Genomic DNA, 922746 nt, shown 5'->3' with positions numbered 1-922746 from the left:
CGTCACCTGGGCGAGCACGAGTTGCGGCCCTGCCGGTCAGCTCGCGGTGTGGAGCGTCTGAACCGGGCGTCCACGACCTGTGCGGTTCAGGGTTTCCGGGGCCGCCGCCACCCCGTGCAGCTGGTGCGGGCGTTGAGTCCGCCGAGCAGACGGCGGGTGATGACCGGGCTTCAGACGGCCGCTCGACCGCCGTCGACAGGAAGTATCGCCCCGTGGACGAAACTGGACCGCTCCGAGGCGAGGAAGACGATCGCCTCGGCGATCTCCTGCGCTGTGCCCGGTCGCCCCGCGGGCCCGGCCAGCGCCGCCCGGTCGAGGGCGGCGCCCCTGGGGGCGGTTCCCTCCGTGCGTGTCGGACCGGGACTGACCGCGTTGACCCGGACCGCCGTGCGGACCGTACTCGGCGGCCCACGCCTTCGTCAGCAGCACCAGCGCCGCCTTGCTGGCCCCGTAGAGGCCCAAGCCGGCGGCGCCGTAGCCGGCCGCCGCCGTGGTGACGTTGACGATCGCGCCGTGACCGCGCCGGGCCATCGCCGGCGCCAGTTCCGCGACGAGGAAGTACGGAGCCCTGACGTTGAGGGCGAACACCGCGTCGAAGTCCGCCTCCGTCATCTGCTCGGTCGGACCGAACGGAAAGACTCCGGCGTTGTTGACCAGCACGTCTATCCGGCCGAAGCGTGTCACCGCGGCGCGCGCCAGGCTCCTGGCGGAGGACTCTCCTCGCAGCTCGGCGGCGATGAAGTCCGCCGTTCCCCCGGCCTCGGCGATGGCGTCGACGACCTGCTGCCCACGCTGTTCGTCCCGCCCGGCCACCACGACGTCCGCACCTCGCTCAGCGAGCGCCATCGCGGTCGCCGAGCCGATTCCGCTGGTTCCTCCGGTCACCAGCGCCGACACGCCGGCCAGTGCAGACATCGGTCGTCCCTTCATGAGGTCATGAGGCGGTGGGCAGCGCGGTGGCGGGACAGGTGCGGTGCGTCCGTCGGACATCCCGCGTCCCAGAGGTCCAGCGGCGACCCCGGCGGGCAGATGTCAGCACTCCCCCGGGCTGCACGGCCTCGGCGTCCTTCATCCGCCTCCCCCTGCGCCGGTTGTCGCCTTCGTCCAGGCGAGAACCTGTTCCGCGATCCGCGGTGCCGACAGCCCACAGGCGTGCAGCAACTCGTCGCGGCCGCCGGGTTCGAGGAAGCGTGTCGGCAGGCTGAGGTTCGCTACACGGGTCGTGGCACCGGCCGCGGCGACGGACCGGCCCAGCCGCTCGCCGAATCCGCCTGTACCGATGTTGTCCTCGACGGTCACGGTCAGCGGATGCGTGCGGGCGAGCTCCACCAAGGCGTCGGGGACGGGCACCACCCAGCGCGGATCCACCACCGTCGCTTCCACGCCCTGGACGGCCAGCAGCCCGGCCGCCTCCACACAGGCCGCGGCCATGGGGCCGGCCGCGGCCAGCAGCACGTCCGGTGCCTTCGGCGAGCGCAGGACGTCCAGGCCACGAAGCTGCCCGACGGGTTCGATGCCCGGTCGTGCCTGCCCCTTGGGAAACCTCAGCACCGTCGGGCCGTCGTCCCGGTCGAGCGCGTCGCGGAGCAGAAGACGCAGCTGCGCCGTGTCGCGGGGCGCGGCCACGCGCAGCCCGGGCACGAGCGACAGCCAGGACAGGTCCCACATCCCGTGGTGGCTCGGTCCGTCGGGTCCGGTCACTCCGGCCCGGTCCAGCACGAAGACGACCGGCAGGCGGTGCAGGGCCACGTCCATCAGCACCTGGTCGAACGCCCGGGCCAGGAAGGTCGAGTAGATCGCCACCACCGGCCGCAGCCCGGCGATGGCGAGACCGGCGGCGGAGGCCACCGCGTGCTGTTCGCTGATGCCGACGTCGTAGACCCGATCGGGGAATTTCGCGGCGAACTTGTGCAGGCCGACGGGGACGGTCATCGCGGCGGTGACCCCGACCACCTCCGGGCGTTCGGCCGCCACGGCGAGCATCTCGTCGGCGAAGATCTCCGTCCATGAAGGCGTGCCCGGCCTCTCGGCGGCACCGGTCACCGCGTCGAAGCGACCCACCGCGTGCCAGCGGTCCTCGGCGTCCTGCGCGGCGGGAGCGTAGCCGTGCCCCTTCTTGGTCAGGCAGTGCACGACCACGGGACGGTTCATCCTCACCGCGGTCCACAGCGCCTCTTCCACCGCGGCGCAGTCGTGGCCGTCCACCGCTCCCAGGTAGGCGATCCCCAGGCTCTCGAAGAAGTCGGAGCGGTCCGCGGATCGTGTGCCGATCGCGTCCAGATGTCTCGCGAGCGCCCCTGCCGTCGGCCGGTAGGACCGCCCGTTGTCGTTCAGGACGATCACCATGGGCCGCTCCGGGGCGGCCCCGATGTTGTTGAGCGCCTCCCAGGCGAGCCCGCCGGTGAGTCCCCCGTCGCCGACCACGGCGGCCAACTTGCGATCGTGGTCACCGCGCAGCGCGAACGCCTTGGCCATCCCGTCCGCGTACGACAGCACGGTGGAGGCGTGGGAGTTCTCGATGACATCGTGGTCGGACTCCGCGCGCGACGGATATCCCGACAGCCCCCCGGCGGAGCGCAGACTGCCGAACCGCCGCGCCCGCCCGGTCAGCAGCTTGTGCACGTACGCCTGATGGCCGACGTCGAACAGCAGCACGTCACGTGGGGACTCGAAGACCCGGTGGAGCGCGACGGTCAGTTCGACCATGCCCAGGTTCGGGCCGAGGTGACCGCCCGACTCCGCCACGGCCTGGACGAGGAACTCGCGTATCTCGGCGCACAGTTCGCCGTCCCGGGCCCGATCGAGTCCTCTGAGGTCCGCGGGTGAGGTGATGTCCTGTAGCAATGTCATGAGCGCGTTTCGCCTTCCCTGCCCTCGTTCTCCGGCTCCTCCATGCGTTCCGCCCGGCGTCGGACGATCCCGCTCATCAGTGGTTCCGGTTGGACACGTAGGTGGTGAGCGACAGCAGGGCGGCCACGCGGTCCACCGGCAGCCCCGGTACGGAGCTCAGTTCCTCGCGGGCCAGCATCTCGAACCGCTCGATCTCCCGCACCGCGCTCGTGCGGCCGCCGGCCCGGGTGACCAGGTCGGTCGCGTGCCGCGCCTCGGCGTCACCCACCGGTCCCTCGTCGGCGTAGAAGCGGGCGAGTTCGGCGGCCTCCGGCGTACCGGAGGCCAGGGCGGCCGTCACGGGGAAGCTGCCCTTCCTGCTGCGAAGGTCGGAGCCGACGGGCTTGCCGGTGCGCCGGGGGTCCCCCCAGATGCCCAGGATGTCGTCGGCTATCTGGAACGCCAGGCCCAGCCGGAGACCGAACCGGTTGAACCGCCGCGTCGCCTCCTCGGAGGCGCCGGCCAGCAGGGCCCCGAGCTCGCAGGCGCAGGCGAGCAGCGCCCCCGTCTTGTCCGCGGCGACCGCGAGCGCCTCGTCCGGGCTGGTCTGGGGCCGGCCCTCCAGCGAGAGGTCGGCCATCTGTCCGGCGGCGAGCCGGGTGACGGCCTCCGCCAGCAGCCGCGTCGCGCGCGGGTCGGCGGCCGAGGACCCGTCCAGCATCAACGGGGCCTGGGCCAGCAGCAGATCGCCCGCCAGGATGGCGGCGGGCACTCCGTACTCGTGCCAGACGGCCGGGCGGCCGCGGCGTTCGGTGTCACCGTCCATGACGTCGTCATGGATGAGGGAGAAGTTGTGGATCATCTCCACGGCGGCCCCTGCGGCCGCGACGCGGGAGATCGCCTCGGCGTCGTCCGTGAAGCACTCACCGGTCAGGACGGTGAGCGTGGCGCGCACCATCTTGCCGCTGGTGGTCGCCGTCGGAAGATCGGCCTCCGGCCATCCGAAATGGTGGGCGATCATGGGCCGGAGCCGGTCGTCGAACCGGGTGACCGCCTGGTGGAGGATCGGGGTCACCATGCGGTTCACCCGCTCGATCTCCGGTGGGATCGCCCTCGAGGCGGCGTCCGTAAGCCTGGAGTCGGGTAGATCTTGGGTTACTGCCGTCTCGGCATGCACAGCTCACCTCGGAAGTCTCATGCTCAGGATCGGAGGTACTTTCCGTCGGGGCACGCAGGTCACCGGCGGTCAGGTCGTCCAGTCGCGGGGTGGCACCGGGAAGGTGGTCACGCCGGGTTGCTCACCGCCCAGGTGCTCGGGCCCGATATCTCGCTGATCATCTCGGCGGGCACGGTGACATCGTCGAACCAGCGCCCTCCGAAGGGACGCGGCATGGGCAGGATCTGATCGCTGGAATAGGCGAGGATCTTGCGGTTGTACGCGCGCATCTCGTCCCGCAGGGAGGCGGGGAGCTTCCCGTCCAGAGTGAGTGCGCGTTCCATTTCCCCGAGCAGACGCCGGGTCTGGCCGATGGTCTCCAGTACGGCCTCGCAGAACTCGCCGCGCAGGACGCCGTACTCGCCCTTGATGCTGACGAGCCGTGCGATCGCCTCGTAGGAGACGTCCTGCAGGTCGCGTCGGCTGAGCCACCGCGTCTCGTAGTTGAGGCGGCGGTACCAGATCGGTTCGATCATGGCCTGCCGGTGTTCCTCCAGCGTGCGGTGGAAGATCCGGTATCCGTGCTGATCGGGCTCCTCGAAGAAGCGGCATCCGGGGTCGAGGAACGGCACCATCGGGCAGATGAGGGGAAGCGCGGGCCAGCCGCCGAACTTGCGTATCAAGCGCTCGGAGTAGGCGACCGTGTCCATGACCGACTGTCGGTCCTGGTACGGCATGCCGATGAAGAACCACACCATGACGCCCTTGATCCCGGCGTCCAGCGCGCGCGGGATCCACCGCTCCATCTCGTCCATGGTGAACGTGCCCCGGCCGGCCGCCTTGCTGATCCTGGGGTCGTGGGACTCGGGCGAGAGCAGGATGTAGGCGTCGGTGGATTCGCCCATCTTCTTCAACGTGTCGTCCGGCGTCAGGTTGAACTGCTCGAAGTAGACGCTCCGGTAACCGAACTCGTGCACGGCGTCGAGGTAGCTGTGCATGCGGGTCTTGTTCTCGGAGTAGCACTGCAGGGCGTAGATGGAGGTGTGCTTCGCCGCCTCTCCCATCGTCCTGAGCTCTTCGATGATGAGGTCGTTGTTCTTCTGCACCAGGGTCTTACGGACGTCCATGATGTTGCGGTAGGCGAAGCGGGAGCCCCCGCACCAGCCGCAGTCGTGGGCGCATCCGGTGTTCGGCAGCGTCATGATGAGCTTGCTCGAGAGCGGCGTCACCGGCGTTTTCTGGTAGTACGACCAACTGTTGGCGACGTCGTTGTAGTTGGTCGCGGGCTTGTGGTCGAATCCGGTGGACTCGACTTCGTCTCCGGACGTGTAGAGAAGGTTCGGGATCGTGCGGAAGTCCCGGTTTCCCCTCAGCACTTCCTCGGTGAGGCGGCGAACGGGTTCGAGGGTGTCGTAGCCCTGAACGACGACGTCCACCGCTTCGTACCTGGACAGTTCCTCCGCGTAGTAGGTCGCGGAGATGCCGCCGAAGACGGTCAGTGCCTCCGGATGCACCCGCTTGACGAGCTTCGCCAGCTCGACAGCGCCATAGCACTGCGTCATCCAGTGCAGATCGAACCCGAAGATCGGTGCCTCGAGCCGTCCGATCAGCGCTTCGACGTCGATTTCCGGATGCATCAGCATCAGTGACGCGACATTGACGATGTCGCATTGCACGTCGTTCTCCGCCAGATGCTGCTTGATCGAGAACCAGCCGATCGGATACATCTCGTAGACGGACGTGACGTTGACACTGTCGCTGTCGCTCAGATAGGCGAAGAGGAGATCGTCACGCTCACGGAAGTCGAAGACGCTCGGAGCATGCAGAAGGAACATATCGGACTTCAGCTTATGCATGGGCGGAGAGCCGCCTCTCATGCACCATCGCGCTGAGATTGTCTATGTTCTTGAACGTTTCCGGAGTGACGTCGCGCCAGGCCACCTTGACCTCGAACTGCTCGTGTATGTGCGCGATCAATGTCGCGGTGTTCAGCGAGTTGAGGACGCCCAGTTCGAGCAGTGGCGTGTCGCCGGCAAGTTCTCCCTGAGGGTCGCCGGAGAGGAAACTCTCCCGGATGAACGCGAGCAGTTTCGTTGCGATCTCTTCGCGTTCCTGCGTAGCTGTCACTGATACCCCTCCTGAATGGTGTTCGGCGACCAGGGCCGCGAGGTCGAGCTTCCCTCGGTCGTTTCGGGGCAACTTCTCGACGAAGCGAACGTCGTCGGGAATCATCTGCGGGGGAAGCCGCTGCGCCAGATGGCGCCTGAGCGCGATGTTCCCGAGGGTGCCGGCCGGGGTCCGGGTCACGAACGCGGCCAGACACCGGTCCAGCCCGTCCCCCACGGCGGTGACCGCGGCTTCGGCCACCTCCGGATGCGAGTGCAGTGCCGCGGACACCTCGCTCAGTTCGATGCGGTGGCCACGGACCTTGACCTGTCCGTCGGCGCGCCCCAGGTAGTCGAAGGAACCGTCGGGCCGGACCCTGACCCGGTCTCCGGTGGCGTAGGGACCGTCCTGCGCCGGCTGCCCCCAGTACCCGAGGAAGACGGTCGGGCCGCTGACCATGAGCTCGCCCTCCTCGCCGGGGCCGGCCGTCCGGCCGTCGGGCCTGCCCGCCCAGACGCGGTCACCGCTGCAGGCAGCGCCGATCGGGACCGGAACGTCGCGGTCGAGGTCCTCGGGCCGGACTTCGTGGTACGTGCACACGTTCGTCTCGGTCGGACCGTAGAGGTTGAGCAGCCGGGCGTCGGTCCATTCGGCGAGTTCCCGGACATGGCGGACGGGGAACGGCTCGCCCGCGAACAGCAGCGCACGCAGCGACTCGGGCGGCGGCTGATCGAGCAGGCCGCCGTCGCGCTGCATGAGGACGAGCACGGAAGGAACGGAGTACCAGACGGTGATGCGCTCTTGGTGCAGGAGTTCGACCAGGCGTTTCGGGGCGTACGCGAACTCGCTGGGCACGGGACAGACTGACGCGCCCACCGCGAACGCCGCGTAGATGTCCAGCACTGACAGGTCGAAGGAGAACGAGGCGTGGTTGGCGAACCGGTCCCCGGGGCCGGCCGACAGTTCCTCGACGGCCCATTCGACGAAGGCCAGGGCGTTGCCGTGGCTGATGGACACGCCCTTCGGCGTTCCCGTCGAACCCGACGTGAAGAGGATGTACGCAGGCTCGTCCCGGCCGACGAGGGCACTCGCCGCCTTGCGCGTACCGGCACCGCCCGGTGCCCCGGCGGCGCCTTCCTGGGGCGCGGTGTCGACGCATGCCAGGAGGGGGCGAAGTGCGCCGGGAACGCGCGAGAGCAGTTCGGCCGGGGCGCACAGCGCTCGCGCCGCGGACTCGCGGGCGATGGTCGCGACGCGCTCCACGGGGCTGAGGGGGTCGACCGGGACATAGGCGGCACCGAGCCGCAGGACCGCCTGCATGGCCGCGAGCGCGTCCGCCGACTTCGGACTCCACACGAGGACGCGGTCGCCGCGGCCCACGCCGTGGCCGGCCAGGACGCAGGCCAGGGCGTCGGCGCGGGCGTCGAGTTCCGCATAGGTCACCGGGCCGCAGGGGCCCGCCACAGCCAGGGCCTGCGGGGCACGCGCCGCGGCTTCGGCCAGCAACTGGTGGAGGTTGGCGGGCTTGTTCACAGGCCCATCCCCTTGGCGATGATCTCCCGCTGGATGTCCGTCGTTCCCGAGAAGATGTGCATCGGCACGACGTCCCTCAGCCGGTCGCCGACCCCTTCCCCGGCCAGATATCCCTTCGCGCCGAACACCTGGAGCGCGTCGACGCCGTTGGCGACCGCGCTCTCCGCGACGGCGACCTTGGCGAGGGCCGCCGCCGCACCGGCGTCCGCGCTGCCCTGGTCGAGCTGCCAGCACGCCCGGTACAACAGCAGGCGGCTGCTCTCCAGGCGCTGTTTCATCGTGGCCAGACGGTGGGAGACCGCCTGGAAGTCTCCGATGCGTCTGCCGAACTGGCGTCGTTCCCGGGCGTGCGTCACGCAGCGGTGCAGCTGGGCCTCCATCGTGCCCAGATAGATCGCGGGCAGGCAGGCCCGTTCCCAGGTCATGGAAGCCTGGAAGACGGCGCTGCCCTGACCTTCCGCACCCATCAGGTATCCGCGGGGAACCCTGCATTCGGTGAACTCCACCCGTGCGGCGGCGCACCCGTCCAGCCCCGCCTTGGCGAGGGGCGGGCCGATGCGGAGGCCGGGCGAGCCGGCGGGAACGGCGAAGGCCGACAGTCCCAGAAATCCGGCAGCGGGCGCGGTGACGGCGTAGGTCACGAGAACGTCCGCCAAGGGGCCGTTGCTGACGAACGACTTCACCCCGTTGATCACGTAGGAGTCGCCGTCGGGCAGCGCGGTCGTCGCGAGCCGGCCCACGTCCGACCCGGCCTCGTCCTCGGTCATCGCGTTGGCGGCGATCGTCCTGCCGGAGCTCAGGCCGTGCAGCAGGTCGGCCCGCACGGGCTCATGGGCGTGCTCCGCCAGGGCGGTGCCGCAGGCCAGCAGGTGTGCGGCGATGGCGAAGGCGAACCCTGTGTCGGCGCCGCCCGCGCAGAACGCCTCGAGGCCGAGAGCCGTGTCGAGCGCGCCGCACCCGCCGCCGCCGTGCTCCTCGGGCAGGCACAGGCCCGTGATCCCGCACTCCCCCGCGGCCTGCCAGATGTCCCTTCCGGCGGGCTCCCCCGGCTCCGGGCGGGGCAGACGGCCGGCGGCGTCGCGGATGTGCCGGACCCGTCGTCGTTGTTCCGCAGTGAGGTCAAAGTCCACTGGCCTGCGCCTCACGGTTCCGTGTCGGGTCGGTGCCGAGGATGCGGACGACTGCCGCCTTGTAGGTCACTCCCGGGGAGAAGCCGCACAGCAGCACGTGGTCCCCGGCTTCGAGCCGGTTCGTCGCCAGCAGGTGGTGAAGCGCGGCCAGGTGATCGCTCGCGCCGAGGTGCCCGACCGTCCTGCTGAAGTCCCACGTCGAGCGTTCCAGGGAGAAACCGAGGATCTTGAGATAGGAGGAGGCCGCCCGGCGCGGCATGCCGTGGATCAGGACGTGCCTGATGTCACCGGCCGTCACACCGGCCTCCTCCAGTGCCCGCTCGGTGCATTCGACGTTGTGCCTCTGATGACCCAGCAGCAGCCGCACCCACGATCCGTCCTCTTCGGCCTTCCGCTGGAAGGCGGCACTTCTGGCTCCGTAGTCCAGCGCGGTGGCGGTGGTGGCGTTGGGCGGGAACAACGGCTCCCCGCCTCGATGGGCCTCCTCCATCTCCGAGAACGTGGCCGAGCACAGGGAGCTCAGCTCCGCGAAACCCGGCGCGGTGCTCACCACCACGGCGCTGGCGCCGTCGCCCAGGTAGGCGACCCCTTCGCCGGGGTTCCACCTGTCGATCAGTGGCGTGCCGAAGTTGTCGCTCGCGGTGACCAGCGCTGCCGGGATCTCCGGGAAGGCCTTGAGGTACCCGGCTGCCAGTTCCAGCGCACTGAACGTTCCGTTGCAGCCGTTCCTGACCTCGACCGCGAGCAGGTCGTCGCCGAGCAGGTGCCGTTGCAGGTACGCCTGGGGACCCCAGCCGTCGGGGCCCTGATGCCAGACGCCCGCGTACAGGAGCAGCCCGATGTCCTCGGCGCTCACCCCGCTGCCCTTGAGTGCCTCCTGCGCGGCGGCCAGGGCCATCTCCGGCGCCGAGATCCGCCCCGCGACCGCGACCCCCGACAGGTCGTACTCCGCCGCCGTGGCGGCCGGTACGAGCCCCTGCTCCACTGCCGATTCGATGTTCCGCGCCGCAGGCAGGAACACACCGACTCCGGCGAGGTATGTACCCCGGGTACGCACTGGTTCCCCCCTGTTCAAGCGGCGTTGTCAGAATTCCTTCGCACCACGAGGTCCGAAAGCGAGCGCAGCGAGCTGGCGGCGCCCGGAGACGTCTCGGTCTCCCAGTCGATGTGGAACTCCGAGCCCACCTTGTCGAGCAGCAGAACAAGCGTGAGGGAGTCGACGCCCAGACTGAGGAACGATGCGTCGCTCTGAACCGGAACGTCGGCGGGCAGTTGATCCCAGACTTCTCTGAGGAGCGAGTCGAGACGAGCGAGAACGTATGCTGAGTCTGCATTCTCCGTGACCATATTCACAGAACCTCGGCCCGATGAGCGGATTGGTCAGAATTCCTCGGTGCAGCAGGGGAATCGACGCTTGAGGGGACTGAATTCTTCGCGTCATGCCGCGATCGAGTCGCCGGCTCCCGCGCCCTTGTCGTTCTGTGCGACGGAGGGTACGCAGCATCCTCGCACGCACATTCGTGAGGGAGTACCCCCACTTCTGGGGGACTGTCGGCCCCGATCGCCCCTCGGGCATTGCACGGCCGTTGTCAGGCCATGGCCACCCCGGTCGGAAATCACCTCGAGTCGATCGCCCCGTTCGGTCTTTTCGTCATCCCGATCGGATGCAGCCGTCAGGTCCATTGCAGCTGAAGCGGGAGCCGTTTGGCCCCGACGATTCCTCGCGCGTCGTGGTACTCGACGCCCTCTCCCACCGACATCTCGCTCCAGCGGCCGAGCATCTTCTCCAGGGCGATCCTTACCTCCAGACGGGCGAGTGGTGCTCCCAGGCAGAAGTGGATCCCGTGCCCGAGGCTCAGGTGGGGATTGGGTGCGCGACGGATGTCGAAGCTGTCCGGCGCGGGGAAGCGCCTCTCGTCCCGGTTGGCCGAGGCCAGCCACGCGAGAACGATCTGGCCCGCCGGTACCGTGAGTTCACCGACCCGGACGTCTCTCGTCGTCCTGCGCATGCTCGGAGCCAACGGTGTACGGAAACGCAGTACCTCTTCCATGGCGCCGGGCAGCCCGGCAGTGTCCGCGCGCAGTGCCGCGGCGACCTCGGGATACTCGTCCAGACACAGGACGACATTGGTCAGCAGCGCCGTGGTCGTGATGTGTCCGGCGAGCAGCAGGAGCCCCACGAACCCGATGATCTCGTCGTCGTCCAGCCGCTGACCGTCCACCTCCGCCGCCACGAGCTCGCTGACCAGGTCCTCCCTCGGTCTGGCCCGCCGACCGCGAATGTGCTCCAGGCAGTAGGCGTTCATCTCACGCATGACGATCGCCATGGACTTCGTGCGTTCCTCGTTCGGTATGAAACTCGTCTGGCTCTCCGGTGCGACCAGGGAGTCGGCCCACCGCCCGAACATCGGGCGGTCCTCGGCCGGGATGCCCAGGAGTTCGGCGATCACGGTCACCGGAAGGGGGGACGCCAGATCCGAGACCAGTTCGATCTCTTCCGCGCCGGCCTTCGCGTCCAGCAGTTCGTCGGTGATCGCCTCGATGCGGGGCGCGAGCCGGGCGACCACACCCGGGGTGAAGGCCTTGCTCACCAAGGTGCGCAGCTTGCGGTGCTGGGGCGGGTCCTTCCGCAGAAGGTTGCCCTTGATGAAGCGGTCGACGTCTTCCTGCGCCGGCATGAACGAACTGAAGTCGGAGGAGAAGGTGCCCGGGTCGGCAAGGATCCGCTCCACGTCGCTGTGACGGAAGACGTGCCATACACCGGCTTCCCCGTCATGGCTGACGGGTTCGCTCTCCCGCATCCGCCGGAACCAGGCGAGCATCGTCCCGGCATCGGCGGACTGGTCGGCCAGCCTGGTCCCTCGCTCGGTAGCCGTCATCTCGGTCATCCCTTTCCGATCGGTGGTCGGCGGTGGCCGGTCTCGGTCATGGAGGCGACGGACACCAGGGGCACCGTCCTCGGGGGATGCCGTCGAACGCACCGCCGTAGGTGGACGACAGCCGACGCCACGCGTCGCTCGGTACGTCCCACCGCGGCGGTCGGCTCCTGACGGTCTCCGCCCGCTCGCCGTCGTTGCCGCCGTTGTTCTTCCTCCGCGGGGCACGCGCTCAAGTGGACGTTCGCACCGCGCTCATCGCGACCGTGGTGTAGCCCATGGTGAAGCTGCCCCCCATCGCGTCGATGGCGGCACCGATGCCCTCTTGTACCTGCGTCACCTGGGTCGAAGGGTGCTGGCCGAGGTCACCGTGGGTGGGCATCTGATCCAGCCACTCGTCCCGGGTGTAGGACTTCTCCCAGCTGAATCGCCACTCCGTCGGAGTGCCGAAAGCACCGGCCTTGCGCACTCCGTCGGCCGCGTTGCCGCTCAACATCGCGTAGCCGTCCAGGGCGTTGGTCGTCCACTGGCGTGCGACGAGAGAATCGGGCAACACCCTCCGGTAGATCTCGCCGAAGGACCGCAGCACCTCGGGCGGCGGAATCTCCGCGTTCCAGAAGACCACCAGCTCTCCACCGGACCGCAGCGCCTCCGCGGCCTTCACGGCGCCGGCGACCGCGTCCAGCCAGTGCCAGGTCTGCCCGGAGACGACGGCGTCGAAGGACCGGCCGTTCGGGTCCCAGGCCTCGAACGCCGACACCTCGACCGCGAGCCCGCGCCGCCGCGCGAACTCGGCCATCCGCGTGTCCGGTTCCACTCCGAGCACCGTGCAGCCGGCCGCCTGAAACTGCCGGGCGGCGATGCCGGTGCCGCAGCCGACGTCGACGACATCGAGCCCGGTGCCGGCCCCGACGATTCGGTCGACCAGAGCTTCCGGGTAGCGGGGCCTGGTCCGGTCGTAGCGTTCCGGGTCCGCGCCGAACCCCTCCGCCACCCGGCGATGTCGGGGAAGTTCGTCCTCGGAGAATGACACTCGTGTGTCGGGCATGGCCTCTACCACCTGTCTTGATGAGCCGACTCACACGCGGATCACTTTCGGCGGGGAGTGGTGAGCCAGGGCCAATACCCGCCTGGCGCAAGCAATTACGGCCTCACGCAGCTCATGGCCACACGTCGCCGGTACGGCAGGACGCCACAATCGAGTGGCCACGATGTCGGACGGCACGAGCGACGACAACTGCGAAAAGTCGGGATGGCCACGGCGTGAATCCGCATGCTATTACTCCACCCGTGCATCGTGATCTTCATAAGCGCGCTGTGCGCGCTACGGCTCGTCGCCGGCGGTGACTGGTCCGTGGTCGTGCCCGGTGACCGCGTAGCAGGCGACCAGCGTGCGCAGAAGTGCGGGGTCCGTCGGCTCCAGCGGGCCACCAACGAGGCGAGGGCCCAGGTCATGGGCCCCCGCGCCGGTGGGCCCTCCCCCACTAATCGGGGATTGTCGTCGCAGGAAGCGGCTGCCAGGGTGATTCCACATTGCGAGGTCGCGTGAGCCGCCCTCGCGAAGCCATGAGGGCTCTCCTCTTCTTCACCCACTTCCTTTCCCGCGAACCGCACGGTACCGGGCACGCGGCGAAGCACGCCCTGCGCGCTGACCACCCAGATCGGATTCCCGACAATGGACCGTGTTCTTGATTTTCCGAGTTCCGCGGACTCCGCGGGCGAACTGCATCCGCGACTGGTCGAACTGCGCAGCCAGGATTCGCTCCCCCGGGTGCTCCTGGCAGACGGGCAGGAGGCCTGGCTGGTGACCCGGCACGAGGACGTCCGGACGGTGCTGAACGGCCGGAGCTTCACCCGGGACGTCATGGGTGTACGCGCCCGGCGGTCCGGCCAGGAGCCGGGCAGCGCACGGTCGGTGAACATGGACGGCCGCCCCCACACCGAACTGCGCGCCCTGGTGTCCAGGGCGTTCGCCGTCCGGCGGATCGAGGCCATGACGCCACGCATCCAGTCATGGACCGACGACCTGCTCGACGCCATGGAGGCGGAGGGGCCACCGGCAGATCTCGTCGCCCACCTGGCCGTTCCGCTGCCCGCCCTCGCCATCTGCGAGCTGCTCGGCTTCCCCGTCGAAGACCGCGACACGCTGAGCGGATGGTGCGACCGCATCACCGCGATCGGCGACGGCGCTCCCGATCAGAAGGCATGGCTGGAACTGACGTCGTACATCGAGCGCCAGGTGCCGGTCAAGCGTGCGGCGCGGGGCGACGGGCTCGCGCCAGACGCGGACATCCTGACCAGGCTGGTCCACGCTCACGACAGCGACAACGCGCTCTCCCTGGAGGAACTGCTGTCGCTCACCGTCGTCGTGCTCGCGGGCGGTCTGGAGACGACCCAGACCGCGATCAGCGCCGGGATGCTCCGGCTGTTCCGCAACCCGGAGCAGCTGGACAAGTTGCGCGCCGATCCTGACCTCGTCGTCCCCGCGGTCGAGGAGCTGCTGCGCTACCAGCCCGTCATCGATGTCAACCGGGTGCAGATCGCGACCGAGGCGGTGCGGCTGGGAGGCCAGCAGATCCGCGAGGGGGATCTGGTCCAGGTCTCGATCAACGCGGCCAACCGCGACGAGACGGTCTTCCCCGACAGCGAACGCTGCGACATCACACGCGGGCCGAACCCCCATCTCGCGTTCGGCTACGGCGCCCACCACTGTCTGGGAGCGGCCCTGGCACGGCTCGAGCTCCATACGGCGTTCTCGACCCTCCTCCGGCGGTTCCCGAACCTGCGGCCCGCCGTGCCACCGGAGAGCCTGAGCTGGCGGGGCGGGCACGTCACGCTCCGCCTCGAAGAGCTGCCGGTCGCCTGGTAGGACCCACCGTCCGCACTGGTGAACGGGGAGCACACAGGTGTTGATTTGCAGATTCGCCGACCACGGCCGGCGCGGATACGGGCGTGTCGAGCACGACGACGACGGTGATCTCGTCGTGCCCGTACGGTACGACGGCCCCTCCCGGGGCTGGGTCGACGACGTCGGCGGAGCGCGCCCGATGGGCGAGGTCACGCTGCTGCCGCCCGCCGAGCCGAGCAAGATTGCGTGTGTCGCGCTCAACTACGCGTCGCACGGGACTGCGACCGTGGGCGCCGGGCGCCGCCCTGCGGACCCCGCCTCCTGCGCCGTCGTGCTGAAGCCACCGTCGACGGTGGTCGGCCACGGAGCCGCGGTCTGCCATCCGGGGGCCGACTGGGAGCTGCGACACGAGGCCGAGCTGGCCGTGGTGATCGGGACGGCCTGCAAGAGCGTCCCACCGGAGCGCGCAGCGGAGGTCGTGGCCGGATACACCTGCGCCAACGACCTCACCGCGTACGCCCGCAGGGCCCCGGAGGAGCAGAACGGGCACCCGCCCGTCTGGGCGAAGCACTTCGACAGCTTCACCCCGCTGGGACCGTGGCTGGCCACCGATGTGGACCCGGCGGACCTGCGGATCACCTGCCGCGTGAATGACGAGACCCGGCAGGACGGCAGCACAGGCGGCCTCATCACACCGGTGGGCGAGGTCGTCGCGGTGGTGAGCCGGCACATGTCGCTGGTCCCCGGCGACGTGATCCTCACCGGGACCCCCACAGGCTCGGGTCCCCTGGCGGTGGGCGATCGGGTCGAGGTGTCGATAGCGGGAATCGGCACCCTGCGCAACACCGTCGGCGCGACGTCCGACCGGCCGTGGGCGCCCGACCGGACCGGCAACGGCGGCGCGGGGCTCAGCGGCTTCACGAACCGTCCGTCCGGAAGGAGTGTCTGAGGTGAGCGGGCGCCGATCCGCCACGACGCTCATGGCCCATGTGCGCACGTGGCGCCCCTACACCCTTTGGTACGTCGGCCTGGTCGGCCTGGCCGGACATGCCATCGCCACCGACGGGCACGCCGCCCCCGAACTGGCGGCGGCATGGGCCGTGCCCACCCTGGTCTGGGTCGCGGCGCACTACCTCGGCGACTACCTCGACCGCGAGCTCGACGCGATCAGCAAACCTCAGCGGCCCATCCCGTCGGGGCTGATCCGCCCCCGCACGGCAGTCTGGTGCGGCACGGTGCTGGCCATGGCCGCCGTCGTCACGGCGGCCGTCGTCAACTACCGCACCCTCGTCGTGACCGCCGCCGGTATCGGCGGGGCGATGGCCTACAACGGCTTCTTCAAGGCCAAGGGGCTGCTGGGCAATCTCGTCCGCGGATCGTTGACCGGCGGGGCGCTCGTCTTCGGGGCGATGACTGCCTCGGCCCACCCGCCGGTGGAGATCCTCCTGTTCGTGCCGGTGTTCTGGGCGCACGACGCCGCGTCCAATCTCGTCGGCACGCTGCGCGACGTCTCCGGCGACCGAGCGGGCGGATACGCCACCTTCCCGGTCCGACACGGGCTGCGGACGGCCGTCCGGACGGCGGCGGGACTTTACGCGCTGGCCGTCTCCGTGGCCGCTGCGGGGCTTCTCACCATGCCGGGCGACCGGGAGGGCGGCCTCGTGACGCTCCTGATCGCGGCCGGCCTCGGGGGCGGCGCCTTCGGCATGCTGTACGCGTCCGGACCCGAGCCCGCGGCACACCTCGCCCTGCGTTCGCACGAGGTCCTGGTCGTCGAACGAATGGTGCTCGCCGCCGCGTTCCTGGTGCCGAGCCTCGGAGGCCTCGTCACGCTCGGGATCCTCGCCCCGATGCTCGCCGCCACGCTCGGCACCCAACAGGCCATGCGCTCCCGGTACGAATTCCCGCACGGCGTCGCCGCGCCCCCCGGCGAGGACACGGCGACCGCACCGGCTCGCTTTCCCTAAGGAGGACGGTTCGTTTTGTGCTCAGACGTGGACAGCCGAGTCGAGGCATCGGTCGCGCGCGCCGCGGAGGCGCTGTTCGCGACGCAGCGTCCGGAGGGTTTCTGGCCGAACCGCCGCCCCACCGCCGTCCTGGGGACCGCCGGCGCGGTCGTCGCCCTGCACGTCGCCGATCCCGAGCGCTCGCGCGAGCTGATCGAGCGGGGAACGGCGTGGCTGGTGTCCGTCCAGAACGCCGACGGCGGCTGGGGCGGAGTGCCCGGCGCCGCGTCGCAGCTGGTGCCCACCGTGGTGACGGCAGCGGCCCTGAGGCTGACAGCTCCCCGGACGGCCGAGGAGCCCTGGCGGCGTGCGCTGGAGCTGCTCGAGTCGCTCGGCGGTGTGGAGTCGCTCGCCGACCCGGGGATGGTCCACATGGCCACGACGTTTCTCGTCCTGGCGGGTCTGCGGGACATGCGCGGATCCCGGCGTATCCCACTGGAGTTGCTTCTGCTGCCGCGGCGGCTCTGGCGGCCCCGACTCTCCTTCCGGGCCGCGCCCTTCGTGGCCATGGCCTTCATCCAGGCCCACCACGACACCCCGGGGGGCGTCGGACGGCTGCTGCACCGGCTGGCCCGGCCGACCGCGCTCCGCCTGCTCCGGCAGATGGAACGCGGGGAGAACGACCGCGGCGGATACGGCGGGGACAACTGGCTCACCGCGGTGGTGTGCATCGGCCTGTGCCGTGCCGACGCCCCCGCACGCATGATCGCCGACACCGTCGACTACCTCCGGTCGAACGTGCAGCCGGACGGCTCATGGCACATCATGCAGGGACTCGACCTGATCGGCGGGTCCTACGTCGCCCGCGGCCTGGCGGACACCGGCTACACCCACGATCCGCGGCTGGTCCGGGCACGGCACTGGCTGCGCGGGTGCCAACAGGACCACGCGTTCCCCATCTACGACGCGCCGCCCGGCGGTTGGGGTTGGGAAGGCCCCCGCGGGTGGCCGAACTTCCTGGACAGCGCCAACGTTCTGGCCGCGCTCACGCCCTCCGACGACGAAGAGCCGGCCGAGCGGCTGCGGCACGGCCTGGACTGGCTGCTCTCGCGGCAGGACGGCAGAGGCTCGTGGGGGACCTTCGTCCCGGACACCACACTCACGAACGACGGCCCCTGCCCCTATACGACGGCGCAGTGCGTCGAGACCCTGCTCGACGGCGGTCTGTCCCGCGGTGATCCCAGGATCGTCAGAGCCCTGGACTGGCTGCTCGCCTGCCAACGGCCGGACGGCACCTACGAGGGCCTGTGGTACAGGGGCCTCACCTCGGCGACAGCCACGGCGCTCGTGGCCTTCGCACGCGGCGGAGTGGGCGACCACCCGGCGGCACGGCGTGCCCGTGAGGCCCTCCTGAAGGCGCAGTTGGCCGACGGCTCATGGGGCCCGGGCCAGACCGGCACGCTCGGCGACGATCCCTCGCGGGGCACCGTAGAGGAGACCGCCTGGGCGTTGCGCGGCCTGCTCGCCGCGGGTCTGCCGGCGGAGGACGAACGGCTCCGGCGAGCGGCGGAGTGGCTCATGTCAGCGCAAGGGGACGACGGGCTCTGGCCGGCAAGCCCGGTGTGCCTGCACATCCGGCGCCTGGCCTACTACGTGGACGGCCTGATCGGGAACGGGCTGGTGCTCCGGGCGTTGGGCGCGTACCGCGGCGCGCTCACCGCCGGTCCGGTGGCGGAGCGGGAGGCGTGGTGACGGCCGGGCACGGCACTGACCACCCGGTGGACACCGACGTGGTGGTCTGCGGCTCCGGGGTCGCCGGGCTCGCGGCGGCCTGCGCCCTCGGCCGGCTGGGCCTGAAGGTGATCCTGGCGGACAAGCGGCCGACCCAGCCCTCGCTCTGGAAGGGCGAGGTGCTCCAGCCCGGATCCCTGGACTCCCTGCACGCGTGGGGCGCGCTCGGCCGCCTCGAGGCCAGACAGGCGATTCGGCTGAGCCGCCTCGTCGCCCGCACCGCCGACGGGGAGGAGCTGATGGCCATGGACTTCGCGGCTCTCGGCGGCGAACGGCCCTGGATGCTCGCCCACGACTACTCGACGATCCTGGAGTGCATGGCCGAGTCGCTCGGCCCGACGGTGAGCCTGCGCCGTGGCGTCCTGATCAAGGACCTCGGCACCCGCGCGGGGGGCCGGATCTGCGGGGTGCGCGCCATGATCGGCGGCACGGCCGTCGACATCAGGGCCCGGCTCGTCGTGGCGGCCGACGGCATGTCCTCACGCCTGCGCAGGCTCGCGGGGATCGACGCCGAACCCGTGGCGTACGACCACCGGCTGCTGTCCTTCGAGCTGTCCGGCACCCTGCCGGTGGACGACGAGGTGTCCGCCCACGTCACGGACCGCGGCCTGGTCATGGTCTACCCGCTGCCGGATGCGCGGATCCGGGTCTACGTCCAGGTGAGGGCGGACGAGCTCCGCCAGGCCGGCCCGGCCGAGCTGCGGCGATGGTGCGAGGGGCTCGTCGACCAGGTGCCCGCGCTGGACCCGATCGCCAAGCTGCTCGAAGGGAACCTGGAACGCAGGCAGTTGCTTCCGGTCTGGCGCTACCGGGCCCCGTCGCTCGTCCGGCCCGGCATCGTCCTGCTCGGGGAGGCGGCACACGTCGTGCATCCCCTGGCGGCCCAGGGGATGAACACCTCGATCGACGAGGCGAAGGGCCTGGCGGCCCGGCTCGCGGCCGTCGACCTCGCCGACGACGCCGCCGTCGACAGGGCGCTGCGCGGCTACGAGGACGATCGGATGGCCAGGATCCGGGCCGTGCACACGATGAGCCACAACGCGGCGCGCATGATGACCAGCACCTCACGCGGCGGCAGGGTCATGGGCCGGCGGCTCATGCGGGGCACCGCGAGAAGCAGCCGCCTGAGCTACCTGACCACGTACAACATGTCGGGCCTCGGCATGCGCCCGCTCGGCAGGTTCGACCGGCTCGTGCAGTTGGGGGTCGTGCCGGACCTGCGAGCGCGGTCGTTCGCGCCCCGCGATCTCCCGGGCACCGGAGCGGGAGCGGGACGCGGGTAGGCACAGTCAACGGACAGAAGGATGGAAAAGTGTCAGACACCTTCACCACGGCATTCGAGGTCCGGCCGCTCACCAGTGCGCTGGGAGCCGAGATTCACGGCGTACGGCTGGAGGACATCACCGACGCGGAGTTCGCCGAACTGCGCCGGCTGCTGCTGGAACACCTGGTGATCTTCATCCCGGGGCAGGAGGGCTGGTCGCCGGAGTCGCGCATCGCCTTCGGCCGCAGGTTCGGCGAGCTGGAGGAGCACGCCTATCTGCCCCATCTGGACGGGCATCCTCAGATCCAGATCATCGACTCGGAGCAGAACGGCAAGATCCCGATCTGGCACACCGACATGACGTACGCCCCGAACCCGCCCATCGGGACCGTCCTGCAGATCGTCGACAGCCCGCCGCAGGGCGGCGACACGATGTGGTCGAACCAGTATCTGGCGTACGAGGGGCTGTCCGCGCCGCTCCGCGACCTGCTCGACGGCCTCACCGCCGTCCACTCCATCCACATCCCGGGGCTGGACAGCCTGGCCGAGCACCCCGTCGTGCGGGTCCACCCGGAGACGGGCCGCCGGGCCCTGTTCGTCAACCGGGCCCACACCTCGCACATCGCGCAACTGAGCCGGAACGAGAGCGACTCGCTGCTGCAGTACCTCCATCGCTTCTCCACCTCCCCCGAGTTCGTCTGCCGCTATCAGTGGGCGCCGGGCGACGTGGCGATCTGGGACAACAGGGTCACGCAGCACTACGCGGTCGACGACTATTCCGAACATCGCCGGGGCCTGCGCGTCGTGGTGCTCGGCGACACCCCCTCGGGGAGCGAACCCCGGTGGGACCACTACCGACCCGTGCCGGGCCAGCGGTACGTACCGGACTGGGTGAACGCGAAGGAAGCGTACTGATGGGCTCGGCCGACGGCGGCGCCCGGCTGACCTCCTGCGAAAGGCCGCGTACCGCCGCCAGGGTGCTCCGATGAGGCCGGGAGCACCGAAATCCGCTGCGACCACTGGTGAGGGAGAACCGGACATGGCCGACGTCGGCCCCACGACGCATACCCTGGACGTGCCGGGGGCTCGTCTGTGCTACGACATCCGTGGCTCCGGCCCCTTGCTGCTGATGATCGGCTCCCCCATGGGCAGCAGGGGGTTCACGGCCCTCGCGTCGCTGCTCGCCGCGGACTTCACCGTCGTGACCTACGATCCTCGCGGCATCCTGCGCAGCACCATCAGCGATCCTGGCCAGAAGGCGACGCCCGAGCTGATCGCGGATGACGTCCAGCAGCTGATAGCGGCGCTGGACGCCGGACCGGCGCACGTGTTCGGCAACAGCGGCGGAGCCACCACCGGTCTGGCCCTGGTCGCCCGGCATCCGGACGCCGTACGCACCCTGGTGGCCCACGAACCCCCGGTGACCGAGCTCCTGCCGGACGGTCAGCAGGTGCGCACCACGATCGACGATCTCTGCAAGGACTACACCGCCGGCCATCGGGACGTGGCCCTGCGCAAGTACTCGGCTCTGTCCGGCGTCGGCTTCGCCCCGCCGCCCCCCGTCGGACAGGCGTCGACCCGCGCGCTGTACACCCCGCCGAAGGACGTCCGGGCCATCCTCGACCGCTTCTTCGGATACATACTCCAGCCCACCACGCGCTACCGCCCCGACCTCGACGCGCTCCGGACAGCGTCCGTCCCCGTCGTCGTGGGAGGGGGCACGACCTCCCAGGGGCAGCTCTACCACCGCACCGCGACGGCGCTCGCCGAACTGCTGGACACCCCGCTGGCCGCCTTCCCCGCGGGACACACCGGCTTCCAGGAACAACCCGAGCCCTTCGCCGACCTGCTCCGCGAGGCGTTCGGAACCGCACGGACGGAACCGCAGCCAAGGGAGCGCACCACCGCACCCCAGTGACGCGGAGAGGCCGCAGGCAAGGACGTCCGTCCACACCTCGACCGGACCGGATCATCACCAGGATGGAGCGAAATGGACCACATCTTCCGAGCCAGCCGCCAGTGGGAGCGCATACAGAACCGCTACATCACCGAGGACGCGGCCGTCGACCTGACGAATCTCAAGTCCGACCCGAGGAATTTCAAGCTCTCCCTCTGGGACCCGACGACGAACGGGGTGCGGTATCTCAAGACACTGGCCTACCACCTCGGCATGGAACTGAGCCCGGCGGAGCTGGCGAGGATCAGGCGAACCCCCAACCGGGAGATCGGCGACCCCACCACGGTGCGGTGCGGCGGCGAGACGCTGTGCATGGACTACCTGCAGGCGACGTACGAAGTCGGTTTCATCGAACGCGAGATCGACCTGAGCGGCGCCAGGATCCTGGAGATCGGCGCCGGCTACGGGCGCACATGCCACATGATCATGTCCAACCACGACATCTCCGGCTACTGCATCGTCGACCTCAAGAACACGCTGCGGCTGAGCAAGGCCTACCTCCGTCAGGTCCTGGACGAGCCCCGCTTCAAGCTGATCGATTTCATCGAGGTCGACAGCCTGCAGGACGACTCCCTGAGGTCCGAGCGGTTCGACCTGTGCATCAACATCCACTCGATGACCGAGATGAGTCCGGAGACCGTCCGGGCCTATCTCGACCTGATCAACGAGACCTGCTCGGCCTTCTACGTCAAGAATCCGGTGGGCAAGTACATCGACAAGAGCCTGGACGGCTACCTGCAGGGCCAGGAGGCCGTGGAGATGGCGCTGGAGAACGGACCCCTCCGGCAGTTGCTGGACATCCACGACAGCCAGGCGGTGCAAGCCGCGGTCCCCGCCTTCATCGAAGGATACCGGCCGGGCGACGCCTGGGACTGCGTCGGTGACAGCCGCGCTCTTCCCTGGAGCTACCTCTGGCAGGCCCTCTACAAGAACCCGCGGAAGCCGAGTGATGGGTGAGCTGCCGGACGTCGTGGAGGGAAAGGGAGCCGTGCTCCGCCCGGTGACCCGAGCGGCGCGCCGAACGGTCGCAGGCCGCTGTCGTGGGGAGCCGGTCCGGTGAAGGGCATCCTCCTGGCAGGCGGCAACGGGACCCGGCTGCAGCCCCTCACCCTCGTGGGGTCCAAGCAGCTCGCTCCGGTCTACGACAAACCCATGGTCTATTACCCGCTGTCCGTGCTCATGCTCACGGGCATCGACGACGTCCTCATCATCGCTCGGCCCGGGGAACTCGACCTGTTCCGCAGGTTGTTCGGGGACGGCAGCAGACTGGGCATGCGCATCGACTACGCGCCCCAGGAAGAGCCACGGGGAATCGCCGACGCCTTCCTCGTCGGCGCCCCGCACATCGAGGGCGAAGACTGTGCCCTGATCCTGGGTGACAACCTCTTCCACGGCGCCAAGCTGCCCTCCATGCTGCGCAGAACCGTGCGGAAGCTGCGCGGATGTGTCCTCTTCGGCCACCAGGTCGCCGAGCCCCAGCACTTCGGCGTCGCCGAGATCGACGCGAAGGGACGGCTCATCTCCATCGAGGAGAAACCGGAGCAGCCGCGTTCCAACCTCGCGATCCCGGGCCTGTACTTCTTCGACGACACCGTGACGGACATCGCACGAGGCCTGCGGCCCTCCCCGCGCGGCGAACTGGAGATCACGGATGTCCTGCGCGCGTACCTGTCCGAGGGGCGTGCCGATCTGGTGTGGCTCGGCCGGGGCGTCACCTGGCTCGACGCCGGAACCCACGAATCCCTCCTCGACGCGGGAAGGTTCGTCCGGGACATACAGCATCACCAGGGCATAAGTCTCGGCTGTGTCGAGGAGATCGCCATGTACATGGGTCTCATCGACGCGGACGCCTGCTACCGGCTGGGCGCCGAGATGGACGGTTCGCCCTACGGCCAGTACGTCATGAGGAGCGCCCTCGCCCACCAGCTCAACCCGACACCCGCCGAGCTCTTGGAGGAGTGATGCGTCTCCTGGTCACCGGGGCCGCCGGCTTCATCGGTTCCGCTTACGTCCGGACGGTGCTCGCGGCCGGCGACGGCGAGGTGTCCCACGTCACCGTGCTCGACAGACTCACCTACGCGGGCCGGCTCGACAACCTGGACCTCACGCACCCGCGTCTGAGCTTCGTCCGGGGAGACGTCTGCGACGCCGAACTCGTCGACCGGCTCATGTCCCGTGCCGACCAGGTGGTGCACTTCGCCGCCGAGTCTCACGTCGATCGGTCCATCGTCGGCGCGGACGCGTTCGTACGCACCAACGTGACCGGCACTCAGACGCTCCTCGACGCGGCGCTGCGTCGAGGAGTCGACCGGTTCGTGCACGTGTCCACCGACGAGGTCTACGGATCCCTGGCGACGGGCCGGTTCACCGAGATGGACGCCCTCGGTCCCAACTCGCCCTACGCGGCGTCCAAGGCGGCCTCCGACCTGATCGCCCTCTCGTACCACCGCACCCACGGCCTGGACGTCCGGGTGACCCGCTGCAGCAACAACTACGGGCCGAGGCAGTACCCCGAGAAGATCATTCCGCTGTTCGTCTGTCGGCTGCTCGCGGGCGAGGCGGTACCGCTGTACGGCGACGGTGAGCACGTACGTGAATGGCTGCACGTCGAGGACCACTGCCGCGGCGTGGACCTGGTACGGACCGGCGGACGCCCCGGCGAGGTCTACAACATCGGCGGCGGCACCGAGCTGAGCAACCGCGAGCTGACGGAACTGCTGCTCAAGGCCTGTGGCGGCTCCTGGGACCAGGTGCGTCAGGTGACGGACCGCAAGGGGCACGACCGGCGGTATTCGATCCTCGACGTCAAGGCCAGGAGCGAACTCGGCTACCGGCCCCGGCGCGACTTCGAGTCCGGGCTCGCCGAGACCGTCGCCTGGTACCGGGACAACCGCTCCTGGTGGGAGCCGCTCACCGGTGGCCCCGGGCCATGAGCCGCTGGCCCGCGTCATCCTCGATCCGCGGTGAGAGGGCGGCCCGTCTCGGGTCCGCCCTCCCGCGGCCCTGTGGTTTCCCCGGCATGGTGCGCACCGGGGACCTCCCCGAGGCACGCCTCACACGCCGTCCTCCAGCGCGTTGAGGCACAACAGCAGTGTCCGCGCTTGGACGTTGACATAGTGGCTGTACCGGGTGAGAGCGGCGAGCTGGTCCCGCGAGACCCACTGGAACCCCGGCGGCGCGTCGAGCGGTGCGTCGCTCTCGTCGGCTTCCAGGATGAGGTAGCGGCTCACCGAGTCCAGGAAGCGGCCGCCTTCCTCGGAGTGCAGAGCGGAGTAGCGGATCCGCGAGGGGGGCGCCGTTGTGACGAGGTCGAGGAAGCGCGGTCGGTTCGCGGCGGGCAGGTGTGCGTGGTTCCCGGGCTGGCACTGAACCGTGGGACCCAGTTCCACATCGGTGGAGCCGCCTTCGGCACGGGCCCGGGCCAGCACGTGCGGCACACCCTGGAACGTGCGGGTGAGGAACGCGACCACCCCTTGTCCGCGTGGTTCGATCAGCGGCTGGGTCCAGTGGCCGACCTCGCGGTTGCTCGCCCGTACCGACACGGCCACGGTACGGAAGTAGCGGCCGTCCTCGTGGTCGATCGAGAATTCGCCGCGCTTCCAGCCCGATACGCCGGCGAGCGGGATCCGTTCGCTGCGGATGGGGGTCGCGGCCCGTCGTACGGCCAGCCAGGACAGCAGCTCCGTGTCCGAGTGCAGTGCGTAGGGCGTGCTGCGCACGGGAAGGCCGGCGAGGACCGAACGCGCGTCCATGTTGACCGTGTTGTCGTGACGCAGGAGCTCATGGATCTGGCGCAGCGTGAGCCAGCGGAAGTCCTCGTGCTCAGGTACCGGGCCCGTGGCCTCGACGATCATGTTGCGGTTGCGCTTGCGGTGGAACCAGGCGCCGTGCTCGGACTGCAGGACGTCCGAATGGACGCGGCCCCGGGACGGGTCGGTGAAGTACTCCAGGTAGCGGACGGACGCGCCTTGGTGGACCTTGGTGTAATTGCTGTACGTGGCCTGCACGGTCGGTGAGAGCTGCAGCAGCTCGGGGTTGCCCGGCTCCATCTTGGCCTGCATCAGGAAGTGCAGGACTCCATCGAACTCCCGGGCGAGGATGCCCAGGATCCCGACCTCCGACTGGACGATGACAGGCTGTTGCCACTCTTCTTGATCGGGGTGCTCCCCGATGACGGCGTGCAGCCCCTCCACGGTGAAGAACCGGCCGCTGCGGTGTACGAGGTTTCCGGTCCCCGGGGCGAACGACCAGTCCTCGAGCGCCTCGAAGGGGATGCGGTCCACGGCGAACGAGGCCTGTTCGCGGCGCTGTCGGAGCCACTTGCGGATCCCGTCCGCGCTCTCGCCGGCCGACGCGGCCGCGGACCGGGCGACACGGTCGGGCAGCGCGGCAGCCCGCCGGGCCTTGAGCGGCGGCCGCGCCCGCGTGTCGCCGCGCGCGGTCACCGGTGGGTCCCCACGAACTCGGTGACGGAGGCTGTGACGTAGTCGATCATCTCCTCGGTGAGGCCGGGGTAGACGCCGACCCAGAAGGTGTGCTCGGTGACGATGTCGCTGTTGGACAGCTCGCCGGAGACGCGGAACTCCCGGTCGACGTAGGCGGGGTGGCGCGTCAGGTTGCCGGCGAAGAGCCTGCGCGTGCCGATCTTGCGGTTCTCCAGGAAGTCCACGAGCTCCGCGCGCTTGAAGGGCGCCTCGGGATCGACGGTGATGACGAAGCCGAACCAGCTCGGGTCGCTGCCCGGCGTGGGTTCCGGCAGCAGTAGCCACGGAACCTCCGCCAGACCGGTGCGCAGCCGCCCCCAGTTGCGCCGCCGCGCCGCGCAGAAGTCGTCGAGCTTGTCCAACTGGCTCAGGCCGAGGGCCGCCTGGAGATCGGTTGCCTTCAGGTTGTAGCCCACGTGGGAGAAGATGTACTTGTGGTCGTAACCGGCCGGCAGCGTCCCCATCTGGTAGTCGAACCGCTTGTGGCAGGTGTTGCTCTCCCCCGGCTCGCACCAGCAGTCCCTGCCCCAGTCCCGTAGCGACTCCACGATCCGCGCCAGGGCCAGGTTCGAAGTGAGCACACAGCCGCCCTCGCCCATGGTGAGGTGATGGGCCGGGTAGAAGCTGACTGTGGCGAGGTCGCCGAAGGTCCCCACGAGCTGTCCCTTGTAGGTGCTGCCGACCGCGTCGCATGTGTCCTCGATCAGCAGGAGATCGCGCTCTTCGGCGAGTTGTGCCACCTCCGCGATCTCGAAGGGGTTACCGAGGGCGTGCGCGATCATGATCGCCCGGGTGCGGGGCCCGATGGCCTTCTCGACGCGCTCCGCGGTGGTGTTGTACGTGTGCAGGTCGATGTCCACGAAGACCGGGACGAGGCCGTTCTGCAGGATGGGATTGACGGTCGTGGGGAAGCCCGCCGCCACCGTGATCACCTCGTCGCCCGGAACGAGCCTGCGCTGCTCGAGCTGCGGTGACGTGAGGGCGGTGACCGCGAGGAGGTTCGCCGAGGAACCGGAGTTGGTCAGATGCGCCTTGCGCTGCCGCATTCGCCGGGCGAAGGCCGACTCGAACTTCCGGGCCGACCTGCCCGCCGCGATCCGCAAGGTCAGGGCTGCTTCGACCAGGGCCGCCCTGTCCTCGTCGTCGAGCACGGCCCCGGACGGCCAGATCTCCGTGACGCCGGGGACGAACCCCCGTCCGTCCTGGGTGTCTTGGTGGTATCGACGTACCTCGTCGAGGATGTGCGCGACCCGGTCACTCATGTGTTCTCCTCGCCTTGCCGTGGGTCGTTCCGGGTGCAGGTCATTCGGCGGGACGGGTGCGGGGTGCCCGAACGGTTCGCCTGTACGGGCTTCCTCTCCCGCACGCGGCCGGAGCGGCACGGTACGTGGGCACCGGCACGGCGAACCCGCGGACCGCGACGGCTCCGTGCCGGAGGATCTCGACGCCGCCTCCAGACGGGCGCGGGCCCCGCCTGTCGCCTTCCGGACCGCGCCGCCCACGGCGTTCACGACGCACTCCGCCGCGGACCCGGCGTGCAGCCCTCGTCACAGCCCTGGAGCACTCGATTCACGGGTGCGCACTGACCTGGAGAGCTCTCGGCCAGGGAGCTCTCCCACTCCGCAGGCGCTCCGCACCTACCGGTTCGGCAAGTGTGGCCTGCGCGGCTAAAGCCAATCTAGGCTCAGCCTTACGCAGGTCTGCCTCACGCACCGAAGCGACGTGCCGGAGGCGTGGTCGACAACCTCCGTACCGCGCCCGGTCGAGCCTGGTCCATCCTCGTCCCCCTCCCACCGAGGACTTCTACGCCACGCACCACCGTCCCCGGCGACGACGAATGCCTCCTGAGAAGACGCAGACCGGCCGCTGCGCAGCTCGGGTCGGCGCAAGGATCGCGCAAGAACTGCTTTAGGTTCTCCGTTCACACTGGTCGGACGTCCATCACCGACCTGGGGGAGTCAGCCATGGGAGGCCACCCGCTTCTGGAGCCGACCTCAGCGGTCAACCACCCGTCTCCAACGGGGACGTGCGACCCACGGATCACCGGTCTGCGTCCGCAGAGGAATCGGCCGACGGTCAGAGCGTCACGGCCGGCCGCCGGCGCCGGGAAAAGGGGTTCGGCGAATGCGAGACGGGTGGGCCGGAAGGCGTCGCCCGCGTCCGCTCCGCGCACGGCGTCTCCCCGCTCGCGCACGGCAACGCCGACGCTCTCGACCTCCGGGCGATCGACGCGTCCTGCCCGCGCGCGGTGAGACGCCGACTCCGCCCGCAGGCGCCCTCGGACGTTCCGGACGCATACGACACCGGCGGTGGACGAGAGTGCTGGGACACCTCCTCGTCGGCTTCGCCCACGCCCTTCCGTCGTCCCTGACCGAACCGAAGGACTCGACCCACCTCCGTCAGCGGGAGCGAACCCCGGCGGCCGGCAACGGGCCGAAGGCCGGTCCGCGACGGTCGCCACCCGGTCGGCAAGGGGGGCGACGAACGCAGTGAGCCGGCGTCGCGTGACGCCGAGGAGGATGAGCAGCGCACCACCCAAGGAATTCCGAACGGTTCGCAGCCGCGGTCGTCGACGCTCCGGCTTCGGCGCGGTCGATGACCAAGACACCGGCCACCGACGTCGTCGCGCCCGGCGCAGGAGCCCGCCGTGTGAGCCGCGGCCGGGAGTCGGATCGTGGGGGCACCCCCTGTTGAGCCATGTGATCGAGCTCGAGCACCAGAGAGGACCGGAATGGCCGCCCTGCAACCGGACATCTCAGCTGTCACCAACGCGCTCACTCCGAGACAGACCGAGGTGGTCCGGCTCGCGGCGCTGGGTCTGACCGCGAAGGAGACCGCCCGACGACTCGGCATTTCCAAGACGACCGTGGACGAGCACCTGACCGAGGCGCGGCGACGTGTCGGGGCCAGCACCAAGTCCCACCTGGTCGGCTTGGCGGTCGCCGCCGGTATCGTTCCCGGGTGAGTCCCGGCATCATGCCCGACGGTTCCGGCTGATGGCTCGCGCGCCCGTCAGTTCCGTCCGAGACGACCGCATCGGCGCATGGCGCTGCTCCGTCGGTCACGACCAGCCACGGACGCATCGGGGGCGGGCCGGATTCAGGCTACCGCCGGGTTCCGCTCGGTTCCGTCGGCGACGTAGTTGCTGCCTCGCGCTAAGATGGGCAGGTGCCCATCTTGATGGGGGTGCGCCCCTGGGCGATATCGGGCGCCGGCAGCCGACGTACGAGAGGATCCGCGAGTGCCGACTGGAGTGCATCTTCGCCACGCGCGGCAGCAGCTTTTCGACGCCGCCGAACGCGTGCTTCTGCGAGACGGACCGAACGGGCTGACCGGCCGGGCCGTCACCGACGAGGCGGGCTGCGCCAAAGGCGTTCTGCACCGGCACTTCACCGACTTCGACGCCTTCCTCACCGAGCTCGTGCTCGACCGGGCCGGGCAACTCGAGAAACAGGCGGGTGCGCTGCGCGAGTCCGCCGGCACCGGCACCGTGCGGGAGAACCTCACCAGCGCTCTGATCACCCTGTTCGGGCCGATTCCGGTGGCGATCATTCCACTGATCACGTTCCGGGACGAGTTGCGCCCTCGGCTGCGGCAAGCCATGCCCGGAGGCGGCATCGCCATCCTCACCCAAGTCACGAACGCGATCTCCGCCTATCTGGCCGCCGAGCGTGAACTGGGACGCATCGCGGAAGAAGCCGACATCGACTCACTCACGCTCTCCCTGGTCGGTGGCGGACATCTTCTCTTCGCGGACCGCGACTCCGGCCCGCCCACCACGGCGGCCGTCAACAAGCTCGTGACGGCGGTCATCACCGACGCCGTACAGCGCCGCCCGGCCTAGGGGCCTGAGGCGGAGATCCGCCGCCGCTTTCGCCGTTGTCGCTGACCGCTGCTCAGCTCGATGACAGGTCCGCGGTGTCGTCGAGTTCTGCTTCGATCGCCCGGAGAAGGCACTGGTGCGCTGCGTGGACGAGGAATCGCAGATGAGGTGCCACAACCGTCGCGAGAGGCGTCGATGTGGCTGTTTCTCGGCCTCGCCATTTCCGGCGCATCCCGCGCTCAGCTCTCCCTGCGATCGCTTGGTCGGCCGATCGGCTGTGCTTGTCCGGTTCCTGATCACTGAATCGACGTGGGGCCGGTTCGAGCCGTTGATGCCGACCGGTCGGATCCACGGCCGACGGCCGACGGAAGGCCGGTCACCGCCGAAACCTCGGGGCAATCGCGTGGAAGAAAGATGCCGCGCGACCGCCTCCGCCGCCTGCTCGCAGCCTGCGGACGTCGGCATCAGCCACGGTTCCGCTGAGGCGCACACGACTGGATCCGGCCGAACGGCGCCCGGTCGGCCTGAGCTCAGCCGCCTCCCGGTGCTCCCGTGCCGCCCGAGCGGTTGCCACCTGCATCGGAAGAGCTCCGGCGGCAGGATCAAGACCGATGCGGACCGGACGACACCGCAAGAAAACAACGAGCCACAAATGGGGTGCCGATCTCCCCGGCGGCCCCGCCGTGCGGGGAGGAGAGTCCCTTTCTCGCCGCGCCAAGCAGAAGGAGAGATATCGCAGGTCAACGGCGGAGCAAGAAACTCAACCAACAGAACGTAATAAACCCACAAAGACGGTCGCGCCCTTGGCGCTCCAGAATCGCGGGAAAAGGAAGAGGGAATGTCTCATTCCGCACCGTTGCCGACTTAACTACATTGCCGTTTGCACATTCAGCTGCGCATGATCAGAAGTGGCTCTGCAATGTGGGCGACACCGTTGTCAGCGTTCCTGGCGAAGGGAAAGATCTTGTTAGCCTCCCCCCCACACCATATGTCGGACCCCTGGATACGTCGCTTTCGGTCCCGGCCGAATGTCTCTGTCCGCCGCGCACGCTCCCCCCACCCGGGCGGCTCGGCCGATTACCGCCACTCCCTGGCACGGTCCCCGGAACCAGCCGATCTGATCACCGAGGCGCTCACGCCTTTCGACGACCGCCCAGGCGTCACGGAAGCCATGCCCGAGGCCTTGGCGGACCGCGCACATCAGCCCTCGACAGCAACGGAGGGCGCCCGGTGAGGTACGAGATGTTGGGCCCGCTCCGCATCAGGAACGGAGACACGTACTCCACCGTCAACGCGCCGAAGGTGGAGATCGTCCTCACTGTGCTGCTCATCCGCGCCGACCAGTTGGTGTCCCTGGAACAGCTGATGCGGGAGATATGGGGCGAGGATCTGCCACGGCGCGCCACCGCGGGTCTCCACGTGTACATCTCCCAGCTTCGCAAGTTCCTCAAGCGGCCCGGCTCGACCGGCAATCCCGTGGAGACCCGTGCACCGGGGTACGTGCTGCACAAGGGCGACGACCAGATCGACGCCCAGCTCTTCCCCGAACTGGTCGACGTGGGACGGTCGTTGCTCCGCGAGAAGCGGAACGACGAGGCGGCCTCCTGCTTCGAGCAGGCGCTCGCGCTGTGGCGCGGCCCGATCCTGGGACAGGGCGGCAACGGAACCGAAGCCAACGGCCCGATCATCGACGGTTTCTCGACCTGGCTGACCGAGATCCGCCTGGAGTGTCAGGAGATGCTCGTCGAGTGCCAGCTCCAGCTCGGTCGGCACCGCGAGGCGGTGGGCATGCTGTACGCCCTCACCGCGGAGAACCCCATGTACGAGGCGTTCTACCGCCAGTTGATGCTGGCGCTCTACCGTTCCGAGCGGCAGGCTGACGCGCTGAAGGCGTACCAGTCGGTGCGCAAGACGCTTCACGACGAGCTGGGGCTGGAGCCCGGGCGCCCGCTCCAGGATCTGCAGCGGGCCATCCTCTCGGGCGACATGCACCTGATGTCACCGCCCCTTGCGATGTCCGGCCGCTGACCACCGGACGGACCATCGTGAGGTGGATGAAAGCCTGGTGAGGCGTACGTGCGCGGAGGAGGCGTACGCGCTCGCGAGGTGTGGCGAAGGCGCCTGACGCCTTCGATGAAGCCGGAGTCGGCCTCCGGGCTGCCCCACGGCGGGGATCTTGTGGGGCAGCCCCGAGAGGAACTCCCGGTCAAGGGGGCCTGGGGTGTTCATCCAGCCCGGGCGGCAGACCGATGAGGGTGGTCGCCCCGTTCGAGGAAGTCGGTCGGGGCCGACGACGTGACGGTCGCAGTTCCGCAGGAGGGCGCATGTCGGCGCGGCGCCTGCCGGTCGGCCAGTTCCTCGATGCCGACGTCGGCGGGGATCGGGGCGGACAGGATGCGGCAGAGCTTGCCTCTTCCCGCCGGATTGGCACCGCGATCAAAGCTGTCGGCGTCCATCATGGCCTCTCACCCACAGACCGGACGGCGGAAGGGGCCGCCGGACCCTCCCGGACGCTCAGGCCGAGAAGACCTGCTTGGCGACCGTGATCGCGGTCATGGCCTTGGGCCAGCCCGCGTAGAAGGCGAGGTGGGTGATCGCCTCGATGAGTTCGGTCTCGGTGACGCCGTTGTTCTTTGCATGGCCGAGATGGAAGCGCAGCTGGTCGGAGTCGCCGCCGGCGACGAGGGCGGCGACGGTGATCAGGCTGCGGTCGCGGGCGGCCAACTCGGTGCGGTTCCACACGTCTTCGAACAGGACGTCGTCGGTGAGTTCGGCGAGCTTCGGGGAGAAGTCGCCGAGCATGCGGCGTCCGCCGCCTACCTGCTTGGGCTGGTCGGTCATGGAAGATCCTTTCGCCGGTCCGCGGGGCACGGGCGGGTCGGAGCGCCGGTGCCCCGCGGGGACCGTGGTGCTACTCGTCGGTGGTGGGGGCGCCGCGCCAGCGGCCGGTGACGTTCCGCGTCGGTACGCCGGAGGGCCAGCCCGTCCAGAGGGGAGCGGGCACGCTAGGCCCGGACGCGGGAGCCGTTGTACTCCTCGTCGGTGATGTGCTCGCCCCATAGCGTTGTGGTGGCCGGGTCGTCGCCGGCTTCCATGACTGCGAGGTGTTCCATGAAGCAGTCCGAGGTGGCTGCGTGCCAGTGCTCCTCACCGGGCGGGCAGTAGTAGGTCTGACCGGGGCGTACCTCGTACACGGTGCCGTCGCGGCTTCCGAACAGGGCGATGCCCTCGGTGATGTGGAGGTACTGACCGCGGGCGTGGCTGTGCCAGGCGCTGCGGGTGCCCGGGGCGAAGCGGACCCGTGCGAGGACCGCCCGCTGGTCGGCGTCGTGCGGCACGACGAGCATCTCGGCCCAGGCGTCGCCGTTGAACTGCTCGGGAGGGTTCTTGACGGTCTTGATGGGGGGTTCGATCTGCATGCGTTCTCCCTTTCCCGGCACCCGTCGGGGACGTTCGGTCAAGGCGGATGCCACGTCTGCTGTGGAGGTCGGCCGCTTCACTGCCGACCCATGAGGCGGGGGGTCGTGAGGGTGGGTCAGGCGGCGTCGGCGTGCGCGAGGCCGGAGCCCAGCTCACGGGAGGCCTCGACCTGGGCGAGGAGTTCCTTCGCCTTGGCCTCGACGGCGGCCAGGCAGTCGTCGCCCGCGATGAACCGCAGCGGCGGCTCGTCGAGGGCCGCGACCTCGAGCAGGGCGTCGGCGAGCTTGGCCGGGTCGCCGGCCTGCTGTCCGTTCATCGACTCCCAGGCCTTCTTGGTGGCCGCGGTCCGCTCGGCGTAGTCCTCGACGGACAGCTCGGCGTAAGTGGTGGAGGCGTCCACGAGGAGTTCGGTGCGGAAGAAGCCCGGCTCGACGATCGTGGTGCGGATCCCGAACGGCTCCACCTCGTGACGCAGGGACTCCATGAAGCCCTCCACGCCGAACTTCGACGTGGCGTAGGCGGCGGTGAACTCGCCGCCTACCTGGCCGGCGAGCGAGGAGATCGTGATGACGTGCCCGGACCTCTGCTCACGCATGACGGGCAGGACGGCGCGGGTGACGTTCATCGGGCCGAACAGGTTCGTCTCGATCTGCGCCCGCATCTGGTCTTCGGAGAGCTCCTCGAAGTACCCGGCGTAGAAGTTCGCGGCGTTGTTGACCAGGACGTCGATCCGGCCGAAGCGCTCCACGGCCGCTTCCACGGCCGCCCGGGCGGTGGCCGGGTCGGTGATGTCCAGGGCGGTGACCAGCAGGTTGTCCTGCTCACCGCCCAGCGCCTCGACGACGCGCCCGGGGCGGCGGCCGGTGGCCACGACCCGGTGGCCCGCCTGCAGGGCATGACGGGCGATGTCGGCGCCCAGACCGCGGCCGGCGCCGGTGACGAAGAAGACCTTGCTCATGATGAGGTGCACTCCAGACGGACGGAAGAGGCACAGACCTGGTCGTCACAGTCTGTGTCCAGAAGCGGTTTCGGGCAGCCGGTGGAGCCCCGGCCGCCGGGGGACCGACGAGCACCGCCGACCACCACACCACCAGGAAACACAAGGTCGAAGTGGTGAGGGAGGGCCTGCGCCTCCAGGTACTGACAGGACCCCCCACACCCGTGCTCTCCGACTCAGCTCGGTACCGCGGACCATGCCCTCCGGCTCCTCGCCGCCTGGGAAGCCACCGAAGACGCCGAACCCGTGCCCAACCCCTCGGACCGGCACGAGCACCGAGACGCATCAAGGCACACTGCGCGAGCGACGATCCTGCCCACCTCGAACGCCACAGCCGGGCGCCCACAGGCGGCAACGCCGGCCCCGGGTGCGAGCGCGCCCTCGCTGCCGAGAACCGGCAGGCGATCGACCCGGCGCGATGAGGTAGCCGTCACGAGTCGCCGCGCCCCTGCTAGTCTTCGGCGTCTTGTCGCACACTCGTGCGCACACACCACACCACTCGTCGCATCAGTCCCGTGGGGGGATCCTGTCATGACCCAGTCAGCTCCGCCGCCGTCCGACGGCAACCCGTTCGCCCAGCAGCCCGCCGCCGGCGCACCGGCCGCCCCGCAGCCCACCGACGGCAACCCCTACGCCCAGCAGCCCGGTGCCGTCCTGCCTCCCCCGCCTCCGTTCGCGGCCGCGCCGGCCCGCGGCAACGTCGCCCTGGGCCTGGTCGTCGCCGTCGTCGTGGCGCTGGTCACCGCCGGTGTCTACGGCGGGATCGTCGGCGCGACCGAGTACGAGATCGGCTACGCGGCCGTCGGCGTCGGCTTCCTCATCGGCTTCGCGGCGGGCAAGGTCGGCGGCACCAACCCGGCGCTGCCCGTGGTCAGCGCCCTGCTGTCGCTGGGCGCGGTCTACCTGGGTCAGCTCATCGGCATCGCGGTGATCGGCGCCGACGAGCTCGGCGTCTCCGCGACCTCGCTGTTCACCGAGCACTTCGACCTGCTGACCGAGGGCTGGAGCGAGACGGCCGACGCGATGACGTTCCTGTTCCTCGGCATCGGCGCGTTCGCCGCGTTCTCCGGCGCGAAGAAGGCCGCCCTGTAGCCACGCGGGTGCGCGTGAACACGCAGCCCGCGCATGACCATGCGCAACGCGCGAAGGGGCCCGTCCACCTCACGGTGAACGGGCCCCGCACGTGCGTGGAGAACCCCTCCGGACGGGGGTGCGGCCCTCGTGGTGACGGGCCCCGTACCGACGGACGTCTGTCAGGCGCGGTCAGCCGGGCGGAGACGGATCAGCCCGCCGGCCGACGGCCCGGGCCGGCCATGGCGCCGACTCACGTGATCCGCAGATCGGCGTGGAGCAGATGGTGGTCCGAGTGCGGGGTCGGATGCACACCGTGCCCCATCGGGACGATGCCTCGCAGGAAGACGTAATCGAACTTGCTCTGCCAGTCGGTGGTCGGCTCGCAGTCGCCGGTGGCGGAGGGGCGGCACCGGGGGTCTGCGTCCACGGCCAGTTTCCACATCCCGGCGAGTTCGGCGGCGTCCGGCACGGCGTTGAAGTCGCCCAGAACGATCGCCCGCTCGTGGCGGGCGACGGCAGCGGCGAGTACGCCGGTCTGGTCCGCCCGGACTGCCTCCTGACGCCGTTCGGCAAGGTGCGTGTTGAAGACCCGCACACTCCGGCCGCCCACCGTGGTGGTGACTGCCATGTACCCACGGTCCTCGGATCCGCCGTGCGGATACTCCACGTTGACGACGTCCGTCATCGGCGCCGCCGAGAGAATCGCCTGGCCGTACGCCCCCGGACTCCACAGCGCTCCCCCGCAACGGCCCCAATTCCGCAGAACGGTCCCGTACTTGACGTGGTAGACCAGCCCGTGGAGGCTCTCCAGATGGTCCCGGATCTTCTCGACGTCCCGCGCGCACGCCTCTTGCAGGCCGATGACCTGGGGTGCGTATCGGGCGATCTCCGCCGCCCGGTCGGCGTTGCTCTCCTCGCACGGGTTGCAGAGGTTCCACGTCATGACCCGGTTCGGCACGACGTCCTTGACGGCTTCGGCGGGCAGTGACCGGGCGGAGGGGGCGCCGTTCGATGCACCGCGGTTCACGAGCACCACGCAGGCCACGATCAATGCGCCCGTCAGCACACGCATACCCCTACCGAGCACCATCGCCTCCTCACAGTGGAAATCCATGGCACCTGAGATCTCCATGTCTCCATGCACAAGGTTATGGGACGGAGCCGTCGGCAACGCGGGCGATGGCAAGCGGACCGACTGAAAACCGTTGCGGGGCCGCCGCCGTCTCGGCTAGTCTGCCGCAACCAACCAACTTCCTCTCTCGGAGGCTCAGTTGCAGCAGGTCGCCCTACGGTGGAGCAGCACGACGCTTCTGCGCGTCTAGCTGCCTTCCGTAGCCGTCGTCCGACACCGGTCGCTCAGGTGACATGTGTCCGGATGCGGCAAGGGTTGATCCACAACTGGGAGGTTCTTCATGGCGGCGACCACTCCGTTCCAGCAGCAGGCCTGCAACCACCGCGCTTTGGAAGTCGTGTCCGTTCTTCTTCTCGCGACCGTGATCGCCCTCAGCGCCGCGGTCATCATGGTCGCGCAGGGAGCCGGTGCGAGCACGGTCCTCACCACCGGCGCGAGCCTCTTCCTCGGCGTGTTCACCGTCGGACTGGCCGCCGTCACCTACGTCAAGCACGGCGGCTGACCCCGTACGGACAGGGGGGAGGCCTTCCGCGGCCTCCCCCGCCCCATCCGCCGTGCCGGCCGAGTTCCGGCAGCAGCCCCCGTCTCGCACCTCGACCTCGGAGCCGGGCAGCCCAGGGCCCATCACGCTGAGCCACCGCCCGCCGCCGTGCCCGGCGCGGCAGCGGGCAGCTCCCGGCTACGACGGAGGTCCGCAAGCGGGCCGCCCGCGCCGCACCGCACGCCAGGCCGCCGTCGCAACCCCACCAGCACTGCGACAGCGACTCGGCAAGGTGCTCGACCGTGGCGTCGACGCGGCCCGGCAGGGAAGCGTCGTCACCGTCCAGAGCCGCCGCGCCGGACAGCCGGCCGGGCAGGCTCCGGACACCCGCCTGTCCAGGTCCCCGCCGGCGACAGCCATCCGCCGGGCAAGCGGCGACGCCCCGTCGGCCGCGACGAAGCACGCCGCCTCCTCGCTGCTTGGACACCGTTTTTGCCGGACCGGCAACAGCAGTGGCGTGAGCGGGACACGATGGGCGACCGTGGGCCCGTGACCGACAACATCGCGGTAGGACCGCCCGCTCCCGATGCCCCCTTGCCCACCGACGGATACGTCGGAGACCCCGCCGTGCGCGCGGAGTGGGACAACCGATACGCCGACCGGCAACAGCTGTGGAGCGGCCGGCCCAACGGTGCGCTCGTCGCCGAGGTCGCCGGGCTCCCAGCCGGGCGGGTGCTCGACGTCGGCTGCGGCGAGGGCGCGGACGCCGTCTGGCTCGCCCGCGCCGGCTGGGAGGTGACCGCGCTCGAGGTCTCGGGCGTGGCGCTGGAGCGGGCCGCCGGGCACGCACGGGACGCCGGAGTCACCGTTCGCTGGGTACACGCCGCACTCACGGAAGCGGCGCTTCCGCCGGCCTCCTTCGACCTGGTCTCCGCACAGTACCCGGCCCTGCTGCGCACCCCGGACGCCGCAGCCGAGCGAGCGCTGCTCGCGGCCGTGGCGCCCGGCGGCGTGCTGCTGCTCGTCCACCACGCGGGGATGGACACCCACCAGGCGCACGACAGCGGCTTCGACGCCGCAGACTACGTCTGGCCCTCGATGGTCGCCGCACTGTTCGACGACGACTGGGAGGTCGAGGTCGACGAGCAGCGGCCGCGCCCGGCGCCGGACGGCGGCGCCGGCGCGCACCATACCGACGACCTGGTGCTGCGGGCGCGTCGGCTGCGCTGAGGGCACCTCCGCGTCTCGAAGGCGCCGACGCGCCCCGTTCGGGGCGGTGTCGACCCGGGACCGAGGCTCTTCGGCGTTCTCGCGAGCCGAGGTCCCGGCGTCGGACTCACCCGGCTCCCGCTGCCCGCCCGGGAAGCAGTGGACGTCCACACAGCGGTTGGGCGTCACCAGCACCCGCCTGTACGGACCGGACCCCGGTCCCCTCGTCCGGAACAGCCGCGTTCTGCCCCGTCCGGGACCCTGGCCGCACACCGAGGCGTGGGCCGGACGGGTCCCCTCACGGTCTCGCCTCAGACACTCGTGTCCATCGGTTCCGCGCTCGTGACCTGCTCGCTGTCCGAGGCCGAGGAGTCGGATTCGGAGCCGTACCCGGTGTCCACCCGTTCCTGGCCCTCGCAGTCGACCCTGAGGCTGACATGCGTGCCGCCGCCCTGCGTCGCCGCTTGGTGGATCCGCAGCGCGAGCAACTCGGCGCCGTCGACGGTGTAGGTGGAGAGTCCGATGTTGGACGCCTTGCTCGGCCAGTACGGGCCGGGGCGCTTGGAGTCGTCGCCGGCGAAGAGTTCCATGTAGCAGACCATGCAGGGCCGCTTGACCCCCGAGATCGCGGAGATGCTGTCCGCCGGCGCGCTCTCCACGATGCGGCGCTCGGCGTGCAGGCCGTCCGTGGCGGAGTCCTCCCGCTTCTCGGGCACACTCACCGAGCCACCGAGTGCCTGAAGCACCGCACCGTACGCCTCCATGCCCGTCCTGTCCTTCAGCAGACGCGAGGCCAGCTTCTGCGCGTGCCGTTGCTCGCGCGCCGAGCGGCTGGCGAGGTTCGGCTCGTTGTGCAACAGGATCGCGGTGAGGAACGCCTTGGCGTTCTCCTGCCCCGCGTACAGGTCGGAGAGCGCCTTGTTGGCGCCGTCCTTGTTCGACGAGATGTACAACTGGTACCTCTTCGCTGCGTCGCCGTCCATCGTCTCGTCCTGGACGGCGCTCAGGCCCGCCTGTACCTCTTCGGGCTGCTTGCGCTGGTCGTTGAGGTAGTTGAAGGTGACGGTGGAGATCCAGCGCAGGGCCTGGTCCACGCGTTCAGCCGCGAAGGACCGTTCCTTCCTGATGTTCTCCGTGCCGTGATACATCTTGCTGAGGGCGGCGCCCTTGAGCCCTTCGCTCGTCGCGTGGGCGGGGGCGCTCGCGGAGGCGACCGGCAGGTGCACCGTCTTGTTCTGCGCCCCGCCGTACTCCTTCCAGCCGTGGTTGTCCACGAGAGCCTTCGTGATCGCCTGGGCCACCGTCTTCGCCTGGCCGCCCTTCTTGGATCTGGCCTTGGCGCTGGAGGCCGCGGGCATCCGCTGCACGCTCTGCCGCTCGCCGGTCCCGACCGCTGTCCGCTGTACCGGAGCGCCGTGGCCCGCCGCGCCGGGCAGCGAGAGGTCGGGGGCCGAACCCTGCGCGACCAGGCGCCCGTTGGCGGACGACTGACGCTCGAACGCGTCACCCGGGTCGGACACCTTCACGCCCGAGCCGTTGTCGGTGCCCGCCACCGGGCCCTGCGACTGCTGCCGGACGTGGTCGAGTTCGTGGAACATCGTCTCGTCGTCCACCTGTGACGAGCCGAGCACGATGTGGTGTCCGACGGTCATGGCGTGGGCCTTGAAGTCGGCGCTGGCGCGCTGGGCCGTCGCGTCGTTGTGCACGCGCACGTGACCGAGCGACATGCCGTACGCCTGCTCGGCCTTGGCCTGGATGCGCGGCTCCAGACCGCTGCCGCCGGATCCGGTCACCTCGGCCAGCGACACCTGGCGCTGCACCGCGGCCTGCTGCGCCTCGTCGGTCTCCGCGGCCCGCTGGACCGACCGGTCCGCGTGACCGCAGCCGGGGCCGTGCTCGTGCCGCTGTTCCTCGATGGCACGCGTCACCGCCGCGTTGCCCGCCGAGCGCTGGAGGGCGAGCAGGCCCGCCGCCGGTCCCGTGAGCGACGACCGTGCGGAGCCCCTCCCGGCCTTGGCCCGGCGAGTACCACCCAGGTCGTTCTCCTGGTCCTGCGCGCGCATGGACGCTCCCTTCAGCGACAGACCCATGTGAACCAACCACTGTGCTCGACCGGACGCGACCGGGGTAAGGGCCTGGGGGGCAGTGTCGGGGGCCGATCGGGCAGGATCACCTGGGCGGTCCGGCGGAGCGTGTGGCGAGGGCTGACGTGGTGACGACGGGCGGCCTGCCTTCGCGGTGGCCGAATGCCCTGCCCACTACGGACGTTGGCGGGTTCGCACCGCCGGGACGGCACTACAGTGAAAGGGTGACCGCTCTGCCGGAAGACCAGCCGCCACTGATCGGCGAAGACGACCGCGACACGGCCGTGCGGCGCCTTCGGGAGGCATACGCCGAAGGTCACCTCTCGCACGAGGAACTGGACGGACGCCTGCACCAGGTGCTCACCGTCACGACGCACGACGAGCTCGTGTCGGCCCTGGCGTCGCTCCCGGAGGAGAAGGCGGAGACCACGTCCACGATCGCCGCCGCCGGCGGGCGGATCAAGCGTCGCGGCGTCTGGCGAGTACCTCGGAATCTCAAGGTCGAGTCCGCGTTCGGAAGGGTGCGTCTGGACCTGTCCCGGGCGGTCATGGAACATCCCGTGGTCGACATCGAGTTGCAGCTCGGCACTGGCAGCGCGAAGATCACGGTGCCGAGGGACGCGATCGTCGAGTACGAGGACCTGCACACCGGGTGGAAGGACACGCGGTATCGGGCCCGGCGGAGTTCCGGCCCCAGCGGGCCGCGGATCCGGATCTCCGGAGCCTTGGGGTTGGGACGGCTGACGATCCGCCACGCGCGGCGTTGAGGTTCTGTCCGGCACCAGGCGCGAAGTGCGCCGCCCTCGGCGGGTTCACCGGCGACACTCATGGCGGGTCAAGTCAAGGCCCCAGTCAACGGCCGGGAGCGAGACGACCGCCTCCTGTGTGTGGCACGGCCGGACGGCACGATCCCTCTGGACCATCTTCAGGTGTCGTACGGCAAGGTCGCCGCCAAGAGTCAGGCGCCGGCCAGGGAGAGCTTCACCGCGAACCCGAGGAACAGGGCGCCGGCCGCCGAGGTGGCCCCCGCCGTCAGCCGCTTGCGGCGCCGGAAAGCGCCGGCCAGCCGGGTGCCGCCGAAGATCAGGGCGCTCAGGTACAGCACGCTGGCGAGCTGGGCGAACACCCCGAGGACGACGAAGGAGAGCGCCGGATAGGCGTACCCCGGGTCGACGAACTGCACGAAGAAGGCGACGAAGAACAGGATCGCCTTGGGGTTGAACAGGCTGACGACCAGCGCCCGCCGGAAGGGCCGTTCAACGGCGACCGCAGCAGGGCTGTCCTCGGCGAGCACCGGCTCACGGCGCGTGCGCCACATCCCCCAGGCGGCGCGCAGCATCCCGACCGCCAGCCAGCTCAGGTAGCCGGCGCCCGCGTACCTCACCACCGCGAACAGCACGGCGTTGGCCTGGAGCAGCGAGGCCACCCCGGCCGCGGAGAGGGTCATCAGCACGATGTCCCCGCACCACACACCGGCCGCGGCCGTGTACCCGGCCCGTACACCGCGCCGTGCGGCGACGGACAGGACGTACAGGGAGTTGGGCCCCGGCAGGAGAACAATCAGGGCGAGACCTGCCAGATAAGTGGGAAGATCGATGACTCCGAACATGCGGATCAGTTTCGCACGGAGTCGGGCACCCAGCAGGTGCGGAACCACACCCGGGCGAGCGCCGTGACAGCCGTCCGGGAGCGGACCTCCACCCGCCTCCCCCCTCTCGGCAAAGGGCGCCCGAGTCGTCTCCACTCCCTGCCGTGCGAGCCGGCCCGCGCCGGTGACCGACCACAGGCTCCGTGTGTCAGGGAGCGGCCTCGCTGACTCCTGTGGCGAGTTGACCCACCACGTCCAGCACGCCCTGGCCGAACGCCGTCGGGGCCACCACCACTCCGAACGCCAGGACGATGAGCACTGTCAGCTTCTCGTCGTTGCGGCTGCGGGCTTCGGTACGGCGGCCGAGCCGCACCACGATGATGACCGCCAGCAGCACCGCCACATTGATCGTCAGCACGAAACAGTCCCCTCCCGCACACGCACGAGTACTTGCCGTCCAGGTGTAGTCAGCACGACCGCCCCTCGGTGCCGGCTCCTTCGCGGATGGCAACAAAGAGCAGCCTGATGGGCCGGAACCGCAGTGTTGCGTGCGCGACCCGAGCGCCGCTGCAGCAGCACTCGTTCGCGGCCGACGCCGACGGGCGGGCGCGACAACAGCGGCGCCACGTACCGGCGGTGAGGATCGCGGGGCGTCACCCTCCCCTTCGCCGCTTCCCGCTGGGGGAGCCCTGCGCTCGGTGCGAGGTGGCCGTCCTGGTGCGGGCTTTCGTCAGCCCAGTTGTGCTGCCAGAGTCGGCCACCGCTCGGTGAGCGCCTCCTCCACCTTCGGCACGGCACGCTGCCCGGCCACCGCCAGGGCGATCGCCGCCGCCACTCCGGCCCAGGCGAGCGGGCCGAGGGGTGTGCAGCCGAAGAGCTGGCTGGCACCCGGTGTCTGGACCAGCACGACGAGAGCGACGGCGGAGCCCAGGGAGGTGGCACGGACGAGGGGGCTGTCCCGGCGGTCGGTCAGCGTCTGGGCGAGTTGCGTGCCGACGACCGCGCACAGGGCCATCGTCGTCGAACGGCGCGCCGTGCCGGGCGTGAACCGTCCGAACAGCCAGGCCACAGTAGCCCCCAGACAGGTGGTCAGGGCGCGGTGCCGGATCTGGCGGATGAGTGGAGCGCCGAGAAGGGCCGTGCCGAGGGGGGCGTCCGCGTCCGCGCCGGTCCTCTCTCCGTCCTCCTCCTTCTGCGTCCTGCTCGGTGTCACCGCGACCGCCATCGCCGGGAACAGGTCGGTGAACAGGTTCACCAGCAGCATCTGCCGGGTGGACAGGGGCGCGGCGCCGGACAGGAGCGTGCCGAGGATGCCGAAGCCGACCTCGCCCGCGTTGCCGCCGATGAGGATGGCGATGGCGTCCGCGACGCTGTGCCACAGCGCGCGGCCTTCGTGGACCGCCTCGATGAGCACCGACAGGTCGTCGCCGGTGACGACGAGGTCTGCGGCGTTGCGGGCGGCAGCCGAGCCGCGGGCGTTGATGCCGACGCCGATGTCGGCGGCGCGGATGGCCGCGGCGTCGTTCGCGCCGTCGCCGACCATGCCGACCACCCGGCCGGCGTCCCGGAGGGCCTCGACGACCTGGAGTTTCTGCTCGGGCGCGACCCGGGCCACGACGTCCGCGTCCCGTAGCATCCGGGCGCGGGCCGAACGGTCCGCGGCGGCCAGTTCGTCACCGGTGACCACGCTCGCGTCGTCCGGCCAGCCCAGGTCCGCGGCGATGGCACGGGCGGTCTGCGGATGGTCGCCGGTCAGCACGACCGGTCGCACGCCCGCCGCACGCAGCCCGCGCACCAGGGCCGGGGACGTCTCGCGCGCCACGTCGGCCAGCGCCAGCAGCCCGGTGAACTCCAGGTCGCCCAGGGGCGCTTCGAGTACGTCCTGCGCCTCCTCGTCCTCCCTCAGTGGGCGCCGGGCCACCGCCAGGACACGGAGCCCGTCACCGGCGAGCGCGTGTGCCTGGTCGGGAGCCTGGGAGGGGAGGTCGGAGCAGGTGGGCAGGACGGTTTCCGGGGCGCCCTTGACGACCAGGACGCGTGAGCCGTCCCCGGTGCGTCCGACGGCGGCGGCGTAGCCGCGGCCCGCCTCGAAGGGCAGTCCCTCGGTCTGCGTCCACCGCGGGTCGGGGCCGGCGGCGTCCAGGACGGCCTCGTCGGTGGCGTGCACCGGCCGGACCGAATCGCCGTCGAGCCGGGGACAGGCGCGGGCGGCGACGCGCAGCGTGTCGGCGGCGGCCGGCTCGTCGGGGGTGTGGACCGTGCCGTCCGCGCCGGCCACCCGTACCAGGCGCAGCCGGTTCTCGGTGAGGGTGCCGGTCTTGTCGAAGCAGACGGTGTCCATGCGGCCCAGTGCCTCCAGGGTGCGGGGGGTGCGGACGAGGAGACCACGGCCGCTGAGCCGGCGGGCGGCGGCCAGCTGCGCCACCGTGGCCACCAGCGGCAGCCCTTCGGGTACGGCGGCCACGGCCACCGCCACTCCCCCGCTCACCGCCTGCCGGATCGGCGTGCCGCGCAGCAGCGACAGGCCGGTCACCGCGGCGCCGCCCGCCATCGTCAACGGCATGGCTTTGCGGGTGAGTTCCTGGATCCGGGCCTGTACTCCGCCGGCCGACGGGACACGGGCGGCGAGGGAGACGGCCCGGGCGGCCTCGGTGCGGTCGCCGGTGTCCACGACGACGGCCCGGGCGCGTCCGGCCACCACCGTCGTCCCTTCGAAGACCATGCAGTGCCGCTCGGCCACCGGGGCTCGAGGGGCGGGGTCCGTGGATTTGCCCGCCGGCAGGGACTCACCGGTCAGCGCGGACTCGTCGACCTCCAGCCCGTCCTCCCACAGCAGGCGGGCGTCGGCGGGCACCACGTCGTCGGCCTTGAGGTCGATGACGTCACCGGGGCTGAGATTGGCCGCGTCCACGACATGGGGCTCGGCCGAGGGGCCCTCGTCCGCGACCCGCGCCTTCTGCTTCTGCTGCGCGAACAGCCCCGACAGCGCCCGCTCGGCCCGCAGCCGCTGGACGCCGCCGACCAGGGCGTTCAGATCGAGGGCGCCGAGGACCAGCAGGGCGTCCATCGCGGAGCCGAGAATCGCCGACGCGGCCGAACCGACCGCCAGGACCGGGGTGAGCGGGTCGTCCAGTTCGCTGCGTACGGCCCGGGCGAGTTGCAGCGTCCACTTGGCCGGGGCGAGCACCGGCAGTCGTACGACGGGGTCGACCACCGCGCGCATCCGGGCGGTCGCCTGCTCGGCGGCGGTCGGCTCCGGGGGCGCCTCGTGCGCCAGCCGTTCGCGTACGTCCTCCGGGTCCAGCGCATGCCAGGCCACCCTCGGCCGGGGATGCGGTGCACGGGCCACCGCCACGCCGACGGCCGCGCGCGCACCGGTGAACAGGGCCGCCGCGGCAGCCGCGTCGACCGGCGCGTGCCGTAGGCCGGGCAGCGGCGTAGGGTTACTCCCGCGGGACTCGCCGACGGCCACGAGCAGTCCGGACAGCGCGGCGCCGGACCGGGCCAGGGTCTGGGACCGGCGGCCTACCGCACGGGCCACCGATACGGCGGTCATCACCCGCCACACGTCGACGAGTCCCTGCGGGGCCAGGATGTCCGCGCCCCACACGACCTGACCGTCTCCGTCGGTGAGGGCGATGGCCACGTCGCCGTGAAGCAGGCCGCGGGTCACGTCCGCGTCCTCGCCCGGGCGGGGACGGGCGACCGTGAGGACGCCGCCCTCCGCGCGCAGTTCGTCCACCACTTCGCTCAACGGCCTTTCGGAACCGACTACTTGGTCGGCGAGCCCGGTGAACTCGGCCAGCGCGGGATCGTCCACCACGACGACTCGCAGCCCGGCCTGCCGAGCCGCGTCCAGCACGACCTCGGTCCACGGATCCACTCCGTCGCCCGGCGTACGCAGCGCGCTCGGATGCAGGACGACGGTGCCGGCCATCTCCAGCTGCCGCAGCCGGTCCGGGTCGCGCACCAGTACGCCCGCCCGGGACAGCGCGCCGCTCAGCACGGCGTGGAAGGCGGCGGGTCCGTACCGCGCGGCCTTGGGCGAGCCGGCCAGGACCGCCTCCGCCGCCTCGTTGACGTCGTGCTTGACGAGCAGCGTCGCCACCGCGCCCACGACACTGCCGGTCGAGGCGTGAGCGGCGTACTCCTGCGCCGGGGAGGTCCTGAGCGGCGGGCGCAGGGACGCGTCCGGAGGGACACTGTCCCGCTCCGGTCGGCACAGCTCATCGTGCACGGTCTCGAAGGCGGCCGTGCGCATCAGCGCCTCCGCCAGCTGGCAGCCGCGCAGAGCGCCGTCGAGGACCAGCGAGGTCGGGGACTGTCCCGCGCCGTGGACGGCCGCGTTCGCCACGGCCAGGGCCACGTCCATGCGGGCACTGCCGAGCCGGAGACGCAGCCAGGACCGGAAGCGGGGGTTCTCGCGCAGCAGCGTCAGCGTCGCCGTCGCCAGGCGGGGCGACGACGGCAGCCGCAGCGCGTACGCCGCCCACGCCGCCGCGATGCCCACGGCGTCGGCGGCGAGCGCCGCCGCGGCGGTGCGCACGGAAGCCGGATCGCCAGGGTGACCGAGTTCTTCCACGGTGCCGTCGTCCGGGACCAGCCCGTGCCGCTCGGCGAGCTCCGCCGCACGTTCCATGACCCGGTCGCCGACCGCGTCCTCGGTCGCCACCACGACCAGCCGCGCCAGCCCGCGGTCCCAGTACGCGAGCGCCACGTCCGGATGCTCGGCCAGATCCACGGCCACGCGCCGCGCGAGGTCCTCCGTACGACGGGACCACGAAACGGCACGCCCGGCACCGCCCGGCACTCCCTCCGCATGCTCCCCGCCGGCCGCCGCTCCCGCCGCATGCCCGCCGGCGCCCGGCGCCTTCGCCGCGTGCCGCTCACTGCCCGGCGCTCCCGCCGTCTGCTCCTCATCCTCCGGCTGTTCCGCGCTCTGCTCCGCACCGCTCGGCCGGTCCGTCGTCTGCTCCGCACCGCTCGGCCGGTCCGTCGTCTGCTCTGTTTCGGCCCCCTGCCGCACCGTGTGGCCGGCACCGGCCGATTCCCTCGCCGAGAGGGCCGCTTCGGCAGCCGACGGCTCCGAACCGCCCGGCCCCGGCCCACCCGTCGACTGTGCCGTCCGCTGTGCGTCGTCGAGCCCACCCGCCCTGTTCGCCGCCCGCTCGGCCCCCTCCGCCTGCCGCACCTCCTCCGGCGTGGCCTCTCGCAGCGCCAGGTGCGCCCTGGTGCCCGTTCGCCAGTCACCGGTGCCGCCGGGGAGGGCCGTACGGGCGACGCGGGCCAGCCGCAGCGCGAGATCCGCACCCCGTACCCCGGCCTGCGCCGTGCTCACCACCGCTCCGGCGGCCGCGCCCACCGCCGGCGCCGCACCTCGGGCGAGCAGGCGCGGCCCGGCCAGGACCACCCCGGCCGCGGCCGCCGTCGGACGTGTCAGCAGGCTTCCGTTCATCGCTCGTCCTCAGCCGCTCGTACCGGCACGCCGGGTGGTCGCCGAGCCGGGTCCGCCGCTTCCCGGGGTCGTGGCGGGTGTCGCCTCGCCGTGCGCGGGCAGTTTGTCGGAGGGCGTGGGGGACGACGCCTCCGTACCCACCGGTGAGGACTTGCCCGACCCCGCCATGACCTTCGGCGTGGGTACCGTGGCGGACGCGTGGCCCGCGACCGCCCCGGACGCGTCTGCGTCCTCCGCTCCGCCGCTGCGCGCGGCCTCACCGACCGTCTTCGTCGCCTCCTCGGTCTCCGAGGTCTCCTGCTCATTTTCGGTCCCCTGGGTCCCCTGAGTCCCCGGGGTCTCGCTCGTCTCGTGACTCACCGCCGGCTCCTCCCGGTGCTGCTGTGTCAGCCACGCCACCGCAGCCCCGGTGACCGCGACGGGCCACTCCACGACGCCCGCGACGCCGAGCACACCGGCGCCGGTGTACACCGCGATCCGCCGCCCACGCGGCGACACCGCTCCCACCTTGTCCAGTACGTCCTCGCCCGCCCGGGTCACCATCCCGGCGCCGGGCACCTTGCGCAGCAACGAGGCGGCTGCCCGCAGCGGCTGCGGGAGCCCCTGCTGCGACTTCTGCTCGACCATGGCTCTCCTCAGGTCGACACCTGACTTTGCGCCACCCGAGTTCCCCTACTTCGGAGAGTCACCCTGAGTCCCGGGATCCACCTCGATCCCGCGCCACGGCCGACGCGCTCGCCCCACGCCACGGCCGACGCGCTCGCCCCTCCCCGCCGGTTGCCGACACGGTCGCACCCCGCCTGTCCAGCCGCTCGCGAGTGACACCCCACGGACGGCTTCTGCGGCCCCCCGTGGGCCCGGCCTCGACACGGAACCGGAGCACCGACCGGTTGTCCGTCCGCCGGTGTGGCATCGGCAGGCCGTCGGGGAGCGCAGTGGGCTGCGTTGCGGGGCCGCCCCGCAGGGCCGCCCGTCAGTCAACGGCACGGTCAGGCCGACGGCCGCTGATCGGAGGGTGGCGGTCCCCTTCGCCGTCCACTTCATCCCGATAAGATCTAGATTATGATCAAGTCGGTACGGCTCCAGCACCGCCACCGTCCCTACGACGGTCAGCGGCGGGCCGTCCTGCTGTCACCGGTGTTCACCACCGTCCTCATCGCCGGGCTGGCCTTCGCCACTCCGAGAGAGATCGCCTTCAGCCGCCTCCTGCCCGCGGCGCCCGCCCTCGCAGCCGCACTGTGGCCCGTGCTCCCGACGGTCCTGCTGGGGGCGTGCTGTCTGCTGGTCATGATCGGCGTCAGTTTCGTCCACTCCGACCTCGGAACGCCGTACACGGCTGCCGCGATCACCGCGGTCACTCTCGCTGCCGCATACGCGAGCCATCTGCGGCTCCAGCGCGAGGAAACGCTCTTTCAGGTCCGGCTCGTCGCCGACGCGGCCCAGAAGGTGCTGCTGCGCCCGCTGCCGCACCGTATCCAGGGCATCGAGATCGAGTCGCTGTACCGGGCGGCCCAGGAGCAGGCCCGGATCGGAGGCGACTTCTACGAGGCGGCCGACACGCCGTACGGAGTCCGCCTGCTCATCGGCGATGTACGCGGCAAGGGCCTGTCCGCGGTGGGGGCTGCCGCGGCAGTGATCAACTGCTTCAGGGAGAACGCGTACGACCAGCCCGACCTGCAGGGTCTGATCCATCGCCTGCAGACCACCATGACCCGCTACAGCGCCACGATCCCCGCCGACGACAAGCAGGAGCACTTCGCCACCGCTCTGATCACCGAGATCCCCTACGGCAGCGGGCACGTCAAGGTGCTCAACTGCGGGCATCCCCCACCGGTGTTCGTGCAGCACGGACACGTTCATGTCCTCGAGCCCACCCGCCCCTCCACACCCCTCAATCTCGAGGCGCTGCTAGGGGACCACTACCACGTGGACACCGTCGCCTTCGTCCCCGGCGATCAGATGCTGCTGTACACCGACGGCGTAACGGAAACCCGCGATCGCAACGGCACCTTCTTCCCGTTGCCGGACTGGATGCGCCTGCACCGTGCGGCCGCGCCCCGCGAGCTGCTCAATCAGCTCCACAGTGACTTGCTCCGCTACGGCGGCGGAAGGCTCGACGACGACATCGCGGCCCTGGCCGTACGCTGCCGCCCCGTCTCGGCCCAGGAGCACTAGGAAAAATCCGCCACCTGTCGATGAGAGTGACCTTCGTGGTGGTTGGTGGTTGGAGACGGGTCGTCTCCGTGAGTCGGCTCTCGTGAGTTCTGGGTGCCGACAGGGAGCGGCTGCCGAGACCGCCCCTACCGGTGTGGGTCACGACGCTTCCGCGACCCGGCTGAAGAGCCGGCCGGCGAGGTCGACGCCTGTGATCGCCCCGTTCTCGTCGCGGGAGAAGTAGCCGCGCTGCCCCTTGAGGCCGCCTTCGGTGACGATGTACTCGTCGCCGTCGCCGGGAAGGAAGCCGATGTCCGCGGCCGGGTAGTCCGGGGGCATTTCCTCGTCCGATGCCTCGCGGATCTCCGGCTTGATGCCGACCGCCAGGGTGAGCCCGGTGCTGTCGGTGGCGATGCCGAGGTTCATGGCGTCGATCTCGTAGCGGCCGACGACCTGACGGGCTCGTCCCTCGTCGTACGGGAGCGGCTCCGCCGTCTTCTCGACGACGCCGAGGTAGTGCTCGAGCGCCCACCGCACGACGGACTGGTTGAAGGGGTAGCCGTCCGGGCCCACGTTGGCCAGGGAGACCACCGCGAAGTCGCGCTCGGGCACGATGAGCAGTTCGGCGAACTGGCCGTTGCCCGAGCCGCCATGGCCGATCCCGTGCAGGCCGTCCAGGTCGTGCAGGAACCAGCAGATCCCGAAGCCGTCGCCGAGCGTGCTGGCGCGCAGCCCGACGGTCTGCTCCCGCATGCGGTGCAGCTCCGCGGCGGACAGCACGCCGTCGCCGTCGCCGAGCTGGAACCGTGCCCAGCGCAGCAGGTCGCTCACCGAGGAGGCGAGGCCGCCGCCGGGGTTGTCGCCGCGCGCGCCCTCCTTGAACGCTGCCCAGAGCCGGGCGGGGCGCAGTTCGCCGTCGTCGCCGCGGTTGTAGCCCACCGCGAACTTGCGGATCATCACCTCCGCCAGCCCGTACACGGTGTCCTCGAGGCCCACCGGCTCCAGGACTAGTGAGGCCATGGCCTGCTCGAAGGGCAGGCCCGTGACCTTCTCGATGATCCGCCCGGCCAGGTTGTAACCGGCCTGGCTGTACGAAGCGCGGGCCCCGGGCGGTGCGATCAGCGGCAGCCCGGGCAGCTTCGCCACGAGCCCGGCCAGGGAACGGTCGCCCAGGCCGTCGTCGATCAGGTTCCAGTCCAGCCCCGCGGTGTGGTTGAGGAGGTTCAGAACGGTGATCTGTGCCGCGGCCTGCTCATCGGCCAGCTTCAGCTCGGGCACGTAGCGCCGCACCGGCGCGTCCAGGTCCACTTTGCCCTCGGCGACCAGGCGCATCAGCGCGGTCGCCGTGAAGGTCTTGGACACCGACGCCAGAGGGAACAGCGTCTTCTCGTCGACCGGCAGCGGGTTGCTGAGGCTCGTCACCCCGTGCGAGGCGTAGATCTCCTGCCCGTCCACGAGCACCCCGACGGCGACACCGGGAACGCCGAGTTCCGTGGCCTGCGCCTTGACGAACTCCGACAGCTTGTCCTGCGACATGGTTCCCCCTTCGAGCACTTGAACTAAGTACGAGACGGAGCGTAGGCGGTAGATCGAACTAAGTGCAAGAGGCTTCGAGGATGACGTGAACTAAGTTCAAGTAGGGTGGTGGCCATGCCGCGAGACACCCTGACCGTAGACAGAATCGTCCGTGCCGCCATCGAGCTGCTCGACGACGAAGGGCTGGACGGCCTCAATATGCGGAGCCTGGCGAAACAGCTCGGCTCGGCTGCCACGGCCGTCTACTGGCACATCAAGACCAAGGACGACCTGGTCCGACTCGCCAGCGACGCGATCTGGTCGGAGGTCGAGCTGCCCGATCTCGACGCCACCGACTGGCGCACGGCCGCGACCGCTCACGCCTCCGGCATGCATGCGATGCTCACCCGGCACCCCTGGCTCGTCCAGGCGTTCGGCAGCCACCTCCTGCACGGCCCCGGCCAGGCGCGGCACAACGATCTCAGTCTCGGCATCTACGAGAAGGCGGGCTTCGCCGCCGCCGACGCCGACCGGGCGGCCGGCGCCGTGTTCACCTTCGTACTCGGCAACGGGCTCGGCCCTGCCTCCCAGGTCTCGCTCAACCGCCGACTGAGCAGGACCGGCGCAGATGCCGGTCGACTGATGGCGGACGCCATGACACGCGCCACCGAGACAGCCATGCGATTCCCGCGCCTGCGCGAACGCCTCGGCACCACAGCCGCCACGGAGTACGCCTCGGCGCCGGACGAAACCTTCGCCTTCGGCCTGCAGTCCCTCCTCGACGGCTTCGAGGCCCGCCTCACCGCCGAGCGCGCCGGCCGGCGCGAGTGACCTGCGCCCGGACCCGCACCCGACCGGCCGGCCGACCACGGCCCCCTGCCGGTTTCACGTCGACGCACGAGCAGCGCGCGGTGACCGACAGAACGGGCACCGCCGCAGGCCGTGCCCTCCCGCGCCGCGACGGCCTTCGCCGAGCGCGCGAGGGACAACACCAGGTACCTGCAGGTCCCCGAACAGGGCACGGTGTACGGGGAGTTCAAGCAGCGGGCAAGCAGCGACCCCAGGGAGCGGGTGTCGCCCTCCTGGCTGGTAGAACAGTGCCGGACGGCGGGACCGGACGTCCGTCACGATGTCGCGGACGAACGGAAGGGCGGGCATGAGCGATCCCACCAGGAGGGCCGAACTGTTCGACGGCGCCGACAGTGCTCGCCGGTTCACCGGCCCGACGACCGGCGACGAACGACGGATGCTCGTCGACGTCCTGAGCGCCCAGCGCGCCACACTGCGGTTGAAGTGCTCCGGCCTGGGCCCGGAGTTGTCCCTTCGGTCCGTGGAGCCGTCCACCCTCTCGCTCCTCGGCCTGGTCCGGCACCTCGCCGATGTGGAACGCCGCTGGTTCCGGCGGGTCCTGGCCGCCCAGGACGTCCCGGCCCTCTTCTCCTCGCCTGCCGAACCCGACGGGGACTTCGACGGCGCCACGGAGGACCCCCGGGTCGCCGCCGCCGCGTGGGAAGCGTGGCGGACCGAGGTGGACTTCGCCGAACGGTTCGTCACCGAGGCTCCCGACCTGGACGTCGAGGGAGCGGACTCCTGGCGCGGAACGGTGTCGCTGCGCTGGGTACTCATTCACATGATCGAGGAGTACGCCCGTCACAACGGCCACGCCGACCTGCTCCGCGAGCGCATCGACGGAGCTGCCGGCGTATGAGGCCGTGACCGCGTGGAGAACACGTCGTCGTCGAACGCAAGCAGACGTACGCGGCCGAGATCCCCGTCAAGTATCTCATCCTGATCGGCCTGCTGTACATGCCGGTTGTGCTCATCATCCAGTGGAGCGAGTGGATCCCCTTTGCCGGAGCGAGCATCCACCTCCTCTGGGAACTCGGCCGCGTCACCCGCGCGTTCGGCGAGCTCGCCGACGTCTGGAACGAGCAGTACCAGCAGCGGCAGGAGCCGGCTCGAAGCGACCTCCCTGCGGTGACACAGCCGGTCGCGCACCGCTCAGTCATGGCCAGTACACGATCAGGGGTCACACCACCCAACTGCACCACAGGTACTTCCGTTGCCGAGCCCATACTCAAAATCCCGGGACCGGGACGAGGCCCGGCCACCAAGGGGGCACGCCTCCGGGACAGTAAGGGCTGACGCCGCCCCAGAAAATCGAGATGACGCACCACGCTTCCGCGACGAGCGTCACCGCGAGGCCGACGGCGTGGAGAAGGGGACGGTGCCCGAGGAGAGCGCCCACCGCGAGCCAGCTCAGCAGGAGGACCACCCAGAGGCCCGGAATGAGGAGGAAGACCAGGAAGCCGCTGTTGGCCGCGTTGTTCACTCCCACGTCGCAGGCGTTCCACCCCCGGCCCAGAACCATGGCCGTAAGCACCGACAGAGCCAGCCCCACCACCATGCCGAGGCATCCGCGCACCCGGCGGCTCTCCATACGCCCCCGTTCGCCGACCGCTGCCGGAAGCATCGGATCCGCACCTGTTGTCCGGCCGGTCCCCCGGCCCGGCCCCGGGCTGACCAGCGGGAATCACCGCTCATGATCCTAGTCGTCACGTGATCCGCCGGACAGACCCCGGTCGGGGCCGTCCGCCCGGTGGAGCGCTCGGCCCCGACGTCCGGGTCAGGGCGGCGGAGTCCGGCCGCCGGGACCGGGTGCGCCGGCGCGCAGTCCGTCCATGACGAGGTCGAGGAGCCGGGCGGCGCGCGGGCGCCAGTCGTCTGTCGGGGTGAGCTGCCACAGGCCGCCGATGGCGAGGATCAGATCGTCGGGGGTCATGCCCGGCCGGATGGTGCCCGCCGCGTCGTTGGCGCGCAGGAGGAGTTCGGCCGCGTCGGTGACGGGGGTGTGCGCCGGCTTCTCGGGGCCGCCCGGCGTGCTGGTGGCGAGGCGGATCGCGTCGGCGAGGCCTGCCTTGGTCATGGCGAACTCGGCCAGCCGGTCCATCCAGGCGCGCAGGGCCTGCTCCGGCGGCAGCCGGCCGAGCAGCTGGGCCGCGCTGTCGGCGACCTGGTGGATCTCGTGGCGGTAGATCTCCAGGACGAGGGCCTCGCGGTTGGGGAAGTTGCGGTAGAAGGTGCCCTGTCCGACGCCGGCCTTCTTCGCGATCGCGCTGAGCGGGGCGTCGGGGCACAGCGTCAGCTCGGTCAGGGCGACCTCGAGAATGCGCTCACGGTTGCGCAGTGCGTCCGAGCGCAGGGGCGCGTCCTTCTTGTGCTGCACTCGATTCTCCTCGGGGGCGCGTGGCCGAACCCCACCCTTGCTAAGCGGACACCTGTCCGTTACGTTTGCCGGTAGCGGACGATTGTCCGGTTGGGTTCACCATAGCCCCGGCCGGGTCCGCGCGGGAGTCCGCGGCCACCGCCGGCTCCGCCCGCTGCTCCCACCCCCGCCCCCTATGACGACGTACTCGGCAGTCGCCAGGCACCGGCGGCAGCCATGCCAGGTTCCGGAAGCGCGAAAGAAGCTCTCATGGCCTTATCGACGTCCAGCGTCATCACCCTGCACATCAACGGCGCGCGCCACACGCTGCCCGTCGACCACCGCACCACCCTGCTCGACGCACTCCGCGAGCGACTCGACCTCACCGGCACCAAGAAGGGCTGCGACCAGGGACAGTGCGGAGCCTGCACCGTTCTGGTCGACGGCCGCAGGACCGTCGCCTGCCTGCAGTTCGCGGTCGCGGCCGAGGGGCGCGAGATCACCACCATCGAGGGCGTGGCGGACGGCGACCGACTGCACCCGGTGCAGCAGGCGTTCCTCGACCTCGACGGCTACCAGTGCGGCTACTGCACACCGGGACAGATCTGCTCGGCGATCGGCGTGCTCGCGGAGCACGCCGCCGGATGGCCGAGCGCCGCCTCGGCCGACGTACGGCCCGCGGCGGGACCACCACCTCTGACCGCGGACGAGATCCGTGAGCGCATGAGCGGCAACCTGTGCCGCTGCGCCGCCTACCCCTCGATCGTCGAGGCCGTCACCAGGGCCGCGGAATCCGGCCCCGCGGCGCGCACGGGAGCCGGACCGGAATCGAAGGAGCCTGCCGCATGAGGGAGTTCGGCTACCGGAAGGCCTCCGACGTACCGGGCGCGGTCGCGCTGCTCGACGCCGACCCGGACGCGCGTTATCTCGCCGGCGGCACCAACCTGGTCGACCTGATGAAGACCGGCGTCGAACGCCCGGGACGACTGGTCGACGTACGCGACCTGCCTCTGGACCGCGTCGAGCAGACCCCGGACGGCGGAGTGCGGATCGGTGCGACCGTCACCAACAGCGACCTCGCCGCCCATCCCCTGGTCCGCACCCGCTACCCCGCTCTGGCGCAGGCGGTGCTCGCCGGCGCCTCCGGTCAGCTGCGCAACATGGCGACCGTCGGCGGCAACCTCCTCCAGCGCACCCGCTGTGCCTACTTCGCCGACGCCACCGGACCCTGCAACAAGCGGGTGCCCGGCAGCGGCTGCCCGGCCGTCAGGGGCGAGAACCGCAACCACGCCGTCCTCGGCGCGTCCGCGCACTGCGTGGCCGTGCACCCGTCGGACATGGCCGTCGCGCTGGCGGCCCTCGACGGCGTGGTGCACTACGAGACCGCCCGGGGGCCGGGTGAACTGCCGCTCGGCTGGTTCTATCTCCCGGTCGCCGACACCCCGCACCGCGAGACGGGCCTGCCGCCGGGCGCTCTGATCACCGGCGTCACCCTGCCGCCGGCTCCGGTCGCCGCCCTCTCCCGCTACCGCAAGGTGCGTGAGCGCGCCTCCTACGCGTTCGCCGTCGGCTCGGTCGCCGCCGCGCTGGACGTACGCGACGGTGTCGTGGGCGAGGTGCGCCTGGCGTTCGGCGCGGTCGCCTCCCGGCCCTGGCGGGCCCGGGCCGCCGAGCGGATCCTCACCGGGGCGCCCGCCGACGCCGAGTCGTTCGCGGCCGCCGCGGACGCCGAACTGGCGGCTGCCCGGCCCCTGTCGCACAACGGATTCAAGGTGACCCTGATGCGCAACCTGACCGTGGCCGTCCTGAGCGAACTCGCCGAGGAGGCGGCCCGATGACGACGACCGAGGCGCCCCTCGCCCCCGTCCGCGCCGTCGGCACCGGTCACGTCCGCGTGGAGGGGCGGGACAAGGTCACCGGCGCGGCCCGGTACGCGGGCGAGGTCCCCTTCACCGAACTCGCCCACGGCTGGCTGGTGTTGTCCACCGTGGCGCGTGGCCGGATCGCGTCCGTCGAGTCGGACGCCGTCCTCGCGATGCCGGGCGTCGTCGCCGTGCTGGACCACCGCAACGCCCCGCCGCTGAAGACCGACTACATCGGCCTGCTGGGCACCGGCCCGGACCCGACCTGCGCGGTCTTCCAGAACGACCGAGTGCCCCATCTGGGCTGGCCCGTGGCGCTGGTGGTGGCCGAGACGTCCGAGCAGGCTCGCGAAGCCGCCGAGGCTCTCGTCGTGCACTACGAACAGGTGCCGCACGACGTCGGGTTCACGGGCGACCACCCCGAAGCCCATCCGTCCGACGGCCATATGCCCGCCGTGACGCAGAAGGGTGACCTGGAGGCCGAACTCGCCGCGTCCGCCGTCGTCGTGGACGCCACGTACACCACTCCGGAAGAACACCATCACCCCATGGAGCCCCATGCGGCCACCGCCCGGTGGGAGGGGGACCGGCTCGAGGTGGTGGACTCCAACCAGGGCGCGACCTGGGTCGTCGCGGAACTCGCGAGCCTCTTCGCGCTCGATCCCGCGTCGGTGCGGGTGCGCTCGGAGCACGTCGGCGGTGGTTTCGGCAGCAAGGGCGTTCGCGCCCACCAGGTCGCCGCCGTGATGGCGTCCAGGATGATCGGGCGCCCGGTGCGGGTCGTTCTGACCCGGCGTCAGATGTTCACGCTGGCCGGCCACCGCAGCCCCACGATCCAGCGGGTCAGGCTCGGGGCGGGCACCGACGGGCGGCTGCGCGCCCTGGACCACCTCTCGCTCAGCCGCACCTCCACCGTGTACGAGTTCGTCGAGCCGAGCGCCGGCGTGGCCAGGGTGATGTACGACGCCGACGCCCACCGCACGGAGAACCGGGTCGTACCTCTCGACGTGCCGAGCCCGACCTGGATGCGCGCTCCGGGCGAGGCCCCGGGGTCCTTCGCGCTGGAGGCCGCCCTCGACGAACTCGCCCACGGGTGCGGCATCGACCCGATCGAACTCCGGCTGCGCAACGAACCCGACCGGGGCCCGGTCTCCGGCCTCCCCTTCGCCGGCCACAACCTGCGCGCCTGCTTCGAGGAAGGCGCCCGCCGCTTCGGCTGGGCCCGGCGCGATCCGCGGCCCGGGGTGCGGCGCGAGGGGCGATGGCTGCTCGGGACCGGCACCGCGGCGGCCTCCTTCGGCGCAGGCGCCGCCCCGTCCACGGCCTCGATCACCGCCGAGGCGGACGGCCGCTTCACCGTACGGATCGCGGCGGCGGACATCGGCACCGGCGCGCGGACCGCTCTCACCCTGGTCGCCGCGGACGCCCTGGACGTCCCGCCGGAGCGCGTACAAGTGCGCCTGGGCGACAGCGCGTTCGGGCCCGCGATGATCGCGGGCGGTTCCATGGGCACCCGGTCCTGGTCCTGGGCCGTGATGGCCGCCGCGGGCGAACTGCGCGACCGGCTGGTGCCGGGCGCGGCGATCCCGGCCGAGGGCATCACCGTGCGCTCCGACACCACCGCGGCGATCGCCGCCCTCGCGCAGAAGGAACGGCACTCCTTCGGCGCCCAGTTCGCCGAGGTCGCCGTCGACACCGCCACGGGCGAGGTGCGGGTACGGCACATGCTCGGCGTGTTCGCGGCGGGGCGCATCGTCAATCCCCTCACGGCGCGCGGCCAGTTCACCGGCGGCATGATCTGGGGCATCTCCATGGCCCTGCACGAGGAAGCCGCGCGCGACGCGGCCTCCGGTGGGCCCGTCGGTGCGGATCTCGCGGGCTACCACGTGGCGACGCACGCCGACGTCCCGCGCGTCGAGGCGCACTGGGTGCGGGACGACGACCCCGAGGACCCGGTCGGCATCAAGGGCATCGGCGAGATCGGCATCGTCGGCGCCGCCGCGGCCGTCGCCAACGCCGTGTGGCACGCGACCGGCGTACGCCACCGCAGCCTGCCCATCCGGCCCGACCGTGTCCTGGCGGGCGGCCGCGATGCTTGATCTCGCGCCGCAGCTGGGCGACTGGCTGGCCGAGGGCCGGAAGGCCGCCGTCGCGACCGTCGTGTCCGTCGGCGGCAGCGCGCCCCGCGGTCCGGGCGCCGCCCTCGCCGTCGACGGCGAGGGAACCGTGATCGGGTCGGTGTCCGGCGGGTGTGTGGAGGCGTCCGTCTACGACCTGTGCGCGCAGGCACTGGAGACCGGCGACAGCATGCTGGAACGCTTCGGCTACAGCGACGAGGACGCCTTCGCCGTGGGACTCACGTGCGGCGGCGTCCTCGACGTCCTGGTCACCCCGGTCACGGCGGACGGTCCGGTCGGGGCGCTGCTGCGCTCCGCCCTGGACACCTCGGCACATGGCGAACCCGTCGCCCTCGTCAGGGTGGTCCGCGGCCCCGGGGCGCTTCTCGGCGCCGCCGTGCTCGTGCACGCCGACGGTTCCCGCGAGGGCGGACTCGGCGGGCACGAGGAACTCGACCGCACCGCCGCGGCGGAGGCCCTGGCCGCGCTCGACACGGGCCGTACCGCCACGGTCGAGCTGTCGCAGGACGGATCCCGCTGCCCCGGCGGTCTCACCCTCCTCGTCGAGACGAGCGTGCCGCCGCCCCGGATGATCGTGTTCGGCGCCGTCGACTTCGCGGCGGCCCTGGTCCGGGCCGGCAAGTTCCTCGGCTATCACGTCACCGTGTGCGACGCCCGGCCCGTCTTCACGACGGCGGAGCGCTTTCCCGAGGCCGACGAGGTCGTCGTGGACTGGCCGCACCGCTATCTGCGGGACACCCGGACGGACGGGCGCACCGTGGTGTGCGTACTCACCCACGACGCGAAGTTCGACGTCCCGCTGCTGGAGGTCGCGCTGCGGCTGCCGGTGTCGTTCGTCGGCGCGATGGGTTCACACCGCACCCACACCGACCGGGACCGGCGGCTGCGTGACATCGGTCTTCAGGAACACGAGTTGGCAAGGCTCAGGTCGCCGATCGGCCTGGATCTCGGAGGCCGTACGCCGGAGGAGACCGCCCTGTCGATCACGGCGGAGATCGTCGCCGCCCGCCGCGGCGGGACGGGCCTGCCACTGACCGGTTCGGACAAGCCGATCCATCACCGCCACTGCGCGTGAGGCCCGACGGCCCGGCTGTACGACGGAAGCGCCCGGACGCGGCCAGCCGTACGGCGAGGTGAGGTGTGTGGCGACCGCCCCGGAAGTGATCGCGAAGGCGGAACCGGTGAGGCGCTGTCGCGTCTCACCGGTTCCGCACCATCCGCTGTGCGGATGTCATTTCAGGGTCCACTTCTGGTTGTCCTGACCGCCGCACGTCCAGAGGATCAGCTTGGTGCCGTTGGCCGTTGCCGCGTTGGCGGCGTCCAGGCAGAGGCCCGAGAGGTTGTTGGTGACGGCGCCGTCGGAGTGGACGGTCCACTTCTGGTTGGTGCCGCCCGTGCAGTCCCAGATGATGACCTTGGTTCCGTTGGTGGTGCCGCTCTTCTCGGCGTCGAGGCACTTGTCGGCGTAGACGACGAGTTCGCCGCGCGAGGTCTGGGTGAAGGTCTCGTTGCGTCCGCCGGAGCAGTCCCAGAGCTGTGCCTGGGCGCCGTTGACATTGGTGTTCTTGTCGAGGTCCACGCAGCGGCCGGAGGCGGAGCCGACGAGGGCGGCGCCGTCGGTGCCGGGGATGCCCTGGATGCGTACGGCGTCGATGTCGGGTGCCGTGCCACCGCTGACCGCGGCGAACCTCACGGTGTTGGCGCCCTTGGCCAGGTGTGCGAGCGCGGACACGGTGCGGTAGGTGGTGGCCGAGCCGGTCGGCGGGAAGGCCACGACGTACGTGTACTGGCCGTTCACCTGGATGGTGGCCTTGCGGGTGGTGGTGCCGCCGTTGGCGTAGGTGATGTCCACCAGCTTCGTGCCGGCTGTGGAGGCGGTGACGTTGCCGAAGGTCGGCGTGGCGGCGGCGGTGGTGTCCTCCACGGTGGTGCCGGAGGCCTCGGTGCCGGAGACGGTCAGCAGGACGGCGTCGTTCGCGGGCACGGTCGTGGTGTAGCCGGTGCCGACGGAGCCGACATCGGTGCCCGTCCAGACGTTGCGTACGGACGCGGTGGCGGAGGTGAGGCCGAGGTCGGCCCAGCGCACGGTCATCGACGCCGCCGAGCCGGTGCGGTTGAGCAGCAGAACGGCGCGCTTGCCGGTGCCGGAGAGGACCTTGCCGTACACCTGCAGGTTTCGCGTGTCCTCGGCGACCTTGACACCCTGCAGCCCGCGCGGGTCCTGGTCGATGGCGATCATGTCGCGGTTGGTGAGGATGTCACGGGTCTCCGTGCTCATCGAGGCCAGGTTGTTGCCCGCCAGCAGCGGAGCGCCGGAGATCGCCCACAGGCCCATGTGCAGCCGGTTCTGGGCGGCGCTCAACCCGCTCATCCCGGTCATCAGCATGTCGGGGTCGTTGTAGGAGCCGGTGTGCTGGGCGGCCGGTTGCAGGCCCTGGTCGAAGTTGGTGAGCATCATCGCGGTGGTCGGCTTCTGGCCCCACAGGATGACGTCGCCGCTGGTGCGCCACAGATCGCCGTAACCGGTCGCCCAGTTCCACGGCAGTCCGGTGCCCCACTCGCAGAAGGACAGCACGAGTTTGCGGCCGGTCACGGCCGAGGCGGCCTCGTTCGCGGCGGCGATCTGCTTGTACTGGGTCTCCTGGTCGAGGCCCTCCACGCGGCCGCCGCACCAGTCGATCTTGACGTAGTCGAAGCCCCAGCTCTGGAAGGTCTGCAGGTCCTGCTGGTAGTGGCCCTCCATACCGGTGCCGGGGGCGGCCGGGCGGGTGGTGGGGTAGTAGTAGCCGCAGCCCTGCTTGCCGGCGTCGGTGTAGATGCCGGCCTTGAGACCCTTGCTGTGGATGTAGTCGGCCATGGCTTTCATGCCGCCGGGGAACAGGTTCTCGTCGACGACGATGTTGCCGTTCGCGTCCCGGTCGCCCTGCCACCAGCCGTCGTCGAGATTGACGTACTTGTAGCCGGCGTCCGCCATGCCGGAGGAGACCAGGGCGTCCGCCTGCTGTTTGATCACGTCGTGGTCGATGCTGCTGGCGAAGCTGTTCCAGGACGCCCAGCCCATCGGCGGCGGTGTGACGCCTGTCTGGCTGATGCTCACGGCGGCCGGTTCGGCGGACAGGGGCGCCGAGGGTTCCTGTCGCTCCAGGGCCGCCAGACCCATGACACCGAGTCCGACGGCGAGGACCTGGGCGGTGACGCGTCCGGCCCGTCTGCGAGCAGGGGGGTGCGACATGCGGCTCTCCTGGAGAAGGGGAGGGGAAACTGACATCGCGAGAACACCGGGTCCGTCCGGTATGTCGAACGAGGTTCGTAGGGTCGGTCAGAAAGTAGAGGCGGGACACCGACAGGTCAATGGTTCTGTCATTTCTCGTGGTTTCCGGGTGGCGGAATGAACGGGAGGACGGCCGGGACAACCCAAGATCCTCACCCTGCGCCGGGGCGTGGACCCTCGCCCATGCCCGGGGCCATGAAAGCGGGGAACTCGGGCTCACCGGACCGGACCACCCGACACCGACGGCAACAGCGTTCCCGCAAAAGGCGGTTGGCGCCGCAGGTCACCAGCGAAGGCGCGGCGGCCCCTTGCGGAACGGAAGGCGATAACAGTTTTCTGCCGATCTCCCCGCCACAGCGGCCGACCCTCTTTCCGCAGCCGCCTTGACACCCTCTTACCTGCCCTATAGCGTCTGGCCGAATTTCCAAACGGCATTCTAAATATCGAACAAAATGAGCCGTTGCTCTCGCCTCGCTCGCGTATCCGACCTATGCAAGCGACTGCCTTGAACGGTCTGTTCGTCCGTCACCACCTCAATCGGACGAACGGCACGACCACCCTCGACATCCCGGGTCATGACGGAAGCGCGACGGTGTCCGAGCGCACAGCCCGGCACGACGACGCGTCGGGAAAGAACACCGCGCTGACGCTCCCCGACGCGAACAAGGATGTCCCTGTCCTGGGCATTGCGGATATCCGACTACGGAGCAGTTCCTCGCTCCTCCGACGGCTGTGCGCTACGGGGACGGCTCTCGCCGCCGTCACCGAGGGCGCGACAGTCGCCACCGCCTTCCCATGGTCACGCATGTGAAAGCCGCACACGTGCCTGGCCTCCGTCACCACTGATCCTCCGGGCAGACCCAGACGTCCCTCGAACAGCACCGACCGTCTGCCGGACGGTCCGCTGAACCCACTCCCATGTGATCGAGGCACTCGAAGAAAGACAGGAAATGCACATGTCCGCGCTGTTCTCACGGCTGGTGACGCTCTTGGTCGCCGTCGGCCTTCTCCTCACCTGCCAAACCCTCACCGCACCGCAGCGGGCCGCCGCCGCTGATCCGGGCTACCTGATGGTGCACTTCACCGGGGAGGGGTCGACCAATCAGCAGATGTACCTGTCGCACAGCACGGACGGCGTGCACTGGAACGACCTCAACGGCGGCGGCATGGTCCTGCGCTCCACGGTCGGCACGAAGGGGGTGCGCGACCCCGCACTGGTGAGATCCCCCGACGGCAGCAAGTACTGGATCATCGCGACCGACCTGTGCATCGGCTGCGGGCAGACGTGGGGCTCCTCCCAGACCGACGCCAGCCGCAACCTCGTGGTGTGGGAGTCCAGGGACCTGGCCACCTGGTCCCAGCCACGGCTGCTCAACGTCGCCGGCGCGATCCCCGACGGCCGCAACGCCTGGGCGCCGGAGGCGATCTGGAACCCGGAGACCAACGACTACGTCCTGTACTGGGCGACGAACGCCACGCTGAACGGCGTGCTGAAGCACCGCATCTACTACGCCCGCACCACCGACTTCCGCACCATCACCACCCCCCAGCTCTACATCGACCGCCCCGGCACCCAGGGCATCATCGACACCCAGATCATCGAGACGCCGTCCGGCGTCGGCGACTACCGCTACGTGCGGGCCTCCGGCGACGGCCAGATCACCCTCGAAGGCAGCAACTCCATCCTCGGGACGTGGACCGACCTCGGCAACCTCTCCGGCATCGGCCTCACCGGCTCACAGGTCGAAGGCCCGATGTGGATGAAGTTCAACGGCAGCAACAAGTGGGCCCTCTACCTCGACCAGTACGCCACGGGCGGCGGCTACATGCCGGTCCTGACGACCGACCCCTCCGACCCGGCCGCATACCAGAAGCAGGCGTCGGGAAGCTACAACATGGGCGGCACCAAGAAGCGCCACGGCTGGATCCTGAACCTCACGGCCGCCGAGGAGAGCCGCGTGCTCGCACGCTGGCCCAACACCGCGATCAACCGGCTCCAGTCGTTCAACTTCCAGGACCGGTACGTGCGGCACACCAACTTCGACGTGCGCATCGACCCGAACGTCAGCCCCGTCGACGACTCCCAGTTCCGGATGAGGACCGGCCTGGCCGGTTCCGGCACCGTCTCCTTCGAGTCGGTGAACTTCCCCGGATACTTCCTGCGGCATTCCGCGTTCGATTTCCAGCTGGCCTACAACGACGGCACCACCGGGTTCGCCCAGGACGCCACCTTCCGTCAGGTCGCCGGACTCGCCGACTCCACATGGTCGTCGTTCCAGTCCTACAACTACCCCGACCGCTACATCCGGCACTACGCCTACCAACTGCGGCTCGACCCGATCACCACAGCAACGGCACGCGGTGACGCCACCTTCCGCGTGACGAGCTGACCCGACCGGGATGCCGGCGCCCTCACGGCGCCTTCCCCCCGCCGCCCGCCCCAGCGGGCAGGGCGCCGGCATCCCCCGACATCCGGCCTCGACGATCCCGGCTCCTCCGTTCCCTTCCACCCCCTCCTCGCATGGAGCGAGGAGATGAGCGCGGCCCGTCAGTAGTGGATGGGCCCGCGCATCCCTCCGGGACGCAGCAGTTGCGGCCCACCGACCTGATCGCCGAGCCCCTTCGCGCCACCGGCCGCCGCGAGGCCGTCCCCGGACTACCGCCGGACCATCGGCGCCGGCTGCTCGCGGTGGGCCACGACCGTGTACTCCTGCGGCGCCGGCGCGACCGCACGGTCGACGGGGACACACGCTGGGCGAGAAGGGCCGCATCGGCAGAAGGGCTCCCGCAAGTCATGTCCTCGCGGGAGCCCTCTGTTGTGCCGCCTGCAAGTGAAGGTTGAGAAGACGATCACGAGCAGGACGTCTGTGCGAACGCGGACGCGATGACGGCGTCACGGCGCCCGCTGCGCTCACGGCGCGAGCAGCAGGCTGTCGCCGCGCTCCTTGGCTGCGGCATGACGCCGGGCCACGTCCTGCCAGTTGACGACGGCCCACATCGCGTCGATGAAGTCGACCTTCTGGTTCTTGTACTGAAGGTAGAAGGCGTGCTCCCAGGCGTCAAAGACGAGGATCGGCACGGACCCCTGGCCGACGTTGCCCTGGTGGTCGTAGACCTGCTCGACGATCAGACGGCCGCTGAGCGGCTCGTAGGCGAGGACGCCCCAGCCCGAGCCCTGCGTCGTCGCGGCCGCCTTGGTCAGCTGGGCCTTGAAGCCGGCGAACGAGCCGAAGGATTCGGCGATCGCGTCGGCCAGGTCGCCGACGCCGTCCGCCGCGAGGGGCTCGCCGCCGCCGTCGCCGGTCATGTTGTGCCAGTAGATGGAGTGCAGGATGTGCCCGGAGAGGTGGAAGGCCAGGTTCTTCTCCAGGCCGTTGATCGAGCCCCACTGCTCCTTGTCGCGGGCCTCGGCCAACTGCTCCAGGGTGTCGTTCGCGCCCTTGACGTACGCCGCGTGGTGCTTGTCGTGGTGCAGCTCGACGATCTGCGGGTTGATGACCGGTTCGAGCGCCGCGTAGTCGTACGGAAGCTCCGGGAGCGTGTAAACCGCCATGTACAACGTCCTCCGACGTTATTGCGAATGGGTTGCAGCTGCACGTTAGCAGTAAGAGCAACCTGTTGCCGATCAGGCATTGGACCTAGGACTGGGACGGGTCGCGACGGGTGCGGCCCGCGGCCCTGGCGAGCATGCATCTGACCGAAGCCCTGGGCAGGATCGAGGAGTTGACGGGGCTGCGGCCCGGCGTCTCGGGTCACTGCTCATCTACGGCCGGTGCGTCGACTGCGGCGAATGAGCGGAGACGGAGTGCGGAGCGCCGCCCATGGATGAGGAGCCGCTCGGCAACGCCGTCCAGAGCCGAGGGGTTGGCCTGCTGGAGGAACTCGCGGTCACCGATCGGCGATCACCACTTCGGAGCCCGTCCGGCACGGCGAGACAGAGGAACGGTCCAGCGGTTCTCGAGACCGGAACCTTACCGTCGTAACCGCCAAAGCGATCGCTCACCCCTTACACAAGGAGATGGTCACATGAGCGACCTCATCGTTCTGCCGGGCGAGGGGCGAAAACTGGTCACCAAAGCGCAGGAGGTGACCTTCAAGGCAACGGGAGCACAAGGCTCCTCCGTCTCGATCTTCGAGGTGGTCGTTCCTCCCGGATTCGACACCGGTGCGCACTTCCACGAGAACTCCCAGGAGTTCTTCTTCATCCTGGAGGGGGAGCTGGAGCTCCTGGCGTTCGAGCCGACGGAACGTACGGAAGACGACTGGCTGGGCTGGGAGTCCGCCGACGGCGACCGCGTGATCCGTGCGGGTGAGGGCAGCAGCATGTTCGTACCGCCCAACACCCCGCACGCCTTCAGGAACGCCACGGACAAACCCGTCCGCATGCTGTTCCAGTGCTTCCCCTCGCCCGAGCACGAGCACTACTTCGAGGAGATCGCGGAACTCTGGTCGACCGGCCGGCCCGTGGACGCCGACGCGGTCGAGCGCATGCGCAGCCGCTACGACGTCAAGCAGATCACGCCCATGCGATTCGAGCCGTCCGCGGTTGCGGACGCGGCGCCGGCCACGGATTCATAGCCCTGGACGCCACGCCGGGGCCCGCGCCCACGCAGTGCCCCAAGAAGCCCAGGGGTGCCGGGCGGACGGGCCCCGGTGCCTTCGTCAGCAGAGACGCCGGTCCAGGGGTTCACCGGGTTGGGCGCGAGCACGCCCAGGGTGGCAGCGCGGATGTGCCGTTCGGTGAGCCGCCCGTCGCGCTCGTAGGCCTCGCCCGGAAGCCCCGGCGCCGCACCGAGGCGCGGGGCGGCAGACAAGCCCTGGCCAGGATGCAACCTTCTGCGGCTGGAATTCGTCCCCTTCTCTCGAGTCGACGAGGCTCGTGAAGATCTCGAACAAGCACGATGGGGGACGAATCATGAACCTGACGCCGAGGAAGAGCCGTCGCAGACCGGGCGCCATGCGAGCGGTCGTGCTGAGCGTATGCGCCGCGGGTGCGCTGGGCCTCACAGGCTGCTCCGGCGACGGTGACACGGCGGACGCGGGTGGTGGCTCGAAGCCGAGCGCGACGATGGTGAGCGGCACCGGCGACACCACGGAGGCGGACGCCGGCACGACGGGCACGAAGCCCGGCGCGAAGGCTTCCCCGGGCGCGGGCAGCGGCGTCAAGTCCCCCAGCGTCGTTCCGGTTGCCTCCAAGTCCCCGGCTCCCGCCGCGACTGGCTCGGTGAGCGCTGGTGGCGAGGGTGACGGTGACGACTGTGACCACAAGATGCCCATCTCCCCCGACGAGGTCGCGGTCTACCGCTACACGCCGGAAGGGGGCTCTCTGAGCTTGATCGTCAAGTACGGCAACTGGGGGTGCGGCTCGCCCGACTCGGATGGTGCACCGTTCGAGACCGTCGGCAAGGAGACCTACCTCCCGATGGACCAGGCCGCGGACGTCACCGTGACCAACCCCATCGTGGAAAGCACCGAGAACCAGCCCATCGGCGTCCAGGAGTTTCTCGACTGGCTCGAGGCGCACCCGAACTCGGGGCTGGTCTTCACCTACCACCTCGGTGCCGACGGAGCCATCGACCGCCTCGACGAGGTCTTCACTCCCTAGCAGGCTCCGTTGCGGACGGCAGGCACGCCGAACGCGCTGCGGTGACCGGGCAGTGCCGGTGGGCGCGAACGTGGCGCGGACCGCGCAGGAGTGCCTGCGTACACGTCACTTCTGGAGGCTGTCGGCCGGTTCCGGGCTGTGCGTATTACGGCCCGCCCGCAGTCGGCCTCGTCGCTCGTCCGCCGAGGGCGTGCCAGTCCGGCCCGACCCCTTTCACCGGGTGCCGTGCGGGTCCTGCGTCCGGGCGGGCACCCCGAGGGCGCCGGCCTACGGCGTGCCGGGAAGCCGGACCGTGACGAGGAGACCGCCGGCGGGGCGGGGGGCCAGGTCGAGCGTCCCGTCGTGGGCGCGGACGATGCTGTGCACGATGGCCAGGCCGAGGCCCACACCGGCGTGTTCGTCGGTGCGTACCCGTTCCGTTCCGCGCCGGAAGGGCTCGGTGAGCGTCGGTAGCAGTTCCGGGGGGAGCCGACGGCCCGAGTTCTCGACCCGCAGCACGCTCGTGCCGCCGTGCGCCTCGGTGTGGACCGTCACGGTGCCACCGGCGGCGAGGTTGTGGACGATGGCGTTCTGGACGAGATTCGTCGCCATCCGCAGCAGGAGTTCCGCGGAGCCGCTGGTCCGGGCCGCCCCGCCGGTGACATCGAGCGTGATCCGGCGCCGTTCGGCGAGGGGAAGCAGCGTTTCGGCGGCCTCCTCGGCGACGAGGGAGAGGTCGACGCTCTCGCGGGTGAGGTTTGCGCGGTCGCCGCGGCTGAGCAGCAGGAGGGCCTCGGTGAGGTCGATCGCCCGCGTGTTGACTGCGTGCAGGCGTTCGACGAGTTCGCCCGGGTTGCGCGTGGGGTCCTCGCGGGCGACGTCGAGGAGCGTGCGCGAGATCGCCAGCGGGGTGCGCAGTTCGTGGGAGGCGTTCGCGGCGAACCTCTGCTGCTCGGCGACGTGGGACTCGAGCTGTTCGAGCATCGAGTCGAAGGCGTCGGAGAGTTCACGGAACTCGTCCTGGCGGTCCTTCATGCGGATCCGGTGGGACAGCGACCCGTTCCCGGCCATGCGTGCCGCATCCGTGATCCGTGTGAGGGGTGCGAGCATCCGGCCGGCGAGGAGCCATCCCCCCAGGAGGCCGAACGTGAGGAGGAAGGCCAGCGCCGTGGCCGCGGCGGGGGCGAACCCGCGCAGGAGGTCGGCGCGGTTGGGCCCGACGATGATCACGGCGCCGAACGTCTCCTGGAGCGATCTGGGGTCGCTGGTCGGTAGCCAGCGCAGCACGAAGACCCAGATGACGGCCAGCAGGAGAGTGCCCGCGACGACGAGGAATCCGGCGTAGCTGAGGGTGAGTTTCAGCCGGGCGCTGCGCGCCGGCCTATCCATGAGTGCCGCCGGGGTGGGTGGTGTCCGTACCGGTGTCGATCCGGTAGCCGACGCCGGGCACCGTGGCGATGATCCAGGGCTCGCCGAGCCGTTTGCGCAGTGCGGAGACGGTGATGCGCACGGCGTTGGTCAGCGGGTCGGCGTTCTCGTCCCAGGCCCGTTCCAGCAGCTCTTCGGCGCTGACGACCCCGCCCTCGGCGGCGACGAGGACCTCCAGTACGGCGAACTGTTTGCGGGTGAGCGCGACGTGACGTCCGTCGCGGAAGACCTCCCGGCGGAAGGGGTCGAGCCGCAGGCCCGCGATCTCGCGGACCGGGGGCCGGGCGTAGGCACGTCTGCGGTCGAGCGCCCTGAGCCGCAGGACGAGCTCCCGCAACTCGAACGGTTTGGTGAGGTAGTCGTCCGCGCCGAGCCCGAACCCCGAGGCCTTGTCGTCGATCCGGTCGGCGGCGGTGAGCATGAGGATCGGGATGCCGCTGCCGGAGGCGACGATGCACCGGGCGACCTCGTCGCCCGAGGGACCGGGGATGTCACGGTCCAGGACCGCGAGGTCGTAGGAGTTGACGCTCAGCAGTTCCAGGGCGGAGTCGCCGTCTCCGGCGATGTCGGCGGCGATCGCCTCCAGCCGCAGACCGTCACGGACGGCTTCGGCCAGGTAGGGCTCGTCCTCCACGATCAGTACGCGCATGTCCGAAGCCTATGCAGCACCACGTATCGCCGACGTATCCAAAGGCGTGGGCACACCGGGCACCCGGCTCAGCCTGCCGGTGCCGGGGCGGGGCGGGACCGGTCCGGCGACGCTTGTGCCGGGGTACGCCACCAGCGGCGCGAGGCGAGCGCGGCCAGCACCGCGCCGGCGGCGTTGACCAGTACGTCGTCCACGGAGGACACGCGGTCGAGGCGCAGGACGTACTGTGCGGTTTCGACCAGGACCGAGCACCCCGCCCCGAGGGCCAGTATGCGCGGCAGGGACGCCGACGCCGTGAACCGCATCGGGGCGAAGAATCCCAGCGACGCGAAAACCAGCAGGTTGCCGACGATCCCGAGGGGCCCCATCGTGACCAGGTCCCGCAGCGGTATCAGGCTCACCCGGGCGGGGACGACGCCGGCCCCGGCGCCCGGCATCATGGTCAGCCACAGGAACGGCACCGTCCCGTGGACCATGCCCACCTCGGCCAGCGACATCCGCCAGGCCGATGCGACGCCGGCGGCACGCCGGGCACGTGCCAGAGCCCACACCACGAGCGCGGCCAACGGCAGCGTGACCAGCGTCATGAGCACCACACCGTTGAACGTGTCGAAGCAGCCGTGCCACCGTCCGGCGACACACATCGGAGCGGACATCATGAGCGGCCGCCGCACGACGAACACGGCGCTCGCCAGGCCGAGGACCGCGAGGACGGCGAGCACGAGCCCGCGCGTGCGGCGGAGGGGTGCTGACAGGGACGCGTTGGTGTTCACGTCTCCATGGGAGCCGCAGGGCCGTTGCGGTGGCGTATGCGATTTTCGATACGCCGGCGATACACGGAGTCTCCGTCACCCCCGAAGGGCGCGCGCCCGGTGCGCTTCACGGCCAAGGAGGCGGTGTACGCGGTCGATTCGGGAACGCCGGAGCTTCAGCTCGACGCTGTAGGCACCAGTCCTCGACGCCCACCGCGGCAGAGTCACCGGACCAGGTGTCCGACGCCGCCGCCGTCCCCGGCGCGATCACCGGCGGTGGGCCCGTCCCACCGCCGGCTTGCGCCGGTTCCGAGGTGGCGTGGCCGTCACCGGCCGGAACATGGGTCTCCGCCGTGCTGCCGGCCGGGACCTCGACCGTCAGTCAGACGGCAGCGGTCGTCCGGCGGTGTGGGCGGAGGCGGGTCAGTCGCGGCGGACGTCGACGTCACCGTTGACCGTCGTCAGCGTCATCGCCGGGCCCTCGCGGTCGTCGCTGGTGGGCACGTCCACCGTGGCCCGGCCGTTCTCCGTACCGGCCGCGACGCGATACGCGGGGGCGTCGGGCGCAACGGTGACGCCGACCGAGCCGTTGGTGGTCCTGGCCGTGACGTCCGACGGCGCGGTGGCACACGCGAGGATCACGTCGCCGTTGGTCGTCGCCGCGTGCAGCCGGCCCGCGTCGAGTGCCGTCGCGCGCACGGAGCCGTTGCGGGTGACCAGCCGAACCGGTGCGTCGTCCTTCCCGGAACGGGTCACCGTCACATCGCCGTTGACGGTCGTGACGTCCAGCGCCGCGGCGAGTCCCGCCACGTCCACGCCCGCGTTGCGGGCACTGACCGTGACGCTGACGCCGTCCGGGACCTTCACGTAGGGCATCCGGGGACACGCTTGCTCACGCCGCTCCCGCTCCCCGTCCCGGTCCCGGTCCGCGCAGGACAGGTCCAGGGTCCAGGTGTCGTCGTCGTAGGACCAGTCGCCGTCGGCGCGGTCGTCGACGGTGACCCGGCGGCCGTCGGTGGGGCGCAGCAGCAGCCCGTTCTCGGTGGTGATGACGAGGTGGGCCCCGGATCGCGCCAGGGCGGGCGGTCCCGCCGCGGTCGACCCACCGGCCCCCTCGGGTTTCTGATCACCGCAGGACACGGCGAGGGGAAGGACCGTCAGCACAACGGTCGCAAGCAGCACGCGCTTTGCCGGCTTCGCCTTCATGCTCCTCCGGGTGCCCCGGGTCGGCACTGTCATGACCGCGGCACACCGCACGGCTCGCACCGGGCCGCGGGGATCGGGGCCGCCGCAGCCGGCACGTCGGCGGCCGCCCCCTGAGGGACGGCCGCCCTTCGCGCTCCTCGGCACACCGTCGGCCTGCCGCCGGAGACGCCGACTCGCGGCCCCGGCAGCGGGTTCATGTGCGCGATGTGCCGGTACTCCCGTGGACCAGGAGAACGCGGACCACAGAAACCTGGGTCACGGAACCTGGGTCACGGAACCTGGGTCACGGGAACGAGGTCACCTTCGACGGCACCGTGTCCGTCCCCGAGGTCGGCGCGCCGGTGTCGTTGATGACATGGGCGTACTGGCCCTTGCCTCCCAGCGAGATCACCTGCAGGTTGTGCATCTTGACGCCCGCCTTGACCGGGACCTGGAAGCCGTGGTGCTGCACGATCGAGGGATCGGAGGTGTAGTTGCAGTAGCTGCCCAGACCCCACGCCTCGTGCACGGCCACCGTGTCGGCGACCTTGTAGGCCGCCCATCCGACGATGCCGTCGTGCGTGATGGCGGCGGCATTGGGCGCGTCGTACGCCTTCTCGTTCTGGAAGAAGATCGTGCGCCCCCTCTCACCGCTCCATACGACGTCGTACTTGTTGAAGTGCTCCACGAACAGGCCGGTCGCCAGGACGTCGTCGCCGTTGACCCGCAGTCCGTAGTCGGCCCGGTTGGTCTCCCAGCCGACGCCTTCGCCATGGTCGGCGCGCCAGAGCCAGGTGTGGTCGATGACGACGTCGTCGCTGTTGACCACGACGGAGTCCGTCGCCAGGCCGGGGCCCGCCCCGCCGACGCGTACGAAGACGTCCTGCATGGTGGTCGGGTTGGCGGAGTGGTCGGCCGCCGCTGTGGCGGGACCGATCTGCAGAAGGGTGCCGGACCGGGTCGCGCCGGCGTCGATGAGGAATCCGGCCAGCCGGACGCCGTCGACATCCGCGACGTGCATCGCGTCGACGCCCCCGTCGGGCACGATGGTCGCCAGCCCCAGCCCGAGCACCACGGTGTCGGCGCGGGTGACGTTGATCGTCTGGTCGAGGTGGTAGACGCCGGGCGTGAACAGCAGGTTCAGGCCCTGAGCCAGGGCGGTGTTGATGGTGGCGGCGGTCGCGCCCGGCTTGACGACGTAGAACTGGCTCAGCGGGAGCGAGGTCCCGGCGTTGGCGGGCCAGGACACACCGCGCGCGTTGGTGCGCTTGGCGGGGACGAAGACCTTGTAGTCGTTGCCGTCGAGGTAGAGGAACGGCTTCTCGCGGGAGACCGGGGTGGTGTCCAGCGTGGTGTAGGGCCCGGTGTCGAAGTTGGTCGCCGGGGCGCCCTGGACGCCGGTGAACGTCATGTTCCACACGCCGTTGGTCCAGCCGCCCACGGAACTGTCACGGGTGTACCACTGCTGCTGGGAGTACGGGCCGACCGTGCCGTCGATCTTCGAGTCGGCGATGTAGCCGCCGGAGGCCCATCCGTAGCCGTTGGGGGCGAGGTTGAGGCCGCCCTTGACGTGGATGCGGCGGAACGGAGCGGCCTGGGCGACGGCCCAGCGGTCGGTGCCGTTGACCGGCGTGATCGCCAGGTTCTCCGCCGAACGCCAGAAGTTCTGCGTGGCGTTGCCGTTGAACCAGCCCGCGTCCACGGTGATGTCGCCGTTGATCTGGGTGTCGTCGGGGTTCAGTCCGAGGCCGGAGATGGAGGTGTAGAACCCGAGTTGGGCGTTGATGCCGTTGTAGGTCCCCGGCTTGAGCAGGAACTGGTAGCGCCCGGAGCCGAACTGCGCGGTCTCCTGCTGGGCGAAGACCTGGTCGAACTTCTGCTGGAGGTTGGGCGTGGAGGGGTCGACGACGATCACGTTCGGGCCGAGGTCGCCGCCCCCCTGAACGGGGCCCCCGGTGCCGCCGGACGCGGTGTGGACGGCGACCTCCCAGAGCGAGTAGCCGTACGCCGTCCCGCGAGCCGTCCCGAGGACACGGACGTAACGGCCCGTGCCGCTCACGTCGTAGGAGGCACGGCCGCCGGTCGCACCGGTGACGGTCTTGAGCGTGCTCCAGTTCTGACCGTCGGCGGACGCCTGTATCTGGAGGTCCCTGCCGTACGCGGCTTCCCAGTTCAGGTCGATCCCGCAGATGTCCTGGGACGAGCCCAGGTCGACGCGCAGCCACTGCGGGTCCGAGGCCTGGCTGGACCAGCGGGTGGAGTCGTTGCCGTCGAACGCGGCGGACGCGGGGGTGCCGGCGTTCTCCGTCGAGGACGCCGAAGCGGTCTTGCCCTGCGCCGAGTTGGCGGTCGAGCAGCTACCGGGCTGGGACGTTCCGCCGGTGGTGCCGAACACCTGGAACTCCCAGACGGAGTAACCCCATTGGGTCGCCCGGTGGACGCCTTGAAGCCGTACGTAACGGCCCTGGCCGGACACGGCGAGCGTGTCGGTGCCGCCATCTCCGTCGGCGACCGTGCGCAGGTCGGTCCAGGTGCTGCCGTCGGACGAGGACTGGATCTTGTAGTCCTTGCCGTAGGCCGCCTCCCAGTTGACGACCACTTGGCTGATCGTGGCGCCGCTTCCGAGGTCGACCTGGAGCCACTGGTCGTCGGTGGCCGCCGAGGACCACCGGGTGCCGGTGTCGCCGTCGACAGCGGAGGCCGCGGGCGTGCCCGCGTTCTCGTTCGAGGATGCCGTTGCCGTTCTGCCCTGGGACAGGTTGGCGTCGGCGGCCGCGGCCGCCGGTGGCCGGATGGCCGGAAGGGTGATCAACGCTGCCGTGGCGGCGAGCGCGACACCCAGGGATCTGAGTCTCATGGAGGTCCCTGCGGGTGCGTCGGGAAAGGACACGAGAGCGTCGGCAGCAGATGTGGCGGCATGCCAAGGTCACTGCTGCGACGCTTAGTTCACGTCTTGATTTAACTGATGAGACCTCAGTCTCGGCAAGCCTTCGAAAGTTGAAATCTTTCCGGACTTCCTTCGGCCGCATCCCTTGACACGTTGACGACAGGCCCTCGGCACCCCTCGTCGACAGCGTGCTCCCCTCCCCCGCCCGGCGCCCCTGACGCTCTCTTCGTTCAAGTGTCGACGCCGCCTCCGACGGCCTACGGGCTGGTGAACGCGCCCGGACACCCGGACCGTCCGGACCGCCCGGCCACTACGATCGTCCTGCGCACCCACGTGAAGAACCCAGGTACGTACCCGCGACCGGGCCTGCCTACCTACCCTCGACGTGCGTTTCCTCGAGGTGGCCGCGTGGGACCGGTGTCACGGTGCGCCGCTCCTGCGTCCCGGAGCCCCACTCCTCCCCGGCTTCTGCTGCGGCGGGCCGACCGATTCCGGCAACTGCTGTGCCGGTCGCAGGCATTCGATGAGGTAGTCGCCGGCGTCGGGGGCGAAGGCGGTGTCCAGCAGGTCGACGAGACCGACGGAGCGCAGGTGGTCGTGCATGTCCTGGCACAGCTCGCGCAGGTTCCGCCGGCGTATCGCCTGGGATGCTTGGCGACCAGTGCGGGCAGGGCCCGGTCGACTGGTTGCCGCTGCCGGTCGCATCACCGGGGTGCGGGGTCACGCGGTCCGAAAGGCGGCGGACGGCAGACGGCAGACGGCAGAGGCAGACGGCAGACGGCAGACGGCAGACGAGGATTGCTCGCGCCGGTAAGCGCTATCTATGCTGACAGGCGTGGATCAAGAAGGCGTCGCCGAGGACTCCTATTTCGACTACTGTCCCTGGGACTTCGCGCACAGGGCCTCGTCCGTACAGCGAGCGGCTCAGGCCGTGCACCAGGAAACGTTGATCGCGGCCGGTGCGAGTCTGGGACCGCGCTGCTATGTCTCCCCCGCTGCCGCCGTGTTCGCCGAGGTCCTGCGACTGGGCGCCGACTCCTACATCGCCCGATACGCCTATGTCACGGGCGAGGTGCGGGCCGGGCGTGACTGCTCCGTCAACCCGTACGCGACGGTGCGGGGGCGCGTGACGCTCGGGGACGGGGCGCGCATCGGCGCACACGCTTCCCTGCTCGGCTTCAACCACGGCTTCGCGCCGGACCAGCCCGTGCACCGGCAGCCGCTGACGAGCAAGGGTGTCGTCGTCGGGGACGACGTGTGGATCGGCTCGAACGTCGTCGTCCTGGACGGGGTGACGATCGGCAATCATTGCGTGGTGGGGGCGGGGGCGGTCGTCACCAAGGACCTGGCGCCGTGGACGATCGCCGCCGGCAACCCCGCCCGCCCGCTGCGCGACCGCCGTCGGCACGGCGCTTCGGGGGTTGTCACGCCGGAAGCCGAACTGGGGGACGCCGTGGCCGAGTTCGCCGAGCGGGCCCGGGCGCAGGCCCACGATGTCCTGGCTCGCTGCTGGAGCGACGACACCGGCCGCTACGGGGATCGGCCGGGCGTTTCGGCGACGGTGCGCGCGCACTGCGACGCTGTGGAGATCGCCGATCTGTTGCTGGGCGCCCCTCCCGGGCAGCTGGCCGCGGCCGAGCATGCCGAGCGACTGCGCGCGCTGCAGGATCCGGTGAGCGGCCTGGTACCTGAGCTCGCTCGTGGAGGCGGACCGGGCACGCTTGCCGCGCCGGCCCGCGACGGGTGGATCGAGGACGGCACTGCCGAGTACCACGTGCTGTCCGTGGGCTACGCGCTCGAGTTGCTGGACTCCCGGTTCGCCCACCCGGTACATGTCGTGGACGAGATGACGGCTGGTCAACTGGTGGCACGACTGGATGCGTTGCCCTGGCGGACTCAGGCCTGGTCGGCGGGCGCCTGGGTGGACTGCTGGGCGACCGGCGCGTATCGCAACCGTGAGATGTCGGGCGGGTCGTCCGGCGGCCCGGGCGCCTTGGAGGCACTCTTCGGCTGGCTGGGTACGCGGGTGGATCCGTGGACGGGAATGTGGGGCGAGGCGCCGTCACCGGCCGCGGGCCGGCTCCAGCTGGTCAACGGCTACTACCGGCTGACCCGTGGTTCGTTCGCCCAGTTCGGGCTCCCCGTGCCGTACGCGGAGCGGGTGGTGGACACCGTGCTGGCCCACGCGCGTGATCCGCGCTGGTTCGCGGCTGGACGGCAGAACGCGTGCAACGTATTGGACGTGGCGCATCCGCTGTGGCTCGCCGGACGCCAGACCCGTCATCGTGAGGACGAGGCGCGGGCATGGGCGAAGGAACAGCTGATGCCCGCGTTGGGGCGCTGGCATGACGGAGCGGGTTTCGGCTTCGGCCCGGCGGGAGAGGGCGGCTCGGGGCCCGGACGGGAGCCCGGGCTGCAAGGCACGGAGATGTGGTTGGCCATCATCTGGCTGCTGGCCGATCTGGTGGGTGTGGCGGATCGACTGGGTTACCGGCCACGGGGTGTGCACCGCCCCGAACCGGTCCGCTCACCCATGTTCACGACGCCCCACCCCGGCCGGTCGTAGGGGTCTTCACATGTGCGCGCCGCACATGTGGCGCGCACGGGCCTTCGACCCATCCATGGCCTCGTGGATCCCTGTCGCCGAACAGGAGCTCAACCGGACGGCGTGACCGAGGACCACACGCCGAACCACTGCTCGGCGCCCCACTCCTCGAACCGTTGCACCTCGGTGAACCCCAGCTTCGCCGCGAGGCGCATCGAGCGGTCGTTGGCAGTCTGGGTGCAGAGCGCCACCGGCTGACCGGGATGCGTGTCGGCGAACCAGCCGAGCGCCGCCGCACACGCCTCGGCGGCGTACCCGCGTCCCCAAACCTCTGGCCGGAACAGGTAGCCGAGTTCGGCCTCCCCGGCATCCGGGCGGACATGACTGCGATGCTCCGCGTCACGCCGGTTGAGCTCGACGGTGCCGATCATCGCTCCGTCGAGCTCGATCACGAAAAGGCCGGGGCGCCGCCCGGGTACCTCAGGCACCGCGCGTTGCAGCTCGTCACGCGGTCGAGGGCCACCGATGTAGACGCCCACCTCCGGCGAGGCGAACAGCTCGATGAACGCCGCACGGTCCCGAGCCTCGGACTCACGGAGCACGAGCCGCTCGGTCCTGATCGGGGCAGGCGGCCAGGCGCCGGGTCCGAGCTCAGCCATGACGGGCAACCTATCGCACGCCCGCCGGGCAGGAGCATCGGATGACCTACGGCGGCAGCGGCAGCGGCAGCAACGGCTCGGCGCTCAAGGTGAGTCGCGACGTCGACGTGACCCGGCGTCACCTGGCGTCGCCTCGTGGCGCCCGGTGGCGACTGCTCGTCGTACGGAGGGCCGATTCATGCAGTTCCGGCTGGCCGGCCGTCGTCGCCGTGGCCTCCCGGGAGGCCGGAAGCTCCCGTCCCAGTCGGGCGAGCGGGGACAAGGCCATCACCACAGGGGACAGCAGCATGCCTGCGGCCGTCACCAGCAGGCTGGTGCGCAACCCCCACTCCGCCGCGAGGAATCCGCCGAGCAGAGAACCGAGCGGGGTCGACCCCATGCCGACGAAGGTGATCGTCGCGGCCGCACGGCCCTGCATTCCTTCCGGAGTGACGGCCTGTCGGACGGCCATGACCGTGACCGTCACCAGCTGGCCGCCGATCCCGAACACGAAGCTGACGGCCAGGAGAGCGAGCACCGTTACGGCAGAGGGGCCGTGCAGCGCGGGCACGCACAGGAACGCGCCGTCGCCGAGTGCCGCCGCGGTCACGAGTACGGGGCCGTACGCGAACCGGTTCGGCAGGCGTGCGGCCAGTACGGAGCCCAGGAGCGCGCCCGGTCCCGTCGCCGCGAGTGCCAGCCCGACGGCAGTGCCTGACAGCTGCAGTTCCCGCGGAAGGAAGAGCACATAGACGGTCATCACGGCCGCGAAGGAGAACTGGAAGGCGGCCGAGGCGAGACACACGGCCCGCAGCGAGGTGTCGCTGATGACGAACCGGAGGCCCTCATGGATCCGCCGGCACATACGAGCGGGGCGTTCCGAACCTCTCGGGATGGGTTCGTCCCTACGGATCCCTCGGATCGACAGGAACGACAGCGCGAAGAACAGCGCGCTGGAGGCGATGGCGATAGGCGCCGACAGCAGGGACACCAACGTGCCGCCCAGGGCGGGACCACCGATCTGGGCCGCGGACCGGCTGCCCTCCAGCACACTGTTGCTCCGCACCAGCTGATCACGTCGCACCAGCCGTACGAGAGACGCCTGGTATGCCACGTCGAAGAACACGGACAGGGCCCCGACGGCGAAGGCGACCACGAACAGCGCGGGCAGCCCGAGCCAACCGAGGAGGCCGGCCACGGCGGCGGCGCCCAGGGTCAGGGTCCGGCCGACGTCCGTCAGCACCATCACCGTGCGCGTCCGCCACCCGTCCACCCAAGCGCCGACGAAGAGCGAGAGCAACAGGATCGGCGCCTGTCCTGCCGCGCGCAGCGCGCCCAACTGGCCGGCACCGGCGTCGAGCGTCAGGACCGCGAAGAGCGGCAGCACGACCAGGCTTGCGTGTTCGCCGAGTTGAGAGACCGCCTGGCCGAGCCAGAGTCTGCGGAAGTCGCCGTCGCGCCACAGGCTTGACGGAACAGGGCGACCGGAACCGGATACACAAGAAGAAGAAGCGGACGGCACGAGGATCCTTGGCTTGCCGACAACGAAGCACCCGCCGTCGAGCGCACGACAGACGCACCGAAGGTCCGGGCAGGGAAGGTTCGCTGTGCCGCAACATCAAGGGCAGCACGCGATGACGGGCCGGTGGCGGCCTACGACGTCAACGCGCGCTCGGGCGACCGATCATGACTTTGGCTCCTCGTGTGTCACTCGCTGCACCGGAACAGTAGCCCCCGGAGGCCCGGCGCGAAAGCGGCCCGGCACGAAAGGCGATGGAGCCGGGCGACGGCATTTCGACGCACTCCCCCCAGCGCAAGGGCCCCTGACCGAACGGGAATGACCGAACGGCCGTGACCGAACGGGCGTGACGTGGCACGTGCGGCCGCCGCGGACGTGGCGCAAGTCGGACCTCACCAGCGATCAGATCAGGGCCTCGTCGTTCAGCGAAGGCACGGCGCAAGGACGGAGCACCATGAGCGAACTGTCCAAGGTGGCCGCCATGGCGAAGGGAAATCGGTTCACCTCGAGGCAGAGCGCAACGTCGTCAGGGTGGACTCCTTGACGCACGCCCTCCGCCAGTTCCGCAGCGGCGCGGGACTCGGCAGCGCGGCGGAGGAACTCGCCGGCATCCGTCTCAGCCCCGGTGACTCTCCGAGCGATGTACTGAGCACACGCCAGATCTTCATCGGCCCGGCCCTCTTCACCGGTGACCACGAAGGTGACACTGTCACTCTTGCGCGTCCGCAGGAACCGAGCCGTTGCCTCCGCCACGACGAAGCCGGCGCACAGCACCAGCGACGCCTCCTTGGCCGCGAGGGCGCCGACCGTCCCGGCCGTGGTCTTCTGCACAACGGTCCGTCCGCCGACGTCAACGGACCGCAGCAGGCCCGGCGAGTTGACGGCGTCGAACCCGGGCGCGGGCGGACCGTCTTTGAGCGCCACCCAATCCGGGTGGCGAGCCTTGAGTGCCAGGGCTTCCTCAAGCGACTCAGCGAGAACGATCTTCTCCGCTCCCTGGGCAAAGGCCCAGGCGGCCACGGTGAAGGCGCGCATGACGTCGACCACGACCGCCACGGACGGGACTTCGGCCAGCTCGGCGATGCCGAGGAAACGAGCGTCCATTCCGATCATGATGGCGCATGCCCGACGCACGGCACTCCGGAAGTGATGCGTCGCATAACGTGAGTCGCGCAAGGGCGATGCACCGGCTTGATGGCGGGACGTTGCGGCCCGTGCGATGCAAGGCGGCCGATGCCGGTCCGACGGCCGCAGCCGTTGTGTCGGAACGCGGTGCACGCGACCACTCTGCGGTGACGGCACGTCAGAGGCGGGACGAGTGAACGTCTTTGTCAATCCGGCGGCTGCCTAGCCCATCGAGGCGGGCTTCCAGTCCTGGGCCAGGAGCCCGAGCACCACCTCGTCCAGAAACTCGCCCATCACCCATGCCGAGGAGCGCAGCACGCCCTCGCGGACGAAGCCGCTGCGCTGAGCGGAACGCAGCATCGCGGCATTGTCCGACAGCGTCTCGATCTGTATCCGCTGCAGGCCGCGCACGACGAAACCGTAGTGGCACAGCACCGCGACCACTTCGGTGCCGTATCCCTTTCCGCGGGAGGACGGCAACAGCCCCATCCCGATGTGCGCGGACCGGTTGTGGTTGTCGATGCCCCACAGCGCAGCCGTGCCGACCAGGGTGTCGCCCTCCAGCTCCACCACGGAGAACTTGACGTGCCCCTGCTCCTTGTCGTCCGCCACGAGCCGTGGATCCTTCGAGCCGGGCGTGATCGGCCGCCACGGCCCGGCTTCTGAGCGTGAGGAGTTGACCACGTCGTCGTAGAGCTCGGCCCGCAGGATCGGGATGTCGTCCTCGTGCCGGGCCCTGAGCCCGACCTTGTTGCCCCTGAGCATGCAAGCTTCCTATCCGACCGCAACTATCGGCGGCAAACCAATAAGCACCGGGGCGGACGCCACGTTCCGCGGCCGGCACGCAGCGCACCGAGGCACGGCCGGGGGTCGATGCTCACAGCGGGAGGGCGACAGCGAACTCGCCGAACTCTTCGGCAAGGCGCAGGCCGACAGCCGTAAGGGAGCCGAGTTCGGCAAGCAGTTGCTGCGCAGCCGCTTGAGCGGTTGAGACCACCGAAGGCCCCGGACCACGGTCCGGGGCCTTCGTACGATGCTGTCGGCCGGTCCGGGCGACCTGCCTCGACACCCTCCTGCGATTCCACACGGAGACGCACGCTGTGGCATATGAGGCCTATGAGACCTAGGCCCGGTGGCTCCCGTAGTAGCCGCCGATCACCTCGTGATAGCCCGGGTCCCCGGTGTGCTTTTCCTTGTCGAATTCGGGAGCGTTCTTGATCTGCTCCTTGGTCCGGTCGACGTAGATCGTCTCGCCCGCTGTGTCGATGCCGCTGACGAGGCCCGCCGGGATCAGGACGTGCTTGCCGAAGATCCACACCCCGGTGTCGACCACGAGATGCGAAGTCCCGACGTCGTCGGAGTGCTTGTCGACCTTGCCGATGCTTCCGTCCGTGGCTTCGACCTTGTAGCCGATCAGACTGCTGCCGGTCGTGTATCCGGCCATCGGCTGGTAGCCCCACATATCAGCGCTCACGAATACATCTCCATTCTCCCAGACCTTCACTGCCCCCGGATTCCTCGCCTTTTTCATGCCCCGAGTTCCCCTCGTTCCCGGCATTACTCGCCCCCGAGCAGGCAGGGCGGGAATGCCGCCGGACCGGGCACGGACGGCGGCGGGAAGCGCGGCCGACACCGCCCCACCGCCGGGGCGGGATGACATACCGCAACGCCGGTTTCGGAAATGAATCAGCGCTCGCCACACGATCACACAGCCCGGCCTTTCGAGGAGCCCCAGGAAATGAGGGGTGCCGAGGTGCGCCTCGGGGAGAGCAGGCCGACAGGGCTTCGAAGCGTCTGACGCCAAGGCTCCGTCGGGCTTCGAGGCGACCCTCGTCGACGCCTGTCGGCGGCTCCGTCTCCAGGAGACACCGGTGACCGGCCGCACAGACCGACCGCTCGACACCAACGTTCATACGCCCGTATTACACGTACGTACGTCTTGTACGCTCGTATAGATATCGCCTACGGTGAGCCCATGAACACCGCCAACACCAACGCCAAGCGCTCCGCCTTCACAGTCGGCGGCCGCACCCTGTCCTACGTGGACTTCGGGGGGCCGGGCCGCCCGCTGCTCGCCCTGCACGGACACATGTCCGAAGGCAGGTCGTACGCCGATCTCGCCGCCCGCCTCGCCCCGGACTGGCGGGTCATAGCGCTCGACCAGCGAGGCCACGGCGACTCCGACCGGGCGGCCGACTACAGCCGGGAGGGCTACCTCGCCGACGTGGAAGCCCTCTTCGACCACCTGGAACTGGACCGCGCGGCGCTCCTCGGCCACTCGCTCGGCGCGATCAACGCCTATCAGTTCGCCGCCCGCCACCCCGAGCGCGTGACCGCGCTGGTCAACGGCGAGGGCTGTGCCGAACTCGGCCTGGACGGCAGCAACCCGCTGGCGTTCGTCCTGAACCTTCCGGAGGGCACCGCTCCCAGCCGGGAGGCGTTCGTGGCGCAGTTGGGCCCGTTCGCCCCCTACCTCGAATCCGCCGTCCGCGAGCGGCCGGACGGAGCTTGGGGCCTGCCCTTCCACCCCAGGGACATCTACGAATCCGAGGAGCAGGTCCACGGCGACCACTGGGCCGACTGGACCGGCTCCACCTGCCCGGCGCTGCTGGTGCGCGGCGCCGAAGGCGGTGTGCTGTCGGCGGAGCAGGCGGCCCGGATGGCCGCTCGGCGGCCCGGCACCCGTCTCGTCGAGCTGAGGACGGACCACTTCCTGTACGCCAACGATCCGGTTGGTTTCGCGGACGCGGTCCGGGACTTCCTTGCGTCGGCACAGTCAGTGACCCACTCCCGCTGAAGAACGCATCGGCCCCACGCCATGCCGTGGTGTCCGCGACCTCGCTCCCCGGGGCGCCGCCACCGCCGAAGCGCTCGACGGCCTTTCGAAGACTCGGGGCACAACGGGTGGCCTGGGCCGTCCGAGTCCGCGATCCGTGTCGGGCGTCGCCTCCCGGGGTCCGGAGCCCGCGGACGGGATGTGCTGCCGTTCAGCCCTCGAGGCCGGTGGTGGAGTGCGGGGCGCCGACGGGCTTGGACTCCGGCGATCCGCGCTGGCGCAGGTAGACGGAGAAGATCGCCATCGAGGCGACGGCCAGCAATTCGGATTGCCAGTTCTGCAGGCTGCGGCTCCAGAAGTCGGCAGAACTGACGTAATGCCCCCAGTCGACGGGGGCTTGGAGCTGTCGGAGCTGCTGTTCGTTGTAGGCGGCGACGCCCGCGACGGACTGAGCCAGCCAGGAGAAGAAGAACAGCGCTGCCATCAGCAGGCCCAAGGACCGGGAGAACAGGGCCTGGCGTACCCCTCCCGCGCTCGCCCACCGGGGGGAGTCGGGCGCGGCGTGCTCGCCCACCCGCTGGTCCTCGTCCGACTCGGGGCCCGCTTTGTCCATCTCCTTCGACTCCGGGGATCCGCGCTGGAGGAGCCAGACGGTCGCGAAGATGTACAGGAAGAACTGCAGGTACTCCGACTGCCAGTTCTCCGTGACGTCCACGGCGAAGTCCGAGGAGGTGAGGTAGTCGAGGAAACCGACCTGGGCGAGGCCGTCGACGGCGAGCTGGTTGTTGAACTCCGCGCAGCCGGCGATCGCCTGTCCTGCCAGAGCGAGCAGGAAGGCACAACCGAACCCCAGGCTCATGCCGTTGTCCCGCACGAACCCGAGCACCCCACGGCGGCCTGTGGGCTGCGTCCGACCATGGCCTGTGCCTCTGGGACGGGCCGGCTTCTTCGCTGCGGTCATCGGTGCGTCAGCCCCACGGCGGTGAAGTAGACAAGGCCTCCCAGGACGAGGGTGAGGCAGAGGGTGAACATGGTGCGCACGGGTCAGTCCCCCTTGACGGAGCACTGGTAGGGCCGGCCGGGTCGGGGCCGGCATCCCGCGGCGACGATCTTCCAGCCATCCGGGAACTGCGACAGGAACAGGGTGTCCGAGGCGAGTACTGCCCGCGCCTGACGGCCCCAGACGTCCACACGGCGGAGAGGGCCCCCAGCCGTGAGGCTCTGCGAGCTGACGGCGTCGGGGCACACCTTCTTCTCCGAATCCTCCACCTCACTGCGCGTCTGCGGGGCCAGCGCCGAGCACATCGCTGCCCGGTCGCCTTCGCCGACGGCCCGCTCCAAAGCCGTGACCGCGGAAGACGCGGCATCGACGCGCCCACCGGGAGCGCCGCACGCGCCGAGGGCCGCCACGAGAGGGCAAACGGCGAGGAGTGCCCTGGCCGAAGCTGTCCTACGCCGTCGTCCGCTCACACCGAGCCCTTTCGTCCGACAGGTACAGGTCCTGGCGCCATCGTGGGCGGCCTGCTGCCGGAAACGTTGCGGGACACGCGCCGAAGACCCGCTGAGATTCCGTGCAGCACGGCTTCGGCGGGGCCCGACCTGTCCAGCGCTCCCGTGCGGCCGGCCGTGCTCAAGGCCCCGGCGTCCGAGGCCCTCGGCGCTGGTCGCCACTGTCCCGGCGGAGCCGGTCGGTGTGGCGGGCGACGTCGTGGACCAGCGCCGCCAGTTCGGGGTGGCCGGGTGTCAGATACGGGTGCGTGACCGTCAGGGGGCCGACAAGGGCGGCAGCGTCGTTGTCGGCGAGGGCGGCGGTGAGCTCGACGAGAGGGGTGCGGGCCGCCGCGGGGAGGTCGGTGAGCGCGGTGATCTGACCGGCGAGCCGGCGCAGGTCCGCCGCGTTGTCACGGGCCCAGGCGGTGACGGTGCGGTCGGCGGCGCGACGATCGCGGGTGGCCTGTACCCGCTGCTCGCCGGTGGACCCGGGGGTTCCGGGACGTACGCGCAGATAGCGGCGCTCGGCGGCCTGACGGCTGGAGACGCCGAGCGGGTGGGCCAGATCCGCCCAGCTGCTGCCCGCCTCCCGGGCTTCTTCGATCAGCCCCGGTTCCCACTCGGCGAGCTGGTCGCGCACTTCGCGGAGCAGCAGGAGAGCGGCGAGTGCCTGCTCGGAGCTGGTCTGGGCGGGTGCCGGCTGCTCGCCGTCCCACGATGTCTGGGCGGTGTGCAGGGCATCGCGGATCGTGTTCAGCGCCGCGGCGGCAAGGAAGGACGCGGGGGTGAGGCCGCGGGCGCGGGGGACGGGCTGATCCTCTTGTGTCATGGAACCTCCAGGATGTCATCACTTCGATGACGCTTCACTTGTCATCGCTTGGATGACATGTTACAACGGTTGGCAGGTGAACCGCATTGGCAGCACAGCGCTGACCCGAACACTGGAGGTGTTTCCCGATGTTGATGCGCACCGACCCGTTCCGTGAGCTCGACCGACTCACCCAGCAGCTCCTGCACACGCCCGGCACCTGGTCGCGGCCGTCGGCGATGCCGATGGACGCCTACCGTGAGGGCGAGGAGTACGTGATCGCGCTCGACCTGCCCGGCGTCCCCACGGACGCGATCGAGATCGACGTCGAGCGGAACATGCTGACCGTCAAGGCCGAGCGGCGCCCCGTCGCCAAGGCGGACGACGTGCAGATGGAGCTCTCCGAGCGGCCTCTGGGTGTCTTCTCCCGCCAGGTCGTCCTGGCCGACACCCTGGACACCGACCACATCAAGGCGGACTACGACGCCGGGGTGCTGACGCTGCGCATCCCGATCGCCGAGCGCGCCAAGCCGCGCAAGATCGCCATCGGCGGCGGCTCCGCGCACAAGGAGATCAGCGGCTGAGTTCCTCCCGGCCGAGACCGAGGCGGGCAGGCGGCCTCCCCTGCTGCGGCCGCCCCCGCCCCTCCGCACTCGCCGCCCTACACACGAGGGAGCAGCGATGGCCATGCGTTGGGAAGCGTTCCTGGACCAGGTCAAGGAACGCGGCGCGTACGAAACCACCGAGGAAGCCGAGCGGGCCGCCCGCACGGTGCTGGCGCTTCTGGGCGCTCACCTGGTGGGCGAGGTAAGGGCGGAACTGGCGGCCCGGCTGCCGGAGGGCATGGCGCTCCTGCTGCTCAATCCGCTCCAGGCGCACGAGCCGCTCTCCCCCGAGAGGTTCGTGCGGGCCACCGCGGCATGGATCGAGGGAGCCACCGAACGGACCGCGGCCTGGGATGTGAGCGCGGTGCTCAGTGTGGCCTCGGACGCCGCGGGCGAAGAGCTCACCCGCCGGATACTGCTCCAACTCCCGGCGGGCTACGACCTGCTGTTCGGCCATCCCCAGCCCGTATGACCCCCGAGCAGCGACACCCCCTCCCCTGACCGACCGAGGTGGTGACCGGCCGGCGAGCCCCGGCCACCACCTCGGGATCACCCCGGAAGAGAAACACCCCAGACGAGAAAGGCGACCGCGTCACCGATGATTTCCCAGCTGGAGCCGTGCCGGTCCACCACGGGCACGACGTTCGAGCAGATGCTGGAAAGGGTGAGGTACGAAGGCGCGTACCCCACCCGCGCACAGGCCGAGAGGTCGGTGCGCGCTGTGCTGGCCGCTCTCGGGCGCCAGCTCACGGGCGAGGAGCGGGTGGAGCTCGCGGCCCGGCTGCCGCACGAGGCAGCCGTCATCCTCACTTCCGAGATCCCCGCCACCGAACCCCTCACCGGCTGGGGTTTCGTCAAGGACCTCGCGTCCCGCACCGGCGGCTCGATGGCCACCACCCGATGGGACACCGGCACCGTCCTGCGCGTCGTGGCCCAGCTCGCCGGCGAGGAACTCCTCAGCCGCGTCCTCGCCCAACTCCCCTCCGGGTACGCCCTGCTGTTCGGTCGCGCCGAACTCACCCGGGCCGCCTGAGCCACGAGGCGCCCGGCGTCGTACAACGGCCCAGAGGGGCATGGGGCCCAGTGATCGGATTCCGGGCGCCTCCCGGCGGGCCGGCTCCTGCTCTGCTCGGCCCACGTCGAACGGCTCCCGTCCCGGCTCGGGGCACGGGACGGGAGCTCGTCACCTTCTTCTGCCTCGCATCACGGCCGTACGGACGCACGCGGTGCGAGTGGCTTGCGAAAGTGCGTCAGAGAGCCGCGGGGGCGAGCCGGACGGGGAGCTCGAAGAGGTCGTTCTGGGTCACCACCGGCTTGTTGCGCAGGGCCGACGGCTCCACCGCCAGATGCAGGCCGGGGAAGCGGGCGTACAGCGCGGGCAGCGCCACGCCCGCCTCCAGACGGGACAGGGCCGCGCCGGGGCAGACGTGCGGGCCGTGACCGAAGGAGATGTGGCGGGTGCGGGTCTCACGGGTGATGTCGAACTCGCCGGCCGAGGGGCCGTGCGCCTCCTCGTCGCGGCCTATCGCGCCGTAGGAGACGATGAGCGCGTCGCCCGCCGGGATGACCCGGTCGCCGACCGGCACGTCCTCGGTCGCGAACCTGATCAGCACGTGCGACGTCGGTGTCGACCAGCGCAGGGTCTCCTCGATCACCGCGGACCAGTCCACCTCGCCCGAGAGGACCAGTGCGCGCTGGTCCGGGTGGGTGGAGAGGTTGACGACGGCGTTGACGATCAGGGAGATGGTGGTCTCGTGGCCGGCGGCGACCATGAGCTGGAGCGTGGAGACGATCTCCTCGTCGGTGAGACGGTCGCCGTCCTCCGAGGCCAGGACGAGCGCGCTGGTCAGGTCGTCACCGGGCTCGGCGCGCTTGGCGGCGACGGTCTCGGCCATGATCCCCGCCAGTTCGACGAGGGTGGCGACGACCTCCTGCGGCGGGGTCTGGGTGGAGAAGAACTTCTCGAACAGCACCTTCAGCCGCGGCAGTCGGCTCTCCTCGATGCCCATGAGATCGGCGACGACGTACATCGGCAAGGGGTAGGCGAACTCCGCCTTGAGGTCGACGACGTCGGCGTCGGCGGGCAGCCGGTCCAGCAGCCGCGCGGTGAGCTCCGTGATCCGCTCGCGCATCGCCTCCACCCGGCGCGGGGTGAGGGCCTGGGCGACGAGGCCGCGCATCCTGCGGTGGTCGGCGCCGTCCACGGTGAGCATGGAGCGGCCGGGGTTGGCCAGGCCGATCAGGGGCCAGTCGGACGGGATCTCGCCGCGCCGCCAGGCGCCCCAGACCTCGATGTCCTTGACCAGCCTCGGATCGGTCAGCAATGCCCTGGCCTCGGCGTGCCGGGTGACCGCCCACACCGGGACCCCGCCGGGCAGTTCGACCGCGGCGAGCGGCCCGGCCGCCCGCAGCTTGGCGCTCTCACCGTCCAGGTCGGTGACGAACGGGTCCAGGGGAATCCGCAGCTCTTCGGTTCCGGACGTCATGATCAGTTGCCTCCCAGGGCAGGGGTGGGTGTGAACCGCACGGGCAGTTCCGTCAGCCCGCGCAGCCAGGGCGACGGGCGGCGGGTCAGGAGGTCGGCCGGGACGTCGAGATCGATGTCGGGCAGCCGGTCGAGGACGACCTCGATCCCTGTCCGGGCGATCACCTCGGCGACCTCCTGGGCCGGGAACGGGCAGCGGTGCTCACCGTGGCCGAAGGAGAAGTGGGCGTTGTTGCCGCCGGTGAGGTCGTCTCCGACCGGACGCACCTGAGGGTCGGAGTTCGCTGCCTGCAGGCCGAGGAGGAGCAGGTCGCCGGCCCGGATGTGCTGCCCGCCGAGGTGGGTGTCGCGCGACGCCCAGCGGCCGGCGACGTTCTGGGTCGGCGTGTCCTCCCAGAGCACCTCGTTCATCGCCTCCGCGACGCTGTTGCGGCCACCGAAGAGCGACGCGGCGAAACGACCGTCGGTGAGCATCAGCCGCAGCGAGTTGCCGATCCAGTCGGCGGTGGGCTGGTGTCCGGCCGCCATCATCACCATGAGGTCCTGGGCGATCTCCTCGTCGGTGAAACCACCGGGGGTCGGCCAGCATGCGGGAGACCACGTCGTCGGCGGGTGCGGCCCGGCGGGCGGCCAGCAACTCGCCCATGGAGCGGGCCAGATGGCTCTGACCGGCGAGGGCGCGCTCCCGGCCGTCGATCATGTCGTTCAACGCGGTGACCAGGCCCGGTCCGTCCTCGTCGGAGAAGCCGTACAACTGCGCCAGGACGCGAACGGGCAGCAGCATGGCGTACTGGCCGACGAGATCGGCCGTTCCCTCGGTGCACAGCGCGTCGATCAGTTCGTCGGCGAACCGCTCGGCGTGGCGGCGCAGCCGGGTGGGGTCGCTGGCCTCCAGCGCGTTGCTGATCATGGCGGCCCGCTCGCGGTGCCGCTCACCGACCGTGTAGAGGATCGACGGCTGCTTGCGGCCGATCATCGGCAGCAGGGGCCAGTCCCCGGGAATGGTGTCCCACTGGTTCCACAGCTCCGAGTCACGGCTGAACAGGACCGGGTCGCCCGTGACCTGGTGCAGTTCGCGGTAGCCGAGGACGAGCCAGGCCGGGACGTCGCCGTCCAGCAGGACGGGGGCGACGGCGCCGTGCTGCGCACGCATCTCCCGGTACAGCCGGGAGGGTTCGGTCTGGAAGCGCGGACCGCTGAGCGGAACGGCGTCGGTGCTCACACGAACTCCCGTGATGAAGCGGCGGCGTGGTCCCGCTGCCCGGCGTACCGGCTCTGGATGTGCTGGACCAGCGTGATGAGGACCTGCTTGCTGGACTCCCGGGTACGGGCGTCGCAGTCGATCAGGGGCACCTGCGGATCGAGGTCGAGAGCCTCGCGGACGTCCTCGTGCGCGTGGCGGGCGCCGCCGAAGTCGTTGCAGGCGACGATGAACGGCGTGCCGTGGCGCTCCAGACGGTCGATCGCGTACCAGGAGTCGCCGATGCGCCGGGTGTCCACCAGGACGACCGCGCCGAGGGTGCCGGAGAACAGCCGGTCCCAGAGGAACCAGAAGCGCTCCTGGCCGGGCGCGCCGAAGAGGTACAGCACGTTGCGCTCGTCGAGGGTGATCCGGCCGAAGTCGAAGGCCACGGTGGTCGCGGTCTTCCCGCGGATCTCGCTGGTGTCGTCGACCGTCTCGCCGGCCCTCGTCATCGTCTCCTCGGTGTTGAGGGGACGGATCTCGCTGACCGAACGGACCATGGTCGTCTTTCCGACGCCGAAGCCGCCCACGACCACGATCTTCAGACCGTTGTCGGCGGTGGCACCCAGGGGGGTGCGCACGTCAGAGGTTGCGGAGTCCAACGAGCACCTGCTCCAAGACGTCGGGATCGGGAAGGGCGGAGTTGCGGGGGTGGCGGGCGCTGACCCGGCCGGCGGCGAGCAGGTCGGAGAGAAGGATCTTGGTGATGCTCACGGGAAGCCCCAGTTCGGCGGCGACCTCCACCACGGCGGTGGGCGCCTGCGCCAGCCTGAGGACCGCCGCGTGCTCGGACTGCATGCCGACGGTGGGGTCGCTCTCGGCCACCACCAGCGTCACGAGGTCGAAGGGACTGTCGGGCCCCGAACGGCTGCGGCCCCCGGTGAGGGTGTAGAGCCGGTCGGGGGCGTCGTCCCTGCCCGGGCGCTTCACGCCGTGCGGGGCGGGGCCGTCAGGTGTTCGCCGAGCTGTTCCACCAGCTCGCTCATGTTGTGCCCGACGAGTCCGGGTTCGGCCTCCTCGGTGGTGACCACGGCCAGGTGCGCGCCTTCGCCGGCCTCCACGATGAACAGCGTTCCGCCGTAGAACTCGGTCATCGAGGAACGTACGCCTCCGCTGCCGTCGCCGAACTCGACCGAGGCGCCGTGCGACAGCGACTGGATGCCGGCGGCGATGGCGGCGAGCTGGTCGGCCTGGTCGACCGTCAGTTCCGGGGTACGGCAGAGCTTCAGCCCGTCGCGGGAGAGCACGAGGGCGTGCCGGGCGCCCGGGGTGCGCTCGAGGAGCCCTTCTATGAGCCAGGTGAGCTTCTCGTCGGCGGTGGTCGTGCCGGTCATGAGGTGGTGTCGCCTTCCGGGTGCGAGGGGGTGGGACTGCCGGGAGCCGTCTCGGTCTGCGGGGACGGCGTGGAGTGCGGGTCGTCGGGGACGGTCGGCAGCGGGTGCCCGCCCGTGCGCTCCGCCGCGCCGGCGGCGCGCACCGCCTGGCGGAAGGCGCCGAAGCGGTTGGCGCGCGTGCGGATGTCCTCGGGCGGGTCGGTACGGCGCTCGACGCTCTGGGCGGCGGCGCGTGCGCTCTCGGCGGCGGCCAGGGTGCGGCCGCGCCGGCGCTTGGGCAGCTCGTCGCCTGTCCGTGCGGCGTCGGCGCCGCTCTCCTGGGCCTCGGTCTGCTGCGGGGGCGCGTCGGCGGGCGCGGGCGCACCGAGGTCCGGCTGCGGGGCGCGCGTCGGGGCGCTGCGCGCGGGCGGGTCCGCCGGGCGTCGCACGGGGGACGGCGCCGTGGTGAGGATGTCCTGGGGGATGAGGATGAGGACCCCGGTGCCGCCGCGCGCGGACGGCCGGAAGGACACCTTCATGCCGTGCTTGCGCGAGAGGCGTCCCACCACGGCGAGGCCGAGCCGGGTACCGGTGAGCCCGCCGAGTCCGCCCGCGTCGCCGGAGACGGCCCGTTCCGCGCGGCGCAGCTGGACGTCGCTCATGACGAGCCCGCTGTCCTCCACCGAGACGATGGCTCCCGCCGGTACTTCCTCGACGTAGACGTGCACCTCGGCGTTGGGAGGCGAGAAGTTGGCCGCGTTGTCCAGCACTTCGGCAAGCGCGTGCATCACGCCCTCCGCCGCGTGTCCGGCCACCGCGGTGTCACTGACGGAGTGCAGGCGGATGCGCTGGTAACCGCTGATCCGGCCCATGGCACCGCGCAGAACGGACTCCATCGAGATGGGACGCGCCCAGCGGCGGCCCGAACGCGCGCCGGTGAGGACGGCGACGGAGTCGGCGAGACGGCCGGCCTGGGCCGTGCGGTGGTCCAGGTGCAGCAGGTCGGCGAGGACGTCCTCGTCGCTGTGCCGTTCCTCCATGGCCCGCAGGTCGGCCAGTGTGCCGGTGGCCAGTGCCTGCATCCGGGCCGCGGCGTTGGCGGTCGCGGCGATCGCGGTGTCGCGGTCGCCGAGGGCGCGGTCGAGCTGCTCGGAGAGCCTGCGCACCTCGGCCGCGAGCCGGGCCCGTTCGGCCTCGGCCTCCTGGGCGCGCACGGCGCGTTCCCTGGTGAACTCCTCGGCGAGCCGGGCCCGTTCGTGTGCGGTGGCGTCGGTGTGCCGCTGGTGCTCGCGGCGCCATCGCTCCGCCTGGAGGTCGCGCTCCTGGGCGGACCGCTCGGCCTCGGCGGTCGCCGTCCGCAGCGCGGCGCGTACGGCGAGCCCGGTGCGCCGCGCGTGCACGGCGACGGTGACGGCCACGCACAGCAGAACCGCGGCGGCGGCGCCACCGCAGCCCACGAGGGTCTGCGCCGACTTCGGTACGGACGTGACGGTCCACAGCACGGCGAGCGCGGACAGGGCCGCGGTCAGCAGGGGCAGGGGAAGCAGCGAACGAATGGTGGATCGGTCGCCGGAAGGGGCGGGCGCGGTCATCGCTCAGGTCCTCGGGTGGCCGCTCGGGAACGCGACCCTTGTGTTGTCCTAAGGGGCAGATAGTGCACAGAAGTTTGCAGTGGGTGATCAACCGGGCGTCACTATACGAGAGTTTCGATCAAGCCGAACAGTGTTCGATCAGCAGAGTTCGCAAACTCCTCGCCGAGAGACGCGACATGACGGCGCCGGACGACTCGACTCGACGGCTCCTCCCCCGGTTGACCTGAGGTTCTTCGGGTGAGCGGGGCCAGTCGCGCGACCGGACGGCCCGGCCGGGAGATGTCCGGGACGCGTTGACCGACAGGTCGTGCGCCCCGCCTCCGGACCGTGCGCACGACAGGAGGTGGGTGTCCCCCGTCGGCGAGTGGGCAGGCGCAGCCGGTGCCGTCGGTATCGGCCGGAGTGGCGAGCCGATCACCCTGCCGCCAGGCTGACGGCAGACGCAACGGCAGCGGGACGGACGGACAGACGCACGAAGGACTGGTTCCCCATGCAGATCGATCTGACGGGACGCACGGCTCTGGTCACGGGCTCGACGCAGGGCATCGGCGCGGCCATCGCCGCCGGGCTCGCGCGCTCCGGCGCCCGTGTAGGGGTGAACGGCCGGGACGAGCAGCGGGTCGCGGAGGGTGTGGCGCGGCTGTCGGCGGAGGTGCCCGGCGCCTCCTTCGTGCCCGTGGCCGCCGACGTGGCGAACGAGGAGGGCGCACGGCGGGTCCTGGAGACACTGCCGGAGGTGGACGTCCTCGTCAACAACCTCGGCATCTTCGGCTCCGCCGACCCGCTGGAGATCAGCGACGAGGAGTGGCGGCGCTACTTCGAGGTGAACGTGCTGGCCGCGGTACGGCTGACCCGGCTGTACCTTCCGGGCATGACGGAGCGCGGTTGGGGCCGGATCCAGTACATCGCCAGTGACTCGGCGGTCGTCATCCCGGCCGAGATGATCCACTACGGCATGTCCAAGACCGCGCTCCTCGCCGTCGGCCGCGGCTTCGCGAAGCAGGCGGCGGGCACGGGGGTGACGGTCAACTCGGTCATCGCCGGCCCCACGCACACCGGCGGCGTCGAGGACTTCGTCTACGAACTCGTCGACCGCGACCTCCCCTGGGACGAGGCTCAGCGCGCATTCATGCGGCAGCACCGGCCGCAGTCCCTCCTGCAACGGCTGATCGAGCCCGAGGAGATCGCCCACATGGTCGTCTACCTCAGCTCCGACCAGGCCTCGGCCACGACGGGCGGAGCACTGCGGGTCGACGGCGGCTACGTCGACTCGATCCTGCCCTGACGGCGTGGCTCAGACGTGCGGGGTGGGCCGGTAGACGAGCTCTTGGACATGGCTGTCGAGCGTCCGGTGCTCGATCAGCTCGAGGTCGAAGTCGGACGCCCCCCGGAAGACCGGATCCAGCCCGGTGCGACCGGTGATCACGGGGAAGAGCGTCACCTGGACGCGGTCGACCAGACCGGCGGCCATCAGCGCCCGGTTCATCGACAGGCTGCCATGGGAGCGCAGCGGTACCGCGGACTCTTCCTTGAGCCGGGCGACGACGTCGACGGCGTCGCCGCGCACGACGTTCGCGTCCGGCCAGTCGAGGGGTCCTTCCAGCGTGGTCGACACCACCGTGGCCGGCAGGCTCCTCATCCGCGTGACCCATGGGTCACGCACTTCGGACTCCTCGGTACCGGAGGCCAGCATGCGCGCGAACGCCCGGTACGTGTTGGCCCCGAAGACCATCCGCTGCTCGTCGCGGTAGAGGGCGAGGCGGTGGTCGAGCAGCTCGGGGCCCTGCTTGCCCCAGTAGCCGGTCCAGTCGCCGCCGGCGGCGCCGAAGCCGTCGAGGCTGGAAAAGACGTCGAAGGTGTAGGTGGCGGTCATGACGCTCTCCTCGATTGCGGTCGATCGCCTGTCGGGGATGCAGACCGACGATCACGCCGGGACTCATCGCCCTGCCGGGCTCCTGTGGTCCGGGTCCGCCCTCTCGGCGGCCGTCCGTCGGACGTCTCGCCTCACCAGCCGTTCGCCGTCGGGCCGGTGCGGACGACGGCCTGGTCGCCGTGGGGGCCGAACAGGTGCAGGATTTCCACCGCTTCGGTGTCGGCGGGGCCGAACCAGTGGGGTTCAGCGGTGTCGAACTCGGCCACCTCCCCCGGCCGGAGAGTGATCTCGCGCTCCCCGAGAATGAGGCGGAGCCGGCCGGCGAGCACGTAGAGCCATTCGTACCCGGAGTGGGTCACCAGTCTCGGTTCGCGGTGCGCGAGCACCTGCTTGAAGACCTGGACCCGGCCCGGGTGCTGCGTCAGCGGGACGAGGACACTGCCGCGCTCCCGGCTTCGAGGCTTCAGATGGACCCGCGGATCACCGGTCGCCGGAGCCGTCACCAGCTGGTCCAGCGCGACGCGGTGGGCGCGGGCGAGCGGGATCAGCAGGTCGAGCGTCGGACGCCGCAGCCCCGACTCGAGACGCGACAGGGTGCTCACGGAGATTCCGGTGTCCTTCGCGAGGGATTCGAGGGTGAGGCCGCGGTCGCGCCGCAGGGCGCGCAGCCGGGGCCCGATGCTGTCGAGGAGTTCCGCGAGTTCGGCGTCCATGCGGCCATTTTGCGGTGTTCGCAAAGTTCCTGGGTCCGAAGCCCCACTCGGCCCGAGCCTGGGCGGCAGCCGATCCCGTAGAAGGGGGACCTCCCGTGCTCACCACAACCCTGGCCTCTCCACCCTCCCCGCTGAGCGCGCGCCGGCGCTGGACGGTGCTGGTCGTCTGCGCGCTCAGTATGTTCCTGGTGGGTGTGGACACCACCATCGTCAACGTGGGCCTGCCCGAGATCGGGTACGGCCTCGACGTGGACACCCGCGGTCTGGAGTGGGTCGTCAACGCCTACACCGTGGTCCTGGCCAGTCTGCTCATCGTCTCGGGCTCGCTGGCGGACCGCTTCGGACGCCGCCGCGTCTTCCGGTGCGGACTGCTCGTCTTCGGCATGGCCTCCCTCGCCTGCGCCCTCGCCCCGTCGCTCGGCGCGCTCGTGGCCGCCCGGGCCGTCCAGGGGGTCGGTGCCTCCATGCTGAGTCCGGTGGCCCTGGCGATCGTGGTGAACGCGATGCCCGACCCGCGGGAACGGGCCCGGGCGATCGGCGTGTGGGCGTCGGTCTTCGGGCTCAGCATGGCCGTGGGCCCGGTCACCGGCGGCGCGCTCATCGCCGCGTTCGGCTGGCGTTCGGTGTTCTGGATCAACGCTCCCGTCGTCGTCGCCGCCCTCGTGCTGGTCGCCATGTTCGTGCCGGAGTCCCGGGCACAGCGCGCCCGGCCCCTCGACCTGCCCGGCCAAGCGCTCCTCACCGTGATCCTCGGCCTCGTCGTCGGCGTTCTCATAGACGGACCCGGCATCGGCTGGACCTCGCCCGCCGCGCTCACCGGCTGCACCCTGATCGCGGCGGCGACGGCAGGGTTCGTCCTGGCCGAGCGGCGCCGCGGCGAACCCCTGATGGATCTCGCCCTCTTCCGCCGGCCGCCGTTCGCCACGGCCGTTCTCGGCGCCGTGGCGGTCTTCGTCGCGCTGAACATGACCCTGCTGCTCAGTACGCTCTACCTCCAGCACACCCGCGGCTGGACACCGCTCGCGAGCGGTGCCGCGACCCTGCCCATGGCACTCGGGGCCACCGTCTGCGCGCCCTGGTCCGGCGCCCTGGTCGGGCGCCTCGGACCGCGACGCCCGCTCGTCCTCGCCGGCGCCTTCACCGCGGCCGGCGGTCTGAGCCTGATGAACCTGGGCCAGGACACCAGCGTGCCGCTGATCCTTCTCGCCCACCTGCTGATCGGCGTCGGGTTCGGCTTCGCCAACGCCCCCCTCACCAACACGGCGGTCAGCGGTCTCCCGCTCGCCCGGGCCGGCGTGGCAGGGGCGATCACCTCCACCGCGCGCCAGGTCGGTGCGGCGGTCGGCATCGCCCTCGCCGGCGCCCTCGTCGCGGGCGCCGGCCCCAGCGGCCTCGCCGCCGCGTCGCGTCCAGGATGGCTGCTCGTGGCGGCCTGCGGGCTGTTCCTGTTCGTCGTGGCGCGGGCCTCACAGCCGACGGCCCGCGACGCGCCCCGCTAGCTGTACCGACCCGTGAGCTCGGGGACGCCGAAACCGGCGTCCCGCTCCGTCCCAGGGGCAGCTGCGGTCGGCGTGACCGCGCCGTCCCGCGTACCGCGCAAGGCCACCCGCGCTCCCGGTGAACCGGCGCCGCCCGGCCGTATCAGCCGCTCCATCCAGTCGACGCCCTCCTCGGCGTCCGAACCGGCCGCCACGGGTTCCGGGACCTTCCTGTCTGCGACCACCAGCACCGGCCGCTCGACCCCTTCGGCGTCCCGCGCCGTACCCGTGCCGACCCACTGGTCCCCGTACGCCCCCGCCCGCGTCTTCACGGCACGGCCCTCGAAGGGCATGAGGAGAGCCGCGCCCGAGCGGTCGTCGATCGTCGGATCGGTGAAACCGTCGAGGACCAGGGTGCGCGGGCGCCGTACCTGTTGTCGAGCAGGTCGGTCAGAACCTGCGGGTCCAGACCGCCGGGCAGATACATGGAGCCGTCCTCCGGGCCGAGCTGGGCCGGCAGGTCGTCGGCGGTCGTCCGGGTGAGCTCCATGGCGGCCGGTGAAGCGCACCGCGCTGACAACGGGACGTGCCCGGACGGACCGGGTCACTGGCCGCTCATCCCCGTGCGTCGGGCCCGGTCTGCTCCGGTCGGCGTTTGCCGTGCCAGTCCAGTATCAGGACCGTGGCGTCGTCCTTGAGGTTGTCGTGGCAGGCGTCGAGCACCGCGGCGGTAAGGCTGCGGACGGCTTCACGCGGGTGCAGTGCGCGGGTGTCGTAGATGACCGAGGCCAGGTCGACGGCGGCGGCACCGCGGTCCTGCATTCCGTCGGTGAGCAGGACCAGGCGGTCTCCGGGAAGCAATTGCAGTTCCTGTACGCGGTAGGCGGTGGGTGCCGCCACTCCGAAGGGCAGGTTGGCGGAGAGTCTGACCTCCTCGACGGTGCCGTCGCGCAGCCGCAGCGGACGCGGGTGGCCGGCGTTGACCAGCTCGCACAGGCCTGTTTCGAGCTTGACGCAGATCAGCTGCCCCGTGGCCAGGCCGCGATTGTGGCTGAGCATGGCCTCGTGGGCATGGTGGGCCTGCTTGAGGGCGTCGCAGCCGCTGCGGCGCGCCCGGCGCAGCGCGCCGACCAGCAGGGTGGCCAGCAGGGCCGAGTTCGTGTCGTGGCCCATGGCGTCGGTGATGGACAGGTGCAGGGTGTCACGGTCGAGGGTGTAGTCGTACGTGTCGCCGCCGATGTCGTCCGCCGGGACCAGCCCGGCGGCGAGGGTGAACTGGGCCGCCTCGCAGCAGGGCGCCGAGGGAAGCAGCTGGTGCTGGATCTCCGCGGCCAGGCTGGTCTCGGTGGTGCGCCGGCCCAGGTGGTACAGATCGGTGAAGCGACGGTCCGTGACGATGATGTAGGCCAGTGCGTGTGCCGCGTCGCGGACCTGCTGCAGCACGGTGTCGTCGGCGGACTGGAGGGTCGCTTCCAGGACGCCGATGCAGTCACCGCGGTTGGTGACCGGTGTGATGACGCGCCGTCCGCCCTGGCCGTCCGGTTCCACCAGCTGGCGCTGACTCCGCAGAACGTCGTCGTAGACGCTGCCGTGCAGGTCTATCGGCTCGTCATCGTCCGGGGCCTCGCCGCCGAACGCGGCAAGCCGCACCAGACGCTGACCGATGAGGTCGACGAACAGGAAGGACACACGCTCCGCACCGAACCGCTTCTGCAGATCGTGCGCCACGACGTCGACGGACTCACCGGGCGGCGCCGCCTCCGCGGCGGTGAGCAACTCGCCCAGTTCCAGGTCTCCACCCTTCACGACAACCTCCTATCGGTTGCCGCAACTTCTTCCCCGAGTCTCCGCAACCTCACCTGGTGGGCTCATTTTGCCTGGTCAATGCTGTGGACCAGAGAACGGAACCACTCCCTACCGGCGTTGAGCCCGACGGCGCGCGCCGGAAAAACCGGTGGAGCGACGCCGCTGCGAGCCGCTACCTTGCTGCCGAACCGAGCTGCCGAGGCAAGGACGTGCCGTTGTACACCGTGTGAGACCTCCCGAGCGCTGTGTGTCGCGCGTCGCGCATCTGCGTGCCGCGCTCCTTTCTGCTGCGGTCTTCTCACTGGAACCGGTGTACTTCTGTGTTCGAAAACTGGGTGGTCATGCCCACCTGCCTGCCGGCGGTTCTCCGCCGTTGCCCCGCGTGCTCGTCCGGCCGCTTCCGGGCGAACGGTAAATTTCGCGTCAACGCGAACCACAAGCTCCTCGATGCCTGGCTCCTCGTGCTCTGCACCGCTTGCGGGGACACGGCGAAGCTCACGGTCCTGGAGCGGATGAACGTGCGCTCCGTACGACCTGAACTGCTGGACCGGATGCACGGCAACGACCCCGGCCTGGCGGCCGAGTTGCTTCTGGACCCGGTTCTGCGGCGCCGTAACCGCATCGCCCTCGACTGGGGCGACGCCTGGCGCCTCGACACCGGCGGCTCGGATCACCTGGATCAGGAGGTGATCGACGTCTCGGTCCGCTTCGCGGCGCGGATCCCTGTCCGGCCGGTACGGCTGATCGCCGAAGGGTGCGGCCTCTCGCGGGCCGAGGTCGGGCGACTGATCACGGAGGGGAGCCTCGTTTCGGCGGTCCGGCTGAGCGGCAGGCTCTCCGGCGACTTCACCTTCACGCTCAAGCGCTGAGCCCTCCTCGGGACCTCGGGCCCGTCCGGCACGATCCGCCGGACGGGCCCTCCCGCCTGCCCGGCAGGCGGGGGTCCCAGTGGCTCGGCCGTGCAGTGAGCGGTAGGCCGCGACCGCGCCGGGGTGCGGTGCGATGCCGCCCGTCCGATCGGGCTGCCGGCATCGAGAAACGGCGTGCCGACCGCGTCGCCGGGAACGGGCGCGCTCGCCCGCACGACCAGCAGGCGGGTCGGCGCGTCGGCCACTCGCCCTCGCCTCCGCCTGCTTCTTCGGGTTCGCGGGCATCGACAGGCTCGCGACCACCACGCCGAAGCGGGTCCCCCCGAGCCCTAGCCCGAGCCGGCGCCCCCGGTGGGCCGGCAGCCGGAACCGGCCGGGGTCAGGTCTGCTTCTCCATCCGGATGGCCTGGCGGAGTTCCTCGCTCGCCGCTCCCGGTTCCTTCCGCTGGATCTCCAGCAGTGCGGCGGCGATGGCGTCGAGCTTGCGCTGGATGGCGTGCTCGGCCCGCCGTTCGGAGTTCTTGAGCAGGGCCAGGAGCAGCAGCGAGACGGCGGACATCGCCTCGCCCACCAGCAGGAGCCACGGCGTGGGCAACTTCAGCGCGTGCGCGGTGATCGCGGCGGCCACCAGGACGAGGCACACACCGAAGAAGGCGGGCGAGCTGGTGAAGTTCGAGGCGTGTTCGGCCAGGCGGGTGAACCGGCCGGGCCGGTCGCCGTCACGGTGTGCGGGGTGCTGAGGTGCCATCAGGTCACCAGCGGTCTTCACGAGACCGGCGGGTCGGCAGGAGCCCCCAGGGCCCAGCCGGAGACGTCGCCCAGCCGTCCACGCCACAGCGGAGCGGTCGCGGTCCCGGGCACGGACAGGAACGTCACGTCGACGAGGTGGATGAAGGCGTGCAGCCCGTCGCCCGTTCCCGGCTCGGACGCGGCCTCCTTCACGGCGGCCCGGACGGTGTGCGCCAGGTGTGCCATGTGGTCGGCCGTGTCTTCCGCCCCGGTGGCCGTCGACACCACGTCCTCCCACCGGTCGGCCCAGGCGCGGGATCCGACCAGGTTCCCCGCGACGATCCCACCGGGCGTGGTCAGGCAGATCTTGAGGGTGGCCTCGGGCTGCGCGTCGACCAGCCGCAGCAGGATCTCCAGATGCGCGTCGATAGGCGGGAGCGCGGCACCGTGTTGGCTCACCACATGTCCTCTCTGCATACATGCCCGGGCCACGGGTGTCGGTTCCCTGGGTGCTGGTTCCACGGGTGTGGGTTCCACGGGTGTCGGTTCCGTGCGCGCTTCACTGGGTGGTGAGCATGCCCTTGCGCAGGCGCTTCAGGGTGCCGGACAGCAGGCGGGACACGTGCATCTGCGAGCAGCCGAGCCGTTCGCCGATCTGTGCCTGGGTCAGCTCTTCGACGAACCGCCAGTGGAGGATGCTCCGTTCACGCTCGTCGAGCTGGGCAAGCAGGGGCGCCAGCGCGTGGAAGTCCTCCACCAGTTCCATGGCCGCGTCGTCGCACCCGATGAAGTCCGCCAGTGCTGTCTCGCCGTCGGGGCCGCCCCCGATGGTGGCGTCCAGCGAGGCGGAGTTGTAGCCGTTGGAGGCGAGCCGGGCCTCGATGACCTCCTCCTCGGTCAGGTCCATCAGTTCCGCCAGCTCCTTGACCGTGGGAGTCCGGCCCATACGGCTCTGGAGCTCCTCGGTGGCCTTCGCCAGTTGCACGCGCGCCTCCTGCAGGCGGCGCGGCACGTGTACGGACCAGGAGGTGTCCCGGAAGAAACGCTTGATCTCGCCAACGATGTACGGGATGGCGAAGGAGGTGAACTCCACCTCCCGGGATATCTCGAACCGGTCGATGGCCTTGATCAGCCCGATGACGCCGACCTGGACGATGTCCTCCATCCCGTCCGCGCCGCCCCGGTTGCGGAACCGGCCGGCCGCGAAGCGGACCAGGGACATGTTCATCTCGATCAGGGTGTTGCGCGCGTACTGGTGCTCGGGCGTGCCTTCCTCGAGCACTGCCAGCTTCGCGAAGAACAGCTTGGACAGGGTGCGGGCGTCCTTGGGCGCCATCTTTCCCGGTTCGGGGATCTCCGGCAGTCTCCCTGTCGCCAGATCCTTGTCCGTCTGCGCGATCGTCGCTGTCATCTGTGATCTCCCCACCCTGCCGGTGCCCTGCGTACGAGCTGATGTGGCCGCGTCTACCCCGCCATCCTCAGAGCATGCACCTGCCGGTGTTCGGATTCTTCCCGGTCGGCGAACCGTCCGCCGGAGAACCTCGCCTGCTGCGTCAGAGTGTCTTGATCCGGGCCTTGAGCAGACAGAACTCGTTGCCTTCGGGGTCGGCCAGGACGTGCCACGACTCGTTCCCCGTCTGGCCGACGTCGGCCGGACGGGCACCGAGCTCGAGAAGTCGTCCGAGCTCGGCGTCCTGGTCGCGGTCGGTGGCGCTGACGTCGATGTGCAGCCGGGTCGCCCCCTTCTCGGGCTCGTCCCTGCGGCTGAGGAAGATCGTCGGCTGCGGACCGCCGAACCCTTCGCGCGGGCCGATCTCCATGGAGCCGTCGTCCTCGCGACCGAGCACGACGAAGTCCAGGACCGCGCACCAGAAGCGTGCCAGGGCCTCCGGATCGCGACAACCGAGCACGAGCTCACTGATACGACACGCCATGGACGGGAACCTGCTCTCGGCCTGGGGAACCGGCAGCACGGCCGCACGCGAACGTCATGGCCGCCGGCAGCGAAAACGACCTCGCGACCGTATCGGACCGGGCGAGCGCGGGCGTAGTGATTTCTGGGCTGCCCTGTTCGGCCGGGCGGGCGGGCCATCGGGCACTGCGTCGGGAAGCCGACGTCGTGACAGGGTCTCTGGGCACCGCTTCAGCGTGCGGGCGGTGTGCCCCGACGCCGCCGGCCCTCGTCCCGGGCCTGCTGATAGGCACTGAAGATCGTTTCCGCGGCCCCGGACAACGCCCCCTTGGTCTTGCCGCGGGCGCCGGACTCGGTGATCTTCTCCGTGAGTTCCATGAGTCCGGCCGGTTTACGCGGGCCCGACTCCAGGTCGAGACGGTTGCACGCCTCGGCGAAGCGCAGGTAGGTGTCGACGCTGGCGACGACGATCCGTATGTCGATCTTGAGGATTTCGATGCCGACGACGGAGACGCGCACGAAGGCGTCGATCACCAGCCCGCGGTCGAGAATCAGTTCCAGAACGTCGTAGAGGCCGCTGGAACCGCCCCCGCCGCCCTGCTGTGTCGCGACGGTCATGACGACCGACCCCCTCGGGCTCCGTCTCGGCCTGGTTCCTTCGGCGCTGTCCTCGCCGCGACGCAGGCTCTCTGTGCGGGTTGCCCAACGGCCCACGGCCAAACACCTGTACGACTGCGCGGTGAGGCGGGTCCGTCGGCGACCGCTCACATACCGGCGGCGGCGATGCCGTCGGGCCGGCCGTGGGAGCAGTTCCCTCCCGCGACCGCCCGGGGGATGCGCATCCGGCGCAGCAGATCCCGGGTGAGGCGGGTGTCGAGGGTGGTGCGCCAGGTGACGTCGGGGTGCCGGGAACGCAGGTGCGACAGCGCTCTGGTGCCCAACCCGCAGCTCCGGAACGGTTCGTCCAGGACAACGTCGGTGATCACGCCCTCGGCACACTCGTCGCACGCTCGGTAGGTGACCCGCCCGATCACCTTGCGGATGTGCACGAGGAGCAGACACTCCTCGCCCGCGCGGCCCTCCAAGGAAGAGGACGGCAGCAACTCGACGTCGCGGTAGGCCAGCAGCCTGCGGTGCCACCGTCCCCACCGTCGTCCGGTGCGCCGGTGCCTTCCCTCGGCCCGCCGTGGCGGGGCGACTTCCTGCGATCCGGGCCGGCCGTGCGCGTCGCTCATCGCATACGTCTGGTTTCCCTGCATTCCACCGCGTGTGCCCCTTCCCGCCGACCTCATGTCACCGAGCCGTCGACACATCACTCACGGCACGAGTCCGCCGGTGGGCGGCGCCGTTACGGGGGACGTCTCCGCGTGCGATGCGACGAGTCCCCCGTACGGTCGGCGCCAGCAGGTGGTGACCGGGACCTACTTCACGGACCCGGCCATGACCCCCTGCACGAAGTGCCGCTGGAAGGCGAAGAACACGGCCACCGGCACGATCAGGGACAGGAAGGCACCCGGCGCGAGCACGTCGATGTTGCTGCCGAACTGCCGTATCTGCGACTGAAGTTCGACGGTCAGAGGCTGCGACGAGCTGTCGGCGAACAGCAGCGCCACCAGCATGTCGTTCCACACCCACAGGAACTGGAAGATGGCCAGGCTCGCCAGGGCGGGCCGTCCCACCGGCAGCACCAGCCGGGTGAAGATGCGCCACTCGTTGCCCCCGTCCATGCGGGCCGCCTCCAGCATCTCCCGCGGTATCTCGGCGAAGTAGTTCCGCAGCAGGAAGATCGCGAACGGCAGGCCGTAGGAGACGTGGAAGAGGACGACGCCGGGAATCGTGCCGAACAGCCCCAGTTGGCCGAAGAGTTTGGCCACGGGCAGCAGGCCGATCTGTACCGGCACCACCAGGAGCGCGACGACGAGCAGGAAGAGCGCGTCACGGCCGGGGAATTCCAGCCAGGCGAAGGCGTAGCCCGCCAGTGCGGCGATCGCCACCACCAGGAACGTCGTCGGCACCGAGATCAGCACCGTGTTCCAGAACGCCTGCGTCATCCCGGCGTTGCCGAGCAGCGACGTGTAGTTGTCGAACGACAGCTGCCCCGGGCTGGTGATCGCCGTCCACCAGCCGCCCTTGGCCGTGTCCTGCGCCGACCGCAGGGACGACACGAGCAGTCCGGCCAGCGGGGTGAGCCAGAGCAGTCCGATGACCACCAGGACGGCCTGCACCAGGCTGCTGCCGAGCCCGCGCCGGAGCGCACTGAGGTTCATCGCTGACTCCCTCGGAAACGACGGACGTTGAAGACCATGGCGGGGATCACCAGCAGCAGGAGCAGCACGCCGAGGGCACTGCCCAGCCCCTGGTCGTTGCCGCCGCCGAAGGACACCAGCCACATCTGGGTGGCCAGCACGGTGGCGTCCTCCTGCACCGGGCCGGGCGCGATGATGTAGACGAGGTCGAACACCTTCATCACGTTGATGACGAGCGTCACGAAGACCACCGTCAGCACGGGCGCCAGCAGCGGCACGGTGATCCGGCGGAACACCTGCCATTCGTTGGCGCCGTCCATCCGGGCCGCCTCGAGCGTGTCGCGCGGCAGGGTGGACAGGCCCGCCCCGATCAGCACCATCGCGAAGCCGGTCCAGATCCACAGGTAGGCGCCGATGATCGCCGGGGTGACCAGTGCAGGCCCGAGCCAGGAGACGCCGTCGTAGGGCTGGGCGAAGTTAGAGGCGGGGAGGGCGACGGTGTACGAGCCGGCCTCCAGGCCGGGGAAACGGAAGGAGCCGTCGGCCGAGGTGGTGGTGCTCGCGACGGTCCTCCCCTCGCGCACCGCCTCGACCTCCACCTTCGGCAGCCCGCTCTCCTGGCGGTCCACCGCCCCCCGCTTGCCTCCTCCGCCGGGGGTGAAGTCCAGGTAGACGACGCCCCGCAGTTCATCGGAGCCCGCTGGACGGGCGGCCGCCGTGGCGGCCGGTTCCGCGTCTGCCGGGAGTTCCCCGGGCGCCACGCCGACCAGGCCCAGAGCGACCGTGTCGCCGGGCGACACGGTCGTGCCCGTGCGGTACGAGCCGTCGGCGCCCTGGGTCAGGCCCTCGCCCTCACGGGCGCGGGCGGTCGGATAGCCGGCGGTGTCCTGGAAGGCGTCGTGGACGCCGACGGCCGCCGCGTTCAGGACGCCCTTGTCGGGGTCCTCGTCGTAGGCGAGCCGGAAGATGATGCCCGCGGCCAGGAAGGAGACGGCCATGGGCATGAAGAGCAGCAGTTTGAAGGCCGTGGCCCAGCGGACCTTCTCGACGAGCACGGCCAGGATCAGGCCCAGGCCGGTCAGCAGGGTCGGCGCCACGACCACCCAGACGGCGGTGTTGCGTACGGCTTTGAGGGTGGCCGGGTCGCGGAACATCTCGGTGTAGTTGTCGCCGCCCACGAACCGGGTGCCGGAGGCGTCGAAGAAGCTGCGGCCGACCGAGAACAGCACGGGGTAGACGACGAGGGCGCCGAGCAGGAGCAGCGCGGGGAGGACGAAGAGCAGGGCGACGGTCCTGCCCCGCCGCCGGGCCCGCCGCTTGCGGGCGACGGTCGCGGCGGCGGGTGGTGCGGTCGTCCGCGTCAGCGTGGCGGTCATCGCCGTCAGCCCTTGTAGGCCTTGGCCGCGGCGGTTTCCAGCTCGGCCGCGGTGGCCTTCGGGTCGGACGGGTCGCGCAGGAAGTCCTGGAGGATCTTCCACTCGCCGGCGCCCTTCGTCCCGCCGAACGCGGCCGGGGCCTGGTCGGACATGTCGAAGCGGACGGAGTCCCCGGCGGCGATGAGCGACTTGGCGGTGGTGCGGGTGACGTCGTCGCCGTAGGAGGCGAGGTCGAGCTTCTTGTTCGGGGAGAGGAAACCGCCCGTCCCGGCCCATACGGCTGCGGCCTCCGGGGTGGCCAGGTACTCCAGGAGCGCCATGCCGGCCTCGGTGTTCTTGCCGTCCTTGAGGACGACGGCCGCGTCGCCGCCGCTGACCACCGGCGCCTCGCCGGAGCCGACGGGCGGGAACGCGAAGAAGTCGGCGTCCTCGCCGATCTTGCGGCCGAACTGGTCCTTGGCGACGCCCGCGACGAAGTCGCCCTCGTAGACCATGCCCGCCTCGGGCTCGGGCCCGAAGACCTTCTCGACGGAGCCCGGGAAGTCGGTGTTGAGGGCGCCCTTCCGGCCGCCCGCGAGGAGCTGCTTGTCCTGGAAGAGCCTGCCGAGTGTGGTGAGGGCGTCGACCACGCTCCGGTCGGTCCACTTCAGTTCGTGGGCGGCCAGGGCGTCGTACTTCTCGGGTCCGGCCTGGGAGAGATAGACGTTCTCGAACCAGTCGGTGAGCGTCCAGCCGTCCTGGCCCGCCACGGAGAAGGCGGCGAGGCCCGAGTCGGAGACGGTCCGCCCGGCCTTCAGCATCTCGTCGTACGTCTTCGGCGGCTGTACGCCGGCCTGCTCGAGGGCCGCGGGGCTGTACCAGACGGTCGACTTGTGGGCGGCCTTGAAGTAGAGGCCGTACAGGGTGCCCTTGACGCTGCCGTAGTCCTTCCAGACGGTCGCGTAGTCGGCGACGACGGACTTCTGGGCGGCCGACGACAGGGGCTTGAGCCAGCCGTTCCCGGCGAACTGCTGGAGCACTCCGACCTGCGGGACCATCACCACGTCGGGGGCGTTGCCGCCCTCGATCTTGCTGCCGACGACGGTGGAGACGTTGTCGCCGGTGGAGACGAACTGGGTCTTGGCGCCGGTCTTCTCGGTGAACGCGTCCAGCACCTTCTGGAAGTTCTTCTGTTCGGCGCCGGACCAGACACCGGCCACGGTGACCGTCTGGCCGCCCAGCGCCTTGTCGCCGCCGCCCGCGGAGACGGGCCCGCCTCCTCCGCAGGCGGTCGTGCCGAGTGCCAGGACGAGGGCGGTGCAGCCGGTGAGCAGGGGGGTACGTCGTCGCATCATCGTTGATGTCCGTTCGGAGAAGGGGATCTGACGGGAGGGGCGTGGAGTGTGCTCAGGAGTCGGTGTCGTCACCGATCCACCAGGCGGCCGTGGAACCGGGGAGCTCCCCGGCCCGGCAGGGGCCGCTGGACAGCAGGGGGATGCCGGGAACGGGCGCCGGGGCGGGGGCCGTTCCGAAGTTGACGGCGCAGACCAGGCCGTCGCCGCGGGCGAAGGCGAGGACACCGGGCTGGGCGTCCAGCCAGCGCAGCGTGCCCTCGCCCAGCTGCGGCAGAGTGGCGCGCAGATGGAGGCCGTCGCGGTACAGGTGCCAGAAGGAGCGGGTGTCGGCGAGGGCGCGGTCGGTGGCGTACTCGGCGAAGTACTCGGGCTGCGGCAGCCAGGGTTTGGTGCCGTCGACGCCGGAGGTGAAGCCGAACGGTGAGGCCTGTCCGGACCACGGCAGCGGTACCCGGCAGCCGTCGCGGATGCGGGCGCGGCTGCCGGTGCGGCGGAAGATCGGGTCGGTGAGCACGTCGTCGGGCAGGTCGACGACCTCGGGCAGGCCCAGCTCCTCGCCCTGGTAGATGTAGGCGGCGCCGGGCAGCGCCAGCAACAGCAGGGCGGCGGCGCGGGCGCGGGCGGCGCCGAGGCCGCTGCCTTCCACGGCCGGCTCGCCGTACCGGGTGACCGTGCGGACCTGGTCGTGGTTGTTGAGGACCCAGGTGACGGTCGACCCCGTTCCCGCGATGTCCTGCATGGCCTCGGTGATGACCTTGCGGAAGGCGTCGGCGTCCCAGGAGGCGCTCAGCAGGTCGAAGAAGAAGGCCTGGTGCAGTTCGTCGGGGCGGACGTACAGCGCGTGTTCGCGGGCCGTCGGGACCGAGACCTCGCCGACCAGGAGCCGCTCGCGGCCGTCGTGCGCCGTGTACTCCTCGCACACGGCCCGCCAGCGCCGCCACACGTCGTGCACCTCGGGCTGGTTCCAGGCGAGGGGGTTGACGGAGTCGCGGGTGCGGGCGTCGGCCTCGGGGTCCGGCGAGTCGGGCAGCTCCGGGTGTTTGAAGAGGCCGGCGGCGACATCGATGCGGAAACCGTCGACGCCCCGGTCCAGCCAGAACCGCAGCGCACGGTCGAAGTACGCGCCGACCTCGGCGTCGCGCCAGTTCCAGTCGGGCTGTTCCGGCGTGAACATGTGCAGGTACCACTGGCCCGGGCGGCCGTCGGCCTCGGACACCCGGCTCCAGGCCGGCCCGCCGAACATGGCGTGCCAGTTGTTGGGCGGCTCGGCGCCGTCCGCTCCTCGCCCGTCGGCGAAGTGGAAGCGGGCCCGTGCGGCGCTGCCCGGCGCCGACGCCAGCGCCTCCTGGAACCAGGGGTGCTCGCTGGAGCAGTGGTTGGGGACGATGTCGAGCAGCACCTTGACGCCCAGCCGCCGGGCGGCCGCCACCAGCCGGTCGAACTCGGCGAGGTCGCCGAAGAGCGGGTCGACGTCGCAGTAGTCGGCGACGTCGTAGCCGTGGTCGGCCTGCGGGGAGGGGTAGAAGGGGCTCAGCCAGATGCCGTCGACGCCCAGCTTCTTCAGGTACGGCAGTCCGGCGCGCACCCCGGCGAGATCGCCGACGCCGTCGCCGGTGCTGTCCAGGAAGCTGCGGACGTACACCTGGTAGATCACTGCGTCACGCCACCAGTGGTGCGTGGCGATGCGCGTGTCGATGTGCTGGAAGCTCACCCGTTGGCCTGTCTGTGCGGGCTGACTGTTATGCATGCATGTTATGTAGGCGTTTCACGGAGGTGTCAACGAACAGGCAGCAGTCATCTGACAGGCAGGGGAGGCGAACATGGACTTACTATGAAAAATCGACCTCGGTTGATACGCCGACGTTACCTAACACGTAAGTAGGCGAGGTCGTGCCGATCGGGCGGAGTCAGCCGCGGCGGGAGATGTCCGCCAGCTCCCGGGCGAGCCGCCGCGCCGCCGCGTCGGGCGTCGAGCGCCCGGCCATCGCGTCGTGCACGACCGCCTGCACCACCATGCTGACCTGGTCGTAACGAGGGCTCTTGGGCCGCGGTGCGGCCGTCAGGACGCTCGCGCGCAGGGTCGGCAGGTACGGGAACCGGCGCACCAGTTCCGGGTCCTCGTACAGATCCGCGCGTACGGGCGGCAGCGCGCCCCGGGTGAGCACCTGACGCTGGACGCCCTCGCTGGTGAGGTGAGCGATCAGCCGCGCGGCGGTGTCGGCGTGCTCGGCGTGGGCGTTGACGGCCAGGTTGGAGCCGCCGAGCACGCTGGTGCCCGGCCCGTCGCGTCCCGGCAGCGGTACGGCGCCGACCCTGCCGGCGAGCGGGGAGCCCGCGGCGGAGGCGCTGACGTAGGCGTAGGGCCAGTTGCGCAGGAAGAGCAGGTGCCCGTCCTGGAAGGCCTGCCGGGACTCCTCCTCGGTGTAGGTCAGGGCCTTCCTCGGCACCCATCCGTCGCGGACGCCGCGCGCGAGGAACCCGATGCCCTCGCGGGCGGCCGAGTCGACGGTCACGCGATCGCCCTCGTCGCCGAGGATCGTGCCGCCCGCCGAGTACACCGCCTCGGCCGCGTTGACGGTGAGCCCCTCGTAGGGCAGGAACTGCCCCGCGTAGCCGTCGAGTCCGTGCCGGGGCGCGACGGTCTTCGCGGCCCGTTCCAGTTCGGCCCAGGTGCGGGGCGGTGGGACGCCTTCCGCGGCGAGGACGTCCTTGCGGTAGAGGAGCAACCCGGCGTTGGTGACGTACGGGACGGCGTACAGCCGGCCGTCGTACGTCGCCGTGTCCACGACCGGCCGCAGGAAGCTGCCCAGCGGGAAGCGGTCCCGCGGCAGCGGGCGGATCCAGCCGGCGGCGGCGAACTCCGAGGTCCAGGCGACGTCGATGTTGAGGACGTCGAACCGGCTGCGTGTGCCGCCGCGCAGATCGGTGATCATCTGGGCGCGGGTCTCGTCCGCCGAGTCCGGCAGTTCGACGAGGGTGACCTTCTCGCCGGGATGGGCGCGGTTCCAGCCCTCGAGCAGCGGACCCAGGTAGCCGGTGAGGTCGCCGGCGGTGGCGAGGGTGAGCGGTCCGCGGCCCTCCGGGCCGCCGGCCGCCCGGGCGCCGGACGCGCCGTACCCGGCCAGGACGACGGCGAGAACGAGGAGGCCCCTACCGGCGGCACGTATCCACCGCATAGGTTCCTCCCAGTACACCGGCGCCGGGCACCCTCGCCCGGAGTCAGAGGCTATGTATACCCGTTAGGTATGGGCGATACTAGGGCCTGGACCACAATACGAGGCTGCGAGGAGGACAGCACGAGTGCGCCTGCCCCTCCTGGCCCTGCTGGCGCGCGGCCCGGCCCACGGCTACGAGCTCAAGCAGGACCTTGAGCGGCTGCTGGGCGCCGCGTACCCTCAGCCGAACATCGGCCAGATCTACGTGACTCTGAGCCGCCTCGAGAAGACGGGGCTGATCGAGGGCGAGGAGGTCGAGCAGTCGAGTCGGCCCAACAAGAAGATCTACCACCTCACCGACGCCGGGCAGGAAGCGCTGCGCGTCTGGTACGAGGAGACCTCGGACGAACCGCGGTTGCGGGACGAGTTCTTCATGAAGTTCGCGCTCGCCCCGCAGACCGGACTCGCCGACCAGATCGCCCTGATCAACAAGCAACGACGCCACTACCTGAACACCATGCGCACCCTGTCGAAGCTCGTCACGGGCGAGAACCGCGACAACCGGACGGCCCGGCTGCTCGTCGAGGGCGCCATGCTGCATCTGCAGGCCGACCTCGACTGGTTGGAGCGCTGCCAGGAAGAACTGGAGGAGCCGGAGTGAAGGACACCCCCACTCCTGCGCTGCGGGCCGAGAACCTCGTGAAGACCCACCACGGCGAAGGAGCGCCGGCCCATGCCGTACGGGGGGTCGACCTGTGCGTACGGCAGGGCGAGTTCGTCGCCGTCACCGGCCCGTCCGGCGCCGGGAAGTCGACGCTGCTGCATCTGCTCGGCGGCCTCCAGCGACCCGACAGCGGCAGCATCTGGCTGGACGGCGTGTGCACGGACGACTACAGCGAAGCTCAGTGGGCCGTGGCGCGCCGGCGCCGGATCGGCGTCGTCTTCCAGTTCTTCAACCTGGTCTCGAACCTGTCCGTCGCCGACAACGTCGAGCTGCCCGCGCTGCTGGCCGGGGTCTCCCCCAAGCGGGCCCGCGCGGAGCGGCAGGAACTGCTGGCCGAGCTGGGCCTGACGGGCAAGGAGCGGAGCATGCCCGGCGAGCTGTCCGGCGGTGAGCAGCAGCGGGTGGCCCTGGCCCGGGCCCTGGTGAACCATCCGCCCCTGCTCCTCGCGGACGAGCCGGCCGGCAGCCTGGACAGCAAGGGCACCCGCGAGGTGACCCGGCTGCTGTCCCGGTTCCACCAGCGCGGCCAGACGATCCTCCTGGTCACCCATGACGCGCGTATGGCGAGCACCGCGGACCGGGTGATCAGCTTCTTCGACGGCCGGATCGCCGACGACGCGGCGCTCGACGGCTCGCCGTCCCCCGGCAAGGGGATATCCGCGGTACTGGAACTGAAGGACTGACCGTGCGAGCCACCTTGCGCTGGGCGCACTCGGACCTGCGGACGCATCGCGGCGAGGCACTGTTCCTCGTGCTCGCCACCGTCGGGGTCGTCGCCTCCCTGCTGCTGGCGTCGGCGCTCTTCGGATATGCGACGAACCCCTGGGAGCGGGTCTTCACCCAGTCCCGGGGCGCACACGTGTCGATCCACACCGGCCCCTCGGCCGAGGCGGCCGGGCTCGCCGGGCTGGACGGCGTCGAGTCCGTCGCCGGTCCCTACCCCACCGCTTCCACCACGGTCGCCTCCCGCGGCGCCCGCGCCTCCGTCGAGCTGCGCGGCAGCACCGGACTTCCCGCGGTAGGACGTCCCCTGCTCGTCTCCGGCGACTGGCTCGACCCGGCGGCGCCCGACGGTGTGGTGCTGGAGAGCAGCCTCGCCCGGGCGCTGCTGGCCGAGCCCGGGGACCTGCTCACCCTGCCCGGCGGCGCCGGGACGCTGAGCGTCCTCGGCGTCGCCGACAGCCCCGAGCCGCGCTACCGCCAGGGTGAGCGGCCGGGACTGGTCTGGGCGCTGCCGTCCGCCGTGCCGCGCGCCGGCTCCGACCGCGGCCAGGTGATCGGGCTGCGCCTGACGGATCCCGGGGACACGGACTACGCCGTCCAGCGCGCCGTCACCGTGCTGGGCGCCGGCTCCGTGCGGGAGGTCTCCACCTGGCAGCAGGCGCGGGCCGAGGCACAGGGCGACGACCGGCTGCTCGGCCAGATACTGGGCCTGTTCGGTCTGGGCGCGCTCGTCGCGGCGGGGCTCGCCGTGCACGGGGCCATCGGCACCCGTATCCGGGGTCATCTGCGGGACATATCGATCCTCAAGGCGATCGGATTCACTCCGGGCCAGGTGATGCGGGTCTTCCTGCTTCAGCATCTCGCCTACGCGCTGCTGGGCGCCGCGGCCGCGGCGGCGCTCACCCAGGCCCTGGGCAGCCGGCTGCCGGGGCGGCTGGGAGACGCGGTCGGGGTGTGGCAGGGACTGCCGGGACACGCGGCGACGCTCGTCGCGGTGCCGGTGGGGGCGGTGCTGTTCATCGGGGCGACCACCGGGCTCGCGGCCTGGCGGGCGGGGCGGGTGCCGCCGGTTCCGGTGCCCCGGACCGCCGCCCCCGCCGGCGGGCGTCTGTCGGGCGTGGCGCGCCGCGCGCTCGGTCTGCGGCTGCCGCCCGCGATGGTCCTCGGCTGGCACCGGGCGTTCACGCGCCGACCCCGCTCACTGGCCACGATCGCCCGCCTCGCGTTGCCGCTGACGCTGATCGTGGTGGCGATGAGCGCGTGGACGACCATCGACCGCTTCCACCGCAGTCCGGAGGAGATGGGGCTGGCCGCGGCGCTCACCGTCCGTGCCGACGACGGCCTGAGCGACGCCGCGACCCGCACGCTCCTGGAACAGCGTCCCGAGGTCGCCGCCGCCTATCCGGGCGTCGAGGTCGCGGCGCTGGTACCGGGCCAGACGGCGACGATCGCCCTCCGCGGCCTCGGCACCCGCACGGACCCGTACCCCTACACGCTGGCCGAGGGCCGCCCCGCGCGCGGTTCCGACGAGGCGGTGGCCGGGCAGGGACTGCTGGACCTCCTGGACGTCCGGGTGGGCGACTGGGTGCGGATGACCGTGAGCGGCCGGCCCCAGATCCTCCACCTGGTGGGGCGCAGCATCGAGCCGGAGAACGCCGGACGGGTCGTCTCCACGTCGCTCGACACCCTGCGGGAGAACGACGCGGGACTGCGGCCGACGCTGTACCAGGTCCGGCTGCGGGACGGCGCCGATCCGCACCGCGTCGCCGCGGAGCTGACCGCCGCGGCCGGGGGTGGCCGGCTGGACGTGCACACGGTGACGAACCCCGCCGACGGTCTGTCGCCCCTGCGCAGCGTCGTGGTCGGCCTGCTCGGCGTCCTCGCGCTCATCGGGCTCGTCGATCTGCTGACCTCGATCGGCGGCACGCTGCGCGAGGGCGAACGGGACCTGCTGGCCTTCAAGGCGATCGGCCTGTCACCACGGCAGATCAGCGCGATCACCGTCACGTCCACGGGTTGCTCCGTAGGGGCCGCGATCGCCGTCGCCATGGCACTGGGTCTCCCCCTCGCCCACTGGTTGATCGACGCCCAGGGCCGGTCCAGCGGCATCGGAGCCGGCATCGCGCAGGCTCCGTCCGCCGTCGCGCTGTCCGCGTTCGGCGCGGCGGCGTTGCTGGGCGCCCTGGCGCTCGCCGCGCTCCCCGCGACCCGCGCCTCCCGGCGCCGACCGGCGGACACGATGAGCGCGGTGGCGTAGCCCGCGGCAGGGGGCCGGACGCCTTTGAGGTCCCGCACTGCCGGGCATGACGTGTACCGGGTGGCTGACGAAGCGGGGGACGCATGCACGCCAGGGTCGAGGATCTGAGGGGACGCGCGCACGCGGGAGTCGCGTACCTGCTCCGGCACGGCGTGTCCCGCCGGGCGTGGGTGGTGGGGTCCGGTGCGGCGTACTGGCTCTGTGCTCTGGCGGGGGTCTGGTACCTCCTCCGGCAGGGGGCGACGCCCGGTCACGTCTTCGCGCTTCACCTGGTCTGTCTCGTCTTCGAAGCCCTCTCGGTGCTGGGGGTCCTGTGGCCCGGAGCGGCGGCCGGGTCGGCGCAGCTCGTGGACGATCACCAGAGCGTGACGGTGTCCGCCGCCTGCCTCAGCGGAGTCGTCCTCATACCCCCCGCCCTGTTCCCCCTGGGCGCACTGGGCCGGACCGGGCGCCCGATGGAGGCCGTGCTCGGTGCGGCGTCGGCGCTGCTGCTGGCCTCGTTCGCCGGCCTCGTCGCCGTGACGGCCCTCGCCCCGTCGGTCCGCACGAGCCACGAGGGAGCCGGCCCGCCGGACGGCCCGGACTGGCCCGACGCCGCGGACTTCGACCCGGGCGACTAGCGATCCGGGCCGGCCTCGCGCTCTTCCGTCGGTCCGCCCGGTGCCCGCACCTCTATCGCGTTGTGGGTTCAGGGGTGCCGCCATAAGGTCACCGGCATGTCTCTACGTCTTCGTATGCGCCAGGCACTGCCGGAAGCGATGCGCGCCCGTGACAAGGCCGCGGTGAGCGCTCTGCGCGCCACACTCGGTGCACTGGACAACGCCGAGGCGGTGCCCTTGGACGACGCGAAGCTCCGCGGCTCGGCCCTTGAGCAGTCGCCGGTCGGCGCCGGCGCCACCGAAGCGGCGCGGCGGGAGCTGAGCGAGCAGAGTGTGGTGGCTGTCGTCCGCGCCGAGGCCGACGAACGCCTCGAGGTCGCGGCGCAGTTGACCGCGCCCGCGCACGCCGACCGAGCCGCGCGGCTCCGCGCGGAGGCCGCCGTGCTGCTCCGCTTCCTGGAGTCGCCCGACGGCGTGACACCTTCTCAGGGACCCGTCACGGGGTGAACCGGCGACCGCGGTAGGGGCCGCCGCGGCTGCCCATGAAATGCAGCGCGTGATGGACCGGGTGGACCGAGAACCCGCCGGCCCGGAAAACGCCGATCATCGAGTCGAGGTACGCCATCACCGCGGGGGGCGGGGTGGTCCGCGCCTTCGTCCGCGACTCGATGACCGCGGGCGCCCACGGATGGCGCAGCAGCATGCCGCGGGCCGACAGCACCCGCCCGCGCACGGTGGACTTCCAGTCGCTGCCTTCGGCCGGTGGATCGATCTCGGCCATGAGGACGTCGATCATGCCGTCCAGCGACTCGTTCTTGTTGGCCACGTGCTTGTAGAGCGCCATCGGCACGACGCCGAGCGCCTGGGCGAGGTTGCGCATGCTCAGCGCGTCGACCCCGCCCTCGTCGGCCAGCGCGACGGCGGCACCGAGAACCCGCCTCCTGCTCAGCGGCGGGCGGGACTGCGCCGGTGACGCCCACCTTCGTCGTCATCTCCACCATCTCCGCTCCCGTTCGACGACGCCGTCAGTGCGCCGGGCGGGACAACAGGGTATGCGTGAAGGGGGTGACGGGGCGTTCGAGGCGTTCGCCGTCCACGGTGATGTCGACCGCCTCGCCGTAGAAGGCGAGCAGCTCGCCGATCACGGCCACGGCGGGCAGCGGGGCGGGATAGCTCCACACGACGTCGGAGGGCACGTCCGCCTCGCCCGTCCAGGACCAGTACACGGCGGTGCCCTTGTACGGGCAGCGGGTGCGGTGGCCGGTGGGGGTGAAGAGGTCGAGACGGACGTCCTCGCGGGGGAGGTAGTAGCGGGTGGGCAGGCCGGTCTCGAAGAGGAGGACCGGGCGGCGGGTGTCGGCGACGACCGTGCCGTCGATCTCGACCCGCACGTGTCGGCTGCTGGGCAGGGCGTCGACCCGTTTGTGCGGGTCGCGGGGGTGGACGAAGATCTCCTCCTCTTCTTCGTACCAGTGGTCGAGTCCGCTGCCCGTGCGCCGGAACCACTCGAAGGCGATGTACGCGGCCAGGTCCTCGGCGGGGAAGGTCCAGGCCGCGTTCTCCAGCAGCTCGCCGTCCGCTTCGAGGTCGTAGAACACCTGCGACCCCGTGTGGGCGTCGGCCGGCGGGTTCTTCGCCGGCCGCAGCAAATCCGTACGCACGTCCTCGCGCGGGAAGGCGTACAACGGCACCGGCACTCCGGGCTCCCAGACGAGAACGGGATGCCGGCTGTCGACGACGGTGCACCCGCCCTTGCGACCCCGGACCCAGCGCGGGCTGGGCTCCCAGAGGAGGCCTTCAGGAGTGGTACGGACGGATTCGGCGGTGCTGAGCTCGCTCATGTCGGATTCCTCCCTCGGAACCTCCGCTCGTCCTCCGCCTTCCCCGAAGGCGGAACGCTCTCACGGTCCGTCCAGTGCCCGCGGGTCGTCGGCTCCGCTGTAGGTGAACGACCGGAACACCACCTCCCCCTCGGAGCAGACGAGTCCGACCGTCCGGCCCGTCATGCCCGCGGCGACCTCGGTCGAGAAGTACCGGCCGTCGATACGGCCGAGCTCACGGAATCCGTCCGGGCCGGAAGTGCCGGCCACGACCTCGTCGGGCCCCATGTCGGTGCCGAAGGGCGTGGCGGCGCCGTGCGGTACGACGCGCAGTTCGAGGACCGTCTCCCCGGTGGCTGCGGCTTCGCCCAGGACCGCTTGCGCCGCGCCGATCCGGGCGACGGCACGCACCCGGCCGTCCGCCACTTCGACCCCTACGGCGTGCAAGGCGTCGATCCGCAGCTCCAGACCCCCGGATCCGCCGGATCGCCCGGGCGCCGCGGGTCCCCCGGCCTCTTCGTGCACCACCATCGCGGCCCGCGCCCGCAGGTAGAGGTGCTCCTGGCGGCGGCCCACGAAGGCCGGACCGTCCGTCGCGGTCAGTCGCCGACCGTGGTCCGCCGCCTTCAGCACGTCGGCCGGGAACCTCCCCGGCGCCACCCAGGACGGCGGCAGGGGCTGCCCTGCTTCCGTGAGGTGCTCGGTGAGCTCCGGAGCGGCGTCCGGCTGGATCGGTCCGGCGGTGCTGGGCCAGCCCTCGCTCCAGCGCACCTCGCAGGCGAAGGTCTCGCGGCCGAGCACATGCCACTCGGGGCTGCTGCCGCGCGGCCGCACGCCCAGGTAGACCATCGCCCACGTGCCGTCGGGACGCTCTACGAGGTCGGCGTGACCGGTGCTCTGGACCGGAGCGTCGCTGCCACGGGCGGTGAGGATCGGGTTGTCCGGGCACGCTTCGAAGGGCCCGGCCGGTGAGGGCCCCCGGGCGATGGTCACGGCGTGGCCGCGTTCGGTGCCGCCCTCGGCGACGATCAGATACCACAGCGCGCCGACGCGGTAGAGGTGGGGGCCTTCGGGGAACTTGCCGCCCGTCCCCTGCCACAGCCGCCGCCGTTCGGTGAGCAGGGCGCCGGTCCGCGGATCGAGTACGGCCTGCACGATCCCCTCGCCGAAGCGGGTCCAGGTCAGCAGGCAGGCGCCGTCGTCGTCCCAGGCGAGGTCGGGGTCGATGCCCGGCGCGTCGGGGATCCACACCGGCTCCGACCAGGGGCCGGCCGCGTCGTCGGCGGTGACCAGGAACATCCTCGGCTCGGCCGCCAGCAGGGTGCTGATCATCCAGAAGCGGCCGTCGTGATGACGAAGGGTGGGCGCCAGGACTCCGCCCGAGGCCGAGACCCCCTCCAGCGGCAGCTGCGACGGCCGGTCCAGCGCGTGGCCGATGTGCTCCCAGGTGCGCAGGTCGGTCGACCGGTGGATCGGCACGCCCGGCGCGTACTCGAAACTGGAGTTGGCGAGGTAGTACACGTCTCCCACACGGCAGACGCTGGGGTCGGGATGGAATCCGGGGATGACCGGACGGACGGGAAGCTGCACGACGGGACTCTCCGGTGGTCGGTCGGCGGCCGGGAGGAGTCGGCGGCCGGGAGGGCAGGGGCGGGGCGGGGCGCCCGGCCCGCTCAGACGGCCGTTTCGACCCCGGCCGCCGCGTCGTCGTTCTCGGGATCGCGCAGCGGCGGGATGAACAGGGAGAGCACGAGGGCCAGGAGGGTGACGAGGGCGCCGAGCCAGAACACCCAGGCGTAGCCGGCGTCCTGGTAGAAGGCGGTGCCGTCGACCACGGTGCTGTGGGCGCCGAGGAGGGCGTATGCGCCGGCGGTGACGATGGCGCCGAAGAGACTGATCAGCATGTTGAGCATGCCGCTGCCCAGCCCCTGTTCCTCGCGGGAGACGACGCCGACCACGAGCACCGGGGCCCCCGCCACCACGACACCGGCGCCGATGTTGGCGATGCAGGACGTCAGGGAGAGCTCCAGCTCGTCTCCGTGGAAGAAGCCGACGAGCGTGTATCCGAGGGCCATCACCGTCAGTCCCGCGATCCAGACCTTGCGGGGGTCGAGGCTGCGCAGGAAGCGGCTGACGAGAATGCCCGTCCCGAACATCACCAGGTTCCAGCTCACGCTGACCACGGCGTTGTGCTGCGCCGTCCATCCCAGGCCGGCCGAGACACCGGGGATGTGCGGGAAGAGGGCGAGCAGAATGGCCAGTCCCGGCATGGTGAACGCGACCGTCTGGGCGAGACCTCCGGCGGTGAGCGCCAGGGCCACCGCCCGGCGGCGCAGCACCCCCAGGTCGAGGATGGGGTGGGCACTGGCCCGTTCGACGAACAGGAACGCGATCAGGGCGGCGGCTCCGGCCCCGAGCCAGCCGAGCGTCCGGCCGTCCGTCCAGCCCCAGCTCGGGCCCTGGCCGACGGCGTAGATCACGGCGGTGAGACCGCCGCCGAGCACCAGACCGCCCACCCAGTCGAAGCCCGGGTCGAAGGCGTGGCGTGGCGTCTCCGGCACCAGCAGGGCGACCAGCAGGAACGCGACGGCCGTGGCGGCGGCGAGGAACCACAGCGCACCGCGGTAGCCCCACTGGTCGACGAGCCGGCCCGCGAGGAACGGAGTGCCCAGGGCGACCAGTCCGACGCTGCTGCCGATCATGCCGCTGGCCGACTTGACCAGCCGGCGCGGGAAGATGTCGCGCACCGCGGCGAAGGAGAGGGCGCCGAACGGGCCGTAGAACCCGGCGATCGCCCGCCCGACCAGCACCAGCCAGAAGTCCCCGGCCAGGGCGGCCAGCGCCTCCCCGCCCGCTCCCAGCGCCATCATGGCGAGCATGACGCGCTTCCTGCCGTACAGGTCGCCCAGTTTGATGGCGAACGGCGTCAGCAGGGTGGACACGAGGGTGAGCGTGAGCCCGAACCACGCCACCTGGGTGGTGTGGAAGCTCTGCGCGACGCTCGCGGTCGCGTTGGCGCCGAGGATTCCGCCCGCGGCCAGCAACTGGGTGGGCCAGGCGAGCGCGATCAGTATCGCGACCAGGCGGAGGTTCCAGCGTCCGCCGGCCTCGGCAGGGGGCGCGATGTCGAGCGAGGGGCTTGGCGACGTCGGTGTCATGCCAGCCCTCCTTTCACGGAGGTGCCGAAGGGAGTGAGAGCAGATGTGGGGGTGCGCGGAGGATCGAACCCGCCGTTGCACGTCGCTCACCGGGAGGTGACAGCGTGGCAATCCGTCGTCGCGTGACGTCGATGATGACCCGAACACCTAGTGCTTACTAGGTGTTGGGAGAGTGACCCATGTCACACGCCGACCGGTGCTCCCTGTCCGTCGCGGACGCCTCACGGCACCCCGGTACCGTTTCCTCCATGGCGACACCCAGGGGGCCGCGCGGCGGCTACACGGCAGGCCGGGCCCGGCGCACCCAGATCCTCGAGGCGGCTCTGCTGCGCTTCGGCCAGGACGGCTACCGCAAGACCTCTCTCGCCCGGATCGCCCGGGACGCCGAGATCACCGACGCCGGACTGCTGCACCACTTCCGCGACAAGCAGCAGCTCCTGCTGGCCGTGGTCGAGCACTGGCACGACCGCATGGACACCCAGTGGCAGCGCGTGTCGGAGTCGGTCCGGGACGCGTTCCGCTGCCATGTGGAGGACACCGCCGAGACGCTCACCATGCCAGGCATGGTGGAGCTCGCCGTGGTGGTCTCCGCCGAGGCGACCGCGCCGGACCATCCGGCCCACGACTTCTTCGCGCACTGGCAGGAGAAGGGCGTGAAGGAGCTCACGGAGCGACTGCGCGCCGGAAGCCGGCGCGGCGAGCTCCTGCCCGACCTGGACCACGACGGCATCGCCCGCGAATGCGCCGCCCTCGACGCCGGCCTGCGCCAGCAATGGCTCGCCTCCGGCCGCTCCTTCGACCTCATCCCGGTGATGCACGCTCACCTGGACCGTCTGATGCGCTGCATATCCGCCGACGGACAGGGGCTGTAGCAGCCCAGACCGAGCCCCCGCGCAACGACACGACGCAAGGCCGCACACCCCCGCGACGCAAGGCCGGTGCACCACACCGGCCTTGCGCGTGTCATGCCCTCGGCTGCTCGACAACTCCGACGCCGACGCCCGACCGCAACACCCGCACAGCCGCGCCCGCGCCCGCACACCCACAGGCTCTTGCCTGAACGCCGGCACGCCCGCGCCTGAACCGCCCGCGCCCCGTTGCGCACCCCAACGCCCGCACGCCCGCACGCCGTGCCTGAACGTCTACGCGCCGCGCCCGCCCGCCCCTGCCTGCGCGTCCGTCCCCGCACCTGGCGCCTGTACACCCATGTCCGCACGCGCATGTGATTCACCTCATACAGGCGAACACCTAGCGTTCACTAGGTATTGGCGCGCATGATCGAGCCTGCTCATCCGCGTTCCACCGACCCCACCCGCCCCCGACACCCCGCCCCGCGGCGCCGAGGACTCGACATGCCCCACCCCTGGACCGCCCGCGTCATCTCCCCCTCCCGACCGGCGCAGCCGTCCGCCACCACGGTCCGCCCGGCCGCTCTGCTGCGCGGCGAGTTCACCGTGCGGGGCACGGTCGTGGCGGCCCGGCTCTCCGTCACCGCGCTCGGCGTGTACGAGCTGGAACTCAACGGCGCCGTGGTGGGCGACCACGTCCTCGCCCCCGGCTGGACGAGCTACCACCACCGCCACCGCTACCAGGTCTTCGACGTCACGGGCCTGGTCCACGACGGGGCCAACGCCTGGGGCGCGCACCTGGCGGACGGCTGGTACCGGGGGCTGCTCGGCTTCAACGGCGGCACCCGGAACATCTACGGCGAGGACACCGGCCTGCTCGCCGAGCTGCACATCGAGTACACCGACGGGACCGCGCACACCGTCACCACGGACGGGGACTGGCGCTGGAGCCCCGGGCCCGTGACGGCGGCCGGGCTGTACGAGGGCGAGGAGTACGACGCCCGGCGCGAGCAGGCCGGGTGGAGCAGGCCCGGCTTCGACGACTCGGCCTGGGAGCCGGTGCGACTCCTGCCGTTCGACACCCGCGTGCTCTTCGAGGCCGACAGCCCGCCGGTGCGCCGCATCGAGTCGGTCGCCCCCGTCGCCGTCACCTCCTCCCCCACCGGCCGCACCCTCGTCGACTTCGGCCGGAACCTGGTCGGCCGGCTGCGTGTCCGTGTCCGGGGCGAGGCGGGCCGAACCGTCACGCTGCGGCACGCGGAGGTCCTGGAGGACGGCGAGCTGTGCACCCGTCCGCTCCGGCACGCCACCGCGACGGACCGCTACACCCTGCGCGGTGACGCGGACGGCGAGGTGTGGGAGCCCCGTTTCACCTTCCACGGCTTCCGCTACGCCGAGATCGACGGTCTGCCCGGAGACCTGGACCCGGCCGACCTCACCGCCGTGGTCCTGCACAGCGACCTGCGCCCCACCGGCTGGTTCTCCTGCTCCGACGCCTCGCTGAACCGGCTGCACGAGAACGTGGTGCGGGGGATGCGCGGCAACTTCCTCGACGTGCCCACCGACTGTCCGCAGCGCGACGAGCGGCTCGGCTGGACCGGCGACGTGCAGGTCTTCGCCCCCACCGCGGCGTTCCTGTACGACGTCCGCGCCTTCCTGCGCTCCTGGCTGCGCGATCTGGCCGCCGACCAGGGCGACGACGAGCGGGGCGTCCCGCCGGTGTTCACTCCCGACATCCCGGTGATCGCTCCCGTCCCCATCCCGGCGGGCAATCCGCCGATGGCCGGATGGTGCGACGCGGCCGTGATCGTCCCCTGGGTGCTGTACGAGCGCTACGGCGACACCGAGGTCCTGCGCGCCCAGTACGCCTCGATGCGCGGCTGGGTCGACGCGGTCGACCGCATCGCCGGAGACGGCCGCGTCTGGGGCGAGGGCTTCCAGTTCGGCGATTGGCTGGACCCGGCCGCGCCCGCCGACGACCCCGGACGGTCGACGACCTCCTCCGACCTGGTGGCCACCGCCTACTTCGCGCACTCGGCCCGACTGCTGGCCCGCACCGCCCAGGTGCTGGAGGAGAAGGACGACGCCGAGCACTACCACGCACTGGCCGACTCGGTCCGCGACGCCTTCCGGGACCGTTTCCACACCGGTGGCGGGCAGCTCGCGCAGGAGACCCAGACCGCGTACGCCCTCGCGCTGTGCTTCCGGCTGCTGGACGGCGACGCCGAACGCGCCGAGGCCGGACGGCGGCTGGCGGACCTCGTGGCCGCGGGAGGGCACCGCATCGGCACGGGGTTCCTCGGCACCCCGCTGGTGTGCGACGCGCTGACCGACACCGGTCACGTGGACACCGCTTTCGGGCTGCTGACGCAGCGCTCCTGCCCGTCCTGGCTGTACCAGGTCGACATGGGCGCCACGACCGTCTGGGAGCGCTGGGACAGCATGCTTCCCGACGGCAGCGTCAATGCCGGCGAGATGACCTCGTTCAACCACTACGCGCTCGGAGCCGTCGCCGACTGGATGCACCGCACCGTCGCCGGTCTGGCGCCCGCCGAGCCCGGCTACCGCCGGCTCCTGGTCCGTCCCCGGCCGGGCGGTGGCCTCACCTGGGCCCGCGCCGCCCACGAGACTCCGTACGGCAGGGCCGAGACCGACTGGCGCGTCGAGGGCGGCCTGCTGCTGGTGGACCTGCTCGTGCCCCCGGACACCTCCGCCCTCGTCGAGCTGCCGGGCGCCGAACCCGTGACCGCGGGACCCGGACGGCACACCTTCCACACCCCGCTGCCCCGGCGGCAGCCGCAGACGTGACCCACGGCCGCAAGGGCGCGGAGGGCGCGTTCGCGTTCCTGCCCTCATCGGGGGCTCCGCGCCCTGACTTTCGCGCCCCGAACTCCGCGACCTGCCCTCGGCCGGCCGCCGACCCCGGCCCTTCGCCGACCGGCACCCCTCCGCCACCCGCGATCCCCCACCCATGGAGCACGCAGTGACCCACCCGTACCAGGACCCCCGCAACAGCGTCGCCGAGCGCGTGAACGACCTGCTGGCGCGCATGACCGTCGACGAGAAGGCCGGGCTGCTCTTCCACCACGCCATCGGCATCGGCGAGCGGCCCGCACCCGCCGGGCGCACCGCCGAGCAGATGATGTCCGAGAGCCTGATGACGCACTTCAACCTGCTCGGAGCCGGTAGTCCGCGCGAGATGGCCGACCTGCACAACCATCTCCAGCAGCTGGCCGCCGACACGCGTCTCGGCATTCCGGTCACCCTCTCCACCGACCCCCGCCACGCCTTCACCGACAACCCGGGCACCGCGATGCTGGCCGGCCCGTTCTCCCAGTGGCCGGAGTCGCTGGGCCTCGCCGCCGTCGGCGACGCCGACCTCGTACGGCGGTACGCGGACACCGTGCGCCGCGAGTACCTGGCCGTCGGCCTGCGCGTCGCCCTGCACCCGCAGATCGACCTGGCGACCGAGCCCCGCTGGGCGCGCGGCTCGGGCACGTTCGGCGAGGACGCCGACCTGACGTCGCGACTCGTCGCCGCCTACATCGAGGGACTGAGGGGGCCGGGCGACGGCCTCGGCGCCGACAGCGTCGCCGCGATGGTCAAGCACTTCCCCGGAGGCGGACCGCAGAAGGACGGCGAGGACCCGCACTTTCCCTACGGCAAGGAGCAGATCTACCCCGGCGGCCTCTTCGACTACCACCTCCAGCCCTTCAAGGCCGCCATCGCCGCCGGCGCCACCCAGGTCATGCCGTACTACGGCATGCCCGTCGGAACCGGGCACGAGGAGGTCGGCTTCGGCTTCAACCGCGGCATCATCACCGGCCTGCTGCGCGAAACGCTGGGCTTCGAGGGCATCGTCTGCACCGACTGGGGACTCGTCACCGACCAGCTGGTCATGGGCGAACCGCACCTGGCCCGGGCCTGGGGCGTGGAGGACCTCTCCCCCGCCGAACGGCTGTTGAGGATCCTGCACGCGGGCGCGGACCAGGTCGGCGGCGAGTCCTGCTCCGACCTGATCGTGGACCTGGTGCGCACGGGCCGGCTCGAGGAGTCGCGGCTCGACGCCTCCGTGGTCCGGCTGCTCGGTGAGAAGTTCCGCCTGGGCCTGTTCGACGAGCGGCGCTACGTCGATCCCGACGCCGCCGAGGAGACGGTCGGCCGCGCCGACTTCCACGCCGCGGGGGAGGTCGCCCAGCGCCGCTCGGCCACCCTGCTCAAGAGCGGCCCGCTGCCCCTGTCCGGCAGGCCACGTCTGTACGTCGAGGGCGTCGATCCGGCGACGGCCGCCGAGTACGCCGACGTCGTCGCCGACCCCGCCGACGCCGACTTCGCGGTGCTGCGCCTGACCACGCCGTACGAACCCCGGCCCGGTCTGTTCGAGTCCTTCTTCCACGCCGGCCGTCTCGACTTCCCCGAGGACCGCCTCAAGGAGATCCTCCGCCTGCTCGACGCCGTGCCCACCGTCGTGGCGATCCATCTGGAACGCCCGGCCGTCATCCCCGAGATCGCCGACCGCTCGGCGGCGCTGCTCGCCGTGTACGGCACCGGCGACCGCGCCCTGCTCGACCTGCTGTTCGGCCGGTCGGCGCCGGAGGGCTCGCTGCCGTTCCAGCTCCCCCGCTCCATGGCCGAGGTCGAAACCGGACGCCCCGACGTGCCCCAGGAGAGCACCGACCCGCTCTACCCCTTCGGCCACGGTCTGCGCTACGCGGCCGACGTGTGACGGCCTCGCTACCGGTGCGCTCACGTAGTCGGCTGTCGCCGGCTTCCTGAGGGGAAGTCAGGGCGATGTCGACTGCGATCGGCTGAAGCAGCTCGGTGACCCGCTGCCTTTCCCAGGCCACCGAGGGCGGTGCCGCCGAGTGAGCTCGGCGCCGTCCCCGCTGTGCTGCTCAGCCGTGTATCACCGCGGGGGGAACGAAGCGGACCCAGCAGGCCCGTCGGCGTCGGCAGCCGGAGAAGGGTGCTGATCCGCTTGCGTCAGCACGGGGCTCGGCCCGGACTCAGCGCGGTGTCAGAGGGTGACCTGCGGGTGTGCGGGGCTGAGGTGGCGGACGGCGCTGTGGGTGGAGTGCTCGGTGAGCAGGTCCCGCAGTTCGCCGGCGGCGGTCTTGAGAAGGTGGCCGTCGCGAGTGGCGTGCAGGGTCTCGAGGACGAAGGCGACGTGGGTGGAGTCTTCGGTGACGCGGGTGCGGTGGGCGTCGCGGTGGTTCCAGTGACGGGTGAGGACGTCGGTGGTGTCGGTGTAGATGATCTCCCCGGCCTTGGGGTTCTCGGCGGTGTCGGGCTCGCCGAGCGGAGTGAAGGTCTCGCCGCCGTCGGCGTAGCGGATCTCGACGTCGCCGGTGACGCGGTCGAGGTCGAAGGCTCCGGCCGGCAGGCCATGGCGGACGGAGACGGCGTTGTAGGAGTCGACGGCCGGGTTGATCCGGGGCAGGGAGCCCTTCTTCGCCAGGCGGCGGCCGAGGGCATCGACGCTGGGGCGGATGCGGCGGGGGTTGGTGCCGAAGGAGCGGTAGGCGCTGTGCCATGCCTCGATACGCGGGTCGCTCTCGTCGGCGGGGGCCCAGGTTCCGGCGGCGAGCCGCTGCTCCAGGTCTTCCTGGACGGCGGCGGTGGCGGGCCAGGCTTCGCGGCCGCGCAGGCCGGTGGCGATGACGACGGCGATGAGGGTGTCGGGGAAGGCGTCGGCGACGGCGGCGCCGAGGCGGAAGGTGGTCATCGCGAGGGGGATCCGTTCCGGTGAAGGGGGCTGGGTGGCGGGGTCACGGCTTCCAAGTGGGCTGGGTGGCGGGGTCACGGCTTCCAGGTGCCGATGCGGTCCAGGCGACGTAACTGCTGTGCGGCGGTGGGCGCGTCCAGGGCGGCGTCCCGGGGGGATGAACATGCCGGGCTCCTTGCGAGCACCTGGGACCGGCCGGGCGGTGCGCGGGACGTGGGCCTTCCTGGCGCCGAGGCCGCCGAGGAAGTCGGCGCATCCGTAGGCCAGGGAGTTGCCCAGGGCCAGCAGCAGAGCGATCACGGGACATCCCTTACTATCAATGGAACGACTACACCGTACAACGCACCGACCGGAAGTCGTCAACCGAACGACCGCACGGTGCAGTGCGCTGATCCGCTGACCGAAAGGGTGGTAGCGATGGCCGAGACCGAGGCGGCGCTGCGGACGCTCTCGCACAACGTCCGCGCGGCCCGTACCCGCGCCGGCCTGTCGCTGGACGAACTCGGCCGACGCGCCAAGGTCAGCAAGGGCGCCCTGGTCGCCCTGGAGAAGGCGCAGGGCAACCCGAACTTCGCCACCCTGGTCCGCCTCGCCGACACCCTCGGCGTCTCCGTCTCCGCACTGATGGAAGGCAGCCCCGAAGAACGCGTCCGGGTGGTGAGCGCCGACGCCGTCATGCCCCTGTGGAAGGGTGAGCGCGGTAGCGAGGCCCGGCTGATGCTGACCACCGGCGGCCCCGCGGCCACCGAGGTCTGGCGATGGACGCTGGAACCCGGCGAGGAGTACCCCAGCCACCCTCACCAGGCCGGCGTCGTGGAGACCGTCAGCGTCACCGCCGGACGAATGGTGCTCGTCGTGGACGGCGCCGCGCATCCCGTCGAGGCCGGGCAGACCGCCGCCTTCGACGCCGACCGCGCGCACACCTACCGCGGCTCGGGCACCGAACCCTGCCACCTGATCATGACCGTCCATCTCCCCCCGGGCCCCGCGTAGCCTCGAACGCCCTGTCCAGCTGGGCATCCAGCGTGACCCCGTACACGTCCGGCGCTCCGCCGCCTCTCCCGTCGCCGCCGTCCCCACCATGGACGGCAGCGGACACCACGGGACGGCCGACGGGCGCGCTGCCGGAAACCGTCCGCCTGCCTTGCGGACCTCCCTTCCGGACCGGGATGCGCCCGCGCACGCCGTGCGGGTTCCTCGCGTCCGGCGTGGGCCTGGGGTTTCTGGGCAGTCGGGACACGGACCCGCTGGTCGGCCCGAGGAGACGGAATGGCGAAGGACTCACCGTTGAAAGCCGTGGGATGGGCGCGTTCGCTGCCCGTGAGCAGCGGGGTGAAGGTCGCCCGGGAGTGGACGCGTGCGCATGTGGCCTCGATCGGCTGGACGCGGAGCGCACCGGACCTGGTGGATTCGATCGTGCTGGCGGTGTCCGAGCTGGTCACCAACGCCCACGTGCACGCCCACAGCGCGGCACAGCTGATCCTCACCTGGGACGAGAAGTGCTTGCACGTCACCGTGCATGACGCCTCGCCCCGGCTGCCCGAACAGCGCGACCCGGGCCACAGCGCGCCAGGAGGGCGCGGGCTGCTGCTGATCGACGCCCTCGCCGACAAGTGGGAGGCCTATCCCTGCCCCCGCGGCAAGAGCGTGACCGCCTGCTTCCAGGCACCCGCGTCCGCCACGCCCGGAGCGACCGGCCCGGAGTGAAAGGCCCGGTCGCCGCGAGGAGGTCACGCCATGGCATCCGACGAGGACGAGAGGCTCGAGCGCGCCATCCTCGATCTCCTGGGACGGCGGCGGCCGGACGTCTCGATCTGCCCCTCCGAGGTGGCTCGGTCGGTCCACCCCGGTACGGACGACGGCTGGCGACGGCTGATGGAGCCCACGCGTGCCGCGGCACAACGCCTGTCCCAGGCGGGTCTGGTGGAGATCACCCAGGCCGGAGAGCCCGTCGACCCGACGACGGCCCGTGGACCGATCCGGATCCGCCGGACACGCTGACGGCCGCCGCGGACGCACGGGCGGACCGCGGCATCTCCGGGGCGGGGATCAGCGCCACACAGGGGCCGCCGGGATCGATCACGTCGCCTCGCCCGGATCCCGCCGAACTCATCTGAAACATTTGCCCCGGCCCACCGCGTCTGTGAGGTGTAGCCAACGGAAAGGCGCCGAGGGGTGGGAATGAGAAGGTCCCGGACATCGTCCCGGACAGATGAGTTCATGGAGTTCGCCACCGGACGTGCCGGGCATCTGCACCGCTCCGCGTGCCTGCTCACCAGCGGGGACACCCACCTCGCCGAGGACCTGGTGCAGGAGACGCTCAGCCGGATGTACACCTTGTGGGGGCGGATGTCCCGGATCGACAACCCTGCCGCGTATGACCATACCGTGCTCGTACGGACGTTTTTGACACACCGTCGGCGGTACTCCGCGGCCGAGCGCCCCCTGGCAGATCTGCCGGACACCGCGATGCCCCGGAGCTCGGAAGACCCGGCTCTGCGGCTCGCGCTGCTCCAGGCCCTGCGCGAACTGCCGCCCAAGGACCGGGCGGTGGTGGTGCTGCGGTACTGGGAGGACCGCAGCGTGGAAGAGACGGCCGACTCGATGAACGTGAGCTCCGCGGCCGTACGCACCCGCTCGACCCGGGCGCTGGCGAAACTCCGCGAACGGCTCGGGGGCAGCCTCACCGAACTGATCACACCGGCCTGACCGTCCCGGCCTGACGCCCCCGGCCGGACTCCCCCGCCGTTCGTTCTCTTCGTCACGAACACCCGGGCCGACGAGGGCCCGCCCCGTTCACCGATCCGCACGCCCGTCCGCACAAACACAGGAACTGGTGGTTCCGTATGCCCTTCGAAGACGAGCTCGGGAAGGTGCTCCGCGACACGGCGGGCACCTTCACCGCCGACCGGCGTTCCCTGGCGGAAGGCAGCCTGACGCGCGGCCGCCGCAGGCTGGCCCGTCGCCGCGCTTCCGCCGTGGCCGGGAGTGCCCTGGCCGTCGTCCTCGTGGCGACGGCCGGTGTCCAACTGGGCGGTGGGCGGGACGGTGACGGCAAGGCCGGCGGCCCGCCCTCGACACCGGCACCCGGCGGCGGTTACCGGAACTTCGCGGTCACCGCCGAGGAGATGGAGAACATCCTGCAGAACGGCATGGAGCGTTCCGGGATCGGTGTCGGGCACCCGAAGCTCCAGGCGCAGGGCAGTTCCGAGGCGAGCCGGTCCGCGACGGCCTCGATCGACTTCGAGGACGGCTTCAGCGCGGCGAGGGTCACGCTCTCGGTGCGCCGGGTCGACCCGGCCGAGGACTCCCTGAGGAAGCTGATCACGTGCCCGCCCGAAGGAGATTCTCCCTATGAGGAGTGCACGGCACAGCCCGACAACCGGGCCGTCAAGGGGTACACCGAGGCGGGCAAGGCGGGCGGGATCAAGAAGTGGGCGGTCACGATGCTCTCGCCGAGCGGGTACCTCATCGAGGTCGCCACCAACAACGTGGCGTCGCCGATCAACGCCACCGAGGAACCGCTGACCCGAAACCCCCGCATGAACCCGGGCAAGCTGCGCTATCTGGCGATGTTCGTCGACGGTTCGTTCCTTGCCGACGGGAAGCCCAACTCCCTGGGCACTGCCGAGCCGGGTTCCACGGCCGAGCCGGGCGACATCCTGCCCCTGCTCAAGGACCTGCTGCCCGAGCGCCTGCACGTCTATTCGGAGGGCGGCACCGCAACGGAGGGCCATGTCGTCGTCGTCGACTCCAAGAGCCGCGCCCGGACCTACATCGAGGCCACCCGGACCGCCGGCGACAAGGAGGCATGGAACGAGACACTGGCCGACGGCACCAAGGTCGGCACCCGGCAACTGCCGGGCCGGCAGCCGGGAGTGGTACAGCTCCGGGTCGACGCGCTCCGGGTCAACGGGCTGTGGATGTCCGTCTCCGCCTACAACGCTCCGAGTCCGACGTCCCGGAAGAGCGGCGCCTCCCCCTTGATCACGGCCGAAGAGCTCAAGGCCATCGCCACCAGCCGGTCCTGGCTGATCGCCCGGTAGCGTCGGTGAGCCGGCGAGCTGCGCCCCCGCCCGGCGGGCACGGCGAGCCTCGGGAGGGGCTCGTCCCGGTGAGCGCCGGAGGCGCGAGCGAGGGACCGGGACGGCCGGCCCGGCGGACGATCACTCGTGCGGATCACCCGGGCCGGGCGCCGGGACGACCCGAGGCGCCCCTTGCGTCCAGGCGAGCGTGATGCGCGTTTCGCTGAACCTCCATCCCGCCGGCGTCAGCACGGCGGTGCAGGCCGTCCGCAGGCCGCTTGTCCGGTGGGGCGGCTCACCGTCCCGGTAGAAGTACACGAGCTGGTTCGCCGTGGCCTTCGCGCGGTCACCGTCGACGCGCACCAGCACGTCACCGTGCACATGCTGGGTGCGCTCCCCCTCGACCTGGCTCCGCTTCAGCAGGGCGGTCACTTCGCCGAGGCCGCGCAGCTCGCCGTTCGGCCCCCGCACCACGATGTCGTCGTGGTAGACGGTGGCGATGTCGTCGTGGCGGCATTCGTCCAGCAGGTCGGCCAGGCGGGCGAAGAGTTCGGCGATCTCGACACGATCGGCGATCCGGTCGGCAGCGGACATCAGGTCTCCTTCTGACGGCTACTCCAATGTGGGTGGGACCCACACTACTGATGGATGTGGGTCCCACCCACACATATAAAGTGCTCGTCATGGACGAGATCCCCCGGCGCCTGACGGCGAAGCCGAGCTGGCTGATCACGCAGCTCGCCGTGCACGCCCGCCGGCTGGTGTTCGCCGGATTCACCGCCGCCGGGGCACGCGGGTACCACTACCGCATCCTGGCGGCCCTGCACGAGTTCGGCCCGGCGAGCCAGGCGGAGCTCGGCCGCCGGTGCCGCGTCGACCGCAGCGATGTCGTGTCGGCCGTCAATCGACTCGTCGAGCAGGGCTTCGTCGACCGGGCACCGGACCCGCACCACGGGCGGCGCAACCAGGTGAGCCTCACCCCGGACGGCGCCGAGCAGCTGCGACGCCTGGACCAGCTGCTCGATCAGGTACAGGACGACCTGCTCGAACCGCTGTCGGCCGAGGACCGGCAGACCTTGACCCGCCTGCTCGGCCGAGTTCTCGCCCACCACGAATCGCGGTGACGGCCCGTAGGCCCGCTCGCCCTCGACCTCCTCCATCGGTCGCAGCCGGCGCACCGAACCGGCCCGGTGGGCGCCCCGGGCGCACCGCTCGGCCCCGCTCAGGCCGTTTTCGCCGCGGACGACTTCGCGGCTCTGCTCCGACCCGCGCCCGCGCTGCTCCGAGTGGGGCCGGCGGACGCCGCCTTCCGGCTCGTGGACTCCTTGGGTCTCGTGGCCTTCCTGGGTTTCGCGGCCTCGTCGGTGCTCGTTCCTGCTCGCGCCGACGCCGCCCTGGTCGGTACGGTCGGCCACTTGAGCTCGAACTCCAGCTCGACCTCTCCGTCTCCGACCTCGACCTCGATCTCGGTGCGCAGGTCGTCGGGGATGCGCAGGCTCAGCATTCCGGGGCCGAACGCCAGTTCCACGTCGCCGCCCTCGCGCAGCGCGGCCGCGAGCGCCGTGAGCTGGTCGGCCGCCTCCAGACGCGACAGCGAGCGCTTCTGCTCAAACTTGAGGTCTTTCACCAACGCCTCCGATCCGGCATGAACCACACATAACGCCAATTCTGCGGTCATGCACGCCATCGGACATCCGGTGCGCTCGCGCGCGAAGGCGCATCAGTCCACCGGATGCCCCGGTTCGATCGCCAAGGCGTCCGCGAGCCTCAGCAGCGGACGGCCGTCGGGCCTGCCCCGCGCGCCGGACCGCACCGGGTCCAGAACGAAACCGACGTGGTCGCCCGCATCGATCCGCTGCTCGATCCTGCCGACGAACCACGCGTACGCGTCCTCGAGGACGAGCGCGCCGCCGTGCCCCTGCGTCCAGCGCGTCCGCTCGAACTTGTCCACCCGGTCGCCTGTCTCGCCCCCGAACAGGGCAGCCACCTCGAACTGTTCCGGCGTCAGCAGATGCACGGCGAGGAACTCGGCGGCGCGCGCCACCTCGAAGGTCCGGTTCACTTTCGACAGCCACACCACGAACCGCACCGGCCGCATGGAGCACTGGGAGGCGAAGCCCACGAGGCAGCCCGCCCGCTCACCGCCCGCCTCGGCCGTCACGACACACATGTCCGGGTCCAGCCGGTCGGTGAACGCGTCCATGTCCGTCATACCGATGCCCCTCCGCCGACCGACCCGCGCCCGGCCTGACGCCGGGCGAGAACCTGGTTCCCGCCGGCGGCCCGACTACACGAACGGGCACCACACTCCACGGCTCCGGCCGTTCGATCCCCGTCCACCTGTCCGCCCCGCCGACCCGTCCACTCGTCGCCCCCTCCACCCGTCCGCCCGTCCACTCGTCGCCCCCTCCACCCGTCCGCCAGGACGGCACGGCTGCTCGAAAGGCCACGGAAGTCTTCCCCGGCGGCTGCCCCCGAGCCCTTGGGACATGGCGGCCTACCCGTCCACGCTGATCGGTACGGCGCCGACGAGGTGCCCCGCAACGCGGGAGACGCGCGTGACCGGCGCCTGAAGAGAAGACACACGGACAGACGGACATGGTGCGCAGAGCAGAACAGGACCCGATGTCCGCCCATGCCGGGCAGCGGCCTGCCCGGCGTTCGGCGGTGCCCGCGGCACCCGGCGCGGCGGCCCGTGTATGGGCCGACCTGTCCGGCCGGGGCCTCGCCGCCCGAGCCGGCACGGACACCATCGCCGCGCTCCAACAGAGCGTCGGCAACGCCGCGTTGAGCCAAACGATGGGCGGCGCGGACGGCTCGCGGTCCCCCGGCCCCACCGGCTCCGCGCGTCAGGTCGTCCAGCGGATCACCACCCTTCCCGGCGGCAGCTACCCGGCGGACCGCGAGGAGGGGGACAAGGGCCCGCACTTCATGGAGCAGGAGCAGGAAGCCAGGGTGGTGACCGGCAGCGGTGCGACCCTGGGCCCTCGTGGCGTCCCCGAGCGCATCCGCTATCCCGCCCGCCAGGTGAAACCGGCCGAAGCGGGGCTGCGCGTCGCGAACGACGGCACGCTCGCCGTGCTCGACACGGACGAGCCGAAGGAGTTCTACGCCGTCCAGCAGGTCGTCGACAACGCCAACGCCTCCCTGGACGCTGCGGGCAGCATCGTGCGCCTCGCCCTGCAGGGCAGGAGCATCACCGTCGGCGGCCGACGGCTCTCCCGCGTGCAGCCGGTGCTCGCGCAGCAGACGCAGCAGCCCACCGGTGAGGAGTTCGTCTCGCTGGTGCGCAGCACCTGCATCACGGTGGCCTGCAAACTGATGGGCTCCAGCCGGGACAAGACGAGCCGGGTGGTGCTCGGCGCCGGCACCGGAGAGTTCGACATCACCCCCGGCTCCGACAGCGATCCCCGGATCAGCAGTCTGGCCGGGCAGATCGCCTCCTCGCCCGACGGCGGCCTGGACGTGCCCGGGGCGGTCGACGCGGCCGGGGCCAGGGACCGGGCGGCGCCGGACAACGGAAGGGTGTACGGCGAGGCCGTCAGGAACGGCGGACGGGACGGGACCGCCGCCCGGCTGGGCGTCAACCAGCACGCGTCACCCCACGTCGGCGAGGGTTTCGCGATCTTCAGCATGGCCGCCGAGGACGAGCGCGACCACTCCGTCCAGCCGCCGGCGGCCCGCGGCGACAACGTCTGGGGTTATCACTTCGCGGCCGTGGTCGCCTCCTCGCTCGACGGCAGCTGCCGGGTGACGCTGGAGAACTACGCGCGCAACGACTTCGACAGGATCGCGCGGGAGGAGCTGTACGACACGCTCTACCAGCGGGCGAAGAAGGCCGGCGGCTGGTTCAGCACCATCAGCGCCCTGAGCGAGACCGACGACCAGCAGACGTTCAAGAAGAAGTTCGACGACGTGATGCGCAGGCTGTGCACGGATCCTGACATCAAGGACGTTCAGGGACTTCCGCGGCGCAGGCTCCAGGAGGACTTCGAGGATCACACCGGTCGTGCGTGGTTCTTCCGCGTCTACGGCGGCGGCCCGGGCGAGAGCTTCCACGAACAGCAGTCCGCCTCCGGCTACTTCAACAATCCGCTCACCGTGCGGGTCGCGAGGCCCTGACGGGCGGTGAGCCGATCGCCCGGAGCCCCGCCCACGAGAAGGCCGCGGTGAGCGGTGCGCGCCCCGCCCACCGACCTCGCGCTGTCTTCGTACAGCCGTAGCACCCCGGCCGACGACTGCGTCGAGGTGTACGGGGACACGGAGCCGCTGCACCCATGGCTGGAACGATCCGGCTTCCGGCTCCGAGAACTGGGACGAGGGCACCGTCCCTCGGGGACGGGAGCGGGGACACGGCCGTCGACGAGGGCCACCGGCGCCACCCGTCACGTCGGCGGGTGGCGAGCGGACAGCGGGCCTCGCTAGGAACCGCTGTGCGGCGCCGCCTGGACGGCTCCACCCGTGGCCGTCGCCCCGGGGGACTCGCCGGTGTCGCGGGCCCCGGCGAGCCGCAGTGTCAGCAGGGCCGCGAGTCCCGCCGGAACGCCGAAGGTGAGAGCGGCCGGGATGCCGCTGCCCAGCTTGGAGAACAGGTACACGGGCCCCCACACGCCGACGGTGTCGTCGATCGCCATGTGCAGCACCTGGCTCGCCAGCAGTGCGCACACCGTTGCGCAGACCGCGCCGACCGCCATCGCCGGCGCCGTGGTCCGGGTCAGCAGACCGGGCAGCAGCCGCAGCGACCACCACACCACGGCCAGCAGGAGCACGTCGGCGGCCCGGTAGAGGAGCCAGTCGCCGAGCTGCCCGGTCGCCGGGCCGGTCCACGCGCCGAGCAGCAGCCACTGACGGAGCAGGTCGCCGGGCTCGGACAGCAGGCCCCCGCCACCGAACGAGGTCTGGATCCGGGCCGCCACCGACTGGTACGAGAGGACGACCACGGACAGCGCGACCACCACGGTCCCGGCGCTCGCGGCCAGGCGGGCGGCGCGCGGCGGCACACTTCGCAGGGGCAGTGGCTCCGGCCCCGTGGTGGTGAGACGTGCGACGAGCACCGTGAGCAGCGCGGTCAGCAGTCCGGCGAACACCGCGACCGGTCCGCTCGACGCGATCACACTCGCCAGCTGCGGCAGCGCCCGGTAGCTGCCGTGTCCCCCGGACGCGATCAGCCAAGGCGCGGAGATTGTCACGGCCAGCGTCGCGGCCACGGGGCCCCAGGCCCACAGCGCGAGCAGCGTGGCCGGCGTACGGCGCCGCGTCGGCGGGATCCGGTGGATGATCAGCAGCGCACCGGCCAGGAAGAACACGAAGACCGCCACGAATCTGATCTGCATGGCGGTGTTGTGCAGGTCGGCGTACCGGGCGCTGCCGGTCACGGGCGTGTCCCCGCCCGCGGTCCCGTCCGACAGCGACTCCGTCAAGGGGTCGTACGACCAGGGGGCGAGCCAGCGCCGGAGTTCGATCACGGACTGGACGTCGAACACGCTGGTGGCGCCGCGCAGGTGGAGTGCCTGCTCGCTCGCCCCGGCCCACCACAGCAACAACGTGATCAGCAGGCCGCCGGTCAGTGCCGGTATCGCCGCGCGCCGATATGTCATGGTGCCTTCCCCCGTCTTGGTCCTGCCTCGGTGAGTGCTTCCGATCAGCCGAAGAGTAGGGGGTGTCGATCGGTCGCGGGATGCACCCCTGGTCCCGGCCCGGCCCGTTGGGCCACCTCGTCCAGTCCGTCCTCACTCTCCCGCCTGCCGGGGTGCGGTGAGTGGCGGGTGGCCGGGGCCAGGGGTGAAGCTGGAGGTGGCCGCCGGGCGCCGGAGAAGCCCGGCGGACGTGCCCTCGGGCCCGTGCACAGGGGTCGGGGGTGCGGTCGGGTGACTTGAAGCCCGGGATCGGGGAACCGGAAGTGGTGCCCTGACACCAGGGGGAACCGAACGTCCGGATGCTCGGCTTTCTCACCGGAAGAAGGACCATGATGGCGCACGAAGAGGACGACGGGCGCACCGGCGGCGACGGCGTCACACGCCGCCGTCCGCTGCGCGAGCGGCACGTCGAGGAGAGGGTCGAGGTCGCGGTGCCGGTCCGTACGGCCTACAACCAGTGGACGCAGTTCAAGACGTTCCCGCGTTTCTCGGCCGTGGTGCGCGACGTCGAGCAGGTCAGGCCCACCGTCACCGCGTGGACCATCGGCTACGGCCCTGTGCGCCACCGTTTCCCGGTCGAGATCGTGGAACAGGACCCCGACGCCTACCTGGCCTGGCGGGGCTTGGAGCAGCATCCCACCCATGAGGGCGAGGTCGAGTTCCGTCCCACGGAGTCCGGGGGCACCGCGATCACCGTCCGGATGCTCCTGCGGCCGCACGGCGCCGTGAAGGTCCTCACCCGCTCCCCCAGGGTCACGGAGCTGGCCGCCCGGCTGGTGCGCGGAGAACTTGTCAGCTTCAAGGACTTCATCGAAGGGCTCGGCCAGGAGGGCGGCGCCTGGCGCGGCACCATCCGCAACGGCCGTGTCCAGCACGACACCCCGGAACCGCCCAGGAGCCGTGTCGCCCAGTGGCCCGTCGGCTGACCTGCCCGCCCGACACGGCAAGAGAAAGGCCAAGCGATGCAGAACCCGCCCGGTGAGGAACCGGATACCTCCCTCTCCGTGACACCGCCGAAGAAGTGGGCGGCCGGGGTCCCCGCCGTCGTGCACGCGCTGGAGTACTCCCTGGAGCAGACCTCCCCGCGCAAGACCGGGGTCGACCTGCTCACCATGAACCAGGTGGGCGGGGTCGACTGCCCCGGCTGCGCGTGGGCGGACCCCGCCCCGGGCCGGCGCCACCGCAACGAGTACTGCGAGAACGGCGCCAAGCACATCAACGACGAGGCCACCACGCGCCGGATCACCGCCGACTTCTTCCGCGAGCACAGCGTGTCCGACCTGGCCGCCCGTTCCGACATGTGGCTCAACCAGCAGGGCCGGCTCACCGAGCCGATGATCAAACGGCCCGGATCGGACCACTACGAGCCCATCGGCTGGAAGGACGCCCTGGGCGTCCTCGCGCAGGAACTCAAAGGGCTGGACTCGCCCGACGAGGCGGTCTTCTACACCTCCGGCCGGGCCAGCAACGAAGCCGCCTTCGTCTTCCAGCTCTTCGCCCGCGCCCTGGGCACCAACAACCTGCCCGACTGCAGCAACATGTGCCACGAGTCCAGCGGCTTCGCCCTGAACGAGACCATCGGCGTCGGCAAGGGCACCGTGAGCCTGGACGACCTCCACCACGCGGACCTGATCTTCCTGGTGGGGCAGAACCCCGGCAGCAACCACCCGCGCCAGCTCTCCGCGCTGGAGGAGGCCAAGCGCAACGGCGGCCGCATCGTGGCGGTCAACCCGCTGCCGGAGGCGGGGCTGCGGCGCTTCAAGAACCCGCAGAAGCCGCGCGGGATCGTGGGGCGGGGCACCCAGATCGCCGACCGTTTCCTGCACATCAAGCCCGGCGGGGACCTCGCCCTGTTCCAGGCACTGAACCGGCTGCTGCTGGAGGAGGAGGACGCGCGCCCCGGCACCGTCCTGGACCACGACTTCATCGACGCCCACACCTCCGGCTTCGAGGAGTTCGCCCGGCACGCCCGCACCGTCGACTGGGACGACGTGCGCGCGGCGACGGGACTGACCCGCCAGGAGATCGAGAAGGTCCGCGACGAGGTCCTCGCCAGCGAACGCGTCGTCGTGTGCTGGGCGATGGGCATCACCCAGCACAAGCACGGCGTGCCCACCATCCGGGAGATCGTCAACTTCCTGATGCTGCGCGGCAACCTGGGACGTGCCGGCACGGGCGTCTGCCCGGTGCGCGGCCACAGCAACGTCCAGGGCGACCGCACCATGGGCATCTGGGAGCAGATGCCGGACAGCTTCCTGGACGCCCTGCGAGAGGAGTTCGGCTTCGACCCGCCGCGCCCGCACGGCCTGGACTCGGTGAACTCGATCAAGGCGATGCTGGAGGGCCGCGTCAAGGTCTTCCTCGCCCTGGCCGGGAACTTCGTGCGCGCAGCGCCCGACAGCGAGGTCACCGAGAAGGCGATGCGTACGTGCCGGCTGACCGCCCACATCTCGACCAAGCTCAACCGCTCGCACACCGTCTGCGGCGACACCGCCCTGATCCTGCCGACGCTGGGGCGCACCGAGCGTGACGTCCAGGCCGACGGCGAGCAGTTCGTCACCGTCGAGAACTCCATGAGCGAGGTGCACACCTCCCGGGGACGGATCGAACCGGCCTCGCGCATGCTGCTCAGCGAGGTCGCCATCCTGTGCCGGCTCGCCCGGCTCAGCGTCGACGGCACGGGGGACATCCCTTGGGCGAAGTTCGAGGGCGACTACAACACCATCCGCGACAGCATCTCCCGGATCGTGCCGGGCTTCCACGACTTCAACGCCCGGGTGACCCGCCCGGGCGGCTTCCAGCTGCCCAACCCGGTCAACGAGGGCGTGTTCCGGACCGAGACCGGCAAGGCCCGCTTCACCTGCAACGAGCCGGTGGTCCCCCTGGCCCCCGAGGGACACCTGCTGCTGCAGACCCTGCGCTCGCACGACCAGTGGAACACCGTCCCGTACACCAACAACGACCGCTACCGGGGCATCCACGGCAGCCGCCACGTCGTCCTGGTCAACCCGGCCGACCTGTCCGCGCTCGGCCTCGCCCAGGGCGACCGGGTGGACCTGGTGAGCGTCTGGGAGGACGGCACCGAGCGCCGGGCCGAGAACTTCGAGGTCGTGTCCTACCCGGCGGCCAAGGGGTCGGCCGCCGCCTACTACCCGGAGACGAACGTCCTGGTGCCGCTCGACAGCGTCGCCGACATGAGCAACCAGCCCACCTCCAAGGGCATCGTCGTCCGCCTGGAACCCACGGGCGACCGGTCCCGGCCGGCACCCGTCTGACCAGACCGACACCATGGCCGACCTCGGCGTCACCGCCGAGCTCACCGACGAACAGTTCCTCGCCGCGATGGAGCACCACAAGGAGACCGATCCGGAACTGGCGGCCGTCCTCACCGCCGGCCGTCCGCCTCCAGGCCGGAGCTCGGGCAATCGTTGTTGGTTCAGATCCGGCCGGAGCACGGCGATCGCCCCCCGCCACGTCCGGGGGACGGGCAGATCGCCACCCGTCCCCCGGACCGGTCCAGGGGAAAGAAGGGTGGATCGGCTACGCCTCATGCTCCCTGTGTGAGGGACCAGCGCCGGACAGCGCCGGTGCCGACGACCTGGCGACGGCCGATGGTGCGGGCGCTGGCCGGCCGCGGATCGCCTCTCTGAACGACGCTGGATTGCCGTTCGCACGGTGAGGCCGCAGACGTTCCACCACGGCCTGAGAGGGGAGGATGGAGGTGAGCGACGAACGAGGCCGTCATGAAATCCGGAGCCCCTGATGACGACGCCTGGTACTCGCGCACACCCTCGCAGGCCGGGGACGAGCGGGACGAGCCGGGCGAGCGCACCGCAACGGAACAGCACCCGGACGTCCCTCGGAGCGAGCGGGGCGACGATGCCTAGCGCCACTGGACGACCCGTCACGCTCGTCGCCGGCTACGGCGGCGCCCGGATGCTGCCAGTCGGACTCGGTCTCAACGGCGGTCAGCGCTCTCCAACCTTGCCCCAGAGCGTGTTCAGCTCGGAGGCGAGCAGTTGGACGACACGCAGGGAGCCTGCGGTGTGGATACCGGCGATCGCGAGTACGAGGCGCAGGTGGACATCGGGTAGTCGTGCGATTTTACGCGCTTGAAGTCGTCGCTCACGAGCTCGGATCGCTCATGAGGGTGTTTCAGACGTCCAAAGTCATTTGCAGCAACTCATGAAACATGATCGCCGCAGGTGGACCGTCGGGCGGTCCTGTGTTTCACGAGCGACCACCTATGAAACGCGGAATGGCGCTGTCTGCAACGAGGTCATTCTGATCCGGGGCCAGGATCGCTTGTGGGTGGTTCGGGCAGCCAGTCGCGAGCCGGGTCGTACTCCAGCCATCGCCTGCGCCCAGCTTCTCCCGCGCAGGCGGCGGTGAGGCTGTTCAGTCCCGGGTGCCCGCTGCCGGTGCGCCACAGCAGTGACCAGGCGTACAGCGGCGTGGGATCGACCAGGGGGACGGAGCGCAGTCCGGGGACCTCCGGCAGTGGCACATCCGCAGGTACCAGCGAGAAGCGTCGCGGCTCTTCCGTCACCTCGGCAAGGAAGTGGGCCAGCCCCAGGTTGACGCTCGTCGCCGTGTTCTGGATGGCGAACCGGTCGGCGAACCGGTGGAGGAAGTCGAGTCGGTTCAGCGGGCCGGGCGCCCACAGCATGCTGCCGCGCAGCTGGTCCGGTCGCAGCGCCGGTTCGGCTGCGAGCGGATGGTCCTCGCTCAGTACGGCATCCACCGGCTCAAGGCGGACGAGGCGGTGGGCAAGGCCGGCGGGCAGCGGGGGGTGGACCCGACCGAAGGCCGCGTCGATGTCGCCGCGCAGCAGTGCCGTCGTCACCGACGGCAGATCGCGCCCGTGCCCCAACGTCAGCTCTCCGGCTTGTCCAGCGACTTGGGCCAGCGTCCGCATCGGCGCGTAGAGGTGACCCCAGACGTCTACGCGCAACGGATCATCCGTGACGACCACTGCCGCGACGGCGGCGTCGGCGGCGGCCACGGCCTGCCGGGCCGGTAGGAGGAAACGCTGTCCGGCCTCGGTGAGGCGTACGCCGTTGCCGCCGCGCTGGAACAGTTCGGTGCCGAGCAGGAATTCCAGCCGTGCGATCCTCTTGGACAGCGCCTGCTGGGAGATGGCAAGCTGTCCGGCCGCCCGTCCGAAGTGCAGTTCCTCGGCGGTGCGCACGAAGGCACGTACGTGCGCCACGTCGAGATCCATGGCTCCCACCATAGGTGACAACCAAGGGTTGTCGACTGTGCTTGTTCGTTGTTGGATCGCGGGGCAGCCGCGGAGGTTGCATCCTCCTCATGCAGAGACTGATTCCCACGGGAGAAGCGGCGTGCCCGGTCGCCTTCGCCGAGGTCCCACAGGCCGAGCCGGAGCCCGGTGAGGTACTGATCAAGGTCGAGGCGTTCGCCCCGAACCGGGGCGAGATGTTTCTTCTCGAACACCCCCGGCCGGAGCTGCTGCCCGGCAAGGACGTCGCGGGGCTCGTCGTGCAGGCGGCAGCCGACGGATCCGGCCCCGGCATCGGCACCCGCGTGGTCGGGCACCCGGCGCAGGGCGGCTGGGCCGAGTACGCCGCCGTGCCCACGCACTCGCTCGCGGTGCTCCCCGACAGCATCGACAGCGTACGGGCGGCGGCCCTGCCGCTGGCCGGAATCACTGCCCTGCGGCTGCTGCGTACGGCCGGCTCGCTGACCGGCCGGCGGGTGCTGCTGACCGGCGCCTCAGGCGGCGTCGGCCACTACGTCACCGAGCTGGCCGTCAGCGCGGGAGCCGAACTGACCGCGACAACGGCCACGCCGGAACGCGGCGAGCGGCTCGCGGAGCTGGGCGCGACGGTAGTCCACGAGGTCGCGGCGGCCCAGGGACCGTTCGATGTCGTGCTGGAGTCCACGGGCGGGCCCAACCTGCCCCTCGCCCTGTCGAAGATGCGCCCGGGCGGCACGCTCGTCTGGTTCGGTCAGGCGAGCCGTACCCCGGTGACCCTCGACTTCTTCCAGCTTCTCGGCGGACCTGAGCGGGTCACCATCCAGCACTTCCACTACGCCGGCGCGCCGTACCACTCCGACCTCTCGGCACTGGTGCGCCTCGTGGAACAGGGCCGACTGCACCCGGAAATCGGCCGCATCACCGACTGGGCACAGACCGCCGACACTTTGGTCGACCTACGAGAGCGCCGGATACGCGGCAAGGCCGTCCTGCTGACCGGAGGAGCACGATGAACGCCACCGAGTTCGCCGCCGCCCAGTGGACACGCGCCACCGGTGCGGGCGTGGACCCCCACGAGTACCAGCGCGTCACCGCCGGCCTCACCTCCGTCACCGACTGGGGCCCGTCCTTCCTGCGCACCGGACATAGCTACCTCCAGCGTGCGGAGCACGCGAGATCACCCCTCTCAGGGGGTGAATACCTGCTGATGGCGGCCCGGTGGTTCCACCTGGCCACCTTGGCACCCTACGCGGAAACACCGCGGGCCGCTGTTGAGGCGGATCACGCGTTGAGCCGGGCGCTGACGGTGCTGGAGCCCGCTGCGCGGCGGGTGAGCGGCGAGGGATTCACCGGCTGGCTGCGCGGCCCCGCCGACGCCCCGGGGACCGTGGTCGTCATCCCCGGCCTGGACTCGGCCAAGGAGGAATTCCTCGACCTGGTGTCCGCGCTGCTGGCCAGGGGTCTCGCGGTGTTCGCGATGGACGGCCCCGGACAGGGCGTGCTCGCGGCCACCACGTCCTTCGTGCCGGACTACGAGCGGGTCGTAGGCCGGGTCATCGACGCCCTCGGCGTCGCACGCATCGGGCTCGTCGGACTGAGCCTGGGCGGCTATTTCGCGGCCCGGGCCGCGGCGCTGGAGCCACGCGTGGCGGCCGTCGCCACCGTCAGTGGCCCCTTCCGCCTCGACTGGGAGGAACTACCCCAGCCTGTACGGGACATCATGGCCCAGCGCACCGGAGGAGCCGACGCCGCCCGTGAGTTCGTACGGCACGTGGACCTCGCCGCCCTGGCGCCCCGCATCGCGGCCCCGCTGCTGGTCGTGGACGGCGGCCAAGACGTCATCCCCGGCGTGACGAACGGCGAGCCCCTGGCCCGCCTGGCACCGCGCGGCAGCTACCTGTGCGTCCCACACGGCGACCACCTCCTCGGTAACGCGCGGCACGACTGGCTGCCCCACCTCAGTGACCACCTCACGCGCACCCTGACGGGAGCACTGGTATGAACCGTTTCACCGACAAGACCGTCCTCATCACCGGTGGCACCAGCGGCATGGGCCTGGCGACCGCCCACCGCCTCGTCGCCGAAGATGCCCAAGTCATCGTCACCGGCCGCACCCGCGAACGGGTGGACTCCGCCGTCAAGGCGCTCGGGCCGAGCGCCTCGGGAATCGTGGCCGACTCTGCCGACCTCGGCGCGGTGGACTCGTTGATGGAGGCCGTCCGGGACCGTCACGGCCAGCTGGACGGCCTCTTCGCGAACGCGGGCACCGGAACGTTCCTGCCGTTCGAGAACATCGCCGAGACTGACTTCGACCACACCATCGACGTCAACTTCAAGGGGCTGTTCTTCACCGTCCAAAAGGCACTGCCGCTGCTGGCGGACGGAGGCTCGATTGTCATCAACGCCTCCTGGACCCTTCATCGGGGCAACAGCGTCCTGACCCTTTACTCGGCAACCAAAGCCGCCGTGCACAACCTGGCCCGAACCCTCGCCGCCGCACTCGCCCCGCGCGGTATCCGCGTCAACTCCGTCAGCCCCGGCTATATCGACACCCCGATGTACCCAGCCGACGCGCTGACCACAGCGGAGGCAAAGGCGGTCACCGACCAGATCGTCGCCGGCCGCTTCGGACGCCCGGAAGAGGTCGCCGCGGCTGTGGCCTTCCTCGCCTCCACCGACGCGTCCTACGTCAACGGTCAGGATCTCGTCATCGACGGCGGCCTGGTCGGGGCAGTACCCGCCTGACGATCGGCCGAACACACACAGCCCGACGCGTCTTCTTCGGAGCGGTGCGGCCTCTCTCGCGACGTTCTCCACGCTCGACGACGAGAACCCGTCCGAACAAATGGTCGGCCGGGGCGCCGGCAGCGGGCTGACCTGACCGCGACGGACGGGTGCGCTGTGCGCTCCCGCTGGGGCAGGCACCGCGGGCGCTGCCTGCCTCCTGCTCGACCTGCCTAGAGTTTGATAGCCGGTGTGCGGTAGACCTTGCCATTGCTCATCTGCCAGCCAGTGGCGTGGTCACGGAAGCCCTTCGGGCACTGGTACGACTTCGAGAAGGTGTCGTAGCCGGGAATCGTGCCGTCCTTGAGGACCTTCGCGTCCTGGCCGCCGGAGCCGGCGCACGTGACACCGAACTGACCCTTGGCGGACCTGGCGGTCGTGTTCGAGAACTTGACCGTGACCTTGGCGCCACTGTGGCTGATGCACCGCTTGGTCAGCTTGCCGCTGCAATGCCAGCTGGTGGCGGCGTCCGCCGACGGGGAGGCCAGCCCGACGAGCGAGATCGTGGTCAGCGCCGCGAGGGCGAGATGGGCGACTTTCTTCATGAGCGCTACTCCTGGAGAGCTGGTCAGATGAATGCGCCAACCCGGAAACGCGGAACATGCCGTCCCCCGATCGGCTGTGCCAGCTCATCAGGGCGACCGACGCGCCGTCAAGATCGTTTCGTCCCAAAAGAAGCCAGTTGGGCGCTCCCTCAATGGATCTCCCCGAATGTTCCACATCAACGCAGGGCGTCGGCGCCAGACTGGATCCGCCAGTACGGCATCACTGCCCGGGAGCGGTCCTCGTCCGCCCGGACGGCTTCGTCGCCCGGCGCGGCAACGCGAAGAGAACGGGATGGAGTCGTGGAACACATCTGCAGAAAGGCCTGGCACGAGACACCGATGTGGACAGTGACCAGCGCGACGGGAATCGGTCCTGAAGGCCCGATCTCAACAGCGACTGCAACGGCTACCCTGTCGCGGTGACGACCTCGCGAGTACTGTCGATCGCCCTCCAGGACACCGTCCAGTTCCCGCTGCGTCCACTGCCAATCGAAGCAGCCGAACTACTTCACAGTGTTGACGCTCCGCCGCGTTTGGTTGCTCATCTGCGAGCAGTTCACGACGTTGCGGGGCAACTCCTCGAATGGATCGCCACGCGCAACCTCGATCTAGGGATCGACCCGGAGGCCGTCCTCTTCGGAGCCGCCACCCACGACATCGGCAAGACTCTGCACCCCGCCGAGTTGTCCGCTCCCGGTGCTCAGCACGAAGAAGCAGGCCGCGAACTGCTTATGACCCTAGGCGTCGACTCCGCCATGGCACGCTTCGCCGGAACACACGCCGCCTGGACCACCGAGGAGGCCGGGATGGAAGACCTCTTGGTCAGCCTGGCCGACAAGATCTGGAAGAACAAGCGGATCCCCGAGCTCGAAGACCTTGTCGTCGCCAGACTCGCGTCGGCGAGCGGAAGGCCGGTCTGGGAGGAGTTCCTCGACCTGGACAGTGTGCTCGCTCGCATCGGGGGTCAGGCCGATGAGCGCCTCGCCTTCCAGATGTCCTACCCGACAGCCGGGAACGGCCATCGACCTCCGAACCTCCCGGACGCGCTCACGACATGGTTCGCCGAGAACGACGCCGTTCTCCGCACACGTGGGATCACCGCCGACCTACGGCACTCACCAGGAGACGGCCGACTCAAAAAGAGTGCATGGCTGACTGTCGAGGCCGGGAACCGGGCCATACAGATCACCGTCTGGAACAGCGGTGAAGCCGAACTTGACTTCGTGGACCTCGGCAGCGGTGACAACCGTCCTGAGCACCGAGACCTCCAATCAGAGCAAGAACTCCATGCCCTCCTCGGATCCATACTCGACTGGATCGTCCTCGGCACGAACGGCTGATCACGAGGATTGGACACGATTCTGCGGACAGAAGTCGACGACAACTGACGCGGACTCGAAGGAAACCGCAGTTCAACGCTCCGCGATTCGACACTCGATCGCGGAACCCACATGTCTGTACGACATCTCCGGACGGGTGCGGCGACTGACCGGCGTTGCCGTGTTCGGGGTGCCGGTCAGCAGGGCGGTGCTCACCAGGCCGTTCGCCAACGCTCGCGCATGAACGGCAGGACGGGTTGGACGGTGGCGGCGGCGACCTCGCCGCCGTCGGCGAGCATGATCGCGAGATCTACCGCGATCCGGCCGGGGTCGTGCCCGGCGCCACGCGGTCGCAGTGCGTCCGTGAAGGCGCTGGTCAGGCTTGTGACATTGGAGAGATCGGCCAGCAAGCGGGATCCGGCGTGACTGACCACCCCGGGGCCATCGGCCGACACGACGAGCCTGGGACGCAAGTGGGTAGGGTGCACGCAGAAAGTGCCTTCCTGCTGCGATGACAGAGACCGACAAGCCTCATCTTCCCAGCTCAGAAAGCAACTCTCGCTTTCCGCTCAAGCCTTCGGACACCCCCATAAGCGAAACGCGCAGACTAGTGCGACGGAGGGACAGAGCAATACCCGTGCAAGCGCAGGGAGTTGAGGGACCGTAGAACCGACCTCCGGAACGCAACCTGAACCCGCCCCGAAGTCGGCCCGGACTCAGACAGTCCCAGGTATCACAAGCCCCGACTCGTACGCCACGATCACCAGTTGCGCCCGGTCCCGCGCCCCCAACTTGCCCATGATCCGGCTGACATGCGTCTTCGCGGTCAGCGGGCTGAGTCCCAACGCGTCGGCGATCTCGGGGTTGTTGAGACCGCGCGCGACCAGCGCGAGCACCTGCCGTTCCCGTTCGGACAGCCCGCTCAGCCCGCCCACCGCGGATGTCGTCCCGGTGTTCGGCGCGCGCAGAAAGCGGGCGATCAGCCGCGAGGTGGGACCGGGCGAGAGGAGGGACTCCCCCGCGGCCACCGTCCGGATGGCGTCGAGGAGTTCGGCCGGCCTGATGTCCTTCACGAGGAAGCCGGACGCCCCGGCCCGCAGTGCCTCGACGATGTGCTCGTCGGTCTCGTACGTCGTCAGGACGAGCACCTTCACCCCCGCGAGATCCTCGTCGGCGGCGATGAGCCGGGTCGCCTCGATCCCGTCGAGGTCGGGCATGCGGATGTCCATCACGATGAGATCGGCCCGCGCCGACCGAGCCAGCGCCACGGCCTCCCGCCCGGTGCCCGCCTCGGCGACGACCTCCATGTCCCCTGCCGACGAGACCAGCATCGCGAAGGAGGCCCGTACGAGGTGCTGGTCATCGGCCAGCAGTACGCGGATGGTCATCGAACCTCGTCCTCCCGGGACAGCGGCAGTGTGGCGGTCACCTCGAAGCCCTCGGCGGGCCCCGGGCCGGCGTCCAGTGTGCCGCCCACGCTACGGGCCCGCTCCCGCATCCCGATGAGCCCGAACCCTGGTGTGCCGTCGGACGGGCCCACTCCGCCGCCCGAGCCGTCGTCCCCGCCCGTCCCGTCGTCCCTGACACTCACCCGCAGTGCGCCGTCCGCGGTCCACAGCCCCACTCGCACGGTGAGGTCCTCGCGGCCGCCGTGACGTACGGCGTTGGTGAGCGCCTCCTGCACGATCCGGTACGCGGCGGCGCCCACGGAGGGCGGGATGTCGCCCGCGCGGACGGACAGTTCGACCTTGGCCCCGGCCACCCGGCCGGTCTCCGCGAGATCGGCCAGTCCGTCGATCCCGGGCAGCGGCCCCCGCATCTCCTCGGCCCCGGAAACAGAACCGGACACGGAACCGGGCCCCGGATCCGCGCCCACTCCCACGACCGTGTCATGCGCCCGCAGCACCTCCAGCGTCGTACGCAGTTCCCCCCGGGCGATCCGGCAGGTCCCCGCGATGTCGTCCAGTGCCTGGGCGACGGCCTTGCGGTCGAGGCGCTCGGGGTCGGCGGTGAGGACGTGGGCCGCCACGGACGTCTGCACGCCGATGAGCGTGATGCTGTGGGCGAGCAGGTCGTGCAGGTCACGGGCCATCCGCAGCCGTTCCTCGGCGACGCGGCGCCTGGCCTCCTCCTCCCGGGTGTGTTCGGCCCGTTCGGCCCGCTCGACGATGGAGGCAACGTACCGGCGGTAGTAGCGGACGTCGATACCGATGAACAGGACCGCGATGATCCAGCCGGAGATCTCCAGGGACTCCAGCGCCCCCTTCGGGTTGGTGAGGCCGTTGCCGATCGCTGTCGGGCCGAGGACGGCGACACCGGTGAGCAGCGTGCGGCGTACGGCGCCGGTCGCCGCGACGGTGTAGAGCGCTAGGACGGTCGCGGGGATGGGCGGGGCGGGGTTGTAGTCGAGGGCCTGGTACGGAGCCACGCAGGCCACCACCCCGAGCAGGGCCACCACCGGACGGCGGCGCCGCCATACGAGGGGCACATGCCCGGCGAGCAGCAGCGTCCAGCTGAGAAGGTCGGGCCGGATCCCTTCGCCGCCCGTACGGGCGATGGCTACGGCGAGCACGGCGACGCACAGGGCGAGGACCGCGTCGTTGCGGGTGCGGTGCGGTGCGGTCAGCGGATCGCGGTTGATGGCGGACATGATGCGCTCGCCGCGACGGGACCGCCCGCCCCCACCGGCCGCCGTCTCCGCCGCCGACCGTACGCGTACCCCTGTGGTCGTTCCCCGTTCTTCCACGGCTCCATCTTCCGGTACTCGTGCGGACACCCGGGCGCCCCTACGGAAGGAGAGGCACCTGGGCGGGCCCGCCGGATCACGGTGCACGATCAGCGTGCTCGATCAGAGCGTTCGATCGAGGCCTTCGAACAGCGTGCTCAGGGTGCACTGACGGTTTCCGGCTGCCGGGGCGGCTCGGTCGGTCCGCCCCTTCCGCTCGACCCGGCCGGTTCGGCCGGCCCGGGCCGCCGTGAGAGCACGCCCGGCCACCACACCTTCCGGCCCAGGGCGACGCTGGCGCTGGTCACCAGATACGTCCGTACGAGGAAGGTGTCGAGCAGGACGCCGACGGCGATCACGAAGCCGAGCTGGACCAGCTGCACCAGGCCCATGTTCGTCAGCACGGCGAAGGTCGCGGCGAGGACGAGTCCGGCGGAGGCGATGACGCCGCCGGTGGTGCGCAGTGCGGTGAGTGCCGCCGTGGCCGGTTCCGCTCCCGCCAGGGACTCCTCCCTCATCCGGTGCATGAGGAAGATGCCGTAGTCGACGCCGAGGGCGACCAGGAACACGAAGGACAGCAGTCCGAGCCCCGGATCGGTGCCCTTGAGGCCGAGGAGCGGTTCGAAGACCAGTCCGCCGATTCCGAGGGAGGCGCCCCACACCGCGACGACCGCGACCACCAGGAGCAGCGGTGCGACCAGACTCCGCAGCAGCCCGATCAGGATGAGCATCACGAAGACAAGGACGAGCGGTACGACGATCTTCGTGTCCCGGGCGTTGGTGACCTCCAGGTCGATCTGCTGGGCGCTGTCCCCGCCGACGTAGGAGCCCTTCAGTTCGTTCCGCAGGGACTTGATGGTGGCGGTCTCCTCCGCCGACTGGGGTGCGCTCTTCGCGAAGACGGCGATCTCGGTCCAGCCGTCTCCCGTACGCCCCTTCTCCGCGCTGCCCACGCCTGGTGTGCCGCGGACGGTCGCGAGGGTCTCGTCGGCGCGCCCCTGCGGGGTGATCACGTCGATGGGCTGGCTGCCCTGCCCGGGATAGGCCTTGGCAAGGGTCTCCATCGCGACAACGGCCTCCGGCTTCTTGACGAAGGAGTCCTCCTGCTTGAGCGGTCCCGGCAGGTTGAGTGAGCCGAGGGCGAGGGCACCGAGCAGTACGGCACCGCTCGCGAGTACGGTCAGCGGCCTGCGTCCGGCAGAGCTGCCCATCGCCGAGAACAGGCTCCGCCGCTGCTTGGGCGTGCTCCCGAAGGCGGGCACGAGCGGCCAGAACACCCGCCGTCCGACCAGTACGAGGACGGCGGGGAGCAGGGTCAGCATCGCGATCAGCGCGCACAGCACACCGACGGCGCCGAGCGGGCCCATGCCCCGGCTGCTGTTGAGGTCGGCGGCGAGCAGGCACAGCAGTCCGGCGGCGACGGTGCCGGAGGAGGCGAGCACGGCGGGCCCGCAGCCGCGCAGGGCGGCGACCATGGCCTCGTACGGTCGCTCGATGCGCCGCAGCTCCTCCCGGTAGCGCGAGATGAGCAGCAGCGCGTAGTCCGTGCCCGCTCCGAACACAAGGATTGTCATCACACCCGAACTCTGGCCCGAGACCGTCGTGCCGAAGGCCTGGTTGAGGCCGTAGGCGACGCCCATCGACATGTAGTCGGCGATCCCGGCGACGACGAGGGGTACGAGCCACAGCACGGGGCTGCGGTAGATCAGGATCAGCAGTACGGCGACGACGGCGACGGTGGTGTAGAGCAGCGGTCCGCCGAGCGAGTCGTAGACCGCGCCGGAGTCGGTGGCCAGCGCGCCGGTGCCGCCCACATCGACGCTCAACCCGCCCTCGTCCTGGGCGACTTCGCGGACGTCGTTGACGAGCTTGTCCTGCTGCTCCTCGTTCGCCCCGGGCTCGTTGCTGGCGATCGGGTACATCAGGGTCGTGCCGTCCTTGGACTGAATCCCCTTGAGCGCACCGCTGATCAGCTCGTGCTGTCGGGTGATCTCCGCGACCTGCCCGGCCGCGGTCTTCCGGTCGGCGGCGCTGAGCCCGCCGTCCCGGTGGTAGACGAGCACCATCTCGGTGGTCTCGCCACCGGGCAACGTGTCCTCGATCTTCGCCGCTCGCGTCGAGTCCGCGCTCGCCGGCAGGTAGTCGGTGACCTTGTCGTGCTGCACGTCGGCGAGCTTCGCCGCAAACGGCCCGACGAGCGCGATCACCGCAATCCACAGCCCGAGCACCGCCCATGGAACGGCTCGCCCGCGCCCCGTCCTCGTCGTGGTTGTCTCTCCGGCCCTCATCGACCGATCTCCCTCCGGGTGACGTCTGCTTCGGTCCCCAGACTTCCGGTGAGAACCACGGCTTTCGTCGGGCGGGAGGGCGAGGTGACGCGTACTACCGGGGGTGACGGCGGGTGCGGATTACTCCCTGGGGAGTAGTCGGCGGACGGCGCGCCGCCCCGGAAAGGGTGCGGGGAACCGCGCGACCAGCCCTCACCGACCCGCAGCAGAATCAGTCCCCCGCCGGGAGGGCGCGAGGGGCCCGGGCCCACCCGGGGCACACGACGGCGTCCGCGCCGCCGTGAGAACCCCTTCGTCCGTGGCTTCTGCACCACCTCGACGTCGATGCCCAGGGCCGCCGCACCGTGGTTGAAGATGCTGTTCTGGTAACCACCGTCGGCCCAGACCTTGGACACGCTCGGATGTGCCGCGGCCAGGTCCCCGAGGTCGATGCCCTGACTGCTCTCGGCAACGTTCGCCGAGGTCTTCACGCTCTGCCCGTCCACCACGGCGGCGGTCGGCTCCGCAGGACGGCCGTGGAATCGGCGGGTCTTGTCGCGTAACAGGTCGTGGACCTGCTGGGTGGTGCCGTCGGCTTCCCACTTGGCGTAGTAGTCGTAGACGGTCTTGTACGGCGGGAAGTCGTGCGGCAGATACTCCCACGGGATACCGGTGCGGTTGACATGGAGGATCGCGTTCACGATCTCTCGCAGATCGTGCACCCGAGCTGCCTTGATCAAGGCCCAGCGGGCGTCGGACACGTCACTGCGGTAGGACGACGAACACTCACGCCCTATCCAACGACCGCCCATAGCACCAGTCACAAAACCATCCCAGAACACCAACTACCTAGATGAGATGCCCTCTGAGCCCGGTCAGGCCCGGACCGGCAAGGGCAGTCGTCAGGTCGAGCAAGGTACGTGCCCCCCGGCTCCGCATACCAGGACGACGCTTCTCATAGCCGGGGTGGCTTCGACGAGATCGCAGCGGCGTGGGTCACGGCGGACACCGTGACCCGCGCGCGTACGTCCAAACGCGGGACATCCGTGCCTGGAAGGAGCAGGAGAGGCACCGCAGGCAGTGGGCTTATTTAGTAGAATTACGGAGAATCTTGTTTTTGTGCGTTCCTCCCATCCGGTGGCGGACATGGTCGAGCGGGAGAGCCCGGGAAAGCGGCGACGGCTGAATCGCCGACTGGTGCTCACCGCGGCCCTCGCACTCGTCGACCGGGACGGGCTCGCGGCGCTGACCATGCGGCGGCTGGCCACCGAGCTGAATGTGGAGCCGATGGCCATCTACCGCTACACCGCAGGCAAGCAGGAGCTGGTCGACGGCCTGGTCGAGGCCTTCTTCGCCGAGGTCAACAACCGACTGCGCACCTCGTCCGAGGAGCTTCGCCAGGATCTCGCGGAGGAAGCCGGCCGGCTGGGGCAGGCCGCCCAACCAGGGCCGGCCGCCGAACTGCCCTGGCGCGCCGAACTGCACCGGATCGCCTTGGCGTTCAGGGCGGAGGCGCACGCCCACCCCGAGATCCTGCCGGTGGTGGCCACCCGCCCGCTCGCCGTGCCCGTGGCCCGGCGCCCGGCCCCGCAACTCCACCTCACCGAACACATCCTCGCCGTGCTCGGCCGTGCCGGGTTCGACGACCCCACGACGCTGACGATCTACCGTGCGTTCGTAGCCTGGAACCTCGGCTGCCTCCTCGTGGGCGAGCGCCAGGTCGTCGACGACCCCGACGAACCGGACCTCTTGCTGCGCCTGGGGCTGCACCGGCTGCCTGCCGCCGACTACCCGCGACTGCGCGCCCTTGTCCCACGCTTCACCGACCACGACGGCGAACGGGAACTGATGGAGGGTCTCGACAGCCTGCTGAGCCGCGTGCCCGAGCCTCCCCTTGACGCCTTCTACGACGGAAGAGCACGCTGAGAATACGAGGTACACATCGGACATACACCTACGTCGGCAAGTGCGTCGTCGACATCGCCGAGGTGAGTACGACGGCGCCCGGGAAGCGGCCGCCATGTCCAGCGAGAACAGCACCCTCCGCGTCCGTGTCACGGCCGAGGACGCCGACACGCTGCGAGCACTTCTGCGCGAGGTCCGGCCCGACGTCGGTGGCGGCGTCCGCCGGAGTGAGGACGGCACCTTCGGCATCGACGCCTACGTGTCGCCCGAGCAGGCCGAGGCCCTCGACCGCGAGGGCGTGGTGGTCACCGTCCACGAAAACGCCACGGCCACCGGCAGAGCCCGCCAGAGCGAGGTCGGCGAGGGAGACCGGTTCGCTCCCGAGGACGCGGTTCCGCACGGACTCGCCCTCAAGGCAACGCACGCCTAGGAGGGACACATGCCGTATCTGAACGTCACTGAGGTCGAGTCCGCCGTGACCAGGCTGGCCGCCGTCTACCCGGCCGCAGAGCTCACCGAACTCCCCGAGCCCTCCGTCGAAGGCCGGACCGCACATGCCCTGAGGATCGGTACAGGAGGCCGGGACGTCAACGACGCCGTCGTGCTCATCGGCGGCGTGCACGCCCGCGAATGGGGCAGCTGCGAGATCCTGATCGACCTTGCGGCCGACCTCCTGGAGGCCCACCGCGACGGCACCGGACTCACCTACGGCGGCACCGCCTTCACACCCGCCCAGGTGCGCGGCATCCTCGAGGGGCTCGACGTCGTCGTCTTCCCGTTGGTCAATCCCGACGGCCGGCACTACAGCCAGACCGTCGACCCCATGTGGCGAAAGAACCGCAACCCTGCGCTGTCCGGCGGCGACCCGGAGGGAGTCGGCGTCGACATCAACCGCAACTACGACTTCCTCTTCGACTTCGGGACCGCGTTCCACCCGGCCGCTCCGGTGCGGGTCTCGACCGACCCGGCAGACCCCCAGCAGGTGTACCAGGGCCCCAGCCCCTTCTCGGAACCCGAGACCCGCAACGTCCGCTGGCTGCTCGACCGGTTCCCGCGCACCCGCTGGTTCGTCGACCTGCACAGCTACTCCGAGGACATGCTCTTCGTCTGGGGCGACGACGACAACCAGTCCGTCGACCCGATCCGGAACTTCCTGAACCCGGACTTCGACCATAAGCGCGGACTGGCCGACGACCTGCTGTACGGGGAGTTCGTGCCCAAGGCCGACGCCAACGACTCCATCGTCCTCGCGGAACAGTTCAGCCGGGGCGCGAAGGGCGTACGCGGCAAGGACTACACCCCGATGCCCGGCTTCGACTTGTACCCGACCTGCGGAACCAGCGACGACTACGCCTACGCGCGCCATCTCAGGGAGTCAAGCAAGGGCAAGGTCTTGGCCTTCACGGTGGAATGGGGCAAGAGCTTCCACCCGCCGTGGCCGGAGATGGAGCAGATCATCCTCGATGTCGACGCCGGCCTGCTGCTGTTCTGCCTGACCGCTGTCACCTAGTGTGCTGTGACCGTATAGGTTCGCCTAGTGTGCTGTGACCGTATAGGTTCGCCGGGTTGGCGGTCGTAACGGTTGGATGTGCGGCGACATCCGATCCGACCGCTGGAGGCGCGCGGTGGCTGAGCCCGTCCGTGGGCGCAGACTGACCGACCAGGAGGGTCAGAAGCTGCAGCGGATCGTGCGCCGGGGCAGTGCCAGGTTCGGTTCGCTACCGGCGGGCAGCGGGAACGGCTTTCGCCAGTCCTTCTCTCGCCTGTCCTCGACGCCCAGTCGCTCTGCGGGCACGTTGACGTCGAAGAACCCGGGCCGCTTCTCGTCGAAGTGAGAGGAGAGCCCCACCATCAACGCGCGGAACTCCCGCAGCGCAGCCCGGGAGAGCGGCTCCGCCAACTCGATCGCCAACGTCGGACCAGACATGCTGGGAGCCTAGTCCTAGCCTCACGCCCACGCCTGACCGCTCCCGCCCGGGGCCTGGTGAGATCGGTCGGCGACGCCCAGGCCTACGCGGCGCGGTGGAAGAAGAACGGGTCGATCGACGGCGGCACACGCGTCACGTTGTCCAGGTCGAACAGCTGGTGGCTGACGAAGTCGGCGTGCCGTTGGTACGTCACTCCCTCGGGGAAGTCGGCGGGGTCGGGCGTGTTGTTGCCCGAGAACACCCCGTAGAAGTCCCGGCCGACCGAGAGCAGCCGGATGTAGTCGCCCAGGTACGGCAGGAAGCGCGCCCGCGGCACGTCCGCCGGCGCCTGGTGCAGCACGTGACGCTCCGCCGGGGTCTGCCAGCCGTCGCCGGTCAGCTCCAGCGTCGTCACCCACTGCCCTTGCTTGAACTGTTGGTACGCCAGACCCAGCAGGGCGTCCGTACTGACCGCGAGCGCCGGGTTCTTGGCGTCGGTGACGGTGCGGGCATCGGCCGACCAGGTCTGCCCGTGGTCGGTGGAGTGGCGTACGTGCAGCGTGCAGCCGACCCCGGGCGCCGCGCTGCCGCGATCGCACCAGGCCACCCACACGCCGGCCGGGTCCGTCGGGTCCACCGCGATGGCGAGATCGCCGCCGAGGCGCTCCTGTCCCATGGAGGCGTTGAACCTCTCGGTGCGCTCTGCCACCACCCGCTGGCCGATCTCGGAGTCCTCGGCGTCCTTCAGATCCTGGAACGGGTTCGGCCCTACGCCCCCCTCGTCGTCACGGGTGACCACGACGTCGAACGTGATGTTCAGGATGTCCCCGCCGGCTTCGCCGACGTCGCGCCAGCTCTCGAAGACTGCGTACACCGTGCCGTCGGGGTGCAGCGCGATCCGCACCGGCGGCCCGTCCTGGCCGGACGGCGCGCGCCGCTCGATCACGCTGGGCTTGAAACCGGCGGGCGCCGACGCCGTGCGAGCGTTGTCGGAGACGTCGACCCCGGCGGTCTGCGGCTGCCGACCCAGGTCATTGTTGGCAACGTAGACGCGGTCGCGGGTGCCGTCGTGCAGCCGGACGCTGCCCGCCACCACCCACGGCTGGTCCGGCCTGTCCCGGGTGACGAGGACTTCCATGGGCGCCGTCGAGGAGATGCCCGGCGAGCGCAGGATCTGCATGCGGGTCGCCGTGGCCGGGTGCCGTCCGCTGAGGATGCCCGCGTACAGGGCGCCTCCCTCGGACGCGAATCCGACCGAGATGTCCCCGGTGCCCGTGCCGGCGGCCGCGCCCGGGACGATGCTTCTGAGACCCCAGGTCTGCCCGCCGTCGGTCGACACGTAGATCGGGGCGAGAGGGCCTCCCATGGGGTCGGGCGTGAACGCGGTCGCGACGATCTCTGAGGGGCGTTCGGGATTGACCGCGAGGTTGGGCTCAGCGTCCTGGCTGCGGTCGCCGCTCAGCGCGGCGGGAGTGATGTTGACGACTTTGAGCGTGGGCATGCCCGCTCACCTCCGTGCCGCCTGCAGCGTCTGAAGTTTCTGCACCGGCTGGTAGTCATCGGGGTGAAGGATTTGGAACGGGGCCCACTCAGCCAGCGCTCCCTCGGTGGCGTGCAGCATCCACATCCCCTCCTGCGAGGGCTGTGGCTTGGGCGCTTGGTACCAGTGGAAGTCCCGGCTGTTGGGATAGAGCACCGTGATCCGCCCGGGAGCGAGCTCCCCCTGCTCCACATGAGACACGTCGAGCTGCGCGCGCCACCAGTCGGGGGCATGCTCGCTGAACCTCTCGTCGGGGGTCCGTCCGCTGCCCGCCTGCTCCAGGCCCACGACCACGGCGATCACGACAGCGTCCGCCTCGTCGGCGTGCGTGACCAGGCCCTCGTCCTTGATGTCGCGCTCGAGCGCGGAGAACGGCATCGCATCAGCGGTCCTGGCGACGCGGGAGACGTTCGGGGCCACGGCGTCGGCGGGCAGGCGTCCGACCTCCCGGACGGCGAGCCCTTCGCCGTAGGCCATTCCGTCGGTGAAGAACGCGGCCGCGTCGCCGACGGCCGGCGGATCGAGGCCGTCCGACAGCTGAACGGTGACCTCGCTTCCCCGGAGCCTCGTGAAGGCGTCGGGTGCGTGCAGCACCGTGTCCACCTTGACCACAGCCGTGCGTTCGCCGGCCGGCACCTCCGCGAGCCGTGTGTCACCGACACGGGTGACCGTGCCCAGGAAGCTCAGCGGAGTCCGCCGGACCAGTCCCAGCACATCTTCAGGACCATCGGGCATGACGGTCCTCCTCTCGCCTCAGCCGGCCGCGCTATCGCGAGGCGTGCGCCGCGGCCGGGTGGGTTCGCCGCCACTCCGTCCGGGCGCCGAGTGCGCACAGGGCGGTGACCAGAGCCGTGACGGCCACGATGAGCCACTCGACGGCTCCGCTCCCGGCGTCGGGCTCGACGCCGAAGAGCGTTTCGATCCAGTCGCGCCAGATGAGCGTGACGAGGAAGAGCAGTCCGGAGAGGGTTCCCAGGGCGATCTCCGCCCAGAAACGCCTGCGGACCGGCCGCCCCTCCTGGAAGGCGTGGAAGCCCATTTGGAGCCTCCCCTCTCTGCCATCGGGGACGACCCGTCGGGCCGCCCCGGGCGCGCGACAAGGGCTCGGTGACGGAGCCACCGCGGCGAGCACCTCGGCGGGGCAAGGCGGACGCAGCGGTGCTCGACGTACACTTACGCTGCACGCATACGCTGCACGCATACTGCGTATACCAGTCTCCGCGCCCTCAACTCCCAGGTCAAGCGGGTCTCTCGCCGGTCTCGGCGCTCCGGGAAGCCGAGGGAACAGCCCGGCCGGCTGAGCCAGGACAACACTCCGCGCAGCGCCGCCACGGACCGGGAGCGATCTCCGCCCTGGCGACGACGGCATCGAAGCGGGACGCTCGAAGTCCTTGGCGTCGACGTTCCGGCCCGGCGGCCGCATGCCGCGGGAGGCTGCTGCGGCGAGTTCGTCGGGGGGGAAGTCGAAACGGTTCAGGGCTCCTGGACCGGCAGGTTGAGACTTCGAACACCTCACCCGACGGGACGGGAGCCCAACGGCCTCGGGACGTAGCCCTGAATCGCTGGTTCTGCAGAGGAGGGTCAGTACTTGGCGGCGAGACTTACCTGGGTGTCGCCGCCGGCCCCCTCGAGACGCCATCGCAGCCACTTGCGGTCCGGCGCGTTCGTGTTCACGGACAACCAATGTCCGGGGACGACGGCGCCGTGCCAGTTCTCCACCCAGAAGCACTCGTGGCCGCCTATGCAAAAGGGACCGACGCAGATGCACTCCCACACGTCGACGAACAGGGTGCCGTTGCGCGAACCTTCCGCTCCGACCATCGCAATCCCGGTCCCGTAGCCCACGGCGTGATCCGTACCGCAGATGGCCCAGTCCCATCCCTGCACACAGGCTTGGGCACCGTTGCAGAAAGTGTCCTTGAACCAGCTTTGTTCGCCCGTGGTGCGGACGATCCCCTCGCTGTAGCCGGCCGGTTCGCCTGCCGAATGTACTCCCGCCTCGGGCGGGGGCGCGATGTCGCCGGTGGTGGCAGGGAGTTGGTCGACAGCTCGCCCGCCTTCCACGATCGCCCGGACTCCGGAGGGAAAGTCGAGGATTTGCAAGGCGTGGTCGTCCCCCAGATCCATGATGGTGCTGGCTCGCGGCGGAAGCCCGCGCTTGATGCGGCTGTTGGTAGTGGTCATCGCAGCTTTCCTCCCTGTAACACCGAAACGCGCCGGTGATGCGGTCGGCAAAGGCGGGTGTGCTGAAGGGAACTGGGGAGATCGTCAGGGGCCCGGTCGCGGACTCACGCCCGTTCGTCTCCATCACTCTTCAGTCTGGCACGTAGTACACCCACTGTCGTGCCGGCCCGCGGCCGTTCGTAGTTCACCCGCCGCTTGCTCCCCGGCGCGACCGGCGTCCCGGCAAAGCGCGGTCTCGACGGCGCGGTAGGAGCCGTGGCCGTCAGATCTGGCCGTACGGTCGCCGCGATGCAGGTAGGGGCTCCGGAACGTGCATGACCTGGCTGGGTGACGACGAGAAGAGGCGTCTGCTGATGGTTGACCGCGGTTGGGTGGGGGCATTTGAACTCGGCTCCGGTGCCAACCCCGTGGGAGATTCCGCCACTTTCTGCCGCGACCCGTCGCAACGGATGTCCTCCGCAGCGTCAAGGTCGTGTCCTCAAGCGGTAGGTTCCCCTTCGAACGCGCCGCCAAGAGGCTCGTCAGCCCCGAAAAAGGGGCAGAGTGCTCACGTCGTTGGTGAAGCACGGTGACTGCGCGGACACCGACTTTCTCGCCCACGTCGACGATGGGTTCGACAACACGTCCGGCTAACCCTGGCCACCCGCCCAGGCTCACGGTGTGCACGGGGCGCAGGTACGCGAGCCAGGCCGCGCCGGCCGGAGACCTGTGGGCTTCGCGGAGCACGGTGGCAGTTCGACAGGATGCGGAGCCCTACGAGGTCGCGGTGGCCGGAGAGTCCCTGGACGATGGACGGCTGCGGCTTCTTAGCTGGTCAGACCTGAACCGCTCCGCCGGCAAGGCCAGGGGCCGGCCAATACCGGCGGGTCCCCGGCTGGAGTCCTACGCCGACACCGATTCGGGTGTCGGGCGCGCACTCATGCGGTCCCTCGCCTCTGGGTATCGGGGTCTGGTGTGCCGGGACAGGCTGTGGTGTGGGTGATCAAAGTGGTGTTGTGGGGCGGCCGGAGCGTCGTAGACGGCCGCCCCACAGGCATGAGGGATCCCCTCCAGACCAGGCGGGGGCTTAGCGGGCGCGCGGGGCGGTGAGGTGCTCCTGGCCGTGGTCGCTGGCGGCCTGGCTCACCGAGCGGCCCGGCATCGAGATCGTCTGCCGCGACCGCGCACCCTTCTTCGCCGACGGAGTCGCCCGCGGCGCCCCGCAGGCCCTCCAAGTCGCCGACCCGATGGGATCTCTGGCACAACCTGGGCGAAGCCGCCGAGAAGTGCCGCTACCGGCACCGCGGCTGCTTGCGCCCCGCACCGGAACAATCGGAGGCACCCCAGGAGGAGCCGGAGTCGGCCGCGTCATCGCCCTGGCCGACAGGCCACCGGTTCGCCGAAGCACCCGCGCCAAGCACGCCACCATCCACGCTCTCCTCGCCGCCGGTCACAGCAAGCGGTCCGTCGCCCGGCGGCTCGGGATGACGCTCAACACGATCCTGCGTTTCTCCCGCGCCACCACCCCGGAGAAGATGTACACCGGCCAGTGGCAAAACCGTGCGACGAGACTCGACGCCTACAAGCCCTACCTCGATCAGCGCTGGTAGGAAGGCTGCACCAGCGCCTGGAAATTATGGGAGGAGATCAAGGAACGGGGCTATTCCCAGTGTTACGCCGGCGTCCGCGACGACGTCAGCAGGAACCTTCGCGGCAACCCCCATGCTGACACGCCGCATCGCCATGACCGCAGCATCCGTCCTGGCCACGCTCTCCAACGCCACAGCCGTCCGGTGGAAGAGATCGGCACTCAACCGCATCCGATCGGCGACGCCTCGACCGGGGCCAAGCTCACCGCCTGCGACGGCGCGGGATCCAACTCGTACTGGGACGGCGTGCATCTCCTCGGCGCCGACACCCTGACCATGAACGGCAGAAAGGTCGGCTACCGCTCGGACCACAGCTGCCCGCCCAAGCGGCCGCCGCGATGGCGGAGCGGTCATCTCCCCGCTGCGGGGAAGGGTCCGCGGCAGGGCCGGGGTGGTGGGTGATGCCGTAGTCGCGGGTGAAGCGGTTGGCCTCGAGCGCGGAGCGGGACAGCCGGTGCAGCCAGAACGCCTACGCCACGCACTCCATCTGCTCCGGCGAGAGGTACAGCACGTACCCGGTTCAGCAGGAGTTCGGCCAACACCTCCGGCGAGAGGCTGCCGCCGCCGGAGACGGAGGTGACCGCGTCCAGGCAACCGGTCCGCAGCGTCGGAGAGATGCCAGTGGTGGTGCTCGGCAGGCCGGTCCCCGGCCCGCTCCTCCCCCGGGCCGACCGCCGCTCCCTGACGACCCACAATCCTCACACGGCACCGTCCGAAGAACTTGTTGGATCAGCTCGTCCAGGTCTTGATCTGAGCGGCGACCTCCCGCACCGGGAGGCCGTCCCGGGCCGCGCGCGCCAAGGGAAGAACGGTGTCCAGACCGGGGCTCACCGCGAGGCCGCACGCCGAGAGGTAGGCCGCAGCCACCGTGGCGGCGAACAGCAGGTTCCTCACCTCCAAGCTGGGATTCCTCGCCAGCTCGCACAACAGAGCCGCGGCCTTGTGATGGGGTTCGGGATAGATCTCATGGTCCAGGACCGTCGCGCGATGACGCGCTTCCGCCGCCACCGGTACGCCGTAGTCGACGACCTGGGGATCGCCCGGGATCTGCTGCGCCACTGCCAAGATCCAGGCGAGATCGACACGGAGATTCACGCGGCGTCCTGCGGCGCGCTCTCCGCCAGTCCCTCCGGAAGACCGGGGTACCGGTCCTCACCGACCTCCGCCTCGAACGCGTCCGCGTACCCGGCCAGGAACGTCGCGGCGCCGGCCATGAAGGCGGCACGTGCCTGATTCACATCGGCCTCGATCAAGTCAGCCACGTACCCCTGCAGGGTCAGACCGCGGCGCTTGGCCCGGTCCTCGGCTGCCGCCCTGACGGCGTCGTCCAGTCGGATATTCGTCTGCTTTGCCATACCCACCACCATAGCTAGCCACTGATACCGTCGGCTAGCAGTTGCCCTACAGATTCCCGCTGCCACACGCGAGCGAAGATCGTGGACACGGTCCGCTCTACGACCCAGCGGTGGCGTCCCAGGTGTCGGGATGACTCGATGCCCTTGCGGGCGAGGCGGTGCCGGTGCCGCGGGAAGCGAGCCATCGGCGCAGGTGGCGGTAGTCGTAGCCCTTGTCTCCATGCAGCTTGCCGGGCCGCTGGCGTGGCGGGCCGCGGCCGGAGCGGACGGGCGGGATGCCGCGGACCAGCGGGATGAGGGCCTGGCTAGCCTGCCGGGGCCAGGACGCCGGCGCGAGGGAGCCGGCAGTTCACCCAGCAGCCGCCCAAGACGCTGAAGAGCCGGATCGACTTCTCGAACCGCCAGTCTTGGGCAATGCGAAAGCCGTGGCGGTGGAGATCGGTGTCACCGCCGACAGCGTCAGCCGCTGCCGGCGCGGCGCCCGCAAGAACCCGCCCCCGGACATTGCGGCGGCAGTGAATCACTCCGTCCAGACCCGCCCGCGAACTGCACCGATATCTGCGGTGGCGCAACACCAACGCCCGACACTCCGGCGTCCTGGCCGCCCAACGCCGTGAACGTCCCCGCATCCGCAGCGAGAAACGCATTCGTTGAGGCGCGCGCCCTCATCACGGCGGCCTGACGACACCAGCCCGGCGAACCATCCCGGTCACGGCACTAGGCTACGTGGGTTCGTGCCGCTCGCTGCGGCCCATCGACGGAGAGGCAAGCCGATGACCCAGCACGCTGCGGCGGCAGCCCTGGTGCCCGGGCGGCAGCCCGAGCTGGTCCCGGACGCGGGGATGGAAGCGGCCCGTATGGCTGCGGTACGCCGCTACGACATCCTCGACACTCCGCCCGACGGGGCGTTCGACCGGGTGGCGGCGATGGCCGCCCGCCTCTTCGATGTCCCGGTGGCCACGGTCACGATCGTGGACAGCGACCGCATCTGGTTCAAGGCCGCACACGGCCTGGAGGGCGTCAAGGAGATCGGCCGCGATCCGGGCCTGTGCGGCTCAGCGATTCTGCGCGATGACGCGCTGGTCATTCCCGACACCCTTCGTGATCCCGTGGCGGCGAACAATCCGCTGGTCGCGGGAGAGATGGGGGTGCGCTTCTACGCCGCAGCACCGATCACCACCTCCGAGGGTCACCGACTGGGCACGGTCAACGTCCTCGACACCAAGCCGCGCTCCATCAGCGAGGACGACACCGCCACACTGGCCGACCTCGCGGCGATCGTGCTGGACGAGATGGAGCTGCGGCTGTCGGCGCTGCGCGCACTACGCGATGAGCAGAAGCGGCGGGAGGTGGAACGGGCGGCCCGGGAACAGGCGGAGAAGGACAAGACCGCCATCGCCGCGTTCGCCTCCACTCTCCAGCGAACCCTGCTGCCCCCGGCGCTTCCCGTGGTGCCCGGCCTGGAGCTGGCCTGCCACTATCACACCGCCTCCGTACACGATGTGGGCGGCGACTTCTACGATGTCTTCCCCATCGACGCCAGCCGGTGGGCGTTCTTCCTCGGTGACGTGTGCGGCAAGGGCCCCGAGGCGGCGACCGTCACAGCTCTGACCCGCCACACCCTGCGCGTCGCGGCCCAGATCGACCCGGAACCGGTCACCGTCCTGAGCACACTCAATACCACCCTGCTCACCGACGTCACCGCCGGAAGCCGCTTTTGCACCGCCGTCTTCGGCCTTCTGGCACCCCGCGAGGACGGTGGCTTCAGCGTCACAGTGGCCACCGGCGGCCATCCGCCGGCCTACCACCTGCGCCCCGACGACAGCGGCGCGGTATGGGTCAAGACGGTACGCCCCAAGGGCGGCATGCTCATCGGAGCCTTCCCCCAGGCACACTTCACCCAGACCACTTTCTCCCTGGCCCCCGGGGAGGGTCTGTTCCTCTATACCGACGGGCTGACCGAAGCCCGCACTCCCCAGGGCACCATGCTCGGCGAGGACGGCCTGACCGGCTTCCTCCACCAGCGCACAGGGCCCGTGACCGCCACTGCCCTGGTCGAGGAAACCGTCACGTTGCTGGCCTCACTGCCCGACGGAGTCGGCGACGACGCGGCCCTGCTGGCCCTGTCCGTACCTGACTCCGACACCGCGCCCGACACCGGCGTCGCCGCAACCGCCCACACCACCGCCGCACCCGAACACTTCGGCCAGGAGCGATGACCGACGTGACCCACACACTTCACCTGACCGTTCACTGCCCCCACCCCGGCCTCGCCATCGCCACGATCATCGGAGACATGGACGTGCGGACCGCGCCCACTCTGCGCTCCGGGGTCCTGGAAATCATCGAACAAGGACACTCGCGCCTGGCCCTGGACCTGGCACAGGTCGGCTTCTGCGATTCCGCCGGTCTCAGCGCGATCATCGGCATCTGGCACGCAGCCCAGGCAGCGGGCGGCTCCCTCAGCCTCGCCGCCGTCCCCGACCGCCTGATGCGCATGCTCAGGATGACCGGTGTCGACTCACTCCTGCCCGTCCACGCCACAGCCGCCGACGTTACCGATCAGCCCACCTCCGCGAACAGGTAGCGACTCCGTCACCCAGCTCCTCACTGCACGGGCGAGTACGGGTCCGCACGAGCCGGTCAGGCGTTTCGGCGTCCGCGAGGACGGCCCTGACTCTCTGAGGTTCGGGAGTTCGTCGGCGTCGACGCAATGATCGACTGCCGTGAAACCCTCCGCCAAGCACTCAGCGACTGACCTATCCCGTACCGGAGATGCGCTGACCGATCGGCTCAGTGCTGATGGTGGTCGCGTTCGGACACGTAGAGGGGACTGAGCTGGCGCCAGTAGCCGTGCACGAGGTCTTCGGCCTCCTGCACCGCCCGCTGAGCGCGTGGCGCTTCCGTCGGCAGGCGTTGCTCGGCTTGGACCACAGTGGATTCCCTGCGCCGGATCTCCCTCAACGCCGTCCAGCGTGAGGCACGGCGGGATACGGCAGCAGCGCGTGGCCTTTTGCCCCTTCGGCCCGTCAGGCACCAGCGCGCGAGCAGTATCGCGGCCACCACTAGCAATGCGCTGGCGGCATACACTTCATGACCGGCCACTGACTCCTCCTGCCGAACACCCGCACGGACCGTGCCGGGTTCATGTGCCCCGGCATCGCATCGTCAACGTCACCGCTGGGCTAAGAAACCCTCACAGCCATCGCTGGGTGGGGGTGGGGGCGGCAGCGGGGAGAACCAAAGTGCGCTCTGGACGCCGCGAGGCCCCGGGCCGCGGCTGTGCGGGGCCGCACAGGAGCTGACTCCTATGCGAGGCTTCGACCAAATCGGCCATGGCGAAGGTTCCCGACCCGGGCGCCGCAGCGTCGGCGGCCCGCGCAGCGCCAGGCGCGGCGGCCCCGCCCGTCGCGCAACACCAGGAGCGCGCCCCGATCCCCGGCTGCGTCCGCGCCGCCCATCCCGCCGTCCCTCACTCTCAACTCCGGCCAGGGCATGGACAAAGGCGGTCGCAATGGGGATGCCAGAGGCCCGACCACGTCCGTACGGCGGGAATGACCTGCAGCGGTGCGGCGGCGTCGGCGAGGCTCGCGCAAGAGAAGACGCAAGGGAAGCCGCAGGAGAAGACGCAAGGGTTGGTGCAGGAGACCGCGCGGCGGACCAGAGCCGGTTTCGAACAGAACCTGGCCGATACTCAGGACGAACTCCGTCAGGTCCGCGCTGAATTGCAGAGGGTCTACCAGCGGGTGCCATGGTCGGCCGAACAGCTGGCGCGTGGGAGACGGAAGAGAACGCCTGCTGCCCGGTGCACATGCAGGCGCTGGCCGACCAGACCTGGGACAGGACAACGACCGCTCGCCGCGCTCCTGCACCAGCACACCGCACGCGCCGTTGTCAGCGCCCGTATCGACCTCACCGCGGCCGATCTGCGCGGCAGACTGGGCCCTGGTCGCAACCGGCCATGCCATCGCGCTGATACCCGGGTGTTGACGCGCGCGCTGCGGCCCGATGCCACCACGGTGAGCCTGGTCGATCCCCCCACCCGCGGCATCTATACGGTCACGGCAGGTCTCGACCTCCACCCCTGCGCAGCGCCTCTGCTCGACCAACTCGCCGCAGTCTTCGCTGCAGGGTGAGGCCGCAGACCTGGAGTCTCCGGCTCTTTGCCGGCCCCGGTCAGGTGAGGTTGAGGTGCAGACGCACCGTGGTGCCCATGCCGGAGTGCTGAGGTCGCACTTCCATCAGGTCGCACAGTTGTCTGACGGCCCACAGGCCGTGGCCGTGCCGCTGGCCGGGGTCGGGTGGCAGGTATCCGAGAAACCAGTCGGTTGCCCCGGGGCGGGCGTCGGTGATGTCACAGACGATGCGGCCTGCGCTGCGCCAGAGTGCGAGGTGTCCGCTGCCGCCACCGTGTTGGACTGCGTTGGTGGCAACCTCGTTGGCGGCGAAGACCAGCCGGTCGGCCGCGCTCTGCGACATCCCCAGTGACGTGGCCGAGGCGGCCACGAAAGCGCGTACTGGAGTCAGATCAGCGTCGAACCGCATGCCGTGCTCCTGGGTGTCCCGGGAGGCCGGTGCCAGTTCCCTTTCCCAGAAACCGTCCTGCTTCGGATCAGCGTAGTGAGGACTGGGTTCGGCAGCGGGACCGGTGACCATTTCGGGATGCGTGCGCCGGGCGTCAGCGACGAGCGGGGAAGGCAGGGTCCGGGTGTCGTAGGGGCACACGATCCACGCCGGGCAGTCGGCGAACGCGACGTTGATGACCGCTTCGTAGCGGGTCCATTCGGCGGTCTCCAGGGCGTCGCGTCCGTGCCAGACGGGTTCGCCGATGACTCGCACCTGCCGGTGGCGGCCGGTGTCGCCGGTGCGCTGGCCGACGTAACGGTGGTAGGCGGCCAGTGTGCGGCCCGGGGCGTCGTACCACTGGTCGGACCGGACGAACTCCACATGCCCGGCCGCATCGCCCAGTTGCTGGCGCAGCAGGTCGATGTTACGCGGGGTGGTGACCGCCAGGACCGCGTCGTCCTGCGCGAGGCCGTCCAGGCAGAACGGCACGGTCGCGGCAAGGAAGTCCTCGTCGGTGCCGTAGATCAGGGCTTGATGGGTCAGGATCGGAACGTCCCCGGGCTGCATGCGGGAGTTGGTCGTGACGGCGCTCATGCCGACACCCCCTGGGTGTCGATGACCAGCGCGGGATGCTCGTCCCAGCCGACGGTGCTGATCACCTTGGCCAGCATCGGTGCGAGGTGCACGATGCGCAGCCGTCGTCCGTTGGGCAATTGCTCGGCGGTGTGCACCAGGGCGCGCAGGCCAGCCAGGTCGATGAATTCCAGGGCGCTCATGTCCGCCCACACGTCGCCCGACCAGTGCAGGGCCTGCTCCAGGGCTGCGGTGAGGTGGCCGGTGCCGCGGTAGTCCACACTGCCGATCAGCCGCAGTGCCCGCTCGCCCCTTCTGAAGGCCGGGACAATGCTCAGTATGCTGTCCTGGTACAGGGGACTGAGTTCCACCGTTGCGGGGTGGATTCGGTCGAAGGCATCCAGCTCAGAGGGCGCAAACCGGCGGGCGTCATACTGGCAGATCGCCGATGCCCGGTTTCCTGCGAACACCGCGTTGATCTCGGTTTCGTACTCGTGCACATGCTCCGCGCCCGGAACGTCACGCAGGGACCAGCTCATCTCGCCGCTGATGCGCAGGCCCGCGTAGCCGGCCGCGAGACTGTCGGAAACGTGTCGCCGCAGCGTGTTGACCATCGTCTCAGGGTCGAATCGCCCCGTCGCCAGATAACTGTCCTCGACCGTGTCCACCTGCAACTGCCCCCTGGCGACAGCGCGATCGGGTTCCAGTCCCGCGGTCCTCAGCCAGCCCAGTACCGTCGCTGGGGCGTTGCGGTCAGCGAAGTACAGCACTCGCTCGCCGCGTGCCAGACCGGCAGAAACGTAAGAGGTGACCACTCGGCGTTGTTCTGCGTCATCGACGAACGCCAGACACAGGTGGTCGCCCTGCCCCACATCGTGGACCTGGCGCTCCCTGCTGTCATCCGTGATCACGTTCGCCTCACAGCCCTCACCTCTTCGACCGGGGTCCCGTATCCGTTTGTCTCACCGCCTGGCTCTCGGACTGGAAGCAATTGTATGCGCACAGACGGCACTCACCCCAGGTCTCCTCGGCGCACACATCGCCCGGACCGCCCGCGCCCTGGGCGACGTCCACCTGCCAGTCGGCGTGGTCGGCCATCTCCGCCTGGTGGAAGGCGATGACGGTGTCGACCAGGGCGAGACCGTGCTCCCGAAGACCCGTCTTGCTGGCGGCGATGCGCTTCCCGGTGGTCCGGCCGGCCGTCGACGGGAGCTCAGCGGAGGCGGCGGCTTCGGCCAGACCCGCCGGGGTGCAGTACCAGTAGCTCTGCTGGGCACAATGGGTCCGGCCGATCAGAGCCGGGGATTCGGCGAGCAGGTTGCGCAGCGCGCACCGGACGTGGTCGGTGTCCTGCTGGTGGGGCACCAGCAGCGCCTGCTGGTCACCGCGGCGAGCGTGCAGGACTCCATCGCCGGCACCCAGCTCCTGGACCAAGTCGCCACCGAACATCCCCGCATCCGCAAGGTATGGGTCGACGGCGGCTACCGCCAGCACCTCGTCGAGCACGCCGCCGGCCTCGGCATCGACATGGAAACTACTCAACGCAAGCCCGGGTCGGCACCGGCCGTCCGGCCCGTTCAGCGCGGGCCCGAAGGAGCCTGGGCAACGGGGTGTGTCAGTAGGTCAGGACGACGCAACCGTTCGCGCCGGGGAGGCTTTCGGTGTGCTGGTGGGCAAGGCCATTTGCGGAGCCCGATCCGCCCGCTCCGCCGCTGCCCGCTCCGGCTCCGCAGCTGCTGGGCGGAACGGCCCCGGGTGCGCCGCCGGTGCCTCCCGCGCGGGTATCGGCATTCGCTGCGGCGCCTGCCTGGCCCGTGTAAAGGTTGGAGAAGCTGCCGACGCACCAGCTCATTCCGCGATCGCCTCCCGCGCCTTGGGTGCCGGGAAAGGCGTTCCCACTGTGGTGCCCGCCGGCACCGCTCTGCGCAGCGGATCCGCCAGCCGTGTTGTTGACCGTGACGGCCGAGTTCCCACCGGGCGCGCCGTCTCGGTCGAGGCCACTGGCCGCCCCGCCGGCGCCGCCCGCGGCGACGGTGATGGTGATCCCGTCGCCGGGCTTGACGGTCAGGACGCAGGAGGAATTCGCTCCCCCGCCTCCGCCTCCGCCGCCTGGCTGGACCGTGCCGTCCCCGAACGCGGGGCCGGATCCGATCCCGCCGCCCCCGCCGGTCAGGCTCACCGCGACATAAGTCACGTCGCTGGGCAGCGTAATGGTGTAGCTTCCCGGCGTGCTGTAGGTCCGCGTCTCAAGGGCGTGGGCGGGAGCGGCCGTGGCGAAGGACTGCAGTACCCCGGCCATCGCCATGAGGCCCACGATCCCCACTCGCGTACGGCAGGTGGAGCGAGGGCCGAACCGGCGCCGCGCGCCAGGGATGGTGATCATGTGTATTACGTCTCCTTGTGCGTCTGCCCTGTCCGTCGATGCCACACCGTAGGGCTTCAGAGCTCGCGGCCGGGAGGCGCTTCCCGGGGGGGAGGACCAGGTCGCCGCGGCGCAGGAGGCTGAGGTGTTCTGAGGCGGTCGACGGTTTCAGTGCGCACCGCTCGGCTATCTCGCCGACGGTCAGTTCCACGCCGCCGCGGGCAGGAGCTGGTGAGGCCGGGTTCGGGAGAAGACGTTTGTCCGGGCGCGATCGGTGCAGACGATGAGCTGACACAGCCTGATCTCCAGGTCCACCAGGAACGGGCCACCGGCGTGTACTTGCGGGCGTTGGTCAACAGCTCGCTCACGACCAGCTGCACCATGCCCATCGCCCGCGCCGACACCAGCGCCCTCCTCCGCCTCGCCCGCCAGCGCATCAGCGTCCTCTTCGGAAGGTGTCCGCCCACCCAGCAGAGCGTCCAGCGGCACGCCAGCAACGGCATTTGCGCGAGCGTAGACCGAGAAGCCTGCGACCGAATTGCGCTCCCCGCATAGTCCGCTCGCGGTGCTGGACGGTGACGGCATGCGCGCACGGCGTGGACGGCATCGTGCTGGACTGCCCACCGCGAGCGGTCCCGGAGCTTGGCCTCGGCGATCCACATACCGGGCTGCGCAGTGCCGGGTTCGCGATGAACGAGGAGGCCCCATTTGGCAGGTTTGCCGATACTTCTTCAGTCACATTTTCATCACGTGTTGATGCGGCCCGTGTAACAACCTTCACTCCTGCGTAAGCAGCTCACACAGGTGATCACTAGTGATCACTAAGTGACACGGGGGTGGAAAGTTGAGACGTAGGCATCGCGTCAGACATGCGGGTACGAGGTCGATACGAGGTCTGGTGGCTGCCGTCACCGCGACAACCGTGATGAGCGCCCTGCCCGCGATGAGCGCCCAGGCGGTTGCGGACGAACAGGGTCCCAGCCTCTCCGCAGGGCAGCGAGCGCTGGCCGAGGCGGAGGAGTCCGGTCGGCGGGTAGAGGTGGTCACCGAGCGTACGGAACGCACGTCGGTCTTCGCTAATCCCGACGGGTTCTCCTTCACCCTGGAGGAGTCGTCGATTCCGGTGCGGGTGATGAAGCCGGGCGGGGGTTGGCAGCAGCCGAACGCGACCCTGGAGCGACGCGATGACGGCTCTGTCGGCCCGAAGGCCGCTGCGGTACGCATCAACTTCTCCGGCGGCGGCAGCAGCGACCCGCTGGTCTCGATCGCTGAGCGTGGAAGGTCACTCGCGCTGGACTGGCCCGGGAGACTGCCCACGCCCGAGCTGAACGGTTCAAGCGCGGTGTACCGGGAGGTGCTGCCGGGTGTGGACCTCAAGGTGACGGCGACCGTCGAAGGCTTCCAGCACGTCTTGGTCGTCAAGACGCCCCACGCCGCCGCGAACAAGAAACTGAAGCAGCTCACGTTCGGCGTGCACAGTACCGGGCTGACGGTCCGCAAGACCCCCACTGGAGCTCTTGCGGCGGTCGACGCGGCCGGACAGACCGTCTTCCGTGCACCCACCGCACAGATGTGGAACTCAGCCGGCCGCGCAGCCGAGGCCGAGCACCTCACGACCGAAAAGTCTACGGCCTCTGCCGAGTCGGCGACACCGGCGGACCCCGCGGAGACGGCCCCCTCGGGGTCCGGTCTGGAGCCTGGCCAGGGCGACAAGGTGGCCCGGATGGAGGTGCGGGTGTCCGACAACACGCTCTCGGTGGTACCGGATGCCAGGCTTCTCTCCAGCACCGCAACATCGGACTTCCCCCTCTTCATCGACCCGACCGTGACCTGGGGTGAGTCGGAGCGCACGCTGCTGCGCAGCGACGGCTACGAGTCCTACGGCTGGGGCAACGGCGACGACGATCTGGGTAAGGGGGCCGGCCACTGCGGTACCTGGAGCGGGTACTACTGCGGGCCGGGTTACACACAGCGGCTCTATTTCGAGTTCTCGCCGGCCAGCCTGAAGGGCAAGCAGGTACTGGACGCCACTTTCCGGGTCACCGAGCCCTGGGCGTTCCAGTGCGACCCGCGCTGGGTCGACCTCGTCCGTACGAACAACATCTCGTCCTCCACCACCTGGTCCTCGCGTCCTTCGGAGCTGGACTGGATGGGTGACCGTTATGTCTCGGCAGGCCGCGGCTCACTGTGCGATCCGGACTCTCCCGACGCCCCGATCGAATACAACGACAATCCGGAGGAGACGAACGAGAACCTCACGCCGACGGTGAAGAGCTTCGCCGCGGGTAAGTTCTCCCGTCTGACGCTGGAGATCAGGGCCCACGACGAGTCGGACACCGCCGCGTGGAAGCGCTTCCGCAACGATGCCGTGCTGGCTGTGAAGTTCGTCGGTCTGCCCGACACCCCGACCTCGGTAGGACTGGTGACCGGCACTGGAACGGTGTGCGCCAGGACGGAGTCCAACCCGGCGATCGTCTCCGACCCGACACCAACACTGACCGCGACCGCGCAGACCAAGTCGGGTGGTGAGAGCGGCGCACAGCTCCGGATCGCTTTTGACCTCGACCAGAAGAACACCGACGGCACCTGGGCTGACACAACAGCCGGCAATGGAGATGTGCGGCCCTCCACAGGTTTCGTCGGGGACGGGGTGAAACAGTCGATCTCCTGGTCGACGCTGGCCGAAGGCAAGCTCTACCGCTACCGGTCATGGGTGCGCTCGTACTACGACGATGACACCAACTATCTCGCCGGCCCCTCGAACGCCTCGACGACGGGCTGGTGCTTCTTCAAGGTCGACCCAACCGCGCCGAAGGCGCCGACGATCAAATTCGGCAGCCCGTACAGCCTGTGCACCACCAACGCGTGTGTGGCAGCCGGCGGTCCGGGCGTGAAGGGGACCTGGTCCTTCGCCCCTGCCACGGGTGACACCAACAACGTGTCCTACCAGTACACGCTGTCGTCCTGGAACACCTGGCCCACGGTAAGCGGCTCAGCCCCTTCGGTGTCCATCACCCCGGACGCCTCCGGCACCTACACGTTGTTCGTGCGCGCCTTGGACAACGTCGGCCGCTACGGTGCATGGAGCGCGGTGGACTTCCTCGTCGCCGCAGGCTCGGGCCCGGTAGCCAAGTACCACTTCGACGAGGCCAGTGGTGTGGCGGCCGACTCGGCCACGGCCGGATCGACCCGACGCCCTGCGACCCTCGGTACCGGAGCGGTCCGCAACGACCGCGGCCGCCGCGGTCTCATCACCAACGACGCTGCCGGGGTGCCGCTAGACACCCCGGTCACCGACAAGGGGATGGCGCTGGACGGGACTGCCGGTTATGCGTCCACGACAGGACCAGTGCTGGAGACCAGGTCCTCGTATACGGTCTCGGCCTGGGTCTGGGTCGATCCGTCCTCGACGAAGACAGTGTCGGTCCTCAGCCAGACTCCGTCCACGGCCAGTCCTTGGGCCCAGAAGTACAGCCCGTTCGTCATCTCTTACGGCGGCAAGTGGAGCCTGCGGGTGTTCTCCACAGAAGGCACCTGGTCGCGGGAGGCCGCATCGCCGGTCTCTTCGCCCAAGGGAGTCTGGACGCATGTGGCGGGTGTGTACGACTCGGCAGCCAAAAAGGCCTACCTGTATGTCAACGGTAAGCAGATGGCGTCGGTCGATTCCGGTACCCCCTGGGCCGCCGAGGGCAGCACGGAGATCGGGCGGCTGATGTACGCCGACAGCTACGTGGACTATTTCAAGGGCTCCATCGATGAAGTGAGCGTATGGCAGCGCGCTCTGACGCCCAAAGAGGTGGGCGACGAATCGAAGCTCCTGACGTCCGAGAGCTATGCGGGTCTCGAGCTCGTCGGTGACTGGCAGCCCGCGCAGGGCAGCGGCACCACGATCGCGGACACCACATCAGGCTATGGCAAGAGCCTGACGCTGGAAGGCGGGGCCGCGCTCAGCGACGGTGACATCGTCCTGGACGGTGTCGACGACGCCGCGACGGTCACCGGTCCGCTGGTGGACGGCACCGGAGCGTTCACCGTGACGACAACCGTGGCGCTGGACGGCGCGAAGCTGGCGACGAAGGCCGTCGGATACTCCGGTGGTGTGCTCAGCCAGCAGAGCACCGATGGACTGTCCTGGGGATTCTGGTACCAGCTGACAGGCAAGGACACCGTGCTCGACGACATCACCCTCGAAGAGCGCACGGTCCCGGTCGGGAAATGGCATTTCGGCAGCCTCAACGCGGACGGAACATTCAGTTCCGTGGTCTCCGACGAGGTTGCCGCCCTCGACAGCCCGGTGCGGCTGACCGGCGCCTACGACGCGGTGGCCGGGACCATCAGTCTCTACATGGGCCACAACCAGAACGGTGACGCGATGGCGTTCACCGCGGCCATCGGTTCGGGCGCCTTCGCCGTCGGCAAGGGCTACGCGAACTCGGCCTGGAGTCACTATCTTCCGGCCCGGATAGGTGAGGTGCGCCTCTTCGCCGGTGCAGTCGCCGGCTCGGACCAGATCGACACGTACATCGGGGACTGAGCAGGGACAGGGGCGGGCCGCGGTCGTCTCCGTGGCCCGCCCTTCGCTCAGCCACGCACAGCCGGCCCCGTTGGGTGACCCGGCCCTCAACTACGCACGTGGGGAAGGACAGATATGTCCTGGCGTACAGTCAGAGCAAGATCATTCAGCCTGGCGAGATCTGTTTGTGATGGGGTACGAAGACATCGCGTCCGTTCGCTGGTCACCGTGGTGTCGCTGTCCATGGCCGTCCCGGTCGGCCTGGCTCCGATGGCGCAGGCGTCGGGTGGCGGTCTGGGCCGGCCCGACCTGCCCGACGAGCGGGTCAGCAAGGTCAAGAAGGTCGAAGGGCTGGGCGCGAAGAAGGCCCGGGACCAGGTCGCCCAGGACACGAAGGCCAACGCCGACCAGGCCGCCCGGGCACTGAAGGAGCAACGTTCCTCCTGGCCGAAAAAGGGCTCCGCGACCATCGAGCTGAATGGGTCGGCTCCCGCCTCAGCGAAGCCCGGCGGACTGTCTCTCACCGCCCGTCCGGTAGCCGGCAAGGCTGCCGTCCCGGCAGGAACCGAGCTGCGGTTCACGGTCCTCGACACCGCTTCCTCAGACGCGGCCGGAATTACCGGCGTCCTGTTCACCGCGAACGCGGACGCGGCCGGACGAGCAGAAGTCAGCATCGACTACGGGAACCTGGCCGGGGTGCTCGGCGGCGGCTGGGCGCAACGGCTGCACCTGGTTCAACTGCCCGCCTGTGCCCTGACCACCCCCGCCAAGGCCGAGTGCCGCAAGCAGACTCCGCTTCCGTCCGAGAACAACGCCACCCAGCAGACGGTTACCGCACCGGTCTCCCTCCCCGCGAACGGCGGGCTCACCACTCAGCTCGGTGCGAACACCGCACAAGGCACAGGCGCATCGGCGGTAACCGTCTTCGCCCTCACTGCAACCGGCACGGGCGAGGGCCAATCGCCCAACGGCAGCGGCGACTACTCGGCCACCGACCTGGCCGAGTCCTCGTCCTGGGAAGCGGGCGGCAGCTCCGGCTCGTTCACCTGGAAGTACGACTTCGCCGTGCCGCCCGCGGCTGCCGGACCGTCTCCGCAGCTCTCCCTCGCCTACAGCTCCGGCAGCGTCGACGGCCGCTCCGCGGCCACCAACAACCAGGGCACTTCTGTCGGCGAGGGCTTCGGGCTCAGCGAGTCCTTCATCGAACGCACCTACGCCGGCTGCGACGACGACGGCCACGACGGCATCCACGACCAGTGCTGGAAGTACGACAACGCCCGGCTGCTCCTCAACGGCACATCGAACCTGCTGGTCAAGGACAAGTCGAGCGGCAAGTGGCGGCTGGAGAACGACGACGCCTCCACCGTGACCCGCTCCACCGGAGCCGATAACGGCGACGACAACGGCGAGTACTGGACCGTCATCACCGGTGACGGAACCAAGTACGTCTTCGGCCTCGACAAGCTCGACGGCGCCACCACCCAGCGCACCAACTCCACGTGGACCGTTCCGGTCTTCGGCGACGACGACGGCGAACCCGGATACTCCGGCGGCACCTCCTTCGCGGACCGTTCCCTGAACCAGGCCTGGCGATGGAACCTCGACTACGTCGAGGACACCTCCGGCAACGCGGCCACGTACTGGTACGCCAAGGAGGGGAACTACTACAAGAAGAACAAGGCCTCCACGGCCAACGCGTCCTACATACGCGGCGGCTACCTGAAGGAGATCAAGTACGGGCTGCGCAAGGGCGCGCTGTTCACCGATGACGCCGACGCCAAGGTCGCCTTCGGCTACGACGAGCGGTGCACGGCGGCGGACTGCTCGTCCTTGACCAAGGACACCGCCGACAACTGGCCAGACGTACCGTTCGACGCGATCTGCTCCAGTGGCGACGACGACTGTCTGGCCGTCGGTCCGTCGTTCTTCACTCGCAAGCGGATGACCTCCGTCGACACCACCTCATGGAACGCCACGACGAGCGCCTACGACGCGGTGGACTCCTGGGCCCTGACCCAGCAGTACCTGGACGGCGGGGACATCGGAGACACCTCCGACCAGGTCCTCACCCTGAAGTCCATCAAGCGGACCGGCAACGCCGGCACCGCTATCGAGACGAGCCCGGTCTCCTTCACGTACCACATGCGTCCCAACCGGGTGGACGGCACGGACGACATCCTGCCGCTGACGCGCCCGCGTATCTCGACCATCACCTCGGAGACCGGGGCGATCACCACGGTGACCATGTCACCGGCGGAGTGCGTCCGCAGCGAGGTGACCGGCGCGGCGCAGGACACCAACACCCGCTCCTGCTACCCGCTGTTCTGGAACATCAACGGTGCCGAGAACGCATCCGTGGACTGGTTCCACAAGTACCGGGTCCTCGCCGTCACCGTCTCCGACCCGACAGGCCAGAACGAATCCGTCGAGCACGCTTACAGCTACAGCGGCGCGGCCTGGAACTACAGCGACGACCCCTTCATCCTCAAGGACGAGCGGACGTGGTCCGACTGGCGCGGATACCGCGAAGTCACCGAGTACAAGGGCGCGTTGGAGACCACCCGCTCGAAGACGGTCTCCCTGTACATGCAGGGCATGGACGGCGACCGGCTCAAGGACGGCACCACCCGCTCGGTGAACGTCGCTCCCCTCACCGCACCGGCCCTGGGCCTCGCCACCCTCAAGGACAGCGACCAGTACGCAGGACATCTGCGCGAGAAGGCCACCTACAGCGGCTCCACCGTCGTCAGCGCCACCTCGAGTGAGCCCTGGTCCGCGGAGACCGCCCGCCAGTCGCTGCCCGACGCCGGGGACTCCGTAGCCCACTTCGTGCAGCCCAAGACGGAGATCACCCACACCTACCTCACCGCGCCGGGGACCTGGCGTTCCCGCACGGTCGAGAACAGCTACGACAGCTACGGCATGGTCTATGAGTCGGAGGACCGCGGCGACGAAGCCAAGTCCGGCGACGAGACCTGCACCCGTACCTGGTATGCGCGAGACGAGACCCTGGGACTGATCAGCCAGGTCTCCCGCAAGCGCGTGGTCGGGAAAGCCTGCACCGTGGCCGACGCCAACCTGGCCCTGCCCGCTTCCACAGCAACCCGTGGCGATGTCCTGTCCGACACCGCCACGGCCTACGACGGCGCCACCTGGTCGACGACCATGAAGCCGACGAAGGGCCTGAAAACGTGGACGGGACGAGCCAAGAGCTACAGCTCCACCGTTCCCGTTTGGCAGAAGGTCGACAGCACCGGTTACGACACCCTCGGACGCGTCACCTCGGTCACCGACGCGTTGGAGCGTGTCACCACGACCGCCTACACACCGACCGCGGCGGGTCCCCTGACCAAAAAGGTCGTCACCAATCCCAAGGGACACGCGCTCACCTCATTCATCGACCCAAGGCGCGGCCTCGACCTGCGGTCCTATGACGCGAATCTGAAGAAAACCGAATTCGCGTACGACGCCCTGGGCCGGCTGACCGACGTGTGGCGGCCCAACCGCAACCGCGCGGCCGGCTACAGCCCCACTCAGAAGTTCGGCTACAGCCTCAGCCCCACCAAGCAGTCCTGGGTGTCTTCCGCGTCGCTCAAGGCGGACGGGGAAACGTACAACACCACCTACACGATCTACGACTCGCTTCTGCGCCTCCTCCAGGAGCAGGTACCGAGCCCGAAGGGCGGGCGGCTGCTCAGCGACACCCGCTACGACACCCGCAGCCTGGCCTACGAGAAGTTCGAGGAGATTTTCGACACCACCTCGGCACCGAACTCGACCTACACCAGAGCGGAGTACGGCGAGGCACCGAAGCAGACCGAGACGGTCTTCGACGGGGCAGAGCGCGTACAAGCCAGCCAGCTCCTCGTGTACGGCGTCGCCAAGTGGACGACCACGACCTCGTACACCGGTGACTCCACGGCGACCTCCGCGCAGCAGGGCGGCACCGCGACCCGGACCATCACCGACGCACGCGGCCGGGACACCGAGAAGCGCGAGTATGCGAGCCCGAGCCCGACCGACACCGAGTTCGGCGGCGGTCCCGGCGCCGGTTACAGCGCCACGAAGTTCCAGTACACGCTCGACGACAAGCAGCGCGGCGTCACCGGGCCCGACGGAGCGGCGTGGACCTACGGCTTCGACCTGTTCGGTCGGCAGACCGCAGTCAGCGACCCCGACAAGGGATCGTCCACGACGGACTACGACGTCATCGACCAGATCACCAAGAGCACTGACTCGCGGGGCAAGTCCATCCTGACCTCGTACGACGAGATCGGCCGAACGACCGGTACCTGGGACGGCACCCAGGACGATGCCCACCAGCTGACCGAGTACACCTACGACACCGTACTCAAGGGCCTGGCGGCCTCGAACACCCGCTATGTCGGAGGCAAGAGCGGGAAGGCATACACCAAGACGATCACCGGTTACGACACCCTCGACCGTCCGACGGCCACCACGCTCACCCTGCCCTCCACCGACCCGTTGGTCGTCGCAGGCGCACCCGCCACGGTCTCCTTCTCCAGCTCCTACCGCCTCGACGGCACGCTGGGGAACAACGCGGAACCCGCGGTGGGCGGCCTGCCGTCCGAGACCATCGAATACGGCTACACCTCCCTCGGCCAGGTCACCTCGATCACCGGCAGTACGGGGTATCTACTGGCCGCCGACTACTCGGCTCTCGGCCGCGCGCAGCAGTACACGCTGGGAACGGCGAACACCGAAGCCGCCAAGAAGATGTACGTTGCGAACACCTTCGAGGAAGGCACCGGCCGCCTCACCCGCACTCATGTCACGGACCAGACGCACCCGTACATGCTGATGGACCTCAACTACACCTTCGACCAGGCCGGCAACATCACGGCCATCTCCGACCCGGCCACCCTCGGCGGTACCAGCTCGGCCGAGACCCAGTGCTTCGCCTACGACGGCAACCGCCGTCTGAAGAGCGCCTGGACGCCCTCCTCGCAGAAGTGTTCCGACGCCCCCAGTACGGGGAGCCTGTCCGGACCCGCGCCCTACTGGACCGACTACACCTACAACCAGGGCGGTCAGCGCACCGCCGAGACCCAGCACAAGGCGACGGGCGATGCCACGACCACCTACTGCTACAAGGAGGGACGGCCGCACGTCCTCTCGGGCACCAGCAAGACCGCGAACTGCACCACCCCGGATGCCGGATACGGCCACGACACGGCCGGCAACACCACCTCCCGGCCCGGCCCGACGGCGAGCCAGGCCCTCGTCTGGTCATCGGAGGGGCGGCTCGCCCAGCTCACCGAGAACAGCAAGAAGACCGACTACATCTACGACGCCGAGGGCAAGCTTCTGATCCGGAGCACCGAGGGCGGTGAACGCATCCTGTACACGGGCAACACCGAACTCCACCTCAAGGCGAGCGGCGCCACCTGGGCGCAGCGCACCTACTCCTCGGGCAGCCTGAGCATCGCAGTCCGCAGCAACCAGTCCGGCTCAAACAAGCTTTCCTACCTCGCCGGCGACCATCAGGGAACCCAGAGCCTGGCGGTGTCCGCAGACAGTGCGCAGACGGTCACCAAGCGCCGGATGACACCGTTCGGAGACGAGCGCGGCACGACCAGCGGCGGCGCATGGCCGGACGACAAGGGGTTCCTCAACAAGACCAGCGACACCAACACGGGACTCACACACATCGACGCCCGCGAGTACGACCCGGAGATCGGCCAGTTCATCAGCGTCGATCCCGGGCTGGAAACCGACGACGGGCAGTCGCTCGACGGCTACTCCTACGCCGCAAACAATCCGGTAACCACTAGCGACCCGACGGGACGCACCCGGTGCGACGTCGACCCCTCGTTCTGCAACAAGCCGCCGCCCAACCCTGGCCCGGGCGCTCCCTGCCCCAGTCTCACCAACCCGCAGTGCCCGGAGTACCAGGGCGGCGGCGGTGGCGGTGGTGGCGGCGGAGGGGGTAGCGGCGGCGGAGGTGGCACCACCGGCACCGGCGGCGGCGGAAGTTACGTCACTGCCAGCTGCGGCATGCCTCCCCTGCCGGCCTGCACCGGCCCGGTATACGGCCCGCCCTCCCAGCCCCCGCTCCTCATGGGCCCCGACCCGATTCCGCTTGTGTCGTTCTCGGCCAACTGCGGGATCGAGTCCAAGGTGCAGAACTACGTCTGCAACGCTGGCAACGGGGTCATGACCTCAGGCGCCTACCTCCAGGAGAGTTTCAGCGCGGCGGGCAGACTGACGACAGACGCGAAGGCCGCGATGCGGTCCACCCGTCAGTCGAACCAGATCCTGCAGGCCATGAGGAACAACCCCGGTCTCGCGCGAGTGGGAGCCATCGGGAACAGCAGGGCGGTGATGTTCGCCAGCAAGGGTTTGCTGGTGGGCGGTATCGGCTTCACCGCGTATTCCAACTACCAGTCCACCGGTGGTGACGTCCCCCTTACCGTCGCGGAGACCGCGGTCGACACCGCCGTGGTCATGGGTGCGACAAAGGTAGGAGCCACTCTCGGCGCGGCGATCGGCACCGCCATCGCGCCCGGCGTGGGCACGGTCATCGGCGGAGCCATCGGCGCCGGGGCGGGTGCCGTCACCGGCATCCTTGCGACAGGCACCGTCAACAACGCCATGTCGAAAGGATGGAAGGGCGTGAAGGGCTGGTTCAGCTGACCGCTGGACCGTAGCAGGGCGCCGGGCGGGCCCCGGGGGGTGTCACATACCCTTGGGGCCCGCCTGGCGGCTCCTCCCCAAAAGGGAGGGAGCCGAACATGAGCAACGCTGGGAGGGATCGAGCAATGTCGTACTTCATCGGACTCTTCTTCGTGGCGGGGTCCGTCTTCATGACCTGGAAGGTCACTCAGCTCTGGCGTGACGCCGACCTGGTTGACCACTTCATGCAAACCTTCTCCTTCATGCCCTTCGGCAAGGAGGTCAAAAGAGGAGAAGTACGGTCTCTCGCCCTCACCGCCGCCTCCCTCTGGGGCGTCACAGTCCTGCTCCTCCTCGGTCTCCTGGACGTCGACATGACCGGCCCGCTGACCGCCGTCTTTGCCTTCGCGCTGGTCACTGTCCTTCTCAGCCTGCTCTGCGAAATCAGCGTCGTCCTGTTCAACGCCCCGAAGTTCGTCGTACCGCCCCACATGCGTTCCGACCCCGGAGTACTGGCCGCCCGCCGCGCAGGGGGTCAGCGGCAGACCAAATCTTGACCTGCCCTTACCGGTCCCGTGCATTCTCTCGAGACAGCACCGGCCATGGCCCGATCACGGGCGCGTCGCAAATGATCTCCTCATCTACCTCGGCGACCTGCAGCGTGATGTCCTGCGGCTGCTGACCGGCAAGGGTCTTGACGCCGCCGAGAGTGCGCCGCAGGGCACGGCGGAGCTGCCGGTAGAGGGCACCGTTGCCGGCCGGGCCTACCAGTACGGGCACATCGTGGCCGGCGCCGACAGCGCGGACGGCGCCCATGGCTGGTGGGTGCCGCTGCTGGACGGCACCGAACGCCTGGGCGTGCTGCATATGACGTCCGCCCAGGACGGCGAGGACGTCCGCCAGGACATGCTGGCGCTGGCGTCACTGGTAGCGATGCTGGTGGTCGGCAGCCGCGACACCAGTGACTCCTACGCCCGCCTGACCCGGACCCAGCCGATGAACGTCGCCGCGGAGATGCAGTGGACGCTCATGCCGCCTCGCACCTACGCCGACAACAGGGTGATCATCGGCGCCGTGATGGAGCCCGCGTACGAGGTGAGCGGTGACGCGTACGACTACGCCACCGCCGACGACATCGTCTACATCTCGGTCTTCGACGCCATAGGACACGACACGTCGGCCGGCCTCCCTGGTCCGACACCACTTCGACGGCTTCTCCGTTCCCGAGACCCTGCGCCGCCTCACCCGCGCCCACCTGCACCACCACGACAACGAACTGCAGGACGACGCCACCATCCTGCTGTGCCAATGGCTCGGCCCCCACACCGACACCGTCACAGCCGCCGCACCGCTGGCCGGAGTACCCCAGACCCAGACCACCGACTGAACCACCAGCCGCACGGGCCGGAGTCGGGCACCCGGCCGCGCAGGTACCGAGGTCGGTGTATCGGGCAGACCGACGCGGACTGCCTGCCGGTCGAGACCTCCAGCTGGAGTACGCCACGCCTGGGTGGCGACCAAGGCGCGCTGTCAGCTGCCCGCGGACCCGACCGAACATCGTGCCCCGACGGCCAGAAGTGCCGTCGGCGATGAGCGAACCGGTTACTCGAACAGATGCCGGGATGCCCTGCTCCAGGCGATCCTGTCGACGAGTTCAGCCAGAAGTCCGTCGGCCACCCAGGTGGCTTGGGGCTCACAGCCCTGTTCGGCCAGCCGATGCACGAGGTCGGCGTTGTCCTCTTGTCTGGCGATAACAGCGCTGACGATTCCGACGGTCGCGTCAAGGCCGTAGGCGTTACAGAAGACCTCCAGCCGCCGACGGCGGTCGGGAGGGGCCGGGTAGCGCAGCCAGCGCAAGCACTCGGCGTCGTCGCGGAACGGGGCGACGTACTCCAGTGCATAGGCCACGTCGTGCAGCCGCGGTGCCGGGTGGGCGAAGTCCCAGTCGATGATTCCCACCGGTTGGTCACCCTGCCACACGACGTTCCAGGGGCCGAAGTCCCCATGGCAGACGACCTCGTGGTCACCGGGGCCGCCCGCGCCTGCGGACCAGGTCGCGCCCGACGGGGGCGAGAAGCCGGCACAGGCGTCGTGATAGTCACGCAGCAGCCGGGCGAAGTTCCTCAGTCCCTGCTCACCCACGACCTTGGCCCACCCCGCAGTCCCGGAATCGCCCTTGATGAAGGTCAGAACTTCACGCCCTTCAGCGTCGATTCCCAGGGGGCGGGGCGCATAGCCGAAGCCGACGTCCTCCAGGTGCCGCAGTAGCGCGTGGACGCTGGGCGTCCACGGCTGGACGGGCCTGCGGACCGTGTCACCGATCCGCACCACCCGACGATGGGCATCGTCCTGCATCACTTCCTCACCGGCCACCCGATTCACGCTACCCAGGCACCCGAGCCCGCGGCACCTCGATTTCGCCGAGCGACGACCAATGACGGCAAGCGACCCCCACATGTGCTCGTCCTGGCGGGCTTGCCGCCGTCCACGTCCCTCGCCTCCCCGTGCGGTGAGGCCGCCTCAGCGTTCTGGGCGCATGTCACGGTTCTCGAACGTGCGCCGGACCGCCGCACCCTCGTCCTCGACCAGCCCGGACGTATCCGGCATCTCGAGCACGGCGGCGCAGTGCTCGCACAGCAACGTCCCGTCTTCGGCCGGGACGGCCGGCCTGCTCCCGCACGCCTTGCAGATTCCCTCGCTGTGGTCACTCAACGTGTTCCTCATTCCTTGCACCTGATGCGGGGTTCGCGTTCGTCCAGGAACCCGGGTTCCCTGGAACCGGCCGGGCATAGCAGCCGGGGACGGCGGGCGCTCCGGCATCGTTCAAAGCTCCGTACCCGTCTCTTCGGCGAGTGTCTGCAGGAGGCGGTCCTGGAACGCTTCGTCGTGGACGGCGCGGTGCGGCTGCGTCTGCTGCTGGTGGTACCAGTAGCCTCCGGTGCTCAGCGCCTGTGGATCGTCGCCGGCGGCGAGCCACTCCTGTGTCCGGTGCCCCAGCTCCAGGTCGTCCGGTGCGCTGGGACCGCCCATCCTGGTCGGCACCCATCCCGGGTCCACGGCATTGCTCATCACCTCGGGGCGCAGGCGGGCCACCGCGGCGGCCAACGCCGTGACGTACAACTTGCTGTCGGCGTACGAACCCGCGCTTCGGCCCCGCCAGTCGACTCCGGCGAGCCGGGGGTGGCCGCTGAAGTGCGAGCCGCTGCTGAGGTACACCAGCCGACGCGGCCCACGCAGCAGGGCCGTGAGCAGGTACGGGGCGATGATGTTGACCGGCATGACCGCCGGACCGCTCCATACACCGGCGTTGTGGATGACGGCATCCAACGGCTCGGCGTCGTTCAGCTCGGCCGCGATACGCCGTACGGCGTCCCGCTCGGTGAAATCACCCACCACTGTGCGGGCACCGCGATCGGCCAGCGCATTCATCTCTGCCGCACGCTTCTGGTTCCGGGCGTGCACGACGACGTCATGCCCCTGCGACAGCAACGCATCCGCCGCCGCGCGTCCAAGTCCGTCCGCGGAACCGGTCACCAGGATCCGGCTCATGAGCGCACCGCCTCCCGGATCCGCCGCGTGGGGGTCCGCCCCTCGGCCGGGGGCATCGACACCGCCTGTACCGCTGGCCGCATCGCGGTCACGAGGACCGGCGTTTGCAGGGGCGTCGCGTCCTGCTCACCGAGGCCGGTATCCCCATCGGCCTGCACGGCTGCTGAATCTCTCATGAGGCTCTCCCTCGTTCATGGCCCCGATGTCCTGGCCCGGACTCGAGTGGTTTTCGCGGTTCAGGACGGACTGCGGGTGTCGTCCCGCCTGTCTTGTTCGCCGGCGCGCACCGCGGGTGGCTTCTGGTGCCCGCGAGGGGAGGCTGTCCAGCTGGCGAGGAGCTTGAGCCGGTCTTCGTCGGGAGTTCCGGGCTCGGCGGTGTAGATCGTCAAAGAGTGGGCCTCGTGGACGGAAAGGGGCAGGTCCAGCGGCTGGTAGGTGAGTTTCAGGGGGCCTGCGCCGGGGTGGTGGAAGCTTTTTACGCCGCTGTGGTGGACGCGCACGTCGTGAGTGGCCCAGTGAGTACGGAAGTCGGTGCTCACGGTGGACAGCTCTCCGATGAGTTCGCGCAGGGCCTTGTCGTGCGGGGAGCGCCCGGCTTCGGCGCGCAGCAGCGCGACGGTGGTGGCGACGGCGCCGTCCCGGTCTGCGACGAAGTGGTGTGAGCCGGGGTCGAGGAAGTAGTAGCGGGCGAAGTTGGGCCGGCCGCGTTCGCTCACGGCCGCACCGTCGAACATCGGTGCGAACAGGGCGCGGGCGAGGGCGTTCTCGGCCACGATGTCCAAGCGGCCGTTGGTGACGAAGGCCGCGGACAGTGTCATGGAGTCGAGCAGCCACTGGACACGCGGCGGGACGTCGACCGCCTTGCGGCGCCGGGGTGTACGGCTGACCGGCTGTGCGGCTCTGGCCAGGTCGAAGAGGTAGGTGCGTTCGTCCTCGTCCAGGCGCAGCGCACGGGCGACCGCGTCGAGCACGTCGTGGGAGACACCGCTGACGTGGCCCCTCTCCAGGCGCGTGTACCACTCCGTGCTCACGCCGGCCAGGACCGCGACTTCCTCGCGCCGCAGTCCCTTGACGCGGCGCCGTCCGCCGGCGGGCAGCCCGGCCTGCTCCGGGGTGATCCTGGCGCGCCGGATGGCGAGGAAGTCCCGGATCTCGGAGCGGGTGTCGGGTCGCTGGTCCATGCCTTCCACGGTAGGCATGTATCGCCGGGAAGGGAGGGGGAGCTTGTACCCCCCATAATCGCGACCTTCCTGGTGAGGGAGACAGCCGGTTGTCTGGATACCCAGCCAGGACACGACTGCCGTCACCCCTTCCGGTGGGCCCTGCGGCAGCCGGGACGGCGACCGGGCAAGCCTCGGGCATCCCGTGCCTTCCTGGACACCGACCGGCGCAGACAGCGCCGAAGCGCGACAAGGAGATCCGCACATGCGTGGAGTAGTGATGTACAAGGCCGGCGACGTCCGGGTCGAGGAGCGGGAGGACCCGAAGATCGTCGAGCCCACCGACGCGATCGTGAAGCTGACCGCGACCTGCATTTGCGGCTCGGACCTGTGGCCGTATCGCGGGATCGAGCCCGCTGAACACCAGGTCATGGGACACGAGTACGTGGGCGTCGTCGAGGAAGTCGGCTCCGAGGTGAAGAACGTCAGGCCCGGAGACTTCGTGGTCGGGTCGTTCGTCATCTCCGACAACACCTGCGAAATCTGTCAGGCCGGGTTCCAGTCCAAGTGCGTGCACGCCGAGTTCGTTTCGCAGACGATCGGCACGCAGGCCGAGAAGGCCCGGATCCCGCACGCCGACGGCACTCTCGTCGCCACCCCGGGACAGCCCGACCCCGAGCTGATCCCCGCACTTCTGGCCGCCTCCGACGTGCTCGGCACCGGCTGGTTCGCCGCCGTCGCCGCCGAAGCCGGGCCCGGCAAGACCGTCGCGGTCGTCGGCGACGGCGCGGTCGGACTCATGGCCGTCCTCGCCGCCAAGCAGCTCGGCGCGGAACGCGTCATCGCCATGTCCCGCCACCCCGAGCGGCAGAAGCTGGCCCGCTACTACGGCGCCACCGACATCGTCGAAGAGCGCGGCGAAGAGGGCATCGCGAAGATCAGGGAACTCACCGACGGGCTCGGCGCGCACTCGGTCATCGAGGCGGTCGGCACGCAGGAATCGTTCATGCAGGCCGTCGGCGCCACCCGCGGCGGCGGGCACCTGGGCTACGTGGGCGTGAACCACGACGTGAGCATCCCCGGGATCGAGCTGTTCTTCGCCGGCATCCACACCCTCGGCGGCCCCGCACCGGTGCGCCGGTTCCTGCCCGACCTGATCCAGCTCATCTGGGACCGCAAGATCGATCCGGGCAAGGTCTTCGACCTCTCCCTGCCCCTCGACCAGGCGGCAGAAGGCTACAAGGCCATGGACGAGCGCCGCGCCACCAAGGTGCTCCTCACCCTGTGACACACCTGCCCATGATCTCGGGGGCGCTCCGTGCCACGGCACGGAGCGCCCCCGCAGGAACCTGCCTGACCCGCCCCCGCACGGCCCGCGGTTCGCGGTCCGCGGCATGCCCGCCGACGATCAGCCTGACGGCGGCGCGGTGGGCGAGACGCCCGTGATCGAAGCGCTCACGGGTACCCGGTGCTCGTACGAGCGTGCGTCGACGTTCCGCGGTCCCCGCCCGGCGCGGGGTCGGCCGGTCCGGGCAGGCCGCTGGAACCGGCTCCTGGAACCGGGTGTCCGGGGGCCGGCTCGGCGCTCTCGCCGAGGAAGCCGCCCGACTGGTGCTGCCACAGCTTGGCGTAGGCACCGTTCGACGTGAGCAGCTCATCGTGGGTGCCCTGTTCGACGACGGTTCCGCGGTCGAGGACGACGAGACGGTCCATGCCGGCGACGGTGCTCAGCCGGTGGGCGACCACGAGGGCCGTACGTCCGTCCATCAACCGCCACAGGGCGTCCTGGACGAGGAGTTCGCTCTCCGAGTCCAGCGCGCTGGTCGCCTCGTCGAGCAGCAGGACGGGGGCGTCGCGCAGGATGGCCCGGGCGAGGGCGACACGCTGGCGCTGGCCGCCCGAGAGTTTGACTCCCCGCTCCCCCACCAGGGTGGCGAAGCCGTCGGGGAGTTGACCGGCGAACTCCGTGACGTGCGCGGCCGCGGCCGCGGCGTGGATCTCCTCGTCGGTGGCGGTGGGCCGGGCGAAAGCGATGTTGTCCCGCAGGCTGCGGTGGAACATGGCGGGTTCCTGCGGGACGTAGGCGATCAGTGAGCGCAGGTCGTTCTGGCGCAGCTCGCTGATGTCCTGTCCACCGATCAGGATGCGTCCGTCGTTGATGTCCGACATGCGCAGCAGAAGCCGGGTGAGTGTGGTCTTGCCGCCGCCGGACCTGCCGACCAGGCCGACCCGTGCGCCTGCGGGCACGTCCAGGTCGAGTGCCTGGAAGATCGGCTTCGCGCCCGCGTGGGCGAAGGTCACCGCCTCGAAGCGGATGCCCGTGTCCCGCAGTGCGAGCGGTTCGGGTTCCGTCGGGTCGAGCACGGTGGGCGGGTCCAGCAGCAGCTCCGTGAACTGCGCGGCCTCGGTCATCGAGCTTTCCAGACGCCGATAGATCTGATTGAACTCGAACATTATCTGCGTCGCGTTGGAGTAGTAGGTGAAAGCGACGACGACTTCCTCCACTCCCTGGCCCGGGCCGCCGAAGGCGATGGCGACCAACAGGCCCAGCACGTTGGTCAGTACGGACATGGGGGCGATCAGGGTGTCGACTCGCAGATTGCCGTAGTCCCACGACCTCAGCGTCAGGCGCCGGGAATCCGCGACACGGCTGCGGTGTTCGTCGGCCTCCCGCCGCTCGGCCGCGAACGCCCGGATGGTCTCCATGTTCATGAGACTGTCGGCGACGTGGCCGGAGACCCGGGCGATCGCCGCCTCACGGTCGTTGACGAGCCTCTGCCGGCGACGGATCAGAGGTGTGGCGACCAACACGGTCAGCACGATCATCGCAAGAAGGCCCGCGACGAGCATCGGTTCGTAGCTCCACAACACCACGGCACCGAACACCAGGGGGACGAGACTGCCCACGATCCGGTACGTCACCGTGTCCACGAAATCCTCGAAGCGCTTGCCGAAGCTCAGCACCCGTTTGGTCAGAGAGCCGGCGAAGTTGTCGTGGAAGAACGCCGCGTCCTTGGCGAGAAGTTCATCCATACCACTCACGTAGAGGTGTTCCATGCCGAGGGCGTCCACGCGGTTCAGACAGTGCTGCCCGACTCGCCACACAGCCTCGGCGAGCAGCAGCGTCACACCGAAGCCCAGCACGTACGGCAGCGCCGAGTCGAGGGTGAGACCGTCGTCGTCGGCGGCCTGTCCTGCCAGTTTGGCGACCAGCAGGGGGGCGACGTAGCGGGTGCCGATGTTGCCCACGGCCGGCAGCAGCAGCGCGGGCAGGGCCAGCCGTCGTAGTCGAAGCAGTTCCTGGCCGTAGCGGCGCAGTGCCAGAACGACCGCGCTCCTGCCCGGCGTCGGCTCTCGCGTATCTGTTGACCGCATCACACTCCCGGAGGTTCGGAAGTCGGAAGTGTCCCGTTAGGGGAGGTCCTCGGTCCAGGCATTTACCGCGGACCGGCGAGAACCGGACACCGCCGCGTCCAGCGTACGCAGCGGACGGGTCCCGATGGTGGTGGGGTGGCGCGCACCGGCCCAGTCGATGGCGGCGAAGGACGCCTCAGCCGTCGGCGGTCGAGGAGGACACCGCAGCCCGGCGGAAGCGGCCTCGGGCCCGCAGGCTTCAGCCGATGAGCCCGTGGATCGCCGCCACCACGTTGAACACCGCAGGCAGGACGAAGACGCAGCCGACGCCGATCCACACGCACCCGGCGGTTCGATGACCGCGGCTCGGCGGCGAGGGGTGGATCAGCCGATCGCCTGCCCTCATCGTCTCGCTCGGGGCGAGCAGGCTGCGTCCGGTGCGGCGTTGCCTCCGCCCCACCCATATGAAGACGACCGCGGCCATCGCCGTGAACGCGGCCAGTTGGAGATGCTCCCCCGGCGAGTCGGCGCCGGCAAGCGTCACGGCCACGTACGACACAGCGTTTCTCCCCCCGGACGATCACGGCGAGTGGATCACCTCACACGGGTTCGACCATGTCAAGCGGGTTGCGCCTTGCCTGCGGCTGCCGCAGGGCGGGCGCGCCCCAACGCGCCGGCATCGCCGCCTGCCTACTCGCCACTCCGGGCATCACGCGGACGACCAAGGCGCGACCGTCAGGACGACGCAGTCCTGCCTGTCACCCGACGGCGGACGCGAGCAAGCGCGCCCGCGGCCGCCTCACCGGATTCAGCAGGTGGAGCTGCTGGAGATCCTTATTCCGGTGACGACCACGGAGTTGGCGAACACGGTCGAGTTGTTCGGCGGAAGACAGACCGAGCCCCCACCCTGGAGCCGCAGATACACCACGTCGTCGTTGCGGGTGTTCATCACCCCGTAGTGCGCCCGGGGCGTGACCGCCTGATAGCCACTGGTGACGTCCTGGTACTTCGACAACGGCGTGCCCGCGAGCAAGGCGTTGTTGTCCACGTAGAAGCAGACCCAGGGGTACGGGCAGCCGTGCGTGGGGGCCTCCGCGTGGGCTGCGGACGCGCCGGTCACGGACATGGCCGCGACGGCCACGCTCACTCCGGCGAAGCCTGCGACCCTCCGGATGACGGATTTCATCGAACCTCCAAGAACTCGGCACATCGCTCGAACCTGCCCACGCGTCATGGCGGACACGGCACGGCGGAGCACAGCAGGAGCGGAACATGTGCCGCTGCCGTGAACTCCCCGCAGACCAAGGGTACTTGTCAATGATCACGATCGGGCTCGGCCTGCCCGGGACTGCCCCTCGCCCCTGCCGACGCCGACGCACGCTGGGCTCGCTGGACCAAGGCCACGCGCACAGGGCCCCTACGTCGTTGTCGGCTTGGAGGTGCAACGAACCACATGGCGGTGGGGGCGTGGAACGGACGAGCCTGCTCCGATGTGCTCCGAAGCGGCCTGAACCTTGATCAGGTGCTCGCCCGGGGCCGTCCGCCGGTTGGCTCGTGCGGTGTTCGTCCGGTCGACGGAGAACGTCGCACGAGCCGCCTCAGGTGGGACGGAGTCAGCCGAGTGCGAGGGATCGCTGGGCGGTGATGTTCCGCGACGACTGTGCCGTCGCGAAGGTGTAGGTACCGGGTGTCAGGCTCCAGCTGCCCGACCTGCGGACGGTGAGTTCCCGGACGGGGATCGTGAGGGTGAGCCGCTTGCCCGCGGCCGGGGCCAGGGTGACTTTTCGGAAGGCGACCAGGCGGCGCGGCTCGGCCGCCGCGGCGCCGGGCAGGGTGGCGTAGACCTGGACGACTTCGGTGCCCTTGCGCCGGCCGTTGTTGGTGACGGTGACGGCGAGGGTGACCGCTTCGGCCGCCGGATCGTAGGCGACTTCGACGGAGCCGTGGGCGAAGGTGGTGTAGGACAGGCCGTGGCCGAACGGGAAGCGGGGCTGCTGCCCGTTGACGTCGTAGTAGCGGTAGCCGATGGCGATGCCTTCGGCGTAGGACACGGCGCCGCCGCTACCGGGGTACGTCGCGGAGGTCGTGCCCGGACCCTGGCCCGGGTCGGCCGGGAAGGTGATCGGGAGGCGGCCGGCGGGGTCGATGTCGCCGAAGAGGACGGCGGCCAGCGCGGTGCCCGTGGCGCGGCCGCCGTACCACGCCTGGATGACGGCCTCCACGTCGTTCAGCCAGGGGGTGGCGACCGGGCCGTCGGTGTTGAGGACGACGATCGTGCGCGGGTTCACGGCGGCCACTGCGGTGATCAACTGGTTCTGGTCGCCTGGCAGTTCCAGTTGTTCGTGGTCCATTGCCTCGCCGGCCACCCGGTTGACGATGACGACCGCCGCGTCCGCGGCGCGGGCTGCCGCCACCGCGCCGGGAATGAGCGAGTCGGGCTGCCAGCCGAGGGTGAGTCCGCAGGTTCCGCTCTGTGCGGTGGCGTTGGTGTAGGTCACCTCCAGCGTGACGGCCCGGCCTGCGGTCAATTCGGCGGTGCCCTGGAGCGGGTAGTCGAAGGGACCGAGGAAGAAGCGGCGCATCTGCCGGGTGCCGGAGACGACTGTCCTGCCGTCGATCTTCAGTGCCGTGGTTCCGGCGGGCAGCAGGGAGAAACGGTGGAGGCCGGTGGTGGTCGGGGTGAGAGTGCCGGTCCACTTCGCCGACCAGACGTCGGGCAGGCCGCTCACGGGTGCGGTGGTGAAGTCGACGGCCGTGTCGGTCCGGGTCGTGATCGGTGTGCCGGATGCCTCGGCGCCTGCGTAGTAGGCGCCGGTCAGGCCGGTCGCACCGGTGTCGGTGCGCAGGACGGTCGAGGGAAGCGCCGGCAGGGGGAGGTCGCCCTTGGTTCCTTGGGCGTGCGTGAGGGTGACGGAGCCGCCGGCCCGGGCCCGGATGGCCGCCAGCGGAGTGGTCCAGGCGCCGGGGTCGACGTAGGTGGAGCCGGCTACGCCGGTGAAGGTGTCGGTGCCGGCGGGGCCGATGACGGCGAGAGACTTCAGTGTGGCGGGCAGCGGCAGGGCCGGGGAACGGTTGGCGAGCAGCACGGTGGAGGCGATCGCGGCCTCATGGGCGAGGGCTCGGTGTTCCTGGGTGCTGACATCGTCGGCCGGGTCGGGGAGCGGGTGGTCGAAGAGACCGTTCGCGAACATGGTGACGAGGATGCGGCGCGCGGCGTCGTTCAGCCGGGCGGCGGGTATCGCCCCGGTGAGGGAGCCGGCGGGGATGCTGACCGCGCCGGAGCCCAGTCCGGCCAGGTCCATTCCTGCGCGGGCCGCCGCCACCTGGTCGTCGCCGGCCCAGAAGTCCGGCACGGTGTAGCCCTGGAGTCCGAGACCCTTCTTCAGATGGTCGAAGAGAGCGGGGTTCTGTGTGGCGAAGGTGCCGTTGATCTTCGGGTAGGCCATCATCACCGAGGTGGTCGGTGCGGCGGCGATCACGCGGCGGAACGGCGCCTCGTAGATTTCGTGCAGGGCGCGGTCGGAGACCTCGGTGTCGATGAAGAAGCGGTTGGTCTCCTGGGTGTAGGCGGCGAAGTGCTTCACGGTGGCCGCGACGTTCTGGCTCTGCATGCCGACGGTGAGGGCCGCACCGATCCGGCCGGCGAGCAGCGGGTCCTCCCCCATGCCCTCGGACTGGCGGCCGAAGTGCCAGGTCCGGGTGAGGTCGACGGTGGGGCCGAGCAGGTTGTTGTATCCCTTGCCGCGGCCTTCCGCTCCGATGGCGCGGCCGATCCTGCCCGCCAGGTCCTCGTCGAACGCCGCCGCCTGCGCGACCGGTACCGGGAACGCCGTCACGCCCTGCTCGCCCCGCAGCCCTGCTGAGGCGTCGACCATGACCAGGGCCGGAATGCCCAGGCCGGCGACGGCGTCGAAGTCGCACCGGACGAGAGCCTCCTTCTGTGCGGCCGTCATCCGGGCGAGCAGTGCGTCGGCCCGGTCCTGTGCGGCGGTGCGTGACGCGGCGGCCGCCCGGTCGCTCACGGCGGAGGCCATGCTCATGGCCAGGGCGGTGAAGGTGGCGGCGGAAAGGAATGTTCGTCTGTTCACAGCGGCTCTCCGGGTGTGTGTGGCGGCTGCTCACGAGGCCACCGAAAATATGGGGGCGGGGCCGACCGCGCGTCAGGTGGTTCAGGCGGCCTCTTCTGCCAGTTCCGCCGTGTCGAGCAAGTGCTCGCCCGGCCCGAGGGCGACCGGTGCGCGGCCGGGGAGTTCGGCGGTGGCTGTGCACCCTTCGGGCACCGTGAAACGGGCCGTCATGCCGGTGGGTGTGACCTGCCAGGACGACGACGCTGTTCCGTACGGTGTCTCGTGGCGGGTGCGGGCCCAGGTGATGCCGCCGCCGGGACGCGGCCGGAAGGCGATCTCACGGTAGCCGGGGGCGGTGGCGGTGATGCCGCCGACGACGCGGTGGAGCCAGTCGGCGACGGCGCCGAGGGCGTAGTGGTTGAAGGAGGTCATGCCTCCGGGGTTGAGGGTGCCGTCGGGGCGCAGACTGTCCCAGCGCTCCCAGATGGTGGTGGCGCCCATCGTCACGGTGTAGAGCCAGGAAGGGCATTCGGTCTGCAGCAGCAGGCGGTAGGCGGTGTCCAGGTGCCCGGTGTCGGTGAGCGCGTCACAGATCAGGGGGGTGCCGACGAAGCCGGTGGCGATGCGGGCGTCGTCCTCGGCGACCAGCTGTGCCAGGCGGTCGCCGGCCGCCTGGCGTTGGCGCGGGGTCAGCAGGCCGAAGACGATGGCCAGTGCGTAGGCGGTCGCGCTGTCGCTCGTCATGCGACCAGAGGGCAGGAGGTAGCGGTGCCGGAACGCCTCGGTCACCTCGTCGGCGAGCCTGCCGTAGTGCGCCGCGTCCGCATCGTAGGCCAACTCGGCTGCTGACAGCGCGAGATGGCGGGCGGAGTGGGCGAAGTAGGCGGTGGCGACGAGGTAGCGGTCGGTGCGGCCCGCGGCGGGATCGTCGGGCGGGGCGGCGGGGTCGAGCCAGTCCCCCAGCTGGAATCCGGTGTCCCACAGACGCGTCGGTCCGGCGAGGCGTTCCACGAGGTCGACCCATGCCTTGGCCATCGGGTAGTGGCGGTGGAGGAGTCCGAGGTCGCCGAAGCGCCGGAAGAGCGTCCACGGAGTGAGCGTCGCGACGTCTCCCCAGGCGGCCCCCGGGTGGATCGGCGTCCACATCGGCTCGCCCGGGATGACGGGGACGTACCACGGGACGGTGCCGTCGGGGAACTGTTCCAGGCCGACGTCGGTGAGCCAGGAGTCGAGCAGCCCGGCGCAGTCGTAGAGGTAGCTCGCGGTGGGGGCGAAGACCTGGATGTCGCCGGTCCAGCCGAGGCGTTCGTCGCGCTGGGGGCAGTCGGTGGGCAGGTCGACGAAGTTGCCGCGCATGCTCCACACGACGTTCTCGTGCAGGCGGTTGACCAGCGGGTCGCTGCACTCGAACCAGCCGGTACGGCGCATGTCCGTGTGGTATACGCGGGCGGTCACCGACTCCGGCGTCAACTCGCCCGGCCAGCCGGTCACTTCGGCGTAGCGGAAGCCGTGCAGGGTGAAGCGGGGTTCCCAGCTGAGCGGGCCCGCGCCGGAGAGGATCAGGGTGTCGACGGAGTACGCCTCGCGCAGCGGGCGGGTGGCCAGTTCGCCGTCCTGGAGGACTTCGGCGTGCCGGAAGGTAAGGGTGGTGCCGGCCGGCCCGTCGACGGTGACGCGGAGGCGGCCGACGAGGTTCTGGCCGAAGTCGAGCAGGTACCGGCCGTCTTCGGTGCGGGTGGCGGTGACCGGGGTGATCTCCTGGGTGCAGCGCACGGGCGGTCCGAGGGGGGCGACGAGGGTGGCCGGGTCACGGACGCCGGTGCGGACGGCCGTCCAGTTCTGCGGACCGGCGCCGGAGGGGGTGGCCCAGGCGCGGTCGTGGAGGCGGGCGTCGAAGGTCTCCCCCTCGTAGAGGCCGCTGGTGAGGATGGGGCCGGGGGCGGCGCTCCAGGTGCTGTCGGTGGCGACGACGAGGGTGGTGCCGTCGTCGTAGGTCACCTCCAGTTGGGCGATGAGGCACTGGTCGGTGCCGTAGATGTTGCGGGTGCCGCCGTCGAAGCCGTACTTGCCCCGGTACCAGCCGTCGGCGAGCCATGCGCCGATGGTGTTGGCGCTCTCGGTGAGGTGGGCGGTGACGTCGTGGGTGCGGTAGCGCAGGCGGTGCGGGTACACGGTCCAGCCCGGGGCCAGGATCTCGTCGCCGACGCGGCGGCCGTTGATCTCCACCTCGTACAGGCCGTGGGCGGTGACGTAGAGGCGGGCACGGGCGACGGGCCGGTCGAGACAGAAGTCCTTGCGGACCCGGGCCGGGCGGCGTTCGGCCTGCGGGTCCTCCTCCCAGCCGGCGCCCACCGGTACGGCCCGCCAGTCGGCGGGAGCCAGGAGTCCGGCCTCGACCACTCGCGGTTCGCTCCAGGCCGACGGTTCGGCGGCGGCCGGGGTCCAGACGCGGACGCGGACCGTCGCGCGTTCCCGGGAGGCCAGTGGTTCTGCGGGCCAGGCTACGAGCACCTGGTCGCGGCCGGCGACGCGGCCGGTGCGCTCGAGGCGTCCGGCACGGGCGACTTCCAGTTCGTAGGCGTCCTGGGGGCCGGTGGCCGCCGGCAGGGTCCAGCTCAGGCGGGGAGCCGGGGTGCCGGTGCCGAGTCCGTCCGGAAGGTGCTCGAACGACACCGGGGAGGGCTGAGGGCGGAGCAAGGGGGGACCTTTCTTTCACGTGCGGGAGCGGGGTGGCGGGCCGGGGTCAGCCCTTCAGTGCTCCCGAGGTGAGGCCCTTCATGACCTTCTGGTTGAGGAAGAGGTAGATCAGGAGGGTGCCGAAGACGTTGATGCAGATGGCGGCGAAGAGCGGTCCGTACTGGGTGGCGCCGAAGTCGCCGGTGAAGTTGAGCAGGCCGACCTGGATGGTGCGCAGGTCCTGGTCGTTGGTGAAGGTGAGCGCGATGAGCAGGTCGTTCCAGATGAAGAAGAACTGCACCAGGCCGACGGTGAGGAGGGCGTTGCGGACCAGGGGGACGCTGATGGTCCAGAAGGCGCGCAGGATGCCGGCGCCGTCGATGGTGGCCGCCTCGAACAGCTCGCGCGGGACGCTGCGGTAGTAGGTGGCCATCATGAAGACGGTCAGGGGCAGGCCGGTGCCGGTGTAGGTGAGGATGAGCGGCCACAGCGTGCCGGACAGGCCGGTCCGGAAGTACACGGTGAACAGGGGCAGAAGGATCATCTGCGGCGGGACCATCATGCCCGCGAGGAAGACCAGCAGCGTGAGGCTGCGCCCCTTCCACACCATGACCTGGAGGGCGAACCCGGCGGCCGTGCCGAGCAGCAGCATCAGCGCCAGGGCCGGGAGGACCGCGAGGAGGCTGTTCTGCACGTACAGACCGATGTTGCCGGTGGTCCACGCGTCGGTGTAGTTGCCCCACTGCCATGTCGTGGGCAGGCTCCAGGTGGAGTTGTTCAGGTAGTCGTCGTTGGACTTCAGCGACGTCAGGAACATCCAGATCAGCGGGTAGACCTCGATGACCAGCAGCAGGGCGACGACGGCCTTGACCCACAGGCGGCCTGCCCGGCCGCGGCGCGGGGCGCGGGTGCGCCTGGACGGCTGCCGGTGACGGCGGCTCGCGGTGGTCTTCACCGGGGTGTCGATGGTGGCCATGGTTCTAGCCCTCCGTGAGGTCGCGCCGCGAGACGCGGTAGACGACCAGGCTCACCAGCAGGCACACGACGGTCAGCAGCAGGGCGATGGTGCTGCCGTAGCCGTAGTCGCCGTAGGTGAACGACGTCTGGAACATGTACAGGGTCAGCGGGGTGGTCGCGTTGCCGGGGCCGCCGTTGGTCAGCGCGACGATGGAGTCGAAGACCTTCAGGGTGCCGTTGACACTGAAGACCAGTGAGGACATCAGTACCGGCATGGACAGCGGCAGCACGATGTGGCGTACCAGTGCGAGGCCCGTCGCACCGTCCAGGCGGGCGGATTCGAGAACCTCTTCGGGGATGTCCAGGAGGCCGGCGAAGAGGAGTACGGCGTAGAAGCCCATGGAACGCCAGATGTCCATGACGACCAGGACCCAGAAGACGCTGCCCGCGCTGCCGAAGAAGTCGACCGAGTCGATGCCGACCGCGTTCAGCACGGAGTTGACGGGGCCGGTCTGCGGGGCGACCTGGAAGAACTTCTGGAAGAGCAGTCCGACGGCGACCGTGGGCAGCACCACGGGGAAGAACACCAGGGTGCGGATGAGCGCGGAGGCACGTTTGAGGAAGAAGACGTAGAGCAGGGCCAGGAGGTAGCCGGCGACGACCTGGCCCGCCGTGACGACCACCGCGTACTTCAGGGTGAACCAGAGGGCGTCGTGGACGGCCGGGTCGTCGAGGAGGCGGGAGAAGTTGGCGACACCGTTACCGGTGAAGCCGTCGATGGTGTTGCCCTTGGTGAAGGAGTAGCCGAGCGACCACACCATGGGGACCAGCATGATCAGTGAGTAGACGAGAAGGGCGGGACCGAGCAGGAGCGCGATCGCCCTGCGGTCACCGAGTACGCGGTGCATGGGTGGTGTCCACTTCGTTTCCGTTACAGGGACCTGCCAGAGGGGGCCGGGGGCGGCGCACGCGGGCTGCGGGGTGCGCGAGGAGGCCGGTGGGCCGCCCCTGGCCGGTCACTGGGCGGCCAGCGCGTCCTGGACGGTCTGCATGAACTGCTTCGGGCTCATGCTTCCGGTGACCAGGCCCGCCGCGTTGGTCTGGCTGACGGTGGTGGCCTTGGTGCTGAACAGGGCCTCGAACCACAGCACGTTCTGCTTCGAGGTGCTGATGGTGTCGCGGACCTGAGTGGTGACCTCGTTGGCGTCCTTCACGTCGGTGTTCACCTTGAACCCGGAGATGGAGCCGTGGTCCTTCAGCGCGGTCGTGCCGTAGTTCCTGGCGATGCAGGACACCCAGTCGCCGGTCTTGTCATCGAAGGACTGGGCACCGAGGGTGATGCCGAGACCGACGTTGGAGGGGTACTGGTCGATCGATCCCTTGCCCCCGGTGACGGCGGGGAAGGGCATGAACCCGACGTTCTCGGCCCCGACCTTGTTCTGCTTCCGGTCGGAGATGTTCGCCAGCGCCCAGCTGCCCATGTAGAGCATGCCGGCCTTGCCGCTCAGGAACTGGTTCATGGCGGTGTCGTAGTCGATCGAGCCGACGCCCTTGCCGAAGTAGCCCTTCTTGCCGAGCGCGGCGATCTCCTCGGCGGCCTTGACGTACTTCGCGTCGGTCAGCTTCGCCTTGCCGTCGGCGACGTCCTGCAGGGCGTAGGGGCCCAGGCTCCGGTAGAGGTAGCCGCTGACCATCCGGGTCAGCGGCCAGCCCTGCTGGCCGGAGGCGGAGAACGGCTGGATGCCCTTGGTCTCCAGGGTCGCGGCCGCCGCGACCAGTTCGTTCCATGTGCCGGGCACCTTCAGCCCGTTCTCCTTGAAGATCTTCTTGTTGTAGAAGATCCCCTCGATGTTGTACTCGTAGGGCAGGACCTGGAGTTCGCCGCCGTACAGCGCCTTGATGGTGGAGATCGCGGCCGGCTCCAGCTGGAGGTAGACACCGAGGTCCTTGAGCTTCTGCTCCAGGTCGGCGACCTTGCCCGACTTCGCCAGCTGCTGGGTGAGTGCGGGGGCGTTGCCCGCGGCGAACTGCACCGGCAGCGCGTTCTGGCCGGCCAGCAGTTGCAGCTTCTGGTCCAGGCTCGCCTGCGGGACGGTCTCCACCTTCAGCGGCAGGGCGTCGTCCGCCGTCTTGCACGCGCCCTTCGACAGGGTGGTCAGGGCCGTCTTGACGGTGGTGTTCTCGGTGACGCTCAGGTAGCTGAACTCCTTCGGCGTGGCCGAGGAGCTGCCACCGCTGCCGCCGCAGGCGGTGGCGAGCAGCGCCAGCGAGACGGCGCCGGCGGTGAACAGGCTCAGGCGCGCACGTCGGGCGCTGGGCATGCGAACGGACACGGATGACTCCCGGAGATCTTGGAGAGAGCAAGGAGCGTGGAAGGCGCCGGGGCGAAAAGGCAGACCCGGCGTGCAGCGCGATGAGAGCGTAAAACGTTCTCCACGGCGAGTGGGCAATACCCTGCACCTCACCCCTCACCCCGTCAAGACACAGCACCGTAACGTCGGCGTGACAGGAGCAGGACTTGACGCCACTCTGGGGATGTCGTGTAGACCGTTATACCTACGACGACGAAACTCGGGGTGCTGAGGATGGACGGAGCTCCTGCGGCCAAGCAGAACAAGCGCGTGACCATCACCGATGTCGCCCGGCACGCCGGGGTGTCCACGGCGGCGGTCTCCAAAGTGCTGCGCAACGCCTACGGAGTGAGCCCGGCCATGCGGGACAAGGTCCAGGCGGCCATCGCCGAGCTGGCTTACCGGCCGCACGCGGCGGCACGCGGCATGCGCGGACGGACGTACACGATCGGCGTGCTGCTGGACAACGTCCGCAACGCGTTCTTCGCGGACATCCTCGAGGGCGTACGGGACGAACTCCGCCAGACCGAGTACACCGTGCTGATCGGCGCGGCCGGATTCCGGCCGGAGGAGCAGGCGAGGACCATCCGGTCCATGGTCGACCGCCAGATGGACGGACTGATCCTCATCGCCCCGGGGACCGCCCGCGACGAGGTGCTGGCAACGGTCGCGTCGACCCCCGGCGTGGTCATCGGCCATCACGACACGGCCGAGACCTACGACTCGGTCGTCGATGCCGACGACGTGGGCGCCCGTCTGGTCGTGGACCATCTGGTCTCCCTCGGACACCGCGACATCGCCCTGGTCTCGGCCTCCGGCACCACGGCCAACCAGTGGAAACGCACCCCTGAAACCGTGCTGAGCGAGGGTTACACGCATGCCATGCAGCGCCATGGGCTGACGGAGTTCGCACGCGTGCACCATGCCGCCTACTCCGACGACGGCGGATTCAAGGCGGGCATGACCCTGCTGACGGCGAGCCGGCCGCCGACGGCCGTCATGGCCGGCGCGGACGTCGCCGCACTGGGCATCTACCGCGCCGCCCACGAACTCGGCCTGCGCATCCCGGACGACCTCTCGCTGGTCGGCTACAACAACACGGCACTCGCCGCCCTGGCGCCCGTCCAGCTGACCAGCGTGGATCAGGCCGGGCACACCATGGGCTCCACCGCAGCCCGCATGCTCCTCGAACGTGTGGAACGCCGAAGGGACAGAGCCATGCAGAACACGATGACCCCCCGTCTGGTCGTGCGCGGCACCACCGCAGCACCGCGGAGCAGTTAGGCCGTGGACCGGGTGGCGGCCGCCGGGCATACGGCACACCGGGCCGACCCCGGGGGACGGACGCCAGGGCCGGGGAGCAGGACGGGTTCGCGAATCGGCATCAACGCGCCCGAGCCGGCCGCCTGCTCCGTGGGGATCGACGATGTCGTCGGCGGTCAGGCCGCGGCACGCCACCTGATCGAACAGGGACACCGCTCCATCGCCTACGTCAGCGGTCCCGGCGGCCTCCAGCAGGTGCGGGACCGCCGCCGCGGAGCCCTTGACGCCGTGCGCGCGGCCGGTCTGCCGTCCACGGCTCTGCGGGAGTTGCCCTGCAGCGCCCTCACCGTCGGCGCCGGCAGGGATGCCGGTCAGCGCATCCTCGGCCTGCCTCAGCGGCCGACCGCCGTCTTCTGCGCCAACGACCTGCTCGCCCTGGGCGTGCTGCAGGCACTGTACGAAGCCGGGCTGCGGGTGCCGGACGACATCGCGGTGGTCGGATACGACGACATCGAGTTCGCCGCGTCCGCCGTCGTCCCGCTCACCTCGGTGCGACGGCCGGCCGTCGCCATGGGACGGCAGGCCGGCCGCCTGCTCATCGAGGAAACGGCCGCCGGCGGATCCCTTCACGAACACACCCACGTGGTGCTCCGGCCCGAGCTCGTCGTACGCCGGTCGACGATGGCGGCACCGGCGCGATGACGTCCGCCGCTTGCCTGCCGCACCGAGGGCGCGCGGGCGGCCGGACGGCTGCCCTTCTGCGGGATGGCCGACGGCCCTGACCGCCCGGGGACGGCGGGGCTCGGCGGCGGCCGGTGGGCACGGCGGGAGGGGAAGAGGCATGGCGAGGCTCAAGGGCAGGAAGGCGGCACACCGGCCCCGCGGGACGGACGGCACGGGAGGTCGGCGGACGTCTGCGCGATGACGCGCGAGGTGTCACCATCATCCGGTCCGTGCACCGCCATGCCCACCCCGGCCGCATGCGTGTGCCGGATGGCGCCGATCCGGCCGGTGGATGACGGCCTCGGACACGCCCGCTTCCGGCCCGGCTCACCTCTCGTTCGCGTCGGGCATGCGGCGGCCGACGCGGGCGGCCGTCTCGCGCAACCAGATGTGGGCCGCGTCGTGCGTGTGCACGGGGTGCCACCACATCGCCTCCCGCAGGGGGACCGCCTCGTAGGGCGGTTCCAGCACGCGTACGGCGGCGATGGGGGCCAGCAGCCGGGCGAGCCGGGCCTGGACCAGGGCGATGCGGTGGGTGCCCGCCACCAGCAGGGGCAGGAGCTGGAAGCTGTCGACGGAGACCTCCACCCGCGGTTCGACGCCCAGCATGCCCAGTTGCCGCACGGCAGGGGCGTCGTAGGTGCGCTGGTAGGTGACCCAGGGCAGCTGGGCCAGGTCCTGCCGGGTGAGCCGCTCGCCGACGCCGGGGTGGTCGTCGGCGACGAGGAAGACCCAGCGGTCGTCGTAGAGGTCGGTGGCGGGGAAGTCGCTGATGACGCCGTGCGGCATGAGGAGGCCGTCGGTGGTGCTGAGCAGGGTGTCCGTGGCATCGACCACGGTGGTGGGGGTCTGCGCGAAGCGCAGCCGGATGCCGGGTGCCTCCTCGTGCACGACGCGGGCGAGTTCGGTGCCGAAGACGGCGACGGCGTAGTCGGAGGCGACGAGCTTGAACTCGCGGCTCTCGCGCTGCGGGTCGAAGTCGGCCTGGCTGGCGAAGAGGCGTTCCAGGACGTCGTAGGCGGTGGAGACGCGGTCGATCAGGACCTGTCCGAGCGCGGTGAGTTCGTAGTGGCCGCCGACACGGGCGAGCAGGTCGTCGTCGAAGTGGCGCCGCAACCGGGCCAGGGCCGCGCTCATCGCGGGCTGGCTCAGTCCGACCCGCTGCCCGGCCCGGGTGACGTTGCGCTCCTCCAGCAGCGCGCGCAGGGCGACGATGAGATTGAGGTCCAGGCGACTCAGATTCACAGGGCCCTCCCTGGCTGTACGGCGCCGACCAGCCAGAATCTACCGTATGGATGGAGCCGATCCACACAATCTATTTCCCTGATCGCGGGTGGCGGGTCCAGATTGGTCCCACCGCAATCAGGAGGACATGTCCGTGAAACCTGAAGCCGCGTCCGCACCCTTCGCCGGACCCTTCGCTGTCGCCACCCTCTCGGCCTCCGACGGGCCGGCCTTCCCCGCTCTGGTCACGGCGGACGCCCAGGTGATCGATCTGCGCGCCGCCCTGGACAGCCGGCACCTGACCATGATCGGTCTGCTGGAGGACTGGGACTCGGCCCTGCCGACCCTGCGGGCGCTGGCCCGCGACGGCGGCCCCTCCCCCAGGCCGCTGGCGGAGTTCCGGGTGCACGCACCGGTCCGGCCGCGGCAGGTCTTCCAGTCGGGAGCCAACTACCGCCAGCACGTCATCGACCTGCACGTGGCCCACCGCGCGCCGGACGACGACCGGCCCGAGGAGGAGCGCCGCGCCGAGGCCGCGGAGATCATGGACCGCCGGGCGGCGGAGGATCTGCCGTACGTGTTCATCGGGCTGCCGAGCGCGATCACCGGCCCGTACGACGACGTCGTGCTCCCCGTATGGGCCGAGAAGCCCGACTGGGAACTGGAGTTGGCCGCCGTGATCGGCCGGCCCGCCTATCAGGTCTCCGTCGAGGAGGCCCTGACGCACGTCGCCGGATACACGATCGCCAACGATCTGACCGACCGGGCGACCGTCTTCCGCCGGGACATGCCGCAGATCGGCACGGACTGGCTGCGCAGCAAGAACGCGCCCGGTTTCACGCCGCTCGGCCCGTGGATCGTGCCCGCCGAGTCCATCGCCCGCCCCGAGGACCTGCGGCTGACGCTGAAGCTCAACGGCGAGACGATGCAGGACGAGTCCACCAAGGACATGATCTTCGACGTGGCGCGCATGGTGTCCTACGCCTCCCGGAGCGCCCGGCTGCTCCCCGGCGACCTGGTGCTGACGGGCTCCCCGGCCGGCAACGGCATGCACTGGGGCCGGCTGCTGCGCGACGGCGACGTCATGGACGGCTCGATCACCGGGCTCGGCGCCCAGCGCACCCGCTGTGTGGCGGAGGACGCCTCGTGACCCTGGACCGCACCGACCCCGAAGGCTCGATCGCGCGGGCGGCCAAGGCCTGCTCCAACTGGGGACGTTGGGGCGAGGACGACGTGCTCGGCACGCTGAACTTCCTCGACGAGGCCAAACGCCGCGAGGCAGCCTCACTGGTCCGCCGGGGCGTGAGCTTCTCCCTCTCCCAGCGCTTCGACATCAACGGCCCGCAGAAGGGCTGGCGACGTCGCACCAACCCGGTGCACACCATGCTCGACACCGGCACCGACGCCGCCCTCGGCAACCAGGGCCTGCCGCACGGCATCGGCGGCGCCGACGACGTGATCGCGATGCCGCTGCAGTGCTCCACCCAGTGGGACGGCCTGGGCCACATCTTCGACCACGGCAAGGCATGGAACGGACGGTCCGCCGAGAAGGTCGTCACCTCCGACGGCGACCTCGTCACCGGCATCGAGCACATGGCGCCGCACGTCGCAGGGCGCGGCGTCCTGCTGGACATCGGCCGCGCCATCGGCGAGAACGGCGAACTCCCCGACGGCTTCGCCATCACCGAGGAGCACCTGACGGCGACCGCCGAGGCGCAGGGCGTGAGCGTCGGCCGCGGGGACATCGTCGTGGTGCGCACCGGGCAACTCACCCGGGTGCGCCGCGACGGGTGGGGCGAGTACGCGGGCGGTCCCGCGCCGGGCCTGTCGTTCACCACGGCCGGCTGGCTGCACGGCAGCGAGATCGCCGCGATCGCCACCGACACCTGGGGTTTCGAGGTCCGGCCCAACGAGTTCGAGCACGCCTTCCAGCCACTGCACCAGGTCGCCATCCCGCACATCGGCCTGCTGATCGGTGAGATGTGGGACCTGGACGCGCTCGCCACCGACTGCGCGGCCGACGGAGAGTACGCGTTCTCACTCACCGCCGCGCCCCTGCCCATCACCGGTGCCGTCGGCTCTCCCGTCAACCCGATCGCCGTCAAGTAGTCCGAGGAACAAGGGAGTTCCCCATGACCCAACCCCGCACGGTCCTCGTCGTCGGCGGCGGCGCGGCCGGCAACGCCGTCACGATCCTGCTGCGCCGCGCCGGCATCGCAGTCGACCTGGTCGAGGTCAAGGACGACTGGAACGCCACCGCCGGCTCCGGCATCACCCTCCAGGGCAACGCCCTGCGCGTCCTGCGCGACCTGGGTGTCTGGGAGCAGGTCGAGGCGTCCGGCTTCGGTTTCGGATCGGTCGGCATCACCGCCCCCGACGGCACCGTCCTGCACGCCCAGGACGACCTGCGCACCGGCGGCGACGATCTGCCCGCCACCGTCGGAATGCAGCGCCCCCGACTCCAGCAGATCCTGATCGAGGCCGTCCGCTCCTGCGGCGCGACCGTGCGCCTGGGCACCACCGCCGAGATCGGGGACCAGGACGCCGACGGCGTCCGCGTCCGCCTCAGCGACGGCACCGAGGGCCGGTACGACCTGGTGATCGCCGCCGACGGACTCGGCTCCACCACCCGCGCCGCCATCGGCATCACCGCCGAGCCGGAACCCACCGGCATGGCCATCTGGCGCATCGCCGCCCCGCGCCCCACCGGTGTCACCCGCACCGACCTCGCCTACGGCGGGCCCGCCTACATCGCCGGGTACTGCCCGACCGGCGAGTCGACGCTCTACGCCTACGTCGTCGAGGCCAACCGCGACCGCGCCTCCATCCCGCCGGACACCTACGCGGACGAGATGCGCCGGCTCACCCGGCACTACGGCGGCTTCTGGCCGGAGATCACCGAGCACATCACCGAACCGGCGGAGGTCAACTACACGTGGTTCGACCGGATGCTGGTCGAGGGCTCCTGGCACCGCGGCCGGGTCGTCCTCGTCGGCGACGCCGCGCACTGCTGCCCGCCCACCCTCGCCCAGGGCGCCGCCCTGTCGATGGAGGACGCCTGGGTCCTCGCCCAGCTGCTGACCGAGTCCGACACCTGGGACGACGCCTTGTTCCGGACGTACTACGAGCGGCGGATCTCGCGGGTCCGCCCGGTCGTGGAGGCCTCGGTGCAGATCGGGCAGTGGCAGCTCGACGGCGTCCGTGACGCGGACGTGCCCGGCCTGATGGCCCGCACCATGACCATGCTCAGGGAGCTGCCGTGACCGCCCACCCGCCGCCGACCGTCGACGTGCACGCCCACGTCCTGCTCCCCGAGATCGAGGCCCTGGTGGCGGACCGGCCCGGGCTCGCCGAGGCGAAGGCGCTCGACGCCCGGCGCAACGGCCCCGCCGCGCTCGCCGTCAGCGGCCCCATGGTCCGCGACCGCATCCCCGGCCTGACCGACGTCACCGTGCGCCTGGCCGCCATGGACGCCCAGGGCGTGGACGTACAGCTGGTCAGCCCCTCGCCGTCGCACTACCACTACTGGGCCGACGAGAAGACCGCCGAGAAGGTGTACCAGCTGGCCAACGAGGCCACGGCCGCGCACTGTTCGGCCGCACCGGACCGGCTGCGCGGACTGGGACTCGTCCCCCTCCAGCACCCGGACCTCGCGGTCGACGCACTGGACCACGCCCTGGCACAGGGCCTGTCGGGCGTGGAGATCTCCTCCCACGCCCCGGGCCGGGAACTCTCCGACCCGGCGTTCGAGCCCTTCTGGGCGCGGGCCGAGGACAGCGGCGCGATCCTCTTCCTGCACCCCTTCGGCTGCACGCTCGACGAGCGCCTGGACCGCTGGTATCTGTCCAACACCGTCGGCCAGCCCACCGAGAACGCCGTCGCGCTGTCCCATCTCATCTTCTCCGGGGTACTGGACCGGCACCCCGGGCTGACGCTGATCGCCGCACACGGCGGCGGCTACCTGCCCACCCACATCGGCCGCGCCGACCACGCCTGGTCCGCGCGCGCCGACGCGGGAGCGGGCTGCGCCCACCTGCCCAGCAGCTACCTGAGGCGGCTGTACTTCGACTCCCTGGTCCACGACCCGCACGTACTGCGGGAGCTGGTCCGGGCCGCCGGCGCCGACCGTGTGCTCCTCGGCTCGGACTTCCCCTTCGACATGGGCGCTGAGGACCCCGTCGGCGCCCTGCGCGCGGCCCGTCTGCCCGAGGCCGACTTCCACGCCGTACGAGGCGCCAACGCCGCCGCCCTCCTCCGGAAGGACTGACCCCCATGCGTCTGCTCACCCACCTGCGGCACGTCGACCTCGCCGTGCCCGACTACGACAGGCAACTCGACTTCTACGCCGGTGTCTGGGGCCTGACCAAGGTCGCCGAGGACTCCGGGATCTCCTTCCTGGCCGCCGAAGGCAGCCCGGAACAGTACGTCGTACGGCTGCGCAGGGCCGACGAGAAGCGCCTCGACCTGGTCTCCTACGGCGCCGCGAACGCGGCCGACGTGGACACCCTCGCCGAGCGGCTCCTGGCCGGCGGCGTCCGGCTGATCTCCCGGCCGGGCAAGGTCGACACCCCGGGCGGCGGGTACGGCTTCCGCTTCTTCGACGTGGACGGCCGCACCGTGGAGGTCTCGGCGGAGGTCGAGGCGCGCCGGCACCGCAGGATCGAGGAGAAGGAGGCCATCCCGGTCAAGCTCTCCCACGTCGTCCTCAACTCCCCCGACCTCGACGTCACTCGGCAGTGGTACGAACGCCACCTCGGCTTCGCGCTCTCCGACACCCTCAGCTCGCCGCACATGGGCGAGGTCATGCACTTCATGCGGATCAGCAACCAGCACCACTCCATGGCGATCGCCAAGGGCCCGCACACCTCCCTGCACCACGTCTCGTTCGAGATGCGCGGGATCGACGAATACATGCGCGGCTCCGGCCGTGTCATCCGCGCCGGGTTCAAGAAGGTCTGGGGACCGGGCCGGCACATGGCCGGGGACAACACCTTCACGTACTTCCTCGACCCGCACGGCAACACCGTCGAGTACACCACCGAGCTGGAATGCCTGGACGAGGACACCTGGCACCCGCACGTCTACGACTTCTCCCAGCCCGAGGTCACCGACCAGTGGGGCACCGCCAACCCCATGAACGAACTCATCGCCAAGGAGTCCTTCAACGACGTCGACCGCGGCGTCTTCGTCGCCCCGCCGGTCTGAGTGGCGCACCGCTGACTCAGGGGACGCGGCAGCACGGCCCCGACACGGCACGCGCTGCCGTGCTTCCCGTCCCGGCGCACCTCGCGTTGCTCGCCGAAGGTCTGCGGCGACCCGGGTACCGCCTCGACCGATCCCTCCCAGCTGGAGCCGCACCATGCGTTTCGCCGCTTACGAACATCAGCACCGCCGCCGCGTCGCCGTGGTGGAGGAGGACGGCACCCTGCTCCCGCTGCCGGGCGTCACCTCGCTCACGGCTCTCCTCACGAAGACCGGCGGGCTGCCCGGGCTGCTCGCCGCCGGCGCCACAGCCCTGGACGTGCCGCCCGGCCCCCACGTCTCCCAGGTGCGGCTCCTGCCGCCACTCCAGCCCGCCTCGGTACGGGACTTCGTCACCTTCGAGGAGCACGTCGAGGGGGTGCGCCGCGCCGTCGAGGGGACCGGTGGCGTCCCCGAAGCGTGGTACGCCGCGCCGACCTTCTACTTCACCAACCCGCACGCGGTGTACGGCGCGGGCGACGACGTACCCGTGCCGCCGGGATCGGCCGTCCTGGACTTCGAACTCGAGGTGGGCGCCGTCATCGGCCGTGAGGGCCGCGACCTCACCCCGGAACAGGCACGCGAGCACATCGTCGGCTACACCGTCTTCAACGACTGGTCCGCCCGTGACCTGCAGAGCGCGGAGATGAGGGTCGGCCTGGGCCCCTGCAAGGGCAAGGACACCGCCACCACCCTCGGCCCGTACCTGGTCACCGCCGACGAGCTGGAACCGTACCGGGACGCCGACGGCTTCCTGCGCCTGGCCCTGACCGCCGAGGTCAACGGCGAGAAGGTCGGCCAGGACCTGCTGTCCAACATGAGCTGGACCTTCGAGGAGATGACCGCCTACGCCTCGCGCGGCACCCGGGTCGTGCCCGGTGACGTCCTGGGCTCGGGCACCTGCGGCAACGGCGGCTGCCTCGCCGAACTGTGGGGCCGGCGCGGCGAGCGGACCCCGCCGCCGCTGAAGCCCGGCGACACCGTCTCCCTCACCGTCGAGGGCATCGGCACCCTCGCCAACACCGTCGTCCCCGGCGCCGCCCCCGTCCCGCTGCCCACCGGCAGGCGCCGCACCCGGGAGCGGCTGTGAGCGATCGGTATGCCAGGAGGCTGCCCGGCAAGGTCGTTGTCGTCACCGGTGCGGCCCGTGGTCAGGGCGCCGCCGCGGCCGAGGCCCTCAGCCGTGAGGGTGCCCGCGTCATCGCCACCGATGTGGCCGAGGTGCCCGGCTGTCGCCGGCTCGATGTCACCGACGGGAAGGAGTGGGCCGCGCTCGCCGGCGAGCTGCAGGCGGCGTACGGGCAGGTGCACGGCTTGGTCAACAACGCGGGCATCACCTGGCGAGCCCGCCTCGGCGAGGTCCGCTCCGAGGACATGGCCCGCGTCCACGCGGTCAACGTCATCGGTCCGCTGCTCGGCCTGCAGCATCTCGCGCCCCTCATGCCGCCCGGCTCCTCCGTCGTGAACGTGGGCTCCTCGGCGGCCCTCACCGCTCATTACCCGGTCGCCTACACCACCAGCAAGTGGGCCCTGCGCGGCCTGTCGAGGACCGCGGCCATGGAGCTCGGCCCGCGCGGCATCCGCGTCAACACGATCCATCCCGGTTTCATCGAGACCGAGATGACCGCCTCGGCCGCTCCGGCGTTCCGCGAGGCCAACGTGGCCGAGACGCCACTGGGCCGGACCGGGACCGTCGCCGAGGTCGCCCCGCTGGTCGTCTTCCTGCTCAGTGACGAGTCGTCGTTCATCACGGGCGCGGAGATTCCCGTGGACGGCGGCCTCACCGCGCACGGCGGCGTCAAGTCGGTGTCCGACGCCCTGCGCGCCCCGGAGGCAGGTCCGTGAGGCGACCCGAGGGCAAGGTGGCCCTGATCTCCGGCACCTCACGCGGCCAGGTCCGGGCCGCCGCCCTGCGGTTCGCCGCCGAGGGGGCGCTGGTCGTCGGCGGCGATCTCCTGCACGAGGAGGCCGTCGAGACCCCCGCTCGGCCGAGTCCGCGTCCCTGACGACATCGTGAACGCGGCGGTCTTCCTCGTCTCGGACGAGGCCGCGTACCTCACCGGCGCCGGCCTCTTCGTCGACGGCGGCTGGTCCGGCGTCCCGCCCGGCTCCACCGACTGAAAGGAAGCACACGCACCATGGACAAGGTCATCGGCACCGCCGCCGAGGCGGTCGCCGACATCGCCGAGGGCGCCTCGCTCGCCGTCGGGGGCTTCGGCCTCAGCGGCGTACCCGAAGTCCTCATCCGCGCCCTGCACGAGCAGGGCGCCACCGGTCTGTCCGTCGTCTCCAACAACTGCGGCGTCGACGGCCGCGGCCTCGGTGTGCTGCTCGCCGCCGGCCGCGTCAGCCGGGTCACCGGCTCCTACGTCGGCGAGAACAAGGAGTTCGCCCGTCAGTACCTGTCCGGCGAACTGGAGGTGGAGTTGGTCCCGCAGGGCACCCTGGCCGAGCGGCTGCGCGCGGGTGGCGCGGGCATCCCCGCGTTCTACACCCCGGCCGGAGTCGGCACCCAGGTCGCACGCGGCGGACTGCCCTGGCGCTACGCGGACGACGGTTCGGTCGCCCTCGCCTCCCCGCCCAAGGAGACCCGCGACTTCGCGGGCCGCCCGCACGTCCTGGAGTACGGCATCACCACCGACTTCGCCCTCGTACGGGCCTGGCGCGGCGACCGGCACGGCAACCTCCGCTTCCGCCGGGCCGCCGCGAACTTCAACCCCCCGGCCGCCATGGCCGGCCGGATCACCGTCGCCGAGGTCGAGGAACTCGTCGAGCCCGGCGAGCTGCGCCCCGACGAGGTCCACCTGCCCGGCGTCTACGTCCAGCGGGTCGTACGGCTCGGAGCCGAAGAGGCCGCGGACAAGCCCATCGAGAAGAGGACCGTACGCCCATGAGCTGGACCCGCGACCAGATGGCCGCCCGCGCCGCCGCCGAACTCACCGACGGCTCCTACGTCAATCTCGGCATCGGCCTGCCCACCCTGATCCCCGGTCATCTCCCGCCCGGCGTGCGGGTCGTCCTGCACTCCGAGAACGGCATCCTGGGCACCGGCCCGTACCCGTACGACCACGAGGTCGATCCCGACCTCGTCAACGCGGGCAAGGAGACGGTCACCGTCCTGCCCGGCGCCTCCTTCTTCGACTCCGCGCTCTCCTTCGGCATGATCCGCGGCGGTCACATCGACACCGCCGTCCTCGGCGCCATGCAGGTCTCGGCCCGCGGCGACCTGGCCAACTGGATGATCCCCGGCAAGATGGTCAAGGGCATGGGCGGTGCGATGGACCTCGTCCACGGCGCCCGCCGCGTCATCGTCCTCATGGACCACACCGCCAAGGACGGCACCCCGAAGATCGTCCGAGAATGCGGGCTTCCCCTCACCGGGGAGGCCTGCGTCCACCGGATCATCACCGACCTCGGCGTCCTCGACATCACCCCCGACGGCCTGACGCTGGTGGAGACCGCGCCGGACGTCACCCCCGAGGAGATCACCGCCCGCACCGACGCTCCCGTGCGGATGGGTACCGAGGGCACCGCCCGCTGAGCAACGGCCGGCGCGTTGTGCGCAGATGACCGAGTCCTTCGCCACGACCGTGGCAACGTTGCCCCGGTCATCGGGTTGGCCGGTGCGGTGGAAGCGTGCCCCGGCCGGGCGTGCTGCGGGGCCGGGTGTGCAGGATCTGGTCGAGGTAGCCGGGGCCCGGCGCCGGGACGACTTCGTGAGCGGTGCGGTAGCGCAGCGTCTCGGTCTGCCAGGCGTGGTAGCCGCTCATCCACGCGGTCATGATCTGGAGGTAGGTGTCCACGTCGGCCCGTTCCTGGTGGCGCAGTCCGAGCTGGGCGCACAGGGCGGGTAACTGCACGGCGAGTTCCCGGAACCGCCGGACGCAGCTGTTCACTTGGCGGCCCGCGGCCGTGACGGCCTCGGCACGGGTGAGGTGGCGGGCGTGCTCGAGGACGAGGACCAGGTTGTCCACGTCGCCGCGGGCTTCTTCCTTCTCCACGGAGTACACGTCGTTGCACATCAGGGTGACGTCGATGGCCGTCTGGCGCATGATGCGCAGCTGGGGTGAGTGGAAGGCCGCTGCGGGGACGGTGATGCCGGCGGCGCGCTCGGCGAGGGAGAGCGGCAGGTCGGTGGCGGCTGCGCCGCGGCGTACGTGGAGGTAGGTCTCCATGTCGGCGGGGGTGCCGCGGAGGCGGCCTATCGCCTCGTGGGCGTGTGCGGCGAAGTAGTACTCCCATTCGTGCGCGGTACGGGCGGTCCAGGCAGGGTGGGCGCCGCGGGTGCCGCGAGCCCGGATGTCGGCGAACGCCGCCGTGCAGGGGTCGGCGTCGGCGGGCGCGTTGGCGCCGTGGGCGATGTCGATCAGCTGCTGGCACACGCGGGTGGTCCGGGCAGGGTCCCTGCCGAGCGGGCCGTCGAACTGGTCGTCGAAGAGGAAGAAGAAGCCCATCGCGTCCGCGCACAGGTTCAGGGCGGGGCCCCGTGCGTGGGGGAAGCCGAGGGCGGCCAGCCGGGGCATGTCCCAGGAGGCGTACCAGGCGGCGGCGCGGTCGTCCGTGACCAGACCGAGGCGTCGAACCCATGCCAGGTTGTGCCGACGGGCCTCGTCGAGCCCGGGGCCGACCCCCGCGACGGCGGGCAGGTCGAAGTCGATGTCCTGCGGAACGGGGTCCTCCCGGTGTCCATGGAGAGCAGCACGGTACGGGGGGCGCTGGTGTCCCGGCCCTCCTCAGCGCCCGGTGTTCCTCCGCATCGGCGGGTAGCGGTCCTCGACGCACCCCGTCTCAGCTGTCGGCAGGGCCGCCGGGGTGTTCGTTCCCGGGGGCCGGGGTCGCGAGGTCCAGCGCGAGCGGCTCCGTACCGCCGACGCCGAGCTGTTGGAGGGAGAAGGCCATGGACGCACTGACGCTCTGCGGCGTGCGGAACGCCTCGGTGCTGCGGATGGCGGGCAGTTGCTCGCGGATCGACTCGGGCGTGGGGTCCTCCTTCCACAGCACTCCTTCGGTGACGCCCAGGAAGATCCGCCCGACGCGGCGGCCGGCCGCGTGCAGAAGTTCCCCGGTGAAGGGCACCGACTCGTGGGCCAGGAGGGCCACCACGGACGCGACGAGACGGGCGGGGAACAGGTCGGTGAGCAGGGCGGTCATCGCTTCGTCGCCCTGGAGCGCTTCGAGGGACATACGGGTGGCGGCGATCGGTACGACCGCGTTGGCCTTGATGCCGTACGGGGCTCCTTCGGCGGCCAGCGAGGTGGTCAGCCCCAGCACACCGCCCTTGCCTGCGGCGTACACACTGAGCCCGGTATCGCCGAAGAGGGCATCGGAGCACGTGTTGACGATCCGCCCGTACCGGGACGCGACCATGTGCGGCCACACGGCCCGCACCATGTTCAGGGTTCCGCCCACATGGGTGTCCAGCACACGTCGGCACTCCTCGTCGGAGAGCTCCCCCAGCGGGCGCATGATCGAGATCCCCGCGTTGTTGACCAGGCCGTCCAACCGCCCCCAACGCTCGACAGCGGCACGGGTCAGCGCCCGGGCGCCGAGCACGGTCGCGACGTCGTGGACGTCCGCCACCGCCTGCCCGCCGAGGAGCCGTATCTCCTCGGCCACCGCGTGCGCGGGCGACGGCGACGCCCCTCGCCCGTCGATCCCCGTTCCCACGTCGTTGACGACCACCCTCGCGCCCCGCGCCGCGAGGACGAGGGCGTACTCCCGGCCCAACCCGCGGCCGCCGCCCGTCACCACCACCACGCGATCTTCGAAACGGATCTCGTCCACCTCGTCACCACCTTCCCGGAAAGACGTGCGATCCCCGCACACCCTGCCCCGACAGCGGCGACCCGGACAGGGAGCGCGGGAATCGACCCGACGCATCCGCACCCGCCACACGTGCCACCGACCGCTCCGGCACGCGCCGTTGCACCGAAGGGCGTCCCTGTGGGCGGGCCTCACTGTCCTGGGCTCCTGACAAAGCCGTCGAACCTGACGCCGGGTGATCAGGCAGACGGCGCGGAGGTCCTCGGTCGACCGGGCCCGGACCAGACGTCAGCGAGGCGGGACGCCGCCGCGCCCGTGCGATGGCGTTCTCCGGGCCGACAGACCGGCACCTGTCTGCGACCGCCGTCCGAGCGTGTGCTCCCGGACAGGGCCGCACCCCCGTGGCAGGGCTCCGCCGAGGTGTGTGACAGTGGGCCTGGCTGAGCCGAATGTGTATACGGGGGTAGTGGTGAACCAGGTGCTCTATGGCGAACGTTCGTGGAACCCGCTTGCGCGGATCGTGGAACTGACCGAGCACCACCTGCGCAACGGTGGCCGGATCACGCCGTTGAACGAGCTGAACCTCGCCGCCATGGCCGAGGCGTTCCAGCGCGGTCGCTGGCTCGGAGGCGGTGGGACGGAACGGCCGCTGGACCGGCTCGCGGAGGGTGCGGGAGTGGTGCCGGTGACCCGCGTCACGGGCACCGCCACGCCGGTGAGGGTGCGGCGGAGCGGCGAGTTCGCCCGCAGGCTCGGAGAACTGGCGGTACGGCGATGTGGCGGGCCCTCCCGGGTGGCCGCCCTGGCGGACCGGGCCCGGGCCGAGGAGGTGCCGCTCTGGATCGCGCGGCGCGTCGCCCCGGGCCCGGCCGGACCGATCACCGTCGCCGTGGACCGGCGTCTGGTGCGCGTGGACGTCTGGGGGCCGCACTCCCCCGTCGTGCGCATCCGAGCACCGCACGGCTTCAACCCCTACGGCACTGAACCGTCCGGCGGCCTGCGTCTCACGGTCGACGACGTCGCGGCGGAACTCACCCTGAAGAAGAAGCTGCGCAGATCCAAGAGGTACGCCGAGGTGCGACTGCCCGCGCTGCACTGGGTGCTGCGACGTGAGAACGCGCTGACCTCGCGGCTGCTGCGCGACGAACGCTGTGTCGCCCTGCTGACGAGGCCTCCGCGCCGGCCGGCGCTCGACCCGGGCACGGTCCTGCTGCCGCTCGCCCCTGCGCAGTACGAGAGCCTTGACCCGCTGGACGCCGTCATGGCGCAGGTCTTCGCCGTCGCCTTCGGGCTCGGGGACACGACGGGCTCGGCGCGGTTCCGGTCGGAGCGGCGCGCGGTGAGCGGGGGCGAGCCCGTCGCCACCGACGAAGGCTGGGACCGCCCTTGGTTCACCAACCTCGGCAAGGGGAGCGAGGACAACGAATCCGGCGGCGGCGACGGCTGGGGCGCGGACGGCGGAGACGGCGGCAGCGACGGCGGAGACGGCGGCGGGGGTGACGGCGGGGGCGGCGGGGGCGACTGACCGGCCCCACGGCGGGTGCCCGGCAGGTGCCCGCAGTGCCACGGTGCTTGCTCTGCCCGTCGGGAGACAGTGGAGGGCGGGGGACGGCGCCGCGCGGTGCCGTCCCCCGGGACTGTCAGCCTGCGACGTGGATGCCCGGGCGGCGGGCGGGGTCGGGTTGGTGCTGGCGGATGATCTCGCGGGTGAGGGGGGCGGTGTCGCCGCGGCCGAGGAGGAAGTAGCGGAACATGTGCGTCAGGGGGCTGCCCTCGGCCCAGGCGAAGTAGCAGTGCGGCTGTACGCCGGTGGTCTCGTGCAGGGTGAGAAGGATCGCCGCGATGGCGTTCGGGGCGGCCGGGGCCGCGGCTCGCAGGATCCGGTGTCCGTCGATCTCGACGCCGTGGACGGTGAGGGTCTCGCTGAAGTCGGAGGGGTCCACGACGTCGATCTCCAGGAACAGGATGTCGGCGAGGCCGGGCACCGGGTTGGTGGCACGCTGCTCGCGTTCCTTGTCCGCGTACTCGGCGGCGTCTCCCGCCTGGCGGCGGTTGGCGATGATGTTGATGGCGTTGTCGTGGGCGAGGGTGCCGGAGACGAACCGGCGGGCGGTCTCGTCGAACACGACTTTGTCCGCGCGCAGTTCGGTGGTGCGTGAGATGCGCGAAATCAGCGAGATGGTGATGATGCCGACGATGAACATCGCCGAGATGGTGATGCCGTCCGGCTTGTCGATGATGTTGGCCACCAGCGCGTAGAGCAGTACCGCAGTGAGCGCGGCGAATCCCACGGACAGGGCGCGCTGGCGGCGGCGCAGCGCGGAGACGGTGACGGCGAAGGCGCCGGAGACCATCATGGCGAGGATGCCCGTGGCGTAGGCGCCGGCCTGGGCGTCGATGTCGGCGTCGAAGGCGATGGTGATGATGACGCACAGAGCTGTGTAGACCAGGACGACGGGGCGTACCGCGCGGCCCCATTCGGGGGCCATGCCGTAGGCGGGGAGGTAGCGCGGAACGATGTTGACCAGTCCGGCCATCGCGGAAGCGCCGGCGAACCAGAGGATCAGGATGGTGCTGACGTCGTAGGCGGTGCCGAAGGCTTCCCCCACGTGTTCGTGGGCCAGCCAGGCCAGGGCCCGGCCATTGGCCGCGCCGCCCGCCTCGAACTCCTTGTGCGGAATGAGGACGGTGGTCACGAGGCTCGCGGCCAGCAAGTAGACGCTCATGACGAGTGCGGCCGTCGTGAGCAGTCTGCGGGCGTTGCGGATGCGGGACTTCAGCCTCTGCTCGGCGGTCTCGCCCTCGGCGGAGATCAGCGGCATCATGCTCACTCCGGTCTCGAATCCGGACAGGCCCAGCACCAGCAGAGGGAAGGCCAGCAGCGCGGGCCCGGCCAGGTCACCGAATCCCCGGCCCTCGGTGAGTGCGCCGGTCCACGCCGAGAAGGCGTCCGGGCTGGTGAACACGTCCATCAGGCCGACGCCGATGGTCACCGCGTTGAGCACGAGGAAGACGGCGACCAAGGGGATGGCCACGCTCACGGCTTCGCTGAACCCGAGCAGAAACACCCCGCCGAGGAGCAGCAGAAGCGCCACGGTGATGACGACCTCGTGGCCTTGCAGGGCCTGCGGGGCGTAGGAGCTCTCCACCATGTGCACGGAGGCGTCGGCCGCGGACAGGGTGATCGTGATGATCCACGACGTCACCACGAACCCGAGCAGGACGAGGACGAACAGTTTGCCCCGCCAGAACGGCAGCAGGTCCTCCAGCATCGCCACCGATCCGGCCCCGTGCGGACTCTCGCCGGCCACCCGCCGGTACATCGGCAGCATTCCCAGCAGGGTCAGGACCACGAGCAGCAGCGTGGCCAGCGGTGAGACCGCGCCGGCTGCGAGGGCGGCGATGGCCGGTACGTAGGCCAGGCTGGAGAAGTAGTCGACGCCGGTCAGGCACATCACCTTCCACCAGGCATGGGACTCGCCGGCGCCGGTCTCCGCCGCAGGATTGACCGCCTGCACCCGGTGTCGCAGCAACCACCGCGCCGCAGCGCCGCCTTGGCGCTGCGGTACGGCAGGATGCTCCACCACATCCACAGCGGCCAGATCGTTCACGTCGGTCATGTCTCCAGCACCCTTCAACCCGCCCGGCGTCCGGGGCCCTGTGGCCCCGCGACGATCACCGAGTATGCGGCCCCCCGGCGCCTCCGCCGCACAGGGGGGACACTTCCTCGGGGAGCACGCGTCCCCGCTCTTCTTCCCCGCAGCACACGCGACGTGCGCACCGATCACAGAAGATCGTCCGCCGGGGAACAGGGTTCGGTGGTGCCCTGGCGGCGGGCCGGATGGTCATGCTGTCCGCACAGGGCACGACCGCGCGATCAAGCTGGCATCCTGCCTGCATGGCCGAACCGATCACCCCTCCACTCGCCGATGCCGAACTGACGGCCTTCATCGAGGCCCTGCGACAGGACCCCGGGCCTCCCGCTCGGGACGTGGGCGTGGCGGAGTTGCGGCGTGCGCAGCGACTCCGCGCCGAAGCCCGGCCGTCAGGGCCCGGGTTGGCGCACGTCGAGGATCTGACGGTCGGCTCGTCCGGCGTGAGGGCCCGCCTGTACCGGCCTTCAGCGGCGCTCCGGCCACTGGTGGTGTTCCTTCACGGAGGCATGTGGACGATCGGCGATCTGGAGTCACATGATCGGGCGTGCCGCAGGCTGGCGCTCAGGACCGGCACGGCCGTGCTGAGCGTAGATTTCCGCCGTGCTCCGGAGTATCCGTGGCCGGTCGCTGTCGATGACGGTGTGGACGCCATCCGGTGGGCCGCCTCCGGCGAAGACGGCGGTGTCGCGGGGCCGGTCGTCGTCATGGGCGACAGTTCCGGCGGAAACCTCGCGGCGCTCGCGTGCCTGCGTCTGCGCGATGAAGGGGGACCGCTGCCCGCCGCCCAGGTCCTGGTGTACCCCAACACCGATCTCACCCTGTCCTGTCCCAGCGCGCGTTCGAAGGCGACGGGGTGGGGCCTGACGACCGACGACGTCGCATGGGGGGCCGAGCAGTGGGTCGCGGACCCGTCCCGGCGCGCCGACCCCGAGGTCAGCCCACTGTATGCCGCCGATCTCAGCGGCCTGCCGCCCACCGTTGTCGTCACCGCGGAACACGATCCACTTCGGGATGAGGGCGACGCGTATGCCGCCCGGCTGGCCGCCGCGAACGTCTCGGTCAGACACCGCTGCGAGGTCGGCATGATCCACGGATTCCTCACCCTCGACACCCTTTCTCCAGCCGCCGCGGAGGCGGGAGAAAGGGTCTTCGCGGACGTCGTCGACCTGCTCGCCCTGGTCGGCTGACGCCTCGTGAAGCAGCGGCGACCTTCCGTGCCCGGCCGGAACGCTCTGCGGCGAGTCCGCCCGGCTCGAACCCCTTCACGGTCATGGGAGGACGGTCAGGCACCGGCCCCTGGAGCACCCTGTGACGCGCGCAGCAGGCCCTCCGGTAGGTAGCCGGAGCGGGTGTTCAGCTCCCACCCGTGTACGTGGACCGCCAGTGCGGCCAAGGCGATGGCACCGATCGGCAGCAGGCTTCTGGGCGCGGCGTCGGCGGGCCGGCTCTCGCGGTACTCGATCAGACGGTCCACCAGAGCCCTTTCGAATTCCCGCTGGTCGTCCTGCAGGAGCACGCGGAGCAAACGCTGGTCGGGCGACAGCGCGACGAGAGCGTCCAGCCGTCGTGCCGCCTCGCCGCGCTCGTCGGCTGTGGGCATGCACAGCGTGGTGGTGGGCCACCCACTCGGCAAGTGGCTGCTCGCCCTGGTGAGGTAGCCGCACAGCACGTCCATCTCGACGAGGTCCGCCGGACCCGACCGCGACTCCAGCGGCGAGTACGGCACCCCGTCGTGAATGGCGGGCGCGTAGTCGTTTCGCAGGACAAGACCGATGCCCCGCTTCGCCTCCCCGATCGCGCCGCTGATCACGCACAGCGTGAACGCGTCCAGCCAGGTTCTCGCCGTGGGCACGAGTTCGGCGGCAGGCGCACAGCCGGGATCCGCGCTGCTGAGCGTCTCGCCGACGAGCGGCAGGGGGATCTCGAAGTCGCCCTTGGGGAAAGCCCCGACGCTCAGCACTCCGAGGGCGCACTCCGCCGCGGTGCTCAGGACCGTGCGGGAGAGGGGCGAGCCGAGGGCGGGGTCCTGCAGGGTGGAGGCGGCGGCGTGATCGAGAAGTTCTCCGCCCATCTCCTGGAGCCGCTTCAGACTCACGTAGTAGTACAACTCGCGCCAATGGACGGACGTGCGCCTGTAGATGTCGTCGAGCGCATGGGTGATCCGCAGTTCGCTCACCTTGTGGCGGGTCACTTCCGGCACGGCTGGCGTCCTCCCCTGATCGCTTCCGGCGGGCATGAGCAAGCTACCAACGCCTCTGACCGTGGGCCGCGACCAGCCGGCCTTCTTCGGTGCCGCCGATCCGGGCCGTCACGCCCCCGACGGCAGTCACGCGAGGCGAGCATGCTTCAGCAGGACTCCACGCCGAGGGGTGAGACGTACATCGCGGACAGCACTCCGTCCCCGGCCACCTCCACCGGTACAGGGCCTGTCGTATCGGCCAGCTCCAAGTCGTACGGCAGGGACTCCTGCGGAATGTCTTCGCCGAGGTAGGCCACCGAAATCGAGCCCTGGCAGTCGGAGCCCCCCGGCGGCGCGGTGTCGGGGACTCTGCCGTCCTGCGGGCCCGCCTTGTGGGCCGTGACGTCGATCAGCGTGTACCGGTACTCGTAGCGGGCCGGGGTGACGGCGGTCGCCTCCCTGGTCTTCTCCACCTCCACCCAGTAGCGGGCGAGCTTCACCGTGACCGCCTCGCACGGTCTCCGGGTCGCCTCCGGGGTGAAGTTCAGGCCGGAGGAGTCCAGGGTCAGACCCCTGGAGCGGTATTCGCCGCTGCCGCTGCGCAGTTCTTTGAGATAGGTGGTCAGTTGCTCGACGCTCATACCACGGGTCTTCACGCATTCCACCGGTGCGGCCGTTGTGGGGCTCTGCGCCGGAGTGGCCGGACCGGGAGCCGCCGTGTAGTGGGCGAGCTCCGACGGGGAGGCCTGGGCGGCCGGCTTGTCCTCAGAGCATCCCGAGACCGTGAGCAGCGCTGCTGCGGCACCGACCGGTATGAGGAACTTGCGTGCGCTTCCCATGAGTTACCCCGTCTGCTTCGAGACTCTTCCCTTACCCGGCGGACCCAGACTACGAGTTGGACGAACACGTCCACCGGCGACTCAGCGATCTCCGTCTGCCGGCCTGGGCGCAGAGGAGTCGGCTGGAGTGGGCCGCCGTGGCAGACACCTCATTCGTCTCACCGAATGCGTCGGCGGCCGTTCTCGAAGCCGGGTTTCCCTGCCTGAGGAGCCGTCAGCTCTTCTTCAGCTCCTCGGCGAACATCACGAGGATGCCGCTCGGACCGCGGACGTACGTAAGTTTGTAGACGTCCTCATAGGTCGCCACACCGCGAAGCGGAAAGCATCCGTGCTTTGCGGCTGTCTCCAGGGCCGCGTCGATGTCGTCGACGGAGAAGGCGACGCGATGCATGCCGATCTCGTTGGGACGCGTGGGCTCCGACTCGATCGCTTCGGGGTGGATGTACTCGAAGAGCTCGAGGCGACCGTGACCGTCTGGCGTCTGGAGCATCGCGATGTTGGCGTGATTGCCATCAAGGCCGACGGCGGTGTCGGTCCACTCACCACTGACCGTGTCACGGCCGAGGACCGTGAGGCCGAGGTCGGTGAAAAAGGAGATCGTTGCTTCGAGGTCGCGAACGGCGATGCCGACGTTCTCAAATTTGATGGCCATGCGTTGCATGCTACCGAGCCGAACCGGGCCGAACAGGTAGCGCAGACAAAGCCGTCGAGGTCTACCGTGACCTGTCCACCGGCGTTCGGAGCGTGTGTGCCCGCCGTCGAACGTCTGCGCCGGCAACGCCGGTTCCTGCGGTGCGGGACGAGTACGCGCTGCCCCCCGCCCGGGTGGTCGGCTCGGGTGTGCGAGCGGCCGCCGCACACCCGGGCCGACGGTTCCGCGCCGTCCCGCGCGTCGACGACGGCGACCCGCCGGCCACGCAGGACCGGCGGCGCCGCGGGACAGGCCCTTCGGAACCGCTGCCGCCGCGTCAGTCCGCGCTGTCGTCCCCGTGACTGCGCACGATCTCCTTGACCTTGGCCACCGCGAACCCCCAGCCCTGCTCGACAGTCGGCTTCGCCGGCACCGCGATCTCGTCCGGGTTCGTCAGCACGTCGAGCAGCACCGGCCCGGGGGCGTCGAAGGCGCGCCGTACGGCATCCTCCAGGTCGGCCGGGTCGGTCACCCGGATCCCTGTGATGCCCATGGCCGTGGCGACGGCGGCGAAGTCCGGGTTGTCCAGCACCGTGCCGAACTCCGGCAGCCCGGCCTGCTCCTGTTCCAGCTTGACCATGCCGAGACGGCGGTTGTCGAAGACGACGAGCTTCACCGGCAGCCGTTGCGTCTTGAGCGTCATGAGGTCTCCGAGGAGCATGCTCAGCCCGCCGTCTCCGCAGAAGGCCACCACCTGACGCTGGCGGTCCAGGGCCTGGGCGCCCAGTGCCTGCGGCATCGCGTTGGCCATGGAGCCGAGGTTGTACGAACCGATCAGCCGCCGCTCACCCCGCATCTCGACGAAGCGCGAGAGCCAGACCGTCGCCATGCCCGTGTCGGAGGTGAAGACGGCGTCCTCGGCGGCCAGCCGGTCGACCGCGGCCGCCAGCGCCTCCGGCCGGATGTCGTGAGTCCGGTTGTCGAGCGAGGAGCGCACCCGGCCGAGCAGACCCTTGTCGTGAGCCGGGTCGGCCAGCCGTGCCTGGCCCTCGCGCCACTGCTCGAAACGCTTACGCGCCTTCTCCAGATGCGAGCGGTCACGCACACCGTCCTCCTCGCCGGGCGCTGCGGCGAGATGCACGAGGAGGTCGCGGACGGTCGCGCCGGTGTCGCCGACGAGGCCGATGTCGACGGGCACCCGCCGTCCGATGTGTGCGGCCTCGGTGTCCACCTGGACGACGGTCCTCCCCTCCGGATACCAGTCCCGGTAGGGGAAGTCGGTCCCCAGGAGCAGCAGGGTGTCCGCGTCCTGCAGGGCCGACGCGGCGGCCGGGTTGCCGATCAGTCCGGTCTGGCCGACCTGGAAGGGGTTGGCGTCGCCTTCGAAGCCTTCCTTGGCCTTGAGCGTGAGCACCATGGGCGCGGCCAGCCGGTCGGCCAGGGTCAGCACGTCCTCGCGCGCGGCGCGCGCGCCCCGTCCGACGAGCAGCGTGACCCGTTCGGCGCGGTCCAGGAGTCCGGCGGCCCTCCGCACGGCTGATTCCTCCGGCCGGCTCAGCGGAGCGTTCAGGGAGAACCGGGCTGGGCGGTCCGACTGCAGTTCGCGTTCGCCCAGGTCGCCGGGGACGGTCAGGACGGCGACGCCCTTGCGGCCCAGGGCGTGGCGCACGGCCGTCTCGAGCATCTGGGGCAGTTGGTCGGGTGAGGTGATGGTGGCGCGGAAGACGGCCACGTCGCTGAAGAGAGCGTCGTTGTCGACCTCCTGGAAGTAGTCGCTGCCGATCTCGGCCAGCGGCACCTGGCCGGCGATCGCCAGGACGGGGGTGTGGCTCTTGGCCGCGTCGTACAGCCCGTTGAGCAGGTGGACCGAACCGGGTCCGACCGTGCCCATGCAGACTCCGAGGGTGCCGGAGAGCTGTGACTGGGCGCTCGCGGCGAACGCCGCCGCCTCCTCGTGCCGACAGCCCACCCACTCCAGGTTCCCGGTGGTGCGGATGGCGTCCGTCAGGGGGTTGAGCGCGTCTCCCACCACGCCGAACACCTGGCGCACGCCGAGTTCGCTCAGTGCGTCCACGATGACGCGGGCGACAGTACGGGCCACTTGATTCCTCCAGGTCAGACGGTGAAGCGGTCGGGGTCGGCGGTCTTCCAGTCGGCCGCCCAGGTGTGAGGAGGGCCGTCGAGCAACTGCCCGGGCTCGAGCCACTCGTACAGTTCCTCGTAGGAGCGCTCGGTGTAGGGGTCGACGCGCCGGCGGATCATGTGCGGGCGGAGCTCGGCGGGGTCGGTGACACCCATGGAAGCCATGATCTGCAGGGCGCCGGCCACGGTCGCTTCCTGGAAGCGCTGGACGCGCGGCGTCTTGTCGCGGACGTCGAGGGCGCGGGCGCGTCGGGGGTCCTGCGTCGTCACGCCGGTGGGGCAGGTGTTGGTGTGGCATCGCTGGGCCTGGATGCAGCCGACGGCGAACATCATCGCGCGCGCCGAGTTGCCGTAGTCGGCGCCCTGTACCAGACGTTTGACCAGGTCGGTGCCGGTGGCGATCTTGCCGCTGGCCCCGATCCGGACGCGGTCGCGCAGACCCGCGCCGACGAGGGCGTTGTGGACGGTGAGGAGTCCTTCGGTGAGCGGGGTTCCCACGTGGTCGGCGAACTCCAAGGGCGCGGCTCCGGTGCCTCCTTCGCCTCCGTCCACGATGATGAAGTCGGGGGTGGTGCCTTCCGCCAGCATGGCCTTGCACACGGCGAGGAACTGCTGCCGCGAGCCGACGCACAGTTTGAATCCGGTCGGTTTGCCCCCGGACAGCTCACGCATCCGGGCGAGGAAGCGGACGAGTTCGCGCGGGGTGGAGAACACCTTGTGGTACGGCGGCGAGATCACCGTCCGCCCTTCGGGCACGTCCCGTACCTTCGCGATCTCGGCATTGACCTTCGCGCCGGGCAGGACCCCGCCGATGCCCGGTTTTGCGCCCTGCGAAAGCTTCAGGGACACGCACTTGACCTGATCGTGTGCGGCCTTGTCGGCGAACTCGGCAGGGTCGAAGTCGCCATCCCCGGTACGGCAGCCGAAGTACCCGGTGCCGATCTCCCAGACGAGGTCCCCACCCGGCCTCAGGTGGTGCTCCGACAGGCCGCCTTCCCCGGTGTCGTGGGCGAACCCGCCGGCCGCCGCGCCGCCGTTGAGAGCGAGGATCGCGTTGGCCGACAGCGAGCCGAAGCTCATGGCGGACACGTTCAGCAGCGCCATGTCGTAGGGACGGCTGCAGTCGGGGCCGCCGATCCGCACCCGCGGCGGTGTCTCGGGCACGGGGCAGGGCGCCATCGACGGCACGAGAAACTCGTAGCCGGGCTCGTAGACGTCCCGTTCGGTGCCGTACGGCTGCTCGGCGTCCGTGCCCTTCGCCCGCTCGTAGACGATGGTGCGGACATCCCGGTCGAAGGGACGACCGTCGTAGTTCCGCTCGATGAAGTACTGCTGAAGCTCCGGGCGGATCCGCTCGAGAAGGAAGCGGGCGTGCCCCAGAACCGGATAGTTGCGCAGCACCGAATGCCGGCGCTGCAGCAGGTCCGCCGCACCCAGCAGACCCAGCAGGAGAAGCGGTACGGCGGCCGAGCACCACCAGGGCGAGACGACGGCCGCGCCGACGGCCGCGGCGATGCCGGCGGCCAGTGCGAGGGCGACGATTGCAATGCGTATCACCCCTCGCTCCTTGCCCTGGGTCCGTTGTGCAGTCCTGCGGCTTCGTCAAGAAAGCTGCAAGATCCGGCCAAGTGCACCCCGGCGGACCTCGCTGTTGACCGGAGCACCGCACGGGGAACGGGCCGACGGCGGGGGCGGGGGTGAAGCCCGATCGGGGCTGCGGACTCCCGTGGAGCTTTGTCGGGGTTGCGGACTCCGGTCGGCCCGGCGCTCCCATGAACCGCTCATGTCGGTGACTGGCGCGATGCCGACAGGGGGCCGGCATCGGCTTGCGGACGTCATCGAAACCCGGGTTACCCGCGAGCACCCTTGTAGGCCGCGCACCACCGAGCGCCGTCCGGAGTGAGGTCATCCGGCCGGGGGTACCCGGTCGGCCCGGGAAGCGGTCCGAAGTCCTCAGGAGCGGCTTCCACCGAGACACCGACAAGGAGGGCCGATCATGAGTGAGCAGTCCCCGTCCCAGGCCGAGGGTGAGCGCCACCAGGATCCCCAGTCGGCCGACGCGCCGGAGGAATCCGAGCGTCGCGACGTGCCGCGGACGACCCCTTCGCAGGCGGAGGGCGAGGACGTCGGGGAGGACGAGACCGAGGAGGGCTGATCAGTGGGCAAGCGACTGGCCGGCCCCACGGGTGAAGTCGCGGCGCCGCCCGCCGGAGTACCGGCCGCCGACCGCCGACGGTGGACGGCGCCGGTTTCATGGCCGGTCGGCACGGTGGAAGCCGGCTTTCGTCTGCTGGCTCGTCTGCGCCGAGCCCCGGCACTGCATCCGCATGGCCTGACCTGCACGGCCGATCTGGAGGTCGTGGACGACGGCGGCGGGCTCCGGGGTGTGCCGTGGCTGGACACACCCGGACACCACGCCGCCACGATCCGTCTCTCCCGGGCGGTCGGCTGCCCGGTCGGCTGCCCGACGCACTGGGTCTGGCCGTGCGTGTGGAGCAGGCCGCCGATCCGGGCCGGCCCGTCGACCTGCTTCTCACCAGCAGCGGGCGGGGCCGGGTCACCCGGCACCTGCCCCGAGCGCGCGCGGACGCGCTGGGCGGCCCCTACTCCAGCCTCCTGCCGTACCGGGTCGGCGGCAGCCACGGCGTCCTGGCCGCCTTTCCGCGCCGTACACGGCAGGCGCCGGTGCACGGCGACCCGAAGAGTCTGAGCGAGGCGCTGGCGACAGGAGGGCTCGTCTTCGACCTGTGCGCCGAAACTTCGAGCCGGTCGTGGCGACCGTTCGCGGTGCTGACGGTAGGCACCCCGCTGCCCGTACCGCGTAACGAAAGCCTGGACTTCGACATCTATGCGCACAGCGCTCGCGGATTCCACCCGGGCGGCGCCTTGGCCACCATCCGCCGTGCCGCCTACCGGGGCTCACGGGCGGGGCGACGCGGAAGGATCCGCGACGGCTGATCGTCCGCTGTCGAAGGCCACGCGTCGGCTACCGCCGGAGCTTGCAGAGGGGGCCGCAGCCGACTCGGAGATTTCCGACCGCGGCTCCCTCACCACCGGAGCAGGCACAACCGCCGACTCCGGTACCGCCTCGACTTCCCCGCACCACCGACCGCATACTGCGCCATACGAGTGATCAACACCGGGGCCTCGGATGATCACGAACCGAACGTCATGCGACTACACCGAAGCCCTGGGACTGACGTGACCACGGCACGGCATCCCGCCGGGACTCTGCCCACCGGCCTACTCGCCCGGCGGAACTCGAACGAAGCCCTCGGTCCACTGGTCCTCATCGAGCTCGCAGACGTCGAAGTGGAAGCACTCCGGTTCATCACGGAAGCCTGGTAGCAGTCGAGCCTGACGCATACGTCCTTCAGCCCGTTCGAGGGTTGAGTAGATACCGAGCAGCTTGACGTCGTCGCCGTCCGCCTCTTCGCAGAACACGCCGCTCTCATCGACGTGCACTGTCGAGCCGGCGTCACCTGCTTGGTTCTGGTGGCCGACATGCCACAGCGGATACACGATCATGGACGTGAAGCTATCAGCACGCGAGTTCGTGGGCCTGCGACGTTCGGCGCCCCTCACCTCCTGGGACCTCACGAACACAAACCGGGCATCACGCGACTTCGCCGAGGCTCTGGCTCCGCGAGACGTCGTGATCGACGACAAAGCCCAGCCGCGTCACGGAATCAGGACGGCCTTTCCCGTGCAGCGAGCAATTCGCCGTATTCGCTACTCCGCGTCGGATCGGCGGGCTGTGCCGAAGCGGCGCTGATAGGCGGCGGGGCTGATCGACAGGTTTCTCACGAAAACCCTCCGCATGCTTTCGTAATTCGGGAAACCGGCAAGCAATGCCGTTTGTGTTGCGGTATGCCCCTGGTCGAGCAGGGCTTTCGCCATGCCGAACCGGATCGTCTCCACATACCGGGCCGGCGTGGTGGACAGCTCATCGTGAAAAAGCCGCGTGAGATGCCGAGGGCTCACATTGAGGTGCTTGGCGAGTTCGCCGACCGAATGGTTCCCCCCGGGATCCGCCGTGATCAGGTCGGTGATTCTGCGCAGACCCGGAGAGCGGGGTGGCGGTCCTTGCAGTGGGGCGGAGAACTGTGACTGGCCGCCCGAACGCTGCAAATAGACCACCAGCGCACGGGCGACCTCACGAGTGAGATCAGGGCCGTGATCCTCCTCGACCAGTGCCAGGGCGAGGTCGATGCCGGCGGTCACGCCCGCCGAGGTGTACGTGGCGCCGTCCCGGACGTAGATCGCGTCGGGTTCGACGCGGCTGGCCCGGCAGCGCGCGGCCAGCTCGTGCGCGACCTTCCAGTGCGTGGTCGCGCGCTTGCCGTCCAGGAGGCCGGCGGCGCCGAGGATGAACGCTCCGGTGCAGATGGACGCGACGCGCTCGGAACGGTCCGCCAGCGTTCGCACCGCCTCGACGAGTTCACGGGGAACGGGTGTGCGCGGATAGGCGTCCGCACCGGCCACCAGGAACGTGTCGGGACCGGGATCCGTGGCGGCGCCGTCGACCGCGATCCGGATGCCCAGCGACGAGGTGACGTCGGCACCGGTCGGCGACACCAACACGATCTCGTAGTCGGCGCCGAGCCGGTTCGCTTCCCCGAACACCTCGGCGGGGCCGGCGACGTCCAGGAGTTTGACCCCGTCATAGACGAGGATCGCGACCCGATGCGCGGCGGAGCCCACACCCCCGCCGCCCGCCTGTCCGCATTCGGGTGACTCATGGCCGGACCGAGGCGGCGCGGGACGCCGGTCGGAGGGCACTGTGGAGGTCGGACGCACCGTCCATTCCTAGCACACCGATATCGAAAGGCGCGCAGAGGTCATGAGCGAGATCATCGCAGGGGTGGAGATTCCTGAATCGGCGGCGGTCGACGAAGCCACCCGCCTCATTCAGAAGATGACCAGCCCTCTCATCTACCATCACTCACGGCGCGTTTTCGTCTTCGGCGTCCTTCATGCTCGCAGGCTCGGCCTGGAGCCCGACCCGGAGCTTCTCTACCTGTCGGCCATGTTCCACGACATCGGCCTCTCGACGCCCTTTTCCGATGTGGAGCAGCGCTTCGAGGTCGACGGAGCCGACCACGCACGCAAGTTCATGCTCGACCGGGGTTTTCCGACAACGGCCGGCGATCTCGTGTGGACGGCGATCGCACTGCACACGACCCCGGGAGTCCCCGGGCGGATGGGCCCTGAGATCGCCGTCACGAATTTCGGGGTTCTGACCGACGTGCTCGGCTGGGGTCTGGACGAGCTGGATCACGGCCAGGTCGACGAGATCACCGGCCACCATCCGCGAGGCGACTTCAAGAACGAGTTCTTGCAGGCCTTCGTCGAGGGACTCGAGCATCGCCCGGAGACCACGAACGGAACCGTGAATGCGGATGTACTGGAGCACTTCGTTCCGGGTTTCCGTCGCACGACCACGGTCGAGCGCGTCATCGGCGCTCCCTGGCCGAGCTGATCGGAGCACCATGAAAACGAAGGTGCCGGAGCGTGTGAGGCGCCTCGCGACGGGCGTCGTCCCGGGCGGGGTGCGGCCTCCGGCATGACGTTGGCGCCACTGCGGTGGTGACGGCCGCGCAAGGCAGCGTCACCGATCGTCCACCCCTCCCCCAGTAAGGATCCCCATGCAAGCCATCACCGTGCGCGACCGCAACGCCGGTCCCGCCGGGATGTCCCTGACGGACATTCCCTACCCCCATGCGGCCGAGAACGACGTCGTCGTTCGCGTGCACGCCGCCGGCTTCACCCCCGGCGAGCTGGACTGGCCCGCCACGTGGACCGACCGCGCCGGCCGCGACCGGACGCCCAGCGTGCCCGGACACGAACTGTCCGGTGTGGTCGTGGAGCTGGGGTACGGCACCACCGGCCTCAGCGTCGGACAGCGGGTGTTCGGCCTGGCCGACTGGACCCGCAACGGCACGCTCGCCGAGTACACCGCGGTGGAGGCCCGTAACCTCGCCCCGCTGCCGGCCGACATCGGCCACACCGTGGCCGCCGCGCTGCCGATCTCCGGCCTGACCGCCTGGCAGGGCCTGTTCGACCACGGCCGTCTCACCACGGGTCAGACCGTCCTGATCCATGGTGCGACGGGCGGCGTCGGCTCGATCGCGGTACAGCTCGCCCGCGAGGCCGGCGCGCGCGTCATCGGCACCGGCCGGGCCGCCGACCGGGACAGGGCACTCGCCCTCGGCGCCGACGCCTTCCTCGACCTGCAGAGCGAGAAGCTGGAGGACGCCGGAGAGGCCGACGTCGTGTTCGACGTGATCGGCGGCGACATCCTCGACCGCTCGGCCGCCCTGATCCGGGCCGGTGGCACGCTGGTCACCATCGTCACGCCGCCCAGGATCCAGCCCAGGGACGGGCGGGCGGTCTTCTTCGTCGTCGAACCCGACCGCGCCCGGCTCGCCGATCTCGCCACGCGGGTGAGGAGCGGTCGGCTCGAGCCGGTCGTCGGTGCTGTGCGGCCGCTCGCCGAGGCACCCACCGCGTTCACCCCCGGGCGGCGCACCCCGGGCAAGACGATCATTCGGGTCACGGAGGACTGACTCAGAAGATCCGTCGTGATCCGCCTGCGGCGGTGCGAGCCGCGCACACCCGTGCACCGCGCCGCCCCTGAGGGCGGCGCGGAGAGCCCGGCAGGGCAGGTGCTGTTCCGTGCGCAGGCCTTCCGGTCGCATCATCCGCAGCAGCGGCGGCAGGCTGAGCAGGGTGACCACGCCGACACGGCCGCGCCCACACCGGTGTCGCGTATGTACTCCCGCGAGTCGGGCACCGAGGGGTTCAGACGCAGGTAGACCCCGTCCGAGAACCACGCGGGCGCGGCCTCGGCGGGGAGGGCGGCGGGGGTCACCAGCTAACTGTTGTTGTGCCCGGGCCCCGCCTGGCGCCTCCGGCGGCCAGGGCGGTCCGGGGGTAGCCCGGCGTCTCGCGGGTACTTGCGTCCGGCGTGCCTCGGCAACCCGGCGCCCGCAGCAATGGTGCTTCGAAGCATGAGGAGATCGAATGAGGCTCCGTGAGTCGGCTCTGGCGTTGGCCTCCCGGTGTTCCGCCGAGATACTCGCCGGCCGCTACCGCCTGGACGCTCGCATCGGTTCAGGCGGCGCGGCAGACGTCTACCGTGGGTTCGACCTGCGTCTGAGGCGAGCGGTGGCGGTGAAGGTCTTCCGGCCCGGCACCGGCGTCGAATCGGAGGAAGGCTTCGGGAGCGAGGCGGTGATCCTCGCCCGGTTGCAGCATCCCGGCCTGGTCACCGCCTACGACGCCGGACGGCACGACGGCCGCGCCTACCTGGTCATGCAACTGATCGAAGGCACCACGCTCAAAGCCCGCATCGCCGAAGGCGTCCTGCGCTGCGAAGACACCGCGGCACTGGGCGCCGACCTCGCCCAGGCCCTGGCTCACGCCCACGAAGCGGGGATCGTCCACCGCGACGTCAAACCGTCCAACATCCTCCTCGGCGCGGCGGGCCGCCCCTACCTGACCGACTTCGGGATCTCCCGGCTGGTCGACGCCACCACCCGGACCGTCACCGGCACGCTCGTCGGCACCGCCGCGTACCTCTCCCCCGAACAGGTACTCGGCCGGTCCGTCGGCCGGCCTGCCGACATCTACGCCCTCGGACTCGTGCTCCTCGAATGCCTCACGGGCAGGCTCGAATACGACGGAGGCCCACTCGAAGCGGCGATAGCGCGGCTTCACCGCGAACCCGTACTGCCCAGCGGTCTGCCGAACGAACTCGCCGTCCTGCTGCGGGACATGACGGCCCTGGACGAGCAGACCCGTCCGTCGGCACTCGACTGCGCCCGCGCACTGGCCGCCCTGGCGGACACGACCCTCTCCGCACCTGCCGCGCCCACCGCGCCCGCAGCCGATGCCGCAGCCTTTGCAGGGGGCCGGGAACCGGCGCCCGATGACGACGCGACGCACATACGCGCGTCGCCCGCCCCGGACCGAGCCGCTCCGAAGGCCGCTCCTGCGCGCAGCCGGGTGCTGATGGCCGGCGGAACCGTCGCGCTGGCCACCGTCATCGCCGCCACTCTCGCCGTCACCGACGGCTTCCCGCATCAAGGAAGCGACGGCAACACGACACGGGCTGTCAGCCGCCCTGCCGAGACTCCCCACCCCGAAGACGGTTCCGCAGGAAGGAACGACGGCTCCGCAACACCTGAGGCTCCGCCGATCTCGACCCCCGACCCCTCCGACGGGCTGCTCCGTGACGCCAACGCGACGGACACTCCTTCCCCCAGCACGTCCGGCAGCGGTGCACCGGCCGAGTCGAAGCCGAGGACATCCGACGAACAGTCCGGCAAGTCGAAGAAGGCCGGCAAGGCGCAGAAGGCGGACCTGAAGCCCGGAAAGGCGAAGCAGAAGAAGCAGAGCAAGAAGGACTGACCATCGAAGAGGGGCTGACACGCGCCGCGCGCCGCTGCGTGGGCCGGCTCGACCCGTCAGCCGATCACCCCCGACGAGCAGAACGTGCTCCCGCATGTCACCCGTGGATCGAGGTCGTTCGCGGCGCTGTTCCGCGTTCCCCCGGCGGCCACGGAGTTCCGCCCACGCTGCCTCGAGTGCGGGTGGGGAACGCTGGGCAGCCGTTCGACGTCCGCTGTGTGCGCGGAGTGTGGTGAACTTTTCTGGGTAGCAGGCGGACAGCGAGTGGCGCTTCGGAAGTGAGGCGGATGTATGGACCTGGCATGCCCAGATGAAGGTCAGGGCCAACAGCCCCTTGTGGAGCGGCCGATATCGGTTTCCGCAGCGTTCGAGGGCAGTGAGGAGATCGGCGCCGCCCGCGACGCGGCCCGGGACTTCCTGATGTCGTTGCAGACCGTGCATGGGCTGCCGGTGTCGCAGCGGGCGATGGGCATGGTCCAGCTGGTGGTGAGCGAGCTGGTGACCAACGCCCGCAAATACGCCCCGGGCCCGTGCCTGCTGACCCTGGAGGTCAGCGAGGGTGCGGTTGAGGTGACCGTCTGGGACAGCAGCACGACGCTGCCGGCGATCCTGGCACCGGACCCGGTCCGGGTCGGCCAGCACGGACTGGAGATCGTGATGGCGGTGTGCCGCAGTTTCGAGGTGCACCGTGAGCCGGTCGGCAAACGCATCAGGGCGACCGTCGTCCTGGCCGACGACCCGGGCGGTGACGCGGCCGGCCGTCAGATGATGTGATCCACGGCCCAGCCCGGGCCGGTGACCGGGTTCCCGTCCTGGGGACGGCCCCGACGGCGGCATGTGCAGGAGAGAGCAACTCCGCCGGATGGGATCCGCTGAAGCGACTCTCGCAGGTGCGGACCGGCCGACGCCCGGTCCGTGTCCGGGGCCGTTCGGTGCGTACCGTCAGGTGCACGTTCCCGCTCCCGGCCGGGTGGAGGTCTCCATGAGCGACACGGTGAACGGGTGGCCCGGTGCGGTGAGGACTCGCCGGGCCGGTCCCTGTTCGACGAGTTCGCCGGCGTCCACGACGGCGATGCGGTGGGCCGCGGCGGCGGTGTCCAGGTCGTGGGTGATCAGGACGAGCGACAGGTCGTCGCGCTCCTGGAGCAGGGCGGTGAGGATGCCGAGGATGCCCCTGCGCGTGATCGTGTCGAGGCCGGAGGTGATCTCGTCGCAGATGAGGACGCGAGGCCGGGCGAGCAGGGCGCGGGCGAGGGCCGCGCGCTGGAGCTCGCCGCCGGAGAGCCGCCCCGGGCGTCTGCGCACCAGTTCCTCCGCGAGGCCGAGGCCGGTAAGAGTGGTCAGGGCCTCCTGCGTCGCGGCGGAGGTCTCGGTGCCCCGCAGCCGTATCGCCGTGCGCGCGACCTGGTGCAGGACGGGACGGTGTTCGTCGAAGGCGGCGCGAGCGTCCTGGAACACGTACTGCACAGCCGCGAGTTGTGTACGGCTGCGGTCGCGCAGGCTGCGGGGCAGCGGTGTGCCGTCGAGGAGGATCGCTCCCTCGTGGTCGCGGTGGAGCCCGGCCAGGCAGCGGGCGAGGGTGGTCTTGCCGCTGCCGGAGCGGCCCACGACGGCCAGAGACTCGCCCGCGCGCAGGTCGAGTTCCGGGATGCGCAGTACCTCGGTCGTGCCGCGGGTGTGGTGGCGATGGCGGGCGGTCAGGTCGCGTATCTGCAGCACGGGTCGCCCGGTGCCGGGCGCGCTCACGACGGAATCCGTGAACTTCGGTTGCGGGGAGAGCAGTTGCCGGGTCCACTCGTGCCGCGGTGCGAGCCACAGCTGTTGCGCAGGGCCCGACTCCACGACCCTGCCCGCCCGCATGACGATCACCTCGTCGGCGAGTGCCCGGACGACGTCGAGGTCGTGGCTGAGCAGGACGACGGCGATGCCCCGTGCCGCGACGGCCGCCAGTTGCTCGACGATACGGCTCTTCGTCAGGGCGTCCTGACCGGTGGTGGGCTCGTCGGCGACGACGACCGGGGCGCCCAGCAGCAGGGCCTGGGCAAGGACGACGCGCTGTTGCTGGCCGCCGGAGAGCTGGTGCGGGTATCGGCGCAGCAGCTTCTCGGCGTGCGGGAGCTGGGCCTCGGCAAGAGCGTGCAGGACGCGGTCGCGGGCCGCCGTCCGGCGACGGCCCCGGGGCAGGTGGCGTACCCGGGCGCGGGCGATGTCCGTCAGGAGCGCGGAGACACGGCGGGCGGGGTTGAGGACGGCGGCGGGGTGCTGGGGGATGTAGCCGACCGGCCCGTCGGCCGCCAGGCGAACGCCGCCGGTGACGTGGGCGCCGGGCGGGTACTCGCCGAGCAGGGCGAGGCCGGTGGTGGTCTTGCCGCTGCCGGAGGCGCCGACCAGGGCGGTGACCTTGCCGGGCAGGGCCTTGAGGCTCACTCCGTCGACGATCGCCCTGCCCTCGACCTCGACGCGCAGGTCGCGGACCTCGGCCACGGGTACCTCCGTGGTGTCACCGGGGCCGGCGGGCTTGCCGACGCGGCGCGTCGTCTCGTCCGGATGCTTCATCGGCGCGCTTCACTTCCTGCCCGGTTGCGGAGGGTCCTGGTCGCTTGCGGGAGCCTCGTGCCCCGGCCGCGGTCGCTTCGGCGGTCCTTCGCGAGCGCCGCGTCGAAGAGGAGGTTGGTGCCCATCGTCAGGGCGATGATCAGCAGGGCGGGGACGACCACGGCCCACGGCTGGACGAACAGGCCGGTGCGGTTGCGGTCCACCATGACCGCCCAGTCGGCGGCGTCCGGGGCGACCCCGACGCCGAGGAAGGCGGCCGTGGCCACCAGGTACAGCACGCCGGTCAGCCGGGTGCCGACGTCCGCGGCAAGGGTGCGCAGGATGGATCGGCCGACATAGCCGACGGCCATCCGCCACCAGGTCTCGCCCTGCATGCGCAGCGCCTCGACCGCAGGGCGGGAAGCGGCCTCCGCGGCGGCGGCGCGTACGAGGCGGGCCGCGTCGGGCACGTTCACCAGCGCCACCAGCAGGGCGAGACCGACGGCGCCGGGTGAGAACACCGTGGCTGCCAGCAGGATCAGCAGCAGCGAGGGGACGGCGAGCAGGACGTCCAGAGGACGCATCAGCAGTTCCTCCAGTCGGCGGCGGTGGGTGAGCGCGCCCGCCAGGCCGACGGGGAGCGCGACGAGATACGACAGGGCGGTGGCGGCGAGAGCGGTCAGCACGACCGGCCGGCCGCCGTGCAGCACCTGCCGTCCTACGTCCCGGCCCACGAAGTCGGTACCGAGCCGGTGGCCGCCGCCGGCGGTGAAGGACACTGTCCGCGGCGCCTGTTCGCCCGCGAACAGCGGTCCCAGCAGGGCGAGCACGAGGGGTACGGCGACGACCGTCACGCCGAGGGCGAAGCGAGCCGCCCGCGGACGGCGGAGTGGCGTCACGCCGCCACCCCCGTCCGGGGCGCGAGACGGTGGGCAACGAGATCCGCGCCCAGGTTCAGTACGACGGTCAGGACGCCGAACAGGACGGCAAGACCCTGCACCACCGGCACATCGCGTTCGGCGACGGCGTTGAGCAGGACGGTGCCGAGTCCCGGGATCACGTAGAGCGCCTCCACGACGATGACGCCGCACAGCAGCCAGTCGACAGTGCGGGCGAGTTGCTGGGCGGCGGGTGCGAGGGCGCCCGGCAGGGCGTGGGCGTAGCGGATGCGGGCGCCGGAGACGCCGTAGCGGCGGGCCTGGGCGACGTAAGGGGAGGCGAGCGCGTCGATCATGCCGGCCCGCACGAGACGGGACAGGGAGCAGACCGGGCGGGACAGCAGAACCAGGACGGGCAGGACGAGTGCGGACGGGTGGCCGAGCAGGTCGGTGCCGTAACCGACGGCCGTCGGCGGCAGCCACCCCAGTCGGAGCGCGAGGACGGTCACCAGCAGCACGCCGAGGGCGAACTCGGGCATCGCGTACACGACCAGCGTGACCGAGCTGATCAGCTGGTCGACGAGGCGTCCTTCGTGGCGGGCGGCGAGTACGCCGAGGCCGAAGCCGATCGGGACGAGCAGAGCGACGGTGAGTGTGGCCAGCAGAAGGGTCGGGCCGAAGCCGTCGGAGACGTACTGGCCGACCGGGCGGCCGGAGGCCAAGGAGGTGCCGAGGTCGCCGTGCAGAAGACCTGCCGCCCAGTCGGCGAGTCTCTCGTGGGCGGGCCGGTCGAGGTGCATGGCCTCGCGGATGGCCGCGATGCGGGCCGGGTCGGGCTGGTCACCGGCCAGGGCGACGGCGGCGTCGCCCGGCAGCGCCTCGGTGAGCGCGAAGACCAGCAGCACGACGGCCACGGTCTGCAGGGCGCCGAGGAGCAGCCGCCGGGCGACGAAGGAACGCAGTCCGCTCACGCGAGCCAGACCTTGTCGAAACGGGCCCAGTCCAGCGTGTTGGCGGGTGCCTCAGTCGCGACTCCCTTCACGTTGCGGGCGGTGCCGAGGATCCAGTCGGCGAACCCCCAGATCAGGAAACCGCCCTCGGCGTACAGGCGGCGCTGCATCCGCTCGTGAACGGCCGCCCGTTCGGCCTTGTCGCGGGTGGACTGGGCTTGCTGATAGAGCGCGTCGAAGTCCTTGTGCTTCCATTTGGTGGCGTTGGTGGTGGAGTCGGTGAGCAGGCGCTGGGAGATGTGCGCCTCGATCGGCATGGCGCCCGAGCGGTAGCAGCACAGGCTGCCGTTGTCGAGGATGTCGGCCCAGTAGGAGTCCTTGCTGCCCAGCTTCACTTCGATCGTGACGCCCGCCTTCTTCGCCTGATCGCGGAAGATGCCGGCGGCCTCGACGAACCCGGCGGCCACGGCCGAGGCGTCGAGGGTGACCTTCAGCTTCTCCGCGCCGGCCTGCTTGAGCAGGGCGCGGGCCCGGTCGAGGTCCTGTTCGCGCTGGGGCAGCCCGTCGGCGTAGTACTCGTAGCCCTTGCCGAACAGGTCGTTGCCGACCGTGCCCGCACCGGACAGGGCGCCGTCGACGAGTTCCTCTCGGTCGGCGATGAGGAAGAACGCCTCACGCACCCGCTTGTCGTCGAAGGGGGCCCGGTCGGTCTTCATGCAGAACGCCTGCATGGCGCTGTTGCGCAGCCGGACGATCCCGATCTGTCCCCTGCTCTCGTGGGCGCGGGCGGTGGTGGGGTTCAGTTCGTGGGCGTACTCGACCTGGCCGCCCAGCAGTGCGTTGACGCGCGCGGACTCCTCGTTGGCGACGACGAACTCGAGCTCCTCGAGGTGCGGGGCGCCGTCCCAGTAGTCGTCGTAACGGCGGAAGACGGCCGAGCGGCCGGGGGTGAAGGAGACGAAGCGGAAGGGGCCGGAGCCGATCGGCTTCTTGTCGAAGCCGCCCGCCGCCCCGGCGCCCTCCGGAACGATGTACGCGCCGAACGCGGCCAGGACGTTGGGGAATTCGGCTGTGGGGCGCTTGAGGACGAACTCGATGCCCCGTTCGCCGGTGGCGCGGCTGGCGTCGAGGTCGATGGGTTCCAAAGACGCCCTGGCGCGGAACGCCTGTCCGGGATCGGCGATGCGGCGGTAGCTGTAGAGCACGTCGGCGGCGGTGACCGGCCTGCCGTCGTGGAAGGTGGCCCTGCGCAGGGTGATCCGCCAGCGGTCCAGGGTCTTGTTCGCCTCCCACTTCTCGGCGAGGCGGGGCTGGGCGGAGAGGTCGGCGCCGTAGTCGGCGAGCTTGTCGTACTGCGCCTTGGCGCGGGCCGCGTCGGCGAAGAGGTTGGCCAGGTGCGGGTCGAGGGTCTCGCTGCCGCCGCCGCCCGCGAACGCGGCGCGCAGCCGCCCGCCTCTCCTCGGGGTGCTGTCGCCCTTGGCGTCGGAGCGCTCGGTGCCGGAGCCGCCGCATCCGGTGAGGGCGAGTGCGCCGAGCGTGGCGGCGCCGGTGGCGGCGAGGAACCCGCGGCGGTGCGGGCCGGGGAAGCGTTCGTCGTGCATGGGATTCCTTGGGTCGCGTGGTGGGGACATGGGTTGGGCGAAGGCTCAGGGGGTCGTGGTGAGGCGTGCGACGACATGCAGCCGGTCCGCGTCCGTGGCCTCGCCGGGCAGCCGGCCCTCCTGCCACGGCGGCTCGGTGCGCGGGCCGGCGCCGTCGTGGAGTTCGAGCACCTCGAAGCCGTGCGCGGCCAGCAGGTGACGCAGCTCCTGCGGAAACAGCAGCCGCCACGCGGAACGCTGCTCGACCGGCGCCGACCCGTCGTCGGCGGTCCATACGCGTGTACGCCGCAGGAGTTGGGCCGTACGGTCCACGGTGAGCGTCGTGGCGGACCGGTAGGCGGTGCCCTGCCAGACGAAGGATGCGACCGTGGGCGTGTCCAGCAGGTCGGTACGGCCGAGGAAGTACGCGCCGTTGCGCATCTCCCCGACCAGCAGCCCGCCGGGGGCCAGGGCCCGACGGCAGGAGGAGAGGAACGCGTCGAGCTGGTCGTTGGTGTGGCAGTACAGCAGGGCGCTGTCCAGGCAGACGACGGCGTCGAAGGCGCCCCGCCCGAGGTCGAAGCCGTGCAGGTCGGCGCAGACGTACTCGGGCCCGGGGTGGTGGAGGCGGGCGTGGGCGAGCATCGTCGGGGAGAGGTCCGCTCCGGTCACCCTGCGGCCGGCGCTGTGAAGGTGGGCGGCGTCACGTCCGGTGCCGCAGCCGATGTCCAGCACGCGCGGTCCGGCGTCGTGCCGCCGCAGGCAGTCCTCCGTCCAGCGTGCGGCCAGCCGGTCGGGGTCGGGGAAGCGGGCCTCGTACAGCTCGGGGTTGTCGGTGAGCAGGTTGCGCGCAGCAGTGGTGGGGGGCATGCCTGTCCTTCCTCTCAGACCGTCGCGGCTACAGCGGACTTCGTCGGCACCGGCAGTGAGCCGAGCCGGTGCAGCCAGGCCACGCCCAGCGCGGAGGCGAGCCCGAACAGGGCGCAGCACGCCCACGGCAGCCAGCCGGCGTCGCCCCGCTCCCCGGTGTCCATGGCCCATCCGACGACGGTGTTGCCGATGGCCGCGGCGACGCCGGAGACCATGTAGAAGATGCCGAAGTAGGTGCCGGTCAGCTCGGACCGGCCGAAGTCGGGGATCAGCTCCATCACGAACGGCTGGGCGATCATCACCCCGAGGTGGAGCAGCAGCGCGCCGACGAGGACGGGCAGCGCGCGCAGCGCCGCGTCGGCGGTACCGTCCGGGCCGCCGGAGCCCGTCGTGATCACGGCGGGCGGCAGGAAGGCCAGGGCCATGAGTCCCAGGCCCGTGCCGATCCAGCGCGCGCGGTCCCCCCGTTCCTTGAGGGCACGGGTGATGCGCAGTTGCAGCGCCAGGTTGGCGAGGGCGCCGACGGCGAAGACGAGTCCGGCCGCGCCCTCCCAGCCGGTGGCCCGCCGGGCGCCGTCGGGCAACAGCAGGTACAGCTGGTTCTCCAGGGTGAACATGCCGACCATGGCGAGCGCGAAGGCGAGGAAGGCACGGTTGCCCAGGACCTCACGCCAGTCCGCGAGCACGGTCGCCTTCCTCGGCTCCACCTCCTGGGCCGGCAGTACCAGGGCCTGCGCGACGGTGAGGACGGCGAAGATCCCGGCGGCCGTCAGCGCCGAGGTGCGGAAGTCGACGAGCAGCAGTGCGCTCCCCAGCAGCGGCCCGATCAGTGCGCCGGTCGTGGCGAACACGTTGAACAGGGCGAACGCCTCGGCCCTGTGGTCGGCCGACTCCTGGGCGATGTAGGTGCGCACGGCGGGATTGAACAGCGCCCCGGCGAGCCCGCTGAGCACGGAGGCGGCGAGCAGCACGGCCACGCTGTCGCCGAGCGCGAACAGCGCGAACCCGATGGTGCGCAGGGCGCAGCCGGCGATGACGACACCGCGAGCGCCGAGCCGGTCGGCGGCGGAGCCGCCGAGGATGAACAGCCCCTGCTGGCTGAGGTTGCGCACGCCGAGGACGATGCCGACGACGGCCGCCGACAGGCCCAGGTTCTGGCCCAGGTGGGTGGCGAGGTAGGGGACGAGGAGATAGAAGCCGGTGTTGACGCCGAGCTGGTTGACCAGCAGGAGCTGAACCGCGAGCGGAAAACGGCGCATCTCACGCCACGTCCCCGGGCGCCCAGGCCTTGCGAACCCCCAGGCCGGGGCGGCCACTTGGGTGTACGACACCGTCCCCGCCGCCGATTCCGGTCCACGGATCGTGGGCGAGCAGCAGATGTCCGTCGAGGTCGGCCCAGCGGGCCCGGTCGGCGAGGTGGACGGCGGGCGCGAGGCCGAGGCTGCTGGCGGTGAGGCAGCCCAGCATCAGCTCCGTGCCGCTGCCGTCGATCGCCTCGGCGATGCGCAGGGCGGCATGCACCCCGCCGCACTTGGCGAGCTTGACGTTGACGCCCTGGACGCGCCCGGCCAGGCGGCGTACGTCTTCCAGGTCCACGGCGTCCTCGTCCGCGATGACCGGCAGCGGTGAGCGTTCGGCCAGCGCCCCCAGTGCCTCCGGGTCACCGGGCGCGAGGGGCTGTTCGACGGCCTCGACGCCGAGGTCGGCGAACCGGGGCAGCAGCGCCCGGGCCTGCGCCGCGGTCCAGGCCCCGTTGGGGTCGAGGAGCAGCCGGACGTGCGGCGCGGCGTCGCGGACGACGCGCACGCGCTCCACGTCGTCCTCCGGGTCGGGCGTTCCCGCCTTGACCTTGATGACCTCGAAGCCGCTCGCCACGAGACACCGGGCCTGCGCCGCCGCGTGGGAGAGGGAGGTGATGCCGATGGTGCGGGCGGTGGCCGCGACCGGCGGCGCGGCGGTGCCGAGCAGCCTGTGGACGGGCCTGCCGGAGCGCTTGCCGACGAGGTCGAGCAACGCGGCCTCGGCGGCGGCGGTCACGGCCGCGGGAACGTCGACGCCGGCCGAATCGCCTGTCCGCAGGGCCTCCAGGGCGCTCTCGGGGTCGGGGAAGCGGGCGAGATCCTTGCCGACGGCGGCCAGGTGCCGTTCCAGGGTCTCGGTGTCGAGCCGGTAGAAGACGCTGGTGACGGCCTCTCCGTGACCGGTGACGCCGTCGTGTTCGACGGCCAGCCACACGGCGTCGCGGAAGGACATGGTGGAACGGGAGATGCGCAGCGGCTCGGCGAGTTCGAGGCGTACGGTGCGCAGGCCGGCTTTCACGAGGTCCCTTCCGGACCGCGGACGGCCTCGAGCGGGTCGGGGACGGCCTCGAAGGGAACGGGGACGGCCTCGAGCGGGTCGGATACGCGGGTACAGCGGACCCAGCCGGTGGCCTCGGTGGCGCGGGGGTCCGGGATCTCGACCGGGCGGGTGGCCGCCGTGGCGGGGTGGAGACCGTGGGTCGCGGCGAAGTCGTCGTCGTAGACGGTGCCGAGGTAACGGTGCGGGCCGTCGGGGAAGACGGTGGCGACGACCGCGCCGCGGTGGACCTGGGCGGCCCAGGCGGCGACGCGGGCAGCGGCGCCCGTGCTCCAGCCGCCACTGACGAAACTGCCACGAGCCAGACGGCGGCAGCTGTCCACGGCCTCGGCCGGGCCGACCCAGTGGACCTCGTCGAACGCGTCGTAGGCGACGTTACGGGGGTGGATGCTGCTGCCCAGGCCGCGCATCAGCCTGGGCCGGGCGGGCTGGCCGAAGATGGTGGAACCGGTCGAGTCGACGCCGATCAGCCGGAGCGCGGGCCAGCGCCGCCGCAGCGGGCCGATGATCCCCGCGCTGTGGCCGCCGGTGCCGACACTGCACACCAGGATGTCCAAGTGGTCGAGGTCGGCGATGAGTTCGAGGGCGAGCGAGGCGTAACCGGCCTTGTTGTCAGGGTTGTTGTACTGGTCCGGCCAGTACGCACCGGGCAGGACGGCGAGCAGTTCCCGCAGCCTGGCGAGCCGCGCCGCCTGCCAGCCCCCCTCGGGCGCCGGGCGGTCCACGATGTCCAACCGCACCCCGTAGGCGCGCAGCAACTGCCGCATGGATGCTTCCAGTTCACTGTCGCCGACCAGCACGACGGGATGGCCGAGGGCCTGCCCCGCGAAGGCGAGGCCGATGCCCAGCGTGCCCGAGGTGGACTCCACCACCGGTGCGCCGGGCAGCAGTTCGCCGCGCTCACGGGCGCCCAGGAGCATCGACACGGCGGCCCGCGCCTTCATACCGCCCGCCGCGAGCCCTTCGAGCTTCGCCCAGAAGCCGGGGTGCGGGCCGGGCAGGTCGGCGGTGATGCGGACCTGGGGCGTGCGGCCCAGCAGCGTGAGCAGTTCCGGGCGGGCGACGGGGCGTACGGCCGCCGTGGTCATCGTCCGCCCTCCGGGCACGGACCGCCGTAGCAGTGCACGTCACCGGCACCGCCGTCGAGCCAGAAGAAGGGGTACGGCTCGGCGCAGACCGCGCTCACCCCGTGGCCGAGGAATCGAGGAAGCACGGCGCTGCCGGTCTGGGCGAACATCACCAGCTGCCTGCCGTGCGTCAGCGCATGCTGCCGCAGCGGCTCGAAGGTGCCGTTCCCCAGCGTCATCCCTGACACCAGCAGGGCGTCACAGCGACCGGCCTCGGCCGCCGCGTCGGTGGCGACCGTCTCGCCCCACTCGGTCAGCCCGCCCTTGAGGTCGCAGGGCACATAGCTCAGACCTCGCGAACGCAGCGCCTCCAGGAGCGAGTTGACGACACCGACCACCAGCACGGTGGCGCCCGCCGGCAGATCGAGCAGCTCTACGACGGCCTTCGCCCGGGCCCTGGACTTCTCCAGCGACGTCCCGGCGGGGAGCGGGACCGGCCGTGCCCCGTTCCGTGGAGTGTGCGCGGTGACGTGCATCAGATAGGCGTCCAGCGCGGCCACGCGCACCGGCAGCAGCGGATGCTCGAGCAGCTGCGCGACGTCCGCGCCCACACAGTCGTCGATCGCGCCGTCGGGCAGGGCCCCGGGTTCGACCGCGCACGAGCCGACGGCTCCGCCCAGCCGCAGGCTGAGAACCTCGTTGCGATAGCCGGAGCCACGCCCGTCGTGCCGTACCGCCTGCCGCGTGGTGAAGGCCACGGCGATCCGCTGCGTGGCCGGGTCCGGGCCGAGTTCACCGGCGCGGACGCGTGCCACCAGCTCGCCGTACGACTCGAACGTCTCGAACGTCGGCGTCCAGGACATGCCCGTCGTGGCGGTCATCGCAGCACCAGCCCGGACCGCAGTTCCGCGAGCAGCACCTCGACACGGTCGCGGGCGCCCGCTCCCCCGGCGTCGCCGACCATGACGTGGCCGAGGTACTCGTTGTTGCTGCCCGCCGCCCTCACCTGCGTGCCGGGCTCGGCGAGCTGCAGCTCCAGCACCCCTGGGGCCTCGCGGAGTTCGCCGCCGCTCAGGGACTCGAGCGTGCCCGACGCCTGCGGCACGAGGAAGCCGATGGCCGCGCTGCGCAGTGCGGTCTCGCCGCCCCGAAGGTCGGGCTCCCGGCCGAGGGACACCTCGACGAAGGCCGCGGCCAGGTCGACGCCGGTCACGTGGCGGACCAGCTCCGTGATGCGGTTGCCGGCGGGCCGCGGATTGACCTCGACCACGCGCGGACCGGCGGAGGTCAGCTTGACCTCGGTGTGCGCGACCACGCCGTCCACCAGCCCGAGCGCCTTGAGCGCGGCCAGAGCCGTCTGTTCGGCGGCTTCGGTGTCGGCGGGCGGCAGCGCGGCCGGGAACATGTGCCCGGTCTCGATGAACGCGGGCGCCCCGCCGATGCTCTTGTCGGTCACGCCCACCACGTGGACCGCGCCCGCGTGCGACACCGTCTCGACGCTCACCTCGGGGCCGTCCAGCAGCTCCTCCAGCAGGACGGCGGGCACCCTCCGCTGTCCGCGCGCGTTGACCGGGAAATCGGTCAGTGCCCTTACGGCCAGGGCGAGTTGCGCCTCGTCGTCGATGCGCCGCACGTACATGCCCGCGCACAGGTCGACCGGCTTGACGACCAGCGGGTAGCCGATCTCCCGCGCCGCCCGCGCGATGTCGGCCCACTCCTCATGCACGGCGAAGCGCGGTCCGGGCACCCCCGCGTCGGCGAGGACACGGCGGGTGGCGTCCTTGCGGCAGGCGGCCTCCACCGCCTCGGGGTCCGAACCCGGCAGACCCAGGCGCCCGGCGATCCGGGCCGCCATCGGCAGGTAGTAGTCGCAGGAGGTGAGCACACCGTCGAAGCGCAGCACCTCGTGCAACCGCTCGATCTGCGGCAGCAGGTCGTCGGTGTCGTTGGTGTCGGCGGTGATCACATTGCGGGCGTCGAGCAGCGGGTGCGCCGCTCCCTCGGGCGCCGAGCGGAGGTAGTGATGCAGGTCGCGGGTGAGGAACGTGAACTCGTGTCCGCCCTCCCGGATCGCCCGTGGCAGCAGTCTGCTCATCGACCCGACCCAGCTCTCGACCATCAGCAGATGAGCCACAACTCCCCTTTTCACAACGGCGGTTCAGACGCCAGGGCTCAGACGTCAGGGCAGCCCGGAGAGCCCTCGGGTGGGAGGGATCGGGCCTTACGCACCGACAAGCTACCGATAACCATTTTCATTTACCAGCCCCTTGTCGAAGCCCGCCGGGGGGCGCACCCCTGCCGCACCCCGGAGCCCTGCCGCGCACCCTCTCCCCCGCAGCGCCCACTCTCCGGCCCGGGACCCGGCGACCCGGGCGGCTCGGCCCCGGTCCCTGCGGTCGACAGGTGCGCCGACCCGCCACGAGAAGCGGGACGTTTTTGAAAAGCGTTTTCATCTGGCTACCATGGCGGGGCGCGGATCGGATCCCGACTCCGGATCCGGCCGCCAGTGCCGCCGTGCGCTCGGCGCACGCCCTACGGGGAGGAGCCCTCCATGCGTCAGACCGCACCCCACGGATACACCGTGCGGCCCGCGACACCGGCCGATGTCGACGGCGCACGCCGCGTCATGCTCGACACCTTCTACCAGGAGTTCGGGTACGGATACGTGCCCCGATGGCACCCGGACGTGGTGGACATCAAGGGCACCTACCTCGACGACCCACGGCAACTGCTGCTCGTGGCCGTCCACGACGGCGAGGTGGTCGCCACCACCGGGGTTCGGGCCGGCGGACCCGCCCACCCACCGCACCCGCGCCGACTCGCCGACCGCTACCCGGACGGAACCACCGCACAACTCGTCCGCGTCTACGTCCGCCCCGAACACCGACGCCGAGGGCTCGCCGGCATCCTGGTCGCCACTGCCTGCGACTTCATCTCGGACACACCCGGCTACGAGCGCATCTACCTCCACACCAACGCCGATGTCGAGGGCGCGGAGCCCTTCTGGCGAAGCCTGGCCAAGGAGGTTTTCGACGCACGCGACACCGGCGAACACGGCCCGGGCGTCGCCACGGTGCACTTCGAGATCCCGATGTGACAAGGGCCCGGCCAGAGGGCGGGACTCATGAGCCGCGATGCCCCCGGCTCCCGCCGCAGGACGGTACGGCACGTCGAAGGCGTACCCCCGCGGAGCTACCTGGCCCGTGCGCCGAGGCGCAGGTCGCGCGTCTCGTAGGTCACGCCTGGCGGACCGGCGCAGAGGCTCTTGGCCGGGCTCGCTCGGGCCGTTCCCGTCACGAGCAGTGTCGCCGCCCGCAGCGACGGACTCCACGGCCGGCGGACGAGATCGCGGGGCAGGCGGAGAAGGGGTCCAACGGTCGGCTGCCGCTCGCCGTCCGCCTCGTGGGAGCGCCGGCGGCGATCCCCGAGGCGGTCGGCGGCCGAACAGCGGGAGCCGAACGTCGTCACCGGCACCCTCACCCCGCCGCTGACACACGCCGCGTCCGGGTCGGCCGGTTCCGCACACCACGCATGGCCGACCGACGTTCATCGCGTTGTTCAGTCATTCCCCATGGCTTTGCGCACGGCGTCCTTGGTGCGGTCCATGAGGGCGGCGACCGGACCGAGGGCCATGTTCTTCGCCCCGGACTCGACACCCGGGTGGGGCCGGGTGGGCGCCATCGCCTCGGCAGCCTTGACGGCCTTGGCCATCGCGGCGAGGTTGGCGGCGTCGGTGCTGCGGCGGATGTGGGTGAACTCGTAGCGTTCCTCGGCCCGGGCGTGTTCCTGGACGTCCTTGCGCAGCTTGAGCAACTGGAGCATGAACTTGGGGTCGTCGGTGTCCATGTCGTCGAGGGACGCGAGGGTCTCCTTGGCCGCCCTCTCCTCGGCGAGCCGGTCCTCGACGACCTTCTCGCCGCCCGACAGCGCGCGTCGGGCGAAGGGGTGGACGACCTCCTCCTCGGCGGTCTCGTGGACGGCCAGCAGGCGCACCAGGCGGCGGAAGGCGTCGCGGCGCTCCTCGCCCTCGGTGGCCTCGACCTCGTCGAAGAGGTTGCGGATGTCACCGTGCTGACGCATCAGCAGGGCGACCACGTCGTCGTCCTTGGACTTGTCGTCCCCGGCGTGCGGGGTCTGCAGGTCGGACATCTCGGCTCCCCTACTTCTCGCGTTGTGCGGGGTCGGGGTGCTCGCCCTCGGTCTGGACGCGGTACTCGCGGCCGAACATCTGATCGTGCTCGGTCATGACCCGGTCGCTCGGGGGCGCCTCGCCGCCATGGATCTGCTCCTGCATCTTCTCGAACCGTTCGTGCTGGTCACGCACATAGCCGGCGCCGAGCGTGGTCAGGTCCATCTGGGTGTCCAGCAGTTCCCGCAGATACTGCTTGTTCGGCTCGAAGGTGAGCACGTTCGGCAGTACGGGGGCCAGCACCGAGGCCGGATCGCGTCCGTCGTGAGTGCGCATCAGGTCGCAGGCGGTGTGCAGGTGCTCCAGTTCCATGTTCAGGTGGAGCTCCCAGATGGCCTTGACCCTGGGGTCGCTCTCCTGCTCCATGAAGGAGTAGTAGAGATAGCACTCGTTGTACTCGTGGTTGACGAGCTGCTCCCACCACGTCTCACCCGGATCGACCAGCGACTCGTAGTGAGTGACGTGCTCCTCTTCGATGAGCCCGATCTCCTGGTAGAGCTGGCGGGCGATCGGCTCCATGTAGGTGGGCCCGGTGTTCATGTAGAAGTTCATGGTCTGCTGCTCGGCCGACATGATCGTCAGCGCGTGCAGCTTCGACAACGGGTTCGTCTCGTCCTTCGCGTACGGGTCACGGACGTTGTCGACCGGGTCACGATGGTGGTACCGGGTCGGCCGACCGGGCATGACCTCGGTCAACCCCTCGACGATCGACTCCGCCTTGCGGTGCTCGATCATCTCGTACAGGTTCGCGTACCGGTACAGGTGGTCGAAGTCCTCCAGCACACCGAACTGGTACGCCTGCTTCAGATACGGGTCCGGCTCCATCCGAGCCACCCAGGCCGTGAGGTCCACCGCGACCTGCTCGTAGGCGATCGTCGTCTCCAGCACCGACGACACACCCGGAAGAAGCCAGTTGACGACCTTCTGCTGCTGCGCCTCGATGTAGCGGACCCGCGCCAGCTGCCTCTTCACCTCGGGGTCGACGGTGTTGCGGGCGAGCTGGTGGCTGAACATGATCGCCTCCACCTCGATGCCGTTCATCGTGATGATCCGGCAGCGGGTGTACGGGTCACAGTGATCAGGGTCGATCGGTGCCACATTCAGCTCGCGCCAATTGCGTAGCTGACGGTCCAGCGGGATGCCCCGCTGCTCGAGCGGATTGAATGTCATGGGGGTTGCCTCCGGGGGGTCGAAAGAGGAACTCGCGCGCCGCTGGGGTACCCCTTTTCGGGCGACGAGCACAGACCGCCTTCACAGTCTGTTCACGAGGGACGCTTTTGAGCCACCGCTCACACTCGTCGGTTCCACGGTTCCCTCTGGTGGGTCAACCCGGACAGGGGAACGCGTGCGATCCGCCTGAGCGGGTCCACGTCCCGCCGTTCTCCCGTCGTTCGTGAGTCCGGATCCTCCGCCGACCCCGATCACAGCCCCGACGTGGGACTCGGACGCCATGCCCGTCGGGGGGCACGCCTTCCCCTCGCACCGAGGACGCGCCGAACGACCGGCGCGACCGCCACACCTGCGGCGACCAGCGACTCCGCCCCACCGCCTTTCGCCCTGGCAGCGACTTCGCAGGTCCGTGAGGGGACGCTCCCGCCCGTACCCGCCCGAGGCAGGGAAGGTGAGGGCTGCGATCGACGCTCTCGGGGGGCACAGTGGTCGCCTCAGCGGCGCAGTGGTCACCGTGAACCCGGATGCTGCGGCGGTCCGTCCCTTCGGGCCCGGCACAGCAGCCGGACCCTGCGGGGGAGGCTCAGGACCGGCGTATCCCGCTCGGATCGGAGGGAATGCGAGAGGGGCCCGGCTGATGCCGGGCCCCTCTCTCGAGTAGCGGGGACAGGATTTGAACCTGCGACCTCTGGGTTATGAGCCCAGCGAGCTACCGAGCTGCTCCACCCCGCGTCGGTGATGCCACTCTACACGGCGCTCGGGAGGCTCGCGGCCGTCGGCCTCGGACGACGTTCTCGGCCTGGGGACCTTCCGGCCCCGGCTGACGTCGAACGTGACCGCCTCGCCCTCGCCCCTGCCGCTGCCCTCGCCCTCGTACGACGGAACCCGTGGGGCGCGGTCGCGGCCTGGGCGATGCCAAGGGGCAGCGGTCAGGGCGGTGTCGATGCTGCGGACGACGGCAGCGGCCTGGGCGGCGTGGTCACCGCCGGTGGGGTTGCCGGATGCGTCCCACGCGACCTGCCCGGAGAGGTGGATCACCTGTCGGCCGGTGGTGGTGACGACTGGCTGCTGAGGCCGGGGCGGCGTGCAGACCGGTCGGGTCGATGCGCTGGATGGTCACGGGGTGCCTCAGTTCCGGTGCGTGATGGCCAAGGCGGCGGTGAGGCCGTCCGCGAGAACGGTGTCGTCGCTGTCGGCGCCGGCCCAGGCGACGTGGCCGTCGGGACGGATGAGGGCGGCGCGCATGCCGGACCAGCCGGCTGGGGGCTGGTGCAGAGTGCCGTTGTGTATGCGCAGCCCGGGCCGGGTCTGGTGGTCGAAGGGGCGGATCGCGGCCCCGGTGAGGCTGAGCAGGAGGCGGCAGCCCGCCCTCCGCCCCGACAAAGGCGGACAGAGAGGCACCCGCATCCGACCGGTCGGACAGCGCCCATCGAAATGCTCGAGGGTCAACTCCTTAGTCAGGGACGGCGGTTAGGGTGTCAATGATCCATCCCCGATGAGGGTTCGACCTGCACACGAAGCACCGGATCAGCCCTGCCACCGCACCGTCACTGCCACAAGAACGAAGAACAGCGCGAAGAGCGGCACGAAAACTCCTCCAGCGTCGGCTCGGCTCCCGCCGGCCTTTCCGAGAGAAGGTTCTGCATGCGCATTCGAGCAATGGGCGTCGTCCTCGCAGGTGTCACGCTCGCTACCCTCGCGACACCCTCACACGCCGCTGCGTTACCGGCGCCCAACATCGAGGCCGTCCGCGCCGTACAGCGGCAGGCCATGGCGCAGGGCGCGCCGGGCGCACTGACCCTCATCGACGACCAGGCCACCTACTACGGCGTCGCCGGCGGCAAGGCGAACACGGCCACGGGGGCCAGGATGGACACCGGCCGGCGGTTCCGGATCGGAAGCGTCACCAAGACCTTCAGCACAGTCGTCCTGATGCAACTGGTATCCGAGGGCCTCGTCAACCTGGACGCTCCGGCCAACACGTACCTGCCCACTCCCCTGCCGAGCGCCTCCATCACCGTGCGGCATCTGCTCAGTCACCGCAGCGGTCTCTACGATTACACCAACGACATGTTCTACTACACCGTTCCAGGTTTCGAAGCGGTGCGAAACAAGACGTTCAGCTTCCAGGAACTGATCAATAAATCGACGGCGCACCCGCTGACCATGACGCCCGGTTCGGGTTACAGCTACTCCAACACCAATTTCGTGGTGATCGGCCAGATCATCGAGCACCTCACGGGGAAGCCGGTCGCCGAGCAGTACCGACAGCGCATCTTCGAGCCGCTCAAGCTCACCAACACTTCCTATGTCCACCCCCTGACCGACATCGCCGGCTCCGCCTCGCGCGGCTACCTGCGACCGGACGACACCACGCTCCCCCTGGTGGATTCCACGGAGCAGACGGTCTCCTGGGCGCAGTCCGCCGGGGCGATCATCTCCAGTGCAGAGGATCTCAACACGTTCTTCGGCGCCCTGCTCTCCGGCGCCCTGCTTCCACAGAGCGCACTGCGGCAGATGACGACCATGGTCCCCGTCAACGCGGACGGCAGCCAGTCCTACGGTCTGGGTCTGCGCGCCAGGAAACTGTCCTGTGGTGTGACGGTCTACGGGCACACCGGCACGGTGCAGGGTTACTACACCTGGGCGTTCGGTAGTGCTGACGGCAGCCGCACCATGACCTCCATGGCCAACACCTCCAACAACGGGACGGTGAACACCACGTTGGGCGGAACCCTGGAGGCGACCTTCTGCGGCACCGCCCCGACAGCGGCGTCCCTGAGGACCGCGTCAGCGGCGAACGGCGGGTTCCGCGAGGACATAGCGCCGGACGTCGTTCGCGGTCGCGGATGACCGCGTCCGCGCCGCCGAGGCAGGGCTGACGACGCAGCACCTCTGAGGCGGATTCCGGCGGCACCAGTTTGTCGTGCCTGCCGCGCGCGACGGTCAGGCCCGCACCGCGGGACGCGGATGCGGGCCATCACCGCCTCGAACCGGGCGCGCTGGCCCGAAGCCCGGCTACTTGACCAGGGATTCGGCGACCAGTCGCCAGATCTCGCCCTGCCGGTCCCTCGCCGACACCGCCAACGCCGTGTGCCCCTGTCCCTGACCGCCTACAGGGCCTTCCGGAGGCGTGAGCCGGCCGCCGCCCGTTGATCCACATCCACAGCGGGTAGACGGGTCGGCATGACTGAAGTGGTGGAGGCTGGACTGTGGGGTCTGGCGGCAGGCTCGGCCCTGTTGCTCGGTGCCCTGCTGGGGTACGGGCTACGGGTGCCCCAGAAGGTGATCGCGACCGTGATGGCTTTCGGCGCCGGGGTGCTGATCTCGGCGGTCTCCTTCGAGCTGGTCGGGGAGGCGTACGACGAGGCGGGGCTTGCTCCCGCGGCCGTCGGTACCCTCATCGGCGCGGTGGCCTACACCGGGGGAAACGTGTGGCTGGCCCGCCGGGGCGCCAGGCACCGCAAGCGTTCCGGTCACGCGCGGGCTCAGGCACAGCCCTCGGAGGCCGAGCAGGGCGGGTCCGGGACGGCGCTCGCGCTCGGCGCCCTGCTCGACGGGGTGCCGGAGTCCGCGGTGATCGGCGTCAGTCTGCTCGACGGCGGCGCGGTCAGTCTGGTGACGGTGGCCGCGGTGTTCATCAGCAACGTTCCTGAGGGGCTGTCGAGTTCGGCGGGGATGAGGAAGGCCGGCCGCGGCAAGGGTTACGTCTTCGGTGTCTGGACGGCCATCGCGGCGGCCAGCACCGTTTCGGCCGTCCTCGGTTACACGGTGGTCGGTTCCTTCTCGCCCGCCGTGATCGCCGCGGTGACCGCGGTGGCGGCCGGGGCCATCCTCGCCATGGTCGCCGACACGATGATCCCCGAAGCGTTCGACGACGCTCACCTGGCGATCGGACTGATCACCGTCAGCGGCTTCCTCGTCTCCTTCGCGCTCTCCCACACCTGACCTCGCGGGCGGGCCCACCAACCCGTGCTCTGAGACGGAATGCCGTAGAACCGACGGTCGACGCGGTTCGCTGCACAGGCCGGTACACGCCTCGTGCGACGCGTTGGACGGGCCGGGGGGGCGGGGCCGCGTTCGGGATGCTGGTCGGCAGGGTCGTCTGCCCAAGGTCGGCAAGGCCGCTTCAATGTGCGTCGATCGCTTGCGTCGATCCCGTCGATCGCCTGGCGGGCCGGGACGCCGGGGAAAGTGTCCGGGTCGTCGGTGAGGGCGAGGCGGGCCGTCACGCGTTTGCCGACCGGTGCGCGCTGCGCCTCGAAATACTGCGCGACGGCCACGACGATCTCCAGGCCGTGCTGTCCCATCCCCTCGTTCCCGTCCACAATTCCCGGCGCTTACCCGCACATCCGCTGCTCACTCCAGTCTCCATCTGTTGCTTCCGAGACACCCCCCCTCACGCCTGCCTCCGTCGACGGCCTCCGCGTGCTGTCGTCGGCCGAAGACCTCGACCACCACACCGGCACACGCCCCGCCAGACCCCGGACGTCACCGGCACGCCCCGCTCTCGCATCCGCGTCGGCCCGGGTCGGGTCACCTTCCTCGATTCCGGCGGCATCAAGATGATCTCTTCGTCGCCGCCCACCGCACCCCGGGCGAGGCGGCAGATTCGTGATGCGCAGACTCGCCGTCGTCGGCGTCGACGCCGGGCCCCGTCCGGACCGGCACGGACCACCATTGCAGTCCCACGATCCCTGAGGCCTCGCCCCACGCCTCACCTCGCCTCGCCTCGGGACGGCTCGGTCTCGGGCTACAGCCAGTGACGCAGCAGCAGAGCCGGGGCCCGCCGCGTGAGCCAGGCGCTGGCCAGCCCGATGGAGGCGCCGGCGACGACGTCGGTCGGATAGTGGGCACCCGACTGCACGCGCTCGACGGCCACCAAGACAGCCGGCACCGCGCACAGCACGCCCGCGGCCGGCCAGGCCGGGGCGACAGCGGCAGTGAAGGCGACCGCGGCCGCGGTGTGCCCCGAGGGGAACGAGGAAGAGGCGGGGCGGTCGGCCACCTCGTCGTGCGGGATCCACTCCTCCGGCGGCCTGGGGCGGTCGGCGAGCTGCTTGCACAGGCCGTTCGCTGCCAGCTGTGCCACCACCAGGGCCCCGAGTCCGGCGGCCGCCGCCTTGCGGCCCCTCCACCCGCCGAACCACGCCATCGCGACGGCAGCACCACACCACAGTTTCGTACTCTCCGCGGCCTCCTCCACTCCCGACAGCACCTTGGCCACTCCCGGCGGGATCCGGGAAGCCGCCTGCTGCGTCAGAACCCGGTCGGCCTCACGCGAACGTGTCAGCAACCTCATGAACTGCGGCTATCCCCGATGGCCACCTGATAATCAGGCCGACCACCAGGATCACTCCGTCACCCACCGGCCACGGTCGTGATCCGTCCGGACGGCGCAGGCACTCCTCGCCCCACTCGGTCCGAGTGATCGCCGACCAACGGGGTGCGGTGATCGCGCCCGGGCCGTCTGCATGTGGTCACGCCGCACCGGTTACGGCGACACACCGCCGCAACTCTCGGGTGGTGCCCTGCGGGCTCCGCTCACCCGGTCCCGGCGCACAGGTCGCGGATGTACCAGTCGAGCCGCGTCCCGTTCGCGTCGTGCGTGTGCTTGCCGGGGATGAACCCGGCCCGCCGGGCGACTGCGGCAGATGCGGCGTTCTGCGGCTCCACCCGGATCACCGCCTCCTTACCGCCCTCGCTCGCCGCGTACCGGGAGACCAGGAGGACCGCGCGGGTGGCCAGTCCCCGCCCCCTCCAGGAGGGATACAGGCCGTAGGCGACGTTCACCTGGCCGGGAGCCAGGCCCTCTGGTGCGAACCGCAGGTCGATGGTCCCCGCGAGCCTCCCGTCCGCGCCTGCCCGGATGCCGAAGGCGCGGAGCGGACCGGCGGTCTCCCACTGTTCCCGGCAGTGCCGGAGGTACGCTTCGACGCCCTCGCGCGTGCCGGGGTTGCCGCTGAGCCAGCGAACCAGCGGCTCGTCCTCCCCCGCGAGGTGCGCCGCCGCGTCGACCAGGCGCAGCGGGGACAGAGCGATGACCCCGTCGGACAGCTTCACTTCATGCATGCGGCGATTTTCGAGGCCGCAGCCGAGTCGCACCATCGGATTTCGCGGACAGGCACCCGCGGTGGCCGACCTGGCCCGGCGGGTGCCGTTGCGGGGCTCCGGCTGCCGGCCGGCCGGCGGAGCTCGAGACGTCCTCGTAGCCGTCTCGGCGTACCGCGCATGGAAAGCGAGGGGCGGGGTAGCCGCACGCCTGTTGTGGGAAGGGCCGCCAACACCTGGGGAGGTCGACGCGGCCCTTCCCCGCTCCGGCCAGGTCGTCGGCTCGATGACGATCTCGTTGGACCGGACCGCGTCATGGCGCGCTGAAGAACTGAGAGGGCCCGTGCCGCAGGCAGGTGACACCACCCCCCGCGCCGCCTCACGCGCCGGTCCTCCTGGCGCGGGGCCGGAGCGTCGCGCAGCCCAGTGGCCGGAGTGGAGATCACGCAGATCTGGGCCGGACGCCGTCCGGCCTCGGACACCACGGGCCCCGGGGAGTTCGCCCGGTCCCCGGTCCACGGTCCCCGGTATCTGTGCGGCTGTGCGGTAGGCGGGTGGATACGACTGCCGACGGATGCCTGGTCTTGAGGGAATGCCGGGCCCTGGCGCGGTTCAACGAAGTGCGGAGAGAAGAGGAGAGGCGGCGCTATGGGTCATCCGGTGGACGTGAAGATCGATCTGGATCGTGATGTGTTCCTGCGGACGCTGGTGCGGGAGCTGGCGACCTCGCTGGAGTCCGTGATCGGCCTGGAGGAGGCATCCGGCTACATCAGTCTGGTCGGTCAGGCGGTGGGAACGCAGATCGACGACATGTACCTCAAGGCGCTCGGCACCCACCAGCTGTCCCGCGAGCAGGTCGGGGAGGCCCTGGTGGATCTCAAGCGGCGGATCAACGGCGACTTCTACGTCATCGAGCAGGACGACACGAAGATCGTGCTGGGCAACCGGGCCTGTCCGTTCGCGGAGAAGGTGCTGGGCCGTGAGTCGATGTGCATGATGACGTCGAACGTCTTCGGGACGATCGCCGCCCGCAATCTCGGCTACGCCAGTGTCGAACTGCAGGAGACCATCGCCCGCGGCGATGTCAGCTGCCGCGTCGTCGTGCACCTGGTACCCGGCGCAGGTCCGACGAGCGGACGAGAGTACTTCGCCGACGCGGAGCCGCCCATCAGCGGCCCGGGCACCGGTACGGTACCTGCGTGACCCTTGGCCTGTTCGAGGCCATTACGAAAACGATGCCCCACCCCGTCCTCCTGTGCGCGGGGGACGGCACGATCCTGGCGGCCAATCCGGCCGCCGCCGCCTCGATACCCCAGCTCTGCGCGGGCGCCAGTCTCTATGTCCTCGCGCAGGACGACCCCGGCGTGCTGCGGAAGCATCTGGGGAACTGGGTGCGCAGCGGCAGTCCGCTGCCGGGCGGGCTCGTCCTGAAGGACAGCGACGGCAGCCCCGTGCGCTTCCGGTGCAACGGCGTGCGCGCCACCTGGTGGCAGGGGCCCGGGGCGGTGATCCAGCTCAACCTGCACCGCCTGGACCACGCCGACCGGTTCGTCGTCCTCAGCCAACAGGTCAGCGCGCTCAACCGGGAGATCGCCATCCGGCGTACCGCCGAAGCCCAGCGCGAGAAGCTGCTGCTCGCCGAACAGGTGGCCCGCGCCCGTCTGCAACGCCTGTACCAACTGACGGAGGCGCTGGCGTCGTCGGCGACCCTGGCCCAGGTCGCCGAGGCCGTGGCGGCCACCGCGCCGCGGGTGCTGGACGTCGAGCGCGTGGCCTTGGAGCTGCACTCACAGCGCCTGGTACCCGCCCTGGGGCCGGGTGAGGAGCCGCGCGTCCTGAGCGGAACCGCCTGGAGAGACCTCGACCGGCCCCGTGACGTCGCGCACCCCGCGGCCGCCGGAGCGCTACGGTCCGTGCTGGAGGCCGACGGGGTGGTGCTGGGAGCCCTCACCTTGTATCCCGGGGCGGGCGGCGTGCCGGAGGCGGAGCACCTGACCGCGGTGGCCCAGCAGATCGCCCAGGCGGTACGCCGCGCCGGACTGTACGAACACGAACACCGTGTCGCCGAGCGCCTTCAGCTCAGCCTTCTGCCGCGACTGCCGGACGTCGCGGGCCTGGAGGTCGCGACCCGTTACGCGCCCGCCAGCGACATGGTCATGGTCGGCGGGGACTGGTACGACCTCTATGACCTCGACGAGGACCACATCGGCCTGTCGATCGGCGACGTCGCCGGCCATGGCCTGCCCCAGGCGGCCGTCATGGCACAGATCATCGCCGCCCTGCGCGGAATCGTCCTGCGCTGCGGCACCCGCCCGGAGGAGGTGCTGCGTGAGCTGAGCGAGTATCTGCATCTCTACCACCGCGGCCAGATGGCCACCGCCGCCTACCTGCTCTACCACCGGCCGACCCGCACCGTGACCTACGTCAAGGCCGGGCATCCCCCGCCGCTCGTGGTGCGTCCCGACGGCTCCAGCCGCTATCTCGACGGCCCGATCTCGCCGCCCGCCGGGCCCGTCCCCGACGCCCGCTTCCGCCAGGGCCGGACCACCCTGGGCCGAGGGCGAGGCCGTCCTGCTCTACACCGACGGCCTGATCGAACGCCGTAGGGAGACCTTGGACACCGGCCTGGACAGGCTCACCGAGACAGCCCGCCTGGGCGCCGGCTTGAACGTGCACGACCTGTGCGAGCTGTTCCTCAACCACCAGCCCGGCGTCGACTACCCCGACGACCGCGCCCTGCTCCTCGTGCGACCCGACTCCCCTTCTCCGCCTGCCCGGTAGCCGCCCGACGCGTCCGGCCGGCCGGACGCGTCGGGCAGGGGTCGGCGGCGAAGCTCGCCGCCGGGGACTCGCCGCACCTCGACTCATGGCCGACCGCTTCAGACGGTCCGGTCAACACGTCGTGTCGGCCGCCGACACTGGACCAGTGATTCCCCACCGCGCCGACCGCACCGTCATTCCGGGCTTCCGGCGGCGGTGGCGCCGGGGGTGTCGGTCAGGGCAATGCGCGCAGTGATGCGCTTGCCCGCCGGCTCCTGCTCGATGGACAGGTCTTCGGTGACGGCCTTGACGATCTCCAGGCCGTGCTGGCCGATCCTGCCCGGATCAGCGGCCCGGGCGGCGGGAACAGCCGGATCGCCGTCCCGTACGACGACCTCCACGGCTCGGACGTCGATGCGTAGTTCCAGCAGGACAGGACCGGGAGCGTACTTGAGAGCGTTGGTGACGAGCTCGCTTACCACCAGCTGGGTGAGGTCCCGCGCGCGGGCGGACACGGGCAGGCGATGGGCTGCGTGGGCCCGGTCGAGGAAGGCGACGGCGTGGTGGCGGGCGTCGGCGATGCAGGCGCCGTCTCCGTCCAGGGCGTAGCCGGCGCGCAGCAGGTGCTCGCCCGGCGCCGTGCAGCCGTCGTCGTCGGCATGGGATCGCAACTGGCCTCGCCCTCATTCCCCGTTTCACGCGCGCCCCTACCCCCGATTCCGTCCTCCATGTCGGAGGCATGTTGTTCGGCACGCCGGACCGAGACTATGCGGTCGGGACGGTGGGACAGAACCGTCTGTGCACACCCGCACCCCCTCACCCCGGCAGCTCCGTAGGGCGGTGGAGGAGACGGTGAGCGACATCGACGAAGCGGAGCGGCCGGAGCGGCTCTCCGTCGAGCACCGCGTGGTCGGCATCGACGCCCCCGTCACGTGCCGCCCCGCCGTCCAACAGGTCCTGAAGTCCCGACCGCCGCTCTACCGGGGCGCGTCCGCGGCATTCCCCTGACGTGACTGCCGCTGCGCGGTCGCCGCCAGCTCCCGGCCCAACGGCTCCGCCAGCGACTCCCCCAGCGCCCAGCCGATCACCGATTCCGCGACCGCGTGCAGCTGATGTCGGTGTGCTGGGAAACCTCGTAGCCCCGGACGCAGGCCCCGGTGCCGAGGAACCGGGTCCTGCCGCGTCGTCACCACCGCGGGCCCGGCGGCCGGCCGGCAGGCACGTCTCAGCCGGGCGCGTCCACCGGCCAGCCGAGGCTCGTACGGGCATGGTGCACCGCCTCGTCGGCGCTCAGCCTGGTGCCTTGCTCGAACGCCTCGGCGAACGCGGCGCCGTCACCCAGGGCAGCTCGCGCCGCCGTCATGACGCGGTCGACGTCGCCGCGTTCGGCCGCGGGGAGGGGAGCCCCCACCCCGCGACGCGCCGCGTCCGCCGCGCCCAGCAGCAGCGCGGAGCAGGCGGCGGCGCGCTCGTGGGAGTGCAGGACCGCCACGCCTGCGAGACCCTCGAGGGACAGGGCCAGGGCGCGCGGTTCGCCCAGTGAGCGGGCTACTTCCAGACCGCGCAGGTGATGGGCGAGGGCTCGCTCGGGGTCGCCGCGGAGTTCGGCGACGAAGCCGAGTTCGGCGCAGAGCAGATGGTCGCCCGCCTGGGACGACACCTGGGCGTAGCCGTCGCGGATCACCAGCAGGTGCGCCTCGGCGGCGTCCAGGTCGCCGGAGCGGCGCGCGCCGAGCGCGAGACCCATCTCGGAGTGGATCTCACCGTATGTGTAGCCCTGTTCCGCAGCGCTGCGGCGGGCCCGCTCGTGCAGATCGCGGGCCCGGTCCCAGTCGCGGGCGAGCAGCGCGAGCCGGCCCAGCCCCGAGAGCCGCGCCGAGACCTCCGCCGCAAGACCCAACTCCTGCGCCATGCGCAGCCCTTCGTGCTGGCGGCGGGCCGCTTCCTGGTACTCGCCCCTGATCTCCGCGAGCGCGGCGAGTGGCGACACGGTCTGCAACTCGCCCCATCGGTCGCCCAGTTCGCGGAAGAGCGCGGCACTGCGCAGTCCGTCGCGGCCGAGCCCGGCGAGATCGCCGCGGACCAGCGCGAGCGTCGCCCGCAGCCCGAGGGCGGCGGCGGTGCCCCATCGATCGCCCGCCGCGCAGAACAGGGCGAGCGCCTGAGCATTCAGTTCACTTCCGTGATCGGCGGCGCCCGCGCTGAACAGGCCGTACGCGCACAGCCACAGGGCGCGGGCACGGCGCACCGGGTCACAGATGGCGTCGGCGGCGGCCCATGCGTCGGCGGCCGAAGCGGCGTGGTCGCCGGTGAGCAGCGCGAACGCGGCATGCAACAGGGCGAGTTCCGTTGTGGCGGTGGCGTCGCCGTCGGCAGCTGCGGTGGCCGTGAGGACGGCCGACAGGCTGCGGCGCGCCTCGGAGAGGCGACCGCGCGGAAGCCACCACCAGGACAAGGCGGTGGCGAGCCGCAGGGCTTCGTCCGCTTCTCCCGCGCCGGCCCGGCGCACCGCCTCGTCGAGCGCCGCACGCAGATTGCCGGCCTCGGCGTCCAGACGGGCCAGCCAGGGCCGCTGTCCGGCGCCGCGCAGTTGCGGCTCGGCCTGTTCGGCCAGAGCCAGGTAGTGGCGCAGATGCCGGTCGCGTACGTCGGTGAGGTCCTCCATCTCGTGCAGCCGCTCCGTCGCGTACGCGGCGACGGACTCCAGCAGCCGGTAACGGGGCCCGGCGGGCCCGTCCACCATGACCACGAGGGACCGGTCGACGAGCCGTGTCACCAGGTCGAGCACATCCTCCCGGGCGACGCCGTCCCCCGCGCACACTGCCTCGGCGGCGGCCAGATCGCAGCCGTCGCTGTGCACGGCGAGGCGGCGCAGGACGATGCGCTCGGGGGCGCTGAGCAGCTCCCAGCTCCAGTCGATCACCGCCCGCAGCGTCTGCTGGCGGGCGGGGGCGCCGCGCTGCCCGGAGGTCAGGAGCTGGAACCGGCATCCGAGCCGGGCCGCCAACTCCCGCACGCCCAGGCCCCGTACCCGGGTGGCCGCGAGCTCCAGGGCGAGGGGGATGCCGTCGAGGCGACGGCAGATCTCGGCGACGGCGGCACGGTCGGACGCGGTGGCCCTGTCCGGGTCGAGCGGAAACCCGGGGGCGGACGCGGCGGCGCGCTGCGTGAACAGCTTTACGGCGTCGGCGGTCGGGAGGGGTTCGGCCAGGAACACGGCCTCGGCCGCCAGTCCGAACGGCTCCTGGCTCGTCGCCAGCACGCGCAGGCCGGGGGCGGTGCGCAGGAGCGACTCGACGAGGTCGGCGGCGGCGTCGACGACGTGTTCGCAGTTGTCCAGGACGAGCAGCGTACGGCGGTCCCGCAGGGCGGTGGCGAGACGGTGCACGGGTGACGGTCCGCCGGTGGCCGCGCCGGCGCCGGGTCCCGGCGCGGAGGACGGGGCGTCCCCGATGCCCAGCACGGTGGCGACGACCTGCGCCAGGTCGGTGGCGGTGCCGGCGCGGACTCCGGCGAACTCCACGAGCCAGATCCCGTCGGGCCGACCATCGGCCGCCGCTCCATCCTCCGCCGCTTCCGCCGCCGCCAAGGCCAGGCGGGTCTTGCCGACGCCGCCGGGGCCGGTGACGGTCACCAGCCGAGCGGTGCCCAGGAGCCGGGACAGGTCGGCGAGGGCCCGGCCGCGGCCGACGAGCGGGGTGAGCGCGACGGGCAGGTTCGAGTGAACACCCGTGGCGGACGGGTCCGCGGGCGCGACCGGCAGGCGTCGCCCGGGGTGAACGGGCTCCGCGGCGTTCGAGCGGAGAGGTGTGCCGACCGCACCGTGTCCGCGGCCCGCTTCGTCGGCCGCCGCCACCGCGGGGATCAGCACCGGGTCCTGGCGGAGCACCGCCTGGTGCAGGGCGCCGAGTTCGGGGCTGGGGTCGACGCCCAGCTCCTCGGCGAGACGGGACCTCAGGTCCTCGTACGAGGCGAGGGCCTCGCTCTGCCGCCCCGTCAGGTAGAGCGCCCGCATCTGCGCGGCGCGCAGCCGCTCCCTCAGCGGATGCTGCGCCACGAGGCCGCCGAGTTCTCCGGCGAGCAGGGCGTGGTCTCCCGCCGCCAGACGTGCCTCCGCCTGCTCCTCCGACACGGACAGCCGCTGCTCCGCGAGACGCTGCGCGGGCCCCCGCACGAACTCCTCGTCCACGAAGTCCGCGTACGCGGGGCCCCGCCAGAGGCCGAGCGCCTCGGTGAGCAGCGCCGCCCGCGCCGCCGGGTCCGCCAGGGGACGGGCCTCGGCCACGAGGGCGTGGAAGCGGACGGCGTCCACCTCGTCGTCGTCGAGCCGCAGCCGGTAGCCCGGGGGCTGCCGCACCACCCGGTCGCGGCCGAGGACCCTGCGCAGTTGCGAAACCTTGGCCTGGAGGGCTCCCGCCGGTCTGCCGGGCGGTTCGTCGCCCCACAGGTCGTGGATGAGGCGGTCCACGGAGACCGGCTCCCCCTCGTGCGCGAGCAGGTCCGCGAGCAACGCCCGGACCTTGATCTCGGGAACCCTGACCGTCCCACCCTCGTCGTCCCACACCACCAGTGGCCCGAGCACCCCAAACCGCATGTGGGTCACCGTACATGGCGCCGGGTTCCGTCCGGGGACCGCTGGTCGCCGCACACTTCCCCGCCGCCGCCCGAGGGCGGCCGCAGCGGACCGTCAGCCGTTCCGAAGGTTCCCCGAAGCGCCTTCGGCGACAGTCGTCGACGAGTGACAGCGCGCACTCTGCGGCAACGCACCTGCGGGAGGGAACGGCGGACATGACCAGGTACGCGGGCAAGAAGGCTCTGGTGGTCGGTGAGGCCACCGGCATCGCCCTTGCCATCGCCAAGCGTCTCGTGGAAGGCGGTGCGGCGGTCCTGCTGACCGCCCGCACCCCGCAGCAGCGCCTTCGGGCGGGCGCCGAGCTGGGCTCCGCCGCACGCGTCGTCGAACCGGCCGCCGTCGGGACCGGCCCGGACCACGAGAGCGACGTCGACCTCCTCTTCGTCGACTCCGTGCCGACGGCGCGGCCGTTGCTGCCGCGTCTGCGGGACGGGGGCGCGGTGGTCCTCACCGCCTCCGCTCCCTCGGCCGCCGCGGTGCAGGCGCTGGCCGCCGAGCTCGTCGCCCGCGGCATCCGTGTCAACGCCGTCGCCCCGGGGTGTATCGAGGGGCCCGGCGGCGCCGGGTCCCTGCCCCCGTTGGGCCGGTTGGGAGCCGCCGAGGAGGTGGCCCGCGCCGCACTCTTCCTCGCCACGGAAGCGACCTTCACGACCGGCGCCCGGCTGCCTGTCGACGGTGGGCTCAGCCGGCCGTGACGGACGCCCGGCCCGGCCGAGCCCACGCCCGAGGACCGGAGCCCGGATGCCGCCGTCCCGGAACGCCCCCTGAGCCCCATGCCCCTGACCACTCCTGAACGTCCCCGAAGGTCCTGAGAAGATCCGGAGCACACCACATGAGCACCGCACCCGACACCGCGGCAGCCTCCGCCGCGGCACCGCGAGCCAGGGGCGGAGGCGAGGAGCAGCAGAAACTCCCGCTTCTCGCCCTGCTCGCCCTCGCCACCGCCGTATTCATCACCAGCCTCACCGAGACGCTGCCCGCGGGACTGCTCCCCGCGATGAGCGACGACCTTCAGGTGAGCGAGTCCGCGACCGGGCAGACGGTCACGATCTACGCGATCGGCACCGCCCTCACGGCGATCCCGCTGACCGCGGCCACCGCGGGATGGCGGCGCAAGCGACTGCTGCTGTCCTCCATGGCGGGCTTCGCCGTCGCCAACACCGTCACGGCCGTGTCGTCCGTCTACGGGCTGACGATGGTGGCGCGGTTCGTCGCGGGTGTCGCGGCCGGTCTGGCGTGGGCGCTGCTGGCCGGGTACGCCCGGCGTATGGCGCCCGTACACCTCCAGGGCAAGGCCATCGCCATCGCCATGGCGGGGATTCCCGTCGCGCTCTCCCTCGGCGTACCCGCCGGAACCTTCCTCGGCGAGGCGCTGGGCTGGCGTGTGGCGTTCCTCGCGATGACGGCGCTCACCGTGCTGCTTCTGCTGTGGATCACGGCGTCCGTGCCGGACTACCCCGGGCAGGGACGCGGCGAGCGGCCGAAGATGCTGCGGACCCTGCGCATCCCAGGCGTGACCCCGGTCCTGTTCGTCACCCTCGTGTTCGTCCTGGCCCACACCATCCTGTACGCCTACATCGCCACGTTCCTCGACGACCTGGGCATGGGCGACGACACGGACCTGGTGCTCCTCGCCTTCGGCGCCGCGTCGCTGGCGAGCATCTGGATCGTCGGCGCCCAGATCCACCACCGGCTGCGACAGCTCACCGTCGCCAGCGCGCTGTCGGTCGCGGTGGCCGCCGCGCTACTGGCCGTCCTCGCCGACAACACCGGCCTCGTGTACTTCGCGTGCGTCCTGTGGGGCCTGGGCTGGGGCGGCGTGCCCACCCTCTTGCAGACCGCGGTCGGCGAGGCGGGCGGTGAGTCGGCGGACGCGGCCCAGGCGATGCTCGTCACGCTCTGGAACGTCGCCATGGCGGCCGGCGGTGTCATCGGCGGCGTCTTGCTCGACCTGAGCGGCAGCGACTCCTTCCCCTGGACCGTGCTGCTGCTCCTGCTGCCCGTACTCGGAGTCGTCCTGTTCGCCCGCAGTCACGGTTTCCCCGCGAAGCAGCCGGCACCTTAGGCCGCCGCGGGAGGGCGAGCCGGCTCCGGTCCGGCCCGACCCCTCCGGTCCGTCCACTCGCCCGGCCGGCCCGTTGCACGCGCTCGGCCCGGCCTGTCCCCTCCTGATCCGGCCTTCCGCCCGGATTCCCGTGACGGCCGCCGAAGGTACGTCCCCCGGCCTTCGGCGGCCACTCGCGCGCCGCCTCGCGCCTTTGCGCATCAGGGGTCGCGAAGTCGTCTCCGCATTCGATCGGGAAGCGTTCATAAACTTTTGACAATTACCGGGCAAGGGCAGGACGCTCGTCCCGTAGGGTCAGAGTGCCCGCACTCGTCCCCGTCGCATCACGCACCATTCGCCCGGTCCGCGTTTCCACTGTTCAGGCCGCGAAGTTACAAAGTAAACGACCGCTCCACACATTTGCCGACCTGGACGGTATTTTTGTGCCTCGTACGGATGTGCCATGCACCCACTGGGTGTAAGCGATTCGATTACGAGGGGGACAGCACCAGATGTCGTCGAGCGAGGCATACACGGCCGCGCCGGTCAATGGAACTGACATCCAGACATTCGTGGATGAGATTTTCAGCCCGTTTCACCGGGCCGAGCAACGCCGTTGGGCCCAGGCATATCTCTGGGCCCTCGCCCATCTCTCCGGCAGGAAGACCCCGCAGAACATGGCGCGGGCGGCGGCGTTACCCACGGCCGCGGCGCACGGACTGCGCCAGTTCGTCACCGCCAGCCCGTGGGACTGGGAGCCGGTACGCCACAGACTCGCCCTGCGGGTCACCGCGAACGCGGCGCCGTACGCCTGGACCGTAGCCGAACTCGTCATCCCCAAGCGCGGCGAGCACTCGGTGGGCGTGCACCGCCGCCGGGACGCGACCACCGGGCGCACCCTCAACTGCCAGCGGGCGATGGGCCTGTTCCTCTCCACGGACACCCACGCGTTCCCCGTCGACTGGAGCCTCGTGCTCGGCGGACCCTGGGGCTCGGACCCGGAGCGCAGACGCCGTGCGCGCATACCGGAGACGGAGACCGGACAACCCGCGGGCGCCCACGTCCTCGACTTCGCCGCGGACGTGGCGGCGCGGCCCCGGCTGCCCCGCGCCCCCTGGGTCCTCGACCTGACGCGATCCGACGAAGCGGGCGGATTACTCGCCGGGCTCGCCCGGCAACGTCTCGACGTGGTGTGCGAGGTCGACGCGGACCAGCTCGTCCTCGCCGGCCGGCGCGCGCCCCTCGTGAGCACCGTCGGCGAGTTGATGAACGTGCGGCACGCCCGGCAGACGCACGTGATGATCCGGCAGACCGCGGACGGCGGCGCGAAGGCGGCGCCGGTCCACACCTACGCCACCACCGTACGGCTGCCGATGCTCGGCGCGCGCGACGAGCTCGACTCCCCCAGGTACCGCATCCTGGAGCGGCCCGCCCCGGACGGCCGGCAGCGCACCCGGTACTGGATCACCACGCTCACCTCGACGAGGGTGGACGAGGTGCTGCGGCTCGTACGTGGCCACATCGCCGCCCGGGCGACCGTCGACGCCCTGCAGAAACGCTACGGCGTCCTCGACTTCGAGGGCCGTTCCTTCCCCGGCTGGCACCGCCACATGACCATGGCGTCGGCCGCGTACGTCTACCAGCACCTCCCCGGCGCCCCCGGCACCGCCTCCGCGGCACCGGCCGAACTCACCGAGGCCGCGAGCTGACGGGAAGCCGAAGAGGAGAGGGGTGGAACAGATGACCGACGTGCTCGTGGTGGAGCGGAACGCCTCCACCGCCGCGACCATGGTGGGTGCTCTGCGCCGGCAGGGATACACCGCCCGCAGCGTCGACACGGGGGCGCGCGCGCTGTCGGCGTGCCGCGACACCGACCTGGTGCTGCTCTCGCTGGAGCTGCCCGACATCGACGGAGTGGAGCTGTGCCGGTCCCTGCGGGCCGGCAGCGACACCCCCGTGATCGCCGTCACCGATCTCGACGACGAACTGGAACGCGTCCTCGCCCTGCGAGCGGGAGCGGACGACTGCGTGGTCAAGACCTGGGGATTCCGGGAGATCGGGGCCCGTATCGAGGCGGTGCTGCGGCGCTCCCGCCCGAGATCCGGCCTCCCGGACAGCATCACACTGCGCCCGCTGCACATCGATCCGCGGACCCGGGAAGTGCGCCTGCACGACAGGCTCGTCGATGTCACCTCGAAGGAATTCGAGCTGCTGTACGCCCTGGCGGCCGATCCGGAGACCGTCGTGACCCGCAAGGAGCTGATGGCGAGGGTCTGGGGAAACACTTGGGTGCACACGAGTCGCACCATCGACACGCATGTGAGCAGCCTGCGGGCGAAACTCGGCTCCAGCGGTTGGATCATCACCGTGCGAGGGGTCGGCTATCGGCTGGGCTACGCCTGGTCCGTGCCCGAGCCGTCCGCCGGCTGACACGTCCGCCGACGGCAGGCCCCGGGGAGCGCCACCGAGGCGCTCACCGCGCCCCGGGGCCCGCCCGGCGGACCGCACGGACGGCCGGGACCTCACGCGGCCCCGCGCTCCAGGCGCCGTAGCAGCGGATGCGTCTCCTCGGCGCCGCCGCCCACCGCACGCCGCGCCCACCAGGCCGAAGCGAGATTCGAGGTCAGCAGCGTGCGGTGCGGTTGCTCCCGGGCGAGCTCGGTGAGGGCGGCGAGGGTACCCATGCCGGTACCGGTGAACAGCACGGCGGTGTCGTCGGGGAGCCCGTGCTCGCGTATACGCCGCAGGATCGCCCCGGTGCTGACCTCGTAGGGGTCGTAGTGCTCGCCCCCGGCGGGATCGGTGGCCGCCGGTACCAGCAGCAGGCCGTCGACCGTGAGGCCGGCCCGCTCCCAGAAGGCCAGGGACGTGTCACTGAGCCATGGCTGGTACGGGGAGACGAGCGTCAGACGGGTCACCCCGAGTGCCTCGCACACGGCCAGGATGGCCTGCGTCGACGACTGCACGGGAAAGCCCGCGCGCGCGGACAGCTCGGCGCAGTAGGCGCGATCGCCCTCGGGGTCGAGCAGATAGTGCGACGCGCTGCACGCCACCACGGCGGCGTCCAGGCGCATGCCGCCGAAGTTGCCGAGGGTCTCGGGAAGCACCTCGTTGTACAGGTCCAGCATCTCCCGGAGCCCGATTCCGGGAGTCACCGGGAAACGGGACGTGTACACATTCATGCCGGAGCCGACAAGGCTGTTGAACTCCGGTTCGGCAGTCGGGTTCTCCGGCGGGACGACGACCCCCAGCCGGGGCAGCGAGAAGAGATCCATGGCCGCACAGTAGAACGCCGGTCGGGGCAATGGCGGTTCGGGCCCGCCGAATTGTCGTACACCGCACGCGGCATTTGCACTTGCTTTCCCTCCTGACAGTCCCTGACATTCCCCCACAGAGACCTGACACAAAAGATCTTGCCCTTCCCTGCCGTGCGGCGGAGGCTTGGCAGCAGCACCAGACCGGCCATTCCGAAATAAGGAGCGAAGGAAATGGCAGCAGCAGGAAATCCCGAGATATCGCCGGAGCTGCCCCACATATCCGACGCGACCCTGCGGGACTCGGCCCACATGGCGGGCGTCGAGTTCGGTCCCGAGGACGCGGCGGTCATCGCGGACCTCCTGGTGCGCACCGGCGTCGAGTTGGTCGAGGTGGGCATGGTGTCCGGACCGGACGCCAAGGACGCGGACCTCGTCCTCGCCACCCACGAGGCGGTCGGTCCCGAGCGCAGCATGACGCTCGTCGTCGTCCGGGACCGCCGGCAGGTCGCGCAGGCCCTGGACGAGGCGGAACGCCTGGGGGTGCGACACGTCATGTACTCCATCCCCACCTCCGAGCAGCACGCCCGGCTGAAACTCGGCTCGCCCAGTGCCAAGTTCCTCCAGACACTGGCCCGTTCGGCCATCACGCAGGCCAAGGAGCGCGGCTTCCACGTCACCTTCAGCGGCGAGGACGGCGCCCGCACCCCTCGCGAGCGGCTCGTGCCCTACGTCGCCGCGGGCTTCGAGGCGGGAGCGGACCGGTTCCGGCTCGCGGAGACCGTCGCCTATCTTTCGCCGTGGCAGATGGAGAAGGTGATCGCGGACCTCACCGCGATCGACGGCTCCGAGATCGAGATCCACTCGCACAACATGCTGGGCATGGCCGTCGCCAACTCCCTCGCCGCCGTCCGCGCGGGCGCGCGGTGGGTCTCCGCGACCGTCGGGGGTATCGGCGAACGCGGTGGCAACGCCCCACTGGCCGAGCTGCTGACCTCGCTGCGCGTCATCCATGGGGACACCCGCTTCGATCTGACCCACCTCACCGAGCTGTCGCGCGTCGCGCTCGAAGGGGCCGGACTCGGCGACGCCTTCCAGTCGGGGCCGACCACACCGCACGCCTTCGCCTACGAGCTGCCCGGCCAGCTCAGCCATCCGGAGGCGTACGAGACACTGCCCGCCGAACTGGTCGGGAACAGCCGTGAGTTGCTGGTGCGAACGCGACTCACCCCCGCCCTCGTCAAGTGGGCCCTCGCCGACTCGGGCGTCTCGGTCGACATCGACGCCTTCACGGCCTGGCTCGGCCGACAGCAGGAGCGTCAGGGCCGTCCGCTGCTCGACCGGGACGCGATCCGCAAGGCCGCCATCGACTTCAGGCCCGCCTGAACCCCCTCTCCGGGAGCCGGGTCCGCGTCCCGCCCGGGCCGCCCGGCCCCGCCTCCACCACCGACCCGTCACACGAACAACGGAGTTGACCCATGCCCAGCGCGACCCTCACCGGCACCTGCCCCGAGTGCGAGACCGGCCTGACCGTGCCGCCCGTCCTCCAGGGCGAGACCCTGTCCTGCCCCGAATGCATCCTCACGCTCCGCGTCGAGGACATCAAGGACGGCCGACTGACACTTCAGATGGTCGAGGTGCAGCTCCGTGACTGGGGGCAGTGACATGGGCAGCACGGTGGCCGTCGTCGCGGACCGGATCAGCTGGGAGGAACGCCGGCTGATCGAGGCCGCCCCGGCCTTCGGCCTGCGCCTCGACTGGGTCAACGACGAGTCCCTCGGTCTGGGCGGGCCCGACGCGCCGTCCCTCCTCGGCTACGACGCATTGCTGGTGCGAAGTCGCAGCTACACCCGCGGAGGGCTGATCGCCACCCTCGCGGAGGCGGCCGGAGTGCCCGCCCTGAACACCGCCCGGGCGATCCACGCCTGTGAGAACAAGGCCGTCCTGCGCGCGCTGCTGCGCACCGCGGGCGTACCGGTGCCGGACTTCCGGCTGGTCCTCTCCCGCAAGGACTTCCAGCAGGCACTCGACGAGCTGCCCCTGCCGCTGGTCCTCAAGCCCGTCTTCGGCGGCATGGGCAAGCGGGTCACCCTCATCCGGCACGCCGACACCGCCCAGTCCGTGTACGACTACGTCGAGGACCTCGGACACGCCTTCGAGCAGGCGTGCCTGGTGGAGCCGTACCTGGGCGGCACGTCCGTGCGCTGCCTCGTGGTCGGACGCGAGCTGGTCGCCGCCGCGGAGTTCGAGAGCGGCGGCGCCGACTGGCGCAACAACGCGGCTCTCGGCAACAGCAGCCGCGCCGTCGCCCACGACCCCGACGTACTGAAGATCATCGACCAGGTCGTGTCCGAACTCGGCCCCGGCATCTACGGGGTCGACCTCTTCCACTCCCCCGACGGGCCCGTCGTCAACGAGGTCAACCACGCTCCCGGCTTCCGGGCCGTGGCCTCGGCGACCGGCGCGGACATCCCGTCGGCCATCGGCCGCTACGTGCAGGAGCTGCTCGCATGATCCGCGCAGGAGTCGTGGGCGCCTCGGGGCTCGCCGGCGGCGAACTCATCAGGCTGATCACCCAACATCCGGACCTGGAGCTGACCTTCCTGGGCGGCTCCTCCCACATCGGCAGACGCCCGGCCGAACTTCACCCGAATCTGCGCATCGACCACGGCCTGACCGTGCGGCCCGTCACCGAGGACATCGCCGCCGAGTGCGACGTCGTCTTCCTGGCCACCCCGGCGCCGGTCTCGGCGGAGCTGGCCGGACTGCTCGCCGACCGGGTCCCGGCCGTCGTGGACCTCAGCGGCGCCTTCCGGATCCGCACCCCCGAGCTGCACGACCGCTGGTACCCGAAGGTGAAACGGCGTACCGACCTCGCGGACCGATTCGTGTACGGCGTACCCGAACTGATCGGCGACCAGCTGGCGGACGCCGCGCTGATCTCGCTGCCCGGCTGCTACGCAACCGCGATCACCCTCGGGCTCGCCCCGCTCACCCTCGGCCTCGGCCTGGAGCTGCGGACCGTGGTGGTCGACGGCAAGAGCGGCTCCAGCGGCGGCGGCCTCCAGCTGCGCACCGCCGACCTGCACCCCTTCCGCAGCGGGGCCATCGCCCCGTACGCCCCCACCGGGCACCGGCACGCCGCCGAGGTGGGTGACTTCCTCAGGCGCGCCAAGCCGGGCACCCTCGGCTCCCTGAGCATGTCCGCGTACGGCGTGTCCCACGTGCGCGGTCTGCTCACCAGCTCCTACGTGTTCACCGACCAGAGCGTCGACCAGCGTGAACTGCAACGGGCGTATCTGCGCTTCTACAAGGGACACCCCTTCGTGCGGGTGCGGCGGCACGCCGAGACGATGATCCCGGTGCCCGACCCGCAGGCCGTCCTCGGCTCCAACTTCTGCGACGTGACCGTCCTGCTCGACGAGGACCAGGGCGCGGGCGGCCGCATCGTCGTACTCGCCGCCCTCGACAACCTCGTCAAGGGTGCCGCCGGCCAGGCCGTGCAGGTCGTGAACAGGCGGTTCGGACTGCCCGAGGAGACGGGCCTGACGATGCAGCCGGTGATGCCCGCGTGAGCCGGCCGGACCACCGCCCGCCGACCGTGGTGAAGCTCGGCGGCAGCTGCCTCGACGACCTCGACGGCGCGTGGTGGGACGACCTCGCCCGGCACGGCCAGGACCGTCCGCTGATCCTCGTGCACGGCTGGTCCAAGCCGCTGAAGAGGCTCAGCCCCCGCTACAGCGAGCCGTCGGCGGTGCTGCGCGACCGGTACGGCAACCAGAGCCGCTGGACCACGCCCGAGGTCATCGCCGACATCAAGACCGTCAGCGCCGAGCTGGCCGAGGACGTCCTCGGCCGACTGGAACGGCGCGGCGTCGCCGCGGAACGGCTGCTCGGCAGCGACGGCCTGGTCAGCGCCGGCGACGGCGAGCGCTGGTGGTGGCGGGACAAACAGCTCGTCGAGCTGGAGAACCTGGTGGGTCCCATCACCGGCGTGGACCCGGCGCCGCTGAAGAACCTGGAACCCCGCCACGCCTACCTCGTCACCCCTCTGGCCCGCAACGCAGCGGGCCAGGAGGTGAACACCGACGCCGACCGGGCCGCCGCCGCCGTCGCCGGCGCCACCGGCGCGACCGACCTCGTCCTCGTCACGGACGTCGCCCACCTGCTGATCGACGGGGAGCCGGTGCGCCGCATCACCGAGAAGGCGGCCGCCAGATTCCGTGACAAGGGCGCCACCGGCGGCATGCGCAAGAAGCTGCGGGCCGCGGGCGAGGCACTCGGGCACGGCGTACAGCGGGTCGTCATCGGCAGCGCACCCGTCACCGACCTGCTCGCCGCCCGCACCGGCACCGTCATCACGCGAATCTGAGGAGCGAACACGTGGCGCAACCCCGGGTACTGGTCGTCAACAACGGAACCCTGTCCCTGAAACAACTCCGCGGGAGGTTCGAGGAGTTGGGCTCGGCGACCGATACGGTCGACGCGGCCTCCGTGCCCGCCCGGCTCGACGGCCGCTACCAGGCGATCGTCCTCAGCGGCACCAAGGTGCGGGCCTACGATCGCGACCACTACCGGCCCCTCATCGACCTCGTGACAAGCACCGACGTCCCCGTCTTCGGAATCTGCGGCGGTATGCAGATCCTCGCGGTCTCGGCCGGCGGCCGCCTCGTGGAGGGGCCGCAGCGCGTCGGCGGTCACGAGGCGCAGGTCGACAAGGAAGAGCCGCTCTTCACCCACGTGAAGCCGACGGTGACGGTCTTCCACCGGCACACCCTCTACCTCCAGGAGGCCCCGGCGGGCTTCCGCTCCATCGGCCGCTCCGAGCACGCGCCCGTGGAGTTCCTGCGCTCCGACGACGGACGGATCTTCGGTTCCCAGGCCCACCTGGAGTTCCGCAGCGACGGCCTGGAGATCCTGCGGGGCTTCGCGCAGCTCTACCGGTGACGGCCGCCGCGCGCGGACGCAGCGTCCGCTCTCTTCCCCCCTCACACCCTCTACGTACGAAGGACTTGGCCATGAGTGTGCCGGAAAACGACCAGGAACCCGCGTTCACCGTCCACCTCAACGGCAGCGGTGGCGACGTCAGGGGCTGGGTGGTCGTCGACAGCCTCGTCGACGGTCTGGGCATGGGCGGCGTGCGGATGACGCCCGGGGTCACCGAGGAGGAAGTGGCGGGCCTGGCCCGCGACATGACCGACAAGTTCACGCTCGCGGGCCTGCGCATCGGCGGCGCCAAGGGCGGCATCGTCTCCGACGGCAGTAACCGCGAGCAGACGTTCCGCGTCTTCGGCCGCACCGTCAAACCGCTGCTGCACGGCGGCATCCACCTCGGCATCGACATGGGCGTCACCCCCGCCGACCGGGCCGTCTTCTTCGACGAGGCCGGCTACGACCCGCGCTACCGGCTCGGCGCCCCCGACATGCCGATCGACTGGCGCACCTACTACGAGCCCCTGATCGACGTCACGGGGCACGGAGTCGGAGTCGCGGCGGTCACCGCCCTCGAGGCGAGCGGCCGTACGGAGCCGGCCCGGGTCGTGGTGCAGGGCTTCGGCGCGGTGGGCCGCTCGGTCGCCCGGTTCCTGGAGGACCGCGGGCACCTCGTCGTGGCCGTGGCCGACGTGCGGGGCACCATCAGCGCGGACCGGCTGCCGGTGGCCGACCTGATCGCCGTCACCGACGAGTTCGGGGAGATAGACCGGTCCCGGCTGCCCGGGCACGTCACCGTCTCCGGCGAACCGGACGCCTGGCTCGACGTCGACGCCGACCTGCTGGTCCTCGCCGCGCAGAAGCACGCCCTCACCGCCGAGAACACGCACCGGCTGCGGCCGGGACTGGTGGTCGAGGGCGCGAACCTCGCCTCCAGCCCAGCGGCACGGGAGAAGGTGGCCGCCTCAGGCGCCGCGCTGGTCCCCGGCGTGATCGCCAACATCGGCGGAGCCGGGGCAGCCGCCCTGGCCGTCACCCGGGTCGTCCCCTTCGACCTCCCGGCGGACGCCCGCAAGGAGTGGGTGTTCGACTGGGTGGGCGACCGGGTACGGCAGAACACCCGCGATCTGCTCGACATCGCCTCCGCCCGGGCCGGCGACCCGTTGCCCGAGCTGCTCGAGGCCCGCCGGAAGGACCGCCGATGAGCGCGACGACCGGGACGTCCGGGCGGGCGGCGGGTACCGAGACCGAGACCTTCGCAGGCGGTTCAACCGGCCGGGCTCCCAAGGTAGTCACTACCGCCAGGACATCCGAGGCGGCTACGGCGGCCGGCACTGCCCGGGCTTCCACGACGGGTACGGCCGCCGGGCCCCCCGAGACGGCCGCGACCACCGGGACCGCCGGGACGTCGGCGACCGGACGCACCGTACCGGCAGGCGCGTCGAGCGGGGAGCGGGGAGCGGACTACCGTCGCCACGGCTGGTGGCGGGAGGAGACCTTCCTCGACGATCTGCGCCGGCACGCGCGTGAGCACCCGCGTCGGCTCGCCGTCGCGGGGCGCCGCGTCGCCGAGTCCCGCACCGACACGCTCGACTACGCCGAACTGGCCCGGCTCACCGACCGGTTCGCCCTCGCCCTGCTCGAACTCGGCGTACGTCGGGGTGACTTCGTGGCCGTGCAGCTCCCCAACCGCTGGGAGATGGTGCCGCTGATCTTCGCCTGCATGCGCGTCGGCGCCGTCATCTGCCCGATCTCTCCCATCTGCCCGGAGGACGAGCTGCGGCACCGACTCGGCCTCACCGAGGCCAAGGTGTGCGTCACTCTCCCGCAGTGGGCGGGCACACCGTTGGCGGACATCGTCACGCGGTTGCGGGACGAACTCCCCGCTCTCGAGCACGTGATGGTGGTCGACGGCCCGGTGCCCGAGGGCGCGCGCTCCTTCGCCGACCACTTCGTGGCCGTCGAACGGGAACAGCGTCCGGATGCCGGCGACCTCGAGAGCCCGAGCGGCCTGGACGGCCTGGCACTGACGGCCGACGAACCGTTCGTGGTCCTGTTCACCTCCGGCACCACCGGCGCCTCCAAGGGCGTCCTGCACAGTCAGAACACGGTCCACTCCGCCGTACGCGGATATGTCGACGCCTTCGGGCCCGGCGACGACTGGGTGGCCGCCGTGTCCACGCCGCTCGTCCACTACTCGGGCTTCGCCCAGGGCGTCCTCGGAAGCGTGCTGCTCGGTGGCACCGTCGCCTTCCAGGACGAACGCAGGAACGAGGCGCTGCTCGACCTGGTGGAGCGCTACGGCGCCACGCTCCTGTACGGGCCACCGGCGACGCTCGTGGACGTGACCGCGTCACAGCGCGCCGATCGACGCGACACGAGCACCCTGCGCCATGTGGTGATCGGTTCGGCGCAGGTCCTCCGGGAACTGGCCGACGACGTCCACGAGTCGCTCGGCGCACGCACCTACTCGCTCTGGGGCATGTCCGAGAACGGCCCGGTGACCATGACCCGGCCGACGGACCCCACGGACTGGGCGGCCCACAGCAACGGCAGCGCCATCGACGCCATGGAGCTGCGCATCGACCCGTCCGACATCGGCGACGGCGGACGCGACGTGGTGGGCCGCCTCAGAGTGCGCGGCGCGTCGCTCGCGCTCGGCTACCACCGCCGCGAGGACGCGTTCGAGGCGGAACTCGACGCGGACGGCTGGTTCGACACCGGCGACCTCGCCCGGGACGACGGCCGCGGCGGCATCCGCATCATCGGCCGGGCACGTGACGCCATCCTCCGCGACGGCCTGGTCGCTCCCGTGACGGAGCTGGAGTCGGTCATCGCCGGCCACCCGCAGGTCGTCGAGGCGGCACTGGTGGGCCTGCCGTCCGCGCGGACGGCAGCGGCGGCGGGAGCCGAGACCGGAACCGGGGACCGAGTCGAAGACATCTGTGCCGTCGTGGTGCCCAACGGCGCCACGGGCCCGTCACTCGACGAAGTCCGCGCCCACGTCAGGAAAGCGGGCCACGACTCACGCTTCCTGCCGGACCGCGTCGAGCTGTTGCCCGCCCTGCCCAAGACCCTGACCGGCAAAGTCCGCAAGGCGGAGCTGCGCCGGCGATACACGCCGGCCTGAGCTGCCCCCGTCCCGGCCCGTCACCTCAGCTCTCCCCGGCTCGCCCCGTCCCGGCCCGTCACCTCGGCGCTTGCCGACTCGCCCCCTTTCCCTCGCCCCGATCTCCCGCCCCGATCTCCCGTCCCGATCTCCCGTCCCGATCTCCCGTCCCGATCTCCCGTCCCGATCGCCGTCCGGGCGCGTCACCCGCCCTGCCCGGGCCATCCCCCAGCTCCCCCGCCCCGATTTCCTCGACCCCCTCCGGGGCCCGCGACTCGCGAAACCCGTCGCTCCCCCCCCACCCGGTCCGTCCCGCCCGCCCGGTCACGTCCCTCGTCCGTTGGAGCGCCCATGTCCACACCCGCACCCGTCTCCATGTCGGCGACCCTCGCCGCCGACGAGGTCCTGGCCCGCAGACGACGGGCCGGGGAGCGGGTCCTGGCGATGACGAGCGGGGAGATCGGTCTGCCCGTCCACCCCGCGTTGCGCGAACGGCTCGCCGCCGCGGCCGACGAGAACGCGTACGGTCCCGTCGCCGGAAGCCCGGCACTGCGCGCCGCGGCCGCCGGGTACTGGCAGCGACGCGGCCTCGGCGTCGAACCGGGGCTCGTCGTGGCCGGGCCGGGCAGCAAGGCCCTTCTGTTCGCCCTGTTCCTCGCCATCGGAGGGGACGTGGTCGTGCCCGTGCCGAGCTGGGTCAGCTACGCGGCGCAGGCCCGGCTCGTGGGAGCCCGTCCCGTCCCCGTGCCGATCCTGCCGGGCCAGGGCGGGGTGCCCGACCCGGAGCGGCTGCGCGAAGCGGTCACCGTGGCGCGCGCGGCCGGGCGGAACCCGCGCTCCGTCGTGGTCACGGTGCCGGACAACCCGACCGGCACCGTCGCGGCACCCGACACCGTGCGGCGATTCGCGGCCGTGGCCCGCGAACTGGACCTGGTCGTCGTCTCCGACGAGATCTACTGCGACCTGGTGTACGACACCTCCGGGCCCGCCGTTTCCCCGGCGGTGCACGCGCCCGAGCGCACCGTGGTCACGACCGGGCTCACCAAGAACCTGGCACTCGGCGGCTGGCGCACCGGCGTGGCGCGGTTGCCCGACAGTGACATCGGGCGAGCGCTGCACACCCGCCTCGTCTCCGTCGCCAGCCAGATCTGGTCCAGCCCGCCGGCGCCCGTGCAGGTCGCGGCCGCATACGCGTTCGGCGAGCCGCCGGAGATCACCGAACACATCGCGCGAAGCCGCCGGCTGCACGAGGCGGTGGTGCGCGCGGTCGCCGACCGCTTCACCGGAGCGGGAGCGGCCCTGCACCCCGTGAGCGCCACCTGCTACCTCTACCCGGACTTCGAGCCCCTGCGCGCTCACCTGGCGGAGCGGCACGGCGTGCGCGACGGCAGCGGCCTGGCCCACCTCCTCCTCGAACGCCACGGAGTCGGCGTCCTGCCGGCCGACGCGTTCGGGGAGCCCCGGAGCAGTCTGCGGATCCGCGCGGCGACCAGCCGTCTCTACGGCGACTCGGACGAGCGGCGCACGACCGCCCTGGCAGCGCCGGACCCGCTCGAACTGCCGTGGATCCGCGAGGCGGTCGAACGGATCGGCGAGGTGCTGTCCGGCCTCACGAACTCGACGGCTCGCGTTCCCGCCCGTGTACCGGAGCCCTGACCGTCGACGGCCCCGACCCGGCAACACCCCCCCGACGCCCGACAACGCCCAAGGAGTTCCCATGTCCCAGTCCCTTCCTCCCGTCCTGTTCGAGGCCGTCCACAGGGGCGGCCGCTACGTCGGTTTCGGCAGGCCCGAGCCCAGCGCGCCGCAGACCCTGTACCGGGTGGCCGACGGGCAGCTCGCCGCCGCGTTCATCGCCGCCGACGGCTCGCAGACCGCCCTGAGGGCCGCCGTCACCGAGGGCGCGGAGACGATCACCGTCGCGGCCGGGGACCCGGAGCTGCGCCTGTTGCCGCCGCTGCTGCCGACGGTCACGGGCAACGCCCTGCTGAGCGGGTTCATGGGCACGCACAAGAAGAAGTGGGGTGGCCAGAGCGCTCCGGTGGACGGCGAGTTCACGCCGCCCAAGTGGTTCTTCAAGGGGTTCGGCGACTGGGTGCGGCTGCCGGGCGAGACACTGGACGTCCCCGCCCGTCCCGTCGCTCTCATCGAGGAGCCGGAGGTCGCCCTCGTCTACGTCAACGATGCCGACGGCCGACCGCACTACGCGGGTTACACCTTCGGCAACGACCTCTGCGACATCGGCCTGCACCGTCAGGACCCCGGCTACAACCCGTACTGCAAGCTGTGCGACACCGCTCTCACGCCCTGGCTGTTCCTCGGCGCACCGCCGCGCACGGTGACGGGTCGGGTGACCATCGTGCGGGACGGCGCGACGGCCTGGGAAGGCAGTTTCGACTGCGGCGGCGACGCCCTGTACTACCGGGTGCAGGACATGGTGGACCACCTGTTCTCGTTCCCGGCGGTACGCCGGCCCGGCCTGGTCAACTACGTCCTTCTGGGCGCCGACGAGGCCAGCTTCCACGACGGGTTCCGCATCGCCGACGGCGACCGCGTGGCCATCGACGTGAAGAGCCACGGCGTGGCCTTCGAGAACGCGGTGCGATACGTCTCAGTGGCATGAACGGCTCATGAAAACCGGCGTCCGGGCCTGTGCACGCGCGCACCGGCCCGTGCACGCTCTTGGAAACCTCTCGGAGAAGGAGATGGCACAGTGCCCGCCGCAGGAAAGAAGGCCGAAGCACAGGCCGGGAAGAAACAGGTGCACCTCGCGGCACAGTTGCCCGGCATCCACAACGTGACCGTGTGGTCGGACTCGCGATCCCGCAGCCAGATCGCCATCGACTCGTTCATCCGACTCGCACAGACCGTCGAACGGGGCAAGTTCGACTTCTTCTTCCTCGCCGAGGGCCTGCGGCCACGCGAACACAAGGGCCAGGTCTACGACCTCGACGTGGTGGGACGCCCGGAAAACCTGACGGTGCTCAGCGCGCTCGCCGCCGTCACCACACACCTGGGTCTGGCCGCCACGGTCAACGCCACCTTCAACGAGCCCTACGACGTGGCCCGCAGGCTCGCGACCCTCGACCACCTCAGCGGCGGGCGTGCCGCCTGGAACGTGGTCACCAGCTTCGACGCGTTCACCGGCGAGAACTTCCGTCGCGGCGGCTTCCTCGCCGAGTCCGACCGGTACACCCGCGCGGCCGAATTCCTGGACGTCGCCCGCACGTTGTGGGACAGCTGGCGCGACGGCGACGTGCGCGCCGACCCGAAGGCGGGGGACTTCCTGCTGCCGGGAGCCGGCCGGTTCGCTCATCGCGGCCCGCACTTCGACGTCTCCGGGCGGTTCTCCGCCCCGCGCGGCCCGCAGGGGCACCCCGTGATCATCCAGGCCGGGGAATCCGATCAGGGGCGCGAGTTCGCCGCGTCCGACGCCGACGTCATCTTCAGCAAGTACAACCGGCTCGACGAGGCGCGCGACTTCTACCGGGACGTGAAGGGCCGCCTGGCCGGGCACGGCCGGGCCGAACACGAGCTCAAGATCCTCCCCACCGCCACCGCCGTCATCGCCGACACCGACGAGGAGGCCGCGGCGTACGCCGACGAGATCACCCGCGCCCAGGTGAGCCCGCAGACCGCGATCGCGCATCTGGAAGCCGTCTGGGGACGAGACCTCTCCGCGTACGACCCGGACGGTCCGCTGCCCGATGTCGAACCCGAGGCCGAATCCCTCGTCCTCGAGGGACACTCGGTGTTCCGCAAGGGCCGCGGCGAGACGGCTCGGCGGTGGCGGAAGCTCGCCGAGGAGCGGGGTCTGAGCATCCGTGAGCTGATCATCGAGGTCGGCGGCGGCCAGACCTTCGTCGGCAGTCCCCGTACCGTCGCCGACGCCATCGACCACTTCGTGCAGAGCGACGGCGCCGACGGCTTCGTCTTCGTACCCCATCTGACGCCCGGCGGCCTCGACGACCTGGTGGACCGAGTGGTTCCGCTGCTGCAGGAGAAGGGCGTGTTCCGCCAGGAGTACACGGGGACGACACTGCGGGACCACCTGGGCCTGAACGCTCCCGCACGCGATACGCGACCCGTGCCCGGCGAACGGCCTGTGCGGAGTGAGAAGGAGGCGTCATGACCGGCACCCCGCTGCATCTCGCCGTCGCCCTCGACGGCGCGGGCTGGCACCCGGCGGCCTGGCGGGCCGAGGGCGCCCGGCCCGGCGAGCTCCTCACCGCCGCGTACTGGGCAGACCTGGTCACCGAGGCCGAGCGCGGTCTGCTCGACTTCGTCACCCTCGAGGATCCCCTCGGCCTCCAGTCCGCCGCCTTCCACCGGCCCGACGAACGCACCGACCAGGTCAGAGGCAGCCTGGACGCGGTGCTGCTCGCGGCCCACCTCGCCCCACTCACCACGCACATCGGCCTGGTCCCGACCACGAACGTCACGCACACCGAACCGTTCCACCTCGCCATCGGCATCGCCACGCTCGACCACGCCAGCAAGGGCCGCGCGGGCTGGCGCCCGCAGATCTCCGCACGGGCCGCCGACGCGGCCCTGTTCGGCCGCCGCACGACGCCCCAGCTCACGGAGGAGGACGTACGCGACCCGGAACTGATAGCCGCGCGGCTGCGCCCCCTGTTCGCGGAGGCCGCCGACGTGGTGGAGGTGGCCCGACGGCTGTGGGACAGCTGGGAGGACGACGCGGAGATACGGGACGCGGCCACAGGCCGTTTCATCGACCGCGACAAGCTGCACCACATCGACTTCGAGGGCACGTACTTCAGCGTGAAGGGCCCCTCGATCACGCCCCGCCCTCCGCAGGGCCGACCCGTGGTGACGAGCCTCGCCCACGCGTCCACCCCGTACGAGTTCGCGGCGGGCGGCTCCGATCTCGTCTACGTCACACCGCACGACCACGCGGGCGCCGAGGCGATCCTCGCGCAGGTCGGCGAGGCCGTGGAGAGGATCGGCAGGAACGAGCGGGAGTGGCCCCTGAAGAAGTTCGCGGATCTCCTGGTCTTCCTGGACGACGAGCCGGGCGCCGCCGCCCGCCGCAAGTCCCGGCTGGACGAGCTGAACGGCGGCGAGCTCGCCTCCGACGCGGAGATCTTCACCGGCACTCCCGGCGACCTGGCCGACCTGCTGCTCTCCTGGCGCACCGCCGGCCTGGACGGCTTCCGGCTGCGCCCCGGCACGCTCCCGCACGACCTCGCCGCGATCACCCGAGGCCTGGTCCCGGAACTGCAGCGCCGCGGCGTCTTCCGCACCGCGTACGACGCCACGACCCTTCGCGGTCATCTGGGCCTCCGACGCCCCGACAGCCGCTACGCGCACCGGCACGACCGTCCGTCCGCCGTCCCGAGTGCCTGACCGTGCGGCCGGGGCAGAACACCACGGTTCTGCCCCGGCCGCATCCTGTTCATGAACGGCACGCCGACCCGTCGATGCAACTCTGCGACGGAACTGCCGCCGACATGACGGCAGTCGGTCAGCCTGCTGCCGGGATCTGCGGGACCTGCGCTCGCGTGAACCCGTGGCTCCGCTCCACCTTCGCCACATGCAGCGTATAGCTCTGGTACCACTCGGCCTGCCCGCGCTTCTGCGCCGCGCGGTGCTCGACGTTGCGCCGCCACTCCGTGAGGGCGTCGGCGTCGCGGAAGTACCCGACGGTGATGCCCAGTCCGCCAGGAGTCTGGGCGTGGTCCATCCCCAGGAACCCGGGGACGTCCTTCACCAGGTCTTCCATGCGTGCGTTGGTCTCGCTGTAACCGCTCTGCTCCTGGGTCCGCACCGTAGTGAACACAGCCGCGTAGTAAGGGGGTTCAAAGGCCTCGACGGGCGTGACAGGCGCTTCGGAGTGATTGCTCATGGCGTCACCGTAAGGCGGGAGGTGCCAAGCGATCCAGCGTCTTTCCGAACGAGACACATGGCGCAGGGCCCTCGGCCGAAGCCGCCCGAGTGCCCCCTCCTCCCGGGTGAGCGATGTGCCGCCCCGACACGGACCGCGGCAGCGGCGCCCGATTTCGCGGTTCGGACGCCGCTGCCGCTCACCTTCAGGCCGGTGAGGTGACCACCCGGCCAAGATGCCGGGCGAAGAACCGGACCGCGCTGTCGGCCTCGAACCTGGGGAAGTCGACGTGCTTGCCCGCGTTGGCGTGCAACGTCTTCTCCTTCGACGCGAAGGCGTCGAACAGCGCGAGACCGGCTTCGCGCGGGATGCGCTCGTCGTCCCACTGCAGCCCGAACTCGATCGGGACGGTGATCCGGCGCGCCGTCTCGACCAGGGCATCGGGCCACATCAGGCCGAAGACCGCGGCCGTGATCCTGGGCTCGACCGCCACCAGCGGCACCCCGATCGCGGTGCCCAGGCCGATGCCGAAGTAGCCCACCGGCCCGTCGGCGCCGATCTCGGGACGTTGCTGAAGGGCGTCGAGGGTCGCCTGCCACTCGGGCACGGCGAGCTCCGCCAGACGGGCGTTGTAGCGAACGACGACCGGGCCTTCCGGCTCGCCCGCCGCCTGCGCCCTGCGCAGCTCGGCGATCTCCTGCTCGTCGTGCGCGGTGCGCGGCCGGTCGCCGTGGCCGGGCGCGTCGATGACGGCGGCATGGAAGCCGCAGCCGGTCACGAGAAGACGAGCGCGTCCCGCCATCGCCGGATGCCTCTTGTGGTTGCCGCCGCCGTGGCCCAGCAGGACCAGGGGCGCGCCATCGGCGCCGGAGGCCGGCGACCACAGAACGCCGGGGACCTCGCCCACGGTGAAGTCGCGCTCGACCATGCCGTTCGAGGACGACTCGGCGGTGAACTGCGGAGAGTGCACAGGTGTTGCCTTTCGGAAGGGCCTAGTTGTCGAGGCGCTCCCGGCGACACCTACGTCAATCGCCGGCCGTGAAGGGAGGGGGGAGCACCCATGTCGATACAGCGTTCATGGATCTCACCTCCTCGGGCGGTGTCACGGTCCACCGCAAGCTACCAGGCCGATCAGCGTCGCTCGACCCCTTTTCCTCACCGCTGATCACCCCTCCCGGCAGGCCCCTTGCTCACCCACTGTCCGGACTCTTTCGGGTCCTGCCCGCCCCCGGGGCGGCCGGGGCACGGGCGTCGTCGCCGTGCCAGGCACAGCACAGGACCGTCGCATCGTCCTCGAGCCGCCCGTCGTGGTAGTGGAGGACCGAGTGGATCAGGCGACGCAGGGTTTCGGGCAGCGGAATGTCGTCGGCGTGCTGACGGACGATGAAGTCGACGAAGCGCTCGCGTCCGAACAGATGCCCCTTCGCGTCACGGGCTTCGGTGATGCCGTCGGTATAGAACAGCAGCCGGTCACCGGGTTCGAGCTGCTCCTGGCAGACGACTGCGCGCAGGCCGAGGTCGGTGCCCATCGGATGGGTGGGTCGACAGGCCAGGGTGGTGGTCCAGCGGCCACCGCGGATCAGCACCGGCGGCGGGTGGCCGTAGTTGATCCAGCTCAGTCGGCCGGTGGTGAGATGAAGGTCGGCGAGGATGCCGGTGGCGTAGCGACTGTGGTCGAACTGCTCGAGCAGGGCGGCCTCCACAGCGTCCCCGGCCTCGCTGAGGCCCGCTCCGCGTCGGCGGTGGCTGCGGCAGGTCGCGATGGCAAGATTCGCGGTCAGCCCGGCCCCGGTGTCGTGCCCCATGGCGTCGAAGACGGCCAGATGGAGGGTATCCTCCGCCAGCGCGTAGTCGAAGGCGTCGCCGGCCGTCTCGTAGGCCGGTTCCATCGCCGCGGCGATCGTCACTCTGCCGTCGGAGAACGTCTGGGGCGGCATCAACGTCCACTGCATCTCCGCGGACGGACTCATCGGCCGGATACGGGTCAGCCGGGCGTAGGAATCGCTGTAGCTGCGTTTGGAGACCAGGAGCAGCCCCACCAGGGACGCGAGATCCTGCCGCGCCTCGCCGCCGGCCGCACCGTCCGCGGTGGTGTCGACGCGCAGGACGCCCAGGCGTTCGGTGCCGTCCACCACCGGCACCCAGTGCCGTCCCCGGCCGTCCGAGAGGGCACCGCCCAGACCCTTCTGATAGGCCCGGCCCGCCAGGGTGCCGTCGATGCGCAGCTCCTCGCCCCCCTGCCCCGCGTTGACGCCCCGACCGGTCACCTCACGCAGCACGTCCTCCTGCAGGTCGGCCAGGAAAATGCTGGTCCGGCCCAGGCCCGCGCGCTCGGCATGGGCGGCCACCACGGCGGGCATCTGCTCGAACGCCATCAGATGACTGGCCCGGGTCAGCGCGGTCAGCATCCGCGCCGGATCTTCGTACACTGCCACAGCAGAACCCCATCCAAAGGGGACTGCCCGCGTCCGTCGACCCACAAGAGGACCGACATGCGCACGGCAGACGACGAGAAGCCCATCCGGCTGTCACCGCCAGCGTACGCCGCTGCCACGCACCCCCGGCAACCGGCTGCACCTCGCGGAGGAACAGCCGGTGTCCGGCGAGGGCCGCCGCGACCGCCGGACGGTCAGCCGGCACAGCTGCCGACCGCCGCCCGCCGACGACCACCGCAGCCCTGCGGCAACCTGCGATGCCGGCTCCGCGACCAGCGGCCGGTCTCGACGGGTACCTCGACGGCCACGGCAACGCGAGCTCCGTTGCTCCGTCCGGGTGGCCCGGTCACGCGATCGGCCGATGCTCGACTACTCCGGGCGTGAACGCCGTCCCTCTCACCGCGAGGATGTCGAGTGGCTGACGTCAAGGCGTGAGCGAACCGCGAGCATCGAGAGACGGACCACCTTTGAGCACCCTCGACGAATCCCAACCCCACGGTGCACCGGCAGCAGCCGAGGACGCGTACCAGAACGAACTGCCGGTGAAGGGCAGGCAGCCCGGCAACGTGGTGGTGAAGTGGCTGACGACCACCGACCACAAGACGATCGGCACGCTGTACCTGAGCACGTCGTTCGTGTTCTTCCTGATCGGTGGCGTGATGGCGCTGCTCATGCGTGCCGAACTCGCCCGTCCGGGCCTGCAGTTGATCTCGAACGAGCAGTACAACCAGTTGTTCACGATGCATGGCACGATCATGCTGCTGATGTTCGCGACGCCGCTGTTCGCCGGCTTCACGAACTGGATCATGCCGCTCCAGATCGGCGCTCCGGACGTCGCCTTCCCGCGGCTGAACATGTTCGCCTACTGGCTCTATCTGTTCGGCTCGTCGATCGCCGTGGCCGGCTTCCTCACCCCGCAGGGCGCGGCCGACTTCGGCTGGTTCGCCTACACCCCGCTGTCGGACGCGGTCCGCACCCCGGGTCTGGGCGCCGACCTGTGGATCATGGGTCTGGCCTTCTCCGGCTTCGGCACCATCCTCGGCTCGGTCAACTTCATCACCACGATCATCTGCATGCGCGCGCCCGGCATGACGATGTTCCGCCTGCCGATCTTCACCTGGAACGTCCTGCTGACCGGTGTCCTGGTCCTGCTGGCCTTCCCGGTCCTCGCGGCCGCGCTGTTCGCCCTGGAGGCGGACCGCAAGTTCGGCGCCCATGTCTTCGACGCGGCCAACGGCGGCCCACTGCTGTGGCAACACCTCTTCTGGTTCTTCGGCCATCCGGAGGTGTACATCATCGCCCTGCCGTTCTTCGGAATCGTCACCGAGATCATCCCGGTGTTCTCCCGCAAGCCGGTCTTCGGTTACATGGGCCTGGTCGCGGCGACCATCTCGATCGCCGGGCTCTCCGTGACGGTGTGGGCGCACCACATGTTCGTCACGGGTGGCGTGCTGCTGCCGTTCTTCTCCTTCATGACCTTCCTCATCGCCGTCCCGACGGGTGTGAAGTTCTTCAACTGGATCGGAACCATGTGGAAGGGCTCGCTGTCCTTCGAGACACCGATGCTGTGGGCGACGGGCTTCCTCGTCACGTTCCTCTTCGGTGGTCTGACCGGCATCATCCTGGCCTCGCCGCCGATGGACTTCCACGTGTCCGACTCCTACTTCGTGGTGGCGCACTTCCACTACGTCGTCTTCGGCACCGTCGTCTTCGCGATGTTCGCCGGCTTCCACTTCTGGTGGCCGAAGTTCACCGGCAAGATGCTCGACGAGCGCCTCGGCAAGATCACCTTCTGGACGCTGTTCATCGGTTTCCACGGCACCTTCCTGATCCAGCACTGGCTGGGCGCCGAGGGCATGCCCCGCCGGTACGCCGACTACCTCGCGGTCGACGGCTTCACCGCCCTGAACACGATCTCGACGATCAGCTCCTTCCTCCTGGGCCTGTCGATGCTGCCCTTCCTCTACAACGTGTGGAAGACGGCCCGCTACGGCAAACCGGTCGGCGTCGACGACCCGTGGGGCTACGGCCGCTCCCTGGAGTGGGCGACCTCCTGCCCGCCGCCGCGCCACAACTTCCTCACCCTGCCGCGGATCCGCAGCGAATCCCCGGCGTTCGACCTGCACCACCCCGACATCGCGATGGCCGAAGCCGAGGCCCACGGCGTCCGCGCGTGACCGGCGAAGGTACGCGGTGAGCGGTCCGCCGAAGCGGGGTACCGCGAGCGAACTCGGCAACACGGTGGAGGGATACCTGCTGTGGCAGGCCCGGATCGCGGAAGCGGAGCAGCGTGCGCGGGACTTCGTCCGGCCGATGGAGTGGCTGACGACGTCCCAGCGCACGGAGATCGAATCCCACTACGTCGCCGACAGTCTGCAACGCGCCCGACAGGATCTCGAGCGCGTCGCGGCCCGCAGCCTGTCCCTGCGCGCCGAGTACGAGCACCGCTACCAGCAGCTGCGACGCCGCTGTCTGGGTCTGACACTGACTGTCTGCGCGGTTCTCACCACGGTGGCCATCGTGTTGTCGACGTGGTGAAGGAGCGCCTCGTCCCTCCGCCGGTCCGCTTGCCGCGGACGAACGGGCCGGCCGGCGGGGGACCCGTACACGGTGGGTGACGGTCCCTGTCCTACAGCGTTCGAGCAGGTCGCAGCAGGCGTCAATCCGTCCACTCGTGCGCGTGGCCTCCGCGCCACTCCACCCACCGCGGGTCGTCCAGGACGGCGTCGGGGTCGTGGATGCCCGCGCCCTCGAGGAACACGATCAGATCCTGGTCGCTGTAGGCCACACCGAGAATCTCGTCCCGCCCGTGGGTGTGCGCGGTCACGCGTCGACCGCCCGAACGAGACGGCCGATGCACGGCGATCGGTGCACTGCTCACTCCTCCAGCATGTACCCGACCCGGCCGAATCAGCGAGACCGGCCGTCTCCCTCCCCCTCCGGCAGGGGCTGCGCCGTCCGCTGATCAGGTGGGCGCCGGTGACTGCCGGGAAGCAGGCAGGCCGCCCGACACGCGGCGCCGGTGGTCGGGGCGCCAGGTGGCGACCAGAGCGGCGGCCAGCAGCAGTTCGGCGACGTCCCCGCCGTAGTACATGACCTCCGCGGCTGTTCGGACCTGGTGGATGGGTGCGTGGACGTCCACCCAGAAACCGCCGTACATCAGCTGGGAGATCGCCGCATGGGCCGCGATCGCGACACCGAGGCAGACCAGCCGGGCCCGCACCGACGGCCGCGCGGGCGCCGGGTCGGGACCGGCGATGACGTAGGCGAAGAGACATCCGGACAGCAGGAAGTGTGCGTGCAGCAGCCAATGCGCTGCCGGGTTGCCCATCGTCGCGTTGTAGAGGGGGGTGAAGTACAGGACCACGAGGCTCCCCGTGGACAGCGCCAGCGCGACCACGGGATGGGTGAGCGCGCGGGAGGGTGCGCTGTGCAGTACGGCGGTCAGCTGCCGCCCCCGGGCCGTGGGCAGGGTGCGCAGGAGGAGGGTGACGGGGGCGGCCAGGACGAGCGCGAGCGGCGCGTACATGCCGATGAGCATGTGCTGGACCATGTGGCCGCGGAAGTCCTCGTGCGCCAACGGGGCCACGGGCGGCAGCAACGCGACGCCGAGCAGGACGACGGCGGTCAGGAAGCTGGTCGTCCGCCACCGGTTCCATCCCAGGCCAGGGTTGCGGCGGCCGGCCCGGCGGGCGAGCAGCACGTAGGCACCGGCAGCGGTCAGCAGGAGGAGGGCCGGCAGCAGCCACTCGACGAGGCCGCTGCCCGCGTGGTGCCCGTGGGCGGGCATGTCGTGGTGCATCAGCTGCGCCGGCTCGCGCTCCGACCGGAAGGCGCGTTCTGATCGAAGGGCCGGCCGCTGCGCTGCAGCAGGTAGCCGCCCACGACCAGCAAGGCGCCCAGGACGAGGAAGCCGATGTCCCACCACACCTGGCCGTCTCCGGCGTGGACGTGGTGGATGCCGAGGATGTGGTGGTCCAGGACGCCTTCGACCAGGTTGAACAAGCCCCAGCCGACGAGCATCCAGCCCCACAGCACCCGGGGAGGTCCACACCCGCCGTCGGTTGTGGGTGACTCTCGAGTACAGGACGGCGAGCCCGGTCAGGACCGAGAGCCAGCACACGGTGTGGAAGATGCCGTCCCACAGCGTGTTCATCTCCAGGCCGGAGACGGTGTGGGGGTTGTAGTACTTCACGCCGATGTGGTCCTGGTTGGTGCTGCTCAGCATGTGGTGCCACTGCAGCAGCTGATGCAGCAGGATGCCGTCGACGAACCCGCCCATTCCCACTCCGAGCACTATGCCCGGCAGCTGGATACTTCTGGGCTGCGAGAGCCCGGCCCGCGCCTCGCCGGTCGTAGTGGCCATCGCTCTCCGCTCCTGCTTCTGGACTCCGCTGGAAGTTGCCTCAGTCGCAGGTTCCCCTCTCCGCACCACTCACGCCGTGCGCATGCCCTCATTCGGCCCATCAGCCGCCCGGAACCGGCCACGATCTATGTCACGTCCATGACACGAACGAGCAGAGCAGGACGGTTCGAAATTTCGTGAGTCATTCGGAAAATAGGAGTCTCACGGAGACTAGAGGTGCGGGCAAACATGTCAACCCCGTCGCCGAGCCGCCCCCACGATCCGGCCAAATAGGCTCGGAGATGGTGGCGCAACTGCGTCATCCGGGCAATTGACCTGCGAGGGCACCGGATCAAGCCCTTCGAATGTTTCGGCGCCCATGGCGATTCGTGCGTGAGGTATTGACGGGGAACATAGGCCTCCTATCATCCAGAATGCTCGACAAGCCGATCCCTGTTCGAAATTTCGCATACAGAACAGAGACTCCTCCCCGCGCGAATTTGCGCGAACCAGCAGGGCACCTCCGGACAACTCCAACCACCGACGGCTGGACCACAGAGGGAGAACGCCGCATGCGTGGATGTCATGGACGCATCACATGCTGAGCCATCGGCGCGCACTGACGACCGCGACCGGCCCGGCCGCCGGCGCCCTGCTTCCTCCGACGGCGGCACACGGCCCCAGGGCCGGCTCGGCGGCGCCGTCCGCTTCCCGCGATCTCGAGCTGATCGCGCCCTGAAGTGCTCCTCCGACCGCAGCACCCAACCCCCCACCACCCCACAGGGAGAAACATGAACCCGCTCAAACGGCTCGGCTGTCGCCGAACCGCCGTCCTGGGCCTGCTGGCCGCGACCGTCCTGGCGACACCCGGGACCGCGACCGGCGCGCCCGACGCCGTACAGGCCTCCACCCTGGGCACCCAAGCGGCCCAGTCCGGACGGTACTTCGGCACCGCCGTGTCCGCGGGCCGGCTCGGCGACGGTACGTACACCGGCATCCTGGACCGCGAGTTCACGTCGGTCACACCCGAGAACGAGATGAAGTGGGACACGACCGAGCCGTCCCGCGGCTCGTTCAACTTCGGCCCTGCCGACCAGATCGTCAACCGTGCGACGTCCCATGGTCAGCGCATGCGTGGCCACACCCTGGTGTGGCACTCCCAGCTGCCCGGCTGGGTCGGCTCCATCAGGGACGCGAACACCTTGCGCGTCGTGATGAACAACCACATCACCACCGTGATGAACCGCTACAAGGGCCGGATCCACTCCTGGGACGTGGTCAACGAGGCCTTCGCCGACGGCACCAGCGGCCGGCTGCGCAGCTCGGTCTTCCGGGACGTACTCGGCGACGGCTTCCTGGAGCAGGCGTTCCGCACGGCCCGGACCGCCGACCCGGCGGCCAAGCTCTGCTACAACGACTACAGCATCGAGGACTGGAACGCCGCCAAGACCCAGGGCGTGTACCGCATGGTGCGCGACTTCAAGGCTCGCGGCGTGCCCATCGACTGCGTCGGCCTCCAGGCCCACTTCGGCGCCGGCGGCCCGCCGTCGACTTTCCAAACGACGCTGTCGAACTTCGCCGCCCTCGGCGTGGACGTCCAGATCACCGAACTCGACATCGCGCAGGCGTCGCCGACCGCGTACACGAACACGGTCAGGGCCTGCATGAACGTCACGCGCTGCACCGGCATCACCGTCTGGGGCATTCGCGACAGCGACTCCTGGCGCAGCGGCGAGAACCCCCTGCTGTTCGACCGCAACGGCACCAAGAAGTCGGCGTACAACGCGGTGCTGACGACGCTGGGCGGCACGCCCGCCGCCACGGACGGCACCTCCGACACGCGCGCCCTGCCCGGCCGTTACTCGTGGAGCTCCAGCGGCCCGCTGATCTCGCCGAAGCCGGACCCGACCCACAACATCGCCGGCATCAAGGATCCGACGGTCGTCCACTACGACGGCAAGTACCACGTGTTCGCCAGTACCGCGAGCTCCTCCGGCTACAACCTGGTCTACCTGAACTTCGGCGACTGGTCCCAGGCGGGCTCCGCCACCCACCACTACCTGGACCGCAGCGCCATCGGCACGGGTTACCGGGCCGCGCCGCAGGTGTTCTACAACGCGCCGCAACGCCTGTGGTACCTCGTCTACCAGACCGGCAACGCCTCGTACTCCACGAACCCGGACATCAGCAATCCCAACGGGTGGAGCGCCCCGCGCACCTTCTACTCGTCGATGCCGGACATCATCCGGCAGAACATCGGCAACGGCTACTGGGTCGACATGTGGGTGATCTGCGACAGCGCCAACTGCTACCTGTTCTCCTCCGACGACAACGGCCACCTGTACCGCTCCCGCACGACCGTCGGCCAGTTCCCCAACGGCTTCACCGACACCGTCATCGCGGCCCAGGACTCCAAGTACGCCATGTTCGAAGCGAGCAACGTCTACAAGGTGCAGGGCAGCAACCAGTACCTGCTCCTCGTCGAGGCCATCGGCTCGGACGGCCGGCGCTACTTCCGCTCCTGGTCCGCGAGCAGCCTCGCCGGCTCCTGGACGCCCCTGGCCGCGTCCGAGGGCAACCCGTTCGCCAGGTCGAGCAACGTCACGTTCCCCGCCGGTGCCTGGACCCGGGACATCAGCCACGGCGAGATGATCCGCGCGGGCTACGACCAGACGCTCACCATCCCCGCCTGCCGGCTCCAGTACCTCTACCAGGGCTTGAATCCCAACGCGGGCGGCGACTACAACCTCCTGCCGTGGCGGCTCGGACTCCTGACCCAGGCCAACTCGACCTGCTGACCGACCAAGCCGTGGGGGCGCTTCCGACGGGAGCGCTCCCCACCCTCACCGCCGACCATCGAAAGCATCCCCGTCAGAGAACCGAGGTACCGTCATGCGCCGCAGACTGCTCGCCCTGGCAGCAGCGCTCTCCTCGCTGCCGCTGGCGTTCGCCGCCGCACCGACCGCCCACGCGGCCGACCCGACGACCATGACCAACGGGTTCTACGTGGACCCCGACTCCAGCGCGAAGCGGTGGGTCGCCGCCAACCCCGGCGACGGGCGGGCGCCCGCGGTCGGCGCCTCCATCGCCAACACCCCGACGGCCCGCTGGTTCGGCTCCTGGAGCGGCACCATCGGCACCGCCACCGGCGCGTACGTGGGAGCCGCTGACGCCCGGGACAAACTGCCCATCCTCGTCGCCTACAACATCTACCACCGCGACTACTGCGGCGGGCACTCCGCGGGCGGAGCCTCCTCACCGTCCGCCTACGCGGACTGGGTCGCCCAGTTCGCGGGCGGGATCGCCGACCGCCCGGCCGTCGTCGTCCTGGAGCCGGACTCCCTGGGGGACTACGGCTGCATGAACCAGGCCCAGATCGACGAACGCGAGGCCATGCTCACCGGCGCGCTCGCCGAGTTCAACCGCCGGGCTCCCCACACCTGGGTCTATCTCGACGCCGGCAATCCCGGCTGGGCGAGCGCTGCGACCATGGCCCAGCGCCTCCACGAAGCCGGCCTGCGACAGGCCCACGGCTTCTCGCTCAACGTCTCCAACTACCTGACGACAGCCGAGAACACCGCGTACGGCAACGCCGTGAACAGTGAACTCAACGCCCGGTACGGCTACACCAAGCCGTTCGCCGTGGACACCAGCCGCAACGGCAACGGTTCCAACGGCCAGTGGTGCAATCCCTCAGGCCGCCGTATCGGCACCCCCACCCGACTGGGGGGAGGCGCCGAGATGCTCCTGTGGATCAAGGTCCCGGGTGAGTCCGACGGCAATTGCGGTGTCGGAAGCGGCTCCTCGGCCGGACAGTTCCTTCCCGAAGTCGCCTACAAAATGATCTACGGCTACTGATCCCGACCGGGGACCGTTGGGGCGGGGTTCGCGGCTGCACCCAACGGCCCCGGCGCGGCCGTTGCGCCGTCGATCGCCGCCGCCCGCCGGACGGCGAACGGACTCACCCCGGGTCGGCGTGCACTCGTGGCTGTTCGCCGGTGGTCGTGTTCCGGGGCGCGGCCGGTGTCTGTATGGCGGAGGCGAGGAGCAGCAGCTTTTCGGCGCTGTCCGTGCCGGGATCCGGGTGGTAGACGACGAGCGTCTGGCCCGCCGTGCCACCGATGCCCAGCCTCTCCCGGTTCAGCCGTAGGCGGCCGACCTGGGGGTGGTCGATGTGCTTGGGTGCTCCTTCGCACGCCTCTACGTCGTGGCGGGCCCACAGCCGGCTGAAATGGGGACTGGCGAGGGAGAGTTCGCCGACGAGTTCGATGAACCGAGGGTCGTCCGTATCGGTGCCGACGGACTGGCGGAAGCCGGCGACCATGCCCCCGGCGGCGTCCTCCCAGTCCGGGTAGAGGGCCTGCTCGGCGGGGTCGAGGAACACCGCCCGCAGGCGGTTGGCTCCCGGCACGAGCCGCGGCGACAGCGCGGTCGCCAGGGCGTTGGCGGCAAGGACGTCGAAGCAACGGCCCTCGACGACCGCGGGCAGCGGAAGGGCGGCGACGAGCTTCGCCATGCCCTCGGGCACGGTTTCCCGCCGCGGCCGCGGCCGACGCCGACGGGGTGCGCCGACGCCGAGGCGCAGCAGGTGTGCCGTGGCGTCGTCGTCGAGACGCAGCACCCGGGCGAGGGACTCGAGGACCTGTACGGAGGGGTTGCGGTCCCGGCCCTGTTCCAGTCGCAGGTAGTAGTCGGCGCTGATGCCGGCGAGCATCGCCACCTCTTCCCGGCGCAGGCCCGGTACCCGCCTCATTCCCGACACGGGAATACCGACCTGCTCGGGAGTGACGAGCTCACGGCGGGCGCGCACGTAGTCGCCCAGCGGATTGCGTTCCCCGGTCATCTCCCCACTCTAATTCGCGCGACGGCGCGCGTTCCTGGTCCTGTCACCCCCAGGATCACGGGGGCCCTGGTCCGGTCGGCGCGCGGGGACCAGCCTGGTCCACGGCCCGCCGAGCGGCGGCGACCGCTCGCCGACCCGTCGAGGCGAGGGGCGGTGTGAAGCACAGCGAGGAGCGAAACCATGACGACGTATCTGCTGGTGCACGGTGCGTGGCACAGTGGGCAGTGCTGGGAGAGGGTGGTCCCGTTGCTGGCCTCGGCGGGACATCGGGTGGTCGCGCCGTCGCTGACCGGCTACGGCGACAAGGCGCATCTGCTCAGTGCCGAGGTGGGGCTCGACACCCACGTCGACGACATCGTCGACCTGATCGCCGCCGAAGACCTCACCGACGTGGTCCTCGTGGGACACAGTTACGCCGGGCTGGTCATCTCGTCCGCGGCCAACCGTGTGCCGGACCGGATCGCGCATCTCGTCTACCTCGACGCGATGGTGCCAAAGGACGGCGAGAGCGCGGCCGACGTCATGCCCGTGACCCGGGTCCTGATCGACCTCGCCGAGAAGTCCGGAAGTGGCTGGCGGGTCCCGCCCCTCCCCGAACTGCCGCCGCCCTCAGGTCTGTTCGGGGTCACCGACCCGGCGGACGTCGCGTGGCTGCGCTCGATGCTGTCGGATCAGCCGGTGCGCTCCCTCCAGCAACCGGTCAGACTGGACAACGCGGCCCTGCGCACGATCCCGCAGACGCACATCCACTGCGTCGTCGGCAATCCCGAAGGGTTCGACCGCCGCCCCGTCCACGCGACACAGCCCAACGGCGCCCCGGCACAGGTATGGGAATTGGCGACCGGCCACGACTGCATGATCACCATGCCGGCCGAGCTCACCGAACTCCTGCTCAAGCTCGGCTGACCTGGCGGGGTGTCCGCCGGCGTGGTGCGCAGGTCACGTGAGCGAGGCGGGTCACGACGGCACGGCAGCCGCCCTGTGGTGCATCGTCGCAGGCGGTTCGCGGTGCCGTCCAAGCGGCCGCTGCGCCGAAGCCGTGGGGAGTTCCGGCCGGAGGCGGACCAGGGAGGGGCGGCGGCCGGGCCCATGCGGTGAAGGCAGGCCGGGACGTGGTTCGAGGTCGCTTCGTTCCGCTCCTCAGGAGCGTCTGCCGGTCCCGCCTGCCCACGGTCCCCACCGATCGGGGGAACGGGGTGCGGGGCACTGTGCAAGTGACGCCGATCGGGGAACAGGAAGTCCCATGCGCGCACTCGTCATCAACTGCACCCTCAAGCCCTCACCGCAGTCCTCGAACACCGAGGCCCTCGCCGGCACCGTCATCGCGTCCCTGCAGGGCCACGGGGTGGAGGTCGACGTCGTACGTGCGGTCGATCTGAACCTCAAGCCGGGTGTCGAGACCGATATGGGGGAAGGCGACGACTGGCCCGGCGTACACGAGAAAGTACTGTCGTCCCAGATCCTGATCATCGCCTCACCGACCTGGCTCGGCCGCCCTTCTTCCGTCGCCCAGCGCGTACTCGAACGGCTCGACGCGATGCTCAGCGAGACCGATGACGAGGAACGTCCGGTCGCCTACAACCGGGTGGCCGGTGTCCTGGTGACCGGGAACGAGGACGGCGCCCACCACGTCATCAGCGAGATCAACGGCGCGCTCGGCGACATCGGCTTCACGATTCCCGGTCAGTCCTGGACCTACTGGCACCTCGGCCCCGGCCCCGGCCCCGACTATCTCGACGACGACCGCGGCCACGACTGGGCCGCCTCCACGGGCCGAGCCATGGCCTCCAACCTCGTCCACGCAGCCCGGGCGCTCAACGCGATGCCGCTGCCCGCACCGCCGTCCTGACCTCGCGACGATCGACACGCTGCTGACGCGGGTGGCCCTGCTCGCGATGTCGAACGCCACCCGCGTCGCCGCCGCTTCAGCGGAATCAGCCGAGTCGCGCGATCCCGCGCAGCACCGCGCCGCGTCCGCGGTCAGGTACCGTCCACAGGGTCTGGCCCGTGACTCCCCAGCGCTCCAGCAGCGCATTGGCGGCGAGGAAGCCGCTCGTGGCCGCGCGTTCCATCAGGGCTACGGGCAGCTCCGTGCGGACCAGGTCGCCGGCCACCACCAGTGCGGGGTGAGCAGTGCGCACGGTCGGCCGGTCGGCATATCCGCCGACCGGGAACATCGGGCAGTCGGAGCGCCACTCGTGGCGGGCGTCGACCACGGTCGCCGCCCGCGTCTCCGGGTACACCCGGTGCAGCTGTTCCAGCAGGCGCTTCTGTTCCACGTCACGGACCGGACGGTCCGGCAGGGCGTAGGCGTGCAGTTCGACGACCGATCCGCCGGTGCGGGAGGCCCAGCGCGCGGCCTCGCCCTCCCACCGTTCCAGCACGCTGACGTTGTCCAGGGTTGCGTAGCCACTGGTTCCCAGGAATCCCGGGCGGTCGGCGGCGACCGGGCGGTCGAGCCACAGGCGTGAGACGAGGAAGGGCGGCGCGGTGCGCAGCCTGGCGATCCGCTCGCGCCACGCGTGGTCCCCAAGGCGTGGGGACCGCTCGACCAGGGAGCGCAGACCTCCGGCGTCCAGGGCCAGGACGGTGGAGTCGTAGCGTTCCTCCCCCGCCCCGGAGACGACGCGGAAGCCGCCGTCCGCGGTGGGCTCCACGGCGTCGACGCGGGTGCCGGTAGCCAGGTCGACACCGTGGCCGCGCAGATAGCCGGCGAGAGGATTCCAGAGCGCGGAGGGGAAGGGCTCGGCCGGAACGTCGAACAGGAGTCCCTCGGCCGAGCCGAGGAAGTAGATGTGGAACATCAGGACCATCTCCGCCGCGGACAAGTGGCGGGGGTCGGCGAAGAAGCTGCGGGAGAAGACCTCGAACGCGAGATGGTGCGCCGCCTCGGGGAAGCGGATCGACGCCAGGAATTCGTGTGCGCTGACATCGTCGAGCCGCGTGTAGACCCCGGGAACACGCACGTCCAGGAGGGGCAGTGCGGCGACCGGATTCATGCGGGCGAGGTCACGCAGTCCGAAGGTCGGGCTCAGCGCCACGAATCCGAGGGCGCTCCAGGGCGGAGTGCGCGGGACGTGCCGGAAGCTGTCCTGCATGCCGTTGCCGTGCCGCAGGGGGTAGTCGGGCAGTCCGCTCAGGCGATCGAGGCCCGGATCGGTGCGGCGCAGAAGCCCGCGGAGGTTGTAGTACTGGCGGAAGAAGGCGTGGAAGCCGCGGCTCATGGTGACGGTGCTGCCGTCGGACAGGAGGGTGGGCCAGCCGGCCAGGCGTCCGCCCAGGGCGGATTCGCGTTCGTAGAGGGTGACGCGGACGCCCCGTTCGGCCAGGGCGGTGGCGGCCGCGAGCCCGGCGATGCCGCCGCCCACGACCGCGGTCGTCAAGGGGCGCTCACCGGTGCAGCGCGGTGCCCCCGGGGTGGGAAGGATGGTGCGGGCGCGCCGGTCCCGGCCGCGCCGGGGGGTGGTCGACCGCCGGAACGGGGTCATCCGGCGTTCTCCGCGACGGCGTCCGCTCGGCGGGCGACGACGGTGTGGGTGATGCCGGTCTGCCATCCCGGCAGGGGCAGTACCCGTACGTCGCGCATGCCCGCGGAGCGGACCCGGGCGGCGAAGCGGTCCGCGGTGTCGAACTCCACCACACTGCGCCACAGATGCCGGTAGAGGTCGCCGTCGCCGAGCGCGGTGGCGACGGGCAGGACGAAGCCCCGGCACACGGCCGTCCACACGGCGCGGTGGGCGATGCGGCCGCTGAGGGTGTACTCGTGCACCGCCAGGCGTCCCCGCGGGGCCAGCACCTCGTGCACTGCCGAGAGGACCGCGTCGGGATCGGTGACATTACGGAAGAGATAGGCGGCGAAGACGGCGTCGAACGGGCCGTGCACGCCCGCCTCGGCGAGCCGCTCGGCAGGTGCCCGCACGAACGTCACACCGTCGCGCCATGGTTTGCCGGCGGCGCGCTCGAGCATCCCCGCGGAGGCGTCCACGGCGGTGATCCGGGCGCCGGGGAGGACCGCGGCCAGGGCGGCGGTCGAGGCACCGGTGCCGCATCCGAGGTCCAGGACGCGCAGCCCGGCGCCGCCGTCGGGCAGACCGAGCCGGCGTGCCGAGCGACGAAGGTGGCCGTGGTAGCCGGGGTTGGCGGCGACCAGTGTGTCGTAGCTGCGAGAAGCGTGGTCGAACGCGGCGGCCAGCTCCTCGTCGCGCAACAGGGTCATACGGTCTCCTCGACAAGGTCGTACGGTCTTCTCGACAGGGGCGCGGGGGCACGTCGTCGTGCAGCGGTCATGGCTCGTGGCGCGGTGTACGGCGAAGCCAGGGCAGTTCCGCCGCGCTCCGGAGCATCGGCAGGACGGGTGTGCGGACACCGACGGAGAGGTCCTCGTACAGGTGGGTCTCGCCGTCGAGGAAGCGCAGCAGTCGCTCCATCGGCACCTGGGCGAAGAGCCGGGCGAAGAACGCGGCCCCGTCGACGCGGCCGCTGTCCAGCGCCCGCAGCAACACCGCGTCCATGGCGCGGGAGCGGGCGGAATGGGCGGGTGGTGGCAGGGGGTGGCGTCCCGCGTGCAGGGCCACGCTGATGGCCCGCGTCTGTCGCTGGACGGCGGAGAAGGTGTATCCCGTGGACGGCCGGGTGGCGCCGCCCGCGGCGCCGATGCGGAAGACCGAGGGTGCCGCCCGGCGGGCGAAGCGGGCGTCGGTCATGGGGATCACGCCGGTCTCGGTCGCGGTGATGTCGAAACCGCCGAGGCGCAGCACGTCGTCGGTGTAGTGCCGCAGCGCCTGCTCGTAGGCCTGCCGCGGCAGCACGGCGTCGGAGAACTGGGTGTATTCCACGAGTGCCCGGTGCGGGTCGGTGGGCAGCAGGTATCCGAAGGCGAGTCCCCGGGGTGGCTGCGGGACGCGGAAGTCCATGAGGACCGCGGTGCCGGGGTCGAACACCGGCCGGTCGGTGCGGACGAACCAGCCGCGGAAGTGCTGCAGCAGCGTGGTGCGGGCCGGTGGGAGGCAGGCGAGCGGCCGCGAGTCGAAGACCCAGCGCGCGGTCACGGTGACGGGACGGCCGTCGTCGGCGCGGGCGCGGATCCGTGCTCCGTGGCTGTCGCTGCTCACGGTCTCGACGGCCGCCTGCAGTCGTCGGACGTGGCCGCTGTCGTCCAGCGTGCGGGCGACGTGGCGTTCGAAGTCGTCGGAGCGGAGCATCTTGTAGCGCAGCGGGGCGATGTCGTTCTCGGTGGGCCGGCCGGTGGGGGCGTGCACGCGCAGCCGCTGCCATTCGGCGGTCAGGGCGTCGTCGTAGCGGCCGGCCCCCGCTTCCCAGAAGCACCAGGTCCGGCGCGGCGGACGGAGAGGACCTGGTGGGGCCTCCACCAGCACGGTGGACAACCGCCGTGCCCGTGGGCCGGGGCGCGCCAGGTGGTGGGCGAGGGAGAGTCCGGCCGCCCCCGCGCCCAGCACGGCCACCTCCGCGTGCAGCACCATCCGCTCCCTTGTCGTGCGGCCCGTCGTCTTGCGGCCGGTCAGTGCGTCCGGACCTTCCCGCCGACGGCGTGCCTGCTGCCGACGGGTGGTCAGAAGCATTCACCCTGAAACACCTCGGCGGATGCAGGCGCGACCGTTTCGTCGGCCGGGTGGACCCGAGAGCCGGGAGGGCGAGGCGGAGGACAGCGGGTTCGGCTCATCGCGCGGGCCGGTCGCGAGCCGGCCCGGCTCGTACGCCGCGGACCGGGCCGCGAGCCGCCGACCGGGTGACGCACGACGGCTCTCACCACGGTCTCCGAGGCTCGCCTCCCCGCTTCGAGGCCCGTCGCAGGACATGTTTCTCGCGCACCGACCGCGGCCGCGCCGACATGCGCGGTCGTCCCCGAGATCGGGACCCGATCACACATTCTCCCCCGATGGCGCATCCACGGATGCGCGGGCCGCGGAAGGCATAACGGCAGAGCCCGAAGCGACCATGACGAAAGGAACCAGGATGCGCCCCACCGAGGCGACGGAACCTCCTGTGCCCGAGAAGGCACCCGACCCTCGGCCCGAGCTCCCCGCGGACCGCCTGCATGCCATCGCCGACGGCCGCCGCTCCCCCGGTGACCTCGCCCAGGACCCGCCCCGGCCACAGGTCCCCCGCACCTGCGAAGCCCTGGCGGCCGTCGACGCCGACGTGCCCGCAGCCGTGGGACGCGTCCTGGACGGTCTCCTGGCCGAACGGGTCGAGCGTTCGGCCGGACTGGACCCGGTGTTCGGCCGCGACCTCGCCGAACGCGTCGCACGGTGCACCACGGAGGGAGGCAAGCGCATGCGCTCCCAGTTCGTGTGGTGGGCCCTGCGCGCCTGCGGCGGCGGAACCGACGAGGCGGAGGCCGCCCTGCGCGTCGGCGCCGCCCTCGAGCTGATCCAGACCTGCGCCCTGGTCCACGACGACGTCATGGACAGCTCCCGGATGCGCCGGGGACGGCTCGCCCTGCACGCCGACGTCACGGCCCAGTACGCCGACGCCGTTCAGGCCGACCGCGGACGGCGCTTCGGCGAGGCCGCGGCGATCCTTGCCGGCGACCTGGCCCTCGCCTGGGCCGACGACACCATGGCGGCGGTCGAGACGGACCCGGTCACGGCCCGTGCCGTGCGCGACCTGTGGAGCACCATGCGCACGGAGATGGTGGCCGGACAGTACCTGGACATCCACGGCCAGGCCACCTCCTCCCTGTCCGTGGCCCGGGCCCTGCGCGCCGCCTGCCTGAAGAGCGCGCTGTACTCGGTCGAACGTCCTCTGGCGCTCGGAGCCGCCCTGGCGGGAGCGGACACCACCCGGAGCGCGGCCCTGTGCTCGGCGGGCCGGTGCGTCGGCATCGCGTTCCAGCTGCGCGACGATCTCGCCGACGTGTTCGGCGACCCCCGGCACACCGGCAAACCCGCGGGCGGCGACATCCGGGCCGGCAAACCCACCTACCTGGTGGCGGTCGCGCAGGCCCGGGCCGAGGCGACCGGGGACGTCCACGGCATCTCCGTGCTGCGGCGCTCCCTCGGGCGGGCCGACCTCTGCGAGAGCCGTCTCGACGAGGTCCGTGACGTGCTGGTCGACACCGGCGCGAGGGACGTCGTCGAGGCGAAGATCGACCGACTGGTCGCCCGGGGAATGCGCCACCTCGACTCCGCCGCGCTGGAGCCGGACGGCCGAAGGCGCCTGCGACGGCTGCTGCACGCCTCGGCCGGCACGACCCCCACGCCCGCACGCGGACCGTGCGCGGAGGAAGGCGGCACGTCCCCGGCTCTGCTGCTGGCCACCGGCGCCGAGGGAGCCCGGCGATGACCAGGACCGTTCCCGGACCCACGGACCACGTCGTGGTGATCGGCGCCGGGCTCTCCGGCCTGGCGGCCACGCTGCATCTGCTGGGCGCCAGCCGCCGGGTCACCGTGCTCGAACGGGACGCGCTGCCGGGAGGCCGCGCCGGACGTCTGCGGCGCGGCGGCTATCGCATCGACACCGGACCCACGGTGCTGACCATGCCCGACCTCGCCGACGAGGCGTTCGCGGCGGTCGGCGAGAAGCTCCGCGACCGCGTCGACCTCGTCCCTCTGCACCCCGCTTACCGAGCGCTCTTCGCGGACGGCAGCGGCATCGACGTGCACACCGACGCGCAGGCGATGGAGGCGGAAGTGGAACGCTTCGCCGGCGCCGCCGAGGCCGCGGGTTACCGGCGGCTGCGCCAGTGGCTGGAGCAGTTGTACCGGGCGCAGATGCGGCGCTTCATCGACGCCAACTTCGACTCTCCCTTCCAGCTGCTCACGCCGGACCTGGCCCGGCTGGCGGCCCTCGGCGGATTCGGTCGGCTGGACGCGGGGATCGGCCGGCATCTGCGCGACGAACGCCTGCGACGCGTCTTCTCCTTCCAGGCGCTGTACGCCGGGGTGACGCCGAAGCGGGCTCTGGCCGCGTACGCCGTGATCGCCTACATGGACACCGTCGCCGGCGTGTACTTCCCGCGCGGGGGGATGCACGCCCTGCCGCAAGCCATGGCGGACGCCGCCTCGAAGGCCGGCGCGGACCTGCGCTTCGGGCAGGACGTCACCCGGCTCGAACGCTCCGCCGGCCGTGTCACCGCCGTCGTCACCGAGCAGGACCGCATCCCCTGCGACGCCGTCGTCCTCACCCCGGACCTGCCCGTCTCCTACGGCCTCCTCGGCCAGACCCCGCGCCGCCCCCTGCGGATCCGGCACGCACCGTCGGCCGTGGTCCTGCACGCCGGGACCGACCGGACCTGGCCCGGGCTCGCTCACCACACACTCTCCTTCGGCGCGCGGTGGCACCGCACCTTCGACGAACTCACCCGCAGTGGCAGGCTGATGAGCGATCCTTCGCTGCTCATCACCCGGCCCACCGCCACCGATCCGACCCTCGCCCCGCCCGGTCACCACCTCCACTACATCCTCGCGCCCTGCCCGAACACCGACATCGGACCGGACGCCGCCGCCTGGAGCGAGCTCGGTCCGCGCTATCGCGACGGCATCCTGCGGGAGCTCGAGCGGCGCGGCTTCGACGGCATCGCCGACGCCATCGACGAGCAGGTCCTCGTCACCCCCGCCGACTGGACGGCCCAGGGTCACGCGGCCGGCACCCCCTTCGCGGTCGCGCACACGTTCGCGCAGACCGGCCCGTTCCGGCCGCGCAACCTCGTCCGCGGCATCGACAACGCCGTCCTCGCAGGCTGCGGCACCACGCCCGGCGTCGGCGTCCCCACCGTCCTGCTGTCCGGCAAGCTCGCGGCAGCCCGGATCACGGGGCGGCACACGGCCCGTGTCCCCGGACGCGCCGCGCCGGCCCCGCCATCCGCCGCGATGCGGCCGGCCTCGCCGACCGTGCCGGAAGGAACATGCCCATGACCGTCCGGGAACTCGACGCGGCAGGCATCACCGAGCCTGCTCTGCGCGAGGCCTACGCCCGGTGCCGTCGCCTCAACGCCCGGCACGGGAGGACGTACTTCCTCGCCACCCGGCTGCTGCCCGTGGAGCGGCGCCCTGCGGTACACGCCCTGTACGGCTTCGCCCGCTGGGCCGACGACATCGTCGACTCCCTGGAGGAGGACGTCCCGCCGCATCGCCGAGCGGCCGACCTCGCCCGCCTCCACGCACGCCTCCAGCGAGGGCTCCGGGACGGCACCAGCTCCGAGCCGGTCGTCCTCGCGCTGGCCGACACGGCCCGGCGGTACGGCATCGATCACCGGCACTTCAGCGACTTCATGGCGTCCATGCGCACCGACCTGGAGGTCACGGACTACCCGACCTACGACGACCTGCGCGCGTACATGCACGGATCCGCAGCGGTCATCGGGCTCCAGATGCTGCCGATCCTGGGCGTGGTGGTCCCGCGCGAGGAGGCCGCCCCGCGTGCTGCCGCCCTCGGCGTCGCCTTCCAGCTGACCAACTTCCTGCGCGACGTGGGCGAGGACCTCGACCGCGGACGCGTCTACCTGCCCGCCGACCTGCTGTCCGCGCACGGCGTCGACCGGGAACTGCTGCAGTGGAGTCGCGCCAAGGGCCGCCGTGACCCGCGCATCGGCGAAGCACTCCAAACGTTCGAGAGCCTCACGCGGGGTGTCTACCGCGAGGCGGCGCCGGGCATCGCCATGCTCGATCCCGTGTCGCGTCCCTGTATCCGTGCGGCTCTCGTGCTGTACAGCGGCATCCTGGACTCGGTCGCCGCCGACGGATACGCGGTGCTCCACCGCCGGGCCGTGGTCCCGCGGCGTCGGCGCGCCGCCGTGGCTGTCGACGGGCTGGTGCGTCTGGCCGTGGCCCGGGCCGCCGCCCGCCTGGCCAGGAAGGACGGCGCCGTTGAGCCGTTCAGGCCTGCCGGTCGTGACGGGACCACGCGTCGACAGGCACCCCGTGTCGAGGGCGGTTCTCGCGGAACCGTGTACGAGGAGGTCACACATGAGGGCTGACCGTTCGATCCGCCGCGGACGGTTTCCGCTGTCGTTGCGCAGGAACCCGGTGGCCTGGGACCGTCAGCGTCCGACGTGGCGCGAGGCCCGCCCCGCGGTGATCGCTCAGGCGCTGAAGCGCGCGCAGGCACGCCCCTCGGGCAACTGGTACGTCGTAGGCCCGACCCGGGACGTGCGTGACGACCGGCCCCTCGCCCGGTCCGTCGCCGGGCAGGAGGTCGTCGTCTGGCGCGACGCCGCAGGCCGACTCGTCGCCGGACCCGGCGTCTGCCCGCATCTGGGGGCGCCGCTGCGCGACAGCCCCGTCAGGTGCGGCACGCTCGTCTGCCACTGGCACGGACTCGCCCTGAACGGTTCCCCGTTCGCGGGCTGGGAACCGCTGCCCGCGTACGACGACGGCGTGCTGGTGTGGGTGCGCCTGGACGAGGCGGGCGGCGAACCTCCCTTGGAGGCGCCGGTGGTGCCGGTCAGGCCCGTACTGGCGAAAGCGGTGTCAGCCGTCTATGTGGGCGTCGGCACCTGCGAACCGGAGGACGTCCTCGCCAACCGGCTGGACCCGTGGCACGGCGCCTGGTTCCACCCGTACTCCTTCGTGGACCTGACGGTCGCCGACGTTCCCGCGACGGCGGGCAGGACGGGCCCGGGCGCCGACGACGGACCGCCGGAGGAGGACGGCTTCACCGTGGACGTCTCGTTCAAGCTCGCCGGACGGCTCGTCGTGCCGGTCCGCGCCGTGTTCACCGCGCCCGAGCCGCGCACGGTCGTCATGCACATCACGGAGGGCGAGGGCCAGGGGTCGGTGGTCGAGACGCACGCGACCCCGCTCGGCCCCGACGACCGGGGCCGGCCACGCACGGCGGTGGTGGAGGCGGTCGTCGCGGCGTCGGACCGCCCCGGATTCACGGCGGCCCGCGCGATGACACCACTGCTGCGCCCGCTGATGCGGGCCGCCGCCGGACGCCTGTGGCGCGACGACCTGGCCTATGCGGAGCGGCGCTGGCAACTCCGCTCGACGGGACGCTTCCCCGGCTGAGCGGACGAACACCTGACTGCCCGCCCGCTGGTGCGCACCGGGGCGGGTCTCAGGAGAGCGGCCAGTCACGCAGGGCGGCGTCGGCCGTCTCCTGGAGTTCCTCGCGGTCGACACTCGTCACCGCGGTGGGTCGAGAAGGGCGATGCGGGCTGTGATGCGCTTGCCGACCGGCTGCTCCTCGACGGAGAGGCTCTCGGTGACGGCCTTGACGATCTCCAGGCCGTGCTGGCCGATCCTGTCGGGATCGGAGGCCCGGGCCGCGGGAACGGTGGGGTCGCTGTCCCACACGATGACGTCCACGGTGCGGGCGGTGATGCTCAGCTCCATCAGGACGGGGCCGGGAGCGTACTTGCGGGCGTTGGTGACCAGCTCACTGACCACCAGCTGGGTGAGGTCCCGCGCCCGGGCGGACACGGGCAGATGATGGTCGGCACGGGCCTGGTCGAGGAAGGCGACGGCGTGATGTCGGGCTTCGGCGATGCAGCCGTCTCTGCCGTCCAGGGCATAGCCGGCACGCGTCACATGCTCGTCCGACGCGGGACAGCCGTCACCGTCGTCATGGGATCCCACTGGCGTCGCCCTCATTCCCCGTTCACGACGCGCCGATACCCGCGATCTCGCCATACATGCCCACGGCATCCTGTTCGGTACAGCCGCCTGAACGCATGTGGTCCGGGCGATGGGGCAGAATCCTCCCTACACGCCCCGACCCGGGGCAGGCTCAAGCGCAGTCGAGGAGACGGTGACCGACAACGAGTATGCGGACCGGCCGGACCGGTTCTCCGTCGTACACCGCATGGTCGACGGCGTGCGCGTCGTCACCGTGCGGGGTGAGATCGACCACGACGTCAAGACCGTCCTCGGCAACGCCCTGCTGGCCCCCGACGAGGCCGCGCCGCCGTCGCGGATCGTGGTGGACCTCAGCGGCGTGACCTTCATGGACTCCAGCGGTATCAACGTCTTCGTCACCGCCCACCAGGCCGTCAGCGGCGACGAGGGGTGGGTGCGTATCGCCGCCGCGCAGAAACCCGTCCTGCACGTCCTGCGCCTGGTCGGCATCGATGCCCTCATCACCTGCCACCCGACCGTGGAGCAGGCCCTCGAGCCCTGACCACCGCACTGTTCAGTACAGGTGCGGGTGTGGTGCGGCCGCCGTGCCTCGCGTAGCGCGAGATCCAGCGTCTTCTTCGCGCTCGGGGCGAAAGGCCCGGTCACGGTGGTACGCCCCGCACCGGCGCCGACGCCGTCCCGGCAGGGGTCGGCGTACCCGTGGTGGTCGCGGGCGCGTCCGCCGGTGCGCCGCCCGGCCCAGCACGGTGAAGGCGATGAGCGCGGCGACGACGAGCGCGGCGCTGAGGTTCACGCCGAGGGCGTACCCCTCGTTGAGGGCCGCGGGTGGCCGGGGGTGCCGCCGGTGCGGTGCCCGACCGCGGTACCGAGGGCGGCTGGACCGAAGCGTCGCCCCGATCTGGCGCGAGCTGTCGAGCGGGCCCGAGGCGGTGCCGGCCTCGTGGGGCGCGACACCGGCGGTGGCGGTGGTCCGGCCGACAACGAACGCACCGGCGGGGAAACACGCGCGCCGGGTCCAGGCGGCATGCGCCGTCCGGTGCACGTGCCCCACGCGCACCGGACGCGGCCTACCGCACAACGGCCTGCGCTACACGACGCCCTGGGCCGTCATCGCTTCCGCCACCCGCAGGAAGCCCGCGATGTTGGCGCCCAGGACGTAGTCGTCAGGGGTGCCTCCGTACATCTCGGCGGTGGTGCGGCACTGGGTGTGGACACCCCGCATGACGGCCGCCAGACGGGTCTCGGTCTGCTCGAAGGTCCACACGTCGCGGGAGGCGTTCTGCTGCATCTCCAGCGCGGAGGTGGCCACGCCGCCCGCGTTGGCGGCCTTGCCGGGACCGAACAGGACGCCCGCCTCTCGGAAGACCTCGATCGCTTCGGGGGTGCACGGCATGTTGGCGCCCTCGGCGACGGCCAGGACGCCGTTCTTCACCAGCACCCCCGCTTCCTGTCCCCCCAGTTCGTTCTGTGTGGCACACGGCAGCGCGATGTCGCAGGACACCTCGAAGACCGAGCCCCGTTCGGAGAACCGTGCCGTGGGCTTGGCCTCCGCGTAGGCGGACAGTCGCGCCCGCCGGACCTCCTTGACCGTCTTCAGCAGTTCCAGGTCGATACCGTCCGCGTCGACCACATAGCCGGAGGAGTCCGAACAGGCCACCACGGACCCGCCCAGCGCGTGCACCTTCTCGATCGCGTAGAGCGCGACGTTCCCCGAACCGGAGACCACGGCCTTGCGGCCGTCGAGACCGTGTCCGCGCGTGGCCAGCATCTCCTGCGCGAAGTACACCGCCCCGTAGCCGGTGGCTTCGGTGCGGGCCTGCGAGCCGCCCCAGGACACTCCCTTGCCGGTCAGGACTCCCGCTTCGAAGCGGTTGGTGATCCGCTTGTACTGGCCGAAGAGGTAGCCGATCTCGCGCCCGCCCACTCCGATGTCGCCGGCGGGGACGTCGGTGTGCTCGCCCAGGTGCCGGTACAGCTCGGTCATGAACGCCTGGCAGAAGCGCATGACCTCGTTGTCGCTGCGGCCCTTGGGGTCGAAGTCCGAGCCGCCCTTGCCGCCGCCGATCGCCAGTCCGGTCAGCGCGTTCTTGAAGATCTGCTCGAAGCCCAGGAATTTCACGATGCCGAGGTTCACGCTCGGGTGGAAACGCAGACCGCCCTTGTAGGGGCCGAGCGCGCTGCTGAACTCCACCCGGAAGCCGCGGTTGACCTGTACCCGCCCCGCGTCGTCCACCCACGGCACCCGGAAGATCAACTGCCGCTCGGGCTCGCACAGCCGCTCGGGGATCAACGCGTCGACGTACTCCGGATGCGCCTGCAATGCCGGCGCCAGCGTGTGCAGCACCTCTCCCACCGCCTGGTGGAACTCGGTCTCACCGGCGTTGCGCCGGCAGACCTGTGCGTAGACGGCCTCGATGTGAGCACTGGGGTTCATGCGCGCCTGCTCTCCTGTGTTCCGCCAGGCACTCACCTCGTCCAGCGTGCCTGGCCGCTGTCCTGTCAACGAATACGGACGACAAGAGTCGCTGTGTCAGCCCAGAAGTCACCGATATCAGCGGCCGGGGCTTGCCGCGCTCGGCGCGTGAGCGTGCGGGGCGCCGCGGGCCCAGGCGTTGCCCGCCCGCACCGAGCGGCCCCCGGACGGCGGATCGGAAGGAGCATGACCGCCGCTGCTCGCACGAGCATCGAGGAGCAGCGGCGGCGGCCGACCGGCGGTGCGGTCAGGTGGCTGCCAGGAGGATGGCCGTGTAGTGAGCGGTGAAGGCGGCGATGGTGAGGGCGTGGAAGACCTCATGGAAACCGAACCAGGCCGGTGACGGGTCGGGGCGCTTCAGTCCGTAGACGACGGCGCCCGCGGTGTAGAGCAGACCGCCGGTGATGACGAGTACGACCACCGCGGTGCCGCCGCTGCGCGCGAAGTCGGGCAGGTAGAAGACGGCCACCCAGCCCAGGACGATGTAGCACGGCGTGTACAGCCATCGGGGAGCGCCGATCCACAGGGTGCGGAAGGCGATGCCGGCCAGGGCGCCCGCCCATACCACGGCCAGCAGCACCCGTTGCCGGCCTTCGGGCAGCAGCAGCACCGCCAGCGGGGTGTAGGTGCCGGCGATGATCAGGAAGATGTTGGCGTGGTCCAACCGCCGCAGGATCGCTTCCCCGCGCGGGCCCCATGTCCCGCGGTGGTAGACCGCGCTGGTGCCGAACAGCAGGCAGGCCGACAGCGCGTACACCGAGCAGGCCGCCACAACCGCGGCCGAATGCGAGACGACGGTCAGGACGAGGCCGCCGGCCAGCGCGAGCGGGAACACGCCGGCGTGCAGCCAGCCACGCAGCCGCGGCTTGAGTGCGGCCGCCGCGCGCTCCATCCCGTCCTCGAGGCCGGCGGTTGCCTGTCCGGCGGTCAGCCGGCCGGTCGGGCCGGCCGGCGTATCGGCCGCGGGGGTGTGCACGTCGTCGGATGTGGGGTCGAGGCCGGGCTGGGGCTTCCGGCCGTGTGCCGGCGGCTGAGTGTCTTCGGCGATCATGCGCTCTTGTTCTGGAATCGACGGAAGCGTGCGGGCTGACGCGCCGCCGCGGGGACTGGGGGGTCAGATACCGGCTGTGTGCCGGGATGCGGCGCGGCGGTACTCCGCGTTGATGCGCTGTGCCTCTTCGAGCTGATCTTCGAGGATGATGATGCGGCAGGCGGCCTCGATGGGCGTCCCGTGGTCGACGAGTTCCCGGGCGCGGGCGGCGATCCGCAGCTGGTAGCGGGAATAGCGGCGATGTCCGCCCTCGGAGCGGAGCGGGGTGATGAGGCGGGCTTCGCCGAGGGCACGGAGGAAGCCCTGGGTGGTGCCGACCATTTCGGCGGCCCGGCCCATGGTGTAGGCGGGGTAGTCATCGTCGTCGAGTCGGTTGTACGAATCGTCTGCTGTCACTTGCACCTCTGTGTCAACGCGTAGAGGGGCCCTGGCACCGTGCGGCGCCAGGGCCCGAAGGAACTGCTACACCATCTGCCGGCCCTGTTACTGCGCCGGCCTTCTGTCTCCGCAGACCCGACCGAAATGCCGCCGGGAATGCTGGGATCGCGGTTGCTTGACCGGAGACCACCTCACTATCGATGTCCTGCGGTACCCGGGTTCAAGGCTTCCGCCCGGGCGATCCTGATGGCGTTCGGCTCCTCCGTTCTTCCCTGGATGATCAACTGCTACCAAAGGGGGACTGCGTACTGCTGGTACTGCTCTACTGCGTACTGCTGGTACTGCTCAGCGGCCTGTGAGAGCGCCGCTCTTCGACAGCCAGCCCCGTCGCCCGTCCTGCGTCTGCTCCGGCTTGGAACCCCACTGTCGAACCTCCCGGTGCGCGCGTCCGCAGCCGACGCCTTCACCGAGGTGCTGCTCACTGACTTCACTGCTGGGTACTGCCACTTCACTTACCGGTACTGCTGACGGCGCCCCTGGCCTGCGGGCCACCCGGTCCGGCCGTCAGTCCCGTCGCCGTCCTGCAACCGCTCTGGCTTCGGAACTCCACCACCGCACCGTCCTGCGCACTGCAACTGCGGTACTGCCGCCCGGCACTTCGTCTCTGCCGGACCGTCGGCCTCTCTGGCCGACGAGAGAAACCATAACCATGTCACCGCCCAATGTCTACTCTCGCCAACACAGATTTCCGGGTGCTGGATGGAGAGGTATGACCTCGCGCCCACGGCTTCGCGCATCCGGCCCCGCGCGGCGGGCGGAGGACAGCACCGGATGGGGCCAGCACAAGGCCGGGAACGGCCGGGCGGGCCGGCCGGGAACCGATGGGCGCCGCCTCGGGCAGCGGCCCCGCCCCCGCGGAACCGGCCCGCCCACGTCGGCATGTTCCCCCGGGACCGCGGCCGAACCCCGATCGGCCTCCGTCACCGAACTATCGGATCGTCAACTTCCGCTTGACCAGGCAGGTTTGAGGTGTCGCGGCTACCGGGCGGGGTACGCGGACGTGCGAATCCGCACGGGAGGGACCATCGTGGAACGTGTCAACGACTGTCTGAGCAGACACCTGTGGCTCCAGTTGGCGCTGTCGGTCCTCTGCGCCAGCGCCCTGATCATGCTCCTGTACCCGGGGAACTCGGCGTTCTCGGTCGTACTGCGCACCGCACTCACCTCCATCGGCGGCATCGTCGTCGTGCTCGTCATACGCAAGAAGGAGAAGCGCGCGGCGGGTGGCGGGGCGGCCGGTCTGGTGTCGCTCGACAGCAGACTGCGCAGGGGTGAGGTGCCCGTCGACCCCCAGGAGCGCGAGGCGATGCGCGCTCTGGTCGCACAGCGCCTGCACCGCACGCGCCATCGCGTCGCGGCCCTGGCGTTCCTGGCGGCCATGTTCTGCGCCGTGACGGCACTGACGGCCGTCACCGCGGGCACCGGGCAGACGATCGGATTCGCCCTGCTCACCGTGGTCTTCCTCGCATGGAGTGTCGGCAACGGCAACCTCCGGCATCGACGCCTGCAAGCCATGCGCGCGGCACTCGAAGGCGACGGCCATTCAGCTCCCCCGCATCACAGCGGAAACCGGCAAGGAGGCGACGCATGACATCGCGGGAGGCACCCGGTGACCCCGGACTCGGCGACCTGGAGCCCGGCACCCGGCAACGTTCTCAGTTGCAGACCCGTATCGCCGACATCGCGTGGACCGCACTCTGCGTCGTCCTGGCGGCCTGGGCGATCTGGGGCTCCATCGGCGCCCTGCGCGAGGAGACTGCGTGGGCGTACTCCGTCGTGGCCTGGATTCTCCTGGCCGTCGCGCTGACTCTGCGTGTCATCGCCTTCCGCCGCCGAACACACCTGTGAGCGGCGGCGGCAGCACCGACTGCCGTACGGGCGGACTCACGAGCCACGCCGCCCGGATCGGGTGGCCGTGGCTCGGCCGGCAGGTCGCCGCGTGCGACCTGCCGGGCGCCGCGGCTGCCCGCGCCGGGGGCGGTCAGCCCTCGATCCGCTCGGCATCACGGCGTGAGCAGAAGGAACCGGCGGCGGTGTGCACGAGCCAGCCCACCACCGCGCCGACGGCGTACCAGAGGAAGTCGAATGCGTTGAAGGTGGAACCGAGCACCAGACGGGCGACAACGCTGCGCTGCGAGAGCTCCGCAGGTATGGGGCTGAGCTGCAGGAGCTCGACCGCGCCACTGACGGCCAGCGCGCCCCCGGCGGCCGCCAGTGGCGTGACCCGCGGTGCCATCAGAACGGCAAGGGTGAACAGCAGGACGGTGTAGAGCGCGTCTCCGCCGTACTTGGCCAGGTCTCCCGACACCCCTGCCCTGACTCCCAGGCCCGCGCCGATGGTCACCACCGCGGCGCCGACCGCCACCAGACGGGTCCGTCCCTGGACGGCGGCGCCGTCATCGGTTTCGAAGATGCGAGCCACGAGGTCATACTGCCCGACGGCCGGCGCTCGCGGTTGGAGTACGCCCCAGCCGCGCGCAGGTCGTCGTCGAGCGCGGACGGCTTCGGAAAGCGGCGGGCCCTCCCCCACGCCGTGCCGCCGGCGCGCTTCAGGACCAGCGATCATCGTTTGTTGCGGCGGCGCACGCTCACCGCGAGTACCCCGAAGGCCACCACGACGATCAGCAACTGCACCCACATGGGGACGAAATCAGGGGCTCGTGCCCCCGCCGCCGTCACCGTCGGAACTCTGTCGACCATGTCACCCCCCATCGGTAAGTGCACCGCGATGCGATGCGACAGGCATCGGATGCCCCGAAGGCGGGTCGGCATGACGGACGCCGGGGCGCCGACGAGAGCCGTCGTACGACGCTCCCTCGCCGACGCGTCCACGGGGAAGCCGGCGGTTGTCGTCGGCTTCCCTGCCTGCGGTCGGACGCCGTTGTGCCGAGGTGTCAGAACCAGCTCTGGAACTCCCCGGCGTTGCAGCCGAGGGTGCGGAAGCCCACGCCGCTGTCGTCGATGCAACGGGTCGTCGCCTGGTTCTTGAGCTCGAGCGTGCCGTCGTTCCAGTGACGGACGTACCAGCTCTGGTTGGTGCTGGAGTCACACGGCCGAGTCGTGAAGCCCTGGTCGCTGTCGTACATGCAACGGTTGGTGTTGGCGTTCTTCAGCTGGACGGTGCCATCGCCCCAGGGGTGGACGATCCAGTTCTGGGCGTTGCTGCCGTTACAGTCCCAGGTGCGGAAGCCCTGGTCGGTGTCGTCGATGCAACGGCTCGTCGCCTGGTTCTGGAACGTGTTGACCACGTCCGCGGCGGAGGCGGTGGCCGCCGGTACGAGCGCGAAAGCGGCGACGGAGACGCCGAGTGCCGCGACGCGGGTCAGGATGGAGACGGACATGGATGGTTCCCTTCGGTCGGGTGAGGGCGGAACGCCGCAGGACGCGGCAGAGATCACGGGGCGAGGAGACCCGGCAGCGGCATGGTCAGCCGCACTGCCGGCTGACGTTGCCGGTCTCGTCGCCCTGGAGGTAGATCGCGCTGACGTAGCCGACCCCGCCCGCGCGCAGGGGCAGCTCGACCCACTTGTCGTTGGTGTATCCCTCGGCGGTCACGAGCTGGCCGGTCTTCCAGCAGTTCGCCGGGTAACTCTCGTTCGCCTGGACGGTGCTGACCACACCGCAGGTGGTCGAGGCACAGGAACGCACGTTCGCCTCGGTCCACGCCGTGACGGTGGTCTCCCCACCGCCGCCGCCCGGGGTGCAGGGCAGGTTCACCCCGCGCTCGCGCAGATAGGGCACCGGGTCGATGCCGCGGACGGTGGTGGACGTGCCGATCCTGACGCGCAGGTGCAGGTGGGGGCCGGTCGCCTCGCCCTCGCTTCCCATCAGGGCGATGCGCTGGCCGGCCTGGACCTGCTGGCCGACGGCGACGTCGCGCTGGTACATGTGCCCGTACTCGGTCACCGTGCCGTCGTCGTGCAGGATGCGGATCCACTGCCCGTAGCCGCTGGCGGGACCCGAGGCGATGACCTCTCCGGCGCCGACGGCGTAGATGGGTGTGCCCTGGGCGTTCGCGATGTCCACGCCGTCGTGGGCGCTGCTGTAGCCCTGGCTCACGACCCCGGCCGTGGGGCAGGAGGCGGAGTAGGCGGTCACCGTGGAGGGCGGGGCGGCGACGGCGGGGACCGCCGCGGCCAGGGGCAGGAGCAGAGCAGCCGTTGTGACGAGTCCGGCGCGCGGATACAGACGCACGAAGCTTCCTCCGAAAGGGTCCTGTGGGGATGACGCGGAAACTATCCGTCACCGTCGTACCGGCGGCATCCGGAACGTTCCGGAATGACAGCGCACGACAGCTGCCGATAGGGCTCTGACTTGTCGAATACACCGCTCTTGAGCCCAGTCGGGGAGTTTCCGTCGTGCGATCCACCACCAGAAAACTGATCCGGGGCCTGTGCGCCCTGCTGATCGCGGGCTCTCTGCCGCCCGCGACCGCCGCTGCCGCCACCTCCACCCCCACCGCCGGGGAGCGGCCCGCCGTCGCACGGCCGGCCACCGACTGGCGGGTCGACCTCGCCGGCACCTCGGCCGACCGGCACAACGTCGACCACCGTGCGGACGGCGGACTCGTCATCGGCGACCTCCGCGCCCGCACACCGTCCGCTCCCGGCAGGGCGTTCGCCGTGTACACCGCCCCCGCCCTCAGCCTCGGCCGGCAGGCCGTTTCCTTCACGGTCGGCCGCCGGGCTCACGAGCCGTCAGGAACCGAGGTGCTGACCGAGGTACGGGGCAGCAGCCACCCCGGACGGTGGACACAGTGGACGGCCCCCGACGCCACCGGCCGGCTGCGTTTGGCGGAGGCCGTCTCCGTCCTCCAGGTGCGGCTGACGCTCCTCGGCACCGGGGACGCCTCCCCGGTGGTGTCGGCGGTCTCCCTGCACGCCGACAGGGCACAGGACCTGGCCGGCGCGCGGAGCGACGCGGCCGCGACGCTCTCGCCCACGTACCGGCTGTTCGCCACCCGTGAGGGGCTGACCGGGCAGACCACGGCCAACGGCCATGTCATCCAGTCGCGTGACCACTTCGTGGCGCTGCCGTCCCGGCGGATGCTGGCGGGCAACGGGGGCCGCGAGTACCAGGTGCGGCTGTGCTACCAGCGAACGGGACGCTGCGAGACCGCCCCGGTGTGGGACGTCGGTCCCTGGAACACGCAGGACGACTACTGGAACCCGCCCGCGCAGCGGCAGATGTGGCGTGACCTGCCGCAGGGCAGGCCCGAGGCGCAGGCGGCCTACGAGTCCGGCTACAACGGCGGCCTCGACGAGTTCGGCCGCCGGGTCGCCAACCCCGCCGGTATCGACGTGGCCGACGGCACCTTCTGGGACGGTCTCGGCATGACCGACAACGACTGGGTGGACGTGACCTTCCAGCCGACCGACGGCGGTGGGGAGACCACCGTCACGGCGTGGACCGAGGCGAACGTGCGTTCCTGTGCCTCGACCACCTGCGGTGTGGTCAGCACCGTCCAGGCGAACGAGAGTTACCCGGCGAACTGCTGGAAGACCGGCCAGCTCGTGACCGCCGAGGGATACACCAACGACAAGTGGGTCGAGCTGCCCCTGCGCGCGGGCGGGGTCGGCTACGTCAGCGCGATCTACCTCCAGGGCGACGAGACCGGCAACGTCAGCCGGCAGTGCGACGCCTGATCCGCTCCACGCCCGGGACCACCACCCCGTAACGTGCCGGGGTCCCTTCTCCTGCCCGGTGCGGCACTGTCACCGGTGCGCGCTGAGAGCACAGTGCACCGATCAGGAGAAGGGTGTGGATCCGTGAGGTTGTGGCCACGACGGAAACCGGGCTGGGCGGCGTCACTGACGGCGCTGCTGCTGACGACGGGACTCTGTGCGGGCATGTCCGAGGCATCGGGCGCGCCCGCCGCCCGCCCGGATTTCAGGCTGCCGTTCCCGTGCGGGCAGACCTGGCAGCTGCAGACCTATCTGGGCCACCAGCCCGACGACAAGAAGCTGGACATGTACCGCGTCGACGGGGCGACCCTCGGGGCGACTGTCGCCGCCTCGGCCGCCGGCACGGTCACCGAGTTCTTCGAACCCGGCGGCCTGGAGATCAACCACGGCAACGGCTGGTTCACGGTCTATCTGCACATGGACCGCATCGACGTACGCCTGGGCCAGCGTGTCGCCTCCGGCGAGGGCATCGGGCGCGTCGGCCTGGTCGGCACGGACTCCGCGCATCTGCACTACGAGCAGCTCTACGACACCGACGGTGACAACGACGGCGAGACGGACGAGATGGTCCACCCGGTGCTCCAGGGCACCGAGTACCGGCTCAGCCCGGCCGGCCCGTTCCCGCGGGTCACCAGCACCAACGCCTGCGACGGCGGTGGCGGCGATCCGCAACGGTATTGGGTGGACACCTTCGCCGATGCCACCGGCTACCGGGACGTCGACTGCGTGGGCGACACCACGGCGCGGTGCGCGCCCCAGGGCACGCTGCGCAAGGGCACCAACTACGTCCTGTGCAGGAAGTGGGGCGACGAGATGCGGGTCGGCACCTCGTCCAACCACTGGTGGCTGCTCACCGATCTCGACGAGGTGACGCCGGGCGGGCAGGGGCGGGCGTACGTCTCCGCCTACTACCTCCAGAGGTGGGGCGACGACGAGGCGAAGGACAACGACGGCCAGGACATCCGCGACTGCGCTTGATCCGGCCCGTGGGCCGCGCCGGCCACCGGACGGGAACGCTCAGCCGCACTCGGGGACCGTGGGGCGGTCCTTCGTACGGACGGCCGGAAGCCACGCCGTGGCCCCGGGTTCCCCGTCCGGGAGCCGGACCCGGTACCACTCCGGGGACCTGGTCCCCACCTCGTCGGTCACCGGCAGTCCCTGAGGCATCCGGCACTCCGTAGGAAGGACGTCCCCGTGCCATACCCGGGTGGGCAGCACGTTCTCGATGGTGTACGCCGCCATCGGATCGAGGGCCAGGCCGAGGCTGCACTGCTGGTCCCGCTCGGCGGCCCGGTCACGGCAGGGCTTCTCGACGTTGTACACCGTGACGTGGGCGGTGGGCGCGGTGCTGCCCGCGATGCTCTCGACGCGGACCGGGGTCCCGCCCTTCGAACCGCCGTCGTCCTGGTCGTCCGTGCCGGTGTACGACCAGACGGCGGCCGTCGCGCATACGACGGTGGCCGCGGCGACTCCGAGCACGAGGCGCCTGCGCCGACGACGGTACCCGGCGGCGGGCTCCTTGCCCCTCGGGGCCGTCGCACCGTCTGCGGCCGTGGCCGATGCCCGGATGCGGTCCAGCAGTTCCTGCGCGGTGTGCGCGGCGCGCAACTCGTGGGTGGGGGCGAGGCAGTCGGTGGCGAGGTCGCGCCAGAACGGCGGCACCGCGGGATCGAGCCGCAGCGGCGCCCGCCCGGCCGCGAACTCCTGCACGGCCGCCGCCCGCCCCGACGAGGTGGCCCCGACGAAGGGCGAGGTTCCTCCCGTGAACATCTGGTGGATCATGACGCCGAGTGCCCAGATGTCGGCGCTCGGCCGCACCTGCACTCCGCGCTCCCCCAGCGGGGCCTTCCAGCGCTCGGGCGGGAGATAGTCGGGGGTGCCGAGCGGCGGGATCCAGGCGTGCGTGCCGTGGGTTCCGTCGAGTTCCGCTGCGAGCCCGAAGTCCGACAGGCGGACCGAACCGTCCGCCATGAGGAGAACGTTGTCAGGCTTCAGGTCGCCGTGCACCCAGCCCAGGCCGTGCAGGTACACGAGGCCCTCACAGATCTCCGTCAGAACCCGCTCCCGCTCCGCATCCCGCAACTGCCCCTCCTCGCCCAGGAGTTGCCGCAGACTGCGCTCGGCGCGCTCCATCACGAGGACCACCGCCCCGTCGAGTTCGGGGTGCGCCGGTTCTTCCAGTACGACGGAATCGAGCAGCCGGATCAGCCGGGGATGGTCCGCCCGGCGGCCGAACTCGCTCTCCCTGCGCGCGCTTTCCACCAGCCCGCGAGCCTGCCGCGGCGCAAGTCCGGCCGTGGGCAGGAACTTCAGCGCGACAACGGCGTCGACGTCTTCTACGCCCGCGCCGCGACCCTCGTAGACCCACCCCCAGCCGCCGTCGGCGATCGGCTCGCCGACCTCCCAGTCCCCCACCCGGTAACCACGTGGAACGCGCTCCGCCGTCCCGCTCACCGGCACTCAGCCCGCTCCTGGGCGGTGCCCGGTCTGGTCGCCGCACGCGCCGGAAGCAGCTGGAGATGCCCCTCAGCGACCAGCCCGAAGCGCAGCGCGATGCCGACGAGTGCCTCACGCTTTCCGTTGCGGCGGGCACCACGGCCCGGTTCGCGCGTGTCCGGCGGATGGATGCGGAGTTTCTCCTCGGCGAGATAGTCGATGTGGGAACTCACCGCACGGGCGGTGAGCTGGACGCACTGCGGATGCGAACGCAGACGCTCGACGATCTCGGGTGTCGTCGGCACGGCGAGCGCCGACTCGTCACGCAGCCGCGGCTCGCACAGTGCGACCAGCACCAGGAAGTACGTGGCCGTCTCGTCGAGGGAGTACGCGGTCAGCGTCTGGGCGCCCCACCGGCCATGCCCCGACCCGCCCGGGTCCAAGTAGACGTGATCGGGTGCGAAAACCTGGAAGCTCGCCCCGGCGCCCCGGGTGGGCAGCACGACCCGGGCGAACTCGAACGGGATGGGCGCCCCGACGCGACGCGGCGGCACGCGCAGGTACTCCCCGGCCCCCTCCGGGTTCTCCACCACATAGCTCTGCGTGGTGCTGTAGTTGCTCAGCAGCCAGTGGTCGTCGGCCACCCGGATCTCCCCGGCCAGCCGGGACACCGCCGGGTCGTCGAGCCGCAGGTCCACGGGAACCGTGTCCGAACCACGGCCGAAGCGCGCCACCTCGCCCGCGTCGAGCCGCACCGTCAGCGGTGGGTCCTGGGGCAGATGGATCAGTAAGCCGCTCATGGTCCCCATCTTGGCAGTTCCTTGCCGTCGGCACCCTGCATGCGGACGAAAGCCGGCCCGTCGGTTCCGTTCTCAGGCGTCGTGATCGGGGCGACGGGTGTTCCGGGGACATTGCCCGCTGGTCGGACCAGACGATGAGCCCCCAATGACGCCGACGGCGTGACATCGGGCCGGTGCCGCAACCGCCACGGGCCTGACGCGTCTCCTCACGAGCAGAACCGCAAGCTGCTGGTGAGGAGACCGACATGACCACCACTGCCCCCGAGTACGGCGCGCCCCACGCATTCGTCGACCCCTACGCCGCCGACACGGCCGAAGTCCTCTGGCCGGCCCCCGTCGGCCAGGACACCGACGGCGACCATCTGCTGGCGCCGCCCAATCCCGCCGAGCGCCTCAGCTTCGCCATCGACCCCCGCGACCGGCGCCGCCTCGACCTGCACGCGGCACTGACCACTGCGGGGATCCCGCCGCACCCCCATGACCGCGACGCCATCAACGCGCTCAGCGCACTTCCGGGCAGCATCAACGCCACACTCCAGCGCTGGCTGCACCACACCACGTGAGGCCTTCGCCCCGGTGCGCCGCCCCTCCCTGCTCGGCGCGCGCGAGATGAGCCCGGGCTGGAACATCGAGGACGCAGGCCGGCCGCCCCGTCCGCCACGGCCGCCCTGTGTCGCACCGTCAGGCCGTGGGGACCTCTCCGGCCCGGGCCGTGGCTCCGGCCCCGGCCCCGGTCCCGACTCCTGCCCCCGACGAAGTGATCAGCTCGGAGCCCCCCTTCCCTCGGTCCGTGAAGCCTCCGAGAACGGCCAGACCGAGACCGGCAGCGGCCAGCGCCGCGCCGACCAGGGCGGGCGAGGCCCAGCCCCAGCCGGCCGAGATGGCCAGGCCGCCGAGCCAGGCCCCGCCCGCGTTGGCCAGGTTGAAGGCGGAGTGGTTGGAGGCCGCCGCCATCGTCGGGGCGTTCTTCGCCTTGGCCATGAGCAGCATCTGCACGGGCGTGGTGACCAGGGCGCCCATCGCGCCCATGAAGGCGAGGGTCACCAGGGCGGGAACGGTGCTGTGGACCGTGAAGTAGAACGTCACGAGTGCCGCTCCGAGGAGGGCGAGTCCCCCGTACAGCGTCGGGCGCAGGGCACGGTCCGTCAGCGGGCCCGCGACGAGCGTGCCCAGCGTCATGCCGGCGCCGTAGAGCGCGAGGACCCAGGTGGTCGAGGAGTCGGAGAAACCCGTCAGGTGCGTCAGGATCGGCACCAGGTAGCTGTAGACGGCGAAGAAGCCGCCGAATCCCACGACGGCGGTGGCCAGGCCGAGGGCGACCTGCCTGTTGCCCATCGCCCGCAGTTCGTGCCGGATGCCGGCCTGGTTGCCGCGGGGCTGGTGGGGGACGAAGGCGGCCAGCGCGGCCAGGGCGACGAGGCCGATGACGGCGACGGCACAGTAGGCGTACCGCCAGCCCAGTTGCTGTCCGAGAGCCGTACCGGCCGGGACGCCGATGATGTTGGCGATGGTGAGTCCGAGGAACATCCTGGACACGGCCCGCCCGGCCCGTTCGGGAGCGACGAGCCGGGAGGCCACGACGGCGCCCACGCCGAACAGGGCTCCGTGAGGCAGGCCCGCCAGGAATCGCGCGGCGAACAGCAGGCCGAAGCCGGGAGCGAGGGCGGACGCGACGTTGCCGATCACGAACAGCGCGGACAGCAGGAGCAGGAGTCGCTTGTGGGAGATGCGCGCGCCCATGCCCGTCAGCAGGGGGGCGCCGACGACGACACCGAGGGCGTAGGCGGAGACGATGTTGCCGGCGTGCGGCACGGACACGCCGACGCCGTCGGCGATCTGGGGCAGCAGCCCCATGGTGGCGAACTCGGTCGTACCGATGCCGAACGCGACGAGGGCGAGGGCCAGCAGGGCCAGTGGCATGGAGCGGGGGAACCTTTCGCGGGCGGCGATCCGGATGCGGCGGAGCGGACGGACCCATGGGTGTCCGGCTCCGGTGGCCAGTCGCGCCGGTCACCATTGCCCGGTGCGCCTCCCAGGACAGGGATGGCCCACAACGAACACAGCCACGGCGCGGGCCGACGCATTCCGAGATCGGCCGACAGGAGCTATGGCCTGCATCACACTCAGGCGGCCCGACACGGATCGATCCCGGTCGGGCCGCGACGCGGCGGCCTACCAACCGGCTCGCGGCGCAGGCGCCAACCGGCCCGCCGTACGTGATCAACCGCGGGGGCGGGAGCCCGGCGCGAGAGGGTCTACGACTCGATTCGTAACCTGCTTGACAGGTGATGCACTCGGTGCCAAGCTCGTCACCACTTCAACAGGTGACGCGCCCGGAGCGGCACCCCCGGCCAGGAAAGCGAAAGCACGATGGACCTGAAGCTCGAAGTTGTGGTGCTGCCCGTTTCCGACGTCGATCGGGCCAAGGCGTTCTACGAGGCGCTGGGCTTCCGCCTGGACGTCGACCACATCGCCGACGACAGCTACCGGGTGGTACACCTGACCCCTCCCGGCTCGCAGAGCTCGATCCTCTTCGGCACCGGTGTCACCACGGCCGCCCCGGGATCGGTGCAAGGTCTGCATCTCATCGTGGAGGACATCGAGGAAGCCCACGCCGACCTCGCCGCCCGCGGCATCGACATCAGCGAGGTCTTCCACGACGCGGGCGGGGTCTTCCACCGCGGCACACGGGAGGGCCGGGTCAGCGGTCCGCACCCGACGCGCGCCAGCTACGGCTCGTTCGCCGCGTTCAGCGACCCGGACGGCAACGGGTGGGTGCTCCAGGAAGTGACGACGCGCCTTCCCGGACGCTGACGGCGAGCGATCTCGCAAGCGAGGACCGGGCCGCGCTCGGAGGCGGTGCTCCCACCCCGCGATCGCCGGACACGCTCGCGGAAGTTCGCCCCCTGCATCTCTTGGACCTTACGACCACGATCGTCGGACGGAGTCGACAATGGCGACCAGCGAACTCCCTCGTCAGGAATGTGCAGCCACGGTCCTGGGCGGCCCGACAGCCGTCATCGACATGGGCGGACTGCGGATCGTCAGCGATCCCACCTTCGACGAGGCGGGCCCGCACGGGTATCTCACCAAGACGAGAGGACCGGCCCGGACCGAGGACGCCGTCGGCTCGGTGGATCTCGTGCTGGTCAGCCACGACCTGCATCCAGACAACCTCGACGAGCGGGGCCGCGCGTTCGCGAAGGCCTCGCCGCTGATCCTGACCGGGCCGCTCACCGCGGCGCGGCTCGGCTCACCGGCGGTCGGCCTCGCCCCTTGGGACAGTCACTCAGTGGCACGCGGGGACGGCGAGGGCGACCTCTCCGTGCTCGCGGTGCCGGCGGTGCACGGTCCCGAGGACGGCGACCGTGACGCCGACGGTCATGTCAACTGTGAGGTCACCGGTTTCGTGCTGTCCGGTCGGGGACTTCCGACGGTGTACGTCAGCGGTGACAACGCTTCGCTGCGCGTCGTGGCGGAGATCTCCCGGCGCGTCCCGGACGTCACCGCCGCGCTGCTGAACGCGGGAGCGGCACGGGTGCCGACGAAGTTCGACGGGCGCCCGCTCTCCCTCGACAGTCGGCGGGCGGCGGCGGCAGCAGCCGTCCTCCGTGCGGACGTCGTGGTACCGGCTCACTACGACGGCTGGGCTCACTTCTCCGAGGGGGGCGCCGATCTGGAGCTCGCCTTCCACGAAGCGGGCCTCTCGTCACTGCTGCGCACTGCGGCACACGGCTCTTGGGTGGACCTGCGTCCCTGACGGCCGCGGGTCGCCGGAGCACCTTGTCCGCGACGCCGCCGAACTCACCGCGCTCACCTACCGCCTTACCGCCCACGGCCTGGTCCTGGAGATTGTCATCGCCCGGCTCCAGAGGACCGCAAGGCCGCTGCTCCCGCACCTGCCGACGGCCCGCGTTCGTAGGCGCGTCCACGGAAGTAACCGTCTTGGCAGGTTACTTTACTCCAGGAGGCGCATGCTGACGCTGTCCGAGCAGCAGGACGGCTCACGTCCCGCCACCACCAAGGGGAGGTTCACCATGAACAGCGACACCACCGACATCGCGGCAGCCGCACGTCACGCACAGTTCGGCAAGCTGCCCGAGCGCGTCCGGCCCGAGGACATGGTCGAGGAGAGAACGCACCGGCCGGGCAGCGGGATCATCGACGCGTACGACCCCGAGAGCGCGTGGCAGAACTTCTCCTGCGTCGCCCTGGACCTGGGACTCTGAGGGCACCGGCAGAGAAGGCCAGCAGCCAAGCGCGGTACGGCCGCACACCGGCGTGTCACGCAGCCAGGCGGCCGCGGCCTTTGCGCATCCTGCTCACCGGCTCGCCGAGTCCGGCTCCGCTCGGCAGGGCCAGGTGGTCGTCGGCGGCTGCGTCCCCGCCGAGACGGCGACCGCCTCGCCACGAGCGCCAGGGAAGCACCGGGGTCGGCGCGGCAGGACTCAGGCCGTTGCGCTGTGCCGGCGGGACCGGTAGGCGGCGGCCTTGACCCGGTTGCCGCAGGTCTTCATGGAGCACCATTCCCGCCGAGGGCCGCGCGAGCGGTCGAGGTACACCTGGGTGCACTCGGGACGGGTGCACTCGCGCAGCAGCGCGCCCTCCACTCCTCCGAGGACCTCCACGGTCTCCCGGGCGAGGACCACGAGTCCCTGGGCAACGGAACCTGTACGGCGCCGCGTGCCGTCGGCGCCGAGCTCCACCCGTACCGGCAGGCCGGCCGCCTGCCGGTTCAGCTCGGCGAGCGCTCCCGCAGGCAGAGGTCCGCCGGCCAGATGCGACGCGACCACCGCATAGATGGCCTCCCGCAGAACCAGGGCGGTCGCGAGGTCGGCCTCGGCGGCGCCGGGGGCCTCGTCCACCATGCCGGACTCCACGAACCAGTCGTCGAGCGAATCGGGGCGTGAGAGCATTTCCGTCGGCGCCTCGTTGCGGCGTGCGCGCAGCGTTCCGACGAAGTCGAGGAAGAGCGTCCCACAAGGAAATGCATGATGCACGTCACCATTCTGACCGGTGACATGCGGAAACGCAAAATCCCCAGGCCGAACGGCATCACCTGGAAACCGGGCGTCAGCCGCCACACACCCGACCCGCCGCAGCCGCCTAAGCCGCGAGTGGTGCCGCGTCGAGCAGCACGGCCGCGGCTGCTCGCGCGGTGGTGGCGGCCGAGGGATCGTGGTCCATCCGAGCGGCCTGTTGGGCACCGTCGTAGAGCAGGTGCAGCCGACGGGCCAGTTCCCCGGGATCGGCGTACCCGGACTGGGCGGCCAGTTCGGTGAACAGACCGCGCACCCAGGTGCGGTATTGATCCGCGGCGCGGCTGATCCGGCTGTCCGCGGGAACCTCGGCGGTGGCGCGCACGAACGGGCAACCGTTGTACCGGGGATCAGTGAACATCTCTCCCTGCGCGTCGAAGACCCCGAGCAGCTGCTCGCGCGGGGTCCTGAAGCGGGTCAGGACGCGGGTGATCCGCTCCCTGATCCGCGCGTCACGACGGTCCAGATAGGCGGTGATCAGCCCTTCCTTGCTGCCGAAGGTGTTGTAGAGGGATGCTTTGGCGACGCCGGCCTGCTCGATGACGCGGTCGATGCCGACGGTCTGTACACCCTCGCTGTAGAAGAGCTCGTTCGCCGCGTCCAGCAGACGCTCACGTGCCGACGACTTCTTCGCCGCTGCGGTCGCCATGTCACTCACCCTTTCAGACAGATCTGTTCAGCTTATTCCCGTCGGCTTCCTCAGCCACTCGTCCGCCCGGTCCGGCGGCCCCCGAGCAGCAGACCGGCCAGGGCCGCGACGGCCAGCACGATGAGGGCGATGCCGTACTCATCGGCGGTCCGTACCAGTCCACCGCCGTGCACGACCAGCACACCCGCGATCACCGCGGGCAGACCGAAGCCCAGGTAGCACACGACGTACAGAAGGGACAGCACACCCGACCGCTCGTGGGGCTCGACGTTCGGCATCACCATGCGGATGCCTCCCTGGAACCCGCTGCCGAAACCGAAGCCGGAGATCGCGCCGCCCACGAAGAACCCCGTCGCGGAGAGGGAGCCGCCGGTGCCCGAGGTGATGGACACCAAGGTGATCACCACACCGGCGATCAGGCTCCCGGCGCCGAGCAGCATGACGGTGCGTGTCGGGGTCCGGCGCAGCGCCACGACGGCCAGGCTCGCGGAAGCGGCGAGCACGAACAGGGAGAGTCCGCCCCATACGACGGAGGTGGAGTCCACCAGGGTCCGGGTGATGGCCGGGCCGAGGGCGCCGTACAGACCGGCCAGCGCCCATACCGCGAACAGCACGGGAGCGGCGATGGCCACCGAACCGCGCGCGGACCTGGGCAGTCGGAACTCCGGGGACAGGCTGGCCAGCGCGCCTGGCTTGCGCCTCACGGTCTCACGCAGGGCGAGCACGCCCACCGCCTGCAGGGCGAGCACCCCGAGCAGAAGGAGGTAGACGAGGTGGGTGGGAGCCGGCAGGTACTGCACGACCAGGGCGGAGACCAGGGCGCCGGCGGCCGTGCCGATCGTGGGGGCGAGGGAGTTCAGGAAGCTCCCTCTCCGCGGGTCGATGTCGAGCATTCCCGCGCCGAGTGCGCCGACCGCCGCACCGGTGCTCACGCCTTGCAGGACGCGGGCGGCCAGCAGGGCGGCCACTCCGTCGGCGAGGTCGAACACCACCATCGCCACGGCCTGCCCGAGGAGAGCCGCCAACAGGACCGGCCGTCGGCCCACATGGTCGGAGATCTTGCCGAGGACGAGGAGGGAGACCAGCACAGCCACCGCGTAGACGCCGAAGACGACGGTGGTGGTGATCGGAGAGAAGCCCCAGTGCTGCTGGTAGACGGCGTAGAGAGGGGTCGGGGTGCTGGAGGCGGCCAGCAGCGACACGAGGATCGAGGCGAGCAGGCCGATGGAAGCGGCGGGGCCGAGGGCCGGGCGGCGCGTGGTGGCGTGTGCCGCGGCGCGCCTGACCGGGTCGGCCTCGGCGGCGACCGGATGAGCGGTGGACACGGACCTCATGAGGCACTCTCCAGGACTGGACGGCAGTGCCTCCCTCAACACTAGACAGATCTGTCTGATTCCGGCTCGGGGACTGTGAGGTGCGTCGCGTCGCCCGCGCCGGCCCGACACGTACGGCGCTGTCGGCACTGGCGGCTGCGGTGACGCCTGTACTGCGGCGATGTCCGTGAGCGGCGACCGGCCCCGACCCGGTCCTCCTGACCTGGCGCAGGATCACTGAGTCAGGGGACGGTCGGGCCGCCCGGGCATGCCGGGGGGGACGGCGAAGGGGCACGCGGCAGTCGCCGACCGGGTGGGATCATGTACTCGCGCCCGTAGGCGCTGGACCACCTTCAGGGGGCGCGACATCGAACCCGTCACCATCGGCATCGAGGGCGTCAAGCTCGCATGACGCCGTCATGGGCCGGCCTCCCGAAGGACTCACCCCTCGACCTCCGAGAAGGCCGAGGGGTGAGCGTCAAGGCCCGTGAGCCGGCGCATGTCCTACACCCGCACTTCGCAGGCGACGCGGTGCGGCCCGGTCAGACAGCGGCCACGCCCGATTCGGGGGCGCGCGCTCCCAGGAGAGCGAGGCAGTTCGGCCAAAGGGCATCGAGCGGGGCGGTGTCGTTGTAGAGCTTCGCGAACAGCACCTGCCCCTCCAACTGCGCGACGACGGAACGGGCGGCGTCACGCACGTCGGTGACCGTCACGTCACCACGCTCCACGGCGGCCGAGATCACGTCTTCGACCATGCCGACCTGGGCGTCGAAGATCTCCTGCAGGCGCTGACGGATGGGCTCCGTCTGATTGCTCAGCTCCAGCGTGAGGTTGCCGAACATGCACCCGGACACGGTTCCGCAGGTCGCCTGGCCGGCGCGCTGAGCGGCCGCGGTGTCCTCGAAGAGCTGCCGGAGCCGCAGCATGGGCTCCTGGTCGCCCCGCAGAGCACGCTCCCAGTCGCGTCGCTGAGCCGCCCACTGCTCATCGAGCACGGTCAGCGCCAGGGCCTCCTTGGACTCGAAGAAGTAGTAGAAGCTGCCCTTGGGTACACCGGCCGTCTTGCAGATCTCCGCCACGCCCAGCGCCGAGTATCCCCGCAGTTCCATGAGGGACTGCGCGGCATGGAGAATCTTGCTCCTGGCATCGCTCGTCCGTCCCATGGGGTGCAGTATACGACCATTCGACTACCTGAGAAGCAAACCGGTCGTCTATCGCAGCATCTCGTCGACGACATCGGCCTGCTACCCGTGGGCGCGAACGGCGTCGAGGCGTTCTACCGAAATTGTGGACGCTGCCCACGAACGCCGCTCCAACGCGGTCACCAGCACACGCCGGCAGGCTGGCCTTCGCTGCGGCGACGCCCAGACGCCCAGCAGTGCGAGCGGCGAGCGCTGCGACGACTGGTCAGGCAGAGACGAAAGCCTCCTCCGGGGCTTCGTCAAGGACGAATCCGTTGTCGAGCCTGACGCGGACCGTGACGCGAAGCATCCGTCGCTGGAAGGCGGCCCACTGCTCTGCCAAGGCCCCCACCTGCTCCTCCAGTTGCTTTCTGCTCTCCGGCGGCATCTGGTGGCCGAAGTCGTCGAGGAGCGACTTGAGGCGCAGGTACTCACGGACCTCGTGGCTCTGCTGCCGGTGATGCTCGTCCACACGCTCGACAGTGCCCTCGATGCCTGCTGCCAGAGCCACAGAGGCGGCGAAGGCACCCGTCTGCTCCGGGGGCTCCTCGGCCGGGGTCACCGACCCGGCCAACCGGAGGTCCGCCGCCAGCCGCACCCGTTGGCCCACCTTCAGCGTCATCGATCCTTCGTCTTCCTCGTCGGTCACCGGCATTTCCGTGCACGTGGCAATGCCAGGCGTACCGGACTGGAAGGATCATCCCACCCTCGCCGACCATCGCCTGCACACCGCGCGACGGGCGAAGAGGAGCCCTAGATGGTCTGTCGGCCCCGGCAAGAGGGGTGGGGCCTGTTCCTTGACGTGTACGTGAGCGAGTCACATCTGTCGTCATGGCTTCGACGGTAGGAAATCTGTCATTTCCGGGCAGTCGTCCACTTCATGCCCCACCCGTAAGCCAGATCAACGCAGACTTGTCGTCCGCCATGAGGCGACTGTGGTGGTCGCAGTCCTCAACGAGTGGCTGTGACCAACGGATTTACAGTCGGTTTCAGTCTGTCGGCACGGACCCGGCGCAGGCATCCACGATGGCCTGAGTGTCCCAGTAGAAGGGACGGACCTCGGTGATCTGCCCGTCCTTGATCGTGATCGTTTGCAGGATCGGGAAGCGGAGTTCACGGCCGGTCGCACGAGCGCGAGCACGGACCTGAGTGAGCACGACCGCAGTCTCACCGGTGGCAAGAAACTCCTGCGCCACCATGTCGAACGTCTCCCAGACCTGTCCCATCGTGAGGAAGAACTGCGTCATTCCGTTGTGCCCACGCCAAGTACCTCCATAGGGCAGAGCATCCGCCTGATGCAGCTCGACATTCGACGCGAAGAAGGGGGCGAGGAGGTCGAACGAAGACTCGCCAGGACCTCCGGCCGCCAGGTACTCGGCCTCAGCCGCATACATACCGGTGAGGACTGTCACTGAGTCTGTAGTGGATGACATCGTCATGGCGCCAGCATGATCAGTGCAGGCACATACTGCTCGCGGAAATCAGACTTCGTTGCGCGACAGGGTCAGTGAGCTTTTTCAGAGTGGCCACTGATCGAGTGATGGCTGTGCTGAAGCACGCTAGTTGTCCCATAGGCGGGCTTGCTGTCGCGTGCCCGAGGCTGCATGCGTGGGACTCCGGACCGCGGGCGTCAGGGAGTTACTTCGCCGCCTTTGTCTTTTCGTCCGCTCGTTCGTTGAGGGCCGCCTAGGAGTGAATCTGGGCGAATCACCTCATGGCCTCGTGCAGGTCAGGCCAGTCTGCTGGGTGTTCATCTGGGTGGTGCTCGAGACGGGGAGCGGTTCTGGGCCAGTACGGAATCCAGGCCGGCAACTCGTCCACGGGCGTCTTCGTTCCTTGGGCCCCGCCGGGCCCCCGCGTGTTCGCGACGCAGTGGGTCGAGCGGCGGTGGTCCGTTGACGGGATGCCCAGCGGCGTTTGCGAGCCGGAGACGCATCGGGCCGTGACAACCACGAGGAGCACGGGTGACGGTTGACCGGACCTTGGGTGCTCCTACCGTTCCGCCGCCTGCCGACAGTCCCGTCAGCCAAGGTCGGCAGGCACGGGTACCGCGGCATGTCGCTTGTGTGATGGACGGCAACGGACGGTGGGCGGCCCAGCGGTCGCTCCCGCGTACGTCGGGTCATCGGGCGGCGGAAGCGACGGTGATCGACGTCATCGAGGCGGCGCGCTCGGCCGGGGTGGAGTGGCTGAGTCTGTACGCGTTCTCCACCGAGAACTGGCAGCGCCCCGGTGACGAGGTCGATTTCCTCATGCACCTGGTGCGCCGGGTCGTACGCAAGCACGCCCCGCTGCTGCACGCACGGGGTATCCGCTGCCGGTTCCTCGGCGTAGCCGATTCCAGGGTTCCGGCGGGGCTGGCCCAGGACTTCGAGGACCTGATGACCCTGACGGGCAAGAACCGCGGTATGACGCTGACGGTGGCGTTCGATCACGGCGGGCGCGGGGACATCGTGGAAGCGGCGCGCTCTCTGATTCGCAGCGGGATGCCGGCTGATGCGGTGAACGAGCACAACTTCGCCGCGCATCTGCCTTTCCCCGACACGCCGGATGTTGACCTCGTCATCCGGACCTCGGGTGAACAGCGGATCTCCAATTTCATGCTCTGGCAGGTCGCCTACGCCGAATGGATCTTTCCGCCGGTGCTCTGGCCCGACTTCCGCGCGACGCACTTCGCTCACTGCCTGCACACCTACCAGCAACGCGATCGTCGCTTCGGCGGCGTAGCACCGAACGCGAACGGAGCGTCACACCCGTGACCGACACAGCCAGCGCCCGTCCCGAGGACACTGCCTCCGGTGCCACCGATCGTGACGCGAACCGCAAGCAGCCCGTCTCGGAGGGGCCTTCGGATCCACTGTTCGGCCCAGGCTCGCAGTTCAATGAGTTCTTCAACGATCCCCGCTGGGCCCTGGCCATGGTCCGGGCGACCGTGCTGGAGGCCGCCCACCCGCAGATCGGTGCCGCCCTGATCGAGAATTCGACGTTCGTGGCCCATCCGTGGCGACGGCTGCGCAACACCTTCCTGAGCATGCAGCGCATGTTCGGCGCCGACGACCACACACGGCAGAGGGAGGCTGCGCGGCTCAACCGCCTGCACGCCCGGCTGGCCGGCACCGACGCAAAGGACCGGCCCTACGACGCGATGGACCCCGAGGCCCGTGCCTGGGTCGTCGCCACGCTGTTCGAAAGCGCCGTCACCATGTGCCGGCTCAGCGGCCAGCCCCTCGAACAGGCCACCATGGAAAAGCTGTACGCCGAATTCCAGGCGCTCCTCGCAGTGATGGGCGACCGAGCCGGCCACCTCCCCGGGACGCTGCAGGAATTCTGGGGATACTTCGACCACATGGTCGAAGAGGAACTGGAGAACACCGAGGCGCTGCGCATCATCCTCTACAAGCTCTTCGACCACCTCCCGGCCCCGCCGGTGCTGGACGGTCTGCCCACCGTATGGGCGGCTGGCCGGGCTCTCGCCGGACCCGTCATCGGCGCCATCACTGTGGCGTCACTTCCCGAACCCTTCCGTCGACGGGCCGGACTGCCGGAGATCCCCGGCGCTCAGACGCTCGCGCAAAGCGCCTACCTGGCCATCGGCCTGGCACGCTTCCTGCCCGACGGGTGGATCCAGGCCGAAGGACTCGCCGGCCTGATCACCCTCTCCCCCCACAGCGACGATCCCCGCGCCAGAACCGTCACAGCAGTACGCGACAGCATGAAACGAGCCAGCGCCCTGCTCAGACTCATCACGCCCCTTCCCGAGCAGCCCGCACCTGCCCAGACGACCATGGCGCAGCGCAGTGCGGAGGAGTTCTTCCGTGCCGTGCTCGACCAGACGGGTGACGGTTACGTGGAGTGGCCCGACCTCGCCGCCATGGCCCGGGAACTGTGCGGCCGCCTGGACCTGGACGAACCGCAGGAGACCAAGCTCTACAACGCCTACGCCGACTGGTGGCGGGAACTGCAGACAGCCCTCGACCTCGATGGTGACGGCCGCATCAGCAAGGAGGAATACGCCGCGGGTGTCCCCTCTCTCGCCGGCCCCGCCCTCATCAGGGTCGCCGAGGTCCTCTTCGAAGCCACCGACACCGACGGCAACCAGTCCATCGACGCCGACGAGTACCGAGCCCTGTTCCGGACAGGATTCCGACGCGACACGACCGGAACCGACGAAACGTACTCCCGCAGCGCGTTCATCAAGGACTTCCTCTCCTTCATGTCAGGCCGCCTGCGCTCCACCCCCTACGAGCCGCTGCTCAGCGAGGCATGAACGCTGCGGCGGACACCGAAACCCCGAACAGCGGCGCGAGGAGCCGCATCGTGAGGTTCGTCCGGTAGTGGACAGTCACCCTCAGCACCCCGGTCGGCAAGGGGTATCCAGCTCCGCTCGCCATCGCGCTGTTCGCCGAGCGGCTCACCCCGCCGGCCCAGACGTTCCGCCCGGGCCGGCGAGTGGGAGTGCCACTCGGCGAGGAGAGCTCGGCCGACTGCCGCCGAACGGTCCGCTAGGGGCGAGCGTAGGGCCGGGTCATGATCTCCATGTTGTGGCCGTCCGGGTCCTCGAAGTACGCGCCACGGCCGCCGAAAAGACGGTTGATCCGGCCGGGTTCGGCGTGGCTGGGGTCGGCGTAGTAGGTGACGCCGACCGCCTCCAGACGGGCGATCATGGCGTCGAACTGGGCGTCGGGCACCAGGAACGCGTAGTGCTGCGACTGGATCGGCTCGTCCCGCTTCTCGTAGTAGTCGAGCGTCACGCCGTTGCCGAGGTCGACGGGCAGGAACGGCCCGAACGGGGCCCCGACCTCCAGCCCCAGGATCACGGCGAGGAACTCGGCCGACAGGTGCCGGTCCCTGGCGTAGACGGCGGTGTGGTTCAGCTGGACAGAGGTCGCGGACAGCTCGGATTCGTGCGGGTACGGCTGGTCGTATGTCATCAGAGGTGTGTCTCCGGGTCTTCGGATCCGCTGGGACGGGGCGCCGCACAAGGGCGCCGGAGCAAAGACGCGGAGAAAAGGGCGGGCCTCTTGCCCGCCTCGCGCTCACGCCGAGGCCGGGACCCTCACTCGTGCATGGCACATGGCCGACCCGGCAGTCACCCGATCGACCCTAGTGGCCGGTTGCGGGCCGCTGCAACGTCGTTGTCGCCGCAGCGATCTTCCTCTTCAGTGCCGCAGCTGGAGTGATCCCGGCGAAACGCGCTAGCCGGCCTCGAGCCCCCAGCTGTGGATCCGCCTGGGGTGGATGCGGATCACCCTCTTCGCTGAAGTGCGGACCCAACTCGTGCGGTCCGACGAGGAGTTCGGCCTCACCTCGGATGTCCACACCGCGCACCGTCCAGGGCTTGAGACTCACGACGTCATCCACGACGAGCGCGACCTTCGGGTTCTTGCGAAGATTGCGCCACTTCTTCGTCTGCCCCATCGCGAACCCCCCGATCAGGATCGTGCCGTCCTCCTGCAGGAAGAACCCCACGGGATTGGCCTGCGGCTGCCCCGACGGATCAACCGTCGCCAAGCGCCCCAACCGCTGTGCCACGAGGTACGCGCGTTCGGTCGCGCTCCATTCGCTCATGTCAGTAGCCAAACACGCTTCCGGCCCGGGCACATCGGATCACCGACCTAGGTCCGGGGACCGAGTTCGAGTGCGGGCGGGGTCGGGCCAGGTCCGGGAGCGGGGGGCATCACCTTGCGGGCAGGCGACCGGCCGTCCGGAACCGGACCACGTCGGCAGGCGGCGCACGTTGTGCTCACGGGATGTGGAACTCCTTCGCGTCCGGGTACGTCACGTCGGTGCAGCCGCGCCGCTTGGTGATGTCGTCGACGTAGGCGTGGAACAGGGACTTCATCCGTTGGGAGCCGAGGATGCCGTCGTAGGTGTAGCTGGAACTGAGTGTGTGCAGGGCGGGCTTGCCGTCACAGACGGAGGAGGCCCACCAGGCTCCGCTTGCGTGCCCGGCCGTACCGGCCTTGATGATCGCGTCCTCGGCGCCGATGACCTCGTACCCCACCGTGCCGGCTTCCGGGCCGAAGTAGGAGGCGGTGCGCAGCCACCAGGGCGAGTGGGTGAGCGCAGTGCGTGCGTAGTCGCGGTCGTGGTCGTCGAGGCCGTCGGCGATCCGGTCCACCTGGTCGGGGCTGACAGCCAGGAGGCAGCCTTCGAGGGGGTTCGCCTTCCGGACGGGTACCTCGAGGACGCGGTCGGGCAGCCGGTCCTGTCCCTGCCGCGTGAGGTGTCCGGCGAACCAGCGGCAGGAGCCGTCCGCCGTCTTGGCGGGGCGGAGAGCGGTCGGCACGGAAGCAAGCTGTTCGCTTGGCAGGGCGGCCAGCCTGGACTTGCAGCCGATCCGGTCGGCCGCCTTCTCGGCGGCGGAGCGGGCGATGCGGGCGAGGCGGTCACGGTCCGCTGCGGAGACGTCGTCGTAGTCGGCGCGGGCGGTGACGTTCAACAGCTTCGGGGCCGTCGCACGGCTGCCCGCACCGCACTCGGCACGCACGGTCGTGTACCAGTTCCCGTACCGGCCCAGGGTGCCGTCGCCCACCGGCCACGCTTCGGGACGCCGGTCGGCGACCGCCGTGACATCGCTGTCCCCACTGCCCTCGCTGCCCGCGCTGTCGTCGAACGGCTCGAGCCCGCTGTCGTCACCGATCCAGTTCAACGGCTGGGAGGCGTCGCTGTGCCGCACCACCAACGTGAACAGGCTCTTGGTCCGGCCGGAACCCGGCACCTTGTAGACGATGCAGGAACTGTGCAGTTCACTCGCGTCGATCCGGTACTCGTCGTAGTCGCTGACCTCCGCCCGGACCATCCCGCCCTGCAGGTCCATCACCGCGGCCCCCGACACGAGCCCGTCACACGCCGCGCTGATGTCGCGCTCGCTGGACGCGCGGTCCCGGATGTCATCGGCGGTCAGCCAGCCCGCGTACAGGCTCAGCCCGATGCCACCCCATGCCGTCCACCGCCACAGCCCGATCAACCCCGAGCGCATTGCGCACTCCCCCTTGTGAACCCGTACGGCGCGAACGGCACCGCGCCGGACACCGAGGGTAGAGGGCCGCCGCCGGGCAAGTCGCAGGCGGGGGCCCGGTCGGCAGGGGACGACCTCGGCCCGTGCGACCCAGCCGCCCACCTCACGGGACCGGGGTCACCTTCCAGTGACTTCGGTGTGGCGAGGGGGCGGCAGGCGCTCACCCGCCGCTCAGGTTCGAGGACTGCCGAAGCCTGGGCGGGGGTTTTCCTGTACGCACGAGCCCATCGGGACGGTGTCCTCGCCGGCTCCGGCTCAGCCTCCAACGGGCCGTCCCGGGTGCCGGGATGTGTGCAGCGGCATGCTGGAAGAGAACCTTGCGCTCCGCTTGTCCGTACTATCTCTCCATCAGTGTTCTGCACCGGGGCCCGTGACTGCGTGCCCGGCAGGCATCACCCCGCCCGGACGGCGGGTACGGCAGGTCCCGTCAACTGCCGCCTCACACCGAGGAAAGGTCGTGCGTCTCATGTCCGAGAACTCTTCCACCACCGAACTCACCTCGCAGTACACCGCTCAGGTGACCGCCGACCTGGAACGCAACGCCAAGGAGCAGGAGCGTGTCGGCGCGGAGATCGCCGCCCTGCAAGAGCAACTGGCGGCCCTCCAGCGCAATCACACCGTGCTCGTCAGCATTCAGCAGGCCATCGCCTCGGCACCGGCACCGGCACCCGACGAGACGGCCAAGCCGTCGGCCACCGCAGCGGTGCCCGCCCCGCGCAAGAAGGCCGCCACGTCGCGCGCGAGCAAGCAGGCACAGTCCAAGAAGGCTGCCTCCCGGCCCTCCCGCCCGGCCGGGAAGGCGGCCGACAGCAAGCCCGCGGGCAAGGCCGAACCCGCGCAGACGGCGCAGCCGACACTGGTGGACCTGGTCCGCCGCCACCTCGCCGAGCAGCGCGAACCCCGTTCGGCTGCGGAGATCGCCACCGCTCTCGGCCAGGTCCACCCCGAACGCAACGTCAAGACCACCGTGGTGCGCACGACCCTCGAAGGCCTCGTCGCCAAGGGTCAGGCGCAGCGCTCCAAGCAGGGTGCGTCCGTCTTCTACGCCGTCTCCGACTCATCCCCGTCCGCTCCGGCCGCACAAGCCGCCGAGCAGCCCGCTCCAGCCGACGCATGACACCCGCCGAGGCATGTCGGAAGGCCGTCTGCGGCTCCGGTGAGGCCCGTGCTCAACCCCTCATCAGTGGTCCGTCGGTCCAGGATGATGTGCCGGCGGCTGCGCAGGCCGTAGGGACGCTGCGCCCGATCCAGCGGCTGTCCGTCGTCGATGGCCCGCGGGAGTGGGTGGGGTGCGGTGCCGGGGCGGGCTCGTCGCCCCGGCACCGCCGCGTCACTCCTCGCCTCGGAGCCGGGCCGCCAGCGAGATCAGCAGCTCGGTCTCTTCGGTGTGGCCCGAGGCGGTCAGGTGGGAGACCGCCGCGTCGACGCGGCTGAGGGCGGGGCCGACGCGTTCGAGGTAGATGCCCTCCACGGCACCTGCGAGGCGGACGCACTCGGCCCATTCGCCGGCGCGGTCGTCGTCCCTTCCCGGCTCGCCGAGGAGGGCGAGAGCCTTCTCCAGGGCGGCCAGGGCGGTCTCGTACTCGCCGGCGTGGGCGTTGACCCGTCCGTGTTCGTAGGCCAGAGCGGAGTCCAGCGAGCGGCCGCGGGCCTCGTGTTCGGCGGCGCGGGCCTCGTCGGCGATCCGGCCGGCGTCGGCGAGGTAGGCGAGGGCGTCGGCCAGGCCGTCGGAACCCTGCTGCTGAGCCTGGAGCCGGGCGAGTTCGCGCAGGCAGTTGCTGACCTGCTCGTAGCTCGGGGCCTTGGCGTGGGCGGCGAGTGCCTGGTCGGCGGCCGCGCGGGCGCGGCCGAAGTCGCCGGACTCGCCGAGGAGGACAGCCGTCTCCGCGGCGATCATGGCGTGGCTTCCCGGGTCGTCGTCCCAGCCGGCCGACTCGGCGGCGAGAGCGACGAACTCCGCCGTGGCGGCCTTGAGGTCCTCTCCGGCGCGCAGCGCACGGGCGCGGGTCAGGCGCAGCTGAGCGAGGAGCCGGTCGTCGATCTCTCCGGCGGCGACGTCCGGTTCGGCCAGCAGGGAGTCGAGCAGCGCGATGCAGTCCTCGACGCGGCCCATGTCGAGGCTGAGCCGAGCGGCGTTGCTGTAGGCGCAGAAGGCGTCTGTCCGGCTGCCTCGGCGCATTTCGAGCTCCGCGGAGCGCGTCAGATGCCGCAGGGCCTCGTCGGGGCGGCCCAGGTGCAGGCAGGTCTCGGCCAGGTCTGCGTGCAGGCGGGTGGTGTCGAGCGCGTCGGCCGGCCAGTCGGCGGCCAGTCGCAGGCCTTCGGTCAGGTCCGCGTGAGCGGCCGACGGGTCCTGGAGAAGGAGGCGGAGCCGGCCGCGCAGTCCGAGCGTGCGGGGCAGGTGCCAGGCGGGGCCGTGCGCCTTCAGCCGGTCGAGGAGGGCGTCGAGCTCGGTGACCGCGGCGGGCAGGTCGCGGGAAAGGGCGTACGTGCTGGCCCGCAGCATCCGGGCACCGGAGATCTGCCAATCGAGGTCGTGCCGGGTGGCGAACGCCTGCAGCAGGTCCACCTCGGCGAGCACCGGCGCGACGTGCTCCTCGCTCCCCGACGTCTGGAGGCGCAGGCCGAGCGCGGTCGCCCGCAGCCGCAGCAGGCGGGCCTCCTGATACGGCTCGAGGCCGGGCGTGTCCTCGTGCAGTCGGACCGTGGACGCGTGGACTGCGGTCAGGGCCTCGACCTTCGCCTCGGCTCCGTCGGCGCTCTGCTCGAGGGCCTCGACAGCAGGGAACAGGGCGCAGGCGCGGGCGAGCGCCGCCTGTCCGGGCAGTCCGGCGTCGTCGTACAGGGCCGCGGCCTCCTCGTGGAGGGCGGCGGCGTCGGCGAACTCGTCCTTCTCGCCCGCCCGGCTCGCCTCCTCGGACAGCAGGTCCGCGCGCAGTTGTACGAGCGGGCCCACGGCCGGATCGTCGGGGTGGGTGTAGTCGCGGGCGACGACGAGGGTGCGCAGCCGCGCCCAGCAGGCCTGTGCGTCCGGGTGCCCCTCCTCGTCCAACGCCCTGGCGCGCAGGATGAGTTCGGTCAGCGAGTCGGGGACGGCGGCGGCCGCACGGGCGGCGGGCACGGGATCCGGCGCCGCGATCGCGTCGTCGAGGCTGCGGCTGCGCAGGGTCAGTTCCAGCGCGTCCAGGAGCGGGGCGCGGTCGAGGCGGGCCCTGCGGCGGTCGGTGTGGGCCGTGGTTCCGTTGCGCGTGTCGAAGCGGGCGGCGAGCTCGTCGGCGCGGCCGCGTACCTCGGCGCGCAGGCCGGCCACCGTCCAGGTGCGGCCGGCGTATCCGGCGGCGGGCAGGTCGCCGTGGCCGAGGACCTCGACACGCTGGAGGAGAACCTCCACCCCGGTGAGGAAGCCGAGCAGGTCCAGCGGCGAGTCGACCTCGTCGAACAGGCTCCGGTTCTCGGCGAGCAGTTCCAGACCGCGCGCCTCGTTGCCGGTGAGCGCGCAGAACTCCAGGTGGCGACCGACTTCCTGGGACATCGAGGGGTTGCGGCGGCAGCTGCGGTAGCCGGCGAGGTGCAGTTCGCGGGCCCGGTCGGTGCTGCCGGTGCGCAGCAGGGGCAGCAGCGAGTGCGAGACGGAGCGGGCCGGTTCCTCCTGGCACGATTCCTTTCCGGCCAGCACGGGTTCCCAGGTGCGCAGTGCCCGCTCGTCGTCGCCCGCGGCCAGGTGGTACAGGGCGCGCTCGCAGATCTCGCAGGCCTCGCAGTCGCTGAGCCGGGTACGGGTGCGGCTCGCCCACAACTCGTAGGCGAGGGCCGTGTCCTCGCCTACGTGGTTGGCCAGCTGGTAGGCCTGGCCGTAGTAGGGCTGGAGGCCCAGGCCCGCCTTCTCGTAGCGGTCGCGCATCTCCGTCAGCCACTGACGCAGGCTCGCCAGCGGTATCTCGGGCAGCGCGCGCAGGGCGGCGGCCACCCACTTGAACCGCCAGAACAGCAGGTGGCGCAGGCGCTCGTCGAAGACGTCGGGCTGCTCGTCGAAGAGAGTCAGCAGACGGGCGAAGACAACGGGCGACTTCCTGGGTTCGGAGCCGTAGGTGTACGCCTCCTGGAGTTCGAAGAGCGCGTGGACGAGGGGGACCGGCTCCTCGAACTGCTCGGCGGTTTCGACGAGTTCCTCTGCGGTGACCGTCCGGGTACGGCCGTAGGGGCGCCGGTCGTTCTCCTGGAGCGCCTGGTACAGCTCGTCCGTGTTCTGGGGATGGGGTGCGGGTGCGGTCGGCATCGTCAGCTGTCCTTGCGGAGGGCGTGGGCGAGCAGGTCGAGGAAGGAGCGGTTGATGAGGCTCGATTCGGCGGGCCTCAGCGGGCGGCGGGACAGCATCGCGGCCTGGCCGTACAGCGCTTCGACGCTGGTGCGGGCCAGCTCCGGCTCGTCGATGGTGACGGCGGTGCGGACCAGCGGGTTGAGCTGGTTGAGGATCAGCTGGGCGCGGGGCGCCTCCTGGCGGAGGGCGCCGAGGATGTCGCCCCACAGGCCGCCCTCCTGCTCGCGGGCGAGCTGGGAGCGGGTGCGTTCGTGCCGGGCCTCGCGGCTGTCGACGAGGAGGGCGGGGGCGGAGGCGGGCTGGAAGGTGCGCAGCGCGACGTCGCAGTCGAAGACGGCGAGGGCGTCGCGGGCCAGGGCGAGGTAGGCGGCGGCGGCGAGCTCCGTCTCCCGGTCGACGGGGTCGAGGTGGGCGGTGAGGGTCGCCGGGTCGAGGTCGGCGACGGCGGCCTCGGGCCTGATCTCCGGCAGCCGGTGGACCAGTTCGCGGTCGTAGGTGTAGCCGCCGTTGACGACGCCGAGTCCGGCGGCCGAGGCGATCGCCGCGACCTGCCGGAACTCCTCCACGCTCGACGTCACGAGCACGGTGCGGTGGGTGCGCGCGAACTCGTCGAGGGTGGTGTGCCCGTCGGTGGTTTCGAACGGCAGCCAGGGCAGCAGCATGCGCAGGATCTCGTCGTCGTGCACCGCGAGCGACTTGACGGCCAGGTGGTGGGCCTGGAGGAAGCGGGCGAGCAGGTCCGGATCGCTGGCGGCGGCCCGGGCGATCCACGCGCGCAGCCGCTCGGCGAGGGCCTCACGGACGGCGGCGAGCGTGTCGTCCTCGTAGAGGGACTCCCGCGAGGCCGTCGGGCGCAGGCTCTCCGCGTCGACGACGCAGCGGACGAAGAAGGCCCACTCGGGCAGGATCTCCTCGGCCTGCTCGGACAGCAGCATTCCCTTGACGTGCACGCGGTGGCCGTGGCGGCGCCCGGCCGGCACCGCCTCGGGCAGCACGCACGCGATGCCCTTCAGGCCCACGGCCGGCAGGTCCAGCTCGATGGTGTCCAACGGCGTGAACCCGAAGACGTCCGCTCCGTACGCGGCCAGCGCGCGGGAACGGGTTCCCGGCGTGGGATACGTACGGGCCCAGGGGGCGGGCTCGGGGTTGACGGGCGCCCCCGGGCCGCCCGTGCCGTCGTCGAAGGTCACCGGGTGGCGCAGCAGGGAGCCGAAGTGCCGGGCCAGCGCGTGCACCTGTGCCGGGCGGGTCCACTCGCCCGCGTCGGCGCGCGGCGTCAGCGTGACCGTGGTGCCGGGCCGGGTGCGGGCGGAGGCGGGCAGCGTGCGGACGGTGTAGCTGCCGTCGCCGCGTCCTCGCCACTCCACGGCGGGAGCGTCGGGGGTACGGGCGGAGCGGCTCAGGACGTGGATCTCGTCGGCGACCAGGAAACAGGAGAGCAGCCCGATGCCGAACTGGCCGATGTAGTCGCCGCGTTGTTCGGCGATGCCTTCCGCGCGCTTGCTGCTGCGGCCGATCGTGGCGAGGAAGGTGTGCACGTCGGCCTCGGTGAGACCGACGCCGTCGTCCTCGACGCGGACCGCCGAACCGTCGGCGTACAGGCGGACGCCGAAGGCGTCGGCGGGTGCGGCCGGATCGAGGCCGTGCCGGGCGGTCAGCGCGTCCACCGCGTTCTGGAGGAGTTCGCGGAGGTAGACGCGCGGGCTGGAGTAGAGGTGGTGGGAGAGGAGATCGACGAGGCCGCGCAGGTCCACCTGGAAGGTGCGGTCGGCGCCGGCCGGGCTCACGGGGGTGTGGGGCAGAGTCATCGGGCAGTCCGGGGTGAGGTGATCGGTATCGGGCGGGCGGGGCGGAGTCAGGCGCGGCGCCGGAAGCGGGCGTACGCCTTCTCCGGCTGTGCCATGTACTTCCAGGGCCACGGCGTGTAGGCGCCGCCCAGCTCGTGGAAGACGCGCGGGGCCACGATGCCTTCGGTGGACAGGGCGAGGGCCATGGCGAAGATGTTGAAGTCCTCCTGCCAGCCCGGGCGCCGCTCGTAGGCCGGGTGCAGGATGCTGCGCCCGGCCGCCTGCCTCAGCTCCTCCTGGGTCCGGGGTGTGTCGAGATGGTTCTGGTGGTCCGACTCCACCCACTCCTCGATGTGGGCCATGGCGATCACGCAGCCGAGGCGGTGCCCGTCGGGCGCGTCGGCGAAGGCTTTGCGGGCGAACGCCAGGGCCTGGCCCGGCTCGCCGCTCAAGCGGGGCTGCAGGTGCGACACCCACTCGATGTGGGTCTCCAGGTCGAGTGGGTCGCGGCGCAGGGCGGCGTCGAGCCGGGCCTCGTTGACGGCGGGGCCCAGCGACATGCCGCGGCCGGAGGTGAGGAGGCGACGCCACGGCGTCACCCAGTCCGGCCGCAGCTCGGCGGCTTCGAGCAGCTGTTCCTCGGCGATGCCGAGCCGCTCGTGGAAGATGCGCCACTGCTCCCGGGTGACGTCCACGGCACGCGCCGAGGTGCGCGCCTCCCAGCCCCAGATGATGTGGCGAGCGCCGGATATCAGCAGGGCGGTCGCCCGGTGCTCCTTGTCCTCCTCGACGGCCCGCCCGATCCAGTCCTGCACGCCGTTCACGTCGGCCAGCTCGCCGAGGACCTGGTGGTCGCGGCCGAGGTCGAAGGGGGACAGCGCCACTTTGACCGCCTCCCAGTCGCCCGCCTCGGCGGCTTCGACCAGGGCGAGCACCCGCGCGTCCCCGAGCGCGCGGAGCGTGTACATGCCGTTGTGTCTGCGCGGGACGGGAAGGGCGTGCGGATCCGCCGGTCTCTCCCCGCCCCTGCCGAACAGCTTGCCGAACATGCCGCGCCCTCCCCTGGTCCCGCGTGATCTTCTGGGGCAGCATAAACGGCCCCACCGACACCACTTCCACAGGGTTTTCACGCGCACTTCACGGGCCTGCCCCCGCCTCGCCGCTTCCCCCGCGTGACGCCCAAGGGGCCCGGGAGCCCTCGGGAAGCGGTCGGTCGAAGCGACGCCCCGACGCGCAACCTTCCGGTTGCACCACCGTGATGGATGTGCAACCCTGGAGTTGCATCAGTCGATGACGGAGTATGACCCGGACGATGAAGGAGCCCCTCATGAGCGAGGACCGGATCGAACGCGAAACCCTGATCGCGGCACCCATGGAGCGGGTCTGGTCGCTGGTGGCCCAGCCCGGTTTCTGGGTGGCCGACAAGGCGAGCCTGCCCGGCACCGTGGCGAGGGAGGGCGAGTCGATGGTGGCGAAGAACCCGGAGCACGGCGACTTCCCGGTGCGCGTGGAGAAGGTCGAGCCGCCGACGTACCTGGCGTACCGCTGGACCAGCGCGTTCCCCGGAGAGGAACTGCGCGAGGACAACAGCACCCTCGTGGAGTTCACGCTGACCCGGGAAGGCGACGGGACGCGGCTGCGCGTCGTCGAGAGCGGGTTCGCGGCGCTGGCCGGGTCCCAGGAGCTTCGCAGCGGGAACCTCAAGGACCACAGCCAAGGTTGGCCCCTGGAGCTCGACGCGCTCAAGAAGCGCGCCGAACAGCCTTCCACGTGAGCGAAGAACGTCCCGTCGCCGCCGAGGTCGTCGACAGCGTCCTCGGCGCGCTGGCCGACCCGACGCGACGCCAGTTGCTCGATCTGCTGGCCGCGCAGGGTGAGGCCACCGCCACGACACTCGCCGGACGACTGCCCGTGTCGCGGCAGGCGGTGGTCAAGCATCTCGCCGTCCTGGACGCCGCCGGGCTGGTCACCGGCGGCCGGGTCGGACGGGAGGTCCGGTACGCGGTGCGGCCCGCGGCGCTGGACACGACGGCGCGGTGGATGGCCTCCCTCGCGGCCGACTGGGACCGGCGGCTGGCGAACATCAAACGCGTCGCCGAGGCGGCGGAACAGGATCCGGGTGCGGCACCCCCCGACTGAGGGGAAGCGCGTCATGCCGGTCGCCGCGGTGCTCGCGGTGGAGCGCGGGGACCGCGGCGGCCGTCTGCGCGGAAATCAACGGACCGACGACGACCCGCCCGCCGGCCGCCCCGACGACGGCGGGGACGAGCGCGACGACGTGCCCTCGGTCGGCGTCTTCGAAGGCGGTGCACGGCGGCGGCTCGGGGCCGGGCGTGCCCGTCGCCGGTGGCGTCCGAGGCGTGCTCATACGGCCTTTTGCCGACCCGCCCCCGCGCGGGCGGAGATCCTGGGGCCGGCGAGTACGGCTCCCGCTCGAGCCGTCCGGCGGACCGGTGCACCCATATACCGGGTTCGCGAAAGGCGGTGCCGACGGGCCGGGATCAGCAACACCCCGGTGTGCGCGGCGATGTGCAGCGGGCTGCGCCGGACATCTGCGCCCCGGCCGGCCCCACCCGAGCGGCGCTCGGCCCCTGACCCGGCACAGCCGGATTCAGATGAGTTCGGGCTGCGGTTCCGGTTGCCGCGCCGGTGCGGTGTGCGGTTCCCACCGTGCGGTGGTCCGTACGTAGCCGTAGACCACGGAGGTCATCGCCACCAGGAGAAGCGGTCCCGACGCCCACGCATGCTCGGCCATCTCCAGCGGCAGGTAGCGATAGGACAGCAGAAGCGCGACGAAGACAGCCGTGCCGTAGGCGACCAGCCGCATTCCCGATCGGTCCCAGCCTCGGTCGAACGAGCGCAGAGCCGCCTCGATCGTGACCGCGAACACCACGCCGGCGATGAGGTCCACGCCGTAGTGGTAACCGAATCCCAGCGTTGCGGTCAGCGTGGCGATCAGCCAGAACGTGCCGGCGAATCGCAGGATCCGCGGAGCCTTGCGGGAGTGGATGAAGATCGCGGTGGCCCACGCCGTGTGCAGGCTGGGCATGCAGTTGCGCGGCGTGATCTCGTCGAACGGCATGGGGTGCGGGACAGCGATCGGCGACGTCGTGACCGGCCACAGGTCGCCCACCGCCCACTGCTCGCTGGGCGCCGCCGTCGGGGCCCACAGGCTGATCGAGGCCCAGTGCTCGACGCCGGTGCCGTAGGCGAAGACCGGTCCGACCACGGGGAAGATCATGTAGATGGCGGGCCCGAGGAGGCCGATCACCAGAAAGGTGCGCACCAGGTGGTGCCTCGGGAAACGGCGCTCGACCGCCACGTTCCGGAGCTGGTACAGCGCGACGATCACCGCGGCCACCGCGAGCTGGCCGTAGACGACGTCGAGGAAGTTGAAGCCGATGGAGCCGGTGGCGGTGACGATCCGGCCGGCCAGCCAGGACGGTGCGCCGAGCGCGTGGTCGGCGGTGGCCAGGTACTGGTCGAGCACCATGGGGCGGGTCTTCGAGGTGATGATCAGCCAGATGTCGCCGGTCTTCCGGCCGGCCACGAGCAACAGGCCCAGTCCGACGCCCTTCAGCAGCAGGACACGTTCCGCGCCGGTGCGGCGGGTGAAAGCGATGACCCCATAACCGAGCATGACCCACAGCGCGCCGTTGCCGAATGGATGGCCTTCGGTCACCTTGACGTCGAGCACCCAGCGGGCCAACGAGAAAAGGGCGTCCGTACCGAGCGCGGCGCCGACCGCGATGAAACGCTGCCGCCAGGTGAGCACCACCGTCATCAACGCCAGACCGGCGTACAGCAGAGACCCGGATTTGGGAGCGTGAATCAGCTCCCCCACCTGGTTGCTGATCGGCCCCGGCAGGCCACAGCGGCGCGCCGCGATCTCCAGCGCGACGAGGAACGCGAGGGCGATCACACTCGCCGCGGCCCACAGTATCGTCCGGGAACGAGGTGCCACGAAATGTACAGTTCTGCCTTTTATTCGCGAAAACGCCCGCAATGCTATGGGTATCAATTGCTTGACCAATTTGCTCGATGTGAATAAAAAGGTTGCTTGTCACGCCGAATGGCATGTTTTATCTGGCGAAGGACGAGTATGGGGGGCGTTCATCGCGAGTTTCGTAACATGTTAACGGAGCGGTGCGGGTGGGTTCCGCCGAAATGTGCGACAGCGAGCGGACAGCTCACGCCGACACACTTCTCAGCGGGTGGACAGCTCACGCCGCCGTGCCTCCCGCAAGTCGAGCACTCCCCCACCACTAGACCCGTCCGGTCGGCCATCGGTTCCCATGCCCGACGGCGGCTCCGCCCGGCCCTGGCCCGTCGGACCCGTGGCCCTCACCCCTGTAGCGGCACCGGGTCTCCGTGGTGGTTTCCGTGGTCGGCACGGAGGCGGTCTGCACCCCGGCCGGGAGAGTCGGTGACCACGACGATCGGCCCGCGAGGACTTCCCGGGCCGATCGCGTCCCACCACGGGCTTCCGGAGGACCCATGAACCCCGAACACCGCTCCCGCGCCCGGCGTCGTCACGACACCGAACACCGGCTCGCCCCCTCCGAGCGGCCTCGGCGCCCGCGGGTTCTCCCGCAGCGCCCGGGTTCCGTCACTTCGTGGCGCCCCGGGCGAAGCCGTTGTAGATGTACCGCTGAAGAAAGAGGAAGACGGTCAGCGTCGGCAGGATGACCAGCACCGCCCCGGCGGAGATGTTCTCCCAGTGCGCGCCGAACGGCCCCTTGAAGCGGAACAGCGCGGTGGAGATCGTCCCCAGCTCCTCCGACGGCATGTAGAGGAAGGGGATGTAGAAATCGTTGTAGACCGTGATGCCCTTGATGATCACCACGGTGGCGATGGCCGGCTTGAGCAGCGGGAAGATGATCCGCCGGTAGATGGTGAAGGCGTTGGCGCCGTCGAGGCGCGCCGCCTCGTCCAGGGACACGGGGATGCCGCGCATGAACTGCAGGAAGATGTAGACGGAGACGATGTCGGTCCCCATGTACAGCAGGATCGGCGCCCAGCGTGTGTCGAACAGCCCGAAGCTGTTGACGACCTGGAAGGTCGCGACCTGTGTGGTCACCGCGGGGACGAGGGTGGCGATGAGGAAGAGAGCGACGACGAGCTTCTTCATCCGGAACTCGAACCGGTCGATGGCGTAGGCCGTGAGCGAGCCGATGATCACCGTGCCGCTGATGGAGAAGAGGAGGATGAATCCGGTGTTCCCGAAGGCGGTGAGCATGTGGCCGTCCTGGAAGGCGGTCACGTAGTTGTCGAGGTTGAGGAAGTCGTGCGGGAGGGAGAGCGCACCCGTTTCGGTCATCTCCCTGGACGTCTTCAGTGACGTGAGGAGAACGACGACCAGGGGCAACAGCACGACGAGGCACGCCACGACCAGGGACAGGTAGACGAGTGCGGTGCCGATCCAGGGGCGCCGCGCGGTGGGCGGTGCGGGAGTGGTCATACGAGGTCCGTCCTCTCGTCGGGCACCAACCGGCGCTGGATCCATGTGATCAGCAGGATGATCAGGAGCAGGATGACGGCGGCGGCGGACGCGAGGCCCGTCTTGTTGAACTGGAACGCCAGCTTGATGGTCTGGATGACGAAGGTCTGTGTGCCGGTCGCGCCGCCCGTCATGATCCAGGGGATCTCGAAGACCGCGAGCGAGCCCGAGACCGCGAGGATGACGCTCAGGCTGAGCACGGGCCTGATGCCGGGCGCGATGATGTGCCGGAACTGCTGCCGGCGGGTGGCGCCGTCGAGTTGCGCGGCCTCGTACAGCTCTGCGGGAATCGACTGGACGGCGCCGAGGAAGAGCACGAAGTTCAGGCCCGTGAAACGCCACACCGACACGCCCGCCAGTGAGGTGTTCGCCGATTCCGCGCTGCCCAGCCAGGCGTGATCACCGCCCGCCCCGAACCAGGACACCACGGAGTCGAGGGTGCCGCCGTCCTGGAAGAAGTAGAGGAAGACGAAGCCGATCGCCACTCCGTTGATCAGGTACGGAAAGAAGAGGAGGCCCTTGAAGAGGTTGCGGAACCGCAGGTCGAAGCTGAGCACCGTGGCGAAGTAGAGGGCGATCGCGATCTGCACGAACGAGGCGGCCAGGTAGTAGAAGCTCACGAAGAACACGCGGAACAGCTCGGGCCGCGTGAAGATCTGCTCGTAGTTGTCCAGACCGACCATCCGCCGGTCCGGACTCACGCCGTCCCAGTCGGTGAAGCTGTAGAAGATCATGTTTCCCACGGGGACATAGGTGAACGTGATCAGCAGGAGCAGCGGGCCGGCGAGGAACAGCCAGGGCGTCAGCCGCCGCAGTGGACGGGTCTTCCAGGAGCGAGGGGCTCCGCCACTGCGGAGAGCGCCGCCGGCGGGGGTGCGCGACGCCCGGGCGCCGGATCGTGGACCGCGCCGGGCGACTTCGCTCGTCATATCCGTCATGACGGCCTTTCTTGTGCGGGCTGGCGCGAGGGGGCAGAGAGGACCGTGCCGCCGCGGCCGACGTGCCGTCGGCGGCGGCCCGTTGCCGCACCGGTCACGAACCGGCAGTCCTTGCCGCCTCGTTCCACCGCTTGCCGAGGTCCGTCAGATAGTCGTCGAGCTCACCCTTCTGGGCGCCGCGTGCCATGTCGATCAGCTTCTGCCGGTAGTCAGGCGTGTTGAGGCCGATCTCGGCGGCCTTGTCGATCGCGTTGACCTGGCCGGTCCTGCTCTGCGACACCTCGATGAGCTTGACGCCCGCGTCGGTGTAGGGCTTCAACGTCGGTGGAAGGGCGCTGGACTTGAGGGTCGGCACGGAGCCCTCGTTCTGTGCGAAGCCGGACTTGTCGGTGAACCAGTCGACCCAGGCGCGGGCGGCTTCCTTGTGGCCGGAGTGGATGCTCACCGCCTGCAGGTAGTCGGCCGAGACGACGGAGCAGTACTTCCCGTCGACCTGGGCGGGGAACGGCATGAAACCGATGTCGTCCGGGTCGGTGCCGGCCTTCTCCGCGGCGTCCTGCATCTGCGTGACCGCCCACGAACCGAGCAGCATCGTCGCGATGTCGCCCCTGGCGATCATGCCCTTGGACGCCTCCCAGTTGGTGGTGCTCGGGTCCTTCTCCGAGAGCTTGCCGTGCACGATGTCGTACAGGAGGGTGTCGGCGACGCTCAGGTCGCTGCCCTTGACCCACGGGTCGGCCGAGACGAGCTTGTTACTGGCCTGCGCGTCGCAGGAGACCGATCCCAGGATGCCGGTCCAGGGCGAGGTCAGCGGCCAGGCGTCCTTGAAGTTCGTGTAGTAGGGCACGGCATCCGTCTTGGCCTTGATCGCCTTCAGATCGTCGAGGAACCGGGCGGGCGTGGTGGGCCAGTCGGTGATGCCGGCGTTCTTCCAGACAGCCTTGTTGTAGACGAACCCGTTCGCATTGCCGACCGTGGCCACACCGTAGACCTTGCCGGCGACCGCGCTCTTGTCGATGAACCGGTACTTCGCGGCGAGCTGCGTCTCGCTCCCCAAGGACGCGAAGAACTTGGGGTAGTCGTCCTTGGCTATGGCGTTCGGGATCATCAGGACGTCGCCGTACTGGTCCGTGTTCATGCGGATCTTGACTTCGCCCTCGTAGTCGGTGATGCCCTCGAACTTGACCTTCACCTTCGGGTAGACCCGGTTGAACTCGGCCGCGTACTCGTCCATCGTGCCGTTCTGCACCAGGTCCGTCCGGTGCGTGAGGACCTTGATCTCGCCGGACACCTTGCCTGGATCGGCAGGAGCGTTCGCCGTCTCGCCCGTCGGCGCGGCTCCACCACTGCACCCCGCGACGGCCAGTATCGCGGCGGTGATCAGCACGCCGGAAAGCGACTTCTTCCCCATGTGCCCAACTCCCTTCAGGGTTACGGCTCCGGACTGTGAGGGGGAACGACGGCACTATGGCAGTCGTCGTTAAACCGGTACAGCTTTCTGTCCGGCTGCGATACGTAATCGTTATCCTCGTTTGCGCCAACCCCCGACAAACATGTGAACAACGGGGCGAGTTGCAAGGGTCGTCTTTCTCAGCCACGAACTGAACCGGTTTATGGACATCGAAGGTGACGACCCGCTACCTTGTGCTCGGCCAAGCACCGACAGGCCGCAGTCGCTTCGATGGGAGCCACGCATGAAGGACGTCACCCCTCTTCCGGAGGGCTGGAACCTGCACCACGACGGGTCCGTGCTGCCCGCTCAGGTCCCGGGATGCGTCCACACGGACCTGCTCACCGCCGGAGTCATCCCCGACCCGCTCATCGGCGCCAACGAGCACGAGGTGGCCTGGGTCGGCCGTCGCGCCTGGCTCTACACCCGCCGCCTGGACCTGCCGCCGTCCGCGCACGAGCGCACGGATCTGGTCTTCGAGGGTCTGGACACCGCGGCCGAGATCGCCGTGGACGGCGAAGTCCTCGGCCGCACCCGCAACATGCACCGTCCCTACCGCTTCGACGTCTCCGGTCGCAGCGGTGAACTGAGCGTGCGGTTCGCCTCGGCCTACACCGAGGCCGCGGCGGTGAGCAAGCTCGTCGGTGAGCGGCCCAACGTCTATCCCGAGCCGTCCCAGTACATCCGCAAGATGGCAAGCAGCTTCGGATGGGACTGGGGGCCCACCGTGGTGACCGCCGGCATCTGGAAGCCGGTGCGGCTGGAGAGCTGGTCCACGGCCCGCCTGGACCGGGTCCGGCCCGTGGTGACGGTCGCGGACGGCACGGGGCGGGTGGAACTGCACATCGAGGTGGAGCGCACAGCGCCGGGTGTGGCCCGCGTCCTGACGGCCCGGGCCACGGTGGCCGGCGTCGAGGCGACCACCGTCCTGGACGGCAACCGGGGGACCGTCGTCCTGGACGTACCCGGACCCGAGCTGTGGTGGCCGCGCGGCTACGGCGAACAACCGCTGTACGAGGTGGAGTTGACGCTCCTGGATGCCACCGACGAACTCCCGGAACCCGTGCCGCTCGACGCCTGGCACCGCCGGATCGGCTTCCGTACCGTCCGTCTGGATCGCTCCAAGGACGCGCACGGCACGGGATTCACCTTCGTGGTCAACGGCGTTCGCGTATTCGCCCGGGGCGTCAACTGGATCCCCGACGACGTCCTGCCCTCCCGCATCACCTCCGGGGCCTACCGCCGACGCCTCGAGCAGGCCGCGGGGGCCCACATCGACCTCGTGCGCGTCTGGGGCGGCGGCCTCTACGAGAGCGACGCCTTCTACGACGCCTGCGACGAACTGGGGCTGATGGTGTGGCAGGACTTCCTGTTCGCCTGCGCGGCCTACCCGGAGGAGCAGCCGCTGCGCGGCGAGGTGGAAGCGGAGGCCCGCGAGAACGTCGTACGGCTGATGCCGCATCCCTCGCTGGTCCTCTGGAACGGCAACAACGAGAACCTGTGGGGCTTCCGGGACTGGGGCTGGGAGTCCCTGTTGTCCGGTGACTCGTGGGGTGAGGGCTACTACCTCGGCATGCTCCCCCGGATCGTCGCCGAACTCGACCCCACCCGGGCCTACACCGCCGGCAGCCCGTGGTCCGGCAGCTGGGACCACCACCCCAACGACCCGGCGCACGGCACCCACCATTCGTGGGAGGTGTGGAACCGCCTCGACTACAGCGCATACCGGGCGAGTGTGCCGCGCTTCGTGGCGGAGTTCGGCTGGCAGGCGCCCCCGGCCGTCTCCACGCTGCGGCGCGCGCTTCCCGACGACAACCTGGCCCCCGACTCCCCCGGCATGCTGCACCACCAGAAGGCCGAGGACGGCAACGGCAAGCTGGACAGGGGCGTCGCCCGCCACTTCGCGCCGCCCGACGGTGACTTCGACCGCTGGCACTACCTCACCCAGGTGGTTCAGGCGCGCGCGGTGGCCGCAGGCATCGAGCACTGGCGATCGCACTGGCCGGTGTGCGCGGGCACGATCGTCTGGCAGCTCAACGACTGCTGGCCGGTCAGCTCCTGGTCGGCGATCGACGGGGACGGACGGCTCAAGCCGCTGTACCACGAGCTGCGCCGTGTCTATGCCGACCGCCTGGTGACCGTGCAACCCGAGGGCGACGGCCTGACCGTGGCGTTGGTCAACCAGTCCGCCGACGGCTGGGGCGCCGAAGTGCTCCTGCGGCGGCTGACCACCGACGGCGTGACGCTGGCGCAGACCCGCCTCCCCGTCGGTGCCGAGGCGCGGAGCGTGACCCGTCTCGCCGTTCCGGACGACCTGCTGCCCACACCGTCCTCGCCCAAGGAGTACCTGGTCGCCGAGGCGGACGGGCTCCGCGCCTTCCACTTCGCCGCCCGCGACCGGGACACCGACTTCCCCGAGCCGCGCTTCGGGGTCGAGGTGCAGCCGGTCACGGACGACGGGGATAAGGTCGACGTCGTGGTGACAGCACACACATTGGTACGGGACCTGCTGCTCCAGGCTGACAGGCTCAGCCCGGACGCCGCAGCCGACCGCGGCCTGGTGACCCTCCTCCCGGGCGAGCAGACCCGCATCAGGGTCAGCGGCGTGTCCGGCGTGTCGGCGGAGCGGGTACGCGAAGCGATCTTCTGCGTGGAGGGCTCGTGAGCGCGCCACCGGCCCGGATCACCATCAAGGACGTCGCCGCCCGCGCCGGCGTGTCCAAGGGAGCCGTCTCACTCGCCTTCAACCGGAGGCCAGGTCTGTCCGAGGCGACCCGCGAGCGGATCTTCGCCGCCGCCCGCGAGCTCGGCTGGGAACCGAACCTGTCCGCGCGCAGCCTGTCGAACCAGCGGGTGGACGCGGTGGGCCTCGCCATCTGCCGCCCGGCCCGCCTCCTGGGGCTCGAACCGTTCTACATGGAGTTCATCTCCGGCATCGAGAGCGTGCTCACCGAGCACTCCTGCTCGCTGCTGCTGCGCCTGGTCCGTGACCTCGACGAGGAGGTGGCGTTGCAGGCACGCTGGTGGCGAGGGCGCCAGGTGGCCGGCTCCATCCTCGTGGACTTCCACGAGGGCGACCCCCGTGTCCCGGCCCTCAAGGACCTCGGGCTGCCGGCCGTGGCCGTCGGACATCCCTCCCTGACCGGTGACCTCGTTTCCGTGTGGACCGACGACGCCACCGCCGTGGCCCAGGCCGTCCGCTACCTGGCGGCGCTCGGACACCGCCGGATCGCCCGCGTGGGCGGGCCCCTGTCACTCGGCCACAGCGGCATCCGCTCCGCCTCGTTCGCGTCGACGATGGCCGAACTCGGCCTGGACGAGGCTCAGCAGATCGCCACCGGCTTCGCCGGCGAGGAGGGCGCCCGCGCCACCCGGACCCTGTTGCTCTCCGCCCGGCGGCCGACCGCGATTCTGTACGACAACGACATCATGGCCGTGGCGGGAGCGGCGGTCGCCGCCGAGATGGGCCTGTCGGTGCCTCAGGACCTGTCGCTGCTGGCCTGGGACGACTCCCAGCTGTGCCGGCTCACGCACCCGACCCTGTCGGCCATGAGCCACGACGTCCACGGTTTCGGCGCCGAGGTGGCACGGACGCTCTTCGCCGTCCTCGCCGGTGAGGAAGCCGTGTCCCACCAGGTGCCGACGCCCGCCCTGACTCCCCGGGGATCGACGGCGCCGCCGCCGGCCTGACGAGGGGTCCGTTTCGGGCGGCACCGGCACCCGCACGGCCTCGGCTGCGGGCGTGGCGGTGAACGGCACGGGCTGAACCTCGGGAGGGTGACGCTCCTTGCCCCCCGTTCCCGGCCGGTAGCCCGGCCCCTGTCCCAGTGTTCCCGTACGTCGCCCGCAGCCGTGGAGCCCGGTGGGGCGATGAGCGGTTCCGGTTCGCGAAGGTCCCGTGCTCCCGCTCGACGCGCGCCGAGCGGGAGCACCCCGTCACCGGGCGGCCCGTGGGCGGCGGTGGTCGTGGGACGAGTTCGGATAGGCGGAGGGCAGTTGGGTGCGGCGGCGTATGCCGAGTTTCCGGTAGGCGCGGGTGAGGTGCTGCTCCACGGTGCTGACCGTGATGAAGAGCTTCCGGGCGATCTGCTCGTTCGTGGAGCCCCGCGCGGCCAGTTCCGCCACCCGCCACTCCGCCGAGCTGAGCCGACCGGCGGGCTGGCCGGATTCGCCGAGGGGCTCCGGCCCCGCTCCCTCGTTCGCCGCCGCCGACGACGGCTGCGGCGGGAGTGCCGCGGCGCACCGGCCCGCCAGTGTCCTCGCCTGGTGGGCGTGGCGGCGGGCCTGGACGGAGTCGCCCAGCAACTCGTAGGCGTGCCCCAGGTCTGCGAGCGTGTACGCCAGGTTCAGTGAGTCACCGCAGCGGTCGAGCAGGTTCGCCGCCTTCAGCAGTACCGGCGGACGCTCGTCCGGGCGAAGGGTGGCGGCCAGGGCGCGGTAGGTCAGGCCGCGGGTGCGCAGGTGGCCGGCGGGGAGCAGCGACATCTGTTCCGTCAGGAGTTCCCCGGCCGGTGCCGATAGGCCCTTGTGGAAGTAGGCACGCGCGGCATGGGCGCGCCAGGACACCGCGGACGGGCAGTCCATCTCCCAGATCTTCATCAGGTGCCCGGCTGCCAGGAAGTCCTGCAGGGCGGCGTCGTGGCGGCCACGCGCGAGATGGAGACGGCCCCGGGCATCGAGGTAGACGACGCCGCCCAGGGTCCCGAAGGCGGCACGGGGAACGGGGATGTCCAGGTAGGTTTCGGCCTCCCCCGGATCGCCCATCGCCGTGGCGGTGAGCACCAGGATCGACAGCGGGACGACGACTGCCGTTCCCCAGCTCTCGTGCGGCATCAGCGCGAGCGCCGCCTGTGCCTGCCGCTTCGCGTTCGCCAGGTCTCCGAGACGGTAGTGGATTTCCGCGCGCGCCGCGGTGAACATGGCGTTCCACACGAGCCCATAGGTCTCACCCATGGAGGCGAGGAGGGCGTCGCACCACACGGACGCCTTGTCGAGGTGGTCGGAGTAGATCAGGACCATCAGTGAGGCGAGCGACGAGGCCGGGCTCGCCGCTCCGGCCAGTGCTTCCCGGAGGACGAGTTCCGCAGCGGGGACGGCTTCCGTCCCGTCGGCGCCCCGCAGGACCGCGCCGAGTGCGGCCGCGGCGCGATGCCCGGAAGCGCTCGGGTCCGCGTCCTGCGCCGCCACGTCCTCGGTGGCCGGGGCGGACACGAGACCGGGGTAGGTGAGCGGGAGCCACAGACGCAGCTGTCCGGCGTACGGGACGGCCTCCTCGCCGTCCGGCACGTGGGGGTCGTCGCCGAGGCGCGTGACTACGCGCGTCGCCTGTTCCACCTGTCCGTTCCAGAGCAGACATCGGACCAGGTGGAGGGACTGCCGGACGGAGAGCCCGCCTTGCTCGGCGGCCGCCACCAGTTCGGGGAGATGGCTCTTGACCGCCGCGGGGTCGTACCGCCACATGACCTCGGTGAGCCTCGCGGCGATGTCGATCCGTTCCCGCCCCTCGGCGCACTCACGATGGGCTCTCTCGAGGTAGCCGACGGCCGCCTCGGGGTCACCGCCCGCGAGGGCCTGGTCCGCGGCCTCGCAGAGCACCTGCCTGGCCCAGGAGACCGGTTCGCCGATACGCATCAGGTGTTCGGCCGTCACCAGGGCGGGGGCGCCCTTGTGGTGCAGCAGACGGGCCGCCTGGGACCGCATGTCCTGGCGCTCGTTCTGCGGCATGCTGCCGAGCACGGCCTCACGCACGCTCGGCTGCCCGAGCAGGTCGTGCTCCAGCAGCCCGCCGACGCCGGGGGACGCTGCGATGCGCGCGACCGATTCCGGATCCATGCCGCACAGGCGCGCCACGACGGCCGCCGAGCGGAGCTCCCCCAGCGTGGCCATCGCCCGCGCGATCTGGAGCACTACCGGATCCGCCCGGTACAGGCAGCTCAGGACCGCTCGGCCGAAGGCAGGACCGGCCACGGGCCGCTGCGCGGCCGACTCCGCGAGCCGGCCGGTGTAGTCCTCAGCCAGGGCGTGCACCAACAGCGGCCGGCCTCCGCTGAGGAGTCTGCAGTCGGCCGCGATCCGGCCCGCTGTCTCCAGAGGGAAATAGTCCTCGAGCACCGTCGCGACTCCCGTCTCCGAGAGCGGCTCGAGGTCCAGCTGGGTGCAGTTGGGCATCCGGAGGATCTCGGCCTGCAGTAGGCGCTGGACGCTGTCCCGGCCCATGTCCGGGCAGTAGGTGAAGACGATCGATATGGGCGCGGTGCCCATCCGCCGCATGAGGGCGAGCAGGTACTGCAGCGACTCGACGTCCATGAAATGCGCGTCGTCGATGCACATGACCAGTTGCGGGCTGTCGGTCAGGTACTGGAAGGCGCCTTGCAGCACACCGAGGATCGACGGGGAGATCTCGCTGTGCGCTCCCTCACCGCCGGCGCTCTCCCACAGCGCGCGGACCTCGAGGTCCGCACCGGGCGAGAAGAGCCGGCACCCCCGGAGGAGCTGATCGATGATCCCGAGCGGCTGGTAGCGCTCGAAGCTCGAAGCGGAGGCCTCGAGGACCGTCGCGCCCGCGTCGGCGGCGTCGCGGGCGAAGGAGGCCAGCAGGGCCGTCTTTCCACTGGCCAGCGCTCCTTCGATGGCGACGATCCGTCTTCCGCCGAGAGAGCACTCGCCATAGACCTGCGCCAGCGTCTTCTCTTCCTCATCCCGTTCGGCCAGCTTCTCCATCACTTCTCACCACCTCGCAACACAGGGACAGAGTGGATCAACAACTGGCGCATGCACGCGGTCGCGCGCAGATGTCGACGGACCGGCGCCGCGGAGGGACCGCTGTGCGCGCGGGGCCTCTGGACGCCATGGGCTGATCGTCCCTGCGGTGGCTGCGGGCGGACCTCACGTCCTTTTCTCGGATCGCGCCGACCACGCCTAATAAAATTTCCACCCCCGACTCAAGGGCTATATCGCCTATGACGTCGGCCTTCAGCACTTCCGTGTTCATTGCCATCCCCCAATTGATGGAAAAAGATCGGATCGCAGAGGTTTCAAAGCCAGTGCGCGTCTCGGGCGATCCTCAGTGCGTCGATGCGATTGCGGGCACCGAGTTTTGTCACCAGGGATGAGAGATAATTGCGCACGGTCCCCTCGGACAGGTGCAGCCGTGTCGCGATCTCGACAATGGCGTCGCCGTAGGAGAGGCGCTCCAGAACGGAGAGCTGGCGCGCGGTCAGTGGGCATCCGGCGTTGGCCAGGGCCGCGACCGTCAGGTCCGCGTCGAAGACGCGTTCGCCCTGATGCACCCGGTGCAGGGCTTCGAAGAACCAGCTCGGCGACACACTGCGCTGCAACATGCCGTCGACGCCGCCGGAGAAGGCCTGCCTGATGATCGAGCGGGTGTAGCTTTCGGCCAGGACCAGACTCCGGCATTCCGGCAGGCTCGCGATCTTCTCGGCCACGCTGATCGCACCGATGTCCGCGCCGTCGAAGCTGACTATCGCGATGTCCGGCCGATGAGTCTCCGCGAAATCCAGCGCGTCGGTGTCACCGCCGACAGCTCCGACGACCCGTATCTCCTCACGCTTTTCGAGCAACGCGGCGAGGGCGCTTCGGGACAGCGACGATTCGTCGGACACCATCACTCGGATGCACATCGGTTCCCCCTGGAATGAGAAACGGCTCGCCGGTGGCGGAAAGCGATTCCGGCCGGATGCCGTGAGGGCGGTCCGGTCCGGAATCGGCGCCCCGAAGGGCAAGCGGGCGGTCCGCCACAGCCCCTCGCGCAAGTCGGCAGGGCGGCGGCAGCGGGTGGATTTCCGGCCAGCGCCGGACATGGCACACGCCGCGGCAGGGACCGGTTCACCCGCCGGCCCGTCGCCGCGCCGGCCGTATCCGGCCGCCGCTTCTCGGTCAAGGGACGCCGCTTCCGCACCGACTGCCGTTTGCAGGCGAAATCCGACAAGCCGAATGATCTACCGACACCGGCACGGTAAAATCTCGCCAATTTCGCGGAACCGCGTGGTGTGAGCGTGAAGGAGCCGACGGCGTGCCCGCTCCATTCGCATGGCTGGCCGAAAACCGCAGTAAGTCCGGCCGCCCACCGATGCGACCCGGCCATGTGATTGTGCTTCCGCCCTGCTCTGCGCCGTAAGCCGACGCGCGACAAGTAGGCCATGCTCAACCTCCCCCGTTTTGAGGCCGACAGCCGTCGAAGATAGTCAGTCACGATGTTTCGAGTCAAGAGGTTTTGGCCAAAGGTTGACTCAGTTGGGGCGCGCCTCGTTGAAATGTCGGAATTCGTTCGTACTCAAGAACTGCACAGCTGGAATTAACGGGTCCGATTAGCTCGGTTCGTTGATTGTCGATCACCCGTCCCGGCTATCCCGTCGACGCGGAAATGATCATTTGCGAGGCACAGAATTCGGACCTGTCACCGCTTGCGGCGAACGCTGATTCGGCATCACCCGCGGTCAGCCCGCCCGTCTCTTACGTGGTCGCACCACCCGAATCCGGAATTCCATGATCCGTAAATCCCTCACGCCGGCCCCGGGACAGAAATGTATCTTCCCGAGGCAGATCAGGGCGAACAGCAGCGAGGCCAAGGTACGACCCGCGGTGGGGGGGGGGGGGGGTGGGATGGTGAAAGCAGGTCCTTTCACCCTTCGGCTGCCGAAAGGGCGTCACCCGCTCATCGCGGCGGCCCGGTCATCCGGCAATCGATATCAGGGACGGATGGCTCGAATTGATGCCCTGGGGACCCGAAGACAGCGAAGCGGGCCAGCACGGCAGCCTCGCGGGTCGTGGAGCATGAAAAGCTCCACGAGCCGCATACGCCGAGTTCGCCTCGTATCCGGTATGCACTCGCGTTCTCTCACTGCACCGACCGGCCGTGGCCGGAGTCTTGGTGTTCTCCTTTTCTATCGGTTTCGGCCTGATCCGAAAAAGGGATCGAGCCGGGCGCATTGGCCCGGCCGATCCATTTCAAGCAGCAAATAAGCAAGCGGTGCCCGACTAGGGCCGCGTGGGCGCCGTCTCGTTCCCGAGCGGCTCGGAGGCCTTCTCCTCGGCCGCCACCGCCGGCAGTGCGAGCGCGGCCAGCGCGGCGACGAGCATGAGCCCGCCGTTCACGAGGAACGCCACGCGGTAGCCCTGGACGAGCGCGTCGAGGCGGCCTTTGTCATGACTCGCATGAGAGGTCACGGTGGAGGCGATGTTCACGAGCACCGCCAGACCGACGGCTCCGCCGATCTGACGGGATGTGTTGAGCAGCCCGGAGGCGGCACCGGCGTTCCGGGGAGCCACACCGGAGGTGCCGCTGATGGTGACGGCGAGCAGCATGATGCTGACGCCGAATCCGCCGACCAGGTTGGGCAGGAGGATGTGGGTCACATAGGCGGAGTGGGTGGGGATGGTGGCGAGCCAGGCGATGCCCGCGGCGGAGATGAGGCCGCCGGCCACCAGCATGCGCCGGGGGCCGACCACGGGCACGAGCTGACGGGAGGTGAGGCCGCCGACGATGAAGATGACGGTGACGGGCAGCATGGCCATGCCGGTGCGCAGCGCGCTGTAGCCGAGTACCTGCTGGCAGTACAGCGAGAGGAAGAAGAGCAGGGCGGTCAGCGTCACGCCGAGGCAGAACATGAGCACATTCGCGATCCGCAGGGTCCGCGGCCGGAGCAGGTCCAGCGGGATGAGCGGGTGGGAGCCCTTCGCCTCGGCCATCAGGAAGCCGACAATGAGTACCGCCGCCGCGATCAGCGGCACCAGGGTCTCGGGGGAACCCCAGCCCTCGGAGGAGGCCTCCGAGAGGCCGTAGGTGAGCGCCCCGATCCCGAGGGTGACGCACAGGGCGCCGGGCAGGTCGAGCCGGACGCGCTCCGTCCTGTCGGAGGGAAGCAGGAACAGCAGGCCGGCGGCGAACAGCGCGATGCCGGGAGGGATGTTGACGAACAGCACCCAGCGCCAGCTCAGTTCGGTGAGGACGCCTCCGAGGACCACACCGGCCAGGCCGGCGATGCCGCCCATCATGCTCCACAGCGCCAGGGCGTGCTCGCGTTCGCGTTCGTCGGTGTGGCTTGCGGTGATGAGGCTCAGGCTGGTCGGGGTGAGCGCGGAGGCGCCGGCCCCCTGGGCGATCCGGGCCGCGATCAGGACGACCGGATCGGACGCCAGACCGCCGATCAGACTGGCGAGGGTGAAGAGAACCGCGCCGAACAGGAACACTCGCTTGTGCCCGAAGAGGTCGCCGGCCCTGGCCGCCAGGAGCAGGAAGCCCCCCAAGGTGATCAAGTAGCCGCTGACCACCCACTGTTGCTCGTCGGTCGACAGCCCCAGACCTGCTTGCATGTCCGGCAGAGCCACGGTGACGATGGTGGCGTCGAGCACGACCATGAACAGGGCGAGACAGGACATGGCCACGACGACGCCGAGAGGCAGATTCGGCCGTAACACTGTGGGTGTCGACGCGTCTCGGGTCCGGGACATGGAGTCTCCTCAGTGATCGACCACGAGTGAACCACGGTCAAGTGAACAGCGTTCACGTGAACAACGTTCACGCTACGATGCGGCCCGGAGGATGTCAATCAAGGGAGTCTCGATGCCGCTGCGCAAATCCGACGTGGTCGAGGAAGCACTGCGCTTCCTCGACGCCGAGGGTCTCGACCAGCTCACGATGCGCAAGCTCAGCGCTGCACTCAACGTGCAAGGGGGCGCTCTCTACCGGCACTTCCCGAACAAGGAGGCGCTGCTCGACGCCGTGGCCGACAAGATCGTCGAGGGCATCGGCGACCCCCTCCCGAACGTCTCCTGGCCCGAGCAGATCCAGATTCTGGGCAATCGGCTCCGTACGGCCCTGCTCAGCCATCGCGACGGCGCCAATGTCGTGGCCGGCACGTTCGCCCCCGGAGCCAACACCATCATCGGCTCGGACATGGCCGTCCAGGTGCTCTGCGGGGCCGGCCTGCCTCCCGCCCAGGCCGGCTGGATGAGTTTCGCCCTCTTCTACTACGTGCTCGGCCACACCATCGAGGAACAGGCCCAGCTGCGGCTGCCGCCCGACCACGACTGGCGGGTCCACACCGAGCGACTGAACGTGAAGGTGTCACCGCAGTACGCGGCGGCACTCGACTCGCTGACGGGCACGGACCCCGCGGAACGGTTCGACTACGGACTGAACGTCTTCATCGACGGGCTCTGCCGGCTCCAGGCGACCCTGCCGCCGCCGCAGGGGGAAGCAGCTCGCCAGGCCGCCTCCTAGAAGTTCCAGGTCGGATCCGCTCCCCCGGACCCCGTGCGCCGCACTCCCCGGCGTCCGTGCCGCCGGCCCGACGCCGTCGGGGCTCACCGTTCGCCCCGGGAGCCCCGAGGCGGACCGGCCCCGGCTTCCTCGTCCAGCGAGTCGAGCAGCGTGTCCAGTTCCCCGATGACCCGTCGGGCGCACGCGGTCGCCGCCGGGACGACGCCCTGCATCAGGAAGTAGCCGTGGACCAAGCCCTCACCCGGTACATGGCGTACGGCCACTCCCGCGGCACGCATCCTCGCCACCAGCTCCACGCCCTCGTCGTGGAGCGGGTCGTACTCGGCGGTGGCGACGACGGTCGGAGGCAGATTCCGGAAGTCGGCCCTCAGCAGGTCGACGGCGGGGTCGGAGCGCCGCCGCGGGTCGGGGACGTACTGCGCGTAGTTCCAGACCATGTCCTCGACGCTCAGCAGACAGCCCTTGCTGTGCTCGCCGGCCGAGGCCATCATCAGACTCGGGTCCACCGGCGGATAGACCAGCAGTTGTGCCGCGAAGCGGACGTCGTGCGCCTGGAGAACCACCCCCAGGGACAGACTGGCGCCCGCGCTGTCGCCCGCGATCACGTGCGCGCGGCCGGGGAACGACCGGGCGGTCCACCGGGCCGCGGTGACCGCGTCGTGCAGCGGCGCTGGATAGGGGAACTCGGGCGCCCGCCGGTAATCGACCGCGACCACGACCGCTCCCAGCGATGCCGCCATGGCCCGGCAGACCCTGTCGTGGCTGTCGAGATCGCCCAGCACCCACCCCCCGCCGTGCAGGAAGGTGACCACCCGCTGCCCGCTCGGCTCCGGGGTGTACACCCTGATGCCGAGCGCCGCTCCGTCCGGGCCTTCGATCAGCCGGTCGGCCGAGGTCACGGCCGGGCCGGACGCGTCCTTGTCCCGCTGCTGGTGCGCCGCGTTCGCCCGGTACCGTTCACGAGCCTGCTCGATGGTCAGTTCCCGGTCGGGGACGGGAGGGCCGTCGGCGCTCTGCCAGGCGATCAGGTGCCGGAGTAGACGGTCCAGTGGCATCGCGATTCTCCACGTACTCGATCGCCGGGTCGGAGCGCACGCTCCCCGGATCCTCCTCGCGGGCACGGCACCCGAAGGGCACGGCGCCGAGGCATGCGCAACAGGCGGCGAATGGTGTGAGCCGGCCCCGGTCCGGGGAGCTGGACCGGGGACCGACTCCTGGTCTGCGGGGCCTATCCCTTCGGCGGTGGGACGAACCGGGTGAGCCCGTGGGCGACCAGCCGGTCGAAGAAGCCCTCGTCGAGCGCGGCCGGCTCCGGAAGCGCACGCCGGAGCACGCCGTAGGTGTGGTCGCTGCGGAACGACGGCAGCAGGTATCCGGGCTCGAGACCCAGCATCCGGCGGCCGATGGGGCCCATGTGCATCAGCGGAGCCACCTCGGGGTCCTCCCGGCGGTGCGCCGCCAGCTCCCACCACTTCTCGGGCGACACCTCGGCCAGCGGGTACCCGGCCCGGCGAAGAGCGTCGAAGGCGTGCATGAGGGAGACCGGCCGGGGTTTGACCATGTGATAGGCCTGACCCCCCGTCTGACCGACGGAGAGGCCCGCTATGTGGCGGGCCACGAGATCGACCGCCTCTCCGGGCACCGCTTCGGCCCGGTCCGGCGCGTAGCCGATCGCGACCATCGCGCGCAGCACCGGCATGAGCAGATCGGAACTGGAGGTGTCGCCGGTCACCGAATGCCCGGTGACCAGTCCGGGGCGGTAGACCGCGCTGACGACGCCGCTGTCCGCGGCCCTGGCCACCACGCGTTCGGCGGCGACCTTGGAGCGCGGGTAGCCGAGTTCCCCAGCGGTCTCCATGGACGGCCGCGTGGTCTCGTCCACGTCGGCGAGTCCGGCCTTGACCGAGTCCAGGAAGACGGCCAGCGTCGAGACGTAGTGGAAGCCGACCGGCGAGCCGGAGCGTTCGGCGATCGCCGTGGCCAGGCCGATCAGCTCCTTCGTGCCGCCGACATTGGCGGGCGCGAGCTGCGAGTACGTCGCCGTGAGATGGACCGACGCGGCACAGTGGAAGATCTGGGTCACCTGGTCGGTGAGGGTTCTCCAGACCTGAGGAGTCACGCCGAGCCGGGGCGACTCGAGGTTGGCCGGCACGGCGACGAGCCGTGCCGGGTCGTCCGAGCCGATCTCGGCCATCCGGTTGCGCAGCCGCCGGTCGGCGGTGGCGATGTCCGTTGCCCGGACCAGGCAGTAGATGACGGGATGGGACTGTTCCAGCAGGGCGGCGGCCAGGTGGCCGCCCAGGGATCCGGTCGCACCGGACACAATGATCGCGGTCATGCCATCTCTCAGGTGCCGATGTGGTCTGCCAGGTGCTGGGCCAGCGCCTGGGCCGAGTTGTTCTCGGCCACCGCCTTGGGGGCGATGCGTATTCCGAGGTTCGTCTCGATCCGCGTCCGCAGTTCCAGGTTGCCGAGCGAGTCCAGGCCGTAGTCGTTGAAGGGCCGGCTGGGGTCGACGGCGCTGCGCACGATCGCCGCGGCCTCCCCCGCGACGAAGCGCCGCAGCCAGGAGATGCGCTCGCCGGCGGTCAGCGCCTCGAACTCGAGCCGCAGCTCCGAGGACTGCGGGTGGTCGCCCCGATCGTCCTTGAAGGCCGCCGCGAACGGGCTGCGCCCGGCGAGCGCGGTCAGCCAGGGCGCCCGGGAGAGCGGAAGGTAGCCGGTGTAGGGCCGGGTGTGGCGCAGCAGTGCGTCGAAGGCGTGCACCCCCTCCTCGGGAGTGATCATGGTGGTGTCGCCGGCCTCGGCGAGGACGGCGCCGCGCCCGATCTCGCCCCAGGCCCCCCACGCGATCGTGGTCACCGGCAGCCCCTTCGCGTGCCGCCAGGCGGCGAAGCCGTCGAGCCAGCTGTTCGCGGCGGCGTAGGCGCCCTGCCCGGGCGATCCCAGCAGCGCCGCGGCCGACGAGAAGCAGCAGAACCAGTCGAGGTCGTCCTCCGCGGTGGCCTGGTGGAGGTACCAGGCGCCGTAGGTCTTGGACGCCCAGTCCCGGTCGATCAGCTCGGGGGTGACGCTCGTGATGGTCGCGTCCTCCACCACCGCCGCGGCGTGCAGGACGCCGCGCAGCGGGAGCCCGGTGGCCCTGGCCGCGGCGGCCAGCCGTCCGGCGGTCTCCGGAGCCGAGATGTCCCCGCACTCGACGTGCACCTCGGTACCCGCCTCGCGCATCGCCTGGATCTCGCGGGCCGCCGCCTCGGCGGGCGCGGACCGGGAGTTCAGCACGATCCGGCCGCAGCCGGCCGCGGACAGGTGGCGGGCCAGGCGCAGTCCGAGACCGCCCAGGCCGCCGGTGATGACGTAGGCGCCGTCGGCGCGGTACACCGGGACCCGGTCGGGCGAGAGCACGGCCGCTGTGCCCGGTTCCACCGCCGTGGTGAGCACGAGCTTGCCCAGGTGCTGGGCCGAGGCCATCCGGCGGATCGCGGTCGCCGCCTCGGCCAGTGGGAACGAGGCCGTCATCGGCGGCGCCAGCTCGCCGGCGGCCATCCGCTCCGACACCTCCCGCAGGAGGCGGCCCAGCCTGCCCGGGTCGGCCACCGCCATCAGTTCGAGGTCGACGCTGTAGAAGGCGAGGTTGCGGCGGAAGGGCGCCAGGCCCAGCTTCCCGTCGCGGTAGATGTCGCGTTTGCCGATCTCGACGAAACGGCCGCCGAAGGAGAGCAGGTCGAGGCCGGCGCGCTGCGCGGCACCGGTGAGGGAGTTCAGGACGACGTCGACGCCGGCGCCTGAGGTGTCCTCACGGATGCGGTCGGCGAACTCCAGGCTGCGGGAGTCGTAGACGTGCTCGATCCCCTGCGCGCGGAGCCAGTCCCGGCGCGCCTCGCTGCCGGCCGTGGCGTAGATCTCCGCCCCGACGTGCCGGGCCACCGCGATCGCCGCCTGCCCTGTTCCGCCGGTCGCCGAGTGGATCAGCACCCGCTCGCCCGGACGCAGCCGGGACAGCTCCATGAGCCCGTACCAGACGGTGGCGTAGACCGCCGGGACGGCGGCGCCCTGCTCGATGCTCAGGCCGTGCGGCAGCGGCGCCGCCAGCGCCGCGCCGATCGTCGCGTGGCTGGCCCAGGCGCCCTCGGTGGCGGCGCTGGTCATCACCCGGTCGCCGACCTGGAACTCCGTCACCGCGTCGCCGACCCGGACGACGGTGCCCGCGCAGTCGACGCCGAGTGCCGGCGTCACTCCCTCGAAGGCGAAGTAGTTCCCGTGGGCGAACAGGACGTCGTGGAAGTTGATGCTGGCGGCGCCGATCTCGATCTCGATCTGGTCGGCGCCGGGGGCGCGGCGCGGGACCACGGTCAGTTCCAGCGTGTCCAGGTCGCCGGGCTGGCGGATCTCCATCCGTACGCCGTCGTCCGGGCCGCCGACCGCGGCCGGACGGCGCTCGTCGGCGGCCAGCGGCGAGTGCTGGAGCCGTGCGGTGTACCAGCGCCCCGCCCGCCAGGCGGTCTCGTCGTCCTCGGTGTCCGAGGTGAGTTCCGCCGCCAGGTTCTTCGCCGCCGGCCCGTCCTCCTGGTCGGTGCCGACGTCGATCTGGGTGACCCGCAGTTCAGGGAACTCGGCGCCGATCACGCGGAGCAGCCCGCGGATCCCGGCGTGCTCGAGGTCGACCAGGTCGCCGGGTACGACCCGCTGTGCGCTCCGGGTGATCGTGTACAGCCGGGGCGGGGTGCCGTCGGCTCCGGCGAGCTCCTGTGCGACCCCGACGACCGACGCCACCAGGTCACGTCCGCGGGCTATGGCATCCTCACCGGCGGGCCCGGCCTGCCGGGGGCAGAGCAGGACGACGCCGTGCCAGGGGGTGCCGGAGAGCGCGGCCTGCGTGCCGGGGAGCGGCCAGGGCCGGATCTCGCAGTGGGCGCCCTGTTCGCGGAGCGCCTCCGCGAGCTCGTCCGGGGCCGGCACGGAACGGGGCGAAGCCAGGATCAGCCAGGGCTCGACGGCGGGCCTGCCCGTGGGCTCCGGCGGCTCCTGCTGCTGCCAGGCAATGGTGAGCAGCCGCTCGTTGAGCAGTTGGTCGGCGTTCTCCTCGCCGCTGGCGTGGGTGCCCATGACCAGGCCGTCGACGGTCAGCAGGACCGCGCCGTACTTGTCGGTCAGCCGGACGTCGGCGATCACCCGGTTGCTGTCGCTGGAGCGGAGCCGGACATGGCAGTATCCGGCGCCGCCGGCGCTCGACCACAGCTGCAGCCGCTGAACCTCCAGCGGGAGCAGCAGGCCTCCCTCGCCGTCGCCCGCGACGGCGGGCAGCGCGGCGACAGACTGGAAGCAGGCGTCCAACAGGGCGGGATGGACGAGGAAGCCGTCATTGCCGCTGCGCAACTGGGACGGGAGGGTGACCTCGGCCAGGACGCTCTGCCCACCCTCCGCCGCGTCGCGGTGGGCTGCCACGGCTCCCTGGAAGGCCGGTCCGTACTGGATGCCGCGCTCGTTCAGGGTGCCGCGCAGGTCGTCGCCCGACAGCCGCTCGGTGTGCTCCTCGATGAGCAGGTCGATGTCCAGTGGTTCGGGCTCGGCCCGGTCCGACGACGCGGCGTGCAGGGTGGCGGAGGCGAGCCGGGCCCGCTCGTCGTTCTCGGTGGCGACCGCCTCCCAGCGGGCCTGCCCCGGGCTTTCCACCGTCGCGGTCGTGGACAGGTCGGTGTTCCCGCTGAGCAGCAGCATGCGCTCGAACGTCAGGTTGCGGACCTCGGCGCCGGGCCCGAAGACCTCGGCGGCGGCGGTCAGGGCGGACTCGCAGTGCGCCGCTCCCGGATAGGCCGCGACGTCCCGCACCCGGTGGTCGGTCAGCCAGGGCAGCACCGCGGTACCGACGTCCGACTGCCAGGCGTGGCGCTCCTCGTCCTCGTCGAGACGGATGTGCACGCCGAGCAGCGGGTGGATCCTGACCGTGTGGGCGAGCCGCGCCTGGCCGGGCCTGACCAGCAGGTGCTGCCGGGTCCAGGTCGGCAGCGGGGCGTCGACCAGCTCGCCGCCCGGGTACAGGGCGGCGAAGTCGACACCGCCGCCCGCGGCGTGCACCTCGATGAGGCTGTGCAGCAGACCGTGCGGAGTCTCCTGGGCGCGCCGCATGCTCGCGATGGCGTTGGCGGGCAGGCTCGCCGACCGGGCGCACTGGTCCACCGCCCGGGTCAGCAGCGGGTGCGGGGAGAGTTCGAGGAACACGCGGTGGCCGTCGTCGAGAGCGGCCATCACCGCGTCGCCGAAGCGGACGGGCCGGCGGAGGTTGCCGACCCAGTAGTCGGCGTCGAACGAGGGCCGCAGCCGCGGCTCGACCAGGGCGGTGCTGTACATCGGCACCGTCCCGGTGTCCGGGGCCAGATCGGCGAGCACGTCGGCGAGTTCGGCGAGGATCGGGTCGACCTGCGGGGAGTGCGAGGCGACGTCGACGGCCACCTCGCGCGCCAGCACGCCCCGGCGCTCCCATTCCACGATCAGGTCGCGGACCCGTTCGGTGGCTCCGCCGATCACAGTGGACTCCGGTGAGGCGATGACCGACACGACGACGTCGTCGAAGCCCGCCAGCTCCTCCTCGACGCGGGCGGCGGGCAGCTCGACGGAAGCCATCGCGCCCGCGCCGGCCAGCCTGGCGCACAGCCGGGACCGGCGGCAGATCACCTTGACGCCGTCCTCGAGCGACAGCGCTCCGGCGACGACGGAGGCCGCCACCTCTCCGAGCGAGTGACCGATGACCGCGCCCGGCCGGACACCGGCCGCCCGCCAGGCCGCGGCGAGTCCCACCTGCATGGCGAACAGGGTCGGCTGCACCCGGTCGATGCCCGTCACCGTCTCCGGCGAGGTCATCGCCGCTGTCACCGAGAAACCCGACTCGCGCTGGACGAGCGGCTCGACCTCCGCGACCAGGGCGGCGAACTCCGGCTCGGTGGCGAGCAGCGAGGCGCCCATGCCGGCCCACTGGGAGCCCTGGCCGGAGAAGAGCCAGACCGGGCCGCGCGAGTCGTCGCCGGTCGCCGGGGCCGGGGGCCTCACGGCGAGCTGGTCGCCGATGCCGCGCAGGCCGGCGATCAGCTCCTCGCGGTCCGCGGCGATCACCGCGGTGCGTACGTCGCGGTGGTCGCGGCATCGGGCGAGTGTGTAGCCGAGGTCGGACGGCTCGACCTCGTCATGGGCGCTCAGCCAGTCCGCGATGCGCGTCGCGGTCGGCGCGAGTTCCTCCGTCGAAGTGGCCGACAGCGGGAACAGCAGCCGCTCCGGCGCGCGCCCGGGAGCCGGCCGGGTGACGGCCGGCGCCTCCTCGAGGATCGCGTGCGCGTTCGTGCCGGTCATCCCGAAGGCGGAGACCGCCGCCCGCCGGGGCCGCCGCTCGTCCGGCCAGGGCTGCATCTCCCCCGGCACGAACAGCCGGGTGGGCAGCGAGCTGATCTCCCGGTTCAGCTCGTTCAGGTGCAGGGTCCCGGGCACGACGCCGCGCTGGAGAGCCAGGATCGCGGTGATGAGGCCCGCGGTGCCCGCCGCGGACTCGGTGTGGCCGATGTTCGACTTGACCGAACTGACGGCGCATCCGCTGTCGCGGCCGTACACCTCCGCCAGCGCCCGGAACTCGATGGGGTCGCCGACCGGGGTCCCGGTGCCGTGGGCCTGCACCAGCCCGATCGTCTCCGGCTCGGCACCCGCGTCGGCCAGGGCGGCTCGGTGCACCGCCACCTGGGCGGACTCCGAGGGCATCGTGATCGTCTCGGTCCTGCCGTCCTGGTTCGAGGCGACGCCCTTGATCACCGCGAGGACGCGGTCCCCGTCGGCCAGCGCGTCCGAGGCGCGCTTCAGGAACAGCACGCCGCAGCCCTCGGACCGGACGAACCCGTCGGCCCCCTGGTCGAAGGGGCGGCACCGGCCGGTGGGCGACAGCATCCCCAGGCCGGACGAGGAGATGGTGGCATCCGGAACCAGCATGATCATGCAGCCGCCGGCCAGCGCCATGTCGCTCTCGCCGCTGCGGATGCTCTGGACCGCCAGGTTCACCGACGTCAGACCCGACGAGCAGGCGGTGTCGATGCTCAGGGCCGGGCCGGTGAGGCCCAGGGCGAAGGCGATCCGCCCCGATCCCATGCTCGGGGCGGAGCCGGTGAAGCCGTAGGGGTGGATCTTCTCCTGTTCCTGGGGTCCGTGGCAGGCGAGGGCGTAGTCCATGTGCGCCATCCCCACGAACACGCCGGTGCGCGTGCCCGCGAGCGCGGACGGCCGCATCCCGGCGTGCTCGACCGCCTCCCAGGCGGTCTCCAGCAGGACCCGGTGCTGCGGGTCGGTCGACAGCGCCTCGCGCTCGCCGAGCTTGAAGAACTTCGCGTCGAAGCCCGCGACATCGGTGAGGAAGCCACCCCAGCGGGACACCGACCGGCCTGGCACGCCCTTCTCCGGGTCGTAGTAGTCCTCCGCGTTCCAGCGGTCCGCCGGGATGTCCGTGATCGCGTCGCCGCCGCGCTCGATCAGATCCCACAAACTTTCCGGGGAATCGATTCCACCCGGGAATCGGCACCCGATGCCAATGACCGCGATATCCCTGGGATCCGACACGACGACTCCTTTTTGCGGAACGGACCGTATGTGGCGATGCAACGAGAGTGGTTCTTCAGCTGATCGATCTTCTTGAAGGTGAGAAATCCATCCGTACCGTCGTCAGAACGGCATCGCCGCCGGCCCGTGCGGACACGTACGAAGGGCGACGGCCAGGGAGAGATCCGTCTCGGAACGCACCCAGACCGGCACCCGCACGCCCCGGTAGGACGCCTCCAGCGCGTCGCCGGATCGGCTGAGCTCAACGCGCCAGAACAGCAGCTCGCCCTGGGTCTCCGGGCCGTAAAGCGCCTTGAAGGCCGCTTCCTTGGCGGCGAACAGCTCCCGGGAGGTGAATCCCGCTCCCGGCACGAGCAGCGTGCGCCGCTCCCGTTCCCGCAGGACGAACCGGGCGACGCGGGGACTGATGACCGCGTCCTCGATGTCCACGCCGACCCCGACGGCACCGGGGAACACCACCGCGACGGCCAGCCGGTCGGTGTGCGAGATCGACCCGGCGAAGCCCGGCGGAAAGCAGGGCCGGCCGTCGGCGTGGCGCGTCACGACGGACGCGGCGGCGCCGGCCGCGGCCAGTGCCGCCGACGCCGCACGGCGGCCCGCCGCGGACTCCTGGCGCGGGCCGTACGGTGGCCGGACCGGACGCCACGCGATCCGGACTCCCGCCGCCACGTGGGCGGGAAGCGGCAGGTCGACAGCCACCGTGCACCCTCACACCCGGAGTGCCAGCACGTGGTCGGCCAGCGACTCGACCGAGCGCAGCGCCTCCGGCCGGACGTCGTCGTCCCACTCGAAGCCGAAGGCGTCCTCCATCGCCACCAGCAGGCTGACCAGTGCGTTGGACGACACGCCAGCCTGGCGCAGGGAGGCCGAGTCGGGGACGCCGCTGAGGAACCCGGCATCGGCGAACAGGCCGAGCAGCAGCTCCCTGATGCGCAGCCGCACCTCCGCCGCCTGGTCAGGCACGCGCTTCCACTTCCCCGATGAACTTGTGCACGAGGGCCTGGAAGTGCTCGGCGTCGTCCACGTAGGGCACGTGGCCGGCCTTCGGCATGATCTCGTGCCGGCCGTCGGGGAACTGCCCGGCCAGTTCCTTGGCGCCCGTCGGTCCCAGCAGGAAGTCGTCGTCGCCGATGACGACGAGCGTCGGCGCCTGGATCCCGGCCAGCATCTGGGGCTTGTGCTCGTCCTTCATGGCACGGGTGAGGCCGTTGACCAGGTCCTCGACGGTGGACAGGGCCGAGAAGGCCTCCCGGAAGGCCAGGTAGCCCGGAGAGCCCAGGAACTCGTTCATCTCGGCGCTGAAGACCTCCGGGTACATGTGCTCGTAAAGGCCCGCGACGCCGTGGGTCTGCAGCGTACGGAGCCACGCCCGCTGCACCTGCCGCTGGCGCCGCATTCCGCGGGGGCCGAAGACGGGCCCTGTCAGCACGAGGCCCTTGATGCGGTCGGGATGCTTGATCGCCATGTCCCGGGCCAGCACGGTGGAGGTCGACACGCCGATGAGATACGTCGACTCGATCTCCAGGGCGTCCAGCAGGCCGATCAGGTCGGTGATGTGCTCGTCCCAGGTCGGCTCCTCGGGGATGTGCGAGGAGGCCCCGTGGTTGCACATGTCGTAGCTGACGAGGCGGTAGTCCTTCTCCAGCTGTTCGCTGAACACGCGCCAGGACGGGCTGGTCAGGAAGAAGGGGTTGACCATGGTGATCGGCGTGCCCTCGCCGCGGGACTCGTAGTAGAGCTCCACCCCCTCACGGGTGGGGATCCGAGGCGTGTCCTCGCGGTAGGTGAGATCCATCCGGGACAGGTTCTCGTAGCCTGGCATCGGTTCTATCCTTTCCCTCCCCCGAGGGCGTCGGCGCCCTCGAGGATGTGCGCGAATTCGGCGACGATGTCGGCCGCCGGGCGTTCCTGCGAGACGGCGCCGCAGGACAGACCGCAGTACAGGGCCATCTCCTCGACGCGGCCGGTGGTGGAGACGGTCGGTGTCGCGGCGCTGAACCGCGGCACCACGTGCGGCTTCCCCTCGACCACCGTGCGGCCGATGAACTTCTTGGGCTGGTCCGGATCGCGGGTGACGTCCGTCGCGATGACGCGGTGGCGCCGGCCCGGCCATCCGATCTCGTACACATCGGTGATCACCGTGTCGGCTTCGCCGGAGGCACGGACCGCGGTCTTGAAGTACGGGTGGGCCAGCGACTCGCGGGCGACCACGAAGGCGGTGCCGAGCAGGACGCCGTCGGCTCCGGCGGCGACCGCCCGGGCGGCCTGGGCCGGCGAGCCGATCCCGCCCGCCGCGACGAGGCAGGCGGCGGGCAGCAGGGCACGCAGCTCCGCGACCAGGTCGTTCCTGTTCGGCGTACCGAGGAGGTGGCCGCCCGCCTCGACGCCCTGCGCCACCACGATCGCGCCGTGCGCGGCCGCGCGCACACCGCTCTCGACGGTCCCGACCTGCACGACTAGTCGGCGTCCCGCGGCGGTGATCCGCTCGAGCACGGCGTCGTCGGCCATGCCGAACAGGGAGAGGTACACGTGCTGCGGCGTCCGGTCGAGCACCTGCGCGACCTGCCGGACGAGCTCGTCCGGTCCGACGACCTCGGGGATCAGATTCACGCCGACAGGGCGGTCGGTTCCCGCGACGAGCCGCTCGAGCATGGCCGACAGCGGGTCGTCGACCAGCTTGTAGCCGCCCGCGCAGCCCCCCGCGCCGGCCTCGGACACCGCGCATGCCAGGTCCGGGCCCGCGACGCCGCCCATTCCCGACTGGAGCAGGCTCACCCGGATGCCGAGCACCTCTGCCAACGTCGGACGCATCAGCTCAGGTCCTCCACTGCGGACAGCGCGGCGGCGCTGTCGCCGAAGCGCTGGGTCAGGGTGTGCACCCACCGCTCCAGGCCGAAGGCGAGGCAGCTGGTGTGCGCGGTGTCGCCGGCGGCCTGGATGGAGCACCGCTCGCCGAAGAAGTTCCGGTGGTAGTTCACCGAGCCGATCGCCAGGCCGTCGACGACGAACTCCTCCTTGACCGGGAACAGCCGCTGCATCTTGGCCTTGCCGCTGTTCTTGTCGAAGAAGGGGTCGGTCGCGACCTCGACCTGCACGTCCAGCCCGAGCTCGGCGCAGAGCGTCAGCACGGTGTCCTTGGCACGCGTGAGGTGCTGCTTGGCGCCGTCCTCCGGGCCGATGAAGACGATCTCCCGCATCGAGAAGCCCAGCAGCCGCTGGAGGCCGTCGTAGTGGTCCTCGTTGCGGAAGCAGGTGGCGAGCGTCGTCCGGGTGACCCCGCTGCCGGGCAGCGCCGTGCCGGCCAGGTCGACGTAGACGGCGTAGCAGGCCGCCGACGGCAGCGCGAAGACGGCCGGTTCCATGGTCTCGGGCGGGACGGCGTCCAGTGGCCGTGGCGTCTCGGTCAGCAGCTTGCCGAGGCGGTGCGGGTCGAGCCGGGTCGCGGTCAGGCCCAGGTGCGGGAAGTTGTCGAAGTAGTCGAAGGTGTCCAGGTCCTGGCACCGGATCAGGAAGGGGAACCGGAACTCCGGAGCCTGCCATCCCTCGGCGAAGCGCTGGAACACCGCGTCGAGCGCCCGCAGCAGACGCAACTGGTCGCCGTCGAGAACGCTCAGGCCGTGGTCCGTTGCTGTGGTCGTCACGCCGCCTCCTGCTTGAAGAATCGCGCTTCGATCGCGTTGAGCGTGCGGAAGTCGTCCAGGTCCAGCTCTTCGGGATCGATCGCCTCGCCCATCAGCTCCTCCAGCAGGAAGATGAAGTCGACGAAGGCGAGCGAGTTGATGGCCCGGCTGTCGATCAGGTCGAGATCGCCGTCCAGCCGGTCGAGTCCGGGGTTGCGCTCCAGGATGAACTGCTGGACGGATTTCATGGGTTCGCTCATCACTCGGCCGACTCCCCGACGCCCACGCCCGACTTCTCGAGAAAGCGTCGTGTCCGCTTCAGCACCCGGTCGTGCGCCGCCTTCCTGGCAGGGTGTTCCAGCGCGCGCCGCCGCAGGTTCAGCGCGTCCGGGATGCCCGCGTCACGGTAGGCGGCGGGGTTGTAGAGGGTGGCGACGCTGTACTGCAGGTACTTCTCGAGGTACTGCGCGACCAAGGGGACCTCGGCGGGATCGCGCCGGGTCACCTGGTCGAGCAGGTTCACGAAGATCATCCGGCCGAAGGCGACGTGCCGGCTCTCGTCCTGGTGATGCACCCGGTTGACCTCGCGGGCGATGTGCGGCAGCGTCTCGTCGGTCGCCATGTGGGCGTTGTAGTGGTCGACGATCTCCTCGAAGATCAGAACGCGCGCGAACACGACCAACTCACGTGCCGGCGGCGAGAGATGGTCCACCGAGTCGGCCCGGAGCTTCGGCTGTGCCCCGTACAGCTTGCCGCCGTAGCGCAGACAGAACTGGGCGAAGAACCACATGTGCTCGTTCTCTTCGCCGATGAAGTGGTGCAGGAACTCCGAGACGCCCGCGTAGGCGCGCTCGTGGATGCGCATGACCACCTCGGTCAGCAGCTCACGGATGCCGTGGATGTTGAGGCTGAAGAAGTTGATCGCCTCGTACCTCGTCAGCGCGAGCTGCTGTTCGCGGGTCAGCTCGTCCCACATCTCGGTGCCGGCCAGCGTGGTCAGGCTCTCGCTCATCCACGGCTTGTCGGCCTCGATGGTGTCGGGCCAGTCGAAGGCCGTGTACGGGTTGTAGTAGCCGGACTCCGCCATCTGTTCCAGCCGGTCCAGGTCCAGCACGACCGGTTCGATATCGCGTACACCCATGGGCAATCTCTCCTCAACGCACCGATCGGATATCCGCGCGCACGTGGACCGGCGTCTGTGAGCCGCAGTCGTGATGGCCCAGAGCGGCGTTGCCAGAAGCGGTGGACGGAATGACTTTGTTGTAGATCGATCCGAGGCACAGTTCCTGGAAGTCGCCGGTGCCGGCGGAGAGCCGCGCGGCGAGCTGGGCCTTGGCGATGTCGATGGTCTTGAGCCTGCCGTCGTCGTCCTCCACCTCGACGCACGCGTGCGGCAGATCCAGGGCGCCGCCGACCACACCGCAGAACCAGCCCCGTTTCGCCTCGGCCCGGTACCCGGCGTCCCGGAAACGCTCGGCGAGCAGCAGGCTGGCCGCGATGCAACTCGTCGCGCCGAGCTCGTGCACCAGCGCGTAGTCGGCCTGCATGGGTACGGGAATCATCTGCCAGCGATAGCCGGCGGCCAGGTACTCGCTGGTCAGCCGCCGCAGTACCGGGGCGAGCACCGGAGTGCGCGCACCGGTCGTGGTGACCGTGGCCTTGTACGTGGCCGATCCCGACCCCGGCGCCGGCGCCGTCACGTCGGTGAGGCTCCCGCCGAACCGGGCGATGTCCGGCTCCTCCAGGCGCCACGGAGCCTCCCCCGCGCAGTCGGCGCATTCCAGACGGACCTGGAAATCCCAGATTCTGGTGCGCAGCAGGTCGTCCACGGGCCGGCCGGCGAACCGGAAGAGCATGCGGAACGTGAGTTCCGGCTGGGTCTTCGCGGTGTTCGAGTACATGCCGAGGTTGTAGAGATCGTTCGGGTCGAAGTGACGGATTCCGGACCGCTCCTCGTACGGCAGTCCGGCGGCGACGAGCCGATCGATCTCCGCAGATCCGCAACGCAGCATCTCCTGCGCCACCGATTCCGGCTGACTCTTACTGGAATACTTGACAGGGACGAATTCGATGGAATGCGCCACCTTTTCCCAGGGCGTATCCACCGTTACAGATTGGCCCGACACAGTCCATCTCCCGATGCAGGATCGACACGCTGACCGCCAACGAACCCTGTCGACGCTATCAGGGGGACCACGCGGCACGGCAGATTAATCCCGCACATTTCCTCGTGCATTCTTCATTCCCTGCCCGGGTATGCGGAATCACCCCGCCGGCAAGCGATGCGGCGAGGAAATCGCTCATTGCCTCGGCGGCTCTCGCGGACGGGCGGGAGGTGTTCCCGGGCCGGGATGCGAGAGCTCGTGTTCAGGTGCGCGGGGCGCCGACGTCCGCGGGCGGCGCGGCCGTCTCCGGGTCCTGTCCGGGCGCGTCCGGTACGGGGATGGCGCCGCGCCGGGACAGCAGCGGGCCGGCCATCGCCGTCGTGACGAGGGCCATGATCACGAGCATGGTGAACATGCGCCCGTCCAGGACGCCCAGGCTGACGGCGGCGTTGAGGATGATGAGTTCGGTCAGGCCCCGGGTGTTCATGAGCAGTCCCAGGTCCGTCGCCTCCCTCCAGGAGAAGCCCGCCATCCGGGCCGGGAGGATCGCGCCGACCAGTTTGCCGGCGCAGGCCACGACGACGATCGCGACCAGCGCCAGGACGTCGCCCCCGGTGAGCGCGCCGAGGTCCACGCCGAGCCCGGTGACGATGAAGAAGACCGGGAGCAGCACGACGCTGACGTGGTCCATGGGCCGGCGCACGTGCTCGGCCAGGACCATGGCGGGCTCGCGGGGCATGACGAACCCGAACAGGAACGCCCCGAAGATCGCGTGGATGCCGATCCAGGTGGTCAGCCAGGCCGAGGTCAGCGCGCCCGCGCACAGCACCGAGAGCAGCGCGGACCAGCGTTCGGTGGCGGCCCAGCGCCACACCAGGCGGGCCACCAGCGGCCGTACGGCCAGCAGCATCCCGGCCACGTAGAGCAGGCTGTACAGCCCGATGCGGGCCAGCTCGGAGTAGTCGCCGTGCGCGGTGACCAGGGCCGAGACGTACGCCAGAAGGCACCAGGCGAGCAGGTCGTCTATGGCGGCGCTGGCCAGCGACAGCGAGCCGGCCCTGGAGTCCAAGAGCTTGTTCTCGTGCAGGATCCGGGCCAGCACCGGGAAGGCGGTCACGGACATCGCGGTGCCGAGGAAGGTCGCGAAGGCCGCGAAGGAGATGTGGTGCCCGGCCACCGAGGAGTGCTCGTCGTACAGGAACGGCGCGAGGGCCACGCCCAGTCCGAAGGCCACCGCGATCGACGTCAGCGAGACCCCTGCGGCGAGCCGGGCATGCGGCCTGATCAGGCGCTTCTCGAACTCCCAGCCGACCACGAACATGAACAGGACCAGACCCACCTGGGAGACCGCCGACAGCAGCGGCCGTACGTCGGCGGGGAAGATGCGGGCCGGCAGGTCGCCCGGCAGCAGGCCGAGCACGCTGGGCCCGAGCAGGATGCCCGCCGAGATCTCGCCGACGACCATCGGTTGACGGAACTTCTGGGCGAGCCTCCCCAGTGCCGCACCCGCCACCAGCACCAGTGCCATGTCGGCGAACAGGACCGCCAGCCTCATGTCCTGGGCGCCCGCCCCGGCGAGGGCGGTCATCACTGCGTTCCCTTGCGCGGGGGCGTGCCGTGGGTCCACCGCACGTACAGGGACTCACCCGTGGGCGGAATCCTCCTCCCGGCCGGTAACCAGGCCGCCGCCTTGACGCTCAGCCCATTGCCTTGCTCAGCCATCGACTTGTCGAGCCTTTCTCGGACGAGAGTCCATGCGAATACAACGGCCGCCATCCGAGCCGTCACCATACTTACGGTAAATACCTCACGGAACGTGGAGAGTGCACTTCACCGATGCATTCTCACCGGCACATCCGCGTGCTCGTCCACCCCGCCATGTGCCACGCTATACCCGACTCCCCATGCCTCATCAACCCCTACCACACCCTTAGCCGAGACGCATAGGGGTGCACATAGGGGTGGAGGTGGGGTATCAGGGGTTCACGACCGCACAGTAGGGTCGATCGGGAATGGGGTCGCCCAACAAATCACCCGTTCCCGGGTACCCGAATCTCTCGAATATCACGGGGAGCCGTACGGTCAATGGCTGATGAAGAAAAGCTGCGTCAGTACCTGAAGAAGGCCACCGGCGATCTGCAGCGTATGGCCCTCAAACTGCACGAGGCCGAACTCAGGGATTCCGAGCCCGTCGCGATCGTCGGCATGGGCTGTCGGTTCCCGCCCGACCTGCGTTCCGCGGCGGATCTCTGGCGGTTCGTGGCAGACGAGCGCGACGGCATCTCGCCGTTTCCCGACGACCGTGGCTGGGGCGCGGTCGTCGTACCCGACGGCGGCACCCCGGCGACGCCGGAACCGACGGCGTACCAAGGAGGCTTCGTCGCCGGAGCCGACCGTTTCGACGCCGAGTTCTTCGGGATCGGTGAACACGAGGCACTGGCCATGGACCCGCAGCAGCGGCTGCTCCTGGAGACCGCGTGGGACGCGGTGGAGCACGCCGGCCTGGACCCGGCCGGCCTGCGCGGGACCCGGACGGGCGTCTACGCCGGCGTCTCCTACTGTCACTACGGCGCGGGACCGGATGCCGTGCTCCCGGCGGGCGTCGAAGACCAGTTGATCGTGGGCGGCGCCCCGAGTACGACGTCCGGCCGGGTCGCCTACGTGATGGGACTGCACGGGCCCGCCATCAGCATCGACACGGCCTGCTCCTCCTCACTGGTGGCCATCCACCAGGCATGTCAGGCCCTTCGGCGCGGCGACTGCGAACTCGCGCTGGCCGGCGGGGTCACGATCATGGCCACGCCGGACGTCGTCATCGAGTTCGGCCGCCGCGGCGCTCTCGCCCGGGACGGCAGATGCAAGCCCTTCGCCGCCGCCGCGGACGGCATGGGGTTCGGCGAGGGCGCCGGGCTGCTGGTGCTGGAACGCCTGTCCGTGGCACTGCGCAACGGCCACGACGTGCTCGCGGTCATCCGCGGTTCGGCGGTGAACCAGGACGGCGCGACGAACGGGCTGACCTCTCCGAGCCGTGCGGCCCAGGAGGCGGTCATCCGGCAGGCGTTGGCAACCGCCGGGCTCACCCCCGACCAGGTGGACGCGGTGGAGGGACACGGCACCGGCACCCCGCTGGGCGACTCGATCGAGGCCGAGGCCCTCATCGCCACGTACGGCGAGAACAGGACGGCGGACCGGCCTCTGCGGCTCGGCTCGGTCAAGTCGAACATCGGCCACACCCAGACCGCGTCCGGGGTGGCGAGCGTGATCAAGATGGTCATGTCCCTTCGCGCGAGAACCCACGCGCGGACGCTTCACGTCGACCAGCCGTCCACGTATGTGGACTGGTCCGGCGGGACGGTCGCGCTGACCGACGAGTCGGTTCCGTGGCCGGCCGGCGGCCGGCCGCGCCGGGCCGGTGTGTCCTCGTTCGGCATCAGCGGCACCAACGCGCACCTGATCCTGGAGGAGCATGCCGCCGCGGACGGCGCGTCCGCCCCGGCGCCGGCCACCCCCGACGATGCCCCGACGCCCTGGGTGCTGTCGGCGAAGACCGAGCCGGCGCTGCGCGCCATGGCCGCGCAACTCGGCGACTTTCTCACCGCTCATCCGGCGCCCACCGCGGCGGTCGGGCAGTCGCTCGCCCGCATGAGGGCGGGGTTCGGGCACCGCGCGGTCAGTACGGGCGCCTCCGCCGACGAGCACCTCGCCGCACTCGCCGCGCTGGCCCGGGGCGAGGACGCACCCGGTCTGATCACCGGCGCGGTCACCGCCGGGAAGACGGCGGTGGTGTTCACCGGCGGGGAGCCGGGAACCGGTGACTCGGTCCGGAGGCTGGCGGACCGGTTCCCCGCCTTCGCCGAGGCGTACGACGACGTCCGCAGGTGTCTGGAGGCCCGCCTCGACAGGCCGCTGACGGCGTACCGGCATGCCACCGTGTTCGCCCACCAGGTGGCGCTGTACCGCGTGATCCGCTCGTGCGGAGTCGTGCCGGACCTTCTCGCCGGCGCGGACATCGGCGAGCTCACCGCGGCACATGTCGCCGGTGTCCTGTCGCTGGACGATGCCGGAGCACTCGCGGCCGCGGCGTACGCGTTCGACACCGGGGACGACGGGGCCGGGGAACGGCTGCGGGGCACCGCGGAGCGGATCGGCTACGCGCAACCGCGTATCCCGCTCGTCTCCCGCGGCGAACCCGGCCGCCCGGACCACTGGGCGACGGGCGACTTCCTGCGGACCGGCACCGAGGACGTCCTGTCCGGGGTCCGGTCGCAGGGGGTGACGGCCTGCCTGGAGCTGGATCCCGGAGCCGTCGTCACCGTGGGCCGGGTGCTGGAACTCCTCGCGACGGCGTACACGGCCGGCGCGACGGTGTCCTGGGGCGTCTGCGCCGGGACGGACGCCGGCCGGGTCCGCCTGCCCGGCTACCCGTTCCAGCGCAAGCGGTACTGGCTCGAGGCGCCGGTCGCCCGGAGCCGGGGCGGGCACGATGTCGTCAGGCAGCCCGTGCACCCGCTGCTCGGGGGCGCGGTCGACCTCGCCGACGCCACCGAGCGTTGGTACGTCCGGACAGCTCCGGATCGCGGGCCCTGGCACGTCGCCCAGTACCGGTTGCGCGGCACGCCCGTCCTGCCGCCCGCCGCCGTCGCCGAATGGGCACTGGCGGCCGCGCGCCACGCGGCCTCCTGCGGCGACCGTGACGGCGGCGGCGCCCGGACGATCGAGAACCTCACCTTCGGTGAGCCGGTCACGCTGCACGGCACGCAGGTGCCAGCCCTTCAGACGGCGGCCGAACCGCACGGCACGGTCCTCCGGATCAGGGGATTCAGCGCAAAGCCCGGGGACGCCGGCCACGGCTGGACCCTCCGGTTCACCGCCTCGGCCACCGAGGACATCCCGCCGGTCCCCTCCCCCGCGGACCTGGAGCGGCTGCGCTCCAGGATGACCGAGCAGGATCCCGGCACGCCGGCCGCGCGGCTCGGCGACGCCGGGATCACCTGCGGCCCGGCCTTCCGGGACGCGACCCGGCGCTGGTGGCAGGCGGACAACGAGGCGCTGGCCCTCATCGAGACCGACGTGGCCGCCACGGACGGCGAGCCCTACCTGATCCACCCCGTGGTGCTCGAGACGTGCTTCCTGACCGCCCTGCCGCTCGTCGCCGACGCGGACACCGGCACCGCCGTGTGGCTCCCTGCGGGGCTCTCACGTCTCACCCGCCACCGCGATCTGCCGCCGCGCATGTGGTGCCACGTCCGCCGTACGGCGGACGGCCCGGTCGACCTGGAGCTGTACTCCGACACCGGCGAACCGCTCGTCACGGTCACGGGGCTCACGTACCGCGCATCCGACCTGGCCGCACAGGCGGGATCCCGCGCGGAGCCGTCCGACGCCGGACCGTGGGACGCCGACGGACTGTCGCGGCTCGCCGTCGAGGATCCGCAGACGGCGCGCGGCACCCTCACGGACCTGCTGTTCACCCGGGTGACCGCCCTGGTCGAGGGGCTCGCGGACGACCGGGAGAGCCTGCGCGCCCGGTTCGCCGGCGCCCGGCTGGGCGATCTCGGCATGGACTCACTGCGCACGATGGGGCTCCGGGAGCAGTTCCGTACGGAGCTTCGCGTGGACGTACCGCCGCAGCGCCTGCTCGGCGACACCACTGTGGCGGACATCGTCGACCTGGTCTGCCGGACCCTGGCCGCCAGGAGCCTCGTCGTCGACGACGAGGAGCCGGAGGCCGCCGGAATGATCGAAGAACTCATCCTGTAACCGCCAGGAAGGCAGGCACGATGACCACCGATCTCTTCGCCGAGCTGTACCGCCGCGGGGTGAGGATGCGGCTGGCCGACGGCCGGCTTCACGTGACGGCCCCGCCCGGTGCTCTCACTTCGGAACTGCGCGAGGAGATGAAGCTTCGCAGGGACGAGCTCATCGAGATCGTCTCGCGCTCCGAACACGCGGACGAGCCCGCCGGCCTGACTCCACTGCCCGAGGAGCGGCATGAGCCGTTTCCGCTGACGGACATCCAGCAGGCGTACTGGGTGGGCCGGACCCCCGTGGTGGAACTCGGCGGCAACTCGACCCACTGCTACCTGGAGTTCGACGCCGCGGATCTCGACGTCCCGAGGCTGAGCCGGAGCCTGGACCGACTCGTCCGGCACCACGACATGCTCCGGGCGGTCATCCAGCCCGACGGCCGCCAGCGTGTGCTGCCCGAGGTACCGCCGTACGACATCCAGGTCACGGACCTGGCCGGCCTCGACGACACGGCGCAGGAAGCGGGAATCGCGCGGATCCGGGAGGAGCTGGCGCACCAGGTCCTGCCCGCCGACCGCTGGCCGCTGTTCGAGGTCCGCGCGACCCGGCTGGCCGACCGGCGGTGGCGCCTGCACCTCAGCCTGGACATGCTGGTCATGGACGGGTTCAGCTTCGGGATCTTCCAGCGCGACTGGTTCCGCTTCTACAGCCGGCCGGACGCCCCGCCCGAGCCCCTCGACGTCACCTTCCGCGACTGTGTCCTCGCCGAGCGGCGGCAGCAGGGCGAACGGCGGTTCGAAGACGACAGGCGGTACTGGCTGGACCGGCTCGACCGGCTGCCACCCGCTCCCGAACTGCCGCTGGCCGTCCAGCCCGGGCAGCTCTCCTGTCCGAAGTTCGCCCGGCAGCATGCCCGACTCCCCCGCGACCGGTGGTCCGCCATCAAGGAGACGGCCCGGCGCCGGGGTCTCACCCCGTCCGCCGTGCTCGTCGCCGCCTACGCCGATGTGCTCCGGCGCTGGTCGAAACGGCCCGAGCTCACGCTCAACCTGACGCTGTTCAACCGGCCACCGCTCCACCCGAGGATCGGCGAGGTGATAGGCGACTACACCTCGTTGGTCCTCCTGGAGACACGGCCAGGGCCGGAGGACTCCTTCGCGGCGCGGGTGAAGCGCCTGCACCACCGGCTCATGGAGGATCTCGGGCACTCCAGCTACTCGGGCGTCCGCGTCCTGCGGGAGCGCGCCAGGCGTCTGGGCGGCCGGCCCGGCGCCGGGATGCCGGTGGTGTTCACGAGCATGATCGGCTTCGAGTCCGGGTCGAACCCCACCGAGACGGCCCAGGTGTTCGGCGACGTCGTGTACGGCGTCAGCCAGACGCCCCAGGTCTGGCTGGACTACCAGGTGCTCGAGGACCGGGGCGAACTGCTGGTCAACTGGGACTACGTCGAGGACCTCTTCCCCGCCGGCATGCTCGAGGAGATGTTCCTCGCCCACCGGACGTGCCTGGAGCGCCTCAGCGAGAGCGAAGCCGCCTGGGACGAGCGAGAGCTCGTCACGCTTCCGGCCACGCAGGCCGACGAGCGCCGCCGTGTCAACGAGACCGGGGCCTCCATTCCCCGGCGCACCCTCTGCGGCCTCGTCGAGGAACAGGCCGGGCGGACCCCGGACGCGATCGCCGTGATCTCGGCCGACGGTGAGCACACCTACCGCGAGCTGGTCGACGACGCCCACCGGCTGGCCCATGTCCTGCAGTCGCTGGACGCGACCCGGGACGAGTTGATCGGCATCGTCGCCGAGAAGGGGTACGAGCAGGTGGTGGCGGCCCTCGGCGTCACCCGGTCCGGGGCCGCGTACCTGCCGGTGGAGCCGCGCTGGCCGGCCGCCCGGAGGGAGCAGCTGCTCCGGCAGGGCCAGGTCCGGGTGGTGGTCACGACACCGCACTTGCGCGACGAGCTGACCTGGCCGGACGGAATCCGGCTGGTGACCCTCGCCGACGCCGAGGTACGGTCCGCTCCGTCCACCCCGCCGCGGACCGGTCCCGACCCGGACGACCTGGCGTACGTGATCTTCACGTCCGGATCGACCGGCACGCCGAAGGGCGTGATGATCGACCACCGGGCCGCGGCCAACACGATCCAGGACCTCAACGACCGCTTCCGTGTCACCTCGGACGACCGTGTGCTGGCGCTGTCCGCGCTCAGCTTCGACCTCTCCGTGTACGACGTCTTCGGTCTGCTGGCCGCGGGAGGCGGCGTCGTCGTGCCGGAGCCGGGCAGGTCGCAGGAGCCGCGGCACTGGGCCGACCTGGTGGACCGGCACCGGGTGACGCTCTGGAACACCGTGCCGGCCCTCATGCAGGCGTGGATCGACGCGCACGATCCGGCGGCTCCCCCGCCCGGACACGGGCTGCGGTTGGTCATGATGAGCGGTGACTGGATCCCCGTGACGCTGCCGGACCGGATCCGCGCGGTCTATCCCGCGGCCCAGGTGAAGAGCCTGGGCGGCGCCACCGAGGCGTCGATCTGGTCGATCCACCACCCGATCGGCACGGTGCCCCCGCACTGGTCACGGATTCCTTACGGCAAGCCGCTCGCCAACCAGACCATGCACGTGTACGACCAGTGGCTGGAGCCGAGCCCGGTCTGGACGACGGGTGAGATCTACATCGGCGGCAGCGGCGTGGCCCGCGGCTACTGGGCCGATCCCGAGCGGACGGCGGAGCGGTTCGTCGTGCATCCCCGGACCAAGGCCCGTCTCTACCGGACCGGTGACCTCGGCCGCTATCTCCCCGACGGGGACATCGAGTTCCTGGGCCGCGAGGACTCGCAGATCAAACTCAACGGCTATCGCATCGAGCTCGGTGAGATCGCGGTCCCCCTGCGGCGGCATCCGGGCGTCCGGGACGCGCTGGTCGGCGTGGACACCAATCCGAGGACGGGCCGGCGGCAGCTGGTCGCCTACCTGGTGCCCTCGGAAGGGGAGCCCCTCGCGGGACAGCCGCACCCCGACGCCGACACGCTGCGGAGCACGCTCGAAGAGGTCCTGCCGGAATACATGGTGCCCCGCCACTACCTCGTCATCCCCGAGGTGCCGCTGAGCACGAACGGCAAGGTCGACATGTCGGCGCTGCCCGCCCCGCGGGAACGGCAGACCTCCGGCAGCCTTGCGGCTCCCCGGGACGAACTGGAGCGGACGCTGCTGTCCTTCTGGCAGGAGGTCCTGGGACGGGACGACTTCGGGACGCAGGAGAACTTCTTCGAACTCGGCGGGGACTCCCTGCACGCGATCGGCGTCCTGGAGCGCATCACCAAGGAGTTCGGCACGTCCGAAAGCCAGGACGACGGTCTGCGCCGCCTCTTCGAGAACCCCACGGTCGCGCAGCTGGCCGCCGTCATGCGGGCCGAGAGCCAAGGGCGTTGACCCCCGCATCCCTGGCGATCCCGGCCTGACCGGGAAAGGGGGACCCGCTGCCGGAGAACCGGCGGCGGGTTCCCGCTCTCGCGGGGCAGGTCTCCGGACGACGATGCGGCGCCCGGCTCGACCGCACGGTTCCGGGCCGCGGCGCGGGCCGGAGGTCGTCGCCGGGCCCGGGCCCTCGCCCGTACGCCGCGGAGGCCTCGCTTCGTCGACGGGCGGCCCCGACGCACTCGGCCGTACGGCGCACCAGCCCGCCGTCGCCGACCGGCCGACGGGCGGGCCGCGGCCTCCGGTTCGGGTCGGGGCCGCGGCCCGGCAAGGCAGGAGGGCACTCCGGCCACCGGTGCGGATGTCTCCGTCCGCACCGAGCGCCGGGAAGGCCCTCGTCTCCTACGGTCAGGAAGACGTCACCGCTGGGCGAGCGCCTGCGGCGCGAGTTCCTCGGGATCGCTCGCCGTCTCCGCGCGGCTGAGGGCACTCGGCCACCACATCCGCCGACCGAGGTCGTACGTCAGGGCGGTGACGAGGACGGAGCGCACCAGGAAGGTGTCGAGGAGTACGCCGAACGCGACCGCGAAGCCGATTTGCGCGGCGAAGACCAGGGGCAGCGTCGCAAGCGCGGCGAACGTTCCCGCGAGCACGATGCCCGCCGAGGTGATCACGCCGCCGGTGGCGTTCAGGCCGCGCAGCGCTCCGCGCCGGGTACCGTGCGCCTTGGATTCCTCGTGCACCCGGGTCATCAGGAAGATGTTGTAGTCGACTCCCAGGGCGATGAGGAAGACGAAGATCCACAACGGGATCGCCGGGTCGGCTCCGGCGAACCCGAAGATGTGCCGGAAGGTCAGGGCGCTCACCCCGAGCGCCGCCGCGAACGACAGCACGACCGTGGCGAGCAGGACCAACGGCGCGACGACGGCCCGCAGCAGCGCGCCGATGATGAGACCGACGACGATCAGGACGAGCGGCACCAGCAGGGTCCGGTCGTGCTGGGCGGCCCGCTTGTAGTCGAGGTTGACCGCGTTGCCCCCGCCGACCTTGGCCTCGGCGCCGGGCACCGCGTGCACCGCGTCGCGCAGCCGGTCGACGGTCGCGAACGCCGCCTTGCTGTTCGAGGCGGCCGTCAGCGTGCCCTCCAGGTAGACATGGCCGTCCTTCACCACCGGCTGGGTGACGTCCGTGATCCCGGGTGTGGCGGCCACCGCGGACCGCAGCGGGCCGGCTGCGCCGGCGGCGCCGATGATCTGGGCGGGATCGCCGCCGCCCGCCGGGAAGTGCACGGCCATCGCCTGCTCACCGGTGACGGCTTCGGGCGTGCTGGTGAAGGAGTCCTTCATCTGCATGTTGTCCGCCGTGAATCCGATCAGGCCGAGCGCCAGCACGCCCAGCACGGCCGAGGACCCGATCCAGGTGGCGCGCGGCCTGCGGGACACCACGCTCCCGATCCACTCCCAGGGGCCGCGCTGCGGCGGCTGCGGGGAGCCGAACGTCGGCCGGACCGGCCAGAACATCCAGCGCCCGAGGATGACGAGGAGAGCCGGAAGGAGGGTGACCATGGCGACCAGGGCGCTCGCGACGCCGATGGCCAGCGCGGGTCCCAGGCTCTTGGTCGAGTTCAGATCGGCCGCCAGGAAGCACAGCAGGCTCAGCATCAGCGTCACGGCACTGGCGACGATGGCCGACCCCGAGCGCCGCAGCGCGACCGCCATCGCCTCGTGCCGGTCCTCGTGCCGGCGCAGCTCCTCGCGGTAGCGGGCGATGAGCAGCAGGGCGTAGTCGGTGCCCGCGCCGAAGACCAGCACCGTGAGGATGAACTGGGTGTCTCCCTTGACCGTCAGGCTCCCGTACCGGGCGAAGAGGTAGATCGCCGCCTGTGCGACGAACAGGGCCACGCCCACACAGATCAGCGGGGCGATCCACAGCACCGGGCTGCGATAGGTGAGCAGCAGGATGACGAAGACGATCGCGACCGTGAGCAGGAGCAGCGCCTTGTCGGCGCCCGCGAACGCGTCGGCCTGGTCCGCGGCGTAGCCCGCGGGTCCGGTGACGTGCGTGGTGAGGGTGGGGTGGGAGTCGAGGATCGACCGCATCTCCTTGACGGCGGCCTCGATCTCGCTCGAGCCCGTCTGTCCGCTTCCACCGGCCTTGACGGGGACGACGATCTCGATGGCCCGGCCGTCCTTCGCGACCACCGGGCCGACGAGGGGCGCGGTCACGTGCTTCAGCTGCGCGAAGCGCCCTGCGTCCGCCTTCGCCACGGCCCGGTCGTCCGCGGTGATGTCACCGTCGGCTCGCTCATAGATGACGACCGCCGAGCTGATGTCCGGGGTGAACTTCTTCGCCAGTTCGATGGCCTGGGTCGACTCGGCGTTGCTCGGCAGGAACGTGCCCACCTCGTTCTTCACGACGCTGTCGAACTTGCCGCTGAACACGCTGGCGACCGCCAACAGGCCGATCCAGAAGGCGAGGACGGCCCACTTGGCCCTCCGGCCGGACGGGATTGCTGTTACTCGCATGGAATCTCCGCTGATGGGTTCGGGCAGGGGCACGCCGACGCCTGAACAAGGTCGTTGTCCGGGTTCCGCGGCATGCCGGTCCGTCCTGACGGGCCCGGCTCGGAGCCGGTGGAGCGCCTCCTCAGCCCTGCTTGCTGTACAGGCGCAGGGTGATGGGGCCGCACACGAGAGTGATGGCGGCGGTCGCGACGAGCGACCAGACGACGGGGCCACCGGCGCCACCGGTGTCGTTCATCAGGCCCCGGGCCGCGCTGGCGACATGGCTGAGCGGATTGACGTCGACGAAGGCCTGGAGCCAGCCGGGCATCGTGCTGGGCTGGACGAAGACGTTGCTGGCGAACGACAGCGGCATCAGTACGGCGTTGGCGATGCTGATGACGACGGCCGGGTCCTGGACGGCGAGGGCGACGGCCGCCCACAGCAGGGAGAGCGAGAGCCCGAAGGCGATGACCAGGGCGACGGCGGCGAGCACGCCCGGTACGCCGCCGTCGGGGCGGTAGCCCATGACCATGCCGAGGACCACCACGATGGCGGAGGCGAACAGGTAGCGGGCGACATCGCTGAGCAGGCCGCCGAGCACGAAGGCGCCGCGCCAGACCGGCAGGCCGCGGAAGCGGTCGAAGGCTCCGCTGCGCACGTCCTGGGCGAGGCGGCCACCGCCGTACATGGTGACGATGGCGATGCTCATGCTGAGCACGCCGGGCAGCAGCACCTTGAGGTATTCGCCGGTCGAACCGCTGATGGCGCCGCCGAACAGGTAGGTGAACAGCACGGTGAAAAGGATCGGGATGGCTGCCGAGTCGACGAGCTGCTTGGGGTCATGCTTGAGCTTGAGCATGGCGCGGCCGCCGAAGGTGGCCGAGGCGGCGAGCGCGCCGGCACGGTGGCGGGTGCGTCCCGCGGCGAGCAGCGCGTCGATCGGGTCCTCCGCCACAGCGGAGCGCGTGGAGACGGCAGGGGTGCTCATGCGGTCAGTTCCTCGTGGTCGATGGTGGCCGGGGCGGTCCGGTGGCCGGTCAGGGCGAGGAAGGCCTCGTCCAGGCTGGGCTGGCCCAGCGAGAGATCGGCGATGCCCACCCCGGCCTCGGAGAGCCGGGTCATGGCGTGCCCGACCAGGCGGCCCGTGTCCGTCACGTCGGAAGGGGTGGCGAGCATCATGGACAGGGCGAGCGGATCGGCGGCGGGCTGGACCGTCCCCTCCAGGGCGCCGGCGAGGATCTGCAGCGCTTGCGGACGCTGCTCGCCGTCGAGGAGCCGGACGTGCAGGGTGCCCGAGCCGACCCGGGACTTGAGCTGGGCGCTGGTGCCCTCGGCCACGACCCGGCCGTTGTCGATGACCGCGATCTGCTCGGCGAGCTGGTCGGCCTCCTCGAGGTACTGGGTGGTGAGCAGCACCGTCGTACCGGCGGCGGCGACCCGTCGCACCAGGTCCCATACCTGGTTGCGGCTGCGCGGGTCGAGGCCGGTGGTCGGCTCGTCCAGGAACAGCAGGTCGGGAGTCACGATCAGGCTGGCGCCGATGTCGAGCCGGCGTCGCATGCCGCCCGAGTAGCCGCCCACCGGACGGCCGGCCGCGCCGGTCAGGTCGAACGCGGCGAGCAGGGCGTCGGCACGCCGTCTGGCGGCGGCCCGGGACAGCCCTTGGAGCCGGCCGAGGACCATCAGGTTCTCGTACCCCGTCAGATCCTCGTCGAGGGAGGCGAACTGGCCGGTCATCGCCACCCGGGCCCGGATCGCGTCCGTCTCGGTCAGCACGTCGTGGCCGAGGACGCGGGCTGTGCCGCCGTCGGGTCGGGTCAGCGTGGCCAGGATGCGGATCGTGGTGGTCTTGCCCGCGCCGTTGGGGCCCAGGAACCCGAACACCTGACCGCGCCGGATCGTCAGATCGATCCCGTCCAGCGCTCGCTTCTCCCCGTAGACCTTGACCAGGCCGTGCGCCTCGATCGCCGGATGATCTTCACCCACGCTCATGTTTGGCATGCTGTAAGAGTTAGCTATCTCTTACGGCTTGTCAAGGTTAGGGCCACAGCCTTACTATTCCTGACATGATCGACTCGCCCGAGGCGGCTCCGCCGCCACGCCGCCGCCGCTCCGATGCCCGGCGCAGCATCGAGGCCGTCCTCAACGCGGCCCGGGTCGTGCTCGGCGAGCGGCCCGAGGCGAGCATGGACGACATCGCCGCAGAGGCCGGCGTCACTCGGCAGACCGTCTACGCGCACTTCCCCTCACGCGACGCGCTGGTCGCCGCCCTCATCGAGGCCGCGGCCGCCGAATACCTGGCCGCGCTGGACGCCGCGGGTCTCGACACCGCCCCGCCCGCCGACGCGCTGGCCCGGTTCCTCGACGTCGGCTGGCAGTTCCTTCGCCGCAACCCCCTCCTCCTCAACCCCGCCGCGTCCGGCCCTCCGCGGCCCGGACGCAACGCTCTGTCCGACGTCGTGCCCCCGCGGCTCGAACGGCTCATCCGGCGGGGCCAGGACACGGGCGACTTCGACGGGTCCCAGCCCGCTGCCTGGCTCACGGCCGCCGTCGTCGGACTGCAGCACGCGGCCGCGGCGGAAGTCACCGCCGAGCGCCTCACCACCCACGAGGCGGAGCTGCTGTGCCTGGAGAGCACACTGCGGCTGTGCGGCCTGCGAGGGCATGCCGTTCAGCCCGCCCGGGAGGTCAGCCGGCGGGAGTGAGCGAGAGGGCGGGGGCCCGGCCGACAATCCGGGATCCGACGCCGGACCGCCGGCACGGGTCACCTCGCGACGGCAGGCCGCAGACCGGACACGACGCTCGCGAATCCCCGCGCCGCGAACTCCGCCTCTTCCAGGGTCATCGTCAGCGGCGGCATCAGGACGACGGTGTCGGGCGTGTAGTGGACCAGCACGCCCTGCCGTCGGCAGGCCGCCTCCAGGTACTGCCGGTCCGGCATCGAGAGCGGGCTGCCGTCCTGGTCCACGACGTCGATCGCCACATAGGCGCCGACAGCCCGGACCCCACCGAACGCGGGCGCCCCGTCGAGCAGTTCGTTCAGCCGGGCACAGAGGAACCGGCCCAGCGCCCGGCCGTTGGCCACCAGATCCTCGGATGTGTACGCGCGGATCGCCGCGAGCGCCGCGGCGCAGGCGACGGGGTGGCCGTCCGTGGTCGACGCGTGGGCGAAGACCGTGCTGCCGGTGTCGAACGCCCGGTGGATCCGGTCCGTCGCCAGCACGGCGCCCAGTGCCGCGTACCCGGCGGTGATGCCCTTCGCGAGGCACATGATGTCCGGCGAGACTCCGGAGATGTCGGCCGCGAACATCTCCCCCATCCGCCCGAATCCCGTGAACGCCTCATCGAAGACGAGGAGAATGTCGTTCTTCGTGCAGTACTCACGTGCGGCCCGCAGGTACTGATCAGGAAGGGGCAGGCCGTTCCGCCCCTTCACCGGCTCGAGTATCACCGCCGCGATGCGTTCCGGCCCCATCGCGTCGAGCTGGGCGGCGAGTTGGACACCGCAGTCGTCGGCGCTCCCCGGCTCCGGCAGATGGCGGAATCCGTCGGGCATCGGGCCGAAGAGCCAGTGCATGATCCGCTGCCCGCTCGCCGCCATGGCCGCCATGGGGCTGCCGTGGTAACTGTCGCGGAGACCCACGACGAGCCGCTTGTCCGGTCGGCCCTCGTTCCGGTGGAAGGAGCGGGCCATCAGTATCGCGCTCTCGACCGCCGCGCCGCCCGTGTGGCAGAACCGCACACGGTCGAGGCCGGAAGGGGCGATCTCGGTGAGTGCGCGGGCGAGTTCGACGACCACGGGCGCCGGCAGTTCCCACCGCACCATGCAGACATAGGGCAGCTCGCGCGCCTGACGGGACATCGCGTCCACGACGTCGGCCCTTCCGTAGCCGAGCATCATGTTGCCGACTCCCGCGCGGGCGTCGAGGGCACGGCGTCCCGAACCGTCGATCAGCCAGGAGCCCTCGCCCCTGACCCACATGTCCTCGGGCCCGCTCCGGTCGAGGATCGCCGACGTCGGTATGGTCCCGTGCCAGAGGGGGTACGTCTCGCGATCCCATGCACGCGGCGTCGTAGCCATGTCGTCCCCGGATTCCACGCTATTCGACGGGCGCCTGGACCACGGCACATGTGAAGGTGTATCCACCGGTGCCCTGGATGATCAGGCCGAACTCACCCGGGTTGAGACCCTCCTCGATGTCCACCAGATTCGCGAGGAAGTCCCCGGCGCCGAGGCAGCCCGTGCCGCACTCGAGATAGCGGGGGTTTCCCCCTATGACCTCACTGATGGTGGGCTTGAACATGCCCTCGCGCATGGTCCGGGTGAGACGCGGCAGCGCGACACAGCTGATGTCCTCCCGGCCGACACCGGCCGTACGCAGGGCCCGCTGGACGAGCTCGTGCATTTTCGGGACACCGAGCTTGACCATGCGGGCCGCCGCGCCGGATTCCCTGAACACCTTGTTGGCGCGCCGGAGGTCGACAGGGACGCCATGCCCGAAGGGGACGGAGCTGAATGCGTCGTCCCCGCGCATCTGGACCTCCCACTCGGAGTCCGTCACCATCTCGAGCGAGAGCAGGTGGAGGAAGTCGTCGCCCTCCCCGGTCCGGCCGAGCAGGACGGCGGTCGCCGAGTCCGAATAGGCCGCGTCGTCGTCGCTCGACCACCGGTTGAATCCCGGTGTGCAGAACCGGTCCGCGGACGTGACGAGAGCCGTGCTCACGTCCGGTGTGGCGACCAGCCACTTGGCCGCGAGCTGCAGAGCCACGGCACCGCCGTTGCAGAGCTGCTGGACGTTGACGGGGAGCCCGTCGATGATCCCGGCCTGATGAGCGATGTAGTGCGCGGGCGACCACATGTCGAAGCCCTGGTGATAGCTGAAGGAATGCGCCAGGAGGCCTATGTCGGCCGGTTCGGTTCCGCTTCCCCCCAAGGCGCTTTCCACGGCCAGCGCAGCCATCTGGGGCGGCGCGATGTCGTCCGGAGCCACATACAGTTCCGTGACACCGATGCGTTCGACGTCCGCGGAGCTGAGTTCACCGTCAGGGGCGCCTTCCTTGACGGGCGGAAGCCAGAGGGTCGCCGCCTTGATGCTCAGCCGGGTCGCGGGTCCCGTGCCGGTGCGGTCCTCGGCGGCCCGCGTGTCGACCACGGGCGGATGGTTCGTCGCTGTCACTGGATCCTCAGCCTTCTCTCGTCTTCCTCCGGGACTCCGGCGGCACGAGCACACGCTCGGCGCCCGGACCCCGTGCACGTCATGACGACGCGGGAACTTCTTGGTGGTGCCGTTGCGACAGGAGCGCCCTGCGGTCCACCTTGCCCGAGCCCGTCAGCGGCAGGCTGTCGCGGACGTGGATCTCCCCGGGCATCATGTAGCCGGGAATTCTCGTGACCAGGTGGTCGTGGCACGCCCGGGGCGTGCAGGCGTCACTCGCCGGCACCACGAACGCCACCACGACCTTCTCGCCGGATTCCTTCTCGCTCGTGGTGACATAGCTCTGCTTGACGTGCGGCACTTCGTTCATGAAGTGCGCGATCTCGCCCAGCTCGATCCGGAATCCGTTGACCTTCACCTGATCGTCCAGACGCCCCTGGAAGACGACGTTGCCGTCCTCCTTGCAGAATCCGCGGTCACCGGTGTGATAAAGCCGTACCTTCTCGCCGTCGATGTCGTACTCGACGTACTTCTTCTTCGTCAGCTCCCGCATTCCCAGGTACCCCGGCGAAAGGCCCGGCCCCGCCAGGCACACCTCTCCGACCTCACCCGGAGCACACAGCGTGCCGTCGCGGATGACGTAGAGGGACGTGTTCTGGATGGGCAATCCGATCGGCAACGCGGACTCGCCCCGGACGGAGTCCCTGACGGGGTAGTACGTGGCGAAGACCGAGCACTCGGTCGGGCCGTAGACGCTGACGACCTTGTCGTTCCCGTAGTGGTTCCGCGCTCTCTCGATGTGCCGCAGAGAATGCGCCTCACCGCCGGTGAGGATCGTCCGTACGCTGTCGAGCGTGCCGGGAGCCTCGTCCACGATCACGTTGAAGAGCGCCGTGGTCACGAAAAGCGCCGTGACGCCGTTCTCCTGCACGACCCTCTTCAGCTCCGACAACCGGACGAAGTCCGACGGGTAGAGCACGCTCGTCCCGCCGTGCAGCAGCGCACCCCAGATCTCGAAGACCGCGGCATCGAACGATATCGACGCCAGTTGCGGGACGACGGCGCCCTCGTCCAGGTCGACGAAACGGGAGTTGAACACCAGACGGACGACACCCCGGTGCCGGATCGGCACGCCTTTGGGCGATCCCGTCGATCCCGACGTGAAGACGATGTAGGCGACGGAGTCCGGGTCGACCCGCAGGGGAGGGTTCTCCTCGTCCGCGTTCAGCGCCGCCAGGTCGACGGGGACCACCGGCAGATGCTCGAAGCGGACCGCCATCGCGTCGACCGCGTCGGTCAGCAGGGCCGTGCAGTCCGCCCGGCCGAAGATCCCGCTCAGGCGCCCGTCCGGCCAGGTGCGGTCGAAGGGGAGGTAGGCGGCGCCGCACTTGATGATCGCCAGCATGGCGACGATCATCTCCGGCGAGCGCCTGACGCACAGTCCCACGACGTGGCCGGGACGCACTCCGGCCGCGCGGAGCCGCACAGCCAGGCTGTTGGCCAGGCCGTTGAGGTCGCGGTACGTGAGCTTGCGCTCCTTGTGGACGACAGCGACGGCCTCCGGACGACGGCCGGCAGCCCACTCGAAGAGTTCCTTCAGGCTCTCCGCCGGATAGGCGGCATCAGTCCTGTTGATCTTCTGGTGAACGGACAGAGCCGCTTCCGAGAGGGCGATCGCATCCATTCGCATTCCCCATACGTGTGTTGACGATTCGCGTGACGTACTCCGGGTGGCTGTCCACGAAGAAATGCCCGCCCGGAACTTCGATCAGCTCGCAGTGCCGCTTGGTGAAGTTCTGCCAGCCCCGCATGGTGCACAGGCCGTCGATCGGGTCGTCCGGGCTGTAGAGGGCGGTGATGGGAACGTCCAGTGCGGACGTGTGGAGGTCGTCCCAGATCTCGGCGAGCCGGATCTCGCTGCGCACCGTCGGCAGGACGAGACGCAGCAGCCTCTCCTGCTCGAAGACCTCCGCCGGCGTGCCGCCCATCCTCGCCACCGCGTCGCGGAAGTCGCTCTCGGTCATCTCGTGCATGTACGGGCGCCTCTGCGGTGTGTCCGGACTCCGGCAGCCGGAGACGAACAGCCGTTGCGTCGTTCCCGGGTACTCGGCCGAGGCCAGCCGAGACAGCTCGTATGCCAGCCGCCCGCCGAAGCTGTGCCCGTAGAAGGCGTGCCGACGGTTCAGATACGGCGACAGCGCCTCGAAGACATCGTCCACCAGGGGCTGCCACCGGTCGTAGCGTGCTTCCTTGAGACGGCGTCCCCGGCCCGGCAGTATCACGCACAACAGCTCGACGTCGTCCGCGATCCCGCCGCGCCAGGCACGGAACGTCTCGGGGCTGCCGCCGGCGTAGGGGAAGCAGAACAGCGTGCCCGCCGGCTCCGCCACCGCCGCCTTGAGGGTCATCACCCACTTGTCGTCCGGTGCCGCCACCGTGAGCCTGCTAGTCCGCCACCGCGTCGGCGGGCTTGGTGTTGCGCTGGAGGCTGGCCACGATCTCCGCGATCCGGCTCTCGGTGAACAGTTCGTCCGGGGGGAGCGAGTCGTCGCCGAACTCACGTTCCGCCCGCTCGATGAGCTTCACCGCGGTGAGCGACGTCCCGCCGGCTTCGAAGAAGTCGTCCTCACCGCCCGTCACCCGCAGGCCGAGCTGCTTGCATGCGTCGACCACCCACGCCAGCAGTTTGTCCGGCTCCATGTGGTTGTTCGTCTCGCTCACGTGTCATTCTCCTAGCGGACCGGGAAACGGAATCCGTTGACGGTGGTCTCAGCAAAGCGGTTGTGGCCGTGCCGGTCCTCGCCGGACACCAGTACACAGCCGTACTTCTCGAGGCTCGCGCGCGCTCCGAATTCCTGGAGCTCGTCGGAGTAGGGGTAGACCCGGACCTGCGTCGGCAGATAACGAGAGGCGAAGCCGAGCCGCATCTGGTCGGTTTCGCCGCTGTGCGGGTGGGACGCGTGCATCAGCGTCGACCAGAAGAGAATGAACTGCCCTTGACGCATGACCTGGGAAACGGCCCTGGACTCGTCGGGGCTCCAGTCCGGGTCCTTCTGCAGCTGCCGGTAGTCGTAGCCGAACAGCCCGCGCTTGACGCCGTCCTTGTCCAGCTGGTTGATGATGTCCGGGTTGTATTCCATGATCTTCGACTCGTCGTAATTCATCGACGTGTGAGTGCCCGGGATGAACTGGAGACAGCCGTTCTCGACCGACGCCTCCGTGAAGGCGGTCCAGGCGGTCACAGTGCCGCCGAACTCGGCGTCCTCGGGCCACACGATGTGCGGGTGCTTGGAGCCGTCGACGCTGGAGAAGTTGTCCGCCTGGTGCCAGTCGGTCCCCTCGTCACCCGGGTACTTCGGGAACAGCTCGGTGCGCCAGCAGAGCGTGTCGGGCCCGAGGATGCTCGACACCCGGTCCACGATCTCCGGCCTGGCGATGTGTTCGGCGAGGAAGTCGACGTCGAGATGACGGTCGTAACTGGCCGCCAGATTCGTGTTTCCGGATTCCGTCCGACCCTCGCTGTATATGGACGTCTTGGTCCTGAGCAGCTTCGGCCTGATCGCCCTGAGATTCCCTTCCATCTCCTCTTCGGTGTAGAGGTCGAAAGGACCGATGTAGCCATCACGAGCGAATTGCTCCAGCTCTTCGGCGCTCAGTGCGAACGTTTTCGTACGAGCCATGATTTCTCCTTGATCCCATGCGCGCCCGGAGATGTCACCCGGAGCGGCGGAAGGGTGGATACCGGCGGCCGTCACCGGTGGCTGGGTGGCCGAAACGCCGGAAATTTAAGACGAAGAACCGAGAAAAAAAGCTACCGGCGGCTCACCCCTACCAACAACCCCTATCCAGCGGTCGGCAACCCCTATCCGGCCGCTGATTCGAAGCACGGACGATCACCGATCCGGAATGGACACACCGCACCGGTCACGTGGCGTCGGGGAGGTTTCCGTCGATGAGCGCGAAGAGCTCGTCGTCCGTGGCCGAATCGAGCTCGACCTCCGTCGCGTCGCCGGACGGCGTCACGGTCTCCTGGTGGGCGTCGTCCCATCGGCTCAGCAGCGTCCGCAGACGTCTGGTGATCCTGTCCCGCAGTTCCTCCTCCGGCCGGCTCCGCAGCAGCGCCTGTTCGAGGCTCTCTATGTCGTCGAGCACCGGGGGGGAGGGCGGCGCCGCCTCGGCGGTGAGCCGGGTGCGCAGATAGCCGGCGAGTTCGGCCGGAGTGGGGTGGTCGAAGACCAGGGTCGCCGGGAAGCGGCAACCGGTCGCCGCGGTCAGTCTGTTGCGGACGTCGACGGCGGTGAGGGAGTCGAAGCCGAGATCGCGGAACGGAGTGTCCGGGGCCAGGGCCTCCGCGTCCCCCGCCCCCAGCGCGACGGCGGCGTGCGACCGCACCAGATGCAACAGGAACTTTCTCTGCTCGGTCTCGGTCAGCGCGGCCAGCTGCCTCGTCAGACCGGCAGCGGGGTCGGCCCCCGCGTCCCGGGGCCGCACCGGCGTGTTGATCAGTCCACGCCAGATCGCCGGAAGCGAACCGTCCCGGGCGAGCGTGCGGAGCCGGCCCACCCGGATGGCGGACGCCAGCAGCACGGGTTCGGCGGACAACCGCGCGGCGTCGAAGAGCGTCAGCGCCTGCTCGGTGGGCAGCGGGGTGAAGTACCCGTCGATGCGGGCCCGGTGGGAGCTGGTGATGCCGGCGGTCAACTCGCTGGTCTCCGCCCACAGGCCCCACGCTATCGACGTCGCGGGCAGGCCCATGGCCCTGCGGTGACCGGCGAGCGCGTCCAGGAAGACGTTGGCGGCCGCGTAGTTGCCCTGTCCCGGAGCGCCGGTCAGTCCGGCGCCCGAGGAGAACATCACGAACTCAGCGAGGTCGGACTGCGCGGTGAGCTCGTGCAGGTGCAGTGCCGCGTCGGCCTTGGGCCGCATGACTGCGTCGATCTTGTCCGGGGTGATCGAGGGCAGGATCCCGTCGTCGAGGACACCTGCGGCGTGCACCACCGAGGTCAGCGGGTGACCGGCCGGAATCGCGGCCAGTACCCGGGCGAGGTCCGCCCGTTCGGCGACATCACAGGCGACGATCTCCACCCGGGCGCCCAGCTCGGTCAGTTCGGCGCGGATCGTCTCCGCGTCGGACGCCCCGGGACCGCGGCGGCTCACCAGAACGAGGTGCCTGGCCCCCCGCTCGGCCAGCCGGCGCGCCACGAGACGGCCCAGCGTCCCGGTGCCGCCGGTGACGAGCACGGTCCCCTCGGGGTCCGGTGTCCGCGGGAGGGTGAGCACGATCTTGCCGACGTGCCGGGCCCGGCTCATGAACCGGAACGCCGGTATCGCCCGGCGGACGTCCCAGGTGGTCAGCGGCGGCAACTCCAGCGAGCCGGCCCGGAACAGGCTCATGATGTCGTCCAGCATCTCCTTGATGCGGTCCGGTCCCGCCTCGGTCAGGTCGAACGCCCGGTAGCTGGTTCCGGGGTGGCTGCCGCAGACGCCGTCGCGGTCGCGGACGTCCGTCTTCCCCATCTCGACGAAACGTCCGCCGGGCCGCAGCAGACGCAGCGAGGCGTCGACGAACTCCCCGGCCAGCGAGTTGAGCACGACGTCGACGCCCTGTCCGGCGGTCGCCTCGGCGAAGTGCCCTTCGAACTCGAGCGTGCGGCTCGACGCGATGTGCGCGTCGTCCAGTCCGGCGGCCTTCAGCACCGGCCACTTGCCCCGGCTGGCGGTCGCGAACACCTGCGCGCCGCGCTGCCCGGCCAGCTGGATCGCCGCCGTGCCGACCCCGCCGGCACCCGCGTGCACGAGCACCCTCTCCCCGGCGCGCAGCCCGGCCAGGTCGAACAGCCCGTAGTACGCGGTGAGGAAGGCGACCGACACCGACGCGGCCTCCTCGTACGACCATGCGTCGGGAATCCTGGCGAGCAGCCGGTGGTCGGTCACCGCGACCGGGCCGAAGGCGCTGGTCAGCAGACCCAGCACGCGGTCCCCGGGGGCCAGGTCGGGTACGTCGCTGCCGACGGCCAGCACCGTTCCCGCGCCTTCGCCGCCCAGCTCCGTCTCACCCGGGAGCAGCCCCAGCGCGACGACCACGTCGTGGAAGTTGAGCCCGGCGGCGCGCACGGCCACCCGGACCTCGCGCGGGCCGGGCGGGCCGGTCACCGGCGCGCGTTCCGCCAGCGTCAGTTCCTCCAGAGTCCCGGTGCCGGCGCACTCCAGGCGCCAGGTGGTCGCGCCGGCGGGCGGCATCAGGGTTTCGCCGGCCCCGGCCCGGGCCAGCCGCGGCGCCAGCAGCTCGCCGGAACGGACGGCGAGCTGGGGTTCCCCGCAGGCCGCTGCCGCCGCCCAGACGTCCCCCGGGCTGGCGTCGTCCGGGCCGGTGCCGTCGTCCACCAGGACGAACCGGTCCGGATGTTCCGTCTGCGCCGTGCGGACCAGCCCCCACACGGCGGCGGAGGCCAGATTCGCGGTGTCGTCCCCGTCCTGCGCGGCGACCGCGCCCTGGGTCCTGATCAGCAGACGCGCGGCGCCGAGGCCGTCGTCCGCCGACCACTCCTGCACCATGCGGAGCGCAGCCGCGGTGACGGTGCGCACGCGTGCGGCCAACTCGGCGGCGCCGCGGCCGCCCGCGGGTCCGGGAACGCTCCACACCACCAGGTCGGGTACGGGCGTTCCCGCGGCGATCGCCGCGCGGAGAGCGGCCAGGTCGCGGTGCACTCCGCAGCCGCCGAGCCGTTCGGCGATCTCCGTCCCGTCCTCGCCGAGCACCGCCCACCGCTGCCGCCCCGCCGTCCGCCCCTGCTCCGAGGGAGCCACGGGCAGCCAGGAGAGACGGAACAGCGCGTCACGCAACGCGTCGGTGGTCGTCGCGCGACGCTGCCAGGACGAGCCCGGCCGCACGACGAGGGTTCCCACCGAGACCACCGGCCGTCCGTCGAGGTCCGCGGCCGTCAGCGCCACCCGGTCGGGACCGAGTTTTCGGACCTTGACCCGCAGGTCGGTGGCGCCGGGCGCCACCAGAGTCACGTCGCTGAACACGAACGGCAGCCGGATCCCGTCACCCGTCGGTGAGTCCTCGCCGGAGACGAGGATGCCGGCCGCCTGTGCCGCCGCGTCCAGCAGAGCGGGATGGACGCCGAACCGCCCGGCGTCACCGCGCTGCTGGGAGGGCAGCCCGACCTCGGCATAGATGTCGTCGCCGGCCCGCCACAGTCTGCGTATCCCGCGGAAGGCCGGTCCGTACCCGTATCCGCGCTCCGCGTACTCCTCGTAGAGCCGTTCCGTGGGCAGCGGCTCCGCGCCGGTCGGCGGCCAGATCACGAGGTCGCCGAAGTCCCCACCGACGGGCGAGCCGGTCAGCTCGCCCACGGCGTTCGTGGTCCATTCGCCGTCGACGGACGTATCCTCCGGGCGCGAGTACATTGTCACCGGGCGTCTGCCCGAGCCGTCCGGGGCGCCGGCGACCACCTGGACCTGGACGGCACCCGTAGGCGGAACCGCCAGGGGCGCCTCCAGGGCCAGTTCCTCGATTCCGGAGCAGTCGGCCTCGGTCGCGGCGCGCAGCGCCAGCTCCACGAACGCCGTGCCGGGAAGCACGACCTGGTCCCCGACCATGTGATCGGCCAGCCATCCGTGGGTGTGCGGCGACAGGCGACCGGACAGGACGACGGCGTCGTGCCCGGCGACGTCCACGGCGGCACCGAGCATGGGGTGGTCACCGGCGCGCAGGCCCGCCTTCGCGAGGGCGTCCCCGGACGGCGCCGTGGGGTCCAGCCAGTAACGCCGGCGCTGGAAGGCGTACGAGGGAAGGACGACATCGCGCCCTCGGCGTCCGAGCATGTTCTCCCAGGCGACCGGCACGCCGTCGACGTAGGCCTGCGCGACCGAGCCGAGGAAGTCGTCCGGGCCGCCGCGGTCGCGGTGCAGCGTGCCGAGGACGACCGCCCGGGCGTCCGCGTCGGCGATCGTCTCCTCGAGTCCCATGGTCAGTACGGGGTGCGGGCTCGCCTCCACGAACAACTCGTACCCCCGGTCGAGCAGGGTGCGGGTGACCTCGTCGAAGCGCACCGGCTGCCGGAGGTTGCGGTACCAGTAGTCCGCGTCGAGTCCGGCGGTGTCCAGCTGGCCGCCGGTGACCGCCGAGTAGAACGGGATGTGCGAGGGGCCGGGGGTGATGCCCTTCAGCTGCACGAGCAACTCGTCCCGGATCCGCTCCACGTGCGGCGAGTGCGAGGCGTAGTCGACCGCGAGGCGGCGTACCCGGATTCCTGAGTCCTGGTGCTCGGCCACCAGCTCGGTCATCGCGGCGCTGTCGCCCGACACCACCACCGAACCGGGCCCGTTCACGACGGCGATCGTCAGCCGGCCCTCCCACCGGGCCAGCCGCGCCTCGGCCGCCTCGCGTCCGAGGGCCAGTGACGCCATCGCCCCCTGCCCGGACAGCGAGGCCAGGGCGCGGCTGCGCAGTGCCACGACCTGTGCGGCGTCCTCCAGGGACAGGCCGCCGGCCACACAGGCGGCCGCGATCTCGCCCTGCGAGTGTCCGACCACCGCGGCGGGCACGATCCCCGCGTGCTGCCACAGGGCGGCCAGCGACACCATGACGGCGAACAGCGTCGGCTGTACGACGTCCACCCGCTCCAGGTCGGGGGCGCCGGACACACCGCGGAGCACGTCGCGCACCGACCAGCCGGTGAACGGCGCCAGCGCCTGGTCGCACGCGGCGAGCCGGTCGCGGAACACCGGGGCCGTCCTCAGCAGTCCGAGTGCCATCCCCTGCCACTGGGAACCCTGCCCGGGGAACACCAGGACCGCCTCGCCGGACCGGGTGCGTGCCGCACCCTGGACCAGCCCCGGCGCGGGCCGTTCCGCGGCCAGCGCGTGCAGCCCGGTGAGCAGTTCGCTGCGGGTGCCGCCGAGGACGACGGCCCGGTGGGACAGGGCCGTACGGCGCACCAGCGCGCCCGCGACGTCCCGCGGACCAAGGTCGGGCCGGGTCTTCAGGAACTCCGCGAGCCGCGCGGCCTGACCGCGCAGCCCACGCTCACCCCGGCCCGACAGCACCCACGGCACCGTCCCGGCCTCACCCGTCGGGTCATTGCCGGGCGGGTCCGCGGGCGGTGCTTCGTCCGGCTCGGGTGCCTGCTCGAGGATGAGGTGGGCGTTGGTGCCGCTGATGCCGAAGGAGGACACGCCGGCCCGCCGCGGGCGCCCGTGGTCGGGCCACGGCACCGCCTCCACCACGGGCTTCACTGCGCCCGCCGACCAGTCCACGTGCGGGCTGGGCTCGTCGATGTGCAGCGTCGCCGGCACGACGCCGTGCCGCATCGCCAGCACCAGTTTCATCACGCTCGCGGCGCCCGCGGCCGCCTGGGTGTGACCGATGTTCGACTTCGCCGACCCGAGGAGCACGGGCCGGTCCCCGGGCCGGTGCCGCCCGTAGGTGGCCAGCAGCGCCTGTGCCTCGATCGGATCGCCCAGCGCGGTCCCGGTGCCGTGCGCGTCCACGACGTCCACGTCCGACGCCGTCACGCCCGCTCGGGCCAGGGCGGCCTGGATCACCCGCTCCTGCGACGGCCCGTTCGGCGCGGTCAGTCCGCTCGACGCGCCGTCCTGATTCGTCGCCGAGCCCTTGATGACGGCGAGGATCCGGTGCCCGCGTCGCCGCGCCTGCGACAGCGTCTCGACGAGCAGCAGGCCGACGCCCTCCGCGAAGCCGAATCCGTCCGCGTCGGACGAGAACGCCTTGCACCGCCCGTCCGGCGACAACGCGCGCTGCCGGCTGAACTCGACGAACACCTTCGGGCTCGACATGACCGCGACCCCGCCGGCCACCGCCATCGAGCACTCGCCCGACCGCAGCGCCTGACAGGCCAGGTGCAGCGCCACCAACGACGACGAGCACGCCGTGTCGACCGTGACCGCCGGGCCCTCCAGGCCGAACACGTACGCCACCCGGCCCGTCAGGACACTGGGAGTGGTCCCGGCCACGGCGTAGCCCTCCACGCCGTGCGGATAGTCCGTCGGGCCGGCACCGACGAACACCCCGGTCCGGCTCCCCTTCAGGCTCGCCGGATCCACTCCGGCGGCCTCGAACAGCTCCCAGGAGGTCTCGAGCAGCAGCCGCTGCCGGGGGTCCATGGCCAGCGCCTCACGCGGGGAGATTCCGAAGAACTCCGCGTCGAAGTCCGCCACTTCGTCCAGGAAGCCGCCCTCGCGGACGTACGACGTGCCCTGGTGATCGGGGTCCGGATCGAACAGTCCGGCCAGATCCCAGCCCCGGTCCGCCGGGAACCCGGACACCGCGTCCCGGCCCTCGGCCAGCAGCCGCCAGAACTCCTCCGGCGAGGTCACGCCCCCCGGCAGGCGGCACGCCATCCCCACGATCGCCACCGGCTCGCCGAGCGTAGCCTCGAGTTCGTCGTTGCGCGCGCGCAGCCGCCGGGTCTCCTTGACCGATTCCCGCAGCGCGCTGGTGATCTTCTCGACTGATGCAGTCATCGGGTCTCACTCTCCGGAGTTCCGCTCGTGCCGTCGGCGCCGTGCACGGCGCGGATCAGTTCGTCCACGTCCATGTCGTCGACCGTGCCGATGTCGTCCTCGTCGGGCCGTCCGTGGCCGTCGTCGTCCGCCGCGATCGGGGTGTCACCGGCAGGACTGAGTTGTTCGTCGAGCCGGCGTGCGAGTTCCGTCGGCGTCGGGCAGTCGAAGACGAGGGTCGCGGGCAGCCGCAGACCGGTGGCCGTGGCCAGCCGGTTACGCAGTTCGACGGCCGTCAGCGAATCGAATCCCATCTCGACGAACCCGCGGTCGACGTCCAGCGCGGTCGCCGAACCGTGGCCCAGCACCGCGGCGGCCTGTTTCCTGACCAGGTTCACGAGCGCCTGGCGCCGCTCGGCCGCGGACAGCCCGGTGAGCCGGTCGGCCCCTCCGGCGGAGGTGCCGGCGTCGCCCGCGCCGCGGTCCGGCCGGGCACGGCGCGGCACCAGCGGGCGCATCACGGGCGGGAGCGAACCCTGGCTCTCCTGGGCACGCAGCGCGGCACGGTCGATGTGCGCCGCCACCACCAGCGGCTCGTCGGCTCGGACCCCTTGGTCGAACAGGGCGAGGCCCTCCGCGGCCGACATGGCCTGCGCCCCGCCCCGGGAGAGCCGTTCGCGGTCCAGCGCGTTCATCTGACCCGTCAGCGCGCTGTCGGGTGCCCACAGGCCCCAGGCGATCGACGATGCGGCCTGACCACGCGAACGCCTGACCGCGGCGAGCGTGTCGAGGAACACGTTGGCCGCGCCGTAGTTGGCCTGCCCGGGATTGCCGAGCAGTCCGGCGGCGGACGAGTACAGGGCGAACATGCCGAGGTCGAGACCGGAGGTCAACTCGTCGAGGTGCACGGCGCCATCGATCTTGGGACGCAGAACGGGCGCCAGGCGCTCGCCGGTGAGGGAGGTGAACACCGTGTCGTCCAGCGCTCCCGCCGTGTGGACCACCGCGGTGAGCGGGTGGTCCACCGGAATCCCGCCCAGCAGGCCGGCCAGGGCCTCGCGATCGGCGATGTCGCAGGCGGCCAGCGTCACGTCGGCGCCCAGCGCCGCGAGTTCGGCGCGCAGTTCACCGGCGCCCGGCGCGCCGGCGCCCTGCCGGCTCGCCAGCAGGATGTGGCGCATCCCCCAGGGACCGGCCAGGTGCTTGGCCACCAGAGCGCCCAGCGTCCCGGTGCCGCCGGTGACCAGTACCGTGCCGTCGGGGTCGGGGACCGGCGGGATCGTCAGGACGAGTTTGCCGACGTGCTTGGCCTGAGCCATGTGGCGGAAGGCCTCGGGCGCGTCACGGACGTCCCAGGTGCGGACAGGCAGCGGCTGCACGGCGCCGTCCCGCAGCAGCCGGACGACCTCGGTCAGCATGGTGTGGATGGACTCCGGGGTCGTGTCCGGCACGAGGTCCACCGGCCGGTACACCACGCCCGGATGGGCGGCGGCGACCTGTTCCGGGTCCCGGCGGTCGGTCTTCCCCAGCTCGATGAATCGGCCGCCGCGGGGCAGCAGGCGCAGCGACGCGTCGACGAGGTCGCCGGACAGTGAGTTGACGACCACGTCGACCCCCGCACCGCCGGTGGCATCGAGCACCCGGTCGGCGAACGCGGAGTCCCGTGAGGAGGAGATGTGGGCGTCGTCCAGTCCCATGTTCCGCAGCGCGTCGTGCTTGCCGGGGCTCGCCGTGGCGAACACCTCGGCGCCCAGATGGCGGGCCATGTGGACCGCCGCCGTGCCGACCCCGCCGGCCGCCGCGTGGATGAGGACCCGCTGTCCGGGGCGCAGGCCCGCCGCGTCGTGCAGGGCGAACCGGGCGGTCAGGAAGGCGGAGGGGACCGCGGCCGCCTGCTCGAACGACCAGTCCTGCGGCATCGGGACCAGCCAGCGGTGATCGGTGACCGCCTCGGTGCCGAACGCGCGTGGCATCAGCCCCATCACCCGGTCCCCGGGCTTCAGTCCGGTCACGCCGGGACCGGTCGCCCGGATCACGCCGGCGCCTTCGCCGCCGATGAACAGGCCGTCGTCCGGGGGCAGTCCCAGAGCGACCAGGAGATCGTGGAAGCTGATCCCGGCCGCGCGGACCCGGACCCGCACCTGGCCCGGTGCCAGCGGCTCTCCGGTCTCCTGGCACGCCGCGACGGTCATGGCGTCGAGGACGCCGGAGGGGTCCGGTTCGAGCCGCCACCGGCCACCGAGCGGCGGTGTCAGCCTGCCCCGCGCCGGGCCTGTCGGCGCCAGTCCGGGGACCAGCAGCGCCCCTCGCCGGATCGCGATCTGCGGCTCGTCACCGGCCAGCGCGTGCGCCAGCGTGTCCGTGCCGTCGTGCTCGTCCAGGTCGGCGAGGACGATCCGGCCCGGATTCTCGGCCTGGGCCGAGCGGAGCAGCCCCCACACCGGCGCCGCGCCGAGGTCGCGCACGTCGTCGGGTCCCGCGACCGCCAGTGCGCGGCGGGTGAGGACGACCAGTGGCGTGTCGGCCGTCCGGTCGTCGGCCAGCCACGCCTGAACCTCGCGCAGGACCGCGCCGGTCAGGTCGAGGGCCGAACCGGGCAGTCCGGCGCCGGGTGCCGTCGCGCAGGGGAGCACGGCCGTACGGGGGAACGGCGTGCCGTCGGCGGGCGCGTCGAGGAAGGCGGCCACGCCGGGGCGGGTGGACACGGGTGTCCCCGACGCGGCCAGCGAGTCTGCCAGGCCGAAGGTGTCCGCGCCGAGTACGACCCAGTCGCCGCCGACGCGGGTCCCCGGCGTCGCCAGGGGGAGCCAGTCCAGCCGGAACAGGGACCGCCCGCCCTGGTTCGCGGCTCCGGAGAGCTGCTCGACCGGTACCGGCCGGGTCACCAGTCGTTCGATCACCAGCACCGGGTCGCCGGACTCGTCCGCCGCGGTCAGCGCCACCGCGTCCGGACCTGCCGGGGAGATGCGTACTCGCAGGGCCCGCGCACCGGGCGCGAACAGCGAGACGCCGGCCAGGGTGAACGGCAGTCGCACCGTCCTGTCACCGCCGTCGCCCGGTGCGGCGGACGGGGCGAGCACCATCGCGTGCAGCGCCGCGTCGAGCAGCGCGGGGTGCATGCCGTACCGGCCCGCCTCATCACTCACCCGGGCGGGCGGCGACACCTCGGCGTAGACGTCCTCGCCGCTCCGCCACGCCCGGGCCAGGCCCTGGAACGACGGCCCGTAGGTGTAGCCGGCCTCCGCTCCCGCGGCGTAGAAGGCGTGCGGGTCCATCGGCACCGGCTCGGCGCCGGGCGGCGGCCAGGCGGTCAGCGAGGCGGGAGCGGTGCCGGCGTCCGGCGCCAGGACCGCCGACGCGTGCCGCTTCCAGTCACCGTCCCGGCAGTTCTCCCCGTCCGGCCGTGAGTAGACGGCCAGGGACCGGTGCTCCGAGTCGTCGGGCGGGCCCACCACCAGTTGGAGGCGTACCGCATCGTCGCCGTGCAGCAGCAACGGCGCTTCCAGGGTCAGTTCCTCGACCCGTGGGCAGCCCGCCTCGGCACCGGCCCGCAGAGCCAGCTCGGCGAAGCCCGTCCCCGGGAACAGACACACTCCGTCGACCGCGTGATCGGCCAGCCACGGCCGGGTCCGGGCCGACAACCGCCCGGTGAGCACCAGAGCTCCGCTGTCGGCCAGTTCCACCGCGGCACCGAGCAGTGGATGGTTCGGCGCGGCCACACCGAGGGCCGCCGGGTCCACGGCGGCACTCTCGTCCTCCATCCAGAAGCGCTGCCGGTCGAAGGCGTACGTGGGCAGCGGGACCCGCCTGCCGCCGGGGAACAGCCCGGCCCAGTCCAGGCCGGCGCCGTGCACCCACGCCTCCGCCAGCGAGGCCGTGAACCGGGCCGGCCCGCCTTCGTCGCGGCGCAGCGAGCCCACCGTCACGGGCTCGGCGGTGTCGTCCGCCGAGGTGGCGGTGTCCAGCACGGCGGCGCTCAGCACGGGGTGCGGGCTCGCCTCGACGAACATCGTGAACCCGTTGTCGAGCAGCGCCCGGGTGGCGCGCTCGAACCGCACCGGTTCGCGCAGGTTCCGGTACCAGTACTCGGCGTCCAGTTCACCGGTGTCGGCCGGCTCCCCGGTCACCGCGGAGTAGAACGGTATGCGCGAGCGCCGGGGGGTGATCCCGTCCAGCTTCGCCAGGAGGTCGTCGCGCATCGGCTCGACCTGCGGCGAGTGCGACGCGTAGTCGACCTCGATGCGCCGGATCCGTATGCCCTGCCGTTCACACTCGGCGGTCAGGTCGTCCAGCGCGTCGGTGTCACCGGCCACGACGACCTGCGAGGGGCTGTTGACGGTCGCGATCGTCAGTCGTCCCTCCCACGGGGCGAGCAGCTTGGCCACCCGCTGCTCGTCCACCTGAAGGGACGCCATTCCGGCGATGCCGGTCAGCCGGGCCAGTTCCGCCGCCCGTACGGCCACCACCCTGGCGGCGTCCTCCAAAGACAGTCCGCCGGCCACGTACGCCGCGGCGATCTCGCCCTGGGAGTGACCGACCACGGCCGCGGGGCTCACACCGTGGTGCTGCCACAGGCGAGCCAGCGACACCATCACCGCGAACAGCGTCGGCTGCACCACGTCGACCCGGTCCAGGCCGGGTGCTCCGTCCGCCCGGCGGAGCACGTCGGTCAGCGACCAGTCGACGTGCGGAGCCAGTGCCTGCTCGCATTCGCGGAGGTACCCGGCGAACTGCGGGGAGGCGTCGAGCAGCTCCGCGGCCATTCCGGGCCACTGGCTGCCCTGACCGGGGAACACGAAGACGATCCGCGGCTTGCGCTGCGCGGTGCCGCGCACCAGCCCGGGGTCCGGCTCGTCGCCGGCCAGCAGGGTGATCCGGCGGAGCCGGTCGTCCCGGTCGGCGCCGAGAATCACCGCGCGATGCGCCAGCGCCGCACGCGAGGACGCCAGACTCCAGCCGATGTCGCGCGGCTGGAGACCGGACTCGTCGGCGAGCAGCCGGCGCAGCTTGTCGGCCTGTTGCCGCAGCGAGCCGGGGGACGCCGCCGAGACGGGCCAGAGAACCGGCGCGGCCGCCGGACCGGGAGCGGCGTCCTCGTCCTGCTGCGGCTGCGCCGGCGGCTGTTCGAGGATGAGGTGGGCGTTGGTGCCGCTGACCCCGAACGAGGAGATCCCCGCACGCCGCGGACGCCCGTCCTCGGGCCACGGCACCGCCTCCACCGCGAGCTCGACCTCGCCCGCCGACCAGTCCACCTGACGACTCGGCTGATCGACGTGGAGCGTCGCGGGTACCAGTGCATGACGCATCGCCAGCACCATCTTCATGACACCGACCGCACCCGCCGCCGCCTGCGTATGACCGATGTTCGACTTCACCGACCCGAGCAGGAGCGGCCTGTCGGCAGGCCGGTCCTGACCGTAGGTCGCCAGCAGCGCCTGCGCCTCGATCGGATCGCCCAGGGTCGTCCCCGTCCCGTGCGCCTCCACCACGTCCACGTCACGCAGCGACAGCCCCGCGTTGGCCACCGCCTGCCGGATCACCCGCTGCTGGGACGGCCCGTTCGGTGCCGTCAGCCCGTTGGACGCACCGTCCTGGTTCAGGGCCGAGCCGCGGACGACCGCGAGAACCTCATGTCCCCGGCGGCGGGCCTCCGACAGCGGTTCGACCAGCAGCAGGCCGACGCCCTCGGCGAATCCGGTGCCGTCCGCGGCGTCGGCGAACGCCTTGCACCGGCCGTCCGCCGACAACGCGCGCTGCCGGCTGAACTCCACGAACACCTTCGGGCTCGACATCACTGCGACCCCGCCGACGACCGCCATCGAGCACTCGCCCGCCCGCATCGCCTGACCTGCCAGGTGCAGCGCCACCAGGGACGAGGAGCACGCCGTGTCGACTGTGATCGCCGGGCCCTCCAGCCCGAACACATAGGACACCCTGCCCGAGATCACGGCTGGTGTGCTGCCGGTCACCGCGTACCCCTCGGCGCTGCGCGGCGCCAGTGGCGCCCCGGTCGCGTAATCCGTCGGACCGGCCCCGATGAAGACTCCGGTCCGGCTCCCCCGCAGACTCGCCGGATCGACTCCGGCGTTCTCGAACAGGTCCCAGGAGGCTTCGAGGAGCAGCCGCTGCCGGGGGTCCATGGTCAGCGCCTCACGCGGGGAGATCCCGAAGAACTCCGCATCGAATCCCGCGACTTCGTCCAGGAACCCGCTCTCGCGGACGTACGACGTCCCCGGGCGGTCCGGATCGTCGTCGAACAGCCCGGCCAGATCCCAGCCCCGGTCCGCCGGGAACCCGGACACCGCGTCCCGGCCCTCGGCCAGCAGCCGCCAGAACTCCTCCGGCGACGTCACGCCCCCCGGCAGGCGGCACGCCATCCCCACGATCGCCATCGGCTCGTCGACGGCGGTCGGGTTCTCGGCCGTCACGGCCGGTGCGGCCGCCGCTTGCGGCGCGTCCGAGGCGCCGACGGCGAGCTCGAGCAGACACCCGGCGACGGCGCCGGCGGTGGGATAGTCGAAGGCGAGGGACGCCGGCAGGCGCAGTCCGGTGGCCGCGTTCAGGCGGGTCCGGAACTCGACCGCGGTGACGGAGTCGGACCCCATCTCGGTGAAGGGCCGGTCGGGGTCCACGTCGTGGGGGCGGCCGTACCCCAGCACGGCCGCGGCCTCGGTCCGGACCAGGTCCAGCACCGCCCATTCGCGCTCGGACCCGGGCGTCCGCGCCAGCAGCCGGGCGAGACTGCTCTCCCCCGCCTCCCGCTCGCCCTGGCCCGTGGCCGCGCCCGCGACGCCCTGGACGTCGGGGAGTTCGTCCAGGAACGGCCGGGGACGGGCCGCCGTGTAGAGGGGAGCGAACCGCTCCCACTGGACGTCGGCGACGGCGACGGCGGTCTCGTCCCGGTCGAGCACCTGCCGCAGAACCTGCAGCGCCTGCCCGGAATCCAGCAGGGGGAGGCCCTGCCGTTCCGACTGGCTGGTGAACATGTCCCGCACCGCCGCCTCGTCGGCGTCCTCGCCGAACGCGTTCCAGAAGCTCCAGGAGACGGCGGTGGCCGCCTCTCCTCGACCCCGGCGCTGGACGGCCAGTGCTTCCAGGCAGGCGTCGGCGGCCGCGAAGACGCCGTTCTCGGCAGCTCCCCAGACGCCCGCGACGGAGGAGAACAGGACGAAGGCGTCCACGGACTCCTCGCGCAGCAGCTCGTCCAGGACGCGCGCACCTGTCACCTTGGCGCGCAGCGTGCGGGCGAGCTGGGCCGGTGTCGTCGAGGACAGCGGGCCGGGCTCGGGGACGACGGCCGCGTGGAAGACGCTGCGGACCGGCCGCCCGGCGGACCGGGCCTCGCTCAGCACCGCCTCCATCGCGGCGCGGTCGGCCACGTCACAGACCGCCATCGTCACCGCGGTACCCGCCCGGACGAGTTCCGCCTCCAGCTCGGCCGCGCCCGGCGCGTTCCTGCCCCGCCGGCCGGCGAGGACGACGTGCTCGGCGCCGGATGCCGCCAGCCACCGGGCGAGTCGCCTGCCGATCCGGCCGGTGCCGCCGGTGACCAGCACGCTGCCGCGCGGCTGCCAGGTCCGTACGGCGGGCCGGTCGGCCACCGGATCGCGGGCCAGCCGCCGCACGTGCACACCGCTGTCCCGTATCGCCACCTGGTCGTCCGCGCCCAGGCCGCCGCCCAGCACCGCGCACAGCCGCCGGAGCGCGACCTCGTCGGGTGAGCCGGGCAGGTCGACCAGGCCGCCCCAGCGCTGCGGGAGTTCGAGGCCCGCCACCCGCCCCAGGCCCCAGACCTGGGCCTGAACGGGCGACTGGAGGCCGGTGCCGCCCGCGCAGACCGCACCGGTGGTCGCCAGCCACAGCGGGACGTCGGCTCCCGCATCGCCCAGCGCCTGCACCAGCGCCAGGGTGGCGGCCGACCCCGCGGGGACGTCGGGGAAGTCCTCGTGCGGGCGTTCGTCCATCGCCAGCAGCGACAGCACACCCGCCGCCTCCGCGGCCCCCTCCTGCCGGAGCAGACCGGCGATGTCGTCCCGGCCGTCGCGCGCCGGGTCCAGCGTGAACTGCCGTGCGTCCGCGCCGCGTGCGGCGAGAGCCCGGCACACGGCCGCCGCACGGTCCGGGCCCTGCCCGGTGCGGGGAGCCAGGACCAGCCAGTCTCCGCTCAGCCGCGGCTCGTCAGGGTCGGCGGCGGGCTGCCAGTCGACGCGATAGCGCCAGGCGTCGAGTTCGTGCCCGACGACGTCGGGAATCGCGGCCGGCTCCACGTCGTGGCCGGCGAAGACCGGCTGCCAGTCGACGTCGGCGCCCTGCGCGTACGCCTCGGCGAGGGAGGTCAGGAAGCGCCCGGTGCCACCGTCCTGCCTCCGCAGGGTGCCCACGGCGCGCGCCTCGCTCCCGGCCTGCTCGACCGTGCCCTCGATCGCCGGTGTGAGCACCGGGTGCGGGCTCGACTCGATGAACAGGTTGTGGCCGTCCGTGAGCAGCGCACGGACCGACTCCTCGAAGCGCACCATCCGGCGGAGGCTGTGGTACCAGTAGTCGGGACCGAGTTCGGAGGTGTCCAGCAGGCCTCCGGTGGCGGCGGAGTAGAACGGCACCTTCCCCGGGCGCGGTGTGATCCCCGTGAGCACGTGCGCGAGCCGCTCGCGGATCCGCTCCACGTGCGGCGAGTGCGAGGCGTAGTCCACATCGACGCGCCGGAACCGGATCCCGTCTCCCTCGCAGAGGCCCGCCAGTTCGTCGAGAGCGCCGACGTCACCCGCCACCACGACGCTGTCGGGTCCGTTGACGGCGGCGAGCGACAGACGTCCGCCGAAGCGGTCCAGCAAGCCGGTGACCGCCTCCGCGTCGAGCGCGAGCGAAGCCATGCCGCCCTGGCCGGACAGATGCAGCAGTTCTGCACTGCGCAAGGCCACCACACGGGCCGCGTCCCGCAGCGACAGCGCACCGGCGACATGCGCGGCGGCGATCTCGCCCTGCGAGTGACCGGCCACGGCGGCGGGCACGATCCCGTACGAGCGCCAGAGTCCGGCCAGGGAGACCATCACCGCGAAGAGCGTGGGCTGCACGACGTCGACCCGGTCGAGCGACGCGGCGCCGGGTGCACCGGCGATCACGTCGGCGAGGGACCAGTCGGTGAACTCGGCCAGTGCCTCACCGCACGCGCGCATCTGCTCGGCGAAGGCCGGCTGGGCCGCCATGAGTTCGGCGGCCATTCCCGGCCACTGAGCGCCCTGCCCCGGGAACACCAGGGCGATCCTCGGGTCGTTGCCGACCCTGCCCCGGATCAGGTTCGGCGCGGTCCTGCCGTCCGCGAGCGCGGTCAGCCCGTCGCCGAAGCCGCGGGCGTCGGCGGCCAGCACGACGGCGCGGTGTGCCGCCGAGCGCGGCAGCGCGGCCAGCGAGGACCCGACGGGCAGGGGGCCGGGTTCCGGGTTCCGTGCCGTGAAGTCCCGCAGCGCGGCGGCACGTGCCCGCAGGCCGGTGGCGCTGGCGGCGGACATCACCCACGGAACCGCCGGCCGGTCACCGGGCAGGTCTACGGCTTCGCGGTACCAGTGGCGGCGGCGCTGCCACGGATAGGCGGGCAGGCTGACAGGCCGGCGCGACGCCTGGGCCGGAGCGGGAGCGGCACCGGTCACGAACAGCTCCGCCGCCGTGAGGGCGAACCGGTGCACCGGGTCGTCGGTGTCCGTCTCCACCCCGAACCGGACGGCCAGCTCATCGGGCAGGTCCCTCGCCAGGACGTCGACGAGCGCGTCCACGCCCTCGGCGCAGAAGTCGTCGGCGAGGTTCCTGGGCCGCTCGGCGGGCACACCGCGGCGGACCCGCCGCACCAGGTCGTCGCAGGACACGGCGAGGCCCTCGCCGTCCGCCGGCACCTCGGGTGTGCGGGCGGCCCGGAGTTCGACGCCGGACCCCTGCCCGGCGGCCAGGCGCAGCGCGTCGTCGAGGTCCAGCCGTCCCGCCGCCCAGGCGGCACCCAGCCGGCCCGCGCCCTCACCGGTCACTGCGTCGGGCGCCAGGCCGACGGCGCTCCACAGCCGGGCCGCCGCGACGTGGTGACACAGCAGGTAGGCGGCCGGCAGGTCGGCCGACGGCTCGCCGAGCGGGTCGATGTCCGCGCCGGTCAGCGCGGTGAGGCGCTCGGCGCAGGAGCGCAGGGCACCGGCGTACTCCGGCAGCTCCGTCAGCCGTTCACGCAGGGCGGCGGACGGCGGTTCGGCTCCGTACCAGAAGGCGACGGAGCGCTCCGTCTCCTCGGTCACCTGCCCGGACCGGGCGGTCGGCGTGCTGTTCCCGCGTGCGGCCGCCTCGAGGGCCGCCGCGACGGCGGGGGCGTCCTGGCCGGTGACGGCGAGGCGGTGGCCCAGCCAGGTGCGCCGGTAGGCGGCGGTGAAGACGATGGCGTCCAGGTCGGCGGGAGCCTCCCGGAGCCGGGTGGCCAGGCGCCCGGCCGCCTGGCGCAGCGCGGGTTCGGCCGCCGCGGTGACCATCAGGACATAGGGTGCCCGGCGGGCCGCAACCGTCGCCGCCTCCGGAGTCTCCGGCGGCTGTTCGACGACGACGTGCGCGTTGCTGCCGCTGAAACCGAACGAGCTCACACCGGCCCGGCGCGGGTGGTCCCGTCGGGGCCACCGCTGCCGCTCGGTCACCACGGAGACGGGAAGACTCGCCCAGTCGATGCGCGTCGAGGGCCGGTTCAGCGGGTGCGGGGGAAGCTCGCCGTGGTGGAGCGCGAGGACCACCTTGAGCAGCCCGGTGACACCGGCCGCCGCCTCGAGGTGGCCGATGCTCGCCTTGGCCGCGCCGATGAGCAGTGCCTCGTCCGCCGTGCGCCCGTCCCCCAGGGCCTCGGCGAGAGCGCGGACCTCGATGGGGTCGCCGAGGGGCGTTCCCGTGCCGTGCGCCTCGACGTAGTCGACCTCGCGTGGCGCCCAGCCCGCGGTCCTGACCGCCCGTTCGATGACGGCGACCTGCGCGGACGCGTCGGGCACCGTCATGCCGCCGCTGGCGCCGTCCTGGTTGACGGCGGTGCCGCGGATCACCGAGTAGACGCGGTCCCCGTCCCGCTTCGCCGCGCCCAGCGGCTTGAGGATGAGCGCCGCCGCCCCTTCGCCCCGGCCGTACCCGTCGGCCGCGTCGTCGAAGGTCTTGCAGCGTCCATCGGGTGCCAGGGCCCCGGCCCCGGCCATGGAGACCGACACCGTGGGAGCGACGATCACGTTCGCCCCGCCCACGACGGCGATCTCGCAGTCCCCCGCGCGCAGGCCCTGACACGCCAGGTGGACGGCGGTGAGGGACGACGAGCAGGCGGTGTCGACGGCGATGCTGGGGCCGCTGAGGCCGAGGAAGTACGACAGGCGCCCGACGGCCGCGGCGAACGTCGTACCGGTCCCGTAGAAGTGGTCCACGTGGGCCATGTCGCGGGTGAGCAACTGCTGGTAGTCGGCGGTGTTGAGGCCGAAGTAGACACCTGCGGCCCGGCCGTCCCGCGCGGGCTGCCCGGCGTCCTCCAGCGCCTCCCAGGCAACCTCGAGAAGCAGCCGGTGCTGAGGATCGAGCGACTTCGCCTCGCGCGGCGAGATTCGGAAGAACTCCGCGTCGAAGCCCTCCACGTCGTCGAGGAAGCCGCCGCGCATCGGGACGTCGGACCCGGCCTCCGCCCAGATCGGCTCGGCCCGTCGTGCTGCCGGCAGGTCACGGACCGCGTCACGGCCCTCCGTCAGCAGCGACCAGAACTGCTCCGGCGAACTCGCGCCGGGCAGCCGGCACGCCATGCCGATCACCGCGACGGCGTCGTCCGACGGCTCGCCTTCGTCCGCCGGGCCGCCGGGCGATGGCGTCGACGAGGCCGTCCGGCGCGGGCCGTCGGGTTGCGACGCGGCCTCCTCCAGGAAGGCGGTGAGCGCCTCGATCGTCGGCTTCTCGAAGACGATCGTCGTGGGCAGCTCCAGGCCGAACCCGGCGGACAGGCGGTCCCGCAGCTCGACGGCGGTGAGCGAGTCGAGGCCCTGGTCGAACAGCCCGCGCCGCCGCGCGAGCGGCTGGTCGCCGGAGAGGCCGAGAACCGCCGCGACGTGCTCCTCGACGCGGCGCTGCGTCCCGCCGGGCACCTGGGGCTTCCCTGCGGGAGCAGAGGCGGGAGCGGGCGCGGAAGCGGGTACCGGCGTGGGTGCGTGAGGCACAGCGGGCGCGGCCGCCGGGGCCGGTACGCCCTCCCTGCCGTGGGCGCCCGAGGCATCGTCGTCCGCCGGTCGCGCGACCATCTCGCCGATCACCCTGCCGTCGGCGTCGAGCAGCCCCAGACGCAGCTGTGCCGGTGCCGCAGGCGCGAGCCCCTGCTCGCCGGGCTCGACGCCGGGCAGCCAGAACCTGTCACCGCCCCAGGAGGGCACGGGCAGCGTCCGGTACCGGTCCGGCGTTCCGGTGATCTTCGACCAGTCCACGTCGACACCGCTGACGTGGAGCCGTGCGAGTGTCCTGTGCAACGAGAGCGGCCCGGATTCGCCGCGGTGCAAGGTGGCCGTCACCGGCCCGTGGCGCTCACGGCGGCGGACGGCGTCCGCCAGCGGTCTGGTCAGCGTGGGGTGCGGGCCGATCTCGACGAACGCCCGTTCGCCGTCGGCGAGCAGCCGGTCGATCGCGGGCCACAGGAGCACGGGGTCGGTGAGGTTGCGCTGCCAGTAGCCGGCGTCGAAGCGCACGTCCTGGTCGTCGGGCAGCACACTGGAGAGCAACCGGACCGAGGGCACGCCGACGGTGAGGCCGGCCAGTGCCTTCCGCAGCCGCGGGCCGCAGTCGGCCACCACCGGGCTGTGGAACGCGTAGTCGCCGGCCAGCCGCTTGCACCGCAGGCCGCGCGCCTCGACCGCCGCGACCGCCGCGTCGACGGCGTCCTCGGGGCCGCTGAGCACGACCGCCTCCGGTCCGTTGACGGCGGCGATCACCACCGGCAGGCCGGTGTCGGCCAGTACCGCCAGGACCGTGTCCCGGTCCGCGCGGACCGCCACCATGGCTCCCCGGCCCGCCGTCTCCTGCAGGATCTGGCCCCGCCGGACAGCGATCCGTACGGCGTCGGCGCGGGTGATCGCGCCCGCCGCGTGCGCGGCGGCGATCTCCCCGACGCTGTGTCCGATCACGGCCCGCGGCCTGATGCCGCCTGCGGCCAGCCACCCGGTCAGCGCCATCTGTACGGCGAGGAGGGCGGGCTGGGCGTGGTCGGTCCGGCCGAGCCGGCTGTCCTCGACCCGCCGCAGCTCGTCGATCAGCGACCAGCGCACGTCCCGCCGGATCAGGGCGTCGCACTCGTCGAGCGCCTCACGGACCACGGACGACGTGTCGTACAGGTCCACCGCCATGCCCGCCCACTGCGCGCCCTGACCGGAGTAGACGAAGACCGGCTCGGGGGCACCCTCGGGGTCCACGGCGCCGACGTAGGTGCCGTCCGGCGCCTCCTCGATCCCGCCCAGCGCCGCTGTGAGCTCTTCCGGTCCCGCGGCGACGGCGGCGAACCGGTGCCGCTCATGCGTCCGCCGGGTCGCCGCGGAGGCGATGAGGTCGCCGAGCCCGTCGGCCTCGGCGGCCACCCGCTCCCCCATCCCGGCGACCTGGCCGGCCAGGCCCGACCGGTGGAAGGCCGAGGCGAGGAGCACGTAGGGACCGGCGGGGCGGCCCGCGGGCGCGGCACCGGCGGGCTCGAGACCTTCGGCGATCACATGGACGTTCGTGCCGCTGAGCCCGGACGAGCTCACCCCGACCCGGACCGGGCGGCCCGTCCCGGCGAGGCCGACCGTGCTCAGCGGGACCGCCATCCTGCCGCGGTCCCAGGAGACCGCGGAGGTGAGCCGTCCGGGGTCGGGCTGCGCGGGTACCTCACGGGAGTTGATGACCCAGAGCCCCTTGAGCAGGCCGGCGATCCCGGCCGCGCCGTCGGTGTGTCCGAACACCGCCTTGTTGGAGCCCACGTAGAGGGGAGGGCGGTCCGGATCCCGGTCCCGCGCGTAGACCTCGTCCAGGGCCATGAGTTCGACCTGGTCCCCGAGCGGGGTCCCCGTGCCGTGGGCCTCCACGTAGTCGAGGTCGGAGGGGTCGATCCCCGAACTCCCGAGGGCGGAGCGCAGCAGAGCGGCCTGGGCGCTGCCGTTGGGCGCCGTGATGCCGAGGCTGCGGCCGTCGTGGTTGACCGCCGACGAGCGGATGACCCCGTAGATCCGGTCCCGGTCGGCGAGGGCGTCGGGCAGACGCTTCAGGACGAGGACGCCGCAGCCGTCGCCGCGGAGAATGCCGTCGGCGTCGGCGGCGAAGGGACGGCACCGCCCTGTCGGCGAGATCGCGCCGATCCTGCTCATGAAGATGCTCAGCTCGGGCGTGATCATCAGGCTGACGCCACCGGCCAGAGCGATGTCGCTCTCGCCCGAGCGCAGGCTCTGGCTCGCCAGATGCACGGCCAGCAGGGAGGAGGAGCAGGCGGCGGTGACGGAGGCCATGGGCCCGTGCAGGTCGAAGGTGTACGCCAGCCGGCCCGCCACGAAGCTGGATTCGTTTCCGCTGGCGTAGTGCGGCCCGATGCCCCGGATGCCGAGCGTCTTGGTGTGCAGCGTCGCGTAGTCGTGGGCGAACATCCCGAAGAACGCCCCGGTGCGGGTGCCGTGCCAGGCGTCCGCGGGCCGCCCGGAGTCGCTCATCGCCTCCCAGGCCACCTCGAGCATGAGCCGCTGCTGCGGGTCCATCGCGCTCGCCTCTCGGGGCGAGACCCCGAAGTAGGCGGCGTCGAAGCGGTCGATCTCCTCCAGAAAGGCGCCGACATGACTGGCGGTGCCGGGACCGGCATCGCCCGGACCGGCGAACCCACGGTCCCAGCGGCTCGCGGGCACGTCCTGGAAGACGGTGGCCGCGGCCCTGAGCGCCGCGCCGAAGGAGTCGAGATCGCGGGCGTCGCCGGGGAATCGGCAGCCGACGCCGACGACGGCGATCGATGGGGCGGACGGGCTCGTCAGCGGTCGTTCTGCCATCGAAGATGTTCCTCGCTCTACAATGATCTTCCGCAATTCGGCATCGGGATCCCGTGGGATACCGGAGGGGGCGACCCGTGGACGAGCCGCAGCTCGCGGGGACCGGCCACGTCGCCGTCTGGGTGGCGGTGGGCGCGGCGCCCCGGGACGAGCCGCTCAGCCTGGACCAGCGCGCCCGGCGGTTCCACCGGGCGCGCGTCGCCGCACATCGCGTCGGCCGGCAACTGGTCGAGGCGTACTCGTCATGTGCGCCGGACCGGCAGGCCTGGGAGCGCGACGGGCGGGGGCGCCCGCTGGTCGTCTTTCCCGGGGGCCTGCACGTGAGCCTCAGTCATGGCGAGGCCGTTGTGGCCGCCGCCGTGTCGTGGGACGCCCCGGTCGGCGTCGACGTCGAACGCCTCCGGCCGCTGGCCGACCGCGGTGCGCTGGCCCGGACGGCGCTGTCCGTGAGCGAGCGGCAGGCCGTGGACGCGTTGCCGGAAGCGCTCAGGGACGCCCAGGTACTGCGCTTCTGGACCCGGAAGGAGGCCGTGGCCAAGGCCCTCGGCACCGGCCTGGCCACCCATCTGCGCGGCATCGTCACGACCGCCCACGGCGCCGTGACGGCGCTGCCGGACCCGTGCGGTGAGATCACCGCCTGGTCGCTGGCCGACCTTGCCGCGGGGGACGGTGTGGTCGCCTCCGTCGCGGTACGGGCACCGGGCGTCCGCGTGGTGACCCGGACGCTCGCGCTTCCCGCGGACGAGGGCTGAACCGGACAGGGCGGCAATGCTGTCGCGGGCGGTACAGGCCACCTAGAAGGCCGGAGCCAGGATGGGCGCCCGAAGCGTGCCCAGGTACGAGTGCCACAGGTGGGTCGGGTCGTTCTCGACGGCGGTCACGGTCTCCCGCATGATGCGCAGGACCTCCGGCTCCCCCTCGTCGTAGAGGTCGCCCTGCAGCAGCCGGATGATGTCCAGCCGGTACCGCGGATCCGCCACGAACGTGGTGAACAGGATGTTGAGCCGGTAGTAGACCGAGATGAACTCGTACCAGTTGCGGACCCCGTTGCGGATCTTCGTCTCGAACGCGGAGAACCTGGCCTGCGAGAAGTCGTCGGCGTCGAGGGCCGCGACGATGTCGTGACAGGCCAGCCGCGCGCTGTTGAGCGCGACACTCACGCCGCTGGAGAAGATCGGGTCGACGAACCGCGCGGCGTCACCGATCAGCACGTACCGGTCGCCGCATATCTGGCTCATGGCGTAGCTGTAGTCGCCCTCGACCTTCAGGGGCGTCACCTGCTCCGTCTTCTTCAGCGCCTCGTACAGGTCGGGCCGGCTCTCCACGAAGCTCCAGAAGAACTTCTCGCGATCCATGTTCGCCTCGGCGAACCGGTGTTTCTGGGTCACGACCCCGACGCTGGTGACGGTGTCGGTGATGGGGATCTGCCAGACCCAGGTGTCGCTGATCGGCAGGAAGTGCACGTAGATGTAGTCGACCTTCTCGGGGCTGTTGGCGACCGAGGAGCGGTCCAGCCCGTCGAACCAGGCGTGGATGGCGTACTGGTTGAAGACGGGGTCCGCCTCCTTGGTGCCGAGCTGCCGGCCCAGCATGGTCTGGCGGCCGGAGGCGTCGATGACCATTTTCGCGGTGACGTCCACCTCCTTCGAGCCCACCTTGCAGGTCACGGTGACCTTGGCCGGGTCGTCGAAGTCCACGCGCATCGCGCGGATCCCCTGGAAGACCTTGGCGCCCAGGCTTTCGGCGTGCTTGAGCAGGATGAGGTCGAACCGGCTGCGGTCGACGTGGAAGGTGTAGTCCCGGTCGACCCCCGGCTGGTCGCGCTCGCTGAACAGGATGTCGGCGACGCCGAGTTCGTGGGTGAACGCGCCGGCCTGGTCGGCGTTGACGTTGCGCGTCCGGGACGACGTCCAGGCCGCTCCGTACTTGCGCGGGAAGCCCGCCGCCTCGATCTTGTCCATGACCCCGGTTTCCAGCAGCACCCTCGTGGTGGCCGGAACCAGCGATTCGCCCACATGCGGACGGGGGAAGTTCTCACCCTCGAACACGGCCACCGACTTGCCGGCCTTGGCGAGGTAGGCAGCGGCGCTCGACCCGGCCGGGCCACCGCCGACGATCACGACGTCGTAGTCGACACTCATGGCTGTCAGACACCTTCCGCGGGAACGGCCACCAGGCCGGAGACGAGTGTGCTGATGGCTGCTATGTCCCTGAAGTTCGCCGCGTTGATCGACGACAACGGTACGTCGACCCGCAGTTCCTCCCGCAGGAAGTTGAGCAGGAGTGCGCTGTTCATCGAGTTGAGGATCTCCCATTCGAGCAGCGGGGTGGACTCGGTGAGCTCACCCTTCGGGTCACCGTCGAGAAAGCTCTCGCTGATGAAGGTCGTGATCCGCGGTGTGACCTCATCGAGGGTCATTGCGCCGCCCTTTCGGTGGGGAGGTGGTGGTCACGCATCCGGTTCGTGCGCTGTTCGTTCCGCGCCGCCGGCGCGCGCCCGCAGCGCCGGTCGGTCGATCTTGCCGTTGCCGTTCCTGGGCAGCGGGGAGAGGATCCGCACCTCGTCCGCGACCATGTAGCGCGGCAGGTGCAGGGCGAGATGCCGGCGAAGGGCCAGGGTCCCGAGTTCGCTCTTCCGCGGGGCCACGAACGCCACCAGGCGGGTGTCGACGCCCTCGCCGACCGCCACCGCGGCGGCCTCCGCGACGTCGGCGTGGTTCTCGAGCACGGACTCGACCTCGCCGAGTTCGACCCGGTGTCCGCGGATCTTGACCATGTGGTCGCGGCGCCCGAGGTAGTCGAACGCCCCTCCGGGCAGGACCCGGACCAGGTCGCCGGTGCGGTAGGGGCCGCTCTGCGGCGGGTGTCCCCAGTAACCGGCCATCACCGTGGGGCCGTCCACGACGAGTTCGCCCTCCTCGCCGACGGCGGCGACTCCCCCGTCGGCCCGCAGCGCCCGGACCCGGTCGCCACCGGCCGCGATCCCGATGGGCACCGGCCGGTCGCGGTCCAGGTCCGCCTCGGTGACCTCGTGGAACGTGCACACGTTGGTCTCGGTCGGGCCGTAGAGGTTCATCATCCGCGCGCCGGTCCAGCCGGCCAGGTCGCGGAGCTGCGCGATCGGGAACGGCTCGCCCGCGAACAGCACGGTGTGCAGCGCCTCCGGCGCCGGACGGTCCAGCAGCCCGCCGTACCGCATCATGACCGCGAGGGCGGACGGCACCGAGTACCAGACGCTGATCCGCTCCGAGTAGAGGTACTCGCCGAGCTGCGCCGGCGCGAAGGACAGCTCAGGGGGGACGAGATGCACCGTCGCGCCGGCGCGGAAGGCCACGTACAGGTCGAGCACCGACAGGTCGAAGGTGAAAGGCGCGTGGTTGGCGAACCGATCGTCCTCGGTCGGCGCCAGCACGTCGTGCGCCCAGTCGACGAACGCCCGCGCGTTCCGGTGCGTCAGGCACACCCCCTTGGGCGTGCCGGTCGATCCCGACGTGTAGAGGATGTACGCGAGGTCGTCGTCGGTAGTGGCGGCGTCGAGGGGCGGCGCCGGGTCGTAGGGACCGTCCATCTCGACGCAGGGGACCCCCGCGACGGGCTCTCCGGAGATCCGCGGGATGCGTGAGCGGTCGGTGACGACGACGCGTGCCGCACAGTCCCGGACGATGGCCGCGACCCGGGCCGTCGGGCTGCTGCCGTCGACGGGCACGTAGGCGGCGCCGAGCCGCAGGACCGCCTGCATCGCCGCCACCGTCTCCGGGCTCTTTCCCGCCCAGAGCACGACCCGGTCGCCGCGCCGGACGCCCTGGCGGTCGAGTCTGGCCGCGATCGCGTCGGCCGCCGCGTCGAGCTCGCCATAGGTGAACGAACCGGACGGGGCGCTGACGGCCGGCGCGCCGGGCCGGCGCACGGCGGCCTCGATGACGAGCCGGTGCAGGCTCACAGCCCTTCCCCCCTCGCGATGAGTTCCAGCTGGATCTCGGTCGTCCCGGAGAAGATGGTCGTGGGCAGGCAGTCGCGCAGCTGCTCCTCGATCCCGGCACCGGCCAGGTAGCCGGTTGAGCCGAACAGCTGCATGGCGTCGAGGCTGTTGGCGATCGCGGCCTCGGACACGGCGGTCTTCGCCATGGCGATCGCGCCGACGTCCGTGCGGCCCTGGTCGAGCAGCCAGCAGGCGCGGTACAGCAGCAGCCGCGCGCTCTCCAGCCGCTGCCGCATCCGGGCGATCCGGTGCGAGACGGCCTGGAACCCGGCGATCTTCCGCCCGAACTGGCGTCGGTCGGTGGTCCGGCCCACGCACTCGGCCAGCTGCCGCTCCATCAGCCCGAGGTACGCGGCGAACAGACAGCCGCGTTCCCACCCCATGGAATGCTGGAAGATCGCCCCGCCGCCGCCCTCGGCTCCGAGCCGGTAGCCGGCCGGCACGACACAGCCCTCGAACCGCACCCGCGCCGCCAGGCAGCCGTTCAGTCCCATCTTCGGCAGCGGCGGGCCGACGACGACGCCGTCGAGCCCGCGCGGCACGGCGAACGCCGAGAGGCCCAGGAAGCCGGCGGAGGGATCCGTGACCGCATAGGTCACGAACACGTCCGCGACAGGGGCATTGCTGACGAAGGACTTCTCCCCGTTGAGCACATAGCCCTCGCTCGAGCGCTCGGCGGTGGCCCTGATCCGTCCGACGTCCGATCCCGCCTCGTCCTCGGTCATGGCGTTGCCGGCGATCAGGTCGCCCACCGCCATGCCCGCCAGCAGCTCCCTCGCCTCGTCCGTCCCGAACTCCGCGACGGGCACGGCACACGACAGCAGGTGTGCCGCGACGCCGAACACCAGGCCCATGTCGGGGCAGGAGCGGCCGAACGCCTCGAGGCTCAGCGCCGTGTCCAGAGCGCCGAGGCCGGCCCCGCCGTGTTCCCGGGGCAGGCACAGTCCTGTCAGGCCGATGCCCGCGGCGTCCTTCCAGGCCAGCCGCACCGACTCCGGGTCGGTGCTCGTCTCGTGCTCGGCGAACCGCTCGGCGACGGCCGCGCTCGTGTCGGCGTAGCGTTCACGCTGGTTCGGTGACCAATCGAATTCCATCAGTCGTTTTCCGGTGAGTATTCGAGCATTGCCAATTCCGTCCCGCCTCGATGGCCTTACTCAGAATGCGAAGGTGCCGTGGCATTTCATTGTCCCGGCCCGGCACATTCGGCAACATTAGGTTCCCTGTGGGCAGACCAAAACCCTTACCGCACCCTTATGCGAAGAGCGCCGCGGCTAGGGGTACGGTAGGGGTGCCGATTCGGGCGCGATCCACGTACCGTCCGCACGAGAGGCCGTGGACAATGGCCGGGAGGTGCGCCCGGCGCACTAGCCGCGACCCGCGTCCTGCCGTGCCCGGGAGAGCACGGACGCGATCACATCGAGCACCCCGGCCCGGCAGTCCTCCAGGTAGAAGTGGTCGCCGGGGAAGATCCGCAGATCGAAACGGCCGAGGGTGTGCCGCGACCAGGCCGCCGCGTCGTCGACGGACGCCTTCGGGTCTCCGTCGCCGACCATCGCGGTGATGTCGCACGACAGCGGAGGCGCGGAGTCGAACCGATACGTCTCTATGGCCGTGTAGTCGGCACGGATCGTCGGCAGGACGAGATCGAGCAGTTCCTCGTCCGCCAGCACGCGCGGGTCCGTGCCGCCCAGGGCGCGCATCTCTGCGACGAGTGCGGACGTGCCGGCCCGGTGCAGCTCCTCGTGCCGGACGAGAGAGGGAGCCCGCCGGCCGGAGACGAACAGATGCGCCGGTCCGGTCCCCTGCTCCCGGGCGATCCGGCACGCCACCTCGAACGCGAGGATCGCTCCCATGCTGTGGCCGAAGAACGCGAACGGCTCCGCGAGCAGCGGTCGGATCGCCGCGTGGATCCGGTCGGCCAGATCGGCGATCGTGCGGACGTGGGGCTCGCCGGCCCGGTCCTGTCGGCCCGGGTACTGCAGCGCCAGCACCTCGACGTCCCCGGGCGCCGACCTCGACCACGGATGGAAATAGCTCGCGGCGCCGCCCGCGTGGGGGAAACAGAACAGACGTGAACCCCCCGGCACCTGACGGTAGACGCGGACCCAGCTGTCGCTGCCGGTATTTCCCACTTCCGTCACCCTCCCCGAGCACAGGACAATTGTCGATACCTCATGGTGTTCGAGCCTATCCCCGCCCCCGATCTCGCGAACCCCTATCAGGCCCCTATTGTCCCGGTCCCGCATTGCCCGCGTTCCGACACCGCTCCTACGCTCGGAACAACGGCATGACAGCGGACACCGCAGGCGGGACGGGCGAAATGCTCAGCGTGGATGAGAACACCGAACTGCTGACCCGGCAGTGGCATTTCCCCGACCTGGCCGACGAGGCCGCTCTGGCCCGGCTGTGGGGACTGGCCGCGGCCCGGGGCTGGTTCGACTCCGGGAGCCTGGCCGCCACCGTCGCGCTGGTCCGGGCCACCGGGGCGGCCGCCTGCCCGCTGCCCGTCATGGACGGCTTCGTCGCCACGGGCCTGCTGGCGACGGCCCCGCAGATCACGGCCGGCATCGCGGCCGGGGACATCCGGATCCTGGTGGCGGTGACGGACCCGGCGACCGGGACGGTGCCCTTCATGGCGGCCGGGACGGCCGCCTCGCACGTCCTCGCCCTGCCGTCCGGGGGCGGCCGCGCATCGCTGCGGCCCGTGGAGTTCGCCGTCCCGCAGCCCGGGCTGGCGTCACCCGCCTGGGCCCGGCTGCACCTGGGCGGACCGGAGGCCGACGTCGACGTCGGTCCGGAGCAGGCCGGCCGGGCGCTCACCCTGCTCAGGCTGGGCCTGGCGGTACGGGCGATGGCCGCCGCACGGCAGACGCACGACCGATCCGTCGCCCACGCGAAGGTACGCCGGCAGTTCGGCCGGGCGATCGGCGGGTTCGGCGCGGTCCAGCAGCGCACTGCGACACGGGAGATCGAACTCGTCGCGGGCGAACTTCTCATCGAGGATGCCGTCCGCAGACTGGGCGCCGACGCACCGGACGGTGTCCTCGCCACGGAACTCGCGGTGTCCCACGCGACGGCCGTCGCGTCGCGCATCCAACTGAGCGCCCATCACACCCTCGGCGCCGGCGGGTACTTCGAGGAACACGACGCCCCCTGGCTCTTCCGCCGGGTCCATGCAGACCTCGCGCTGCTGCCGACCTGTCCGCCACCGAACGGAACCGTCGCCGACCTCCTGATCGGGCCCGCGACCGGCTTGCCCGTCGTGGGCTCCACCTCGCGGGCGGCGGCGGTGCGGGAAGAGGCCCGCTCCTTCTGCGCCGCGCACCGCAGCCGGGTGAGGCTGCTCGGCAAGGGGGACGACCCCGGCCTGGTGGCGGAGATGGCGGCACGGAAGTGGTTCGGAATGACCTGGCCCGCCGCCGACGGCGGCCGCGACGCGCCCCTCATCGAGCAGCTCGCGGTGCAGGACGAGACCGCCTACCACCAGCTGCCGGTCGCCATCGCGATGGCCGCCGTCTCGGTGATCGGCGCCCCCATCGTCAAGTACGGCACGGCCGGGCAGAAGGCGCGGTATCTGCCCCGGATCCTGGACGGAGAACTCACCTTCTGCCTCGGCTACAGCGAGCCCGAGGCGGGCTCCGACCTCGCGTCGCTGACCACGACCGCGATCCGGGACGGGGACGACTGGGTGATCAACGGGACCAAGGCCTGGATCGGCAACGCCCACGCCGCTGAGTACATCTGGCTCGCCGTACGCACGGACGTGGACGCGAAGCTTCCACTGGCCGGGATCAGCATGTTCATGGTCCCGATGGCGACCGCGGGGATCACGACGGAACCGCACCAGGCCCTGTCCGGGCAGATCTGCTGCACGGTGCGCTTCGACGACGTCCGGGTGAGCGACTGCGCCCGCGTGGGCCCGGTCAACCGCGGTTGGCAGGTCATCACGGACACCCTCACCGGCGAACGGCTGCTGCTGGCCGGCGAGCTCGCCGGCATGTCCCGTCGGCAGTTCGACGAACTGCTGGCAGCCGTCCGTGCCGATCCGGACGGCGTGGCCGGCCCGTCCGGATCGGACAAGCGAGCCAGGCTGAGCTGTCTGGCCGTCCAGGTCCAGGCGGTGAACCTGCTGCTGACCGAGGCGGCCGGGAGAGCCGGATCCGGCGCCGCGCACACCGCACGCCTCGCCTCGTCGATGGCCGGCGTACTGGCCGCGGAGGTGGCGGAGCAGCTCAGCCGCGACGTCCTGGAGATCCTCGGCCCCGCGGCGGCCCTCGACGCGCCCGACGCCCCCGGCGCGGGCATCTTCGAGCAGGGCCTGCGCCTGTCCGTCCTCGCCTTTCTCGGCGGCGGAACCAACGACGTGCAGCGCGGGTTGATCGCCCGCGGCCTCGGTCTCAGCTGACCGGACTCCCGGAGCGCGAAGGAACGAATGCCTGGGGACGCCGAGACATACCGCGCCGCACGCGATCTGCCCCCCGAGGCCCTGACGGGCTGGCGGGACGCGCTGGCCCCGTATCTCCCGCGGCATCCGACGGTCGGGCTTCCCCGCTGACCGTCGGATCGTCCGTTCCGCGACGGCACTCCGGGCCACCTGTACGCCGCCACCACCTCCACGTTGCCTCGTGCCCGCAGCCCCAGTGCCCGGGACCCGGCGCACCGGAGCCCCACTGTCCCGCTGTCCCGCTGCCCCGCTGCCCCACCGATCGCCACCGGCTACCCTGAATCGAAGCGCTTCGATTCTGCGGCCGAACAGCGAGCACCGTTACCCGCGTGGGGCGGACCAGACCTGGCCGTCTTCTTGGGTCACCCACCGACAACCGTCCGACGACGGCCTGTTGACATGCCTCGCGCCTCCGTGTGAACTTTCGAAGCGCTTCAACAACTCAAGGCCGCAGGACTCGCTTTTCACGTCGCCGGTCGCGGCCGGTCGTCCCTTCGACTCCGCGCGGACCGTTCCCCGCGGCGCACTGCCCCCGACCACACTCCTCAGGACGGACATGGCGTACTTCGACAATCCCGTGATCCCCGGTTTCAGCCCGGACCCGAGCATCTGCCGGGCCGGTGACGACTACTACGTGGCGACGTCCAGCTTCGAGTACGTGCCGGGCGTGCCGATCTGGCACAGCCGCGACCTCGTCCACTGGCGGCTGATCGGGCACGCCCTGGGCCGGCCCGCGCAGTTGGAACTGCCCGACACCGCGCCTTCCTCCACGGGGGTGTACGCACCCACGCTGCGCCACCACGACGGCTTGTTCTGGCTGATCACGACCGTGGTGGCCGGGGCGGGCAACGTTCTCGTGACCGCCGAGGACCCCGCCGGACCGTGGTCGGACCCGGTGCCGGTCGGCGTGCCCGGAATCGACCCGGACCTGGCGTGGGAGGAGGACGGGACCTGTTGGTGCGTGTTCTCCTGCGACGGGATCCACGGAGTCCGTATCGATCCGAAGACCGGTGAACTGCTGGGTGAGCCGGTTGCGATGTGGTCGGGCAGCGGGCTCCAGTACCCCGAGGGCCCGCACGTGTACCGGATCGGCGACTGGTGGTACCTGTTGCTGTCGGAAGGCGGCACGGAACGCGGGCACGCGATGTCGGTGGCCCGGGCGCGTACGCTCCCGGGACCCTTCGAACCGCACCCGGCCAACCCCGTGCTGTCCCACCGCAGCACTGGTCATCCGGTGCAGAACACCGGCCACGGCGATCTGGTGCAGGCGCAGGACGGCACATGGTGGATGGTGCTGCTGGGCACCCGGCCGCGCGGCGACACACCGATGTATCACGGCATGGGCCGGGAGACGTTCCTGGCACCGGTGCGGTGGGAGGACGAGTGGCCGCTGCCCGGCCCGCTGGAACTGCGGGCCCAGGCTCCCGCGCTGCCACCGCATCCCTGGCCGTCATCACCCGAGCGTGACGACTTCGACTCCCCCGCGCTCGCGCCGTGCTGGGTGTCGCTGCGAAGGCACGACCCGGAGGCCGCCCGCCTCGACGAACGGAGCGGCCACCTCGTTCTGCACGCCCGGGCGGACAGCCTGGACAAGCCCGGCGCTCACTTCGTGGGACGGCGCCAGCGCGACGCCGACTGCATCGCGCGCACGCCGGCCGACATCGCCGAGGACGGCCGGGGCGGGCTCGCCGTGCGGCTGGACGAGGCGCACCACTACGCGGTGGAGCGGACGGACGGAGTCGTCCGCGCCGTCGCCAGGATCGGTCCGCTGCGCCACGCCATCGGCGAACGGGCCGTACCGGCCGGTCCGGTGACCCTGCGCATCGACGTCACGACCGTCGACGTCCTGCCGCCGACGGTCACGTCTCGGGGCACGGGCCCGGAGGCGGCTCCCCCGCCCGGTCTCCGGGTCGGCGGCCCCGACACCCTCCGACTGGGGTACGAGACGGAGGGCGGCGACTTCGAGATCCTCGCCGAGCTCGACGGCCGCTATCTGACGACCGAGGTCGCGGGCGGCTTCACCGGCCGCGTCTTCGGCATGTATGCGACGCGGGGCAGTGTGGCCTTCGACTGGTTCGAACTGCGGGCCGCCTGACAGGTGCGCCGCCACCCCGGCCGCGACCGGGGTGGCGGCGCGTCCGGGGTGCGTCGGGGCAGGCCGGGAACACCGAAGCCGCCATGTCGTGATATCCGCCACATCGGCCATCAGCACTAACCGGACCGCATAGTAGATGCCGTTCCGGCGACATATGGGATTTGTCTGACTTGGCCTGCACGCGCATCGCGCAGGACTCGATGCACGCCGACCCGCTCGGCACATGTCTTCGCATGTGCAACCGAGGCGTTCCTGACGGAGCGACAGTTCTCCTCAGCTCGAGCGGAAGCCGTAGCAGCATGCCTGTGCGTCGATGGCAAGGGGCGTAAGGACCTACGAAGCGACGTAGTACCGAGGGCCATTGCTCTCCGTGCGACGCCTCCTGAGAATGACGAACCGCCGGGCGTCTTCGCAGTTCAGGAGCCGAGTCCGTGTGGAGCCAGCCGCACCTGGGACGCTCGGCGATCACCGAGTGAGGTCACGCATGGGTAAGCATCGCAAAAAGGAATACCACCGGCGAATAATCATCGCTGCCGTCACCATGACCACCGTAGGCCTGCCATCCGTCGCCTTGGCCTGTACCGACTGGCAGGACAGCGGCGGACATCGGCTTCACAGCGCCGAGAACGACACTGCCGCGGACTGGAGGAGCGCCGGGCACGGCGACCGGAGCCTCGGCTGGAACGGCGCCGGATACAGCGAACCCGGTTCGGCGGCATCGCAGACGCCGGCCACCCCGGTGGGCACTCCGAAGGCCACCGCGCCGAAGCCGAAGGCCAAAACCAAGGCCAAGCCGGCGGCCAAGGCCGCCAAACCTTCGAGCACTCCGAAGCCCGCCGCCTCCGCCGCCGCGACCCCCACGTCTCCCCCGTCCCCCAGCACCCCGAAGGCCTCCGCCCCGGCCTCCGGAACCAGCGCTCGCATCGTGCAACTCGTCAACGCCGAGCGCGGCAAGGTCGGTTGCTCGCCGGTGACGCTGAACGCGGTCCTGACCAAGGCCGCACAGGCACACAGCGCGGACATGGCAGCCCACCAGAACATGTCCCATACCGGGTCCGACGGGTCGTCCCCCGGCGACCGGATCACGCGCGCCGGCTACGTGTGGAGCACCTACGGCGAGAACGTCGCCTACGGCTACTCCACACCCGAGCAGGTCATGGCGGGCTGGATGTCCAGCCCCGGCCACAAGGCGAACATCCTCAACTGCGCGTTCAAGGAGATCGGCGTCGGGCTGGCGCAGTCCGGCAGTTACTGGACCCAGGACTTCGCCACGGCACGATAGGCGGCGCCGCGGCAACCGTCTGCAGGACGACGTCCGGTCGGGAGTCGACGAACCCGGCGATATCTCCGTCGCCGGGTTCCCGCCCTTGGCAGGGTCTCGCCACCGCATGTTCGAAGGTGGATATACGGTGGCGAAACAGGGCATGCCTTCCGATCGAGGAGCTCGAATGACCACCAGTCCGACGGCCGTCGTGGAAGCGGCGTTTCAGCACTACAGGTCACAGAACCGCGGCGCCGCCCTCGCTCTCTACGCCGAGGGGTTCACGTTCACCAGCCCGCAGGACGATCACCTCGACAAGGCGACGTTCTTCGAGCGGTGTTTCCCGACCGCCCACCGGATGAAGGAGCAGCGCCTGCTGCACGTCGTCCCCGTGGACGAGGAACTCGTCCTCGTCCATTACGAGTACGTGATCATGACGGGCGACAGGCACCGCAACGTGGAGGCGATCACTGTCCGGGACGGGCTCATCCAGGAGGTGCAGGTCTTCTTCGGCGGCAAGGTGTGACCGCCCCTCCTGGCTGAAGCCCCGCGGGCAACGTCCTCAGCAGCCACCGCAGTTGTAGTAGAGGACGTCCCAGTGGTTGCCCTCGTCGGCGTAGATGTTGCCGGAGCCCGAGCGGTACTGCGGGGCGCCGTCGCCGCGCAGGCCGATGTAGGTGAAGGTGTTCTTGATGTAGTTGGTGACGCAGGTGTTCTTGCCGTAGTCGAGCTTGTAGCCGTTCCAGTGCGAGTAGGTGCCGCTCGCGTGGCCGGTCTCCGTGCCGCCGGTGATGTTGAGCGCGCAGCCGGTGGCCCGCTTCAGCGTCTGCGCGCCCTGGGCGGTGGACAGGTTCAGCTGCTCGAAGGACGTACAGGTGGAGTTGTTGCGGTCGGAGCAGTTGCCGGACGAGGACCAGGTGATCCCCACCTCGCGGAACATCGAGGTGGCCGTGGCGTGACTGATCTTGGTGGCGGCGAAGGCGTCGGTCGCGGTGCCGACGACGGCGATGCCGGGGGCGACCACGAGCGCGAGGGCGGTCAGTGCGGAGCGGAACTTCATGAGGGACCCTTCCTGCGGACGACCGTGCTTCCTGTGGGGTGGCTGTGCAGGCGGTGCAGGCGGTGCAGGGAGATGGTGCCCGAGTTCTACGCGCGTTCGCCAGAGGGCGTCGGCCTCGAACCTCTGTCGGCCGACGCGCTCACGCCGCGACGGCCGCGCTCAAGCGACGACGGCCGGTGCGCCGACGACGCGACCGCAGCGCCCCCTCCCCCGCACCGATCGCATCCGGACGGCCCGGCAGCCACGGCCTCGACGGCGCACTACGGCGGATGCTCCGAGAACGACGCGAGAAGGCCCCGCAGCAGGTCGGTGGCGGCCAGCACCGGCATGTGCACCGAGTCCAGCGGCAGCTCGACCGCCCGGTCCAGCAGCTCCGAGGTGACCGGTTCATGGGCCAGTTCGAAGAGCAGGTCGATGTCCTGCCCGAGGCACTTCGCCTTCCACAACCAGTCCTCCGGCGGCTCGACGACGGTGATCCCCGCTTCGTTCAGGGTGGCCGCGACGGCGCCCGCGTCATCGCGCCTGAGACAGAAGTCGGCGTCGTGCTGAAGGCTGCCCGACGCGCCATGGGCGTAGACGGCCGCGCTCCCGGCGAGGGCGAAGCGGTGGCCCTGCCGTTTCAGCAGGGAACCGACTTGTTTGGCCGCGTCCAGGATCGCCTGGTGCCGGTCGGGCGGAGGATCGTCCGGCACCCGGTGCGGCACCGGCCGGAAGAACGCCTCGGCCGGCTGATCCGAGGGGTGTGGACCTGTGCCGCGCTCGTCCTGGGCGGCATCGTTCACCTTTCGCATGCCCGTCGCTCCGTCTCGTGACCCTGTCCTCCGGCGCCGGACGCCCGTCTCGCCGCCGCGCTGCTCGAGCCTCACCGGCGCTCGTCCGGGCCGGTGTGCGACACCGGGTACCCGGCTGCGGACGAGCGAAGACTCGCAGCGGCGTCCGTTGGTCCCGGCTGACGGCGAGGGAAAGAGGCCGCCGAGGCCGCTCGCCGCCTCACGCTGAGCGTGCGCGCCCTGACCTATCGGCTGGAACGCATCCACCAGCTCACCGGCGCGCGTCCCACCCACCCGGCCCACCGCTACATGCTCCAGACGGCCGTCATCGGCGCGCGTCCGCTCGACTGGCCGGCCACGTCACTCTGACCTGGTCGTCCAGGGCTCCACCCGGCCCCGGGAACGGGCCGGGTTTTCCAGCCCTGGGAGCGACGTCCGGAGCACGGCGTTTCCCCGGGACCCGCACGGTTACCCATGAGATGTCCCGCCGTCCCGCGCGCCCGGGGGCGGGCCCGGCCGGGGAGTCGTCGAGGGCGGTCGCCCGTACGAAGGACCGGAAACGGAGTTCTCATGGCGAGCACGAAGGTGTCCGACTACATCCTCCAGCGGCTGCGTGACTGGGATGTGGACCATGTCTTCGCCTACGCCGGCGACGGCATCAACGGGCTGCTGGCGGCCTGGGGACGAGCCGAGAACAAGCCGAAGTTCGTCCAGGCGCGGCACGAGGAGATGTCGGCCTTCCAGGCGGTGGGGTACGCCAAGTTCTCCGGGAAGGTGGGGGTGTGCGCGGCCACCTCGGGGCCGGGGGCGATCCATCTGCTGAACGGGCTCTACGACGCCAAACTGGACCACGTCCCCGTGGTGGCCCTGGTCGGGCAGACCAACCGCAGTGCCATGGGCGGCTCGTACCAGCAGGAAGTGGATCTCCACAGCCTGTACCAGGACGTCGCCTCGGAGTTCTGCGAGACGGCGATGGTGCCGGAGCAGCTGCCGAACCTCATCGACCGCGCCCTGCGGACCGCGTACGCCAAGCGGACCGTCACCGCGATCATCCTGCCCGCCGACGTGCAGGAGCTGGACTACAGCCCGCCGACCCACGCCTTCAAGATGGTGCCCTCCAGCCTGGGGCTGAGCCGCTACGCGCCGGTGCCCGCCGACGAGGACATCGAGCGGGCGGCCGAGGTGCTGAACGCCGGCGAGAAGGTCGCCGTGCTGATCGGGCAGGGCGCCCGCGGTGCGCGCGCCGAGGTGGAACAGCTCGCGGACGTACTCGGCGCGGGGGTGGCGAAGGCCCTGCTGGGCAAGGACGTCCTGCCGGACGACCTGCCCTATGTGACCGGGTCCATCGGGCTGCTCGGGACCCGCCCCTCGTACGAGCTCATGCAGGAGTGCGACACCCTGCTGATGATCGGCTCCAGCTTCCCGTACACGCAGTTCATGCCGGAACTCGACCAGGCCCGCGCGGTGCAGATCGACATCGACCCGCACATGATCGGCCTGCGGTACCCCTTCGAGGTGAACCTGGTCGGCGACTCCCGTGAGACGCTCCGGCGCCTGCTGCCGCTGCTGCGCCGCAAGGAGGAGCGCGCCTGGCGGGAGAAGGTCGAGAAGAACGTCTCCCGCTGGTGGGAGGTCATGCAGCGGCGGGCCGCCGTGGACGCCGATCCGATCAATCCCGAGTACGTGGTGCACGCCTTGGACGGCAAGCTGCCCGACGACGTCATCCTCACCGCGGACTCGGGTTCCGCCGCCAACTGGTACGCCCGTCACCTGCGGCTGCGCGGTCACATGCGCGGCTCGCTGTCCGGCACACTGGCGACCATGGGTCCGGGCGTGCCGTACGCCATCGGCGCGAAGTTCGCCCATCCCGACCGGCCGGCCATCGCGCTGGTGGGTGATGGGGCGATGCAGATGAACGGCATGATGGAGATGGTCACCGCCGCGAAGTACCGGCACGAGTGGTCCGATCCGCGGCTGATCGTGGCGGTGCTGAACAACGGGGACCTCAACCAGGTCACCTGGGAGATGCGGGCCATGTCCGGCGCCCCGCAGTTCGAGGAGTCGCAGGCCATCCCGGATCTGCCCTATGCGGAGATCGCCCGGCGCATCGGTCTGGACGGCGTCCGGGTGGAGAAGCCCGAGCAGGTCGAGGCGGCCTGGGACCGGGCGCTCGCCGCCGACCGGCCCTTCGTCATCGACTTCCGCACCGACCCGGCCGTCCCGCCGATCCCGCCGCACGCGTCCCTGGACCAGATCGAGGCCGCCGCGTCCGCGATCCTGCACGGTGACAGCGACCGGGGCTCCATGGTCAGGCAGGGCCTGAAGGCCAAGGTGCAGGAGATGCTGCCGGGCCGCCGGCACCGCGACGACCGCCCGGGCGCCGGGCCTCACGACAGCACCGAACGGAACAACTGACGCGACCGGCACGACACTCCGCGATGTGCGCGCTGATCGGTTCGGTGCGCACCGAACCGAGCAGCGCCGTCACGGGCCGTCCGCCCGGCCCACCGACGTCACGGGCCGTCCGCCCGTCCCCACCGCACCGCCCGGCTTCCGGCCCGGCCGCCGAACCCGGATCGGCCAGGCCGGAGACGGGCGGCAGGTCCGACCACTGGGCTCACGGGCGTCTCACGGGCGTCTCACGGGCGTCTCCAGGCGTCGTCGGGGAGGTGGCTGCCGGCCTGCGGGCCCATCCGCAGCATGCCACCATCGACCGCCCACGACGCGCCCGTGACGTAGGAGGCGTCGGGACTCGCGAGGAACGCGATCACGGCCGCGACCTCGCGGGCGTCTCCGGGCCGCCCCAACGGCACACCGGGCCGCCGCTCGGCGGTGACGTCGGTGTCCTCCTGGCCGGTCATCGGCGTGGCGATCTCACCGGGAGCGACTGAATTGACGGTGATCCCGTACTCGGCCAGTTCGAGCGCCATGACCTGGGTGAGCAGCCCGAGACCGCCCTTGGCGGCGCAGTACGGGGCCGCCCCCACACGCGGCTGATGCTCGTGGACGCTGGTGACGTTGACGATCCGGCCGCCGTCACCTTGCGCGATCATGTGGCGGGCAGCGCGCTGAGAGCACAGGAAGGGCCCCACCAGATCGACGTCGACGACCTCGCGCACGGTGGCGAGGTCCAACTCCAGGAACGGCGTCATGGTGCCGGTCCCCGAGTTGTTGACCAGCACGTCGAGCCTGCCGAGCCGCTCGGCCAGGCGGTCCACGGCGTCGGCGGCCTCCGGCAGACGGGTGAGGTCCAGCTGCTCGATCTCGGCGCGGCGCCCCGCCCTTCGCACTTCGTCCGCCGTGCGCTGCGCCCCCGACCGGTCGCGGTGCCAGGTGACGCCGATGTCCAGGCCGGCTTCGGCCAGCCGGACCGCGGTGGCCCTGCCGATCCCGGAATCGGATCCGGTGATCAGCGCGACGGGAGTGGCGCGCTCCGGGTCAGGGGTGCTCGGCACGCTGCTCCGGCGGTACCCCGCCACCTTCCCCGCCGCCCTGGGCGCCCTTGTCCGTGCCATGGGCGGCATCGCGTTTGGACCCGGACGGTTCTGCGGTGAGTTCGGCGCTTCTCTGCGGGGTCGCACCGCCCTTTCCGCTGCGCCGCTGCTCCGGTTGCTGTGGAGGGGACATCTGCGGGCACCTCGCTCGCTCGGCAGGTCGTACGGGCCGACACGTCACGCGCCTCGACACGTCGTTCGGGTCGTTCGGGTCGTTCGGGTCGTTCGGGTCGTTCGGGTCGTTCGGGTCGTTCGGGTGGCCGAGTTCCCCCGGCGGGTCCGCCCGAAGCGCGAAGGGCACCTCGTACCGCCGCTGGTGTCAGTCGCTCGCACCGGCGTGCAGTGCTTCGTCCTGCAGCACCAGGACCGCGAGGTCGTCGGTGCGTTGGCCGGCCGCACCGGCCGTCCTGAGCAGCTCGTCGATGAGCAGGTCCAGATCCGCGTCGTCGGCCTGGCCGAGGTGGTGCGCGAGGTGGGCGATGGACTCGTCGAGGTCGATGCCGGGTCTTTCGACGAGGCCGTCGGTGTAGAAGGCGAGCATCAGGCCCGGGGTGAGCGGGATCTCGGTCAGCGGAAAGACGGCGTCGGGGTCGATTCCGAGGAGCGGGCCGGGTGGGATCACGGCGGGTCGGGTGTCGCCGTCGGGGAAGCGCAGCAGGGGCGGCGGGTGGCCGGCGCTGGCCAACGTGACGCGTCGGCGGACGAGGTCGAGGTGGGCGTAGAGGCAGCTGGTGAAAAGGTCGGGGGCTAGGTCGGTGAGGAGCCGGTTGGTTCTGGAGAGGACCTGGTCGGGGGATGTGCCCAGGGCCGCGTGGGCGTGGACGCCGGTGCGGACCTGGCCCATCAGCGCCGCCGCGGCGACGTTGTGTCCCTGGACGTCGCCGATGACGGCCGCGGCGGCGCTGTCGTCGAGCGGGATCAGGTCGTAGAAGTCTCCGCCGATGTCCATGCCCCGGGTCGCGGGCAGGTAGCGGGCGGCCACCCGCAGGCCGTCGACCCGGGCAAGGGTGCGCGGGAGCAGTGCCTGCTGGAGTCCGTGGGCGAGTTCGTGTTTGGTGTCGTAGAGGCGGGCCCGGTCGAGGGCCTGGGCGATGAGCCCGGCGATCGACGTCAGGACGGCGCGTTCCTCGGCCGGGAACGTGTGGGGGCGGTCGTAGGACAGGACGCAGCAGCCGACGGGCCGGCCGGAGATGATCAGCGGCAGGAAGGCCCAAGCCCGCTTCCCGCTGACCTGCGGGGCGTCGGGATAGACACGGAGCATCTCCTGCGGGTCGGCGAAGAACGAGGGGATGCCGCTGCTGAGGGCGCGTCCGGCCGGGGTGAAGTCGGTGTCGAGGGGCAGGCCGTCGAGGCGCTCGATGGTGTCGGGGTCGTAGCCGCGGTGCCCGGTGATCCGCAGCCGGCCGGCGTCGGCGCTTGACAGGACCAGGCCCTGGGCGCCGAAAGCCGGCATGATCTGGTCGGCGACCAGGGCGATGACGTCCTGGACCCCGACGACCTCGGTCAGTCCGGCGGCCAGATGGGTGAGCTGGTACAGCCTGCCCGCCCGGGCGGGCGTGACCGCGCCCGGGGACCGGCTCGGCGCCGGGAGGGGCGGGGGCTGCGCACCGCTGGGAATGATGCGGACGCTGATGCCGCTGTCGTCCGGGTAGAGGTGGAACTCCAGCCACTGGTCCGGTGGGCGGCACGCCGTGAAGGAGATGGGTTCGCGGCTGATCACCGCGGCGCGGTAGCTGTCCTCGTAAGTGGGTTCGTCGAGCCAGCGCAGGGACTCCCACGGGATGGTGCCGAGCAGCCGACCGGGTGGGCAGCCCAGCAGGTCACCGGCGCCGTCGCTGACATAGGTGAACCGCCCCTCGAGGCTCAGCGCGCAGCTCCCGCCGGGCAGCCGCTCCGCGAAGTCGGCGACGGCCATCTCCGGGATCCCGGCCCTGCGGCCGGTTCCGACGGGGACGACACGGGGCTCGTCGTCGCCGGACGGGGGCGCTCCGTACTCGACGAATTCCTCCAGCAGCCGGGCCAGGCGCCCGCAACTGGCCGCGATGTGACCCCGCTCCCGGCCGGTCATGTACGGCGGACGGGTGGCCGGCCACATCAGGAGCAGTGCTCCCCAGCGCCGGGCACTCGTGACCGGCGCGGCGACCAGCGCCAGCGGGTACGGAAGCGCCACCGCCGTGCGCGGATAGGAGCGGGCCATCTCGTCCTGACTGCCCACCCACACCATGCGGTCCTCACGCACGGCGACGGCCACCGGCGCCGGAGCGGTGGTCGAGACCCGCGTCCACGGTGCGGCGAACTCGGCCGGCGCCCCGCACAGCGCGTCCAGCCGCAGCAGCGCCTCGTCCGGGGTGAGCAGGTAGAGGGCGCCGATGGACGCGCCCGTCCGGCGCACCGTCTCGGCGAAGACGGCGTCCAGCTGCGCGCTGCCCCTGGCCGGATCACCCTCGCTCACCACACGGCACCTCCGCCATCCCGGATCGGCCCCTACGAGGACGCTACGCCCGGGTGAAGCGGTTGGCACACCGTCCCGCACGGGCCGCCCCCCCACCGTCGCTGCGCGCAGGTCCGACCCGGCACCGGCATATGCGACGGAGCGGCCCGGGACCGCGCCGGAGCGTCGGCCGTCGCCCGACAGATCGTGGCAAGTCGGCGGGCACGTCCCAGTTTCCACAGCCTTGCCGTCCAGCCGCTGCCACTGTCGCTGTCGCTGTCGCTCACCGTCCGTCCGGGGCGAACGCGGTGCGCCACGCCGCGTCCGTGTCCCGGTCGGCGTGGTCCCGCCCTCGGCTGGTGGCCGTCAGGTTCCGGGGGCGGGAACCGCGCCGACCCAGCGGCGGTAGGCGTCCGGGTCGACGTTGCTGCCGCACACGATCGTGACCACATGTCGGCCGGCGAAGCGGTCACGGTCCTCCAGAATCGCCGCCACGCCGAGCGCGGCCGACGGCTCGACCACGAGACCGGCGGCGTCGAGAAGCATCCTCATGCCGGCGACGATCGACGCCTCCTCGACCAGGACGGCGTCGTCGGCGACCAGGAGGAGGTCGTCCAGGACGGCCGGGATGGGATACCGGCCGGCGACGCCGTCGGCGATGGTGTCGGTCGAGTCGGTGGTGACGACACTCCGTCGGCGCCACGAGCGGGTCATCGCGGGTGCGCCCAGCGGCTGGACACAGATCACCTCGACCGCCGGCACCAGGGTCTTCACCACATGGCCCACGCCGGTGGCGAGAGCCCCACCGCCGAGGGCGATCAGGACCGCGTCGAACGGCACGGCCGCGTCCACCAGTTCCAGGCCGATGGTCGCCGCGCCCTCGCAGGTCTCGATGTCCAGGCTGTCCTCGACCAGCCGTACGCCGTCGGACAGCGCGAGGGCCGCCGCTCGCTCGCGAGCCGCCTCGAAGTCGCCGTCCACCACTTCCAGGCCGGCGCCCAACGCGCGGATCCGCTCGAGCTTGGCCGCGGGCGCGGATCGGGACGCCACGACGGTGACGTCGATCCCCCGAGCGCGACCGGACCAGGCGAGGGCCTGGCCGAGGTTGCCCGCGCTCGCGCACACCAACGCGCGCCTGCCGTGCTCGGCGAGGCCACTCGCGACCACTTCCGCACCGCGGGCCTTGAAACTGCGGACCGGGTTCGCCGTCTCGAGCTTGACGCTCACCGCGCACCCCAGGCCCTGCTCGAGCCCTCCGGAGCGAAACAGCGGAGTGGCGAGGCACACCGGGTCGATGACCCGTCGAGCCGCCCGGATCCGATCCATGCTCAGCCGTGTCCCCAGCACGGTCCGGGAGTCTACCGCCGCCCGGCCCCCGTGAACCGTCTTCTCCTGTCGACCGGTTGCACGGGACCGACCGCAGCCGATGCGCCGGGCGCCCGGCGAAACATGATCCGTCGCCGCAGCGATGCAGGCGTCCACCGCCTGTCCGAACGACCGTGTTCGGGCTACCACCACTCGGGGTCGGCTCAGGCGGTGGGGCGGGAGTGCACGCTGACGGCGTAGCCGCCGCCTTGGTGGTAGGGAGCGCCGTCCCAGGTGGCGAAGCGTTGCCCCAGGGTCAGTCCGGCCTGCGTGCACCAGTGGTCGAACTCCGCCAGCGTCACCGTCGGTTCCGCCAGTGGGAGGTGCTCGGCGTCCAGTCCCATGCCGGTGACCAGGAGTCCGCCGGTGCGCAGTGCCCCGGCAAGGTGCCGCACAACCGCCGGTCCGGTACCGGGAGCCAGCAACGGAATCACGTTTCCCGCGGCGAGTGCGAGGTCGAACCCGGATTCCGGAACGAGGCTGTCCAGGTGTGCCAGGTCGCCGTACAGCCATTCCTGGTCCGGGGCGTCGCGGCGGGCGACGGCGAGCATGGAGCGGTCGACGTCCACGCCGGTGCAGAGGTGACCCAGCTCGGTGAGCCGGATCGCGATGCGCCCGGTGCCGCAGCCGGCGTCGAGCACCCGGGCGGCGGGTTCCAGCAGCGCGTCGCAGAAAGCGGCCTCGCCGTGGATGTCCTGTCCGGATGCGGCGAGCCGCGCGAACCGCCGGGCGTACTCCTCTCCGGCCTGCCCGCCCGTCAGCTCCGCCCAGCGGTCGTGTTGCATGCTCATGGTCTGCGGGCCTTCCGGTGGACAGGAGCGAGGACCGTGTCATCGCGCACCTCCCATCCTAGGTACGGACGGCGCGGGCACCCGCCGAAGGGGCGGACCCGAGGGGCCGGTGCCCGGGGGCGGTTCCCGACCCCTGCTCCGCTGCTGGTCGCCGGCACCGGTGCAGTCCGCCCCCGCCGCTCGGTGAGGCGGGCGGCGGGGCCGGGACGGGCGGCGTGAGCGGCGCGCCGGGACCGTCCTGTCAGGCGATGCCCGCCAGCCGCAGCAGCAGCGGCTTGACCTCCGTGGCGGCGAGTGAACCGGCGACCTCGCCGGGCCGCGAACACAGCAGGACGGGCCCCTCCTCGGCACGCCGCGGCAGCCTGCCGTGACTGCCGCGCACCGGGGAGGGATCCAGCGGAACCACCGCCATGCGGTAACGCATGCCGAGCTTCTTGCGGGCCAGGGCGGTGGCCGCCTTCACCTTCACGTAGGGGTCCAGGGGATCCATGAACAGCTCGGCCGGGTCGTAGCCGGGCTTGCGGTGGATCTCCACCAGCTGCGCGAAGTCGGGTGCGCGGGCGTCGTCGAGCCAGTAGTAGTACGTGAACCAGGCGTCCGGCTCCGCCACGGCGACGAGTTCGCCGGAGCGCGGGTGGTCGAGGCCGTGCCTCTTCTTGCCGCCGTCGCCCAGGACTTCGTCGACACCGGGCAGTTCCTCCAGCACCTCCCGCACGCGGGGCAGGTCCTCGGGACGGCGCACGTAGACATGGGCGAGCTGGTGATCCGCGACCGCGAAGGCACGGGACGCCATCGGGTCGAGGTACTCCATGCCGTCCTGCGTGTGCACTTCGAGCAGGCCGGCCCGGCGCAGGGCGCGGTTCACGTCAACGGGCCTGCTCACCTCGCCGATGCCGTACTCGGACAGCACGACAACCGTACGGCCCTCCGCCGCCGCCTCCGCCAGCAGCGGAGCCAGTTCGGTGTCGAGGTCGGCGGCGGCTTTCAGCGAGCGCGGGTCGCGGGGGCCGAAGCGCTGGAGGTCGTAGTCCAGATGGGGCACGTAGCACAGGGTGAGGTCGGGATGGCGGGTCCGGTTGAGGTGCCGCGCCGCGCCGATGATCCAGGTGCTGGACGGCAGGCCGGCGCCCGGTCCCCAGAAGTGGAAGAGGGGGAAGGTGCCGAGCTTGTCGGTGAGTTCGTCGTGCAGGGCCGCGGGACGGGTGTAGCAGTCGGGCTCCTTGCGGCCGTCGGCGTAGTAGACCGGACGAGGAGTGACGGTGTAGTCGGTGTCGGCGCCCATGGCGTACCACCAGCAGATGTTCGCGACCGTGTAACCGGGGTAGGCCCGCCGCGCGGCGTCCCACACCTTGTCACCGGCCACGAGGCCGTTGTGCTGGCGCCACAGCAGTACGTCGCCGAGCTCGCGGAAGTACCAGCCGTTGCCGACGATGCCGTGCTCCGCCGGAAGCGTGCCGGTGAGGAAGGTGGACTGCGCGGCACAGGTGACAGCCGGCAGGACGGTCCCCAGCTCGGCCTGCGAACCGCGGCCGGCCAGCGCCTTGAGATGGGGCATGTGGTCCAGGAGCGCGGGGGTCAGCCCCACCACGTCCAGCACGAGCAGGGGGGTGGGGCTGGTGGTCACTGCTGCTCCTTGAGTCCGAGGTCGGCCAGCAGGTCGGCCGCGAGGCGGAGTTCGGCGGCGATGCCGTCGGCGAGGGCGGCATCGGTGGTGGGGCGGGAGCGGGCGGGCAGCGCCTGCCAGGTGTAGGTCTCGACCTCGAGGTGACGGGTGCGCGGGTGCGGGCCGCCGAGCAGGGCGCCCAGGGTGTCGCGCAGCACGTCCAGGGTGGAGGTCAGCGGTGGGGCGGGAGGCGCGTGCAGGGGGACGTGGAAGTGGGCGCGCCAGGGCACGGTGTCCGGCAGCGCGCCCTCGGTCAGCGCGTGGCCGAGGTCGTCGGTGCCGTGCAGGGTCCCGTGGAGACGGGCCCGGGTCTGGTGCAGGAAGCGCGGCTCGTCGAAGGCCGCGAGCGCCGCGCGCACGGCCGGGTCGCGGGGGTCGTCCGCGTGCAGGGCCGCGGACAGCTGGGTCTTGAACACGGTGATGCCGGCCCTGTCCAGGGACGCCAGCGCGCCGACGGGCTCCTCGAAGCCGGTGGCGAGGTGACAGGTGTCCAGGCACAGGCCGATGCGGTGGGCGGGCAGGGCGGCGAGCGGGGCGAGCGCGTCGGCGGTGGACTCCACCACGCAGCCCGGTTCCGGTTCCAGGGCTATGCGGATCTGGCGTCCGGTGGCCTCGTACAGGTCGTCCAGGCGGTCGGCGAGTTCGTTCAGCGCGCTGTGGGCGCGGTGCGCGGCGCTTTCGTCGTAGGCGGTGCGCCAGGCCAGCGGGAGGGTGGAGATGGTGCCCTCGGTGACGTCGTCGGGCAGCAGGGCGGCCAGCAGCCGGGCCAGGTCGGTGGTGTAGGCGAGCCGCTCCGGGTCGCTCCAGTCGGGCCGGTAGACGCGGTACTTGACCTCTTCCGCGCCGAAGCCCTCGTAGGGGAAGCCGTTGAGGGTGACCACTTCCAGGCCGCGCCGGTCGAGTTCGGTGCGCAGCCTGCCCGGCGCGGCCGCGTCCGCGACGAGGGCGTGAACCGCGTCGCGGGCCAACCACAGTCCGATGCCGAGGCGTTCGGCGCCCAGACGGCGGCGGACCGGTTCGCAGTGGGCGCCGAGTTGGGCGATGACTCCGTCGAGGGTCTCGGCGGGGTGGACGTTGGTGCAGTAGGCCAGATGGACGGTCGAGCCGTCGGGGTGGCTGAAGCGCACGGTTCACTCTCCGCCGCGGAGCAGGGAGTTGCCCTCGTGCAGGGCCGCGGGTTCGACGGGCTCGAGGACGAGGCGGCCGCTGAGCCCGTAGAAGGCGACGGGGTTGCGCCACAGCACCTGGTCCACGTCGTCCTCGGTGAAACCCGCGGCGAGCATCGCGTCGGCGACCATGCGGGTCTTCAGCGGGTCGCTGTTGCCCCAGTCCGCGGCGGAGTTGACCAGCACCCGGTCGAGTCCGTACTCGTCGAGGACGGCGACCATGCGGTGCTCGTCCATCTTGGTGTCCGGGTAGACGGAGAAGCCCAGCCAGACACCGGCGTCCTTGGCCTCCTTCACGGTCGTCTCGTTGAGATGGTCGAGCAGGACCCGATCGGCGGGCAGCCGGGACTGGGCCACGGCGTCCAGGGTGCGGCGCAGTCCGGCGAGCTTGTCGCGGTGCGGGGTGTGCACCAGGGCGGGCAGCCCGTGGTCGGCGGCGAGTTCGAGCTGGGCGGCGAGGGCGGTGTCCTCGGCCGCCGTCATCGAGTCGTAGCCGATCTCACCGACGGCCACGACACCGTCCTTGAGGAGGTAGCGCGGCAGTTCCTCCAGGACGGGCAGGCAGCGCGGGTCGTTGGCCTCCTTGGGGTTCAGGGCGATGGTGCAGTGATGGGCGATGCCGTACTGGGCGGCGCGGAAGGGTTCGAAGCCCAGCAGTGCGTCGAAGTAGTCCAGGAAGCTCTCGGGCGAGGTGCGCGGCTGGCCGAGCCAGAAGGAGGGTTCGACCACGGCGCGCACCCCCGCCGCGTGCATCGCCCGGTAGTCGTCGGTGGTGCGCGAGGTCATGTGGATGTGCGGGTCGAAGATGCGCATCAGACTTCCTTGGCGGCGAGGGCGAGAGCGAGGACGTGGTGCAGGTCGTCGGGTACGGGCCGGGCCGCGGCGGTGCGCTCCGCGGCGAAGTCGGCCAGCATGCGGGCGAGTTCGCCGTCCCCGCGGGCGCGGTCGGCGAGCCCGGCGACGGCGGCCAGCGGTACCTGGGTGAACAGGCATTTCAGTACGGCGTGCCGCCAGGCGTGGGCGGGCAGGTGGGCGGCGGCGTAGGGGCCGACGGCCGCCGCCACGAGCCGGGTGTCGTTGGCGCGCAGCGCGTCCTCGACCAGCGCCACACCCTGACCGGCCGGGAGGGGCAGGTGCGGCAGGGCGAGCAGGACGGCGCGGCGTTCGGCGCCGCTGCCGTGGTCGTAGAGACGGGCCACGGTGGCCGCGCCCGGCCGGGCGGTGCGCAGCAGCAGCACCCGGGCCGCCTCCGCCGCCTCCGGGCCGGCGCACACTCGCCCTGCCGCGGCGAACCGCAGCTCCCACGCCGGTACGCCCCGGCGTGGCGTGGCATCCCGGGCGGGAGGTCCGGCGTTCCCGGCGGGGGGCTCGGGGGCCCGGTCGTCCGGGGACGCGGTGATGCCCGCGGGAGGCGCGGCTGCGTCAGGACCGGGCGGCGCGGCGGCCCGCGCCTCGGCGAGCGCGGCGTCGAGCCAGGCGGCGGCCTCGGAGCCGAGGCGGGCGGACAGTTCCTCTCGGATGACCGACATACGGGATTCCTTACGCGGACGGCGGCGGGAAGACGGCGAGGGCGGGGCCGGAGGCAACGCCCGCGGCCGCGATCGGACGCACGGTGGACGGCGACGCGACGGACGTGGCGGGCGGCGCGACGGCGGGCCGACCGACGACGGCCTGCCCGGCAGCGACCGTGCCGAGGGAAGTGAGTGCGGGGGCGCCACCGTCGGCAGGGTCCGGGCCCGTGAGAGCCGGGCCCGTGAGAGCCGGGTCGGCGGCAGGGGGCTTGTTGTCGAGTGCGGTCAGCTGGTTGCGGAGGAACGCCAGGGAGGAGCGCGCGAGTTCGGGGCCGGCGTGGGAGTGACGGGGCAGTTCGACCACGGTCAGCCCCTGGTATCCGGTGGCGTCCAACGCGCTCAGGACGGGCGGGAAGTCGATCTCGCCCTCCCCGAAGGGCAGGTGTTCGTGGATGCCACGGCGCATGTCCTCGATCTGCACATGCCGCAACCACGGTCCCGCCGCGGCGACGCAGTCCGCCGGTGCCAGCGGCTCCAGGCACTGGCAGTGGCCGATGTCGAGCGTGAGACCGAGCAGCGGATGATCGCCGAGCTGTCCGCGCAGCCGGTGGAAACCGGCGAGTGTCTCCAGCAGGTGACCGGGCTCCGGCTCGATGGCCAGCGGAACTCCGGCCTGCGCCGCGGCGTCCAGGACCGGGGTCAGAGAGGCGCCGAGCAGCTCCCAGGCGGCGTCCTCATCCGTGCCCGTGGGACGGACCCCGCTGAAACAGTGCACCGCGTGAGCGCCGAGGTCCGCGGCCACCTTCACGGCGGTGACCAGCAGCGCGCTCCGCGCCGCCCGCCCCTCGGGCTCCGCGTCCAGCAGAGTGGGACCGTGCTTGCGACGCGGGTCGAGGACGTAGCGGGCGCCGGTCTCCACCGTGACCGACAGGCCGAGCGCACCGAGCCGGTCGGCGACCCGGGCGACGCGCCCGGCAAGACCGGGCCCCAGCGGGTCGAGGTGCATGTGGTCCAGGGTCAACCCGACGCCGTCGTAGCCGAGTTCGGCCAGGACACCCAGGGCGTCATCGAGCCGCAGATCGCTCAGGCCGTTCGTGCCGTAGCCCAGACGGACACTCATGTGGGGCTCACCTTCCGGGCCAGCCGGCGTGCCGCCGGCACGAGCGCGGCAAGCACCGCGGCGGAGACGGGCGCGCCGGAGCGTGCCGCGAGAGCCGCCTGGAGCGGTATCAGCGCACGGATACCGCCGCCCACGGCCCGTTGGGTCAGCGGTGGCGACGGATTGAGCACGGCGTGCACCAACGGCCGCCCAGCCGTGACCGCATAGCCACCGGCCAGCACGACCCGGCCGAGCTTGCCCAGCTCGCCACGGGCCACGGGCCCACCGGGCACGCCGGACGCATCCGCCGGCCCGCTCCGTCGCCACGGGGAGACCGGGCCGGCGTGCCCGTCGGTGCCGACCAGGGCACCGAGGAGGGCCGTCACACCGAGCGCGGCAAGCGGCCCGCCCCGCGCCCCGCCCTGCGTCTCGGTACGCGAGACGGTGGTGAGCGCATAGGTGTGGGCGCTGATCACGGCAGCGGGCAGCAGCGCTCGGCGTACCGCCCCGGCGGTCCCACCAGCCCATGGGTCCGCCCCCGCAGCCACCGGACCACCTGCGGCCGGACGCGCCGAGACGGCGTCCCCCCTGCCCGGCGAGGCGCCTGTGGAGGGGCCGACCGGAGGGTGCCCGGCTGACGGACGCCGACGCTCTGTGCGCGGGCCGGCTGTGGCCGCAGCGCCCATGAGCAGATCCAGGCCGCGGGCCGCGGCCATCGCCGCCGGACCGGCCGCGGTGTGCTTCAGCCGCAGGTCGTAGGCCCACACGGTGCCCGCGAGGGCGGTCGCGCACCATGCGGCGGGCCGGCCCGCGGCGAAAGCCAGACCCAGGCCCGCACCCGTCAGCACGGCGGCCGCCGCCAGTGCCTGCCCGGGAGCGATACGGCCCGAGGGAACGGGGCGGTGAGGACGCTCGGCGGCGTCCTCGTCACGGTCGGCCCAGTCGTTGAGCGCCATCCCCGCCTCGTACAGGCACAGCGAGGCACCGGCTGCCAGGGCGGTGGCGGTACCCGGACGCCGACCGCTCGCCGCGGCCCCCGCCAGCACGTCACCCGGAACGGTGAACAGCGCCGAGACCCGCAGCAGTTCGGCCCAGTCGCGCAGCTCGCTCATCGGCCGGCCGCCAGCCGTGCGGCGAAGGCGACCAGGGCGTCGTACTGCTCGGCCAGTGCCGCGGAGCCGCCGTCGGGATCCTTGAAGTAGAAGCCCAGCTCTGCGAGACCCCCGACGATCCCCGCCTCCTGCGCGCGGGCGGCCAGCCGGGCCAGGTCGAGTACGAGCGGAGCGGCCAGCGCCGAGTCGCAGCCCTGCCAGATCGTCTGGAGCACCATCCGCGAGCCGAGGAACCCCTCGAAGGCCACATGGTCCCAGGCCGTCTTCCACTCGCCCAGTGCGGGCACCTCGTCGATGTGCACCTCGCCCTCGGGCAGCGCGCCCAGGTTGTCCTCGAGGACCCGGTTCTTACCGGCGTTCTTCGCCGCGGCCGCCGCCGGATCGGCCAGCGCCGCCCCGTCGCCGCCGCCCAGCAGATTCGTCCCCGACCAGGCCCGCACACCCAGCGCACGCTGGCGGAACATCGGCGCCAGCACCGCCCGCAACAGGGTCTGCCCGGTCTTGCCGTCCCGGCCCGCCCACGGCACGCCCGCCCGGCCGCGCAACTCCTCCAGCGCCGGATGGCCCACTCCCGCCGACGGAGTGAAGTTCACATACGCACAACCCGCCCGCAGCGCCGCCGCTGCATACAGCGAACTCGCCGGCAGCCGCCCGTCCGCAGCCGCGACCGGCTCGGTGGAAGCGACGTTGACCACCACCGTCCGCGCCAGCCCCCTGCGCCGGGTGAAACCCTCGATGTCCGCGGTGAACGCCGCTATCAGCTCTTCGTCGCCGCGGCCGTCGCCCGCTGCCGGTCCTCCGGGCCGGATCTCCCGGTCGGCCGCGGCGAGTTCACCCACCACCGCCCGCACCAGCCCGAACGGCAGCACGCCCTGCTCCCCCAGCACTTCGGCCCGCTTGACCAGGGGCCAGTCCACCGTGTCATGTCCGCCGAACACCAGTGACGACAGCGCGGGCAGCCCCGCCGCGGCGAACTCCTCGGTCTCCGTGACCAGCCCTGTGGCCGGATACAACCCCGCCGCCAGTCCGGCACACCCTGCGATCACCGTGGTGGCGACCGACCCCCGCGCCCCGACCAACCAGACACCCGTACCCCCCGGTCCAGCGCCGACAGCAGCGGCACCAGCAGCGGGCGACTCAGCGAACTCAGACACGACAACCTCCCGAAACTACGTCAGCGACGACATACGAAAACCACTCGGAAACACAGCCACGCGGCACTTGCGGCGCGCCGCCGCGCAACGGGGACGACAGGGAGCCGGATGGTCAGGCAAGGGGCAGGTGAGACGGTCGGCAGGGCTGCGACGCCTGGCGATCGGAAAGACCGCGCCTGCTCGACCAGAGACGACCCGCACCTCCCGACAGCCATTCGGAAACGGAATTCCCGGCGCCCACGACACGGCCGGACCCCACCCCGCACGCCGCACCGTAATTACTTGGGGCGACTTCTCGGCATGCTAGTCCGCGGTCCATTCGCCGTGCGGGGATCAGCCCGCTCGCCGCGACCTGCGTGGACGATTTCTCCAGGACGCTTCAAGTCCGCCGTGCGGTGGGCCGCCAGTCGGACGACGCCCGGACCCGTGGCGACCGGCCACGACGACGGCAGCCCGCAAGGGTGAGCGGTTTTCCGCCTGGTGCAACGAAGCGGGAGGCCGCCCCCGCCGACGACCGGGGCGGGCCGGTCCCGAGATGGAGAGGTCGGCACCACGACGGACGGCCGGACTCCCCGGTCCCCCTGCCCTGGCCGGAAAGGACGGCAGCACCGGCCCACCACCCGACCCGCGTCGGCACCCACGTCACCAGGTCGCGCATGCCTCGTCGGGCAGGGGTCCGGTTCCGTTTCGCGGCCGGCGCCGGAATACCGCTGGAGAACCGCTCAACACTCTCTCGCAGGCCTCTCCACACATCCTTCGGAACTCCTCGTGGCCACTCCGATAAAGCCCCGCAGAAATCCCCGCAGAAGACACTTCCGAAAGCCACAACAACGCTTCGAACCGACCGTCACGCACCGCGCAAGCGGCACGGAGGAACAATGAACAGAGAATTCCGGATCACTCGACGCCGAAATCGACGGAAAGCGTCGGCCCCACCGCAGACGAACGCGACCGGAGACGAACACCATGGCAGGCGAACCCCGCCGGACTCACCCGCGTTCGGGGTCGGTCACGGCGCGGACCGCAGTCGGGGGTGCTGCGTCGTGATCCCCGAAGGCTGGAGCAGCGGCGGGGGTTCGGGGCCGGGATCCTCGGTGACGACGACGCCCGCGGCCGTGTGGTCGAAGCCGGCCGGCCAGCGCGTGTGCTCGCTGGCCAGCGCGCCGGTCAGCCGGGCCTGGTGCAGGTCGGCCGTGCTGAGGTCGGTTCCGCGCAGGTCGGCCAGGCGCAGGTCGGCGCCGCGGAAGAGGGCGCCTCCCGCATCCGCCTTGCGCACATTCGCCTCGCGCAGGTCGGCTTCGGTGAAGTCCGCGTCACGCAGGTCCGCTTCGACCAGCCGGGCGCCCCGCAGGTCGGCCAGCACACAGCGGGTCCGGCGCAGGATCGCCGTCTTGAGGTCGGCATGCCGCAGGTCGACCGCGACGAGCGAGGCCTGGGTCAGGTTGGCGTGGTACAGGCCCGCCGCCTCCATGCAGGACCGGTCGAGGTTGACCTCATGGAGCCACAGCCCGTCGCAGTCGGCCCGGCGCAGATCCGTGACGCCGAGATTGATCCAGGACTGCTGCCGGGGCTGAAGCAACAGCACGCCGAGCCCGGTGAGCGCCACCTGGGCATCGGGGGCCCGCACCTCCAGTGGCACGACGTCGTTGATGGGCAGGTCCGCCGCCGGAGCGTCCGGTCCGGCGGGCGGCCAGGGCAGGCGCGTACGGAGGTATGCGGCCTTGATGGAGATGACGGCCTCTCGGTCGCGGGCGGAGTGCTCCGCGATCCGCCACAGCGCGTGGAGTCCGCCGATACGCGTTTCCAGCTTGTCACTGCCGAGTTGATCGACGGCCGTGCTGAACCGGTCGGTGACGTAGCCCTCCTGGGTGGCGCGCACCCGTCCTGGCTGACGCGCAGTTGCCGCCAGGTGGCGTACGCGCCGAACAGCAGGACCACACCGCCGACGGCCTGCAGCAGGGTCGTCCGGACGTCGTTCACCGCTTTCAACCCGGTCCGGCGCGGCGACGCTCGCCCCCGCGAGATCGTGGTCGACCACCACACCCGGCAGGAGGACGAGTACCGCGCTCAGCACGGCCAGCCCCGCCGCCCCGCCCAGCAGAGCAGCGGTCACGCGAGGTCCGACCCGCCGGGTGGACCGCGGCCTGTGCCCACGTTCCGGCTCCCCCGTCCCCATGGGCATGGAAGCGTAGGCGCAGCTCGGGAAACGATCAAGAGCCACAGCTCGGCGCGGAGGGCGGAAGGCCGCCCTCGTGGCCGTCTGCGGGCGCTTCCGCTCGGCGGCGGGCGGACCTCACCTCCGGACGGCCTCCGCGATCCGGGAGGCGGCCTCGGCGGGCGTGAGGTGTGTGGTGTCGACGACCTCGGCCTCCCGGTGCAGCCAGGTGCGGGCCGCCTCGGCGTAGGGCTCGAGGTACTTGAGACGGAACGGGGAGGGGCCGAGGAGGGTGTCCCCCTCGATGCGCCCGCGGAGGGTGTCCTGGTCGGCGTGGAGAACGAAGTGCCGCACCTCGATGGCGTGTTGAGCGAGACCTGTGCTGATCTCGCGCCAGTACTGCTCCACGAGCACGGTCATGGGCATCACCAGGGTGCCGCCGGTGTAGTCGAGTACGCGGCGTGCGGTCTCGACGACGAGCGGCCGCCACGGCGGCCAGTGCTGGAAGTTGTCCGTGTCCGGCAGCCCCGGCGTGATGTCCATGAGCGTCTCGCCGACCTTCTCGGCGTCGAACACTCGTGAACCCGGGAGCAGTCGCTGCACGAGTGCGCTGGTCGTCGTCTTGCCCGCGCCATGGGTGCCGTTGAGCCATACGATCATGCGACCCCACGCTAGCGTCGTCACCGCCGGGTCCGGCGCCCGCTCCCAGGATCACGGCATGACGTTGACAAGCGAATCGAGCAGGCCGAACTCCTCTACGCGCATTTCGAGGAGTCCACTCGGCTGCGTCGGGAACTGGGGTTCCTGGCGGGGGTGGCGGCGAACCTGATCGGGCTGGCCCATCTGGCCGCCCAGCAGGAGCGGCGCGAGGACGCGGCGGCGCTGCTCGGGGAAGCGACGGAGCTGGCAGAGAGCACCGACTCCCACGGCGTGCTGCGCTGGGTGGCGGGAGCCCGCGAAGAACTCGGCTTGTGAGGTTCCGGATCGACCGCGGGTTCTGAACGCGCGGCTGAATTCCGCGAGCGGACTTCAGGTACGCCCGCCGGGGCCGTCAGGACATGACACGGCAGTCCTCGGCGGCAGGCAGGTCGAGGGCGAACCCTGAATCGCCGCACGAAGGGTGTCGATCAGCCCGTTCGGCGTCTATCATCCGTGGCGGCCGACGAGTCGACCACTGTTCGACATGACGAACATTACATGACGAACTCTGTATGACGAACACAGTGATCACCTGCGCGGCCGAGCCGTCCGCAGCAGAACCGGAATCCGCGTCCCCGCCGAGGACGCCGAACAGCGATGCAACCACCGCACCCCGCCGACGACACCGGACGAGCCGCTACCCCCACCGAAGCGCGGCCGGCGTCGCCGGCACCGAAACCCGCAGTCGGCAGTCGGCAGTCGGCAACGCCACCGCACCACCCGGCGGCACAAGCGCCGGTCCTTCCCCATCACCGCTCCCCCGAACAAGGAACAGGTGAACGATGTCCTCCTCGCTCAACAGAAGGCGCCTCCTGCAAGCCGCCGGAGCCACGCTCGCGGCTTCCGCGGCCGGCCCGCTCGTCGGCGCCTCTCCCGCCCGGGCGGCCGTCCCTCCCGTCCGGGCCGACATCGGGGTCTCCGCGTACGCCTTCGACTTCGGCCAGGTGCGGCTGACCGCCAGCCGGTGGCTGGACAACCAGAACCGCACCGCCGCCTATCTGCGGTTCGTCGACGTGAACCGGTTGCTGTACACCTTCCGCGCCAACCACAAGCTCTCCACGGCCGGCGCCGCAGCCGACGGGGGCTGGGACGCCCCCGACTTCCCGTTCCGCAGCCACGTCCAGGGACACTTCCTCACCGCCTGGGCGCAGCTGTACGCCGTCACCGGGGACACGGTCGCCCGCGACAAGGCGGTCTCCATGGTGGCGGAACTGGCCAAGTGCCAGGCCAACAACGGCGTTGCCGGATTCACCGCCGGCTACCTGTCCGGCTATCCCGAGTCCGACTTCACCGCCCTCGAACAGGGCACCCTGAGTAACGGCAACGTGCCGTACTACACCATCCACAAGACGCTCGCCGGACTGTTGGACGTGTGGCGGCTGATCGGCACCACACAGGCCCGGGACGTCCTGCTGGCGCTGGCGGGCTGGGTCGACACCCGCACGGGCCGGCTCATCGGTCAGCAGATGCAGGCGATGCTGGGCGTGGAGTTCGGCGGCATGAACGACGTGCTGTGCGACCTCTACCAGCAGACGGGCGACAGCCGGTGGCTCACGGCCGCCCGGCGCTTCGACCACGCCGCCGTCTTCGACCCGCTGGCGGCCAACCTGGACCAGTTGAACGGGCTGCACGCCAACACCCAGGTCCCCAAGTGGATCGGTGCCCTGCGCGAGTACAAGGCCACCGGCACCACCCGGTACCGGGACATCGCCACCAACGCGTGGAACATCACCGTCGGCACCCACACCTACGCCATCGGCGGCAACAGCCAGGCGGAGCACTTCCGCGCGCCGAACGCGATCGCCGCCTACCTCAGACAGGACACCTGCGAGAGCTGCAACACGTACAACATGCTCAAGCTCACCCGGGACCTGTTCGCGGTGACCCCGGACCGGGCCGCGCTGTTCGACTACTACGAGCAGGCCTGGTTGAACCAGATGATCGGCCAGCAGAACCCGGCCGACGCCCACGGCCACGTCACCTACTTCACCCCGCTCAACCCGGGCGGCCGCCGCGGTGTGGGCCCGGCCTGGGGCGGAGGCACCTGGAGCACCGACTACGGCACCTTCTGGTGCTGCCAGGGCACCGGCCTGGAGATGCACACCCGGTTGATGGACTCCATCTACTTCCGCAACGACACGACGCTCACCGTCAATCTGTTCGTGCCCTCGGTGCTCACCTGGTCCCAGCGCGGAATCACCGTCACCCAGACCACCTCGTACCCCACCAGCGACACGACCACGCTGGCGGTCACCGGCAGCGTCGCCGGAACGTGGGCGATGCGCATCCGCATCCCCGGCTGGACCACCGGAGCCACGATCAGCGTCAACGGCGTGGCGCAGAACCTCGCCACGACACCGGGCACCTACGCCACCCTGACCCGCAGCTGGACGTCCGGCGACACCGTCACCGTCCGCCTGCCCATGCGGGTCGTCCTGCGGCCCGCCCCCGACAACGCGAACACCGCCGCGGTCACCTACGGACCGGTCGTGCTGGCCGGCGACTACGGCGACAGCGCGCTCGGCGGACTGCCCCTGCTGAACCCCGCCACCATCACGCGCACCAGCAGCACTTCGCTCGCCTTCACCGCGACCGCGGGCGGCTCCGCCGTCGGCCTCGGCCCGTTCCACGACGCACACGGCTTCAACTACACCGTCTACTGGAACACCGGCGGCACCGCCGCCGTACACCTCGTCAACGTGGCCAGCAACCTGGTGCTGGGCGTTCAGAACATGTCCACCGCCGACGGCGGCCTCGCCCTTCAGTGGACCGACAGCGGCACCGCCGACCACGACTGGGAGATGATCGGCGACGGGACGGCGGTCCGCTTCCGCAACGTCAACAGCGGCAAGGTTCTCGGTGTGCTGAACATGTCCACCGCGGACAACGCGAGCGTCCTCCAGTGGACGGACAACGGCACCGCCGACCACCTGTGGACGTTGCTCGCCCAGGGCGACGGCACCTACAAGATCCGCAACGGGAACAGCGGCAAGCTGCTCGCCATCGCGGGCGGATCCACCGCCGTCGGGGCCTTCGCGGTCCAGGCGCCCGACGACGGAACCCCCGACAACCGCTGGCGCATCGTGACCGCCTGACCGGGGGCCCCGGGGCGCGGTTGGCTGTCCGGCACCGGCCCGGACAGCCACGGCCGCCCTGCGACCCGGCCGCCGAACCGGCCCGAACCACAGGCGGCCGGCTTCCGTCGTACGTCATAGGCTGCGTCTCGCACGGGGCGCTCCCACGGCGTGACCGGTGTCCGTGACCAGTGCCCCGGACGCGGCCCGGCGAGAGGAGGCCTTGTGACGGCGTCGGCGAAGAACGGGAGTCCGTCGGCTCAGGAGAGCGGTTCCGAGCGGGACCCGAACCGGTGGCGGGCTCTGTGGGTCACCCTGGTGGCAGGCTTCATGAGTCTGCTGGACGTGACGATCGTGGCGGTCGCCCTGCCCACCGTCCAGCGCGAGCTGCACGCGTCCGCCGCCCAGGTGCAATGGGTCGTCTCCGGGTACGCCCTCACCTTCGCGCTCGCTCTGGTCACCGCCGGCCGCCTCGGGGACGCCCTGGACCGCCGCCGCATCTTTTTGCTGGCCCTGAGCGGCTTCGTGGTCTTCAGTGCGGCCTGCGGCGCCGCCCCGGACATCACCTGGCTGGTGGTGGCCCGCCTCGCCCATGGCCTCGCGGCCGGCTTCATGGCTCCGCAGAACTCCGCGCTCATCCAGCAGATGTTCAGCGGCGCCGAACGCGGACGGGCCTTCGGCTTCTTCGGCGCCACCGTCGGCATCTCCTCCGCCGTCGGCCCCCTCACCGGCGGCGTCATCCTCGCGCTGGCCTCCGGCTCCGAGGGCTGGCGCTGGATCTTCTACGTCAACGTCCCCATCGGCGTGCTGGCCGTCCTGCTCGGCCGCCGTCTGCTGCCCCGCACCCAGCCGTCCGGCCGGGGACGTGTGGACGTGACCGGCGTCGCGCTCCTCGGTCTCGGCGTCCTCGCGTTCATGTATCCGCTGGTCCAGGCGGACTCCGGCGGGCTGAGCCGGCTGTGGTGGCTGTTCCTCCTCGGCGCCGCACTGCTCAGCGGCTTCGTGTGGTGGCAGCGCCGTCTCGTCGCCCGCGGCGCCCAGCCGCTGCTCGATCCCCGTCTGTTCACCACGGTGCGCGGTTACGCCGTCGGCGCCGCGGTCGGCACCCTGTACTTCATCGGCTTCAGCGGGGTCTGGCTGGTCTTCGCCCTCTTCTACCAGCGCGGGCTCGACTTCTCGCCGCTGCGCTCCGGGCTCGCCGTGACGCCCTTCGCCGTCGGATCGGCCGGCGCGGCCGTCGTCGCCGGCCGGCTGGTGGACCGGTTCGGCCGGCTGCTCACCGTGTGCGGCCTCACGGGCGTGATCACCGGCCTGGGCGGTGCCGCGCTGCTGCTCCGCTTCGCGCCCCTCGGCATCGCCCCCTGGGCAGCCGCCCCGCTGCTGTTCCTCGGCGGCATCGGCGGTGGTTTCGTGGTCTCGCCGAACATCACCATGACCCTGCGGGACGTGCCCGTGCGGATGGCGGGCGCGGCGGGCGGCGCCCTGCAGACCGGTCAGCGCCTCGGCGCCGCCGTGGGCACCGCGGCCCTGCCCGGCCTGTACTACGTGGTGCTCGGGACGGGCGACGACTACCGCGGCGCGCTCGCTCTCGCCATGGTCGCCGCCCTGGCGGGCATGGGTGCGTCGCTGGCCCTCGCGACCGTCGACTGGCGGCGGGACCGGCAGGCGCGTCGGTCGCGCGGCAGGTGTCCGGACGAGGTCGCCCATGATCCCCTGCACTCCCGCCAGGCCTGAGCGGCGGGCCACGCCGTCGGACCGCCAGGCGGCGGTCCGCCGGTGGTTCGGCGGGCCGGTGCGGGCCGGGCGACGGCGTGCCCTCGCCGACCCGGCCCGGCCCGGCCCCTCAGGGGTCGAAGTGAGTGGCGATGCCGAACGTCCTGCGCAGAAGGCCCATGTCGTGCAGGTCGCGTGCGGTCGGCTCGTAGCCCTGGTGGAAGTGGACCTGTTGGGCGGCGGAGAGGCACGGGACCGTGCTCGCGGCGATGGTGCCGGTCACGAAGCAGGAGGCCGGGTAGCGGAACGGCCGTCCGGGGTCGAACGAGGCCTGCGTGGCGCAGCCGTCGGCGGCGAACACCAGCGGGTGGAGGTCGATCGCCCGTCCGGCGGCGTCCGTGACGACGAACCGTACGGGCCGCTGGTCGAGCGTCTCGGCGAATCCCGCCGCCGCCAGGGCGGCCACCACGTCGGGCTCCTGGTCCGAGCGGTGCATCAGGTCCAGGTCCCGGTGGTCGCGGGTCTGCTCCCCCACCAGGGCGTCGATGCCCCAGCCGCCCCCGATCCAGGCGTCGGCGTCCGCGCGCCGCAGCAGCGCCAGCACGGACAGCACGTCGTCGGCCGTCATCATCGCGGCGGCCTCACCACACGCCGGGCGCGACGGCGGACCGTTCGCCGCACGGTGCCGGGCCGGGGGCGGGAAGGCCCCCGGCCCGGCGCCCGCCCCGGCCCCGCCCCCGTCCGGACGGCGGTGTGCGTGCCCCTCACCCGCGCAGCCAGACCGCGGTGTCACCCGGCAGTCGGCCCTCGGCGTCCAGCGGGCCACTGGCGAGCAGCACGTGATCGTGCTCGGGCAGGGCCGCCGGGGCGGCCGCCAGGTTGACCACGCAGAGCAGGCCGGGCGCCCGCCGGAACGCGAGGACCCCGGCGGGAGCGGGCAGCCACTCCAGCCGGCCGTCGCCGAGGCCCGCCTCGGTACGGCGCAGCCGCAGCGCGGTGCGGTAGAGGACGAGCATCGAGCCGGGATCGGCGGCCTGGAGGTCGGCCGCGTACGCGGGCCAGCTCGCGGGTTGCGGCAGCCAGGGCTCGGTGCGCGAGCCGAAGCCCGCGTACGGGGCGTCGGCGGTCCAGGGCAGCGGGACCCGGCAGCCGTCGCGGCCCGGATCGGCGCCACCGGAGCGGAAGTGCATCGGGTCCTGGATGCGTTCGCGCGGTATGTCCGCCTCGGGCAGACCGAGTTCCTCGCCCTGGTAGAGGTAGACGGAGCCGGGCAGCGCGAGGGTGAGGAGGGCTGCGGCGCGGGCCCGGCGGGTGCCGAGCGTCAGGTCGGTCGGGGTGTCGTACGCCTTGGTCGCGAAGTCGAATCCGGTGTCCGCACGGCCGTAGCGGGTGACCGTGCGCGTCACGTCGTGGTTGCACAGCACCCAGGTGGCGGGGGCGCCGACCGGGGCGTGCTCGGCCAGGGTGTCGTCGATGGCGGCGCGCAGCCGGTCCGCGTCCCAGGGGCAGGCCAGGAAGTTGAAGTTGAAGGCGGTGTGCAGTTCGTCGGGGCGCAGGTAGCGGGCGAAGCGCTCGGCGTCCGGCAGCCAGACCTCGCCGACGAAGACGCCGTCGTAGGCGTCGGCGACGCTCCGCCAGGAGCGGTAGATCTCGTGCAGTTCGTCGCGGTCGATGTACGGGTGGGGGTCGCGGCCCTCGACGAAGTCCGGCAGGTCGGGGTCCTTGGCCGGCAGGGCGGCCGAGTCGATGCGGACGCCGGCCACGCCCCGCTCGAACCAGAAGCGCAGCACGTCCTCGTGTTCCTCGCGGACCGCCGGGTGGGCCCAGTTGAGGTCGGGCTGCTGGGGGGTGAACAGGTGCAGGTACCACTCGCCGTCCTCGACCCGGGTCCAGGTCCGGCCGGCGAACTGCGACGGCCAGTCGTTGGGCGGCAGTTCGCCGTGCTCGCCGCGTCCGGGGCGGAAGTGGAACAGTTTGCGCTCGGGGCTGCCCGGTCCGGCGGCGAGCGCGGCCCGGAACCAGGGATGCTGGTCGGAGACGTGGTTGGGGACGATGTCGACGATGGTGCGGATGCCGAGGTCCCGGGCCTCCCCGATCAGTTTCTCGGCCTCGTCGAGGGTGCCGAAGGCGGGGTCGATGGTGCGGTAGTCGGCGACGTCGTAGCCGCCGTCGGCGAGCGGGGAGAGGTACCACGGGGTGAACCAGATGGCGTCCACGCCGAGTTCGGCGAGGTAGGGCAGTCTCGCCCGTACGCCCGCCAGGTCCCCGGTGCCGTCGCCGTCGCCGTCGGCGAAACTGCGGGGGTACACCTGGTAGATGGCAGCGCCACGCCACCAGTCGTCCGAAGGGGCGGGGGTCTTGTCGGGGTGCGGGGCTGCCACGTGACGGTCCTTTCGGGGCAGGGGTGGGTCTCCGCCGCCGCCCCGGACAGCGGGGCGTCGAGGACGGGGCGGCGGCGGAGGATCGGAAGGGGTACCGACGGACCGGGCCGGGCGGGGCGGCCACGGCCGGCGGGCTGAGCCGGTGGCCGCCGGCGCCGGGCGGGGCTGTCGGATTCAGCCCTTGAGGCCGCCCGCGGTGAGTCCGCTCATGATGTTGCGCTGGAAGAGCAGGAACAGCAGCAGGGTCGGCAGGGAGGCGATGGTGAGGGCGGCGATGAGCACGTTCTCGGGCACGCTGGTGGCGAGCGAGTAGATGCCGACGGCGAGGGTCTGGCCGGTGGGGTCGGGCAGCACCAGCATCGGCCAGAGGAAGTCCTTCCAGACGCCGACGACGGCGAAGATGGACACCACGCCGAGGATGGGCCGGGAGATCGGCAGGACGATGGACCACAGGACGCGCAGCGGCCCTGCGCCGTCCATGGAGGCCGCGTCCAGGAGTTCCTTCGGGATGGAGTCGAAGAACCGCTTCAGCAGGAAGATGTTGAAGGCGTTGGTCACCGAGGGCAGCCAGATCGCCCAGGGCGAGTTGAGCAGGTTGCGTTCGACGATCGGCACGTCCAGCACGGTGAGGTACTGAGGGACGACGAGCACGGTCGCCGGGATCATCAGGGTGACGAGCATCATCCCGAGGATCGCCTTGCCGAGGACCGGCCGCAGCTTGGACAGGGAGTAGGCGGCGGCGACGTCCAGCACCAGCTGGAAGGCGAGCGCGCCGAAGGCGTAGTAGAGGGTGTTGAGGAGCAGGCGGGCGAGGTCCATCACCTCCCAGGCCCGCTGGTAGTTCTCCGGGTGGACGGAGCCGGGCACCCAGGTCGGGGGTGTCTGGACGGCTTCCTGGGTGGTCTTGAGGCCGCCGGACACCATCCAGTACAGCGGGCCGAGGAAGGCCAGCGTGAACAGGACGACGACGAGCGCGAAGCACAGCCAGTAGAGCAGCCTGCCGCGCGGGCGGGCGAGGGCGGCGGGCGAGATGAGCGTGCGTGTGGACATGTCCGTGTCTCCCCCGGTCCTACTCTTCCGTGGCGCGGTTGAGCCTGGTGTACACGGCCGAGAAGGCGGCCAGCAGTACGAGCAGGATCAGGCCGAGCGCGGCCGCGGCACCGTAGTTGTTGAAGTTGAAGGCGTACTGGTAGATCAGGTAGACGACGGTCGTGGTGGACCCCTCGGGTCCCGCGCCGCCGGTCAGCAGGAAGGGCTCGATGAAGACCTGCATGGTGGCGATGATCTGCATGAGCAGCATCAGCGCCAGGATCAGCCGGGTCTGCGGGATCGTCACGTGCCACACCTTGCGCAGCAGGCCGGCCCCGTCGAGTTCGGCGGCCTCGTACAGTTCGCCCGGGACGCCCTGGAGCGCGGCCAGGTAGATGAGGGTCGCGCCGCCCATGTTCATCCAGGTGGAGGCGACGACGACGGAGAGCATCGCGGTGTCGGGGTCCTGGAGCCACTGCTGGGCGGGGATGCCGAAGGCGTCCAGCACCTCGTTGAACATGCCGTAGCCGGGGTCGTACAGGTACTTGAAGAGCAGCACGGACGCGGTGGGCGGCAGCATGACGGGCAGGTAGACCAGGAGCCGCAGGTAGCCCTGGCCGTGCCGGAACTCGTTGATGACGAGGGCTGTGACGAAGGGGACGGCGAAGCCCAGGACGAGTGCGAGGGCCGTGAACCAGAGGGTGTTGCGCCAGGCCTGGCCGAAGGCGGGGTCGTTCCAGATGGTGACGAAGTTGTCCCAGCCGGTCCAGCTGACCTGGCCGTCCTCGGTCTTCTGGAAGGCCAGCAGGAACTCGCGGACGATCGGGTACCAGGAGAAGAAGGCGAAGCAGAGCACCGCGCCGATGAGGAATCCGTGGGCGGTGACATTGCGGCGCAGGGCCTTGCCGAAGCCTTGGGCCGGGGGCCGGACGGCGCCGGCTCGCGGTCGGCGGGGACGGCGTTCCTTGGCCGCCGGGTCCTGGGTGAGGGTGGGGGCCGACATGGGTGCTCCTCGGTCGGACAGCGGGTCGCCGGACGCGGCGGTCCGGATGCGTGACGGGGGCGGCCGGGCGCCGGGCCCACCGGGTGGGGGTGGGCCCGGGCCCTTCATTCGATGTGCGTGCCGGACCCCGCGACCCCCGGCAGGATCCGAAAGGGGGAGTTTGTCGGCGCGCTCACGAGCCGGGCGGCGGGAGACCGCCCGGCCCCCGGGGGTCACTGGTTGGCGAGGACCTGGTTCACCTGGGTCTCCGCCGTCGACAGGAGCTTGTCGATGTCGGCGTCCTTGTTGGTGAGGATGCCGGACATCACGTTGTCGAGGACCTTGTAGATCTCCTGCGCCTTCGGGGGTTCGGCCTTGCCCGGGACCGGGTTGTCCATGAAGGCCTTGAAGTTCTGCACCGGCATGGTGGCGAACTGCTGACGGGCGGCGTCGTCCTTGGCCTTGCTGTCGTTCAGCCACAGGTTGGGCTGCGGGAGTCCGACGGGGAGGCTGTCGGCCTTGGTGCGCTCCCAGTCGTACTGTCCCTTGCCGACGGTGGTGAACTTGAAGTTGAGCCAGGCGATCGCGGCCTTCACCTTGTCGGACGAGATGCCCTTCTTGATCATGTAGTTGTTGCCGCCGGCGAGGGTGTTCTTGCCGCCGGGTATCGGGCCCATGCCGAAGTTCTCGTACTTGGCGCCGAGTTGCTGGACCATGTAGGTCACGTCGTCGGGCGCGGCGAGGAACATGCCGAGCTTGTCGGTGGCGATCTGCTTTTGGAGGTCGCCCCACTTCAGCAGCTGGGTCTTGCCCATGGCGTCGTCCTCCCAGCGCATCGCGTGGAGGTTCTGGGCGACCTGCTTGCCGGTCGCGTCGTTGAACGCGGCCTTCGTGCCGGAGGCGTCGACTACCTCACCGCCGAGGCTGTACATCTGCGCGGTGAAGTGCCAGCCGCCGGTGTTGCCGGCGCTGTACTCGCCGAAGCCGGCCACGCCGCCGCCGAGTCCGGCGATCCTCTTGGCCGCCGCCCGGACGTCCTCCCAGGTGGCGGGCGGGGTGTCGGGGTCGAGGCCGGCCCGCTCGAAGAGCGAGCGGTTGATGAGCAGGCCCATCCGGTAGTTGCTGGTGGGCAGGCCGTAGAGCTTGCCGTCCTTCTTGAGCGAGCCGAGGACGTCCGGGTCGATGTCCTTCAGCAGCGGCACGGTCGTGTCGTTGACGTAGGCGCTGATGTCCTGGGCGCCGTCGTTGTCGAGGACCTGGTCGAGGTCGGTGAAGTAGGTGTAGAACACGTCGGGTTGGGACTTCGCCTTGAGCATCGCGGTGAACCGCGGCGGTTCCAGGCACTGGCCCGGGGTGGAGCGGCCCTGCACGGTGACGTTGGGGTACGTCTTGTTGAACTCCTTGACGTCCTCGTTCCACTCCTTGAGCTCGGCCTTCTTGGCCGCCGGCGGCATGCAGTCGATGGTGATGGTCACCTTGGTCTTGGGGTCCAGCGGCGCGGCGGGGTTGGCGTTCGCGCTGTTCCCGTCGCCGTCGTCGCCGTCGTCGCTGCTGCTCGTGCCGCAGGCGGCGAGCGCCGTCAGTGTGAGGGCGGAGACGAGGGTGACCGCGCCTGCGCGGCGGGTGCGGCGGAACCGAGCTCTTCTCATGGGTGGTCCCCTTCGGGCATGAACGTGGAAGGCGCCCCTCGCCGGTACGAGGTGGGGCGCCGCACACTCAATCACCGCCAACAAGACTGCGCAATATCTCGCGCTGATTTCGTAATTGCTTGACAGAGCAATGCAGATGGAGCGGCCGATGCCTGGCGATTCACTGCAAGTCCGCGTCCGACGCGGAACACGGCGTACCGTTTCCCGGGCCGCCCGACGGCGCCCGCGGACCGGTGCGACATGACGCGGCCGGCCCACGGGGTCCGTGGGCCGGCCGATGACGTGACGGGCGCGGTGGAGCGAGGAGCGGGCCGGACGGGAGGGACTTCCTCAGTCGCGCGGAGCCTGGGCCGTGGAGCCGCGCACCACCAGTTCGGGCTCGAACAGCAGCTCACCGGGCGGTACTTCGCCGCCCTGGATCTGGGTGCACAGCAGATCCACGGCGGCGCGCCCCATGGCCTCGATGGGCTGGCGCACAGTGGACAGCGGGGGCTCCGTGCAGTTCATGAAGGCGGAGTCGTCGAAGCCGACGACGGACACCTGCTCGGGCACCGCGAGGCCACGCCGCCGGGCGGCCCTGATGGCCCCGAGGGCCAGCGGGTCGCTGGCGCAGATGATGCCGGTGACCCCGCGGTCCAGCAGGCGGGAGGTGGCCGCCTGGCCGCCTTCCAGGGAGAACATCGAGCGTTCCACCCGCTCGTCGGGCAGCGCGGAACCGGCCGCCTCGGCCGCCGCCCGGGCCGCCGCGAGCTTGCGCCGGGAGGGCATGTGGTCGCGGGGTCCGAGGACCACCCCGATGCGCTCGTGGCCCAGCAGCGAGAGATGGCGCCAGGCCTGTTCCACCGCGACGGCGTCGTCGCAGGACACGCAGGGGAAGTCCAGCTCCTCCACGGGCGCGTTGATCAGGACCACCGGGATGCGCCGTTCGGCCAGCTGCCGGTAGTGGTCGTGCGGGGCGTCGGCCTGGGCGAACAGCCCTCCGGCGAAGACCACGCCGGAGACGTGCTGCTGGAGCAGGAGATCGACGTAGTCCGCCTCGGAGACGCCGCCCTTGGTCTGGGTGCACAGCACGGGGGTCAGTCCCTGCTGGGCCAGCGCGCCGCCGATGACCTCGGCGAGCAGCGGGAAGATCGGGTTCTGGAGCTCCGGCAGGACGAGCCCCACCAGGCGGGCGCGTTCACCGCGCAGCTGGGTGGGACGCTCGTAGCCGAGCACGTCCAGCGCGGTCAGCACCGACTGACGGGTGGTCTCGGAGACCCCCGGCTTGCCGTTGAGCACCCGGCTGACCGTGGCCTCGCTGACCCCTACCTTCTTGGCAACCTGAGCAAGTCGTCGCGTCATGGGCGCAAGGCTAGCGCAAGCCGTGCAAACGGCTTGCGCCAACCAAGGCCTTCCTGTTCATTTTCCGTCAGAATCCATGGCTCTCTTGCGGGCCGGTGATCAGGGGTTGATGTTGATCTTGAAGGTGGAGGTGGTGTTCCGGATGTCCACGGCATTGCCGTTCAGCCGCAGCCCGTTGAACGTGACCTCGCCGACCGCCGGGCCCTGGCCTGCCTCGGGCAGCTCGTTCGCCCACAGTCCGAAGCCGGACCTGGCGTCGAAGGCGTCACCGCTTCTGCGGGCGCCGGTGACCGAGATGTCGGTGAGGACGGTGTCCTTGATCGGGTTCACCGGCTGCCCGCCGACGTACTGCGTCTGGAACATGATTCCGGAGTAGGTCGGGTCGACGATGTCGACGTCGTTGACGCGGATGCCCTGGAACACCTTGGACGCCGAGAACAACCAGATGCCGGGGAAGGTCTGAGCACCCCAGAAGTGCCCGCCCGAGCGGACCACGGAGACGTTCTCCACCGTCGTCGGGTCGGTGCCGAAGCCGTTCATCGGATAGCCGAAGTCCAGCGAGCTGATGGTGATGCCGGAATAGACCAGGGTGTCGGCGATGTGGATGTTGCGGAAGGTGTTGTCGTAGCCGCCGTACACGGCGATGCCCGCGGCCCGCCAGGTCAGCAGCGAGGTCAGGTTCTCGTAGACGTTGCCCTTCATGTCGGCGCCGCCCGCGTCGATGGCCGAGAACAGCGCGAAGCTGTCGTCGCCGGAGGAGCGGGACTCGTTGTTGACGACGTGGTTGTCCGTCGACCCGTTGGTCATGTTGACGCCGTCGGCGAACGTGTCGCGGATGCGCGCGTTGCTGATCGTCATCCGGTCGGTGTTGGCGCCCCAGTACAGGCAGACCATGTGCTCGGTCCAGGTGTTGTCGATGACGATGTCCGACACGTTGGCGAAGTCGAACACCTTGCCCGGCCCGTCGATGCGCGAGGTGTAGTTGCCGAAGTAGGCGAAGCCGCGGAACGCGGAGCCCTTGGCGCTCGCCTCGGCACGGAAGCCGATGTCGGTGTTCTCCTGCCCGTCCGGCGCGTGGAACTGGGTGTACCAGGGCCCGGCGCCGACGACCTGCACCGCCTTGCCGTACACCTGGAACTTGGACGAGGTCCGGTAGTCGCCCGGCGGCAGGTAGACGCCGGTGAGCTTGCCGGTGGTGTCCATACGGACCCGGTCGAGGGCGTTCTGCACGTCCTGGTGGGTGAGGCCGGCCGGGACGGCGTACGCCGCCGGGTCGGGGTTGGCGACGGGCGCGACCTGCTCCAGGCTGACGAAGTCGATCGCGTAGCGCGAGGTGTTGGCGGTGTCCTTCTGGAGCCGGATCTTCGCACCCGCGGGGACGGTCTCGCCCAGCATCAGGTGCGCCTCGTCGTAGATGTGGCGCGGGGCGCCCGCGGACGGCGCGTTGCCGGGCGAGGCCTCGGCGCCGTACAGCCAGGCGTAGCGCGAGGTGAGCGGCAGGGCCTTGCGGAGAGCGCCGTCGACGTAGACGTTCAAGGTGGCGTCGGTACCGCCGCCGCCCGCGGCGTCGGGAATCGAGAAGCGGGTCACCAGGGTGTTGGTGGCCGCCCGGGTGGTGAACTCCACGTACTGGCCGGTGCTGTCGAGGGTGACGGCCTTGCGGCCGGACGCCTCGCCCGCGAGGTCGCCGACGGTGCGGTTGGGGCCGACGGTGGTGGCGCCGCCGCCCGTGGCGCCGTCCTCGGCCTCGTACAGGTCGTACGGCATGTTGGCGCCGCGCCCGACGAACAGGGACTGTTCGACGGTGTTGTTCTCCCGTTTCACGGGCAGTTCGTTGCCGTCGGCCGCGACCGTCGCGCGCACCGTGTAGGTGCCGTTGGCGGCGGTCCAGGTCCCGAGGGTGACCGGTGCGGTGGTGGCCCCGGCGGCGATCGCCCCGTCGTGGGAGCCGGTCAGGGTGCGGACGGTCGCTCCCTTGGAGTCGACCAGGGCGAGGGTGAGCGCGTGGGCGCCGCCCGCCGAGGCGACGGTGCCCTGATTGCGCACGGCGACCCGGAAGGTGACCGTGTCGCCCGCGGCCGGACCGGACGGGGCCGTGGTCACCACCGGGACCAGATCGGAACTGCTGACCGGACGCACGGTGAGCGCGGTGGACGCCGTGTAGGTGTTGTTGGTCTCGTTCTGCTCGATCACCGTGCCGCCGTCGTCGGCGACGGCGCTGAGCTGGTAGGTCCCCGTGTCACGGGCGCCGATCGAGGCGCTGACGGTGGTCTGCGCGCCCGCGGCCAGGGCGCCCACCGGGGCGGTGGCGACCTTGGTGCCGTTCAGCCGCAGCGCGAGACTGCTGGCGGGCGCGGCGGTCTCGCCGCCGTTGCGGACGGTGGCGGACAGGGCGATGGTGTCCGACTCGACGGGCGAGGCCGGCGAGGCGGTCAGCGAGGTGACCTCCAGATCGGGGTTGGGCGCGGCGGTGCCGATCACCTGGAACTCGGCGATCTGCCCGGCGGGAGCACCGGAGTTGGCGGTGAACCTCAGCTGGACGTCGGCGATCCGCGCGGTGACCGGGACGGTCACGGTGTTGCCGCTCGCCGGGCTGAAGGCGTAGTCCTTGGCGGCGACCAGCGAGGTGTAGCCGCTCGCGGACTGCTCACGCCCGAGCACCTGGACGGTCTGGGTACGCGGACCCCAGGAGCTGTCCGGGTCGAGGCGCAGGACCAGCGAGGTGACGTCGGCGTTCGCACCGAGCTTGACGGTCAGTGTGGCGGGGTGGCCGGAGCCCTCCCAGTAGGTGGCGGTGGAGTTGTCGTTGGCGTTCTCGGCCACGAAGGTGTGCACGGTCGAGGAGGCCGTGACGGGTTTGCCGACCGCGAGGTTGGAGCCAGGGCCGGAGGTCCCGGTACGTGTGACGGTGTTGCTGGCGCCGGAGACGTTCCCGGCCGCGTCCTTCGCCCGCACGGCATACGACACGGTCGCGGTGGCGGGGCGGTTGTCGGTGTAGGTGGTCACGTTGCCCGCGACGGTGGCGAGCAGGGAGTTGTTGGCGTAGACGTCGTAGCCGGTGACGGCGGTGTTGTCGGTGGAGGCGTTCCAGGCCAGCCGGATCTGCCCGGCGGACGGCTCGGTGAACGCCAGGTTCGCCGGAGCGGTGGGCGCCTGGGTGTCGCCCGTCGCGCCGCGGCGGACGACGGTGTCGCTGTTGCCGGAGACGTTCCCGGCGGCGTCCTTCGCGCGCACGAAGTAGGACACCGTGGCGCTCGCGGGCCGCGTGTCGGTGTACGTGGTGACGTTGCCGGCGACCGAGGTCAGCAGGGTGTTGTCGGCGTACACGTCGTAGCCGGTGACGGCGGTGTTGTCGGTGGAGGCGTTCCAGGCCAGCCGGATCTGCCCGGCGGACGGCTCGGTGAACGCCAGATTCGTCGGCGCGGTGGGCGCCTGGGTGTCACCCGTCGCCGGGCCGTAGACCTCCAGCGCGGACAACTGGGCAGCCGGCTGACCGGTGTTGGCGGTGACGAGGACTCGGACGTAGCGCGTGGTGGCGGTGTCGAAGGTGATCGTCACCGTGTTCCCGTCCACCGGGGCGAACTGGTACGCCCTCGACGCCGTCAGGTCGGTGAAGTCGGTTCCGTCGGCGCTGCCCTGGATCTTCAGGGTCTGGGTGCGGGCGCCCCAGCCGTCGGGCAGCTCGAGCACCACCCGGTTGACGCCGAGGGAGGAACCGAGGTCGGCCCGGATCCACTGCGGGAGTTCGTTGTTGCGGCTCTCCCAGTAGCTGGCCTTGTTGCCGTCGGCGGCGTTGGCCGGCACGTAGGTCTCGGTGTGACTGCTCGCGGTGAGGGTACGGCCGCGGGCGAGGTCGGTGGAGGACTCACCCGCCGCGTGCACCTCCAGTTCCGAGAGCTGGGCGGCCTGCCAGCCGGTGTTGGCGGTGATCTCCACCCGTACGTAGCGGGTCTGTCCCGCCGGGAAGGACACCGTGACGGTGTTGGCCGAGCCGGGGCTGAAGGTGTAGGTGGCGGACGCCTTCAGGGTGCTGAAGCCGGTGCCGTCGGCACTGCCCTGCACGGACAGGGTCTGGTTGCGGTTCTCCCAGGACGCGGGCAGCTTCAGCACGACCTCGTCGACGCGGGCGGTGGAGCCGAGGTCGGCCTGGACCCATTGCGGCAGGGTCCCGCCGGCGCTCTGCCAGTAGGAGGCCTGGTCCCCGTCGGTGACGTTGCGGGACGCGTACTCGGCGTGCGAGCTGCTGGCCGCGGTGGGCCGTCCGGCAGCGAGGTTGGGGCCGTCGGCCGCCGTGGCGGCGGTCAGTGACGACACGCCCAGCATCAGCAGGCTGGTCGTGAGGACGGCGGCCAGGGCCCGCCGTCCTCTGCGCTTCGGTCTCATCTCTCCCCGATCTCCGTCCCGTCCGCCGTGGCGCGGAGGGACGCGGTTGGTGGACGGGTGGCTCGGCGATGCACCGGACACGCCTCAATGTGCGGGGCAGGACACCGCTTTTGCGTGAATCGCTCAGAGAGTTGCAGACCGACAGAGGTTCGTCCACCGTCGGGACAGGTACGCATCCGGCCCGCCCGTCTCCGCGACAACCTGCCCAGGGGCCGGATCAGCCACTTTCGTACGGGCTTTCGCGATGACGCAAGCGGATCGGCACGGTACGCAAGCCGCTTGCGTGGTCAACTCCCGCTACTGCCGGGACCGTTGACAAAGCGGAGACACGCTAGAAGCCTGTGGGCGTACTTTCCGCAAAGAATCGACTGTTCAACTCAATTTGCGTGCACGACGGTGGCTCCTCCTCGGGCCGGCCCTCCCGGGCCGCTCCGCGCTCTCCCTCCGCACCCCCTGCACTTCATGCGTTTCCGCACCTCCCGCGCCTCCCCTCCGGGGCCGATCCGCCGTGCCCTCCCCCGTGTTCACCGACCGAACAGAGGACCTCATGAGTTGGAGACCACCGGGCCGCCGGCCCGTGACCGGCGCGGTCGTCGCCGGGCTCCTGTCGACCGGCCTGCTGCCGCTGGCCTTCGCCGCCCCGGCCCGGGCGGCGACCGCCGCGGCCGACGTCAACCTCGCCCTCGGCCGTCCCGCCACCGCCGGCGGGGCGCACGCCGAATACCCCGCCCGTAACCTCACCGACGGCGCCCAGGCCTCCTACTGGGAGGGCCCGGCCGGCTCCTTCCCGCAGTGGGCGCAGGTCGATCTCGGCGCGGCCCGGGAAGTGGACCGGGTGGTGCTCAAGCTCCCGACCGGGTGGGGCAGCCGCAACGAGACCCTGTCACTGCTGGGCAGCAGCGACGGTGCCGGCTTCAGCACGCTCGCGGCCTCGGCGGTCCGGGTGTTCGACCCGGCCCAGGCCAATACGGTGTCCGTCGCCCTCGCCTCCCCGGCGGACGTGCGGTACGTCCGCGTCGACGTCTCCGGCAACACCGGGTGGAACGCCGCGCAGCTCTCCGAGCTGGAGGTGTACGGCGAGGACGGCGGCACGGATCCGGGCGATCCGCCGCCGGCCGGCGCCAACCTGGCCCGCAACAAACCGGTCGAGGCCACTTCCACCGCGCAGACCTATGTGGCGGCCAACGCCACCGACGACTCCGTCTCCACCTACTGGGAGGCGGCCGGTCATCCCTCGGACCTCACCGTCAAGCTCGGCGCCGACGCCGACGTGACCGGCGTGGCGGTCAAGCTCAACCCCGACCCGGTGTGGGCGGCCCGCACCCAGACCTTCCAGGTACTCGGCCGGCAGCAGTCCGCGAGCGGCTTCACCTCGCTGGCGGCGGCGAAGTCGTACTCCTTCAGCCCGTCGAGCGGCAACACGGTCACCGTTCCGGTCAGCGGCCGCTGGTCCGACGTACGGCTGCACTTCACCGCCAACTCCGGTGCGCCCGGCGGACAGGTCGCCGAGTTCCAGGTCGTGGGCACCGCCGCACCCGCCCCCGACCTCACGCTCACCACGCTGGACTGGACGCCGGCCGCGCCCAGCGAGCGGGACGCGGTCACCGTCAGGGCCACCGTGCGCAACGCGGGCACCGGGCGCTCCGCCGCCACCACCGTCGACGTCAGTGTGGAGGGCACGGTCGCCGGCAGCGCCGCCGTCCCGGCACTGGACCCCGGCGCCTCGGCCACCGCGGAGGTCGCCACGGGCACCCGTGCGGCGGGCAGTTACGGCGTGTCGGCCGTCGTCGACCCCCGGAACACCGTCCCGGAGCTGGACGACGGCAACAACAGCCGTACGGCGGCGAACAGACTGGTCGTCACCCAGGCGCCGGGGCCGGACCTGGAGGTGCGCTCGATCAGCACCAGTCCGGCCAACCCTGCCGTCGGCCAGGCCGTCTCCTTCACCGTCGCCGTGCACAACCGTGGGATCAGTGCGGCTCCGGCCGGCTCGGTGACGCGGCTCCAGGCCGGCTCGGCCACCCTCGACGGCGCCACCGGCCAGGTGGCCCCCGACGCCACGGTGAACGTGGCGATCAGCGGGACGTGGACGGCCACGGCGGGCGGGGCGACCCTCACCGCGACCGCCGACGCCACCGGCGTCGTCGCCGAGACGAACGAGAACAACAACATCCTCGCCAAGTCCCTGGTGGTGGGACGCGGCGCCGCCGTGCCCTACACCGAGTACGAGGCGGAGGACGGGCGGTACACCGGCACCCTCCTGAGCTCGGACGCCCAGCGGACCTTCGGGCACACCAACTTCGCCACCGAGTCCTCCGGCCGCAAGTCGGTCCGGCTCACCTCGACCGGCCAGTACGTGGAGTTCACCTCCACCAACGCGGCCAACTCGGTCGTGGTGCGCAACTCGGTTCCGGACGCCGCGTCCGGCGGCGGCGCGGACGCCACCGTCAGCCTGTACGCGGACGGCGCCTTCGTGCAGAAGCTGACCCTGTCGTCCAAGCACAGCTGGCTGTACGGCACCACCGACGACCCGGAGGGTCTGACCAACCGGCCCGGCGGTGACGCGCGGCGCCTGTTCGACGAGTCACACGCGCTGCTGTCGAAGAGCTACCCGCCGGGCACCGTGTTCCGCCTCCAGCGCGACGCGGGCGACTCGGCCGCCTTCCAGGTGATCGATCTCGTCGATCTGGAGCAGGTGGCTCCCGCCGCGTCCAAGCCGGCCGGCTGCACCTCGATCACCGAGTACGGCGCCGTACCCAACGACGGAATCGACGACACCGACGCCATCCAGCGGGCGGTCACCGCCGACCAGAACGGCCAGATCTCCTGCGTGTGGATTCCGGCCGGACAGTGGCGTCAGGAGCAGAAGATCCTCACCGACGACCCGCTGAACCGGGGGCAGTTCAACCAGGTGGGCATCCGGGACGTCACCGTCCGCGGCGCGGGCATGTGGCACTCCCAGCTGTACACCCTGACCCCGCCGCAGGAGGCGGGCGGCATCAACCACCCGCACGAGGGCAACTTCGGCTTCGACATCGACTCCAACACCCAGATCTCCGACATCGCCATCTTCGGCTCGGGCACCATCCGCGGCGGCGACGGCAACGCCGAGGGCGGCGTCGGTCTCAACGGGCGCTTCGGCAAGGGTACGAAGATCACCAACGTGTGGATCGAGCATGCCAACGTCGGTGTCTGGGCGGGACGCGACTACTCCAACATCCCCGAGCTGTGGGGCCCCGGCGACGGACTGGAGTTCTCCGGCGTACGCATCCGCGACACCTACGCCGACGGCATCAACTTCGCCAACGGCACCCGCAACTCCACCGTCTACAACTCCTCCTTCCGCAACACCGGCGACGACGCGCTCGCCGTGTGGGCCAGCAAGTACGTGAAGGACACCTCGGTGGACGTCGGCCACGACAACCACTTCCGCAACAACACGGTCCAGCTGCCCTGGCGGGCCAACGGCATCGCGGTGTACGGCGGTCACGGCAACACCATCGAGAACAACGTGGTCTCCGACACCATGAACTACCCGGGCATCATGCTGGCCACCGACCACGACCCGCTGCCCTTCAGCGGTGAGACCCTGATCGCGGGCAACGCCCTGTACCGCACGGGCGGCGCGTTCTGGAACGAGGACCAGGAGTTCGGCGCGATCACCCTGTTCGCTCAGGGCCAGGACATCCCGGGCGTCACCATCCGGGACACCGAGATCCGCGACTCGACGTACGACGGCATCCAGTTCAAGACGGGCGGCGGCGCGATGCCGGGCGTCAAGATCACGAACGTGCGCATCGACCAGTCCAACAACGGCTCCGGCATCCTCGCGATGAGCGGCGCCCGCGGCGGCGCGACCCTGTCCGGCGTGACGATCACCGGCTCGGCCCAGGGTGACGTACTGATCGAACCGGGCTCGCAGTTCACGATCACCGGTACCCCGAACGGACCGGCGGGACGCATCGACGCCTACTGAGCACGGCCGGTGGGCTCCCGGTCACCGGGGGCCCACCAGCCGGGGCACGCGAGTGCCGTACGACCTTTCCAGGACCTCCCTAGTCGGCGGTCCTGTCGGCCGTGACCAGCAGGTACTCCCATTCCATGGCCCCGTCCGCGAGATGCCGGGCGGCCAGATCGGCGAGCGCCGTGTCGAGGGCGGTGACCTTCTCGGGGTCACCGGCGATGGCGGTGTAGACCGCGACGGTCGGGCCGTAGCAGCGTTTGAAGAACTCCCGGAACTCCTCCGGGCCGGCGAACAGGTTGATGCGCAGCATCCGGCGACGGGCGTCGACGCCGGTGACCCTGTCGCCGAGCAGAGCGCGCACATGACTCTCGTCGCCCCACAGCGGCGGCGGCTGCGCGCCGGGCGGCGGCGGGGGCGCGTACGGGCGCATGGTGGCGAACATCTGCCCGATGAACCCTTCGGGCGTCCAGTTGACGAGGCCGATCCTCCCGCCGGGTCGGCAGACGCGGACCAGTTCGTCGGCGGCCCGCTGGTGGTGCGGGGCGAACATCACGCCGACGCACGACACCACCGTGTCGAAGTCCGCGTCCGCGAACGGCAGTTCCTCGGCGTCTCCCTCGCGCCACTCCAGCTCGACACCGCGCTCCGCGGCGAGCCGGCGGCCGGCCTCCAGCAGTTCCGGGGTCAGGTCCAGAGCGACCACGTCGGCCCCGACGAGGGCGGCGGGGACGGCGGCGTTCCCCGAGCCGGCCGCGACGTCGAGCACGCGGCTCCCCGGCCTGACGCCGCTCTCCCGGACCAGCTCCGGTCCCAGGTCAGCGATGACGTCCGACGCCACGAGCGGGTAGTCCCCCAGCGCCCACATGGCACGATGCTTCGCTTTCAGGGCCCGGTCGGCCCGGGTCGCCTCACTCGCCTCGGACATCGCGCATACCTCCGATGCGGCACCGTCTGCGTACGTCCGGGCGGCGGCCACCGCCTCGGACCGCTTGCGCCCGGGCCTCGCCGACTCCGGCGCCTCATACGACTGTCTCACGGTTCGAACCACCGGGCAGGGTCTCGGCGCGGGGCCGCCGCGCCGAGTCGTCGTACGGGCTGCCCGGCGCGGCCGGCGGGCTGTCCGCGCCCGACGCCGAGCCCGGTGTCGGGTCCGCCGGCGACCGACGTCCCGCCCGCACGGGGCCTCACGGGCGGCCGGGACCGCCTGCGGTCCAGGGCCGCGCGGATCGCGGGCCGGCGCCGAACTCGCCTTCGCGCGGACGCCCTTGCGGCGGACCGGAGAGCCCTGCGGACCTCGTGACGCCAGTCCGACCGAGTGCTGCGTGAGGTCTGGACACTCCCTCTGTGAGCGTGCTGTCATACCGCTGTCACAGGATTTCCAACGTTGAAAAGGCCGCCGAGCGTCCCGTCACCGGTGTGCAGTCGTCTCCCCCGGGACTGCTGCCAGGAGCCCTGACTCCCGCCGGGCGTGGTCACGGCCTCTGTACGAGGAAGGGTTCGATGACACGACACGACACCCGCCGCAGAGCCGGAGTGTGGGCGCTGCTCGCCGCGGCGGCCCTGATCCTGCCCCCGAGCGGGATGCTTCCCAGCGCGGCGGCCGCGGAGCCGCGGACCGGCACGTCGGCGGCCGCCGCCGAACAGCCGGCCGTCACGACGCACGGCCTGAAGGGCGAGTACTTCAGCATGTCGGCGCCCGGCGCCCGGGACTTCGACCGGCTCGGCGGCACTCTGCTCGACCCGCAGATCAACTTCTCCGGACTGACCGGCGTCTTCCAGGAGTTGACCGGCAGGACCGAGCACACCACAGCGCGCTGGACCGGCCGGATCGAGGCGCCGGTCACCGGTGACTACACCTTCCACGCCATCGGCGACAACGGCTTCCGTCTCTACATCGACGGCCGGGCCGTCATCGACCACTGGGTGGGCGACTGGGACCGCGAGCAGACCAGCGCCGCCGTCCGGCTGACCGCGGGCGAGCAGCACGACTTCCGCCTGGAGCTGTTCCAGGACACCGGCGGCGCCAACATGTACCTGCGTTGGTCGACGCCGACGATGTCCGAACAGATCGTGCCGATGTCCGCGTTCACCCCACCGGCCGACTTCGAGGTGTACCCGGTCGAGATGTCCGTCGCCGAGAACGGGCGGCGGCTGCGTGCCCGCTTCGAAGGCAGGGTGGGCGGGCTCGAAGGCATCGAGGACCATATCGGGGTCGAGGCCGACACCACCGCCATGCCGATCAGATCGGTGACGGCCGTCCCGGGCGACCCCACCGCCGTCGACGTCGACCTCGCGGAGCCGATCCAGCGGAACCAGATGGTCAGGGCCTCCTACGACGGTGAGGGCTCCCTGACGGCCGGCGGCGAGAACGTGCCGAAGGTCATCCGCTACGCGGACAACGCCTCCACCCACCGGCTCACCACCGAGTGGGGCGACGAACTGGACGAGAAGCATCCGCTGCCCGAGTACCCGCGCCCGCAGCAGGTGCGGACCAAGTGGTGGAATCTCAACGGCACTTGGCAGTTCGGCGCGGCCCGGGCGGGAGAGGAACCGGTCTTCGGCAGGAACCTCGGCGAGAAGATCGTCGTGCCGTTCCCGGTCGAGTCCCAGCTGTCCGGTCTCGAACGGCACGAGGACCACATGTTCTACCGCCGACTCGTCGACGTGCCCAAGAGCTGGAAGGTCGGCAAGAGCGGCCGGGCCGACCGGCTCAGGCTCAACTTCGGCGCCGTCGACTACCAGGCCCGCGTCTACGTCAACGGCACGAAGGTCGCCGAACACACCGGCGGCTACAACGCGTTCAGCGCCGACATCACCGACGCGCTCAAGGGCACCGGCCCGCAGGAGATCGTCGTCGCCGTCACCGACACCGGAGGCGCCGACCAGCCCATGGGCAAGCAGTCCACGAACCCGGGCGGCATCTTCTACACCCAGACCTCCGGCATCTGGCAGACCGTGTGGATGGAGCCCGTCGCGCCCGCCTCGGTCGACGAGATCGTCACGACGCCGGACATCGACACCGGCACCCTCGCGGTGACGGTGAACTCCGAGGACGCCTCCCCCGCCGCCCGGGTCGAGGCCGTCGCCCGCGACGCCCGCGGCAGGGTCGTCGGCAAGGTCACCGGGCCGGCCGGCCAGGAACTGCGTCTGCCGGTGGCGAAGCAGCATCTGTGGAGCCCCGACGACCCCTACCTCTACGACCTCGACGTCACACTCACCGACGGCAGGTCGACCGACAGGGTCGGCAGCTACTTCGGCATGCGCGAGGTCGGCGTCGAGAAGGTGGGCGGCTTCGACAAGCTCGTCCTCAACGGCAAGCCGATCTTCTCCCTCGCCACCCTCGACCAGGGCTTCTGGCCCGACGGCCTGTACACCGCGCCCAGCGACGAAGCCCTGGCCTTCGACCTCGAGGCGCACAAGAAGCTCGGCTTCAACGCCGTCCGCAAGCACATCAAGGTCGAACCGCAGCGCTGGTTCTACCACGCCGACAGGCTCGGCCTGCTGGTCTGGCAGGACTTCGTGTCCGGCAACATCACCGACACCACCGGCCGGAAGGCCTTCGTCGACCAGGGCAAGGAGATGGTGCGTCAGCACCACGACTCGCCCTCCGTCATCGGCTGGATCGTCTTCAACGAGGGCTGGGGCGAGTGGAGCCGCGAGGAGACCGGCCGCATCGCCGAGTCCGTCCGGGCCGCCGACCCGTCCCGTGTCGTCAACGCCCACAGTGGCGTCAACTGCTGTAACTCCAAGGGTGATTCGGGCAAGGGCGACATCATCGACCATCACGACTACAACAACACCGACCCCGCCTTCCCCGATGACGGCCGGGCCGCGATGGACGGCGAGCACGGCGGCTTCGTCCTGCGCACTCCGGGCCACATGTGGCCGGGCGCCCCGACGGTGATCTACAGCGGCGTCGGCACCAAGGAGGAGCTGACCGCCAAGTACGTCGAGAACACCGAGCGGTTCTACGTCGAGCAGGCCGGCGCCGAGCTGTCGGGCTCGGTGTACACGCAGATCACCGACCTGGAGAACGAGCTGAACGGCCTGTACACGTACGACCGCCGTGAGATCAAGGTCGATCCCGGCCCGGTACGGAAGGTGAACCGCCAGGTGATCGCCGCCGGCGCCGCCGCGGGCCGTGCGGGACCGCTCAAGGGCGGCGGACACTGGGGCCTCGACGAGGGCACCGGCTCCACCGCGCGGGACGCGGGCCCCGGCGCCCGGCCACTCACCCTCCGCGAGGGCGCCGGCTGGACCCCCGGTGTCAGCGGCAGCGCCCTGAAGTTCGACGGCCGGCAGCAGTACGCCGAGACCGCCGGACCGGTGCTCGACACCAGCGGCGGCTACTCGGTCTCCGCCTGGGTCCGGCTCGACGAGATCCCCGGCAACTACGCGACCGCCGTCAGCCAGGACTCCCGAGCCACGGCCAACGCGTTCTACCTCCAGTACGGGCACGGCACGTTCGCCTTCAGCACGCCCGGCGAGCACCGCGCCCAGGTGGCCGTCTCCGCGGAGACGGGACGCTGGTACCACCTGGTCGGCGTACGGGACGCCACGAGCAACCAGATCCGGCTGTACGTCGACGGAAAGCTCGCGGCGACGGCCACCGGCGGCACCGCCCTTCCGAGCACCGGTCCGCTGACCGTGGGGCGCGCCCACTGGGACGGCTCGAACGTCGACTTCTGGAACGGCGCGGTCGACGAGGTCCGCGCCGTCGACCGGGCGCTGACCGCCGAGGAGGTGAGCGCCCTGTACGCGGAGGTGAAGCCCTAGAAGGCCCTCGTCCGGGCTGTCTCCGTGCGCTCCACCCTCATGTGCTCCACCACCGTGCACGCGCACCACCGTGCATGCCCACCGGCCCGCCGCCGGGGCCGGTACCACGGCCCCGCCCGGCGGGCCGGTGGGCGCCGGCGGCCGCAGACGGATGCCGGCTCACCTCGCGTGGCGGCGCGTGACCGACGCCGAGGGGGCCGTGCAGTGCCGGCCGTTCACCGGGAGGTGAGCGGCCCGCCGGCGGCCCGCCAGTCGACGAGGCCGCGGCTCATGTTGACGGCCTCGAAGCCGTTCTCCACCAGCAGGTTCGCCGCACCGGCGGAGCGGATGCCGCCGGTGCAGAAGGTGATGAGCAGTCGGTCCTCGGGTAGCTCCGGGCAGCGGTCGGGCAGGGCCTCGAGCGGCATGTGCACGGCGCCCGGGATGTGCACCCGGTTCCACTCGAACTCGCGGCGGACGTCGACGACGAGCGCGCCCTCCGCGACCAGCCGGATCGCCTCCGCCGCGGTGACGGCCGGCGGTCGGCGCAGGTAGTGGCGGAAGCTCATGCGCCGCACACCTCCCGTCGTAGGGCGCAGAGGACCTCTGTCATGACAGGGACGTACAGCGACGAGTTCTCCATGACCTTCAGGCTAGCTGAAGGTCATGCGTTCCCGGACACCGCCCGCCTCAGCTGGGTACGCAAGGACTCGGTCAGCTCGGGATGTTGCGCGGTGAACTCCGCGTCGAGGCGGGCGACCACCTCGGCGGCCCGGGCCAGCAGCGACTCGCCCTCGGCGGTGACCCGCAGACTCGACGCGGATCCCGCGTGCGCCGTCCCGTCGTCGACCAGCCCGGCCTCCACGAACGCCGCCACCGCGCTGTGCACGCTCTGCACGGTGATGCGCGAACGTCGGGCGAGTTCGCTGAACGAGATGCCCGGAGTCCCGCGGACGTGGCCCAGCAGCCCGTACTTGCGGGTGGTCAGCCCGAGCGGCTTCAGGCCCTCGGCGAACGCGGACTCCCACACCCGGCTCACCGTGAGCAGCGTGATGGTGGGGCTGAAGGGTGGCGGCTCGGACATGGGGGCAGGTTACCCACGGCGAGCCGCGTGGACGAGCCGTCCCGGTGGCGGGAGAGGGACTCCCGCCACCGGGACGGCTGCGTCCACGGCGGCTGCGCCGGGCTCACGGCGCCCAGGGCGCCTCCACGGACCACGTCGTGTCCTCGGTGAACAGGACGGGGTTGTCCCAGGCGTGCGCACCGCCCGGGGTGGCCAGCCACAACTCGGCGTTGAAGTGGCGCAGATACTGCTCGGGGAAGTTGTACGCCGACAGCCGCACGGCGCCGTTCGCGCCCCGCACGGGGCAGAAGGTGGCGTCGGCGCGGAACAGGTCGGTGCTGCCGGACTCCCTGTAGACGCGGTAGTCGCGATGGCGCAGGTACTGGCCGGGGTAGTTGCGCGACTCGAAGCTGTAGCAGCCGCCGGCGGCCAGGCCGGGGACGACCTTCCAGGTGGCGTCGTTCTTCAGCAACGCGTCACTGCCACCGGTGACGACCTCCGTGAAGACCGCGCCGTCCCGGTGGCGCAGATACCGGTCCGTATGGCCGGGGGTCGTCACCCGCAGGGAGTGGTACTGGCCCACGGGCAGGGTGACCGGGGTGGTCGAGGCCTGGGACGCGTCGATGAGCGCGCGGTTGGCGGCCCTGACCCGGGCCTCGTCGACCTTGACCACCTGACGGTCGTAGGTGAGCAGGCCGTTGGCCTCGTTCTCGACGTCGGTGATCTCGGTGTAGACCGACGCGGACAGACCGCGCGGCATGCGCACCTCGCGGATCGCGTCCAGCAGGCCCACGAACCGGTTGTTCAGGTTCGCCGCCGTGGGCTGGTCCTCGTAGCTGAAGCCGCCGCCCGGGTACCACTCGTGTCCGGCGACCTTGAACCCGAGTCCGCCGAACTCGCCGAGCACGGCGGCCCGGGTCGGGCTGGGCACGGTCGTGCCGGGTCCCACGTAGACATGGTGGTCGACCACGTCGCCGTTGCCGCCGTCGACCGAGCCGCAGCAGTTGACACCGCTCATGTTGTTCACCAGGCGCGTCGGATCGTACGCCTTGACCTCGGCGGCGATGCGGGCCTGGTCGTACTGGCCCCAGCCCTCGTTCTGGTCGACCCACATCACCAGGGACGGCGAGCTGCGGTGCTGGTCGATGACGCGGTCGTACTCGGCCTCCCACTGGGTGCGCGCCGCGGCGTCGGGAGTGCGCAGGTCCATGGCCGGCATGTCCTGCCAGACCAGCAGGCCGAGCCGGTCGGCCCAGTAGAACCAGCGCTGCGGTTCCACCTTGATGTGCTTGCGGACCATGTTGAAGCCCAGGTCCTTGTGCTTCTGGAGGTCGTACTTGAGGGCGGCGTCGGTGGGCGCGGTGTAGATGCCGTCCGGCCAGTAGCCCTGATCGAGGGTGCCGGTCTGGAAGACGAACCTCCCGTTCAGGACCGGGCGTTGCATGCCGCCCACACTGGCCAGGCCGATGGTGCGCATGCCGGTGTAGCTGCCGACCGAGTCGACGGTCGTGGCGCCGGAGAGCAGGTCGGCCCGGACGTCGTAGAGGAACGGGTCGTCGGGGCTCCACAGGTGCGGGTTCGGGACCGCCACGGTGAACTCGGCGCCGACGGGGCCGGTGGCCGTGCCCACCACGGCGCCTGCGGTGGAGACGGTGATCCGCGCCTGGTGGCCGCTGGTCCCGGTGCCCCGGACGGTCACCCTGAGGCGGCTGTTCGCGGGGTCCGGGACCAGGTCGAGGCGGCTGACGTACGCGGGCGCGGTCGGCTCCAGCCACACCGTCTGCCAGAGGCCGGACGCGGCGGTGTAGAAGATGCCGCCCCCGGCGTGCGGGGCGACGTCGTTGATGCGCTGCTTGCCGACCGCCTGCGAGCCGGTCTGGGTGGGGTCCCAGACGGAGACGACGAGGGTGTTCGTGCCGCCGTTCAGCAGGTCGGTGATGTCGTGGGTGAACGCGTCGTAGCCGCCGCTGTGGACGGCTCCGGACTGGCGGCCGTTGACCCAGACGGTGGTGCGCCAGTCACTGGCGCCGAAGTTGAGCTGGACGCGACGGCCGTTCCAGTTCGACGGCACGGTGAAGGTGCGCTTGTACCAGAGCTTGTCGTTCTGGGTGATCTTGCGCTGGATGCCGGAGAGCGCGGACTCGGCGACGAACGGAACCCGGATCTGCTCGGTGAACGAGGCGGGCTGACCGGCGTCCGCCGAGGTGACCGCGAAGTCCCAGATGCCGTTGAGGTTGGCCCAGTCCGCGCGGGTGAGCTGCGGGCGGGGATATTCGGGCAGGGGGGTGTCGGTGGGGACCTGGTTCGTCCACGGGGTGGTCATCGGCGACGGTTTGGGCGTCCACGCCTGTGCGGCGGCCGCCGCGGGGGCCGTGGCCATCAGTGCCGTACCGCCGACCAGCGTGAGCGCGGCGAGCGCGGTGACGACCCACCGCGCTCGTCGTCTCATCCGGGCGAACGGCCTTCGGCCTTCGGGTACTCGACGCATCGTGCCTCCTTGACTCGTGGGGTGGGGAGACGTGCGCGTGCGGGGGCGGCCGGGGGGAGGTCCGGCCGCCCGGAACGGGACGCGGTGGCGGGGCCGGGCGGGACCGCGCCGCCGTCCGAGGGGGTCTGGGCCTGTCACATGAGCTGTCGCCGACGGCCCAGCCAGGTCTGGGCGACGACGACCACCGCCAGGAAGGCGCCGCTGACGACCTGCTGGTAGGAGGAGTCGAGGGAGCCGATCTGGTTGATGACGTTCTGGATCACCTTCAGCAGCAGGACCCCGACCAGCGAGCCGCTGACCTGGCCGAGCCCACCGGTCAGCAGGGTGCCGCCGATGACGACGGCGGAGATCGCCTCCAGTTCCATGCCGCTGCCCAGGATGGTCACGCCGGAGGCGAGCCAGGCGGCGTTGAGGGCGCCCGCCAGTCCGGCGAGCAGTCCCGACAGGGCGTAGACGAGGATCTTGGTGCGGGCCACCGGGGCGCCCATCAGGGCGGCGGCGTCCTCGTTGCCGCCGACCGCGTAGACGTGCTGCCCGAAGCGGGTCCGGCGCAGGACGAGGGCTCCGGAGGCGAACAGGGCCAGCGTGATCCAGACCGGGTTGGCGAGGCCGAGGGTGCTGCCCTGGCCGAGCTCGGCGAGGAAGGACCCCTTGCCGATGAGGTAGGTGTCGGCGCCCTCGTCGGTGAGCGCCAGCATCAGTCCGCGCGCGCCCAGCATGGCGGCGAGGGTGACGATGAAGGGCGCGAGGCGGGAGCGGGCGACCAGCAGGCCGTTGACGACGCCGATCGACCCGCAGACGGCGAGCGGCAGGAGCAGGGCCATCATGGTGCCGTGGCGCGATCCCCAGGCGGCCAGGACCCCGCCGAGGGCGAACAGGGAGCCCACGGACAGGTCGATGCCGCCGGTGATGATCACGAAGGTCATACCGAGGGCGACGATCGCCAGGAAGGCCGAACCGGTCGCCATGTTGCTGAAGTTGTCGCCGGTGGCGAAGGAGTCGAAGGAGAAGGACGCCACCAGGGAGACGACCAGCAGGACGGCCAGGGCGCCGTGCTGCTGGACGAGGGCGCTCAGCCGTTCGGAGCGTGCGGAGCCCACCGGGTGGGCGTGCTGCGGTGGTTCGGTACGGGCAGGTGTCACGGGTGCGTCCGTGTTCGTGGTGGTCAACGCTTCCCCCGTCCCCGCGCCGCGTAGACCGCGGCGACGATCACGATGGCCTGGGCGATCTGGGTCCAGGAGGGCGGCAGATCGTGCTTGATGAGGGTGGCGGTGAGCAGCTGGATGAGGACGGCTCCCGCCACGGTGCCGCCGATGCTGACCCGGCCGCCGGTCAGCGGGGTGCCGCCCACGACGACCGCGGTGATCGCGGACAGCTCCATCAGGTTGCCCAGCGAGGTGGGGTCGCTGGCCTGGAGGCGGGCGGTGGCCAGCACGCCCGCGACCGCCGCGAGGAGCGCGCAGACCACGTACACGATGATCAGCACGCGTCGCACGGGCAGGCCGGCTAGCTGGGCGGCGGGACGGCTGTCGCCGATGGCGAGGAGCTGGCGTCCGAAGGTGGTGCGGCGCACCGCGAAGGCCACCAGCAGCGCCAGGGCCGCGGCGATCAGGATCAGATAGGGGACGCCGAGGACGTCGCCGGAGCCCAGGGAGGCGAGCGAGGGGTTGCGCAGGTCCTTGAGCTGCGGCAACAGCACCAGGGCGAGTCCGCGACCGCCGACCATGAGCGCCAGGGTGGCGACGATCGGCTGCACTCCGACGAACGCGACCAGCGCCCCGTTGGCCAGCCCGACCCCCGCGGCGAACAGCGCGACCACCAGCAGCGTGGGCAGCAGTCCGTAGCCGAGGTAGAGGGCGGTCACGGAGGCAGCCAGCGCCATGACGGCGCCCACCGACAGATCGACGCCTTCGGTGCCGATGACCAGGGCCATGCCGAGGGCGACGATGATGACGGGGGCGACCTGGACCGCCTGGGTGCGGAAGTTCTCGGCGGTCAGGAAGTGCGGGGTGATGACGGTGTTGACGACGAGCAGGGCCGCCACGCCGGCGTAGACGCCGTAGGCCTGGAGCCACTGTACGAGGCGGGTCCTGTCGAACGGGGCGCTGCGCAGGGCGGCTTCAGCCATCGACGGCCGCCTCCTCGCCCGCGTCCGGCCCGGGGTCGTTCCCGGCGATGGTCCGCATCAGCTTGTCCTCCGTGACGTCGTCGCCGGTCAGCTCGCCGACGACGGCGCCGTCCTTCAGTACGACCACGCGGTCGGACCCTTCGACGAGTTCCTCCAGGTCGGAGGAGATGAGCAGGACGCCCAGGCCGTCGGCGGCCAGTTCGTCGACGAGCTTTTGCACCTCGGCCTTTGCGCCGACGTCGATGCCGCGGGTGGGCTCGTCGAGCAGCAGCACCTTGGGGTTCATCGCGAGCCACCGGGCGAGCAGCACCTTCTGCTGGTTCCCGCCGGACAGTTCGCCCACTTTCTGGTGCGGTGAGGACGCCTTGATGCGCAGTCGCTCGATGAAGGTGTCGACGACGCTGTCGACCCGGGCCTCGGAGACCAGGCCGAAGCGGGAGAGCCGGGGCAGCACGGCCAGCGCGATGTTCTCCCGCACCGAGAGGCCGGGGACGATCCCCTCGCTCTTGCGGTCCTCCGGCAGCAGGCTGATCCCCGCACGGATGGCCGCCGGGGTCGAGCCGGCCCGCAGCGGCACACCGGCCACCGCGACGCCGCCCGAGCGCGTGGGCAGTGCGCCGGCGATGGTCTTCGCGGTCTCGGTTCGTCCGGAACCCAGCAGTCCGCCGAGGCCGACGACCTCGCCGGGGCGGATGCTCAGGGAGACGCCGCGCAGCTTGTGCGGAACCGTCAGATCCGAGGCGGTGAGCACGGGTTCGGCGTCGGCGTCGGCGGTGCCGTGGTCACCGGTGAACTTGGTGAGGCCCTCCTCGCGGACCTCCCCCAGGTCCCGGCCGAGCATCGTGGACACCAGGGAGAGCCGGTCGAGGTCGGCGAGCCGGCCGTGGTGCACCCGTCGGCCGTCGCGCAGCACGGTGACCGTGCTGCACACGGCGTACAGCTCGTCCAGGCGGTGGCTGACGTAGACGACCGCGATGCCCGCGTCCCGCAGACCCCGGATCACCGAGAAGAGGGTCTCGACCTCACGCGGTTCGAGGGAGGAGGTCGGCTCGTCCATCACGACGACACGCGCCTCGGTGGCGACCGCGCGGGCCAGGGCGACCATCTGCTGGGCGCCGACGCCGAGCGTGCGCAGTGGTCTGCGGACGTCCACCCGCACGCCGTAGGCGCCCAGGGTCTGTTCGGCCTCGCGGTTCATGCGGCCCACGTCCAGCACGCCGAGCCGGTTGCGCGGCTCGCGGCCGAGGAACAGGTTGCGGGCCACGCTGAGCAGCGGGATCAGGTTGACCTCTTGGTAGATGGTCGAGATCCCCGCCTTCTGGGCTTCCAGCGGGGTGGCGAAGGAGACCTCGCGGCCCTGGAAGACGATCTCGCCGGCGTCGGGCCGGTACACGCCGGTGAGGAGTTTGATGAGGGTCGACTTGCCGGCGCCGTTCTCGCCGACCAGGGCGTGGACCTCACCGGCGCGCAGGGTCAGGTCCACGTCGTCCAGAGCCCGGACGCCGGGGAAGGTCTTGCTCAGTCCGCGGACGGCGAGCACTTCGGCGGGGGGTGCCACCTGTGCCTCCAGGGTGCGATGCAAGAAGTGACGGAGAGCCGCAGGGCCGGAGGGGTCCGCGGTGCGCGGGTTCCCGACGGCCGATCAGTAGGCCTTGGCGATACCCGACTTGGCGTTGTCCGGTGTGTAGGCGCCGTCCTCGATGACGATGTCCTGCGCGACGCTCTCCCCCTTGGTGAAGGTGTCCAGCGTCTGGAAGGCCAGCGGGCCGAACCGCGGGTTGGACTCGACGACACCGCTGATCCAGCCGTCCACGATGCCCTGCACGGCGTTGCGGGTGCCGTCCACGGTGACGATCGCGACGTCGCCCGCCTCCTTGCCGGCGCCCTTCAGCGCGGCCACGGCGCCGAGGCCCATCTCGTCGTTCTCGGCATAGATCCCCTTGATGCCTGGCTTCGACTGGATGAGCTGCTCGGTGACCTGCTGGCCCTTCTCGCGGGCGAAGTCACCGGTCTGCTCGAAGACCACCTTCAGGTCCGGCGCCTTCTCGGCGATCCGGTCCTTGAAGCCCTTGGTGCGCTCGGTGGTGACGTTGTTGCCCGCCGAGCCGAGGAGGATCGCGACCTCGCCCTTGCCGCCGGTCGCCTCGATCATCTGGTCGGCGGCGCGCCGGCCCTGCTCGACGAAGTCGGAGGCGATGAACGAGACGTAGTCCTTGCAGGCCGTGGCGTTGATCTTGCGGTCGATCGTGATGATGGGGACCTTCTTGGCCGCGGCGGCCTGGAGCACGGGGTCCCAGCCGTCGGAGTTGAGCGGGGCGATGACCAGCAGGTCGGCTCCCTTGGCCAGCAGGTCCTGGACGTCGCTGATCTGCTTGGAGAACTGTGACTGGGCGTTGGCGGTCAGCAGCTTGACGCCCCGCTTCTCCGCCTCGTCCTTGATGGACTGCGTCTCGGCGATGCGGAACGGGTTAGCCTCCTTCTCCGACTGGGAGAAGCCCACGGTGGCGTTCGCGAGGTCCGACCTGGCACCGCCGTACGCGTCGACGGTGCAGGTCTTGCCGCCCGGCGCGGGCGAGGCGACCTTCTGCGCGGCGTCGGCGGCGGCCGAGGACTTGGTGTCGCTCGACGTGTCGTCCTCCGACTTCGCGCAGGAGGTGGCGGTCAACGCCATCGCCGCGGCCAGGGAGACGACCACAGGACGGGCGAGAAGACGACGACGGTGAATGGTGCGCTGCATGGTGACCCCGATCCGGGCGACGCGGAAAGAACACTGGGGAGGTATGGAGCGAGCGGAGGTCGAGCAAGGTCGTGCCGTGGCCGAGCGGTAGCTGAGCGGTAGCCGTGCGGTAGTTGTGCCGAGAAAAGTGCTTCTCCCCTGGCGGGAAAGGCCGTTCGACCCGCCGCACAGAGGTTTTTACATCGTTGGAAGAGTGCTGTAAACCCCCTGTGCACGCACTGTGCCGGGCGCACCGTGCGCGGGTCGGCGAACACCACCCGCCTCTGCGGTCTCTTCAGTGGTGCGGAGAAACACGACACGACCGGGTAATCCGGGCGCCCCGACGGCGCCGTCGAACGACCGACGCACGCGCGGCAGGGGCCACCTGGGGCCGCACCGCCCACGACCACACCTGCAAAGAGCAACGCGCGTAAGGCCGGGCGGAGTCGGCGTTTCGGTCCCTGCGGAGGTCAGGACGAGAGGGGTGACCCGCAGGCCAGCCCGCCGAGGACAGGAAGCATTTCCCCGCGACGCCGAGACGGCGCACGCGTCACACAGCCAGGTGAAGGATCGAGCGGAAGGCGATTCGCATGCGCACCGACCCGGTGGTCATCCGCGGCCGTCGCCGCCCGCAGCCGCCCGCCCCAAGGTGCTCTCCCGCGCCACGAGGCGATGGTCCGCCCAGACACGGCGCGGCTCGGGCGTCTCGTTGCCACCGAGCCGTGCCAGCACCGACTCGACCGCGAGACGGCCGATGGCCTCCTTGTCCGGTGACACGGAGGTCAGAGTCACCGCGCCGAAGCGCCCCTCCACCACGTCGTCGAAGCCGACGACCGCGATGTCCTCGGGAACGCGCAGTCCCCGCTCGTGCAGGACGCGCATCGCGCCGATGGCCATCGGATCGTTGTAGGCGAACACCGCGTCGGGCCGCCGTCCGGATTCCAGGATGCGGTTCATGGCGGCTGCCCCGTCCGCGTGGCCCCAGCCGTCGGTGGCGGCGACGAGCCCGTCGTCGGCCGGGAGCCCGGCCGCGGTGAGCTCCTCGCGCCAGCCACGCACGCGCAGTTGCGCGGGCTCGCTGCGACCGCGCCGGGCGCCGATGAAGGCCACCTCCCGCCGGCCGAGCCCGTTCAGATGCCGGACGGCGGCGCGGGCGGCGGCGACGTTGTCGATGGCGATGTGGTCGTACGGCAGCTCGTAGTCGCGTTCGCCGAGCAGCACCAGCGGCACGTTCTCCGCCCGGTCGAGCAGGTCCTCGGTCTCGAGCTCGATCGGGCTGAGGATGAGGCCGTCGATGACCCGCGCCCGGAAACCCTGGCTGACCAGGATCTCCTGCTCGCGGTGCCCCCCGGTGTGGTCGAGGAGCACGATGTACTCGTGCGCGGCGGCGGCGTCGATGACGGCGGCCGCCAGCTCGGCGAAGTAGGGGTTGCCGAGTTCGGGCAGGGCGAGCGCGATGATGCCGGTACGCCCCTTGCGCAGATGCCGGGCGGCCAGATTGGGCCGGTAGCCGAGCACGTCGATGGACCGTTGGACGCGCTCCCGCATGGCGGGCGTGACGTGCTGGTAGTTGTTCACCACGTTGGAGACGGTCTTGATGGAGACCCCCGCGTGCGCGGCGACGTCCTTGAGGCTGACCCGCACGGCATTCCCTTTCGCAGCGTCCCGACGGGATGACGGTCGGTGCGGCTACGGGGTCGTCACCGCGGGCGAGCGCCGAGCCCTCATACTTGACTTTTACAACGTTATACAGGCGTCCTCGGCGCACTGACAAGGCGGGTGACATACGGCTGTCGCACGCATCGTGAGCACCCGTCCGGCGTGCCGGGCCGCGCATTCCGGTAGGCCACGACGCCACCGGGAGAAGTGTCGTCCGGGAACGTGCCACCGGTCCACCGCCGCGTCGGCGAAGGGCGCCGCGACACATTGCCGGTCACTCCCACGACCCCCGCGACCCGTGCCGTGATGCGGCCTCCTGATCGACGCGCCCCGCTCCTGCCCGTCGACTACTGTTTCCCGTGGGACGGGCTCCCACGGCCGCCATTCGGCGCTGACCGGACCGTCGACCTCGTGCGCGCATTCCACTGGGCGCGCCACGCATTCCGATCAATCGATTCGAGCATCGGACCCATCCACTCCTGAGTTGCGAACGGCACGACCTGAAACGGGCGATCCGAAACGGCACGACGTGAAACGGCACGATCCGAAACGGCACGAGAGGGAAAAGCAATGCCCTTTGCTTCCGCCAAGGACGGCACGAACATCTTCTTCAAGGACTGGGGCTCGGGCCGGCCGGTCGTGTTCTCCCACGGCTGGCCGCTCACCGCCGACGCCTGGGATCCGCAACTGAAGCTGATGGCGGCCAACGGATTCCGTGCCGTGGCTCACGACCGGAGAGGCGGCGGCCGCTCCGGACAGACCTGGGACGGCAACGACCTCGACACCTACGCCGACGATCTCGCCGCGGTCATCGAAGAACTCGATCTGCGAGACGTCATTCTGGTCGGGCATTCCACCGGCGGTGGCGAAGTGACGCGCTACATCGGTCGACACGGTTCCAGCCGTGTCGCCAAGGCCGTCCTGCTCGGCGCCATCCCTCCCCTGATGCTGAAGACGGACGCGAATCCCGAGGGGCTGCCGATCGAGGTCTTCGACGAGATCCGGGAGGGCGTGGCGACGGACCGCTCCCAGTTCTACAAGGATCTCAGCGGGCCCTTCTACGGCGCCAACCGTGACGACTCGACCGTCACCCAGGGAACTCGCGACGAGTTCTGGCTCTGGGGAATGACGGTGGGTATCAAGGGCGCGTACGACTGCGTCAAGGCGTTCTCCGAAACGGATCTCACCGAGGACCTCAAGAAGATCGACGTCCCGACCCTGATCGTGCACGGGGACGACGACCAGATCGTTCCGATCGCCGCTTCGGGCGAAAAGAGCTCGAAGCTGGTCAAGGACGCGGTGTACAAGGTGTATGCCGGTGCGCCGCACGGATTGGCCATGGTTCCGAAGTACGCCGAGCAGTTCAACAAGGACCTCCTCGAATTCGCGCGCGGCTGAGCCGCGGCGTCACTGCGTCACCGCCACGGCATCGAGGCGGGCCCGGCCAGATCACGGTCGAAGACGGCCATGGCCCGACCGTCGCCGTTGTAGTCGTCGACGATCCGCACCTCGAAGCCGAGACGGCGGTGGAAGGCGATCGAGCCCGTGTTCGCGACAGACGTGATCGCCTTCAGCCGCCGTGCGCCGTGGCGTTCCGCCGCTTCGACGAACGCCGCATAGAGACGACGCCCGAGACCCGTGCCCCGGGCGTCGTCCCGCGTGGCGACCAGGTGCACGTACCCGGTGCCCTCCGGCGTGACGAATCCGAAGAGGTACCCACGGATACCGTCCTCGGCTCGGGCGACCAGGCAGGTGGAACCGAACTCCTGCACCAGAGCCAGAAGGTGCAGTGATCGAAGGTCGCGCTCGCCCCAGTAACGGCCGTGATCGGTCAGGACCTGGTGGAAGTCGGCCACGCCGGCCGGTGCGATCTGTATGCCCATGACGACGATCTTCGCAGGGGCCCGCCTCGGCGCTCCGCCGCCCGCAGGGCCGGCCGGCCCTGCGCCGCCGACATGCCGCCAGGAGCTGTGCGGCTACCGGCTACCGCCTCGCCCTCCCCCGTGGGCGCCGGGCGGTCCCGCAGTGGGATGACCTCGGCCTCAGGCGCCGGAACGGTCCGTGGTCATCGCACCCGGGCTCGGTCCCGTGCGTTCCAGCACGCCTTGTGCCAGTGCCGCCGGTCCTCCGCGCCATCCTGCCGGGGCCATGCCACCACGTGCGGGACGCCGGGCGGGATCATCTGGTCGCAGCCGGGGCAACGGTAGGTCTTGCTCTCGCCGCTCGCTCCCGACACCTGCCGGACGTGCCAGGCCTCATCCTGCCGGTCCGGCGACGACTCCTCGCCCCGCCTGCCGCGAAGCCGGGAAGGCGTCCACCTGTCGCGGGCCCAGAACGGAATCCGCCGCCCGGCGTCGGCCAGCGCCGCCGTACCGGCAGCGACCGACGCCACCAGCACCGCCGTACCGGCAGCGATCACCGCCGCCCACTGGGTCGCCGACGCCGAGCGCAGCAGTTCGCCCACCTCACCGCCCGCGGCGGGGTCGGCCGGCAGCAGGCCGGACCGCAGCCACGAGACGGCCGCGCCGCACAGCACGACTGCCGTGGCCAGCGCGCCGAGAGCGACCCGCAGGGTGACGAGGCCCCTGGCGACATGGGTGGCCACCGTTCCCGGCGCGGCGCCCATCACCCTGGCGGTCTGCGCCTGGGTCAGCCCCAGCTCCTTGTTCAGCAGCACCGCCCTGCGCTGCTGAAGCGGCAGTGCGGTGAGCGCCGCGTCGAGGTCGAGGCGCAGGTCTGCCGCCGCGCACGGGTCGGCGGCGTCGCCCGCGGTCTCCCACCGCACGTCCGCGTCCAGGGACGAGTACCCCCGGCCGGCGCGGCAGCGCCTCTCCGCGTGCCGGATCTCGTTCTTGATGGCGGTGAAGACGTACGGGCGCAGCCACTCGACCGGCTCGGGGCAGGCCAGCACGCTCGCGAGGGCGTTGTGCACGATGTCCTCGGGATCCGCCCAGGACGCCGGGACCCCTGCGTTCCGCAGCCGCCTGCGGGCGTAGCCGACCATCTGCCCGTGCCGCTCGGCGACCAGGGCTGCGAGCGCCTCGGCGCGCTGAGCCCTCGGCTCCTCGTCCCCTTGCTCCTCATCCACGCCGCCCCCGCTTTCCCACACGGCGCCCGCCGCGTGCCTCCCCCTCCGCCCGCACGAGTTCGGCCTGCCCTGCGGCCCGGATGCGGAACGCGATGCTCTTCAGCACGCTGCTCAGCCCCGGCGCGAACAGCAGCACCAGGTACACGGCGACGCCGATGCCCGTCATCTCCACCGGAAACCCCTCCAGTCTGCGGCCTGTCAGCGCCTCACGGTGAAGCAACGGCCGTACACACCCCAGGAGCCGTCCGGCGGCTGGACTCTTGACACGGCCGCAGGATTTTTCGACCGGCCCGCCGTCCGCCACGCCCGCCCGCGGATCTTACGACCGGCCCGCCGTCCATCACGCCTGCCTGCGGTCAGGGCCGGTGCCGCCCGAAGCCGGTGTAGGCGTAGGCGAACGCCTCATCCGCGCGTGGCGCCCGGGTCCAGGACCGGGTGGTACTGCTCCTGCCAACGTCCTTAGGAATCGCGCCAGTTGAAGGAATCGCCACGCATGGCCGGATGGTGTCATCCCGCACCGGCAACGGCGTCCGTCCACGTGGGCTCGCGGGCCGCCACCGCGGAGGGGGAGGTTGGTTCACTCCGGGTGGGCCGCCGCCTCCCGCTGCAGCTGCACCGCGGCCAGCAGGCTCAGCTTCGGCTCCGCCTGCCGCAGTGCCTTCACCGCCGCGACCGAGGTGACATCCCCCTGGAAGCCGACGGCGGCGAGACGCGAGCGGACCCAGCTGGCCCGCAGCCGTGTCTCGTGGGCGGCGGCACTGGACTCCACGAGTGCGGCCGCGCGTTCCAGTGCCGGGCGCTCTTCGGGCGCCGCCTCGGCGAGCGCCTCGCGCAGTGCGGCGGCGACCACGTCCGCGTCCCGGATGGTCAGCACGAAGTTGTGCTTCTTGTGCAATCCCGCGATTCCCGTCATGAACGTCATCCTGAACGTCAGCTTCCCCCGCTGCCAAGGAACTTGAGGACCCTCAGAGGATCGGGTCCCGGCGGTCCGCTCCGCACGGGCCGGCGCGTCGCGGCGAGCGGCTCGGAGCGCGACGTCACGCGGATCCGGCCGCGCAGGCGTGGCGCACCGGCCGGCACCCCGCGCGCAGAGAGCACCCGCAAGACAGACCTGCCCCGGCGGTCAGCCCCACAGCCACGGCACCTCGGACCGGTCCTCGACGGCCTGGGCGGCGTCGAGGACGAGGTCCTCCTCGAAGCGGCCGCCGATCAGCTGCACGCTGAACGGCAGCCCGTTCTCGACATGGACCGGCACCGTGACCGCCGGAAAGCCGAGGACGGGCACGGCGGTCATCGGCCACATGGCGGGGAACAGCTGCCGCGCACGGTCGCGATCCGTGATGTCGGCGTCCTGCTCGAAAGGGGGTTCGGCGCACACCGGGGTGAGCAGGATCCGGTCTCCGCCCAGGAGTTCCTGGAGCCGGGTGACGAGCGTCGCCCGACGCGCCCAGCCGTTGATGTAGGTCTCCAGATCAGGCCGATCGCCCCACAGTTCGGCGGCGGCCGCGAAGTGGCCCTCCAGCGCGGTGCGGATGTCGTCCCCGCCGAGCTGGTGGACCACCGGCAGCATCGGACGGATGTCCTCGGTGATCAACAGTGCCCACAGTCGCGCGGCCTCGGTCAGCAGGGGCAGTTCGGCCACCTCCTCGACCGCGTGGCCGGCGTCGGCCAGGTGGGCGGCGGCGCGGTCGAGGGCACGGTCGACGGCCGGGTGGTTCTCGACGGTGCCGTTGCCGCGAACGAGCCGCACCCGTACGGGGCGTGCCGGGCGGGGCCGGAGGGGAACGGCGGGAACGCCGCTGGAGTCGCGCAGGTCCGGCGTCGTCATGGCGTGCAGGGCGAGCCGCGCGTCCGCCACCGTGCGGGCCAGCGGGCCCTGCACCGCGCAGGAGTGCACGGTGGGCGGGAAGTCCAGCTCGACCGGCCCCGCGGGGGTGTCCGCCCAGGCCGGCGGGGCCCAGTCGGAGATCCGGCCGACGGTGGGGCGCACCCCGACGACGCCGCAGCACGCGGCGGGAAAGCGGATGGACCCGCCGATGTCGTTGCCCTGGGCCAGCGGCGTCATCCCGGCCGCCAGACCCGCTGCGGCTCCGCCGCTCGACCCGCCGGGGGTGCGTTCGGCGTCCCAGGGGTTGAGGGTGCGCCCGTGCAGTTCGTTGGTGGAGAACCAGCGGAAGGAGAAGGCGGGAGAGTTGCTCCGCCCGAGCGGTACGGCGCCGGCGGCGCGCAGGGCGGTGACGCAGGCGGCGTCGCCCTCGGCCGGCCGATGGGCGAGGGCGGGAACCCCGTTGCTGGTGGCGTAGCCCCGTTGCTCCGTGTTGATCTTGATGGAGACGGGCACGCCGTGCAGGGGTCCCAGCTCGTCGCCCGAGACCGTCCGTTCGTCCGCCCGACGAGCCTCCTCCAGCGCCTCCTCGGGCCGGAGGTCGACCAGGGCGTTCAGTCGGGGGTTGGTCTCCTCGATGCGTTCCAGGCAGGAGCGCACCAGTTCGGTGGAGGAGATCTCACGGGCCCGGACGGCGGCGGCGAGTTCGGTCGCGGAAAGCTGCCACGGCTGAGTCGGGCGGGGGGAAGTCGCCATCGGATACCTCTTCGCTTGCTGGGGCCCGGCCCGGCCATGGCACGGGTCGGGCGTCGGTCGTTTCGGCCAAGGCGGAGACGGAAGGAGAAACGGTCGGAGCGGCGGGGACGGGCGGGGAGAAGCAAACATCTGGACGGTTCGCACAGCGGACCGGCCACACCAGGGACGACAAGGAGGCACGAAGGCCCGCCCGCGCAGGGCGCACACAAGCACGGCCACACCCGTCCCACGCGGGGCGGAAGCAAGCACGGCGACACCCCTCCCACGCGGCGCGGACAGGCACGGCCACACCTGCCCCTCCCGGGCGGGCGGGAGCAGGGCCGCATCCGCCCGCCCGGAGCGGACGTAAGGGCGGCCAACACCCCTCCACACGGGGCGGACACAAGCACGGCCGACCCCGCCCACGCGGAGGGGCGGACAGGCACGGCCGCACCCGTCCCTGCCGGGCGGGCGGAAGCACGGCCGCACCCGTCCACTTGGGGTGGACGGATACGTCGTTCCACCGTCGCATCGGACGGGGCGGGGTCGCCGCCCCTCGCCGGACGCGCCGGGCACGTCTGACGCGACGGACGCGCCGGGCACGTATGACCCGACGGACCCGTTGGACCCGCCGGACGCCCCGGGCACGTCGACCCTTGCCGGACCCGGCCGCGCGACGGCGACTGCGCCCCCGTCATAAAACAACGTTTTATTTCGCGGCCAGCCTGCGCCCGGGCGTCCCCGGCTGTCAAGCCCCGCCGACGGCGTCAGTCGGCGGGCGACGCACCCCGCAGCAGTCCGGCAACCGCGAGGAGGGCGCGAGCGGCCCGCTCCTCCGGCCAGCCCTCCGGATCCTCCAGGGTGGTGAGCCAGTACCCCCGGGTCAGCAGGTGGAGGACGTCACCGGCGAGCGCGGCGTCGGGCAGTCCGGCCTCGGCGGCCAAGGCGCTCAGCTCGTCGCGGTTGCGCCGGGAGGTGGCGCGCCGGACATCCTCGACCGCCGGACCGGCGTCCGGTCCCTCGCTCGCGATCTCCATCAGCAGGCGGCGCAGGATCTCGTCGTCGGGTTCGGTGGTGCACATCCACTTCAGCGCCGCCGCCAGGCGGTCCTCGCCGGCCAGGCCGACGAGCGCACCGTCCATCTGGGCGCCCCACTCCCGCTCCGCCCACCGCATGGCATTGATCATCAGAGCGGACCGGCTGGCCACGTAGTTGGTCACCATGGCCGTCGAACCGCCCAGTCGTGCGGCGACGGCCCGGATGGTGACGGAACGGACGCCCCGTTCCCGGGCGACGTGGAGGGTGGCGGCGGCGATCTCGTCGAGCCGCCGCGCCTCGTCTACCTCGATCGGCATGTCGCAGACCTTAACGCAGAGGGTTGACCCCGTTTACAAGGAGCTGCAATGTTGTCATACAACGCCGTTACACAACGTCGTTTCATCTCAAGCTCCCGAGTCCGGACACGGGCTCGGACTCCGCGCCCGAACTCCCCGGAGAACACTCGATGAGAGTTCCTTTCGCACGTACGGGGGCCGCTCCCGTCCCCGATCACGCCCTCCAGCACCTGGTGCGCATGCGGGACGGGACGCGCCTGGCCACGGACGTCTACCTGCCCGAGGGCGCCGACGCCACGGACCGCGCCCTGCCCGCCGTGCTGGTCCGCCTCCCGTACGACAAGAACAGCCGCTACGTCTACTTCGACAAGGTGGCCCGCCTCTTCACCGCCCGCGGCTACGCGCTCGTGGTGCAGGACGTGCGCGGCAAGTTCCGCTCCGGCGGCCGCACCCTGCCCTTCCTGCGCGAACCCGACGACGGCTACGACACCATCGACTGGATCACCCACCAATCCTGGTCCGACGGCTCGGTCGGCATGTTCGGCGACTCCTACTACGGCTTCACGCAGTGGGCCGCGGTGGCCTCCCAGCACCCCGCCCTGCGCGCCATCGTGCCGCGCGTGACCACGGTGGACTTCAACGCGACCACGGCCCGGGACCCGCGTGGCACGGACACCGGCGTCGGCCTGCCGGTGTGGGTCGAGGGCATCGAGTACTACGCCCACCACTGGGTGGACCAGGACACCTACGACTGGGAGCCCGACCGCCGCGTCCGCCCGGTCATCGACCAGTACGAGCGGGCCTTCGAGGCCATCGGCGCCCGCTCCGCCTGGTTCGACCTCCTCGCCCCGCGCCAGACCGACGTCCTGCACGCCCTCGGCAGGCACCCCTTCGACTCCCGGCCCGTGCCCGTCCTGCACTGTGTCGGCTGGTACGACAACATCGGCATCCCCCACATGAACGACTACCTCGCACTCGCCGACCGGCCGGGCTGGGACGCCGTCCAGTACCTGTGGGCAGGCGCCGTCGACCACGAGAACTACCGCCTCGACCACGCACCCGTCACCGAGGACACCGACCACGCCATCAGCGAGGCGGCCCTCGACCTGCTTCTGCCCGAGTACGCCGGCCCGGCGCTGGACTTCTTCGACGTCTTCCTCAAGGGCAGCCGCCCGGTGACCGCCCTGTCCAAGGTGACCTGGGAGCTCGGGCACGCCGGCTGGCGTACGGCGACCGCCTGGCCCCCCGCCGGCAGCGGCGAGCGCACCTTCTGGCTCACCGGCCCGGCCACGGCCGCCGGACCGCTGCCGGGCGGCGCGCTCGTCGGCGAGCCCGTCGCGGACGAGGACCGCACCCGGTGGGCGTACGACCCGGACGACCTCGTCCCGTCCCTGGTCCCCGACTCCTTCTCCTACCTCCGCGATCACCCCGACGCCGGCCCCCTGGCCGCCCGCGACGATGTACTCGCCTTCACCGGCGCGCCCCTGGCCGACCCGCTCGACCTCGCCGGTCCGGTGAGCCTGGACCTTCATCTCGCGGGCACCGCCCCGGTGTTCGACGTGTTCGCCAAGGTCCTGGACCTCGCCCCCGACGGCACGGCACGGCTCGTCGTACGCGGTCAGGTCTCCGTCCGGGGCGACGGCGCCTGTCGCGAGGTACGCGTCGAGTGCGGCCACACCGGCTACCGGCTGCGCGCCGGGCACCGGCTTGCGCTGCTCCTGGCGAGCAGCGACTACCCCATGTACCTGCCGTGCTCGGGCAGCGAGGACAACCCCTGGACGACCCTCGCCCCGAAGCCGAGCACGCAGACCCTCGCCACCGGCGGCGCCACCCCGTCCCGGCTGACCGTCACCGTCCTGGCCGCGCCCGCCGACTGACCCCGCGCGCACCCCGCGGCCCCCGCACTCGCCCGCACTCCCCCACGCCGAAGGATCCCTCACCCGGCCCGCCGTCCCGCCTCAGGAGCACCACCATGCACGCTCCCAGAACCGCCCTCGCCCTCACCGTCCTGTCCGCCCTCCTCACGCTCTCGGCCTGCTCGCCGGGCGGCGGCGGCACATCGTCCTCGCCGCAGAGCCCGAAGCTGACCAGCACCACACCCGCCGCGTCCGGCGCCCTGGACGAGGTCACCTGGAACCTTCCCCTGGGCGAGCCCACGACCCTCGACCCGGCCAAGGTCGGCGACTACTCCCCCAGCACCGTGGTCTCCAACCTCTGTGACCCGCTGCTGCGGCTGAAGGCCGACTACTCGGTCGCCCCCGGTCTGGCCACCTCCTGGAAGCGCCCGGACCCCAGGACACTCGTGCTGGAGCTGCGCGATGACGTCACCTTCTGGAACGGCCACCCCATGACCGCGAAAGACGTGGTGGCCAGCCTCGAACGGCAGCGTGACCCCGCGACCCAGAGCGTCAACACCCAGGTCCTGGCCACCGTCAGCACCATCACGGCGACCGGCGACCACCAGGTCACCGTCCGCTTCAAGAGCCCGGACGAGCTGTTCCTCAAGTACCTCGTCAACGGTTTCGGCGCGGTCAGCGAGGCCGCGTACCTGAAGCAGGCCGGCGCGGGCTACGGCACCGCCAGGGGCGGTCTGATGTGCACCGGCCCCTTCGAGCTGAAGAGCTGGAAGTCCGGCGAGTCCATCACCGCCGTCCGCAACGACGGCTACTGGGACACCGCTCTCAGGCCCCGGGCCGCCGAGCTCACCTTCAGGTTCATCACCGACGCGAGCACCCTCACCAGCGCCCTGCTGTCGGGCCAGATCGACGGCAGCTACGAGATCCCCTCCACCGTCGCCAAGGCCCTGCGCTCCGCCGACGCCGGCACCCTCTACTACGGGCCGTCCGCGCAGACCGTGTTCGTCTCCCCCACCGGCCCGGCCTCACCCCTCGCCGACCCGCGCATCACCCGGGCGCTCTCCCTGGTGCTCGACCGCGACGCCCTGGTGCGCAACGTCTTCGACGGCGCCGCCCGCAAGGAGAAGACGTTCATCCCGTCGCTCGTGTGGAGGACCGGCGAGGCATCCGACGTCTACGCCAAGGGCTACGACGCCCTGCCCGCCGTGCCGGCGACCGACGTCGCGGCAGCCAGGAAGCTCGTCGCGCGGGCCGCACCGAAGAAGCGCACCGTCACCATCGCCATGGGCGCCGGCGACCAGCAGTCCCTCCAGACCCTCACCTTCCTCCAGGCCGGCGCGAAGAAGATCGGGCTGACCGTCGTCATCAAGCAGCTCCAGCCCACGCAGATGTCCGGCCTGTTCTACGACGCGTCGCTGCGCGAGGGTCTCGACGCGACCATGGCCCTCGGCTACGTCGAGATCCCCGACCCGCTGTCGTACGCCGAGATGTTCACCTCGCCCGCGTCCCCCATGAACTGGACGCACTACGACAACCCCGAGGTGACCTCGCTGCTGACCCGGGCCCGTGCCGCCCTGGACCCGAAGAAGTCCGCCGAGCTGTTCACCCGGGCCCAGGCCCTCTACATCGAGGACCTGGCCATCGTGCCGATCGCCGTGCCCTACGAGCGCATGTTCCTCAACAAGCGCCTCAGCGGGGCTCCCGCGTCCTTCGCCTACATCAACATGCCCTGGGCGGCCCAGCTCGGCGCCACCGGCGAGGGCACGTCATGACCGGACGTTTCGTCGCCCGTCGCGCGACCATGCTCGTGGTGACCGCGCTCGTCGCGAGCGTCGCCGTGTACGGCGCCCTGTTCATCGCCCCGGGCGATCCCGCCACGCTCCTGATCGGCGGCGGAAAGCCGCCCAGCCCCCGGTTGCTCGCCGAGATCCACCGTCAGTACCACCTCGACGACCCGTTCCTCCAGGGCTACTGGCGCTGGCTCAGCGGGATGCTGCACGGCGACGCCGGCCGGTCCCTCACCTACCAGGACTCCGTCACCCACCTGGTGACCGAACGCATCGGCAACACCGCCTTCCTCGTGGCGTACGCGGCCGTCCTCATCATCGTGCCCGGCGTCGCCCTGGGCACGGTCGCGGCCCTGCGCGGCGGCTTCGGCGACACCCTGATCACGATCGTGACCACCGCTCTCATGGCGGTGCCCACGTTCGTCATGTCGGTGGTGCTCATCTGGTGGCTGTCCGTGCGGTGGGACTGGCTCCCCGCCTACGGCGCAGGCACCGGCTTCACCGGCCGCCTGGAACACCTCACCCTGCCCGCACTCGCGCTCGCCACGGCCTGGGTGGCCTATGTCGCCCAGGTGACCCGGTCGGCGGTGCGCGCCGAGCTGGCCTCGGAACACGTCGAGACGGCGCGGGCCCGGGGCGTCCCCGAGCGTTTCGTCGTGCGCAAACACGTCCTGCGCAACGCCGCCGGGCCGCTGTTCTCCGTATCCGGAGTGGCCGTCGCCGGACTCATCGCCGGCTGTTCCATCGTCGAGCAGGCCTTCGGGATCAACGGCATCGGCGCCCTGCTGGTGCAGAGCGCCGCGAAGCAGGACCTGGCCGTCGTCCAGGCCCTCGCGCTGATCACCGTGGTGGTCTTCGTGGTGGTCAACACCGCGGTCGACGTGGTCACGGCCGCGCTCGACCACCGGGTCTCCCTGGAGGGCGCCGCATGAGCACGTATCAGATCGCCGTGCTCGGCCGGGGCGGCACCCGTCGGTCGCGGCTGCGCCGGCTGACCCGCGGGCGCGGGGTGCTGGTCGTGGCGTGCGCCGTCGTCGTCGCGGCCGTGCTCGCCGCCCTGTTCGCACCCCTGCTGGCCCCGTACGATCCGGACGCCGTGGATCCGGCCGCCGTCTACCAGGGCAGCTCCGCCGCGCACTGGCTCGGCACCGACGACACGGGGCGGGACCTCCTGTCCCGGCTGCTGTACGGCGCCCGCCCCAGCCTGCTGGCCCCCGCCGCCGTCACCCTGACCGCCGGACTCGGCGGGACCCTGCTGGCGGTGAGCGCCGCCTGGCTCGGCGGCTGGTACGACCGGCTGGTGTCCGCCCTGCTGGACGTCGTCTTCGGCTTCCCCGGTCTGGTGCTGGCCGTGGTGGCCGCCGCGGTCTTCGGCGCGGGCCTGCGGGTGGCGGTCGTGACGCTGTCCCTCGCCTATCTCCCGTATGTCGGCAGGGTCGTGCGCAGCGCCGCACTGCGCGAGCGGAACCTGCCGTACGTGTCGGCGCTGCGCATGCTCGGCATGTCCGGAGGGCGGATCTGCCTGCGCCATCTGACGCCCAATCTGCTGCCCCTGGTGCTGGTGCAGGTGGCGACCTCCTTCGGCTACGCCCTGCTCGACGTCGCCGCGTTCTCGTTCATCGGACTCGGTGCCCAGCCGCCGACCGCTGAATGGGGGCTGATGGTGGCGAACGGCTCCACCGGCATCCTCGCCGGGCGCGCCGAGCAGTCGCTGTACGCCGGAGCGGTGATCGTCGTCTTCGTGATCGCGTGCAACCTCCTCGGCAGCGGCCTGTCCCGACAGCTCCTGGGAGACGACCGATGACCGGTTCCCCGCCCCTGCTCGTCGTCGACGACCTGCGTGTCGACCTGCCCACCCGGGACGGCACGCGCCGGGTGATCCACCGGGCCGACCTGAGCGTGCCCGCCGGAACGGCCGTCGCCCTGGTGGGCGAGTCGGGATCCGGCAAGTCGATGACGGCCCGAGCGGTGCTGCGGCTGCTGCCCTCCCGGGCGCGTACCACCGGTTCGATCCGCTTCGACGGAAGCGAGGTCACCACGCTGGGCGCGGCCGGGCTGCGCAGACTGCGCGGCCACGACGTGGCGATGATCTTCCAGGACCCGCGGGCGCACATCAATCCCGTGCGCACGGTCGGTGACTTCCTCACGGAGGCGCTGATCACCACACGTGGCGTCCGGCCCCGCGCGGCCGAGGCCAAGGTGACCGCGCTCCTGCGGGACGTGGGCATCCCGGACGCGTCCCGCCGGATGCGCCAGCGGCCCCCGGAACTCTCCGGCGGTCTGCTCCAGCGCGTGATGATCACCGCGGCGCTGGCGGGCGAGCCCCGCCTGCTGATCGCCGACGAACCCACCACCGCGCTGGACGTCACCACGCAGGCCGACGTCATGGCGATCATCGACGAGGCACGGACCGAGCGCGGCCTGGCCATGCTCTTCATCACCCACGACCTGGCGCTCGCCGCGGCGGTCTGCGACCGGATCGCCGTCATGTACGCCGGCGGCGTGGTGGAGGAGTTGCCCGCCCGGCATCTGCACGAGCGGGCCGGCCACCCGTACACCCGGGCGCTGCTCGCCTCGCGGCCCGACCCGACGGCCGCCACCGAGCCGCTGCGGGCCGTCCCCGGCCGACCGCTGTCGGCTTTCGAGACCGGACCCGGCTGCGCGTTCGCCCCGCGTTGCGCGCACGCCCAGGACGTCTGCCGCACCGAACGACCTGCGCTGTCGCCGGCCGGGGAGGGCTTGGCCGCGTGCCATTTCCCGGCCGTCGACGGGGACGTGACGCCGCACTCCGACGCGAGGAGCACCAGCCATGGCCGATGAGCCGACCTCCGTTCCCGCCCTCCGGGTCACCGGCCTGCGCAAGACGTTCGGGGACTTCGTCGCCGTCGACGGCGTCGACCTGACGATCGTGCCGGGCGGCTCCCTGGCCGTCGTCGGCGAGTCGGGGTCGGGCAAGACCACCACCGCGCGGATGATCGTCGGCCTCGAGGAACCCACCGGCGGCACGGTGCTCCTCGGCGGCCGGGCCCATCCCGGCCGCCGGGCCTCCACCGCCGAGCGCCGCCGCTTCGCCCGGGAGGCGCAGATGGTCTTCCAGGACCCGTACGCCTCGCTCGATCGCCGGCAGAAGGTGGGCGACAGCCTGGCCGAGATCCTCGCCCTGCACACGGACCTGCGCGGCGCGCCCCTCGCGGAGCGCGTGGCCGAACTGCTCGACCAGGTGGGTCTCGACGAGCGCCAGGCCGCCGCGCTGCCGCGGGCGTTGTCCGGAGGTCAGCGCCAACGGGTCGCCATCGCCCGCGCGTTGGCCGTCCGGCCGCGTCTCCTCGTCCTCGACGAGGCGGTGGCCGCACTGGACGTCTCGGTCCAGGCCCAGATCCTCACCCTCCTCACCGACATCCGCCGACGCACCGGCGTGGCCTACCTGTTCATCACCCACGATCTCGGTGTCGTCCGCCACATCTGCGACGACGTGCTGGTCATGCACCGTGGCCGCGTCGTCGAACACGGCTCCGCCGAGGCCGTGCTGACCGCCCCCGAAGCCCCCTACACCCGCCGGCTGCGCGACTCCGTACCCCGCCGGGGCTGGAAACCGACCCGCCGCACCGCAGAGAACGGAAGCCAGACATGACCGTGACCCCTTCACTGACCTACGCCTTCGAGATCCGCGCGGCGGTCGCCCCCAGCCTGCACATCGGCCACGGGGACGGCGAGCGCACCGAGTTCACCCCCATCACCGGTGGCACCGTCCGCGGCCCCCGCCTGGAGGGCACCGTCCTGGCCGGCGGAGGCGACTGGTCCGACACCCGCGGCACCGTCTGCGCGCTCGAGGCCCGCTACCTGCTGCGGGCCGACGACGGCGCCGTGATCGACATCGTCAACCGCGGTTACTACCACGAGCACGCCGACAGCGCCGATCTGTACGACGGCACCGTCCGCCTCGCCGAGGCCGGCACGTATTTCCGCACCGCGCCCGTCTTCCGCACGGATGCTCCGCGACACCGCTGGCTCGCGCGCACGGTCTTCGTGGGTCTCGCCCGGGAGGAGGACGGACACATCGTGATCCGCTGCTACACGGTGGGCTGAACGACGACGACGCGAGGGTCCGCCGCATCCCACGGCGGGGACGGGCGGCGGAGACGGACGGCGGGGCGCGGGTACCGCCGAGCACGCGATCCGAGGGGCGGACGGCAGGCGTGCCCGCGCGCCGAGCCGGACTGCGCGACGAGACGCCCGCCCGGTGGGCAGCCACCCGACCGGCTGCCGACCAGCACGAAGGCCTCCACGGTCCGGGACGCCCGGCATCACCGCCACGCCGGTGATTTCGCCGATTGCTGCCTCGTCCGGCGCCACGACGCTGGTCAGGTCCAGCCACCCGCATCCTCGTCAGGAGGGCTCCATGCGTCGTCATGCCCCGCGCCGGCTTCTCGGTGTTCTCGCGGCCGCCACCGCCGCGTTCACCCTGTTCTCCGCAGCACCGACGGCCGTCGCCGCCACCGCGGCCCGCCCGGCCGCGTCGGTCGCCTCCACCGCCCGCTCGGCCGACGCGGCCGCCCAGCCGCTGTCGACGAGCACTCCGGTCGTCTTCGTCCACGGCTACACGGGCAGCGCGTCCAACTGGACCACCGCCATGAGCGTCTTCCGGCTCAACGGCTGGTCCAGCTCCAACCTCTTCGCCTACGAGTACAACTCCTACGGCAACAACATCACCAACGCCCAGGGACTCGCGACCTTCGTCAACACCGTGAAGGCGCGGACCGGTGCGAGCAAGGTCGCCATCGTCAACCACTCGATGGGCGGCCTCGTCAGCCAGTACTACCTGAAGGTCCTGGGCGGCAACACCAGCGTCAGCCACCTCGCCTCGATCGCCGGCGCGAACCACGGCACCACCTACGCCGGCGCCTGCCTCATGTACACGACCTGTCAGCAGATGTACCCGGGCTCGTCGTTCATCGCCCAGATCAGCGCGGGCGACGAAACGCCGGGCGCCACCGAGTACGCCACCTGGTACTCGGCGTGCGACGGCATCATCCTCCCCTACACCAGCACCCGGCTGGACGGCGCGACGAACAACAACGTGCTCTGCCAGACCCACATCGGCTACCTGACGGACACGGTCGTACTCGGCCAGATCGCCGACTTCATCGCCTCCTGAACCCTCGCACGAGCGGCCCCGGTGGCGACCGGCGCTCAGGCAACCCCCGGACACGCCCCGTTCCCGGCATCGCGACTGCCGGGAACGGGGCGCACGGCATGGGCCGGCCGGGGCCGGTCACCCGGCCTCACGTCTCGGACTCGCGCAGCGCCCGCGTCTACGCGTTCGAGTCCACGACGACGGCACACTCTCCGGGCGTGCGGTGTTCGCCGAGGCACCCGGGGGCGTCCACTTCGACAACATCCGTCTGGACGACCGGGGCCGCCTGTGGGCCGCCGCTCTGGACGACGGCGTCCACTGCCACGACCCCGACGGCACCCTCATCGGACGGCTCCGGGTACCGGAACCGGTCTCCGGCATCGCCTTCGGCGGGCCGAAGAACAACCGCCTGTTCATCACCGCCACCACCTCGTTGTACTCGCTGATGATGTCGGTGACGGGAACGCCCCGCGTGCGGTGCGCATAGCCGACGGCGGTCCGGGGCACTCCGTCCTGCGCGCCCCGCCGCCGGACAGCCACGGCCGTCCGACACTGTCCTACAGGCGTTCCTCCTCGTCCTCACGAGGCGGGGCGCCGCCACCTCGTGAACCGGACCCAGGAGCAGATGTGAACGACCCGGCCTCCCTCACCCTCCAGCAGGAGATCGCGCGGGAACTCGAGGTCGCCGAGACCTTCGAGGCCGAGGCGGAGATCGAACGCCGGGTGGCGTTCCTCGCGGAGCGGCTGACCTCCACCGGCCTGTCCTCGCTCGTGCTCGGCATCAGCGGTGGCGTCGACTCCACCACCGCCGGCCGTCTGTGCCGGCTCGCGGTCGAGCGAGCCCGCGACGCCGGGCACGAGGCGCGCTTCTACGCGATGCGGCTGCCCTACGGCGTCCAGGCCGACGAGCACCATGCCCAGCTCGCGCTCTCCTTCATCGAGCCCGATCACGTGCTGACCGTGGACATCAGGCCCGCGAGCGACGCCGCGCTCGAGGCCTTGCTGAGCGCCGACGTGGTGTTCCGCGACGCCCGCCACCAGGACTTCGTGCTCGGCAACATCAAGGCCCGGCAGCGCATGATCGCCCAGTACGCCGTGGCCGGCGGACACCACGGCCTGGTCGTCGGCACCGACCACGCGGCCGAGGCGGTCTCCGGGTTCTTCACCAAGTTCGGCGACGGCGCGGCGGACCTCGTCCCGCTGTCCGGTCTGACCAAACGCCGGGTGCGGGCCGTGGCGGAGGCGCTGGGAGCGCCGGCCGAGCTGGTGCACAAGGTGCCGACGGCCGATCTGGAGACCCTCGACCCCGGCAGGACCGACGAGGACGCGCTCGGGGTCGCCTACGACGACATCGACGACTTCCTGGAGGGCAGGCCGGTGACCGAAGGCGTCTTCAGGACGATCGTCGATCGCTACCGGCTCACGGACCACAAGCGCCGGCCGCCCATCGCTCCCTAGGAGTCAGCTGCACCGCCGGGTGCGTTCCGCCGGTACCGCGCGGTCCGTTGCTCCGCTGCGACGTCGGTCGGCGCCTTCACCGTCGCCGGAGTGGCAGGAACCACGGCCGGCCTCTCACAGGGCGAACAGCTCCGCCGCGTTGTCGTGGCACACCGCCCGCAGCCACTCGTCCCCCAGATCCAGCCGCTCCAGGGCCTGCAACTGGTGCACGTACGGATAGGGGATGTTGGGGAAGTCGGAGCCGAGCAGGACGCGGTCGCCGAGACCGGCCAGCCGGGGCAGAGCCCGGCGGGGGAACGGCATCAGCTCCTCGGCGAAGTCGGTGAACGCCATCGTCGTGTCCAGCCGTACCTCCCCGTACCGTTCGGCGAGGGTGAGGAACTCCTCGTACTCGGGCATCCCCAGATGCGCGACGACCAGACGCAGCCGGGGGTGCCTCGCCAGCACCCGCGCGATCGGTTCGGGTCCGGTGTGCTTGCCGGGGGCGGGCCCGGAGCCGCAGTGGATCACGACGGGGATCCCTGCCTCGGCCAGCAACCCCCAGGCGTCGTCGAGGAGTTCGTCGGCCGGATCGTACGCCCCCACCTGTACATGTGCCTTGAAGACCCGCGCGCCCGCCTCGACGGCCTCCCGGACGTACGTCTCGACGCCCGGCTCGGGATGGAGGGTGGCGGTGTGCAGACAGCCGGGGGTGCGGCGGGCGAAGTCGGTCGCCCAGTCGTTCAGCCAACGGGCCATGCCCGGCTTGTGCGGGTAGAGCATCGCGGTGAAGGCCCGTACGCCGAACTCCCTCAGCAGGGCCGTCCGTTCGGCCTCCTCGTTCCGGTAGGTGATCGGCCATTCGAGGCCGCCGGTCAGCGGTCCGAGCGCGTCGAAGTAGGCCCAGACCTTGCGCAGGACCCGCTCGGGCATGAAGTGCGTGTGCACGTCGACCAGCCCGGGAAGACCGAGCCGGTTCCAGAAGCGGCGCACCTCCCCGGCCTCTTCTCCCACGGGGGTGGGTGCGGCGGTACCACGGGGGTCGACGGGTTCCATGCGCTGATCGTCCATGGCGCCCACGATCGGCCGGGCGAGGCGGCGGGTCCACTCCTTCGCGCGGGGAATCGGTGAGGGATCCGTCACCCGGCCCGGCGGCCGCGCGGGTGGCCCCGGATCGGCAGGAGCCGTCGGCGGCCGGAGGGCGACGACCGGCCCTGCCGACGGCCCGTGCCGCCGCGCTGCGGGCGGCGGCACGGGCCGTCGGCACGGTGCTCGCGCTGCGATCCGGCGCCGCCGTCAGGGCCTGGCCGGCTTCACCCGCCTGTCGACGCCGTTCACCCGCACGGTGACGTCCTTCCGGTGGCGCGCCCGGTCGGCCACGATCTCGTAGGACGTCACCTTCCCGTTCCGCCACGCACAGCTGACCTCATAGCCGCCCCGGGCACGCAGCCCGGTGAAGGATCCCTCGGCCTTCCAGCCGTCCGGGAGCGCGGGCAGCAGGTCGATGACTCCGTCATGGCTCTGCAGGAGCATCTCCGCCACGGCGCCCGAGATGCCGAAGTTGCCGTCCATCTGGAACGGCGGGTGGTTGCAGAACAGGTTGGGCAGCGTGTTGTAGGTCAGCAGTCCGCGCAGCATGATCTGGGCGCGGCGGCCGTCCCGGAGGCGGGCGAAGAGGGCCGCCCGCCAGGGCCAGGTCCATGAGCGGCGGCTGTCGCCCGACACCGTCGCGGCCGTGAACGGGACGCCTTCCTCCTCGCCGCACCGGGCCTTGAGGGAGACGAGGGCCGCGGCGGCGAGGCCGGGCGTCCTGGGGGTGATCTGGCGGCCCGGATAGACCGCGAAGAGGTGCGAGGTGTGGCGGTGGATGTCGGTGGGGCTGTCGATGTCCTCCTGCCACTCCTGGAGCTGGCCCCACCGGCCGATCCTGTTCGGCGCGAGGCGCGCCTGCAGGTCCGCGACCTTGGCCCGGTAGGCGGGATCCGCCGTGAGCACCGCCTCGCAGTCGAGGTAGTTCTGGAACAGGTCCCAGATGATCTGCTGGTCGTACATGACGCCGTCCTCGCGCGGCCCGTGCTCCGGGGACCAGCCGTTCGGTGCGACGAGCAGCCCGTCCTCGCGCTCCTCGAGATGGTCCTCCCAGAACTCGCAGATCTCCTTGATCATGGGGTGGGCGACGGTGCGGAGGTAGGTCAGGTCCTGGGTGAACGCCCAGTGTTCGTACAGATGCTGGGCGTACCAGGCGCTCGCGACGGTGTTCCACTCCCACGCGTTCCCGCCGAAGATGCTCTGGCTGGTGCGGGCGGTCCAGCCGCGGGTGTCCCGGCCGAAGGCGTTGCGGGTCGCCACGCGGCTGGGCACCGCCACCTGCTCGATGAACCCGACGAGCGCCTCGTGGCACTCCGACAGGTTGGTCGTCTCGGCTCCCCAGTAGTTCATCTGGATGTTGATGTTGGTGTGATAGTCGGAGGCCCAGGCCGGCTGGTTGCTGTCGTTCCACAGGCCCTGGAGGTTGGCGGGCAGGCCGTTCGGGCGGGAGGAACTGATCAGCAGGTACCGGCCGTAGTCGAACATCGTCTGCTCGAGCGTGGGGTCCTCGCCGCCCGCCGCGTAACGCGCCAGTCGCGCGTCGGTGGGCAGAGCGACGACGGCGGCGGCGGAGCTGCCCCAGGCGACCGAGACGCGGTTCATGAGGGCGCGCGTCCGGGCGATGTGCTGGGCGCGCAGCCGGTCGTAGGGCCGCGCGGCCGCCCGGGCGAGCGCCTTCTCGACGATCGGTTCCGGAGCGGGTCCGCGCCATCCGGCGGCGGCGTCGAGCCTGTAGTCGGTGCGGGCGTCGAGGAACAGGGTGAGGGTCGCGCAGCCGCTGAACCGGAGCACCGACCCGTCGGCGCCGAGTTCGCCGTCGGTGGGTACCGCCTGGACGGTGCACGCGTGCCGGAGTCCGTTGCCCATGACGCCGCCGAAGGCGATCCGCCCGGCGTCCGCGTCGACGGTCGTCGGGGCCTGGTCCTGCGCGGACGTCAGCGAGATCGATCCGGAGAGTCCCTCGGGGCTGTCCGAGGTGTACCGGAAGACCATGACGTCCGCGGACCGGTCGGCGAAGGCCTCCCGCAGGACCCGCTGTCCCGGCGCGCCGAAGCGGGTGACGTGGAGGCCCTCGACGAAGTCGAGGGTGCGCCGGTAGTCGACGACCGCGCGCCGGGTGCGGGTGTCGAAGCCCTTGCCCGTCAGCGCGATCTCCGCGATCTGGAAACCGGCGGAGGACGCGCCGGGGACCAGGGTGAGCCGGTAGACGCGGTAGGCCGTGCTGTTGGTGAGGGGGAAGGTCCGGCTCTCGCCGCGCCCGGCGAAGGGCGCCCCCGGGTGCTGTGTGTCGAGGGTCGTCCAGGCGCTCCCGTCCTGCGAGGCCTCCAGTGTCCACTGCCGGGGGTCGTCCCGCGGGCGGTCGGGGGCCGCCGTCAGCGCGTACGAGGTGACGGCGACCGCGCGGGGCAGGTCGGCCTGCCAGACGACGGCGGGTGCGGAACCGTCGACCCGCCAGACGGTGGCCGGATCGCCGTCCCCGGCACGCGAGATGTCCCCGGCCCGGGACCCGGGCCGGGCCCCGGATCCCTGGGAGTGCCCGCTCGGCGACGACAGGTACACCGCCGCGTCCCCGCCGAGGTCGACGCCGGCCAGGCCGATCTCGCTCACCTGGAAGTGGCTCACGCCCGCCTTGGGGACGAAGTCGAACCGGTAGAAGCGGTAGGCCGCGCTGTCGGCACAGGTGAACTCCCTGGTCTGGAAGCGGCTCTCGAAGGGAGCCTCGAGGGTGCGGCTGTCCAGCGTGGTCCAGCCGGCGCCGTCGGCGGAACCGGAGAAGGTCCACTCCTGCGGGTCGCGCTGCGGCACGTCGTTGGCGCTCGTCAGACGGTAGCTCCCGACCGCGACGGGGTCGGGGAGTTCGACCTGCCACCGCACCTTCGGACCGGGGCCCTCGATGCACCACTTGGTGCTCGGCTCCCCGTCGTACGTCTTGTCGACGCCCTCCGACGGGGAGGAGCTGTACGGTCCGTCCGGCGCCGTGACCGTGGCCTCGGGACGGGAGGCGAAGGTGACGACGAGGTCGCCGAAGTCGCGGTACGAGCCGAAGCCGGTCATGCCGGTGTCGAAATCGCTGTCCGGCTTGCCGGCCAGCGCGTTGTCGTAGTTGTTGACCCCGCCCCACAGACTCTGCTCGTTGAACTGGACGCGCTCCTCGTAGGGATCGGCGAAGAGCATGGCGCCGAGCCGCCCGTTGCCGATGGGCAGGGCCTGCGACTGCCAGTCCGCTGCGGGGCGGAGTACGTCAGCGCCTTGCGCGACAGGGTCGGCCACTGGATGCCCGCCGACGCGTGCGCCACCGCGGCGACGGCCTGTCCGGTAGGCGTGGTGCCCGTCAGCTGAGTGGCCAGAGGTGCGACGGCCAGAGCGCCGCCGAGCTTGAGGATGCTTCGTCTCAGCGGTGGGGGTTCATTGATCACAGTAGGATCTCCCGGCCTATTCATCGGCTCTTTAGCGGAGGAAGTAGCAGCCGCATCGACGTCCATCGAGGGCTTGGTCGTCCGTGACCATCTTCTCGGGAAGATAGATCGGATGTCTAGAGGTATGATCCGCCGTCGGCTGACGGTGCGTCCGCCTGGACGCAGCTCGCGGCGAGCCACTGCTCGACGGCGGCGACATGCACCGTGGCCGCGGACACGGCCAACAGTGCGTCACGTGTCTGAAGCGCGCGCAGGATCTCCTCGTGCTCCGCGTGGGCGCGCTCCACGGCGCGCCGGGCGCTGCTCCCGCGCACGATGCGGACGCGCTGGGTACGGGTGGAGAGGACGCGCAACAGCATGGACAGCACGGGGTTGCCCACGGCTTCGACGATGCGCAGATGGAAGGCGATGTCGTGGGCGACGAACTCTTCGACGGTGGCGGCCGCCCGGGAGCGCTCCAGGACGGCGCCGAGTTCCTCGAGGTCGGACGAGGTCAGCAGGGTGGCTGCCAGCCCGGTCGCCGGCGGCTCCATCAGCCTGCGCACCTGCAGCAGTTGCAGGGCGGTCCGCCCGTGGGAGACATCTGCGGCGAAGGACATCGTCTCGAGCAGCAGGTGCGGCTCCAGGCTGGACACATAGGTGCCGTCGCCCTGCCGGGTGACCAGGATGCGCATGGCGGTCAGCGCGCGGACCGCCTCGCGCAGCGAGCTGCGGGACAGCCCGAGCTGACCGGCGAGGGCGTCCTCCTTGGGCAGTCGGGAGCCCGGCGCGAGCTCGCCCGCGACGATCATCGCCTTGATCTTCTCCATCGCCTCGTCCGTCAGTGCCACGAGGGGTGCCTCCCTGTCCCGAAGGAACACGGCGGGGCCGAACGCGGACCCGCGGCGGGCCCGCGCGACGCCCCGGGTACCGCGTCTACTCCTGCTTCTCGCCGGAGGCGAAGCGGGAGATGATCAGCGCGACGATGATGATCGCGCCGTTGAGGAACTGGTTCCACAGCGGCGGTACGCCCGCCAGCGTCATCACGTTGACCACCAGTTGGAGCGTCAGCACACCGGTGAGCGCGCCGAACACCGAGCCCTTGCCGCCGTTGAGGCTGACCCCGCCGATGACCGTCGCGGCGAAGACCTGGAAGATCCAGCCGCTGCCCTGGGTGGCGGAGATGGAGCCGTAGTGACCGCTGTAGAGAATGCCGGCGAAGGCGGCCAGCAGACTGCCGATGACCAGGACGACCCACACGATCCGGTCGACCCGTATGCCGGCGGTCCGGGCGGCCTCCGCGTTGCCGCCGATGGCGTAGAGCGCCCGCCCGTGCCGCAGCCAGGCCAGCGCGCAGCCGCCGGCGGCGAACAGCACCGCGCAGATCCAGATGGCGGCCGGGACGCCCAGCCAGGAGGCCTTGCCCAGGTAGGTGAAGGAGGGGGGCAGATCCACGATGGACTGCCCTTCGGACAGGGCCACTTGGAGTCCGCGTAGCATGGTCAGCCCGCCGAGCGTGACGATGAACCCGTTGAGGCGCAGCTTCAGGATGAGGAAGCCGTTGAGAGCCCCGATCGCCACCCCGACGAGAAGGCAGAGCGGGATCGCCGTCCACTGCGGGAAGAGCCCCACACCGTTGAACCGGCCGCCGCTGGTGGGCAGGACGAGCCAGACGGCGATGACGGGCGCCACCCCGATCGTGGACTCCAGCGACAGGTCCATCCGGCCGACGATCAGGATCAGCGCCGTGGCGAGGACGAGCAGGCTCAGCTCGGTGGACTGCTGGGCCACGCCGATGAGGTTGTCGGAGGTGAGGAAGGCCGGGGAGACGATGAACCCGATCAGCCCGAGGACGAGAATGGCGGGAACGAGGGACAGCTCACGGAAGCGGCCGAGATCGAGCCCGCGCCGGGTGCTCTTGGCGGTCGTCCGCGCCACGCTCGCTGCGGGGTCGGTGACGTCGGTGGTGGCGGACATGGCTACCTTCCGTGCTCTTCGGTGTCGGCTGCTGCGGGGGTACCGGCGACGCCTTCCATGGCGGCGACCATCTGTTCGTCCTTCCAGCCGCGGTCGAACTCCGCGACCGCGCGTCCGTGGAACATCACGACGACCCGGTCGCACACCCTGAGGTCGTCGAGTTCGTCGGAGACGATCAGCGCGGCCTTCCCGGCTCCGGCGACCTCACCGATCCTGGCGAGCAGGAACTCCTTGGACTTGACGTCCACTCCGTTGGTGGGCCGGATGGCGACCAGCACATGGGGGTCGGTGGCCAACGCCCGGGCCACCACGACCTTCTGCTGGTTGCCGCCGGAGAGCGCGGAGACCGGGGTGCCCGCGCCCGGCGTCTTGATGTCGAGATCACGGATCATCCGCTGGGCGAAGGCCCTGGTCCGGGCCGGCAGGACGGTACCGAAGGGGCCGAGCTGGTCGGTGACGGTGAGGGTCGCGTTCTCGGCCACGCTGCGGTTGTTGACGAGGCCCTGGACATGGCGGTCCTCCGGCACGAGACCGATGCCGGCGGCCAGGGACGCCGGGACGCTGCCGGTACGGACGGTCCGGCCGTCGACCGAGACCCTGCCTCCCTCGGCGCGGTGCAGTCCGGCGACGGCCTCCCCCACCTGGACGTTGCCGCTGGCCGTCGCGCCCGCGAGGCCGACCACCTCACCGGTGCGGACGGAGAGCGACAGGTCGCGGCAGGCGCCGGCCAGGGTCAGCCCCTCGACGCGCAGCAGCTCCTCGGAGCCGGCCGGAGAAGCCGGGGAGGCCGCCCTCGCGTCGTGGGCGTCCGTCGTCGTGGCGGACTCGCCGGTCATGGCCTCGACCAGCTCGTGCTTGCCGAGTCCGGCCACCGCCGCGGTACGGATGTGGGCCGCGTCGCGGTAGACGGTGACGGTGGTGCACAGGTCGTAGACCTCTTGCAGATGGTGGGAGATGAAGAGGAAGGCGACGCCCTGCCGCTGGAGGTCCCGGAGCCTGTCGAAGAGCCGGTCGATTCCGCGGGCGTCCAGCTTGGCGGTCGGTTCGTCCAGGACGATGAACCGGGCGCCGAAGGACAGGGCCCGTGCGATCTCGACGAACTGCCGCTGCTCCACGGTGAGATGCCTGGCCCGGACCGAGGGATCGACGTCCACGCCGTACTCGCCGAGGAGCTGCTCGGCGCGCTGCCGCAGGTCCTTCCAGCGGATGGGGCGCAGCGCGGAGTCGCTCTGCCGGTTGAGGAAGAGGTTCTCGGCGACGGTCAGGTCACCGATGATCGTGGACCGCTGGTAGACGCACGCCACCCTGGACCGCCAGGCGTCGATGTCGCCGAAGGCGGGCGCCGGTTCGCCGGAGAAGCGCAGGGTGCCGGTGTCGGGCTGCTGAAGCCCGGTGAGGACGGACACGAGCGTCGACTTGCCTGCGCCGTTGCGTCCGACCAGGGCGTGCGACTCGCCCTCGGCGATGGTGATGCGGGCGTCGCGCAGGGCGACGGTGGCGCCGTACCGTTTGCTGATTCCGGTCGCCTCGGCCACCGGGGCGCGGCTCACGGCGCCGGGAGCCGGGGCGGTCGCGGAGTCCGCCATGGTGAATACCGTCCTTCTGGTCCGGATACGGGGGTACGGGCGAGGCGGGGGCAAAGGGCCGGGGTGCGCCGGCCCCTCCGCGTGTCGGCCGCCGGGAGGCCGGTCGCCGACCGGTCGCTAGCCGACGTTGTTGCCCCACAGCGTCTTGTCCTCGACGTTCTCCTTGGTCACCAGCGGGGCGGGCAGCTGGTCCTCGAGACCGTTGGGGATCTCGATGATCGTCGAGTCGTGGTCGGTCTTCCCCGCCTTGAAGGTCTTGCCGTCGGCCGCCGCCTGGGCGTAGTAGAGCGCGTACTTGGCGTAGAGGTCGGCGGGCTGCGAGACGGTCGCGTCGATCTGGCCCTTGCGGATCGCGTCGAACTCCTGCGGGATGCCGTCGTTGGAGATGATGGAGATGTGCCCCTTCTGGCCGGCCGGCTTGAGCAGGCCCTTCTGCTCCAGCAGGGCCAGGGTCGGCTGGAGGAACACGCCGCCCGCCTGCATGTAGACGCCGTTCAGGTCGGGGTGCTGGGCGAGCAGGCTCTGCAGCTTGGCCGAGGCGACGTCGCCCTTCCAGTCGGTGGGCAGCTCGAAGACCTTGATCTTCGGGAACTTCTCCTTCATGCAGGCGGCGAAGGCCTCGGATCGGTCGCGCCCGTTGATGGAGTCGAGGGCGCCCTGGAGTTCGGCGACCTTGCCCGTACCGCCGAGCTGCTTGCCGAGGAACTCGCAGGCCTTGGTGCCGTACGCCTTGTTGTCGGCGCGTACCACCATGTAGACGTCACCCTTGTCGGGGCGGGTGTCGACACTGACCACGGGGATCTTCTTCGAGGCGAGCGTGTCGAGGGTGGAGGCGATGGCGCCGGTGTCCTGGGGCGCCATGACGACCGCCTTGGCGCCGGTGTTCTGGAACACCTGCACGTTGGCGACCAGTTTGGTGACGTCGTTCTGCGAGTTGCTCAGCGGCAGGGCGTTGACGCCGTCGGCCTTGACGTCCTTCTTCACGTAGTCGGCGTAGGAGTTCCAGAAGTCCGAGTCGGAGCGCGGCAGGTCGATGCCGATGGCCGGCTTGTCCGCGCCGCCCGCCGCACCCGAGCTGGTGCTCTCGCGGTTGCATGCGGTGACGAGGGCGAGCGTCACGAGGACGGTGCCGGCTGCTGCGGCGGCGGAGCGGGTGCGAGCGAGCTTCATGGCCGTGTGTTTCTCCTTAGCCAGGGCAGGGCGGTGCGCGGCGGCGGCAGAGGCGTCCGCGCCCGGTGGGCGGGACGGGAACTCGAAGCGAGAGGGCGGCCGCTGCCGAGGGCGTGCACGGACCGTGCCGGCGGGGATGGGACGAGGGTGAAGCGGAGGGCCGAGAAAGCGGAACTGACAGCCGAGAGAAGACGGCCAAGCCGATTCCTCCGATGTATCCGGGACGACGTGGACGTTACGACGGCGTTGCCGACGTTGACAAGAGTCCGTCCCCAACTCTTTCCCGGGCACACCCCCGCAGACGGTCGCGCGTCCGGGGGACAACGTCGGCCGCATCCGACCGAGCGGGTCTGAGCTGGGCTTATCCTCCACCCTCCGATCCGGGGGCGACAGGCTCCGGAGTTCACGATTCGGCATAGTCCCGGTTCCGGCGACGAGACCCGGGCGCGGGAGACGCCAGGTCACCGCAGCGACCAGCGCGGAAGCACCTTGACGGCACGGGGTCGCAGGAGGCCTGGCAGGGCCGAGCCGAAGAGACCACCGCTCCGGAACCAGGCACTTTCGGCGCACATTCGTCCGATGGGGCCTCCGACGAGACCTGCCGGCCTCATGACGTCACTCCGGCGAATCACGACATGTCCCCGCGATCTTCGGTGGGTCCGAACGAGTCACCGTGGATTCATCCGAGGACTGCATTGCCGGGACGCCGGTCAGCCTTTACAGTCACGGAGTCGTCATTCCTCCGATGAATGCGGGTCGAGTCCGGACCGTGCGCGTGATCCGGCCGGTGACCTGTGCGAAGAGACGGACGGGGCTTGCCCGGCGGCTCTTCGCGGCACGCGGAGCGCACTCGTGGATGAAGCACCCATGGCAAGGGAGTTGCCCAGTGAAACTGCTACGCGTCGGCCCCCCGGGAGAGGAGCGGCCCGCGGTCCGCGTCGCCGACGACCGACTGGACCCGAGCTCGGCGACCCCCGAGATCGACGGCGCCTTTCTCTCCTGGGGTGGCGTCGACCGGGCGCGCGCGGCGGTCGAGGCCGGTGAGGTCGCCCACCCGGACACGGGTACGCCCGCGGGTGTCGCCCTCGGCCTGCCCGGCACTCCCCACCTCCGTCCCGGCGACACCGTCGAGCTCGAGATCGACGGGCTCGGCGGCCGGCGGCAGACCTTCGGCCAAGCGTGAAAGGCACCCCCTTGTCTGCAACCCCCGCCCGGATCACCTCGGTCGACACCTACGACATCCGCTTCCCGACCTCCCGGGAACTGGACGGCTCCGACGCGATGAACCCGGACCCCGACTACTCCGCCGCCTATGTGGTGCTGCGCACCGACGCCGCCGACGGGTGGGAGGGCCACGGCTTCACGTTCACGATCGGGCGCGGCAACGACGTCCAGGTCGCGGCGATCGGCGCCCTGCGCCCTCACCTCCTGGGCCGCTCCGTCGAGGACTTGTGCGCCGATCCGGGCTCGCTCAACCGCGACCTGATCGGCGACAGCCAGCTGCGCTGGCTCGGCCCCGAGAAAGGCGTCATGCATATGGCGATCGGGGCGGTGGTGAACGCCGTGTGGGACCTCACCGCCAAGCGGGCCGGGCAGCCCTTGTGGCGCCTGCTCGCCCACGCCGACCCCGAGTGGCTGGTCTCCCAGGTCGACTTCCGCTACATCGCCGACGCCCTCACCCCGCAGGACGCGCTGACCCTGCTGCGGGACGGGCGCGAAGGGCTCGACGGACGCGAGGCGGCGCTGCTGGATCGCGGCTATCCCGGCTACACCACCTCACCGGGCTGGCTCGGCTACTCCGACGAGAAGCTCACCCGGCTCGCCAAGGAAGCGGTCGCCGACGGCTTCACGCAGATCAAGCTGAAGGTCGGCGCCGACCTGGCGGACGACATCCGGCGGCTGCGCACCGCCCGCGCCGCCGTCGGTGACGGCATCCGTATCGCCATCGACGCCAACCAGCGCTGGAACGTCGACGAGGGCATCGAGTGGGTCCGGGCCCTCGGCGAGTTCGACCCGTACTGGATCGAGGAGCCCACCAGTCCGGACGACATCCTCGGCCACGCGGCCGTCCGCGCGGGGGTCGCGCCCGTGAAGGTCGCCACCGGCGAGCATGTCCAGAACCGCATCGTCTTCAAGCAACTGCTCCAGGCCGGCGCCCTCGACGTCGTCCAGATCGACGCCGCCCGCGTCGGCGGCGTCAACGAGAACCTCGCGATCCTGCTGCTGGCCGCGAAGTTCGGGGTGCCGGTGTGCCCGCACGCGGGCGGGGTGGGCCTGTGCGAGCTGGTGCAGCACCTGTCGATGTTCGACTACCTCGCCCTGTCCGGCACCACCGAGAACCGGGTCATCGAGTACGTCGACCACCTGCACGAACACTTCGTCGCCCCGGTGGTCATCCACGAAGGCCACTACACCGCGCCGCTCTCTCCGGGCTTCTCCGCCGCCATGCACCCCGGGTCCCTCGCCGAATACCGCTATCCCGACGGCACCTTCTGGGCCGCCGACCTCGCCGAAGGGGACAAGGCCTCATGACCGCCCTCTCGGGCCTCACGGCCCTCGTCACCGGCGGCGCCTCCGGCATCGGACTGGCCACCGCCGGGCTGCTGGCCGAGCAGGGCGCCGAGGTCGCCGTACTGGACCGGGAGCCGGCCGGGGTGGAGCGGCCGTTGCTCGCGCTGAAGGCCGACGTCACGGACGACGCCTCGGTACGGGCCGCGGTCGAGGAAGCCGCGGCGCGGTTCGGCGGCCTCGACATCCTCGTCAACAACGCGGGTATCGGCGCCGCGGGGACCGTCGAGGACAATTCCGACGAGCAGTGGCACCACGTCCTCGACGTCAATGTGATCGGCATGGTGCGGACGACCCGTGCGGCCCTGCCCCATCTGCGGCGCTCGTCCCACGCCGCCGTGGTCAACACCTGCTCCATCGCCGCCACGGCGGGTCTGCCGCAGCGCGCCCTGTACTCCGCCGCCAAGGGCGCCGTGCTGTCGCTGACCCTGGCGATGGCCGCCGACCACGTCCGCGAGGGCATCCGCTTCAACTGCGTCAACCCCGGCACCGCCGACACCCCCTGGGTGGCCCGCCTGCTGGACGCCGCCGACGATCCCGAGGCCGAACGAGCGGCTCTCCACGCCCGGCAGCCGATGGGCCGTCTGGTCACCGCGGACGAGGTCGCCGCCGCGATCGTCTACCTCGCGAGTCCCGCCGCCGCCAGCGTGACCGGCACCGCACTGGCCGTCGACGGCGGCATGCAGGGACTCCGGCTCCGCCCGGCCGCCGGGTGACGAGACCGGCCGAACGGCACGGCGCGCGGCGGGCTGCCGGCCCCGAACGCCCCTACCCCCTCACCGCACCGCCCGCTGACGCGCCGGCGCGCCGTCCTCTCCCGCGACCCGGCTCCCACCTCCGGCTGGACCACCGGTAAGGGCCCGCCTTCCTGGTGCGGTACGGGCCGGCGGGGTGGCAGGGGCCGGCGGAGCGGTACGGGCCGGCGTGGTGAGAACGGCGAGACAGCCGCCGACCAGGGCGATGCCGGTCCAGCCGAGCGGAGGGAGGCGTTCTCCGACGACCAGTACGGCGAGCACGGCCGCGACGGCGGGTTCCAGCAGCGACAGCGTGGTCGCGGTGCTCGCCGGGACGTGTGCGAGGCCCCAGCCGAACAGGACGTAGCCGGTGAACATGGGGACGAGGGCCATATAGGTGCCGACAGCCGCGTTGGACCAGGAGCCGAGCAGCGGGGCCCCGGTGGCCAGCAGCACGGGCAGAAGCAGCAGGCCGCCCAGCCCGAAGACGGCACCCATGGCCGCGCCGGAGGTGACCCCGCGGCTGATCAGGCGATGGGCCGCCCAGGTGTACAGGGCGTAGGTGAGACCTGCCACCAGGCCCAGCCCTACGCCGAGCAGGGTCGCCCGCACCGACCGGGCTCCGGCACCGGAATGCGACCGGGCGGCCTCCGCCGAACACAGCAGCACGGTTCCGGACAGGCCCAGAGCGGCGCCGGTCGTCCAGCGGCGGGTGAGACGGCGTTTGTCCACCACCCGTTCGATCACCGCCGACGCGAGGGGGGCCGAGCCGATCGACACGACGGTGCCGGCGGCGACTCCGGCCAGGTGCATCGAGGTGTAGAACGCCAGCGGGTAGACCCCCACCGCCAGCGCGCCGAGCAGGACCACCCCGCGCTGCGCGCGCAGCGCGGACGTCTCCCGCGCGATACGAGGGGCGGCCACGAGGGCTTGGAGGAGCCCGCCCAGGCCCATGGCGGCGGCCCCGATCGCAAGGGGCCCCACAGCGGGGGCGAAGGTCGCCGCGGTGCCCGTGGTGCCCCACAGCACCGACGCCGTCAGCACGCACAGCGAGCCCACGCCCACCGGGCCGACCGCGGGTCCGGCCGGCCGGGTCACAGCCGGTCCAGGAGGTCGGCCGCCATGGTCCGCGCGTGTTCCAGCCGCGTACCCGCGCCCTCCAGGCCGGCCCGTGCCATCGCACCTTCCAGCAGGAACGACAGTTGCTCCGCCATCGCGCCGGCCTCCTCGGGCCGGTCGGGCAGGGAATCCCGGAGATGCCCGTGGAGCAGGGCCTCGACCTCTTCCTTGTGCCGGCGCACCACGTCCCGCCCCTCGTGCCCCACGGGCAGTTCGGCAGCCGCGTTCAGCAGCCCGCACCCCCGGAAGCCGTCCTGGTAGGCGAAGGCTGCGTGGTCGGCGTACGCGTCGAAGACGGCCAGAACCCCGCCGCGCCCGTCCCGGACGTCCTCGAGCCGCCGCCGGTACAGGCCCAGCCACTCCTCGTGCCGCGCATCGAGGTAGGCCATCACCAGGTCGGCCTTCGAGGCGAAGTTGTTGTACAGACTCATCTTCGCCACGCCCGCCTCGGCGGTGATCGTGTCGATCCCCGTCGCCGACACGCCGTCCGCGTAGAAGCGTCGCGCGGCGGCGGCGAGCAGCCGCGTGCGCGCCTGGCCGCGAGGCCTTCCGGGGCTTGTCGCGGGCCGTTTCGCGGATCCGTCGCCCGGTGGCGACGCAGACGCGGCGGCGGGGATGTCACTCATTCCGTTCCCTCCCAGTTTTTAGGTAGGTCAGTCTACCTAGAAACCGGCCCACTCGACGCGCCGAATCCGTAGCCGAACCGATCCCGGTGCCGGTGCGTGATCGCGGTCCAGGGGGCAATGGGACAGTGAGCGTCGCCGGCAAGCGCACGACAAGGGAGCGTCATCGTCATGGGAACCACCGTCCACGTCCCGCAGACCCGGGACATGATCGGGGAAGAGCTCTCCGGAGACGAGGCGTTCACCGCGCTGCGCCACTACGGAGGGCTGCGGCTGCTGACCGACGCCTTCACCCGGTTCCGTTACGCGGACGGCTTCACCAACGCACGCGCGCTCGCCTTCCAGGTGGTGCTGGGCCTGGTGCCGTGCACCGTGGCGCTGGTCGGGCTGGCCACCTCGGTGCACACCGAGGGCGTGGGCCGGATCATCGAGCTGACTCTCGGGCGGATCGTGCCGGGCGCCAGCGCCGGCATCGTCGAGGACGCCTTCGACGGGACGCGGCGCACCGCCGACGGCGACGTGTGGAGCACACTCGCCCTCTGGCTGGGGCTGGCCTTCGCGCTGCTGAACCTCGCCTCCGCCATGGCGCAGATCGAGCGGGGCGCCAACCGCATCTACGGCATCGAGCGCGACCGCTCCTTCCCCCGCAAGTACGGCAGGGCGCTGATCCTGGCGCTGTCGGCCGGTCTGCCCCTGGGGCTGGGCTTCGTCGTGCTCGTGGCAGGCGAGGCTGTCGGCGACGCGATCGCGGAGACCGCGGGGTGGCAGGGCGGTGGGCCGCATTGGTGGGGCCTGCTCGACATCCCCGTGGGACTCGCGCTGGCCTGGGTGGCCTCCGCCGTGATCTTCCGGTGGTCGCCCCGCCGCAGGCAGCCGGGCTACACCTGGCTGGCCTTCGGATCCGGCGTGCACCTTCTGCTGTGGATCGCGGCCACCTGGACGCTCGCCCTCTACGTCGAGAAGAGCGGTGCCTTCGGCGCCCTGTACGGGCCGCTCACCGCGTTCATCGCCCTGCTGCTGTGGGCCAACCTCACGGCCGTCGCGCTGTTCCTCGGCATCGCGTTCGCCGCCCAGCTCGAGGCGGCCCGCGCCGGCATCGAAACGCCCGTGCGGCCGGACCCCGGCCCGGGTGCGTGACGCGCCGCCTCACGCCCTTCGCCGGGGTCCGTCACCGGTCGCCCGCCCGCCCTCACCCCATCACCGCGGCAGGCGGCCTGCACGTCACCGGCCGCCTGCCGCAGCGGTCACCGTCGCGGGGTCCACGCCGGTCAGCTCCACGATGCGGTGGGGCGGCACGCCGACGGCCAGGGCCCGCCCGATCAGATCGTCGCGACCGTCGGCGCAGTCGCGGTAGGCGAGGAGTTCCTCCTCTACCCGGGCGTGCACCGCGGGCGCCATGTGGTGGCGCACACGGTTCAGTTCCTCCTGGTTCAGCGGGACCGGCAGCCGTTCCGCTCCCTCGGGAACGGCCGTCCTCTCCTCCGGCGGCACGAGTCGCAGGCGGGGAGAGGTGGCCGTGCTCCCCTGAGCGTCCAGCCACGCGCGTACCGCCGTGGTCTCCATGCAGGCGAGGTCGCCGACGGCGGCCGGAGAGACTCCGAGCGCCACGGCGTCGTCCAGCAGAAACAGGTAGGCCTCGTCGGTCATGCTCGGCTCCTTGTCGACGGCGGACATCCGGCCACCACCGTGAGGGGGGGCCGATCGACGTCCCTCTACCCCACCGCACCCGGATTACCGTCGGAAGCGAACGCGTCATGCGCTCTCCACGGCGTCGGTGCGCGTGCTGGTCCTGCGCTGTCGACGGGACGTGGGACGGGCAGCCCGCCCTGCCCATCGGCCTCGCGACGCGGACCGGGACGTCACGCCGTCATGGGCCGGAGCCGCGATCGACGGCACGGTGCACCACCAGGCTCTCGACCGCGTACGACAACTCGGTGCTGGTCTCGTCGGGAGGCGGGTGGTAACGGCCCGCGCATACCGAGAGGTTGACGATGAGGTAGGCGTGCCATGAGGACCCGACACCCCGTCCGTCGGCGAAGACCCGCTCCCCGTTCAGCGACCAGACCACGCTGCGCCTGCCGAAGGTCACGCTCAGATCGACGACGCCACCGGGACGGACGGCTTCGTCGCGCACGTAACTGTGCCCCTCCCGCACGTGGTTGCTCAACTCCAGAAGATCGGGATTGTCCGGGTGGTACTCGAACACGTCCACCTCGTTGCCCCCGTCCCGCCAGGTCCAGATCGCCGGCCAGGAACCCGCCCCGGTGGGCAGGCGCACCCTGGTGTCGAGACGGTCTCCGGTGCGGACCATGAAGCCCTCGGCGCTCTCCTCGGTGGTCAACAGGCCCGTGTCCCACAGTCCGTCGGCTCTGCGCGTCGCGCGGAAGGTACCGGTGCGGGAGTACGAGGGGTCGGCCGTGAGGTGGTCCAGTTTGTTGTCGCCCGGGTTGGTGGGACCGCCGTCGGGGTAGGCCCAGGAACGGCCCGCGACCCACTGACGGTCGGAGGCGAAATCAGCTGTGAAGACGACTGCGCTCACCCGCGGGCTCCTCTGTCGCCGGGTACTGCGTCACATGCCGGATATCTCCCCCGCCCGGACCCGGCCATGCGGTGCCCGAAATTCGCGGACCCGCGATTCACTCGTTCGGCGTAGAGCGCGGGGCGCGGACCGGACGGCGCCCGCAACAAGCGCGCCCCCTCCGCCCTAGGCCCGCATGCGCTCGCCGGACGGAGGGCGCACGCTGTGGGCATGGGCCCTGCACACCCCGTCGTGATCTATCCGCCCGCCGCGGACGGTGGGCGGCGGGTGCGCGCGGGCGTCCACTTCCTGGGGATGGCGTACGGCCTGCTGGATGTCGCCGAGTTCCTCCGGGAAGCCGGGTGGGACGAGGCCGACGAGGCCTGCGTCGAGTCCTCCGCGCTGATCGAGTGGCGAGGCGGCGGCCCCGGGACCTGGCAGCACGGACCGAAGCGCCGGTGAGCCGGGCGGGTTGCGTGGGGACGACGCGAACGGCCTCGGTGGCAGGTACGGGCGAGGACGTCCTTCGGCTCGTCCGCCTCGCCGTCGCCGGTCATCACTCGGGGTCGTGGCCCCAGTTCATGAGGGAGTAGCGCCACGGGGTGTCGGTGATGTCGCCGTCGGGGCGCTGGGCGAGGTGGCGGTGCACGTAGCCGGTGACCTTGCGCATGTGGGCGAGGTCCTCGTCGGTGAGATCCGTCTTTTTCGTGTGCAGAAGCCTGATGATGCGCCGCCCGGAGGCGTGGCCGACGCTCTCGCCGCCCTCGCTCTGCCCGACGCTCTTCGACTCGTCGGTGTCCAGCCACTTCTCGAGCCGGCCGGCGGTCATGTTGACCGCCTCGTGGAACGCGTCGACGGTCTCGTCACGGCCGGTGGTCTCCGGCTTCCCCGCCATCAGGAGCGGCCGCCCTTCTTGCGCAGGGCGCCGGGCTTGTGCACCGCGGAGCGCCCGGTCTTGTCGCTCTCCACCTCGTACTGCGGTTCCTCACTCGAGGCGTCGACCGTGCGCCCTGCCGCCTCCGTACGCTCGGTGATCTTCTTCTTCACCTTCCCGGTCACGTTCTTGCCGTGGCTCTTCCACGAGACCTTGTCGCCCTTGCCCGGGTCGTCCTGCTTCGCCATGGCGCTCTCACCTCGAACCGCATGCCGCCGCGCCCGTCCGCGGCCCGTACGAGTGGGTCCGTCATCACTCCCAGACTCGCGCCGTCGGCTCGTTCACGCATCCGCACGTCGGCCGGGCACGGTCAGCGCGCCGGGGCAGGCCGCACCACCTTGCCCTGGTCTCTTCATGAGGCGGAAGTGCAGCCCGTACACCGACCGCGGGGCAGGGCCGGTTGACGGTCTTGGCGACCACCTTGCCGCCGGGGCAGGCTCGGGCCCGTGGGCGGCCGTGGTGTCCGCAGGTGACATCGGAGACACGAACGCGGGTACCCGCACGTGCGGAGGTAGCTCATGTTCGAGGCAAGCGACATCCGTGAGTGGCGAGGACACGACGTGGTGGACCCGCAAGGGCACAAGATCGGCGTCCTGGAGTCGGTCTACGTGGACACCGGGACCGACATGCCGTGCTTCGCCACGGTCACCGTCGGTCTTCCCACCCGCCGCCGTCTGGTGTTCGTGCCGCTCCTGGGGGCGACGGTCGGTCCGGGTTATCTGAAGGTCGCCCACGACAAGAACGCCGTGAAGAAGGCCCCGTCGATCGACCCCGACGGTGAACTGCACGCCCCGGAGGAACCGAAGGTCTTCGCACACTACGAACTGGACTACGTGCCGGGCATCGGGGGCGAGCGCCGCCTCGCCCGTCGCTGACGCACGTCGAGCCGCCGGGAGAGCCGATGAGCCTGTTTCTGTTCCTGATCCTCGTGGCCCTCGTCCTGGGCATCATCGGATTCGCGGTCCACGGGCTGTTCTACCTGTTGATCATCGGCGCCGTCGTGCTTCTCGCCGATCTCTGCTACGCCGTGGTCCGGTTCCGCCGTGGCGGAAGGAAGCACCGTATCGTCCGCTGACCAGCCTCGAACCGCCTGGCCGTCCACGCGGGCGGCCCGCCGTCAGCCCGTTCGGTGCGCGGCAAAGCGCCCCGGGCGCGTTCGGCCTGGGCGCCTGGGCGCGTTCGGGGCGTCAACGCGGCGGGATCGCCGCCTCGGCCGCCGCCTTGATGCGGGCGCCGAAGCCCGCGGCGTCCTTTCGGGCGGCGGCGAGCGCCAGGCCGACGAGGAGCTTGCCCAGCCCGTGGCCTTCGAGGACGTTGAAGATACGGACCCGGGTTCCGCCGCCGGGCAACGGCTCCAGGTCGTAACCGCCTTCACGTGCCGTCACGGTGTTCTTCGAGACCTCGGCCCAGCGCATGGTGGCCGGGGCTTCGAGAGCGGTGATGCGGAACTCCCTGGCGGACTTCATCCCGGCGTCCTTGACCGTGCTCCGGAAGACGGTGCCCACCGAGGTCGGGGCATCGGGAACCCGTTCGATCTTGAGGACACGGGGGCTGAACTGCGGATCGTTGCGTCCGTCGGCTAGGTAGGCGAACACCTCATCGACAGCCCGATCGACCTCCACCGTCGCTTCGAACTGTCCTGCCATGAGCACTCCCCATCGGTCGAGTCGCACGCGCGCGAAGGCCTCGCCGTACCGCGCGTCGTTTCCCGGCGGCACCGCGACCCCATAGGACCATCGAACACCCCGCGCGGCAATCGGCATTCCCCGCGAAGCGGGCGCCGTATACGGAGCGGAGCACCCGGGCGCGCCGGGCATGCGACCGACGAGGCGCCATGGGCACGCGGTCAGCGGAGCGGGCGTTCTGCCGCGGCACCTCGCGACGTCGGTTCCCCGCGGGTGTCGCGGTCTCGGGCGACCTGGCGTACGTGCTGACGCGGGCGGCGCCTGACGTGTCCGGGGAGACCGGATGACCTCCGAGAGGCTGAGGCCTCTGAGCGATCGCATCGCCGCCCGGGGAAGCGTGCCGTTGTTCAGCAGCTCGCCGTCCGCGGGTTCCGGCCGTCCGGCGTGAACGCGACCTGTGTGGCGACGTTCTGTCGACCCATCAGCTCCTGGGCGTGCGCCGCGAGGATGCCGGCGTGCCGCTGCCCTCCCCCAGCGACCGCCGAAGGTACCGGCTGCCGGCAGCCGGACGGTTGGCCGCCGGGGCTCGTCGCCGTCGCCACCGCGCATGACGCGGGCCCGCCGCGTGTGCGGCGGGCCCGGTCTTCGTGGCCGAGGCGGGATGTGAACCCGCGACCTCTGGGTCATGAGCCCAGCGAGCTGCCTATGTGCTCCACCCGGCGGTCTGCACCGTAGGACGCCGGGGCCGTGACGGGCCAAGGATTTACCGGTCTCTGACACCGCGGACGGCCAGCGGACGCCGGCGAACGGGACGTCGGCCCTCAGGCATTGGCGTGGCGGCGCGCGGCCGTCCTTCGTGGAGCGGCATGGTGCACGGACCTGCCCTCGCCGGCCGTCTGCTGACGCCACAGCCACAGCGAAGTCACGGACAGCAGACCGGCGAAGACCACCAGGAAGAGCACCGACACCCACATCTGCCGGCTCCCGGGGTCGTCCCATCCGGTCCAGGCGGCCGATGCCGCCCACAGGGCCGCGCCGCCCGCGTAGACAGGGCGGATACGCCGCAGCTGCCGCACGGCACGCACGGATTCGACGTGATCAGTTTTCTGTGCCATGCGGGCCCAGGTACCCCGTTCCGCGCCCTTCATCACCATCGGACGGGGACGGCCGATGTGCGGGACGGCGAGAAGCCCGCGCGCGAGTGCCGTCCGGCAGGTGACACGAGCCGGCGACGTGGCCGACCGCCCGCGCGGGGGCGGGGAGGGCTCGTCGTGCGGGGCGGAGCGCAGGACCGGTCGGCGCCACCGAGTCGGGCCAGTCGCGCGCAGTTCCTGGCGGCGACTTCCGCATCGGCCGGGGGCAGCGCAGGTAGACACCCTCCCGCCGGCTCCCCGGCCCCGCCCCGTCTCCCGGCACACCCAGCCCCGGTCCTGGTCCCGGCCCCCGTCCCGGTCTCAGCCTCGCGCCGGTCCGGCAGGAGCGGTGATCTGCCGCTTGAGGATCTTCCCGCTGGGGCCGGTCGGCAGGGTGTCCACGAGCCACACCTCGCGCGGGTACTTGTACGCCGCCACCCGGCTCTTGACGAACTCCCTCAGCTCGTCGGGGGTGGCATGGGCGCCCGGGCGCAGGACGACGGCGGCCGCGATCTCCTCGCCCAGGTGGGCGTCCGGCACGCCCACCACGGCGGCCAGGGCGACGGCCGGGTGCTCGTGCAGGACCTCTTCCATCTCGCGCGGGTAGACGTTGTAGCCGCCGCGGATGATCATGTCCTTCTTGCGGTCCACGATGTACAGGTAGCCGTCCTCGTCCTGCCGAGCGAGGTCGCCGGAGCGCAGCCAGCCGTCCGGAACGGCGGCCGCCGTCTCCTCGGGTCGGTTCCAGTAGCCCTTCATCACGTTCGGGCCGCGCACGACCAGTTCGCCCACCTCGCCCGGGGCGACGTCCTGGCCCTTGTCGTCGAGCAGCCGCACCCGCACGTCGCGGATCGGGGTGCCGACGGAGCCGGCCTTGCGCGGCCGGTCGGGGTGGTTGAAGGTGACCACCGGGCTGGTCTCGGACATGCCGAAGCCCTCCAGCACGGCGCAGCCGAAGCGCCGCTCGAAGCCGTGCAGGACCTCCACCGGGAGCGAGGCCCCGCCGGAGATGCACATCCGCAGCGTCGACACGTCCGCCTGCGACGGGTGCTGGAGCAGTGCCGCGTACATCGTGGGGACGCCCTCGAAGACCGTGGCCCGGTCGCGGGCGATGGCGTCCAGCACGCTCTGCGGTTCGAAGCGGGGGATCAGGGTCAGGGAGGCGCCGGCGCGGACGGCCACGCTCATCGTGCAGATCTGGCCGAAGATGTGGAACAGCGGCAGACAGCCCACCACCACGTCCTGCGGCGTCATGCGCTGCACATGGACCGTGTTGACCTCGGTGTTGTGCCGCAGCCCGCCGTGCGTGAGCGTGGCGCCCTTGGGGCGGCCCGTGGTGCCGGAGGTGTACAGGAGCACGGCCGGGTCGTCGACGCCGGCCTCGGCCGTGCCGGGCAGCGGCTCGTGCCCGGCCAGCAGAGCGCCGAAGGCGGCGGGTTCGACGGCCAGGTGCCGCACTCCGGCGACGGCCGCGCCCTGGGCGCCCTCTCCCGGCGCCAGGTGCCATTCGAACAGCAGCACCGCCCCGGAGTCGTCGAGGTGGTACGCGGTCTCCCTCGTCTTCAGCAGCGGGTTCATCGGTACGACGATGCCCCCGGCGCGGAGCACGCCGTAGTACAGGACGACGAACTCGGGAACGTTCGGCAGCATCAGGGCGACACGGTCCCCCGGCCGTACGCCCTCGGCGCGCAGCAGCGCGGCGGCGCGGGCACTGCGTTCGTCCAGCTCCGCGTAGCTGGTGACCTGCTCACCCAGGCGCAGCGCGGGGCGCTCCGGCTGCCGTTGTGCCGTCTCCACCAGGAACTGCGCCAAATTGGCCATGAGCCGCCTCCACGAACGTCACCGTCGAAATCCGCTGTTCATCTCCGCGACATCGTGCTGCCACGCACGGCGACGGACCATGGACGGCAGGACAGCACAGCCCCTCGTGGATTGTCCCCGGGAACAAAACGAGGGCGTTAAGCTGCGCAGATGGATATCTCGGGCGTGGCGGCGGCGCTACATGCCAGGCTTCCGGAACTGGGTGAGCGGATCGCGCAGCGTATCCGCTCGGACGTCGACGCCTACGACGAGGAGTCGCTGATCCCCTTCGACTCGCTGCGCCGTTCGTGCACGGCCAACGCGGACCTGGTCCTGAGCCACCTCGGTCACGCGGACGCCCCGGACCCGCGCCCGGCGCGCGAGACCGGCCGGGTGCGCGCCGAGCAGGGCGTGCCGCTGGCGGACACCCTGCACGCGTACCGGGTCGGCTTCGAACTGCTGTGGACGGAGATCCTTCTGGAGTCGCGGACGCATCCCGAGGTCTCCGACGACCAGTTGGTGTCCCAGTCCGCCGAGATCTGGGCGTTGTTCGGCCTCTACGCGGAGGCGGTCGCGGCGGCCTACCGGGAGACCTCCGCCGAGTTGACCTCGCGGGGCCACGCCAGGCGCTCGGCGCTGGTGGAGGCGCTGTTCACCGGGGTCATCGCGGACCGGACCACGCTGTGGGAGGCCGCCCGTGAGCTGGGCCTGCCCGAGCACGGCCCCTACGCGGTGGCCGCGGCGGCGGCCGGCGCTCCCGGGCAGGAGCCGCTGGCGGGCATCGAAGCCGCGTTGCGCCAGGCCCGACTGCCCTCGGCCTGGCGGCTGTTGCCCGACCATCAGATCGGTGTGATCGCCCTGCCCACGCCGGCGGCCGAGAGCGCCTGTCTGCGCGTCCTGCGTCACGCCCGGGCCCGTGTGGGCGTCAGCCCGTGCTTCCCATCCCTGCGGGACACTCCCCAGGCCCTGCGCTTCGCCCGCCTCGCCCTGGCCGGGCTGCGGGGCACCGATCCCGGGGTGGCGCGGTTCGACGACAATCCGCTCGCCATGGTGGTGGCCGCCGCTCCCGCGGAGGCGGCGCACCTGGTGGGAGTGGTCCTCCAGCCCCTGGTCGACCTCCCGGTCGCGGAACGGGCGCGCCTGTTGCAGACCCTGGAACACTGGTTCGCCGCCGCCGGCTCGGCCACCGACGCGGCCCGGGGCCTCTTCGTCCACCCGAACACGGTCCGTTACCGGCTGCGCCGTGTCGAGGAGTTGACGGGCCGTTCCCTCTCCGATCCGCGTGCGGTGGCCGACATCGGCGCGGCGCTCCTGGCCGTCCGCGACGGCGGCGCGGGGCCGGGCGAACAGCCGTCGGCCGCACCGGACTGACGCGGGGCTGCCCGTGCACTCTGGCGAGTCAGCCGTGGCGACGGCACGAGCCGCCTCCGCAGCGCGTGGCACGCCTCGGGGCCGTCCGTCGGCCGGACATCGTCCGCGGCAGCCCGGAGGCGGTTGCGCTCGGCGGTGGCAGCGCCGGCACCGGCGGAACGGGGCGCCGACCGGGTGAGCCGGGAAGCGAAGCGCCCCGGCGTCGGACCGCATGGCCCCGCCCCCCGCCGCAGCCGATTGCGTCGTGCGCGTCCGGGGAACGCGTCGGGCCCGCGAGGACCGATTCCGGGCCCCGTCGCGATCTCCCTTCTATCGTGGAACGGCACAGTGACGCTCGGCACCGAGACAGGCGGCTGGACATGCGGAAACCCCTGATCGACTATGTGGCGGTCTTCCGAGCCCTGCCCGGCATGGTGGCCCTCCTCACGCCCGACCTGATCTACGCCGACGCCAACGACGACTTCCTGCGGCTGGCCGGACGCAGCCGTGAGCAGCTGCTCGGCCGGTACATCTTCGACGTCTTCCCCGAGAACCCGAACGACCCGGCCGCGGCCGGCATGCGGGAGACCCGGGAGTCGATGCTGCGGGTGGTCGCCACCGGCGAGCGCGACACGATGGCACTGCTGCGCTACGACATCGAGGACTCCCAGCGGCCCGGCGTCTGGCTCGAGCACTACTGGAGCCCCGTGAACGCGCCCGTCCACGGTCCCGACGGGCAGGTGGCACTGGTCGTGCACCGGGTGGAGGAGGTCACCGAACTCATCCACGCCCGCGGCGGCCCGAACGGCGGGGCCCGGGCCCGGGTGCTGGAGGCCGAGCTGTACACCAGGGCCCGCGAACTGCAAGAGGTCAACGAAAGGCTCCGCCAGGCCCACGCTCATGAGCGGGAGGTCGCGCTGGCCCTTCAGGCCGCGATGCTGCCCGCGCCCGGGCCGACCGGGCCGCACGCCGCTGCCGTGCGCTACCGGCCCGCGGTCGGCGCGCTGAACGTGTGCGGCGACTGGTACGACCTGGTCGACCTGCCCGGCGACAACCTCGCGGTCGCGGTCGGCGACGTCGTCGGGCACGGCCTCGCGGCGGCGTGCACCATGGGGCAGCTGCGCAGTGCCCTGAGCGCCGCCTGCCGCGTGGCCGACGGCCCGGCCCAGGCCCTGGAGGCCCTCGGCCTGTACGCCCGCTTCGTCGACGGCGCCGAGGCGACCAGCGTCGTGACGACCTTCATCGACTGGGACAGCCACACCATCACCTACAGCTGCGCCGGTCACCTGCCGCCCGCCCTCGTGCACCCCGACGGGACCGTCACCTTCCTCGACCAGGCCACCGACCCCCCGCTCGCGGCCCGCCCGGAACACCTCCCCCGCCCCCAGGCCCACACCGGATTCACCGAGGGCGCCACCCTCGTCCTGTACACCGACGGCCTGATCGAGCGCCGCGACGAGGACATCGACACCGGCCTGGCCCGGCTCGCCGCCTCCCTCTCCCACCACAGACACTCGTCCCCCGAACCCCTGGCCGACGCCCTTCTCGCCGACCTCCTCCCCGTCACCGGCACCACCGACGACGCGGCCCTGGTCGTCCTGCGTCTGTGACCCGGCCCGGGACCGGCGGCGGCCCCGGTCGTCAGCCGGAAGGGCGGTCGGCCGAAAGGGCCGTCAGTCGAAAGGTGCGGTCGGTGTGCGGGCGCCGGGGGTGTCGGGGCGGGCCGTGTGATCGGGGTGGTCGCGGGTGCGGCGGGCTTCCTTCATCTCCGCCTCGTAGAGGTGGTCGCGCCCGTCGGCGAGCTGCCGCACCGCCTCGCGCTCCAGTTGCCTGAACGCCCGGTAGTACGTCCCGTCGTAGGCCTCGACGATCTGGAACGTCCAGTGACCCGGGATGACGTTGCGTCCCAAAATCTCCGTCTCGACGCGTTCGGCCCAGGACTCGTGGCCCGCCCCGCGCAGCAGTCCGACCGTGCGGTCAAGTTCCAGGTCCGCGGTGCCGGTGAGCTGGTGGAACGCGTACAGGTGCCCTCGGGCCCGTTCGATCGTCTCCAGCGCTTTGGACAGCGAGCCGAGCGCTTCCACCGTCTCGTCGTCGACGCCCGGGGGGCGCCGGTGCCGGTGGTCCGGACCGTCGAGCTCGTCCATCGTCGCCACTTCCTTCGCGCCAGGGATCGCCGGCCTGTCCGGATCAGCACAGCACGGCACGGGCGGCGGCACCGTCCGTGCCGTCCGGATGCGCCATCGTCGAACCCGATCGAGCGGGTCTCAGCGCACGACGTCGACGAGGTGGGGCACGACCCGGGTGAGCCGTACGACGGCCCAGAGGATGAGGAGCGCGCCGATCGCCTCGGGCAGCAGCCACCAGCCCGTACGGATGCTCTCGTCGAACAGCGCCACGCCCAGCAGAAGGCTCACCGCGGCGTCACCGATGGTCAGCGCGGGCTGTGAAGCGACCAGCGGGCCGGCTTGCAGGGCGTTCTCCAGCAGCAGGAGGGACAGGACCCCGGTGAGCGCGAATCCGTAGGTCTGCCAGGCGGTGAGGAAGGCCGGCAGGCCCGAGTCGGCGAGGCGTCCCGTGGCCGACTTCAGCAGGGCGGCGGTCAGGGCGTTGCCGACCGCCGCGGCCGAGGCCAGCGCCGCGGCCCGGAACAACGGCGAGGAGGCGGCGCGCGCGAGGAGGAACGCCACGGCCATCGCGCCGAGGGTGAGCACCAGGACCGGGATCCAGCGCGCCATGGAGGCCTGCTCCCGGCTGCCGGAGGGGGCTGCCGACGCCAGGAGCACGGCGAGTCCGGCCACCACTGCCCCGACCGCCCACCAGCCTTCCGCCGACAGCCTGCGGTGCATGAGGGGCACCGCAAGCAGCAGGGCGAAGGGGAGTTCGAGGATGAACAGGGGCTGGACCAGCGCCATGGGGCCGTTGACGAGGGCCAGCGCCTGGAACACGGCGGCCCCCACCACTCCCGCGATACCGATCGACCAGGCGGGCCGCCGCACGAGGGCGGCCAGCAGCCGTATGCCGCCGCCCTGTTCGACCGTGGAGGCGGCCTTGCGCTGGAACGCCGTGCCCACCGCGTTGCTGACGGCGCCGAGGACGGCGAAGACGACGGCGAGCCACATCATGACCCCACCTCGCCCGGCCCGCTCGATGCCGCCGTCATGTCGGTGACGGTGGATTCCACTCGAGCAGCAGGATCGTGGCGTCGTCCTGGAGGCGGCTGCTCTTGGTGTCCAGGATGGCGTGGATGAGGCGCCGGAGGCTTTCGGGTGCGAGTTCTCCCGCGGCCGTCGCCCGGATGACGTGGTCGACGAAGCGTTCGAGGCCGAACAGGTTCCCGTCCCGGGTCCGGGCCTCGGTGACGCCGTCGGTGTACAGCAGGACCCGGTCCCCCGGCTGAAGGGCGTGCTCATGGATCCGGCGCGATCGCCCGGCCAACAGGAACGGCATTCCCATCGGCGGGTCCGCCTCCCGCTCCAGCGCGTCGACGACCAGCTGCTGGTCGCGGATGAGCAGGGGCGCGGGGTGACCGCAGTTGCTCCAGCGCAGGACGCCGGTGGCGAGGTCCAGCTGGGTCAGTACGGCCGTGCAGAACTGGTCGGGGAGCCATTCCGCCAGTGCCTGGTCCACGCTGTCGACCAGGTCGGGAAGGTCCTCGCCGGTGCGGCGGGCGTTGCGGCACGCGGCCAGCGAGACGGCACTGGTCAGGCCGGAGGCCAGGTTGTGGCCCATGGCGTCGAGGACGGTGGCGTGCAGCGTGGTGTCGGTCAGGCAGTGGTCGAAGGCGTCGCCGCCGATCTCGTAGGCGGGTTCGAGGACGGCCGTGGAGACGACGTGTCCGTTGCCGATGGTCCGGGGCGGCAGGAACGCCCGCAGGAGTTCGGCCGGGAGCCGCATGGGCGCGGTGCGTGTCCTGCGGACGACGGAGTCCTTGTAGGCCCGCTTGGACGTGATCATCATGCTCAGCAGGGTGCCGAGGGCTCTGCCCCGGGTGAGCGAGGCCGCGGTGAGCGCCTGGGTGTGGACCGCGAGGACGCCGAGCCGCTCGGCCCCGTCGAGCAGCGGGAACCATGCGGTCATCCCGCCCGTCTCCGATTCCTCCACCCGCAGGGACTGGGTGCGGTAGGTCCAGCCCGCGAGCGAGTCGTCGATCGACAGGGTGGAGGCGATGTCCGTGAGCGGGACGAGGCGGCGCTGCTGGAGGTCGGCGAGGTAGGCCACGGCGTGCTGGAACCCGAGTGCCTTGGTGCAGCGGGCCGCCGCCGTGGACAGGTCCAGCGTCGGGTTGGCGGGGTCGGCGAGGAAGTCCATGAGCTGCTCGTCGTAGACCTCGGCCGTCACGTCGTCACCACCTGATGGGCTGATCCCTGCCGGGCCGGACGGACCGGTGAACCGGATGAACCGGATGAACCGGTCGCTTGGTCGCAGTCTCACATCCGGTGAAGTGATCCGCAGGTCGGCGAAGGGCGCCGTCCGCCCGGTGGGCCGACGGCGCCCGTGCGGCCGTCGGCTACTTCCTGCCGCGGCGCAGCAGCAGGTAGACGAGGGTCACCGCGGCGGCGGCCCCGATGAGGGCGCCGCGGTGGTCGCGCACCTGTCGGGGCGCCTTGTCCTGCCACAGCTGCTCGGCCTGCCCGGCCTTGGTCCTGACCTGGACGGCGGCCGCGGTGGCCGTGTCCTTGACCGGGGCCGGGACCTTCTCCTCCAGCAGGTGGGCGGCGTCGGCCGCCTTCGTCCTGGCCTGCTCCGACAGGTGCGCCGCCGTGCTGCCGGCCTGTTCCTTCAACGCGCCGGCCTGTTCCTTCAGGGCGATCGCCTTCTCCTGGGCGCGCGCCTTGACGTCCGTCTTGGCGGCCAGCGCCTCGACCGTCTCACCGAGTTCGTGACGGGTCTGCTCGACCTGTCGACGCAGTTCCTCGGGACTGGCGGCGGTGGGCTCGTCGTGGGGTGGCTGGGTCATCGTCGTGCACTCTCCTTGATCTCCGACACATCGGCTTTCACGCTGTCGACGGTCCGCTCGGGCACCGGTGGGGCGGCCGCAGCGACCTGCTTCTTGCCGGTCAGGGCCAGCACGGCGGTGATCACCGCCAGTACGGCCGTGACGATCAGGGCCGCGGCCCACACCGGGAGCGGCACCGCGATCGCGGCGATCGCGGTGGCGACCAGCGCCTGAAGGGTGAGGAAGCCGAAGAGTCCGGCCCCGCCGAACAGTCCGCCGCCCTTGCCGTAGCGCTTGCCCTTCTCCACCATCTCCGCCCGTGCGAGCTCCATCTCGCCGCGCACCAGTTCGGTCAGCTGCTGCGAAGCACGGTGCACCAGATCGCCGACCGGCTCGCCGCCGTCGGCGGTCCGCGCGCCGCGCTCACCGTTCGTGCCGTACCGCCCTGCTCCAGCCATCGCCTTCACCCCTTCCTCTCGGTGCCGCACCGGGTACCCGGTGACGGCCGGGAAAGACATCCCCCGCCGACATGCGCCCGTCAGGCCTGCGCCCGTGTCTCCCCCGCGTCGGCCGTGTCGGGCAGCGGCACGAGCTCGCTGGTGCAGAACCCGCAGCGGCGTGCCCGGGCCGGCACCGGGTTGAGGCACTCGGGGCAGTCCCGCTTGTCCGCCTGGACGTCCTGGTGCGGGGCGAAACGCTCGTGCAGCTTGTTGACCGGCAGGACGACGAGGAAGTACAGGACGCAGGCGATCAGCAGGAAGCCGATGACGGCGTTCACGAAGCCTCCGTACGGGAAGACCGTCCCGCCGACGGTGAAGGTTCTGCGGCTGTAGTCGCCCGTCGCACCGGTCGTGAAGCCCACGATCGGGGTCAGGAACGCTTTCACGAAGCCGTTGACGAGCGCGGTGAAGGCCGCGCCGATCACGATGCCCACGGCCAAATCGACCACGTTCCCGCGCAGGACGAAACTGCGGAACCCCCCCAGCAGATCCCTCACGGTCCACTCCGTTTCTCCCGGCTTCGCCCGGCTGCTCGCGGCTTCCCCCGGCCGCGGTTCGCGGCGGTCGGAGGACGTCTTGCCGCGCCGGCGCCGGCCACACCTGCGCCGGATCGGTCGCGCCGGCGCAGGGGCCGGCGGATCGGGGCGGGCCCACCCGGATGGCCGCGCGCCCCGCGCGACGGCGCCGGTCGTTGCCTAGCGTCGAAGCGACGGCCGCCCCGGCCGGGAGGAGACACCCATGGCCCATCGCATCGTCGTCGCCGGCATAGCCGCGACGATCCTGACCTTCGCTCCGCTGTCCGCGGTCGCCCACGCCCAGGACCTCGACTGCCGCGACTTCAGCTACCAGGAGGACGCCCAGGCGGAGTTCAACCGGGACATCAGCGACCCCAACCGTCTCGACGAGGACCAGGGGCGGGACGACGGCATCGCCTGCGAGGTCCTTCCTCACCGGTCGCTGCCCACTCTTGTTCCCGCCACGAGCATTCCCGCGCCGGTCCCCACCAGTTCCGCGCCGGTCGCGGTCAGCCCGGCGGCGGTGCCGACTCTCGGCGTGCGCGGCGGTGTCGGCGGCGCCGTGACCGCGGGAACGTCCGGCCGGGACATCGGCCTCGGGGCCGGCCTGGCGGCGGCGGGCCTGCTGGCGGCCGCCGGTTGCGTGCGCCGGCGCCGGCGCCGGGCCTGACCGACCGGCCGGGGCCCCGCCTGCGGCGCGCTGCGGCACCAGGTGCCGGCTCCCCCGCCGCGCCCTCAGGAGGCCGGGCCGCCGGGATGCTGTCCGGGGCCCTCGGTCCGGTAGGCCAGCGGAGTCGGAGAGAGGACGGTGTCCTCCTCGCCCGGCTCCAGGAGGGTGGCGGCCGCCCCGACGACCAGAGGGTCCGCTCTGCCGACCGCGTCGGCGTCCTTGGCCGTGTAGTCGACGCGGTGCAGCAGACTGCGCATCGCTTCAAGGCGGGCCCGGCGTTTGTCGTTGCTCTTGACGACCGTCCAGGGGGCGTGCGCGGTGTCGGTGGCCCGGAACATCTCGACCTTGGCGGTGGTGTAGTCGTCCCAGCGGTCGAGGGAGTCGAGGTCGGTGGGCGAGAGCTTCCACTGGCGCACCGGGTCGACCTGGCGGATCGCGAACCGGGTCCGCTGCTCGGTCCGGGACACGGAGAACCAGAACTTCACCAGGATGACGCCGTCCTCGACGAGCATCTCCTCGAAGAGCGGGCACTGCTTGAGGAACAGTTCGTACTCCCGTTGCGTGCAGAAGCCCATCACCCGTTCCACGCCTGCCCGGTTGTACCAGGACCGGTCGAAGAAGACCATCTCACCGGGGCCGGGGAGATGGTCGACGTAACGCTGGAAGTACCACTGGCCCTTCTCCCGGTCCGTGGGCTTGCCCAGCGCCACGATCCTCGCGCCACGGGGGTTGAGGCGTTCGGTGAATCGCTGGATGGTGCCACCCTTGCCCGCCGCGTCCCGTCCCTCGCAGACCACGACCAGACGGGCGCCGGTGTCACTGATCCAGCGCTGGAGTTTGAGAAGTTCGATCTGGAGGACGCGTTTGGTGCGCTCGTACTCCTTGCGGCTGACCTTGCGGTCGTAGGGATGGTTCTCCCGCCAGGTCGTGATCGGCTGACGCTCGCCGTCGAGCAGCACCGGCTGTTCCGGGATGCGGTCGTCCACCGTCAGCCCGTCGAGCAACCGGGCCTCGACCTCTTCACGATCCATCGGTTCTGCCCCTCGTCGGAAATGCGCCGCTCGCGTCCGCTGCCCGGGTTCCGTGCCGGTGACCACTCCAAACGCGTGACCTGCCGGAAAGCCGTTTGGACCGGACCGGCGCGGAAACCCCGATGGTCCGACCGAAGCCGGTGATCCGGCGTTCACCCCGTCGGGGCACGCCGGGTGCACGGCCGGGCGGGCCGTGAGAGCGTGACACACCAAATGTGCCTTTTATACACTTTCGTTACACATTGGAGGACTGTCGTTTCATGAGCGAGACCAATCCCCTCAAGCGGGCGGCCCAGAAGATCACCGACAGCCTCCAGGGCGACGGCGGGGCGCCGGAGGAGGGCGTTCCCGGCAAGCCGGCACCCGAGTCCCCTTCCGTCGCCGAGCCGACCGAGCCCCGCGACCCGCTGCCGCCCAAGCCGGATCAGAGCGGCCCCGACACCGTGTCGCCGACCGGGCAGCCGACGGGCGCCGATCAGGCCCGCATGGCGCAGTCCGGCAGCTATCTCACGACCGCTCAGGGCACCCGGCTCCACGACACCGACCACTCGCTCAAGGCGGGGCCCCGAGGCCCCGTGCTGCTCCAGGACCACCATCTGCGCGAGAAGGTCATGCACTTCGACCACGAGCGCATCCCGGAGCGCGTGGTCCACGCCCGGGGCGCAGCGGCGCACGGCACGTTCCAGAGCTACGGCACGGCGGCGTCGGTGACCAAGGCGGCATTCCTCGCCGAGGACGAGGAGACGCCGGTGTTCGTGCGCTTCTCCACGGTGCTGGGGTCGCGGGGATCGTCCGACACCGTACGGGACACCCGGGGATTCGCGACGAAGTTCTACACCAGCGAGGGCGTCTTCGACCTGGTCGGGAACAACATCCCCGTCTTCTTCATCCAGGACGCGATCAAGTTCCCCGACGTCATCCACGCGGGCAAGCCGCACCCGGACCGGGAGATCCCGCAGGCGCAGAGCGCCCACGACACCTTCTGGGACTTCGTCACCCTGCACACCGAGGCCACCCACCACACACTGTGGAACATGTCCGACCGGGGCATCCCGCGTTCGTACCGGACGATGGAGGGCTTCGGCGTCCATACCTTCCGGCTGGTCAACGCCGAAGGCGCGACCACGCTGGTGAAGTTCCACTGGAAGCCCAAGCTGGGCGTGCACTCGCTGGTCTGGGAAGAGGCGCAGATCATCAACGGCGTCGACCCCGACTTCCACCGGCGGGACCTGGCGGACGCCATCGAGGCGGGCGCGTACCCGCAGTGGGAGCTGGGCATCCAGACGTTCCCCGACACGCCGGACCAGATGTTCGAGGGCATCGACCTGCTGGACCCGACGAACCTCGTGCCCGAGGAGCTCGCGCCCGTACAGCCGGTCGGGCTGCTGACCCTCGACCGCAACCCGTCGAACTTCTTCGCCGAGACCGAGCAGGTGGCCTTCCACGTCGGCCATCTCGTGCCGGGCGTCGACATCACCGACGACCCGCTGCTCGCGGGCCGCCTGTTCTCCTACCTGGACACCCAGATCACCCGCCTGGGCGGCCCCAACTTCCCGCAGCTGCCCATCAACCGCCCGCACGCACCCGTCAACGACATGCAGCGCGACGGCTTCCACCAGACGGCCGTGCACCGGGGGGTCGCCCCCTACCGGCCCAACTCGCTCGACGGCGGCTGCCCGTTCCTCGCGGGGGCCGACACCGGGGCTTTCATCGAGGCTCCGGTGCGGGTGCCGGAGAGCACCAAGGTCCGCGAGGCGCCCGAGTCGTTCGCGGACCACTTCAGCCAGCCCCGCCGGTTCTGGCTCAGCATGTCCCCGGTGGAGCGCGAGCACATCATCGGCGCGTACACCTTCGAACTCGGCAAGTGCTACGAACAGGCCATCCGGGAGCGGGCTCTGCAGGTCCTGGCCAACATCGACCCGGAGCTGTGCAGCGAGGTGGCGACGGGACTCGGACTGCCGGCGCCCGCGCCCACCGTGCCCCTCGCCGACGTCGAGCCCAGCCCGGCGCTGTCGCAGCTCGGCCACACCTGGCCGACGGACGGCCGGATCATCGGCATCGTCGTCGGCCCGGACGGCGATCTGGACGGCGTGCGCGCCGTGCGCGAGGCGATCGTCGAGGGCGGCATGGTCCCGCTGGTCATCGCCCAGGCGGGTGGCGTCCTCGGCTCCGGGGAGGGCGCGGTGACCGTGCAGCGCACCTACGCGACCGCCCGCTCCGTCGAGTTCGACGCGGTGCTGCTGGCCGGGCTGCCCGGGGTCGGCAGCGACGCGTACGGCGCGCGCGACGCCAAGGCGTTCCCCGCCGCCGCGCAGCAGCTGACGGGCGATCCCCGCGTCACCCTGCTGGTGTCCGAGGCCTTCCGGCACGGCAAGGCCCTGGGCGCCTGGGCGGGCGGCGAAGCCGTCCTCGAAGGGGCCGGAGTACCCACCGGTGCGCCGGGCGTGGTGGTCGGCGAGACCGGCGCCGGCGCGCTGGAACAGCTCGTCCCCCTGCTGGGCGGGCACCGGGCGTGGGACAGGTTCACCGCGGCCTGAGCCGAGCGGTCCGGCCGGGGCGGCGCCCGCCGATCGGCGTACCGTCCCGGCCGCTCTGTGAAATCGCTTCCCGCATACGGGGGTTGGACCGTGCAGACCTTTCTGCCGTACCCGGACTTCACCGCGTCGGCCGCCGTCCTGGACCCCCGCAGGCTGGGCAAGCAGCGGGTCGAGGCGCTCCAGGTGCTGCGGGGCCTGACGGTCGCCGGCTACGGCTGGCGCCACCACCCGGCGGTGCGCATGTGGAAAGGCTACGAGGAGGCGCTGGTGCGTTACGGCCTCGAGGTCTGCGGTGTGTGGACCGCGACCGGACGTGCGGACACCTGCGCCGCCTCGCTGGTGACCGGCTTCGGCGGGCAGCCGGCCGACGTCCGCAGCCAGGAGCGGCTCGCCGAGGCGGGGGAGCTGCCGCCCTGGCTGGGCGAGCCCGCGTTCCACCGCAGTCACCGGTCGGCGCTCGTGCGCAAGGACCCCGAGTTCTACGCGTCCCTGTTCCCCGGTGTGCCCGACGATCTGCCGTACGTCTGGCCCGTGTCGGACCGGGACGCGCCCCGCCCGGGCTGAGCCTCCCCGTCACCGGGACCCTCGTCGGGCACAGCCGAGCGTCAGGAGGTCTGCGGTACGTCGGTCCGGTCGACGTCCGGCGCGTGGCCCGACCCGCTGTCAGAGGTGATCGTGCCGGCGCCCGCCTTCGGCGTCACCGGCGCATGGACGCGGGCGACGGTCCCCCGGTCGCCGGTGGCGGGGAACGTGTGGCGGGTGGCACCGCCGCCGGTGGAGACCGCGGCGGCGCGGGCGTCGCCGCTGAAGCTGGCGACCTCGACCTGACGCACATGCGCTACCGCTGCGAGGTGTCGACGTGTGAGCGAGGCCGATGCTCCCCCGGAGTCACCCTCGGCCGTCAACGTCGTGTGCGCAGACGGGCCAGCAGGCCGCGCGCCTGGGCCCGGCGGCGCGGGTCGGCCGCCGCACGGCGTGCCTGCTCCATGGTGCGCCGCCCCTGCGGGCTCCTGGCGAACATCTTGATGCGCTGGATGACACTCATCCTGTCCTCCCCTTGTCTGTCGGCGTGCTGTCTCTTCCGGTCGTCCTGCTACCCCCGAACGCGCCGTTCAGACAGGCTGGTCGGACCGACGAGCCGCTTCCCCGGCCGTCGGCTCACGCCGCGCGTCCCCTGACCGCCGTCGTCCGCGCCGGCGCGGCCGCGGGGCGAGCGCCCGCGGCCTGACCGCGGGCGGCGCGGACCCGGTAGGTCGTCTTCGTCGGGTCCGTGACGGGCTCGCCGACCGTGATCCGTCCGGCCGCGTACAGCTCGTCGCACTCGGCGGCGGACAGCGCGACGTAGCAGCCTCCCCGGCCTCCGTCCGCGTCCAGCGGCCGCCAGTAGCCGTACACGCGGCGTCCACTGGCGTGCTCGGTGACGAACACCGGCGTACGGGGATCGGAGACGATGCGCAGCACGTCGGCCGCGGCGCGGCCCGGCGACGCGTCGGGGCGTGCCGTGCCCGCGGACCGCCTGCCGCGGACCTGGCCGACGTCTCGCGCACGGGCGGCGCCGACGTCCTGCGGGCGGGCCGCGCCGAGGTTCTGCGGGCGGGCCGGGCGCGTCGCCGGACGTGCCGTGTCCTCGCGCCCCAGCGGGAGCGGTCCGCGGGGGCGCGGCACGCCTGCCGCCCTGACGACCGCGCCCGCCGCGCCGGGTGCCTCGTCGCTCCGACGCTGCCAGGGGTGCGCGTCGGTACGTACGTCGAGGAGCTGCGACGGGAGGGCGGTGGGCGGCATGATCGGTGACCTTTCCTCGGCGGGGACATGAGACCGCCTACCCGGCTGAGCCGAAGTTGATCTCATGAGCTGCATCCTTCATGACGGCACTGACAACGGGCGGGTTCATCGGCGCCGGTGCGCGTGTGTGGCGGCGGTTGACCTCCGGCGTTTCGGGCACTCGGCGAGCCATGTGTCAGCGACTGCGGGAGGTGCACGGTGGCGGTACGGCATCGGCTGGTCAAGGCGAGTCCGCAGGCGGTGTGGGACGTCCTCGCCGACGGTGACCGCTACGCGGAGTGGGTGGTGGGCACGTCGTCCACCCAGGAGATGACGGGCGAGTGGCCCCGTGTGGACGCGAAGATCGCCTACTCGATCCGGGTGGGGCCCGTCAGCCTGGCCAACGAGACGGTCGTGCGGCGCTGCCAGGAGCCCGACGTGCTGGAGCTGGAGGCGCGGGCCGGCGTGCTGGGCACCGCACGGATCGCCTTCGAGCTGCGGCCGTGGGGCCGCCACTGTCTGGTGATCCTGGACGAACATCCGCTCCAGGGGGTCGGCGGGCTGCTGCACAACGCCGGTGTGGAGATGCTGACCCAGATCCGCCACCGGGCCCTGCTCGGCCGGCTGGCGAAGGTGTGCGAGTCCGAGGCCCGCGGCGGACGGTCCGAGGGCGCCCTCAGGACGCCCGGAGCGGCGCGGCCGCAGGCCGACGGAGGCGCTGATGCCTGACGCGGTGGTGATCGGGGCCGGACCCAACGGGCTGGTCGCGGCGAACCTGCTGGCGGACGCGGGCTGGAGCGTGGAGGTCGTCGAGGAACAGCCCGAGCCCGGCGGCGCGGTGCGGCACGACCGGTCGGTGGATCCCGAGTTCGTCAGCGACCTCTTCAGCTCGTTCTACCCGCTGGCCGCCGCCTCACCGGTCCTGGCCCGGCTGCGGCTGCACGAACACGGTCTGCGCTGGAGCCACGCGCCCCGCGTCGTGGCCCATCCGCTCACCGACGGCGCCTGCGCGGTCCTCGACCGCAGGGTCGACGTCACCGCCCGCTCCCTCGACGCCTTCCACGCCGGGGACGGCGCCGCCTGGCACCGCCTGTACGAGGTGTGGGACCAGCTCCGCCCGGACATCCTCGACGCGCTGTTCACCCCTTTCCCGCCGGTGCGGGCCACGGCCCGGCTGGCGACCAGGCTGCGCGCGGCGGGCGGCCTGCGACTGGCCCGGACGCTGGCCCTGCCGGTGCGACGGCTGGGCGAGGAGGAGTTCCGGGGCGAGGGCGGCCGGCTGCTCCTGGCCGGCAACGCCCTGCACGCCGATCTCGCGCCGGAGGCCGCCGGCAGCGGTGGTTTCGGCTGGCTGATGGCCATGCTCGGCCAGTCCTACGGCTTTCCCGTGCCGGCCGGCGGCTCCGGCGCCCTCACCGAGGCCCTGGTCCGGCGGCTGCGGACCCGCGGCGGCGTACTGCGCTGCGGGCAGCGGGTCGGCCGGATCGTGGTCCGGGACGGCCGGGCCGTGGGCGTGCGCACCACCGACGGGGAGCAGATCGCGGGAGACCGCGCGGTACTGGCCGACGTCTCCGTCCCCGCGCTGTACGGCGAACTGATGGAGCCGGAGCACCTGCCCTCCCAGGTGCTGACCGACCTGGAACGCTTCCAGTGGGACTTCGCGACCTTCAAGGTCGACTGGGCGCTCGCCGGGCCGGTGCCCTGGCAGGCCGAGGCGGCGCGTCGCGCCGGCACCGTGCATCTGGCCGACGGCGTCCACGAGCTCACCCGGTTCGCCGCCCAGCTCGCCATGCGGCAGGTTCCCGACCGCCCCTTCGCCATCTTCGGCCAGATGACGACCTCGGACGCGGGGCGCTCCCCCGCCGGCACCGAGTCGGCCTGGGCCTACACCCATGTGCCCCAGTCGGTCGAGGGCGACGCCGGCGACGAGAATCTCACCGGCGCCTGGGACGCGAGCGAGCAGGAGCTGATGGCCGACCGGGTCGAGCGCCAGGTCGAGCGGTTCGCACCCGGATTCCGGTCCCTGATCCGCGCCCGCCGCATCCTCGCCCCGCCCACGCTCCAGTCCCTCGACGCCAATCTGCACGGCGGCGCGATCAACGGCGGTACGACCGCGCTGCATCAGCAGCTGCTCTTCCGGCCGCTGCCCGGCAGCGGGCGCCCGGAGACGCCCGTGCGCGGCCTGTACCTGGCCTCGGCCGGCGCCCACCCCGGCGGCGGCGTGCACGGCGCTCCGGGCGCCAACGCGGCCCGCGCCGCGCTGCGCCGGCACCGCCCGCCGGGCGGCTCGTTCGTACAGCGGGCGCTCGCCCGCCGGGACCGCACCGGCGCGAAGCAGCCGCCGGCCGGCTGACCGGCATCACCGCGCCGAACACCCGAGGAACGGAGTACGCCGTGCACGACAGTCCCCTCGAAGACCGCATCGCCGTGGTCACGGGAGCCGCCCGCGGGGTGGGCGCGGCGCTGGCCCGGGAACTCGCACGGCGCGGCGCCCGCCTGGCACTGATCGGCCACGAGGAGGCGGCGCTGCGGTCCGTGGCCGCGTCGCTGCCCACCCCCGCGCTGGCCGTCGAGGCCGACGTCACGGACGGCGAGGCGCTGGAGCGGGCGGCCGAGGTCGTCCGCTCACGGCTGGGGACGCCCTCGGTCGTCGTCGCGAACGCGGGAATCGCGGAAGGCGGCCCGTTCGCCTCGGCGGACATGGCCTCCTGGCGGCGGGTGATCGACGTCAACGTCACGGGCAGCGCCCTGACCGCCCACACCTTCCTGCCGGACCTGGTGGAGTCGGCGGGCTACCACCTCCAGATCGCCTCGCTGGCCTCGATCGGAGCCGCGCCCCTGATGAGCGCCTACTGCGCCTCGAAGTCCGGCGTGGAGGCCTTCACGCACGCGCTGCGGGCCGAGACGGCACACCTGGGCGTGGCCGTCGGCATCGCCTACCTGAACTGGACCGACACCGACATGATCCGGGACGCCGACCGGCATGCGGTCCTGCGTGAGCTGCGCGGCAGCATGCCGCCGCCCGCCCGGCGCGTCTTCTCCGCCGAGTTCGTGGCGACACGCCTCGCCAGAGCCGTGGAACGCCGGCGCACCGCCGTCTACGTCCCGGCCTCGCTGCGTCTCGTCCAGGTGACGCGGGCCGCGCTGCCGGCCCTGGTCGTCCGCCGGGCGCGCCGTGCGCTGCCCCGCCTGGAGGCCGCGGAACCGCTGCGGCCCACCGGACCGCTCGGCGCCGGCGGCCGAGCCGACGAAGCGGCGGCCCACGGGCGGGACACGCCGGGCGGACGGTGAACGCAGGGCTACGACTCCCGTGCCTCGCGGGCCCATTTCTCGACGACGGGCACACAGGTCTCGGCGAAGTACGCGTAGTCGGCCGGGGTGTTGTAGACGTGGGCGGACAGCCGGAGGTAGCCGCGTCCGCCGAAGCTGGTGAACGCGGCCTCCACGCCCAGTCCGGCGCTCGCGCGGTCGCGCAGGGCGTCCGCAGCGACCCGGCTCGTGCCCAGGCCCGCGGGCAGGCGGACCAGCCGCATCCCGGGGACGGGCATGCCGACGTCGACGGGCTCGGCGGGTGTCCCAGCCCGGCCGAAGGCCTCCGCCACGACCCGGGCGCCGTGGTCGGCCAGTTCGTCCATGTAGCGGCGGGCCGTGTCCCAGCCCCAGGTGTCGTCGACGAAGTCCAGTGCGGCGGGTGCGGCCAGGAAGCCGGTGGCGTCGAGCGTGCCCTGGTGGTCGAAGCGGTCCGGGAAGGGTTCGGCCGCGCCCCATGAGTCGATCAGCGGGTGCAGATCCGCCCGTAGCGGGCCGCGGGCGACGAGCGCCGCCGTGCCGCGCGGGGCGCACCCCCATTTGTGGAGGTTGCCCACCCAGGCGTCGCAGACCAGGCCGTCCAGGGGCGCGGCCAGCAGACCGGGGGCGTGCGCGCCGTCGACGAGCAGGGTGATCCCGCGCCGCGCGGCCTCGGCCCCCACCCGGCCGACCGGCATCAGCCGGGCCGTCGCGGAGGTGATCTGGTCCAGGACGATCAGGGCGACCCGGTCGTCCACCTGCGCCGCCACCGCTCGGTACGCCTGCTCGGCATCGGCCGCCAGCGGCACCCGGGCGGTGCGCACGCCGGTCCCCCAGCGGCGGGCCAGCCGCTCCGCGCCCATGGTGACGGCGCCGTAGCCGTGGTCGGTGACCACGATGTCGCCGCCGGGCCGGGCGGCCAGCGCGGCGTAGACGACGCTGGCCCCGGCACTGGCGTTCGGCACGAGCGCCAGGTCCTTCGCCTCGGTCCGCAGCCGGATCGCCACGGCCTCGCGGGCCGCGGCGATCCGGCCGGGCAGCGACGGGAACCACGCGACCGGGGCACGTTCCATCTCGGCCCGCAGGGCGTTCTGCCGCTCCTGCGCCACCCGTGGGACGGCGCCGAACGAGCCGTGGTTGAGATGCCGCAGGTCCGGGTCGAGCGTCCAGGCCTCCCGCGCCGGCCTCCCGTCGCGCAGCGTCAACGGCCGGGGCGCGGCGCCGAGTTCGCCCTCGTTCACGGATCTCCTCGGATCGTCCCTGGTCGGATGCGGCTGCCGGTGCCGGGGCGGGCCCACGCCACCCAGGGCTGCCGGGGGCCTCGGTCGGGCGCTGTCCGGACTTCAGGGCTCAGGGGCCTCGGCAGCTCGCAGGCTCAGAACCTCACGAGAAGAACGACCGCTGCGCGGGCAGGCCGGGGGTGAAGGAGGACGGGGCGCTCATGACCCGGTCCAGGTCTCGCTTGATGCGTTCGGCCTCGCCTCGCACCTGAGCGGGCACGTCGCCGCGTTCGGTGATGAGGCGGTGGTAGATCGGGGTGTCGTCGAAGGCGGGGATCACCTAGGGGGCTCTGCTTTCGTGGACGGTCGGGCAGGCCGACGCGGCAGGACTTGCTTCGGACACGGCCGACGATCCGACGGGGCGAACCGACGTTTTTGCGACGTCTCCTGACGGTTCGTCAGCACAACCGCCCAGGGCGACGTCATCGTATTGTCCCCGATGGCCCGGGTGCGGGTGACCATGGGGGCCCGGAAACGGTCGCGGCGGGCTGCGAACAGGTACCTCGGACGCGCCCCGGCCGCCCACCGAGCGGCCCTCTTCCGCCGGCGCGCGCACCGCCCTACGTCACCACGACAGGGGACCTTCCGCCGCGCAGGCCTCACCGGCCAGGCCCTCCACGACCGGCTCTGTGCCGAGGAGTTGGGCGACGATCGCGGCGGTGGCACGGTGCCAGTCGGCGCATCGCCGGAGCATCGCGTGGTCACCGCCGCGGACGAGGACGATGCCTGCCTGCGCAGCCGCCTGCCGGGCCCGCCGGACGTAGTCCGCGGACTGCCCCGGATCGGTCACCCGGTCGCGGTCCCCGTGCAGCACGACGATCCGCTTCCCGCGGAGATGGCCCACCGGCTCGCCGGTCGGGCACCACGGCGCCAGCGCGAGGACTCCACGCACCGCGGGGTCGGCCGCCGCCCGCAGCGCCGCCCGGCCGCCCATCGAGTGGCCCACCAGGGTCACGGGCACCTCGCCGACCGACCGGCGCAGTTCGTCGAGGGCCCGTACGGTGTCGTGCACGGGGTCCGCGGTCGCGTTCCAGCCCCGGTAGCGGTACCGCACCTCGCCGACCAGCACGTCCTGACGGTCCGTCGCGGCCGCGGCCGCCCGGAGGACGGGACGCATGCGCAGGGCGGCCAGGTGCCAGCCACGCGACGCCTCCCGGCTGTGCTCCCGGCCGCCGTGCAGGACCACGACCGCGGCGCCCGGCGAGCCGGCCGGCCGGTGCCGCACCACCAACGCGGAGGCGCTCCCGCCCGCTTCCCCGAGTGCTTCTCCGCCCGCTTCCTCGCGCACTGTCCGCCGCCTCTCTCGCCGTACATCCGGATCTTCTCGACGGCGGCCGGTTCAGCCCGCCACGAACTCCGGCTCCCACAGCCTCGGGCCCGCCGCTTCCCGCCACTGCCGGAGATCCTCTCCGTCCACGCACACGATGCCGCATTGCCGCGCGTAGTCGACGGCGGGCGCCGTGAAGTCGCCGGTGGTGACGACCGCCGCGACCTCGGCCCCGTGCACGGGGAAGCACGTCCCGCCGAAGCGCTGCATGTCCTGGGAACCGACGCGGTGGGTGTCGCCGTACCGCTTGCACTGGATCACGAGCACGCGTCCGTCGGGAGTCCTCGCCACGACGTCGGCGCCCAGATCACCAGCCCCGCCGACGACCTCCACCTCGGTGCAGCCGTCGCGCCGGCACAGCTCGGCTATCGCCTGCTCGAACTCGTAGGGGTCCAGCTCGTAGGGGTCCACCTCCTCGTAGCGGATCTCCTCGGTGACCGCCTGCACGTCGTCGAGGGGCTGATCGAGCCGGATCGTCGGCGCCATGTCGAGTCCCGCGCCGGCCGGACCCGCGCACACCACGGCAGGCGCGGCGTCGAGGGCGTCGACCACCGTCTCCGTGGCTGCCTCCAGGGACCTCGCGGTGCGGCGCGCGAGCCTCGCCGCCGAGACCCTGCGCTGCCCGCGCCACCCGGCGAGGACAGCGGCGGCGCCGACGAGCACGACCGCGACAGCCCAGCCGGGGCGGCGCTCCGCCGCGGCCACGACGGTGCGGGCGACTGTGCCCAGCAGGACCAGCAGAATGGCGAGCAGCACGAAGTACACGGCGGTGGAACGGAGTTCGAACCGCCGCGGACTGCGCGCGGACTGCGGATCGTGCGGCGGTACGGCCATGGCGGTACGTCCTCCCCGGTACGTCGATGAAGATCATCGAGCGTGTGCCCAGCCCCGGAGGTTCTATCGCAGGAGGAGTCACTGCCCTCCCCGGGCGAACGCGGGCAGCGGGAGTCCGGCGGAGTCGCTCGGTTCGGCCCGGACCGACCTGCCGCGGCAGGCGTGGCGGGTCCCCCGGTGTTCGGCGAGCCGGGAGGGCAGCAGCCGGCCCCGGCCGCCTTCGTCGAGGACCCGGGCCCGGCGCAGCCGACGGAGCGGGGGCATGGGACGGCCGCGTCAGGAAGCGAGGCCGAGCGGCCAAACGTTGAGTGCAACGTTCTCCTGAGAGGGGGCAATACGGCGCACTTCCCCACTGTCGTGTCACGACACCGGGCCGTGAAATCATGAAAAGGCGGCCGGACGGCTCGACCGGGGGCGAGCGATCATGTAGAGCGTTGTATGGAGCACGAGGAATCGGGGGACGCCACGCATGGACTCGACGCCGAAGCGGAAACGCGTCACGATCACGGACGTGGCGCGGCACGCCGGCGTCTCCACCGCGGCGGTCTCCAAGGTGCTGCGCAACGCCTACGGGGTGAGCCCCGCCATGCGGGAGCGGGTCCGCGCCGCCATGGCCGAACTCCACTACCGACCGCACGCCGCGGCCCGCGGCATGCGGGGGCGCACCTACACGATCGGCGTCCTGCTGGACAACATCCGCAACTCCTTCTTCGCCGACATCCTCGAGGGGATCCGCGACCAGCTGCTCGACAGCGAGTACACCGTCCTGATCGGAGCGGCCGGGTTCGGAGCGGACGACCAGACCAGGACCATCCGGTCCATGGTCGACCGTCAGATGGACGGCCTGATCCTGATCGCCCCCGGAGCGCCGCGCAGTGAGGTCCTCACCATGGCGGCCGTCACCCCCACGGTCGTCATCGGCCATCACGACACCGCGGAGGTGCACGACTCGGTGGTGGACGCCGACGGCACCGGAGCGGGACTGACGGTGGACCATCTCGTGTCCCTCGGCCACCGCAGGATCGCCCTGGTGGCCTCGCCCGGAACCAGGGCGAGCCTGTGGAAGCGCACCCCGGAAATCGTGCTGACCAGGGGCTACCTGGAGGCGATGGAGCGGCACGGCCTCCAGGAGCAGGCCCACGTCCTCCAGGCGGCCTACTCCGACGACGGCGGCTACAAGGCCGGCATGCAACTGCTGACCGGTGCCGAGCCGCCCACCGCCATCATGACCGGCGCGGACGTGGCTGCCCTGGGTGTGCTGCGCGCGGCCGACGGGCTGGGACTGCGCGTCCCGGAGGATCTGTCCCTGGCCGGTTACAACAACACCGCCACCGCGGCCCTGGCTCCGGTACAGCTCACCAGCGTCGACCAGGCCGGCCACACGATGGGGGCCACCGCCGCCAAGATGCTCATCGAGCGCGTGGAAGGGCAACGGGACCGCGCCATGCAGACGACGATGACGCCTCGTCTGGTCGTCCGCCGCAGCACGGCCTCGCCTCGCACCGCTGGAGGGTGAGAACGCCGGGTACCGGCAGGCACGAGGGCGTTCGGCGGATCACCGATGGGGGTCGACCTGCGGGCGGTTCACCCCGCCCGCGAGAGCCGAAGACAGCTCGGCTCGGCGAGCCGACCCGGTCGATCGACGGCCGACGGCCGCCGTGGCCCGCGGCAGGTGGTTCAGCCGGCGCTGTAGCCGAGTTGGCGTCTCATGTAGGGGGTCATGAGCGTCTTGGCCTTGGCCAGCACCGAGGTGCGGCTGCCCAGTACGGCGCTCTCGCCGCCCGGCACGGGCAGCACGGTCAACCCGTCGGCGGCACCGAAGGGCACGATCAGCGGGGTGCGCCGGACCGGCCGGTAGAGGCGGGGCTCCTTGCGGTGCCTGCCGGAACTCCTCAGGTGGACGCGGATGTTGTGCGCGGCGAGGTCGGCCTGCGCCAGCGCGGCCGGGGTGATCTTCTGTTCGGTGGCGTCGTTCACGTCACCGACCGCGAACACGTCCGGGCGCCCCTCGACCCTGAGCCTGCGGTCGACCTTGATGTGTCCGGCCGCGTTCAGCCAGTCGCCGTGTCCGGCCAGCCGCAGCCAGAGCGTGTTGGGCGTGGTCCCCGTCGCCCAGAAGGAGAGGTCCGCGTCGATGACGTGGCCGCGCGCGTCGCGGTAGGTGCCGAAGTCGTTGCCGGGGGACATGAACGAGTCGAGGCGCACCTCCACGTCGTGGGATTCCAGCCAGGCGAGGGCTCGGCGCCCGGCCCGCTCGCTGCCGGAGTAGTCGAGCAGCGCCCTCCCGGCGTGGGCGAGTGTGACCCGGGCGTCCGGTCGGGCCAGGCGTATCTCGGCGCTGAGCTCGACGCCGGAGGGCCCACCGCCGACGACGAGGACGTGTTCGGCGGCGGCGACCTTGCGCTGGTGGCCTGCGAGGGACGTGATCGTCTCCTCGGTGGTGGTGCCGGTGAAGCGGGCCGGTTCGGGGTAGTCGGCGCCGGTGGCGATCACGACGACGTCATAGGGAAGCCGTTCGCCCGTCGCCAGCACGACCTGCCGGCCGTCGGTGTCGATGCCGACCGCCTTGCCGACGACCACCCGGCCGTCGCGCAGCAGCCGGTCGTACGGGATGAAAGGGGTGACCGACCACTCCGGGCGCACGCCGGCCCGGAGCGAGGCGATGCGGTGGAAGAACACCTCTTTGCGGTCCACCAGGGTGACCCGGGCCGTCGTGTCGAGTCGTTTCGCCAGCCGGACGCCCGCGTAGCCTCCGCCGATCACCACTATGTCGCCGTCGCGCACGCGCGTCTCCTGAGGATGGGGGAAGCGAGCGGCGCGCCGTGGGGCTGCTCGGCCGCTCGAACTGCCGACGAGCGTAGCGCTTGAACTTTTAAGTTCAGGTGGAGGCGTGTGCAGTTGTGTGCACGTTCGGTGAAGTCCCCGAGGCCCGATCCAGGCCGCTCGCGGCGGGTCGCGCAGCAGCGCGCCGATCCCTCGGACGGGCAGCCGGGATCCCGCACCAGGACCGGGGCGGCGATGTACTCACCGAGCGGCAGGGCCACGGTCCTTGGCCCGGGCCTTGACCGGCTCCCCGCGTGCTCGTCCTCGACGCGCGCGCCCGACCCTGTCTTCGCCGGACGCCGACGGCAACAGCTGTTACCGGTACGCGGCAGTCCCCTGTCGGAAGGTCGCCCGGCATCGGGTTCGGCACCCCCCGCGGATGCGGCCGTCATGCCGCCTGGTCACCCAACAGTTCCTCCGGGCCAGCCTGTTGGGGGACCGAGGGCGCGGCGGCGACCGGCTTGCGGATCAGGAGCAGGGCCGCGTCGTCGTGGAGCCGACCGCCGACGTGTGCCAGCAGTTCCTCGTGGATCGCGTCCACCGTGCGCTCCGGCTCGTCGCAGAGGTGGCGTGAGAGGCCCTCGACGAGCGGGTAGAACTCGCGGTGACCGTCCCGGGCTTCGACGACCCCGTCCGTGTAGAGCAGCAGTTGGTCCCCGTCGGCGAAGGGCAGTACCTGAAGGCTCGGCGTCTGGTCGGTGAGGGCGCGCAGCCCGAGAGGCGGCGCGGGGTGCGTGGGCTCCACCGCCGTGACGCTTCGGGAGTCGCTCACCAGCAGCGGCGGCGCGTGTCCGCAGTTCACCACCTCCAGCTCGCCCGGGCGCGGGTATCCGGCGACCACGGCGGTGACGAAGTCGTCCGTACCGAGGTTGCGCGCGAGGCTCCGCTCGATCCGGTCGACGACGGCGAGGAGATCGGGTTCGTCGTAGGCGGCCTCCCGGAAGACACCCAGGACGAGTGCGGCGGTCCCGACGGCGGGCAGCCCCTTGCCTCGCACATCACCGACGATCAGCCGTACGCCGAAGGGCGTGGGCACCAGCGCGTAGAGATCGCCGCCGATCCTGGCCTCCGCGGCCGCGGCGCTGTAACGGACGGCGACCTCGAAGGGACCGACGGTCGCCCGGACCGGCCTGAGCAGCGCGTGCTGGGCGGCCTCGGCCACCGACCGGACGTCCGCGAGGACCCGCTCGCGGCGTCCGCGCAGCGCGCTGGCCAGGGCACTGGCCAGGGTGACGGCCACCAGGGCGGCCAGGACGGCCGCCACCTCGCGGCCGGGAGCACCCACCCGGGCGCCGAGCGTGGTGCCGACCACCGCGGCGAGGAGGCCGACGCAGAAGACGCCGCGGGGGCCGTTCGTGGTGGCGGCCAGCGCGGGCCCCGCCGCCAGCAGAGGCAGCCAGATCATCCCCGCCTCGCCGAAGAGACCGACGAGCATGATGACGAGAAGGATCAGGACCGGCAGCAGAGGACCCACCACCCGGTGCCTGAACGATCGGAACAGCCGTGTCGGGAAGTGGTCGCCGCCATGGTTGCGCGCATGACTCATGCTTCGTCCGCAGTCCTCACCTGTGGGTGCGCCGGGGCACTTCGGAAATGTCCGTTTCCTCTAGAGAACGGGATCGCCCCACCGCTCACAAGGATCAGCTTTTCAGATAGTGAAACGATCACATCGTCAGGGAAAGTCCCCTGGTCACGCGGCTCGCGGTCGGGAGCAGCCGCTCCCGCACCCGCTCCAGCCGCGACAGCCGGTCGACCGGCAGCGAGACGCCGAGCGAGCCGAGGGTGTCGCCGCTCCAGACGGGCACGGCGACACAGACCGTGCCGAGGGCGTACTCCTCCAGGTCGGTGACGGCCGGGGCCACCGGCGAGGAGTCCAGTTGCCGCAGCAGTTCGGGGGCGCTGGTGATGGTCCTCGGCGTGAGGTCGGCGAGGTGATGGCGGGAGAGGTAGTCCTTGCGGGCTTCCTCGTCCAGTTCCCGCAGTACCGACTTGCCGAGCGCGGTGGCGTGTCCCGCGTCCTCGAATCCGACCCAGAGGTCCACGCGGGGCGCCCGGGGGCCGTCGACGATCTCGGCGACCCGGATCTCCCCGTCCTCGTAGAAGGTGAGGTAGGCGGCGGTCGCGAGTTCGTCCCGCAGCGCGGCGAGGGCGGGCCGGATCCGGTTGAGCAGCGCCTGCCCGTGGCCGGCGGTGTGCAGGGTCTGCAGCCGGTCCCCCATGACGAACCCGCCGTCCGGCAGTTTTCGCAGGTAGCCGTCGTGGACGAGGGTCCGCAGCAGGTGGTAGGCGGTGGCCAGGGGCAGGCCCGTCTCGCGTGCCAGTTGCTTCGCCGGCGCGCCGTTCTCGTGAGCGCTCGCCGCCTCCAGCAGACGGAAGGCCCGCTGCACGGAGGTGATGAGCGTGGGACCGTCCCGCACACCCATGGGACCAGCGTGCGCCCGACACCGGTCCCGGGCAAGGCGCGCGGCCCCGGGGAGCCTGCCGGACGCGGGACGCGGGAGAGTCGGCCGACGGCGGACCCGGGCGGGTGGGCCGGCGCGTGGGTCGTGCGGATCACCGACGGGCAACTCGGCGTCCCGGCCGCTTGAAGTGGGCGTACGGCGGATACGGCTTGAAGCTGATCATCACTTCCAGGGGGTGCCCGCCGCCGGGTGGCTGGACCAGTGCCGGGAGCGCCGTCATCAGCGCCGAGCGGCCTTTCGCGACCCCCTTCTGACGCGGGCCCCAGCCCGCCGCCGCGGCGAGGTCCGTGGCCGTCTCGGCGAAGACCTCCCTGCTGCCGAACAGGAAGAACGTGCCCGCGTGCGTGGCGTGCCGCAGCTCGTCCCGGAAGTCGGCCCGCCGGCAGCGCTCCCGCCAGGATGCGGCGTCCCGGGCGGTGCGCGCCTCGTCGGTGCCGACGGTCAGCGGGGTGCCGTTCACCAGCTTGCGCCGCAGCCCGGGCCACTTGCTGGGGCGCAGGCCGAGTGTGTGGTGGACCAGGACCAGGTCGACCCGCTCGCCGATGCCCTCGTCGGGCGGAAGGCCGTCGCGCAGCGGGACGTGGACGATCGTGTGCCGCGAGTAGGCGGCGAAGGAGAACAGGCCCGCGAGCCGGTTCAGTCCGTCGTGGTCGCCGAGCAGCAGGCCGATGGGCCGGGGGGCGCTCAGCGAGGTGTGGCGGAGGGGGCGGCGGGGCTGGACGACCCGGTGTTCGTGCGGCCCGGTCCGGGGTCTGAACTGGCGCAGCCTCAGCTGCACGGGGAGTACCTCATGGCGTCAGGATCGCGGGTGGCCGCCCCTGCCGGCAACGGAGATTCCCGCGCCCCGTGTGCCTGCCCACCGAGCCGCTCCGGGCGCGAGCGGCCGGCCGCTTCACGCGCGTCCAGGACCGCCGCCGCGGTGCGTGACCAGGACACGGATCCGCGGCGTGCGGCGAGCCGCAGCCCAAGGCTCCGGCTCCCGGACGGGCCTGGCGACGGGAGTGCGCCCGCCCGTCACATCCCGCCGGAGGCCGCCTCCGTGCCCAGCAGGGCCGACAGTCGCGGGGAGTACGTGGCGTGCAGGACGAGTGCCGCGCTGCCCACCACCGCCGCGTCCGTGCCGAGCCAGGACGCCTCGACCTCGACGACCCGGACATGACGGGACAACGGCCGTGCGGCCAGCGCGGCGGCGACGACCTCGACGTACCGGGACTCGACGTGCTGGATGCCGTGGCCGCCGAGGACGATCAGGTCCACGTCGAGGAAGTTGGCGATGTCGACCGCGACCGAGGCGACGTGCTCCGCGGTCTCGTCGATGACCGCCGCCGCGACCGGGTCGCCGGCCGCCGCGGCCACCCCGATGGCGGCGTGGTCGACCGCCTCGGGATCCTCGGCGAACACCCGGGCCAGCGCACTGTCCGGATGCGGTTCTGCGGCAAGCCTGCGGTGCACCTCGGCGACGATCGCCGTGGGGTTCACGAGCCGCTCCAGGCACCCCCGGTTGCCGCAGTAGCACTCCGGTCCCTCGGGCAGCACCGAGGAGTGTCCGAACTCGCCCGCGTTGAGTGAACCGCCCCGGTACACCTGGTGGTTGAGGATGAGGCCGCCGCCGATGCCGGTGCCGAAGAAGAAGTACGCGAAGTCCGCCACGCCCTTGCCCTTGCCCGACCAGCGTTCGCCGACCGCGGCGGCGGTGGCGTCGTTGTCCAGGGTCACCGGCAGGCCGGTCGCCTCGCTCAGCATGTGCTGCACCGGCACCCGCGTCCAGCGGGCGAGCTGGGGCGCGCCGACGATCGCGCCCGCCTCGAGGTCGATCGGACCGGGGGTGGCGAGCCCCAGTCCGAGGACCTTGCCGCGGGCGACCCCCGTCTCGGCCAGCACGTCGGCGACCAGTTCCGCCATGTCCTTGACGACCTGGGCCGGGTCGGTGGCGGGGTCCGTGGGGCGCTTCTTGACGACCAACGGCCGGCCGAGCAGGTCGACCACGGTGCAGCTGAGCTCCACGGGATCGAAGTGGAGGCCGACGGCGTTGCCCGCCTCGGCGTTGATCCGCAGGGTGGTGCGGGGCTTCCCGCCGCTGGACACCCTGCTCGCGCCGTCCTCGCGCACGATGCCCTCGTCGAGCAGCCGCCGCACGATGCCGGAGACCGTCTGCGGGGTGAGGCCCGTGTGCTGGGCGATCTCGACCCGGCTGATGCCGTCGGCGAGCTGGATCTGGTCCAGGACGACGGCCCGGTTGTATCGCCCGACCTTGGGAAGGTTCGTTCCTGCCTGCCGCACGCACGGTCCTCTCTCGTTTCCCCCTACAACCTATCCCTCGCAGCCCATTGACTTAGTAAAACAAATGGATTTAGTGTCCGGACCCGCAGACGAAATCTCGGACACGAAGGCACAGGGCAGTGCCATCGGAGGCAAGTTGATGTCCATGCAATGCCGCAGGCCCGCGTACCCGGGCACGCATCGGCGCGTCCCCGGCGGTGGGGAGCACCGCTCATGACGCCCACCGCCCCGACCCTGCTGGAGATGCGGTCGATCACCAAGACCTTCCCCGGCGTCACCGCGCTCGCCGACGTCACTCTCGTCGTGCGGGAGGGCGAGATCCACGCGATCTGCGGCGAGAACGGCGCCGGCAAGTCCACTCTCATGAAGGTGCTCAGCGGGGTGCACCCGCACGGCAGCTACACCGGCGAGATCGTCTACCGCGGCGAGCAGGTCCGGTTCCACGACATCCGGGCCAGCGAGCAGGCCGGTATCGCGATCATCCATCAGGAACTGGCCCTGGTGCCCGGTATGTCGATCACCGAGAACCTGTTCCTCGGGAACGAACCGCGCCGCCGCGGCGCCATCGACTGGAAGACGGCGCAGCGCCGGGCTCTGCAGCTGATGGAGCAGGTCGGGCTCCGGGAGGACCCGGACACCCTGATCAAGGACATCGGCGTCGGCAAGCAGCAACTCGTCGAAATCGCCAAGGCGTTCGCGAAGGACGTGAAGCTGCTGATCCTCGACGAGCCCACCGCGGCCCTCAACGAGGACGACTCGCAGCATCTGCTCGACCTGCTGCGCGGCTTCCGTGAGCGGGGCATCACCTCGATCATCATCTCGCACAAGCTGAACGAGATCGAGGCGGTCGCCGACACCATCACGATCCTGCGCGACGGCCGCACGATCGAGAGCCTCGACGTGCGGGCCGACGGCGTCAACGAGGACCGCATCGTGCGGGGCATGGTCGGCCGTGAACTCGACAGCCGCTTCCCCGACCGCACACCCGACATCGGCGAGATCTTCTTCGAGGTCCGCGACTGGACGGTACGCCATCCCAGTTCGGACGAGCGGATGGTGTGCAAGGGCTCGACGTTCCACGTCCGCCGCGGGGAGATCGTCGGTTTCGCGGGGCTCATGGGCGCGGGACGCACCGAACTCGCGATGAGTCTCTTCGGCCGCTCCTACGGCACCTGGCTGTCGGGGCGGGTGTTCAAGGACGGCGAGGAGATCCGGCTGAAGACGGTGTCGGACGCCATCCGGCACGGCCTGGCCTACGTCAGCGAGGACCGCAAGTCGATCGGCCTCAACCTGCTGGACGACATCAAGACCTCGATGGTGGCCGCCAAGCTGTCGAAGATCGCCCGGCGTCGCGTCATCGACCCGGTGCGCGAGCACCGCGTCGCCGAGGAGTACCGCCGGAGCCTGCGGATCAAGACGCCCAGCGTCGACGAGGGTGTCGTCAAGCTCTCCGGCGGCAACCAGCAGAAGGTCGTCCTGGCCAAGTGGATGTTCACCGACCCGGACCTGCTGATCCTCGACGAGCCGACCCGCGGCATCGACGTGGGCGCCAAGTTCGAGATCTACGGGATCATCCAGCGGCTCGTCGCCCAGGGCAAGGGGGTCGTCGTCATCTCCTCCGAGCTGCCCGAGCTGATCGGCCTGTGCGACCGGATCTACACGGTGTTCGAGGGCACCATCACGGGCGATGTGGCGCGTGCCGACGCCGACCCGGAACTCCTGATGAAGCAGATGACCGCTACCAAGAAGAGCCCCACTCCATGAGCCGAATAACCGACCTTCAGAAGAACCTCTTCGGAGGCACGACCTCCAACGCCCGACAGTTCGGCATGATCTCCACCCTGGTGGCGATCGTCCTGCTGTTCCAGATCTGGACCGACGGCCTGACGCTCACGTCCGGCAATCTCATCGCGGTCGTCAGCCAGTACTCCTACATCCTGATCCTGGCCATCGGGATGCTGATGGTGATCGTCGCGGGGCACATCGACCTGTCGGTCGGCTCCGTGGCCGCGTTCACCGGCATCGTCGTCGCCAAGGCGATGCAGGAGTACGACCTGCCGTGGCCCCTGGGCATCGCGCTCGGCCTGCTCGTCGGCGCGGCGATCGGTGCCTGGCAGGGCTTCTGGGTCGCCTACATCGGCGTGCCGGCCTTCATCGTGACCCTCGCCGGCATGCTGCTGTTCCGCGGCGGCAACCAGTACATCGGCAACGCCGACACGGTTCCGGTGCCCGAGGGCTTCCGCAAGATCGGCGCGGGCTTCCTGCCCGAGGTCGGGCCGGACACCGGATACAACAACCTGACGCTGCTGCTCGGGGCGGCCGCCTGCGCGGGCGTGCTGTGGCGTGAATGGCAGGCGCGCCGGACCCGCCGCGAGATGGAGGCCGACCTGGCACCGCTGTGGGTCACGGGCATCCGGCTGGCCGTCATGTTCGGCGTGATCGTCTTCGCGACGCTGCGCTTCGCCGGCGGCCGGATCGGCACCAGCCTGCCGATCTCCGGCATCATCCTGGTCGTTCTGGTCCTCGCCTACTCGCACTACACCCGCAACACCATCGGCGGCCGGCACATCTACGCCGTCGGCGGCAACGCGCGAGCGGCCGAACTGTCCGGTGTGAAGCTCAAGCGGGTCAACTTCCTCGTGATGACGAACATGTCGATACTGGCCGCGCTGGCCGGCATGATCTTCGTGGCCCGGTCCTCGGCCTCCGGCCCGCAGGACGGCCTGAGCTGGGAACTGGACGCCATCGCGGCCGTGTTCATCGGCGGCGCGGCGGTCTCCGGCGGCCTGGGCACCGTCAGCGGCTCGATCGTCGGCGGGCTGGTCATGGCACTGCTCAACAACGGCCTCCAACTGGAGGGCGTGGGATCCGACATGGTGCAGATCATCAAGGGGCTCGTCCTCCTGCTCGCCGTCGCCTTCGACGTCTACAACAAGAGCCAGGGACGGTTCTCGGTCATCGGCGCGCTGACGCGCCCGTTCCGGCGGGACGACCCGGCGGCGCCGGCTCCGCCCGCGGCACCGGACTCCGGCACCGCCGACAAGACGAAGGTCGCGGGCTGACCGCAGAGCCCGCACCGCCTCCGCCGCGTCCGACGGCACATCGCACACCAGCAATCAGCACACCGTACGAAGGGGCCAACTCCACCATGCGCACACTCGTCATCAGAAGCATCGCCGCCGTCGGCGCCGCCGCCCTGCTCACCCTGGGGACGGCCTGTTCCAACGAACGCGAGGGTTCCACCGGCAGCGACAGCGCCGACGCCAAGGGCTTCGCCAAGGACTCCCTGATCGGCGTCGCCCTGCCCGCCAAGACCTCGGAGAACTGGGTGCTCGCCGGCGACCTGTTCACCGACGGGCTGAAGGACTCCGGCTTCAAGGCCGACGTCCAGTACGCGGGCGCCTCGACCACCGTCGCCGACCAGCAGGCGCAGATCTCCTCGATGGTCACCAAGGGCGCGAAGGTCATCGTCATCGGCGCGACCGACGCCTCGCAGCTCGCGACCCAGGTCAAGCAGGCCAAGGACGAGGGCGCCGTCGTCATCGCCTACGACCGGCTCATCACCAACACCCCCGACGTCGACTACTACATCGCCTTCGACAACTTCAAGGTCGGCCGGCTCCAGGGCCAGGCCCTGGTGGACGGGATGAAGGCGAAGAAGCCGAAGGGTCCCTGGACGATCGAGATGTTCTCCGGATCACCGGACGACAACAACTCCAAGGTCTTCTTCGACGGGGCGATGGATGTGCTGAAGCCCTTGATCGACAAGGGCGACATCGTTGTCGGCTCGGGCCAGACCGACATCAAGCAGACCGCGACCCAGGGCTGGAAGGCCGAGAACGCCCAGCAGCGCATGGACTCGCTGCTGACCTCGGCCTACGGGGGCAAGAAGACCCTCGACGGCGTCCTGTCCCCCAACGACACCCTCGCCCGCGCGATCCTCACCTCGGTGAAGGGGGCCGGCAAGCCGGTCCCGGTCGTCACCGGTCAGGACTCCGAGGTCGAGTCGGTGAAGTCGATCATGGCCGGCGAGCAGTACTCGACCATCAACAAGGACACCCGCAAGCTCGTCGCGGAGACCGTCAACATGGTCAAGGCCCTCCAGAAGGGCGACAAGCCGGCCATCAACGACACCAAGTCGTACGACAACGGCAAGAAGGTCGTCCCCTCCTACCTCCTGCCGCCCGTGATCGTGACGAAGGAGAACGCGGCCGAGGCCTACGCGAACGACCCCAAGCTGGCAGCGCTCACCAAGTGACACCGACCACCGCCTCCGCCCGCCCCGAAAGGCTCTCCGGGGCGGGCGGAGGCGGTCACGCGCCAGGGGCCCGGGCACAGCGGGTGTCGGCCCGCCGCACCTGACGGCTCACGGGTAGCTCACCAGGTTGGCCACGTTGGTGCCGGAGTCGGACGGCCCGCCCCGGTCGTTGATGACGTGCCGGATGGTTCCGGTGCCGCCGAGCGAGACCGTCACCATGTTCCGGAAGCGCACGTTCGGGTTGGCCGGCACCTCGAAGGCGTGCTCGGCGGCGACGCTCGGGTTGACGTTGAAGTAGCAGTAGCTGCCGAGTCCGTACGCCTGGTGGCTGGTGACCGAGTTCGCGACCTTGTAGGCGGCGTAGCCCTGGGTGGAGCCGTTCATCCAGGCGGCCTGGTTGGGCGGGTCGTAGGGCATCTCGTTCTGGTAGAAGTACGTCCGGCCGCCGTTGCCGTTCCAGAGGGTCTGGTGCTTCTGGTAGTGCTCGACGAACAGGCCGTACATGGTGACGTCGTCGCCGTTGACGACGAGTCCGGTGTCGGCGGTGTTGGTGTTCCAGCCGATGCCGGTGCCGTGGTCGCCGCGCCAGATCCACATGTGGTCGCCGATGACGTCGTCGCTGTTGACGACGAGGCTGGTGGTCGCCTTGCCCACGGCGGCCCCGCCGACCCGGAAGTAGACGTCGTGGAGGGAGGTGGGGTTCGCCGTGTGGTCGGCGGCGGCGCCGGCCGGGCCGATCTCCATGAGCGTCTGCGAGTTGATGGTACCGGCGTCGAAGAGCACACCGGCGACCTTCACTCCGTCGACGTCGGCGACGGTCATGGCGGTGACGCCGTTGTCCGGGACGAACGTGGCGAGGCCGAGACCGAGCACGACCGTGTCGGGCCGGGTCACGCGCAGGGTCTGGTTCAGGTGGTACACACCCGGGGTGACCAGCAGGTTCTTACCCTCGGCGAGCGCGGCGTTGATCTGTGCCGCGGTCGCGCCCGGCTTGACGACGAAGAACTGGTCGATGCCGAGCGAGCTGCCCGCGGCGGTTCCGGTCGCCCAGGTGGTGGCCGAGGAATCGGCCCGCACGGAGGGGACGAACACCTTGTAGGCGCCGGCGGCGTCCACGTAGAGGAAGGGCTTCTCCCGCACGGTGGGGGTCTGGGCGACCGTGGTGTAGGGCGGGTTGGGGAAACTGTTGCCGGGCACGCCCTGGCTGCCGACGAAGACCATGTTCCAGTTGGACCCGGTCCAGCTGCCGAGTTGGGAGTTCCGGGTCAGCCATTGCTGCTGGGTGCCGGAGCGCACCTGACCGTCGATCTTGCTGTCGGCCATGAACCCGCCGCTGGACCAGCCGCCGTCACTCAGCTCCAGGTTGCCGCGGACGTGCATGCGGCGGTAGCCGGACGCCTGGGAGACCGCCCACCGGTCGGTGCCGCCGGTCGGGTTGACCGACAGGTTCTCGGCTCCGCGCCAGAAGTTCTGGGTGGCGTTCTGCGGCGGGAACCAGTCGGCCTCCACATGCACGGCGCCGTTGATCGTGACCGAGTCGGGTGACTGGCCGAGGCCCAGCACCTGGGTGTAGAAGCCGACGTTGACGTCGTTGCTGTACGTGCCGGGCTTGAACATGACCGCGTAGCGCTGGGAGCCGAACTGGTTCGTCTCCTGCTGCTGGAAGATCGAGTTCAGCCGGCTCTGGATGGTGGCCGACGGCATCGAGGGGTCGAAGACGACGACGTTCGGCCCGAGGTCGACGTCCCCGGGGGCGGTGCTCACGGGCGCGACCTGGAAGCGCTGGGCGGCCGTGCCGTTGCACGTGTACTGCACCAGCTGGACGCTGTCGGCCGTCGAGGCGGACGGCACGTCGAGGCATTTGCCGCTGTTGCGGTTGACGAAGTGGTAGGCGCCGCCGCCCTCGTCGACGGCCTGCCACTGCTGGTTGGCGCCGCCGCCGTACGTCCACAGGTGCACGGCCGCGTTGTCGGCGGTGGACACGTCACTCACGTCCACGACCTGCTGGGCGTCGTTGCGGTTGTCGATCCGCACGAAGCCGTCGCCGGTCGGGGTGAACCTCCACTGCTGGGCGGTGCTGCTGTTGCAGGCGTACTGCTGCACGGCGGTGCCGTTCACGGTCGCGGCGGACCGGGCGTCCAGGCATTTGCCGCTGCCGGAGTTCACAGCCGTGGACCAGCCGGTGGGAAGGACGGTGGCCGCGTCGGTCGCGGCCCGGGAGGACTGGACGCCGGTGAGGACCGAGACGGCCGTGGCCGCGGCCACGGAAGCCGCGATCCACGGGCCGGCTAGGGATGGTCGGGAGATGCGGAGCACGTCTTCTCCTGTGCCGCCGGGGCGGCTTGAGTGGGGATCGGGGAAGGCAGGAGCGTGGCAGGCCGGGGGTGCGGGCAGGTCAGCCGGCGTACTGCGCGAAGACCCGGGTGAAGTCCCAGGGCTGCTGGGACACGCCCGAGCAGGTGTCGGCGCCGCCGCCGGTGCAGGGCCGGTCGCGGTTGACCGACCAGAAGGTCAGCCGGGCCAGGTGACGCTGCTGGGCGTACGCCAGGATGGTGCGGAAGTCGGCGACGGTCACCGTCTCGCTGTTGTCCGTGATGCCGTTCATCGACGAGATGCCGGTGTGCCGGTAGGCCTGGTCGTCCGAGTAGCCGTAGGCGTTCTTCACCGCGGTCTTGAGCCCCTCGGCGGCCTGGACGGTGAGCCGGCCCATGCCCTGTCCCGCGCCGCCGAAGTCGAACGGCATGATCGTCCAGCTGTCCACGGTGAGTCCGGAGGCGGCGGCCCTGCCGATCAGGCTGCTGTCGGGGCCGCTCTGTCCGGTGCCGAAGGTGACGTACACCTTGATGCCGGCGTTGCCGGCCCTGACGATCTTCAACGCGTCGACGGTGCGCTGCTGCACGGCCGGGCTGTCGTAAGCCGCCGCCTCGATGTCGATGTCGATCGCCTTGAGCCCGTAGGCGTTGATGACCTTCTGGTACGCGGCGGCCAGCTCGCTCGCGCTGCCGCAGGAGCTCTCGAGCTTGTTGCCGCTCCACCCGCCGAAGGACGGGATCACGTCACCGCCGGCTCCGCGCACGGTGGCGACGGTCTGCTGGTCGACGCCCCCGGTCAGCGGGCGGCTGCCGTCCCACTGGGGATTGCAGTAGCCGTTGCTGAGGACGAAGGCGAGCGTGAACCATTTGACGCCGGTCGCGTTCATCACGGTGGTGGGGCTGGGCGGGCTGCCCCAGCCGTTGTACAGGTAGGGCGCGACGGCCATGGCGCCCGGTCCTGGCGCCGGCTCCCCTCCCCCGGGCGCCGTCCACTTCTGGTTGGCGGATCCGGTGCAGGTCCAGATCTGCAGCCGGGTGCCGTTGGCGGAGCTGTTGCCCGTCGCGTCCAGGCACTTGTCCGCCTGCGGGTTGACGATGTCGTGGGCGGCGGTGACGGTCCACTGCTGCGCCGCGCTGCCGTTGCAGTCCCACAGCTGGGTCCGGGTTCCGTCGACGGTGCCGCCCGACGCCACGTCCAGGCACTTGCCGAGCGCGCGGATCGTGCCGTCGCCGCCCACCGTCCACTGCTGCGCCGCGCTGCCGTTGCAGTCGTAGAGCTGGACGGCCGTGCCGTTGGCCGTGGCGGCACCCGAGATGTCGACACACTTGCCGCCGATCCCCGTGATCTGCCCGGCGGCCGCCGCGGCGCCGCTCGCCGGCGTGCCGTTCACGCCGGTGAGCAGCGCGGCCGCGGCCACGGCGCCCAGCGCGCCGCGCACCACGCGGCGGTGCGGGAACCTGCTGGTCATCGGGTCACCGTCCATTTCTGCTGAGCGGCGCCGGTACAGGTCCAGATCTGCAGCCGGGTGCCGTTGGCCGAGCTGCCGCCCGTGGCGTCCAGGCACTTGTTCGCCTGCGGGTTGACGATGTCGCGGGCTGCGGGGACGGCCCACTGCTGGGCCGCGGATCCGTTGCAGTCCCAGAGCTGGACGGGGGTGCCGTCGGCGGTGCCGCCCGAAGCGACGTCCAGGCATTTGCCGAGCGCCCGGATCGTGCCGTCGGCCCCCACGGCCCACTGCTGGGCGGCGGTGCCGTTGCAGTCGTACAGCTGCACGGCCGTGCCGTTGGCGGTGTTGGCCCCGGCCACGTCCACGCACTTGCCGGCGAGGCCGGTGATGGGTCCGGCGCCGCCCGGCTGGGTGGTGTCGGTGCTCACGCGGACGTAGTCGACCAGGAGTTGCTGGGGGAAGGCCGTGCTGCCGTCGGGGTCCCCGGGCCAGTAGCCGCCGACCGCGAGATTGAGGATCAGGAAGAACGGCTTGTCGAAGACCCACTGCCGGCCGCCGAGGTCGGCCGGGGTGCGCCGCTGATAGACGGTGCCGTCGACGGACCAGGTGATGGCGTTCGGGCTCCAGTCGACGGCGAAGGTGTGGAAGGCGTCGGCGAAGGCCTGGCCGCCGGGCAGGGTGTACCCGGCCCCGATGCCCCCGGAGCCGGAGTATCCCGGGCCGTGCAGGGTGCCGTGGACGGTGGCCGGCTCGAAGCCCACGTTCTCCATGACGTCGATCTCGCCCGAGGCGGGCCAGCCGACCTGGCCGATGTCGTTGCCCAGCATCCAGAAGGCGGGCCACATGCCCTGTCCGCGCGGGACCTTCATCCGCGCTTCGACCCGGCCGTAGGTCGTGGTGAACCGGCCGGCCGTGTTGAGCCGGGCCGAGGTGTACTCACAACGGCCGTACCAGCACTGGTAGTTGTCCGGGTTCTCCCGGCGGGCGGTGATCACCAGATGGCCCTGGCCGTCCAGAGCGGCGTTGCGGTTGCCCGCGGTGTAGTACTGCCGCTCGTGGTTGCTGACGTTGTCTCCGGTCTCGACTTGCCATCGGGCGCCGTCCACGGCGGCGCCGGCGGGACCGTCGAACTCCTCGGAGAACGTGACGGCGGCCGCCTGAGGGGCGGCGGCGCCGGCGGACGATTCCGCCGCACTGAGGGACAGACCCAGCGCGGATCCGGTGGACAGCGACGCGAAGACGAGGATCGAGGCCAGCGACAACAGCAGGCGCCGGGGCGGGCGCGGAGAGGCCATGGCTCTCCCTTCCTGGCACATGACGGACAGTCACGACATGGTCATGACATCCGTGGGCGCGGCCGGGCGGCTCGCCGCTGACCGCGCCGTATGGGTGGGGGGTGCGAACCGGCCCTGGCGGGGGCTTAGTTCACTACGTGATTTAAGAAGTGAGCAATAACCCTGTCAAGGGTTTGGTCTGGACCAGATTCGGGAGAGCATCGCCCCGGCCGGAACCCGGCGTCACGCAGTGGGTGGTCCGCCCTGGCCGCAGCCGGGCGTCACGAAGGGGGTGGTCCGCCGCCCGGGCGTCATGGGAGGGCAGGATGGGAGCATGAGCGTAGTCAAGATCAACGTACTGACCGTCCCGGCGGAACAGCGGGAGGTCCTCGAGAAGCGGTTCGCCGCGCGAGCCCACGCCGTCGAGAACTCGGACGGCTTCGAATGGTTCGAGCTGCTCCGCCCGGTCGAGGGCACCGACACCTACCTCGTCTACACGCGGTGGCGTGACGAGGAGTCGTTCCAGGCATGGCTCGAGGGCCCGATGAAGGCCGCCCACCGGGGTGGCAGCACGGAGGGCGAACGGCCCAAGCCCGCGGCATCGGGCTCCACCCTGTGGTCCTTCGAGGTGGTGCAGCAGGCGGCTCCGAAGGGCGAGTGATCGCTCGCGGGCGGGTGGAGGCCGTGCCGCCACCCGCCCGGGCCGTCGCCGCGGTGGACGGCCGTCCCGGTCGGCGCCGCCGCGGCGGTGGGACCTGCCGAGCACGGCGAGCGCGTCCCTCCGAAACCCGTACCGCTCGCCGCCGCAGCGGGCTCGGGAAAGGTGGCGCCGGTCAGCTCTTCGGACACACGCCACAGGCGCAGCCTGGTGGGCGAGCACCGCCCGCAGGCCTCCGAGGCACTGGGCGCGACGGCCCGCCCGAGGTTCGTACGGCCCGCCCGAGGTTCGTACAACTTCCCGAACTCGCCGGCATCCGCCCGAGCCCGGCGAGGAGCGCCTGCCGGTAGGCGGCGGTCCGCCCGGCCCGCTCCTCGGCGGTTCACGACGGGCAGCGCCGGGGCGACGCGCGGCAGGCGCGCCGGACCGCGCGCCCTGCCGGTCTTCGCGGCGCCGGCGCCGCACAGCCACTCCGGGCTCGCCGTGAACGGCCCGCTGCCACCGGAGATCACCGAGGCCCGGGCTGGACGACGTGTTCGCGTCCGCGCTACGCGGGTGCGAGCCGGAAGAGAAGACAGCGGGGACAGAGGGCCGCCGGGCACACCCCTGCTCAGACGACCGGCTGGCCGATGCCCAGGAGGTTTCCCTCGCTGTCCCGGAACCAGACCGCGCGTTCCCCCCGAGCACCCTTGCCCGGATAGTTCCCGTCGATCTCGGCGATGCCCTCCTTCGTGGCGAACCCGGGCACGTCGACCTCTTCGAACACCACGCCCCGCCGCTTGAGCTCCGCCACGACCGCGTCGAGATCGTCGACCTCCCATCCCATCTGGGTGAAGGTGCCCGACGAGGCTCCCGTCGACGTGAACAGGGCGAACTCCGTCCCTCCACATCGGTACAGGAGCCCGCCGGGCCGTTCGTCGACGGGCTCCAGACCGAGCCGCTCCGCGTAGAAGCGCCGCGCCCGGTCCAGATCCCGGGCCGGAAGCCTGGTCGCCACGCGTCCCCGGGCCAGAAGGTTCCTGTCGTCTGCGTTCATGCCTCCACTGTCACGCAACACCGCGCCGGACGGAGGGCGACCCCGGGGTCATGACGGCCGGCCGCCGAACTGCCAGGCATGGACTTCGACGTCGGCATACCGTTCCGGAGCCAGGACGGCGCGCGCCGCGTCCGGGTCCGAGGCTCTGAGCAGCACCGCGGCGCCCACCCGGGTGACGCCGTCGTCGGACAGCAGCGGGCCGTACGCGATCAGCTCGTCGCGGTCGGCCGGCACATCGAGGCCGGCGTCCCGCTCCGGGCCGAGACCGAGCACCAGGTACCGGTCGCCACCGGTCCGGCCACCGGGGAAGTCCCACATGGTGCGCCCCAGCAGGTTGTGCCACCGGCGCAGCAGCACGTCCCGGTAGACACCGGCCTGGTAGTTGGGCTCGTCGAAGGCGAACGCGCGGGCGGCGGCGGCATCCGGGAGGTCGACGACGTGCACACTGCCGGTGGGCGTGCCGTCGGCGGCGGCGAAGGTCGGTCCCCGGGCGATCATCTGCGCGGCGTACCCGTCCATGTAGGACCAGTGCTTCTCCAGCAGCTCGTCGCGCAGGGCGGCGGAGTCGGGCCGGTCACGGTGGTAGCAGAAGAACTCCATAACGGCAGACCCTTCCCAAGTCGGCCCGGTATCTCAACAGGCTTTCGGCGAGGACGACCGCAGGCACGGGTTTCCTTACGGGGACGGGTGACGCGAACGCCCCCGTGCCGCGTGGCCCGGACGCCGCACGGCGCCGGTCGGGCCGACCGGGGCTGGGCCGCCCCTCGGACCCGGGGCGGGCGGCTACGAGGAGACCGTGCCGGACGTGCCGGATCCCGCCCTGCCGGAGCTCTGCGGCGACGGTCCGGCCGAGTCCCGCGACGCCGACCTCGACCAGGAGATCACCCGCCTCGCGCGCACCGTGGACGCGGCGGCCGCCGGCGAGCCCTGGGACGGCGACGCGCAGGGCGCGCTGCCGTCGTCCCTGCGCCGCCGGCTCCGGCACGCGCCTTCCGGTACGGCCGCAGCCGACGACCGCACCCCGCCGGCCCGAGGCCCTGTTGCCGCGCAGCAGGAGCAACCGGTCCGCGCGGTGCCCACCGTCACGGCGGTCACGCCACCGGCACGGCCGTCATCGACGGCGGAGCGTGGCCATGCGCACCCGGACGTTCCGGTGAGAGCACTGTTCGAACCCGCCGAAAATGTGAACGGATGTACGTCACGGGGTCGTTGGGACGTAGGTTGTGGCTCGAACTGCCCACGCCTCGGCTGAAAGACGGACACCCCTCATGACCGACGACGATGTGACCACGCCCGGATCAGCGGCACCTCAGAAGATCGACACCTCGGTGCCGCACTCGGCCCGCATCTGGAACTACTGGCTGGGCGGGAAGGACAACTACCCCGTCGACGAGCAGGCCGGTGACGCCTACACCGCCGTGTTCCCGGGCATCGTCACCATCGCCCGCAGCAGCCGGGCGTTCCTGCGCCGCAACATCACGTACCTGGTCTCCGAGGCGGGCGTCCGGCAGTTCCTGGACGTCGGAACCGGCCTGCCGACCGCCGAGAACACCCACGAGGTCGCCCAGCGGCTCGCCCCCGAGACCAGGATCGTCTACGTCGACAACGATCCGCTGGTCCTGGCCCACGCCCGTGCCCTGCTCTACTCCACCGCGGAGGGCGCGACCTCGTACGTCGACGCCAATGTGCTGGAACCGGAGCGCATCCTGGCGAGCGCCGCCGAGACACTGGACTTCAGCCGTCCCACCGCGCTCATCCTCAGCAACATCCTTGGCCACGTCGCCGACCACGACCAGGCCCGCTCCATCGTCACCCGCCTGATGGCGGCACTGCCGTCCGGCAGCTACCTCTCCGTCAACGACGGCTCGCGAGGCATCGACCCGGTCTTCGAGGCGGCCCAGGACGCCTACAACGAGAGCGGCGCCGTCCCGTACAACCTGCGCACCGTCGAGGAGATCACGGCGTACTTCGACGGACTCGAGCTCCTGGAGCCCGGAGTCGTCCCGGTCCCCCTGTGGCGCCCGGAGGTCACCTCCCCGGCTCCGGCCGTCATCGCCGAACACGGCGGCCTCGCCCGCAAGCCGTAACAACCCCCACGCCGGCGTACCGACCGTCACCGGACGGGCCGCCGGTCGGCCCCGATGCCGCTCCGCCGCACCGGCTGTCACGACCCGTGCGGCGGAGCCGTGCAACTCTCCTACCGATATTGACGGATAATCTCAGCACTCCGTAAGATCGGCCCCGGCATCGAGTGTCAGCAACGAGCCCTGGCTAGCTGACCGGCAACCCTCCTTCCGCGGTGGGGTGCTCCAGGTGAAAGCCCGGCAGGGTCACCGACTCTGCAAGCGCGTGGCCCCGGTTCAGGGGCCTGAGACGGGGAGGACCAGCGTGCGGCACAGCGGCAACCTGAGCGCCTCGATCGCGACCGCGGCCCTGTTCTGCGGATTCTCGCGCCGACGCCACATCGACCTGCGCCGTTCCGCCAGCTGTCTGTGTCAGGGCTGACCACGCCCGACCTCGCAGGCTGACCTCCGCCACGGCGCGGTCACCTCGCCGTCGCCGCCCGTCGATCCGCCACGGTCGATCCGCCACCGGCGTCGGCATCCCTCCCCTGAACAGTTCTGAGCAGTGCCGACCCCTGTGCGGGGCCGGCACCCTCCGCGCATCCCCATGGCCGCGTCCGGCACCGGCATGTGTGCGGTGACCCTGGAGTAGGAGAACCATTCCGTGACAGCACATCCGGATTCCCGTACCCCCCGGTGGGCGGCGCTCGCCGCACTCGTGACCAGCAGCCTGCTGCTCAGCGCCTGCTCGTCGAGCGGCAGCGGCAGTTCGAGCGGCGAGGGCGGCCGCCCCAAGTCGGGTGGCACCCTGACCTTCGCGGTGAGCTCCGACGCCGGCTGCGTCGATCCCCAGCAGGTGGGCAGCAACGACACCATCTACTCCCTGCGTCAGATCGTCGACTCCCTGACGGACCAGGACCCCAAGACCGGCAAGATCGTGCCGTGGCTCGCGAAGAGCTGGGAGGTCAGCTCCGACACCACGACGTTCACGTTCCACCTGAGATCCGGAGTCACGTTCAGCGACGGATCGCCGCTGACCGCCCAGGTGGTCAAGGAGAACTTCGACGCGGTGCCGAAGCTGGGCGCCCTGGCCACCCTCGCCCAGGGGTACCTGAGCGGTGTGGAGAGCACCACCGCCGTCGACCCGCTCACGGTGCGGGTGAGGTTCAAGCAGCCCAACGCGCAGTTCCTCCAGGCCACGGCCACCCACTCGCTCGGCATCGAATCGTCGGCGAGCGTGCGCAGGAGCCCCCAGGAGAAGTGCAGCAAGGGAGTGGTCGGATCCGGGCCGTTCGAGCTGAACGGCTATGTGCAGAACCAGTCGATCACCCTGGCCAGGCGCGCCGAGTACGCCTGGGGTTCCTCGCTGTGGACCAAACAGGGCGCGGCATACCTGGACAAGCTGGTGTTCAAGGTGGTGCCCGAGGCGGGTGTGCGCACCGGCAGCCTCCAGTCCGGCCAGGTGGACGCGATCGGCAGCGTCGGCAGGGCCAACGAGGCGGCGCTGCGGGGCGGCGCCGTGAACCTCCAGCAACGAGCCAACCCGGGTGTGGTGTTCAACCTGGGACTCAACAACTCCCGGCCGCTCCTGAAGGACGCGAAGGTGCGCCAGGCGATCCTGTTCGCCATCGACCGGCAGCAGATCGTCGACGCCGTGTTCCCGACCGGCACCGAGCCGGCGACCAGCATCCTGGCGCGCACCACACCGGACCACACCGATCTCGGCTCGGACCTGGCCTTCGACGCGGCCAGGGCGAAGTCCCTCCTGGACTCGGCCGGTTGGAAGGCGGACGGCGACGGCGTCCGGGTCAAGGACGGCAAGAGGCTGAGCCTGACCGTCAAGTGGTTCGCCAACGCGGCCACCAACCAGCCCGCCCTGGAACTGATCCAGCAGCAGCTCAAGGCCGTCGGCGTGGAGGTGGTGCTCAAGCAGCTCCAGATCGCGCAGTTCTCGCCGACTCTCCAGTCCGGCGACTTCGACGCGGTGTGGGGCAACGTGACCCGCGCCGACCCGGACATCCTGCGCAGCTCGTACTCCACCCGGCTGGCCAACTTCTACCACCTGCCGGCCGGCCCGCTCGACTCCGCGCTGACCCAGCAGGCCGCGACGACCGACGCGGCGAAGCGCAAGCAACTGGTCGCCCAGGCACAGCAGTTGATCGTGCGGAACGCCTACGCCGTGCCCGTGGTGGAGCTGCAGACCCAACTGGGGGTGGCGAAGAAGGTGCACGACCTCGACTTCGACGCCTCCAGCCGGATCCAGCTGCACGACACCTGGATCGGGTAGCGGCCGGCATGCGTCCCTATGTGGCCAAGCGGCTCGCGCAGGCCCTCGGAGTGCTGTGGGCGGCCTACACGTTGTCCTTCCTCGTGCTGGACTACCTGCCCGGAGATCCCGTCTCGGCGATGGCCGGCGCGGGAGCGGACACCGGGCAGGTCGATCCCGCCCAACTCGCGTCGCTGCGGCACGAGTACGGCTTCGACAAACCGGTTCTCGCGCAGTATGCCGACTACCTCGGCAGGGCGGTACGCGGTGACTTCGGCGACTCGGTGTCCACCGGCCGACCGGTGACCTCGACGCTGGCCGACGCGCTGCCGCAGACCCTCCAGCTGACCGGGGCGGCGCTGCTGCTCGCGGTGGTCCTCGGCGGCGGGCTCGCCGTGCTGGCGACCTACACCACCCGGCGATGGCTGCGGCAGCTGCTGCTGTCGTTGCCCCCGCTGGGGGTGTCGGTACCGACGTTCTGGGTCGGGCTGGTGCTCGTCGAGCTGTTCTCCTTCCGGACGCGGCTGTTCCCGGCGTTCGGCAACGACGGGCTGCGGGGCCTGGTCCTGCCCGCGGTGACCCTGGCCGTCCCGACCGGCGCCCTGGTGGCGCAGGTGCTGGCCAAGAGCCTGCTCACGGCGCTGGACCAGGCCTATGTGGAGACCGCCCGGGCCAAGGGCGCCGGCCGGCTGCGGATCCATCTGCGGCACGCGCTGCGCAACGCCTCGCTGCCCGCGCTGACGGTCGTAGGACTGCTGGCCGGCCAGCTGATCGCCGGCTCGGTCGTCGTCGAGTCGGTGTTCTCCCGCGACGGCCTGGGCCGGGTGACCGCCGCCGCGGTCACCGTCCAGGACATCCCGCTGGTCCAGGGCGTCGTGGTGTTCGGGGCGCTGATCTTCGTGACGGCCAATCTGATCGTCGATCTCGTCTACCCGCTGCTCGACCCGCGGATCGTGGTGGCGGCGAGCAGGAAGGTGCGCCCCGCATGAGCCGGACACTTGCCGACGGTGTCGCCGCCGGAGCCGACGGCGCAGAGGGAACGGACGCACCCGGAGCAGCGACGGGAGCGGCCGAAACGGTCGGAGCGGCCGGCCTGGCCCGACCGTTGGATCCCGGTGCGGAGCCGGGACCCGCGAATGCCGGTCCCGGCTCCGGACCGAGACGGTTCCTGAGGTTCCTGCTGCGCAGGCCCGGGCTGCTGGCCTCGGTCCTGGTGCTGGTGCTGGTGGTGCTGGCCGCTTTCTGGCCAGGGCTGTTCACTTCACAGGACCCGCTGCACGGCGTGCCTGCGGAGAACTTCCGAAGCCCCAGCGGCGGGCACTGGTTCGGCACCGACGAGCTGGGACGTGACGTGTTCTCGCGCGTGGTGCACGGCGCCCAGCTGTCGCTGAAGGCGACCCTGATCGCGGTCGGGTTCGCGTTCGTGGTCGGCGGTCTCATCGGCCTGGTCGCCGGGTTCGTGGGCCGCTGGGTCGAGGACGTGCTGATGCGCTTCGTCGACGTACTGCTGTCGATCCCCTCGCTGTTCCTGTCCCTGGCCCTGGTCACCGCGCTGGGCTACGGCACGGTGAAGGTGGCGGTCGCGGTCGGCATCGCCAGCGTGGCCGGCTTCGCCCGGGTGACCCGGGCCGAGGTGCTGCGGGTGCGCCAGGCGGTCTTCGTCGAGGCCTCCCGCTCCTGCGGGGCCCGCTGGTACTCGGTGCTGGGACGGCACGTACTGCCCAACGCGGCGGGCCCGGTGATCGTGCTGGCCACCCTCGAGTTCGGCGCCGCCATCCTCGCCGTGTCGTCACTCAGCTTCCTCGGTTACGGGGCGCCTCCACCGGCGCCGGAGTGGGGCACGTTGATCTCGGACGGGCGCAACTACCTGGCCAACGCCTGGTGGCTCACCGCGCTGCCCGGACTGGCGATCGCGGCGACGGGCCTCGCCACCAACCGCCTCGCGCGGGCGCTGGACGGCGAATGGGCCCGGCAGCGATGACCGGCCCGACGAACCGACCCGGGACGGACGAACCCGCGACATACGTGAGCGTGACGAACAAACCGGAGACGGACCTGACCGTGACGGGAGAACCCGAGACGGACGCACCCGAGAGAGGAGGAGAACCCGTGACCCGCGAGGCCACCACCGCCCAGCCCGTGCCCGACCGGCCCGTGCCCGACCGGCCCGTCATCAGCCACAGCGCGAACGGCCACAGTCCGACCGGTCGGGCCACTGCCGACGGAGCCGCGACCGACGAGTTCGCACCCGACGGAGCCGCGACCGACGAGGCTGCCGCGGACGAGGTCCAGCGGGCCGAAGCTTCGGACGACGAGCCCGCGTTGCTACAGGTACGCGGCCTGTCGGTGTCCTACCGCACCCGCGGCGGCACCGTGCACGCGGTACGCGGCGTGGACCTCGACGTGTGGCCCGGGCAGGTCACCGCGGTGGTCGGCGAGTCGGGTTCCGGGAAGAGCACGACCGCGCACGCGATCACCCGGCTGCTGGCGGCCAACGGCGGCATCGACGCCGGGACGGTCCGCTTCGGCCGGCACGACCTCACCGCACTGTCGGAGCGGGAGCTGCGTGCCGTACGCGGCGCGCGGATCGGTCTGGTGCCGCAGGACCCGACGGTGTCGCTGAACCCCGTCAAACGCGTCGGTGAGCAGGTCGCCGAGGTGCTGCGGATCCACGGGCTGGCGACCCGCCGCTCCGCTCCGTCGGCCGCGATCGCGATCCTGGACCAGGCGGGGCTGCCCGACGCGGCCACGCGCGCCCGGCAGTACCCGCACGAACTGTCGGGCGGGATGCGTCAACGGGCCCTGATCGCGGTCGCCATCGCCGCCAAGCCGCAGCTGATCATCGCCGACGAGCCGACCAGCGCCCTCGACGTCACCGTTCAGCGGGTGATCCTCGACCACCTCCAGCACCTCACCGAGGAGTCCGGCACCGCCGTGCTGCTGGTGACGCACGATCTCGGCGTGGCCGCCGACCGGGCGCAGCGGATCGTGGTCATGGCCGGGGGCCGGGTCGTCGAGGCAGGGCCCACCCGGGACGTCCTGGAGAACCCGCAGCACGCGTACACCCGGCGGTTGCTGGCCGCCGCGCCCAGTCTCTCCACGGCCCGGCCGCGCACCGTCACATCGGTGACCGCGCCGGCCCCCGGCGAGGCACCGCTGGTGGAGGCCCGCAACCTGGTCAAGGAGTTCCGGCTGCCCGCCGCCGCAGGCGCGGCCCGCACCCTGCGCGCGGTCGACGACGTCAGTCTCACGGTGCACCGCGGCCGGACACTGGCCCTGGTCGGCGAATCCGGCTCGGGGAAGTCCACCACCGCCCGCCTGGTGCTGCGGCTGGTCGACCCGACCTCCGGAAGCGTGTGGTTCGACGGCGCCGACGTCACGACCGCCCGCGGGGCAGCGGCCAGGCAACTGCGCCGGCGGGCCCAGCTCGTCTATCAGAACCCGTACGCCTCGCTGGATCCGCGGTTCTCGATCGGCGAAGTGATCACCGAGCCGCTGCGCGCCTTCCGGGTCGGCGACCGTGCCTCCCGGCTCGCCCGCGCCCGGGAGCTGCTCGACCGGGTGGCGCTGCCCGGCTCGGTGCTGGAGCGTCGCCCGGCGGAACTGTCCGGCGGGCAGCGGCAGCGCGTCGCGATCGCCCGTGCCCTCGCGCTCTCGCCCGACCTGGTGGTGTGCGACGAACCGGTGTCCGCGCTCGACGTGTCCGTCCAGGCACAGGTGCTCGACCTGCTCGCCGAACTCCAGGCCGACACCGGAGTGGCGTACCTGTTCATCTCGCACGACCTGGCCGTCGTGCGCCAGATCGCCCATCAGGTCGCTGTCATGCGGTCCGGCCGCGTCGTCGAGACGGGCACCGCCGAGGACCTGTTCACCCGCCCCCGCCACGACTACACCCGCGAACTGCTCGCGGCGATCCCCGGCGGGCGCCACGCGTCGGCCGGGGACCGGCCGCACCAACCGAAGGAGCACCTGTGACCGTTCAGCACACGTCGGCGGAACTCGAGGAGTTCGTCCACGACTGGCAGGAGTGGCATCAGCGGCAGGAGGCACGGCTCGCCGACCCGCACGGTTTCCTCGCGATCACCGGCCTGCACTGGCTGAGCGACCGGCCCGAGCGCTTCCCGGACGCGCCGGGAGCCTGGTCGACCGGCGCCGACGGGATCGTCGTGGTCCTCGACGAAGGCGAGGAACTGGTCGTCGACGGAACCGCCGTCCGCGGCGAGCACCGCTTCGGGGTGATCCCGGAGCGCGGCGGGGTCGACGCCGTGTGGGGCGACGCCGTCATCGAGGTGGCCAAGCGCGGCGGGCAGGACATCATCCGGCCCCGGCACCCGGACACACCGCTGCGCACCGGCTTCACGGGCACACCGGCCTACGCCCCGCACCCCCGCTGGGTGGTGACCGGCCGATACACGGCGTTCGACGAGCCCCGGCCGACGACCGTGGGGGCGGCGGTCGAGGGTCTGGAGCACGTGTACGACGCGCCCGGCCGGGTCGAGTTCAAGCTGGACGGGCGTCCGCTGGCGCTGACCGCGTTCCCCGGTCACGGCCCGGGGAGTCTGCTCGTGCTGTTCACCGACGCGACCTCCGGGGTCACCACCTACGCGGCCAACCGGGCGCTCACGCTGGACGCACCCGCCGCCGACGGCACGGTCGTTCTGGACTTCAACCGGGCGGCGAACCTGCCGTGCGCCTACACCGATCTGGCCACCTGCCCGCTGCCGCCCGCGGAGAACCGGCTGCCCGTGCCGGTCGAGGCCGGGGAGAGGATCCCCCGCGAGCGGGGCGGCTCCTGACCATCGAGCACCGGCCGCCGACCGCCGATCACTGAACACCGAGCACCGAGCACCGAGCACCGAGCACCGAGCACCGGTGAGCCGACCCCGACACCGAGGACTGGCACCGTATGAGCACTCCCTCCATCACCTCGCTGGCCTTTCTCACCCCGGGCAACTTCGCCGACGACGATCCCTACACCGGTCTGGAGGAGACGCTTCAACTGTTCGAGTACGGCGAACGGATCGGATTCGACGGCGCCTGGGTCCGGCAGCGCCATCTCGAACACGGGGTGGCATCGGCCGCGGTGTTCCTCGCGGCGGCGGGCCAGCGGACCGAGCGGGTCGAGCTGGGCACCGCGGTCATCCCGATCGGGTACGAGAGCCCGTTCCGACTGGCCGAGGACCTGGCGCTGGCGGACGTGCTCTCCCGCGGCAGACTTCAGGCCGGGTTCAGCACCGGCATGCCGCACGCCGAACTGCTCGGCGATCTCGTGTACGACGGGGACTGGCGCGACTTCGACCTGTCGTACGGGAGGATCGCCCGCGTCATCGACAACCTGCGGGGGGACTACCTCGGGGGCCCGGACACCGTGATCCGGTCACCGGGCAACACCCAGCGGCCACGGCTGCAGCCGCACGACCCGGGCCTGCTGGACCGCGTCTGGTACGGAGGCGGCAGCCTGCGTTCCGCCCGGTGGGCCGCGGCACACGGCCTGAACCTGCTGAGCGGCAACATCGTCACCGGTGAGGGCACCGACGACTTCACCACGGCCCAGCTCGCCCTGCTCTCCGAGTACCGGCGCGGGGTGCCCGCCGCCCGTCCGGCGCGGGTGGCGCTGGGGCGGGTGATCGTGCCGTTCGACAGCGCCGACGCCGCCACCCGTGCGCGGTACCGGGCATACGCCGCCGGACGGCACGCGCGCACTCTGGCTCCGCAGGGCAGCAACCGGACCCTGTTCGCGCCGGACGTGGTCGGGCCGGCGGACCGGATCCTGGAGCAGTTGGCCGCGGATCCCGCGGTCTCGGCCGTGTCGGAGCTGCGCCTGGAGCTGCCGTACGAGTTCCACCGGGGCGACTACGAGCAGATCCTGCACGATGTCCGGCACCTGATAGCGCCGGAGCTGGGCTGGCGACCCGCCGGTGCGGCCGCCCCGGCCGCACCCCCGGCCGCGCGACCGGTGGCCGTACGGGGCGGGACCGGCCGATGAGCGGGACCGGAAGGGAGCCGTAGGTCAGAGCAGCCGTCGGATGTCACCGCGGACCCGGTAGAAGCCGCCGGCCGCCGTGTGCAGGGCGTCCACCACGTACCGAGCCCCGGGCTCGCGTATCTCGCGCGGGAACTGGACGTTCCAGGACGTGTCGTAGCCGTCGGACACCACGTGCACCCGGACCCGGCCGGCTTCCTGGACGCACTCGACGACGATCGCGCCGGTGGGCACGTGGGTCACGGTGGTCACCGTGGCCGCGGCCGTGGCGGGGGCGTACGTCGGCAGTGCCTCGGCGAGCTTGACGTCCCGCGCCACCGGGACCGTGCCCTGCTGGGCCGCGGTGACGGCCGTCTCGCTCGCGTCCACGCACACCAGCGAGCCGTCGGTGGTCACCAGGTACAGCCGTTCGTCGCGGTACTGCATGGACAGGGCCGAGCCGCCGCCCGTGCCGAGCTTCCACAGGCGCGTGCCGTCCCGGTCGAAACAGTAGACGGACGAGGACGAGTCACCGGCGAACACGAAGCGCCCGTTGGGCGAGGTGGCACACGAGTACACGGCGCTGTCGCAGCCGTACGTGGCCTCGACCGTGCCGGTGGCCTTCGACAGCCGCTGCACCACCTTGTGCGAGGTCCCGGCGTAGACGGCGTCCGCCTCCTGCCAGCCGAACAGGACGCCGCCCCGGGTGGGGGTGTGCCAGAGTTCACCGCTGCCGTCGGGTGCGTAGGCGGTGACGCCCCGATGGTGACCGTGGTAGACGGCCCGGTCGTCCGCGCGGACCATCCAGGCGTGCTCGCCCTGGCTGCGGCGGGCCCACTGGTGCTCGTCCTCGTGGTCGATGACGGTGAGCCGGCCGTCGCGGTCCGAGACGTTCAGCAGGCCCTCATGGATGTCCAGCCAGAAGATGTCGACGTCCGCCGCGATGTCGTACGCCGCGAACGGCAGCTTGGAGGACAGGTCGTAGACCTTGCCGTCGTCGCAGCCCGCGTAGATCCAGAAGTCGTCTGCCACCAGGCACTTCACGCCGTCCGGCAGGCTGAACCGGGCCAGCACGTCGCCCTCGTGGTCCAGGGTGTACACGTCACCGGACTGGTTGCCGACCCAGCAGCGGTCGTCGTCCACGTGGATGCCGAACGCCGAGGAACCGGTGCGGAACCGCCACAGCACGGGCGCCGCGGCGCGCGCCGTGGACGGCGCCGAGACCACCTGACGGCGGGTCACCGTGCGCGGGGGACGCTGTCCGGCGACAGCGGGGGCGTACCCCTTGCGGACCTTCTCCCCCACCTTCCGCGCGGCGGCGGCCCGGGCCTTCTCGGCGGTGGGGAACGTCGTCGTCTGCGTCTGCCCGGAGGCGCCGATCCGCCCGTACCGCACCGTCACCACCACGCCGTCGACGGCGACTTCGTAGAACTTGTGCGCGCCGCCGCCGTCCTGCGACAGCTCCAGATACGTCCTCGACACGGTGCTGGACCCGGTAGCCATGACACACCCCTCCCCAGGGAGGACCCGCGGCCGTTCCGGCGAGTCCCACTCCCCGAACCGTAGGGCCAGGCACTGACATCGATGCTGATGCTCAGGTTCCGGTGTCCGTGACTCGTGCACAGGCACAGGCACAGGCACAGGCCTCAGCCGTTCTTGTCCTCGGTGGTCTCCGTGGTCTCCGTGGCCTTTGTGGTCTCCGTGGTCTCCGTCTCCTGGATGTCCTTCACGGGCCGGCCGGGTGGGGCATCGCCGGCGGTGAGGTGTTCCAGGACCTCGACGAGTTCCTGGCAGGCGCGTTCCACGGAGCGTCTGGTGTGCTGCTGTTCGGTGATCACCGCGGAGAGCAGCAGGGCGGTCAGCGCCATCGTGCCGTTGAAGGCCTGGAGCTTGATCATCACCTCGACGCGGCTCAGCCGTTCGAAGGGCCCGACGCTGTCCGTCGCGGCGACGGTGGCCATGACCGATGTGAAGAGGGCACAGAGCATGCTGCCGGCGAGCTGAAAGCGCAGGGCCGCCCAGATCAGCAGGGGGTAGACGAGAAAGAGCAGGCTGACGCGGCTGTGGGTGGCCAGCGGGACGAGGGCGCAGGCGATGAGGCCGAGTCCTACGGCCTCTTTCCAGCGGGCCGGCCGCAGGGGGCGGGTGATGGCGTGCAGCACGAGAAGGACCGGCGTGACGATCAGGACGCCCATGGCGTCGCCGACCCACCAGGCCAGCCACACGGCCCAGAAGCTGTGCGCGGCCAGCTTGTCGGTGAGGACGAGCATGCCGACGCCGACCGTCGAACTCAGCAGCATGGCGGTGAGTGCGCCGAGGAAGACCAGCGCGAGCCCGTCCCGTAATCGGGCCAGGTCGTTGCGGAAGCCCACCTTGCGCAGCATGAGGTAGGCGCAGACGGGCGCCGCGGTGTTGCCGATCAGGTTGCCGATCACCGCGGGCCGCAGCGAAGTCAGGGACATGATGACGAAGAGGGCACCGAGGGCGATGCCCGGCCAGACGCGGATCCCGAGGAGCAGCAGACAGGCGACTGCCACCCCCGTGGGCGGCCAGATGGGGGTGAAGACCGCACCCTCGACGGTGAGCTCGCGCACGAGCCCCAGCCGCCCGGCCGCGTAGTAGCCCAGGGCTACGGCCAGCGTCCGCACGGCGAAGACCGCTGGTCGACGCAGTTCCGGGGTAGCCACCACAGCAGCCATCAGACACCGGCCCGGCGCCGTCGGCGAGGCGAGACGCGCGGCGTCCGGCCCTATGGCTGAACGAGGGGGACGTCCGGCGCCGTCAGCCCGTCGTGTCCCACCACCAGCACGGCCGCGTCGTCCTCGTGTCCCACCCGCTCGGCGCCCTTGATCACCGCCGCGGCGAGGGAGTCCGCCGGCATGCCCGCGACGGCGGCGATGCCGGCCAGCCGTACGACCTGGTCGAGACCCTCTTCGACGCTCAGGGTCGGCCCTTCCACCACGCCGTCCGTGAGCAGGACGAACACTCCGCCCTTGGTGAGCCGGGAGCGGGTGACGGGATAGTCCATGCCCTCCTGGACGCCCAGGGGCGGGCCGCACTCGTCCTCGGCGACGCCCGACTTGCCGTCCGCCGTGGCCCACACACACGGGATGTGCCCCGCCCTGGCGCTCTCCAGGACCCCGGTGGCGGGGTCGAGCCGCATGAAGGTGCAGGTGGCGAAGAGGTCACTGCCGAGAGAGAGGAGCAGGTCGTTGGTCCGGGCGAGAAGCTCGCCGGGCTCGCTGGTGACGGAGGCGAGGGCACGCAGACCGACCCGGACCTGGCCCATGAACGCGGTCGCCTCTATGTTGTGGCCCTGGACGTCGCCGATGGACAGGCCGATGCGCCCGTCCGGCATCGCGAAGGCGTCGTACCAGTCGCCGCCCACGTTGAGGCCGTAGCAGGCGGGCGCGTACTTGACGGCGAGCCGGAAGCCGGGCGCCATGGGCAGGTCCCTGGGCAGCATGCCGCGCTGGAGGGCGAGGGCCAGTTCCACGCGGGAGCGTTGCAGCTCCGCGCGCTCGCGCGCCTGGGCGGTCAGCGAACCGAGTCTGGCCAGCAGCTCGTCGCCGTCGTCCGTGGGGCGCTTGCGGGACATTGATCACTCCGGCGGGACGGCAGCTCGTCGGGAGGGCACCCATCGGGCAAACCTCACATTTTACCTTTAGAGGATGATAGCGGTCCCGCGGCACGGCCTGACAGACGGCATCGCACGAATCTTCGACAACCGGCGCACCCCATCGACCGCGTAATGCCTTCCGAGCCGGGTGGAAAGGGCCCTCGTCGCCTGTCGGCCTGTGGGAGTCCCGGCCAGTGGGGCTTGTGCGGCTCCCGGTCTGTGGGGCTTGTGGGGTGTGGGGCTCCCGGCCTGTGAGGCTGTCGGCTTCTGGGGCTGTCGGCCTCTGGGGCTGTCGGCCTGTCAGCCTGTGGGCTTGTCGGACTGGGGGCCCGCGCCGGAGCTGCCCGACGGGCGGCGCCGGCGCGGGGCTCCCGGCTCACACGCTGAGCGCCGCCCGCACGGTCTGCTCGGCGCCCGTTCCGCCTTCGCCGGAGGAGGTCACGCGGCCCGCCTCCAGGACGTAGTAGCGCTGGGCGGCCCGCATGGCGAAGCCCACATGCTGTTCGACGAGGAGGACGGAGAGTCCGCCCCGCCGGGTGAGGGCCAGGATCGTCTCCTCTATCTCGGCGACGACGGACGGCTGGATGCCCTCGGTCGGTTCGTCGAGCAGGAGCAGCCTCGGCCGGGTGACCAGGGCCCGGGCGATGGCGAGCTGCTGGCGCTGACCGCCGGAGAGCAGGCCGGCCCGGCGGCCGGACAGTTCGCGCAGGACGGGGAACAGGTCCAGGGCCTCGGCGATCGCCTCCTTGCCTCCCCCACCGCCCGCACGGCCCGGCGTGGCCCTCGGGCGGCCGTCCGCGACGAGCCGGAGGTTCTCGGCGGTGGTGAGGTGCGGGAAGGACTGCTGGCCCTGCGGGACGTACGCCATGCCGCGGGCGACCCGCTGATGCGGCGAGAGCCGGGTGATGTCCTCGCCGTCGAGCAGGACGGTCCCGGCGGTCGGCCTGATCAGACCCATGGCGGCGCGCAGCAGGGTGCTCTTGCCGGCCCCGTTGTGCCCGAGCACGGCCGCGACGCCGTCGCCGGGGACGGCGACACTCACCCCGTGCAGCACGGTGGTGCGGTCGTAGCCCGCCCGGACGGTGTTGATCTCCAGCATGGGCTTCACGCCTCCTCGGCGACGGACGCGGCCGCGGCGGCGGGCGCGGGTCGGGGGGTGGGTTCGGGTTCGGAGGCGCGCCCGAGGTAGACCTCCTGGACCTTGGTGTCGGCCTGGACCTCGGCGACGGAGCCCTCGCTGAGCACCTTGCCGGCGTGCAGGACGCTGACGCTCCGGGCGTAGGAGCGCATGAAGTCCATGTCGTGCTCGATGACGACGACCGTGCGGTCCTCGCTCACCCGCCGCAACAGCTCACCGGTGGCCTCGCGTTCGTCGTGGCTCATGCCGGCGACGGGCTCGTCGAGCAGGAGCAGTCGTACGTCCTGGACCAGCAGCATGCCGATCTCCAGCCACTGCTTCTGCCCGTGGGCCAGCACCCCGGCGGGACGGTCGCGCAGATCGCTCAGACCGATGGTATCCAGGGCCCGCCTGACCGGTTCGGGCACGTCCTTGCGGCGCCGGAGCATGGTCAACGGTCCCCGGCCGGCGCCGGCGGCGATGTCCAGGTTCTGCACGACGGTCAGCTCCTCGAAGACCGTCGCGGTCTGGAACGTACGGCCGATCCCCAGCCGGGCGATCTTGTGGACGGGCTTGCCCAGCAGCTCCTGGTCGCCGAAGCGGACCGATCCGGACGCCTTGACCAGACCGGTGACCGCGTCGACGAGGGTGGTCTTGCCCGCGCCGTTCGGGCCGATGAGGAACCGCAGGTCGCCGGGGCGGATGTCCAGGTCGACGCCGTCGACGGCGGTGAACCCGTCGAACGTCACCCGCAGGTCGCGTACGGTCAGTCCCTCGCCGCTCATGCTGTCTCTCCAGTCGCAGGGGTACGGGTACGGCGCCGCCACAGCACGACGCCGAGGGAGGCCAGGCCGCCGGGGAGGAAGCCGACGGCGAGGACGAAGAGCAGCCCCTGCAGGTAGGTCCAGGCGGCGGGGAAGGCGTCGGAGAGCGTGCTCTGCGCCCAGGCGACGGCGACCGCTCCCAGCACCGCGCCCACCAGCGAGGCCCGGCCGCCGACCGCGGCGCCGATGACGAATCCGATGGACGGCACGATGCCGATCAGCGCCGGCGAGATGATCCCCACCGCCGGGACGAAGAGGGCCCCGGCGAGGCCCGCCGTGCCGGCGGCCACGACGTACGCGACGAGTTTGACGTTGGCGGGGTCGTAGCCGAGAAAGCGGACGCGTTCCTCGGAGTCGCGCACGGCGACGAGGAGTTCGCCGTAGCGGCTGACGAACAGCTGGCGGGCGCCCGCCATCAGCAGCAGCAGGACCGCGGCGATGACGAAGTACACCATCCGCTGGTTGACGGGGTCGTCCAGCGAGTAGCCGAAGAAGCCCTGGATGTCGGTGAGGCCGTTGGTGCCGCCGGTGGTGGCCTGCTGGCCGATCAGCCAGATGGACAGGGCGGCGGCCAGTGCCTGGCTGAGGATCGCGAAGTAGGCCCCCTTCACCCGGCGCCGGAAGACGAAGAAGCCGAGCACGGCGGCGACGGCCATCGGCAGCAGGACGGTCATGGCGAGCGCGAAGGCCGGGTCGGCGAAGGGTTCCCACCACCAGGGCAGGGCGTCGCCGGTGCCGTACAGCTGCATGAAGTCGGGCAGTGTCTCGCCGGTCGCGGCGGCGTCGGTGAGCTTGAGGTGCATGGCCATGGCGTAGCCGCCGAGGCCGAAGAAGACGCCCTGGCCCAGCACCATGAGCCCGCCCCGGCCCCAGGCGAGGCTCACTCCCACGGCCACGATCGCGTAGCACAGGTACTTGGCGAGGAGCGAGAGGCGGAAGTCGGAGAGGGCGAGCGGGGCCACTCCGAGAAGGAGGACGGCGGCGAGGACGAAGGCGCCGGGGACGCGCAGGCGGGCCGTCGGCGGGGCGGGCGGGGTCTCGGTGATCGTCGTCATGCCAGGCTCCGGGTGCGCAGTGTGTACAGGCCCTGGGGTCGCCACTGGAGGAAGGCGACGATCGCCACGAGCACGATGACCTTGGCGACGCTGAGCGTCGTCGAGTACTCGAGGACCGACTGGAGCACGCCGAGCGCGAAGGCGGTGAGCACGCTGCCCTTGAGCTGCCCGATACCTCCCACGACGACGACCAGGAAGGCGTCGACGATGTAGTTGGTGCCCATCGTCGGGCCGATCGGGCCGACCAGGGTGAGCGCGACGCCGGCCACGCCCGCGAGACCCGAGCCGATGAAGAAGGTCACGCGGTCGACCCGGCCGGTGGCGATGCCGGACACCTCGGCCAGGTCGCGGTTCTGTACGACGGCCCGGATCCGGCGGCCGAGCGGGGTGAGTCGCAGGACGACCGTGAGGGCGAGGACGCTGAGCAGGGCCAGACCGAGGATGAACAGGCGGCTGCTGGCGAAGGTGACGCCGCCGCCCATCGAGATGTTGCCGGTGAGCACGTCCGGCGCGTGGGTCTGCACGTTGGGAGCGCCGAAGACGTCCCGGGCGAGTTGCTGGAGCATCAGCGAGACGCCCCAGGTGACCAGCAGGGTGTCCAGCGGGCGGGTGTAGAGGCGCCGGATGAGCAGCCACTCCAGCAGCGCGCCCATGGCGCCCGCCACCAGGAAGGCCACGGGCAGGGCGACGAGCAGCGAGACACCCGCGCCGCTGATGGAGCGCTGGAGGACGTACGTGGTGTAGGCGCCGGTCATGATGAACTCGCCGTGCGCCATGTTGATCACGCCCATCTGACCGAAGGTCAGGGTCAGGCCGAGCGCGATGAGCAGGAGGACGGCGCCGATGCTGATGCCGGTGAAGGACTGGTTGAGGATGACCGTCATGAAGCGGCTCCTGGTCGGGGACGGAGGTGCGGCGGGCCAGGGACATGACCCGGCCCCCGGAACGGGGCCGGGCTCCACCGTGGGAGCGGAGACCGGTGCAGGGGCGGGAGTGAGGACCAGGCGGGAGCGGAGACCGGCACGGCAGCCGGGATCGGGGCAGGAACCGGGATCCCGGCGGGGCCTGAGCAGGCCGGATCAGGACCGGCCGAAAGCCAGGACCCGCCGGGCGATCAGGACCGGCCGAGGGCCAAGACGGGTCGGAGGCCAGGAACGGCCGGGCGACCAGGACCGGCCGAGAGCCAAGACCGGCCGGGCCATCAGGACCGGCATAGGGCCAGGACCCGCCGGGCGATCAGGACAGGCCGGAGGCCCAGTCGTAGCCCTTGAGGTACGGGTCCGGCTTGATCGGGCCGCCCGAGTTCCAGACCTCGGTGATCAGGCCGTCCGCGCCGACCTTGCCGATCCGGGCCGTCTTGTAGACGTGCTGGCTCGCGCCGTCGACGGTGACCTTGCCCTCGGGGGCGTCGAAGGTGATGCCGTCCGAGGCCGCCTTGACCTTGGCGACGTCGAAGGAGCCGGCTTTCTCGACCATCGCCTTCCACAGGTACACGGAGGTGTAGGCGGCCTCCATCGGGTCGCTGGTCGGCTTGTCCTTGCCGTACTCGGCCTGATAGGCCGCCACGAACGTGGTGTTGGCCGCGCCGGGCGTCGTCTCGTAGTAGTTCCACGCGGTCAGCTGGTCCTGGAGGTACTGGGTGCCGATGCTCTTCACCTCTTCCTCGGCGATGGAGACCGACAGCACCGGCATGCTCTTCGCGGTCAGCCCGGAGGACTTGTACTCCTTGAAGAAGGCCACGTTGCTGTCACCGTTGAGGGTGTTGAACACGGCGTCCGCGCCGGAGTCCTTGACCTTGTTGACGATGGTGCCGAATTCCGTGGAGCCGAGCGGCGCGTAGTCCTCGCCGACCACCGTCATTCCCTTGGCCTTCGCGTAGGCCTTGATGATTTTGTTGGCGGTGCGCGGGAACACATAGTCGCTGCCGACCAGGTAGAGCTTGGTCAGGCCCTGCTTCTTGAGATAGTCGAGGGCCGGAACGATCTGCTGGTTGGTGGTCGCGCCGATGTAGAAAATGTACGGCGACTCCTCCAGACCCTCGTACTGCACGGGGTAGAACAGCGGTGACTTGTACCGCTCGAAGACCGGTTTGACGGCCTTTCGGCTGGCCGAGGTCCAGCAGCCGAAGGTGGCGGCGACCTTGTCGTCCTTGATGAGCGCCTCGGCCTTCTCCGCGAAGGTGGGCCAGTCGGAGGCGCCGTCCTGACTGACGGCCCTGAGCTTCTTGCCGAGCACGCCGCCGGACGCGTTGATCTCCTTGATGGCGAGCAACAGCGCGTTGTGCACGGTGACTTCGCTGATGGCCATCGTGCCCGACAGGGAGTTCAGCAGACCGACCCCGACCGTACTGCCGGAGGTGTCGGCGGAGGCGCCGGCCGCGTCCGCCGAGGATCCTTCACCCGTCTTGGCGCCACAGGCGCTGAGGGCGGCGGAGGCGCCGACCGCCGAAATACCGGCCAGCAGGCCACGCCTGCTGATTCTGAGCCCGGACATACAAAACCTCCATGCCCCGAAGGGCGTTGCGAAGCGAGCGGAACGACTCTGGGGAGGAAGGGGACACAACGCGCTTCGGTGGCGCGGCGTTGGCGCACAGCCTGCGAGTAAACTGTTTCCGTCGCGTTTCCGCGCAATTGATGAACAGTTTCTGCTGGAAGCAAGGAAGCGGGCTTCGATACTTCCTGGGGAAAGGACCTTTTGCGGTAGGCTCACGCCCAATCCCGCACGGGGAACCAGGGCTTCGGGCAAAGGAGTGCGATGGCGAGGCGGCCCCAGGAACTGCTGCGTCTGCTGACCCGGGCCGAGCGCCTCGCCACCCGCCGACTCCGGTTCGTGCTGGCGGGGTTCGACTGCTCGGTGGAAGCGTGGTGGGTGCTGGACCTGCTCTCGGACGGACAGGGACACCCCATGACGGCCCTCGCCGACCACGCCTTCATGCCCGCGCCGAGCGCCACCAGGCTGATCGACCAACTCGTCGACCAGAACCTGGTGTTCCGCAGAATCGACCCCGCCGACCGGCGCCGCGTCCTGGCCTACCTCACCCCACGGGGCCTGGAGCGCCGGCGGCAGCTGGTCCGCGCGGTGCGGGACGACCGGGCGGAGTGGGAGCCGCTGCTGGGGGAAGAGCGGGGCGAACGGCTGGAAGGCCTGCTGGACCGGCTGGCGGACGTGCTCGAGGACGGAAGCGGTGCTACGACAACTCGTGCGGAGCCCGCAGTTGAGCGAGGACGTTGAAGTCGAGGCCGTCCGCCTGCGCCAGGTAGATGCGCTGGCGCACATGTCGGCCCTCCAGGCCGAGCAGACCCCTCGGGCCCTCGTACGAGACGGTGTCGGAGGCGGCTCCGACGGCGTTCACGTCCAGGGTGCGGGCCCGTTCGAAGAGCGCCGCCAGCAGCAGCACACCCTCGTAGCAGGACTCCCCGAGACTGCCCGGGGTCGGGGCCGCCACCCCGAAGCGGTCGGCGTAGCGTCCCTGGAAGTCCAGGGTGTTCTGGTCGGCGAGCGAGGCGAAGAAGCCGGCCGTGCTGAAGAGGTCGACGGTGGCCTCCGGGCCGCTGCCCAGCAGCATGTTCTCGTCCATCAGGGTGCTCAGCCGGAGACAGCGCCGGTCGAGCCCGGCGGCGGCGAAAGCCCGGTTGAAGCGGATCGCGTCGCTGCCGACCAGCAGCATCAGTACGGCGTCGGTGTCGGCCCGCTCGATCCGGCCCAGCACGTCGTGGAAGTCGTCGGCGCCCAGCGGGAGGTACGCCTCACCGCACACCCTGCCGCGGGAGTCGCGTGCGTAGCGGCGGGCGGCCCGGGCAGTGCGCCGGGGCCAGACGTAGTCGTTGCCGACCACGAACCAGCGGCGCACGCCCCGGGCCTCGGTGAGCAGGCGCATGGCGGGCAGCAGCTGCCAGGCGGGGGTCTCGCTGGTCAGGTAGACGCCGTCGGTGCGCTCGCCGCCCTCGTACAGCGCGGTGTAGACGTACGGCACCCGGTGCGCGATCCGCGGGGCCATCGCCTGCCGCACCGAGGAGATGTGCCAGCCGGTGACCCCCTGCACCGCCCCGGTGGCCACCAGGGCCTCCACCTCCGCCGCGACCTGCTGCGGTTCGGCGCCTCCGTCGACCTCGATGAGCCGCAGCTCCTTGCCGAGCACTCCGCCGCTCTTGTTGATCTCCTCCGCGGCCAGCCGGGCGCAGGCCTCGCAGGCCGGTCCGAACACCCCGGCGGGCCCCTGCATCGGATACACGAGGGCGACGTTCAGGGTGGAGTCGTCGACCGTGAACCACTCGTGGGTGCGGAGACGGACGGGCCGGTGCATGGCCTCATGATTGCCGCACCGCCCCCGTGGCCCAAGCGGCGGAACGGATCGAGACCATTCATACACCTGCGGGCCGACGCGGACGCACGTCACCGCGGCGCACGTCACCGCTCGGCGGGTCCGGCCTCCCGGCCCAGGCCGAGCGGCTCGGCCGCGTGGGTGACGCGGACGACGCCGTCGGCCTGCTGCTCCCCGTCGCCGTACGGCGACCTGCTCCCCGTCGCCCCGTACGGGCGGCGACCTGCTCCCCGTCGCCCCGTACGGGCGGCGACCTGGAGGCCCGTCCGTCCCGGGCGGCTCAGCCGCCCAGCGCGGCGTCGACCACGTCCTTGGCCTCCTCCTGGACCCGGCGGAGGTGATCGGGGCCGAGGAAGGACTCGGCGTAGATCTTGTAGACGTCCTCGGTGCCCGAGGGGCGGGCCGCGAACCAGGCGTTGGCGGTGGTCACCTTGATGCCGCCGATGGACGCGCCGTTGCCCGGGGCTTCGGTGAGCACGCCGGTGACCGGCTCCCCGGCCAGGGTGTCGGCGGTGACCTGGGCGGGCGAGAGCCTGCCGAGCAGTGCCTTCTCCTCACGGGTGGCCGGGGCGTCGATGCGCGCGTAGGCGGGCGAGCCGAAGCGGTCCGTCAGGGCGGCGTAGTGCTCGGACGGGGTCTTCCCGGTGACCGCCGTGATCTCGGAGGCCAGCAGCGCCAGGATGAGGCCGTCCTTGTCCGTGGTCCAGACGGAGCCGTCGCGGCGCAGGAAGGAGGCGCCGGCCGACTCCTCCCCGCCGAAACCGAGCGAACCGCCGACCAGCCCGTCCACGAACCACTTGAAGCCGACGGGCACCTCGACGAGGCGGCGTCCGAGGTCGGCGGCCACCCGGTCGATCATCGAGGACGACACGAGCGTCTTGCCGACCCCCGCGTCGGCCGGCCACTGCTCCCGGTGCGCGTAGAGGTAGGCGATGGCGGCGGCCAGGTAGTGGTTGGGGTTCATCAGGCCGGCGTCCGGCGTGACGATGCCGTGCCGGTCGGCGTCGGCGTCGTTGCCCGTGGCGATCCGGAAGCGGTCGCGCTGGTCGATCAGCGAGGCCATCGCGTACGGCGACGAGCAGTCCATACGGATCTTGCCGTCCCAGTCGAGCGTCATGAAACGCCAGGTCGGGTCGGTGAGCGGGTTGACGACCGTGAGGTCGAGCCGGTGCTGTTCGGCGATCCGGCCCCAGTACGCGACGGACGCCCCGCCCAGCGGGTCGGCGCCGATGCGGACACCCGCGGCGCGGATCGCGTCCAGGTCGAGGACGCTCGGGAGATCGGCGACGTACGTGCCGAGGAAGTCGTAACGCCCGGTCGTGGGCGCGGCGAGAGCCCGGGTGTAGGGGACGCGCCGTACGTCCTTCAGGCCGGAGGCGATGATCTCGTTCGCCCGGTCCTGGATCCAGGAGGTGGCGTCGGAGCCGGCGGGGCCGCCGCTCGGCGGGTTGTACTTGAAGCCGCCGTCGGCGGGCGGATTGTGCGACGGCGTGACGACCACGCCGTCGGCGAGGGCGGCGGTACGGCCTCGGTTGTGGGTGAGGATGGCGTGGGAGACGGCGGGCGTCGGCGTGTAGCCGTCGGCGCTGTCGACGAGCACCGTCACTCCGTTGGCCGCGAACACCTCCAGGGCGGTGACCCGGGCGGGCTCGGACAGGGCGTGGCTGTCGGCGCCGAGGAAAAGGGGGCCGTCGGTGCCCTGGGCGGTCCGGTACTCGCAGATGGCCTGGCTGGTCGCGGCGATGTGGTCCTCGTTGAACGCCGTGTTCAGCGACGATCCCCGGTGCCCCGAGGTGCCGAACGCCACGCGCTGCCCCGGGTCGTCCGGGTCGGGGTGCAGCGCGTAGTACGCCGTGACCAGCCGGGCGACGTCGACGAGATCCTCGGGGCCGGCCTTCGTGCCCGCTCGCTCGTGCTGCATGTGCCCGCTCCTCCACATCGGTCGATCATGGCTTGCGCCTTCCATCTTCCCTTGTGGGGGCGGTGGTCCGCGAGTACGGGTCGGTTTCCGCCGGGAGCGCTCAGCGCCGGCGGCCGCGCACCGACCAGCCGCTGCCGATGCCCGCGACGTGGAGGGCGAGCACGGTCAGGCCGAGGAGCATGAGGTTGGTGGAGGTGAAGGTGTCGTTGGTGGAGATCTCCGCCGCGTTGATCAGGAAGGCGATGAAGAACAGCACTGCCGAGATGATGGCGAGCAAGGGGTCCGTCCCTTCGGGGGTGTCGGCTCGTTCGGGGGTGTCGCTCGTGCGGTGTCGTCGGTCTTTCCGGTTCGTTGCTCAGCGGATGCCCCCGACCGGGCCGTGAACACCATGAATTCGGCCCCGGGGGACGGAGCGCCGGGTCGGCGCTGCCGTCGGCCGCGTATCAGCAGCCGGAGGAAGCACGGTGCGCCGATCACCGCCGCCATCAGGCCGGCGCCCAGCTGGGCGGGGCGATGACCGTGCGGCCCAGCAGGTCGGCCGTGCAGACCGGCGCGGCGCCGAGCAGCACGGCGGCCGGCACCACCCGGACGTGTCCTCGGCCCACCAGGGCGCGGGCCGCGTGCGGCGCCGCCAGGCCGACGAAGCCGATGGTGCCGGTCGAGGCGACAGCCGTGGCGCTGAGCAGCACGCTCACCCGGCGACGGCGGTCCCGCGGTGCCGGGCAACCCGCTCGGCCGGTCCGCCGCGACGTCGGATCCCGTGCGCCGGAACGGCGCAGCGGCTGCGGGCGGTGCGGAACGCCCGTGCCGCTCCGGCCGGGGCTTCGGGGCCGCGGTGGATCACGGTGCCGACTGGATGTCCCCGCGTGTGGAGGACGCGATGGTGTCACGGTGGGCGAAGTCGCCCGGGGGGATGCCGGGGTGGTGTCCGAGCCGGGCCGCCGGCACTGCGGCGGAGGGACCGAGGGTGAGCCGGGAGACGATGCGGTAACGGTCGCCGCGGTAGATCGAGTGGACGTACTCGACGGGCTGACCGGTGGTGTCCGAGGTGAGCCGCTCGAAGAGCAGCGCCGGGGACAACTCGGGCACGTCGAGCAGTTCGGCCTCGGCCCGGGTGACGACGGTCGGCTCGATCGCCTGTACGGCTTCCTGGACGTGCACGCCGTGCTGTTCGCGCAGATGCTCGTAGAGGTCGCCGGTCTCCAGTTCGGCGGCCGACAGGCTGGGGACCAGGTCGGCCCTGATGTGCAGATGCTCGATGGCCATCGGGGCGCCGTCGACCAGGCGCAGTCGCGCCACGTACACGATCTCGGCGGCGGGTGAGACACGCAGCCTGCGGCCCACGCGCGCGCCCGCCGGGATGGTGGTGAACTCCAGCAGGCGGCTCGACCAGGTCCCGGAGGCCTGGGGCACGGTCATGGCCTGCCGGCCGGAGATCAGTTCCTGGGTGATCTTCTCCGGCGCCACGAACATGCCGCGGCCGTGCTCCCGCACCAGCAGACCCGCGGCGACGAGCTCGTCGGCCGCGGCTCGCAGGGTCGGCCGGGAGACCCCCAGCCGGGCGCACAGGGAACGCTCGGAGGGGATGGCGTCCCCCGGGCGCTGTGACTCGACGAGGTCGAGGAGGAAGTCGCGCACTCTCTCCCGTTTCAGCACCGCACCTGGCGCGTCGGCCTTCATGTCGCACTCCCTACCTGTACGGATCCCCGGTCGTCGAGTTGACCCCACCGAGTTGACCACTTGACCAGTGGTCATCCTCCACCGCCCTCACGGCCAGGGGAAGTGTAGCCGCCATCGATCCGTGATCACCCAGCCGTCGGCGTCCATGCGCGCCAAAACCTCTGTGCACGCAGGGGGTTGACGGCCTAATTGGTCTATGCCACCTTCATCCCCACATCAAGAGTGAGCTGTCCAGTGGTCCTCACTGGTCAGGTGGTCAGGTCATGTCCTCCAGAGGTGAACCGTGAAGCTCCACTTGTCCGCCGGTGTGTGCGTGCTCGTGATGACGGCCGGGCTGAGCGCCTGCAGCAGTTCCTCCGGCGCTTCCGACGACGAGCCCGGTGGGAGTACCACCATCGACGTCTGGCTGATGCGCGACAGCGTGTCGGCCCAGTTCCAGAAGGACTTCGTCCAGGGCTTCGAGACCGCGCACCCCGACATCGAGGTCAGGGTGCAGATCCAGGAGTGGGACGGCATCGGCGAGAAGGTCACGGCAGCCCTCGCCAGCAACGACGCACCGGACGTCATCGAGACCGGAAACACCCAGGTGGCCCAGTTCGCGCAGAGCGGGGGCCTGCTGGACCTCAGCGACAAGGTCGACGAACTCGGCGGGAGGAACTGGCTCAAGGGCCTCGCCGAGCCGGGCGCCTACGAAGGCAAGCAGTACGGCATCCCCTACTACGCCGCCAACCGGGTCGTCGTCTACCGGACCGACCTGTTCGAGAAGGCGGGTGTCGACGCGGCCGCGATCAAGACCCGCGACCAGTGGATCGCCGCCACCGGGAAGCTCGACACCGGCGGCACTCAGGGCATCTACCTGCCCGGCCAGAACTGGTACACCCTCTCGGGCTTCGTATGGGACGAGGGAGGCGACCTCGCCACCGAGTCCGGCGGCAGGTGGAAGGGCGCCCTGGACTCCCCCGAGGCGATCCGCGGCATGAAGTTCTACGAGAAGCTCCAAGCCCTCGGCAGGGGGCCCAAGGACTCCGACGAGGCCAACCCGCCGCAGGCGGACGTCATGGCCAAGGGAAAGGTCGCCCAGGTCATCTCGACTCCCGGCGGCGCCAATGTCGTCATCCAGAACAATCCCGCGCTGAAGGGCAAGCTCGGCTTCTTCCCGATCCCGGGGAAGACCGCCGACAGGCCGGGAGCGGTCTTCACCGGCGGCTCCGATCTCGTCATCCCGACGGCCTCCGCCAAGCAGGACGCGGCCTACACCTTCATCAGGGAACTCACCGGCGACACCTGGCAGAAGAAGCTCGCCGTCGCCATGAGCTACGTCCCGAACAAGACGACGCTGGCGGACGCGGTGGCCGCCGACCCGGGCGCCTCGGCCATGGCGGCCGGCGCCGCCGAAGGCCGCGCCACGCCCAACACGCCCGGCTGGGCCGCGGTCGAGGCCAAGAACCCGATCAAGGCCTACATGACGGCCGTGCTGACCGGTGGCGACGCCCAGAAGGAAGCCGCCACCGCGTCCGAAGCCATCACCGAGGCACTCAACTCCGGCTCCTGAACCCGTCGGCCACGCACCGCAAGGAGGAGCGCCGTGACGGCCGTCCGAGAGCAGACCGCCCCCCGCCCCCCACTCGGCACCGGACCGCCCCGGCGCTCCGCCGGGCCGAAGACTCGTCGCCCGTCGAACCCCACGGGCCGTGGGGTCTGGCCCTACGCCCTGATCGCGCCCGCCGTCCTCGGCATGCTGTATCTGCTCGTCTACCCCCTGGCCCGCGCCGTGGTGATCTCGCTCCAGGACTTCGGCCTGCGCCAGCTCATCGTGGGCGACGCGCGTTTCGTCGGACTCGACAACTACGCGACGCTGCTCGGCGACAGCCGCTTCTGGGAGGTCGTGCGGCGCACGTTCCTCTTCATGACGGTCAGCGTCACGTTGATCATGGTGTTGTCCACGCTGGTCGCGCTCATGACCGAGCGGCTCGGCCGGTTCGGGCGGACAGCGGTGCTCAGCGCGCTCGTACTGACCTGGGCCATGCCGGTCATCGCGGCGACCACCGTCTTCCAGTGGCTGTTCCACTCGGAGTTCGGCATCGTCAACGCGCTGCTGACCGACCTGGGGTTCGGATCCTTCCACCGCTACCCCTGGTTCGCGCACGGTCCGGCCGCCTTCGTCATCGTGGTCGCCCTCGTCGTCTGGCAGTCCGTGCCCTTCGCGGCGATCACCGTGTACTCGGCCCTCACCACCGTGCCGGCCGAGCTGTACGAGTCGGCGCGGCTCGACGGGGCGTCGGGACCGCGCATCTTCCGCTCCATCACGCTCCCCGTCGTCCGGCCGATCTTCCTGCTCGTGTTCTCGCTCGAGGTGATCTGGACCTTCAAGGCGTTCGTCCAGATCTGGGTGATGACCAACGGCGGGCCCGGCGACGCGACCACGATCCTGCCCGTCTACGCGGTACAGACCGCCCTGTCGAGCCAGCGCTACGACCTGGGTTCGGCGGCCTCCATGGTCACCGTCGTGCTGATGTCCGGCGTGCTCGTCCTCTACTTCCGCCAGATGCTCCGTCAGGAGGACGAACCCGTATGAGCGCGACCCGTCCCAGCCCCCGGACCCGGCCCCTGACCGGCACCCGCACTCGCTCCGGCACCGGTGCACGCACCGGCCGCACCACCCTGAACGCCGCCGCGGTCGTCACGGTCGTGGTCTGTCTGTTCCCGGTCTACTGGATGGTCGCCACCGCCTTCACACCCACCCGCGACATCCAGTCCGACAGCCCCCGGCTCTTCCCCGGGACCTGGACACTCGACCACTTCCGCACCGCCGTCGGCGCCGACGGCTTCGGCCTGTTCTGGCGCAACAGCGTCCTCGTCACGCTGAGCGCCGTCCTGCTCGCCCTCGCCATCGCGCTCGGCGCCGCCTACGCGGTCGCCCGGATGAGGTGGAAGGGGCGCCGGCAGTTCATGCTCATGATCTTCATAGCCCAGATGGCGCCCTGGGAGTCACTGATCATCCCGGTCTACATCATCTCCCGGGACACCGACATGCTCGACCGGCTGCCGACCCTGACCCTCGTCTACTTCATGATGACGCTGCCCTTCACCGTCATCGTCCTGCGCGGCTTCATCGGCACGATCCCCCCGGAGCTGGAGGAGGCCGCCCAGGTCGACGGCTGCACCCGGCCCGGCGCGTTCCGCCACATCGCGCTCCCGCTGCTGGCACCGGGTCTGATGGCCACGTCGCTGTTCGGGTACATCACCGCCTGGAACGAGTTCACGTACGCCAACTTCCTGATCATCAAGCAGCAGGACAACCGCACCCTGCCCGTGTGGCTGTCCTCGTTCCAGAACGTCTTCGGCACCGACTGGGGCGCCACCATGGCCGCCTCGACCCTCTTCGCCGCCCCGGCCCTCGTGGTGTTCCTGCTGCTCCAGCGGCACGTCACCGCCGGCTTCGCGGCAGGCGCGGTCAAGGGCTGACCGCACACCCCGACCCCACGCGACCCGTTCCGGAGACGCCCCATGCCCGCACCCCGGTCCGTGCTCACCCTCGTCCCCCGCCCCACGAAGGCCGTGCTCCGGCCGGGGCACTTCACGCTCGGCACCGACACCGCACTGCGCGTCGGCCCGGGCGCCGGACCGGCCGCGAAGCTGCTGCGCACCCTGCTCGCGCCCGCCACCGGGCTGTCCCTGCCCCCGTCCCCCGACGGACGGTTCGCCCTGGTGCTCGACGCCGGTCTCGGCGGTCTCGGCGAAGAGGGGTACGGGCTGACCATCGCCCCGCGGGCCGTGCTGCTGCGCGCCGCGCACCTCACCGGACTGCTGCGCGGCATCCAGACGATCCGTCAGCTGCTGCCGGCACCGGCCCTGTCACCGACCCCGCAGCGCGGTACGCGGTGGCTGCTGCCGTGCGTCGAGATCACCGACGTCCCGCGGCACGCGTGGCGCGGCGCGATGCTGGACGTGGCACGCCACTTCCAGCCCGTCTCCTACCTGCGCCGGTACGTCGACCTGCTGGCACTGCACAAGATCAGCGTGTTCCATCTGCATCTCACCGACGACCAGGGCTGGCGCATGCCGGTCGCCGCCCTGCCCAAGCTCACCGAGATCGGCGGCCACCGCGCCGAGTCCCAGAAGGGCCCGGCCGGAAGCGACGCGTACGACGGCATCCCGCACGGTGGGGCGTACACGCGCGCCGAACTCACCGGCCTGGTCCGGTACGCGGCGGCTCGCGGCGTCACCGTCGTGCCGGAGACGGAGATGCCCGGGCACGTACGCGCCGCTCTCGCCGCCTACCCGGCACTGGGCAACCGCCCGGAACGCACCCTCGACGTCTGGACGCGCTGGGGTGTGTGCGACACCGTCCTCGGTGTCCACGACGAGGTCCTCGACTTCTGCCGCACCGTCCTCGACGAGGTCATGGACGTCTTTCCCTCTCCGTACATCCACGTCGGCGGCGAGGAATGCCCCACCACCGAATGGACGCGCAGTGCCGCCGCACGCGAGCGGGCGGCGGCGGAGGGCCTGCCGGGCCCCGAGGCCCTGCACGGCTGGTTCCTCGGACGGATCGGCGACTTCCTCGTCCGGCACGGACGCCGCCCGGTCGGCTGGGCCGAGACCGGCACCGAACTGCCTCTGGACTTCACGGTGATGACCTGGCGCGATCCGTCCCACACCCTGGCGGCGGCCCTCCGCGGCCACCCCGTGATCAGTGCGTACCACCGGGCCACCTACCTCGACTACGCCCAGTCCGACGGCCCGCACGAGCCCCCGGCCCAGCCCGGAGCCGTCGTCGATCTGCGCGCCGTGCACGCCCACGATCCCGTGCCCCGGGCCGCGGACGCCGAAGCGGCCGGGCGGGTGCTCGGCGTCCAGGCCCAGCTCTGGACGGAGTTCGTCACGACGCCCGCCCGCGTCGAACACCTCACCTATCCGCGGCTGTGCGCCCTCGCGGACCGCGGCTGGAGCGGCGCCACCGACTGGGCCGACTTCCGTTCCCGCCTCGACGCCCACACGGACCGGCTCGACGCGCTCGGCGTCCAGTACCACCCCTGACCCGTCCCGTTCCGGGAATCACCCCGCCTCTCTGGAAAGGAACCATGATGAGATTCGCGAAGAAGCGGCTGCGCGCCACCGCCTGCACCGCCGTCGCGGTGGCCATGGGCGCCGCCGCGCTCACCGCGCTCCCCGCCACCGCGAGCGCAGCCGCCGCCGGGCTGAGCGTCCAGTACCGGACGAGCGCCCCCGGAGCCCGCGCCGACCAGGCCGAGCCCTGGTTCAAGGTGAAGAACACCGGCACCGCGAGCGCGCAGTTGAGCGCTGTCAAGGTCCGCTACTACTTCAAGGCCGACTCGTCGAGCGCCACCTACCGGTTCGCGTGTTCCTGGGCGGTCAAGGGCTGCGCCAACGTCACCGGCACCTTCGGCACGCTCGCCGTCCCGACCGCCACGGCCGACCGCTACCTCGAGATCGGTTTCACCTCCGGAGCCGGCTCTCTCGCACCGGGCGCCGACACCGGCGACCTCCAGCTGCGCTTCTACCAGTCGACGTGGGCGCCGCTGAACCAGAGCGACGACTACTCCTTCGACGCTTCCCGGACGTCGTACGGCGACTGGTCCAAGGTCACGGCGCAACTGGCCGGGACCACGCTGTGGGGCCAGGCCCCCGGGGGCAACGGGCCGACGGACCCGCCCACCGACCCGCCCACCGATCCTCCGGCCGACGCCGCCACGTTGTTCGACGACTTCGACTACAGCGGCCACACCGACCCCCGGATCCCGGCGCACGGCTGGACCGTGCGCGCCGAGTCCGGTGGCCCCGGAGTGCCCGGCGCCACCTGGGCTCCCGAGAACGTCACCTTCTCCACCGTGGGCGGCAACTCCCTCATGAATCTGGAGACCTCCACCGCGGGCACCGGGGCGAGCACCGAGCAGACGGAGGTGCTCACCCGGGCGAGGAAGTTCAGGAACGGCACCTACGCGGCCCGCGTCAGGTTCAACGACGCGCCCAGGTACGGCCCGGACGGCGACCATCTCGTCCAGACGTTCTTCACCATCAACGACCTCACGGCGCCGATGGCGGACGACTACGCCGAGTACGACTTCGAGTACCTGCCCAACGGCGGCTGGGGGGAGCCGTCGAACATCCTCTACACGACGTCCTGGGAGACCTACCAGGCCGAACCCTGGGTGGCGGTCAACCAGCACACCGAGGCCCGTCAGACCTTCGGCGGCTGGCACGACCTGGTGCTGACCATCGACAACAGCTCCATCAAGTACTACGTCGACGGACAGCTCTTCGGCACCCACGACGCCGCGTACCTGCCGGAGCGGCCGATGTCGATCAACTTCAACCAGTGGCTGATCGACCTCGCGGGACAGACCGGCACCACCGCTCGCGCGTACGACCAGCAGGTCGACTACGTCCTGCACGTCAAGGACCAGGTCCTCACGCCGGCGCAGGTCGCCGCCGAGGTGGCGGCGTTCCGCGGCGCGGGCACCACGTTCCAGGACACCGTCCCCGGCAGCTGACGCCGGGGGCGGATGACGGGGGGCAGGAGTGGCGACCGCGCACCGGTGGACCGGTGCGCGGTCCGCCGTCCTTGGTTCCCGCCGGGCAGGGGATCGGTGCCGGATGCCACCGCCGTGCAACCGTGCCGCCGGTGGACGACCTGTCGGGCAACGGCCCGTGCGCCGCAGGTGACGGTCCGCTGCCCGCCGAACGCACACCCCTGCGCCGGACGGTGCTTCACGGCCCGCGGGACGGCCCGCGCGGTCGTGTCCGCGGCCCGCGCCGGTCCCGCGCTCGCCGACGCGCTCGCGTTGCCGAAAGCGCCCCTGTAACCGAGAGAGGCCGAGGTCACAGGGGGGAAGCGGTCAAGGTCACAGCCTCCCCCTCTGCTGCCGCCCGGTTCGTCTGGCCTAGCATCCGAGCATGACGGTCCTGCCCGACGACGGGCTTTCGCTGGCCGCCGAGTTCCCTGACGCGACCCTTGAGCAGTGGCAGCGCCTCGTGGCGGGTGTGCTGCGCAAGTCGGGCAGGGACGTCTCGGACGCGGCAGCCGAGGAGGCTCTGTCCACCGCACTGGAGGACGGGCTTCACCTCCGGCCCCTGTACAGCGCGCACGACGGCGCACCCGACCCCGGCCTGCCCGGTTTCGCGCCCTTCGTCCGCGGCGGCCGGGCGGAGGGGAACTCCGTGGGCGGCTGGGACGTACGCCAGCAGCACACGGTCGGCGGCGCGGCCCTCGCGGACCTGGAGAACGGCGTCACGTCGCTGTGGCTGGTCCTCGGCGACGGCGGCATTCCGGTCGCCTCGCTGGGCCAGGTCCTCGACGGCGTGTTCCTCGACCTGGCACCCGTCGTCCTGGACGCCGGAAGCGACGTCGGGTCAGCCGCGCGGGAGTTGCTGCGGCTGTACGAGGAGCGGGGCATCGCCAGGGAGGCGGCGCGCGGCAACCTCGGCGCCGACCCGCTGGGCCACGAGGCCCGTACCGGCCACGCCGACGACTTCGCGCCCGCGGCCGGACTCGCGCGCAGGTGCGCCGAGGCGTATCCGGGACTTCGGGCGTTGACCGTGGACGCACTGCCGTACCACGAGGCCGGCGGCTCGGCCGCCCAGGAACTGGGCTGTTCGATGGCGACCGCCGTGGCCTATCTGCGGGAGCTGACCGAGGCGGGCCTGCCGGTGGAACAGGCCTGTGCCCAGCTGGAGTTCCGGTACGCGGCGACCGCCGACCAGTTCCTGACCGCCGCCAAGCTGCGGGCCGCGCGCCGGCTCTGGGCGCGGGTCACCGAGGTCTGCGGTGCCGCGGCCGGACAGGTGCAGCACGCCGTGACCTCGCCGGTGATGATGGCCCGCCGCGACCCCTGGGTGAACATGCTGCGCACGACGGTGGCCACGCTGGCGGCCGGGGTGGGCGGCGCCGACGCGGTGACCGTACTGCCCTTCGACCATGCGCTCGGTCTGCCGGACGCGTTCGCGCGGCGCATCGCCCGCAACACGTCCACGATCCTCATCGAGGAGTCGCACCTGTCCCGGGTCGTCGACCCGGCCGGCGGCTCCTGGTACGTGGAGCGGCTCACCGACGAACTCGCCCACGCGGGCTGGGAGTTCTTCCAGGAGATCGAGCGGACGGGCGGCCAGGCGGCCGGACTGCGCTCGGGCCGCATCGGCCGGGCCCTGGCGGACACCTGGGAGACCCGCAGCGCGAAGCTGGCCGAGCGGCGCGAGCCCGTCACCGGCGTCAGCGAGTTCCCGGACCTCGCCGAGCGTCCGGTGGAGCGCGAGCCCGCGCCCGCGCCCCGCTCCGGCGGGCTGCCCCGGGTACGGCGCGACGAGGCGTACGAGAGGCTCCGCGCGCGCTCCGACGCCCACTTCGCGGCGACCGGATCACGGCCCAGGGTCTATCTGGCCGCCTTCGGTCCCGCCGCGGCGCACACCGCACGCGTCGGCTTCGCCGCGAACATGTTCCGGGCCGGCGGCATCGAGCCCGTCACGGAAGGCTCCTTCGCCGACAGCGGCGCCACCGAGGCCGTGCTCTGCTCCAGCGACGCGCTGTACGAGGAACAGGCGGCGGCTCTGGCCCGGGAGCTCAAGGACACGGGTGCCTCGCACGTGTTCCTGGCGGGCCGCCCGGGGCGGTATCCGGGCGTCGACGCCTACGTCTTCGCGGGCTGCGACGCCGTCGCCGTGCTCTCCGCCGCCCTCGACCGCATGGGAGTGTCCTGATGGGAATCCCCGACTTCTCCGGAATCGACCTGGGGACCCCGGCCGTCGACGGCGGCGCCGACGCATGGCGTACGGCCGTCGAACAGGCGACCGGCGGCCCTGAGCCGCTCTGGGAGACCCCCGAAGGCATCGGCGTCAAGCCGCTGTACACGGGCCGTGACCTGGAGGGCCTGGACTTCCTGGGCACCTACCCGGGCATCGCCCCGTATCTGCGCGGCCCGTACCCGACGATGTACGTCAATCAGCCGTGGACGATCCGCCAGTACGCCGGCTTCTCCACCGCCGAGGAGTCCAACGCCTTCTACCGGCGCAATCTGGCGGCCGGTCAGAAAGGCCTGTCGGTCGCCTTCGACCTGCCCACCCACCGCGGCTACGACAGCGACCACCCGCGCGTGACCGGCGACGTGGGCATGGCGGGCGTGGCCATCGACTCGATCCTCGACATGCGGCAGCTCTTCGACGGCATCCCGCTGGACCGGATGACGGTGTCGATGACGATGAACGGTGCCGTGCTGCCGGTGCTCGCGCTCTACATCGTGGCCGCCGAGGAGCAGGGTGTGCCGGCGGAGAAGCTGGCCGGGACCATCCAGAACGACATCCTCAAGGAGTTCATGGTCCGCAACACCTACATCTACCCGCCGAAGCCGTCGATGCGGATCATCTCCGACATCTTCGCCTTCACCTCGCAGCGGATGCCGCGCTACAACTCCATCTCGATCTCCGGCTACCACATCCAGGAGGCGGGTGCGACGGCCGACCTGGAGCTGGCGTACACCCTCGCGGACGGCGTGGAGTACATCCGGGCGGGGCGTGAAGCGGGCCTGGACGTGGACGCGTTCGCGCCGAGGCTGTCCTTCTTCTGGGCGATCGGCATGAACTTCTTCATGGAGATCGCCAAGCTGCGCGCGGCCCGCCTGCTGTGGGCGAAGCTGGTCGGGCAGTTCGACCCGCAGAACGCCAAGTCGCTGTCCCTGCGCACCCATTCGCAGACCTCGGGCTGGTCGCTGACCGCGCAGGACGTGTTCAACAACGTCACGCGTACCTGTGTGGAGGCGATGGCCGCGACCCAGGGACACACGCAGTCCCTGCACACCAACGCCCTGGACGAGGCGCTCGCGCTGCCCACCGACTTCTCCGCCCGCATCGCCCGCAACACCCAGCTGCTCATCCAGCAGGAGTCCGGCACGACCCGGGTGATCGACCCGTGGGGCGGCAGCGCCTATGTGGAGAAGCTGACGCACGACCTCGCCCGCCGCGCCTGGCAGCACATCCAGGAGGTCGAGCAGGCCGGCGGCATGGCCAGGGCGATCGACGCCGGCATCCCCAAGCTGCGCATCGAGGAGGCGGCGGCCCGTACCCAGGCCCGCATCGACTCCGGCCGCCAGCCCGTCATCGGCGTCAACAAGTACCGCGCCGGGACGGACGAGCAGATCGACGTCCGATCGGTCGACAACTCCTCGGTACGCGCCCAGCAGATCGCCAAGCTGCGGCAACTGCGCGCCGAGCGTGACGAGGGGGCCTGCCAGGGCGCGCTCGACGACCTGACCCGGGCGGCCGGCGGCGACGGCAACCTGCTGGAGCTGGCGGTGCGCGCGGCCCGCGCCAAGGCCACCGTCGGGGAGATCTCCGACGCCCTGGAGAAGGTGTACGGCCGGCACGCGGGCCAGATCCGTACCATTTCCGGCGTGTACCGCAACGAAGCCGGCGAGTCCCCGTCCGTGGACCGCACCCGCACCCTGGTGAGCGCCTTCGAGGAGGCCGAAGGCCGACGTCCGCGCATCCTGGTCGCCAAGATGGGCCAGGACGGCCACGACCGCGGCCAGAAGGTGATCGCCACCGCCTTCGCCGACCTCGGCTTCGACGTCGACGTCGGCCCGCTCTTCCAGACCCCCGCCGAAGTGGCCCGCCAGGCCGTCGAGGCGGACGTGCACATCGTCGGCGTCTCCTCCCTGGCCGCGGGCCACCTCACCCTCGTACCGGCACTGCGCGAACAGCTCGCCGAGGAGGGACGCGAGGACATCATGATCGTCGTCGGCGGAGTGATCCCGCCGCAGGACGTGCCCACGCTGCTCGAGATGGGTGCGGCGGCCGTCTTCCCGCCCGGAACGGTGATCCCGGACGCCGCGCACGACCTGGTCGAACGGCTGTCGGCCGGCCTCGGACACGATCTGTAAGCCCCATGGCCATCGACCTCGACACGTATGTGCAGGGTGTACTCGACGGCAGGCGGGCCCTGGTGGCCCGTGCGGTCACGCTGGTCGAGTCCACCCGGCCCGATCACCGGGCGCTGGCCCAGGAGTTGCTGACCGAGCTGCTTCCGCACAGTGGAAGGGCCCGCCGGATCGGCGTCAGCGGGGTGCCCGGCGTGGGCAAGTCGACGTTCATCGACGCCTTCGGCACGATGCTCACCTCGCTCGGCCACCGGGTCGCGGTGCTCGCCGTCGACCCGTCCTCCAGCCGCACCGGCGGCTCGATCCTCGGCGACAAGACACGGATGGAACGCCTGGCCGTCGACCCGGCGGCCTTCGTCCGCCCGTCGCCGACCTCGGGCACGCTGGGCGGGGTCGCCAAGGCGACGCGCGAGTCGATCATCGTGATGGAGGCCGCGGGTTACGACGTGGTCCTGGTGGAGACGGTCGGCGTCGGTCAGTCGGAGACCACGGTCGCCAACATGGTCGACTCCTTCCTGCTGCTCACCCTCGCCCGCGCCGGCGACCAGCTCCAGGGCATCAAGAAGGGCGTCCTGGAACTGGCCGACGTCATCGCCGTCAACAAGGCCGACGGCCCGCACGAGCGCGACGCCCGCGCCGCCGCACGCGAACTGGCGGGCGCCCTGCGGCTCATGCACGGCAGGGACGCCGCCTGGACCCCGCCGGTCCTCAGCTGCAGCGCCCGCGAGGCGGCCGGCCTGGACACCGTCTGGGACCGCCTCGAACAGCACCGCACCCTGCTCGACTCCACCGGCCGGCTCGCCGACAAGCGCCGCGAGCAGCAGGTCGACTGGACCTGGTCCATGGTCCGCGACGAACTCCTCGGCCGCCTGCGCACCGCCCCGGCGGTACGGTCCTTGGCGCCCACCCTCGAACAGCAGGTCAGAAACGGCGAATTGACGGCCACCCTGGCGGCGGAGCGCATTTTGAAGGTGTTCGGCGGAGACGAGGGCTGAGAAGCTGCTCGCCCCTCACGGCGTCACTGTCGCGGCTGGAGCTCCAGCTCCCGCCGGAACCACACGCCGGGCTTGCCACCGAGGTCGGCCGGGTCGGCAGGACCGGCCGGAACGAACCCGGCCTTGGTCAGCACCCGCTGGGATGCGGCATTGCCGTGGGAGGTGGCAGCCCGCAGTGTGCGCAGTCCGTACCGCGCCGACGCCAGCCGGCACAGCTCCCGGACGGTTGCGGTCGCCACGCCGCGACCGGTGACGTGCTGCGCGACCCGGTAGCCGAGCGTGGCTGTGCCGTCGTCGAAGTCGTACAGGTTGAACCGGCCCAGAACCGGGCCGTCCTCGGCGACGAGCACGTGGAAGGCGCTGAGGCCGGCCTCCTGCTCGGCCAGCAGAGCGCTGTAGCGGTCGGCGAACCGGTCGAAGAACGTGTCACCGCGGTCGGAGACGGCGGCAGCGAAGTAGGCGCGGTTCGCCAGCTCGAAGGCCAGGACCGCCGCGGCATGGCCGGCCTGCAACCGCTTCAGCTCGGGCACCGCCCGACTCTAACCGGACTCGCCGGTCAAGATCGATCGGATTCTCGACCCGATGGTGGACGCACTGCTCGCCCCTGTCCGCGGCCGAACGACCGGTGACGCGGAACGACCTCGACACAGGCGTGACTCGCCGTTCCTCCGCCGACCGGCGCCGTCTTCCGGCGAGTTGGGCTGCGCTCTACCGTTCGTTGGGCCAGCCCTGTTGACCGGTGGCGAGGGCTGGGCGATCGCCTCGGAGGCCACGTGCTGATCCTGCTGGCGTTTCTGCTCGGCTGGGCCGTGTTGCTCACGGGGGGTGTCGGCCTGTCGACCTTGCAGGGCCCGCCCCGGGCGGCCCAGCGGTGGTGGGTCCTCTACGTGTGCGCGCTCGCCGCGGTCGTCGCCGCGCTGGTCCTGGCCTGGCAGGCCCTGGACGCACACTGCGACACGCATCCGACGAGCAGGCAATGCCCGCCCTATCCGGTCGGGGAATGAGCCGTCTGTCCGGGCGCACCCGGTGCGGGCGCCCCGGTACGGAAGCCGGACGGTGGCAGTGGGCGCGAACACCGTGCGGACCGCGCAGGGGAAGTACGGCGCGCCACTCGCCGCTCCGGCGAAGCGCATGGTGAGCGCGGTGACGACGGAATCCACGGTGAATCGGCCTGTCGGACCGCAGAGCTCGCGCAGCCGGAACCCAGCGGCGGCTGAGTATGTCGCACCCGGAATCTGAGTAGCCGGGCGGCTGTGTGGCGTCGGCCCGCCGGATGGGATGGGGACATGAACGCAGCCACGTCCGCATCCGAATCCGCTTCCGCCCCCGTCCCCCCGTTCCAGTCCGGTTCGCCGACGGACCGCACGCGACTGTGGGCCGCCATGGCCGCCCTCCTGTTCGTGCCGGCGACCCTGGCGGTCGGCGTGCTGACGCTGACCTCGGAGCGGGCAGGGCGCTGCCTGACGTACGGCGAGCAGTGCGCCGCCTCGCTGCCCGGCTGGCTGTTCGAGTGGGGTACGGGCGCCGGTGCTGTGGCGTTCCTCGTCGCCGTGGCCGCACCGGCCGTGCGGGTGCGCCAGGCTGCGCTCGCCGCCCAGGTCCTCGCGGAGGGCACCGCACTGCTGGTGATCCTCAGCCACGCGTGACCCGCGCCCGAGGACGATTGCTGATGCGGTCCGCGGGTCAGAGGGTCATCCTGAGGAGAGGAGAAGCACACCCGATCCCGGTGCCGGGAGGGAACATGGAGCCCAGGGACGACCTGACAGAGGATCAGAAGAAGGCGTACGCAGCGAACGAAGCCGACTTCGACGGCCTCGAGAAGCAGCTGCGCAGCTTCGACGAGACCGCCAACGCCCGGCTGACCGCCACCGCGCGCCGGTTCGACCCGGACGCCCAGTACTGCTACCGATGCCCCTGCGACCAGTACGAAGGCATCGAGCACCGGTGCGCCAGGGACACCTGTGGTCACTCGAGGATCAGCCACCACGGCTTCATCTGACCCGGTCACGTACCGGTACGCTGCCGAAGTGATCCTTCCGACGGTCGACGAGGTACGGGCCCTGCACGAGCGGTACGCGCCCTCGCACGAGGCTCTGGACCTCGTCTTCACCCACTGCGAGATCGTCAGCGGCATCGCCGAACAGCTCGCGGCACGGACGGACCCGCCCCTCGACATCGACCTCGACCTCGTCCGTGTCGGAGCGCTGCTGCACGACATCGGCGTCTACCGGCTGTACGACGAGGCCGGTCGGCTCGATCACCGCAACTACATCCGTCATGGCGTCCTCGGCCACGAGATCCTCCATGAGGAGGGATTCCCCGAGCGCCTGTGCCGCTTCTGCTCCTGCCACACGGGAGTCGGTCTCACCCGGCACGACATCCGCGATCAGGGGCTCCCCATACCCGAGGCCGACTACCTCGCCGAGACCGCCGAAGAGCAACTGGTGATGTACGCGGACAAGTTCCACAGCAAGACCACTCCCCCGACCTTCCTGACCGCCGGTTCCTATACCGCCCGGGTGTCGAGGTTCGGCGCGGACAAGGAGCACGCCTTCGGCCTGCTGCGTGCCCGGTTCGGTGAACCCGATCTGGCCCCGGCAAGGGCGCGGTACGGCCACGCACAGGCTTGAGACGGGTCCGGATCGGCTGGTTGGCCGGGTAACGGCCGGGCCACCGGCGGAGTTGACGTGCCACACCGTCCCGGTGTCGGTGACGTCCGCCGCGAAGTCGCCATGCGGCGGACCCCGGCCCCGAGGAGGTCGTCGCCCGTCTGCGCGCCCGTGGCGGCGCGGAACTCGCCGGAAGGCCGGCGCGGTACGGGAGGAGCTGTCGGCTCTGTCACGTCGGCGGACCCCAGCGCATCATCGTCGGACCGGCCGAGCAGCTCGCGAGCGATGCCGGACGTCGCGCCCTTCTGCCGCACCGCGCAACCGAGTTCGGAACCTGAGCGCCCGTAAGCATATTTCCCCATCATTTCTACATTGCTGTAGTTTCGACTCGGGCGCAACCGCGCGTGACAGCTCGACCAGTCTCGACCAGGAGGAAGACAGTGGGAGTTTCCCTGTCCAAGGGTGGCAACGTGTCCCTGAGCAAGGAGGCGCCGGGCCTGACCGCGGTTCTGGTCGGTCTGGGCTGGGACGTGCGCACGACCACGGGCACCGACTACGACCTCGACGCCTCGGCCCTGCTCCTGGACGCGTCCGGCAAGGTCCTGTCCGACCAGCACTTCGTCTTCTACAACAACCTGAAGAGCCCGGACGGTTCGGTCGAGCACACGGGCGACAACCTCACCGGTGAGGGCGAGGGCGACGACGAGTCGGTCAAGGTGAACCTCGCCGCCGTTCCCGCCGGGATCGACAAGATCGTCTTCCCGGTCTCCATCCACGACGCCGAGAACCGCGGCCAGAGCTTCGGCCAGGTCCGCAACGCGTTCATCCGCGTCGTCAACCAGGCCGGCGGCCAGGAAATCGCCCGCTACGACCTCTCCGAGGACGCCTCCACCGAGACCGCGATGGTCTTCGGCGAGCTGTACCGCAACGGCGCGGAGTGGAAGTTCCGTGCCGTGGGCCAGGGTTACGCCTCCGGCCTGGCCGGGATCGCCGCCGACTTCGGCGTCAACGTCTGACCAGGCGGTCGGGCGACCGGAGGGGCATGCCCCCGCAGATCGCCCGGCACCGGAACCACCGGACACAGAAGAGAACCAGGGCGGCCCCGGCAAGGGGACGAGTCCGGCGCAACCGCCGGACTCGTCCCCTTGCGGGCCCGGCAGTTACGCCGGACCGGTGGGTCGCCTCGACCTGGCGGACGCCACGCACTCGGCCGGTGGGGGCGCGTCCGCCGTCCGGGCCGTAACGCTCCCCCGGCGGAACGCCCCAGCTCCTTGAGTATCCGTACTCAGGCGTCCCGCTCCCCCGCGGCACGACACTGAGGCTCCGATCGCCCTCACCGGAGGTTCCCTCGTGTTCAGCCGTGCCGTCATCGCCCTGACACCGCTCTTCGGGCGGCTCACCGTCACCAGTGAGATCAAGCTGCGCCTGCCCGCGGGGACGCTCTTCGTGGCCAACCACGACTCCATGGCCGACCCCGCCGTCGTCATGACCGCGCTGCGCCGGCTGGAGTTCGAACCGGTGGTGATGGCGACCGCCGGGCTGTGGCGCATACCGCTGCTCGGCAGGGCGTTGAGCCGTGAGGGTCACATCCCGGTCCACCGCCGTACGGCGCATGCCGCGCTGGCCCTCGACGCCGCCGCCGAGGCGCTGGCCGGCGGTCGGCACGTACTCCTGTACGGCGAGGGCCGACTGCCGCGCCGCAGGGACGCGTCGGCCACCGCGCCCGAGCCGTTCCGAACCGGGCTCGCCCGTCTGGCCCAAGCGACCGGCGCGCTGGTCGTGCCGGTGGGCCACGCGGGCGCCCGGCGCATCGCCTCGGGGTCGGCGGCGAAGCAGCTGGCGGGCACGTTGACGGCGCCGGTCCGGCGTCCGCACTGCCATGTCCACCTCGGTGCGCCGCTGCGACTGCCCGCGGAGACGGAGCGCGGCACGGCGGCCGCCCGGCTCGCCGTCACCGCGGCCTGGCGGACGGCGGCCCGCGCCGTGGGCGAACACCCGAAGTAGCCCCGCGCCCCGCGCGAACGCCCGCGCGCTACGGGCGGCCCGCCACAAAGACGACCACGAGCGGACACCCGAGGCCGTCACAGTGGCCGCGCGCATACCGAGACACTCGCCGTGGCCGCAGGCGCATACCCGAGACACTCGCAGTCGCCACAGGCCCACGCCCCAGGCGCTCGCCGTCCGGCACCGGCGGCCGCCCCAGACGCTCGCAGTCGCCACGGGCGCGATACCCGAGACACTCGCAGTCGCCGCAGGCGCATACCCGAGACACTCGCCGTGGCCACGGACGCACGCCCCAGGCGCTCGCCGTCCGGCACCGGCGGCCGCGCCGGTCACCGCCGGGTACCGGCATCCGCAGCCCACAGCGCCGGGTACGGGTACCGGCATCCGCAGCGGTCACCGCCGGACGACACCGGTGTCCGAAGCCGCCGCCGTCAGCGTGTCGCGGGCGGCGGCGCCGTGCTCTGCCGCAGGACCAGCCGCGTCGGTACGAGCGTCGTTCCGTGTTCCGAACCGTCCGGACGCATCTTGCGCAGCACCGCCTGGACGCAGAGCCGGCCGACCTCGGCGAAGTCCTGGTGCAGGGTGGTGAGCGGGGGCAGGAAGGAACCCGCCTCGGGGATGTCGTCGAAGCCGATCACGCTGACGTCCTCGGGCACCCGGCGGCCGTTCTCGTGCAGGGCGCGCAGCAGGCCCAGTGCCATCTGGTCGTTGGCCGCGAAGACAGCGGTGCAGTCCTCACGGGCCGCCAGCTCGCGGCCGGCCAGGTAGCCGGACTCGGCCGACCAGTCGCCCCTGACCAGCGGCGGCGCGGTGCGGCCCGCCTCGGTGAGGGCGGCCCGCCAGGCGTCCGCGCGGCGCTGTGCGGCGAAGGAGCCCTCGGGGCCGCCGAGATGCCAGACGGTCCGATGGCCGAGGTCGAGAAGATGCTGGACGGCGGTTTTGGTGCCGCCCGCCTGGTCGGTGTCCACCACGGTGTAGTGGTCGCCGGCGTCGGAGTCCACGACGACGACCTGGACGTGCGGCGGGAGTTTCACGGTGGCCGCGTCCAGCAGGTGGACCTCCATGATGACGATCACCGCGTCGACGGCCAGTTCCTCCAGCCGGGAGAACGCGCCGCGCACCTCGTCGGTGGTGGGGACGGCCACCGGGAGCAGGGTCACCGCGTAGCCCTCGGCGGCCGCCGAGGTCGCGATCGCCTCCAGGGTGCGCACGTTGCCGGTCGTGGACAGCGTGAAGGTGATGACGCCGATCGTGCGGAACTCACCGCGCTTGAGGGCGCGGGCGGCACTGTTGGGCCGGTAGCCGAGTTCCTTCATGGCCTCGAGGACCTGCTGCCGGGTCTCCTCGTTCACACCGGCGTAACCGTTGGAGACCCGTGAGACGGTCTGCGAGGACACCCCGGCCAGCCGAGCGACGTCCGCCATGGAGGCCGTGGCCCGGCCGCGTCCCGGGGTTCTGTCCGGCGTTCTTTCAGCCATGTCCACTCGGTGTGCCCACCTCTCTGTCGGCGCAGGTGCCACGGTCTCCCCGGAGGACCCTTGACCATCGTTATCGGGGCAGTGTAGACATGCCGCCATCAGATGTTTACGTAAACATAACAGCTTGCCGAGCCTCTTGTGTGGCTGATGTTTACGTAAACATCATGGTGGCGGTGGGGCGTTCGGGAATCTCCGCGCAACGCCGCCCCGGTTCCAGGACTGGACGAGCGAGGAACGACATGACGACGCTGCAACCGCCGGTGGCCGCCGAGCCGCGGCCGGCCCCTCCTCCGGCGAAAGGGGACCGCCGCTCCTGGACGGGGTGGGGTTTCATCGGTCCCTTCGTGGCCGTGTTCGCCCTGGTCTTCCTGGCCCCGATCATGTACTCGGTCTACCTGAGCCTCTTCCGTGACCAGCTGATCGGCGGCAACCAGTTCGTCGGGCTGGACAACTACACGCGGGGCCCTCCAGGACGACGCGTTCTGGTCGGCGGTCGGCCGGGTGGCGCTCTTCCTGGCGATCCAGGTGCCGATCATGCTGGGCATCGCCCTGCTGGTGGCGCTGGCACTGGACAGCGGCCGGCTCTACGGCAAGAGCTTCTTCCGGATCACGATCTTCCTGCCGTACGCCGTGCCCGCCGTGGTCGCCACGCTGATGTGGGGCTTCATGTACGGCACCAAGTACGGCCTGGTGGGCGACATCAACTCCGCGTTCGGTGTCGCACTGCCGGACCTGCTCTCCCCCGACTGGGTGCTCGCCTCCATCGGCAACATCGTGACCTGGGAGTTCGTCGGGTACAACATGCTGATCTTCTACTCCGCGCTGCGCGTCATCCCGACCTCGCTGTACGAGGCGGCGGAGATCGACGGCGCCGGTCAGTGGCGGATCATCAGCTCGATCAAACTGCCCGCGATCCGGGGCGCGATCGTCATCGCGACGATCTTCTCGATCATCGGCAGCTTCCAGCTCTTCAACGAGCCGAGCATCCTGCGTCCGCTGGCGCTGAACTCCATCACCACGGACTACACGCCGAACTTCTACACGTACTCGCTGTCCTTCAACGGCCAGCAGCACAACTACTCCGCGACGGTGGCCATCATCATGGGCGTCATCACGATGATCGTCGCCTATGCCGTCCAGCTGCGCGGCATGCGCAAGGGAGCGTGACCCGATGAGCACCTCTGTCACCGCTCCTCCCGCGAAGAGCACCGCCCCCAGACTGCGGACCCCCGGCAAGAAGCGCACGCCGGGCAAGCCGAAGCGCAATGTGCTGCTGACGGTGCTGATGGCCGTGATGGTCCTCTACACCGTGGTGCCGCTGATCTGGCTGATCATCAACTCGACGAAGACCCAGGCGGGCCTGGCCGACTCCAACGGCCTGTGGTTCGCCCACGACTTCGCCCTGTGGGACAACATCCGGGACACCTTCACCTACCACGACGGCATCTTCGGCCGCTGGCTGCTGAACACCCTGCTGTACGTGGTGCTCGGTGCGGGCGGCGCGACGCTGCTGGCGGTGCTGGGCGGGTACGCGCTGGCGAAGTTCGACTTCCCCGGCAAGCGTGCGATCTTCGCGGTGGTGATCGGCGCGGTAGCCGTGCCGGGTACGGCGCTGGCGGTGCCGACCTTCCTGATGTTCAGCAAGATGGGGCTGACCGACACCCCCTGGGCGGTGATCATCCCGTCGCTCGTGTCGCCGTTCGGCCTCTATCTGATGTGGGTGTTCGCCGCCGAAGCGATCCCGACCGAGCTGCTGGAGGCGGCCCGGATGGACGGGGCGAGCGAGGCGCGGACCTTCTTCCAGGTCGCGCTGCCGCTGCTGGCCCCCGGGATCGTGACGGTGCTGCTGTTCACCACGGTCGCCACCTGGAACAACTACTTCCTCCCGCTCATCATGCTGAAGGACCCGGACTGGTACCCGCTGACGCTGGGTCTGAGCGCCTGGAGCTCCCAGGCCCAGACCATCGGCGGCGACGTGATCTTCAACCTGGTGATCACGGGCTCCCTGCTCACGATCCTTCCCCTGATCGCCGCCTTCCTGTTCCTCCAGAAGTACTGGCAGTCCGGCCTCGCCGCCGGAAGTGTCAAGGAGTGACGCGGGCCGCGCCCCCAAGCCCCACATGTGAGCAACACCAGCACCACCCCCACCCTCACCTGCCCCACCCACGAAGAAGTGGAAGTCCCATGCGCAGAACAACGAGCCGCATCCTGCGCGGCATCGCCCTCGTCTCCACCCTCGCCCTGGGCGTCACCGCCTGCGGCGGCTCGGACGACGACTCCGACACGAAGGCCGTCTCCGCCGGCGACATCCAGGCTGCCCTGGACAAGGGCGGCGACATCACGGTCTGGGCCTGGGAGCCCACTCTGAAGACCGTGGCCGCCGACTTCCAGAAGAAGTACCCGAAGGTCAAGGTCAACCTGGTCAGCGAGCGCTCCGGCGACAAGCACTACACCGCGCTGTCCAACGCGATCTCGGCCGGCAAGGGTGTCCCGGACGTGGCCCAGGTCGAGTACTTCGCGCTCGGCCAGTACTCCCTGACGAAGGGCCTGACCGACCTGGCCCCTTACGGCGCCGACAAGCTCGCCTCGAAGTACACGCCCGGTCCGTGGAACGCGGTCAGCGACGGCGACAAGGTCTACGGCCTGCCGATGGACTCGGGTCCGATGGCGCTGTTCTACAACAAGACGGTCTTCGACAAGTACAAGATCACCGTCCCCACCACCTGGGACGAGTACCTGGACGCGGCCCGCAAGCTCCACAAGGCCGACCCGAAGGCCTACATCGCCAACGACCTCGGTGACGCGGGCTTCACCACCTCCCTGCTGTGGCAGGCCGGTTCGCGCCCCTACAAGGTCGACGGCACCAAGGTCGCCGTCAACTTCGACGACGCGGGCGCCAAGAAGTTCGAGACGGTCTGGCAGAAGCTGATCGACGAGAAGCTGCTCGCCCCCGTCAACGGCTGGACCGACGACTGGTACAAGGGTCTGGGCGACGGCACCATCGCCACCCTGGCCACCGGCGCCTGGATGCCCGCCAACTTCGTCACCGGCGTCCCGAACGCCAAGGGCCAGTGGCGCGCGGCGGCGATGCCGGCCTGGACCGCGGGCGACAAGGCGAGCGCGGAGAACGGCGGCAGCTCGCTGGCCGTCCCGGCGCTGGCCAAGAACAAGGAACTCGCCTACGCCTTCACCGAGTACGCCAACTCCGGCGCCGGTGTCGCCACCCGCGTCAGCGAGGGCGCCTTCCCCGCCACCAAGGCGGAGCTGGAGTCGGCCTCGTTCCAGAGCAAGAAGTTCGACTACTTCGGCGGCCAGGAAGCCAACAAGATCTTCGCCGAGTCGGCCGCCAACGTGGCGAGCGACTGGTCGTACCTCCCCTTCCAGCCGTACGCGAACTCGATCTTCAACGACACGGTCGGCAAGGCGTACGTCTCCACCACCAAGCTGGCAGACGGCCTGAAGGCCTGGCAGGACGCCTCGGTCAAGTACGGCGAGGAGCAGGGCTTCACCGTCGAGAAGTAGTCGGCGAGCAGTAGGGAACCGGTCGGCGACAGCCGACGAGCAAGAAACGCCGGGCGGCGCGGCACCCGGGCCGCGCCGCCCCCGTGCACCAATCTCGGAAGGACCGCCATGATCTCCACCCTCCAGTCCCGCATGCTGCGCGGGGCGGACGGTGACCCCGCTCCGCGTCTGGCGTACGGCGCCGACTACAACCCCGAGCAGTGGCCCCGGGACGTGTGGGAGGAGGACGTGCGGCTGATGCAGGAGGCCGGCGTCACCGTCGTCTCCGTGGGGATCTTCTCCTGGGCCCGTATCCAGCCGGGCCCGGACACCTGGGACTTCGGCTGGCTCGACGAGGTCATGGACCTGCTGCACGCCGGCGGGATCGGCGTCGACCTGGCCACAGCCACCGCCTCCCCGCCCCCGTGGCTGACCACGGCCCACCCCGAGATCCTCCCGGTCACCGCCGGTGGCGAGACGCTGTGGCCGGGTGCCCGCCAGCACTGGCGGCCGACCTCTCCCGTCTTCCGTGACTACGCCCTGCGCCTGGTCCGCAAGATCGCCGACCGCTACCAGGACCACCCGGCGCTGGTCGCCTGGCACGTCTCCAACGAGCTGGGCTGTCACAACGTCTACGACTACTCGGACGACGCGGCCCGCGCCTTCCGGGTGTGGCTGCGTGCCCGCTACGGCTCCCTCGACGCCCTCAACCACGCCTGGGGCACCGCGTTCTGGTCGCAGCGCTACAGCGACTGGGAGCAGCTCCTGCCGCCGCGGCTGGCCGCCTCGCACCCCAACCCGACCCAGCAGCTGGACTTCAAGCGGTTCTCCTCCGACGCCCTGAAGGACCACCTGATCGCCGAGCGGGAGATCCTCAAGGAGATCACGCCGGGTATCCCGGTCACCACGAACTTCATGGTGATGGGCAACACCAAGGGCATGAACTACCCGGACTGGGCGGGCGAGATCGACTTCGTCTCCAACGACCACTACGTTCACCCCGGCCCCCAGGACCGCGACGAGCTGTCCTTCTCCGCGAACCTCACCAGCGGCATCGCGGCCGGCCGGCCCTGGTTCCTGATGGAGCACTCCACCAGCGCCGTCAACTGGCAGCCGGTCAACGTGGCGAAGCGGCCCGGCGATCTGGCCCGTGACTCGCTGCTGCACGTGGCGCACGGCGCGGACGCGGTGTGCTTCTTCCAGTGGCGGCAGTCGGCGGCCGGCGCCGAGAAGTACCACTCCGCGATGGTCCCGCACGCCGGCCCCGACAGCGACCTGTTCCGCGCGGTGGCCGAACTGGGCGCCACGCTGAAGACCCTCGCGCCGGTGGCGGGTTCGGAGCGCGAGTCGGCGGCCGTCGGCATCCTCTACGACTGGGAGTCGTGGTGGGCCAGTGAGCAGGATTCGCACCCCACCGCGCTGCTGGACTATCGGCAGGAGGCGCTCGACTGGTACTCGGCGCTGCTCTCCCTCGGCATCCGCGCCGACCTCGTCACCACCCGGGCCGACCTCTCCCGGCACCAGGTGCTCATCGCGCCCGTGCTGCACGTGGTGCCGGCCGAACTGGCCAAGGACCTCACGCGCTACGCCGAGCAGGGCGGCCACCTCGTCACCACTTACTTCTCCGGGGTCGTCGACGAGAACGACCACGTGTGGCTCGGCGGATACCCGGGCGCCCTGCGGGACCTGCTCGGCATCCGCATCGAGGAGTTCGGTCCGCTGCTCGCCGGGGAGTCCGTGGAACTGGACGACGCCACCTCGGGCAGCCTGTGGACCGACCGGATCACCGTCACCGACGGCGCCACCGAGGTCCTGGCGCGCTACCGCACCGGTGAGCACGCCGGACGCCCCGCCGTCACCCGGCGCGCGACCGGCGGCGGTTCGGCCTCCTACGTCTCCACCCGCCTCGGTGTCGACGGGCTCACCTCGCTGCTGCCCCGGCTGCTGGAGCCGGCCGGGGTCGGCAGCGAACTCCCGGAAGAGGCACGGGGATCGGTCGAGCTGACCGTCCGGCGCGGCACCGGGGAACGCTTCCTGTTCCTCGTCAACCGGACGGACGGCACGGTACCGGTGACCGGGCTGGACGGAGAGGTGCTGGTCGGCACCGCCGGCACGGAGGGCGCGCTCGTCCTCGGGCCGCGGGAGGTCGCCGTCCTGCGCCGGCCCGTCGACTGACGTCACGCCCCCGCACCCCCCACGACTCCTCGGCACGGCACGCACCCGTGCCGAGGGCCATCCCCTCCGGTCCGCGCGGCAGGAGGGGCCACCACAGCGACCGCACCGCAGTTGGGAGCACAGATGGCACGCCGTACCCGCAGCAGACGGAACCTCGGGGCCGCCGCACTCACCGCGCTGGCCACCGGGGCCGCCCTCATCGGCGTCCCCGTGCAGGCGCACGCCGAGGCCGCCGTCACCGTGACGCCGGATCCGTCGTACCAGCAGCAGAAGTTCGAGGGCTGGGGCACCAGCCTCGTCTGGTTCGCCAACGCCACCGGCGACTATCCCCCGGCCGTCCGCGAGAAGCTCGCCAAGCTCCTCTTCGGCGACGACGGCCTCGCGCTGAACATCGCCCGGTACAACATCGGCGGCGGCAACGCCCCGGACGTCACGGACTACCTGCGGGCCGGCGGTGCCGTCGAGGGCTGGTGGAAGGCGCCCGAGGGCACCACCCGCGAGGACACCGACTGGTGGAGCGCGGACGACCCGGCCGACTGGAACAAGGACGCCGACGCCACCCAGCGCTGGTGGGTGGACCGCATCAAGAAGGACATCACCCACTGGGAGACGTTCAGCAACTCCCCTCCGTGGTTCATGACCGAGAGCGGGTACGTGTCCGGCGGCTTCAACGCCAACACCGACCAGCTCAAGGCCGACTCCGTCGACGACTTCGCCGCCTACGTGGCGGGTGCGACCAAGCGGCTGGAGAAGGCCGAGGGCATCAAGGTCGACACCGTCGACCCGTTCAACGAGCCCAACACCGGCTACTGGGGCACCCGTCTGGACGCCGACGGCCAGCCCGTGGGCGGCCGTCAGGAGGGCGCCCACATCGGCCCCGAACTCCAGCAGAAGGTGCTCGCCGCGCTGGCGCCCGCGCTGAAGAAGGCGAAGACGAAGGCGCAGATATCGGCGATGGACGAGACCAACCCGTCCATCTTCGCGACGAACTGGAACGCCTACTCGCAGGCCTCCAGGGATCTCGTCGACCAGATGAACGTCCACACCTACGGCACCGGTCAGCGCACCACCGTGCGCGACCTCGCCAAGGCCGCCGACAAGCCGCTGTGGATGAGCGAGGTCGAGGGCGACTGGGGCGACGGGCAGAGCTTCACCGACATGCGTCCGGGCCTCGGTCTCGCCCAGCAGATGGTCAACGACCTGCGTGAACTGGAGCCCACCGCCTGGGTGTTCTGGCAGCCGGTCGAGGACTACGACAACATGAAGCCGGGCGGCGAGTCCGCGAAGGGCGGCAACTGGGGCTCCATCCAGCTCCCGTTCAGCTGCACCGAGGCGGACACCCTGCAGTCCTGCCCGATCTACACCAACACCAAGTTCGACACGGCCAGGAACTTCACGCACTTCATCAAGCCCGGCGACAAGCTGATCAAGGTGGACGACACCTCCAGCGCCGCGGCCGTGACCGCGGACGGCAAGGGCGCCTCCCTCGTCCACGTCAACAGCACCGCCGGGGCCCGCACGGTCACCATCGACCTGTCCAGGTTCCGCACGGTCAAGGGCAGCGCGACCGTCACCCCGACCGTCACCAGCGCCGACGGCAAGCTCGTGCGGCAGGCCCCGGTCAAGGTCGTCGACGGCAGGGCGACCTACACCGTCCCGGCCCAGTCCGTGACGTCCTTCGCCGTCACAGGTGTCTCCGGCGTGGCGAAGGACGCGGGTCTGTTCAGCAAGGGCCACTCCTACACGCTGACCGGTGTGCAGAGCGGCAAGGCGGTGACCGTCGGGGCCGACGGCACCAACCTGGTCATCGGCTCGGCGAACGGCACCACCGCGCAGAACTGGCAGCTGGACGCCCGGTACGGCAGGACCGGCGCCCGCCAGCACTATGTCTTCGCCAACCCGGCCGAGGGCAAGCGCCTCGCCGTCCGCGACAACGTGCCGGTGGTCGAACCCGACACCGGCGAGCGCGACCCGGCCACCGAGTGGATCATGTCGACCACCGGTGACGGGACCTGGACCCTGGTCAACGTGGCCACCGGACGCCTCCTCGAGGTCGGGGGCCAGGCGACCAACGAGGGCGCGGCCGTCACCACCTGGCAGGCCAACTCCGGTGCCAACCAGCGCTGGAGGGTCACGGACGTGACGCCGTAACCCGTCAGTCCACGCTCCGCAGGCCCGTGGTCTCCGCCCGCATCGCGATCGTCGTGATGCGGGCGGAGTGCTGTGCGGGGACGGGTGCCGGGATCCGCTCCAGGACCCCGCCCGCGAAGACGTCGTACAGCGGCAGCGTCTCGAGATGGACATAGCCGATGTGGCAGTCGCAGACGGCGAGCGGGCAGGGTCGGGGGCGCAGGGCGGCGCGGTACGAACCGTCGTAGAGGTTGCCGAGTTCGGCGCGGACGAAGTGGCAGCGCCGGACGGTGCCCTCGCCGTCGACCGAGATCACCGAGTCGCCGGTGCGGCAGGGCAGCCCGGCGCTGGTGTGCGGGTGGCGGCTGTACGGGAAGAGCGGGTCGAGCGCGGTCCACCGGTCGGCCTCGGCGTCCTCGTAGGTGTGGCCCTCGGCGGCGTTGATCCACAGGTAGACGGGTTCGGGCAGGTCGGCGCGCAGCCGGCGGGCCGCGTCGAGGTGCTCGGGCAGTCCGACCACGCCGACGCTGTAGCGGATGCCCCGCTCCGACAGGTCGCGGCACTTGGCGAGGAAACGGTCGTACGGCGTCTGGCCCGGGTGGTACGTGCACCACAGGGCCAGGGTGTCGGGGTCGGCCTCGGCGAGCCAGTCGGTGCGGCAGCTGAGGTTGGTCTGGATGGCGACCCGGCGGATGTGCGGCAGGTGCGAGAGGTCGGCGAGGGCGCGCCGGTACCAGGAGCGGACCAGCCCCTCGCCCCAGGGGGTGAAGAGGAGCGAGAGCCTGTCGTCGGTGCGGGCCGTCGCCCACCGCGCGAACCGTTCGAGGGCGCTCCGGTCGGCGCGCAGCTGTTCCGTGCTGTCGCGTCGCTTCGCGAACGGGCAGTAGGGGCAGTCGTAGTCGCAGGAGGCGAGCGGGCCGCGGTAGAGCAGGGTCAGATCCATGGCGGGCCCGTCACTTCCGCTCGTAGGCGGTCATGGCGGCCCGCACGGACGGGGAGAACAGCTCGGGGCCGACGGCGTCGGAGTGGGCGAGGCCTTCGGGGGTGAGCCTGAGGACCGACGGGTCCGCCTCGGTCAGCCAGCCGCGCTCGGCGAAGCGTCGGAGCTCCGGGCCGAAGTCGTCGGCCGGCGCGCCGCCGAAACGGGTCCGGTAGTCGTCGAGGCGCAGCCCCTCGGCCTGCAGGAGCGACTGGAGGAGATGGCGGCGGCGCGCCTCCTGGGAGTTCATGGGGTGACCGACCTCGGCGTGGGCGAAGGCGGACGCGTCGGCGGCGACGTAGTCGTCGATGATGCCCCGGATCCGGTGCATGCCGACGGCGTAGTCGAAGGAGTAGTGCAGTCGGGCCGTGTAGGAGCGGGCGCCGCAGCCGAGGCCGATCATGCCGTCGGTCTGGCAGGCGTAGTCGTCCGCGCCCTGCGGCGGGGCGTCGGTACGGCGGAACATCCGCATGGACTGCTGGGTGTAGCCGTGCGCGAGGAGGTGGTCGCGGCCGGCGCGGTAGAGCCGCAGCCGCTGCTCGTCCCAGGCCGGGTCGGAGCCCTCGGCCGCCGCCGGTCCCGCGCCGCGGCGGTCGAGGCCGGTCAGCGGGCGGACGTAGAGCGGGTAGAGGTAGAGCTCCTCGGGACGCCAGGCCAGAGCCGCGTCCAGGGAGTGCCGCCAGGTCTGCTCGGTCTGGCCGTCGATGCCGTAGATGAGGTCGATGTTGAGGACCGGGATGCCGGTGTCGCGGATCCGGGCGAGGGCCGCCTCGACCTCGGCGCGGCGCTGCGGGCGTACGGCGGCCCTGGCCTCGGAGTCGACGAAGCTCTGGACGCCGAGGCTCAGCCGGGTGGCGCCCCGGCCTGCCAGGACGGCCAGGCGGTCGGCGGTGGCCGTGGCGGGCGAGGCCTCGACCGAGAGCGGGACCGCGCGCAGGTCGGCGCCCATCCGGTGCTCGGCGATGTCGCAGAGCCGGTCCAGCTCGGCGGCGGTGAGGAAGGTCGGGGTGCCCCCGCCGAAGGCGACCGTGGCGAAGCGGACGTCGTCCGTCTCCCCCAGCGCCTCCCGTACCTCCCCCGCCTGCCGTTCCAGGGCGTCCAGGTAGGCGCCGGTCAGTCCGTCGGGGGCGCCGATGCGGGTGAAGAGGTTGCAGAAGCCGCAGCGGACCTCGCAGAACGGTATGTGCAGGTACAGGGAGAGCGCGTCCTTGGGCTCCGCCGCCCAGAGGGCCTTCAGGGACGGGCGGCCGGGAAGCCCGCGGTAGGCCGTCTTGTGCGGGTAGGCGTAGACGTAGTGCTGGTAGGGGCTGGTGCGGGTGGCCGGCTCGGCGGTGGTCATCGGCCGGCCTCCGTCGGACGGGGTGCGGGGTCGAGGAAGAAGTGGGCGTACGGCACGGTCCACACGGACTCGTGGCCGAGGCGGTGGCCGGTGTAGCCGTCGTCGCCGTAGGCGGTGCCGTGGTCGGAGCAGACGATCGCGAAACAGCGGCGCCTGCTGCTCGCGGCGGCGAACAGCCGCCCGATGTGCCGGTCCACGTACTCCAGCGCGGCGGCGTGCGTCTCCCGGCTGTCGCCGGTCTCGCGCGTCGCGCCGGGCAGGTGGAACCAGTTCGGCTGGTGCAGGGCGGACACGTTGACGAAGAGGAACAGCCGTTGTTCCGGGGGGAGTCCGCGTACGACCTGCTCGGCCCGGGCGACCTGGTTCTCGAAGGACTCGGGCGAGGTGACGCCGAACTCCGGTGCCCAGTGGGACTCGTGGAACAGGCCGGGCAGCACCGAGCCCAGTGGGCCCTGCTTGTTGAAGAAGCCCACTCCCCCGATGCACACGGTGTGGTAACCGTCCTCGGCGAGGCCCGAGACGAGATCGGGGGTGTCGTAGACGTAGGTTCCGCCCGCGGTGGTCTCGCTGCCCGCGAAACCCGCCGCGAACAGGCGCGGATGCGGTCCGGGGGCGGCCGGGGTGGGCAGGAAGCCCGCGAAGATCGCCTGGTGGGAGGCGTAGGTGAAGCTGCCCGGCGCGTGCCGCTCCTCCCAGCGGCCGCCCGGGAGGTGGCGGGCCAGCTGCGGGATGCGGCCCGCGGCCGCCAGCTCGGCGGCGACGTCGTGGCGGAGTGTGTCGAGGGTGACGAGCAGGAGGTCGTGGCTTCCCACCACCTCGTTCATGTCGGGCTCAGGCATGCGATGTTCCTGTTCTGTACCGGGTGGGGTCGCCCAGGACGGCGGCCACCTGGGCCGCGTAGGTGTCGAGGCCTTCCGCGCCGCTGCCGGGCAGGCCGGTGAGCCGGGGCAGCAGGTCGCCGAAGGCGTTGACCTCTCCGACCGCGGCCCGGTGCCAGCCGACGGCCGGCAGCAGGTCGACTCCGACGCACAGGGTGCGCGGGAAGCAGGCGGCGGCCCGCTCGCACACCTCCAGCAGGTCGGTCCAGCGGGCGCCCGCCCCCTCGACGGCTTCCCGGACGGAGTCCAGGTCGCCCCGGCGGCCGCCGAGATGGAGGTTGGTCAGGGGCGACCGGCTGGTGCGGACCACCGCGTGGGTGGCGCGACCGGCCACGACGACGACCCTGAGGTCGGCGGCCCGGCCGTCCTGGGAGGCCTTCGGCAGCCAGCGCTCGAGGTGCAGCCCGTCCGGGGCGAGCGCGTCGACGATGGCCGCGATGTCCTGCTCGCGTTCGTAGCGGCGCACCCGGAGGGAGTTGTGCAGGCCGCCGTCGGCGGCGAGTTCCACGGAGGTGGTGGCCCTGATCCGGCCGCCGCCGCCCGACTCGACGGCGAGGACGCCCGAGGCGGACGATCCGTGCGCGGGTTTCACGAAGAGCCGGGGCATCCGATGGGCGCGCATCGACGCGCGTACGTCGTCCCAGCCGCGTACCGGCTCGCCCCGTGGGCCCGAGGTGGGTGAGGCGGGCACCGAAACGCCCGCCGCGTCCAGGACGGCGTGGCAGAGCCGCTTGTCGAACAGCACCGCCAGCTCGTCCGGGTCGTCGAGGCGGACGCCGCCGCGCAGGCTGCGGACGGCGGCGGTGAAGCGGGCGTACCAGCGGCCGGAGCCCTCGACCCGCGTCGGGTCCGTGGCACCGCGCAGCAGCCGGTCGACCGCGGGGTTCTCGCCGGGTGAGTCCAGGCGGACGATCTCGTCGGCGGCGAACTCGGCGCCGCCGGCGCTCAGCACGTCCGCCCACGGCACGACACGCGGGGCCGGCAGGCCGGCCGCGCGCACCGCTTCCTCGAAGAGGGCGACCCGACGGTTGTCCGGGTTGCCGACCACCGCGAGGCGCGGCCCGGACGCCCGGTCCGGGCCGGACTCGCCGAGGGGGGAGGGACGGTGAACCATGGGTGGTGTGTTCACTCCCCGACGGCGACGTAGCGCCACGGCGTGCCGTCGTCGTCCGAGTCCTCCTCGGCGTCGTCGCGGTCGAGGTCCACCTCGACGCCCGCGGTCTCCACGGTCCGCCGCACACGCTCCTCGAGGGACTCGCTCAGATAGTGGTAGTGCAGGTCGAGCTTCTTGAGGTGGGTGAGCGGCTGGCCGCCGAGCAGGGCGGCCGCGCCCTCGTCGGTCAGCACGCCCATGGAGAGGTCCAGCACCTCCAGACGCGCCACCACGGGCGCGGACGCGACGGCCGCGGCCACGGCGTCCTGGATCTCGCTGTTGCGCAGGGCGAGGTGACGCAGGCTCGGCAGCCGGGCGCCGGACAGGATCGGCTCCAGGTCGGCGACCTCGCTGTCGCCGCCGTACTCGGGGGTGCCGAGCCACAGGTCGAGATGGACCAGCTCGGGCAGGTCGCTGCCGCCGACCCCGCGCACGACCTCGGCGGGCAGCCCGCCCGTCTCGATCACGAGTCTGCGCAGCGCGCGGTGGCTGACGGCGGGGAAACGCAGCCCGGTCCCGCCGCGCACGCCGAACTCCTCCAGCGCGGGGAACGCGGTCAGAAGCGGGGTCACATCGGTCTGGTTGATCCAGGAGATCTCGCACTCCTCCCCCACCATGTCGCCGAGGAACACCGCCCGCAACGCGGGGAACCGGTCCCGGGCGGCCACCAGCGCCTCCACGACGTCGGAGGGGTCCGTGTCGTACGCCTCCTGCCAGGCACCGACGATCAGGGCTCGCACCCGGGTGGTGTCGACGGCGGAACAGAAGCGGGCGAACGCCTTCGTCCAGGCCTCGTCGGCCTCGTAGACGTCACTGGTGACGCGCCAGGCGACGGATTCCGGCTCCACCGGGCGGGGCGTGCGGTCCGGGCCGGGAAAGGTGTACGCGGGCAGCCCGAACAGCACGTCGAGGTGATCACCGATGGTCATTCAGCTGCTCCTGGGAAGAGAGGGGGCACGGTGCGGCATGTGTCCGCAGTTCTACCAACAGGCAGTGACAGGGCCCCTCGGCGGGGCCTCGGTCCGGGAGCCGGCGCGGGAACCCCGGTTCCGGGGGCGTTGCCAGTGGTGGTCCGGGCGTGCGCCGGGCCTACCGGCAGGCCGGCCTGCCGGATCCGAACTGCGCCGGGTGATGCTGGAGCACTACGGCTACGACCGCTGTCTGGCGGACTCGGGGGCGCGTCATGTCCACCGTGACGAGACGGGCACCCTGTGGCGTATCGACCTCCCGGCCGACGAGCCCGTCGTCATGGTGGAGGTCCTCAACTCCACGCCGGAGCCGGACGGGACACGGCGCACCTACTGGCCGCGGGTGCCCCGGCGACCCGCACGGCACGGGAGGGCGTCGCCTGGACCTTCGGAATGGTGGCGGCGGAGGCGTACGCGCCCGAGCGGGAGACGTGATCCGCGACGCCCGGCACCCGGGCCTCAGCCTTCGGCGGCGCGGGCCAGTACGTCGGTGATCTGGGCGTGGACCGCCTCCCGGGCGGTGGCGGGGAGGGCGCTCACGTCGGTGCCCGCCAGGGCGTGCAGGACCTGTTCCGGATCGGAGTCGTACGGCGTGCTCTCGCTGAACACCTCGTAGCCGTCGCGTACGGCCACCCGCAGCTCGCCGGGACCGTCGCCGTCGGCGTGCACGGCGACGGCGACGACGAGGGGCGGCGGCCCGCCCGCCTCGCCCTCCAGCTTGCGGTAGCCGCTGACCAGGGGGGTGCGCCAGCGCAGGCTGAGCAGTACGTGACGCTTCGCCAGCAGCTCGCCCAGATCGGTCTCGTAGACGCTGTCGGGTTCCAGGACGGTGGCGCGGGCGTCGAGGACGAGGGCCGCCGGGAGCAGACAGCGCAGCGTGCTTCCGACGATGTTGCCGCCGACCGTCGCGGCCCTGCGCACCGCGCCGGTGCCCACGCCGGAGGCCGCCCGGTGCAGCGCCTCGGGCACGGTCGCGTCGACGCGGTGCAGCAGCACGGCGCCGCCCAGTCCGTGCGGCCCCACCGTGCCGGCCTCCGGGACGTTGCGCAGTGACACGGCCTGCTCGGGGAAGCCGTCCCGCTGCCAGCCGGCCCACACGAGCGTGGCGCCGCCTACCGGTACCGCTCCCTCCGCCAGACACCGCTGGGCTTCGGATATCGAGGAGGGAAGACGCAACTGCACGACAACCGACCTGCCTTCCCTGGAAGTTCGTGGCGAGTGACACGGCGCCGTCGTGTGCAGCCGTGCCGCTCGCCCGCATGATCAATGGCAGAACGGATTCTGCCCAGGCGTACGGGGGCGCATACAGGGCTCATGGCTGCACCTTGCGCAACGTGAAATCGCGTTGCGCCCGGGTCCCCTTCCCCGGACCCTGGCGCCATGCCCTACCGCCTGCGTCCCGCCGTCCTCGCCGACGCGCCCGCCGTCGCCGCTCTCCTCAACGAGGTCGACCGCATCGAGATCGGCCGGCCCGAGACGGATCCGCGCACCGTCGAGGCCGATCTGAAGCACCCCGACACGGATCTGCGGCGGGACTCCTGGCTCGCCTTCGACGGTGACCGGCTGGTCGCGTACGGGCTGCTGTGGGACGAGTCGGGCGGCGAACGCGTCGACATCGACCACTACGTCCTGCCCGACCGGCAGGAGGCGGGCCGGCTCGTCCTGGCCTCGATGGAGACCCGGGCGCTGGAGCGGGCCCGGGAGAACGGGGCCGGGCGGGCCGTGGTGCATCTGCATCTCAACGCGGCGCCCACCCTCGACACCGCGCTGCTCCGGGCCCGCGGCTGGTCCGTCGTACGGCGCTACCACGTACTGCGCCGTCCCCTGGACCGGGCGGCTGACCGGCCGCCGGCGTCGCCCCCCGGGGTGCGGCTGCGGGCCTGCGCCACCGAGGCGGACCGGGTCCGCGTCCACGAGCTCTACCAGTCCGCCTTCGCCGAGCACTTCGACTTCCAGCCACGCGGCTACGAGCAGTGGCTGCACGACGTGGACGCGGCGGGGCTCGACTGGTCCCTGGTGTGGATCGCCGCCACGGACGAGTCCGGCGACGCCGGGTTCGTGCTGGCCCGCGACGACCGTGAGGCGATGGGGTGGATCCGCAGCATCGGCGTGCTGCGTGAAGCCCGGGGACGCGGACTGGCCGGGCTGCTGCTGCGGCAGGCCTTCGCGGCCTTCGCCGTCCGGGGCCGGGACAGCGTCGGGCTCGGTGTGGACACCTCCAACGCGACCGGCGCGCCGGGGCTGTACGCGCGCCACGGAATGGTCCTGCACTACGCCGTGGACACCTGGGAGGCCGTCCTGCGATGACCGTGCGCCCGGAGAGGTCCGCACACGGCGACCGCTTCGGGCGCCACCGCCTACGGCGTCGCGGCGGGAAGACGCGTCGGCACCACCGGAAGCATCATGCCGTCGCCGAGTGGCGCCGTGTGCGGCACGAGAGCGCCCTCCCTGGCGATCTGGAGCAGATTCGGCAGTGTGTAGGGTTCGGCGCCGTCGAGGTCGACCTGGTAGCCGAGGTCGCCGAGGCTCGCCGCGGTCATCCGGCTCAGGGGGTTGCCGGCTCCGGAGATGAACGGCGACATGAGTTCGTTGACGAAGACCGCCTCACGCCAGTGGCTGTCCTGGGTACCGGGCCCGCCGAAGTTGGCGACCGGCACCGGCGCCGGGTCCTCCTCACCGAGGAGTGCGGCGAACTCGGCCGTCGCGCGGGCGCCGACGAAGCTGGGGTTCTGGGTGCCGCCGCCCTTGAGGAGGCCGAACGCCGTCCACAGGGTGCCGATGCCCAGGACGTGTCCCATCTCGTGCGTGATCACATCGACGAGCGTGCCGTCCGCCTCCATCCGGGTGAGGTCGGCGGAGTCGAACCTCATCACGCCCTTCGCCGGCAGGAACGCGCCGAACTGCGCGGAGTCGTCACGGAAGTCGGTGGGGCCGGCCATCCCCAGGACGCGGCCGGGACCGTCGATCGTGACCCCTTCGGCCTCGATGAGCAGGTCGTCGATGACGTCGCCGTTGACGAGCGCGGTGTCCAGGTCCCCGACGACGACCTTGGCCCAACGGTCGGCAGCCGCGGCGAAGGCGTCCTGCTGAGTGCCCGTCAGTCCGCCGAGGAAGCGGATCTCGATGGTGAACGGTGACGTCGTGCGGGCTATCTCCCTGGCCCGCTCGAAACTGGCGACCGCTCGATACGTCTGGAAGGTGTTGGTGGCGACCTTGCTCATCACGGTTCTCCTCCATGTCGGCCCGGACGAAGAGTCACCCCTCTTCCCACACTAGGCCGACAGGACGAGGGGGTGCGCGCCGACGCCCCCGCCGATCCCGGGTGATCGAGTTGCCCGCCCCGCAGGGGGATCGGACAAGTATCTGCTGACACCGGAACTCGTCCTCACCGCAGGTCACTGCGTCGGACCGGAGGGCTCCGCGGTGACGGCCCGCGCCTACGTGCGTCACGAGGGCAGTTACGACCTCTCGGAGGACCGGCACACCTTCCGGGTGGCGAGTACCGCGAGGCGGTCCGGCCGCAGCACGCCCTCGCGCCGGGCCGGCTGGCGGAGGCGCATCTCGGCAGAGCGCGGGCGCGTCCGGCGGAGAGCCGGCCGGAGGACCTGCTCAAGGTTCTGGAGAGCGTCGAGCAGGCACTGGAACAGTACGAGGGGATGCGCAAGGAGGACCGGTGGGCCAACCGCGTCCACGAGGCCTGGACGAGCTGTCTGGAGGCGGAGGTTCTGCTCGCGCTGGACGGGCCGGCCCCGGCGTGCCGGACCCGCGATCCGGCAGACCTGCGGACGGGCCGAGGCGGCCGCCCGCCGGGCACTGACGCTGTACGACGAGTTGGACGTACGCGCCTGGCGGCTCAGGTTCAACAGGGCCCGGGCACAGGCGGTACTGGCCCAGTCGTACGGAGGCCGGGGCCGCCCCCGTGCCAAGGTGCTGCGCGCGCACGAGCAGGCGCGTTCCGCGTTCGCCCGGCTCGACGCGGAGGAACCGGGGCGTGCCGAGGAGGAGTTGCACGCGATCGAGAACACGATGGAGAGTCTGCGGCAAGCCGGGCCGCCCGCCCAGGCGCGTGCGCAGACGGCCGTGAACCGGTCGGGCAAGCGGCGCAAGGGGCACCAGCCGAAGCCCCGCCTCCGCGGCCGGCAAGGCCGTAAGGGTGCGGCCGGGCATCGAAGACACCGGTGACACGGCGCCGGTCCGGTCCTCGACGTGCGGGCGGGCGACGCCTCTCATACCATGGTATTCCGAAGTGTTTTGATGGTATTTGCGCCTCGGAGGCGGGCTCGGCCGGCCACCGTCGGCGGCCCGCAACGACCCCGGCCCATCGGCCGGGGCGGGCGGTCGCCGCGGGCTTCGACTTCTTCGCTTCTTCGCTTCCTCGCTTCTTCGCGCCGTGGCCGTTGTCCACGGGGCCTGCGCAGTTTCCGTGCAGGACAGGGGCAAGGTGATGAGCGAGCGGCGACGCGCCGCACGGCGCCCCCCGGCCGGACACCGTACGTCCTCGCCTCCGAGCGGCCGGTACGGCCTGAAGGACGGTGAACCGACATGGCTGCGACGGACAGGTCCCGCGATGAGCGGGAGCGCCAGATCGCGGCGGCCGCCGCACGGTACGGCGCGGCCGGCGACGAGCGGCGCGCGGTCGAACGGCAGCAGGACGCCGGGGTCGCCTTCCCGGACTCCGAGGAGGCACTCGCGGCCCGCGCGGCCCGGTTGCTGGAGCGGCACGCGGTGTCTCCCGCCATGGTGGTGGAGGCCGTCCGCGCGGAGCCGCTGGCCGCGACGGCGGCGTACGAACGCATCCTCGGGGTGTCCAAGGAGCTCCAGGCCTGGAGCTTCCTGCCGCGCGGCAGCCGGGCCGCACGTACCGTCGCCCGCATCTCGGTCCGGGAGAACGGCCGTGAACTGCCGCTCGGCACCGGCTTCCTCGTCTCGCCGAGCCTGCTGATGACCAACCATCACGTCCTCACCGACGCGGACGCCTCCCGGCAGTGCTTCGTGGAGTTCGACGCGCAGGTCACCGTCGACAACACACCCCAGACGCCGATCCGGCTGGAGCTCGACCCCGACGCCTTCTTCGCGGCGGACGAACGCCTCGACTTCGCGCTGGTGTTCGTCGCCTCCGGCCCGGACGGGCGGCCCCCCGGGGAGACGTTCGGCTGGAACCGGCTCAGCGTCCGGACGGGAAAGCTGGTGATCGGCGAGCCCGTCAACGTCATCGGCCATCCGATGGGCCGTCTGAAGGAGATCGCCGTACGCGACAACATGCTCCAGACGCGCCTCGACGACTTCCTCCACTACAGGACGGACACCGAACCCGGAAACTCCGGCTCGCCGGTCTTCAACGACCAGTGGGAGGTCGTCGCGCTCCATCACAGCGGGGTGCCCAGGACGGACGACCAGGGCCGCGTCCTGCGCCAGGACGGGCAGGTCTGGCGCCCCGGGGACGGCGACGACGCCATCGACTGGGTGGCCAACGAGGGCGTGCGCATCAGCTCGATCCTGAAGCACCTCGCGGCGCTCCCGCGCACCTCCCCGCCGCCGTCACCGCTGGACGAACTCGGTCCCGAGGCGGGCCTGGCCCAGGCCCGGGCCGCCGCTCCCGCCGCGGCACCCGTTGTCGTCGCCGCGCAGCCACCGGCACCCGAGCGGGCCGCCGCGCGGGCGGGCCTGCGCGCCCGGGGCGGCGCGTTCGGCGGCGAGCGGCACCTGGTCTTCCTGCACGGTCGTTCCCAGGAGGGCAAGGACCCCGAGAAGCTGCGCCGCGCGTGGGCGGCCGGGCTCAACCAGGGGCTCGTCCGCGCCGGGCTTCCTCCCGTCGACCCGGCGGACGTCTGGTTCCCCTACTACGGCGACAGGCTGGCGCAGGCCCTCACCGCGCACGAGGCCGTCCCCCACGTGGTCGAGGCGCCGACCGCCACGGCGGCGGAGGTGGTCGCGCCCTCCGCTCCGTCCGCCCGCGCGGTCTACGAGGAGCTCATCGGCGAGGCGGCCCTGAAGTGGAACATGCCCCGGGAGCGGCAACCGGCCACCGAGGGCTTCGGCCTGGGCGACCTCGTCGGCGCCCTCCAGAAGAGGCTGAGCTGGCTGGCCGCCAGGAGCGACCTCGACGCATGGGCCATCGCGCTGATCTTCCGTGACGTGGCCGCGTACCTCGACGACGCCCGGCCCGTCCGGGAGGAGGTCCTGGACTGTGTGCTCGAGGCGGTGCCGGACTCGGGCGAGGTGGTTCTCGTCAGTCACAGCCTGGGCACGGTCGTCGGCCTGGACCTCGCCACACGGCTGTCTCCCGGGGTGAGCGTCGTCCATCTGACCACGGCCGGCAGTCCTCTCGGGCTGGACAGTGTGTACCGCAGGCTTCTCGTGGGCGGGCCCAAGCGTCCCGACGTGGTCGCGGACTGGCTCAACGTGTGGTGCCCCAACGACGCGGTCGCCATCGGCTGCCCGCTGGCCGACGACTGGGCGGACGGCCTGACCGACCTCGCCGTCATCAACGCCCGCGACCGGGCCCACAGCATCGTGGAGTACCTCTCCCACACCGAGGTCGCCCGGTCGGTCGGCAGCCGTCTCGCGCTCTGAGCCGGCGTGGCGCCCGTCCTCGTGAGGCGCCGTCAGCCGTTCGGCGCCAGCCAGGGCAGGGGGTCGGCGTAGTAGCCGTCGTAGATCACCTCGAAGTGCAGATGGGGGCCGGTGGACAGGCCGGTGGAGCCGACCCGCCCGAGCGGGGTCCCGGTCCGCACGGACCCGCCCACGGTGACGCCGATGGCGGACAGGTGGCTGTACGTCGTCTGGAGCCGTTTGCCCTCGATCGTGCCGTGGTCGACGACGACCCGGTTGCCGTAGGCCGTGGTCATGGCCGCGAAGACGACCGTGCCGTCGCGGGCCGCGGAGACCTGGGCGCCCTGGGGTGCGCCGAAGTCCACGCCGGTGTGGAGCTTGGTGACGCCGGTGAGGGGGTGCTGGCGGGAGCCGTAGGGAGAGGTGACGGTGAGCGTGGTGACGGGCGGTGCCAGGATCGCGTCGGCCAGGACGCCGCCGCCGCTCGTGTCCTGCCGGTCGAAGGCCTCGTACTTCGCGAACAGGGCCTTGACCTCGCCGAGGTAGGTCTGTGCCGCGGCGGGGACACCGCCCGCCTTCTTCACGGCGTCCGTGCCGACCGCGTAGGCGGCGAGGGTGAGGTCGACGAGTTCGCCGTTGACCGTGCCGTCGGTTCTGAGGCCGGTGACCTCCTGGGCCAGGGAGCAGTCCTGGCGCCCCAGCGCCATGATGGCGTCGGCCGGATCGCTCGGTGAGGAGCGGCCGTTGCCGTCGTCGTCCTTGCCCCAGGTCTTCCATGCGGCGGCGGTGAAGGCGGCGATGCCCTGCGCGCCGGAGGTGGTGGCGCTGTCGTTGCTCCAGCCGGTGAGCTGGTCGATCTGCGCGGCGAGGGTGGACGGGGTGACGACCGTGCAGGCGTCGGCGGACTCGCGCAGCCAGGGTCCGTAGGTCTCGTCGACGCCGCCGGCGGCGTCCTGCGGTGTGCTCTCCCCGGGGCTCCAGTCGTCGGGGAGCCCACCGGTCAGGGCGAGGAACCCGGCGACGGTGGTGAGGGTGACCAGACCCGGCAGCACCAGGAGGGTGAAGGGGCCCGGACCGCGCCGGCGGGGGCGCGGGGCGGGGGTTCGCGGGGCCGGCGCCTGCGGGGCGGGCATCTCGGGGGCGAGGACACCGGGAGCGGTGGCGGCCTCGTACGCAGGGGTCTCGACGGCGGGCTCGTCGCTCACGCGGCGGTCTCCGGACGAGGGGTCGACGGCCGCCGCGGCACAGTGCAGTTGTTCACGGACGGACGTTAGCGGTCGGCCCGGCGCGCGTCACCGGACGCAGGGGCAGACCTGCTGCCCGCACGGGCAGCGGTTCCGGGCGGACCGTCGGCGGGAGTTGGTGAGTGTTACCTGTCGGAGGCGATGGCGAAGCGGATACGGCGGACTCCGGAGCCCCACGGAGTGACGGTGGACCTGTCGGGCCGGGAGGACGCGCGGACGACCCTGACGACCCGTACGTGGCCGCGGGCGAGTGACCGTCCGCGGCCCGTGAGGTCATCCCACCTCGACCAGCAGGTCACCGCCTTCGACCTGCTGGATCCGGTTGATGGCCAGCCGCGACACCGTGCCGGCCCGCGGAGCCGTGATCGTGGCTTCCATCTTCATCGCCTCGATGGTGGCGACCGTCGCGCCGGCCTCCACCTCGTCGCCCTCGGCGACCGCGAGGGTGACCACGCCCGCGAACGGCGCGGCGACATGCCCGGGGTCGGCGCGGTCGGCCTTCTCGGTCACCGGTACGTCGGAGGCCGCCGCCTTGTCCCGGACCTGGATGGGCCGCAGTTGGCCGTTCAGGGAGGACATGACCGTGCGCAGGCCGCGCTCGTCGGCCTCGCCCACGGCCTGGAGCTCGATCAGGAGCCGGACGCCCGGCTCGAGGTCGACGGCGTACTCCTTGCTCGGACGCAGACCGTAGAAGAAGTCCTTGCTGTCGAGCACGCTGGTGTCGCCGTAGGCCTGGCGGTGGGTCTCGAAGTCGCGCGTCGGGCCGGGGAAGAGCAGCCGGTTGAGGGTGCTGCGGCGGGACTTCTCCAGGCCCTCGCGGTCCTCGGTGGTCAGGTCCTGCACGGGCTTGGCCGCCGCGCGGCCCTGCAGCGCCTTGCTGCGGAACGGCTCGGGCCAGCCGCCGGGCGGGGTGCCGAGTTCGCCGCGCAGGAAGCCGATGACGGAGTCGGGGATGTCGTAGCGGTCGGGCGAGGCCTCGAAGTCCTGCGGGGACACTCCGGCGCCGACCAGGTGCAGGGCGAGGTCGCCGACCACCTTGGAGGACGGGGTGACCTTCACCAGGTGGCCGAGGATGCGGTCGGCGGCGGCGTACATCGCCTCGATGTCCTCGAAGCGGTCGCCGAGGCCGAGCGCGACGGCCTGGGTGCGCAGGTTGGAGAGCTGTCCGCCGGGGATCTCGTGGTGGTAGACGCGTCCGGTCGGGGAGGCCAGGCCCGCCTCGAAGGGGGCGTAGATCTTCCGGACACCCTCCCAGTACGGCTCGAGGTCGCCGACGGCCTGGAGGTCGAGGCCGGTGGGCCGCTCGGAGTGGTCGGTCGCGGCGACGATCGCCGACAGCGAGGGCTGCGAGGTGGTACCCGCCATGGAGGCCACGGCCCCGTCGACGGCGTCCGCGCCGGCCTGGATCGCCGCCAGGTAGGTGGCGAGCTGACCGCCAGCGGTGTCGTGGGTGTGCAGGTGCACCGGCAGGTCGAACTCGCGGCGCAGCGCCGACACGAGCTTCGCGGCGGCCGGGGCGCGCAGCAGACCCGCCATGTCCTTGACGGCCAGGACGTGGGCGCCCGCCTCGACGATCTGCTCGGCCAGGCGGAGGTAGTAGTCGAGGGTGTAGAGCCGCTCGTTCGGGTCGGACAGGTCGGAGGTGTAGCAGAGGGCGACCTCGGCGACGGCCGTCCCCGTCTCCCGTACGGCGTCGATCGCGGGCCGCATCTGGCCGACGTCGTTGAGCGCGTCGAAGATGCGGAAGATGTCGATCCCGGTGGCGGCGGCCTCCTGCACGAAGGCGTCGGTCACCTCGGTCGGGTAGGGCGTGTAGCCGACGGTGTTGCGGCCGCGCAGCAGCATTTGGAGGCAGATGTTGGGGACGGCCTCGCGCAGGGCCGCCAGCCGCTCCCACGGGTCCTCGGCGAGGAAGCGCAGGGCGACGTCGTAGGTGGCGCCGCCCCAGCACTCCAGGGACAGCAACCGGGGCAGGGTGCGGGCGACCAGCGGGGCCGGGGCGAGGAGGTCCTTGGTGCGGACCCGGGTGGCCAGCAGGGACTGGTGGGCGTCGCGGAAGGTGGTGTCCGTGACACCGATGGTCGGCGACTCGCGCAGCGCGCGGGCGAAGCCCTCGGGCCCGAGCCGGATCAGGTCCTGGCGGGAACCCGCGGGCGGCTCGGTGTCGGGCAGCGGCGGCAGCTTGGTGACCGGGTCGATCAGCGCGGGCCGCTCACCGTGCGGCTTGTTCACCGTGACGTCGGCGAGATAGGTCAGCAGCTTGGTGCCGCGGTCGGCCGAGGAGCGTGCGGTGAGCAGGTGCGGGCGCTGCTCGATGAACGACGTGGTGACGCGTCCGCCCTGGAAGTCCGGGTCGTCCAGGACGGCCTGGAGGAAGGGGATGTTGGTGGACACGCCACGGATCCGGAACTCGGCCACGGCACGCCGGGCCCGCTTGATCGCGGTCTCGAAGTCCCGTCCCCGGCAGGTCAGTTTGACCAGCATCGAGTCGAAGTGCGCGCTGATCTCGGTACCCGCGTGGGTGGTGCCGCCGTCGAGGCGGATGCCGGAGCCGCCGGGCGAGCGGTAGGCGCTGATGCGGCCGGTGTCGGGGCGGAAGCCGTTGGCGGGGTCCTCGGTGGTGATCCGGCACTGGAGGGCGGCACCGTGCAGGGTGACCGTCTCCTGGGACAGACCGAGGTCGGCCAGGGTCTCGCCGGCGGCGATGCGCAGCTGGGCCTGGACCAGGTCGACGTCCGTGACCTCCTCGGTCACCGTGTGCTCGACCTGGATGCGCGGGTTCATCTCGATGAAGACGTGGTGGCCCGCGGGGTCGAGGAGGAACTCGACGGTACCGGCGTTGCGGTAGCCGATCTCACGGGCGAAGCGGACCGCGTCGGCGCAGATCCGGTCGCGCAGCTCCGGGGCGAGGTTGGGCGCGGGTGCCAGCTCGATCACCTTCTGGTGACGGCGCTGGACCGAGCAGTCGCGCTCGAAGAGGTGGATGACGTTGCCTTCGCCGTCGGCGAGGATCTGCACCTCGATGTGGCGCGGGTCGACGACGGCCTTCTCCAGGAAGACGGTCGGGTCTCCGAAAGCGGACGCGGCCTCGCGGGAGGCCGCCTCGATGGACTCGCGCAGCACGGCCGGGTCCTCGACGCGGCGCATGCCCCGTCCGCCGCCTCCGGCGACCGCCTTGACGAACAGGGGGAAGCCGATCTCCTCGGCGGCCCTGACCAGTTCGTCGATGTCGTTGGAGGGCGCGGACGAGCCGAGCACGGGCACACCCGCCGCGCGGGCCGCCGCCACCGCGCTCGCCTTGTTCCCCGTCAGTTCGAGGGTGCGCGCGTCGGGGCCGACGAACGTGATGCCCGCCTCCTCGCAGGCACGCGCGAGTTCGGGGTTCTCGGAGAGGAACCCGTAGCCCGGGTAGACGGCGTCGGCGCCCGCCCGGCGCGCGGCGCCGACGATCTCCTCGACGGAGAGGTAGGCGCGCACCGGGTGCCCCTGCTCTCCGATCTCGTACGCCTCGTCGGCCTTCTGCCGGTGGAGTGAGTTGCGGTCCTCGTGCGGGAAGACCGCGACCGTGCGCGCGCCCAGCTCATAGCCGGCGCGAAACGCACGGATCGCGATCTCACCACGGTTGGCGACCAGCACCTTGCGGAACATCCGGGACCCCTTCAGCCTGGCGGTGACGAGGACCATCGTGTCGGTGCGTGACCTGGTTGGCCATGTGAGTCGGGCCACTCGGCGCATGTCTCGCTCGATCGGACCGTGTCCGACTACATTCGACTGCGTTCGACGCCGGGTCAGGTCCCGCGGTCGCCGCGGCCGCTGCCCGTCCCGCCTGGCGCCCGGAGAACAGGCAGCCGCCGAGGAACGTGCCCTCGAGGAAGCGGTAGCCGGGGATTCCGCCACCGCCGAAGCCGGCGGCCTCTCCGGCCGCGTACAGACCGGGCACAGGTTCCCTGCGGCGTCGAGGACGCGGCCGCAGAGGCCGGACTGGAGGCCGCCGAGGGTCTTGCGGGTGAGGACGTCGAGGCGTACGGCGATCAGCGGGCCCGCGCTCGAGTCGAGGATCCGGTGGATGGCGGCGGTCCGGCTGAGCGAGTCGCCGGTGTAGTCCAGGGCGTTGCGGATGCCCATAGACCGCTGCGGCGCTGTTCACCCACTCCGACACCGTCCGCCACCGGCTCGGCCGGCTCCGCAGATCACCTCGGCGTCCCTGGCGGACGGTGACGGCCCACCGGCCGCCCTGCACTGGTGGTGGGCGCTCACCGCATGGCTGGAATCGTCAACACGGCGCTGCACAGAGGGCCTTGCGACCCACCCCAGCTTGTTCGACCTGTCGGACATTGTTCGAGAACTCTTGACGCGGCCATGAACACCGTTTGACACTCTCGCAACATCACGTCACACGGTTGAAACGGCGGTCCCCCCATGACGCACAGACATCGACTCGGCGACCGTGCGAGACGGGGGGCCGGGCGACTGGCCGCACTGACCGCCACGTCCCTGCTCGTCGGCCTCGCCGGGGCGGCCACCCCGGTCCAGGCCGGCGAGGCCGCCGACGTCACCGACGGCCTGGCCCTCTGGTACAAACTGGACGCCACGTCCGGCACCACGGTCACCGACGCCTCCGGCCACGGCCGCGACGCCACGGTGGCCGGCACCGCCGGCTGGTCGTCCACCGGCCAGGGTCTCGCCTTCAACGGCACCGACACCTACGTCAAGATGCCGAACGACGTCCTGAAGGACATGGACGCGATCAGCGTCGCCATGGACGTGCGCATCGACGCCGCCCAGTCCACGCCGTACTTCCTGTACGGCTTCGGCAACTCCAGCGGCAGCAACGGCAACGGCTACCTGTTCACCACGGGCAACTCGCTGCGCACCTCGATCGCCACCGGCAACTGGTCGACGGAACAGACCACCAGGCCCGCCGACTCCCACAACCTGACGCGCTCGGTGTGGAAGCACCTCACCTACACGCAGTCCGGCACCACCGGCGTGCTGTACGAGGACGGCGTCGAGGTCGCCCGCAACACGTCGGTCACCATCACGCCCGGCGCCATCGGCTCCGGCATCACCACCGCCAACTACCTCGGCAAGTCGGTGTACTCCGGCGACAAGCTCTTCAAGGGCGACCTCCGCGACTTCCGGGTGTACGACCACGCGCTGTCCGCCTCGGACGTGGAGCAGCTCGCCCTCCCCGTGGCCACGCAGGGCGTCGCCGACGACAAGGCCGCCCTGGACCTCGGGGACACCGGCGCCGTCGTCGCCGACCTGGACCTGCCGACGACCGGCACGGCCGGCGGCGCCACGATCAGCTGGGCCAGCGACGACACCGCCCTGGTGTCGGACGCGGGCAAGGTGACCCGCCCCGCCGCGGGCGAGCCCGACGGCCACGCCACGCTCACCGCGACCCTCAGGAAGGGGACGGTCACGGCCACCAAGTCGTTCGACGTCACGGTCCTCGCCGCCTTCGACGACGCGACCGCCGCCCGGCAGGCCGCCGACGCCCTCACGGTCCACAACCTCGAGGACGTGCGCGGCAACCTCGGCCTTCCGGCGACCGGCGCCTACGGCACCGACGTCACCTGGGCCTCCGCGCGAGCGGACGTCGTCTCGGCCGACGGCGTGGTCCACCGCCCCGCGCACGGAAGCGGCGCCGCCGCCGTCGACCTGACCGCGACGGTCATCAAGGGCGCGGCGAAGGCGACCCGGGTGTTCACGGCGAAGGTTCCCGAACTCCCCGTCAGGGAAGCCCTCGAGGGCTACATGTTCAGCTACTTCACCGGCGAGGGCACAGCCGACGGCGAGCAGCTCTACGCCGCGCTCAGCAAGGGCAACGACCCGCTGAAGTGGCGGGAGCTCAACGACGAGCAGCCCGTCCTGACCTCCACCCTCGGTGAGCGGGGTCTGCGCGACCCGTTCATCATCCGCTCCCCCGAGGGCGACAAGTTCTACCAGATCGCCACCGATCTCAGGATCTACGGCAACGGCGACTGGGACGCCGCCCAGCGCACCGGCAGCAAGTCCATCATGGTCTGGGAGTCCACCGACCTCGTCCACTGGACGGACCAGCGCCTGGTGAAGGTCTCCCCCGACAGCGCCGGCAACACCTGGGCGCCCGAGGCGTACTACGACACCGACCTCGGCGAGTACGTGGTCTTCTGGGCGTCGAAGCTCTACGACAACGCGGCGCACTCCGGCGACACGTACAACCGGATGATGTACGCCACGACCCGCGACTTCTACACGTTCAGCGAGCCCAAGGTGTGGATCGACCGCGGCTACTCGGTCATCGACTCCACGGTCATCCAGCACGACGGCACGTACTTCCGCCTGTCGAAGGACGAGCGCAACAACACCTCCTCCACCCCCAACAGCAAGTTCATCTTCGAGGAGAAGAGCGACTCGCTGCTGAACCTCTCCTGGGACGCGGTCGCCGAGGGCATCGGCAAGGGCGCGATGAACGCGGCCGAGGGGCCGCTGGTGTTCAAGTCCAACACCGAGGAGAAGTGGTACGCGTTCCTCGACGAGTTCGGCGGCCGCGGCTACCTCCCGTTCGAGACCACGGACCTCGCCTCCGGCGTCTGGACCCCGTCCACCGACTACGACCTGCCGGCCAGGCCCCGGCACGGCACCGTCCTGCCGGTCACCCAGGCCGAGTACGACCGGCTGCTGCGCGCCTACCAGCCGGACCAGCTGGTCGAGAGCGTCGAGGACGTGTCGGTGAAGACGCGGATCGGCCAGGCCCCGGTGCTGCCCGCGACCGTGATCGCCACCTACGCCGACGGTGTCGCCCGCCCGGTCACGGTGGCCTGGGACGACGTCCCGGCCTCCGCGTACGCGCAGGCCGGCACGTTCACGGTGACCGGAAGCCTGCCCGACGGCGCCGCACTTCCCGTCCGGGCCCGTGTGACGGTCTCCGAGGAGGGCGCCGACGTGCCCGCCGACCTGCTGCTGCACTACGGCTTCGACGAGACGTCCGGCAACACAGCCGTCGACTCCAGCGGCCACGGCAACCACGGCACCTACGTCCGCACGCCCGCGTTCGGGACCGGCGTGGACGGCGGCTCGTTCAAGATGTCCGGCGACACCGCCACCTCCCCGTACGTCAAGATCCCGAACGGCGTGCTCAAGGGCGCCGGCAGCGTCACCGTCTCCACGTACGCCAAGTGGAAGGGCGGCTCCTCCTTCCAGTGGCTGTTCGGGCTCGGCCCCGACAGCGACAAGTACCTCTTCGCCACCCCCTCCAACGGCGGCTCCAGCCTGTACTCCGCCATCACGAAGGCGAGTTGGTCGGCCGAGTCGAAGCTGACGGCCGGCTCACAGCTCACCCCCGGCGAGTGGCGGCACGTCACGGTCACCCTCGACGGCTCGACCGGCGTGATGGTCCTCTACGTCGACGGAGTCGAGGCGGCCCGCACGACGACCACCGTCAAGCCGTCCGAGCTGTACGACGCGAACAAGGACTACTCCGGCTACATCGGGCGTTCCCTGTACGCGGCCGACCCGTACTTCGGCGGCGAGGTCGACGACTTCCGCGTCTACGACCGGGCCCTGTCGGCCGCGGAGGTCATGGAGCTCAGCGGCAACACCGCGGGCGTCGCCAAGGCCACGCACCCCGCGCTGAAGGTCGACGCACTCCTCGACAACGCGCACGGCAAGATCACGCTGCCGCTCGAGGAGGGCACCGACCTCACCGCGCTGGCACCGGAGTTCACCCTCGCCCACGGCGCGGCGATCAGCCCCGCCTCGGGCAGCGTGCACGACTTCAGCAAGCCGGTGACGTACGAGGTGACCGGCTCGGACGGCACCAGGCGCACCTGGACCGTGTCGGCGCTGGTCATGAAGAGCCCGGTGCTGCCGGGTCTCGACGCCGACCCGAACATCGTGCGCTTCGGCGACACCTTCTACCTGTACCCGACGACCGACGGCTTCGAGGGCTGGAGCGGTACGCAGTTCAAGGCGTACTCGTCGACCGACCTGGTGCACTGGACGGACCACGGTGTCATCCTCGACCTGGGGCCGGACGTGAGCTGGGCGGACAGCAGGGCGTGGGCGCCGGCGATCGCCGAGAGGAACGGGAAGTACTACTTCTACTTCTGCGCCGACGCCAACATCGGTGTCGCCGTCTCCGACTCGCCCACCGGCCCGTTCACCGACGCCCTCGGCAAGCCGCTGCTCAAGGCCGGCCAGTACAGCGGCCAGATGATCGACCCGGCGGTCTTCACCGACGACGACGGCCGGTCGTACCTCTACTGGGGCAACGGCCACGCCTATGTCGTCCCGCTCGGCGACGACATGGTCTCCTTCGACGCCTCGAAGATCACCGACATCACCCCGAGCGGCTACAACGAGGGCAGCTTCGTCGTCAAGCGCCAGGGCACCTACTACTTCATGTGGTCGGAGAACGACACCCGGGACGAGAACTACCGCGTCGCCTACGCCACCGGCCCCTCGCCCACCGGCCCCTGGACCGAGCGCGGCGTGATCCTGGAGAAGGACCTCTCCCTCGGCATCAAGGGCACCGGCCACCACTCGGTCGTCCAGGTGCCGGGAACGGACGACTGGTACATCGCCTACCACCGCTTCGCCATCCCCGGCGGTGACGGCACCCACCGCGAAACCACCGTCGACAAGCTGGAGTTCGACGCCGACGGCCTGATCGAGAAGGTGGTGCCCACCCTCACGAGCGTCGACCCGGTCAGCATCGTCCACGCCGGTCCGGATGCCGAGGGCGTCGAAGGCGCCGCGATCACGATCGGCGGCACGGTCTCCGGGGCGGGCGGCGCACGATGGAGCGTCGAGAAGGGCGCGCCCTGCACGGTCGAGGACCCCGCCGCCGCCCGCACCACGGTCACCTGCACCGACGACGGCGCCTACACCCTCACCCTGACCGGCGGTCGCAGCACCGACACGGCCGTGGTGACGGTGACGAACGCGCCCCCCGCCATCACGTCCGCCACCGGCCCCTCGGGCCCGGTGCCGGCCGGCCGCGGTACGGCCGTCACCGTCCGCTTCGGAGACCCGGGCGCCGGTGACACCCACACCTGCGTGATCGACTGGAAGGACGGCGGCAAGCCGACCACCGGCACGGTCGCCGCGTCCGGCTGCCGTGCCGAGCACACCTACACCTCGGCGGGCATCCACCGTCCGGTGATCACCGTCACCGACGACGACGGCGCCTCGGCCACCACGACGCTCCCCGAGCTGATCGTGTACGACCGGGCCGCCGGACCGGTGGTGGGCGCGGGCACCGTCACCGCCAAGGCGGGTCCGAAGCTGACGGGTCCGGCGTTCTTCTCGCTCACGGCCGGTTACCTGCCGGGGGCCGCCGCCCCGGCCGGAGGAGTCGCCTTCGACTTCAAGCAGGCCCACGTCAAGTTCCGCTCCACCGGCCTCGACTGGCTCGTCGTCTCCGGCTCCACGGCCGTCCTCGAGGGCTCGGGCACGGTCGGCGGCAAGAGCGGCTACGGCTTCCGCGTCACGGTGACGGACAGCCCGGACACCTTCCTCGTCAAGATCTGGAAGAAGTCCGGCGGGGAGGTGGTCTACGGCAGTGCCGCCCCGGCCAAGGTCAACGGCGTCCTCACGGTCGGCTACCGGCGCCGGTAGCACGGACTCCTGGCCCTCCATCCGGCCGGGCGGTTAAGGTCACGGGCCCCCTGTCCTCGACAGGGGGCCCGGTCGTGACCTGGGGGGATTCCACGCATGCCGACACCCGAGCAGATCTGGGAGGACGCCGATCACGCCACCCGGCGCCTGGCCGGAGTCGCCCTGAACCCCTCGGCTCCGCAGGACGTCCTGCTGCATCTGCTGGCGAACGCGCCACTCGCCGTACGGATGGTGCTGTGCCGTGACCGGGTGCTGCCCGAGGCGGTCGTCGACGCCGTCATCGGACATCCCGACCACCGCACCCGCAGCTTCTTCGCCCGCAATCCGCACGTCGCCCCGGCCCAGCGGGTGCGACTGGTGGACGATCCGCACTGGTTCGTGCACGCCCACCTCGCCGAGGCGCCCCGGGTGACCGCCCCCGCCGAGCCCCGGCCGCTGCCCGACGACGCCGTCGTCCGCATGATGAACACCTTCGATCCGGAGCACCTGGGCGGCACCTTCTACCGGCAGTTCTCCCTCACGCTGCGCCGCTCCATGGCCACGCATCCGGACGCGAAGGTCCGCGCCTGGGGGGTCGACATGTGGGGATGGCAGGACGCGAAGACGCGGGCCGCGCTGCTGGCGGACCCCGACGACGAGGTGCGCAGGCGGGCGCGGCACCGGCTGCGCCACGAAGATCCGGTGTGGGTGGAGAGCGTGCTGCCCGACCGGTCCTGCCACGCCCGCGCCGGCGCACTGCTCCACGACGCCCTCAGCCGGGCCGTCGTGGACAGCGTGCTCACCGCTCCGGCCGGTCCCGCGGACCGACAGATGATCGCGGCCAACCCGAGTCTCCCGCCCGACGTCGTGGTCCTGCTGGCCGGCGATCCCGACCCCGAGGTCCGGTGGCACATCGCGCGCCGCACGGACCTCGGTCCCGTCGAACGCCGCGCGCTGGTCGCCGATCCCGAACCCGAGGTACGCCGGACGGTGGCCCGCCACCGCGACCTCGACCACGACGAGCTCCGCGTCCTCGCGGCCGATCCCGACCCGGGGGTCCGGCTGTCCGTGTCCCTGCACCCCGCGTGGACCGAGGAGGAACGGGCCGCGATCGACTACGAGGTCCCCCTGGACGGGCCGTTCTGCTTCTACCCCGAGCGGCTGTTCCCGCGAGACCCCGAGGCCGTCCGCCGGGACGCGCTGTCCGGTCACCCGGTGCTGCGCCGGAAGGCGGCGCGGGAGCGCACCCTGCCGCCCGACCTCGTGGCCCGGCTCGCCGCCGACGACGACCTCGGCGTCCGCGTCCTGCTGGCCCAGAACCAACCGCACGTCCCGGCGGCCCTCCTGCTGCGCAGCTTCCTGGAGTACACCGGGAGCGAGCGCGCCCACCTCGTCACCCGGCCCGGCTTCCCGACGTACGGGCTGGCCGCCCACGCCGACGACGAGGATCCCGCCGTCCGGGCTCTCGCCGCCCGCGATCCCGGGACCCCGTCGGCCACCGTGGCGCGCCTCACCCGGGACCCCGAACCCGCCGTCCGGGCGGCGTTCGCCCGTCACCCGAACCTGCCGCCCTCCCTGCTGGCGGAACTCCTCGACGACGAGGAGCTCGCCTTCCACGCCGCCGCCAACCCGGCCCTGGCCGAGAGCACCCTGCGTGCCCTGGTGAGGGCTCTGCCGGTCAGCTGACAGCCTGCAGCGCCTCCAACGCCCGCGCGGTCTGCGGATACCGGGCGAGCAGGGCCGCTCCGCGCGACCCGGCATCGGGGCTCTCCCACGTCCCCTCGCAGCCCAGCAGGTCCGCCAGCGCGTCGCAGGCCACCGGGTGCGCGGCGAGGAGCGGCAGACCGCCCCCGGTGTCGGCCTCCGACTCCACCGGCAGACCCCGCGGTTCGAGCGGCAAGCGCCACGGCGGTACCCACGCGTCCAGTTCGGCGAGCCGGGCGGGGAAGACCCGGCCCGCCTCGCGGATCAGCAGCGGCGCGTGTTCGGCGCCGCCGGCCCGCAGCGTACTGATGAGCGTCGGGAGCCAGGGAAGCAGCACCGCGTCCGGAAGCCGGGCGAACGCGTTCGACACGGCCTCGACGACGAAGTCGGCCAGGCCCGGAACCGGTTCCAGGGCGTGCACGAACCCGCTGAGGTACCGCGGGTAGGCGGGCACCACCAGCGGGTTGCCGAGCAGTTCCGCGCAGCGCTCCCGCAGGGCGGCCCTCGGCAGGGTGCCCAGGTGGGTCTGTGCCGCCCACAGCAGCGCGGTGCGGGACGGCTCGGTCGGGTGGGACTGGGCGAGGGCGAGTTCGAGCTGGGTGCGGTCGCAGCCCAGGGACAGCGCCAGGCCCTCCATGCCGAACAGGAAGCCCAGCATCGCCGCGACCTGGCGGACGGTCGCGTCGTCGTCGGTGAACGCCGTCGGCAGCAGGGTGCAGTAGTGCGCGTAGCCGGTCTTGACGAACGACTCGATCCAGGGCGGGAGCACCGGTTCGGCGGTGCGGTAGTGGGCCAGCAGCCGGCGCACCCGGCGCAGCACCTCCGGCGCGCCGTCGACGTCGCGCTCGCTCGCCAGGACCTCCAGGGCCCGGTTGCCGAGTTCGTCGGCGAGCCGGCGGCTGCGCAGATGGAGCGTGGCGTCCTCGACTGCCTCCAGGACCTGCGCCACCGTCGCCTGCGGGGCGTACGCGGCGCGCCGCAGCCGCTGTTCGAGGACCTGCTCGATGCTGACGCCCTCGTAGCCCAGCTCGATGAGGGCGCGCTGGTGGGTGCCCAGGGCCAGGTCCCAGGACTCCTGGATGGGGTGTTCGCCGAGGCGGCGTTCGCCCATGATGGGCCGGGCCGCGCCCTGCGGCAGCAGCCGGCGCAGCATCCACAACAGGTCGGAACAGCGCGCGAGTTCCGGCCGCGAGGCGATGTCCAGCAGCGCGCGCTGCACTCCGCGCTGCTGAAGCTTCAAATCCAGTGGTGCCAGCCGGTCGTGCACGTCGCGGGCCAGCGGCGGGAGCGCGTCGTAGCCGACCTGGCCGACGCGGTCGCCGCCCATCATGATCTCGACCAGCCGGCCCACGTCCCGCCGGCCCGGTACGGCGTCCTTCTCGATGCAGGTGACGGCCGCGTCCTGGAAGTCGTAGGGCGTCGGCTTGGCGCGGTCGCGCATCCCGGCCAGCAGGATCGACGTCTCGAAGACGGCGATGGCGTCGGCCGTGGAGGCGAGGTAGCCGTTACGGCGCGCGGCGCGCACGATCTCGACGGACCAGCCGAGCAGTTCGGCCTCGTCGAGGGCGTCCAGGGCGGGCGGCCGCTGGAGGAAGCCCGTGAGCCGGTCGGCGGCCCCAGTGGCCGACGCGGGGACCGTCGGGGCGAGGGCCTTCCTCGGCTTCGCGCTCTTCTTCGTGCCTGCCTGGCCCTCCAGGCGGAACGGGCGGACGCCGGTGCGCCGGACGTTCTTCGCCCACTCCGTCGCCGCGATGGAGACCGAGCCCGCGGCGAGTCCGAACTGCGCCTCGATCGCGCCGTGACTGGACGGGATCAGCCCGTGCCGCCATGTGGTGCCGCTCGGCGGGCCGATGGTGAAGGTGTCGCTGCCGTGCACCCCGAACTCCGCGACCCTGCTGGCGGCGTGGAAGGCGCCGCAGACATGAAGACAGTCGGCGGGATCGATGCCGGTGGCGGCCAGGTGCTCGCGCATCCGGGTCCACATGTACCGCTCGCGGTCCTCGTCGATCCGGACCTTGCGGGGGTCGCCGGGAGCGAGACGCCGGAAGAGGCTGCCGATGAGGAGCATCACCTGGCGGTAGGTGTCGTGGTCGCTGTCGCCGAGGGGCAGTTCGACGTACTGGTGCCACCACTCCGACCAGTGCCGTACCCGGCCGTGGCGCAGCAGGTGCTCCTCCAGTTCGGCGAAGCGCGGGCGCAGGCCGCCGATCTCCACACCGACGGCGTCGCCGTGCAGGGCGGCCTGCTCCGTCGCCTCGGGCGCGTCGGGATCGGCCGACCCGGCTCCTTCGCCGTCGGGTCCGGTCTCCCACTGGAAGACATGGTCCGAGGAGCGGTCGACCAGGACGAGTTCGACGCCCGGGGTGTCGAGCGCGTAGGCGATGACCTGGTATTCGGCGGAGGCCTCGGTGACCGGGGCGACCACCGAGAGCGGCGCCCAGTCGGCGGGGAAGCCCTCGATCTCGCTCGCGAAGGACTGGATCGCCACCGGGAGCCGGCAGTTGCGCAGCTCGGTGAGGAGGGGCGCCATGTCCTCGCACAGCTCGAGGTAGATCACCTTCGGCTGCTTCTCACGCAGCCGGCGTGCCATGGCGATCGCCGAGGCCGGTGAGTGGTGACAGACGGGGAAGATCTCCAGGGGTTCGCTCACCGCGCGTTCGACGTCGTCGACGATGCCCCGCAGGATGCCCTCCAGCGCCGCGGGACCGTCGGCGAAGGCGGCGGCGGCGTCCTGGAGCTGGGTGCGCAGGGCGGTGAACGTGCCCTCGGGGGTCCCGGTCACGAGAGGGTCGCGATCGCGTCGCGGCCGCCCTCGAGGAACTCCGGCCAGGAGCCCCCTTCCTCCTTGCTGCGCGGTTCGACGACGCCGTGCAGGTACTTGTTGAGGATGGCGAGGTCCTCCGGCGCGCGCCGGGCCAGGGAACCGACGAGGGAGGAGGCGAGGGTGTGGGCGGTGAGGGCGCGCTCGCCGAAGAAGTTGCTGTGCAGGACGGCGTCCTCGAGGACGCCGATCTGCTCGGCCGTGGACAGGGCGGACTCCAGCTTCTCGTCGTCGCTGCCCGCGGCGGCCGAGGAGGCCCGCAGGTCGGCGAAGCTGCGCAGCAGCACGTCCAGCAGGGTCGGCGGGACCTCCAGCTCGATCCGGTGGCGGCGCAGCAGTTCCTCGGTGCGGAAGCGGACGATCTCCGCCTCGCTCTTCTTGTTCGTCACCACCGGGATGCGTACGAAGTTGAAGCGGCGCTTGAGTGCCGAGGAGAGGTCGTTGACGCCGCGGTCCCGGCTGTTGGCGGTGGCGATGACCGAGAAGCCGGGCTTGGCGAACACGATGTTGTCGCTGTCCCGGTCGCTGCCCAGCTCCGGAACCGAGATGTACTTCTCGGAGAGGATCGAGATCAGCGCGTCCTGGACGTCGCTGGTGGAACGGGTGAGTTCCTCGAAGCGGCCGATCTGGCCGGTCTCCATCGCGGTCATGATCGGCGAGGGGATCATCGACTCGCGGGACTGGCCCTTGGCGATGACCATCGAGACGTTCCACGAGTACTTGATGTGGTCCTCGGTGGTGCCCGCAGTGCCCTGCACGACCAGCGTGGAGTTGCGGGAGATCGCGGCGGACAGCAGCTCGGCCAGCCAGCTCTTGCCGGTGCCGGGGTCGCCGATGAGGAGCAGACCGCGGTCGGAGGCGAGGGTGACGATGGAGCGCTCGACGAAGCTGCGGTCGCCGAACCACTTCGGGGCGATCTCCCGGTCGAGGCCGTCGGCACGCTCGGAGCCCAGGACGAACAGGCGGACCATCTTCGGCGACAGCCGCCAGGAGAACGGTTTGGGGCTGTCGTCGACGGACTCCAGCCAGTCGAGTTCCTCGGCGTACTTGAGTTCGGCGGGGGCGCGCAGCAGGTCGGTCATCCGATGGCCTTTCCAGGAAACGGGCGGGTCAGGTGAGGAACGTCTTGAGTTCGTGGACGAGCTTGTCGATGTGGCCGGAGATCACCGGTGTGCCGAGGGTCTTGAACCGCTCCCGGAACCAGGGGTTGACCTCCTGCCGGCCGGAGCTGGTCACCGAGCCGACGGGGATGAACTTCACGCCGGAGCGGTGGACTTCCTCGATGCCCTCGAACAGCGGCTGGGAGCGGCCGAACTCGTAGAAGTCCGAGATCCACACCAGCACGGTGTTCCTGGGCTCGGCGATCTTGGGGCGGGCCATGGCCATGGCCACGGGGCCGTCGTTCCCGCCGCCCAGCCTGGTCCGCAGCAGCACCTCGAACGGCTCGTGCACCCAGGGGGTGAGGTCGATGGCGCGGGTGTCGTACGCGATGAGGTGCACGTCCACCTTGGGCAGTCCGGCGAAGATCGACGCCAGGATGGTGCAGTTGACCATGGAGTCGACCATCGAGCCGGACTGGTCCACGACCACGACGAGCCGCTGCGGTGTCGTTCTGCGGGCGGTGTGGCGGTAGTAGAGGCGGTCGACGTAGAGGCGTTCCTCTTCGGGGCTGTAGTTGGTGAGGTTCTTCCAGATCGTGCGGTCCAGGTCGAGGTTGCGGTACACACGCTTGGGCGGGACCGAGCGGTCGAGCGCGCCTACCGTGGTCTTCTCCACCTGCGTGCGCAGCACGTCGGCGACCTCGTCGACGAAGCGGCGGATCAGCGACTTGGCGTTGGCGAGGGCGACCCCGGAGAGGTTGCTCTTGTCCCGCAGCAACTGCTCGACCAGCGACATGCTCGGGGTGAGCCGCGCGGCGAGTTCGGGGTCGGCGAGCACTTCGCGCAGATGCATGCGCCGCACGAGGTCCGCTTCGATGGCGCCGAGTTCCGGGCCGAGACCGGGGACGGCTTCGCCGGCGCCGGGCGTCGTGCCGCTGCCGCCGCGCAGCTCCCCCGGCCGGCGGCCCAGGGCGCGCTCCAGCCAGCCTGCGTCGCTCTGCCAGCGGGACAGCTGTCCGGCACCGACGGCTCCCGAGCCGGTGGAGAAGACGTTCAGCAGCACCTTGGAGACAAGTGCCGCGCGCCGCACCTCCGCCGCACGATCACGCCCGTCGCCGTCGGCCACGGGGGCGGCCTCGGCGCCCGGGTCCGTGTCGCTGGTACCGGTGGCGGTGGCCATGTCGGTATCGGGGGTGGCGGTGTCGGGGGTGGTGGTATCGGGGGTGGCGGTGTCGGTATCGGTGGTGGCGGCGGCGGCAGGAACCATCACCCCGTCGAACTCCGGGGCCAGTTCCGGGTGGCGCTGGACGATCGAGTCGACGGAGGTCCGCGGGTCAAGCAGCGCGGGCGGCAGACCGATGTCCTCGACGACCGCGAGGCTCACCGACTCCAGACCGGCCTGCTCCTCGGGGTCGAAGAGGCGGGCCAGCAGCCGCCAGTAGAGGACCTGGCGGCGGTTGTCGTCGGGGACGGCTTCCGGCATGGGGTCGCTCATTTCCGCAGCAGCCTTCCCGCTCGCTCGCGCAGGACGGTCACGGCGTCGGTGGCGGCCTTCTCGGCCCGGACGCCGTTCTTGTCGGTGGTGCCGCCGGCCCACGCGCCCGCGTGGAGCGCGACGGCCTTCTTGCGCACCGTGGTCTCCACCGCCAGCGGCTGGAGGCGGAAGCCGCCGCCGTCCCAGCGCAGCAGACCGACGCAGGCGCGGGAGGCCGCCACGGCCTCGGGCGTGAGCGGGCTCGCGGTGGGGATGCGGTCGGTGTCGACGGGGAGCGCGTGTCCGGCCACGGTGAAGGTGAGAAGGTCGCCGTCCTGTCCGCGGGTGTAGCCCTCGAGGAACACCGGCTCGGCGAGGCGTGCCGGGTGGCGGTCCAGGGGTGCGGTGGGCAGGGCGGTGGGGGTCGGCAGGACGACCCGTGCGGTGGCGAGGGCGTCGGCGGGCTCGCCCGCACGGGCGCGGGTGTCGTCCCAGATGAGGTCGCCCTCGTCGGTGAGGGGCATGGCGTCGAGGTCCATGGCCCGGCCTTCGCCGAGGGCGGTGAGCAACGACAGGTGCGGCCGCAGCAACTGCCAGACGCCCGCAGCGACGACGGTGTCGGGCTTGGGCACGGACACGCTCGCGCGGACCAGCCGGGGCGCGGAGCCGTCGGCGGGTTCGAACACGGCGTGGACCTGGGCCTGCGCGGCGGTGCCGTGTTCGTGCAGGTCGACGCCGAGCGGCAGCAGACGGCCGGTGGCGGCGCGGACGGCGGGCCGCTCGGCGGCGCCCGGCATGGTCAGCAGCAGGGCGCGGGCCCACAGATCGCCCCAGCGGCGCGCGGGGATCCTGTCCAGGGCCGCGCCGGGGCAGGAGGCGGCGAGTTCGGCGGCGAACCCGTCGAGCAGGGTGGCCGCACGGCGCAGCTCGGGGTCGGGCAGCATCGCCGAGACGATGGGCGCCGCTCCGCCGGCCAGCTCGTGGTCGATGCCCTGCCATCCGGTACGGGCCAGGTCCGAAAGCCAGGTGCGGGCGGCTGCCAGCAGGTTCACCGCAGGGCGTGCGGCGGGAGCCGTGGCGGTCCGCTCCTCGCGCGTGCGGCCGGTCACCTCGTCGACGCCGACCGTGAGCCCGTCGTGCACGGCACCGAACAGGGCGGTGCGGGCGGCGGCGAGGGCGACGAAGTCGTCTTCGCCCGCGGCTCCGGCCGCGGCCCTCCCGGCGGCCTCGGCGACCCGGGCTGCCAGCGGGCTGCCCGCGACGGCGCGGACGAGCACGGTGAGATCGTCGACCCGTTCGGGACGCGGACGCAGCAGACCGGCGACCAGGGTCCGGTCGAAGGCGTCGACCGCCGCCAGGGCCTCGGCCAGTCCCTCGACGGGTGGGGTGAACAGGTCGGCGCGCTCCCCCGCGTTGGTGCCGTGCCCGCCCGGGGGTGTCTTCGGGGCGTCCGCCGCCCGGGTCGGCGGGAACCACTGGAGCTCCGGGAGCGGGGTGGTGACCGGGGGCAGCTCCAGGTAGGCCAGGTGGCGCAGGAACCGGCTGAAGACCGGTGCGGCGGCTGCCTTGCCGTCCGCCTGCGACGGGTGGGCGCCGGTCATCGCGGCGGTGAGGGCGGCGGCGTCGGGCTCCTCGCCCGTCGGCTCGACGCGCAGGTAACGGGCGACGCGGTCGGCGCCGTACTGGAGCGCGGCCTCGGTGATCAGCGCGCGGATGTGATTGCAGAACGAGCCCCGCGCGCCGCCGCAGGGACGGTTGTTGTTGGTGCTGCACGCGAAGGCGTAGGTGCCGGCGGCGACCGACGAGACGTACACCCGCTCGATGTCCGAGCCGCTGGAGACCACACCCTGCAGGCGTCCGTCGGCCAGTTCGACGAAGGGGACCTTGGCGAGCTTGCGGGGGCGTGCGGGCGGCACCACCCGGGCCGTACTCGAATTCTCCCAGTCGGACAACGCACCAGCTCCTTTGCGGCACAGGGCTCCGCACGCCGAATCGGCGCAGCACAGGGGGGTTGCCGCGCCCGATCGGCGGCGACAACGACGAACTTACAGGCGCCCACTGACAACGCCGTTCACGACAGCGGGAGGGCGCCGTACGTGACGACGGAAGGGCGCGGTGCGCGGCGGCGGGAGGGCGCCGTACGCGGCGGCGGGAGGGCGCGTCCGTATGCCGGTCGGTACGGGCCCCGAGGTTTCCGCTCTTCTAGAATTTCCGATGATCATGCCCGGGGGCGACGACGGGGGCATGTCGGTGCGAAGGGGTGGCGTTGAGCGGGGAGCAGGCGGCGTTCGGGGCGCTGCTGCGGGAGTTTCGGCTGGCCGCGTCGCAGACCATCGAGGGCCTGGCGGAGGCGTCGGGCGTGAGCGTGCGGGGCATCGGGGACCTGGAGCGCGGGCGGCGGGCGGCTCCGCAGCGGCGGACGGTCGCCGCGCTCGCGGACGGTCTGGGTCTGGCCGACGCGTCGCGGGAGCGGCTGCTCACGGCCGCGCGGGCCGGGCGCGACGGAGGCTACCGGCCGGTGGGCGTGCGGGCGTTCCCGCGCGGCGTCGACGACTTCGTGGGCCGGGAGGAGGAGCTGGCCCGGCTGGCGGCGCTCGCGGGGCACGAAACCGCCGCCCAGCCGGTGGTGGTGGCGGTGTCCGGGCCGCCGGGCACGGGCAAGACGACGCTGGCGCTGCACGCGGCCCGCGGTCTCGCCGACCGGTTTCCGCACGGGCAGCTGGTCCTGGACCTGCGGGGCACGGACGACGACCCGCCCGGTCCCGCCGAACTGATGCTGCGTGTGCTGAAGGCCCTTCAGGTGGCCGACCGGGACCTGGCCCAGGCCGGGCCGCAGGGCCATCCGGAGCTGTATCGGCAGCTGTTGGCGGAGCGGCGCTGTCTGCTGGTCCTGGACGACGCGCGTGACGAGGGGCAGGTGCGCCCGCTGCTTCCCGCGGCCGGGGCGGGCATGGTGGTGGTGACGAGCCGTCGCATGCTGACCGGGCTGGACAGTGTGCACCGGCTGCCGCTCGGTGAACTGGACCCCACGGCCGCCGCCGAGCTTCTGGCCTCCCTCGTCGGAGCCGATCGGGCCGCTGCCGATCCGGCCGCCCTCCGTGCGGTCGCCGAGCGCTGTGGACACCTGCCGCTCGCCCTGCGAGTGGCGGGCAACTGGCTTGCCACCCGCACCGGTTGGAGCGTTCGCCGGCTCGCGGACCGCCTCGCCGTCGAGGAGCGGCGGCTGGACGTGCTGGCGGCCGGGGACGTACGGGTGGCCGCCGCCTTCGACCTGTCCTACCGCCAGCTGACTCCCGCGGCCGCCCGGCTGTTCCGGCGTCTGGCCCTGATCCCCGGCCAGGACACGGCGGCGCCCGGTGCCGCCCGGCTCACGGGCCGGCCGGTGTTCGACGCCGAGGACACCCTGGAGGAGCTGGTCGAGACCGGGCTGCTGGGGACGGACGGCGACCGCTACCGCCTGCACGACCTGCTGCGCTTGTACGCCCGCACCCGTCTCGAGGCCGAGGAGAGCGCGCGGGACGTGGACCGGAGCCGCACGGATCTCTTCCGCTGGCTGCTGGAGACCGCGGTCGTCGCCGGCCGCTGGTTCGAGCCGGGCCACGGAGCTCCGCCGTCCACCTGGCGGGGAACGGTGGACCTGTCGACCGCGGGGCTGGCCCGCGCCTGGCTCCAGGCGGAGGGCGACAACTGGCTGGCCGCACTGCGCGCGGCCGAGGCCGCCGGAGAGCACGCGACCGTGGTGGAGGTGGCCGAGGCCCTGCACTGGTTCTCCGACCAGTGGATCTTCTGGGGGCACTGGCCCGAGGTCTTCGGTACGGCCGTCCGCTGCGCGCAGGCGCTGGGCGATCCGGCGCTGGAAGCCACTCAGCTCAACTACCACGCCTGGGCGCTCCTCGTGTGCGAGCGACGCCACCGGGACAGTCTGCTGCGCTCCGCCGAGGCCCTCGCCGCCGCGGAACGGGCGGGCGACGCGGGCCAGCAGGGCTGGGCCCACATGTATCAGGGCTGGGCACTCCAGCAGCTCACCGACCTCGGTCCCGCCGCCGACCACATGCAGCGCGCCGCCCGCCTGTTCGAAACCGTCGGTGACCTGCACGGCGGCCTGCAGGCCCGGCACGGGCGGGCCATCGTCCTGGCGAAACAGGGCCTGACCGAGGAGGCGCACGCGTTCTACCGGGACACGCTCGCCCACCTGGAGCAGGTCAGCGACCGGCTGGAACCGCACATCGCCGACATCACCCGGATCGGGCTGCACGCGGGCCTGGGCCGCAGCTTCGGCGTGCTGGAGCGCTGGACGGAGGCGGTGGACCACCTGACCACCGCCGTCACGATCTGCCGGGCCAGCGGCAACACCGCGCTGGAGAGCCGTCAGCTCGTCCATCTCGGCAACGCGCTGCTGTCCGCCGGACGTCCGGCGCGCGCCCGCGCGGCCTTCGCGCACTGTCTCTCGCTCGGTGTCCATGCCGACCCACGCGCCGTGGCGGAGGCGCGCGACCTCCTCGCCCGTCTCGACGCACCCTGACCCGCGCCTCCGTCCCCGGTCCGCCGCGACACGGGGACGGGGCGACGGCGGCGCGCGCCGTCGACGGCGAGGCCCACGCCGTGCCGCCCATCCTGCTCCGCCGGACTCCCCCTCGTCTTGTCCCGGAGCGCACCGCGCTGTTCTCTCGGCGCACAGCGGCCGGACGTTCCGGGGCCGTCCGCGTTTCTGCCTGCTTCCTGCCTGGAGCCGGTCATGGGGCGCTGGTTGGCTGAGGGCGGCGGGAAGAACGGGGCCGTCCGCCCGCGCCCCGCCGGTTTCGCCCAGACGGAGAGGAGAGCCAGGTGGCCCTGGTGCTGACGACTGCTTCGGTTCCCGACGGGGAGCGGCTCGCGTACTGGCGGGACGCGGTGGGCAGAGCGCTGGTGCCGATGGCCGTCACCGCACGGCACGACGGCCCGCTCGAGGGCCGGGTCTCCACCGAGCGGCTGGGCTGCCTGCGCATCGCCACGATCGAGGCCGACGCGCAGCGCCTGAGCCGCACACGGGCGCACCTCGCCGTCGCGGCCCCGGCCCCGGCCGTCGCGTGCGTGGCGATCGGCGTCCAGACGGCAGGCACGGCGACCCTGGTCCAGGACGGCCGCCGGGCCTTCGTGGGCGAGGGAGACCTCATGGTCTACGACACGGGACGGCCGTACTCCCTGGACTTCCCGGGGCGCTTCGCCACACACGTCGTCCACCTGCCGCGGCGGGCGCTCGGCCTGCCGGAGGAGCACCTGCGCCGGTCGGCCGGGATCGCGATCAGCGGAACGGCGGGCTTCGGCGCCCTGCTGGTGAACTTCCTGACCTCGCTCACCGCCTCGGTGCCGCCCTGCGCCCCGGCCGTGGCCACGAGACTGGCCACGGGTGTCGTGGACCTCGTCGCCACCCTGGTCGAGTCCCGGGACCCGGACGACGCGACGCAGGACGCTGACCCCGCGGACCATCTCGTCCTGCGGATCCGCGACCACATCGACCGCAACCTCGGCGATCCGGGTCTCTCCCCGCAGACCGTCGCGGCCGCGCACCACATCTCCGTGCGCTATCTGCACCGGCTGTTCGAGGGCGAGGGCATCACGGTCGCCCGGCTGGTCCAGCGGCGCCGGTTGGAGCGGTGCGCCCAGGAACTGCACCGGTCCGACGCGCCGGCGCCCACGGTGTCGGCGATCGCCCAGCGCTGGGGTTTCGCCGACCCGGCCCACTTCAGCCGGGTCTTCCGCGCGGCCTACGGACGCTCCCCGCGCGAGTGGCGCGGAGCGCGGGACGAACTGCTCCCGACCGGCTGACCCCACCGGCTCGCCGACCGGCCCCGAGGGCGGTGAGGAACGGCTCCGTCACGCGTCGGCACGGCCTCGGCCGGACGCCCACCTGTGCAGCAGGGCCGTCGCGGCGACCGTGGCCGCCGCCGTGCCGACGGCGCACAGACCGCCGCGGGAACGCCAGGACAGCACCGAGCCGGTCGAGTGGGCGGACAGCACCGAGCGCGCGCTCAGCCAGGAGCCCGCGGAGACGAAGGACACGGCGGAGCCCACCGACCCCACGGACAGGAAGCTCCCGACCGAGGCGACGGAGAGGGAACTGCCCACGGAGCCGATGGAGAGGAAAGAGTCGACGGAGCCGATCGACAGCGCCGAGTTCTTCGACCACAGCGAACGCCAGGAGCCTTCGGCGGCGGCCCCCTCGCCCACGGCCCGTGTCACGGCGTTCGTCCCGGATCTCGTGCTGGGTCTGGTCATGCTTCGATCATAGGAGCGGAGGGGGTCAGGAGGGCGGCCAGTCGCGGTAGGCGATACGGGCCCGGTCGTGGATCTCGCCGACGGTGCCCCACTCGTTGCGGCCCAGCCGGGCCAGGGGCCGCAGGAGCCGGATGTCGGGGTGTCCGTCGACGACGACGTCCTCGCGCACGGCGGCGTGCACGACCTCGCCGAGGACGAGCGTGGAGTTGCCGACGCCGAGTGTGGAATGCAGCCGGCATTCCAGAGCCACCGGGGAGGCGGCCACGCGGGGCGGCTTCACCCGCAGCGAGGGCTCCCGCTCGATACCCACCGCGTCGAACTCGCCCTCGTGCGCGGGGAAGTCGGTGCCGGTGGCGTTGATCTGGTCGAAGAGCGGCTCGGACGCGAAGTTGACCACGAACTCGCCGGTGGCCTCGACATTGCGCAGCGAGTCCTTGCGCCCGACGGAGGTGAACTGGACGATCGGCGGGTCGGTACAGGCGACCGTGAAGAAGGAGTGCGGGGCGAGGTTGGCCGTGGTGCCGTCCGCCGCCAGGGTCGACACCCAGGCGATCGGCCGGGGTACGACGACGGCGGTGAGGAGCCGGTAGAAGGCTCCCGCGCCCAGGGACCCGGGATCGTAGTCAACGCGCATGTCGGCCAGTTCTACCCGACCGGGGCCCGGGAAGCGGAATCGGGTCGTCGGCCCGACCCGTCGCTCCGGTCAGGTCGGGGCCGCCTCCGCCCTCACCTTGGCCACCGCCGCGGCCACCTGCTCCTGCACGTCCTCCGCGGGCGGTTCGCCCAGTACGGCGGTGACCAGGTCACGGGCTAGGTGGTACAGCTTGGTGTTGGTGTTCTGGGAGGCGAGGACCAGAACCCGCCAGGCCTCCTCGACACCGAGCCCGAAGGACGCCATGAGGATGCCGCGGGCCAGGTCGATCACCGGGCGGGTCTGCATCGCGCGCCTTAGCTGGACGACCTCGATGCGCAGCTCTTCCAGGGCGCTGTCCTGCGAAGCGCTGCCGTCCAGGGCTTCGATCAGCGCGGCGTCACGGCCGGCCTCGCCGCCGCCGGCCCCGTCTCGGCCGACGGCGTGGGGGCGGGTGTCGTCGAACAGCGCCCGGGTGCCGGTGAGGGTCAGCAGCCGTTCGACCGCGGGACCGACCGTGCGCAGGACGACCGTCTTTCCCTGTTCCAGGCTCCGCTCGTGCAGGTCGAGCAGCACGTTCAGCGCGGAGCAGTCGCAGAACGCGACATCGCCGAGCTCGAGGTCGACGCCGCCCACCGCGGCACCGAGCGCCGCACGCAGGGTCTGTGCCAGCTCCTCGGCAGAGTCGAGGTCGAGTTCGCCCCGCACCTCCACGACGACACGGTCGCCGTCGGGGCGGACATCAATCCGGGGCGCGGGGCCCGGGAGAACGGGGATCGCGCCGTTCTCCTCCGCGCCGGAGCGGGCCTTGCCGCCTCCGGCGTTCGCACCACAAGCCGATTCCGCCATGACCGCCTCCCCGGTCGGTCCGCTGGTCACCACCTCCAGATTCACCCCGCCCTCCGTCACACGTCAACAGATACACGAAATAAAGTTCCGGCCTTTGAGTACGTGAATTCTAAGCCGTACAATCAGCCCATGGACGGAGTGCCCGAGTCACACAACGGTTGGACGTTCCTCACCAACCACGCCCGCGTGTTGGCTGCCATCGCCGACAACCGCAGCGCCCGCATCCGGGACCTCGCCGCGCACTGCCGGCTCACCGAACGGGCGGTCCAGAAGATCATCGCGGACCTGGAGCAGGACGGCTACCTGTCCCACAGGCGGGAAGGGCGAGGCAACACCTACCGGGTCGAGCCCGGCAAGGTGCTGCGCCACCCCGCCGAGGCGGGACTGAGCGTGGCGGCTCTCCTGTCACTGCTGGCCCAGGACGACGCCGGCCGCGCCGGGCACCCGCAGACCGGGGCGACCAACCACCGTTCGTGACCGGTCCGGGTCCGTGACCGGTCCGCGACGGTCCGTGCAGCGGGCAAACCTGGTGGCGGCCATGAGAGACGAAGGTCACGAATACGTATCGGACATTTGGCGCTTCAATCTTCACGCCAGCCACACAAGTTGGCTAAGTTGACGCCCAGGCCGTACGACTGCCCGTCAGGGCAGGGGGCTTGGGGGGCACCTGGCAACAAGGGTCGCCCGGATTCCGCCGCCGAACGGCAGGCGGAGGACGGAAGGAGAACGTCTTCCATGGCGACGGATCGCAGCCCGCGCTCCCCGGGCAGCAGCACCGATGAGCCGAGCAAAGCGGAGGTCCAGCAGCGGGTCAGCTCCCTCTACGACCGGGCCGAGAGCGACACCGGCGCCTACAACATCACGCGCGCCCAGTCGAGCCGGTCCCGCGGGAGGGTCACCTCCGTCGCCAACAGCGGGCGCGGATCCACCGACCCGTCGCTCGAAGCGGTGGCCAAGCAGTGGTTCGACGTGGCACGCGGCAGGGTCGGGCCGGTGACGCCCGCCGTACTCCCGGCCGACCGCCGCCCGGCCCGTCCGGCCCCGACGGCACGCCCGGCGAGTGCCCCGGAGCGCCCCACCGACCGTTCCGTCGTACGGGAGCCGGAAGCGGCGACCCGACGCGTCCCTGAACTGACCGCGCGCGCCGTCGCCGCCCTCCCCGCCGCACCCGAGCCGCGCCGGCAGGAGTCCAGGGCCCTGCTGCCCGCCGTCCCCGCCCAGGCCCCGGCCCCCGTGCCCGCCCGGGCCGGGACCCCCGCCGCCGCCCCCACGGACCGGCAGTCTTCTCTCAAGAACACCAAGGAGCAGATCGGGCGGAAGCTCAGCACGGCCCGGGACGTACTGGCGCGGGCTCTCGCCCAGCCCATGCCGTCCTTGCCCGCGCCGGCCCTCCCGGCCCCCTCCTCGCCCGCACCCTCCCTGTCCACACCCTCCCTGTCCCCGTCCGCCCAGCCCACGGCCGTCCTGCCGACGATCGGGACGCAGCCGGCCGAGTCGCTTCCCCTCCAACAGCCCTGGGACACCGCGGAACAGCAGGCGTTCCGCGCCGAGATCTCCGCCGCGTGGGCGGGACGGTCGCAGGTCGCCGCTCCCGGCACGGTGTCACCGACCGGCGCGGACGGGCTTCTCCCGACCGGTGAACCCAACTTCGCCGCACCGGTGTCGGGCTTCATGACATCCGACACCGCCTTCTCCGCTCCCGCTCCGGAGTACCTGGCTCCGGAACTCGGTTACACCACACCGCCGTCCGGCTACCCGATACCCGAACTCGGCCTGCCGATCCCTGAGTCCGGCTACACGACTCCCGACGTCGCGGCCCCGGTCGCCCCCGTGCCCGGCTATCCGGCACCGGAACTCGGGTTCGCCACAGCGCCGTCGGCCTACACGACGTCCGAACTCCCGCTCACCGTGACGGCGTCCGGCTTCGCGGCGACCGGTCTCACGCCTTCCGCGCCGCTGCCGGGCTACCAGGACTCCGCGGCGGACATGCTGACCGCCGGTGCAGGCCACCCGGCCTCGCCCGGCCTCGCGGCCCCCGCCGCCCCGCTTCCCCCGGCCGCTCCCCCGGTCGTCGCCCCCGCCGACCTCACGGTCAGCGCCACCGGGACGGCCTACCTGGGGAAGGCGGACAAGGCGCTCGCCTTCGCCCGGGCACAGATCGGCCGACCGTGCGTGTGGGGAGCGACAGGACCGGAGTCCTACGACTGTTCCAGCCTGACGCAGGCCGCGTGGCGGACCGCCGGGGTGACCCTGCCGCGCTCCGCCATCGACCAGGCGAAGGCCTTCACCAGGATCAGCCTGGCCGAACTCCGCCCCGGCGACCTCGTCTTCTTCTTCGACGACCTCAGCCACACCGGCCTGTGCACGGGCAACGGCATGATGATCCACGCTCCGGGCCCCGGCACGTACATCCGCGAGGAGGCGATCCTGCCGTTCGGGGAGGGCGCCCTGCGCGGCGCCGTCCGGCCCGCCTGAGCTCCGGCGCGCCCCGCGCGGCGGGAGACGTGGCGCCGGCCGGTGCGGGTGTGGCCGGTAATGGGGCATCGCGGGGGCGGCCGCCGAGGCGACACTGGCGTCCGGCGGGACGAACGGGGGGCGCGATGGGCGACGCGCGGGAGAGTGTGCGGAAGGTCGAGCGGGGGCACGGCCGGCCGGGCTGCCCGGTGCGCCGGGGCGCGGACGGGACATGGGAGGTCCGTGGGTACGCGGCCGCCCGTGAGGTGCTGCGCGCCACGGAGACCGTGCAGGCCGGACTCGGCGTCGAGACCGTGGAGAAGCTGCCGGCGCGCGTCCGCCGTCCGGTGCTCTACCAGGACGGTCCCGGACACCGTGAACAGCGGCGGCAGACCGCCCGGTTCTTCACGCCACGGCGCGTGGACGAGCACTACCGCGAGCTGATGACGCGGGTCGCCGAGGAGCAGACGGCGGCGGTCCGGGCCGCCGGTACGGCGCAGCTGTCCGACCTGAGCTTCACCATGGCGATCGAGGTGGTGAGGGACATTCTCGGGCTCACCCACAGCCGCCCCGGTCTGAAGGCCCGGCTGGAACGCTTCTTCCCCGAGGAGTTCGGGCAACCGGGGTGGACCAGCCTTCGGGGTCTCCACTGGCTGCTGCGCCAGAACACGAACTGGTTGCGCATCCATCTCGCCGACGTCCGCCCGGCGATCCGCGCACACCGGCGGCAGGAGCCGCCGCGGGACGACCTGATCTCCCATCTGCTGGCCGAGGGATGCTCGGGCGCGGAGATCCTCGGCGAGTGCCTGACGTACGCGGCGGCGGGCATGGTCACCACCCGTGAGTTCATCTACGTCGCCGCCTGGCATCTGTTCGACGACCCGGAGCTGCTCGGCCGATACCGCGCGGCCGCGGAGCCGGAGCGGCTTGACCTGCTCCGGGAGATCCTGCGGCTCGAGCCCGCCGTGGGCCGCCTGTCCCGCCGGGCCACCGCGCCGATGCGGGTCGGTGAGGCGTCGATCGGCGCCGGCGAGCTGCTCACCGTCTTCGTCGACGAGGCCAACGCGGACCCGGACGCCGTCGGCGGCGACCCGGACCTGCTGCGGCCCGGCCGGTCGCGGGACCTGGGGCCCGGCCCGGCGGGGCTCGCCTTCGGCGACGGCGCCCACCGCTGTCCGGGCGCCGCTGTCGCCGTCCTGGAGGCGGACGTCCTGCTCAGCCGGCTCTTCGCGCTGGACGGCCTCCGGATGACCGGCAGGCCGCGCGTGTCGTTCAAGGACGAGATCGGCGGCTACGAGATCAGGGGACTGACGGTGACGGTGCCGAGGTCGCGGAAGTGAGCCGCCGCCCTCAGCGCATCGCGGAGTTCGGGCGCGCCTGGGCCCGCCTGGCGTTGTTGTAGGCGCGCAGGAGGTGTTTCGAGACGGCACACGGCGACATGTCGAAGTGACACTGGCGGCAGGTGCGCACGTGCTCCTCATAGGCGGTGCGGGACTCTTGCAGGGCGTCCTCAAGCGAGGGCATGGGGTCCTCCGAACGAAGCGACGGTTACCCGGGGGCCTCAGCTACTCACCAGTAGGGCCCGCGTCAAGAGGATTGGATCATGTTACTTACGGTAGTGGAAAATAGGATTCCGGCCGTTTCCGAGAGGGTGAGACCCCCGCCGGTGCACCATGACCGCACGGGGTCACACCCACCACCACGAAGGGATCCGGCTTGGACGGCGAGGACGGCGGGCAGCGTGCGGCGCGGGTGTTCGACGCGTTGGGGCCCGTGTACGAGAAGGCGTTCGCCCACTCGGAGGCGCACCGCAGATCCCTGGAATGGCTGCTGGGGCGGCTCGCCCCGGGCGCTCGGGTGCTCGACGTCGGCAGCGGGACCGGGCGGCCGACGGCCGAGACGCTCGCCCGGGCGGGCCACCACGTGCTGGGCGTCGACGTCTCCCCCGTCATGGTGGAGCTGGCCGCCCGGCAGGTGCCCGAGGCGGAGTTCCGATGCCTCGACGTACGCGAACTCCCGCTGAAAGACGGCTCATTGGACGCCGTCTGCGTGTACTTCTCACTGCTTCAGCTGGAACGGGCGCAGCAGTCCGAGGTGATCGGGCGGCTGGCTCGGGCGCTGCGGACGGGGGGCAGTCTCGCTCTCGCCACCGTGCCGCTGGACGTGTCGGGTGTCGACGCCGTGTTCATGGGGCAGCCCGTGCGGGTGACCAGCTTCGCCGCCGAGGCTCTCGTCGACGTGGTCACCGGGGCCGGCCTGACCGTGCTGGCCGAGGAGAACGTGGTGTTCACCCCCGACCATCCGGAGGCGGTGCCGGAACCCCACCTCTTCCTCCACTGCGGCAGGCCGTAGGTCCGTTTGGGCGCCTCTCGGCCCGCTCAGGCGCCCTTACGGCCGGTGACCGCCAGGACCAGCGCCGCCGAGCCCGTGCCCAGCAGCGCTCCGGCCACGACGTCGCCCGGGTAATGCACCCCGGTGTGGACCCGTGAGTAGCCCACCGCGCAGGCGAGCAGGCCCAGCGGGACCGCGGAGACCGGCAGGGTCGGGCCGACCGCGGCCGCGAAGGCGACGGCCGAGGCGGTGTGCCCGGAGGGGAAGGACGCCGAGTGCGGCATCGGCACGTGCCGCCCCGGGAACGGCGAGTCCTCGGCGCGGTGCGGCCGCGGCCGCCGTACGAGCTTCTTGCCGAGGAGGTTGGCGGTGGCCGAGGCCACCCCGATCGCCGCGACTCCGAGCACGGCGGCGCGGCGCGGGCGGCGGCCGCACAGGGCGAGCGCCGCGGCGACGCCGAACGACAGCTTGGAGTGGTCGGCCGCCGCGGACAACCGGCGCAGCGCGCTGTCCAGGGTGGGCGTCCTGGTCACGGTGACCGTCTCGTACAGGGCCTGGTCCATCGTCGCGAGGTCACGGACCAGGTGCGAGGTGGGGAGCTTCGGCTGACGGTCAGACATCGTAGGCCTCCTTGATCGTGCGAGGGTCGGAATGGCCGAGCGCGAGGCGGACGACGCGCCGCCAGTCGACCGTGGGGGGCGCGTAGGCCGCGCCAGGGCGGTGCCGGGGCACCCGGACCCGCAGCGCGGCGGGCCGTACCGTGCACACGACGGGGGTGGCCAGTTCGAGTGCCTCGCCGTCGACGGCCACCGCGATGCGCTCACGATCCGCCTCGACGACGACGCGCCGGGACGTCAGCGAGGTGATGCTGCCCGCGCGCTCGCCGAGCAGCGCGAGTTCGGCGGCCTGGGCCGCGCCCTCCACCCGGACCCCGATCACCCCGAGCAGCCCGGCGTCCAGCCGGGGCCGGCGTCCGCCGCCGAGCGGGTCGGCGCGGGCGTAGGCGTTGTTGCTGACCAGGAGGGCCTGCGGCGCGTGCACACGGGCGTCGTCCGTCTGGACGTCCAGGGTCGGGCCGGCCTCGCCCTGGAGCAGGTCGGGCAGGTGGTCGAGTGCGGTGGCCGCCTTGGCGTCGCGGTAGTCGGGGCTCTGCACTATCTCCGCGTACGCCCCGAAGGAGACGGTGTTGACGAACGCCCGCCCGCTGACGTCCCCGAGGTCCACGCGGAGTTCTACGCCGTTGGTGAGGGCGTCGAGGCTGCGGTTGGGGTCGGTGCGGTCGAGGCCGAGGTCCATGGCGAAGTGGTTGCGGGTACCGGCGGCGATCACCAGGAAGGGCACGTCGTGCTCGGCGGCGACGGCCGCGACCAGCGCCTGGGTCCCGTCGCCGCCCGCCACGCCGAGCAGGTCCGCGCCCTCGGCGACGGCCTGCCGGGCCTCCGCCTCCGGATCGGTGTAGGTGTCGTCGGTGCCGAGCACGACCACCCGGGCGCCGAGTGCCTCGGCCCGCTCGACGAGGCCGTGCTTGACGACCTTGCCGCCGCCCGAGCGCACGTTCATGATCAGGACCGGCCGGCGCGGCGGCAGGGTCTTGCGGCCGTGCATGCCCTTGGGACGGCGCACACTGCGCAGCGAGGCCCGGGCCGAGGCCAGCGCCCCCGCCCACAGCGCCAACGCGCCGACCGCCACCGGCCACAGGCCGGACAGGGCGTACAGCACCACCACGCCCACCGGCGCGGTGACGGCCACCAGCCCGCCGAGCAGCCGGGCACCGCCACGGTGCGCCAGCATCCACCACACGCCCGCCCCCGCCAGCGCGAGGAGGACGAACCCGATGAGCAGGACCAGCCAGCCGCCGGTCCCCGCCCCCGCCACCACCACCGCGACACACGCGGCGACCAGCACGAGGGCGAGCCGGGCCCAGCCCCGCGCACGGGCGACGGCGTCCAACTGCGCCGGGCCGATGTGCGGCAGCGGCCATTTCTTCCCACGTGTGTCGTTCACCGTGCGCCTGCCATGCTCCGGGCCCCCTCTTGTGCGTCGACAGCGCCGACGATCCCGATCAATTGTCCATGGCGCAGCACCCGGATGTGACCGAGGTCCCGGTGCCGGCGCCCGTGTCGGTGCCCTTACCGGCGTCCCCGCCGCTGCCCGCGTCGGTGTCTGTACCGGTATCGGCGTCGAGACGGCAGAAGCAGGACGCCCTGACGGGTACGTCGGCCAGGGCGGTGGCGAACTTCAGCTGCTGGGCGACGATCCGTGCCTCGGCCTCCTTGCCCAGCCGGACCAGGCACTCGTGGTAGCCGTGCAGGGACCACACGTTGCCCGGATGCTGGGACGGGCGGGGCAGTGTGTCGTCCAGTCCGAGGTCCGCGCGGTAGACCGCCTCGGCCTCCTCGATCCGCCCCTGCTCCAGCAGCAGGGCGCCGTACGCGTGCCGGGTGGGCTGCATCCAGCCCCAGGGCTCGTCGTAGGGAAGGCGGTCGTCCAGTTCGACGGAGCGTTCCAGGGCGGCGAAGGCGAGGTCGTGGTTGCCCTTGCGGTACTCCAGTTCACCGTCGAGCATCGCGGACGCGATCGCGAGGATGTCCCGGCAGGTGTTGTTGAACAGCATCCGGGTCTCGGGCACCCGGTCGGCCGCCGAGCGGAACAGGGCGCGCTCGGCCTCGGCCTCGGCGATCCGGCCGGTGGCGGAGAGCGCGACACCGCGGGCGTAGTGGCGCATCGCGGTGGTCACGCTGTGCAGGACCGGGTCGGCGGGCGGCGGCACGTCGAGGACGTCCTGCCAGCGGCCGAAGCGGATCAGCACATGGAACCGCATGGTGCGGAACGCCTCCAGCCAGTCGGCCATGGGCGGGCTCTGTACGCGCAGCAGCTCCTCCGGGATGGAGGCTTCCAGGCGTTCCGCGGTCTCCAGCGCGGTCCCGTACCGGCCCAGGAACATCGCGCCGTAGATCTTGAAGTGGTAGTCGTGCGAGCGGTACAGCGTGTAGAAGTTCATCGCGCCGGAGCGCGTCCGGTACTTCTCGTCGGCGGCGATCGCGGCGGTGTTGTCCGTGACGACGCGCCGGTAGTCGCCGCAGAGCACGTCGAGGTGCGAGGGCATGTGCTGGAGGTGACCGGCGTCGGGGACCAGGCCGCGCAGCCGGTCGGCGACCTGGAGGGCGGCTTCGGGGGTGGGCGACATCTCCATGAGGTGGATGTAGAAGTGCAGGACGCCCGGATGCGTGGCAGCGGCCTCGTCGGCCAGCGCGCGGTCGAGCACCGCCTTCGCCTCCGGTGTGCGGGCGCCCTCGGCGGGCCGGCCCGTGCGCAGGTCCCACAGCTGCCAGGGGGTGAGGTTCATCAGGGCGTCGGCGTACAGGGCGGCGACGTCGAGGTCGTCGGGGGCCAGTTCGTGGACGGCCCGCATGGCGTCGGCGTAGGGCTCGTTCCACACCGAGCAGTCCTCGGCGGGCCGGCTCTGGGGACAGCGGGCGCGCAGCGCGCCGATCAGGGCCCGTTCGACGGGGGTGGCGGCCCCGGCCTTGGCGTGGGCGAGTTCGACGGCCTCGTGCGTACGGGCGACGGTCCGTGCGAGGTCCTGGTCGTCGAAGAACTCCCACGGTTTGTTGTAGTTGGGGCCGAGCGCGTAGGCGATGCCCCAGTGGGCCATGGCGCAGTCGGGATCGGCGCGGACCGCGGCCTCGAAGCAGACGACCGCCTCCTCGTGGTGGAAGGCGTACGACCACACCAGCCCGCGGTCGAACCACAGTTGGGCCTCGGCGGACGAGGTCGTCACGGACCGGCCGTGGGTGCCGAGGTCGTAGTAGTCCCCGGAGGTCGTGCGCTGGGTGTGCTGCTGCGGGTGCTGTGTGGACGCCGTGTGCTCCATGGGTCTCCCATCGTCGCGCGCGCTTCGAACGACGTATACCGCGCGGTCCGGCGCGGCGGCGGGGGCTCGTGGGCGGGAGCACCCGTACGGGGGCGCGGGAACGCATCGGTCGCACCGAGGGCCCGTCGGCGGTCCGACGGGCCCTCGGCGGAGTGACTCGATCTCCGTACTGAGCCCCGGAACGGGATCTCGGAAGGGGATCTCGGCACGGAAACCCAGTACGGGATCTCAGTACTTACGGCGTGCGTTGCGGAACAGAACGGCGAAGCCGGCGATCACCAGCAGGCCTCCGGCGGCCGCGGGCCAGAGGTTGGCGCCGGTCTCGGCGAGACCGCCCTGGACCGCCTGGGGCTCGGTGCCGCCCGGGGTGGTCGTGTCGGCGCCCGTGCCGGCCGGAGACTGCGACTGCTCAGGGGCGGTCTCGGGTGCGGCGGTCGCCGGAGAGCCGATCTCGCCGCCCGAGCCGGCGGCGGGCGCCGAGGTGGCCGCCTTGGCCGACGGCTTCGTGTAGACGCGCGGGTCGGTGGTGACGGTGGCGCCGCCGCCACCGTTGCCACCCGTGTCGGGCTCGGTTTCGGCGGGCTCGGTGGCCGCGGGCGCCTCGGGGGCCTGCGACGGCTCCTGCGTGCCCTCGCCGCCACCGTTGCCGGCGTTTCCGCCGCCGTTGCCGGCACCACCGTTGTCACCGCCGCCGTTGCCGGCACCACCGTTGCCGGCACCACCGTTGTCGGCACCGCCGTTGTCGCCGCCGCCGTTGTCACCGCCGCCGTTGTCACCGCCGCCGTTGCCGGCGCCGCAGGTGCGGCCGTCGTTGATGCAGTCGACCATCTCGCCCATCAGGTCCTCGTCGAAGACGTTGATGAAGTCGCCGTGGTCGGTCACCGGCTTGTGCAGCTGCTCGGGGAAGGAGTCCACGGCGAACAGCGGAGTCGTCTTGCCGCCGTCCTGGAGGCTCGGCGCGTCGACGTCGTACACGATGCGCTGCACCAGCTGCGGAACGGCCTTGAAGCCGTTCGGGCAGGTGCCGTCGGCGGCGGCGAAGGCCACGTGGGTGCGGTGGTTGGCACTGTCGATGTTGCTGCCGTCCCAGCAGCTCTGGAATCGGAAGCTGCGCACCACGTCGCTGCCGGCCGGGCAGAGCGGGTACTTGTCCTTCAGCTGCCGGTCCTCGAAGCCGGTGCAGCTCCAGGACGCGTTGGCGTTGGCCGTGCCGTTGACGAAGGCCTTGGCGTCACCGGTGATGACCCGGAGCAGCCGGGGCATGGCGGTGACCTTCTCACGCGGGTTGCCGACGAAGGTCAGCGTGACTTCCTTGGGCGTGACGATCTCGCCCGCGTTGCCCTCGATGCCACCGCCGGGGCTCTTCGCGTCCTTCTCCTGGTTGCCGTTCTGCAGGCGCAGCACGGGCCAGTAGTAGGTGGACCTGTCGCCCTGGTCGACACAGCTCGTGCCGGCGTTCGCCAGGTCGTCGTCGGAGGCGAAGGCGTCGTTGGACTGGTTGCCGACGTAGTCGTGGAAGTGGTGGGCGCCGTTGGTGACACCCGGCGCGACGATGACGTTGTCGGAGTTGAACACGCCGTTCGCGTTCACTCCGCAGCTGGTGGTGAAGGTGCCGCGGGAGGGGCCGGAACTGGGATCCGGGGTCTGCTGCGTCGGCTGGACGGCGTTGATGTCGGCGTAGTCCGCGGCGACGGGGCCGTTCCCGGCCTGACCGCCGTTGCCCTGCTGACCGTCGCCGTTCTGGTCTTCGCCGCCGTTCTGGTCGCCGTCGCCGTTCTGGCCGTCGCCTCCCTGATCGCCGTTCTGGTTCTCGTCTCCGTTGCCGTCGGCGCCTTCGTCGGCCTGGTCGTCGTTGGCGCGCAGGGTGCAGCCGGCGAGATCCTCCAGGCCCTCGGGGCGGTCACCGGCCCGGTCGATGGCCTCCGCGATGCGCTGGATCGTCGCGCCGCGCTTCTCCTTCAACGGGTTCATGACCGCGTTGTCGGCGAATTCGGCGTCCTGGCGTACCGACTCCGCCGACTCCTGGAGTTGGCGGTAGGCGGCGGCGATCTGCTCGTCCAGCTGGGCCAGTTCGCCGTCGACCTCGGCCGAGGCCTGCTCCGGAACGGTGGTCAGCTTGTCGCCGACGTCCGGGCAGTCGATGGTGACGGCGCTGTTGCCGCCCTGGGCGGAGTTGCCGTCGGAGCCGTCCTCGGTGGCCGAGGCATAGACGTTCACCCCCATCAGTCCACCGCCGCCGATGATGAGCGCCAGCGCCGCGAAAGTCGCGCGTCGCCCGCCCGTCTGGCGTCTGCGCCTGTTCTGTACCAAGGAGTGCTCCTACACGTCGTCGTCGGCGGCCTTGGGCATGAGATCCCCCGGCCCTATACGCAGACGGACACAGGAGCGTTCAACCGCACCACGAATTCATAGCAAGATCTCAGGCGGCCGCCGCGTCCTGGGTGTTCGTGGCGGCCTTTCGCCGGCAACGCCCCCGCTCGTGCAGCAGTCCGAGGACGACGGCGGCGGCCACCGCGATCAGGTGTTCGCGGCCGGCGAGATTGGGCTTGGCGATCGACTCGAACACCATCGAACCCCCGGTGAGCGTGAACACGATGGGCGCGTGACGGACGACCGAGAGATAGGTGAACAGTCCGACGACGGCCGCGGACGGGCCGGTGTCGAGCACCTGTCCGATCTCGGGTGGCAGTCCGAGACCCCACCAGCCCGGCCCCATCGCCATCATCACCCGCACGGTGAGGGTGCCGGCCAGGGTGGCGGCGTAGGCGACGAGGAGCGTCCTGCGGCGGCCGAGGGCGAGTTCGGCCAGGGCGAAGGCGAGGAACAGCTGGGTGATGCCGGCCCACACCGGCAGATCGAGCGCCGGGACGTACAGGGAGACCGGGGTGCGCAGCAGGGCGAGCCACAGCGGCAGGTCACCCTGGACCCCGCCAAGGACGCGCACCACCGTCTCCCCCGTGGGGTGCTGGGCGATGGCGTGGAAGAAGATCACGCCCGCGCAGGCCACGAACGCCAGCAGCAGCGCGGCGGGCCCGCGGCGGCGCAGCTGGCGCAGGGGATCGACGACGATGCCGTACCACTCACCCCGCAGTGTCCGGCCGACGAAGCGGGCGGCGCGGGCGAGCGCACCACCACCGCGCGGCCGGATCCCGGAACCGTCGGCACGCAGGCCGCCGTCCCCGGCGCCCGGGGAACGCAGCCCGTCCACGGCACGCTCGGCACCCGGCCCGCCCACGGCACGCTCGGCACCCGGCCCGCCCACGGCACGCTCGGCGCTTCGGCCGCCCTCGGCGCGGCGTTCGCGGGGCCGGGCCCGCTCCACCTCCGGACGAAGGATGCTCAAGGTTCCCCCCGAACACTCGTCGCGCGATGTCTCCTACGGTTCACGCTCTGGAGGACGCCAAGACGGCCCGCGAGGATCAGTCACGCCCGGGCCGTGTATCTCACATCCCGCCCGGACGCCGGTGGGGTGCGGCCGGGGCGATCCGGGCGGGGCGGGTGGGGCGGAAGATGACCGGTGCGCTCGACGGCGCTCGATGACACCCGGTCAGGTCCGCGTGACGCACGTGGGTTAGTGTCGCTGCCGTGGAACGCACTGACCAGCGGAACATGACCCCGGCCACGTCAGATCGCACGGCGGGCCCGATCGGCCCCGGCATCCCCGGCCCCCGCCCGCCCCGGACGACCGCCGCGTGAACCGACCGTCGCCCGTCGGAGCCCGGCCCACCGCCGAACCCGTACCGGCCCTGCTCGCCGACGGTCTGCTCACCGAACGGCTGGCCCTGGCCGTACCGGAGAACACCAGGGTCGTGGTCGCCGAGTACGAGATCCCGCCGGGCCACTCGCTGCCCTGGCACTACCACGAGGGCCGGGTCGTCGCCGTCGTGACGGCGGGCGTCCTGACCCGGACCCTGGCGGACGGCTCCGAGTGCGTGACGCCCACCGGCGGATGCATCGTCGAACCGGTGGGGCCGCAGGGCGTGCACATGGCGGAGAACCGGGAGCCGGAACCGCTGCACCTCTGCGCCCTGTTCTTCCTTCCACGGGGCAGCGAGCTGTCTACGCGCGCAGAACCGCCGGTCCGGGTCGCGTATCGCTGACGCGCGGGGTGCTCGCCGGGTCAGAGCTGCGGCCGGGGCCCCGTCTCCTGGACGGGGAACGACTGCTCGGCGCCCGGCAGGGTGGGTCTGGGCAGGGTGGCGACCTCCTCCTCCGCCTTCGTCAGCTGTTCCGCCGTGTCGTCGGGCAGTGCCGGCGCGAACGCGCTGCCGGACGCGAAGCGGAAGGCGGAGGTGAGGTCCCCGAAGGCGCTGCGCCGCCAGGCGCTGATGTTGGGTTCGATGACCCCCGTGAGTCGCTCCAGGAACCGCAGGGTCGAGGTGTGGTCGAAGGGCTCCGTGGCCACCCAGCCGCCCACGGTCCAGGGCGAGACGACGATGGCCGGGACCCGGAAACCGCCGCCGATCGGCAACCCGCCCACGAACTCGCCGGGCGTCCCCACGGGCGGTGTCGGCGGGGGCACATGGTCGAACAGGCCGTCGTTCTCGTCGTAGTTGAGGATGAACGCGGTCTTGCGCCAGACGTCGGGGTTGGCCGCGATGGCCTCGAGCTTCGAGGCGACGAAGGCCGCGCCGGCCGCGGGCAGGTAGTCCGGATGCTCGGACTGGTGCCCCGGCGGCACCAGCCACGACACGGTCGGCAGCCGGTCGGCCCGGGCGTCGTCCTCGAAGGTGCCCTCCGGCTGCGGCCGGACGCCTCGCTCGTACAGCTCGGAGCCCGGGCGCGCGTTGCGGAACGTGTCGAACTGCTCCAGCAGGTTGCAGCCGTAGTCGTCCTCCTGCTGGTACACCTTCCAGTCGACCCCGGCCGCCTGGAGCCGTTCGGCGTAGGTCGTCCAGCTGAACGGCGTCGGCGCGGAGTTGCCGACCACGGGCCCGCCCCCGGCGCCGTCGGGATCGATGGTGCCGGTCATCCACATCAGGCGGTTCGGCCAGGTCGGGCCGAGGACCGAGCAGAAGTAGTGGTCGCAGATGGTGAAGGTCTCGGCGAGGGCGAACTGGAACGGGATGTCCTCGCGGGTGTGGTAGCCCATGACGTACGGGGCGTCGGCGCCGTCGGCCGTGCGGTGGGCCGACATCCAGCGGTCCATCCGGCCGCCGTTCCACGCCTCGTGCTGCACCGACCACGCGTGGCTCGTGGACGGGATGGCCTGGGCGCTGGAGGTATGGGTGTCGAGGTGGAAGGGCAGCAGGTAGCCCGCGGGGTTCCCGGCGTCGGGCTGGTAGAAGACGGAGCGTCCGGTGTCGAGGGTGAGCGCGTCGGGGTCGGCGAAACCGCGCACGCCGGACAGGGTACCGAAGTAGTGGTCGAAGGAGCGGTTCTCCTGCATCAGCAGGACGACGTGTTCGACGTCGGCGAGTGAGCCACGGCGGGACGGCCCGGCCGCGACCGCCTTCTGCACACTCGGCGGGAGGAGGGAGAGCGCGGCGGCGGCGCCCAGCGCCCCCGCGGTCGAGCCCAGGAGTCGGCGACGGGTCAACTCGGCCATGTGATGTGCCCCTTGGTGAGCAGCGGAAGGCGGAAGCGGGGGCCCGTGCCCGGCGGGAAACGGCCCGGTCGCCACCCGGCCGGGACGGACTAGGAGAGCGGGTACGGCCGCCGGCCGACCGCACGTCGGACGACTTGCCGTGTCAGGTCGTTCAGGTCCACAGGTCCCCGCTGTCGACGACTCGCGCCCCCATGTTGCGCTCCATCATCACCAGCGCCGCGTTCGCGAGATCGGCGTGGATGTGGGCGACGGCGTCCCGGGGGACGGTCACGTCGAAGTGGCGGATGTGGGCGTCGAGGGCCGAGTACAGGACGCACTGCTCGGTGACCTGTCCGCACAGGACGAGGTGGTCGATGCCCTCCTGCTGGAGCAGGTAGGACAGCGGGGTCTCGAAGAAGATCGAGTGCCGTGCCTTGACGACGAAGAGCGAGTCCTCGTCGGGCACCAGCGGTTCGACGAGCGAGGCGTACGGACCGGCGAGGGCTCTGTCGAGGAGTTCACCGTGGTGGGAGCGCCACTGGCCGAAGTTGTCGTTGACGTAGACGACGGGTTCGCCGGCGCGGCGGGCCCGGTCGAGGAGACCGGCGGCCACCGGGATCACCTTGCGGGCCGAGGGCAGGAGCAGGTCGGCGTCCGGGTGGTCGTAGGTGTTGATCATGTCGATGACAATCAGCGCGGTCTTGCTCATGCCGCTATGGGTTCCCAGCGCGGCGTGAATATGACGGAAGGTCACTCGTCCGCGCGAGAGAGCGGCCGGGGTCCCTTCCCGGGACCCCGACCGCTCTGCTGTCCAGGGGCGGCGCCGCTCAGCCCTGCCGGGCCGGCGCCGCCCTCATCGCGCCTCCCGGAAGGAGACGTGCCGTCCGGCGACGGGGTCGTACTTGCGCAGGACCAGCCGGTCGGCGTCGTTGCGACGGTTCTTGCGCGTCGCATAGGTGACACCGGTACCGGCGGTGGACCTCAGGGTGATGACGGGGCGCGCTGTACTGCGGGCCATGGGTATCTCCTCTCACACCGACGCGCACCCACTGATCGGTGCATGTCAGTCACGCGGTACAACAGGGGACGGGGCCGGGACATTCCCGCGCCGGCCGCCCCGGGGCGAATCTCAGTGGCGGGGGCCCTGACCTCCTCGGTTACAGTGCTCCGCCGGTATCGCGCCGGCGCGAGAGGAGACACAGCAGTGCGTTGTGGGGCGGGGACCGTGGGAAACGTGGGGCGGACGCTGGCGCTGGCGGCTCTTGTGACGGGGCTGATGACGGGATGCGCGGCGAAGGAGGCCGCCCCGGACGCCGCGTCGAAGGCGTCGGGGGCATCGGCGACGGCGACCGCCAAGGTCGCGCGGCGGGGCGGGTCCATCGGGGCCTCCGGGTCCGCCTGCGAACTTCCCGTCACCTTCGACATCGCGGAGTTCTGGAAGGCCGAGGCCGTCGACTCCGAGGAGGCGACCGCCGCCACCGGCGACCTGGCCGACCTCGCCGACGCCTTCCTGCGTCAGGGCCCGGTCACCATGGCCTGCGAGGTCGACGCCAAGCCCGCGGGGAAGATCGGGTTCCTGCGGGTGTGGACCGGTGAGCCGGGCGACACCGACGCGCGTGCGGTGCTGGAGGACTTCGTGGCCGCCGAGCGGGGGGCGAGCGACGCGCGGTACAGCACGGTGAAGGCGGGCGCGATCACCGGCGCCGAGGTGGAGTACGTCACCACGAGCGAACTCCTCGAGGAGACGAAGAAGGAGCACGCTCTCGCCGTCACCACGCCCGAGGGTCCGGTCGTCCTGCATCTGGGCGGCATGGACACGTCGGAGCACGAGGCGATGCTCCCGGCGTACGAACTGGCCAAGAGCACCCTGCGCACGACAGCCGCCGGCTGACCGGCCGGGTCCGCCGCTGCCCCGATCCGCGGACGGAAGGCCCGGGCGGGCCCGACCGGTCAGTGGCCGAGCAGAGCGCGCATGCGTTCGGCGGCGCGTACGGCGGAGGCGCCGCAGCAGGTGTTGAACAGCACGTGCACCCGTTGGGCCCGGCGGGCCAGCGCGTGCACCCTCGGTATCCATTCGCGGAGCTCGCCGTCCGTGTACTCGTGCCGGAAGCGGTCCTCCTTGCTGCCGCTTCCCCAGGCCCGGCTGCGGCCGTGCAGGCGGACGACCGCCAGACGCCCGCAGGTGACGGGCGTGACGGGAGGCACGGCGGACGGCAGGGACTGCTCCATGTCGACGGCGACCGTGGCGAAGCCGTACGACCGGAGCAGGTCGGCGGTCGTGTGCTCCCGCTCGCCCCGCCACCAGTCGGGGTGCCGGAACTCGACGCAGACCGGCCACCCGGCGGTGCGCTCGGCGCACTGGGCGAGGAACGCGTGGGCCCGTTCGCCGGGACGGAACCACGGCGGGAACTGGAAGAGGACGGCGCCCAGCCGTCCCGCCTCCCGCAACGGCCGGATCCCGTCCGTGAACCTGCGCCACACCTCGTCCAGGGCCTTCGGACCACGGACGTCGGCGGGCAGACCGGGCGGCAGCACCGCCGACCGGGTGGGATGCCCGGTCAGCAGGGAGAAGGCCTTCACGTCGAACACGAAGCCGTCGGGGGTGCGCTCCGCCCACAGCCGGCCGTTGCGCTCGCCGGGCAGCGCGTAGTAGGACGCGTCGACCTCGACGACCGGGAAGCGTTCGGCATAGTGGCGTAACCGTCCCTCCGCGTCCCGCCGCCCGGTCGGATACCAGCCGCTGGACACCAGGGCCCGGTCCGTCCAGGAGCAGGCGCCCACCAGAATCTCGCTCATGGCGTGCCGGTTACCCCGCCGGGCCCCGTTCTCTCCGAGGTCGCGCGGATGCACATCCGGCCGGGTGTGGCGCATCCTTGCTGTGTCGCCCAAGCGGCGGCGCACGGACGAGGTAGGGCCGAATGACTGGGAGCGCCGGAAACGAGCGGAAGCCGTCCGGGCCACCGCCCGCGCTGCTGACCTGGGCCGTGGCGGACGCGCTGCGGGCGACGGGCGGCCGTACGGCCGGCGTGTACCTGTGCTCGGCCACGTCCCGGCTGCTGCGCCTCGCCGTCCTCTCGGGACTGCCCGGTGCGCTGTTCCGCCCCTGGTGGCGGGTGCACATGGACCGGCCGTTCCCGGTGGCCGACGTGCACCGGACAGGTGTGCCGGTGGTGCTGGCGAACGCCACCGAGATGATGCGTCACTACGCGCAGCTCGCGGCGGGGCTGCCCTTCCAGTTCGGTTCGCTCTATGTGCCCGTCGTGGCGGACGGGCGGTCCTTCGGGGTGCTGGCCGTCCTGCGCCCGGCGGCGGCCGACGCGGCCGAGGTGCAGGCCGAGCGTGAGCGGCTGACGACGGTGGCCGACACCCTGGGAGCGGCCCTGGCGCGGCTGGAGGCCGACGGCCAGGACGTCGCCTGGGACGAGGAGCCGCTGTGCGTACGGCCGCCCGCCGCCGGACCGGCCCCGGGGCGCGTCGGGCGGTTCTCGTGGGACCCGGCGACCGACGTCGTCACGCTCGACGAACAGGCACGCACCCTGCTCGGGCTGCCCCCCGACGCGTTCCCTGGCACGCTGGACGCCCTGGCCCGGGCCGTCGACCCGACGGACGCCCACACGCTGCCGGGCCTGCTGCACCGCACGGCGCGGGGCCGGCCGCCGCCGCTGCCGCTCCAGGTGCGCACCACCGAGGGCGGGCTGCGGCTCCTCGAGCTGTGGGACGCCACGGGCGTGTCGAGCCCGCCGGACGACGACCCCGCCGGGTCCTCCGCCGCGCTCCGTCCCATCGCCGGCGTCCTCCTCGATCCGGGCCCCGGCGCCCTCGCCGACGGAGCCGCGGACCTTCTTCCTGAGGGGGTGTTCTGTCTCGACCGGCTGGGGCTCGTCGTCTACGCCAACGCGCGGGCCGGGCATCTGCTGGGCGTGCCGCGGGACCGGCTGGTCGGCCGGTCGCTGTGGGAGGCCGTGCCGTGGCTGAACCAGCCGACCTGCGAGGAGCATCTGCGCGGCGCCCTGCTGACGCCCGAGCCCGCGCACTTCCATGTGCGGCTTCCCGTCACCGCCGACCCCTCCTCCGTCCCCCGGCCGTACGAGGGCGACTGGCTGCGCGTGTCCCTGTACCCGGGCGCGGATCTCGTCACCTGCAAGGCGGTGCCGGCGAACCGTGTGCCGGACGAGACGGCTCCCGGGCCCCCGGAGAGCGACTCCGCCGCGCCCGACACCACCGCCTCGGCCGCCGGCCTCTACCGGCCCATCGTCCTGGCCATCGCGCTGACGGAGGCGGTGACCGCCCGTCAGGTGTCGGCGGTGGTGATGCAGGAGTTGCTGCCCGCGTTCGGCGGCCGTCGGCTCGCCATCTACCTGCTCCAGGAACGGCACCTGTATCTGGCCTGGGAGTCCGGCTTCCCGGAGGGCTTCCTGGCGCCCTTCGAAGGGGTGGGACTGGACACCCGGCTGCCCGGCGTGGAGACCCTCACCACGGGCCGCCCGCTCTTCTTCGACTCCATGCAGCAGCTGGCGGAGGCCTATCCGGGGATCGACCTGGACGCGTCGGAGGGCGCCCGCGCCTTCCTCCCGCTGATCGCCTCGGGCCGCCCGGTCGGCTCGTGCATCCTCGGCTTCGACCGCTCCCGCAGCTTCGGCTCCGAGGAACGCACGGTGCTGACCGCGCTCGCCGGCCTGATCGCCCACGCCATGGAGAAGGCCCAGCGCTACGACACGGAGGCCGCCCTCGCCCGAGGGCTCCAGCAGGCCCTCCTCCCCCGGCGGCTGTCGCAGCACGCGCGCGTGGAGACCGCGGGGCGCTATCTGCCGGGCACCGAGGGCATGGACGTGGGCGGCGACTGGTACGACGTCGTGGGGGCCGGGGACGGGCTGGCCCTGGTCATCGGGGACGTGCAGGGGCACGGCGTGCAGGCGGCGGCCACCATGGGACAGCTGCGCAGCGCGGTGCGGGCGTTCGCGCTGGGCGACCGGCCGCCCGAAGAGGTCATGGGCGGCACGAACCACCTCCTCATCGACCTTGACCCCGGCCAGTTCGCCAGTTGCTGCTACGTCCGGCTCGACCCGGCCACCGGGCTGGCCCGGGCGGCCCGTGCCGGGCACCTGCCGCCGTTGCTGCGCCACCCCGACGGCCGAACCGAGGTCGTGGAACTGGCCGGCGGCGTGGTGCTCGGCGTGGATCCGCGCGCCCACTACCCGGTGACGGAACTGCGGCTGGAGCCGGGCGCGATCCTCGCCCTCTACACGGACGGGCTGGTCGAGCGGCCCGGTCACGACATCGACGACGGCATCGCGACGCTGCGCCGGGCCCTGGCCGGGGCAGGGGACCCGCGTCGGCCGGCCGACGCCGACGGACTCGCGGCGGACGGCGCCCCCGGCCGTTCCCTCGCGGACGTCGCCGACCGGCTCACCGCGACGGCCCGGCAGGCCGCGGACCGGGCGGACGACATCGCGCTGCTGCTGGCCACCCGGCAGGCGGCGGAGGTCACCCACGGCAAGCGGGCGGGACACGGGCCGTGACCGAGCGTGACGCCTCTCGCCTCGCGCGGCCCGGCAGTGTAGACATGGCACATGGTCCGACTCCTGGGGCGCTCGGATGCCCGGCCGGCCCGTCGTCCCCGGGGCCTGCGGGTCCGGCGCACGCCCGAGTCCGCCCTGGGCGGGCGCAGTCTCGCCGCACAGGTGTTCGTCCTCCAAGTGGTCATCGTGCTGCTGCTGGTCGTGGCCGCCGTGGTGGCGCTGCTGCTCCAGGTGCGTCACGACACCACGCAGGAGGCCCGTAACCGCTCGCTCGCGGTCGCGCAGACCTTCGCCAACTCGCCCGGCATCGTCGCGGCGCTCGACACGCCCCGTCCCACGGCCGCGCTGCAGCCCAAGGCCGAGGCCGCCCGCAAGGCGTCCGACATGGACTTCCTCGTCGTCATGAACACCGAGGGCATCCGCTACACGCATCCCAAACCGGACCGCATCGGCAAGAAGTTCGTCGGGAACATCCAGCCGGCGCTGGACGGCGGGGTCGTGGTGGAGGAGGTCGACGGGACCATCGGCCGGCTGGTCCAGGCCGTGGTGCCGGTGAAGACGGCCGACGGGACCGTGGTCGGCCTGGTGTCGTCCGGCATCACCACCGCGCACGTCGGCGGCAACGCCGACCGTCAGCTGCCGCTCGTCCTCGGCAGCGCGGCGGTCGCCCTCGCCCTGGCCACGGCGAGCACGGCGCTGGTCAGCCGGCGTCTGCTGCGTCAGACCCACGGGCTGGGGCCGCGCGAGATGACCCGGATGTACGAGCACCACGACGCGGTCCTGCACTCCGTGCGCGAAGGCGTGATCATCGTCGGCGGCGAGGGCGATCTGCTGCTCGCCAACGACGAGGCGCAGCGCCTGCTCGACCTGCCCCCGGACGCCGAACGACGGCAGGTCCTGGATCTGGACCTCGACCGGGACACGGCCGAACTGCTGGCCTCCGGGCGGATGGTCACCGACGAGGTGCACCTGGTCGGGGAGCGGCTGCTGGCGATCAACCAGCGGCCCACCGACCTGGCGGGCGGACCGGCCGGCAGCGTCGCCACCCTGCGCGACTCCACGGAGCTGCGCGCCCTGTCGGGCCGTGCCGATGCGGCGCGCGAGCGCCTCGACATGCTGTACGCGGCGGGCGTGGCCATCGGGACCAGCCTGGACGTCGCCCGGACCGCCGAGGAGCTGACGGAACTCGCCGTGCCGAGGTTCGCGGACTTCGCGACCGTGGACCTGTTCGACGCCGTACTGGAGGGCGAGGAGCCGGGGCCCCGGGGCGCGCTGCGGCGCACGGCGGTGAGCGCGATCCGCAAGGGCGCGCCGCTGTACGCGGTGGGCGAGCGGATCCGTTTCGTGGACTCCGCGCCGCAGGCCCGCAGTCTCGGCGAGAGCCGGGCGGTGCTGGAGGCCCGTCTCGCCCGGTCGCCGGGCTGGCGCGCCCAGGACCTCGAGCGGACCGAGCAGGTGGTGGAGTTCGGCATCCACTCACTGATCACCGTGCCCGTGCGGGCCGGGTCGCTGATCCTGGGCGTGGTCAGTTTCTGGCGTTCGGAACGGCCCGATCCGTTCGACCCGGACGAGGTGGTGCTCGCGGAGGAGCTGGTGGCGCGGGCCGCGATCTCCATCGACAACGCGCGCCGGTTCACCCGCGAGCACGGCATGGCGGTCACCCTCCAGCGCAGTCTGCTGCCGCGCACCCTGCCCGAACAGAACGCCCTCGACATCGCCTACCGCTACCTGCCGGCGCAGGCCGGCGTGGGCGGCGACTGGTTCGACGTGCTGCCCCTGTCCGGCGCCCGGGTCGCCCTCGTCGTCGGTGACGTGGTGGGTCACGGACTGCACGCGGCGGCCACCATGGGCCGGCTGCGGACCGCGGTGCACACCTTCTCCGCCCTGGACCTGGCCCCGGAGGAACTCCTCGGACTGCTGGACGAGCTGGTGGCCCGGATCGACCAGGACGAGGCGGGCGCCGACGACGGCACCGACGCGCCCGTCACCGGGGCGACCTGTCTGTACGCCATCTACGACCCGGTCTCCCGGCGCTGCACGATCGCCCGGGCCGGCCATCCACCGCCGGCGCTGGTGCACCCCGACGGCCGGGTCGAGTACCTCGAGGTGCCCGCCGGTCTCCCGCTCGGGCTGGGCGGGCTGCCGTTCGAGACGGTCGAGCTGGAGCTGGCCGAGGGCAGCTCGCTGGTCCTGTACACCGACGGGCTGGTCGAGGACCGGGAACGGGACATCGACACCGGTCTGGAGCTGCTGCGCACCGCCCTGGAGCGGGGCGCCGACAGTCCGCCGGAGGGGACCTGCCAAAGCGTCCTGGACGCCCTTCTGCCGCCTCGGCCCGACGACGACATCGCGCTGATCGTCGCGCGCACCCGGGCGCTGGGCGCCGACCGGGTCGCCGAGTGGGACGTGCCGATGGACCCGGCGGCGGTCGGCGAGGTGCGGGGGGCCGTGGTGCGCCAGCTGGCGCGCTGGGACCTGGAGGAGCTGTCCTTCACGACGGAACTGATCCTGAGCGAACTGGTCACCAACGCCATCCGCTACGGCAGCGCCCCGGTGCGCGTCCGGCTGCTGCGCGACCGCACGCTGATCTGCGAGGTCGCGGACAGCAGCAGCACCTCACCGCACCTTCGGTACGCGGCCATGACCGACGAGGGCGGCCGCGGGCTGTTCCTCGTGGCGCAGCTGACGGAACGCTGGGGCACCCGCTACACCGCCAAGGGCAAGGTCATCTGGGCCGAACAGCCGCTGCCCTGAGGCGAGTCGGCCGCTCCCGCACTCATAAATGATGCTTATGAGTCCATAGACCGGACCCACGTACCGGGTAAGGTTTGCCTTAGTTTAGGCTTCCCCCGAGTCGATCTGTCGCCACTCGAAGGGAACCTGATCATGCCCCGCCCCCTGCGGGTAGCCATTGTCGGAGCCGGCCCCGCCGGGATCTACGCCGCCGACGCGCTGCTCAAGTCCGATGTGGCCGCCGACCCGGGTGTCTCCATCGACCTCTTCGAGCGCATGCCGGCCCCGTTCGGCCTGATCCGCTACGGCGTCGCCCCGGACCACCCTCGCATCAAGGGCATCGTGAACGCCCTGCACCAGGTCCTCGACAAGCCGCAGATCCGCCTCTTCGGCAACGTCGACTACCCCACCGACATCAGCCTGGACGACCTGCGCGCCTTCTACGACGCGGTGATCTTCTCGACCGGCGCGACGGCCGACCGCGACATGTCGATCCCCGGCATCGAGCTCGACGGCTCCTACGGCGCCGCGGACTTCGTCTCCTGGTACGACGGCCACCCGGACGTGCCGCGCAGCTGGCCGCTCGAGGCCGAGAAGGTCGCGGTCCTCGGCGTCGGCAACGTCGCCCTCGACGTGGCCCGCGTCCTGGCCAAGACGGCGGACGAGCTGCTCCCGACGGAGATCCCGGCCAACGTCTACGAGGGACTCAAGGCCAACAAGGCGCTGGAGATCCACGTCTTCGGCCGCCGTGGCCCGGCGCAGGCGAAGTTCTCCCCGATGGAGCTGCGCGAGCTGGACCACTCGCCCACCATCGAGGTCATCGTCGACCCCGAGGACATCGACTACGACGACGGCTCGATCGCGACGCGGCGCGGCAACAAGCAGGCCGACATGGTCGCCAAGACGCTGGAGAACTGGGCGATCCGCGACGTCGGGAACCGCCCCCACAAGCTGTTCCTGCACTTCTTCGAGTCGCCGGCCGAGATCCTCGGCGAGGACGGCAAGGTCGTCGGCCTGCGCACCGAGCGCACCGCCCTCGACGGCACCGGCAACGTCAAGGTCACCGGCGAGTTCAAGGACTGGGACGTCACGGCGGTCTACCGCGCCGTCGGCTACCTCTCCGACAAGCTCCCGAAGCTGCCCTGGGACCTCGACTCGGGCACGGTCCCGGACGAGGGCGGCCGCGTCATACAGGAGTCCGGCGAGCACCTCCAGTCGACGTACGTCACCGGCTGGATCCGCCGCGGCCCGGTCGGCCTGATCGGCCACACCAAGGGCGACGCCAACGAGACGGTGTCGAACCTGCTGGCCGACCACGCGGCGGGCCGTCTGCACACGCCCGCCTCGCCCGAGCCGGCGGCCGTGGAGACCTTCCTCGCCGAGCGCGACGTCCGCTTCACCACCTGGGAGGGCTGGTACAAGCTGGACGCCGCCGAGAAGGCGCTGGGCGAGCCGCAGGGCCGCGAGCGCGTGAAGATCGTCGAGCGTGAGGACATGCTGCGGGAGAGCGGCGCCTAGCCTCGCCCGGGGTTCGGTCGCCATGTCGGCCTGCACCGGCCAGGACCGGCGACCGAACCCAACTCGCCCATGGCGCAAGGCGGTTGGCGGAAACAAGTTGGGCCGCGTGATCGACTCCTGTTAGCGTCCCGGGGTGTTCTCCCTTCACGAGCCTCCCCTCTTCACCCGGCTGCGCGACGCGCGCCGGGTGCTCGTCGCCGGTGCGGGCGGCGGTTTCGACGTGTACGCGGGGCTGCCGCTGGCGCTCGCCCTGCGCTCGGCGGGCAAGGAGGTCCATCTGGCCAACCTGTCCTTCGCCGACCTGTACGGACTGCCCTCGGAGGTCTGGCTCCAGCCGGACGTCGCGGCCGTCCATCCCGGCGTCCCCACCCGCGGCGACTACTTCCCCGAGCGCACCCTGGCCCGCTGGCTCGACCGGCACGACCTGCCCGCCACGGTGTACGCCTTCCCGCGCACCGGGGTGGAACCCCTTCGAGCCGCCTACCGGGCGCTCGTCGACCACCTGGGCGGGGTGGACGCCGTCGTCCTGGTGGACGGCGGGACGGACATCCTGATGCGCGGCGACGAGCACGGGCTGGGCACGCCCGAGGAGGACATGGCCAGCCTGGCCGCCGTGCACGCTCTCGACGACGTCCCGCACCGGCTGGTGGCCTGTCTCGGCTTCGGCGTGGACGCCCACCACGGGGTGAACCACTCCCTGGTCCTGGAGAACCTGGCCGCGCTGGACCGCGACGGCGCCTACCTCGGCGCGTTCTCCCTGTCGCACCAGAGCCCCGAGGGGGCCCTCTACCTGGACGCCGTGGCCGACGCCCAGGCCCACACGCCGGGCCACCCGAGCATCGTCAACGGTTCCGTCGCCGCCGCCGTACGCGGCGCCTTCGGCGACGTACGGTTCACCGAGCGGACCAAGGGCAGCGAACTGTTCGTCAATCCGCTCATGGCGCTGTACTTCTGTGTCGACGCACCCGGCCTGGCCCGACGCAACCTCTACCTCGACCGTCTCGCCGACACCGTCCTGATGCGGCAGATCAGCTCCCGTATCGAGGAGTTCCGCGACGGACTCCCCCTGCTGCGGCAGCCGCGCGCCTTCCCGCACTGAGGCGCGCTGTCCGGTGCCGGAGGCGGCGGTGCGGGCGGTGGAAGAGGCCGGTGGTCCGCAGCGGCGGCAGCAGCCGGCCGGCGCTCCTCGCGGCGACCGCCCTCTCCGCAATACAGCCCTGCCGGCGAGGCGTTCGACGTCAGCCGTCGTCGCGCGGGTGAATTTCGATCACCCGGGCCCGCACATCGGCGTCGGCCAGAGGCGGCATGCGCGAATGGTCCGCGGCGGGCACGGGCATGCTGTGAGCGAGGTCACTTCCGCCGGGCCGTGCCGGAACCGTTCCCGGACCGCTCCCCGTTCGCTCATCGCCCTCCCCCACGAAGGACATGTGCTTTGGCTCTTATGTACCCTGACGCCCCTTCGGCCCGTCGTCCGGGCCGCTGCTGGACGATCCGCGTGGTCGGGCACCGGGACCGCACCGCGTCGGTCACCTGCTCCTCGCCGTGCGTGATGCCGCCGCGTTCCCGGGACATCGCGGCGCTGCGCCGCTTCGCCGTGGCCCACGCGGCCGCGCACGCCAGAGCGGCGGCGGTGCATGACGACGCCGCCTGCTGGTGCCGGCGCCAGCGGTGCGCGCTGCACGAGGGCACCCGGGTCGCCTGCGCGGGCCCGGTCGTCCTCGTCCTGCGCCACGACCCGGCGGTCGGCCAGGTGTGGACCCTCAGTGAAGTCTGCGCCGCCTGCGCCCCGTTACTGCCTCACGCGCGCGTACTGAACCGTGCGGCGCCGCCCCCGCCCCGCGTTCCGGAACAGGCGCCGGGCCCGGGTGCGGGTGAAGGGCGGGACGCCGGCGACCGTCCGGCACCCTCAGGACCGGCGACCCCCACCGTGGGGCCACCGCGTCTCGTCCCCGGCGGGTTCAGCGCCCCTTCGCCGGGCACGGGCGGGGGCCCGGAACGGAGTGGCGGCCGACGGCGCGGGATCGGCGGACGCCGCGGACGCGTCCCCGGCTCCTAGCCGCTCCCGTCGGGATCCACCGGCAAGTCCGCCGCAACTCACCGGACTTCGCCGGAGCCCGCCGCAATCCGTCAGGGCTCGTATCGGGACTGCGGCGGGATGCGTACGGGCAGAGCGCCGAGGACCCGGCCGCGGAACCGCGGAACCGGTGGCTCACCGCCCTGGACGACGGGCCCGTCGTCCAGGGGCCGCGCCGCCAGCAGCTCGGCGATGCGCGCGCCGCTGCGCCGCCCCTCCAGATGCAGGCGGCCGACGTTGGTCCGGTCGTCGGCGAGCAGGGTCAGAACGGCCGACGGCCCGGCCGCGTACGTCGCGAGGCAGCCCCCGGCCCCGCGCACCAGCAGCTCGCGGAACTCGCCGCGGGCCGCGAGGTCGACCATCCGGCGCCCGACGCCGAGCGCCGCCGCCGTCAGCGCGGCCAGCCCTTCCGGCTGCACGTCCGGCATGTCCTCGGCGAGGACGAGACCGTCGGCGCCGGCCGCCAACGCTCCCGTCAGCTCCGGCAGACGGGTTCGCAACCGGCGCAGTTCGTTCAGAACCTCGGTCTCGACGGCCATGACCGTTGCCCCTTCGGCGCGTTGTCGACTGACACGGATCAAGTGCTGTGCGGCGCGCGGTGGTTCGGTTGCTCCTGAGGCTACGGAAAGACGCGTCCGAAAGCGATGGCTCCGGCATTTTCCTTTGGAATGTGCGCGACGAGGGAGGCCGTCGCCGAAGCCGGGCCTCCGGCTGCGTTTCCCCTGCTCAAGAGCGCTTTCGCTGTCCTGGCGCGGAGGCTTTCCGTGAGCTCGTCAGGGTGCGGCGTGCAGCAGGCCCGGCCGGCGGCGGCACGAGTTCGGCCGCGGCCTCGATGCGCTCTCGACGGCCCCGCCGACGCCGTATGACTGGTCACGTCCGGCCAGCCGGTACGGGTGCGTCTCCCCTGGTGGCAGAACGGCCGTAGCGCGTGGCCCGGAGTCCGGTGTCGGACAGGACGTCGGCACGCGCTCGCCGACCTCCGGATGGCCGACCGGCCCGCCGGGGTCGTCGGCACCCTCGGCGCCCTGCGCCGTGGCGGGACGGCCTCGTACGACGTCCGCGTCGGGGCGCCGCCCGGCGTCGGACCCGAGCCGTGCGCGCGGGCGGGAGCGACCCGGTGGCTGCCAGAATGGGACCCGGGTGTGCGGCTCGACACCGTGCGGGGCGTCCTCCGCGACGGCCCGGCGGCAGCATGAGGAGGCGGTCGCACTGTTCGACTACGACGCGGAGCTCGCTCGCCACCACGAACGTCTGTGGGAGGCCCTCGACGTCCGGCCCGGCGACCATGTCCTCGACATCGGCTGCGGCACCGGCCGGACCACCCGGGACGCGGCCCGAGCCGCGTCGCCGGGTACGGCGCTCGGCATCGACGTCTCGGGCCCGATGCTGGCGCGGGCCCGCCGAGAGGCCGAGGCGGAAGGACTCTCCAATGTCGCCTTCGTGCAGTCCGACGCCCAGACCCATGCGTTCCGGCCGGGGTGTTTCGGTTTGGGCGTCAGCCGGTTCGGCACGATGTTCTTCTCCGACCCGGTCCTCGCGTTCGCCAACATCGCCCGAGCCCTGCGTCCGGGCGCACGCTTCGTGCAGCTGGTCTGGCAGGCCGCCGACCGCCAGGAGTGGCACACCGCGATCCGGGCGGCGCTCTCACCCGGGCACGCGTCGGTGGCGTCGGTCCCAGCGGCCGACGACCCCTTCGCACTGGCCGATCCGCACGCCTTGGCCGGCATCCTGACCGCGGCCGGCTTCACGGCGGTGGACCTCGTCGACGTACGCGAACCCGTCTGCTACGGCGTGGACGCCGACCACGCACGTGCTGCCGTACTCCAGCTGCGGATGGCGAGGGATCGGCTCACCGGGCTGGACACCGTGTCCGCCGAGCGCGCACTCGATCGGCTTCGTGCCACTCTCGACGCGCACGACACCGGTGACGGCGTGTGGTTCGACTCCCGTGCCTGGCTGGTCGTCGCGCGCCGGCGCTGACCCGGTCCCGGCACCGGGCCCTCCCGCCGCCGACGACCCGCTCGACCCGCGCGTGACGGGAGACGGCTCCTCGATAAGTAATATTCTCCTGATGAAGTCAGGGATTACCACCCGGAGTGGGCGGATCACGATACGCCGAGCGGTCGCGCGGGACGCCAGACGGCTCACGCGGCTCGTGCGGGGCTCACGCGCCTACGAAGGGCAGTACGCGGCCATGGTCGCGGACTACCGGGTGGGCCCCGACTACATCGAGGCCCACCGCGTCTTCGTGGCCGTCGCCGCCGACGAGCACCCCGCTCCCGTCCTGGGGTTCTACTCGCTCGTCCTGACCCCGCCGGAGCTCGACCTGCTGTTCGTGGCCGACGGCGCGCAGGGGCGCGGCATCGGTCGGCTGCTCGTGGCACACATGAGGTCAGAGGCCCGCACCGCCGGGCTCGACCGCGTCCGGGTGGTGTCGCATCCCCCCGCCGAGGGCTTCTACCGCGGCGTGGGCGCCGTGCGCACCGGGACCGCGTCCGCGAACCCACCCGCCGTGATGTGGGACCGCCCCGAATTCGAGTTCCTCATCCCACCCGACACGGCGAGGACACCCGGCAACGAGGAGTGAGCCGGCGATGACGCCGCCGGACACGACAGCACGCCACGAGGTACGGCGAGCGGGGCCGGCCGCCCCCGGCTGACGGCCGGAGCCGAGATCGTCCCCGGACGGACGGCGGGGCGGGGGCGAGACCACCGACCCCCCTGCCGAGGCCCGGGCAGGCTGCCGGGAGTGCGGCGCGCCCGGGGAAGGCGGGCCGTCATGGCTCACGTACGGTGGAGATCCGATTCTGACCGGTCCGGCGAGGAAGCGAGACGACATGGCCCGCAAGGCGGAGAAGAAGTTGTCACGCACTCTCTACGAGGATGAACTGCTCCGTCTGCAGACGGAGTTGGTGAAACTGCAGGAGTGGGTTCGAGCCACCGGCACCCGGCTGGTGGTGGTTTTCGAGGGGCGGGACGCGGCAGGCAAGGGCGGGGCGATCAAGCGGGTCGCCGAGCACCTCAACCCCCGTGGCGCACGGATCGCGGCACTGCAGAAGCCGACCGAGCGCGAGCGCACCCAGTGGTACTTCCAGCGCTATGTGGAGCATCTGCCGGCCGCCGGGGAGATCGTGCTGTTCGACCGGTCCTGGTACAACCGGGCCGGCGTCGAGCACGTGATGGGCTTCTGCACGAAGGAGGAGCACCAGCTCTTCCTCCGCCAGTGCCCGATCTTCGAACGCATGCTGGTCGAGGACGGGGTCCTGCTGCGCAAGTACTGGTTCTCGGTGAGCGACACCGAACAGCAGGAGCGCTTCCGGCGCCGTCTGGAGGACCCGCTGCGACGCTGGAAGCTGTCGCCCATGGACCTGGAGTCGATCACCCACTGGGAGGCGTACTCCCGGGCCAAGGACGAGATGCTGGTCCACACCGACATCTCCGAGGCGCCCTGGTACGTCGTGGAGAGCGACGTCAAGCGCCGGGCCCGGCTGAACATGATCGCCCACCTGCTGTCGTCGGTGCCGTACCGCGAGGTGCCGCCGCCCGTGCTGGAACTTCCCGAGCGGCCACCTTCGACCGGTTACGAGCGTCCGCCGCGGGATCTCCAGACCTACGTTCCCGACCACGCGGCAAGCCTCTGAGGCGCGGCCGAGTGATCATCTTCTTGAACGGTACGTCCAGTTCGGGGAAGTCGAGCATCGCCGAGGCGCTCCTCACCACCCTGGACGACACGTACTTCCATATGCCGGTGGACGCTTTCCACGCCATGCGGTCACGGCGGGACATCGCACCGGACGCGCTGCCCGCCGTGCTCAGGCGCACCTGGATGGGCTTCCATCGTGCGGTCGCCGGCATGGCCGCGGGAGGCAACAACATCGTGGTGGACCACGTCCTGAGCGAACAGTGGCGCCTGCTGGACTGCCTCGCCCTCTTCGCCCCCGAAGACGTCCTGTCGGTCGGCGTCCGCTGCCCGTTGCCGGAACTGGAGCGGCGCGAGCGGGAGCGCGGGGACCGCCCACCGGGGCTGGCCGCACGGCAGATCACCCAGGTTCACGCCCATGCCCTCTACGACATCGAGTGCGACACGGACACCAGCAGCCCGGCCGAATGCGCTCGACAGATCGCGGACTTCCTGCCGCACCGGCCGACCCCCACCGCGTTCGAGAAGCTGCGGGCGAACCTTCTGGCCGATCGACCGCCGATCGGTTGACCCTCCGGGACCGGCGGGAGGGGAGGCGGGCGCCGATCGTCGCGGGACGGCGGCGCGGCCCTTCCCGGCGAGGACGCTGCCGGCACACATGCCCGGTGCGGCCGACTCCTGCTCGGTCCGGGACCCGCCGGCGCCTCTCAGCGGCGCCCGGTCTCCGCGGCGAAGCCGTCGAGCAGGGCGAAGGTACGCGCGGGCTGCTCGAGATGCGGCAAGTGGCCCGCTTCCGGCACGACTTCGAAGCGGGCGTTCGCGAACGACGCGGCGTACTCCTTGCCGTACGCGGGGGTCGCGATGCGGTCGCTCTCGCCCCACAGGACGAGGGTGGGCGCGGTGACGGCCGCGGGGCGGGGCGCAGGGCTGGTTCGCTCATGGCGGGGCCACCGGAGAAGACGCGCAGGGCTGCCATGTTGCCCTGGAGGACGGCGAGGCGCTCGGCCGGGACGGTCGCCGGGTCGACGTAGAAGCGGTCGGAGTCGTGGTGCGCGTACTCGGCGACGCCTCGCGCGTCGAGGGCGAAGGAGTCTCGGACGGGTTCGCCGTCGACCTCGACGCCTACCGCGTTCATCAGAACGAACCCGCTGATCAGACCCTCCGTATCGGCCGTGGCCAGTTCGGCGGCGATCCAGCCGCCGAGCGAGGAGCCGATGACCAGGACGTCGGACAGCCGACGGTCGCGGAGAAGCCGGAGGTAGGCGGCGGCGAGGGCTCGAGGGCCCGCCTGCGCGCGAGAGCGGTTCCTGAGACCGGCCGACCGCGGACAGGTGTGCGTCAGGACGTCGGCGCCGGGGCCGCTCAGCCCGCCGTTCCCGCCGCCCAGAGCACGGTGTCGCCCGACTTGATCACCACGTCTCCGTCGGCCTGGAAGACGAGGACCGTACCCTGCCGGCCGGTGGTCCTCGAGGCCCACACGGGCTGTCCGCCGCTGGTGTAGACGACCAGGTTGCCGTCCGCCTGGAAGCGGGCGGAGTTGCCCTCGCCGCTGGTCCTCGAAGCCCAGCGCGCCTTGCCGTCCTGGTCGTAGATCACAAGGTTGCCGTCCTGCTGCATGACCAGACTGCGGGCCCCGGCCGCCGTGGACTCTCCGGTGGCCAGCTCGAACGGGGCCTGTACGACCTTGAGGGCCGCGTCCTGCTCCTGGGGCTGCCGGCTCTCCTGCGACTCCTGGGGCGAGGCGGACGGCGTCTTCCCCGCGGTGGCCGGGGCGGCCGAACCGGACGGCCGTCCCTTCGCGGACGGGGAGGAGTCGGCCGAGGAACGCTGCGTACCGAAGTGGACGGCGGCCACCACGACCACCACGACCGCGGCCGCCGCGACGGCCGCGGTCAGGAGCCAGCGGGGCCGACGGCGCCGGCCGGGCTCCGCCGGGGCGGCGAGAACGGTGTCGGACCTCGTCGTCGGGGCAGGTGACCGGCCGGCGGGGGCCGCGGTGGAGTGCTGTGCGAGGTCGACCAGGGTGCGCGCCGAATGCTCGGCCTCGGTCAGTTCTCCGGCGAGAACCGTGGGGCACTCCTCGGGCCAACGCCCCGTCACGGCGCCCCTCTCCTCCAGCCATCCGCCCAGCCGGGCCGCCGTCGGACGCACGGCCGGATCCTTGGCCAGACACGCGGTGAGCAGCGGCACCAGTTCCGTGGGGACGCCCGCGAGGTCGGGTTCCTCGTGGACCACCCGGTACATCAGAGTGGCCGCGGGGATCCGTTCCCCCGCCCGGGAGAAGGGGCCGCGTCCGGTTGCCGCGTACACCAGCACGGCGGCCAGCGAGAACACGTCGGCGGGCTCGGCCACGACATCACCGACGGCCTGGTCCGGTGCGAGGAAGCCGGGGGAGCCCACGGAGACGCCGAGGCGGGTGTGACGGCTGTCGTCGGCGGCCCGGGCGACGCCGAAGTCGATCAGCCGGGGCCGGTCGCGTGCCAGCAGGACGTTGCCGGGCTTGACGTCCCGGTGCGCGAGACCGGCCTGGTGCACGGCGTTCAGGGCGCCGCACAGTTCGGCGGCGAGGGAGAGCAGCGCGGTCCGCGACAGCGGGCCGTGGGCCGCGACCCATTCGGCGAGCGAGGGCGCGGGCACGTACTCGGTGGCCAGCCACTGCGGGCGTTGGCCGGGGGCACTGTAGTCCACGACGGTCACGGTCCACGGCGAGCGGACGCGGTCGCTGTTGAGTATCTCGCGGGCGAACCGCTCCTCGAACCCCGGCTCGGAGCTGAGATCGTCGCGGATCGTCTTCAGCGCGAGCAGCCGGCCCGAGCCCGTACGGGACAGGAACACCTGCCCCATGCCGCCCGCACCGAGCCGGCCGAGCAACGGATAGCCGCCTATGGATGTCGGGTCCGAAGGCTGAAGGTTGTTCATGACGACTGTTCCCCGGGGAGTGGGCGTCAGCGCTCGCATCACGCGCTGGGCCTTGGCTTGTGTGCTGGTGAGCACCGTGGTTCGCGCCCGCAAGTATGCCGGACGGGCCGGCCCTGCGCGTCTCACCCCAACTCGACCACGTCGGGCAGCAGTTGTGCCGGGGGGATGCCCTGAACCGTCGGCCCCGCCGGTGAAAGCCCGTCACGCCCGGCAGAACGGTGGATATCCGCACGGCAACGGGAGAACGGCCGTCGGCCGCCGCCCCGTACCGCGCTTCCGATTCCCGATGACGTCGGTCCGGCAGGACGCCTGCGCGCCGCCCGCACCCCGCCCGGCGCCCGCCCTGGTGCCCCGGAGCTTCGTGTCCCCTGCCCTTTCGGACCCGGACTTCAGCCCTCGGGTCCCCGGACACGCCGACCGCGTCCTTCCGGCAGTCCGCGCGCCGAGGCCCCGGAGCGCCGCTCCGGGGCCTCGGCGGGGTGGTTCAGCCCTGGGCGCGGGCGGGGAGTCGCCAGCCCGGGCGCGGGAAGTGGCAGGTGTAGCCCTCCGGGTAACGCTCCAGGTAGTCCTGGTGCTCGGGCTCGGCCTCCCAGAAGGGGCCGACCGGCTCGACCTCGGTGACGGCCTTGCCCGGCCACAGCCCGGAGGCGTCCACGTCCGCGATGGTGTCCTCGGCGATGCGCTTCTGTTCGTCGTCCACGTAATAGATCGCCGAGCGGTAGCTGAGGCCGATGTCGTTGCCCTGGCGGTTCTTGGTGCTCGGGTCGTGGATCTGGAAGAAGAACTCCAGGATCGCGCGGAAGTCGGTCTTCTCGGGGTCGAAGAGGATCTCGATGGCCTCCGCGTGGGTGCCGTGGTTACGGTACGTCGCGTTCGGGACGTCACCGCCGGTGTATCCGACCCGCGTCGCCGTCACGCCCGGGAGCTTGCGGATCAAGTCCTGCATCCCCCAGAAGCATCCGCCCGCCAGCACGGCCCTCTGCGTCTGCGCTGCCATCTCAGCACCTTCCGTCTCTCTCGCCTCGGCCACGTGCGCTGCTCGCTCGCACACCGTCGACGTTCCAGCTTCTGTGGATACAACAGCACGTGAGAGGCCCGAACAATTCCGCGCCCGTCCAGCCGCCTCCGCCTCGGCGCCCGCCGGCGGACATCCGGCGCACATCGCCGGGACCCACGACCGGGCGGGCGCGGGCGGGCGCTGGTCTCCGCCCCCGCCCGCCCGGGGCGGCGCAGTACCGCGGCGGGTACGTCGCCCTCGTCGTGGGCCCCCTCCGCGGAGGGATCGAGCCGCTCCGGGTCAGGGCAGGGCGAGGACGCGGAACTCGTGGCCCTCGGGGTCGGTCAGGCACGTCCACGGGACATCGCCCTGGCCGAGGTCGAGGTCGGTGGCGCCGAGGGCCCGCAGCCGGGCCACGTCCGCCGCCCTGTCGTCACCGGGGTACGGCAGCAGGTCGAGATGGACGCGGTCCGGCACGGTCTTCACGTCGGGCGTGCGGAGGAACTCGAGATACGGGCCCCCGCCCTTGGCCGAGCGCAGCACGGCATGATCGTCGGTCGCCTCGTGCAGGGTCCAGTCCGTCGCCCCGCCCCAGAACCGGGCCATGGCCCGCGGATCCGCGCAGTCGACCACCACCGCGGCGATCGGCCCGGTGTCCCGGTAGACCTCCCGGGGCTCCAGCACGCAGAACTCGTTGCCCTCGGGGTCGGCGAGGACCGTCCACGGCACATCGCCCTGGCCCACGTCGGCGGGCGTCGCACCGAGGGCCCGCAGGCGCGCGACCAGTTCCGCCTGATGGGCCGCGGAGGTGGTGGCGAGGTCGAGATGCACCCGGTTCTTCGTCGTCGTCCTGGGTTCCGGGACGGGAACGACATCGACGCCGACGGCGACCGGATCCGGCCGGACGAGGCCGCCGGGGGGTCCGACGTAGGTGGTCACGCCCGGGCTGTACGCGGTCCAGCCGAGCGCCTCCGCCCAGAACCGGCCGACCGCCGAGGCGTCAAGAGCCTTGATGACCAGCTGAACGGGTCGCAGCGCCATGCCGCGATCCTATGCCGTGCGTCCCAGACGGAAGCGGGGATGCGGCTCGGCGCGACCGGTGGCCAGATCGGCGGCCATCGCGCCGATGAGCGGGGCGAACTTGGCGCCGTGCCCGGAGCACGGGGAGACGACGACGAGGGGGCCGTGGCGGTCGAGGACGAAGTCCTCGTCCGGGGTGGTGGTGTAGAGGCAGGTCGCCTCGGCGACCGGGTCCGGCTCGAGGCCCGGGAGGCGGTCGCGCACGAAGCCGCTCACCCGCGTCCGCGACGACGGGTCCACGACCCCGCTGCGGGTGCGGGCGGTGGCCGGGGTGCCGCGGTCGTGCTCGGCGACCTTGACCGCGGGGAGCGGGCCCCCGTCGCTTCCGGACGGCAGACCGTAGAGGTGCAGCGCCCCGTCCCAGACCAGGGTCGGCCACTGGACGGACGGGTCCCGCTGCCGGAAGTGGAAGACCTGCTGCTGGGTCACCCGCAGCGGTGGCAGGGCCACGGGCAGTCCGAGCTCGGGCAACCAGGCGCCGGCCGCGATCACCACTGTGTCGGCGACGATCTCACGGCCGTCGTCGGTGCTCAGGCGCGCCTTCCCGCTCCCCCGGACGTCGACGCCGGTGACCCGGGTGCCGAGGACCGCCTGCGCTCCGTGCTCGACCGCCCGCCGTACGCAGGCCCTGACGGTCTCGTCGGCGTCGACCACGCCCGCGTCCGGGTGGTGGAGCACCGGGCCCGTGACGCGGATGTACGGCCAGCGCTCGGCGGCGGCTTCCGGGCCGAGGAGTTCGTGCGGCACTCCGGCCGCGCCGAGGAGGTCGGCGATCAGCTTCGGGTCGTGCTCCTCGCCCATGTCGAGCCCGCCGGTCGTGCGCAGCAAGGGGGTCGAGCTGTCGTCCTCCAGTTCCCGCCACTGCTCGTACGCCTGCCCGGTCAGCCGTACGTAGAAGGGGTCGGCGTACGCCCGCCGGAAGATCCGCGAGCTGCCGTGCGAGCTGCCGTGCCGGTGACCGACGTCGTACGCCTCGACGAGCGTGACCTCGTGGCCCCTGCGGGCCAGTTGCCAGGCGGTGGCCGCTCCCATGAGTCCGGCGCCGACGACGACGATCACAGTCCCTCCCCGGGATCCGGCTGACGCCCGCGAGCGGAACGCGGGCCGTGTCAGCGGACTCGATCGTAACGGCGACCAGGTCCTCGCGGTCCAGGTGGAGGGGTCGGCCCGGGGCAGGTGTCGCCGCACGCCTCACGGCTCACGGCAAACCGCCGAGGGCGAGCGCGACGAGCCGGGCATCTGCCGTGCGGCGACGGCGGGTCGGATGTTCATGCCGCCGTCCTCGCGCGCCGCTCCCGCCGCTGATCCGGCGTCGGCTCGCGTACGGGGAGAGGGCCCCCGGACCATTCCGCGGGCCCTCCAGCCGGGTCGTCGTCCCGGTCACGTCACCGTGGGGCGGCCACCGGTGTGCCCGCGGTCACCGCGGCGGGCCCGGGGTGCAGCAGCCGTTCGGCCAGTTCGCCGAAGACGAGGCCGAAGCCCGCCCAGAGCGTGACCTGCAGGGCGAGCGCGGACAGCCGGAACCGCCACAGCAGGGCGGCCGGGAAGTCGCCCGGCACCTCGTTGACGGCGGGGAGGAACCCGTAGGCCAGTCCGATGACGAGCACGAAGCCGAGGACGGCTGCGACGGTCGCGTTCCAGGTGCCCAGCCTCGGCGCCAGCCGCTTGCCGAGGATCACCGCGGCGACCGCGAGCAGTACGCCGAGCACCATCATCAGGAAGTACAGGGTGGTGCGCTTGCCGATGGTGTCGGGATCGCCCACCGCGGGCGGGTTCGCCGGGTACTTCAGGAACGGCACGACGTACACGGCCAGCAGGGCGGCCCCCGACAGCAGCAGGGCCGTGGCCCGGGGGCCGAGGCGGCCCACGCGGCCGAGGGCGAAGCAGAAGGCGAGGGCGGCGATGCCGCCGAAGGCCACCCCGTAGATCAGCACGCCGGTGGCGAGACCGGCCGTGGACTGCAGGCTGCGGGAGACGAGTTCCACCTCGTGGTGCTCGTGGGCGGCTGCATGGGATTCCTCGAAGCCGATCGCGCTGTCGACGTTCGGCTCACCGAGGAAGTAGGCGACGATCAGGGCGAGCACGCCGGCGGCCAGGCCGGCGAGCATGCCCCGCACGAGCAGGTTTCGCACCGTTGCGGAGTTCATGGGTGTGCCGGGGTTCCCCTCGGGTCAGTGGCAGGGGAAGCCGAGCAGGTGGCGGGCGTCGTGCACCCACTCGTGAACGTCCTCGCCGGAGACGACGGCGGTGGCGCCTTGCTCCGCGCCGACGAAGTACAGCAGGACCAGCATCAGCACGCCGAAGAAGACTGCCCAGGGGGCGATGTCCTTCAGCGGCAACTTGGCAGGTACGACGGGCGTGCTGGTAGTCGGCTGGGCGACATGCTGCGCCATGGCGGAACCTCCTCTGGGAGTTCGCGTCCCATCTCGGTGGTGCACATGACGACGGCCACGGGTCTGACTCGCGATGCCCCCTTTCGGGGTGCACCGTCCACAGTGGCGCGACCGTGCCGGGTTCTCACCGGCTTCCGTCTCGCCGTCGTCGATATCAGAGCGACGGTACCGCGTGGCGGGTCCCTGGCCAATACCGCCCCAACCGGCGTGATCGCCCTCTCCGCGGCTCGGTGACCCGGATCACCGTGCCGGTCCCGCTCGACCCACGTCGTGGGATCAGGGGCCGGCGAGGCCGAGTTCACGCTCGCCGAGCGGGGCGAAGAAGCGCTCCACGTCGGCCGCCGTGACCTCGGCGAGGGTGGCCGGCGACCAACGGGGTTCGCGGTCCTTGTCGATGACCTGGGCGCGGATGCCCTCGACCAGGTCATGTGTGCTCAGGGCTGCGCAGGAGACGCGGTACTCCTGTTCCAGCACCCGTTCCAGCGAGCCGATCCGCCGGGCACGGCGCAGGGCGGCGAGCGTGACCTTGAGCGCCGTGGGCGACTTGGCCAGCAGGGTCTCCGCGGCCTCCTTGGCCGCCGGGCCGCCGTGGGCGAACAGCCGTCGGACGATCTCCTCGACGGTGTCGGCCGCGTAGCAGGCGTCGATCCACCCCCGGTGGCCGGACAACTCGCCCTGCGGCAAGGGCCGTACATGACGGTCCAGGGCTTCCCGTACGGGCCGGTCCGTGAGGTCGTCGACGAACCGCCGGAGCGAGACGGACGGCATGTAGTGGTCGGCGAGCCCGCACGACACGGCGTCCCCCGCCCCGATCTGCGCACCCGTCAGGGCGAGATGGGTGCCCAGTTCGCCCGGGGCACGGGCGAGCAGGTAGGTGCCGCCGACGTCCGGCACGAAGCCGATGCCCGTCTCGGGCATCGCGACCCTCGACCGCTCGGTGACGATCCGGACGCTGCCGTGCGCGGAGACGCCGACCCCGCCGCCCATCACGATGCCGTCCATCAGGGCGACGTAGGGCTTGGGAAAGCGGGCGATGCGGGCGTTGAGGTGGTACTCGTCGCGCCAGAAACGGGCCGAGGCGGCGCCGTCGGCGTCGCGGGCGTCGTCGTGGACGGCGCGGATGTCGCCGCCCGCACACAGACCGCGCTCCCCCGCTCCGGAGATGACGACGACCTCGACGGCCGGGTCGCGCTCCCAGACCCTCAGCGCGTCGTCCATGCGGCGCACCATCGCGTGGTTCAGGGCGTTGATGGCCCTCGGCCGGTCGAGCGTGATGTGGGCGGCCCTGCCGGTGGTGTGCAGCAGCACGGGTTCCCCGATGTCGTTCATACCGATGCCTCCGTCGGGCCGCGGGTCACGATGACGCGCATGATGTCGTTGCTTCCTTCCGGGATCCGGGCAGCCCCTTCGACCGCGTCGTCCCCGCCTACATTCTCGACAAGGCCCTGGACAGCGAGGACGGCGAGGTGCGCCGGGCCGCCCCGGACACCGTGCTGCTCACGCTCGCCCGCCGGGGGAGCGACGACCTGCCGGTCGGGAAGGACCTCCGGTTCCACCGCAACCGGTCCGGCTGCCGCGCGGCGGCCCGCTCGGCGTCCCCCGCGGGAGAAACGGGCCGGTCGCGCACGGGGGCGACGAGCCGCGCGATCACGATGGAGGGAAGCGGCGGCCACGCCACGATCGCCGGCAGCCGGACGCGCCATGCCCCCTGCGCTCGCCGCCTTGCCCGCCCGGCTCGCCCGCCTTGCCCGCCCGGCTCGCCCGGCTCGCCCGGCTCGGGAAACACTGCGCGGCGGTGACGCCGAGAGGCCGCGTCGCCGGCCGGCCGACGCGGACAGGGCTCGCCCCGACGCGGATGGTGGGCGAGCCCTGTCCACCGGCTCCGATTCTCGGGTCCCCGAGCCGGACGGCCCACGCGTGCGCAGGCACCGGCCGTGGTGAACGGCGCACACCCCGTACGAGTGGCGCACACCCCCGGCGCGCAGCGCCGGCCCCACGGGCCGGATCCGCACGCGTGACCCGTGCCGTGCCGGGGAAGGCACACCCCGGCGGGGCGCCCGCGGGTGCCCGCGCCACCGACCCGCTTGATCGCACACCCCCCGCGGCGAGTGATACTGGCCTTCGCCCGTCGTCGCCACGTCGTCACCGCCCTCACGAATGGACTCACACACATCTCCGCGACCGTTCCGCCCACGACGCCCTCCACGGTGTGGCAGACCCGTGGCCGCCACACCGGCCCCACCGCTCCGGACGTCCTGCGCAAACACCTCCAGGCACTCAGGGACGCCGAGACCGTCCAGGACTTCGCCGAGCTGCCCGACAGCGACACCCCCGAGGGCGAGACGGCCTTCGAGGCCCGCTGGCTCGTCGAGGGGGAGGTGACCGTCCGTGCCCGGCTGAGGCTCGCCGAGTGGTCGGGACAGGGCCAGGAGTGGACGCTGACGGCGGAGGCGGAGCGGCCGTGGGACCAGCGGTGGCCCTCGCCCGCCGGGATGTTCTGGTCCTGGGAGCCCGACGCCCTGTGGGGCAACGAGACGGTCACCGGTGAACGGTTCCTCGCCGCCAACCCGCTCCCCGGGGACGAGAAGGAACTGCGGCGCGCGCTCCGGGCCGCCCTGCGGGACACCTGGACCGTCCACCTCGTCGTGCACGAGGCCATGACGCCCGACGAGCGGGGCCGGCAGTCCCTGGTCCGGCTCCTGCCGCCCGGCCTGCACCACCGGGTCGTCGAGCACCGCGCGGCCCCGCACCAGCTGCGCACCGTGAACTGGGCCCTCAAGGAGTCCGGGGTGGAGGTGCCGCGCGGCGGGGCCCTGGTCCTTCCCGGCGCCCCCGCTCCGGCCGACTACGACGCCGCCGACTACGCGGTGCGCAGCGTGTTCCTCGACGGCACGCATCCCACCGAGCTGCTGGACGCGGTACGGCGCTTCGCGGCGCTGCCCCGGCCGCTGCCGGAGGGCGCCGACGCCGCGCTCACCGCGCTGCGGGAGGACTGGCGGCTGCTGACCCCGGAGGAGGAGCTCGCGCGGGAGCGCAAGCTCGTGGTGATGTACAAGGAGGCGCTGGAGGCGATGACGGAGTCCCGGGACCTGTACCGGGAGGCCGCCGAACAAGCCCACGAGGCGCTGGCCGCGTACCGGGAGGCGGCCGCCGAGGCCGGGGAACCGCGGCCGGCCCCGGCCAGGAAGAACGGCTCGCCGTTCCAGCAGCTGGGCAGGACCCTGGAGCGGTTCAGGGAGACGACCAAGGGCCTGCGCCCGGTGGCGTCGGCCGTTCCGCCGGCCCGCACCGGGACGGCGGGACAGGAGCGCACCACGGGTGCCCCGGGCGCCACCGGTGACGACGACCGCGAGGCGACCGACCGATAGCCCGGTGGGCGGCCGGCACGCGCCCCTGCGCGGATTGCCCCGTTCCGGTACGTGTCACGGGCCCCACTCTGGATACGCGGTCTGCACGGCACCACGGACCGCCCCGGAAGGGACCAGGACATGGGCAGTGAGCACGGCCGCCGGTCGTCGCCCCACCGATCGGACACGAAGCTGCGCGTCAACGGCAAGCCGCACACCCTGTCCGTCGACCACCGGCGTGTGCTGCTGGACGTGCTGCGCGAGGATCTCGACCTCACCGGAGCGAAGAAGGGCTGCGACCACGGCCAGTGCGGCGCGTGCACGGTCCTCGTCGACGGGCGGCGCGTCAACAGCTGTCTGCTGCTCGCCGTCGCCCTGGACGGCAGCGACGTCACGACCGTCGAGGGCCTGTCCGGCGACGGCGGGGATCCGCATCCGCTCCAGCGGGCCTTCCTGGAGCGCGACGCATTCCAGTGCGGGTACTGCACACCCGGCCAGATCTGCTCGGCGGTGGGCGCGCTCGCCGAGGCGGAGTCGGGCCATCCCTCGCACGTCACCGATCCCGCGGCGCCCTCCGGACGGCCCGTCGCGCTGGACCGGGACGAGATCCGCGAGCGGCTCAGCGGCAATCTCTGCCGCTGCGGCGCCTATCCGCGCATCGTCGACGCGGTCACGGACGTGACCGGGGCGGCCGGCACGTGACGGGGCCGGCGGCCCGAGCGCACGACCGGGGCAACCAGAGGACGTGATCCGGTGGAAACCTTCGCCTACGTACGGGCCGGCAGCCTCGCGGAGGCAGCCGAAGCCTTCGCCGCACACCCGGGGGCACGCTATCTGGGCGGCGGCACCAACCTCGTCGACCTGATGAAGCTCGGCGTGGAGAGGCCGACCGCCCTCGTCGACGTCACCCGGCTCCCGCTGGACGAGGTGACGGAGCTGCCGGACGGGTCGCTGCGCGTCGGCGCCCTGGTGCGCAACAGCGACCTCGCGGCCCACCCCCGCGTGCGTGACCGCTACCCGGTCCTCTCCCAGGCGGTGCTCGCGGGCGCCTCGGGGCAGCTGCGCAACGCCGCCACGACCGGCGGGAACCTGCTCCAGCGCACCCGATGCCCCTACTTCCAGGACGTCTCCAAGCCGTGCAACAAGCGGGAGCCGGGCAGCGGCTGCGCCGCCCGGGAGGGCGTGCACCGCGACCACGCGGTACTCGGGCACTCCGAACACTGCATCGCCACCCATCCGTCGGACATGGCCGTCGCGCTGGCCGCGCTGGACGCCGAGGTCGAGCTGTACGGCACGGCGGGTGTGCGCCGGGTGGCGGCGGCCGCGTTCCACCGGCTGCCCGGGACGGAACCGGAGCGGGACACCGTGATCGAACCGGGCGAACTCGTCACGGCCGTCCTGCTGCCCGCCGCCACGGCCGGGCTGCCGTCCGCGTACCGCAAGGCGCGCGACCGGGCCTCGTACGCCTTCGCGCTGGCCTCCGTCGCGGTGGTCCTGGAGGTCGCCGACGGCGTCGTCGCGCAGGTGGGGATCGCCTTCGGGGCGCTGGCCCACCGCCCGTGGCGGGCCAGGCGGGCCGAGGAGGCCCTGCTGGGCGCTGCCCCCACCCGGGCGGCCTTCGAGCGCGCCGCCGAGCTGGAACTGTCCGAGGCCCGGCCGCTGCGCGACAACGCGTACAAGGTGCCGCTGGCCCGCAACCTCGCCGTGGACGTCCTGACGCGACTCGTACCGCACGAGCCCGGATCGCACAGGCCCGTACCGCACGAGCCCGGACGGGGCGGGCCCGGACCGCACGAGGAGGACTCATGACCGCCGTGGGCGCCCCCGCCGAGCGCAGGGAGGGCCGGGAGAAGGTCACCGGAACCGCCCGCTACGCCGCCGAACAGCCCCTTCCCGGGCGGCTGTTCGCCCGTCCCGTCCCGGCGGCGATCGCGCGGGGCCGGGTGACGGACGTCGACGACACGGCGGCACTGGCGCTGCCCGGTGTGGTCACCGTGCTCACCCATCGCAACGCGCCCCGCCTGGCCCCGGCGGACGACGCCACCCTCGCCGTGCTCCAGGACGCCGACGTGCCGAACCGGGGGTGGTTCGTCGCCCTGGTGGTGGCCGACAGCCCGGAGGCGGCCCGGGCCGGCGCCGCCGCCGTACGGGTCTCCTTCGCCGAGGAACCGCACGACGTCACGCTCACCGCCACCCATCCGCAGGCGTACGTCCCCGAGAAGGTCAACGGGATGTTTCCCGGCGTACGCGAACTGGGCGACCCCGACGGCGCGTTCGCCGACGCGGACGTGCGGGTCGACGTCGGCTACCGGGTGCCGCCCCTGCACAACCACCCCATGGAGCCGCACGCCAGCACCGCGCACTGGGACGGCGAACGGCTGACCGTGCACACCTCGAGCCAGGGCACCACTACCGTGCGCGGCGTGCTCGGCAAGATGTTCGGACTGGCGAACGAGCGGATCACGGTCGTCGCCGAGCATGTCGGCGGCGGCTTCGGATCCAAGGGCACGCCCCGGCCGGACGTGGTGCTCGCCACGATGGCCACCTGGCACACCGGCCGTCCGGTGACCGTGGTCCTGCCCCGCCGCATACTGCCCACGTCCGTAGGCCACCGGGCGTCCACACTGCACCGGCTGCGCCTGGGCGCGGACTCCGACGGCCGGCTGACGTCGCTCGTGCACGAGGTGACCACGTACACGTCCCGCGTCAAGGAGTTCGTCGAGTACGCGGGCATCCCGGCCCGCATCATGTACGCCGCCCCGACCCTGCGCAGCCGGCACCACGTGGTCCGGCTGGACGTGCCGACGCCGTCCTGGATGCGGGCGCCCGGTGAGGCGCCGGGCATGTACGCCCTGGAGTCCGCGATGGACGAGCTGGCCGAGGCGCTCGGGAGGGACCCGGTCGAGGTGCGGATCCTCAACGAACCGGAGACCGAGCCGGACAGCGGCAAGCCGTTCAGCAGCCGGCACCTCGTCGAGTGTCTGCGGGAGGGCGCCCGCCGGTTCGGGTGGTCCGAGCGGGATCCCCGCCCCCGGGCGCGCGCCGCCGGGCCGCTGCTGCTCGGGACGGGCGTGGCCGCCGCCACCTACCCGGTGCAGGCGTATCCGTCGCGGGCTGCGGCGCGTGCCCTGCCGGACGGGTCCTTCCTCGTCGAGGTGAACGCCGCGGACATCGGCACCGGAGCCCGTACTGTCCTCGCGCAGATCGCCGCGGACGCCCTGGAGGCGCCCCTGGAGCGGGTGCGGATCCGGGTGGGCAGCAGTGATCTGCCGGCGGCCCCGCTGGCGGGCGGCTCCTCCGGCACCGCCTCCTGGGGCTGGGCGGTGCACGAGGCCTGCACCCGCCTCGCCGCTCAGCTGGCGGGACATCAGGGTCCCCTGCCCGACGAGGGGTTGGCGGCGCGCGCCGACACCAAGGGGAAGGCCGACGCCGAAAGCCCCTTCGCCCGGCACGCGTTCGGGGCGCACTTCGCGGAGGTCTCCGTGGACACGGTGACCGGAGAGGTGCGGGTGCGCCGGCTGCTCGGGGTGTACGCGGCGGGGCACATCCTCAACTCCCGTACCGCGCGCTCCCAGTTCGTCGGCGGGATGACGATGGGTCTGGGCATGGCGCTGACCGAGGGCAGCACCCTGGACCCGGCCTTCGGCGACTTCGCCGAGTCGGATCTCGCCGCCTACCACGTGCCCGCGCACGCCGACGTTCCGGACATCGAGGCGCACTGGATCGACGAGGACGATCCGCATCTCAACCCCCTGGGCGGCAAGGGGATCGGCGAGATCGGAATCGTGGGCACGGCGGCCGCCCTCGGCAACGCCGTGCACCACGCCACGGGCGTCCGCTTCCGCGAACTGCCGCTCACCCCCGACCGGGTGCTGACGGGCCTGCTGGAGGCCCCTCAGCACCCGGCGCCGGCCGGCTGACCGGCGCTGAGCGGAGGTCAGCCCGGGATGCTCGGCGCCACGCGCGTTCGCCGCCCGTCCCGAAGGCTCACGAGGAGCGCGAGGAGCGCCGTCAGCGCGGCGGCCGCGGCCGTCGGAGCGGCGAGCCAGGGCGGCGCGAGGGTGGCCTCCGTGAACCCGGTCAGCTGCGTCGCCTGGGCGCGCCGGGCGAGCAGTTGGGCACCGGTCAGCGCTGTCGGCACCAGGACGGCCGCTCCGAGCAGCGTCGGCGTGGGCCCGCGGACCAGCAGCAGGGCCAGCAGGAGCGGGATCCCGGCCGAGGCGAGGGTGGCCCCCAGGATGCCCGGCGGGGCACCGTCATGGTGCACGGGGAGGTACGCGGCGCCGCACAGGACCAGTGCCAGGGCGGCTGCCCACGCCGGCCACGGTACGAACGCACCCGGCCGGCCCGCCGGCGTCCGCGGCGCCTGTGCCGGCCCCGGGGCCGGGGCCTGTGCCGGGTCCTGTGCGGGGGGCGGCTGCGCGGGCCGGAGTCCGGCGCCGGCCGGGTCGGTGAGGGAGGGCACGGGTGGCCCCTCCCCCTGCGGGGCGGTCGACGGCGGTGCCATGAGCCCCGCCCGCTCGCGCGCGAGCCGTTCGACGAGTTCGACGACCTCCTCGACGGGCCGGTGGGTGGCCGCGGTCCGGACGGCCTCCTCGCCGCAGTGCGGCTCGAGGGGCGCGCGGTGGAGCAGCTCCAGGAGCCGGGTGACCTCCTCCACGGAGCGGCTCTCGGCCGCGGCACGGATCATGTGGCCGGCGTGCTCCGCGTGGTACGGCGGCCGGGACAGCACCGCCACCAGCCGGGGCACGTCCTCGAGGGGCCGGTCGGTGCCGACCACCCGCAGTACGCCGAACGCCGCGTCCGCGCCCCCCTCGCACTGTTCGGGCAGGGCGATGAGCCGGGCGACGTCCTCCAGCGGCCGGTCGGCCGCCGCGGCGTGGAGGAGGCCGTCGACGGGGTCGGGACGGGCGGCCACGGGGGCGGGCTCGTAGCCGGCCCGGGAACCGGCCTCGCTCGGTGGGCCGGCGTCCGGCCCGTACCCGGGGGGCGTCGCCGGGACCGGGGGCAGTTCCGTGGTGGCTGCGGAAGCGGCGGGGAGGGGTGGGTCGGAACGGTCCGTGAGGGACCGTGTGGAGCGGGTGATCATGCTGAGCTCTCTCTGGAGGGTGCGGTCGCCCCTGCATCCCCGAGATGCGACACGCGACGTGACCCTGCCCATTACAGGGGCGCCCCGGCGCACTCCGCCACTCGGACGCGGCAGTCGTGTGAGCCGCGTCCGATGCGGTAATCCCGCCGGAAAGGGGCATCCGGAAACCGAAAGCGGGGAAACCGAGTAGGAGCAGACGCTGCGCGACGGACCATTGGGAGGGCCCGTGGATGCGCCAACCACGCTCGTCGTCGTCGCGGTGCTGGCGGCCGCGGCCCTGTTCGCCGTGGCCGCCGTCGTGTTCGTGCGTCTGGTCCGCGCCCGCCGGGGCCTGCGACGAGCGGGGCTTCCGACCGGGCCGCGCTGGGTGTTCTGGGGTGCGGTCCTGTACTTCGTGCTGCCCACCGACGTACTGCCGGACCCCGTCTACCTCGACGACATCGGTGTCCTTCTGCTGGCCCTGCGTTCCCTGCGCCACACCCCCGCCGACGCCGCCGAACGCCTCTCCGACTGACCGTCCCAGAAGACGTTTTCGCCCCCGCTCGGCCCGATCTCCCCTGCTCCGCGCCCTGTTCGGTGCCCAACCCCGCGACGATCACGGAGAGTAAGGAAACCAACCACCCGTTCGATTCGTATAAGTGACTGAAGGACGCACCTATCCAGCACCAAGCAGCGGGCCCGAGTGACGTCGCACAGCGGCACCGCTTGATCGAGGCAGTACCGACGAGGGAGAGACGATGCAACCGTTCACGCTCAACTACGCACGCCCAGCGGCCGAGTTGGAGTTCAGCACTCCGTACGCCTATGACCCCGGAATGCAGTTGAACGTACTCCTCGACGGCCGGATCGCCGCTCGTGACCACGCCCTCCTGAGAGAGCTCGGGACGACGACCTCGACGGCGGGCTCCAAGACCCACTTCGACGACTGAACACGGGCCGACGAAAATGACCGTGCTCATCCTTACCTGTGAAGAGGACGTCACGGCGGACATGGTGGTCGTGCACCTGAACGCCGCGGGCGTCCCCGTCGTCCGGCTTGACCCGGCCGACCTGACCCACTCCGTCGCGCTCTCCGGCGAGTTCGTGCACGGCGCCTTCCGGGGGCACCTGTCGTCCGCCGGACGGCTGGTGAGCCTCGACGGGCTGCGATCGGTGTGGGTCCGGCGGCCCGGCGCGGCCGCGGCCCGCGCGGCACAGCCGTCCGCGTGGCTCACGGAAGAGGCCTCACAGGCGCTGTACGGGATGCTCCGCGGTACCGGGGCACGCTGGATGAACCACCCGGACGCGGCCCGGCGCGCCCGGCACAAGCCCTGGCAGCTACGGCTCGCGCAGCTCAGCGGGCTGCCCGTGCCGGCCACGATCGTCACCACGTTCCCGCAGGCGGCCCGCGAGTTCGCGGACCGCTACCCGGACCTGGTCGTCAAGCCGGTGTCCGGGGCACATCCGCAGGATCCGCCCCGCGCGGTACCCACCACCCGGGTCCCGCCGGGCGCGGACTTCGCCGCCGTCGCCTACGGTCCGACGCTGCTCCAGCGCCGGGTGGCCAAGCGGGCCGACATCCGGCTGACCGCGGTCGGCGACCGCATTCTGGCCGCTCGCAAGGAGACGGCTTCCGGCGGCGACCCCGACGTGGTCGACGTGCGCTGGTCTCCCTCCACCGCACCGTGGCGTCCCGCCGACGTCCCGCCGCGCCTCGCCGAGGCCGTGCTCCGGTATCTGCGCGAGGCGGAACTGGCGTACGGGGCCTTCGACTTCGCGGAGGACGCCGACGGGACGTGGTGGTTCCTGGAGTGCAACCAGTCCGGTCAGTTCGGCTTCGTGGAGGTGGACACCGGGCAGCCGATCGCCCGTACCATCGCGCAATGGCTGGCCGGGGCGTCCCCGGAGCACGACACCCGGCAGGCCGACCCGTGCGGCTCCACCGCCTCGTGAGACGTCCGGGCGCGGCGGGCGCCGCTGGGCGCACCGCCGCCCCGGGGCCGAATCGGGACCGTCCTCAGACGGCCAGGGACAGTCCGCTCTCCGGGTCCCGCGCCGGCACGGCCGCCGCGGACTCGAGGAGGGCGTCCGCCGCGGCGACCGCCTCACGGACGTCGGGCGTGCCCATCAGCACGCACAGGGTGTACGTCACGTCCTTCAGTTCACGAGCCGTCTCCGGCCTGTCCCACTCCGCCTGAGCGATCCTCAGCGTCGCGTACCGGGTCAGCAATGTCCTGGCGACCTTCGGGTCCGGCACGATCACGAGCGCCCCTCTCTCTGTTTGCGCTGCGTGTGCCCGGACGCGGGCGAATCATGCACGGCGGGCGGGAATGTCACCCGCCGGGGTCAGGATCCGGCCACCTGCGCTCACGCGACCTGTCCGCTGTGCAGATCCGTGTACGCGCCGCCCCGCCGCAGGAGCTCGTCGTGCGTACCGGTCTCCAGGATCCGCCCCTCCCCCATCACCACGATCCGGTCCGCGCCGCGCACGGTGGACAGCCGGTGCGCCACCACGAAGGTGGTGCGGCCGCGCAGCAGCCGGGCGAGGGCCTGCTGGACGAGCGCCTCGGAGCGGGTGTCGAGCGCGGACGTCGCCTCGTCCAGGACCAGCACCTTCGGGTCCCGGATCAGGGCGCGGGCGATGGCCAGACGCTGCTTCTGCCCGCCCGACAGCCGCGCCCCGCGCTCACCGACGAGGGTGTGCAGCCCCTCGGGGAGCCGGTCGACGAACTCCAGCGCGTTGGCGTCGCGCAGGGCCGCGCGGACCGTCTCCTCGTCGGCCTCGTCCTCCATGCCGTAGGCGACGTTCTCGCGGATCGTGCCGTCGAAGAGGATCGACTCCTGCGGGACCACCGACACGAACCTCCGGTAGGTGCGCAGGTCGAGGGTGTTCATGTCGGTCCCGTCGAGCAGCACCCGGCCCGAGGTCGGCCGGATGAAGCCGATGACGAGACCGAGCACCGTGGACTTGCCCGCGCCGGACGCCCCCACGAGGGCGACCGTCTCCCCCGGAGTGACCGACAGGGTGAAGTCGCGCACCGCCGGGCTGCCGCTGTCGTAGGCGTAGCCGACGTCCTCGAAGGTCACGGAGCCGTGCAGGGCGGTGAGTTCGGACTTGCCCTCGTTGTCCTCCAGTTCGGGCGCCTGGAGTACCTCGCCGACCGAACGCACCGACTCCAGGCCCTTGGTGATGACCGGGGCCAGCCCGGTCAGGGTGGTGGTGGAGTTGGTGAGGGTGGTCAGGAAGGCGCTCAGCATGACGACGTCACCGGCGGTGACGCCCCAGACGCCGTAGTACGAGACGAGCGCGGCGCCGGTGAGGACGAGCACGCCGATCACGTTGAGCAGCACCCAGGCCAGCGAGCCGAAGCGGCCGTTGAGCAGGTCGAGGCGCATACCGGAGGTGAGCAGACGGCTCAGGGTGCCGTCCATGCGGCGCAGTGCCTTGCGTTCGAGCCCGTGGGCGCGGGTGACGGGGATCAGCCGGGTCATCTCGGTGACGCGTGAGGAGAGGGTCTCCACCTCGTGCCGGAAGTCCTCGTTGTGGGTGCGCAGCCGGGCCCTGAGGCGGTCCACGAGGACGGCGGCCACGGGCACCACGACCAGGAAGACGGGCACGAACTCGGGTGTGCGCACGGCGATGATGACAAGGCCGCCGGTGAGCACGGTCAGCGCGCCGAGCCCCTGCTCGGCGGTCTGCTGCACCATCTGCTCCACGGTCTCCACGTCCCGCACCACCTTGGCCTGGAGCACGCCGGCGCTGACCCGGGAGTGGTAGCCGATGGAGAGCTGCTGCATACGGGTGCACAGCGCGGACCGCAGGGTGGTGCCCATCCGGCGGACGCTGCCGTAGAGCAGCCGCACGTACAGCAGGTGCAGGGGGTAGTTGACCAGCAGGATGAAGAGGATGACGCCGGTGCTCGTCCAGAGTCTGCCGATCGGCTGGTGCTGGACGACGGTGTCGATGATGGACGCGGTGATCAGCGGCAGCAGCCAGATCGGGCTGTGCTTGACGGTGAACACACCGGCCGCGGCCGCGAGACTGCGCCGGTCGGCGCGCAGCAGGTAGGCGAGGGTGCGGATCGGATGCTCGCCCCGGTAACGGTGGTCGAGCGGTCTTTCGTACGGCGACGCCATGGACGGCGGTCCTCCTGGTGGTCGTGTCAGACGGCGGCGTCCAGCTCGGCCAGTTCGCCTGCGGTCAGGACGAGGTCCGTCGCCGCGAGGGAGTCCAGGATCGTCTCCGGCCGGCTCGCGCCGGGGATGGGGACCACGACCGGTGACCTGGCGAGCATCCAGGCCAGGCACACCCGTTGCGGGCTGACCCCGTGGGCCTCGGCGACATGGGCGAACGGCGCGTAGGAGGAGCCCAGTTCGCGCGCGCGGGAGATGCCGCCGAGCGGGCTCCACGGCAGGAAGGCGATGCCGAGCTCCTCGCACAGCCGCAGTTCGGGCTCGCTGGAGCGGAAGGCCGGGGAGAACTGGTTCTGTACGGCGGCCAGGCGCCCGCCGAGGATGTCGTTCGCCAGCGCGATCTGCCGGGGGTTCGCGTTGGAGATGCCGGCGGCGCGGATCTTCCCCTCGTCCAGGAGCTCCCGCACGGCGCCGACGGACTCCTCGTAGGGGATCCGCGGGTCGGGGCGGTGGAACTGGTACAGGCCGATGGCCTCCACGCCGAGCCGCCGCAGTGACGCCTCGCAGGCCGTCCTGAGGTGTGCGGGGCTGCCGTCGAGGGTCCAGCTGCCGTCACCGGGACGCAGATGGCCGCCCTTGGTGGCGACCAGGACGTCCCGGCCCCGGTCGTGGCCGGCGAGGGCCTTGGCGATCAGGATCTCGTTGTGGCCGACCTCGTCGGCGTGCAGGTGGTAGGCGTCCGCGGTGTCGATCAGGGTGACGCCCGCGTCCAGTGCGGCGTGGATCGTGGCGAGGGACCGGGCCTCGTCCGGTCGTCCTTCGATCGACATGGGCATGGCGCCGAGGCCGATCGCGCTGACGTCCAGGTCACCGATGCGGCGGGTCTGCATGGGCTCGGACCTCTTTCGGATGCGGGCGGGCAGGGCGAAGTCCGGTGCACCGGAAGGTGATCGCGGTGCACCGGACGTCGTCCAGCCTGGCCCCGCCGTCACCCGCGGGTCCAATGGAGATAAGCGAACGCATTCAGCAGCACGGCCGCTGAATCGCGGAAGTGCCGGTCAGGAGCGGTTCTCCAGGTACTCCGTCACGCCCGGCGCCTGGTGCGCCTCCTCCACGCCCACCAGGCCGCCGACCGCCTTCGCGTCCGGCTTGAGCACATAGGTCGACAGGGCGGCGGGGCGGGAGACGTCGGAGAAGTCCTGCGGGGAGCCGAGTCCGGTGTCGGCGTTCTTCTGCGCACGGTGCGCCTTCACCACGTCCTCGCGGGCGAGGCTGCCGGCCGCGCAGGCCTTCTTCAGGTCGGCGCCCAGCAGTTGGGCGGCGTTGTATCCGGAGAGCACCCCGGAGTCCACCGGGGAGCCGGGGTACTTCTTTCCGTACGCGGTCACCATCTTCTGGACGCCGGGCAGGTCCGAGCTCACGGCGGGCGCCGCGCTGACCACGTTCAGCATGCCCAGCAGGGCCGGCGCCGCCGGGGTCTTCATCAGCTGCGGCGCGAAGCCGGGCGCGCTGCTGACGACGGGGACCTTCAGTCCGCGGGAGGCGGCGACCCCGACCAGGGAGGCGGTCTGGGCCGGGCCCGCGCTGATCAGGACGGCCTTCACACCGGCCTTGCGCAACGCCGAGACCTGCGCGGAGAGGTCCGTGTCCGTCGCCTTGATCTTCTGCGGGACGATCTTCAGCCCGGCCTTCCCGGCCGCCCAGGTCGAACCCTCCAGGGCGTTCGCGCCGTAGTCGCCCTCGAAGTACACATGGCCGATGGCGTCGCCCTTGGCGAGTCCCTTGGTGCGGGTGAGGAAGTCGACGGCCGTGATCATGTCGACGTCGTAGGTGGTGCCCATGACCTGGACGGAGTCTTTACCGAGCAGGGATGCCGCCCAGGCCTGCGGGAAGGTGAGCAGGTGGTCGCTCTCGATGTCGTCGAGGAGGGCGGCGACGACCGGGGATCCGATGACCTGCGGCAGCGCGACGACGTCCGGGGAGAGGTCGGCGTAGGCGGTGACCGCCTTCTGCACGTCGTAGCCGTGGTCCTTGACGACGATCTCGACCTTGCGGTCGCAGATCCCGCCGGCGGCGTTGGTCTCGTCGGCCCACATCTGCTGGGCCTGCACGATGCTCTTGCCGAGGGTCGCGTAGGGGCCGGTCAGGTCGGTGAGGGCGCCGAGTCTGATGGTCTTCGCGGTCACTCCGGGGCCGGACTTGACGCCGTCGGCGCTCTCGGAGCCGCTGTCACCGTCCGCCTTGGAGCTGCATCCGGTGGCCGCGACGAGCAGGGCCGCGAGCGCGGCGGCGAGGAGGGTTGCGGGGGCGCGGTGTCTGGGGTGCCTGCGGTTCACGGGGTGGACTCCTTGGTTCGGACTGCGGAAGCGGACGGACGGGTGGCGGGCGCCGGGGCCGGGGAGGCGCGGCGCAGACGGGTGCGGACGCGGCGGACGAGGCCGCGCAGTCCGTCGGGGGCATACAGCAGGATCAGGACGATCGCCGCGCCGTAGAGGTAGCGGGCCGCCTCGGTCGGGCCCACTCCGCCCTCGGTGGTGCCGGGGGCGGTCACCAGCGGAAGCTGGTCGGCGTAACGGGTCATCAGCAGGGGCAGCGCCGTGACGAAGACCGCGCCCGCGGCGGCCCCGGCCACCGAGCCGAGACCGCCGATCACGATCATCGCCAGGTAGTCGACCGACAGGGCCAGGCCGAAGTAGTCGGGGACGACCCGGCGGAAGGCCAGTGCGAGCAGCACCCCGGCCAGGCCCGCGTACATCGACGACACGACGAAGGCCGCCGAGCGGTGGCGGGCGACGTCGACGCCCATGACCGCCGCCGCCGTCTCGCTGTCGCGCAGGGCCGCGAGGGCACGCCCCGGGCGTCCGCGCAGCAGGCCGCGCGCGGTCCACCAGGTGCCGGCCAGCAGGGCGAGACCGAGGAACCACAGGCGTTCCTCGGCGCCGAACGGCACGCCGAGCAGGACGAGGCCCGGGTCGTCGTCGGTGAAGGAGAACCCCCCGATGCTCAGCGGGGGCACGGAGCGGCCGTTGAACCCGCCGGTGACGGAGTCGGCGGTGAGCAGCACATGGTGGCCCAGGAAGACCAGGGCGAGGGTGGCGACGCCCAGGTAGATGCCGCGCACCCGCCCGGCGACGGGGCTGAACAGCCCGCCCGCCGCCCCGGCGAGCAGCACGGCGAGGAGTGCGGCGAGCGCGGTCGGGAGTCCCGGGCCGGGTTCTCCCGCCAGCCAGGTGTAGCCGTAGGCGCCCACGGCGAGGAAGAACGCGTGCCCCAGGGAGAGCTGACCGGCGGTGCCGGTGAGCAGGCCGAGGCCGACGGCGCCGATGGCGGCGGCCATCGAGAACAGGCCGATGCGCAGCCAGAAGGCGTCCAGGTAGAAGGGCAGCGCGCACAGCAGAAGGGCGGCCAGGAGCACGCCGGCGCCCTTGGGGATCCGCTCAGACACGAGCCGCTCCCTTCGCGCCGAACAGTCCGGTGGGCCGCACCAGCAGGACGGCCACCATGACGGCGTACGGGGCGACGTCGCCGAACCCCTCGCCCAGCACGTGCAGTTCGGACTGGTATCCGGCCGCCAGCGCCTCGGTCAGGCCGATCAGCAGGCTGCCGGCCAGCGCGCCGGGCGGGGAGGTCAGGCCGCCGAGGATCGCCGCCGGGAAGGCCTTGAGGGCGATCTGACCGGTGGTCCGTTCCAGCCCGGGGGTGGGGAACGCGGCGAGGAACACCGCGGCCAGGGCGGCCAGGGCGCCGGCCAGGCACCAGGCGAGCATGCGCACCCGGCTCAGCCGTACGCCCATCAGCGCGGCCGCTTCCGTGTCCTCCGCCGCGGCCCGCAGGGACAGGCCCCAGGACGTGTAGCGGAACAGGGCGAAGACGGCGCCGATGGCGAGCGCGGAGACGGCGATCGCGGCGAGCCGGCTGTCCGCGACGGTCACGGAGCCCAGACGGGTCACCGAATCGCCCCACGGGTCGCCGAGGGTCAGCAGGTCACCGCCGATGCGCCGGGAGAGGTCGGTCAGCAGCACGATGTCCACGCCGATGGTGACGATGGTCTGCACATGGGCGGCCTGCGGGTCGGGGTCGCCGCGCTGCAGCAGCAGCCGGTCGAGGGCCCCGGCGAGCGCCGCGGTGGCCAGCACGGCCACCGCGAGGGCACCGGCGAATCCCCAGTCGTCGTGGAGGACGGCGACGAGGTAGCCGCCGAACAGCAGCAGCGATCCGTGGGCGAAGTTGAGCACGCCGGACGCCTTGAAGATGACGACGAAGCCGAGCGCGACCAGTGCGTAGACCGCGCCGAGCGCGAGCCCGGTGAGGATGCTGTCGAGGAAGGCGGTCATACGGGGTCCCCTTCGGAGTCGGTTTCCTCTTCGAGGGCGGTGCCCTGTGCGGTGGTGCCCTGTGCGGTGGTGTCCTCGCCGGGGGTGTCCTCGCCCGGGGTGCCCAGGTAGGCGCGCAGCACTTCGGGGTGGCGGCGGACCTCGTCGGGGGTGCCGTGGGCGATCCGCCGGCCGAAGTCGAGCACCGTGACCTCGTCGGCGAGGCGCATCACGAGGCCCATGTCGTGTTCCACCAGCAGGACCGACAGGCCGAGCTCCGCGCGGACGGTGTCGATCACCTCGGCCGTCCGGGCGCGTTCGGCGCCGTTCATGCCGGCCACGGGCTCGTCGAGCAGCAGGACGCGTGGTTCGAGACAGAGGGCGCGGGCGAGCTCCACGCGTTTGCGGTCGCCGTACGACAGCAGGGCGACGGGTGTCTCGAAGCGGGTCGCCAGTCCGGTGAGTTCGGCTATCTCCCGGGCCCGCGCGAGGTGGGCGCGCTGTTCGCGTACCGCCCGGGGCAGACGCAGGGCGGTCGCGGCGAAGCCCGCGTGGGACAGGATGTGGCGGCCGAGCATGAGGTTGTCGGCGACGGTGCCCTCGGTGGTGACGATGTTCTGGAAGGTGCGGGCCACGCCGAGTGCGGCGATTCGGTGCGGCGCGCGTCCGGTGAGCGGCTCGTCACCGAGCCGGACCTCCCCGGACACCGGCCTGTACAGGCCCGACAGGACGTTGAAGCAGGTGGACTTACCGGCGCCGTTGGGGCCGATCAGGGCGTGCACGGAACCCGGGGCGACGGTGAACGACACCGCGTCCAGGGCGGTCAGTCCGGCGAAACGCACGGTGACGTCCCGGACCCGCAGTTCCGGGGGCGCCGCCGCCGGGAGCCGGTCCGGGGCGGTGTCGGTGATGGGGCGCAGGCTCACGCGGCCCCCTGGTCGCCGGCGTCGTCACCGAGGTAGAGACGCCGTACCGCGTCCGTGCGCGCGAGGTCGTCGGCCGGACCGGACAGCCGGACCTCGCCCACTTCCAGAACGTAGGCGTGGTCGGCGAGGGACAGCGCCATGCCCGCGTTCTGTTCGACCAGCAGGACGGCCGTCCCCTGGTCGTTGATCTCGCGGATCACCTCGGCGATCCGGAACACCATGCGCGGGGCCAGGCCGAGGGAGGGCTCGTCGAGCAGGAGCAGTCGTGGTGCCGCCATCAGCGCCCGGCCGATGGCCAGCATCTGCTGCTCTCCCCCGGACAGCAGACCGGCGGCCTGCCGACCGCGCTCGGCGAGCACCGGGAACAGCGTGTACACGCGGTCGCGGGCTTCCCGGACCTGCTCGGGCGCCCGACGGCCGAGGCCGAGGCCGCCGGTGCGCAGGTTCTCCTCCACGGTCAGGCCGGCGAAGACCCGGCGGCCCTCCGGGACCTGGACGACGCCGGCCCGCACCGCCGCCACCGGGTCGCGGCCGTCCAGGACCGTGTCTCCGTAACGCACGAGGCCGGCCGTGACGGTGCCGCGGTGCAGACGCAGGGTGCCCGACACCGCCCGCAGCAGCGTGGACTTACCGGCGCCGTTGGCGCCCAGCAGCGCCACGACCGCGCCGTGCGGGACGGTCAGGGACACGGAGCGCAGGGCTGACAAGGCCCGCCCGTACGTCACGTCGAGACCCTCGACGTGCAGCGCGGGCCGCTCCTGCGGGGGTACTCCGGGCATCGCGGCTCCTCGGGTCCGTGCCGGCGGGCACGGAGTTTCGGGGGAAGGGGAGCTCACGACAGCACGACGAGGGAGGGGCGGTACAGGTGCGGACGCGGGGTCGCTGCGCCACCCCAACGGGAGGTCGGCGGGGTTGTGCGGGTGCCCAGGGGGGACGGGCCCCGGGCGCCCGGAACCGGACGGGGCCCACTGCTCAGGCCCACGGACCCGGCCCCCGCTTCGTCGCCGACGCCACGGTGACACAGGGGGGCTATGAGGATGCCGATACCGATGCCAGGCCGTGTCCGCCCACCGGCCTTGTCTGCCCGGAGGCACGGCTCCCGACGCCCGATGCGCTCGGATGCGACGGCGGCACAGGGGCGCCGTGGCGATACCGGTGCCAGGGCATGTCCGCGAAACAACGTCGTCCGCCCGGCGGCAAGGCTCCCGGCGCCCGATGCGCCCGATCACGAGGCGGAGGGTGGTCCTCCCGGCGCCTGCATGTGGACGGTCATGTGGGCGATCCCGCCGACGCGGCCGGGGGCCCCTGCGGGGGCCTGCCGGGGCGTCGCGAGTCCGACCGGACTGTGCGGACATGGCCTGGGACCGTGAGCAGGAGCAGCGTCCGGCAGAGGCTCGCGCCACGGCCTGCCGGGCGGATGACGGTGCGGGAGATGACGGACGGCTGTCCGGCGTGACCGAGCCGCCGCCGCGCCGCGCGCGGGTCGGACCGACCTCGGGCCGGTCCCCCTGTCGGCGCGCGGGCACGGTGCCGCGGCCGCCCTCGCTCACGCCGTCCGCGGGCCGCTCAAGCCGTCCGCGTGCCGCTCACGGCCGACGGCGGACCGCGGACCGCCGACGACCGACCGCTGATCGCTAACCGCCGACGACCGACCGCCGACCGCTGACGACCGTCGGCTGACGGCTGACGGCTGACGGCTGACGGCTGACGGCTGACGGCTGACGGCTGACGGCTGACGGCTGACGGCTGACGGCTGACGGCTGACGATCGTCGGTGTACCCGGCACGGCGCGGCCGGTCGCGGTCGGCGTGGCGTTCACCTCCACCCCGCGGGCCCCGGGCCGGTGCGGGTGCCGCCGCCGCGCGAGGCGGCGGCGGCACCTGTGGTCACCGGGCCGCACCACCCGGCTTCGCGCGTCGCGCCTTGCTCTCGCGGCCGTCGGGCCACAGCCGCGGCTTCCGCTTCGCCGCGATGTCCTCGATCCAGCCGGTAGCGATGATCATCGCGCCGATGAGCGGCCAGACCAGCACCAGCATCCACAGCATGTAGGTGGAATCGAGACCGGCCGTGGCGCTCCGGCTCTCCATGAACGGCAGTCCGTACGCCAGGTCGATGATCGGGACGGTGGCCATGATCAGCAGGTTGTGCCACAGGTAGATCGTGACGGCCCGGTTGTTGGACAGGGTGATCAGTCTGTCCCAGCGCGCCAGTGCGCGCGGGAGTTCCTGCCACGAGGGCGAGTACTGGAGCAGGATCACCACGAACCCGAAGGACCAGGCGGCCTGGGCCAGCGGGATGTCGTTGAGGTCCCAGCCGTCCGGTCCCTGGTGCCCCGAGGCCCACCACAGGCCGAAGGCCATGATAAGTGCGGAGCAGGAGACCGCCGCGTAGCGCGGCACGCGGGCGAGCAGCCCCTCCTGGTGGGCGAAGCCCAGCACCCAGCAACTGCCGTAGACGGCGAAGTCGCTGACCGCGTTGCCGGTCTCGCCGGGTATGGACACCAGTCCCGTACCCACCACCGACGTCAGCGCCAGCGGAGCGAACAGCGTGACCCAGGGCGCTCGGCGGAAGGCCCAGAGCAGCAGTGGCGAGGCGAGCACGAACCACAGGTACGCCCGCAGGTACCAGAGCACGCCCGCCGCCTGGACCGCCCAGGTGTTCTCCAGCAGACCGGACTTGGAGCCGATGTCCCAGGGGAACGGAGGCGCGCCGAGCGGGACGATGTAGTTGAGCAGTTCGACGACGCCCAGGGTGCCCCCGTGGTCGGGATCGTCCAGCGGTTTCCAGCCGCCCGCGAACATCAGCGTCAGGACGACCGCGCCGAACAGCCACAGCGGCGGCAGCAGTCGCCGGACCCGGTCCCGGATCACGCCCAGGGGCGGACGCTTCAGCGAGCGCGCCATCAGTGAGCCCGCCAGGGCGAACATGACGCCCATGGACGGGAACAGCACCGTGAGCCAGGCCCAGCCGAACAGGTGGTAGACGACCACCCTGACCAGGGCGATCGTACGCAGCAGGTCGAGGTAGCGGTCGCGTCCCGGCTTCTTCGCGGCGGTCGCGCCCTCGGTCCCGGTCGTGGCGGGCGGCTCCGGCAGGGCTTGCGCGGTCCGCTGCCGGGGGACGCCGAAAGCCGGTGTCCGCTCGGAACCCGCGTCCGTGCCGGTCGGGTAACCCTGGGTCATGCGACAGGCCTCCGGTCGTTGGTGCCGCCGGTGCGCTGACGCGGTGCCGGGCCGCCCGGCGCCTCGACGGCGCCGGTGCGGCGCAGTTTCTGCCAGCGCAGCCGGCCGCCGGTGAGGGCGGTGATCCAGGACTGGAGCAGCACGACGTACATGAGCTGGCGGTAGAGGATCTGCTGGAGGGGCAGCGAGATCAGGTGGGTCATACGCTCGCGGTCGAGCCGGAAGGCGTAGGCCGCGCACACCGCCTGGACGGCGAGGACACCCAGCCAGGCCACGATCGTCCTCTGGGTGGGGCCGAACACCACTCCGTAGAGAAGGAAGACGTCGATGAGCGGGGCCAGCAGCGGGGCGAGCACCATGAACAGCGAGACGAACGGCAGCCCCACGCGGCCGAACCGCCCGGACGGGCCGCGCTCGAAGAGCGCCCGGCGGTGCTTCCAGATCGCCTGCATGGTGCCGTACGACCAGCGGTAGCGCTGGGACCACAGCTGCTGCACGGACTCCGGGGCCTCGGTCCAGGCACGGGCCTTCTCCGCGTACACCACCTTCCAGCCGTCGCGGTGCATGGCCATGGTGATGTCGGTGTCCTCGGCGAGCGTGTCGTCGCTCATGCCGCCGACCCGCTCCAGGGCCGAGCGACGGAAGGCGCCGACCGCGCCGGGGATCGTGGGCATGCAGCCCAGGACGTCGTACATCCGGCGGTCGAGGTTGAAGCCCATCACGTACTCGATGTGCTGCCAGGCGCCGATCAGCGAGTCACGGTTGCCGACCTTGGCGTTGCCGGCCACGGCGCCGACCTTCGGGTCGCCGAAGGGCTGCACCAGTTCGCGGACGGTGGACGGCTCGAAGACCGTGTCGCCGTCCATCATCACGATGAGGTCGTGCCGGGCGTTGGCGATGCCCCGGTTGAGGGCGGCCGGCTTGCCCGCGTTGAGCTGGCGGACGACCCGGACGCCGGGCAGGCGCAGGTCCTCGACGATCCGGGCGGTGCCGTCGTCGGATCCGTCGTCGATGACGAGCACCTCGATGGGGTGCTCACTCGCCATCAGCGAACGGACGGTGTTCTCGATGCACTTGGCCTCGTTGTACGCCGGTACCAGCACCGAGACCGGTTCGGTGACCGGCGGGCCCCAGCCGAAGCCGGGCCGCCGCACCCTGCGGGCGTGCAGGACGGAGAGCAGCAGCATGAGCACGAACCGGCTGATGACCAGGACACCGATCACCGCGAGGCCGACCATCAGCACTCCGGTGATGTTCTCGGCGGCCCCGACGAGGAAGATCCACGCCTTGCCCTTCCACAGGTCGAGGCCGGTGACAGGGGTGTGGGCGCTCGGCGCGCCTAGGGCCTCCGTGAGGTTCTCGAACTCGTAACCGCGGGAGGCCAGCTCGGGCAGGAACCGGTCCAGCGCCTGGACCGTCTGGTGGCGGTCGCCGCCGGAGTCGTGCATCAGGACGATCGCGCCCTTGCCGCCCTTGGGCGTGGCGCGCCTGATGATCTCCTCGACGCCGGGCTTCTTCCAGTCCTCGCTGTCGGTGTTGTTGACGACGGTCAGGTAGCCGCGTGAGCCGATGTACTCGGTGACCGGCCAGGACTCGTTGTCCATCGCGTCGGCGAAGGACGAGTACGGCGGGCGGAACAGCGAGGTGCGGATGCCCGCGGCGCCGGCGAGTGCGAGCTGATTCTGGGACAACTCCCAGGAGATACGTTTCTTCGACTGAAAAGACAGGTCGGGGTGGTTGAAGGTGTGCAGGCCGACCTCGTGACCCTCGTCGACCATGCGCTGGACCAGCTCCGGATAGCGGGAGGCCATCGTGCCGGTGACGAAGAAGACGGCGTGCGCGTGGTGCTCCTTGAGCACGTCGAGGACCTGGGGCGTCCAGACCGGGTCGGGGCCGTCGTCGAAGGTCAGGACCAGCCGGTGGTCGGGCACCTCGCGGCTGGTGCTGCGGCCGCCCCGGCTGTCGATGACCGGGCCGCCGTCCAGGATCTCGTCGGGCACCTTGTCGGCGGCCGCCTCGGGCTGCACGCGGTGGTCGGCCAGGATCTCGCTGTGGACATAACCGCGCACCATCAGCATCGCCATCATGGCGACCAGGACGAGGGAGGGCAGCATCAAGCGCATCGGTACGCGGCGGCGCCGGGCGGCGCTGTCACGGGCCGCGGCTGCGGGCCTGCGACGGCGGGCGGGGAATGCCATCGGAAAGTGTGCTCCAGAACAAGGCAGGAAGGGGAGTGAGCGGGGGCCGAGGGAAGGGAGGGTGAGCGGGGGCCGAGCGGAATCGGTGACCACAGCGGCCGGGAGGAAGGGGCGGCAACGGGGCCGGGCGGAAGGGGCGTCAGCGGGCACGGAGCACAAGAGGTGGCAACAGCGGCCGGGCGGAAGGGCGTCAGCGGGGCGGGCGCAGAAGGGGCGGCAAGGAGGGCCGGGCGGAAGCGGTGTCAGCCGCCGGAGGACACGGAGTTCGCCTCGCCGAGGATCTCGCCCGTCCCGCCGGTGTCGTCGACGGCGCTCGGCGAGGGGTCGGTCCCGGCACTGTCCGACTGGCTCGCCTCGGGTGAGGCGGCGGCGGAGTCCGACACGGCCGGACCGGACGCGGTCGCCGTGACGGTGGGGTTCGCGGTGGTCGTGCCGGTGGACGCCTCGGGCAGCGCGGACGCCTGGGAACCGCCGGGGCTCACGGTGGCACCGGGCACGTCGCCGGCGCCGCCCATGGACGACGCCGTGGGAGCGGAGCCCGCCGAGCCCGCACCGGGCGCGGCGCTGCCCGATCCCGAGGGGCTCTGGGAGACCGCGGGCACGGGCGAGGTCTCGACCTTCCCGGCGGGGGTGTCGTCGCCCTGTCCCGGCAGGGGCAGCCAGGGGGCGCTGGAGTTGCCGGAGACGAGCGTGGCGACGATGACGAGGGCGTACACCGAGCAGGCGATGCCGACGGCCACTCCGAGGCGGCGCAACCGGCGGCTGCGGCGGCCCGACTCGTCGACGAACACGGGCGTGCCGGCGCCGTCCTGGGACTCGAGCCGGCGGCCGGTCGGGGCTGCCGTGGACGCCGGGTCGACACCCGCGAGCTGCACCGTCAGCTCGTCCGCGTCGTGGAGGGGCTCGGCCGTGAAGGCGGGATGCACGGCGGCGCCGACGGGCAGGGGGGCCGTCGCCTCGGTGCGCGCGGAACCGGGTTCCTTCGCGGCCTCCCAGAAGCTCCCGGCTCGTACCGCTCTCGTCCGAATGCCGGTTCTGCGCCCGGCGAAGACGGTGTCGTGGGCCCCGGACGGATCGTCCGGCCCTTCGGGTTGGGCGTCATCCGGCCAACGTTCCACTTGGTCAACCCCCACGAGACTGCTGCGGGATGCGCAGACGATGCCGAGCACACGTCCACCGGACCAAGCCCCCACCTGGTCCGAGCGCCCCCAGATAGTTGATGCTTGGACTGTGACTATAGCCCACCTGATCAAAGCGTGAACTTTGTGTCGAAAGTGTGAAGAGATTGGTCTGTTGGAGGTGACTGAAAATGATCCTCGCACAGTCATCCGGGAGACATGCACATCCATCTCACAAGGCGGACGAGGCTCACGGGTTACGCATGGCCGACCGATCGGTGATTCCGGCCATCGGTCGCATGTCGTGGCACAACACCGACGCCCGGCGTTCAGCGGGCGTGCAGACCCCGTGCCGTCAGGGCGAGGCTGATCTCCACCAGATCGGCCGGCCGGGACAGGGAACGGCCCGTCAACTGCTCGTAGCGGCGCAGCCGGTTGAGGACGGTGTTGCGGTGGCAGTACAGCCGCTCCCCCGCCCGCTGGGCGGAGCCGTCGCAGGCCAGCCAGGTGGCCAGGGTGTCGAGCAGAACGGCCTCGTCGGCGGGTTCCAGACCGCTCAGCGGCCCGAGCACCCGCTCGACCAGCGCCGCGCCCAGGTCGGGGGCGGAGACCACCAGCGCGGCCGGGAGGTGCTCCGTCAGCCGGATCGCGCCGCCGGGCCGCGGGCACATGCCCAGTGCGATGTCCGCGAGACGACGGGCGTCGCCGACCGCGGCCAGTCCCGACACCGCCGTGCTGACGCCGGTCCGTGCGCTGCCGGGCGACACGGCGGACGACACGGACGGCGAGCCGGCGTCCGCGCCCCCGCCCCTGATCGTGGACCCGGACCCCGACCCCGACCCCGACCCGGACGCGCTCGCGCCCTCGCCTTCACTGCCGTTCTCGCCCTCGCCCAGGAGGACGATGCCGTAGTCCACCTCCACCCCCGTGTGCCAGTACGCGCGCCTGCCCCGGGCGTGGGCGGCCCGCGCCCCCGCGGCGTCGGAAGGACAGCCGGCCGTCACCGCCACGACGAGGTAGCGGCCCTCTTCGGGGAGGTCCAGCGCCTGGGCGGTCTCGGGCAGGTCCGCGATCCGGCTGGCGCCGTCGAGCAGGGCGCCGGCCAGCACCCGCAGCCGGTTCTCACGCCGCCAGGCGAGCTGCCGTTCGGCCTGCCGGTAGGCGTCGGCGACGAGGGTGCAGTGCTCGTCGACGAAGTTCCACACGTCGGCGGCGATGTGCACGAGCAGCCGCACATCCTCGGGAGCCGTCCGGCAGGTCTCCTCGATGAGGCCCTGCCACACCAGGGATCCGCCCAGCCGGAAGGCGTGCAGCAGGGCGTCCAGCGGAAGGCCCTGTTCCGCGCGGGTCGCGCCGATCTTCCACGAGCAACGGCGGGCCGCGTCCCGGCTGCCGCGCGGATCGATCAGCGAGGACACGCTGTGCCGCAGCGAGCGGTGCACCTCCTGCCAGGTCGCGGTCGGATCGCTCGTCACGGCCGCGCGATAGGCGGGCTCCTGGTCCTGGAGAGCGGTCACCAGCCGGTCGGTGAGATCGGGCAGGTCCGCCAGGAGCACCCGGGCGGCACGGTGCAGGACCCGGAGGGCGTCGGCGTCGATCAGCGACCGGACATGGTGCGGATGCGGCCGGGGACCAGGGGCCGCCGGTGCGCCGGGGGCGGGACGGAACACGGTCCGTGACCGTAGGGCCTGATGCATCGCGGTCCTCCCCCTGGGCAGTGTCCAGCCGTCCGACTCGTCCTGCCACGAAGGATGGCATACCGTCCGGTCGGTCCCTAGGGGTGTGCACCATTGTTTTCGCTCCGGTCAACCCTCCTGTCCGGCCTTCTCGACCATGCGCACCAGTTCGACGCGTGAGCGCACGCCCAGCGTCGCGAAGACCTTGCGCAGGTGGTAGTCGACGGTTCGGGTGCTGACCGAGAGGGTCAGCGCCACCTCCCGGTTGGTGGCTCCCTCGGCGACGCACCGGGCGATCCGCAGCTGCTGCGGGGTCAGTCCGTCGAGTCCCGGCCCCAGCCCCATCGCTCTCACTCCGCCGCCCGGTGCCACACCGCCCGCCCGCAGTTCGGCCCGGGCCTGGTCCGCCCAGGGGCGCGCGCCGCAGCGCTCGAACCCGACCAGGGCGGCGCCGAGACGGTCGCGGGCCTCGCTCAGCCGGCGCCGCCTGCGCAGCCACTTGCCGTGCAGCAGTTCGGTGCGGGCGCGCTCGAAGTCGCCGCCGCCGGCCGCGTCGTGCAGGTCGAGCGCGCGACGGTACAGCGCGTCGGACCGGTCCGCCGGGGCCAGCAGCGCACGGCAGCGCGTCAGTTGGGCGGGGGCCTGGGGGTCGGCGCCGAATGCGGCCCACCGGGCGAACTCCTCGACGACCTCGCTGACGCCGCCGTCGGCCCGTCCGGTCGAGGCGGCGGCCTCCACCAGGCACGGTACGGCGAGCATCCACACCGCGAAGTGCCCTCTGCGGGGCCCCGGGCACACGAGCGGCCCCAGCCGGTCCACGGCCTCCCGTGGACGCCCGCGGGCGAGGTCGGCGCGGGCCGTGGCCCACTCCGCCAGCGTCGCGGCCTGGACGAGGCCGTGCCGCCGGGCGGTGGCCAGCGCGGTGTCCGCGTGGGCGGCGACCTCGTCGGGAGCGCCCTCGATCGAGGCGGCGAGGGCGAGTACGGCGTGGTGGTGGGCGGCCGTGTTGCGCTGCCCCGTCCGGTGCGCGGCCCGCAGTCCCTCCTCCGCGTGCGTCCTGGCCAGCGTGTGCCGTCCGGCGCGCAGTTCGGCGTAGGCGAGGTACTCCCGGGCCCGCGCGAGGGCCGCGGCGGTCCCGGGGGTCCGGGCGGCGGCCAGGGCCCGCGCCCCGGCCCGACGGGCGGCCGCGAGGTCCCCCAGCAGCAGGGCGGCGGCAGCCGCGCGCAGTGCCGTGTCCGGCTCGTCCGCGCCGGCCGCACCCGCCACGCCGCCCACCGCCTCCGCGTCCGCCACCAGCCGCCGCAGGGGTCCCGCCGCCTGCGCGAACTCCCCTTCTAGCAAGGCCCGCAGGCCGGTGCGATAGTCACGCAGCACGGCACTGCCCCCGGCGCCCACCGTCACCTCCGTCGGCCCGCCCTGCGCCCGGGGCAGGACCGCCGAAACGTCCGGGGGCGGCTGTGGGTCGGTGTCCGGCGAGCCGTCGCCGGCGCTCAGCACCTGCAGGCACCCCTGGGCGTCGCCCGCTGCCCAGGCGGCGTCCGCTGCGGCCAGCAGGGCCGATTGGGCCTGGCGTGGGGACGACCCGGCCAGCAGGCGGGCTGCCAGGAGCAGGGACGCACGGGCCTCGTCGACCGCGCCGTCGTACAGGACCGTGGTGCCGCGTACCAGCTCCACGCGGCCGCGCAGCGCCGTGGGCGCCGTGCTGTCCCGCGCTCTGTCGAGCAGCCGCAGAGCCCGGTGCGTGCGACCGCCGAGCAGGGCCTGCTCGGCGGCGGCCGTGTACCACTCCGCGCGCCGCGCGCCGTCCTCGGTCAGTCCGGCGGCATGGGTGTACGCGGCGCACCGCAGGCGCCGCGGATGCGCCTGATCGCCCGCCGCCACGGCCAGTTCGGCCGCCGTCCCGCGCCGGGGCACGGCTGCGGACCGGGCCCGGTGCAGCAGCACGGGCAGACCTGCGGCCCCCGCCTCCTCCAGTGCCCGGGCCAGCGCGCGGTGCGCGGCGCGGCGCCGCTCGGGCAGCGCCCCCGCGTAGACCGCCCGGCGCAGCAGGTCGCTGTGGAACCCGACCTCGCCGTCGACCCGGACCAGCACCTCGGGCAGCGGATCGAAGGAAGGCGCGGCCTCCGCCCCGGGGCGGGAACCCCGCAGCTGCTCCGCTGCGCGCCGGGCGAGCGTCAGGTCGGTCCTGCGATCCTCCGCGTCGTCCGCGTCCCGTACGGCCGCCGCGACCGTCAGCAGCAGGTCCTCCTGCGCGGGCGTGCACCCGGTCAGGAAGCCGCCGGCCAGCCCGGTCAGGAGTTCCGCGTCGGCCGACGGGCCCGGCAGCCTGCGGTGACCGCGGATCTGGGCGGGCGACAGGCGCCGGACCATCGCCAGCAGCAGCGCCGGACTGCCCGCGGCCGCGTCCACCAGGTCGTCGCGCACGGCCCGGTCGAGGGCCCCGCCCGTCTCCTCGTCCAGAAGCGCGGCCGCCTCCGCCGGGGAGAGCGGGTCGACGCGGACCACCGGCAGCGCGGCGAACTCCCGGTCGACCGGACGGTGTCCGGACACGCTGAGCAACACGCCGACCCGGCCGTTCCCGCGCAGGTGCTCGGCGGCGCGGCCCAGCACGGCACGGGTGGGGGCGTCCCACAGATGCGCGTCGTCGACGCACACCAGCATCGGCCTGCCGACGGAGGCGGCCCGCAGGGCGTCGAGGAGCACCGCCCAGGGCGGGCCGGTGGCGGACCACGGGCCCACCGGTGCGCCGAGGGCGCGCAGCAGTGCGCGCAGACCCCCGAGGGGTACGGCCGACGCCACCGGGTCGGCCCGAACACCGACCACCAACGCGGCCGGGCACGAGCGGGCGGCGCGGGCCAGGAACGCCGTACGGCCGCAACCGGGTTCACCGGTCACCACCCGCACACCGCCGCCGTCGGTCGTCTGTCCGGTCATTCCCGTGACGTTACGTACGGGTAACGGGCGGCGGAAGCCGTGCGACCGGTTGCGCGACGACGCCGGTGCGGGCCGTTCTGCGCCCGCCACCAGTGAATTCGTGCGCGACGGGCGTGGCACACCTTGTGCCGGGTCCCAACGGCCGCCGCCGTGCCGCGTGCACGGGCACAGCGACGACGACGGCGGCGGGGGCCCCGATTCCCTCACGCTGTCTCAGGAGGTGTGCGGGCAGTTGCCCCGGTACTCGTCGATCGTCGTGCTCGGCCGCGGGAGCGGGCACAGGAACTGCTCGTAGCGCGTGTCGTTGTCGATGAAGCGCTTCAGCCACGAGATGCCGTACTTCGCGATCGTCGTGTTCGACGAGTTCGGGGTGAAGTGGGTGGCGTTGTTCAGTTCCAGGTAGGCACGGTCCAGGGAGGACGGCAGGCTGGAGTAGAACGGCTCGGCGTGGCTGCCGACGGGGGCGATCGTGTCGCCGTCGGAGCCGACGATCAGCGTGGGCGTGGTGACCTCGGGCCAGGTCTTGTCGAGGTTCCACGGCGTCAGCGGGATCGCGGCCTGGAGCGAGGGCCGTGACTTGGCGGCCTCCAGGGTGCCGCCGCCGCCCATCGAGTGGCCCATGACGCCGAGTCGGCTGCTGTCGACGCGGGTACGCACGGAGCTGACCTGCGTGAGGTGATCCAGGGCCGCGAGCAGCTGACGGCCCCGGGAGTCGGGCTGGTCCAGCGTGGTGAGGGTGTCGATGGTGAAGACGACGAAGCCCTGGGACGCCAGCCGCGGGCCCAGCCAGGCGATGGAGGACTGGCCGGCCGTGTAGCCGGGCGCGACGGCGATCGCGCCGAAGGTGCCGTCGCCGGTGCTGGTCGGGTAGTAGATCGTGCCGCCGCCGAAGCCGGTCACGGCGAGCGAGGAGACGGTGGTCTGGGATACCGCGTACGGGCCGCGCAGCGCCTCGATGCTCGCGGTGGTCGGCGCGGGGCCCCTCTCGTAGGGGTTGTCCGCCGCCTGCGCGCCGGGGCCGCTGAGCGTGGTGAGGCCGACGACGGCGGCGATCGCCGTCGCGAACCGGGCGAGCTGTCCGGACCTGCGGTGGGGGGAGCCGGTGGTGGCGCGGTGGGCCGCACCGGTGCGCACGTGATGCTGCACGACGAGTCGTCCTCTCGATCGGGCGGCCGCAGGGGGCGCCGCCGCTGAAGCTGGACTGGCGGTGCCAGCGTCGGGGCGGGTGCGGCGCGCGGGGATCGGCGATGTCACCGGTCTCGTGCCTTTTCCACCGGAGGAAACCGGGTGACGGGCCCGGCGCACGCCCGGTGCCGCCGTCCGGGACGCCTATCGTCGGCGGGGAGCACACGGGGTGCGTCACCGGGACGAGGGCGGGAGCTTCGGACGATGAACGAGGAGGAACCGGCCCCGCCGGAGGCCGCCGCGACGCTGCGGGCCCTGCTGGCCTTCGAGGACGGCAACGCGGTGCGGCTGCTGTGCGCGCCCGCCGCGCCCGACACCGTCGTCCGGCGGATCGCCGTCGGCCTGGACGACCTCGACGACTTCGGCCCCCCGGACGGCCCCGATCAACCGGGCGGCCCTCGGCCGGGTCCAGGTGCAGGGCCGGATCCAGGTCCAGGACCCGGGCCGGGTGCAGGACCGGGGCAGTCGGCGGGCGCGGGCGTCCTGCTGCTGGCCGTGGGCGCCGCCTCGGACGCCGGCACCGTGCGCGAGGCCGCCCGCCGCGGGGCCTGCGCCGTCGTACTGGGTTGCACGGGCGAGGAGATCACCGGTTCGCAGGGGACCGGTCCGCAAATCACCGGTCCGGTGCAGGCCGGTTCGCACGGGACCGGTTCACAGGTCACCGGTCCGCTGGAGGCCGGCCCCGAGGCCACCGGTCCAGCGGCGACCCGTTCGGAGGTCGCCGGTCCGGAGATGTCCGGTCCAGGAATGACCGGCTCGCAGGTCGCCGGGCCGATGGAGGCTGCCCGGGAGACCGGCGTCGCGCTGCTCGTCCGCGCCGAGGGCACCGGCTGGGCCGAGGCAGCCGCGCTGCTGCGTTCGGCGCTCGGCTATGTCCGGGCCGGTGGGGCCGACGACGGCGAGACGCTCCGGGGCCCGGAGACGGCGCCTTCCCTCGCGGTCCTCGCGGCGCGGGTCGCGGCGTACGTGCAGGGGTCGATCACCATCGAGGACACGCGACTGCGGGTCCTGGCGCACTCCGCCACCGGACCCGGCGCCGACCCGCTGCGCCGGACCGTCATCCTCGGCGGCCGGGTGCCCGACTGGCGGGTCGCCGAGCTGCGGCGCAGCGGTCTGCTGCGCGCCCTGTGGACCTCCGAGGACGTCATCCACCGGCCCGCCGACGGCGAGAACCCGGAGCGGCTGGTCGTCGCCGTGCGCAGCGGCCGGGAGGTTCTGGGCTCGATCTGGGCCGCCGCCGACGGCGCCGCCCTGGCCCCGGACGCCGCTCGTCATCTGCGAACGGCCGCCGGGCTCGCCGCCCCGCTGCTGGTGCGCGAGCGGCTGAGCGAGAGCGGTACGGCCCACCGCCGGGAGGCCGCGCTGCGCGGTCTGCTGCACGGTCTCGGGGACCGGCGTACGCACGCCTGGTCGCTGGGGCTGTCCCCGGACGCGCCGTGCTCGGTGGTGGTGGCCGAGCGGCGGCCGGGTGCGCGGCCCGACGACCGGGCCCTGGACGTCCTCGCGCTGGAGGTCTCCGCGCACCGTCCCGGCACCGGGATCCTGCGGGACGGCGACCGGCTCGCGCTGTTCCTCGCCGGGGACGCCTCCGCGACGGACCATGCGACGGCCGTACTCGGCCTCGCGCGCGAACTGGACGCTGCCGTCTCGTCGTTGCCGGGCCCGCCGGCGGTGTGGCTGGGGGTCGGCCCGGTCGTCACCCCGGAACGGGCCGACCTGTCGTACGGGCGGGCCGGGCTCGTCGTCCGGGCACTGCGGGAGCGGGAGGCACGGGCGTCGGCCGCCGGACGGCCCCGGCCCCCGCGGCACGCCGACGCGGCCGGTGCGGGCGCGGCGCTGGAGGTGCTGCGGATCCTGGACGCGGCGCGTCCGGTGTGGGAGTCCGGCGGCGGGCCGGTCCACGACCTGATCCGCACGGACCTCGCCGCCGGCGGTGAGCTGGTACGGACGCTGGCGGCGTACTTCGACGCCGGAGGCGACGTCCCCGAGGCGGCACGCCGCCTGGTCGTGCATGCCAACACGCTCCGCTACCGGCTGGGCCGGGTGCGGGACCGGTACGGCGTGGATCTCGACGACGCCGACACCCGGCTGCTGCTGACGCTCGCGACCCGGCTGGTCCCGCCCGGGACGTACTGAGCCCCCGGACCCCGGACCCCGGACACCCGGGTGCCGAGTCGCCGAGTGCCCGAGGGTCCCTTGTGCGAGGACACAAAGGTTCCGCTTCCCTTTGGCCGGTCCCCCGAAGACGGGCGACCGACGCGGGGAGGAATCTGGAAGTGTCACCCGACCGCGTGACACCCTTCCTCGCCCGAAGGAGACCAGCACGTGCCGCTCCCCACCGAGAACCAACGGACCGACCAGCGGACCGACGCTCGGACCGAACCGCTCACCGACGCCTCCCCCGTCGCCCTCGCCGTCCGGCAGGCCGTCGCGGACGGGCTGCTCGGCGAGGACCGGCCGCTGGCCGGGTTCGTCGACGTGCAGGGCGTGCGCGACAGCGTCGCCGGCCTGCACGAGGCGTTCGCTCAGGTGCCTGACGTCCTGCACACCTTCGCCGCCAAGGCCTGTTCCCTGGTGCCCGTGCTGCGGCTGCTCGCCGACGCCGGCATGGGCTGCGAGGTGGCGAGCCCCGGGGAGCTGCGCCTGGCGCTGGACGCGGGTTTCGCCCCGGCGCGCATCGTGCTGGACTCGCCGGCGAAGACCCGCCGGGAGATCCGGGAGGCCCTCGCCCTGGGCGTCGCGCTCAACGCTGACAACCTCGACGAACTGGACCGGATCGACGCTCTGCGCCCCGAGGACTGCGCGTCGGTGCTCGGAGTGCGGGTCAATCCGCAGGTCGGGGGCGGGTCGATCGGCGCGATGAGCACGGCGACCGCGCACTCCAAGTTCGGCGTGGCCCTGCGTGACCCGGGGGCCCGCGCCCGCGTCGTCGAGGCCTTCGCGCGGCGGCCCTGGCTGACCCGGCTGCACGCGCACGTGGGCTCGCAGGGCTGCCCGCTGCCGCTGATCGCGGAGGGCCTCGCGGCGACACACCGGCTCGCCGAGGAGATCAACGCGCACGTCGGCCGCCGCCAGGTGACCAGCCTCGACCTGGGCGGCGGGCTGCCGGTGAACTTCGCCGACGACACGGTCACGCCCACCTACGCGGAATACGCGGCCGCGCTCGACGCCGCCGAACCGGCGCTGCTGGACGGCCGCTACCAGGTGGTCACCGAGTTCGGCCGCTCCCTGATCGCGAAGAACGGCTTCACGGCGGCCCTCGTCGAGTACGTCAAGGACGCCGGCGGCCGCCGGATCGCGCTCACCCACGCCGGCGGACAGGTCGCCACCCGTACCGTCTTCATGCCGCAGGCCTGGCCGCTGCGGGTGTCCGCGTACGGCCCGGACGGCACGCCCAAGCGGACGCCGCTCGTCCGGCAGGACGTCGCCGGGCCGCTCTGCTTCGCCGGGGACGTCGTGGCGCACGACCGGCCGCTGCCCGCCCTCTCCGAGGGGGACCTGGTGGTGCTGCACGACACGGGCGGCTACTACTTCTCGGCGCACTGGTCGTACAACAGCCTGCCGAGGCCCGCCGTGTACGGCTATCGGCTCGCGGGCGGTCAGGTCGCGTTCGCCGTGATCCGGTCCGCGCAGACGGTGCGGGAGATCTCCGCGGAGAGCGGTCTGGCCCAGGCGGACGCCCTGCTCACGGGTTTCGCCGCGCCGCCCGGAACCTGAACCGCGCCCCGCAGGCATCATCGGCCCGATCCTGAGCACCCGGCATGGCGTCGCCTGCGGAGGAGAGAACCGTGCTCTGGGTCGCCGTGCTGCTGCTGCCGTTCCTGTCCGTGCTGATGGCGGTCATGGACCGGGTCGAGGAACACCTGCTCGCCCCGGCCCCCGCCAAGCGGCGCCATGCCGGACGCAGGCGGCATCTCCGCCTGGTCCGCGACCCGTCCGGCGCCGCCCCGACCGCGGACGACTCCGGCTCGGCGGACGACTCCGGCTCGGCGCAGGCCCGGGCGGCCTGACGGCCCGCAGGACCGCCCCGGGTGTCCCGGACGACGGCCGTGTGCGAGGCTCGCGGTCGGATCCGGCGTCCCGGCGAGGACGTCACTCGTTCACGTCACTCGTCACGTCACTCGTCACGTCGGTCGGCATCAGGGAGAGTCAGCGGTTATGCGCATCGGTCTGCTCGGCACCGGCCCCTGGGCGCGGATGGTCCACGCCCCCGTCCTGGAAGCGCACGGCGCGCTCGACTTCGTCGGCGTCTGGGGCCGGCGCCCGGAGGCGGCGAAGGAGCTCGCCGACCGGCACGGAACACGGGCCTACGACGACGTGGACGCCCTGCTCACGGATGTGGACGCGGTGGCCGTCGCGCTGCCGCCGGACGTCCAGGCGCGGCTCGCGGTGCGGGCCGCAGGGGCCGGCTGTCATCTGCTGCTCGACAAACCGGTCGCCGCGACGGTGGCGGGAGCGCGGGCCGTGGTCCGGGCCGCGCAGGACGCCCAGGTCGCCTCGGTCGTCTTCTTCACCACCCGGTTCGTGCCCGAGGCCGGTGCCTGGATCGCCGAACAGGCCGAGGCGGGGGGATGGTTCACGGGGCACGCGCAGTGGCTGGGCGACGTGTTCCACGGGACGGGCGACCACCCCTTCGCCACGCCCTGGCGCGGCGAGAAGGGCGCCCTGTGGGACGTGGGTCCGCACGCGCTGTCCGTGCTGCTGCCGGTCCTCGGCGACGTCCGCCGGGTCGCGGCCGCGGCCCGTGGCCCCCGCGACACCGTCCACGTGGTCCTGGACCATGTGGACGGTGCCTCCAGCACCCTGACGCTCAGCCTGACGGCACCGCCCGCGGCGACGGGCGCGGGCGTGGAACTGCGCGGCACGGCCGGCGTGACCCGGCTCCCCCAGGGCGGTGGCGACGCCGCCGACGCCCTCACCCGGGCCGCCGACGAACTGCTCGCGTCGGCCCGGGACGGCCGCCCGCACGCCTGTGACGCCGCGTTCGGCCTGCGCGTCACGGAGGTACTGGCCGAAGCCGAGGCCCTGCTGGCGGCCGGAGCGCGCTGACACCCCCGCCGCTGACACCCCCGCCTCGGCGCCCGCGGGACGGGACCGGGCAGGTCCCGTCCCGCGGGCTCGGTCGGCCGTCAGTCCAGCTCGAAGTTCACCCGTTCCCGCACGATCGGATAGCCGGCCTTCGCGAAGTGCGCCGCCATGGGGACGTTCCCCTGGTCGGTGGCCGCGGCGATGAACTCGGCGCCCTGCTCGACGAGATGGTGGGTGCACTCGGCGAGGAGGTCGTAGGCGTATCCGTGACCCCGGTGGTCCGGCAGCACGCCGATGAAGCCCACGCAGGGTCCTGACGGGTTGTGGGCCGGGATGTGGATGCCGGCCAGCTCGCCCTGCGGGGTGCGGGCGACCTGCCACCACTCACGCGGGGAGGGACACCAGCGGAAGAAGTCGATCTCCTCCTGGGCGGCCTGGTCGAGGCCTCCCTGCTCGATGGCCTTGCGGGCGTGGGCGTCAAGGGTGACGGAGTGGATGCGGCGCAGGGCGTCGAAGAACACCGCGTCGTCCGGTTCGGGGGCGAACCGCAGCCGGCCGGGACGGTCGGGCAGCCCGCACTCCGGGGTCCACCGGTACACGAAGCGTTCCACCAGCGGGGTGTGGCCGGCCGCGCGGGCGGCGGCGTACCGGGCCTCGGCGGCGGCCCGCATGGCGGGGTCGTCGCGCCAGCCGCCGGGCATGACGAGTTCCAGGCCGACCTGCCAGGGGGCGGTGCGCAGGAGTTCGGCCGCGGCCTCCTCCTCGCCGTCGGCGAAGTCGAACCACTCCACCACGAGCGGTTCGCTGTCCTCGGGTCCGCCCCACCAGACGGCACGGGCGACCACCCGGCCGTCGCGCAGGGCGACGCGCTTCCAGTCGGGCCGGTAGGTGATCCTGCCGAAGGCGTCGGCGGCGTGCAGCGGGTCGGGCAGGGCATCGAACAGATGGGCGTCGCTCTCGTCGAGAGCGCGGATGACCAGATCGGTCACGGATTCCTCCGGGTCGCGTACGGCGTGGTGCGCTCCCGGGGCGTCGGACGAGGGTCAGACGCGGCACGCGGGGGTCACGGAGTGGGAGCGCGGGGTGAATGCGGTTCGCATGGCGCTCGCCTCCTTCCGTGGGTGTCCAGGCGTGCGCTCTCACGGTAGGGGGGCCTCCTCGGTCGCGTCCACCGGTTTTCGGCGTGCGCCCGCCCCGCCCACGGTGGAGCGTGGGGTTCGTGGGAGGACTGGACGGGGACCGGCGGGGCTGGCTGCGCGGCGCACCGCCGCCGCGCTGGGTACGGGCGCTGCCGCTCCTGCTGATCGCGGGCGTCTGCGTCGCGACCCTGACCAGTCCCGAGCCGCTGGACATCGGGTTCGTGCTGGGCGCGATCCCGCCGCTCGCGGTGCTGTCGTACGGTCCGGCGACGACCGCGCTGCTCGGTGCGGCCGTGGTGGTGATACTGAACCTGCCCGCGTTCCAGCTCGACCGGCCCGGGCAGACCGATGTGCTGACGGTGTGTTTCGTCGCGGTGCTGAGCGTGTTCGTGGCGTTCGTCCGACGCCGCCGGGACGCCCAGCTGGACACCGAGCGCACGACCGCCGAGGCCGCGCAGAACGCCGTCGTGCCGCCGGTCCCCGAGCGGGTGGGTCCCCTGCGCTGCGCGGGCCTGTACCGCGCGGCGCAGCGCGGGACGCTCGTCGGCGGTGACTTCTTCGACGTCCGGACGAGCGACCACGGGGTGCGGGCGGTGCTGGGCGACGTCCAGGGGCACGGGCTGGCGGCGGTCGCGACGGTGGCGTCGCTGCTGGGGGCGTTCCGGGAGGCGGTGCTGGACCAGCCGGATCTGGGCCGGGTCGCCGCCCGGCTGGACCGGCGGCTGACGGTGGACTCGGCCCGGGTCAGGCACGCCGAGCTGTTCGCGACGGCGGTCCTGCTGGAGTTCACGCCGGACGCGGACGCGGTGAGCGTGGTCGTCTGCGGGCATCCCCCGCCCGTGCTGCTGCGCGGGGACACGGCCACCGAACTGGACGTCGTCCCGTGGACGCCCCTGGGGCTCGGTCTCCCGGAGGGCGCCCCGCTCACCGCCCGGGTGCTGCCGCTGCGTCCCGGTGACCGCCTCTTCCTGGCCTCCGACGGCGTCTCGGAGGCCAGGGACGCCGCCGGGGTCTTCTACCCCCTGCTGGACCGCCTGCCCGGGCTCGCGGCCGGCGCGGACCCGGCGACGGCGGCCGAGCGGGTGTGGAGGGACGTCCTGCGCCACTGCCCCGACGTCCGTGACGACGTCACGATGCTCGTTCTCGCGCCGGTGGGTCCGGCGGACCGCTGAGGGTCTCGGCGTCGCCCTCGGCGTCGATGTGCGGCAGGATCCGGTCCAGCCAGTGCGGGGTCCACCAGGCGCGCGCCCCCAGCAGGGTCATGACGGCGGGCACCATGAGCAGCCGCACCACGGTGGCGTCGATCAGCACGCTGACGGCGAGACCGAGGCCGAGCATCTTGACGACGATGTTGTCACTGACGATGAACGCCGCGAACACGCTCACCATGATCAGGGCCGCGCAGGTGATGACCCGGGCGGTGATCTCCAGGGCGTGGGCGACCGCCTCCTTGGCGTCTCCGGTGCGCAGCCAGGCCTCGTGCACCCGGGACAGCAGGAAGATCTCGTAGTCCATGCTGAGGCCGAAGATGATCGCGAACATCATCATCGGCACATAGCTCTCGATGGGCACCTTGCCGTGGACGCCCAGGGCGGGTCCGCCCCAGCCCCACTGGAAGACGGCGACGACGACGCCGTACGAGGCGGTGATCGACAGGACGTTGAGCACGGCGGCCTTGACCGCGACCAGGAGGCCGCGGAACACGGCGAGGATGATCAGGAAGGCGAGGGCGACGACCACGCCGATGATCAGAGGCAGCCGGGCGGCGACGAGGTCACGGAAGTCGACCTGGGCGGCCGTGGTGCCGGTGACGTAGCCCTTCGCGTCGTAGCCGGAGACCGCGTCGGGGAGGGTGTCGTCGACGAGACGGTTCGTCAGACCGGTGGTGCCCGCGTTCTGCGGGGACTGCTCCGAGTAGACGGTCCCGAGCAGCACGTCTCCGTCGCCGGTGGCCGTCAGCGGGGTGACCGTGGCCGCGCCGGGCACCGCGCCCAGCGTCTTCTGCGCCTGGGCGGAGAGGTCCGAGCGCTTGTCGGACGGGACGGCCGTCTGGTCGATGACGACGGTGAGGGGGCCGTTGGAGCCGGGCCCGAAGGCATCGGTCATCAGGTCGTAGGCCCGCCGGTCGGTGAAGGAAGTGGGGTCGGCGCCGTCGCCGATGTGGCCGAGCTGGAGGGAGAAGACCGGGATCGCCAGGATCGCGATGACGGCCACACCGGCGCCGAGGTACTCCCAGGGCCTGCGCTCGACGCGCTTGGCGTAGCGGTGCCAGGTGCCGTGCGGGACGGCGCCCGGTTCGGCGTCGGTCTCGGCGACCGGCTTGCGGACGTGGTAGCGGTCGACGTGTCTGCCGAAGAGCCCGAGGAGGGCCGGCACGAGGGTGAGGGCGCCGACGACGGCGGAGACGACGGTGACCGCGGCGGCGAGCCCGAGTTTGCCGATGAAGGACACGCCGGACGCGTACAGGCCGAAGAGCGCGATGATCACCGTGGTGCCGGAGACGAGCACGGCGCGGCCGCTGGTGGCGTTGGCGTGTCCGGCGGCCTCGGCCGGATCGGCGCCGTCCATCAGGTTCTGGCGGTGCCGGGTGATCAGGAAGAGGGCGTAGTCGATGCCGACGCCCAGTCCGATCATGGTGGCGAGGGTCGGCGAGACGGTCGCGAAGGTGAAGGCGGCGGCCAGCAGCCCAAGGCAGGCGAGTCCGCCGACCACACTGATCAGGGCGGTGACCAGGGGCATTCCGGCGGCGATGACACTGCCGAAGCCGACGAGCAGGACGACGACGGCGACCGCGAAGCCGATCAGCTCGCTGATCCGGTCGTCCGCGTCGGGCCGGGCCAGCTCGCCGAGCGAGCCGCCGTACTCGACGTCGGCGCCGGCCGCCCGCAGCGGCTGGACGGCTTTGTCCACGCCGGTCAGATAGTCGTCGCCGAGGGTGGAGGGCTGTTCGTCGAAGCGGACGGTGACGTACGCGGTCCTGCCGTCGCTCGACACCGGGCCGACCTTCGACGACGTCACGGAGAGCGGGTCGACGGCCGTGAGCACATGGGGGAGCTTCTGAAGGTCGCCGACGGCCGTGGACAGCGGTGAACTCAGCGAGCTCACGGACTGGTCGTCGTGCAGGACGATCTGGCTGCTGTAGCCGCCGGCCTGCGGATCGTGCTCCTTGAGCACGTCCAGGCCGTCCGTGGACTGGACGCCCGGCAGCTGGAAGTCGTCCTCGTAGGTTCCGCCGACGGAGCGGCCGACCACCTGGAGGGCGACGACGGCCACGAGCCAGGCGATGATGACGATCAGGAAGTGACGGGCGCACCAGGCGCCGAGCCTGCGCAGTCCCCCGCGGTGCGGGTCCCCGGCGGTGGTGGGTGCCATGGAGCCATTAGACGCCGGGATGATCTTTCCGGCATCTCGGGCCGGAGCTGATCGGGATTGCAGGGTGCGGCCGCAGGATGAATGGTGTTAGTGGACCCGATGACCGCACCGGGCCGAAGCCTCCCTTCGGACGCGAGGAGCAGACATCATGCCGACGTCAGAACCCGGCGCCGCCCAGCCCTCTTCGGACCGCGCCACTCCGGACAAACTGCTCCACACGCGTACCGGCACCGAGGTGTCGCCGGAGGACATGGTCCTCGCCACCGGCCGGGACATCACCCCGCGCAGTCTCGAGTGGGCGCGGCGCAAGCTCGCCGAGGAAGGACCCAGCGCGATCGAGAAGCTGCTGCCCTAGGACGGGAAGCCGCCGCCCCGGCGGTCGGGGCAATCGGGGCTCACCCTTTCGCGGTGGGCCCCGCGGCTGCCAGACTCCCGAGGATGCCCGACTTCGACATGCTCGTCCTCGGATCAGGTCCCGGCGGCCAGAAGGCCGCCATCGCCGCGGCCAAACTGGGCCGCCGGGTCGCCGTCGTCGACCGCCCCGACATGGTCGGCGGGGTCTCCCTGCACACCGGCACCATCCCCTCCAAGACGCTGCGCGAGGCGGTGCTGTACCTCACCGGTCTCACCCAGCGGGACCTGTACGGACAGAGCTACCGCCTCAAGGAGAACATCACCGTCGCCGATCTGACCGCCCGTACCGAGCACGTGGTCGGGCGTGAGATCGATGTCATCCGCAGTCAGCTGTCCCGCAACCACGTCGCCCTGTTCGCCGGCACCGGCCGGTTCGTCGACGCCCATACCGTCGCGCTGCGCGAGATCACCGGGCAGGAGCGGCTGATCAGCGCCGAGCACATCGTGATCGCCACCGGGACGCGGCCGGCTCGGCCGGACAGTGTGGAGTTCGACGGGCGGACCATCCTCGACTCCGACAACGTCCTGACGATCGAGCGGGTTCCGCAGTCCATGGTGATCGTCGGGGCCGGGGTGATCGGCATGGAGTACGCGTCCATGTTCGCCGCGCTCGGCAGCAGGGTCACGGTGGTGGAGAAGCGGGCCGGGATGCTCGACATGTGCGACGTGGAGGTCATCGAGTCGCTCAAGTACCACCTGCGCGACCTGGCGGTGACCTTCCGTTTCGGGGAGACCGTCGCGGCGGTGGAGCGGCATGCGCGGGGTGCGCTGACCGTGCTGGAGAGCGGCAAGAAGATCCCCGCGGACGCGGTGATGTACTCGGCCGGCCGGCAGGGCCTGACCGACGGACTGGACCTGGACAAGGCCGGGTTGGCGGCGGACCGGCGCGGCAGGATCGAGGTCGACGAGCACTACCGCACGCCGGTCCCGCACATCTACGCGGTGGGAGACGTCATCGGCTTCCCGGCGCTCGCCGCGACGGCGATGGAGCAGGGCCGGGCGGCCGCGTACCACGCGTGCGGTGAGCCCGTCGGCCAGATGCACCACCTCCAGCCGATCGGCATCTACACGATCCCGGAGATCAGCTTCGTGGGGCGGACGGAGGACCAGCTCACCGAGGACAGCGTGCCGTTCGAGGTGGGCATAGCCCGCTACCGCGAACTGGCCCGCGGGCAGATCATCGGTGACGCCCACGGCATGCTGAAGCTGCTGGTCTCGCCCGGGGACCGGACGCTGCTCGGGGTGCACTGCTTCGGCACCGGGGCGACCGAGCTCATCCATATCGGGCAGTCGGTGATGGGCTGCGGCGGCGCCGTCGACTACCTGGTCGACGCGGTGTTCAACTACCCGACGCTGGCGGAGTCGTACAAGGTCGCCGCACTCGACGCCACCAACCGGCTACGGCAGTTGGACCGCATCGGCGACTGAGGGGCGCGGGGCCGCTCACTCCTCGACGATGTGGACGGCGGCCTCCTCGGCGCCCGCGGCCCCGCCGTCGATGCCCACGTCCTCGGCGACCTCCTCCTTGGTGGCGTCGGGGTGGGCCCCCTCGTCGGGGGCGACGAGCCGGCCCGCGCGCCGGTCACCGGCCTCGGAGTCGACGGGTTCGCCCTCACCGCCGGGAAGGTCGCCGACACCGTCCCCGGCGGGTTCCGAGACGTCCGGGATCTCCTGGGCCAGGCGCTGGTCGAGGCTTTCGCCGTCGTGCTGCTCGGCCGCGGTGGTGCCGTACTTAGTCACTCCGAGCGGCTTCTCCGGCGGGGAGTAGCCCTCGTCCAGGGTGTCGTCGTAGGTGCGTTCGTCGATGGCGTCCTGGAGGTCGAGCGGGGCGGCGTCCTCCTGTTCCTCGTTCGTTCCGGTGGGCTGGTAGACGTCGTCGCCCATCGCCTCGGACTCCGTACCCATGGGCTCCTCCTCCGCTTCGGGGGTTGTTGTCTCCCCGTCCGCGTTTCCCGTGCGGCCCGCTCCAATCGCGGCACATGCCACCCGCACGGGCGGGCCCGGACATTACCGATCCGTCAATCTTGAAAGCTCAATCGTTGGGGCTATAGTCACTCGCACACTGAATGTGACCGTCCGTCGACGCAGTGCTCGGATGGTCCTCTCCGCGCCTTTCTCCGCCGACGTCCTGCGAGGTCATCCCCTCTCGACGCGCGGCGGCGCTTCACCCTCACCCCCCATACGCCGCCGGGCCGTCCCCGCTTCGGCGGCGTGCACGACGGAAAGCAGCGCAACCATGAGCAACAGCACGGGAAGAGGCCTCCAGGCGAACGTCCTGGGCACTTTCGACACGGTGGTGATGGCGGTCGCCGGCAGTGCGCCGGCCTACTCCATCGCCGCCACCACCGCGGTCCTGGCCGGCGCCGTGGGCCTGGCCGGACCGGCGGCGCTGCTGTACTGCGCGATACCGATGCTGGGCATCGCGCTGGCCTTCAGCCGACTCAGCCGGATCGACGTCAACGCGGGCGCCAGCTACTCGTGGGTGGGGCGCACGCTCCACCCCTTCCTGGGCTTCATCAGCGGCTGGGCGCTGGTGGTCTCGGCGACCATCTTCATGGTGGCGGGCTCCCTGCCGGCCGGTGCGATGACGCTCGCCCTGTTCGACGAGGGCCTCGCCGACGACACCGCGCTGTCGACCGTCGTCGGCGCCGCCTGGTTCCTGCTGATGCTGGCTGTGGTTCTGGGCGGGGCCCGGCTCACCGTGCGCGCCCAGCTGATCATGTCGGGTGTCGAGCTGGCGATCCTGGCGGTGTTCGCGGTGCTCGCCGTCCTCCACACGGACAACTCGCTGCCGTTCGACTGGTCCTGGCTCGGATTCAGTCATTTCGACGGGGTGTCCGGCTTCGCGTCGGGCGCGCTGGTCGCCGCGTTCTACTACTGGGGCTGGGACGTGACCAGCAACCTCAGCGAGGAGACCCGCGACAGCCGCCGTACGACGGGGCTGGCGGGGCTGATCGGGGTGGGCATCGTCTTTCTCCTCTTCGAGGTCTTCACCATCGCGGTGAACGTCGTCCTCAGCTCGCAGCGGATCGAGGACAACGGCGCGAACGTGCTGGCGGCGCTGGGCGAGGAGGTGTGGCCGGGCTGGGGCGGCAAGGTGCTGATCGTGGCGGTGATGCTGTCCACCGTCGCCACCCTGGAGACGACCCTGATCCAGGTCACGCGCTCACTGTTCGCGATGGGCCGGGACCGTACGATGCCGTCCGCGCTGGGCAGGGTGCACCGCACCTGGAACACGCCCTGGGTGGCGATCGCGGTGGTGGGCGCGGTGGCGCTCGTCCTGTTCGTCGCCTCCAACGCGCTGGGCTCGGTGGGCGACATCCTCGCCGACGCCATCTCGGCGATCGGTCTCCAGATCGCCGTCTACTACGGGCTGGCGGGCCTGGCGGCGGTCGTCGCGTACCGCAAGACGCTGCTGAAGTCCCCTTCCGACTTCCTCCTCGGCGGGCTGTGGCCGCTGTTCGGCGCCGTCTTCATGTTCTGGATCTTCGTGGAGTCGCTCGGTGAGCTGGCTCCCGCGGCGGTCGCCATCGGCATCGGCGGGCTCGCCGTCGGACTGGTGCCGATGCTCTGGTACTGGCGGCAGGGCAGCGACTACTACCGGCCCGCCCGGCTGGACGCCTCGCGCACCGTCGAGGCCGACTACGTGCCCGGGAGGCGCCCGGCCGCGCACTCCGCCGGTCACGAGGGTCTCTCCACCGACTTCTGAGAGGGGATCCGATGGCGCGCGACCGTTTCGCTCCCGATTTCGACCCCGACTGCGGGGACGCCCCCCTCTCCTCCACCCGGCACGACATCGTCATCGGCCGCTGGCAGGGCCTGCGGGACCTGCTGCGCGCCACCGGCCCCGACTGGCTCTCCCGCGGTCACCGGGTCCGGCTGCTGGCGCAGGCCTGCGCGGGCAGTTCGACGGTGGAGACCTGGCTGGCCGCCGAACCGCACAGTGCCGACGCGCTGGTGCTGCGGGCGGCCACGGAGACGGTCCGGGCCTTCAACCTGGCGATCACCGCCGGCCGCGGCGTGCCGATCGACCGGGCCCGGGTCGACGGCGCGGTGCTGGCGTGTCTGTCCGCCGCCGAGGCGTACCTGGACGACCCGACACCCTGGACCTCGCTGATCTCGGTCGCCCGGCTCTACCCGGCCGGGGTACGCCGACAGGAACTGGCCCGCTGGTGGGACGAGTTGTACCAGCGGGATCCGTACAGCATGGAGGGCCACCTGCAGGTGCTGCACTACTACTCCGCCCGCTGGCACGGCTCGCACGGGCTGATGTACGACTTCGCCCGTGACGCGGCCGGCTCCGCCCCACCGGGCTGTCCGCTGCCGGTGCTGGTGCAGTACGCGCGGGTCGAGGAGTTCCGCCACGCCCTCGACACCACGCAGGACCGCTCCGCCGCGGTGGGACTCGGCCAGCACTGGAACAACGACGGCGCCGTCAGCGACGTCCGCCGCACCTGGGACCGCTGGATCGCGGGCCGCAAGGAGGACGCCGTCCGCCCGGGCGAGCTGCGCGACGTCAACTACCTGGCCCACGCGGCGTGTTCCGCAGGCATCGCGGACGTGGCGACTCCCCTCCTGCGGATCCTCGGCCACCGGGCGACCCGCACGCCCTGGTCGTACACCGGCGATCCGGTCCAGCAGATCGCCCGACGGCGCAGGGAATGGGGCGTGCGCGACTGAGACCGGGAACCGCCCGATCGCACGGCCCGGGCCGCGCGGGGGCGGGCGATCCACCGGCGTCCGGCGGCCGGGAAAGACGCCGCCGGACGCCCGTCCGGTGGCTCAGCGGGTGTTGGGTCCCCGGTGCGGGGGCTGCCGGGGCACGGGCCGGTCCGGCACGGGCGGTACGGCACGGACGACGGGCCCGTCGCCGTTCACCAGCACCGGGTCGCCGTGGTGCCGGATCGTCAGGGGTGAGCCGGACAGCAGGGTGTACGCGGCCTTGTCCGGGCCGATCTCCACCCGCAGCCGGCGGCCGAGCAGTTGGACGCTGAAGGCGAGACGGCTGAACCTCTCCGGCAGCCGGGGTGCGAAACGCAGGCCCTCGCGGTCACCCCGCAGCCCGCCGAAACCGGCGACCAGGGCCATCCAGGTGCCCGCCAGGGACGCGATGTGCAGCCCGTCGCGCGTGTTGTGCTCCAGGTCGGCCAGGTCCATCAGCGCGGCCTCGGTCGTGTAGTCGTAGGCCAGCCCGAGATGGCCGGCCTGCGCGGCGATCACCGCCTGGCAGCAGGCCGAGAGGGAGGAGTCGCGGACGGTCAGCGGCTCGTAGTAGGCGAAGTTGCGGGCGATCTGCTCCTCGTCGAAGTGGTCGGCGCAGGTGTACATCGCCAGGACCAGGTCGGCCTGCTTGACGACCTGTTTGCGGTAGAGGTCGAAGTAGGGGAAGTTGAGCAGCAGGGGGTACTGGTCGGGGCGGGTGGCGGCGAAGTCCCACTGCTGGTAGCGGGTGAAGCCCGCGTGCTGTTCGTGCACGCCGAGGTCGTGGTTGTAGGGCACGTGCACCGCTTCGGCCGCGTCCCGCCAGGCCGCGCTCTCCTCCACGTCCACGCCCAGCCGGGCGGCCTCGTCCGGGTGCCGGGCGACGGCGTCGGCGGCGGCGAGGAGGTTCGCCCGGGCCATGAGGTTGGTGTAGGTGTTGTCGTCGGCGACCGCGCTGTACTCGTCGGGCCCTGTGACACCGTCGATGTGGAAGGTGCCCTGCGCGTCATGGTGGCCGAGCGAGCGCCACAGCCGGGCGGTCTCCACCAGCAGTTCCACGCCGGTGGCCGCTTCGAAGTCCGTGTCCCCGGTCGCCGTGACGTACCGGACCACGGCGTCGGCGATGTCGGCGTTGACGTGGAAGGCGGCGGTTCCGGCCGGCCAGTACGCCGAGCCCTCCGAGCCCTCGATCGTCCGCCAGGGGAACGCGGCGCCCCGCAGGCCGAGTTGGGCGGCCCGTTCGCGGGCGGCCGGCAGGGTGTTCTGCCGCCAGCGCAGGGCCTCGGCGACGGCGCCGGGCGCGGTGTAGGTGAGCAGGGGCAGCACGAAGGTCTCGGTGTCCCAGAAGGCATGGCCGTCGTAGCCGGACCCGGTCAGCCCCTTGGCGGGGATGGCGCGCTGTTCGGCGCGGGCACCGGCCTGGAGCACGTGGAAGAGGGCGAAGCGGACGGCCTGCTGGATCTCCTCGTCGCCGTCGACCTCGACGTCCGCGCGGGACCAGAAGTCGTCGAGGTAGGCGCGCTGGTCGTCGAGGAGGCCGGACCAGCCGCTGTGTCCGGCCGCCGCGAGGGCCGCCTCCACCTGGTCGCTCATCGCGGGCCGGGAGCGGGCGCCGGACCAGCCGTGGGCGACGAGCTTCTCCACGCGCAGGCACTCACCGGGCTCCAGCACGGAGGTGACGGTGAGCCGGGCCACGTCGACGTTGCTCTCGCTGTCGATGGTGGTCCGCTCGGGGCCGGTGACCTCGTGGTCGGCGGCCACGGCCACCCGCAGCCCGCTGCGCTTCGTGCGGTGCACGAGCCGCAGCCGCCGGCCGACGGCCACGTCCTCCTCCGGCTCCAGCGGCGACTTCAGCGCACGGGCCGCGCGCGGGTCGCCGTTGGGGTCGGGCAGACTCTCGTTGGTGACCAGCTCGGACTGGATCACGACCCGGGAAGTGCTGCCGACGGCCTCCACCTCGTAGGCGACGGCGGCCACGGCCCGCTGGGTGAGCGAGACCAGCCGGGTGGAGCGCACCCGGACCGTGGACCCGGCGGGCGAGGTCCACTCACAGGTCCGCTCCAGGACGCCCCGCCGCAGGTCGAGCACCCGCTCGTGCGTGACGAGCCGCCCGTAGCGCAGGTCGAACGGCTCGTCGTCGACCAGCAGCCGCAGGATCTTGCCGTTGGTGACGTTGATGACGGTCTGCCCCGACTCCGGGTAGCCGTAGCCGGCCTCGGCGTAGGGCAGCGGGTGCAGTTCGTGGACGCCGTTGAGGTAGGCGCCGGGCAGGCCGTGCGGCTCGCCCTCGTCCAGGTTGCCGCGCCAGCCGACGTGCCCGTTGGACAGCGCGAAGACGGACTCGCTCTGCGCCAGGACGTCGAGGTCGAGCCGCGTCTCGCGCACGCACCAGGGTTCGACGGCGTAGGACCGGTCCGTGATCACTGCCGCTCTCCCTCGTCCACGCCGTCGCCGCCCGCGAGGTCCGCGAGGTCCTTCACCACGATGTCCGCGCCGTGCGTGTACAGCGCGTCGGTCTGTCCCACCCGGTCGACGCCCACGACGTACCCGAATTTCCCGGCGCGGCCCGCGTCCATCCCGGCCAGCGCGTCCTCGAAGACGGCGGCCCTCGACGGCTCGACGCCGAGGTCGCGGGCGGCGGCCAGGAACGTGTCGGGGCGCGGCTTGCCCGGCAGGTCCCGCTCGGCCGCCACGACTCCGTCGATCCGTACCTCGAAGAGCTGCTCGGCGTCGATCGAGCGCAGCACGTCGCGGGTGTTGGCGCTGGAGGAGACGATCGCCGTCCGCAGGCCACGCGCGCGTGCCGCCGCTATGTAGCGCAGGGTGCCGTCGTACGGCTCGACGCCCTGGGTGCGGATCTTCTCCAGGAGCAGTTCGTTCTTGCGGTTGCCCACCCCGTGGACCGTCTGCGCGTCGGGCGGGTCACCGGGTTCGCCCTCGGGCAGTTCGATGCCCCGGGAGGCCAGGAAGGTACGGACGCCGTCGGCGCGGGGGCGGCCGTCGACGTACTCGGCGTAGTCGTGGGCCGGGTCGAAGGGCAGGAAGCCCGCTCCGTCGCGCGCCCGCAGGAACGCGTCGAAGGTCTCCCGCCAGGCGGCCGCGTGCACCACGGCCGTCCGGGTGACGACCCCGTCAAGGTCGAAGAGACAGGCCTGGATCGTTTCGGGGAGCCCGAGCGTCGTCGTCATAGGGCCCTCGTTCCCCCGCATCGGCTCCCTCACCGGTGTGTCGCGCGCCACATCCGGTCAGTCGTACGGGAAGGAGTGGTGCTCGTGGGCGATGAGCCAGCGGCCGTGCTCCTTGCGCAGGCCGAAGGTGAGCCGCAGCCGCAGGCTCGGGCACTCGGCGAGCTCCTCGGGCGTGCCGCAGCGCAGCAGGGCGTGGGCGTAGGCGACGTCGTGACCCGCGGTGACGTCGAGGGTGTCGATGTCGAAGCGGGCGCCCTGGGCCTGCCAGAGGAAGAAGGGCGGCCAGGTCGCGCGGTAGGCGGCCAGGCCCCGGATGCCCTCGTGGGGTGCGGGGACGTCGTACATCACCAGGTCCTCGGCGTGCTGGTCGAGGACGGTGTCCAGGTCGCCCCGGTGGACGGCGTCGGCCCAGCGCGTGATCAGGGTGCGGATCTGCCGCTCGTCGTCGGACACGGTCGTCCTCCTTTCCTTGCGGCCTTGCGGGTCACCTCCCAGGAGACTGCGACACTCTGCTGTGTGCTCACTTTCGACGATCTGCTGGTACGTGCCCGTGCCCTCGCCGGGGGCGGCCGCCGGCGCGCGCTGCTCGGGATCGCGGGCAGTCCGGGCGCGGGCAAGACGACGCTCGCGGAGCGTCTGGTGCGGGAGCTGAACGGCTGCGGGGATGCCTGGGTCGCGCACGTCCCGATGGACGGCTTCCATCTCGCCGACGTCGAACTGGACCGCCTCGGCCGGCGGGACCGCAAGGGGGCGCCGGACACCTTCGACGCGGCGGGGTACGCGGCCCTGCTGCGGCGGCTGCGGGAGGAGACGGACGGCGAGGACCTGGTGTACGCGCCGGGCTTCGAGCGGGAGCTGGAGCAGCCGGTGGCGGGGGCGGTGCCGGTACCGCCGACGGCCCGGCTGGTCGTCACGGAGGGCAACTACCTGCTCGTCGGCACAGGTGCGTGGGCGCGGGTGCGCGAAGCGCTGGACGAGGTGTGGTTCTGCGAGTCCGACGAGGACGAGCGCGTCCGCCGGCTGATCGCCCGGCACGAGGAGTTCGGCAAGGGCCACGAGGAGGCGGTGGCCTGGGTGCGGCGCAGCGACGAGCGCAACGCCGAGCTGGTCGCGACGACGCGGGACCGGGCGGATCTGGTGGTGCGGACACCCCTGTGAACCGTCCGGCCCCCGGCCCCCGCCGCGATGTCGGTGCCACGCGTTAGTTTCGAGCGCATGACCGACGGAATCGTGTGGCTGGTGGATCTGGACGGCTGGATGTCCAGCGTCGTGTTCGCGCGCGGGATCTCCCCCGAGGAGCTGGCCGTCCGTATGGGAGCCGACCCGGGCGGGGCCACGGAGCCGATCACCGACGCCGAGGTGTGGCAGCTCGGGATCACGCAGTGGCGGTCGGCCGAGTACGGGGACGGCGTGGTCCGGGTGGGCAGATCCGGGGACTGGTCGTTCGCCCTGGAGTACGGGGACTCGACCGGCGGGGACCTGCTCGTGGAGCTGTCACGGGACGGCGTGGAGGTCGTGCGGTACGTGCCGCCCCAGGAACACCCGCCCGCCGATTTCCACTACGCGCGCGACGGCGTGTTCGTGTGCGGTCACGGACTGCGGGAGGAGGTGTGGCGCTGGGGCTCGGAGCCGGATCTGCTGCTGCCCGACCTGGTCGCCGCGGGCATCCTGTCCTCCGACGGCAGCACCTTCCTTCCGCCGGAGGACGAGGACTACCGGACGGGCTACCGTCACAGCCTCGGTGTGGTGGAGCGGCGGTTCGGTCTGTCCCTCTCCCCCGCGGTCCTCAAGGACGCCCGGCTGCCCGCGTACGCGGTGCGCGGCACCCCGCGGATGACCCTCAGCCCCTGAGGGCGGCGCGCAGCGTCAGCGTGGGCTCGGCGTGCGCGTCGTCGGGGCCGAGGACGGCGGTGAAGGCGTCCGTCCGCACGGTCAGACCCTCCTCGGCCCACTCGGCCGACACCGTGAACGGCTCCTCGGTGCCGTGGCGCACCGCGAACACGTGCAGGTCGTCCGGCGCGTCCACGAGCGGTCCCGCCTCCAGTGCCGTCGAGCTGACCAGGTGGCGCCAGCCCTCGTCGGGGTTGCCGTAGCCGCGCGGGTCGGCGGCGAGCGCGAACGCGGCCCGCTCCTGGGTGAGTCCGGCGCGCGCGTCGAAGTGCTCGGGGCCCCGCGCGTCCGGGTGCGTGAGGCGCAGGCCGCCCGGTGCGAAGACCGCGCCGTGCGCCGTGCGCCGGACCCGGTCGCCGTCGTCCTCGGCGTACGGCAGGCCGGCCAGCAGGTACGTCGTCCCGTCGAGGCGCTCCACGGCGACCGTCGTCCACAGGGCGGCGCCGTCGGTGACGTACAGGGAGCGCACGCTACGCAGGACGTGGTCGCGGCCGACGACCGGCTGGGTGACCAGCTTGGCCGTCAGTCCGCCTGCGCGGGCGTCGCGGACCCGGACCTCGCCCATCGGCCGGCACAGCAGGAAGCCGTCGGTGACGGGGCCGAAGCCGTGCTGGCGGTCGACGGCGGCGGCCAGGTAGTAGGTCCCGGCCGCCTCGACGACCGCCGGGGTCATGTGGTCGTCGAAGGCCACCGAGACCGTGCCGGCCCGCAGCTGGTGCCGGGTGGGGCCGGCGGACGGCTCGAGGTGCCAGCGGCTGGTGTCCTGGATCTGCCAGACCAGCATCCACGCGAAGTGGCCGTCGACGCCGCCGTCCGCCTTGACGGCGTGCCGTGCCCAGCGGCTGTCGCCCCGGTAGCGGCCCAGGTCGGCGCCGATCCGGGCGCCGAAGTAGCGCAGGCCGAGGACGGACTCGAAGGCGGAGTGCTGCTCGCTGTAGCGGGGGCCGCCGTTGTCGAAGCCGCCGCCGGTGAGCCGGGCGTCCAGGTAACGGGCGAGGGCCTCGCCGTCCTCGGCGAAGACCTCCTCGCCGCTGACCCGGTGGGCCTGGGCGAGGAAGGAGAGGGAGATCGGGCCGTAGTTGTTGTCGTAGGCGCCGCCGTGCTCGGGGGGCAGCAGGGCGCCCCGGTCGCGGACCCGGTGGGCGCGGATCTCGTCGAGGTACAGCGCCAGTGCCCGCGCGCGGACCGGCTCGCCCTCCCGGGGAGGCAGCCGGCGGGCCAGCATCAGACCGCCGACCACGCAGCCGATCGCCTGGTTGCCCGCCTCCTGGGGGTTGAAGAAGGTCGCCTCGGTCAGCCAGCTCCAGTAGCCGCGCGCCACGTCCAGGAGTTCGGCGCGCTGCTCGTCCGGCACGAGGCCGTCGGCGGTGTCGAGGACGTTCACCGCCTGGAGCAGCGCCCACACCGTGCTCGGCCAGTCGCCGATCGGGGGCGCGCCGGCCGCCAGGGTGTAGCGGGCGTACGGGAGCCCGGAGTCGCGCACCCGCAGGTTCGGGTAGCCCGGGTTGTCGTCCCGGTGGACCCGCTCGCGGAGGTGGAAGGCGAGGCTGCGCCGTACCGCCTCCGGCAGCCGCGGGTCCCTGGTGCGCTGCCAGGCCAGGGCCAGCAGGGAGGTGATGCCGAGCGAGGTGTCGCCGATGTCGTCGACGCAGTCGGGGTGTTCCAGGCTGCCCTGCGGTGTCATGCGGCGCAGCGCCTGTTCGGTGACGTCGGCGAGGACGGCGTCGTACGCCTGCGGGGTGTCGGGCAGATCGTGCAGTGGGCCGTGCTGGTGCGTGAGGTGCACGGGCGGGGACGTGAGGTGCACGGGGATCAGCCCTTCATACCTGAGATGGCCATGACGTGGGTCGTCGGAGTCACGCGCCAGGTGCGGGCCGGCGGGCACGCAGGGCGACGGTCAGTGTGCTCGGGCCGTCGCCACCGATGTAGACGCGGTTCCCGGTCGTCGCATCGGTGCCGCCCACCACGGTGTAGTCCTGCCCCGGGTCGTAGCGCAGTACGTCGCTGCGGTCCGGTCCGGCCGGCGGCTCGCCTGCCTCGACGTCGGCCTCGACCCGGATCTCGTCGTCGCCGACCCGGTAGGTCATCGGTCCGGTCGTCAGACTCCAGCGTCCGTCGCCGATCGGCACGGCGCCCTCTGTCACGCCGCCCGGCCGGAAGGTCAGTTCGAGCGCCCAGGGCACGCGCGGTCCGCTGATGTGGATCCGCAGGTCGGCGCCGTCCTCCTTCAGGTCCACCTCGACGCGGGTCGTGTGCGAGGCCTCGTCCCGCGGCCGGTCCGGGAAGGCCATCGCGCCCGAGAAACGTCCCTCGTCCGCCATCCGGTAGACGCCGTCGTCCCGCCGCCGGTCCGGTGGCAGGGGCTGGTAGTAGGCGGCCGTGAGGGTTTCGGTGAGCCGGTACCGGTGGGCGGCCAACTGTTGCATGTCGGCGGCGCGGAACGGGCCCAGGTCGAAGAATCCCCGCGAGAGACGGACCGCGTCGAGGACGGCGTCGCCGGCGAACAGGCGCAGGAAGGTCGGATTGCACGCGAGGCCCGAGCGGATGCGCCGGTGCCCGGGCACGTCGGAGCCGCCGTACACCACGGTGTGCGCGGTGGCCGCGGCGCGTACGGCGAGGCGCGCGGTGGTGAGGTACCGGTCGCGTGGAAGCGGCTCCGCAGCCGGGGCCGGCAGGGCGCGGCACAGGTCGGGGGTGAGCAGGGTCTCGGCGAGCAGGCCGGGGTCGTCGACGCCGCCGGCGGCCGCCAGCCGCGCCACCCGGGCGAAGTCGCCCCGGCCGGTGCGGATCGCGAGCAGCCGGTAGTGCGGCAGGTAGGGCGCCAGCGGGAACGGGTGGTTCTGGTCCTGCCGTCGCGAGTGGACGGTCTCCACCGTGCCGTCCGGCCTGATCAGGTCCAGGGTCGCGGCGAGATTGCGTTCGACGGCGTACAGCAGGTCGGCGCGGCCGAGCACTTCGGCCAGCAGCAGCAGCGAGGGGTTGGACACGTGGGCCGCGTAGTTGGCGCTCCGCTCCGAGTACAGACCCTCCACGTCGATGTCGACGCCCTCGGAGAGCCACTCCTCGACGCGGTCGAGCAGCCGGTCGTCGGGGAACGACCGGTGCAGCCGGGCCAGCGCCGCGCACAGCTCCCAGCGGTGGTTCGGCGTGTGCACCCCACCGGTCAGGAGACTGCCGGAGGCGGCGCCGGCGATCTCCGCGAGCGCGGCCGTGACCTCGTGCAGTTCCGGCCCCGCGGCCGCGGCGAGGACGTGCGCGTCGCACACGTCGTTGACGGTGAACGCGGAGTCCGGCGGTGACTGCACGTTGTCGCCGCCGGCGAAGAGGCCGGTGGGCGTCTGCGCGGCCCGCAGCGCGCGGAGGTGGGTCGTCGTGGCGGCGACGGCCTGCCCGCTGCCGTGCAGGGCGGAGTCCGGGGAGAGGTACGCCGCGACCAGCGTCTTGACCCGGCGTGCGAGAGCGCGGTGGGTCAGACCGGCGGGTTCCTCGCCGGGGTGGGCCGCCAGCGGGGCGGCGAGCCGGTCGGCGGCGCCGGCCGCCGCGCGGACGAACTCGTGGTCGAGCGGGGTGGGCACGGTCAGTCCTTCAGTCCGGCATTGATGTCGGCGCCCATGACGTAGCGCTGGAAGACCAGGAAGATGGCGATCAGCGGGATCATGGAGATGACCGAGGCGCCGAGCAGTACCGACCAGTTGATGTTCTGCGCGCCGACGATGCTCTGGATGCCGATCTGCACGGTGAACTTGTTGGGGTCGTTGAGCATCAGAAGCGGCCAGATGTAGTCGTTCCACCGCCACTGGAAGGACAGGATGGCGAGCGTCAGCATGATGGGCCGGGAGAGCGGCACCATGATCCGCAGGAAGATCGACAGTTCGCGGGCGCCGTCGATGCGTGCCGCTTCCACGAGTTCGTCGGGAACCGTCAGGAAGAACTGGCGGAACATGAAGCATCCGGTCGCGGTGAGCACGGCCGGGAGGATGATGCCGGCGAACGAGTTGTAGAGGCCGAGGTTGCGGACCACCAGGAACTCGGGGGCGAGCATGACCTCGGACGGCAGCATCGTGGTGGCCAGGATGCAGATGAAGAAGACCTTGAGCCATTTGTTGTCGTACTTGGCCAGTGCGTAGCCGGTGCAGCAGCTGACGCCCACCGTGAGGATCGTCGTGATCACGCACACGATCGCCGTGTTGACGAAGTACTGGGAGAAGTTGGCACTGCGCCACGCGGTCAGGTAGCCCGACAGGGTGGGGTTGTGCGGAACCAGCGTCAGCGGATAGGAGAACAGGTCACTGGCCGGCTTGAGGGAGCTGAGGATGAACCACAGCACCGGCAACCCGTACAGGCACGCCAGGACCCACAGCAGCGTCGTCGCGGGCACCGCCCGCCGGAGTCCGCCACTGGTGGCCCTGCGGGGCCGCTTCTTGGAGACGGCCCGTGCGGGACCGGCGTCGACCGGGCGTGGCATGTCTGTGGTTGTCATCGGTTCTCCACCCGCCGGTTGACGATCAGCTGAATGATCGCGACGGCCATCAGGATGAGCATGAGCACGAACGACGCGGCGCTCGCGTAGCCGATCTGGCCCCGTTTGAAGCCGGTCTCGTAGATGTACTGGACGAGCAGGTTGTTCGACGTGCCGGGTCCGCCGTTGTTGAGGGCGACGAACACCGGGTACTCCTTCATCGCGTTGATCGTGTTGAGCAGGATGACGATGAACGAGGTGGGCGCGATGCTCGGCAGCGTGATGCTGATGAACTGGCGCCATGGACCGGCGCCGTCGAGCGAGGCCGCCTCGTAGTACGACACCGGTACGTTCTTGATCGCCGCGATGAACAGCAGCATCGAGAAGCCCGTCCAGGCCCAGGACGCCGCCATCACGACCACCAGCAACGACAGGTCCGCGTTCGACTGCCACGGAACGGCACTTCCGCCGAGCTTCTCGATGACGTAGTTGACCAGTCCGAAGTTCTCACCGAACAGCCACCGCCACAGGACGCCCACGACGATGGGCGACAGAAGCCACGGGATGAAGAAGACGACGCGGGCGACCGACGCGCCCTTGGCGTGCTTGCTCACCAGCAGGTTGGCGGTGAGCAGCGAGACCGCGAAGTTCAGCGGTACGAAGAGCACGGCGTACAGCAGCGTCCGGCTCAGCGCATCGTAGAAGGCGGAGTCCCCGAACAGGTTGTGGTAGTTGTCCAGTCCGACGAACTGGAACACGCCCACACCGGTGTAGTTCGTGAAGGAGTAGACGAGCCCGATCACCGCAGGCCAGACGAAGAACAGCGAGAAGAGCACGACGTTGGCCGCGATGAGGACGAGCGGCGCAAGGGTGTACTTACTGCGTCTCCTGGGCGGGCTCGCGGACACGGCCGAGGCGCGTTTTGTCATCTTCCTGACTCCGTGCTGATCGAATGGATTTCTGTGGCTCAGGCCATGAGCCCGGCATTGCGCAGGCGCCCGGGCCGGGCGGCGGTGTCTCGACCCCGCCGCCCGGCCCTGCGGTCGACGATCAGCCGCCGACCTGCTGGTTGTAGCCGGCCACGATGTTCTCCAGGGCCTTGTCGGCCGACTGCTGGCCGTTGATCGCCTTGCCGAGCTCCGTCTTGGTCGGGTCCTCGGTGAGGCTCTTGCCCTTCAGCACCCAGTTCGTCTGCGCGCCGTTGAAGTATCCGGAGATCGGGGCGTAGAGCGGGATCGACTCGTTGTACAGCTTGAACGCCGCCTGTGCCGCCTCGGAGGTGAAGGGGTACTTCGGGTTCAGACCGCTCTCGACCGGCAGGAACCCGGACGCCTCGCACAGCGCCTGGTAGTGGGCCGGCTCGTACAGCCAGGACAGGAACTTCGTCGCGGCGGCGGCCGCGTCGCCGTTGTTGTTGAAGCCCACCGTCATGCCGCCGCTGTTGACGTCGCTGGCCTGCACCGGCTGGGCGGGAGTCGGGACGCTCGCCCACTCGAACTTCTTGATGCTGTCCGCGAAGGAGGCGACCTGCCACACGCCGGACCAGTAGGCGACCACGTCACCGCTCTGGAACATGGCCGACGGGTCGGCGCCGCTGGTCCACACCGACTTCGGCATGGTCTTGTCGTCGTTCAGTCCGACGAAGTAGTTCACGGCCTTCTTGGTCGCCGCGTCCACCGAGAACTTGCCGGAGGAATCCGCGTGGACGTACTGCCCGCCCATCTCGTACACCATGGCACGGAGCCTGGACGGCGACTGGTCGAACGTCAGCGAGTACTTGGCGCCGGTCTTCTCCCGGACCGTGTCCGCGGCCTTGACGAAGTCGGTCCAGGTCCAGGTGTTCTGGGGCGAGGCCGGGACGGCGACGCCGGCCTTCTCGAAGAGCGTCTTGTTGATGAACAGGCCGGACGCGGTGACGTCCGAGGGGATGGACAGCACCTTCCCGGACGAGTCCTTGGCGAGGAAGTTGGCGTTGATCTTCTTGGTCTTGTCGTTGGCGATGGAGCTGAGGTCGATCAGCTTGCTCGACCAGATCGGGTCCAGCGCCGGCACGGCCGCCACGTCGGGCAGGGAGTTCGCCTGCGCGGCGTTGTGCAGCTTCGCCGTGTAGCCGTCGTAGGGGATGTTGACGAGCTTGACGTTGACGCCGGTTTCCTTCTTGTACTGCGCCACCATCTTCTTCCAGCCCGCGTCCTGCCCCGGAACCGTGGAGATCCAGAACGTCAGCGACTTGGAGGTCCCGCCCGAGCCGGATCCCGACCCGCAGGCGGAGAGAAGCAGGGCACCTGCCGCGACCCCGGCAGCGAGGGGAACCAGGCGGCGTATGCCGCCGCGGCCGAGTCGGCGGGAGCGCCGCACACCCACAGTGGTCATCTTCGATCCCTTTTTTTCGTCGTAGGGGACGGAGCACGGCGCCGACCGAGGCGGCACGGGTGCATTTTGCAGGAAGGCTGCTTTCCGGTGGCGTCGGCCTCGCCCGGCCGCGTCGCCTCGACGGGTGGGATCCCCGGCCATGAGGGCCGTCGTCGCACAAGCACACCCTCGTGCGGCTGCCGTACTTCGCGTACGGGCTGGGATGCTCAACCCAAGCCGGCGTCCCGACCGACTTAGAAAGCGCTTGTCCGGACATTGGCAGACCGAGTCGCGGGCCGTCAATCCTCGGTCCGCGCGGTCTCGGTCACGGTTTGGACTCCCCGGGCCACCGCGAGCCGCGCGGCGCCCGCCACGGTTCCGGTGTCCCCGACCGTGCTGCTGACCACTTCGGTGGGCCAGCTCAACCGCGCCAGCTCGGCCCGCACCCCTGGCAGGAGCTGCGGATCCGCGCCCGTGCTGCCCCCCAGCACGATCAGGCCCGGGTCGAGCACGGCGGTCACGGCGGCGGCCAGCCGGCCCACGTCGGCGGCATGGCGGCCGACGACGGCGCGGGCCCGGGCGCCGCCCTCCCCCGCGAGGGCGAAGAGCCGCTCGGTGGTGCGCGGACAGGGGCCGTCGGCGCCCTGCCAGGCCGCCGCGGCGCGGCGCAGCAGGGACCGTGCGCCGATGTACTCCTCCAGGGCCTCCTGGCGCGGCTCGCGGCCGTCGTCCCAGGGATAGGGCAGCCGGGCGAGCTCTCCGGCGGCGCCGTTCGCGCCGCGCAGCACCGAGCCGCCGACGACGATGCCGAGGCCGATACCCACGCCGATCCGCAGATAGCCGAAGGTGTGCCGGCCGCGCGCGGCCCCCTCGTGCAGCTCCGCGAGCGCCGCGCAGTTGACGTTGTTCTCCAGGTGGACGGGCACGCCCGGCGGCAGTGCGACGGCCATGGCGTCGAAGACCGGGCCCGCCTTGGCGGTCGCGGGACGCATACCGCTGCCCTGCCGGTCCCGCGCCGCCACGTCACCGACGGCGACGACGATGGTGCGCAGCGGAATGCCGGCGGGCAGCGCGGCCAGCGCCTCGCGCACGGCGCCGGCGGCGTCCGTCCGGGAGGCGGTCGCCTCGGCGAGCAGCGAGCCGTCCAGGGCGCACCCGCGGACCCGGGTGAGGGCGGGGCCGAGATCGACGGCGAGCACGGCGCCGGCGGCCGGCCCGAGACAGTAGACGGCCGCGGAGCGCCCGGTGCCGCTGGAGGCGGTGCCGGAGTGCGAGGCGAGCCGGGCGCCCTCCAGCTCCGCCACGGCGGCGGACACCGTCGGCTTGGACAGCCGCGCCAGACCGGCGAGCTGCGGCCGGGTCGCGCTGCCCGCCTGGGCCAGCACGGCGAACACCGCACTCGCGCTCTCGGTCAGGCGGGGGGCTTCCGCCACGTCGAGTTCCACAGTTTCCCCCACACGGGTACAGGGCCGCGCGCCCTCGCCGATCGGCTCGGCGGGCTGCGGCGATGGGATGCTCCGACGTCGCGCGTTCCCGTCCCGCGGCGGCCCGGACGGGAGCCTGGACGGTCGAGTGCGCGATTACTCTTGACGCACTGTACTTCGTTAGTTAACTTCCTAACGAACTTCACGGTACTCGCCTGCCGTGCTCGTCAGAAGCCCGTCCCGGGGCTTCCCTAGTTCACCGATCCGCAATCCCTCAGACACGGTTCGCCCGCCGTCGCAGCTCGACGCAGCAACGACGAAAGAGGATCCGTGCAGGACTCTCCCCCTTCGGGCCCCCTCGTGGTCGGCGTCGACGTGGGCGGCACCAAGACCCATCTGCGCGCCCTCGCGGGCGACGCCCTCGTTGCCGACCATGTCCGCGCCAGCACCGGCTGGCGGCCGCACGACCCGGCCGCCGCCGCACGCTGGCTCACCGGCCTCGTCCGCGACACGCTGCCCGGTGACACGCGCCCGGCCGCCTTCGCCGTGGGCGCGCACGCGTGCGAGACACCACGCCAGTGCGCGGAGATCCGCGACGCCCTGCAGCTCTCCCTCGGTGTGCCCGCCCGGGTGGTGGGCGACGCCGAACTGCTCGTTCCCGCCGCCGGACTGGGCCGGGGCGTCGGCCTCGTGGCCGGCACCGGTTCTGTGGCGGTGGGCCGGCTGCCCGGCGGCGACCCCGTCCAGGTGGGCGGCTGGGGCGCGGTCCTCGGCGACGAGGGCGGCGCCGCCGGTCTGGTCCGCGAAGCGGCCCGGGCCGTATGGGCCGCCCACGACCGCGGTGAGGAACCCGGAGCCCTGGCTCTGCGCCTCCTCGCCGCGGTCGGCGTGCCCGAGGTCCCGGCGCTCGGCGCGGCCCTGGAGGGCGCCTCGGACGTCTCCGCGGAGTGGGGACGGCACGCTCCCGCCGTCTTCGCCGCCGCGGACGACGGCTGCGCGCTGGCCCGGTCCGTGATCGCCGGGGCCGGTGCGGCGCTCGCCTCGCTCGTCGCCCGCCTCGCCGCACGCGGTGTCGCCGTCGACGACGTGGTCGTGGCGGGCGGCACGGTGCTGGGCCAGCGGGCGCTCTACGAGGCGTTCACCGCCGGGCTCGCCGACACGGTGCCGGGGGCGCGGCCGCGGCCGCTCACCGTGCCGCCGGTCGAAGGGGCGGTGGCGTTGGCGCGCTCCCTCCTGTGAGGCGCGGGCCCCTCGTTCACCCGCAGGACACGCACCGGTCGCCGGGTCATCGCGCGAGCGACACGACTCGGCCGTAGATCTTCGCTCGTACGCCCCTTCCGGCCCACACGCCGAAGGACGGACGAGCCGCACCCGATCGCACGTACCCACGCACGTACTCCGCGCGTATCACCGCGGATACCCCGCACGTCCTTCCCGGCCGCACGGCCGAAGAACTCGAGAGAGGCCCACTCATGCCGTCACCCGCCCGGCAGTCCACCCCCTCGGCCGTGAACAGAAGGCGCTTCCTGAAGATCTCCTTCGGGGGCTCGGCGGCGCTGGTGGCCGCTCCGACGCTCGTCTCCTGGCTGGGCGCCGCCGACGCCAAGGCCGCCACGGGCCCGCTGCCCTTCGTCGACGACTACAAGACGAACATCACGGCGAACCTCACCCCCGAGACCAACGCCGTGGTGCGGATCCTGGGCGGCTTCGCCCAGGTGTGGAAGACCGGCGCCGCCTGGAACACCGGCACACCGCTGCGGCCCGACATCCTGCGCGCCAACATGCGCTACTGCATAGCGATCACCCGCACCCGTACGGAGGCCGAGGGCCGGCTGGCCTTCGTCCACGACCGTCAGCACCAGAGCTACGCGATGATCGCCGGACTCGGTCCCCTGACGGAGCTCTACAAGAGCGGCGCCAAGGCCGTCACCTCGATCACCAGCGCGCCGGACACCACTCCCGCCACCACGATCAGTGACTCCGTCCCCGCGGACGCGCCCGCCGGCTCCGCCATCGGCGCCGGCTCCTACACCTCCGACCTCGGCCGGGTCGCCCAGCTCGTCGACACCGTGCGCGGCCCGTTCGCCTCCGGCAACCCGGGCAAGTACGCGTTCCAGTACCCGCGTCCGTGGCGCATGAACGAGAACAGCGAGGTCGTCGACACCGGGAAGACCGATGCCCTCGGCTTCCCGGTGTACGACTCGAAGGTGGTCGTGGTCCCGCAGCTGCTGCGTCAGCGCGGTACCTCCGCGACCGACGACGGCGGATTCCCCAGCGGGCACACCAACGCCTTCCACCTGGCGTCGCTGGCGTTCGCGTACGCCGTGCCCGAGCGGTTCCAGGAGCTGGTGACCCGCGCCCTCGAACTCAGCCACACCCGGATCGTCTCCGGCATGCACTCCACCGTGGACGTCATCGGCGGCCGCATCATGGCCACCGCCCTCGCCGCCGCTGCGCTCGCCGATCCGGCCAACGCCGACCTCAAGGCGGCCGCCCGCGCCCAGGCCCTGGCCTACTTCACCGAGAAGACCGGCACCACGGCCGACACCCTTGCCGCCTACGCGCACTCCGACGCCTCGGACCCGTACGCCGACCGGGAGGCCAACACGCGTGCCAACCTGCCCCGCCTGACCTACGTCCTCGAGCGCCAGGGCCGCAGCACGCCGCTCACCGTGCCCAAGGGCGCCGAGGTGCTGCTGGAGACCCGGCTGCCGTACCTGACGGCGGCCCAGCGCCGCGAGGTGCTGCGCACGAACGCGCTGCCCTCCGGATACGTCATGCTGGACGGATTCGAGCAGTGGGGCCGGCTGAACCTGTTCGCCGCGGCGGACGGGTACGGCGCCTTCGACGGGGACGTCGCGGTCACGATGGACGCGGCGAAGGGCGGCTTCGACGCGGCCGACGTCTGGCGCCACGACATCGGCGGCGAGGGCGGGCTGACCAAGCGCGGCTCGGGCACGCTCACCCTGACCGGACACAACCGTTACCACGGCGGAACCGTGCTGGCGGAGGGGGTGCTCGTCGCGGGGCACGCCGACGCCCTCGGCCAGGGCGACGTGCGGCTGACCGGCGGCACGCTGCGCGCGGGCGCCCCGGTGCGGGTGCGGGGCGCGTGGACGCAGGAGTCCGGCGCGGCCTTGGACCTGACGTTGCGCGGGCACCACGGGCCCGTCCTCACGGTGTCCGGGCGGGTCCGGCTGGACCGGGGCGCCGTGCTGTCCCTGCGCCTCGACGCCGACCGGCCGCCGGCCGCGGGGACGACGGTCCCGGTGATCGACGCCTCGGCGCTGCGCGGTCGGTTCGACCGCGTCGAGCTGAACTCCGACCGGCTGCGCGCCGTACCCGTGTACACGGCAGACGGTCTGTCGGTACGACTCCTGAAGCGGTAGCACCCGTCGCGGCGGGAGCCGGTGCGGACGAGCCCCCGAGGCGGCTCCGCACCGGCTCCGGCCGCCGCCCGGCCGGGGTCACCGCAGGACGGACGATGGCAACCGAACCGCATCCGGTCCCGGAGACCACCCCCGACACGAACACGGCGCGGCCCCCGGCCCCGGCCCGCCGACGGCTGCTCGTCCCCGTCCTGGTGGCGGTCCTGCTGACCCAGATGGCCGTCGCGATGGTCACCACCGCGGTACGGCAGACCCCGACCATCGACGAGCCGGTGTACGTCGCCACGGCGGCCGACTACCTCCACGAGCACCGGGTGCGCCTCAACCCGGAGCACCCGCCCCTCGGCAAGCTCGTCGTCGCCGTCGGCGTGGCCGTCGCCCGCCCGCAGGTGGATCCCTCGTTCACCGGCGCCCAGGAGGCGGCGGGCCGGCACCTTCTGTACGGGTCCGGCAACGACCCCTGGCGGCTGATGCTGTGGGCCCGGCTGCCGGTGATCGCGCTGACCCTGCTCTTCGGCCTGGTCGTGTTCGCCTTCGCCCGTGACCTCGCCGGACCCGCACCCGCGCTGACGGCGCTCGCCCTGTACGCCCTCTCCCCCGACGTCGTCGCGCACGGCTCGCTGGCGACGCTCGACGTCCCGGCGGCGGGCTTCCTGCTGACCTCGGTGTGGCTGCTGTGGCGGGCCCGCCGGGCCGGCGCGGGCCGGTGTCTGCCGCTCGCCGGGGCCGCTCTCGGCGCGGCGCTCGCCACGAAGATGAGCACGCTGCCCGCGGTCCCCGTGCTGGCGGCCCTGGCGGCGGTGACGGTGTGCGCCCGGCGGCCCCGCGACGTCCGGCGGGCGCTGTCGGCGGCGGCGCTGGTGACGCTGACCGCCGTCGCCGTCGTCTGGGTCTCGTACCTCGTGGTCGATCCACTGCTGCGCTGGAACCCAGGGGCGACCCACGTGCCCGTCGTGCACGGCCTGCGCGGGCGCCTCGTCCGGATGCTGCCCTTCCCCGAGGCCTACCGGGACGGCATGCGGATCCAGTTCGGTCTGGAGAACCGGTCGTGGCGGGGCTTCCTGTTCGGGCACCGCTACTCCGGCGCCCGCTGGTACTACCTGCCGGTCGCCCTGGTCGTGAAGACGCCGCTCGGCACGCTCGCCCTGTGGACGGCCGGGGCGGTCGCGATGACCGTGGTGCGCCGGCTGCGGCCCGCGGCGCCGTACGTGCTGGTCCCGGCCGCCGTGCTGCTGGCCTCGGCCATGTCAGGGGCACGGGATCTGGGGACCCGGTACGCCGTCTTCCTGCCGATGTTCCTCGCGGTGGCCGCCGGATGCGTCCTGACGGTGCGCCGGCGGTGGGCGCCGGTCGCGGTGGCGGCACTGGTGGCGTTCGTCGCCGTCAGCTCGCTGCGGACGTACCCCTACTACCTGCCGTACTCCAACGAGGCGTTCGGCGGACCGGCCGACACGCATCTACGGCTGCACGACTCCAACGTGGACTGGGGTCAGGACCTGGGACGGCTGGCGGACCGGCTGCACAGCCGCTACCGGGGCGAGCGGGTGTGGCTCGTGTACAAGGGCAGCGGAGTGCCCGCCTACTACGGCATCCACGCCCGCGATCCGCGTCGGGTGCCGCCCGACGAGGTGCACGGGCTGCTGGTCGTGTCGGACTCCGCCGTCGCCGAGGCCAGGGACGGCCTCGGCGTGCTGCTGCGCTCCAGCCGACCGGTCGACGAGGTCGGCGACTCGATCACGCTGTACCGGCGGTAAGCCGTGATCACCGGGTGCGTGCGGGGGCGTCTTCGACCGCTCTGTCCGGCACGGCCCCTGAAGTATGTTGAGCCCGTGGAAGACAAAGGAGGCGCACCGGTGCCATCGCCGCAGCAGGCACGCGCACAGGCATCCGCGATCACCTCGGGCAGAACCGGTCCGGAGACGGAGGTGTCCCCGACCTCCCGGCTCAGGGCGCTCTTCGACGGACCCCATCTGTCGCCGGGGCAACGGCGCATCGCCCAGTATCTGATCGAGCACATCACCGAGGCGGCGTTCCTGTCGATCACCGACCTCGCGGACCGCGTCGGGGTCAGCCAGCCCTCGGTGACCCGGTTCGCCGCGGCGGTCGGCTTCAGCGGTTATCCCGCGCTGCGGGAGAGGCTCCAGTCGATCGCGCTGGGCGCCCTGGCCGGCGGTCCGGCGGCGGCCGAGGTGAACCGGAGCAACGAGCTCCAGGCGGCGGTCGAGGCGGAGATCGAGAACCTGGAGAACCTGCGGCGCGACTTCGCCGACCCCGACCGGGTCATCGACGTGGGCCGCAAGCTGTCGCAGTCGACTCCGCTGACCGTCCTGGGGCTGCGGATCTCCGTCTCGCTCGCCGAGTACTTCGCCTACGCCGCCCGCCGGGTCCACCCGGACGTACGGCTGGTCACCCGGGGAGGCAGCGTCGCCTACGACGCGCTGCTGCAGTCCCGGGAGGCGGGCGGGACCTGGGTGCTGGCGTTCTCGATGCCCCGGCACGCGCAGGAGACTCTGACCGCCGTACGGGTCGCGCGCAGCGCCGGTCTCAAGGTGGCGCTGATCACCGACCTGGCGCTGGGGCCGGTGGCCGACGAGGCCGACGCCACCTTCGCCACCGGCACCGGCTCCCGGCTGGTCTTCGACTCCTACGCCGCCCCCGGGGTGATGGCCGCGGCCCTGCTTCAGGCCATGACCGACGCGGGACCCGAGCGCACCCAGGCGCGGCTCGAGGAGTACGAGCAGATCGCCGAGCAGCACCAGTTCTTCCTGCGTGAGTGATCGTCCTTCCCCGATCTTCCTGCCGTTCCCCGCCCTTCCCTTCCGAGGCCACCCCCTCCCCCGGCAAGTAACAGAGGGATCATTGCGGGCATATCGCGCATGAATGTTTTCATACGTCTTGCAAAGACGTCGGCATATATAAATACTGCTCACGGCCGCATCCGCCCGCCAAGGGCTCATGTACGGGCACCCGAAGCCGCCGTCCCCTACCCGCGTCGGCGCCCAGGGTGTTCGGGGCATCGCTTGCGCGAGCGCCCGTGGCGGCCCCGGTCTTCCCCTGGGCCGGGGCCGCCCCGAACCGTCGGACCACCGTCACGACGCCAACACCGGAAGCGATGATCATGACCCTGACGACGACGCGCATCAGCTCGGACTGGCCGTGCCAGGTCAAGACTCCCGGCAGCTACGACTGGGAGCGCTCGGCGGCCAAGTGGCTGCGCGAGCTGGTGCCCGCGCGCTACGCGAGCTACCCGGCGCTGCTGCGCCACCCGGTACTGCTCGCCCGCCACGCGCAGATCCAGGTCCAGAACGAGGTCCGGGTGGCCCGCACCGCCCTGCAGACCGCCCGCGCCGACCTGCCCCGGCTCGGACTGCCCGAATCGGTCATCGAGCACACGATCAAGATGTACGCGGCCGAGGTCATGCAGCTCCAGCACATCGCCCGCAGCGTCCGAGCGGTCACCCAGGCCCTGGTGGAGCAGAGTCCCGGACGCTGACCGGGAAGAGCCGTCCGGGTCCTCCCGAGGGGCGTCACGCCTGACGGGAGCGTTGCCGCAAGACCGCGATCGAAGCCACGGCGGTGTGCCATGCTCAAGGTGTGACGAGCGACCCCGCCCTGCCTTTCCGGCCCGGTGACGTGCCCGACCTGGCGGCACTCACCCGGGTCGTGGCGCGCCAGCGCGCGGAGATGGACCGACTGCAGGAGCGAGCGGCCACCGTGGCCGTGCAGGAGCGCGCCAAGGGCGTCCTGATGGCACAGCTGGGCTGCTCGCCGGACGCCGCGCAGGAGGAGCTTCAGCAGCGGGCCAAGGCCGGCCGGCGGACGCTGCTCGAGGAGTGCTGGATCACCCTCGGCGCGCTCTCCGCGCAGCCCCGCGGCGCCGCCGACCCGGCTTCGGCCGAAGCGCCCGCACGGCCGACCACACCCGGCTCGGCCCACGAGGAGATCGACGCCGCCGCCCTCGGCCGCCTGAGCCGGGCCCTCGTCCGTGTCGGCACCCCGCACGATCTCGCCCGCTGCCTGCTCGACCGGCTCGCCCAGGACGTGGGCGCCGGCGCCGTGATGGTCTTCGCCCGGCGGCCGGGCGGCGGGCTCGAGCTCACCGGTCACGCCGGCATCGAGGGGACGCTGGCCGAACAGTGGGGCCGGGTGCCGCCGGTCAGCGGGATCGCCGCGCTGGACGCCCTCGACTCCGGGGAGCCGCGCTGGCTGGAGGACCCCGACGAGGACGGCAAGCGCTATCAGCTGATCGGGGACCCGCCCGAACGGTGGCCGTCCCGGGCCTGGCTGCCGGTGGTGACCGGCGAGTCGGCCGAGGTGGTGCTCGGGATCCTGCGCCGCCGCAAGGGCGCCTTCCCGCCCCCGGTGCGGGAACACCTGATGGCCGTCGCCCAGTTGTGCGCGGGCCCGCTGCGCTCGTTCGGCACCCGGCCGGGCCCGGCCGTCGGCGGGGCCGCGGACGCCGTACAGACGGTGCTCGACCGGCTGCCCGTCGCGGCGGTGCTCCTGACCCCGCTGCGCTCCCCGACGGGGGACGTCGAGGACTTCCGCGTCGACGCCGCGACCAGCGTGACGTCCGACGCCGTCGGCCGCAGCGGGCGTGAGCTGGTCGGCCTGCGCTTCCTGGAGTGCTGGCCGGAGGTCGCCCAGGATCCGTTGTGGGAGGGCTGTCTCGAGGTGCTGGCCTGCGACCGGCCCTACGAGAGCGAGCCGTTCGCCCGCCAGCAGATGGTGTCCGGGGTCAGCGAACTGGCCACCTACTCGGCGCGGGTGGTGCGGCTGGGCGACGGACTGGTCCTCAGCTGGGTCCGGCACGATCCCTCCGACCGGCAGGAGCAGCGGCTGGCGGACGTGCAGCGCCTCGGCAACCTCGGCTGGGTCACCTGGAACCTCGAGACGGGCGAGGGGACCTGGTCCGCCCAGGTCTTCAGCATCTTCGAGCGGGATGCCGAGCAGGGCGTCGTACCGCTCCACGGACTGCCGCGCATGGCCTCTCCCGAGGACGTGCCGACGCTCGCCCGCGCCGTCGGGGAGCTGGTGCGGCACGGGCGGCCGTGCGACGTGCCCTTCCGGGTCCTCACCCGGACCGGCATCCGGCATCTGCGGGTGGTCGCCGAGGCCGTCGCGGACGGCCAGGGCACCCCCATCGAGGTGCACGGCTTCGTGCAGGACCTCACGCCCCAGCGCAGCGCCGAACTGGCCCTCCTCGCGAGCGAGCGCGCCATGCTCACCCAGCACGGGGCGCTCGAGGCCGAGCGCATGGTGGCCGCCCGGTTGCAGGACGCGCTGCTGCCCCTGCCGAAGCAGGCCGTCCGGCTGGCCGGGCTGCGCGTGGACGTCGCCTACCTGCCCGCGCAGTCGGGCCTCAGCGTCGGCGGCGACTGGTTCAGCGCCATCGAACTGCCCGACGGCGACGCCCTGTTCGTCGTCGGTGACGTGGCCGGGCACGGCATGGGCGCCGTGGCCTCGATGGCCCTGCTGCGGTTCACCGCCAAGGGCATGGTCATCACGGGTTCGTCGCTGACCGGGGCACTCAGCCGTCTCAACGCCCTGCTGCTGCACTCCCGCGACCCGCACGGCTCGGCGACCATGGTGCTGGCCCGTTACAACCCGCGCGAACGGCGACTGGAGTGGGCACAGGCCGGTCACCCGCCCCCGCTGCTGGTGCGTGGCGGTGAGGCCCACTACCTCGAGCGTCCCTTCGGGATGCTGCTCGGCGCGACCGACACGGCTCGCTACGAGGCGGCGGAGGTCCGTCTGGAACCGGGCGACCAGGTCCTTCTCTACACCGACGGCCTGGTGGAGCGGCCCTTGGAGAGCATCGACCGAGGTCTGGAGCGACTGGCCAGGGCCGCCGCGCCCCGGCCCGGCGCCGGGCCGGGGCCGCTGGACCAGCTGCTCGGCGCGACGCTGGAGCCCGAGGGACGCGACGACGTGTGCGTGCTGGACATCCGGGTGCCGGACGCCGAGCGGTAGGACGGCTCCGTGGTCGCGGCGCCGCCAGTACCACGACGCCCCCACGACGACGGACGGCACGAACACGACGGGCGGCCTCCGGCCCGGGACGCGGGACCCGCTCATGGGGACGGCCTTCGTCTCGGCGACCCGAGGCGCCGAACGCCCACCGTCGGCCGACCGCAACGGGGCCACCGGCCATGGTGACACGCACCGCACTGCCGAGCGCGGCCCGTTCTCCCGGGGCTTCACCCGGTCATCCGCCGGCCGAGGCCGTACGGGACTCCAGATCACGGCGGGTGTCGTCGCCGTACACGCCGCTCTCGTCGCCGCGGATGCCATACCACAGCTGGAATCGCGCCACGGCCTCGGTGAGAGCGGTGCCGTAACGGCCGTCGGTGGGACCGTTGTCGTACACGTTCGGAACGCGCAGCAGGCGCCGCTGGAGGTCGGTCACCTCGGCACCGCTGTCCCCCTCCCGCAGCGTGCCGGCTCCGTCGGGGTCCGCCGGTCCGGTCGCGGTGGCGGTCGGGGCGGGGGTGGCCGCCGCCGGCGGGGGTGTCTGCGCGGCGGCCTCGCCGCCCCGGCCCGGCAGCAGCAGCGCGCAGACGAAGCCGACGAGGGCCGCCGCGCACACGCCGACCGTGACGGCGCCGCGCCGCAGCCCCGCACCGGACCCGCTGCGGACGCGTGGGCGCGCGCCGTCCGGCCCCGGTGCGGTCCCGGTTGCGCCCCGCTCCCGCGCGGCGCCTGCCCGGCCGCCAGGACCCTCGCCGCCGGGCAGGGGTCGCGGGCCGCCGCTCTCGCTCGCCCAGTCCCGGTCGCCGCGTCGCGTCGGCGCGGTCCTCGCCGCGCCGGGGACCAGCGGCGGGAGCTCCTGCGTCTCGGCCTCGTCCACGGCCGGCTCGGGCCGCAGGGGTATCGCCTCGTAGGCGTCAGGGTCCTGGGTCAGTTCGGACATCTCGCGGAACAGCTCCGCCAGGGCGTCGGTGTTGCGCGGCCGCAGGACCCGGACGGGTTCCAGGACCGGGCGCTCGTGCGGCTTTCCGGGTTCCTCCGGTGTCGGCACGCTCGTCTCCCTCCCGTGGGTCCCCCGGGAGAGATACGGGCGGACGGACGGGCGGGTTCAGCCGGCGAGGAAACGGCGCAGGGAGCGGGTCGTCGCGGCGACGAAGGCGTCCCGTCCGGCCTCGTCCAGGGCGTCGAGGGACAGGTACGGGTTGAGGTCCTCCAGTTCGACCAGCAGCAGTTCGCCGTCGGGGGCGCGGCAGGCGTCGACGCGCTGGATCCCGTGCGCGAGGCCGTTCCAGTCGATGAAGCGCCGGGCGAACTCCAGGTCCCGCACGGTGGGCCGGTAGGGCTCCAGCTGCCAGCGGCGCTCGGGATGCGGTGCGTACAAGGCGTACTGGAAGTCGTGGTCGACGTAGATGAAGGAGACCTCGTAGGCGAAGTCGACGCACGGCTGGACCAGGACCGAGCCGTCGGCCAGAGCGGGCAGCGCGTCGGGCGGCAGGATCCGCAGGCCTATGGAGTCGGCGCCGGCCTTGGGCTTGACGACGTACCGGTCGGCCTCGGGCAGCCGGTGCAGGTCCTCGGAGCGGTCGACGGTGGGGATGACGGGGTGGCCCGCGGCGCTCAGGTCGACGAGGTACTGCTTGCCGGCCATGTCGGCGCGGCCGGTGAGCGGGTTGTAGACGCGCACGCCGTCCTGGAGCGCGCGCTCCCGGAAGGCTTCGTACTCCTTCGGATAGCCCAGGACGGGGCCGCTGTTGCGGACGACGACGCCGTCGAAGGAGTGCATCAGGGCGGCGGCGTCCAGCGGGTGGCACAGGGCCAGGTCGAACTCCGCGCGCAGCCGGGAGGTGAGGAAGACGTCCTCGTCGCAGTAGCGGCGCCCGCGCGCCTGATAAGCGAGGTCCGTGACGTAGAGGAGACGGGGGCGGGTGGCGGACATACGGTCTCCTGATGACGGTCGAACGGTGCGGAAAGGTTACGTCAGACGGCGTACGGACGGTCCCGGGCGGAACCGCCGCGGTCGGAGGGACGTCCGCGGCCGCCGGGACTCCCGGGGGGCGGCGGGCGAGCGGGTCGTACGATGACAGGACCGTCGTTTTTCTCCCGAAGGGCCCGACGACTCCCGTGACCACCGCAACACTGCTCGACGGCAAGGCCGCCGCGGCCGACATCAAGAGTGAACTCGCCCTACGCGTCCAGGCGTTGAAGGAGCGAGGCATCCATCCCGGGCTGGGCACGATCCTCGTCGGCGACGACGCCGGCAGTCGTTCCTACGTCGGCGGCAAGCACCGCGACTGCGCGCAGGTCGGCATCGCCTCGATCCGCGTGGAACTCCCCGCCGACGCCTCCCAGGCCGACGTCGAGGCCGCCGTGCTGCGGCTCAACGCCGATCCGGCGTGCACCGGCTTCATCGTGCAGCTCCCGCTCCCGGCCCATATCGACACCCATGCCGTGCTGGAGCTGATCGACCCGGTCAAGGACGCCGACGGACTCCATCCGACCAACCTCGGCAGGCTGGTGCTGGGCATCCCCGGCCCGCTGCCCTGCACCCCGCGCGGCATCATCGACCTGCTGCGGCGCAACCGGGTCGAGATCACGGGCCAGCAGTTCTGCGTCATCGGCTGCGGTGTCACCGTGGGCAGGCCGCTGGGCCTGATGCTGACCCGCAGCACCGAGCACGCCACGGTGACCCTGTGCCACGAGGCCACCCAGGACACGGCGGCGCACGCCCGGGAGGCGGACGTGGTGGTCGCCGCGGCCGGAGTGGCCCACCTGGTCCGGCCCGACTGGATCAAGCCCGGCGCGACGGTGCTGTCCGTCGGCCTGACGCGCACGGTCGAGGGCATCCTCGGTGACGTCCACCCCGACGTGAGCGGTGTCGCCGGTTCCTTCTCGCCGCCGGTCGGCGGGGTCGGGCCGATGACGCGCGCGATGCTGCTGACCAACGTGGTCGAGGCGGCCGAGCGGATGTGACGTCGGCAGGTACCGGCCGGCGGGTCGGTACCGGCTATTCGGCACCCGGAGCTCGGCGCTCGGTGCCGGACGTCCGATGTCCGGTGTCCGGCACTCGGTTCCCTGGCAGAGGGAACCGAGTGCCATCCGTGGCGCTCAGGTGTTACGTTCGCGTCCATGAGCGCCACTCACAAGGCGGAGGCCAAACCGCCCATGCGGGACGCCCTGGTCGCGGCGGCCTTCCGGCTGTTCCTGGAGCGGGGCTACGAGCAGACGACCATCGACGACATCGTGACGCTGGCGGGCGTCGGCCGGCGGTCCTTCTTCCGCTACTTCCCCTCCAAGGAGGACGTGGTCTTCCCCGACCACGAGCGGTGCCTCGCCGACATGACGGCCTTCCTCGCCGCGAGCGGGACGGAACACGAGCCGGTGCGGCGGGTCTGCGACGCCGCCCGGCTCGTCCTGCTGATGTACGCCGAGAACCCTTCCTTCTCCGTGCAGCGCTACCGGCTCACCAAGCAGGTGCCCGGGCTGCGGGCGTACGAACTGTCGGTCGTATGGCGCTACGAGCGCGCCCTGGCCGCGTACCTCCGGAGCCGCTTCACCGGCCGGCCCGACGGCAACCTGCACGCCGACGTGATCGCGGCCGCGGTGGTCGCCGCCCACAACAACGCGCTGCGCTCCTGGCTGCGTTCGGACGGCGGGGGCGACGCCGGCTCGACCGTGGACCACGCGCTCGGGTACGTGCAGTCGGCGTTCGCGCCGGCCCCGGCAGCCCCGGATCCCGCGGCCCGGCCCACGTTCCCGGCCCTCCCGCCGTCTCCCGCCGACGGGCTGCCGGAGGACGTCGTCGTGGTGGTCTCCCGGCGCGGGGCGCCGCTGTGGCGGGTGGTGCAGGAGATCGAGACGACCCTCGGCCGGGACTGAACCCCCGGCACCGGGCCGGCCCCCGCCGGAGCCTCGCGGAACTCCCGCCGGGCCCCCGTCGGCGCGGAACTCCCGCCGGGCCCCCGTCGGATCCTCGCCGAACCCTCCCAAGATTGTGGGTACGCAGTGCCTTTACGAGTGGCACTGAGTGCCATACCCTGTGGGGCGTGCACGGTGGCACGGCTGACCGGGCACGTGCGTGCACGGGCGAGCCGCGCACGTGGATTCCGGCCGAGTGCAGGGAGTTGACCCGCGTGTACCACTACTCAGGAAACGCCGTTCAGCAGGCCGCCGGCTCCGCGGCGGGCGTCCTCGACCGCGCGGACACCGACGGCGACACGATCCTCTTCCAGCGCTGCACCTGGTGCGGCACCGCCATGTACCACCGGCTGCTGTGCCCGGTGTGTCAGGGCAGCGACCTCCGCACGGAACGCAGCGAGGGCGCCGGCACGGTCCGCCACGCCACCGTGGTGAACCGCAACACCCCGGCCGCCCGCAATGTGTCACTGGTGGAGATGGCCGAGGGGTTCGTCGTACGCGGCCGGGTCATGGGCCCGCTCATCGGCATCCACAGCGGCGATCGCGTCCGGCTGTCCACGGTCAAGGACCCGGTACGCGGCGAGCCGGTCTTCCAACTCCTCGACGAGCCGTACCGGGCCTGGCACTAGGGCACGTGCGCGGGATGGTGGTCGCCTGACCGGATCCTTGCGCTCGGCCGACCGGATTCCGGGACACAGGCAACCCACAGAGGTGCATTCGCTTCCTCCGGGACGTGAGGGGCTCCCGATACGGAAGGGGTCCCCACGCTCCGAGTGTTGAGGAGTGGACCTTGATCCGTGCCCGGCGAATAGGTGTCACCGCCGTGGCCGCGCTCGCGGCCCTGGCGGGAACACCGGGACTGGCACAAGCCCGACCACCGTCCGAGACAGGACCGTCGACCCCGTCGACCGCGATCGCCGACAGCGGGCTGCCCCAGGGGTGGCGGGTCAGCGGCGAGGGCACCGCGCGGGAGCTGGTGTGGCGATCGCCGACGCCCGTGCCCTTCGGGGACGCCCGCGTGGAGTTCCACACGGGTGACCGACTGCTCGGCGTCCCGAGGACGGGGAAGGACGGGCGCACGTTCCGGCTCTCCCTCGACGGCGTCGGCGACACCCCCCTGAAGGACCTGCGCGTACTGGCCGGTGGACGCCGTCTGGACGCGACCGGCGGCAACTCCGTCCCGGGCCAGCGCCGTTCCCCCGGCCACCAGCGGCCCTCGGCCGAGGCCCCGGCTCCGGCCCCGGCCAACTCCGTCGACCCCGGCAAGCCGGGCGCGTACCGCACGGTGAGCGGCGAGTACGACCTCGCCCCGGTGAAGCTGCCGGGCTTCGCCCAGCCGGTCGAGATGCAGGCGGTCGTGGTGGCGCCGAAGGGGGCCCCCGGCAAGCGGCCGCTCGCGCTGTTCCTGCACGGCCGGCACACCACCTGCTACCGGCCGGGCAGCGACGACTTCGACATCTCCTGGCCCTGCCCGGCCGGTGCGAAGCCGATCCCGAGCCACCGGGGCTACCTCCAGGACCAGGAGCTCCTCGCCTCGCAGGGCTACGTCACGGTGTCGGTCTCCGCGAACGGCGTCAACGGCCAGGACGGGGAGGCCGAGGACGGCGGCGCTCAGGCGCGCTCCTCGCTGGTGCGCCGGCATCTCGCCCAGTGGGCCGACTGGGCCGCCCACCCGGCCCATGCCCCGGCGGCGCTGCCCGGCGCGACGAAGGCGGACCTCTCCCGGGTCCTGCTCGTCGGCCACTCGCGCGGCGGCGAGGGCGTCAACCGCGCCGCCCTGGACAGCCTGTACCCGCCGCCCGCCGCACAGGACGGCTACCGGGGCCCGGTCCGCTGGAAGATCCGCGGAACCGTGCTCGTCGGACCGACCATCTTCGGCCAGAATCCCGTCGCCGACGTCCCGTCCGCGACCATCCTGCCCGGCTGCGACGGCGACGTCTCCGACCTCGAGGGCGAGACCTACCTCGACGGGACGCGCGGCATCAGCAACGGCGCGGCCCTGCACAGCGCGGTCTACGTGGTCGGCGCCAACCACAACTTCTTCAACACCGAGTGGACGCCTGGCAAGGCCGTCGCGCCCTCCTTCGACGACTTCTGGGAGGACCCGGACGCGCCCGGCCCCGACCCGGTCTGCTCCACGGGCGCCCCCACCCGGTTGACCGCCGACCAGCAGCACCGGGCCGGCGCGACGTACATCGCCGCCGCGGCGCGCCTGTTCGTCGCCGGTGACGACCGGGTGCGCCCGCTGCTCGACGGCACCGGCAGGCGCGCGCCCTCCGCCGACCCGGCCCGCGTCCTGACGCACGCGGTCGGCGCCCGCCGCACGGGCGGCTTCGTGCCCGACGGCGGTGTCGAGGTGACGGGCGGCCGCGTGTGCCGGGCGGACCCCGATCCCGCCAGGGCATGTCTGGACGCCGACGCCACGGGGAGATCCCCGCACTTCGGCTGGTGGGACCTGGAGAAGGACTCCGCCAAGAGCGCGGTCGCGCTGAAGTGGTCCGCGCCGGGCACACCGACGAGGATCTCCTCCCTCGTCCCTGTCTCCCTCACCGGTGCCGGAAGCCTTGCGCTGCGGGTCTTCGTGCCGCCGAACACCACCGGTACCGAGCTGGACGTGTCCGTCACCGACGCGGCCGGCCGCCGGGCCACGCTCGGCCGGGTCACGGCCGACGGCCTGCCGGGCTCCGACCGCACCGCCTCGTACTGGGCCCGCGAGCTACGGGTCCCGCTGACCGCAGCCACCCGCGCCGGCCTCGACCTGAGGCACGTCAAGTCCCTTGCGCTGACCCCTCGTTCGGGTTCCGGGCAGGCGTGGTTCATGGACGCCTGGGGCTGGGCCCCCGGCACGCCCGCGGTGCGGGCGGCGGCGCTGCCGCGCGTCGACATCGGCCGTATCACGGCCAAGGAGGGCGACTCCGGTACCCGCACCTATCACGTCCCGGTGCGGGTGTCCGGCCACGGCAGCGGCCGGGTCCGCTTCTACGTCGTCGACCCGGAGACCCTCGAGGCCACGGAGAAGCTGGTCACGGTCCGGCCGGGCAGCACCCCGATCGACGTGCCGATCGAGGTGAAGGGCGACACCCGCTTCGGCTACGACGTGACACGGGACCTCCTCGTGAAGGCCGTGCGCGGCGCGGTCGTCGGCTCCTACCGGGGCGGGGTGACGGTGCAGAACGACGACCCGGCGCCGGAGGTGACCCTGACGCCGGTCGCCGGCCGGGTGACCGAGGGCGAGACGCTGAGCTGGCGGATCACGCTCTCCGAGACCGCCGACGTGAACTTCTGGCAGCCGGTCCGGGTACTCCCGGTCGCCGAGGGCGCCGAGTTGTCCACGAAGGACGTGGACCCGCAGTGGCTCGCGGACTACTCCGGTGACGTGCCCGACCCGGAACGCCCGCTGTCGGATGCGAACCTGTGGGTCTGGCTGAACATCCCGGCCGCGACCACCGGCGTCGACTTCACCGTGCCCACGGTGCGGGACCAGGTGGCCGAGCCCGCCGAGTCCATGCGTCTCGCGCTGACGGACGACAGCGCCGAGCCGCTGCCCGACCGCCCGGTGCTGACGGGGACGGTCGTGGACGCGCCGTAGCAGGCACGCTCCGCGCGAAGGGGGCCCGGACCGCATGGTCGGGGCCCCCTTGCTCCGTCCCGGTGCTCACAGCGTGACGCGGATCCCGACGGTCCCTTCCGCCCCCCGGCGGAGCCGGCTGCCGAGCAGGGTGAGGCGGCCCACGACGCCGTACTTGCGGGCGAGCAGGGTGCGGTAGCGGGCGGTGGTCTGCGCGTCGCAGATCTCGGCGGTGGCCGGGATCTGCTCGCCGGTCGGGTTGCCGCGTACGTCACAGGGACCGACCAGCACGTCGCCGCGGGCCCGGATCCGCTTCACCTTCCACGCGTCGGCGACGGTCCAGACGCCGAGCGCGTCCCCGTCCCGCACCACCCACACGGGCGTGGCCACTCCGGTTCCGTTCTTCCGATAGCTGGTGATCAGCAGGTACTTGCCCGCCGCCAGCCGGTCCAGCGCGTCGTCAGCCATGACCGCAGTCTAGGCACCGGGCCGCCGCACCACCCCGGCAGCCTCAGCCGGTGATCCGGCTGGATCCGTCGCATGTACCCGGTGTCGTCGGGCCGCCGCACCCCGAGTCGAGGGAGCGCCGGTGCGGCCGGTCGAGGGCCGCCGCCCCACCGGAGGAGTTCCGGTGGGGCGGCGGTTCGGCGGGAGGACTCGCGGCTCAGCGAAGGGCGGCCGCCATGCGCCGTACACCTTCGGTGAGGATCTCCGGCGAGGTGGCGATGTTCAGACGGACGTGCCCTGCCCCGCCCGTGCCGAAGTCGAGCCCGCGGCTGAGTGCCACCCGCCCCCGCTCCAGGAAGACCGCGGCCGGATCGTCTCCCAGGCCCAGCGCGCGGCAGTCGAGCCAGGCGAGATACGTGGCGTCCCCCGGCCGGTACCCGACGCCGGGCAGGTGCTCGGCCAGCAGCGCGGTGAGCAGACGCCGGTTGGCGTCGAGGCCGGCCAGCAGGGCGTCCAGCCATCTCGTGCCGTCGAGCAGGGCGGCCGTGTGACCCAGCACGCCGACGTGACTCGGTCCGTGGGACACCTCCTCGGGCAGCAGGGCCAGGTCGGCCGCCGCCTCGGGGCCCGCGACGGCCAGCGCCGCCTTGAGCCCGGCCAGGTTCCACCCCTTGGAGGCCGACATCAGCGACAGGCCGTTCTCCGCACCGGGAACGGCGAGGTAGGGCACGAAGCCGGCCCCCGAGACGACGAGCGGCGCGTGGATCTCGTCGACGACCACGCGAACGCCGTACCGCCGGGCGAGCGCGGCCACGGCGGCCAGTTCCCCCGCGGTGTGCACCGTGCCGGTCGGGTTGTGCGGGCTGCACAGCAGATGCGCGGCACGGCCGCCCCCGGCGGCGGCGCGCCGGTAGGCGTCCTCCAGAGCGCCGAGATCGAGCCGGCCGTCCGCGCCGAGAGGCGCCTCGGCGATCCGCCGGTCCAGGTGCTCGACGAACGGGAAGAACGGCGGGTACACGGGCGGGTTGACGACCACCGGATCGCCGGGCCCCGTCACCAGCTTCAGCATCTCGACCACGCCCAGCATCACATCGGGCACGATCGCCGTCCGCTCGACCGCGAGCCCGTCCCAGGCCCACCGCTTCGCGGCGAACAGGGCCAGCGCCTCGGCGTAGGCCGTGCCCGCCGGGTAGCCGGTGTCGCCGAGCGCCAGCGCCCGCGTCACCGCTGTGACGACCGGTTCGGCGAGGGGCACGTCCATCTCCGCGACCCACAGCGGAAGGACGTCGGCCGGATACGTACGCCACTTCATGCTCGTACGACATCGGAGCCGGTCGAGCGTGAGGGCCTGTAAAGGATTCGGTTCACCGGGCGTCTCGTGCGGGATGCTGGTCATGGGGCACAAGATAGGGGGCTGTGGTGTGACCTGGGATCACGTGAACGGGACAGCTGTGGCGGACGCCGGGGGCATCCCGGAGATCGCCTGCGACGAATCGGGTTCGGACGGCGAGAACCTCACCGGCGGAAACACGGACGTGTTCGCCCACGCGAGTGTGCTGCTGCCGGCCGATTCCGCCGCCGGGCATCTACGGGAGATCCGGAACCGGATCCGTTCGCCCGCCGAGGAGTACAAGGCGAACCATCTGCTCCGGGAGAAACACCGGACGGTTCTGGAATGGCTGCTCTCGGCATCGGGACCGCTGTACGGACACGCCCATGTGCACCTCGTCGAGAAGTCCTTCTTCGTCGTGGACCGGGCCGCCGACCTGCTGCTCGGTGACCCCGGGGCGGCCCTCCCGCTGTTCCGGCAGGGGCGGCGGACATTCACCGAGACGGAATGGCGGCAATTCCTGGAGGCGGCCAACCAATTGCTGTGGGTGCGCCACGCGGGAAGCCCGGACGCGCCCGTCGAGCGCTTCTTCCGTACGGTCGAGGAACTGCGGCTGCGGTATCCGGGGACGGCGGCGGCCGAGACCCTCTCGCGGCTCTCGGAGGAACGCTCGCGCGCGCTCGCCTACCGGGCCGGAATCCAGGACGGGCCGTTCGTCCTGACGCCGGTTCTCAATCCTCTTCTCCCCTCGATCCTGCACACGGCCGCCCATTGGAGCGCCGGCGGGCGTCCGGTGCGGCTCGCGCACGACCGGCAGAACATGCTCACCCCGCAGCGGATCGCCTGGATCGAAGGAGCGGCCCGGTTGCGGGGCATCCGCCTGGCCGGGCTCCGGCTCGTCGTCTCGCGGCTCGACGCCCGGGTGCAGCTCGCGGACTTCCTGGCCGGCATCGCCCGCCGGATCGCCTCCGACGAACTCAACGGCCGCGGCGACCCGGCGCTGACCGCCCTGCTGCGCCCCTACACCGGCGAGGCCGCCGTGTGGGGCGACGAGCGCAGCTGGGCGCGACTCGGCCCCGCGGGGGAATCAGGAGGACGGTCCGCACAGCTCAACTCCCCGGTCTAGATTGCTGGGTCGAGACCTGCCGCCGCCCTTCTCCCGCCCAGGAGCCGGCTGGCGCCCGGAGCCCGTCGCGGGCGGGGCGGAACCGGAGGAGGTCGCGATGTTCTGCGGGTGGCACGCAGACACTGAGGCGGTCGGACGCGCACTGAACGCTGCGGGGTCCTCGCACGTATGGAGGTGCGGGCACTCAACGACCGGAGCGCCCCGCGGTGTTGAGGCCGTGCGTTCAGGGTTTCGGGAGCCATGACATGAGGCATGTACGACGACGGACCGTCCGGCGGGTGTCACGGCTGGCGGCCGTCGGCGGACTCCTCCTGGGAGGCGCCATGGTGACGCAGGCGGCCATGGCGAGCGAGCCGGGCGGCACGGCCGCGGTGCCGCGCAGCAATGCGGAGTCCGTCGTCACCAATCCCGGGGCGTCCCTCGTCGAGAAGCTCGGCACCTCACGCACGGCGGGGACCTGGCTCGGCGCGGACGGACGTCCGGTCGTCGCCGTCACCGACGAGGAGACGGCCGACACCGTCCGGGCGGCGGGCGCCGAGGCCAAGGTCGTCCCGCACAGCTTGAACGAGCTCAAGTCGGCCACGGCGACGCTCCGTTCGGCGCCCAAGGTGCCCGGCACCGCCTGGACGGTGGACTACCGGACGAACCAGGTCGTCGTACAGGCCGACAGCACCGTGTCGGCCACCGACTGGTCACAGCTGACGCGGACGGCCACCGGCATCGGCAGCTTCGTCCGCATGGAGCGCACCGCCGGTGAGTTCACCACCCGGATCAACGGCGCCCAGCCGATCCTGTCGACCGGCGGACGCTGTTCGGCCGGCTTCAACGTGACCAACGGAACGAACGACTTCATCCTGACCGCCGGGCACTGCGGGCCCACCGGGTCCACCTGGTTCGCGGACAACCAGGCCAAGCAGCAGGTGGGCCGGACGGTGAACTCCAACTTCCCCGGCAGCGACTTCTCCCTGGTGCAGTACGCGAGCGGCAAGGCCGGCGCGGGCGCCGACGTGGTGGCCATCGGCAACGGCAACGGGGTGCGGATCACGGGCACCGGCGACGCGGCCGTGGGCCAGCGGGTCTTCCGCAGCGGCAGCACCAGCGGGTTGCGGGACGGCGAGGTCACCGGTCTCGACGCGACGGTGAACTATCCGGAGGGCTCCGTCAGCGGGCTCATCGAGACGAGCGTGTGCGCCGAGCCGGGCGACAGCGGCGGCCCGATGTTCTCCGACGGGATCGCGCTCGGTGTCACCTCGGGCGGCAGCGGCGACTGCACCACCGGGGGGACGACGTTCTTCCAGCCGGTGACCAAGGCGCTGGCGCAGCTCGGCGTCCAGCTGATCGTGGCCGCTCCTTCCGACAACGCCGGCACGTCCACGTCGTCCGCCGATCCCGCGCCGTCCGCCTCCTCCCCCCAGGCGGGGCTCTCTCCGGGCTCGGCCTCGCCGGGCACGACCACTCCCGTGACCGGTGGCGGCGTCAGCGAGACACTCGCCGCCAGGCTCACCGACCCCAGGAACATCGGCCCCGGTCTGCTGGTCATCGCGGGCAGCATGGTGGCCCTGGTCGCGACCCGGTACATCCGCGCCGAGCAAGACCGCAAGGCCTACCAGCGGTACTACTCGGCGACATGGGGGTGACGGCGCCCGGGCGCCGTCGGTACGGGGTCACGGGGAGGACGGATCGCGGCCGTGAGGGCTCGCGCGGTGAACAGGGACGACGGGAACGGCGGCGCGGCCGACGGGCGCGTCAGGCCGCTTCGACGGAGGTCGGAGCGGCGGCCCACTCCAGGACGAGCCGCTGGTATTCCGCACGCTGCTCGACGCTCAGTGTCCCGCCCGACCGGAGCCACAGGGCCCGGATCTCCTCGTTGACCTCTGCGGCCGATCGCTCGGTGAGGGATTCAACAGTGGTGGACATGGCGTGAAGCTTACGGCTTCGGAAGTGAAGACCACGTGAGTCATCACGAACGAATCGGACATAACGGACGTGTCACTGATCACGTCCATCTGCCCCCTCCGGAGCGCATGGGGACGCGCCCAAGGCGTGACGCCCGGAGGGCCGGGCGCCCACGCCGCTTCGGCGACCTGGGGGGCTCAGGTGCCCGGCTTGCGGCCGTACACGAAGACGTCGTCGCCGTTCTTCAGCAGCGACCAGTACTTCTTGGCGGTCGTGGTGGTCATGTTGACGCAGCCGTGGGAGCCCGGGGGGTTCCACATGCTCAGGCCGACCGAATGGAAGGCCTGGCCGCCGTCGAAGAACTGGCTGTAGGGCATCGGCACGTTGTAGATGCTCGACACATGGTCGATGTGCCGCCAGTAGATCTTCTTCAGACCGGTGCGGGTCTCGTACCCGTTGCGGCCGGTGCGGACCGGGACGGGGCCGTAGACGAGCTTGCTGCCGTCCTGGATCCAGCTGATCTGGAGGGTGAGGTTGACGCAGGCGATGCGGCCCTTGTTGGTCGGGCACTTGCCGGCCTTGTTGGGCTTGGTGCCCACCGCCTTCTGCTTGTTCATGAGGTCCATCACGCCCCAGGTGACGGGCCCGGCGTAGCCGATGTTCGGGGTGATGCCGTGCTTGTTCTGGAAGGCCCGGATGGCCTTGCAGTCGGTGGTCGACTGCTTGCCGTCCACGGGCCGGCCGAGGAACTTCTCCACCTGCTTCTGGTACGGCCCGGCCTGCGTCGTACAGCTCGCGGCCTGCGCCGGCGCGGTCCCCAGCGCCAGCGTCAACGGCGCGATCAGGCCGGTGAGCCCGAGCACGACGGCCCCTCGTCTGCGTATGTCCCCCATGGCTGCCCTCTCCCTGGCACATCTGTGGCGATCTCTCCCTACTAGACAGCGCTGGGCGGGCGTCGGTTGTAGTCCGGTCCGGGCTGTGACAGAACGGTGAACTCCTGCCGACCAGTTCGTCCGGTATGCCCGCGCTCTTCCGTTTCCTCCGAGAGGGCCGCGCACGGCGTCCGGTCCACTTCCCGTCGATTGGATCCGGCGCCGGCCGGTCTCCCCGTCCTAGGTTCGCCTCATGCATCGCATCCTCGCCGACGATCTCGCCCGGCTTCCCCAGCTCCTCCAGTCCGCCCGTGACGTCGCCGTCCGTGAGGTGACCGGCCTGGCGGAGCGGCCGGTGGTCCGCCTCGACCGGGCGCCCGACCGGGCTGCCCTGCCCCGCGAGGGGGCCGGGGCCGAGGGCGCGCTCGCGCGGTTCACCGAGGACTGGGCGCCCGGCTTCTCCGGCTCGGCCGGGCCGCGCTACCTCGGCTTCGTCACGGGCGGGGCGACGCCCGCGTCGGTGGCCGGGGACTGGCTGACCGGCGCGTACGACCAGAACGTCTCCGGGTCGGGCGGCTCGTGGGCGGCGGCGCTGGAGAGGGAGACGGTCGCCTGGCTGCGTGAGCTGTTCGGGCTGGGCGAGGAGCACAGCGGGGCGTTCGTGACCGGCGCGACCGTCTCCAACACCGTCGGCCTCGCCGTCGCCCGTGAGTGGCTGGGCGAACGCCTGGGGGTGGACGTGTCCCGGGAGGGCGCGGCCGCGCTGGGGCCCGTGGAGGTGCTCTCGGGCAGCCCGCACTCCAGCGTCGCCAAGGCGCTGTCCGTGCTGGGCATCGGCCGGGACCGGCTGCGGCCGGTGCCCGTGCTCGACGGCCGGGAGGCCGTCGACGTCGACGCGCTCGAGACGGCGCTGGCCGCGCTGGAGGGGCGGCCGGCGGTGGTCGTGGCCAACGCGGGCACCGTCAACACCGTCGACTTCGACGATCTGCGGGCGATCGCGGCCCTGAAGGAGCGGTACGGCTTCTGGCTGCACGTGGACGCCGCGTTCGGCGGTTTCGCCGCCCTCTCCCCCGCGTACGCGCATCTCGTCGACGGGCTCGACGCGGCCGACTCGGTCTGTGTGGACCTGCACAAGTGGCTCAACGTGCCCTACGACGCGGCCGTGCAGTTCACCCGCCGCCGTGACCTCCAGGTGCGGGTCTTCCACAACGCCTCGCCGTATCTCGGACCGCCCACCGGCGAGCCCGACTTCCTCCATCTCACGCCGGAGAACTCACGGCGGCTGCGGGCGCTGCCCGCGTGGTTCTCGCTGGTGGCCTACGGGCGGGCCGGGCACCGCGAGATCGTCGAGCGGAGCGTGGATCTCGCGGCCCGGCTCGGCGAGGGTGTCGCCGCGCTGGACGGGCTGCGGCTGCTGGCCCCGGTGCGGCTGAACGTCGTCTGCTTCACCCTCGCCGACGATCCGACGCAGACGCGGGTCGGCGCGCTCGCGGAGGCCGTGGCCGCGTCCGGGGAGGCGTTCCTGACCCCGACGGTGTACGGCGGGGCGCCGGCGCTGCGGGCGGCGTTCAGCAACTGGCGCACGTCGCGGGCGGACGGTGAACGCGTGCTGGCGGCGCTCGCTTCGGCGCTGCCCACGCTGCCTGACTGACCGTGATGGCGTGCGGACGGCGCGGCGGTTGCCGACGGACCCGGACGCGCAGGACGAGACGGTCGGCTCGGTGGGACTCTGCACGGCCGCCCGCCGCCCGACGCCCGGCGGGCAGGACAAGTGACATCATCTGTCCGGGCTGTCCAGCGCCTCCACCACGTCGTCGACAGGACGGAGCTCGTGCGGAGATGACCGCGTTCCTCCAGCAACTCCCCGCTCTCATCGGCGTCGTGGTCGGCGCACTCGGCTCGTACCTGGCGATCGTGCGCAGCGACGGGGCCCGGTTCCGGCGCGAGACGGCGGCCCGGTGGGAGGAGCGGCGGCTGAGCGTGTACGGCGAGTACGCGCGGGCGCTGAAGAGGTCGGTGAACCTGACCTACCGCGTCGCCTCCCACCTCGGCAACGACCCGCACCCGCATCCCCTGTCCCCCGCCCTGGCCGAGCCGCTGCTCGCGGAGGCGACCGACGGACGCGACCCGGCCGGAGAGGCGCTGATCATGCTGGGCAGCCGGGAGGTGGTGGAGCGGGCGCGGGTGTGGGTGACCACGGTGATGGACATGGAGCGGTTCATGCGCGAGGGGACGCACGACCCGCAGGCCTGGCAGGCGCTGCTGGAGCGGCAGCGGGCCGGCCGTGAGGGCTACTACGCGGCCGTACGCGAGGATCTCGCACTGCCGCCGGGGCACCCGGCGCGCTGGCCGACCGGTCCGGTCTCCGGCGCCTGAGCGCTCAGCGGTAGCCGGTGGTGTCCGCCGCCTTCCCGGGGTCCTGCACCTCGACCATGTACCGCCAGGCGTCCGGCCGGCTGCCGTCGAGGTCGGTGAAGCCGTACACCGGGGCGAGGCCGCCGCTGGACAGGGACCGCCCGTTGAAGCGGGCGACGTCGGGGTCGGCGGCCAGGGCGGCGACCGCCCGGCCGACGTAGCGGGGTGTCTCCGAGATGGCGAAGTGCGGGACGCGGTCCAGGGCGTCCCGCCAGTTGTCCTCGCGTACGCCGAACTGTTCGAGCATCAGCTCGGACCGCAGCCAGCCGGGGGTGAGCGCGACGGCGGTGGCGCCGCGCGGCCCGAGTTCGTGACCGAGGGCGAAGGCCATCCGCAGGACGGACGTCTTGGCGAGGTCGTAGAAGAAGTTCACGCGATAGGTGTCGCGGTTGTACTCGGTGGTGCCGTCGGTCATCTCGACGACCAGTCCGCCGGGCCGGCGCAGCAGCAGCGGCAGCGCGTGGTGGCTGGTGATCGCGTGGGTCTCGACGGCGAGCCGGAGCAGCCGCAGCCCGTTGTCGAGGTCGTGCTCCCAGACCGGGGTGTCCCATGCGAAGAGGTGCTCGGCGCCCCAGATGTCGTTGACGAGGACGTCGAGGCGGCCCTGCTCGTCCGCGACGCGGTCGACGAGGGCACGGACCCGGGCCGGGTCGAGGTGGTCGGTGGGCACCGCGATGCCGTGGCCGCCCGCCTCGGTGACCAGGTCCGCGGTGTCCTCGATCGTCTCGGGGCGATCGGACTCGGAGCGCCGGGCGCGGGTGGTGCGTCCCGTCACGTAGACGGTGGCCCCCGCCGCCCCCAGTTCCACGGCGATGCCGCGTCCCGCGCCCCGTGTCGCCCCGGCGACCAGGGCGACCTTGCCTTCCAGCGGACCGGACATGTCCGACCTCCTGCGCGTGTTCCGTCGGTGTCGTCATCGAAGGATCGATGGCGTGGACGAGCATCGCGCGGAAGCCGGACATCTCCTGTCACCATTCGCCCGCCGGGTCACCCGGTCGGGCGCGGTGCGGCGCTCGCCTTCAGTGCCCCCGGGCGATCCACTCCTCCAAATGCGGCGCCTCCGCGCCGATGGTCGTCCCGTCGCCGTGACCGGTCAGCACCTTCGTCTCGGGCGGCAGGGCGAGCAGCCGGTCCCTGATCGAGGTGATGATCGTCGGGAAGTGCGACCACGAGCGGCCGGTGGCGCCCGGTCCGCCCTGGAAGAGGGTGTCGCCGGTGAAGAGCACCCCGAGGCCGGGGTCGTGCAGACACACCGCGCCGGGCGCGTGCCCGGGAGTGTGCAGGACGGTCAGATCGGTGCCGGCGGCCTCGATGACCTGGCCGTCGGCCAGGTGGGCGTCGGGCTCGCGGTCCGGGTGGGTGAGCTTCCACAGCGGCAGGTCGTCGGGGTGCAGCCAGATCGTGGCGCCGGTCGCGTCGGCGAGGGCCGGCGCGGCGGAGACGTGGTCGTTGTGGGCGTGGGTGCACACGATGGCCGTCAGCCGGCGGCCACCCACGGCGGCCAGGATGGCGTCGGCGTCGTGCGCGGCGTCGATGACGATCGCCTCGTGGTCGTCGCCGACGATCCACACGTTGTTGTCGACGTCCCAGGTGCCGCCGTCGAGGCTGAACTGGCCGGAGGTGACGAGGCGTTCGATGCGCGCGGCCATCACAGCACCACCACCGAACGAAGGACGTCACCGTGGTGCATCCGCTCGAAGGCCTGCTCCACCTCGTCGAGTCGGATGGTCTCGGTCACGAACGCGCCGAGATCCAGGCGGCCCTGGAGGTGAAGGTCGATCAGCATCGGGAAGTCACGCGAGGGCAGACAGTCGCCGTACCAGGAGGATTTCAGCGCCCCGCCGCGCCCGAAGACGTCCAGCAGCGGCAGTTCGAGCTTCATCTCGGGAGTCGGCACACCGACCAGGACGACCGTGCCCGCCAGGTCACGGGCGTAGAAGGCCTGCTTGTAGGTCTCCGGACGGCCGACCGCCTCGATCACCACGTCCGCGCCGAAGCCGCCGGTCAGCTCACGGATCGCCTCGACGGGGTCGGTCTTCCTGGAGTTGACCGTGTGCGTGGCGCCCATCTTCCTGGCGGTCTCGAGTTTGCGGTCGTCGATGTCGACGGCGATGATCTTCGCGGCGCCGGCCAGGTTGGACCCGGCGATCGCCGCGTCCCCCACCCCGCCGCACCCGATCACCGCGACCGTGTCGCCGCGGCCGACGTTGCCGGTGTTGATCGCCGCGCCGATACCGGCCATCACCCCGCAGCCCAGCAGCCCCGCCACCGACGCGGACACCGACGCGTCGACCTTCGTACACTGCCCGGCCGCTACCAGGGTCTTCTCCGCGAACGCCCCGATGCCCAGCGCCGGCGACAGCTCGGTGCCGTCGGTCAGGGTCATCCGCTGCTTCGCGTTGTGGGTGTCGAAGCAGTACCAGGGCCTGCCGCGCAGGCACGCCCGGCACTGCCCGCACACCGCACGCCAGTTCAGGATCACGAAATCGCCGGGAGCGACGTCGGTGACGCCCTCCCCGACCGACTCCACGACGCCCGCCGCCTCGTGACCGAGCAGGAAGGGGAACTCGTCGTTGATCCCGCCCTGCTTGTAGTGCAGGTCGGTGTGGCAGACACCGCAGGCCTGCACCTGCACCACGGCCTCACCGGGACCGGGGTCGGGGATCACGATCGTCTCCACCCGTACCGGCTCGTTCTTCCCCGGCGCGATCACTGCGCGCACTTCCTGCGGCATGGTGCTGCCCCTTTCGTCGGCGGTCGTCCGTCCCGCTGCCGACCCTACGCGTGACTGATCGGTAAGAGCACGGGCGGCAGGGCCGACGCTGCCCCGGACACGCCCTTCCCGGCCGCACGGCGCGGCGGCCGACGTAGCCTGAGGCCTGCCACCCGACCTCCCGAGGAGCCCCGTGACCATCGCAGAGACCGCCGGCGGCCGGCCCCCGTGGCGGTTGTTGCTCGACTACGTACGGCCCCACCGCTGGTCCTTGCTGGCGGGTGCGGCGCTGTCGCTCGTCACCGGCGCCACGGGGTTGCTCCTGCCCCTGGTGGCCCGGAAGCTGATCGACGACCTGGGCCACGACCGGTCGATATCCGGCGCGTTGCTCGCGCTGACGGCACTGGTCGTCGCCAACTCGGCGGTGGGCGCGCTCGGTTCCTTCGTGCTGCGGCGCACCGCGGAGTCGGTGGTGCTCGGCGCGCGGCGGGCGCTGTCCTCGTACCTGCTGCGGCTGCGGATCACGGCCGTCGACCGCAGCGAGCCCGGCGATCTCATGGCCCGCATCACCTCCGACACGACGCTGCTGCGCGAGGTCACCACCGACTCGCTGGTGGGCCTCGGCACCGGCGGGCTCACGCTGGCCGCCACCGTCGCGATGATGGGCCTGGTCGACCCGGTGCTGCTGGGGGTCACACTGGCCGTGATCCTCTGCGCGGGGACCGTCCTCGGCGTGATCGTGCCGCGGATCAACCGGGCCAGCCGCCGGGCGCAGGACGCGGTCGGCGTGATGGGCGCCTCGCTGGAGCGGGTGCTCGGCGCGCTGCGCACGGTGAAGGCGTCGGGCGCCGAGCACCGCGAGGAGGCGACGCTGCACGCGGCGGCCGAGGAGTCCTGGCGGCAGAGCGTGCGCGCCGCCAAGTGGTCGGCGGCCGCGGGCAACACGGCCGGGCTGGCCATGCAGACGGCCTTCATCACCGTCCTCGCGGTGGGCGGGGCACGGGTCGCGACGGGCGCCATCGAGATCGGCACGCTGGTGGCGTTCCTGCTGTACGTCTTCTATCTGATGTCGCCGATCCAGCAGGTCGTCGGCGCCATCACCCAGTACCAGACCGGTTCGGCGGCCCTGAGCCGCATCCAGGAGGCCCTGCGGCTGCCCGCCGAGCCGGCGTCCCGGCCCCGGCCGCTGCCCACGCCCGCCGCCGAACCGGCCTCGCTGGACTTCGCCGACGTCCGGTTCCGGTACGCCGACGACCTGCCGTACGTCCACCACGGGGTGACGTTCACCGTGCCGGCCCGGGGCATGACCGCGTTCGTCGGTCCTTCGGGCGCGGGAAAGACCACGGTGTTCTCGCTCATCGAGCGGTTCTACGACCCCGAGTCCGGCACGATCGCCCTCGACGGGCGTGAACTGGCGGAATGGGACCTGTCCCTGCTGCGCTCCTCCATCGGCTACGTCGAGCAGGACGCCCCCGTCCTGTCGGGCTCGCTGCGCGACAACCTGCTGCTCGGGAACCCGTCGGCGGGAGACGACACCGTGCGGGGCGTCCTGAAGACGACTCGTCTGGAGACCCTGGTCGAACAGCTGCCGCAGGGGCTGGACACCCTGGTCGGCCATCGCGGGACGAAGCTGTCCGGCGGCGAGCGGCAGCGGGTGGCCATCGCCCGTGCGCTGCTGCGCCGCCCGCGGCTGCTCCTCCTGGACGAGGCGACCTCCCAGTTGGACGCGGTGAACGAGGCGGCGCTGCGCGACACCGTCGCCGACGTCTCCCGGACGACCACCGTCCTCGTCGTCGCGCACCGGTTGTCGACGGTCACGATGGCCGACCGGATCGTCGTCATGGACGCGGGCCGGGTGCGCGCGGTGGGGACCCATCGCGAGCTCGTGGCGGGCGACCCGCTCTACGCGGAGCTGGCGGCGACGCAGTTCCTGGCGACGGTCGAGTGACCGGGCCCGGACGCGGGTGGGGGCCGCCCGGTCGTCCGGACGGCCCCCGCGGGGCTGGGTGAGACGCTCAGCCGATCGCGGGCAGCAGCCCGGTCACCGGCGCGACGAGGTCGGTGACCTGGTGCAACTCGTTCAGCTGCTGGAGTCCACCGACCTTGTTGAGCTCGCCCAGCTGCCGGGAGACCGGCGGGAGGTCGGCCCGGTGCTCCGCGGGAATCTGGCTCGTGGCGAGCGAGTCCAGCACGGACATCGGGTTGATTCGGCCGGCGGCCGGGGCGTCGGCCGCGCTCGCCAGGGGCGCCGCGAAGCCCGTGACCCCGGCGGCGAGTGCGGCGATTGCGGCGATGCGTCGAGTGGAGATCATGTCTGAGCAACGCCGTGGCGCCCTCGCGGACACGGGTGGGCGGCGCCGCTCACCCGACAGGCGGACGACACCGGTTGCGCTTGCCGAGCCCGGCATGCCGGAGGAGCCTCGAAGGTGAGGGTCGGGCGGCCGACCTCCCCTCGGCCGCGGCCCTCTCAGGAGGTCACCATGGGTACCGCGGCAGGTTCCGCCTTCGACACCGAGACGCTGCGCGCGGGCGTGGAGGGAAGCACTGCGACGACTTTGCTGTCGCTCTACGCCGACGACGCGGAGATACACGTCATCGACCACAACACCCAGCCCAGCCGGCCCAAGGTGCTGCACGGCCGGGACGAGATCGGCCGGATGCTCGACGACGTCTACAGCCGGGACATGACCCACAAGCTGGAGGAGTGCATCGTCCAGGGCGATCGCGCCGCCTTCAGCGAGTCCTGCCGGTACCCGGACGGCGTGCGCGTCCTCGCCGAGTCGATGATCACGTTGCGGGACGGCAAGATCGTCGAACAGACCATGATCCAGGCATGGGACGAGTAGGGAGGAGGACCGCAGGGGTCCAGGTCACTTCCCGGCTCACCTGGACGTTCTCGGTGCGAGCGGTGCGGGGGCGGTCGCGTCCGGCCCGGTCCGCACTGCCGGTACCGGTTTCGGCGGCAGGCCGGCGCGCGTCCGTCGCGCTGCTGTGGTCGGCGCTGCGAGCCGTACGCTCCCGTCCGGGTCCGCCGACGCCGCCCGCCGTTCGCACGCGGTGCGGCCGGCGTCGCTGAGGCTGAGCCGCGGCCCCACGCGCGGCCGGTCGCGATCGCCTCGTGGGGGCGGCTTCAGGCCCGCGCCGGCGCGCTTTCCGCGCCGGGCGGGGCGGCTTCGGCGGCGATCCGCCCGAGGCGTCGGACCACCGTGCCCAGGCGCGCCAGCGCCACTGCCGTACCGGCGCAGACGGGCACGGCGGGCCAGTACGCGAGGACGTGTCCGAAGGCCGCGTACCCGAGGAGCCCGAGCAGTGCCGCCGCGCCGACGGCCGACCCGAGCGCGCAGGGACCGAAGCGGTCGTCGCGGCCCGCCGGGACCCGGCCCGTCCGGGCCGCCAGCAGGGCGGCGGCGGACACGGCGAGGGAGATCAGCCAGGCCGTCGTCACCGGGCTCAGCACGATCAGCGTCACGTCCAGCGTCCCGAAGTGCCAGCCGGGCCACACGTCCCGGCCGTCGATCTCCACGATCCGGTCGTGCCACAGGCCGACCACGACGCGCTTGCCCTCCCAGAGATCGTGCCCGACCCGGTCCGTCACGTCGTCGATCCTCTTCCGCCTTTCGCCCACGGCGAGTTGGACGGTGTACTCGGTGTGGCTGAAGTACGCGCCGCTGCCGCCGGCCTGCCCGCCGCCCGAGTACCCGGACACCGTGTGGGAGGTCAGCCCCGTCACGCTCGCCTCGGCGGTGCGCAGGGAGCCGTCCGACCGGGCGAGGGCCACGGCCGTCTCCTGGTAGGTGCGTCCGGCGAGCAGCAGGACGAGGACGGCCATGACGAGGCGGAACAGCACGCGTCGGACGGGCCCGCTTCCGGTCCGGGCAGGCTCGGCCTCGCTGGTGTCCGACATGGTCCCCCCTGGTCCCGCGCGTCGACTGGTCCGGCACGTCGACAGACACGGGAAACGCCCGGCCGGTTCCCCGCGCGGCCCCGGGCGTCCGTGCCCGGGGGCCGCGGGGGCCCGACCCGTGGGTGGGGCCCCCGGTCCGGAGGATCAGGTCAGCGTCCACTTCTGGTTGTCGGCGGTGCCGCAGGTCCAGAGCACGATCGGGGTGCGGTTGGCCGTGCCCGCCCCGTTGGCGTCGAGGCACAGCCCCGCGTTGACGTTGGTGATCGTGCCGTCGCTGTTGACGTTCCACTTCTGGTTGTTCTGGCCGTTGCAGTCCCAGATGACGACCTTGGTGCCGTTGGTGGTGCCGAGGTTGTAGGCGTCCAGGCACTTGTTCCCGTACACCACGAGTTCCTTGCGGGAGGTGTACGTCCAGGCCTGGTTGGAGCCGCCGTTGCAGTCCCACAGCTCGGCCTGGGTGCCGTTGGTGACGGTGCTGTCGTACAGGTCCAGGCAGCGGCCGGACTGCTTGCCCACGACGAGGGCGCCGTTCGTGCCGGCGAGGGGCTTGACCGTGATGTCGGCGAGGGTCGGGGCGCCCGTGAAGACGAGCGTGTTGGACGAGCCCTTCGACAGGGCCACCTGGAGGCTGACCGTGCCCTGTGCGGAGCCCGTCGGCGGGAAGGAGACCGTCGTCGCGGTCTGGCCGTTGACCTTCAGCGTCGCGGTGCGGGCGGTGGCGGCGGTGTTGGTGTAGGCCACGTCGACGACCTTCAGGCCGGTGTTCCCGGCGACCACGCCGGAGAAGCCCGAGGTGCCGGTGTAGGTGCTGCCCGACGCCTCGGTGCCGCCGGTGACGGTGAGCATGACCGAGCCGCCCGCCGGGACGCTCGCCGTGTAACCCGTGGCGTACGAGCCGACGTCGGCGCGGGCCCACAGGTCACGGACGGTGGCGGAGGCGTTGGTCAGACCCAGGTCGGACCAGCGGACGGTGATGTTCTGGGCGGACGAGGTGCGGTTGAGCAGGACGACGGCGCGCTTGCCGGTGCCGGACAGGACCTTGCCGTACACCTGCGCTCCGCTGGTGTCCTCGGCGACCTTGACGCCCTGGAGGCCGCGCGCGTCCTGGTCGACGGCGATGACCTCGGGGTTCTTGAGGATGTTCGCCGTCTCCGTCGTCATCGTGGTCAGGTCGTTCCCGGCGAGGAGCGGGGCGCCGGAGACCGCCCAGAGGTTCATGTGGGTGCGGTTCTGGGCGGCGGTGAAGCCGGTCATGCCGACCATGAGCATGTCCGGGTCGTTGTAGTAGCCGGTGTGCTGGGCGGTGGGGTGCAGGCCCTGGTCGAAGTTGGACAGCAGGTTCGTCATCGACGGGTTGTTGCCGTAGTAGATGATGTCGGTGCTGGTCCGGAACATCGGGGCGAGGCCGGGAGCCCAGTTCCAGGTGTTCTGGTAGCCCCAGTTGCACAGGGAGAGGGTGAGCGGGCGGCCGGTCGCGGCCGTCGCCTTCGTGACGGCGCCGCTGATCGCGGTGTACGCCGTCGCCGCGTCGAGGCCCTCGGCGTCACCGCCGCACCAGTCGACCTTCACGAAGTCGAAGCCCCACTGCGAGAACCGGAGCATGTCCTGGTCGTAGTGGCCCTCGCTGCCACTGCCCGGGGCCGCGGGCCGGCCGGTCGGGAAGTAGTAGCCGCAGCCGTCCTTCCCGGCGTCCGTGTAGATCCCGGCCTTGAGGCCCTTGCTGTGGATGTAGTCGGCGATGGCGCTCATGCCGCCGGGCCACTCGGACTCGTCGACGGTGATGTTGCCCGCGCCGTCGCGGGTGCCCTGCCACCAGCCCTCGTCGATGTTGATGTACTTGTACCCGGCCGCCGGCAGACCCGCGGCGACGAACGCGTCGACCTGCCGCTTGATGACGTTGTAGTCGATCTTCGCGGCGAAGCTGTTCCAGGAGGCCCAGCCCATCGGGGCGGTGGGCACGGCGATCTGCCGTGAGGTCGCGGCCTGGGCCGTGCCGGGCTGGACGAACAGCAGGGCGGCGGTCATCGTCAGCAGCAGGGCGAGGACCTGCGCGGCGACGGATCTCCGGCGCCGGACCGGGCGCGCGGGGCGTGGGGGAAACATACGGCGGCTCCAAGCTTCGAAATATCGAACACGGGTCGGTGAACCGAACGCGTTGCGCGCCGAAAGTAGAACCGCCGACGAGCGAAGTCAACGGCTGCGACAGAAGTGATGTGACCGCTCTCAATGTGCGAAGTGGCCGCTTCCGCGGGCACGTTCGCACCGCACCGGGCCTCCCGCCGCCATACTGTGCGTCGTGCGAGTGGCGATCATGACAGCGGGCTCCCGGGGCGACGTGGCCCCGTTCACCGGACTGGGCCACGGGCTGGTGCGGGCGGGCCACGAGGTCACGCTCGTCACCCACGCGCGGTTCGCGCCGTTGGTGGCGGGTTCCGGGGTGGGCTTCCACGCACTGCCGTTGGATCCGCGGGCGGAGCTGGAGTCCGAGCGGGGACGGGGGCTGCACCGCAGCACCACCGGTCCGGGCAAACTGTTGCGCGTGGCCCGGATGGCGCGGTCACTGGTGGGGCGGATGACCGACGACCTCCTGGCCGCCGCCCACGCGAACGACGTCCTGCTGCTGTCCGCCTCGGTGGCGCCGCTGGGGCACACCATCGCCGAGGGACTCTCCCTGCCGAGCCTCGCCCTCTTCCTCCAGCCCGTAGCCCCCACCAGGGAGTTCGCTCCACCGCTGCTGGGTGGCGGCTCATGGGGAGCGGTCGGCAACCGGCTCGCCGGGTACGGCGTGGGGATGGCCGTCGAGCAGATCTTCGCCCCGGTCGTGCCCGGTGTACGGGCCAGGCTGGGGCTGCCGGCCGTACGCCGTCCCGGCATCGACCCGGGTGGCCGGGCCCGGCGGTGCCGGCCGGTCCTGCACGGTTTCAGCCCGCTGGTGGTGCCCCGGCCCCGCGACTGGCGGGCGGAGCTGGACGTCACGGGATACTGGTGGCCGTACGACCGGGAGACCCGACTCCCGGACGCCCTGCGGGAGTTCCTCGACGCGGGACCGCCGCCGGTCTTCGTCGGCCTGGGCAGCGCGACGGTACCCGACCCGCGGGGGCTGAGCGCCGAGATCGTGCGGGCGCTGCGGCGGGCGGGGCTGCGCGGGGTGATCCAGCGCGGCTGGGCGGGCCTCGCGGCCGACGGCGACGACATGCTGACCGTCGACGAGGTCCCGCACGCGCTGCTGTTCCCGGAGACGGCCGCGGTGGTCCACCACTGCGGGGCGGGGACGACGGCGGCGGGCGTACGGGCCGGGGTCCCCGCCGTCCCGGTACCGATCCAGTTCGACGAGAGCTTCTGGGCCGACCGCCTGGTCCGCCTCGGCGTGGCGCCGTCCGCGGTACCGCTGCGCCGACTGACCGCGGACACCCTGACCACCGCACTCCTGCGAGCCACCCGGGAGCCCGGATTCGCCCGGCGCGCACGGGGGTTGGGCCTGCGGGTGGGCGAGGAGAACGGAACGGCCCGGGTGGTGGCCGTGGTGGACCGGCTGGAGAACGGTGACGGACGGCCTCACTCGGCGTAGTGCGGGCAGGATCTGCGGACGGTCTCCACGATCTCCGGCAGGTGGGGAGCGGGCACGCGCGGCAGCCCCCATGCCGCCCGGGTGTCGTCCAGAAGCCGACGGGCGCTGTGCGGCGACAGCGAGAGCTCTCCGCGCACGACCGCCAGCCGCTCGAGGCTTCCGTCCGGTCGGTGCACGTGTGCCTGCGTACGGCGGCGCTCGAACCCGGGAACCGCGAACACATCGAGGAGGGTGACGCAGAAGTACGCGTAGGCGGCGACCTCCTCCAGACGCTCCAGGGTGTCGGCGGGCAGGTCCGCCCGCAGTTCGGCGCCGCCGGGACCGTCCGCCCACTGCGCGAACCGGCCGATGTGCCCTCTCATCCTGTCGAGTTCGCACAGACAGTCCGCATGCAGGAATTCCGCCAGTCGCCTGGTCGCCCCGAAGACCATGTCCGTGCTCCGGGTGGGCAGGGCGCCCTCCTTCGCCCCGGCCCTGAAGGCGTCGACCGTCTCCCGCATCGCGCGGGTGACGAGCCGGCCGGCGATGTTCCGCAGCTCGACCTCTCCCCTGCTCTCGCGCAGCGCCACCATCTCGCGGGAGTACCGGATGAGGTCCCGCGGCACACCGCCGGCCAAGGCGTGGGCGAGCGCCACGAACGGCTCCGAGACACCGGCGGCGCGCCGGTCCAGTATCCGCTTCGACTCCTCGAACGAGCAGGGTCGCACATGGACGACGTCGTCGAAGGTGCTGTCCGCGACATCGCGCCCCGGCAGCCCCCGCCGGACGAAGGACGCCCCCACGTCCTCCGAGACCGAGATCAGGAAGTGCACGCCGGTGACGCCCAGGATGGCCTTGATCTCCCCGAGGAACTCCAGCGCCTGGGCCGTGGAACCCAGCCGGTCGATCTCGTCGATGGTGACCACCAGGCGCCGTTCCTGCGGCCGCAGTTCCGCAGCCACTTCGGCCAGGGTGCGCCTCAGCTGCTGGACGAGCTCGGGCAGAGTCAGAGGGGACGCGGTGAACGAGGTGCCGTAGGTGGATCCCAGGCTCAGCAGCCCACCGGCCGGGGCTCCGCTCGCGCCGTACGTGACGCTCTGCACCGTCTGGAGCCGGTAGAGGTGGTCCCGGCACCGCCCGGCCAGGGTCGGCTCCCGCGTCACGCGCTTCCACCCGGACAGCCGGACCATGACGGCGCCCAGGCAGACCAGCGCCACTCGTTGGGACAGGTCCCATCCGAAGGCCGCGTGCCGCATCCGGTCGTCGGCGAACCCCCCGGCGAGCCCGAGCACGAAGACCAGGACCGCGACCCGCGCGGTGGTCCCGTGCACGTATGGCCAGAACGGCGTGACCACCATCCACACCGCGATGACGGCGAGCACCGCCACGACCGTCATCGTCGGGTAGTAGACGGCCGGTTCGTCGTACCGCCAGTCCTCGAACCAGGCGATCACCGGTCTCGGCGACCACGTGGTCACCAGGGCCAGCACGATCAGCAACCGGCCGACCGGGGCGAGAAGGACCGTACGCAGCACGCGGGTGAAGCCGCTGAACCGCCACTCCCGGACGTACTTCCAGACCACGAGGCCGAGGACGACCGCCGACAGCGCCGGCCACGGCCGCCTGCCCTCCAGAACGGCCGCCAGACCGTCCCCCAGCCACTGGGCAGCGTCGTCGCCGGCCCGCGCGACCGCTGCGGAGTGGTGCTCGACGAAGCCGCGCACGGCAGCGAAGACGCCCACCAGGAACAGCCCGAGCGCCAGCAGGCCGACGAGGAAGCGGCGGGTGAGCGCCCGTACGGCGGCGCCGAGCCTGCGCAGCACGGTGCGCAGCGGGCTGAGACGCCGGAACTCCGGGAACCGGTACCCGTGGTCCTTCAGGTAGCTCTGGCACAGGTCGACGAAGAGCGAGGTGAGGAACTCCAGAGGGGCATAGGAGGCGGGCGCCTGGACGGAGACCTTCAGGTCGTCCGGGCCCAGGCACGAGGCGAGCAGGGTCGACTTCCCCGAGCCGCGCGGTCCGCACACGGCGATGGTGCCGTCGACCAGGGCATCGAGTTTCTGCTTGATCTCCGCCTTGGCCTGGTTGTCGACCACATAACGACTGTCCCGGTGGTCTCTGATGCCCTCGTACTCCGTGGTGACGAGCAGACAGTGGGCATCGTCACCGAGGAGTTCCGAGACGACGTTCTGCACCACCGAGGGCATGACGTCCCGCACCGCGACGCACATGAGGCCGGCGGACCGGTGCCGCACCGCACGCACCCCGCCTGCCCTGGCCGTCAGTGCGAACACGCAGCCCAGGAAGGCCCGCACCCGGGCGCGGGACGCCGGCCGCCACAGGACCCAGCCCAGAGCGCTCAGCACGGCGCCGAGCCCGGTGGGCCACCAGCCGTTCCCGGTCAGGGACAGGACGACCAGAGCCGCCCCGGACAGGGCGGCCAGCGCCAGGGGCAGGTCCCAACCCAGACCGGGCAGCAGCTGCAGAACGCGGTCCTCGGCCTGGTCCCGCTCCTCACACGCGTTCTCGTAGCGCCGCAAGGCTTCCTGGTACAGCGGCGCGCCACGGACCCGGGCGACGTTCCGCGGCAGCCGCATCGCCCCGGCGACGTCGTTGCGGAGCGCCCCGGGGCGCCGGTCCAGGCGGCTCGCCACCTCGGGGGCGGTCAGGCATTCCTCCAGGGCCTGTGTGTAGACCGCCCACTCCCGTTCGTCTTCCAGACCGGGCGGCGCAGGCGGTTCACGGGACCCCTCGTCGGCCGGGCCGGCCGGCGGCGGTTGCACGTCCCCGTCGAACGCCCCCGGCACCTGGCCGTCCCCCGGCGTCGGTTCAGGAGGAATGCCGTTCCCACCCTTCCGGCCGCAGGATTCCCAGCAGTTGCCGCACCAGTTCGTCCACCACCTCGTCCAGGGTCGCGTCCACCCACCCGGCGCTCCAGTCGTGGAGGAGGCCGTTGACACTGCCTATGAAGGCTGTCGCCGCCAGGCGGTAGTCGCGGGGCGCCGCCTCGCCGCGGGCGGCGGCCGCCGACGCCTCGGCGCAGATGAGGTCGACCCAGCGGGCCCGGCGGGCCAGTCGCTGTTCCTCCAGCCGGGGGCTGACCCCGACGATCTCCACGAAGGTGATCCGGATGCGGCGCGGGTCGGAGGTCACGTCGGCCGCGTAGGCGTGGAAGATCGCGGTGACCCGCTCACGGAGCGGCAGGTCCTGGGCGGCCGCGAAGGCGGCCAGCACCGCCTCCTCGGCCCAGTCGTTGACCTGGAGGTGCAGCGCCGCCAGGACGTCCTCGAGGGTGCGGAACTCCTCGTAGAACTGGCGGGTCGACAGGCCGGCGGCCTCGCTCAGCGACGCGACCGTGGTGCCGCGGTAGCCGGGGACGTCCCCGAACAACCGCAGCGCCGCCTCCAGAAATCTCCCGCGTCGCTCGACCTGCCGCTGTTCGGCGGACTTGCCGCCGTACCGGCCGGTCGGCGCCCTGAGCCTGCCCGCCACTGACCCTCCCTCGTCGTTCCGTGCTCCCCCGTCGCCAATTTTGTCGTGTACGGAGTCTTGTGGCGAAGGGCCTCTCTTCCTTACTTTCCAGTAAGGAAGGTCTGAATGCTTCCGTGTTCAGATTGGGCGGGCCCCTCCCGCCCTCCCCCACACCTGCCACCCCCAGAGGAGAGAGCAGCCATGCCTGCCTTCAGATCCAGGCACCTTTGCTCCGTAGCCGCCGCCCTCGTCCTGACCGTCACCGCTCCCGCGACCGCCGCCACGGCCGCCGCCGCCGACTCCGACGTCTCGACCGCCGCCGCACTGCGCGAGGTGCTCTTCGTCGGCAACAACTGGGAGGGCACCGCGGACGTCGTCGAGTCCAGCGGCGCCTTCGCCAAGGTCGGCCGGATCAACGTCATCCCCGACAAGAGCGCCCGGATGGCGGAGATCAACGCCGACCCGATCAAGTGGATCTACTTCCAGGCCATCCGCAACGGTGTCGGCGAGGGACACGACCAGTTCGTCGATGACATGTACACCACGCCGGACGGCGCCTCGGTGGTCGTCTCCCGGCCCAGCTTCACCGACGTCGTCTCCATCGACCTGGCCACCGGGAACATCAACTGGCGCTTCCCGGTGTCCGGTTACCGCTCCGACCACATGGCCGTCTCGCCCGACGGCACCCGGGTCGCGGTCTCCGCGTCGATCTCGAACACCGTGCACGTCCTGGACATCGGCACCGGCAAGCAGCTGGGCTCGTTCAAGACGGGCGACAAGCCGCACGAGAACATCTTCACCAAGGACGGCAAGTACATCTACAACATGTCGATCGGCGACGTGAACACCTCGCAGGACGCCCCGTGGCAGGACTTCACGAAGGGCGACCGGCGTATCACCGTCGTGGACGCGACCACGTATCAGCAGGTCAGAGTCATCGACATGCGGCAGCGGCTGGACGCGATCGGTCTCACGGGCTACTCGGACGCGGTGCGCCCGGCGGTCTTCTCACCGGACGAGTCCAAGCTGTACTTCCAGGTCTCGTTCTTCAACGGCTTCTTCGAGTACGACCTCGCCACGGACCGCATCACCCGGACGAAGACGCTGCCGAAGAACCCCGCGACCAGCGACGACCGCACCACGTTCGTCAACGACTCACGCCATCACGGCATCTCGATGAGCCCCGACGGCGGCAAGCTGTGCGTGGCGGGCACGATGGACGACTACGCCACGGTCGTCGACCGGGCCACCCTCCAGGAGGGCCCGCTGGTCACCGCCTCCAAGCCCTACTGGGCCACGGTCAGCGGCGACGGCAGGAGCTGCGTGATCTCCGAGAGCGGCGCCGACCAGATCACGGCGATCGACTTCGCCACCGGGCGGAAGGTCGTGTCGGTGCCGGTGGGCGACCATCCGCAGCGGGTCCGGATCGGCCATGTCGCGCCGAACTGGACGGGAGCGAAGGCGAACTGACGGCTCCTCGGGACGCCGGGGCGGGTGGCGGCGACCGCCACCCGCCCCGGCGCCGTGTCCGGCCCGGTCACCCCACCTTCTGCGCCACCCACGCCGACAGCTCCGTGCGGGCGGCGGCCAGCAGGGTCGCGGACGGCGCGGTCGACCCGTTGGCGACCAGGGCGTAGTGCACGGCGCCCGAGTCCGGCGCACTGAGCAGCAGGCGCCTGCTGCCCGTGCCGCCCGGCTCGGCGGCGGCGCCGATCCTGGTGGTCGTCGTGTACGCGGGCGGGGCGTACACCGCGCCCAGATCGGAGACGACCGTCGTCGTGGCGGTGGGGAAGGAGGCCGGCAGATGCAGTTCGGTGGGCGCCGTGCCGCCGTTGGAGCGCCACACCAACAGGCCGTACTGACCGGAGCCGACGAGCTGTTTCGTGTTCGGCAGGGAACCGGGAACCGGGTTCCAGGTGAGCGTGGTGGAGCCGTCGCGGGAGCGGTCCTCGTAGGTGAAGGCGACGGTCGTGCCGGAAGTGGCGCTCGGGTAGAGACGGTCGAGCAGCCGGGCGTCCTGACGGAGGGTCGCCGTGCCGCTGTCGTCCAGGCGTACGGCGGAGAGGTCCTCGTCGTTCCAGGCGTCGCCGGTCGTGAGCACCTTGTCGGCGTTGCCGTTCATCAGCTCGTGGTGGCGGCCGTTGTAGATGTCCCACTGCCACTGCGAACCGGAGAGGACCGGACCCGAGGTCGCCGGGGTCGTCCACCAGTCGGCGCCCTTCACCCGGGAGTCGAGGGCCTGGTACATCGCCTTCAGGACGGTCGGGGCCTTGCCGGCGGTCGTACCGTTCAGGGGATGGCCGAACTCGCTGACGACCGCCGTCGTCCCAGTGGCCGAGGCGCGGTCGCGGACGTTGCCGAAGTCGGTCACGTACTGGCCGTCCTGCGCGTTGCCCCACATCAGGACGCCGGAGATGGCCTTCTGATCGTAGAAGTGGGTGTTGAAGACGTAGCGGGAGCCGAGCGTGCCCGCGTCGAGGAGGCCGCCCTCCTCCTTGCTGACGTTGCCGTTCCAGAACAGGTTCGGCTCGACGAAGGCGGGCTTGTCGGTCCAGCCGGCCGCGTCCATCCGGGCCCGGAACTTCACGTAGAAGGGCCACAGCAGGTCGCGTTCCCAGGTGCGGCTGGTCTGGCCGGAGTCATAGGAGCCGGCGTAGGGCTCGTTGTAGGGGTCGAAGCCGAGGACGCCGTTGAACTCCTCCGTGGTCAGGTTCGTCCTGAGGTACGCCATGGTCTTCTGGGCGGTGGCCAGGAAGGAGTCCTGCAGACCGTGGTTGTTGTGCCAGAAGTCGTACTGGGCGGCCTTCACCGCACCGTTCTGGGTGATGTTCTGACCCCAGAGGAAGCAGATGCCGCAGGACTCGGCGGGGTAACCGCCGAGGGCCACCGCCCACGCGGGGGCGCCGTCGCCCGTGTACCAGCTGCCCGGGTTGAACAGGTGGCGCGAGTAGAGGTCCTGGTGGAAGTCGGGGTAGACCCGGATGCCGGCGGCCAGGAAGGCGCGCATCTGTGCGGTGGCGGCGGCCAGGTAGGTGGTGTCGACCTGGCCGCGCACCGGTTCGGCGTAGGCCCAGGAGAGCAGGAAGCGGACGGAGTTTCCGCCGCCGAGGGCGCGCAGGGCCGTCGCGGACTTCTTGGCGTCGGCGACGGAGGCGAAGGGCAGGCCCTTGTTCTCCGCGAGCTTGGTCTCGCCGGAGACGTTGTAGCCGCGCAGTACGACCTCACGGCCGCCCGCGTCGACGAAGCGGCCGCCCGACACGGTGAGCGCCGTGCCGTCGAAGGAGAGGGAGTCGGGGAGCGTGGCCGCGCCGGCGGTCGGAGAGCCCGCCACCGTCAGGAAGCCACAGAGTCCGCAGAGGACCACCAGAACAGCGAGCAGACGAGCCCGGATATTCGGCATGTCCACTACAGTCCGGTGATTTCCGGACACCGTCAATACCTTCTGACCCACGAGTAAGTTCATTCCCTGTCAGCGCAGTTGGCAACCGGCCGGGCCCGTGCACCAGGCGCCCCGCGCGGCGCGGACCGGCGGGCCGAGCCGCTGCGGATTACCGTTCAGGAGAAACGGCCGACACGGCCGTCGCGGCCGGAAGGGAACCGATCGTGCGCGAGATTCTCCCGGTGCTGAGCGGGTGGTACGCGGCCGGTGCGCCGTTCGGACTCGCCACCGTGGTCGCCGTCAGCCGCAGCGCTCCGCGCGATCCCGGCGCGGCGATGGCGGTGGGGCCGGACGACGAGGTCGTGGGCAGCGTGTCCGGGGGCTGCGTGGAGGGCGCGGTCTTCGAACTGGCGCGGGAGGTCGTGGCCGACGGGGCGGCCCGGCTGGAGACCTTCGGCTACAGCGACGAGGACGCCTTCGCCGTGGGCCTGACCTGCGGCGGCGAGATCACGCTGCTCGTCCGCCCCGTCACGCCCGGCCTCGACCCGTCCTTCGGCTCCGTCGCGGAGTCGGTCGCCGCGGGCGAGCCGGTGACGGCGGCCACGGTGACCGACGGCCCCGCGCCGCGCGGAGCCACCCTCGCCGTCTGGCCGGACCGGACCTCCGGCACGCTGGGCACGGAGGGTCTGGACGCGGCCGTCACCGCCGACGCGCGCGGCGAACTCGCGCTGGGCGTCACCGGCGTCCGGCACTACGGGCCGCGCGGTCAGCGGCGGGAGGACACCGTCGCGGTGTTCCTGCACTCCTTCGCGCCGCCGCCGCGCATGCTGGTGTTCGGCGCGATCGACTACGCGGCCGCCGTGGCCCGGGTCGGCGACTTCCTGGGCTACCGGGTCACGGTGTGCGACGCCCGCCCGGTCTTCGCCACCCCGAAGCGCTTCCCACCGGGCGTCGAGGTGGTCGCGGAATGGCCGCACCGGTATCTGCACGGCACAGAGACCGACGAGCGCACGGCGATCTGCGTGCTGACCCACGACCCGAAGTTCGACGTGCCGCTGCTCGAGGTGGCTCTGCGCCGGCCGGCCGCGTACATCGGGGCGATGGGCAGCCGCCGCACCCACGACGAACGCCGGGCCCGACTCGTCGGGGCCGGGCTCACCGACGCCGAACTGGCCCGGCTGCGCTCACCGGTCGGGCTGGACCTGGGGGCCCGTACACCCGAGGAGGTCGCCGTGTCGGTGGCCGCCGAGATCGTCGCCCTGCGCTGGGGCGGCAGCGGGGCCCCGCTGACCGCGACGGCCGGGGCGATCCACCGCGCGCGGTGAGGTGGGTCCACCGCCTTCAACCCCCTGGAAGCGAATGACGCAGATCGCCCTGATCACACCTATCGACCGAATCTTGATGATTTTGACCTAAAGGTGTGAAGTGCGTGTGAACGGGTAGGCGCACTTAACGGACAGGCATGCATGTCCTCTGTCCTTCGTCTCACGAAGGAAGGAGGTCCGTTGAAGCAACGCACACTCGCAAGTTCCGGGCCGCCCCCGACCAGCTCGGCCGGGCGCGGCCCGGTTCTCTGTCCCGGCTCCGTCATCGGCGCGGGGGCAGCCGGTGCAGGACGAGGTCGGTGAGCCTGCCGTCGGCCGCGGTGGCGGTCAGGTAGGTGCAGTACGGCTGACGGCGGCGGTCGGTCGGGGAACCGGGGTTGAGCAGGCGCGGTCCACCGGGGGCGGTGGTGTCCCAGGGGATGTGGCTGTGGCCGAACACCAGGACGTCGAGGTCGGGGAAGCGGGCGGCACAGCGGGCCTCGCGGCCCTGGGCGGGGCCCGTCTCGTGGACCACCCCGAACCGCAGTCCGCCCAGTTCGGCGAAGGCGGTCTCGGGCAGCCGGGCCCGCAGGTCCGGGCCGTCGTTGTTGCCGTACACGCCGACGACCCGACGGCTGCGGCTCTCCAGCAGGTCCAGGGTGTCCGTGTCGACCCAGTCGCCGGCATGGATCACCACGTCCGCGAGCGGAAGCTCGTCGAGCAGCGGGGCGGGCAGCGCCTTGGCGCGCCGGGGGAGGTGGGTGTCGGACATCATCAGCAGGCGCACGGCGCCAGACTACAAAATCCCCGACTCGGATCAATCCGGACAGGTGGGGCGTCGGCGGCGGGGTTAGCATCGGGCCACGCGCACCCTCCGTCGCGCGCACGGCAGAGCGATCCAGCACGGCAGAGCGATCCAGCAAGGGGGCCAGGAGCCCGATGCCGGTCAAGGTCAGCGTCATCGTCCCCGTCTACAACCCCGGTCCCTACATCGAGGAGTGTCTCGCCTCGCTGCTCAGGCAGTCGCTGCCGCCGGACGAGTACGAGGTGATCTTCGTCGACGACGGCTCCACCGACGCCACACCGGCCCGGCTGGACGCGGTCGCCGCCGAGGACCCCCGGGTCCGGGTCGTCCACCAGGAGAACTCGGGCTGGGCGGGCAAACCCCGCAACGTCGGCATCGACGTCTCCAGGGGCGAGTACGTGATGTTCGTCGACAACGACGACCACCTCGGCGACGAGGCCCTGGAGCGGATGTACGCCTACGGGGTCGCGAACGACGCCGATGTCGTGGTGGGCAAGATGGCCGGCAAGGGCCGCGGGGTGCCGGTGGAGCTGTTCCGCACCAACCGTCCGCACGCCACCGTCGAGAACGCGCCGCTGATCGACAGTCTCACCCCGCACAAGATGGTCCGCCGGGCGTTCCTGGACCGCACCGGCCTGCGTTTTCCCGAAGGCCGACGGCGCCTGGAGGACCATGTCTTCGTCACCGAGGCCTATCTGCGCGCGGACAACGTCTCGGTGCTCAGCGACTACGTCTGCTACTACCACGTCCGACGCGACGACGCCGCGAACGCGGGCTTCCAGCGGTTCGACCCGGTGGGGTACTTCAAGAACCTGCGGGAGGCTCTCGACGTCGTCGAGCGGTACACCGAGCCGGGTCCGCTGCGCGACAAGCTGTTCCGGCGGTGGCTGCGCGTCGAGATGGTCGAGCGGCTGCGCGGCACACGCTTCCTCGGCCTGCCCGAGGACTACCGCAGGGACCTGTTCGAGGAGATCCACGGGGTCGTCGTCGAGCGGTTCGGGCCGGGTGTGGCGGCGCCGCTGCAGCCCACCCAGCGGGTCGTCGCCGCGCTGGCCGCCGACGGACGCTACGAGGACCTCGTCGCGTTCGCGGAGTGGGAGGCGGGCGTCGCGCTCGCCGTCGACCCGGAGGACGTCACCTGGCAGGGCGGTGTGCTGCGGATCGTCTTCGCCGCCGAGCTGACGCACGACGGCGGGCCGATGACCTTCCCGTCCGCCGGGGGTTCCCCGCAGTGGCCGCCGCGGGACGTCGCCGAGGCGGTCCGGTGGCTGGGCACGGACACCGTGGGCCGGTTCGACCGGGCCGTGCCCGATCTGCTGCTGCGGGAGCGGGCCAGCTCGGCGCAGTACTTCCAGCCGGTGGGCGTGGTCCGGGAGACGGTCCCGGCCGGCGACGGCAGCCAGGTGCGGCTCGTCCTGCGGGCGACCGCCACCATCGATCCCGCCACGGCGCTGAGCGGCGGGCCGGCGGGCGAGGGGCTGTGGGACGTGTACGTGCGCGTCGGCCTGGGCGGCTGGACGAAGGAGCTGCGGCTCGGTCCGGCGCCCCGGCACGGCCGTCCGGCCCCGCCCGCGGGGGTGGTCGCCGGGCGCGTGGTGCTGCCGTACTGGACCGACCGGTACGCGAGCCTCGCGCTGGACGTCGGTCACGCGGGCGAGCGGCTGGGCCTGGGCCGGGTGGCGGCCGGGGACGTCGCCGTCGCGGAGGACCGGCTCCACGTGGTCCTGCCGCTGCACGTGCCCGAGCCCGCCGATGTGCTGCTGCGGCTGACCGGGACCAGGTCCGGCAGTTCGCGCGAGGTCTTCGGGACCCTCTCGCCGGGCGGCCGGCTGGCGGCCGTCCTGCCGGTCGGCGATCTGCTGGGCGGCACCTGGCTCGCGACGGTGTGCCTCACCCCGGACGCGGACGGGGCGCGCTTCCGCCCGCTGCCCTTCGCCCTGCACGTGGCGTCCGACGGCGTCCTCGTGGTGCCGGCGCCCCAGCCCGCCGGACCGCGGCGCCTGGCCCGCCGGGTGCGAAGGGCGCTGTACCGGGCACTCCAGAGCATCACGCCCCGCAGGAGGTAGACATGCGGCCACTGGACATCGAGGGGGCCTGGGTGCTGGAACCCAAGGTGTTCCCCGACGGGCGGGGCAGCTTCCACGAGTGGTACCGGACGCCGGAGTTCCGCGAGGCCACCGGTTACGACCTGGAGCTCGCCCAGGCCAACTGCTCCGTCTCGCGCCGGGGCGTGCTGCGCGGGATCCATTTCTCGGACGTGCCGCCCGGGCAGGCCAAGTACGTCACCTGTGTCCACGGGGCGGTGCTCGACGTGGTCGTCGACCTGCGCGTGGGCTCACCCCTGTTCGGCCGGTGGGAGGCGGTCCGGCTGGACGACGACACCCGGCACGCGGTGTTCCTCGCCGAGGGCCTCGGCCACGCCTTCCTGGCCCTGACCGACGAGGCCACCGTGGTCTACCTCTGCTCGACCGGGTACGCGCCCGGGCATGAGCACGGGGTGCATCCGCTCGACCCGGCGCTGGGCATCGACTGGCCGCGGGGCGTGGAGCCGGTGCTGTCGCCCAAGGACGCGCGGGCGCCGTCGCTGGCCCGGGCGCGGGCGTCGGGCCTGCTGCCGTCGTACGCGTCCTGCCGGGAGCGGTACCGGGAGCTGAGGATCAGCGGCTGACCGCCGCCCGTTCCACCGCCGAGCGCAGCGGCTCCCAGCCCCGGGAGCGGTCGAGGCCCCGGTTGCGGGCCCGCACCAGCGGCTTCCAGAAACCCGCCCGCAGCAGGGTCGCGGGCCGCACCGCCCGCACCCGTTCCAGAATCGCCTCGGGGACCTTCTGCGGGTCGGGGACGTCGTACTCGGCGACGATCTCCTGGTACTTGTCGCGCAGCACGGGGTTGCGGGGGTCCGCGCCGAAGACGACGAGCTGTCCGGTCGGCTGTGTGTCGACGGGGACCGCCACCAGGTCGGGCCGGTAGCGGGCCAGGATCTCGACGATCTTGTAGACGTCGCCTGTCCAGGCGGTGGTGTGCCGGTCGCGGGCGGCCTCGTCGACGCCCCGGGGCAGCATGTCGTCGAGGACGATCACGCTGGACCAGTCGGAGTGCCTCTCGACGTTGATGAAGTCGCGCAGCGCGTACTCGAAGAGGTGCATGCCGTCGATGAAGGACAGGTCGAGGGTGGTACGGCGCCAGTGGCCGAGCGGGTGGCGGCCCCGGGCGAGGTTGCGCAGCGGGTTGCGGCCGCCCCTGAGATGGGCGAGGGGGTCGCGGCGCGCGAAGAAGTCGTCGCTGGTGGCCTTCACCAGGTGGACGTCGCAGCGGATCTCCGTGGTGACCTTGAACGCCGGGTCGACCGCGATGCTGGGCACCCGGGACAGCCGCAGACTGCGGCCGTCGTTGACGCCGATCTCCAGGTAGTTGCGGTTGGCGGTGGCCTTGTGCAGTTCCCGCAGGAACTCATGGCGTTTCACGAAGGGACTCCTTGAGGGACACCGGGTCGAAGGACGCCTTGCGGATCAGGGGAAGCGCCTGTCCCAGGGCGGCGCGCCAGTCCCGTGGCGGCGACAGGCCCACCTCCCGCCACCGGCCGTGCGCGAGCACGCTGTACGCGGGACGGGGCGCGGGCCCGGGGAAGGCGTCGCCGGTGGTGGGACGCACCCGGTCCGGATCGGCGCCGACGGAGCGGAACACCTCGCGGGCCAGGTCGTACCAGGTGGCCTCGCCGGCCGAGGTGGCGTGGAAGACACCCGTCGCGCCACGGCCGGCCTTCGGTCCCAGATCGGCGATGCGGGCGGCGACGTCCGCGCTCCAGGTGGGCTGGCCGCGCTGGTCGTCGACGACGTCGACGGTGTCGCGGCGGGTCTGGAGCTCCAGCATCGTGCGGACGAAGCTGCGGCCGTGGGCGCCGTAGAGCCAGGCGGTGCGCACGATCACGCCGGCGTCCGGGAGCGCGGCCCGGACGGCCCGTTCGCCCGCCAGCTTGGTGCGGCCGTAGACGGTGCGGGGGGACGGCGGGTGGTCCTCCCGGTAGGGGGCCCGCGCCGCACCGTCGAAGACGTAGTCCGTGGAGACGTGGACCAGACGGGCGCCGTGCGCGGCGCAGGCGGCGGCCAGCAGCCCGGGACCCTCGCCGTTGACCAGCAGCGCGCGGGCCGCGTCGGTCTCGGCGTTGTCGACGGCCGTGTAGGCGGCGCAGTTGACCACCAGGTCGGGCCGGTGCGCGGCGAACGCCCGGGCCACGGAACCGGGCCGGGTGATGTCCAGGCCGGCACGGTCGAGGCCGGTCACGTCCTCGCCGCGCCGCACCAGTTCCGCCACCGTGTCCCGGCCGAGCATGCCGCCCGCGCCGGTGACCAGCCATCTCATGTCGAGCGCGCTTGTCGCTTCAGGGGCTCCCACCAGTCGCGGTGGTCCCGGTACCACGCGACCGTCTCGGCGAGACCGGTGGCGAAGTCGTGGCGGGGCCGGTAGCCGAGCTCGGTGCGGGCCTTCGTCCAGTCGACGCAGTAGCGCAGGTCGTGGCCCTTGCGGTCCTCGACGTGGCGGACCCGGTCCCAGCCGGCCCCGCAGGCGTCGAGGAGCAGAGCGGTCAGCTCGCGGTTGCTCAGCTGGGTGCCGCCGCCGATGTTGTGGACCTCGCCGGGGCGGCCCTTCGTGCGGACCAGGTCGACCGCCGCGCAGTGGTCCTCTACGTGCAGCCAGTCACGGACGTTGCGTCCGTCGCCGTAGAGGGGGACCTGCTCGCCGTCCAGGAGGTTGGTGACGAAGAGCGGGATCACCTTCTCGGGGAACTGGTGCGGGCCGTAGTTGTTGGAGCAGCGGGTGACGCGGACGTCCAGGCCGTGGGTGCGGTGGTAGGAGAGGGCGATCAGGTCGGAGGAGGCCTTCGAGGCGGCGTACGGGGAGTTGGGGCGCAGCGGGTGGTCCTCGGTCCAGGCGCCGGTCTCGATGGAGCCGTACACCTCGTCGGTGGAGACGTGCACGAACGGGCCGACGCCGTGCCGCAGGGCCGCGTCGAGCAGCGTCTGGGTGCCGAGGACGTTGGTGCGGACGAACGTGCCCGCGCCGTCGATGGAGCGGTCGACGTGGGACTCGGCGGCGAAGTGGACGACCTGGTCGGCGGCGGCGGTCAGCTTGTCCACGAGAGCGGCGTCGCAGATGTCGCCGTGCTCGAAGTCCAGCCGGGGGTGCCCGGCCGGCAGGTTGGTGCGGCTGCCCGCGTACGTCAGCTTGTCCAGGACGGTGATCCGCACGGCGGGGTCGCGGTCCAGCAGGCCGCGCACGTACGTGGAGCCGATGAATCCGGCGGCCCCGGTGACGAGGAGGTTCATGTGTGGATCTGTACCTTGCTGTGGTCGCCGAGGACCAGCCGGTGGGCGCTGGACACGCCGGCCGCCGGAGTGACCTCGACATACCGGCCGATCAGCGAGTTCTCGATGCGACCGACTCCCTCGATGGAGGAGCCGCGCAGCACGATGGAGAACTCCAGCTCGCTGTCGGTGATCCGGCAGTTCTCGCCGACGGAGGTGAAGGGGCCGACGTAGGAGTCGCGGACCTCGCTGCCGGCTCCGAGGACGACGGGCCCCACCAGGCGTGAGTTCACCACCCTGGCGCCGGCCTCCACGACGACCCGTCCGACCGCCTCGGAGGCCTCGTCGACCTCGCCGTCGATGCGGCGCTCGAGGCTCTCCAGCACGGTCCGGTTGACCTCCAGCATGTCGACGACGTTGCCGGTGTCCTTCCAGTAGCCCTTGATGATCGTGGAGCGCACCCGGGCGCCGGTGTCGATGAGCCGCTGGACGGCGTCGGTGATCTCCAGCTCGCCGCGCCGGGAGGGGCCGATGGCGCGCACGGCGTCGTGGATCGCTGACGTGAAGAGGTAGACGCCGACCAGGGCGAGGTCGCTCTTGGGATGCGGGGGCTTCTCCTCGAGGCCCACGACCTGGCCCGCGGCGTCGAGTTCGGCGACTCCGAAGGCGCGGGGGTCGGGGACCCGGGTGAGCAGGATCTGGGCGTCGGGCCGGTTCCTGCGGAACTCGTCGACGAGGTCGGTGATGCCTCCGACGATGAAGTTGTCGCCGAGGTACATCACGAAGTCGTCCTCGCCGAGGAAGTCGCGGGCGACGATCACCGCGTGGGCGAGGCCGAGCGGCCTGTCCTGCGGGATGTAGGTGATCTCCAGGCCGAACCGGGAGCCGTCGCCGACGGCCTCCCGGATCTCCTGCGCGGTGTCACCGACGATCACACCGACCTCGGTGACACCGGCGGCGGCGATGGACTCCAGGCCGTAGAACAGCACGGCCTTGTTGGCCACCGGTACGAGCTGTTTGGCCGAGGTGTGGGTGATCGGCCGCAGGCGCGTCCCCGCGCCGCCGGACAGCACAAGAGCCTTCATGAGCCCCACTCCAGCCCCGGTCGCCCGGCAGCGACCGCTTCCGTCCCTCTGCGCGCACTGTGCGCCGGTCAGTCCTCACCCCTGACAATGTTCCATTCCGGGCCGGACTGCATCCCGACGACCGCGCCGGGCACGGCGACGGCCGGCAGACAGGTGCGGGGCGCGGCCGCGGCGCGGCGCAGCCGCCGGGCCCTGGCCCAGCCGGTCTCGGCCCGGCGGGCCTGGGGTTTGTCCTCGGTGTGCGCGGTCATGACGGTTCATCGCCCTTCTCGGTCACCGGGCGCTCGCCTCGGCGACCCTTCTGGTCAGCGGGCTCTCGCCCCGGTCAGGGGCCACCCTGGCCGCCGCTGCCGAACGAGCCGCCGGAACCCTCGTCCCAGCGGGGGCGGCGCTGGTCGGCGCTGTCCCGGCTGCCGGTGGGCCGCAGCTCGTGCGGGGTGAGGCGTTCGCTCTCGTCGGTCGCCGACGGCATCTCGTTGGGCTCGCGGGCCCGGCGGGCCTCCTGGGCCGGGCCGGAGCCGGGCCTGCGGGGCTGTTCGTGCGGCTTCGGCGGCGCGGGCTCGCGTTCGCGGACCTTGATGCCGAGCCGGAAGGCCCAGATCAGGCCGCCGACGAGCACGACCCCGACGACGATGAAGGCGGCAGTGGCCAGCACGGACTTTCCGGATGCCGCGAGATACGCGGAGGCGAAGGTGTCCATGGGGGGCGGGTACCCCCTTCGCGCTCCGGGACACTCGGCGGCCCGGTGGCTCAGTGGTCCAGCGAAAGGTCGCTCCACACCTGCTTGCCGCCGCTGACCGGCACCGTCCCCCAGGCGTCGGACATGGCCTCGACGAGGAGGATGCCCCGGCCGCCGGTGGCCTCCCAGCCGAGGCTGCTCGGCTTGACGGGGCTGCGGGGGGAGGCGTCGGTGACGGCGACGCGCAGTCGGCGGCCGATGAGGACGAGGTCGAGACGGACCCGGCCGTCGGTGTGCACCAGGGCGTTGGTCACCAGTTCGGAGACCACGAGCAGGGCGGTGTCCATCGCGTCGGCGGGCACGCCCCAGACGCGCAGGGTGCGCCGGGTGAAGCGGCGGGCCTGCCGGGCCGCCTCGGGCACCCGCCACACCGTCCAGCCCTCGCGCAGGGGTTTCACGGCCATGCCGTCGTAGCGCATGAGGAGCAGGGCGACGTCGTCGCCGCGGTGGGCGTTGCCGAGCAGGGCGTCGGCGAGGGGACCCAGGCGTGCCGGGTCGGAAACGCTCAGTTCGTGGGCGAGGCGGCCCAGGCCGGTGTCGATGTCCATGTCGGCGGACTCCACGAGTCCGTCCGTGGTCAGGGCGATGACGGTGCCGGGCACCAGGCGCAGCGGGGTCATCGGGAACTCGGCCCGGGTCACCACGCCGAGCGGCGGGCCGCCGTCCGTCTCGGCGATGTCGGTCGATCCGTCCGGGTACCGCAGGACGGGTGGCGGGTGGCCCGCCCGCACACACCAGGCGGTGCCCTCCTCCATGTCGACGTCGACATAGCAGCAGGTGGCGAAGAGGTCCGTCTCCAGCTCCATCAGGAGCCGGTTGGCGTGGGAGACGACGACGTCCGGCGGGTGCCCCTCGGCCGCGTAGGCGCGCAGCGCCGTGCGCATCTGGCCCATGAGGGTGGCGGCGCCCGCGCTGTGTCCCTGGACGTCGCCGATGACGAGCGCGACGTGGTGGTCGGACAGCGGGATCACGTCGTACCAGTCGCCGCCCAACTCGAGGCCCGCGGTGGCCGGCAGGTAGCGGGCGACGGCGACGGCGCCGGGGAGCTCCGGCAGGCGGCGCGGGAGCAGCTGGCGCTGGAGCATGCCGACGAGCTCGTGCTCGGCGTCGAAGGCGCGGACGCGCGACAGGGCCTGACCGGCGAGACCGGCGGAGGCGGTGAGCAGCGCGCGTTCGTCCGGGCCGAAGTCGTGCGGCTCGTCCCAGCCGATGAGGCAGGCGCCGGCCATGCGGCTCCCGGCGGACAGCGGCAGGACGGCGAGGCCGCCGGGGCCGACCTCGGCGAGGGCCGGTTCCAGGGCGGTGCCTGCGGGCCAGATCCGGGCGCGGCCCTCGTGCAGCGCGGCGGCCAGGGTGGGCATGGCGCGCACGGGCGCGTCGGGCCACTCGGCACGCCACTCCAGCTGCCACAGCTCGGGCCAGGCCTCGGGTTCGGGCGGGTCGAGGACGGTGACCACGAGGCGGTCGTTCTCCAGCTCGGCGAGCGCGATCCGGTCGGCCCGCAGCGGCTTGCGCAGCGCGGCGACGACGGCCTGTCCGACGTCGCTGACGGTGCCCGCGGTGGCGAGCGCGGCGGCCAGCCGCTGGACGCGGGCGACGTCGTTGACCTCGCCGCGCAGGGTCGAGGCGTCGGTGACGGTGCCGACGAGCCGCGCCGGCCTGCCGTCGCCGGGCAGCAGCCGGCCGCGCAGCCTGAGCCATCTCGGCGGCCCGGCGGGCTGGAGGACGCGGAACTCCAGCTCGCGCTCGCCGATCGACATGTGGTCCGCCTCGACGACGGACATCAGCGAGGGCAGGTCTTCGGGGACGGTGAGCCCGAGCAGTGTCTCCACCCGGCCGTCGAAGCGGTCCCGGCTCATGGCGAACAGTTCCAGGAGCGCGTCGCCGACCTCGACCCGCCCGCTGTCCATGGCCAGGCTGAAGGCGTGGGGGCGCAGTTCCTCGTCCTCGGCGGGGAGGGCCGGAGCGGGCAGGACGACGGCCTCGGCGACGAGCTGCAGACAGGCCCGGTCGTCGGCGCCGAAGCCGCCGGGGCGCTCGCTCACCGCGAGCAGACAGCCTCCGGTGCCGCCGTGCACGGGCAGGACGGCCAGGTGGATGTCCCGGGCGGGCATCCGTCGCGCCTCCGCGCAGTCGGCGAGTTCCGCCGGGCCCAGCCACAGCGGCCGTCCGGCGCGGTGGGCGTCGGCGGGCGGCGAGCGCCCGTCGAGCGGGTAGCTCTCGCGCAGGCCGTACAGGGTCCTCGGCACGCCGGCCGACTCGACCAGCCGGAGCAGGTCGCCGTCCCCGTCGGGTGTGTAGACCGCGGCGAGGACCGCGCCGGCGAAGACGAGCGCCTGTTCGAGCGTGCGCCTCACCCGTTCGGGTGAGGCGGGATCCGCCGCGATCGTCTTGAGCGCGATTTCGGCACACAGGGGCCCCGTTCTGCGCTCCGCGGCACCCTGACTGACCACGTCCGCCATTACAGCGCCAAAGGTGTCCCCGCGCAGCCCCTGCGGCCGTTTCATGGCGCCGGCGAGGGGTAGCGGGCGCCGGCCGCGCTCGAAACCGACCGAACATGTCTTGACGCATGCGTTCCGCACAGGGATGTCGTGACAGGCGTGACTGTCCACGGCCCTCGTCCTGTTGCGAGTCTCTTGGCGGGCCCACCGGCCGGCCGAGGGAAGGGGACGCATGGACAAGCGGTACGAGGTGTACGCGTTGGCGGACGCGCACTTCTACGAGACGCCCGACCGGCTGACCGGCGACGGGCCCGCGCCGCTGTTCGACACGGCGCGCCGCCCGGTCCCCGAGGGCTGGACCTCGGCGCGCATCGGCGACTGGCTGACCCTGACACCGCTCGCCGCGGACGGCTCCCCCGCGCCGGGTCCCGCCCAGGGCTGGAAAGTGCACGCCTCGGCCACCCGGGCGAACGCGGAGCGGATCGCGGCCATCGTGTGGGACTACTGCGTCCCGCGCCGCGTCCCGTTCAAGTTCGTGCCGGGCCCGCATCTGCTGCATCTGCGCAACACCAAGTACGCGGGCCGCGACACCAGCGGCAAGTTCGTCACCGTCTATCCGTCCGACGAGGAGCAGCTGCACACGGTGCTGCGCGAGCTGGGCGCCCTGCTGGAGGGCTTCGAGGGCCCGTACATCCTGACCGACCTGCGCTGGTCCGACGGCCCGCTCTACGTCCGCTACGGGGCGTTCGCACGCAGTTTCGTCGTCGACGACCGGGGCTCGCTGGTGCCGGCGGTGCGCGACGGCGCGGGGGTCCTGGTCCCGGACCGGCGGGCGCCCTCCTTCCAGGTGCCGGAGTGGGTGACGCTGCCCCCGTTCCTGGAGCCCCACCTGACGGCCCGCAACACGACGACGACGGGCGAACTGCCCTACCGCATCGAGAAGGCGCTGCACTTCTCCAACGGCGGCGGCGTCTACGCCGGCACCGATACCCGGGACGGACGCAAGGTGGTCCTCAAGGAGGGCCGGCCGCACGCGGGACTGGCCTCGGACGGGGCCGACGCGATCACCCGGCTGGAGCGGGAGAAGCGGGCGTTGGAGGCGGTGGCGGGGACCGGGGTGGTGCCCGAGGTCCGGGACTGGTTCACCCTCGGCGACCACCGCTTCCTCGTCATGGACCTCGTCGAAGGGCGTCCGCTCAACTCCTTCTTCGGGGAACGGCATCCGCTGCTCTGCCCGGACCCCGATCCGCGGGCCGTCGCCGCTTACACGGCATGGGCGGTACGGATCCACGGGGCGGTGGAACGGGCCGTGCGCACGGTGCACGCGCGCGGGATCGTCTTCAACGACCTGCACGTCTTCAACATCATGGTCGCGCCGGACGAGGAGTCGGTGTACCTGATCGACTTCGAGGCGGCGGCGCCCGCCGGGGAGAACGGCCGCCAGGTCGTGGCGCATCCCGGCTTCTTCGCACCGCCCGACCGCCGGGGCGCCGACGTCGACCGGTACGCCCTGGCCTGCTTACGGCTGGCCCTGTTCCTGCCCGTCACCACGCTGTTCGTGGTCGACCGGGGCAAGGCGGCCCATCTGGCCGAGGTGATCGCCGAGCAGTTCCCGGACGTGCCCGGGGGGTTCCTGGACGAGGCGGTCGCCGAGATCACCCGCGACATCGGGGTGGACCCGGGTCTCCCGGACGACGGCCGGGCCGGCGCGCCGGTACGGGCCGCGGGCCGTGTGCCGTCGGCGCCGGCCTTCCGGGTGGAGCCCGGCGACTGGCCGCACAGCCGGGACTCGATGGTCAAGGCGATCCTCGCCTCGGCGACTCCGGAGCGCGACGACCGGCTCTACCCCGGGGACGTCGCCCAGTTCTCCGACGGCGGCGGTCTCGGGCTGGCGCACGGCGCGGCGGGCGTGCTGTACGCGCTGGCGGTGACCGGCGCCGACCGCCACGACGACGGTGAACGGTGGCTCCTCGACCACACCGCCCCGGCCCCCACCGGCACCCCGCTCGGCCTGTACGACGGGCTCGCGGGCGTCGCCCACGTGCTGGACCTGCTGGGTCACCGGCAGCGGGCGCTGGACCTGGTCGACAACATCCTGCGCGAGCGGTGGCAGAACCTCTCCTCGGACCTGCACGGCGGGCTGGCCGGACTGGGGCTCGTCCTCGCCGACCTGGCGCGCCGGACGGGTGAGCCGGGCCTGCGCGAACGGGCCGCGGAGGCCGCCGACATCGTCGTACGCCGACTCGCCGAACCGGTGCCGCAGGCGCCCCGACGACACCGGGCCGGGCTGCTGCGGGGCGCGAGCGGACCCGCGCTCTTCCTGCTCAGGCAGTACGAGGAGACCGGCGACCGCCGGTTGCTGGAGGCGGCCGGTGTCGCCCTGCGCCGGGACCTGGCGGCCTGCAAGGAGCGCGAGGGCGGGGCGCTGGAGGTCGACGAGGGGTGGCGGACCCTGCCCTATCTCGGCGACGGGAGCGTGGGAGTGGGAGCGGTGCTCGACGACCACGCGGCCCACGCCGGGGACGCGGCGGAGGAGTTCGGGCGGGCCCGCGCCGGCGTCCTCACCGCGGCCACCTCGCGCTTCTACGCGCAGCCCGGCCTCTTCCAGGGCCGCGCCGGCATGATCCTGCACCTGGCCCGCACCACCACGCCCGGCGCGACCCGGGCCCGGCTCGACGAGCAGATCGCCGGGCTGGGCTGGTTCGCGATGCCCTACCAGGGCCAGCTCGCCTTCCCCGGGCACCAGATGATGCGGCTCTCCATGGACCTCGGCACCGGAACGGCGGGCTGCCTGCTCGCCCTCGCCGCCGCCCTCGACCCGGACGGCACGGGCGCCACCGCGCACCTGCCGTTCCTCCCGCCGCTACGGCGGCCCTCATGACGCGGCTCCGCCATGCATGGACGGAGTCGTGACGCAACCCGTCCCCACGGGACGTGACATCCCATTGATGAACCGATGAGAGGACACACCATGGCCCTGCTCGACCTTCAGACGATGGAATCCGACGAGCACACCAGCGGCGGCGGCGGCAACAGCACCGTGAGCCTGCTGTCCTGCATCAGCGCGGCCAGCGTTCTGCTCTGTCTCTGACACGCACGACACGCTGAAGGTTCCGGGCGGTCCGCTCCCCAGGGAGGGGCCGCCCGGGCCCGTCCTCCCCCATACCTCCGATAAAAGCGCGGGAGCAGGATGCCGATGGACCGGACGACCGGTGAGCTGCTCGGCGCGGCCACCCGGCACAGCGGATCCCGCTGCGCGGCCCTGGCTCTGGTGGGCGTGGCGTCGACCGGCGCCGCACTGCTGCTGCCCGCGGCCCTCGGCCGGGCCCTGGACCTGCTGCTCACCCACTCCCCCGCGACCCGCTGGGTGCTGTGCTGCGCGGGGCTCGCCCTGCTGCTGACCCTGCTCGACGCGTGCGAGACCGTCCTCGGCGGCACGCTCGACGCCCGGTCCACCGCGTTCCTGCGCCGCCGGGTCACCGGCCACGTCCTGGCCGTGGGCCCGCGTGCCACGGCCCGCTTCGGCGCCGGGGACCTCGTCGCGCGGGTCGTCGGCAGCGCCGCCCAGGCCGGTACGGCGCCCCATACCCGGGCCGCGCTGCCGGCCGCACTCGCCGGCCCCGTCGGCGCGGTGGCCGCGCTGGCCGTCGTCGACCCGTGGCTCGCGGCCGTCTTCCTGACCGGTGCGCCGGTCCTGACCCTCCTGCTGCGGTCCCTCGCCCGGGACACCTCGGCGTGCGTGGCGGACTACCAGCGGGCCCAGGGGCGCATCGCGGCCGCGCTCACGGAGGCGGTCGGCGGGGCCCGCACGATCCGCGCGGCGGGCACGGCGGCGCGGGACACCGCGCGGATCCTGCGGCCGCTGCCCGACCTGTCCCGGGCGGGCCGGCGGATGTGGCAGGTCCAGGGCCGGGCCGCGGCGCAGGCGACCGCGGTGGCGCCCCTGCTGCACCTCGGGGTCGTCGCCGTCGCGGGCCTGCTGCTCACCCGGCACCGGCTGTCGCCGGGCGACGTCCTCGCCGCGTCCCGCTACGCGGTCCTCGCCACCGGCGTCGGCGTGCTGGTCGGACAGCTCTCCGGCCTGGTCAGGGCCCGGACGGCGGCCGCCCGCCTCGGCGAGGTCCTGACGGAACCGGCTCCCCCCCACGGTGACCGCCGCCTGCCGCACCAAGGCCCGGGCCGGCTCGAACTGCGGGGCGTGACCGCCCGCCGCGGCGGCCGTACGGTGCTGGACGGCGTCGACCTGGTGGTGCCGGGCGGCACGACCCTGGCCCTGGTGGGCCGCTCGGGCGCCGGCAAGTCGCTCCTGGCCGCGCTGGCGGGCAGGCTCACCGACCCGGACGACGGCGAGGTCCTGCTGGACGGCGTGCCGCTGCCCGCCCTCCCCCGGGCCGAACTGCGGGCCGCGATCGCCCAGGCCTTCGACCGCCCGGCCCTGCTGGGCACGACGATCGAGGACACCGTCTCCCTCGGCCGCGCCTCGCCCGCCCGGGTCCGCGAGGCCGCCCGCGCGGCCTGCGCCGACGAGTTCGTCCGCCGTCTGCCCGACGGCTACGCCACACCTTGCGCGCACGCCCCGTACTCCGGCGGTGAAGCCCAACGTCTCGGCCTGGCCCGGGCGTTCGCCCACGGCGGCCGGCTCCTCATCCTCGACGACGCCCTCTCCAGCCTCGACACGATCACCGAACGCCAGGTCACCCGGTCCGTGTTCGGCCGCGCCACGGCCGCCACCCGGCTGGTGGTCGCCCACCGCGCCTCCACGGCCGCCCGCGCCGACACGGTGGCCTGGCTGGACGGGGGCCGGGTGCGGGCGGTGGGAACGCATGACCAGCTGTGGCTGCGGGCCGGGTACCGGGCGGTGTTCGGGCCGGCCGAGGAGGCCGGAGCCGGTGCGCGGCCGGAGGCCGAGGCAGGCCCGGAGGCGCGGCGGTGAACCGGGCGGCCGGCGCGAACGGGCTGCGGGTCAGGGGACTGCGCTTCCTGCTCGGCCGGCGGCGGGCCCTGTGGCGGCTCGTGGGCTGGTCGGTGCTGGAGACCGGGCAGACCTTCCTGCTCGGATACGCGGTGGCGCGCGCGCTGGACGACGGATTCCTGGCCGGGCGGTCCGAGGCGGGACTGCGATGGCTCGCGGTGGCCGGGCTCGGGGTGCTCGTGGGCGCCTACGGGACCGGGCGGGTGTACGGGGCGGTCGCCGCGCTGGTGGAACCCCTGCGGGACCGGCTGGTCACCCGGGTGGTGCGCCGGGGGGTACGGGAGGCGGACGGCGGAGCGCTGTCCGGGCTCACCCAGCAGGTGGAGATCGCGCGGGACAGTTTCGCGGGCCTGGTGATGGTCTCGCGCTCGTTCGTGTTCACGTCAGCCGGCGCGCTGGTGGGGCTGAGCGCGCTCGCGCCGCGGCTCCTGCTGGTGGTCGTGCCGCCGCTCGCCGCCGGTGTGGGCCTGTTCGCGGTGACCCTGCGTCCGCTGGCACGACGGCAGGAGGAGTTCCTCGCCGCCGACGAAGCACTGGCGGGGCACCTGGGCGTCGTCTGCCCGGGGCTGCGGGACGTCACGGCGGCCGGCGCGGAGGACCGGATCGCCCTGGACACCGGCGCACTCGTCGACGCCGAGCTGCGCGCGGCCCGCGCCCTGGCCCACTGGGGCGTGGCCCGGGTGGCGTGCCTGGCGCTCGGCGGCCATCTGCCGCTGGTCCTGCTGCTGGCCTGCGCTCCCTGGCTCCTGGACCACGGTGTGACGCCCGGCGCCCTCGTCGGCGCGCTCGCCTATGTCACCCAGTCGCTGCTCCCGGCCCTGACCGCCCTGGTCCACGGTCTGGGCACGAGCGGCTCCCGGCTGACGGTCGTCCTGCGGAGGCTGGCACCGCCCGGCGAGGCTCCGGAACTTCCGGCCGACGGCGGTGAGTTGACGGTGCCCCGGAACGACCCGTGCCCCGAAGGACAGCGACCGCCCGGCCCGCAGGACTCCCCCGACCCACAGTGCTCCCCCGACCCACAGTGCTCCCCCGACCCACAGCAAGCACCCGCGACAGGGCGACCGAAAAGCACCGGCCCGGCTCTGCCCCGGCCCCGCGAAACCCCGGGCCGCTCGACCGCCGACCGCTGCCCGCCCCCCGGACGTGTCCCCGCCACCGGCCCTCCCGCCCTCTCCCTGACCTCCCTCACCTTCGCCTACGGTCCCGCCTGCGCACCCGTCGTCGACGGCCTCACGCTCACCCTGCCCCAGGGGGCGCATCTGGCCGTCGTGGGTCCGAGCGGGGTCGGGAAGTCCACCCTGACCGGGCTGGTCGCCGGGCTGCTGGAGCCGGTGCGCGGGGCGATACGCGTCTGCGGGCGGCCGGTGCCGAGCGGCGCCGCGGCCGCTCAGCGCGTGCTCATCCCGCAGGAGGCGTACGTGTTCAGCGCCACCCTCGGCGAGAACCTCACGCACCTGCGGGCGGATCCCGTGCCCGAGGAGGAACTCCTCGCCGCGGCCGAGGCGGTCGGGCTGACCCCGCTGCTCCACGCGCTGGGCGGACCGGCGGCGCCGGTGGATCCGGCGGTGCTGTCGGCCGGCGAGCGCCAGTTGATCGCCCTCACCCGCGCGTACCTGTCGCACGCCCCGCTCGCCCTCCTGGACGAGGCGACCAGCCATCTGGACCAGGAGGCGGAGGCCCGCGCCGAGCACGCCTTCGCCGCCCGGCCGGGCGGCACCCTGGTGGTCGTCGCCCACCGCATCGGCTCGGCCCGGCGCGCCGCCCGGGTGCTGGTCATGGACGGGCCGCGGACCACGTACGGCACTCACGACGAGGTGCTGCGCCGCTGTGCCCTGTACCGCGATCTCGTCGGCGGCTGGGAGGAGGCGGGGGAAACAGGAGACGCGGGAGACCCTCGGGAAGCCGAGGGAGCAGAGGGAGCAGGGAATGCTCGGGCGGCGACGGGGGGCGGCTCACAGCCAGCCCTGCCCCTGGGAGATGCGGATGGCGTCGACCCGGTTGCGGGCGCCGGTCTTGCGGGTGATCGCCGCCATGTAGTTGCGCACGGTCCCGTGGGACAGATGCAGGTTCCCGGCGATCTCCGCGACGGAGGCGCCTTCGGCGGCGAGGGTTAACACGCTCAGCTCCCGACGGGTGAGCGGCATCTCCGCGGCCTTGAGGAAGCCGAAGCCCAGCGAATCATTGACGAAACGTTCACCCTGGGCCACCTTCCGGATGCCGCGCAGCAACTGCTCCGGCGAGCCCGCCTTGTCGACGTAGCCGAGCGCCCCCGCTTCCAGGGCCCGTTTCAGCAGGCCCGGCCGGTGCGCGCTGGCGAGGACCAGCAGCCGCGGCGGCATCGGGCCGCCGCCGCGCGGGCACAGGTCGCCCAGGGGCGGAAGGCCGTAGGAGTCGGAACAGTCGAGATCCGCCGCGCACACGTCCGGTCGCACCGCCCCGACGCGGCCGGCCGCGCTGCGCCAGGGGACGTCCTCCACCCGGAGATCGGGTTCCCTGGAAAGCCACTGTGCGAGGACCGATCTGACCAGACACGCGTCGTGCACCAGTAGTACCCGGATCACTGCCGCCCCTTCAGCTGTCGCCGTACGCCGGTTCCGTGGTGTTGTCCGTGGTGTTGTCCGTGGTGGTGAACGCGTGCCCATTCTTCGGCTCCGGGACCGTTTCTCAGCGCGAAGATCCGGCCATCGGGATGCGCGGGGGCGCACGCGGGGCGCCCGTACGCCGTCGCGCGCTTCGGACGAGGAGGCATGAGGGTGGCCCGACGGGGTACCGCGGCAGCTTTCGGCGGGCGGGCCGCTCGCCGTGCGCGCCGGGCCGCCAGGGGGCAGATTTGGACCCTGAGGCTCGGGCGGCACCGGGCGAGGAGGTGGTCGCCGTGTCGGACGGGCAGAAGTCGTCCGGTCAGGCGCCTGCGACCGTCTGTGCGCCGGTCGGCCAGCCGCTGCTCTCACTGGCGCTGACGTCGATGATGGACGCCGTCGGCGCGCACTCGGGCGCCGTGTATCTGCGTCCGGGCGACGAGCCGCTGCTGGAGATGGCCGTGACGGCGGGGCTGCCGCGGTCCTTCGTGGCGCCCTGGGAGCGGGTGGGGCTGAGCGCGCCGATCCCGGTCGCCGAAGCGGTGCGCGAGCGGCGGCTGGTGTGGGTGGGCGGGGTGGAGGACATGGCCCGCCGCTATCCGCGGATCGCCGTCGTGCTGCCCTATCCCTTCGCGCTGGCCGCGCTGCCGGTGCTGACCGAGACCCGGGTGTACGGCGCGGTCTACGTCACCTGGCCCGGCTCGCACCCGCCGGAACTCTCCGACCGGGAGCGACAGGAGCTCACGGCCGCCTGCGAGCGGCTCGCGCTGCGGCTGGAGCGCGCCGCGTCCACGAACCGTTCGGTGCGGGCCGAGACCGATGTGCTGGACACCGGCCCACTGGGCGGTTTCGCCGACGCGCTCGGCACGCTCGAGGCGGCACGGATGGTGGCGCGGCTCCCGTACGGAATGTGCTCGATCGACGTGAGCGGACGGGTCGGCTTCGCCAACGAGGCGGCCTCCCAACTGCTCGGCGTCCCGGTGGGCGGGCTGCTCGGGTCGCAGTTGTGGGCGGCGGTTCCCTGGCTGAACGATCCCCTGTACGAGGAGCGCTACCGGGCCGCGCTGCTCAGCCACGAGGCCACCTCCTTCGTGGCGCTGCGCCCGCCCTCGCAGTGGCTGTCGTTCCGGCTGTACCCGGACACCACCGGGATCAGCGTGCGGATCAGCCGGGCCCGGGCGGTGTCGGAGATGAGCCCGGCCGATCCCCGCTCGGGCGACGCGCCGACCCGGCTGGTGTCGATGTCACAGGCGCTGAGCATGGCCGGGGCGCTCACCGAGACGGTGAGCGTGCAGGACGTGGTGGGGCTGGTGGCGGACGAGATCGCACCCGCGGTGGGCAGTCAGGCTCTGGCGCTGCTCGGCGCGCACGGCGGCCGGCTGCACGTGCTGGGGCACCACGGATACCCCGACCCGCACGTCGTGGAGCGGTTCGACCGGACGCCGCTGTCCTCCCCGACGCCGGGCGCGCACGCGGCCGCCCACGGCGTCCCGGCGTTCTTCGACTCCCGGCAGGACCTGGAGCGCCTGTACCCGGCCCGGCACGCCACCCCCGACGGCTTCGCCGCCTGGGCCTTCCTGCCGTTGATCGCCTCCGGCCGCCCGGTGGGGGCCTGTGTGCTGGCCTACGCCGAACCGCACGTGTTCTCCACGCACGAGCGCGCGGTGCTGACCAGCCTCGCCGGGCTGATCGCGCAGGCCCTGGACCGTGCCCTGCTCTACGACGTCAAACACCAGCTGGCGCACGGGCTGCAGGCTGCGCTGCTGCCGCACTCGCTGCCGTCGCTGCCCGGCATCGAGGCGACCGCCCGCTATCTGCCCGCCACGCGGGGCATGGAGATCGGCGGGGACTTCTACGACCTGGTGCCCTCGCACCCGCACGCGGCGGCCGTGATCGGGGACGTGCAGGGACACAACGTGACCGCGGCCGGGCTGATGGGGCAGATCCGCACCGCCGTCCGCGCCTACACCACGGTGGGGCAGGAGCCGGCGGAGGTCATGCGCAGCACCAACCGGCTGCTGATCGACCTGGGCTCCGACCTGTTCGCGAGCTGTCTGTACCTGCGGCTGGATCCGGCCCGGGGGCGGGCCGTCATGGCGCGGGCCGGGCATCCCCCGCCGCTGCTGCGCCGGGCGGACGGCCGGGTGCGGGTCCTCGACCTCGCGGGCGGTCCGCTGCTGGGTATCGACGGCTCGGCGACGTATCCGACGACGGAGGTCGAGCTGACCGAGGGCTGTGTCCTCGCCCTCTACACCGACGGGCTCATCGAGACGCCGGGGGTGGACATCGAGGACGCGATCGCCGACCTGGGGCGGCGGCTCGGCGAGGCCGGGGACCGTCCGCTGGCGGAGCTGGCCGACGAGCTGGTGGGTCACTACGCCGCGGCGGACGAGCGGATGGACGACGTCGCGCTGCTGTTGCTGCGGGCCCGGGAAGACGGCTGAGAATCGTCCGCGGACGCGGACACGAACGGTCCGGCCCCCGCCGGAGGGCCGGACCGTTCAGGTGCTGCGGGGTCAGTGCGACTCGTTCACACCCGAGCCGTCCTGCTGGCCGTCGCCGGCCCCGTCCTGGCCGTCGCCGGCCTCGTCGGCGCCGCCCACGATGGCCTCGCCGGTCTGGTCGTCGATGCCGTCACCGTTCTCGTCCACCGCACCGGCGCCGGCTTCCCCGCCACCGCCCACGATGGCCTCGCCGGTCTGGTCGTCGATGCCGTCACCGTTCTCGTCCACCGCACCGGCGCCGGCTTCCCCGCCACCGCCCACGATCGCCTCGCCGGTCTGGTCGTCGATGCCGTCACCGTTCTCGTCGACGGCCCCCGCGCCGGCTTCCTCGCCGCCGACCGCGTCACCGGCGCCGACACCGCCGTCGCCGAGCGTCGCGCCGACCGCCGCGAGCGCGGTGGTCACCGGCTGGAAGAACGTCTCGCCGCCGACGGTGCAGTCGCCGCTGCCGCCCGAGGTCAGGCCGATGGCGAGGCCGTCCTGGGTGAAGAGCGAGCCGCCGCTGTCGCCGGGCTCGGCGCAGACGTCGGTCTGGATGAGGCCCGTGACGGTGCCCTCGGGGTAGTTCACGGTGGCGTCGAGGCCGAGAACCTGACCGTCGTTGAGACCGGTGGTGCTGCCCATCCGGAAGACCTGGGTGCCGACCGTCGCCTCGGCGGCCGCGGTGATCTGGAGGGTCTGGTCGCCGAGGTTGACCTCGCTCGCGGCCACGGTGGCGGGGTCGTCGTACTTCACGAGCGCGAAGTCGCCGTCCCCGGGGAAGGTCGTCTGGTCGACGGTGGCGATCGGCTCGCCGTCCTCGGAGTCGGACCACTGCTCGGCCGCGACGCCGCAGTGACCGGCCGTCAGGAAGGCCGGGGATCCGTCGCCCGCCGTCACGTTGAAGCCGAGGGAGCAGCGGGCCCCGCCGCCGAATATCGCGTCGCCGCCGGCGACCTTCGTCGTGAAGGTGCCGGCCGCCTTCTGGATCGTCGCCATGCCCGTGCCGAGTGTCTTGACGGTCGACTCGATCCGGTCCCACTTGCTGCCGGTGACGGTGGAGTCGGCGGTCACGAGGATCTTGTTCGTCTTCGGGTCGACGGCCCACGCGGTGCCCGTGACGGTCGCCTCGGTCTTCAGCGTCTTGGCGGCCGCCTCGAGTTCGGCCGTGCTGTTCTCGACCTCGCGGACCTTGGCCCCGGCCTTCTTCGCCTGCACGATGACGTTGTTCTCGTCGCCGGAGACGTTCACGACGTTGACGACCAGCTGCTGGCCCTCGGTGTCGTAGTAGGAACCGGCGAAGGCGTCACCGAGCTGCTTCGCGAGCTGGGACGCGAGATCCGAGGCGTCGCCCGCCTTGAGCGTCTTCACCGTGGCGGCGTCCTGGGAGCCGCCGTCCTGGGAGGCGTTGGCGTTGGGAAGCAGGATGGCCGCCGCTCCGAGCGCCGCCACACCGCCTGCCGCGATGATGGCCTTGCGCTTCGTAACTCGCTTGTGACTCAAAAAACTCGACCTCCTGGGGGACGGGGTCTGGCTGCCGGGGTCCGGCAGCTCCGTACAGCGGCGCCTGGTTGGCCATGAGTACGCAGGGGTCACGGGGTGCGTTCAATCGCGATTGCCAACTTCCTTTGCTCAAACCTGAATCGGCCATGACCGGAGTCCGACCTCACGGCCCCGGAAACATTCGCCCATAAGGCGATGACGACCACCGAAGCCGACAGGATCCTTCGGGTCGGCTCCGCGCTGCGGGCGCTCGCCCCGCACCTGTTCGCCGAAGTCGCCGACGGGCACCGCCCGTTCGGCCTCCTGCCTGGTCAGGGGTGCCCGATCGGGAGGTCGGAGGACTTTCGGAGCGGCCGTCGGCGGCGGCCGCGAGCCGGGCTGCCGCGGTCGCCGCCCCGGCCGTCCGCCCGGCCCCGGAAGCAGGAAGACGGAGGGCCGGCCGACTTCGTTCCAGCGGACGATGTCCGATTCGGATGTCCTGAACCGAGCGGTACGGAGGAGGCCCGGCCTCCGGAAGCGGTTGCCGATCTGTGCGGCGGCTATGTGCCTTCCGGACCGGCGCCCACCGGCCGGCACGTGACGTGTTCGACCGATGACGCTCCGTCGAGGATCGTCGGCCGAATCCCCGCTGCGGAGAATCTGCACACCGAATGCCCAAGCGGGTCACCGCGAGCAAGGGTTCTGCACAACTGCTCGGCGCCCGCCACGCCTTTGGGGCGGGAGTGTCGGATTCGCCGCGACAGCGCCCGGCGCTCGTCCGGGCCAATCCCGCCCATGGTGTGAAGAAGTCGCCGACAAGCAGTGGGCGCGCCTGCACCGTTCCCGCTCTCCTGACACGACTTCCCAGGTGAGCGCGGTGATTGATTGGCTGCGCCGACCACGGACCTGCTTTGATCCATCGCACCGCAGGGTCATCGCGGTCTCCCGGAAACGGGTGCCCGGTGCCCGTGCTCGCGGCCGTCATCTGTCCCCAGAGGGGGCCGCTCCCCCCTGATGAGATATCCATGTGAAGGGATGTTCCCCCATGAACTCCACCCCCCAGGTTGAGACCGTCGAGATCTCCGACGCCGAGCTGGACAACGTCTCCGGCGGTCTGTCCCTGAACGCCGTCGGCACCGTCACCGGCCTGGTGGACGGCGTCGCCCCGGTCTCCGGCCTGGTCAACACGGTGGTCGGCACCGTCGAGGGCGTCACCGGCCTGAACACGGCCCCGGTCACCAACCTGGTCGCCGGTCTCTGATCGCACCCTTCGTGACCCCGATGAGTCCCGGAGCCGGCACCCGGCTCCGGGACTCATCGGCGCCCTGAACTTCCGAGGTAGGCCCGTGCAGTTCCGCCAACAGGCCCTTGCCAAGCTCCAGTCGCCGGAGGAACTCGACCTGCCGGTGCGTTTCGCGCGCCCTCAGGGCTGGCTGGCGCTGTCCGTGACGGTGGTCGTCATGGCGGCCGCTTCCGTGTGGGCGGTGACCGGTTCGGTCGCCTCCACGGTGAGCGCGCCCGCCGTCCTCACCCACGGCGAGGGCAGCTACATCCTCCAGAGTCCCGCCGCGGGCCAGGTCACCGCGGTCCTCGCGAAGGAGGGCGAGCGGCTGCCGGCCGGCTCGCCGGTGCTGAAGGTGCGTACGGCGCAGGGCGACGCCGTGGTGCGCACAGTGGCCGCCGGCCGGATCACCGCGCTCGCCGCGACCATCGGGCAGATCATCTCCACCGGCGCGAACGTCGCCGCGGTGGAGAAGGTCGCCGGCGCCGACGACCCGCTCTACGCCACGGTGTACGTCCCCGCCGAGAACGCCGCCTCCGTCCCGTCGGGCGCGGCGGTCGACCTGACGGTGCAGACGGTGCCGACGCAGCAGTACGGCGTGCTGCGCGGACACGTGAAGTCGGTGGACCGCGCGGCCCAGTCGGCCCAGGCGATCGCCGCGTTCCTCGGTGACAGCCAGCTGGGCGAGCAGTTCACGAAGGACGGCCGCCCGGTGGCGGTCCTGGTCCGCCTGGACAGGTCCTCGGCGACGAAGAGCGGCTACGCGTGGTCGTCCGCGGACGGACCGCCGTTCGCCCTCACCTCCATGACCATGGCCACCGGTTCGATCCGGCTGGCCGACCAGCGTCCCGTCGATTGGCTGCTCCCGTGACCACCACCGAGCGGCCGCGGACCCGGCGGCGCGCGGCACCACCGCGGCGCACGGTCCCCAAGAGCCGGACGAAGACCGTCCGCACGCCCACCGTGCTCCAGATGGAGGCCGTGGAGTGCGGGGCGGCCTCGCTCGCCATGGTCCTCGGGCACTACGGACGGCACATCCCGCTGGAGGAGCTGCGCATCGCTTGCGGTGTCTCCCGGGACGGCTCGCGGGCGAGCAACCTGCTGAAAGCGGCCCGCGGTTACGGCCTCACGGCCAAGGGCATGCAGATGGACCTGGCGGCCCTCGCTGGGGTGAAGTCGCCCGCGATCCTCTTCTGGGAGTTCAACCACTACGTCGTCTACGAGGGCCTCGGCCGTTGCTTCGGCCGCCGCGGCGTGTACATCAACGACCCCGGCAAGGGCCGGCGTTTCGTGCCGCTCGAGGACTTCGACGGCAGTTTCACCGGTGTCGTGCTGGTGCTGGAACCGGGCGAGGACTTCGAGCGGGGCGGCCGCAGACCGGGGGTGCTGGGCGCGATGCCGGCCCGGCTGCGGGGCACCGCGGGCACCCTGCCGGCGGCCGTGCTGGCGAGTCTGCTGCTGGTCCTGGTCGGTGCGGCCGTGCCGGCGCTCAGCCGTACCTACATCGACATGTTCCTGATCGGTCGGCAGACCTCGCTGCTGAGCGTGCTGTTCGTCTCGATGGGCACGTGCGTGGCCCTCACGGTGGCCCTGACCTGGCTGCAGCAGGCCAACCTGCACCACGGCCGGATCATCTCCTCGACCCTCTCCAGCGCCCGCTTCCTGCGCCATCTGCTGCGGCTGCCGGTCACCTTCTTCTCCCAGCGCAGCCCGGCCGACCTGGTCCAGCGGCTCCAGTCGAACGACGCGGTCGCCGAGACGCTGGCCCGCGACCTGGCGTCGGCGGGCGTGGACGCGATCGTCGTCGTCCTGTACGCGGTCCTCCTCTACACCTACGATCCGCAGCTGACGTTCGTCGGGATCGGCGTGGCGCTGCTGAACATCGTCGCGATGCGGATCGTCGTCCGGCTGCGCGCGACCCGGACGGCGAAGCTGCGCGCGGACAACGCCCGGCTCACCAACACGGCGTACACCGGGCTTCAGCTGATCGAGACGATGAAGGCGACCGGCGGCGAGGAGGGCTACTTCCGCAAGTGGGCCGGACAGCACGCCACCACGCTGGAGGAGCAGCAGCGGCTCGGGGTGCCGAGCGCCTGGCTGGGCGTGGTCGCGCCGACGCTCGCGACGCTCAACAGCGCGCTGATCCTCTGGATCGGCGGCATGCGGGCGATCGAGGGCCACATCTCGGTGGGGCTGCTGGTCGCCTTCCAGGCGCTGGTCACCCGTTTCACCGCCCCGCTGACCCGCCTCAACGGGGTCGCGGGCCGTATCCAGGATTTCGCGGCGGACGTGGCCAGGCTCAAGGACGTGGAGAACTTCCGCGCCGACCCGCTCTACGACCGCCGCTCCGGCGCCGACTCCACGCGCCGGCTGCACGGTCATATCGAGCTGGAGAACATCACCTTCGGCTACAGCCCGCTGGACAAGCCGCTGCTGACCGGCTTCGACCTGGCCGTCGGGCCGGGACAGCAGGTGGCGCTGGTCGGCGGCTCGGGCAGCGGCAAGTCGACGGTGTCCCGGCTCATCTCGGGTCTGTACACGCCCTGGGAGGGCGTGATCCGCGTCGACGGGCAGCGTCTGGAGGACATCCCGCGCGGGGCGCTCGCCTCCTCCGTGTCCTTCGTCGACCAGGAGGTGTTCCTCTTCGAGGGCTCGGTACGGGACAACGTGGCGTTGTGGGATCCCTCGATCCCGGACGACGCCGTCGTCGACGCGCTCAGGGACGCGGCGCTCCACGACACGGTGATGCGGCGGCCCGGCGGCATCCACAGCAGGGTCGAGCAGGACGGCCGCAACTTCTCCGGCGGTCAGCGTCAGCGTCTGGAGATCGCGCGGGCGTTGGTCCGCCGGCCCAGCATCCTCGTGCTGGACGAGGTGACCAGCGCGCTGGACGCGGAGACCGAGCAGGTCGTGATGGACAACCTGCGCCGGCGCGGCTGCGCGTGCGTGGTGATCGCGCACCGGCTCAGCACGGTCCGTGACAGCGACGAGATCGTCGTACTGCAGCACGGCACGGTCGTGGAGCGCGGGCGGCACGAGGAACTGGTGGCGCGCGGCGGCTCGTACGCGGCGCTGGTCAGGGAGCGATGAGATGACTGCCGTGTCCGAGGGCGATGTCGTGCTCACCGCGCTGGGGCAGCTGGGCGCGCGGATCGACTGCGCCGGGTTCAGCCGCCTGGACCTGGAGGGGCCGCAGGTGCTGTGGCTCGTCGCGTCGGGCGCGCTGGACCTGTTCGCGGTGGACGCCGGACAGCAGGGCCACTGGCACCACTTGGGCCGCCTGGAGGCGGGCGCCCTGCTGCTCGGTCCGGTCACCGGCCCCCACCACACCCTCGTCGCCCGCCCGTTGCGCGACTGTGTCGTGCACCGCGTCGGGCTGCGTGAGCTGTACCAGCCCGCGAACACCGAGACCTGGTCCTACGACGAGTACGGCAACCCCCAGTACGTGCCGCCGACTTCGAGCCCGCTGGAGTACGCGCTCGCCCTCGGCGTCGGCCGCGGCCTGTCGATCCTCTTCCAGGCGCCGATGGCCACCGAGCGGGGGACGGAAGGCGGGGGCACCCCGGGGCGAGTTCCTTCGGGCACGGGGGACGACGACGTGTTCTGGATGCAGGTGCCGCCGGGCAGCGTGCAGTACGGCTCGCTGTACGGCGCGGAGGCGGCCGCCGACCTGCTGATGGACCCCGTGGTGTGGCAGAGCATGGTCGACCAGCAGTACCGGCTGCTGACCACGCTGGACCGCTGGATCGAACAGCTGGAGCACACCCACGAGACCCGCACGGCCGCCGGGATCAAGGCGGGCGAGGCGGTCCGCGCCCAGGCCGACCGGACGCTTCTGGCGTCGATCGGCAAGGGCGGCAGAGGCGACCGCAACGGCAGGAGCACGGACCGGCGCGCCACGGCCGCCGACGCCGACGCCACCTACGCGGCCTGCAGGCTCGTCGCCCGGGCCGCCGGGATCACCCTCGCCGAACCCGCGCAGATGGGCGCGGACAGCGAGCGTCTCGACCCGGTCGAACGGGTCGCCCTCGCCTCCCGGGTGCGCGCCCGGGCGGTGCGTCTGGACGGCCGCTGGTGGCGGGACGACGTGGGGCCGCTGGTCGGGCACCGGGCGCTGTCCGGGGCGCCGGTCGCACTGCTGTGGCGGCGCGGCGGCTATGTCGCCGTGCATCCCGCGACCGGGCGCGAGACCCCGGTCGAGAAGGCCAACGCGCAGGAGTTCGAGCCGCGGGCGGTCATGTTCTACCGTCCGCTGCCGGAACAGGGCCCCGGCCCCCTCGGCCTGCTGCGGTTCAGCATGCGGGGCACGGCGGGGGACCTGACGAACCTGCTGCTCAGCGGGCTGGTGACGGTGGTGATCGGAGCGCTGGTGCCGATCGCGACCGGGAAGGTGCTGGGCGAGTACGTGCCGAAGGCGCAGCAGGGGCTGATCGTGCAGGTGTGCCTGGCGGTGATGGTCAGCGGCGTGGTGGCGGCGGCGTTCATGCTGCTCCAGAACCTGACCATGCTGCGCCTGGAGGGCCGGATCGAGGCGACCCTCCAGCCGGCGGTGTGGGACCGGCTGCTCAGGCTGCCGACGAAGTTCTTCGCCGAGCGTTCCACGGGCGAGCTGGCGAGTGCCGCCATGGGCATCAGCGCGATCCGCCGGCTGCTGGCGGGACTCGGTCCCTCGGTCGCGCAGTCCGTCACCGTCGGCGCGATGAACCTGGGGCTGCTGCTCTGGTACAGCGTGCCGATGGCCCTCGCCGCGATCGGCATGCTGGTCGTCATCGCGTCCGTGTTCCTGGCGCTCGGGCTGTGGCAGGTGCGCTGGCAGCGGCGGCTCGTGGTGCTCTCCAACAAGCTCAACAACCAGGCGTTCCAGACCCTGCGGGGGCTGCCGAAGCTGCGGGTGGCGGCCGCCGAGAACTACGCGTACGCGGCCTGGGCGGCGCAGTTCGCGCGCAGCCGCGAGCTCCAGCAGCGCCTCGGCCGGATCAAGAACCTCAGCACGGTGCTGGGTTCGGTGTATCTGCCGCTGTGTTCCCTGCTGATGTTCATGCTGCTGGCGGGTCCGGCCCGGGGGGCGCTGTCGGCGGCGGACTTCCTCACCTTCAACACCTCCATGACGATGCTGCTCACCTCGGTGACCTCACTGACCGGCGCGTTCGTCTCTGCGGTGGCCGCGCTGCCGCTGTTCGAGGAGATCCGGCCGGTGCTGGAGGCGACGCCGGAGGTCCGCACGGCGAACACCCGCCCCGGCCCGCTGACCGGCGCGCTCGAGGCCCGTCGGCTCTCCTTCCGTTACTCCGACGACGGCCCCCTCGTCCTCGACGACGTCTCCTTCGAGGTGCGGCCGGGCGAGTTCGTGGCGATCGTCGGCCCGAGCGGGTGCGGGAAGTCGACCCTGCTGAGGCTGCTCATCGGCTTCGACAAGCCGGTCTCGGGCAGTGTGCTGTACGACGGCCAGGATCTGGCGGCCCTCGACCAGTCGGCGGTGCGCCGGCAGTGCGGGGTGGTGCTCCAGCACGCCCAGCCGTTCACCGGCTCCCTGCTGGACGTCATCTGCGGCACCGAGGCCTACACGCCGGAGGAGGCGATGGCGGCCGCCGAGCTGGCCGGCCTCGCCGAGGACATCAAGCGCATGCCGATGGGACTGCACACGATCGTCTCCGGCAGCGGGTCGGTCTCGGGCGGCCAGCGTCAGCGGCTCATGATCGCCCAGGCCCTGATCCGACGGCCCCGCATCCTGTTCTTCGACGAGGCGACCAGCGCCCTCGACAACGAGACGCAGCGCACGGTGATCGAGAGCACCCGCAAGCTCAACGCGACCCGGGTCGTGATCGCGCACCGTCTGTCGACGGTGATGGACGCCGACCGGGTCGTGGTGATGGAGAACGGCAAGGTCGCCCAGCAGGGCCCGCCCGCCCAGCTCCTCGCGGACACCGGTGGCCGTCTGCACGAACTGGTGCGGCGCCAGCTGGCCTGAAGAACCCGTGCGGTCCGGGAGCGGCCGGCGAGGTCGTCGGCCGCTCCCGGGCCGTTCGGAGGCCGTGCCTGAACACCCTCACTAACGAAACTTTGCCGTTTCGCTGAAACTGGTCTAGCCTCGATGTGTACGAAACCGTTTCGTTTACGTGTCCTTTGCCTTCACGTCCCTGGAGTGGTTCCCCATGTCTCCGAAGACCTTGACGGACGGCACCCGCACGGGCGCCGACCAGGGGCCGTCCGCGGAATCCACCAAGAAGTGGTGGATCCTCGCGGTCGTCGCCCTGGCCCAGCTGATGGTGGTCCTCGACGCCACCATCGTGAACATCGCCCTGCCCTCGGCCCAGGCGGACCTCGGCTTCTCCGACGGCAACCGGCAGTGGATCGTCACCGCGTACGCGCTGGCGTTCGCCTCCCTGCTGCTGCTCGGCGGCCGGATAGCCGACCTCTTCGGCCGTAAGACGGCCTTCCTGATCGGGGTCGTCGGCTTCGCCGCCGTCTCCGCCCTGGGCGGTGCCGCCACCAACTTCGAGATGCTGGTCACCGCCCGCGCGCTCCAGGGCGCCTTCGGCGCGCTCCTCGCGCCCGCCGCGCTCTCGCTGCTCAACACCACGTTCACCGACGCCAAGGAACGCGCCAAGGCGTTCAGCGTCTACGGCGCCATCGCCGGCGCGGGCGGCGCGGTGGGCCTGCTCCTCGGCGGCATCCTGACCGACGCGCTCGACTGGCGCTGGACGCTCTACGTCAACGTGGTCATCGCCGTCGTCGCCTTCGCGGGCGGTTGGATGCTGCTGTCCAACCACCGCGACGCCCGGAACTCCAAGCTGGACGTGCCGGGTACGGTCCTGGTCGCCGCGGGTCTGTTCTCCCTGGTGTTCGGCTTCTCCAACGCGGAGACCCACGACTGGGACTCGCCGCAGACCTGGGGCTTCCTGATCGCGGGCGGGGCGCTGCTCGTGGCCTTCGCCTGGTGGCAGACGCGGGCCGCGCACCCGCTGCTGCCGCTGCGCATCCTCCTCGACCGCAACCGGGCGGCCTCGTTCCTGGCCGTGCTGATCTCCGGCGCCGGCATGTTCGGCGTGTTCCTCTTCCTCACCTACTACCTCCAGCTGAACCTGGGCTTCAGCCCGACGAAGACGGGTGTGGCGTTCCTGCCGATGGTCGGGGCGCTCATGGTGGCGGCGCAGGTCGGCACCACGGCCCTGGTGCCGCGACTGGGCCCGAAGGCGGTCATCCCGCTGGGCTTCGCGATCGCCGCCGTGGGCATGGCCTGGCTCAGCGGGATCGACGTCGGCTCCGACTACCTGAGCGCGGTACTGCCGCAGCTGGTCATCATCGGTGTCGGCCTCGGCCTGGTCATGCCGCCCGCCATGCAGCTGGCCACCGGCGGGGTCGCCGCCGAGGACGCGGGCGTGGCCTCCGCCACGGTCAACGCCATGCAGCAGGTGGGCGGTTCGATCGGTACGGCCCTGCTGAACACGTTGGCCGCGAGCGCCGCCGCCGACTACCTGGTGGGGAAGAACCCGGCGAACAAGCTGGTGCAGGCGCAGGCGACCATCGAGAGCTACACCACCGCCTTCTGGTGGTCGGCCGGCTTCTTCGCCGCGGGCGCGGTCATCGCGTTCCTGCTCTTCCGCCGCGGAGTGCCGGAGCAGGACGCGGACGCGGCACCGGTGGTCCACATGTGACGGACCCGCAGGAGCCGCACCGGGGAGAGGGCCGCCGTCCGCGAGGACGGCGGCCCCTGCGCGTCATCGCCCCGAGGGACCGGGAATTGCGAGGTTTAGCCCTGGGTACTCGCGGTCCATGAGAATAAGCGTGCTGGATGTGGGGTCGAACACCGTGCGGCTGGTGGTCGCTGACGCGGCGGGCGGGGTCCCGCTGCCGGTGCACACCGCCAAGTGGCGGCTGAGACTCTCCGAGCAGGTCGCGCCCGGCGACCCCATCCCGGAGGAAGCCGTCGAGCGGCTCGTCCGAGCCGTCGCCGCGGCGGCCCGGACCGCGGACCAGTGGGGAGCGGCGGGCCCGCTGGCCTTCGCGACCGCCGTGGTGCGCTCGGCCCCCAACCGACGCGAGGTGCTGCGCGCGGTCCGGGCGCGGACCGGCGTCGCGCTGTGCACCCTGCCGGGTGAAGTGGAGGCGGAGCTGACGTTCCTCGGGGCCCGCCGCTGGATGGGCTGGCGCTGCGGGCCGCTCGCCCTGCTGGACATCGGCGGTGGATCCTTCGAAGTGGCCTTCGGCCGGGGCCGGTTGCCGGACTTCGTGGCCTCGCTGCCCCTGGGGGCGGGCCGGCTCACCCATGACTTCTTCACCGACCACGACCCGCCGCCCCCGGAGGCCCTCCGCGCGGCCCGGCGCAGGATCCGCCACCAGCTCAGGGACGTGGCCGCCCGGATCCGCTGGGAGGGGCCCCGTACCGCGGTGGCCACCTCCCGCACCTTCCAGCAGCTCGGCCGGCTGTGCGGTGCCGCCCCCGGACGGCACGGCCCCTTCATGGACCGCACCCTGCGCCGTGCCGACCTGCGCGAGGCCGTCTCCACTTTGGCCGCCCTGCCCGCCGCCGAACGCGCCCGGTTGCCCGGCATCTCCGCGCCGCGCGCCGCGCAGAGCCTGGCCGGCGCGGTGATCGGGCACACGGCGATGAAGCTGACCGGACTGACCTCGGTCACCGTCTGCCCGTGGGCGATCCGCGAGGGCGTCATGCTGCGGCACATGGAGGACGGCCCGGCCTGGTGGGCCGAGGTCACCCGGCTCATCGACGACGAGCAGGAGGCGCCCGCGGAGCCGGTCCCCCTGCGCCTCGCCCAGCACGGCCCCTGACCCCGTCGCGCACCCTCCGGCCCCGCGCCGCACCTGCCGAAGCGGCTCCCCTCCGGCCCCCGAGGACGCCCTGACCACACGGGCCGGCACGCACCCCGACCCCGACGACCGACCACCTGTTACCGACCACCGACCACCGACCACCGACCACCGACCGCCGATTGAGCGGAACCCAGCGGAAGGAACGCACCGTGCCCGATGACGACAAGCACCTCGAGACCGGCCAGGACCGCCCCCGTACCGCACTGGGGGAGGTCATGCGGGAGGTGGAGGACGCCGAGACCCGTGTCGACGACCCGGAGGGCGAGCGGCACCAGCCCAAGGGGCGGCCGACGCCCTGACCACCAACCGGCGCGCCCAGGAGGAGTCCCGGGGCGACTGACCCGACCCGTCGCGGACCGGCCGTCCGGCGGATCAGCCTGCCGGACGGCCCGCCCGGCGACGCACGGGCGAGCCGAGCAGGTCGGACGTACGGCCCGCCCGTCCGGTGACCGCCCATGACCGCCCTCCCCCGTGAGCCGGCCCGGTGAGCCGTGCGTCCCGAGGGGGCGCGGTCGGGCAGCAGACGCCCGGTCGGCGCCCTTGCGGACGTTTCGCCACGCCACCTCGCGGGCGATGCCCAGGTCCACCCGGGGTGTCCCACGGGTGACCCGGCGCCTTCGGGGTACCCGCCACGCATGGCACATGACTCACCAGGGCCACAGCTGCCGGCCGCCCGGGGTCCGGTCTCCGCGGCCGTCCGCGGGTACCTCTCGGGCACCGGCCCGCTCCCGGCCGCGCGGACGGTCGCGTCCGCGACCCCGTACGGCGACGACCTCCAGCTGGCCCTCTACCTCTGCTACGAGCTGCACTACCGGGGTTTCGCGGGCGTCGCCCCGGACCTGGAGTGGGATCCCGGTCTGCTCCGGGTGCGGGCCGCGCTGGAGCACCGGTTCCTGACCGCCCTGCGCGAGGACACACCGGTCCACGACTCCGTCGAGGATGCGCTCGCCGAGCTTCTCGTCGAGCCCGTCGAGGGCTCGGGCGTAGGCCATTTCCTCGCGGCGCAGGGCGAGTTGTGGCAGGTGCGCGAGTACGCGGCCCAGCGGTCCCTGTACCACCTGAAGGAGGCGGACCCGCACGCGTGGGTGCTGCCGAGGCTGTGGGGCCGGGCCAAGGCGGCGATGGCCGCGGTGGAGTTCGACGAGTGGGGCGGCGGCCGAGCCGACCGCGTCCACGCACAGCTGTTCGCGGACCTGATGACGGACCTGGACCTCGACACCACCTACGGCCGCTATCTGGACGCCGCGTGCGCCGAAACGCTGGCCACGGTCAACCTGATGTCCCTCTTCGGCCTGCACCGGTCCCTCAGGGGCGCCCTCGTGGGCCACTTCGCGGCGGTCGAGATCACCTCCTCGCCCGGTTCCCGGCGGCTCGCGCAGGCGATGCGCCGCGCGGACGCCGGCCCCGCCGCCGAGCACTTCTACGACGAGCACGTCGAGGCCGACGCCGTGCACGAGCAGGTCGTGCGCCACGACGTCATCGGCGGCCTGCTGGACGAGGAACCTTTCCTGGCCCCGGACATCGTCTTCGGTCTCGACGCCACCGGACACCTGGAGGACCGTCTCGCCGCCCGCCTGCTCACCGCCTGGCGTGCGGGAGAGTCCTCCTTGCGTACCCCGCTCAACGATCGCGTAAAAGCCCATATTTCCTGAAAGGTGGGGTACTTGGTCGCCGTGAACCCACTCGCACTCCCGGGCGTGTACGCCCCTCAGGAGGACACCGCCCTGCTGGCCGGGGCACTGTCCGAAGAACCGTTGCTTCCGGGCGCCCACGTTCTCGACGTGGGCACCGGTACCGGCGCGCTGGCGCTGGAGGCCGCACGACGCGGCACCCGGGTCACCGCCGTCGACGTGTCCTGGCGCGCGGTGTACTCCACCCGCCTCAACGCCTGGCGTGAACGGCTGCCGGTGCGCGTGCACCGCGGCAACCTCTTCACGCCGGTGCGCGGCCAGTCCTTCGACCTGATCCTGACCAACCCGCCGTACGTGCCGGCGCCGGCCGGCGCCCGTACGGGCCGCGGAACGGCCCGGGCCTGGGACGGTGGCGGCGACGGCAGGCTCCTGCTCGACCGGATCTGCGTCGAGGCACCCCAGCTGCTGCGGCCCGGCGGGGTGCTGCTCATGGTCCACTCCGCGCTCAGCGATCCGGCGAGCACCCTGACGGTCCTGCGCGCGTCCGGTCTGAAGGCGTCCGTGACGCGACGTCGTCGCATTCCGTTCGGTCCGGTGCTGCGCGAGCGCGAGGAGTGGCTGCGGGAGCGGGGGCTGCTGTCGGCCGACGAGGAGAACGAGGAGCTGGTGGTCGTCCGTGCCGAACTCCCCTGCTGACAGGCCCTGCCGGATCAGCGTCCAGCGCCGCGGCCCCCTCCTCGTCGAGGGGCCGGTCGAGGTCGAACTGGAGGACGGCACCACGGTCGCCTCCGACCGCTTCCGGGTCGCCCTGTGCACCTGCCGGCGCAGTCGCCGCTACCCCTGGTGCGACACCAGCCACCGGGAGCGGTCCTAGCCGGCCTCCGGCGCCTTCCGCCCGGCACGGTCTGCCCGGCGTCTACTCCGCCGCACCTTCCGCCCGGCACCTCCTGCCCCGCACGTTCCGCCCGGCGCGTTGCGCCCGGGCGAGGTGCACCGGAGGCCGGGCGGGCAGCCCCACACTGCCCGACCGGCCTCCGGGTAAGGGATCACGCTGCTCCCGTGTGACGGCTCGCACTCCCCACTTCACGAGCCTTACTCGGCGTCCACGGGGGACCACGCGACCCCGGTCTCAGAACGCGAAGAGGCTGCTCCCGGCAGCGTTCTTCACGCACTCGTTCGAGAAGGTGCGCTCGAAGGCGACACGCTTGCCCCGCCATACGCCGTCGACGGTGACGACCACCGGGTCGTACTGCCTCGTACACATGGCGTCACCCGGTCCCGCCAGGGCATCGAGATCGCCGTCGGCGGCGCGCAGTTCGGCGCAGGCGAGGGCGGGCGCGGGATGGGTGCCGGAGGGCGCCGGAGCGCAGTTCAAAGTGACGGCCCGGGCCGCGTCGGCGGTGGCGGCGTTCTCTCCGTGGCCCACGGTCAGCACGAGGGCCGACGGGGCGTAGAGGGAGGTCGGCGCTGCGGCCGGGGCGGCGAGCGCGGATCCGGTGAGGGATCCGCAGACGGTGGCGGCCGTGAGGCCGAGGGTCGCTGCCCAGCGCGCGGTGTTCCGCATTGTGTGCATCCTTCCGCTCGATTCGGTGTGCCGGTCCGGCTCGGTCGGTGTCGAACGCGGCGAGCGCGAGTCTGCCGAGTCCGCCGCCGAATCTCACATCGACCCCATGGGTTTCAGTAACCTTGCGTATTGAATCAGTGGCGAGAAGTAACGGAATTCGAACGTTCCAACGCCGAAAGCAAGCGCTTCATGATCCCTCTGATCGGTTCGATGACCGGTTTGCATAGCTTCGTTAATCGGCCTGAAACATTCCGATCCCGCACCCGGATCCCTCCGCACACCCCTTCGCTTCCGCTCTCGGCGGACTTCTCCGCGGCCCCTTGTGTTCATGTACCAGCGGAGTAATCGTCATTACATGATTACGACCGAAGAGAAAGAGAAGCTGAGGGGCTGGTTCGCCGGCCGTCTGCCCGACGACCTCTTCGAGGAGCCTGCCGAGGTGACGGTCGACCGGGAGGAGATCACCGTGATCGGCCGCATCCCCGCGCCCCGGTCGGCCGAGGACGTGTCGGCCGCCGAGCGGGAGGCGGCGGTCACCGCCCGGATCCAGGAGTTCCGGGAGCGCACCCGGGAGACCCGGATCGCCGTGGCGCGCGACGCCGAGCACCGGTTCCGCCGCAAGGTGTCCTGGGGTGTGGTGTGCGATGGGCAGCGCGCGCTGTTCACGCACGTGGCCGCGCCCGTCATGAGCCGGCTGCGGCAGCCCGAACGCCAGGTACTCGACACCCTGATCGCCGCGGGCGTGGCCCGCAGCCGCAGCGACGCGCTCGCCTGGTGCGTCCGGCTTGTCCAGCGCCACACCGACGACTGGCTCACCGAGCTGCGCGACTCCCTCGAACAGGTCCAGCGGGTGCGGGCCCAGGGACCCCACGCGGACACCGGCTCCGGTTCCGACTCCCCCTCCGGTGCCGGTGCCGGTGCCGGTCGCGCTCAGGGAGAGGCGGCGGATTCGTCCACGGACGACGCAGAACAAGGGTGACTCGTCCGCTGGTCGGGGGCCTGCCCCATGCTTCGCACCCGGCGTGGCGGTACGTCCCCCGCCGTCCAGGTCTTCGACCGCCGTGGAACGCGGCGGGGGGCAGCGGTTCGCGGACGGCGGTCATGTCGCGCCGGTTCCGGCGAACGGGAGGCCTCGGGCTACCGCCGTCCCTGGTCGACTCGCCGTCCCTGGTCGTCGCCGTGCTCCACCCGCGTTGCGGCGGCCGTAGCCCGACCCCGGGCGGCGTACGGGTCTCCAGGGACGCGGTCGGCCAGGACGATGGAGGTTCCGGCACCGCCGCTCACCGGTCCGGGCGCGCACGTCGGCGTACCCGCGCCGTACCGTCCGGGCCGGCCGGCCGTCGGCCGAACCCCCTGACCGCCGCCACCGACCCGCCGGTATGGTCGCCCTGCGACGGCGAGGTCGGCCACGGCACGGCGAAGGGTGGGACGTACGGATGGCGAAGCACTGGGCGGACTTCCAGTACGAGATCTATCTCAACGGGATGACGGGCGCGGTCCCCCGGCTGCCCACCGATCTGACCCGGCTCGAGGAGCTCACCGAGCAGCGCCTCGGGCCCGGCCCGGTCGGCTATGTGGCGGGCAGCGCGGGCAACGGCAGCACGGCACGGGCGAACCGTGCGGCTCTGGAACGCCGTCGGATCGTGCCGCGCATGCTGCGGGACGTGCACGAGCGGGACCTGTCGGTCGAGGTGCTGGGCCGTCCCCTGCCCGCGCCGCTCGCTCTCGCGCCCGTCGGCGTGCTGTCGATCATGCATCCGGAGGCCGAGTCCGCGGCGGCCAGGGCGGCGGCCGCGCAGGGGGTGCCGTTCATCCTCTCCTCGGCGTCCAGCACACCGATCGAGCAGGTGGCCGAGGCGATGGGGGACGCCGAGCGCTGGTTCCAGCTGTACTGGTCCAAGGACCGCGAGGTGAACCGCAGCTTTCTTCGGCGGGCCCGGGAGAGCGGGTTCACCGTGCTCGTCGTCACCCTGGACACCCCGCTCCTCGCCTGGCGGCCCCGCGACCTCGACCAGGCCTATCTGCCCTTCCTGCACGGCGTGGGGACCGCCAACTACTTCACCGACCCGGCCTTCCTGGCGGGCCTGGCCAAACCGGTGCACGAGGACCCGAACGCGGCCGTCCTGCACTTCGTCGGCCTGTTCGCGGACCCCGGCAAGACGTGGCCGGACCTGGCGTTCCTGCGGGAGCACTGGGACGGGCCGATCGTCCTCAAGGGGGTCCTGCACCCCGACGACGCCCGGCTGGCCGCCGACGCCGGGATGGACGGCGTGGTGGTCTCCAACCACGGGGGCCGGCAGGTCGCCGGTTCGGTCGCGGCCGCCGACGCGCTGCCCCGGGTGGCGCAGGCGGTCGGCGACCGGCTGACGGTGCTGTTCGACAGCGGGGTGCGCACCGGCGACGACCTCTTCAAGGCGCTCGCTCTCGGCGCGCGGGCGGTGCTGCTGGGCCGTCCCTACGTCTACGGCCTCGGCCTGGACGGGCAGCCGGGCGTCGAGCACGTGATCCGCTGTCTGCTCGCCGAGTTCGACCTCACCCTGGCGCTGTCCGGCCACGCCGGGCCGGGGAGCGTGGGCCCGGCGGACCTCGTCGAGGACGCCGGGTGACGCCCGGCGGGCGCCGTGAGGGACGGTTCCCGCGGGCCGGCACGGGGCCGGGAACCCGGTCCCTCAGGCGGTACCGTCCGCCAGGTCGACCGGCTGGGCCGACGCGGGGGCGTCCGTGCCGGTGACCGCGAGGGAACCGGGCGTGGCGGAGGCGACGTCGGTGAGCCAGCGCTGACCGGTGGTGTGGTCGCGGACCTTGACGACCACGTCCGAGCCCGGGGCCTCCCCGGCCGGGGCGAGGGCGAGCGCGTCGTCCCAGCGGGGCAGCAACTCGCCCTGCACGGTGAGGTCGTAGCGGACGTCGCCCCCGCGGGCGTCGGCGGCGTCCACGCACGAGCCCAGGATGACCACCCCGGCGTCCGCGTGGGAGTCCACGCACAAGCCGGGCCCGGCCACGCTGCGCAGCTGCCCGTCGTCGTCGTACGACCACTGCTGGGTCGCGTCGGAGGAGCACTCCGACAGTTCGACGGAGGCTCCCGGCCGAGCCTCGCCCCGGACGTCCAGGCAGAGGTCGGCGGCGGCGTTGCGCAGCCTGGTCTGCCGTGGGGCGGTGGGCAGTTGGGCGGTGTCCGGGGCGGTCGGCGAGGCGGTGGCGGCCTGCGAGTCGACGCCGGGCACGCTGCCGCTGGTGGAGGCGGCCGGGTCGGCGCCGCCGTCGTCCGACCACATACCGGCGGCGAGCAGCGTGGTCAGCAGGCCCGCCGAGGCCAGGCCGACACCGGTCAGCAGCGCGCGCGGCGAGCGCCCCTCCCCCGACGACCGCCGACGCGGCGAGGGGATGCGCGAGAGCAGGTTGCCGCCCCGGCCGCGGGTGCCTCGGCCGCGGTGCCGTGCGGAGCCCTTGAGGCGTACGGTCTGCTGTTTGGCGCGGCCGGGGCGGGTGTCGTGGTACCGGCGGGCGCCCCAGCCGAGCACCGCCTCGGCGAGCAGCACGCCGAGGCCGTTCTCGAAGTGGCCGAGCTGTTCGGCGGCGGCACGGCAGTAACGGCACTCGTCGAGGTGCTTGCGCACGTCCGGCAGGAGGTCGCCGCCGCGGCGGATCGGGACGTCGAGGAGCCGGTTGTAGAAGCGGCAGTCCTTGCCCGGCGCGAGTTCCCGGTGGGCGCGGACGACGCCCTCGCGCAGCTTGTCCCGGGCCTGTTCCAGGGCGGCGGACACGGTGTCGGTGTCCATACCGAGCAGGCCGGCCGCGGCGGTGACCGGTTCGGCCTCCACCTCCACGTGCCACAGGGCGCACCGGGCGACCGCGGGCAGACCCTGGAACGAGCGTTCCGCCAGGACGCGGTTCTCCGGGATCATGGATTTCGCGGTCCGCATCCCACGGGCGCCGGCCGGCTTGCGCAGCACCGGCAGCACGCCGGACAGTTCCTCGTCGGCGGACCACAGCCGGGCCATGTCCCGTACGGTCACCAGCAGTCGGGGCCGCAGCGCGGTCCCCGGCTCGCCCAGCTTCAGCCGGTCGAGAACCTGGTGGAACGCGGCCGCGGTGACCATGGACGCGACGCTCCCGGAGGAGGCGAGGCAGATGACCGCGTAGTCGTGCACCGGCCGCCAGTGCCGGGCGATGAGCAGGGCGGTGGACTGGGCGACCTCGCTGTCCGCGCCGCCGCGTATTCCCGCGGCGAGTGACTCGTCGGATTCTCCGGGACCCCCGCCCGGCGGAGGATAGGGAGGACGAGGAGGCTGAGGGGTGGGCACTGAGCGCATTCCTTTGGTACGTACCTGTCCGGTGCGGCAGGGAGCGTGAATTCGCCTCCGCCGACGGACGCGGGGGATGTGGTCATGACCCCCCGCACGGGCGGTTCACCTTTGCACAACTGAGTCGCGCACAACAAGGCGAGGGCTGAAGCTGCGCCTTGTTGATGGAAAGTCGATAAGCGGGACCGGCATCCCGCCTTTTCCCGGCCTCTGCCGACCCGGCCGGAATCCGCCCTTGCGCCCCGTGTGAAACACGCGCACACGGTGGGGCGTCACGCACGCTCCCGGCACACGGGGCCGCGTAGTTGGCTGAAACCGGCCACTTCCTCGGAGGCCCCGCGCAGGACGGCGGCTCTCCTGCGCGAAACGGCCGCCGGCCTTGTTCCTCCCGCCCTCGGCCGGCGGCCCCGAACGCTTTGCGTATGCCTATATCTGCCAGGACCGCAGCCGGTCCGCCGCGCCGTAGACGTCCGTCTTGCCGTCGAGCAGATCGCGGGCGAGGTCGACGAGCGCGCCGTACGGGGGATCGATACCGACCCCGCTGGTGAACATGTACGCCACCGCCGTCGCGCAGGCGAAGCGGGCGTTGGCCGCGGGCAGCGGTTTGAGCAGGGTGAGCGTGTGCAGCAGCGCTGCGGCCCGCCAGGCCGGGTCGGAGTCCACGCCGAGTCTGGGCGGGTCGACCCGGTGCCGGGCGACGGCGGCGACCAGCGCCGAGAAGTCGTTGACGGTCGGCTGCTCCGGCAGAACCTCTTCATGGCGCTGGAGCAGCCAGGGCACGTCGATGTGGATGACGGAGGTCATCGGTCAGGCGACCCGCCCCTCGCCCCGCACGGAGCGTTCGTCCTCGGGGAAGGCGGCGGCGAACTCGTCCGCGTGCGAGGCGAAGAACCTGCGGAAGGCCTCCGCGCCCTCCTGGAGCGCCCGGTGCCGCGCGATGTCGGCCGCGGCCGCCTCCCGCACGAGCGCCTTCATCGACGTACCGCGTTCCTTGGCGATCTGCCGCAGGTCCTCCAGCTCGCGATCGCTGAATTCCACATTGAGGGCTGGCATGCCCTTCACGGTACCGCGCGGGTACTTACTCGTAAATATCCCCAGGTCAAACCGATGACCACGCGGTACCGGAAGGTGTCCGACCCTGTGCGTTCCTGATCAGGAAGGGTCTATTGCCGATCCCGGCCCTATCCCTGATCCGCCACGAAGGAGGCCAGTCGGGCCAGCGCCGCGTTCCAGTTGATCGCCGTCTCGTTCGTGGACCACGACTGGATGTCGTCGACATAGCAGAACTGACCCACGCAGCCCTGGAGCTTCCCCTGCGCATAGGGATCCTGAATGCTCGAGTTCGCGCCGCCCGCCAGGGTCCCGCGCGGCGGGTCCGGCAGATCGGGGTCGAGCTGGCCCGCGTACCAGCGGCTGTGCTGGTGATGGGCGTTCACCTCGCCGTAGCCGGTGACGTACGACAGGTTGAGCGCGTTGCGCCCGAGGACGTAGTCCATGCTCTGGACGGCCCCGGCCCGGTACTTCGAGGCGCCGGTGAGGTCGTAGGCCGTGGCGATGACCACGGCGTTGTTGAGGACCTGGTGGCTGGAACCCCAGTCGTAGCGGTTGCCGTCGGGGGCGTAGGGCATGCCGTACGGCTGTCCGGCCAGCGTGGCGAGATAGGTGTCGGCGCCCCGCACGACCGACCCGCGGACCTTGTCGCGGCCGGGCAGCCTGCTGGGAACGGTCGCGAGGTCGAGGCGGCCGGCGGCGGCCGTGCGGGACCAGTCGAAGCCGTTGGGGACGAAGACGTCGGCCGTGTGCACCGGGGAGTTCAGCACCCGGTCGGCGAACTGCTTCTCCCCCGTGCTGAGATACAGCTCGGCGGCCGCCCAGTAGAACTCGTCGCTTGCGTCGTCGTCGTTGTAGGCGCCGCCGCCGGTGGCGTCGTTCGGGTCGGCGTACACGTCCGGATGCGCGAGAGCCGCCGCGAAGGCCTTGCGCGCGGCCACCAGCGCCTTCGCCGCGAAGACCTTGTCGTAGGGCCGGTACAGGCGGGCCGCCTGGGCGGCCGTGGCGGCCAGGTTGAGGGTCGCCGTGGTGGTCGGCGGGTGCAGTTCGCGCTTCTGCGGGTCGTCGCCGGGCAGCAGCGGCAGACCGGTCCACTGCTCGTCGTGGATCTTGTGGTGGGCCATGCCGGCCAGCGGCTGCCCGTCCGGTACCTGCATCTTCAGCAGGAAGTCCAGCTCCCAGCGGGCCTCGTCGAGGATGTCGGGCACCTTGTTCCCGCTCTCGGGAAGGGCGAGCGTGCCGTCCCCGAGGGCGGCCGGGTCGCCGGTGCGGGCGAGCGTGGAACGTTCGTAGGTGCTCAGCAGTTCCCAGGTGGCGATGCCGCCGTTGACGACGTACTTGCCGTGGTCGCCGGCGTCGTACCAGCCTCCGGTGACGTCGAGGGTGTAGTCGCACACCCCGGGCCGGCACGGGACCGCGGAGTCGCCCTGGTTGGGGGGAGCGTTCACATGGCCGGCCGCCCTCCCGTAGCCGGGCCGCAGGTCGTCCCGGATCGCGATGCCGCTGCGCTGCGTGTAGTAGTACTTCACCGCGTCCAGGCGCAGCCGGTCGTAGTCGTCCGTGCCGATGTCGAAGGGACGGCTGGTCTCGCCGTCGGCGACCAGCGTGAAGCCCGTCCCGCGGGTCCGGTAACCGCCGAAGTCGATGGAGTGGACGCGCTGCCCGGAGGAGACGTCGAGGCCGCGCGGCGCGCTCCAGCCGTGCGCGACCGTCACCCCGGAGTCGTTCCTCAACTGCCACGGCAGCTTCGCCCCGGCGTCGGTGACCAGCGTGGCGTTCTTGGGTCCCGCGGGCAGATAGGCGACCTGGTTGACGCGCACGCGCGGGCCGGTGTCGGGCTCGTACACCTCCGGCGGCACCCCGCCCAGCAGCGACACGTCGTCCAGGCAGAACCGCCAGGGATCGGCGCTCCCGCCGACCTGGAAGGCGACCTGCCCCTGCGCGCTGTCGACCGGCGAGGTGAACGTGTACGTGTAGGCGTCACCCGACTCGTTCAGCACCGGGGTCGCCTCGTACCAGGTGTCGTACGGGGAGACGCCGAGGCCCACGATCGCGCGCACCACATGCCCTTCGGGTACGCCGGAGGCGCTGAAGGAGAATCGGTACGACGACCCCTTCACCAGGGTGATCGCGTCCTGGCCGACGGCGGAGTCCCAGCGGTTGACGGTGCCGCCGGGCACGTCCGCGCACAGCCGGCCGTCAGCGGGAGCGGCGGTGACGTTGCTGGTCCACCACGGGTCGGCGGTCGTGTCGAAGCCGCCGTTCCTCACCTGTTCCACCTCGTCGGCCCCGGCCTGCTGCGCGGGCAGCGCGGTGAGCGCCGCGCCCAGCAGGGCCACGAGGGACAGCAGGGTGGTTCTGCGTCGTTTCACGTCCGGGCTCCTCGGGGGGTGCGGGACGCTCCGTACGGGATCCGGTAGCCATCGCGTGGGAGCGCTCCCAAAGCGGGGTCGCAGGACATGTTTGTTGGATTCATGACACCCCGTCAACGGTCCGGACGAGATGGCTTCGGGGCCGTTGTCAGTGGTGGGTCCTAACGTGGACCGTCCGGGCGCCGCTCACACCGACGAAGCCCGCACGACGAGGAGAACCCGGAGGTCTCCATGACCACCCTGCCCGACCGGCCGAACACCGCCCTGCTCGTCATCGACGTCCAGAAGGGCGTGGTGGCGGGCGCGCCCCGGCGGGACGAGGTGATCGCGAACATCCGCACCCTGATCGACGCCGCCCGCGCGCAGGACGCCCCGGTCGTCTGGGTCCAGCACTCCGACGACGACCTCGAACGGGGCAGCGAGAACTGGGAGTTCGTCGATGAGCTGGTCCGCCTCGACGCCGAGCCCCTCGTCCACAAGAACTACCAGGACTCCTTCGAGGCCACCGGGCTGGAGTCGGTGCTCGCCGAGCGCGCGGTGGGCCGGGTCGTCGTCACCGGGGCGCAGACCGACGCGTGCATCCGCTCGACGCTGCACGGCGCCTTCGTACGGGGATACGACGTGACGCTGGTCGGCGACGCGCACACGACGGAGGACCTCAGCGCGTACGGCGCTCCGGCGCCGGAGCAGGTGATGGCCCACACCAACCTGTACTGGTCGTGGCAGAGCGCGCCCGGGCGCGACGCGGGCACGGTGGACACCGCGAAGGTGACCTTCGAGGCGGCCGACGCGGGCTGAGGCGCCCGGAGCGCGGGGCGATCGGACGGCGGCGGCGCCGAGCCCGGACCGGGCGGTGCGCCGCCGCCGCGGGATCGCTCTCAGTCAGCGGCAGGCGGTCGGCTGTAGGCGGTCATCAGTCGGCGGTCGGCGGACACCAGTAGGCGGTCAGCGGTAGGCAGTCGGCCGTCATCGGTCGGCGGTAAGCGATCAACAGTCGACGGTCGGCGGTCATGACTGCCACTTGGTGATGCGGACCGACCCTTGGGCCGTACCGGGTGCGCCGCTGGTCAGGGTCAGCCGGAGCCTGGAGCCGCGGACCGGGTCGAAGCTGACCACCGTCGGCGCGTCCGACGCGGTGGCCCGGTCCACGGTCGCCCCGGTGACCGGGACATAGCGCTCGCCGTCCCAGACCTCCGCCTCGACCGCCGCGGGCAGGCTGTGGGTGGCGTCGACGGTGAAGGACACCTCCACCCGGTCGAAGTCCCGGACGCGCCCGTAGTCCACGCAGACCCAGTCCCGCGGCCGGGCCCCGCCGAAGGCGGGCAGCAGGGCGGTGGCGGCCTTGGCGAAGGCGTTGGACCAGCCGGTGGCCGGGTCGCCGTCCAGCACGGCCGCGGGCAGGGTGTCCGGGCGTCCGGAGTAACTGGCGTCCGCGTAGGGGTGGTTCACGGGCGCCGGCAGGTCGGGGGCGAAGCCGGCGGGCGCGGTGACCGCCTTCGAGCGGGCGGCCGTGGTGCGCAGCGTGACGGTGCCCTTGCGCAGACCGTCCACGCGGGCCGTCACCCTCAGCGCTCCAACCCCGGTGCCGGAGCGCACGACGGCGAGGGCCTTGCCGTGGAAGGCGGTGCGCGTACTGGCCTGGTAGCGCTCGGCGCTCTCCTGCCGCCCGTTGTCGAGGCCGGCGAGGGAGCCGCCCCTCACCTCGAAGGAGATGAGGTGTTCGGCGTCGGGCACCACGGTCCCGTGCGCGTCGACCACGTCGGCGGTGACGAAGGCGAGTGAACGCCCGTCCGCCGGAAGGGACTCGCGGTCCGGCGTGAGGCGTATGGCGTGCGGGGCGCCGGCGGTGCGCAACACGTCGGTGGCGACCGTCCTGCCGCCCCGGCGGGCCACCGCCCTCAGCTCGCCCGGCCGGTAGGGCACCCGCCACGTCAGGTGCAGCTTGCCCGCGCTGCCGTTCGGGCTCGTGTAACTACCGGGCCAGGGACCCGTGGTGAAGGTCTTGTCGTCGCCGGTGGCCTCGGTGGTCTCCAGGTAGGCGCGGCCGTCGGCGGTCTTCTTGGTGTCGAACCCGCGCACGCCCAGGGACTTGCCGTTCAGGTACAGCTCGACGGTGTCCACGTTGGAGTAGGCCCACACCTCGACCGTGTCGCCCGCCTCGTGGTTCCAGGTCATCGGCAGCAGGTGGACCATCGGCTCGTCGACCCACTGGCTCCGGAAGAGGTGGTACATGTCCTTGGGGAACCCGGCCGTGTCGACCGCGCCGAAGAAGGACGCCTTCACCGGGAAGACGTTGTACGGGGTGGGCTCGCCGATGTAGTCGATGCCGGACCACAGGAACTGGCCCGTGAACCACTTCCGGTCGCGGTCCTTCTTGTGCCCGTACTCGCCGCTCATCGTCCAGGAGGCGAGGTTGTTGTCGTAGGAGGAAACCGCGCGTCGGCCGGGGGTGTGGTTCTCGCCGGTGTTGAGGTGCTCGGGCTCCTGGTAGGTGCCGCGGGTCGAAGTCTCCGAGGACGACTCGGACTCGAAGAGGAACAGGTGCGGGTAGGTCGCGTGCAGGGCGTCCACCGACTTGGCGGTGTTGTAGTTCAGGCCGAGGCCGTCCAGCTTGGCGAGCATCAGGTCGGCGGCGGAGCCCTTGGCGGGCGGGGTGCGGTACTTGTCCGAGCCGATGATGAGCGGGCGCGTGTCGTCCGCCGCCCTGATCGCCGTGATGATCCGGTCCGCCATGGCGAGACCGGCGGTGGAGGTGGAGTCGGTGATCTCGTTGCCGATGGACCACAGGAGGACCGCGGGCGAGTTGCGGGCGGCGAGCACCATCTCGGTGGCGTCCCGCTCGCACCATTCGTCGAAGAACCGCCCGTAGTCGTACCGGGTCTTGCCGGTCCGCCAGCAGTCGAAGGCCTCCACCAGCATCACGATGCCCAGTTCCTCGCAGACCCGGATCATCTCCGGCGACGGCGGGTTGTGGGAAGTGCGGAAGGCGTTGACGCCCATCGACTTCATGATCGTCATCTGTCGGCGGACCGCGTCGACGCTGATCGCGGCGCCGAGCGCGCCCAGGTCGTGGTGCAGGTCGACGCCCTTGATCTTGGCGTACCTGCCGTTGAGGTGGAAACCCTCGTCCGGGTCGAAGCGGAAGGTGCGGATGCCGAACGGGGTGCGGTAGGTGTCGGTGACCCGGCCGGCGACGCGCAGCTCGGTCTCCAGGCTGTAGCGGCGCGGTGTCTCGAAGTCCCATCGCTGCGGATCGGTCACGGTGAGTTCCTGGGTCTCCGTGGCCCGGTCGGCGACGGAGACCGTGGAGGACGTACGGGCGACGGTGCGGCCGTTCGGGGCGACGACGCGGGAGACGACCTCGACGTTTGCGCTCGCGCCGGACGCGTTGGCCACGGTGGTCGCCACCCGGACGACGGCCCGCTCGTCGGTGACCTCGGGCGTGGTGACGCAGGTGCCCCAGCGGTCCACGTGGACCGGTTCCGTGACGACCAGGCGGGCCTCGCGGTAGATGCCGCTGCCGGAGTACCAGCGGCTGCTCGGGAGCCGGTTCTGCACCTTGACCGCGATCACGTTCTCGGTGGTGCCGTCGGTGTGCAGCACATCGGTGAGGTCGAGGGCGAATCCGGTGTAGCCGTAGGGGTGGCGGCCCACCTCGGTGCCGTTGCAGTAGACGTACGAGTCCATGTAGACGCCGTCGAACTCGACCGAGATGCGCCGGCCGGCGTGGCCGGGCGGCAGCGTGAAGGCGATGCGGTACCAGCCCAGGCCGCCGGGGAAGAAGCCGGTGCCGCTGGTCGTGCCGTTCTGTGTGGTGGGCGTCTGCTCGATGCTCCAGTCGTGCGGCACCGCCACCGCACGCCAGGTCGAGTCGTCGTGACCGGGGTCGGCGGCGTTCGCGTACTGCCCGGTGGGGTCGGTGATCCCACCGGGGTCGACCAGCGCGAAGCGCCAGCCGTCGCGCAGCGCGACCGTGCGGCGGCCGGAGGCGCTCACGGCGTCCGCGGCGGCCTGCGCCGCCGGTGTGCCGAGGAGCGCTCCGGCGGCCGGGGCGGCGGCGGACGCGAGAAGGACCGATCTGCGAGTGACCGTCATGGTCGGCTCTCCCTCATCAGGAACCAGAAGTACTCACAACTGATCGTTAACAAACAGAATCTGACGACGGCTCGCTCTTGCCGTCAAGGGGGCCGGGGGCGCCGCCCGTCCCGGCGCCGCGGAGGGCTCACCCGGGCGGCGTTCGAGCGGACAGGCCGGTTTTGGCCCTTGACCTCGGCGGGAACTCGCTGTTCGGCCGAGCTGTGGGGGTTCCCGTCCGCGTAAGAGGGGGACACACTAGGCTGGAACGGAAGTGACGCGCCCGTTCACTGTGAGTGTCCGCGATGGAGTGCCGAGATGAGCCCGGAGTATCCGTTCGACGAGGCCGCGACGGCCCGGGCGGTCGTCGACGACTCCGGAGCGCTGATCGGGTGGAACGAGGGCGCCCGGACCCTGCTCGGCTGGGCCGAGGCCGACGTCCTGGGCCGGCCCGCCATGGAACTGCTGGCCGACGGGACACCCCACCTCACCGGTGCGCGCTGGGCCGGAACGGTCACTTTGCGCCATCGCGACGGCCGTCCCCTCCGGGTGTGGCTGCTCGCCCACCGCTCCCCCGCCCGGGCCGGCGACCCGGGTCACTGGCTCGTCGTCACCCCGCTGGCCGGGGCGGGCCCCGGCTCCTCGGACGCCCTTCTCGCCGCGGCCGGACTGGTCCAGTCCCCATGCGCCATCGCCGTCTACGACGAACGGCTGCGGCTGCGCCGGATCAACGAGGCGATGCGTGAGGTGATCGGGCTGCCCGAGGAGCGCATCCGGGGACTGCGGCTCGCCGAGATCGGCGGCGGACCGCAGAGCACGGAGCTCGAACAGCACATGCTGCGGGTGCTCACCAGCGGCGAGCCTCAGGACGTGCAGACGTACGTCCGCACCGGCGGCGAGTCACGGGCCCACGCCTGGCTGGCCCGGATGGCACCCGTCACCGACGCCGAGGGCCGGATCCGGGGCGTGTGCCTGTCCGCCCACGACTTCACCCAGAACTACCTCGCACGCGAGCGGCTCCAGCTGGTCAACGAGGCCAGCGTGCGCATCGGCAGCACCCTCGACGTCGTCCGGACGGCTCAGGAGCTGGCGGAGGTCTGCGTTCCCGCGCTCGCCGATTTCGTCAGCGTCGACCTGCTCGACCCGCACAACGGCGGGGAGCTGCCGAACCGGTTCAGCCCGCCCGTGGGGCTGCGGCGCGCCGCACACCACTGGGTGAACGCCGGCAGCCCGGAGGCGGTGGCCAAGCCCGGAGAGGTACAGGAGTACCCGGCCGGGTCACCGCAGGCCGACTCGCTGGTCGCGGGGCACACCATCATCGGCTCCCTGACGGGGGGCGGTCTGGACGCGTGGCTCGCCTGGGACCCGGCACGCGGCGCCCGGGTGCGCGAGCTCGGCATCCACTCCACGATGTCCGTGCCGATCCAGGCGCGCGGTATGACGCTCGGCGTCGCCGTGCTCAGCCGGTTCCGCCGGCCGGACCCGTTCACCCCGGACGACGTGCTGCTGGCCGAGGAGATCACGGCCCGGGCCGCCGTCTGCGTCGACAACGCCCGCCGGTTCTCCCGCGAACGCGAGACGGCCCTCGCCCTCCAGCGCAGTCTGCTGCCGCGCACGCTGCCCCGCACCGCCGCCGTCGACGCCTCCTCCCGCTATCTGCCGGCCGCCCGCGCCGGGGTCGGCGGCGACTGGTTCGACGTGATCCCGCTGTCCGGGATGCGCGTCGCCATGGTCGTCGGGGACGTCGTCGGACACGGCATCCAGGCCTCGGCCACCATGGGAAGGCTGCGCACCGCCGTACGCACCCTCGCCGACATCGACCTCGCCCCCGACGAGCTGCTCACCCACCTCGACGACCTGGTCGTCCGGCTGTCGGAGGAGGCGGGCGGCGAGGGCAGTCCCGGGGAGGTCGGCGCCAGTTGTCTCTACGCGGTGTACGACCCCGTGTCGCGACGCTGCACGCTGGCCCGGGCCGGCCACCCCGCGCCCGTGGTGCTGCGGCCGAACGGCGCGGCCCGGGTGGTCGAACTGCCGGCCGGCCCTGCGCTCGGCCTGGGCGGGCTGCCGTTCGAGTCCGCCGAGCTGGAGCTCGCCGAGGGCAGTGTCCTCGCCTTCTACACCGACGGCCTGATCGAGTCCCGCGAACGGGACGTGGACGGCGGTCTCCGGCTGCTGAACGAGACGCTGGCGGCGTACTCGGACTCCCTGGACGAGACCTGCGACCGGATCCTGCACGCCCTGCTCCCGTCCGGCGGCGCGGCGGACGACGTGGCCCTGCTGCTCGCGCGCACCCGGGGCCTGCCCGCCTCCCAGGTCGCGACCTGGGACATCCCCGCCGACCCCTCGCTGGTCGCGCCCATCCGCAAACAAGCGGTCGACCAGCTCTCCCGCTGGGGACTGAGCGAGGCGTCCTTCACCACCGAGCTGGTGGTGAGCGAACTGGTGACCAACGCCATCCGCTACGGCTCCCACCCCATCCGGCTCCGGCTGATCCACGACGCGACGACCCTGATCTTCGAGGTGTCCGACACCAGCCACACCGCCCCGCACCTGCGCCGGGCGAAGACCTGGGACGAGGGCGGCCGCGGCCTTCTGCTGGTCGCCCAGCTCACCCAGCGCTGGGGCAGCCGGCACACCCCCGAGGGCAAGACCATCTGGGCGGAGCTGAGCCTGCTCGACGAGGAGTGAGGCCGCCCACCGGTCACTTGGCGGGCGTTTTACCCTCGCGTGTTTTCATGGACCGACACCCGGACCAGTCAGCTGGGCGGGCACCACCGCACCCCGCTCCCGGAGAACCACATCAACGCCCCGCTCGCCGAAACGCTGTCCGTCGTCCTGCTCGCCGCCGCTCTCGGCTGGGCCGTGCTGCGCCCCGCCGGGCGCTCCGAGGCCCTCGTCGCCGTCCCCGCCGCCGCCCTGGTGATCGCCCTGGGGGCGGTCGCGCCGGAGCACGCGCTGACGGAGGCCGAGCGGCTCGGACCGGTCGTCGGCTTTCTCGCGGCGGTGCTGGTGCTGGCGCACCTGTGCGATGTCGAGGGCCTCTTCACGGCGTGCGGGGCGTGGATGGCCCGGCAGTCGGCGGGCAGCCCGCGGCGTCTGCTGGTCGCGGTGTTCGGGCTGGCCTCGGTGATCACCGCCGTGCTCAGTCTGGACGCGACGGTGGTGCTGCTGACGCCGGTGGTGTTCGCCACCGCCGCCCGGATGGGCGTGCGCGCCAGGCCGCACGTCTACGCGTGCGCACACCTGTCGAACACCGCTTCGCTGCTGCTGCCGGTCTCCAACCTCACCAATCTGCTGGCGTTCGAGGCGAGCGGGCTGAGCTTCACCCGGTTCGCCGCCCTGATGGCCCTGCCCTGGGTGGTCGCGATCGGCGCCGAGTACCTGGTCTTCCGGCGTTTCTTCGCCGACGACCTGCCCGCGGCCGAGCCCGCCGCCGACGACGGCCCGGCGCCCGAGCTGCCGCTGTTCGCGCTGGTCACCGTCACCTGCACCCTCGTCGGGTTCGTGGTGGCGTCCGCCGTCGGGATCGAACCGGCCTGGGCCGCGTTCGCCGGCGCCCTGGTCGTGGCCGTACGGGCGCTGGTACGGCGGCGGGTGACACCGGTGGCCGTGGTGCGGGCCGCCGCGCCGGGCTTCCTGGCGTTCGTGCTGGCACTCGGCATCGTGGTGCGCGCGGTCGTCGACAACGGGCTCGCCGACGCGCTGCGGCACGTCCTGACCGACGGACCGGGCCTGCTCGCCCTGCTCGCCGTGGCCGTGTCGGCCGCCGTCCTGGCCAACCTGATCAACAACCTGCCCGCGGTCCTGGTCCTGGTACCGCTCGCCGCCCCGGCCGGGACCGGGGCGGTGCTCGCCGTCCTGCTCGGGGTGAACATCGGCCCGAACCTCACCTACGCCGGATCGCTGGCGACGCTGCTGTGGCGGCGCGTGGTGCAGTCACGTGAGGAGCGGGTCGAGCTCGGGGAGTTCACCCGGCTCGGTCTGCTCACGGTGCCGGCCGCGTTGGTCCCGGCCGTCGTGGCGCTGTGGGCCTCGCTCCAGGTGGTCGGCGTCTGACCGTCCGGGTCAGTTGCGCCCGCCGCCCGCCCCGGAGCCCGAACCGTAGCCCCCGTACCCGCCGTAGCCGTATCCCGAGCCGCCGGACGAGCCCGGCCGGCCGCCCCACGAGCAGTAGTAGTAGGTGTAGTACGAGCAGGACGTGGTGTTCGGGCCCGAGGAGGAGCCCGTCGGGTCGGCGGTGGTCGGGGCGGCGGACGGTGCCGGCGTGGCCGCCGGGGGCTTCGCCGCCTCGGGCGTCGGGGTCGGCGCCGGTGCGTCCGAGGAGGTGCTGTCGGCGCCCCAGTTGACGAACTGCATCTGCGGGTCGGGCTGCGAGGTGTCGATCACCCAGTGCTGGGCGGCGCTGTCCACCCGGTTCTTCAGGACGAGGGCGCCCGATCCATCGGTGGCGGCGGGCGCCAGCGCGAGGTTCTGACCCGAGCGCGGGACGAGCGTGCCCTGGAGCGTGAAGTCGTACCGGACGTTCTTGGGCTCGGGCTGGGAGGCGCCCGCGCACGGGGCCAGCCGTACCGAGAAGCCCAGGTGGGAGTCGAGGCACAGATCGGCGTCGGCGGCGCTGCGCACCAGCCCGTCCGGCTCGTACGACCACTGCTGGCCGGCCGCGGAGGAGCAGGCGGCCAGTCCGGTCTCGGCGCCGCTGACGGCCTTGGGGCCGACGATGCCGATGCACAGCCCGGAGGCCGCGTTGTGCAGCCGGCCGCGCAGGGTGCCCTGGGCGTCCTCACCGACGTCGACCCAGGACGGGTCGGAAGTGGCCGTGTCCGTGCCGGGGGCCGGTGTCTTCGCCGACCCGCTGCCCGCGGGCGCGGCTCCGTCCCCGGAGCCGACGGCCGCCCACACGCCGAGCGGCAGCACGACCAGTCCGCTCACGGTCAGCACGGCGGCGGCGAGGTTGCGGCGGCGGGCGCGGCGGGCCGCCTTCTGGGCCGAACGGCTCGCGCCGGGACGGGAGTCGGCGCCGGACACCGCCCCGGCCCGCAGGGCGGCGCCGGCCCGCGATCCGATACGGGCGATCGCCCCGGCGCGCAGCCCGGCACGGGGCTCCGGGCCGGCTCCGGCTGCGGTGCCGGGCGCCGCGGGGGCGGGCGTCCCGTCGGTGAAGGCCTCGCCCGAGTAGCCGCGGCCCTGCTCCGCGGGCATCTCGACGGGTTCGCCGTCGCCGGCCATCCTGACCTCCACGTAGGCCGCGGCGGCCCAGCCCAGGAGGCTCTCGGCCAGTGCGGCGCCGAGCAGACCCTCGAACTGGCGCAGCTGGTCGGCGGTGTGCAGGCAGTGGCGGCACCGCTCCAGGTGGCCGCGCAGATCGGGGTCGAGGTCGGCGCCGCCGCGGCGGCAGGTGACGTCCAGCAGCCGGTCGTAGCGGTGGCACTCGTCGTCGGTGGCGAGTTCGCGGTGCACCTGGAGGCATTCCTCGCGCAGCCGCTCGCGGGCCCGGCGCAGTTCGACCCTGGCTCCCTCCTCCTCGAGGCCCAGCAGTCCGGCCGGGACCGCGAGGGGCTCGGCCTCGACCTCGATGTGCCAGAGCAGGCAGCGCGCGGACTGGGGCAGCCGCTGGAACGCCCGGGACAGGATGCGCCGGTTCAGCGGCGGCAGCAGCCGGGCGGCGGCACGGTCGCCGTCCTCGCCCTCGGAGCGCAGGTCCGGGTGCAGCAGGTCACGGCGGCCGTCGACATCCCATTCACCGGCGATGCGGCGCACGGTCACCAGCAGATGGGGGCGCCACGCGGCGGTCGGCCCGTTCTGCCGCAGGCTCTCACCGAACAGCCGGGTGAAGGCGGCCGTGGTGAGCATGCCCGCCGCGCGCTCGCCGTCGGTGCACAGCCGGGCGTAGGCGAAGGCGGCCGCCCAGTGGCGGTCCAGCAGTTCGCCGACGGGATGCAGTGCGGGTGACGCCCCCGTCCACTTCTTCAGCTCGGAGCTCAGCTGTTCGTCCGTCGCGTCGAAGCGGCGCGCCGAAGGGGAATTCGACAGGCCTGCGTCATTCACGGTCTGCATTCCTTCCGGGGGCATGCGGCATAAAGTCCATACCATCGGGTATGCGATCCCGCTCACGAAGCGGGATCGACTCGCACAGGGTTCGGCACCTCTGACGTCCGCGGGGGTACCGCTCTTTTGAAGCGTGGGGGGTGTGAACGGGAGGTGTCTCGCGCGCACCGGGGAAATCGTTGTCCGTGCGCCGACAGGGCTCACCTTTGCACAGCCGGACCAGGCGGAACAAGGGATCTCGCGGTTTCGTGCTTTGCCTGCGGGCCGGATTATTTTGACGGAACGTCAATAGCGGAAGAATTCTGGGGTGGTCACTGTATCGGTGTCCCTTTTGGCGCCTCTTTCGGCATGCCTTTCAGGACGTGATTTCCGGACGCATTCCGTCCCGGTACGCGCCCGGCGGCATGCCGTGACGGGCGCGGAAGACGCGGCTGAAGTGGAACGCGCTCGCGAAGCCCGAGGCCGACGCCACGCGTTCCACGGACAGGTCGGCGCCCTCAAGCAGCCGGGCGGCGTGCCGCAGTCGCGTCTCGAGCAGGGCCCGCATCGGGGAGTGGCCGACCTGCTCGGTGAAGAGATGGGCGAAGCGCGAGGGCGACAGCGCGACCTCGGCGGCGAGCGAGCGGACGGTGTGCGGGGCACCGGGATCCGCCGCCATCCGCGCCTGTGCCCGGCGCACACGGTCGTCGAGGCCCGGCGGGGCCGCGGGAGGCCGGGCCGAGGCGGCCGCCAGCAGGACGGCCTCCTCCAGCCCGCACAGCGCGAGTTCCCTGGCCGCGGAGCCGTGGGCCACCACGATCCCCAGCTCGCCGGCCGGTGTTTCGCCGCCGGTCCACCGGGCGTCGGCATGCGTCCGCCGCCAGGCCCCCTCCATCCGGTCGTGCAGAGCGGCCGGGACGGGGCCGATGGCGTACAGACCGTCCGGGCCGTCGTCGGTGGCGTACGGGCGGAGCCAGGGGGTCCAGGAGGGCCGGGCCTGGCAGTGGGCCCACCAGAACCGCCAGTGCCGGGCGCCGGGTTCGACGGCGTAGGCATGCGGGACGCCCGGCGCGAGCACCACCAGGTCGCCCGCGCCCGCCCGTGTCTCGCTCCCGCCCTGCCGCAGCCGGCCGCGCCCGCCCGTCGTCCAGGTGATCAGCCAGCTGTCCGACCCCTGGGGCCGGTCCACGCCGTACCCCGCCCCCTCGTCGAAGTGACCGACCACCACGAGACCGGGCGGCGGGGACGGATCGGCGGGGCCGGCAGTCCCGGGCAGGTCGTCAGCACGCATGGACATCCTCCCGGGGGCCGCGTCGGCCTAGCGTGACGGTCGAGACCAGTGGACCGAGGAGGCAAGTATGACCGTCACGGACACCGGCGCCGCCGGGGCACCCGTGCTGACCCCGGCGGGGCTGCGGCAGTACCGGGAGGACGGCTTCACCGTCGTACGCGGGCTGTTCGGGAACGACGAGGTCGACAAACTGTGCGCCGAGTTCGCACGGTTGCACGCGGCCGGGACGGTGCCCGGGCACTTCGAGCCGCGCCCCGGCTCCGCCGACCCGCTGCACGCCTACCCGAGGGTGATGCACCCGCACGAGATCAGTCCCCTCGCCCGGCAGGTGCTGCTGGACGCGCGGCTGCGCGCCGTGCTGGAGGACCTGCTCGGCGAGGAGGTGCTGGCCGCGCAGAGCATGTTCTACTTCAAGCCGCCGGGCGCCCGGGGCCAGGCGCTGCACCAGGACAACTTCTATCTGCGGGTCGAGCCGGGCACGTGTGTGGCGGCCTGGCTGGCCTGTGACGTGATCGACCGGGACAACGGCGGCCTGGAGGTCGTGCCCGGCACCCACCGGATGGACCTGTTCTGCCCGGAGGAGGCGGACGCGCAGGTGTCGTTCGCGCGCGAGTACGTGCCGCCGCCGCCCGGCCTCGCCGCGGCGCCGGTCGACATGACGCCGGGTGACGTGCTGTTCTTCAACGGCAGCCTGGTGCACGGGTCGGGGCCCAACCGCAGCGGGGACCGGTTCCGGCGGTCGTTCATCGGGCACTACACCGGGCAGTCGGCGCTACGGATCGGCCGGTACTACCGGACGCTGGCCATGAACGGGGAGCGGGTGCCGCTGGCGGTCAGCGAGGGGGCGGGTCCCTGCGGTACCGAGTTCGCACCGCAAGGCCCGCACTAACGCTCCGCTCGTACAGTCGCTCATCGACCGCGGGTCCCCCGGGGCTGATCGCGCGGTCGCCCGCCTTCTGCGGGGACGCGCTTCAGTGACCGGCGATCGGATGGGGCCTGTAGGGCTCCTCCAGTTCCGCCAACTCCTTTTGGGTCAGGGTCAGTTCGGTGGCGGCCACCGCGTCCTCGAGGTGCTGGGGCTTCGCGGCCCCGATGATCGGGGCGGTCACCGTGGGCTGGTGGAGGAGCCAGGCGAGGGCGATCCGGGCGCGGGGTACGCCCCGGTCGGCCGCGATGCGGGTGACCGCCTCGACGGTGGCCCGGTCGCCCTCCGGATAGAGGGAGCCGCCGAAGTCGTCCGTGGAGCTGCGGCCGGTCTCGGTGCCCCAGTCGCGGGTGAGGCGGCCCCGGGCCAGCGGGCTCCACGGCAGCACGCCGACGCCCTGGTCCGCGCAGAGCGGCAGCATCTCGCGCTCCTCCTCGCGGTAGAGGAGGTTGTAGTGGTTCTGCATCGACACGAACCGGGTCCAGCCGTGCCGCTCGGCCGTGTACTGCATCTTGGAGAACTGCCAGGCGTACATCGAACTCGCCCCGAGGTAGCGGACCTTGCCCGCCTTCACCAGGTCGTGCAGCGCCTCCATCGTCTCCTCGACCGGGGTGTGCGGGTCGAAGCGGTGGATCTGGTAGAGGTCGACGTGGTCGGTGCCGAGGCGGCGCAGACTGTGGTCGATCTCGGACAGGATCGCCTTGCGGGACAGTCCGGCGCCGTTGGGTCCGGGCCGCATGCGGCCGTTCACCTTCGTCGCGAGCACGATCTCGTCGCGGCGGGCGAAGTCCCGCAGGGCCCTGCCGACGATCTCCTCGCTGGTGCCGTCCGAGTAGACGTTCGCGGTGTCGAAGAAGGTGACGCCCGCGTCCAGGGCCTGCCTGATGAGCGGGCGCGACGCCGCCTCGTCGAGGGTCCACTCGTGCGCGCCCCGGTCGGGGAGTCCGTAGGTCATACAGCCCAGACAGATCCTGGACACGTCCAGACCCGTCGAACCGAGCTTCACGTACTGCATCGCGGCCGCTCCTGACATCGGTGTGGGTACGCAGTGGAGCGTATGCCGGTGGGCGGGGCGGGCGGGACCCGCCGGTCACACCGCCGCACGACTCATTCGATCAGGTCCAGCGCCCGCTCCCAGCCGAACTCCTCGCCCTGGGCGCCGTCGTACGGGTACCCGAACCTGACGCCCATGCCGCGCAGCCGTATCAGGCTGTCCTGGTAGGCGGGGTGGCCCGCGAGGGTCTCGTTCACACAGGGCAGCACCCCGACGGGGACGCCCAGCCCGGCGACCTCGCACAGGGTCCCCAGGGCGAGGGTGTCGGCGATCCCCGCCGCCCATTTGTTGATGGTGTTGAAGGTGGCCGGGGCGACGACGACCGCGTCGGGAACGGGGAACGGCCGCGGCTCTCCGGGGCGCCGCCAGGCGGAGCGGATCGGGCGTCCGGTCCGCGCCTCGACGGCGGCGGTGTCGAAGAAGCCGTTCATGGCGTGGGGCGTCGCGATGACGCCCACGTGCCACTCCCGTTCCTGGGCGGCGGCGATCAGCCTGCCGACGTCCGCGGCGATGCCGGCGGCGCAGACGACGACGTAGAGAAAGGGCGGCTGTTCGTCCTGTGCGGTCACCCGCGCACCCTACTGAGGCGGGAAGGGCAGCCGCCGTCCGGCCTCGGGGCGCGGCCATCGAGCGGGTGGCGCGCGGTTCGTCGGTCCGATCGGCCAAGGGGCGGTTCGGCGGGAACCATTCGCCCCGAAGCGGCGCTCCCGGGACGGCGACGGGAAAACCGGTTGCCCTCGTCCGGTCCTCACCCGCAGGATCCGGCCATGTCCACATTCGACGCCCTCCTGCCGCTGACGCCCGCCACCGTGATCGCGGCGCGTGGCCGGCAGCAGCCCGGCCGTCCCCGGAGGCCCGATACCGCGCGACCGTGACGGCCGCGCTCGTCGCGGGCCTGGTCGCGGGCTACGGCATCGCCGTACCCGTCGGCGCGGTCGCGACCTACCTCGTCTCCCTCACCGCCCGCACCTCCCTGCGCACCGGCGTGTGCGCGGCGCTCGGCGTCGCCCTCGCGGACAGCCTCTACGCCCTGGTCGCCACCGTCGGGGGCTCCGCCGTCGCCGCCGTGCTGCGGCCGGTGCTGACGCCGTTGCGCTGGGCGTCGGCGCTGGTCCTGCTGACGCTGGCGGTACGCGGCGCGGTGACGGCCGTACGCCATGATCGGGCCCGGCGGCTCAGCACCCGGTCCGCGCCTCCTCCGCCGAGCCCGGCCCGGGCCTGTCTGAGCCTGTTCGGCATCACCCTCCTCAACCCGACGACCGTGATCTATTTCGCCGCCCTGGTTCTCGGCAGCGGCACCACCGGATCCGTAGGGCCGCTGGAGCAGGGAGTCTTCGTGCTGGCGGCCTTCCTCGCGTCCGCGAGCTGGCAGGTCTCGCTCGCCGGTGGCGGCGCCCTGCTGGGCCGTGTGCTGACCGGGCACCGGGGGCGGCTGGTGACGGCGCTCGTCTCGAGCGCGGTGATGACGGTGCTGGCCGTGCGGATGGTGACCTAGGCAGTCCCGGCGCGGATGAATCTCGCGGCCACCGGTGTTGAACCGGGTTGCGAGTCGGACGTACGTGACGCGGACGACGCGGCACGATGAAGAAGGGGACGGATGCCATGCCTCTCGAGGGCGAATACGAAGCCAGCCCGACGCAGTGGGTGCGCGAACAGGTGGAGCGGTACGAGCGCTCCGGCGGCACGGAGGCGACGACGCTGCTGGACACGGGACTGCCCGTCATCCTGCTGACCACTCGGGGCGCGAAGACCGGGAAACTTCGCAAGACGCCTTTGATGCGGGTCGAACACGACGGCCGGTACGCCCTGGTCGCGTCGCTGGGCGGAGCGCCCAAACACCCGGTCTGGTACCACAACGTCAAGGCCGACAACCGGGTGGAGCTCCAGGACGGGCCCCTGAAACAGGACATGACGGCCCGTGAGGTCACCGGCGCGGAGAAGGCCGAGTGGTGGGAGCGCGCCGTCGCCGCGTATCCGTCGTACGCGGACTACCAGAAGAAGACGGACCGGGAGATCCCGGTGTTCGTCGTCGAACCGGTCGACGGCAGCTGAGACGGCCTGCGCCCGGGCACGGAAGACGTGCCTCCGGGGATCGCCGAGAGGTGTTCCCCGGAGGCCGCGCGAGCCGTCCTCGAGGACGGCTCGGGGTTCTCGTAGAAAAATCTGTCGCAGATACCGCATGACGGCGCCCCTCACCGGGCACCCGACAGTCAGGCCCCGCCGCGTTCCCCCGTCGCGGCGGGGCTTTCCCCTGCCTCGCGCGCGCCGCGGTCGGTCACATCGAGGAAGATCTGGTCCGCCTCGGGCACGGTCGCCGCGATCGAGCGCTTGATGCGCACGGCGATCTCCTCGACCCGCTCGCTGTCCAGACCCGGCATGAGGTCGACGCGGGCGGCCACCAGGGCAGCGTCGAGGCCCATCTGCATCGTGAACAGCGCTTCCACGCTGTCGATCTCGGGCTGGGCGTCGAGCAGCGCGCGGATCCGCGCCCCCGTTTCCGGGTCGGCGGCCTCGCCGATGAGCTGGTCGCGGGCTTCGCGCCCGAGCCGGTAGGCGACGTAGACGAGCAGTGCGCCGATCGCCAGTGAGGCGGAGGCCTCCCACACGACCTGACCGGTCACCATGTGCAGGACCATGCCGATCGCGGCCAGGGTGACGCCGAGCACGGCGGTGCCGTCCTCGGCCACGACCGTGCGCAGGGCCGGGTCCCGCAGGCCCGCGACACCGCCGCCCTGCTTGCGCACCTGGTGCAGGGCCCGCAGCAGTGAGGCGCCCTCGGCGACGAGGGCGACGCCGAGCACGACCAGGCCCGCCACATAGCCGCTGAGCTTCTCGTCCACGCCCGATCGCAGGGCCTCGACGCCCTGGAAGAAGGAGAAGCAGCCGCCCATGACGAAGATCCCCACGGCGGCCAGCAGCGACCAGAAGAAGCGCTCCTTGCCGTAGCCGAAAGGGTGCCGTGCGTCGGCCGGACGCCGGCTGCGGCGCAGCGCGGCGAGGAGGAAGACCTCGTTGAGACTGTCGGCCACGGAGTGCGCCGCCTCCGACAGCAGCGCGGGGGATCCCGCGAACAGACCGCCCACGGCCTTGGCGACGGCGATCAGCAGGTTGGCGGCGAGAGCCACCAGGATGGTGACGCGGGTCCTGCGGTCGGCGTTCGACGAGGCGGAGCGGTCCCCGCTCCCTCGCGCCTTCTCCTCGACCGCCTGTGCGGTGTTCGTCTCGGCGTTCCGTTCGGTGGCCTGCGCGGTGTGGCGCTCTGGCGGTGTCCCTGTCACCTTCAGCCGACTGCCCGGGCCGGTCGGGCTCATACCGTGCCGTCGGCGGAAATCGGGGAACGCGTTCAGGGACACGCACGAGAACGGGACACGCACGGGAACGGCGACACCAGCGGGAGGAACCATGAGCGACGGGGGCGGCGGCAACAGCGCGTACGGCCACAAGGCGTTCCACCGGTCCAAGAGCCGATTCACCGACCGGATCACCGCGGACGGCCGGGAGGGCCGACCGGTGACGGCGGGCCGTTACCGCCTGGTGGTCAGCCGTGCCTGCCCGTGGGCGAGCCGGGCGGTGATCTCCCGGCGCCTCCTCGGTCTGGAGGACGCGCTGTCGATGGCGATCGCCGACCCGATCCAGGACGACCGCAGCTGGCGCTTCACCCTCGACCCGGACGGTCGCGACCCGGTCCTCGGCATCCGCTACCTCTCCGAGGCGTACGACCGCCGCGAACGCGGCCACGAGGGCGGCGTCAGCGTGCCGGCGATCGTGGACGTGCCCAGCGGCGAGCTGGTGACCAACGACTACCAGCAGCTCACCCTGGATCTCGCCACCGAGTGGACGGCCCTGCACCGCCCCGGCGCCCCCGAGCTCTACCCCGAGCGGCTGCGCGACGAGATCGACTCGGTCATGGCCGACGTGTACGAGGACGTCAACAACGGGGTGTACCGGGCGGGTTTCGCCCGTGAGCAGGGCGAGTACGAGCAGGCGTGCGCGGGTGTGTTCCGGCGGCTGGAGCTCCTGGCCTCCCGGCTGGCACAGCGGCGCTACCTGGTGGGCGACACGATCACGGAGGCGGACATCCGGCTGTTCACGACGCTGGTGCGTTTCGACGCCGTGTATCACGGTCACTTCAAGTGCAACCGCTGGAAGCTGACGGAGAATCCGGTTCTGTGGGCGTACGCCCGGGATCTCTTCCAGACGCCCGGCTTCGGCGACACCGTCGACTTCGACCACATCAAGCGCCACTACTACCAGGTGCACACCGGCATCAACCCGACCCGCATCGTCCCCCTCGGCCCGGACCCGGCCGGCTGGCACGCCCCCCACCACCGCGAGGAACTCGGCGGCCGTCCGTTCGGCGCCGGGACCCCGCCCGGTCCGGTCCGTGCCGCCGAGGAGGTTCCGGCGCGGGGACGACCCTGAGACCCCTCATCCACGCAGCACCGGAAGAAGGAGTGAGAGACACGTGGCCAAGAAGAGGAAGCTCCCCCTTGCCTACAAGCCCGTCGGATTCGTGCTCGGCTGGGCGAGCGGCGCCCTGGCGGGAGTCGCGTTCCGCAAGGCGTGGAAGGCGATTCGACACGAGGACGACGCTCCGGACGCCCTGGACCGGGACCGCGGCTGGGGCGAGATCCTGCTGGCCGCGGCGGTCCAGGGCGCGATCTTCGCGGCTGTCCGCAGCGCCGCCGACCGCACCGGCGCCAAGGCGATCGAACGGTCCACGGGCGTGTGGCCGTCCCAGGACAAGGGGGGCCGGGACTGAGCGGCCCGCCCGGCGCCGGTCACGGTCGGCGGTGACCTCGCGGCGGCCCGGCGGCGGCCCCACGGCCTCGCGGGGCCGCGGGGCCGCCGTCGGCTTCCACGGCCCGGTCCGGCCCGGCGACGTCCTGGCAGGGGCCGGGCCGCTCCCGTACCCGGCTTCAGCCCTGCTTCGGCGCCGTGGAGGGTTCGAGGCGGATGGTGAAGGAGTGGCCGGACGGGTCGGAGTAGCCGCGCTCCTCGTGCGGTCCGGGCGCGCCCTTGGTCTCCAGGGGGCGGCCGCCCAGACCCACGACCCTGCGTTCCACCTCGTCCAGGTCGTCGACGAGGAAGTCCAGGTGGGCCTGAAAGGAGTTCTCGGGGCGGGGCCAGCTCGGCGGGGTCGCGTTCACGTCGCGCCGGAAGGCCAGCCGGGTCCCGTCGGCGCCCCGGATCTCCACGCGGTTGGCGGACGCGACGATCTCCTCGGCGTCCAGCAGCCCTTTGTAGAACTCGGCGAGCTTCTCGGGCTCGGCACAGTCGAGCACCACGACGCCCGCTTTCACCAATGCCATGTCGTCGTCTCCTCCGCGAGATCCGGACGGGGCGGGCGCGTCCCGCCCCCGGACCTTGCGGATACCCCGGTTTCAGTCGGCCACCAGCCACGCCCCGTCCCGCATCAGTTCCCGCCCCTGGATCTCGTTGGCCGCCCGCCAGGCCTGGATCCGGCCGGGGAGGACGCGGAAGTACAGGTAGGGCGCGGCCAGTTCGCGCGGGTCGAAGCCGGTCTTGCCCGCGAAGATCTCGGCGTCCTCCTCCGGCAGTTCGACCGGCGGCACGGCCACGACGGTGCCCTCGATCATGACGACGTCCTGGGTCGGGCCGACGGCGATGCGCGCGACGCCGGTGGCCAGCAGGTTGCGGCCGGTGGGGCTGGTGGCGGGCGTGGCGAAGAGCAGGGTGGCGCCGTCCCAGACGAAGGAGAGGGGGACCAGATGGGGGGCCGCACCGCTCTCGGCCGCGGTGGCGACCCACGCGTCGACGTCGTGTTCCAACCGGTGGAGGGTGTCGCGTCTGCGCTGCTCGGCGGGGCGTGCGGGTGCTGGCGTCATGGTCTCAGTGTGGCTGCCGCCGTCCGCTTCGCACGAGGAGTCGCGCCGGAGGGCGGTACCGCCGGGGGCTGGACTTCTTGGACAGGTGTCCCGTTATAGTGGACACCTGTCCAAGAAGTTGAGGGAGACCGTGGAGATCCTGGCTGACGTTCTGGTCGTTCTGGTGGCCGCGCTGCATCTGTACATCCTGGTGCTGGAGATGTTCCTGTGGCAGAAGAAGCCGGGGATGTCGTTCCACGGCCTGGACGCGGAGATGGCGCGGCGGACCGCCGCGCTGGCCGCCAACCAGGGGCTCTACAACGGCTTTCTCGCGGCGGGCCTGGTGTGGGGGCTGATCGCGGCCGACCCGACCGGCTTCCGGGCGCAGGTGTTCTTCCTGTCCTGTGTGGTCGTGGCCGGCGTGTACGGAGCGGCCACGGCGAACCGCCGGATCCTGGTCGCGCAGGCCCTGCCCGGCGCCCTCGCCCTGGCCGCCGTCCTGATCGCGCGGTGACCCGCGGCGAGCCCGAGGACCCGCGCGCGGCCCGCACCCGGGCGAGGCTGCGTTCCGCGCTGCTCGAGGAGTGCGCCGAGCGGCCGCTTGAGGAGGTCGGCGTCGCCGCGCTGGTGCGGCGGGCCGGGGTCGGCCGGGCCACTTTCTATGTGCACTATCCCGACCTGGAGGCGCTCGCGGTCGACGCCTGCGCGGACGTCGTGCGCGAGGCCGTGGAGGCACTGCACGCCTGGCGGGGGCGGCCCGACCCGGTGCGCGCGCCGGCCGCGCTGCCGGAGTTCTTCGGCTCGCTGACACCGCACGCCGCGCTGTACCGCGCCCTGCTGACGCCGGGCGGCGGCGGACCGCTCGGCCGGGTGCTGCACCGCGATCTGCGGGCGTACAGCCTGCGGGAGCGGGAGCGGGCGGGTGCGGCCGACGCGCCCCTGGTCGCCTCGGCCGTCGCCGCGACCTTCGCGGGGGTGCTGGCGGACTGGCTGCACGGCGACCTGCAGGGCACGCCCGGGGAGATCGCCGACCAGGTGTGGCAGCTGCTGGTCGCACTGCACGCGAGCCGCTGACCGGCGGTCACATGCACGCCACGGTGTCCTTCGCCAGCGGCCAGGCCTCGACTCCCCCGGAGGTGCGGACGTATGCCGTCGAGGCGTCCTCGGTCAGCCACAACCGCCAGTCGCCGTAGCGGTAGCCCGTGTCGTGGGCGTCGGCCGGCAGGGCGGCGTCGCCGTCGTACGGCGAGGTCAGCAGCTCCTCCTCGATCACGCCGTCGGGGTCGCGGACGTACTGGCGCATGTCCTCGCCCCGGCCCGTTGCCAGGAAGTGCGCCGTCCGCCAGTCGCAGTGCTCGGCACCGGGGTAGCTGCTCAGGATCGTGGTCGCGACCCGCTCACCGTGCCGGTCGGTCCAGATCTCCTGGTCGCCGGAGTCGGTGACGCTCGCGGGAAGTTCGGCCGGATCGCAGGAGGCGGCCGTCTCCGGACCCCAGCCCGGCCGGTCCTCCTGGTCCCGGGCGACGACGACGGCGACCTTCGTGCGGCCGTCCACGTCGTACGAGAACAGCACCCGGTCCGCCTCCTCGCGCTCCACCCGGAAACCGGAGCGCGGGCCCGCCGGCTCGAACAGGTCGAAGTGGAGCCGCAGCCCCTCCTGCGGCGAGTCACCGCCGTCCCGGGCGCTCCAGCCGTCCGGCCCGCTGCCCCAGAAGATCTCTCCGTCGCACTCCAGCGCGCGGCCCGCGGCGCCGGACGCGCTGCGCAGGGCCTCGGGCGTGCTCTCGTCCAGCTCCTTCGTGGCGATGTCCAGCGGACCGGCGTACGGCGTCGCCGGTGGTGTTCCTTCGACGACGACGTCCTCCTCGTCCCCGGCTCCGCATCCGACGGCCGCCAGTACCACCAGCAGCCCCGACGCCACCCATCGTGCGCGCATGCCCGTCCCCGTTCCCCGCTGCCCCGGCCGCCCTGTCGCGCCCGCTCCTGTGACGCGGCGGCGGTCCGGAACGTTCAGCGGGCCGTCTGGAACGTCCTGCGGTACGCCTGGGGGGAGACCCCGATGGCCGCGTGCAGGTGCTGGCGCAGCGAGGCGCCGGTGGCGAAGCCGACCCGGCCGGCGATCTGGTCGACGGAGAGGTCGCTGGCCTCCAGCAGGTGCCGGGCGTGCACCACGCGCTGCTGGATCAGCCAGCGGCCGGGGCTGATGCCCACCTCGTCGTGGAAGCGGCGGGCGAACGTGCGCGGGCTCATCCGGGCGTGCGCGGCGAGGTCGGCGAGGGCGAGGGGCTCGTCCAGGCGCCCCAGGGCCCAGGCACGGGTGGCCGCCGTGCTCGCCGCGCCGGTCTCGGGAACCGGCTGTTCGATGTACTGCGCCTGGCCGCCGTCACGGAACGGCGGGACCACGCAGCGGCGGGCCACCTTGTTGGCGAGTTCGCTGCCGTGGTCCTTACGGACGAGATGCAGGCAGATGTCGACCCCGGAGGCGGCGCCGGCCGAGGTCAGCACACGGCCGTCGTCCACGAAGAGGACGTCCGGGTCGAGGTCGACCCGCGGGTACATCCGGCTGAACGCCTCGGCGACCTGCCAGTGGGTGGTGGCCCGGCGGCCGTCGAGCAGACCGGCGGCGGCGAGGACGAACGCGGCCGTGCAGATGGAGACGAGGCGCGCCTCGGGGCGGATCAGGGAGAGCGCGTCGGCGACCCCGTCCGGCAGCTCGGCGGCGATCCGGTCGGAGGCCACCGGGGCGACGACGACCGTGTCGGCCGTGGCCAGCACCTCGGGACCGTGCTGCACGCCGATCGTGAAGTCGGCGTTGGTCTGCACCGGTCGGCCGTCGACCGAGCAGGTCAGGGTCTCGTAGTGACCGTCGGCCGCGCCGAGGATCCGGCTGGGGATGCCGAGTTCGAAGGGGTAGACGCCGTCGAGGGCGAGGACGACCACCCGGTGCTTGCGTTGCTGTGCCTGCATGGCACGATCTTATCGAAGGTTGGCAATCTTGCCATTTCCCGGTGGGGCGCGGCCCGGCAGGCTGGTTCACCATGAGCACTGTGAACACCATGCGCGTCATCGGCCAGAGCGTCCTCGGCGGTCCCGAGGTCCTGAAGGAGACAGAGGTGGAGCGGCCCGCGCCGCGTCCGAACGAGGTACTGGTCCGGGTGCGCGCCGCCGGCGTCAACCCGACCGACTGGAAGCACCGCGCGACCGGCGGGTTCCTGGGCGAGCCGCCCTTCGTCCTGGGCTGGGACCTCTCCGGGACCGTCGAGGCGGTCGGCATCGGCGTGGCGGCCTTCGCGCCCGGCGACGAGGTCTTCGGCATGCTGCCCTACCCCTACGGCCACGGCTCGCACGCCGAGTACGCCATCGCCCCGGTCCGCGCCCTGTGGCACAAGCCGGCCGCGATCGACCACGTCCAGGCGGCCGCGCTGCCGCTGGTCTCGCTGACCGCCTGGCAGGCCCTGGTGGAGAACGCCGGCCTCGAAGCCGGGCAGCGGGTACTGATCCACGCGGCGGCGGGCGGCGTGGGCCATGTCGCCGTGCAGATCGCCAAGGCGCGCGGCGCGTATGTGATCGGTACGGCCAGTGCGGGCAAGCACGACTTCCTGCGGGAGCTGGGCGTCGACGAGGTGATCGACTACCGGGAGAGCGACGTCACCGAGGCCGTGAAGGACGTCGACGTGGTCCTGGACACGCTGGGCGGGGACACCTCCGTGCGGTCCCTGCGCGTGCTGCGGCCGGGCGGGATCGTGGTGTCCATCCTGCCGGTGGGCTCGGACGAGTTCTTCGCGGAGGCGGAGCGGCTCGGTGTCCGGGCGGTGCGGATGCTCGTGGACGCCGACCGGGCCGGGATGCGCACGATCGCCGAACTGGCCGCGTCCGGGAAGCTGAGCGCCACGATCGCCGGGACCTTCCCGTTGGCCGATGCCGCCGAGGCACACAGGCTCGGCGACACCGGCCGGACCACCGGGAAGCTGGTCCTGACGGTCGGCTGACGAGACGTCAGAAGACGAGCACGGGCTTGATGGTCCGGCCCTCGGTCATGTCCCGCACCGCCTGGTCGATGTCCGCGAACGGATAGGTGCCGATCAGGCGGTCCAGCGGGAGCCGTCCCTCCTTGACCAGCTCGACCAGGGCCGGGACGAAGGACTGCGTCTCACTGTCGCCGAGGGTCAGCCCCACGACCCGCTTGCCGCCCAGCAGCCCGTTGACGTCCAGGGCGACCTCGCTGCCGAACGGCGGCGCGCCCACCACGACGAGGGTGCCGCGGGCGGCGAGCGCGTCGACGCCCTGGCGCAGGACGGCCGTGTTGCCCGTGGTCTCCACGATGCCGTCGGCGCCCTGCCCGCCGGTGATCTCGGCGATCGCCTCGGCCGGCGTGGCCCCGCCCGCCGCGACGGTGTGGGTGGCGCCCAGCTCCTTGGCCAGCTGGAGGCGTTCGGCGACCCGGTCGACCGCGATGATCGTGGTGGCCGGGGTGAGGGCGGCCGCCATGACCGCCGACAGACCGACGGCTCCCGCACCGAGGACGACGACCGTGCTGCCGGTCGCCGGCTTCAGCACGTTCCAGACCGCGCCGACACCGGTCTGGACCCCGCAGCCCAGCGGGGCGATCGACGCCAGCGGCACGGCGGGGTCGACCTTGACGAGGCTGCGCTCGTCGACCAGGGCCCGCTCGGCGAAGGAGGACTGGCCGAAGAAGTGGCCGCCGAGCGGCTCGCCGTCCCGGCTGATGGTGCTGGTGCCGTCGGCGCGGCGGCCGCCGGTGAGGTTCAGCGGGAGCCAGGTGGCGCAGTAGGCGGGGTGGCCTCCGTGACAGTTGCGGCAGTCGCCGCAGGAGGTGAAGGACAGCACGACATGGTCGCCGGGCGCCACACCGGTGACGGCCGAGCCGACCGACTCCACGACGCCCGCGCCCTCGTGGCCGAGGACTCCGGGCAGCGGGAACGGCAGTCCGCCGCTCGCCGCACCGAGGTCGGTGTGGCACAGTCCGGCCGCCACCAGCCGGACGACCGCCTCGTGCGGGGCGGGGTCGTCGAGGACGACCTCGGACAGGGTGAAAGGGGCTCCGCCGGACTCGACGACGGCGGCGCGTGTGGTGATGGACATCGGTGGGACTCCCTGTGTTTCGCGGCGCGTTCAGTCGAGCGAGACGACGACGGACTTGACCCTGGTGTACCCGTGGAGCGCCTCGGGGCCGTACTCGCGGCCGAAGCCGGAGTCCTTGACCCCGCCGAACGGGACGGCCGGGTCGAGCATCGCCCAGTCGTTGACCCAGACGATGCCGGCCTGGAGACGGTCGGCGACACGGTGCGCGCGGGCCAGGTTGCCGGTCTGGACGCCCGAAGCCAGGCCGTATGGCGTGGAGTTGGCCAGCGCGACGGCCTCGTCCTCGTCGTCGAAGGGCTGGACGGTGAGGACCGGTCCGAAGATCTCCTCCTGGACGACCCGGGAGTCGTTCGCGAGGTCGGCGATCACGGTGGGCTTGTAGTAGTAGCCGCCGTCGAGGTCGAGCCGTTCACCGCCGCAGACGATGCGGGCACCCTCCTTGCGGGCCAGCTCGACATACTCCTCGACCTTGCGCAGGTGCTTCTCCCCGGCCATCGGGCCGACGACGGTCTCCGCCTGCCGGGGGTCGCCGACCGGCACCCCGGGGACCGCCTCGGCGAGGATGTTCAGCAGGGTGCCGTAGACCGGCCGGGCCACCAGCAGACGCGGGCCGCCCATGCAGAACTGGCCGGTGTTGAAGACGAAACCCTTGATGACCGCGCCGACCGCCCTCTCCAGGTCGGCGTCCTCGAAGACGAGGTGCGCCGCGTTGCCGCCGAGCTCCATGGTGACCGGCTTGAGGTGCTCGCCGGCGACGCTCGCGGCGTGCCGCCCGACCGCGGTGGAGCCGGTGAAGGCGATCTTGTCGACGCCGGGGTGCCGCAGCAGCGCCTCACCTGCGACCGGCCCTGCGCCGGTGACGACGTTGACCACCCCGTCGGGAACGCCGGCCCGCTGGAACAGGCCCGCCATGTACAGGGCGCTGAGCGGGGTCTCGTCGGCGGGCTTGTGGACGACCGTGTTGCCGGCCGCGAGCGCCGGGGCGATCTTCGAACCGGCCAGGATCAGCGGGAAGTTGAACGGCGTGATCGCGGCGACCACCCCCATCGGGCCCCGCTTGGTGTAGGCGAGGGCGCTCATCGGGGTGTCGCGCGTGGCGCCGTCCAGGGAGAAGGCGAGGGAGGCGAAGTACTCGTAGTCGTTGGCCGCGTTGGTGACGTCGACCGCGTGCGCCAGGGTGATCGGCTTGCCGACGTCCAGGCTCTCCAGCCGGGCGATCTCGTCGGCCTCCGCACGGATCAGCTCCGCCACCCGGAGCAGGACGCGACCGCGCTCGCGGCCGCTCGTTCCGGACCACGTACCGGCGTCGAAGGCCGCGCGCGCGGCCCGTACGGCGGCGTCGACGTCGGCGGCGCCCGCCTCCGCGACGGTGGTGACGACCGCGCCCCGGGACGGGTCGACCACCTCGGTCCGCGCCCCGTCCGCGGCCTCGCGCCACTGTCCCCCGATGAACAGTCGACCGGGGTCGATCTCGAAGGTGGTCATCACCACTCCTCAGCATCCTCGCCAAGATTTCAACAAACAGGATTCCTGTTGGTTCGCAGTCTCATTACAGCCAGGTTTCCTGTCAATGCTCTAGGCTCGGGCTCATGGTCGGCACCCAGACAACCAAGGCAGCGTCCGCACCTCAGCCCCACCGGGCGCCCCCGTCCCTGCTCTACATGGTGAAACAGGTGGAGCTGGTCGTGCGATCCCACCTGGACGAGCTGGTCAGGCCGTCGGGGATCACGGCCCTGCAGTACACGGCGCTCACCGTGCTGGAACGGCACGACGGCCTGTCCGCCGCCCAGCTGGCCCGGGACTCCTTCGTGACCGCCCAGTCCATCGCGGACCTGGTGCGCTCCCTGGAGACGCGCGGCCTGATCCGCCGCGAGCGCAATCCACGCAACCGCCGCGAGCTGCTGATCGCGCTCACCGCGGAGGGGCGCGAGCTGCTCGACCGGCACGCGGGGCCGGTGCGGGAGCTGGAGGAGCGCATGGTGCGGGAGCTCACCGCACACCAGACGGAGCAGTTGCGCACCGCGCTCTCCAAAGCCTGGCACGCGCTGTCGTAGCACTTCCGCACGCCCCCTCCACAGCACGGCGTACGCCCCTTCGCTCACGGCGCGAAAAAACTCCGACAGAGTCGGTTGCATTTCGAAGACATATGTCAATCGAACATGCTGGAATTCACTCGATCGGGGGTAGCTTGCTGGGGCGGGGAACTGCTGTCCGTTCCCCGGCCGTTGGAGGCTCCCGACCGGTGGAGCGGGTTGGAGGCGATGTCGTCGTGCTGGAGGAACCCGCGGCGGACACCCCGCATCTGCGCGTCCGCGAGGACCGGGGATACACGGTGCTGGAGTTCCGCGGCGAGATCGACATCGTCGCGGCGACGGAGATCGCCCCGCACCTCGACGACGCGACCGGCGGCCCGGCGCCCCGGATCGTGATCGACCTGAGCCGGATCGAGTTCTTCGACTGCTCCGGACTGCGCCTGCTGTACCGGGCACGCGGCCGCGTCCTCGCCCACGGCGGGCATCTGCACCTGGTCTGCACCCATCGGCTCACCCTGCGCATCCTGCGGGCCACCGGGCTGTACCGGCTGCTGCCGCCCGCCACGACCCTGGACGCGGCTCTGGAACAGCCCGAGTCCGCCTCCGGCACGTTATGACGGCGCTCGAGGCGCTCCTCCTCGTACCGCCTCCCGGCACCGCCTCCGGGTACCGCGGTCCCCCGTTCCGCACGCCCCCCGTCTCCGGTCTCCGGTCTCCCGTCCGGTCCTCGGTCCCCCGGTCCCGGCCTATGGGCCGCGCGCCGCGTCGAACAGGGCGCTGACGGACTCACCGTTGTGAATACGGCGCACGGCCTCCGCGAGGGCGGGCGCGATGGACAGGATCCGCAGCTTGTCGGTGTGCTCCTCGGCGGGCACCGGCACGGTGTTGGTGCACACGATCTCCAGCACGTCGGGCTGCTCACTGAGCCGCTTGAGGGCACCGGCCGCGAACAGGCCGTGCGTGCACGCCACCCGTATCGACCTCGGCTCCGACTCCCGCAGCCGGTCCAGTAGTTCCAGGACCGTGCTGCCCTTCGCGATCTCGTCGTCGAGGACGATGACGTCCCGGCCGGCCACCTCGCCGATCACGGCGCTGATACTGACCCGGTCGTCGGCGTACCGCTGTTTGGCCCCGGCCGCCACCTGGGCGCCGATCATCCGGGCGAAGGCGGCGGCCTCCTTGGCGTTGCCGAGGTCGGGCGAGACCACAGTGGTGCGGGTGAGGTCGTAGCGGCGGAAGTGGGCGGCCAGCTCCCGGTGGGCGTGCAGGTGGTCCACGGGCATCGAGAAGAAGCCGTGGACCTGGGGCGAGTGCAGGGTCATGGTGAGGAGGCGGTGGGCGCCGGCCGCCGCCATCAGGTCCGCGACCAGACGTCCGCCCAGCGAGATGCGGGGCGCGTCCTTCTTGTCGGAGCGGGCGTACGAGTAGTGCGGCATGACGACGGTGATCCGGCCCGCCGACGCCCCGCGGGCCGCGTCGCACATCAGCAGCAGCTCCACGAGGTGCTCCTGCACCGGCCGGACCAGAGGCTGGACCAGGAAGACGTCCCGCTCCCGGCAGTTCGCCTGGAGCTGGACCTCCAGGCAGTCGTTGGCGAACCTGCTGAGTCGGGTGGGGCTCAGGGGCACGCCGAGGTGGGCACAGACCTCGGCGGCCAGCTCGGGATGGGCACTGCCGCTGAACACGGAGATGTCTCGCACGATCGGCTCCTCGCTGATCATGTCCGGCTGGGGCGGGAGCTCTCATGCTACGGACCGGGTCCGTTTTGCCCACCCTCAGGAGTGCGCGGGAGTCCCGCCCGGTCACTCGACGTCACTCGCAGCCCCCCGGGCTCCCGGGAATGCGGTCGTCGCCCGCCGCCGGGTCCCGGACCGCTCGGAGCGGCCAACCGGGTGGACCGGCCACGACCGCGCCGGTCGCGGCGGCGGACGCGGTCGTCACGGCCGGCCGGCCACCCTACCGGCGGCCGGGGGCCGCCACCGGGCGTGCCGGGGCGACCTCGCGGCAGCCCCGGCACGCTCGCCCGGGCGGCCCGTCATCCGTGCCCGCACTGTCACAGGTTGCCAACAGCGCGGTCTGACAGGGCAATCGACGGGCATCCGCACAGGAGGAAGGAGGGCCGTCGTATGACGACCGACACCAAGCCCGAGAAGCCCGCCACACGCCTGCCCCGGCGCATGCCCGGCTGGGCCAAGGTGCTCACCGCCGTCGTGGTCGTACTCGTCGTGATGTTCGCCGGGATCCGGCTGAGCCTGCTGCCGGGACTGCGCGACTTCTTCGGGACCGAGACCCACGACCGCTCGGGCCCCGCCCTGCTGGAATCCATCCAGGACATGAGCCGTTACGACGCCGCCTCCGGCAACTTCCAGGTCGTCGTCGACCTGGAGAAGGACGCCAAGTACCTTCCCGACGCGATCCGCGGTACCCGCACCCTGTACGTCGGGGCGGGCACCGTGGACGCCTATGTCGACCTCGGCAAGGTCGGCGACCAGGACGTGACGGTCGACGACGACCGCACCTCGGCCACCCTCCGGCTGCCGCACGCCCTGCTGGGCAAACCGGCGCTCGACCCCGACCGCTCCTACGCGGTCTCCAAGCAGCGCGGGCTGTTCGACCGCCTCGGCGACCTCTTCTCGGACAATCCGAGCGGTGAGCAGGCCGTGCAGAAGCTGGCGGTCAAGCACATCGGCGAGGCGGCGAAGGAGAGCGAACTGATCGCGCGCGCCGAGACCAACACCACCGACATGCTCCAGGGGTTGCTGCACTCCCTCGGCTTCACGGAGGTGAAGGTGACCTACCACGCCTGACCGCCTTCCGGGGCGCCGTCCCGCCGCGCCGTCCGCCGAACCCGCCCGCCCGCGCCGCCGCGCCGAGCAGTGCCGTGCCGACCGGCAGCCGGGCCGCGTGGTCCCCGACGCGCCCGGACCGCGGACGGCGCGGCGGGAGCGCCCGGCCGGGCCGTGAGCAGGCACGGCAGGGCGACGGTCACGGCCGCCGAACCCCCACGGCCGGGCCGGCACGGTCGCCGGCGGCACCGACGCGGAAACGGGCCGCGGGCCGCGGCCGGGCGGACCGCATCCCTCGGACGTTCGGGGGTAATCGCCCTACCACTCAGGGAAGTTGCCGACTGGAGGACCGAATGGCCCGTGCAGCTCTACGTCCGCTCGCCGTGTTCCGCCCACGCGCCACCAGGACGGAGGAGCCCGCCCCTACGAGGAACGGGGCCGGGAAGACGGGGTGGAAGCGCGGTTTCTCCTTCCGGCCGCGCTCGAAATCCGGCCCTGCGTCAGACCCGCGGCCCGGCTCCGGGCCCCGCCCCGAGTCAGGCCGGAAGCGCCGTGCGGCCAAGAAGGCGGCACGCGCCGAGCGCCGGCCGCTGCCGCTGCCTCTCCGGCTGCTGGCGGTGCTCTGCGCCTTCGCGTTCATGGTGGCGTTCGCCGTCGTGCTCGCCCGGCTCACCCTGGAGCCGTCACCCGCGTCCGCGGCGCTGGTGCACTCCAACCTGCGTCCCGGCGACTCCCTGCGCGCCTATCTCGACCAGCCCGAACTGCGCGACGCGGTCAAGCAGATCGGCGGGAACATACTGCTCGGCGTGCCCTTCGGCGTCCTGGTGCCGGTGGTCGCGCCCCGGGCCCGCGGAGTGCTGCGCGTACTGCTGCTGACCGCGACCGTCATGCTGATGGTGGAGTTCGCCCAGGGGGCGGTGGTGACGGGACGCGCCTTCGACATCGACGACGTCATCCTCAACACCACGGGGGCCCTGATCGGCTACCTGCTCGTGGGCCGTCGGATGAGCCGTGCGGTGCACGCACGGGAACGGCACCTGCGCCGGGGCGCCCGAGAAGAGGTCTGACCGCCGTCAGCGCGGGGTCCAGGTGTACCGGTCCCCGCCCACCCATCGCACCACGTCGGGGTCGTCGAGGTCGTGCACCGTGATTCCGTACGCGGCGGCGATCTCGAGGACGTCGGTGACGTCCCTCGCCTCGCCGACCACCTCGGAATCGATTTCCACGATGCGGAACGGCGCGGGGCCCGGCTGCACCCCGAGCACCATGATCCGCGGGTGAGAGATACGGAGGCTCGCGATTTCGGTCATGACATAGAGGGTAAAGCGGAATCTGTCATGACGAATCATCCGATTTCCTGGTGCGTTCCGCGCCCCGGTAAGGAACTCTGGAGCCAGGAGGTGGCGATGGATCCCGTCGAAGCACTGGACCGGATCGCCTTCCTGCTGGAGCGGTCCCTGGCGCCCTCCTACCGGGTGAAGGCCTTCCGCACGGCGGCCCGGGTGCTGTCGCGACTGCCCGAGGCGGAGGTCCGCGAGCGCGCCGCGGCCGGGACCCTGGAGACGCTGAAGGGCGTCGGTCCGAAGACCGCCCAGGTGGCGCGCGAGGCGCTCGCCGGGGAGACGCCCTCCTATCTGCGCACGCTGGAGGACGAGGCGGGCAAGCCGCTCACCGACGGCGCCGGCGAACGGTTGCGGGAGCTGGTCCGCGGGGACTGCCATCTGCACTCCGACTGGTCGGACGGCGGCAGTCCCATCGAGGAGATGGGCCGGGCGGCGGCCGCGCTCGGCCACGAGTGGGCCGTGCTGACCGACCACTCACCCCGCCTGACGGTGGCCCGCGGGCTCTCCCCCGAGCGGCTGCGGCGGCAGCTGGACGTGGTCGAGGAGCTCAACGCGACCTGGGCGCCCTTCCGGCTGCTGACCGGCATCGAGTGCGACATCCTCGACGACGGGTCGCTGGACCAGGAACCGGAGCTGCTGGAGCGGCTGGACGTGGTGGTCGTGTCCGTGCACTCCAAGCTGCGTATGGACTCCCGTGCGATGACGCGCCGCATGGTGAACGCCGTACGCGACCCGCACGCCGACATCCTCGGCCACTGCACCGGGCGGCTGGTGACCGGGCGGGGAAGGCCGGAGTCGCAGTTCGACGCCGACGCGGTGTTCGCCGCGTGCGCCGAGTCCGGCACGGCCGTGGAGATCAACAGCCGGCCCGAGCGGCTGGATCCGCCGCGCCGGCTGCTGCGCCGGGCCGTGGAGGCGGGCGTGCTGTTCTCGGTCGACACCGACGCGCACGCGCCCGGCCAGCTGGACTGGCAGATCCTGGGCTGTGCGCGGGCCGAGGAGTGCGAGGTGCCGGAGGAACGGATCGTGACCACCTGGCCGATGGCGGACCTGCTGGCCTGGACGCGGGAAGGCCGGGTACCGGCGGGCGTGGCGGGTGCCTGAGGTGGTACCCGGGAGGCTCGAGAGAAAGGACCCCTGATGACGCGCGCTGCCGTGTTCGACGTCGACGGCACCCTGGTCGACACCAACCACCTGCACGTCACCGCCTGGTGGGAGGCTTTCCGGCAGGCGGGCCACCGGATCCCGATGCACGCGGTGCACCGGGCGGTCGGGCTGGGCTCCGACGATCTCATCGCCCACCTGCTCGGCGACGACCGGGACAAGGACGAGGACGCCGGGATCAGCGCCGCCCACAAGGCCCTCTACGGTCAGTACTTCGACCGGCTGCCGGCGCTGTCGGACGCCGGTCCGCTGCTGCGGAGACTGCACGACGACGGCTGGACGGTCGTGCTCGCCACCTCGGCGAGCGGGGCCGAGCTGTCCGCCCTGCGGCGCGCCATCGACGCCGACGACGTCATCGCCGCGACCGCGAGCTCGGACGACGTCGAGGAGGGCAAGCCCGCTCCGGAACCGGTGGAGCACGCCCTGGAGCTGGCCGGGGTGCCCGCCGAAAGGGCGGTGTTCGTCGGGGACACGGTGTGGGACATGCAGGCCGGCCGCCGGGCCGGGGTGCGCTGCGTGGGCGTCCTGTGCGGCGGCATCCCCCGCGCCGACCTGCTGGAGGCGGGCGCGGAAACGGTGTACGCCGACCCCGCCGACCTCCTGGCCTCCCTGCCGGACAGCCCGCTGGCCTGAGGGACGGTGGTCCGCGCGGGCCCCACGGACCGGGTGACACACATCACCGCGGGTGGCCAGGGGCCCGGGAACACCCATAGGAAGTTCTCCGTTGAACCATTCGTGGGTGTGGCTGGGACAGTGTCCCCGGGCCTCACCTTCTGCCCACAGGGACGATCGTCCGGCTGAAGCCCTGTGGAGCGTTCCGCCGAGAGGCGACCGCCATCCGCGCCCACACCCCTGAACCGCCCCGACCGTGATTCCCCCGTCCGGTCGGGGCTTCCTTTTGTCCGCACGCCGCGACCCGACGGCCGCGCCGCCCGCACAGGAGCACGTGCCTTCGAGCGCGCTGCGATCCGTAGCGTTCCGGAGTCGCCGGGGCCCTGGGCCGGCTCCGGCAGGGGCCCGCGTGCGCCGGGCGGGGCCGGGTACTCGGCGGGTTCCTGCGAGGACCGGCGAGAGGAGCCGAGGGTGAGCAGCGCAACGGGCAGCAACATCGTCGTCACCGGTGCCACCGGCAATGTCGGCACGAGCGTGGTGCGGCTTCTGTCGGAGGACCCGGACGTCGCCTCGGTACGGGGTCTGGCCCGGCGGATCCCGGACTGGACGCCGCGGAAGACCGAGTGGACGGCCGTCGACCTGGCCTCGGAACGGGCCGATCTCGCCGCGGTCTTCGCCGGCGCCGACGCGGTCGTGCATCTGGCGTGGGCGTTCCAGCCCACGCACGATCCGGCGGCGACCTGGCGTACGAACGTCCTGGGCGGCATCCGGGTCTTCGAGGCCGTGGCCGCCGCGCAGGTGCCCGTCCTGGTGCACGCGTCCTCGGTGGGCGCGTACTCGCCGGGACCGAAGGATCACGCGGTGGACGAGTCCTGGCCCACGCACGGCTGGCCGGACGCCGCCTACTGCCGGGAGAAGGCCTACCTGGAGCGGACCCTGGACACCTTCGAGCGCGACCACCCCCTGACCCGGGTCGTGCGGATGCGGCCCGCGTTCCTGTTCAAGCGGGAGTCGGCGAGCGAGCAGCGGCGGATCTTCGGCGGCCGGTTCCTGCCCGGTCCGGTCGCCCGCCCCGAACTGCTGCCCTTCCTGCCGGACATCCCGGGCCTGCGCGTGCAGGCGCTGCACACCGACGACGCGGCCGAGGCGTACCGGCTGGCCCTGCGCACCGAGGTGCGCGGCCCCTTCAACCTGGCCGCCGAGCCGGCCGTCGACGCGGAGCTGCTGGGCGAGATGTTCGACGCCCGTCCGGTGCGCCTGCCCCGGACCGCGGCCCGCTCGGCGATCGCCGCCGCCTGGGGCCTGCGCCTCCTCCCGGCCTCGCCGCACCTCTTCGACGCCGTCCTCAGGCTCCCCCTGATGGACTGCACCCGTGCCCGCGTCGAGCTGGGCTGGCATCCGCAGCACACGGCGCCGGAGGTCCTGGAGGAGTTCCTCCTCGGTCTGCGGGCCGGTGAGGGCGAGGCCACGAAGCCGATGCGGGGGCGCAAGGCGGGCTGAGCGACCGGCGCCCACCGGCGGCCGGGGAGTGCCGGTGGGCGCCGGACGGTCAAAGGGGGGCGTCAGAAGGTCAGCGGGGGGCGTCGGAAGGTCAAAGGGGGGCGTCGGAAGGTCAGGCGGTCACGGCGGGTCGCTCGCCCTCGTCGCGGCGTGAGGCGCTCCTCAGTCGGACGGCTCGTCGGGCAGAGGATGGTCGGACTGACCGCTGCCCGCGCTGGGCGCACCCTGCCGGCCGGTGCCCGCCTCGTCGGTGTCGGGAACGTCCGGAGCGTTCTCCACGTCCCCACCGGACTCGTCCGACCCGCCGGATCCGCCGGACCCGTCGGCTTGCTCGGGGCTGCCGATGTCCCAGGGGTCCTCTCCCCCGTCGGCCTGCTGGTCCGGCAGGTCACGCGGGATGGGCGTGCCGTTCTCGCCGGGGCTCTCGGGGCGCTGTACGGCCACGACGTCCTCCCTCCACCGTCGCACCGCGCCGGGCGCGGACGACTTTCCCGGGCGCCGATCGCCCGGGCGAGGAGGCGAGTACCTCCACGGCGAACACCGAAACGTGACGCGCGGGTCGGGAGCGCCGGCCCGGGGGGAGCGCCGGCCCCCGGGTGCAGGGGCGGGTCGGGGGCAGGGGCGGAACGGGGAGCGGGGGTCAGCGCGGGGCGCGTTCCTCCAGAACCGTGCGCCAGGCCGGAGCCGGACCGGCGGGGACGGGCTCGGGGCGTCGGCCGCCACGGGCGAAGAAGTCGGCGAGCGGGAGGATCGCCGCGCCGACGGTGACCGCGTCGGGGCCGAGCCGCCCGAGCTCGACGGTGACCTTCTGCGCGGGGTGGCGCAAGGCGTACGCGGTCGCGTGGTGGCGTACGGCGGGCAGGAAGCGCGCGCCGAGCTGCAGTCCGGCCCAGCCGCCGATGAGGATGCGCTCGGGCTGGAAGAGGTTGATCAGGTCGGAGAGCCCGGCGCCGAGGTACTCGGCCGTCTCCTCCAGCACCTCGAGCGCCACGGGGTCGGGGGCCTCCGTGCCGCCCTGGGGGTAGGCGGCGCTCAGCATCGCCGTCAGCGCGCTCTCCTCGTCGGCGCCCTCCGGCGGCCGGCCCCCCTGCTCCCGCCAGCGTTCCAGCAGCGCCTCGGCACCCGCGTACGCCTCGAGACAGCCGAGGGCGCCGCACCGGCAGCGGCGGCCCCGCACGCGCACGGTGAGGTGCCCCCACTCGACCGCCCGGCCGTGCTCCACCTCGGACGTGACGAGACAGGCGCCGACCCCCGAGCCGAAGAGGACGACGACCGCGTTGTGCGCCCCTCGACCGCCGCCGAACCACATCTCGGCCTGGCCGAGGGTCTTGGCGCCGTTGTCGATGAAGTACGGCACGCTCTCGGGGAGGAGGGAGCTCTCGCGCAGCAGCGCCTCCAGCGGGACGGCGTCCCAGCCGATCGTCTGGCCGTGCACCACGGCGCCCTGCTCCGGGGTGTGCTCGATGATGCCGGGGACGCCGATACCGACCCCGAGCAGCTGTTCCGGGGCGATGCCCGCGGCGCCCAGCACCTCGGCGACGCCGTCCCGGATGTGTCCGACGATCCCGTCGACCTCGTACCGCCGGTGTTCCAACGGCCTTTCCACCCGCGCGAGTTCGGTGAGCGTGAGGTCGAACAGCTCGATCCGCACCCGGGTCTCGCCGACGTCCACGCCGATCATGTGCCCGCTGGCGGGGACCACGCGCAGCAGGATGCGGGGGCGACCGCCGTCGGAGTCGACGCTGCCGGCCTCCTCGACCAGCCCGTCCGCGACCAGATCGGCCACGACGTTGCTGACCGAGCCGGAGCTCAGGCCGGTGGTCGGGCCGAGTTCGAAGCGGCTGAGGGGTCCGTCGAAGTAGAGCCGTTGCAGCACGGCCGTTCGGTTGGCCCGCCTCAGGTCGCGTACCGTGCGCCCGTTCCGCCCCGTCATGTCGCTCCCCTTTGCACCCTGCCCGACCTGCAACATACCCCTGCGGACGGGCCGCACGCGATATTCCTCCAACCCTTAGTTCACGATGTGAGCTAAGAGACGTCCACCGATTCGATCTCCTCCGGTGCCGCGAGGAGCTCCGGGTCGACCGCCTCGCGCAGCCGGCGGTCGCGCTCCGCGCCGTACGCCCGCGGGACCGTCTCGACGAGCATGATCAGGGAGAGGCAGGCGCGGTACGGGGCGAGACGCAAGCGGGCGGACGGGGCGAACACCGCGTGCCCTCCGGCCCCGCGACAGCCCTCCGGGAACGGCTCCTCCTTCTCGATGTCACCGAGGAGGGCCGGCGAGACGAAGTCCGCGCGCGGGCCGCCCCGGAACATGCGCTCGCCGTCGATGAGGCTCCCGATGCGGGGCGCTCCGCCGGTGTGGTGACCGCCGTCCGTCGGGCGGAGTTCCGCGACGGTGTGGTACGCGCCGCCGCCGAGCGGCCCCACGTGGGCCGGCCGGCCGGGCGGGATGCCCGCCGCCTCCAGGACACTCCGGGCACGCTCCCGGGAATCCGTCACCTTGCCCGCCCCCCTGCCGGTCCCCCGGCCGCGCAGACGTCCGCCACGTACCGGCCGTCCGCGATCCGCTCGTCGCGCCACGCCTCGGCGGCCGGGTCCGCGGCGCCGGGTGTGCGGTCCCGGTACAGAGTACGGAACGCCGCACGGACGCCCGGCGCCATCCGTGAACTCGCCCGGGCGAGGGGCCGTGCGGTGATCACCGGGCCGGGGCGGCAGGACGCCCGTCCCGCCGCCCCTCTCAGGACGCCGGCGGTGACCAGCGCGGGTCGCGGCCGAGGAAGGCCAGCAGCGTCGCCGACGGGTCGTGGCCGTCCGGGGTCTCCCGCGCCGGGGCGAAGACCTTGAACGCGTCGCGCAGATGGTCCACGAGGCGTTCCGCCGCCGGCCGGATCCCGATGGCCGTCGCGGCCGGGAGGGGGCGGTCCTGGCCGGTGGCGACGGCGATGTCCCAGGCGTGCACGGCCGCGTCCATCGCGGCGGCCCCGAGGGCGAGGGACAGCGGCAGCGGGCCCAGCGGCGTGGGCACCTCCTCGGTGTCCGCGGGCAGCGCGGCGTACGCATCGGCCACCGCGTCCAGCACCTTCGCCAGCTCGGCCGCCGGGTCGCCGTCCAGCGCGTCTTCCGGACGGAACGGGTCGCTGCCGGGCCGGCCGCCGGTGAGCGCGAGGCCGTAGCCCTGCTGGTCGATGCGGGCGTGGTTGAGCACCTGGCGTACCGTCCACCCCTCACAGGGCGTCGCCGCTCCCCACTGCTCGTCGCCGACCGCCGCGACCGCCTCCCGCAGGTAGGCGTGCGCTCCTGTGAGGACCTCGATGCCCGGCGTGCCCGCGCCGTCGGCCCGGTCGGCCGCGGCTCCCGCTTCCGTCCCTGCTGCCTCTTCCCCCATGAACTTCCCCCTCTGCTTCAGGTATCCGGTGTCTGCCCTGGCTGACGTGAACAATCTAGGGGTACTTGCGGACAGAAACAGTCCTCAATGCGGCCGATCGACCCAGGCGGTCCTGGTCGTGTGCCGCGAGGTGGTGAAGAGACGTTCGAGGTCGCGGGGTAAGGGGAACTGGACTGTCAATGCAAGAAGTACGTGAACGAGCGGCACCGCTCGTCCGATTGGTACAGCGCCATCGGGAACCCGTCGTCGTCCAGGCACTGCGATCCGCCACCGCGGCGACGATCGCCTATGTCATCGCTCTGCGCCTCAGCCCCGAGGCACTGCCCCTCACCGCACCGCTGACCGCGCTGCTCGTCGTCCAGGTCACCCTGTACGCGACGCTCACCAACGGGATCCGCCGGGTGAACGCGGTGGTGGCCGGCGTGCTCGTGGCCATCGCCTTCAGCCTCCTGGTGGGTCTGACGTGGTGGAGCCTGGCGTTGCTGATCGTGGCATCGCTGGGGGTGGGGCATCTGGTGCGGGTCGACGAGTACGTGCCCGAAGTGGCGATCAGCGCCATGCTGGTGCTGGGCGTGACCACCGTCGGGGACACGGCCTGGGCACGCGTGGTGGAGACGCTGATCGGCGCGTTCGTCGGGCTCAGCTGCAACCTGCTGCTGCCGCCCCCGGTGTGGGTGGAAGAGGCGGGCGAGTCGATCGAGGGGCTGGCCCGTCGGCTGCGCCAGCTGATGCTGCGCATCGGCGAGGAGGCCTCCGGCCGCACCCGGGTGGAGCAGGCGGCCGCCCGGCTGCACGAGGCACGCCGTCTGGACCACGACATCGTCGAGGTGGACGCGGCCCTGCGGCAGGCGGAGGACAGCCTGCGGTTCAATCCGCGCGTGCGCGAGGGGCTGCTGCACCGGGTGGTGCTGCGCACCGGCCTGGACACGCTGGAGATCTGCACGGTCGTGCTGCGGGTGTTCGCCCGGACGCTCACCGATCTCGCCAAGGAGCGCGAGCCGGAGCCGCTGTTCCCGGACGGGACCGGCGAGGTCGTGGAGCGGCTGCTGTCCGAGATCGCCGACGCGGTGGTCAGCTTCGCGGTGCTGGTCACCACGAGCGTCAGCCTCAACGCGGACGCCGCCGAGGAACGGCTCACGGCCGAGCTGCGACAGGCCGCGGCCACCCGCGACAAGCTCGCCCAGCTGATGCTGGAGCAGCTCCAGCACGACGCCCGCCAGTGGCAGCTGCACGGCGCGGCGCTGACCGAGGCCACCCGCATCATCGACGAGCTCGACACCGAGCACCGCTCCCGCCGGCTCCTGGAGGAACTGGACCGCAACAGCCGTGAGGAGCGTGCCCGGCTGCCACGGCTGTCCCGGCTGCGCGAGCGTCTGGGCGTGCAGGACGAGCTGTGGCGCAACCGTACGGGGTTCGGCCGGCGTTCTTCCTGACGCGGCAGGACGGCTCCCGGTGGCCGGTCCTCGCGCCCGTCCCCGCGCCCGTCCCCGCCCCCGTCCCCGCGCACCGGCGCACCCGCCCGGTCCTCGGCACACCCGCCCGCCCGCCCCGCCGGGGTCCGCTTTTGCGTTCGACGGCCCGTCCGGGTCAAGGTGGCTGTCACGGCGGAGGCGTACGACGACCTGAGGTGCGGGCATGGGCAGTGGGACGGAAGCGGCGCGCCGGGGGTTGTCCCGGCCCGGACGAAGCCGGGAGCCCGGCGGAGGCTGGAGCAGGCGCCGTTTCGTCGCTCTGCTCGGCGGCGCGGCCGCCGCGTCGGCCCTCACCGGGTGCGGCGGCGACGGCGACGGCGACGGGGGGCAGGCATCGGCCCAGGACTCACCGCAGGCCGCACCGCCCGGACAGCCGTCGGCGTCGCCCGCCCCGGAGGCCTCGCGGGGTTCCGCCGGCCCCCGCCCTCTCTACCTCGGCACCTACACCTCCGCCGAGGGCGGCGGAAGGGGCATCGGGGTCGCCTCGTACGACCCCCTGTCGGGGCGGATCACCGGCCGGGGCACGATCACCGGCGTCGCGGACCCGTCGTATCTCGCGGTGCACCCGGACGGCGCAACGCTGTACGCGGCCGACGAGCGCGAGCGGGGCGCCGTGACCGCCGTGCGGCTCTCCGACGAGAAGGTGCTGGGCAGCCGGCCGACGGGTGGGGCGCACACCTGCCACGTGTCGGTCCATCCGGGCGGGCGGTGGCTGCTGAGCGCCGACTACGGCTCGGGCAGCGTGAGCGTGCACCCGATCGACGCCTCGGGGGCGCTCGGTGAACGCACCGACCGGGTGACACACCGCCGCCCGGCCCCCCGGTCGGGCCAGCAGGGGCCGCACGCGCATCAGTTCGTCACCGCTCCGGACGGCGGTCACGTCCTCGCCGTCGACTTCGGCACGGACACGGTGTACAGCTACCGCCTGGACGAGCGGGCCGGGACGCTCACGGAGGTCGCGCAGGCGCACACCCGGGCGGGCGCCGGTCCGCGCCATCTCACCTTCCACCCCGGCGGCCGGTACGCCTACCTCGCCGACGAGGCGGACGACACGGTCTCGGTCTGCGCGTACGAGCCGTCGAGCGGCCGGCTGACGATCGGCAGGCCCCGGTCCACGGGCGCGAAGGCGGACCCCAACTACCCGGCGCAGCTGGCGGTGACGCCGGACGGCCGGTACGCCTTCCTCGCCAACCGCGGTGACAACACCCTCGCCCGCTACGCGGTGGAGGCGGACGGGGCCCGGCTGCGGCTGCTCGGCACGGTGCCGGTGAAGGGCGACTTCCCCCGGCAGATCGCCCTCTCGCCGGACGGCGGCCTGCTGTTCGCCGCCAACCAGCGCTCCGGAACGGTCAGCGTCTTCCGGGTGGACGGCGCCGACGGTGCGCTACGGCCGGCGGGCGAGCCGTTCGCGTCACCCGTCGCCGTCTGTGCGCTGCCGCTGTAGGGCGCGGGGACAGGCGGCGGCCGCCGCCTGGGTGAGCAGGACGTGCATGCGCTCGGTGAGCTGGCCGACGTCGTCGGCGGGCGCGTGGAAGGGCAGGCGTACGTCGCCGTGGGCGCGGGTGCGCTCGACGCGGAGCGTCAGCCCGTGCCGGTCGACGGCGAGCGGCTGGACGCGGACGGCGCCGTGCAGGCTGTCCGGCCGGACGAGCCGGGTGAGGCGCTCCACCGCGTCGGGGTGGGCGTCGGCGAGATGCGTGAGCAGGTGCGCCTCGGCGGCGGCGAGCGGGTCGGGCTCGGCGGCGGCGAACTCCTCGAGGTCGACGACGACCGCGCCGGTGGCCTCCTTCAGCACGACGCGGGTGGCGTGGAAGGCGAGGTGGCCGTCCTCGGGGGTGAACCAGCCGGCCAGCCAGAGCCGGGCGCGGATACGGCCTCGTACGGGAACGGGCGCCACGTCCGCGAACTCCAGCACGGCGGACGGCTCGCCGCGGGGCGCGCAGATCGCGGCCGTGAGCAGGGCGCTGTCCTCGGGCACGTGCAGGATCACCCGGCCGTCCCGGTCGACGGTGTGCGCGCCGACGAACTCCTCACGCCCGCCGTCCGCGGTCACCGCGCACGACCATGAGGCCGCGAGTACCGAACGGGCCCGTTCGGCGGCGGCAGGCACGGCCGCCCAGCTTTGGCTGTCACCCATCCCAAATCCTCCTTAGGTAAGCCTTGCCTAACCTATCGGAGATCGGGATGTTCGCCAACCACGGCCGCCTTGCGGTACCGGGGATCCGCCCACCGGGCCCCCCGGGGCCAGGACGTGGACCGCCCGTCGACGATCACGCGGGACCGGCGATGACCCCCAGCAGCGCCCGCGCGCACAACTCCCCCACCTGCTCCCGCGACAGGTCCGACCCCCGCAGCCACTCCAGGCAGACCGCCGTCGTGAACGCCAGCCAGCCGCGCACGGCCAGCCGTACGTCGGCGCGCTCCTCGAAGACCGGGCCGAACTCCGGGTCGGCGCCGAGCGCCGCGAGGATCTGCCGCTCCTGTGCCGCGAGCGCCCGCCGGTAGACCCGGCGCACGGCCTGGTCGCCGGAGGCGTCGGCACGGTGGAAGGCCCGGTAGCCGTGGGCGTGGGCCGCCACGTACGCCAGGTAGGTGTCGAGGCCGGACGCCAGCTGTTCGCGGACCGGGACGCCGGGGACCGCCGCCGTCATGCGCAGCATCCGCTCGCTCTCGCGCTCCACGACCGCCGCGAAGAAGTCCCGCTTGGTGGGGAAGTAGTGGTACAGAAGCCCACGGGAGACCCCGGCGATCTCGGCGACCTGCTCGATCCACACCTCGTCGTACGGACTCTCCGAGAACAGCCGCGCGCCGACCGACAGGAGCTGCTCCCTGCGCTCCCCGGTGCTGAGTCGGCGCCGGGTGCGCTCGCCCTGATTCGCGGCCATCCCCGCACTTTACTTGACGCCGGTTCAACAGCGGCAGCAGACTGAGGCCGCTATTGAACCCACGTACAACATGCTCAACCTGCCGCTGCATCAAGGGAGATCGCGTCATGGCGGAGACGACGGGGACGACGGGGACGACGGGTGTCCCGGCCACGGCGGTGACGGCGGACACCGCGACGGTGGACGCCCTGCCGAAGGGGTTCCGCAGCGCGGAGCTCGGCTGGCCCGAGCTGGCGCGCATACCGCATCCGCCACGCCGGCTCCCCCTGCTCGGTGACGTCCTGGGCGCGAGCCGGCACACGCCCCTGCAGGACTCCCTGCGGTACGCCGGGCGGCTGGGGCCGATCTTCCGCCGCAAGGCGTTCAACCGGGAGTTCGTCTTCGTCTGGGGCTCCGCACTGGCCGCCGACATGGCGGACGAGACGCGGTTCGCCAAGCATGTGGGGCTGGGCATCGCCAATCTGCGGCCCGTCGTCGGGGACGCCCTGTTCACGGCGTACAACCACGAGCCGAACTGGCAGCTGGCGCACGACGTCCTGGCGCCGGGGTTCAGCCGTGAGGCGATGGCGGCCTACCACCCGATGATGCTGGACGTGGCGGAGCGGCTCACCGGCCACTGGGACCGCGAACTGGCCGCGGGCCGGGCGGTGGACGTGCCCGGCGACATGACCAAGCTGACCCTGGAGACGATCGCCCGCACCGGCTTCGGCCACGACTTCGCGTCCTTCGAACGGGCCCGGCCGCACCCCTTCGTGACGGCGATGGTGGGCACCCTCACCTACGCGCAGCGCCTCAACACCGTGCCCTCCCCCGCCCTGCTGCGGCGGGCCACACGCCGCAACGAGGCCGACATCGCCCATCTGAACCGCACGGTCGACGAGCTGGTGCGCGCGCGCCGTGACGGCGGCGGCGGGGACGGCGACCTGCTCGACCGGATGCTCGACACCGCCCACCCGGAGACGGGCGAACGTCTGTCGGCGCAGAACGTACGCCGTCAGGTCGTCACCTTCCTCGTCGCCGGCCACGAGACCACCTCGGGCGCGCTCTCCTTCGCCCTGCACTACCTGTCCCTCAACCCCGGGATCGCGGCCCGCGCCCGCGCCGAGGTGGACCGGGTGTGGGGAGACGCGGCCGTGCCGGGGTACGAGCAGGTCGCGAAACTGCGTTACGTGCGCCGGGTCCTCGACGAGGCACTGCGGCTGTGGCCGACGGCGCCCGCGTTCGCGCGCGAGGCCCGGGCGGACACCGTGCTGGGCGGGGAGCACCCGATGCGTCGGGGCGGCTGGGCGCTGATCCTGACGGCCATGCTGCACCGGGACCCGCAGACGTGGGGACCGGACGCCGACCGGTTCGACCCGGACCGCTTCGACGCGGCGGCCGTACGCGCGCGTGCCCCGCACACCTTCAAACCGTTCGGCACCGGGGCGCGGGCCTGCATCGGACGGCAGTTCGCGCTGCACGAGGCGACGCTGGTGCTCGGGCTGCTGCTGCGCCGCTACGAGCTGCGGCCGGACCCGGCGTACCGGCTGCGGGTCACGGAACGGCTGACGCTGATGCCGGAGGGACTGCGGATGCACCTGGACCGGCGCACACCGGCGCCCGCTCCGACACGGACGCAGACACAGACACAGACACAGACACCGTCCGGCGGGCCGGCCGCCGAGCGGGACGCGGCGCCCTCAGAGCGCTGTCCAGTGCGCGGGACGGGTGACTGATTCCGGCAGCCCGGTGCCCGCGCTCCCCCGGGCCGCGTTCAGCTGCGGCTGGGTCAGGAAGAAGGCGCCGGTCAGGTCGGCGTCGGCGAGGCGGGTGTCCCGCAGGTCCGCGCCGATCAGATCGGCCCCGCGCAGATCCGCGCCGGTGAGGTCGGCGGCGATCAGACAGGCGCCGCGGAGGTTCGCGCCCCGTAGATCGGCGCCCCGCAGACGGGCGCCCATCAGGTCCGCGCCCCGGCGCTCCTTCTTGCGCCCGCGGATACCGGCGCGAGCCAGTTCGCTGGTCCTCAGCAGCAGCACGTTGACGTCCTGGCGGTGCGCCGGGACGTCGAGGGCGATCAGCTCCTCCGGGGACAGCCGGGTGAGCTCCTCGGTCCTGGCCAGGGTCCGGCGCAGATCGTCGTGGATCGGGCGGGCGGCGGGCAGACCGAGCGCCTCGGTGAGATACCACAGGAGTTCGTGGAGCTGCCGGACGACCGGGAACACCTCGGACATCCGGCGGGCTTCCTCGGGTGCGGCCGTACGCCGGTCCCGGCCGCCGAAGGTGACGAGCGAGACCTTCTGCCCGGCGCCGAAGCAGTCGTAGACCGTGCAGCCGGTGAAGCCGCTCTGCCGCAGGCGTGCGTGGATCCCGCAGCGATGGTCCGCGCCGAGGTTGGGGCACTCCCGGCCCGCGGGCTTGTCGATCGCGAAGTCCGCGGAGCGCGCGAAGGGCAGCGCCACGCAGCACAGGCCGAAACAGTTCTCGCAGTCGCCGCGCAGCGCGGTCCGGTCCACCGTCATGTCGTGCATGCCGCCCAGCCTACTGACCTGCCCGGCTACCGGTTGAACAGCTCGAACGCCACCGCCGGCCTGCCGCCGAACCGTTCGCCCGCCGACTTCGCCACCCCGGTCAGGAAACCCCGTGCATAGCTTTCCGGCTCCTCGTCGGTCAGCGCCTCGATGTAGGCGCGGTGTTCGAGGAGCGAGCCCACCGCCCGCTCCAGACCCGCCGAGGCGTCCACGGCGTGGGTGGGCGTCGCGGAGCCGGCCACCGCGACCCAGCGCACGCCGTCCCAGGGCTCCAGGCCCTGCTCGACGAGTTCCGGGAAGATCCAGCGGTTGCCCGCGTCCCCCGCCGCGTCGAGGGTGGCCCGGCCGACCGCCACATGGTCGGGGGTGTTCCAGGCGACCCCGCCCCAGGTGTCACGGTGGTTGAGGGTGATCACCAGTTCGGGGCGGTGCCGGCGGATCGCGGCGGCGATGTCGCGGCGCAGGGCGGGACCGTACTCGACGACGCCGTCCCGGTGGTCGAGGAACTCGACCGTCGACACGCCCACCGCGGAGGCAGCGGCCCGCTGCTCCCGCTCGCGCAGCGGACCGCACTCGGCGGGCGCGACGCTGTCGATGCCCGCCTCGCCCCGGGTCGCCAGCACGTAGCCGACCTCGCGGCCGGCGTCCGTCCAGGCGGCGACGGCCGCGGAACACCCGTACTCGAGATCGTCCGGATGCGCCACCACGGCCAGGGCGCGCAGCCAGTCCTCGGGCATGGGCTGGAGCTGGGTGATCGTCGGCTCGGTCATGCCCGCACACTAACGCGTGACGCAGTCCTCACACCTCGTCACGGGCGAGGGCGAGCAGCCGGTCCAGGACGCGTGGGCCGCCGGCCCGGACGCCGTCGTGTTCGAACTCGTCGGTGACCCAGGTGCGCAGGCCGCGGACGGCACGGGCGGTGCCCAGGGAGTGGGCGGTGTCGACGTACAGGTCGTCGTGGTAGATCGCCGCCGCGACCGGGACCTCGTTGGCAGCGAGGCGCGCGGAGTCGTACAGGGGCGGCCAGTCGGTGCGGGCGGCGAGGAGTTCGGCGGTCTCGCGGAGCGGGCGCAGCGCGGGATCGGTGTCGAACATCCAGGGGTGGACCGTCTCGCCGGTGAGCAGCAGTGGTCCGTCGCCGGTGAGCGTCTTCGCCGCGTCGAACTGCGGGAACTCGGCGCGCACCCGTTCGGCCGCCCAGGCGGTGGGCCGGCTGCCCTGGCCGTAGGCCGCCTCGTGGACGAGGGCGTAGAGAGGATGTCCGGCGAAGGAGAGGATGCTCTGCATCTCCTCCTGGAAGGCGTCGGACAGCGCCGGGCCGTGCGGGGTGGGGACGAACGTTTCTTCGAGGAGATGGTGCAGGCGGTGGCTGCCCTCGCCGCCGCCGAGGAGGATGCCCAGCGTCTGGAAGGCCTCGACGGTGAGGCGGTAGCCGTTCGGGAGGGTCACCTCGTGGTGGAGGAGGTGGTCGGCGATACGGCGGACGCGGTCGGCGTCCTGCGGGTAGCGGGCGTAGTGCGCGGCGACCTTGCGCTCCATGCGCGGGTAGGCGGCGCGGTAGACGTCGTCGGCGTGCGCGTCGAGAGCGGGCAGACCGCCGGTGATCAGGGCGGCGGCGAGGCCCTCGGGGGCGAGGGAGAGGTAGGTGACCGTGCAGAAGCCGCCGAAGCTCTGGCCGAGGACGGTCCAGGGGGCGCCGCCGGTGACCTCGCGACGGATGAACTCGCAGTCGCGGACGATGGAGTCGGCGCGGAAGTGCGCCAGATAGCCGGCCTGTTCGGCCGGGCCGCCGCGCAGCGGGAGGGTCTGGCGGTTGGCCGGGGTGGAGTGGCCGGTGCCCCGCTGGTCGAGGAGGAGGACGCGGTACTCCTTCAGCGCGCGCCCGAGCCAGGCCGGCCTGCCGACGAACCGGTTGGCGCCGAAGCCTGGGCCGCCCTGGAGATAGAGCAGCCACGGCAGGTCCTGGTCCGCCCTGTCGCTCGCGACGACCTCGCGGGCGTAGAGCCCGATCGTCTCCCCGTCCGGGTCGCCGTGGTCGAGGGGCACGGTGAAGCGGCGGTCGGTGAGGACGACGCCGGGCTGGCGATAGCTGACGGACAACGGAGGCTCCCGGGACGATCGGTGTAAGGGCCGCGTCCCAGTTCAGCACATGTCGGGGTGGTGCAGGAGCCCGGGGGATCATGAACGGCTACTGAACGGGCACTCAGCACGGCTGCTGAACCGTCGCTCAGCGCGCCGAGAGGCTGGACCTGCGCACCACCAGCTCCGGCTGGAGCACCACCCGCCGGTGTTCGTGCCGGCCGGCGCCCGCTCCTGTCGCCCCTCCTTCCTCGGTCTCCTCCAGCAGCATCTCGGCGGCCAGGGCGCCCATGATGACGGCGGGCTGCCGGACCGAGGTGAGGGGGACGGCCGCGGCGGCCGCGAACTCGATGTCGTCGTAGCCGACGATGGCCAGGTCCTCCGGCACCTTCACCCCCGCCGCGTACATCGCCTGGAGCACGCCGAGGGCGAGCAGGTCGTTGGCGCAGAACACGGCGGTCGGGCGGCGGTCGCCGAGGCCCAGCAGGCGGGCGCCCGCGTCCCGTCCGGCGGCCACGTCGAGCCGCTCGGTGGGCAACTCGCGCAGGGAGTCCGGGCCGAGGCCCGCCTCGGCGAGCGCGTTCAGGGCTCCGGTACGGCGGTCGCGGACCTGGGTGAAACCGGGCGGGCCGCTGACGTAGGCGATCGAGCGGTGCCCGGCGTCGACCAGATGCCGTACGGCGAGCGCGCCGCCCGCCACGTCGTCCACGGAGACCGAGCACTCGGTGGTGCCCTCGGAGACGCGGTCGACGAGGACGAAGGGGATGCCGTGCCGGCGGAAGGAGGCGATGTTGCGGCCGGTCGCGTCGGCCGGGGTGAGCAGCACGCCCCGTACCCGCTGCTCGGCGAAGAGCGACAGGTACTCGGCCTCCTCGCCGACGCTCTCGGCGCTGTTGCAGACCATCACGCCGAGCCCGGCGTCGCGGGCGGCCCGCTCGGCGCCGCGGGCGACGTCGACGAAGAAGGGGTTGCCCATGTCGAGGACGAGCAGCCCCATGATGCGGCTGCGTCCCGCGCGCAACTGCCGGGCGGACTCGCTGCGCACGTAGCCGAGCCGGTCTATCGCCGACAGCACGCGTGCCCGGGTCTCGGTGGCGACGGTGTCCGGGCGGTTGATGACGTTGGAGACCGTGCCGACGGACACTCCGGCGGCACGGGCGACGTCCTTGATTCCCACCGGCTGGGCCATCAGGCGGGGACCTCCAGGTGAACGGGGTACGGCGGGACGGCCTTCACATTACCGTCATCCCGCCGCACCCCTGTCCGAGTGCGGATACGGGTCATGCGGGCAGGGCGAAGTCGACGACGTGGAGCGCCGAGGGGGTCGTCCCGCTCGACTTCTCCTGGTACATGATCGACAGCATGTTGTCGGCCTTGACGCGCAGTTCGTCGATCACGACCTCGCCGAAGGCGTTGAGGCCGCTGCCGTCGAAGAGCACCGTCCAGTCCGTGTAACCGGAGGCCTTGGAGGCGCCGGCGATCCGGCCGAAGGGGAAGATCGCGTACGCGTTGTCGTACTTGTCCAGGACCAGCTTGGTGCGCTGGCTGGAACCGAGGACCACGGGTATCTCCGTCTTCTGCCAGCTCCCGGAGGAGTTCTTGCGCAGGTGGAACGCGCGGCCGTTGGCCGTGCGGTCGCTGACGTAGTCGGTGGTGCACTGGCCGAAGCGGCCGGGGACGTAGCTGATGATCGCGTGCGGAAGGCCGGCGGAGTCGGTGGCCTGGCTCTCCTGGTTCATCAGGGAGTGGTCGGGGTTGAGCGCGTCCACGACGAGTCCGGCGTCCGTGACGGCGACCTTGTCGGAGCCGCCCGTGGTGCCGACGACGGTGCCCGCGTTGTTGCGCCAGGTGCGCCCGCGGTCGGTGGAGTAGACGTAGCCGGTGTCGTGGTTGGTGATGCCGCCGCCGGCGCACATCACGGCGCCGTTCTGCTCGCGCCAGGTGAAGAAGGAGTGCAGCCGGCCGTTGACGTCGTAGTCGATGCCGTGCAGGTACATGTTGCGGACGGTCGAGGAGCCGTGCTCGCTGGTGTAGGTGCCGGTGGAGCTGGACCACTCGCCGAGGTTCGTCCAGGTCGAACCGTCGTACTCCGCGAGGGCGTTGCGGCCGTTGCCGGAGATGCCGACCCGGTAGCTGAGCTGGAGTCTGCCCTCGGCGGTGGCGATGAACTGCGGGTAGGTGAACTGGGTGGTGAGCGCGAGGCCGTCGAGGGTGGTCTGTACGGCGCCGAAGACGGACGACGTCCAGGAGGTGGTCGCCGGGTTGTCCAGGAGTCCGGCGACCGACTTCACGTAGAAGAAGCCGTCGCTGTGGGAGTCCATGTTGAGGTGCAGGCGGCCGTCGCTCTTCGAGACGCCCATGGAGATGACGTTGTGCGAGTCGCTGGCCTTGAGCTGGTGCGCGAGGGTGACGGTGGACCAGGCGGTGCCGCCGAGGACGCGGCGGGCGACGACCGCGTTCTTGGTGGACGTGTACCAGGCGGCGTACTGGTAGCCCTTGTAGGTCAGCAGACCGTTCTTCTGGAACGAGTTGTTGTTGACCAGGCCGTCGTAGGACACGAAGAACAGGGCCGTGGCGTCGAGTTGCGTGGTCGCCTTCTTGGTGACCGAGGGGCCGGGGTCGGCGGCGCGGGCGGTGCCGGCGGCGAGGACCGGGGACGCCGCGGCGCTGAGGAGAGCGCCTGCCAGCAGGGTGCGTCGTCTCATCTCGGGGGACTCCATCGTCTGCGAGAGCGGGAAACGAAGGGAACGGAGCGGAGGGGAGGGAGGGGGACGGGGGTGTCAGGCGAGGTGGAACACTTCGGTGAGGGGCTTCATCGCCTCGTCGGGCCGGGCGCCGTCGAGCGACTCGAAGAACGGGGCCATCTCGGCCTGCCAACGGGCGTTGACGTCGGCGGCCTCCATACCGGCCTGGGCCGCGGCGAAGTCCTCCGTCTCCAGATAGCCGACGAGCAGGCCGTCGTCTCTCAGGAAGAGGGAGTAGTTGTGCCAGCCGGTGGCCGAGAGAGCTTCCAGCATCTCCGGCCACACGGCGGCATGGCGTTCGCGGTACTCGGCGAGCCGGTCCTGGCGGACCTTGAGCAGGAAACAGACGCGCTGCATGAAGTACCGCTCCTCCGTGGGGGGTTCGAGGCGATCGGCGACTAGAAGTTGAACTGGTCGATGTTCTTGGCGTCGAACACGGTCGGCTTGCCGAGGCTGATCACACCGTCCTTGCCGATGGTGTACGTGGTGCCGTCGGCCTTGAAGGTCTCGCCCTGCGCGCCGGTGATCTGGCCCGAGACCAGCGCCACCGCCGTCTGGGCGGCCAGCGCGCCGAGCTTCGAGGGGTCCCAGAGCTCGAAGGCGTCGACGGTGCCGTTCTTGACGTAGGTGCGCATGTCGTTCGGGGTGCCGAGGCCGGTCAGCTTGACCTTGCCCTTGTACTTGGAGCCCGACAGGTACTGGGCGGCCGCCTTGATGCCGACGGTGGTCGGGGAGATGATCCCCTTCAGGTTCGGGTACTGCTGGAGCAGGCCCTGGGTCTGCTGGAAGGACTGCTGGGCGTCGTCGTTGCCGTAGGCCACCTTGACGAGCTTGACGTCCTTGTACTTGGCGTCCTTCAGCTCGTCCTTCATGAAGTCGATCCAGGTGTTCTGGTTCGTCGCGGTCTGCGCGGCGGACAGGATCGCGATCTCGCCCTTGTAGCCGATCTGTTCGGCGAGCAGCTGCACCTCGGTACGGCCCAGGTCCTCGGCGGACGCCTGCGAGACGAAGGCGTTGCGGCACTCGGGGTTGGTGTCCGAGTCGTAGGTGACGACCTTGATCTTGTTGCTCATGGCCTGCTTGAGCGCGGTGCACAGGGCGCCCGGGTCCTGGGCGGACACGGCCATCGCGTCGACCTGCTGCTGGGTGAGGGTGTTGACGTAGGACACCTGGCTGGAGGTGTCGGTGGCGCTGGAGGGGCCGACCTCCTTGTAGCCGGAGCCCAGCGTCTTCAGGGCCGCCTCGCCGCCCTTGTCGGCGGAGGTGAAGTAGGGGTTGTTGACCTGCTTGGGCAGGAAGCCGACCGTCAGGCCCTTCTTGGTGGCCGCGCCGGGGTCGGCCTTGCCGGCGGCGGCGGCGGCGCCGGTGCTCTCGTTCTTCACGTCCTCCTTGGTCGTGCCGCCGCAGGCGGTGGCGGCGAGCGCGAGGGAGGAGACGGCGGCCAGGGCCGCACAGGCACGACGGAGGGATGACTTGCGCATCACGGGGTTCCTTTACGAGGTGAGCGAAGCGGAGTTAGACCGTCGGCGTCGGGGCCGCGGCTCTACGGCCCGCCCGTGCGACGGAGATCTGCCGTGCGACCCGGGGGCCGAGCACGGAGACGACGAGCAGGACGCCGGTGACGACGATCTGCGACTGGGCGGAGACGTCCTGGAGGCTCATCACGTTCTGCGCGGCGCCGAGCAGGAAGACTCCCGCGATCGCGCCGCCGAGCGTGCCCTTGCCGCCGTCGAAGTCGATACCGCCGAGCAGGACGGCGGCGATGACGGAGAGTTCGAGGCCGGTGGCGTTGTCGTAACGGGCGCTGGCGTAGTGCAGGGCCCAGAAGATGCCGGTGAGGGAGGCCATCAGGCCGGTCACCGTGAACAGGACCAGCTTGTGCCGCCTGACCCGGATGCCGGCGAACCGGGCGGCCTCCTCGCTGGCGCCGATCGCGAACAGCGAGCGGCCGAACGGGGTGGCGTGCAGGACGACCACGGCGATCGCGAGCAGCACGACGAAGGGCAGGAATGCCTGCGGGAGGAAGGTGTCCCCGAGCCGGCCGGCCGCGAAGTCCAGGTACTGGGTGGGGAAGTCGGTGACCGCGTCGGAGCCGAGCACGATCTGCGCGATGCCCCGGTAGGCGGCCATGGTGCCGATGGTGACGGCGAGCGAGGGGAGCCCGAGGCGGGTCACGAGCAGGCCGTTGACCAGCCCGCACACCACACCGAGCAGCAGGCAGACCGGGATGATCGCCTCGATCGTCAGGCCCTGGTTCCACAGGGCGCCCATCACCGCGCCGGACAGCCCGGCGGTGGAGGCGACGGACAGGTCGATCTCGCCGGCGACGACCAGCAGGGTCATCGGCAGCGCGATGAGCGCGATCGGCAGGGTGTTGCCGATCAGGAACGACAGGTTGAGGGCGTTGCCGAAGCCGTCCACGAAGGAGAACGAGAACAGCAGCAGGACGATGAGGAGGGCGCCGACGACCGTGTCCCAGCGGACGGCGCGGGTGAGCGACTCAGGCATGGCCGGCGTCTCCCTTCTTGACGGTGGGCTGCGCGGGGGCGGCGCCGGTCCGGGCCGCCCCCGACTTCTTCTTCAGCGCGGAGGCCACCCGCAGGGCGACGACCCGGTCGACCGCGATGGCCAGCAGGAGCAGCACGCCGTTGATGGCGAGCACCCAGACCGAACTGACGCCGAGGGCGGGCAGGACGCTGTTGATGGAGGTGAGCAGCAGTGCGCCGAGGGCTGCGCCGTAGACGCTGCCGGAGCCGCCGGTGAAGACGACGCCGCCGACCACGACCGCGCTGACGACGGTGAGTTCGTAGCCGTTGCCGGTCCCGGAGTCGACGTTGCCGAACCGGGCCAGGTACATCGCCCCGGCGAGGCCGGCGAGACCGCCGCAGAAGGTGTACGCGGCGAGGATCCGCTTGCGGACGGGGATGCCGGCGAGCCGGGCGGCCTCCGGGTTGGAGCCGAGCGCGTACAGCTCGCGTCCGCTGCCGAAGTGCTTGAGGTAGTACGCGGTGGCGATGAGGACGGCGAGCGCGATCAGCGCCAGCCACGGGACGGCCGAGAGACCGCCGGAGCCGAAGTCGACGAACGAGTTCGGCAGGTCGGCCGCGGTGATCTGGCGGGAGCCGACCCAGATGGAGTCGATGCCGCGGATGATGTACAGCGTGCCGAGGGTGACGACGAGGGCAGGAACCTGACCGAGGCTGACCAGCAGGCCGTTGAGGAGGCCGAAGCCGACGCCCAGCAGGATCGCCAGCACGATCGCGATCACCGGGTTGCCGCCGCCGTGCAGATACGTGCCGGCGGCGAAGGCGCTGATGCCGAGGGTGGAGCCGACCGACAGGTCGACGTTGCGGGTGATGACGACCAGGGACTGGCCGGTGGCGACCAGCACCAGGATGGTCGCGTTCAGCAGCAGGTCCTTGATGCCCTGCTCGGACAGGAACTCGCTGTTGCCGGCCTGGGTGACGGCGATCATCACCAGGAAGACGACCAGGATGGCGAGTTCGCGCATCTTGAAGACGCGGTCGACCAGCCGGGTGCCGCCGGACTTCGACGCCTCGGCGACGGGGGCCTCGTGGGAGGCGGTCACCGTCATGCGGCTGCCCTCCCGGTGGCTGCGGCCATCACGGTTTCCTCGGTGGCTTCGGTACGGGGGATCTCGGCGGCGAGCCGGCCCTCGTGCATCACCAGCACGCGGTCGGCCATGCCGAGGATCTCGGGCAGGTCGGAGGAGATCATCAGGACGGCGACCCCGTCGGCGGCCAGCTCACTGAGCAGCCGGTGCACCTCGGCCTTGGTGCCGACGTCGATACCGCGGGTCGGCTCGTCGACGATGAGCACCCTGGGACCGGTGGCGAGCCACTTGGCGAGGACGACCTTCTGCTGGTTCCCGCCGGACAGCGTGTTGACGGTGTCGGCGATCCGGGCGTACTTGACCTGGAGCTTGACCGCCCAGTCGAGGGAACGGCTGCGTTCGGCGCCGCGGTCCATCAGGCCGGCCTTCACGGTCGTGCGCAGGCCGGTCAGACCGATGTTGCGCTCGATCGACATGTCCATCACCAGGCCCTGGGCCCGCCGGTCCTCGGGGACCAGCGCGAGGCCGGCCGCCATCGCGGTGGAGGGCGCGCCGTTCGTCAGCCGGCGGCCCTGGACCTCGACTTCCCCGGCGTCCCAGCGGTCGATGCCGAAGACCGCCCGGGCGACCTCGGTGCGCCCGGCGCCGACGAGTCCGGCGAGGCCGACGATCTCGCCGCGCCGGACCTCGAAGGAGACGTCGGTGAAGACACCCTCCCGCGTCAGCCGGCGGACGCTGAGGGCGACCTCGCCCGGTGTCACGTCCTGCTTGGGGTAGAGCTCGTCGAGGTCACGGCCGACCATCCGGCGGACCAGGTCGTCCTCGGTCATGTCCGCCAGCGGTTCGCTGGCGATCCAGGCGCCGTCGCGCAGGGTGGTCACCCGCTGGCAGATCTCGAAGATCTCCTCCAGCCGGTGCGAGATGAACAGCACCGCCGCGCCCTGCTCACGCAGGGTGCGCACGACGCCGAACAGCCGGGCGACCTCGCTGCCGGTGAGAGCGGCGGTCGGCTCGTCCATGATCAGGACGCGGGCGTCGAAGGAGAGCGCCTTGGCGATCTCGACGATCTGCTGGTCCGCGATGGACAGGCCGCGCGCCGGACGGTCGGGGTCGAGTTCGACGCCCAGGCGCCGCATCAGATCGGCGGTGGCCGCGTGGGTGGCCTTGTGGTCGATGCGGCCGAGGGCGCGCCGGGGCTGGCGCCCCATGAAGATGTTCTCGGCGATCGACAGGTCGGGGAAGAGCGTGGGCTCCTGGTAGATCACGGCGATACCGGCGTCGCGGGCGTCGCCGGGGCCGTGGAAGACGACGGGCTCACCGTCGAGCAGCACCCGGCCCGCGTCGGGCCGGTGCACTCCCGCGAGGGTCTTGATGAGCGTGGACTTGCCCGCGCCGTTCTCGCCGGCGAGGGCGTGCACCTCACCGGGGAACAGCTCCAGGGAGACGCCCCGCAGGGCGCGAACGGCGCCGAAGGACTTGGCTACGTCCCTCAACGCCAGCACCGGGGCCGGTCCCGCGTCGGACGGGTGGGTCATGGATGGCTCCTCGACGACGCCCGGGACGTGCCCTCACGGCGTCGTGAAAGGTTTCAACTGGATTGCCGGGACGTTAGGCAGCCCGGCCATGTCACGTCAATGGGTACGTCTCGAAAAGTTTTCGATAGCCGAAGGTCACGCGGCGGTCACGGAGAACGAAGCAGCCCAGAGGGCTTGACACTCTTCCCGCAGCCTCATAGCTTCCCGTTCTGAATCGTTTCATCCGGGAGTTGTTCCGGACCGATGTCACAGGAGCCCGAAGTGACCGACCTCGCCGCGGTGAAGGCCGCGCTGAAGACCCAGGCCGTCGAGACGCCGTCGTGGGCGTACGGGAACTCAGGCACCCGTTTCAAGGTGTTCGCCCAGGAGGGCGTCCCCCGCACCCCCCAGGAGAAGCTGGACGACGCGGCGCAGGTGCATCTCTTCACCGGCGCCGCCCCGACCGTGGCCCTGCACATCCCGTGGGACAAGGTGGAGGACTACTCAGCACTTGCGAAACATGCCGAGGACCGCGGCGTGAAGCTGGGCGCGATCAACTCCAACACCTTCCAGGACGACGCCTACAAACTGGGCAGCGTCTGTCACCCGGACGCGGCGGTGCGGCGCAAGGCGCTCGATCATCTGCTGGAGTGCGTCGACATCATGGACGCGACCGGCTCCGCCGATCTGAAGCTCTGGTTCGCCGACGGCACGAACTATCCCGGCCAGGACGATCTGCGGGAGCGGCAGGACCGGCTCGCCGAGGGCCTCGCCGCGGTGTACGAGCGGCTCGGGGACGGGCAGCGGATGCTGCTGGAGTACAAGTTCTTCGAGCCCGCCTTCTACTCGACGGACGTGCCGGACTGGGGCACGGCGTACGCGCACTGCCTGAAGCTCGGGCCCAAGGCGCAGGTCGTGGTCGACACCGGGCACCACGCGCCCGGCACCAACATCGAGTTCATCGTCGCCACGCTGCTGCGCGAGGGAAAGCTCGGCGGGTTCGACTTCAACTCGCGGTTCTACGCGGACGACGACCTCATGGTGGGTGCCGCCGACCCGTTCCAGCTGTTCCGGATCATGTACGAGGTCGTGCGCGGCGGCGGGTTCACCTCCGACGTGGCGTTCATGCTCGACCAGTGCCACAACATCGAGGCGAAGATCCCGGCGATCATCCGGTCCGTGATGAACGTGCAGGAGGCCACGGCGAAGGCGCTGCTGGTCGACCGGACGGCGCTGGCCGCCGCCCAGGCGTCCGGGGATGTGCTCGAGGCGAACGCGGTGGTCATGGACGCGTACAACACGGACGTGCGTCCGCTGCTGCGTGAGGTGCGGGAGGAGATGGGGCTCGACCCCGACCCCATGGCCGCGTACCGGGCGTCCGGGTACGCCGAGAAGATCGTCGCCTCGCGGGTCGGCGGGGAGCAGGCGGGGTGGGGGGCGTAAGCGTCCGCCGTCACCTGTCCGTCGCGGACTGCGGGCCCGTCGTGGCTGGTCGCGCAGTTCTCCGCGCTCCTTCGGGGCGCGCTCCGTCCCCCGCGTTCGAGAAGTAAGGAATCCGCATGTCCACCCACCCCGAAGCCGCCGCCCTGCTCGGTCGGTCCCACCGGCTCGGCGCCGATCCCCGTAACACCAACTACGCCGGCGGCAACACCTCCGCCAAGGCCTCCGACACCGACCCCGTGACCGGCGGGGACGTCGAGCTGATGTGGGTGAAGGGGTCCGGTGGGGATCTCGGCACCCTGACCGGGGCCGGGCTCGCCGTGCTGCGACTGGACCGGCTGCGCGCTCTGAAGGACGTGTACCCGGGCGTCGAGCGCGAGGACGAGATGGTCGCCGCGTTCGACTACTGCCTGCACGGCAAGGGCGGCGCGGCGCCCTCGATCGACACCGCCATGCACGGGCTCGTCGACGCCGCCCACGTCGACCACCTGCACCCCGACTCCGGGATCGCGCTCGCCTGCGCCGCCGACGGGGAGAAGCTGACCGCCGAGTGCTTCGGCGACAGCGTGGTGTGGGTGCCCTGGCGGCGGCCCGGCTTCCAGCTGGGACTGGACATCGCCGCCGTGAAGGCCGCCAACCCGCAGGCGATCGGCTGCGTCCTCGGCGGGCACGGGATCACCGCCTGGGGCGACACCTCCGAGGAGTGCGAGCGCAACTCGCTGCACATCATCCGGACCGCCGAGGCCTTCCTCGCGGAGAAGGGGAAGGCCGATCCGTTCGGGCCGGTCCTCGAGGGTTACGAGGCGCTGCCCGAGGACGAGCGTCGGGAGCGGGCCGCCGCGCTCGCGCCGTACGTGCGGGCCGTCGCCTCCCAGGACCGCCCCCAGGTGGGCCACTTCACCGACTCCGACGCCGTGCTCGACTTCCTGGCCCGGGCCGAGCACCCGCGGCTCGCCGCGCTCGGCACCTCCTGCCCGGACCACTTCCTGCGCACCAAGGTGCGGCCGCTGGTCCTGGACCTGCCGCCCAGCGTCGCGGTGGAGGACGCCGTCGCGCGCCTGAAGGAGCTGCACGCCGAGTACCGCGAGGAGTACGCCGCCTACTACCGGCGGCACGCCGACGCCGACTCCCCCGCGATGCGCGGCGCCGACCCGGCGATCGTGCTCGTCCCGGGCGTGGGCATGTTCTCCTTCGGCAAGGACAAGCAGACCGCGCGGGTGGCCGGCGAGTTCTACGTCAACGCCGTCAACGTGATGCGTGGCGCGGAGGCGGTGTCCGCCTACGCGCCGATCGAGGAGTCGGAGAAGTTCCGCATCGAGTACTGGGCCCTGGAGGAGGCCAAGCTCCAGCGGATGCCCGCGCCGAAGCCGCTGGCCACCCGGGTGGCCCTGGTCACCGGTGCCGGCAGCGGGATCGGCAAGGCCATCGCCCGGCGCCTGGTCGCCGAGGGCGCGTGTGTCGTCGTCGCCGATCTGAACGCCGAGAACGCGGCCGCCGTCGCCGAGGAGCTCGGCGGGCCCGACAAGGCCGTCGCCGTCACCGTCGACGTCACCTCCGAGGAGCAGATCGCCGGCGCCTTCCGGGCCGCCGCGCTCGCCTTCGGCGGGGTCGACCTCGTCGTCAACAACGCCGGCATCTCCATCTCCAAGCCGCTGCTGGAGACGTCGGCGCGCGACTGGGACCTTCAGCACGACATCATGGCCCGCGGGTCGTTCCTCGTCTCCCGTGAGGCGGCGCGGGTGATGATCGCCCAGGAGCTGGGCGGCGACATCGTCTACATCGCGTCGAAGAACGCGGTCTTCGCCGGCCCCAACAACATCGCCTACTCCGCGACCAAGGCCGACCAGGCCCACCAGGTCCGGCTGCTGGCCGCCGAGCTGGGTGAGCACGGCATCCGCGTCAACGGCGTCAACCCGGACGGTGTGGTGCGCGGGTCGGGCATCTTCGCGGGCGGCTGGGGCGCGCAGCGGGCCGCGACCTACGGCATCGAGGAGGAGAAGCTCGGCGAGTTCTACGCCCAGCGGACCATCCTCAAGCGCGAGGTGCTGCCGGACCATGTCGCGAACGCGGTGTTCGCGCTCACCGGCGGCGAACTGACCCACACCACCGGACTGCACGTCCCCGTCGACGCGGGTGTGGCGGCCGCGTTCCTCCGGTGACGGCCGTGCGGTCGTACGCGGCGGTCGACCTCGGCGCGTCCAGCGGGCGCGTCATGGTCGGCCGGGTGGGCCCGGACTCGCTGGAACTGGCCGAGGCGCACCGCTTCCCCAACCGGCCGGTCCGGGTCCCGGAGGGACTGCGCTGGGACGTGCTGTCCCTGTACGCGGGGGTGCTGGCCGGGCTGCGGGCGGCCGGCCGGGTGGACTCGGTCGGCATCGACAGCTGGGCCGTGGACTACGGCCTGCTGGACGCCGACGGAGCCCTTCTCGGCAACCCGGTGCACTACCGGGACGCCCGTACCGAAGGGGTCGCCGAGAAGGTGTGGGCGACCGTGCCGGCGGCCGAGCTGTACGCGGCCACCGGCCTCCAGTACGCCCCCTTCAACACCCTCTACCAGCTGACGGCGGCCCGCGACACGCGGCAACTGGCCCATGCGCGGCGCCTCTTGCTCATCCCCGACCTGCTGACCTACTGGCTGACGGGCGAGCAGGGCACCGAGCTCACCAACGCCTCCACCACCCAGCTGATCGATCCCGCGACGGGCGACTGGTCGTACGGCGTCGCCGCCCGGCTGGGCATCGACCTGGAGCTGTTCGCGCCGCTGCGGCGGCCCGGCGACCCGGCGGGGCTGCTGCGGGCGGAGGTGCTGGAGGAGACGGGGCTGACCGGGCCCGTACCGGTGACGACGGTCGGCTCCCACGACACGGCCTCGGCCGTGGCCGCCGTCCCGGCGACCGGCGAGCGGTTCGCCTACATCTGCACCGGCACCTGGTCGCTGGCCGGTCTTGAGCTGACGGCGCCGGTGCTCACCGAGGAGAGCCGGGCCGCCAACTTCACCAATGAGCTGGGGCTGGACGGCACGGTCCGCTACCTGCGCAACATCATGGGGCTGTGGCTCCTGCAGGAGTGTCTGCGGGCCTGGGGCGACCCGGACCTGGGCGGGCTGCTGCGGGAGGCGGCCGCCGTGCCCGCGCTGCGCTCGGTCGTGGACGCCGGGGACGCCGCCTTCCTCGCGCCCGGGCGGATGCCGGAGCGGATCGCCGAGGCGTGTCGCGCGTCCGGGCAGCCGGTGCCCGCCTCCTCCGCCGAGATCACGCGGTGCATCCTCGACTCGCTGGCCCTGGCCCACCGGCGGGCGATCGCGCAGGCCCAGCGGCTGGCCGACCATCCCGTGGACGTCGTCCACATCGTCGGCGGCGGCACCCGCAACGCGCTGCTGTGCCAGCTCACCGCCGACGCCTGCGGACTGCCGGTGGTGGCCGGCCCGACGGAGGCCGCGGCCCTCGGCAACGTGCTGGTCCAGGCGCGGACGCACGGACTGGTCGGCGACCGTGCCGACCTGCGCCGGCTGCTCGCCCGTACGCAGCCGCTGACGCGCTACACGCCGCAGGGCGACGCCGAGCGGTGGCGCGAGGCGGAGGCCCGGCTCGCCACGCGGTGAGCCGGGGTCTCCCCCGGGCCCCTGCACCGGACTAGTCTGCACTCATCCGATGACCTACCCGCAAGGAGCCGCGATGCGTGTCGCACTGTTCCTCACCTGTGTCAACGACACGCTCTATCCCGAGACCGGCCGCGCCGTGGTGAAACTCCTGACCAGGCTGGGGGTCGAGGTCGACTTTCCGATGGCCCAGACCTGCTGCGGCCAGGCCCACTACAACACCGGCTACCGCCATGAGGCCGAGCCGCTCGCCCGGCATTTCTCCGATGTCTTCGGGAAGTATGAGGCGATCGTGACGCCCTCCGGGTCCTGCGGGGCGATGGTCCGGGAGCTGTATCCGCGGATGGGCGAGCGGGCCAGGGCCGAAGGGCGGGGAGACACGCTCGCCGCCACCCTGGCGCCGGTGGTCCCGAAGACGTACGAGCTCACCGAGTTCCTGGTGGACGTGCTCGGGGTGACGGACGTCGGCGCGTACTACCCGCACACGGTGACCTATCACCCGACGTGTCACGGGCTGCGGGGACTGGGACTCGGGGAACGGCCCCGGCAGCTGCTCCGGGCGGTCAGGGGGCTGGAGCTGGTGGAGTTGCCGGGGGCCGACGAGTGCTGCGGCTTCGGCGGGACGTTCGCGCTGAAGAACTCCGACGTCTCGGCGGCGATGGGCGCCGACAAGGTGCGCAACGCCGAGTCGACGGGCGCCGAGGTGCTGTGCGCGGCGGACAACTCCTGTCTGATGCACATCGGCGGGACCATGACCCGGCTGAGGACCGGCATGCGGCCCGTGCACATCGCGGAGATCCTGGCGAGCACGGAGGAGGAGCCGACGGCATGAGCGGGACGTTCGTAGGAATGCCGGCCTTTCCGAAGGCCGCGCACGAGGCGGTCGGCAACCAGACCCTGCGCGCCAATCTGCGGCACGCCACACACACCATCCGGGCCAAACGCGCGAACGCCGTGGCCGAGGTGTCCGACTGGGCGGAGCTGCGGGAGGCGGGCAAGCGGATCAAGGACCACACGCTGCGTCATCTCGACCGGTACCTGGTGCAGTTGGAGGAGTCGGTGACGGCGGCGGGCGGCATCGTCCACTGGGCCGCCGACGCGGACGAGGCCAACCGGATCGTGGCCGGCCTCGTCAAGGAGACCGGCGAGTCGGAGGTCGTCAAGGTCAAGTCCATGGCCACGCAGGAGATCGGGCTCAACGAGGCGCTGGAGGCGGAGGGCATCCGCGCCTACGAGACCGACCTCGCCGAGCTCATCGTGCAGTTGGGCAAGGACCGGCCGTCGCACATCCTGGTCCCCGCGATCCACCGCAACCGGGGCGAGATCCGGGAGATCTTCGCCCGCGAGATGAGCGAGTGGGGCCGCCCCGCCCCCGAGGGTCTGACCGACACCCCCGCCGAGCTCGCCGACGCCGCCCGCCTGCACCTGCGCGAGAAGTTCCTGCGCGCCAAGGTCGGCGTCTCCGGCGCCAACTTCATGGTCGCCGAGACCGGCACCCTGGTGGTCGTCGAGTCCGAGGGCAACGGGCGGATGTGCCTCACCCTCCCCGAGACGCTGATCTCCGTCGTCGGCATCGAGAAGATCGTGCCGACCTGGCGGGACCTGGAGGTCTTCCTCCAGACGCTGCCCCGGTCCTCGACGGCCGAGCGCATGAACCCGTACACGTCGACCTGGACGGGCACGACGGACGGCGACGGCCCCCGCACCTTCCATCTGGTGCTGCTGGACAACGGCCGCACCGACACCCTCGCCGACGAGGTCGGCCGACAGGCCCTGCGCTGCATCCGCTGCTCCGCCTGTCTGAACGTGTGCCCCGTGTACGAGCGGGCCGGCGGCCATGCCTACGGCTCGGTCTACCCGGGCCCGATCGGCGCGATCCTCAGCCCCCAGCTGCGCGGCACCGGGAGCGAGATCGACGCCTCGCTGCCGTACGCCTCGTCGCTGTGCGGCGCCTGCTACGAGGTGTGCCCGGTGGCCATCGACATCCCGGAGGTGCTGGTGCACCTGCGGGAACGGGTCGTCCAGGGCGGCCCGGTCACGCGCGAGGGCAACAAGGTGGTGCTCAAGCCCGCCAAGGGCCACGGCGCCGAGCGGGCCGCGATGCGCGCGGCGCGCTGGGCGTTCAGCCGGCCCGGCGCCCTGCGCGCCGGGCAGCGGCTGGCGTCCCGGACCCGCCGGCTGCATCCTCGTACGCTGCCCGGTCCCGGCAAGGCGTGGAGCGCGTCGCGGGATCTGCCGGCGCTGCCCGCCGAGCCGTTCCGCGACTGGTGGCAGCGTACGAACGGCGGGACCGGCGACGAGGGGACGGCGAAGTGAGCAGCAGGGAGCGGATTCTGGGGCGGGTGCGGCGCGCCCTGGCCGATGTGCCGCAGGACGACCCCGGGTACGAGGACGCCGTCGCGCGCGACTATCTGCGGGAACACGGCTCCCGGAGCACCGAGGAGACGGTCGCGCTGCTGGCGGAGAACCTGGCGGACTACCGGGCCGTGGTGCACCGGTGCGCCGCGGACGAACTGGCGTCCGTGCTCGCCCGGTTGCTCGCCGAGCGCAAGGCGGCTGCCGTACTCGTGCCGCCCGGTCTCGACGAGGCCTGGCTGGCGGAGACGGACGTCGCGCGCGTGCCGGACCGGGCGGAGAGCGGCGCGCACGAACTCGACCGGGTGGACAGCGTGGTCACGGCCTGCGCCGTGGCGGTCGCCGAGACCGGGACGATCGTGCTGGACGGCGGCCCCGACCAGGGGCGACGCCGGATCACCCTGGTCCCCGACCACCACATCTGTGTGGTGCGCGTCCCCGAGCAGGTGGTGTCGTCCGTGCCACAGGCCCTCGAACGGCTCGATCCGGGGCGCCCGTTGACGTGGATCTCCGGTCCTTCGGCGACCAGTGACATCGAGCTGGACCGGGTGGAGGGCGTGCACGGCCCGCGCACCCTGGAGGTGATCCTGGTCGGCTGAGCGCCGCGCCCGGCATGCGTGCGCGGCTCAGATGTACGTCATCGGGCAGGCGTGCCGCAGGGAGTACTGGGCGGCGCGCAGGTACAGCGCCACGTAGAAGGCCGCGGCCGGGTCGTCGGTCCACGGGCCCGGCCGCGTCCCGGCGGTCTTCCTCGCCCCGCCCCCGGTGGGCTCCTCCATGAACCACAGGCTGAGCGCGAGGTGCTTTCCGGCCGGTATCGCGTCCAGCGGCAGTGCGACGGCTTCGGCCAGCCGCTCGGCCAGGGCGAGGACCCGCGAGGCACCGGCGACCGTCGACTCGTCCTCGGTGTACGCGGTGCCGACGGGGAGCACGATCTCCTCCTCCAGCGGCAGCGGCACCAGGACCGACCAGTCGAGCAGGGTGGACAGCTCCGCGCCGGTCAGGTGCGCCCGGCACAGCGCGGTGAAGCCGTCCATGGCAGGGCTGATCTTCTCCTCGAACCCCGGTGCGTCCCGCACCGTCTCCGGCGGCCGGTACGGCGGCAGCCCGCGCCGCCCCAACTCCGTGTTCAGCGCGGCCGCGACGTCGCCGTACCCGTCCTCGCCGGGCTCCGACCAGTCCCGCGCGGTGACGCTCACCAGATACACACCCATGATCGCAACGTACCGTCCGCCACCGACAACGCCCCGACCACTCATCCCGACCGCTGATGACAAGGGGGGTGAACAAGCGCTTAGATAGGTGATCGAACACTCGCCGAACCCGCGAACGATCCGCCCGGAGGCCCCGTTGTTCTCATCCGTCGACGATGTCTCCGCCCGGCTCGCCGAGAGCGGCTACCTGGCCTCCCCCGCCGTCGCCACGACCGTCTTCCTCGCCGACCGGCTCGGCAAACCGCTGCTCGTGGAGGGCCCCGCCGGCGTCGGCAAGACGGAACTCGCCAAGGCCGTGGCCCGGGTGGCGGAGGCCCGGCTGGTACGGCTCCAGTGCTACGAGGGCGTCGACGAGTCCCGCGCGCTGTACGAGTGGAACCACGCCAAGCAGTTGCTGCGCATCAGCGCGGGCCGTGACGAGACCTGGGACGAGGCGCGCACGGACATCTTCAGCGAGGAGTTCCTCCTCCCCCGGCCGCTGCTGACCGCCATTCGCGGCGACGAGCCGACCGTCCTGCTGATCGACGAGACCGACAAGGCCGACGTCGAGGTGGAGGGGCTGCTCCTCGAAGTGCTCAGCGACTTCCAGGTCACCGTCCCCGAACTCGGCACGATCACCGCCACGCGCCGCCCGTTCGTGGTCCTCACCTCCAACGCCAGCCGTGAGCTGTCGGAGGCGCTGCGCCGCCGGTGCCTGTTCCTCCACATCGGCTTCCCCGAGGAGGAGCTGGAGCGGCGGATCGTCCGGTTGAAGGTGCCCGGCATCGAAGCGGCACTGGCCGAGTCGGTGGTCCGGGTGATCGGCGCGCTGCGCGCGATGGACCTGCGCAAGGCGCCCTCCGTCGCCGAGACCATCGACTGGGCGCGCACCCTGCTCGCGCTCGGCGCCACCACCCTCGACGAGAACGTCGTACGCGACAGCCTGGGCGTGATCCTGAAGCACCAGGACGACATCCTCAAGGCCGGCGCGAAGCTCGACCTGGACGCCGTGTGAGCGCCGAGGTCGCCGACCGCCTGGTCGGCTTCGTCGCCGCGCTGCGCGCCCACGGCCTGCGCGTCGGCACCGGCGAGACGGTGGACGCCGCCGAAGCCGCGGCGGCGCTCGGCTTCTCCGACCGCGGACTGCTGCGCGAGGGGCTGGCCGCCACGCTGTTGCACTCGACGGACCAGCGGCGGGTCTTCGACACCGTCTTCGACCTGTACTTCCCGCGCGGCGTCGGCGCGCCCTGGGGCGACCCCGGCGACCGTGACGACCTGCGCGACCGGCTGGCCGCCGCACTCGCCGCCGGCGACGAGACGATGCTGGCCCGGTTGGCGATCGAGGCGGTCGACGGGCTGGGCGGGTACGGGAGTTCACCCGGCGCGGACGGCTGGTCGTCGTACCAGACGCTGGAACGACTGCGTCCGCAGACGCTGCTGGCGCGGGTGCGGGACGACCTCCGGGCCCGGGGCGGTGACGTCGGATTCACCGACCGGCTGCTCGAGGACGAGATCCGGCGCCGCATCGAGGTTTTCCGCGCGCTGGTGGCGGGCGAGGCGCGGCGCCGGGTGGCGGAGCGGCGGGGGCGCGACGAGATCGCCCGCCGGGCGGTGGCGCCGACCGCCGACCGGGTCGACTTCCTGTACGCCGGGAAGGACCGGCTGGCCGAACTGCGGCGAACGGTGCAGCCGTTGGCCCGCAAACTGGCGACCCGGATGGCGGCCCGCCGGCGCCGGGCCTCCCGGGGCGCCATCGACCTGCGGCGCACCCTGCGCGGCTCGCTCTCCACGGGCGGGGTGCCGATGCGGCCGGTGCTGCGCCGCCGGCGCCCGGCCCGGCCCGAGCTGGTGCTGCTGTGCGATGTGTCGGGATCGGTGTCCGGCTTCTCCGACTTCACGATGCTGCTGGTGCAGGCGCTGCACGACCAGTTCAGCAAGGTGCGGGTGTTCGCCTTCGTCAACCGGATCGACGAGGTGACCGGACTCCTCCGGCACGGCGCGGCCGACCCGGAGGGCCTCGGCGCCCGTATCCGGGCCGAGGCGAACCTGACGGGGTACCACGGCAGCAGCGACTACGGCGTCGCCCTGGGCGAGTTCACCCAGCGCTACGGTGCGGCGGCCGGCCCGCGCAGCACCGTGTTCGTGCTCGGCGACGCCCGCACGAACATGAGCGACCCGAACCTGGCCGCGCTCCGGCAGATCGTCGCACAGGCCCGACACGTCCACTGGCTGAACCCGGAGCCGCGCTCCCTGTGGGGCACGGGCGACTCGGCCGCCCGCGAGTACGCCGAGTCGGTCGCGATGCACGAGTGCCGCAACGCCCACCAACTCGGCGCTCTGGTCGGCCGGTTGCTCCCGGTCTAGCCGTATCGTCCCGGCGCTACCGCGACTTGGCGTAGTCCTTGGCCATCGCTCCGGCGAAGTCGTAGACCACGCACTGTTCGTCGCCCACGACCCAGGCGTCATGGCCGGGCGACACCACGAAGACGTCACCGGGGCCCACTTCGCACTCTCCGCCCTCGTCCATGGTGATGTGCATGCGGCCCTGGACCACATAGCCGTTGTGGTGGATCTGACAGGTGGCCGTGCCCGCGAGGGACGCCAGCGACTCGGACCAGCGCCATCCCGGTTCGAACGTCGCCACGGCGAAGTCGAGCCCCGTCATATGGACGGCCTCGAGGTGCCCCCGGGGGAAATCGCGCCGCTCGTCCGGCTTCTCGAGCGCCTTCACTTCCATCATGACGCTCCTCCTTCCGGCCGCGCCTCACCACGGCCGGGGCCGGTCTCCGCGGCGGCCCTGGGCGTCGCCGGTCGGGGGCCGAGCCCCACGCGTCCATCCTCCGCCCGTCCCGCGGGGGCCGCCAATCGGTGGCACCGGCCTCTCAGCCGCCGCCGCACAGCTCGGCGAAACGGCCGGTGTCGATGTTGCCGCCGGAGACGATCACGCCCACGCGCCGGGGCAGCACACCGGCCCGTCCGGCGAGAAGCGCGGCGATCGGGGTGGCGCCGCTCGGCTCCACAACGATCTTCAGACGTTCGAAGGCGAACCGCATGGCCGCGCGGATCTCGTCGTCCCCGACCAGGGCGATCTCGTCCACGAGCCGCCGGTTCACGGAGAAGGTCAGCTCGCCGGGTGTGTGCAGGGCCTGGCCGTCGGCGATGGTGTGCGGCACGGGGATCTCGACCCGTCGGCCCGCCTCCAGCGACCGTTTGGTGTCGTCCCCGGCCTCCGGTTCCACACCGACGATCCGGGTGCCCGGCCGCAGCCCCTTGACCGCGGTCGCGCTGCCGGCGATCAGTCCGCCGCCGCCGACCGGCGCCAGCAGGGCGTCCAGCTCGCCCGCCTCCTCGAGGAGTTCGAGCGCGGCGGTGCCCTGGCCCGCCATGACGTGCGGGTGTTCGTAGGGCGGGATCAGCGCCAGGCCGCGGTCGGCGGCCAGTGCCTCGGCGATGGCCACCCGGTCGCCGGTGTAGCGGTCGTAGGTCACGATCTCGGCGCCGTAGCCCTCCGTCGCCGCCCGCTTGGAGCGGGGCGCGTCCTCGGGCATGACGATCACCGCCGTGGCGCCGAGTTCCCGCGCGGCCAGGGCGACGGCCTGGGCGTGGTTGCCGGAGGAGTACGCGGCGACGCCCCGGGCGAGCTGCTCGGGGGCCAGCCGGGAGACGGCGTTGTAGGCGCCGCGGAACTTGAAGGCGCCGACGCGCTGGAAGTTCTCGCACTTCAGCAGGACCTCGGCGCCGACCAGCGCGTCCAGGGTGCGCGAGCGGAGCACGGGTGTGCGGTGCGCGACGCCCCTGAGCCGGGCGGCCGCGTCGCGCACGTCGTCGAGGGTGATCGGCGGGGGTGTGGTCGTCACGGGTGTGCTCCCTCGGGGTGGTCGTCGGTGCTGTCGGGGCCGTCGGCTCCGCTCGCGTCGGTGGCCCTGGACTGCGAGAGGTAGCTGTAGGCGGAGGCGCGGGAGATCCCGAGACGGGCGGCGACCTGCTCGATCGCGCGGCGTACGGCGAACACGCCGCGTTCGTCGAGGCTGCGGAACAGCTTCAGGCGCCGCGCGCGGTCGAGGCCGGTCCAGGTCTGGCCCTGGTGCCGCAGTCGGTCGTCGAGGAGGGCGTCGACGACGGAGTCGATGTCGTCGCCGAAGGTGGTCACGGGCGCCTCGGCGCGGCCGCCGGCCGCGCCCGCGAGCGCCGCCAGCAGCCCCTGCACCCGGTCGACCTCGGTGACGTCCACGTTGACGCACAGCGCTCCGAAGACCGTGCCCGTGGAGTCGCGCAGCACCATGGTGGACGACTTCACCAGCCGTCCGGCGCCGGTGCGGGTCACGTAATTCAGCTCGTCGGCGGCGTCGTCACCCCGGGCGAGGACCCGCATGCCGATCTCGCTCATCGCCCCGCCGACCGTGCGCCCCGTCACCGATCCGGCCACGGCGACGACCGAACGCTCCGGCTGCCGATAGTCGTGCAGCACCACCTCGCACACCGGCCCGAACGTGGCCGCGATCCCGTCGACGACGGGGGCGAGCGCGCGCAGGATCACGTCCTGCTCGTTCTCCTGGGGTTCCATGGCATCGATTAGACCACACGTCCAGAAGCTGGACCAGCAGTCCAGAAAGGGCGCCTCGCGCCGACACCTTCAGGGGAACCGTCGGCGAAGGGGGTGGTGCCGCCAATTACCGTTTCCCTAGGATGTGTTGTCGACCGCGCCAGTCCGTGGTGCGGCGGCGTTCTGGGGGAAGAGATGCAGCCTGGCAAGCAGCTGTCCACGTCGATCGATGCGGCCGTCCCCACAGCCGCACGCATGTACGACCACTACCTGGGCGGCAAGGACAACTACGCGGCCGACCGCGCGGCCTGCGAGGAACTCGACAAGGTCGTCCCGAGCACCCGCACCCTCGCGCTGAACAACCGGCGCTTCCTCCAGCGAGTCGTCAAGACCCTGTCGCAGGAGTTCGGGATCCGGCAGTTCCTGGACCACGGTTCCGGCCTGCCCACCCAGGACAACGTGCACCAGGTCGCCCAGCGCGTCGACCCGGCCGCGCGCGTCGTCTACGTCGACAACGACCCCATGGTGCTGGTGCACGGCCGGGCGCTGCTGGAGCAGGACGAGCGGACCGCGGTCATCCACGCCGACCTGCGGGAGACCGAGGCGATCTTCACGCACGAGGACACCCGGCGGCTGATCGACTTCTCACAGCCGGTGGCCGTGCTGTTCAACTCGGTCTTCCACTGCATCCCCGACAGCGAGACCGACGGCCCCCAGGCGGTCGTCCGCCGGGTGACCGAACGCCTCGCGCCCGGCAGCTTCCTGGTGATGTGCCAGCTGGTCAGCGACGATCCGCAGGTCAGGGAGTTCGTCACCGACTTCATGGACAAGGCCACCGAGGGCCACTGGGGCCGGGTGCGTCAGGAGAAGGACGTCGCCGCGTTCTTCGAGGGCACGGACATCCTCGACCCGGGACTGGTGGAGGTCTCCACCTGGCGGCCCGACACCGAGGTCGCGCCCCGCCAGCTCACCCAGGAGTGGATCGAGTTCGGCGGGGTCGGCCGTCTGGGCTGAGCCGCCTCGGCTCACGGAGCGGCGGCATAGCGCCGCTCCGCCGTCTCCTTCAGCAGCGCCATGGAGGCACGGGGATCGAGTGCCTCGTCCGCGAGCCGGTCCAGCGCGACCCGGTACTCCTCCGTCTCGTCCCGGTCCTCCAGGAAGGTCGCGCTCCTGATCTGCTCCAGGTAGACGACGTCGGGCAGGTCGACGCCGCCGAACCGCAGATACGTGACCGGTATGGCCGGCGCGGAGGCATGGGTGACGTCCAACGGAACGACCTGGACCGTGACGTGCGGCAGGCCGGCCATCTCCACGAGGTGGGCGAGCTGCTCGCGCATCACCTCTTTGCCGCCCAGCACCCGCAGCAGCACCGACTCGTCGAGGACCGCCCACACCCGCGGGGCGTCCGGCCGCCGCAGCAGCTCGGTGCGCCGCGTCCGCAGCTCCACCCGGCGCTCGACCTCCCGGGACGTCGCCGAGGGCAGCCCGCGCTCGACGACGGCACGTGCGTACGCGGGGGTCTGCAACAGACCCGGCACGTACTGGATCTCGAAGGTACGGATCGCGGTGGCCGCCTCCTGGAGACCGACCAGCCGGTCGAACCACTCGGGCATCAGCCGTTTGTCGTAGCGCTGCCACCAGCCCGGCTCGCCCGCCTGCCGCAGCAGTCGGAGCAGCACGGAGGCCTCGTGGTCGTCGGTCTCGTACAGCGACAGGAGCGCGCGCACGTCCGTCTCGACGGGCGGCTTGCGACCCTTGCCCGCCTCGATGCGCGACAGTTTCGCCGGACTGAACCCGACGGCCCGCGCGGCCTGGTCCTGAGAGAGGCCGGCGTCCTCCCGGATACCCGCCAACTGGACGCCGACCAGCATTTTCAGCAAGGTCGGGGCGGGCTCGGCCCGGTTCAGATACGGTTCGAGGCGGGACACTCGAGGCGACTCGACGGACATCCTGACTCCCCGTTGACCGGCAGACGACAGACCGCAGTATCGCATCCGAGGCCCTCCGTCCGCACGCGGCAGGGGAATTGACCTTCCACGCAGCCCCTCAGACCAGGTGGTCGAACTCCCCGCCCTTCGCTCCGGCGACGAACGCGGCGACCTCGGCCGGTGTGTACACCAGCGCGGGGCCGTCGGGATCACGGGAGTTGCGCAGCGCGACGCCACCTCCGTCCAGGGCCGCGACCTCGACACAGTTGCCCTCGGCGTTGCTGTGACTGCTCTTGATCCAGCGGACGCCCAGCGAACTCGCCCGCACTCCGTTCGACACTGACGACACTGCTCTCTCCTCGCTTCGTACGCGCAATTTCTCGTGAAATTGCACGAGGACCTCGTCAGCGTGGATAATAGCCACGTCGTCAACCGCAGTTCCAATCCAATGTCCTGACGCCGCCTCAGGGAGATGCCCCGTGTCATCACCTGCGCAGTTCCGGAGTTACGAGTCCGTTTCCGTCCGCGACTCCCCCAGAACCGCCGCCCTGTACCTCATGGGCAGCCGGGAGGGATTCGCCCAGGCACGGGACTTCACCCAGCGCACCCTCGACTGCTGGTCCCTGGAGCGCTGCACCGACGACGCGGTCACCGTCGTCACCGAACTGGCGGCCAACGCCGTTCTGCACGGGCTCCCGCACACCTCGACGGACGAGTTCCCGGTGCGGCTGCGGCTCACCCTGCGCCGCGCGCACCTGGTGTGCGCGGTCACCGACCCGAGCGACAGACTGCCCGTCCACTCGCGCGCCGCGGGCGACCTCCTGGAACACGGCCGCGGACTGCACATCATCGAGGCCCTCTCCGAACACTGGGGCTGGACCCGGCGCTCCCCCGCGGGCAAGACCGTCTGGGCGATGCTGCCGACCCGCCCCCGTCCCGACTCCGACCCGATATCCGACAGCTGACATGACTGCTACCAAGAGACCTTCTCCTCTCAAGGACCTGGGGCACGTGCCGTGGCCCGAGATCAAGGACTCCACCGGCTCCGCGGCGGGCATCCCGTTCCTGCTCACCACGCTCGCCCGCGGCGACGCCGACAGCGCCGGCTCCGCGCTCGGTCAACTTCGCCGCCGGATCTGCCAGTTCGGCTTCGTCGTCGACGAGGCGACGGCCGCGACGGTGCCCTTCCTCTGGGAACTCGTCCGGCTCCCCCAGGTCACCTGCCGCGCGGAGATCCTGCGCCTGCTGAAGAGCATCGCCGACACCCGGCAGTGGGAGACGACCGCCGCCGCGTACCCCAAGCTGCTGCACCACCCCGACAACTACGTGGCATGGGAACGCGCGGCCCGGCACGCCGTCCACGCCCAGCGCGACGTCCTGCGTCAACTGCTCGCCGAGCCGGACACCGACATCGCGCGGGCCACCTCGGAACTCGCGGCGGCCCTGGCCGACTGAACCGCCCGCCGAAGGCACGCCGACCCCGGCACCGCTCCTTGTGCGCAACGCCGTGGCCGACCGCTAGGTTGACCGCATGAGCAACCTTGACCGTGCGCCCGCACCGAGTCTGTGCGGCGGCCGTGGATTCGTCGTCGCCGAACCCGTCCGCGAACTGCTGAGCCCTCGGCATGTGAAGCTCGGCGGGTCGACCGAGGTACGCCGGCTGCTGCCGAACCTCGGGCGGCGCATGATCGGCGCCTGGGCGTTCGTCGACCACTACGGCCCCGACGACATCGCCGACGAACCCGGCATGCAGGTCCCGCCGCATCCGCACATGGGGCTGCAGACCGTCAGCTGGCTGCACGAGGGCGAGGTCCTGCACCGCGACTCGACCGGCAGCCTCCAGACCATCCGGCCCGGGGAACTCGGGCTGATGACCTCGGGGCGCGCGATCAGTCATTCCGAGGAGAGCCCGCGGTCGCACGCCCGGTATCTGCACGGCGCCCAGCTCTGGGTCGCGCTGCCGGAGGCCCACCGGCACACCGACCCCCGCTTCGAGCACCACGCCGAACTGCCCGCGGTCACCGCCCCCGGCCTCACCGCCACCGTGCTCCTCGGCGCCCTCGACGGTGCGGCCTCCCCCGGCACGACGTACACCCCCCTCGTCGGTGCCGACCTGGCGCTCGCCCGGGGCGCCGACGTCCGGCTGCCGCTGGACCCCGACTTCGAGTACGGCGTCCTGTCGATGTCCGGCGAGGCCCACGTGGACGGGGTGCCCGTGCTCCCGGGCTCGATGCTCTACCTCGGCTGCGGCCGCACCGAACTGCCCCTGCGCGCCGAGTCCGACGCGGGCCTGATGCTCCTCGGCGGCGAGCCGTTCGAGGAGGAGCTCGTCATGTGGTGGAACTTCGTCGGCCGGTCCCAGGAAGAGATCGCCCAGGCCCGCGACGACTGGACGGAGGGCACCCGCTTCGGCGAGGTGAAGGGCTACGACGGGGCACCGCTGCACGCCCCGGAACTGCCGCCGACACCGCTGAAACCACGCGGCAGGGTGCGCTGACCCGGTCGGGCACGGCGCGGGGACGACGGCGCCGGCGGACGGCGCGGGGCCGCGACCGGTCTCCGTTCCGGTCGCGGCCCCGCGCGGGCGGGCATCGGGGTGCGAAGCGGTCAGTCGCCACCGGCCGTTCCGGTCCTCCGTAGCGGGCCTCTCGGTTGCCCGGGCGACATCAGCGGGCGGGCTGGCCGAACCAGCGGAAGAGGTGGTCGTCCAGGTCCCGCTGGTCGTCGCCGATCCAGGCGACGTGGCCGTCGGGGCGCAGCAGCACGCACGGGACGTCCAGTGCCGCGGTGCGGTCCGCGAGGTGATCGACCCGGTCCGACCAGCCGCCGACGGTCAGGCTTTCGGTGCGGTCCAGCAGCAGTCCGCGGCCGCGACGCAGCAGACCGTAGAGGTGGCCGTCCTTCACGACGATGTCGGGCAGGCGGCGGCCGAGCAGGTCGGGGCCCTCGCCGAAGTCGTAGCGGATGCCGATCGCGGTGATCTTCTCGACCAGACGGCGGTTCACCTCGTCGAAGTCCATCAGTTCGGTGAGCAGCCTGCGCACGGCCCGCGGGCCCGGTTCGGCGGAGTGCAGTTCCATCTGGGCGCGGGTGTTGTCCAGCACGTCCTCGGCGACCGGACGGCGTTCGGCGTGGTAGGTGTCCAGCAGTGTTCCCGGCGCCCAGCCGCGGATCTGGGCGGCCAGTTTCCAGCCGAGGTTGAACGCGTCCTGAACGCCCAGGTTGAGGCCCTGTCCGCCGGTGGGCGGATGGATGTGCGCCGCATCGCCGGCCAGCAGCACCCGCCCCACCCGATAGCGTTCGGCCAGCCTGGTGGCATCCCCGAAGCGGGACAGCCAGCGCGGGGAGTGCACGCCGAAATCGGTTCCGGCGATGGTGCGCAGCTGTCGCTTGAAGTCCTCGAGAGTGGGGGGTTCCGCGCGATCGCTGACTCCCGCGGCGGGGACCACGACGCTGTACGCCCCCGCGCCGAAGGGCCTGAGCCAGAATCGCTTGTCGGTCCTGGCGATCTCGGCCACCTTGGCGGCGACCTCCTCCGGCGGCACACCCACTTCCATCTCGCCCATCAGCGTCTCGGTCCGCGAGGGCTCACCGGGGAAGCCGACGCCGAGCAGTTTGCGCACCGTGCTGCGCCCACCGTCACAGCCGACGAGATAGCGCGACCGCAGCTGTTCTCCGTCGGCCAGCTCGACGGTCACGCCCTCGTCGTCCTGCTCGAGAGCGGCCACCGCACAACCGCGCCGGACCTGCGCGCCGAGTTGAGTCGCGTGCTCTTCGAGCAGGCGAACGACGACCGGGTGCGGGATGCCCAGCAGATAGGCGTGCGCGGAATCCAGGTCCTCGGGCGCGGGTTTGTCGATGGCGGCGAAGAGTCCGCCGGCCGGACGCTGTCTGCCGTGCGCGAGCAGGCGATCCAGCAGTCCCCGCATGGCCATCAGCTCGAGGCTGCGGATGTGCAGGCCGACGATGCGGACGAACGGCACGGGCTCGGTCTCCTTCTCCAGAACGAGCACCCGCACATCGTGCAGCCGCAGTTCGGCGGCCAGCATCGCGCCGGTCGGACCGCATCCGGCGATGATCACGTCGAACAGGAGAGGCGTGCGGCCGGCGTCCGGGGCCGACGGCCGGAGTCCGGGGACGTCGTCCACGGTGAGGTCGCGCTCGACCGTTTCGTTCGACGGCGGCGCGGCGGTGAACTTCGAGGAATCCATGGGAGTTGCCTTTCGGGAGTGCCTTGGTGGCGAGGCGCTCCCGGCGACACCTACATCGGTCGCCCGACCGTGACGGCAAGGGGGAGCACCCACATCGATACAGCGTTCATGGGTCTCACCTCCTCGGGCGGTGTCGCGGTCCACCGCAAGCTACAAGCCCGGGCATCACCTCGTCCAACCCTTTCCCGGCCTGTGATCACGACTCCGAACGGCGCAGTGGGCCCGCCGGGTGAACCGGCGTGGCGGCCTGGGAGCCGCACGGTGTGGACGACCGGGATCGTTGCCGGGGGCCCGTGGCGGACGCGCTGTCACGAGATGGCCCGGAGCCGGCCGTGAGGGCCTCGGCCCAGTTGTGCGACGGCCTCGGCCGTCGTGTCGTCCGCGGGCAGGAAGACGATGATCTGCTGTGCGTCCGAGGAGAGTTCGAGTGTCTCGCGGCGCAGCCGGAGTTCGAGTCCGCAGGGGTGGTTGAGCCGCAGGAGGCCACGTCGTGGCACGACGTGACGGTTCCGGCGGCGGGTGAAGTCGGGGCCGGCGACGGCCGCGAGTTGCGCGGTGAGCCACTCGGAGTTCTCGGCGGACGGCCCGAGCCACAGGTCGAACGCCTGCTCGTCGGCGATGTCGTCCCAGTCGGCGAAGAACGTGCGGGCGCGGGAGTCGGTGAAGACGTAGCGGGTGAGATTGGGGGTGTCGTCGTCGAGCAGTCCGGCCGCACCGGTCACCGACTCGTACCCGCTGGTGCGGGCCAGGATGTCGCCCAGCCGGTTGGTGACCACGGCGATGCCCGGTTCGAGGAGGCGGAGCGTCTCGATCACCGACGGCCGCACCTGCCGGGTCGCCGGTGTCGACCGGGCGTGCGCGGAGCATTCGCCGCCGGTGATCTTCGCGAGGTAGCGCAGATGCTCGCGCTCCGAGGGGTCGAGGCTGAGAGCGTCGGCGAGCGCGTGGACCACCGCCGGCGACGGGCGGCGGTCCCGGCCCTGCTCGATGCGGGTCAGGTATTCGACGCTGATACCGGCCCGCGCGGCCAGATCCAGCCGCCGCAGCCCCGGTGACCGGCGGCGGCCACGATCGGGAAGCCCCAGCGACTGCGGCTGGACGCTGTCGCGCTTGGCCCGGACGAAATCCCCCAACGGCGTGCCCATGCGCCGAGCATAGGGCGCTGCCCGCCGACGGCGCAGTGCTCAGCGTGGCCCTGCGGGGGCCAGTCTGAACACGGTCTGGCTGTGGTCACGGTGCGGTCCGATCGTGGTGGACATGGACAACGACAAGCACAAGCTGGTGATCATCATCGGGAGCGTCCGGGAGGGACGGTTCGGCCCGGTCGTGGCCTCGTGGGTCACCGAACAGGCGCGCCTGCACGCCGGTTTCGACGTGGACGTGGTCGATCTGGCCGAGATCGACATCCCGCTCGCGCTGCCCGCGGCCTCGCCCAAGTACGCCGGCGACGACTACCCCCGCCCGGCCGGGATGGCGCCTCTGACGTCCGCGCTGGAGAGCGCCGACGCGTTCATCGTGGTCACCCCCGAGTACAACCACAGCTACCCCGCCTCGTTGAAGGCGGCCATCGACTGGCACTTCACCCAGTGGACGGCCAAACCCGTCGCCTTCGTCAGCTATGGCGGCGCGGCAGGCGGCCGGCACGCGGTGCTGCACCTGGAGAACGTGCTGACCGAGGTGCACGCGGTGACCGTCCGCGACGGCCTGGCCTTTCCGAACTACTTCACGGCGTGGCAGGACGGGCGTCCGCTCGACCCCGGGGTCGCCGGGTACACCAAGACCCTGCTCGACCAACTGGAGTGGTGGGCGGGAGCGTTGCGTACGGCACGCGAGGCCGCCCCGTACCCCGTCTGACGGCGGCCGGGCAGTTCGGCGCGGCCCGCACCGGGCCACCGGCCTCAGGCCCGGTCAACCGCAGGTTGACCCTGTCGTCGGCTCCGGGTCTACGCCGGGGAGCCGCTCGACGCCCAAGGTCGACGGAGTCGCCGGCCTTCTGCCGGATGCCTTCGTCACCCTCGCTCTCCTAGCCTCGGCTTGGCCGGGACGACGCCCCGGCGCATCGGAAGTCGAGAGCGGCCGGTACGGCCGGCCACGGGGGAACACCATGAATGCCGCTGTGCACAAGAACCGAAGGACGTCCGGGAGCCGCAAGGGCTGGAGGGGCTGCGCCGTGGGGGCCGCGGCGGTCGGCGCGATGCTCGCGTCCACCGCGTGCGAGCCGGGCGAGACCGACAGCACGGGCTCCACGGCCTCGGACCGGCCGAGCGCGACGAGCCCAACAGAGCCGGGCACGACGGGTTCGGCCACGCCGAGCGGCGGTCCGGGCGCCGGTGGCGACCGGACGGGGGGCGCCACCGGCGGCGGGAGCGGCGGCGGTGCCGTCGCCGCTCCCGCCTGCGCCGCGGAGAACCTCTCGTTCGGCACCACGCTCGAGGACGGGAAGGGCGAGGTCCCCAAGCACCTGCTGATCACCGTCACCAACACCGGCGACAAGCGGTGCGGCGTCTACCACTACCCGCACCTCTTCCTCGGTGAGTACGCCGAGGCCCGGTATCCGATCGACGTGTACGAGGACAGCGACCCGAAGGCGGGGCCCGTCACGCTCGCTCCGGGTGACGAGGCGTACGCCGCGCTGCTCGCCTCCGGTGTCCCGATGGACCAGTACGAGACGGACACGGTCACCCTCCTCCTCCACGGCCGCGAGCTCGGCAGCGACGGGAGTGAGCCGATCGGCGTCGACCTGCCTCGCAAGGTGGCGTTCGACGACGGGGCCCGCGTCACCTACTGGACGACCGCTTCCGGCTACGCCCTGGACTTCATCATGTCCTCGTGACGGACCTCGACCGGGACCGGTTCCGGTCACCGGCCCTCGCCCGCCCTGCCGGGACGTCCCGTCAGGGCGGGTGGAACTCCGTAACTCTCGTAGGAGGCGGATCCGTTGAGAACCGTCGTCTACCATGTCCGGATGCCCGCGACGGAGGCCCTCCGCCCGCGCCCGGCCCATGTCGCCCTCGCCGTCGGCTTCGCGGTCGCCGGCTGTCTGGCCGGCGCCTTCTACGATCCGGCGCCCTGGCGGCCCTTCGACCTGTGGGCACATCTGCTCACCTTGCTGATCGCCCTGTCCCTCGCTCTGCGGGAGACCCGGCCGCTGGGCGTGCTCGTGATCACGGCGGCCGGCTTCGCCGGATATCTGCTGCTCGGATACCAGCCGTCGCTCAACTTCTGGGTTCCCGCCGTCGCGTTCGTCTCCGTCGCGGCCCGCGAAGGTCGCGGCCGCATCGTGTGCGGTTCCGCGCTGCTCGCGGCGGTCATCGCCCTCAGCGGGATGTGCGGCCGGCTGCCCTGGCCCGTCGTGGCCGTGCAGGCCCTGATCGTGCCGGCCGCCGCCTGCACCGTCGGTCTCACCCAGCGCCGTCTCGCCGCGCGCAACGCCGAGTTGCGGCGGCTGACCGCCCTGCTCGACCAGCAGCAGCGCCAGGAAGCCCGCCGGGCCGTCCTCGACGAGCGTTTCCGCATCGCGCGCGAGCTGCATGACACGATCTCGCAGCACATGACGATCGTCACCCTGCAGACCGGGCTGGCCGAGTACGTGTTCTGCACCGATCCGCCCGCCGCCCGCAAGGCGCTCGGCACCGCCGCCGCGGCCGGCCGGGAGTCGCTGGAGGAGCTGCGCCGGCTCCTCGTCGTCCTGCGCACCTACGATCTCGGCGGCGCGTCCGGTCCCGAGAACCCGGCCGACCCGCTCCCCGACGAGCTGCTGGCCGGTGTCGATCGCATACCCGCGCTCGCCGAGCGGCTGGAGGCGGCCGGCCTACGGGTCGAGGTCCGGTTCTCGGGAGCGCGCAGGCCGCTGCACCCGGGTATCGAACTGTGCGCCTACCGCGTCGTCCAGGAGGCCCTCACCAACGTCGTGAAGCACTCCGGATCGGCCACGGCCGAGGTGGCCGTCCGCTACCTGGACGACGCACTGCGCGTGACCGTGCTCGACCGGGGCGGCCCGCTTTCGGCCACATCCACCGGCGGATCCGGACACGGCTTGATCGGAATGCGGGAACGGGCCAAGATTTGGCACGGCTCGCTGACAGCCGGTACGCGCCCGGGGGGCGGATTCCAGGTCCGACTCAGTCTTCCCCTGGACAGGACCGCGACGGCGGCCGATCCCTGACGTGAGCATCTCCGAGGAGCGCTGTGGCCCGCATCCTGGTTGTGGACGATCAGCACCTCATCCGCTCGGGCATCGTCACGCTTCTGCGCACGGTGGAAGGGCTGGGCCCGGTCGTGGAGGCCTCGGACGGTGTGGAGGCCGTCGCCGCGGCACGCGAGCACCACCCGGAGCTGATCCTCATGGACATCAAGATGCCCCGGCTCAGCGGGCTCGCGGCCGCCGAGCGCATTCTCGCCCTCGGTCTCGATCCGGCTCCGCGCATCGTCGTCCTCACCACCTTCGACGACGACGAGTTCGTCTACGCGGCACTGCGCGCCGGATGCAGCGGCTTCCTGCTGAAGGACATGCCGCCGCAACAGCTTCTCGGCGCCGTCACGGCGACCCTCTCCGCGGACCTCCTGGTGGCTCCCGCCCACGTCCGGCGGCTCATCGAGCGGTATGTCGTCCAGCGACCGCCGTCCCCGCCCGGAGCCGACTCGACGAGCTCGCTCACGGGCCGTGAGGTCGAGGTGCTCGGGTTCGTCGCCATGGGTCTCGCCAACGAGGACATCGCCACGCGCCTGTGCGTCAGCGAGTCCACCGTCAAGACACATCTGCACCGGCTGATGACCAAGCTGGATCTCCACAGCCGCGCCCAGGCGGTGGTGTTCGCCTATGAGACGGGCATCGCCCGGGTCGGCGGCCGGCCGGACGCCCCGGGCGCGTGAGCTCCGTGCCCGGTCCGGCCAAGTCGGCCTGGCGAGGGTGCAGTTGGGGCAGTACCGGCTGGCATGTCACCGTCAGCAGGGTGGCCGTCCCGGCCGGTCGTCGTCTGTTCCTCGTGCTGCTCGCGCTCCTCGCGGCGGCCGGCGTCGGCGCCGACGATGCCGGGGCGGCAACCGGGCCGGGGGCCTCCGGCGCCGCCGCGACGCCCGATCGCGCTCGCTACGGCGTGGTGCTGCGCGCCGACGCCGACGGCAGCCACTGGACCGGACGGCAGTGACGGACGTCGGCCTCCGCCCCTTCTGGGAGGCCCACCGCATCCGGTGACGTCCTCCGGGGCCCGGACCGTCACGTACGGGTGCTGGTGTCGCAGGGCGCGTCAGCCAGGGCGATGCGAGCCGTGATGCGTTTGCCGGCCGGTTCCTGCTCGATGAAGAGGTGCTCGGCGACGGCGTTGACGATCTCCAGACCGTGCTGGCCGACCCGGTCGGGATCGCCGGTCCGCGCCACGGGAACAGTCGGGTCGCTGTCCCACACGACGACTTCCACCGCGTGGGCGCTGAGGCGCAGTTCCATCAGGACGGGGCCGGGGGCGTACTTGCGGGCGTTGGTGACCAGCTCGCTGACCACGAGCTGGGTGAGGTCTCGCGCGCGTGCCGGTTCCGGCAGGCGATGGCGGGCATGGGCCCGGTCGAGGAAGGCGAGGGCATGGTGGCGGGCGTCCGCGATGCAGCCGTCGTCGGCGCCCAGGGCGTATCCGGCGCGCATCAGATGCCCGTCGGGCCCGGTACAGCCGTCACCTCCGGCGTGGGATTCCACGTGTCTCGCCCTCACTCCCCCGTTCATCTGCGCCGGTACCCGCGATCGCGTCATGCATGCCGCGGGGGTGCCGTTCGGCACAGCCGCCCGGGTGCATGCCACCGTGGTGGTGGGGCAGAGTTCTTCGCGCACTCCCTGACCGGGGCCGGCCTGAAACGCAGTCGGGGGCGGTGACCGGCATCGGGAAAGCGGACGGCCGGAGAGTCCGTCCGTCGAGCATCGCATGGTCGACGGGGCCCGTGTCGTGACGGTGCGGGGCGAGATCGACCACGACGTCGAGGACGTCCTCACCCCACCACCGAACAGGCCCCGCACGCCCGACCGGACCACCCGGCAGCCCGCCCTCCCGACACAACCGGGGGCTCCCGCGTCGCGAGAGGCTCGACGCGGTCGTGAAGGGCGGCAGTCGGCGTCAGCGGGTCGACAGGGAAGGCGGGAAGGGCGAGAAGGGCGAGGGGACTGGCGGTCGGACAGATGTCAGGAGACGGGCACGCTCTGTCCGGGGTCTCTCGGGGTAGGCGGGACGGAAGCGGTTTTGCGCAGGGTCGCCGCCCGGACGGACCGGTCGGCGCACGCAGAACGGAGGAAGCGATGTCCGAGTCCCGCCCGTCTCCGGCCCCCCGTGTCGTCGTGGGGGTGAGCGGTTCGCTGGGGAGCCTCACCGCCCTGGGCCGGGCCGCCGACGAGGCGCGGCGCCGGGGGGCCGAGCTCTGGCCGGTGCTGGCCTGGGAGCCGCCGGGCGGGCAGCTCGCCGCCCGCAGGTCGACGGCCGCGGCCGTCCTGGTCGAGGACTGGGAACGGCTGGCGCGCGAGAGGCTGCTCGGCGCCCTGCGTGAGGCCTTCGGCGGTGGCGGCCACGGGTTGCGCACGCGGGCCCTCGTGGCGCGCGGCGCCCCGGGTCCGGCGCTGGTCGCAACGGCCGACCGGGAAGACGACCTTCTCGTGATCGGTGCCGGACGGCGCGGTCTGCTGCAGCGCGCGCTGTGGCCGTCGACCGGCCGCTACTGCCTGGCCCATGCCTCCTGCCCGGTCCTGGCGGTGCCCCCGTCTCCGCTCGAGGCCGCCCTGGTGTCCGCCCGCCGCCGGAACGCGTGGGGGCTGCGCATGGACACCGGGCATGTGGCGAGGGAGTTCGACACCGTGCCGCCCGACGCCTGAGGCGGCCCGGCGGCAGGTGGGTGTCAGCTCGCCCTTCTCGCGACGAGCCGGACGGGGATCTCGGCGTACGTGTTCAGCAGCGTGTTCTCCGTGATCACCGGCTCGCCGGTGAGTTCGATGCGCTCGACGGACTCCAGCAGCGCGTGGATCAGGGTGCTCAGCTCGAGGCGGGCGGCGCCCTGACCGACGCAGCTGTGCGCGCCGTACCCGAAGCCGAGGTGGTCCTGGGGGTTGCGGCGGAGGTCGAACTCGTCCGCGCGCTCCCACCTGCGCTCGTCACGGTTGGCCGAGGCGAAGAGGGCCCACACCCGCGCGCCCTCGGGGACGGTCACCCCGCCGAGCTCCGTGTCCCGCGCCGCGACGCGGGTGAGGCCCCTCAGAGGGCTCTCGAACCGGAGGAGTTCGTTGACGGTCGAGGCAACGAGAGCGGGCTCGGCACGCAGGGCTGCCCACTGGTCCGGGCGTTCGGCGAAGACGACGAGGAGATGGCCGATCGACGCGGCCGTGGTCTCCAGCGACGGTCCGATGAAGTCCACGAGGAGGAGCGGACACTTCTCCTGGGGAATGACGCCCTGATCGGCCGCTTCCAGCATGGCGGCTCCGGGGCTTCCCGGCGCGAGTTCCCTGTTCGCCGCGAGTTCGTGGGCGAACTCGAACAGGCGCCGTGTCATCTCCAGGTTGTGCGGGGTGCGTTCCGAGACCGGGCCGAGCAGGTCGTTGCCCACCTGGCCCCAGGCGTACAGGTGCTCACGGTTGCGTTCGGGCAGGCCGAGCAGGTCGGGGATGACCGACATCGGCAGCGCCTGGGCCAGTTCGGCGACGCCCTCGATCTCGCCCTTGGCGACGACGGCGTCGACGAGGTCCCGCGCCTTGCGGGCGATCTCCTCACCACGACCGCGCAAGGAGCGCGGACGCAGTCCGGCCCCGACGACGGAGCGCAGCACCTCGTGCTCCGGCGGGTCGCTGACGAGTGTGACGCCCCGCATCATCTGGTTCACGACGGGGTCGAATCCCACGCCCTCGCCGGAGACGAAGGCGCCGTGATCGGCCAGCGCGGCTTTCACCTCGTCGTATCGCGTGACCGCGTACACGTCCGGTTCGCGGAGCCGGACGACGGCTCCCAGCTCCCGCAGCTGCCGGTACTGCTCGTAGCGGGTGCGCCGATCCGAGGTGGCGAACATGTCGATCTCGGTCGTGGGTACGACGGCCACGGGTTCCTCCCTGAGCTGCCGGCGACGATGGCCGACGAACGTGGTCCAGGTGTCGGAGTGCCGGTCCGAGGCGGTGGGGCGGGCAGGCGGACGCGGCGACGGCCGGTGGCACGGCGGCCGCCGACCGGCTTGCCCCGCCTCGCGGCCGGGGAACACGCCGTACACGTCCGCTTCTTCGTCCGAGCCGAGCACATCCTCCTCAGCCTGCTTCGGCGGAAGCGGCCGCAAACCCTGTTCCCCTCCGGACTCGCGGGCCACTACCGCCACTCCCGCCACTCCCGCCACGGCAGCACGACCGGTGGCACCCCCGCCGACATCCCCGTCTCATCGGCCGTGCCCCACCTCGAAGCCATGGATATAGTAGCCATGTAATCTATCCCCCATGAGTGAGCACAGGGGTCCCGAAGGGGCGACGCCCGGATTTCTGGTGTGGCGGCTGTCGACGAAGTGGCGTGTCGCCGTGGACCGGGCGGTGGCCCCGCTCGGCCTCACCCACGCCCAGTACTCGCTGGTCGCCTCGCTCTACGGGATGCAGCACGCCGGCGAACGGCCCAGCCAGCGCCGCCTCGCCGACCACACCGGCCTCGAGCCGCTCTACGTCTCCAAGCTGGCGCGCGCCCTGGAGTCCGCCGGCCTGATCGAGCGCACCCGGGACCCCCGCGACCCGCGCGCCGTGCAACTCGCCCTGACCGAGCGGGGCCAGGACGTGACGCGACGGGCCGTCAAGGTGGTCCAGGGGCTGCTGGAGCAGCTGCTGGCGCCGCTCGGAGGCCTGAAGAGCCCGCGCACGCGCACCTTCACCGGCGAACTGTCCCTGCTGCTCGACGTGCCGCTCGACGTGCCGCTCGACTCCGCCGCAGGTGAGAGCCCGACCCGGGAGACGCCGCTTGAGTAGTGGAATATTCAACCAACGCGCCCGGTTGTCGGCCTCGAAGGAGGCACGAGTGGACACGACATACGAGACGACCGACAGCACCGCCTACTACGCCCACGGGACACCGGCCGAGCGGTGGGAGCGCGCGCGGCTGTTCTTCGACGCGAAGGAGTACGCCGCCGCCGCACGGGTGCTGGTCGGACTGGTCGAGGAGGTGCCCGAGCAGACCGGACCGCGGCTGCTGCTGGCCCGCGCCTACTACCACTCGGCCCAACTGCTGCGCGCCGAGGCAGAGTTGCGGCTGATCGTGGAGCGGGATCCGGTGGAGCACTACGCCCGGCTGATGCTGGGCCGCACCCTGGAGCGACAGGGGCGGCACCTGGAGGCGGGACCGCACCTGCGGCTCGCCTCGGCGCTGGCCGGGGACTTCCCCGAGGCCTGAGCCCGGAACGGCGGCGGCCCGGCGGTGCACGTCACCGCCGGGCCGCCGCCGTGCGGGGGTCCGCTCAGAGCGCCGCCCGCCGCCCCCGCCGGTGCGCGATCTCGCCGAGGACGACGTCCACGACCAGGAAGCCGACGAGCGGGATGCCGAGGAGCGGGACGAAGTAGGCGACCACCGCGATTCCCGCCATCAGCGGGACGAGGACGTACGGCGGGACCTGCGCCCAGGCGCCGCGCGGGACGGGCCGGCCGAAGGCGGAACCGCGGCCGCGCTGCCACCACATCCGGTAGCCCCACACGATCAGCAGGATCAGGGACGCCGCGAGAAGCATCAGCGCGAGCTGGTTGGCCAGGCCGAACAGGACGCCGGTGTGCAGGTCGATGCCCCAGCGGGTCAGCTTGGCGAGCAGCGGGTGGTCGTCGAACCGCAGCACGTCGGTGACCGCGCCGGTGGCCGGGTCGATCGCCACCGCGTCCTGCTTCTCGGGCCAGCTGCGCTGCACCTGCTTGACCACGTACGCGGAGGAGGCGTCCGCGGGCGGGACCATCTCGACCGGGTCGCCCAGCCCCTCGGCCCGCGCGGCGGCGAGGATCCTGTCGAGACCCGCCCCGTGCTCGCCGTCCCCGCCCGCCCCGGCCGCCGTGTCGTGACCGGCGTGCTCGCCGCCGCTCGCCGCCGCCGAGACCGACGGGGTGGCCTGGCCGAGCGAGGTGCGCAGCACGTCGATGTTGGCGCCCGCGTAGGTGGACCAGGTCAGTCCGGTCGCGGACAGGAAGAGGAAGCCGACGGCCGCCCAGACGCCGACGGTGCCGTGCAGACCCAGCGTGCGGCGCCGTCCGGCGGTACCGCGGACCTTGCGCAGGGCGCGGCGCCGGGAGAACCAGAGCACCAGGCCGCCGCCCGCGATCACCCACAGCCAGCTGGCGGCGAGTTCGCTGTAGAGGCGGCCGTTCTCACCGAGGTGCAGGTCGCGGTGGAACTCGTCGATCCAGGTGCGCAGCGGCAGCGCGCCGGTGGAGCCGTACTGCTCCAGCGCGCCGCGCACCTTGCCCGTGTACGGGTCGACGAACACGGCGAGGGTGTGGGTGGCCTCCACGCCCTTGACCCCGGAGAGCATGACCCGGGTCGTGGCGCCGTCCTCCGGCGAGGGACGGACGGCCGAAACCGTGCCCTCGGGGTGGGCCTCGCGGGCCGCGTCCACCTGCTCGGAGATCGGCAGCGTCGTGCCGCCGGCCGGCACGGTCAACTCGTGGGAGTACAGGAGCCGCTCGGCCTGGAACGCACCCGCGTACAGGAACCCGGTGGCGGCGGCGATCAGCAGGAACGGCGCCACGAACACACCGGCGTAGAAGTGCAGACGCAGTACGAGCGGGCGCAGCGGGGCCCACGGGCCGCGGGACCTCGGCGCGGGGGCCGCTGCCTGCGGGACCTCGTCCGACGGGGGTCCCGCCGCTCGAGCGGAGCCGAGCGCGGGGGAGGTCGAGGGAGTGGTGGACATGGCGGGGCTTCTCCGGGGGCAGGAGGAGTGGGTCGGGGACAGCGGTCTGGGGACGCTTCTCAGCCGTGACGCACCAGTAGTCGGCGGCGCGTGGTGCCGAGTTCCCGCCACTTCGAGTGACGTGCGTCACACGTCCGGCGGCCGTGGCATGCTGGCCCGATGGCATCTCCCAGTCCCCGCGCGCCCCTTGCCGAACGGATCGAGGAACTCCTCGCCCCCGGCGGTCCGTTGCCCATCGTCGCGGCCGGAGACCCGGTCCTGAGGACGGGCACGACGCGCTACGAGGGCCAGCTCGACCCCGCTCTGCTGGCCCGTTTCGTCGAGGCCCTGCGCGTCACCATGCACGCGGCACCGGGCGTCGGCCTCGCCGCCCCGCAGGTCGGGGTGGAACTGCGGATCGCCGTCGTCGAGGACCCGGCGCCGGTGCCGGAGGAGGTGCGACTGGCCCGCGGCCGGGTGCCCCAGCCGTTCCGGGTTCTCGTCAACCCGTCGTACGAGCCGGTCGGTTCCGCCCGCGCCGCCTTCTTCGAGGGCTGCCTGAGCGTGCCGGGCTACCAGGCGGTGGTGGCCCGGCACGCCGAGGTCCGGCTCACGGGCGCGGACGAGCACGGCCGGCCGCTGGACGAGGTGTTCGGCGGCTGGCCCGCCCGTATCGTCCAGCACGAGACGGACCACCTCGACGGGCTGCTCTATCTCGACCGGGCCGAACCGCGCTCGCTCTGCGCCAACCAGGCCGTGCTCGAACGCTGGTCGCAGCCGACCGCGGACCTGGCCGCGAGGGCGCTGGGGTTCGAACTCCCCTGAGCGGCCGGCCGCGTTGCGTCAGTTGTCCCGGTAGGCCTCCAGCAGCCGCAGCCACACCTCGCTGAGCGTCGGGTAGGACGGGACGGCGTGCCACAGCCGGGCGAGCGGGACCTGGCCGGCGACCGCGATCGTCGCCGAGTGGATCAGCTCCCCGACGCCCGGGCCGACGAAGGTGACGCCCCGCAGGATTTCCTGCTCCAGGTCGACGACCATCCGGGCGCGGCCCTTGTAGCCCTCGGCGTACAGGCCCGCTCCGGCCACCGACGACATGTCGACGTCGACGGCCCGCACCCGGTGGCCGGCCTGTTCCGCCTCGGCGAGCGAGAGGCCGACGGCGGCCGCCTCCGGGTCCGTGAAGACGACCTGGGGGACGCACCCGTGGTCGGCCGTGGCAGCGTGGGCGCTCCACGGGTCGCGCTCCGGCAGGTCGCTGCCGGCCGCGCGGGCGGCGATGGCGGCGCCGGCGATCCGGGCCTGGTACTTGCCCTGGTGGGTGAGGAGCGCCCGGTGGTTGACGTCGCCCACTCCGTAGAGCCAGTCGGTGCCGGTGACCCGGAGGCTGTCGTCGACCGTGAGCCAGGAGCCCGGTGCCAGGCCGACCGTGTCCAGGCCGATGTCGTCGGTGCGCGGGGCGCGGCCGACGGCGAAGAGGATCTCGTCGGCCTCGATGCGCTCGCCGCCGTCGGTGACGACCACGACCGTGCCGTCCGAGCGGGTCACCGACGCCACGGAGGTGCCCGTGCGCACGTCCGCCCCGGCCTCGGTGAGCGCCTCGGCGACCAGTTCGCCCGCGAACGGCTCCATCCGGTCGAGCAGGCCCTTGCCCCGCACGAGCAGGGTGACCTGTGAGCCGAGGGCCTGCCAGGCGGTGGCCATCTCGGTGGCGACCACTCCCCCGCCGACCACGACGAGCCTGCCGGGCGCGGACTGCGCACCGGTGGCCTCCCGGCTCGTCCAGGGCCTGACCTCGGCGAGGCCCGGCAGGTCGGGCAGCGCCGCGCGGGTACCGGTGGCGACGACGACCGCGTGGCGGGCCGTGAGCACCTTGTCCCCCACCGTCACGGTGCGCGGGCCGGTCAGTCTGCCGTGGCCGCGGTAGAGGTCCGCGCCGATGCTCTTGATCCAGTCGACCTGACCGTCGTCGGTCCAGTCACCGGTGAACCAGTTGCGGCGGGCGAGGACCGCCGCCGTGTCCAGCGGGCCCTGCACCGCCTGGCGCAGACCGGGCAGTCTGCGGGCGTCCGCGCGGGCGATCACCGGGCGCAGCAGGGCCTTGCTGGGCATGCAGGCCCAGTACGAGCATTCGCCGCCCACCAGTTCGCTCTCCACGACCGCGGTGGTGAGGCCGGCCGCACGGGTGCGGTCGGCGACGTTCTCCCCCACGGGCCCGGCTCCGAGCACAACCACGTCGTACAGGTTGGTTTCCGTTTCCGTCATGGGGTCAGTCTGGTGGGTGGTGTGCGGGGTGGCCACACGGGTAGGGGCGCGGAATACGCGCCGGGCCGGCCGCGTTGTCGCGAACGGCTTCACCCCGTGTCAGGGGACCCCTGGCAGGACGTACCGGGAAGAGGGAACACGCCATGAGCAGCACTGTGGAGCTCACCAAGGAGAACTTCGACCAGACGGTCACCGACAACGACTTCGTCCTGATCGACTTCTGGGCGTCCTGGTGCGGCCCCTGCCGTCAGTTCGCCCCGGTCTACGACAAGGCCGCGCAGGAGAACCCGGACCTGGTGTTCGGCAAGGTGGACACCGAGGCGCAGCCGGAATTGGCCGCTGCCTTCGGTATCCAGTCGATCCCGACGCTGATGATCGTGCGCGACCGGGTCGCCGTGTTCGCCCAGCCGGGCGCCCTGCCCGAGGCCGCCCTCACGGACGTCATCGGACAGGCGCGCGAGCTCGACATGGACGAGGTCCGCAAGTCGATCGAGCAGGAGCAGGCCAAGGCCGGCGCGGACGGCGCCCCGGCCGCCCAGGGCGAGTAGCCCCGGGAATCCTCAGAAGGGGTACGGCGCCACGTCCGCGCGCACCGTCGTCCAGCGCACGTCGGTGAAGGCCTCGAGGTTGGCCTCACCGCCGAAGCGCGCGCCGGTGCCGGAGGCGGCGACCCCGCCGAAGGGCGCCACGGCCTCGTCGTTCACCGTCTGGTCGTTGATGTGCACGATGCCGGTCGGCACGCGTTCGGCGAGGTCGAGACCACGGGCGGCGTCCCGGGTGACGATGCCGAGCGAGAGGCCGTAGGAACTGCGTGCGGCCAGGGCCGCCGCCTCGTCCGCCGTGCTGAAGGAGCGTACGGGGGCGACCGGCCCGAAGACCTCCTGCGCGTAGGCGGGGGTGTCGTCGTCGACGCCCGCGAGGACGGTCGGCCGGTAGAACAGCTCCTCGTGCCTGCCGCCCGCGGCGAGCTTGGCGCCGGCCGCGGTGCTGGCCTCCACCAGACCGTGCACCTTGGCGAGCTGGCCGCCGTCGATGAGCGGGCCGAGGTGGACCTGGGCGCGGTGCGGGTCGCCGACGGCGAGGGCGTCGGCCTTGGCCGCGAGCCGCTCCACGTACTCCTCGTAGAGGGAGGCGTGCACCAGGTGGCGGCCGGTGGTCATGCAGATCTGGCCCTGGTGGAAGAAGGAGCCCCAGGCCGCGGTGGAGATCACCGCGTCCAGGTCGGCGTCCTCCAGCACGATCAGGGCGGAGTTGCCCCCGAGTTCCAGGTGGGCCCGCTTGAGGTGACGGCCGGCGGCCTCGCCGACCGCCCGGCCGGCGCCCGTCGAGCCGGTGAAGGAGATCACCGGCACATGCGGGTCGGCGACCAGGGCGGCACCGGTCTCCGCGCCGCCCGGGAGGATGTGCAGGAGGTTCTCTGGCAGCCCCGCCTCGGCGAAGACCGCGGCCAGGGCGAGCCCGCCGCACACCGCCGTCCGCGGGTCCGGCTTGAGGACGACCGCGTTGCCGAGCGCGAGGGCGGGCGCGACGGACCGGATCGACAGGATCAGCGGGGCGTTGAACGGGGAGATCACTCCCACGACACCGACGGGCGCCCGCCGGGTGTACGACAGCCGCGGCGCCTCGCTGGGCAGCACCTGTCCGGCCGGGCGGGAGGCGAGCGCGGCGGCCTCGTAGCACTCCTGGGCGGCGACGTGCAGCTCGAAGTCGGCCTTGCCGGCTATGGATCCGGACTCGCGGACGATCCACTCGCGCAGTTCGTCGGCATGCGCGGTGAACAGGTCGCCGGCCTTGCGCAGCACACCGGCGCGCACGAAGTGCGGCAGGCGGGCCCACTCGGTCTGAGCGGCGCGGGCAGCCTCGGCGGCGGGACCGACGTCCGCGGCTCCGGCCAGCTCGACGTTGCCCAGCGGGTCGCCGGTGGCGGGCTCGGTGACGGTGTACCGGGGGCCCGACAAGGTGCGGGACTGCCAGTTCTTGGGGTCGAGCAGCGGCATGAAGGCTCTCCGATCGGTGACCCGCGGGACTCGCGGCTCTCACAGGGGGAGGGGAAGTCCCGTGTAGTTGGCCGCCAGTTCGGCGGCGGCGTGGCGGGATGCGGTGATCCGGCGCAGCCGGGCGAGCTGCATCCGGTGGTCGAACGCATCTCCATCTGGTTGAGCGTGCAACATCCTAGTCATGTCGTCGGAAAAGCGGGTCGCCTGCCACACACGGCGCAGACAGAGGTCCGAGTACCCGTCCAGCAGCCTCTCGGACCCGGTGGCGTGCAGAGCGGCGAAGGCGCTGCCGAGCAGCCGCACGTCCGAGACCGCGAGGTTGAGCCCCTTGGCGCCGGTCGGCGGGACGATATGGGCGGCGTCCCCCGCCAGCAGCAGCCGGCCGTGACGCATCGGCTCGTGCACCAGGCTGCGCATCGGCGTCACGGACTTGCTCGTGATCGGACCGCGGCACAGCGTCCAGTCGGCGTCCACGGCGAAGCGGGCGGAGAGTTCGTCCCAGATCCGGTCGTCGGGCCACTCCCGCAAGGCGGTGCCGTCGGGGACCTGGAGGTAGAGCCGGGAGATCCGCGGCGAACGCATGCTGTGCAGGGCGAAGCCGCGTTCGTGACGCGCGTAGATCAACTCATCGCAGGAGGGCGGCACTTCGGCGAGGACGCCGAGCCAGGAGTACGGGTAGCGGTGCGTGTACGTCCGTCCCGCGGCGGCCGGGAAGGCGTCGCGGGCGACACCGTGCGAGCCGTCGCAGCCGACCACCCAGTCGCAGGAGAGGCTCTGTTCGCGACCCTCGCGCAGGAACCGCACGACGGGCGACCTGCTCGACGGATTCTCCACGGCGAGCACCGGCGCCTCGAACAACAGCGGTGGTCCGTCGGCGAGTTGCAGGGCGACCAGATCCTTGACGATCTCCGTCTGGGCGTAGATCGTGACCGTGCGGCCGCCGGTGAGGACGGGAAAGTCGAGATGGTGGCGTTCGCGGTCGAAACGCAGCTCGATGCCGTGGTGCACCAGTCCCTCGGCGTCGAGCCGGTCGGCGGCTCCCGCCGCGCGCAGGGTGTCGACCGTCCCCTGCTCCAGCATCCCGGCACGCTGGCGCTGTTCCACGTACTGCCTGGTCCTGCTCTCCAGGACCACGCAGTCGACGCCCTCGCGGTGCAGCAGCCGGGCGAGCAGCAGCCCCGCGGGTCCGCCGCCGATGATGCCGACCGTCGCACGCATGGCACGCCTCCCCTGCGACCGTAGTTCAGCTGGAGTCGCGCTGCACCACGGTGGCTCCGAACGGTTCGTGCGGCTCGGGCACGGCCGCGGGGCTGCGCACCGCCCGGTCGACCAGCGAGGCGAGGTCGCGGCCGGAGGGCAGCGCGATCCGCACGGTGCTGAGCCGGGGCCGCAGCAGCCGCCCGAGCATCAGGTCGTCGGCGCCGATGACCGCGACGTCCTCGGGGACGCGCACGCCGGCGTCCTGGAGGGCGCGCATCAGGAGCATGGCGTACTCGTCGTTGTAGGCGAACACGGCGTCCAGGCCGAGGGCGGGCCAGCGGGCGGCGAGCGCTGCCGCGGACTCCTCCGTGTAGGCCAGGGACAGCTCGGTGACGTGGGCGTCCGTGCCGTGCAGCGCCTCGCGGGAGCCGGCCAGGCGCGGCCCGGAGAACATCTCCATACCGCGCTCCGCCGGGACGACCACCCCGATCCGGCGGCGGCCTCGGGCGTACAGGTGCGCGGCGGCGCTGCGGCCGACGTCGGCGTGGTCCAGGAGCAGCGCGCGGGCGCCCTCGACCGCCTCGGGGCCGAGGGTCACCACGGTCCGGGCGCCCGACCTCTTCAGCACGGCGACCCCCTCCGGGCCGACGCCGGGACTGGGCACGAGCACGGCGACGGGCCGCAGTTCGGCCCAGGCCCGGGCGGCGTCGTCGCCGCGCAGACCGGTGGCGCCGTACTGGACGACGGTGTAGTCGAGGCGGCTCAGCGCCCCCTGGAAGTCGTGCACGAACTGGGAGTAGAGGGGGCCCGCCGGGACGGGCAGGGTGGGCATCAGGACCATGCGGCTGTGTCCGGCCCGCAGTGTGCGGGCGGCGGCGTGCGGCACGTAGCCGAGTTCCTTGGCGGCCTGGCGCACGCGGCGGCGGGTGGGCTCGCTGATGCGTACGGCGCCGGCGTTGTTCAGGACGTAGGAGACGGTCGCGCGCGAGACGCCGGCCAGGCGGGCCACGTCGGCGCTCGTGGGCACGGGGCGCGGCACCGGCGGCATCGTCGGCGCGGGCGCGTTCGGTATCTGCACCATGACGTACGGCATCTTGGCAGAAGCCGTGAGCGGCCTTCCGGGCGGGGGACGCGGAAATCCGACGAACCGTCGACGAACGCGTTCGTGACGTACCTGTTCGGAACGAACATGTTCGCTACGCTGGAGGCATGACAGCACGCCCCGACACCCCCCGCAGCCGTCGCGAACGTCCGGCCAAGCCCGCCCTGACCAGGGAGGCCATCGTGGCCGCCGCCCTCGCGGTACTGCGCGCCGAAGGTCTGCGGAAGGTGACCATGCGGCGCCTGGCCCAGGAGCTCGACACCGGCCCGGCCTCGCTGTACGTCTACGTCCGCAACACGGCGGAACTGCACGCGGCGGTGCTCGACGAACTGCTGGGCACGGCCCTGCCGGCGCCGGCCGGGGGAAGCTGGCGCGAGCGGCTGGAAGAAGTGCTCACCGCCTACACCGCGATGCTCTTCGCCTATCCGGACCTCGCACGCTCCGCGCTCACCACCCGGCCGAGCGGCCCGCACTATCTGGACCTGATCGAGACCCTGCTGGCCCTGCTCGACGAGGGCGGGGTACCGCCCGCGCAGGCCGCGTGGGGCGTGGACCTGCTGCTCCAGCACGCCACCGCGACGGCCGCCGAACACACGGACGAGGCCTCCCAGGAGGACTGGGACGCGCTGCGGCACGCGGTGCGCGAGGCGCCGGAGCGGACCCACCCGCACATCGCCGGCCTCGCCGGGCCGCTGCTCTCGGGACCGCCGGAGGCCCGCCTCTCCTGGGGGTTCCGGACGCTGATCGGCGGCATCGAGCGGACGGCCGTACCCGAATGACCACCACAGGAGGAACCATGCACCACCCCGTAGCGATCATCGGCGCCGGACTCGGCGGCCTCACCCTCGCCCGCGTGCTGCACCTGCACGGCGTCGAGGCGGCCGTCTTCGACCTGGACGCCTCCCCCGCCGCCCGCACACAGGGCGGCATGCTCGACATCCACCTGGACTCCGGCCAGGAGGCGCTGCGCGCCGCCGGACTGGCCGAGGAGTTCCGGGCGCTGGTCATGCCCGGCGGCCAGGCCACCCGGGTCCTCGACAAGGACGCGGCGGTCTGCTTCGAGACGGTCGACGACGGGACCGGCGAGCGGCCCGAGGTCGACCGGGGCGCCCTGCGCGACCTGCTGCTGCACTCGCTGCCCCAGGGAACGGTCCGCTGGGGCGCGAAGGTCGCCGGCGCGCGGGCGCTGGGCGGCGGACGGCACGAGGTGCGGCTCGAGGACGGGTCCGCCTTCAGCACGGACCTGCTGATCGGCGCCGACGGAGCCTGGTCGCGGATCCGCCCGTTGCTCTCCGACGCCCGGCCCGCGTACACGGGCGTGTCGTTCGTCGAGACGGACCTGCCGGAGGCGGACGTGCGCCATCCGGTGAGCGCCGGGGTGGTCGGCGGCGGGTTCCTCTTCGCACTCGGCGCCGGCAAGGGCTTTCTCGCACACCGCGAACCCGACGGCGGCCTGCACGTCTACACCGCGCTGCGGGTGGCCGAGGACTGGGCGGACGGCGTCGACTTCCATGACACCGAGGCGGCCAAGGCCTACGTCCTGGAGCACTTCGCGGACTGGGACAAGAGCCTGCGGGCGCTGGTCGCGGACGCCGACGGACCGCTGGTGCCGCGCCTGATCCACGCCCTGCCGGTCGGTCACCGCTGGGACCGCGTCCCCGGCGTCACCCTGCTCGGCGACGCCGCCCACCTGATGTCGCCGTTCGCGGGCGAGGGCGCCAACCTCGCGATGCTGGACGGCGCCGAACTGGCCCTGGCCCTGGCCGCGCACCCGGGCGAGCGCGAGACCGCGCTGGCCGCCTACGAGGAGAAGCTGTTCCCGCGCAGCGCGGCCTCCGCGGCCGACTCCGCCCGCAGCGGCGTGACCCTGTTCGCCGAGGACGCCCCGCAGTCCGTCGTCGACCTCTTCACCGCGCGGCCCTGACCGGCGCCGCGCTCGGCACCCCGCCGGTCACCAGGTCGACCAGTTCGCTCCAGCCGGCCTCCAGGCGCCCCGCCGACATGCCGCACTGCCGGGTGAGATGGTGCACGAGGACCGGGTTGAGGTACCCCATCAGCGTGTGGGCCAGCAGCTCGACGTCCGCGTCGGGCAGGGCCTGGCGCAGCAGCAGCACCAGATGGCTGTGATGGACACGGCGCGGTGGCACGGAGTACCGCCGGTCCGGTCCGGGCTCGGCCGCCAGTTGGAGGTCCAGTTCGTCCACGGCCCGCCGGAGCATGGCGACGCCGAAGGCCCGCAGTCGCTCCACGGGCTCGGCACCCGGCCCCAGCGGCGGGGGTCCGCTCAGGAACGCGGCCTGGAAGTTCCGCTCCGAGTGGTCGAGGAGCGCGGTCAGCAGCCCGGTGCGGTCGCCGAAGCGCCGGAACACCGTGCCCTTGCCCACGTTCGCCGCGCTCGCCACCGCCTCCATCGTGACCCCGGCCGCGCCGTGCTCGGCGATCAGCCGGGCGGCGGCGTCCAGCAGCCGGGCCCGGTTGCGGGCCGCGTCGGCGCGCAGGCACGGCTCGTCGCCGGTCGGGCCCAGCTGCAGCAGCTCGGGCTCGGGCTCGGTCAGGCTTTCCTCGGGTTCCGGACAGGGAGGCAGAACGGCGGGCATGAACTCAGCGTAAAGCATCGGGAATGAAACTGGACCGCGGTCCGGTTAGGGTGCTAGAACATAAACGGACCTCGGTCCGGATTGTCACAGCAATGTTTCAGCCTCTGGGAGTACCCATGTCTGTCCGCATCCTCGCGCTCGTCGGCAGCCTTCGCGCCGGTTCGACCAACCGTCAGCTCGCCGAGGCGGCCGTCAAGGTCGCTCCCGAGGGCGCCGACGTCGACCTCTTCGAGGGTCTGGCCGAGATCCCCTTCTACAACGAGGACCTCGACGTCGAGGGCAGCGTCCCGGCCGCCGCCGCCAAGCTGCGTGCGGCCGCCCAGGCCGCCGACGCCTTCCTGCTCTTCTCCCCCGAGTACAACGGCACCATCCCGGCCGTCCTGAAGAACGCCATCGACTGGCTGTCCCGCCCGTACGGCGCCGGCGCCTTCGGCGGCAAGCCCGTCGCCGTGGTCGGCACCGCGTTCGGCCAGTTCGGTGGCGTGTGGGCGCAGGACGAGGCCCGCAAGGCCGTGGGCATCGCCGGCGGCAAGGTCATCGAGGACCTCAAGCTCTCCATCCCGGGCTCGCTGACCCGCTTCGCCGAGACCCACCCGGTGGACGACGCCGAGGTCGCCGCCCAGCTGACCGAGGTCGTGGCCCGTCTGCACGGCCACGCGGGCGAGGTCGCGGCCGCCTGACCCCGCAGATCGCCTGACCGGCAGACCGGCAGACCGGCAGACCGGCAGAACAGCACAACGACGCAATGCGTGGGTGAAGGGGTCCGGAGCGCTGTCCGGGCCCCTTTCGCCGTACACGGCTCCGGTGCACGCCCCCGTGCACGCCCCGGTGCACGCCACCCCCGCCCGGCCGTCCGGCCCCGCTCCCGACTCCGGCCGGACAGGGCCCGCTCGTCCCCGTCCGGTCATCGGATCGGCGAATGTCGTTCAACTCGCAGACCTCCTCCCGTGGCGTCTGATAGGGCTGGACGATGCAGACCCTCTATCGACGACTGCTCGGCCTGATGCCCCGTATCGGCGTCCAGGTGACCGACCTCGGACCGGGGACGGCGGTGGTCTCACGGCGCGGCGCGTACCGGGTGACCGGCGCGGACAAGGACACCTGGGTGCTGCGGCGGACCCGGGACGGGGCACGGTCCGAGGTCGCCGCGGGCGGCGCCGTGCGGCTGGGCGACACCGGCGCGCTGCTCCTGATGGAGAGCACGGCCGCACAGGACGAGCGCAGACTCCAACTCGCGGCCGCCGAGTACCTCTGCACCCAGCACGTGACCGCGATGCTGGACCTCTACGGCGTGAACTGTGTCTTCGACGTCGGCGCCAACAACGGCCAGTACGCCAGGCGGCTGCGGAAGCTCGGCTACGCCGGCCGGATCGTGTCCTTCGAACCCACCTCGGAGACGTTCGCCCGGCTCGAGAAGGCCGCGGCGGACGATCCCGACTGGCAGGTGTACCGGTGCGGACTGGGGCGCGAGGAGACGACGGCCGAGATCCACGTCGGCTGGAAGACGATGAACTCCCTGCTGCCGGCCAGCGACTACGGCAAGGGCCGTTACAGCAGGTTCGCGAAGGCCGACACGGAGGAGATCCGCGTCCGCCGGCTGGACGCGGTCATGGCCGAGGCGCTGGACGGCCTCACCGATCCGCGCCCCTATCTGAAGATGGACACCCAGGGCTACGACCTCGAGGTGTTCGCCGGCGCCGGGGAGCGGATCGCGGAGTTCGTGGGGATGCAGTCCGAGGTCGCGGTGCTGAGGCTGTACGAGGGCAGTCCCGGCATGGGCGAGGCCGTCGCGGTGTACGAGGCGGCCGGGTTCGGCATCACCGGCATGTACCCGGTGACGCGCGAGGCGACCACGGGACGGGTGATCGAGTTCGACTGCGTGCTGATGCGGGCGGACGCCGCGCCGGCACCGTAGAGCCGCCTCCGCCGACGCCTCCAGCCCCACGCGGGCGACGCGTCCCCCTCGGCTCTCGGCGGTCAGGCCGGCTGGACTTCGTCGAAGAGGGCGAGTGCCTCGGCGGGGTCCGGGCTCACGAGACGCTCCAGACCGGCCGCCGTGATCTTCGCCCACCTGCCGGCCCGCGCCCACATCCGTTCCTCGAAGGCGCGGACGGCGTCGTCCAGGTCTCCAGGGCCGTTGGCGATGGACTCGGCGAGTTCGGCGCCTTCCAGCATCGCGAGGTTCGCGCCCGCCCCCAGCGGGGGCATCAGATGGGCGGCGTCGCCCAGCAGCGTCACCCCGCGTACGTGGTTCCAGGTATGGGGTGTGGGCAGGACGTAGAGGGGGCGGTGGGCGAAAGCGGTGCCGCGGCGGAGGAGGTCGAGGACGGGAGCGGCCCAGCCGTCGAACAGGGCCAGCAGGCTCGATCGCACGGCCTCGACGTCGGTCGCGTCCAGGTTCGTGTGCCGGTCCAGCGGCGCGCGGAACTGGGCGTACACCTTGACGTGGCCGCCGCTGTTGCGCTGGGCGACGAGGCCTCGGTTCACGCCGTACACGGCCACGGAACCGTCGCCGATCAACCGGGCGAGGTCGGGGTGACGGGTGTCGACGTCGTCGAGGGACGTCTCGACGAAGGTGACGCCGGTGTAGTGCGGCGTCACCTCGGAGACTGCCGGGCGGACCCGGGACCAGGCGCCGTCCGCGCCGACCACGAGGTCGAACGTCTCCTGTCGCCCGTCCTCGAAATGGACCAGTACGCCGTCCCGGGTCCCCGGCACCACCTGCGTGACGCCTCGACCCCACTGGACGTCGAGGGGGCCGAGCAGCAGGTCACGGAGTTGCCGGCGGTCGATCTCGGGATTGGCCCGGTCGTCCGGCCGGGGTTGCCAGTCGCGCAGTACGGTCCCGTCCGTGTCCAGGATGCGCATGGCCTGCCCCTCGGGGCGGGAGAGCGTCTCGAACTCCGCCAGCAGCCCCGCCTTGTCCAGCGCGAGCTGGCCGAGCCCTTCCTGCAGGTCCAGCGTGCCGCCCGGGGGGCGCGCGTCGGGGGTGGGATCGCGTTCGAAGACGGCGACGGGGTGGCCGTGGCGGTGCAGCACACGAGCGAAGACAAGACCGGCAGGGCCGCTTCCGATCACGGCGATACGATGTCTCATACCGATACACTGTATTTCGTCGATACGACGCATCGCAACAGAACGGTGTGACCATGACTGTGTGGGACCGGCCGGAGCCGCCGACTCGCCCCGTGCCGCTCGACCGGGAGCGGGTCGTCGCCGCCGCCATCGCGCTGGCCGACGAGGGCGGGCTGGAGGCGGTGTCGCTGCGCAAGGTCGCCGCCCGGCTGAACGCCGGACCGATGCGGCTGTACGGATACATCTCCACCAAGCAGGAGCTGTTCGACCTCATGGTGGACGAGGTCCAGGCCGAGATCCTCCCCGGGGAGCGGCCCGGTGACTGGCGGGAGGCGCTGCGCGTCCTCGCCCACCGCACCAGGCAGGCCGCTCTCCGTCACGAGTGGCTGGGCGACCTGCTCGGCGGTCGCCCGACCCTGGGCCCGAACGGCCTCGCCGTCACCGAGGCCACGCTGGCCGCCCTCGACGGCCTGGCCGACGTCGACACCGTCATGCGGGCTGTGGAGACTGTCAGCGCCTACTTCACCGGCGCGATCAGGCGCGAGATCGCGAACCTGCGGGCCGAGCGCGCCACGGGTCTGTCCAAGCGCGACTGGCAGCGCGCCCATGGCCCGCATGTGTCGAGAATGCTGGCCACCGGCCGCTTCCCGGCGCTGGCCAAGGCCGTGCACGACGGCACGGACGTGGACGCCGAGGCATCCTTCGCGACCGGCCTGGACTGGGTCCTCGACGCCGTGGCCGCCAGACTCGGCCGGCCGCCGGGGTGACCCTCGGCTCCTGCCGCGCGGAGGCGAGGTCGCGGTCGGTGTCCACGGGCCGTGCGGGCTCGCGCCGCCACCCCGTCACGGGGTCGGTGCGGCCGCCGGGGCGCCGGGGCGTCGCCGAGGCGCTGTTCCCGAGCGAGACGACCGTCGAGACGCACCTGGTGTGCGGCCTCCGCGCCCCGGGCGCGGCCGACCGGGCGGCGGCG

756 protein-coding genes, 2 tRNA genes, 26 pseudogenes and 2 riboswitches are annotated in these 922746 nt (G+C 71.7%); of the genes and pseudogenes, 343 read left to right on the top strand and 441 right to left on the bottom strand.

Annotated features, from left to right (window positions below; genetic code table 11):
* Positions 1 to 170: 170 nt before the first annotated feature.
* The 10 genes and pseudogenes from QF030_RS40725 to QF030_RS39140 form a co-directional block, all read right to left on the bottom strand.
* Positions 171 to 930, bottom strand: a pseudogene (locus QF030_RS40725) (SDR family NAD(P)-dependent oxidoreductase).
* Positions 931 to 1068: 138 nt separating this feature from the next.
* The gene (locus QF030_RS39180) at positions 1069 to 2850 is read right to left on the bottom strand and encodes a 1-deoxy-D-xylulose-5-phosphate synthase (RefSeq protein WP_307167324.1); all 1782 of its coding nucleotides are present in this window, start codon (positions 2848 to 2850) and stop codon (positions 1069 to 1071) included.
* Positions 2851 to 2926: 76 nt separating this feature from the next.
* Positions 2927 to 3907 carry a polyprenyl synthetase family protein gene (locus QF030_RS39175; protein WP_307167323.1) on the bottom strand — a complete coding sequence of 327 codons (981 nt, stop codon included), beginning with the start codon at positions 3905 to 3907 and terminating at the stop codon, positions 2927 to 2929.
* A gap of 206 nt (positions 3908 to 4113) precedes the next feature.
* The gene (locus QF030_RS39170) at positions 4114 to 5820 is read right to left on the bottom strand and encodes a B12-binding domain-containing radical SAM protein (protein ID WP_307167322.1); all 1707 of its coding nucleotides are present in this window, start codon (positions 5818 to 5820) and stop codon (positions 4114 to 4116) included.
* Between the two features lie 13 nt (positions 5821 to 5833).
* Entirely contained in the window at positions 5834 to 7624 is a 1791-nt protein-coding gene (locus QF030_RS39165) for a non-ribosomal peptide synthetase (protein WP_307167321.1), read from the bottom strand.
* Positions 7621 to 8754, bottom strand: coding sequence for an acyl-CoA dehydrogenase family protein (locus tag QF030_RS39160; RefSeq protein ID WP_307167320.1), 1134 nt, complete (start codon positions 8752 to 8754; stop codon positions 7621 to 7623). The genes QF030_RS39165 and QF030_RS39160 overlap by 4 nt, the downstream gene beginning before the upstream one ends.
* Entirely contained in the window at positions 8744 to 9775 is a 1032-nt protein-coding gene (locus QF030_RS39155) for a ketoacyl-ACP synthase III family protein (RefSeq protein ID WP_307167319.1), read from the bottom strand. The genes QF030_RS39160 and QF030_RS39155 overlap by 11 nt, the downstream gene beginning before the upstream one ends.
* A gap of 50 nt (positions 9776 to 9825) precedes the next feature.
* Complete coding sequence (locus tag QF030_RS39150; RefSeq protein WP_307167318.1) at positions 9826 to 10101, bottom strand: phosphopantetheine-binding protein; 276 nt, start codon at positions 10099 to 10101, stop codon at positions 9826 to 9828.
* A 326-nt stretch (positions 10102 to 10427) separates the two neighbouring features.
* Positions 10428 to 11633 (bottom strand): cytochrome P450, encoded by a 1206-nt coding sequence (locus tag QF030_RS39145; protein ID WP_307167317.1) that lies wholly within the window; start codon positions 11631 to 11633, stop codon positions 10428 to 10430.
* A 229-nt stretch (positions 11634 to 11862) separates the two neighbouring features.
* The gene (locus QF030_RS39140; RefSeq protein WP_307167316.1) at positions 11863 to 12678 is read right to left on the bottom strand and encodes a class I SAM-dependent methyltransferase; all 816 of its coding nucleotides are present in this window, start codon (positions 12676 to 12678) and stop codon (positions 11863 to 11865) included.
* A gap of 627 nt (positions 12679 to 13305) precedes the next feature.
* Here QF030_RS39140 and QF030_RS39135 point away from each other — a divergent pair.
* From QF030_RS39135 to rfbB (QF030_RS39090), 10 genes are all read left to right on the top strand, one after another.
* Positions 13306 to 14499, top strand: coding sequence for a cytochrome P450 (locus QF030_RS39135; protein ID WP_307167315.1), 1194 nt, complete (start codon positions 13306 to 13308; stop codon positions 14497 to 14499).
* Between the two features lie 37 nt (positions 14500 to 14536).
* Complete coding sequence (locus QF030_RS39130) at positions 14537 to 15427, top strand: fumarylacetoacetate hydrolase family protein (RefSeq protein ID WP_307167314.1); 891 nt, start codon at positions 14537 to 14539, stop codon at positions 15425 to 15427.
* Between the two features lies 1 nt (position 15428).
* Positions 15429 to 16445: a UbiA family prenyltransferase gene (locus QF030_RS39125; RefSeq protein WP_307167313.1), complete on the top strand. Its 1017-nt coding sequence runs from the start codon at positions 15429 to 15431 to the stop codon at positions 16443 to 16445.
* 27 nt (positions 16446 to 16472) lie between these two features.
* Positions 16473 to 18176 (top strand): prenyltransferase/squalene oxidase repeat-containing protein, encoded by a 1704-nt coding sequence (locus tag QF030_RS39120; protein ID WP_307167312.1) that lies wholly within the window; start codon positions 16473 to 16475, stop codon positions 18174 to 18176.
* Positions 18173 to 19498 (top strand): FAD-dependent oxidoreductase, encoded by a 1326-nt coding sequence (locus tag QF030_RS39115; RefSeq protein WP_307167311.1) that lies wholly within the window; start codon positions 18173 to 18175, stop codon positions 19496 to 19498. The genes QF030_RS39120 and QF030_RS39115 overlap by 4 nt, the downstream gene beginning before the upstream one ends.
* A 29-nt stretch (positions 19499 to 19527) precedes the next feature.
* Positions 19528 to 20394 (top strand): TauD/TfdA dioxygenase family protein, encoded by an 867-nt coding sequence (locus QF030_RS39110; RefSeq protein WP_307167310.1) that lies wholly within the window; start codon positions 19528 to 19530, stop codon positions 20392 to 20394.
* A 124-nt stretch (positions 20395 to 20518) separates the two neighbouring features.
* Positions 20519 to 21397 carry an alpha/beta fold hydrolase gene (locus tag QF030_RS39105; protein WP_307167309.1) on the top strand — a complete coding sequence of 293 codons (879 nt, stop codon included), beginning with the start codon at positions 20519 to 20521 and terminating at the stop codon, positions 21395 to 21397.
* A gap of 72 nt (positions 21398 to 21469) precedes the next feature.
* Entirely contained in the window at positions 21470 to 22393 is a 924-nt protein-coding gene (locus tag QF030_RS39100) for a putative sugar O-methyltransferase (RefSeq protein ID WP_307167308.1), read from the top strand.
* A 99-nt stretch (positions 22394 to 22492) separates the two neighbouring features.
* Positions 22493 to 23398 (top strand): glucose-1-phosphate thymidylyltransferase RfbA, encoded by a 906-nt coding sequence (rfbA, locus tag QF030_RS39095; protein ID WP_307167307.1) that lies wholly within the window; start codon positions 22493 to 22495, stop codon positions 23396 to 23398.
* Positions 23398 to 24369 (top strand): dTDP-glucose 4,6-dehydratase, encoded by a 972-nt coding sequence (gene rfbB, locus QF030_RS39090; RefSeq protein ID WP_307167306.1) that lies wholly within the window; start codon positions 23398 to 23400, stop codon positions 24367 to 24369. The genes rfbA and rfbB (QF030_RS39090) overlap by 1 nt, the downstream gene beginning before the upstream one ends.
* A gap of 120 nt (positions 24370 to 24489) precedes the next feature.
* Here the strand turns inward: rfbB (QF030_RS39090) and QF030_RS39085 are convergent, their stop codons facing one another.
* Both QF030_RS39085 and rfbH read right to left on the bottom strand, forming a co-directional pair.
* Complete coding sequence (locus QF030_RS39085; RefSeq protein ID WP_307167305.1) at positions 24490 to 25881, bottom strand: NDP-hexose 2,3-dehydratase family protein; 1392 nt, start codon at positions 25879 to 25881, stop codon at positions 24490 to 24492.
* The gene (gene rfbH, locus QF030_RS39080; RefSeq protein ID WP_307167304.1) at positions 25878 to 27182 is read right to left on the bottom strand and encodes a lipopolysaccharide biosynthesis protein RfbH; all 1305 of its coding nucleotides are present in this window, start codon (positions 27180 to 27182) and stop codon (positions 25878 to 25880) included. Before rfbH ends, QF030_RS39085 begins: the two co-directional genes overlap by 4 nt.
* Positions 27183 to 28651: 1469 nt before the next feature.
* On the opposite strand from rfbH, the gene QF030_RS39075 reads away from it, so the two are divergent.
* The 3 genes from QF030_RS39075 to QF030_RS39065 all read left to right on the top strand — a co-directional run bounded on the left by QF030_RS39075 (position 28652) and on the right by QF030_RS39065 (position 31771).
* Positions 28652 to 28885: a response regulator transcription factor gene (locus tag QF030_RS39075; protein WP_307167303.1), complete on the top strand. Its 234-nt coding sequence runs from the start codon at positions 28652 to 28654 to the stop codon at positions 28883 to 28885.
* A 276-nt stretch (positions 28886 to 29161) separates the two neighbouring features.
* Positions 29162 to 29764: a TetR/AcrR family transcriptional regulator gene (locus QF030_RS39070; protein WP_307167302.1), complete on the top strand. Its 603-nt coding sequence runs from the start codon at positions 29162 to 29164 to the stop codon at positions 29762 to 29764.
* Between the two features lie 1209 nt (positions 29765 to 30973).
* Positions 30974 to 31771 (top strand): AfsR/SARP family transcriptional regulator, encoded by a 798-nt coding sequence (locus QF030_RS39065; RefSeq protein WP_307167301.1) that lies wholly within the window; start codon positions 30974 to 30976, stop codon positions 31769 to 31771.
* Between the two features lie 197 nt (positions 31772 to 31968).
* Here QF030_RS39065 and QF030_RS39060 read toward each other — a convergent pair whose 3' ends face one another.
* From QF030_RS39060 to QF030_RS39045, 4 genes are all read right to left on the bottom strand, one after another.
* Positions 31969 to 32202 carry a hypothetical protein gene (locus QF030_RS39060; protein ID WP_307167300.1) on the bottom strand — a complete coding sequence of 78 codons (234 nt, stop codon included), beginning with the start codon at positions 32200 to 32202 and terminating at the stop codon, positions 31969 to 31971.
* Positions 32203 to 32257: 55 nt separating this feature from the next.
* Entirely contained in the window at positions 32258 to 32584 is a 327-nt protein-coding gene (locus QF030_RS39055) for a carboxymuconolactone decarboxylase family protein (RefSeq protein ID WP_307167299.1), read from the bottom strand.
* A 164-nt stretch (positions 32585 to 32748) separates the two neighbouring features.
* Positions 32749 to 33162, bottom strand: coding sequence for a cupin domain-containing protein (locus QF030_RS39050; RefSeq protein ID WP_307167298.1), 414 nt, complete (start codon positions 33160 to 33162; stop codon positions 32749 to 32751).
* A 116-nt stretch (positions 33163 to 33278) separates the two neighbouring features.
* Positions 33279 to 34121 (bottom strand): SDR family oxidoreductase, encoded by an 843-nt coding sequence (locus QF030_RS39045; protein ID WP_307167297.1) that lies wholly within the window; start codon positions 34119 to 34121, stop codon positions 33279 to 33281.
* A 570-nt stretch (positions 34122 to 34691) separates the two neighbouring features.
* Here QF030_RS39045 and QF030_RS39040 point away from each other — a divergent pair.
* Complete coding sequence (locus QF030_RS39040) at positions 34692 to 35252, top strand: hypothetical protein (RefSeq protein WP_307167296.1); 561 nt, start codon at positions 34692 to 34694, stop codon at positions 35250 to 35252.
* Between the two features lie 232 nt (positions 35253 to 35484).
* On the opposite strand, the gene QF030_RS39035 is transcribed toward QF030_RS39040, so the two are convergent.
* Positions 35485 to 36366, bottom strand: coding sequence for an endonuclease/exonuclease/phosphatase family protein (locus tag QF030_RS39035; protein ID WP_307167295.1), 882 nt, complete (start codon positions 36364 to 36366; stop codon positions 35485 to 35487).
* A gap of 280 nt (positions 36367 to 36646) precedes the next feature.
* On the opposite strand from QF030_RS39035, the gene QF030_RS39030 reads away from it, so the two are divergent.
* Both QF030_RS39030 and QF030_RS39025 read left to right on the top strand, forming a co-directional pair.
* Positions 36647 to 36868 (top strand): hypothetical protein, encoded by a 222-nt coding sequence (locus QF030_RS39030; protein ID WP_307167294.1) that lies wholly within the window; start codon positions 36647 to 36649, stop codon positions 36866 to 36868.
* Positions 36869 to 37396: 528 nt separating this feature from the next.
* A complete protein-coding gene (locus QF030_RS39025; RefSeq protein ID WP_307167293.1) occupies positions 37397 to 38077 on the top strand; it encodes a class I SAM-dependent methyltransferase in 681 nt (226 codons plus the stop codon).
* Positions 38078 to 38367: 290 nt separating this feature from the next.
* On the opposite strand, the gene QF030_RS39020 is transcribed toward QF030_RS39025, so the two are convergent.
* Positions 38368 to 40119 (bottom strand): eCIS core domain-containing protein, encoded by a 1752-nt coding sequence (locus QF030_RS39020; RefSeq protein ID WP_307167292.1) that lies wholly within the window; start codon positions 40117 to 40119, stop codon positions 38368 to 38370.
* Positions 40120 to 40364: 245 nt separating this feature from the next.
* On the opposite strand from QF030_RS39020, the gene QF030_RS39015 reads away from it, so the two are divergent.
* Positions 40365 to 40907: a DUF1707 SHOCT-like domain-containing protein gene (locus QF030_RS39015; protein ID WP_307167291.1), complete on the top strand. Its 543-nt coding sequence runs from the start codon at positions 40365 to 40367 to the stop codon at positions 40905 to 40907.
* Between the two features lie 191 nt (positions 40908 to 41098).
* On the opposite strand, the gene leuE is transcribed toward QF030_RS39015, so the two are convergent.
* From leuE to QF030_RS38995, 4 genes are all read right to left on the bottom strand, one after another.
* Positions 41099 to 41749 (bottom strand): leucine efflux protein LeuE, encoded by a 651-nt coding sequence (gene leuE / locus QF030_RS39010; RefSeq protein ID WP_307167290.1) that lies wholly within the window; start codon positions 41747 to 41749, stop codon positions 41099 to 41101.
* Positions 41750 to 41936: 187 nt separating this feature from the next.
* Positions 41937 to 42146: a hypothetical protein gene (locus tag QF030_RS39005; RefSeq protein WP_307167289.1), complete on the bottom strand. Its 210-nt coding sequence runs from the start codon at positions 42144 to 42146 to the stop codon at positions 41937 to 41939.
* Positions 42147 to 42458: 312 nt separating this feature from the next.
* Complete coding sequence (locus QF030_RS39000) at positions 42459 to 47183, bottom strand: cation-translocating P-type ATPase (protein ID WP_307167288.1); 4725 nt, start codon at positions 47181 to 47183, stop codon at positions 42459 to 42461.
* A 9-nt stretch (positions 47184 to 47192) separates the two neighbouring features.
* Complete coding sequence (locus QF030_RS38995) at positions 47193 to 47810, bottom strand: hypothetical protein (protein WP_307167287.1); 618 nt, start codon at positions 47808 to 47810, stop codon at positions 47193 to 47195.
* Positions 47811 to 48245: 435 nt separating this feature from the next.
* On the opposite strand from QF030_RS38995, the gene QF030_RS38990 reads away from it, so the two are divergent.
* Entirely contained in the window at positions 48246 to 49358 is a 1113-nt protein-coding gene (locus tag QF030_RS38990; protein WP_307167286.1) for a PP2C family protein-serine/threonine phosphatase, read from the top strand.
* Positions 49359 to 49496: 138 nt separating this feature from the next.
* Here the strand turns inward: QF030_RS38990 and QF030_RS38985 are convergent, their stop codons facing one another.
* Positions 49497 to 50873, bottom strand: a complete 1377-nt coding sequence (locus QF030_RS38985) for a serine hydrolase domain-containing protein (RefSeq protein ID WP_307167285.1) — start codon at positions 50871 to 50873, stop codon at positions 49497 to 49499.
* 114 nt (positions 50874 to 50987) lie between these two features.
* On the opposite strand from QF030_RS38985, the gene QF030_RS38980 reads away from it, so the two are divergent.
* Positions 50988 to 51683, top strand: a complete 696-nt coding sequence (locus tag QF030_RS38980) for a TetR/AcrR family transcriptional regulator (RefSeq protein WP_307167284.1) — start codon at positions 50988 to 50990, stop codon at positions 51681 to 51683.
* Between the two features lie 325 nt (positions 51684 to 52008).
* Positions 52009 to 52560: a DinB family protein gene (locus QF030_RS38975; RefSeq protein ID WP_307167283.1), complete on the top strand. Its 552-nt coding sequence runs from the start codon at positions 52009 to 52011 to the stop codon at positions 52558 to 52560.
* A 369-nt stretch (positions 52561 to 52929) separates the two neighbouring features.
* Here QF030_RS38975 and QF030_RS38970 read toward each other — a convergent pair whose 3' ends face one another.
* Both QF030_RS38970 and QF030_RS38965 read right to left on the bottom strand, forming a co-directional pair.
* A complete protein-coding gene (locus tag QF030_RS38970) occupies positions 52930 to 53325 on the bottom strand; it encodes a hypothetical protein (RefSeq protein ID WP_307167282.1) in 396 nt (131 codons plus the stop codon).
* Positions 53326 to 53478: 153 nt separating this feature from the next.
* The gene (locus QF030_RS38965; RefSeq protein ID WP_307167281.1) at positions 53479 to 54078 is read right to left on the bottom strand and encodes a TetR/AcrR family transcriptional regulator; all 600 of its coding nucleotides are present in this window, start codon (positions 54076 to 54078) and stop codon (positions 53479 to 53481) included.
* Between the two features lie 249 nt (positions 54079 to 54327).
* Here QF030_RS38965 and QF030_RS38960 point away from each other — a divergent pair, with 249 nt between their 5' ends.
* Genes QF030_RS38960 through QF030_RS38945 form a run of 4 tightly spaced genes read left to right on the top strand, consistent with a single transcriptional unit; the run spans position 54328 to position 59132 of the window.
* The gene (locus QF030_RS38960) at positions 54328 to 54906 is read left to right on the top strand and encodes a (2Fe-2S)-binding protein (protein ID WP_307167280.1); all 579 of its coding nucleotides are present in this window, start codon (positions 54328 to 54330) and stop codon (positions 54904 to 54906) included.
* Positions 54903 to 55895, top strand: a complete 993-nt coding sequence (locus tag QF030_RS38955) for an FAD binding domain-containing protein (protein WP_307167279.1) — start codon at positions 54903 to 54905, stop codon at positions 55893 to 55895. Before QF030_RS38960 ends, QF030_RS38955 begins: the two co-directional genes overlap by 4 nt.
* Positions 55892 to 58018 (top strand): xanthine dehydrogenase family protein molybdopterin-binding subunit, encoded by a 2127-nt coding sequence (locus tag QF030_RS38950; RefSeq protein WP_307167278.1) that lies wholly within the window; start codon positions 55892 to 55894, stop codon positions 58016 to 58018. Before QF030_RS38955 ends, QF030_RS38950 begins: the two co-directional genes overlap by 4 nt.
* Complete coding sequence (locus QF030_RS38945) at positions 58011 to 59132, top strand: XdhC family protein (RefSeq protein WP_307167277.1); 1122 nt, start codon at positions 58011 to 58013, stop codon at positions 59130 to 59132. Before QF030_RS38950 ends, QF030_RS38945 begins: the two co-directional genes overlap by 8 nt.
* Positions 59133 to 59288: 156 nt before the next feature.
* Here QF030_RS38945 and QF030_RS38940 read toward each other — a convergent pair whose 3' ends face one another.
* Positions 59289 to 61289 (bottom strand): RICIN domain-containing protein, encoded by a 2001-nt coding sequence (locus tag QF030_RS38940; protein WP_307167276.1) that lies wholly within the window; start codon positions 61287 to 61289, stop codon positions 59289 to 59291.
* Between the two features lie 995 nt (positions 61290 to 62284).
* Here QF030_RS38940 and QF030_RS38935 point away from each other — a divergent pair.
* A complete protein-coding gene (locus QF030_RS38935; protein ID WP_307167275.1) occupies positions 62285 to 63718 on the top strand; it encodes a glycoside hydrolase family 43 protein in 1434 nt (477 codons plus the stop codon).
* Positions 63719 to 64239: 521 nt separating this feature from the next.
* Here QF030_RS38935 and QF030_RS38930 read toward each other — a convergent pair.
* Positions 64240 to 64881, bottom strand: coding sequence for a superoxide dismutase (locus tag QF030_RS38930; protein ID WP_307167274.1), 642 nt, complete (start codon positions 64879 to 64881; stop codon positions 64240 to 64242).
* 473 nt (positions 64882 to 65354) lie between these two features.
* On the opposite strand from QF030_RS38930, the gene QF030_RS38925 reads away from it, so the two are divergent.
* Positions 65355 to 65906, top strand: a complete 552-nt coding sequence (locus QF030_RS38925) for a cupin domain-containing protein (protein WP_307167273.1) — start codon at positions 65355 to 65357, stop codon at positions 65904 to 65906.
* Positions 65907 to 66019: 113 nt separating this feature from the next.
* Here QF030_RS38925 and QF030_RS38920 read toward each other — a convergent pair.
* Positions 66020 to 66133: pseudogene (locus QF030_RS38920) on the bottom strand (precorrin-6Y C5,15-methyltransferase (decarboxylating) subunit CbiT); the annotation flags it as partial.
* A gap of 110 nt (positions 66134 to 66243) precedes the next feature.
* Here QF030_RS38920 and QF030_RS38915 point away from each other — a divergent pair.
* Positions 66244 to 66933, top strand: coding sequence for a hypothetical protein (locus QF030_RS38915; RefSeq protein ID WP_307167272.1), 690 nt, complete (start codon positions 66244 to 66246; stop codon positions 66931 to 66933).
* Between the two features lie 267 nt (positions 66934 to 67200).
* On the opposite strand, the gene QF030_RS38910 is transcribed toward QF030_RS38915, so the two are convergent.
* The 6 genes from QF030_RS38910 to QF030_RS38885 form a co-directional block, all read right to left on the bottom strand.
* On the bottom strand, positions 67201 to 68301 hold the full coding sequence (locus QF030_RS38910; protein ID WP_307167271.1) for a sensor histidine kinase: 1101 nt from the start codon (positions 68299 to 68301) through the stop codon (positions 67201 to 67203).
* On the bottom strand, positions 68294 to 68989 hold the full coding sequence (locus QF030_RS38905; protein WP_307167270.1) for a response regulator transcription factor: 696 nt from the start codon (positions 68987 to 68989) through the stop codon (positions 68294 to 68296). Before QF030_RS38905 ends, QF030_RS38910 begins: the two co-directional genes overlap by 8 nt.
* Positions 68990 to 69057: 68 nt before the next feature.
* Positions 69058 to 69762: a VanZ family protein gene (locus QF030_RS38900; protein WP_307167269.1), complete on the bottom strand. Its 705-nt coding sequence runs from the start codon at positions 69760 to 69762 to the stop codon at positions 69058 to 69060.
* Positions 69763 to 70164: 402 nt separating this feature from the next.
* Complete coding sequence (locus QF030_RS38895; protein ID WP_307167268.1) at positions 70165 to 70947, bottom strand: DUF4097 family beta strand repeat-containing protein; 783 nt, start codon at positions 70945 to 70947, stop codon at positions 70165 to 70167.
* Positions 70948 to 71230: 283 nt separating this feature from the next.
* Positions 71231 to 73783, bottom strand: a complete 2553-nt coding sequence (locus tag QF030_RS38890) for a discoidin domain-containing protein (RefSeq protein ID WP_307167267.1) — start codon at positions 73781 to 73783, stop codon at positions 71231 to 71233.
* Between the two features lie 450 nt (positions 73784 to 74233).
* Positions 74234 to 74416, bottom strand: a complete 183-nt coding sequence (locus QF030_RS38885; RefSeq protein ID WP_307167266.1) for a hypothetical protein — start codon at positions 74414 to 74416, stop codon at positions 74234 to 74236.
* A 220-nt stretch (positions 74417 to 74636) separates the two neighbouring features.
* Here QF030_RS38885 and QF030_RS38880 point away from each other — a divergent pair, with 220 nt between their 5' ends.
* Positions 74637 to 76379 (top strand): acyltransferase, encoded by a 1743-nt coding sequence (locus QF030_RS38880; RefSeq protein ID WP_307167265.1) that lies wholly within the window; start codon positions 74637 to 74639, stop codon positions 76377 to 76379.
* A gap of 89 nt (positions 76380 to 76468) precedes the next feature.
* On the opposite strand, the gene QF030_RS38875 is transcribed toward QF030_RS38880, so the two are convergent.
* From QF030_RS38875 to QF030_RS38860, 4 genes are all read right to left on the bottom strand, one after another.
* A complete protein-coding gene (locus QF030_RS38875; RefSeq protein WP_307167264.1) occupies positions 76469 to 77017 on the bottom strand; it encodes a GNAT family N-acetyltransferase in 549 nt (182 codons plus the stop codon).
* A gap of 118 nt (positions 77018 to 77135) precedes the next feature.
* Positions 77136 to 78518, bottom strand: a complete 1383-nt coding sequence (locus QF030_RS38870) for an MFS transporter (RefSeq protein ID WP_307167263.1) — start codon at positions 78516 to 78518, stop codon at positions 77136 to 77138.
* A 399-nt stretch (positions 78519 to 78917) separates the two neighbouring features.
* Complete coding sequence (locus tag QF030_RS38865) at positions 78918 to 79619, bottom strand: 2-phosphosulfolactate phosphatase (protein WP_307167262.1); 702 nt, start codon at positions 79617 to 79619, stop codon at positions 78918 to 78920.
* Between the two features lie 243 nt (positions 79620 to 79862).
* Positions 79863 to 80405 carry a GNAT family N-acetyltransferase gene (locus QF030_RS38860; protein ID WP_307167261.1) on the bottom strand — a complete coding sequence of 181 codons (543 nt, stop codon included), beginning with the start codon at positions 80403 to 80405 and terminating at the stop codon, positions 79863 to 79865.
* Here QF030_RS38860 and QF030_RS38855 point away from each other — a divergent pair.
* A complete protein-coding gene (locus tag QF030_RS38855; protein WP_307167260.1) occupies positions 80404 to 80631 on the top strand; it encodes a hypothetical protein in 228 nt (75 codons plus the stop codon). The two genes, QF030_RS38860 and QF030_RS38855, sit on opposite strands and share 2 nt — an antisense overlap.
* 132 nt (positions 80632 to 80763) lie before the next feature.
* Here QF030_RS38855 and QF030_RS38850 read toward each other — a convergent pair whose 3' ends face one another.
* Positions 80764 to 81114, bottom strand: a complete 351-nt coding sequence (locus QF030_RS38850; protein ID WP_307167259.1) for a PRC-barrel domain-containing protein — start codon at positions 81112 to 81114, stop codon at positions 80764 to 80766.
* Positions 81115 to 81615: 501 nt separating this feature from the next.
* Between QF030_RS38850 and QF030_RS38845 the strand changes: the two genes are divergently transcribed.
* The gene (locus tag QF030_RS38845) at positions 81616 to 82437 is read left to right on the top strand and encodes an alpha/beta fold hydrolase (RefSeq protein ID WP_307167258.1); all 822 of its coding nucleotides are present in this window, start codon (positions 81616 to 81618) and stop codon (positions 82435 to 82437) included.
* Between the two features lie 190 nt (positions 82438 to 82627).
* Here the strand turns inward: QF030_RS38845 and QF030_RS38840 are convergent, their stop codons facing one another.
* The gene (locus QF030_RS38840; protein ID WP_307167257.1) at positions 82628 to 83302 is read right to left on the bottom strand and encodes a DUF6766 family protein; all 675 of its coding nucleotides are present in this window, start codon (positions 83300 to 83302) and stop codon (positions 82628 to 82630) included.
* A gap of 744 nt (positions 83303 to 84046) precedes the next feature.
* The gene (locus QF030_RS38835; RefSeq protein ID WP_307167256.1) at positions 84047 to 84736 is read right to left on the bottom strand and encodes a type III effector protein; all 690 of its coding nucleotides are present in this window, start codon (positions 84734 to 84736) and stop codon (positions 84047 to 84049) included.
* A 128-nt stretch (positions 84737 to 84864) separates the two neighbouring features.
* Here QF030_RS38835 and QF030_RS38830 point away from each other — a divergent pair, with 128 nt between their 5' ends.
* The 3 genes from QF030_RS38830 to QF030_RS38820 all read left to right on the top strand — a co-directional run bounded on the left by QF030_RS38830 (position 84865) and on the right by QF030_RS38820 (position 86353).
* Positions 84865 to 85299 (top strand): Hsp20/alpha crystallin family protein, encoded by a 435-nt coding sequence (locus QF030_RS38830; protein ID WP_307167255.1) that lies wholly within the window; start codon positions 84865 to 84867, stop codon positions 85297 to 85299.
* 97 nt (positions 85300 to 85396) lie between these two features.
* Positions 85397 to 85792 (top strand): DUF2267 domain-containing protein, encoded by a 396-nt coding sequence (locus QF030_RS38825; RefSeq protein WP_307167254.1) that lies wholly within the window; start codon positions 85397 to 85399, stop codon positions 85790 to 85792.
* 126 nt (positions 85793 to 85918) lie between these two features.
* Entirely contained in the window at positions 85919 to 86353 is a 435-nt protein-coding gene (locus tag QF030_RS38820; RefSeq protein WP_307167253.1) for a DUF2267 domain-containing protein, read from the top strand.
* A gap of 217 nt (positions 86354 to 86570) precedes the next feature.
* Here QF030_RS38820 and QF030_RS38815 read toward each other — a convergent pair whose 3' ends face one another.
* The 6 genes and pseudogenes from QF030_RS38815 to QF030_RS38790 form a co-directional block, all read right to left on the bottom strand.
* A complete protein-coding gene (locus tag QF030_RS38815; RefSeq protein ID WP_307167252.1) occupies positions 86571 to 87806 on the bottom strand; it encodes a cytochrome P450 family protein in 1236 nt (411 codons plus the stop codon).
* A 2-nt stretch (positions 87807 to 87808) separates the two neighbouring features.
* Positions 87809 to 89027, bottom strand: a pseudogene (locus QF030_RS38810) (cytochrome P450).
* Positions 89024 to 89650 carry a GTP-binding protein gene (locus QF030_RS38805; RefSeq protein ID WP_373428872.1) on the bottom strand — a complete coding sequence of 209 codons (627 nt, stop codon included), beginning with the start codon at positions 89648 to 89650 and terminating at the stop codon, positions 89024 to 89026. Before QF030_RS38805 ends, QF030_RS38810 begins: the two are co-directional and overlap by 4 nt.
* Complete coding sequence (locus tag QF030_RS38800; RefSeq protein WP_307167251.1) at positions 89631 to 89978, bottom strand: DUF742 domain-containing protein; 348 nt, start codon at positions 89976 to 89978, stop codon at positions 89631 to 89633. Before QF030_RS38800 ends, QF030_RS38805 begins: the two co-directional genes overlap by 20 nt.
* The gene (locus QF030_RS38795) at positions 89975 to 90382 is read right to left on the bottom strand and encodes a roadblock/LC7 domain-containing protein (RefSeq protein ID WP_020126464.1); all 408 of its coding nucleotides are present in this window, start codon (positions 90380 to 90382) and stop codon (positions 89975 to 89977) included. Before QF030_RS38795 ends, QF030_RS38800 begins: the two co-directional genes overlap by 4 nt.
* Complete coding sequence (locus tag QF030_RS38790; RefSeq protein ID WP_307167250.1) at positions 90379 to 91953, bottom strand: ATP-binding protein; 1575 nt, start codon at positions 91951 to 91953, stop codon at positions 90379 to 90381. Before QF030_RS38790 ends, QF030_RS38795 begins: the two co-directional genes overlap by 4 nt.
* Before the next feature lie 490 nt (positions 91954 to 92443).
* Between QF030_RS38790 and QF030_RS38785 the strand changes: the two genes are divergently transcribed.
* On the top strand, positions 92444 to 93238 hold the full coding sequence (locus QF030_RS38785) for an SDR family NAD(P)-dependent oxidoreductase (protein ID WP_307167249.1): 795 nt from the start codon (positions 92444 to 92446) through the stop codon (positions 93236 to 93238).
* Positions 93239 to 93247: 9 nt separating this feature from the next.
* Here QF030_RS38785 and QF030_RS38780 read toward each other — a convergent pair whose 3' ends face one another.
* Both QF030_RS38780 and QF030_RS38775 read right to left on the bottom strand, forming a co-directional pair.
* On the bottom strand, positions 93248 to 93826 hold the full coding sequence (locus QF030_RS38780; RefSeq protein ID WP_307167248.1) for a dihydrofolate reductase family protein: 579 nt from the start codon (positions 93824 to 93826) through the stop codon (positions 93248 to 93250).
* Between the two features lie 131 nt (positions 93827 to 93957).
* The gene (locus QF030_RS38775) at positions 93958 to 94539 is read right to left on the bottom strand and encodes a helix-turn-helix domain-containing protein (RefSeq protein WP_307167247.1); all 582 of its coding nucleotides are present in this window, start codon (positions 94537 to 94539) and stop codon (positions 93958 to 93960) included.
* Positions 94540 to 94634: 95 nt separating this feature from the next.
* Here QF030_RS38775 and QF030_RS38770 point away from each other — a divergent pair, with 95 nt between their 5' ends.
* Positions 94635 to 96038: an MFS transporter gene (locus tag QF030_RS38770; protein WP_307167246.1), complete on the top strand. Its 1404-nt coding sequence runs from the start codon at positions 94635 to 94637 to the stop codon at positions 96036 to 96038.
* Here QF030_RS38770 and QF030_RS38765 read toward each other — a convergent pair.
* The 3 genes from QF030_RS38765 to QF030_RS38755 form a co-directional block, all read right to left on the bottom strand.
* Positions 96035 to 96370, bottom strand: coding sequence for a hypothetical protein (locus QF030_RS38765; protein ID WP_307167245.1), 336 nt, complete (start codon positions 96368 to 96370; stop codon positions 96035 to 96037). The genes QF030_RS38770 and QF030_RS38765 overlap by 4 nt on opposite strands.
* Positions 96346 to 96567: a hypothetical protein gene (locus QF030_RS38760; RefSeq protein ID WP_307167244.1), complete on the bottom strand. Its 222-nt coding sequence runs from the start codon at positions 96565 to 96567 to the stop codon at positions 96346 to 96348. The genes QF030_RS38765 and QF030_RS38760 overlap by 25 nt, the downstream gene beginning before the upstream one ends.
* Positions 96568 to 96632: 65 nt before the next feature.
* Positions 96633 to 97823: a PP2C family protein-serine/threonine phosphatase gene (locus tag QF030_RS38755; protein WP_307167243.1), complete on the bottom strand. Its 1191-nt coding sequence runs from the start codon at positions 97821 to 97823 to the stop codon at positions 96633 to 96635.
* 341 nt (positions 97824 to 98164) lie between these two features.
* Here QF030_RS38755 and QF030_RS38750 point away from each other — a divergent pair, with 341 nt between their 5' ends.
* Complete coding sequence (locus QF030_RS38750; protein WP_307167242.1) at positions 98165 to 98692, top strand: DUF1062 domain-containing protein; 528 nt, start codon at positions 98165 to 98167, stop codon at positions 98690 to 98692.
* A 379-nt stretch (positions 98693 to 99071) separates the two neighbouring features.
* Here the strand turns inward: QF030_RS38750 and QF030_RS38745 are convergent, their stop codons facing one another.
* The 11 genes from QF030_RS38745 to QF030_RS38695 form a co-directional block, all read right to left on the bottom strand.
* The gene (locus QF030_RS38745; RefSeq protein ID WP_307167241.1) at positions 99072 to 99440 is read right to left on the bottom strand and encodes a low affinity iron permease family protein; all 369 of its coding nucleotides are present in this window, start codon (positions 99438 to 99440) and stop codon (positions 99072 to 99074) included.
* 17 nt (positions 99441 to 99457) lie between these two features.
* Entirely contained in the window at positions 99458 to 99880 is a 423-nt protein-coding gene (locus QF030_RS38740) for a hypothetical protein (RefSeq protein WP_307167240.1), read from the bottom strand.
* Positions 99881 to 99980: 100 nt separating this feature from the next.
* Complete coding sequence (locus QF030_RS38735) at positions 99981 to 100832, bottom strand: RNA polymerase sigma factor SigF (protein ID WP_307167239.1); 852 nt, start codon at positions 100830 to 100832, stop codon at positions 99981 to 99983.
* Positions 100833 to 100974: 142 nt separating this feature from the next.
* Positions 100975 to 101355 carry a VOC family protein gene (locus QF030_RS38730; protein ID WP_307167238.1) on the bottom strand — a complete coding sequence of 127 codons (381 nt, stop codon included), beginning with the start codon at positions 101353 to 101355 and terminating at the stop codon, positions 100975 to 100977.
* Positions 101356 to 101564: 209 nt separating this feature from the next.
* Positions 101565 to 101951 carry a gas vesicle structural protein GvpA gene (locus QF030_RS38725; protein WP_307167237.1) on the bottom strand — a complete coding sequence of 129 codons (387 nt, stop codon included), beginning with the start codon at positions 101949 to 101951 and terminating at the stop codon, positions 101565 to 101567.
* A 146-nt stretch (positions 101952 to 102097) separates the two neighbouring features.
* Positions 102098 to 102568, bottom strand: coding sequence for a GNAT family N-acetyltransferase (locus tag QF030_RS38720; RefSeq protein WP_307167236.1), 471 nt, complete (start codon positions 102566 to 102568; stop codon positions 102098 to 102100).
* A 186-nt stretch (positions 102569 to 102754) separates the two neighbouring features.
* Positions 102755 to 103600 carry a carbohydrate ABC transporter permease gene (locus QF030_RS38715; RefSeq protein ID WP_307167235.1) on the bottom strand — a complete coding sequence of 282 codons (846 nt, stop codon included), beginning with the start codon at positions 103598 to 103600 and terminating at the stop codon, positions 102755 to 102757.
* Complete coding sequence (locus QF030_RS38710; RefSeq protein WP_307167234.1) at positions 103597 to 104955, bottom strand: ABC transporter permease subunit; 1359 nt, start codon at positions 104953 to 104955, stop codon at positions 103597 to 103599. Before QF030_RS38710 ends, QF030_RS38715 begins: the two co-directional genes overlap by 4 nt.
* Positions 104956 to 104960: 5 nt before the next feature.
* The gene (locus QF030_RS38705; protein WP_307167233.1) at positions 104961 to 106289 is read right to left on the bottom strand and encodes an ABC transporter substrate-binding protein; all 1329 of its coding nucleotides are present in this window, start codon (positions 106287 to 106289) and stop codon (positions 104961 to 104963) included.
* A gap of 52 nt (positions 106290 to 106341) precedes the next feature.
* Positions 106342 to 108036, bottom strand: coding sequence for a glycoside hydrolase family 13 protein (locus QF030_RS38700; RefSeq protein ID WP_373428871.1), 1695 nt, complete (start codon positions 108034 to 108036; stop codon positions 106342 to 106344).
* Positions 108037 to 108196: 160 nt separating this feature from the next.
* Positions 108197 to 109465: an ABC transporter substrate-binding protein gene (locus QF030_RS38695; protein ID WP_307167232.1), complete on the bottom strand. Its 1269-nt coding sequence runs from the start codon at positions 109463 to 109465 to the stop codon at positions 108197 to 108199.
* Positions 109466 to 109589: 124 nt separating this feature from the next.
* Here QF030_RS38695 and QF030_RS38690 point away from each other — a divergent pair, with 124 nt between their 5' ends.
* The 5 genes from QF030_RS38690 to QF030_RS38670 all read left to right on the top strand — a co-directional run bounded on the left by QF030_RS38690 (position 109590) and on the right by QF030_RS38670 (position 114254).
* The gene (locus tag QF030_RS38690; protein ID WP_307167231.1) at positions 109590 to 110105 is read left to right on the top strand and encodes a PadR family transcriptional regulator; all 516 of its coding nucleotides are present in this window, start codon (positions 109590 to 109592) and stop codon (positions 110103 to 110105) included.
* Complete coding sequence (locus QF030_RS38685; RefSeq protein WP_307167230.1) at positions 110102 to 110851, top strand: ABC transporter ATP-binding protein; 750 nt, start codon at positions 110102 to 110104, stop codon at positions 110849 to 110851. The genes QF030_RS38690 and QF030_RS38685 overlap by 4 nt, the downstream gene beginning before the upstream one ends.
* 2 nt (positions 110852 to 110853) lie before the next feature.
* Positions 110854 to 113148, top strand: a complete 2295-nt coding sequence (locus tag QF030_RS38680; RefSeq protein ID WP_307167229.1) for an ABC transporter permease — start codon at positions 110854 to 110856, stop codon at positions 113146 to 113148.
* Between the two features lie 83 nt (positions 113149 to 113231).
* Positions 113232 to 113768, top strand: coding sequence for a hypothetical protein (locus QF030_RS38675; RefSeq protein WP_307167228.1), 537 nt, complete (start codon positions 113232 to 113234; stop codon positions 113766 to 113768).
* A gap of 138 nt (positions 113769 to 113906) precedes the next feature.
* Positions 113907 to 114254 (top strand): hypothetical protein, encoded by a 348-nt coding sequence (locus tag QF030_RS38670; RefSeq protein ID WP_307167842.1) that lies wholly within the window; start codon positions 113907 to 113909, stop codon positions 114252 to 114254.
* Between the two features lie 25 nt (positions 114255 to 114279).
* Here QF030_RS38670 and QF030_RS38665 read toward each other — a convergent pair.
* From QF030_RS38665 to QF030_RS38650, 4 genes and pseudogenes are all read right to left on the bottom strand, one after another.
* Positions 114280 to 114748 (bottom strand): annotated as a pseudogene (locus QF030_RS38665) (TetR/AcrR family transcriptional regulator); the annotation flags it as partial.
* 24 nt (positions 114749 to 114772) lie between these two features.
* Positions 114773 to 115588 (bottom strand): DUF427 domain-containing protein, encoded by an 816-nt coding sequence (locus tag QF030_RS38660; RefSeq protein ID WP_307167227.1) that lies wholly within the window; start codon positions 115586 to 115588, stop codon positions 114773 to 114775.
* A gap of 60 nt (positions 115589 to 115648) precedes the next feature.
* Positions 115649 to 117157 (bottom strand): glycoside hydrolase family 43 protein, encoded by a 1509-nt coding sequence (locus QF030_RS38655; RefSeq protein ID WP_307167226.1) that lies wholly within the window; start codon positions 117155 to 117157, stop codon positions 115649 to 115651.
* A gap of 83 nt (positions 117158 to 117240) precedes the next feature.
* Positions 117241 to 118725: an MFS transporter gene (locus QF030_RS38650; protein WP_307167225.1), complete on the bottom strand. Its 1485-nt coding sequence runs from the start codon at positions 118723 to 118725 to the stop codon at positions 117241 to 117243.
* Between the two features lie 248 nt (positions 118726 to 118973).
* On the opposite strand from QF030_RS38650, the gene QF030_RS38645 reads away from it, so the two are divergent.
* The 3 genes from QF030_RS38645 (at position 118974) to QF030_RS38635 (ending at position 124299) form a co-directional block, all read left to right on the top strand.
* The gene (locus QF030_RS38645; RefSeq protein ID WP_307167224.1) at positions 118974 to 119597 is read left to right on the top strand and encodes a TetR/AcrR family transcriptional regulator; all 624 of its coding nucleotides are present in this window, start codon (positions 118974 to 118976) and stop codon (positions 119595 to 119597) included.
* A gap of 480 nt (positions 119598 to 120077) precedes the next feature.
* Entirely contained in the window at positions 120078 to 122381 is a 2304-nt protein-coding gene (locus QF030_RS38640) for an alpha-L-rhamnosidase (protein ID WP_307167223.1), read from the top strand.
* 163 nt (positions 122382 to 122544) lie between these two features.
* Positions 122545 to 124299, top strand: coding sequence for a glycoside hydrolase family 3 protein (locus QF030_RS38635; RefSeq protein ID WP_307167222.1), 1755 nt, complete (start codon positions 122545 to 122547; stop codon positions 124297 to 124299).
* Between the two features lie 291 nt (positions 124300 to 124590).
* On the opposite strand, the gene QF030_RS38630 is transcribed toward QF030_RS38635, so the two are convergent.
* Entirely contained in the window at positions 124591 to 125298 is a 708-nt protein-coding gene (locus tag QF030_RS38630) for a B3/B4 domain-containing protein (protein ID WP_307167221.1), read from the bottom strand.
* 417 nt (positions 125299 to 125715) lie between these two features.
* On the opposite strand from QF030_RS38630, the gene QF030_RS38625 reads away from it, so the two are divergent.
* The 5 genes from QF030_RS38625 to QF030_RS38605 all read left to right on the top strand — a co-directional run bounded on the left by QF030_RS38625 (position 125716) and on the right by QF030_RS38605 (position 129344).
* The gene (locus tag QF030_RS38625) at positions 125716 to 126291 is read left to right on the top strand and encodes a helix-turn-helix domain-containing protein (RefSeq protein WP_307167220.1); all 576 of its coding nucleotides are present in this window, start codon (positions 125716 to 125718) and stop codon (positions 126289 to 126291) included.
* 276 nt (positions 126292 to 126567) lie between these two features.
* Positions 126568 to 127005, top strand: coding sequence for an ATP-binding protein (locus QF030_RS38620; protein WP_307167219.1), 438 nt, complete (start codon positions 126568 to 126570; stop codon positions 127003 to 127005).
* 30 nt (positions 127006 to 127035) lie between these two features.
* Positions 127036 to 127299: a DUF3253 domain-containing protein gene (locus tag QF030_RS38615; RefSeq protein ID WP_307167218.1), complete on the top strand. Its 264-nt coding sequence runs from the start codon at positions 127036 to 127038 to the stop codon at positions 127297 to 127299.
* A gap of 180 nt (positions 127300 to 127479) precedes the next feature.
* Complete coding sequence (locus tag QF030_RS38610) at positions 127480 to 128007, top strand: SigE family RNA polymerase sigma factor (RefSeq protein WP_307167217.1); 528 nt, start codon at positions 127480 to 127482, stop codon at positions 128005 to 128007.
* Positions 128008 to 128144: 137 nt separating this feature from the next.
* A complete protein-coding gene (locus tag QF030_RS38605; protein ID WP_307167216.1) occupies positions 128145 to 129344 on the top strand; it encodes a hypothetical protein in 1200 nt (399 codons plus the stop codon).
* Between the two features lie 120 nt (positions 129345 to 129464).
* Here the strand turns inward: QF030_RS38605 and QF030_RS38600 are convergent, their stop codons facing one another.
* Entirely contained in the window at positions 129465 to 129917 is a 453-nt protein-coding gene (locus QF030_RS38600; protein WP_307167215.1) for a nuclear transport factor 2 family protein, read from the bottom strand.
* 89 nt (positions 129918 to 130006) lie between these two features.
* On the opposite strand from QF030_RS38600, the gene QF030_RS38595 reads away from it, so the two are divergent.
* The gene (locus tag QF030_RS38595) at positions 130007 to 130447 is read left to right on the top strand and encodes a MarR family winged helix-turn-helix transcriptional regulator (protein ID WP_307167214.1); all 441 of its coding nucleotides are present in this window, start codon (positions 130007 to 130009) and stop codon (positions 130445 to 130447) included.
* A 98-nt stretch (positions 130448 to 130545) separates the two neighbouring features.
* On the opposite strand, the gene QF030_RS38590 is transcribed toward QF030_RS38595, so the two are convergent.
* The gene (locus QF030_RS38590; protein WP_307167213.1) at positions 130546 to 131001 is read right to left on the bottom strand and encodes an amphi-Trp domain-containing protein; all 456 of its coding nucleotides are present in this window, start codon (positions 130999 to 131001) and stop codon (positions 130546 to 130548) included.
* A 42-nt stretch (positions 131002 to 131043) separates the two neighbouring features.
* Positions 131044 to 131535, bottom strand: a complete 492-nt coding sequence (locus QF030_RS38585) for a flavin reductase family protein (RefSeq protein ID WP_307167212.1) — start codon at positions 131533 to 131535, stop codon at positions 131044 to 131046.
* A 386-nt stretch (positions 131536 to 131921) separates the two neighbouring features.
* Between QF030_RS38585 and QF030_RS38580 the strand changes: the two genes are divergently transcribed.
* Positions 131922 to 133445, top strand: coding sequence for a hypothetical protein (locus QF030_RS38580; protein WP_307167211.1), 1524 nt, complete (start codon positions 131922 to 131924; stop codon positions 133443 to 133445).
* A 299-nt stretch (positions 133446 to 133744) separates the two neighbouring features.
* Here the strand turns inward: QF030_RS38580 and QF030_RS38575 are convergent, their stop codons facing one another.
* A complete protein-coding gene (locus tag QF030_RS38575; protein ID WP_307167209.1) occupies positions 133745 to 134920 on the bottom strand; it encodes a hypothetical protein in 1176 nt (391 codons plus the stop codon).
* Between the two features lie 368 nt (positions 134921 to 135288).
* On the opposite strand from QF030_RS38575, the gene QF030_RS38570 reads away from it, so the two are divergent.
* From QF030_RS38570 to QF030_RS38560, 3 genes are all read left to right on the top strand, one after another.
* Entirely contained in the window at positions 135289 to 135885 is a 597-nt protein-coding gene (locus tag QF030_RS38570) for an SRPBCC family protein (protein WP_307167208.1), read from the top strand.
* 36 nt (positions 135886 to 135921) lie between these two features.
* Positions 135922 to 138234, top strand: coding sequence for an FdhF/YdeP family oxidoreductase (locus QF030_RS38565; protein WP_307167207.1), 2313 nt, complete (start codon positions 135922 to 135924; stop codon positions 138232 to 138234).
* Between the two features lie 468 nt (positions 138235 to 138702).
* Positions 138703 to 138846: a hypothetical protein gene (locus QF030_RS38560; protein WP_307167206.1), complete on the top strand. Its 144-nt coding sequence runs from the start codon at positions 138703 to 138705 to the stop codon at positions 138844 to 138846.
* A 392-nt stretch (positions 138847 to 139238) separates the two neighbouring features.
* Here the strand turns inward: QF030_RS38560 and QF030_RS38550 are convergent, their stop codons facing one another.
* Positions 139239 to 140183: a LysR family transcriptional regulator gene (locus QF030_RS38550; RefSeq protein ID WP_307167205.1), complete on the bottom strand. Its 945-nt coding sequence runs from the start codon at positions 140181 to 140183 to the stop codon at positions 139239 to 139241.
* Between the two features lie 89 nt (positions 140184 to 140272).
* On the opposite strand from QF030_RS38550, the gene QF030_RS38545 reads away from it, so the two are divergent.
* The 3 genes from QF030_RS38545 to QF030_RS38535 are packed head-to-tail and all read left to right on the top strand — an operon-like array spanning position 140273 to position 142925.
* On the top strand, positions 140273 to 141193 hold the full coding sequence (locus tag QF030_RS38545) for a zinc-binding dehydrogenase (RefSeq protein ID WP_307167204.1): 921 nt from the start codon (positions 140273 to 140275) through the stop codon (positions 141191 to 141193).
* Entirely contained in the window at positions 141190 to 142182 is a 993-nt protein-coding gene (locus QF030_RS38540; protein WP_307167203.1) for an alpha/beta hydrolase family protein, read from the top strand. The genes QF030_RS38545 and QF030_RS38540 overlap by 4 nt, the downstream gene beginning before the upstream one ends.
* The gene (locus tag QF030_RS38535) at positions 142179 to 142925 is read left to right on the top strand and encodes an SDR family oxidoreductase (protein ID WP_307167202.1); all 747 of its coding nucleotides are present in this window, start codon (positions 142179 to 142181) and stop codon (positions 142923 to 142925) included. The genes QF030_RS38540 and QF030_RS38535 overlap by 4 nt, the downstream gene beginning before the upstream one ends.
* Before the next feature lie 212 nt (positions 142926 to 143137).
* Here QF030_RS38535 and QF030_RS38530 read toward each other — a convergent pair whose 3' ends face one another.
* A complete protein-coding gene (locus tag QF030_RS38530) occupies positions 143138 to 143509 on the bottom strand; it encodes a hypothetical protein (RefSeq protein ID WP_307167201.1) in 372 nt (123 codons plus the stop codon).
* Between the two features lie 419 nt (positions 143510 to 143928).
* Between QF030_RS38530 and QF030_RS38525 the strand changes: the two genes are divergently transcribed.
* Positions 143929 to 144849, top strand: coding sequence for an immunity protein TriTu family protein (locus QF030_RS38525; protein ID WP_307167200.1), 921 nt, complete (start codon positions 143929 to 143931; stop codon positions 144847 to 144849).
* A 248-nt stretch (positions 144850 to 145097) separates the two neighbouring features.
* Here QF030_RS38525 and QF030_RS38520 read toward each other — a convergent pair.
* The 5 genes and pseudogenes from QF030_RS38520 to QF030_RS38500 form a co-directional block, all read right to left on the bottom strand.
* Positions 145098 to 145346 (bottom strand): annotated as a pseudogene (locus QF030_RS38520) (IS1380 family transposase); the annotation flags it as partial.
* 198 nt (positions 145347 to 145544) lie between these two features.
* Positions 145545 to 146216, bottom strand: a complete 672-nt coding sequence (locus QF030_RS38515) for a response regulator (protein WP_307167199.1) — start codon at positions 146214 to 146216, stop codon at positions 145545 to 145547.
* Positions 146213 to 147478, bottom strand: a complete 1266-nt coding sequence (locus tag QF030_RS38510; protein WP_307167198.1) for a sensor histidine kinase — start codon at positions 147476 to 147478, stop codon at positions 146213 to 146215. Before QF030_RS38510 ends, QF030_RS38515 begins: the two co-directional genes overlap by 4 nt.
* 233 nt (positions 147479 to 147711) lie before the next feature.
* Positions 147712 to 149841 carry an MMPL family transporter gene (locus tag QF030_RS38505; RefSeq protein WP_307167197.1) on the bottom strand — a complete coding sequence of 710 codons (2130 nt, stop codon included), beginning with the start codon at positions 149839 to 149841 and terminating at the stop codon, positions 147712 to 147714.
* Positions 149838 to 150581 carry a transposase gene (locus QF030_RS38500; protein ID WP_307167196.1) on the bottom strand — a complete coding sequence of 248 codons (744 nt, stop codon included), beginning with the start codon at positions 150579 to 150581 and terminating at the stop codon, positions 149838 to 149840. Before QF030_RS38500 ends, QF030_RS38505 begins: the two co-directional genes overlap by 4 nt.
* Before the next feature lie 358 nt (positions 150582 to 150939).
* Between QF030_RS38500 and QF030_RS38495 the strand changes: the two genes are divergently transcribed.
* The 3 genes from QF030_RS38495 to QF030_RS38485 all read left to right on the top strand — a co-directional run bounded on the left by QF030_RS38495 (position 150940) and on the right by QF030_RS38485 (position 153235).
* Positions 150940 to 151746 carry a TetR/AcrR family transcriptional regulator gene (locus QF030_RS38495; protein WP_307167195.1) on the top strand — a complete coding sequence of 269 codons (807 nt, stop codon included), beginning with the start codon at positions 150940 to 150942 and terminating at the stop codon, positions 151744 to 151746.
* A gap of 94 nt (positions 151747 to 151840) precedes the next feature.
* Positions 151841 to 152155, top strand: a complete 315-nt coding sequence (locus QF030_RS38490) for a hypothetical protein (RefSeq protein ID WP_307167194.1) — start codon at positions 151841 to 151843, stop codon at positions 152153 to 152155.
* 9 nt (positions 152156 to 152164) lie between these two features.
* Positions 152165 to 153235 (top strand): M14 family metallopeptidase, encoded by a 1071-nt coding sequence (locus QF030_RS38485; protein ID WP_307167193.1) that lies wholly within the window; start codon positions 152165 to 152167, stop codon positions 153233 to 153235.
* Positions 153236 to 153496: 261 nt separating this feature from the next.
* Here the strand turns inward: QF030_RS38485 and QF030_RS40720 are convergent.
* From QF030_RS40720 to QF030_RS38460, 5 genes and pseudogenes are all read right to left on the bottom strand, one after another.
* Positions 153497 to 153652 (bottom strand): annotated as a pseudogene (locus QF030_RS40720) (DUF6368 family protein); the annotation flags it as partial.
* 83 nt (positions 153653 to 153735) lie between these two features.
* Positions 153736 to 155133 carry a hypothetical protein gene (locus QF030_RS38475; RefSeq protein WP_307167191.1) on the bottom strand — a complete coding sequence of 466 codons (1398 nt, stop codon included), beginning with the start codon at positions 155131 to 155133 and terminating at the stop codon, positions 153736 to 153738.
* A gap of 6 nt (positions 155134 to 155139) precedes the next feature.
* Positions 155140 to 155907, bottom strand: coding sequence for a hypothetical protein (locus QF030_RS38470; protein WP_307167190.1), 768 nt, complete (start codon positions 155905 to 155907; stop codon positions 155140 to 155142).
* A 31-nt stretch (positions 155908 to 155938) separates the two neighbouring features.
* Entirely contained in the window at positions 155939 to 156211 is a 273-nt protein-coding gene (locus tag QF030_RS38465) for an ABC transporter permease (protein ID WP_307167189.1), read from the bottom strand.
* 542 nt (positions 156212 to 156753) lie between these two features.
* On the bottom strand, positions 156754 to 157356 hold the full coding sequence (locus QF030_RS38460) for a hypothetical protein (protein WP_307167188.1): 603 nt from the start codon (positions 157354 to 157356) through the stop codon (positions 156754 to 156756).
* Between the two features lie 1085 nt (positions 157357 to 158441).
* On the opposite strand from QF030_RS38460, the gene QF030_RS38455 reads away from it, so the two are divergent.
* Together QF030_RS38455 and QF030_RS38450 are read left to right on the top strand one after the other, a co-directional pair.
* A complete protein-coding gene (locus QF030_RS38455; RefSeq protein WP_307167187.1) occupies positions 158442 to 158945 on the top strand; it encodes a hypothetical protein in 504 nt (167 codons plus the stop codon).
* Positions 158946 to 159128: 183 nt separating this feature from the next.
* Positions 159129 to 159386 (top strand): hypothetical protein, encoded by a 258-nt coding sequence (locus tag QF030_RS38450; protein ID WP_307167186.1) that lies wholly within the window; start codon positions 159129 to 159131, stop codon positions 159384 to 159386.
* 327 nt (positions 159387 to 159713) lie between these two features.
* On the opposite strand, the gene QF030_RS38445 is transcribed toward QF030_RS38450, so the two are convergent.
* The 3 genes and pseudogenes from QF030_RS38445 to QF030_RS38435 form a co-directional block, all read right to left on the bottom strand.
* Positions 159714 to 160079 (bottom strand): hypothetical protein, encoded by a 366-nt coding sequence (locus tag QF030_RS38445; RefSeq protein WP_307167185.1) that lies wholly within the window; start codon positions 160077 to 160079, stop codon positions 159714 to 159716.
* Positions 160076 to 160339 carry a hypothetical protein gene (locus tag QF030_RS38440; protein WP_307167184.1) on the bottom strand — a complete coding sequence of 88 codons (264 nt, stop codon included), beginning with the start codon at positions 160337 to 160339 and terminating at the stop codon, positions 160076 to 160078. The genes QF030_RS38445 and QF030_RS38440 overlap by 4 nt, the downstream gene beginning before the upstream one ends.
* Positions 160340 to 160422: 83 nt before the next feature.
* Positions 160423 to 160646, bottom strand: a pseudogene (locus QF030_RS38435) (IS5/IS1182 family transposase); the annotation flags it as partial.
* A gap of 466 nt (positions 160647 to 161112) precedes the next feature.
* Here QF030_RS38435 and QF030_RS38430 point away from each other — a divergent pair.
* Both QF030_RS38430 and QF030_RS38425 read left to right on the top strand, forming a co-directional pair.
* Positions 161113 to 162558, top strand: a complete 1446-nt coding sequence (locus QF030_RS38430) for a PP2C family protein-serine/threonine phosphatase (RefSeq protein ID WP_307167183.1) — start codon at positions 161113 to 161115, stop codon at positions 162556 to 162558.
* Positions 162559 to 162563: 5 nt separating this feature from the next.
* Positions 162564 to 162926, top strand: coding sequence for an STAS domain-containing protein (locus tag QF030_RS38425; protein ID WP_307167182.1), 363 nt, complete (start codon positions 162564 to 162566; stop codon positions 162924 to 162926).
* Positions 162927 to 164515: 1589 nt separating this feature from the next.
* Here the strand turns inward: QF030_RS38425 and QF030_RS38415 are convergent.
* A complete protein-coding gene (locus QF030_RS38415; RefSeq protein WP_307167181.1) occupies positions 164516 to 165499 on the bottom strand; it encodes a sensor histidine kinase in 984 nt (327 codons plus the stop codon).
* Positions 165496 to 166389 (bottom strand): MEDS domain-containing protein, encoded by an 894-nt coding sequence (locus QF030_RS38410; protein WP_307167180.1) that lies wholly within the window; start codon positions 166387 to 166389, stop codon positions 165496 to 165498. Before QF030_RS38410 ends, QF030_RS38415 begins: the two co-directional genes overlap by 4 nt.
* A gap of 424 nt (positions 166390 to 166813) precedes the next feature.
* On the opposite strand from QF030_RS38410, the pseudogene QF030_RS38400 reads away from it, so the two are divergent.
* Positions 166814 to 167035, top strand: a pseudogene (locus QF030_RS38400) (IS5 family transposase); the annotation flags it as partial.
* Positions 167036 to 167093: 58 nt separating this feature from the next.
* Here the strand turns inward: QF030_RS38400 and QF030_RS38395 are convergent.
* The 3 genes and pseudogenes from QF030_RS38395 to QF030_RS38390 form a co-directional block, all read right to left on the bottom strand.
* Positions 167094 to 167861: a glycine-rich domain-containing protein gene (locus QF030_RS38395; RefSeq protein ID WP_307167865.1), complete on the bottom strand. Its 768-nt coding sequence runs from the start codon at positions 167859 to 167861 to the stop codon at positions 167094 to 167096.
* A 106-nt stretch (positions 167862 to 167967) separates the two neighbouring features.
* Positions 167968 to 168051, bottom strand: a pseudogene (locus QF030_RS40715) (ArsR family transcriptional regulator); the annotation flags it as partial.
* Between the two features lie 89 nt (positions 168052 to 168140).
* Positions 168141 to 168277: pseudogene (locus QF030_RS38390) on the bottom strand (ATP-binding protein); the annotation flags it as partial.
* 506 nt (positions 168278 to 168783) lie between these two features.
* On the opposite strand from QF030_RS38390, the gene QF030_RS38385 reads away from it, so the two are divergent.
* From QF030_RS38385 to QF030_RS38375, 3 genes are all read left to right on the top strand, one after another.
* Positions 168784 to 172374, top strand: a complete 3591-nt coding sequence (locus tag QF030_RS38385) for a LamG domain-containing protein (RefSeq protein ID WP_373428944.1) — start codon at positions 168784 to 168786, stop codon at positions 172372 to 172374.
* A gap of 222 nt (positions 172375 to 172596) precedes the next feature.
* Positions 172597 to 179010 carry an RHS repeat domain-containing protein gene (locus QF030_RS38380; protein ID WP_307167840.1) on the top strand — a complete coding sequence of 2138 codons (6414 nt, stop codon included), beginning with the start codon at positions 172597 to 172599 and terminating at the stop codon, positions 179008 to 179010.
* A gap of 125 nt (positions 179011 to 179135) precedes the next feature.
* Positions 179136 to 179546, top strand: coding sequence for a hypothetical protein (locus QF030_RS38375; RefSeq protein WP_307167178.1), 411 nt, complete (start codon positions 179136 to 179138; stop codon positions 179544 to 179546).
* A 7-nt stretch (positions 179547 to 179553) separates the two neighbouring features.
* Here the strand turns inward: QF030_RS38375 and QF030_RS38370 are convergent, their stop codons facing one another.
* The 5 genes from QF030_RS38370 to QF030_RS38350 all read right to left on the bottom strand — a co-directional run bounded on the left by QF030_RS38370 (position 179554) and on the right by QF030_RS38350 (position 183719).
* Positions 179554 to 179856 carry a hypothetical protein gene (locus QF030_RS38370; RefSeq protein ID WP_307167177.1) on the bottom strand — a complete coding sequence of 101 codons (303 nt, stop codon included), beginning with the start codon at positions 179854 to 179856 and terminating at the stop codon, positions 179554 to 179556.
* A 735-nt stretch (positions 179857 to 180591) separates the two neighbouring features.
* The gene (locus QF030_RS38365; protein WP_307167176.1) at positions 180592 to 181362 is read right to left on the bottom strand and encodes an aminoglycoside phosphotransferase family protein; all 771 of its coding nucleotides are present in this window, start codon (positions 181360 to 181362) and stop codon (positions 180592 to 180594) included.
* 147 nt (positions 181363 to 181509) lie between these two features.
* Positions 181510 to 181701: a hypothetical protein gene (locus tag QF030_RS38360; RefSeq protein WP_307167175.1), complete on the bottom strand. Its 192-nt coding sequence runs from the start codon at positions 181699 to 181701 to the stop codon at positions 181510 to 181512.
* Between the two features lie 111 nt (positions 181702 to 181812).
* A complete protein-coding gene (locus QF030_RS38355; RefSeq protein ID WP_307167174.1) occupies positions 181813 to 182538 on the bottom strand; it encodes an SDR family NAD(P)-dependent oxidoreductase in 726 nt (241 codons plus the stop codon).
* A 236-nt stretch (positions 182539 to 182774) separates the two neighbouring features.
* A complete protein-coding gene (locus tag QF030_RS38350; RefSeq protein ID WP_307167173.1) occupies positions 182775 to 183719 on the bottom strand; it encodes a helix-turn-helix domain-containing protein in 945 nt (314 codons plus the stop codon).
* Between the two features lie 244 nt (positions 183720 to 183963).
* Between QF030_RS38350 and QF030_RS38345 the strand changes: the two genes are divergently transcribed.
* Positions 183964 to 184986 carry a zinc-dependent alcohol dehydrogenase family protein gene (locus QF030_RS38345; protein WP_307167172.1) on the top strand — a complete coding sequence of 341 codons (1023 nt, stop codon included), beginning with the start codon at positions 183964 to 183966 and terminating at the stop codon, positions 184984 to 184986.
* Positions 184987 to 185153: 167 nt separating this feature from the next.
* On the opposite strand, the gene QF030_RS38340 is transcribed toward QF030_RS38345, so the two are convergent.
* The 8 genes from QF030_RS38340 to QF030_RS38305 form a co-directional block, all read right to left on the bottom strand.
* Positions 185154 to 187073, bottom strand: a complete 1920-nt coding sequence (locus tag QF030_RS38340; protein WP_307167171.1) for an ABC transporter ATP-binding protein — start codon at positions 187071 to 187073, stop codon at positions 185154 to 185156.
* A 238-nt stretch (positions 187074 to 187311) separates the two neighbouring features.
* A complete protein-coding gene (locus tag QF030_RS38335; protein ID WP_307167170.1) occupies positions 187312 to 187611 on the bottom strand; it encodes a hypothetical protein in 300 nt (99 codons plus the stop codon).
* A gap of 249 nt (positions 187612 to 187860) precedes the next feature.
* Positions 187861 to 188238: a hypothetical protein gene (locus tag QF030_RS38330; protein ID WP_307167169.1), complete on the bottom strand. Its 378-nt coding sequence runs from the start codon at positions 188236 to 188238 to the stop codon at positions 187861 to 187863.
* 427 nt (positions 188239 to 188665) lie between these two features.
* Positions 188666 to 191140: a glycoside hydrolase family 3 protein gene (locus tag QF030_RS38325; RefSeq protein WP_307167168.1), complete on the bottom strand. Its 2475-nt coding sequence runs from the start codon at positions 191138 to 191140 to the stop codon at positions 188666 to 188668.
* A gap of 81 nt (positions 191141 to 191221) precedes the next feature.
* On the bottom strand, positions 191222 to 193816 hold the full coding sequence (locus tag QF030_RS38320; RefSeq protein WP_307167167.1) for an alpha-L-rhamnosidase: 2595 nt from the start codon (positions 193814 to 193816) through the stop codon (positions 191222 to 191224).
* A 46-nt stretch (positions 193817 to 193862) separates the two neighbouring features.
* Entirely contained in the window at positions 193863 to 194771 is a 909-nt protein-coding gene (locus QF030_RS38315; RefSeq protein WP_307167166.1) for a carbohydrate ABC transporter permease, read from the bottom strand.
* Between the two features lie 4 nt (positions 194772 to 194775).
* Positions 194776 to 195660, bottom strand: coding sequence for a carbohydrate ABC transporter permease (locus tag QF030_RS38310; RefSeq protein WP_307167165.1), 885 nt, complete (start codon positions 195658 to 195660; stop codon positions 194776 to 194778).
* A 108-nt stretch (positions 195661 to 195768) separates the two neighbouring features.
* Complete coding sequence (locus tag QF030_RS38305; protein ID WP_307167164.1) at positions 195769 to 197085, bottom strand: ABC transporter substrate-binding protein; 1317 nt, start codon at positions 197083 to 197085, stop codon at positions 195769 to 195771.
* A gap of 252 nt (positions 197086 to 197337) precedes the next feature.
* Between QF030_RS38305 and QF030_RS38300 the strand changes: the two genes are divergently transcribed.
* Both QF030_RS38300 and QF030_RS38295 read left to right on the top strand, forming a co-directional pair.
* Positions 197338 to 198387, top strand: a complete 1050-nt coding sequence (locus QF030_RS38300) for a LacI family DNA-binding transcriptional regulator (RefSeq protein WP_307167163.1) — start codon at positions 197338 to 197340, stop codon at positions 198385 to 198387.
* A 123-nt stretch (positions 198388 to 198510) separates the two neighbouring features.
* Positions 198511 to 199068, top strand: a pseudogene (locus QF030_RS38295) (substrate-binding domain-containing protein); the annotation flags it as partial.
* Positions 199069 to 199416: 348 nt separating this feature from the next.
* Here QF030_RS38295 and QF030_RS38290 read toward each other — a convergent pair.
* The gene (locus QF030_RS38290) at positions 199417 to 200334 is read right to left on the bottom strand and encodes a LysR family transcriptional regulator (RefSeq protein ID WP_307167162.1); all 918 of its coding nucleotides are present in this window, start codon (positions 200332 to 200334) and stop codon (positions 199417 to 199419) included.
* A gap of 127 nt (positions 200335 to 200461) precedes the next feature.
* On the opposite strand from QF030_RS38290, the gene QF030_RS38285 reads away from it, so the two are divergent.
* From QF030_RS38285 to QF030_RS38240, 11 genes are all read left to right on the top strand, one after another.
* Positions 200462 to 201463, top strand: coding sequence for a fumarylacetoacetate hydrolase family protein (locus QF030_RS38285; RefSeq protein WP_307167161.1), 1002 nt, complete (start codon positions 200462 to 200464; stop codon positions 201461 to 201463).
* Positions 201460 to 202422 carry a cyclase family protein gene (locus QF030_RS38280; protein WP_307167160.1) on the top strand — a complete coding sequence of 321 codons (963 nt, stop codon included), beginning with the start codon at positions 201460 to 201462 and terminating at the stop codon, positions 202420 to 202422. The genes QF030_RS38285 and QF030_RS38280 overlap by 4 nt, the downstream gene beginning before the upstream one ends.
* A 23-nt stretch (positions 202423 to 202445) precedes the next feature.
* The gene (locus QF030_RS38275; protein WP_307167159.1) at positions 202446 to 203576 is read left to right on the top strand and encodes an FAD-dependent oxidoreductase; all 1131 of its coding nucleotides are present in this window, start codon (positions 202446 to 202448) and stop codon (positions 203574 to 203576) included.
* Positions 203573 to 204580 carry an amidohydrolase family protein gene (locus tag QF030_RS38270; protein WP_307167158.1) on the top strand — a complete coding sequence of 336 codons (1008 nt, stop codon included), beginning with the start codon at positions 203573 to 203575 and terminating at the stop codon, positions 204578 to 204580. The genes QF030_RS38275 and QF030_RS38270 overlap by 4 nt, the downstream gene beginning before the upstream one ends.
* Before the next feature lie 5 nt (positions 204581 to 204585).
* The gene (locus QF030_RS38265) at positions 204586 to 205518 is read left to right on the top strand and encodes a VOC family protein (protein WP_307167157.1); all 933 of its coding nucleotides are present in this window, start codon (positions 204586 to 204588) and stop codon (positions 205516 to 205518) included.
* A gap of 154 nt (positions 205519 to 205672) precedes the next feature.
* Positions 205673 to 206644, top strand: a complete 972-nt coding sequence (locus QF030_RS38260) for a fumarylacetoacetate hydrolase family protein (RefSeq protein WP_307167156.1) — start codon at positions 205673 to 205675, stop codon at positions 206642 to 206644.
* A complete protein-coding gene (locus tag QF030_RS38255; RefSeq protein ID WP_307167155.1) occupies positions 206641 to 207399 on the top strand; it encodes an SDR family NAD(P)-dependent oxidoreductase in 759 nt (252 codons plus the stop codon). The genes QF030_RS38260 and QF030_RS38255 overlap by 4 nt, the downstream gene beginning before the upstream one ends.
* Positions 207396 to 207560, top strand: a complete 165-nt coding sequence (locus tag QF030_RS38250) for a hypothetical protein (protein ID WP_307167154.1) — start codon at positions 207396 to 207398, stop codon at positions 207558 to 207560. The genes QF030_RS38255 and QF030_RS38250 overlap by 4 nt, the downstream gene beginning before the upstream one ends.
* A 7-nt stretch (positions 207561 to 207567) precedes the next feature.
* Positions 207568 to 207675, top strand: a complete 108-nt coding sequence (locus QF030_RS40710; protein ID WP_373428870.1) for a hypothetical protein — start codon at positions 207568 to 207570, stop codon at positions 207673 to 207675.
* Positions 207676 to 207692: 17 nt separating this feature from the next.
* Complete coding sequence (locus QF030_RS38245; RefSeq protein WP_307167153.1) at positions 207693 to 208448, top strand: CoA transferase subunit A; 756 nt, start codon at positions 207693 to 207695, stop codon at positions 208446 to 208448.
* Entirely contained in the window at positions 208445 to 209095 is a 651-nt protein-coding gene (locus QF030_RS38240; RefSeq protein WP_307167152.1) for a CoA transferase subunit B, read from the top strand. Before QF030_RS38245 ends, QF030_RS38240 begins: the two co-directional genes overlap by 4 nt.
* A gap of 67 nt (positions 209096 to 209162) precedes the next feature.
* Here QF030_RS38240 and QF030_RS38235 read toward each other — a convergent pair whose 3' ends face one another.
* Positions 209163 to 210077, bottom strand: a complete 915-nt coding sequence (locus QF030_RS38235) for a terpene synthase family protein (RefSeq protein WP_307167150.1) — start codon at positions 210075 to 210077, stop codon at positions 209163 to 209165.
* 265 nt (positions 210078 to 210342) lie between these two features.
* A complete protein-coding gene (locus QF030_RS38230; RefSeq protein WP_307167149.1) occupies positions 210343 to 211338 on the bottom strand; it encodes an SDR family NAD(P)-dependent oxidoreductase in 996 nt (331 codons plus the stop codon).
* A 448-nt stretch (positions 211339 to 211786) separates the two neighbouring features.
* Between QF030_RS38230 and QF030_RS38225 the strand changes: the two genes are divergently transcribed.
* The gene (locus QF030_RS38225) at positions 211787 to 212842 is read left to right on the top strand and encodes a hypothetical protein (RefSeq protein ID WP_307167148.1); all 1056 of its coding nucleotides are present in this window, start codon (positions 211787 to 211789) and stop codon (positions 212840 to 212842) included.
* Between the two features lie 115 nt (positions 212843 to 212957).
* Here the strand turns inward: QF030_RS38225 and QF030_RS38220 are convergent, their stop codons facing one another.
* Positions 212958 to 214937, bottom strand: a complete 1980-nt coding sequence (locus QF030_RS38220; RefSeq protein ID WP_307167147.1) for an amino acid transporter — start codon at positions 214935 to 214937, stop codon at positions 212958 to 212960.
* Between the two features lie 278 nt (positions 214938 to 215215).
* On the opposite strand from QF030_RS38220, the gene QF030_RS38215 reads away from it, so the two are divergent.
* Complete coding sequence (locus QF030_RS38215) at positions 215216 to 216160, top strand: alpha/beta hydrolase (protein ID WP_307167146.1); 945 nt, start codon at positions 215216 to 215218, stop codon at positions 216158 to 216160.
* A gap of 95 nt (positions 216161 to 216255) precedes the next feature.
* On the opposite strand, the gene QF030_RS38210 is transcribed toward QF030_RS38215, so the two are convergent.
* From QF030_RS38210 to QF030_RS38190, 5 genes are all read right to left on the bottom strand, one after another.
* The gene (locus QF030_RS38210) at positions 216256 to 217173 is read right to left on the bottom strand and encodes an immunity 49 family protein (protein ID WP_307167145.1); all 918 of its coding nucleotides are present in this window, start codon (positions 217171 to 217173) and stop codon (positions 216256 to 216258) included.
* Between the two features lie 146 nt (positions 217174 to 217319).
* Complete coding sequence (locus tag QF030_RS38205; protein WP_307167144.1) at positions 217320 to 217991, bottom strand: hypothetical protein; 672 nt, start codon at positions 217989 to 217991, stop codon at positions 217320 to 217322.
* Positions 217992 to 218205: 214 nt separating this feature from the next.
* Positions 218206 to 218643: a VOC family protein gene (locus QF030_RS38200; RefSeq protein WP_307167839.1), complete on the bottom strand. Its 438-nt coding sequence runs from the start codon at positions 218641 to 218643 to the stop codon at positions 218206 to 218208.
* A gap of 316 nt (positions 218644 to 218959) precedes the next feature.
* Positions 218960 to 220723 (bottom strand): thiamine pyrophosphate-dependent enzyme, encoded by a 1764-nt coding sequence (locus QF030_RS38195; RefSeq protein ID WP_307167143.1) that lies wholly within the window; start codon positions 220721 to 220723, stop codon positions 218960 to 218962.
* A 14-nt stretch (positions 220724 to 220737) separates the two neighbouring features.
* Complete coding sequence (locus QF030_RS38190) at positions 220738 to 222321, bottom strand: FMN-binding glutamate synthase family protein (RefSeq protein WP_307167142.1); 1584 nt, start codon at positions 222319 to 222321, stop codon at positions 220738 to 220740.
* Positions 222322 to 222760: 439 nt separating this feature from the next.
* Here QF030_RS38190 and QF030_RS38185 point away from each other — a divergent pair, with 439 nt between their 5' ends.
* Together QF030_RS38185 and QF030_RS38180 are read left to right on the top strand one after the other, a co-directional pair.
* Positions 222761 to 222919: a hypothetical protein gene (locus QF030_RS38185; RefSeq protein WP_307167141.1), complete on the top strand. Its 159-nt coding sequence runs from the start codon at positions 222761 to 222763 to the stop codon at positions 222917 to 222919.
* Positions 222920 to 223155: 236 nt separating this feature from the next.
* Positions 223156 to 223722, top strand: a complete 567-nt coding sequence (locus QF030_RS38180; RefSeq protein ID WP_307167140.1) for a hypothetical protein — start codon at positions 223156 to 223158, stop codon at positions 223720 to 223722.
* A gap of 285 nt (positions 223723 to 224007) precedes the next feature.
* On the opposite strand, the gene QF030_RS38175 is transcribed toward QF030_RS38180, so the two are convergent.
* Together QF030_RS38175 and QF030_RS38170 are read right to left on the bottom strand one after the other, a co-directional pair.
* A complete protein-coding gene (locus tag QF030_RS38175; RefSeq protein WP_307167139.1) occupies positions 224008 to 224292 on the bottom strand; it encodes a DUF7336 domain-containing protein in 285 nt (94 codons plus the stop codon).
* Positions 224293 to 224496: 204 nt separating this feature from the next.
* Positions 224497 to 225468 carry a GlxA family transcriptional regulator gene (locus tag QF030_RS38170; protein WP_307167138.1) on the bottom strand — a complete coding sequence of 324 codons (972 nt, stop codon included), beginning with the start codon at positions 225466 to 225468 and terminating at the stop codon, positions 224497 to 224499.
* Between the two features lie 139 nt (positions 225469 to 225607).
* On the opposite strand from QF030_RS38170, the gene QF030_RS38165 reads away from it, so the two are divergent.
* From QF030_RS38165 to QF030_RS38150, 4 genes are all read left to right on the top strand, one after another.
* Positions 225608 to 226246, top strand: a complete 639-nt coding sequence (locus QF030_RS38165; RefSeq protein ID WP_307167137.1) for an HD domain-containing protein — start codon at positions 225608 to 225610, stop codon at positions 226244 to 226246.
* Between the two features lie 166 nt (positions 226247 to 226412).
* Positions 226413 to 227333 (top strand): NADP-dependent oxidoreductase, encoded by a 921-nt coding sequence (locus QF030_RS38160; RefSeq protein WP_307167136.1) that lies wholly within the window; start codon positions 226413 to 226415, stop codon positions 227331 to 227333.
* 457 nt (positions 227334 to 227790) lie between these two features.
* Positions 227791 to 229179, top strand: coding sequence for a serine/threonine-protein kinase (locus tag QF030_RS38155; protein WP_307167135.1), 1389 nt, complete (start codon positions 227791 to 227793; stop codon positions 229177 to 229179).
* Between the two features lie 291 nt (positions 229180 to 229470).
* The gene (locus tag QF030_RS38150) at positions 229471 to 229953 is read left to right on the top strand and encodes an ATP-binding protein (RefSeq protein WP_307167134.1); all 483 of its coding nucleotides are present in this window, start codon (positions 229471 to 229473) and stop codon (positions 229951 to 229953) included.
* A gap of 168 nt (positions 229954 to 230121) precedes the next feature.
* Here the strand turns inward: QF030_RS38150 and QF030_RS38145 are convergent, their stop codons facing one another.
* The 10 genes from QF030_RS38145 to QF030_RS38100 are packed head-to-tail and all read right to left on the bottom strand — an operon-like array spanning position 230122 to position 241551.
* Positions 230122 to 231735, bottom strand: coding sequence for an ABC transporter ATP-binding protein (locus QF030_RS38145; protein ID WP_307167133.1), 1614 nt, complete (start codon positions 231733 to 231735; stop codon positions 230122 to 230124).
* Complete coding sequence (locus QF030_RS38140) at positions 231732 to 232613, bottom strand: ABC transporter permease (RefSeq protein WP_307167132.1); 882 nt, start codon at positions 232611 to 232613, stop codon at positions 231732 to 231734. Before QF030_RS38140 ends, QF030_RS38145 begins: the two co-directional genes overlap by 4 nt.
* Positions 232610 to 233563, bottom strand: coding sequence for an ABC transporter permease (locus QF030_RS38135; protein WP_307167131.1), 954 nt, complete (start codon positions 233561 to 233563; stop codon positions 232610 to 232612). Before QF030_RS38135 ends, QF030_RS38140 begins: the two co-directional genes overlap by 4 nt.
* A complete protein-coding gene (locus QF030_RS38130; protein ID WP_307167130.1) occupies positions 233560 to 235143 on the bottom strand; it encodes an ABC transporter substrate-binding protein in 1584 nt (527 codons plus the stop codon). The genes QF030_RS38135 and QF030_RS38130 overlap by 4 nt, the downstream gene beginning before the upstream one ends.
* Before the next feature lie 45 nt (positions 235144 to 235188).
* Positions 235189 to 235992 (bottom strand): class I SAM-dependent methyltransferase, encoded by an 804-nt coding sequence (locus QF030_RS38125; RefSeq protein ID WP_307167129.1) that lies wholly within the window; start codon positions 235990 to 235992, stop codon positions 235189 to 235191.
* Between the two features lie 14 nt (positions 235993 to 236006).
* Positions 236007 to 237251 carry an MFS transporter gene (locus QF030_RS38120; RefSeq protein WP_307167128.1) on the bottom strand — a complete coding sequence of 415 codons (1245 nt, stop codon included), beginning with the start codon at positions 237249 to 237251 and terminating at the stop codon, positions 236007 to 236009.
* 1 nt (position 237252) lies between these two features.
* Entirely contained in the window at positions 237253 to 238311 is a 1059-nt protein-coding gene (locus tag QF030_RS38115) for an enolase C-terminal domain-like protein (RefSeq protein ID WP_307167127.1), read from the bottom strand.
* The gene (locus QF030_RS38110; protein ID WP_307167126.1) at positions 238308 to 239438 is read right to left on the bottom strand and encodes a PLP-dependent cysteine synthase family protein; all 1131 of its coding nucleotides are present in this window, start codon (positions 239436 to 239438) and stop codon (positions 238308 to 238310) included. Before QF030_RS38110 ends, QF030_RS38115 begins: the two co-directional genes overlap by 4 nt.
* The gene (locus tag QF030_RS38105; RefSeq protein ID WP_307167125.1) at positions 239435 to 240298 is read right to left on the bottom strand and encodes a Rossmann-like domain-containing protein; all 864 of its coding nucleotides are present in this window, start codon (positions 240296 to 240298) and stop codon (positions 239435 to 239437) included. The genes QF030_RS38110 and QF030_RS38105 overlap by 4 nt, the downstream gene beginning before the upstream one ends.
* The gene (locus QF030_RS38100) at positions 240295 to 241551 is read right to left on the bottom strand and encodes an ATP-grasp domain-containing protein (protein ID WP_307167124.1); all 1257 of its coding nucleotides are present in this window, start codon (positions 241549 to 241551) and stop codon (positions 240295 to 240297) included. The genes QF030_RS38105 and QF030_RS38100 overlap by 4 nt, the downstream gene beginning before the upstream one ends.
* 417 nt (positions 241552 to 241968) lie before the next feature.
* Here QF030_RS38100 and QF030_RS38095 point away from each other — a divergent pair, with 417 nt between their 5' ends.
* Positions 241969 to 242514: a GNAT family N-acetyltransferase gene (locus QF030_RS38095; RefSeq protein ID WP_307167123.1), complete on the top strand. Its 546-nt coding sequence runs from the start codon at positions 241969 to 241971 to the stop codon at positions 242512 to 242514.
* 461 nt (positions 242515 to 242975) lie between these two features.
* On the opposite strand, the gene QF030_RS38090 is transcribed toward QF030_RS38095, so the two are convergent.
* The 4 genes from QF030_RS38090 to QF030_RS38075 form a co-directional block, all read right to left on the bottom strand.
* Positions 242976 to 243566, bottom strand: a complete 591-nt coding sequence (locus tag QF030_RS38090; protein ID WP_307167122.1) for a hemerythrin domain-containing protein — start codon at positions 243564 to 243566, stop codon at positions 242976 to 242978.
* A gap of 10 nt (positions 243567 to 243576) precedes the next feature.
* Positions 243577 to 244776, bottom strand: coding sequence for a hypothetical protein (locus QF030_RS38085; RefSeq protein ID WP_307167121.1), 1200 nt, complete (start codon positions 244774 to 244776; stop codon positions 243577 to 243579).
* A 658-nt stretch (positions 244777 to 245434) separates the two neighbouring features.
* A tRNA-Met gene (locus QF030_RS38080) sits at positions 245435 to 245508 on the bottom strand.
* A gap of 396 nt (positions 245509 to 245904) precedes the next feature.
* Positions 245905 to 246159: an aromatic-ring hydroxylase C-terminal domain-containing protein gene (locus tag QF030_RS38075; protein WP_307167120.1), complete on the bottom strand. Its 255-nt coding sequence runs from the start codon at positions 246157 to 246159 to the stop codon at positions 245905 to 245907.
* Positions 246160 to 246420: 261 nt separating this feature from the next.
* On the opposite strand from QF030_RS38075, the gene QF030_RS38070 reads away from it, so the two are divergent.
* Together QF030_RS38070 and QF030_RS38065 are read left to right on the top strand one after the other, a co-directional pair.
* Positions 246421 to 247629 carry a serine hydrolase domain-containing protein gene (locus QF030_RS38070; RefSeq protein ID WP_307167119.1) on the top strand — a complete coding sequence of 403 codons (1209 nt, stop codon included), beginning with the start codon at positions 246421 to 246423 and terminating at the stop codon, positions 247627 to 247629.
* Between the two features lie 333 nt (positions 247630 to 247962).
* A complete protein-coding gene (locus QF030_RS38065; protein ID WP_307167118.1) occupies positions 247963 to 248724 on the top strand; it encodes a ZIP family metal transporter in 762 nt (253 codons plus the stop codon).
* Positions 248725 to 248969: 245 nt separating this feature from the next.
* Here the strand turns inward: QF030_RS38065 and QF030_RS38060 are convergent.
* From QF030_RS38060 to QF030_RS38050, 3 genes and pseudogenes are all read right to left on the bottom strand, one after another.
* Positions 248970 to 249086, bottom strand: a pseudogene (locus tag QF030_RS38060) (ATP-binding protein); the annotation flags it as partial.
* 443 nt (positions 249087 to 249529) lie between these two features.
* The gene (locus QF030_RS38055) at positions 249530 to 250078 is read right to left on the bottom strand and encodes a phosphatase PAP2 family protein (RefSeq protein WP_307167117.1); all 549 of its coding nucleotides are present in this window, start codon (positions 250076 to 250078) and stop codon (positions 249530 to 249532) included.
* 242 nt (positions 250079 to 250320) lie between these two features.
* Positions 250321 to 250848 carry a GNAT family N-acetyltransferase gene (locus QF030_RS38050; protein WP_307167116.1) on the bottom strand — a complete coding sequence of 176 codons (528 nt, stop codon included), beginning with the start codon at positions 250846 to 250848 and terminating at the stop codon, positions 250321 to 250323.
* 627 nt (positions 250849 to 251475) lie between these two features.
* On the opposite strand from QF030_RS38050, the gene QF030_RS38045 reads away from it, so the two are divergent.
* The 3 genes from QF030_RS38045 to QF030_RS38035 are packed head-to-tail and all read left to right on the top strand — an operon-like array spanning position 251476 to position 253608.
* Complete coding sequence (locus QF030_RS38045) at positions 251476 to 252030, top strand: methanogen output domain 1-containing protein (protein ID WP_307167115.1); 555 nt, start codon at positions 251476 to 251478, stop codon at positions 252028 to 252030.
* Entirely contained in the window at positions 252027 to 253433 is a 1407-nt protein-coding gene (locus QF030_RS38040) for a PP2C family protein-serine/threonine phosphatase (protein WP_307167114.1), read from the top strand. Before QF030_RS38045 ends, QF030_RS38040 begins: the two co-directional genes overlap by 4 nt.
* A gap of 7 nt (positions 253434 to 253440) precedes the next feature.
* A complete protein-coding gene (locus tag QF030_RS38035; RefSeq protein ID WP_373428868.1) occupies positions 253441 to 253608 on the top strand; it encodes a hypothetical protein in 168 nt (55 codons plus the stop codon).
* A gap of 173 nt (positions 253609 to 253781) precedes the next feature.
* Here QF030_RS38035 and QF030_RS38030 read toward each other — a convergent pair whose 3' ends face one another.
* The gene (locus QF030_RS38030; RefSeq protein ID WP_307167113.1) at positions 253782 to 254258 is read right to left on the bottom strand and encodes an ATP-binding protein; all 477 of its coding nucleotides are present in this window, start codon (positions 254256 to 254258) and stop codon (positions 253782 to 253784) included.
* 181 nt (positions 254259 to 254439) lie between these two features.
* On the opposite strand from QF030_RS38030, the gene QF030_RS38025 reads away from it, so the two are divergent.
* On the top strand, positions 254440 to 254595 hold the full coding sequence (locus tag QF030_RS38025; RefSeq protein WP_307167112.1) for a hypothetical protein: 156 nt from the start codon (positions 254440 to 254442) through the stop codon (positions 254593 to 254595).
* 217 nt (positions 254596 to 254812) lie between these two features.
* Here QF030_RS38025 and QF030_RS38020 read toward each other — a convergent pair whose 3' ends face one another.
* Positions 254813 to 258181, bottom strand: a complete 3369-nt coding sequence (locus tag QF030_RS38020; RefSeq protein ID WP_307167111.1) for an AfsR/SARP family transcriptional regulator — start codon at positions 258179 to 258181, stop codon at positions 254813 to 254815.
* A gap of 194 nt (positions 258182 to 258375) precedes the next feature.
* On the opposite strand from QF030_RS38020, the gene QF030_RS38015 reads away from it, so the two are divergent.
* From QF030_RS38015 to QF030_RS38000, 4 genes are all read left to right on the top strand, one after another.
* Positions 258376 to 258915, top strand: coding sequence for an SDR family oxidoreductase (locus QF030_RS38015; RefSeq protein WP_307167110.1), 540 nt, complete (start codon positions 258376 to 258378; stop codon positions 258913 to 258915).
* Positions 258916 to 259052: 137 nt separating this feature from the next.
* Complete coding sequence (locus QF030_RS38010; protein WP_307167109.1) at positions 259053 to 260285, top strand: MFS transporter; 1233 nt, start codon at positions 259053 to 259055, stop codon at positions 260283 to 260285.
* A gap of 491 nt (positions 260286 to 260776) precedes the next feature.
* Positions 260777 to 261973, top strand: a complete 1197-nt coding sequence (locus tag QF030_RS38005; RefSeq protein ID WP_444875795.1) for an IS701 family transposase — start codon at positions 260777 to 260779, stop codon at positions 261971 to 261973.
* Positions 261974 to 262004: 31 nt separating this feature from the next.
* Complete coding sequence (locus tag QF030_RS38000; RefSeq protein ID WP_307167837.1) at positions 262005 to 262694, top strand: response regulator transcription factor; 690 nt, start codon at positions 262005 to 262007, stop codon at positions 262692 to 262694.
* Between the two features lie 92 nt (positions 262695 to 262786).
* On the opposite strand, the gene QF030_RS37995 is transcribed toward QF030_RS38000, so the two are convergent.
* Positions 262787 to 263539: a maleate cis-trans isomerase family protein gene (locus QF030_RS37995; RefSeq protein WP_307167107.1), complete on the bottom strand. Its 753-nt coding sequence runs from the start codon at positions 263537 to 263539 to the stop codon at positions 262787 to 262789.
* A 213-nt stretch (positions 263540 to 263752) separates the two neighbouring features.
* Here QF030_RS37995 and QF030_RS37990 point away from each other — a divergent pair, with 213 nt between their 5' ends.
* The 12 genes from QF030_RS37990 to QF030_RS37935 all read left to right on the top strand — a co-directional run bounded on the left by QF030_RS37990 (position 263753) and on the right by QF030_RS37935 (position 276926).
* Positions 263753 to 264904 (top strand): LeuA family protein, encoded by a 1152-nt coding sequence (locus QF030_RS37990; RefSeq protein ID WP_307167106.1) that lies wholly within the window; start codon positions 263753 to 263755, stop codon positions 264902 to 264904.
* A 92-nt stretch (positions 264905 to 264996) separates the two neighbouring features.
* Positions 264997 to 265182 carry a lysine biosynthesis protein LysW gene (locus tag QF030_RS37985; RefSeq protein WP_307167105.1) on the top strand — a complete coding sequence of 62 codons (186 nt, stop codon included), beginning with the start codon at positions 264997 to 264999 and terminating at the stop codon, positions 265180 to 265182.
* A gap of 1 nt (position 265183) precedes the next feature.
* A complete protein-coding gene (locus QF030_RS37980; RefSeq protein ID WP_307167836.1) occupies positions 265184 to 266032 on the top strand; it encodes an ATP-grasp domain-containing protein in 849 nt (282 codons plus the stop codon).
* Complete coding sequence (gene argC, locus QF030_RS37975) at positions 266029 to 267093, top strand: N-acetyl-gamma-glutamyl-phosphate reductase (RefSeq protein WP_307167104.1); 1065 nt, start codon at positions 266029 to 266031, stop codon at positions 267091 to 267093. The genes QF030_RS37980 and argC overlap by 4 nt, the downstream gene beginning before the upstream one ends.
* Positions 267090 to 267890 carry an amino acid kinase family protein gene (locus QF030_RS37970; RefSeq protein WP_307167103.1) on the top strand — a complete coding sequence of 267 codons (801 nt, stop codon included), beginning with the start codon at positions 267090 to 267092 and terminating at the stop codon, positions 267888 to 267890. Before argC ends, QF030_RS37970 begins: the two co-directional genes overlap by 4 nt.
* Before the next feature lie 11 nt (positions 267891 to 267901).
* Entirely contained in the window at positions 267902 to 268465 is a 564-nt protein-coding gene (locus QF030_RS37965) for a type 1 glutamine amidotransferase (protein WP_307167102.1), read from the top strand.
* A 71-nt stretch (positions 268466 to 268536) separates the two neighbouring features.
* Positions 268537 to 269655: a Glu/Leu/Phe/Val dehydrogenase dimerization domain-containing protein gene (locus QF030_RS37960; RefSeq protein WP_307167101.1), complete on the top strand. Its 1119-nt coding sequence runs from the start codon at positions 268537 to 268539 to the stop codon at positions 269653 to 269655.
* A complete protein-coding gene (locus tag QF030_RS37955) occupies positions 269652 to 271580 on the top strand; it encodes an AMP-binding protein (RefSeq protein WP_307167100.1) in 1929 nt (642 codons plus the stop codon). Before QF030_RS37960 ends, QF030_RS37955 begins: the two co-directional genes overlap by 4 nt.
* Positions 271581 to 271910: 330 nt before the next feature.
* Complete coding sequence (locus QF030_RS37950) at positions 271911 to 273215, top strand: pyridoxal phosphate-dependent aminotransferase (protein ID WP_307167099.1); 1305 nt, start codon at positions 271911 to 271913, stop codon at positions 273213 to 273215.
* Positions 273216 to 273276: 61 nt separating this feature from the next.
* Complete coding sequence (locus QF030_RS37945; protein ID WP_307167098.1) at positions 273277 to 274182, top strand: fumarylacetoacetate (FAA) hydrolase; 906 nt, start codon at positions 273277 to 273279, stop codon at positions 274180 to 274182.
* A 90-nt stretch (positions 274183 to 274272) separates the two neighbouring features.
* Positions 274273 to 275691: an NtaA/DmoA family FMN-dependent monooxygenase gene (locus tag QF030_RS37940; protein ID WP_307167097.1), complete on the top strand. Its 1419-nt coding sequence runs from the start codon at positions 274273 to 274275 to the stop codon at positions 275689 to 275691.
* On the top strand, positions 275688 to 276926 hold the full coding sequence (locus tag QF030_RS37935) for an LLM class flavin-dependent oxidoreductase (protein ID WP_307167096.1): 1239 nt from the start codon (positions 275688 to 275690) through the stop codon (positions 276924 to 276926). Before QF030_RS37940 ends, QF030_RS37935 begins: the two co-directional genes overlap by 4 nt.
* 118 nt (positions 276927 to 277044) lie before the next feature.
* Here QF030_RS37935 and QF030_RS37930 read toward each other — a convergent pair whose 3' ends face one another.
* The 3 genes from QF030_RS37930 to QF030_RS37920 all read right to left on the bottom strand — a co-directional run bounded on the left by QF030_RS37930 (position 277045) and on the right by QF030_RS37920 (position 279812).
* On the bottom strand, positions 277045 to 277425 hold the full coding sequence (locus QF030_RS37930) for an antibiotic biosynthesis monooxygenase family protein (protein WP_307167095.1): 381 nt from the start codon (positions 277423 to 277425) through the stop codon (positions 277045 to 277047).
* Between the two features lie 184 nt (positions 277426 to 277609).
* Positions 277610 to 278374 (bottom strand): alpha/beta hydrolase, encoded by a 765-nt coding sequence (locus QF030_RS37925; RefSeq protein ID WP_307167094.1) that lies wholly within the window; start codon positions 278372 to 278374, stop codon positions 277610 to 277612.
* 220 nt (positions 278375 to 278594) lie between these two features.
* Positions 278595 to 279812 (bottom strand): PP2C family protein-serine/threonine phosphatase, encoded by a 1218-nt coding sequence (locus tag QF030_RS37920; RefSeq protein WP_307167835.1) that lies wholly within the window; start codon positions 279810 to 279812, stop codon positions 278595 to 278597.
* Positions 279813 to 280306: 494 nt separating this feature from the next.
* Here QF030_RS37920 and ctaD point away from each other — a divergent pair, with 494 nt between their 5' ends.
* Positions 280307 to 282016, top strand: a complete 1710-nt coding sequence (gene ctaD / locus QF030_RS37915) for an aa3-type cytochrome oxidase subunit I (RefSeq protein WP_307167093.1) — start codon at positions 280307 to 280309, stop codon at positions 282014 to 282016.
* Positions 282017 to 282032: 16 nt separating this feature from the next.
* On the top strand, positions 282033 to 282377 hold the full coding sequence (locus tag QF030_RS37910; RefSeq protein ID WP_307167092.1) for a cytochrome C oxidase subunit I: 345 nt from the start codon (positions 282033 to 282035) through the stop codon (positions 282375 to 282377).
* Positions 282378 to 282498: 121 nt separating this feature from the next.
* On the opposite strand, the gene QF030_RS37905 is transcribed toward QF030_RS37910, so the two are convergent.
* The 3 genes and pseudogenes from QF030_RS37905 to QF030_RS37895 all read right to left on the bottom strand — a co-directional run bounded on the left by QF030_RS37905 (position 282499) and on the right by QF030_RS37895 (position 284205).
* Entirely contained in the window at positions 282499 to 282720 is a 222-nt protein-coding gene (locus QF030_RS37905) for a hypothetical protein (protein WP_307167091.1), read from the bottom strand.
* 84 nt (positions 282721 to 282804) lie between these two features.
* Positions 282805 to 283629: a cytochrome c oxidase assembly protein gene (locus QF030_RS37900; RefSeq protein WP_307167090.1), complete on the bottom strand. Its 825-nt coding sequence runs from the start codon at positions 283627 to 283629 to the stop codon at positions 282805 to 282807.
* A gap of 11 nt (positions 283630 to 283640) precedes the next feature.
* A pseudogene (locus QF030_RS37895) lies at positions 283641 to 284205 on the bottom strand (DUF2243 domain-containing protein).
* Positions 284206 to 284975: 770 nt separating this feature from the next.
* Between QF030_RS37895 and QF030_RS37890 the strand changes: the two are divergent.
* Positions 284976 to 286982: a non-reducing end alpha-L-arabinofuranosidase family hydrolase gene (locus tag QF030_RS37890; RefSeq protein ID WP_307167089.1), complete on the top strand. Its 2007-nt coding sequence runs from the start codon at positions 284976 to 284978 to the stop codon at positions 286980 to 286982.
* Positions 286983 to 287076: 94 nt separating this feature from the next.
* A complete protein-coding gene (locus QF030_RS37885) occupies positions 287077 to 288042 on the top strand; it encodes a glycoside hydrolase family 6 protein (RefSeq protein ID WP_307167088.1) in 966 nt (321 codons plus the stop codon).
* Between the two features lie 103 nt (positions 288043 to 288145).
* Here the strand turns inward: QF030_RS37885 and QF030_RS37880 are convergent, their stop codons facing one another.
* On the bottom strand, positions 288146 to 289027 hold the full coding sequence (locus QF030_RS37880) for a helix-turn-helix domain-containing protein (RefSeq protein WP_307167087.1): 882 nt from the start codon (positions 289025 to 289027) through the stop codon (positions 288146 to 288148).
* Positions 289028 to 289207: 180 nt separating this feature from the next.
* On the opposite strand from QF030_RS37880, the gene QF030_RS37875 reads away from it, so the two are divergent.
* Both QF030_RS37875 and QF030_RS37870 read left to right on the top strand, forming a co-directional pair.
* A complete protein-coding gene (locus QF030_RS37875) occupies positions 289208 to 289933 on the top strand; it encodes an alpha/beta hydrolase (protein WP_307167086.1) in 726 nt (241 codons plus the stop codon).
* 337 nt (positions 289934 to 290270) lie between these two features.
* Entirely contained in the window at positions 290271 to 290876 is a 606-nt protein-coding gene (locus tag QF030_RS37870; RefSeq protein WP_307167085.1) for a flavodoxin family protein, read from the top strand.
* A gap of 85 nt (positions 290877 to 290961) precedes the next feature.
* Here the strand turns inward: QF030_RS37870 and QF030_RS37865 are convergent, their stop codons facing one another.
* The 3 genes from QF030_RS37865 to QF030_RS37855 form a co-directional block, all read right to left on the bottom strand.
* A complete protein-coding gene (locus QF030_RS37865; RefSeq protein ID WP_307167084.1) occupies positions 290962 to 292515 on the bottom strand; it encodes an FAD-dependent oxidoreductase in 1554 nt (517 codons plus the stop codon).
* Positions 292512 to 293243 carry a methyltransferase domain-containing protein gene (locus tag QF030_RS37860; RefSeq protein WP_307167083.1) on the bottom strand — a complete coding sequence of 244 codons (732 nt, stop codon included), beginning with the start codon at positions 293241 to 293243 and terminating at the stop codon, positions 292512 to 292514. The genes QF030_RS37865 and QF030_RS37860 overlap by 4 nt, the downstream gene beginning before the upstream one ends.
* Before the next feature lie 67 nt (positions 293244 to 293310).
* A complete protein-coding gene (locus tag QF030_RS37855; protein WP_307167834.1) occupies positions 293311 to 294507 on the bottom strand; it encodes a lycopene cyclase family protein in 1197 nt (398 codons plus the stop codon).
* 493 nt (positions 294508 to 295000) lie between these two features.
* Between QF030_RS37855 and QF030_RS37850 the strand changes: the two genes are divergently transcribed.
* The 4 genes from QF030_RS37850 to QF030_RS37835 are packed head-to-tail and all read left to right on the top strand — an operon-like array spanning position 295001 to position 299997.
* Positions 295001 to 296332, top strand: coding sequence for a polyprenyl synthetase family protein (locus QF030_RS37850; RefSeq protein ID WP_307167082.1), 1332 nt, complete (start codon positions 295001 to 295003; stop codon positions 296330 to 296332).
* A complete protein-coding gene (locus tag QF030_RS37845; protein WP_307167081.1) occupies positions 296329 to 297903 on the top strand; it encodes a phytoene desaturase in 1575 nt (524 codons plus the stop codon). The genes QF030_RS37850 and QF030_RS37845 overlap by 4 nt, the downstream gene beginning before the upstream one ends.
* Positions 297900 to 298964, top strand: coding sequence for a phytoene/squalene synthase family protein (locus QF030_RS37840; protein WP_307167080.1), 1065 nt, complete (start codon positions 297900 to 297902; stop codon positions 298962 to 298964). The genes QF030_RS37845 and QF030_RS37840 overlap by 4 nt, the downstream gene beginning before the upstream one ends.
* Positions 298954 to 299997, top strand: coding sequence for a DUF5914 domain-containing protein (locus tag QF030_RS37835; protein WP_307167079.1), 1044 nt, complete (start codon positions 298954 to 298956; stop codon positions 299995 to 299997). Before QF030_RS37840 ends, QF030_RS37835 begins: the two co-directional genes overlap by 11 nt.
* A gap of 117 nt (positions 299998 to 300114) precedes the next feature.
* Here the strand turns inward: QF030_RS37835 and QF030_RS37830 are convergent, their stop codons facing one another.
* A complete protein-coding gene (locus QF030_RS37830; RefSeq protein WP_307167078.1) occupies positions 300115 to 300567 on the bottom strand; it encodes an ATP-binding protein in 453 nt (150 codons plus the stop codon).
* A 172-nt stretch (positions 300568 to 300739) separates the two neighbouring features.
* On the opposite strand from QF030_RS37830, the gene QF030_RS37825 reads away from it, so the two are divergent.
* Positions 300740 to 301108: an STAS domain-containing protein gene (locus tag QF030_RS37825; protein WP_307167077.1), complete on the top strand. Its 369-nt coding sequence runs from the start codon at positions 300740 to 300742 to the stop codon at positions 301106 to 301108.
* Positions 301109 to 301654: 546 nt separating this feature from the next.
* Here the strand turns inward: QF030_RS37825 and gdhA are convergent.
* The 3 genes from gdhA to QF030_RS37810 form a co-directional block, all read right to left on the bottom strand.
* On the bottom strand, positions 301655 to 303001 hold the full coding sequence (gene gdhA / locus QF030_RS37820; protein ID WP_307167076.1) for an NADP-specific glutamate dehydrogenase: 1347 nt from the start codon (positions 302999 to 303001) through the stop codon (positions 301655 to 301657).
* Positions 303002 to 303287: 286 nt separating this feature from the next.
* Positions 303288 to 304091: a PAQR family membrane homeostasis protein TrhA gene (trhA, locus tag QF030_RS37815; RefSeq protein ID WP_373428867.1), complete on the bottom strand. Its 804-nt coding sequence runs from the start codon at positions 304089 to 304091 to the stop codon at positions 303288 to 303290.
* A 63-nt stretch (positions 304092 to 304154) separates the two neighbouring features.
* Positions 304155 to 304487 carry a MerR family transcriptional regulator gene (locus QF030_RS37810; protein WP_307167075.1) on the bottom strand — a complete coding sequence of 111 codons (333 nt, stop codon included), beginning with the start codon at positions 304485 to 304487 and terminating at the stop codon, positions 304155 to 304157.
* Between the two features lie 1069 nt (positions 304488 to 305556).
* Here QF030_RS37810 and QF030_RS37805 point away from each other — a divergent pair.
* Positions 305557 to 306120 (top strand): hypothetical protein, encoded by a 564-nt coding sequence (locus QF030_RS37805; protein WP_307167074.1) that lies wholly within the window; start codon positions 305557 to 305559, stop codon positions 306118 to 306120.
* On the top strand, positions 306117 to 306377 hold the full coding sequence (locus tag QF030_RS37800; protein WP_307167073.1) for a hypothetical protein: 261 nt from the start codon (positions 306117 to 306119) through the stop codon (positions 306375 to 306377). Before QF030_RS37805 ends, QF030_RS37800 begins: the two co-directional genes overlap by 4 nt.
* A gap of 133 nt (positions 306378 to 306510) precedes the next feature.
* On the opposite strand, the gene QF030_RS37795 is transcribed toward QF030_RS37800, so the two are convergent.
* The 4 genes from QF030_RS37795 to QF030_RS37780 all read right to left on the bottom strand — a co-directional run bounded on the left by QF030_RS37795 (position 306511) and on the right by QF030_RS37780 (position 308723).
* Positions 306511 to 306951, bottom strand: coding sequence for a ribosomal maturation YjgA family protein (locus QF030_RS37795; protein ID WP_307167071.1), 441 nt, complete (start codon positions 306949 to 306951; stop codon positions 306511 to 306513).
* Positions 306952 to 307091: 140 nt separating this feature from the next.
* On the bottom strand, positions 307092 to 307229 hold the full coding sequence (locus QF030_RS37790; RefSeq protein ID WP_307167070.1) for a hypothetical protein: 138 nt from the start codon (positions 307227 to 307229) through the stop codon (positions 307092 to 307094).
* A 194-nt stretch (positions 307230 to 307423) separates the two neighbouring features.
* Positions 307424 to 307870 carry an RICIN domain-containing protein gene (locus tag QF030_RS37785; RefSeq protein WP_307167069.1) on the bottom strand — a complete coding sequence of 149 codons (447 nt, stop codon included), beginning with the start codon at positions 307868 to 307870 and terminating at the stop codon, positions 307424 to 307426.
* An 85-nt stretch (positions 307871 to 307955) separates the two neighbouring features.
* Complete coding sequence (locus tag QF030_RS37780; RefSeq protein ID WP_307167068.1) at positions 307956 to 308723, bottom strand: M23 family metallopeptidase; 768 nt, start codon at positions 308721 to 308723, stop codon at positions 307956 to 307958.
* A gap of 164 nt (positions 308724 to 308887) precedes the next feature.
* Between QF030_RS37780 and QF030_RS37775 the strand changes: the two genes are divergently transcribed.
* Both QF030_RS37775 and QF030_RS37770 read left to right on the top strand, forming a co-directional pair.
* The gene (locus QF030_RS37775; protein ID WP_307167067.1) at positions 308888 to 310174 is read left to right on the top strand and encodes an SH3 domain-containing protein; all 1287 of its coding nucleotides are present in this window, start codon (positions 308888 to 308890) and stop codon (positions 310172 to 310174) included.
* Positions 310175 to 310378: 204 nt separating this feature from the next.
* A complete protein-coding gene (locus QF030_RS37770; RefSeq protein ID WP_307167066.1) occupies positions 310379 to 311191 on the top strand; it encodes a M23 family metallopeptidase in 813 nt (270 codons plus the stop codon).
* Positions 311192 to 311230: 39 nt separating this feature from the next.
* Here QF030_RS37770 and QF030_RS37765 read toward each other — a convergent pair whose 3' ends face one another.
* Both QF030_RS37765 and QF030_RS37760 read right to left on the bottom strand, forming a co-directional pair.
* The gene (locus QF030_RS37765; RefSeq protein WP_307167065.1) at positions 311231 to 312667 is read right to left on the bottom strand and encodes a serine/threonine-protein kinase; all 1437 of its coding nucleotides are present in this window, start codon (positions 312665 to 312667) and stop codon (positions 311231 to 311233) included.
* Positions 312664 to 313449, bottom strand: a complete 786-nt coding sequence (locus QF030_RS37760) for an FHA domain-containing protein (protein WP_307167064.1) — start codon at positions 313447 to 313449, stop codon at positions 312664 to 312666. Before QF030_RS37760 ends, QF030_RS37765 begins: the two co-directional genes overlap by 4 nt.
* 245 nt (positions 313450 to 313694) lie before the next feature.
* Between QF030_RS37760 and QF030_RS37755 the strand changes: the two genes are divergently transcribed.
* A complete protein-coding gene (locus QF030_RS37755; RefSeq protein ID WP_307167063.1) occupies positions 313695 to 314012 on the top strand; it encodes a hypothetical protein in 318 nt (105 codons plus the stop codon).
* 118 nt (positions 314013 to 314130) lie between these two features.
* On the opposite strand, the gene QF030_RS37750 is transcribed toward QF030_RS37755, so the two are convergent.
* Positions 314131 to 315369 (bottom strand): MFS transporter, encoded by a 1239-nt coding sequence (locus QF030_RS37750; protein WP_307167062.1) that lies wholly within the window; start codon positions 315367 to 315369, stop codon positions 314131 to 314133.
* A 450-nt stretch (positions 315370 to 315819) separates the two neighbouring features.
* Here QF030_RS37750 and QF030_RS37745 point away from each other — a divergent pair, with 450 nt between their 5' ends.
* The 3 genes from QF030_RS37745 (at position 315820) to QF030_RS37735 (ending at position 317678) form a co-directional block, all read left to right on the top strand.
* Positions 315820 to 316263 (top strand): VOC family protein, encoded by a 444-nt coding sequence (locus tag QF030_RS37745; protein ID WP_307167061.1) that lies wholly within the window; start codon positions 315820 to 315822, stop codon positions 316261 to 316263.
* Between the two features lie 139 nt (positions 316264 to 316402).
* Positions 316403 to 317209, top strand: coding sequence for an MBL fold metallo-hydrolase (locus QF030_RS37740; RefSeq protein ID WP_307167060.1), 807 nt, complete (start codon positions 316403 to 316405; stop codon positions 317207 to 317209).
* Between the two features lie 214 nt (positions 317210 to 317423).
* Positions 317424 to 317678 carry a hypothetical protein gene (locus QF030_RS37735; RefSeq protein WP_307167059.1) on the top strand — a complete coding sequence of 85 codons (255 nt, stop codon included), beginning with the start codon at positions 317424 to 317426 and terminating at the stop codon, positions 317676 to 317678.
* A gap of 219 nt (positions 317679 to 317897) precedes the next feature.
* Here QF030_RS37735 and QF030_RS37730 read toward each other — a convergent pair whose 3' ends face one another.
* From QF030_RS37730 to QF030_RS37705, 6 genes are all read right to left on the bottom strand, one after another.
* Complete coding sequence (locus QF030_RS37730; RefSeq protein WP_307167058.1) at positions 317898 to 318449, bottom strand: CGNR zinc finger domain-containing protein; 552 nt, start codon at positions 318447 to 318449, stop codon at positions 317898 to 317900.
* Positions 318450 to 318555: 106 nt separating this feature from the next.
* Positions 318556 to 319137 (bottom strand): TetR/AcrR family transcriptional regulator, encoded by a 582-nt coding sequence (locus QF030_RS37725; protein ID WP_307167057.1) that lies wholly within the window; start codon positions 319135 to 319137, stop codon positions 318556 to 318558.
* A gap of 50 nt (positions 319138 to 319187) precedes the next feature.
* Positions 319188 to 320471 (bottom strand): MFS transporter, encoded by a 1284-nt coding sequence (locus QF030_RS37720; protein WP_307167056.1) that lies wholly within the window; start codon positions 320469 to 320471, stop codon positions 319188 to 319190.
* Positions 320472 to 320992: 521 nt separating this feature from the next.
* Positions 320993 to 321613 (bottom strand): TetR/AcrR family transcriptional regulator, encoded by a 621-nt coding sequence (locus QF030_RS37715; RefSeq protein WP_307167055.1) that lies wholly within the window; start codon positions 321611 to 321613, stop codon positions 320993 to 320995.
* A gap of 244 nt (positions 321614 to 321857) precedes the next feature.
* Positions 321858 to 322280, bottom strand: coding sequence for a hypothetical protein (locus QF030_RS37710; RefSeq protein WP_307167054.1), 423 nt, complete (start codon positions 322278 to 322280; stop codon positions 321858 to 321860).
* Positions 322281 to 322620: 340 nt separating this feature from the next.
* Complete coding sequence (locus tag QF030_RS37705) at positions 322621 to 323070, bottom strand: nuclear transport factor 2 family protein (RefSeq protein ID WP_307167053.1); 450 nt, start codon at positions 323068 to 323070, stop codon at positions 322621 to 322623.
* Positions 323071 to 323613: 543 nt separating this feature from the next.
* On the opposite strand from QF030_RS37705, the gene uppS reads away from it, so the two are divergent.
* The gene (gene uppS / locus QF030_RS37700; protein ID WP_307167832.1) at positions 323614 to 324390 is read left to right on the top strand and encodes a polyprenyl diphosphate synthase; all 777 of its coding nucleotides are present in this window, start codon (positions 323614 to 323616) and stop codon (positions 324388 to 324390) included.
* Positions 324391 to 324488: 98 nt separating this feature from the next.
* Positions 324489 to 325898, top strand: a complete 1410-nt coding sequence (locus QF030_RS37695; RefSeq protein ID WP_307167831.1) for an oxygenase MpaB family protein — start codon at positions 324489 to 324491, stop codon at positions 325896 to 325898.
* A gap of 1 nt (position 325899) precedes the next feature.
* On the opposite strand, the pseudogene QF030_RS37690 reads toward QF030_RS37695, so the two are convergent.
* The 4 genes and pseudogenes from QF030_RS37690 to QF030_RS37675 form a co-directional block, all read right to left on the bottom strand.
* Positions 325900 to 326001: pseudogene (locus QF030_RS37690) on the bottom strand (transposase family protein); the annotation flags it as partial.
* A 132-nt stretch (positions 326002 to 326133) separates the two neighbouring features.
* The gene (locus tag QF030_RS37685) at positions 326134 to 326562 is read right to left on the bottom strand and encodes a VOC family protein (protein WP_307167052.1); all 429 of its coding nucleotides are present in this window, start codon (positions 326560 to 326562) and stop codon (positions 326134 to 326136) included.
* 264 nt (positions 326563 to 326826) lie between these two features.
* Positions 326827 to 327199: pseudogene (locus QF030_RS37680) on the bottom strand (PPOX class F420-dependent oxidoreductase).
* A gap of 175 nt (positions 327200 to 327374) precedes the next feature.
* A complete protein-coding gene (locus QF030_RS37675) occupies positions 327375 to 328613 on the bottom strand; it encodes a hypothetical protein (protein ID WP_307167051.1) in 1239 nt (412 codons plus the stop codon).
* A gap of 505 nt (positions 328614 to 329118) precedes the next feature.
* Between QF030_RS37675 and QF030_RS37670 the strand changes: the two genes are divergently transcribed.
* The gene (locus tag QF030_RS37670; RefSeq protein ID WP_307167050.1) at positions 329119 to 329769 is read left to right on the top strand and encodes a hypothetical protein; all 651 of its coding nucleotides are present in this window, start codon (positions 329119 to 329121) and stop codon (positions 329767 to 329769) included.
* 213 nt (positions 329770 to 329982) lie between these two features.
* On the opposite strand, the gene QF030_RS37665 is transcribed toward QF030_RS37670, so the two are convergent.
* Genes QF030_RS37665 through QF030_RS37655 form a run of 3 tightly spaced genes read right to left on the bottom strand, consistent with a single transcriptional unit; the run spans position 329983 to position 335803 of the window.
* On the bottom strand, positions 329983 to 332925 hold the full coding sequence (locus tag QF030_RS37665; RefSeq protein WP_307167049.1) for a hypothetical protein: 2943 nt from the start codon (positions 332923 to 332925) through the stop codon (positions 329983 to 329985).
* Between the two features lie 2 nt (positions 332926 to 332927).
* The gene (locus QF030_RS37660) at positions 332928 to 334775 is read right to left on the bottom strand and encodes an HSP90 family protein (RefSeq protein ID WP_307167047.1); all 1848 of its coding nucleotides are present in this window, start codon (positions 334773 to 334775) and stop codon (positions 332928 to 332930) included.
* A 47-nt stretch (positions 334776 to 334822) separates the two neighbouring features.
* Positions 334823 to 335803 (bottom strand): hypothetical protein, encoded by a 981-nt coding sequence (locus QF030_RS37655; RefSeq protein WP_307167046.1) that lies wholly within the window; start codon positions 335801 to 335803, stop codon positions 334823 to 334825.
* 278 nt (positions 335804 to 336081) lie between these two features.
* Between QF030_RS37655 and QF030_RS37650 the strand changes: the two genes are divergently transcribed.
* Together QF030_RS37650 and QF030_RS37645 are read left to right on the top strand one after the other, a co-directional pair.
* On the top strand, positions 336082 to 336528 hold the full coding sequence (locus tag QF030_RS37650) for an SRPBCC domain-containing protein (RefSeq protein ID WP_307167045.1): 447 nt from the start codon (positions 336082 to 336084) through the stop codon (positions 336526 to 336528).
* Positions 336525 to 336893 (top strand): ArsR/SmtB family transcription factor, encoded by a 369-nt coding sequence (locus QF030_RS37645; protein ID WP_307167044.1) that lies wholly within the window; start codon positions 336525 to 336527, stop codon positions 336891 to 336893. Before QF030_RS37650 ends, QF030_RS37645 begins: the two co-directional genes overlap by 4 nt.
* Before the next feature lie 472 nt (positions 336894 to 337365).
* Here QF030_RS37645 and QF030_RS37640 read toward each other — a convergent pair whose 3' ends face one another.
* The 4 genes from QF030_RS37640 to QF030_RS37625 form a co-directional block, all read right to left on the bottom strand.
* The gene (locus QF030_RS37640) at positions 337366 to 338718 is read right to left on the bottom strand and encodes a phosphatase PAP2 family protein (RefSeq protein ID WP_307167042.1); all 1353 of its coding nucleotides are present in this window, start codon (positions 338716 to 338718) and stop codon (positions 337366 to 337368) included.
* Positions 338719 to 339363: 645 nt separating this feature from the next.
* Positions 339364 to 340215, bottom strand: coding sequence for a carbohydrate ABC transporter permease (locus tag QF030_RS37635; RefSeq protein ID WP_307167041.1), 852 nt, complete (start codon positions 340213 to 340215; stop codon positions 339364 to 339366).
* Positions 340212 to 341192 (bottom strand): carbohydrate ABC transporter permease, encoded by a 981-nt coding sequence (locus tag QF030_RS37630; protein WP_307167040.1) that lies wholly within the window; start codon positions 341190 to 341192, stop codon positions 340212 to 340214. The genes QF030_RS37635 and QF030_RS37630 overlap by 4 nt, the downstream gene beginning before the upstream one ends.
* 94 nt (positions 341193 to 341286) lie before the next feature.
* The gene (locus tag QF030_RS37625; RefSeq protein ID WP_307167039.1) at positions 341287 to 342603 is read right to left on the bottom strand and encodes an ABC transporter substrate-binding protein; all 1317 of its coding nucleotides are present in this window, start codon (positions 342601 to 342603) and stop codon (positions 341287 to 341289) included.
* 283 nt (positions 342604 to 342886) lie between these two features.
* On the opposite strand from QF030_RS37625, the gene QF030_RS37620 reads away from it, so the two are divergent.
* Together QF030_RS37620 and QF030_RS37615 are read left to right on the top strand one after the other, a co-directional pair.
* A complete protein-coding gene (locus QF030_RS37620) occupies positions 342887 to 345307 on the top strand; it encodes a glycoside hydrolase family 2 protein (protein ID WP_307167038.1) in 2421 nt (806 codons plus the stop codon).
* Positions 345304 to 346332 (top strand): LacI family DNA-binding transcriptional regulator, encoded by a 1029-nt coding sequence (locus tag QF030_RS37615; protein ID WP_307167037.1) that lies wholly within the window; start codon positions 345304 to 345306, stop codon positions 346330 to 346332. The genes QF030_RS37620 and QF030_RS37615 overlap by 4 nt, the downstream gene beginning before the upstream one ends.
* A gap of 246 nt (positions 346333 to 346578) precedes the next feature.
* Here the strand turns inward: QF030_RS37615 and QF030_RS37610 are convergent, their stop codons facing one another.
* From QF030_RS37610 to QF030_RS37600, 3 genes are all read right to left on the bottom strand, one after another.
* On the bottom strand, positions 346579 to 349362 hold the full coding sequence (locus QF030_RS37610) for an AAA family ATPase (protein ID WP_307167036.1): 2784 nt from the start codon (positions 349360 to 349362) through the stop codon (positions 346579 to 346581).
* 314 nt (positions 349363 to 349676) lie between these two features.
* Positions 349677 to 350267: a response regulator transcription factor gene (locus tag QF030_RS37605; protein ID WP_307167035.1), complete on the bottom strand. Its 591-nt coding sequence runs from the start codon at positions 350265 to 350267 to the stop codon at positions 349677 to 349679.
* Between the two features lie 1372 nt (positions 350268 to 351639).
* Complete coding sequence (locus QF030_RS37600; protein WP_307167034.1) at positions 351640 to 353112, bottom strand: MFS transporter; 1473 nt, start codon at positions 353110 to 353112, stop codon at positions 351640 to 351642.
* A 112-nt stretch (positions 353113 to 353224) separates the two neighbouring features.
* Between QF030_RS37600 and QF030_RS37595 the strand changes: the two genes are divergently transcribed.
* Positions 353225 to 353884 (top strand): TetR/AcrR family transcriptional regulator C-terminal domain-containing protein, encoded by a 660-nt coding sequence (locus tag QF030_RS37595; RefSeq protein WP_307167033.1) that lies wholly within the window; start codon positions 353225 to 353227, stop codon positions 353882 to 353884.
* 83 nt (positions 353885 to 353967) lie between these two features.
* On the opposite strand, the gene QF030_RS37590 is transcribed toward QF030_RS37595, so the two are convergent.
* From QF030_RS37590 to QF030_RS37535, 12 genes are all read right to left on the bottom strand, one after another.
* Positions 353968 to 354939: an alpha/beta hydrolase gene (locus QF030_RS37590; RefSeq protein ID WP_307167032.1), complete on the bottom strand. Its 972-nt coding sequence runs from the start codon at positions 354937 to 354939 to the stop codon at positions 353968 to 353970.
* A gap of 173 nt (positions 354940 to 355112) precedes the next feature.
* On the bottom strand, positions 355113 to 356222 hold the full coding sequence (locus QF030_RS37585) for an SDR family oxidoreductase (protein WP_307167031.1): 1110 nt from the start codon (positions 356220 to 356222) through the stop codon (positions 355113 to 355115).
* An 8-nt stretch (positions 356223 to 356230) separates the two neighbouring features.
* Positions 356231 to 362470: a sulfolipid-1 biosynthesis phthioceranic/hydroxyphthioceranic acid synthase gene (gene pks2 / locus QF030_RS37580; RefSeq protein ID WP_307167030.1), complete on the bottom strand. Its 6240-nt coding sequence runs from the start codon at positions 362468 to 362470 to the stop codon at positions 356231 to 356233.
* A gap of 102 nt (positions 362471 to 362572) precedes the next feature.
* Complete coding sequence (locus tag QF030_RS37575; protein ID WP_307167029.1) at positions 362573 to 363169, bottom strand: 4'-phosphopantetheinyl transferase superfamily protein; 597 nt, start codon at positions 363167 to 363169, stop codon at positions 362573 to 362575.
* Between the two features lie 9 nt (positions 363170 to 363178).
* Positions 363179 to 363433 carry a phosphopantetheine-binding protein gene (locus QF030_RS37570; protein ID WP_307167028.1) on the bottom strand — a complete coding sequence of 85 codons (255 nt, stop codon included), beginning with the start codon at positions 363431 to 363433 and terminating at the stop codon, positions 363179 to 363181.
* A complete protein-coding gene (locus QF030_RS37565; protein ID WP_307167027.1) occupies positions 363426 to 364292 on the bottom strand; it encodes an alpha/beta fold hydrolase in 867 nt (288 codons plus the stop codon). The genes QF030_RS37570 and QF030_RS37565 overlap by 8 nt, the downstream gene beginning before the upstream one ends.
* A gap of 5 nt (positions 364293 to 364297) precedes the next feature.
* Positions 364298 to 365281, bottom strand: coding sequence for an NAD(P)H-dependent flavin oxidoreductase (locus tag QF030_RS37560; RefSeq protein ID WP_307167026.1), 984 nt, complete (start codon positions 365279 to 365281; stop codon positions 364298 to 364300).
* A complete protein-coding gene (locus tag QF030_RS37555) occupies positions 365281 to 366111 on the bottom strand; it encodes a hypothetical protein (protein WP_307167025.1) in 831 nt (276 codons plus the stop codon). Before QF030_RS37555 ends, QF030_RS37560 begins: the two co-directional genes overlap by 1 nt.
* Positions 366108 to 366350, bottom strand: a complete 243-nt coding sequence (locus QF030_RS37550; protein ID WP_307167024.1) for an acyl carrier protein — start codon at positions 366348 to 366350, stop codon at positions 366108 to 366110. Before QF030_RS37550 ends, QF030_RS37555 begins: the two co-directional genes overlap by 4 nt.
* Positions 366350 to 367231 (bottom strand): diiron oxygenase, encoded by an 882-nt coding sequence (locus QF030_RS37545; protein WP_307167023.1) that lies wholly within the window; start codon positions 367229 to 367231, stop codon positions 366350 to 366352. Before QF030_RS37545 ends, QF030_RS37550 begins: the two co-directional genes overlap by 1 nt.
* Before the next feature lie 13 nt (positions 367232 to 367244).
* Positions 367245 to 368195, bottom strand: a complete 951-nt coding sequence (locus tag QF030_RS37540) for a hypothetical protein (protein WP_307167022.1) — start codon at positions 368193 to 368195, stop codon at positions 367245 to 367247.
* A 262-nt stretch (positions 368196 to 368457) separates the two neighbouring features.
* A complete protein-coding gene (locus QF030_RS37535; RefSeq protein ID WP_307167020.1) occupies positions 368458 to 369783 on the bottom strand; it encodes a cation:proton antiporter in 1326 nt (441 codons plus the stop codon).
* Positions 369784 to 370280: 497 nt separating this feature from the next.
* On the opposite strand from QF030_RS37535, the gene QF030_RS37530 reads away from it, so the two are divergent.
* Entirely contained in the window at positions 370281 to 373955 is a 3675-nt protein-coding gene (locus QF030_RS37530; RefSeq protein ID WP_307167019.1) for a type I polyketide synthase, read from the top strand.
* 20 nt (positions 373956 to 373975) lie between these two features.
* Complete coding sequence (locus tag QF030_RS37525) at positions 373976 to 377365, top strand: non-ribosomal peptide synthetase (protein WP_307167018.1); 3390 nt, start codon at positions 373976 to 373978, stop codon at positions 377363 to 377365.
* A gap of 404 nt (positions 377366 to 377769) precedes the next feature.
* On the opposite strand, the gene QF030_RS37520 is transcribed toward QF030_RS37525, so the two are convergent.
* The 3 genes from QF030_RS37520 to QF030_RS37510 form a co-directional block, all read right to left on the bottom strand.
* A complete protein-coding gene (locus tag QF030_RS37520) occupies positions 377770 to 379875 on the bottom strand; it encodes an MMPL family transporter (RefSeq protein ID WP_307167017.1) in 2106 nt (701 codons plus the stop codon).
* Positions 379876 to 379996: 121 nt separating this feature from the next.
* Positions 379997 to 380842: an ABC transporter permease gene (locus QF030_RS37515; protein ID WP_307167016.1), complete on the bottom strand. Its 846-nt coding sequence runs from the start codon at positions 380840 to 380842 to the stop codon at positions 379997 to 379999.
* Positions 380839 to 381846, bottom strand: coding sequence for an ATP-binding cassette domain-containing protein (locus QF030_RS37510; protein ID WP_307167015.1), 1008 nt, complete (start codon positions 381844 to 381846; stop codon positions 380839 to 380841). Before QF030_RS37510 ends, QF030_RS37515 begins: the two co-directional genes overlap by 4 nt.
* A gap of 74 nt (positions 381847 to 381920) precedes the next feature.
* Between QF030_RS37510 and QF030_RS37505 the strand changes: the two genes are divergently transcribed.
* On the top strand, positions 381921 to 382559 hold the full coding sequence (locus QF030_RS37505) for a TetR/AcrR family transcriptional regulator (RefSeq protein WP_307167014.1): 639 nt from the start codon (positions 381921 to 381923) through the stop codon (positions 382557 to 382559).
* A 59-nt stretch (positions 382560 to 382618) separates the two neighbouring features.
* On the opposite strand, the gene QF030_RS37500 is transcribed toward QF030_RS37505, so the two are convergent.
* The 8 genes from QF030_RS37500 to QF030_RS37465 form a co-directional block, all read right to left on the bottom strand.
* Entirely contained in the window at positions 382619 to 383935 is a 1317-nt protein-coding gene (locus QF030_RS37500) for an aminotransferase family protein (protein ID WP_307167013.1), read from the bottom strand.
* Positions 383936 to 383954: 19 nt separating this feature from the next.
* Entirely contained in the window at positions 383955 to 385007 is a 1053-nt protein-coding gene (locus tag QF030_RS37495; RefSeq protein WP_307167012.1) for a ketoacyl-ACP synthase III family protein, read from the bottom strand.
* A 103-nt stretch (positions 385008 to 385110) separates the two neighbouring features.
* Positions 385111 to 386694 carry an amino acid adenylation domain-containing protein gene (locus tag QF030_RS37490; protein WP_307167011.1) on the bottom strand — a complete coding sequence of 528 codons (1584 nt, stop codon included), beginning with the start codon at positions 386692 to 386694 and terminating at the stop codon, positions 385111 to 385113.
* Positions 386633 to 387445 (bottom strand): thioesterase II family protein, encoded by an 813-nt coding sequence (locus QF030_RS37485; protein ID WP_307167010.1) that lies wholly within the window; start codon positions 387443 to 387445, stop codon positions 386633 to 386635. The genes QF030_RS37490 and QF030_RS37485 overlap by 62 nt, the downstream gene beginning before the upstream one ends.
* Before the next feature lie 10 nt (positions 387446 to 387455).
* Entirely contained in the window at positions 387456 to 387731 is a 276-nt protein-coding gene (locus QF030_RS37480) for a phosphopantetheine-binding protein (protein ID WP_307167009.1), read from the bottom strand.
* An 11-nt stretch (positions 387732 to 387742) separates the two neighbouring features.
* The gene (locus tag QF030_RS37475; RefSeq protein WP_307167008.1) at positions 387743 to 388690 is read right to left on the bottom strand and encodes a chlorinating enzyme; all 948 of its coding nucleotides are present in this window, start codon (positions 388688 to 388690) and stop codon (positions 387743 to 387745) included.
* A 244-nt stretch (positions 388691 to 388934) separates the two neighbouring features.
* On the bottom strand, positions 388935 to 395501 hold the full coding sequence (locus QF030_RS37470) for an SDR family NAD(P)-dependent oxidoreductase (protein WP_307167007.1): 6567 nt from the start codon (positions 395499 to 395501) through the stop codon (positions 388935 to 388937).
* Complete coding sequence (locus QF030_RS37465) at positions 395498 to 410497, bottom strand: SDR family NAD(P)-dependent oxidoreductase (protein ID WP_307167006.1); 15000 nt, start codon at positions 410495 to 410497, stop codon at positions 395498 to 395500. Before QF030_RS37465 ends, QF030_RS37470 begins: the two co-directional genes overlap by 4 nt.
* A gap of 77 nt (positions 410498 to 410574) precedes the next feature.
* Between QF030_RS37465 and QF030_RS37460 the strand changes: the two genes are divergently transcribed.
* Positions 410575 to 411249: a 4'-phosphopantetheinyl transferase family protein gene (locus QF030_RS37460; protein WP_307167005.1), complete on the top strand. Its 675-nt coding sequence runs from the start codon at positions 410575 to 410577 to the stop codon at positions 411247 to 411249.
* A 42-nt stretch (positions 411250 to 411291) separates the two neighbouring features.
* Here the strand turns inward: QF030_RS37460 and QF030_RS37455 are convergent, their stop codons facing one another.
* The 5 genes from QF030_RS37455 to QF030_RS37435 all read right to left on the bottom strand — a co-directional run bounded on the left by QF030_RS37455 (position 411292) and on the right by QF030_RS37435 (position 416608).
* On the bottom strand, positions 411292 to 412638 hold the full coding sequence (locus QF030_RS37455; RefSeq protein WP_307167004.1) for an NAD(P)/FAD-dependent oxidoreductase: 1347 nt from the start codon (positions 412636 to 412638) through the stop codon (positions 411292 to 411294).
* 5 nt (positions 412639 to 412643) lie between these two features.
* Positions 412644 to 412916, bottom strand: a complete 273-nt coding sequence (locus QF030_RS37450) for an acyl carrier protein (RefSeq protein WP_307167003.1) — start codon at positions 412914 to 412916, stop codon at positions 412644 to 412646.
* A 30-nt stretch (positions 412917 to 412946) separates the two neighbouring features.
* Positions 412947 to 414437 (bottom strand): amino acid adenylation domain-containing protein, encoded by a 1491-nt coding sequence (locus QF030_RS37445; protein ID WP_307167002.1) that lies wholly within the window; start codon positions 414435 to 414437, stop codon positions 412947 to 412949.
* A complete protein-coding gene (locus tag QF030_RS37440; RefSeq protein WP_307167001.1) occupies positions 414434 to 415570 on the bottom strand; it encodes an acyl-CoA dehydrogenase family protein in 1137 nt (378 codons plus the stop codon). Before QF030_RS37440 ends, QF030_RS37445 begins: the two co-directional genes overlap by 4 nt.
* Positions 415571 to 415840: 270 nt before the next feature.
* The gene (locus QF030_RS37435) at positions 415841 to 416608 is read right to left on the bottom strand and encodes a thioesterase II family protein (RefSeq protein WP_307167000.1); all 768 of its coding nucleotides are present in this window, start codon (positions 416606 to 416608) and stop codon (positions 415841 to 415843) included.
* A gap of 197 nt (positions 416609 to 416805) precedes the next feature.
* Here QF030_RS37435 and QF030_RS37430 point away from each other — a divergent pair, with 197 nt between their 5' ends.
* The 4 genes from QF030_RS37430 to QF030_RS37415 all read left to right on the top strand — a co-directional run bounded on the left by QF030_RS37430 (position 416806) and on the right by QF030_RS37415 (position 422802).
* Positions 416806 to 418881 carry an acyl-CoA dehydrogenase gene (locus tag QF030_RS37430; RefSeq protein ID WP_307166999.1) on the top strand — a complete coding sequence of 692 codons (2076 nt, stop codon included), beginning with the start codon at positions 416806 to 416808 and terminating at the stop codon, positions 418879 to 418881.
* A 595-nt stretch (positions 418882 to 419476) separates the two neighbouring features.
* Complete coding sequence (locus QF030_RS37425; protein ID WP_307166998.1) at positions 419477 to 421015, top strand: glycoside hydrolase family 43 protein; 1539 nt, start codon at positions 419477 to 419479, stop codon at positions 421013 to 421015.
* Positions 421016 to 421586: 571 nt separating this feature from the next.
* Entirely contained in the window at positions 421587 to 422297 is a 711-nt protein-coding gene (locus tag QF030_RS37420) for a CAP domain-containing protein (protein ID WP_373428865.1), read from the top strand.
* Between the two features lie 166 nt (positions 422298 to 422463).
* On the top strand, positions 422464 to 422802 hold the full coding sequence (locus QF030_RS37415; RefSeq protein WP_307166996.1) for a nuclear transport factor 2 family protein: 339 nt from the start codon (positions 422464 to 422466) through the stop codon (positions 422800 to 422802).
* 36 nt (positions 422803 to 422838) lie between these two features.
* On the opposite strand, the gene QF030_RS37410 is transcribed toward QF030_RS37415, so the two are convergent.
* Both QF030_RS37410 and QF030_RS37405 read right to left on the bottom strand, forming a co-directional pair.
* Positions 422839 to 423336 carry a hypothetical protein gene (locus QF030_RS37410; protein ID WP_307166995.1) on the bottom strand — a complete coding sequence of 166 codons (498 nt, stop codon included), beginning with the start codon at positions 423334 to 423336 and terminating at the stop codon, positions 422839 to 422841.
* A gap of 269 nt (positions 423337 to 423605) precedes the next feature.
* A pseudogene (locus QF030_RS37405) lies at positions 423606 to 424127 on the bottom strand (hypothetical protein); the annotation flags it as partial.
* A 168-nt stretch (positions 424128 to 424295) separates the two neighbouring features.
* On the opposite strand from QF030_RS37405, the pseudogene QF030_RS37400 reads away from it, so the two are divergent.
* Together QF030_RS37400 and QF030_RS37395 are read left to right on the top strand one after the other, a co-directional pair.
* A pseudogene (locus tag QF030_RS37400) lies at positions 424296 to 424475 on the top strand (helix-turn-helix domain-containing protein); the annotation flags it as partial.
* 201 nt (positions 424476 to 424676) lie between these two features.
* A complete protein-coding gene (locus QF030_RS37395; protein ID WP_307166994.1) occupies positions 424677 to 426521 on the top strand; it encodes a thiamine pyrophosphate-requiring protein in 1845 nt (614 codons plus the stop codon).
* Positions 426522 to 426745: 224 nt separating this feature from the next.
* Here the strand turns inward: QF030_RS37395 and QF030_RS37390 are convergent, their stop codons facing one another.
* From QF030_RS37390 to QF030_RS37330, 13 genes are all read right to left on the bottom strand, one after another.
* Entirely contained in the window at positions 426746 to 427621 is an 876-nt protein-coding gene (locus QF030_RS37390; RefSeq protein WP_373428864.1) for an SDR family oxidoreductase, read from the bottom strand.
* Positions 427622 to 427919: 298 nt separating this feature from the next.
* Positions 427920 to 430055, bottom strand: coding sequence for a SpoIIE family protein phosphatase (locus QF030_RS37385; protein WP_373428863.1), 2136 nt, complete (start codon positions 430053 to 430055; stop codon positions 427920 to 427922).
* Positions 430056 to 430397: 342 nt separating this feature from the next.
* Positions 430398 to 431357: a threonine ammonia-lyase gene (locus QF030_RS37380; protein ID WP_373428862.1), complete on the bottom strand. Its 960-nt coding sequence runs from the start codon at positions 431355 to 431357 to the stop codon at positions 430398 to 430400.
* A gap of 203 nt (positions 431358 to 431560) precedes the next feature.
* Positions 431561 to 432187, bottom strand: coding sequence for a class I SAM-dependent methyltransferase (locus tag QF030_RS37375; protein WP_307166990.1), 627 nt, complete (start codon positions 432185 to 432187; stop codon positions 431561 to 431563).
* Between the two features lie 241 nt (positions 432188 to 432428).
* Positions 432429 to 433811: a nucleotide pyrophosphatase/phosphodiesterase family protein gene (locus QF030_RS37370; RefSeq protein WP_307166989.1), complete on the bottom strand. Its 1383-nt coding sequence runs from the start codon at positions 433809 to 433811 to the stop codon at positions 432429 to 432431.
* The gene (gene eboE, locus QF030_RS37365; protein ID WP_307166988.1) at positions 433808 to 434977 is read right to left on the bottom strand and encodes a metabolite traffic protein EboE; all 1170 of its coding nucleotides are present in this window, start codon (positions 434975 to 434977) and stop codon (positions 433808 to 433810) included. Before eboE ends, QF030_RS37370 begins: the two co-directional genes overlap by 4 nt.
* 3 nt (positions 434978 to 434980) lie before the next feature.
* Positions 434981 to 435829, bottom strand: coding sequence for a TatD family hydrolase (locus QF030_RS37360; RefSeq protein ID WP_307166987.1), 849 nt, complete (start codon positions 435827 to 435829; stop codon positions 434981 to 434983).
* Positions 435829 to 436545, bottom strand: coding sequence for an EboA domain-containing protein (locus tag QF030_RS37355; RefSeq protein WP_307166986.1), 717 nt, complete (start codon positions 436543 to 436545; stop codon positions 435829 to 435831). Before QF030_RS37355 ends, QF030_RS37360 begins: the two co-directional genes overlap by 1 nt.
* 10 nt (positions 436546 to 436555) lie before the next feature.
* Complete coding sequence (locus QF030_RS37350; RefSeq protein WP_307166985.1) at positions 436556 to 437647, bottom strand: sugar phosphate isomerase/epimerase family protein; 1092 nt, start codon at positions 437645 to 437647, stop codon at positions 436556 to 436558.
* Positions 437644 to 438738: an SCO3242 family prenyltransferase gene (locus QF030_RS37345; RefSeq protein ID WP_307166984.1), complete on the bottom strand. Its 1095-nt coding sequence runs from the start codon at positions 438736 to 438738 to the stop codon at positions 437644 to 437646. Before QF030_RS37345 ends, QF030_RS37350 begins: the two co-directional genes overlap by 4 nt.
* Entirely contained in the window at positions 438735 to 439817 is a 1083-nt protein-coding gene (locus QF030_RS37340) for an inositol-3-phosphate synthase (protein ID WP_307167830.1), read from the bottom strand. The genes QF030_RS37345 and QF030_RS37340 overlap by 4 nt, the downstream gene beginning before the upstream one ends.
* Before the next feature lie 1084 nt (positions 439818 to 440901).
* Positions 440902 to 442005: a pentapeptide repeat-containing protein gene (locus tag QF030_RS37335; protein WP_307166983.1), complete on the bottom strand. Its 1104-nt coding sequence runs from the start codon at positions 442003 to 442005 to the stop codon at positions 440902 to 440904.
* 180 nt (positions 442006 to 442185) lie between these two features.
* Positions 442186 to 442707 carry an ATP-binding protein gene (locus QF030_RS37330; RefSeq protein ID WP_307166982.1) on the bottom strand — a complete coding sequence of 174 codons (522 nt, stop codon included), beginning with the start codon at positions 442705 to 442707 and terminating at the stop codon, positions 442186 to 442188.
* A gap of 153 nt (positions 442708 to 442860) precedes the next feature.
* On the opposite strand from QF030_RS37330, the gene QF030_RS37325 reads away from it, so the two are divergent.
* From QF030_RS37325 to QF030_RS37315, 3 genes are all read left to right on the top strand, one after another.
* On the top strand, positions 442861 to 443022 hold the full coding sequence (locus QF030_RS37325) for a hypothetical protein (RefSeq protein WP_307166981.1): 162 nt from the start codon (positions 442861 to 442863) through the stop codon (positions 443020 to 443022).
* Between the two features lie 506 nt (positions 443023 to 443528).
* Positions 443529 to 445841, top strand: a complete 2313-nt coding sequence (locus QF030_RS37320; protein WP_307166980.1) for a beta-L-arabinofuranosidase domain-containing protein — start codon at positions 443529 to 443531, stop codon at positions 445839 to 445841.
* A gap of 204 nt (positions 445842 to 446045) precedes the next feature.
* Positions 446046 to 447554, top strand: a complete 1509-nt coding sequence (locus QF030_RS37315; protein ID WP_307166979.1) for an MFS transporter — start codon at positions 446046 to 446048, stop codon at positions 447552 to 447554.
* A gap of 109 nt (positions 447555 to 447663) precedes the next feature.
* Here QF030_RS37315 and QF030_RS37310 read toward each other — a convergent pair whose 3' ends face one another.
* The 7 genes from QF030_RS37310 to QF030_RS37280 form a co-directional block, all read right to left on the bottom strand.
* The gene (locus QF030_RS37310) at positions 447664 to 448161 is read right to left on the bottom strand and encodes a nucleotidyltransferase domain-containing protein (RefSeq protein WP_307167829.1); all 498 of its coding nucleotides are present in this window, start codon (positions 448159 to 448161) and stop codon (positions 447664 to 447666) included.
* Between the two features lie 136 nt (positions 448162 to 448297).
* Entirely contained in the window at positions 448298 to 449914 is a 1617-nt protein-coding gene (locus tag QF030_RS37305; RefSeq protein ID WP_307166978.1) for a glycoside hydrolase family 13 protein, read from the bottom strand.
* A gap of 174 nt (positions 449915 to 450088) precedes the next feature.
* Entirely contained in the window at positions 450089 to 450964 is an 876-nt protein-coding gene (locus QF030_RS37300; RefSeq protein ID WP_307166977.1) for a carbohydrate ABC transporter permease, read from the bottom strand.
* A gap of 19 nt (positions 450965 to 450983) precedes the next feature.
* Complete coding sequence (locus QF030_RS37295) at positions 450984 to 451946, bottom strand: carbohydrate ABC transporter permease (protein ID WP_307166976.1); 963 nt, start codon at positions 451944 to 451946, stop codon at positions 450984 to 450986.
* Positions 451947 to 452158: 212 nt separating this feature from the next.
* Positions 452159 to 453574, bottom strand: coding sequence for an ABC transporter substrate-binding protein (locus tag QF030_RS37290; RefSeq protein ID WP_307166975.1), 1416 nt, complete (start codon positions 453572 to 453574; stop codon positions 452159 to 452161).
* Between the two features lie 330 nt (positions 453575 to 453904).
* On the bottom strand, positions 453905 to 454915 hold the full coding sequence (locus QF030_RS37285) for a LacI family DNA-binding transcriptional regulator (RefSeq protein ID WP_307166974.1): 1011 nt from the start codon (positions 454913 to 454915) through the stop codon (positions 453905 to 453907).
* Between the two features lie 99 nt (positions 454916 to 455014).
* Complete coding sequence (locus QF030_RS37280; RefSeq protein WP_307166973.1) at positions 455015 to 459298, bottom strand: discoidin domain-containing protein; 4284 nt, start codon at positions 459296 to 459298, stop codon at positions 455015 to 455017.
* 547 nt (positions 459299 to 459845) lie between these two features.
* Here QF030_RS37280 and QF030_RS37275 point away from each other — a divergent pair.
* On the top strand, positions 459846 to 463274 hold the full coding sequence (locus QF030_RS37275) for a CARDB domain-containing protein (protein WP_307166972.1): 3429 nt from the start codon (positions 459846 to 459848) through the stop codon (positions 463272 to 463274).
* 79 nt (positions 463275 to 463353) lie between these two features.
* On the opposite strand, the gene QF030_RS37270 is transcribed toward QF030_RS37275, so the two are convergent.
* A complete protein-coding gene (locus QF030_RS37270; RefSeq protein WP_307166971.1) occupies positions 463354 to 464187 on the bottom strand; it encodes a class I SAM-dependent methyltransferase in 834 nt (277 codons plus the stop codon).
* Between the two features lie 575 nt (positions 464188 to 464762).
* Here QF030_RS37270 and QF030_RS37265 point away from each other — a divergent pair.
* Positions 464763 to 468038 carry a LamG-like jellyroll fold domain-containing protein gene (locus QF030_RS37265; RefSeq protein WP_307166970.1) on the top strand — a complete coding sequence of 1092 codons (3276 nt, stop codon included), beginning with the start codon at positions 464763 to 464765 and terminating at the stop codon, positions 468036 to 468038.
* A 215-nt stretch (positions 468039 to 468253) separates the two neighbouring features.
* Here QF030_RS37265 and QF030_RS37260 read toward each other — a convergent pair whose 3' ends face one another.
* From QF030_RS37260 to QF030_RS37225, 8 genes are all read right to left on the bottom strand, one after another.
* On the bottom strand, positions 468254 to 468586 hold the full coding sequence (locus QF030_RS37260; protein ID WP_307166969.1) for a rhodanese-like domain-containing protein: 333 nt from the start codon (positions 468584 to 468586) through the stop codon (positions 468254 to 468256).
* 95 nt (positions 468587 to 468681) lie between these two features.
* Positions 468682 to 469101 (bottom strand): MarR family winged helix-turn-helix transcriptional regulator, encoded by a 420-nt coding sequence (locus QF030_RS37255; RefSeq protein ID WP_307166968.1) that lies wholly within the window; start codon positions 469099 to 469101, stop codon positions 468682 to 468684.
* A 103-nt stretch (positions 469102 to 469204) separates the two neighbouring features.
* Positions 469205 to 471529, bottom strand: a complete 2325-nt coding sequence (locus QF030_RS37250) for an AbfB domain-containing protein (protein WP_307166967.1) — start codon at positions 471527 to 471529, stop codon at positions 469205 to 469207.
* Positions 471530 to 471702: 173 nt separating this feature from the next.
* Positions 471703 to 472737: an ABC transporter permease gene (locus tag QF030_RS37245; protein ID WP_373428861.1), complete on the bottom strand. Its 1035-nt coding sequence runs from the start codon at positions 472735 to 472737 to the stop codon at positions 471703 to 471705.
* Positions 472734 to 473696, bottom strand: coding sequence for an ABC transporter permease (locus tag QF030_RS37240; protein WP_307166966.1), 963 nt, complete (start codon positions 473694 to 473696; stop codon positions 472734 to 472736). The genes QF030_RS37245 and QF030_RS37240 overlap by 4 nt, the downstream gene beginning before the upstream one ends.
* Positions 473689 to 475254 carry a sugar ABC transporter ATP-binding protein gene (locus QF030_RS37235; RefSeq protein ID WP_307166965.1) on the bottom strand — a complete coding sequence of 522 codons (1566 nt, stop codon included), beginning with the start codon at positions 475252 to 475254 and terminating at the stop codon, positions 473689 to 473691. The genes QF030_RS37240 and QF030_RS37235 overlap by 8 nt, the downstream gene beginning before the upstream one ends.
* A gap of 84 nt (positions 475255 to 475338) precedes the next feature.
* Complete coding sequence (locus QF030_RS37230; RefSeq protein WP_307166964.1) at positions 475339 to 476433, bottom strand: ABC transporter substrate-binding protein; 1095 nt, start codon at positions 476431 to 476433, stop codon at positions 475339 to 475341.
* A gap of 588 nt (positions 476434 to 477021) precedes the next feature.
* Positions 477022 to 478056 carry a LacI family DNA-binding transcriptional regulator gene (locus QF030_RS37225; RefSeq protein WP_307166963.1) on the bottom strand — a complete coding sequence of 345 codons (1035 nt, stop codon included), beginning with the start codon at positions 478054 to 478056 and terminating at the stop codon, positions 477022 to 477024.
* Positions 478057 to 478641: 585 nt separating this feature from the next.
* On the opposite strand from QF030_RS37225, the gene QF030_RS37220 reads away from it, so the two are divergent.
* Entirely contained in the window at positions 478642 to 479469 is an 828-nt protein-coding gene (locus QF030_RS37220) for an alpha/beta fold hydrolase (RefSeq protein ID WP_307166962.1), read from the top strand.
* Between the two features lie 17 nt (positions 479470 to 479486).
* Here the strand turns inward: QF030_RS37220 and QF030_RS37215 are convergent, their stop codons facing one another.
* The 8 genes and pseudogenes from QF030_RS37215 to QF030_RS37185 form a co-directional block, all read right to left on the bottom strand.
* Positions 479487 to 479954, bottom strand: a complete 468-nt coding sequence (locus tag QF030_RS37215; protein ID WP_307166961.1) for a GNAT family N-acetyltransferase — start codon at positions 479952 to 479954, stop codon at positions 479487 to 479489.
* Between the two features lie 182 nt (positions 479955 to 480136).
* Entirely contained in the window at positions 480137 to 480412 is a 276-nt protein-coding gene (locus tag QF030_RS37210) for an ATP/GTP-binding protein (RefSeq protein ID WP_373428942.1), read from the bottom strand.
* 240 nt (positions 480413 to 480652) lie between these two features.
* Positions 480653 to 480856, bottom strand: a pseudogene (locus tag QF030_RS40795) (sigma-70 region 4 domain-containing protein); the annotation flags it as partial.
* Positions 480857 to 481021: 165 nt separating this feature from the next.
* Positions 481022 to 481144: pseudogene (locus QF030_RS40790) on the bottom strand (RNA polymerase sigma factor); the annotation flags it as partial.
* A 7-nt stretch (positions 481145 to 481151) separates the two neighbouring features.
* Positions 481152 to 481331, bottom strand: coding sequence for a hypothetical protein (locus tag QF030_RS37200; protein WP_307167864.1), 180 nt, complete (start codon positions 481329 to 481331; stop codon positions 481152 to 481154).
* Positions 481332 to 481736: 405 nt separating this feature from the next.
* Positions 481737 to 482072 carry a hypothetical protein gene (locus QF030_RS37195; protein ID WP_307166960.1) on the bottom strand — a complete coding sequence of 112 codons (336 nt, stop codon included), beginning with the start codon at positions 482070 to 482072 and terminating at the stop codon, positions 481737 to 481739.
* A gap of 210 nt (positions 482073 to 482282) precedes the next feature.
* Positions 482283 to 483740 carry an amidase gene (locus QF030_RS37190; RefSeq protein WP_307166959.1) on the bottom strand — a complete coding sequence of 486 codons (1458 nt, stop codon included), beginning with the start codon at positions 483738 to 483740 and terminating at the stop codon, positions 482283 to 482285.
* Between the two features lie 746 nt (positions 483741 to 484486).
* Positions 484487 to 485074 (bottom strand): TetR/AcrR family transcriptional regulator, encoded by a 588-nt coding sequence (locus tag QF030_RS37185; protein ID WP_307166958.1) that lies wholly within the window; start codon positions 485072 to 485074, stop codon positions 484487 to 484489.
* A gap of 149 nt (positions 485075 to 485223) precedes the next feature.
* Here QF030_RS37185 and QF030_RS37180 point away from each other — a divergent pair, with 149 nt between their 5' ends.
* The 10 genes from QF030_RS37180 (at position 485224) to nadE (ending at position 495288) form a co-directional block, all read left to right on the top strand.
* Positions 485224 to 486930: a CocE/NonD family hydrolase gene (locus QF030_RS37180; RefSeq protein WP_307166957.1), complete on the top strand. Its 1707-nt coding sequence runs from the start codon at positions 485224 to 485226 to the stop codon at positions 486928 to 486930.
* A gap of 95 nt (positions 486931 to 487025) precedes the next feature.
* Entirely contained in the window at positions 487026 to 488681 is a 1656-nt protein-coding gene (locus tag QF030_RS37175) for an ABC transporter substrate-binding protein (protein ID WP_307166956.1), read from the top strand.
* Entirely contained in the window at positions 488678 to 489628 is a 951-nt protein-coding gene (locus QF030_RS37170; protein WP_307166955.1) for an ABC transporter permease, read from the top strand. Before QF030_RS37175 ends, QF030_RS37170 begins: the two co-directional genes overlap by 4 nt.
* On the top strand, positions 489625 to 490500 hold the full coding sequence (locus QF030_RS37165) for an ABC transporter permease (protein ID WP_307166954.1): 876 nt from the start codon (positions 489625 to 489627) through the stop codon (positions 490498 to 490500). The genes QF030_RS37170 and QF030_RS37165 overlap by 4 nt, the downstream gene beginning before the upstream one ends.
* Positions 490497 to 491516, top strand: coding sequence for an ABC transporter ATP-binding protein (locus QF030_RS37160; RefSeq protein WP_307166953.1), 1020 nt, complete (start codon positions 490497 to 490499; stop codon positions 491514 to 491516). The genes QF030_RS37165 and QF030_RS37160 overlap by 4 nt, the downstream gene beginning before the upstream one ends.
* The gene (locus tag QF030_RS37155) at positions 491506 to 492327 is read left to right on the top strand and encodes an ABC transporter ATP-binding protein (protein ID WP_307166952.1); all 822 of its coding nucleotides are present in this window, start codon (positions 491506 to 491508) and stop codon (positions 492325 to 492327) included. Before QF030_RS37160 ends, QF030_RS37155 begins: the two co-directional genes overlap by 11 nt.
* A complete protein-coding gene (locus tag QF030_RS37150; RefSeq protein WP_307166951.1) occupies positions 492324 to 492782 on the top strand; it encodes a DUF3237 domain-containing protein in 459 nt (152 codons plus the stop codon). The genes QF030_RS37155 and QF030_RS37150 overlap by 4 nt, the downstream gene beginning before the upstream one ends.
* Before the next feature lie 313 nt (positions 492783 to 493095).
* Positions 493096 to 493851: an esterase/lipase family protein gene (locus QF030_RS37145; RefSeq protein ID WP_307166950.1), complete on the top strand. Its 756-nt coding sequence runs from the start codon at positions 493096 to 493098 to the stop codon at positions 493849 to 493851.
* Between the two features lie 202 nt (positions 493852 to 494053).
* Positions 494054 to 494317 carry an SMP-30/gluconolactonase/LRE family protein gene (locus QF030_RS37140; protein WP_373428860.1) on the top strand — a complete coding sequence of 88 codons (264 nt, stop codon included), beginning with the start codon at positions 494054 to 494056 and terminating at the stop codon, positions 494315 to 494317.
* A 140-nt stretch (positions 494318 to 494457) separates the two neighbouring features.
* Positions 494458 to 495288: an ammonia-dependent NAD(+) synthetase gene (nadE, locus tag QF030_RS37135; RefSeq protein ID WP_307166949.1), complete on the top strand. Its 831-nt coding sequence runs from the start codon at positions 494458 to 494460 to the stop codon at positions 495286 to 495288.
* Positions 495289 to 495402: 114 nt separating this feature from the next.
* Here nadE and QF030_RS37130 read toward each other — a convergent pair whose 3' ends face one another.
* The 6 genes from QF030_RS37130 to QF030_RS37105 all read right to left on the bottom strand — a co-directional run bounded on the left by QF030_RS37130 (position 495403) and on the right by QF030_RS37105 (position 504484).
* The gene (locus QF030_RS37130) at positions 495403 to 496323 is read right to left on the bottom strand and encodes an amidohydrolase family protein (protein ID WP_307167827.1); all 921 of its coding nucleotides are present in this window, start codon (positions 496321 to 496323) and stop codon (positions 495403 to 495405) included.
* Positions 496324 to 496563: 240 nt separating this feature from the next.
* Complete coding sequence (locus QF030_RS37125) at positions 496564 to 499626, bottom strand: glycosyl hydrolase family 95 catalytic domain-containing protein (protein ID WP_307166948.1); 3063 nt, start codon at positions 499624 to 499626, stop codon at positions 496564 to 496566.
* Positions 499627 to 499888: 262 nt separating this feature from the next.
* Positions 499889 to 500602 (bottom strand): FadR/GntR family transcriptional regulator, encoded by a 714-nt coding sequence (locus QF030_RS37120; protein ID WP_307166947.1) that lies wholly within the window; start codon positions 500600 to 500602, stop codon positions 499889 to 499891.
* 85 nt (positions 500603 to 500687) lie between these two features.
* Positions 500688 to 501728, bottom strand: coding sequence for an ABC transporter permease (locus tag QF030_RS37115; protein ID WP_307166946.1), 1041 nt, complete (start codon positions 501726 to 501728; stop codon positions 500688 to 500690).
* 2 nt (positions 501729 to 501730) lie between these two features.
* Positions 501731 to 503314, bottom strand: a complete 1584-nt coding sequence (locus QF030_RS37110) for a sugar ABC transporter ATP-binding protein (protein ID WP_307166945.1) — start codon at positions 503312 to 503314, stop codon at positions 501731 to 501733.
* 117 nt (positions 503315 to 503431) lie between these two features.
* Entirely contained in the window at positions 503432 to 504484 is a 1053-nt protein-coding gene (locus QF030_RS37105) for a sugar ABC transporter substrate-binding protein (RefSeq protein ID WP_307166944.1), read from the bottom strand.
* Positions 504485 to 505541: 1057 nt separating this feature from the next.
* Here QF030_RS37105 and QF030_RS40700 point away from each other — a divergent pair.
* The 3 genes and pseudogenes from QF030_RS40700 to QF030_RS37090 all read left to right on the top strand — a co-directional run.
* Positions 505542 to 505667 (top strand): annotated as a pseudogene (locus tag QF030_RS40700) (fumarylacetoacetate hydrolase family protein); the annotation flags it as partial.
* Between the two features lie 11 nt (positions 505668 to 505678).
* The gene (locus QF030_RS37095) at positions 505679 to 507016 is read left to right on the top strand and encodes an L-fuconate dehydratase (protein ID WP_307166942.1); all 1338 of its coding nucleotides are present in this window, start codon (positions 505679 to 505681) and stop codon (positions 507014 to 507016) included.
* Positions 507013 to 507768: an SDR family NAD(P)-dependent oxidoreductase gene (locus tag QF030_RS37090; protein WP_307166941.1), complete on the top strand. Its 756-nt coding sequence runs from the start codon at positions 507013 to 507015 to the stop codon at positions 507766 to 507768. Before QF030_RS37095 ends, QF030_RS37090 begins: the two co-directional genes overlap by 4 nt.
* Before the next feature lie 60 nt (positions 507769 to 507828).
* On the opposite strand, the gene QF030_RS37085 is transcribed toward QF030_RS37090, so the two are convergent.
* Positions 507829 to 508884 carry a DMT family transporter gene (locus QF030_RS37085; protein WP_307166940.1) on the bottom strand — a complete coding sequence of 352 codons (1056 nt, stop codon included), beginning with the start codon at positions 508882 to 508884 and terminating at the stop codon, positions 507829 to 507831.
* Positions 508881 to 509531 carry a TetR/AcrR family transcriptional regulator gene (locus QF030_RS37080; protein ID WP_307166939.1) on the bottom strand — a complete coding sequence of 217 codons (651 nt, stop codon included), beginning with the start codon at positions 509529 to 509531 and terminating at the stop codon, positions 508881 to 508883. The genes QF030_RS37085 and QF030_RS37080 overlap by 4 nt, the downstream gene beginning before the upstream one ends.
* 168 nt (positions 509532 to 509699) lie before the next feature.
* Between QF030_RS37080 and QF030_RS37075 the strand changes: the two genes are divergently transcribed.
* Positions 509700 to 510665 carry a YihY/virulence factor BrkB family protein gene (locus QF030_RS37075; protein WP_307166938.1) on the top strand — a complete coding sequence of 322 codons (966 nt, stop codon included), beginning with the start codon at positions 509700 to 509702 and terminating at the stop codon, positions 510663 to 510665.
* Between the two features lie 84 nt (positions 510666 to 510749).
* Here QF030_RS37075 and QF030_RS37070 read toward each other — a convergent pair whose 3' ends face one another.
* Both QF030_RS37070 and QF030_RS37065 read right to left on the bottom strand, forming a co-directional pair.
* Positions 510750 to 511175 (bottom strand): DUF6003 family protein, encoded by a 426-nt coding sequence (locus QF030_RS37070; protein ID WP_307166937.1) that lies wholly within the window; start codon positions 511173 to 511175, stop codon positions 510750 to 510752.
* A 220-nt stretch (positions 511176 to 511395) separates the two neighbouring features.
* Entirely contained in the window at positions 511396 to 512067 is a 672-nt protein-coding gene (locus tag QF030_RS37065; RefSeq protein WP_307166936.1) for a beta-glucanase, read from the bottom strand.
* Between the two features lie 210 nt (positions 512068 to 512277).
* On the opposite strand from QF030_RS37065, the gene QF030_RS37060 reads away from it, so the two are divergent.
* The gene (locus tag QF030_RS37060) at positions 512278 to 512508 is read left to right on the top strand and encodes a hypothetical protein (RefSeq protein WP_307166935.1); all 231 of its coding nucleotides are present in this window, start codon (positions 512278 to 512280) and stop codon (positions 512506 to 512508) included.
* Positions 512509 to 512602: 94 nt separating this feature from the next.
* Here QF030_RS37060 and QF030_RS37055 read toward each other — a convergent pair whose 3' ends face one another.
* Both QF030_RS37055 and QF030_RS37050 read right to left on the bottom strand, forming a co-directional pair.
* The gene (locus QF030_RS37055) at positions 512603 to 512941 is read right to left on the bottom strand and encodes a DUF3140 domain-containing protein (protein WP_307166934.1); all 339 of its coding nucleotides are present in this window, start codon (positions 512939 to 512941) and stop codon (positions 512603 to 512605) included.
* Positions 512941 to 513168, bottom strand: coding sequence for a hypervirulence associated TUDOR domain-containing protein (locus tag QF030_RS37050; protein ID WP_307166933.1), 228 nt, complete (start codon positions 513166 to 513168; stop codon positions 512941 to 512943). Before QF030_RS37050 ends, QF030_RS37055 begins: the two co-directional genes overlap by 1 nt.
* 330 nt (positions 513169 to 513498) lie before the next feature.
* Here QF030_RS37050 and QF030_RS37045 point away from each other — a divergent pair, with 330 nt between their 5' ends.
* Together QF030_RS37045 and QF030_RS37040 are read left to right on the top strand one after the other, a co-directional pair.
* Positions 513499 to 513855, top strand: coding sequence for a PRC-barrel domain-containing protein (locus tag QF030_RS37045; RefSeq protein ID WP_307166931.1), 357 nt, complete (start codon positions 513499 to 513501; stop codon positions 513853 to 513855).
* A 26-nt stretch (positions 513856 to 513881) separates the two neighbouring features.
* Positions 513882 to 514055, top strand: a complete 174-nt coding sequence (locus QF030_RS37040; protein ID WP_307166930.1) for a hypothetical protein — start codon at positions 513882 to 513884, stop codon at positions 514053 to 514055.
* Between the two features lie 112 nt (positions 514056 to 514167).
* Here QF030_RS37040 and QF030_RS37035 read toward each other — a convergent pair whose 3' ends face one another.
* The 4 genes from QF030_RS37035 to QF030_RS37020 all read right to left on the bottom strand — a co-directional run bounded on the left by QF030_RS37035 (position 514168) and on the right by QF030_RS37020 (position 517559).
* Entirely contained in the window at positions 514168 to 514626 is a 459-nt protein-coding gene (locus tag QF030_RS37035; RefSeq protein WP_307166929.1) for an SRPBCC family protein, read from the bottom strand.
* Positions 514627 to 515253: 627 nt separating this feature from the next.
* Positions 515254 to 515327: transfer RNA gene (locus tag QF030_RS37030), tRNA-Met, on the bottom strand.
* 99 nt (positions 515328 to 515426) lie between these two features.
* Positions 515427 to 515720, bottom strand: coding sequence for a hypothetical protein (locus QF030_RS37025; RefSeq protein ID WP_307166928.1), 294 nt, complete (start codon positions 515718 to 515720; stop codon positions 515427 to 515429).
* Positions 515721 to 516059: 339 nt separating this feature from the next.
* Positions 516060 to 517559, bottom strand: coding sequence for a long-chain-fatty-acid--CoA ligase (locus QF030_RS37020; protein WP_307166927.1), 1500 nt, complete (start codon positions 517557 to 517559; stop codon positions 516060 to 516062).
* Positions 517560 to 517724: 165 nt separating this feature from the next.
* Here QF030_RS37020 and QF030_RS37015 point away from each other — a divergent pair, with 165 nt between their 5' ends.
* Together QF030_RS37015 and QF030_RS37010 are read left to right on the top strand one after the other, a co-directional pair.
* Positions 517725 to 518909, top strand: a complete 1185-nt coding sequence (locus tag QF030_RS37015) for a PucR family transcriptional regulator (protein ID WP_307167826.1) — start codon at positions 517725 to 517727, stop codon at positions 518907 to 518909.
* Positions 518910 to 519268: 359 nt separating this feature from the next.
* Positions 519269 to 520498 (top strand): PP2C family protein-serine/threonine phosphatase, encoded by a 1230-nt coding sequence (locus QF030_RS37010; protein ID WP_307166926.1) that lies wholly within the window; start codon positions 519269 to 519271, stop codon positions 520496 to 520498.
* A gap of 63 nt (positions 520499 to 520561) precedes the next feature.
* Here QF030_RS37010 and QF030_RS37005 read toward each other — a convergent pair whose 3' ends face one another.
* The 6 genes from QF030_RS37005 to mscL form a co-directional block, all read right to left on the bottom strand.
* Complete coding sequence (locus QF030_RS37005; RefSeq protein WP_307166925.1) at positions 520562 to 521035, bottom strand: hypothetical protein; 474 nt, start codon at positions 521033 to 521035, stop codon at positions 520562 to 520564.
* A gap of 120 nt (positions 521036 to 521155) precedes the next feature.
* The gene (locus QF030_RS37000) at positions 521156 to 522013 is read right to left on the bottom strand and encodes a DMT family transporter (RefSeq protein WP_307166924.1); all 858 of its coding nucleotides are present in this window, start codon (positions 522011 to 522013) and stop codon (positions 521156 to 521158) included.
* 34 nt (positions 522014 to 522047) lie between these two features.
* Positions 522048 to 523199 (bottom strand): PP2C family protein-serine/threonine phosphatase, encoded by a 1152-nt coding sequence (locus tag QF030_RS36995; RefSeq protein ID WP_307167825.1) that lies wholly within the window; start codon positions 523197 to 523199, stop codon positions 522048 to 522050.
* A 199-nt stretch (positions 523200 to 523398) separates the two neighbouring features.
* Entirely contained in the window at positions 523399 to 523848 is a 450-nt protein-coding gene (locus QF030_RS36990) for a DUF3618 domain-containing protein (RefSeq protein WP_307166923.1), read from the bottom strand.
* The gene (locus tag QF030_RS36985; RefSeq protein ID WP_307166922.1) at positions 523845 to 524285 is read right to left on the bottom strand and encodes a phage holin family protein; all 441 of its coding nucleotides are present in this window, start codon (positions 524283 to 524285) and stop codon (positions 523845 to 523847) included. Before QF030_RS36985 ends, QF030_RS36990 begins: the two co-directional genes overlap by 4 nt.
* Before the next feature lie 80 nt (positions 524286 to 524365).
* Positions 524366 to 524815 (bottom strand): large conductance mechanosensitive channel protein MscL, encoded by a 450-nt coding sequence (gene mscL, locus QF030_RS36980; RefSeq protein ID WP_307167824.1) that lies wholly within the window; start codon positions 524813 to 524815, stop codon positions 524366 to 524368.
* Positions 524816 to 525065: 250 nt separating this feature from the next.
* Between mscL and QF030_RS36975 the strand changes: the two genes are divergently transcribed.
* Positions 525066 to 525512, top strand: coding sequence for an excalibur calcium-binding protein (locus QF030_RS36975; protein ID WP_307166921.1), 447 nt, complete (start codon positions 525066 to 525068; stop codon positions 525510 to 525512).
* A 65-nt stretch (positions 525513 to 525577) separates the two neighbouring features.
* Here QF030_RS36975 and ppk2 (QF030_RS36970) read toward each other — a convergent pair whose 3' ends face one another.
* Complete coding sequence (gene ppk2 / locus QF030_RS36970) at positions 525578 to 526543, bottom strand: polyphosphate kinase 2 (protein WP_307166920.1); 966 nt, start codon at positions 526541 to 526543, stop codon at positions 525578 to 525580.
* Positions 526544 to 526803: 260 nt separating this feature from the next.
* Between ppk2 (QF030_RS36970) and QF030_RS36965 the strand changes: the two genes are divergently transcribed.
* Together QF030_RS36965 and QF030_RS36960 are read left to right on the top strand one after the other, a co-directional pair.
* A complete protein-coding gene (locus tag QF030_RS36965; protein WP_307166919.1) occupies positions 526804 to 529080 on the top strand; it encodes a catalase in 2277 nt (758 codons plus the stop codon).
* Positions 529081 to 529170: 90 nt separating this feature from the next.
* Positions 529171 to 529644, top strand: a complete 474-nt coding sequence (locus tag QF030_RS36960; protein WP_307166918.1) for an MSMEG_6728 family protein — start codon at positions 529171 to 529173, stop codon at positions 529642 to 529644.
* A gap of 41 nt (positions 529645 to 529685) precedes the next feature.
* Here the strand turns inward: QF030_RS36960 and QF030_RS36955 are convergent, their stop codons facing one another.
* From QF030_RS36955 to QF030_RS36945, 3 genes are all read right to left on the bottom strand, one after another.
* The gene (locus QF030_RS36955; RefSeq protein ID WP_307166917.1) at positions 529686 to 529913 is read right to left on the bottom strand and encodes a hypothetical protein; all 228 of its coding nucleotides are present in this window, start codon (positions 529911 to 529913) and stop codon (positions 529686 to 529688) included.
* Between the two features lie 68 nt (positions 529914 to 529981).
* Positions 529982 to 530125: a hypothetical protein gene (locus tag QF030_RS36950; RefSeq protein WP_307166916.1), complete on the bottom strand. Its 144-nt coding sequence runs from the start codon at positions 530123 to 530125 to the stop codon at positions 529982 to 529984.
* A 113-nt stretch (positions 530126 to 530238) separates the two neighbouring features.
* Positions 530239 to 530862 carry a cell envelope biogenesis protein OmpA gene (locus QF030_RS36945; RefSeq protein ID WP_307166915.1) on the bottom strand — a complete coding sequence of 208 codons (624 nt, stop codon included), beginning with the start codon at positions 530860 to 530862 and terminating at the stop codon, positions 530239 to 530241.
* 198 nt (positions 530863 to 531060) lie between these two features.
* Here QF030_RS36945 and QF030_RS36940 point away from each other — a divergent pair, with 198 nt between their 5' ends.
* From QF030_RS36940 to QF030_RS36930, 3 genes are read left to right on the top strand one after another with little or no spacing between them, the layout of a single operon-like run.
* Positions 531061 to 531570: an SRPBCC family protein gene (locus tag QF030_RS36940; RefSeq protein ID WP_307166914.1), complete on the top strand. Its 510-nt coding sequence runs from the start codon at positions 531061 to 531063 to the stop codon at positions 531568 to 531570.
* Entirely contained in the window at positions 531563 to 533194 is a 1632-nt protein-coding gene (locus QF030_RS36935) for a phytoene desaturase family protein (protein WP_307166913.1), read from the top strand. The genes QF030_RS36940 and QF030_RS36935 overlap by 8 nt, the downstream gene beginning before the upstream one ends.
* 41 nt (positions 533195 to 533235) lie before the next feature.
* Entirely contained in the window at positions 533236 to 534132 is an 897-nt protein-coding gene (locus QF030_RS36930) for an SDR family oxidoreductase (protein WP_307166912.1), read from the top strand.
* A gap of 8 nt (positions 534133 to 534140) precedes the next feature.
* Here QF030_RS36930 and QF030_RS36925 read toward each other — a convergent pair whose 3' ends face one another.
* From QF030_RS36925 to QF030_RS36905, 5 genes are all read right to left on the bottom strand, one after another.
* The gene (locus QF030_RS36925) at positions 534141 to 535370 is read right to left on the bottom strand and encodes an aminotransferase class V-fold PLP-dependent enzyme (protein WP_307166911.1); all 1230 of its coding nucleotides are present in this window, start codon (positions 535368 to 535370) and stop codon (positions 534141 to 534143) included.
* A 142-nt stretch (positions 535371 to 535512) separates the two neighbouring features.
* Positions 535513 to 535689, bottom strand: a complete 177-nt coding sequence (locus tag QF030_RS36920; protein WP_307167863.1) for a hypothetical protein — start codon at positions 535687 to 535689, stop codon at positions 535513 to 535515.
* Between the two features lie 285 nt (positions 535690 to 535974).
* Positions 535975 to 536697, bottom strand: coding sequence for an alpha/beta hydrolase (locus QF030_RS36915; protein ID WP_307166910.1), 723 nt, complete (start codon positions 536695 to 536697; stop codon positions 535975 to 535977).
* A gap of 51 nt (positions 536698 to 536748) precedes the next feature.
* Positions 536749 to 537570: a restriction endonuclease gene (locus QF030_RS36910; RefSeq protein ID WP_307166909.1), complete on the bottom strand. Its 822-nt coding sequence runs from the start codon at positions 537568 to 537570 to the stop codon at positions 536749 to 536751.
* A 78-nt stretch (positions 537571 to 537648) separates the two neighbouring features.
* On the bottom strand, positions 537649 to 537834 hold the full coding sequence (locus QF030_RS36905; RefSeq protein WP_307166908.1) for a hypothetical protein: 186 nt from the start codon (positions 537832 to 537834) through the stop codon (positions 537649 to 537651).
* A gap of 205 nt (positions 537835 to 538039) precedes the next feature.
* On the opposite strand from QF030_RS36905, the gene QF030_RS36900 reads away from it, so the two are divergent.
* Positions 538040 to 539086 (top strand): LacI family DNA-binding transcriptional regulator, encoded by a 1047-nt coding sequence (locus QF030_RS36900; protein WP_307166907.1) that lies wholly within the window; start codon positions 538040 to 538042, stop codon positions 539084 to 539086.
* Between the two features lie 161 nt (positions 539087 to 539247).
* Here QF030_RS36900 and QF030_RS36895 read toward each other — a convergent pair whose 3' ends face one another.
* From QF030_RS36895 to QF030_RS36875, 5 genes are all read right to left on the bottom strand, one after another.
* Entirely contained in the window at positions 539248 to 540354 is a 1107-nt protein-coding gene (locus tag QF030_RS36895; RefSeq protein ID WP_307166906.1) for an NAD(P)/FAD-dependent oxidoreductase, read from the bottom strand.
* A 427-nt stretch (positions 540355 to 540781) separates the two neighbouring features.
* Positions 540782 to 541939 (bottom strand): PP2C family protein-serine/threonine phosphatase, encoded by a 1158-nt coding sequence (locus QF030_RS36890; protein ID WP_373428859.1) that lies wholly within the window; start codon positions 541937 to 541939, stop codon positions 540782 to 540784.
* A gap of 118 nt (positions 541940 to 542057) precedes the next feature.
* Entirely contained in the window at positions 542058 to 542816 is a 759-nt protein-coding gene (locus QF030_RS36885; protein WP_307166905.1) for an IclR family transcriptional regulator, read from the bottom strand.
* 130 nt (positions 542817 to 542946) lie between these two features.
* Positions 542947 to 543633 carry a hypothetical protein gene (locus tag QF030_RS36880; RefSeq protein WP_307166904.1) on the bottom strand — a complete coding sequence of 229 codons (687 nt, stop codon included), beginning with the start codon at positions 543631 to 543633 and terminating at the stop codon, positions 542947 to 542949.
* A 236-nt stretch (positions 543634 to 543869) separates the two neighbouring features.
* Entirely contained in the window at positions 543870 to 545135 is a 1266-nt protein-coding gene (locus QF030_RS36875; protein WP_307166903.1) for an ROK family transcriptional regulator, read from the bottom strand.
* A 213-nt stretch (positions 545136 to 545348) separates the two neighbouring features.
* On the opposite strand from QF030_RS36875, the gene mmsA reads away from it, so the two are divergent.
* The 3 genes from mmsA (at position 545349) to QF030_RS36860 (ending at position 549393) form a co-directional block, all read left to right on the top strand.
* Positions 545349 to 546899 (top strand): multiple monosaccharide ABC transporter ATP-binding protein, encoded by a 1551-nt coding sequence (gene mmsA, locus QF030_RS36870; RefSeq protein ID WP_307166902.1) that lies wholly within the window; start codon positions 545349 to 545351, stop codon positions 546897 to 546899.
* Positions 546896 to 548197, top strand: a complete 1302-nt coding sequence (gene mmsB / locus QF030_RS36865) for a multiple monosaccharide ABC transporter permease (protein WP_307166901.1) — start codon at positions 546896 to 546898, stop codon at positions 548195 to 548197. Before mmsA ends, mmsB begins: the two co-directional genes overlap by 4 nt.
* An 86-nt stretch (positions 548198 to 548283) precedes the next feature.
* On the top strand, positions 548284 to 549393 hold the full coding sequence (locus QF030_RS36860; protein ID WP_307166900.1) for a substrate-binding domain-containing protein: 1110 nt from the start codon (positions 548284 to 548286) through the stop codon (positions 549391 to 549393).
* Between the two features lie 108 nt (positions 549394 to 549501).
* Here the strand turns inward: QF030_RS36860 and QF030_RS36855 are convergent, their stop codons facing one another.
* From QF030_RS36855 to QF030_RS36845, 3 genes are all read right to left on the bottom strand, one after another.
* Positions 549502 to 551658: an RICIN domain-containing protein gene (locus QF030_RS36855; protein WP_307166899.1), complete on the bottom strand. Its 2157-nt coding sequence runs from the start codon at positions 551656 to 551658 to the stop codon at positions 549502 to 549504.
* A gap of 130 nt (positions 551659 to 551788) precedes the next feature.
* On the bottom strand, positions 551789 to 553189 hold the full coding sequence (locus QF030_RS36850; RefSeq protein WP_373428858.1) for a ricin-type beta-trefoil lectin domain protein: 1401 nt from the start codon (positions 553187 to 553189) through the stop codon (positions 551789 to 551791).
* Positions 553171 to 554448 (bottom strand): glycoside hydrolase family 16 protein, encoded by a 1278-nt coding sequence (locus tag QF030_RS36845; protein ID WP_307166897.1) that lies wholly within the window; start codon positions 554446 to 554448, stop codon positions 553171 to 553173. Before QF030_RS36845 ends, QF030_RS36850 begins: the two co-directional genes overlap by 19 nt.
* A gap of 313 nt (positions 554449 to 554761) precedes the next feature.
* On the opposite strand from QF030_RS36845, the gene QF030_RS36840 reads away from it, so the two are divergent.
* Positions 554762 to 555088 (top strand): antibiotic biosynthesis monooxygenase family protein, encoded by a 327-nt coding sequence (locus tag QF030_RS36840; RefSeq protein ID WP_307166896.1) that lies wholly within the window; start codon positions 554762 to 554764, stop codon positions 555086 to 555088.
* Positions 555089 to 555695: 607 nt separating this feature from the next.
* Here QF030_RS36840 and QF030_RS36835 read toward each other — a convergent pair.
* Together QF030_RS36835 and QF030_RS36830 are read right to left on the bottom strand one after the other, a co-directional pair.
* On the bottom strand, positions 555696 to 556121 hold the full coding sequence (locus tag QF030_RS36835; protein ID WP_307166895.1) for a VOC family protein: 426 nt from the start codon (positions 556119 to 556121) through the stop codon (positions 555696 to 555698).
* Positions 556122 to 556169: 48 nt separating this feature from the next.
* Positions 556170 to 556721 (bottom strand): YciI family protein, encoded by a 552-nt coding sequence (locus QF030_RS36830; protein WP_307166894.1) that lies wholly within the window; start codon positions 556719 to 556721, stop codon positions 556170 to 556172.
* Positions 556722 to 556926: 205 nt separating this feature from the next.
* Between QF030_RS36830 and QF030_RS36825 the strand changes: the two genes are divergently transcribed.
* The 9 genes from QF030_RS36825 (at position 556927) to QF030_RS36790 (ending at position 566436) form a co-directional block, all read left to right on the top strand.
* Entirely contained in the window at positions 556927 to 557373 is a 447-nt protein-coding gene (locus QF030_RS36825; protein ID WP_307166893.1) for a hypothetical protein, read from the top strand.
* Between the two features lie 16 nt (positions 557374 to 557389).
* Positions 557390 to 558208: an SAM-dependent methyltransferase gene (locus tag QF030_RS36820; RefSeq protein ID WP_307166892.1), complete on the top strand. Its 819-nt coding sequence runs from the start codon at positions 557390 to 557392 to the stop codon at positions 558206 to 558208.
* A gap of 156 nt (positions 558209 to 558364) precedes the next feature.
* Positions 558365 to 558475, top strand: a riboswitch (SAM riboswitch).
* Positions 558435 to 558626 carry a putative leader peptide gene (locus QF030_RS40695; RefSeq protein WP_373428857.1) on the top strand — a complete coding sequence of 64 codons (192 nt, stop codon included), beginning with the start codon at positions 558435 to 558437 and terminating at the stop codon, positions 558624 to 558626. It overlaps the preceding riboswitch by 41 nt.
* Positions 558627 to 558848: 222 nt before the next feature.
* Entirely contained in the window at positions 558849 to 560471 is a 1623-nt protein-coding gene (locus QF030_RS36815; RefSeq protein WP_307166891.1) for an ABC transporter substrate-binding protein, read from the top strand.
* A gap of 8 nt (positions 560472 to 560479) precedes the next feature.
* Positions 560480 to 561439, top strand: a complete 960-nt coding sequence (locus QF030_RS36810; RefSeq protein WP_307166890.1) for an ABC transporter permease — start codon at positions 560480 to 560482, stop codon at positions 561437 to 561439.
* Positions 561436 to 562431: an ABC transporter permease gene (locus QF030_RS36805; protein ID WP_307166889.1), complete on the top strand. Its 996-nt coding sequence runs from the start codon at positions 561436 to 561438 to the stop codon at positions 562429 to 562431. Before QF030_RS36810 ends, QF030_RS36805 begins: the two co-directional genes overlap by 4 nt.
* 341 nt (positions 562432 to 562772) lie before the next feature.
* Entirely contained in the window at positions 562773 to 564425 is a 1653-nt protein-coding gene (locus QF030_RS36800; protein ID WP_307167822.1) for a dipeptide ABC transporter ATP-binding protein, read from the top strand.
* Positions 564422 to 565246 (top strand): DUF1684 domain-containing protein, encoded by an 825-nt coding sequence (locus QF030_RS36795; protein ID WP_307166888.1) that lies wholly within the window; start codon positions 564422 to 564424, stop codon positions 565244 to 565246. Before QF030_RS36800 ends, QF030_RS36795 begins: the two co-directional genes overlap by 4 nt.
* Before the next feature lie 110 nt (positions 565247 to 565356).
* Positions 565357 to 566436 carry an LLM class flavin-dependent oxidoreductase gene (locus tag QF030_RS36790; protein ID WP_307166887.1) on the top strand — a complete coding sequence of 360 codons (1080 nt, stop codon included), beginning with the start codon at positions 565357 to 565359 and terminating at the stop codon, positions 566434 to 566436.
* Between the two features lie 24 nt (positions 566437 to 566460).
* On the opposite strand, the gene QF030_RS36785 is transcribed toward QF030_RS36790, so the two are convergent.
* The 8 genes from QF030_RS36785 to urtA all read right to left on the bottom strand — a co-directional run bounded on the left by QF030_RS36785 (position 566461) and on the right by urtA (position 575520).
* On the bottom strand, positions 566461 to 567915 hold the full coding sequence (locus QF030_RS36785) for a WGR domain-containing protein (RefSeq protein WP_307166886.1): 1455 nt from the start codon (positions 567913 to 567915) through the stop codon (positions 566461 to 566463).
* A 143-nt stretch (positions 567916 to 568058) separates the two neighbouring features.
* On the bottom strand, positions 568059 to 569111 hold the full coding sequence (locus QF030_RS36780) for an MASE1 domain-containing protein (protein ID WP_307166885.1): 1053 nt from the start codon (positions 569109 to 569111) through the stop codon (positions 568059 to 568061).
* Positions 569112 to 569161: 50 nt separating this feature from the next.
* Positions 569162 to 570010 (bottom strand): PP2C family protein-serine/threonine phosphatase, encoded by an 849-nt coding sequence (locus tag QF030_RS36775; RefSeq protein WP_307166884.1) that lies wholly within the window; start codon positions 570008 to 570010, stop codon positions 569162 to 569164.
* Between the two features lie 397 nt (positions 570011 to 570407).
* Positions 570408 to 571130, bottom strand: a complete 723-nt coding sequence (gene urtE / locus QF030_RS36770; RefSeq protein ID WP_307166883.1) for an urea ABC transporter ATP-binding subunit UrtE — start codon at positions 571128 to 571130, stop codon at positions 570408 to 570410.
* Positions 571131 to 571135: 5 nt separating this feature from the next.
* Positions 571136 to 571933: an urea ABC transporter ATP-binding protein UrtD gene (urtD, locus tag QF030_RS36765; RefSeq protein WP_307166882.1), complete on the bottom strand. Its 798-nt coding sequence runs from the start codon at positions 571931 to 571933 to the stop codon at positions 571136 to 571138.
* Complete coding sequence (gene urtC / locus QF030_RS36760) at positions 571930 to 573027, bottom strand: urea ABC transporter permease subunit UrtC (protein ID WP_307166881.1); 1098 nt, start codon at positions 573025 to 573027, stop codon at positions 571930 to 571932. The genes urtD and urtC overlap by 4 nt, the downstream gene beginning before the upstream one ends.
* Positions 573024 to 573911, bottom strand: coding sequence for an urea ABC transporter permease subunit UrtB (gene urtB / locus QF030_RS36755; RefSeq protein WP_307166880.1), 888 nt, complete (start codon positions 573909 to 573911; stop codon positions 573024 to 573026). The genes urtC and urtB overlap by 4 nt, the downstream gene beginning before the upstream one ends.
* Before the next feature lie 352 nt (positions 573912 to 574263).
* On the bottom strand, positions 574264 to 575520 hold the full coding sequence (urtA, locus tag QF030_RS36750; protein WP_307166879.1) for an urea ABC transporter substrate-binding protein: 1257 nt from the start codon (positions 575518 to 575520) through the stop codon (positions 574264 to 574266).
* A gap of 261 nt (positions 575521 to 575781) precedes the next feature.
* On the opposite strand from urtA, the gene QF030_RS36745 reads away from it, so the two are divergent.
* The gene (locus tag QF030_RS36745) at positions 575782 to 576258 is read left to right on the top strand and encodes a MarR family winged helix-turn-helix transcriptional regulator (RefSeq protein WP_307166878.1); all 477 of its coding nucleotides are present in this window, start codon (positions 575782 to 575784) and stop codon (positions 576256 to 576258) included.
* On the opposite strand, the gene QF030_RS36740 is transcribed toward QF030_RS36745, so the two are convergent.
* The 5 genes and pseudogenes from QF030_RS36740 to QF030_RS36720 all read right to left on the bottom strand — a co-directional run bounded on the left by QF030_RS36740 (position 576215) and on the right by QF030_RS36720 (position 580949).
* Positions 576215 to 577330, bottom strand: a complete 1116-nt coding sequence (locus QF030_RS36740; RefSeq protein WP_307166877.1) for a substrate-binding domain-containing protein — start codon at positions 577328 to 577330, stop codon at positions 576215 to 576217. The two genes, QF030_RS36745 and QF030_RS36740, sit on opposite strands and share 44 nt — an antisense overlap.
* Before the next feature lie 298 nt (positions 577331 to 577628).
* On the bottom strand, positions 577629 to 579269 hold the full coding sequence (gene pgm / locus QF030_RS36735) for a phosphoglucomutase (alpha-D-glucose-1,6-bisphosphate-dependent) (RefSeq protein ID WP_307166876.1): 1641 nt from the start codon (positions 579267 to 579269) through the stop codon (positions 577629 to 577631).
* A 100-nt stretch (positions 579270 to 579369) separates the two neighbouring features.
* On the bottom strand, positions 579370 to 579546 hold the full coding sequence (locus QF030_RS36730) for a hypothetical protein (protein ID WP_020126694.1): 177 nt from the start codon (positions 579544 to 579546) through the stop codon (positions 579370 to 579372).
* Between the two features lie 152 nt (positions 579547 to 579698).
* Positions 579699 to 579964, bottom strand: a pseudogene (locus tag QF030_RS36725) (iron chelate uptake ABC transporter family permease subunit); the annotation flags it as partial.
* A gap of 145 nt (positions 579965 to 580109) precedes the next feature.
* Positions 580110 to 580949 (bottom strand): GntR family transcriptional regulator, encoded by an 840-nt coding sequence (locus tag QF030_RS36720; RefSeq protein WP_307166875.1) that lies wholly within the window; start codon positions 580947 to 580949, stop codon positions 580110 to 580112.
* Between the two features lie 283 nt (positions 580950 to 581232).
* Here QF030_RS36720 and QF030_RS36715 point away from each other — a divergent pair, with 283 nt between their 5' ends.
* The 8 genes from QF030_RS36715 (at position 581233) to meaB (ending at position 592830) form a co-directional block, all read left to right on the top strand.
* Entirely contained in the window at positions 581233 to 582501 is a 1269-nt protein-coding gene (locus tag QF030_RS36715; protein ID WP_307166874.1) for an extracellular solute-binding protein, read from the top strand.
* A 33-nt stretch (positions 582502 to 582534) separates the two neighbouring features.
* The gene (locus tag QF030_RS36710) at positions 582535 to 583524 is read left to right on the top strand and encodes a carbohydrate ABC transporter permease (protein WP_307166873.1); all 990 of its coding nucleotides are present in this window, start codon (positions 582535 to 582537) and stop codon (positions 583522 to 583524) included.
* The gene (locus tag QF030_RS36705; RefSeq protein ID WP_307166872.1) at positions 583521 to 584414 is read left to right on the top strand and encodes a carbohydrate ABC transporter permease; all 894 of its coding nucleotides are present in this window, start codon (positions 583521 to 583523) and stop codon (positions 584412 to 584414) included. The genes QF030_RS36710 and QF030_RS36705 overlap by 4 nt, the downstream gene beginning before the upstream one ends.
* A gap of 42 nt (positions 584415 to 584456) precedes the next feature.
* Positions 584457 to 585989 (top strand): beta-N-acetylhexosaminidase, encoded by a 1533-nt coding sequence (locus tag QF030_RS36700; RefSeq protein WP_307166871.1) that lies wholly within the window; start codon positions 584457 to 584459, stop codon positions 585987 to 585989.
* Between the two features lie 44 nt (positions 585990 to 586033).
* Positions 586034 to 587464: a cellulose binding domain-containing protein gene (locus QF030_RS36695; protein WP_307166869.1), complete on the top strand. Its 1431-nt coding sequence runs from the start codon at positions 586034 to 586036 to the stop codon at positions 587462 to 587464.
* Positions 587465 to 587867: 403 nt separating this feature from the next.
* Positions 587868 to 589664, top strand: coding sequence for a methylmalonyl-CoA mutase subunit beta (locus tag QF030_RS36690; protein WP_307166868.1), 1797 nt, complete (start codon positions 587868 to 587870; stop codon positions 589662 to 589664).
* Positions 589664 to 591838 (top strand): methylmalonyl-CoA mutase, encoded by a 2175-nt coding sequence (gene scpA, locus QF030_RS36685; RefSeq protein ID WP_307166867.1) that lies wholly within the window; start codon positions 589664 to 589666, stop codon positions 591836 to 591838. The genes QF030_RS36690 and scpA overlap by 1 nt, the downstream gene beginning before the upstream one ends.
* Before the next feature lie 5 nt (positions 591839 to 591843).
* The gene (gene meaB / locus QF030_RS36680) at positions 591844 to 592830 is read left to right on the top strand and encodes a methylmalonyl Co-A mutase-associated GTPase MeaB (protein ID WP_307166866.1); all 987 of its coding nucleotides are present in this window, start codon (positions 591844 to 591846) and stop codon (positions 592828 to 592830) included.
* A gap of 23 nt (positions 592831 to 592853) precedes the next feature.
* Here the strand turns inward: meaB and QF030_RS36675 are convergent, their stop codons facing one another.
* Positions 592854 to 593360 carry a GNAT family N-acetyltransferase gene (locus QF030_RS36675; protein WP_307166865.1) on the bottom strand — a complete coding sequence of 169 codons (507 nt, stop codon included), beginning with the start codon at positions 593358 to 593360 and terminating at the stop codon, positions 592854 to 592856.
* A gap of 243 nt (positions 593361 to 593603) precedes the next feature.
* Between QF030_RS36675 and QF030_RS36670 the strand changes: the two genes are divergently transcribed.
* The 6 genes from QF030_RS36670 to QF030_RS36645 all read left to right on the top strand — a co-directional run bounded on the left by QF030_RS36670 (position 593604) and on the right by QF030_RS36645 (position 597443).
* Positions 593604 to 593834, top strand: coding sequence for a hypothetical protein (locus QF030_RS36670; protein WP_307166864.1), 231 nt, complete (start codon positions 593604 to 593606; stop codon positions 593832 to 593834).
* A gap of 282 nt (positions 593835 to 594116) precedes the next feature.
* On the top strand, positions 594117 to 594476 hold the full coding sequence (locus tag QF030_RS36665; RefSeq protein WP_307166863.1) for a hypothetical protein: 360 nt from the start codon (positions 594117 to 594119) through the stop codon (positions 594474 to 594476).
* 95 nt (positions 594477 to 594571) lie between these two features.
* Positions 594572 to 594829 carry a hypothetical protein gene (locus QF030_RS36660; protein WP_307166862.1) on the top strand — a complete coding sequence of 86 codons (258 nt, stop codon included), beginning with the start codon at positions 594572 to 594574 and terminating at the stop codon, positions 594827 to 594829.
* 28 nt (positions 594830 to 594857) lie between these two features.
* On the top strand, positions 594858 to 595460 hold the full coding sequence (locus QF030_RS36655; protein WP_307166861.1) for an HD domain-containing protein: 603 nt from the start codon (positions 594858 to 594860) through the stop codon (positions 595458 to 595460).
* A 419-nt stretch (positions 595461 to 595879) separates the two neighbouring features.
* On the top strand, positions 595880 to 596455 hold the full coding sequence (locus QF030_RS36650) for a TerD family protein (protein WP_307166860.1): 576 nt from the start codon (positions 595880 to 595882) through the stop codon (positions 596453 to 596455).
* 334 nt (positions 596456 to 596789) lie between these two features.
* A complete protein-coding gene (locus QF030_RS36645) occupies positions 596790 to 597443 on the top strand; it encodes a lysophospholipid acyltransferase family protein (RefSeq protein WP_307166859.1) in 654 nt (217 codons plus the stop codon).
* 431 nt (positions 597444 to 597874) lie between these two features.
* On the opposite strand, the gene QF030_RS36640 is transcribed toward QF030_RS36645, so the two are convergent.
* Positions 597875 to 598867: a LacI family DNA-binding transcriptional regulator gene (locus QF030_RS36640; protein ID WP_373428941.1), complete on the bottom strand. Its 993-nt coding sequence runs from the start codon at positions 598865 to 598867 to the stop codon at positions 597875 to 597877.
* Positions 598868 to 599160: 293 nt separating this feature from the next.
* On the opposite strand from QF030_RS36640, the pseudogene QF030_RS36635 reads away from it, so the two are divergent.
* The 5 genes and pseudogenes from QF030_RS36635 (at position 599161) to QF030_RS36615 (ending at position 606748) form a co-directional block, all read left to right on the top strand.
* Positions 599161 to 600088: pseudogene (locus QF030_RS36635) on the top strand (carbohydrate ABC transporter permease).
* A gap of 4 nt (positions 600089 to 600092) precedes the next feature.
* Positions 600093 to 601016, top strand: a complete 924-nt coding sequence (locus QF030_RS36630) for a carbohydrate ABC transporter permease (protein ID WP_307166857.1) — start codon at positions 600093 to 600095, stop codon at positions 601014 to 601016.
* A gap of 89 nt (positions 601017 to 601105) precedes the next feature.
* Positions 601106 to 602443 carry an ABC transporter substrate-binding protein gene (locus QF030_RS36625; protein ID WP_307166856.1) on the top strand — a complete coding sequence of 446 codons (1338 nt, stop codon included), beginning with the start codon at positions 601106 to 601108 and terminating at the stop codon, positions 602441 to 602443.
* Positions 602444 to 602551: 108 nt separating this feature from the next.
* Positions 602552 to 604597: a beta-galactosidase gene (locus QF030_RS36620; RefSeq protein WP_307166855.1), complete on the top strand. Its 2046-nt coding sequence runs from the start codon at positions 602552 to 602554 to the stop codon at positions 604595 to 604597.
* Positions 604598 to 604720: 123 nt separating this feature from the next.
* Entirely contained in the window at positions 604721 to 606748 is a 2028-nt protein-coding gene (locus tag QF030_RS36615; RefSeq protein WP_307166854.1) for a glycoside hydrolase, read from the top strand.
* A gap of 4 nt (positions 606749 to 606752) precedes the next feature.
* Here QF030_RS36615 and QF030_RS36610 read toward each other — a convergent pair whose 3' ends face one another.
* From QF030_RS36610 to QF030_RS36590, 5 genes are read right to left on the bottom strand one after another with little or no spacing between them, the layout of a single operon-like run.
* Complete coding sequence (locus QF030_RS36610) at positions 606753 to 607670, bottom strand: STM4011 family radical SAM protein (RefSeq protein WP_307166853.1); 918 nt, start codon at positions 607668 to 607670, stop codon at positions 606753 to 606755.
* 10 nt (positions 607671 to 607680) lie between these two features.
* Positions 607681 to 609045 (bottom strand): STM4012 family radical SAM protein, encoded by a 1365-nt coding sequence (locus QF030_RS36605; protein WP_307166852.1) that lies wholly within the window; start codon positions 609043 to 609045, stop codon positions 607681 to 607683.
* Complete coding sequence (locus QF030_RS36600; protein ID WP_307167821.1) at positions 609042 to 609869, bottom strand: STM4013/SEN3800 family hydrolase; 828 nt, start codon at positions 609867 to 609869, stop codon at positions 609042 to 609044. Before QF030_RS36600 ends, QF030_RS36605 begins: the two co-directional genes overlap by 4 nt.
* A gap of 7 nt (positions 609870 to 609876) precedes the next feature.
* A complete protein-coding gene (locus QF030_RS36595) occupies positions 609877 to 611037 on the bottom strand; it encodes an STM4014 family protein (RefSeq protein ID WP_307166851.1) in 1161 nt (386 codons plus the stop codon).
* Between the two features lie 11 nt (positions 611038 to 611048).
* On the bottom strand, positions 611049 to 612005 hold the full coding sequence (locus tag QF030_RS36590) for an STM4015 family protein (RefSeq protein ID WP_307166850.1): 957 nt from the start codon (positions 612003 to 612005) through the stop codon (positions 611049 to 611051).
* A gap of 184 nt (positions 612006 to 612189) precedes the next feature.
* On the opposite strand from QF030_RS36590, the pseudogene QF030_RS36585 reads away from it, so the two are divergent.
* Positions 612190 to 612479 (top strand): annotated as a pseudogene (locus tag QF030_RS36585) (DUF6745 domain-containing protein); the annotation flags it as partial.
* 24 nt (positions 612480 to 612503) lie between these two features.
* Here the strand turns inward: QF030_RS36585 and QF030_RS36580 are convergent.
* Positions 612504 to 613226, bottom strand: a complete 723-nt coding sequence (locus tag QF030_RS36580) for an FAD binding domain-containing protein (RefSeq protein ID WP_307166849.1) — start codon at positions 613224 to 613226, stop codon at positions 612504 to 612506.
* A gap of 198 nt (positions 613227 to 613424) precedes the next feature.
* Here QF030_RS36580 and QF030_RS36575 point away from each other — a divergent pair, with 198 nt between their 5' ends.
* Positions 613425 to 614351 carry a GNAT family N-acetyltransferase gene (locus QF030_RS36575; RefSeq protein WP_307166848.1) on the top strand — a complete coding sequence of 309 codons (927 nt, stop codon included), beginning with the start codon at positions 613425 to 613427 and terminating at the stop codon, positions 614349 to 614351.
* 50 nt (positions 614352 to 614401) lie between these two features.
* Here the strand turns inward: QF030_RS36575 and QF030_RS36570 are convergent, their stop codons facing one another.
* On the bottom strand, positions 614402 to 615265 hold the full coding sequence (locus tag QF030_RS36570; protein ID WP_307166847.1) for a leishmanolysin-related zinc metalloendopeptidase: 864 nt from the start codon (positions 615263 to 615265) through the stop codon (positions 614402 to 614404).
* Positions 615266 to 615875: 610 nt separating this feature from the next.
* Here QF030_RS36570 and QF030_RS36565 point away from each other — a divergent pair.
* Both QF030_RS36565 and QF030_RS36560 read left to right on the top strand, forming a co-directional pair.
* Complete coding sequence (locus tag QF030_RS36565; protein WP_307166846.1) at positions 615876 to 616226, top strand: hypothetical protein; 351 nt, start codon at positions 615876 to 615878, stop codon at positions 616224 to 616226.
* Between the two features lie 360 nt (positions 616227 to 616586).
* Positions 616587 to 618617, top strand: a complete 2031-nt coding sequence (locus QF030_RS36560) for a trypsin-like serine peptidase (RefSeq protein ID WP_307166845.1) — start codon at positions 616587 to 616589, stop codon at positions 618615 to 618617.
* A gap of 32 nt (positions 618618 to 618649) precedes the next feature.
* On the opposite strand, the gene QF030_RS36555 is transcribed toward QF030_RS36560, so the two are convergent.
* The 3 genes and pseudogenes from QF030_RS36555 to QF030_RS36545 form a co-directional block, all read right to left on the bottom strand.
* The gene (locus tag QF030_RS36555) at positions 618650 to 619801 is read right to left on the bottom strand and encodes a M23 family metallopeptidase (RefSeq protein ID WP_373428856.1); all 1152 of its coding nucleotides are present in this window, start codon (positions 619799 to 619801) and stop codon (positions 618650 to 618652) included.
* A gap of 312 nt (positions 619802 to 620113) precedes the next feature.
* Entirely contained in the window at positions 620114 to 623488 is a 3375-nt protein-coding gene (locus tag QF030_RS36550; RefSeq protein ID WP_307166844.1) for a pyruvate carboxylase, read from the bottom strand.
* Positions 623489 to 623636: 148 nt separating this feature from the next.
* A pseudogene (locus QF030_RS36545) lies at positions 623637 to 623959 on the bottom strand (FAD-binding protein); the annotation flags it as partial.
* A gap of 300 nt (positions 623960 to 624259) precedes the next feature.
* Here QF030_RS36545 and QF030_RS36540 point away from each other — a divergent pair.
* The gene (locus QF030_RS36540) at positions 624260 to 629446 is read left to right on the top strand and encodes a family 43 glycosylhydrolase (RefSeq protein WP_307166843.1); all 5187 of its coding nucleotides are present in this window, start codon (positions 624260 to 624262) and stop codon (positions 629444 to 629446) included.
* 96 nt (positions 629447 to 629542) lie between these two features.
* Entirely contained in the window at positions 629543 to 631111 is a 1569-nt protein-coding gene (locus QF030_RS36535) for a hypothetical protein (RefSeq protein WP_307166842.1), read from the top strand.
* On the opposite strand, the gene QF030_RS36530 is transcribed toward QF030_RS36535, so the two are convergent.
* From QF030_RS36530 to QF030_RS36510, 5 genes and pseudogenes are all read right to left on the bottom strand, one after another.
* A complete protein-coding gene (locus QF030_RS36530; protein WP_307166841.1) occupies positions 631104 to 633911 on the bottom strand; it encodes a DUF5682 family protein in 2808 nt (935 codons plus the stop codon). The genes QF030_RS36535 and QF030_RS36530 overlap by 8 nt on opposite strands.
* Complete coding sequence (locus QF030_RS36525) at positions 633908 to 635032, bottom strand: ATP-binding protein (RefSeq protein WP_307166840.1); 1125 nt, start codon at positions 635030 to 635032, stop codon at positions 633908 to 633910. Before QF030_RS36525 ends, QF030_RS36530 begins: the two co-directional genes overlap by 4 nt.
* A gap of 28 nt (positions 635033 to 635060) precedes the next feature.
* Complete coding sequence (locus QF030_RS36520; protein ID WP_307166839.1) at positions 635061 to 636533, bottom strand: VWA domain-containing protein; 1473 nt, start codon at positions 636531 to 636533, stop codon at positions 635061 to 635063.
* Positions 636534 to 636541: 8 nt separating this feature from the next.
* A complete protein-coding gene (locus QF030_RS36515; RefSeq protein ID WP_307167819.1) occupies positions 636542 to 637918 on the bottom strand; it encodes a hypothetical protein in 1377 nt (458 codons plus the stop codon).
* A gap of 60 nt (positions 637919 to 637978) precedes the next feature.
* A pseudogene (locus QF030_RS36510) lies at positions 637979 to 638476 on the bottom strand (hypothetical protein); the annotation flags it as partial.
* Between the two features lie 314 nt (positions 638477 to 638790).
* On the opposite strand from QF030_RS36510, the gene QF030_RS36505 reads away from it, so the two are divergent.
* Both QF030_RS36505 and QF030_RS36500 read left to right on the top strand, forming a co-directional pair.
* Positions 638791 to 641046 (top strand): ATP-binding protein, encoded by a 2256-nt coding sequence (locus QF030_RS36505; RefSeq protein ID WP_307166838.1) that lies wholly within the window; start codon positions 638791 to 638793, stop codon positions 641044 to 641046.
* 302 nt (positions 641047 to 641348) lie between these two features.
* Complete coding sequence (locus QF030_RS36500; protein ID WP_307166837.1) at positions 641349 to 642329, top strand: AraC-like ligand-binding domain-containing protein; 981 nt, start codon at positions 641349 to 641351, stop codon at positions 642327 to 642329.
* 48 nt (positions 642330 to 642377) lie between these two features.
* On the opposite strand, the gene QF030_RS36495 is transcribed toward QF030_RS36500, so the two are convergent.
* From QF030_RS36495 to QF030_RS36485, 3 genes are all read right to left on the bottom strand, one after another.
* A complete protein-coding gene (locus tag QF030_RS36495; protein WP_307166836.1) occupies positions 642378 to 642779 on the bottom strand; it encodes a hypothetical protein in 402 nt (133 codons plus the stop codon).
* Positions 642780 to 642804: 25 nt separating this feature from the next.
* Positions 642805 to 643413, bottom strand: a complete 609-nt coding sequence (locus QF030_RS36490; protein WP_307166835.1) for a flavin reductase family protein — start codon at positions 643411 to 643413, stop codon at positions 642805 to 642807.
* 69 nt (positions 643414 to 643482) lie between these two features.
* Entirely contained in the window at positions 643483 to 644304 is an 822-nt protein-coding gene (locus QF030_RS36485; RefSeq protein WP_307166834.1) for an anti-sigma factor antagonist, read from the bottom strand.
* 84 nt (positions 644305 to 644388) lie between these two features.
* Between QF030_RS36485 and QF030_RS36480 the strand changes: the two genes are divergently transcribed.
* The 3 genes from QF030_RS36480 (at position 644389) to QF030_RS36470 (ending at position 648053) form a co-directional block, all read left to right on the top strand.
* Entirely contained in the window at positions 644389 to 644736 is a 348-nt protein-coding gene (locus tag QF030_RS36480; protein WP_307166833.1) for a helix-turn-helix transcriptional regulator, read from the top strand.
* 258 nt (positions 644737 to 644994) lie between these two features.
* Positions 644995 to 646734 carry a C40 family peptidase gene (locus QF030_RS36475; protein ID WP_307166832.1) on the top strand — a complete coding sequence of 580 codons (1740 nt, stop codon included), beginning with the start codon at positions 644995 to 644997 and terminating at the stop codon, positions 646732 to 646734.
* A 125-nt stretch (positions 646735 to 646859) separates the two neighbouring features.
* The gene (locus QF030_RS36470; protein ID WP_307166831.1) at positions 646860 to 648053 is read left to right on the top strand and encodes a cytochrome P450; all 1194 of its coding nucleotides are present in this window, start codon (positions 646860 to 646862) and stop codon (positions 648051 to 648053) included.
* A gap of 10 nt (positions 648054 to 648063) precedes the next feature.
* On the opposite strand, the gene QF030_RS36465 is transcribed toward QF030_RS36470, so the two are convergent.
* Entirely contained in the window at positions 648064 to 648237 is a 174-nt protein-coding gene (locus tag QF030_RS36465) for a hypothetical protein (protein WP_171401266.1), read from the bottom strand.
* A gap of 192 nt (positions 648238 to 648429) precedes the next feature.
* Between QF030_RS36465 and QF030_RS36460 the strand changes: the two genes are divergently transcribed.
* Positions 648430 to 649065 (top strand): class I SAM-dependent methyltransferase, encoded by a 636-nt coding sequence (locus QF030_RS36460; protein WP_307166830.1) that lies wholly within the window; start codon positions 648430 to 648432, stop codon positions 649063 to 649065.
* A gap of 26 nt (positions 649066 to 649091) precedes the next feature.
* On the opposite strand, the gene QF030_RS36455 is transcribed toward QF030_RS36460, so the two are convergent.
* From QF030_RS36455 to QF030_RS36435, 5 genes are all read right to left on the bottom strand, one after another.
* On the bottom strand, positions 649092 to 649664 hold the full coding sequence (locus QF030_RS36455; protein WP_307166829.1) for a phosphatase PAP2 family protein: 573 nt from the start codon (positions 649662 to 649664) through the stop codon (positions 649092 to 649094).
* Complete coding sequence (locus QF030_RS36450; RefSeq protein WP_373428940.1) at positions 649657 to 651009, bottom strand: diacylglycerol/lipid kinase family protein; 1353 nt, start codon at positions 651007 to 651009, stop codon at positions 649657 to 649659. The genes QF030_RS36455 and QF030_RS36450 overlap by 8 nt, the downstream gene beginning before the upstream one ends.
* Positions 651010 to 651106: 97 nt before the next feature.
* The gene (locus QF030_RS36445; RefSeq protein WP_307166828.1) at positions 651107 to 652918 is read right to left on the bottom strand and encodes a tetratricopeptide repeat protein; all 1812 of its coding nucleotides are present in this window, start codon (positions 652916 to 652918) and stop codon (positions 651107 to 651109) included.
* Positions 652919 to 653146: 228 nt separating this feature from the next.
* Positions 653147 to 655141, bottom strand: coding sequence for a DUF1996 domain-containing protein (locus QF030_RS36440; protein WP_307167817.1), 1995 nt, complete (start codon positions 655139 to 655141; stop codon positions 653147 to 653149).
* Positions 655142 to 655337: 196 nt separating this feature from the next.
* Positions 655338 to 656261, bottom strand: a complete 924-nt coding sequence (locus tag QF030_RS36435; protein ID WP_307166827.1) for a hypothetical protein — start codon at positions 656259 to 656261, stop codon at positions 655338 to 655340.
* A gap of 349 nt (positions 656262 to 656610) precedes the next feature.
* Here QF030_RS36435 and QF030_RS36430 point away from each other — a divergent pair, with 349 nt between their 5' ends.
* On the top strand, positions 656611 to 657018 hold the full coding sequence (locus QF030_RS36430; protein ID WP_307166826.1) for a cupin domain-containing protein: 408 nt from the start codon (positions 656611 to 656613) through the stop codon (positions 657016 to 657018).
* A 20-nt stretch (positions 657019 to 657038) separates the two neighbouring features.
* Here QF030_RS36430 and QF030_RS36425 read toward each other — a convergent pair whose 3' ends face one another.
* From QF030_RS36425 to rpmG, 3 genes are all read right to left on the bottom strand, one after another.
* A complete protein-coding gene (locus QF030_RS36425; RefSeq protein WP_307166825.1) occupies positions 657039 to 658466 on the bottom strand; it encodes an alkaline phosphatase family protein in 1428 nt (475 codons plus the stop codon).
* 151 nt (positions 658467 to 658617) lie between these two features.
* Complete coding sequence (locus QF030_RS36420; RefSeq protein ID WP_307166824.1) at positions 658618 to 659154, bottom strand: cysteine hydrolase family protein; 537 nt, start codon at positions 659152 to 659154, stop codon at positions 658618 to 658620.
* Positions 659155 to 659298: 144 nt separating this feature from the next.
* Entirely contained in the window at positions 659299 to 659463 is a 165-nt protein-coding gene (gene rpmG, locus QF030_RS36415) for a 50S ribosomal protein L33 (protein WP_307166823.1), read from the bottom strand.
* Positions 659464 to 659670: 207 nt separating this feature from the next.
* Here rpmG and QF030_RS36410 point away from each other — a divergent pair, with 207 nt between their 5' ends.
* The gene (locus QF030_RS36410) at positions 659671 to 660336 is read left to right on the top strand and encodes a lipoprotein (RefSeq protein WP_307166822.1); all 666 of its coding nucleotides are present in this window, start codon (positions 659671 to 659673) and stop codon (positions 660334 to 660336) included.
* Between the two features lie 59 nt (positions 660337 to 660395).
* On the opposite strand, the gene QF030_RS36405 is transcribed toward QF030_RS36410, so the two are convergent.
* Positions 660396 to 661241 carry a DUF72 domain-containing protein gene (locus tag QF030_RS36405; protein ID WP_307166821.1) on the bottom strand — a complete coding sequence of 282 codons (846 nt, stop codon included), beginning with the start codon at positions 661239 to 661241 and terminating at the stop codon, positions 660396 to 660398.
* Between the two features lie 122 nt (positions 661242 to 661363).
* Between QF030_RS36405 and QF030_RS36400 the strand changes: the two genes are divergently transcribed.
* From QF030_RS36400 to QF030_RS36385, 4 genes are all read left to right on the top strand, one after another.
* Positions 661364 to 663964 carry a SpoIIE family protein phosphatase gene (locus QF030_RS36400; protein ID WP_307166820.1) on the top strand — a complete coding sequence of 867 codons (2601 nt, stop codon included), beginning with the start codon at positions 661364 to 661366 and terminating at the stop codon, positions 663962 to 663964.
* Positions 663965 to 664015: 51 nt separating this feature from the next.
* On the top strand, positions 664016 to 666718 hold the full coding sequence (locus QF030_RS36395; RefSeq protein WP_307166819.1) for a SpoIIE family protein phosphatase/ATP-binding protein: 2703 nt from the start codon (positions 664016 to 664018) through the stop codon (positions 666716 to 666718).
* A 132-nt stretch (positions 666719 to 666850) separates the two neighbouring features.
* Entirely contained in the window at positions 666851 to 668215 is a 1365-nt protein-coding gene (locus tag QF030_RS36390) for an FAD-dependent oxidoreductase (RefSeq protein WP_307166818.1), read from the top strand.
* Between the two features lie 133 nt (positions 668216 to 668348).
* Positions 668349 to 669314: a DUF1152 domain-containing protein gene (locus tag QF030_RS36385; protein ID WP_307166817.1), complete on the top strand. Its 966-nt coding sequence runs from the start codon at positions 668349 to 668351 to the stop codon at positions 669312 to 669314.
* 1028 nt (positions 669315 to 670342) lie between these two features.
* On the opposite strand, the gene QF030_RS36380 is transcribed toward QF030_RS36385, so the two are convergent.
* Positions 670343 to 670828, bottom strand: a complete 486-nt coding sequence (locus QF030_RS36380; protein ID WP_307166816.1) for a roadblock/LC7 domain-containing protein — start codon at positions 670826 to 670828, stop codon at positions 670343 to 670345.
* Positions 670829 to 671272: 444 nt separating this feature from the next.
* Between QF030_RS36380 and QF030_RS36375 the strand changes: the two genes are divergently transcribed.
* From QF030_RS36375 to QF030_RS36355, 5 genes are all read left to right on the top strand, one after another.
* A complete protein-coding gene (locus QF030_RS36375) occupies positions 671273 to 671485 on the top strand; it encodes a hypothetical protein (RefSeq protein ID WP_307166815.1) in 213 nt (70 codons plus the stop codon).
* Positions 671430 to 672269: a class I SAM-dependent methyltransferase gene (locus QF030_RS36370; RefSeq protein ID WP_307166814.1), complete on the top strand. Its 840-nt coding sequence runs from the start codon at positions 671430 to 671432 to the stop codon at positions 672267 to 672269. The genes QF030_RS36375 and QF030_RS36370 overlap by 56 nt, the downstream gene beginning before the upstream one ends.
* Before the next feature lie 91 nt (positions 672270 to 672360).
* Positions 672361 to 672876: a GNAT family N-acetyltransferase gene (locus QF030_RS36365; protein WP_307166813.1), complete on the top strand. Its 516-nt coding sequence runs from the start codon at positions 672361 to 672363 to the stop codon at positions 672874 to 672876.
* Between the two features lie 250 nt (positions 672877 to 673126).
* The gene (gene ppk2, locus QF030_RS36360; RefSeq protein ID WP_307166812.1) at positions 673127 to 673930 is read left to right on the top strand and encodes a polyphosphate kinase 2; all 804 of its coding nucleotides are present in this window, start codon (positions 673127 to 673129) and stop codon (positions 673928 to 673930) included.
* Positions 673931 to 673941: 11 nt separating this feature from the next.
* On the top strand, positions 673942 to 674499 hold the full coding sequence (locus tag QF030_RS36355) for a chloramphenicol phosphotransferase CPT family protein (RefSeq protein ID WP_307166811.1): 558 nt from the start codon (positions 673942 to 673944) through the stop codon (positions 674497 to 674499).
* Between the two features lie 137 nt (positions 674500 to 674636).
* Here QF030_RS36355 and QF030_RS36350 read toward each other — a convergent pair whose 3' ends face one another.
* The 8 genes from QF030_RS36350 to QF030_RS36315 form a co-directional block, all read right to left on the bottom strand.
* Positions 674637 to 675125: an alpha/beta fold hydrolase gene (locus tag QF030_RS36350; RefSeq protein ID WP_373428939.1), complete on the bottom strand. Its 489-nt coding sequence runs from the start codon at positions 675123 to 675125 to the stop codon at positions 674637 to 674639.
* A 166-nt stretch (positions 675126 to 675291) separates the two neighbouring features.
* On the bottom strand, positions 675292 to 676848 hold the full coding sequence (locus tag QF030_RS36345; RefSeq protein WP_307166810.1) for a protein kinase domain-containing protein: 1557 nt from the start codon (positions 676846 to 676848) through the stop codon (positions 675292 to 675294).
* A gap of 484 nt (positions 676849 to 677332) precedes the next feature.
* Complete coding sequence (gene msrA, locus QF030_RS36340) at positions 677333 to 677845, bottom strand: peptide-methionine (S)-S-oxide reductase MsrA (RefSeq protein ID WP_307166809.1); 513 nt, start codon at positions 677843 to 677845, stop codon at positions 677333 to 677335.
* A 300-nt stretch (positions 677846 to 678145) separates the two neighbouring features.
* Positions 678146 to 678886, bottom strand: a complete 741-nt coding sequence (locus QF030_RS36335; RefSeq protein WP_307166808.1) for a VOC family protein — start codon at positions 678884 to 678886, stop codon at positions 678146 to 678148.
* Between the two features lie 9 nt (positions 678887 to 678895).
* Positions 678896 to 679984, bottom strand: coding sequence for an FAD-dependent oxidoreductase (locus tag QF030_RS36330; RefSeq protein ID WP_307166807.1), 1089 nt, complete (start codon positions 679982 to 679984; stop codon positions 678896 to 678898).
* A 326-nt stretch (positions 679985 to 680310) separates the two neighbouring features.
* Positions 680311 to 681072, bottom strand: coding sequence for a CbtA family protein (locus QF030_RS36325; protein WP_307166806.1), 762 nt, complete (start codon positions 681070 to 681072; stop codon positions 680311 to 680313).
* A gap of 24 nt (positions 681073 to 681096) precedes the next feature.
* Positions 681097 to 681318 carry a CbtB domain-containing protein gene (locus tag QF030_RS36320; RefSeq protein WP_307166805.1) on the bottom strand — a complete coding sequence of 74 codons (222 nt, stop codon included), beginning with the start codon at positions 681316 to 681318 and terminating at the stop codon, positions 681097 to 681099.
* A gap of 35 nt (positions 681319 to 681353) precedes the next feature.
* Positions 681354 to 681506: riboswitch (cobalamin riboswitch) on the bottom strand.
* A gap of 88 nt (positions 681507 to 681594) precedes the next feature.
* The gene (locus QF030_RS36315) at positions 681595 to 682647 is read right to left on the bottom strand and encodes an enoyl-CoA hydratase/isomerase family protein (protein ID WP_307166804.1); all 1053 of its coding nucleotides are present in this window, start codon (positions 682645 to 682647) and stop codon (positions 681595 to 681597) included.
* An 878-nt stretch (positions 682648 to 683525) separates the two neighbouring features.
* Between QF030_RS36315 and QF030_RS36310 the strand changes: the two genes are divergently transcribed.
* The 4 genes from QF030_RS36310 to QF030_RS36295 all read left to right on the top strand — a co-directional run bounded on the left by QF030_RS36310 (position 683526) and on the right by QF030_RS36295 (position 688585).
* Positions 683526 to 684686, top strand: coding sequence for a hypothetical protein (locus tag QF030_RS36310; protein ID WP_307166803.1), 1161 nt, complete (start codon positions 683526 to 683528; stop codon positions 684684 to 684686).
* A gap of 120 nt (positions 684687 to 684806) precedes the next feature.
* Positions 684807 to 685367 (top strand): (2Fe-2S)-binding protein, encoded by a 561-nt coding sequence (locus tag QF030_RS36305; RefSeq protein WP_307166802.1) that lies wholly within the window; start codon positions 684807 to 684809, stop codon positions 685365 to 685367.
* Between the two features lie 51 nt (positions 685368 to 685418).
* Complete coding sequence (locus QF030_RS36300; protein ID WP_307166801.1) at positions 685419 to 686474, top strand: FAD binding domain-containing protein; 1056 nt, start codon at positions 685419 to 685421, stop codon at positions 686472 to 686474.
* A complete protein-coding gene (locus QF030_RS36295) occupies positions 686471 to 688585 on the top strand; it encodes a xanthine dehydrogenase family protein molybdopterin-binding subunit (protein ID WP_307166800.1) in 2115 nt (704 codons plus the stop codon). Before QF030_RS36300 ends, QF030_RS36295 begins: the two co-directional genes overlap by 4 nt.
* A gap of 17 nt (positions 688586 to 688602) precedes the next feature.
* Here QF030_RS36295 and QF030_RS36290 read toward each other — a convergent pair whose 3' ends face one another.
* Positions 688603 to 689754, bottom strand: coding sequence for a hypothetical protein (locus tag QF030_RS36290; protein ID WP_307166799.1), 1152 nt, complete (start codon positions 689752 to 689754; stop codon positions 688603 to 688605).
* Positions 689755 to 689980: 226 nt separating this feature from the next.
* On the opposite strand from QF030_RS36290, the gene QF030_RS36285 reads away from it, so the two are divergent.
* The 3 genes from QF030_RS36285 to tgmB all read left to right on the top strand — a co-directional run bounded on the left by QF030_RS36285 (position 689981) and on the right by tgmB (position 691686).
* On the top strand, positions 689981 to 690268 hold the full coding sequence (locus QF030_RS36285; protein WP_307166798.1) for a DUF1232 domain-containing protein: 288 nt from the start codon (positions 689981 to 689983) through the stop codon (positions 690266 to 690268).
* A gap of 223 nt (positions 690269 to 690491) precedes the next feature.
* Positions 690492 to 690683, top strand: a complete 192-nt coding sequence (gene tgmA, locus QF030_RS36280) for a putative ATP-grasp-modified RiPP (RefSeq protein WP_307166797.1) — start codon at positions 690492 to 690494, stop codon at positions 690681 to 690683.
* Positions 690684 to 690699: 16 nt separating this feature from the next.
* Positions 690700 to 691686 (top strand): ATP-grasp ribosomal peptide maturase, encoded by a 987-nt coding sequence (tgmB, locus tag QF030_RS36275; protein WP_307166796.1) that lies wholly within the window; start codon positions 690700 to 690702, stop codon positions 691684 to 691686.
* Positions 691687 to 691750: 64 nt separating this feature from the next.
* Here tgmB and QF030_RS36270 read toward each other — a convergent pair whose 3' ends face one another.
* From QF030_RS36270 to bdeA, 14 genes are all read right to left on the bottom strand, one after another.
* The gene (locus QF030_RS36270; RefSeq protein ID WP_307166795.1) at positions 691751 to 691996 is read right to left on the bottom strand and encodes a DUF5133 domain-containing protein; all 246 of its coding nucleotides are present in this window, start codon (positions 691994 to 691996) and stop codon (positions 691751 to 691753) included.
* A 104-nt stretch (positions 691997 to 692100) separates the two neighbouring features.
* Entirely contained in the window at positions 692101 to 693870 is a 1770-nt protein-coding gene (locus tag QF030_RS36265; protein ID WP_307166794.1) for an ABC transporter ATP-binding protein, read from the bottom strand.
* A 26-nt stretch (positions 693871 to 693896) separates the two neighbouring features.
* Positions 693897 to 694757, bottom strand: a complete 861-nt coding sequence (locus tag QF030_RS36260; RefSeq protein ID WP_307166793.1) for an aldo/keto reductase — start codon at positions 694755 to 694757, stop codon at positions 693897 to 693899.
* 168 nt (positions 694758 to 694925) lie between these two features.
* Positions 694926 to 696203: an ABC transporter substrate-binding protein gene (locus QF030_RS36255; RefSeq protein WP_307166792.1), complete on the bottom strand. Its 1278-nt coding sequence runs from the start codon at positions 696201 to 696203 to the stop codon at positions 694926 to 694928.
* On the bottom strand, positions 696200 to 697312 hold the full coding sequence (locus tag QF030_RS36250; protein WP_307166791.1) for a branched-chain amino acid ABC transporter permease: 1113 nt from the start codon (positions 697310 to 697312) through the stop codon (positions 696200 to 696202). Before QF030_RS36250 ends, QF030_RS36255 begins: the two co-directional genes overlap by 4 nt.
* Positions 697305 to 698201 (bottom strand): branched-chain amino acid ABC transporter permease, encoded by an 897-nt coding sequence (locus tag QF030_RS36245; protein WP_307166790.1) that lies wholly within the window; start codon positions 698199 to 698201, stop codon positions 697305 to 697307. Before QF030_RS36245 ends, QF030_RS36250 begins: the two co-directional genes overlap by 8 nt.
* Complete coding sequence (locus tag QF030_RS36240; protein WP_307166789.1) at positions 698198 to 699106, bottom strand: ABC transporter ATP-binding protein; 909 nt, start codon at positions 699104 to 699106, stop codon at positions 698198 to 698200. The genes QF030_RS36245 and QF030_RS36240 overlap by 4 nt, the downstream gene beginning before the upstream one ends.
* Positions 699103 to 699885, bottom strand: coding sequence for an ABC transporter ATP-binding protein (locus QF030_RS36235; protein ID WP_307166788.1), 783 nt, complete (start codon positions 699883 to 699885; stop codon positions 699103 to 699105). Before QF030_RS36235 ends, QF030_RS36240 begins: the two co-directional genes overlap by 4 nt.
* A 1107-nt stretch (positions 699886 to 700992) precedes the next feature.
* Positions 700993 to 702288: an acyltransferase family protein gene (locus tag QF030_RS36230; protein WP_307166787.1), complete on the bottom strand. Its 1296-nt coding sequence runs from the start codon at positions 702286 to 702288 to the stop codon at positions 700993 to 700995.
* Positions 702285 to 704486 carry a glycosyltransferase gene (locus QF030_RS36225; RefSeq protein ID WP_373428855.1) on the bottom strand — a complete coding sequence of 734 codons (2202 nt, stop codon included), beginning with the start codon at positions 704484 to 704486 and terminating at the stop codon, positions 702285 to 702287. The genes QF030_RS36230 and QF030_RS36225 overlap by 4 nt, the downstream gene beginning before the upstream one ends.
* Before the next feature lie 242 nt (positions 704487 to 704728).
* Complete coding sequence (locus tag QF030_RS36220; RefSeq protein ID WP_307166786.1) at positions 704729 to 705604, bottom strand: hypothetical protein; 876 nt, start codon at positions 705602 to 705604, stop codon at positions 704729 to 704731.
* A 329-nt stretch (positions 705605 to 705933) separates the two neighbouring features.
* Entirely contained in the window at positions 705934 to 707301 is a 1368-nt protein-coding gene (locus tag QF030_RS36215; RefSeq protein WP_307166785.1) for a PucR family transcriptional regulator, read from the bottom strand.
* A 108-nt stretch (positions 707302 to 707409) separates the two neighbouring features.
* Positions 707410 to 710214 carry a helix-turn-helix transcriptional regulator gene (locus QF030_RS36210; RefSeq protein WP_307166784.1) on the bottom strand — a complete coding sequence of 935 codons (2805 nt, stop codon included), beginning with the start codon at positions 710212 to 710214 and terminating at the stop codon, positions 707410 to 707412.
* A 213-nt stretch (positions 710215 to 710427) separates the two neighbouring features.
* On the bottom strand, positions 710428 to 711348 hold the full coding sequence (gene bdeA, locus QF030_RS36205) for a bis(hydroxyethyl) terephthalate hydrolase (protein ID WP_373428938.1): 921 nt from the start codon (positions 711346 to 711348) through the stop codon (positions 710428 to 710430).
* 255 nt (positions 711349 to 711603) lie between these two features.
* Between bdeA and QF030_RS36200 the strand changes: the two genes are divergently transcribed.
* From QF030_RS36200 to QF030_RS36185, 4 genes are all read left to right on the top strand, one after another.
* The gene (locus QF030_RS36200; RefSeq protein WP_307166782.1) at positions 711604 to 713535 is read left to right on the top strand and encodes a PucR family transcriptional regulator; all 1932 of its coding nucleotides are present in this window, start codon (positions 711604 to 711606) and stop codon (positions 713533 to 713535) included.
* Between the two features lie 189 nt (positions 713536 to 713724).
* Positions 713725 to 715116, top strand: coding sequence for a diaminopimelate decarboxylase (locus tag QF030_RS36195; RefSeq protein WP_307166781.1), 1392 nt, complete (start codon positions 713725 to 713727; stop codon positions 715114 to 715116).
* Between the two features lie 71 nt (positions 715117 to 715187).
* The gene (locus QF030_RS36190; RefSeq protein WP_307166780.1) at positions 715188 to 715409 is read left to right on the top strand and encodes a hypothetical protein; all 222 of its coding nucleotides are present in this window, start codon (positions 715188 to 715190) and stop codon (positions 715407 to 715409) included.
* A 148-nt stretch (positions 715410 to 715557) separates the two neighbouring features.
* Complete coding sequence (locus tag QF030_RS36185; RefSeq protein ID WP_307166779.1) at positions 715558 to 716448, top strand: Gfo/Idh/MocA family protein; 891 nt, start codon at positions 715558 to 715560, stop codon at positions 716446 to 716448.
* An 80-nt stretch (positions 716449 to 716528) separates the two neighbouring features.
* On the opposite strand, the gene QF030_RS36180 is transcribed toward QF030_RS36185, so the two are convergent.
* On the bottom strand, positions 716529 to 717416 hold the full coding sequence (locus QF030_RS36180; protein WP_307166778.1) for a GNAT family N-acetyltransferase: 888 nt from the start codon (positions 717414 to 717416) through the stop codon (positions 716529 to 716531).
* Positions 717417 to 717646: 230 nt separating this feature from the next.
* Here QF030_RS36180 and QF030_RS36175 point away from each other — a divergent pair, with 230 nt between their 5' ends.
* Positions 717647 to 718738: a PP2C family protein-serine/threonine phosphatase gene (locus QF030_RS36175; protein WP_307166777.1), complete on the top strand. Its 1092-nt coding sequence runs from the start codon at positions 717647 to 717649 to the stop codon at positions 718736 to 718738.
* Here the strand turns inward: QF030_RS36175 and QF030_RS36170 are convergent.
* On the bottom strand, positions 718695 to 720938 hold the full coding sequence (locus QF030_RS36170; RefSeq protein WP_307166776.1) for an MMPL family transporter: 2244 nt from the start codon (positions 720936 to 720938) through the stop codon (positions 718695 to 718697). The genes QF030_RS36175 and QF030_RS36170 overlap by 44 nt on opposite strands.
* Positions 720939 to 721086: 148 nt before the next feature.
* Here QF030_RS36170 and QF030_RS36165 point away from each other — a divergent pair, with 148 nt between their 5' ends.
* Positions 721087 to 721293: a hypothetical protein gene (locus QF030_RS36165; RefSeq protein WP_307166775.1), complete on the top strand. Its 207-nt coding sequence runs from the start codon at positions 721087 to 721089 to the stop codon at positions 721291 to 721293.
* Between the two features lie 83 nt (positions 721294 to 721376).
* Positions 721377 to 722780 (top strand): Si-specific NAD(P)(+) transhydrogenase, encoded by a 1404-nt coding sequence (gene sthA, locus QF030_RS36160; RefSeq protein ID WP_307166774.1) that lies wholly within the window; start codon positions 721377 to 721379, stop codon positions 722778 to 722780.
* Between the two features lie 15 nt (positions 722781 to 722795).
* Here sthA and QF030_RS36155 read toward each other — a convergent pair whose 3' ends face one another.
* Complete coding sequence (locus QF030_RS36155) at positions 722796 to 723257, bottom strand: DUF5709 domain-containing protein (RefSeq protein ID WP_307166773.1); 462 nt, start codon at positions 723255 to 723257, stop codon at positions 722796 to 722798.
* Positions 723258 to 723588: 331 nt separating this feature from the next.
* Here QF030_RS36155 and QF030_RS36150 point away from each other — a divergent pair, with 331 nt between their 5' ends.
* Positions 723589 to 725061, top strand: coding sequence for an APC family permease (locus QF030_RS36150; protein ID WP_307166772.1), 1473 nt, complete (start codon positions 723589 to 723591; stop codon positions 725059 to 725061).
* Positions 725062 to 725072: 11 nt separating this feature from the next.
* A complete protein-coding gene (locus QF030_RS36145; RefSeq protein WP_307166771.1) occupies positions 725073 to 726032 on the top strand; it encodes a hypothetical protein in 960 nt (319 codons plus the stop codon).
* Between the two features lie 102 nt (positions 726033 to 726134).
* On the opposite strand, the gene QF030_RS36140 is transcribed toward QF030_RS36145, so the two are convergent.
* The 3 genes from QF030_RS36140 to QF030_RS36130 are packed head-to-tail and all read right to left on the bottom strand — an operon-like array spanning position 726135 to position 729694.
* On the bottom strand, positions 726135 to 728477 hold the full coding sequence (locus QF030_RS36140; RefSeq protein ID WP_307166770.1) for a glycoside hydrolase family 65 protein: 2343 nt from the start codon (positions 728475 to 728477) through the stop codon (positions 726135 to 726137).
* Positions 728474 to 729241, bottom strand: coding sequence for an HAD family hydrolase (locus QF030_RS36135; RefSeq protein WP_307166769.1), 768 nt, complete (start codon positions 729239 to 729241; stop codon positions 728474 to 728476). Before QF030_RS36135 ends, QF030_RS36140 begins: the two co-directional genes overlap by 4 nt.
* Before the next feature lie 57 nt (positions 729242 to 729298).
* A complete protein-coding gene (locus tag QF030_RS36130; protein WP_307166768.1) occupies positions 729299 to 729694 on the bottom strand; it encodes a YybH family protein in 396 nt (131 codons plus the stop codon).
* 63 nt (positions 729695 to 729757) lie between these two features.
* Between QF030_RS36130 and QF030_RS36125 the strand changes: the two genes are divergently transcribed.
* Positions 729758 to 730399 (top strand): nucleoside/nucleotide kinase family protein, encoded by a 642-nt coding sequence (locus tag QF030_RS36125; RefSeq protein WP_307166767.1) that lies wholly within the window; start codon positions 729758 to 729760, stop codon positions 730397 to 730399.
* A 57-nt stretch (positions 730400 to 730456) separates the two neighbouring features.
* Positions 730457 to 731092, top strand: coding sequence for a DUF6461 domain-containing protein (locus QF030_RS36120; protein WP_307166766.1), 636 nt, complete (start codon positions 730457 to 730459; stop codon positions 731090 to 731092).
* On the opposite strand, the gene QF030_RS36115 is transcribed toward QF030_RS36120, so the two are convergent.
* The 6 genes from QF030_RS36115 to QF030_RS36090 all read right to left on the bottom strand — a co-directional run bounded on the left by QF030_RS36115 (position 731082) and on the right by QF030_RS36090 (position 739375).
* Positions 731082 to 732917, bottom strand: coding sequence for a hypothetical protein (locus QF030_RS36115; RefSeq protein ID WP_307167815.1), 1836 nt, complete (start codon positions 732915 to 732917; stop codon positions 731082 to 731084). The two genes, QF030_RS36120 and QF030_RS36115, sit on opposite strands and share 11 nt — an antisense overlap.
* Before the next feature lie 70 nt (positions 732918 to 732987).
* Positions 732988 to 734706: a hypothetical protein gene (locus QF030_RS36110; protein WP_307166765.1), complete on the bottom strand. Its 1719-nt coding sequence runs from the start codon at positions 734704 to 734706 to the stop codon at positions 732988 to 732990.
* A 2-nt stretch (positions 734707 to 734708) separates the two neighbouring features.
* Positions 734709 to 735611: a carbohydrate ABC transporter permease gene (locus QF030_RS36105; protein ID WP_307166764.1), complete on the bottom strand. Its 903-nt coding sequence runs from the start codon at positions 735609 to 735611 to the stop codon at positions 734709 to 734711.
* Positions 735608 to 736519, bottom strand: coding sequence for a carbohydrate ABC transporter permease (locus tag QF030_RS36100; protein ID WP_307166763.1), 912 nt, complete (start codon positions 736517 to 736519; stop codon positions 735608 to 735610). The genes QF030_RS36105 and QF030_RS36100 overlap by 4 nt, the downstream gene beginning before the upstream one ends.
* Positions 736520 to 736640: 121 nt before the next feature.
* Entirely contained in the window at positions 736641 to 737963 is a 1323-nt protein-coding gene (locus tag QF030_RS36095) for an extracellular solute-binding protein (protein ID WP_307166762.1), read from the bottom strand.
* A 278-nt stretch (positions 737964 to 738241) separates the two neighbouring features.
* Complete coding sequence (locus QF030_RS36090; RefSeq protein WP_307166761.1) at positions 738242 to 739375, bottom strand: ROK family protein; 1134 nt, start codon at positions 739373 to 739375, stop codon at positions 738242 to 738244.
* Positions 739376 to 739696: 321 nt separating this feature from the next.
* Between QF030_RS36090 and QF030_RS36085 the strand changes: the two genes are divergently transcribed.
* The 6 genes from QF030_RS36085 (at position 739697) to QF030_RS36060 (ending at position 748728) form a co-directional block, all read left to right on the top strand.
* Positions 739697 to 740605 carry a BadF/BadG/BcrA/BcrD ATPase family protein gene (locus tag QF030_RS36085; protein ID WP_307166760.1) on the top strand — a complete coding sequence of 303 codons (909 nt, stop codon included), beginning with the start codon at positions 739697 to 739699 and terminating at the stop codon, positions 740603 to 740605.
* Between the two features lie 233 nt (positions 740606 to 740838).
* A complete protein-coding gene (locus QF030_RS36080) occupies positions 740839 to 742755 on the top strand; it encodes a phosphatase PAP2 family protein (RefSeq protein ID WP_307166759.1) in 1917 nt (638 codons plus the stop codon).
* A 95-nt stretch (positions 742756 to 742850) separates the two neighbouring features.
* Positions 742851 to 744509, top strand: a complete 1659-nt coding sequence (locus tag QF030_RS36075; protein WP_307166758.1) for a phospholipid carrier-dependent glycosyltransferase — start codon at positions 742851 to 742853, stop codon at positions 744507 to 744509.
* A gap of 99 nt (positions 744510 to 744608) precedes the next feature.
* Positions 744609 to 745532: a MurR/RpiR family transcriptional regulator gene (locus QF030_RS36070; protein ID WP_054241013.1), complete on the top strand. Its 924-nt coding sequence runs from the start codon at positions 744609 to 744611 to the stop codon at positions 745530 to 745532.
* A 335-nt stretch (positions 745533 to 745867) separates the two neighbouring features.
* On the top strand, positions 745868 to 746248 hold the full coding sequence (locus tag QF030_RS36065) for a hypothetical protein (RefSeq protein ID WP_307166757.1): 381 nt from the start codon (positions 745868 to 745870) through the stop codon (positions 746246 to 746248).
* Positions 746249 to 746349: 101 nt separating this feature from the next.
* Positions 746350 to 748728, top strand: coding sequence for a SpoIIE family protein phosphatase (locus QF030_RS36060; RefSeq protein WP_307166756.1), 2379 nt, complete (start codon positions 746350 to 746352; stop codon positions 748726 to 748728).
* A 235-nt stretch (positions 748729 to 748963) separates the two neighbouring features.
* Here the strand turns inward: QF030_RS36060 and QF030_RS36055 are convergent, their stop codons facing one another.
* Positions 748964 to 749776, bottom strand: a complete 813-nt coding sequence (locus QF030_RS36055; protein ID WP_307166755.1) for a peptidoglycan-binding domain-containing protein — start codon at positions 749774 to 749776, stop codon at positions 748964 to 748966.
* 57 nt (positions 749777 to 749833) lie between these two features.
* On the bottom strand, positions 749834 to 750661 hold the full coding sequence (locus QF030_RS36050; protein ID WP_307166754.1) for a hypothetical protein: 828 nt from the start codon (positions 750659 to 750661) through the stop codon (positions 749834 to 749836).
* Between the two features lie 185 nt (positions 750662 to 750846).
* On the opposite strand from QF030_RS36050, the gene QF030_RS36045 reads away from it, so the two are divergent.
* From QF030_RS36045 to QF030_RS36030, 4 genes are all read left to right on the top strand, one after another.
* Complete coding sequence (locus QF030_RS36045; protein ID WP_307166753.1) at positions 750847 to 751695, top strand: bifunctional methylenetetrahydrofolate dehydrogenase/methenyltetrahydrofolate cyclohydrolase; 849 nt, start codon at positions 750847 to 750849, stop codon at positions 751693 to 751695.
* 192 nt (positions 751696 to 751887) lie between these two features.
* Positions 751888 to 752601, top strand: coding sequence for a TetR family transcriptional regulator (locus QF030_RS36040; RefSeq protein WP_307167814.1), 714 nt, complete (start codon positions 751888 to 751890; stop codon positions 752599 to 752601).
* 254 nt (positions 752602 to 752855) lie between these two features.
* A complete protein-coding gene (locus QF030_RS36035; protein WP_307166752.1) occupies positions 752856 to 753269 on the top strand; it encodes a Zn-ribbon domain-containing OB-fold protein in 414 nt (137 codons plus the stop codon).
* Positions 753270 to 753430: 161 nt separating this feature from the next.
* Entirely contained in the window at positions 753431 to 756229 is a 2799-nt protein-coding gene (locus QF030_RS36030) for a hypothetical protein (protein WP_307166751.1), read from the top strand.
* A gap of 66 nt (positions 756230 to 756295) precedes the next feature.
* Here the strand turns inward: QF030_RS36030 and QF030_RS36025 are convergent, their stop codons facing one another.
* Together QF030_RS36025 and QF030_RS36020 are read right to left on the bottom strand one after the other, a co-directional pair.
* Positions 756296 to 756676 carry a PPOX class F420-dependent oxidoreductase gene (locus QF030_RS36025; protein ID WP_307166750.1) on the bottom strand — a complete coding sequence of 127 codons (381 nt, stop codon included), beginning with the start codon at positions 756674 to 756676 and terminating at the stop codon, positions 756296 to 756298.
* Positions 756677 to 756872: 196 nt separating this feature from the next.
* On the bottom strand, positions 756873 to 758051 hold the full coding sequence (locus QF030_RS36020) for a MalY/PatB family protein (protein WP_307166749.1): 1179 nt from the start codon (positions 758049 to 758051) through the stop codon (positions 756873 to 756875).
* Between QF030_RS36020 and QF030_RS36015 the strand changes: the two genes are divergently transcribed.
* Together QF030_RS36015 and QF030_RS36010 are read left to right on the top strand one after the other, a co-directional pair.
* A complete protein-coding gene (locus QF030_RS36015) occupies positions 758050 to 759111 on the top strand; it encodes a hypothetical protein (RefSeq protein WP_373428854.1) in 1062 nt (353 codons plus the stop codon). The genes QF030_RS36020 and QF030_RS36015 overlap by 2 nt on opposite strands.
* A 245-nt stretch (positions 759112 to 759356) precedes the next feature.
* Positions 759357 to 760748, top strand: coding sequence for a S1 family peptidase (locus QF030_RS36010; RefSeq protein ID WP_307166747.1), 1392 nt, complete (start codon positions 759357 to 759359; stop codon positions 760746 to 760748).
* Positions 760749 to 760857: 109 nt separating this feature from the next.
* Here the strand turns inward: QF030_RS36010 and QF030_RS36005 are convergent, their stop codons facing one another.
* A complete protein-coding gene (locus tag QF030_RS36005; RefSeq protein WP_307166746.1) occupies positions 760858 to 761028 on the bottom strand; it encodes a hypothetical protein in 171 nt (56 codons plus the stop codon).
* Between the two features lie 176 nt (positions 761029 to 761204).
* Positions 761205 to 761900: a L,D-transpeptidase family protein gene (locus QF030_RS36000; RefSeq protein ID WP_307166745.1), complete on the bottom strand. Its 696-nt coding sequence runs from the start codon at positions 761898 to 761900 to the stop codon at positions 761205 to 761207.
* Between the two features lie 232 nt (positions 761901 to 762132).
* Here QF030_RS36000 and QF030_RS35995 point away from each other — a divergent pair, with 232 nt between their 5' ends.
* Positions 762133 to 763530 (top strand): pyridoxal phosphate-dependent decarboxylase family protein, encoded by a 1398-nt coding sequence (locus QF030_RS35995; RefSeq protein WP_307166744.1) that lies wholly within the window; start codon positions 762133 to 762135, stop codon positions 763528 to 763530.
* A 188-nt stretch (positions 763531 to 763718) separates the two neighbouring features.
* Positions 763719 to 764255 carry a hypothetical protein gene (locus tag QF030_RS35990; protein WP_307166743.1) on the top strand — a complete coding sequence of 179 codons (537 nt, stop codon included), beginning with the start codon at positions 763719 to 763721 and terminating at the stop codon, positions 764253 to 764255.
* 4 nt (positions 764256 to 764259) lie between these two features.
* Here QF030_RS35990 and QF030_RS35985 read toward each other — a convergent pair whose 3' ends face one another.
* The 3 genes from QF030_RS35985 to QF030_RS35975 form a co-directional block, all read right to left on the bottom strand.
* Complete coding sequence (locus QF030_RS35985; RefSeq protein WP_307166742.1) at positions 764260 to 765174, bottom strand: SDR family oxidoreductase; 915 nt, start codon at positions 765172 to 765174, stop codon at positions 764260 to 764262.
* A 139-nt stretch (positions 765175 to 765313) separates the two neighbouring features.
* Positions 765314 to 765943, bottom strand: a complete 630-nt coding sequence (locus QF030_RS35980) for an MBL fold metallo-hydrolase (RefSeq protein ID WP_307166741.1) — start codon at positions 765941 to 765943, stop codon at positions 765314 to 765316.
* Positions 765943 to 767028, bottom strand: a complete 1086-nt coding sequence (locus QF030_RS35975; protein WP_307166740.1) for an S-(hydroxymethyl)mycothiol dehydrogenase — start codon at positions 767026 to 767028, stop codon at positions 765943 to 765945. The genes QF030_RS35980 and QF030_RS35975 overlap by 1 nt, the downstream gene beginning before the upstream one ends.
* Before the next feature lie 172 nt (positions 767029 to 767200).
* On the opposite strand from QF030_RS35975, the gene QF030_RS35970 reads away from it, so the two are divergent.
* Positions 767201 to 768955 (top strand): ABC transporter ATP-binding protein, encoded by a 1755-nt coding sequence (locus QF030_RS35970; protein ID WP_307166739.1) that lies wholly within the window; start codon positions 767201 to 767203, stop codon positions 768953 to 768955.
* 67 nt (positions 768956 to 769022) lie between these two features.
* Here the strand turns inward: QF030_RS35970 and QF030_RS35965 are convergent, their stop codons facing one another.
* Positions 769023 to 769319: a hypothetical protein gene (locus tag QF030_RS35965; protein ID WP_307166738.1), complete on the bottom strand. Its 297-nt coding sequence runs from the start codon at positions 769317 to 769319 to the stop codon at positions 769023 to 769025.
* Positions 769320 to 769487: 168 nt separating this feature from the next.
* Here QF030_RS35965 and QF030_RS35960 point away from each other — a divergent pair, with 168 nt between their 5' ends.
* Entirely contained in the window at positions 769488 to 769853 is a 366-nt protein-coding gene (locus tag QF030_RS35960) for a nuclear transport factor 2 family protein (protein WP_307166737.1), read from the top strand.
* A gap of 284 nt (positions 769854 to 770137) precedes the next feature.
* Here the strand turns inward: QF030_RS35960 and QF030_RS35955 are convergent, their stop codons facing one another.
* Both QF030_RS35955 and QF030_RS35950 read right to left on the bottom strand, forming a co-directional pair.
* Entirely contained in the window at positions 770138 to 770911 is a 774-nt protein-coding gene (locus tag QF030_RS35955; protein ID WP_307166736.1) for a hypothetical protein, read from the bottom strand.
* Between the two features lie 144 nt (positions 770912 to 771055).
* A complete protein-coding gene (locus QF030_RS35950) occupies positions 771056 to 773014 on the bottom strand; it encodes a ricin-type beta-trefoil lectin domain protein (protein WP_307166735.1) in 1959 nt (652 codons plus the stop codon).
* Positions 773015 to 773222: 208 nt separating this feature from the next.
* Between QF030_RS35950 and QF030_RS35945 the strand changes: the two genes are divergently transcribed.
* A complete protein-coding gene (locus tag QF030_RS35945; protein WP_307167813.1) occupies positions 773223 to 774479 on the top strand; it encodes a glycosyltransferase in 1257 nt (418 codons plus the stop codon).
* Here QF030_RS35945 and QF030_RS35940 read toward each other — a convergent pair.
* Together QF030_RS35940 and QF030_RS35935 are read right to left on the bottom strand one after the other, a co-directional pair.
* Positions 774467 to 777241 (bottom strand): P-loop NTPase fold protein, encoded by a 2775-nt coding sequence (locus QF030_RS35940; protein WP_307166734.1) that lies wholly within the window; start codon positions 777239 to 777241, stop codon positions 774467 to 774469. The genes QF030_RS35945 and QF030_RS35940 overlap by 13 nt on opposite strands.
* A gap of 46 nt (positions 777242 to 777287) precedes the next feature.
* A complete protein-coding gene (locus QF030_RS35935) occupies positions 777288 to 777950 on the bottom strand; it encodes a TetR/AcrR family transcriptional regulator (RefSeq protein WP_307166733.1) in 663 nt (220 codons plus the stop codon).
* A gap of 180 nt (positions 777951 to 778130) precedes the next feature.
* Between QF030_RS35935 and QF030_RS35930 the strand changes: the two genes are divergently transcribed.
* The gene (locus QF030_RS35930; protein WP_307166732.1) at positions 778131 to 779399 is read left to right on the top strand and encodes a YncE family protein; all 1269 of its coding nucleotides are present in this window, start codon (positions 778131 to 778133) and stop codon (positions 779397 to 779399) included.
* Between the two features lie 67 nt (positions 779400 to 779466).
* Here the strand turns inward: QF030_RS35930 and QF030_RS35925 are convergent, their stop codons facing one another.
* Entirely contained in the window at positions 779467 to 781329 is a 1863-nt protein-coding gene (locus QF030_RS35925) for a cellulase family glycosylhydrolase (protein ID WP_307166731.1), read from the bottom strand.
* Between the two features lie 203 nt (positions 781330 to 781532).
* On the opposite strand from QF030_RS35925, the gene QF030_RS35920 reads away from it, so the two are divergent.
* Positions 781533 to 782633 (top strand): XdhC family protein, encoded by a 1101-nt coding sequence (locus QF030_RS35920; protein WP_307166730.1) that lies wholly within the window; start codon positions 781533 to 781535, stop codon positions 782631 to 782633.
* Positions 782634 to 782895: 262 nt separating this feature from the next.
* On the opposite strand, the gene QF030_RS35915 is transcribed toward QF030_RS35920, so the two are convergent.
* Positions 782896 to 783399: a metallophosphoesterase family protein gene (locus tag QF030_RS35915; RefSeq protein WP_307166729.1), complete on the bottom strand. Its 504-nt coding sequence runs from the start codon at positions 783397 to 783399 to the stop codon at positions 782896 to 782898.
* Between the two features lie 152 nt (positions 783400 to 783551).
* Here QF030_RS35915 and QF030_RS35910 point away from each other — a divergent pair, with 152 nt between their 5' ends.
* Both QF030_RS35910 and rfbC read left to right on the top strand, forming a co-directional pair.
* A complete protein-coding gene (locus QF030_RS35910; RefSeq protein ID WP_307166728.1) occupies positions 783552 to 785483 on the top strand; it encodes a glycosyltransferase family 2 protein in 1932 nt (643 codons plus the stop codon).
* A gap of 2 nt (positions 785484 to 785485) precedes the next feature.
* Positions 785486 to 786085: a dTDP-4-dehydrorhamnose 3,5-epimerase gene (gene rfbC, locus QF030_RS35905; protein ID WP_307166727.1), complete on the top strand. Its 600-nt coding sequence runs from the start codon at positions 785486 to 785488 to the stop codon at positions 786083 to 786085.
* On the opposite strand, the gene QF030_RS35900 is transcribed toward rfbC, so the two are convergent.
* From QF030_RS35900 to QF030_RS35870, 7 genes are all read right to left on the bottom strand, one after another.
* Positions 786075 to 786878, bottom strand: coding sequence for a class I SAM-dependent methyltransferase (locus QF030_RS35900; RefSeq protein ID WP_307166726.1), 804 nt, complete (start codon positions 786876 to 786878; stop codon positions 786075 to 786077). The genes rfbC and QF030_RS35900 overlap by 11 nt on opposite strands.
* Positions 786865 to 787773 carry a dTDP-4-dehydrorhamnose reductase gene (gene rfbD / locus QF030_RS35895; RefSeq protein WP_307166725.1) on the bottom strand — a complete coding sequence of 303 codons (909 nt, stop codon included), beginning with the start codon at positions 787771 to 787773 and terminating at the stop codon, positions 786865 to 786867. Before rfbD ends, QF030_RS35900 begins: the two co-directional genes overlap by 14 nt.
* Entirely contained in the window at positions 787770 to 788738 is a 969-nt protein-coding gene (rfbB, locus tag QF030_RS35890) for a dTDP-glucose 4,6-dehydratase (protein ID WP_307166724.1), read from the bottom strand. The genes rfbD and rfbB (QF030_RS35890) overlap by 4 nt, the downstream gene beginning before the upstream one ends.
* Complete coding sequence (locus QF030_RS35885) at positions 788735 to 789802, bottom strand: glucose-1-phosphate thymidylyltransferase (RefSeq protein ID WP_307166722.1); 1068 nt, start codon at positions 789800 to 789802, stop codon at positions 788735 to 788737. The genes rfbB (QF030_RS35890) and QF030_RS35885 overlap by 4 nt, the downstream gene beginning before the upstream one ends.
* Before the next feature lie 68 nt (positions 789803 to 789870).
* Positions 789871 to 790053, bottom strand: a complete 183-nt coding sequence (locus QF030_RS35880; protein WP_307166721.1) for a hypothetical protein — start codon at positions 790051 to 790053, stop codon at positions 789871 to 789873.
* Positions 790054 to 790127: 74 nt separating this feature from the next.
* Positions 790128 to 790502, bottom strand: coding sequence for a DUF6479 family protein (locus QF030_RS35875; RefSeq protein ID WP_307166720.1), 375 nt, complete (start codon positions 790500 to 790502; stop codon positions 790128 to 790130).
* A 50-nt stretch (positions 790503 to 790552) separates the two neighbouring features.
* Positions 790553 to 793003, bottom strand: a complete 2451-nt coding sequence (locus QF030_RS35870; protein ID WP_307166719.1) for a SpoIIE family protein phosphatase — start codon at positions 793001 to 793003, stop codon at positions 790553 to 790555.
* A gap of 211 nt (positions 793004 to 793214) precedes the next feature.
* Between QF030_RS35870 and lanKC the strand changes: the two genes are divergently transcribed.
* From lanKC to QF030_RS35850, 4 genes are all read left to right on the top strand, one after another.
* Complete coding sequence (gene lanKC, locus QF030_RS35865; protein WP_307166718.1) at positions 793215 to 795863, top strand: class III lanthionine synthetase LanKC; 2649 nt, start codon at positions 793215 to 793217, stop codon at positions 795861 to 795863.
* A 90-nt stretch (positions 795864 to 795953) separates the two neighbouring features.
* The gene (locus tag QF030_RS35860) at positions 795954 to 796073 is read left to right on the top strand and encodes a SapB/AmfS family lanthipeptide (RefSeq protein WP_307167812.1); all 120 of its coding nucleotides are present in this window, start codon (positions 795954 to 795956) and stop codon (positions 796071 to 796073) included.
* A 99-nt stretch (positions 796074 to 796172) separates the two neighbouring features.
* Complete coding sequence (locus tag QF030_RS35855; RefSeq protein WP_307166717.1) at positions 796173 to 797915, top strand: ATP-binding cassette domain-containing protein; 1743 nt, start codon at positions 796173 to 796175, stop codon at positions 797913 to 797915.
* On the top strand, positions 797912 to 800068 hold the full coding sequence (locus QF030_RS35850) for an ATP-binding cassette domain-containing protein (protein ID WP_307166716.1): 2157 nt from the start codon (positions 797912 to 797914) through the stop codon (positions 800066 to 800068). Before QF030_RS35855 ends, QF030_RS35850 begins: the two co-directional genes overlap by 4 nt.
* Here QF030_RS35850 and QF030_RS35845 read toward each other — a convergent pair.
* Positions 799991 to 800293: pseudogene (locus tag QF030_RS35845) on the bottom strand (LuxR C-terminal-related transcriptional regulator); the annotation flags it as partial. The gene QF030_RS35850 and the pseudogene QF030_RS35845 overlap by 78 nt on opposite strands.
* A 527-nt stretch (positions 800294 to 800820) precedes the next feature.
* On the opposite strand from QF030_RS35845, the gene QF030_RS35840 reads away from it, so the two are divergent.
* A complete protein-coding gene (locus QF030_RS35840; RefSeq protein WP_307167811.1) occupies positions 800821 to 802977 on the top strand; it encodes a SpoIIE family protein phosphatase in 2157 nt (718 codons plus the stop codon).
* 72 nt (positions 802978 to 803049) lie between these two features.
* On the opposite strand, the gene QF030_RS35835 is transcribed toward QF030_RS35840, so the two are convergent.
* Positions 803050 to 804519, bottom strand: a complete 1470-nt coding sequence (locus tag QF030_RS35835) for a S1 family peptidase (protein ID WP_307166715.1) — start codon at positions 804517 to 804519, stop codon at positions 803050 to 803052.
* A gap of 1024 nt (positions 804520 to 805543) precedes the next feature.
* Here QF030_RS35835 and QF030_RS35830 point away from each other — a divergent pair.
* From QF030_RS35830 to QF030_RS35785, 10 genes are all read left to right on the top strand, one after another.
* Complete coding sequence (locus tag QF030_RS35830; protein ID WP_062643340.1) at positions 805544 to 805759, top strand: hypothetical protein; 216 nt, start codon at positions 805544 to 805546, stop codon at positions 805757 to 805759.
* Positions 805760 to 805844: 85 nt separating this feature from the next.
* Entirely contained in the window at positions 805845 to 806651 is an 807-nt protein-coding gene (locus tag QF030_RS35825) for an HlyD family efflux transporter periplasmic adaptor subunit (protein WP_307166714.1), read from the top strand.
* Positions 806648 to 808870, top strand: a complete 2223-nt coding sequence (locus tag QF030_RS35820; protein ID WP_307166713.1) for an NHLP family bacteriocin export ABC transporter peptidase/permease/ATPase subunit — start codon at positions 806648 to 806650, stop codon at positions 808868 to 808870. Before QF030_RS35825 ends, QF030_RS35820 begins: the two co-directional genes overlap by 4 nt.
* A 1-nt stretch (position 808871) precedes the next feature.
* Entirely contained in the window at positions 808872 to 811748 is a 2877-nt protein-coding gene (locus QF030_RS35815) for an NHLP bacteriocin export ABC transporter permease/ATPase subunit (protein WP_307166712.1), read from the top strand.
* Positions 811749 to 811932: 184 nt separating this feature from the next.
* Positions 811933 to 813435, top strand: coding sequence for an MFS transporter (locus QF030_RS35810; protein ID WP_307166711.1), 1503 nt, complete (start codon positions 811933 to 811935; stop codon positions 813433 to 813435).
* 118 nt (positions 813436 to 813553) lie between these two features.
* Positions 813554 to 814567, top strand: coding sequence for a Ppx/GppA phosphatase family protein (locus QF030_RS35805; protein WP_307166710.1), 1014 nt, complete (start codon positions 813554 to 813556; stop codon positions 814565 to 814567).
* A gap of 191 nt (positions 814568 to 814758) precedes the next feature.
* Complete coding sequence (locus tag QF030_RS35800) at positions 814759 to 814908, top strand: hypothetical protein (RefSeq protein WP_307166709.1); 150 nt, start codon at positions 814759 to 814761, stop codon at positions 814906 to 814908.
* Positions 814909 to 815244: 336 nt separating this feature from the next.
* A complete protein-coding gene (locus QF030_RS35795; protein ID WP_307166708.1) occupies positions 815245 to 816261 on the top strand; it encodes an iron-containing redox enzyme family protein in 1017 nt (338 codons plus the stop codon).
* 12 nt (positions 816262 to 816273) lie between these two features.
* Positions 816274 to 816936 carry a HemK2/MTQ2 family protein methyltransferase gene (locus QF030_RS35790; protein WP_307166706.1) on the top strand — a complete coding sequence of 221 codons (663 nt, stop codon included), beginning with the start codon at positions 816274 to 816276 and terminating at the stop codon, positions 816934 to 816936.
* Positions 816917 to 817114: a CDGSH iron-sulfur domain-containing protein gene (locus tag QF030_RS35785; RefSeq protein WP_307166705.1), complete on the top strand. Its 198-nt coding sequence runs from the start codon at positions 816917 to 816919 to the stop codon at positions 817112 to 817114. The genes QF030_RS35790 and QF030_RS35785 overlap by 20 nt, the downstream gene beginning before the upstream one ends.
* A gap of 255 nt (positions 817115 to 817369) precedes the next feature.
* On the opposite strand, the gene QF030_RS35780 is transcribed toward QF030_RS35785, so the two are convergent.
* A complete protein-coding gene (locus QF030_RS35780; protein WP_307166704.1) occupies positions 817370 to 817804 on the bottom strand; it encodes a protease inhibitor in 435 nt (144 codons plus the stop codon).
* A 355-nt stretch (positions 817805 to 818159) separates the two neighbouring features.
* Here QF030_RS35780 and QF030_RS35775 point away from each other — a divergent pair, with 355 nt between their 5' ends.
* Together QF030_RS35775 and QF030_RS35770 are read left to right on the top strand one after the other, a co-directional pair.
* Positions 818160 to 818783 carry a hypothetical protein gene (locus QF030_RS35775; protein WP_307166703.1) on the top strand — a complete coding sequence of 208 codons (624 nt, stop codon included), beginning with the start codon at positions 818160 to 818162 and terminating at the stop codon, positions 818781 to 818783.
* 457 nt (positions 818784 to 819240) lie between these two features.
* The gene (locus tag QF030_RS35770; protein WP_307166702.1) at positions 819241 to 820410 is read left to right on the top strand and encodes a lactate 2-monooxygenase; all 1170 of its coding nucleotides are present in this window, start codon (positions 819241 to 819243) and stop codon (positions 820408 to 820410) included.
* Between the two features lie 63 nt (positions 820411 to 820473).
* Here QF030_RS35770 and QF030_RS35765 read toward each other — a convergent pair whose 3' ends face one another.
* The 4 genes from QF030_RS35765 to QF030_RS35750 form a co-directional block, all read right to left on the bottom strand.
* On the bottom strand, positions 820474 to 822108 hold the full coding sequence (locus tag QF030_RS35765) for an RICIN domain-containing protein (RefSeq protein WP_307166701.1): 1635 nt from the start codon (positions 822106 to 822108) through the stop codon (positions 820474 to 820476).
* 426 nt (positions 822109 to 822534) lie between these two features.
* On the bottom strand, positions 822535 to 822912 hold the full coding sequence (locus QF030_RS35760; RefSeq protein ID WP_307166700.1) for a toxin Doc: 378 nt from the start codon (positions 822910 to 822912) through the stop codon (positions 822535 to 822537).
* Positions 822913 to 822915: 3 nt separating this feature from the next.
* On the bottom strand, positions 822916 to 823161 hold the full coding sequence (locus QF030_RS35755) for a hypothetical protein (protein ID WP_037735240.1): 246 nt from the start codon (positions 823159 to 823161) through the stop codon (positions 822916 to 822918).
* 128 nt (positions 823162 to 823289) lie between these two features.
* Complete coding sequence (locus QF030_RS35750; protein WP_307166699.1) at positions 823290 to 825530, bottom strand: glycoside hydrolase family 9 protein; 2241 nt, start codon at positions 825528 to 825530, stop codon at positions 823290 to 823292.
* A gap of 231 nt (positions 825531 to 825761) precedes the next feature.
* Between QF030_RS35750 and QF030_RS35745 the strand changes: the two genes are divergently transcribed.
* Entirely contained in the window at positions 825762 to 826328 is a 567-nt protein-coding gene (locus tag QF030_RS35745; RefSeq protein WP_307166698.1) for an isochorismatase family protein, read from the top strand.
* A gap of 210 nt (positions 826329 to 826538) precedes the next feature.
* Here the strand turns inward: QF030_RS35745 and QF030_RS35740 are convergent, their stop codons facing one another.
* On the bottom strand, positions 826539 to 829625 hold the full coding sequence (locus QF030_RS35740) for a glycoside hydrolase family 2 TIM barrel-domain containing protein (RefSeq protein WP_307166697.1): 3087 nt from the start codon (positions 829623 to 829625) through the stop codon (positions 826539 to 826541).
* Between the two features lie 297 nt (positions 829626 to 829922).
* Between QF030_RS35740 and QF030_RS35735 the strand changes: the two genes are divergently transcribed.
* Both QF030_RS35735 and QF030_RS35730 read left to right on the top strand, forming a co-directional pair.
* A complete protein-coding gene (locus QF030_RS35735; protein ID WP_307166696.1) occupies positions 829923 to 832292 on the top strand; it encodes a SpoIIE family protein phosphatase in 2370 nt (789 codons plus the stop codon).
* Positions 832293 to 832364: 72 nt separating this feature from the next.
* Positions 832365 to 833660, top strand: coding sequence for an arsenic transporter (locus tag QF030_RS35730; protein WP_307167810.1), 1296 nt, complete (start codon positions 832365 to 832367; stop codon positions 833658 to 833660).
* 9 nt (positions 833661 to 833669) lie between these two features.
* Here the strand turns inward: QF030_RS35730 and QF030_RS35725 are convergent, their stop codons facing one another.
* Both QF030_RS35725 and QF030_RS35720 read right to left on the bottom strand, forming a co-directional pair.
* Positions 833670 to 835658, bottom strand: a complete 1989-nt coding sequence (locus tag QF030_RS35725) for an RICIN domain-containing protein (RefSeq protein WP_307167809.1) — start codon at positions 835656 to 835658, stop codon at positions 833670 to 833672.
* A gap of 346 nt (positions 835659 to 836004) precedes the next feature.
* On the bottom strand, positions 836005 to 836919 hold the full coding sequence (locus QF030_RS35720; protein WP_307166695.1) for an AraC family transcriptional regulator: 915 nt from the start codon (positions 836917 to 836919) through the stop codon (positions 836005 to 836007).
* A 67-nt stretch (positions 836920 to 836986) separates the two neighbouring features.
* On the opposite strand from QF030_RS35720, the gene QF030_RS35715 reads away from it, so the two are divergent.
* On the top strand, positions 836987 to 837808 hold the full coding sequence (locus QF030_RS35715) for a phytanoyl-CoA dioxygenase family protein (protein WP_307166694.1): 822 nt from the start codon (positions 836987 to 836989) through the stop codon (positions 837806 to 837808).
* A gap of 82 nt (positions 837809 to 837890) precedes the next feature.
* On the opposite strand, the gene QF030_RS35710 is transcribed toward QF030_RS35715, so the two are convergent.
* Together QF030_RS35710 and QF030_RS35705 are read right to left on the bottom strand one after the other, a co-directional pair.
* Positions 837891 to 838859, bottom strand: coding sequence for an aldo/keto reductase (locus QF030_RS35710; protein WP_307166693.1), 969 nt, complete (start codon positions 838857 to 838859; stop codon positions 837891 to 837893).
* A gap of 92 nt (positions 838860 to 838951) precedes the next feature.
* The gene (locus QF030_RS35705; protein WP_307166692.1) at positions 838952 to 839467 is read right to left on the bottom strand and encodes a flavoprotein; all 516 of its coding nucleotides are present in this window, start codon (positions 839465 to 839467) and stop codon (positions 838952 to 838954) included.
* 302 nt (positions 839468 to 839769) lie between these two features.
* On the opposite strand from QF030_RS35705, the gene QF030_RS35700 reads away from it, so the two are divergent.
* Both QF030_RS35700 and QF030_RS35695 read left to right on the top strand, forming a co-directional pair.
* A complete protein-coding gene (locus QF030_RS35700; RefSeq protein ID WP_307166691.1) occupies positions 839770 to 840393 on the top strand; it encodes a LysE/ArgO family amino acid transporter in 624 nt (207 codons plus the stop codon).
* A gap of 107 nt (positions 840394 to 840500) precedes the next feature.
* Positions 840501 to 840950: a nitroreductase family deazaflavin-dependent oxidoreductase gene (locus tag QF030_RS35695; protein WP_307166690.1), complete on the top strand. Its 450-nt coding sequence runs from the start codon at positions 840501 to 840503 to the stop codon at positions 840948 to 840950.
* Between the two features lie 158 nt (positions 840951 to 841108).
* Here the strand turns inward: QF030_RS35695 and QF030_RS35690 are convergent, their stop codons facing one another.
* Positions 841109 to 842176 carry a cation diffusion facilitator family transporter gene (locus QF030_RS35690; protein ID WP_307166689.1) on the bottom strand — a complete coding sequence of 356 codons (1068 nt, stop codon included), beginning with the start codon at positions 842174 to 842176 and terminating at the stop codon, positions 841109 to 841111.
* Positions 842177 to 842300: 124 nt separating this feature from the next.
* Here QF030_RS35690 and QF030_RS35685 point away from each other — a divergent pair, with 124 nt between their 5' ends.
* Both QF030_RS35685 and QF030_RS35680 read left to right on the top strand, forming a co-directional pair.
* Complete coding sequence (locus QF030_RS35685) at positions 842301 to 843320, top strand: glutathione S-transferase family protein (RefSeq protein ID WP_307166688.1); 1020 nt, start codon at positions 842301 to 842303, stop codon at positions 843318 to 843320.
* Positions 843321 to 843363: 43 nt separating this feature from the next.
* Complete coding sequence (locus tag QF030_RS35680) at positions 843364 to 843660, top strand: DUF4235 domain-containing protein (protein WP_307166687.1); 297 nt, start codon at positions 843364 to 843366, stop codon at positions 843658 to 843660.
* Between the two features lie 157 nt (positions 843661 to 843817).
* Here QF030_RS35680 and QF030_RS35675 read toward each other — a convergent pair whose 3' ends face one another.
* Together QF030_RS35675 and QF030_RS35670 are read right to left on the bottom strand one after the other, a co-directional pair.
* Complete coding sequence (locus QF030_RS35675) at positions 843818 to 844210, bottom strand: VOC family protein (RefSeq protein WP_307166686.1); 393 nt, start codon at positions 844208 to 844210, stop codon at positions 843818 to 843820.
* A gap of 72 nt (positions 844211 to 844282) precedes the next feature.
* Complete coding sequence (locus QF030_RS35670; protein WP_307166685.1) at positions 844283 to 844747, bottom strand: pyridoxamine 5'-phosphate oxidase family protein; 465 nt, start codon at positions 844745 to 844747, stop codon at positions 844283 to 844285.
* 130 nt (positions 844748 to 844877) lie between these two features.
* On the opposite strand from QF030_RS35670, the gene QF030_RS35665 reads away from it, so the two are divergent.
* Together QF030_RS35665 and QF030_RS35660 are read left to right on the top strand one after the other, a co-directional pair.
* The gene (locus tag QF030_RS35665) at positions 844878 to 845240 is read left to right on the top strand and encodes a DUF1304 domain-containing protein (RefSeq protein ID WP_307166684.1); all 363 of its coding nucleotides are present in this window, start codon (positions 844878 to 844880) and stop codon (positions 845238 to 845240) included.
* On the top strand, positions 845237 to 845800 hold the full coding sequence (locus QF030_RS35660) for a TetR/AcrR family transcriptional regulator (RefSeq protein ID WP_307166683.1): 564 nt from the start codon (positions 845237 to 845239) through the stop codon (positions 845798 to 845800). The genes QF030_RS35665 and QF030_RS35660 overlap by 4 nt, the downstream gene beginning before the upstream one ends.
* 7 nt (positions 845801 to 845807) lie before the next feature.
* Here the strand turns inward: QF030_RS35660 and QF030_RS35655 are convergent, their stop codons facing one another.
* Positions 845808 to 846662 (bottom strand): hypothetical protein, encoded by an 855-nt coding sequence (locus tag QF030_RS35655; RefSeq protein WP_307166682.1) that lies wholly within the window; start codon positions 846660 to 846662, stop codon positions 845808 to 845810.
* A gap of 74 nt (positions 846663 to 846736) precedes the next feature.
* Positions 846737 to 847693, bottom strand: coding sequence for a GlxA family transcriptional regulator (locus QF030_RS35650; RefSeq protein WP_307166681.1), 957 nt, complete (start codon positions 847691 to 847693; stop codon positions 846737 to 846739).
* 71 nt (positions 847694 to 847764) lie between these two features.
* Here QF030_RS35650 and QF030_RS35645 point away from each other — a divergent pair, with 71 nt between their 5' ends.
* Entirely contained in the window at positions 847765 to 848715 is a 951-nt protein-coding gene (locus QF030_RS35645) for an NADP-dependent oxidoreductase (protein WP_307166680.1), read from the top strand.
* A gap of 7 nt (positions 848716 to 848722) precedes the next feature.
* On the opposite strand, the gene QF030_RS35640 is transcribed toward QF030_RS35645, so the two are convergent.
* Both QF030_RS35640 and QF030_RS35635 read right to left on the bottom strand, forming a co-directional pair.
* The gene (locus tag QF030_RS35640; RefSeq protein WP_307166679.1) at positions 848723 to 849829 is read right to left on the bottom strand and encodes an NAD(P)-dependent alcohol dehydrogenase; all 1107 of its coding nucleotides are present in this window, start codon (positions 849827 to 849829) and stop codon (positions 848723 to 848725) included.
* A gap of 30 nt (positions 849830 to 849859) precedes the next feature.
* Positions 849860 to 851314: an aldehyde dehydrogenase family protein gene (locus tag QF030_RS35635; RefSeq protein WP_307166678.1), complete on the bottom strand. Its 1455-nt coding sequence runs from the start codon at positions 851312 to 851314 to the stop codon at positions 849860 to 849862.
* 104 nt (positions 851315 to 851418) lie between these two features.
* On the opposite strand from QF030_RS35635, the gene QF030_RS35630 reads away from it, so the two are divergent.
* Together QF030_RS35630 and QF030_RS35625 are read left to right on the top strand one after the other, a co-directional pair.
* Positions 851419 to 851883: a MarR family winged helix-turn-helix transcriptional regulator gene (locus QF030_RS35630; RefSeq protein ID WP_373428853.1), complete on the top strand. Its 465-nt coding sequence runs from the start codon at positions 851419 to 851421 to the stop codon at positions 851881 to 851883.
* A gap of 215 nt (positions 851884 to 852098) precedes the next feature.
* Positions 852099 to 852479: an anti-sigma factor antagonist gene (locus QF030_RS35625; RefSeq protein ID WP_307166677.1), complete on the top strand. Its 381-nt coding sequence runs from the start codon at positions 852099 to 852101 to the stop codon at positions 852477 to 852479.
* Positions 852480 to 852608: 129 nt separating this feature from the next.
* Here the strand turns inward: QF030_RS35625 and QF030_RS35620 are convergent, their stop codons facing one another.
* Entirely contained in the window at positions 852609 to 853562 is a 954-nt protein-coding gene (locus QF030_RS35620) for a ribose-phosphate diphosphokinase (RefSeq protein WP_307166676.1), read from the bottom strand.
* A gap of 426 nt (positions 853563 to 853988) precedes the next feature.
* Here QF030_RS35620 and QF030_RS35615 point away from each other — a divergent pair, with 426 nt between their 5' ends.
* The gene (locus QF030_RS35615; protein ID WP_307166675.1) at positions 853989 to 854669 is read left to right on the top strand and encodes a DUF4230 domain-containing protein; all 681 of its coding nucleotides are present in this window, start codon (positions 853989 to 853991) and stop codon (positions 854667 to 854669) included.
* 569 nt (positions 854670 to 855238) lie between these two features.
* A complete protein-coding gene (locus QF030_RS35610) occupies positions 855239 to 855715 on the top strand; it encodes a VanZ family protein (RefSeq protein ID WP_307167807.1) in 477 nt (158 codons plus the stop codon).
* 6 nt (positions 855716 to 855721) lie between these two features.
* Here QF030_RS35610 and QF030_RS35605 read toward each other — a convergent pair whose 3' ends face one another.
* Positions 855722 to 855958 carry a hypothetical protein gene (locus QF030_RS35605; protein WP_307166674.1) on the bottom strand — a complete coding sequence of 79 codons (237 nt, stop codon included), beginning with the start codon at positions 855956 to 855958 and terminating at the stop codon, positions 855722 to 855724.
* 96 nt (positions 855959 to 856054) lie between these two features.
* Between QF030_RS35605 and QF030_RS35600 the strand changes: the two genes are divergently transcribed.
* The 3 genes from QF030_RS35600 to QF030_RS35590 all read left to right on the top strand — a co-directional run bounded on the left by QF030_RS35600 (position 856055) and on the right by QF030_RS35590 (position 859267).
* The gene (locus tag QF030_RS35600) at positions 856055 to 857095 is read left to right on the top strand and encodes a PHP domain-containing protein (RefSeq protein WP_307166673.1); all 1041 of its coding nucleotides are present in this window, start codon (positions 856055 to 856057) and stop codon (positions 857093 to 857095) included.
* Positions 857096 to 857131: 36 nt separating this feature from the next.
* On the top strand, positions 857132 to 857788 hold the full coding sequence (locus tag QF030_RS35595) for an HAD family hydrolase (RefSeq protein WP_307166672.1): 657 nt from the start codon (positions 857132 to 857134) through the stop codon (positions 857786 to 857788).
* A gap of 450 nt (positions 857789 to 858238) precedes the next feature.
* A complete protein-coding gene (locus QF030_RS35590) occupies positions 858239 to 859267 on the top strand; it encodes an SDR family oxidoreductase (RefSeq protein WP_307166671.1) in 1029 nt (342 codons plus the stop codon).
* 162 nt (positions 859268 to 859429) lie between these two features.
* Here the strand turns inward: QF030_RS35590 and QF030_RS35585 are convergent, their stop codons facing one another.
* The 4 genes from QF030_RS35585 to QF030_RS35570 form a co-directional block, all read right to left on the bottom strand.
* Positions 859430 to 859711 (bottom strand): hypothetical protein, encoded by a 282-nt coding sequence (locus QF030_RS35585; RefSeq protein WP_307166670.1) that lies wholly within the window; start codon positions 859709 to 859711, stop codon positions 859430 to 859432.
* 196 nt (positions 859712 to 859907) lie between these two features.
* Positions 859908 to 861200, bottom strand: a complete 1293-nt coding sequence (locus tag QF030_RS35580) for an ROK family transcriptional regulator (RefSeq protein ID WP_307166669.1) — start codon at positions 861198 to 861200, stop codon at positions 859908 to 859910.
* A 92-nt stretch (positions 861201 to 861292) separates the two neighbouring features.
* Complete coding sequence (locus QF030_RS35575) at positions 861293 to 861766, bottom strand: hypothetical protein (protein ID WP_307166668.1); 474 nt, start codon at positions 861764 to 861766, stop codon at positions 861293 to 861295.
* 238 nt (positions 861767 to 862004) lie between these two features.
* A complete protein-coding gene (locus QF030_RS35570; RefSeq protein ID WP_307166667.1) occupies positions 862005 to 862652 on the bottom strand; it encodes a TIGR03086 family metal-binding protein in 648 nt (215 codons plus the stop codon).
* Positions 862653 to 862831: 179 nt separating this feature from the next.
* On the opposite strand from QF030_RS35570, the gene QF030_RS35565 reads away from it, so the two are divergent.
* Both QF030_RS35565 and QF030_RS35560 read left to right on the top strand, forming a co-directional pair.
* A complete protein-coding gene (locus tag QF030_RS35565) occupies positions 862832 to 864085 on the top strand; it encodes an FUSC family protein (RefSeq protein ID WP_307166666.1) in 1254 nt (417 codons plus the stop codon).
* Positions 864086 to 864287: 202 nt separating this feature from the next.
* The gene (locus tag QF030_RS35560; protein WP_307166665.1) at positions 864288 to 865568 is read left to right on the top strand and encodes a lactonase family protein; all 1281 of its coding nucleotides are present in this window, start codon (positions 864288 to 864290) and stop codon (positions 865566 to 865568) included.
* Here the strand turns inward: QF030_RS35560 and QF030_RS35555 are convergent.
* A complete protein-coding gene (locus QF030_RS35555; RefSeq protein ID WP_307166664.1) occupies positions 865536 to 866261 on the bottom strand; it encodes a DUF2470 domain-containing protein in 726 nt (241 codons plus the stop codon). The genes QF030_RS35560 and QF030_RS35555 overlap by 33 nt on opposite strands.
* A 133-nt stretch (positions 866262 to 866394) precedes the next feature.
* A complete protein-coding gene (locus tag QF030_RS35550; protein WP_307166663.1) occupies positions 866395 to 867009 on the bottom strand; it encodes a TetR/AcrR family transcriptional regulator in 615 nt (204 codons plus the stop codon).
* A gap of 107 nt (positions 867010 to 867116) precedes the next feature.
* On the opposite strand from QF030_RS35550, the gene QF030_RS35545 reads away from it, so the two are divergent.
* The gene (locus tag QF030_RS35545) at positions 867117 to 868724 is read left to right on the top strand and encodes a cytochrome P450 (RefSeq protein ID WP_307166662.1); all 1608 of its coding nucleotides are present in this window, start codon (positions 867117 to 867119) and stop codon (positions 868722 to 868724) included.
* Here the strand turns inward: QF030_RS35545 and QF030_RS35540 are convergent.
* From QF030_RS35540 to QF030_RS35495, 10 genes are all read right to left on the bottom strand, one after another.
* On the bottom strand, positions 868689 to 869516 hold the full coding sequence (locus QF030_RS35540; protein WP_307166661.1) for a pentapeptide repeat-containing protein: 828 nt from the start codon (positions 869514 to 869516) through the stop codon (positions 868689 to 868691). The two genes, QF030_RS35545 and QF030_RS35540, sit on opposite strands and share 36 nt — an antisense overlap.
* 26 nt (positions 869517 to 869542) lie before the next feature.
* Positions 869543 to 870286 (bottom strand): PIG-L deacetylase family protein, encoded by a 744-nt coding sequence (locus QF030_RS35535; protein ID WP_307166660.1) that lies wholly within the window; start codon positions 870284 to 870286, stop codon positions 869543 to 869545.
* 28 nt (positions 870287 to 870314) lie between these two features.
* A complete protein-coding gene (locus QF030_RS35530) occupies positions 870315 to 871616 on the bottom strand; it encodes an alpha/beta fold hydrolase (protein WP_307166659.1) in 1302 nt (433 codons plus the stop codon).
* 127 nt (positions 871617 to 871743) lie between these two features.
* Positions 871744 to 872784 carry a LacI family DNA-binding transcriptional regulator gene (locus QF030_RS35525; protein WP_307166658.1) on the bottom strand — a complete coding sequence of 347 codons (1041 nt, stop codon included), beginning with the start codon at positions 872782 to 872784 and terminating at the stop codon, positions 871744 to 871746.
* Positions 872785 to 872875: 91 nt separating this feature from the next.
* Positions 872876 to 874300: a BNR repeat-containing protein gene (locus QF030_RS35520; protein WP_307166657.1), complete on the bottom strand. Its 1425-nt coding sequence runs from the start codon at positions 874298 to 874300 to the stop codon at positions 872876 to 872878.
* Positions 874301 to 874375: 75 nt separating this feature from the next.
* Complete coding sequence (locus QF030_RS35515; RefSeq protein WP_020127639.1) at positions 874376 to 874696, bottom strand: L-rhamnose mutarotase; 321 nt, start codon at positions 874694 to 874696, stop codon at positions 874376 to 874378.
* Between the two features lie 41 nt (positions 874697 to 874737).
* Positions 874738 to 875820 carry a rhamnose ABC transporter substrate-binding protein gene (gene rhaS / locus QF030_RS35510; protein ID WP_307166656.1) on the bottom strand — a complete coding sequence of 361 codons (1083 nt, stop codon included), beginning with the start codon at positions 875818 to 875820 and terminating at the stop codon, positions 874738 to 874740.
* Between the two features lie 34 nt (positions 875821 to 875854).
* Positions 875855 to 876847, bottom strand: coding sequence for an ABC transporter permease (locus QF030_RS35505; RefSeq protein ID WP_307166655.1), 993 nt, complete (start codon positions 876845 to 876847; stop codon positions 875855 to 875857).
* Entirely contained in the window at positions 876840 to 877934 is a 1095-nt protein-coding gene (locus QF030_RS35500; protein WP_307166654.1) for an ABC transporter permease, read from the bottom strand. Before QF030_RS35500 ends, QF030_RS35505 begins: the two co-directional genes overlap by 8 nt.
* The gene (locus tag QF030_RS35495; protein WP_307166653.1) at positions 877931 to 879448 is read right to left on the bottom strand and encodes a sugar ABC transporter ATP-binding protein; all 1518 of its coding nucleotides are present in this window, start codon (positions 879446 to 879448) and stop codon (positions 877931 to 877933) included. Before QF030_RS35495 ends, QF030_RS35500 begins: the two co-directional genes overlap by 4 nt.
* A 261-nt stretch (positions 879449 to 879709) precedes the next feature.
* Here QF030_RS35495 and rhaI point away from each other — a divergent pair, with 261 nt between their 5' ends.
* The 6 genes from rhaI (at position 879710) to QF030_RS35465 (ending at position 887419) form a co-directional block, all read left to right on the top strand.
* Positions 879710 to 880870: an L-rhamnose isomerase gene (rhaI, locus tag QF030_RS35490; RefSeq protein WP_307166652.1), complete on the top strand. Its 1161-nt coding sequence runs from the start codon at positions 879710 to 879712 to the stop codon at positions 880868 to 880870.
* Positions 880871 to 880986: 116 nt separating this feature from the next.
* Positions 880987 to 883026: a bifunctional aldolase/short-chain dehydrogenase gene (locus tag QF030_RS35485; RefSeq protein WP_307166651.1), complete on the top strand. Its 2040-nt coding sequence runs from the start codon at positions 880987 to 880989 to the stop codon at positions 883024 to 883026.
* A gap of 5 nt (positions 883027 to 883031) precedes the next feature.
* On the top strand, positions 883032 to 884468 hold the full coding sequence (locus QF030_RS35480) for a rhamnulokinase (protein ID WP_307166650.1): 1437 nt from the start codon (positions 883032 to 883034) through the stop codon (positions 884466 to 884468).
* A gap of 73 nt (positions 884469 to 884541) precedes the next feature.
* Entirely contained in the window at positions 884542 to 885297 is a 756-nt protein-coding gene (locus tag QF030_RS35475) for a (Fe-S)-binding protein (RefSeq protein WP_307166649.1), read from the top strand.
* Entirely contained in the window at positions 885294 to 886781 is a 1488-nt protein-coding gene (locus QF030_RS35470; protein WP_307166648.1) for a LutB/LldF family L-lactate oxidation iron-sulfur protein, read from the top strand. The genes QF030_RS35475 and QF030_RS35470 overlap by 4 nt, the downstream gene beginning before the upstream one ends.
* On the top strand, positions 886778 to 887419 hold the full coding sequence (locus QF030_RS35465; protein WP_307166647.1) for a LutC/YkgG family protein: 642 nt from the start codon (positions 886778 to 886780) through the stop codon (positions 887417 to 887419). Before QF030_RS35470 ends, QF030_RS35465 begins: the two co-directional genes overlap by 4 nt.
* 27 nt (positions 887420 to 887446) lie before the next feature.
* On the opposite strand, the gene QF030_RS35460 is transcribed toward QF030_RS35465, so the two are convergent.
* Positions 887447 to 888034 carry a hypothetical protein gene (locus tag QF030_RS35460; RefSeq protein WP_307166646.1) on the bottom strand — a complete coding sequence of 196 codons (588 nt, stop codon included), beginning with the start codon at positions 888032 to 888034 and terminating at the stop codon, positions 887447 to 887449.
* Positions 888035 to 888170: 136 nt separating this feature from the next.
* On the opposite strand from QF030_RS35460, the gene QF030_RS35455 reads away from it, so the two are divergent.
* Complete coding sequence (locus tag QF030_RS35455) at positions 888171 to 889028, top strand: AAA family ATPase (RefSeq protein ID WP_307166645.1); 858 nt, start codon at positions 888171 to 888173, stop codon at positions 889026 to 889028.
* Positions 889025 to 890377, top strand: a complete 1353-nt coding sequence (locus QF030_RS35450; RefSeq protein WP_307166644.1) for a vWA domain-containing protein — start codon at positions 889025 to 889027, stop codon at positions 890375 to 890377. Before QF030_RS35455 ends, QF030_RS35450 begins: the two co-directional genes overlap by 4 nt.
* A 16-nt stretch (positions 890378 to 890393) precedes the next feature.
* Here the strand turns inward: QF030_RS35450 and QF030_RS35445 are convergent, their stop codons facing one another.
* The 3 genes from QF030_RS35445 to QF030_RS35435 form a co-directional block, all read right to left on the bottom strand.
* Entirely contained in the window at positions 890394 to 890753 is a 360-nt protein-coding gene (locus QF030_RS35445; protein ID WP_307166643.1) for a cupin domain-containing protein, read from the bottom strand.
* 142 nt (positions 890754 to 890895) lie between these two features.
* Positions 890896 to 891870: a threo-3-hydroxy-L-aspartate ammonia-lyase gene (locus tag QF030_RS35440; protein ID WP_307166642.1), complete on the bottom strand. Its 975-nt coding sequence runs from the start codon at positions 891868 to 891870 to the stop codon at positions 890896 to 890898.
* Entirely contained in the window at positions 891867 to 892577 is a 711-nt protein-coding gene (locus tag QF030_RS35435; protein WP_307166641.1) for a helix-turn-helix transcriptional regulator, read from the bottom strand. The genes QF030_RS35440 and QF030_RS35435 overlap by 4 nt, the downstream gene beginning before the upstream one ends.
* Before the next feature lie 174 nt (positions 892578 to 892751).
* Between QF030_RS35435 and QF030_RS35430 the strand changes: the two genes are divergently transcribed.
* Positions 892752 to 893570, top strand: coding sequence for an SAM-dependent methyltransferase (locus tag QF030_RS35430; RefSeq protein ID WP_307166640.1), 819 nt, complete (start codon positions 892752 to 892754; stop codon positions 893568 to 893570).
* Positions 893571 to 893581: 11 nt separating this feature from the next.
* Here the strand turns inward: QF030_RS35430 and QF030_RS35425 are convergent, their stop codons facing one another.
* The gene (locus tag QF030_RS35425) at positions 893582 to 894505 is read right to left on the bottom strand and encodes a helix-turn-helix domain-containing protein (protein WP_307166639.1); all 924 of its coding nucleotides are present in this window, start codon (positions 894503 to 894505) and stop codon (positions 893582 to 893584) included.
* A gap of 97 nt (positions 894506 to 894602) precedes the next feature.
* A complete protein-coding gene (locus QF030_RS35420; protein ID WP_307166638.1) occupies positions 894603 to 894833 on the bottom strand; it encodes a DUF397 domain-containing protein in 231 nt (76 codons plus the stop codon).
* A gap of 130 nt (positions 894834 to 894963) precedes the next feature.
* On the opposite strand from QF030_RS35420, the gene QF030_RS35415 reads away from it, so the two are divergent.
* The 3 genes from QF030_RS35415 (at position 894964) to QF030_RS35405 (ending at position 896981) form a co-directional block, all read left to right on the top strand.
* Positions 894964 to 895449: an ATP-binding protein gene (locus QF030_RS35415; protein ID WP_307166636.1), complete on the top strand. Its 486-nt coding sequence runs from the start codon at positions 894964 to 894966 to the stop codon at positions 895447 to 895449.
* Between the two features lies 1 nt (position 895450).
* Positions 895451 to 895939 (top strand): hypothetical protein, encoded by a 489-nt coding sequence (locus QF030_RS35410; protein ID WP_307166635.1) that lies wholly within the window; start codon positions 895451 to 895453, stop codon positions 895937 to 895939.
* A 76-nt stretch (positions 895940 to 896015) separates the two neighbouring features.
* On the top strand, positions 896016 to 896981 hold the full coding sequence (locus tag QF030_RS35405) for a pirin family protein (RefSeq protein ID WP_307166634.1): 966 nt from the start codon (positions 896016 to 896018) through the stop codon (positions 896979 to 896981).
* 169 nt (positions 896982 to 897150) lie between these two features.
* Here the strand turns inward: QF030_RS35405 and rox are convergent, their stop codons facing one another.
* Together rox and QF030_RS35395 are read right to left on the bottom strand one after the other, a co-directional pair.
* A complete protein-coding gene (gene rox / locus QF030_RS35400) occupies positions 897151 to 898695 on the bottom strand; it encodes a rifampin monooxygenase (protein WP_307166633.1) in 1545 nt (514 codons plus the stop codon).
* A gap of 308 nt (positions 898696 to 899003) precedes the next feature.
* Entirely contained in the window at positions 899004 to 899840 is an 837-nt protein-coding gene (locus QF030_RS35395; RefSeq protein WP_307166632.1) for a helix-turn-helix domain-containing protein, read from the bottom strand.
* Positions 899841 to 899952: 112 nt separating this feature from the next.
* Between QF030_RS35395 and QF030_RS35390 the strand changes: the two genes are divergently transcribed.
* The 5 genes from QF030_RS35390 to QF030_RS35370 all read left to right on the top strand — a co-directional run bounded on the left by QF030_RS35390 (position 899953) and on the right by QF030_RS35370 (position 903842).
* Positions 899953 to 900549, top strand: coding sequence for an NADPH-dependent FMN reductase (locus QF030_RS35390; RefSeq protein WP_307166631.1), 597 nt, complete (start codon positions 899953 to 899955; stop codon positions 900547 to 900549).
* Positions 900550 to 900865: 316 nt separating this feature from the next.
* Complete coding sequence (locus tag QF030_RS35385) at positions 900866 to 901528, top strand: DUF4232 domain-containing protein (RefSeq protein WP_307166630.1); 663 nt, start codon at positions 900866 to 900868, stop codon at positions 901526 to 901528.
* Between the two features lie 132 nt (positions 901529 to 901660).
* Positions 901661 to 902860 carry a sensor histidine kinase gene (locus QF030_RS35380; RefSeq protein WP_307166629.1) on the top strand — a complete coding sequence of 400 codons (1200 nt, stop codon included), beginning with the start codon at positions 901661 to 901663 and terminating at the stop codon, positions 902858 to 902860.
* 23 nt (positions 902861 to 902883) lie between these two features.
* Positions 902884 to 903567, top strand: coding sequence for a response regulator (locus tag QF030_RS35375; protein ID WP_307166628.1), 684 nt, complete (start codon positions 902884 to 902886; stop codon positions 903565 to 903567).
* A complete protein-coding gene (locus QF030_RS35370; protein WP_307166627.1) occupies positions 903564 to 903842 on the top strand; it encodes a hypothetical protein in 279 nt (92 codons plus the stop codon). The genes QF030_RS35375 and QF030_RS35370 overlap by 4 nt, the downstream gene beginning before the upstream one ends.
* A gap of 68 nt (positions 903843 to 903910) precedes the next feature.
* On the opposite strand, the gene QF030_RS35365 is transcribed toward QF030_RS35370, so the two are convergent.
* Positions 903911 to 904381, bottom strand: coding sequence for an ATP-binding protein (locus tag QF030_RS35365; protein WP_307166626.1), 471 nt, complete (start codon positions 904379 to 904381; stop codon positions 903911 to 903913).
* 591 nt (positions 904382 to 904972) lie between these two features.
* On the opposite strand from QF030_RS35365, the gene QF030_RS35360 reads away from it, so the two are divergent.
* Positions 904973 to 905539 (top strand): universal stress protein, encoded by a 567-nt coding sequence (locus tag QF030_RS35360; protein WP_307166625.1) that lies wholly within the window; start codon positions 904973 to 904975, stop codon positions 905537 to 905539.
* 23 nt (positions 905540 to 905562) lie between these two features.
* Here the strand turns inward: QF030_RS35360 and QF030_RS35355 are convergent, their stop codons facing one another.
* Positions 905563 to 906750: a cytochrome P450 gene (locus QF030_RS35355; RefSeq protein ID WP_307166624.1), complete on the bottom strand. Its 1188-nt coding sequence runs from the start codon at positions 906748 to 906750 to the stop codon at positions 905563 to 905565.
* Positions 906751 to 907132: 382 nt separating this feature from the next.
* Between QF030_RS35355 and QF030_RS35350 the strand changes: the two genes are divergently transcribed.
* Both QF030_RS35350 and QF030_RS35345 read left to right on the top strand, forming a co-directional pair.
* On the top strand, positions 907133 to 907645 hold the full coding sequence (locus QF030_RS35350; protein WP_307166623.1) for a MarR family winged helix-turn-helix transcriptional regulator: 513 nt from the start codon (positions 907133 to 907135) through the stop codon (positions 907643 to 907645).
* Between the two features lie 49 nt (positions 907646 to 907694).
* Positions 907695 to 908066, top strand: a complete 372-nt coding sequence (locus QF030_RS35345) for a tetratricopeptide repeat protein (RefSeq protein ID WP_307166622.1) — start codon at positions 907695 to 907697, stop codon at positions 908064 to 908066.
* A gap of 64 nt (positions 908067 to 908130) precedes the next feature.
* On the opposite strand, the gene QF030_RS35340 is transcribed toward QF030_RS35345, so the two are convergent.
* Positions 908131 to 909564, bottom strand: a complete 1434-nt coding sequence (locus QF030_RS35340) for a PepSY-associated TM helix domain-containing protein (RefSeq protein ID WP_307166621.1) — start codon at positions 909562 to 909564, stop codon at positions 908131 to 908133.
* A gap of 159 nt (positions 909565 to 909723) precedes the next feature.
* Between QF030_RS35340 and QF030_RS35335 the strand changes: the two genes are divergently transcribed.
* On the top strand, positions 909724 to 910368 hold the full coding sequence (locus tag QF030_RS35335) for a peptide deformylase (protein ID WP_307166620.1): 645 nt from the start codon (positions 909724 to 909726) through the stop codon (positions 910366 to 910368).
* Positions 910369 to 910386: 18 nt separating this feature from the next.
* Here the strand turns inward: QF030_RS35335 and QF030_RS35330 are convergent, their stop codons facing one another.
* Positions 910387 to 911805, bottom strand: a complete 1419-nt coding sequence (locus QF030_RS35330; protein ID WP_307166619.1) for a dihydrolipoyl dehydrogenase family protein — start codon at positions 911803 to 911805, stop codon at positions 910387 to 910389.
* 143 nt (positions 911806 to 911948) lie between these two features.
* Here QF030_RS35330 and trxA point away from each other — a divergent pair, with 143 nt between their 5' ends.
* Entirely contained in the window at positions 911949 to 912353 is a 405-nt protein-coding gene (gene trxA / locus QF030_RS35325; protein WP_307166618.1) for a thioredoxin, read from the top strand.
* Between the two features lie 12 nt (positions 912354 to 912365).
* Here trxA and QF030_RS35320 read toward each other — a convergent pair whose 3' ends face one another.
* From QF030_RS35320 to QF030_RS35310, 3 genes are read right to left on the bottom strand one after another with little or no spacing between them, the layout of a single operon-like run.
* Positions 912366 to 913802, bottom strand: coding sequence for a benzaldehyde dehydrogenase (locus QF030_RS35320; protein WP_307166617.1), 1437 nt, complete (start codon positions 913800 to 913802; stop codon positions 912366 to 912368).
* 39 nt (positions 913803 to 913841) lie between these two features.
* Positions 913842 to 915020: a 4-hydroxybenzoate 3-monooxygenase gene (locus QF030_RS35315; RefSeq protein WP_307166616.1), complete on the bottom strand. Its 1179-nt coding sequence runs from the start codon at positions 915018 to 915020 to the stop codon at positions 913842 to 913844.
* A gap of 25 nt (positions 915021 to 915045) precedes the next feature.
* Positions 915046 to 916095 carry a LacI family DNA-binding transcriptional regulator gene (locus QF030_RS35310; protein WP_307166615.1) on the bottom strand — a complete coding sequence of 350 codons (1050 nt, stop codon included), beginning with the start codon at positions 916093 to 916095 and terminating at the stop codon, positions 915046 to 915048.
* A gap of 116 nt (positions 916096 to 916211) precedes the next feature.
* Here QF030_RS35310 and QF030_RS35305 point away from each other — a divergent pair, with 116 nt between their 5' ends.
* Both QF030_RS35305 and QF030_RS35300 read left to right on the top strand, forming a co-directional pair.
* On the top strand, positions 916212 to 916883 hold the full coding sequence (locus QF030_RS35305; RefSeq protein ID WP_307166614.1) for a TetR/AcrR family transcriptional regulator: 672 nt from the start codon (positions 916212 to 916214) through the stop codon (positions 916881 to 916883).
* Positions 916884 to 916900: 17 nt separating this feature from the next.
* On the top strand, positions 916901 to 918028 hold the full coding sequence (locus QF030_RS35300) for an FAD-dependent oxidoreductase (protein WP_307166613.1): 1128 nt from the start codon (positions 916901 to 916903) through the stop codon (positions 918026 to 918028).
* Here QF030_RS35300 and QF030_RS35295 read toward each other — a convergent pair.
* Positions 918012 to 918701, bottom strand: a complete 690-nt coding sequence (locus QF030_RS35295; RefSeq protein WP_307166612.1) for a TetR/AcrR family transcriptional regulator — start codon at positions 918699 to 918701, stop codon at positions 918012 to 918014. The genes QF030_RS35300 and QF030_RS35295 overlap by 17 nt on opposite strands.
* Before the next feature lie 116 nt (positions 918702 to 918817).
* Here QF030_RS35295 and QF030_RS35290 point away from each other — a divergent pair, with 116 nt between their 5' ends.
* Both QF030_RS35290 and QF030_RS35285 read left to right on the top strand, forming a co-directional pair.
* Complete coding sequence (locus tag QF030_RS35290; protein WP_307166611.1) at positions 918818 to 919381, top strand: NAD(P)H-dependent oxidoreductase; 564 nt, start codon at positions 918818 to 918820, stop codon at positions 919379 to 919381.
* Between the two features lie 290 nt (positions 919382 to 919671).
* Positions 919672 to 920616, top strand: coding sequence for an FkbM family methyltransferase (locus tag QF030_RS35285; RefSeq protein ID WP_307166610.1), 945 nt, complete (start codon positions 919672 to 919674; stop codon positions 920614 to 920616).
* Between the two features lie 62 nt (positions 920617 to 920678).
* Here the strand turns inward: QF030_RS35285 and QF030_RS35280 are convergent, their stop codons facing one another.
* Complete coding sequence (locus QF030_RS35280; RefSeq protein WP_307166609.1) at positions 920679 to 921797, bottom strand: FAD-dependent oxidoreductase; 1119 nt, start codon at positions 921795 to 921797, stop codon at positions 920679 to 920681.
* A 53-nt stretch (positions 921798 to 921850) separates the two neighbouring features.
* Between QF030_RS35280 and QF030_RS35275 the strand changes: the two genes are divergently transcribed.
* Positions 921851 to 922543 carry a TetR/AcrR family transcriptional regulator gene (locus QF030_RS35275; protein WP_307166608.1) on the top strand — a complete coding sequence of 231 codons (693 nt, stop codon included), beginning with the start codon at positions 921851 to 921853 and terminating at the stop codon, positions 922541 to 922543.
* The last annotated feature ends 203 nt before the right edge of the window (positions 922544 to 922746 follow it).

Source organism: Streptomyces rishiriensis (genome assembly GCF_030815485.1).
Classification (GTDB): Bacteria; Actinomycetota; Actinomycetes; order Streptomycetales; family Streptomycetaceae; genus Streptomyces; species Streptomyces rishiriensis_A.
The sequence above is the reverse complement of the archived record's forward strand: the minus strand, read 5'-3'. Positions and strand labels throughout refer to the sequence as shown.

Coding starts and splice junctions, on each gene's coding strand:
- QF030_RS39180 (WP_307167324.1), bottom strand. CDS start 2,850: ATGACATTGCTACAGGACATCACCTCACCCGCGGACCTCAGAGGACTC.
- QF030_RS39175 (WP_307167323.1), bottom strand. CDS start 3,907: ATGGTGACCCCGATCCTCCACCAGGCGGTCACCCGGTTCGACGACCGG.
- QF030_RS39170 (WP_307167322.1), bottom strand. CDS start 5,820: ATGTTCCTTCTGCATGCTCCGAGCGTCTTCGACTTCCGTGAGCGTGAC.
- QF030_RS39150 (WP_307167318.1), bottom strand. CDS start 10,101: ATGGTCACGGAGAATGCAGACTCAGCATACGTTCTCGCTCGTCTCGAC.
- QF030_RS39145 (WP_307167317.1), bottom strand. CDS start 11,633: ATGACGGCTACCGAGCGAGGGACCAGGCTGGCCGACCAGTCCGCCGAT.
- QF030_RS39140 (WP_307167316.1), bottom strand. CDS start 12,678: ATGCCCGACACACGAGTGTCATTCTCCGAGGACGAACTTCCCCGACAT.
- QF030_RS39135 (WP_307167315.1), top strand. CDS start 13,306: ATGGACCGTGTTCTTGATTTTCCGAGTTCCGCGGACTCCGCGGGCGAA.
- QF030_RS39105 (WP_307167309.1), top strand. CDS start 20,519: ATGGCCGACGTCGGCCCCACGACGCATACCCTGGACGTGCCGGGGGCT.
- QF030_RS39100 (WP_307167308.1), top strand. CDS start 21,470: ATGGACCACATCTTCCGAGCCAGCCGCCAGTGGGAGCGCATACAGAAC.
- rfbB (WP_307167306.1), top strand. CDS start 23,398: ATGCGTCTCCTGGTCACCGGGGCCGCCGGCTTCATCGGTTCCGCTTAC.
- rfbH (WP_307167304.1), bottom strand. CDS start 27,182: ATGAGTGACCGGGTCGCGCACATCCTCGACGAGGTACGTCGATACCAC.
- QF030_RS39075 (WP_307167303.1), top strand. CDS start 28,652: ATGGCCGCCCTGCAACCGGACATCTCAGCTGTCACCAACGCGCTCACT.
- QF030_RS39060 (WP_307167300.1), bottom strand. CDS start 32,202: ATGATGGACGCCGACAGCTTTGATCGCGGTGCCAATCCGGCGGGAAGA.
- QF030_RS39055 (WP_307167299.1), bottom strand. CDS start 32,584: ATGACCGACCAGCCCAAGCAGGTAGGCGGCGGACGCCGCATGCTCGGC.
- QF030_RS39050 (WP_307167298.1), bottom strand. CDS start 33,162: ATGCAGATCGAACCCCCCATCAAGACCGTCAAGAACCCTCCCGAGCAG.
- QF030_RS39045 (WP_307167297.1), bottom strand. CDS start 34,121: ATGAGCAAGGTCTTCTTCGTCACCGGCGCCGGCCGCGGTCTGGGCGCC.
- QF030_RS39040 (WP_307167296.1), top strand. CDS start 34,692: ATGACCCAGTCAGCTCCGCCGCCGTCCGACGGCAACCCGTTCGCCCAG.
- QF030_RS39035 (WP_307167295.1), bottom strand. CDS start 36,366: ATGGAGATCTCAGGTGCCATGGATTTCCACTGTGAGGAGGCGATGGTG.
- QF030_RS39030 (WP_307167294.1), top strand. CDS start 36,647: ATGGCGGCGACCACTCCGTTCCAGCAGCAGGCCTGCAACCACCGCGCT.
- QF030_RS39020 (WP_307167292.1), bottom strand. CDS start 40,119: ATGCGCGCGCAGGACCAGGAGAACGACCTGGGTGGTACTCGCCGGGCC.
- leuE (WP_307167290.1), bottom strand. CDS start 41,749: ATGTTCGGAGTCATCGATCTTCCCACTTATCTGGCAGGTCTCGCCCTG.
- QF030_RS39000 (WP_307167288.1), bottom strand. CDS start 47,183: ATGAACGGAAGCCTGCTGACACGTCCGACGGCGGCCGCGGCCGGGGTG.
- QF030_RS38995 (WP_307167287.1), bottom strand. CDS start 47,810: ATGGTCGAGCAGAAGTCGCAGCAGGGGCTCCCGCAGCCGCTGCGGGCA.
- QF030_RS38990 (WP_307167286.1), top strand. CDS start 48,246: ATGATCAAGTCGGTACGGCTCCAGCACCGCCACCGTCCCTACGACGGT.
- QF030_RS38985 (WP_307167285.1), bottom strand. CDS start 50,873: ATGTCGCAGGACAAGCTGTCGGAGTTCGTCAAGGCGCAGGCCACGGAA.
- QF030_RS38980 (WP_307167284.1), top strand. CDS start 50,988: ATGCCGCGAGACACCCTGACCGTAGACAGAATCGTCCGTGCCGCCATC.
- QF030_RS38975 (WP_307167283.1), top strand. CDS start 52,009: ATGAGCGATCCCACCAGGAGGGCCGAACTGTTCGACGGCGCCGACAGT.
- QF030_RS38970 (WP_307167282.1), bottom strand. CDS start 53,325: ATGCTTCCGGCAGCGGTCGGCGAACGGGGGCGTATGGAGAGCCGCCGG.
- QF030_RS38960 (WP_307167280.1), top strand. CDS start 54,328: ATGGCCTTATCGACGTCCAGCGTCATCACCCTGCACATCAACGGCGCG.
- QF030_RS38955 (WP_307167279.1), top strand. CDS start 54,903: ATGAGGGAGTTCGGCTACCGGAAGGCCTCCGACGTACCGGGCGCGGTC.
- QF030_RS38950 (WP_307167278.1), top strand. CDS start 55,892: ATGACGACGACCGAGGCGCCCCTCGCCCCCGTCCGCGCCGTCGGCACC.
- QF030_RS38945 (WP_307167277.1), top strand. CDS start 58,011: ATGCTTGATCTCGCGCCGCAGCTGGGCGACTGGCTGGCCGAGGGCCGG.
- QF030_RS38940 (WP_307167276.1), bottom strand. CDS start 61,289: ATGTCGCACCCCCCTGCTCGCAGACGGGCCGGACGCGTCACCGCCCAG.
- QF030_RS38935 (WP_307167275.1), top strand. CDS start 62,285: ATGTCCGCGCTGTTCTCACGGCTGGTGACGCTCTTGGTCGCCGTCGGC.
- QF030_RS38930 (WP_307167274.1), bottom strand. CDS start 64,881: ATGGCGGTTTACACGCTCCCGGAGCTTCCGTACGACTACGCGGCGCTC.
- QF030_RS38925 (WP_307167273.1), top strand. CDS start 65,355: ATGAGCGACCTCATCGTTCTGCCGGGCGAGGGGCGAAAACTGGTCACC.
- QF030_RS38915 (WP_307167272.1), top strand. CDS start 66,244: ATGAACCTGACGCCGAGGAAGAGCCGTCGCAGACCGGGCGCCATGCGA.
- QF030_RS38910 (WP_307167271.1), bottom strand. CDS start 68,301: ATGGATAGGCCGGCGCGCAGCGCCCGGCTGAAACTCACCCTCAGCTAC.
- QF030_RS38905 (WP_307167270.1), bottom strand. CDS start 68,989: ATGCGCGTACTGATCGTGGAGGACGAGCCCTACCTGGCCGAAGCCGTC.
- QF030_RS38895 (WP_307167268.1), bottom strand. CDS start 70,947: ATGAAGGCGAAGCCGGCAAAGCGCGTGCTGCTTGCGACCGTTGTGCTG.
- QF030_RS38890 (WP_307167267.1), bottom strand. CDS start 73,783: ATGAGACTCAGATCCCTGGGTGTCGCGCTCGCCGCCACGGCAGCGTTG.
- QF030_RS38885 (WP_307167266.1), bottom strand. CDS start 74,416: ATGCACGACCACCTGCGCTCCGTCGGTCTCGTCGACCTGCTGGACACC.
- QF030_RS38880 (WP_307167265.1), top strand. CDS start 74,637: ATGCTGACAGGCGTGGATCAAGAAGGCGTCGCCGAGGACTCCTATTTC.
- QF030_RS38875 (WP_307167264.1), bottom strand. CDS start 77,017: ATGGCTGAGCTCGGACCCGGCGCCTGGCCGCCTGCCCCGATCAGGACC.
- QF030_RS38865 (WP_307167262.1), bottom strand. CDS start 79,619: ATGGACGCTCGTTTCCTCGGCATCGCCGAGCTGGCCGAAGTCCCGTCC.
- QF030_RS38855 (WP_307167260.1), top strand. CDS start 80,404: ATGCAAGCTTCCTATCCGACCGCAACTATCGGCGGCAAACCAATAAGC.
- QF030_RS38860 (WP_307167261.1), bottom strand. CDS start 80,405: ATGCTCAGGGGCAACAAGGTCGGGCTCAGGGCCCGGCACGAGGACGAC.
- QF030_RS38845 (WP_307167258.1), top strand. CDS start 81,616: ATGAACACCGCCAACACCAACGCCAAGCGCTCCGCCTTCACAGTCGGC.
- QF030_RS38835 (WP_307167256.1), bottom strand. CDS start 84,736: ATGACACAAGAGGATCAGCCCGTCCCCCGCGCCCGCGGCCTCACCCCC.
- QF030_RS38830 (WP_307167255.1), top strand. CDS start 84,865: ATGTTGATGCGCACCGACCCGTTCCGTGAGCTCGACCGACTCACCCAG.
- QF030_RS38825 (WP_307167254.1), top strand. CDS start 85,397: ATGGCCATGCGTTGGGAAGCGTTCCTGGACCAGGTCAAGGAACGCGGC.
- QF030_RS38820 (WP_307167253.1), top strand. CDS start 85,919: ATGATTTCCCAGCTGGAGCCGTGCCGGTCCACCACGGGCACGACGTTC.
- QF030_RS38815 (WP_307167252.1), bottom strand. CDS start 87,806: ATGACGTCCGGAACCGAAGAGCTGCGGATTCCCCTGGACCCGTTCGTC.
- QF030_RS38795 (WP_020126464.1), bottom strand. CDS start 90,382: ATGACCGGCACGACCACCGCCGACGAGAAGCTCACCTGGCTCATAGAA.
- QF030_RS38790 (WP_307167250.1), bottom strand. CDS start 91,953: ATGACCGCGCCCGCCCCTTCCGGCGACCGATCCACCATTCGTTCGCTG.
- QF030_RS38785 (WP_307167249.1), top strand. CDS start 92,444: ATGCAGATCGATCTGACGGGACGCACGGCTCTGGTCACGGGCTCGACG.
- QF030_RS38780 (WP_307167248.1), bottom strand. CDS start 93,826: ATGACCGCCACCTACACCTTCGACGTCTTTTCCAGCCTCGACGGCTTC.
- QF030_RS38775 (WP_307167247.1), bottom strand. CDS start 94,539: ATGGACGCCGAACTCGCGGAACTCCTCGACAGCATCGGGCCCCGGCTG.
- QF030_RS38765 (WP_307167245.1), bottom strand. CDS start 96,370: ATGCCCTTCGAGGGCCGTGCCGTGAAGACGCGGGCGGGGGCGTACGGG.
- QF030_RS38760 (WP_307167244.1), bottom strand. CDS start 96,567: ATGGAGCTCACCCGGACGACCGCCGACGACCTGCCGGCCCAGCTCGGC.
- QF030_RS38750 (WP_307167242.1), top strand. CDS start 98,165: ATGCCCACCTGCCTGCCGGCGGTTCTCCGCCGTTGCCCCGCGTGCTCG.
- QF030_RS38745 (WP_307167241.1), bottom strand. CDS start 99,440: ATGGCACCTCAGCACCCCGCACACCGTGACGGCGACCGGCCCGGCCGG.
- QF030_RS38735 (WP_307167239.1), bottom strand. CDS start 100,832: ATGACAGCGACGATCGCGCAGACGGACAAGGATCTGGCGACAGGGAGA.
- QF030_RS38730 (WP_307167238.1), bottom strand. CDS start 101,355: ATGGCGTGTCGTATCAGTGAGCTCGTGCTCGGTTGTCGCGATCCGGAG.
- QF030_RS38725 (WP_307167237.1), bottom strand. CDS start 101,951: ATGACCGTCGCGACACAGCAGGGCGGCGGGGGCGGTTCCAGCGGCCTC.
- QF030_RS38720 (WP_307167236.1), bottom strand. CDS start 102,568: ATGAGCGACGCGCACGGCCGGCCCGGATCGCAGGAAGTCGCCCCGCCA.
- QF030_RS38715 (WP_307167235.1), bottom strand. CDS start 103,600: ATGAACCTCAGTGCGCTCCGGCGCGGGCTCGGCAGCAGCCTGGTGCAG.
- QF030_RS38710 (WP_307167234.1), bottom strand. CDS start 104,955: ATGACCGCCACGCTGACGCGGACGACCGCACCACCCGCCGCCGCGACC.
- QF030_RS38705 (WP_307167233.1), bottom strand. CDS start 106,289: ATGATGCGACGACGTACCCCCCTGCTCACCGGCTGCACCGCCCTCGTC.
- QF030_RS38700 (WP_373428871.1), bottom strand. CDS start 108,036: ATGCATAACAGTCAGCCCGCACAGACAGGCCAACGGGTGAGCTTCCAG.
- QF030_RS38695 (WP_307167232.1), bottom strand. CDS start 109,465: ATGCGGTGGATACGTGCCGCCGGTAGGGGCCTCCTCGTTCTCGCCGTC.
- QF030_RS38675 (WP_307167228.1), top strand. CDS start 113,232: ATGCACGCCAGGGTCGAGGATCTGAGGGGACGCGCGCACGCGGGAGTC.
- QF030_RS38670 (WP_307167842.1), top strand. CDS start 113,907: ATGCGCGCCCGTGACAAGGCCGCGGTGAGCGCTCTGCGCGCCACACTC.
- QF030_RS38660 (WP_307167227.1), bottom strand. CDS start 115,588: ATGAGCGAGCTCAGCACCGCCGAATCCGTCCGTACCACTCCTGAAGGC.
- QF030_RS38650 (WP_307167225.1), bottom strand. CDS start 118,725: ATGACACCGACGTCGCCAAGCCCCTCGCTCGACATCGCGCCCCCTGCC.
- QF030_RS38645 (WP_307167224.1), top strand. CDS start 118,974: ATGGCGACACCCAGGGGGCCGCGCGGCGGCTACACGGCAGGCCGGGCC.
- QF030_RS38640 (WP_307167223.1), top strand. CDS start 120,078: ATGCCCCACCCCTGGACCGCCCGCGTCATCTCCCCCTCCCGACCGGCG.
- QF030_RS38635 (WP_307167222.1), top strand. CDS start 122,545: ATGGAGCACGCAGTGACCCACCCGTACCAGGACCCCCGCAACAGCGTC.
- QF030_RS38630 (WP_307167221.1), bottom strand. CDS start 125,298: ATGACCACCTTCCGCCTCGGCGCCGCCGTCGCCGACGCCTTCCCCGAC.
- QF030_RS38625 (WP_307167220.1), top strand. CDS start 125,716: ATGGCCGAGACCGAGGCGGCGCTGCGGACGCTCTCGCACAACGTCCGC.
- QF030_RS38620 (WP_307167219.1), top strand. CDS start 126,568: ATGGCGAAGGACTCACCGTTGAAAGCCGTGGGATGGGCGCGTTCGCTG.
- QF030_RS38615 (WP_307167218.1), top strand. CDS start 127,036: ATGGCATCCGACGAGGACGAGAGGCTCGAGCGCGCCATCCTCGATCTC.
- QF030_RS38610 (WP_307167217.1), top strand. CDS start 127,480: ATGAGAAGGTCCCGGACATCGTCCCGGACAGATGAGTTCATGGAGTTC.
- QF030_RS38605 (WP_307167216.1), top strand. CDS start 128,145: ATGCCCTTCGAAGACGAGCTCGGGAAGGTGCTCCGCGACACGGCGGGC.
- QF030_RS38600 (WP_307167215.1), bottom strand. CDS start 129,917: ATGTCCGCTGCCGACCGGATCGCCGATCGTGTCGAGATCGCCGAACTC.
- QF030_RS38595 (WP_307167214.1), top strand. CDS start 130,007: ATGGACGAGATCCCCCGGCGCCTGACGGCGAAGCCGAGCTGGCTGATC.
- QF030_RS38590 (WP_307167213.1), bottom strand. CDS start 131,001: ATGACCGCAGAATTGGCGTTATGTGTGGTTCATGCCGGATCGGAGGCG.
- QF030_RS38585 (WP_307167212.1), bottom strand. CDS start 131,535: ATGACGGACATGGACGCGTTCACCGACCGGCTGGACCCGGACATGTGT.
- QF030_RS38580 (WP_307167211.1), top strand. CDS start 131,922: ATGGTGCGCAGAGCAGAACAGGACCCGATGTCCGCCCATGCCGGGCAG.
- QF030_RS38575 (WP_307167209.1), bottom strand. CDS start 134,920: ATGACATATCGGCGCGCGGCGATACCGGCACTGACCGGCGGCCTGCTG.
- QF030_RS38570 (WP_307167208.1), top strand. CDS start 135,289: ATGATGGCGCACGAAGAGGACGACGGGCGCACCGGCGGCGACGGCGTC.
- QF030_RS38565 (WP_307167207.1), top strand. CDS start 135,922: ATGCAGAACCCGCCCGGTGAGGAACCGGATACCTCCCTCTCCGTGACA.
- QF030_RS38560 (WP_307167206.1), top strand. CDS start 138,703: ATGAAATCCGGAGCCCCTGATGACGACGCCTGGTACTCGCGCACACCC.
- QF030_RS38550 (WP_307167205.1), bottom strand. CDS start 140,183: ATGGATCTCGACGTGGCGCACGTACGTGCCTTCGTGCGCACCGCCGAG.
- QF030_RS38545 (WP_307167204.1), top strand. CDS start 140,273: ATGCAGAGACTGATTCCCACGGGAGAAGCGGCGTGCCCGGTCGCCTTC.
- QF030_RS38540 (WP_307167203.1), top strand. CDS start 141,190: ATGAACGCCACCGAGTTCGCCGCCGCCCAGTGGACACGCGCCACCGGT.
- QF030_RS38535 (WP_307167202.1), top strand. CDS start 142,179: ATGAACCGTTTCACCGACAAGACCGTCCTCATCACCGGTGGCACCAGC.
- QF030_RS38530 (WP_307167201.1), bottom strand. CDS start 143,509: ATGAAGAAAGTCGCCCATCTCGCCCTCGCGGCGCTGACCACGATCTCG.
- QF030_RS38515 (WP_307167199.1), bottom strand. CDS start 146,216: ATGACCATCCGCGTACTGCTGGCCGATGACCAGCACCTCGTACGGGCC.
- QF030_RS38510 (WP_307167198.1), bottom strand. CDS start 147,478: ATGTCCGCCATCAACCGCGATCCGCTGACCGCACCGCACCGCACCCGC.
- QF030_RS38505 (WP_307167197.1), bottom strand. CDS start 149,841: ATGAGGGCCGGAGAGACAACCACGACGAGGACGGGGCGCGGGCGAGCC.
- QF030_RS38490 (WP_307167194.1), top strand. CDS start 151,841: ATGTCCAGCGAGAACAGCACCCTCCGCGTCCGTGTCACGGCCGAGGAC.
- QF030_RS38485 (WP_307167193.1), top strand. CDS start 152,165: ATGCCGTATCTGAACGTCACTGAGGTCGAGTCCGCCGTGACCAGGCTG.
- QF030_RS38475 (WP_307167191.1), bottom strand. CDS start 155,133: ATGCCCACGCTCAAAGTCGTCAACATCACTCCCGCCGCGCTGAGCGGC.
- QF030_RS38470 (WP_307167190.1), bottom strand. CDS start 155,907: ATGCCCGATGGTCCTGAAGATGTGCTGGGACTGGTCCGGCGGACTCCG.
- QF030_RS38465 (WP_307167189.1), bottom strand. CDS start 156,211: ATGGGCTTCCACGCCTTCCAGGAGGGGCGGCCGGTCCGCAGGCGTTTC.
- QF030_RS38460 (WP_307167188.1), bottom strand. CDS start 157,356: ATGACCACTACCAACAGCCGCATCAAGCGCGGGCTTCCGCCGCGAGCC.
- QF030_RS38440 (WP_307167184.1), bottom strand. CDS start 160,339: ATGGCAAAGCAGACGAATATCCGACTGGACGACGCCGTCAGGGCGGCA.
- QF030_RS38430 (WP_307167183.1), top strand. CDS start 161,113: ATGACCCAGCACGCTGCGGCGGCAGCCCTGGTGCCCGGGCGGCAGCCC.
- QF030_RS38415 (WP_307167181.1), bottom strand. CDS start 165,499: ATGAGCGCCGTCACGACCAACTCCCGCATGCAGCCCGGGGACGTTCCG.
- QF030_RS38395 (WP_307167865.1), bottom strand. CDS start 167,861: ATGATCACCATCCCTGGCGCGCGGCGCCGGTTCGGCCCTCGCTCCACC.
- QF030_RS38385 (WP_373428944.1), top strand. CDS start 168,784: ATGAGCGCCCAGGCGGTTGCGGACGAACAGGGTCCCAGCCTCTCCGCA.
- QF030_RS38380 (WP_307167840.1), top strand. CDS start 172,597: ATGGCCGTCCCGGTCGGCCTGGCTCCGATGGCGCAGGCGTCGGGTGGC.
- QF030_RS38375 (WP_307167178.1), top strand. CDS start 179,136: ATGTCGTACTTCATCGGACTCTTCTTCGTGGCGGGGTCCGTCTTCATG.
- QF030_RS38370 (WP_307167177.1), bottom strand. CDS start 179,856: ATGCAGCACGCCCAGGCGTTCGGTGCCGTCCAGCAGCGGCACCCACCA.
- QF030_RS38355 (WP_307167174.1), bottom strand. CDS start 182,538: ATGAGCCGGATCCTGGTGACCGGTTCCGCGGACGGACTTGGACGCGCG.
- QF030_RS38350 (WP_307167173.1), bottom strand. CDS start 183,719: ATGGACCAGCGACCCGACACCCGCTCCGAGATCCGGGACTTCCTCGCC.
- QF030_RS38345 (WP_307167172.1), top strand. CDS start 183,964: ATGCGTGGAGTAGTGATGTACAAGGCCGGCGACGTCCGGGTCGAGGAG.
- QF030_RS38340 (WP_307167171.1), bottom strand. CDS start 187,073: ATGCGGTCAACAGATACGCGAGAGCCGACGCCGGGCAGGAGCGCGGTC.
- QF030_RS38330 (WP_307167169.1), bottom strand. CDS start 188,238: ATGAAATCCGTCATCCGGAGGGTCGCAGGCTTCGCCGGAGTGAGCGTG.
- QF030_RS38315 (WP_307167166.1), bottom strand. CDS start 194,771: ATGGCCACCATCGACACCCCGGTGAAGACCACCGCGAGCCGCCGTCAC.
- QF030_RS38310 (WP_307167165.1), bottom strand. CDS start 195,660: ATGCACCGCGTACTCGGTGACCGCAGGGCGATCGCGCTCCTGCTCGGT.
- QF030_RS38300 (WP_307167163.1), top strand. CDS start 197,338: ATGGACGGAGCTCCTGCGGCCAAGCAGAACAAGCGCGTGACCATCACC.
- QF030_RS38285 (WP_307167161.1), top strand. CDS start 200,462: ATGTCCGTGAAACCTGAAGCCGCGTCCGCACCCTTCGCCGGACCCTTC.
- QF030_RS38275 (WP_307167159.1), top strand. CDS start 202,446: ATGACCCAACCCCGCACGGTCCTCGTCGTCGGCGGCGGCGCGGCCGGC.
- QF030_RS38265 (WP_307167157.1), top strand. CDS start 204,586: ATGCGTCTGCTCACCCACCTGCGGCACGTCGACCTCGCCGTGCCCGAC.
- QF030_RS38260 (WP_307167156.1), top strand. CDS start 205,673: ATGCGTTTCGCCGCTTACGAACATCAGCACCGCCGCCGCGTCGCCGTG.
- QF030_RS38245 (WP_307167153.1), top strand. CDS start 207,693: ATGGACAAGGTCATCGGCACCGCCGCCGAGGCGGTCGCCGACATCGCC.
- QF030_RS38240 (WP_307167152.1), top strand. CDS start 208,445: ATGAGCTGGACCCGCGACCAGATGGCCGCCCGCGCCGCCGCCGAACTC.
- QF030_RS38235 (WP_307167150.1), bottom strand. CDS start 210,077: ATGCCCCGGCTGGCCGCCCTCGGCTTCCCCCACGCACGGGGCCCCGCC.
- QF030_RS38220 (WP_307167147.1), bottom strand. CDS start 214,937: ATGACCGACGTGAACGATCTGGCCGCTGTGGATGTGGTGGAGCATCCT.
- QF030_RS38215 (WP_307167146.1), top strand. CDS start 215,216: ATGGCCGAACCGATCACCCCTCCACTCGCCGATGCCGAACTGACGGCC.
- QF030_RS38205 (WP_307167144.1), bottom strand. CDS start 217,991: ATGGGAAGCGCACGCAAGTTCCTCATACCGGTCGGTGCCGCAGCAGCG.
- QF030_RS38200 (WP_307167839.1), bottom strand. CDS start 218,643: ATGGCCATCAAATTTGAGAACGTCGGCATCGCCGTTCGCGACCTCGAA.
- QF030_RS38185 (WP_307167141.1), top strand. CDS start 222,761: ATGAGTGAGCAGTCCCCGTCCCAGGCCGAGGGTGAGCGCCACCAGGAT.
- QF030_RS38175 (WP_307167139.1), bottom strand. CDS start 224,292: ATGATCGTGTATCCGCTGTGGCATGTCGGCCACCAGAACCAAGCAGGT.
- QF030_RS38165 (WP_307167137.1), top strand. CDS start 225,608: ATGAGCGAGATCATCGCAGGGGTGGAGATTCCTGAATCGGCGGCGGTC.
- QF030_RS38160 (WP_307167136.1), top strand. CDS start 226,413: ATGCAAGCCATCACCGTGCGCGACCGCAACGCCGGTCCCGCCGGGATG.
- QF030_RS38155 (WP_307167135.1), top strand. CDS start 227,791: ATGAGGCTCCGTGAGTCGGCTCTGGCGTTGGCCTCCCGGTGTTCCGCC.
- QF030_RS38150 (WP_307167134.1), top strand. CDS start 229,471: ATGGACCTGGCATGCCCAGATGAAGGTCAGGGCCAACAGCCCCTTGTG.
- QF030_RS38145 (WP_307167133.1), bottom strand. CDS start 231,735: ATGAAGCATCCGGACGAGACGACGCGCCGCGTCGGCAAGCCCGCCGGC.
- QF030_RS38130 (WP_307167130.1), bottom strand. CDS start 235,143: ATGCACGACGAACGCTTCCCCGGCCCGCACCGCCGCGGGTTCCTCGCC.
- QF030_RS38125 (WP_307167129.1), bottom strand. CDS start 235,992: ATGCCCCCCACCACTGCTGCGCGCAACCTGCTCACCGACAACCCCGAG.
- QF030_RS38120 (WP_307167128.1), bottom strand. CDS start 237,251: ATGCGCCGTTTTCCGCTCGCGGTTCAGCTCCTGCTGGTCAACCAGCTC.
- QF030_RS38110 (WP_307167126.1), bottom strand. CDS start 239,438: ATGACCACGGCGGCCGTACGCCCCGTCGCCCGCCCGGAACTGCTCACG.
- QF030_RS38105 (WP_307167125.1), bottom strand. CDS start 240,298: ATGACCGCCACGACGGGCATGTCCTGGACGCCGACGTTCGAGACGTTC.
- QF030_RS38095 (WP_307167123.1), top strand. CDS start 241,969: ATGCGTCAGACCGCACCCCACGGATACACCGTGCGGCCCGCGACACCG.
- QF030_RS38090 (WP_307167122.1), bottom strand. CDS start 243,566: ATGTCCGACCTGCAGACCCCGCACGCCGGGGACGACAAGTCCAAGGAC.
- QF030_RS38085 (WP_307167121.1), bottom strand. CDS start 244,776: ATGACATTCAATCCGCTCGAGCAGCGGGGCATCCCGCTGGACCGTCAG.
- QF030_RS38070 (WP_307167119.1), top strand. CDS start 246,421: ATGCGCATTCGAGCAATGGGCGTCGTCCTCGCAGGTGTCACGCTCGCT.
- QF030_RS38065 (WP_307167118.1), top strand. CDS start 247,963: ATGACTGAAGTGGTGGAGGCTGGACTGTGGGGTCTGGCGGCAGGCTCG.
- QF030_RS38055 (WP_307167117.1), bottom strand. CDS start 250,078: ATGAGGTTGCTGACACGTTCGCGTGAGGCCGACCGGGTTCTGACGCAG.
- QF030_RS38050 (WP_307167116.1), bottom strand. CDS start 250,848: ATGCATGAAGTGAAGCTGTCCGACGGGGTCATCGCTCTGTCCCCGCTG.
- QF030_RS38045 (WP_307167115.1), top strand. CDS start 251,476: ATGGGTCATCCGGTGGACGTGAAGATCGATCTGGATCGTGATGTGTTC.
- QF030_RS38020 (WP_307167111.1), bottom strand. CDS start 258,181: ATGCGGTTTGGGGTGCTCGGGCCACTGGTGGTGTGGGACGACGAGGGT.
- QF030_RS38015 (WP_307167110.1), top strand. CDS start 258,376: ATGACCAGGTACGCGGGCAAGAAGGCTCTGGTGGTCGGTGAGGCCACC.
- QF030_RS38010 (WP_307167109.1), top strand. CDS start 259,053: ATGAGCACCGCACCCGACACCGCGGCAGCCTCCGCCGCGGCACCGCGA.
- QF030_RS38005 (WP_444875795.1), top strand. CDS start 260,777: ATGTCGTCGAGCGAGGCATACACGGCCGCGCCGGTCAATGGAACTGAC.
- QF030_RS38000 (WP_307167837.1), top strand. CDS start 262,005: ATGACCGACGTGCTCGTGGTGGAGCGGAACGCCTCCACCGCCGCGACC.
- QF030_RS37995 (WP_307167107.1), bottom strand. CDS start 263,539: ATGGATCTCTTCTCGCTGCCCCGGCTGGGGGTCGTCGTCCCGCCGGAG.
- QF030_RS37990 (WP_307167106.1), top strand. CDS start 263,753: ATGGCAGCAGCAGGAAATCCCGAGATATCGCCGGAGCTGCCCCACATA.
- QF030_RS37985 (WP_307167105.1), top strand. CDS start 264,997: ATGCCCAGCGCGACCCTCACCGGCACCTGCCCCGAGTGCGAGACCGGC.
- QF030_RS37980 (WP_307167836.1), top strand. CDS start 265,184: ATGGGCAGCACGGTGGCCGTCGTCGCGGACCGGATCAGCTGGGAGGAA.
- argC (WP_307167104.1), top strand. CDS start 266,029: ATGATCCGCGCAGGAGTCGTGGGCGCCTCGGGGCTCGCCGGCGGCGAA.
- QF030_RS37960 (WP_307167101.1), top strand. CDS start 268,537: ATGAGTGTGCCGGAAAACGACCAGGAACCCGCGTTCACCGTCCACCTC.
- QF030_RS37955 (WP_307167100.1), top strand. CDS start 269,652: ATGAGCGCGACGACCGGGACGTCCGGGCGGGCGGCGGGTACCGAGACC.
- QF030_RS37950 (WP_307167099.1), top strand. CDS start 271,911: ATGTCCACACCCGCACCCGTCTCCATGTCGGCGACCCTCGCCGCCGAC.
- QF030_RS37945 (WP_307167098.1), top strand. CDS start 273,277: ATGTCCCAGTCCCTTCCTCCCGTCCTGTTCGAGGCCGTCCACAGGGGC.
- QF030_RS37935 (WP_307167096.1), top strand. CDS start 275,688: ATGACCGGCACCCCGCTGCATCTCGCCGTCGCCCTCGACGGCGCGGGC.
- QF030_RS37930 (WP_307167095.1), bottom strand. CDS start 277,425: ATGAGCAATCACTCCGAAGCGCCTGTCACGCCCGTCGAGGCCTTTGAA.
- QF030_RS37920 (WP_307167835.1), bottom strand. CDS start 279,812: ATGCTGACCGCGCTGACCCGGGCCAGTCATCTGATGGCGTTCGAGCAG.
- QF030_RS37900 (WP_307167090.1), bottom strand. CDS start 283,629: ATGCCCGCCCACGGGCACCACGCGGGCAGCGGCCTCGTCGAGTGGCTG.
- QF030_RS37890 (WP_307167089.1), top strand. CDS start 284,976: ATGAACCCGCTCAAACGGCTCGGCTGTCGCCGAACCGCCGTCCTGGGC.
- QF030_RS37885 (WP_307167088.1), top strand. CDS start 287,077: ATGCGCCGCAGACTGCTCGCCCTGGCAGCAGCGCTCTCCTCGCTGCCG.
- QF030_RS37880 (WP_307167087.1), bottom strand. CDS start 289,027: ATGACCGGGGAACGCAATCCGCTGGGCGACTACGTGCGCGCCCGCCGT.
- QF030_RS37875 (WP_307167086.1), top strand. CDS start 289,208: ATGACGACGTATCTGCTGGTGCACGGTGCGTGGCACAGTGGGCAGTGC.
- QF030_RS37870 (WP_307167085.1), top strand. CDS start 290,271: ATGCGCGCACTCGTCATCAACTGCACCCTCAAGCCCTCACCGCAGTCC.
- QF030_RS37865 (WP_307167084.1), bottom strand. CDS start 292,515: ATGACCCCGTTCCGGCGGTCGACCACCCCCCGGCGCGGCCGGGACCGG.
- QF030_RS37860 (WP_307167083.1), bottom strand. CDS start 293,243: ATGACCCTGTTGCGCGACGAGGAGCTGGCCGCCGCGTTCGACCACGCT.
- QF030_RS37855 (WP_307167834.1), bottom strand. CDS start 294,507: ATGGTGCTGCACGCGGAGGTGGCCGTGCTGGGCGCGGGGGCGGCCGGA.
- QF030_RS37850 (WP_307167082.1), top strand. CDS start 295,001: ATGCGCCCCACCGAGGCGACGGAACCTCCTGTGCCCGAGAAGGCACCC.
- QF030_RS37845 (WP_307167081.1), top strand. CDS start 296,329: ATGACCAGGACCGTTCCCGGACCCACGGACCACGTCGTGGTGATCGGC.
- QF030_RS37840 (WP_307167080.1), top strand. CDS start 297,900: ATGACCGTCCGGGAACTCGACGCGGCAGGCATCACCGAGCCTGCTCTG.
- QF030_RS37835 (WP_307167079.1), top strand. CDS start 298,954: ATGAGGGCTGACCGTTCGATCCGCCGCGGACGGTTTCCGCTGTCGTTG.
- gdhA (WP_307167076.1), bottom strand. CDS start 303,001: ATGAACCCCAGTGCTCACATCGAGGCCGTCTACGCACAGGTCTGCCGG.
- trhA (WP_373428867.1), bottom strand. CDS start 304,091: ATGATCGCCGAAGACACTCAGCCGCCGGCACACGGCCGGAAGCCCCAG.
- QF030_RS37800 (WP_307167073.1), top strand. CDS start 306,117: ATGACATCGCGGGAGGCACCCGGTGACCCCGGACTCGGCGACCTGGAG.
- QF030_RS37790 (WP_307167070.1), bottom strand. CDS start 307,229: ATGGTCGACAGAGTTCCGACGGTGACGGCGGCGGGGGCACGAGCCCCT.
- QF030_RS37785 (WP_307167069.1), bottom strand. CDS start 307,870: ATGTCCGTCTCCATCCTGACCCGCGTCGCGGCACTCGGCGTCTCCGTC.
- QF030_RS37770 (WP_307167066.1), top strand. CDS start 310,379: ATGTCCGAGGCATCGGGCGCGCCCGCCGCCCGCCCGGATTTCAGGCTG.
- QF030_RS37760 (WP_307167064.1), bottom strand. CDS start 313,449: ATGAGCGGCTTACTGATCCATCTGCCCCAGGACCCACCGCTGACGGTG.
- QF030_RS37755 (WP_307167063.1), top strand. CDS start 313,695: ATGACCACCACTGCCCCCGAGTACGGCGCGCCCCACGCATTCGTCGAC.
- QF030_RS37750 (WP_307167062.1), bottom strand. CDS start 315,369: ATGCCACTGGCCCTGCTGGCCCTCGCCCTCGTCGCGTTCGGCATCGGT.
- QF030_RS37745 (WP_307167061.1), top strand. CDS start 315,820: ATGGACCTGAAGCTCGAAGTTGTGGTGCTGCCCGTTTCCGACGTCGAT.
- QF030_RS37740 (WP_307167060.1), top strand. CDS start 316,403: ATGGCGACCAGCGAACTCCCTCGTCAGGAATGTGCAGCCACGGTCCTG.
- QF030_RS37735 (WP_307167059.1), top strand. CDS start 317,424: ATGCTGACGCTGTCCGAGCAGCAGGACGGCTCACGTCCCGCCACCACC.
- QF030_RS37725 (WP_307167057.1), bottom strand. CDS start 319,137: ATGGCGACCGCAGCGGCGAAGAAGTCGTCGGCACGTGAGCGTCTGCTG.
- QF030_RS37720 (WP_307167056.1), bottom strand. CDS start 320,471: ATGAGGTCCGTGTCCACCGCTCATCCGGTCGCCGCCGAGGCCGACCCG.
- QF030_RS37715 (WP_307167055.1), bottom strand. CDS start 321,613: ATGGGACGGACGAGCGATGCCAGGAGCAAGATTCTCCATGCCGCGCAG.
- QF030_RS37705 (WP_307167053.1), bottom strand. CDS start 323,070: ATGACGATGTCATCCACTACAGACTCAGTGACAGTCCTCACCGGTATG.
- QF030_RS37685 (WP_307167052.1), bottom strand. CDS start 326,562: ATGACATACGACCAGCCGTACCCGCACGAATCCGAGCTGTCCGCGACC.
- QF030_RS37675 (WP_307167051.1), bottom strand. CDS start 328,613: ATGCGCTCGGGGTTGATCGGGCTGTGGCGGTGGACGGCATGGGGTGGC.
- QF030_RS37670 (WP_307167050.1), top strand. CDS start 329,119: ATGTCCGAGAACTCTTCCACCACCGAACTCACCTCGCAGTACACCGCT.
- QF030_RS37665 (WP_307167049.1), bottom strand. CDS start 332,925: ATGCCGACCGCACCCGCACCCCATCCCCAGAACACGGACGAGCTGTAC.
- QF030_RS37660 (WP_307167047.1), bottom strand. CDS start 334,775: ATGACTCTGCCCCACACCCCCGTGAGCCCGGCCGGCGCCGACCGCACC.
- QF030_RS37655 (WP_307167046.1), bottom strand. CDS start 335,803: ATGTTCGGCAAGCTGTTCGGCAGGGGCGGGGAGAGACCGGCGGATCCG.
- QF030_RS37650 (WP_307167045.1), top strand. CDS start 336,082: ATGAGCGAGGACCGGATCGAACGCGAAACCCTGATCGCGGCACCCATG.
- QF030_RS37635 (WP_307167041.1), bottom strand. CDS start 340,215: ATGACCACTCCCGCACCGCCCACCGCGCGGCGCCCCTGGATCGGCACC.
- QF030_RS37630 (WP_307167040.1), bottom strand. CDS start 341,192: ATGACGGATATGACGAGCGAAGTCGCCCGGCGCGGTCCACGATCCGGC.
- QF030_RS37625 (WP_307167039.1), bottom strand. CDS start 342,603: ATGGGGAAGAAGTCGCTTTCCGGCGTGCTGATCACCGCCGCGATACTG.
- QF030_RS37620 (WP_307167038.1), top strand. CDS start 342,887: ATGAAGGACGTCACCCCTCTTCCGGAGGGCTGGAACCTGCACCACGAC.
- QF030_RS37610 (WP_307167036.1), bottom strand. CDS start 349,362: ATGGAGAAGCTGGCCGAACGGGATGAGGAAGAGAAGACGCTGGCGCAG.
- QF030_RS37605 (WP_307167035.1), bottom strand. CDS start 350,267: ATGGTGTCCGACGAATCGTCGCTGTCCCGAAGCGCCCTCGCCGCGTTG.
- QF030_RS37600 (WP_307167034.1), bottom strand. CDS start 353,112: ATGTCCCGGACCCGAGACGCGTCGACACCCACAGTGTTACGGCCGAAT.
- QF030_RS37595 (WP_307167033.1), top strand. CDS start 353,225: ATGCCGCTGCGCAAATCCGACGTGGTCGAGGAAGCACTGCGCTTCCTC.
- QF030_RS37590 (WP_307167032.1), bottom strand. CDS start 354,939: ATGCCACTGGACCGTCTACTCCGGCACCTGATCGCCTGGCAGAGCGCC.
- QF030_RS37585 (WP_307167031.1), bottom strand. CDS start 356,222: ATGACCGCGATCATTGTGTCCGGTGCGACCGGATCCCTGGGCGGCCAC.
- QF030_RS37565 (WP_307167027.1), bottom strand. CDS start 364,292: ATGCCAGGCTACGAGAACCTGTCCCGGATGGATCTCACCTACCGCGAG.
- QF030_RS37560 (WP_307167026.1), bottom strand. CDS start 365,281: ATGCGTCCGACGTTGGCAGAGGTGCTCGGCATCCGGGTGAGCCTGCTC.
- QF030_RS37550 (WP_307167024.1), bottom strand. CDS start 366,350: ATGAGCGAACCCATGAAATCCGTCCAGCAGTTCATCCTGGAGCGCAAC.
- QF030_RS37545 (WP_307167023.1), bottom strand. CDS start 367,231: ATGGGTGTACGCGATATCGAACCGGTCGTGCTGGACCTGGACCGGCTG.
- QF030_RS37535 (WP_307167020.1), bottom strand. CDS start 369,783: ATGACCGCCCTCGCCGGGGCGGGCGCCCAGGACATGAGGCTGGCGGTC.
- QF030_RS37530 (WP_307167019.1), top strand. CDS start 370,281: ATGGCTGATGAAGAAAAGCTGCGTCAGTACCTGAAGAAGGCCACCGGC.
- QF030_RS37525 (WP_307167018.1), top strand. CDS start 373,976: ATGACCACCGATCTCTTCGCCGAGCTGTACCGCCGCGGGGTGAGGATG.
- QF030_RS37520 (WP_307167017.1), bottom strand. CDS start 379,875: ATGCGAGTAACAGCAATCCCGTCCGGCCGGAGGGCCAAGTGGGCCGTC.
- QF030_RS37515 (WP_307167016.1), bottom strand. CDS start 380,842: ATGAGCACCCCTGCCGTCTCCACGCGCTCCGCTGTGGCGGAGGACCCG.
- QF030_RS37510 (WP_307167015.1), bottom strand. CDS start 381,846: ATGAGCGTGGGTGAAGATCATCCGGCGATCGAGGCGCACGGCCTGGTC.
- QF030_RS37505 (WP_307167014.1), top strand. CDS start 381,921: ATGATCGACTCGCCCGAGGCGGCTCCGCCGCCACGCCGCCGCCGCTCC.
- QF030_RS37500 (WP_307167013.1), bottom strand. CDS start 383,935: ATGGCTACGACGCCGCGTGCATGGGATCGCGAGACGTACCCCCTCTGG.
- QF030_RS37490 (WP_307167011.1), bottom strand. CDS start 386,694: ATGGATGCGATCGCCCTCTCGGAAGCGGCTCTGTCCGTTCACCAGAAG.
- QF030_RS37475 (WP_307167008.1), bottom strand. CDS start 388,690: ATGGCTCGTACGAAAACGTTCGCACTGAGCGCCGAAGAGCTGGAGCAA.
- QF030_RS37470 (WP_307167007.1), bottom strand. CDS start 395,501: ATGACTGCATCAGTCGAGAAGATCACCAGCGCGCTGCGGGAATCGGTC.
- QF030_RS37465 (WP_307167006.1), bottom strand. CDS start 410,497: ATGGCAGAACGACCGCTGACGAGCCCGTCCGCCCCATCGATCGCCGTC.
- QF030_RS37455 (WP_307167004.1), bottom strand. CDS start 412,638: ATGAGTGTCGACTACGACGTCGTGATCGTCGGCGGTGGCCCGGCCGGG.
- QF030_RS37450 (WP_307167003.1), bottom strand. CDS start 412,916: ATGACCCTCGATGAGGTCACACCGCGGATCACGACCTTCATCAGCGAG.
- QF030_RS37440 (WP_307167001.1), bottom strand. CDS start 415,570: ATGGAATTCGATTGGTCACCGAACCAGCGTGAACGCTACGCCGACACG.
- QF030_RS37425 (WP_307166998.1), top strand. CDS start 419,477: ATGGCGTACTTCGACAATCCCGTGATCCCCGGTTTCAGCCCGGACCCG.
- QF030_RS37415 (WP_307166996.1), top strand. CDS start 422,464: ATGACCACCAGTCCGACGGCCGTCGTGGAAGCGGCGTTTCAGCACTAC.
- QF030_RS37410 (WP_307166995.1), bottom strand. CDS start 423,336: ATGAAGTTCCGCTCCGCACTGACCGCCCTCGCGCTCGTGGTCGCCCCC.
- QF030_RS37395 (WP_307166994.1), top strand. CDS start 424,677: ATGGCGAGCACGAAGGTGTCCGACTACATCCTCCAGCGGCTGCGTGAC.
- QF030_RS37390 (WP_373428864.1), bottom strand. CDS start 427,621: ATGGCACGGACAAGGGCGCCCAGGGCGGCGGGGAAGGTGGCGGGGTAC.
- QF030_RS37380 (WP_373428862.1), bottom strand. CDS start 431,357: ATGGATCGGATCCGGGCGGCTCGACGGGTCATCGACCCGGTGTGCCTC.
- QF030_RS37375 (WP_307166990.1), bottom strand. CDS start 432,187: ATGAGCATGCAACACGACCGCTGGGCGGAGCTGACGGGCGGGCAGGCC.
- QF030_RS37360 (WP_307166987.1), bottom strand. CDS start 435,829: ATGCGCATCTTCGACCCGCACATCCACATGACCTCGCGCACCACCGAC.
- QF030_RS37355 (WP_307166986.1), bottom strand. CDS start 436,545: ATGTCGGTCATCCGAGAGGAACTGTCCGCCCGCCTCGGCTCCGAGGCC.
- QF030_RS37350 (WP_307166985.1), bottom strand. CDS start 437,647: ATGAGTGTCCGTCTGGGCTACGGCACGAACGGCCTGAGCGATCTGCGG.
- QF030_RS37345 (WP_307166984.1), bottom strand. CDS start 438,738: ATGAGCGAGCTGCGCGACTGGGCCGAACTGCTGCGGGTCTCGGCGCTG.
- QF030_RS37330 (WP_307166982.1), bottom strand. CDS start 442,707: ATGATCGTATGGCTCAACGGCACCCATGGCGCGGGCAAGACGACGACC.
- QF030_RS37320 (WP_307166980.1), top strand. CDS start 443,529: ATGTCCTCCTCGCTCAACAGAAGGCGCCTCCTGCAAGCCGCCGGAGCC.
- QF030_RS37310 (WP_307167829.1), bottom strand. CDS start 448,161: ATGACGGCCGACGACGTGCTGTCCGTGCTGGCGCTGCTGCGGCGCGCG.
- QF030_RS37300 (WP_307166977.1), bottom strand. CDS start 450,964: ATGTCCACACGCACGCTCATCTCGCCCGCCGCCCTCGCCCGCCCGCGC.
- QF030_RS37295 (WP_307166976.1), bottom strand. CDS start 451,946: ATGTCGGCCCCCACCCTCACCCAGGACCCGGCGGCCAAGGAACGCCGT.
- QF030_RS37290 (WP_307166975.1), bottom strand. CDS start 453,574: ATGAGAAGAGCTCGGTTCCGCCGCACCCGCCGCGCAGGCGCGGTCACC.
- QF030_RS37285 (WP_307166974.1), bottom strand. CDS start 454,915: ATGACGCGACGACTTGCTCAGGTTGCCAAGAAGGTAGGGGTCAGCGAG.
- QF030_RS37280 (WP_307166973.1), bottom strand. CDS start 459,298: ATGAGACCGAAGCGCAGAGGACGGCGGGCCCTGGCCGCCGTCCTCACG.
- QF030_RS37275 (WP_307166972.1), top strand. CDS start 459,846: ATGAGTTGGAGACCACCGGGCCGCCGGCCCGTGACCGGCGCGGTCGTC.
- QF030_RS37270 (WP_307166971.1), bottom strand. CDS start 464,187: ATGTCCGAGGCGAGTGAGGCGACCCGGGCCGACCGGGCCCTGAAAGCG.
- QF030_RS37265 (WP_307166970.1), top strand. CDS start 464,763: ATGACACGACACGACACCCGCCGCAGAGCCGGAGTGTGGGCGCTGCTC.
- QF030_RS37260 (WP_307166969.1), bottom strand. CDS start 468,586: ATGAGCTTCCGCCACTACCTGCGCCGACCGCCGGCCGTCACCGCGGCG.
- QF030_RS37255 (WP_307166968.1), bottom strand. CDS start 469,101: ATGTCCGAGCCGCCACCCTTCAGCCCCACCATCACGCTGCTCACGGTG.
- QF030_RS37250 (WP_307166967.1), bottom strand. CDS start 471,529: ATGAGACGACGAGCGCGGTGGGTCGTCACCGCGCTCGCCGCGCTCACG.
- QF030_RS37240 (WP_307166966.1), bottom strand. CDS start 473,696: ATGGCTGAAGCCGCCCTGCGCAGCGCCCCGTTCGACAGGACCCGCCTC.
- QF030_RS37230 (WP_307166964.1), bottom strand. CDS start 476,433: ATGCAGCGCACCATTCACCGTCGTCGTCTTCTCGCCCGTCCTGTGGTC.
- QF030_RS37220 (WP_307166962.1), top strand. CDS start 478,642: ATGCCCTTTGCTTCCGCCAAGGACGGCACGAACATCTTCTTCAAGGAC.
- QF030_RS37215 (WP_307166961.1), bottom strand. CDS start 479,954: ATGGGCATACAGATCGCACCGGCCGGCGTGGCCGACTTCCACCAGGTC.
- QF030_RS37195 (WP_307166960.1), bottom strand. CDS start 482,072: ATGACGGGAATCGCGGGATTGCACAAGAAGCACAACTTCGTGCTGACC.
- QF030_RS37190 (WP_307166959.1), bottom strand. CDS start 483,740: ATGGCGACTTCCCCCCGCCCGACTCAGCCGTGGCAGCTTTCCGCGACC.
- QF030_RS37185 (WP_307166958.1), bottom strand. CDS start 485,074: ATGCCGATCGAGGTAGACGAGGCGCGGCGGCTCGACGAGATCGCCGCC.
- QF030_RS37180 (WP_307166957.1), top strand. CDS start 485,224: ATGAGAGTTCCTTTCGCACGTACGGGGGCCGCTCCCGTCCCCGATCAC.
- QF030_RS37175 (WP_307166956.1), top strand. CDS start 487,026: ATGCACGCTCCCAGAACCGCCCTCGCCCTCACCGTCCTGTCCGCCCTC.
- QF030_RS37170 (WP_307166955.1), top strand. CDS start 488,678: ATGACCGGACGTTTCGTCGCCCGTCGCGCGACCATGCTCGTGGTGACC.
- QF030_RS37165 (WP_307166954.1), top strand. CDS start 489,625: ATGAGCACGTATCAGATCGCCGTGCTCGGCCGGGGCGGCACCCGTCGG.
- QF030_RS37160 (WP_307166953.1), top strand. CDS start 490,497: ATGACCGGTTCCCCGCCCCTGCTCGTCGTCGACGACCTGCGTGTCGAC.
- QF030_RS37155 (WP_307166952.1), top strand. CDS start 491,506: ATGGCCGATGAGCCGACCTCCGTTCCCGCCCTCCGGGTCACCGGCCTG.
- QF030_RS37150 (WP_307166951.1), top strand. CDS start 492,324: ATGACCGTGACCCCTTCACTGACCTACGCCTTCGAGATCCGCGCGGCG.
- QF030_RS37145 (WP_307166950.1), top strand. CDS start 493,096: ATGCGTCGTCATGCCCCGCGCCGGCTTCTCGGTGTTCTCGCGGCCGCC.
- QF030_RS37130 (WP_307167827.1), bottom strand. CDS start 496,323: ATGGAACCCGTCGACCCCCGTGGTACCGCCGCACCCACCCCCGTGGGA.
- QF030_RS37115 (WP_307166946.1), bottom strand. CDS start 501,728: ATGTCCGCCACCACCGACGTCACCGACCCCGCAGCGAGCGTGGCGCGG.
- QF030_RS37110 (WP_307166945.1), bottom strand. CDS start 503,314: ATGGCGGACTCCGCGACCGCCCCGGCTCCCGGCGCCGTGAGCCGCGCC.
- QF030_RS37105 (WP_307166944.1), bottom strand. CDS start 504,484: ATGAAGCTCGCTCGCACCCGCTCCGCCGCCGCAGCAGCCGGCACCGTC.
- QF030_RS37090 (WP_307166941.1), top strand. CDS start 507,013: ATGACCGCCCTCTCGGGCCTCACGGCCCTCGTCACCGGCGGCGCCTCC.
- QF030_RS37080 (WP_307166939.1), bottom strand. CDS start 509,531: ATGAGTGACATCCCCGCCGCCGCGTCTGCGTCGCCACCGGGCGACGGA.
- QF030_RS37075 (WP_307166938.1), top strand. CDS start 509,700: ATGGGAACCACCGTCCACGTCCCGCAGACCCGGGACATGATCGGGGAA.
- QF030_RS37070 (WP_307166937.1), bottom strand. CDS start 511,175: ATGACCGACGAGGCCTACCTGTTTCTGCTGGACGACGCCGTGGCGCTC.
- QF030_RS37060 (WP_307166935.1), top strand. CDS start 512,278: ATGGGCCCTGCACACCCCGTCGTGATCTATCCGCCCGCCGCGGACGGT.
- QF030_RS37055 (WP_307166934.1), bottom strand. CDS start 512,941: ATGGCGGGGAAGCCGGAGACCACCGGCCGTGACGAGACCGTCGACGCG.
- QF030_RS37050 (WP_307166933.1), bottom strand. CDS start 513,168: ATGGCGAAGCAGGACGACCCGGGCAAGGGCGACAAGGTCTCGTGGAAG.
- QF030_RS37045 (WP_307166931.1), top strand. CDS start 513,499: ATGTTCGAGGCAAGCGACATCCGTGAGTGGCGAGGACACGACGTGGTG.
- QF030_RS37040 (WP_307166930.1), top strand. CDS start 513,882: ATGAGCCTGTTTCTGTTCCTGATCCTCGTGGCCCTCGTCCTGGGCATC.
- QF030_RS37035 (WP_307166929.1), bottom strand. CDS start 514,626: ATGGCAGGACAGTTCGAAGCGACGGTGGAGGTCGATCGGGCTGTCGAT.
- QF030_RS37025 (WP_307166928.1), bottom strand. CDS start 515,720: ATGGCACAGAAAACTGATCACGTCGAATCCGTGCGTGCCGTGCGGCAG.
- QF030_RS37020 (WP_307166927.1), bottom strand. CDS start 517,559: ATGGCCAATTTGGCGCAGTTCCTGGTGGAGACGGCACAACGGCAGCCG.
- QF030_RS37010 (WP_307166926.1), top strand. CDS start 519,269: ATGCGGAAACCCCTGATCGACTATGTGGCGGTCTTCCGAGCCCTGCCC.
- QF030_RS37005 (WP_307166925.1), bottom strand. CDS start 521,035: ATGGACGAGCTCGACGGTCCGGACCACCGGCACCGGCGCCCCCCGGGC.
- QF030_RS37000 (WP_307166924.1), bottom strand. CDS start 522,013: ATGATGTGGCTCGCCGTCGTCTTCGCCGTCCTCGGCGCCGTCAGCAAC.
- QF030_RS36995 (WP_307167825.1), bottom strand. CDS start 523,199: ATGGACTTCCTCGCCGACCCCGCCAACCCGACGCTGGACCTGTCCACG.
- QF030_RS36990 (WP_307166923.1), bottom strand. CDS start 523,848: ATGACCCAGCCACCCCACGACGAGCCCACCGCCGCCAGTCCCGAGGAA.
- QF030_RS36985 (WP_307166922.1), bottom strand. CDS start 524,285: ATGGCTGGAGCAGGGCGGTACGGCACGAACGGTGAGCGCGGCGCGCGG.
- QF030_RS36975 (WP_307166921.1), top strand. CDS start 525,066: ATGGCCCATCGCATCGTCGTCGCCGGCATAGCCGCGACGATCCTGACC.
- ppk2 (WP_307166920.1), bottom strand. CDS start 526,543: ATGGATCGTGAAGAGGTCGAGGCCCGGTTGCTCGACGGGCTGACGGTG.
- QF030_RS36965 (WP_307166919.1), top strand. CDS start 526,804: ATGAGCGAGACCAATCCCCTCAAGCGGGCGGCCCAGAAGATCACCGAC.
- QF030_RS36950 (WP_307166916.1), bottom strand. CDS start 530,125: ATGAGTGTCATCCAGCGCATCAAGATGTTCGCCAGGAGCCCGCAGGGG.
- QF030_RS36945 (WP_307166915.1), bottom strand. CDS start 530,862: ATGCCGCCCACCGCCCTCCCGTCGCAGCTCCTCGACGTACGTACCGAC.
- QF030_RS36935 (WP_307166913.1), top strand. CDS start 531,563: ATGCCTGACGCGGTGGTGATCGGGGCCGGACCCAACGGGCTGGTCGCG.
- QF030_RS36910 (WP_307166909.1), bottom strand. CDS start 537,570: ATGGCCGTACCGCCGCACGATCCGCAGTCCGCGCGCAGTCCGCGGCGG.
- QF030_RS36905 (WP_307166908.1), bottom strand. CDS start 537,834: ATGCCCCCGCTCCGTCGGCTGCGCCGGGCCCGGGTCCTCGACGAAGGC.
- QF030_RS36900 (WP_307166907.1), top strand. CDS start 538,040: ATGGACTCGACGCCGAAGCGGAAACGCGTCACGATCACGGACGTGGCG.
- QF030_RS36890 (WP_373428859.1), bottom strand. CDS start 541,939: ATGAGTCATGCGCGCAACCATGGCGGCGACCACTTCCCGACACGGCTG.
- QF030_RS36885 (WP_307166905.1), bottom strand. CDS start 542,816: ATGGGTGTGCGGGACGGTCCCACGCTCATCACCTCCGTGCAGCGGGCC.
- mmsA (WP_307166902.1), top strand. CDS start 545,349: ATGACGCCCACCGCCCCGACCCTGCTGGAGATGCGGTCGATCACCAAG.
- mmsB (WP_307166901.1), top strand. CDS start 546,896: ATGAGCCGAATAACCGACCTTCAGAAGAACCTCTTCGGAGGCACGACC.
- QF030_RS36860 (WP_307166900.1), top strand. CDS start 548,284: ATGCGCACACTCGTCATCAGAAGCATCGCCGCCGTCGGCGCCGCCGCC.
- QF030_RS36850 (WP_373428858.1), bottom strand. CDS start 553,189: ATGGACGGTGACCCGATGACCAGCAGGTTCCCGCACCGCCGCGTGGTG.
- QF030_RS36845 (WP_307166897.1), bottom strand. CDS start 554,448: ATGGCCTCTCCGCGCCCGCCCCGGCGCCTGCTGTTGTCGCTGGCCTCG.
- QF030_RS36840 (WP_307166896.1), top strand. CDS start 554,762: ATGAGCGTAGTCAAGATCAACGTACTGACCGTCCCGGCGGAACAGCGG.
- QF030_RS36835 (WP_307166895.1), bottom strand. CDS start 556,121: ATGAACGCAGACGACAGGAACCTTCTGGCCCGGGGACGCGTGGCGACC.
- QF030_RS36830 (WP_307166894.1), bottom strand. CDS start 556,721: ATGGAGTTCTTCTGCTACCACCGTGACCGGCCCGACTCCGCCGCCCTG.
- QF030_RS36820 (WP_307166892.1), top strand. CDS start 557,390: ATGACCGACGACGATGTGACCACGCCCGGATCAGCGGCACCTCAGAAG.
- QF030_RS36810 (WP_307166890.1), top strand. CDS start 560,480: ATGCGTCCCTATGTGGCCAAGCGGCTCGCGCAGGCCCTCGGAGTGCTG.
- QF030_RS36805 (WP_307166889.1), top strand. CDS start 561,436: ATGAGCCGGACACTTGCCGACGGTGTCGCCGCCGGAGCCGACGGCGCA.
- QF030_RS36790 (WP_307166887.1), top strand. CDS start 565,357: ATGAGCACTCCCTCCATCACCTCGCTGGCCTTTCTCACCCCGGGCAAC.
- QF030_RS36785 (WP_307166886.1), bottom strand. CDS start 567,915: ATGGCTACCGGGTCCAGCACCGTGTCGAGGACGTATCTGGAGCTGTCG.
- QF030_RS36780 (WP_307166885.1), bottom strand. CDS start 569,111: ATGGCTGCTGTGGTGGCTACCCCGGAACTGCGTCGACCAGCGGTCTTC.
- QF030_RS36775 (WP_307166884.1), bottom strand. CDS start 570,010: ATGTCCCGCAAGCGCCCCACGGACGACGGCGACGAGCTGCTGGCCAGA.
- urtE (WP_307166883.1), bottom strand. CDS start 571,130: ATGCTGGAGATCAACACCGTCCGGGCGGGCTACGACCGCACCACCGTG.
- urtD (WP_307166882.1), bottom strand. CDS start 571,933: ATGAGCGGCGAGGGACTGACCGTACGCGACCTGCGGGTGACGTTCGAC.
- urtC (WP_307166881.1), bottom strand. CDS start 573,027: ATGACGACGATCACCGAGACCCCGCCCGCCCCGCCGACGGCCCGCCTG.
- urtB (WP_307166880.1), bottom strand. CDS start 573,911: ATGACGGTCATCCTCAACCAGTCCTTCACCGGCATCAGCATCGGCGCC.
- urtA (WP_307166879.1), bottom strand. CDS start 575,520: ATGTCCGGGCTCAGAATCAGCAGGCGTGGCCTGCTGGCCGGTATTTCG.
- QF030_RS36745 (WP_307166878.1), top strand. CDS start 575,782: ATGGCGAGGCGGCCCCAGGAACTGCTGCGTCTGCTGACCCGGGCCGAG.
- QF030_RS36740 (WP_307166877.1), bottom strand. CDS start 577,330: ATGCACCGGCCCGTCCGTCTCCGCACCCACGAGTGGTTCACGGTCGAC.
- pgm (WP_307166876.1), bottom strand. CDS start 579,269: ATGCAGCACGAGCGAGCGGGCACGAAGGCCGGCCCCGAGGATCTCGTC.
- QF030_RS36720 (WP_307166875.1), bottom strand. CDS start 580,949: ATGAAGGCCGACGCGCCAGGTGCGGTGCTGAAACGGGAGAGAGTGCGC.
- QF030_RS36705 (WP_307166872.1), top strand. CDS start 583,521: ATGAGCGCGACCCGTCCCAGCCCCCGGACCCGGCCCCTGACCGGCACC.
- QF030_RS36700 (WP_307166871.1), top strand. CDS start 584,457: ATGCCCGCACCCCGGTCCGTGCTCACCCTCGTCCCCCGCCCCACGAAG.
- QF030_RS36695 (WP_307166869.1), top strand. CDS start 586,034: ATGATGAGATTCGCGAAGAAGCGGCTGCGCGCCACCGCCTGCACCGCC.
- QF030_RS36690 (WP_307166868.1), top strand. CDS start 587,868: ATGACGGTCCTGCCCGACGACGGGCTTTCGCTGGCCGCCGAGTTCCCT.
- scpA (WP_307166867.1), top strand. CDS start 589,664: ATGGGAATCCCCGACTTCTCCGGAATCGACCTGGGGACCCCGGCCGTC.
- meaB (WP_307166866.1), top strand. CDS start 591,844: ATGGCCATCGACCTCGACACGTATGTGCAGGGTGTACTCGACGGCAGG.
- QF030_RS36665 (WP_307166863.1), top strand. CDS start 594,117: ATGAACGCAGCCACGTCCGCATCCGAATCCGCTTCCGCCCCCGTCCCC.
- QF030_RS36660 (WP_307166862.1), top strand. CDS start 594,572: ATGGAGCCCAGGGACGACCTGACAGAGGATCAGAAGAAGGCGTACGCA.
- QF030_RS36640 (WP_373428941.1), bottom strand. CDS start 598,867: ATGGCGGACGTCGCTCGGCTGGCCGGGGTGTCCTCGCAGACCGTCTCA.
- QF030_RS36630 (WP_307166857.1), top strand. CDS start 600,093: ATGAGCACCTCTGTCACCGCTCCTCCCGCGAAGAGCACCGCCCCCAGA.
- QF030_RS36625 (WP_307166856.1), top strand. CDS start 601,106: ATGCGCAGAACAACGAGCCGCATCCTGCGCGGCATCGCCCTCGTCTCC.
- QF030_RS36620 (WP_307166855.1), top strand. CDS start 602,552: ATGATCTCCACCCTCCAGTCCCGCATGCTGCGCGGGGCGGACGGTGAC.
- QF030_RS36615 (WP_307166854.1), top strand. CDS start 604,721: ATGGCACGCCGTACCCGCAGCAGACGGAACCTCGGGGCCGCCGCACTC.
- QF030_RS36610 (WP_307166853.1), bottom strand. CDS start 607,670: ATGGATCTGACCCTGCTCTACCGCGGCCCGCTCGCCTCCTGCGACTAC.
- QF030_RS36605 (WP_307166852.1), bottom strand. CDS start 609,045: ATGACCACCGCCGAGCCGGCCACCCGCACCAGCCCCTACCAGCACTAC.
- QF030_RS36600 (WP_307167821.1), bottom strand. CDS start 609,869: ATGAACGAGGTGGTGGGAAGCCACGACCTCCTGCTCGTCACCCTCGAC.
- QF030_RS36595 (WP_307166851.1), bottom strand. CDS start 611,037: ATGGTTCACCGTCCCTCCCCCCTCGGCGAGTCCGGCCCGGACCGGGCG.
- QF030_RS36590 (WP_307166850.1), bottom strand. CDS start 612,005: ATGACCATCGGTGATCACCTCGACGTGCTGTTCGGGCTGCCCGCGTAC.
- QF030_RS36575 (WP_307166848.1), top strand. CDS start 613,425: ATGCCCTACCGCCTGCGTCCCGCCGTCCTCGCCGACGCGCCCGCCGTC.
- QF030_RS36570 (WP_307166847.1), bottom strand. CDS start 615,265: ATGAGCAAGGTCGCCACCAACACCTTCCAGACGTATCGAGCGGTCGCC.
- QF030_RS36560 (WP_307166845.1), top strand. CDS start 616,587: ATGGCTGCGACGGACAGGTCCCGCGATGAGCGGGAGCGCCAGATCGCG.
- QF030_RS36550 (WP_307166844.1), bottom strand. CDS start 623,488: ATGTTCCGCAAGGTGCTGGTCGCCAACCGTGGTGAGATCGCGATCCGT.
- QF030_RS36540 (WP_307166843.1), top strand. CDS start 624,260: ATGACGCACAGACATCGACTCGGCGACCGTGCGAGACGGGGGGCCGGG.
- QF030_RS36535 (WP_307166842.1), top strand. CDS start 629,543: ATGCCGACACCCGAGCAGATCTGGGAGGACGCCGATCACGCCACCCGG.
- QF030_RS36525 (WP_307166840.1), bottom strand. CDS start 635,032: ATGACCGACCTGCTGCGCGCCCCCGCCGAACTCAAGTACGCCGAGGAA.
- QF030_RS36520 (WP_307166839.1), bottom strand. CDS start 636,533: ATGCCGGAAGCCGTCCCCGACGACAACCGCCGCCAGGTCCTCTACTGG.
- QF030_RS36495 (WP_307166836.1), bottom strand. CDS start 642,779: ATGACCAGACCCAGCACGAGATCCGGGACGAACGCCGTGACACGGGCC.
- QF030_RS36490 (WP_307166835.1), bottom strand. CDS start 643,413: ATGCGCGTTGACTACGATCCCGGGTCCCTGGGCGCGGGAGCCTTCTAC.
- QF030_RS36480 (WP_307166833.1), top strand. CDS start 644,389: ATGGACGGAGTGCCCGAGTCACACAACGGTTGGACGTTCCTCACCAAC.
- QF030_RS36475 (WP_307166832.1), top strand. CDS start 644,995: ATGGCGACGGATCGCAGCCCGCGCTCCCCGGGCAGCAGCACCGATGAG.
- QF030_RS36470 (WP_307166831.1), top strand. CDS start 646,860: ATGGGCGACGCGCGGGAGAGTGTGCGGAAGGTCGAGCGGGGGCACGGC.
- QF030_RS36465 (WP_171401266.1), bottom strand. CDS start 648,237: ATGCCCTCGCTTGAGGACGCCCTGCAAGAGTCCCGCACCGCCTATGAG.
- QF030_RS36455 (WP_307166829.1), bottom strand. CDS start 649,664: ATGTCTGACCGTCAGCCGAAGCTCCCCACCTCGCACCTGGTCCGTGAC.
- QF030_RS36445 (WP_307166828.1), bottom strand. CDS start 652,918: ATGGAGCACACGGCGTCCACACAGCACCCGCAGCAGCACACCCAGCGC.
- QF030_RS36440 (WP_307167817.1), bottom strand. CDS start 655,141: ATGGGGGTGAACGTCTATGCCTCGGCCACCGAGGACGGCTCCGACGGC.
- QF030_RS36425 (WP_307166825.1), bottom strand. CDS start 658,466: ATGGCCGAGTTGACCCGTCGCCGACTCCTGGGCTCGACCGCGGGGGCG.
- QF030_RS36420 (WP_307166824.1), bottom strand. CDS start 659,154: ATGAGCAAGACCGCGCTGATTGTCATCGACATGATCAACACCTACGAC.
- rpmG (WP_307166823.1), bottom strand. CDS start 659,463: ATGGCCCGCAGTACAGCGCGCCCCGTCATCACCCTGAGGTCCACCGCC.
- QF030_RS36405 (WP_307166821.1), bottom strand. CDS start 661,241: ATGAGCGAGATTCTGGTGGGCGCCTGCTCCTGGACGGACCGGGCCCTG.
- QF030_RS36400 (WP_307166820.1), top strand. CDS start 661,364: ATGACTGGGAGCGCCGGAAACGAGCGGAAGCCGTCCGGGCCACCGCCC.
- QF030_RS36395 (WP_307166819.1), top strand. CDS start 664,016: ATGGTCCGACTCCTGGGGCGCTCGGATGCCCGGCCGGCCCGTCGTCCC.
- QF030_RS36390 (WP_307166818.1), top strand. CDS start 666,851: ATGCCCCGCCCCCTGCGGGTAGCCATTGTCGGAGCCGGCCCCGCCGGG.
- QF030_RS36380 (WP_307166816.1), bottom strand. CDS start 670,828: ATGGCCGTCGAGACCGAGGTTCTGAACGAACTGCGCCGGTTGCGAACC.
- QF030_RS36375 (WP_307166815.1), top strand. CDS start 671,273: ATGGCCGACCGGCCCGCCGGGGTCGTCGGCACCCTCGGCGCCCTGCGC.
- QF030_RS36365 (WP_307166813.1), top strand. CDS start 672,361: ATGAAGTCAGGGATTACCACCCGGAGTGGGCGGATCACGATACGCCGA.
- ppk2 (WP_307166812.1), top strand. CDS start 673,127: ATGGCCCGCAAGGCGGAGAAGAAGTTGTCACGCACTCTCTACGAGGAT.
- QF030_RS36345 (WP_307166810.1), bottom strand. CDS start 676,848: ATGAACAACCTTCAGCCTTCGGACCCGACATCCATAGGCGGCTATCCG.
- msrA (WP_307166809.1), bottom strand. CDS start 677,845: ATGGCAGCGCAGACGCAGAGGGCCGTGCTGGCGGGCGGATGCTTCTGG.
- QF030_RS36335 (WP_307166808.1), bottom strand. CDS start 678,886: ATGGCGCTGCGACCCGTTCAGCTGGTCATCAAGGCTCTTGACGCCTCG.
- QF030_RS36325 (WP_307166806.1), bottom strand. CDS start 681,072: ATGAACTCCGCAACGGTGCGAAACCTGCTCGTGCGGGGCATGCTCGCC.
- QF030_RS36320 (WP_307166805.1), bottom strand. CDS start 681,318: ATGGCGCAGCATGTCGCCCAGCCGACTACCAGCACGCCCGTCGTACCT.
- QF030_RS36315 (WP_307166804.1), bottom strand. CDS start 682,647: ATGAACGACATCGGGGAACCCGTGCTGCTGCACACCACCGGCAGGGCC.
- QF030_RS36305 (WP_307166802.1), top strand. CDS start 684,807: ATGGGCAGTGAGCACGGCCGCCGGTCGTCGCCCCACCGATCGGACACG.
- QF030_RS36295 (WP_307166800.1), top strand. CDS start 686,471: ATGACCGCCGTGGGCGCCCCCGCCGAGCGCAGGGAGGGCCGGGAGAAG.
- QF030_RS36290 (WP_307166799.1), bottom strand. CDS start 689,754: ATGATCACCCGCTCCACACGGTCCCTCACGGACCGTTCCGACCCACCC.
- tgmA (WP_307166797.1), top strand. CDS start 690,492: ATGCAACCGTTCACGCTCAACTACGCACGCCCAGCGGCCGAGTTGGAG.
- tgmB (WP_307166796.1), top strand. CDS start 690,700: ATGACCGTGCTCATCCTTACCTGTGAAGAGGACGTCACGGCGGACATG.
- QF030_RS36265 (WP_307166794.1), bottom strand. CDS start 693,870: ATGGCGTCGCCGTACGAAAGACCGCTCGACCACCGTTACCGGGGCGAG.
- QF030_RS36260 (WP_307166793.1), bottom strand. CDS start 694,757: ATGCAGACCCGCCGCATCGGTGACCTGGACGTCAGCGCGATCGGCCTC.
- QF030_RS36245 (WP_307166790.1), bottom strand. CDS start 698,201: ATGACCGCCTTCCTCGACAGCATCCTCACCGGGCTCGCGCTCGGCGCG.
- QF030_RS36235 (WP_307166788.1), bottom strand. CDS start 699,885: ATGCCCGGAGTACCCCCGCAGGAGCGGCCCGCGCTGCACGTCGAGGGT.
- QF030_RS36230 (WP_307166787.1), bottom strand. CDS start 702,288: ATGACCCAGGGTTACCCGACCGGCACGGACGCGGGTTCCGAGCGGACA.
- QF030_RS36225 (WP_373428855.1), bottom strand. CDS start 704,486: ATGGCATTCCCCGCCCGCCGTCGCAGGCCCGCAGCCGCGGCCCGTGAC.
- QF030_RS36215 (WP_307166785.1), bottom strand. CDS start 707,301: ATGCATCAGGCCCTACGGTCACGGACCGTGTTCCGTCCCGCCCCCGGC.
- QF030_RS36210 (WP_307166784.1), bottom strand. CDS start 710,214: ATGACCGGACAGACGACCGACGGCGGCGGTGTGCGGGTGGTGACCGGT.
- QF030_RS36200 (WP_307166782.1), top strand. CDS start 711,604: ATGAACGAGGAGGAACCGGCCCCGCCGGAGGCCGCCGCGACGCTGCGG.
- QF030_RS36185 (WP_307166779.1), top strand. CDS start 715,558: ATGCGCATCGGTCTGCTCGGCACCGGCCCCTGGGCGCGGATGGTCCAC.
- QF030_RS36170 (WP_307166776.1), bottom strand. CDS start 720,938: ATGGCACCCACCACCGCCGGGGACCCGCACCGCGGGGGACTGCGCAGG.
- QF030_RS36165 (WP_307166775.1), top strand. CDS start 721,087: ATGCCGACGTCAGAACCCGGCGCCGCCCAGCCCTCTTCGGACCGCGCC.
- sthA (WP_307166774.1), top strand. CDS start 721,377: ATGCCCGACTTCGACATGCTCGTCCTCGGATCAGGTCCCGGCGGCCAG.
- QF030_RS36155 (WP_307166773.1), bottom strand. CDS start 723,257: ATGGGTACGGAGTCCGAGGCGATGGGCGACGACGTCTACCAGCCCACC.
- QF030_RS36150 (WP_307166772.1), top strand. CDS start 723,589: ATGAGCAACAGCACGGGAAGAGGCCTCCAGGCGAACGTCCTGGGCACT.
- QF030_RS36145 (WP_307166771.1), top strand. CDS start 725,073: ATGGCGCGCGACCGTTTCGCTCCCGATTTCGACCCCGACTGCGGGGAC.
- QF030_RS36135 (WP_307166769.1), bottom strand. CDS start 729,241: ATGACGACGACGCTCGGGCTCCCCGAAACGATCCAGGCCTGTCTCTTC.
- QF030_RS36120 (WP_307166766.1), top strand. CDS start 730,457: ATGACCGACGGAATCGTGTGGCTGGTGGATCTGGACGGCTGGATGTCC.
- QF030_RS36105 (WP_307166764.1), bottom strand. CDS start 735,611: ATGACAACCACAGACATGCCACGCCCGGTCGACGCCGGTCCCGCACGG.
- QF030_RS36100 (WP_307166763.1), bottom strand. CDS start 736,519: ATGACAAAACGCGCCTCGGCCGTGTCCGCGAGCCCGCCCAGGAGACGC.
- QF030_RS36095 (WP_307166762.1), bottom strand. CDS start 737,963: ATGACCACTGTGGGTGTGCGGCGCTCCCGCCGACTCGGCCGCGGCGGC.
- QF030_RS36080 (WP_307166759.1), top strand. CDS start 740,839: ATGCCGTCACCCGCCCGGCAGTCCACCCCCTCGGCCGTGAACAGAAGG.
- QF030_RS36075 (WP_307166758.1), top strand. CDS start 742,851: ATGGCAACCGAACCGCATCCGGTCCCGGAGACCACCCCCGACACGAAC.
- QF030_RS36065 (WP_307166757.1), top strand. CDS start 745,868: ATGATCATGACCCTGACGACGACGCGCATCAGCTCGGACTGGCCGTGC.
- QF030_RS36050 (WP_307166754.1), bottom strand. CDS start 750,661: ATGTCCGCCACCCGCCCCCGTCTCCTCTACGTCACGGACCTCGCTTAT.
- QF030_RS36040 (WP_307167814.1), top strand. CDS start 751,888: ATGCGGGACGCCCTGGTCGCGGCGGCCTTCCGGCTGTTCCTGGAGCGG.
- QF030_RS36025 (WP_307166750.1), bottom strand. CDS start 756,676: ATGGCTGACGACGCGCTGGACCGGCTGGCGGCGGGCAAGTACCTGCTG.
- QF030_RS36015 (WP_373428854.1), top strand. CDS start 758,050: ATGGGGCACAAGATAGGGGGCTGTGGTGTGACCTGGGATCACGTGAAC.
- QF030_RS36020 (WP_307166749.1), bottom strand. CDS start 758,051: ATGACCAGCATCCCGCACGAGACGCCCGGTGAACCGAATCCTTTACAG.
- QF030_RS36010 (WP_307166747.1), top strand. CDS start 759,357: ATGAGGCATGTACGACGACGGACCGTCCGGCGGGTGTCACGGCTGGCG.
- QF030_RS36005 (WP_307166746.1), bottom strand. CDS start 761,028: ATGTCCACCACTGTTGAATCCCTCACCGAGCGATCGGCCGCAGAGGTC.
- QF030_RS36000 (WP_307166745.1), bottom strand. CDS start 761,900: ATGGGGGACATACGCAGACGAGGGGCCGTCGTGCTCGGGCTCACCGGC.
- QF030_RS35995 (WP_307166744.1), top strand. CDS start 762,133: ATGCATCGCATCCTCGCCGACGATCTCGCCCGGCTTCCCCAGCTCCTC.
- QF030_RS35990 (WP_307166743.1), top strand. CDS start 763,719: ATGACCGCGTTCCTCCAGCAACTCCCCGCTCTCATCGGCGTCGTGGTC.
- QF030_RS35985 (WP_307166742.1), bottom strand. CDS start 765,174: ATGTCCGGTCCGCTGGAAGGCAAGGTCGCCCTGGTCGCCGGGGCGACA.
- QF030_RS35980 (WP_307166741.1), bottom strand. CDS start 765,943: ATGGCCGCGCGCATCGAACGCCTCGTCACCTCCGGCCAGTTCAGCCTC.
- QF030_RS35975 (WP_307166740.1), bottom strand. CDS start 767,028: ATGCCGCAGGAAGTGCGCGCAGTGATCGCGCCGGGGAAGAACGAGCCG.
- QF030_RS35965 (WP_307166738.1), bottom strand. CDS start 769,319: ATGATCTCCACTCGACGCATCGCCGCAATCGCCGCACTCGCCGCCGGG.
- QF030_RS35960 (WP_307166737.1), top strand. CDS start 769,488: ATGGGTACCGCGGCAGGTTCCGCCTTCGACACCGAGACGCTGCGCGCG.
- QF030_RS35955 (WP_307166736.1), bottom strand. CDS start 770,911: ATGTCGGACACCAGCGAGGCCGAGCCTGCCCGGACCGGAAGCGGGCCC.
- QF030_RS35950 (WP_307166735.1), bottom strand. CDS start 773,014: ATGTTTCCCCCACGCCCCGCGCGCCCGGTCCGGCGCCGGAGATCCGTC.
- QF030_RS35945 (WP_307167813.1), top strand. CDS start 773,223: ATGACAGCGGGCTCCCGGGGCGACGTGGCCCCGTTCACCGGACTGGGC.
- QF030_RS35930 (WP_307166732.1), top strand. CDS start 778,131: ATGCCTGCCTTCAGATCCAGGCACCTTTGCTCCGTAGCCGCCGCCCTC.
- QF030_RS35925 (WP_307166731.1), bottom strand. CDS start 781,329: ATGCCGAATATCCGGGCTCGTCTGCTCGCTGTTCTGGTGGTCCTCTGC.
- QF030_RS35910 (WP_307166728.1), top strand. CDS start 783,552: ATGCCGGTCAAGGTCAGCGTCATCGTCCCCGTCTACAACCCCGGTCCC.
- rfbC (WP_307166727.1), top strand. CDS start 785,486: ATGCGGCCACTGGACATCGAGGGGGCCTGGGTGCTGGAACCCAAGGTG.
- rfbD (WP_307166725.1), bottom strand. CDS start 787,773: ATGAGATGGCTGGTCACCGGCGCGGGCGGCATGCTCGGCCGGGACACG.
- rfbB (WP_307166724.1), bottom strand. CDS start 788,738: ATGAACCTCCTCGTCACCGGGGCCGCCGGATTCATCGGCTCCACGTAC.
- QF030_RS35885 (WP_307166722.1), bottom strand. CDS start 789,802: ATGAAGGCTCTTGTGCTGTCCGGCGGCGCGGGGACGCGCCTGCGGCCG.
- QF030_RS35880 (WP_307166721.1), bottom strand. CDS start 790,053: ATGACCGCGCACACCGAGGACAAACCCCAGGCCCGCCGGGCCGAGACC.
- QF030_RS35875 (WP_307166720.1), bottom strand. CDS start 790,502: ATGGACACCTTCGCCTCCGCGTATCTCGCGGCATCCGGAAAGTCCGTG.
- QF030_RS35870 (WP_307166719.1), bottom strand. CDS start 793,003: ATGGCGGACGTGGTCAGTCAGGGTGCCGCGGAGCGCAGAACGGGGCCC.
- lanKC (WP_307166718.1), top strand. CDS start 793,215: ATGGACAAGCGGTACGAGGTGTACGCGTTGGCGGACGCGCACTTCTAC.
- QF030_RS35860 (WP_307167812.1), top strand. CDS start 795,954: ATGGCCCTGCTCGACCTTCAGACGATGGAATCCGACGAGCACACCAGC.
- QF030_RS35855 (WP_307166717.1), top strand. CDS start 796,173: ATGCCGATGGACCGGACGACCGGTGAGCTGCTCGGCGCGGCCACCCGG.
- QF030_RS35830 (WP_062643340.1), top strand. CDS start 805,544: ATGAACTCCACCCCCCAGGTTGAGACCGTCGAGATCTCCGACGCCGAG.
- QF030_RS35815 (WP_307166712.1), top strand. CDS start 808,872: ATGACTGCCGTGTCCGAGGGCGATGTCGTGCTCACCGCGCTGGGGCAG.
- QF030_RS35810 (WP_307166711.1), top strand. CDS start 811,933: ATGTCTCCGAAGACCTTGACGGACGGCACCCGCACGGGCGCCGACCAG.
- QF030_RS35805 (WP_307166710.1), top strand. CDS start 813,554: ATGAGAATAAGCGTGCTGGATGTGGGGTCGAACACCGTGCGGCTGGTG.
- QF030_RS35795 (WP_307166708.1), top strand. CDS start 815,245: ATGGCACATGACTCACCAGGGCCACAGCTGCCGGCCGCCCGGGGTCCG.
- QF030_RS35780 (WP_307166704.1), bottom strand. CDS start 817,804: ATGCGGAACACCGCGCGCTGGGCAGCGACCCTCGGCCTCACGGCCGCC.
- QF030_RS35775 (WP_307166703.1), top strand. CDS start 818,160: ATGATTACGACCGAAGAGAAAGAGAAGCTGAGGGGCTGGTTCGCCGGC.
- QF030_RS35770 (WP_307166702.1), top strand. CDS start 819,241: ATGGCGAAGCACTGGGCGGACTTCCAGTACGAGATCTATCTCAACGGG.
- QF030_RS35760 (WP_307166700.1), bottom strand. CDS start 822,912: ATGACCTCCGTCATCCACATCGACGTGCCCTGGCTGCTCCAGCGCCAT.
- QF030_RS35755 (WP_037735240.1), bottom strand. CDS start 823,161: ATGCCAGCCCTCAATGTGGAATTCAGCGATCGCGAGCTGGAGGACCTG.
- QF030_RS35745 (WP_307166698.1), top strand. CDS start 825,762: ATGACCACCCTGCCCGACCGGCCGAACACCGCCCTGCTCGTCATCGAC.
- QF030_RS35740 (WP_307166697.1), bottom strand. CDS start 829,625: ATGACGGTCACTCGCAGATCGGTCCTTCTCGCGTCCGCCGCCGCCCCG.
- QF030_RS35735 (WP_307166696.1), top strand. CDS start 829,923: ATGAGCCCGGAGTATCCGTTCGACGAGGCCGCGACGGCCCGGGCGGTC.
- QF030_RS35725 (WP_307167809.1), bottom strand. CDS start 835,658: ATGCAGACCGTGAATGACGCAGGCCTGTCGAATTCCCCTTCGGCGCGC.
- QF030_RS35720 (WP_307166695.1), bottom strand. CDS start 836,919: ATGCGTGCTGACGACCTGCCCGGGACTGCCGGCCCCGCCGATCCGTCC.
- QF030_RS35715 (WP_307166694.1), top strand. CDS start 836,987: ATGACCGTCACGGACACCGGCGCCGCCGGGGCACCCGTGCTGACCCCG.
- QF030_RS35710 (WP_307166693.1), bottom strand. CDS start 838,859: ATGCAGTACGTGAAGCTCGGTTCGACGGGTCTGGACGTGTCCAGGATC.
- QF030_RS35695 (WP_307166690.1), top strand. CDS start 840,501: ATGCCTCTCGAGGGCGAATACGAAGCCAGCCCGACGCAGTGGGTGCGC.
- QF030_RS35685 (WP_307166688.1), top strand. CDS start 842,301: ATGAGCGACGGGGGCGGCGGCAACAGCGCGTACGGCCACAAGGCGTTC.
- QF030_RS35675 (WP_307166686.1), bottom strand. CDS start 844,210: ATGGCATTGGTGAAAGCGGGCGTCGTGGTGCTCGACTGTGCCGAGCCC.
- QF030_RS35670 (WP_307166685.1), bottom strand. CDS start 844,747: ATGACGCCAGCACCCGCACGCCCCGCCGAGCAGCGCAGACGCGACACC.
- QF030_RS35655 (WP_307166682.1), bottom strand. CDS start 846,662: ATGCGCGCACGATGGGTGGCGTCGGGGCTGCTGGTGGTACTGGCGGCC.
- QF030_RS35650 (WP_307166681.1), bottom strand. CDS start 847,693: ATGCAGGCACAGCAACGCAAGCACCGGGTGGTCGTCCTCGCCCTCGAC.
- QF030_RS35645 (WP_307166680.1), top strand. CDS start 847,765: ATGAGCACTGTGAACACCATGCGCGTCATCGGCCAGAGCGTCCTCGGC.
- QF030_RS35640 (WP_307166679.1), bottom strand. CDS start 849,829: ATGTCCATCACCACACGCGCCGCCGTCGTCGAGTCCGGCGGAGCCCCT.
- QF030_RS35635 (WP_307166678.1), bottom strand. CDS start 851,314: ATGACCACCTTCGAGATCGACCCCGGTCGACTGTTCATCGGGGGACAG.
- QF030_RS35630 (WP_373428853.1), top strand. CDS start 851,419: ATGGTCGGCACCCAGACAACCAAGGCAGCGTCCGCACCTCAGCCCCAC.
- QF030_RS35615 (WP_307166675.1), top strand. CDS start 853,989: ATGACGACCGACACCAAGCCCGAGAAGCCCGCCACACGCCTGCCCCGG.
- QF030_RS35605 (WP_307166674.1), bottom strand. CDS start 855,958: ATGACCGAAATCGCGAGCCTCCGTATCTCTCACCCGCGGATCATGGTG.
- QF030_RS35600 (WP_307166673.1), top strand. CDS start 856,055: ATGGATCCCGTCGAAGCACTGGACCGGATCGCCTTCCTGCTGGAGCGG.
- QF030_RS35595 (WP_307166672.1), top strand. CDS start 857,132: ATGACGCGCGCTGCCGTGTTCGACGTCGACGGCACCCTGGTCGACACC.
- QF030_RS35580 (WP_307166669.1), bottom strand. CDS start 861,200: ATGACGGGGCGGAACGGGCGCACGGTACGCGACCTGAGGCGGGCCAAC.
- QF030_RS35570 (WP_307166667.1), bottom strand. CDS start 862,652: ATGGGGGAAGAGGCAGCAGGGACGGAAGCGGGAGCCGCGGCCGACCGG.
- QF030_RS35565 (WP_307166666.1), top strand. CDS start 862,832: ATGCAAGAAGTACGTGAACGAGCGGCACCGCTCGTCCGATTGGTACAG.
- QF030_RS35560 (WP_307166665.1), top strand. CDS start 864,288: ATGGGCAGTGGGACGGAAGCGGCGCGCCGGGGGTTGTCCCGGCCCGGA.
- QF030_RS35555 (WP_307166664.1), bottom strand. CDS start 866,261: ATGGGTGACAGCCAAAGCTGGGCGGCCGTGCCTGCCGCCGCCGAACGG.
- QF030_RS35550 (WP_307166663.1), bottom strand. CDS start 867,009: ATGGCCGCGAATCAGGGCGAGCGCACCCGGCGCCGACTCAGCACCGGG.
- QF030_RS35545 (WP_307166662.1), top strand. CDS start 867,117: ATGGCGGAGACGACGGGGACGACGGGGACGACGGGTGTCCCGGCCACG.
- QF030_RS35540 (WP_307166661.1), bottom strand. CDS start 869,516: ATGCACGACATGACGGTGGACCGGACCGCGCTGCGCGGCGACTGCGAG.
- QF030_RS35535 (WP_307166660.1), bottom strand. CDS start 870,286: ATGACCGAGCCGACGATCACCCAGCTCCAGCCCATGCCCGAGGACTGG.
- QF030_RS35525 (WP_307166658.1), bottom strand. CDS start 872,784: ATGGCCCAGCCGGTGGGAATCAAGGACGTCGCCCGTGCCGCCGGAGTG.
- QF030_RS35520 (WP_307166657.1), bottom strand. CDS start 874,300: ATGAGACGACGCACCCTGCTGGCAGGCGCTCTCCTCAGCGCCGCGGCG.
- QF030_RS35515 (WP_020127639.1), bottom strand. CDS start 874,696: ATGCAGCGCGTCTGTTTCCTGCTCAAGGTCCGCCAGGACCGGCTCGCC.
- rhaS (WP_307166656.1), bottom strand. CDS start 875,820: ATGCGCAAGTCATCCCTCCGTCGTGCCTGTGCGGCCCTGGCCGCCGTC.
- QF030_RS35505 (WP_307166655.1), bottom strand. CDS start 876,847: ATGCCTGAGTCGCTCACCCGCGCCGTCCGCTGGGACACGGTCGTCGGC.
- QF030_RS35500 (WP_307166654.1), bottom strand. CDS start 877,934: ATGACGGTGACCGCCTCCCACGAGGCCCCCGTCGCCGAGGCGTCGAAG.
- QF030_RS35495 (WP_307166653.1), bottom strand. CDS start 879,448: ATGACCCACCCGTCCGACGCGGGACCGGCCCCGGTGCTGGCGTTGAGG.
- QF030_RS35485 (WP_307166651.1), top strand. CDS start 880,987: ATGTCCACCCACCCCGAAGCCGCCGCCCTGCTCGGTCGGTCCCACCGG.
- QF030_RS35475 (WP_307166649.1), top strand. CDS start 884,542: ATGCGTGTCGCACTGTTCCTCACCTGTGTCAACGACACGCTCTATCCC.
- QF030_RS35470 (WP_307166648.1), top strand. CDS start 885,294: ATGAGCGGGACGTTCGTAGGAATGCCGGCCTTTCCGAAGGCCGCGCAC.
- QF030_RS35460 (WP_307166646.1), bottom strand. CDS start 888,034: ATGGGTGTGTATCTGGTGAGCGTCACCGCGCGGGACTGGTCGGAGCCC.
- QF030_RS35445 (WP_307166643.1), bottom strand. CDS start 890,753: ATGATGGAAGTGAAGGCGCTCGAGAAGCCGGACGAGCGGCGCGATTTC.
- QF030_RS35435 (WP_307166641.1), bottom strand. CDS start 892,577: ATGGAACCCCAGGAGAACGAGCAGGACGTGATCCTGCGCGCGCTCGCC.
- QF030_RS35430 (WP_307166640.1), top strand. CDS start 892,752: ATGCAGCCTGGCAAGCAGCTGTCCACGTCGATCGATGCGGCCGTCCCC.
- QF030_RS35425 (WP_307166639.1), bottom strand. CDS start 894,505: ATGTCCGTCGAGTCGCCTCGAGTGTCCCGCCTCGAACCGTATCTGAAC.
- QF030_RS35410 (WP_307166635.1), top strand. CDS start 895,451: ATGACTGCTACCAAGAGACCTTCTCCTCTCAAGGACCTGGGGCACGTG.
- QF030_RS35405 (WP_307166634.1), top strand. CDS start 896,016: ATGAGCAACCTTGACCGTGCGCCCGCACCGAGTCTGTGCGGCGGCCGT.
- rox (WP_307166633.1), bottom strand. CDS start 898,695: ATGGATTCCTCGAAGTTCACCGCCGCGCCGCCGTCGAACGAAACGGTC.
- QF030_RS35395 (WP_307166632.1), bottom strand. CDS start 899,840: ATGGGCACGCCGTTGGGGGATTTCGTCCGGGCCAAGCGCGACAGCGTC.
- QF030_RS35390 (WP_307166631.1), top strand. CDS start 899,953: ATGGACAACGACAAGCACAAGCTGGTGATCATCATCGGGAGCGTCCGG.
- QF030_RS35380 (WP_307166629.1), top strand. CDS start 901,661: ATGCCCGCGACGGAGGCCCTCCGCCCGCGCCCGGCCCATGTCGCCCTC.
- QF030_RS35360 (WP_307166625.1), top strand. CDS start 904,973: ATGTCCGAGTCCCGCCCGTCTCCGGCCCCCCGTGTCGTCGTGGGGGTG.
- QF030_RS35350 (WP_307166623.1), top strand. CDS start 907,133: ATGAGTGAGCACAGGGGTCCCGAAGGGGCGACGCCCGGATTTCTGGTG.
- QF030_RS35340 (WP_307166621.1), bottom strand. CDS start 909,564: ATGTCCACCACTCCCTCGACCTCCCCCGCGCTCGGCTCCGCTCGAGCG.
- QF030_RS35335 (WP_307166620.1), top strand. CDS start 909,724: ATGGCATCTCCCAGTCCCCGCGCGCCCCTTGCCGAACGGATCGAGGAA.
- QF030_RS35330 (WP_307166619.1), bottom strand. CDS start 911,805: ATGACGGAAACGGAAACCAACCTGTACGACGTGGTTGTGCTCGGAGCC.
- trxA (WP_307166618.1), top strand. CDS start 911,949: ATGAGCAGCACTGTGGAGCTCACCAAGGAGAACTTCGACCAGACGGTC.
- QF030_RS35320 (WP_307166617.1), bottom strand. CDS start 913,802: ATGCCGCTGCTCGACCCCAAGAACTGGCAGTCCCGCACCTTGTCGGGC.
- QF030_RS35315 (WP_307166616.1), bottom strand. CDS start 915,020: ATGCGTGCGACGGTCGGCATCATCGGCGGCGGACCCGCGGGGCTGCTG.
- QF030_RS35310 (WP_307166615.1), bottom strand. CDS start 916,095: ATGCCGTACGTCATGGTGCAGATACCGAACGCGCCCGCGCCGACGATG.
- QF030_RS35305 (WP_307166614.1), top strand. CDS start 916,212: ATGACAGCACGCCCCGACACCCCCCGCAGCCGTCGCGAACGTCCGGCC.
- QF030_RS35300 (WP_307166613.1), top strand. CDS start 916,901: ATGCACCACCCCGTAGCGATCATCGGCGCCGGACTCGGCGGCCTCACC.
- QF030_RS35295 (WP_307166612.1), bottom strand. CDS start 918,701: ATGCCCGCCGTTCTGCCTCCCTGTCCGGAACCCGAGGAAAGCCTGACC.
- QF030_RS35290 (WP_307166611.1), top strand. CDS start 918,818: ATGTCTGTCCGCATCCTCGCGCTCGTCGGCAGCCTTCGCGCCGGTTCG.
- QF030_RS35285 (WP_307166610.1), top strand. CDS start 919,672: ATGCAGACCCTCTATCGACGACTGCTCGGCCTGATGCCCCGTATCGGC.
- QF030_RS35280 (WP_307166609.1), bottom strand. CDS start 921,797: ATGAGACATCGTATCGCCGTGATCGGAAGCGGCCCTGCCGGTCTTGTC.
- QF030_RS35275 (WP_307166608.1), top strand. CDS start 921,851: ATGACTGTGTGGGACCGGCCGGAGCCGCCGACTCGCCCCGTGCCGCTC.